This window comes from Streptomyces sp. NBC_00234 (genome assembly GCF_036195325.1).
Taxonomy (GTDB): domain Bacteria; phylum Actinomycetota; class Actinomycetes; order Streptomycetales; family Streptomycetaceae; genus Streptomyces.
In genome coordinates, this window is record NZ_CP108101.1 from 1,656,963 (window position 1) to 2,571,178 (window position 914,216).

A 914,216-nucleotide genomic window follows, 5' to 3' on the forward strand; every position below is an offset into this window, starting at 1 on the left:
CGCATTCCGCGCCCTCCGCCGGCTGCCCCTTCCTGGCCTCGGACATCAGACGCGAGCCGGTCATCCGCTCGCCGGAGATGTCGTTCGGGTTGGAGAGCACACAGGTGTCCAGCGACAGGCAGCCGCAGCCGATGCAGTCGGTGAGGTGGTCGCGCAGCCGGGCCAACTGCCTGATGCGTTCGTCCAGTTCGGTGCGCCACGCCTCGGAGAGCCGCGCCCAGTCGTCACGGTTGGGGGTGCGCTCCTCGGGCAGCTCGGCGAGCGCGTCCCGGATGGTGGCCAGCGGAATGCCGACCCGCTGGGCCGCGCGCACGAAGGCGACGCGGCGCAGCGCGTCCCTGGTGTAGCGGCGCTGGTTGCCGCTCGTGCGCCGACTGCTGATCAGGCCCTTGGACTCGTAGAAGTGCAGGGCCGAGACGGCGGCGCCGCTTCGCGCGGAGAGCTGGCCCACCGTGAGTTCATGGAGTGTCTGCGGGATCTGTGGCACCCCTCGAACCCTACTGGTCATCCGTTGACAGGAGAGCACTCACCCAAGGATGCTGAGCAAGCGCTTAGACATCAGGCGGCCCGTCAAGGGCGGAGAGCCGGAAGGCAGGGACCAGGAACATGACAGAGCCGAAGATCTTCACGTCCGCACAGGAGCTGCGCGACGGAGTGGGTGAGCAGCTGGGCCACAGCGAGTGGCTGGAGATCGAGCAGAAGCGGATCGACCAGTTCGCCGAGGCCACCGGCGATCACCAGTGGATCCACGTGGACCCCGAGCGCGCCGCCGCCGGCCCCTTCGGCACGACGATCGCGCACGGCTATCTGACGCTCTCGCTCCTGCCCGCGCTCGTGCCGCAGATCATGCGGGTCGAGGGCATGAAGATGGGCATCAACTACGGCACCAACAAGGTGCGCTTCCCCTCGACCGTGCCGGTGGGCTCGCGCCTGCGCGCCACCGCCGTGCTCAAGAGCGTCGAGGAGGCGGGCGGCGGCGTGCAGGTCACCGCGGTGGTCACCATCGAGCGCGAGGGCGGCGACAAGCCCGCCTGTGTCGCCGAGTCGGTGTCCCGCTACTACTTCTGAGCCGCGACCATCCGCAGGACGAGGTCGGCGTAGAGAGCGCCGACCTCGTCGGGCGTCCGGCTGCCCTGGGCGTTGAACCAGCGCGCCACGTCGATGCAGAGGGACAGCACCGCGAGCGTGGTGCCCGGGACGTCGGGGACGTCGAACTCCCCCGCGGCCACGCCCTCACTGATGATCCGGCGCACCACCGCGTCACTCTGCCTGCGCAGCTCGATGATCTCGGTGCGGTGCTCGTCGGCGAGCGCGTCGAGTTCGTACTGCACGACGCGCGCCGTCGTGTGCCGCTCGGCGTGCCAGCGGACGAAGGACCGTACGGCGTCGGCGAGCCGCTCGGCCGCCGAGCCGTCACTGCCCGCCGCGGCCTCCAGGACGGCCAGGGCCCGGTCGTGACCGATCCTGCTGATCCGGTGGAGCAGCTCTTCCTTGGTCTTGTAGTGGATGTAGAGCGCCGCCGGACTCATCCCGGCCCGGCCCGCGATGTCACGGGTGGTGGTCGCGTGGTACCCGCGCTCGGCAAAGGCTTCGACGGCGGCGACGAGAAGCCGCCGTGCCGCCTCGGGCGTGACCTCGCCCCACGGCGTGTCCTCGCCGGTGTCCTCCGCCGTGCTCATCGTCACTCGCCCCTTCCATCGGCAGGACGAACACCATACCCCGATCCTGAGCAAGCGCTTAGGGTCCGAGGGAGCGGGATCGTCAGAGCTTCTGGAAGGGGTCGTGCTCGGCGAGGATCTTCTCCAGCCTGGCCTGGTCGACGCGGCTGACGATCTGCCCCGCCTCCTGGCGGTCCCTGATGACCTTGGCCAGAGTGAAGCACGAAGTGACGAGGTACAGGACGCCGATGGCCAGGAAGGCGCGCACCCAGGCGTCCGCCTCGAGGAAGTAGATACCGAGAGCGACCGCGCCCATCGCCACCCCGAAGGAGGCGACGGCCTGACCGTAGAAGGCCGCGGTGCTCTGCTGCTTGACCGATGTTGTCTCACTCATGCCCCCAGGCTCGGGGACGGTGACGCGCACCACATCGGTGCAGATACTCAGTCCGGTACTCAGACGGCCGTTCGGGTGGCGCGCCGGAAGGTGACGGTCAGAAGGCGGAGACCCCCGTCAGGGCGCGGCCGATGATGAGCTTCTGGATCTGGCTGGTGCCCTCGTAGAGCGTCATCACCCGGGCGTCCCGGACCAGCTTCCCGACCGGGTACTCGTCGATGTAGCCGTATCCCCCGAAGACCTGGAGCGCGTTGTTGGCGGCCCGGACGGCGGCCTCGGAGGCGAAGAGCTTGGCCGTGGACGCGGCGGTGGCGAAGTCCTGGCCGCGGTCGACGAGGTCGGCGACCCGCCAGGTCAGCATGCGGGCCGCGTCGACGTCCACGGAGATGTCGCTGATCAGTTCCTGGACCAGCTGGTAGCCCGCGATGGGCTTGCCGAACTGCTCGCGCTCGCCCGCGTAGCGCACGGCCACGTCGAGGGCGGCCTGGGCGATGCCCACGCAGCCCGCCGCGACCGACATCCGGCCCTTGGCCAGGGCGCTCATGGCGATCGAGAAGCCCTTGCCCTCGGGCCCCATGAGCGCGGACGCGGGCACCCGGACGTCCTCCAGCACCACTTCGGCGGTGGCCTGGCCGCGGAGGCCGAGCTTGCCGTGGATGGTGCGGCGGCTCAGCCCAGGAGTGTCGGTGGGCACGAGGAACGCGGATACGCCCTTGTGGCCGGGGGCGTCGTTGGTGCGGGCGAAGAGGAGCACCACATCGGCCCAGGTGCCGTTGGTGATGAACATCTTGGTGCCGTTGATGACGTAGTCGTCGCCCTCGCGCACGGCCTTCGTCGCCAGGTTTCCGGCGTCGGAGCCCGTGCCCGGCTCGGTGAGACCGAAGCAGCCGATCGCCTCGCCCGAGGTGAGCCGCGGCAGCCACTGGCGCTTCTGCTCCTCGTCGCCCCAGGAGGCGATGGTCTTGGCGACCAGGCCCAGCGAGACGGAGACGATGCCGCGCACCGACGAGTCACCGCGCCCGAGCTCCTCGGTGACCAGGCAGTACGCCAGATGGTCGCCGCCGGAGCCGCCGTACTCCTCCGGGACGGTCAGCCCGAGGAAGCCGAGGGCGCCCAGCTTCTTCACGATCGACCTGTCGACATTCTCGGCCCGGTCCCACTCCACGACGTGCGGGGTGATCTCGCGCGCCACGAAGTCCACGGCGAGCTGCCTGACCGCTTCCTGCTCCTCGCTCAGCTCCAGGTTCATCCTGCGCCACTCCACTTTTAATTAGCACTGCTAGTTTTTTGCTTGCAGGCCCTACTATGTGCCGCATGGCCCGACCGCGCAAGCCCCTCCTCAGCAGAGAACGCATCGTCGAAGCGGCGAGCGCTCTCGTGGACTCAGAGGGGCTCGGCGCCGTGTCGACCCGGCGCCTCGCCGCCGAACTCGGAGTCAGCGGGCCCTCGCTCTACAACCACTTCCGCAACAAGGACGAGATCCTCGACGCGGTGGCCGACAGCGTCTCCGCGCAGGTCGACCTGTCGATGTTCGACGAGTCCGACCCCCGCGACTGGTCCGCCGCGCTGCACGACTGGGCGGTCTCCTACCGCGCGGCCCTCGCGGCGCATCCGCACATCGTCCCGGTGCTCGCCCAGGGCCCCGGCCGCCGCCCGGCCGGCCTGCGGGTGGCCGACGCGGCCTTCGGCGGTATGGTCCGCGCGGGCTGGCCGCCCGCCCAGGCGACGTACATCGGCGCCCTGACCCGGTACTTCGTGACCGGTTCGGCCCTGGGTTCCTTCGCCCGCGGCTTCGTCGACGACGAGACGGCGTACGACCCCACCGACTATCCGCACCTGGGCCAGGCCCACCTGCTGGCCGACCGCCGCCAGCAGGTCGACGAGGGCGCCTTCGAGACCGGACTGCGGGCACTGCTCGAGGGCCTCGCCCTGCAGTACGAGCAGATGGTGGGCGGCTCCACGGTTCGGCGCCCGCCGAACGACGGCTGACGCATCCTGGTCCGTATGGCACGCCTGACACCTCCCGATCCCGCCGCGCCCCGGCTGGCCGCGCTCGCCGCGTTGCTCGCCGACGAGACCCGCGCCTCGTTCTGCCTCGCCCTGCTCGACGGACGCGCCTGGACCGCGGGCGAGCTGGCGCGCCATGCCGGGGTGGCACCGTCCACCACCAGCGAGCACCTGGGAAAGCTGGTCGCCGGCGGGCTGCTGTCCGAGGAGCGGCAGGGCCGCCACCGCTACGTGCGGCTGGCCGACGAACGCGTCGCGCACCTCGTCGAGGAGCTCGCCGCCCAGGTCGTCCCGGACGGGAGCGAACGGCCGCGGACCCTGCGCGCCGCGAGTGTCAGCAGCGCGCTGGCCCGGGGCCGCACCTGCTACGACCATCTCGCCGGACGGCTCGGGATCACCATCGCCGAGGCGATGACCGCACGGGGGCTGCTGCTGCGGGACACCGGGTTCGCGCTCACCGACGAAGGGCTCGGCTGGTTCGGCGCCCTGGGCATCGGCCTGGAGTCCGGGACCCGCCGTCCGCTCGTACGTGCCTGCCTGGACTGGACGGAGCGCAGGCCGCATCTGGCCGGAACCGCGGGCGCGGCCCTGTGCCGGCACGCGCTGGACGCCGGCTGGTGCGAACGGATCGGCTCGGGGCGCGCGGTCAGGGCGACACCGGAGGGGGAACGGGCCCTGGCCGAGCTGCTGGGCATCGAGGCGGCGACTATTCGGTAGGCGCCGAAGCGTCCTGGCCTTACCGTCTAGCCCATGACATCGACACCGCCCGCGCCGCCCGCCGCAGGGACCGTACCGGCGCGCGACTGGCGCGCCCCCGCCGCGGCCTGCACCACGGTGCTGCTCTGGGCCTCCGCCTTCGTCTCCATCCGCAGCGCGGGCGAGGCGTACTCCCCGGGCGCGCTGGCACTCGGCCGGCTGCTCGCGGGCACGCTGGTGCTGGGCGCGATCTGTCTCGTACGCCGCGAGGGACTGCCGTCCCGGGCCGCCTGGCCCGGGATCATCGCGTCCGGGCTGCTCTGGTTCGGGCTGTACATGGTGGTGCTCAACTGGGGTGAGCAGGAGGTCGACGCCGGAACGGCCGCGATGGTGGTCAACATCGGGCCGATCCTGATCGCGCTGCTCGGCGCCCGGCTGCTCGGTGAGGGGCTGCCCCGCCGGCTGCTGGCGGGCATGGGGGTGTCGTTCGCGGGGGCCGCGGTCGTCGGGCTCTCCATGTCGGAGCACGGCGGCTCCTCGGTGCTCGGGGTGCTGCTCTGCCTGCTGGCCGCCGTGGCGTACGCGGGCGGTGTGGTCAGCCAGAAGCCCGCCCTGCGGCACGGCTCCGCCCTCCAGATCACCACCTTCGGCTGCCTGATCGGTACGGTCGCCTGTCTGCCGTTCTCCGGAGTGCTGGTCTCCGAAGCCGCCGACGCTCCGCTGTCGGCGACCCTGAACATGGTCTATCTGGGCGTCTTCCCGACCGCTCTGGCCTTCACGACCTGGGCCTACGCACTGGCCCGCACCACCGCGGGCCGGATGGGCGCGACCACCTACGCGGTGCCCGCGCTCGTGGTGCTCATGTCGTGGCTGTTCCTCGACGAGGTGCCCGCGCTGCTCACCGTCGGCGGCGGCCTTCTCTGCCTGGCCGGGGTGGCGGTCTCCCGGCGGCGTCCGCAGACTGGCTTGAAGCCGTCGACTCCGGCCCGGCCGGAGGAGGGACCTCGTCATGACGCGGAGCGAGAGCAAGCCGGCCGGCCGTGACGCCGGGCGGAAGCGGGGCACGCCCCGGAAGAACGGCTCCGTGCCGGACTCCGGCAGCCCGGGCGCCGACGGCAGCGGTACCGGCGTGGTGCTGGTGAAGCCCGACGGGCACATCAAGGACGCCTGGCGCGAGGACTATCCGTACGACACCAAGCTGGCCCGGCGGGACTACGAGGAGGCCAAGCGCGTCCTGCAGATCGAGCTGCTCAAGCTCCAGCACTGGGTGCGGGAGCGGGACGAACGGCTCGTGATCCTCTTCGAGGGGCGTGACGCGGCGGGCAAGGGCGGCACGATCAAGCGGTTCACCGAGCACCTCAATCCCCGTGGTGCGCGTGTGGTGGCCCTGGAGAAGCCCACGGAGCGCGAGCAGACGCAGTGGTACTTCCAGCGTTATGTGGCCCATCTGCCGAGCGCCGGGGAGATCGTGCTGTTCGACCGCTCCTGGTACAACCGGGCGGGCGTGGAGCGGGTGATGGGGTTCTGCACCACCCGCGAGTACCTGGAATTCATGCACCAGGCACCGGGCTTCGAGCGGATGCTCGCGCGCGACGGGATACACCTGGTGAAGTTCTGGTTCTCGGTCTCCCGCAACGAGCAGCGCAAGCGGTTCATGACCCGGCAGATCGATCCGGTACGGCGGTGGAAGCTGAGCCCGGTCGACCTCGCCTCGCTGGACAAGTGGGACGCCTACACCGAGGCGAAGGAACTGATGCTCTTCCACACGGACACGGCGGACTCGCCGTGGACGGTGGTGAAGAGCAACGACAAGAAGCGCGCCCGGCTCGAAGCCATGCGCCACGTCCTGGACCGCTTCGACTACCCGGGCAAGGACGAGGCCGCGATCGGGAAGCCGGACCCGCTGATCGTGGGTCCGGCCTCCCGGCTCTTCGAGCAGGGCGAGATGGACGCCCGGCTGCTCACCCCCGGTCTGGCCGAGGTGCAGCAGGGGTCGTAGGGCCTGTCCGCCGATGGGGGCCGGACGGGCGGATCACGGCTGGAAGACCACGAGGGCCCGGCCGCCCTTGCCCGCGATCATGTTGTCGAACGCCGCCGGGATGCCGTCCAGGCCGATCCGCTCGGTGACCAGCATGGAGAGGTCGAACCGGCCCGCGCGAATGTGCTCGGCGAGGACGGGGAGGTCGCGCTCGGGGTCGCTGTTGCCGTACACGCAGCCCGTCAGGGACCGGCCCCAGTGGAAGATCTCCAGGGCGTTGAAGGTCACCTGCTGGTCCTTGGCGCCGATGCCGACGACCGTGGTCCGGCCGCCGCGGCGGGTGGAGTCCCAGGCGGCGCGGATGGTGACCGGCCGGCCGACGCACTCCACCGCGACGTCCGCGCCCTGTCCGCCGGTGAGTCCGCGGATCTCCTTCGCGGTCCGCTCGGAGGCGATGACGTAGTCGGTGGCTCCGGCCTGCCGGGCCAGCTCCTCCTTCTCCGGCGAGACGTCGACGGCGATGATCTTCGACGCACCGGCGATCCGGGCGGCCTGGAGCACGGCAAGCCCGACCCCGCCGATCCCGAAGACGACGACGCTCTCGCCCGTACGGACCCGGGCCGAGTGGTGGATCGCGCCGTAGCCCGTGAGGACCGCGCAGCCCAGCAGGGCCGCGTCGGTGAGCGGAATCCCCGCCGGGGCCGGCAGGAGGCACTTCGCGGCGACGACCGTCTCCTCGGCGAAGGCCGCCACGTTCAGGCCCGGGTGGAGTTCCGTGCCGTCGGCGGTACGCGCGTGGATGTCGGACATCCCCTTCAGCGCGTCGGCGCAGAGCCAGACCTCGCCGATCCCGCAGTGGTGGCAGCTCCCGCAGGACGGCGCCCAGTTGAGGACGACGTCGTCGCCGGGGGCGAAGCGCGTGACGCCCTCGCCCACGGCGACGACGGTGCCGGCGCCCTCGTGGCCGAGGACGGCGGGGACCGGGACCCGCATCGTGCCGTTGGAGAGGGACAGGTCGGAGTGGCAGACACCGGCGGCGGCGAGACGCACACGCACCTGGCCGGGGCCGGTCTCCGGGAGTTCGATGTCGGTGATCTCCAACGGAGCTCCGACGGCGGGCAGTACAGCGGCGCGGACCACGAACGGTCTCCTCGGTGATCGGAGAGTACGGAGGGGGTGGGTCGGGGAAGTGTCGCTCAGAACTGCAGGGACTTGGTCTGGAGGTACTCGGCCAGACCGTGCGGGCCCAGCTCGCGGCCGACACCGGACTGCTTGTAGCCGCCGAACGGGGCCAGCGGGTTGAACCTGCCGCCGTTGATGTCTACCTGACCGGTGTCCATCCGGCGGGCGAAGGCCACGGCCTCCGCGTCGTCGGCGGCCCAGACGGCTCCGGCGAGCCCGTACACGGTGTCGTTGGCGATACGGAGGGCGTCGTCGACGTCCTCGTACTTCAGGATCGAGAGAACCGGGCCGAAGATCTCCTCCTGCGCGATGGCCATGCCGGGGGTGACATCGGCGAACACGGTGGGGCTGACGTAGTAACCCGTCGCGTGCGGCGCCTCGGGGCCGCCGGCGACGAGCCGGGCGCCCTCCTCGATGCCCTTCTCGATGTAACCCCGCACCCGGGCCTGCTGCTTGGCGTTGACGAGGGGGCCGACCCGCTCGCCGGGGACGTACTTGGCGACGGCCGCCGCGGCGAGGGCGACGGCCTCCTCGTACCGCTCGCCGTCGACGAGCATCCGGGTCCACGCGCTGCACGTCTGGCCCGAGTTGGACATCACGTTGGCGACGCCCACGTTGACCGCCTTGGCGAGATCGGCGCCGGGCAGGATCACGTTGGCCGACTTGCCGCCGAGCTCCAGTGCGACGCGCTTGACCGCGGCGCCGGCCGTCGCACCGATCCGTCGGCCCACGGCCGTGGACCCGGTGAACGAGACGAGGTCGACGCCCTCGTGCTCGGCGAGCGCCTGGCCGGCCACCGGGCCGAGCCCGGTGACCAGGTTGAAGACACCGGCGGGCAGCCCTGCCTCCTCGGTGGCCTCGGCGAAGAGCTGGGCGGTGAGCGGGGTGTCCTCGGCGGGCTTGAGGACGACCGTGCAGCCCGCGGCGAGCGCGGGAGCGACCTTGGCGACGATCTGGTGCAGCGGGTAGTTCCAGGGGGTGATCGCCCCGACCACGCCGACGGGTTCCAGCAGGACGGTGGAGTTGCCCAGCTTCTCCTCGAAGGAGTACGTGGCGGCCAGCTCGGCGTACGAACCGGCGACCAGGACCGGTACGCCCGCGTGCACCGCCTGCGAGAGCGCGAGCGGCGCGCCGAGCTCCGCGGTGACGGTCTCGGCGATCTCGTCCTTCCGGGCGGCCAGGACGTCGCGCAGGGCGGCGATCCGTGCGGCGCGCTCGGCGGGCGGGGTGGTGGCCCAGGCGGGGAACGCGGCACGGGCGGCGCGTACCGCCGCGTCGACGTCCGCCGCGGTGCCCGCCGGGACATGGCCGATGACCTGCTCGTCCGCCGGATTCACGACCGCGATCGTGTCCGGTCCCTCGGCCGGCCGCCACTGGCCGCCGATGTACATCCCGTCGTGCGCCTTCATGGGTTTCCTCCCGGGCTCGCCCTGCGTACCGCCGAAGTAGTCCGTCGTACGGCCGCCGTCCGACTCCAAACTAGCGCCGTTAGTTTTTGGGCGCCAGGGAGCCGCCGGAGACGCCCGTCACTCCCGGCGCCACCGGGCCGGGGGCGGTTCGCCCGCGGCGGGTTCCGCGGTGCGGGAGAAGCACTCCGACACGAAGGCGACGCCATGACCCCCCGCAGCTCTCGCAGCCGACCGACCCCTGACCGGTAGCGCACATTCCGCCGGGACCGTGCCCTCGCCACGAGCACAGCCCCGGTGGTTAAAGTGGCTGCACTCATGGAAGCAGCACATCCGTACGAAACGGCACCGAGCACCCAGGACGGACCACCGTTGCTCCGTGTGTACCTTTTCGGCGGATTCAGGGTAGATCGTGACGGCGGATCCCCCATCTCCGACAAGTGGCCCCGGCCCAGCGCCCGCGCCCTGGTGAAGCTCCTCGCGGTCTCCCCCGGACACAGCCTCCACCGTGAGCAGGCCATGGAGATCTGCTGGCCGGACGCCGACGCCCAGGCGGCGCTCGGCAGTCTGCGGGTCGCCCTGCACGCGGCCCGCCGCGCCATCGAGCCCGAGCTGGCGCCCCGCGCCTCCTCGTCCTATCTGACCGGCGAGGGCACCCTGCTGCGGCTCGACCCGCACTCCGTGGTGATCGACGCCGACGTCGCCGAGACCCTCGCCGAGCGTGCGCTGGCCGGGGGGTCGACCGCCGCGCTGGCCACCGCGCTCGCGGCGTTCACCGGTGAGCTGCTGCCGGAGGACCGGTACGCCCCGTGGGCCGCGCTCCGGCGCGAGGAGCTGGCCGCGCTCCGCGACCGGGTACGCCTCGCGCTCGCCGAGGCCCATCTCGCGGAGGGCGAGACGGAGCTGGCCACCGAGGTGGCGCTGCGCGCCCTGGCCACCGCGCCCGCCGAGGAACGCGCGCACCGGGTCCTGATCGACGCCTATCTGCGCCAGGGGCTGCGCCGGCAGGCCGTGCGCCAGTACCACCTGTGCCGGGAAGCTCTCGACGCGGAACTCGGCGTGCGCCCCGGGCCCGCAACCGAGCGACTGCATCTGCTCGCGCTGGACGCCGCGTCGGCCGTGCTCCCCGTCGCGTCCGCCCCCGTCCTGCCCGCCGCGATCCGCACCCCGCCCGGTCCCCCGCTGCGCGGCAGGACGGACGAGCTGGACCTCCTGCTCGCCGCCGACGGACCGCCCGTGCGGCTGATCGGCGGCGAGGCCGGAGTGGGCAAGACACGGCTGACGGCGGAGGCGGCGCGGCGGGCGGCCGGAGCCGGGACGACCGTGCTGTGGGGCGCGGGCCACGACGCCGAGGGGCACACCCCGTACGGCGTCTTCGTGGAGGCCCTGGACGCCTGGCTGGCCGACCGGCCGCCCGCCGAGCGGGCCAGGATCGGTGGCGAATACCCCGAACTCGCTTCGCTGCTGCACTCGCTGGGCCAGATCGGGGCAGGTGCGGAACGCAGCCCGGAGGAGGAACGCGACCGGTTGTTCCGCGCCGCTGCCGGGCTGCTGGGTGATCTCGCGGCAACCGCCCCCGTCCTGCTCGTGCTGGACGATCTGCACGCCGCCGACACCGGCTCCTACCAGCTGCTGAGCCATCTGGCCCGGCGCGCGGCTGCCACCGGGGCGCGCTGGCGGTTCGCCGTGACGTACCGCGCGGAGGAGCTGGACGCCACGGACCCCCGGCGCACGGCACTGGACACACTGGTACGCCAAGGGCTCGCGCGCCCCGTGGAACTGGGGCGGCTGGGGCGCGCGGAGTGCCTGGCGGTCGCCGAGGACGCGGGCGCGCGGACCGGGCTCGACCGGGTCTGGGAACTCTCCCTCGGCAACCCCCTGTTCGCCCTGGAGCTGGCCCGGACCGTCGGCGAGGGCACCGATCCGGCCGAGCTCGGCGCTCCGGAGGGCGTGCGGCAGCTGGTCGCGGCGCGGCTGGCGCGGCTCGGGCCCGCGGCGCGGCGGGTGGTCGAGGCGATATCGGTGGCGGGCGGGGGCGCCGCCCTCTCCGAGGTGATGGACGTCGCCGGCCACGGACTGCACCCGCCGCTCTCCGCCGCCGAGGCCACGGATGCCGTGGACGCCGCGGTACTGGCCTCCGTGGTGGAGGAACGGCCGGTGGTCGTCGGCGGACAGCCCATGCCGGGACTCGTCTTCCGGCATCCGCTGGTACGGCTGACCTGTTACGACAGGCTGTCCGCCGCCCGCCGCAGACAACTGCACTCCGCGTACGCGGAAGCGGTCCTGCGGCGCAGGCCCGACGCGGTCGACACCCTGGCCTCGCACCTGACGCGCGCCGACGACCCGCGGGCGACCCACTACCTGCGGCAGGCCGCCGAGAGGGCCGCCGCGGTCTGCGCCAACGACACGGCCGACCGCTACTACGCCGAACTGACCGCCCGGCTGGACGCGTTGGCGGCCGACGCGGCGATGGCACGGATCGACCGGGGAGCCGTCCTGCGCCGGATGGCCCGCTACGGGGAAGCGACCGAGGTGCTGCGCGAGGCCCTGGACGACATGGTCCGGCGGGGCGACCGGGACGGGCAGGTACTGGCCGCCGCCCGGCTGGCCGAGGTCCTGGTGAAGTACCGCGCGACCGACGAGGGCGAACGGCTCGTCCGCACCTATCCGCCGCAGCCGCAGACCCCTCCGCTGACCACGGCGAACCATCATCTGGCGGCGGGAGTCCTCCAGTTCGTCACCGGGCGGTACGAGGAGGCGCACGCCTCGGCATGTACCGCGCAGCTGGCCGCGGACTCCATCCCCGGGAGCGGACGGCGCGGGCTGCTGGCCCGGGCACTGGGGCTCCAGGCCACCTCGCTGGGGATGGCGGGACGACTGGCCGAGGCGCGGCCGGCCGCCGATCTGGCCCTGCCGCACGCGGAGGCGTACGGCGATCAGGAACTGCTCGTCACCATCCTCTCGGTGCTGCGGGAGCACGCCCGCCGCTCGGGCCGGCTCGCCGAGGCGGTCTCGACCGGGCAGCGGGCACTGCGGCTCGCCGAGCACACCGGGGACCCGACTGCCGTCGCCTTCGAGCGTGCCAATCTGGCCGAACTGCACCTGCTGCTGATGGAGTTCGACGCGGCCCGGGAGCATGCGGAGGCGGCGGTACGGGAGACGGGCGAGCGCAACGAGTGGTGCACGCCGTACGCCCTCGCCGCGCTGGCCCGGGTGCGCGTCAGGATCGGTGAGACGGGTGCCTCCGAGCTGCTGACGCGGGCCGGGGAGGTGGCCGTGGCGCAGGCGGACCGGCAGGCGATCCACGAGGTGCGGACCGCGCGGGCCGAACTGCTCCTGCTCGACGGCCGGCCCGCGGAGGCACTGGCCCTGCTCACCGGCGCCCCGGGCCCGGGCGCCGCCCATCTGATGGCGTGGGCGGAGCTCCTGTCGGGCCGTCCCGAACGGGCGGCGAACCTCGCGGCGGAGGAGACGGCCCGCGCGGAACGCACCGGCGAACGCCTCGCGGAGACCGAGGCCCGTACGGTCCACGCGGCGGCGCTGGCCGCGCTGGGCCGGCCCGGGGCCGCGGAGGCGGAGTTCGCCGCGGCCGAGGTCCTGGCCACGGAACTCCCGTATCCGGCAGGAACATTCCGGGTCACCCGCGCGCGTGACCTCCCCGCACCCGCACCGACCGGCCCATCGGCGGACTCGGCCCCGGCCGCCGAACCGGGCCCGCCGTCCGGACCGCGCCCGCCCGGGATGCCGGGCCGCGCCGGGATACCCAGGCCGCCCCGCGCCTGAGGGCACCGCGCCGGCCGACGGCCGCGCCACGCCCTGCCTACACGTCCAGCCCCGGCACATCCCTCGGCAGCGGGCAGATCCGCCTCCCGTGGTGGTCGAAGACGTACAGGTGCGCCAGGTCGACGAGAAGCGGCACCTGCCCGCCCCGGCGCAGCCGCATGTCCGGCCCGGTGCGGACCACGAGGTCGCCGGCGGTGAGCGCCGGACGGTCGGGGCCGCGCGGGGCACTCCGCTCGGGACCCGGTTCGTCGAGGACGACGACGGGCCCGCTGACGTGCCCCGTGGCGCGCTCCCGAAGCCGTTCCAGGACCCCCACTCCCGTACCGCCCCCGCCCCCGGCACTGCGGCGCCGCCGCACGCCCGGCCGCGGCCGGGCCGATTCCAGGTCGGGCACCATGGCCGGCTGCGAGCCGGTGTTGAGGTGGACGAGCGCCTCGTGGCCCTGGTACTCCACGTGCTCGACGATGCCGCTGAGCGCGACCTCGCCGGGACGGGCGTGGCTGGGCGGCGCGATCCGCACCGCTTCGGAGCGCAGTCCGACGATGATCTCCCGGCCCTGCTGGATGCGGAGCAACTGATGGTCGGGGCTGAGCGGTTCGGGCAGGGCGAGCCGCTGCCGGCCGAGGTCGATCGACATCCGTCCCTCCAACGGCGCGTGGACCACGGCCTGGAGCAGATTGATGCGCGGGGTGCCGATGAACGCGGCGACGAACACGTTCTCCGGCAGTGCGTAGACCTCGCGCGGGGTGCTCACCTGCTGGAGCACTCCCCCGCGCATCACGGCCACCCGGTCCCCGAGGGACATCGCCTCCGCCTGGTCGTGCGTCACATAGACCGTGGTGACACCCAACTCCGCTGTCAGCTGGGCGATTTCGGCCCGGAGATGGTTGCGCAGCTTCGCGTCGAGATTGGAGAGCGGCTCGTCCATCAGGAAGGCGGACGGCCTGCGCGAGATGGCCCGCCCCATGGCGACACGCTGGCGTTCGCCGCCGGAGAGCTGCGCGGGGAAGCGGTCCAGCACGCTCTCGATGCCCAGCATGCGGGCCGTGGACTCGATGCGCTCGTTGTTGTCCTGCCGGGGGTTCTCCAGCTTCAGCGGAAAGCCGATGTTGGCGCGATTCGTCATGCTCGGGTAGAGCGCGAAGTTCTGGAACACCATGGCCATGCCGCGCTCGCGCGGGGTCATGTGGTTCGCCGGTTCGCCGTCGAGCAGCAGCTCGCCGTCGGTGATCTCCTCCAGGCCCGCGATCATGCGGAGCACGGTCGATTTCCCGCAGCCCGAGGGGCCGAGCAGCACCACGAACTCCCCGGGTTCGATGGAGAGCGAGAAGCGGTCGACGGCGCGCGGGGCCCGTCCGTACGCCTTGCTGACGTGGTGCAGGGAGATGGCGCGAGTCATGGGATTCCGCCCGGCAGGGTGAAGGGAAGGCGCGGCAGGGAGCGGCTGCGTGGCCTGAAGTTAGCCCACTGGACGGGGTGTGGGAATGACTCGCGCGAAGGTTGGGGAGAGCTAAGTCCCGTGGGCCACAAGTGTCAGGTGTGGTTCCGTTTCGTCGGGGTGCACGCCGTGCGCGGAGCGGGCACGGAGGGCGTCGCACGGGCGGTCCGGCCACCGCCCCGCAGACCGAGGCCCGCCGCCCCCAGGAGCAGTGCTCCGAGCATCACGAACGGCGCCGCGGTCCCGGCGAATCCGGCGATCAGCCCGGCGGACGCCGGGGCCGCCACCTGCCCGAGCCGGTTTCCGGTCAGCCGCAGGGCGAGCGCGGTGGAGCGGGCCCGCTCCGGAGCGGCCTGGACGACGGTCGTCATCGACAGCGGCTGTCCGACTCCGAGGCAGAAGCCGAGCACGGCGAGCATCACGGCGAGCGCCCACACGGGGACGGGCAGGGCGATGCCCGCGCAGAGCACCCCGGCGAGCAGACAGGTCGTGGTGAGGAGCGCGGTACGGCCGAGGAGCCGGAGCATCGGCGTCATCGCCAGACGGCACGCGATCGTCGCGGCGGCGCGGAGACTGAGCAGCAGTCCGACGGTGACGGGCGCGATGGAACGCTGTTCGCCGACGACGGGGAGATAGGCCGTGAGGATGTCGGTGGCGGAGAGCACGGCGAGGCTGATGAAGATGCCCGCGGGTACACCCCGGGTGCGCAGGATGCGGCCGACGGGCACCTTCGCCGCCCGCTCACCGCGGGGCCGGGAGGGTGCGCGGTGTTCGATGCGCCAGAGGGAGACGAAGGCGAGGGCGGCCACCGCCGCCGAGACGACGAGGGCGAGCGCGCTGGTGCGGGCCATGGCGCCGTCGTCCGGGGAGACGACGTAGCCCGCGGCCATCGGCCCGACGAGCTGGCCGAGCGAGGCCCCGATGGTGAAGTGCCCGAAGTTGCGGTCCTGTTCGGCGGGGGCCGACTGGCGGGCGACGATCGACTGGGCGCCGATCACGAAGCAGAGGTGTCCGAGTCCCATGACCCCGCTCCAGGCCGCCATCGCCGGGAGGGAGCCCGCCGTACCGCTGAGGGCGCAGCCCCCCGCGATCAGGACCACGCCGAGCGGCAGCAGGGGTGCGCACCTGCCGTGGTCCGTGCGGCGGCCGAGGGGCACGGCGGCGAAGAGCGGAAGGAGCGCGTACACACCCGTGATCACGCCGATGGCGCGTTCGTCCGCACCGAGCGAAAGGGCCCGGTAGGAGACGGCCGGCCGCGCCATCGACACCGCCCCCTGCGCGAAGGAGAAGGCGATGACGAGACGGAGCAGCCAGCCCCTGCCGGGCCCGGTCGGACCGTCCATCAGATGATGCCGAAGAGGATTCCGGCGCCGAGGACCACCAGCGAGGTGAGCGCGGCCCACTTGACGGTGAACTTCGTGTGGTCGCCGAACTCGACCTTCGCCATGCCGACGAGTACGTAGACGGCGGGGACCAGCGGCGAGGACATGTGGAGCGCCTGGCCGACCAGGGAGGCGCGGGCGATCTCCAGCGGGGAGACGCCGTGGGCGGCACCCGCCTCGGCGAGGACGGGGACGACGCCGAAGTAGAAGCCGTCGTTGGACATGAAGTACGTCAGCGGAAGGCTCAGTACACCGGTGACGATGGCCATGTGCGGGCCCATGCCCTCGGGGATGGCACCCACGAGCCAGTCGGCCATGTGCTCGACCATGCCGGTGCCGGTGAGGACGCCGGTGAAGACGGCGGCGGCGAAGACCATGCCGGAGACGTTGAGGACGTTGTCGGCGTGGGCGGCGATACGGGCCCGCTGGTCGGGCATGTGGGGGAAGTTGACCGTGAGGGCGAGCGCCGCACCCAGCAGGAAGAGCACCGGGATCGGCATCAGTTCCATGATCATCGCGGTCAGCAGCACGACGGTGAGACCGGCGTTGAACCAGTAGAGCTTGGGGCGCAGCGTGGCGCGGTCGGGGTCGAGGCCCTTGAACTCCTCGTCGTCCCCGTCGTCGTCGGTCCCGTCGTCGCCGGTGGCCGGGAGTTCGGCGTCCGTACCGCCGGAGCCCGGCCCGGAGCCCTTGCGGAGCCGGTCGCTCCCGCCGCCCGCGCCGACGAGGACCGTCTCGGGCTCGGTGACGAGCACATCGTCGAGGGAGAGCGTGCCGAGCCGCTTGCGCTCACGGCGTCCGAGGACGAAGGCCAGGATGAAGACGGCGAGCAGCCCGACGGCCAGCGCCGGGATCATCGGTACGAAGATGTCGCCCGCGTCCAGCTTGAGCGCGGTCGCGGCGCGGGCGGTCGGCCCGCCCCAGGGAAGGGTGTTCATGACACCGTTGGCGGTGGCCGCCACGCCGGTCATCACGACCAGGCTCATCTTGAGGCGCTTGTAGAGCGGATACATCGCCGAGACCGTGATCATGAACGTGGTGGAGCCGTCGCCGTCCAGGGAGACGATCGCGGCCAGCACCGCCGTACCGACGACGATCCGCATCGGGTCTGCCTTGCAGAAGCGCAGGATGCCCCGGACGATCGGGTCGAAGAGGCCGACGTCGATCATGACGCCGAAGTAGACGATGGCGAACATGAGCATCGCGGCGGTCGGCGCGAGATTGCCGACGCCTTCGATGACGTAGTCGCCGAGCTTCGCTCCCTGCCCGACGGCGACGCAGAACAGTGCGGGGATCAGGACCAGCGCCGCGATCGGCGACATCTTCTTCGTCATGATCAGGACCAGGAAGGTCGCGATCATGGCAAATCCGAGGATTGTCAGCATGTGGGGTACCTAACGTTCACCTTTGAACTCCCACCGGAGTCGGCGGTCCGGATGACGTTAGGGCTCCCTTCACGGCGTTAACAAGATGTTGACGTGCGAGCAATACGAGCAAAACCCCAGGTCAACGAGTTGTTGCTAGTCAACGGGGGTCACGGAGACCGGTACGGCGTTGAGCACGGCGGTGCCGGACAGCGGGTCGAGCAGCGTGCCGTCGAGCAGCTGGTTCACATTGACTCCGGGGGCGGCCGAGGCGACGGACATCCGGGTGCCGGGCCGGCTGTGCCCCCAGCCGTGCGGCAGGCTCACCACTCCGGCCCGTACCGCGTCCGTGATCTCCGTCGGTGCCTCCACCGCGCCTCCGGCGGCCGTGACACGGGCGGTGGCGCCGTCCGTGAGGCCGATCCGGGCGGCGTCGTCGGGGTGGATCTGCAGGGTGCAGACGTTCGTGCCACCACTCAGCGCGGCGACGTTGTGCATCCAGCTGTTGTTGGAGCGCAGATGGCGGCGGCCCACGAGGACGAGCCCGTCCTGCTGCTTGTCCAGCGCCCGCCGGAGCCGGGGCAGATCCGCGGCGATCGCTGCCGGGAACAGCTCGATGCGCCCGCTGCGGGTCCTGAGCAGCTGCGGAACGCGGGGCTCCAGCGGCCCCAGGTCGATGCCGTGCGGATGGGCGAGGAGCCGGTCCAGGGTGAGGTCGTACGGGCCGAGGCGCAGCATCAGGTCGAGGCGCCGTTCGGGTCCGGTCGCGCCGGAGAGTTCGCCCGCGAGCTCCTTCGGCGCACCCGCCGCGGCGAGGGCGGTGTCGATGACCAGGTCGTCGACCGTGTGCGGCGCGGCGCCGTGCATCGCGCCGACGGCGAGGACGAGCCGGGCCAGGAGCTCGCTCTCGTCCATCCGGTCCGCCTCCAGGGGAACGGCCGGGCGGGTGTAGCGGGCCTGGTTGCGCACGGCGAGGGAGTTGAGCGCGAAGTCGAAGTGGGCGCTCTGCGAGGGCGGGGGCGGCGGCAGCACGACATCGGCGTGACGTGAGGTCTCGTTGAGATACGGATCGACGCTGACCATGAAGTCGAGTCCGCCGGCCAGCGCCCGGTCGAGCCGGTCGCCGTCCGGGGCGGAGAGTACGGGGTTGGCGGCGAGCACGAGCAGGGCGCGGATCCGGCCCTCCCCCGGCGTTTCGATCTCCTCGGCGAGCGCGGCGATGGGCAGTTCGCCCTTGGCCTCCGGGTGCCCGGAGACCCTGCTCGCCCAGCGGCCGAGGGCGAAGCCCTTGCCGGGCGCGGCCGGGCGGGGCGCGCGTCCGGTGGCGGACAGGGGGAACAGGGCGCCGCCGGGACGGTCGAGGTTGCCGGTCAGGATGTTGAGGACGTCGACGAGCCAGCTGGCGAGGGTGCCGTGCTCGACGGTGCAGCTGCCGATGCGCCCGTACACGGCGGCGGCGGGGGCGGCGGCCAGCTCGCGGGCGATCGCACGGATGGTCTCGGCGTCGACGTCGCATGCCGCGGCGACCGCTTCCGGGGTGAACTCCGCGAGTGCTTCGGTCAGTTCGTCCAGGCCGTCGAGGTGCTCGGTGAGCGGGCCCGGGTCCGCGAGCTTCTCCTCGACCAGGACGTGGGCGACGGCGGCGAGGAGCAGCGCGTCGGCACCGGGCCGGATCGGGACGTGCCGGTCGGCGAGCCGGGCGGTACGGGTGCGGCGCGGGTCGATGACGGTGAGGGTGCCGCCGCGCCGCCGCAGCGCCTTGAGCCTGCCCGGGAAGTCGGGGGCGGTGCAGAGACTGCCGTTCGATTCCAGGGGGTTGGCACCGATGAGCAGCAGATGGGCGGTGCGGTCGAGGTCGGGCACCGCGATGGCGTTCGCGTCGCCGAAGAGCAGTCCGGACGCGACGTGCTTGGGCATCTGGTCGAGCGTGCTCGCGGTGAAGACGTTGCGGGTACCGAGCGTCTTGAGCAGCACGGGCGGGTAGAGCGCGCCGGCCATCGTGTGCACGTTGGGGTTGCCGAGGACCACTCCGACGCTCTGCGCGCCGTGTTCCTCGATCAGCGCCGGGACGCGGGCGGCGATCGCGTCGAACGCCTCTTCCCAGGTCGCCGCCCGCAGGACCCCGTCCTCGCGGATGAGGGGGGTGCGCAGCCGGTCGGGGTCGGCGTCGAGCCCCCCGAAGGCCGCCCCCTTGGGGCAGATGAACCCCTGGCTGAAGACATCGTCCCGGTCACCTCTGGCACCGGTCACGGACGTCCCCTCGATGGTGAGGGTGAGTCCGCAGGTGGCTTCGCAGAGGGGGCAGATACGCAGAGCGGTACGGGAGTCGGTGGACATGGGTCCTCCCCGGGTGGGCAGCGGCGACACGCGGACAGGGCGAGCATACCGACCGGTACGGATGGTGGGGAGGTGTGTGCGGCTCCGATCCTTCGGGGGTGCGGCTCCGATCCAACGGGGGGTGCGGCGGGACCTAGGGTCTTTCGTTTGGATCAGGCCGGATCAGGGAGCGGGGTCTGGTGTGGGCAGCTGCAAGGCGGAGGAGGGAGTCGACGCGGAGCGTCGGCGACCGACGACAACGCCGCAGGTGCGCGCGCCAGGGCACGCGAGCCCGGCATGATCCGAACGAGAGGCCCTAGGCGCCCGTCAGCCGAGGGCGCGGGCCAGATACGACCTGAGCAGGTGACGCGTCTCCTCCACGATGGCCGGATCCCCGGACGGATCGGCCCGGAAGGCCAGTTGGAACAGTGCGTCGGCGGCCTCGACGCAGACGAGGATCATGCGGAGCAGGTCCTCGTCCGGGATGCGGCCGAGATGGGCGGCGAGCAGTTCCGCCAGACGTCCCGCGACCCGGACGTTGGCGTCGCCGCCCGAGTCCTGGGCGGGCGAGGGGGCCCCGAAGTCGACCAGGGCGAAGCCGGGGGCCGAGCGCTTCATGGCCAGGTACTCGTCGAGCACGGCATCGATGGCGGCGCGCCAGTCGCCGGCCGGGATCGAGCCGAGGCGGGCCGTGATGCGCTCGGCGTAGCTGTCGAGATTGCGGTGGGCGAGGGCGTCGACCAGGGCCCGCTTGTTGGAGAAGAACCGGTAGACGGAGCCGATGGGCACTTCGGCGCGCACGGCGACGGCCCGGGTGGACAGCTGCTCGTAGCCCACCTCGTCGAGAAGCTGGGCGCAGGCGTCGAGTATCCGGGCGAGGCGTTCGGCACTGCGCTGCTGCACGGGGGCGCGGCGGAGGCTGGTATTCGCATGGGGCACGGGCTCCATGATGCCGTGGGCCCTCCTCTCCCGGGTGGGCGGTGACCGCCCACCCGTCAGGCGATGAGCAGGGTCAGCCCTCCGATGGTGTACGCGATCATCAGGATGAGCAACGGCAGTTGCCCCGCGACGGCGCGTCCCGCCGGGAACAGCCGGACGGACCGGTCGTGAGCGGCGACGACACCGAGGACGTGGCCGAGGACGACGGCGGCGACCTGGAGGACGGCGAGCCCGCCCGGCCCCAGGGGCGGTTCGGGCGTGGCCGGACGGTCGGTGCCGGATGCCATCAGGACCGTACGCGGCCCTTCGGTGACGAAGAGTGTGAAGTAGTGGGCGACGAGATAGCCCAGCGCGATGGGGACGAGCGAGTGGGCGAAGGCGGTGAGGGGGTGCGGCAGGGGGCCGCAGATCAGCCGGGTGGCTCCGGCGCAGAGGGCGTAGAGAGCGGCGACGAGGGCGACGGCGCCGAGGAGTCCGAGGGTGGCGGCGGCGGTGCGGCCGAGGGGCGAGGTCTGTACGGCGGAGATCCAGGACGGGGCGTCGGAGAAGCCGTCGTAGGCGGTGGAGCCGAGCAGGACACAGACGGCGGCGACGAGACCGGGGACCTGGGGGGTGCCGTCGAGACCGTTGAAGGGGGAACGCAGGACGAGGCGCCGGTCGGCCGGCCTGCGGCCGAGCGGGGAGAGCCGGGCGAGCAGCCCGGAGTAGACCTCGAAGGCATCGGCGTGGTCGAACCAGCGCGAGCCGTGGCGGGCGGCGCCCACCCCCTGGCACACGGCGTAGAGGGTGAGGAAGAGGAGGAGGGCGCCGCTCGACGCGGGTTCGGGGGCCACGAGTTCCAGCCAGGTGAAGGCGAGGAGCCCTGCGGCGGCCGGCCACAGACCCAGGCGTACGGGGACCGGGCGGCCCGCACCGGGATCGCGGCCGAGGACCCGGCACACGAGGAGGTGCAGGGTGCGCAGGGGGTTGAGCAGGCGCCAGACGGGGCCGAGGAGGAGCGAGGCGGGGACGAGCCCGACCCATAGGAGTACGTAGACCGAGCCCGCCGCCGGGTTGCGCTCCGGGTCGTCCGGTCCGAGCAGGAGGCTGCCCAGCACGAACAGGGCGGCGGCCAGGCCGAGTCCGCGCGCCGCGGCCCGGGTCGGCCCGGCGTCGGCGAGGCGCTGGAGGGCGAGGGGAAGGGCGCGGCCCGCCTCGTCGCCGCGGAAGCGGGAGGCGGACCAGAGCAGGCCGAGGGCGAGGAAGGAGACGAAGAGCGCCGCGAAGGCACCGGCGAAGGCGTAGAAGGGGGACAGCGGCAGATCGTGCCGGGAGCCGACGCCATGGGCGAGGACGCCCGTCACCGGACGACGAGCTGGGTCAGCAGCAGCCCGGACTCGTGCGTCTCGACCTCGAAGAGTCCGGTGCGGTCGGCGGTGAGGGTGAGGGTGGCGGTTCGTCCCGCGGGCAGCCGGAGCTCCTTGTCGTAGCCGTGGACGTGGAGGGTGTCGGCACGGTCACTGCGGACCCGGAGCACGATCCGGTCGCCCTTCTTCACCTCGGTGCGGCCGGGCGCGGGACGGACGGCGCCTTCGGTGACCTCGATGTCCACGCTCCGGTCGGCCGTCCCCGGAGAGCCGGTGGCGCCGGTCGTGCCGGTAGTGCCGGTCGTGAGCGGGATGGTGGCCCGGATCGGCTTTCCGTCGACGGCCCATGCCGTGTGGTCGTCCGCGTACAGTCCGGCGGTGAGGGATCCCTTGCCGTCCGCCCCACGGACCAGGGCGGCGGGAAGGTGGTACCAGGGGCCGTAGAGCCGGGCCACGGGGCGGCCGTCGACGAACAGGCGGGCGTGGCCGCGCCCGGGGAGGGCGGCCCCGCCGACGCTGTCCGGGGTGAAGCGGAAGTCGCTCACGGACAGATGGACGTTCCAGCCGTCCTCGGAGTCGGGCCGGGCGGAGAGCGTGAGCCCGGGGGCGTCGGCCGCGTCCACCTGCCGCAGCCGGTGCCCGGTTCCGTCCTCGGCGGCGAGGAGGCGGCCCACCGCGCCCTCGGCCTGCTCGTGGCCGGTGCCGGGCTTGTGGTGCGTGGTGGCCCGCCCGCCGCAGCCACCGGCGCCCAGCACGAGTCCGGCCGCGAGGAGGAGGGCGGCGCCCCGCCCGAACCCCGACCGCCCGAACCCGGACCGCCCGGGCCCCCGCCGCACCTGCCGCGCCGCGCCCGGCGAAGGAACGCGCCTCACGACGGCTCCCCCTCGGCGGCGCCCACGCCCACGCCTTCCGTGCGGTCGGCACGCTCCGTACCGTCCGGACCGCCGCCGTCGTCCCCGGCCTCCGGCTTCGCACCGCCGCGGGCCGCGGCGGCCACGGCCCAGATCACCCAGACCACACCGAGCAGCGTGCGGAGCCATGCGGGGCTCAGCGGGATCCACGGAATCATCAGGACCGCCTTGTCGAAGGCGTCGAGGAGCGTGAGTGCGCCCAGCACCACGGTGGTCCAGCCGAAAGCGGGCCGCTCGCGCCGCAGGGCGAGGCCGGTGCCGCTCCACCACACGCCGATCAGCAGCAGCGCCGCCGCCGGCAGATACGAGGAGGTGAGCCCCGTGGTCGAACCGGCCACGTCCAGCACGAGGCCGATCGCACCCAGCACGGTCACCACCGTCGCCGTGCGGTCGTGGCGCAGCCGGCGCCACCACAGCACCCCCCCGACCAGGGCGAGCACCACCGCGGTGCCCAGGGCCGCCTGCACCTCGATGCGCTCGATGCCCCGCGCCCCGTACCAGTCGCAGCCGGAGGGCAGTCGCCGGGCCTGCACGCTGTAATCGGCGCAGACCAGCAGCTGGGCGAGCTTCACCGGTTCGCCGGCCAGCCGGTCCGCGCCGCCCGACACCGCGCCGCGTTCCTTCCCGCACTCGGGCAGGGTGCGCGGGGTCGAGGCCCCGGTCCCGGGCTGCCAGCAGTTGCCCTCGCCCTGGCCGTCCCACCACACGTCGGTGCCGTTGGGCCGGGCCTTGCCGTCGCGGTCCGTGCCGAGGTGGTTCCCGGCGTACCGGTTGTGGTGCGAGGTGTCGGTCTGCTTGGACAGTGCCTCCTCGCCCCGGATGAAGGCGGGGACGGCGCTCAGGAAGAAGGCGGCGCGCTCGTGGCCGTAGATCCAGTTGTTCTCGTAGAGGTTCCAGTTGCCGCCCGCGGTGATGATGCCGGTGCCCGGCGGCATGGAGATCTGCGGGCAGACCACCCCTTGCTCGTAACCGCGCTCGACGGGCGGCTTGGCACAGGTGCCGTCCGCGACGTACGGGTAGTAGTCGGCGTTGTTGTCGTGGATCAGATTGCGCTCGAAACGGGCGTGGTTCTGCGGCAGGCCGGGGTGCCCGGGGAAGGCGCTGTCCATCGAGGCGCCCCCCATGTTGTGGTCGAACTCGTTGTCGTGGACGTAGACGGAGTCGCCCGCCGTGCCCGAGTACCCGACCATGTTGTGGTGGCTGCGGCAGCCCGTGATCTCGATGGCGTAGCGCGGTACGTCGTAGCCGCGGGCGGTGTTGATGTCCGAGGCGCTGCCGGGATAGATGCCGGAGTCGCCGTTCCCGTACGACTCGCAGTTCTTGTACAGCCCGTGGTCGCTCGCGAAGGTCAGGAATCCGTACTCGTCGTTCCAGCGAGTGAGTACGTCGTCGATGACGAAGCCGTCCTGGGCCAGCACGTACAGGGAGTTGAAGGTGGTCCGCTGGGCGGTGAAGTTCTTGAAGTAGATCCCGTCGGACTTGTCGGCGCGGACCGCGTTGAGCTTCTGGTACTTGGCGTCGATGACCACGTCCGTGCGCTCGGCGCCCGTGCCCTCGATCTGGAGGTCCTTCTTGCCGAGGATCGCGACCAGGTTCTGGTTGTGCGGGCACTGCTTCTGCTGGGCGTAGCTGAGGATCTGGTAGCCGAGCTGCGACTGGGGGGCCTTCAGCCGGGCGCAGTCCCCGGCCGGTGCGGCCAGTGAGGGCTCCTCCTCGTACAGGCCGGGGAGGATCGCGATGGTCATGCCCGGCCTGCCGACCGCGTCGACGGCCTGCTGGAGATGCCGGTAGCCGGACTTCCGGCAGCGCTCGAACAGGTCGAGGTTGCGGGCCTTCAGCGGCGCGGGGAAGGCGGATATCCGCCGGGTGAAGTCCGCCCGGTCGGTCTTGCAGACCAGCAGATCGGGTGCGCCGGTGCGGAGGACGGGGACACTGCCCGTTCCGTCGGGCAGGGCGACAGGACGTTCCTCGTGCGCCTGGGCGGCAGGGGCCGTCAGAAGCGCGGCGGCGAGGGCCGCCAGAACCACCAGAAGTCTTCGTGTCCACGACATGTGCCGGAGAGTAGAGCATTGTTCAGCTTTTTGAACCCCCCTGTGCGCGACGAATGCCGTTGACGCGCTCTGTTCTGATTCCTACGGTTGACCATAGGATTCCTCGTTCAAGGGGTCCGCGGGATTCCGATCGCACCGGGAGCGCATCATGAGCGGCATCGAGCAGGCGAGGAAGACGGCGGAGGGACTTGCGTACTCCACCGGTTTCGGCAACGAGCACAGCTCGGAGGCGATTCCGGGCGCCCTGCCGCTCGGCCGCAACTCACCGCAGCGCGCCCCGCTGGGGCTCTACGCGGAGCAGCTGAGCGGCTCCGCCTTCACCGAACCGAGAGCCCACAACCGCCGCTCCTGGCTCTACCGCATCCGGCCCTCGGCCGCCCATCCGCCGTTCGTCCGCATCGACAACGGAACCGTGCGCACCGCGCCCTTCACCGAGACGGTCCCCGACCCCAACCGGCTGCGCTGGGACCCGCTCCCCGACCCCGCGCCCGGCACCGACTTCCTGGCCGGCCTGTGGACCCTCGGCGGCAACGGTGACGCCACCCAGCGGACCGGCATGGCCGTGCACCTCTACCACGCCGACTCCTCCATGACCGACCGGGTGTTCAGCGACTCCGACGGCGAACTGCTGATCGTCCCGGAGCTCGGCGCCCTGCTGATCCGTACCGAACTGGGCCTGCTGCGCGCCGAACCCGGCGAGGTCGCCCTGATCCCCCGTGGCATCCGCTTCCGCGTCGAACTGCTCGACGCCACCGCCCGGGGCTACGTCTGCGAGAACTACGGCCAGCCGTTCGTCCTGCCCGACCTCGGCCCGATCGGCGCCAATGGCCTCGCCAACGCACGGGACTTCCGGGCCCCGGTCGCGGCGTACGAGGACGACGGGGACGCGGGACGCCCCGTCGAGGTGATCAACAAGTTCTGCGGCAACCTCTGGGCCGCGACGTACGACCACTCGCCGCTCGACGTCGTCGCCTGGCACGGCAACCACGTCCCGTACGTCTACGACCTGCGCCGTTTCAATGTGATCGGCTCCATCAGCTACGACCACCCGGACCCGTCGATCTTCACCGTGCTGACCTCGCCGTCCGACACCCCCGGTCTCGCGGGCGTGGACTTCGTCGTCTTCGCGCCGCGCTGGCTGGTCGGCGAGGACACCTTCCGTCCGCCGTACTTCCACCGCAACGTGATGAGCGAGTACATGGGCCTGATCGAGGGCGCGTACGACGCGAAGACGGCCGGAAAGGGCGGATTCGTCGCGGGCGGGGGGTCGCTGCACAACATGATGTCGGCGCACGGTCCCGACCGGGAGACCTTCGACCGGGCGAGCGCGGCGGAGCTGAAGCCGCAGAAGATCGACGACGGCCTCGCCTTCATGTTCGAGACGCGGTGGCCGGTCACGGCGACCGGCCAGGCGGCGGGCGCCGACCATCTCCAGCGCGCATACGACGAGGTGTGGCAGGGTCTGAGCCGCAACTTCCGGCCGTAGGAGAGCTCTCCCGGACCGGCCACACCGCAGCACAGAGACTCCAGGTGAACCGGATGAATCAGGTGAACGAGGTGAATCACACGCCCGCCTTTGCCCCCGACTCACTGGTCCTGAACCGGAAACTCCCCCTGTGGTACCAGGTCTCGCAGTCCCTGCGGGCGTCGATACTGGGCCGGCCGCAGGACGCCTCCCTGCGGCTGCCCACCGAGGAACAGCTCGCCGGGCACTACGGCGTCAGCGTCCTCACGATGCGCCAGGCCCTGAAGGAACTGGAGACGGAGGGCCTGATCAGCAGGCACCGGCGGCGCGGCACGTTCATCGAGCCGCGGGCCCGGCGCGTGTCACCGGTCCGGCTGCTGGGTTCGATCGACGCGATCGTCGCCCAGCAGTCGGGCGAGCGGACGACCGTCCTCGGCCACGGCCCGGCCGCCGTGCCGGGGGACCTCGCCGAGTTCTTCCCCGGTTGTACCGAGGTCGTCAGCTACCGGCGGCTGCGCTGCGACGAGGAGACCGGCGAACCCACGAACTGGGCCGAGAACGCCCTGCGTCCCGAGATCGCCGAAGAGCTCGATGTGGCCGATCTCGAACGGTGGCCGATGACCAAGGTGCTCCGCGACACCCTGGGCGTACGCATCGCCCGGATCACCGACACCGTCGAGGCGCGCCTGGCCGACCCGCTCACCGCCGAACTGCTCCAGGTGCCCCTGCTCAGCCCGATCCTCCACTACACGGGCGTGACGTACGACGACAGCGGCCGGGTCGTCGACGTGGCCCGCATCCGCTACCGGGGGGACCGCTTCTCCTTCTCGGTCACGGTCGAAGCGCACTGACTCCCCGCCGGGTACGCCGTTACGATGCCGGGGGCGGCGGACCTGGTGACGGGGAGGACGACACGGTGGCAGCGCGGGTGGCGGCCGGAGCCGGCGGGGACGAGGACGTTCCGCTGCTCGACGAGCTCATGCCGTGGTCGGTGCGGCCCCTGCGGACGGGCCGCCCCTGGGTGACCGCCCCCGACGCGGCAACACTCAGAGCCCGTTGGGACCTGCTGGTCCGGGCCGAGGGCGCCGAGCAGGACCGGCTGTTCCGGCCCAGCCGTCTCCGTACACCGCGCACGGCGGTCGCCGCACTGCCGGGGCAGTCCACCGGTACGGGCAGGTTCGCCCGCGAGCCGGGACCCTTCCCGGAGCCGGTCCGGGTCCTGCACGGCCCGTTCGACGAGCAGTGGCTGATCCCCGACCACCGCCTGATCGACGCGGCCCGCCCCGAGCTGTGGCGGGTGGCGGACGAGCACCAGTTCTTCGCGGTCGAGCACGGATACGTACCGGGGGACACCGGGCCCGCCCTGTCCGTGACGGCGCTGCTGCCCGACGGGTACTCCCCCGCCGGCCGGCCGGGCCGGATGCGGCCGCTCTACCGGCGTCCCGGCGGGCTGGAACCCAATCTCGCGCCGGGCCTGCTCGGTCTGCTGGGCGCCCGGTACGCGGCCCCGGCCGACCCGGAGTCCGTCCTTGCCTGGACCCTCGCCGTCGCCCGCCCCTCCCCCGCCGGATGTCTCGTACCGCTGCCCGCCGACGGTGCCCTGTGGGCCGAGGGTGTGGAGCTCGGCCGGGAGCTGCTGCGCCTGCAGCTGCGCGGGGCACGCGGCGGGCAGCGCCCCCGGCTGCCGGGCGGGCGCCGGCCCTATGTGCGGGCCGCGATACCGCCCCGGCCGTCCGTGCTGCGCTACGACCCCGACGACGAGGTGCTCACGCTCGGCGAGGGCCCGGGCGAGGGGCGCGTCTCACCCGTTCCGGCCGGAGCCTGGGAGTTCCGGGTGAGCGGCGTACGGATGCTGGAGCTCTGGTTCGAGCACCGCACGGCGCAGGACGGGGCGGAAGGCCTGCAGGCGCTGCGCCCGCGCGACTGGCCGCAGGAGTGGACCTCGGAGCTGCTGGAGCTGATCACCGTTCTCGCCCTGCTCGGTGAACTGCGCTCCACGCAGTGGGCGTTGCACGACCGGCTCGCCCTGGAGCCCGGCATCACCCGCGGCACCCTGCGGGCCGCCGGTGTGGTGCCGACACCGGTGACGGCCCGTCGGCCCGCCTCCGTGCTGGACCACCACGAGGAGGGCCCGGAGGGGCAGTTCACACTCCTGTGACCGCCCGGTCCGCTAGGGCCTGTCGTCAAACTTCCGTCTGCGGCAGACGGCAGTTTGACGAGAGGCCCTAGGGCTCGAACGAGTCCAGTACGCGGCCCAGCGCCCGGTCGAAGACGCCCTCCAGATCGATCGGCCCGGAGTCCTCGGCGAACCCGGCCGCCAGGCGCGGGTACTTGCCGGTCATGATCTGGCTGATCAGATAGTTGGTGCGGGCCGCGTGCTCCTGCTCCTCGGTCCAGGGCAGCGAGCGGCTGCGTTCGGCCGTGGCGATCTCGTTGGCCGTGTAGGTGGTGACCACGCCGTTGACCATGGCGATGAGTTCCATCTTCTCGCCGAACCGGACATCGAGCCCGTCCAGGATGCTCAGCGTGTACTCCATGTAGGCCAGCACGTTCGGGCTGAATCCGTAGACCGGTGACATCAGACGGGGCACCCAGGTGTGGCGGTGCATCATCGCGCGGGCCTGGTGCGCGAGCGCCGTCATGTCTGCGCGCCAGTCGCCGGACGGCTTCTCGGGCAGGTCGTACCCGCCGCTGACCGCGTCGAGCATCAGCTCGTACAGGTCCTCCTTGCGCGGCACGTAGTTGTAGAGCGACATCGTGCCGCAGCCCAGTTCTGCGGCCACCTTGCGCATCGACACCGCGTCCAGGCCCTCGGCGTCGGCGATACGCACGGCGGCAGCCGCGATGTCCGCACGGCTGAACGCGGGCTTGGGCCCGCGGCCCGCACGCTCGGGGCGCGCCCAGATCACTTCGGGTAGAGGGGGTCGCCCCGCCATCGGTCATCACCTCACTCACCATCGTAGTTACGTACACCGTACGTAGTGCGCTACGGTAGGCCCATGACAACTACGTACGCTGTACTTAGTGAGGGTCTGGAGAAGCACTACGGAGACGTCCACGCCCTGCGCGGGCTCGACCTCGCCGTCGCCGAGGGCGCCGTCTGCGGCGTGCTGGGGCCGAACGGGGCGGGAAAGAGCACCGCCGTCCGGCTGCTCACCACGCTGACGAGCCCGGACGCCGGCAGCGCGCGGGTCGCCGGCCACGACGTGGTCCGCGAGGCCGCCGCGGTGCGCGCGGCGATCGGAGTCACCGGGCAGAACACCTCGATCGACGGCGAGCTCTCCGGCCGCCAGAATCTCCGGCTCTTCGCACGGCTGCTCCGCTTCCGGGGCCCGGCGGGCCGCACCCGCGCCGACGAGCTCCTCGAACGCTTCGGGCTGACCGAGGCGGCCGACCGCCCCGCCCGCACCTACTCGGGCGGCATGCGCCGCCGCCTCGACCTCGCCGCCGGCCTCCTCACCCGCCCGCAGGTGCTCTTCCTCGACGAGCCGACGACCGGACTCGACCCGCACAGCCGCAACCAGATCTGGGAGGCGGTACGCGAACTGGCGGGCCGCGGCACCACGGTCCTCCTGACCACGCAGTACCTGGAGGAGGCCGACCAGCTCGCCGACGACATCGTGCTGATTGACCGGGGCCGGGCCGCCCACCGGGGCACCCCGGCCGAACTCAAGTCCCTCATCGGCGGTTACGCGGAGGTGGTCGTCGCACACGAGTCGGCGCTGGGGGCCGCGGCGGCCGTGCTCGACCAGCTGACAGGCGCGGAACCGACGCTCGACCACGAGCACCGCACCATCGGCGTCGTCGCGTCGGATCCCACCCTCACGCTGCCGCGCATCGTCCGCGAACTGGACGCCGCGGGAGTCCCGGTGATCGACGCGAGCCTGCGCCCGCCCACCCTCGACGAGGCATTCCTCCGTCTGACCGACAACGGCGACGTCCGCGCACCGAAGGAGCCGGCAGCATGAGTGCCACGACCCTGGTCCACGAGCAGAACCCGGCGCCCGTCACGGGCTCCCTGACCGCCGACGGCCTGGCCATGGTGGTCCGCCATCTGCAGAAGATCAAAGCCGCGCCCGGCGTACTGATCCTGACCCAGACCATGCCGATCACGATGCTGCTGTTCTTCGGCTATGTGTTCGGCAGCGCACTGGCTGTCCCGGGGCAGGAGTACCGCTCCTTCCTGGTGCCCGGCCTCCTGGCCGCCACAGCGGCCAACGGCCTCATGACCGGAATGTTCCAGGCGGCGCAGGACTGCGACCGCGGGGTGATGGACCGCTTCCGTACGCTGCCGATGAGCCGGGCCGCCGTACCGCTCGGCTCCACCGTCGCCGAGGTGCTGACCACGGCCGTCGGCATGATCCCGCTCATGCTCGTCGGGCTCGCGGCGGGCTGGCGGATCGAGGGTGGCCCGGGCGCCGCACTCGGGGCGTACGGGCTGCTGCTGCTCTTCCGCTTCGCCACGTCCTGGGCCGGCTACTGGCTGGGCCTGCTGATCCGCAACGAGGAGGCCGCGGGACAGCTGGGCAGTGCGACCTTCATCCTGCCGCTGCTCTCCAGCGCGTACATCCCGACGGACAACATGCCGGGCTGGCTGCGCACCGTCGCCGAGTGGAATCCGATCAGCGCCCTGGCCTCGGCCACCCGCGACCTCTTCGGCAACGCGACCCCCGCCGAGGGCGCCGCCTGGCCGGTCGCGCACCCGGTGGCGGGAACGCTGGCCTGGTCGGCCGTCCTGCTCGCCGTGTTCGTCCCGCTGACCGTGCGCCGGTACGCACGCGGCACGGACTGAACCACGAACGCCCGCGGGCGGGGGCGGACGGGATGACAGAAGTGCCGCGTACAGGATAGGTACGGTACTCATGAGCACTCAGCCCCTCCCCCTCGAAGGTGTGACCGTCGTCGCCGTCGAGCAGGCCGTAGCGGCCCCCTTCGCCACGCGGCAACTGGCCGACCTCGGCGCCAGGGTCGTCAAGATCGAGCGCCCGGACGGCGGCGACTTCGCCCGCGGCTACGACACCGCGGCCCGGGGCCTCGCCTCCCACTTCGTCTGGTGCAACCGCGGCAAGGAGTCCGTGGCGGTCGATCTCAAGGACCCCCGCGGTCTCGCCGTCGTGCGCCAACTGGTCGAGGGCGCCGACGTGTTCGTACAGAACCTGGCCCAGGGAGCCGCCGCCAGGCTGGGCCTGGACGCCGCCACGCTCTGCGCCGCGCACCCCCGCCTGGTGGCCGTCGACATCTCCGGGTACGGGGCCGAGGGACCGTACGCCCACAAGCGGGCCTACGACATGCTCGTCCAGTGCGAGGCGGGCCTCGTGTCGGTCACCGGCACCCCCGGGCAGCCGGTGAAGGCCGGTGTACCCGCCGCCGACATCGCGGCGGCGATGTACGCCTTCTCGGGCGTGCTCGCCGCCCTGCTGCGGCGCGCCACCACGGGACGCGGCGGCCCGGTGGAGGTGTCCATGCTCGACGCGCTGGCGGAGTGGATGGGCCATCCCCTGCACCACGGGATGCACGGAGGCGAACCCCCGGCACGCACCGGGCTCGCTCACTCCGTCATCGCGCCGTACGACGCCTACGCCACGGCGGACGGTGAACGGGTACTGCTCTCCGTGCAGAACGACAGGGAGTGGCGACGGCTGGCAGAACAGGTACTGGAGCAGCCGGAGTTGGCGGACGATCCGGGCTTCGCCACGAACACGGCCCGGACCGCGAACCGGGAGCGGACGGACGCGGTGGTCGGGCGGGCGCTGGGCGCACTGACCGGAGAGGAAGCCCTCGCACGGCTGGACGGGGCGGGAATCGCCTGCGCGCGGCTGAACACCGTGGCCGATGTCGCGGCACATCCCCAGCTGGCCGCCCGGGACCGGTGGCGGGAAGTGGAGTCACCGGTCGGGGCGTTGCGCGCGCTGCTGCCGCCCATCACGCTGCCGGGCGGGGCGGAGCCGCGGATGGGCGCCGTACCGGCGCTGGGAGAACATACCGACGCAACCCTGCGGGCCCTGGGGATGACGGACGAGCAGACTGCAGCGCTGCGCCGGGACGGTGTGATCGCCTGAACCGCCCCGAGCGGCGGGGCCGGATCAGTGGTGACATGCCGTCGGGTCAGCGGCGGCTGCCGAAGAGCGAGCGTCGCAGTCGCCGCAGCGGCGCGAAGAGCGAGACACGCGCGCTCCTGCTCCGGCGGGTGTGCGCGGCGTCGCGCGAGGTCAGTTCGCGCATCAGCAGCGTCGCTTCCGCCGACTCGCGCTGCGGGACGGCGGGACCGCCGAGCACCGCGAGATGGCGGTCGAGGCGCGTGCTGGTCGCACTGCTCCCACACGTGATGGCAGGCACACGCGGCCTGCTGCGCACCGTTATCTGTTCCATGTCACTCCCCACCCGTACGAGGGCACCCGGCCCGGGCAGGTTAACCCTATCGCCCCCTGGCGGCACGCGTGTATCCCGGCCCAATGATTGCGCACACGTATACGGAGGTTGACGACCAGTTACCGAATCCCGCCGATTCCAGGGCGAGTTGGACATGCGGGCGCTCGGACTCGAACAGGACCACTCATGCACAAGGGGGCATCGCGGAGGCCGGGTTGAGCTAACTTGGAAGGGTTTCGCCGTGCTGCCGCCGCCGCTGCTGATGGGGGATCACCGTGAGCGAAGTGCCGGGCAACGAACGAGTGATCGCGGGGCGTTACCGCCTGCTGGGCCCCCTGGGCCAGGGCGGGATGGGCGTCGTCTGGCGGGCGCGCGACGAGGTACTGGGGCGCGAGGTCGCCGTGAAGGAGGTACGGCCGCCCGCCGGGCTCCCGGGCCCGGACGTGCAGCGGCTCTGCACCCGCCTCGAACGGGAGGCGTGGGCGGCGGCCCGGATCTCGCACCGCAACGTCGTGACCGTGTACGACGTGGCCACCGAGGACGCGCGGCCGTGGATCGTCATGGAGCTCGTCCGGGGGCTCTCGCTCTCCGAGGTGCTGGACGCCGACGGCCCCCTGCCGCCGCAGCGGGCGGCGCACATCGGCGCGGAGGTCCTGGCGGCCCTGCGCGGCGCCCATGACTCCGGGGTGCTGCACCGTGACGTGAAACCCGGCAACGTCCTGCTCTGCAACGACGGCCGGGTGGTACTGACCGACTTCGGCATCGCCGTGGTGGAGGGGTCGTCGGCCCTCACCATGACGGGCGAGCTGATCGGCTCACCGGAATTCCTTGCGCCGGAGCGCGCGCTGGGGCGCACGCCGGGGCCCGAATCCGACCTCTGGTCGCTCGGAGTGCTTCTGTACGCCGCGACCGAAGGCAACTCCCCGTTCCGGCAGAACACCCCTCTGAGCACCCTGCGTGCCGTGGTCGACGAGGAACTGCCGCCGCCACGCAGGGCGGGTGCGCTCGCACCGGTCATCGAGGCCCTCCTGCGCAAGGATCCGGCCGAACGGCTGGAGGCAGGAGAGGCCGAGCGTCTGCTGCGGGCCGTGGCCGGCGGGAGCACCCGGACGACGGTCGTCCCGCAGGCGTCCGGCCCGTCGGGCCCGACCGTGACGGCGATGACACCCCTGCCGGGCTCCGGACCGCGCACGGCGCCCACCCCCGTACCCCACCCTTCCGGCCCTCCGCCTCCCGGCGGCCCGCGCCGGGCCGGTGCGGCTGCGGCCCTGGGCATGGCGGTACTGCTCGCGGTGGGCGCGATCGTATGGGCACTCACGAACGACAAAGGGAAGGACCCGGGAACCACGGGCGCGGGCGCGACGACCAGTGCTCCGGCCGCGGTCACGAGCACCCCGGACGAGCCTGCCGCGAGCACTCCGGGGACGTCGCCCGCGAGCACCCGCCGGGGCGGCGGCGGGGGAACGGACGAGGGCGGCGGCCACGGCGGAACCACGGAGCGACCTCAGTCGGTGACGGTGTACGCGACGGCGGTGCGCGGCCGTTACGAGGGCGCGTGCCCGCCACCGCGGGAGCTGGCACCGGCGGTCAGCGCGGCGGTCACGGTGGGACGTACGCCGGTGACGGTCGAGTACCGCTGGACCCTCAAGGAGGGGACGGGCTCCGACCCGGGCTGGAAGTCCCTGTACTTCGCCGCGGGCGACAGGAGGACGAAGCAGGTGTCCCACACGGAGCTGACGTACCTGCAGGACGAACCGCCCGGGACCACCTACCGGGGGACGGTCGTCCTGGAGGTCCGCGCTCCCGTCGCCGTCACGTCGAACGGCGTGGAGTACACGGTGACCTGCGAGGGGGAGACCCCGACGGACGGAGCCTCCCACCCGACGGCCGAGGAGTCGGCCGGGCAGTGACCGAGCGGTGCGCGTGCGGGTGCGGGTGCGGCTAGTCCGCCGCGTTCATGGCCGGCAGGTAGCCGCCGGACTGTCCGGCCGCGGTGGGGTGGTAGGACTCGCCGATGTTCAGCCAGTTCACACTGTGCAGCCAGGCGCTGCCGGAGCAGATCTCGTGACCGGTGAAGGGCGGCCTGACGTCGGCGAAGGTGAAGCCGTGGTTGGCGGCGCGCTTGGCGGTGGCGGCGTTGAGGTAGTCGGAGGCGCCGTTGATGGCGGCGCGCTCGTTCTCGCTGAGGCCGGCGATGCAACTGCCGCCGAGCTGGTAGAAGCGGGGGTAGCCGAGGACGACGACGTGGGCCGCGGGGGCTTTGGCGCTGATCGCCGAATACACCGTGTCGAGCCTGCCGGGCAGGGTCGAGTCGACGTAGGCGCGGGCCGTGGCGACCCGGCTGAGACAGGTGGCCTCCGACTGGAGGACGCAGGTGGTCATGACGTCGGCGAAGCCCGCGTCGTTGCCGCCGATGGAGATCGAGACCAGGTCGGTCGAGGAGTTCAGCGGGCCGAGCTGGCCGGCCGTCACATCGTTCGTGCGAGCGCCCGAGCACGCGGTGAAGGCGAACGAGGAGGGCGAGTTGGCGGCGGCCCACAGCGACGGGTAGGCGCGGGTGCTGCGCTTGCAGTCGCCGCTGGAGCTGATGTAGCTGCCGGCGCCGACTCCGGACGAGTAGGAGTCGCCGAGCGCGACGTAGTCGCCGGCCGCCGATGCGGCGGCCTGAGCGGCGCCCGCCCCGGTGAGGGCGAGGACTGCGCCGAACAGGAGAGAGGACGAGAACGCCACGAGTCTGGACATTTTCATGGGACCTCCGTGAGCAGGGTTTCTGCGTTACTCCGTGGTAGCAGTACCCCCGGCATCTTTGGAAGTGTTCATGCCAAGAACATTGGACGAGTGCTTCATGACGCCCCCTTGATTCCGCGTCACGTCGGAGCAGTGCGCACGGCACGGGCTGACGAAACACGGGTGCACCGGATGGCCCCGTGCCGGATCATGGTCGCCATGTCTGCCAACCCCGAGTCCGCTCTGCCGATCCGGCTCAATGTCGACGACAGCGATTCACCGGCCGACGTCGTCGACGCGCTGTTCCTCGGCCGTTTCGCGACGGGCGAGCAGCCGTACTCGCACAGTTCCTCCCTCGACCGCGTCAAGAAGGCGGCGACCCTGCTGCCCCCGGCCGCCTCGGTACTGCGGGCCGCGCGCGACGACGACCGCAGCGCCACGCTCGCCGAGGGCGAGGGATGGACGCTCCTGATCTCCCGGTGGAACCGCGGCGCCGATGTCACGGTCACCGCGACCAGTCCCGAACTGGCCGAAAAAGTCCTGTCACAGGCGACGGAAGGTGCCCAGGACGAACCCGAACCGCAGCCCGAGAACGTGACCATGGGCTTCTGGTACGTCTCTCCCCGCCGCGGCCCGCACCGCACCACCCGGCAGATCGCCGCCGGGACGTGGGAGGACGTCCGCCGCAACTACACGGCTCCGGTGGCCGATGCGATGGACAGCCTGATGAAGGTCACCCCCGACGACATCGCGGGCCGGCTCCTCCTGCTGCACGGCCCTCCCGGCACGGGCAAGACCTCCGCGCTGCGTACGCTCGCCCGGTCCTGGCGGGACTGGTGCCAGGTCGACTGTGTACTCGATCCGGAGCGGCTCTTCAACGACGTCGGCTATCTGATGGACATCGCGATCGGCGAGGACGACGGAACCTCGAAGGAGCGGTGGCGGCTGCTGCTCCTGGAGGACTGCGACGAGCTGATCCGCGGCGAGGCCAAGCACACGGCGGGCCAGGCGCTCTCCCGGCTCCTGAACCTGACGGACGGTCTGCTGGGCCAGGGGCGCAACGTGCTGGTCGGGGTGACCACCAACGAGGACCTGGAGCGGCTCCACCCGGCGGTCGTCAGGCCCGGCCGCTGCCTGGCCCGGATCGAGGTGGGTCCGCTGACCCGCGAGGAGTCGGTCTCGTGGCTGGGCGGCGACGAGGGGCTCGGCCGGGAGGGCACGACGCTCGCCGAGCTGTACGCCCTGCGGCGCGGCACCGGTCCCGCGTCGGTACCGAAGCAGGACGCGGGCGCGGACTCGGGGCTGTACCTCTGACTCCCCCGGTGGGCGGGGAATCGTGCCCGCCCGGCGGTCGAGGGCACGCGCGGCCCCCGCCACGCCGGTCAGTCCACGTAGACCGCCCGCACCGCGTCCTCGGCGAGGGACAGGGCCTCGGCCCGCGACAGCCCGAGCCGCCTCGCCTGTTCCGCGTACTCCTGCGCGGCAGCCGCCGCCTTGCGGTCCGCCGCGTCCCCCGCCGCGGCGACGAAGGTGCCGTTGCGGCCACGGGTCTCGATCACCCCGTCGGCCTCCAGCGCCCGGTACGCCTTGGCGACGGTGTTGGCGGCCAGGCCCAGTTCCTCGGCGAAGCCGCGTACGGTCGGCAGCTTGTAGCCGACGGGCAGGGCGCCGGAGCGGGCCTGTTCGGAGATCTGCGTGCGCACCTGCTCGTACGGTGCGGTGGCGGCGTCCGGGTCAAGAGCGATCTTCAGGGTCACCGCACGATTGTCCCCCACCGCCGGAAATTCGGAGGCGTCCTGCGGCGCGCTCCGCGTAGCCTCCGGCGCATGACTGTGATCGTTCGCGATTTCCGGCCCGCCGACGCGGAAGCGTGGGTGGAGGTGCGGCGTGCCGCACTGCCGTACATGGTGACCACCGCCGAGCAGGTCGCCTTCGACCTGGCGAGCGCGCACCCCGACAAGCGGTACCGCCTGCTCGTCGCCGAGGAGGACGGGGAGATCATCGGCACGGCGCAGGTCGGCATCTCCTACGACACTCCGGAGCCCGGTCAGGGCTTCTGCAATCCGTACACCCGCCCGGACCGTCTCGGGCGCGGGGCGGGCTCCCTGCTGCTGAGCACCGCCGAGGGATATCTGGCCGAGACCGGCGCGGTCGCGGTCTACACATGGGTGCTCGACGAGCCGGCCAACCGTGAGTTCGCGCGCAGGCGCGGCTATGTGGCGAGCCGGCCGGCGCACTTCCTCCACCTCGATCTGGCGAACGGCACCCTGCCGGCACGCCAGGAGGTTCCCGCCGGGGTCGAGTTGCGTACGGCCGCCGACTTCGCCGACGACCCGCGACAGCTGTTCGAGGCCGACGCGGAGGTCACGGCGGACGAGCCGAGCGACACCCCCATGGAGCTCACGGACTACGAGGACTGGCTGAACCACACCTGGCGCCATCCCGGCCTGGACCGTGAACTCACCTCGGTCGCGGTGGTGGACGGGACGGTGGCGGCCTTCAGCGCGGCCACCACCGACGGACTGACCCGCTACTCCTCGGGCATGACCGGCACCCGGCGGGCCTACCGCGGCCGGGGCCTCGCGAAGCTCGTCAAGAACGATTCCCTGCACCGGGCCAGGGCCGCGGGATACACGGACGCCTACACCGGCAACGACGCGGACAACGCCCCGATGCTGGCGGTCAACACCTGGTTCGGCTACGAGATCTGTGCCACGGAGGTACGTCATGTCCGTACGTTCGTCTGAGCCGGCCGGCCTGGTCGTCGCCCTCACGAAGGCGGGCCGGACCAAGATCCGTTACCCGGCGGACCTGGTCCGCGACGACGGCAACCGCGTGACGGTACGGGCGCCCTGGGCGGCGCCCGGAGTCCGGGACTTCGGCTTCGTACGGTTCGAGCCGGGCGATGTCTTCACCGAGCACTATTGGCGCGACCGCTGGTTCGCGGTGAAGGAGGTCCGCACCGGAGACGGAGGGCTGAAGGGCTGGTACTGCGACGTGACCCGCCCGGCCGTGCTGCGCGACGGCGAACTGCTGGTCGAGGACCTGGATCTCGACCTGTGGGTGTCGGCGGACGGCTCGTCCGTCCTCCGCCTGGACGAGGACGAGTTCGAGGAGAGCGGCCTGGCCGACCGGGACCCGGAGGCGGCACGGGCGGCGAGCCTGGCCCTCGACGAGCTGGAACACCTCGCCCGCACGGAGGGCCTGACCGGGCTGCTGGCCCCGTAGGCGAACACCGGGCCGTCCGGTGGCCGAGGCCGACTGGGCCACCGGACAGCTCGGGTCAGCGGCTCGTCCCCCCGCCGCTCGGCGTCAGTGGAACCGCCCGTCGCGGGCCCCGTGCCTCGTACGCGACGGGGTCGCCGTCCTCGTGCCAGTGGATCAGGAAGCGCTCCCCCGCCCGGTAGCTGTCCAGCCCCGCGCGGCAGTAGGCGACCATGTCGTCGGGGAGGGCGTCCAGTTCGGCCCAGGTCAGTTCCGAGCACTTGTCGGGTTCGGCGTTGCGCGGCGGGCGGGCCGGGTCGTACTCCGCCTCGAAGAACCAGCCGATGCGCGGGGCACCGCCGGGGCCCCGGTGCTGCATGACCAGGGCCACCCGCAGCTCGGCCGGGTCCAGGACGACACCGATCTCCTCGGCCGCCTCACGGATCATCGCCTCGCGGACGTCCTCTCCGCCCTCCACGTGACCGGACGGCGCGTGGAGCAGGCCGTCCGCGTATCCCGTGCCGGCGCGGCGGGCGAGCAGGACCTCGGAGCCGCGTCGCAGGACGAGATGGACGTCGACGACCTCGCTGTGCCGGTGCGGCGGCCGGATGTGCGCGAGCACGGCATACCGCTCGTCGTCGACCCGCTTGCCCCAGAGGGCCGGGTCGCCGGAGAGGCTCTCGTGGTGGACGCGCTCGGCGAGCGGTGCGAGCAGCCCGGTCAGTCGCCCGGCCGGGATGCCCGCGCCGCCCCAGACCCCTTCGACCAGCACGAGCCGGCCCCCGGGCCGCAGCAGACCGAACCAGTGGCGCAGGGCGCCCGCCGGGTCGGGCAGCAGCCACACCACGTGGCGGGCCAGGATCACGTCGAACCGGCGGTCACCGACCGGAGGCCGGCCCGCGTCCCCGACCAGCACCTCGGCGCCGGTCCCGGCGAGCTTGTCCCGGGCCCGGTCCGCCATCCTCGGCGAGGCGTCAACGGCCGTCACCCGGTGGCCCTGTTCGGCGGCGAGCAGCGAAAGGCTTCCGGTTCCGCACCCGAGGTCGAGGACGTCGGAGTCCGTGCCGGGCAGCCAGGTCTCCAGCCGCCGCGCCCAGGCCGCGCGGACCGCGGGGTCGAGCAGCCCGTGGTCGGGGTCCTGGTCGAAGGATTCGGCGGCGGCATCCCAGTCGATCGTCGTCATGGGTCCGATGGTGTCAGCCGCCACTGACAACGGCGGTCAGTCCGTGAGCCGCTTGCGGTAGTGGAAGCGGTCGTACGGTCCGTCCACGCGCCGCTCCACCAGCTCGTACCCGTACCGCGGGTACATCTTCTGGTTCTCCCACATCAGGGCGTTCGTGCAGAGCCGGACCTCGGGGAGGCCGAGGGTGCGCGCGTGGGCGTCGGTGAAGGCGAGAAGGCGCCGGCCGACCCCCCGGCCCGCCGCGTCCGGGTGGACGGCGATGCTCTCCAGGAAGAGGTGGTCCTCGTGCGGGACGAGGACCAGCACGCCGACGACGTCCGGGGCGCCGGTGACGTACACGTGTCCCGCGGCGACGTCCGCCGCGTGGTCCGCCTCCATGGGGGCCGGGACGACGCCGATGCGGGCGATGTAGTGGCGGAACGCGGCATCGATGACGGCCCGTACGGCGGGCACGTCGGCGGGGGTGGCGGCACGGATCCCGTCGGCCGGGGCAGCTGTCATGGGGTCACGGTACGAGGGGGCCGCCCGTGTCGTACCGGGTGACCCCCTCTCGTACGGCCGTGTCTACTTCTCGGCCGCCGCCCTGCGTCGTATCACCAGCTTCTTCACCAGGGGCCAGGCCAGGATCAGGACGACCACCGCGTACACCGTCACGGAGAACGGCGTGTCGACCAGGCCCGAGACGCTGCCGTCACTGATCTGGAGCGCCCGCCGCAGCTGCTGTTCGGCGGCCGGGCCGAGGATGACACCGATCACCGCGGGCAGCACCGGCAGTCCGTACCTCCGCATGCCGAGCCCGATCAGGCCGATGACCAGCAGGATCACCAGGTCGAAGGACTCGCCGCCGACCGCGTACGCACCGACGGCGGCGAAGAACAGGATGCCCGCGTAGAGGTACGGGCGCGGGATGCGCAGCAGCTTCGCCCAGAGCGGGGCGAGCGGCAGGTTGAGGGCGAGCAGCAGCACCATGCCTACGAAGAGGGAGGCGATGAGGCCCCAGACCAGTTCCGGTTCGCGCTCGAAGAGGAGCGGGCCGGGCTGGATGCCGTACTGCTGGAACGCGGCCAGCATCACCGCGGCGACGGCGGTGGTGGGGAGGCCGAGGGTGAGCATCGAGACGAGGGTTCCCGCGGCGGATGCGGAGGCCGCCGACTCCGGGCCTGCGACGCCTTCGATGGCGCCCTTGCCGAACTCGTCGCGGTGCTTGGACAGCCGCTTCTCCGTGACGTACGAGAGGAACGTGGGTATCTCCGCGCCGCCCGCCGGGATCGCGCCGAAGGGGAAGCCGATGACGGGGCCGCGCAGCCAGGACTTCCAGGTGCGCCGGACGTCCTCCTTGCCGAGCCACGGGCGGCCGACGGGGATCGCCTCCCCGGAGGAGCGACGCAGGTGCGCGGCGACCCAGAGGGCCTCGCCGATGGCGAAGAGGCCGACCGCGACGATCACGACGTCCACCCCGTCGGCCAGTTGGAGCGAGCCGAAGGTGAGCCGCTGCTGCCCGGTCATCTGGTCGAGGCCGACCAGACCGATGGTGAGACCGACGAGGAGGGAGGCGAGACCGCGGATGCGGGAGGACCCGAGGACGGAGGTGACGGCGATGAAGGCCAGCACCATGATCGCGAAGTAGTCGGGTGCGCCGATGCCGACGGCGAGCGAGGCGATGGTCGGGGCGAGGACGACGAGCAGGATCGTGCCGATCATGCCGCCGGCGAAGTGGCCGATCGCGGCGGCGGCGAGTGCCTGCGGCCCGCGCCCCGCCTTCGCCATCGGATGTCCTTCCATCGCGGCGACGACGGCCGCGCTCTCCCCGGGGGTGTTGAGAAGGATGGAGGTGGTGGAGCCGCCGAACATCGCCCCGTAGTAGATCCCGGCGAACATGATGAAGGCACCGGTCGGTTCTAGTCCGTACGTCACCGGCAGCAGGAGCGCCACGGCCATGGCCGGGCCGATGCCGGGGAGCACACCGATCGCCGTGCCCAGCAGGACGCCGAGGGCGGCCCAGAGCAGATTGACGGGCGTGAGCGCCGTACCGAAGCCGTCGAGGAGGGAGTTGAGGGAATCCATCGGTCAGAGCACCCCCATCAGCGGGCCGCCCGGCAGGGGGACTCCGAGCAGGTTGTCGAAGACGAAGTAGGTCACGAGGGAGATTCCGGCCGCGATGAGCGGATCACGCGCGTAGTGGCGGCTGCCGAGCGCGTAGGCGGAACCCCAGAAGAGCAGGGCGCCGGAGACCGGGAAGCCGAGCGGGCCGATGAGGACGGCGTTGGCGAGGAAGACTCCGGTGAGCAGGAGCACCGTGCGCCAGTCGGCCGGTTCGCCGAGGTCGATGTCCTCGCCGCCCTCCGCCTCTCCCCGTCCGCCGCGCAGGACGTCGACGGCGAGGAGCACGGCGACGACCAGCAGTCCGGCGCCGACGACGAGGGGGACGGTCCTGGGGCCGACGGGGCCGCGCTGGGTGAGGTCGACGCTCATGGTGACGGCGTCGGAGAGGACGAGGACGCCGAGGGCCAGGAGCAGCACGCAGACGCCGAGTTCGGAGTGGTCGCGCAGCCAGCCGCCGCGCTTCGGGGCAGGGGCGGGTACGGGGGTCCCGGTGGTCACAGTCCCAGCTCCTTCAGGACCGTGGCGACGCGCTGGTCCTGTGCGTCCAGGAAGTCGCCGAAGGCGTCGCCGGTGAGGAAGGCGTCGTCCCAGCCGTTCTTCTTCATCGATTCCTTCCACTCCGGTGAGTCGTGCAGCTTCCGGATCAGGGCGACGAGCTTGTCGCGTTCGGCGCCGGAGAGGCCGGGCGGGGCGACGATGCCACGCCAGTTGGTGAAGTCGGTGTCCAGACCCGATTCGCGGAGGGTGGGGGCGTCGAGGCCGGGGACCCGCTTCGGTCCGGTGACGGCGAGCAGCCGCAGCTCTCCCGCCCTGATCTGGTCGAGGTATTCGCCGACACCGGAGACGCCGAAGGCGACCTTGTTGCCGAGGATCGAGGCGAGGAGTTCGCCACCGCCGTCGAAGGGGATGTAGTTGACCTCCTTCGGCGCGATTCCGGCGGCCTTCGCCATCAGCATCGGGGCGAGGTGGTCGGGTCCGCCGGGCGAGGAGCCGCCGCCGACGGGGAGCTCGCCGGGGTTCTTTTTCCATGCCTCGACCAGCTGGCCGATGGTCCTGTACGGGGAGTCCTTGGCGACGACGACGATGTCCTGCTCCTCGGTGAGCCGGGCGATCGGGGTCGTGTCGCCGAGTGTCTTCGGCGACTTGTTGGTGTGGACCGCGCCCACCACCCCGAGTCCCATGGACATGGCGAGCTTGCCGTTGCCGTGTTCGCCGACGAGCCGGGCCAGGCCGACGGTGCCGCCCGCGCCGGGGAGGTTGAACACCTCGACGTTGTGGGTGAGTCCGGCGTCCTCGGCGTTCTTGGCAGCGGTGCGTGCGGTGATGTCGTAACCGCCGCCGGGGGTGTTGGGGACCATGAGGCGCAGTCCGGGAATCTGTGTCCCGGTGCCGGAGCCGCTGCCCGTGGAGAGCAGCGGTGGTGCCACGAGCACCAGCAGCGCTGCCCCGGCCAGGGCGAGTGGAGTGCGCAGTCGCACGGGTTCCGCCTTTCTCTGTGAGGTGGCCCACATGTTGCCTGCGCGTTAACGAGCTGTCTCCGTTCCGGAATCAACGGACGTTGTGGTCGTTGTGGTCGCGCCCTACCGTGTCGACGTGACGAAAGTGCTGGTGGTGGACGACGACTTCATGGTCGCGAAGCTGCACTGCCGCTATGTGTCCGCGACGGACGGGTTCACGGTCGTCGGGGTGGCCCACAGCGGCGCCGAAGCGCTGCGCGCGGCGCGGGAGTTGCGTCCCGATCTGGTCCTGCTCGACATCTATCTGCCCGATATGGACGGGATCGGTGTGCTGCGCGCACTGCGCGCGGCGGAGGGGTCGGCCGCCGACGGGCACAGCGTCGACGCGCTGTTCATCACGGCCGCCCGCGACGCCGGGGTGGTGCGGGCGGCCCTGCGGGCGGGTGCGTTGCACTATCTGATCAAGCCGTTCCACCCGTCGGCGCTCCAGGAGCAACTGCAGCACGTGGCCTCGTTGCGCAACCGGCTCGACGCTCTCGACGAGGCACGCCAGGAGGCCCGGCAGGAGGACGTGGACCGGATCTTCGGCACCCGTCCGCCGGGCTCGCGCGAACTGCCCAAGGGCCTCGCGGCGCACACCGCCGATCTGGTGGAGCGGATCCTCCGTGACCACCCGGACGGGCTGTCCGCGTCCCAGTGCGCGGAGGCGGGCTCCCTGTCACGGGTCAGCACCCGCCGGTATCTGGAGTACTTCGCGGAGACGGGGCGCGCGGAAGTGACGCTGCGGTACGGCGGAACGGGGCGTCCCGAGCGCCGGTACCGCGCTGTTCTTCATCGCTTCTGAGTGGCTCCCCAAGCGCGCCACAACAGTCCTGTTGGGTGCCACGAGCCTTCCCCGTGCAGGTCAGCACCCCGCCCTGCGAGCTGGCCGCAGGCCGCTGCTTCGCCCGCCCCGGCGGGTGAATCTACGTATTCGATTACGTAGTTCTACTGGCGCCTCCGGAAGGCAACGTTGGGAGACTCGCCCCATGCGCTTCCTGACGGAGACGGGTGTCACGCCGGGGAACTTGCTGCCTCCCCATTGGGCAACCGTCGACAGCGGTCCAACAGGGAGCCAACGCTGTCTGGTCAAGAGAGCCCAGCTGAACATTGGAGAGTCCTCCGTTGGTTTCCAAAATTCGTGTCCTTCTGGGCATGCTCGTGCTCCTGGCGCTGGCCATCGGCGCCATCGCCCTGCTCGCGGCCGTGAAAGCCGACGCCGCCTGGTTCACGATCGTCCCTCTCGGCATCCTCTTCATCGGCGCGTCCGTCGTCCGGTCGCTCGGATGGTTCGACAAAAAGGCCGGTGACTGACCTGGCGGCTCGCAGGTCGGAGTAGATGGTCTCCGAGTGGATGACCACGCGGGTAGGTCAGCGGCTCACAGGGCAACACGGCTCCCGGCGGGCGCTTCCCTGAGCCCTCTCCTAACCGCCCCTTAAGCGCGCCATAACGATGGCCGCCAGGGCCTTCCGACCGTCGGATCCGCTGTCCGTGGCGGCTAGTTTGCTGATCACCGGGACGGGGTCCGTTCCGTCGGCGACATCCGAACGGGGGGTCTCACCGCCGTACGGGCCCTGCTCCGCACCCCCCGCACCGGACGTCCGCACACAGACGTGCCCCGCCGAAGGAGATCGCCACCATGGCCGCCATCACGACCGTTCATCGCAAGCTCGCCGGGATCCTCGCCCTGGGTGTCGCGCCGCTCGCGCTGACCGGCCTCTCCGCCGCTCCGGCCGCCGCCCACGGTTCGCTGACGGACCCGGTGAGCCGCGTCTCGGCCTGCTTCGCCGAGGGGCCGGAGAGCCCGAAGTCGGCCGCCTGCCAGGCGGCGGTCGCGGCGGGCGGTACGCAGGCGCTGTACGACTGGAACGGGGTGAACATCGCCAACGCGGCGGGCAAGCACCGTGAACTGATCCCGGACGGCAAGCTGTGCAGCGCCGGCAACGACAAGTTCAAGGGGCTGGACCTTCCGCGCGCCGACTGGCCCTCGACCTCGATGAAGGCGGGCGCGCACACCTTCCGGTTCCGGGCCACCGCTCCGCACCGGGGCTCGTTCGAGCTGTACCTCACCAAGGCCGGCTACGACCCGGCGAAGCCCCTGAAGTGGTCGGACCTGGAGGAGAAGCCGTTCGCCGAGGCCACCGACCCGAAGTTGGAGAACGGTTCGTACGCCTTCGACGGCACCCTGCCGGCGCGTTCCGGGCGGCAGCTGATCTACACCGTCTGGCAGCGTTCGGACTCCCCCGAGGCGTTCTACGCCTGCTCCGACGTGGTCTTCGGCGCGGCGGCGGGCGGCAGCGGTTCGGTCGCCGCGGTCCCGGCTCCCTCGGCGTCGGCCCCCTCCGAGGAGGAGATCACCGAGGGCGCCGACAAGTCGTCCGTCGAGCACAACGGGCACGGTGACGACGACGCCGGTACGGCGGCGGAGGTCACCGAGGCATCCCCGGCGGCCGGGACGGAGACGCCCGGTACGGCGGCTCCCGCCCCGGCCAACGCCCCGGAGGCCAACGGCTCCGGGGCGGGCGAGGAGCTCGCCGAGACGGGCGGTTCGAGCAGCAGCACGTACCTCGCGATCGGCGGGGCGGCGGCGCTGGCCGTCGGCGCGGCGGCCCTGTTCACGTCGACGCGTCGCCGGGCGGCCTCCGCCGCCCGCCACGGGCGCTGACGGCCGGTACGGGTCCGGTGGACGGCGAGGCGGTGGTGCGGGGACAGCCGCGCCACCGCCTCGCCGGATTCAGGTCGCGCGGGCGGCGCCCGGTGCGCCCGGGCCGGGGTCAGCCGATCACCGACAAGCAGTTCGTCGGGGTGGCGTGCGCCGGGTCCAGGGCGTTCTCCACCTCGTGGAAGGCGATCCGGTCGATGGTCCCGATCGCCACGTGCTCGGACAGGTCGGCCGCGCACAGGTCCTGGAGAAGGACGTTGCGTACGTTCGGCCCGTCCAGGTACTGCGTGCGGTACGGGGTCACGACCTCGTCGTACCGGGTGGCGATGACGGTGTAGCGGACTCCGGGCACGGTGTCGGCGCCCGCGTTGAGCTTGGTCATGAACGCGGAGCCGGCGACCTGGTCGGCGAGGCCGGGGGTGGCGGCGGTGAGCAGGTCCTCGGCGCCGGGGAAGTACGGCAGCAGCTTGGTCAGCCCGAGGAGGGTGGTGCCGTGGTTGTCGGGGGCGATGCCGACGAGGGCGTTCACCTTCGCGGCGCCACCGAGGAACTTCAGGTAGTAGTTCGGCATCATGCCGCCCTGGGAGTGGCCGACGAGGTCGGCCTTGGGCGCTCCGGTGGCGGCGAGCACCTTGTCGACGAACACGTCGAGCTGTCCGGCCGACTTCTCGATCGGGCCGAGTCCGTTGAAGAGCGGGACGCCCGGGAGCTGCCCGTAGTCGAGGGAGAAGACGCAGTACCCCCGGTTGACGAGGTAGGGGGCGAGGACCAGCCAGTTGTCGATCGAGTTGCCGAACGTGCCGTGGACCAGGACGACGGGGCGGGGATGGGCGGCGGAGGGCTTGCAGGTGTAGTCGTTCCAGCCACGCGACGTGGCGGTCTCGGCTGTGGGGGTGGCGGCGGTCGCGGTGGCCGTGGGGGCGGCGAAGGCTGCGACGACCAGGAGCAGCGCGGTCAGCGTCCGGCGCGCACGGCGGGTGCGCACCGGACGATTCCAGGGCAGCATCGTGTGTTCTCCTTGCGGCTCAAGGGAGTTGCGATGTCTGTGCGCCCTGCGGCCCGGACCACAAGAGTTATGTGCTCATGCCAAATTACGCACGGGTAAGGTAGCTAGGGAAGTTACGCGTCGGTAAAAACTGACGCCCCGGCACGGAGCGTCGTATCAAGGCGTCATGACGGGCAGACCGGCCCCCGGTTCCACCGCCGAGGGCGGCACCGCCGCCCGCCGCGCGGACACCCCCGCCAGGAGGCCGGCCGCGCGCCGGACAGGGTGCGTGGCGGACCCCAGGCCATCGGCACCGCTCGGGATCATTCCGTGGCGGACCGCTTCGCCGCCTTGCTCTTGGCGGCACTCGCGCCGCCCCCGGCCTTGCCGGTCGCACTCTTCCGCGTCCTCGTGGCCTTCACCGCGCCCGCGGCCTTCTTCGTACCCGCGGTGATCCTCGCGCCCGCGGCTTTCGTCGCACCTGCGGCCTTTTCCGTGCCTGTGACCTTCTCCGCTCCCACGACCTTCTCCGCGCCTGCGGCCTTCTCCGCTCCCGCGGCCTTTTCCGCTCCCGCGGCCACCCGCGAGGGCGCTGCCCGGGTCGCCGCGGTCGGCCACTTGAACTCGATCTCCAGCTCGATCTCCCCGTCCTCGACCTCGATCTCGATCTCACTGCGAAGTTCGTCGGGGATCCGCAGGCTCAGCGTCCCGAGGCCGAGTTCCAGTTCGGCATCGTCACCTTCCCTCAGCGCGGCGGCGAGCGCCTCCAGCTGATCAGCAGCCTCCTGGCGTGACAGCGAGCGCTTCTGCTCGAACTTGAGGTCCTTCATGGGCATCTCCGATCCGGCATGCACAGTAAATATCCGTAATTCTGATGCTATGCACGGGATCGGGCATCCTCATGGCCGAGCGGAGCGCCTGAACGGTCCATCGCGCGGACGAAAACCCCCCACCACGCTTCCCCGCCTCGGCGTTCTCCTGATACAGAGCGACTCCGGCCCGGGTCCGCCAACCGGCTGACCTCCGCGGCGGGTCGCGTACCGCCGTGTGGGGTGGCTGGGACGATGCCGGGATGGCACCCACGGCGGGCACTGCGGCGAGTCCGGCAACAGCACGACTCGTCCTGCTGACACTCGCGGCCGGCCAGTTCCTGATGGCACTCGACAGCTCTGTCATGAACGTCTCGATCGCGACCGTGGCCGAGGACGTGGGCACGACCGTGACGGGTGTCCAAGGCGCCATCACGGCGTACACCCTCGTGATGGCGATGTTCATGATCCCCGGGGGCAAGGCAGGGGCGCTGATCGGCCGCAAGCGCGCGTTCATGATCGGCTGCGTCATTTACGGCTGCGGCTCCCTCACCACGGCGCTCGCACCGAACCTGCCCGTACTGCTGCTCGGCTGGTCGTTCCTGGAGGGGATCGGGGCGGCGCTCATCCTGCCCGCGATCGTGGCGCTCGTGGCCAGCAACTTCGCCACCGAACGGCGTCCCGCCGCCTACGGGCTCGTGGCAGCCGCGGGGGCCGCCGCCATCGCGGTCGGGCCGCTCGTCGGGGGTGTCGCGACGACGTACTTCTCCTGGCGGTGGGTCTTCGCCGGTGAGGTGGTGATGGTGCTCGGCATCCTGGTGCTGGGCCGCCGCATCACGGACGCCCCGATCGGCGAACACCCGCGTATCGATCTCGTCGGCGCCGTACTCTCCGCCCTCGGGCTCGGGCTCTTCGTCTACGGGGTACTCCGCTCGGACGAATGGGGATGGTTCCAGCCGAAGCCCGACGCGCCTTCGTGGATCGGCGTTTCGATGGTCGTCTGGCTGATGTTGGCCGGCCTGTTCCTGGTCTGGCTCTTCCTCCGCTGGGAGGCCCTCCTGGTGCGGCGGCACCGGGAGCCACTCGTCGACCCCGCCATTCTGCACAACAAGCAGCTGACCGGCGGGCTGACGATGTTCTTCTTCCAGTACCTCGTCCAGATGGGCATCTTCTTCGTCGTACCGCTCTACCTGTCGGTGGCGCTGGGCCTCTCCGCGCTCGCGACCGGCGCCCGCCTCCTGCCCCTCTCGCTGACGCTGCTGGCGGCAGCCATCCTGATCCCGCGCTTCTTCCCCGACGTCTCGCCGAGGCGGGTGGTCCAGCTCGGGATCTTCGCGTTGCTCGCGGGCGCGGTGGTCCTGATGGCCGCGCTCGACGCGGACGCCGGTGCGGAAGTCGTCGCCGTCCCCCTCCTGCTGATCGGGCTCGGCATGGGCGCACTGGCGTCGCAGCTCGGATCGGTCACCGTGTCCGCGGTACCGGAGGCGCAGAGCGCGGAGGTGGGCGGCGTCCAGAACGCCGTCACCAACCTCGGCGCCTCGATCGGGACCGCACTCGCCGGTTCGATCATGATCGCCACGCTCACGTCCTCGTTCCTGGGCAGCGTCATGCAGAACCCGGCGATCCCGGAGGAGGTCAAGAGCCAGGCGACCGTCGAGCTCGAAAGCGGTGTGCCGTTCCTGTCGGACGCCCAGCTCACGTCCGCCCTCGAAGAAGCGGGCACGAACACGGAGGTGAGCCAGGCGGCACTCGACGCGAACGCCGACGCCAGGATCGACGGCCTGCGCGCCGCGCTCGCCATCCTCGCCTTCGCCGCACTCCTCGCGATGTTCTTCACGCACCGGATCCCGACGACCCAGCCCCGCTCGGTGGAGCCGGGGAAGCCCTAAGGTCCGCACGCAAGGCGCGGACGAGGGCCGACCTGCCCCCTCGCCCGTGCGGCGACCCCCGTGCGGGAGCCCCCGAGGGGTTCTAGTGTTGAGGGGAATCCTGGCGGTCCGAAGGCATCCACACCTTTTGCCTCACTCCCGCACGGGCTCGAGAACACCCCAGGAGCGCCGCTCCGGGTCGCCGCGTCCTCTGCCGGGCGGCCCCGGCCGCCGCACCGCCAGGCAGGAGGGCCTTCGATGCTCCCGAGTGCGACCACCGCGATGCGCGCGGCACCCCACGCGACGCCCGAGAAGCGCGCGGCCTTCGGCAAGGAGGCCCGGCGTCGCTCGCCGCGGTCGGGGCATGCCGTGTACAGGCCGTCTCCCGACAGGCCGGACCCGCTGGAGATCCTGGAGGCGCAGTCCGCGGCACGGGTGCCCGAACTCGTCCCGATCCGCTACGCCCGGATGACGGAGTCCCCGTTCCGCTTCTACCGGGGCGCCGCCGCCGTCATGGCCTCCGACCTGGCCGACACCCCGCGCTCGGGGCTCGTGGCCCAGCTGTGCGGGGACGCGCACATGCTCAACTTCCGTCTGCTCGCCTCGCCGGAGCGGCAGTTGATGTTCGACATCAACGACTTCGACGAGACACTGCCGGGCCCCTGGGAGTGGGACGTCAAGCGGCTGTCGGCCAGTCTCGTCATCGCCGGCCGGGCGAACGGCTTCGACGACTCCGAGCGCACCCGCATCGTGAGCTGGACGGTCCGTGCGTACCGCGAGGCGATGATCCGCTTCGCGGGCATGAGCAACCTCGATGTCTGGTACGCGAAGATCGGCGCGGACCGTCTCAAGGCCCTCGCCGCAACCGCCTCCACGAAGCGCGGACAGAAGAACCTGGCTTCCGCCATGGCGAAGGCCCGCACCCGCGACAGCCTGGACGCCTTCGGCAAGCTCACGGAGACGGTCGACGGCCGGCCCAGGATCGCGGCGGATCCCCCACTGCTCGTCCCGGCCGGAGACCTGCTGCCGGACATCGAGCGCAGTGCGCTCGAGCGCACGTTCCGCGGACTGGTCGAGCGGTACGGCCGCACCCTGCCGTCCGACCGGCGCGCGCTGCTCCAGGACTACAGACTGGCGGACGTCGCCCGCAAGGTGGTCGGTGTCGGCAGCGTCGGCACCCGCTGCTGGATCTTCCTCCTGCTCGGACGGGACGACCAGGACCCGCTCTTCCTCCAGGCCAAGGAGGCCGACACCTCCGTGCTCGCCCCGCACGTCGGCGCGAGCCGGTATCCCAACCAGGGCGAGCGGGTGGTCTCGGGCCAGCGGCTGATGCAGGCGACGAGCGACATCTTCCTGGGCTGGGAACGGGTCGACGGGATCGACGGCAAGAAGCGCGACTTCTACCTCCGCCAGTTGCGCGACTGGAAGGGCATCGCGCTGCCGGAGCGGATGCAGCCGAAGGACATGCGCGCGTTCGGCGAACTGTGCGGGGTCACGCTGGCTCGCGCGCACGCGCGGTCCGGCGACCGGATCGCGATCGCCTCGTATCTGGGCAGCGGCGACACGTTCGACCGGGCCCTCGCGACGTTCGCGGAGGCGTACGCCGACCAGAACGAGCGTGACCACCAGGCGCTGGTCGACGCGGTGCGCGCGGGCCGGCTGCCCGCCGAGGAACCGGCGGCCTGACGCGGCCGGTCAGTCGGCCAGGGTGGCCGGACGTACGGCCTCCGGCCCGAAGCGACGGCGGGCACGGTCCGCGGCGGCTTCGACCGCGCGGGCACGGGCGTCCTGGGGATCCAGGGAGAGCTGCCAGTAGGCGCTGTCGGCCGGCATCAGGTGGTCGGCACGGAGCGCGAAGGCCCGGACCCGCGCTCGCTGCAGCCCCAGACCGGTCAACAGGCCCAGGGCGGTCGCGACGAGGACGGGTGAGTGGTCGGTGGGTTCCGGCAGTGCGCGCGTGCGGGTGGTCGAACTGTGGTCGGCGTAGCGCACGGTGAGGGTGAGGCGTCCCGCGATCTGCTTTTCCCCGCGCAGGCGTTGGCCGATCCGCTCGGCGAGCCCGAGGACGGCGCGGTGACGTAGCGCAGGGTCGAGGCAGTCCCGGTCCAGCGCCGTGTCGGCGACCAGGTGCTCCGTCGGCTCCGTCCGAGTAGCCGGGCGGGGATCGTGACCACGGGCCCGCTCGGCCAGCAGCCGGGCGGGGGCGGCACCCAGCAGTCTCTGCAGGGTCGCCGGGGACAGGTCGGCGACCTGGCCGATGGTGTGCAGACCGTACTTCCCGAGCGTCTCCGCCGTGGCGCGGCCGATTCCCGGCAACGCGGTGACCGGCCGGGGGTACAGCCAGGCTGCGGCCTGCCCGGCGGGAACCCAGGTGGTGTCCCCCGGCGCGGACGCGTCGGCCGCCATGGCGGCCAGCATGCGGTTGCCCGCGAGCCCGGCGCTGCTGTCGATGCCGTAGAGGGCCTTCAACCTGAACTTCGCCAACTGGACGACGTCGTAGGCGGACAGGTCGAAGTACCGGAGTGCCGACGTCAGGTCGAGCTGAACGGCGTCGGGCGGAACGGCCTGGACGTGCGGAGTGATACCGGACACCAGTTCGATTATTTTTTCGTACTGATCCTCGCTCGAAGCGGTGTGCAGGTGGAGGTGGGCGATGTGCCGCTGACGCGTGGTCATCCCGCACTCCCCGGGCTGGTGTAGCCGAACTTCTTCAGGTCGGCCGAGCGGTCGCCGGCAGGCTGCAGATCGGCGTACGGGTGAAGACGGGCGCCGGTGGTGCCGTTGACCAGGGTGCGCTGCGGCTGGGCAGGGGTCGGGTGCGGGTGGTCGGCGCCGAGCAGGGCGAGCGCGGCCTCGGGACCGCGGTCGCGGCGGGCGGCGGCGATCCGTTCGAGGTCCCAGGCCATGGTGCCGACGACGGTACGGCGGGTGCCGCGCACCTGGACCGTGCCGCGGACCAGCAGCAGGCCGCTGTGGAAGACGGTGTGCGCGCAGGCCGGGTGGGAGTCCTCGAAGAAGGCCAGGTCGACCAGCCCGGAGCCGTCCTCCAGCGTGACGAAGATGACGCGCTTGCCACTGGCGATCGGCGGGGTCTGGGTGGAGGCCCGCACACCGGCGACGAGGACCTGCTGCCCCGGACGCATAGCGGCCAGATGGGCCGCGTCGGTCGCTCCGGCCTCCCGCAGCAGGCGGTGGTGATGCTCCATCAGATGCCTGGAGACGTCGATGCCGAGGGTGCTCAGCTCCGCGCTCAGGGCCTCCCGCCCTGTCATCTCCGGCAGGCCGCTCGGCTCCGCCCCGCCGACAGCGCCCGCGTCCAGGGGCAGCTGACCCTTGCCCGCCGACCGGGTGCGGGACTGCCGGTGGAGCTCGGCGATCTGCAGCAGCAGGTCCCGCCGGGTGAGACGCCCGTCGTGCAGGCAGTTCAGGGCACCGACCTCGGCGAGGCGTTCGGCGACCGGCCTGCTGGGGTGGGCCCGCTGCCAGAAGTCCGACAGCGATCCGTACGGCCGGCCCTCCTCGATCCGCGCGCACTCCTCCTCACTGATGCCGTGCACCCCGGACAGCGCGAGCCGCACGCCCCACTCCTCCTCCTCGGTCATCTCCACGGTGTGCTTCGTGCAGGAGCGGTTGACGTCGACGGGCAGGACCCGGACACCGCGACGCCGGGCATCGGAGACGAGGACGCGCTTGGGCCACATCCCGGGGTCGTGTTCGAGCAGACCGGCCAGCAGGAACGCCGGATAGTGCGCCTTGAGCCAGGCGCTCTGCAGGGCCGGTACGGCGAAGGCGACCGCGTGCGCCCGGCAGAAGCCGTAGGCGCCGAACGCCTCGACCGTCTTCCAGACCTGGTCGCGCACCGTCTCGCTGTACCCGTGTGCGCGCGCCTGCCGGTGGAACCAGCCCTTGATCCTGGGCAGCCGGTTCTTGTCACCGAGCGCGCGCCGGGCGATCTCGGCCAGCGCGCGGTCGCAACCGGTCATCACCGCCAGCGTCTCGATGATCTGCTCGTGCCAGATGGTCACGCCGTAGGTGTCGGCGAGCACCGGCTCCAGGTCCGGGTGGGCGTACGACGGCGTGCCGCCATGGCGTGCGGCGATGTACCGCTCGGGCATGCCGCCTGCAACGGGGCCGGGCCGGAAGAGACTGATGTCGGCAATGACGTCCTGCGGGTCGCGGGGCTGCAGCCGGGACAGCAGGTCCTGTTGCCCGGGTGACTCCAGCTGGAACAGGCCCAGGGTCTGGCTCTCCTGGATGAGCTTGAACGCGAAGACGTCGTCGAGCGGCACCTGGCGCGGGTCGTCCATGTCGATGCGGTTGCCGGTCACCCGTTCGATCTCGGTGACCGCATGCGCCATCGAGGACAGCATCCGGACGCCCAGGACGTCCAGTTTGATATTGCCCAGCGCCTCGATCTCCTCCTTGGCCGCCATGGCCATGGGGTAGTCGCCCTGGGGGGTCGGCTGCACCGGCAGCCGGTCCAGGAGCGTCGCGTCGCTGATGACCACTCCACAGGGGTGCATGGCCATGCCGTACACCAGCGAGTCGAGTCCCTCGGCGAGCTCCCACAGCGGCCCGTACCGGTGCGCCTCGGCCGCCAACTGCCGCAACTCGGGCAGCTCGGCGAGCGCCCCGGTGATGTCGGAGGCCCGCAGATGCGGGAAGCTCTTGGCGATCCGGTCGATCTCCGCCGGTGCGATCCCCAGGGCCAGGCCGGTATCGCGCAGGGCGCGGCGGGCCCGATAGGTCTCGGGCATGGCGGTGACCGCCACCCGCTCCTTGCCGAACCGGTCGAAGATCAGGTCGTAGCACTCCAGCCTCCTGGCGGACTCGACGTCGATGTCGATGTCCGGAAGCGACGCCCGCCGCAGGCTCAGGAAGCGTTCGAACAGCAGGCGGTGGTCAAGGGGGTTGGCGGTGGCGATGCCCAGGACGTGGCAGACCAACGATCCGGCGCCCGAGCCGCGGGCCGAGACCCGGATGCCCTTCTCCCGGATGTCGGCCACGACCTGGCCGACGGCAAGGAAGTACGAGTCGTAGTCCAGCTCGGAGATCACGGCGAGTTCCTCGTCCAGCCGGTCGAGCGCCGGCCGGTCCCGGTCGATGCCGCGGCGGACCATCCCGGCCTCGCACTGCTGACGCAGGAGTTGCGCGGCTGCCCCCGCTCCGGGCCCGGCCCCGAAGAGCGCCGGTTCCGGGAAGTGCGGCGTGCCAAGACCGAGATCCGCCCGGGGGTCGAGGGTGCACGCGTCCGCCGTCGCAACGGTGTCGGCCATCAGGCGGCGCGCCCGCCGGGGGTCCGCCCCGGCGCACTCGGCGACCATCCGCGCGATGACCGTCATCGCCCTTTCGTCCTTGAGCCAGCGCTGCCCGCTGTCCAGGCGGCGCCGGTCGATCGGCCGCAGCAACCTCGCGGCGTCCAGGACATCGGCAAGCCGGTGCTGGTCCGGGTCGGCGTAGCGGACCGCGTTGGAGAGCACCGCGGTGGTGCCGGTGCGATCGGCCAGCGCCAGGGTGCGCGCAGCCAGCCGAAGCGAGCCGGGCCCGATGCCGAAACGTTTATGCACTACGACTTCCAGCCTGACTCCCGTACCGAAGATCTCCCGCCACGGAGCCAGTAGCTTCGTCGCGACGTCCTCGCGCCCGGCCGCCAGAGCCCGTACCGGCTCCGAGAGCGGTCCGAGCAGCACGGTCAGACCGGGGCCGCCGTGCTCGCGCAGCGCCTCCCACGGCACCACCGGCGCCGTACCGGACACGGCACCGGCATGGGCGGCCGACGTGATGCGGCACAGCCGCGCCCACCCCGCCCGGTTCTGCGCGAGCAGCACGAACCGCAGCGGCGGCTCAGCGACATGCGCGCCACCGCGCGCCGGGGTGCGGGGCCGCCGGCCCGGCGGCGGAGGCGCGAGGGCCTCCACCGCCAGGTCGACACCGAAGACCGGCCGGACCCCGGCTCCCGAGCACGCCTGCGCGAACCCGACGGCCCCCGTGACCGTGTCCCGGTCGGTGAGCGCGAGCGCCGCCATGCCCCGTCCGGCCGCCTGCTGGACGAGATGCCCGGGGTGGGCGGCGCCGTAGCGGACGGAGTAACCGGACGCGACGTGCAGCTGAGCGAAGCCCGCCATGTCGCACCTCCATCACTCCACCCCTTTTTAGGTCATACGCCCGATATGTTCATCGTACGCCAGTTCGAATACCTTAACCCCGTCGGAGCCTGATCCACCCCGGCCGAATTTGTTCGAACACTCGTACGATAACCCGGGCAGGGGCATCCGCCGGTCCGCCCGCACCCCGCCTCAGCCATTCGGCCCCGTCCCACCTGCGCAAACACCGGGCCGCCCGGACCGTAGGGGCATGACTTTCGTCGACGAGGTGAAGAACGCCGTCACTCCACGGGCCGCACTGCTCGTCCTCGGTGTGCTCGCGCTGCAACTGCTGTTCATCGCGTCCTACGTGGGGGCGCTGCACAAGCCCAAGCCGACGGACGTCCCCTTCGCCGTTGTCGCTCCCCCGCAGATCTCGGAGCAGCTCGTCACCCGGCTCGACTCGCTCCCCGGCGGCCCGCTGGACCCGCGCACGGTCGACGACGCGGCCGAGGCCCGCGAGCAGATCATGAACCGCGAGATCGACGGCGCCCTGATCGTCGACCCCGCCGGCACCACCGACACCGTGCTCGTCGCCTCCGGCGGCGGCACCGTCCTGGCCGACTCCCTCACGAAGATCATCGAGCAGGCCGACAGGACCCAGCGCCGCTCGGTCAGGACCGTCGACGTCGCACCGGCCTCCCCCGAGGACTTCGACGGGCTCTCGTCCTTCTACCTGGTCGTGGGCTGGTGCGTCGGCGGCTACCTCTGCGCCTCGATCCTGGCGATCAGCGCGGGCACCAAACCCGCCAACCGGCAGCGCGCGCTGATCAGGACCGCCACCATGGCGCTGTACTCGATCGCGGGCGGAATCGGCGGCGCGGTCATCATCGGGCCGATCCTCGGCGCACTGCCGGGCAGCGTGTGGGCGCTCTGGGGCCTGGGGGCACTCGTCGTCTTCGCGGTCGGCATGACCACGCTCGCCCTGCAGGCCCTCACCGGCATCATCGGCATCGGCCTGGCCGTCCTGATCATCGTGATCGCGGGCAACCCGAGCGCGGGCGGCGCCTTCCCGCTGCCGATGCTGCCGGACTTCTGGCGGGCGATCGGGCCGGCGCTGCCGCCGGGAGCGGGCACCTGGGTGGCCCGCTCGATCGCCTACTTCAAGGGCAACGCGGTCACCGGACCGCTGCTGGTGCTCTCCGCCTGGGCGGTGGCGGGCACGGTCCTCACCCTGCTCCTGTCCATGCGGCACAGGCCGGACGACGCCACCGGCACGGCAGCCGCGGACACGGCGCCCGCAGGTGCGGCGCCCGGCGGCCCGACCGCCGCCTGAAGCGGCCGTACGCGGACCCGCGGGCAGCCGGGGCCGGACGGTGTCACGCGGTCACACCGTCATCGGCCGGGCTGCCCGGCGCCGGCACCCGGCCCCGTACCGCGGACAGTTCCGTGACCTCCGCGCGCAGCGCCCGCACCTCCGCGGTGAGCGCGATGATGGCCTCGGTCTGCAGCCGGTCCGTGGCGCTTTCGCTCTCGAAGCGGGAGATGAACCAGGCCGCGATGTTCGCCGTGACCACACCCAGCAGCGCGATGCCCGACAGCATCAGGCCGACCGCGAGCATGCGGCCCAGACCGGTGGTCGGGGCGAAGTCGCCGTAGCCGACGGTCGTCATCGTGGTGAAGGACCACCACACCGCGTCGCCGAGGGACTTGATGGTGCCGTCCGGCGAGTCCCGTTCGACCTCCAGCACCGCGAGCGAGCCGAACATCAGCAGACCCACGCACGACCCCGCGACATACGTGGTCAGCTGCACCTGCGAGGCCATCCTGGCCCGCTGCCCGGCCAGCAGCAGCGTGGACACCAGCCGGAGCAGCCGCAGCGGCTGCACCATCGGCAGCAGGACCGCGATCAGGGCCAGCGGATGACGGCGTACGAACTGCAGGCGGTCGGGCGCGAGCACCAGCCGCACGGCGTAGTCGACGGCGAACGCACCCCACACCACCCACTCCACGCCCCGGCACAGCCGCAGCGCCGCCCGGCCGGCGTCGGGTACCACGACGGGCACGGCGTACGCGACGGCGAAAAGGAGGGCCAGGACCAGGAGCGGCCACTGGGTACGCCTCTCCCAGCGCTGCTCGGCCCCCGTTCCGTCCCCGGATTCCGCCGCCGTCGATTCCGTGCTTTTCATGGAGTCATCGTAGAGAGCGGGAGCCGGCCGGAAATCCGAGCGCGCAGCCGCCGTGCCGGACGGTGGTGGACAGCCCCTCGGACCGGCCGGTCCTGTGGCCGCCGCCCGACGCGCGGCCCAATTCCTGATGACCGGTCGACGCAACAGCTAGGCATGACAGGTACATGGCGTCATTCTGGAGCTGCCCCGTGCGACCCACGAGGCGCACGGTCGCCATAACTCCCTTTCATCCCACGGAGGTTGCTCATGCGTCGCCGCTTCGCCGTATCCCTTGCCGCTGTCGCCCTGTCGCTCCCGCTCGCCCTGCTGCCTGCCGCCTCCGCTTCGGCCGCCCCCGCGGACAAGCCCCAGGTCCTGAGCTCCTGGACCCAGACGAGCCTCTCCAGCTACAACGCCTGGAACAGCGCCCGCAACAACCAGGGCGCCTGGTCCGCGTACGGTTTCGACTGGTCGACGGACTACTGCAGCACCTCCCCCGACAACCCGTTCGGCTTCCCCTTCCAGACGGCCTGCGCCCGCCACGACTTCGGCTACCGCAACTACAAGGCCGCCGGCACCTTCTCCGCCAACAAGTCCCGCATCGACTCCGCGTTCTACTCGGACCTCAAACGCGTGTGTGCCGCCTACTCCGGCGCGACGCTCACCGCGTGCAACAGCACGGCGTGGACCTACTACCACGCCGTGGACATCTTCGGCGTGGCACCGGCGAAGGCGGACTCCGGCAGAACGGCCCTGGCCGCCTGACCACCGGGCTCCGGCCGCCGGGCACAGGCGGACGGGCCCGCTCGCCCCACACCGGGTGGGGCGAGCGGGCCCGTCGTCGGACCGGTCAGCCGATCTCGGCCCCGAACGCCGCCAGCGCCTCCGGCACCGGCTGGAAGAACGTCTCGCCGCCCGAGGAGCAGTCGCCGCTGCCGCCCGAGGTCAGACCGATCGCGGTGTCGCCCGAGAAGAGCGAGCCGCCGCTGTCGCCCGGCTCGGCGCAGACCGTCGTCTGGATGAGCCCGTTGACGATGTCGCCGTTGCCGTAGTTGACCGTGGCGTCCAGCGCGGTGACCTCACCGTCGTGCACCTGGGTGGTGGAACCGCTCCGGGTCACGGCCATGCCGACCGTCGCCTCGCCCGCCTTGGTGATCGGCTGCGTGGAACCGTTGTAGAGGTCGACCTCGCTGGGGTGCGCCACGTCGGAGGTGTACTTGACCAGACCGTAGTCGTTGTCCGGGAAGCTGGAGCCCTCGTTCGCCCCGATCTCCGCGCCGCCCTGGGTGTCGGACCAGCTGGTGATCGACTCGGTGCAGTGTCCCGCGGTCAGGAAGTACGGCTCGCCGCCCTTGACCACGTTGAAGCCGAGCGAGCAGCGCCCGCCCCCGCCCCAGATCGCGTCGCCGCCCGCGATGAGCGGCTTGAACTCCCCTGCCGACCGGTTCAGTTCGGCCGTTCCGCCGAGCTTCTCGACCACGGCGGCGAGCTTGTCCCAGGCCGCGCCCTTCACCGTGCGGTCGGCGGTGACGACCACCTTGTTGCTGACCGGGTCGACGGCCCAGGACGTGCCGGGGATGGTGGCGCGGTCGGTGAGGGCCTGCCGGGCCGACTTCAGCTCCGCGGCCGAGTTCTGTACGAGTCTGGCCTTGCCGCCCGCCCGGCGCACCTGCTCGGCGGCGGCCTGGTCCACGACGTTCACGACCAGGCTCTTCGCCTCGGCGTCGTAGTAGGCGCCGGCCGTGTCGCCGCCCAGAGTCCTGTCCAGGGTGGTGGCGAGCTTTCCGGCCGCACCGGCCGTCAGCGTCCGTGCGGTCAACTGGGGTACATCTTCACTGGCGTTCGCAGTCTGGAAGGTGACTCCCGCTGCAACCAGGGCGACGACGGCCGATCCGGCCACCACCGCACGCTTCCTGGATATGCGTCGATGCTTCAACTTCGACCTCCTGTGGGGCCGCGCAGGGGCAAGTGGGGTGCCTCTACACGGAGGATGGGGCGCCCACTATTCCGACGCACGGAAACGCACACAAGGTCGACTTCAGGACGCACACACGACAGCGACGCTTCACTCCCGTTCCGTTCACTTACCGGGAGTCGGGCCACGTCGATTCCGATTGCGAACACCTGCTGCGATCGAAGGTCGGCAGCGGGTGAGGACTAGTCCTGTCCGGTATTGGCCCCTGAGATCAGTCGACGGGAGCGCTGCCCTGCATCCGGGCGCCCTTCATGCAGTCCAGGATCCGCTCATGACTGTCCCCCACCACGTCGACGACCCGCACCCGCAGATACAGCGCGTCGACCCGCTCGATGAAGCGCTTCGAGAAGACCCCCACGAGGACCGTGTCGTAGCTCCCGGCGCCCACCAGAGGGAATCCGGCGCCGAAGCTGACGAGCCGGAAGTCCTCCGTGACGACGAATCCCGCCGCCTCCAGTTCGCTCACCACCTCGGAGACCTCGGTCCACCGGGTGTCGGCGGGCGTGTCCGCCCCGGCCAGGACCAGTCGGCAGTCCAGGCTCTCGATCACCGCTATGTGCTGGCCTCCGTTGAGCATCCCCACCCGCCACGCCGAGGCGTCCCCGCAGCCCCTTGGCCCAGGCGGCCCGCCAGCCCAGGTAGGGCCTGACCGTGCGCGCGTACTGCGCCCGGGCCAGGACCGCGCCCGCGGCGACCGCCAGCAGGCTCCCCAGCGCCTGCATGTCGAGCAGTTGGAGGCGCCACGGCCAGTCACCCCGGGCGTCGCCGGCCACATTGGCCCGGATGGTCTCCCACAGCAGCACCGCGATGAGCACGCAGAGCAGGACCAGGGGGGTCAGGAACAACAGCGGGCTCCGGCGTACGCGCCGCTGATCGTCGCCCGGAGGGACCTGGTCACCGCTGCCTTCTGCGCCACTCATCCGCTCTCCCCCCGCCGGACGGCGGGCACCGGAAGGCGAACTCACGGCAACTCGCCTGTCACTCAGTACAGTTGAACAACTTTCCCATACGGCGGCACAACGCAGAAGAGCCCGCCCCCGACAACGGCGCCCGAGCGGCCCGAACGTGGTGTGCGCCATTGCAGTGTCAGGTCGCGCGACTTTACCCTCATGTCCCCGGCAGGCAGTTGAGGGCGTTCGCTCACAACCCCGGCGTCATTGGCCACTGCTCCGGACAGCACGGAATCAGCCATTCCATTCGCAGAGTGACCACTGAAACCGCATAGCGGGGGTGAGCATGACGGCGATTCCCGGACCGCTGCAGAGCATGGTCTTCAGGAACGCGGATCTTCCGGCGCTCTTCCACCACACGGACGCCATCGCCATCGCACGCCAGCGGGAGGCCGTGAACACCACCCGCGGCCAGCTGGTCCTGCTGGTCCTGGGCGCCGTACCGGCAGCGCTGCCCTGGCACTGGGACACCGGCGGCTCCCTCCGGCTCAGCGGCCTCGTAGCCGTACTCGCCTATCTCGGCGTTCTCGTGACGACGTTCGTGGCCTCGCGCCGCAAAGCGAAGTCGCACTGGCAGCTGAATCGCTCGGCGGCCGAGTTCATCAAATCGATGTGCTGGCGCTATGCCGTGCACGGCTCGCCTTTCGAATCCGCTACGCAGCACCCGGAAGCGGTGTTCGCCAACCGGCTCGAAGAAGGACTGCAGGAACTGCGAAAAGTCGGCTGGACCGACCCCAGGGAGCAGTTGGCGGATTCCGGCGGGCTCATTACGGAATCGATGCGCGCGTTACGGGACAAGGCGTTCACCGTACGCAAGGAGACCTATGTACGCGACCGGCTGATCGAACAGCGCGGCTGGTACCGCAGACGGCAGGAGATCTCCCGGACGGGCACCACGGTCTGGTCGGTCACCATCGCCGCGCTCACCGCGCTGGCCCTGCTCTTCGCCCTGCTCCAGACCTTCGGGGCCGCCCGTTCCCTCGCCCTGCCGGGGGTTCTCTCCGCCGCGGCAGCCGCCTGTCTGGCATGGAACGAGATGCGCCGGCACCATCCGCTGATCTCCGCCCACTCCCTCGTGGAGAAGGATCTGGAGTCGATGCAGATCGCGATGGAGACCACCCTCACCGAGCGGCAGTGGCCGGTCGCCGTCTTCGAGACCGAGCGGATCGTCTCTCCCCAGCACACCGACTGGCTTGCCAGGCACCAGATGTGACGCGCACTCAGGCCCGTCGCACGCCCTCGTGCCAGATCACGGTGACCGGCAGTCCGAGACCGCGGGCGTACGTCACGATGTCGCCCGTGCCGCCGAGGCCGCGGGCCGGGAGGCCGTCCCACACAGCGAGCAGCCGGTCGCAGTGTTCGGCGATGTAGACACCCGCCGCGTAGTACGCCTCGTCCGTGGAGTGCGGAAAGTCCAGCACCACCTCACGGGTCGCCCGCTCCTTGAGCGTCCGGTAGCCGGCGAGTTCCGCGTCGTCGGCGAAGCACGCCTCGTAGTCCCCGCTGGGGATCACCACGGTGAGCTGCGCCCCGCGGGCGAGCGCGAGATCCGCGAAGAGCTGGTCCGCACCGGCCGCCAGACTGGAGAGAGCCTCCACGGACCCGTCGAGAGTGCCGAGCACCGCCCGCAGCCCCTCCAGCACCTGCTCGTACGCTTCCTGGGGAATGGTGCGGTGACCGGTCACTCCGATGCGTTTCACGGACCTGGAACCCCCTGGGTGGGTGTCTGGCTGCGGCCGACCGCCCTGACATCCTCTCAAAAGCCGCGGGCGAACGAGAGCCCCCGCCCGGACATCCGGGCAGGGGCTCGTCGTCGGAGAACGTGCACTCACTCCATCAGTAGACGCTGACGCCGTACGCGCTCAGCGCTTCGGTGACCGGCTGGAAGAACGTCGTACCGCCGGACGAGCAGTTGCCGCTGCCGCCGGAGGTGAGACCGATCGCCCTCGTACCCGAGTAGAGGGGACCGCCGGAGTCGCCGGGCTCGGCGCACACATTGGTGCGGATCATGCCGTAGACGATGTCCCCGCCGCCGTAGTTGACGGTGGCGTTGAGGCCGGTGACGGACCCGCTGTGGGTGCCGGTGGTGGAACCGCGGCGGGTGACGGACATTCCGACCGTGGCGTTGGCCGCACTGGTGATGTCCTGGCTGCCCACGGTGCCCGACTTGGTGACCGTGGTGTTGGTGTAGCGCACGATGCCGTAGTCGTTGGTCGGGAAGCTGGACCCCGAGGTGGTGCCCAGGGTGGTGGTGTGCGCGGAGTTCGACCACCAGGTGCCGGCGCCGTCGGTGCAGTGACCGGCGGTCAGGAAGTAGTAGGTGGTGCCGCTGCGTACGTTGAAGCCGAGTGAGCAGCGCCAGCTGGAGGCGTAGATCGCGTCTCCGCCGGAGATCAGCTTGCTGAAGGTGCCCGGGGTGCGCTCGATCCGCAGGGCTCCCGCGCCGCTCCCGGCGGAGTCCTTGATCTTCTTGATCTCCGCCTGCGAGACCGTGCTGTCCACGGTGACGACGACGCTCTTGGTGGCCGGATCGATGTTCCAGGCGGTGCCCGCCACATCGGCGTCGAGCACGGCATCGCTCGCCGCGCTGAGCTGGTTGGCGCTGAACGTCGAGGTGGTGTCGGCGTTGGCGGACGGGACGGCGAGAGCGGCGACGGCGACGAGGCCGACCGAGACGGCCAGGGCCCTGCTGCGTCTCGCTGTGCCACTGAGGGGGATGGTGCGCTTGATCCTCACTTTTCGTTCCTCCCGAGGGGGATCGGGGGTCCTGCCTGTGGGGTGGCCGGACCCGTGAGGCGCAGTCGGTGGGACGTCCGTATGCCGGATGTGTTGTCACTCCGGACACTCCGTGCCCCCGACAAGCGCTGTTCGGGAGTATTCGGCGCACACAACCAGCCGCGCAAGGGCGCGATTCGGCCGCCGCGGGGCGGGCGCGCGACGGCCCCGGCAGCGCGCGCGCTGCCGGGGCCGGGCGGCTGTGTCCACCGTCCCTCGTGACCGGTGGGACGGCTCAGGCGTCGATCCGGTTCCGCTCACCTGCCGGGACGGCGACGGCGAGGGTGTTGCCGGGCGGCGGGAAGGGGCAGATGAAGTGGTCGGCGAAGGCGCAGGGCGGCAGCAGCGCGCGGTTGAAATCGACGGTCACGCTGCCGTCCGCGGCCGGCGCCGCGGGCCGCAGGAACCGGAAACGGTAGCTGCTGCTTCCGCTGGTCGCGTCGGCGAAGACCGCCCAGAGCGAGCCGTCGGATTCGACCGCCACCTGGAGCGTGTGCGCGGCCCCGTCCACCTCGAAGACGATCTCCCCGCCGAGCCCCAGACCCCGTTCGCGCCCGTCGGCGTTCTCGACCCGGATCGTGCGGTCGGCCGTGTACGGGCGGAAGGTGCCGGGCAGCGCCCAGCCCGCGTCGTACGGGGTGGCGTCGATGGTCCGGAACGACTGCCGGGCCTCGGACCCCGGGTCGAAGTCCCGTACCGCCCACAGCCCTTCACGGCTCAGCACGACCAGGCGGCGTCCGCCGTGCGTCACCCGGGCCTCGTCGATCGGCCCGCGGTCGGCCGCGAGCCTGATCTCGCCGGTCAGCGGCTTGCCGTCGACGCTCAGACCGTCCTCGGGGGCTGCCGTGAGCAGCACACTGTCGCCGTCTTCCCGCCACTGCCCCGGGACGGCCGGAATTCGACCCTCCGGGTAGTCGGAGAGCCAGTGGGTGCCGGTCAGGGACAGCGGACCGTACGGTGCCGCGACCGCGACGATGCGCCCCTCGTGCCAGCTCTGCCAGTCCTGCTGTTCGTCCGTGCTCATGGGATCAACCTTTCCACACCGGCTCGGCCAGGCCGAGGTGCGACCGCAGCGTGGTACCGGTGTACTCGGAGCGGAAGACTCCACGCTCCCGGAGCAGCGGCACGACCCTGTCGACGAAGTCGTCGAGACCGCCCGGGGTGAGATGGGGTACGAGGATGAATCCGTCGGCCGCGTCGGCGGCGACGAACTCGGCGAGGCCCGCCGCGACGGTGTCCGGTGAGCCGATGAACGACTGCCGGGCGGTCGTCTCGATCACGGTCTGCCGGATCGAGAGCCCCTTGGCCTCGGACAGGGCCCGCCATTTCGCGGCGACCGCGAGGGGGTCGCCGACCCTGACCCGGCCCTGGACGAGCGTGGATTCGGGGTCCGGGTCGGTCGCGGGGAGCGGTCCGTCGGGATCGTACGAGGAGAGGTCGCGGCCCCAGACCTGCTCCAGGGCGAGGATGGCGTTCTGCGGGGAGACCTGGAGGCGGCGGATCTCGTCGGCGTTCTGCTGGGCCTCCGCGTCCGTGTCTCCGAGGACGAAACTGACGCCGGGCATGATCTTCAGGTCCTCGGGCCTGCGACCGTACGCCGCCAGCCGTCCCTTGACGTCCGCGTAGAAGGCGCGGCCCGCGTCCAGCGTGCCGTGCCGGGTGAAGATGACGTCGGCGGCGGACGCGGCGAACTCCCGGCCTTCGGCGGAGTCCCCTGCCTGGATCACCACAGGGTGCCCCTGGGGAGCGCGGGGGACGGTGAACTCCCCCGCGATACCGAAGTGCTCCCCGCTGTGCGTCACCGGTCGGGAGATCCCGTCCGGCGTCCAGGAGTCCCACAACTCCCGTGCCGTGGATACGAATTCGGCGGCCCGGGTGTACCGGTCGGCCCGGTCGAGGAAGCCCCCGCGCCGGAAGTTCTCCCCGGTGAAGGCGTCGGAGGAGGTGACCACGTTCCAGGCCGCCCGGCCGCCGCTGAGGTGGTCGAGGGAGGCGAGCCGGCGCGCCAGTTCGTACGGTTCGTTGAAGGTGGCGTTGACCGTGGCGGCGAGACCGAGCCGGTCGGTGACGGCGGCGAGGGCGTTCAGTACGGTGAGGGATTCGGGCCTGCCGACCACGTCGAGGTCGTGGATCAGACCGTTGTGCTCGCGCAGCCTGAGCCCCTCGGCGAGGAAGAAGAAGTCGAAGGTGCCGCGTTCCGCGGTCCTGGCCAGGTGCACGAAGGAGGAGAAGTCGATCTGGCTCCCCGAGCGCGGGTCGGCCCAGACGGTGGTGTTGTTGACGCCCGGGAAGTGGGCCGCCAGATGCATCTGCTTCGGGGCGCTCATGCCTCCTCCCCCGTCCGTGCCAGGGCGTAACGGCTGGCCGGACGGGCCAGTCCGAGGTGTTCGCGGAGGGTGCCCCCCGGATGGAAGGTGCGGAAGAGACTGCGGTGCTGGAGCAGGGCCACGGTGCCGTTGACGATCCTTTCGAGGTCACGCCCGGGTGCGATGGGAGTGAGGTGGAAGCCGTCCACGGCTCCGCCCCGGTGCCACCGGGTGATGAGTTCGGCGAGGTCCACCGGGCCGCCCCGGTAGTAGGAACCGCCTCCGGCGAGCTGCGGTCCGCTGCTGAGACCCGGTTCCGGCGCCGACTCGGCGTCCCCCAGGTCGACGGTGAGCGCCACCAGGACCCGCAGGGTGTCGGGGTCCCGGCCGTGTGCGGCGGCCCGCCGGCGTACGTCGTCACGGATCGCGGCGGCCCGCTCGGGCGTGGTGGCGCGCGCGTACACGACGTCGGCGTGGCGGGCCGCCGTTTCGCGGGCCGGGCCGCTCGTGCCGTCGATGACGGTGACGGGCCGGCCCTGGGGCGGCCTGGGCACGATGGCCGGGCCGCGGACCGAGAAGGTGCGGCCCTCGAAGTCGACGGGGTGCAGCTTGTCCCGGTCGACGAACCGCCCCGTGGCGACGTCCCGGATCTCGGCGTCGTCCTCCCAGCTGTCCCACAGCCGGGCGGAGACGTCGGCGACCTCGCCCGCCTCCTGCCAGAGCTCGGTGACGGGTGCGGCGGGGCGCCGGCCGAACAGCCGGGCTTCGGCCCCGGTCGTGGACACCTCGGCGTTCCAACCGGCCCGGCCCCCGCTCACCCAGTCGAGGGTGGCCACGGCGGACGAGACGTGGAAGGGCTCGGTGTGGGTGGTCGTGACGGTCGGCACGAGGCCGATCCGGTCGGTGTCCGGAGCGATCCGGGAGAGCACGGCGAGCGCGTCGAGCCCGGGGCGGGTGAAGGAGTCGCCGAGGGTGACGAAGTCGAGCGCGCCCTGTTCGGCGAGCCGGGCGAGCGCGAGGTAGTGGCCGGCGTAGTAGTGGGGAGGGCCACCGATCTCGGCGGCCAGATGAAGCGGTCTGCTGGCGGACATGGGGGACCTCTCGGATCAGTTCTCGGTCTTGGGGAGGCCGGGCGGGTTGATCTCCGACGCGTCGACGGCCTCGCTGGACAGGCCCCAGCGCTTCAGCACCTCGGCGTACGAACCGTCCTGGACGATGTGGTCGATCGCGGCGGCGTAGGCGGCGACCAGTCCGCTGCCCTTCTTCGTGGTGGCGGCGATCTTCCCCTGAACCCCGTCACCGCCCCCGGACAGCGTGCCCACGATCTCGGACTGACCGGCCGAGGCCACGTGGTAGTTGGCCGAGGGGCTCGGGCCCAGATAGCCGTCGATCCGGCCGGACTGGAGGGCCAGGTAGTAGTCGGTGTCCTTCTGGAAGTACTTGATCTCCACCGGCTTCCGGCCGGCCTCGACGTTCTGTTCGCTCCAGTCGAGGAGGATCTTCTCCTGGTTGGTGCCGGAGGAGACGGCGATCGTCTTCCCCGCCACGTCCGCGGCCGACTTCACCTTCCAGCCGGAGCCCTTCCTGGCCTCGAAGGCGATGTTGTCGAGGCGGTAGGTCGCGAAGTCGTACTTCTCCTTGCGCTCCTCGGTGACGGTGACGTTCGAGAGGACGGCGTCGAACTTGGAGCTGTCGAGGCCGACGAAGAGGTTCTCCCAGGAGACCTCGTCGAACTCCGGCTTCAGACCGAGCGTGTCCGCGATCAGGGTCGCTATGTCGATCTCGGAGCCGATCCGGGTTCTGTCGTCGGTGGCGTAGAAGCCGAGGGGCGGGGACGCGTCCGCGCTCGCGCCCAGCCGCAGCGTGCCGCGTGCGCGGATCGCTTCCGGCACCTTGGCGGCGATGGCCTCGTCCTTCTCGCCCCGGATCCGGTTCTGGTCGGGGCCGATGTTGATCCCGGCGCCCTTCTGCCCTTTCGGCTTGACCTCCTCGGCGACGTCGCTCGCGCCGCAGGCCGTGAGCAGCCCGGCGGCGGCGAGGGTGGCGAGTGCGGCGACGAGGGTGTGGCGGCGGACGGACACGTACGTACTCCTTGGGTGGGGGAACTGCGGGATCACGGGTCAGAGGACCTTGGAGAGGAAGGCGCGGGTGCGCTCCTGGACGGGGCGATCGAGCACCTCGGCGGGCGTGCCCTGCTCGACGATCCGTCCCTCGTCCATGAACACAACGGTGTCGGCGACCTCGCGGGCGAAGCCGATCTCGTGCGTGACGACGATCATCGTGGTGCCCTGGTGCGCCAGGTCCTTGATGACGTCGAGGACTTCGCCGACCAGTTCGGGGTCGAGTGCCGAGGTCGGCTCGTCGAAGAGCAGCAGCTTCGGTTCGAGGGCCAGGGCACGGGCGATGGCGACGCGTTGCTGCTGTCCGCCGGAGAGCTGTCTGGGGTACGCCCCCGACTTGTCCGCGAGGCCGACCCGGGCGAGGAGCTTCTCCGCGGCGGCGACGGCCTCCTTCCGGGGGCGGCGCAGCGCGGCGACGGGTGCCTCGATGATGTTCTCCAGAACCGTGAGGTGCGGGAAGAGGTTGAAGTTCTGGAAGACGAAGCCGATCCGGGTGCGCTGGCGCAGGACCTCCCGCTCGCGGAGTTCGTACAGCTTGTTGCCGTCCCTGCGGTAGCCGATCAGGGTGCCGTCGACGCTGATCCAGCCCTGGTCGACCTTCTCCAGGTGGTTGATGGTGCGCAGGAGGGTGGACTTGCCGGAGCCGGAGGGGCCGAGGACGACGGTCACCTCCCCCGCGCGTACGGAGAGGTCGATGCCGCGCAGGACTTCGAGGGTGCCGAAGCTCTTGTGCACGGACCGGACTTCGACCATGGCGTCCGGGACTTCGGTGGTGCTGGTGCTCATCGCACGGCCCCCTTGGCGTAGTGACGTTCGACGTAGTGCTGGAGGACGGAGAGCACGGTGGTCAGGAGGATGTACCAGACCGTCGCGACCATGAGCAGGGGCACGACCCTGCCGTTGCGTCCGTAGACGACCTGGACCTGGTAGAAGAGTTCGCCGATCGCCATCACGGAGACGATCGAGGTGCCCTTGAAGAGGGACACGATCTCGTTGGCGGCGTTCGGCAGGATGGAGCGCATCGCCTGCGGCAGCACGATCCGCCGCAGCTGCCGCAGCCGGGGAATCCCGAGAGCGGCCGCGGCCTCCGACTGGCCGCTGTCCACGGCGAGTACACCGCCGCGGACGATCTCCGCCGCGTACGCCGCCTGGTGCAGCGCCAGGCCGAGTACGGCCGCGCTCATGGCGCCCACCAGGTTCATCGTGTCGAAGGAGAAGAAGCCCGGCCCGAAGGGGATGCCGAACCGCAGCTCCTTGTAGAGGTAGGCGAGGTTGAACCAGAACAGCAGCTGGACGATGAGCGGGATCGAGCGGAAGGCCCAGATGTACGCGTAGGACACCGCCCGCAGGAACGGGCTGGCCGACAGCCGCATGAAGGCCAGGACGATGCCGAGCGCGAAGCCGAGCACGGTCCCGTAGAAGGTCAGCTGCAGGGTGACCCAGACGGCTCGGAGGATGGTCTCGGTGGTGAAGAACCGGGCGAAGACGTCCCATTCCCAGCCGGGGTTGGTGACGAGACCGTGCAGGAACTGGGCGAGCAGCACCGCGGTCGCCGCGACGGCGGCCCAGCGCCAGGGGTGGCGCACCGGGACGACGGTGAGCTTCCCGAGGTCCTCCGCGGATGCGGCCGGGGACGGGCCGGTCGCTTTGTCGATGGATGGATCAGTGGATGGGTCGATCGGCTGGTCGATCGGTGGATCGCTGGTGAGCGGCATGCAGGTTCCTTTGGCGACTTGTGTACGAGGAGGGGCCGCGGATCAGGTACTCGGGCAGCCGCGACAGGACAGGTCGCGCAGGAACGCCAGCACGGTCCGGGCGGTGGCGTCGTTCTGCCCGAAGGCAGGACCGCCGGTCCGGGGCCGGGTGAACGCCCCGCTGGAACGTGCCGTGGTGTTCGGCCCCAGGGCGAAGCGGCGCGGGTGCGGGCGGCCGTCGCGGTCCAGGATCCGGCCGTCGGCCGGGTCGACGGAGAGCAGCCCCGTATCCGTGGCGGCGGCCCCGTCCTCGTACAGCCCGCGCAGCAGGCGGCTGCGGGTGTGCTGGAGGGAGGGGTCGGGCAGCCGGGCCTCGACCAGGGCCCTGGCCTCGATCCGCTCGCCCGGCACCGTGGCGCTGCCGGCCCGGAAGACGCCCCGTTCCTCGTCGGTCCCGACGGTGACCGAGGCACCGAGGAAACGGACGACACCCGCCCGGGAGAGGGCGAGGAGCTGGCGCAGCCGGGGGCCGGGCGGGCCGGAGGCGAGGTAGCTGAAGTAGCCGTGCCACCAGGTGCCGAGGTCACCGAGCCTGATCAGTTGCCCGTAGACGGAGAGAAGTCCGAGGAAGACGGCGAGATCGGGGCTGTGACCGGGGTCGTGGCGGCGTTCCAGGTCGGCGGTGATGTAGGCGCGGAGCCCGTCCTGGAAGGTGTCGTACGAGGTGTGGCGCACCCCGTCCAGCGGGTGGTCGAGGGCCGTGAGGCCGAGCCGGTCGGCGGGGTCGGGCACGGCGGCGGAGACCAGGGCGTCCAGCTCGGGGCTGCCGGGCTCCGAGGCGTCGTACTTCTCCTCGAAGACGGCCCAGTCGACGGCGGTGCGCCCGGGATGGGCGGCGAACAGCCGGTGGTAGTGGACGTGGCCGAGCTCCTTCTCGATGAGCGGCCACACCTCGCGCCGGAAGTCGAGCGGGCCGGTCCTGCGCAGGAGCTCCTCGGCCTGCTCGGGGCCGAAGTAGCGGGGCGCCGGGGGTGGTTCGCCCTCCCAGCCGTAGCCGATCTTGGAGTGGTACGGCACACCGCGCCGCGATCCGACGTGCAGCACGGGCTCACGGCCGGAGGGCACGTAGACACCGTTCTCGTACCGGCCGCCGCGTCCCTCGGTGAGCAGCACCATCAGATCGATGAAGGCGAGGCCGAAGCCGCGGACGATGACCGGTTCGCCCGCGGGCAGGGCGGAGAGGTCGCTGTCGGCGGTGAAGTCCGGTGGCAGATGGACCAGTCCGTGCCGTGCGGCGAAGGCCGTCAACTCCTGTTGTCCGGGCTCGGGTTCGGCGTCGAGATGGCCGAGGGTGAGGACGACGAGGTCGGCGAGCAGGGGCTCGGTGCGGCCTTCCAGCCAGACCCGCTGGCGCCCGGTGTCCGGGCCGGTGACGCGCAGGGCGTGACCGCGGTGTTCGTGCACGGTGATGCCCGGCGGGAGTGCGGCGAGGGCCTGTTCGTACACCCAGCGCAGATAGGCGCTCTGCAGCCGGCGGCTGGGAAAGTCCTGGCCGCCGAGCTCCCTGATCTCCTCCAGGATCCCGGGTTCCGTGTCGATGGTGACGCGCCCCTCGCGGACGTCCGCCGCCCAGGTGTGCAGCGCGGGCCCGGGGCGTACGGGGCCGTCCAGCCGCACCGTGTCGTCGGTGAACATGGTGACGTCCTCGGCCATGGAGTTCATCCGCAGCAGCGGGGACTGGTCCTGCCGCCATATCCGGCCGCCGCCCGGCGGGTACGGGTCGACGAGGTGGATGTCGAGGCGCTGGTTCCCGTACAGCTCACCGGCGTTGGCGGCGATGCGCTCGATGACGCCGGTGCCGCGGGGCCCTGCGCCGATGACGACGAGGGTGGGCACGGCGCTCATCGGGTGCCTGCCGTGCCGCGTGCGTAGTGCCGCTCGATGTAGTGCTGGCCGATGCTGAGAAGGGAGGTGACGGCGACGTACCAGAGGGTGGCGACGAGTAGCAGCGGGATGACCTGGTAGGTGCGGTGATAGACCAGCTGCACCGAGTAGAGCAGGTCCTGCACTGCGATGATGCTGACGATCGAGGTGCCCTTGAGCGTGCCGATCAGCATGTTCCCCGCGGGCGGCACGATGGATCGCATCGCCTGCGGCAGCACGATCCGGCGGAGCCGGCGCCACGGTCCGAGGCCGAGCGACTGGGCGGCCTCCAGCTGGCCGCGCTCGACGGAGAGGATGCCGCCGCGGACCACTTCGGCGGCGTACGCGGCTTCGTGCAGGGTCAGTCCGATGACGGCGACGGTGACGGGGCCGAGGAGGTTCACGGTGCTGACGCCCAGGATCTGCGGGTACAGCGCGCCTATGTTGAACCAGAAGAGCAGCTGGACCAGGATCGGCGTGGAGCGGAACAGCCAGACGTACCCCCAACTGACCGCTTTCAGAACGTGGTTGGTGGAGAGCCTGAGCACGGCGAGGACGGTCCCGAGAGCGAAGCCGAGGACCATGACGAGCGCGGTGAGCCACAGGGTGAGGCCGAGTCCGCGCAGGACCGAATCGGTGGTGAAGTAGGCACCGACGACCTCCCACTGGAAGGCGTCGTTGCGGACGACGGAACTCAGCGCGAGGGCGAGAAGGACCAGGACGGCAACGGCCGCCGTCCACTGCCCTGTTCGGCGAACCGGGACGATCCGCAGGACAGGAGTGCCGTCGTGCTTGCCGAGTGAGGTGAGGGACGCGGGAGCGGGGGAATGAAGGGTTTCCGGCTGCGCGGACATGCGAAGGCTCCGTGGATGCAGAGATCGAACACGGGACGTGCCTTCACAGTGGCGCAGCACAACGTGGACCGGGCCCCTCAGCGCCGGTCCGCCTCCGAGACAACCGCTGCACGCGGCCCGTTGTCAAGCTTGTCCACACTGTGAGTCGTACGTCTCGGATCAGTTGACGCACAAACGGATGCCTGCTCCACTTGGGCCATGCATGCGCAGCAGTGGCTGGTCACCCGCTCCCACATCGACTTCGGTCGCGTGTGGTCCTCTTCCTGTTGAGCTGACGCCCTGCGCCACCGCATGTCCCGCTCGCGCCCCTCTTCGCGCCCGAGCGCTTCTCCCCGCGTGCCTTCACGTACACAACGCCGCGTCACCCTCCCCTCGCACAGCTGATCTCCCGCCCCGTGCCCTCGTGCCGCCCGTGCACCGGAGCACGGCCGGCGACCTCGACGACCCTGGAGACGCACCGCCATGCCCCGAACCCGGCACACCGCCGCCTTCGCCCTGATCACCGTCGTCGCACTCACGCTCACCGCGTGCGGATCGGGGGATCCGGCGTCGGCGCCGGCCGGTGGCGCCGGACCGGCCGCCGCGGGCAAGGGGACGATCCCGACGACGGACGTGGTCTCGGCGGTGAAGAAGGACGAGGCCGCCGCGAAGCTGCTGCCGGCGGATGTCCGCGCCTCCGGCTCCCTCTCCCTCGCCTCCAGCGTCGGCACTCCCCCCGGGGCCTTCTACCTGGAGAACGGCAAGACCCTGGCCGGCGCCGACATCGACTTCGCGGACGCGGTGGCCAGGGCGCTCGGAGTGGAGCTGAAGCGCGAAGTCGCGTCCTTCGACGCGATCCTGCCGGCGCTCGGCAGCGGGAAGTACGACGTGGGCACGGGGAACTTCGGGGTCACCGACGAGCGCCGGAAGACCATCGACTTCGTGACGTACATCAACGACGGCCAGGGCTTCGCGGTCCGGGACGACAGCAAGCTGACGAAGGTCACCGACCTCGTCCAGCTCTGCGGCCTGACCGTGGCCACGGGTGCCGGAACCACCTTCGAGGTCACGCTGGAGGAGAACCGGCACCGGTGCGCCGAGGCGGGGAAGAAGCCGTACGAGGTGACGACGTACGCCGACCAGGCCGCCATCTGGATCTCACTCCAGCAGGGCCGGAGCGATGTGGTGATGTCGACGATCAACGGCCTGCGCTACGCCGTGACACAGCAGGAGGGGCTGCGCTTCCTCAACGAGTTCAAGCGGCTCGACGTCGGGTTCGCCTTCAAGAAGGGCACCCCGCTGGCGCCCGCCTTCCGGGCCGCGGTCAACAGCATCAAGGCGGACGGCACCTACGACCGCATCCTGAAGAAGTGGGGCACCACCGGGTCGGCGATCGAGACCTCGCGGATCTCGCCGCCCGAGCTCAAGTGACGGTCCCCGGCCGGATCAGCAGTCGCACCCGCAGTCGCAGTCGCAGCAGCCGCCCTCGCCGTCACCACTGCAACTGCTGCAGCAGTTGCAGACGTCGCAGCAGGAACCGCAGTCGCACTGGCTGCAGAGACCTTGGCGTTCCTCGCGGCTCCAGGGCCCGTGGAACGTTCCGCAGCACATCTGGCCGGTGCAGGCGAGGCCCGTCCACACCAGACAGCCGGCGATCAGTCCGCGCCGGTCGCGCGGCGGCGGGGGCGGCGGGGAGGGCGGGCCGTACGGGCCGCCGGGGGTCGGGCCGTACGGGGATCCCGGGGGCGGCCCGAACGCGCCGGCCGGTCGCCCGTCGGGCTGCTGACGGTCCGCCCGCTGCCCGCCGTCCAGCAGCACGGCGCCCGGGAAGGCGCCGCCGAGGTGCGTACCGTCCAGGCCCTCGCCCTGCTGGTGCGAGCAGGAGGTGGAGCCGAACGCCCGGTCCACCGAGCGCCGCAGTTCGTGCACGAGCAGGACGTGCGCCAGCTTGCCGTCGGTGAACTCCGCGTCGGCCAACGCCAGCCGTACGCCGTGCAGCGCGTCGTCGCAGAGGCGTCGCGCCTCGGCGAGCGGGGTGCCGGTCGCGGTGAGCGGGTTCCAGGCACCCGACGCCGCGTCAGCTTCCCGGTCCTCCACGGCATCCAGCAGATGCGCGAGCCGTCCGAAGAGCCGGCCCGCCTCGGCGAGCGGCGCCGCGTTCTGCGGCTTGCCCGCGAGTACCGCGGTGTGCGCGAAGGCCGCCGCGGTCGCCGTCTCCGTGGGCTCGGTGACCGTCAGCAGCGGGGTTCCCGGCCCGGCGAGCGACTCGATCCCGGTCTGCCGGTCCACCGCGTCGACCAGGACCGCCGTGTCGAAGCCGAGCTCCGCGCCCGTTCGCGCCCCGGCCCGGTCCCAGCCCGCGGCGACCCGGCGCGCCGCAGCCGCGACCGGCCGACGCGCCAACAGCCCGTCCCGGTCGGCCACGTGATCGCGCACCTTCGCCGAGGCCAGGACGAGGGAGACCGCGGCGGCGAGCCGTGCGCCCTCACCCCGGGCGACCGGCGCGGTGCGCATGGAGCGCAGCGGGCAGGGGCCGGCGGTGCGTCGCTGTCCGGTGTCGCGCTCGGTCTGAGCCTCCGTCAGGACCGAGACGATCAGGCCGTCGTAGTTCGTGACGATCCTGGCGAACTGGCCGTGGTCCGAGCGGAGCGCGAGACAGAGCCCGCAGAGATGGGCCATCCACTCCGTCTTCAGCCGCTCCGACAAGCGGTGGGTGCAGGGCCTGACGATTCCGAACACGACGGTCCCCCGGGAGTCGTTCATGTGCTGCGCCGGGCTCGTGCACCTGCGCGGCGTGCATCGTATCGAGTGACCCGTTCACCCGTACGCCCCCCATGTCACCCGTACGGACCGGAGCATCATATTTTCCTTCTGCCAGCTGCCGTATGCAGGAGGAACCTTGACGAATCGCCACATCTTCTGCACCAGTACCGTCACGAATCCCCTGCGCGCCGACTATCCACTTGGCGCGCTATCCGCATCATGGACGACCATAGGGATACGAAAGAGATGCGGAACGCCAAGGAACCGCGGTGAGAGGAGGCGTCCATGGGATCGGTACGCAAGGCGAGTGCGTGGCTGGGCCTCGTAGAGGACAACGACGAGCGGTACTACGACGACGAGTACTCCGAGGGTGCTGAGACGGGGACGGGCCAGGCGTGGGTGACCGACCCGCGTGTGCAGGTGGCCTCCGAGACGGCCGAGGAGAAGGGCCGCCGGATCGCGACCGTCACCCCGGACAGCTTCCGGGACGCACGGGGCATCGGTGAGCTCTTCCGGGACGGCGTCCCGGTGATCGTGAACCTCACGGCCATGGACCCCACCGACGCCAAGCGCGTCGTGGACTTCGCCGCGGGGCTGACCTTCGGACTGCGCGGCTCGATCGAGCGCGTGGCCACCCGGGTCTTCCTCCTGACCCCCGCCGACACCCAGGTACTCAACGGCGAAGCCGCCGGCCGGCCGGCCGACGGCTTCTTCAACCAGAGCTGAGCAAGGCGCTCGCCGGAATGATCCGGCCGGAGCCCCCGGTTTCTTACCGGAAGGCGTCCAGACCGGTGAGCGCCTTGCCCAGCACCAGCTGGTGCATCTCCACCGTCCCCTCGTAGGTGAGCACCGACTCCAGGTTCGTCGCGTGGCGCATCACCGGGTATTCGAGCGAGATCCCGTTGGCGCCGAGGATCGTGCGCGAGGTGCGGCAGATCTCGATGGCCTCCCGCACGTTGTTGAGCTTTCCGAAACTGACCTGCTCCGGACGGAGCGTGCCCGCGTCCATCCGCCGGCCCAGATGGTGGGCGAGCAGGATGCCCTTGTGCAGTTCCACGGCCATGTCGGCGAGCTTGGCCTGGGTGAGCTGGAAGCCCCCGATCGGCTTGCCGAACTGCTCCCGGGTCTTCGCGTAGTCGACCGCGGCCTCGAAGCTGGCGCGCGCAGCGCCCATCGCCCCCCAGACGATGCCGTACCGGGCGTGGCTGAGACAGCTGAGCGGGCCTCGCAGACCGGTGACGCCGGGCAGGACCGCGTCGGCGGGCAGCCGCACGCCGTCGAGGACGAGCTCGCTGGTGACGGACGCCCGCAGCGACCACTTGTGCTTGATCTCGGGGGCGGAGAACCCCGGGGTGTCGGTCGGCACGACGAAGCCTCGGATCCCGGTGCCGCCCGTGCCCTCGTCGGTCTGCGCCCAGACGACGGCGACCCCGGCGACGGAACCGTTGGTGATCCACATCTTCCGGCCGTCGAGCACCCAGTCGTCGCCGTCGCGCTTGGCGTAGGTGCGCATCCCGGCCGGGTCCGAGCCGTGGTCCGGCTCGGTGAGTCCGAAGCAGCCGATGATCTCGCCCGCGGCCATGCCGGGCAGCCACTGCTGCTTCTGCTCCTCGGAGCCGAAGCGGTGGATCGCGTACATGGCGAGGGAGCCCTGTACGGAGACCAGGGAACGGATTCCCGAGTCGGCCGCCTCCAGCTCCAGGCAGGCGAGCCCGTACTGGACGGCGGTGGCACCCGCGCAGCCGTATCCCTCCAGGGACATGCCGAGGGCACCGAGCGAGCCCAGCTCCCTGGCGAGCTCGCGGATGCCGGGCAGCTCCCCGTTCTCGTACCACTCGGCGATGTGCGGCAGTACGCGGTCGGCGGCCCAGGCCCGGACCGTGTCGCGGATCGCGAGGTCCTCGGAGCCGAGCAGATCATCGATGCCGATCGGGTCGCCGGGATCGAACGGCGGAAGCTTCGACGGCTTCGAGGGCGGCGTGGTGGACATGAGGGTGCCTCCGGCGGCTCGCACGGAACGAAAACTAGCAGTGGTAGTTATGGCGTCCGTGCCGACATTACGGCTCAGTGTGCCGCTCGTCCAGAGCCGGTCGCCTCGGCGGGTTCGCGCCGCGCGGGCAGCGAAAGCTGCCGCTTGGGACGCTCCTCGACGCTCGCCGCCACGGGCTCGGCCTTGGCCGCCGGAGGCTCGGCGGCGCGCTGTTCGCGCAGCCGGCAGGACTCCGTCGGCGTACAGTCCATGACCTTCGGAAGGCGCAGCGCGGCCAGCGCCCCGAGCAGCAGGAGTCCGGCACTGACCAGCAGCGTGACGTGCAGGCCGTTCATGAAGGCGTGCCGGGCGGTGTTCCGCAGCAGGGCGCCCATCGGACCGCCCAGCTGACCCGCCACCTGGTACGCCTCGCCCAGCGAGTGCGAGGCCGCGGCCCCGGCATCGGCGGGCACGCCCTTGCCGTGGAGCCCGGCCAGACCCGGCGCGTAGGCGGCGTTCATGACGCTGCCGAGCAGCGCGATGCCCATCCCCGCCCCGAGCTGGTAGGACGTCTCGCCGATCGCCGCCGCGCCGCCCGCCCGCTCGGCGGGGACCTCGCTCAGCATCGATTCGTACGCGCCGAAGAGGGTGGACTGCAGTCCGAAGCCGAGCAGCACGAAGCCGACGGTCAGGAGGACGGGCCGGTCGTGTTGTCCCATGAAGGTCAGCAGCAGCACGGCGGCGGCCGTCAGCACGAAGCCCCAGCCGACCATCCGGCGCGGGCCGACGCGGCGCAGGGTGTACGAGCCGGTGGCGCCCGCGGCCATCGCGGCGAAGGTCAGCGGAAGCAGCCGCAGCCCGGTCTCCAGCGGACTGAGGTCCAGGACCAGCTGGAGGTACTGGACCGCGATCAGCTCCAGGCCGACCAGGGCGAGCATGGCGAGGACGATGCAGCCCACCGCCGTGCTGAACGCGGGCCGGGAGAACATCGCTATGTCGATCAGGGGATGCGTACGGCGCTTCTGCCGCCGCACGAAGAGGACGAGGAGCGCCGCGCCGATCATCAGCGGGGCGAGGGTGGCGACGCTCAGCACGCCCTCCCCGCCGCCCAGGCGCTTCACTCCGAGGACGACCCCCAGCACACCGGCAGCGGCGAGCAGCGCGCCCAGCACGTCCCAGGGGCCCTCCGTGGCGCCGCGGGACTCGGGAAGCAGCTTGCGGCCGAGGGGCAGCATGATGGCCATCAGCGGGATGTTGATCAGGAAGACCGAGCCCCACCAGAAGTGCTCGACCAGGAAACCGCCGATCACCGGCCCGCAGGCGGCGCCGACCGCGGCGACGGCCGTCCACACCCCGATGGCGAGGGCCCGCTCGCGACGGTCGGGGAAGACCTGGCGGAGTATCGACAGCGTCGCCGGCATGATCATCGCGCCACCGACGCCGAGGAGGGCTCGTGCCGCTATCAGTACGGCGGGAGTGTCCGCCATCGCGGCGACCGCCGAGGCGACACCGAAGAGCCCGTAGCCGAGCAGCAGGACCCGGCGTCTGCCGATGCGGTCACCGAGCGTGCCGAAGAGAATCAGCAGCGAGGCGCAGACCAGTGGATAGGCGTCCACGATCCAGAGCAGGCCCACGGCACTGGGACGCAGGTCCTCGGTGACCGCGGGAACGGCGACATGGAGCACCGTCGCGTCGAGGGCGACGAGCAGCAGACTGAGACAGAGGACGACCAGAACGACCCAGCGGTTGGCGCCGGTGCCTGTTTCACGCAGCCGGTTTCCGGCCGTGGTCGTCCCAGACATGTACGTACCTCCCAGAGAGTCCCTCACGCTCGGCAGACCAACCGGGGACACTGCGTGCGGCATCCCTCAGGCCCGGCATCGATGGGCGAGTGATCCGTCAGCGTACGCGAGTTCGGCGTGGTCAGACGTGGTCCACCTCATACCCCGGTGCGCCATGGAGTGTGGCGTACGCCACGCCGACCCGCTCACCGGGCCCCTCCCCGGGACCACGTCCGGAGCCTCGAAGCGGCGCCGGAGCCGTGCCACCACAGGGCTCCGGACACCCGGGCGGCACCTCCGCGACACGCCCCGGTCACCTCTCCGACACGCTCTGCGAATCGCCGGAGAATTTCATACAAGATCCGTGCCGCACTATTTCTCAGACGTTCAAACACGCTTACGAAGCGGCTGCGCGACCAATTGGACGAATGGACACCGGGATTCTCCGTGGCGTTCGGAATTGAGGCCCTGCTGAGACAAAGTCCACATCACATCGTCATCACAAAGCGGCCGGATCGGCCTGCACTCACACTCACTCGCTGTAACGTCGATTGGGTGCGTACCGACATCTTTGCCCGGCTGGACCGGGAGCCGGAACCGCCGAAGATAGAGATCCCGCGGATGAGTCGCCACCGCATCGCTCTCTTCGGCGGGACTTTGGCGTTCTATCTCGCCATCGTCTTCGCCGTGCTGGTCTCGTCCTGGCTGGTGGCCCTCGACTGGAAGGTCATGCTGTTCCGGCCGTACCAGCAGTGGCCCGAGCTGCACGCCTTCCTCGACTACTACGTCGTCCTGGGGCAGCGGGGTCCCACGGCCGTGATGGTCGCCTGCTGGCTGGGCTGGCGGTCCTGGCGCCAGCACACCCTGCGCCCGCTGCTCACCCTCGGCGCCTCCCTGCTCCTGCTCAACGTGACGGTCGGCGCCGTCAAGATCGGCCTCGGGCGGCTCGGCCCCCACTACGCGACACAGATCGGCTCGGCCGAGATGTTCGCGGGCGGCGATATATTTCCCTCCGGGCACACCGCCAACGCCGTGGTGACCTGGGGAATCCTTGCCTACCTGGCCACCACGCCGCGGGCCAGGCGCTATCTGTCGGCCCTCTCGGCGACGGTCTCGCTGGGCGTCGGACTCACCACCGTCTACATCGGTACGCACTGGCTCAGCGACGTCCTGCTGGGCTGGGCGGCAGGGCTGCTGATCATGCTGGGCCTGCCGTGGTTCGAGCCGGTGATCACCCGCGCCGAGGCGTGGATCTTCTCGGTCCGCGAGCAGTGGCGGGCCCGCAGGCGCACCGCGCCGCCCGTGCCGGTCGCCGTCGGCGGACCACGGCCCGTGCTGCTTCCGCAGTCGATCGGCGCCGAGGGCGCCTCCGACTCCGAGGAGACCGGTACGCCCGTCGGCACGGCCGGCCATCCCGCGGTGAGCACCAGACCTCGCGCGCACACGGCGCGCTCGGAACGGACTCCGGTCACTCCGGCCGGCCCCCGTCGTCCGCCGCACGCGGACCGCGGCCCCCGGACCAACACCACCCCGGCCCGCCCTCTGGGCGGTGGCTGACCGCCCCCGAACCGCGGGGACGGTACGCACAGCCTCTCCCCCGCACAGCGAAGGCCCCGACCTCGGTCGGGGCCTTCGCTCGTTCGTACGTGGGCATCGAGCCGTCGGCTCAGCCCACCCAGCAGCGGGTCACGGCGGACCGGTCGACCTCGAAGTTGATCCGTCCGCTCATGTACTCCATGGTGATGATCGCGCCCGGCGGCAGAGCCCTGACGGTCTTCCATCCGCGGGCCCGTGCCTGCCGCTCGGCGGCTGCGGCATCGAGGCCGACGTACGACTGAGGGGTGTCGTCCGGCTGTGCGGGAGGGGTCGGTATAGGTGCCATGCCCTCCACCGTAGGCGGCCCCGGACCGTGACGGAAGCCGGGTTGCCGGGGCTCCGCACTGCATCCCCACATGCCGTACCGGTCACGCTTGTGTCACAGAATCCCCACACCCGTTTACATCGAACAGCGTCACCCGAACGGGCAGTTCGGAACTACGGAAGCGTTATGGACGGACAACCCGGAAATGATCTGCGCAGCGATCACGCCGGAGTATTTCCGCATCGCGAGATCTCCGGGGTGACCTGCTATTTCTCCGCACGCGAAGCGGCGCTGAAATGTCCGCGCCACCTGAAATTCATGCTTCCTTATGTAGGACTTATAGTCCGCACATATCCGCCGGCACCATCCCGCCCCGCCATCCGGAATCCAGTGATCCGGGCGGCCCGGCACCCCATCAGCCCAACGCCCGGGAGAGACGGTCCCGTGCCGTCCTGATCGCGTCCGTGAGCTCCTGGGGTTCGATCACCTCGAAGTCGAAGCCCATGAGCATCACGTGAATCACCAGCACATCGAGGCTCGCCGCCCCCGTACGCAGCAGGGAACTGTGCTCGTCGATCGCCTCCAGCACCCCCGCCGACGGCGAGATCCGCTCCGCGGCCCGTTCGAGCGGGACCTTCAGCCGAATGACCCCCCGCACCGCGTACGCGGTGGAGGAGACGCCCTTGGAGACATAGGCCGCCAGATCCTCCGCGGGGGCCGCACGCGGCTCGAAGCGGGGGCCGTGCGGCGGGGTGAGCGTGATCCGGTCCGCGCGGAACGTGCGCCAGTCCGAGCGGTCCGTGTCCCAGCCGACCAGATACCAGCGGCGCTCCGTGCACACGAGCCGGTGCGGCTCGACGGTCCGGCGCGACACCGAGCCGCCGTGGTCGCGGTACTCGAACCGCAGACGCTCGCTGTCCCGGCAGGCTCCCGCCAGCTCGGTGAGTACCCCCGGGTCGACCGTGGACGCCTCCGGGCCGCGCAGCAGGGGCACCGTGAACGCGCCGAGCGCGCTCACCCGGCGCCGCAGCCGGTTCGGCAGGACCTGTTCGAGCTTGGCGAGCGCCCGTACGGACGTCTCGCCGATGCCTTCGACGCCGTGGCCAGCCGCCGTACGCAGCCCGACGGCGACCGCCACCGCCTCCTCGTCGTCCAGGAGCAGCGGTGGCAGTTCGGCGCCGGCGCCGAGCTGGTAGCCGCCGCCCGAGCCCGGACTCGCATGGACCGGGTAGCCGAGCTCGCGGAGCTTGTCGACGTCGCGGCGGACGGTACGGGGTGTGACGCCGAGCCGGTCCGCCAGATCGGCGCCGGACCAGTCGCGGTGGGCCTGCAACAGCGAGAGCAGGCGCAGCAGTCGTGCGGAGGTCTCCAGCATGGGGAGAGTCTGCCAGCGGTCGCGGACACCTACTGTCCTCGATGCCGGCGGACTCCCCCGCCCGGACGCGGCCCTCAGAGGGGCCGGGCGTCGCCGGGCATCACGCGGTTCCGCCCTTGCGGATCACGTCGGCCGCCTTGTAGCGCAGCGCGTACGCCCCGTCCAGCACGCTGCCGCGCGACCGGTGCAGTACGGTGCGCAGCGCGCTCTGCGAGCGGCCCCGGGCGCCCTGTGCGGCGAGCTCGGTGAAGAGGCTCAGGTGACGTTCCGCGATGGGAGCCGGGTCGAACCGCCGGGAGGCGGCTATCGCGGCGCGGCCCATGCGGCGGCGCAGCTCATCGTCCTCCATCAGCGCGAGCAGGGCGGTCGTGAGCGCGCCCTTGTCCCCTATCGGCACCAGCCGCCCGTCCGTGCCGTCCTCGATGATCTCGGCCGGGCCGTACGGGCAGTCGGTGGCCACGACCGGCAGCCCGCAGCGCATCGCCTCGACCATGGTCATGCCGAAGGACTCGCGGTCCGACGTCACCGCCGCGATGGAGCCCTTGGGCCACTCGGCCTCCATCGGGTGCACCGTCCCCATCAGGAACACCTGCTCCTTCATGCCGAGTTCGTCGATGAGTCCGTGCAGGGCGGGCTGCTCGTTGCCGGTCGCGTCGCCGCTTCCGTAGATCCGCAGCCGCCAGTCGGGCCGGACGGCCGCCACGTCCGCGAAGGCCCGGATCAGCAGGTCGTACCGCTTGACCCGGTGCAGCCGGCCCGCCGCGACCACCCACTTCTCGTCGCACGCGGAGGGCGGGCCGGAAGGAGCCGGCACGCTGTTCGCGATGGCCTCGATCCGCACGCCGGGCAGCCGGAGGCGGGTCCGGTAGTCCTCGGCATCGGCCTCCGTCACCGTCGTGACCGCGTCGAGCAGCCCGTAACGGTGGCCGATCTCGCGGCGCAGCCGGTACGGATGACTGCCGAGCGTCAGGTGCTCCTGGGCGACGCGCACCGGTCCGCGCCTCGCCTGCCGGCTGATGTGGACGTTGAGTCCGGGCCGAGTACCGACGACGACGTCGGCCTCCAGGGACTGCAGATGGTTCGCGATCCGCGCGTCGGTGAGTCTGCTGTACTGCTTGTGCCTGCTGTCCCCGCGCGGGAACACCGCGGCGGGCCGGGCATGTTCGGCCGCGTCGCCGTCGTAGGACGGACTCTTCTTGCGCAGGTCGACGAGATGGCTCATCCGCACGCCCGCGGGCGCCCCCAGCGCGGGTAAGTCGCGGTGCCGGAAGACCGAGACGATCTCGATGTCGTGGTGCTCGGCCAGCTGGCCGGCCAGATTGAACGTCGTACGGATCGTTCCCCCGATGCCGTACGCGTTGTGGAGCAGAAATGAAATGTGCATTGCGTCGCCGTATCCCCCTGGTCGACTGGTCTGCTGGGGACTGTACTTGTCGCTCCGTCAGCACACAGCATTCACACAGAAGTTCTACTGCGGGTCACGGGCCGGTCACAGCAGGCCGATGACCAGCACCGTTCCCGGAATCAGCCGGTCCGGATCTTGGCCGATCTTTCGGGCGTTGGCGCGGTACAACGCCCGCCAGCCGCCCTCGATCCCGTACTCGGCGGCGATGGAACTGAGCGTCTCGCCCGCCCGGACCGTATGCACCTGGCCGTACTTGCGGTACGGGGCACCGCAGTGCGGCCAGGCACCCCAGCCCTGCGTCCCCAGCACCTTCTCGGCGACCTGGATCTGTTCCTCGCGCTCGGCCAGGTCGGCCCGTCGGGCGTACTTCCGACCGCCGTGCTCCTCCCAGGTCGACTGCCGGAACTGGAGCCCGCCGTAGTAGCCGTTGCCCGTGTTGGCGTGCCAGTCGCCACCGCTCTCGCAGGCGGCGACGCAGCCCCAGGGCCAGTCGCTCGCACCGCAGGCGTACGCGCCGCTCGCGGGGGCCCCCGGGGAGGGCACCGGCGGTGGTGGCGCGGCCAGGGCGGCCGACGGCGAGAACAGCAGCGTGAGGCAGAGGAGCGCCGCCGCCACCGGCGCGGTCGCGGGCGGAGCGGCGGGGAGGGAGCGCGGATGCGGCATCGGGTCACGCTAGACGGCCGGGGCCGCGCGGGAACCGGGCCACGCGGCGCACCGGCGGGACGCACCCGGTCGGCCCCGTGCGGTCCACCGGATCGGAGCCGGGCAGCCGCGGCGCGGCCCCGCGCTCCGGACGCGGGTCACTACCCGATTTCCGGATAGGCGGACCCGGCCCGGGAGCAGACTCCCGCACTTCGGTGCCCCTTCGCGCGTGACCCAGGCCGTGGATCGTCCGTTGTCCTTTCATGAGCCGGGAACAGCCCGGCCCACGCACCGAGTTCGAGGAGCCACCCGTGCCGCGCATGCTCGACGTCAGCGAGGACGTACGCGCCGAGATCGGCGATGCCGAAGCCGACCGGCTGCTCGTCGGCGACAGCGCCCCAGGCAATTACGACTGCACTTCCTGCCGCACCCCCGGCGACTCCGAGCAGGAACGCACCAGCACGGTGCTGTTCGTCGGCGAGGAGACCGCGGTGCTCGCGTTCGCCCATGCGACCTGCATCCCCTCGCAGGTCGTCCAGGTCGCGGAGGACCAGCTCCAGGGGGCGGTGCGATCCATCACCGGCAGCGAGCCACAGAACCCGGAGGGTCTCATGCCCGAACAGGCTGTCCTCGGCATCACCAGCGGTCTCGTCCTGATCGAGGACGACCTCCGACCGGCCCTGGTGGTCGAGCCGACCGGCCCCATCGCCCGGCCCGGCACCGACGGCAGCGGGGGCGACGAGTTCCTCCAGCTGCTGCTGGAGCAGGGCTTCCAGCCCACCCCCGACGTGAGCAGGCTGCCGGGCGTGCTCCCGGGCTGGTCCGTGCTCCTCGCCATGGGGCAGCTGCACGCCGTGCTGCAGCCGGGCTCCGGCGGTGGCACCCCCGTCGCCTGGTGGCAGGCCCACCAGCCGCTCCAGGTCACCGAGGGCTGGCGGGCCGCGGCCAACAAGGCGCAGACCGTGCTGGTCTTCGCCGCCCCGGCCGGTTCGATCGGCCAGCAGCCCCGCGAGGATCTGCTCCGGGACGCCCTGGAGAAGGCCGCCGTCAACGGACTCCTGGTGTCCGCCGCGATGCCGCTGGCCGGTACCTGACCGTGCCGGTACGTCCTTCGTACCCCCGCCGAACAGCGATTTCTCCGCCGGGCCCGCATCCGACGGACGGCGAGGTCGTTGGCACATACGTGCACTCATACGACCCCTCCCGCCAGCACCAGAGTCAGATTCCTGCCATGCGTCCGTCGCAGGACCCATCGGGCGGCAAGTCGCCGACCCCGATCTACGACGCGCTGTACTCCGAGTACCGGCGATCGTTCCGGGCCCTTCCGGGTGACCGGAGCGGCGAGGAGAATCTCGGCTTCCCGGGCTTCGGCACCGGGCTGTTCGGCAGCAGGCCGCCGCTGAGCGGCCAGCCGGCCACCGGCGGGCAGACCACGCACACCGGGAACCTCGGTTCCTGGCAGCGGGTCGGCCGCCACGCGGGGCGGGCCCAGCCCGCCGCCCTCCCACCGGGCTCACGGGAGCACTGACGGTACGACGAAGCCCCGGCCCACTCGCCTTCCGCGAGAGGTCCGGGGCTTCGTCGTACGCGCCCTGGGACGACAGGCCCTAGGAGGTCACTTCTTGCGGCCGCGCTTCTCGCGGACCCGGACCGAGATGTGGATCGGGGTGCCCTCGAAGCCGAACTCCTCACGCAGCCGGCGCTCGACGAAGCGACGGTAGCCGTGCTCCAGGAAGCCGGAGGCGAAGAGAACGAACCGCGGCGGCTTGACGCCCGCCTGCGTGCCGAACAGGATGCGGGGCTGCTTGCCGCCGCGGACCGGGTGCGGGTGCGAGGCGACGATCTCACCGAGGAAGGCGTTCAGCCGGCCGGTGGGAATGCGGGTCTCCCAGCCGGCGATGGCGGTCTCGATCGCCGGAACCAGACGCTCCATGTGGCGGCCGGTGACGGCCGAGACATTGACGCGAGGAGCCCAGGCGACCTGGGCGAGCTCGGTCTCGATGTCCCGCTCCAGGTAGTAGCGGCGCTCCTCGTCGAGGGTGTCCCACTTGTTGAAGGCGAGCACGATCGCGCGGCCCGCCTCCACGGCCATGGTGACGATCCGCTGGTCCTGGACGCTGATGGACTCGCTCGCGTCGATCAGGATGACGGCGACCTCGGCCTTCTCCACGGCCGCCGCGGTACGCAGCGAGGCGTAGTAGTCCGCGCCCTCCTGGAGGTGCACCTTGCGGCGGATACCGGCCGTGTCGATGAACTTCCAGGTGATGCCGCCGAGCTCGATCAGCTCGTCGACCGGGTCACGAGTGGTCCCCGCCAGGGCGTTGACCACGACACGTTCCTCGTTGGCGACCTTGTTCAGGAGCGAGGACTTGCCGACGTTCGGGCGGCCGATCAGCGCGATGCGGCGCGGGCCGCCGAGGGCGGTGCCGAAGGTCTGCGCGGGGGCCTCGGGAAGCGCCTCAAGCACGGCGTCGAGCATGTCGCCGGTGCCGCGGCCGTGCAGCGAGGAGACCGGGTGCGGCTGGCCGAGACCGAGGGACCAGAGCGCGGTGGCGTCCGCCTCGCCGCTCTGTCCGTCGACCTTGTTGGCGCACAGCACGACGGGCTTCTTGGCCTTGCGCAGCAGCCGGACGACGGCCTCGTCGGTGTCGGTCGCTCCGACCGTCGCGTCGACGACGAAGACGACGGCGTCGGCCGTCGAGATCGCGTACTCGGCCTGGGCGGCGACGGCGGCGTCGAGCCCCAGCACGTCCTGCTCCCAGCCGCCGGTGTCGACGAGCTTGAAACGGCGTCCGGCCCATTCGGCCTCGTAGGTGACGCGGTCACGGGTGACACCCGGCTTGTCCTGCACGACGGCCTCGCGGCGGCCGAGGATGCGGTTCACCAGGGTCGACTTGCCGACGTTCGGGCGGCCGACGACGGCGAGGACGGGAAGCGGTCCGTGACCGGCCTCACCGATCGCGCCCTCGACCTCCTCGGGGTCGAAGCCCTCCTGCGCGGCAAGCTCCATGAACTCCGCGTACTCGGCATCGCCAAGTGCTCCGTGCTCGTGGTCCGAGCCGTCGGAGTGAATCTGGTCGTTCATGAAGTCCGTTCCTCTTTGCATCATCATCGATGGGCCGCAGTCGGCGCGGCCCACTACTCAAGTCTTACCTAGCGCCCGGTGAGGCGCCTGGCGTTTTCCAGGTGCGCGGTCAGCCGGCCCTGGATCCGTACGGTCGCCTCGTCGAGCGCCTTACGGGTCCGGCGTCCGCTGCCGTCACCCGCCTGGAAGGCGTCGCCGAAGACGACATCGACCCGGCTGCGCAGCGGAGGCAAGGCCGATATCAACCGTCCCCGGCGCTCCGTGCTTCCCAGAACGGCCACCGGGACGATCGGCGCCCCGCCGCGTACCGCGAAGTACGCGAGCCCGGCGCGCAGGGAGGCGAAGTCGCCCTCGCCCCTCGTTCCCTCGGGGAAGATCCCGAGAACCCCGCCGTTCTCCAGCACGCCGAGCGCGTGGGTGATGGCGGTGCGGTCGACGGTCGCACGGTCCACTTTCAGCTGACCGATTCCGCGCAGGAACGGGTCGAGCGGGCCGACGAACGCCTCCTTCTTGATCAGGAAGTGGACGGGCCGGGGCGCGGTGCCCATCAGCATCGGTCCGTCGATGTTGTGAGCATGGTTCACCGCGAGTATGACGGGTCCGGCGGCGGGGACCCGCCACGCGCCGAGTACACGGGGCTTGAACAGCCCGTACATCAGCCCGATGCCGATCCCTCGCCCGACGGCCGCTCCACGCAGTGTGGGCGCCCCCGTGGCTTCGGTCACTTCGCGGCCCGCTTCTCCTCGACGAGGGTGACGACGCACTCGATGACCTGCTGAAGGGTCAGCTCGGTGGTGTCCACCTCGCACGCGTCGTCCGCCTTGGCCAGCGGCGAGGTCTTGCGGCCGGAGTCGGCCGCGTCGCGCTTGATCAGCGCCTCCTTGGTGGCGGCGAGATCCGAGCCCTTCACCTCGCCGCTGCGGCGGGCGGCGCGCGCCTCGGGCGAGGCGGTCAGGAAGATCTTGAGGTCGGCGTCCGGCAGGACGGTGGTGCCGATGTCACGGCCCTCGACCACGATGCCCCGCTCCGCTTCCGCGGCGATCGTCCGCTGCAGCTCGGTGATCCGGCTGCGCACCTCGGGGACCGCGCTGACGGCGCTGACCTTGGAGGTGACCTCCTGGGTACGGATCGGGCCCGCGGCGTCCTCGCCGTCGACGGTGATCGTGGGCGCGGCCGGGTCGGTGCCGGAGACGATGACCGGCTTGTCGGCGGCCGTCGCGACCTCCGCCGCGTCCCGTACGTCGATGCCGTTGTTCAGCATCCACCAGGTGATCGCCCGGTACTGGGCGCCGGTGTCCAGGTAGCTGAGCCCGAGCTGGGCGGCGACGGCCTTGGACGTGCTCGACTTGCCGGTGCCGGAGGGCCCGTCGATGGCGACGATCACCGCGGTCGGGGCGGCGGCTGCTGCGGTTTCCACGGTGGTGGACACCTTCCTGGTACACGGGGTGGGCGGACTCCGCCATCCAGGCGGCCTCCCCCAAGGTTACCGAGTGCCGGGCGGGCCCTTGTACCCCGTGCTGCCCCGGCCGCTCACTGCCGTACCGACCAGCCCCTGTCCTTCAGCGCCGCGCCGAGCGCCGGGGCCGCACCCGGTTCGACCATCAGCTGTACCAGGCCCGCCTGCTGGCCGGTGGCGTGCTCGATGCGGACGTCCTCGATATTGACCCCGGCCCGTCCGGCGTCGGCGAAGATCCCGGCCAGTTCGCCCGGCCGGTCACTGATGAGGACGGCCACGATCTCGTACGAGGCGGGGGCCGCCCCGTGCTTGCCCGGCACCCGGACCCGGCCCGCGTTGCCGCGGCGCAGCACGTCCTCGATGCCTTCGGTGCCCGCCCGGCGCTTGTCCTCGTCACCGGACTGGAGACCGCGCAGGGCCCGGACCGTCTCGCCCAGGTCGTCGGCGACCCCGGCCAGCACGTCGGCGACCGGGCCCGGGTTGGCGGAGAGGATCTCCACCCACATCCGGGGGTCGGAGGCCGCGATCCTGGTCACGTCCCTGATCCCCTGCCCGCAGAGGCGTACGGCCGTCTCGTCGGCCTCCTCCAGGCGGGCGGCGACCATGGACGAGATCAGCTGCGGGGTGTGGGAGACCAGGGCGACGGCCCGGTCGTGGGCGTCCGCGTCCATGACGACCGGCACGGCGCGGCAGAGCGCGACCAGCTCCAGGGCCAGGTTGAGCACCTCGGTGTCGGTGTCCCTGGTCGGGGTGAGGACCCACGGGCGGCCCTCGAACAGGTCCCCGGTGGCCGCGAGAGGGCCCGAGCGCTCCTTGCCGGCCATGGGGTGCGTACCGATGTACGGCGTGAGGTCGACGCCGAGTGCTTCCAGTTCGCGGCGCGGGCCGCCCTTGACGCTCGCGACGTCGAGGTAGCCGCGGGCCACGCCCTCGCGCATCGCGGTGGCCAGCACGGAGGCGGTGTGGGCGGGCGGCACGGCGATGATCGCCAGGTCCACGCGGCCCTCCGGGGCCTCGTCGGTACCGGCGCCGAGCGACGCCGCGGTGCGGGCCGACGACGGGTCCTGGTCGACGAGGTGGACGTGGACGCCGCGCCCGGCGAGGGCGAGCGCTGCGGATGTGCCGACGAGGCCGGTACCGATGACGACGGCTGTTCTCACTGGGCGATGTCCTTGCGGAGGGCGCCGGTGGCGCCGAGGTAGACGTGGCTGATGCCGGCCTTGGAGAGACCGGTCTCCACATGGGCGAGGATACGGACCACGCGGGGCATGGCCCCGTCGATGTCGAGCTCCTGCGCGCAGATCAGCGGTACGTCGACGATTCCGAGGCTGCGGGCCGCGGCAGCCGGGAAGTCGCTGTGCAGATCCGGGGTGGCGGTGAACCAGACGCTGATCAGGTCGTCCGGGACGAGGCTGTTGCGCTCCAGGATGGCGGTGAGCAGGGCGCCGACCCGCTCGTCCATGTGTCCGGCCTCGTCCAGTTCCAGCTGGACGGCTCCGCGGACCGCTCGTACCGCCACGTCATACCCCTCGCTTCTTCTCCGGCGCACTGATGTACGCCTGTGCATTTCAGCGTAGAGGGGCGGCGGGGCAGGTGGTCACGCTGCTCTGTCCGTGAGACGGGGCGGTGGCCGGATCGTGCGGGAGGACACACCCGCCAGGTTGCTTCGCCATTCCGGTCGGTGGCACCACGATCGTCGCCACAGGGAGTCCCCACACGAGGAGAGACATGAACGCACGGCGAAGGACAGTCCTGACCGCGGGAGCGGCGGGCGCGGCGGCACTGGTGACGGGCTGCGGATCGTCCGGGGACGGCGGCGGCGAGGAGAGCGGCACCCCGTCCGCCACGGCCTCGGAGAGCGGCCCCGCCACGACACCGAGCGCCTCGGCGTCCGGGACGCCGGCCCCCGGGGGCGAGGAGCTCGCCAAGACCTCCGACATCCCGGTCGGCGGCGGCACGATCTTCAAGGAGCAGAAGGTGGTGGTGACCCAGCCGGAGGCCGGCGAGTTCAAGGCGTTCTCCGCGATCTGTACGCATGCCGGGTGCACGGTCTCGACGGTCGCCGACGGCACGATCAACTGCCCGTGCCACGGCAGCAAGTACAGCATCGTGAACGCCGCCGTCGAGGCGGGACCCGCGCCGCGTCCGCTGCCCGCCGAGCAGATCACCGTCTCCGGAGAGAGCATCCGGCTCACGTAAATCGCTGGCGCCTGCCGCCCCCGTCGCACGTACCCTCTCGGGCATGATCACCCCCGAAGCCGAGGTTCTCGTCCGCGACCACACGATCTACTCGTGTGTCATGGGGTCCCGCGCCTTCGGACTCGCGACGACCGGCAGCGACACGGACCGGCGGGGTGTCTTCGTGGCCCCCACCCCGCTGTTCTGGCGCTTCGAGAAGCCGCCGACCCATGTCGACGGGCCGTCGGACGAGCAGTTCTCCTGGGAGCTCGAACGCTTCTGCGAGCTCGCGCTACGAGCCAATCCCAATGTGCTGGAGTGCCTGCACTCACCGCTCGTGGAACGGATCGACGCCACCGGCCGGGAGCTCCTCGACCTGCGCGGGGCCTTCCTGTCCCGGCTCGCGCACCAGAGTTTCGCCGGTTACGCCCTGGGTCAGCGCCGAAAGCTGGACGCCGACGTACGGCTGTACGGGGCACCCCGCTGGAAGCACGCCATGCACCTGCTGCGCCTGCTGACGAGCAGCCGGGACCTGCTGCGTACGGGCCGGCTGACGATCGAGGTCGGCGAGGCCCGTGACGAGCTGCTCGCGGTCCGGCGGGGCGAGGTCGCGTGGGCCGAGGTGGAGCGCCGGATGTGCCGCCTGGCCGAGGAGAACGCCGAGGCGGCACTCACCACGCCCCTGCCACCCACCCCGGACCGGGCCCGGGTGGAGGACTTCCTGATCCGGACCCGCCGCGCGTCGGCGTCCTCCGCCTGAGCGGTGGTGGGTCGGGCGGGGCGGGTGCCCGGGTCGTCCATCTGCCCGGTGGTGGGTCGGGCGGAGCCCCTCCGGAGTGTCTCCTCGGGACGGGCGCGGCACCCGGGTACGGAGCGAACGAACCCGGCTCCTACGCCCGCCCCTGCGGGGACCCTCCTGCACGGCCCCACCCGCGTATCGCGTTCACCTGCACCCCGGTGGCACGGCCCGCAGGGACCCTCCGGCACCGATCCCGTCTCGGCTCGCCCGGTGGCACGGCCCGCAGCGACCCACCGGCAGGTCCGGGGCCGTGCAGGAGGGTCCCCGCAGGGTGACGAACAGATACCCGGGTACGCATCCGTTCCCGCCGAACGTTCGTTGCCCGAGGAGACACTCCGGAGGGGCCCCGGACCACCCCGAACCGGCACCACGGACCGCGGCACCACCACCCAGCCCGTCCGGCGCTTGAGGACAAAGACCCGAGCCGAAGACGCCGCAAAGGATCACGCGTCCCAGAGCGCCCCCAGCGACAGCAGATCGCTGCGGTACTCGATCCTCTCCGACCACTCCTTCGGCCACACCCCCGCCCCCAGGTGCGCCCCCGACAACGCCCCCGTCAGACAGGCCAGCGAGTCGGAGTCACCCCGCGTGCAGGCCGCCCTGCGCAGGGCTGTCAGCGGTTCCTCGGGGAAGAGCAGGAAGCAGTGCAGGGCCGTGGCGAGGGCCTCCTCCGCGATCCACCCGTCGCCGGTCGTCTCGCACGGGTCCGTCTCGGGCGACGGATCGCGCAAGGCGTCCTGGACCTTCGCCAGAGCGGTCAGGCACTCGTCCCAGCCGCGCCCGATGTACGCCTCGGGCGAGGCGTCGCCCGCGTACCGCCACAGGTCGCCCAGCCAGCGCGTCAGATAGCGGCCACTGTTCTCGTACGCGTAGCTGCGCAGCTGCCCGACGAGGCCCAGCGGTTCCGCACCCTGGGCCAGCAGGAACACCGCGCGGGCCATCAGGTCGGAGGCGGCCAGCGCCGTGGGGTGGCCGTGGGTCAGCGCGGCCTGGAGCTGGGCGGCGCCGGCGCGCTGCTCCTCGCTGAGCCCCGGTACGAGGCCCACCGGCGCGACGCGCATGTTCGCTCCGCAGCCCTTGGAGCGGGTCTGGCTCGCCTCCTGCCAGGGCCGGTCGCTGTCGAGCAGGCGGCACGCCTGGAGGCAGGTGTTGCCGGGGGCCCGGTTGTTGTCCGGGTCGTGGTACCAGCTGACGAACTCCTCACGCGTCGGCCCGGTCAGTCCCCGGGGGGTCAGCGGCCCGCTGTCCATCGCGGTACGGATCGCCCGTCCGAGGGCGAGCGTCATCTGAGTGTCGTCGGTGACGAACGCCGGCTTCGGAAGCGCCATCTGCCGCCACGGCCCGCACTTCGCGAGGATGGACGGCACATCGTTGAACTCGGTCGGGAAGCCCAGCGCGTCGCCGAGCGCGAGCCCCGTCAGGGCCCCCGTGGCGGCCTGTTTGGTCATCGTCCTCGTCACGATCATTCGGTTCGTCCTTCCGGGCGCAGGAGTGGAGGGTGCAGGGCGGCAGCGGTACCCGCCCGGTACAGCGCGGCCGGTTTCCCCCGTCCGCCGGTGCGGCGCGGCGGTCCCTCCACGGCCTCGACGAAGCCGGGTGTGGCAAGGACCTTGCGCCGGAAGTTGGGGCGGTCGAGCTCGACGCCCCAGACCGTCTCGTAGACCTGCCGGAGCTCGCCGAGCGTGAACTCGGCGGGGCAGAAGGCGGTGGCCAGGCAGGTGTATTCGAGCTTGGAGCCGATCCGGTCGTACGCGTCGGCGAGGATGCGCTCGTGGTCGAACGCGAGGCCGTCCACGTCCCGCGCGTCCCACCACTGGGCGCTGACCGCGTCCCCGCCGCCGCGCGGTTCGGGCAGGTCGGGCAGGAGCGCGGCGTACGCGACGGAGACGACGCGCATCCTGGGGTCGCGGTCCGGTTCGGTGTACGTGCGGAGCTGTTCGAGGTGGAGCCCGCCGACGGTGTCCTGGGCGAGGCCGGTCTCCTCGGCGAGTTCGCGGCGGGCGGCCTGCTCCGCGGATTCCCTCGGCAGGACGAAGCCGCCGGGCAGGGCCCAGGCGCCCTTGTACGGCTCGCCGCCGCGTTCCACGAGCAGGACGTGGAGCCGCGCCTCGCGGACCGTGAAGACGGCGAGGTCGACGGTGACCGCGAAGGGGACGAACGCATGGGGGTCGTAGCCCTCGGGGGCGGTGCTCATCGATGCTCCGGGAGCGGTGCGGCGAAGTCCCAGCCCGTGGCGAGCAGGGCGTCCACGGCGGCGACCGCCGTCTTGAGACGTTCGGAATGGGAGCCGGTGAGTTCGATGAACTCGCGTCCGGTCCGGGTGAGTTCGGCGCGGAACCGGTCCGTCATCCAGGGGCGCAGTTCCTCGCCGTCGCGCAGGCCGTCGTCCTCGAAGGCGACCCCCTCGTGGTCGGTGAGCAGCCAGAGGTGGTGGGTGACCAGGTCGGCGGTCCGCTCGACGAGCGGGTTGCGTCCGCCGACGTACCGCTCGTGCCAGACGGTGGTGGCGAAGGAATCCGTGTCGCAGAAGAGGACCGGGGAGCCGGTTCCGGCTGCCGCGTCCTCCCGGTCGTTCTGGGTTCGGGCGATCAACGGGAAGTCGTCCGTGGTGAAGACGACGTCCTCCCACTGCGCGCCCGGCTCCAGACGGCGCAGGGCGGCCAGCTTCTGTTCGCTGAACTCCCGTCCGTACTCGTCGACACAGCCGGTCCGCGCCCAGACTCCCCCGCGTCGGCGGTAGTGCTCGGCGAGGGCGCGCGCCATGGTCGTGGTGCCGGTGGATTCGGCACCGAGGACGACGATCCGGCGGGCGAGCGCGGCCCGTACGGGCGGTTCGAGGTAGTCCCAGCAGCCGGCCGGGTCCTTGCGGACCGCCGTGCCGGAGACCGGGAACACGGTGCGCTCGGGGTCGACAGAGACGGACTCGGCGCCGAAGCGGCGGGCCAGCTCGTCCCCGTACGACTCCGAGGTGAAGACGGCGTCGACCCGTTCCGGGACGGCTTCGGTGAACACGGCCATGTGGGCGTCCCAGACGGCCGGGTCGTTGAGGTCCATGTGGGTGTCGTCGACGGCTCCCACCACGGTCACCTCGGGGTGCACCTCCCGCATCCAGGCGACCCGGTCGGCGAGGGGGACGGACTCCACCGAGGCGGCACAGACCAGGACGGTCAGCCGTTCGCAGCGGTCCTGGGCGGTGCGGACGAGGTGGTGGTGGCCGGCGTGGGGCGGGTAGAACTTGCCGAGCACCAGGCCGTGTTCGTAGCCCTTCATGCCGGAACCCCCGTCAGACGGCGCTGTGCAGGCGTCAGTTCGCGGCTCCAGCTGCGCAGACCGATCAGGCAGAGCGTGAGGAAGCCCACATACAGGAGCGAGGTGAGGTAGAGCTCCTTGTACGCGTACAGCGGGATGTAGACCACGTCGGCGGCGATCCACAGCCACCAGGACTCGACCCGCTTCCGGCACTGTCCGTACGTCGCCATGAGCGAGAGCGATGTCGTCAGCGCGTCCCAGAACGGCACCGTCGAGTCGGTGACGCGGGAGAGCAGAACGGTCAGGGCGAGTGTCCCCACCGCCCCCGCCGTGAGCAGCCAGGCCCATTCGGTGCGGGTGGTGCCGCGCACCGGAAGGACGGACGTACCGGGTCCACCCCCGTGGGTCCAGGTCCACCAGCCGTACGCGGCGAGGGCGATGAAGACGATCTGGAGGCCGGCGTCGGCGTACAGGCCGGCCTGGGTGAACAGCAGGATGAAGAACAGGTTGTTGGCGATCCCGATCGGCCAGTTGGCGAGGTGCTGGCGAGCCACGAGCCAGACGCAGAGCGCTCCACTGCCGAAGCCCAGGACCTCGGTCCAGCTGACCGGCGTACCGAGGAACGTCACCAGGGGTTGCTGCAGGGGATCGAGAACATCTGCGAGACTCACGCCCGCCTCCTTAATGGTCACTCTGACTATAAAGGCGGAACGGCGACAGCAAAAGGCCCGCGGCCGATTTCCTGTTCGAAAAGGAACAGGAGCCGGACGCGGGCCCTTCGAGGGGGTGCGGTTACAGACCGACCTCGCGCATCAGCATGCCCACCTCGGTGTTGGTGAGCCGACGCAGCCAGCCGGACTTCTGGTCGCCCAGCGGGATCGGCCCGAAGGACGTGCGCACGAGCCGCTCGACCGGGTAGCCGGCCTCGGCCAGCATCCGGCGGACGATGTGCTTGCGGCCCTCGTGGAGGGTCACCTCGACCAGGTAGTTCTTTCCGGTGTTCTCGACGACCCGGAAGTGGTCGGCACGGGCGTACCCGTCCTCCAGCTGGATGCCGTCCTTGAGCCGCTTGCCGAGGTCGCGGGGAAGCGGGCCCTGGATGGCGGCCAGGTAGGTCTTCTTCACGCCGTACTTGGGGTGCGTCAGACGGTGGGCCAGCTCGCCGTGGTTGGTGAGCAGGATGATGCCCTCGGTCTCGGTGTCGAGCCGGCCGACGTGGAACAGCCGCGTCTCGCGGTTGTTGACGTAGTCACCGAGGTTCTGGCGGCCGTCCGGGTCACCCATGGTGGAGACGACTCCGGCCGGCTTGTTCAGCGCGAAGAACAGGTGCGACTGGGTCGCGACGGTCAGGCCGTCGACCTTGATCTCGTCCTTCTGCGGGTCGACGCGCCTGCCCTGCTCCAGGACGATCTCGCCGTTGACCTCGACCCTGGCCTGCTCGATGAGCTCCTCGCACGCACGGCGCGAACCCATGCCGGCGCGGGCGAGGATCTTCTGCAGGCGCTCGCCCTCCTGCTCGGCACCCGGGTGCGTCTTGGGCGTGCGGATCTCGGGCTTCTCCGCGTAACGGTCCCGGTTGCGCTGCTCGATCTTGGCGTCGAGCTCACGCGGGCGGGACGGGGCGCCCACACGGCGTCCGCCCTTGCTCACATGCTGTGCGGCCCTCGGGCCGCCCTTGGCTCCGCCGCGTGCCGCCTCGCCGCGCCCCTTGCGGGTGCCGCCGTCGCCGCCCGGCCTGTCGTTGCCCACGTCGTAGCGGCGCTCCTCGGGACGGGGCCTGCGGGGACGCTGCTCCTCCTGCTTGTCGTCGCGCCCGCCACCGGCCTTCGGCTGGGAGCCGCGTCCGGCACCCCGGTTGTCCCGGTTGCCGCCGCTCTTGCCGCTGCCGCTGCCGCTTCCGCTGTTCCTGCCACTGCTTCGCATCAAAATTCCGTCTTGTCGTCTGCGTGAGTATCCGGGGTGTCCGGTGCGTCCGGATCGAACGACGGCACACCCTCTAGCGTCTCAGCCTCGATCGCGTCCGCCTCCGGGAGGAAGGGCGCGAGCTCCGGGAGCTCGTCCAGGCCTCGCAGGCCCATACGCTCCAGAAAGTAGTTCGTCGTCCTGTACAGGATCGCACCTGTTTCGGGTTCCGCGCCCGCCTCGGCCACCAGGCCCCTCTGCAGGAGGGTCCGCATCACCCCGTCGCAGTTGACTCCGCGCACCGCGGAGACCCTGGACCGGCTCACCGGCTGGCGGTAGGCGACGACGGCGAGCGTCTCCAGCGCCGCCTGCGTGAGGCGGGCGTGCTGGCCGTCCAGGACGAAGCCCTCGACGGCCTCGGCGTACTCCGGGCGGGTATAGAAACGCCAGCCGCCCGCGACGAGCCGCAGATCGAATCCACGCCGCTGCACGGTGTACTCGTCGGCCAGTTCCCGCAGGGCGTCCGCGACGGCCCTGCGGGGGCGCTGGAGCACCTTGGCGAGGTGCTCCTCGGTGGCGGGCTCGTCGACGACCATGAGGACCGCCTCCAGGGCGGGCTTGAGGTCGAGGCCGGCGACGGTGGCCGCCCGCTCCTCCTCGTGGCTCTGCTCGCTCATGCCTCTACGTCCTTTGCTGCGTGCGTCTCGTGCGCCTCGTTGAACTCCTGGTCGAACTCGTCCGTCACGGTGGGAGCCGCGTCCTCACCGCCGGACCAGCGCACGACGAGCTCGCCGAGCGCCTCCTCCTGGTCGAGGGTGACGGCCTTCTCCCGGTACAGCTCCAGCAGCGCGAGGAAGCGGGCGACGACGGTGAGGGTGTCCGGTGCGTCCTCGGTGAGGGCCCGGAAGTTCAGCTCGCCCGCCTCGCGCAGCCGCACCACCACGATCTCGGCCTGCTCCCGCACGCTGACCAGCGGTGCGTGGATGTGGTCGATGTACACCTGCGGCTCGGCCCTGGGCTGCATCGCCTTCACGGCCAGCCTGGCGAAGCCCTCGGGTCCGATGCTGATGACGACCTCGGGCAGCAGCTCCGCGTGGTGCGGTTCGAGACCGACGGTACGGGGGTAGCGGCGGGCCTCGGCCTCCAGCCTGGTCCGGAAGATCTCGGCGATCTGTTTGTACGCGCGGTACTGCAGCAGCCGCGCGAAGAGCAGGTCCCGCGCCTCCAGGAGGGCGAGGTCCGCCTCGTCCTCCACCTCGGCGGCGGGGAGCAGCCGGGCGGCCTTCAGGTCCAGCAGCGTCGCGGCGACCACGAGGAACTCGGTGGTCTGGTCGAGGTCCCAGTCCGGTCCCATGGCGCGGATGTACGCCATGAACTCGTCGGTGACCTTGGACAGGGCGACCTCGGTCACATCGAGCTTGTGCTTGGAGATCAGCTGGAGCAGGAGGTCGAAGGGGCCCTCGAAGTTCGCCAGCCGCACGGTGAACCGCTTGTCGTCGTCCTCGCCGGTCCCGGCAGGAGCCGTTTCGCGCGGCGCCTCGGGTACGGGGACCTCGGCAGGTGTCTCGCCCGGGACGGGAGTCTCCGCCCCGGTGGAGGGTTCCGGTGCCTCGGGAGCGGGGTCAGCGGGCCCGGGAAGGGGCTGGACGGGTGACGCGGCGCCGGCCTCCCCCGGTGGCCCCGAAGCCTCCTCCGGTGGCCCCCAGGGCTCCTCCGGTGGCCCGGAAGGCGCCGGGGCCGGTGCGGGCCGGGCGCCCGGCCCGCGGCCGAGGGTACGGCGGGGCGGGCGGGCGGCGTCGTCGGTCGTCGGCATCGCGGTCCAGGGGTGCGGCGGGGAGCGGGCGGGCGGTGGCCCGTACCCGAGGGCCGGGCCACCCGGTCGGCGGCCCTCCCGGGCAGGCTACCGGCGCCGTTCCGGTCAGCGGCCGCGCAGTCGCCGTACGAGGATGCTCGCGTCGCCCCGGGACTCCAGGTCGGCGAGGACCACCGCGACGGCCTCGCGGACGATGCGCCCGCGGTCGACCGCGAGCCCGTGCTCGCCGCGCAGGACCAGCCGGGCGTGTTCGAGGTCCATCAGTTCCTCGGCCGACACATAGACCGTGATCTTCTCGTCGTGGCGCTCCCGGCCGCTGGGCCTGCGGTTCGCGCCACGTCCGCCACCACGCCTGCGCTGTTGCTGGACGGCGGGGACGGGTTCCTGCGCGGACGACGGCCGGGACCCTGCGCCGGACGCACCCGCCGCCGCGGCACGGTCGGTCTCGCCGCCGCGGCTGCGCGGCTCGCTCCCGTCGGCGTCGGCCGCCGAGTGCTCCTCACGGGACGGGGCGGCCGAACCGCTCCCCGCTCCTGCCGGTCCCCCGCTCTGTGCCGGCGCGTCCGTCCGGGAGTCGCTCTCCCCGGCCGGCGCCGGCACGCGTGCCTCGCCGTTCGCCTTGCGTCGCCGTTCCGCGGGTGACGACGCCTGGAGGCCCATCCCCCCGGTCGTACGGAACAGTTCGTCGGCCCCCGGAAGACTCACTCGGCGTGACACCGGGCGAGCACCTCCCTGGCGAGCTGACGGTAGGCGGCGGCACCGACCGAGTTGGAGGCGTACGTGGTGATGGGCTCGCCGGCGACCGTGGTCTCCGGGAAGCGCACCGTGCGTCCGATGACCGTGTGGTAGACGTGCTCGTCGAACGCCTCGACGACACGCGCGAGCACCTCACGGCTGTGCACGGTGCGGGAGTCGTACATGGTGGCGAGGATGCCGTCGAGCTCCAGCTCCGGGTTGAGCCGCTCCTGGACCTTCTCGATGGTCTCGGTGAGCAGGGCCACGCCTCGCAGTGCGAAGAACTCGCACTCGAGCGGCACTATCACCTTGTGAGCCGCCGTCAGGGCGTTCACGGTGAGCAGACCCAGCGAGGGCTGACAGTCGATCACGATGTAGTCGTAGTCGGCCATCAGCGGCTTGAGAGCGCGCTGCAGGGTGGACTCGCGGGCGACCTCGCTGACCAGCTGCACTTCCGCGGCCGAGAGGTCGATGTTGCTCGGGAGCAGGTCCATGTTGGGCACTGCGGTCTTCAGCAGGACCTCGTCGGCCGACATGCCCCGCTCCATGAGCAGGTTGTAGACGGTGAGGTCGAGCTCCATCGGGTTGACCCCGAGACCGACGGAGAGGGCACCCTGCGGGTCGAAGTCGACGAGCAGGACGCGCCGTCCGTACTCCGCGAGCGCTGCACCCAGGTTGATGGTCGACGTGGTCTTGCCGACGCCGCCCTTCTGGTTGCACATCGCGATGATCTTCGCGGGGCCGTGGTCGGTCAGCGGGCCCGGGATCGGGAAGTACGGCAGCGGGCGGCCCGTCGGACCGATCCGCTCGCGGCGCTGGCGCGCGGCGTCGGGTGCGAGCGTGGCCGCGTACTCCGGATCGGGCTCGTACTCGGCATCGGGGTCGTAGAAGTGCCCCTCGGGCACCTCGGCGAAGTCGGCGAAGTGGTCGGACTTGCGACCACTCTCGTTGCCGGCCGTGGCGTTCACGTGTAGGCCGTCCATCATCTGGGGGGCTGTCGTCATGTGCTGGTGAGTGGCGAAGGTGCGGACAGCGACGGAGCCGACAGCTTCGAGCCCGATCGGGCTCAGACCCCGTGCGGGCATCCCTGGTTGACCACCCCCAGGAGTAAATGTCGACTCATTCACAAGTCGTCTTACCTCCTTGGACGTGACCAGGAAACTTATCGATAGGTCAGCGTGGCACCATGCCGACGATTGGCGACTCTATGGCGTGTCACCGGTCCGCAGCAACACAATCCGCCGGACCCGGCCCGATGTGTCGGCAATCGAACACCCCTCTGTCAAGGGTGCACGGAGAACAAGCCGCACATTTCGCGGGGGCACGAAACGGGTAAAGGGTTACGTTCGAGGCGAGTTGAGCGAACGCCTCACCGGGCCCGGACATGCCTCCGGCCGGACCTTGCTCGGCAAGGTCCGGCCGGACGCGTGAGGTTGACGAGAGGTGTTGACCCGTCAGCCGAGAAGCGAGTTCAGCTCGACGTGGTCGAGGCCGTGCGCCTCGGCCACCTCGCGGTAAACGACCTGCCCGTCATGGGTGTTGAGGCCCTTGGCGAGTGCGGCGTCGCGGCGCAGGGCCTCGGCCCAGCCACGGTTCGCGAGCTCGACGATGTACGGCATCGTGGCGTTGGTGAGCGCGTACGTGGAGGTGTTCGGCACCGCGCCCGGCATGTTGGCGACGCAGTAGAAGACCGAGTTGTGGACCATGAAGGTCGGCTCGGCGTGCGTCGTCGGGTGCGAGTCCTCGAAGCAACCGCCCTGATCGATTGCAATGTCGACAAGTACACTTCCGGGCTTCATCTTGGCGACGAGCTCGTTGGTGACCAGCTTCGGGGCCTTCGCTCCGGGGATCAGAACGGCGCCGATGACGAGGTCGGCCTCGACGACCGCCTTCTCCAGCTCGAAGGCGTTGGAGACGACCGTCTGCACCTTGGTGCCGAAGATCTTGTCGGCCTCACGGAGCTTGTTGATGTCGCGGTCGAGCAGCGTGACGTGGAAGCCGAGACCCACGGCGATCTGGGTGGCGTTCCATCCGGAGACGCCACCGCCGATGACGACGGCCTTGCCCGCGGCCGTGCCCGGGACGCCGCCCGGAAGCACACCGCGACCGCCGACCGAGCGCATCAGGTGGTAGGCGCCGACCTGCGGAGCCAGCCGGCCCGCGACCTCGGACATCGGGGCGAGCAGCGGAAGCGCGCGGTTGGCGGTCTCGACCGTCTCGTACGCGATCGCCGTGGTGCCCGACTCGAGCAGCGCGTCGGTGCACTCGCGGGAGGCCGCGAGGTGCAGGTAGGTGAAGAGCGTCTGGCCCTTGCGGAGGCGGTGGTACTCCTCGGCGACCGGCTCCTTGACCTTGAGCAGGAGGTCGGCGGCGGCCCAGACCTCGTCGGCCGTGGCCAGGATCTGCGCTCCGGCGGCGACGTACTCCTCGTCCGTGATGGACGAACCGGCGCCGGCGTTCTGCTCGACCAGGACCTGGTGGCCATGGCGGGCGAGCTCATGCACTCCGGCAGGGGTGATCGCCACCCGGAACTCGTTGTTCTTGACTTCGCGGGGGATGCCGACCTTCACGTCGATCACGGTCCTTGGCTCGGAGGGGGTCCGGGCATAGCGGTGGATACCCGGATACACCCAGCATAAATGGAGACACCGCAGTGACACGCGGCAGAGCCAGTTTAATGAAGGACTTCGCGCTGTCTAGCCTTACAAAGCATTAACTTTCAGCCGAAGCACTACGGATTTCGTAGGCGGGACCCTCCTCGCCCAGCAATCTGTCGGCTGCACCCCGGTGCAGGCGGGCCGCCGCAGGGTCTCCGAGCCGGTCCAGGGTGTCGGCCAGCCGGAGCTGGAGCGCCGCCTGGAGCCGCACGTCCTGCGCCTGCCGTGCCAGCTGCACCGCTTCCCGGCAGGTGTGCAGCGACTCCTGCGGGCGGCCCGCGTACTCCTGCACCCGCGCCGCCTCGCTGAGCGCCCGCGCCTGGGCGGGCAGGTCCCCGAGCCTGCGATGGCCGGCCGCGGCGGCGCGCCAGTTCCGCAGCGCCTCGCCGTACCGCCCCGCATAGGTGTGGACGGCGCCGAGGCGCCCGTACAGCCGCGCCTCGTCGGCCCGCTCCCCCTGGGTGAGCCGCTGAGCGAGCGCCCGGCCGTACCAGTCGGAGGCCCGCTGGAAGTCCCCGAGCTCGGCGTACGCACCGCCTACGGATTCCATCGCGCGGCCGGTCGCGTACAGGTCCTTCGCCTCCCGTCCGGCGTCCAGCGCGGCTCGGTAGCGGGTCAGCGCGTCCTGCGTACGGCCGGTCCTGGCGTCCAGATCGGCGAGATTCAGCAGCGCGGCGGCCTTCTCCCGCGGGAGATCGCGGCGCTCGGCGACATCGAGGACCAGCCGGTGCAGCCCGTACAGCTCCGGCGCCGCGTCCTCGGTCCCCCGGTGCACCGCCAGGGCCCGTACGAGTGCGGCCACCAGCCTCCTGGCCAGGGTGTCCAGGTCACCGTCCTCGACGGCGACCGCGGCCGAGGCCAGCAGGGCGGGCTGCCGGATGCGCAGCCAGGCGGCGGCCGACTCGGCGTTGGGGAACCGCAGGGACCGGGGCAGTCCGGCCAGTTTCAGCTGGGACGGGGAGTCCTCCGGGTCGGTGACCGCCCGGCAGGACTGGAGCTGGCGCACGGTCCGCTCCAGCATCCGGGCCCTGGCCAGCTGGATCTCGGCCGGGCGGTCCCGGTCCTCCAGGAGGGCGCGCAGCATCGGGGCCAGGCAGCCGGGCACCTCGTACTGCGGCAGCGCGGCACCGTTCGTACGCAGCAGGCCGAGGCCCACGAAGTCGTCCAGGGTCGACTGCGCCGCCGACACGGAGCAGCCGGCCAGCGCGGAGGCGGTGTGGGCGTCGGCGAGTCCGGCTGGCGCGAGCGCGAGCAGTCGCAGTATCCGGGCGGCGGCCTGCGGCAGGGACTCGTAGACCAGGCGGAACGCACGGGCCAGCGGCCGGGCGCCGGTGGGCTGCTCCGCGTCGTCCGGCAGCTCGTGCAGCTGCTTGGCGACATCGGCCACCGAAGCCATCGGACGGGCGGCGAGCCAGCCGCCGGCCAGGACCAGTGCGGCCGGCTGCCCGCCGCACTCCTCGGCGAGCGTCTCGGCGGTGCGCGGGTCGACGGTGATGCGGACCTGGCCGATGATCCGGCCGAGCAGCTGCACGGCGGAGCCGGCGTCCAGTCCGCCGATGGTGCAGGGGCGGACTCCGGGGATTCCGGTGAGCGGGCCCGTCGCGGTGGCGACGACCAGACAGTCCGGGTTGTCGGGCAGGAGCGGGTCGACCTGTTCGGCGTCCACGGCGTCGTCGAGCAGGAGCAGGACACGGCGTACGGCGAGGGCCTCGCGGACCATCTCGGAGAGCTCGTCCTCGTCGGCGCCGGCCGGGGCGGCCACGCCGACCAGGTTCAGGATCTCGCGGGCCGTGCGTTCGGTGGGCACCCGGTCGCCGCCGGGGTCGGTGAGTCCGACGCGCAGGACACCGTCCGGATAGTCGCCCGAAGGGGCCGGACCGGAACCCGGAACGGAAGCGGAACCCACGAGCCGCCGTGCGAGCTCGGCGGCCAGTGCGCTGCGGCCCGAACCGGGCCGGCCCGCGATCAGCAGCACGCGGGCACGGGCGCCCCCGCGCCCTGCGAGCGTGTCCAGTCCCGCCCGCTCGATATCGGCCCGGAGCTCCTTCAACTCGCGTTCCCGCCCGAAGAATTGGGGTGGGTTGGCGCCGGACGGCTCCTCGGTCCCCGCTGCTCCGGCCGGGCCGCTGGTGTCCACCGCCTGATCGGTCACGAGCCACGCTCCACTTCGCTGCACGCGGTGCCCGCCGGAACTCCGGTCGGGGCTTCCCGAGCGTAGTTCAGGGGTGCGGACGATCACGGTGGAGCGCGGCGGGTGGTTCCCCCGATCGGATCAGCGTTTTTTACGATCGTCCGACCGGGGGTGGTCCGGAGGCAGGCAAAGCGGACGGACCGTCAGACCTCGAACGGCCGGGCCGGCCAGGGGGCTTCGGCCGGGCGCAGCGAGTCCACGCCGTCGCCGGCGAGCACAGCGGTGAGCGCGAGGACTCCCACGACCAGACAGTTGTTGTGCAGGTCCCCGGCGAGAACCCCTCGTACGAGCTCCTGGAGAGGCACCCGCGCCAGCTCCATGTCGGCCTCCTCCTCGGAGACCTCGAAGCGTTCGCCCACCACCTCGGAGACGTTCCGGGCCAGGAAGACGCGTACCGCTTCGTCGCAGCCGCCGGGGGTGGTGTAGACGTCGGTCAGCACCCGCCAGTCCTCGGCCTTGACGTGCGCCTCCTCGTACAGCTCGCGCTGGGCGGCGTGCAGGGGGTTCTCACCGGGGATGTCGAGAAGCCCGGCCGGGATCTCCCAGAGCTTGTGCCGCACGGGGTGGCGGTACTGCCGCAGGACGAGGACCCGGCCCTCCTCGTCGAGCGCGAGGACGGCTACGGAGCCGGGGTGGACCTGGTAGTCGCGGCTCGCGACGGAGCCGTCGGGCATGACGACGTCGTCGGTCCTGATGCTGGTCTTCTTGCCGGTGAAGGGCGTCACGGTCGCGGTGACCTGCCACTCCTCGGGCGTGTCCTGGAAACCCATGTACGTCCTCCCACGAACAAACGGAAACCGGGGCACGCATCCCTGCGGACGCGTACCCCGGCCAACCGTATCTCCTGCGTACTACTTGGCCGTCTTGCGCTCCACGGCCGCCTTCACCAGGCCCGCGAAGAGCGGGTGCGGGCGGGTCGGGCGGGACATGAGCTCCGGGTGCGCCTGCGTGGCGACCAGGTAGGGGTGGACCTCGCGCGGGTACTCGACGAACTCGACGAGCTTGTTGTCCGGGGAGGTACCGGAGAAGACCAGACCGGCCTTCTTCTCCAGCTCGGTGCGGTACGTGTTGTTGACCTCGTAGCGGTGGCGGTGACGCTCCTCCACGTACGGCTGGTCCGCGTACGCCTCACGGACGACCGAGCCCTCGGCGAGCTTCGCCGGGTAGAGGCCCAGGCGCATCGTGCCGCCCAGGTCGCCCGCGCCCTCGACGTACGCCAGCTGCTCCTCCATCGTCGAGATGACGGGGTGGGAGGTGGCGGCGTCGAACTCGGTGGAGTTGGCGTCGGGGATCTCGGCGAGGTTGCGCGCCGCCTCGATCACGATGCACTGGAGGCCGAGGCAGAGGCCGAGCAGCGGCACCTTGTTCTCGCGGGCGTACTGGATCGCGCCGATCTTGCCGTTGACACCGCGGTCGCCGAAGCCGCCGGGGACGCAGATCGCGTCGACGTCGGCGAGCTGCTTCGCGGCACCGGCCGGGGTCTTGCAGTCGTCGGACGCGACCCACTTGACCTGGACGCGGGCCCTGTTCGCGAAACCGCCGGCGCGGATGGCCTCGGTGACGGAGAGGTAGGCGTCGGGCAGGTCGATGTACTTGCCGACGAGCGCGACGGTGACCTCGTGGTCGGGGTTGTGGACGCGGTCCAGCAGGTCGTCCCACGTGGTCCAGTCGACATCGCGGAACGGCAGGTCGAGCTTGCGCACGACGTAGGCGTCCAGACCCTCGGTGTGCAGCACCTTGGGGATGTCGTAGATCGAACGGGCGTCCGGGCAGGCCACCACGGCGGTCTCGTCGACGTCGCACATCAGCGAGATCTTGCGCTTGATGGCGGTCGGGACGTCACGGTCGGCGCGCAGCACGATGGCGTCCGGCTGGATACCGATGTTGCGCAGGGCCGCGACGGAGTGCTGGGTGGGCTTGGTCTTCAGCTCGCCGGACGGGCCGATGTAGGGCAGCAGCGAGATGTGGACGACGAAGACGTTGTCCCGGCCGACCTCGTGGCGGACCTGGCGGACGGTCTCCAGGAACGGCAGCGACTCGATGTCGCCGACCGTGCCGCCGACCTCGGTGATGACGACGTCGACGTCGTCGGTCGCCATGCGGCGGATGCGGTGCTTGATCTCGTTGGTGATGTGCGGGATGACCTGGACGGTGTCGCCGAGGTACTCACCGCGCCGCTCCTTGGCGATGACCTGCGAGTAGACCTGGCCGGTCGTGACGTTGGCCGAGCCGTCGAGGTCGACGTCGAGGAAGCGCTCGTAGTGGCCGATGTCCAGGTCGGTCTCGGCGCCGTCGTTGGTGACGAACACCTCTCCGTGCTGGAAGGGGTTCATCGTGCCCGGGTCGACGTTGAGGTAGGGGTCGAGCTTCTGCATGGTGACCCGCAGGCCCCGCGCCTTGAGCAGGGCACCCAGGCTGGAGGCAGTCAGACCCTTGCCGAGGGAGGAGGCGACACCCCCGGTGACGAAGATGTGCTTGGTCGTCGTGGATGTGGGCTGCATAGCCAAAGGGGGCTCCCGTGGTCGCGATCGTGAGGTGCGTGCCGGCTTTGCCGAACCGGAGAATCCGGAGGTGCCGTCGCTGCGGTTCGGGGGCCTCGTCCACTGTCGGGAACGACCACCGGTCCACGGGCTACCAGGGTAACAGCGACAGCGAGAGGCTGCTTCCGGCCACACTCCCTCACACCTGCCACACAGGATGACCGCACTCGTTTCACGTCCCACCCGTTCGGCGCAGGGGTGTTGCCAAGACCGTCGCGCGGATCATCCATCTGCGTCGTATCCTGCTCGGACACTCGCTGCCGAATAGGCCGGCCGGCGGCGCCACCCCCGCCCGTTCGGCCGGTGCGAGATCTCGTCGGTTCTTCCACAACGACCCTTGACCCGCAGTAAGCGCCCCTCGGGGCGACATGGCCGTTCGACTGGAGATGCACGTGGCCGGGCGCATCGAGGATTACGCACTCATCGGAGACATGCAGACCGCTGCCCTGGTCTGCCGGGACGGCACGGCCGACTGGCTGTGCCTGCCCCGCTTCGATTCACACGCCGTCTTCGCAGGACTGCTTGGCACCGAGGAGCACGGCTTCTGGCGTCTGGCTCCGGCGACCGGTGAGGGGACTCCGCCGTCTTTCGCGGACCGTCGCCGCTACCGAGGGGACTCCCTCATCCTGGAATCGGAGTGGGACACGCCGCGCGGCACCGTCCGCGTGACCGATTTCATGCCGCCGCGTGACGGCGCGCCGCAACTGATCCGGATCGTGGAGGGCGTGAGCGGCCGGGTGCCGATGCGCTCGGAACTGCGCATGCGGTTCAGCTACGGCCGGGTCACGCCCTGGGTGCACAAGGTCGACGGCCGCACCGTCGCCGTCGCCGGTCCCGACTCGGTCTGGCTGGACACTCCGGCCGAGACCTACGGCAAGAACCTGACGACGTACTCCGACTTCACCGTGGGACCGGGTGACCGGGTCGCGCTCACGATCAGCTGGCAGCCCTCGCACCGCGAGCCCCCGGCCCTGCCCGACCCCGAAGGATCCCTGGAGGCGACGGAGCAGTTCTGGCGCGAGTGGGTCGACCAGTGCACGTACCACGGGCCCTACCGGGAAGCCGTGGTCCGCTCGCTGATCACGCTCAAGGCCCTCACGTACGCGCCCACCGGCGGCATCGTGGCGGCCCCGACGACCTCCCTCCCGGAGGAGATCGGGGGCGTACGGAACTGGGACTACCGCTACACCTGGCTGCGCGACGCCGCCATCACCCTCTCCTCGCTGCTGCGCACCGGCTACCGCGAGGAGGCCCGCGCCTGGCGCGAGTGGCTGCTGCGGGCCGTCGCGGGCGACCCGGAGAACCTGCAGATCATGTACGGGATCGCGGGTGAACGGGAGCTCGGCGAGGCGGAGCTGGACTGGCTGCCCGGATACGAGAACTCCGGCCCGGTCCGCGTCGGCAACGGGGCGGCCGGACAGCTCCAGCTCGATGTGTACGGCGAGGTCACCGAGGCGCTGCACCTGGCGCACATGACCGGCCTGACCCGCAACGACTACGCGGTGGGGCTCCAGCTCAAGCTGATCGAGTACCTGGAGAAGCACTGGGACGAGCCCGACGAGGGCATCTGGGAGGTGCGCGGGCCGCGCCGCCACTTCGTGCACTCCAAGGTGATGGCCTGGGTCGCGGTCGACCGCACCATCAAGCTGATCGAGTCCGGGGACACCGACGGGCCGCTGGAGCGCTGGCGCGAGCTGCGTGACGACATCCACCGCGATGTCTGCGAGCGGGGCTACGACAGGGACCGCAACACCTTCACCCAGTCCTACGGCTCGAAGGAGCTGGACGCGTCCCTGCTGCTCATTCCGCAGATGGGCTTCCTGCCGCCGGACGACAAGCGGGTCATCGGCACGATCGAGGCGATCCAGCGGGAGCTGTCGACGGAGGACGGCTTCGTCCTGCGCTACCCGACCGCGGGTGAGAACGCCGGCGTGGACGGGCTGGAGGGCGACGAGGGCGCGTTCCTGGCGTGTTCGTTCTGGCTGGCGGACGACCTCGCGATGATCGGACGGGTCGACGAGGCGCGCCGGCTCTTCGAGAAGCTGCTCTCGCTCCGCAACGACCTCGGCCTGCTCGCCGAGGAGTGGGACCCCAGGCTGCAGCGCCAGGTGGGCAACTTCCCGCAGGCGTTCAGTCACGTGCCGCTGATCGACACGGCCCTGCGGCTGACGGCGAGCGGGGCGTACGTCGGCTGAACACACGGCCCGGTGATACCGGCCTCTTGTGGACCGGAATGCCCCGGCCGTCCCTCATACGGACGGCCGGGGCATTCCGGTACTGACGCAATCACAGCCTGACGGACATCGAAACGAAGGCGGTCCACTGCTGACCCTTCGGTCCCGCGGGCGGGATGCGGTGGCAGGACAGGTGCCGAACGGCCGGTACGGGCAAGCGGTAATACGCTTGGACTGTCCTGTCACGCCTCCGGAAGGGGGCCCTCGATGGCGCCCCGCAGCACAGCCGAAGCCGACCTCACCGGCCTTCGTGAGGAACTTGCGGGAGACGCGCTCACACCCGCCGACGCGGGCTACGACGAAGCGCGCACCGTATACAACGGGATGATCGACCGGCGTCCCTCGGTCATCGCCCAGTGCGAGTCAGCCGCCGACGTGGCGCACGCCCTGCGCTTCGCCCGCGCCCACGGCCTGGAGATCGCCGTGCGCGGCGGTGGCCACAGCGTCGCCGGTACGTCGTTGAGCGAAGGCGGACTCGTCGTCGACCTGCGCCGTATGAACGACGTGACGGTCGACCCGGCTTCCCGGGCGGCGCGGGTCGGCGGCGGCGCCATCATGAGCGACCTGGACCGGGCCACCCAGCCGTACGGCCTGGCGACCACCGGCGGCCGGGTCTCGACCACCGGCGTCGGGGGCTTCACCCTCGGCGGAGGTTCCGGCTGGCTGGAGCGCAAGTTCGGCCTGGCCTGCGACAACCTGCTGGCCGTCGAGCTGGTCACCGCCGACGGCGACACGGTGCACGCGAGCGTCGACGAGAACCCCGAACTCTTCTGGGCCCTGCACGGCGGCGGCGGGAACTTCGGTGTCGCCACCTCCCTCACCCTCGAACTGCACGAGCTGCCCGCGATGAGCATCGCCATGCTGCTCCACCGCCCGGAGGACGGCCGCCAGGTCGTGGAGACCTTCCGCGACGTGATGGAGTCGGCGCCGGACGAGGCGGGCGGCGGCTGCCTCTACATGACCGCCCCGCCCGAGGACTTCGTACCCGAGCACCTGGTCGGTACGCAGCTCTGCGCGACGCTGTTCACCTTCGCGGGCCCGGAGGCAGAGGCCCACGCCGTGGCGGCCCCGCTGCTCGCCCTCCGCCGCGAGGCCGAAGTCGTCGCCGAACTTCCGTACGCGGATCTCCAGTGCATGCTGGACGACCCGCCGGGCATGCGGAACTACTGGTCCGCCGAGTATCTGGACAGCTTCCCGGACGAGGCGGTGGACGTGTTCTGCGCCCGCGCGGCGGACATTCCGATGCCCTCGGCGACCCAGCACGTGCTGTTCCCGATGGGCGGCGCGGTGTCCCGCAACACCTCCGGTTATCCGCTGCCGTGGCGCCACGCGCCCTGGGCCGTGCACCCCTTCGGCGTCTGGGAGAGCCCGTCCGACGACACGCGCGGCACCCAGTGGGTACGCGACGTGCGCGCCGACATGCGGCCCTGGTCCGGTGGCGCCGTGTACCTGAACTTCATCGGGAACGAGGGATCGGACCGGGTCGTCGAGGGCGTCGGCGCCGAGAACTACGCACGGCTTGCCGCGGTCAAGGCCGTCTACGACCCCGACAACGTGTTCCACCTCAACCACAACATCAAGCCGGCCGCATAGATGTGACGCACGCCATACCGACAGAACGGCGGGCAAACCGCCCGCACACACGACGAGTTGTCCAGGGGGTGCCCTCCCCGCGTCCGGGCGGACCGGCCCCGTCGATGTTCACGGCCCCATTCGCCCGGTAACTTCCTGGTCAGGGCGACAGCCCGTCGGACCCGAGTGGAAGCGTGAGGGCTCAGCCAGTGGAGACCCAAGGCGGAATAACCGTGCAGCGCGCGCTGGAGCTCCCTGGGCTGCGCGGCGGACTCCCGGAGGTCGTGGCCGGCGCGGACCGGCTGAACCGTACGGTGCGCTGGGTGCACGCCGGCGAGGTGCCCAACATCGCGTCGCTCCTCAAGGGCGGCGAACTGCTGCTCACCACCGGCCTGGGGCTCGGCACCCGTCCCGCCGAGCAGCGGGCCTTCGTCCGCAGGCTCGCCGACCGCGGCATAGCCGCCCTCGTGGTGGAGCTGGGGCCGCGCTTCAGCCGGCTGCCCGCGTCCATCGTGGACGCCGCACGCGCGGCCGGTCTGCCGCTCGTACAGCTGCACCGCGAGGTGCCGTTCGTCGCGGTGACCGAGGAGGTCCACACCGAGATCGTCAACGGGCACTACGCGCTCCTCCAGCAGGCCGAGGAGGTGCACAGGCGCTGTACGCACGCGCTGCTGGGCGGCGGAGGCGTGCCGCAGGTGCTCGGCATCCTGGCGGACTTCACCGCCAACCCGGTCTTCCTGGAGACCGCCGACGGCCAGTTGCTGTACGCGGCGGGCACCGGGGCCCGCCCGGCGAGCGCGGATCCGCTCCAGGTCTGGGACGGGATGCGCGGCGGGCGGGCGGCCCGCGAGACCCCGCCCACCGGTGCCTTGCTGGTGGACGTGCCGGGCGGGGGCGCGGGCGCCGGTTCGGTGCGGGCCAGGCTGGTGCTGCTGGCCGTGGACGGCCCGCTGGTGCCCGTGCACCGGATGGCTGCCGAACGGGCCGCCGGCATCATCGCCGTCGTCCTGATGCAGGCGCGCCAGGAGGAGGAGCTCGCGGCACGCGGCCGGGGTGACTTCCTGACCGACCTCGCCGAGGGCCGGATCACCCCCGAGGACGCCCCCGCCCAGGCCCGGGTCCTCGGCTTCAAGCCGGGCGACGCCCCGCTGCTGCCCGTGGTGATGCGCCTGGCGCCCGAGCTCTCCCCCTCGGGCAACTGGGCGCTGCTCGCCCGCGCGGTCCTGGAGGAGCTCTCCTCGGTGGGCGTCCCCGTCCTGCTCGGCGTCCGGCCCGTGGAGGGCAGGGTGCCGGTGCTGCTGGGGCTGCGCTCGGACACCGAGCGCACGGCGGTGGCCGACCGGGTCGCCGCGGCGCTGCGGGCGGGCGTGGCCCGCGCCGGCCTGGAGCGCGCCGGATCGCATCCGCCGGTCGTGGTGGTCGGAGTGGCGGGCGGCTGGGCGGCGGCCGGGGCCGGGCTGCGGCACGCGGCGGAGACCGCAGCCGCGGCGCAGGGGCTCAGTGACCGCCCGTGGTACGACGCCCGGCGCCTCGACATCGACCTGCTGCTGTGGCGGCTGCGGGACCACCCGGATCTGGCGGCGTTCGTGGACCGGGCGATCGGCCCGCTGCGCGACCACGACCGCACCTCGCGGCCACCGCTGCTCCCCACCCTGGAGGCGTATCTCGCCCATGCGGGCCGCAAGGCGGAGACGGCCCGGGAACTGCATCTGAACCGGCAGACGCTCTACAACAGGCTGGCCCGCATAGGCGAGTTGCTCGGCACGGATCTGGACGACCCGCAGACGGTGCTCGCCCTGAGCCTGGCCCTGCGCGCACGCCGCCACGCCTCGTAGCCGCCGCCAACGGCCTTTCCCCGGCGGCGGTTCAGTGGGTGCGAAGCACCTGTGGCTGGGCCAACTCGTCGTACACGGCGAGCACTTGCGCGATCGTGTCGTCCTCGGTGGGCCAGCCGGCAGCCTGCACGGGTCCCGCGGAAGCCAGCCGTTCCCGCCGCTCCGGGTCGCCGAGCAGCCGGATCACGGCGCGGGCGAGCGCTTCGGCGTTCCCGTACGGGACCAGTTCGGCCGCGTCACCGACGAGTTCGGGCACTCCGCCGACCGCCGTGGCGACGAGGGGAACACCGAGCCGCAGCGCTTCCTGGGCCAGGAGCGAGCGGGCTTCCCAACGGCTGGACAGGATCACCAGATCGGCGGCGCCGAGGAGTTCACCGACGTCCTCCCGGCAGCCGATGAGAGCGACGGGCAGCCGCTCGTCCCTGATCCGTCGCTGCAGGTCCGCCCTGCACGGCCCCTCCCCCGCGATGACCAGCAGGGGTACGGGGTCGAGCTCCCGCCACATACGAGCGGCGTCCAGCAGCATGTCGTAGCCGTGGGCCGGCACGAGACTGCCCACGGCCATCAGCAACGGCCGCTCCACCGCGCCGAGTTCGGCTCTTGCCTTGCCGTCGTGGATGCTCACGGGGAACCGGGCCACCGGCACCGCGACCGGTGCGAGCCTGGCGTCGCGCGCGCCGCGCCTGCGGGCCCGGTCGACCAGATCCGACGAGCTGCCGAGGACAACGGCCGCCGCACGGACGGCCCTTCGCTCCAGCAGGCGCAGCAGCCGGCGCCGGGCACCCTCGGCATGGGACCGGGTGTGCCAGGTCAGGACGAGCGGGGTCCGCCGCCCGCTGAGCGCGAGCCCGGCACGTACCGCCGCGTGCAGTCCATGGGCGTGAACGACGTCGGCGTCCGCGCAGGCGGCACGCAGCGCCGCGACGGCGGAGGGGTCACTGCGCCGGGGAACGGGGGCGAAGTGCGCTCCGGTGGCGGGGAAGTCGTAGGTGCGGTCCAGCTCGGCCGGCGCGCAGACCGTGACCCGCACGCCCCTCGCCACGAGCCCTGCGGACAGCGAGCTGACATGTGCGCTGCTGCCCGCACTGCCCCCGCCCAGGACTTGGACCGTATGCAGCTGTGACACGTTGAATGGCTCCCGGGGCTCCCGAGTCGGCGGTCTGTACAGCGCCAAGGATGCCAGCCCGTACGCACGTTCCGGGACCGCCGGAACGTTGCTGCGGTGCGGCTGGTGACAACGAGCCGCACCGCATCACTCGCACGGGTGAGACGAATGGCGCGCTATTGCCGCCCGGACGCATGCGCTCCGTCCGGCCGGCAGCCCTGCCCGCGCCCCTTCCGGGCCCGCGCGACAGCCGGGCGAGTCGGGGCCCCGGCCCAGGAGCCACGGCCACGAGGTTCTCGCGCCCGGGCTCCCGGCGTTCCGGCCAGGGAGCGTCCGCAAAGTCTCGTCGTCCACCCGAAGGCCAGACGAGACTTTGCGGACACGACCTAACCGTCCGCCCGCGCCGAGGCCAGCAGCTCCTCGGCGTGCGCACGGGCCGTCTCCGAGTCCTCCTGGCCCGCGAGCATCCGCGACAGCTCCCTGACCCGGTCCTCGCCCTCCAGGACGGTGACACCGCTCCTGGTCACGGAACCGTCGACCGTCTTCTCGACCAGCAGCTGCCGGTCCGCGAACGCCGCCACCTGGGGCAGGTGGGTCACGACCACGACCTGCGCCGACCGGGCGAGCTTCGCCAGGCGCCGGCCGACCTCGACCGCCGCCTTGCCGCCGACCCCCGCGTCGACCTCGTCGAAGAGGTACGTCGGCACGGGGGCGGACCCCGCGAACACCACCTCGACGGCGAGCATCACGCGGGACAGCTCACCGCCCGACGCGCCCTTGGCGATCGGCCGGGGCTGGGCACCGGGGTGCGGGGCCAGGAGCAGTTCGACCTCGTCCGCGCCGGACGGACCGTAGAGGACGCTCCGCCCGCCGACGTCGATGCCGGACGCCTCGTCCGGCGCCTCGGTCTGCCTGATCTCGAACGAGACCCGGGCGTGCGGCATCGCGAGCGAGGCCAGTTCCGCGGTCACGGCCCCGGCGAAACGCTCCGCTGCCTCCGTACGCGCGTCCGTCAGCGCCTGTCCGAGAGCGGAGAGTTCGCCGCGCAGCGCGTCGCGCTCCGCCGTGAGCTCGCCGATCCGGTCGTCGTCGCCCTCCAGCTCGGTGAGCCGGGCGGCGCCGTCCTCGGCCCAGGCCAGGACCGCGGCGACGTCCTCGCCGTATTTGCGGGTGAGCGCGGTGAGCGCCGCGCGGCGCTCCTCGACCGCGGCGAGCCGCAGCGGATCGGATTCCAGCTGGTCGGCGTACCCGGCCAGCTCTCCCGCCACGTCGGCCAGCAGGATCGAGATCTCCCCGATCCGGTCGGCGAGTCCGGCCAGCGCCGGATCGTGGGCCCGTACGGCCTCCAGGGACCGGCCCGCCGCCGCGACCACGGTCGTGGCGTCGACACCTTCCTGGTCCTCGGGATTGCCCGCGAGCGCCCCGTGCGCGAGGGACGCGGCGGAGGCGAGCGCGTCGGCGTGGCCGAGCCGTTCCGCCTCCGAGGCCAGCTCGACGTCCTCACCCGGCCGGGGGTCGACGGCGGCGACCTCGTTGAGGCCGAAGCGCAACAGGTCCGCCTCCTGGGCCCGTTCACGGGCCCGCGTGGTCAGCTCGTCGAGTTCCGCGGCCACCGCGCGCAGCCGCCGGTAGGCGGAGGCGTAGGTGGCATGGGGCACGTCGACGCCGTCGCCCGCGTACCGGTCGAGGGCCTGCCGCTGGCGGGCGGGCTTGAGAAGCCCCTGCTGGTCGGTCTGGCCGTGCACGGCGACGAGTTCGTCGGCGAGTTCGGCCAGCACCCCGACGGGCACGGACCGGCCGCCCAGATGGGCGCGGGAACGCCCCTCCGCCGAAACGGTACGGCTGATGAGCAGCGCACCGTCGTCGAGTTCCGCCCCGGCCTCCTCGGCACGCAGCGCCGCCGCGTCGCCCTCGGACACCGTGATCCGTCCTTCGACGACCGCGGCCTTGGCCCCGACCCGCACCAGGGCAGGGTCGGCGCGCCCGCCGAGCAGCAGCCCCAGGCTGGTGACGACCATGGTCTTGCCCGCGCCGGTCTCGCCCGTCACCGCGGTGAAACCGGGTGACAGCTCCACCACCGCGTCGTCGATGACTCCGAGCGACCGTATCCGCATCTCCTCCAACACGGACACGACCTTACGAGGTCCGGACCCCGGTATGCGACGGGGCCCGGTCCCCGATTCACTCTCCGGTGCGCGGGACGGTGACGACAGGGGGTGTCCGGAGGGTCAGTGGGGCGCTCCCCGCCACCCCGAGACGGGCAGCGCGAACTTGGCGACGAGCCGGTCCGTGAAGGACGCCTGGTGCAGCCGTGCCAGCCGTACGGGCACCGCCCCGCGCCGTACCTCGACCCGCGCCCCGGCGGGCAGCTCCACGGTCCTGCGCCCGTCGCACCACAGCACCCCGTGCGGCGTGTGCGGCTGGACCTCGACGGCGAGCACCGAGGTCGGGGAGGTCACGAGCGGTTTGGCGAACAGCGCGTGGGCGCTGATCGGCACCATGAGCAGCGCCTCGACCTCCGGCCAGACGACGGGGCCGCCCGCCGAGAACGCGTACGCGGTCGATCCGGTCGGGGTCGCGCAGACGATGCCGTCGCAGCCGAACCCGGTGACCGGCCGGCCGTCGATCTCCAGGACGACTTCGAGCATCCGGTCCGGCGACACCTTCTGCACGGCCGCCTCGTTGAGCGCCCAGTCGGAGTGCACGATGTCGCCGTTGCTGTGCACGAGGACGTCGAGCGTCATGCGTTCCTCGACCTGGTAGGCGCGGGTGACGACCCGGTCGACCACCTGGTCCAGGTCGTCCCGCTCGGCCTCGGCGAGGAATCCGACCCGGCCGAGGTTGACGCCGAGCATCGGTACCCCGGAGGCCCGGGAGATCTCGGCGCCGCGCAGCAGTGTGCCGTCCCCGCCGAGGACGATGAGCAGCTCACAGCCGTCCACCGCGGCGGGGCCCGTCTCGCTGACGATCTCGACCTCGGGCGGCAACGGCAGATCGGCCGCCTCGTGGGCCAGCACCCGCACGCCGAGACCGTTGCGGAGCAGTCCCTGCACGACGAGTTCGGCGCTCCGGATCGCGGCCGGCCGGCCGGTGTGCGCGAGAAGAAATACTGTTCGTGCCGTATTCGTCGTCAACGAGGCCCCTCCGCCACTGCACGGTCGACATCCGCGGGATCGAGCTCGGGTGCTCCGGCCCGCAGCCACAGAAAGTACTCGACGTTCCCCGAGGGGCCCGGCAGCGGACTTGCCGTCACGCCCCGCACCCCCAGGCCCAGCAGTCCGGCCCGGCGCGCCACTTCGCGTACCGCCTCGGCCCGCAGTTCGGGACTGCGGACCACGCCGCCGCTGCCGAGCCGTTCCTTGCCCACCTCGAACTGCGGCTTGACCATGAGGACCAGGTCCGCGTCGGGGGCGGCGCAGCGCGCGAGAGCGGGCAGCACGAGTCCCAGTGGGATGAACGACAGATCGCCCACCACCAGGTCCACCGGCGTTCCGTCGATCTGCTCCAACGTCAACTCCCGCACGTTGGTACGGTCCTTGACGGTGACGCGTTCATCGGACTGCAGCGACCAGGCGAGCTGGCCGTAACCGACGTCGACGGCGACGACATGGTCGGCTCCGGCCCGCAGGAGTACGTCGGTGAAGCCACCGGTCGACGCCCCGGCGTCCAGCGCCCGCCGCCCCTCCACCTTCAGCCCCAGGGGCACGAAGGCGGCGAGTGCTCCGGCCAGTTTGTGCCCGCCGCGCGAGACGTACTCCGGGTCGCTGTCGTCCTTCGTGACGACGACCGCGGCGCTGGTCTCGACCTGCGTGGCGGGTTTGGTCGCGGTGGTGCCACCGACGGTCACCCGCCCCGCTGCGATCAGCTGGCTCGCGTGCTCGCGAGAGCGGGCGAGATTACGGCGTACCAGCTCGGCGTCGAGGCGGCGACGTGCCACTCCTGCCACGTTCGGTTCAGCTCCTGTGGTTGTACGGGGCCATCGGCGCGGGTGCGGGCCGGGCGTCCAGTGCGGTCAGCGCATCGCGCAGCCCACGGTGTACATCCTCGTACACCTCGGTGTGCCCGTCCGCCGGGAGGTGGTCCGCATCGGCCAGACGCTCCAGCTCCGCGTCCACCCCGGCGTTCCCCGTGGGGGTGCGCGCGACACCCAGGGGCGTGGGCGCCGCGGGCCCCAAGGAGGGCGGGGCAGCCGGTTCCGGTTCCCCGGGAGTGCTCCCGGGCGCCGTCTCCGGCCCCGGCATCCAGTCGTCGCTCATGCCGAAACGCTACCCCGAAGGGCTGAGGTAGCGTCGATGGCGATATGGCGACCATGGCGGAGTGCCGCAGCGCACTCGACAGACTTTCCGACAACCTCACCGGGGCCGATGGGGACGTGCGCAGCGCCGCAGACCTCGACCGGTCGCTGAGCTGTCACATCAGGGATCTCGACGTGACCTTCACGGGGCGGCTGAAGGCCGGCCGGATCACCGTTCTCGACACCGTCGAGGGCCCGCCACCCGAGAAGGCGCAGATCCGGCTGGCGATGACCGGTGACGACCTGGTGGCGATGGTGGACGGCGAGCTGAACTTCGCGAAGGCGTGGGGTTCGGGCCGGGTCCGCCTGGAGGCCGGCTTCCGGGATCTCCTGAAGCTCAGATCCCTGCTCTAGGGCCGCGCCGGGCGCGGCCCGGCCGCCGGGTCAGGCTCCCGCCGAGGTCCTGAGCTCCGCCCGTGCCTTCCGCGCGGCGGGTACCACCAGGGGCGTGCCCGTCTCGGGATCGTCGATGACCTGGCATCGCATCCCGAACACCTCCTCGACGAGCTCCGCCGTCACGATCTCGGCCGGCGGCCCCTCCGCCACGATCCGGCCCCCGCGCATGGCGATGAGGTGCGTGGCGTACCGCGCGGCGTGGTTCAGGTCGTGCAGGACGGCGACCAGGGTGCGCCCGCGGGTCTCGTGCAGTTCGGCGCACAGGTCGAGCACGTCGATCTGGTGCTGGATGTCGAGGTACGTCGTCGGCTCGTCGAGCAGCAGCAGCGGGGTCTGCTGGGCGAGGGCCATCGCGATCCAGACACGCTGACGCTGCCCGCCGGACAATTCGTCGACATAGCGACCGGCGAGTTCACCGACGCCCGTGGACGCCATGGACTCCACGACGACGCGCTCGTCCTCGGGCGACCACTGCCGCAGCAGGCCCTGGTGGGGATAGCGACCGCGCGCGACGAGGTCCGAGACGGTGATGCCGTCCGGGGCGATCGAGGTCTGGGGCAGCAGCCCGAGCAGCTTCGCGACCTTCTTGGCGGGCATCGCGTGGATGGACTGCCCGTCGAGGAGAACCTGCCCCTGGCTCGGCTTCAGCATCCGGGACAGCGCACGCAGCAGGGTCGACTTCCCGCAGGCGTTGGGGCCGACGATCACCGTGAAGGAATTGTCGGGTATCTCGACCGAGAGGTCCTCGGCGATGACCCGCTGGTCGTAGCCGAGGGTCACCGAGTCTGCGGTGAGGCGCTGCATGGTCGTACTCCCGGAGTCGGTGGGCGTCCTGTGCGAGGCGACCGGCCCCGTGGCCGGCCGGGAGCCACGTCGGCCGACAACAAGTTAGGTTAGCCTACCCTCCTACCATGCGGGCTCCCCCGGTCACACCCCGGGGAGCCGCCGCACGGCACGCGGGGCCGCCCCCGACCGGGCCCTACAGCCCCAGTCTCGCAAGCACCTTCCCCGCGTCCAGGCCGCACGAACCCTCGCCCGCGTACGTCCAGGCAGCCCCGCAGAGCGCCCGCAGACCGTCCAGTTCGTCGCCCTCGCCCTCCAGCACCAGTTCGTCCTCCCGCACGGCCGCGCTCCAGCCGCCGCAGCGCACGGCGCCGTCCTCGACCGTGACCTCGGGCTGGCCGGTGAGCAGTCCCCGCAGGTCCCGGTCCACATACGTCGGCCGGTACCGCGGCTCGGCGGCCAGCAGCCGGGCGGCGTCCGTCACCCCCGTGAGTACGAGCAGCGAGTCGACGCCCCCGTTGAACGCACCCTCGATGTCCGTGTCCAGCCGGTCCCCGACGACCAACGGCCGCTCGGCCCCGGTCCGCAGAACCGTCTCGCGGTGCATCGGGGGCAACGGCTTCCCCGCGACCTGCGGCTCGGCACCCGTGGCGATCCGTACGACCTCCACCGCGGCGCCGTTGCCCGGCGCGATGCCACGGGCACTCGGAATCGTCAGATCGGTGTTGGACGCGAACCACGGCAGCCCGCGCGCGACCGCGTAGCTCGCCTCGGCCAGACGCCCCCACGCCAGGTCCGGACCGCCGTACCCCTGCACCACGGCCACCGGCTCGTCGTCCGCGGACTCCACGGGCACCAGACCGCGCTCGCGCAGGGCGACCCGCAGCCCCTCCCCGCCGATCACCAGCACCCGCGCACCGGACGGCAGCTGATCCGCCATCAGCCGGGCCACCGCCTGCGCGGAGGTGATCACGTCGGCGGCCTCGGCGGGCACGCCCAGCTCGGTCAGATGCTCCGCCACCGCGTCCGGCGTGCGGAGCGCGTTGTTCGTCACATAGGCGAGATGCATCCCGCCCTTGCGCGCGGTGCCCAGCGCCTCGACGGCATGGACGATGGCGTGACCGCCGGCGTACACCACCCCGTCGAGATCGAGCAGGGCCGTGTCGTACGCCTCGCTCAGTGCCGCGCTGCTCCCGAGCGGCCGGGACGTGTACTGCTGACTCATATGCATACGCTCCTCATTCATGCCTCTCCCCCGATCATCGCGCATGCGCGGAGCGCACATACGATGCAGAAATGAACACATCAGGTCCCGCCGAACAGGGGCTGCGTCTGATCCCGTTCCGTGGACTTCGCTACGTCCCCGAGCGGGTCGGCAGCCTCGCCGCGGTGACCTCACCGCCGTACGACGTCGTCGTCAGGCCCGACGGACTCCACCACCTGGAGTCGGCGGACCCGCACAACATCGTCAGGCTGATCCTGCCGCAGGCGGACACGGCCGCGGCCCGTCATGAGCAGGCCGCCCAGACGCTCGGCCACTGGCTCGCCGAGGGCGTCCTCGCGCCCGACCCGGCACCTGCCCTGTACGTCTACGAGCAGCGCAATAGCGAGATCCTGCAGCGCGGTCTGATCGGCGCCCTCGCACTCTCACCCGCCGCCGACGGCATCGTGCTTCCGCACGAGGACGTCATGGCCCATGTCGTCGAGGACCGGGCCGACCTGATGCGCACGACGGCGGCCCATCTGGAACCCCTGCTGCTCACCTACCGCAGCGACGGACGGCGTACGGGCACGACCGCCGTGATCGAGCGGACGGTGGCGCGTCCGCCGCTCCTCGCCACGACGACGGAGGACGGGTTCAGCCACCGCCTCTGGGCCGTCACGGACCCCGCGGAACGCGACGAGATCGAGACGGATCTCACCCGTCACCAGGCGCTGATCGCCGACGGCCACCACCGCTGGGCCACCTACCTCCGACTCCAGCAGGAACAGACCGGTCCCGGCCCCTGGGACTTCGGGCTGGTCCTCCTCGTCGACACGGCCCGCTACCCGCTCCAGGTCCGCGCCATCCACCGGCTGCTGCACGGTCTCCCGGTCGCCGACGCACTCGCCGCCCTGGACGGTCTCTTCCGCATCCGGAGCGTCGAGGGCCCGCTCCCCCACGCGCTCGACGCCCTCGCCGGAGCCAGGGCCGAAGGCAACGCTTTCCTGCTCGCGGGCGACGGAGGCTTCCATCTGGTCGACCGTCCGGACGAGGCCCTCCTGACCCGTACCGTGCCGTCCGACCGTCCCCTGGCATGGCGGACGCTGGACGCCACGGTCCTGCACTCCACCCTGCTCGACCACGTCTGGCAGATCCCCGACGCCCCGGAACACATCGCGTACATCCACGACACCGCCGCCGCGGTCGAGCAGGCCGAACGCAACAACGCCACGGCGGTTCTGCTCCACCCGGTACGGGAAGAAGTCGTCCGTGACCTGGCCCGGCAGGGTGTCACCATGCCGCGGAAATCGACATCGTTCGGCCCCAAGCCGGCCTCGGGCATCGTGCTGCGCAGCCTCGACCTCGAACGCGACTGACCGGGCCACAAACAGAAAGAGGGCGGCACCCCTTCCGGGTGCCGCCCTCTTCAGTGACGCTTACGCCTTCGGGGCCTCGTCCGAGTCGTCGTCGTCCTCGTCGTCGTCCTCGTCGTCGTCCTCGTCGTCCAGGTCGTCCTGGGCGTCGAGCTCGTCATCCGCGGCTTCGGCTTCCACGGCCTCGACGGCCTCGTGGTCGTCGCCCTCACCGAGAGCGTCGACGAACTCGACACCGTCGAGCTCGGCCAGCCGGTCCGACGCGTCGGTCGAACCGTCCTTGTCGGCCTCCAGCGCCTTGCCGAACCACTCGCGCGCCTCGTCCTCACGGCCTGCCTCGAGCAGCGCGTCCGCGTAGGCGTAACGCAGTCGCGGAGTCCACGAGTGCACGGCGCTCGACGCCAGTTCGGGGCCCTGCAGAGTGACGATGGCGGCATCGATCTGCCCCATGTCCCTGCGCGCTCCGGCAGCCACGAGACGCATCTCGACCTGTCCGGCCTTGTCGAGCTTCTGGACCTCGGGCTCACCGGCCATCGCCATCGCCCGCTCGGGACGGCCGAGGCCGCGCTCGCAGTCGGCCATGACGGGCCACAGCTCCACGGACCCGGTCATCCGACGGGACGCCCGGAACTCGGCCAGCGCCTCGGCGTACTTCTGCGTGGCGTACGCGGCGAAGCCGGCGGCCTCACGCACGGCGGCCACACGCGACGCCAGCCGCAGCGCGATACGCGAGTACGCGTACGCCTGCTCGGGGTCCTCGTCGATCAGGTTGGCCACCATCACGAGGTTGCGCGCGACGTCCTCGGCAAGGGTCTTCGGCAGGCTCATGAGCTCCTGGCGTACGTCCTTGTCGATCTCGTCACCGGTGACGTCGTCGGGAATGGGGAGCCGCTTGATCGGCTCACGGTCCCGGTCGTCCCGCCGGTCGTACCCACCGGAACGGCCACCGCGGTCGTCGCGCTGACCACCGCGGTACCCGCCACGGTCGTCGTCCCGACGGGGCCCACGATCCCGGTCACGGTTGTCGTCCCGACGGAAGCCACCACCGGTGCTGCCGCCACCGCGGTTGTCGTCACGGCGGAAGCCGCTGCTGGGGCGGTCGTCGTCGCGACGGGGGCCACGCGGCCGGTCGTCACGCCGCTCGAAGCCACCACTCGGACGCCCACCACGGTCGTCATCACGACGCGGAGCACGGTCATCACGACGGAACCCACCACCGGCGGAGCTACCGCCACCACGGTTGTCATCGCGACGGAACCCACCACCGGAGCCGCCACTGGTGGGCCGGCTGTCGTCACGGCGCGGGGCGCGGTCGTCACGGCGGAAGCCGCCGCCGGAGCCGCCACCGCGGTTGTCGTCACGGCGGAAGCCGCTGCTGGGGCGGTCGTCGTCGCGACGGGGGCCACGCGGCCGGTCGTCACGCCGCTCGAAGCCACCACTCGGACGCCCACCACGGTCGTCATCACGACGCGGAGCACGGTCATCACGACGGAACCCACCACCGGCGGAGCTACCGCCACCACGGTTGTCATCGCGACGGAAGCCGCCACCGGAGCCGCCACCACGGTTGTCGTCCCGACGGAAGCCGCCACCGGAACCGCCACCACGGTTGTCATCGCGACGGAAACCGCCACCGGAACCGCCACCACGGTTGTCGTCCCGACGGAAACCGCCACCGGAACCGCCACTGGTGGGCCGGCTGTCGTCACGGCGCGGGGCGCGGTCGTCACGGCGGAAGCCGCCGCCGGAGCCGCCACCGCGGTTGTCGTCACGGCGGAAGCCACTGCTGGGGCGGTCGTCGTCGCGACGGGGGCCACGCGGCCGGTCGTCACGCCGCTCGAAGCCACCACTCGGACGCCCACCACGGTCGTCATCACGACGCGGAGCACGGTCATCACGACGGAACCCACCACCGGCGGAGCTGCCACCACCACGGTTGTCATCGCGACGGAAGCCGCCACCGGAGCCGCCACCACGGTTGTCGTCCCGACGGAAGCCGCCACCGGAACCGCCACCACGGTTGTCATCGCGACGGAAGCCACCGCCGGAACCGCCACCACGGTTGTCGTCCCGACGGAAGCCACCGCCGGAACCGCCACCACGGTTGTCATCGCGACGGAAACCGCCACCGGAACCACCACTGGTGGGCCGGCTGTCGTCACGGCGCGGGGCGCGGTCGTCGCGACGGAAGCCGCCACCGGAGCCGCCACCCGTGGGCCTGCTGTCGTCCCGTCGGAAGCCGCCTCGGTCGTTGTCACGACGAGGTGCCCCGGACCGGTCGTCACGACCACTACGGAAGCCGCCCCTGTCACCGCTGTCCCGGCGACGCGGCTCGCGCTCCGGACGATCGTCGGGAGAGTTGGTGGACATGGGTGTGACTCCTGTCATCGGGTACCACAGACATTCTCGCGCAGCCAACCGGCCAACGCGCTTCGAGAAAACAAAAAAGGACCCTTGGTCCCAGCGTGAACGCTGGGACCAAGGGTCCTTGAAAGATTGTTCGGCGGCGTCCTACTCTCCCACAGGGTCCCCCCTGCAGTACCATCGGCGCTGAAAGGCTTAGCTTCCGGGTTCGGAATGTAACCGGGCGTTTCCCTAACGCAATGACCACCGAAACCCTATCGGGTTCTAGCGAACAAGCACACTCTTCAATTAAGTAGTGAAACTGTTCAACCGGTGCGATAACTGTTCGCAACCCGGGAACAACACAGTGGACGCGAGCAACTGAGGACAAGCCCTCGGCCTATTAGTACCAGTCAGCTCCACCCGTTACCGGGCTTCCACATCTGGCCTATCAACCCAGTCGTCTACTGGGAGCCTTAACCCCTCAAAGGGGGTGGGAATACTCATCTCGAAGCAGGCTTCCCGCTTAGATGCTTTCAGCGGTTATCCTTTCCGAACGTAGCCAACCAGCCATGCCCTTGGCAGGACAACTGGCACACCAGAGGTTCGTCCGTCCCGGTCCTCTCGTACTAGGGACAGCCCTTCTCAATATTCCTACGCGCACAGCGGATAGGGACCGAACTGTCTCACGACGTTCTAAACCCAGCTCGCGTACCGCTTTAATGGGCGAACAGCCCAACCCTTGGGACCGACTCCAGCCCCAGGATGCGACGAGCCGACATCGAGGTGCCAAACCATCCCGTCGATATGGACTCTTGGGGAAGATCAGCCTGTTATCCCCGGGGTACCTTTTATCCGTTGAGCGACAGCGCTTCCACAAGCCACTGCCGGATCACTAGTCCCGACTTTCGTCCCTGCTCGACCCGTCGGTCTCACAGTCAAGCTCCCTTGTGCACTTACACTCAACACCTGATTGCCAACCAGGCTGAGGGAACCTTTGGGCGCCTCCGTTACTCTTTAGGAGGCAACCGCCCCAGTTAAACTACCCATCAGACACTGTCCCTGATCCGGATCACGGACCCAGGTTAGACATCCAGCACGACCAGAGTGGTATTTCAACGACGACTCCACAACCACTGGCGTGGCCGCTTCAAAGTCTCCCACCTATCCTACACAAGCCGAACCGAACACCAATATCAAACTATAGTAAAGGTCCCGGGGTCTTTCCGTCCTGCTGCGCGAAACGAGCATCTTTACTCGTAGTGCAATTTCACCGGGCCTATGGTTGAGACAGTCGAGAAGTCGTTACGCCATTCGTGCAGGTCGGAACTTACCCGACAAGGAATTTCGCTACCTTAGGATGGTTATAGTTACCACCGCCGTTTACTGGCGCTTAAGTTCTCAGCTTCGCACACCCGAAAGTGCACTAACCGGTCCCCTTAACGTTCCAGCACCGGGCAGGCGTCAGTCCGTATACATCGCCTTACGGCTTCGCACGGACCTGTGTTTTTAGTAAACAGTCGCTTCTCGCTGGTCTCTGCGGCCACCCCCAGCTCACCGAGTAAATCGGATCACCAGTGATGGCCCCCCTTCTCCCGAAGTTACGGGGGCATTTTGCCGAGTTCCTTAACCATAGTTCACCCGAACGCCTCGGTATTCTCTACCTGACCACCTGAGTCGGTTTAGGGTACGGGCCGCCATGAAACTCGCTAGAGGCTTTTCTCGACAGCATAGGATCATCCACTTCACCACAATCGGCTCGGCATCAGGTCTCAGCCTTAATGTGTGACGGATTTGCCTATCACACGGCCTACACCCTTACCCCGGGAACTACCACCGCCCGGGTTGGACTACCTTCCTGCGTCACCCCATCGCTTACCTACTACAAGTCTGGTTCATCGGCTCCACCACTACCCTCAACTCCGAAGAGATCGGGCCGGCTTCACGGACTTAGCATCGCCTGATTCAGTACTGGGCGTTTCAAAGCGGGTACCGGAATATCAACCGGTTGTCCATCGACTACGCCTGTCGGCCTCGCCTTAGGTCCCGACTTACCCTGGGCAGATCAGCTTGACCCAGGAACCCTTAGTCAATCGGCGCACACGTTTCTCACGTGTGTATCGCTACTCATGCCTGCATTCTCACTCGTGAACCGTCCACAACTCGCTTCCGCGGCTGCTTCACCCGGCACACGACGCTCCCCTACCCATCCATACTCCCGTTGGGGATATGTGTATGAATGACACGACTTCGGCGGTACGCTTGAGCCCCGCTACATTGTCGGCGCGGAATCACTTGACCAGTGAGCTATTACGCACTCTTTCAAGGGTGGCTGCTTCTAAGCCAACCTCCTGGTTGTCTCTGCGACTCCACATCCTTTCCCACTTAGCGTACGCTTAGGGGCCTTAGTCGATGCTCTGGGCTGTTTCCCTCTCGACCATGGAGCTTATCCCCCACAGTCTCACTGCCGTGCTCTCACTTACCGGCATTCGGAGTTTGGCTAAGGTCAGTAACCCGGTAGGGCCCATCGCCTATCCAGTGCTCTACCTCCGGCAAGAAACACACGACGCTGCACCTAAATGCATTTCGGGGAGAACCAGCTATCACGGAGTTTGATTGGCCTTTCACCCCTAACCACAGGTCATCCCCCAGGTTTTCAACCCTGGTGGGTTCGGTCCTCCACGAAGTCTTACCTCCGCTTCAACCTGCCCATGGCTAGATCACTCCGCTTCGGGTCTAGAGCGTGCAACTCAATCGCCCTATTCGGACTCGCTTTCGCTACGGCTTCCCCACACGGGTTAACCTCGCTACACACCGCTAACTCGCAGGCTCATTCTTCAAAAGGCACGCAGTCACGACTGCATGTGCAAGCACATACAGCGACGCTCCCACGGCTTGTAGGCACACGGTTTCAGGTACTATTTCACTCCGCTCCCGCGGTACTTTTCACCATTCCCTCACGGTACTATCCGCTATCGGTCACCAGGGAATATTTAGGCTTAGCGGGTGGTCCCGCCAGATTCACACGGGATTTCTCGGGCCCCGTGCTACTTGGGTGTCTCTTAAACGAGCCGTTGATGTTTCAGCTACGGGGGTCTTACCCTCTACGCCGGACCTTTCGCATGTCCTTCGCCTACACCAACGGTTTCTGACTCGTCTCACAGTCGGCAGACTATGAAAAAGAGATCCCACAACCCCGCATGCGCAACCCCTGCCGGGTATCACACGCATACGGTTTGGCCTCATCCAGTTTCGCTCGCCACTACTCCCGGAATCACGGTTGTTTTCTCTTCCTGCGGGTACTGAGATGTTTCACTTCCCCGCGTTCCCTCCACACTGCCTATGTGTTCAGCAGTGGGTGACAGCCCATGACGACTGCCGGGTTTCCCCATTCGGAAACCCCCGGATCAAAGCTTGGTTGACAGCTCCCCGGGGACTATCGTGGCCTCCCACGTCCTTCATCGGTTCCTGGTGCCAAGGCATCCACCGTGCGCCCTTAAAAACTTGGCCACAGATGCTCGCGTCCACTGTGCAGTTCTCAAGCAACGACCAGCCACCCATCACCCCGTCCTTACGGACGAGTGCACTGGGGCCGGCGTTTGAAGGCAGCCTTACGGCCATACCTTCAGACACCCAACAGCGTGCCCAGTACCGAGTAATTTCATCGGCTCGTTTTCCACGCTCCGAGGAGCAGTACTTACGACCCGGTGAATCACCAGGTACTGAATAGTCAACGTTCCACCCATGAGCAACCAGCACCGAACATTCGCCGGTGTACTGGCCTCTGACCAAGCAAAGCCTGGTAAGAAGTGCTCCTTAGAAAGGAGGTGATCCAGCCGCACCTTCCGGTACGGCTACCTTGTTACGACTTCGTCCCAATCGCCAGTCCCACCTTCGACAGCTCCCTCCCACAAGGGGTTGGGCCACCGGCTTCGGGTGTTACCGACTTTCGTGACGTGACGGGCGGTGTGTACAAGGCCCGGGAACGTATTCACCGCAGCAATGCTGATCTGCGATTACTAGCAACTCCGACTTCATGGGGTCGAGTTGCAGACCCCAATCCGAACTGAGACCGGCTTTTTGAGATTCGCTCCGCCTCGCGGCATCGCAGCTCATTGTACCGGCCATTGTAGCACGTGTGCAGCCCAAGACATAAGGGGCATGATGACTTGACGTCGTCCCCACCTTCCTCCGAGTTGACCCCGGCAGTCTCCTGTGAGTCCCCATCACCCCGAAGGGCATGCTGGCAACACAGAACAAGGGTTGCGCTCGTTGCGGGACTTAACCCAACATCTCACGACACGAGCTGACGACAGCCATGCACCACCTGTATACCGACCACAAGGGGGGCACCATCTCTGATGCTTTCCGGTATATGTCAAGCCTTGGTAAGGTTCTTCGCGTTGCGTCGAATTAAGCCACATGCTCCGCTGCTTGTGCGGGCCCCCGTCAATTCCTTTGAGTTTTAGCCTTGCGGCCGTACTCCCCAGGCGGGGAACTTAATGCGTTAGCTGCGGCACCGACGACGTGGAATGTCGCCAACACCTAGTTCCCAACGTTTACGGCGTGGACTACCAGGGTATCTAATCCTGTTCGCTCCCCACGCTTTCGCTCCTCAGCGTCAGTAATGGCCCAGAGATCCGCCTTCGCCACCGGTGTTCCTCCTGATATCTGCGCATTTCACCGCTACACCAGGAATTCCGATCTCCCCTACCACACTCTAGCTAGCCCGTATCGAATGCAGACCCGGGGTTAAGCCCCGGGCTTTCACATCCGACGTGACAAGCCGCCTACGAGCTCTTTACGCCCAATAATTCCGGACAACGCTTGCGCCCTACGTATTACCGCGGCTGCTGGCACGTAGTTAGCCGGCGCTTCTTCTGCAGGTACCGTCACTTTCGCTTCTTCCCTGCTGAAAGAGGTTTACAACCCGAAGGCCGTCATCCCTCACGCGGCGTCGCTGCATCAGGCTTTCGCCCATTGTGCAATATTCCCCACTGCTGCCTCCCGTAGGAGTCTGGGCCGTGTCTCAGTCCCAGTGTGGCCGGTCGCCCTCTCAGGCCGGCTACCCGTCGTCGCCTTGGTAGGCCATTACCCCACCAACAAGCTGATAGGCCGCGGGCTCATCCTTCACCGCCGGAGCTTTTAACCCCGTCCCATGCGGGACAGAGTGTTATCCGGTATTAGACCCCGTTTCCAGGGCTTGTCCCAGAGTGAAGGGCAGATTGCCCACGTGTTACTCACCCGTTCGCCACTAATCCACCCCGAAGGGCTTCATCGTTCGACTTGCATGTGTTAAGCACGCCGCCAGCGTTCGTCCTGAGCCAGGATCAAACTCTCCGTGAATGTTTTCCCGTAATCGGGACGACACCACGAGAGCGGAACGACCGAGTCGGAATATGACCGGTCGTTCACTGCGTCCTCGCTAGTGTTGCCTGCCCGGACCATTAAAGGCCGAACAGGACTTTTCAAAGGAACCACCAACCTGCCGAAGCAGGCCGGGGTATCAACATATTTGGCGTTGACTTTTGGCACGCTGTTGAGTTCTCAAGGAACGGACGCTTCCTTCGGTCCCGTTTCACCGGGGCCCTCCGGGCGCTTCCCTTCGTTCTTGCGTTTCCGACTCTATCAGACTCTTTCGTGTCCGATTCCCGGTCGAAGCGGCCCCCTGCAGAGCAGGAGAATTTTGCTTCGCTTTCCAGTTCTTCGCTTTCGCGTTTCCCTTTCCGGCGGTTCCAACCTTACCAGATTCATTTCCGTTCCGTTTCCGGTCCGAATTTGATTCCAGCGGCCTGTTGAAGGGCCTTTGCCTTTCGGCGTGTCCACTACGTTAGCCGATTTCCTTGGTGGCTCATAATCGAGCCGATGAGGCGAATTACGGCATGCCGAATTCGCACCCGCCAGGGTGACTCGTAGGTAGTGGTTGGCCGCTTCGAGAAGCTTGGGTCCGGTTCGATGAACCGTCCCGACAACAGCTTTCGTTCAAGCGGCTCGGACTACATTAGGGGCCGCCCGGGGGCGAGTCAAGTCGCTCGGCGGCGTGGCGCGTGGGCCCGGTACCGGCTCACCGTCGGATCGCCGTCAATCCAGAAACGCCAGGGCTGGTGCGCACCGTCGCCTCCCACTCCGGTGCGTGGACCACTGCGTACCTGGTCGCGAGGTGGCGGGGTGCCGTGGAGGACGTAGAGGGGTGCGGGTGGACCCGCGACCACGTCGTCGCCGTCGAGTCCGCGGTCGATTCCCAGGGCCGTGGCCAAGCGCGCCGGGCCTTTGGCCAGTTCCCTGTCGTTGCGGGCCGAGAGTCGACGCTTTCGCGCCCACTCCGCGCCGGCCCCGATCGCGCCGGCCCGCAGCAGGACACCGCTCGCCATGCCTTCCGGACCGCACACCAGATTGAGGCAGTGCCACATGCCGTACGTGAAGTAGACGTAGGCGTGGCCGGGCGGGCCGAACATGACCTTGTTGCGTGCGGTGCGGCCCCGGAAGGCATGGGACCCCGGGTCGATCCCGCCCGCGTACGCCTCCACCTCGGTGAGGCGAACCTCGATGGGGCCGTCCTCCGTGGTGCGGACGAGGGTGCGGCCCAGCAGATCGGGTGCTACGTCCAGGACGGAACGGTCGAAAAAGTCCCGCGTCAGGAGCGCGCGTTCGATGCCCTCGGTCATGGCGTCCGAGGGTACTGGGCCCTCGGGTCCGGGAACCGACTACGGTCGTGGCGCGTATGTAGAGGTCAGGACCAAGAAGGAGTAAACATGGGCTTCAAGCGACTGCTCGCGAGCATGGGTGCCGGTGGTGCTTCGGTGGAGACCGAGCTGACCGAGCTGAACGTCGTCCCCGGCGGGGTCGTGCAGGGCGAGGTGCGGATCCAGGGCGGTTCCGTCGACCAGCAGGTCGAGGGGCTCTCCGTCGGCCTGCAGGCGCGGGTCGAGGTCGAGGGCCAGGACCAGGAGACGAAGCAGGACATCGAGTTCACCAAGCTGCGTCTGGGCGGGGCCTTCGAGGTGAAGGCCGGTGCGGTCCACGTCGTGCCGTTCGGGCTCGAGATCCCGTGGGAGACGCCGATCACGATGTTCGGCGGGCAGCACCTGCGCGGAATGAACATCGGTGTGACGACGGAGCTGGAGATCGCCCGCGCGGTGGACTCCGGGGACCTGGACCCGATCAACGTGCACCCGCTGCCGGCGCAGCAGGCGATCCTGGACGCCTTCGGGCAGCTCGGCTTCGGCTTCCGCAGCGCGGACATGGAGCGTGGCCACATCCGCGGTACGCGTCAGCGCCTGCCGTTCTACCAGGAGATCGAGTTCGTGCCGCCGCAGCAGTACCGCGGGCTGAACCAGGTCGAGCTGACGTTCGTCGCGGACGACCGCGAGATGGACGTCGTGCTGGAGATGGACAAGAAGCCGGGGCTCTTCAGCGAGGGCAGCGACTCGTACCGGACGTTCAAGGTCGGTCACAACGACTTCCAGGGCACCGACTGGGCGGCGTACCTCAACCAGTGGCTCGCGCAGGTCGGTGGACAGCGCAACTGGCTCTAGGGTCGATGGAAGACCTGCTGACAGCAGGAGAGCCGACTCAGGAAAGGTGCTGACGTGACGCAGTCGAACAGGGCGCCGTTGCCGCACGACTTCCATCCCGTGGTTCCCACGTTCACCGTCGTGAGCGAGGACCTGGAGCCGGGGGCCGTGCTCTCGGACGCACAGGTGCTTGCGAAGGGGAACACCTCGCCGCAGCTGCGCTGGGAGGGCTTCCCGGCGGAGACCGGGAGCTTCGCCGTGACGTGCTTCGATCCGGACGCCCCCACGGGCAGCGGATTCTGGCACTGGGTGCTCTTCGACATCCCCGCGTCGGTCACGGAACTGCCGGCCGGAGCGGGCAGCGGGACGTTCGAGGGACTGCCCCCGGGTGCCGTCCACGTCCGTAACGACTACGGCTCGAAGGACTTCGGCGGAGCCGCGCCGCCCGCCGGGGAGAACCACCGCTATGTGTTCACCGTGTACGCGGTGGACAGCGAGAAGCTCGGCGTCGACAGTGCCGTGTCGCCCGCGGTCGTCGGTTTCAATCTGCGGTTCCACACGCTGGGTCGCGCTCAGCTCGTCGGTGAGTACGAGGCTCCGGCCAGCTGAAAAGTTCCTCCGCTGTTTGCCCTGCCCTGGTCTTGGAGAGATCAGGGCAGGGCATTTTTTATTGCGTTGTCCATCACGGCCCGCCCAGCCAGAGTTGATCCGGGCCTGCCAGGGGGCGGGCGGCACACGGGAGGTGGGCGAGATGCGGGACACGCTGGTACTGAATGCGAGCTTCGAGCCGTTGTCGACGGTGACTCTCAACCGTGCGGTGGTGCTGATCCTCACGGACAAGGCCGTCGTCGAGCAGTCGCATCCCGACCTCCGTATGCGTGGTGCCGATGTCGACATTCCGGTGCCGCGGGTGATCAGGCTCTGCAGGTACGTACGGGTGCCGTTCCGAAGACAGGCCCCGTGGTCCAGAAGGGGTGTCCTCATACGGGACCAGCACCGGTGCGCGTACTGCGGGCGCAGGGCGAGCACCGTCGACCACGTGGTGCCGCGTGCGCAGGGGGGTCAGGACTCGTGGCTGAACACGGTGGCGTCGTGCGCCGAGGACAACCACCGCAAGGCGGCCAGGACGCCGGAGCAGGCGGGGATGCCGCTGCTGCGGCAGCCGTTCGTACCGTCGCCCGCGGAGGCGATGCTGCTGGCGCTGGGGGCCGGTGACCGGTCGGCGCTGCCCGAGTGGCTGGACCGCTCCGCGGCGTAGTGCGACCAGGCCCATTGACGTAGGGGAAGCCCGTCTCCGAGGGGAGGCGGGCTTCCGTTCGTCAGCGGAGGAGCAGCTGGACGATCGCGGCCGTGCCCACCACCACGATGAAGGCGCGGAGGAAGGTGGGGCTGAGGCGGCGGCCCACCTTGGCGCCGATCTGGCCTCCCAGGGCGGAGCCGACGGCGATGAGGACGACGGCCGTCCAGTCGAAGTCGGCGACGAAGAGGAAGAAGAGCGCCGCGATGCTGTTGACGACTGCGGCGAGGACGTTCTTGACGGCGTTCAGGCGCTGCATGGTGTCGTCGAGCAGCATGCCCATCAGGGAGAGATAGATGATGCCCTGGGCTGCTGTGAAGTAGCCCCCGTAGACGCTGGCGAGGGTCAGGCCGACGAAGAGGGACGGTCCTCCGTCGGGGTGGGGTTGTGTGCCGTTGCGGGCGCGCCGGCGCTGGACGGCTTTGCTGATGCGGGGTTGCAGGATGACCAGCACGAGGGCGAGCGCGACCAGGACCGGGACGATCGTCTCGAACGCCGTGGAGGGCAGGGCCAGGAGGAGCGTGGCGCCCGTGAGGCCGCCGATGGCGGCGCCGACGCTGAGTTTCAGTACGCGGCGGCGCTGTCCCACGAGCTCCTGGCGGTAGCCGATCGCGCCGCTGATGGAGCCGGGGATCAGGCCGAGGGCGTTGGAGACGGTGGCGGTCACGGGTGGCAGGCCCGTGGCGAGCAGGACGGGGAAGGTGATCAACGTGCCCGAGCCGACGATCGTGTTGATCGTGCCCGCGCCGACACCCGCCGCGAAGATCGCGAGGATTTCCCAGATGGACAAGGCCATCTCCTTCGATGGTCAGTGATGCCTCCCCGCCATGAAGGTCGAGGGGCCGCACTGATCATGCACGAAGGTGGATCTCCGTCAGCCGACGGGGGGTTCCTCGCGGCGCTCCTTGCCGGTGTTGCCGGTGTTGAAGCCCGGGGCGCCGCCGCCGAGGTTGCCGAAGGCCCCGCTGAGGCCCTTGAGCGCGTCGCCGATCTCGCTGGGCACGATCCAGAGCTTGTTGGCGTCGCCCTCGGCGATCTTCGGGAGCATCTGGAGGTACTGGTACGAGAGGAGCTTCTGGTCCGGGTCGCCGGCGTGGATGGCCTCGAACACCGTACGGATGGCCTGGGACTCGCCCTCGGCGCGCAGGGCGGATGCCTTGGCCTCGCCCTCGGCGCGCAGGATCGCGGACTGCTTCTCGCCCTCGGCGGTGAGGATCGCGGACTGCCTGATGCCCTCGGCGGTGAGGATCGCGGCGCGCTTGTCGCGGTCGGCGCGCATCTGCTTCTCCATCGAGTCCTGGATGGAGGTGGGCGGCTCGATGGCCTTGAGCTCGACGCGATTGACGCGGATGCCCCACTTGCCGGTGGCTTCGTCGAGGACGCCGCGCAGGGCCGCGTTGATCTCCTCGCGGGAGGTGAGGGTCCGCTCCAGGTCCATGCCACCGATGATGTTGCGGAGGGTGGTGACGGTGAGCTGCTCGATCGCCTGGATGTAGCTGGCGACCTCGTAGGTCGCGGCGCGGGCGTCGGTCACCTGGTAGTAGATGACGGTGTCGATGTTGACGACCAGGTTGTCCTGGGTGATCACCGGCTGGGGCGGGAAGGGCACGACCTGTTCGCGGAGGTCGATCCGGTTACGGATCGAGTCGATGAACGGGACGACGATGTTCAGCCCGGCGTTGAGGGTGCGCGTGTAGCGGCCGAAGCGCTCGACGATGGCGGCACTGGCCTGCGGGATGACCTGGATCGTCTTGATCAGGGCGATGAAGACGAGCACCACCAGAATGATCAGGACGATGATGATCGGTTGCATCGTGTGCCTCGTGCCCTTCGGTTGCCGACGGATCGCGGTGATCGTGGTCGAGATCTCATGACTGTCGAATTCTCATGATGATCGACATCGAGTCTGGCAGAACACGGCCTGCCGTGTGCGCAGTTCGCTCACATGACGACGGCGGTGGCACCGTCGATGTCGACGACATCGACCTGTTCGCCGGGTTCGAAGACCTGGCCGCTGTCGAGTGTCCGGGCGGACCAGACCTCGCCGGCCAGCTTGATGCGCCCGCCGCTGCCGTCGACCCTTTCCAGCACGGTGGCCTGACGGCCTTTCAGGGCGTCGATGCCCGTCGCGTGCGGAGGGCGGTCGCCGCGATGCCGGGCGGCGATCGGGCGCACGACGGCGATCAGCGCCACGGATACCGCGACGAAGACCAGCACTTGGGCCACGATGCCGCCGCCGAGGGCCGCGACGATCGCCGCGGAGACGGCCCCGACGGCGAACATTCCGAATTCGGGCATCGCTGTGAGGACCAGCGGGATGCCCAGTCCCACGGCTCCGATCAGCCACCACACCCACGCGTCGATTTCCACGTCGTCATCGTAGGACCGCGAGTGCCCTCGCCGACAGGGCGCAGGCGGACGGCTGTAGTTGACGGAGCGTCAGAGACCTTAGGAGAGAGGCAGCCCGTGGGCCGTGTAGCGGTCGCCGGTGTGCTCGACGACGAGCGGCAGACCGAAGCAGAGGGAGAGGTTGCGGGAGCTGAGCTCGGTCTCCATGGGGCCCGCCGCGAGGACCTTGCCCTGCCGGATCATCAGGACGTGGGTGAAGCCGGGCGCGATCTCCTCGACATGGTGGGTGACCATGATCATGGAGGGTGCGAACGGGTCGCGGGCGAGGCGGCCGAGGCGGCGGACCAGGTCTTCGCGGCCTCCGAGGTCGAGGCCCGCGGCGGGCTCGTCGAGAAGGAGGAGCTCCGGGTCGGTCATCATCGCGCGGGCGATCAGAGTGCGCTTGCGCTCGCCCTCGGAGAGCGTGCCGAACTTGCGGTCCAGGAACTCGGTCATGCCGAGCCGGTCGAGGAAGGCGCGGGCGCGGTCCTCGTCGACGGCGTCGTAGTTCTCGTGCCAGGTGGCGGTCATGCCGTACGCGGCGGTGAGGACCGTCTGCAGCACGGTCTGGCGCTTGGGCAGCTTCTCGGCCATGGCCACGCCCGCGATGCCGATGCGGGGGCGGAGGTCGAACACGTCCGTGCCGACGCCGCCGAGCTGCTCGCCGAGGACCTTGGCGGTGCCGGAGCTGGGGAAGAGGTAGCTGGACGCGATGTTGAGGAGGGTGGTCTTGCCGGCGCCGTTCGGTCCGAGGATGACCCAGCGCTCACCCTCCTTGACCGACCAGGAGACGTCTTCCACCAGAGCGCGTCCGTCGCGGACCACGGATACGTCCACCAGCTCCAGTACATCGCTCATGAGCGCGTTGTCTCCCCATGCAGTCTCGAGATCGTCGCGTGCCTGTAGGCACAGCTCCCAGGGAAAACCTACGCCACCCCGCGAGTGCTTCAGGCGCTGGGCCGGTGTGACGACGGGCCGGGCCCTGATTCCCTAGGCTGTCGCCATGCTTTCGGAACCACGCTCAGGGCTCTTCGCTGCCTGGGGAAACGCGCTCGTGGCGGGACTCGTATCACCGGATGATGCGGCGCTCGCGATTGTCGGGGAGGACGCGGTGCACCGCGTGGAGGGGGTGCCCGGGGAGGCGGGACCGGTCGGACTGACGCTGGCGCTCGGGCGGCTGCGGGCGCTGGGGGCCACCGGCTTCCGGGTCGCACTGCCGGTGTCCGGGCACCCTCTGGGGCTCAGCGGGCCTCCGGAGTTCAACGCGCGGGCGCTGGAGGCGGAGGAGGCCGTGGTGGCTTCCGGGGTGCCGTACGGGCTCGTGCCGGAGGTACGCGAGGCGGGGCCCGCGGGTGATCTGCACGTCGAGGTGGTGTGGAGCTGTCTGCCGGTACGGGAGGCGCCGCCCGCCGATGTGCCGTCGCTGAGCGAGGCGGAACGGGAGCTCGCGGAGGCACTGCGGGATGCGACGGCCGTGCTGGCCCGGCTGGACGTGGCCGGGTCCGGGCCGGTGGCCGAGGCCGCGGTGGACGCGTACCGGGCGCGGGCCGAGCGGGGGCGCGAGGTGCTGGCGCCGGGGTACCCGCCGCGGGCGGTACGGGTGCTGGAGCTGGCTCAGCGGGTCGGGCTGCTGGTCTCGGTGGCGCACGAGAACGGGCCCGGCGGTGCGGTGACGGCTTCGGAGATCGCGGCTCGGGGTGAGGCGCTGAGGCCGGTGGAGCGGGTGGCCCGGCGGGCGCAGGTCGCCGCGTACAACGCGTATGTGGAGGAGGGCGAGAGGGGGCGGCGGTAGTCGCGGGGCGCGGTGAGCGGGGCGGGGGGGTGCCCGTGCCCGGGGCCGCTGTGTCCTCAATCGCCGGACGGGCTTGATTTCGGGGCGCCGGTCCTGGTGCGAGGGTTCCGTCCTCAAGCGCCGGACGGGCTTGGGTGTGACGGGCCGACTCGGGTGTGACGGGCCGGCTTCAGTGTGACGGGCCTGCTTCAGTGTGACGGGCCAGCTTGGGTGTGACGGGTGGGGTTGGCCGGGCGGGCCCGGGGAACGGGGCCCGCCCGGTCGTGCGACCGGGGTCGGTCAGTGGTTCAGGCCGAAGTTGCCGAAGGCCGGGTTGAGCAGGCCGATCACGTTGACGGTGTTGCCCACCACGTTCACGGGGATGTGCACCGGGACCTGGACGACGTTGCCCGAGCCGACACCCGGGGAGTTGACGGCCGTGCCGTGGGCGCCCGCGCCATGACCGGTGGCGGAGGCAGCACCGGCACCGGCGGCGATGATTCCACCGGCGATCATGGTGACGGCAGCGGCCTTCTTGAGGTTCTTCACTTCAGGCTCCTCTTGGAAACGCTGCGGCCAGCCGCCGCAGCACGCCATGGAGAACGCCTCGGCGCCCGACAGGATGCGCCGTGTGGGTGACATACACCCGACAGTATGAATCTTCGTGCGGAGCGAGACGGTCCGCTTTAGTCCGCTCAGCCGGCCGCACCGTGCCTGACGGCCCACAATGCCGCCTGGGTGCGGTCCGCCAGGTCCAGCTTCATAAGGATGTTCGACACGTGGGTCTTGACCGTCTTCTCCGAGAGGACCAGCGCCCTGGCGATCTCCCGGTTGGAGCGGCCGTCCGCGATCAGGCCGAGCACTTCACGTTCCCGTTCGGTGAGGGTGCTCCCGCGGCCCGTACCGCTGCCCGCGTCGTCCTGGGCCAGGAGGGCCCCGGCCACCTCGGGCTGGAGCAGTACGTGACCGGCGTGGACCGAGCGGATGGCTCCGGCCAGGGCGTCCGGGTCGACGTCCTTGTACACGTAACCGGAGGCTCCGGCGCGCAGTGCCGGGACGACCGTGCGCTGTTCGGTGAAGCTGGTGACGATCAGCACCTTGGCCGGATTGGCCAGCTCGCGGAGTTTGCGCAGGGCCTCGATGCCGTCCGTGCCGGGCATCTTGATGTCCATCAGGACGACGTCGGGGCGCAGCTCCTCGGTGCGGGCGACGCCCTCGGCGCCGTCCGCGGCCTCTCCGACGACCTCTATGTCGTCCTGGACCTCCAGGAACGTGCGCAGCCCCCGGCGTACCACCTGGTGGTCGTCGACCAGCAGCACCTTGATGGTCTTGTCAGCCACAGGGCACCTCCATCTCGATCGTGGTGCCCTTGCCGGGCGCCGATTCGACGGTGAGTTTCCCGCCGACACTGCCGGCCCGGTGGCGCATGGACACCAGGCCGAGGTGGCGGCCGGCGTGCCGGACCGCCGTGGCGTCGAAGCCGCAGCCGTCGTCGGTGATCCGCAGGACGGCCGCCGGGCCGCTGCGGACGAGGGTGACGGCGACGTGTTCGGCGCCGGAGTGGCGCAGGGCGTTGTGAAGGGCTTCCTGGGAGACCCGGAGCAGCGCTTCCTCCTGGGTGGCGGGCAGGGCCCGTACCCCCGCGCTCTCGAAGGTGACCCGGGCGGTGTGGGCGCGGTCCATGACCTGGATCTGCGTCCGGAGCGTGGCGACCAGGCCGTCCTCGTCGAGCGCGGCGGGGCGCAGTTCGACGACGGCCGCGCGCAGTTCGTCGACGGCTTCCGCGGCGAGAGCGGCGACCTGCTGGAGCTCGTCCTTGGCGCGGGCGGGGTCCCGGTCGACGAGTGCGGCGGCGGCCTGGGCGGTCAGCCGGAGGGAGAAGAGCTTCTGGCTGACGGCGTCGTGGAGCTCGTGGGCCAGCCGTGAGCGTTCCTCCGCGATCGTGAGCTCACGGCTCCGTTCGTAGAGCCGCGCATTGGTCAGGGCGATCGCCGCGTGCTGGGCGAGGATCGACAGGAGTTCCTCGTCCTCCGCTGTGAAGCCGCAGGTGCCGGCCGGTTTGGGGCAGCGCTTGTTGGCCAGGAAGAGCGCGCCGATGATCTCGTCGCCGTCCTGGATGGGCAGGCCCAGGAAGTCGGACATGTCGGGGTGGGCGTCGGGCCACCCTTCGAAGCGGGGGTCCTTGCGGACGTCCGCGAGCCGCTCGGGCTTCGCCTCGTGGAGCATCGCCGCGAGGATGCCGTGCTGCCTGGGCAGCGGGCCGATGGCCTTCCACTGCTCGTCGCTGACCCCGTCGACGACGAACTGGGCGAAGCCGCCGTGGTCGTCGGGGACGCCCAGGGCCGCGTATTCGGCGTCGAGCAGTTCACGGGCCGAGGCGACGATCGTCTTGAGGACGTCACGCATTTCGAGATGCCGGCTCATGGCGAGCAGCGCGGCACTCACCGCGGCGAGGCCCGACGGTGGGCGATGACTCATGGCCTCACCGTACCGGCGGGGCGCGACAGCCGTATCGGGCTGTGGACGGCGCCGGCCGGGGGCGTGGGGACTAGGACTTTCGGCGGGGTACGGGGCGCGGTCCTAGGACCGGGAAGGGCTTAGGCCGAAGTGCGGGGTGCCGGTGCGGCTCGCGGACGAGGCGCGGCGTGCGGGGGTGTTCCTACGTTGGTTTCACCGGGGGTCACCCGGTGGATGCCGGCGTTTCGAGGGGACGGTTGTCATGCCGATCGCGTTGATCACAGGAGCTTCCAGGGGGCTGGGGCGTGCGCTGGGAGCGGCGCTCGCGGAGCGGGGCTGGGATCTGGTGCTGGACGCCAGGACGTCCGGCGCACTGGAGGAGACGGCCCGGGACCTGGGCAGCCGGTACGGGCGCCGGGTGGTGGCGGTACCCGGTGATGTCACGGACGCGGCGCACCGCAGGGCTCTGGTGGCCGCTGCCGGGGAGCTGGGCGGGCTGGATCTGGTGGTGAGCAATGCCAGTGCGCTGGGCGCCGAGCCGCTCGTACGCCTGGAAGCGCTCGCGCTGGACGGGCTGCGGCTGGCGCTGGAGACCAATGTGGTGGCGGCGCTGGGTCTGGTGCAGGAGTCGCTGCCGCTGCTGCGTGCCTCGGCTGCGGGGGCCGTGGTGACGGTGAGCTCGGACGCGGCGGCGGAGCCGTACGCGACCTGGGGCGGTTACGGGGCGTCGAAGGCGGCGCTCGACCAGCTGGCGGCGGTGCTGGGCGAGGAGGAGCCGGGGCTGCGGGTGTGGGCGGTGGACCCCGGGGACATGCGGACGGAGCTGTACGCGGCGGCCGTGCCCGGGGACGACGGCCCGAGGCCGCTTCCGGAGAGTGTGGCTCCGGCGTTCCTCCGGCTGCTGGAGCGGCGGCCCGCGAGCGGCCGGTACGCGGCGGTCTCGCTGCTGGACCCTTCCGGCGCCGGGCGATGACCGCTCTGGAGGCCCTGCGGGTGCCCGAGGAGCTGTCGGCGCGGGTTCCGGCCGAGCAGCGGGGTACGGGGCGCGACGACGTACGGCTGCTGGTGTCCCGGGGGCGGGCGGTCTCGCACCACGCGTTCCGTGAGCTCCCCGGGCAGCTGCGGGCCGGAGACGTGCTGGTGGTCAACACGTCGACGACGCTGCCGGCGGCGGTGAACGGGCGGGTGGGCGGTGAACGGGTCGTCGTCCACTTCTCGACCCGCGGCGAGGACGGGCGGTGGTCCGTGGAGCTGCGGCGGCCGGACGGCGCGGGGGCGACGCTGCCCCGGCACGGTGGGCCGCAGGGGGCGCACGTACAGCTGCCGGGCGGGCACGGGCTCGTACTGGAGGAGCCGCTGGGGCCGCCGGCGGAGGCCCGGCTGTGGTGGGCGCGGACGCCGTTCGACGTGCCGGAGGTGCTGCGGCGGTACGGGCGTCCGATCCGGTACGGGTACACGGAGCGGGACCAGCCGCTGTCCGCGTACCAGACGGTGTTCGCCGTGCCCTCGCGCGACGGGAGGGGTTCGGCGGAGATGCCGAGCGCCGCGCGGCCCTTCACCGGACCCCTGGTGGCCTCGCTGGTGAGCCGCGGGGTGCAGTTCGCCCCGCTGGCGCTCCATACGGGGGTGGCTTCGGCGGAGGCGCACGAGCCCCCGTACCCGGAGTGGTTCTCGGTGCCGGGCGCGACGGCGTGGCTGGTGAACGCGGCGCGGGCGGGCGGTGGGCGGGTCATCGCGGTGGGGACGACCGCGGTGCGTGCCCTGGAGTCGTCGGCGGGGACGGACGGGGTCGTGCGGGCGGCCGAGGGCTGGACCGACCTCGTGGTCACGCCTCAGCGGGGGGTGCGGGCGGTGGACGGCCTGCTGACCGGGCTGCACGAGCCCGCGGCCTCGCACGTGCTGATGCTGGAGGCGATCGCGGGCCGGGAGGCGCTGCGGCGCGGGTACGCCGAAGCGCTGCACCAGGCGTACCTCTGGCACGAGTTCGGGGACGTCCACCTCCTTCTGCCCGAGGAGGAGCCTCACGCTCTGCGTTGCTGAAGCAACATCCGGTGAGTTCGTAACGTGCCCTATGTGAGCCCGCGCATAGGGCCCACGTCACTTACGAAGTCGACTAGTGGATACAAAAGGGGCAAGAAGGCGGGAATGAGTGGGGGCAAGGCGGACATGGCGGGCACCTGATCCACTATGTAGCTTCGTACGTCACACCTTTGCCACGGCATTTTGCTGGCGCTAAGAATTGCACTCGTCCCCGACGGAGATGCGCAGAGCAGCGCTTCCGTCTTCGTCCTCCGTGAGGACACCTGCTAGTCGAAGAGGTACGTCTGCATGTTCGCGTCCAGCACTTCCGGCCGTAGCCGTCGCCTGACCAAGATCCAGAAGTTCTCCGTCGCCGGAGTCTCCACCCTTGGTGCCGCTGCCCTCGCGTTCTCCCTCGTCCCGTCGGACGCGGAGGCCGAGAGCAGCACGCAGGCCCTGTCCGCCGCTCCCGTCGTCTTCGCTTCCGCCGCCGGTGCCCCGCAGGCCAAGACCGTGCAGGCCAGCATTATCGAGCAGCACTCCACCGCCGAGAGCCTGGTGAAGGCCGCCGACGCCGCCCGCGCCAAGGCCGCAGCGGCCAAGGCCAAGACGGCCGCCGCCGCGAAGGCCAAGGCCGACGCCGTGGCCGACGCCAAGGCCGCGAAGGCCAAGGCCGACGCCAAGAAGCGTTCCGCCGAGGCCGCCAGCCGCAGCGCCGCCCGTAAGCCCGTCTACGCCAACAACCTGGACGGCTGGATCAAGGAAGCCCTCTCGATCATGAAGGAGAAGGGCATCCCCGGCACGTACCACGGTCTGCACAAGAACATCATGCGTGAGTCCAGCGGCAACCCGCGTGCCATCAACAACTGGGACATCAACGCGATCAACGGTGTTCCGTCCAAGGGCCTGCTGCAGGTCATCAAGCCGACGTTCGACTACTACCACGTCGCCGGCACGCCCAAGGACCAGTACGACCCGGTCGCCAACATCACGGCCGCGGCCAACTACGCCGCGGACAAGTACGGCTCGATCGACAACGTCAACAGCGCCTACTGACCGACACCTGGTCGGACCGGACATGCGCCGGAGGGCGGCACCCCGTGCGGGGTGCCGCCCTCCGGCGTTCCGTGCGTGCGGCGTGCGCTACTTGCGCATGACCTCCGGCTCGTGGCGGCGCAGCAGGCGCGCGACCGCGAAGCCGCAGACGATGCCGATGAACAGCAGCACCGAGATGTTCATCCCCCACTGGCCGGCCGTGCTCTCCCACAGCGGGTCCAGGTCCGTGGGGTTCTTCTGGTCCCACGGCGGCATGAGGTGGGCCAGGTCGAGCGTCGAGCCCGCGGCGGCGATGGCCCAGCGCGAGGGCATGAGCCAGGCGAACTGCTCCAGGCCGGGCGATCCGTACACCTGGAAGAGGATGCCCGTGAAGACGACCTGGACGATCGCGAACATGACGAGCAGCGGCATCGTCTTCTCGGAGGTCTTCACCAGCGAGGAGATGACCAGGCCGAACATCATCGAGGTGAAGCCCAGGGCGATGATCGTGACGCAGAGCTCGACGGCCGGCGGCATGATCAGGCCCTCGGCCGGCAGGTCGCGGGTGGCGAACCCGATGCCGCAGATGATGACGCCCTGGATGGCCGTGATCACTCCGAGGACGATCACCTTGGACATCAGGTAGGCGGAGCGGGAGAGGCCGGTGGCCCGCTCGCGCTCGTAGATGACGCGTTCCTTGATCAGTTCTCGTACGGAGTTGGCCGCGCCGGAGAAGCACATGCCGACCGCGAGAATCAGCATGATCGTTCCGGCGTCGCCGTTGAACCGGGACGGCGGGGTGGGCGGTGCCAGCCCGAAGTCGGCCGGGATCACCACGCTGACGATGCCGAGCACCGCCGGCAGGATGACCATCAGCCCCATGAAGCCCTTGTCGGACGCGATCACCGAGGTGTAGCGGCGGATCAGCGTCCACAGCTGCGTCGCCCAGCCCTGCGGCTTCGGCGGGCGCATCTGCTGCGGCGGCGGCATGTGTACGGACTGTGCGGCGACCGCGTCGATGTCCGCTGCGTACATCTGGTAGTGCTGCGAGCCGCGCCAGCGTCCCGCCCAGTCGTAGTCGCGGTAGTTCTCGAACGCGGAGAAGACGTCGGCCCAGGTGGTGTAGCCGAAGAAGTTGAGGGCTTCCTCCGGCGGACCGAAGTAGGCGACCGAGCCGCCCGGCGCCATCACCAGGAGCTTGTCGCAGATGGCCAGCTCGGCCACGGAGTGGGTGACGACGAGGACCGTACGGCCGTCGTCGGCGAGGCCGCGCAGCAGCTGCATGACATCGCGGTCCATGCCCGGGTCGAGACCCGAGGTGGGCTCGTCCAGGAAGATCAGCGAGGGCTTGGTGAGCAGCTCCAGGGCCACGGAGACGCGCTTGCGCTGGCCACCGGAGAGCGAGGTGACCTTCTTGTCCTTGTGGATGTCGAGCTTGAGCTCGGCGAGGACCTCGAGGATGCGGGCCTGACGCTCGGCCTCGGTGGTGTCCGCGGGGAAGCGGAGCTTGGCCGCGTACTTCAGGGCCCGGGTGACGGTGAGTTCCTTGTGCAGGATGTCGTCCTGCGGGACCAGACCGATGCGCTGACGCAGCTCGGCGAACTGCTTGTACAGGTTCCGGTTGTCGTAGAGGACGTCGCCCTGGTTGGCGGGCCGGTAGCCGGTGAGCGCCTTGAGCAGGGTGGACTTTCCGGAGCCGGACGGGCCGATGACGCCGATCAGCGACTTCTCCGGAACGCCGAACGAGACGTCCTGGAGGATCTGCTTGCCACCGTCGACCGTGACCGTGAGGTGACGGGCGGCGAAGGAGACCTCACCGGTGTCGACGAACTCCTCGAGCCGGTCGCCGACCAGCCGGAAGGTCGAGTGGCCGACACCGACGATGTCGTTCGGGCCGATGAGCGCGGACCCGGACTTGCTGAGCGGCTGGCCGTTGACGTACGTGCCGTTGTGCGATCCGAGGTCGCGGATCTCGAAGCGCCCGTCGGGCGTCGCGTGGAACTCGGCGTGGTGGCGGGAGACCTGGAGGTCGGAGACGACCAGCTCGTTCTCCAGCGCACGGCCGATGCGCATCACCCGGCCGAGGTCCAGCTGGTGGAACGTCGTCGGGCTGCGGTCGCCGTAGACCGGCTGGGCCCCCGGGAAACCGCCGGGTGCGCCGGCTCCGGGCGACTTCTGCATGCCCTGCTGGTGCGGGACCTGGGGCTGGACGTGTCCCTGCTGGCCCTGCTGCCATGCCTGCTGCTGGTGCTGGGCAGCCGGGTCGGGCCCGGCCGGTGCACCCTGCTGAGGGTGGACGGGAGCCTGCTGGCCACCCGCGGCCTGGCCGCTGTAGATGTCGGCGGCGGCTCCGCTGAGGCTGAGCCTGGGGCCGTCGGTGGCGTTGCCCAGGTGCACCGCCGAGCCGGGCCCGATCTCCATCTGGTGGATCCGTTGGCCCTGCACGTAGGTGCCGTTGGTGCTGCCGTGGTCCTCGATGAACCAACTGCGGCCACCCCAGCTGATCGTGGCATGCCGCCACGACACCCTGGCGTCGTCGACCATGAGATCGCCCTGCGGATCACGTCCGAGGGTGTACGACCTGGACGGATCGAGCGTCCAGGTCCTGCCATTCAATTCCAGTACGAGTTCCGGCACTCCGCGCCCCACTAGTTGTCCCCCGAGAGACTCCCGTCACAGGGAGTCTAGGGATGCTGAACATCGTGGGGAACTATTCCAGGAGCAGTCACCGATCGGAAAGCCGGGCGGAGTGAAGACCGCGCAGAGACCTGCTGCCGCCGCACCGTTGACTCGGGTGAAACAGGCTCGGACAGTGGGAACCACGCACGAGTGCGCACGGATCATGAGCGAATAGGTCAACTCAGTGCATCTCGGTGCAGATTGGGGGGTCCTGTATGACTGCGGACACGAGGGCGGGCGGGCGCCGGGGGGCTGCGGGCAGGGGTGTCCCGTGGGCGGACGTGGCACTCTCCTCGGTCGCCTCGGTGAGTTGGGCCCTGGCCGCGATGGCGGGCGCGGCGGCTCTGGGGCTGCATCTGCTCGGCGCCGGCTCGGTCGGCGAACCGGGGCCGATGACCGCGGCCGTGGTGGTGCTGGGGGCCGGCGGCACGGTCTCTCCCTCCGGTGACGTGTCGGCCTTCGGGCTCGACGGCGCCGCGGCGCACACGGCCCTCGACGTGACCCCGCTGGGGGTGGGTCTGGTGGGCGCGCTCGCCCTCTCCCTGTTCTTCCTGCGCTCGCTGCGCGGCACGGGCGCGGACCTCTCCTGGGGCGAACTCGGCGCGCGTACGGGGGCGGTGGCGGCCCTGTTCGTCGCCATGGTGGGCGGGCTCGCCTGGGCAGGTCACGATGTCGTGACGATCGACGGCGGCCGGCTGCCGGGAGGCGGTGACAACGGTGCCGGCGGCCTGCCCGATGGGCTGGGGGATCTGGGCGGACTGCTGCCGGACCGGCTCGCCGACCTCTCGCGGGCCGAGGCGCGGGTCGGGTTCGCCGTCGACACCGGGGCCTCGCTGGCGGGCGGGGCCTGCTGGGTGCTGGGGGTGCTGGTGATCGCCCTGCTCGCCTCCCGTGCACCGCTGCCGGGCCGCGCCGGGCGGCTCCACCGGATGATGCGGCCCGCCGTCTCGGCGCTCGTCTCGGTGCTGCTCGTCGCGGTCCTGGCCGGGTGCGCGGCCGCCGCGTACGCCGCGGTCGGTGACGCCCATCCGAAGCGGATCGCGGGCGCCGCGCTGCTCGGGGCGCCGAACGGGGCGTGGCTCGGGGTACCGCTCGGGCTGTTCGTGCCCTGGGACGGCACGGCCACGGGTGCGCTGTCCGGACTGCTCCCCGACCCCTTCGACGAGCTCCTGCGGGGCTCCGCCGAACAGCCGGTGACGGTCGGGGCACTTGCCGAACTCGATGGCCGGGTCTGGCTGTTGGCGGTCGCCGCCGGGGTGATGATGCTGTACGCGGGGGTGCTGGCGGCGGCCCGTACGCCGCGTGCGCCCGGGGGGTCCGCCACCGGGTTCGCCGTGCGGTGCGGGCTGCGGCTCGGGGGCGTGACCGCGCTCGCGCTGCCGCTGCTGGTGTGGCTGACCCAGGTGTCCGCGGACGCCTCGCTGTCGGTGCTGGGCTTCGACGCCTTCGGGGGCGGGATCGAACTGCACGGGCGGGCGGGCGTGGCGGCGGCACTGGGGGCGGCGTGGGGGGCCGGTGCGGGTGCGGCGGGTGCGCTGCTCGCGTGGTCGGTCGGGGCATTGCCTCCGCCGCTGCCGGGAGGCGGACATCCGGGCGGGGAGGGTGCCGGGCCGTATCGCCCTTCGCGGCCGTACCGGGCGGCCAACCCCGACACGAATCCGTATCTGCGGCTGCCGGACGGGGTGCACGGGGCGCCGACGGTGGTGGGGCGGATCGGTCCGCCGGTGCCTCCGCCGCCGGGGCCCGGGCCCGGCGCGCCGCCGGAGGAGCCGCCCGGACACGGGTGAGCGTGGCGCCCTCGGCCACCGGACAGGCTCGCTCGGGGTGGGGCTCAGGGAGTGCCCACGGGCCCGAGGCGGCTGCGCCCGCCCTGAAGCGATCGGGTGGGCCGGTCGGAGGCTGTCCGGCTGGCGGGACAGGGGGCCGGGGGTGCGAGCCGGACCGATACGGTGGGAACACCATGAGCGCATCTCAGCCACCTCAGTCTCCCCCGTCTCCTGAGCTCCCTGAGTCCCGTCAGGGCATCGACGAACCCACCCTTCTCGTGAAGATCTTCGGGAAGGACCGCCCCGGTATCACCGCCGGGCTCTTCGACACACTCGCCGCGTACGCCGTCGATGTCGTGGACATCGAGCAGGTCGTCACCCGGGGCCGTATCGTCCTGTGCGCCCTGGTCACCTCCCCGACCTCGGGCGGCACCACCGAGGGCGACCTGCGGGCGACCGTGCACAGCTGGGCCGATTCGCTGAAGCTGCAGGCCGAGATCATCTCGGGCACGGGCGACAACCGGCCCCGTGGCTACGGCCGTTCCCATGTGACCGTGCTGGGGCACCCGCTCACCGCGGAGTCGACCGCCGCCATAGCGGCCAGGATCACGTCGACCGGCGGCAATATCGACCGTATTTTCCGGCTGGCGAAGTACCCGGTGACCGCCGTCGAGTTCGCGGTGTCCGGCACGGGCACCGAGGCGCTGCGGACCGCGCTGGCGACGGAGGCCGCGGAGATCGGTGTCGACGTCGCCGTCGTGTCGGCAGGGCTCAGCCGCCGGGCGCAGCGGCTCGTCGTCATGGACGTCGACTCGACCCTCATCCAGGACGAGGTCATCGAGCTCTTCGCGGCCCACGCGGGCTGTGAGGACGAGGTCGCCGCCGTGACCGAGCAGGCGATGCGGGGCGAGCTCGACTTCGAGCAGTCGCTGCACGCGCGGGTCGCGCTGCTCGCAGGGCTCGATGTGTCGGTCGTGGACAAGGTGCGGGCCGAGGTGCGGCTGACGCCCGGTGCCCGCACCCTGATCCGTACGCTGAAGCGCCTCGGCTACCAAGTGGGGGTCGTCTCCGGCGGATTCACGCAGGTCACGGACGACCTGAAGGAACGGCTCGGCCTCGACTTCGCCTCCGCCAACACGCTGGAGGTCGTCGACGGGAAGCTCACCGGCCGGGTCGTGGGCGATGTGGTGGACCGGGCCGGCAAGGCGCGGCTACTGCGGAGCTTCGCCGAGCAGGCCGGGGTGCCGCTCGCCCAGACCGTGGCGATCGGTGACGGTGCCAATGACCTGGACATGCTGAACACGGCGGGGCTCGGCGTGGCGTTCAACGCCAAGCCGGTCGTCCGCGAGGCCGCGCACACGGCGGTGAACGTCCCGTTCCTGGACACCGTGCTGTATCTGCTCGGCATCACCCGTGAAGAGGTCGAGGCCGCCGACGGCCTGGTCGACTGAACGGGCGCGGCACAGGGAAGGGCCCCGGCGCAGCTGCTGCGCCGGGGCCCTTCCCTCGTTGTCCGCACCTCAGTCGTTCGGCGTCCAGTATTCGACGAGCTTGCCCGCACCGAGCTCCAGCGACTTCCAGGAGCCGGAGAACTCGACCACGCCGTAGGCGGCGGTCGGGAAGCCGTCCCGGGCCACCCTGGCCAGGGCGTCTCCGGTCGCCGAGCCCGAGAGGCCGTCCACGGCCGCGTGCATGCCGGGGTTGTGGCCGATGACCAGGAGGTCACGGACCTCGTCCGGGGTTTCGTTGAACACGGCAATCAGTTCGCCGAGTGAGGCGTCGTACAGCCTCTCCTCGTACACGGTCTTGGGGCGGTGCGGGAACTCGTGGACCGCGAGCTTCCAGGTCTCGCGTGTCCTGACGGCGGTCGAGCACAGGGTCAGATCGAAGTCGATGCCGGAATCGGCGAGCTTGCGACCCGCGACGGGCGCATCCTTGCGGCCGCGTTCCGCCAAGGGCCGCTCATGGTCGGATTCCTGCGACCATTCCGCTTTTGCATGCCTGAGAAGGACGATCCTGCGAGGTGTATCGACGCTCATACACCTCAGCTTCGCACGAAATGTGCCGCCTGGCGCAGGGTGTTGACGTGCTCGCCCGGTGCGGGTGAATCACTCGACCGGCCCAGCGGACGGGCGTCAGCGGGCGAAAAGGTCGATGATGCGCGCGAGCAGCCGGCCGAGCGCCGGATCGCCGGTCGCGGCGCGGGCCTCGCCCGGCCCCGCGATCAGCAGCAGGAGGGCGGCGAACGCGAGCGCGGGCAGCACGACGGCCCACCACGGCAGCCGCACCTCGACGCTGCCCGACGCGGGCGTGGTGGACCGGGTGTGTGTACGGGCCGGCATGTCGCCTCCGTGGGTCTTCGGTTCGATACCCCGAACCTACGGACCCTGCGGCGCCGTTCCCATCCGGCGACCCACCCACTTCACCCTGACCCTGCCCCCCTAGGGGATGGTGGAGCTACCCCCACCCCCCGTTCCGTCAGGGGGAGGCGATCGAGGCGATCACGCCGATGATCACCGTGATGAGCATCATCGCCCCGAAGACGAGGAGAAGCTTCTTCTGGCCGTTCTGGGGGTTCGGGTCGAGCACAGGAGACATGGCCCCAGTGTCGCATCTCAGCATTCGTCCTCGATCGTCCGGTCCCGCCCGGCGAGCACGCCCGCCACCATCTGCGGCAGCATGAGCGACGCCATCAGGGCGATGGGCAGGCCCCAGCCACCGCTGTGCTGGTAGAGCACACCGACGAGCAGCGGGCCGGGGATCGAGATCAGATAGCCGGTGGACTGGGCGAACGCCGACAGCCTGACCACACCGGCGCCGGTGCGCGAGCGCATCCCGATCATCGTGAGGGCGAGCGGGAAGGCGCAGTTGGCGATGCCGAGGAGCAGTGCCCAGGCCCAGGCGCCGGACGCGGGCGCGAGGTAGAGGCCCGCATAGCCGACGAGACCGCAGACGCCCAGGAAGACGGCGATCGGCCCCTGGTTCCGCATGCGGGAGGCCACGCGCGGGATGACGAAGGCGAGCGGTACTCCCATCGCCATGGTGACCGCGAGCAGGACGCCCGCGGTGCCCGCCGAGACACCCGCGTCGCGGAAGATCTGCGGCATCCACCCCATGGTGATGTACGCGGCGGTGGCCTGGAGGCCGAAGAAGCAGGCGAGGGCCCAGCCGGTCCTGCTGCGGGTGATCCGGAGAGCCGGGGCGTCCTGCGGCCGGTGGGCGGAGGGCCGTCCCGGCGCGTCGCCCCGTTCCCGTACGAGCGGAATCCACGGCAGGACCGCCGCGGCGGCGAGCACGGCCCAGACCGCGAGACCGGCCTTCCAACTTCCGCCGAACGCGTCCGTCATGGGCACGGTGACCGCCGCGGCGAGCGCGGTGCCCATGGCCAGGGCCATGGAGTAGAGCCCTGTCATGGTGCCGACACGGTCCGGGAACCAGCGCTTGACGATCACCGGCATCAGGATGTTGCTGACGGCGATGCCCATGAGGGCGAGGGCGCTGGCCGCGAGGAAGCCGGCCGTGCCGCCGACGAAGGGGCGGAGCGCGAGGCCGGCGGCGATGGCGACCATCCCCGCGCAGACGACCGCGCCGGCTCCGAAGCGGCGGGCGAGCCGGGGCGCCATGATGCCGAAGAGCGCGAAGCAGAGCGGCGGTACGGAGGTGAGGACGCCTGCGACGCTGCCGCTCATGTGCAGCCCGTCCCGTACCTCTTCGAGGAGGGCGCCGAGGCTGGTGATGGCGGGACGCAGGTTGAGCGCGGCGAGGACGAGTCCGACCATGACCAGGCGCAGCAGCCACGGGGCGGGACCCTCCGCGATCCGGCCGGGCGGTTTACGCTCGGCCGCGGCCGGGTTCCGCAGGGTGGCGGCGGGGGCTTCGTGGAGGGTCGGGGTCCGTGTCTCGTCGTCGGGCATGTCGCCCATCATAGAATCATGGGATGATTGGTTGTCCAATCACGAACAAGGAGCACCATGGCGCTGACGTCTCCGCGGCGTTCGGCACTCGCCGATCAGGTGATTGCCCAGCTGAGGAACCAGATCACCTCCGGCGAGTGGCCCGTGGGTTCACGGATTCCCACCGAGCCCGAGCTGGTCGAGCAGCTGGGGGTGGCCCGCAACACCGTCCGTGAGGCGGTGCGCGCGCTCGCGCACAACGGCCTGCTGGACATCCGGCAGGGCTCCGGCACGTATGTCGTCGCCACCAGCGAGCTGGCCGGTGTGATGCACCGGCGGTTCGCCTCCGCCGACCCGCGCCACGTCGCCGAGCTGCGCTCGACGCTGGAGTCCTCGGCCGCCCGGCTGGCCGCCGTCCGGCGCACGGACCGGGATCTGCGGCAGCTCGACGCGCTGATGGCCCGGCGCGAGGAGACCTGGGCGGCGGGGGACGCGGAGGCGTTCGTGGCGGCCGACGCGACGCTGCACCTGGCCGTGGTCGCCGCCTCGCACAACGACGTGCTCACGGAGCTCTACGCGGACCTGGGCGACCTGCTGCGCGACTACCTCCGCGACGACATCGGCCCCGAGCTGCGGCCCGAGAACCACATGGACCACGCACGGCTGGTCGAGGCGATCCGGGCCGGCGACGCCGAGACCGCCGCCGCGGAGGCCGCGAGCCACGCGCTGAGCTGCCTGGTGGACCGGGTCTGAGTCCCTGGTTCCTGTCCGCAGAGTCTCGTCCGGCCGCGGACAGGCCCTAGGAGCCCGGGCGGTGGCTGACCCAGGCCGATGCGACCTCTTTCCAGCAGCGGTCGTCGAGCCGCACGGTCCGGCCGGGCTCCACCGCGACCGCCTTGCCGTCCGCGTCGACGTCCCACCAGCGGGTGCACTCGGTGTGCAGCTGCACCAGGTCGATGGAGGGGTACGGGTTGTGGCAGTACGCGATGACCCGGGAGCCCTCGACCGACGTACGGCATTCCGAGCCCGCGGGCTCGGGAGTGGGGGCGAGGGGGGCGGCGGCCCCGGAGCCGGCCCGGTTCGCCGCGTACACGCCGACAGGGGTGACGAGTCCGGCGACGGCGGCCGAGACGGCCAGCAGGGCCGAGGTTCGGCGACGCGTGGGGTGCACAGCAGTCTCCTCCCCGCAGCCTGACCAAAAGTCCGGTTCCACCACATTCTGCGGTGGATCGACCATCTTTTCGACCTGAGGCGGCGGGGCCGAGGTCCCCCGGACGCACGACGGCCGCGTACCGCCGCCGGGAGTCCCGGGGAAGCGGTACGCGGCCTTCGTGCGCGCGAAGGGGTCAGGCGCCCATCATGTGCACGCCACCGTCGACGTGGATGATCTCGCCCGTCGTCTTCGGGAAGAAGTCCGAGAGCAGCGCGACGACACCGCGGCCGGCCGGCTCCGGGTCGGACATGTCCCACGCCAGCGGGGAGCGGTGGTTCCAGACGTCCGCGAGCTCGCCGAAGCCCGGGATGGACTTGGCGGCCATGGAGCCGAGCGGTCCGGCCGAGATCAGGTTGCAGCGGATGCTGTCCTTGCCGAGGTCACGGGCGAGGTAGCGGGAGGTGGCCTCCAGCGCCGCCTTGGCCGGGCCCATCCAGTCGTACTGGGGCCAGGCGAACTGCGCGTCGAAGGTGAGGCCGACGATCGAGCCGCCCTCGCTCATCAGCGGCTTGCAGGCCATGGCGAGCGACTTCAGCGAGAACGCCGAGACGTGCATCGCGGTGGCGACCGACTCGAAGGGGGTGTTCAGGAAGTTGCCGCCGAGCGCGTCCTGCGGCGCGAAGCCGATGGAGTGCACGACGCCGTCGAGCGAACCGAGCTCGTCGCGGACCAGGCCGGCGAGGCGGTCCAGGTGCTCGTCGTTGGTCACGTCCAGCTCGATGACCTTCGCCGGCTTGGGCAGCTTCTTGGCGATGCGCTCGGTCAGCGTGGGCCGGGGCCAGGCGGTGAGAATGACCTCGGCGCCCTGCTCCTGGGCCACCTTCGCGGTGTGGAAAGCGATGGACGACTCCATCAGCACACCCGTGATGAGGATGCGCTTGCCGTCGAGAATTCCGCTCATGGTGATCAGTGACCCATGCCCAATCCGCCGTCAACGGGGATGACGGCTCCAGTGATGTACGACGCGTCGTCGGAGGCGAGGAAGCGCACGGCTGCGGCGATCTCCCCGGGCTGCGCGTAGCGGCCGAGCGGCACCTGGGCGACGATGCCCTTGCGCTGCTCCTCGGTGAGCACCTGGGTCATGTCGGTGTCGACAAACCCGGGCGCGACGACGTTGAAAGTGATGTTCCGCGAGCCGAGCTCGCGGGCCAGCGACCGGGCGAAGCCGACAAGGCCCGCCTTGGAAGCGGCGTAGTTCGCCTGTCCGGCGGAGCCGAGGAGGCCCACGACGGAGGAGATCAGGACGACACGGCCCTTCTTGGCGCGCAGCATGCCGCGGTTGGCGCGCTTGACGACCCGGAAGGTGCCGGTGAGGTTGGTGTCGAGCACCGACGTGAAGTCGTCCTCGGACATCCGCATCAGCAACTGGTCCTTGGTGATACCGGCGTTGGCGACCAGCACCTCGACGGGACCGTGCTTCTCCTCGATCTCCTTGTATGCCTGCTCCACCTGCTCGGTGTCCGTGATGTCGCAGCGGACGGCCAGGCAGCCCGCCTCGGTGAGTTCCTCGGGCGGCTCGCCGGAGCGGTAGGTGATCGCGACCTTGTCGCCGTTGTCGGCGAAAGCGCGGGCGATGGCGAGGCCGATGCCCCGGTTTCCTCCGGTGACGAGAACCGAGCGGCTCAACGGATCACCCTTTCCTTGGCGGTCTGGTACCTCGAAAACCTATCGGTACCGTGCCTTGTACGGAGAATCGCCCTCTGACAGCGCCGCCGCGTGGCCACTGTGGGGTTCCTACAGAAGAGCGCGGGGCAGGGAAACAGGACAGCGAAAAGCGAAGGCCCCGAGCGGCCGTACCCACCATGATTCACTGCGGAGACATTTGTGCAGAGGTGGAGAAGGGGAGCCCACGTGGCCCACGAGGTAGATCAGTCATTCCTGGCGCTGCCGCTGCGTGCCCTCGCCGACGCGGCGCTCGCACGCGCCCGCGCGCTCGGTGCGGTGCACGCCGACTTCCGGTTCGAGAGGGTACGCAGCGCCGGCTGGCGGCTGCGCGACGCGCGGCCCTCCGGATCGTCGGACACCACCGACCTGGGGTACGCCGTACGGGTCGTGCACGGCGGGGCGTGGGGGTTCGCGTCCGGGGTGGACCTGACCATGGACGCCGCGGCGAAGGTGGCCTCGCAGGCCGTGGCCATGGCCAAGCTGTCGGCGAAGGTGATCGCCTCCGCGGGCTCGGACGAGCGGGTGGAGCTGGCCGACGAGCCCTCGCACGGCGAACGGACCTGGGTCTCGGCCTACGACGTCGACCCGTTCTCCGTACCGGACGAGGAGAAGACGGGGCTGCTCGCCGAGTGGAGCAGCCGGCTCCTGGGCGCCGAAGGTGTCGCGCATGTCGACGCCTCGCTGATGACCGTCCACGAGAACAAGTTCTACGCGGACACCGCGGGCACCGTCACCACGCAGCAGCGGGTGCGGGTGCATCCGCAGCTCACGGCGGTCGCCGTGGACGGGACGACCGGTGAGTTCGACTCGATGCGGACCATCGCTCCGCCGGTCGGGCGCGGCTGGGAGTACCTGACGGGCACCGGCTGGGACTGGGACGCCGAGCTGGAGCGGATTCCGGGGCTGCTCGCCGAGAAGATGCGGGCGCCGAGCGTCGAGGCGGGGACGTACGACCTGGTCGTCGACCCGTCCAACCTCTGGCTGACCATCCACGAGTCGATCGGCCACGCCACCGAGCTCGACCGCGCGCTGGGCTACGAGGCGGCGTACGCGGGGACCTCGTTCGCCACCTTCGACCAGCTGGGCAAGCTGGCGTACGGCTCCCCCGTGATGAACGTGACGGGCGACCGGACCGCCGAGCACGGGCTCGCGACCATCGGGTACGACGACGAGGGCGTCGAGGCGCAGTCGTGGGACCTGGTGAAGGACGGGACGCTGGTCGGCTACCAGCTGGACCGCCGGATCGCGAAGCTGACGGGTCTGGGCCGGTCCAACGGCTGTGCCTACGCGGACTCCCCCGGCCATGTGCCGGTGCAGCGCATGGCGAACGTGTCGCTGGCGGCCGATCCCGGTGGGCTGTCCACCGAGGACCTGATCGGCGGCGTGGAGCGCGGTATCTACGTGGTCGGCGACCGGTCGTGGTCCATCGACATGCAGCGCTACAACTTCCAGTTCACCGGGCAGCGCTTCTTCCGGATCGAGAACGGCAAGCTGGCCGGCCAGCTCCGCGACGTCGCCTACCAGGCGACGACCACCGACTTCTGGGGCTCGATGGAGAAGGTGGGCGGCCCGCAGACGTACGTCCTGGGCGGCGCCTTCAACTGCGGCAAGGCCCAGCCGGGCCAGGTCGCCGCCGTCTCGCACGGCTGCCCCTCCGCCCTCTTCCGAGGCGTGAACATCCTCAACACCACGCAGGAGGCAGGACGATGAGCCGGGTCAGCAAGCCCTACGAGATCGTCGAGCGGGCCCTGGAGCTGTCCACCGCCGACGGGTGCGTCGTCATCGCCGACGAGAGCTCCTCGGCCAACCTGCGCTGGGCCGGCAACGCGCTCACCACGAACGGGGTGACCCGGGGGCGGACGCTCACCGTCATCGCCACGGTGGACGGCGCCGAGGGCACGGCATCCGGCGTGGTGTCCCGCTCGGCCGTCACCGCCGCCGATCTGGAGCCGCTCGTCCGCGCCGCCGAGGCCGCCGCCCGCGGGGCAGGTCCGGCCGAGGACGCCCAGCCGCTGGTCTCCGGCGTGCCGGTCTCCCCCGACTTCACGGACGCCCCGGCCGAGACGGACGCCGAGGTGTTCGCCGACTTCGCCCCCGCGCTCGGTGACGCCTTCGCCCGCGCCAGGGCCGGAGGCCGTGAGCTGTACGGCTTCGCCAACCACGAGATGACCTCGACGTACGTCGGTACGTCGACGGGGCTGCGGCTGCGTCACGACCAGCCGAACGGCACCCTGGAGCTGAACGCCAAGTCCCCCGACCGTTCGCGTTCGGCCTGGGCGGGCCGCTCCACCCGGGACTTCAAGGACGTCGACCCGGCGTCGCTGGACGCGGAGCTCGCGAAGCGGCTCGGCTGGGCGGAGCGCCGTATCGAACTGCCTGCCGGGCGGTACGAGACGCTGCTGCCGCCGACGGCCGTGGCCGACCTGCTGATCTACCAGCTGTGGTCGTCGACCGCGCGGGACGCCGCCGAGGGCCGGACGGTCTTCTCCAAGCCGGGCGGGGGTACGCGGATCGGCGACAAGCTGTCCGGGCTGCCGCTGACCCTGCGCAGCGACCCGCACGCGCCGGGGCTCGAATCCGCGCCGTTCGTGATCGCCCACGCCTCCGGGGACGGCGCCTCCGTCTTCGACAACGGTCTGCCGCTCGCGCCGACGGACTGGCTGAAGGACGGCAGGCTGGAGCGTCTGACCACGACACGGCACTCCGCGGGCCTGACGGGTCTGCCGGTCGCCCCGGCCATCGACAATCTGCTCCTCGACGCCGGCGGTGAGCGTTCCCTGGACGAGATGGTCGCCGCGACGACCGGCCGGGCCCTGCTGCTGACCTGCATGTGGTACATCCGGGAGGTCGACCCGGCGACGCTGCTGCTGACCGGGCTGACCCGCGACGGGGTGTATCTCGTCGAGGACGGCGAGGTCGTCGGCGAGGTGAACAACTTCCGGTTCAACGAGTCGCCCGTCGATCTGCTGTCGCGGGCCACGGAAGCGGGCCGTACGGAGAAGACGCTGCCGCGCGAGTGGGGCGACTGGTTCACCCGGGCCGCCATGCCGGCGCTCCGGATCCCGGACTTCAACATGAGCTCGGTCAGCCTCGGCGTATGACCGCCCTAGACTGACCGGTGCCATTCCACACGAGTAGAGGAGACACGGAACCGTGACGGACATCGTCGACGAGCTGAAGTGGCGCGGGCTGTTCGCCCAGTCCACTGACGAGGACGCACTGCGCAAGGCTCTCGCGGACGGTCCGGTCACGTTCTATTGCGGCTACGACCCCACCGCGGCCAGTCTGCACGTCGGGCACCTGGTCCAGGTGCTCACCATGCGCCGGCTCCAGCAGGCCGGGCTCCGGCCGCTGGCTCTGGTGGGCGGGGCGACGGGTCAGATCGGTGACCCGCGCCCGACCGCCGAGCGCACGCTGAACGACCCGGAGACGGTCGCCGCCTGGGTGGCGCGGCTGCGGGCCCAGATCGAGCCGTTCCTGTCCTTCGAGGGCGAGAACGCGGCGGTCATGGTGAACAACCTGGACTGGACCGCCGGCCTGTCGGCGATCGAGTTCCTGCGGGACATCGGCAAGCACTTCCGCGTCAACAAGATGCTCACGAAGGACTCCATCGCCCGGCGTCTGGAGTCCGACGAGGGCATCAGCTACACCGAGTTCAGCTACCAGCTGCTCCAGAGCATGGACTTCCTGGAGCTGTACCGGCGCTACGGCTGCACCTTGCAGCAGGGCGGCAGCGACCAGTGGGGCAACCTCACGGCGGGCCTCGACCTGATCCACCGCCTGGAGCCGGGTGCCGCGGTGCACGCGCTGGCGACGCCGCTGATGGTGAAGGCGGACGGGACGAAGTTCGGCAAGTCCGAGAGCGGCGCCGTCTGGCTCGACGCGGAGATGACGACGCCGTACGCCTTCTACCAGTTCTGGCTGAACGCGGACGACCGGGACATCTCGCGGTACATGCGCATCCTCAGCTTCCGGAGCCCCGAGGAGCTCGAGGAGCTGGAGAAGCTGACCGAGGAGCGTCCGCAGGCCCGTTCCGCGCAGCGTGCGCTGGCCGAGGAACTGACCACGCTGGTGCACGGTGGCGAGCAGTGCGCCGCCGTCATCGCCGCGTCGAAGGCGCTCTTCGGCCAGGGTGACCTGGCCGAGCTGGACGAGGCGACGTTGAGCGCCGCGCTCTCCGAGGTGCCCCACGCGCGGGTCACCGAGCTCGGCCCGCTGGTCGACCTGCTGGTCGAGGTCGGTCTGGCACCGAGCAAGTCGGGTGCCCGCCGGACGGTCAAGGAGGGCGGCGCCTACGTGAACAACGTGAAGGTCGCGGACGGCGAGAGCGCTCCGGCCCACGAGGAACTGCTGCACGGACGCTGGCTGGTACTGCGCCGGGGCAAGAAGAACCTGGCGGCCATCGAGGTCACGGCCGGCTGACACCGGTACGGACCGCGTCCGCACCGTCGGACCACAGAACACAGCGGCCGGACACGCCCAGGCGTGTCCGGCCGCTGTGCTGCGCGCACGAACGGGTCAGGTCCGCTGTCTTCCGCTGCGGATCGAGGTCCAGAGCATGTCTCCCACACCGACCACGGCCACGGCGCCGATGAGTTGGAGCACGTGGCGCGTCCAGTCGATTCCCTTGGTGTCATTGACACCGATCCAGGTCGCGACGGCGTTGCCGAGGACGCTGCCGATGATGCCGAACACGGTCGTCAGCCAGAGGGGGATCTCCTGCTTCCCGGGCAGGATCGCCTTCGCGATCAGACCGAGCACCAGGCCCACGATGATTGCCCACAACCAGCCCATTTCGCCTCCTCGTGCGGCGCAGTCTGCGCACGTCCGGCCAGTCTCGGCCCGCCGCCCCCGCGCCGCATGCCGGACGGGTCCGTACGTGGCGCCCGTACATGGCTCCGCGCGGACGGGCCCGACCCGGTCTCGAACCCTGCGCGTCCCCGGCGTACCGTAGAGGCGGCCCGGTCCGGGGAGCGTCCGGCACAGCGATCTGGTGGTGGAACATGATGCGGAAGCGGAGCGGCGCGGAGGTCTTCCGTATCACGGGGGCGCGCCAGGGTCTCGCCGAGGACGTGCGGGGCAGGCAGCGGCGCTATGTGATCTCGATGTCCGTGCGGACCGTCTCGGTGGTCCTGTCGGCCGTGCTGTGGAACGTCGAGCGGCATGTGGCCATCGTGGCGCTGGCCCTGGGTGTGCTGCTCCCCTACGTGGCGGTCGTCATCGCCAACGCGGGCCGGGAGAACGCCACTTCACTTCCTTCGACCTTCGTTCCCGCGCCGGTGCTGCCCGCTCTGGAGGCCGCTCCGGTGGCGGGTCCGGCGAAGGCCGAAGGGGAAGCGGGACCGGCCGGGGAGACCCCTCGTCCGCACGCGCACGGCTGATCCGTCGACGCCTCGGAAGCTCAGGAAAAGCTCAGATCAATCATGAGGTTCCGGTGCACCGCACCCCGGTCCCCATGGCATACTTCGTACGCGCTCCGCATCCCCCGTCGGAGCGACGGACCGACGCCGGGCAGCTCCCCCCGTGGCTGCTCGGCGTCGCCTTTTCTCCGGCGGGGATGTGTCGGTCGGCCGCCCGAACAGCTGACTTAGGGTTGAGCCCGTGAACATCTTCGAGACCCACGCCGAGAGCGAATCCGCGACGCCGATCTGTTCCGCCAAGGGCTGTCGCGCCGACGCCGTGTGGGTGCTCGCCTGGAACAACCCGAAGCTCCACACCCCTGAGCGCCGCAAGACCTGGCTGGCCTGCGACGAGCACCGGGAGCACCTTTCCTCGTTCCTCGGCGTACGCGGATTCCTGAAGGACGTCGTGACCCTGGCGGAGTGGGAGTCCTCAGCCGCCGATGGCTGACATCGGGCGGTCGGGCTGGAGGAAGGACGGGTCGTCCAGTCCGGAGCCGGCCTTCTTGCCCCACATCGCGAGCTTCCAGATCCTGGCGATCTCCTCGTCGGGGGCCGTCGAGCGCAGGGCGCCGCGCAGGTCCGTCTCCTCGCGGGCGAAGAGGCAGGTGCGGATCTGACCGTCGGCGGTGAGCCGGGTGCGGTCGCAGGCCCGGCAGAAGGGCCGGGTGACGGAGGCGATGACCCCCACGCGGTGCGGTCCGCCGTCCACGGTCCAGCGCTCGGCCGGCGCGGAACCCCGCTCGTCCTCGCCCTCGGCGGTGAGGGTGAAGCGCGTGCGCAGCGAAGCCAGGATGTCGCCGGCTGTGATCATCCCGTCCCGCTTCCAGCCGTGCTGGGCGTCGAGCGGCATCTGCTCGATGAAGCGGAGCTCGTAGTCGTGGGCGACGGCCCAGGCCAGCAGCTCCGGTGCCTCGTCGTCGTTGAGTCCGGGCATCAGGACGGAGTTGACCTTGACCGGGGTGAGGCCGGCGTCGCGGGCGGCTTCGAGTCCGTCGAGCACGTCCTGGTGGCGGTCACGGCGGGTGAGCGTCTTGAAGACGTCGGGGCGCAGGGTGTCCAGGGAGACGTTGACCCGGTCCAGCCCGGCCGCCTTGAGGGCGGCAGCGGTGCGCTTGAGTCCGATGCCGTTGGTCGTGAGCGACATTCTGGGGCGGGGCTCCAGGGCGGCGCACTGCTCGACGATGGAGACGAGGCCCGGGCGGAGCAGCGGCTCGCCACCGGTGAAGCGGACTTCCGTGATGCCGAGGTCGGTGACGGCGATCCGGATGAGCCGGACGATCTCGTCGTCACTGAGCAGTTCGGTCTTGGAGAGCCACTGCAGACCCTCTTCGGGCATGCAGTAGGTACACCGCAGATTGCACTTGTCCGTCAGTGATACGCGCAGGTCGGTGGCGACCCGGCCATAGGTGTCGATGAGCACTGTGGGCCCCCTCCCCCGGTGGTGTCCCGCGGTTGCGGTTCTGACAGTTCCGAGACTACGCGAGACCTATGACATCGACGGGGGCCCGTTTGCCACGAGGCGCGGCGCGGCCGCGTCGTAGGACTCTACGACGCGGCCGGGCCGGCAGTGCGGGGCGGAGGCGGAACGGCTCGGTGAATTCCTTCTCTCAGTGGGCTCCGACGCCGGTGAGGGACTTGACCTCCAGCTCGGCGTACTTGCCCTTGTCGGGCTCCTCCTTCGAGATCAGGGAGCCGATCCAGCCGAGCAGGAAGCCCAGCGGGATGGAGATGAGACCGGGGTTCTCCAGCGGGAACCAGGAGAAGTCGACGTCCGGGAACATCGAGGAGGGCTTGGAGGAGACGACCGGCGAGAACAGCACCAGCAGGACGGAGGAGGCGAGCCCTCCGTAGATCGACCACAGGGCGCCCTGGGTGGTGAAGCGCTTCCAGAAGAGGCTGTAGAGGATCGTCGGCAGGTTGGCCGAGGCGGCGACCGCGAAGGCGAGGGCGACCAGGCCGGCGACGTTCATGTCGCGGGCGAGCGCGCCGAGCGCGATGGAGACGACACCGATGGCGACGGTCGCCCAGCGTGCGGCGCGGACCTCCTCCTTCTCGGTGGCCTTGCCCCTGCGGATGACGTTGGCGTAGATGTCGTGCGCGAAGGACGAGGACGACGCCAGGGTCAGTCCGGCGACGACGGCCAGGATGGTGGCGAAGGCGACCGCGGAGATCACCGCGAGCAGGATGGCGCCGCCGGTGGAGCCCGCACCGCCGCCGATCTCCAGGGCGGCCAGCGGGGCCGCCGTGTTGCCCGCCTTGTTCGACGCGATGATGTCGTCGGGCTTGAGCAGGGCCGCCGCACCGAAGCCGAGCACGATCGTCATCAGGTAGAAGGCGCCGATGATGCCGATGGCCCAGTTCACGGACTTACGGGCGGCCTTGGCCGTGGGCACGGTGTAGAAGCGGATCAGGATGTGCGGCAGGCCCGCGGTGCCGAGGACCAGGGCGATGCCGAGCGAGATGAAGTCCAGCTTCGAGGTGCCGGTGGCGCCGTACTTCAGGCCGGGCTCCAGGAAGGCCGTGCCCTTGCCGCTGTTGCTCGCGGCGGTGCCGAGCAGGTCCGAGATGTTGAAGTTGAACTTCAGCAGGATCAGGAAGGTGATGAGCAGGGTGCCCGCGATGAGCAGGACGGCCTTGACCATCTGCACCCAGGTGGTGCCCTTCATGCCGCCGATGGTGACGTACACGATCATGAGCAGGCCGACCAGGGCGACGATCGCGATCTTGCCGCCGTCGCTGGTGATGCCGAGCAGCAGGGACACCAGGACGCCGGCGCCGGCCATCTGCGCCAGCAGGTAGAAAATCGAGACGACGATCGTCGACGTACCCGCCGCGGTCCGGACGGGGCGCTGGCGCATGCGGTAGGCGAGGACGTCGCCCATCGTGTACCGGCCGGAGTTGCGCAGCGGCTCGGCGACCAGGAGCAGGGCGACGAGCCATGCGACGAGGAAGCCGATGGAGTACAGGAAGCCGTCGTACCCGAAGAGGGCGATGGCTCCCGCGATGCCGAGGAAGGACGCGGCGGACATGTAGTCGCCGGAGACGGCGAGGCCGTTCTGGAAGGCGGTGAACTGGCGTCCGCCCGCGTAGAAGTCCGAGGCGCTCTTGGTCTGGCGGCCTGCCCAGACGGTGATGACGAGGGTCGCCACGACGAACACCGCGAACAGCGTGATGATCAGCGGCCGGTGCTCGCTCGCGCCTTCGGCGGCGAGCTGGACGCTGGGGTGGGCGAGAGCGGCGGCGCTCATGCGTCGGCCTCCATACGGGACTTGATCGCTGCGGCCTTCGGGTCGAGCTGGCTGGAGGCGTGGCGCGAGTAGAGCCAGGCGATGAGGAAGGTGGTGACGAACTGGAGGAGCCCGAAGACGAGGGCCACGTTGATGTTGCCCACGACCTTGGTACCCATGAAGTCGCCGGCGTAGTTGGACATCAGCACGTACAGCAGATACCAGAGCACGAAGGCGATGGTCAGAGGGAAGGCGAAGGAGCGGTGCGAGCGGCGCAGTTCACCGAACTCCGGGCTTTCCTGCACCTCGATGAACGCCTCGGTGGTGGGTTGGACGGGGCCCGTTCCGATCTTGGTCGGCGGGGGTGCATCGGTAGCCACGGAATCTCCTCGCGACGCGGGTGCGGTGGTGGTGGGAAGGGTGTTCTTCAAGGGGGACCTCTGTGTCGGGAGTCTGCGGATACGACTCCCTGACAACGGCACGGAGAGCGGCGCGAAGCGGTTCACCACCGCTCTCGTTGTCTCCGGCTCACCTCTTCGGCCGCATGTCCGTCACGACACGCTTCGAACTCACTTGCCCTTAGTCATTGATGCGCCGGGATGATCAGAGATAACTTCACTCGTCATGTACGCGACCGCACACACCCCGTGTCCGGTCGCCTGACACGGATGATGTGGAGAACCCATGGCTCATCTGGCATCCAGACGGACACGCGCACTCGCGCTGCCCGTCGGACTTGCACTCACCGCCTCGCTGGGCTTCCTCCCGACGGCGGTGGCCTCGGCCGCGCCGACGGACGGGCAGTCCACCGCCGCGGTCACGACCGACGGGCCCAAGCTGTCCTACGTCGTCAACACCAAGGCCGGCTACGGCTCGGCGAAGCAGGTCAAGAAGGCCATAGCCGCCGCGGGCGGCACGATCGTCATCTCGTACGACCAGATCGGCGTCATCGTCGTCCACTCGCAGAACCCGGACTTCGCGAAGACGATCCGTCAGGTCAGGGGCGTCTCGTCGGCCGGTGCCACGCGCACCAACCCGATCGTGCCCCAGGCGACGAACGACGTGGGCACTGCCGCCCAGGCGCTCTCCGCCGACGAGGCGGCTGCCGCGGCGGCCGACGCGACGGCGGACCAGGACCCGCTCGAGCCCCTGCAGTGGGACCTGCCCGCCATCAAGGCGGACAAGGCCCACGCGATCTCGCAGGGCAGCCAGAGGGTCACCGTCGGCGTCATCGACACGGGCGTCGACGACACGCACCCCGACCTCGCGCCGAACTTCGACCGCGCGGCCTCGGCGAACTGTGTGACCGGTGCGCCGGACACCACCGAGGGTTCCTGGCGGCCGATGGCCGGCGAGAGCGACCACGGCACGCACGTCGCCGGAACCATCGCGGCGGCGAAGAACGGCATCGGTGTGACCGGTGTCGCGCCCGGCGTCAAGGTTTCCGGTATCAAGGTGTCGACCCCGAGCGGCTTCTTCTACAGCGAGGCCGTCGTGTGCGGCTTCATGTGGGCCGCCGAAAAGGGCATCGAGGTGACCAACAACAGTTATTACACCGACCCGTGGCTGTTCAACTGCAAGAACGACCCGGACCAGAGCGCCCTGGTCGAGGCGGTCGGCCGTGCCTCCCGCTACGCGGAGCGCAAGGGCACCGTCAACGTCGCGGCCGCCGGTAACTCGGACCACGACCTGGCCGTCGACGCGATAGAGGACACGACGAGCCCGAACGACACCACGCCGGTGACCCGCACGATCAACCCGGCGGAGTGCCTCGACATCCCGACCCAGCTGCCGGGCGTCGTGACCGTCGCCGCGACGGGCGCGAAGGCTCTGAAGTCCTCCTACTCGAACTACGGTCTCGGCGTCATCGACGTGGCCGCCCCCGGTGGCGACTCGACGGTGTACCAGCCGCCGACGGCGCCTGCCGTCAACGGACGCATCCTGTCCACGACGGTGGGCGGTGGCTACAACTACAAGGCCGGTACGTCCATGGCGTCCCCGCATGTCGCGGGTGTCGTGGCCCTGATCAAGTCGGCCCACCCGTACGCCTCGGCGTTCGAGGTGAAGGCGAGGCTGGCGCACCAGGCGGACGCCACCGCGTGCGGTGCGCCGTACGACATCAACGGTGACGGCACGGTCGACGCGGTCTGCGAGGGCTCCACGAACTACAACGGCTTCTACGGAGCCGGAATCGTGGACGCGCTGGACGCCGTCCGCCGCTGATCCGCCGGATGACATGAGGAAGGGCCGGGGACGGCGGTCCCCGGCCCTTCCTGCTGTTCAGACGGTCACGGCTTGATGAGCACCTTCAGCGCCGTACGGTCGTCCATCGCCTTGTAGCCTCCGGGCACCCCGTCGAGACCGACGGTGAGGTCGAAGACCGGCGAGGGGTCGATCGTGCCGTCCAGGACGTCGGGCAGCAGCTCCGGGATGTACGTGCGCACGGGGGCCACCCCGCCGCGCAGCGTGATGTTCCGGTCGAACATGACGTCGAGGTCCAGGCCGGTGGCGCTGCCGTGCGGGACGCCGACGTAACCGATGGCGCCGCCGTCGCGGACGATGTCGATCGCCGTACGCATCGACTGCTCGGTGCCGACGGCCTCGATCACGGCGTGGGCACCTTCGCCTCGGGTCAGTTCCCGCACGGCCGCGAGGGCAGCTTCGCCGCGCTCGGCGACGACGTCCGTGGCGCCGAAGGCGCGGGCGATGTCCGTACGGGCGGTGTGGCGGCCGAGGGCGATGATCCGCTCGGCGCCGAGCCGCTTGGCGGCCATGACGCCGCACAGGCCGACCGCTCCGTCACCGACGACGGCGACCGTGCTGCCGGGCTTCACGCCCGCGCCGACGGCGGCGTGGTGGCCCGTGCCCAGCACGTCGGAGAGGGCGAGGAGCGCGGTGAGCAGGTGGTCGTCGGACGCGGCGGCGGCCGGGAGCTTGACGAGGGTTCCGTCGGCGAACGGGACCCTGACCGCCTCTCCCTGGCCGCCGTCGGAGCCGACCGACCCCCAGAAGCCGCCCTGCGGGCACGAGGTGGTGAGGCCCTCCGCGCAGTACGTGCAGGTGCCGTCGGACCAGACGAACGGGGCGACGACGAGGTCACCGGCGGCGAAGCCGTTGACCCCGGAGCCCGCCTCCTCGACGATGCCGAGGAACTCGTGCCCGATGCGCTGGCCGGGCTGCCGGGCGGACTCTCCTCGGTACGCCCACAGGTCGCTGCCGCAGATGCAGGCCCGCAGGACGCGCAGGATCACGTCGGTGGGCTGCTGGATCGTCGGGTCCGGCACCTCCTGCACGCGGATGTCGTGGGGAGCGTGGATGACGGTGGCGCGCATGCGTGGGAACCTTCGCTGATCTCAGATGCTGATACTCCGCTCACGGTACGCCTCCGTGCCGCCCTCCGGGGAATCCGCCCGGTGGGCGAGGACCCCCGTGGTCAGGAGGTACTGCGCCGCGATGTACGTCAGCATGACCCAGAAGTCCGGGGCGGGCAGTTGCGGCCAGTCCGCGATGCCGGTGGCGATCAGCGCGTCGGAGAGCAGGAAGAGCGCCCCGCCGAGCGCCGCGGCCCGCCCCGCGGTGCCCGCCCGCCAGGCCATGGCGGTGAGCAGCAGGCTGTATCCGGTCAGCGGGATCCGCAGGTCGGCCGGCAGGCTCGGCCAGATCAGCACGAGGAAGCCGGTGAGCACGAGCGCGTACCCGGCGCCGGCGGTCACGGAGCCGCGGGCGCGGCCGAACAGGCGCAGGTAGCAGATGTGCCCCGCCGCGAAGGAGCCCATGCCGAGGAGGAAGGCGAGGTCGTCGTCGGGCAGCAGGAGCGTGTCGCCGCCCCATCCGAAGAGCAGCGCGGCGACGAGCAGCCGGGGGCCGCGGCGGGCCGCGGCGTACGCGGCGAGGAGCGGCATCAGCAGGGGCTTGGCGACGAGGTGCGCGAGGGGGATGTCCGCCAGCAGCCCGAGGAGGTCGACCACGGCCGCGGCGAGGAAGGCGATGAGCAGGGGCCGGGCGAGCCGGTCCCCGCGCCGCGGTGCCGGGGCGCTCATCGGGTGGCCTCCGCGGCGGGGGCCTGGACTCCGGTGGGTGCCGCCCCGGTGGACACGGTTCCCGTCGCGGGCTGCCAGCCCGGACCGCGGAAGACGCGGCCGGCGCGCTCGCGCCAGGTGTGCGCCGCCCGGACGTCACGGGCGATCGCCGCGTACTCGTGGGTCGCCACGCGCAGCGGGTTGTTCGTGGCGATGTTCTTGGTCAGGCCGAAGACGGGCCGCTCGGTCTCGGGGGTGAACGAGCGGAACAGCCGGTCCCAGACGATCAGGATGCCGCCGAAGTTGCGGTCCAGGTAGCCGCCCTGCGAGGCATGGTGCACCCGGTGGTGGGACGGCGTGTTCAGGACGTACTCGAAGGGCCTGGGCAGTTTGTCGACGCGCTCGGTGTGCACCCAGAACTGGTAGACGAGGTTGACCGCGGAGCAGAAGGCGAGCGCCGCCGGATGGACGCCGAGGGCGATGAGCGGGACGTAGAACGGCCAGACGGTCAGCGAGGTCCAGGGCTGGCGCAGTGCGGTGGTGAGGTTGAACTTGCGGCTGGAGTGGTGGACCACGTGGCAGGCCCAGAGGAGCCGGATGACGTGGTGGCCGCGGTGGGACCAGTAGTAGAAGAAGTCCTGGGCGAGCAGCATCAGCAGGACGGTCCACCACAGGACGGGGACGCGGAGCGGGGTCAGCTCGTAGACCGCGGTGTAGATGGCGACGATGGGTATCTTCCACAGCAGGTCGAAGACCAGGCTGCCGAGTCCCATGGTGACGCTGGTCGCGGCGTCCTTGGCGTCGTATCCGGCGGCGTCCTCATCCGGATGGAACCGGTAGCTGACCATTTCGACCACGGTGAGCAGGACGAAGGCCGGTATTGACCACAGCACGACATCGGGCAGGTTCGGCTCCATGCGAGCACCGTAGATGCGCTGGTCGGCCTGCGGCTAGACGTTGTTACCCACAAGTATGCGAGACGTGGCGTCAGCAGTCTTTGGTGACTTCTGCCAAGAGGGCCGACTACACGCCCGCCGCCCCGAGCAACGCCCCCGCCCCGTAGGTGACCGCCATCGCCACCGCTCCCCCTCCCATGTTCCGCAGGATCGCCGGCCCCGGCGCCGCGTCCCCCAGCCGGGCGCTCCACCAGCCGGTCAGCGCCAGGGCGGCCAGCACCGCCAGCACCGTGACCGGCAGCCGGAGCGAGGAGGGCGGCAGCACGATCGCCAGCAGGGGCAGCAGCGCCCCCACCGTGAACGCCAGGAAGCTCGCGCCCGCCGCGTGCCAGGGGTTCGTCAGGTCGTCGGGGTCGATACCCAGCTCGACCTCGGCGTGGGCGCGCAGGGCGTCGCGTTCGGTGAGCTGGAGGGCGGCCTCCCTGGCCACTTCCCTGCTGAGGCCCTTGCCCTCCAGGAGGCCGGTGAGTTCGGCGAGTTCGGCTTCGGGAGTCTCCGACAGCTCCCGCCGCTCCGTCGCCAGCGCGGCCTTCTCCGAGTCGCGCTGGGTGGATACGGAGACGTACTCGCCCGCCGCCATCGACATGGACCCGGCCAGCAGCCCGGCCAGACCCGCCGTGAGCAGGGCGCTGCGGTCGCTGGTGGCCCCGGCGACGCCCACGACGAGGCCCGCGGTGGAGACGATGCCGTCGTTGGCGCCGAGGACCGCGGCGCGCAGCCAGTTCAGCCGTGCGCCGAGTCCCTTGCCGTGGGCTTCGTCGTGAACCTCGGTGTCCGTCACCCGGGGATGGTCTCACTCCGGCCTCTCACCAGACGCGGACCGACCCGCCCGGTGCGAAGGCGGGACTGGTGGCGTCGGCCGGGACCTCCTCCAGCGGCTCCGCGATCTCCTCGACCGTCGGGCCCGCCTTCGCCGCGATCAGGTCGAGCGCGGCGAGGTCGAAGCCGTAGACGCGGGCGGCGTTGCCGCCGGCCATGGCCGCGATCTCGTGCCGCGGCAGCCCCGCGTACGCGATGCGCAGACCTTCCCTGGAGTACGGGGCGGTGCCTTCGTCGTGCGGGTAGTCGCTGCCCCACATAATCTTGTCGAGGCCGATCCGGTCACGCAGCGGCACCTCGTGCGGACGCATGAAACTGGCGCCGACGAAGCAGTTGTCGCGCCACACCTCGCCGGGGCTGTTCCCCATCGAAGCCGCCAGCCCCGCACCGAACTTGGACTCCGCGGTGGCCGCGCGCGAGGCCGCGGCCACGAGACGCCCGTGGTAGTAGTCGAGCATCTCCACGACGCCCGGGATCCAGCCGGAGCCCTGTTCGGTGAGGACCAGCTTCAGACCGGGATGGCGGCGGAAGGCCCCGCCGAAGATCAGGTGCCACAGCGCCCGGTGCGAGAACCACGTGGTCTCCACCATGAAGACGGCGCGCGCCGCCGGTTCGTCGCCGAGCGGCGGGGAGGCCGACCCGCCGTGATGGTTCACCGGTACGTCCAGTTCCTCGCAGACCGCCCACAGGGGGTCGTACACCTGGGAGTAGAGCTCGGGGACGCCCGAGCCCGGCGGTGCGCCCGGCAGCAGGATGCCTCCGGTGAGGCCGGCCTCCTTGGTGCGGCGGACCTCGCGCACCGCCTCCGCCGGGTCGTTGAGGAGGATCTGGGCGACGCCCGCGCGCCGGCCGGGAGCCTGTGCGCAGAAGTCGGCGAGCCAGCGGTTGTGGGCGCGCAGGCCCGCCCAGCGCTGTTCGTACTCCTCCCGGGTGGGTGCGGGGGCCATCAGGGAGGCGGAGGGGAAGAAGGGCGGAATGGTGTTGGGGAAGACGACCTCGGCGACGATGCCGTCCGCCTCCAGTTCGGCGAGGCGGCGGGCGGAGTTCCAGTTGCGGTCGGCGGTGTCCGCCACCAGGTCCTCGTACGGATTGACGTACGACGCCGCCCAGGCGTCGAAGTCGGCGTGGTGCTTCGACTCCAGGTACGGCTTGTAGTCGAGGAGGTCGGCGCCCGCGTGGCAGTCGGCGGAGATGACGGTGTAGCGCTCGGTCATGACGCCCCCAGCACCGGGAAGTCGTGGCCGGTCAGCCAGTGGCGGCCCACGTCGCGCGAGCGCGCCCACGACGCCTCGACCGCCGTCTGGTCGTCGCTCTGGCCCAGGTCCTGCGGGGTCGGGCCGATGCGCCGGGCCAGCGGGGCGAGTTTCGCCGTGTCGAAACCGAAGACCTCGGCCGCGGCCAGGCCCAGCATCCGGCGGGTCTCGGCGACCGGGATGTCGTGGAAGGTGTTGCGCAGCCACTGGGCGGTGCCGGGCCAGGTGCCTTCGGGGTGGGGGAAGTCGCTGCCCCAGAGGATGTTGTCGACGCCTATCTCGTACCGCTGGGCCAGTTCGCGGCGTTTGGTGTTGGTGGCGCAGACGAAGACCTGGCGGTCGAGGTACTCGTGCGGCGGGCGCTTCAGTTCGGCGAACGGGGAGAGCTTCTTGCCGCCGTGCGCGCCCAGGTAGAGGCGGTCCATGAACCACAGGAGGTTCGGCAGCCACCAGCAGCCCGACTCGGCGACCCCGAACTTCAGCCCGGGGTGGCGCTCGAAGACGCCCGACCAGAGCAGGAACCAGAGGGGGCGCGAGGGCCACCAGGTGACCTCGGAGACGTAGATGCCGAGATGGTCGCCGTACTCGTGGCGCGGGGCCGCGCCGGAGTGGGTGAGGACCGGCATCGCCGTCTCGGCCGCCGCCGCCCACACGGGGTCGTAACGGCGGTCGTGGTACGGGGCCTTGTCCACCCACATCGAGGGGATCATCAGCGCCCCGAGCCCGGACTCCTTGGCCCGGTGGATCTCGGCGACGACCCGGCCGACCTCGCCGGTGACGGGTAACAGGGCCACTCCGCAGTGGCGTTCGGGGTGCTGGGAGACGAACTCGGCGAGCCAGCGGTTGTGCGCCTGCGCACCCGCCATGCCGAGTTCGGGGTCCTGGTCGCCGGAGAGCCCGAGGCCGACGCCGAAGGGCGCGGCGGTGCGGCTGTCCACGGCATCGGCGTCGGGGAAGACGACCTCGGCGGCCACCCCGTCGCCGTCGAGTTCCTTGAGCCGCTGCGTGACGTCCCAACCTCCCCTGAGGCCCTCCTCGTTGTCGTGGAACCACTGGTCGGCGAAGGCTTCGTTGCGTACGCCGAGCCGGGTCATCTCCTCACGGCGGCGGTCGCGGCCGGCCAGGAACTCGTCGAAATCGCGGTGGAAGCGGGAATCCAGGTAGGGCCGGTACTCCTCGGTGGGCAGCCCGGCGTGGCAGTCGGAGGAGATGATCAGGTACGGGTCCGTCATCGCTTGCTCCTCGGTGGGGACGGTCCGGTCAGTCGAGTACGAAGCTCTCCAGGTAGGCCGGGTTCGCGCGGTCGAGCATGGACCGGGACCTGGCACGGATCTGCTGGTCGCTGTGCTCGCTCGGCGGCAGCATCCAGAAGCGGTCGGCGCGGATGCCGTCCACGACGGTCTGCGCGACCTCGTCGACGTGCGTGAACTCCACCTCCTGGCCCGCCGCTCTCATGGCGGCCTCCCATTGGCCGAGGTTGCGGTACGGGGTCCTGCGGGGCTTCTCCTTGGCGTACCGCTCCGGGCGGTTGCGGTGCGACTCCCACAGGCCGGTGCGGAGCATGTGCGGGCCGGGGAAGAGCACCGAGGCGCCGACGTGCGCGCCGTCCGCGCGGAGGTGGGCGTAGAGCGACTCGGTCATGGTGACCACGGCGGCCTTCGTGACGGCGTACACGGAGGCGGTGGGCAGCGGGGCGATCCCGCCGTCGCCGGACGAGGTGTTGACGACATGGCCGGGGCCGCCGCCCTCGATCATGCGGGGCACGAACGCCTGGATGCCGTGGAAGACACCCCACACGTTGACGGCGAACGCCCACTTCCAGTCGTTCGGTTCGTGCTCCCACATGCGGCCCTCGGCCCCGGAGCCGACCCCCGCGTTGTTGCAGAGCACATGGACGGCGCCGAACGTCTCGTACGCGGAGTCGGCGAGCGCTTCGACGGAGTCGCGTTCCCCGACGTCGGTGATCCGGGCCAGCACCTGGGCGCCGCCCTCGGTCAGTTCGTCGGCCGCCTTGCGCAGCGCCTCCTCCTCGACGTCGGCGAGGACGACCTTCAGCCCCTCCCCGGCGAACCTCCGGGCCATGGCGAGCCCGATGCCGCTCGCGGCGCCCGTGACGACGGCGACCTGCCCCTCCTCCAGCCTCATCGGACGCTCTCCTCGGGCGGACCGTCGAGGATCTGCTGCGGATCGTCGTAACGCTGGTGGATGTACGGGAGCAGCGCCTCGGCGCTCACCCGCTCGACGGCCCTGCCGCTCTGGTCGCTGGTCTTCTCGCCGAGCGTGATCCCGATCAGGCGGAGTACGGGGAGGTCGGCGACCGGGTCGTAGACCGATTCGCGCAGCACCACGTCGCCGGTGATCCGCTCCAGTTTGCGGACCTTCTCGTGGCGGGTGCAGTGGATCAGGACGGGGTCGCCGTCGAAGCCCTCGCCGTCGACGGCGGGCAGGAACTTGAAGTAGAAGTCGAGCTTCGTCTCCGGCTCGGGGAGGGGGAGCGGTCCGTCGACCGCGCCGCGCACCTCGACGAACGCGATGCCGTGCCGGGCGAGCGCGGCCCTGACGACGAGACCTTCGCGTTCGACGGTGACCTCGCCCAGTTTCTTCGGTTCGCCGAAGACCTCGCGGCCACCGGTCAGCGCCCGCTCGTGGGTCATCGGCATGACGAGCGGATACCAGCCCTCGTGCCCGTCGTGCACGGCGGCGACGGCGACGGAGCCCGCGCCGAGCGGATAGCCGGGGAGGTCGACCTTGCTGATGTTGGCGCGCACCAGAGGGCGTTCGGCCGGTTTCAGGGGCGGCGGGAGGACGGCCGCCACGGCGTCGGGGTCGCTCTCCCAGAGGGCGACCACACCGGTGGACCAGATGTCGGGGAGCCGGGAGCCGGCCGCGCGGGCCTCCGCGATCTCGGCCCCGGTGCGCGCGCCGTACCGTACACGTGCCATGTCGTACCACCCTTCGTCGGTAGCCTGTAACACAGTTACACCGGGAGCCGTGAAGGGTAAAGAGCCGTGCACGTACGAGAACGGGGAGCTCCATGCCACGCACCGCCCTGACACGCGCGGAGGTGCTCGACGCCGCCGCGGCCCTCGTCGTGCGGGACGGGCCCGGCTCGCTCACCATGCGCAGCCTCGCCACGGAGCTCGGCACCGCGGTCACCTCGATCTACTGGCACGTCGGCAACCGCGAATCGCTCCTGGACGCCCTGGTGGAACGCACCGTCCAGGAGATGGGCGCGATCCGTCCCACCGGCCGCACCCCGGTCGCCCGGGTCGTCTCCATCGCCCGCGGCCTGCGGCGCGAACTGCGCGACCGTCCCCATCTGATCGCGATGGTCCACGAACGCGGACTGACGGAGCGGATGTTCCTGCCTGCCCAGCAGGCCCTGGTCCACGAGGTGCACGCCGCGGGGCTGCGCGGCGCCCGGGCCGCCGAGGCGGTTCGCGCCGTGCAGTTCCAGGTCGTCGGCTTCCTGCTCGTCGAGCGCAACCGTGAGCGCTCACCGGTCCAGTCGCCGGGCGAGGAGGAGCTGTGGGCCACGGCCGCCGGGCACGATCCGGCGCTGGCGCGGGCGCTGGCCCGGCCTGCCGACCCGGAGCGGTTGTTCACCGTCTCCGTACGCGCGTTGGCGCAGTCCCTGATCGGCTCCGGCCCCGGTCCGGAGACCGCCGAATAGGGACTGTCGGTCCCGGCCCGTATTCTCTGTGACCATGCTCGACGACCGCCAGACTGCAGCGCCGTGGCCGACCGCCTACCCACAGGGGTACGCGGTCGTCGACGTGGAGACCACCGGACTCGCGCGCGACGACCGGATAGTGTCCGCCGCCGTCTACCGGCTGGACGCCCAGGGCAACGTCGAGGACCACTGGTACACGCTGGTCAATCCCGAGCGGGACCCCGGCCCCGTCTGGATCCACGGGCTGACCAGCGATGTCCTGGAAGGCGCCCCACTCTTCCCCGAGGTGGCCGCGGAGTTGTCCGCGCGGCTCGCGGACCGGGTGCTCGTCGCGCACAACGCCGCGTTCGACTGGTCGATGATCGCCCGGGAGTACGCACGCGCCTCCGTCGTCGCCCCCGTCGAACAGCGGCTGTGCACCATCGCCCTCTCCAAGGAACTGCGGCTCCCGCTGCCCAACCACAAGCTGGAGTCGCTCGCCGCGCACTACGGCGTGGTGCAGCAGCGCGCCCACCACGCGCTCGACGACGCCCGGGTGCTCGCCGAGGCGTTCCGCCCGAGCCTGCACGCGGCGGCTCTCGGAGGCGTACGACTGCCGCTCCTGGAGTGCCGGCCGCTGACCGAGTGGTCCGACTCCCCGGTCACCCCGCGGATCGGTTACCAGGCTTCGCACGGTCAGAACAGCTGGCGTGCCTCGCGCAAGCGCCCGGCGTGCCCGTATCCGAATCCGGGACGGTACGAGAAGGACAAACCTCTCATGCAGGGCATGCGGGTGGCGTTCTCCGGGGACACCTCGATCGACCGCGAGCTGTTGGAGGACCGCGCCGTGGAGGCCGGACTCCACGTGGCGACCAGCGTCTCCAGGCTGACCAGCCTCCTCGTCACCAACGACCCGGACGCGGCGACGTCGAAGACGGTGAAGGCCAAGTCGTTCGGCACGCCGATCCTGGAGGAGAGCGCCTTCACCCATCTGTTGCGGGACGTGGCTCCGGCACCGTCATCGGAGTGAACCGGGCGCGACTCGCCCGCCATCCGCTCGCCCGCCGCCGCCTCGCGTCCCACCCTGTGGCGCATGGCACGTTGCGAGGTTTGCGGAAACGACTACGGCATGTCCTTCGAGGTGCACGCGCAGGGCGCGGTGCACGTCTTCGACTGCTTCTCCTGCGCCATTCACCGCATGGCGCCCATCTGTGAGCACTGCCGGGTCCAGGTGATCGGGCAGGGCGTCGAGGTCGAGGGCCACTGGTACTGCGGCGCCCACTGCGCCCGCGCCGAGGGAAGGGCGGGCATCGTGGACAAAGTGTGACGGGCCTCCCCGGCCCCACCCCCACCCCTCCGTACCGCACCCCATGACACCGGTTGTACCGTCATGGGGTGTACCGCTTCCTGTTGACCCGGCAGTGGGTGATTCTCACCCTGCTCGCGCTCGTACTGATTCCGACCATGGTCGAGCTGGGTTTCTGGCAGCTCCACCGGCATCAGCACCGGGTCGCGCAGAACTCCCTCATCTCGCAGAACCTCAAGGCGAAGCCGGTCCCGGTCGCCGGGCTGACCTCCCCGGGGCACACCGTCCCGCGAGCCGACTACTGGCGCGCGGTCACCGCCACCGGGACGTTCGACACCGCACACGAAGTGGTCGTACGGCGCCGGACCTCCGAGGACGAGCGGATCGGGGCACTCGTCCTGACCCCGCTCGACCTCACGGGCGGCGGCACCGTCCTGGTCAACCGGGGCTGGGTGCCCACCGACGGCGACCAGCGGGCGTTCCCGGAGGTCCCGGCCCCGCCCCGCGGCGAAGTGACCGTCACCGGCCGGCTCAAGGCCGACGAGACCACGGGCAGCAGCGGCATCAAGGACCTGTCGGGGCTGCCGGACCGCCAGGTCATGCTGATCAACAGCGCCCAGCAGTCCGAGCTGCTGTCCAGGCCCGTCCTCGGCGGCTACCTCGAACAGACCGGGCCCGAGCCCTCCGGCGACACCCCCGAACAGATCGCCTCCCCCGACGACAGCTCCATCGGCCCGCACATGGCGTACGCCGTCCAGTGGTGGCTGTTCGCCGCCGCGGTACCGGTCGGCTGGGTGGTTCTCGTACGCCGGGAGAAGCGCGACCGCGAGGAGGCCGCGGCTCAGGGCCAGAGCGCCGGGGAGCCGGAGCACCCCGCGACCGCCGGCGCGACGGTCTGAGGAAGCCCACCACCCGTCATCGCGGGTCTGCTTAACAAGCCGCAGGTTCGGGAACACGCCAGAGCGTGACCCCACGCATCGAGGACTACGCCCTCATCGGCGATCTCCAGACCGCCGCCCTGGTCGGCAGGAACGGTTCCGTCGACTGGCTCTGTCTGCCCCGCTTCGACTCGGGCGCCTGCTTCGCCGCGCTGCTCGGCGACGAGGACAACGGCCACTGGCGGATCGCACCCAAGGGCACGGAGAGCACGGACACCTGCACGCGACGCGGCTACGCGGGCGACTCCCTCGTCCTGGAGACGTTCTGGGAGACCCGGACCGGCACCGTGAAGGTGACCGACTTCATGCCCCAGCGCGACAAGGCCCCTGACCTCATGAGGATCGTCGAGGGTGTCAGCGGCACGGTGGACATGAGCTCCGTGCTGCGGCTGCGCTTCGACTTCGGCTCCGTCGTGCCCTGGATGCGCCGCTCGCACGGCCACCGGGTGGCCGTCGCCGGTCCCGACTCCGTGTGGCTGCGCAGCGACCCGCCGGTCAAGACCTGGGGACAGCAGTTCTCGACCTGTTCCTCGTTCACCGTGGCCGAGGGCGAGAAGGTGGCGTTCGTGCTCACCTGGCACGCCTCGCACGCGCCCCGCCCCAAGCTGATCGATCCGTACAAGGCGCTCAAGCACACGCGGGCCGACTGGGCGAAGTGGTCGGCGAAGTGCACCTACAAGGGCAAGCACCGTGAGGCCGTGCTCCGCTCCCTCATCACCCTGAAGGCGCTCACCTACGGCCCGACGGGCGGCATCGTGGCGGCCCCCACCACCTCGCTGCCCGAGGAGATCGGAGGCGTACGGAACTGGGACTACCGCTTCTGCTGGCTGCGGGACTCCACCCTGACGCTCGGCGCCCTGCTCTCGGCCGGATATCTGGACGAGGCCGCGGCCTGGCGGGACTGGCTGCTGCGGGCCGTCGCCGGGGACCCGGCCGACCTCCAGATCATGTACGGCCTGGCGGGCGAACGCAGACTGCCCGAGACGGAATTGCCGTGGCTGCGCGGATACGAGCACTCCCAGCCCGTCCGCACCGGCAACGAGGCCGTCCGGCAGCGGCAGCTCGACGTGTACGGAGAGGTCATCGACTCGCTCAGACTCGCCCGCGACGCCGGGCTGGAGAACAAGTCGCACGCCTGGAACCTCCAGCTCAGCCTGCTCGGCTTCCTGGAGTCCACCTGGCGCGAACCGGACGAGGGCCTGTGGGAGATCCGCGGGGAGCGCCGCCACTTCGTGCACTCCAAGGTGATGGCCTGGGTCGCCGCCGACCGCACGGTGCGCACCCTGGAGGAGACACCGGATCTGCCGGGCGACGCCGACCGCTGGCGGGCGATGCGGGACGCCGTGCACGCGGAGGTCTGCGAGAGGGGCTACGACCCCGTACGCAACACGTTCACGCAGTCCTACGGCTCCAGGGCGCTGGACGCAGCGACGCTGCTGATCGTGCGGACCGGATTCCTCCCGCCGGACGACCCCCGGGTCATCGGCACGGTCGACGCCGTGCGGGAGGAACTGGGCAGCGACGGCCTGGTGCGCCGCTACAGCACCGACGGCGTGTCCGTCGACGGGCTGCCGGGCGGTGAGGGCGCCTTCCTCGTCTGCTCGTTCTGGCTGGCGGACGCGCTGCTGCGGACCGGCCGGACGGCCGAGGCGGAGAAGCTCTTCGAGCGGCTGCTCGCCCTGCGCAACGACATGGGGCTGCTCGCCGAGGAGTACGACCCGGTGGCCGGGCGCCAGCTGGGCAATTTCCCGCAGGCGTTCAGTCATATCGGCCTGGTGAACACCGCGGTCGCACTCGCCGCACAGGACCCGGCAGGATAGGGCCATGGATCTTGGACTGAAGGACCGTGTGTACATCGTCACCGGCGCGACCCGGGGGCTGGGCAACGCCACCGCGCGTGCCCTGGCCTCGGACGGCGCGAAGGTGGTCATCACCGGCCGGGACGAGAAGAGCGTCACGGCGGCAGCCGCCGAACTGGGGCCCGACACCGTGGGGATCGTCGCCGACAACGCCGACCCGGCAGCCGCGCAGCACCTCGTGGACACCGCGAAGGAACGGTTCGGCCGGCTGGACGGCATTCTCATCAGCGTCGGCGGTCCCGCGCCCGGCTTCCTCGCGGACAACAGCGACGAGCAGTGGCGGACCGCGTTCGAGTCGGTCTTCCTCGGGGCGGTACGTCTCGCCCGTACGACCGCCGCCGCGCTCGGCGAAGGCGGGGTCATCGGGTTCGTGCTCTCCGGCTCGGTTCACGAGCCGATCGCCGGCCTGACCATCTCCAACGGGCTGCGCCCCGGCCTGGCGGGCTTCGCCAAGTCCCTGGCCGACGAGCTTGGCCCGCGCGGCATCCGCGTCGTGGGGGTGCTGCCGGCCCGGATCGACACCGACCGGGTGCGCGAGCTCGACGCCCTGTCCGGCGACGCGGAAGCGTCCCGTACGGCCAACGAGGCCCGGATTCCGCTGCGCCGCTACGGCACGCCGGAGGAGTTCGGGAAGACCGCGGCCTTCCTGCTCTCCCCCGCCGCGTCCTATCTGACGGGCCTCATGGTGCCCGTCGACGGTGGCTCCCGGCACGGTTTCTGAGCGCTCCGCGCCGGGTCCGTCCCGGCGTCAGCTCACCCGTTCCGCACGGTGCTTGACGGCCTTCAGACGGACCTCGGCCGGCAGCTCGTTCAGTCCGGCCGAGTCCCTGGCATGGGCCAGCGCCTCGTCGGCGAGGCCGCGCAGCGCCTGGTCCGGGGCGGCGTGAGCCTCCATCAGCAGCCGGATCCTGGCGCGCGGCGCGGAGCGCCGGCCCGTCAGTACGACGTGGGCGCGCGCAACGCCGTCCAGGGTGCCCGCCTCCTCGCCGAGCACGCCCTCCAGGGCCCGGCCGCGCAGCAGAGCCCCCTCGCCGTCCCCGCTGTCCACCAGCACCTCGGCGAGGCGGGCACGGCGCAGCTGGGCCAGCAGCCACCACAGGGCGAGGACGACCACGACCGCGAGGACCGCGATCACCGTCGGCCACCACCAGCCGCTGTCGCGCCAGCGGTCCCGGTCCGCCTCGCTGAGCAGTACGTCGTTCTTGCCGTACCACGGCCACCACGACGGCACGGAGACGCCGAGCCCCGCGGCGAGGACGGCGCCGCCGACGACGATCAGCACCAGCCCGGCCAGGCCGAGCAGTACCCGGTTGACGGTCCTGCGCACGCCGTTCACCCCTTCTTCGCCGGCCGACGGACGGCCACGGAGAGGCTCGGCGGTCTGGCCAGGCCCAGCTCCTTGATGCCCGTCCCGAGTACGGAGTCCAGGTCGGCCCGTACGTCATCGAGTTCACGGAAGTGCGATACGGCGCGCACCGCCACCTTGCTCCGGCCCATCCGGACCCGTACGGACTGCACACCGGCCACTTCCACGGCCCGGTCGCGCAGGACCATGGCGGCGGCGGTCCGGTCGAGCGCCGCCCTGACATCGACGTGGTCGCGGCGCATCGGGAGCAGATCGCGCAGCCCGGGAGTGGCGGCGAGAAGGATCAGCCACAGCCCGAGCGCCACCGCGACGCCTGCGCCGGTCAGCACCCAGACGTCGTCGAGCGGCCGTTCGGCCAGCTCGTCCGCGAGGGTGCGCCGCCACTGCATCGCGGGGTGGTCGGCGCGTACCGCCGCGATGTCGTAGAGCAGGATTCCGGCGCCGCCGAGCACCACCAGGGCCAGTACGGCCGCCGGGATACGGCGGGCGGACCAGAATCTGCCGGCCCTGCCGCCGTGCTCCAGGGTCGGAACGGGGTCGTGCTCGGCGGACGAGGACGACTGGTCCAGCTCCTGGACACCGCCCTTGACCAGGGGATCGGCGGTGGGCAGCCGCTGCGTGCCGCTCTCGGTGCTCCCGGTGCCCTCGCCGTGCTGGGGTTCGCTCATCGGATCCTCCCCTGCGCCGCGGCGCCCGGTCCTGTGCCGTGGAGCCGCTCGACCTGCACGGCCACCTCGGGCACCTCCATTCCCGCCAACGTCTTTACCCGTTCGGCGACGCGCCGACGCACGGCCCCGCACTGGCGGCCGATGTCGGAGGGGTACCCGAGCTCCAGACTGATCCGTACACGGGCGGCGTCCCGGTGCACGGTGACCGTGGCACGCGGGGACGCGCCCTCCTTGGGCGCGTCGGTGATCGCCTCCTTGGCCGCCTGGGCCGCGATCTTCGCTACGACCCGGTCGGCGATCCGGGTCTCCCCGCGTTCCGCGGCGGCGACCCGGCCGGTCACCGCCGTCACCGTCGCCGGTCGCCGCGCTCGTGACTTCGGAAGTCGCCGCGCTCACGACTTCGGAAGAAGTCACCGGGTTCCAGGTCGCCGTCCAGGAAGCGGCCGGCGACGAAGCCGACCGCTCCCAGCGCGGCCACCAGCAGAAAGGCCCCGAATCCGCCGAAGTACCCGGCGAATCCCAGTGCCATGCCGGCCATCAGGCCGACCACAGCCATGCTCATCGTGCGCTCCTCAACTGCCTTTCGGCGCAGGGCTACTGGAGACGTGGCTCGGGCTGCTCCTCGTCGTCCTCCTCATCCGGCAGCTTGACGTCGCTGACCGCGATGTTGACCTCGACGACTTCCAGTCCGGTCATCCGCTCGACCGCCGCGACCACGTTCTCCCGCACGTCGCGGGCCACGTCGCTGATCGACACGCCGTAGTCGACGACGATCTCCAGATCGAGTGCGGTCTGCGACTCGCCCACCTCGGCCTTGACCCCGCGGGAGACGGACCTGCTGCCGCCGGGGACACGGTCGCGGACCGCGCCGAAGGTCCGGGACAGACCACTGCCCATCGCATGGACACCGACCACGTCGCGCGCGGCCATTCCGGCGATCTTCTCGACGACTCCGTCGGCGATGGTGGTGCGGCCACGCGTCGCGGGGGGTCCACCGCCACGCTTGGTCAGCTGGGACTTGCCGCGGTCGTCTCCGGCGGCTTCCTTGTCAGGGGTGCGCTGCTGGCTCTCGGTCATCGCCGCTCTTCCCTTCGGGACAGGAATGGGACTTCGCTGCCCACATTAAGTGCGCTTGCCCCGTTCCGCGCCGTGGATGCGGCAGGGTGGGTGCCATGACGACGGCGGACAGCCCTCAGCGGGTCGACGGATGGACGGCTGCGGTACGGCAGCGACTCGGCCTGGGCCGGTTGCTCCCTCTGGGCGGTCCCGAGGACGGAACGTGGATCGCCGAGCGGGCGGCGGTGGAAGTGCTGCGGAGCGCCGTCGCCGGACCGGGCGCCGCCCTGGGGGAACTCAGGATCGGACCGGCGGATCCGGACGCGGACCCCGGCCGGGAGCAGGCCGGGGCGGCGGTGCCCGCGCCTCCCAGCGCGTATCCGGCCGGGCCGCTGCGGATCGAGGCGGAGTTCTCGGCCACGATGGACCGGCCACTGCCCGTCACGGCCGAGGCGCTGCGCTCGGCGCTGCTGGACACGGCACGGCGGCGGCTCGGCATGGTGGTCACGGAGATCGATCTCCGGGTGACGGAACTGCTGGACGCGATGCCGGAGCCGGTGGCCGCCCCGGCCGCCGAGATCCGTACGGGGGAACCGGAGGGGGCGGCGGGAGCGGCGGCGGCCGCGGTCCCCGGCGTCGTGGCACTGACACGGGTGCTGGGCAGCGCCGTGCACACCGGAGCGGATCACGTCCGGGTCGAGGTGGCGACGGCCGGGGACCACCGGGCACTGGATGTGGCCCGAGCGGTCCGCACGGCGGTGACGGCGGCGGTGGAGAGCCATCCGCCGGTAAGCGTCCTCGTCACCGCCGTGGCCGCGAGCTGACGACGGACGCGGTCAGTCGGTGACGCCCGCCAGGTCGCGCAGCCGGCGGCCCTGGGCGGCCCGCTCGGCGGTGCGCTGCTCCTCGTACGTACGGGAGAGGGCGCCGCTCAGCAGGGCCTTGGTCTCGACGACCGCGTCGCGCGGGGCCGCGAGGAGGGCGGCGGCGAGGTCGCGGGCGGCGCCGTCGAGCTGATCGGCGGGGACGACGAGGTTGGCGAGGCCGGTGCGCTCGGCCTCGTCGGCGTGGACGAAGCGGCCGGTGGCGCAGATTTCGAGCGCGCGGGCGTACCCCACGAGGTTCACCAGAGGGTGGGTGCCCGTGAGGTCGGGGACGAGACCGAGACTGGTCTCGCGCATGGCGAACTGCACATCCTCGGCAGCGATCCGCAGATCGCAGGCGAGGGCGAGCTGGAAGCCGGCACCGATGGCGTGGCCCTGGACGACCGCGATCGACACGATGTCGTTGCGGCGCCACCAGGTGAACGCCTCCTGGTATTCGGCGATGGTCGCGTCGAGCTCGGCCTCCGAGCCACGCGCCATGTCGAGGAAGGAGGGCTCACCGTCGAACCCTTCCGGGGTGAACGCCTGCCGGTCGAGTCCCGCGGAGAAGGACTGGCCTTCGCCGCGCAGCACGACCACTCGCACACTGCCGGGCAATGCCCGTCCGGCCTCCGTCAACGCCCGCCACAGAGCGGGAGACTGAGCGTTGCGCTTGGCCGGATTGGTGAGAGTGACTGTGGCAACCGCGTCATCGACGGTGAGCCGTACGCCGTCCTTGTCGAGCACAGAGTCGAGCGAGGTCATGGGACGCCTCCGGATCGGGTGCTGTCAGCACTTCACTGGTAAGTGACTGAACAGTAACCACCCGGACGACCCTGCGGTCGACCGGGTGGCCACCACGATTACCGGTGAGTCCCGGGGCATGTTCCATGAACGGCCCCGACGCCCGACGGTCAGGCCGTAGCGGCCTTCTTGCCTCGTGTCGCTCCGCCGCGTCCCCGCAGCGTCACTCCGGACTCGCTGAGCATCCGGTGGACGAATCCGTAGGAGCGGCCGGTGTCTTCGGCCAACGCCCGGATGCTCGCACCGGAGTCGTACTTCTTCTTCAGGTCTGCCGCGAGCTTGTCACGCGCGGCGCCGGTAACCCGGCTGCCCTTCTTCAGAGTCTCGGCCACCCGTGCCTCCTCATAGGAAGTGCGCTCTGGACTCTCATGATCACCCCTCTCGCGCTTCCTGGCCACCCATTCGGCAAGGTCTCTGCGAGCGGTTTCCTGGTCGGAAGGCACGTCAACACGAACGGAATCTCACATTCCGCAGGGCAGCGCGGGCCGGCGGGGAAAGCCGCTGGAAGAACCGCCAGGTCAGGGCCGTGGGCGATCGGCGGCACCACATGGCTGCGCCCGGCAGCTATCTGCCGGGCGCCACGCCGAGGTACGAGAGCCACTCACACAGATGATGGATCACACGTAGGCCGAATGATCCATACACAGTGGATCAGTGAGTGGATCAGCCGGTGTCGACCCTCACGGAGCTGCCGGTCAGGCCAGGGCCACCAGGTCGCGGTAGTCGGCGCCCCACAGGTCCTCGACACCGTCGGGCAGCAGGATGATCCGCTCCGGCTGGAGCGCCTCCACGGCGCCCTCGTCGTGCGTCACGAGAACGACGGCGCCCTTGTAGGTGCGCAGCGCGCCGAGGATCTCCTCGCGGCTGGCCGGGTCGAGGTTGTTCGTGGGCTCGTCGAGGAGCAGCACGTTGGCGGAGGAGACGACCAGGGTCGCCAGGGCGAGACGGGTCTTCTCACCACCGGAGAGCACGCCGGCGGGCTTGTCGACGTCGTCCCCGGAGAAGAGGAACGAACCGAGCGTCTTGCGGACCGCGACGAGGTCGAGGTCGGGCGCCGCGGAGCGCATGTTCTCCAGGACCGTGCGCTCCGGGTCGAGGGTCTCGTGCTCCTGGGCGTAGTAGCCGAGCTTGAGGCCGTGGCCCTCGATGACCTCGCCGGTGTCCGGCTTCTCGGCGCCGCCGAGGAGACGGAGCAGGGTGGTCTTGCCGGCACCGTTGAGGCCCAGGATGACGACCCGGGATCCCTTGTCGATGGCGAGATCCACATCGGTGAAGATCTCGAGCGAGCCGTACGACTTGGACAGGCCCTCCGCCATCAGCGGCGTCTTGCCGCACGGCGAGGGGTCGGGGAAGCGCAGCTTGGCGACCTTGTCCGAGACGCGTACGGCCTCGAGGCCCGAGAGCAGCCGGTCGGCGCGCTTGGCCATGTTCTGGGCGGCGACGGTCTTGGTGGCCTTGGCGCGCATCTTGTCGGCCTGCGCGTTGAGGGTCGCGGCCTTCTTCTCGGCGTTCTGACGCTCGCGCTTGCGGCGCTTCTCGTCGGCCTCGCGCTGCTGCTGGTACAGCTTCCAGCCCATGTTGTAGACGTCGATCTGCGCGCGGTTGGCGTCGAGGTAGAAGACCTTGTTGACGACGGTCTCGACGAGCTCGACGTCGTGGGAGATCACCACGAAGCCGCCGCGGTACGTCTTGAGGTAGTCGCGCAGCCAGACGATCGAGTCCGCGTCGAGGTGGTTGGTGGGCTCGTCGAGGAGCAGGGTGTCGGCGTCCGAGAAGAGGATGCGGGCCAGTTCGACGCGTCGGCGCTGACCGCCGGAGAGCGTGTGCAGGGGCTGGCCGAGCACCCGGTCGGGCAGGCTGAGCGCGGCGGCGATGGTGGCGGCCTCGGCCTCGGCGGCGTACCCGCCCTTGGTGAGGAACTCCGTCTCCAGGCGCTCGTACTTCTTCATCGCCTTCTCACGGGTGGCGCCCTGGCCGTTGGCCATGCGCTCCTCGTTCTCCCGCATCTTGCGCAGGATGGCGTCGAGACCGCGGGCGGAGAGGATGCGGTCGCGGGCCAGGACCTCGAGGTCGCCGGTGCGCGGGTCCTGCGGCAGGTAGCCGACCTCGCCGGAGCGGCTGATAGTGCCGCCCGCAGGGGTTCCTTCGCCCGCGAGGCACTTGGTGAGGGTCGTCTTGCCCGCTCCGTTGCGGCCGACGAGGCCGATGCGGTCGCCCTTGGCGATACGGAAGGAGGCGGACTCGATGAGGATGCGGGCGCCGGCGCGCAGCTCGATGCCGGAAGCGGTGATCACGGGGAAAACTCCAGGGCGGTATGGACGGCGGAGGGAGGACTACGGGTTCACGACTCGACGCCGTCTAATGCACAAGGAGAATTGCCATAGGGCCATTCTACTGGCGGTGTGCAACTCCTTTTCCGCGTGCTGCGTGGGACGAACCATCTGATACTCGGCGCAGGGCGGCTCGGCGCCGCCGGACCCGAGGGTGGTGTGCCGATGCAGTTCGACGACGACGCCGGTCTGGACACGTCCGAGGTACGGGACGAACGCGGCAGCCGGCTCCCGGGCGGAAGAGCCGCCATGGGCGGTGGCATCGTCGGCGTCATCGCCCTTGTCCTGGGCCTGATCTTCGGCGTGGGACCAGAGCAGCTGGGGCTCTCGTCGGACGGCCCGGAGACCGCCGCCTCGGCCTCGTCGGCGGCGCAGGTCCAGCAGAGCTGCCGCACGGGCCGGGACGCGAACAGCAGGGACGACTGCCGGACCGTGGCGGTGGTCAACAGCGTGCAGGACTACTGGCGCCAGGAATTCGAGCGGCGCGGGGGCACGTACGGCGCCGCCCGGACCGTGCTGTTCAGCGACCGCGTCGGTACGGCCTGCGGGTCGGCGAGCTCGGCGGTCGGGCCGTTCTACTGCCCGGGCGACCGCAGGGTCTACCTGGACCTGGGCTTCTTCGAGGAGCTGCGGACCACGTTCGGCGCCGGTGGCGGGCCGTTCGCGCAGGCGTATGTGGTGGCCCACGAGTACGGCCATCACGTGCAGAACCAGACGGGCACGCTGAGCAGGTCGCAGGACGGGCGGCAGGGCGCCGACAGCAACGCCGTGAAGGTGGAGCTGCAGGCGGACTGCTACGCCGGCGTCTGGGCGCACCACGCGACGAGCACGCCGGACGAGTCGACGGGCAGGCCGCTGATCACCGAGCTCACGCGGGCGGACATCCGGGACGGCATGGACGCCGCGTCGGCGGTGGGCGACGACCGCATCCAGGAGAAGTTCCAGGGGCGGGTCACTCCGGAGTCCTGGACCCACGGGTCGGCCGCGCAGCGCGGCGCGTGGTTCTCCACCGGATACAGCACGGGCGACATGGACCGCTGCGACACCTTCGGCTGAGGCCCCGACGCCGTGTCGGGCGGCGGTGCACAGGGAATTGTCAGCGCCTGATGGAACACTGAGACGCAGATCACATCGGAGCAGGTGGGACGCAGAGAAGGGTGAGCGTCATGGCAGGCACGGCGAACGGCGTACCGACGATCTATCCGACCATCCTGTACGCGGACGCGAAGGCGGCGATCAGGACCCTGACCCAAGCCCTCGGCTTCACCGAGGAGGCGGTGTACGAGGGGGAGAACGGCCACGTGCTCCACGCCGAGCTGTCCTGCGGCAACGGCAGGGTGATGCTCGGTTCCAAGGGGCGCGAGGGGATCTTCGCCAAGGCGATGGAGGGCGCGGGGCCGGCCGGGGTGTACGTCGTCGTGGACGAGGTCGACGAGCACCACGCGCGGGCGGTGGAGCACGGGGTGGAGATCCTGATGCCGCCCACGGACCAGGACTACGGCTCCCGGGACTACATGGCGCGGGACGCGGAGGGCAATGTGTGGAGCTTCGGGACGTACGCCCCGGGGTCCTCGGACTGACCCCGGGGCCGTTGGTCACACGCTCGCGAGCACGCCCCGGTCCGGGCGCCTCCAGGACGACCGGCCCTAGGCGCCGCCGGTGTGGACCTGGAAGGCGGCGCGGCGGACGGCTTTGGCCAGCGCGGGGTCCGGGTGTGCGGCGGCCAGGGCCACCAGTACCTGGACGGTGCGGGGGTGGCCGACGGCTCGGATCTCGTCGAGCAGGGCCGGGACCGTGCCCTGGACGGCGGAGTCGAGGTGGCGCACCAGCAGTCCGGTCTCGCCGTGGTCGGCGACCGCCGCCGCCGTGTCGACCCAGAGCCAGGTGGCCTCCTCACGGCTGAGGACCTCCTGGGCGTCGTCGGGGTCGGTGCCCTCGTACTCGGCCAGCCAGAGCAGGGCGTAGGGCCTCAGGGACGTGTCGGTGACGACGGACCGCACCACGGGTTCGGCGGGGGCGCCGACGACGCGGAGCGCTTCGAAGGCGAGGCCGCGCAGGAGGGCGTCCTCGCCGCGGGCCACGGCTAGCAGTTCCGTGACGGCGCTGCCGACGGGGCGTGCGGCGAGCCAGGCCCGGTACTCGGCACGGGCCGGGCCGGGGGTGAGGCGGGCGCAGCCGAGCAGCATGTCGGCCGCGGGCTGCTCGATGTTGCCGGCCGGGCTCTGGGCGGCGACGCAGATCTGTTCCAGCTTGACCCAGACCGCCCAGTTGCCGAGCGGGGTCAGGGTGGCGTGTCCGGAGCCGAGGGTGAGCGCTCCGACGGCGGCCAGCCCTTCCAGCGCCCAGTCGAGCAGCAGCGCGTTCAGGTCGGCGGACCGCTCGGCCGGCTGCGGGCCGGTGGCCGCGGGCACGGTGTCCGCCTGCGGGCCGTAGGGCACCTCGCACCGCTCCTCGTGGAGTTCTGCGACGCGCTGGCCGAGGAGGTCGAGGAGCGCGGGCACGGTGACCGGGCCCGCCGAGAGCTGGAGGAGGGAGAGCACCTGGGGCACCGCCTCGACCGCTTCGGCGACGGTGGTGGCCTCGATGTCGCGGGGCGCGGCGTGGACGAGCGACCAGGCGTCGAAGAGCGCCACCCAGCCGCGGAGCACGGCGGAGTCGTCGCGTTCCCAGGCGCGCAGCCGCCAGCCGGGGCGGACGGTGCCGCCGTGCAGCTCGACGAGTCCGGCGAGCCTGGCACGGTCCCAGCCGGCCCGCACCTGGGCCGGGGACAGTTCCAGTGCTGCCGCTGCCCGGTCGAGGGCGTGGGCGGTCAGCGGGGCCGTACCCGAGCTCGCGCCGTCGGCGGCCCAGCGGGCGATCCGCACGGCGTCGGCGAGCACGGTCCTGGCCTGGCGGGCCAGTTCCGCCGGGGGCGGAGTGCCCTCGGGAGGGCGGGGGGCCGGCCTGGTGCGCCGGGTGGTCACGGCCTTGCGGGCGGTGGCAAGAGGTCGCGGGCGGACAAGTCGCAGCCTGGAGTCGCGCGGGGTACGGGACGTCACGGGGAGCAGTCTTGCCTCTGACGGCCCGAAAGCCCAAACGGAAGCCCGCCCAACGGTTTTCGGGGGCCTCCGGCGGGCCCTCACCAACCGGGCCTATCGGTCACAACACCTCACATCAGAGGGGTGAGGAAGCGTCGAAGCGCCTCCTCGTACCGGGCCGGGCCGGCATTCCACATCGCCGCATGCGGAGCCTGCGGTACGGCGTGCAGGGAGACCAGGTCGGGGCGGAGCGCGGCCAGTTCCTGCGACGGCGCCCACGGGGCCAGGGTGTCGTCGGGGCCGTGGAAGATCAGCGTCGGGGCGTGCAGGGCCGTGGGGACGGACGTCTCCATCAGCGGGGCGCCGCGGAGGCCGGTCTGGCCCTGGGCGGCACGGACCGCGAGGGGCAGCAGCGAGGCGGGGACGCCGCGGGCGGAGGCGAGGGCCCGCAGGGTGGTCCGCCAGTCGAGGACCGGCGAGTCGAGGACGAGGCCGCTGATGCGCTCGCGGAGCGCGCAGTTGACGGCGGCGTGCAGGGCCATCGTCGCGCCGGTGGACCAGCCGTGGACGATGACGTTCTCCGCGCCGTAGCGCAGGGCGTAGCGGATGGCGGCGTCCAGGTCGCGCCATTCCGACTCGCCGAGGTGGCCGAGGCCGTCCGGGGACCGGGGAGCCCCGGCGTCGCCGCGGTAGGCCAGGTCCAGTACGGGCAGGTGCCGGGCGTTCAGGAAGCCCATCACGTTCATGGGGTGTTCCCGGGTCGTGCCGAGGCCGTGCACGGTGATGACCCAGGTGTCGCGGGCGGCGGGCACGAACCAGGCGGGCAGGGCGCCGAGCTCGCCGGGGATCTCGACCTCCTTGAAGTCGAGTCCCAGGGCGCTGCCCGGGTCACCGCCGTACAGCTCGGGGGTCATCCGGACCTTGGCGCCCGGTTCCAGGCTTCCGTGGACGACGCGTTCCAGTCTGCGGACGACGGTGTCGGCACCGAGGTGCGCCTCCTCGATCACCGGGCCGACGACGGCGTGGACACCCGGGCCCACCAGTCCGTACGTACCGGGCCTGAGGGCGGCGAAGGAGCGGGTCAGGGTGACCTGTCCGGCTGCCGTGGCGTGCACGGTGAGCCTGCGGTCGGCGGGGAAGGGACGTCCGGACGGCACCTTGAGGGCGGCGTCGCTGGCGTACCGGCCGGCCGCGACCGCTGCCGCACCGACGCCGAGAATCGTGGTGACGGCCGCTGCCGTCGCTGTTGCCGGGCGCATGCTCCAGTGTCGTGGCGTCCGCGGCGCGGGTGCCAGTGGACGGGGGCCGTCCGGTGCCCGCCCCCGTCTCCCCCGGGACGTCAGCCGGGCTGGCCGTAGCCCTTCAGGGCTTCCTGCACGTCGCGCAGCTGTGCGCCGGAGAGCAGGCTCGGCCGGTGGCCGGGCACCGAGACGGCCGTGATCCAGAGGTGGCACAGCCATTCGAGCTGGGCCGTGCGGTCGTACGCCTCGTCGAGGGTGTCCCCGTAGGTGACGGTTCCGTGGTTCTGGAGCAGACAGCCCGTGCGGTCGCGCAGGGCGGTGAGCATGTTCGCGGCCAGCTCCGGCGTTCCGTACCGCGCGTAGGCCGCGGTGCGGACGGGGCCGCCGAGCATCGCGGCGGCGTAGTGCACGAGCGGGACCTCGGCGACGAGGGTGGAGACGGCCGTGGCGTGGACGGCGTGGGTGTGGACGACGGCGGCGGCGTCGGTGCTGCCGTAGACCGCCAGGTGGAGCGGGAGTTCGCTGGTGGGGGCGAGGTCGCCGAGCACCTGGCGCCCTTCGAGGTCCACGCCGACCGCGTCCTCGGGACCGAGCCGGTCGTACGGGACGCCGCTGGGCGTGACCAGGACGATGTCGCCGACGCGGGCCGACACGTTGCCCGAGGTCCCGACGACGAGGCCGTCGGCCGCCGTTCTGCGCGCCGTCGCCACCACGCCGTCCCAGGCCCGCCGGACCGCTTCCCGATGCTGATCGCTCATACGGAAATCCTATGAGTGCGGGGCGGATCGGCGCCGGGAGAGCCGCTCGGGTGACCAGGATCTCCTCAACGGCGAAAAGTGGCTGAAAACGTTCGCCAACGGGCACCAAAAGAGGGCCGCCACCGGGCTACGGACGGGCCGCGCCCCCACTCCCCACACAAGCGGAGTGCCCGCACTCCATTCAGGGTCACCACAGCGCCCTGCCCAGTTCATCTTCCGTTCACCCAGGTTGCCTACGGTCCACGTGCCACTGACGTCGAGCGATTGCCTGGGTAAATGGAACACATCACACTGCTGCTTGCGATTGTGATCGTGACAGCTCTCGTGTTCGATTTCACGAACGGTTTCCATGACACCGCCAACGCGATGGCCACCACCATCTCGACCGGCGCACTGAAGCCCAAGACAGCGGTGGCGATGTCCGCCGTTCTCAACCTGATCGGCGCGTTCCTGTCGGTGGAGGTCGCCAAGACGATCTCCGGCGGGATCGTCAACGAGGACGGCCTCAGAACCGAGGTCATCTTCGCGGCGCTCGTCGGCGCCATCCTGTGGAATCTGCTGACCTGGCTGGTGGGCCTGCCCTCCAGCTCCTCGCACGCGCTCTTCGGTGGCCTCATCGGCGCCGCGGTCATGTCGGCGGGCTGGTCCTCGATCGACGGCGGCACGGTCGTCACCAAGGTCCTGCTGCCCGCCATCGCCGCGCCGCTCGTCGCCGGTCTCGCGGCCCTGCTGGCCACCAGGCTGACGTACCGGATCAACCGGAAGGTCACCGACGAGGCACAGCTGAAGTCGACCGCCAAGGGCTACCGGGCCGGCCAGATCGCCTCGGCCGGGCTCGTCTCCCTCGCCCACGGCACCAACGACGCGCAGAAGACCATGGGCATCATCACCCTGGCCCTGGTCACCGGTGGCGTCCTGGCGCCCGGCTCCAACCCGCCGGTCTGGGTCATCGTCTCCGCCGGTGTGGCCATCGCCATGGGCACCTACCTCGGCGGCTGGCGCATCATCCGCACCATGGGCAGCGGCCTGACCGAGCTCAAGCCGCCGCAGGGCTTCGCCGCCCAGACCAGCGCGGCCACGGTCATCCTGGCCTCCTCGCACCTCGGTTTCTCCCTCTCCACCACCCAGTCCTGCTCGGGCGCCGTCATGGGCGCGGGTCTCGGACGCAAGGGCGGTGTGGTCCGCTGGTCCACCGCCACCCGGATGTTCGTCGCCTGGGGCCTGACCCTGCCGGCCGCCGGTCTGGTCGGCGCGGGTGCCGAGCTGCTCACCAAGCAGGGCAGCTGGGGCGTCGCCGTCGTCGCCGTCCTGCTCGTCGCGGGCTCCGGTGCCATCTGGCTGCTGTCGCGCCGCAAGCCGGTCGACCACACCAACGTGACGGACGGCCAGCACGGCGAGCCCGAGCCCGCGGGCGTCGTCACGACGGCCATGGCGGCCGTCACCCCGCCGCCCACCGGCACCGCGGCCATGGAGATCAAGACCACCATCCCGGCCCCGGCCGGTACCACCGCCGACCCGGCCCGCCCGGCCACGGTCTGACAGGGCAGGGAACACCACCATGAAAATCGACTGGGCAGCTCTCGCCTCCGTCTTCGGCGTCAGCCTCGTGGTCACCGTGGCGCTCGTCGGCCTCTTCACCCTCGGCATCGTCGGCCTCTCCAAGCAGGCGTCGGCGGCCTCGGCCGGCAGCTCCGGCGGCACGCTCGCGCTGGCCCGCACCGCCGCGTACGCCTGCTTCGGGCTCTGCGCAGCCGCGGTCGCCTACGGGATCTATCTGATCGTCGTCTGACGCGACGGCCGCCGTACCCGCGGCCACATATGTACGAAATCGCCGTTGGCCTGCGGGGCTCCCCGCAGGTCAACTGCGAGTTGACGGGCGTTCGCACAGCGTGGTGGACTGCCCGTGCCGTTTACGGCGACAGAAGAGGAAGCCGGTGCGAATCCGGCGCGGTCCCGCCACTGTCACCGGGGAGCACTCCCCCCACACCGGAAGTCACGGTCCGTCCGCGGACTGGAAGGCCGGGGGGAACTGCGGATCCGGAAGCCAGGAGACTCTCGTCGCCGGTCACGTCGAACCAGGGCGCGGACCCTGAGTGAGGACATATGCCATGCCCGGCCGCTGTGCGCCCGATCCTGTGTCACCCGATCCTGTGTCACCTGCCATCAGAACGACCCGTGCATCGGCGGGCTGAGCCTTGCGTGCCGACCGCATCTTCGCGTACGGCGCCACGGCCGGTCTGATCGGCGATCTGCTGCTGGGTGATCCCCGCCGGGGACACCCCGTCGCCGCGTTCGGGCTGACCGCCGCAGAGGTCGAGAACCGGCTGTGGCGCGACCACCGCGGGTGGGGTGCCCTCCACACGCTCGTCTGCGCCGGAGGCGCCGCGGGCGCCGCCGCGCTCGCCGCCCGCGCCGTCCGCGACCGGCCCGCCCTCGCCGTCGCGCTGACCGCCGCCACCACCTGGTCCGTCATCGGCGGCACCTCACTGGGCCGCGAGGCCCGCGCCATCGGCGGCGCGCTCGCCGCCGGGGACGTCGACGTGGCCCGGGAGCGGCTGCCGCATCTCTGCGGACGCGACCCGCACTCCCTCGACGGGCCCCAGATCGCCCGCGCCGTGGTCGAGTCCGTCGCCGAGAACACCTCGGACGCCGTCGTCGGTGCCCTCGTCTGGGGTGCGCTGGGCGGAGTGCCCGGCCTCGTCGCCTTCCGGGCCGTCAACACCCTCGACGCCATGGTCGGGCACAAGTCGCCCCAGTACCGCCGGTACGGGTGGGCCTCGGCCCGCCTCGACGACGTCGCGGGCTGGCCCGGCGCCCGCCTCACCGCCGCACTCGCCGTGGCCGTCGGGGGGCGGCCACGGCAGGCGGTACGGGCCTGGCGTGCGGACGCGGGCAAGCACCCGAGCCCCAACGCGGGTCCGGTCGAGGCCTCGTTCGCGGGCGCCCTCGGCGTACGCCTCGGCGGGACCCTCGCGTACGGCGGGCGGACCGAGCACCGGCCGGTGCTCAACGGGGCGGCCGGCCGCGCGGTGGAGACCGCGGACATCGAACGCGCGGTGCGGCTGTCGCGCCGGGTGAGTGCGCTGGCCCTCGGCGTCTGTGTGGCCGGACGGCTGATCGCGGGACGGAGACGGATATGAGCGGCGGGCTGCTGGTCGCGGGGACCACATCGGACGCGGGCAAGAGCGTCGTCACGGCGGGGATCTGCCGGTGGCTGGTGCGGCAGGGGGTGAAGGTCGCCCCCTTCAAGGCGCAGAACATGTCGCTCAACTCCTTCGTCACCCGCGAGGGTGCGGAGATCGGGCGCGCCCAGGCCATGCAGGCACAGGCCGCCCGGGTGGAGCCGACCGCGCTGATGAACCCGGTGCTGCTGAAGCCCGGCAGCGACCGGTCCAGTCAGGTCGTCCTGATGGGCAGGCCCGTCGGCGAGATGAGCGCGCGCGGCTACCACGGGGGGCGGCAGGAGTCGCTGCTCGGGACCGTCGTGGACTGTCTGGAGCAGCTCCGGGGCACGTATGACGCCGTGATCTGCGAAGGGGCGGGCAGTCCGGCCGAGATCAACCTGCGGCGTACGGACATCGTGAACATGGGCGTCGCGCGGGCCGCGCGGTTCCCGGTGCTGGTGGTCGGGGACATCGACCGCGGGGGTGTCTTCGCCTCGTTCTTCGGTACGACGGCCCTGCTGAGCGCCGAGGACCAGGCGCTGGTCGCCGGCTATCTCGTCAACAAGTTCCGGGGTGACGTCTCCTTGCTCGAACCGGGCCTCGACATGCTGTACGAGCTCACGGGGCGGCGGACGTACGGGGTGCTGCCGTTCGCCCACGGGCTCGGCATCGACGAGGAGGACGGACTGCGGGTGTCGCTGCGCGGCGCCGTACGGGAGTCCGCCGTCACCGCGCCGCACGGCGAGGACGTCCTGCGGGTCGCGGTGTGCGCCGTGCCGCTGATGTCGAACTTCACCGATGTGGACGCGCTGGCCGCGGAGCCCGGCGTCGTGGTGCGGTTCGTGGACCGGGCGGAGGAACTGGCCGACGCGGACCTGGTGATCGTGCCCGGTACCCGCGGCACGGTGAAGGCGCTGGCGTGGCTGCGCGAACGGGGCCTGGCGGACGCGCTGGTGCGGAGGGCCGCCGAAGGGCGCCCGGTGCTGGGGATCTGCGGCGGCTTCCAGGTGCTCGGTGAGCACATCGAGGACGACGTGGAATCGCGGGCCGGGCAGGTCGACGGGCTCGGACTGCTGCCGGTGCGCATCCGGTTCGAGAAGGCCAAGACGCTGGCCCGACCGGTCGGCGAAGCGCTCGGGGAACCGGTCGAGGGGTACGAGATCCACCACGGCATCGCCGACGTGCGGGGCGGGGAACCGTTCCTGGACGGGTGCCGGGTGGGCTCGGTGTGGGGGACGCACTGGCACGGCTCGCTGGAGAGCGACGCGTTCCGGCGGCGGTTCCTCACGGAGGTCGCGCGGGCTGCCGGGCGGCGGTTCGTGCCCGCCCCGGACACGAGTTTCGAGCAGCTGCGCGAGGAGCAGCTGGACCGGCTCGGGGATCTGATCGAGGGGCACGCGGACACGGACGCGCTGTGGCGGCTGATCGAGGGCGGGGCGCCGCGGGGGCTGCCGTTCATCGCGCCGGGGGCACCGGCGGTGCCGGACCGGGGCTCCGCAGCGGCCCCCGGTCCTCGAACGCCGGAGGTTCCGGAGCCGGCCGGGAACGCGGCCGGAGCGCCCGACCGGACACACGTAGTCGAAAAGGAGACTCTGTGAGTACGCCGTATCCCTTCACCGCCATCGTCGGACAGGACGATCTGCGGCTCGGGCTCCTGCTGAACGCCGTCAGTCCGGCCGTCGGCGGGGTCCTCGTCCGCGGGGAGAAGGGAACCGCCAAGTCCACCGCCGTGCGCGCCCTCGCGGCGCTCATGCCCGAGGTCTCCGTGGTTCCGGGGTGCCGGTTCTCCTGTGATCCGGTCACCCCCGACCCGGCGTGTCCCGACGGGCCCCACGAGGCCGGGGGCGGTGTGTCGCGGGCCGCGCGGACCGTCGAGCTGCCGGTCGGGGCCTCCGAGGACCGGCTCGTCGGGGCGCTGGACATCGAGCGGGCGCTCTCCGAGGGCGTGAAGGCGTTCGAGCCGGGGCTCCTCGCCGACGCGCACCGCGGCATCCTCTACGTCGACGAGGTCAACCTGCTCCACGACCACCTGGTGGACCTGCTGCTCGACGCGGCGGCCATGGGTGCCTCGTACGTGGAGCGCGAGGGCGTCTCCGTACGGCACGCGGCACGCTTCCTCCTCGTCGGGACGATGAACCCCGAAGAGGGCGAACTGCGACCGCAGTTGCTGGACCGGTTCGGGCTCACCGTCGAGGTCGCGGCCTCCCGCGACACCGATCAGCGGGTCGAGGTCGTACGGCGCCGGCTGGCCTACGACGACGACCCGGCCGGATTCGCCGCCCGATGGGCCGACGAGGAACGGGAGTTGCGGGACCGGATCGCCTCCGCGCGCGCCCTGCTCCCCCATGTCGTCCTGGGCGACGGCGTGTTGCGGCAGATCGCGGCGACCTGCGCGGCCTTCGAGGTCGACGGGATGCGCGCCGACATCGTCATGGCCCGCACCGCCACGGCGCTCGCCGCCTGGGCGGGGCGCGAGGACGTGCTCGCCGAGGACGTGCGCCGGGCGGCGCTGCTCGCACTCCCCCACCGGCGCAGGCGCAATCCCTTCGACGCGCCGGGGCTCGACGAGGACAAGCTGGACGACACGCTCCGGGACGCCGCCCGGGACGAGGGCGAGGGCGACAACGACCCGGACCCCGACGGGCCCGGTGACGGCGGTGGCGGTGGCGGCGGGGTTCCGCCGCAGAGCGACGGGCCCGAGGGTCCCGCCGGGGCCGACACGCCGGACCGGGCGCCTTCGGGCGACAGCGACGCGCCCGGACAAGGGCAGGGGCAGGGGCGCACGTCCGGCGGTGAACAGCAGCCCGTACGGGCCGCCGAGCCGTTCCGTACGAAGATGCTGAGCGTGCCGGGGCTGGGCGAGGGCGCGGCGGGGCGGCGGTCCCGGGCACGCACCGAGCACGGCCGTACGACCGGGGCGCGGCGGCCCCAGGGGGCGCTGACGAAGCTGCACCTGGCGGCGACCGTGCAGGCTGCGGCACCGCACCAGCGTGCCAGGGGCCGGTCGGGCCGGGGTCTCGTGGTCCGGCGCGACGATCTGCGGCAGGCCACGCGGGAGGGGCGCGAGGGGAATCTCGTGCTGTTCGTCGTGGACGCCTCCGGGTCGATGGCGGCCCGGCAGCGGATGAGCGCCGTGAAGGGCGCGGTGATGTCGCTGCTGCTGGACGCGTACCAGCGGAGGGACAAGGTCGGCCTGATCACCTTCCGGGGCAAGGACGCCGAGGTGGTGCTGCCCCCGACCTCGTCGGTGGACGCCGCCGCCGCACGGCTGGAGTCGCTGCCGACCGGCGGGCGCACCCCGCTGGGTGCCGGGCTGCTGAAGGCACACGACGTGCTGCGGGTGGAGCGGCTGCGCGACCCCTCGCGGCGGCCGTTGCTCCTCGTGGTGACGGACGGGCGGGCGACGGGGGGTCCCGACCCGCTGGCGCTGGCGGCACGGGCCGGACGGCTGCACGCCGCCGAAGGCACCGCGTCCGTCGTCGTGGACTGCGAGTCGGGGATCGTACGGCTCGGTCTCGCAGCACAGCTCGCCAGGGATCTGGGCGGCAGCGCCGTCACGCTCGACGAACTGCGGGCCGACACGATCGTCGGACTCGTGAAGGACGTATCTGCAGCCGGGAGGGCCGCGTAATGCCACAGGGACAGCCGACATCGGTGCCGGACGACGGACTCACCACCCGTCAGCGGCGCAACCGTCCGCTGCTGTTCGTCCACACGGGCGTCGGCAAGGGCAAGTCCACGGCGGCGTTCGGGCTCGCGCTGCGCGCCTGGAATCAGGGCTGGCCGATCGGCGTCTTCCAGTTCGTGAAGTCGGCGAAGTGGAAGGTCGGCGAGGAGAACGCCCTGAAGGTGCTGGGGGCGAGCGGCGAGGGCGGCACCGTCGACTGGCACAAGATGGGCGAGGGCTGGTCCTGGGTCCAGAGGGACAACCAGCTCGACAACGAGGAGAAGGCCCGCGAGGGCTGGGAGCAGGTCAAGCGCGACCTGGCCGCCGAGACCTACAAGCTGTACGTCCTCGACGAGTTCGCCTATCCGATGCACTGGGGCTGGATCGACACCGACGAGGTGGTCCAGGTGATGCGCGACCGTCCCGGCACGCAGCACGTGGTGATCACGGGGCGCAACGCTCCGGACAAGCTCGTCGAGGCCGCCGACCTGGTGACCGACATGTCGAAGGTCAAGCACCCGATGGACGCCGGTCAGAAGGGCCAGAGGGGCATCGAGTGGTGAGTGTTCCGCGTCTGGTCATAGCCGCCCCGGCATCCGGCAGCGGCAAGACCACCGTCGCCACGGGGCTGATGGCGGCCTTCGCCGGCCGGGGGCTCGCGGTGTCCCCGCACAAGGTGGGCCCGGACTACATAGACCCGGGCTACCACGCGCTGGCGACCGGCCGCCCCGGCCGCAATCTCGACGCGTACATGTGCGGTCCGGAGCTGATCGCCCCGCTGTTCGCCCATGGGGCGGACGGCTGCGACCTCGCCGTGGTCGAGGGCGTCATGGGGCTGTACGACGGTGCGTCGGGCCAGGGCGAACTGGCGTCGACCGCACAGGTGTCGAAGCTGTTGCGGGCGCCCGTGGTGCTCGTGGTCGACGCCTCCTCGCAGTCCCGCTCGGTCGCCGCGCTGGTGCACGGTTTCGCCTCCTGGGACCCGCAGGTGCGGATCGGCGGGGTGATCCTGAACAAGGTGGCGTCGGACCGGCACGAGGCGCTGTTGCGCGAAGCGCTCGACGAGTCGGGGCTGCCGGTGCTCGGGGTGCTGCGGCGGTCCGCGCAGATGGCGACGCCGTCGCGCCATCTCGGGCTCGTCCCGGTGGCCGAGCGGGCCACGGACGCCGTCGATGCCGTACGGGCGATGGCCGAAAGGGTCAGGGCCGGCTGCGATCTGGACGCCCTGATGGCGCTGGCCCGGACGGCGCCGCCGCTGCCGGACGATGCCTGGGAGCCCCGGCCGGTCGCGGGCGAGGTGCCGGTGTCGGGTGAGCGGCCGGTGGTCGCCGTGGCGGGCGGGGCCGCGTTCACGTTCGCCTACGCCGAGCATGCCGAGCTGCTGTCGGCGGCGGGCGCCGAGGTGGTGCTCTTCGATCCGCTGCGCGACGAGAAGCTTCCCGCGGGCACCTCGGGCCTGGTCGTGGGGGGCGGCTTCCCCGAGATGTACGCGCCGGAGCTGTCGGCGAACGAACCGCTGCGCCGGGCGGTGACGGAACTGGCGCGCACCGGCGCCCCGGTGGCCGCCGAGTGCGCCGGGCTGCTGTACCTGGCGCGCGAGCTGGACGGCCGGCCGATGTGCGGGGTGCTGGACGCCGAGGCCCGGATGTCGGAGCGGCTGACGCTCGGATACCGGCAGGCGGTCGCCGTGTCCGACAGCGTGCTGGCGGTGGCGGGGACCCGGATGCGCGGGCACGAGTTCCACCGGACGGTGCTGGAGCCCGGTGCCGGGGCCACGCCGGCCTGGGGGATGCACCAGCCCGAACGGCGCGTGGAGGGGTTCGTGCAGGGGGGCGTGCACGCGAGCTATCTGCACACGCACTGGGCGGCCTCGCCCGGTGTGGCCGGGCGCTTCGTGGAGATGTGCCGGGGGTGAACGGCGGATGAGTGCGGGCGCCGCGGTCCGTCGGGCGGCGCCGCACTCACTCGGCGATGCCCACGACCAGCCAGATGAAGCCCACCCCTGCGACGGTGCAGAGCAGCGTCGAGCGGGCCGGGTGGGTGTGGTGCGCCTCGGGCAGGATCTCGGCGGCGGCGAGGTAGAGCAGGGCCCCGCCGAAGAAGCCGAGATAGCAGCCGAGCAGTTCCTCCGGAAGGGTGAACAGCAGGGTCGTCGCCGCGCCCACGATCGGGGCCAGCGCATCGGCGAAGAGCATCAACAGGGCCTTGCGGCGTTCGTTCCCGTAGAGCCTGGTGAGCGTGTACGTGTTGAATCCGTCGGCGAAGTCATGGGTGATGACGGCGAGTGCGACGGCGACGCCCATCCCGCCGCCGACCTGGAACGCCGCGCCGAGCGCGATGCCGTCCATCAGGCTGTGGCCCACCATCGCCGCCGCTGCCGTCAGGCCGACCTGCGGCACCCGTTCGTCGCCCGCGCCGTGCGCCGCATGGCGTCCGGCCAGCAGCCTCTCGACCAGATGGGCCACCAGGAAGCCGCCCACGAACAGCAGAAGGGCGGCCGGGACACCGAACACCTCGTTGCCCGCGGCCTCGATCGCCTCCGGCAGGAGGTCGAGCCCGACCACGCCGAGCATCAGCCCGCCCGCGAGGCCGAGCACCAGGTGGCGGCGGTCCGTGACGCGTTGAGCGACCCAGCCGCCGGCCAGAGTCATCAGGAACGCGCCGAGCGCGACGAACACCGCCATGGCCCCTTGCTAGCCGATCGGGCCCCTCGCGCGCATCTCAGGACCCCCACGCCCGCCTTGGCTCCCGCGGCCCGTGGCGCGCGGGTCCGCGTACGAAAGGACTCCGTACCGTGCATCACCCCGCCTCCCTCGTCGTGGGCGTCGGCGCCCGCAAGGGCGCTCCGGCCGACGAGGTGCTGGAACTGGTCGTCGGGACCCTCCGCGCGGCCGGGCTCCGCGCCGACGACGTCGTGGAGCTGGCCACCGTCGACTCGAAGGCCGACGAGCCGGGGATCGTGGGCGCGGCGGCCGGGCTCGGGGTGCCGGTGCGCGCCCACGCGGCGCGTGAGCTGGCCCGGGTCCGCGTGCCGCATCCCTCCGGCGCGGTACGGGAGGCGGCGGGTACGCCGTCGGTGGCGGAGGCCGCCGCGCTGATCGGCGGGGGCGAACTGCTGGTCCCGAAAACGAAGTCGGCCCCGGGGCCGGGGCGGGCCTCTTCGGCGACCTGCGCGGTGGCCCGGCGATCCGTCGCCGAATCGATGTCCGCCCCACCCGTGACGTACGGGGCGGAGCCGTTCACCATGGCTGCCATGAACCCCCCCACGAAGGACATCGACGTCGCCGGCCCCGATCTGCGCCACCACGGTGACGCGGAAGTACGCGGCCGGGACCTGACCGACCTCGCAGTGAACGTGCGCACCGGAACGCCGCCCGACTGGCTGCGGGAGCGGATAGCCGGGTCACTGGGCTCGCTGGCCGCCTATCCGGACGGTCGGCCCGCGCGGGCCGCCGTCGCCGCCCGGCACGGGCTGCCCGTGGAGCGGGTGCTGCTGACGGCGGGCGCGGCCGAGGCGTTCGTCCTGATCGCCCGGGCGCTGCCCGCCCGGCGGCCGGTCGTCGTGCACCCGCAGTTCACCGAGCCGGAGGCCGCGCTGCGGGCGGCCGGGCACGAGGTGGGACGGGTGCTCCTGCGCCCCGAGGACGGCTTCCCACTCGATCCGGCGGCGGTGCCCGACGACGCCGATCTGGTGGTGATCGGCAATCCGACCAATCCGACGTCGGTGCTCCACCCGGCGGGCGCGCTGGAGAAGTTGGCCCGCCCGGGGCGGACGCTGGTGGTCGACGAGGCGTTCATGGACGCGGTGCCGGGCGAGCGGGAGGCGCTGTGCGGGCGTACGGACGTTCCCGGGCTCGTCGTCCTGCGCAGTCTCACCAAGACCTGGGGGCTCGCCGGGCTCCGGATCGGTTACGTGCTGGCCGCACCGGAGACGATCGCCGTCCTCCAGGAGGCGCAGCCGCTGTGGCCGGTGTCCTCGCCGGCGCTGGCGGCGGCCGAGGCGTGCATGGAACCGCGGGCGCTGGCCGAGGCCGCGGACGCGGCCGGCCGGATCGCGGTGGACCGGGCCCATCTGCTGGCCGGGCTGGCGGAGTTCGCCGAGGTACGGGTGGCGGAGCCCGCCGAGGGACCGTTCGTCCTGATCCGGGTGGACCGGGCGGCGGAGATCCGGGAGCGGCTGCGGTCGCTCGGGTTCGCCGCCCGGCGCGGGGACACCTTCCCGGGGCTCGGGCCCGAGTGGCTGCGGCTGGCCGTACGCGACCGTGTGACGACCAACCGCTTCCTCCAGGCGTTCGACCAGGCACTCCAGGCGCTGCCCCGGAGACCCGTGGGCTGAGTGGTCTCCCTGCCTGGACGGGCCGGTTCCTCCACGGCCCGTCCAGGCAGCCCCTGTCAGCCCTGGGTGCGCCTGCGGGCCACCACGGTGGCCGCCGCGCCCACGGCCAGCAGCAGAGCCGCTCCGCCCGCGATGTACGGCGTCGTGGAACTGCCGCCGGTCTCCGCGAGGTTCGGCTCCTCGGCGGCCGGGGCGGGGTCGGAGCCGGTCTGCGGCTTCACCTCGCCCCCGCTCGAACCGCCGGTGGCTCCGTCGGTCGATCCACCGGTCGCACCGCCGGATGTTCCGCCGGTCGCACCGCCGTTGCCGGAGGAGCCGCCGTCGGTGCCGCCCGGCTTCTCGGGGGTCTTCGGCGTCTCGCAGGTCGCCTCGGCCAGCGTCACCTCTCCGTTCACCTCGGCGACGTTGAGGTCGAGCGGGTTCACGGCGACCTTGAGCTGCAACGCGACGGCCGCGGCGGTACGTGAGGTGGTGCTGGTCTTCGACAGGTCGAGGGTCACCTCACCGACGGCGGGCACGTCCACCCGTGTCGTTCCGCCTGCGGTGAGCGTGATCTTCTTGCCGAGGACCGAGACGTGCCCGAGCACGTTCGACTCCGCGACCGGCGTCTTCCCGACCTCGCAGACGGCGCTGGAGGTGACCTTCTCGACCTCGATGAGCGAGAGGGCCGGCAGTCCGGGCACATGGACCGTGGCCTTCGCGAGGTTCGAGCGGCCCTCGGCCCGGTGCTCGTCGACGGTCGCCTCCGCCGTGGCCACGTCGGCCTTCAGGAGGCTGAAGGGGTTTCCGCCGTCCACACCGTCGAGTTCGACGCTGAGCGCGGTCTTCTCGGCACTCGCGGGAGCCTGCACCTCGTTGAGCGTGGCCTTCAGCGGAACGTTGATCGTCTTGTTGACGAGTGAGACATCGAGCGCGGTACGGAGCACGACCGCGCTCGCCTTTCCGTCGCCGGTGACCGTGGTCGCCGTGGCGGCCTGCGCGGGAACGGCGGCAAGCAACGCGACGGGAGCGGCGGCGACCGCCAGGGCGGCGAGGCGGAAGGTGTTGCTGTTCAAGATGGTGGAACCCCCACAAGAGACATGGAGCCACCGGCGCTGCCCAATGGGGGACATCGCGGGCGCCGGTGGCCTCGACTCCGTGAATCTTTACGCACGGAGGGTGAACTGGTGGATACCTGAAGTGAGTTCACCCCAAAGGGGGGTTTCCGTGTGCGTATTCGAATTGTTCCGGCACGTGCGTTCCCCGGAGTCACCCGTTTCACTGAACGCGCGTGGTGCGGCGGTCGACGAAGGGGGTGCGCGCAGAAGTGTTCCAACGAGACGCACCCACCCCGGTCACTGGCTGTCAACACGGCGCCGCACCGGCCGGGCGGCCGGGTCAGCCGATCGGCCGCCCGTTCAGCACGATCCTGCGGGGCGCCGCCAGCACCCGTACGTCGGCGCGCGGGTCCTCGTCGTACACCACCAGGTCGGCCGGGGCGCCCTCCTCCAGGACCGGGCGGCCGAGCCACTGCCGGGCGCCCCAGGCCGTCGCCGACAGGGCCTCGACGGGCGGGATGCCGGCCCTGACCAGTTCGGCGACCTCGGCCGCCACCAGACCGTGGGCCAGCGAGCCGCCCGCGTCGGTGCCGACGAAGACCGGGATGCCCGCGTCGTACGCGGAGCGCACGGTCTCGTAGCGGCGCTCGTGGAGCCGGCGCATATGGGCCGACCACCGGGGGAACTTCGCCTCGCCGCCCGCCGCCAGTTCCGGGAACGTGGCGATGTTGACCAGGGTCGGGACGATCGCCACGCCGCGCTCGGCGAAGAGCGGGATGGTGTCCTCGGTCAGCCCGGTCGCGTGCTCGATGCAGTCGATCCCGGCCTCCACGAGGTCGCGCAGCGCCGCCTCGGCGAAACAGTGGGCGGTGACCCGGGCGCCCAGCCGGTGCGCCTCGGCGATAGCCGCCTCGACCTCGGCGCGCGGCCAGCACGCCGTCAGGTCCCCGGCGTCCCGGTCGATCCAGTCACCGACCAGCTTCACCCAGCCGTCGCCGCGCCGGGCCTCGCGGGCCACGTAGGCGACCAGGTCGCCGGGCTCGATCTCATGGGCGTAGTTGCGGATGTACCGGCGGGTCCTGGCGATGTGGCGGCCGGCCCTGATGATCTTCGGCAGGTCCTCGCGGTCGTCGATCCACCGGGTGTCGGACGGTGATCCGGCGTCCCGGATGAGCAGCGTGCCGGCCTCCCGGTCGGTGAGGGCCTGCTTCTCGCTGGTCGCCTCGTCGACGGGGCCGTGGTGGTCCAGGCCGACATGGCAGTGCGCGTCCACCAGGCCCGGCAGCGCCCAGCCGGTGACGGTCACCGCGTCGTCGGCGCCCGGTGGCCGCTCGTAGGTGATCCGCCCGCCGACGGCCCACAGTTCGTCCCGGACCTCGTCCGGACCGACGAGCACCCGCCCCTTCACCCGCAGCACCTGCGGCTCTTCGTGATCGCTCATACGCGGCACTGTACGAGGCCCTCGGTACCCTCGACCAAGCACTGTTCGTACGCGGACGGCTGACCGCACACCGAACCACCGACCGATCCGAAGAGAGCACCACCGTGACGCACCCCTTCCTCGACCTCGCCCCGCTCACCGCCGCGCACTTCGCGGCCGTCGAGCGGCGGGTGGCCGGTCTCCTCGCCACGCAGGCGGACGTCGTCATCATGCAGGGCGAGGCGCTGCTGCCCCTCGAAGGCTGCATCCGGGGCGGCGCGCGGCCCGGCTCGACCGCGCTGAACGTCGTCACGGGGCCCTACGGGCAGACCTTCGGGAACTGGCTGCGGGACTGCGGTGCCGCGGTCGTCGACCTGACGGTGCCCTTCCACACGGCGGTCACAGCCGACCAGGTCGCGCAGGCGCTGGCCGAGCACCCGGAGATCGACTTCGTCTCCCTGGTCCACGCCGAGGCGGCGACCGGCAACACCAACCCGGTCGCCGAGATCGGTGAGGTGGTCCGGGCGCACGGCGCGCTGTTCATGCTGGACGCCGTCGCCTCGGTGGGCGCCGAGCCGCTGCTGCCCGACGCCTGGGGCGTCGACCTGTGCGTGATCGGCGCGCAGAAGGCGATGGGCGGGCCCGCCGGGGTGTCGGCGGTGTCGGTGAGCGAGCGCGCCTGGGAGCGCATCGCCGCCAACCCGCAGGCTCCGCGCCGCTCCTACCTCTCCCTCCTGGACTGGAAGGAGCGCTGGATCGACGGTGGCCGCACCACGCTGCTGCACGCGCCCGCGCAGCTGGAGATGCTGGCGCTCGAAGCGTGCGTGGAGCGGATCGAGAACGAGGGCCTCGACGCGCTGATCAGCCGGCACGCCCGGGCCGCCGCGGCGACCCGGGCGGGCGCCACGGCGCTCGGCGGGGGCCTGGAGCCGTATGTCGCGGACGCCCGTGAGGCGGCGCCGGTCGCCACGACGCTGCGCGCCCCGGCGGGAGTCGACGCCGCCTCGCTGGTCGCACGGGCGCTCGCGGCCGACCCCTCGCTGCCGCTGATCGCGGGTGGCGGGGCGCTGTCCAAGGAGATGATCCGGGTCAATCACTACGGTGTGGACGCGACGCGGGGTGCGGTGCTGTCCTCGCTCGCGGCTCTGGGGTCGGCGCTCGCCGGCACGGGCCGGCAGGTCGATTTCGAGGCTGCCCGCAAGGCCGTGTCGGAAACCTGGCCGAACGAATAAATCCACAAGAATTCACGAATGCGGGGAGCTGCTTTATCGAGAGCAGCTCCCCGCATTCTTCTGCCCGCTTTCCCCGACCCTAAACGTTAGAGCTTCAACAAGCCCGATCTTCGTAATTCGGGCAGGTCTCCGCGGAGTTACAGCGCTGTGACCGACTCCACACGGCAGGCGTTATGCCGGATAAATTCCGGTCAAATGGTGAGAAGTTGCCAGCGATTCGCGCGAAGGCACGCGCCCGCGTGATAACACAACGAGGTCATTCACCCAACCCCTTCCCTCGATGCAATTTTGATTTTTGCTGGGTAAATTCAATTCGCATGACCGCAGCACCAGCAGATTTTGCACGTGCCCGAAGCGAATTCATCAGTATCGACACCCCGCGAGTGGAGGACGGAGCCGCGATCTGGCGCATTGCCCGCGACTCCGAGGTCCTGGACCTCAACTCCTCGTACAGCTACCTGCTGTGGTGCCGTGACTTCGCGGCGACCTCCGTGGTGGCCCGCGACGAGAACGGCGACGCCATCGCCTTCGTGACGGGATACATCCGCCCCGACCGCCCGCAGACGCTCGTCGTCTGGCAGGTGGCCGTCGACCAGGGGCACCGCGGGAAGGGACTGGCAGCCACCCTGCTGGACGCGCTGACCACGCGGGTCGCGGCCGACCAGGGCCTGGCCGGGGTCGAGACGACCGTCACCCCGGACAACACCGCGTCCGACCGGCTGTTCACCTCCTACGCGCTCCGCCACGACGTGGCCCTGGAACGCGAGGTGCTCTTCGACGGCGGGCTGTTCCCCGAGGGAACGCACCTGCCGGAGGTGCTGTACCGCATCGGCCCGTTCCACGTCTGAGCGCCGGACCGAGCATCCCCGCGGCACCGCCGAGCACCGTGCCGGGCGCAGCCCGTCACACCACCCCCCTCACACGCAGGAGATCCGCCGTGACCATCACCCCGCCCGCCCTCAGTGTCTTCGAAACCCTGGAATCGGAGGTACGGAGCTACTGCCGCAGCTGGCCCGCGGTCTTCGACCGTGCGCAGGGCGCCCGGCTGACGGACGAGGACGGCCACTCCTACCTCGACTTCTTCGCCGGTGCCGGCTCGCTCAACTACGGCCACAACAACCCGGTGCTGAAACGCGCGCTGATCGACTACATCGAGCGCGACGGCATCACCCACGGCCTGGACATGGCGACCACGGCCAAGCGCGCCTTCCTGGAGACCTTCCAGAACGTGATCCTGCGCCCGCGCGACCTGCCGTACAAGGTGATGTTCCCCGGCCCGACCGGCACCAACGCCGTCGAGTCGGCGCTGAAGCTGGCCCGTAAGGTCAAGGGCCGCGAGTCCGTCGTCTCGTTCACCAACGCCTTCCACGGCATGTCGCTCGGTTCGCTCGCCGTCACCGGCAACGCGTTCAAGCGGGCCGGCGCCGGCATCCCGCTGGTGCACGGCACGCCGATGCCGTTCGACAACTACTTCGACGGCCAGGTGCCGGACTTCCTCTGGTTCGAGCGGCTCCTGGAGGACCAGGGATCCGGGCTCAACAAGCCCGCCGCCGTGATCGTGGAGACCGTCCAGGGCGAGGGCGGCATCAACGTGGCCCGCGCCGAGTGGCTGCGCGCGCTCCAGGAGCTGTGCCACCGCCAGGACATGCTGCTGATCGTCGACGACATCCAGATGGGCTGCGGCCGTACCGGCGGCTTCTTCTCCTTCGAGGAGGCCGGGATCACGCCGGACATCGTCACGCTGTCCAAGTCGATCAGCGGCTACGGACTGCCCATGTCCCTCTGCCTGTTCAAGCCGGAGCTGGACATCTGGGAGCCGGGCGAGCACAACGGCACCTTCCGCGGCAACAACCCGGCCTTCGTGACGGCCGCCGCCGCGCTCGACGCCTACTGGGCGGACGGCCAGATGGAGAAGCAGACCCTGGCCCGCGGCGAGCAGGTCGAGCAGGCGCTGCTGGCGATCTGCGACGAGAACCCCTCGGCGGGCGGGCACTTCCGTGGCCGCGGCCTCGTCTGGGGCCTGGAGTTCCCCGACCCCGCCCGCGCCACCGCGGTCTGCGCCCGCGCGTTCGAGCTGGGGCTGCTCCTGGAGACCTCGGGTCCGCAGAGCGAGGTCGTGAAGCTGCTGCCGCCGCTGACCGTCACCCCCGACGAGCTGGACGAGGGCCTGCGCACGCTGGCCCGCTCCGTCCGTGAGACCGCCTGACCCGGACCGACTCCGGGCCGGGCCCGAAGAAGCACCACCGCAGAGAGAAAGGCACCAACCCACCGTGATCGTCCGATCGTTCAGTGACATCGAGAACACCGACCGGCATGTGAAGGCCGCCTCCGGCACCTGGGAGAGCAAGCGCATCGTGCTCGCCAAGGAGAAGGTGGGCTTCTCGCTCCACGAGACCGTGCTGTACGCGGGCACGGAGACGTCGATGTGGTACGCGAACCACATCGAGGCCGTGCTGTGCACCGAGGGCGAGGCCGAGCTCACCAACGACGAGACCGGCGAGAAGCACTGGATCGCCCCCGGCACGATGTACCTGCTGAACGGGCACGAGCACCACACGCTGCGCCCCAAGACCGACTTCCGCTGCGTCTGCGTCTTCAACCCTCCCGTCACCGGACGGGAGGACCACGACGAGAACGGTGTCTATCCGCTGCTGACCGAGGAGGGCTGAACCATGACCACCGATGTTCGCGCAGACCTGTACCCATCGCGCGGCGCCGCCGAGATGACCACTCCCCGCCAGGACCCGGTCATCTGGTCCGCGCCCGGCGCACCCGGGCCGGTCACCGTGAAGGACCTCCAGGGGTTCGAACGGGACGGATTCCTCACCGTCGACCAGTTGCTCACGCCGGACGAGGTAGCCGTCCACCACGCCGAACTGGAGCGGCTGATCGCCGATCCCGCGGTGCGGGCCGACGAACGCTCCATCATCGAGCCGACGTCGCAGAAGGTGCGTTCGGTCTTCGAGGTGCACCGGCTCAGCGAGGTCTTCGCGCGGCTGGTCAGCGACGAGCGGGTGGTGGGCCGGGCCCGCCAGATCCTCGGCTCGGACGTGTACGTCCACCAGTCACGGATCAACGTCAAGCCCGGCTTCGGGGCTTCGGGCTTCTACTGGCACTCGGACTTCGAGACCTGGCACGCCGAGGACGGCCTGCCGAACATGCGGACCGTCTCCGTCTCGATCGCGCTGACCGAGAACCACGACACCAACGGCGGGCTGATGATCATGCCCGGTTCGCACAAGTCGTTCCTCGCGTGCGCCGGCGAGACACCGCGGGACAACTACAAGAAGTCGCTGCAGATGCAGGACGCGGGGACCCCGTCCGACGAGGCGCTGACGAAGATGGCCGACCGGCACGGCATCAAGCTCTTCACGGGCGCGGCCGGTTCGGCGACCTGGTTCGACTGCAACTGCATGCACGGCTCGGGGGACAACATCACCCCGTACCCGCGCAGCAACGTCTTCATCGTCTTCAACAGCGTGGAGAACGCGGCGCGGGAGCCCTTCGCGGCGCCGGTCCGCCGCCCGGAGTTCATCGGGGCACGGGACTTCACCCCGGTGAAGTGACGCACCGGCACTGTTTCGGGCGGGGGCGGCGCTCCCGCCCGAAACCGATTGGACCCGGGACATCCGAGAGGCGACAGTGGCGCCCATGACTTCACTCGTACGCCACATCACCATCGACTGCGCCGACGCCTACAAGCTGGCGACCTTCTGGTCCGAGGTGCTGCGTGCTCCGCTGTCCGACGACGACGTGCCCGGTGATCCCGAGGCGCTTGTCGAGGCCCCGGGCGCCGCCCTGCTGTTCGTGTCCGTGCCCGAGGCGAAGAGCACCAAGAACCGGATCCACCTCGACATCCAGCCCACCGACCGCACGCGGGACGAGGAGGTGGAGCGGCTGCTGGCGCTCGGCGCCACGCTGGTCGGCGATCACCGCAGGCCGAACGGGCGCGGCTGGGCGACCCTGGCCGACCCCGAGGGCAACGAGTTCTGTGTGGAGTGCAGTGCCGCCGAACGGGCCCGGCTGTCCGGGACCCGGCTGCCGGTCACCGCGGACGACGTGACCGCGGCGGTGCGTCTCGCGGTGGACGCGCTCCAGGAGTCCCCGGCGGCGGACTGGCACATTCCGGCGGGGACGCTCACGTGGACCTGCTGGGAGACGGTGGAACACCTGAACGACGACCTCTTCGCGTACGCGGCCCAACTGGGGCCCCGGACGCCCCCGCTGGACGGCGAGGTCTCCTTCCACTGGGACCGGCGGCGCGAGGGAGGTCCCGCGAACGCGGTCTTCGCCGACCCCTCGTCCGGAACCGCCGGGCTGCTCCAGACCCTGGAGGCGTGCGGCGCGCTGCTGTCGGCGATGGTCCGCACGACCGCTCCGGAGGTCCGCTCGTACCACGGGTACGGGATCTCCGACGCGGAGGGATTCGCGGCCATGGGCGTCGTGGAGACGCTGGTGCACACCCACGACCTCGCCGAGGGGCTCGGCATCACCTGGGCGCCGCCCGCCGACCTGTGCGACCGGGTCCTGGCCCGGCTCTTCCCCGACGCCCCGGCCGACGAGGACCGGTGGACCGTCCTGCTCTGGTCCACCGGCCGCGCCGAACTGCCCGGCCGCGAGCGGGTGACGTCCTGGCGGTGGCAGGGCGCGCCGCTCGGCTGATCAGGCCGGGAACGACCTAGGGTCTTTCGTTTGGATCAGGCCGGATCAGGGAGCGGGGTCTGGTGTGGGCAGCTGCAAGGCGGAGGAGGGAGTCGACGCGGAGCGTCGGCGACCGACGACAACGCCGGAGGGGGCCCCTCCCTGCTCGAGCGAAGCCGAGAGCTCGGGGGAGCGCGCGCCAGGGCACGCGAGCCCGGCATGATCCAAACGAGAGGCCCTAGCGGTGGGAGAACCAGCTCGCCGCCGGGAGCAGCTTCCCGTTGTAGTCGAACACCGCCTGGTTCTCCCAGGCGTTGCCCGAGGACGGGTCGGCCGGGTCCCAGCCGCTGCCGGTGGCGGCCGTCCAGGCGGGCTCCCAGTAGACGGCGCCCAGGCCACGGCCGTTCGGCACGGCCTCGACGACGTTCATGACGTCCCGCAGGTTGGCGGCCTGGCCGGCCGGGGTCGCCGGGTAGCCGGTGACGAGCTGGTCGGCCGTGGCCACGTTGTTCTCCAGGCCGTCGGCGTCGGCGAGGGTGTGGGCGTAGGCCGTCTCGGCGACCAGGACGGGCTTTCCGTACCGTGCGGCGGCGTCGTCCAGGTTGGTCTGGAGGTCGGCCAGGGAGCCGTGCCAGTACCCGTAGTACGAGAGCGCGATCACGTCGAACGGCACGTTGCGCGCGACCGCGTTGTCGAACCACCAGCGGGTGCCCGCGTTGTCGCCGCCCTTGGCGAGGTGCAGGGCCACCTTCGTACCGGAGGAGACGGCCTTCGCCGCGTCGGCCCCGGAGGTGAGCAGGCCGGCCAGCTGGGACCAGTTGTCGGTGGAGCCCTCGGGCCAGAGCATCCCGGCGTTGGTCTCGTTGCCGATCTGCACCATGTCGGCGGTGGTGCCCTGCGCCTTGAGGGCGTTCAGGACGTCGTACGTGTGGTTGTAGACGTCGGACTTCAGCTGGGTGTAGCTGTGACCGGCCCATGCCGCGGGCTTGATCTGCTTGCCCGGGTCGGCCCACGCGTCGGAGTAGTGGAAGTCGACGAGCACCTTCATGCCGAGCGCCTTGGCGCGCTTGGCCATGGCCAGGACGTGTGCCTTGTCGTTGTAGCCGTCGGCCGGATTCACCCACACCTTGAGGCGTACGTAGTTCATGCCCGAGTTCTTCAGGATGCCCATGGCGTCACCGGCCGCGCCGGAGGCGTCGCGGTAGGTCGCGCCGTGCGCCTCGTTCTTCGGGAGGGTGGAGAGGTCGCCGCCCCTGACACCGAGTCCGGTCGTGCCCGCGGTGAAGGTGATGTCGTCGAAGTTGGCCCACTCCCCCGCGTGCGCGTCGGAGTTGAGGCTGATGGTGCAGGAACCTCCGGTCACCTTGACGGAGGTGACCAGGCGTACCCAGGCGCCGTTCGCGGTCGGCGGCAGGTCGGTGCGCTGCTCGGCGCCGCCGCAGTTGCGCAGGGCGATGTACGCCGAGTTCTGCCCGCCGCTGGAACGCACCCAGGCGCTCAGGGTGTACGTGCCGCCGGTGAGGCCGGAGAGGTACTGGTAGGTCTCCACCTTGTAGGCCGACGAGGCCCAGTGGCTGAGCCGGGTGCTTCCGCCGTGCCCTCCCGCCTCGGTGAAGGAGGCGGTGTTCTGGCCGCCCGCGGAGTAGGTGGACCAGCCGGTGGCCGCGGACTCGAAGCCCGGGTTGGCGGGGGTGGTGGCCGCGTGGGCGGTCTGGGCGGGGAGGGCGGCGAACAGCAGCCCCCCGAGGGCCGCCGTTGCGGCGGCCCTCAGCTTTCCGTGCGACGTTCCGTACATCGTCGATGTCCCTTCGACAGTTGTGCGGTGCGGGAGGTTTTCTGGCTGCCTCAGGCGTCGAGCCGTACGACGCGGACCGCGCCCGCCGGAACGGCGAGGTGGTCCTTGGCGGGCTCTCCGGTGAGGAGTTCGGTGCCGGGGGCGTCCAGCGGTACTTCGGTGTCGCCCTCGGTGTGGTTGATCACGAAGAGGTACGTGCCGCTCTCGCCGGTGCGGCGTACGACCTCGACGTCGTGCGGAAGCCCGGTGCGGGCGGCGATGCCCGCGTCCGCGCAAGCCCGGTCCAGGACGGTGTCCAGTCCGGGGCCGGAGAGCCGGGTGGAGACGTACCAGGCGGTGCCCTCGCCGAGGCGGTTGCGGGTGACGGCGGGGCGGCCCGCGGGGATGCCGTCGGCGTAGGACCAGACGGTCTCGGCGCCGCGCGGGATCACGACGTCCGACCAGAGGTCGCCGGTCAGTACGGGCCCCTCGGGCGCACCCTCCGGGGTGATCAGACGCACCGTGCCGCCCTCGCCGAGCGGCGCGAACTCCTCGATGTGGAGGCCCAGTACGTCGCGCAGGACGCCCGGGTACGGCCCGGGGTGCACGGCGTCGTTGGTGTCGACGATGCCCGAGAAGTACGAGACGACGAGGGTGCCGCCGCCCTCGACGTAGCGGCGCAGATTGCGGCCGGTCTCCTCGGTGGCGAGGTAGAGGGCCGGGACGACGACCAGCGGGTAGGCGGAGAGGTCGGCCCCGGGGTGGGCGAAGTCGACGGTCAGGTGGCGGTCGTAGAGCGAGGCGTAGAAGGCGTCGGCGCGCTCGCGGGCGTCGTGCTCCTCGCTGGGGCGCCACTCCAGGGACTGCGCCCACCAGGACTGCCAGTCCCACACCATCGCGACGTCCGCGACGGTCCGGGTCCCGCGGATGTCCTCCAGCAGGCCGAGACCGGCGCCGAGGGCGGTGACCTCGCGCCAGATCCGGGAGTCCGTGCCGGCGTGCGGAATCATCGCCGAGTGGAACTTCTCCGCGCCGCTGCGGGACTGGCGCCACTGGAAGAACATCGCGCCCTCGGAGCCGCGGGCGACGTGCGCGAGGCTGTTGCGGGCCATCTCGCCGGGGCGTTTGGCGGGGTTGCGGGGCTGCCAGTTGACGCCGCTCGTGGAGTGTTCCAGCAGCAGCCAGGGGGCGCCGCCCGCCACGGAGCGGGTGAGGTCGGCGGCCATCGCGAGGTTCACATGGGTCCGGCGGCCGTCGGTGATCAGGTAGTGGTCGTTGCTGACGAGGTCGACCTCGCGGCCCCAGGCCCAGTAGTCGACGGAGTCGCACTGGCTGAGCGCCGTCATGAAGTTGGTGGTGACGGGGGCCCCGGGGGCCAGCCGGTGGATGATGTCGCGCTCGGCGCAGAAGTTCTCCCGCATGGTGGCGTCGGCGAAGCGGGCGTAATCCAGCTGCTGGGCCGGGTTGCCGACCGTCGGGGTGGCGCGGGGCGGGTCGATCTCGTCGAGGCTGCGGTAGTGCTGCCCCCAGAAGGCGGTGCCCCAGGCATCGTTGACGGCCTCGACGGAGCCGTGCCGCTCGGCGAGCCAGCGGCGGAAGTGGGCGGCGCAGTGGTCGCAGTAGCAGGCGCTGACGGGGACGCCGTACTCGTTGTGGACGTGCCACATCGCGACGGCCGGGTGCTTCCCGTACCGGCGGGCGAGCTGTTCGGTGATGTCCGCCGCCGCCGCACGGTAGTCGGCGGAGCTGTGGCAGATCGCGCCGCGTGACCCGAAGGCGTACCGCACGCCGTCCCGGCCGACGGGCAGTGCGTCGGGGTGGGCGCGGTAGAACCAGGCGGGCGGGACGACGGTGGGGGTGCCGAGGTCGGCGCGGATGCCGTTGACGTGCAGGAGGTCCAGGAGCCGGTCGAGCCAGCCGAAGTCGTGGACGCCCGGTTCGGGTTCCAGGAGCGCCCAGGAGAAGATCCCGACGCTGACCATGGTCACGCCGGCCTCCCGCATCAGCCGCACGTCCTCGTGCCAGACCTCCTCCGGCCACTGCTCGGGGTTGTAGTCACCGCCGAAGGCCAGCTTGTGCAGGCCGAGCGGGGTGCTCGCGCTGGCGGGGTGCGGCATGGGTGTCTCCTGGGCTCTTGGTACAACTTCTGGGAACGTGCACACACCCTCTCGGTGGCGCGGAGCCAACATAACCGCACAGCAACAACCATTGACAAGTGTCGGTTTCGTTTCTCTACTGTGAACGCTCACAGCGCATGTCGACGCTGGCAGCCCGCTTTCTCGTCAGGGGAGAAATCCATGAAGTACCGCATCGCCGCGGCGTCCACGGCCGCCGTGCTCGCCGCCACCGCTCTGCTCTCGGGCTGCGGCTCGACGGAGGCGGACGACGACACTCCGGCCGCGTCCGGCCCGGCCGACCTGACCTACTGGGCGTGGGCGCCCGGCCTGGACAAGGTCGCGGACATCTGGAACGCGGGCGAGGGCAAGAAGGCCGGCATCAAGGTCACGGTGAAGAAGCAGGCGTCGGGCGACGACCTGGTCACCAAGATCATCACGGCGGCCAAGGCGCACAAGGCCCCCGACCTGGTCCAGGCCGAGTACCAGGCGCTCCCCACCCTGGTCTCCAACGACGTGCTGGCCGACATATCCAAGGAGGCCGGTGACGTCGAGGACGAGTTCGCCGCGGGCATCTGGCAGCAGGCGACGCTGGGCTCGGACGCCCTGTACGCGCTGCCGCAGGACTCGGGCCCGCTGATGTTCTACTACCGCCAGGACCTGTTCAAGCAGTACGGCCTGTCCGTGCCGACCACCTGGGACGAGTTCGCCGAGACGGCCCGCGCCCTGAAGAAGAAGGCTCCGGACAAGGACCTCACCACCTTCTCGTCCAACGACTCCGGCCTCTTCGCCGGACTCTCCCAGCAGGCCGGCGCCCAGTGGTGGACCACCGGCGGCGACAAGTGGAAGGTCGCGATCGACGACCCGGCCACGCGGAAGGTCGCCGACTTCTGGGGCGGACTGGTCGAGGAGGGCGCCATCGACAACCAGCCGATGTACACCCCGGCCTGGAACAAGGCGCTCAACACCGGCAAGCAAGTCGCCTGGGTCAGCGCGGTCTGGGCACCCGGCACCCTGACCACGGCCGCCCCCGACACCAAGGGCAAGTGGGCCATGGCCCCGCTCCCCCAGTGGACGGCCGGACAGAACGCGACGGGCAGCTGGGGCGGCTCCTCCACCGCCGTCACCAACGACTCGAAGCACAAGGAAGCCGCCGCGACCTTCGCGAAGTGGCTGAACACCGACCCGACGGCCCTCACCGCCCTGGTGAAGGAGAGCGGCATCTACCCGGCCGCCACGGCCGCGCAGACCGGCGGCGCGCTCTCCCAGGCGCCCGGCTTCTTCCCCAACCAGCCGGACTTCTACGCCACGGCCGCCGAGATCGCCAAGGGCACCGCCCCGGCCGCGTGGGGCCCGAACGTGAACGTCGCGTACACCGCCTTCAAGGACAACTTCGCCCGGGCCGCCAAGGAGAAGTCCGGCTTCGGGGACGCCCTGACCGCCATGCAGGACGCGACCGTCGCCGACCTCAAGAAGCAGGGCTTCGGAGTCTCCGAGTGACACGCGCACGCCGCAGGACGCCGTACGGGGTCAAGAGCGCCCCGTACGCGTTCCTGATCCCCGCCACCCTGCTCTTCCTGCTCTTCTTCGCCCTCCCCATCGGCTACGCGCTCTACCTCAGCTTCCGCAGGACCGAGGTCTCCGGCCTCGGTCTGGGCAAGGGCGCACGCACGGAGATCTGGGCCGGCCTCACCAACTACACCGACGCGCTCACCGACTCCGAGCTGCTGCACGGAGCGCTGCGCATCCTCGGGTACGGCGTGATCGTCGTCCCCGTGATGCTGGGCCTCGCCCTGCTGTTCGCGCTGCTCCTGGACACCGAGCGGATCCGCCTCCAGGGGTTCTCGCGGCTGGCGATCTTCCTCCCCTACGCGATTCCGGGCGTCGTCGCCGCGCTGATGTGGGGCTTCCTGTACCTGCCGGACGTCAGCCCGTTCTACTACCTGCTGGACAAGGCGGGGCTGCCGCAGCCCGATCTGCTCGACGGCGGGCCGCTGTATCTCGCCCTGGCCAACATCGCGGTCTGGGGCGGCACCGGCTTCAACATGATCGTGATCTACACCTCGCTGCGGGCGATCCCCGTCGAGGTGTTCGAGGCGGCGCGTCTCGACGGCTGCTCGCAGCTGCAGATCGCGCTCCGGATCAAGATCCCGATGGTGGCGCCCTCCCTGGTGCTGACGTTCTTCTTCTCGATCATCGCCACGCTCCAGGTGTTCAGCGAGCCGACGACCCTGAAGCCGCTGACCAACTCGCTCTCCACCACCTGGAGTCCGCTGATGAAGGTCTACCAGGACGCCTTCGTCAACAACGACATCTACGCGGCGGCGGCGCAGGCCGTCATCATCGCCGTGGCCACCCTGGCCCTTTCCTTCGGCTTCCTCCGTGCAGCCAACTCCCGTACGAAGCAGGGAGATTCCCGATGAGTGACCTGGCCACCCGGCGCATCGACAAGGCGGCGCCCGCCGCCGGAACCACCCCCGGCACCGCCCAGGGCCCGCCGGTCCGGCGCCGCCCCGCCCTCGTCCCCACGGCCGTGCTACTGATCGGAGCCGCCTACTGCCTGCTGCCCGTCGTCTGGATCCTCGTCGCCTCCACGAAGTCCGGCAGCGAGCTCTTCTCCACGTTCACCTTCCTGCCGGGCACCGGCCTCGCCGACAACGTCGCCGATCTGTCGGCGTACCGGGACGGCGTGTACTGGAAGTGGATGGCCAACTCGGCCTTCTACACGGGGGCCGGCGCCCTGCTCTCCACTGCCGTGTCCGCGATCACGGGCTACGCCCTGGCCGTGTACCGCTTCCGGGGGCGCGAGAGCATCTTCAACGTCCTGATGGCCGGTGTGCTGATGCCGCCGGTGATCCTCGCCGTGCCGCAGTACCTGCTGCTGGCGAAGGCCGACATGACCGACTCCTACCTCTCGGTCCTGCTGCCGGTGATCCTGTCGCCCTACGGCGTCTACCTCGCCCGGATCTACGCGAGCGCCGCGGTGCCCGCCGATGTGATCGAGGCGGGGCGCATGGACGGCGGCGGCGAATGGCGGATCTTCCGCACCATCGCACTGCCGATGATGCTGCCGGGTCTGGTGACCGTGTTCCTGTTCCAGTTCGTCGCGGTCTGGAACAACTTCCTGCTCCCGTACATCATGCTCGGCGACGACGAGAAGTTCCCGGTCACGCTCGGGCTCTTCACCCTGCTCCAGCAGGGGGCGAGCACCCCTGCCCTCTATACGCTGGTGATCACGGGAGCACTACTGGCGATCATTCCGCTGATCGCGCTGTTCCTGGTCATCCAGCGCTTCTGGAGCCTCGACCTGCTCTCCGGCGCCGTAAAGTCCTGACAGCTCCTCACCAGGGCTTCACCTGATGAAAGATCATGCACCATGAGCCGCTCAGAACAGTCCGGCCGGACCAGCCGCTCCGGACAGTCCGCACAGTCCGGTACGGGACGCCGCCGGCCTCCGACGATCCACGACGTGGCGCGCGAGGCCGGCGTCTCCCGGGGAACGGTCTCGCGGGTGCTCAACGGCGGTCACAACGTCAGCCCGGCCGCCCTGGACGCGGTCAACGCCGCGATCCGGAAGACCGGGTACACGGTGAACCGGCATGCCCGCTCGCTGATCACCGGCCGGTCCGACTCGGTGGCGTTCCTGCTGACCGAGCCCCAGGAACGGTTCTTCGAGGACCCGAACTTCAACGTGCTGCTGCGCGGCTGCACCACCGCGCTGGCCGCGCACGACATTCCGCTGCTGCTGATGATCGCGGGCACGGAGGCGGAACGCCGCAGGAACATGCGGTACATCGCCGGTCATGTGGACGGGGTGCTGCTGGTCTCCAGCCACTCCGGCGACCCGGTGACCGCGCAGCTCCATGAGGCCGGAGTGCCGCTGGTGGCCTGCGGGAAGCCGCTCGGGCAGGGTTCGAAGGTCAGCTACGTGGCGGCGGCCGACCGCGACGGCGCCCGCGACATGGTGCGGTTCCTGTACGAGTCGGGGCGCCGCCGCATCGGTACGGTGAGCGGCCCCCTGGACACCCCGGGCGGGGTGGAACGGCTCGCGGGCTACCGCGAGATGATCGCCGAGTGCGGTCTGCCGGCCGACGACTCGCTGATCGTCCCGGGCGACTACAGCCGGGCCGGCGGCCAGGCCGCCGCCTCGCTGCTCCTGGAACGGGCCCCCGACCTGGACGCGGTGTTCGTGGCGTCCGACCTGATGGCGCAGGGGGTGCTCGCCGCACTGGAGAAGGCGGGGCGGCGGGTGCCGCAGGACGTCGCGGTCGGCGGCTTCGACGACTCCCCCGCGGCCCTCGCCTCCCGCCCCGCGCTGACGACGATCCGGCAGCCCTGGGACCGGATCAGCGCCGAGATGGTACGGGTCCTCCTCGCCCGGATAGGCGGGGAGGACCCGGCTGCCGTGATACTCCCGACCGAACTGGTGCGCCGCGAATCGGCCTAGGGTCTTTCGTTTGGATCAGGCCGGATCAGGGAGCGGGGTCTGGTGTGGGCAGCTGCAAGGCGGAGGAGGGAGTCGACGCGGAGCGTCGGCGACCGACGACAACGCCGGAGGGGGCCCCTCCCTGCTCGAGCGAAGCCGAGAGCTCGGGGGAGCTCGCGCCAGGGCACGCGAGCCCGGCATGATCCAAACGACAGGCCCTAGGGCCGGGAGTTCGGCGACCCAGGGCTTACGCGTCCAGCGCCGCGTAGTCCGTGTACCCCTTCGCGTCCCCGCCGAAGAAGGTTGCGGCGTCGGGGGTGTTGAAGGGGCCGCCGGCCTTCAGCCGGGCCGGCAGGTCCGGGTTGGCGAGGAACAGCGCGCCGTAGGAGATGACGTCCGCGATGCCGTCGTCGATCACCGTGTGGTCCTCGGGACCGGTCGGCCCCTCGGTCAGCGCGTTGAGGACGAAGGTGCCGGTGAACTGCTTGCGCAGCGCGAGGGTCAGTTCGCGGATGTCCACGCCTTCCAGCACGTGCAGGTAGGCGAGGCCGAGCGGCTCGATCTCGCGGACCAGCGCGGTGTAGACGGCGTCCGGCGCGGGCTCCTCGATGCCGTTGTACGGGTTGGAGGGCGAGATCCGCAGCGCGGTCCGCTCCGGGCCGATCTCGGCGGCCACGGCCTTGACCACCTCGACGGCGAAGCGGATGCGGGCCTCCTCCGAGCCGCCCCAGGCGTCGTCGCGCAGGTTGGTGTTGGGCGCGAGGAACTGGTGGATCAGATAGCCGTTGGCGCCGTGCAGCTCCACACCGTCGAAACCGGCCTCGACCGCGTTGCGCGCGGCGGTGGCGAAGTCCGCGATCGTGGCCCGGATCTCGGCGTCGGTCAGCGCGTGGGGCTCCACGAAGTCCTTCGGGCCCTCGTGCGTGTAGACCTGCCCCTCGGCGGCGACCGGGGACGGCCCCACGGGCACCAGCCCGTCCGGGAGAAGCACCGGGTGGCCGATCCGGCCGGCGTGCATGAGCTGGGCGAAGATCCGGCCGCCCGCCGCGTGGACGGAGTCGGTGACCGCACGCCAGGAGGCGACCTGCTCGGAGCTGTGCAGCCCGGGCGTGGAGGGGTAGCCCTGACCGACGGGCGAGGGCTGGACGCCCTCGGTGATGATGAGCCCGGCCGAGGCGCGCTGCGTGTAGTACTCGACGGTGAGAGCGGTGGCCGTGCCGCCCTCACCGGCCCGACTGCGGGTCATCGGCGCCATGGCGATCCGGTTGGCAAGCTGCGTGCCGGCAAGGTCGATGGGGTCGAACACGGTGGTCATGAGAGCTCCCAGGAATACGTGGCCGACCAATATTGGGTCGGCCAATCAATCGCGCCGTTCGCCACTGTAGCGCAATGCTTGGCCGACCAAGGTAAAGTTTGCGGTAAGCGGCCGGGAACGACACGAACCGGCCGGGCAGCACCCGAGCACCGCCCCCGAGGAGTCCCGATGAAGGCCGGTTCCGAAGTCTCCGCAGATCCCGCCTGTACCGAGGGCCTGCTGCCCGAAGCCGCGCGCGGCGGGCCCGTCAGCCATGCCCTCTCGCGGGTCGCACGGCTGCACCGGATCGCGGCGGGCAAGCTGCTCAAGGGGGCCGGCCTCTACCCCGGCCAGGAGCATCTGATGATGCACCTGTGGGACTCCGGGGCCGTACGCCAGTCGGACCTGATCAGGGCCATGGAGCTCGACCCGTCCACGGTCACGAAGATGCTCCAGCGCCTCGAACAGACCGGGCACGTCCGGCGCCGCCCCGACCCGGACGACCGCCGGGCCGTCCTGGTCGAGGCCACGGACGACAGCTGCGCCCTGCTCGCGGACGTACGGTCCGCCTGGGCGACGCTGGAGGAGCACACGCTCGTGGGCCTGGCCCCTGCCGAGCGCACGGAGTTCGCCCGGCTGCTGGCCAAGGTCGAGGAGAACCTCTGCCAGGAGACCGCCGACTGCATCGACCAGGCTTAGCGCCTGTCGCGCGGCCCGGCCTTCGGCCGAACGACGGCAGTCTGACGACAGGCCCTAGAGGCCCGGCCCACTTCGTCCTCAGCCGCTCAGGACGTCCAGCGCCCGGTCCACATCGGCCTCGGTGTTGTACAGGTGGAAGGCCGCCCGCAGATTTCCGGCCCGGTTGGAGACCATGACCCCGGCCCGCGCCAGATCCGGCTCCCGGTCGCCGAGCCCGGGCACGGCGACGATCGCCGACCGGCCCGGGACCGCGTCGTGCCCCAGCCCCGCCAGGCCCGACCGGAACCGCTCCGCGAGCCCGGTGACGTGGCCGTGGATGGCGTCGATGCCGACCTCCCCCAGCAGGGCGAGGGAGCGTTCGGCCCCGTGGTACGACAGGAACGAGGGCGGTGCGTCGAACCGTCGGGCGTCGGGCGCGAGCCGGGCGACCGGCCCGTACGTACTGCCCCAGGGATCCTCCGCCGCGGCCATTCCGGCGAAGAGGGGCGGCAGGGTCTGCTGAGCCCCCTCGGTGACGGTGAGGAACGACGTACCCCGCGGGCAGAGCAGGAACTTGAAGGCACCGGTGACGGTGTAGTCGTAGGCCCCGGCGTCCAGGGGAAGCCAGCCCGCGGACTGGGAGGCGTCGAGCAGCGTACGGGCGCCATGGGCGCCGGCCGCCGTCCGCACCGCGTCCAGATCGGCGATCCTGCCGTCGGCGGACTGCACCGAGGAGAAGGCGACGAGCGCGGTGCCGGGCCGCACCGCTTCGGCCAGCCCCTCCAGCGGGGCGTAGCGCACCTTGAGGTCACCGCGGAGCGCGAGCGGGCTGACGACCGAGCTGAACTCGCCCTCGGGGAAGAGGATTTCGGCCCCCGAGGGCAGCGAGGCCGCGATCAGCCCGACGTGCACGGCGACCGAGCTGCCGACGGCCACCCGGTCCGGTCCGACACCGGCCAGCCGCGCGAAGCCGGCCCTGGCCGCGTCCACGAGCTCGGAGTCGCCCGAACCGACTCTGCGACCCGAGGCGCTGCCCTCGGCGAGTGCCCGCACCGCCTCGACGGTGCGGCGGGGCAGCAGCCCGCAGGTGGACGTGTTGAGATACGTGGTCTCCGGCGCGAACTCGGCGTGCGCGGCGCGTGTGAGCGAAGAGATCTCCATGGGCCCACCCTGGAGCCCCCTCAACTCATAGTCAATTGACCAAAGTTAAGGGGAACCCCTAAGCAACGCTTATCACCGCAGGTCGGACCGGCCTCAGACGGTGCCGCCCGCCTGCGGGACCTCGCACGCACCCTCGGGACCGCAGGCCGCCGCGTCGTCGCCGATCGCGGTGAGCGCGGTGACGGGACGGTCCTTCCATGCCTGCTCCAGCGCCTTGAGGAACACCTCGGACGGCTGGCCGCCGGAGATTCCGTACCGCCGGTCGAGCACGAAGAACGGCACACCGTTGGCGCCCAGCTCGGACGCCTCGCGCTCGTCGGCCCGCACCTCGTCCGCGTACGCGCCGGGGTCGGCGAGCACCGCGCCGGCCTCGTCCTTGTCGAGCCCCGCCTCGACGGCGAGGTCCAGGAGTACGTCCGCGTCGAAGACCGAGCGCTCCTCGGCGAAGTTCGCCCGGTAGGCGAGGGTCAGCAGCTCGTCCTGCCGTCCGCGCGCCTTGGCCAGGTGGAGCAGCCGGTGGATGTCGAAGGTGTTGCCGTGGTCGCGCCCCTCGGTGCGGTAGCCGAGCCCCTCGGACTGCGCGTTGGCCGCGACGTTGGCCTCCATGGCCCGGGCCTCCTCGCGCGTACGCCCGTACTTCTGGGCCAGCATGTCGATCACCTGCGCGGTGTCGCCCTTGGCCCGTCCCGGGTCGAGCTCGAAGGAGCGGTGCACCACCTCGACCTCGTCACGGTGTGCGAACTCGGCCAGGCCCTTCTCGAAACGGGCCTTCCCGATGTAGCACCACGGGCAGGCGATGTCGCTCCAGATCTCGACGCGCATGTCTCTTCTTCTCTCCAGGATCTCGGGCACCACGGAGGTACCCTCCGCTAGCCCGGTTCAACGTTCAACCGCCCCGGCTGATTCCCCACGTCCAGGCAGAGCGTCAGATGACTGCCGCCACGTGGCCCCTCCGGATCGGGGATCCACCCGTGGCGGGCGTAGAAGGACTGGGCGCGGGTGTTGTGCACGAAGACCTCCAGCCGGGCCGTCCGCACTCCGGCACGCCGCCAGGCGTCGGTGCAGGCGGTATGGAGGGCGGTGCCGATACCCGTACGCCACAGGGAGGGCGAGACATGCAGTTGGGAGAGATAGATGAATCCGTCGCGCTCCGCGTACGCCGCGATGCCCGCGACGACCCCGTCGCGCTCGGCACAGAGCACGGTGGCGTCGGAACGCCCGATGGCCCGCGCCCAGCCGTCCCGGCTGCGGCCGACCTCGGCCGCCCCCTCGTACTCCTCGGCCGGAAGGTGGTCGCGGTAGTAGGTGGCCCGGGCCTCGGTGTGCAGCCGGACGACGGCGTCGAGGTCGTCCGGGGTGGCGGTTCTGATCATGGTGGAAGGGACGCGCCGTGTCGGTCCGCGGTTGCCGGGCCGGGCTTCGCGATCCGTTCAGCCGGCGGTTGATCCGGCGCGTCGTGGTGCGGCTGCCCCGGCCCTGCCGGCCGGGCCTCCGGGCTTGCGGCCGCGCGTCAGGCCGACGCCGACGAGCACGACGGCCAGGCCCGTGACCACGCGGACGCTCAGCTGCTCGCCGAGGACGACGGCCCCCAGCAGTACCGAGACGACCGGCAGCAGATAGCCGACGGTGGCGGCGGCTGTGGGGCCCTCCTCGGCGATGAGCCGGGAGTTCAGGTGGAAGGTGACCCCCGTGCCCAGGACGCCCAGCGCGGCGACGGCGACCACCGCGGTGAGCGTGGCGTCCACCGGGGCCGCGGGGCCTGCGGGCAGAGCGAACGTGGTCAGGCCCGTCGCGGCGACGAGCTGGGCCGCCGAGAGCGCGAGCGGGCCGTTCTCCCGGCCGATGAGGTGGCGGGCCATGTAGACGAAGGCGACGGCGTAACTCATGGCGGCGGCGAGGAGGAGCAGCGCGCCCCAGCTGGTCAGACCGCTCTGCTGCCAGGGGGCGAAGATGAGCAGCACCCCCACGAAGCCGAGGAGCAGGCCGGCCAGGCGGACCGGGCGCCGGTCGCGCTCCGTCCCGAGTGCGAGCCCCATCCCCATGGACCACAGGGGAGTTGTCGCGTTGAGGACACCGGCCACACCGGAGTCGACGGTCTGCTCGCCGACGCTGAAGAGGAAGAACGGCAGGGCGTTGCAGAGGAACGCCGCCACGAGGAGGTGACCCCATGTCCTGCGGTCGCGCGGGAGACGCTGGCCGGCCGCGCGGGCGAGCGCCAGGAGGACGGCCGCGCCGAGCGCGCAGCGGATGACCGTGATGTGGAGCGGGGGCAGGCCGCCGTTCAGAGCGATCTTGATCCAGAGAAAGCCCGATCCCCACAACAGGGCGAGGACAGCCATGCGGATGAGGGCTCCTCGTTGGCCACTGAGCACTGTTCGCCTCCTGAAAGGGTCCGGATTCGTACAGTGCCTTGGCGTCCACCGTAAGACAAGCGAAAAAGTTTGCATGCAGCGTTAAGCTGTTCTACATGCTTGATATGCGGCGCATGCAGATCCTGCGAGCGGTGGTCACGAGCGGATCGGTCACCGCCGCGGCACGGAACCTCGGCTACACCCCCTCGGCGGTCAGCCAGCAGATGGCGACGCTGGAGAAGGAGGCCGGGATCGCCCTCCTCGAACGGACCGGGCGGGGTGTGCGGCCGACGGATGCCGGACGGCTGCTCAACGAGTACGCGACCGTCATCGGCCGGCACGTCGCCGAGGCCGAGACCGCGCTGGCCGACCTGCGGGCCGGGCGCACGGGGCGGGTCGCGGTCCGCTACTTCGCCACGGCGGGGGCCACCCTGGTGGCGCCGGCGCTGGCGCGGCTCCGCCGCGAGCAGCCCGGGGTCCAGGTCAACCTGAAGATGAGCGACCCCGAGGACCCGCTGCCGGAAGTGCAGCAAGGCCGGGCCGACTTGGCCCTGGTGGTCCGGCCGCGGGACCAGCTGCCCGTCGACGGCATCCGGTTCGTGCACCTGCTCGACGACCGGTATCTCGCCGTCCTGCCCGAGGGGCACCGGCTCGCCGCGAAGCCGGAGATCGAGCTGACCGACCTCGCCGACGAGGCGTGGATCAGCAGCGACCGGCCGGGCCCCTGTCTGGACCCCGTGCTCGACGCCTGTGCCTCGGCCGGCTTCACCCCGGGCTTCGTGGTGGAGAGCGAGGACCATGCCACGGCGCAGGCGTTCGTCGCCGCCGGGCTCGGCATCGCCCTGATCCCGGAGCTGGGGCTCGGCAACCGCCACCCCGCCGTGGTCGTACGCACGGTCCGCACCCCGGAGCCGGTCAGATCGATCCACGCGGCGGTGCGGGAGTCGGCACCGGCCGGGCACCCCGCACTGCGCGGACTGCTCGACGCGCTGCGGACCGCGGCGGCCACCACGACCGCACCCTAGGGCCCGTCGTTCGGACGGGCGCCAGGGTGCGGACACGACCTAGCCGCAGGTGGTCGGGCGTTCGTCCGCGGGAACGATACGGAGCTTGCTCATCGGTACCTTGAGCGCCCGCTCCCTGTCGGCATCCCACAGCACGGCCGTGCCGCCCGCGTCGCCCACCTTGAGGTACGGCCGGGTGGGTACGAACCGGCCGCCGTCGACCGGGATCGCCTCCACCTTTCCGATGGGGTGGGCGCACACCCACTCCGGCGTGATGCCGAAGTACGGCTCCGGAGCGCGGCCGGTCTTCGCCGCCGCGACGGCTTCCTTCCCGGTCCGGCTGGCCGGCCCCAGCCCGAGACCCCACGTTCCCTGGAGGAACAGCACGGTCGTGAAGCCGAGCAGGAACACGTACACCAGCCACCGGTCCCGCACATGCCAGTGCAGGTGCTGCAGGTATCCGAGCGCGGACACCGCGAGGAGCCACAGGTTCATCACGGCCCCGAACCTGGCCGAGGCGATGAGCTGCCAGAAGCGCGGCACGTCGACGTCCTCGGCGTTGAGGCCGAAGGCGTCCAGGTAGAAGGAGTGGAGACCGAAACCGAGGGAGGGCACCAGGCCGAAGGCGATCGGCAGGAGGGTGGGGATCAGCCAGGGGGCCACGGCCCGCCAGCTCCACTGGCGGACGAGGAGCCGGATTCCGTTGAAGACGACGAAGCCCGCCATCAGGTACGTGATGACCTGCGAGCCGTCCCCCGCCCCGGGTTCCGTGCGCACCACGTTCACGCCGAGGCCGACGGCGATCGCCCCCAGGACGCCCGCCCCGCCGAACGCCTTCTCCACCGATGCCTGCGGAAATCCCCGGCGGATCACCGGAACCGCGGCCGGAACGAGTCCGCACGCGATCACCGCGAACCCCCACCAGGATCCCGGTCCGTGCGTCCACAGGTCGGCGATGCGCGCTCCCGCCCAGGCCCACACCGCCATGAAGGCGAGCAGCCAGGCGAGTTGCTGCCTCGAACGGCGTCGCGTGCCGAAGGCCGCCGACGCCGGCTGCCCCGCTCCCCCCGACCTCCGTGCCGCGACCCGCGGCGGCTGCGGCACGGCGCCGGGCAGGGGGCGGGCGGCGTGGTTCTGCGCGGTGGCCGAGGTGGTGGCCGTGATCAGCCTCCCGGTGTCCCGGAGTCCGAGCGTCTCGGCACGCCGGCGGTGCCACCGCTCCACCCAACGGGTCCTGCGCGGCAGCCGCACCGTGTGCGGGTGCACCTCCGGCCGGTCGTACGCGTACCAGTAGGGCCGGTCGACCGGATCTCGGACGACGCGGTCGACCACCTCGACGTTGAGGTCCAGCAGCAGTTCGTCGGATATGAGCTCGATCCTCTCGCGCGCTCCCCTGACCGCGTTGATGCTGCTCCCGGGAAACCGCGCCTCGATCGTGTACCAGAACCTGCTCTCGGTGACCACGCTCGCCGTACCGCCGCGCTTTTCCAGGACCGGCCAGTCACGGTCCGTCAGCGCCTTCTCGAACATCTCGCACTCGGTACGGGTTCCCCGCAGTTCCACGAGCGCGACCGCTCGCTGATCGAACCGTGACGCCCTGGGCACAGGTCCTCGGCCTTTCTGGGCGCTACCGCTCGGTTCGCGCGAGCGTGGGAGTACGACGTACCCGCCTCCGGGTTTCCCGGAGGCGGGAGGACCGCTACGAGCGGTGCCCGTCCACCCGGCGGGGCAGGCCCATCGGGTTGGCCTCGCGCAGTTCCGGGGGCAGCAGGGCGTCGGGGGTCGTCTGGTAGGTGACCGGGCGCAGCCAGCGTTCGATCGCCGTCGCGCCGACCGAGGTGGAGGTCGAGGTGGTCGCCGGGTACGGGCCGCCGTGGTGCTGGGCGGGGGCGACGGCGACGCCGGTCGACCAGCCGTTGACCAGGATGCGCCCGGCCAGCGGGGTCAGCTCGGCGAGCAGGCGTGCGGCGCTGTCGTCGGTCTCCTCGGTGGCCGTCTGGAGCGTGGCGGTGAGGTTGCCCGGGAGGCGGGAGAGAACCGAGGTGATCTCGTCCTCGCTCTCGTAGCGCGCGACGACGGTGACCGGGCCGAAGCACTCCTCCAGCAGCGCGTCGTGCGGTCCGTCGGCCGCCAGCCGCTGCGCCGGTACGGTCAGGAAGCCCGCGGAGACGGTGTGTTCGCCGCCTGCGCCGGGGGTGACGGGGGCCGTCACGTCCGGGAGTCCGGCCCGTTCCCGTACGCCCTCGACGAAGGCGTCGCGCATGCGGTGGTCGAGCATGACCGCGGACGCGCTGTCGCTGACCGCGTCGGTCAGGGACTTCAGCAGCTGGTCGCCGGTCCCGCCGGAGGGGACGAGGACGAAGCCGGGCTTCGTGCAGAACTGACCCGCGCCCAGGGTCATCGAGCCCGCGAGCCCGGCACCGATCTGCTCGCCGCGCTCGGCGGCGGCGGCCTCGGTGACGACCACGGGGTTGAGGGAGCCGAGCTCGCCGTGGAACGGGATCGGGGTGGGCCGGGCCGCCGCCGCGTCGAACAGGGCGCGCCCGCCACGGATCGAGCCGGTGAAGCCGGCCGCGGCGACGAGCGGGTGCCTGACCAGCTCGACGCCCGCCTGGAAGCCGTGCACCAGGGTCACCACGTCCTCGGGCAGGCCGTTCTGCGCGGCGGCCCGGCGCAGCACGGAGGCGCAGAGCTCGGAGGTGGCCGGATGGTCCGGGTGCGCCTTGACGACGACGGGGCAGCCGGCGGCGAGCGCGCTGGCCGTGTCGCCGCCGGGGACGGAGAAGGCGAGCGGGAAGTTGCTCGCCGCGTAGACGGCGACGACGCCGAGCGGGATCTTGTAGCGGCGCAGGTCCGGCCAGGGCGGGGTCTGCGTCGCGTCCTCGTGGTCGATGTGGATGTCGAGGAAGGCGCCCTCGTCGACGACCTCGGCGAAGGCCCTCAACTGGGCTGCCGTGCGCGCGAGTTCGCCGGTGAGCCGGGCCGGGCCGAGCGCCGTCTCGGCGTCCGCGGCCTCGATGACGTGCTCCCCGGCCTCGGCGAGCAGATCGGCGGCGGTACGCAGGAACGCGGCGCGCACCGTGCGGTCGGCGAGCGAGCCGCGTACGGCGTGGGCGGCCCGGACCACTCGGTCGACCTCCTCCGCTGTAGCCTCCACCGCAACCTGCTCACGCGGGTTCCCGGTTCGGGGGTCGACGCTCCAGACTGGTGCTGCTGCCACCGTGTTTCCTTCCCGCTCCTCTGCCGCACAACCACGAGTTGTTCGGTATTCTGAACAGCGTTCCTGGTCGTGAACTTATGGGGACTCTATTTCCGGGCGATCAGTGTTGGCAAGAAGTCGCAGGGTTTTGGCGTGATGGCTGGAAGGGGCGTAGGGCATGTCGGTTGCCGAGTCTGGTGGGGCGCAGGTCAAGTCCGCGGTACGGACGGTTGAACTGCTCGAATACTTCGCGGGGCGCCCCGGCATGCACTCGCTGGCCTCGGTGCAGGAGGCCGTCGGCTACCCCAAGTCCAGCCTCTACATGCTGCTGCGGACGCTCGTGGAGCTCGGCTGGGTGGAGACCGACGCCACGGGCACGCGGTACGGGATCGGCGTACGGGCCCTGCTCGTCGGCACCTCGTACATCGACGGGGACGAGGTCGTCGCCGCCGCCCGCCCCACCCTGGACCGGCTCTCCGACGACACCACGGAGACGATCCACCTGGCCCGCCTCGACGGGACGAACGTCGTCTACCTCGCCACCCGGCAGTCCCAGCACTATCTGCGGCCCTTCACCCGCGTCGGCCGCCGCCTGCCCGCCCACTCCACCTCGCTCGGCAAGGCGCTGCTGGCCACGCACAGCGACGAGCAGGTCCGCAAGATGCTCCCCGAGACGCTGCCCGCGCTGACCGAGCACACCCTCACCGACCGCGAGAAGCTGATCGAGGAGCTGCACCTCATCCGGGAGCAGGGATACGCGGTGGACCGCGAGGAGAACACCCTCGGGCTGCGCTGCTTCGGCGTCGCGATCCCCTACCGGACCCCCGCCCGTGACGCGATCAGCTGCTCCGTTCCGGTGGCCAGGCTCACGCCCGCGCACGAACAGATGGTCAAGGACGCCCTGTTCGACGCCCGCGACCGGCTCACCCTCGCGACGCGGAGGCTCTGAACCCGTGGACGTGACACTGCGCGAGGTGCGGGACGGGGACCTGCCCCTCTTCTTCTCGTACATGAGTGACCCGGAGGCGACCCGGGTCGCGGCCTTCACCAGCAAGGACCCCACCGACCGGGCCGCGTTCGACGCCCACTGGGCCCGCATCCGCGCGGCCGAGCACATACTGATGCGGACCGTGCTCGCCGACGGCGTCGTGGTGGGCAACACCGGGGTGTACGGACCGCCGGACGACCGCCAGGTCACGTACTGGATCGGCCGCGCGCACTGGGGGCGCGGTCTCGCGACCGCCGCGCTGGGCGCACTGCTCGGTCTCGTGCCCGAGCGCCCGCTGCACGCACGGGCCGCCGCCGACAACCTCGGCTCGGTCCGGGTCCTGCAGAAGTGCGGATTCGTCGTGACGGGCCGGGACCGGGGCTTCGCCCAGGCCCGCGGCGAGGAAGTACCCGAGCTGCTGCTGACCCTGGACGCCTGAGCGGCATACCCGGGAGCTAGGACGACAGGCCGTAGGGCCGTCTCCGCCGCGCGGCGGAGACGGATCGTCGTGGAGCAGGACGTGCCGGAGCGCCCGGCCCGGAAGCGTGGGCGTCATGACGAAGACACCGCTCGAATCCCGCTCCCACTCCCCCGTCGCACCACCCGTCGGCCCCGGCCGTGCCCGCACCGTGCTCAGGAACATCGCGATCGCGTCCTGTCTGCCGTACCTCGCGCTCAAGACGGCCTGGATCGCGGGCAGTCACGTGGGCATCCCGGACGGCAGCTCGCTCCTCGACCAGCGCACCACGATGGTCGTCGCCAACGGCGCGACCATGCTGATGGACGGATCGGTCGTCCTGATCGCCCTGCTCCTCACCCAGGCCCGTGGGCTGCGCGTCCCCGCCTGGCTGATGGCTCTGCCGATGTGGGTCGCGACCGGGCTGCTCCTGCCGATCATGACCGGCTTCCCGGTGCAGCTCCTGGTCGCGCTCCTCGGCGGCGGGACACCATCGACCGCGAACGCCGGCCGGCGCCCCTTCCTCGACGACTGGGTCTTCGGCGTCGTCTACACCGGCTTCATCGTCCAGGGCCTCGCGCTCGGCGCCCTGTTCGTGCTCTACGCCACGGACCGCTGGGGCCATCTCTGGCAGGGCGCCCTGCGTGACCTCCCGGACAGTCCCACCACCCCGGTCCTGCGTCTCGGCGCCGTGGTGGTGACCGTGCTCGCCCTGGTGCCCGGCACGATGCATCTGCTGTGGGCCGCCGGCAGCACGGCCGCTCTCAACGCGACCCGGATCGAGGAACGCACCAGCGGCTTCTACGCCCTCCAGGCGGTCGACGTGCTGTTCGTCGCCGCGACCGTCGCCGGAGTGCTGCTGCTCGCCTTCCGCCGCGGCGGAAGACTCCCGCTCCGGGTGCCGCTCGCCCTGGCCTGGGGCGGTTCGGCCGCGCTGGCCTGCTGGGGCGGCTGGATGAGCATCGCCTCGCTGACCGAGGTCCAGGAGATCGGCGACCAGCCGACCACCGGCATGGTCCTGCTCTACGCTGTGCGGATGCTGGTCGGAGCGCTGGTGGTCACCCAGGGCGCGTACTTCTTCGCGGAGCGGTCCGCCGCGGCGGCGCGGCCGTCAGGACCGCGCCGGTGACCCTGCTCATCGGGCGGCGGGCCCGGCTGCGCTGGCTGCACCTGATCATCGGCGGCGCGCTGCTCATGCCGTACTTCCTCGTCGGTTCGGTGGTCGTCGGCTCGTACAGCGGGGACAGCGATCTCTTCTCCTCCCCCGCCGCCCAGCTGACCGCGTTCGCGATCGCCCTGCCGCTGGCCGCGGTCACCGGTTTCTTCCCGCTCGTGCGCCCCCTGTCGGTGGCGGCGGCCCGCGCACTGTGCGGCATCCGGGCGGACCTGCTCGCCGACGGGCCGGCCAGGACCGGGCAGGCGAAGGTCCGGGCGGCGGGCTGGTACACGCTGCACCTGGGACTCGGCGGCGTCATCAGCGGGCTGACGCTGGCACTGACGCCGTACGCGGTGGCCGTGACGGTGGCGCCCTTCTTCGCGACGGTACGCACCTCCCAGGCGCTCCGCCTGCCCGAGGCGCTGGACCGGCCGTGGTTCCTGGCCCTGGCTCCGGCCGTCGGCATCGCGCTGCTGGTCGCGATGGCGGGCTGCGCGGCGGCGGCCGGGGCGCTGCTGGCCCGTCGGGCACCGGCGTTGCTGGGGCCCACGCCCGACGACCGGCTGGCCGCCGCCGAGCGCCGGGCCGCCGATCTGGCGGTACGCAACCGGCTCGCCCGGGAACTGCACGACTCCGTCGGCCATGCGCTCAGCGCGGTCACCCTCCAGGCCGGTGCCGCACGCAGGGTCCTGGACAGCGATGTCGAGTTCGTACGGGAGGCACTGACCGCCATCGAGGAGACCACCCGGCGCACGGTCGGTGAACTCGACTCCGTGCTCGGCCTGTTGCGGCAGGGCGAGGACGGCCCGGCGGGTGCGGCGGGTCCCGGACTGGACGCGCTCGACGGGCTGCTGGCGCACTGCGGGGTCCCCGTCTCGTACGTGGCGCAGGGCGATCCGGGCGCGGTCGAGGAGACCGTGTCGAGAGAGGCGTACAGGATCGTGCAGGAGGGACTGAGCAACGCGCTGCGGCACGGCGCGGCCGGCGCTCCGGTGGAACTGCGGATCGCGGTGCGCGACGAGGGCGTGGAGATCACGATGGAGAACCCGCTGCCCGAACGGCCCCCGGTGGTGCGGCCCGGCGGAGGCCGCGGGCTGCGCGGCATCGAGGAACGGGCCATGCTGCTCGGCGGCGGTACGGGGGCCGGGCCGAGCGAAGGAGGGGTGTGGCGGCTGACCGCCCGCCTCCCCGGCCACCGTCCCGAACAGGAGAGTCGATGAGCGACACGGTCCGGATCGTCCTCGCCGACGACGAGCGCATGGTCCGTACGGCGCTGCGCGTGATCCTGGACGCCGAGGACGGCCTGGAGGTCGTCGGCGAAGCGGCCACCGGCGCCGAAGCGGTCTCCCTCGTGCGGCAGCTGCGCCCCGACGTGGTGCTCATGGACGTACGGATGCCGGAGATCGACGGCATCCGGGCCACCGAACAGATTCTCGGCGCGCCCGGCACTCCCCCGCGGATCGTCGTCGTCACCACCTTCGAGAACGACTCCTACGTGTACGAAGCGCTGCGCGCCGGAGCCGCGGGCTTCCTGCTGAAGCGGGCCGCCGCCGAGGACCTGGTCCAGGCGGTGCGGCTGGTCGCCCGCAGCGACTCGCTGCTCTTCCCCGCCGCGGTCCGTGGGCTGGCGGACCGGTACGGGGCGCGGCAGGCCCCGGCCGCGCCGTGGGTGGCGCGGCTCACCGACCGGGAGGCGGCGGTGCTGCGGCTGATGGTGGCGGGCCTGGCCAACGCGGAGATCGCCGGACGTATGGGCGTGGGGGTGGCGACGGTGAAGACGCATGTGGCGGCCGTGCTCGCGAAGACGGGTGCCCGGGACCGAACACAGGCGGTGATCGTGGCGTACGAATCCGGTTTCGTCGCCCCCGGCCGGACCGCGGGGCCACCCGCCGGGGGCCGGTGAGAAAAGGGTGAGAAGGGGCACAGACGGGAACGTCCCGCACGGTCCCGCTCGTCCCCCCAGCAGATGAACAAGACGATCAGGCATGCTTCGGTCTTCTGTCTGCTGATGGTTCTCGCCCTGCTGGTGCGGGCGACCTGGGTGCAGGCGTACGAGGGCCGGGCGCTCGCAGACGACGAACACAACCGGCGGAACACGATCGCGCAGTACGCGCAGCCGCTCGGTGACATCATCGTGGCCGGTTCCCCGGTCACCGGATCGAAGAGGACGAGTGGCGGCGATCTCCAGTACAAGCGCACCTACACGCAGGGCGAGCTGTACGCGGCCGTCACCGGCTACAGCTCGCAGGCGTACGGGGCCACCCAGCTCGAAGGCATCTACAGCGACGTCCTCGACGGCACCGACGACCGGCTGAAGAACCCCGCCGACGTGATCACCGGCAGGCAGACCACGCCGGGCAACGTACTGACGACGATCGACCCGGACGTCCAGAAGGCCGCCTACGAGGCCCTGGGCGACGACAAGGGCGCCGCCGTCGCGATGGACCCGGAGACCGGCCGGATCCTGGGCATGGTCTCCTCCCCCTCGTACGACCCCTCCGACATCAGCGGGACGACGGACGGCGACACCTGGCAGAAGCTGCTGGACGACAAGGACAAGCCGCTGGTCAACCGGGCGCTGCGACAGCCCCTCGCCCCGGGCTCGACGTTCAAGCTGGTCGTCGCCGCGGCGGCGCTGGAAAACGGTCTGTACGACTCGGTCGACGTGCCGACGGACAGCCCCGACCCGTACACCCTGCCCGGGACCACCACCGTCCTGAAGAACGAGAACACGGCGGCCCCCTGCGAGAACGCCACCCTGCGCACGGCGCTCAAGTACTCCTGCAACAACGTGTTCGCCAAGACGGCCGCGGATCTGGGCCAGGACAAGGTGAAGGCGACGGCGGACGCCTTCGGTTTCGACACCAAGGAACTGGACGTACCGGTGCGGGCTTCGGAGAGCGTCTACCCGACCGGCATGGACAAGGCGCAGACGGCGCTGACGGGCATCGGCCAGTTCGAGGTGACCGCCACCCCGATGCAGATGGCGATGGTCTCGGCGGCGATCGCCAACGGCGGCGAGCTGGCCGCCCCGCACATGGTCTCCGCGGTGACGGACGCCGACGGCGCCGCACTGGAGGAGTTCCCGGACGGGGACACCGAGCGGGTGGTGTCGGAGTCGACGGCCGAGCAGCTGCGCAGCGCGATGGTCACCGTCGTCGAGGAGGGCACCGGTACCAACGCCCGGATCGCGGGGGCCGAGGTCGGCGGCAAGACGGGAACCGCGCAGAACGGGGTGGACAACAGCAACACCCCGTACGCCTGGTTCACCTCGTACGCCAAGGACAAGTCCAGCGGCAAGGAGGTCGCGGTCGCCGTGATCGTCGAGGACTCGGGCTCGGCCAGGTCCGAGGTCAGCGGCAACGGGCTCGCGGCGCCGATCGCCCAGAAGATGATGAAGGCGGCGCTCCAGGACTGAAGCGGCTCCGGCACCACCCCACGGGCGGTGCCGGAGCCGGTTCGCTACTTCACACCGAGCAGCTGCTCGATCGGGTCGATGGCGAAGTACACCGCGAAGAGCACCGAGGTGCCCCACAGCAGCCAGTGCACCTCGCGCGCCTTGCCGAGGAACGCCTTGATGACGACGTAGGCGATGAAGCCGGCGCCGATGCCATTGGTGATGGAGTACGTGAACGGCATCACGGCGATGGTCAGGAAGGCCGGGATGGCCACGTCGAAGCGGTCCCAGTCGATGTGCTTGACCTGGGTCATCATCAGGAAGCCGACCGCGATCAGCGCCGGCGCCGCGGCCTGCATCGGCACCATGGTCAGGACCGGGGTGAGGAAGAGGGCGAGCGCGAACAGACCGCCGGTGATCAGGTTGGCGAATCCGGTGCGCGCGCCCTCGCCGACGCCCGCGGCGGACTCGATGTAGGTCGTGGCGGACGAGGCGGAGGCCGCACCGCCCGCGACGGCAGCCGCGCCGTCGATGAGCAGCACCCGGCCCAGGCCCGGGACCTGGCCACGCTCGTCGAGCAGGCCGGCCTCGGCCGTGACGCCGACGACGGTGCCCATGGTGTCGAAGAAGTCCGACAGGATCAGGGTGAAGACCAGGAGCACCACGGTCAGCACGCTCACCTGCCCGAAGGAGCCGAACAGGTCGAAGTTGCCGAGGAGCCCGAAGTCCGGCGAGGCGACGATCTCGTCCGGCATCTGGGGCACGGTCAGGCCCCAGGACTTGACGTCGGCGAGCTCGTTGACGATCACGGCGACCACGGTCATCAGGACGATGCTGATGAGGATCGCGCCCTTGACCTTGCGCGCGAGCAGCACGATCGTCAGAAGCAACCCGGCGCAGAAGACCAGCATGGGCCAGCCGGTCAGCGTGCCGGTGCCGAGCTGGACCGGCACGGTGGTCTGGGCGATGTCCGGGATACGGGTGACGAATCCGGCGTCGACGAAGCCGATGAAGGCGATGAACAGGCCGATCCCGACGCTGATGGCTTGCTTGAGCGGCTGCGGAATGGCGTGCATCACCGCCTCGCGCAGACCCGTCAGGACGAGCACGCAGATCAGCAGGCCCTCGAGCACGATGAGACCCATCGCGTCGTCCCAGCTCATGAGCGGCGCGATCTGGAAGGCGACGACGGCGTTGAGTCCGAGTCCGGCCGCCAGAGCCAGCGGCAGATTGCCGCCCACGCCCATGATCACTGTCATCACGGCGGCCACCAGAGCCGTGGCCGTGACGAGTTGGACCGGATCGAGCTGGTCGCCGAACTTGTCCTTGGCGCTGCCCAGAATGATCGGGTTGAGGACGAGGATGTACGCCATCGTGAAGAACGTGGCGAAGCCGCCGCGTATCTCCGTCGCGTACGTCGAACCGCGCTCCGATATACGGAAGAAGCGGTCCACCGCCGATCCGGATCCCACGGCGGGCGGTCTTACAGAATCCGCCTTGCCGGTCGCGCTGGTCTGCATGGTTTCTCCTGTGTTGACGGATGAGGGGAGGGCGCGTACCCCCTGCGCCGTCGCACGGCACGGAGGGGTCGACACCCTTGTGGGATACGCCGATTGCCGCACGGCGGGCGTCGGAAACGAACACACACGCGACAGGCGTGTGCGGATCATACGCGCGGAAGATTCGTAAACTCCCCTGCTCGCGTTACCAGTTCAAAGCGATCAAGACACTTCGGGATGCCGCACTCCAGAGCCTTGTCCTGTCGCTTCCTACAGAATTGAGCGAGCCATTCCGATGAAATCCGGAAACTGCCCATACGTGCGATCGCACACATGAAATCCACGCCCTACCCTGTGGCGGTGCATCAGCCCTCCTCAGCGGAACCAGCACCCCCCTTCAACTCCCGCGCCGCCCGGGTGCTGCGCGAAAGCCTGGGAATGGCTCCCGGGCACGTGGCCCACGGCATGCGGGCCTCCTACGGGATGACCCACATCACCTCGGACCACATCAGCGCCTGGGAGCGCGGCACCGCGCTCCCCTCCGCTCCCGAACTCGCGGCGTTAGCAGGGGCGTTGTGGTGTTCGCCGAGCGAACTCATCGGGGCTCCACGGACCTTGCGGGAGCACCGCCTCGCACGCGGGCTCGCCCTTGAGGACATGGCCCGCTCCACGGGCCTGGACGTCCACGCCTACCAGCACATGGAGTCGACCGGGGAGTGGACCGGCACCAGCCGCCAGACCGCGGCACTCGCGGCGGTCCTCTCCCTGAGCCCTAGGGACTTCATCACCGTGACCGGACTGGACGGGGAACTGTCGCAGCTGCTGCACGACGCCGTCGGTACCCGCTGGCAGGCCCACACCCGCGCGATCGCCCGGCTGCTGTCCGCGGACCGCCGCGCACTGTCGGGCCCGTTGCGCGAGATGCACCAGGAGTACCAGGCCCTGATGACGGCGACCCTGAGCAGGGCGGGCGGCTCGTCCGCCTCCGGCGAGGCGGGTCTGCGCTACCTGGAGGAGATCCTGGACCACTTCTGGTCGAAGTTCCCGCCCGCCCACTGAGCGGCGGCGCCCGCGGGCGGCCGGTCTCCGTCCCCGGGGTTCACGTTTTCGCGGTGTTACGCCTTACTGGGGTCGTACACCCGCGTCGAAGCGCTTCCGGCGTGCGCTGGTACGCTCTCGCCCCGCCTGCTCCCCGCGGGTGGTCCGGGGAACGTACACGACCGGAAGCCGCACCGACCGGGATTCGACCGCAGAGAGAGGTACCCGTGGGCACATCCGTCGACGATGCCGCTGCCGCCGAGTTCCATGAGTTCTTCGAGGCGCACTACGCCGAACTGGCCCGGCTGGCCCATCTGTTGACCGGCGAGGCCGATGCCGCGGACGATCTGGCGGCGGACGCGCTGATGGCGCTCTGGCACCGCTGGGACCGGGTGAGGGCCGCCGACCACCCGGCGGCGTACGCGCGGGGAGTCGTCGCCAACCTGGCCCGCACCCGGATACGCAGCGCGGTGCGGGAGCGCCGCAGGGTCGCCCTGTTCTGGTCGCCGCGCGGGGACGGGCAGGCGGTGGACGACCCCGATGTGCCGGCGGTCGTCGACGTCCAGGAAGCGCTGCGCCGACTGCCGTTCCGCAAAAGGGCGTGCGTGGTGCTGCGGCACGCCTTCGACCTGTCGGAGCGCGACACCTCGCTGGTCCTCGGGATATCCGTCGGCACGGTGAAGAGCCAGACCTCGCGCGGTGTCGCGGAGCTGCAGAAGGTGCTCGGCCCGGACGGCGGCGCCGAGCAGGTGCGGGTGGCCGTTGCGGCGCAGCGCGGCGAAGGAAGGATCTGATGGACGACGAGCTGCGACAACGGCTTCGGGACGCGGCACTGGCCCACCAGCCGGACAGGGAACGCATGCTGGCCCGGGTGGAGCGCGGGATGGTGCGGGAAGCTCCGGCCCGCGCCGGACGGACCCGGCGTACCGCGGGTGCCCCGATGCCCTGGCTGCGGGTCGTGGGAGCGACGGTGGCGGTGTGCGGGGTGCTCGCCGCGGGCACGCTCGCGGTCACCTCCGCGGTCCGCGAGGAGGGGAACGCGCAGCGGGTGGCGGGACCGCCGGCGCCGGCCGCCCCGTCGAACGCGCCCGAGCGGGGCCGTGCGCTGCCGGCCGGGGACGGGCCTCTCTGGTCGGACGGCTCGGTGGACCCGCACAGCAACCGCTTCTGGGCGCAGAGCGAGGTGACGGTGAAGACCGGGGAGCCGCTCTCGGAGCTCACGGTCGAACTCCGGATCGCGCTGACGGGCGGGGTGAACACCACCGGTTCCTGGCGTTCCCTCCCGGAGGAGGACTTCGCCGCCTCGGCACGGGAGGAGGGCGGTTTCCTCGTCTACCGCTGGTCCCTGAAGCCGGGGCGGACCGTGCGTGCCGGTACGCACACGTTCGCGGGCCAGTACAACCACGCCGAGGGCGCCCGGGACGCCGGGGACGACGACTACACGGCCCGCGCCCGCGCGTCCGGCGGGCGGGCCGTGGTGGGCGGGGACTTCGCCCCCGCCCACTGAGCGGTCCGGGTTACGCCGAGGGGGCGGCCCAGCGCTTGACGGTGGCCGTCGCCTCGTCGCGCTCCTCGGGCGTCAGCTTCGAGATCAGCGCGCCGTGGTTGGAGTTGGGCGCCACGTAGAGGTGCGAGTCGTGCTTGCTGGGCTTGAAGCGTTCGGCGCTCCACGGGTCGTTCTGGCCGTAGACGAACATCATCCGCTCGCCGCGCGTCCTGACCCAGCTGTCGACGTCCCGCATCGTCCGGCCGTCGTAGGAGGTCTCCATGTCCGAGGGCAGGACCGAGTTCGGCTGGTAGATGTCCGGGTAGTCGCGCACGTCCTTGAGGTGCTTGAACTTCAGGTCCGCCCAGCCGAGCTGGGAGGCCGCCTGCCGGTAGTACGGTCCGCTGCCCTCGGCGCCCTGCCCCTGGTCGGAGTAGACGGAAAGGCCGTTGGCGAGCGACCAGGCGTACAGCTCGTCGTCACCGGCCGTCTTCGCGTCGGGGATGGTGGGGCAGTTGGTGTAGCTGCCGCTCTGCCAGAAGTTCCACACCTGGTCGAGGACGGAGAACTCGAAGGCGCGGTCGGCGCCGCCGAGATACTCGAAGGTGTAGCCCTCCTCGCGGGCGGTGGCCTCGAACCTCGCCAGCATCGCCTCGCGCCGCACCAGCATCTCGCGCTGTACGGCGTTGAGGCGGGCCCGGCACTCCGGGGTGCCGACGGTGGCGAAGAAGTTCTCGTAGCCGCTGTCGTCACGGTTGTTGGCGTCGTTGGGCGCGACGTACGCGACGACGGCGTCCAGGTCCTGCGGGTAGTAGCGCTCGTGGTACGTCTGGGTCATGCCGCCCTTGCTGGCGCCGGTACCCAGCCACTTGGCCCGGTAGATCGGCTTCAGCGCCTCGACGATGGCGTGCTCGTCGCTGGCCTCCTGCCAGACGGTGACGTCGTCCCAGTCGTAGGCGGCAGGGCGCGAGACGTTGAAGTAGCGGTGCTCGACGCTGACCTGGTTGGCGTCGAGGATGTTCGTGATCTCGCGCGTGCCGGAGGAGAGGCCGTAGCCGCCGGTGTAGTGGACCATCGGTCTCGTCGCGTCCTTGTGCCAGAGCGTGAAGCGCTGCTCGAAGGTGCCGCGGGCCGGGTCGGTGTGGTCGACGGGCTGCGTGATGGTGAGCGAGTAGAGGGGGTATCCGCCCTTGTCGGCGACCGAGGTGACGGTCAGCCCGGGGGTCGCCTCCAGCTGCTCCCTGATGTCGGTGCTCTGCACCGAGGAGGAGGAGGCGGGAGCGGAGGCCGTCCCGGTGTCGGGTGCGGCAGTGGCGGGCACGGCGGTGGCCGCGGATATGACACCGGCGAAGACAAGCGCGGTGGTAGCGATCGTGCGCACGAAGAGTCCCCCTCGTAACGGGTGTTGGGTGACGGGTGAGTCGCGCAGCACAGTACGCGGCGGCCGTTCCCCTGTGATCACCCGCGTGAGGGGGAACTCTTGGACTTTCGCGCGCCCGCCGGCGCTCAGCAGTACGGGCGCCAGTCCCCCAGGTACGCGGCGCGGGTGTGCAGGCCCGCCTGTTCCGGGGTGAGCTGGGGACGGTTCTCGGGGACCGGGACGCGGGCCCCGGGGCCGGTGTTGGCGTACTCGGCGAAGCGCTGGTCCTGCCACGGGTAGCCGGACGACATGTTGGTGTACGGGGCGGCGGCGTCGGTGCCCGCCCCGATGACCGAATCGCGTACGACGAGGGACGGCCAGGCGGTGGGGTCGGAACTCGGCACCCATGGCCTGGCCAGTTTGTAGGCCGCGTCCTCCGCGCCACTGGTGAAGCGGGAGCGCACCGCCAGATAGCCGTAGGGGTTGGCGCGGGCGGTGGACGGGGCGAAGACCATGCCTTCCGGGGTGAAGTCGACGTCCCGGTCCAGGGCGTGGAAGCGGCAGTGCTCGAAGACGCTGGTCGCGCGGCCGAAGACGAAGTCGACGTCGCCCTCGGCGTAGCAGTGCGCGAAGTAGTGCCGGGCGAAGACGGACAGCGAGAGGGTGTCGGAGTACAGGGTGTCCTGGTGGCCGAGGAAGCGGCAGTGGTGGAACGCCGAGCGGTCGCCCATGACCTTGATGGCGACGGCCTGGGTGCCGGAGATCTCCGGGTGGTCCGCGCGCAGCCAGTCGTTGGCGAAGGTGATCCGGTGGGCGGTGAAGTCCGCGGCCCGGACCGTGGTGGTGGCCGATCCGCTGGTCCCGTACGTGCCGGAGCCGTCGGGCCGCGGGGTGCCGGCCGCGTTGTCGTACACGATGACCGTGTCGCGCGGGTCCTCGCTCGCCCCGATCAGGGTCAGGCCGGCGCGGGCCTCGGTCACGGAGACGGTCTCGCGGTACACGGCGGGGGCCAGGACGAGCGTGGCGCCGGTGCCCGAGACCGCGTCGACCGCCGCCTGGACGGTGGTGTGGTCGCCGCGGCCGAGCGGATCGACGTAGCGGGTCCGCGCGGTGGGACGGGCGGACGGCGATCCGTACCGGCCGAAGGGGGCCGCTTCCGCGGCGAACGCCCGGGGAGCGAGGGCGATTCCGGCGGTGGCGAGCGCGCCCGCGAGGAAGGAGCGGCGGGCGAGGGGGGCGTACGAGGTCATGCGGGAGGTACCTCCGTTGCTGCGCTGGAACGGGAGGGGCCGGGGCGGGCGGCGCAGGTGGCAGGGCCGGTCCGCCCCGGCGTGGACGAGCGGGTCAGCAGAGGTTGCCTGCTCCGGCGTTCCTGCCGACGAGACCGGGCAGGGCGCGCGGGTCGTTGACCTTGGTGCGGAGTTCGGGCGTCCAGCCGGCGCCGGAGGCGAGCTGCTCGGCGGGGTACTGCGCGTTGTGGACGGCGACGAGGTCGGTGGCGGCCCCGTTGACGTAGTTGCCGGAGGCCGTCAGGGGGGCCTCCTTCCACTTCTTGAGGATCGTGCCCGCCTGCACCGAGGCGGGCAGGGTGAAGGAGTTCTTCTCCGCCACCAGTCGGGACTCGATGCCGATGCCGAAGGAGTAGCCGTACTTCTGGCCCGCGGTGACCGTGAAGTGGTTGTTGTAGGCGTCGACCTTGCCGAAGCGGACGCGCGGGGCGCGCTCGACGACTCCGTCGAAGTGGTTGTGGTGGAGGGTGACGCGCAGCTTGTCCCGGTCGTCGGCGCCCGCGCTGTCGCTGTTGCCGATCATGAGGGTCTTGTCGTGGTCGGCGAGGACGTTCCACGAGGCGGTCACCAGGTCGGCGCCGCGGACGATGTCCAGGAGGCCGTCGTGCTGCTGGTAGATCTCGCCGAAGTACGAGGGGAGCGTGGAGTCCGGGTAGCGGCCGTCGGTGAGGGTGTTGTGGTCGACCCAGACGTGCCGGGAGCCGTAGACCACCACCGCGTCGTACTCGGAGTTCCAGGCGCCGGTCTCCCCGTCGGTCGGGTCCCAGGCGGGGAAGCAGTCCAGCGGGGCCTCGATGGTGAGGTTGCGGACGATGACGTTCTCGACGCCCTTGATCTGGAGGCTGGCGCCCCTGATCCCGGCGTCCCTGCCCACGCCCACGATGGTGGTGTCGGCGGGGACGAACGCCATGATGCCCAGCTTCTGGTTGTCCGCGGACGCGGCCCGCAGCTCCTCCTGCTCGCCGGTGAGGGGGGCGTCGAGGCCCCAGACCGCCGGGTCGTAGTCGGCGAGGTACTGGTCGAAGTCGTAGCCCGGTGCCTCGAAGGACGCGCAGCCCTGCGAGGTGGCGTCGATGGTGCCCTTGACCTTGATGACGGACGGGGCGCCGGCGGCGGCGGTGAGCGCGGCCCTGAACTCGTCCCAGGTGGTCACGGTGAAGACGTGGTCGGCGTCGGCGGCGGAGCCGCCGGTGGTGCCGGTGCCCTCGGAGGCCCAGCCGTCGTGGGCGGCGAGGGTCTGGCGGCCGAGGTCGGGGTGGCTCGCCGCCTGGGCGGTTCCGGTGGCGGCCAGGACCAGGGCGGTGCAGCCGACGAGCGTAGTTATGACGCGCCCATGACATGTCGGGGTTCTCATTGTGCGGCTCTCCTTCGTGCGGTTCAGGCTTGGGGCCAGGTGATCCAGGACTCGGGGATCTCGTCGTCCAGGCGGCGTACCTCGCGCGCGTCGAGCGCGCGGTGGTCCAGCAGCCCGGTCGCGACGAGGCGGGCCACGGCGATCGCGCCCGGCGGGTTGAAGTGGGTGTTGTCCTGCTCGGTCGCGGTCCAGTTGAAGTACGTCTTGGTCTCTTCGACGCCGAGCTTCTGCCAGAGGGCGATCGACAGGGCCTGGACGTCGAGCAGCGCCACGTCCTCCTCCTCGGCCAGCGCCCGCATCGCCGCGGGATACTCGCCGTGGCTGGGCAGGGCCGTACCGCTCGCGTCGAACTTCCGGCGCTCGACGGGGGTCGCGAGGACGGGCAGCCCGCCACGGGCCCGCGCGCCCTCGATGTACTGCCGCAGGTACTCCTGATACGTCGACCAGGGCTCCGTGTACCGGGTCGGGTCGGCGCTCTTCTCGTCGTTGTGCCCGAACTGGATGAGCACGAGGTCGCCCTCGCGGACGCCCTCCAGAAGCACGGCGAGGCGCCCCTCGTCGATGAAGCTCTTCGAACTACGGCCGTTCACCGCGTGGTTGGCGATGTCGACGCCGTGGCCGAGGAAGAAGGGCAGGGCCATGCCCCAGCCGGTCTCGGGTGCGGCGTCGGCGTACTTCTGGGCGGCGGTGGAGTCGCCCGCGATGTGCAGGGTCCGCGGCCTGGGCCGGCCGCCGCCGCTGCTGCTCTCGGCGAAGGCGGGGGTGGCGGCGAAGGCGACGGGCAGCGCGAGGAGCGCGGCTGCCGTACGTCGGCGGGTGAGGGACATGGGGGGACTGCCTCTCTCGGGGGAGGGTGGTTCCGGTTGGAGCGGGACCGGCGGCGGGGCGCGACCCGTACCACCGCCGGTCCCGGGTCAGGGGGAACAGGGGCGGCCCGGTCAGCCGTTGCCCAGCTCCTTCCACTCCTTCTGGGCGGCGTTCAGCTCATCGGCGATCTTGTCGAGGAACGCCTTGGCCGTGACCTTGCCGAGGAGCAGCTTCTGGAACTCCGGCTCGTTGTCGGCCTTGCTGATGTTGTTCCAGTCGGGCAGGTAGTACGGCAGCTGCACGATCGTGGTCGAGCCGTCGGTCAGGGCCTTCGCGCCGAGCGCGGTCGGCTCGGAAGCGGCGATCCAGGGGTCCTTCGCCGCCTCGGTGTTGGCGGGGATGGCGCCGGCCGCCTCGTTCCACTTGCTGTTGGACTCGTGCGAGGCCGCGAACTCGATGAACTTCCAGGCCGCCGTCTTGTTCTTGCTCGCCCGGAACAGGCCCAGCCCGTCGACGGGGTTGGAGACCTGCACCCGCTGGCCGCTGTCACCCAGCGGGTTGGGGATACCGGCGAACTTGTCCGGACCCAGCGCCTTCAGGTGGTCCTGGTAGGAGCCGAGGTTGTGGCTGAGCATCCCGATGGTGCCGGTGTCCCACTGCGCGACCATCTTGGTGAAGTCGTTGTTGACGTCGGCCGACGGTGTCGTCTTCTTGAAGAGGCCGGCGTACTTCTCCAGCGCGGCGACGTTCTTCGGGTCGTTCAGGGTCGTCTTGTCGCCGTCCCAGAACTCCGTGATGCCCGACTGTCCGTACGATGCGTCGATGGCCTGGGCGATGGAGCCCGCGCCGCCGCGGATGGTGTAGCCGAACTTGTTGTCCTTGGAGTCGGTCAGCGCCTCGGCCGCCTCGTAGAACTTCGCCCAGGTGGTGGGCGCCTCCAGGCCGGCTGCCTTGAAGAGGTCGGTGCGGTACCAGGTCGTTCCGTTGTTCGCGGAGGTCGGCACGGAGTACATGTCCTCGCCCCGGCCGCCCGCGACCTTGACGCTGGCGACCATGGACTCGACGAGCTTGCCGTCCAGGGCGGATTCCTTGATCCGGTCCTGGACCGGCTCCAGCGCCTCCTGCGAGACGATGTTGGAGAGGTACGCGGTGCCGACGCCACCGACGTCCGGCAGCCCGCCGCCCGCTATCGCCGTGTCGTACTTGGACTGCACGTCCGCGATCGGGATCGGGACGTACTTGACGTCGATGTCCGGGTACTTCTTCTCGAAGTCCTTGATGATCTCGGTCCAGACGGCGGTACGCGGGCCACCGTTGTTGTCCCAGAAAGTGATCTCGCCCTTGCCGCTGCCCTCTTTCCCGGAGGTGCTGCCGTCGTCACCGCAGGCCGTGGCCGTCAGCGCGAGCACTGCCGTGAGGGAGACCGCTGCCGCGGCGCGCCCCCGGTACGTCTTCGAGATGTTCATGGTCGGCTCTTCTCTCTCGGTTCGGTCGTTGTGCTGTCGTTCGGGGGGAAGGGAGTGTCAGTACTGCGTGCGGTGGGGGGTCCAACCGTCCTCGCCCGCGAGGTAGTCGGCCACGTCGTGGTGTGCGGCGTCCTGCGCCGGAAGCTGCGGACGGTCCGCGGTGACGGCGGCGCCCGGGCCGTACGTCCGGTACTCGGCGAACCGCGCCTCCTGCCAGGGGAAGCCGCTCATGTCGGTCCAGGGGCTCGCCTTGATCGCGGCGGGCAGCAGCGTCTCGCGGACGAGGACCTGGCCGATCGCGTCGGGGTTGCCGCCCGGGTGCCAGGGCCGGCCGAGGTGGAAGGAGTCCGCGGGGGCGTCGCTGATGATCCGGCTCCGGACGATCAGGAAGCCGTACGGGTTCTCCTTCCAGGTCGAAGCGGCCGTGATGTAGCCGTTGTTGGTGTCCGAGCCGCGGCTGAGCGCCTTGATCACGGAGCGTTCGACCACGGTGGTGGCGCGCCCGTAGACGAAGTCGACGTCGCCCTCGATGTAGGAGTCCCGGATGTAGACGCGGGCCTTCTGGGTGAGGGTGGGCGTGTCGGTCATCAGGGTGTCCTGGTTGCCCAGGAAGCCGGTGTCCGTGAAGGTCAGCCGGTCTCCCGTGGTCTTCACGGCGAGGGCCTGCTCGCCGTTCAGCTCGACGGCCGCCTCGTCGAAGTCGTTGGAGAAGGTGAGGTTGCGGGCGGTGAAGTCGTGCCCTTCGACGACCAGGGTCGCGCTGCCCCACGAGCCCTGGGTGGTGCCGTCGGGCTTGAGCTCACCGGCCGGGGTATTGAAGACGACGAGGGTGTCGGAGCGGCGCGCACCGGTGCCGACGAGGGAGACGTACGGCTGGTTCCTCCCGATCCTCACGTGCTCGCGGTACGTGCCGGGGGCGAGCCGGACCGTGATCCGTCCGTCGTTGCCCGCGGGCACCGCGTCGACGGCCGCCTGCACCGTCGGGTAGTGGGCCGGGACCCGCAGGAGCGTGTCGGTGCCGATGTTCTTCTGCGGCCCCGAGTAGCGGGTGACCAGCTTCGGGACGTCGGCGGCAGGGTCCAGGGTGTACGGGTAGAAGTCGCGCGGCTCGAAGGCGGCGCCCCAGGCGTCGGTGCGCCCGGTGGTGTTCTCCAGGATCGAGCCCCGCTGGACCAGTTCGGCGGTGGCGTCGGCCTGGTAGGGGTGCTGGACGTCCTCGTAGTAGCTGTTCTCGATGACCATCTTCGTGGCGCCGCGGGCCCAGTTGCCGTACGTCCACACCGGGTCCCCGTCCGCGACCTGCGCGGAGAGGTAGTTGTTGTAGAGGTGGGCGTAGGCGCAGTTGTCGGCCGACGGGTTGCGCTGCTTGGTCCCGCTGAACCAGTTGTGGTCGATGGTGATCTGCGTCTTGACGTTCGTGGTCCAGCCGATGCCGAGCGCCTTGTTGTGGGTGTCGAAGTGGTTGTAGGAGACGGTGACGTACTCGCTGTCCTTGCGGATGTCGAGGAGCCCGTCGCCCATGTGCGTGAGGCGGTTGTGGTCGATCCAGACGTGGTCGACCGAGTCCATCTGGATGGCGTCGAAGTCGGTGGTCTTGCCGTCCCAGTCGCCCTCGACGTACGAGTCGCGGATGGTGAGGTTGCGGATGACGACGTTGCTGGTGCCGGGGTTCAGATGCAGCTCGCCGTGGACGATCTCGGCCGTGTCGCCGACACCGACGATGGTCTTGTCGGAGGTCACGTCGATGTCGCCGCCGAAGGGCTCGACGGCGATGGAGCCCGCGACCCGGATGATGTAGGGCCCCTCGGCCCCGGCGTACCTCACCAGGTCCGACTGGGTGGAGACGGTGACCACCTTGCCGCCGAGTCCCCCGGTGGTCCCGCCCGCGAGGGAGGCGAAGCCGTGCGGGGTGTCGGACCAGGTGCGGTGGTCCGCGGAGTCCCGCGCACCGGTGACGGCCGCCGCGGCGGCCGGTCCCGGTGCGCTCGGCACGAGGAGGGCGGCGGCCAGGGCGACGCCCGTGGCGAAGGTACCGGCTCTGGTGCGCTTGGTACGGAGGTGCATCGTTGCGGCTCCCATACAGGCGGTGGCAGATGTGTGGGCGGAGGTTCAGTCCGCGGTGCGGAAGGCGGTGAAGTCGGCCGTTCCGGCGGGTCCCGACCCGGCCGGCGCGGTGGCGAACAGTCCGAGGAGGGCGCCGACCCAGCGCCAGGGCGTCGCCGCGAAGACCTGCCCGGAGGGGCGGAAGCCCTCGCCGTCGCCGGTGTCCGCGAAGAAGCGGCAGCGGGCGCCGGCCGTGACCTCGACACGGAGGCGGACGCGGCCCTCCGGGGCGGGGCGGGGGTGCTCGGCGTCGCGTTCGTGTTCGGCGACGGTCTCGGCGTACCGGTGCACCAGCCGCGGCGCACCGTCGGCCCCCGCCTCCAGGCCGATCCAGCTGAACGCGTCGCCCAGTACGGCGAGTCCGGCCTTGGTGCCCGGCTCGTCGCTGTTCAGCGCGAGACCCGTCTCGACGGTGAACGTCTCGGCGGGCAGGCGCTGGACCAGCACGTTGGGCAGGGCCCGCAGGTCGTGGGCGTACGCGGTCCGTACGCAGCTGAGGCGCAGTCCGTCGTCGGCGTGCTCGACCGTCCAGCCCGACCGGGGGGCTGCCGTCCACTGCCACTGGCGGCCGAAGCGCCCGCCGGGGAAGTCGTCGTCGAAGGCGGGTGCTTCGGGCGGCTGTGCGGGGGCGAGGGGCTTGGTGTGCACGGAGACGGGTTCGCCCGCGTCCCCGATGACGGGCCAGCCCTCGTCGTCCCAGCCCATCGGCTGGAGGTGGACGACGCGCCCGTACGCTCCCTTGGCCTGGAAGTGCAGGAACCAGTCCTCGCCCTGCGCCGTACGCACCCAGCCGCCCTGGTGCGGTCCGTTGACCGGGGTACGGCCCTGGGCGAGGACGACGCGCTCCTCGTACGGGCCGAAGAAGTCCCGCGACCGGAACGCGCCCTGCCAGCCGGTCTCCACCCCGCCGGCCGGGGCGAAGATCCAGAAGTGTCCGTCGTGGCGGTAGAGCTTGGGGCCCTCGAGGGTGAACCAGCCGGGAATCCGGTCGGCGTCCACCAGCGTCTTGCCCTCGTCGAGCAGTTCGCGCCCGTCGGGGCTCATCCGGTGGCCGGTGAGCCGGTTCTTGATCCCGGACCGGGACTTGGCCCAGGCGTGCACGAGGTACGCCTCGCCGGTCTCCTCGTCCCACAGCGGGCAGGCGTCGATCAGCCCCTTGCCGGCCTTGAGGAGGTGCGGTGCGGTCCACGGCCCCCGGATGTCCTCGGCACTGATCTGCTGGATGCCGTGGTCGGGGTCGCCCCAGAAGATCCAGAACCGACCCGCGTGGTGGCGCAGGGAGGGCGCCCACACTCCGCAGTCGTGGCGCGGTACGGCGAATTCGGCGGCCGGTTCGAGGTGCTCCAGGGCGTGCCCGATGAGGGTCCAGTTGACCAGGTCACGGGAGTGCAGGAGGGGCAGCCCGGGGGCCCGGCCGAAGCTGGACGCGGTCAGGTAGTAGTCCTCCCCGTCGCGCACGACATCCGGGTCGGACCAGTCGGCGTGCAGCACGGGGTTGCGGTACGTGCCGTCGCCGAGGTCGGCGGAGCGGAGCCTCGACGGGCCGCTCATGCCGTCACGACCTTGCGGACGTACGCCTCGGCGGTGTCGCGGTCGAGGGTCCCGTCGGCGACGACGGTGACGACCCGGCGTACGACGGTGGCTCCCGCGGCGACGGTCAGCCGCCGGTCGGCGGCGAGGGAGGAGCCCACCCCGGGGTACTCGGTGCTCCGGACGAACCAGGGGTCGCGCCGGGTCTCCTCGGTCGCCCCGGCGAAGACCAGGGTCCAGCCGTCCCCCGCGAGGGCCAGCCAGTCGGAGGTGCTGCCGTGCACGGCTTCCTCGCCGTCCCGGTCGGCGCTGAACACGGCGGGGGCGGCGGGCTCCTTGGGCGCGCGCCAGAAGAAGCCGCCGTATCCGGCACCGGGGCGGCCGTTGGTCGCGGGGCTGCCGATGGAGAGACCGGTGGTCCCCCGGTTGGTGAGGGAGAAGGAGAAGTCCAGCGCCCAGGCGGTGTCGGAGAGCTCGGTGACGGCGACCGTGCGGTGCTCGCGCAGCAGTTCGGTGCCGTCGGCCTCCCAGCTGAGCTCCTCCACGAAGCCGTCCGGGTCGCGGAGTTTCCAGCCGAGGTGGCGCTGCACCCCGTGGTTGTCGAGTTCGGTGGGTCCCTGGTCGCGGACGAAGGTACGTCCGCCCCAGAAGTTGTAGCCCGCCACGTCGGGCACGGCGACGGAGGCGCCGAGGTGGTGGATGTGGTCGGCGGGCCGTTCCTCGGTGACGGGGGTGCCGGACAGGGTGGTGACGGGGTGGAGGTAGGGGCGGCCGTCGTGGGCGGCGGGCAGGTGGCTGTAGCGGCCGACGGGCCGGCCGGCGCAGCTGAGGAGTGCGGTGGTCACGGTGTACTCACCTCGCTGGGTTGCGCCCAGGGGGCGCCGAGTTCGGAGAAGAGGGTGAGGGTGTCGGCGCCCGCGGCGACCAGTGCGTCGATGCCGCGCACGATCCGCCGTCGGCCCGTGGCGGCCGTGGCCGGTTCGGTGTACCAGGCGTCGGCGGGCAGCGCGGTGGGTTCGGGGGCGGTGCGCACGGCCTCCACGACGCGCATGAACGCGCCGGTGCGGTGCGGGGGGACGAGGAGCGCGGTGCCGTGGGCGAGGTGGTCGACCAGGTTCCGCAGGAGGTCGGTCCTTCCGTGCACGACTTCCTCGGGGCCGCGGCCCGCGCGCTGGACGAGGACGCGGTCCTGCTTGTACCAGAAGGTGATCCGCCCGCGGTCGCCGTGGACGATCACATACGGTTCGTCGGCCCGTTCGGCGCAGAGGGTGACGGCGACGGTGACCGGCACTCCCCCCGTGGTGGTGATGCGGAGGCAGGAGGTGTCGTCGGCCTCGATGTCGTTGGCCCGGAACAGCTGGGTCTCGATGGCCGCCACCTCCTCGGCGGTCCCGTCGCCCGCGAGGGCGAGCGCGGTGGCGACGGCGTGGGCGAGGGGGTTAGTGAGGACCCCGTCGACCACGTCGGTGTCACCGATCCTGCGACGTCCGGCCCAGGGCGCCCGCCGGTAGTAGGCGTCGTCACGGACCCAGGCACCGGCGGCGCCGAAGCCCTGGACGGTGCCGATCGCGCCCGTGCGGACGAGTTCCCGGATGGCGGGGACGGCGTGCGAGCCGAAGGACTGGAAGCCGATCTGGCAGGCGACGCCGGCTTCCCGTACGCCGTCGGCCATCCGTGTGTAGTCGGCGTACGTGGCGGCGGGCGGCTTCTCCAGGAGGAGGTGGACGCCGCGGGCCGCGGCGGTGAGTGCCAGCTCGGTGTGGGTCTGGATCGGGGTGCAGATGACGGCGGCGCGGGCACCGGTGGAGTCGAGGAGTGCCCCGAAGTCGGCCGACTGCTCCGGGAGTTCCCCGGCGAAGGCGTCGAGTTCGGCAGGGCCGAGCGGGCTCAGCTCGCAGATCCCGGCGAGCCTGACGAGGCCCTGGTCCTGGAGGCTGCGGATGTTGGCGAGGTGCCAGCGCCCGTGGCCGCGGGCTCCCGCGAGGACGATCGGGAGGGGGGTGGCGGTGCTCATCCGGCCCTCCCCGCTCCGGCGCCGCGTGCCACGTCGGTGGCGGCGCGGGCGGCGCTGTCGACCGGTCCGTGCAGGGCGGGAGTCCAGCCGACGTCGGCGGTGAGGTCGCGTTCGCTGCCGGAGTTGTAGGCGTTGTAGATGGCCAGCAGGTCGACGGGGAAGCCGTTGAACTCGTTGCCGCTCTGCGCCAGCGCGCTGCCGTTCCAGCTCTTCAGCAGATCGGCGGCCTCGACGTGACCGGGGGTGGTGAAGGAGTTGTTCTCGGCGACGATCCGGGACTCGGTGGAGACGCCGACGGAGTACCGGTAGGCGGCGCCCTCCGGGACGACGTACCGGTTGTTGTAGAGGTGGACCTGCCCGAAGCGGACGCGCGGCGCACGCTGCACGACGGCGTCGAACTCGTTGTGGTGCAGGGTGACCCGCAGCTTGCCCCGGTCGGTGGTGACGGTGTCGCCGTTGCCGATCAGGATGGCCTTGTCGTGCTCCTGGAACCGGCTCCAGGAGACGGTGACCAGGTCGGAGCCGTTGGTGATGTCCAGCAGCCCGTCGTGGCGCAGGTAGTTGCGGCCGAAGTAGGTGGGTTCCTTCTCGTCCGGATGGCCCCGGTCGCTCGCGGTGACGTGATCGACCCAGACATGGGTGGCGCCGCGCAGCCAGAGGGTGTCGTACGCGGTCTTCCAGTCGCCGAGACCACCGGTGTTGGGCTGCCAGACGGGGAAGCAGTCGTAGGCGTCGCGGAGTTCGAGATTGCGGACGATGACGTTGTCGGCGTCCCTGACCTGGAGGCTCGCGCCCCTGAGCACGGCGGTGCGGCCGAGGCCGACGAGCGTCGTGTTGGAGCCGATGCGCAGTTCGACGCGTTCGGCCTGCCGGGCGGCGGACGCCTGGCGGGCCTCCTCCTGCGGTCCGGAGGGCTTCGCGCCGCCCCAGGTGCGGGGGTCGTACGCGGCGAGGTAGGCCGGCAGCTCGTAGCCGTCGGTGGCGTAGTCCGCGCAGCCGAGCTCGCGGCCCCGGTCGTCCGTGTTGGCGTCGATGGTCCCCGCGATGCGGATGATCTTCGGTACGGCGCTGCCGCCGTCCAGGGCCGCGACGAGCTGGGCCCGGTTGCGCACGGTGAAGACGTGGGCGTCGTCGGCGGCCGAGCCGCCGGTGGTTCCCGCGCCCTCGGCGGCCCAGCCGTCATCGGCCGCGAGGACCTCCCGGCCCAGGTCCGGTGCGAGGGCCGCGGGCGTGGCCGGGGTGGCCGCCTCGGCTCCGGGCTGGAGGGCCAGGCAGCCGACGAGCAGGACGAGCGCGGCGACGGCGCGGCGTCCGGTGCGCGGCTGCGCCGCGGTCTTGGGGGATGCGGTCATGTGCGTCAGCCCTTCACTGCGCCGGCGCTGAAGCCGGTGATCAGCCACTTCTGGATGAAGGCGAAGACGATCACCACGGGCACGGCGGCGATGACGCCGCCCGCGGCGAGCGCGCCCAGGTCGACGCTGTCGGCGCCGATGAGCGTGTTCAGGCCGACCGGGATCGTCTGCTTGTCCTGCTCGCTGAGGAACATCAGGGCGAACAGGAAGTGGTTCCAGCTGTGGACGAAGGCGAAGGAACCGACGGCGATCAGTCCGGGCCTGAGCAGCGGGAGCACGACCGCGCAGAAGGCACGGAAGCGCGAGCAGCCGTCGACCCAGGCGGCTTCCTCCAGCGTCATGGGCACGTTCTTGATGAAGCCGCTGATCAGAATGATCGAGAGCGGCAGCTGGAAGACCGTCTCGGCGATGATGACGCTCCCGAGGGAGTTGATCATCTGGAGGTTCTTGAAGATCTCGAAGAGCGGTACGAGCATCAGCGCGCCCGGGATGAACTGGGAGCAGAGGAGCGCCAGCATGAACGCGTTCTTGATCTTGAAGTCGAAGCGCGCCAGGGCGTAGCCGCCGGCCAGGGCCACCAGGGTCGTGGTGAACAGGGTGGCGATCCCGACGATCATGCTGTTCTGGAAGAAGACCGCGAAGCTGCGCTCGTTCCAGACCTTGGAGAAGTGCTCGCCCGTCATCGGCCAGGGCACCAGCGAGGTGGAGCCCGCGGGGCGTACGGCGAAGAGGAACATCCAGTAGAACGGGATGAGGGTGAAGAGCAGATAGATGCCCAGGGGCACGTAGATCTGCCAGCGCGGTACGTCGTCGAAGGCGCGTTCACGCCCGCGGCGGCGCCGCGCGGGGGGCGGCGGAGGGGTGCGTACGGTTTCCGGGGCCGTGCCCGTGTGCTTCTCGGCGAGTGCGGCAGTCACTTGTGGTCGCCTCCGAACTTGCTCAGGCGCAGATAGACGATCGAGCAGAAGAGGAGGATCACGAAGGCGACGGTGGTGAGCGCGGAGGCGTAGCCGAAGTCGTGGCCCTCGATGCCGGTGTTGGCGACGTAGAGCGGCAGGGTGGTGGTCTCGCCCGCCGGCCCGCCGCCGGTGAGGGTGTACAGCAGGTCGACGTTGTTGAACTCCCAGACCCCGCGCAGCAGGGTGGAGAGGATGATCGCGTCGCGCAGGTGCGGCAGGGTGATGTGGAAGAACTGCCGCATCCGGCCGGCGCCGTCGACCGATGCCGCCTCGTACAGCTCCTTCGACACGGACTGGAGGTCGGCGAGGATGAGGATGGCGAAGAAGGGGACTCCGCGCCAGAGTTCGGCGACCGTGGCGGCCCAGAAGACGGTTCCGGTGTCCGAGAGCACCGAGGTGCCGTACTCACCGATTCCGGCGTCCGCGAGGTAACGGCTGAAGCCGGTCGAGGAGTTGTAGAGCAGGATCCAGATGGTGCTGGTGAGCACGCCGGAGACGGCCCAGGGCGAGAAGACCATCGCGCGGGAGATGCCGCGGCCGATGAAGCTCTGGTTCACGATCAGCGCGAGGGCGAGGCCCAGCGCGAGCTGGAGCGAGACCTGGACACCGACCCACTGGGCGCTGAAGCCGAGCGTCGTCCAGAACTGGTCGTCCTCGGTGAAGATGCGGGTGAAGTTGTCGAAGCCGGCGAAGCCGTTCCGCCACGGCTTGGTGACGTTGTAGTTCTGCAGGCTGTAATAGAAGACGCTGATCACCGGGTAGGCGATGAAGCCCAGCATCAGCAGCCCGGCGGGCGCGATCAGCAGGTAGGGCAGTCGGCGCGGGCTCGCCGAGCGGCGCCGGGGCACCTTGGGCGGTGTGGCCACGGCTGCGGCTTGGGCCATGACACGTCTCCGTTCTCTCCGGTGTGCGGGTGTGGTGCGTGTAGTGCGCAAGCGCTTACCGCATGTCGTTCGGTATGCCGAACGGGGCGGCGCGCAGAATTCTCATCGGCCCGGTTCAGCCGGCGTACGGGTCGGGCACGTCTCCCTGGCGGGCCAGGAAGGCGAAGTCGCAGCCGGTGTCGGCCTGGGTGATCTGGTCCTGGTAGAGCGCCCCGTAACCGCGCCCGTACCGGTCCGGCGGCGGCGTCCACGCGGCGCGGCGGAGCTCCAGCTCCTCCTCGGAGACGTCGAGGTGGAGCAGGCGCGCCTCGACGTCCAGGGTGATCGCGTCACCGGTCCGGACGAGGGCGAGCGGCCCGCCGACGTACGACTCGGGTGCGATGTGCAGCACGCACGCCCCGTAACTCGTGCCGCTCATCCGGGCGTCGGAGATCCGCACCATGTCCCGTACGCCCTGCTTCAGCAGGTAGTCGGGGATCGGCAGCATCCCGTACTCGGGCATTCCGGGACCGCCCTTGGGTCCGGCGTTGCGGAGCACCAGCACGTGGTCGGCGGTGAGCGCCAGGTCCGGGTCGTTGATGGTGCGCTGCATCTCCTTGTAGTCGTCGAAGACGACCGCGGGACCGGTGTGACGCAGCAGGTGCGGCTCGGCGGCGATGTGCTTGATGACCGCGCCGTCCGGGCAGAGGTTGCCGCGCAGCACCGCCACGCCGCCCTCCTGGGCGAGCGGGTTGTCCCGCTCCCGGATGACGTCCGCGTCGTGCACGAGCGCCCCGTCCAACTGCTCGCGCATCGAGGTGTGCGAGACGGTGGGACGGTCCAGATGCAGTACGTCGGTGAGGCGGGCCAGGAAACCGGGCAGCCCTCCGGCGAAGTGGAAGTCCTCCATCAGGTACTTCCCGCCGGGCCGGAGGTTGGCGAGGACCGGCACGGTCCGGGCGATGCGGTCGAAGTCGTCCAGGGTGAGCTTCACCCCGGACCGGCCCGCCATGGCGATCAGATGGATGACGGCGTTGGTGGAACCGCCGAGCGCGAGGACCGTGGCGACGGCGTCCTCGTACGCCTCGGCCGTGAGGATCTTCGACAAGGTCAGCTGCTGCCAGACCAGTTCGACGATCCGGATGCCCGACTGCGCCGCCATCCGGTCGTGCCCGGAGTCGACGGCCGGGATGGACGAGGCGCCCGGCACCGTGACGCCCAGCGCCTCGGCGGCGGCCGTCAGGGTCGACGCCGTGCCCATCGTCATGCAGTGGCCGGGCGAACGGGCGAGCCCGTTCTCCAGCTCGGCCATCTCGCAGTCACCGATGAGCCCTGCCCGCTTGTCGTCCCAGTACTTCCACATGTCCGTACCGGAACCCAGGACCTCGTTGCGCCAGTGGCCCGGCAGCATCGGCCCCGCGGGGACGAACACGGTCGGCAGGTCGACGGACGCGGCGCCCATGAGCAGGGCGGGCGTCGACTTGTCGCAGCCGCCGAGCAGCACGGCCCCGTCGACCGGGTACGAGCGCAGCAGCTCCTCGGTCTCCATCGCGAGCATGTTGCGGTAGAGCATGGGGGTCGGCTTCTGGAAGGTCTCCGAGAGGGTGGAGACCGGGAATTCGAGCGGGAAGCCGCCCGCCTGCCAGACACCCCGCTTGACCGCCTGCGCACGGTCGCGCAGATGGACGTGGCAGGGATTGATGTCGGACCAGGTGTTGAGGATCGCGACGACCGGCTTGCCCAGGTGCTCCTCGGGGAGGTAGCCGAGCTGACGGGTGCGGGCGCGGTGGCTGAACGAGCGGAGCCCGTCCGTGCCGTACCACTGGTGGCTGCGCAGCCCCTCGGAGGTGAGGCGAGCGGTCATATGGACCACCCGGCGATCTGGTCGGCGACCTCGGCGCGCTGTGCGTCCGGCAGCACCCTGCTGGGCGCGCGGACGTCGCGGCGGCAGAGCCCGAGCGAGGCCAGGGCCTCCTTGACGACCGTCACGTTGTTGGCGGACTGCCGGTCGGCGCGCAGTTCCTCGAAGCGGCGGATCTGCTCCCAGACCTTCATCGCCGCCGCGTAGTCGCCGGCCCGCAGCGCCTCCAGCATGGCCAGCGAGACGCCGGGGGCGACGTTGACGAGGCCGGAGGTGAAGCCGGTGGCTCCGGTGGCGAAGTAGGAGGGCGCGTAGAGCTCGGCGAGGCCGGCGATCCAGACGAAGCGCTCCAGTCCGGCGTCCCGGGCGAAGGCGCCGAAGCGGGCCGCGTCCGGCACGGCGTACTTCACGCCGATGACGTTGGGGCAGCTGTCGGCGAGCGCGGTCAGCGCCTCGCCGCCGAGCAGCGGGTTACGGATGTACGGGACGACCCCGAGCTCCGGGACGGCCTCGGCGATGGCGCGGTGGTAGTCGGTCCAGCCGTCCTGCGAGACGTACGGGTGCACCGGCTGGTGCACCATCACCATCTCGGCGCCGGCGTCCCTGGCGTGCCGGGCCGCGTCCACGGCGGTCGGCACGTCGTGGCCGACGCCGACCAGGACCGTGGCGCGACCTGCCGCCTCGTCGATGGTCAGCTCGGTGACGGCCCGCCGCTCGTCGGGCGTGAGCGCATAGAACTCCCCGGTGTTGCCGTTCGGGGTGACGATGCGGACGCCGCCGTCGAGCAGTCGTCGCAGGAGGGCGCGGTGCGCCGTCGTGTCGATGGTCCCGTCCTCGGCGAACGGAGTCACCGGGATCGCCACGACATCTGCGAGGGCCGCCTTCAGCGGAGTGAGGTCCATGCGGACACGCCTTTCGTCGGTGTGCTGGTGGTTCACGCCGCGTCGCCCCCGTCGACGTCGTCGGGGAACGCGCGGCGCACGAACGACGCGATGTGGTCGTGCAGAGCCCCGGCAGCCGCCGCCGCGTCGTCGGCGAGCGCGAGCCGCAGGATCTCCCGGTGCTCGGCCGCCTCCCGCTCCCAGCTCGGAATGGCCGACCAGGCGACGGTCGACACGAGGGCGGCCTGATCGCGGATCTCGTCGAGCATCCGGGCGAGCAGCGGGTTTCCGCAGGGCAGGTACAGCGCCCGGTGGAAGTCCCGGTTGGCCAGCGAGCGTTCGGCCTTGTCCTGTGCCGAGTCGGCCCGTTCCAGGGCCTCCTGCGCCTCGTCGAGCGAGGCCCTGCGGGTGATGGAGCGCCGCAGCGCCTCCGGCTCCAGGAGCAGACGGACGTCGTAGACCTCACGGGCCATGGTCGCGTCGACGAGCCGTACGGTGGCGCCCTTGTACTGGCTCATGACGACGAGCCCGGTACCGGCCAGTGTCTTCAGCGCCTCGCGCACCGGGGTCTTCGACACCCCGAACTGTGCGGCGAGTTCGGTCTCCACCAAAGCCTGCCCGGGTCTCAGCTGCGCGGTGAGGATCGCGTGCTTGATCGCCTCCAGCACGTACTGGGTGCGGGACGGAATCGGGGTGGGCGCAAAAGTCATGGGTGAAGGGCTCTCGCATCTCGCGTATCGCGTCTCATATATGACGTACGAAGTACGACGCGATGAAGCTAGAGCTGTCCCGAATGTTTCGTCAACGCTTCTGACAAAAGAAGTGGCTGAAAAATCAAGCCCGTTCGGTGGCCGGGGACCTCCGCGTGATCCGGACGAGGGGATTTAGGGCATACGCCCGATGTCCCCGACCCCCCTTAGTGGCCAGCATCGCAGCGGTGAAGAACGTACTGCGCGACCGCACTGCGGCGCTCTGCCTGGCCGGGGTCCTGGTGTCCGGATTCGGGACCTCCGCGATGTGGCTCACCGCCGGTATCTGGGTCAAGTCCCTGACGGGCTCGGACAGTCTGGCGGCCCTGACGGTGTGCGCGATGTGGGCACCGGTGCTCGCCGGGCCCGCCCTCGGCGCGCTCGCCGACCGGATGCCCGGGAAGCCGTTGCTGATCCGGGTGAATCTGGCCCTGGCGGGGGTGCTGGCCCTTCTGCTGCTGGTCGACGCGGCCTACCGGGTCCCCCTGCTCTTCGCCGTGCTCGTCCTCTACGGGATCGGCGGCGTGCTGCTCGACGCGGCCGAGTCCTCGCTGGTCGCCCGCACCGTCGACGCCCGGCTGCTCGGCGACTTCAACGGGCTGCGCATGACGGCGAACGAGGGCATGAAGCTCCTCGCACCGCTGGCGGGCGCGGGACTGTTCGCGCGCTTCGGCGGCGAGGTGGTGGTGGCGCTGGACGCGGTGACGTTCGTCCTGGCCGCACTGGTCCTCACGCGGTTGCGGGTACGGGAGTCGGCCCCGGCGGCGACGACGTGGCGGCGGGGCGACCTGGCGGCCGGGGCACGCGTACTGCGGGGTTCGCCCGTCCTGCGGCCCCTGGTGCTCGCCGCGGCCGTGACGATGCTGCTCGCCGGACTCAACGGGGCGGCGATCTACGCGGTGGTGGACGACGGGCTGGGCCACTCCCCCGCGTACACGGGGGTGCTGTACGCGGCGCAGGGCGCCGGTTCGGTGGCCGTGGGGCTGCTGGCGGGGCCGCTCCTGCGACGGCTGCCCGAGCGGGTGTTCGCGGCGGGCGGGATCGCGCTGTTCGCCGCGGGGGCGGGCGCGCGGGCGCTGCCGTACGACGCGGTGGCCCTGGCGGCGAGCGCGGCCATCGGGGCGGGGCTGCCCTGTGTCCTCGTCGCCGCGACGACGGCGGTGCAGCGGGAGACGCCCGCCGGGGTCCTGGGGCGTACGGCGGCCACCGCCGGCGCGCTGATGACGGCGCCGAACGCGGTGGCGCTGGCGTTCGGCGCGGGTCTGGTCGCGGTGGCCGACGTACGGGTGGCGCTGGCCCTGGTCGCGGTGGGCGGGCTGCTGACCGCTGCCCGGCTGGTCACGGGCCGGCGGGGAAGGCTGACGGGCACCCCCACCGGCCCGGTCCCGTCATCGCCCGATGCGTGAGAGCGCGTCGGCGACGGCTTCGAGGTCCGGGCCCGAGGCCAGCCCGGCGTGGTAGAGCCGCAGTTCGTTGGCACCGAGGGAGGCCGCGTGCGCGGCGTCCCGGGCGAGCGTGCCGGGGCTGCCGCCCATTCCGGAGACGACCCCGAAGTTGGCGGCCAGCACACCGCCACCGCCCGCGAACGGTCCGAGTACCGCCTCGCGCGCCCCGTCACCACCGGTGCAGGGCAGCACCACCCCGTCCGCGACGGAGAGGATGTGCCCCGCGTCGACACCCACGTTGGCACCCGTGCGGTACGCGGCGGGGTCGGCGTGCAGGAGCACCTGGAACCCGGCCCCGGCCGCCTCCCGCACGGCGGCGACCGCGGACTCCTGGAGCGTACGGGCGACCCGGCCGCGCCACCGGAAGGTGGCATCGGCGAGGTCGGCACCCAGGAGCTCGCCGACTCCGGACCAGCCCGCCCCGGCGGTGGCCGAGCCGCTCCAGACCGGTTCCAGGGCGCGGCGCACCGAGGCGCTCAGCTCGTCTGCGTCCAGGCCCTGTTCGCCGTACCCGGCCCGGCAGTCCGGGCAGAAGCAGAGCGACATCAGGTACTGCGCCGCCTCCCCGAGCCCGACGCCCGCCGTCTTGTCATGGGCGTGCAGATGGGCGAAGCCGTACCAGCCGCAGGACTCCAGCTCGGTACCGAGGGTCCCTTCGCGTACGGCGGCCTCTGCGGCCAGGTCCACCAGATAGGCGCGGACGTCCGGCTGCGCGATACAGGGCGCCCACGGGTAGCGGTCGCCGTAGGCGTTGACCACCGAGGTGCCGGGGTGTTCGGCGCCCAGCCGGGAGTTGTGGGCGAGGACGACCCAGCTGTGCACCTCGATCCCGGCCTCGGTGAGCGCCCGCGCCGCCTCCGCGTACGGGTCGGTGCCCGGCACCCAGGACTGCTCGCGGGGCCTCAGCGCACGGCCCGCCCAGCGTGCCGCGTCCGGCGGGTAGAGCACCGCGGCGTACTCGGCGGTGACGATCCGGCTGCCCGGGTGACGCGGGGTCAGTGCCCGGGTCGAGTGGTAGGCCGAGGCGAGGGTCACCTGCTGGACGCCGAGGCCGGCGACGCGCGCCGCCGCGTCCGGGTCACCGACGACGTCCCACGGGTAGAGGAAGGCGGAGGTCTTCACCCGCGCGCCCCCGCCCCGGGCCCCTCGGCCTCGCGCTCCGCCAGCAGGGCGCGTCCGCTCTCGATGATCCCGGTGAGTTCCTTGATGTGGGCGGCGGGCGGCTCGGTGAGCGGGGTGCGCACCTCGCCGACGTCCAGTCCGCCGAGCCGGACGGCCGCCTTCACGAGCGCGACGGCGTAGCCGTGGCCCTTGGCTCGCAGTTCGACCAGCGGCCGGTAGAAGTGGTCGAGCAGCGCGTTGACCAGCTCGTCGTCGCCGGAGTCCAGGGCCCGGTAGAAGGCGAGGGCGATGTCCGGGGCGAAGGCGAAGACGGCCGAGGAGTAGAGCGTGACGCCGATGCCCCGGTAGGCGAGGCCGGTGAGTTCGGCGGTGGGCAGCCCGTTGAAGTACAGGAAGTCCTGGCCGGGCAGCCCGGTGCGTACGGCGCTGACGATGCGCTGCATCAGGTCGAGGTCGCCGAAGCCGTCCTTGAGCCCGATGATCCCGGGCGTCCGGGCGAGGGCGACGACGGTCTCCGGAGTGAAGACGGCGTTGTCGCGCTGGTAGACGATCGTCTCCAGGGCGCTGGCGGAGGCGAGCGCCGTGTAGTGGCGCAGCAGCCCCTCCTGGCCGGCGACGACGAGGTAGGGGGGCATGGCGAGGAGCCCGTCCGCGCCCGCCTCCTCGGCGAGCTTCGCGTACTGGATCGCGAGCGCGGTGCCGTAACCGGCGCCCGCGAGGACGGGCACCCGCCCGGCCGTCTCCTCGACCGCCGCGCCGACGAGGAGACGGAACTCCTCCGGGGTCAGCGCGTGGAACTCGCCCGTGCCGCAGCACGCGAAGACCGCGGCGGCACCGGCGTCGATGCCGGCGCGCACATGCGCGCGGAAGACATCGAGGTCGATGGCACCGTCCGGCCCGTACGCGGTGACGGGGAAGAAGAGCGGCCCGGCGACATGGGTGAGCCGGGCGGCAAGGGGGGCTGAGGTCACTGGCGCTCCCTGAGCAGGTTCAGGCGTGCACAATTCTGATCGTCGTCCATATTTATGAACGGCGCCACGTTAAGGCAGCCTCCCGACGCAGGTCAAGACAGGAGTGCCGAGCAGGGGGTGGACTCACCGACTCCACGAAAGACTTGACGCGATCCGCCGCGACTTCTTAGCTTGTCCATGCATGTGAATGTCATCCATGGATTTGACGCGTCGCGCGTGTCTGTCACGTCCGCGACCGCACCGAGGAGATCCCCGAATGCCCGCTCCCCGTACCGTCCTGCTCACCGGCGCCGCCGGCGGCCTCGGCACCCTGATGCGCGCCCTGCTGCCCGCGTACGGGTACGAGCTCCGGCTCCTGGACATCGCGCCGGTCGAGGGCGAACCGGACGCGATCGTCGCCGACCTCGGCGACAAGGACGCGCTGCGCGAGGCCGTGCGGGGCGTCGACGCGATCATCCACCTCGCGGGCATCTCCCTGGAAGCCTCTTTCGACAAGATTCTGCGCGCGAACATCGAGGGGACGTACAACCTCTACGAGGCCGCGCGCGAGGAGGGCGTGCGGCGCATGGTGTTCGCCTCGTCCAACCACGCCATCGGCTACACCCCGCGTCCGCTCCCCGGAGACCCGCTGATCCCGGTCGGCGTCACCCGCCGCCCCGACACCTTCTACGGACTCTCCAAGTCCTTCGGCGAGGATCTCGCCCAGCTCTACTGGGACCGGCACGGCATGGAGACCGTGTCCGTGCGCATCGGCTCGTGCTTCCCGGAGCCGACGTCCGTGAGGATGCTGTCGGTCTGGATGAGCCCCGCCGACGCCGCCCGGCTCTTCCACGCCGCCCTCACCGCCGAGGACGTCGGGCACACCGTCGTCTACGGCTCCTCGGACAACACCCGCCTGTGGTGGGACCTGAGCTCGGCCCGGTCCCTGGGGTACGAGCCGCAGGACGATTCCGAGCCGTACGCGGACAAACTCGTCGCCGAACAGGGCGAACTGGACCCCGACAACCCCGAGCACGCCCACCTCGGCGGCCACTTCGTCACCGACCCGCCCATCTGGCCCCGCTGAGCGGACTCCGGGCGGGCAGAAATCCGGTGACGCCCGCCGTACGCGCGTGCATCATTCGGACCATGCCGAAACCCTCCGGATTCCTGTACGAGCAGCACGCCGACACGAGCGTCACCCTCACCCACCACGGCCGCCCCGCGGGCACGCTGCGCGGGGCCCGGGCCGAGAAGTTCCTGGCAGAGGTGGCCTCGGGCGACTCCCAACTGGTCATGGCCCGCTGGACGGGGGCGTACAAGCACGGCAACGAGCGCGCCGCGCGCAACCACCCGCGCAACCAGCGGGGCGGTCGCTGAACCCGTACGGAGCACGCGCCGCGAAGGTAAGGGAACGGCAAAGCGGGGTCGTTCGTTACCCCGTGCATGACCGCAATGACCCCCGGCTCGAACATCCCTCTCTCCGCCGCCCGCGTGGCGGTGGACGTCGCCGCTCCCGTGCGGCTCGACGTCTCGGGCCTGCTGCTCACCGCCGATGGCAAGGTGCGCTCCGACGACGACTTCATCTTCTACAACCAGCCCTCGGGCTCCGGCGTGACCTACCGGTCCGGCGGCGGCTCGGCGCCCGACGCGATCGTGGTGGACACCACGGCGGTCCCGCCCGGCATCGAGAAGATCGTCGTCACCGCGAGCCCGGACGCGGCAGGCCAGACCTTCCAGGGCATCGAGCCCACCGCCACCGTGCGCAACGCGGACGACGGCACCGCGCTCGCCACGTTCACCCCGCCCCGGCTGGGCGCCGAGACAGCGCTCGTGGTCATCGAGATCTATCTGCGCAACGGCGCCTGGAAGGCCCGCGCCGTCGGCCAGGGCTACGCGAACGGGCTGGCCGGCATCGCCACGGACTTCGGCGTCTCGGTGGAGGAGCCCGCCGCTCCGGCCCCGCAGGCCGCTCCCGTCGCCCCGCCGGTCCCGCAGGCCGCCCCCGTCGACCCCCGCATCGCGCCCCCGGCCCCGGTGGCTCCGCCCGCCCCGCCGGCCGCCGCACCCGCGCCCGCCGGCTCCGGCAAGATCAACCTCGACAAGGGGCGCGTCAGCCTCCAGAAGAACCAGACGGTGTCCCTGGTCAAGGGCGGCAGGCCGCTGCTCTCCCAGGTCAAGATGGGCCTCGGCTGGGAGCCCGCGTTCCGGGGCAAGGACATCGATCTCGACGCCTCCGTCATCGCCTACGGCCCCAACCGGAATCACCTGGACAGCTGCTACTTCGGCAAGCTCTCCATCCTGAACGGCGCGATCAAGCACTCCGGCGACAACCTCACGGGCGAGGGCGCCGGGGACGACGAGGTGATCGTCGTGGACCTGGGCCGCATCCCGGCCGAGGCGACCGGCCTGGTCTTCACGGTCAACTCGTTCACCGGCCAGAAGTTCACCGAGGTCGCCAAGGCTTACTGCCGGCTGATCGACGCGGCCACCGGCGAGGAGCTGGTCCGCTTCGACCTGACCGGCGCGGAGCCGCAGACCGGCGTGATGATGGCCAAGCTGATCAAGCAGTTCTCCGGCGAGTGGGAGATGACGGGCATGGGCGAGTTCGTGAAGTCCCGCACCGTCCGGGGCATGGTGAAGCCCGCCGCCAAGTCCCTGTAACTCGGCGGCGGGCCCTCCCGCCCCGGAAACGGCTTCCGGGGCACCTGATGACTCTCAGGTGCCCCGGGTCCGGAGATTCTCCGGGCGGACGCTGTGTGAGCTCGTCCTCCTTCTCAGAGCTTGGTCAGCTTGGAGTACGGGCTCAGGATCCTCCCCTGTCGCCCAGAGAAGTCGATGAGGACTGCATCGTTGTCGCCCTCGACAGCGAGGATTCTGCCGAGCCCGAACTGGTCGTGCGACACCCTGTCGCCCACATCGAAACATTCGACCGGTGGGGCCGCCTGGGCCGGGCGGTTGAAGGGACTGGAAGGCAGGTGACGCCGGGATCCGGCTGACTGTTTCATTACCTTGAGTATGCGCCTCCGGAGCGCCCGACGCCATGCCCGACCACTCCTGGGGGCGCAGTAGTGCCGGATTCGTAATCAGCCGTTCCGGTGCCGACCGGCCCTCTCGCCCGCTGCCACCAGGGGCGCCATGCGGAATGCCGCCCGGGAACGCCCCCCGAAGGTGTGGCGGTTCTCGCTTCCCGACGGGGCGTGGCCGGCCCGGCGACAGCCCTCCCCCGAGGGCCTGTCACCTACCGTGCCCGCACACTGCCGTTCGGTGACGATCAGTCCGACGTGACGCTGCCCGCGGTGCGCGGCCGGTTCGGCTGACGCTTCCAGGGGCCGGTGATGGCGAGCAGGATTCCGGGCGTCTGGATGTTGGCGAAGAGCGTCTTCCCGTCCGGCGAGAAGGTGACACCGGCGAACTCGCTGTACGAGGGGTCCTCGTCCGTCCCGACATTGAGGTCGTTGCGCGCGATCGGGTAGGTCCGGCCGCTGTCCGTCGCACCGAAGAGGTGCGAGATGCCCTCGCCGTCCTCGGCGATGACGAGACCGCCGTACGGCGAGACGGTGATGTTGTCCGGGCTGTCGAAGGCGCCGTCCACCGAGGGGTCGGGGTTGACACCGAGGAGCACCTTGAGGGTCAGCGTGCGGCGCTTCGGGTCGTAGAACCAGACCTGTCCGTCGTGCTGAACGGGGCTCTCGTCACGGGCGTACGAGGAGACGAGGTACGTGCCGCCGTCGCCCCACCACATGCCTTCGAGCTTGCGGGCCCGGGTGACGTCCAGCTGGCCGAACTGCTTGCGCACCGGGACGGTCGCCGCGTCGCGGTCGGGAACGTCGACCCAGTCCACGCCGTACACCGTGCCGATCTGCGTGGCCCGGGACAGGTCGTCGACGAACACGCCGTTCCGGTCGAAGCACTTGGTGGCCTGGAGGACACCCGCGTCGTCGGCGAGCGTGCGCAGCTTGCCGCGGCCGTGCTTGAAGCCCTGCGGCGGGACCCAGCGGTAGAACAGTCCGTTGGGGCCGGCGGCGTCCTCGGTGAGGTAGGCGTGACCGCTCTTGGGGTCGATCACGACCGCTTCGTGGTCGTACCGGCCGAACGCCTTGACGGGCCGGGGGTCACGGTTGGCACGCCGGTCGGAGGGGTCGACCTCGAAGACGTATCCGTGGTCCTTGGTCATGCCGTTCTGGCCGGCCCGGTCCGAGTTCTCCTCGCAGGTCAGCCAGGTGCCCCAGGGGGTGGAGCCGCCGGCGCAGTTGGTGGAGGTGCCGGCGATGCCGACCCACTCGGCGGTGCGGCCGTCCTTGCGGGTCTCGACGACCGTGCAGCCGCCCGACGCGGCGGGGTCGTAGACCAGGCCCTCGACGAGCGGGACCGGGTACTGCCACTTCGAGCGGGGGCCCTTGAGCTCGTGGTTGTTGACGAGCAGCGTCACGCCGCGCGGGCCCTCGAAGGCGGCCGTGCCGTCGTGGTTGGAGGGCGTGGACTCGCCGGACTCCAGCGTGGTGACTCCACTGCGGGTGAGGATGCGGTACGAGAATCCGGCGGGCAGCGCCAGAATGCCGTCGGGGTCGGGGAGCAGCGGACCGTATCCGGGCGTCCGGTCGTGCCCGCGGCCGTGGTTCTCGGCGCCCTGCGCGGTGTCCTCGGCTGCGAGGGCGCCGGGCGCGGTGGCCAGCGTGCCCACGGCGCCGGTGAGGGCGATACCCGCACCGGTGAGGGCGGACTGTCGGGTGAATTCCCTGCGAGTGATGGACATCGCGGACTCCTGGTGAGGCGACGGGCCGGTTGGTGTGCGCCCACGCTCCCTCCCCCGCACCAACAGAAGTTGAACGGAGCCCGACTTCGAGCGGCATCCTTCCTGTGAAGCTGTGGCCCTGGGTGCCCGTGACCTGCTGGTCCGCGCTCCCGGGGCCCCGAACCCCGCCGGTGCCGGGATGCCGCCCGGAGAGTCCTCCGCCGTCAGCCGCTCTTCCGCGAACGCGCCTTGAACGCCGCCTTCCGCGCTTCCTTCGCAGCCTTCTTGTCGCTGTGCAGCCGCCCCATCGCCTCCAGGACCTCGGCCGTCCCGGGGTGGTCCACCCGCCACACCTCGTCGAAGAAGCCGCTGTGCTGACCCGCCAGCCCCTCGACCAGACCCTGGAGTTCGTCCAGGTCGCCGTCGGCGTCCAGCTGGGCGGCGATCGTGTCGACGGCCAGCCAGAAGATCATCGACTCCGAGGGAGCGGGGACGTCCGCCGCACCGCGCTCCGCGAGCCAGACCCGCGCCAGACCGCCCAGTTCGGGGTCGTCGAGCACCGCGCGCACGGCGGGCTCCGCCTCGGCGCCTGCCAGGGCGAGTGCCTGCTGGCAGTGGAGGCGGCGCAGCGGCGCGCCCGCGTCGGAGCCGCGCGAGGCGCTCAGCAGCTCGCGCGCGGCCGTCACCGCGCCGGTGCTCCCGTGGTGGCCGAGCCACAGCTGGATCTCGGCGCGGGCGAGGTCCTCGGGGTAGTAGGCGATGCCCGCGAGGAGCTCCTCGGCCCCCTTCTCGGCGAGGTCGCCGACCGCGGGGGCGTCCACTCCGGCATCCAGCATCCGGGCGCGGATGCCGTACAGGCCGAGCGGGGTGAGCTTGACGAGGCCGTACCGAGTGACGTCGTCCTCGTCGGCCGACGGCGTGCCGTCCTCGTCGGCCTCGATCAGCAAGGACTCGTCCAGCGGCCGGTACTCGACGATCCCGATGGGTTCGAGCACCCGGAACTGGTCGTCGAGGCGCATCATCGCCTCGGACACCTGCTCCAGTACGTCGTCGGTGGGCTCACCCATGTCGTCGGGGACGATCACCGAAGCGGCGAGGGCGGGCAGCGGCAGCGGGTCCTCTCCGGGACCGGCCTCCGACACGGTGAGCAGATAGAGGTTGCCGAGCACTCCGTCGAGGAACTCGGCCTCCGCCTCCGGGTCCCAGTCCAGGGCGTCGAAGTCGATGGAACCGTCCTCGTTGACGAGATCGGCGAAGTCGTCGAAGGCCGGCGCGGTGGCGTCGGCGTACACGGCCTCCAGACCGTCGAGCCAGATCGCCAGCACGTCCTGCGGGGAGCCGCCGGTCAGCAGGGCCAGGTTCTCGCCGACGGTGACGGTCCCTTCCGACTCTCCGCCGTCCGGGCCCCCTTCGCCGTCCTCGGAGTCCGCGGGATCCTCGACGTCCAGGAGCCCGGTGTCGACCGCGAGGCGCCATGCCTCACTGGCGTACGCGGCACCGTCCTCGTCGGCGTCCAGGCCCAGGTGCTCGGCCGCCGCCGGCAGCTGCGCCTCGACCAGCTCACCACCGGCACCGACCCGCGTTCCGGGTCCGGCCCAGCGGGCGAGCCTGACGGCACGGGCGAGCAGAGGAGCGGCGAGCGCGTCCCGTGCCAGCTCGGCCTCGGAGTGCAGCCGCACCGGCGGCAGGGAGGGGCGCTCTGCGGACATCAGGTGGTTCTCCTAGGAACGTACTGGGGCGTACCCGGCGGGTACGGGGCTCGGGCCGCCCAAGCCTAGACGCAATTCACCCCATGCCACCCGGGACAAGGCTCAACGCGGGCGTGTAGCGCTTCACCGCGCCGCCGGTCACACCGGGGTAGTTCCGCACCCTCGTCCACTGCGGGGTCGGGGAACCGATACCGTCACCGGGCCCGGCGAGTGCGTCGATGTGCGCCTGCGCGCTTTCCCATTCCGCGTAGTTGAGCACACGGGTGCCGTCCGTCCCGAGGTGGAAGTGGCCGGCGATACCGCCGGGGGCGGGGGCCGGGTCGGCGCCCAGCGCCTCGAACACCGTGTCCACCCAGTCCCGTTGGCGGGCCGGGTCGGGCCCGTCGAACTCGACGTCCACGGTCACGACGCATCCCGGCTCGCGTGCCTCGCCCGCCCGCGGCGCCGTGGAGCGGTAGCGCTCGAACGTGTGGAGCGCGAGCCGCTCGATGCCGGGCACGGCGGCGTCGATGTCCGCGTTCCGCTCGTCCCGGGCGCCCGCGACGAAGGCGTGGTAGCTCTCCTCCTCCGACCACTGCGAGTAGTGCAGCAGGGTCTTCCCGTCCTCCCCGGTGTGGACGGTGTACGAGAGCAGACCGGGGTGGGGCCAGTCGCGGCTGCCCCACGCCTCGCGGATGGCGTCGACCGTCCGGCGCTGCCGTTCGGGGGTGCCGACGTCCCAGGTGCTCGCTTTGACGATCCCGGCGTCGGAACGGGTGAGGTCGGGCCGGGAGACGAACTGCGCGGTCATGGCGGTGGTCCCTTCTCGGGGCGCCCCTGCGGCGCCCCCGCGTTCACCACCCTCGTAGGTCAACCGCGCTTGAGGTCAAGAGGCGGCGCCGGTCCGCACCCGGGCAGGCGAGGGGCGCTTCGCCACACGTCCGTCGCCCGAGGAGCGTCCCCGGATCCGGCGGACCGCCCACGGCCCCAGGAAGGTCGCCGCCCAGCCCACCTCCGCGGCTGCCCTGCGCACGGCGGAGCGGGCGGGCCGGGGCGGCAGTGGCGCGGCCCAGCCGCTGTGTCCGGGCACTCCGAGCACGTCGGCCATGCCGGAGGCGATGCGGGCATGGCCCAGCGGGCTGGCGTGCAGACGGTCCTGGCTCCAGAGGCGGGGGTCCACCGTGGCGGCCTGCGGGAAGGTGTCGAGGACGAGGGCGCCGCGCCGGGCCGCTGCCTCCCTGATCCGGGCGTTGAGGTCGAGGACCCGGGGAACCGCCCGCCGGGCCAGCGGGGAGATGCGGCCGATGTCGGGGAAGGTGACGGTGACCACGGTGGCGCCGGCCGCGGTCAGCGCGGCGAACATCTCCTCCAGGTCGGCGGCGACCCGTGCGGCGTCGAAGCCGGGACGTACGAGATCGTTCATCCCCGCCATGACCGTGACGAGATCGGGCCGCAGCGCGAGCGCGGGCTCCAGCTGTTCCGCCTTCACCCCGGCCGCGAGCCTGCCCCGTACCGCGAGGTTGGCGTAGAGGAGTTCCGGGCTCTCGGCGGCCAGGATCTCCGCGAGGCGGTCGGCGAAACCGCGATACCCGAGGAGGTCGTCGCCGTCACCGAGCCCTTCGGTCTGGCTGTCGCCGACGGCCACGTACCGGGTGAAGGTCTGTCTGTCCGTCATGCCGTGCCCCTCCTGGGGTCAGTTGGTGTCCTGCACGCGCCAGGCGGTCATGTTGAGTTCGTCCATCAGCCGGATGTCGTGCCCCACCAGGGGGAAGACACGGGAACCCGCGTCCGGGGCGGCGGCGATCTCCAGCGCGTCGCCCTCGATGAGGTCGCCGCCCTCCTGCGTGGACACCCAGGCGAGGACCGAGCGCACGGTGCCGCCCGGCTTCAGCGTGATCGCCCGGGCGCCGGGGTCGGAGCCGAAGTACGAACCGCCCGGGTTGACCTTCACCGGGAGCCGCTCGCCTTCCTCACCCAGGGCCTGGACCGATGGATAGCCGTTGACGGGGTAGGGCTTGTCACCGCAGTTGGTGAGGGTCAGGACGACGGCCCGGTGGAACATGGCCGTCTCCACCTCCCCCATGTCCACGCGCGCACCGGAGGCGGGGCAGTCGCCCTGGGCGGTGGGAGTGGGGTCCGGGCCCTGGGCGGGGACGTCGGCCGTGGGCCGCGGGGCGAGCGGCTCGATGCTCACGGGCGGGGCCGTCGTGCTCGCCGGACTCGATTCCGGTCCGGGTTCGCCCTCGCCCGCCGGGACGAGGAATCCGGCACATCCGGAGAGCGCGAGCGCTCCTGCCGTGAACAGGACCGCCGGGACCGGTCCCCGTATCCGCCTGCCTGACCGTGCCGCCATCCGCCCGCCCCCACGTCGGTCCGCCGTTCGCACGTTCGATCATGCCAGACGCCGTACCGCCCGGTGAAGGTTCAGCATCTCTACACCCTCACCCCAAGAAGAACTAAGTGGACCTTCATGGTTCGAGGGCCGAGACTGCGGATATGACAGCCGACACCCCTGCCGCCGCACCCTTCGGCCGCGCCCTCTGCGCCATGATCACGCCGTTCACGGCCACCGGTGAGCTGGACCTGGACACCGCACGGCAGCACGCCGCCCGGCTGGTCGCCGACGGCTGCGACGGGCTCGTCCTGAGTGGCACGACGGGTGAGTCGCCGACCACCACCGACACCGAGAAGACCACGCTGCTGAGGGCGGTACGGGAAGCGGTCGGTGACGCGGTCCCGCTCCTGGCCGGTGTCGGCAGCCCGGACACCCGCCGTACGGTCGAGCTGGCGCGGGAGGCCGAAGAGGCGGGCGCCGACGGCCTGCTGGTGGTGACGCCGTACTACAGCCGGCCGCCGCAGGCCGCCGTGGAGGCGTACTTCACCCGCGTCGCCGACGCCGTGGGCATCCCCGTGATGCTGTACGACATCCCGGGCCGCACGGGCACCAGGATCGAGCCGGAGACCCTGCTGCGGCTCGCGGAGCACCCGCGCATCGTGGCCGTCAAGGACTGCAGCTACGACCTGCTCGGCGCCACGAAGGTGATGTCGAGGACCTCGCTCGCCTACTACTCGGGAAGCGAGGAACTGAATCTGCCGCTGTACGCCCTGGGCGGTGCGGGCTATGTGAGCACGGTCGCCAATGTGGCACCGCGTCAGATGCGGTCCGTGCTGGACGCGTTCGACGCCGGGGACACCGCGGGGGCTGCCCGGCTCAACGAACTCACCATCGAACTGGTCGAGTTGATGATGGCGTCCGGACTCCCGGGCACCGTGACGGCCAAGGCCCTGCTGGCAGCGGGCCCGGTGCGCGAACCCCTCCAGCCCGCCGGGGAGGAAGCGGCGGACGCCCTGCGAAGGGCGCACGCCAGGCTGCTCGGGGCGCCGTAACACCCGACGGGACCGGCTCCGGTCCCGTCGGGCGTGACGAATGACCCCAGGGCCTCTCGTTTGGATCATGCCGGCCTGATCCAAACGAAAGACGCTAGTTGTGGTGGTGCAGGATCTCGTTGAGGCCGCCCCACACCGCGTTGTTCGGGCGGGCCTCGACGGTGCCGGTCACCGAGTTGCGGCGGAAGAGGATGTTCGAGGCGCCGGAGAGCTCGCGGGCCTTGACGACCTGGCCGTCGGGCATCGTGACGCGCGTGCCGGCCGTGACGTACAGCCCGGCCTCGACGACGCACTCGTCGCCCAGCGCGATACCGACGCCCGCCTCCGCGCCGACCAGGCAGCGCTCGCCGATCGTGATGCGGACGTTGCCGCCACCGGAGAGCGTGCCCATCGTGGACGCGCCGCCGCCGATGTCGGAACCGTCGCCGACGACGACGCCCGCGGAGATGCGGCCCTCGACCATCGAGGTGCCGAGCGTGCCCGCGTTGAAGTTGACGAAGCCCTCGTGCATGACGGTCGTGCCGGAGGCGAGGTGCGCACCGAGCCGGACACGGTCGGCGTCGGCGATCCGCACACCCTTGGGCGCGACGTAGTCCGTCATCCGCGGGAACTTGTCCACCGAGGTGACCTGGAGGTGCAGGCCGTCGGCGCGGGCGTTCAGCCGGACCTTCTCCAGCTCGTCGACGGCGACCGGACCGAGCGAGGTCCAGGCGACGTTGGCGAGGAGGCCGAAGACGCCGTCGAGGTTCTGACCGTGCGGCTGGACGAGGCGGTGGGAGAGCAGGTGCAGACGCAGGTACGCGTCGTGCGCGTCGAGCGGCTTGTCGTCCAGCGAGGAGATGACCGTGGCGACGGCCACGACCTCCACACCACGGCGGGCGTCCACGCCCATGGCCCTGGCCGCGGCCTCGCCGAGCCGGTTCACGGCCTCGTCCGGCGTGAGGCGCTGCGTACCGGCCGGGCCGGGCTCGGCCACGAGCTCGGGGGCGGGGAACCAGGTGTCGAGGACGGTGCCGTCACCGGCGATGGTGGCGAGGCCGGCGGCGACGGCGCCGGTGGTGCGGGGGGAACCCTGGGAAGTCGTGTCGGTCATGACCAAAACCTAACCGGCCGGGGGCCGCGCGGGCGAACCGGTCTCAACGACCGGGCCGGCCGCACGGCCGTCCCCCGCCGCCCGCGGCGGTCTGCCGGGTTCGCGCAGCCGCCTCGCCGCCAGCACGGCCGCCCCCGCGCCGCCCGCGAGCACCGCGCAGACCGGCCAGAGGAGTGCGGGCGCGGTCGCGTACAGCGCGCCGCCCAGCGGCGGCGCCAGCACCTGACCGCTGATCGAGACACCCGCGTACAGGCTCTGGAAGGTCCCCTGGGCGTGGGCGGGCGCCTGGTCGGCGACGTACGCGGTGGCCGTGGTCTTGTAGAGGATCTCCCCCGCGGTCAGCGAGACCATCATCGTGACGGCGAACAGCGCGCCGGCGCCGGGGATCAGCGCGGCGTAGCCGACTCCCACGAGCAGCAGGCCGGTTCCCACGATGGTCAGCGGCGCCCGCTTGCGCAGCGCGTGGGCGGCCGGCAGTTCGAGGCAGAGGATCACGCCGCCGTTGACGGCGAGCAGCCAGCCGTAGAACTGGGTGCTCCGGCCGTGGTCCGCGAGGAAGACGGGGAGGGTGGAGAACATCTGGCGGTAGACGAGGTCGACGCAGACGATCGCGGCGAGCAGCACCAGGACGGCGGGCCTGGCCAGCAGCGCGTGCCGGAGCCCGGGGGCGGCGGGATCGTGCGCGGGCCGGTCGTGGGCGGCCCCGCGGGCCGGCAGGACCGCGGCCGTGTACGCGGCGAAGAGGAGCGTGCCGAGGCCGTCGGCGAGGAAGAGCCAGTCGTAGGAGAAGCGGGCGGCGACCAGGGCTCCGAGCGGCGGCCCGACGGTGAAACCGCCGTTCGAGGCGAAGCGGGTGAGGGCGAAGCCCTGCCGGCGGCTCCCCTCGGGGACGGACACCGCGACGAGCGCGGCGTTCGCGGCGCGTACGACTCCGGAGGCGTACTGGGCGAGCGGCAGGACCGCGTACAGGGCGGCGACCGGCAGGACGGGCAGGGTGACCAGCGCGGTGCCGCCGACGCAGGCCCCGAGGAGGAGCATCCGGCGGTGACCGTATCGGTCGCCGAACCAGCCGCCGGTGAAGTTCCCCGCGACGAGGCCGATTCCGCCGATGCCGCTGATCACGCCGGCCTGGGTGACGGACAGTCCGCGGGGGCCGGTCAGATACACGAACAGGTAGACGAACGTGAAGCTGACGACCGTGTTGAGGAACGCGCCGAACGCCAGGAGCCGCACGGTCCTCGGCACATCCCGCAGCATCCGCATCCCGGCCCGCCCTCCCCACGGGACTCCTAGTGAGTTCCCCTTGGGAACGGACTATGGCAGCATGCTTTTGGCAGGTCAACCGAGTACACATACAGATGACCGCGGGAAGTGAAGCAGGAAGCAGGACGGAAGAAGGCACGCCATGCCCCAGCGAACCAGCCTGGCCGACGCCGACTGCGCGATCGCCCAGGCCCTCGACGTCGTCGGCGACTGGTGGACCCTGCTGATCGTGCGCGACACCGCGCGCGGGGTGCACCGCTTCGACGCGCTCCAGCACGAACTCGGCGTGTCCCGCAAGGTGCTCACCGAGCGGCTGAGGCTGCTCGTCGACGCGGACGTGCTGTTCCGCGAGCCCTACCAGGAACGGCCGGTGCGGTACGAGTACCGGCTCACCCCGCGCGGGCGCGCACTACTGCCTGTTCTCATCGCGCTCCAGGACTGGGGCGACGCCTGGGTGTCGGGAGAGGGAGAGACGATGGCGACAGCGAGCGAGACGTCCAAGGAGGCCGCCCGGGTGCACGCCCTGGTGGGGACGCGTCTGCCGGAACTGCGGCTCCTCGGCCACGACGGCGCCTCGCACGATCCGGTCGCCGCCACCCCGTACACCGTCCTGTACTTCTTCCCGGGCGCCTACGCCCGTGCGGACGCCTACCCGCCCGGCTGGGGCGAGATCCCGGGCGCGCGCGGCTGCACCCTCGAATCGTGCACGTACCGGGACCAGTTGGCCGAGTTCACCGCGGCCGGCGCGACCGTGCACGGGGTCTCCACCCAACGCCCGGACGAACAGCGGGCGTTCGCGGAGCTGGAGGGGCTGCGGTTCCCGCTGCTCTCCGACGCCGGGCTGGCCCTCACGGCGGCGCTGCGCCTGCCGACGTTCCGGGCGGCGGGGGTCAGCCGGCTCAAGCGGCTGACCCTGGTCGTGGACCGGGACCGGACGGTCCGCGAGGCGCTGTACCCGATCGCGGACATCGAGGCGAGCGTGCGTACGGCGCTGGCCGTGGTCCGCGACGGCGCGGGCCGTACGGCGACGGAGGACCTCCCGGCCGGACCGTGAACCGGCGAACGTCAGGAGCCCGGGCGGCGGGACGCTACGGTGTCCCGACCGGTACATCGGACGACTGTACGAACGACAACACGACGGAGAAGCAGTGTCGCAGGACGCAGGGTGGGGCGGCGGCGCACACGGGGGCGCACATCTCGGGGGCTCGCCGTACGGCGGCGGACCGTACGGCGGACCTCCCGGCCCGCCGGGATGGGGCGGCTGGATGCCGCCGCCCAAGCCCGGAGTGATACCTCTCGCTCCCCTGCGGCTCGGGGACCTGCTGGGGGGCGCCTTCAGCACGATGGGCCGGTACTGGAAGCAGCTGTTCGGCATGGGCCTCGCGCTGTACGGCGGAGCCGTGCTCGTGATGGCCGCGGCGCTGGCCGTCGCCTACTCCGCCGTCAGCGACCATCTGGACCGCCTCGTGGCGCTCTCGTCGGGCGAGGAGCCCTCCTCCTCCGACTACGTACCGCTCCTGACCGCCTTCGGCATCGTCGCGCTGCTCGGCATCGTCGTCATGATCCTCGCGTCCGCCCTGATGTACGGATCCGTCCCGGCGATCCTCCAGGACGCGGTGCTGGGCCGGCGGGTCACCTTCGCCACCGTGTTCCGGCGCGCGTGGGTGCGCGTGCCCGCTCTCATCGGCACCGTCTTCCTCACGGCTCTGATCGCGACCGTGCCGATCGGCCTCGCCATAGTCGCCTTCATCGCCATGATGACCGCCTTCATCACCCTCGACGGCGGTTCCGGCGCCCTCACCATCATGTCGCTCGGCGCGCTGTGCGCCCTGCTCACGACACCGCCGGCGCTCTGGCTCTGGGTGAAGTTCTCCCTCGCCCCGGCGGCCGTGGTCTTCGAGGGGCAGGGCCCTGTCGGGGCGCTGCGCCGCTCGTCGCAGCTGGTGCGCGGCGACTGGTGGCGGGTTTTCGGGATCACCCTGCTGGCGAGCCTCATGACCGCCGTCGCCGCCTACATCATCCAGATGCCGTTCTCCGTCCTCGGCATGTTCCCGGGCATGATCAGCACCGCGGACCTGGACTCCGACCCGAGCGCCACCGCCGTGATCATCGCGATGAGCGGCTATCTGGTGGCGACGCTGCTCGGGCAGATGGTCGCCCAGATCGTCTCGGCGACGTTCCCGCAGCTGGTGAACGGTCTGCTCTACGTCGACCGGCGCATCCGGACGGAGAATCTGGGCCCGGTCCTGGCCGAGGCCGCCGCCGTACCCCAGCAGGGCGGCGCTCCGCAGTACGGCACCACGCCGTACGGCGGCTGACGCCACCCGGCCCGCTCAGTCCACGAGGGACCGCTTCGGGCTGAGGACGCAGAACTCGTTCCCCTCGGGATCCGCCAGCACCACCCAGTTCACGTCCCCCTGCCCGACATCCACCCGCCGTGCGCCGAGCCCGATGATGCGCTCGACCTCGGTGGTCTGGTCGTCGGGTGCGAGGTCGATGTGCAGCCGGTTCTTGACGGTCTTCGGCTCCTCCACCGGGACGAAGCACATACCGGGCATCGCGAACTCGTCGGCGCCGATGACGATCTCGTCCTTGTCCTCGAAGAGGATCCGCCAGTCCAGCACCGCGCACCAGAAGGAGGCGAGGGCGGGCAGATCGTGGGTGTCGACGACGTGGTGGTACAAGCGAACGGCCATGCCCATCAGTCTGTCGGCGGACATGGCCGTTCGCCATTCCGTACCGGGATCGGGGCCGGATCCCTTCACCCTCCCCCGGGCAGTCCGCGGGCCGGGACCAGCCGTCGGGCGGGCCGTGGGTCCTCGGGCGGAGACGGCGCGTCCCCGGCGGACCGCAGCGTGGCCAGATACCGATCCCTGGAGACCGGGGCGAATCCGATGTCCCGGATCTGCGGGCTGTCCCACTGCGCGTCGAGCAGGTGTACGCCGACGGCACCGGCCCGGTCCGCGAGATCGGCGAGCGCCACTTTCGAGGCGTCGGAGCGCCGGTGGAACATCGAGTCCAGGCTGAACACCGTCCCGGTCTGCATGCCGTAGGCCCCACCGATGAGGGTGTCGCCCTCCCAGACCTCCACGCTGTGCGCCGACCGCCCTGCGTTGAGCAGGGTCAGACTCTGCATCAGTTCCTCGGTCAGCCACTGCGGGCTGCGCCCGCGCCGGCACTCGTCGAGCACCTGGGGGAACGCCCGGTCGACCGTCGTGGTCCAGCCGAGACGGTTGCGGAGCCGGCGCGTCAGACCGTGCCCGATGTGGACGTCCCCGGGGGACGCGACGGGCCGCGGGTCGGGTGACCACCAGGCGACCTCGTAGGGGTTGCGCTTCCCGTCCCCGAGGATCGCGATCGCCCCTGACGCGACGTCCGCCTCGAACAGCGCCTCGTTCATCTGGCACGCGAAGGCGTCCTGCGCGGGGAAGGGGTACAGCCCCGCACGGTACGCCTCCAGCACCGTGTCCGGACTCAGGTCTCCGCAGAACGCGACAGGTCCGCCCGCGGGCGCGTGCGCGAGGTCGAGCGACGCCCAGGAGCCGCACCCGTTCACCATGCCCGTGGTCCTCTCCTCAGCCACTCCGCGGCGGGGCGAGATAGCCGTCGTCCAGCAACGAGTCGATGTACGTGTCGAGCAGTGCGGCGTCCACGGGGGGAATGCCGATACCGGTGCCGCGCAGGGCCCGTTCGGTGTTGGACCGCGTCGTGGAGGGGAAGTTCCGCTGGAAGTACATCTCCGCGACCGTGATGTCGGCGCGGGCACTCCGGTCGACGAACAACGCGACGAACGGGGTGACGGGGTGGGTCGGATGACCCGCCGCGTACCCCACCAGTTCGCGGACCCACGCGTCGTAGGGCAGCTTCCGCACGGGATAGCCGCGTGCCCCGAGCCGCTCCGCCAGATCGCCGATCATCGCGACCCGGGGGTTGGTGAGGTGGTAGACGTTCCCGGTGGCCGGCAGCCGGGTGGAGACATGGGCGACCACCCGGGCGAAACAGTCCGCCGGAATGAAGTCCAGGGGCAGGTCGACGTCCGGGAAGAAGGACGTATCGGCGATGAACCTGATGAGCGCGCACATCTCCGTGCCGGTGTTCATCACTCCCGTGGTCCGGTCCCCCGTCACGTCGTTGGGACGGTAGACGGCGACCGGCAGTCCCCGGGCCGCGGCATTGTGGAGCAGCTTCTCGGCCGCCCACTTGGACTCCACGTACCCGACCCCCAGATGCCCGGCGTGCGACAGCGGCGTCTCCTCCGTGGCGTGCCGTACGCCTGCCGCCCCGAGGCCGGCGAGCACCGCCATGCTGGATATGTAGTGCACGGGAATGGAGCGCAGCGCACCGGCGAGCCGGATGACCTCCCGGGTGCCGCTGACGTTCGCGTCCCTCAACTCGGCGTACGGGTAGATGAAGTTGACCTGGCCGCCGCAGTGGTACACGAGGTCCATCGTCGCCGCGAGGTGCTCGAACCGGTCCTCCGGCAGCCCGAGGAGCGGCTTCGCCAGATCGCCGACGACGGGGAGGACCCGGCCGGGGGGAAGGTCCCGCAGGAGGTAGCGCTGGTGTGCGCCGCGGATGCGTTCCAGGGCGTGCTCCTCGTCCGCCGCACGCACCAGGCAGTGGATCCTCGCCCGGGTGGACGTCAGCAGCGTGCCGAGCAGGTGCGTTCCGCAGAACCCCGTGGCGCCGGTGAGGAGGATCTCCGTCGGGTGCTCCGGGTGCGGGGCGCGGCCGGTGGAGCGGCGGACCGGCACGGTCAGCAGGTCGGCCTCGGCGTCGAAGTCCGGGGGCACGGCCGGTGTGCCGTCCGTGGTGCCTGCCCGCGCCGCCAGGACGACGTCGGCGAAGGCGTGCAGACGGGCGTCGCGCAGGAGCGAGCGGGTCAGGTTCCGGATCTCCGTCACGCCGATCCCGAACATGATGCGGGCGCGCGCCATCATCTCCATGGCGAGCAGGGAGTTCCCGCCCAGTTCGAAGAAGTCGTCGGCCGGTCCCACATGGTCGATGTCCAGGATCTGCGCCCACAGCTGCGCCATTCCGGTCTGTACGGACGGGTGTTCCGCCGGGCCGTGCCCGACGGGTGCCGTCCCGCGGCGCGTGAGGGCGCGGTGGTCGGTCTTCCCGTTGCGGGTGACGGGGAGTTCACCGACGGCGGTGAGGGTCGCCGGAACCATGTGTCCCGGGACGGTCCCGGCGACGAACTCCCTGATCCGGGCCGGGGCCGCTCCTTCGGCGGGGGGTGGCAGCACCGGCGTGTAGTACGCCGCGAGGGCCCGGTCGCCGTCGCCCCGGTCGTGTACCACCACGGCGACGCGGTCGACCGCCGGATGGGCGGCGACCGCGGACTCGACCTCGGCGAGGTCGACCCGGAATCCGGAGACCTTCGCTTGGCGGTCGGACCGTCCCAGGAAGTCGAGGTTCCCGTCAGGACGCCACCGCCCGAGATCGCCCGTGCGGTACATCCGTTCGCCGGGGACCGGGCCGTAGGGGTCCGGCAGGAAGTGCTCGGCGGTCAGGCCCGGCTGTCGCCAGTAGCCGCGGGCGACCGCGCGACCGCCGATGTAGATCTCGCCCCTGCGGCCCGGCGGCACCGGCCGCAGATCCCGGTCCAGGACGTGGATGCGGGTGTCCCCCAGGGCTCTGCCCACCGGGGTCGGCCCGCGGGCGTGCGGGGGCAGCGTCTCCTCGGTCAGGACACACAGCGCCGAGGTGATGGTGGCCTCCGTCAGCCCGTAGGCGTTGACGAGGCGCGCGGCGGGCATCCTGCGGAACGAGGTGCGGCAGTCGTCCGGGAGCACCGTGTCGCCGCCCACGATCATCAGCCTCAGGGAGCGCAGCGCCTCGCTGTCGTCCTCCGCGGCCTTGACCAACTGGTGCCAGTAGGCGGGCGTCAGGTCCGCCACGGTGACCCCGTGCTCCGGCAGCCGGCGCAGCAGCTCGGTCGGCGCCCAGGTGTGCCGTCCGCCGAGGACCAGCGTCGCCCCGCTGACGAGCGTCGCGAGGATCTGCTCGATCGAGGTGTCGAAGCCCGGCGCCGCCAGTTGCAGTACGCGGTCGCCCGGGGACAGCCCGTACGCTCCGGACACGTCCGACAGCACACCGCACAACGAGCCGTGGCTGACCATGACCGCCTTGGGCAGGCCCGCCGAGCCCGAGGTGTGGATCATGTAGGCGAGGTCGTCGGCCCTGGGGCCGGCCCGGGGCGGCTCGGTGGACCAGGACGCGGCGTCCGCGAGGAAGTCCTCCATGAGGAGGATCCGGCCCGGCCCGTTCCCGAAGATCCCGGCATATGCCCGGGTGGTGAGCACCACCCGGGAACCCGCCTCCTCGGCCAGCCGCGCCGAGCGGCTCGCCGGGAATCCCGGGTCGACCGGCAGGAAGGCTCCGCCGCTCCTGAGTACCGCCAGCATCGCGGTCACCAGGTCCGCACTGCGCTCCATACAGAGGGTGACCACGCTCTCGCTGGTCACTCCGAGTGAGTTCAGCCGGTGGGCGAGTCCGCTGGCACGACGGTCCAGCAGGCCGTAGGCGAGTTCGGGTCCGTCGGACACCACCGCGATCGCGCCCGGCTGCCGGGCCGCGTGCCTGCGCAGGGACTCCGAGACGCCGGGAGCGGCGGGGGCCTCCTCCCGCCGGTGCGGGGACCAGGTCCCGTCGGCTCCGCGCGGACGTGAACCGCGCGGACGCATGTCCGTCCACAGGGTCTCCACGGCGGCCGTGCACCCGGCCCTGGAGTCCGGATCGCCCACGGGGTACCAGCCGGCCGGAATCCCGAGTTCGGCGGGCCAGATCGCATACTGTTCGGCCTCGTTCACGAGGACCTGGCAGGCGGCGTCCTGCGGCAGGCGGCTGGGGCGGTTGCTCACCATCCGGACCTCCTGAACAGTGATGGTCACGCACTTCGATGATGCACGATCCGGTGGCAATGAGCGCGCCGCGCGGGATTGACGGTTGCGGGCACTGTTGCGGGCACCGGAGAACGACAATTGGCCCGTTCGGGATTCCTGTGGAACGCTTGAAATGGCGGCACTTGCGATAAAGCGACTACAGACGCCGATCAGGAGGTGGCTGGGTTGTTGACCAGCAAATTGCCACCCAAGGTGCGCCCGCGTCACCTCATTGGCTATTTCGTGTGGATGGCCCTCCTCATCTCCCTCTATTACGTCTTTCCCGACTCCCGGGTGGTCTGGTGGGGGGTGATGGGCCTCAGCGGAGTCCTCGCCATTCTGGTGGGCGTCCTCCTCAACCGGCCCTCGCATTACGTTTCCTGGCTTCTGCTCGCCGCAGCGAATCTCAGCTTCCTCACGGGCGAGCTGATGAACGTCGTCTACACCCAGTACCTGCACCAGGTGAATCCGTTCCCGTCCATCGCCGACGGCTTCTACCTGGCGCAGTACCCGCTCTACGCGGCGGGGGTACTGGGCTTCATCCGCTGGCGGACGGCGAGCCGCGACCGGGGCAGCCTGATCGACGCGCTGATCCTGACGGCCGGTCTGGCGCTGCTCTCCTGGAGCTATCTGATCGTCCCGTATGTGCGCAACCCCGAACTGACCTGGGTCCAGAAGGCGTTCTCCATCGCCTATCCGCTAGGGGACCTCCTCGTCCTGGCGATGCTGGCGCGCCTGCTCGCACCCCGTACCGGAGGAAGCCGTTCCCTTCAGCTGCTGACCATCGGGACGCTCGGGATTCTCATCTCCGACGTCCTGTTCGGACTGATCCAGCTCGACGGCACCTGGCGCATCGGCACCGCTGTCGACCTGGGCTGGGCGGTCCTCTACACCTGCTGGGGCGCTGCGGCACTGCATCCGTCCATGGTGACGCTGACCCGGCCGGCGCCCGTCCAGCCGCCGACGCTCGCGCCCGCGCGGGTGGGCCTGCTGATGCTCGCCTCACTGATCGCTCCCCTGATACTGCTGCTCGACGCGGGGCAGGGCGGCGGGGCCGATGCCCGGGTCGTCGGCGCGTTCTCCGCCGTCCTCTTCTTCCTCGTGCTCGCACGGCTGGCAGGCGTGGTGACGAACCATCGCAAGGCGATCGCCAGGGAACGTGTCCTGCGGACGGGCATCGAGTCGCTGGCCTGGGCGCGCAGTGTCGAGGAGGTCGCGGAGGCCGTCGAGGGCACGGCCACGACCCTGATGCGCAGCCCGCGGCGCACCGCCGTCCTCGCGGTCCGTGACCGTGAGGAGGAGCTGCGGATCGTCCGCGAGGACGCAGACGAGGACACGACGGCACCGCTCCGTCCCCTCGACGAGGCGCTCGCGCTGCCCGCGGTCCGCGAACAGCGCCCCCTGCCCCTCTCCGATCTGGATCCGGGCGTCGTCGCGGGCCTGCCGGACGCCCCCAGCGCGCTGCTGTGCCCCCTGGTCCTGGACCGTCCGGCCGGCGAGATGACACTCGGCGTCCTGGCGGTGGCGGGTGTCGAGAGCGAACTGCTCGACGTACGGACCACACTGGCGACCCTCGCCGCCCAGGCGGTGCTGGCCGTCGAGCGCATCGGTCTGGCCGAGGAGATCAACCGCCGGGACAGCGAGGCGTACTTCCGGACGCTCGTGCACAACGCCTCGGACGTCATTCTGATCCTGGACGCGGACGGGCGGGTCCGCTACGCCAGCTCCTCGGCGCTGCCGGTGCTCGGCTACCGGTCCCTGAAGGGGCGCCGGCTGACCGATCTGGTCGCGCCCGGAGAGACCCCGACCATGGTCCGGATGCTGGCCGACATGCGCACCCGGGACTGGTCGGACCGCCGTGAGGACTGGCGGGTCCGGCGGCGCGACGGGGCCCTCATCGAGGTCGAGGTGCGGTGCAGCGACCTGCGGGACGATCCCACCGTCGGCGGCCTCGTCCTGACCCTCCAGGACGTCACCGAACGCCGCCGGCTCGAACGCGAACTCACGCACCGCGCCTTCCACGACTCCCTGACGGGGCTGGCGAACCGGGTGCTCTTCCAGGACAGGACCGGTCACGCACTGACACGCGGTCAGCGCGAAGGCACCGTGGTCGGGGTGCTGTTCGTCGACGTGGACGACTTCAAGGTCATCAACGACACGCTGGGGCACGGCGTGGGCGACGAACTCCTCGTCGCCGTGTCCCTGCGGCTGGCCACCACGATCCGGGCCTCCGACACCGTGGCGCGCATCGGCGGGGACGAATTCGCCATGCTCACCGGGGACTCGATGTCCCCGAGCGACGTCGAGACGTTCAGCGACCACGTCGTCGAGGCGTTCAGAGAGCCGTTCAGGCTGTCCTCGGGCATGGTCAACGTCTCCATCAGCGTGGGCGTCGCGACCACCGAGGACAGTGTCGACGCGGACGAGCTGTTCGCCCACGCCGACCTGGCGCTGTACTCGGCCAAGACCGCGGGGAAGTGCCAGTGGCGCCGGTACCGGCCGAAGCTGCAGAGCGACCTGCTGGAGCGTCACGAGCTCCAGGAGTCCCTGGACGCCACGGTCGTCGAGACCTCGTTCGCCGTGCGCTACCAGCCGATCGTCGATCTGGCCAGCAGCGAACTCGTGGGCTTCGAGGCGCTGGTGCGCTGGCCGCACAAGACCCGGGGCGTCGTGCTCCCCGAACAGTTCATCGCGCTGGCCGAGGAGAGCGGCCGGATCGTCCCGCTCGGCGCCTGGGTGCTGCGCCAGGCCGCGTCCGACGCCGCCCGGTGGCGCAGGGAGAACACCCGCAGGCCGGACGGGGCCCGCAGACCGGACGTGCCCCTCTATGTCAGCGTGAACGTCTCCGCCCGGCAGTTCCGCGACGCGGGCTTCGTGGACATGGCCCTGCGGGCCCTCGAAACCTCGGGGATCGGTCCCGAGTCACTCGTCCTGGAGCTGACCGAGAGCGTGCTGATGACCCGCGGCGACAACGTCCTGGACGGCATGAAGGAACTGACCGACCTCGGCATCCGCATCGCCATCGACGACTTCGGAACGGGCTACTCCTCGCTCAGTTACCTCCGCGAGTTCCCCATCAAGATCCTGAAGATCGACAAGTCCTTCATCGACGGCCTCGGGGTGTCCACCCAGCAGTACGCGCTCATCGAGGGCATCGCCAACATCGCCGAGACCCTGGGCATCGTGGTGATCGCCGAAGGGATCGAGAACCGGACCCAGCGCGATCTGCTGGCGTCCCTGGGCTGCCCGCTCGGGCAGGGCTTCCTCTTCGCCCAGCCCATGGAGGCATCCGAGGCCGAGAGGCTCGTGCGCTCCTCGCACCGGCTGGGCGTGTAGCGGACAGCACTGCGGGGCGCCTGCCCCTGCCGTATCCACGACAAGGGAAGACGCCCCGCAGCGAGCGACCGTACGCGCCGGACCGGCAGCGTCAGACGTTGAACCCGAGCGCGCGAAGCTGCTCCCGGCCGTCGTCCGTGATCTTGTCCGGGCCCCACGGCGGCATCCAGACCCAGTTGATCCGCAACTCGTTGACGATGCCGTCGGTCGCGGACTTCGCCTGGTCCTCGATGACATCGGTCAGCGGACAGGCCGCGGACGTCAGGGTCATGTCGAGGGTGGCGATGTTGGCGTCGTCGATGTGAATGCCGTAGATGAGGCCCAGGTTGACGACGTCGATGCCCAGCTCGGGGTCGACTACGTCGTAGAGCGCCTCGCGGACCTCGTCCTCGGAGGCCGGCTTCAGTGCGACTGTCTCTTGATCACTCATGCGGTCTTCCCTTCGGACAGCGCCTTCGCCGTCGCGTCCTTCCACGCCATCCAGCTCAGCAGCGCGCACTTGACCCGGGCCGGGTACTTGGAGACACCGGCGAACGCGACCGCGTCCTCCAGCACCTCCTCCATCGCGTCGTCCGGCTCCAGCTGACCCTTGGACTGCATCAGTTCCAGGAACGCGGCCTGGATCTTCTGCGCCTCGGCGAGCTGCTTGCCGACGAGCAGATCGTTCAGCACGGAGGCACTGGCCTGGCTGATGGAGCAGCCCTGGCCCTCGTAGCTGATGTCGGCGATGGTCTCGCCGTCGTACTTCACCCGGAGCGTGATCTCGTCGCCACACGTCGGGTTGACGTGATGCACCTCGGCGTCGCCGTCCCGCAGGCCGCGCCCGTGGGGGTGCTTGTAGTGGTCCAGGATCACTTCCTGGTACATGGAATCAAGCTTCACCAGTCAACCCTCAGCAGTTGTGGCATTTAACCGAAAAAGTTCCGGACGTGCTCCAGGCCGTCCACCAGGGCGTCGACCTCGGCGGGCGTGGAGTACAGATAGAACGACGCTCGCGTCGTCGCAGGAATTCCGTACCGCAGGCACACCGGCCGCGCGCAGTGGTGACCGACCCGGACGGCGATGCCCTGCTCGTCCAGGACCTGACCCACGTCGTGCGGGTGGATGTCACCGAGCGTGAAGGAGATCGTCGCACCGCGGTCCACGGCGGTCGACGGACCGATGATCTTGAGGTCCGGAACCTCCAGGAGGCGCTTCACCGCGTACTCGGTGATCGCGTGCTCGTGGCGGTAGATGTTCTCCATGCCGATCGCCGAGAGGTAGTCCACGGCCGCACCGAGGCCGACGGCCTGGGCGATCGGGGGCGTACCCGCCTCGAACTTGTGGGGCGCGGGAGCATAGGTCGACGAGTGCATCGACACGGTCTCGATCATCTCGCCGCCGCCGAGGAAGGGCGGCAGGTCCTCCAGGAGTTCCTGCCGTCCCCACAGCACGCCGATACCGGTCGGGCCGACCATCTTGTGGCCGGTGAAGGCCACGAAGTCGGCCTGCAGCGCCTGCACGTCGAGCACCATGTGCGGGGCCGCCTGCGAGGCGTCGATGCAGACCAGCGCGCCGACCTGCTGGGCGCGGCGGATGATCTTCTCGACCGGGTTGATCGTGCCCATGATGTTCGAGACCAGCGTGAAGGAGACGATCTTCGTCTTCTCCGTGATGATCTCGTCGATGTTGGACAGGTCGAGGCGGCCGTCGTCGGTGATGCCGAACCACTTCAGCTTCGCGCCGGTGCGCTGCGAGAGCAGCTGCCACGGCACGATGTTGGAGTGGTGCTCCATCTCCGTGGTGACGATCTCGGTGTCGCGGTCCACCCGATAGGGCTCGTCGGCCCAGCCGAGCATGTTGGCCACGAGGTTGAGCGACTCGGAGGCGTTCTTCGTGAAGATCACCTCGTTGCGGCTCGGCGCGTTGATGAAGGCCGCGACCTTGTCGCGAGCACCCTCGTACAGCGCGGTGGCCTCCTCCGCGATGGTGTACACACCACGGTGGACGTTGGCGTTGTGCCGCTCGTAGTACGCGTTCAGCGCATCGAGGACCTGGCGCGGCTTCTGCGAGGTCGCCGCACTGTCCAGGTAAACGATCTTCTTGCCGTCGTGGACCGTGCGGTCCAGGATCGGGAAGTCCTTGCGGATCGCCTCGGTGTCGAGGAGGCCGGAGAGCCCCTGTCGGGCGTCAGTCACGCGGAAGCGCCACCCTTCACGTATGCCTCGTAGCCCTCGTTCTCCAGCTTGTCCGCGAGCTCGGCACCGCCGGACTCGGCGATACGGCCGTTGGCGAAGACGTGCACGAAGTCGGGCTTGATGTAGCGGAGGATCCGCGTGTAGTGCGTGATCAGCAGGGTGCCGACCTCGCCGGTCTCGCGGACCCGGTTGACACCCTCGGAGACGACGCGCAGGGCGTCGACGTCGAGGCCGGAGTCGGTCTCGTCGAGGATGGCGATCTTCGGCTTGAGGAGCTCCAGCTGAAGGATCTCGTGGCGCTTCTTCTCGCCGCCGGAGAAGCCCTCGTTGACGTTGCGCTCGGCGAAGGCCGGGTCCATCTGGAGGCCGGCCATCGTCTCCTTGACCTCCTTCACCCACGTACGCAGCTTGGGCGCCTCGCCGCGGACGGCGGTGGCGGAGGTGCGCAGGAAGTTGGAGACGGAGACGCCGGGGATCTCGACCGGGTACTGCATGGCCAGGAACAGACCGGCGCGGGCGCGCTCGTCGACGGTCATGTCCAGGACGTTCTCGCCGTCCAGGGTCACCGTGCCACTCGTGATCGTGTACTTGGGGTGCCCCGCCAGCGAGTACGCGAGGGTGGACTTGCCGGACCCGTTGGGGCCCATGATGGCGTGGGTCTCGCCCTGCTTCACGGTCAGGTCGACGCCCTTGAGGATCGTCTTCGTGGCGTTGTCGGCCTCGACGGTGACGTGCAGGTCGCGGATTTCAAGCGTTGCCATGGGTGACTCAGGTCTCCTGGGTGACGGAGACGAGCACATCGTCCCCTTCGATCTTTACGGGGTAAACGGGAACGGGGCGCGTCGCGGGAAGGCCGGACGGCTTGCCGGTGCGCAGATCGAAACTCGACCCGTGCAGCCAGCACTCGATCATGCAGTCCTCGACCTCGCCCTCCGACAGCGACACGTTCGCGTGCGAGCAGATGTCGTTGATCGCGAACACCTCGCCCTCGGTGCGCACCACGGACACCGGCGTGCCGTCGAGCTCCACCCGCCTGGGGGTGTCGTCCTCCAGCTCGCTCAGCGCACAGGCTTTGACGAAGGCCATCAGACGGACGCCTTCAGCTCGGTCTCGATCTTGTCGAGCAGACGCGCCTCGACGTCCGGCAGACCGATCTGCTGGACCAGCTCGGCGAAGAAGCCGCGCACGACGAGGCGGCGGGCCTCCTCGGCGGGGATACCGCGCGACTGGAGGTAGAAGAGCTGCTCGTCGTCGAAACGGCCGGTCGCGGAGGCGTGACCCGCGCCGACGATCTCGCCGGTCTCGATCTCCAGGTTCGGCACGGAGTCGACCCGGGCGCCGTCCGTGAGGACGAGGTTGCGGTTCATCTCGTACGTGTCGGTGCCCTCGGCCTTGGCCTGGATGAGGACGTCCCCGATCCATACGGCGTGCGCGCCGTCGCCCTGCAGCGCGCCCTTGTAGGCCACGTTGGACTTGCAGTGCGGGGTGTTGTGGTCGACGAGGAGACGGTGCTCCTGGTGCTGGCCCTTGTCGGTGAAGTACAGACCGAAGAGCTCGGCCTCGCCGCCGGTGCCCGCGTAGCTGATGCGCGGGTGGATGCGGACGAGGTCGCCGCCGAAGGTGACGACGATCGACTTGAACGAGGCGTCCCGGCCGATCAGCGCGTTGTGCTGACCGACGTGGACGGCCCGCTCGTCCCAGTCCTGGACCGAGACGACGGTGAGCTTGGCACCGTCGCCCAGCACGTAGTCGACGTTGGCGGCGAGCACCGCGTCGCCCGTGTGGTCGATGACGACGACGGCCTCGGCGAAGGCTCCCAGCTCGATGAGCTGGTGACCGTAGGCGACGCCGCCCTCGCCGTGCACGGCGATCCGGATCGGCTCGGTGAGCACGGCCTCCTTGGCGACCGTGACGACCGACGCCTGCTCGAAGGACGTGTACGCCTGGGCGGCGACACGGTCCACCGGGGTGCCGGCCTTGCCGAGCCGCGAGTCCTCGCGGCCGACGGTCTCGACGGTGACCCCTTCCGGGGCCTCGATCGCGACCTTCACGCCGTCACCGGCGGCGACCGCGGTGCCGTCGTGCAGCCCTCGAAGGCGCTCCAGCGGCGTGAACCGCCACTCCTCCTCGCGGCCGTGCGGGACCGGGAAGTCCGCGACGTCGAAGGAGGGGGGCGCGCTCATGCGCGTGGCGACGGTCGACTCGGCGGCCACCGCGATGGACCCGGCGGTGGTGGACCCCGCCGGAATGTTCTGAGCCTCAGCCATGGCTGTCGTAGTGCTCGCTTTCTGATTCAAGAAGTCGGGGGACGCGGTCGGCAGGCGTACTAGCCGACCGAACCCTCCATCTGCAGCTCGATCAGCCGGTTGAGCTCCAGGGCGTACTCCATGGGCAGCTCCTTGGCGATCGGCTCGACGAATCCGCGCACGATCATCGCCATGGCCTCGAACTCGGTGAGTCCGCGGCTCATGAGGTAGAAGAGCTGGTCCTCGGAGACCTTGGAGACGGTCGCCTCGTGGCCCATCGACACGTCGTCCTCGCGGACGTCGACGTAGGGGTAGGTGTCGGAGCGCGAGATGGTGTCGACCAGCAGCGCGTCACAGAGCACGTTGGACTTGGCGCCCGGCGCACCCTCGCCGATCTCGATGAGACCGCGGTAGGAGGTACGGCCGCCGCCTCGCGCCACCGACTTGGAGACGATGTTGGACGAGGTGTTCGGGGCCATGTGGACCATCTTGGCGCCGGCGTCCTGGTGCTGGCCCTCGCCGGCGAAGGCGATGGACAGGGTCTCGCCCTTGGCGTGCTCGCCCATCAGGTAGATGGCCGGGTACTTCATGGTGACCTTGGAGCCGATGTTGCCGTCGACCCACTCCATGGTCGCGCCCTCGTACGCCACGGCGCGCTTGGTGACGAGGTTGTAGACGTTGTTCGACCAGTTCTGGATGGTCGTGTAGCGGCAGCGGCCGCCCTTCTTCACGATGATCTCGACGACCGCGGAGTGCAGCGAGTCCGAGGAGTAGATCGGGGCGGTGCAGCCCTCGACGTAGTGGACGTAGGCGTCCTCGTCGACGATGATCAGCGTCCGCTCGAACTGACCCATGTTCTCCGTGTTGATACGGAAGTAGGCCTGGAGCGGGATCTCGACGTGCACGCCCTTCGGCACGTAGATGAACGAGCCGCCGGACCACACGGCCGAGTTCAGCGAGGCGAACTTGTTGTCGCCGACCGGGATGACGGTGCCGAAGTACTCCTTGAAGAGCTCCGGGTGCTCCTTCAGCGCGGTGTCGGTGTCCATGAAGATGACACCCTGCGCCTCCAGCTCCTCGTTGATCTGGTGGTACACGACCTCGGACTCGTACTGGGCCGCGACACCGGCGACGAGGCGCTGCTTCTCCGCCTCGGGGATGCCGAGCTTGTCGTACGTGTTCTTGATGTCCTCGGGCAGGTCCTCCCAGGACTCCGCCTGCTTCTCCGTGGACCGCACGAAGTACTTGATGTTGTCGAAGTCGATGCCCGAGAGGTCGGAGCCCCAGTTCGGCATGGGCTTCTTACCGAAGAGCTTCAGGCCCTTGAGGCGCAGCTTCAGCATCCACTCGGGTTCGTTCTTCTTCTCCGAGATGTCGCGGACGACAGCCTCGGAGAGACCGCGCTTGGCCGCAGCGCCTGCCGCGTCGGAGTCGGCCCAACCGAATTCGTACGTGCCCAGACCCTCGAGCTCAGGGTGGGCAGTCTCCGTGGGGAGCGTCATGCGGGGTTCCTCCCGGCAGTGCTTGCAGATACTGATGTGGCGGTCTGTGGTGATGCGTGGCCGCTGCGCGGCACGTACGTCGTACACACGCCGTCGCCGTGGGCGAGGGTGGCCAGACGCTGCACATGGGTCCCGAGCAGGCTGGAGAAGATCTCCGTCTCCGCCTCGCACAGCTGCGGGAACTGCTCGGCGACATGCGCGACCGGGCAGTGGTGCTGGCACAACTGCTCGCCCTGCTGCGGGCCGGGCGCACTTCGCGCCGTAGCAGCGTACCCGTCCGCGGACAAGGCCCTGGCCAGGGCCTCCGTGCGATCCTCGGGGTCCGCAGCCTCGACCGCGGCGCGGTACGCCTCGGCCTGGGAGGCCATGCGGGCGCGGGCGAAAGCGATGACCGCTTCGTCGCCCGAGGTCTCGGCGATCCAGCGCAGGGCGTCGGCGGCGAGCTTGTCGTAGGACTGGTCGAAGGCGTCCCGGCCGCAGTCGGTCAGGGCGAACACCTTGGCGGGACGCCCCCGGGTCCGTGCCCCGTACACCCGCTGGTCGCGGGCCTCGACGACACCGTCGGAGACGAGGGCGTCGAGGTGACGGCGGACGGCGGCCTGGGTGAGCCGGACGCGCTTCGCCAGATCGGCGGCGGTGGACGGGCCGTGATCCAGGATGGAGCGCGCGACCCGGTTGCGCGTCGAGCGCTCGCCGGTCGCGAGTTCCTCCTGCGGAGCCTCGCCAACGTATTTCACAACGCCATTGTTGCGTAATTCACCGGGGCCTGACAACCCGGCCCCCGATCATGGCCTGATGGGGTTCATCACTTAGGCATACCTAAGTTGACCTGCGGAAATGATCAATCCCGGTGCGCAGGCGACGGCGCCGCACCGCGGCCCGCCCGGCAGGTGCCGGGCGGGCCGCGGTGTCCGGCGGGGCAGCCGGCGGTGGTTCAGCCGGTCAGGTCCGGCCGCTGCGAAACCCGGATGGAGTTCACCAGGGACTTGCCCTGAATGGCCGACAGCCGCACGTTGAGCTGGCCGTCGGTGACCTCGACCGTGAGGGTCTTGTCCAGGGCCGTGTACGTGCCCTTCTCCAGCGCGATGTCGAGGTTGGGGACGAACTCCCTGCCCTCGGCGAGCACGTCGAAGACCCTGGCCCCCGGCTTGGTGCCGCTGACCTCCGCGAAGCCCAGCTCGACGCGGTAGACGCCGTTCGGGACGTTGTCGAAGCGGTACTCCAGCGCGCCGGTGCGGGCGCTGCGGTACAGCGCCTGCTCGCTCGTGCCGGAGATGGTCCTCGTCGTGCTGATCCTGCTCGTGGTGCCGATGTAGCCGTACGAGCCGGCCGCGTACGCGCGGTCCGGTCCCCAGCTGTCACCGAGCAGGTCCGTGGCCGAGCCGGTGGCTCCGGTGTCGAGCGCCGCCTGGTAGGCCGGGACGACGATCTTCAGCGGAATCTCGACGACGGGCGCCCTGCCGCTCTCCGAGGAGACGAGCAGGGTGCCGGTGAGCACCGAGCCCGGGGTGGCGCCCGTGGTGTCGAAGGTGAGCTCCAGCTTCTGCTCGGCGCCCTCGGCCAGCTCGCCGGAGGCGGGCGTGACCGTGACCCAGGAAGCGTCGCCGCTCTCCCGCACCGTGTACGGCGTGGCCGTGCCCGTGTTGCTCACGGTCAGCGTGCGGGTGCGGTCCTGGTCCGCCGGGACGACCAGCGCGTAGTCGGCCGCCGAGGCCGCGACCCGGCCGGTCTTCAGCACGGCGTCGGCCACGGCGATGTCCTTGGCCTTCAGCCCGCGCTCCGCCGTGACACCGGAGTAGTGGTCCGCCACGACCGTGACGTCGTACCCGGACTCCGTGGTGCCCGCCGGGACCTGGACGAGATAGCTGCCGTCGGCGCCCGTGGTGCCGGTGGCGACGGCGGTACCGGCCTGGCCGACCTTCACGGTGGCGCCCGCGACCGGCGCGCCGTCGTTGTCGTCGGTGACCGTACCGGCCACCACGGCACTCCTGCTGGTGCTGAAGGAGAGCGTCATGCCGTCGGTGACGGCCGCCTGGTTGTACGAGTACAGCAGGGCGTCCGTGCCGGTGTCGCTCTCGATGCCGACGGTGGCGGTGGAGCCGTTCTCCAGCGTGCCGTCACCGATGTCCTTGTAGTGGTAGGAGACGGCACCGTCCTCACCGATGACCGCGGCGAAGCTGATGCGCTGGGCCGTGGAGGAGGTGATCTGCACGTCCCGCCACTCGACGACCACCGAGCGGTGCGGCGCGGTGCCGCGGGCCGCCCAGTAGACCCCGGACGTGGTGGAGCTGCTGTCGATCTGCAGGTTGTCCCAGAAGGGGTAGAGCGCGCCGTTGGGAGTTCCCGTGGTCGGCAGGCTGGCGTTCGTCGACGAGGTGCTGACGGTGCCGAACGCGAGGACGCCCTCGGTGGTGGCGGTGGCGGCGCGGTACGTCTTTCCGTACAGGCCGACCGGGAACGGCAGGTCGAAGCGGGCCGAACCGGTCGTCGCGCTGGACATCGCCAGTTTGGTGTCACCCGTCGGGAAGGCACCCGTGCCCGTGAGGCAGGTCGTACCGAAGGTGTCCTCGCGGCTGGCCAGGTCGATGTCCCTGGTGGCCGACGCGGTCAGCTCCACGCTCACGCTCGTTCCCGTGGCGCAGCGGCTGACCGGAGTGACGGCCACGTTGTACGTGCCGACCGGCAGGGTCACCGTGTACGTGCCGTCGGCGGCCGAGACCGTCTTCACCGGGGTGCCCTGGACCACGACGTTCGCGCCGGCCTCGGCGCCCGCCTCGGTCCTCACGGTGCCGCTGAGCGTCGCGCTGGGCGCCTGTTCCAGCGTGAAGTCCTTGGTCGTCGTCTCGTTCTCGACGACCGTGGCCGTGGACTCGGTGGCGTGGAATCCGAACTTGGAGACAGTGATCCGGTAGTCGCCGACCATCACCTTGGGCAGGGCGTAGGAACCGTCCGCTCCGGTGGTGACGGTGGACTTCATCGGTCCGTCCAGGGTCACGGTGGCGTCCGCGACGACCGCGCCACCGGAGCCGACCGTGCCGCCGAGCGCGCCGAGCGGGCCGCGCGGGGTGGCGCTGACCGCGGCGTACGCGTCGAGGCGTCCTTCGCCCCAGACGTTGTTCTTGGCCGCGGTGCCGCCGCAGGTCGTGTTGTCGGTGTCGATCGCGGTCTGGTCGAGGAGCTTCTCGGTCTCGACGACGTTGCCGCGGATCGCGGGCGAGGCCGACCACATCAGTGCCGCGGTCGCGGCGGTGTGCGGGGAGGCCATCGACGTACCGGAGATGGTGTTGTAGCCGCCGCCCATCCACGAGGAACGGACGTTGACGCCGGGCGCGGAGAGGTTCGGCTTGATCGTGCCGGCCTCGCCGGTGCCGCGCGAGGAGAAGCTCGCGATGGCGTTGTTGATGTCGAAGGCGCCCGAGGAGTAGCTGTTCGCGTAGGCGCCGGGCGAGCCCGAGGTGTTGCAGCCGGGGCCGGCGTTGCCGTTGGAGAAGGCCGGGAAGATGCCCGCGTCACGCCACGACTGGACGGTGTCCTTGTACCAGGTGTCGATGACGTTGGCGCCCCACGAGTTGTTCACCACGTCCGGCGCGAGGTCGGGCCGCGGGTTGGCGCCCGAGGCGTCCGTGGGCGCGACGACCCACTGGCCCGAGGCGAGGAGCGTCTCCCGCGCACAGGAGCTGGTGCCGCAGCCCTTGGCGGCGATCCACCGGGCGCCGGGGGCGACGCCCACCTGGTTGCCGGCGCCGTCGTCACCGACCATGGTGCCCATCGTGTGGGTGCCGTGGCCGTTGTTGTCGCAGGGCGCGGTGCCCGTGCAGACCTTGGTCGGGTCGAACCAGTTGTAGGCGTGGTCGTACGTGCCGTCCGACTTCAGACCCCGGTACTTGGCCGCGACCGCCGGGTGGTCGAACTGGACCCCGCTGTCGATGTTGGCCACGACGATGCCGTCACCGCGTACGCCCAGGTCGTTCCAGACCTTGGGGGCGTTGATCCGGTCGAGGTTCCACTCGACGGCGTCGACCTCGGGCTCGCTGGTGCCGGGCAGGGGGTCGGGAATCGTGACCGGGTCGTCGGCCTCGATGGAGGCCACGTCCGGACGGGCCGCGATCTTCTCGGCGAGCGCCTTGTCACCGGTGATCTGCACGGTGTTGGCGATCCAGAACGACTTGTACGCCGCTCCGGCGTCCTTGGCCAGCGCGATGACTCCGGCCTGGGACTTCCTGGCGAACGCGGTCTTCGTTTCGAGGACGGCGCGGGCCTTGGCGGTCTTGCCCTTCGCGGAGCGGGCGGACGCCACGTCCGCTTCCTCCGCGAGGCCGACCCAGAAGGTCACCTTGTCCCGCTCGGCGAACTGCTTGAGCACCTTGCTCTCGGATTTGTCCTGGTAGGCGGACCGCGGCGCGGGGTCGTCCGTCCGTGCCTGGGCCGGCAGGGCGCCGATCATCAGGGGTAATGCGGTCGCCGCGGCGGTGAGGAGTGCGGCGGCGGACCGCCGTCTGAGACGCAGGGAACGTCTGATCACGAGCTCTCCTTCAGAGATCGGCGGGGTTCTCCCGCCGTAGGGGATGAAGGAACAGGCGCGGGTGCCGCTCACAGCTGCCGCTGCCCGCTGGAACGTGTGGGGGGCACAGCAAGCGCTTGAGCTCAGGGAGGAGCATGAGGGAGATGGGGCGCGGCGCGGTAGAGCGCACGGAAGAGCCCCGGACGTAATTGGCCGAACTTTGGGGTGTGCCGGGGTTTCCCATGGGCAAGTACCCACGGCTTCCGCGACGGGACCCGTGCCCGGCCCGGCCCCACATTGGCGAAATCGGGTTCCCGGGACCCGCGCCGCCGGGGCCCCCGGTCACTGCCTAGACTTACCGGCCATGAACAGCGAGTCGGCCCGCCCGTCGCCCGGCGACCACCCCTCATCGAGACGCTCCGCGTCGCACCCTGTTGTTGAGGTCGCCGGCCTGGTGAAGCGGTACGGCACCAAGACCGCGGTGGACGGCCTCGACCTCGATGTCCGGGCCGGCGCGGTCACCGCGGTCCTCGGCCCCAACGGGGCAGGCAAGACCACCACCATCGAGACCTGCGAGGGCTACCGGAAGCCGGATGCCGGGACCGTACGCGTCCTCGGCCTCGACCCGGTCGCCGACGCCGGGGCACTGCGCCCCCGGGTCGGGGTGATGCTCCAGTCGGGCGGGGTGTACTCCGGTGCGCGGGCCGACGAGATGCTGCGCCACATGGCCAGGCTGTACGCGCACCCGCTGGACGTCGACGCCCTGATCGAACGGCTCGGCCTCGGCAGCTGCGGACGTACCACCTACCGCCGGCTCTCCGGCGGCCAGCAGCAGCGGCTCGCCCTGGCGATGGCCGTCGTGGGCCGCCCCGAGCTGGTCTTCCTGGACGAGCCGACCGCGGGCCTGGACCCGCAGGCCCGCCGCTCCACCTGGGATCTCGTACGGGAACTGCGCGCCGACGGCGTCTCGGTCGTCCTGACCACCCACTTCATGGACGAGGCCGAGGAGCTCGCCGACGACGTCGCGATCATCGACGCGGGCCGGGTCATCGCCCAGGGCAGCCCGGAGTCGCTCTGCCGCGGCGGCGCCGAGAACACCCTGCGCTTCACCGGCCGTCCCGGCCTCGACCTCGGCTCGCTGCTCAAGGCGCTGCCCGACGGTTCCGAGGCGGCCGAGCCGGTCGCCGGCGCGTACCGCATCACGGGAGAGGTCGACCCGCAGCTGCTGGCCACCGTGACCTCCTGGTGTGCCCAGCACGGAGTGATGCCCTCCGGTATCGCCGTGGAGCGGCACACGCTCGAGGACGTCTTCCTGGAACTGACCGGCAAGGAGCTGCGCGCATGAGCGCCGGTACGTACACCCCCCGTCCGGGCGGGGCCCCGCTGTCCCGCATGATCGCCGCGCAGACGGCGCTGGAGACGCGAATGCTGCTGCGCAACGGCGAGCAGCTGCTCCTCACGGTGATCATCCCGACCCTGCTCCTCGTGCTGTTCAGCGCGGTCGACATCGTGGACACCGGGACGGGCCGGCCGGTCGACTTCCTGACGCCCGGCGTTCTCGCGCTGGCCGTGATGTCCACGGCCTTCACCGGCCAGGCCATCGCCACCGGCTTCGAACGGCGCTACGGGGTGCTCAAGCGGCTCGGTGCCTCACCGCTACCGCGCTGGGCGCTGATGACCTCGAAGACCCTGTCGGTGCTGGTCACCGAGGTGCTGCAGATCGTGCTGCTCACGGTGATCGCGTTCGCACTCGGCTGGTCCCCGGAGGGCAACCCCTTCGCCGTCCTGCTGCTCCTGGTGCTGGGCACCGCGGCGTTCTCCGGCCTCGGGCTGCTGATGGCCGGGACGCTGAAGGCGGAGGCGACGCTCGCCGCCGCCAACCTGGTCTTTCTGCTGCTGCTCGTGGGCGGCGGCATCATCGTGCCGCTCGACAAGTTCCCGGACACGGTCCAGTCGGTCCTGGGCCTGCTCCCGGTCTCGGCCCTCTCCGAGGGCCTGCGGGACGTCCTCCAGCACGGCGCCCCGATGCCCTGGGGCGAGGCCGGAATCCTCGCGGTGTGGTCGGTGCTCGGGCTGGGAGCCGCGGCGAGGTTCTTCCGCTGGGAGTAGGCGCCCGGCTGTGACCGACGGCATTCGGGCATAACGCACCCCTCGTGAAAACATGCACAAGCCCCCGCCTACGATGGTCCGCGTGGAAACCCCCCTCTCCTACATCGCCAAGCGCTGGACTCCGTCCAACGAGGTGGTCCGGCGCGCCGCTCTCTCCGCAGTCGTGATGAGCGTGTTCATCATCATCACGGGTGGGGCCGTCCGGCTGACCGGTTCCGGTCTGGGCTGCGACACCTGGCCCAAGTGCACGGACGACAGCCTCTTCGCCACGCCCGAGCAGGGGCTGCACGGCGCGATCGAGTTCGGCAACCGCATGCTGACCTACGTCCTGTCGGCCGCCGTCGGCTGGGCGATCATCGCGGTGCGCTCCGCCAAGCCCCGCCGTCGCAGTCTCACCCGGCTCGCCTGGTCGCAGTTCTGGCTCGTGATGGGGAACGCCGTCCTCGGCGGTATCACGGTCTGGGCGGGCCTCAACCCGTGGACGGTGGCCGGTCACTTCCTGCTCGCCAACTGCCTGCTCGCGGTCACCGTCATCACCTGGGTGCGGGTCGGCGAGGGCGACGGCGCACCCCGCCCGCGTGCCCCGCGGCCGGTGCGCGGCCTGTCCTGGGCGATCGTCGCCACCACGGTGGTCCTGATCGCTCTCGGCACGACGGTGACCGGTTCGGGCAAGCACGCCGGTGACAGCAGCGACGTACCGCGCATGCCGTGGGACTGGTCCGCCGCCGCACACGTGCACGCCATCGCCGCGTGGGTGGTCTGTGCCCTGGCCATCGCCATGTGGCTGGCGCTGCGGGTGGTGGACGCTCCCGTGGACACCCGGGCGCGCGCCCGCGACCTGCTGGTCGTGCTGCTGGCGCAGGGCGCGATCGGTTACGTGCAGTACTTCAGCGACGTCCCCGAGATCCTGGTGGCCGTCCACATGCTCGGCTCCTCGCTGATGTGGGTCGCCGTGCTCCGCCTGTTCCTGAGCATGCGGGAGCGCCCGCAGGTCACGGCCGGCATCCCCGCGCAGGAGACCCCGGCCGTGACCGTCGCGAGCTGACGCCCGCGAGCCGTCCGCGCCGCTACTTCGCGGCGTACTGGACCGCGCGCAGCACGGTCTGCTCGAACGCGTTGCCCTCGGTGTCGGCCGCCTTCACCCGCAGGGCCACGAAGCCGTCGCCCAGGCCCTCCTTCGGGGGGGTGATCGCGCCGGTGAGCCGGTTCCCGTCGCGTTCACCGGGTGCCGCGGTCCAGGTCGTACCCCCGTCGTACGAGACCTCGACCGTCAGCTCCCCGACCGTCGGCTCCGGCGCTCCGGCCGGGCGCCGCATGCCGACGGTGAACGGTACGGCGTGGCCTTCCGGCACGGTGCCGTCCATCCGGACCGAGGGCAGCGAGTAGTCCGCCGACAGCAGCGGGATTCCCGCCTTCACTCCGTCGGCCGGGCGCTCGGAGACGAACGTCCAGGCCGTGCGCGTCGAGGTGGACCGGGTCCACCAGGACGCGGTGCGGTCGACGTCGAGCTCCATCCGGTAGGAGGCCTTCTCGGGCGTGGTGGCCGTCAGGCCCCAGATGCCCGCCCCGCTCCGCAGCAGTTCACCATTGCGGTAGATGCGTCCGGCAGTCCTGTCGTACGCGCCCACGGCCCGGGTCCGATGCTGGTCGGAGCCGTCCACCCATTCCGGTACGTGCACCGCCAAGGTGTCCTTGAGCCGGTACGGCTGGTAGGTCCCCGTGGTGTCCAGGGCGGGCCGCACCACGGGGCCGAAGTAGTCCATGTCCTCCTTGGCACCGGGTGTATAGCTGCGATTGCCGTCGTACGCCGACGTCCGATAGGAACCGTCGGCGCCGCTGACAGTGACCTTGTCCTGGAAGGAGACCAGCCGGTCGGCCGTCAGGTACTCGGTCCGCTCCTTGCCCAGGGTGACCATGCGTCCCGAGATATTGATGTACGTGCCGTAGGGGCGCATGAGCATCCGGGACTGGTGTTCGACCTTTGCCGTCTCCGGGCCTCCCGGCGCGAAGTAGCGGGCGCGCACGGTGGCGGTGTTGGTGCTGTCCGGGCGGTAGCTCAGGTCCTGGCCGACCTTCCTCTTCTCGGCGAACATCAGGTCGTACGTGTACGAGGCGTCGGCGGGCGACTTGCCCGCCTCGGTGAGGAACCACTGGCTGGTCAGCTCGAAGTTGCCGACGCTCACGGCCGTCCCGCCCGGCTGGACGTAGACGTCGCTCGCCGCCCCCGCACCGAAGTACTGGGTGAGGAAGCGCTGCCCGGAGGAGTCCGTGCGGAAGACACCGACGGTGAGTTCCCTGCGGTCGGTGGACCGCGGAGTCACGACGGACAGCCGCACGTCGTCGCGGGCGTCGAAATCGAGCGAGATCGGGTCTTCACCGACGGTCAGATCGGGCACCGGGTCGAGGCTGAGCGAGGGTGCCCCGCCGTCCTTGCCCGGGGTGACGATCCACGACCAGACGCTGTACCGGCCGGCCGGCAGGTCCTGGTGGTCCCTGCCCTCGGCGTCGAAGGAGCGGTACTCGACCGAGTCGGTGTCGAGGTTCATGACGAGCCAGCCGGACGCGCCTGCCGCGGGTGCGCCCGCACGGTCCGTGCCGGTGACGGAGAGCCGGCTGATCGGGGTCTGAACGACGCCGCCGACCGCGGCGGTGACGCGCACCCCGTCGGCCGCGGTGGCGGTGATCCTGCCGGCCCAGCTGCCCTGGTCACCGCTCTGCGGTGCGAACGAGGCGGTGACGTCTGTTGCGCCGCCCGCGGGGATCTCGATCCGGTCGGCGGACAGGACGAGACCGGCCTTGCCGGCCCCGCCGCTCGTCCGCGCGAAGTCGGCGCTCAGATCCAGGGTCACCGGCCCGTCACCCTGATTGCGGTAGGTCAGGGTGCGCTCCGCCTTCGCGTAGGGCCTGGCGAACGGCAGCAGCCCGAAGGAGACGTTGCCGTCCACGGTGACGTTCTGGCGCACCGCCCGGGCGACGTCCGCCCGGCCCGCGCCCTGCTTCCACGCGGTGACCGCGCTGCTGGGCTCGGCGGAGGACATCAGGGCAGCCTTGAGCTGCTGTCCCGTCCAGTCGGGGTGCTGCTGGGCGAGGAGGGCGGCGGCCCCGGCGACGTGCGGGGTCGCCATCGACGTACCGCTGAGGGTCGTGTACTGGTCACCGACCAGGGTGCCGAGGCTGGTGCCCGCGGCGCGAGCGGCGACGATGCCGACGCCGGGAGCGGTGATGTCGGGCTTGAGCGCCGAGTCACCGAGCCGGGGGCCGAAGTTCGAGAAGGCCGCGAGCACGTCCTGCTTGTCGACGGCCCCGACGGTGAGCGCCGAGTCCGCGACGCCGGGCGTGGAGACCGCACCGCTGTCGTTACCGGACGCGATGACGAACAGGGTGCCGCTGTCCTTGCTGATCCGGTCGACGGCCTCGACCATCGGGTCACCGGCGTCCACGCGGCCGGCCGGGCCGCCCAGACTCATGGAGATGATGTCGGCCCCGGAGGCAGCGGCCCACTCCATTCCCTCGATGATCCATGAGGCCTGACCGCCCCCTCGGTCCGCGAGCACCTTGCCGTTCAGGATCTGCGCTCCGGGAGCCACGCCCTTGAGCCGTCCGCCGGAGGCCGCCCCGCTGCCCGCGACGGTGGCGGCGACATGGGTGCCGTGCCCGTAGTGGTCGACGGCGTCCGCGTCAGGAGTGAAGTTGCGGCTCTCGACGAGCGCGTCCTTGACGTCCGGGTGGGTGGGGTCGACGCCCGTGTCGAGCACGGCGACCTTGACACCCTTGCCGTCGTACCCGGCCTGCCATGCCTCGGGCGCGCCTATCTGCGGCACCGACCGGTCGAGCGATGCCTTCACCATGCGGTCCAGCCACACCCGGCTGACACCGCCGGAGAGTGTGGTGCGCGCGGTGGCGGCTGCCGGGCCGCTCTCCGCGGTCAGGTCCTTCCACAGGTCGACGGCTCCCGCACGGTCGGCCGTACCCGCGATCGCGCCGATGCTCTCCAGTCGGTGGCTGTTCTCCAGGCCCTCGGGGACCGTGGCCGCGGTCAGGGAACGGGCCCCGGACGACGGGTAGTCGACGATGAGCGGCAGCTCGCCGCCGTTGCGAAGGCCCTGGGCTTCGAGGGTGTCGATGTCGAAGAGGGCCGTGTCCAGGCGCCCGGACTGCAGCAACGCCCATGCGTCCAGCGGCACCACGGACAGCGAGCCGTTCCGGTCCGTGGTGATCGCCTGGGTGCCCGCCCGGCCCGGGCCGGGCTCCAGCACGGCCCCCCGCTTGCCGCCCGGCAGCTGCCAGACCCGCACGGTGTCGCCCGTGATCAGCGGAAGGGTGTGCGACCTCGCCCCGGCGGGCGGGGCTGCGGGAGTGCCGGCGGGCGCGGGCCCGGCGCCCGCCGCACCGCCGCCCTGCATCACCGTGGTGACGGCCAGGGCCGCGGCGAGCAGGGCGCCCAGCCGTATGCGACGACGGGAAGGGGGTCGTGAGGGTCTCATCACATCTCCGGGGGTGAAGGGACGGCAGGGAGTGTGTTCTTGGCGATCCGGAACACCGAGGCGGCACCGTTCCGCGGGCCCGCGCTCAGCGCGTGACCCCGGGCCGCGCACCAGCCGGGCAGGGCGGTGTGCACGCCCGGTCCGGTGGCGAGGAGCTCCAGCACCGACGCGCGGGGAAGCGCCTCCACGCGCCGCGTCAGCAGCGGCTCGACGCGCTCCCACGGCTCGCCGCCGGCGTCGACGACCACCGCGGGGGGCGGGGTGTCCTCGGCGGTCGGGCGTACGGGCATGGACGGCTCCTCGGGACGGCCTGGGCACTTCGGCCCGCCGACCGTAGGCGGGGGCCATTACCCGGCCATTAACAGGCCCCCGGATGGGCGGAATTCGGCGTTCGGACCTGTTCGGCGCGGGCTTCGGCGAGTTGGCCGGTGAGCCGGCGTACGGCGTCCAGGGCCTGCGCGTCACCGCTCTCCGCGGCGAGCTGCGCGCACTCCTCCAGCGCCTCCTGGGCCTCGTCCAACTCGCCGCAGTGCAGGCAGATCTCGACCAGGTGGGCCAGCGCGAAGGCAAGGCACCAGCTGATCCCGAAGGGCCGGACCAGATCGATCGCGCCTGCCGCCCCGGCCCGGGCTGCGGCCAGGTCTCCCGTGGCGAGGTCGATCCTGGCCAGGCTGCCGCGTTCGAAGGCGATCAGGGCGGGGTCGCCGCCGCGCTCGGCAAGCCGCAGGGAACGGTGCCGGAAGGTCCGTGCCTCCTCGTGCCGGCCCGCGTCCAGGGCGAGTTGGCTGAGCATGGAGAGCACCGTGGTGAGCAGACCCGCGTCCCCGGCCGCCTCGGCGTGCACGAGTGACTGCCGGGACGCCTCCTCGGCCTCGTCGGTACGTCCCAGCAGCGCCAGGCACACGGCGCGGTTGCCGACGGCCCGCCCCCGCAACAGCTCGGGGTTCTCGTCGCCGACGACGCCGGGGTCGAGCCCGCGGGCGATCTCCTCCGCGCGCAGGGCCGCCGCCAGACCCGACCCGTACCGTCCGAGATGGAGGTCGACGACGCCCGTCGCCAGCGCGTACACGGCTTTCGTCGCCGTGGTCAGGGGCACCTCGGGCAGCGGTGTGCCGTCGAGCATGGTGCGGGCCTCACGCACGTGCCCCGCCCGGCAGAGCAGTTCCGCGAGGGCTGCCGCAGTGCGTACGGCGTCGTCGTGGTCCCCCGCACGGGACCGGGTGCGCAGCGCCGCGCGCAGGGCGCTCTCCGCCTCCGGGTACCGGGCCAGCCGCCGGAGTACGAGGGCGTGTTCGTGCCGGGCCTCCGCTCCCGCCGCGCTCTCGTCCGAGGCGTCGAGCAGAGTGATCAGTTCGCGGTAGTAGCGGTCGGCACTGTCGTTGGCGTACAGCGCCGCCGCCCGCCGGGCCGCCCGGCGCACCCAGTGCACCGCGCGCGGGTCGTCGGCCCGTACGAAGTGCAGGGCGAGCGTGTCGACCGCCTCGCGGCGCCGGCCCAGGGCGGCGTCGCCGTGGGCGCCGTGCAGGACGCGGCGGCGCGCGGCGGTGAGCCGGCCGTAGCAGGCCAGCCGGACCAGCGGGTGCCGGAAGGTGTATCCGGGGACGGGCCGTCCGCCGGCCACCACATCGCGTTCCTCGGCGAGTCCGGCGACGAGGATCTCGTCGAGCGCCCCGGCGCAGGCCGCGGGGGGCAGCGGCGGGTGCAGCGCCGCCCCGGCGACCTCGATCACCTCGGACAACGGCACGTCGCCGCCCGCCGTGGCCAGGACATCGACCACGGCACGGGCCGAGGGGGAGAGCCGGGCCAGGCGCGCATCGACGGTGGAGCGTACGGCCTCGGGCAGACCGATGCCGCCGAGGTCGGCCGCCGCCGGGGAGGGCAGTCCGTGGTCGATCAGTCCGGCGAGTTCCGAGGCGAACAGCGGATTGCCCGCCGAGAGGCGGAAGACGTCGGCGAGGCGGCTGTCGGTCGCCGCGAGCCCGCCGGCCAGACCGGCGACGAGGCGCGCGCAGTCGGCCTCGCCCAGCCGCATGAGCTCCAGCCGACGGGCCAGCCCCTGGCCGAGGGCGGCGTCGAGGATACGGCGGCGGGCCGGGACCGAACCGAGGTCCTCCTCCCGGAACGCCGCGATGAACCGGCGGTTCTGGGACCCCGTGGTGCGGGCCAGGTGGTAGAGGAGCTGGAGGGAGCCCAGATCAGTGTCGTGCAGGTCGTCGAGTACGACGAGGACGCCACCGGGCCGGTCACGGGCGAAGTCGGTGAGCACACCGGAGACCGCGTGGAAGAGCCGGGAGCGTTCCTCCTCCGGCCCGGCGACGGCCGGTACCGGCGCACCGAGCTCCGGGACCAGGGCGGCCAGTTCGGGGTGGGCGGCACGGATCGCGGCACGTTCCGCGGTGGGCCGGCCGGCCAGATGCGCGTGCAGCGCGTCGGCCCACGGTCCGTACGGGGTGCGGCCCTCCGCCTCGTGGGCGGTGCCCCACAGGACGAGTGTTCCCCGCCGGTGGGCGGCGCGGGCGGCCTCGCCGGCCAGCCGGGTCTTGCCGACGCCCGCCTCGCCCGCGACGAGGGTGAGCGGTGGCAGACCGCCGGTCTCCGCCGTCAGGACCCGCAGTGCGTGGTCGCGGCCGACGAGCGGGGTGCGCGGGGCCCTGCGGATCGCGGCGGGGAGCGACGGGGACCGCGGCGCGGCGCCGGGTGCGTACCGGGGGGCCGGCACCGCGGCAGGACCGGCCCCGGATCGGGCGGCGTCTTCGTCGGGATCCTCCGCACGGGACTGCCGGGGGGCGTACCCGCCGAATCGGCCGAGCACTCGCTGGGCCCTGACCAGCCGTTCTCTGGCTCCCTCGTCCTCGGGGTCCCTGATCAGGGCGCGCTCCATCAGACCGGCCGCCTCCTCCGCCTGCCCGGCCGCGAGCTGGGCGTCGGCCAGTGCGTGGCGGACCCGGTCGCGCAGCAGGCTCAGTTCGGCGCGGCGCGAGGCGGCCCACTCGGCGTAGGGGTCCTCCGGCAGGAGTTCGCGTTCGAGTGCTTCGAGGGCGGCGGCCCGCGTGACGAGGTCGAGGGCTCCGGTCAGGGCGGCGCGCGCCGCGCGTTCGGCCTCGTCGATGTCGACGGTGACCAGGTGCGGCGCGAGCATCAGGAGTTCGCCCTTGGCCAGCAGGTAGGCGGAGGGGCTGCGCGGCGGCAGTTCGGGCTGGAGGGCGTGACGGGCGGTGTGCAGCGCGACGCGGAGGTTGTTCCTGGCGGCTTCGGGGGTCGCCCCGGGCCGGCAGATCTCCATGACCTGCTCGCGGTGCATCCGGTGTTCCGGCGCGAGGGCGAGCAGTTTGACGAGGGTACGGGCCCCCGGCCGGCGCCAGTGTTCCACCACGGGGGCGCCCTCGCGCTCGGCGTGGAAGCCGCCGAGCAGCCGTATGCGCAGCGGAGGCGCCTCGTCACCGATCACCGGGGCACTGTAGTGCGATCGGGCCCGCGGGTCAGCAGTCCAGCCGGTACACCCGCCGCGCATTGCCCGAGCCGATCATCGCGGCGACCCGTGCGGCGTCCGTGCGGGACCAGGCGCCGTCCGCCACCCAGCCGCCCAGCACCCGGCCGAGTGCCTCGCGGAACTGCCGCGCCCCGACCACGTGGAGTTCGGGCAGTGCCCGCGCCCCGGTGGAGAAGAGCAGCTTGCCGAACGGGGCGAGCTCCAGGGCTTCCGCGAGTACCGCGTCGGCGCGCGCTCCCGTACGGGCGAGGGCGGGTCCCAGATCCGCGTAGACATGCGGGTGGGCGCCCGCCAGCTGGGCGGCGCGCCGGTGGTGCGGATAGCTGTGCAGCAGCACCAGGTCGGTGCCGAGACCGGCGGTGGCGGCGGCGAACCCCGCCAGTCCCATCGGGTCGGCCGTGCCCAGGTGGAGCTGCAGCGGCAGTCCGCAGGCGACGGCACTCCACAGCAGATGCCCCAGCAGGACGGGGTCGGCCGGCGGACCGCAGCCGGTGCGGCGGTCTCCGGCGCCGCTGCGGGCCGCACGGCGTTCCGCCTCCCGGCCGGCGAGCCACCGGCCGGCCGCGGTGCGCACCTCCCCCGGGCCCGGCGGCCGTGGATTCCGGGCCGGGCCGTGGAGTGCGCCGGCCACCGAGGTGAAGGCGACCGCGGACGCGGAGGCCGCGTGGACGGCCTCGGCGAGGTTCACCAGGAAGGTGTCGGCCGTGCCGGAGGTGTCGGCCACCTGCTCGGCCAGCGCTTCGAGCCGGACGATCTCCCGGGCCTCGGCGCCGGCTGCCGAAGCGATCTCGGCGGGCCCCGTGAGGTCTCCGGGAAGCCCGGTGTCGACGAGATACGTGGCGACACCGGTGGCCCGCAGCAGGCGCCGGGTGGTCTCCACGACGCCCAGTTCCCTGCGCCTCGCGAGATAGCGGGCGGGCGCGCAGTGCGCTTCCAGGTCCAGCAGGGGCGGGCACCAGCGGCGTACGGAGAAGCCGGTCTGGGTGTCGAAGAACGTGGTGCCCGGGGCGGGCCCGGAAGCGGCCGAGGACAGCTGGGCCTCGAAGGTGGCGAGGCCCAGCTCGGCGCGGAGCACCCCGTGGCAGTGCTGATCGACCAGGTCCGCCACGGGCGGTGTGTCGGTCATCCGGGACTCCCTGCGATGGCGTGCGTATGCACGGCCTAACGGGTGAGCCCCGTGTCAGGTGTTGCCCGTGTGATGCCCCGAACGGCTCAGCGGTTGTTGGAGGGCCCGCCGAGCTGGATGCCGGCCATCCGGTTCCACTCGTACGGTCCTGTCCGGATCTTGGCGGCGAAGTCGCCGTCGAAGCTCTCGTGCATGGTGATCCCGGACTTCTGCGCCGCGCTGTCGGCCACGGCGTACGAGGGAGCGACGAGGTCGCCCCAGCCGCCGTCCTGTCCGACGAGGACGATGCGGGTACCCGACTGCCCTATGTGGGCGAGGTGGCCCTCGGCACCGCCGTGCGCCTTGGCGAACGCGCCGATCTGCTTGGCCAGCCGCGCCGCCCTGCGCTCCGCGCGGGCCGTCTGCTTGCTGTCCACCTGCTGGGTCTCTGCCGTCTCTGCCATGAAAAGAATGCTACCGAGGGGTAGATCGACTGGCGACGGGCGGGCCACGTGGCCTGTGCCACGTGACCCGCCCGTCGGCGGAGGTGCTTACGCGCGGTTACCGCAGGAAGGGGTCCACCGCGACGGCCACGAAGAGGAGCGACACATAGGTGATGGACCAGTGGAACAGCCGCATCTCCTTGAGCTTCGCGCCGGTCACTCCGGACTTGGCCCGGTTCTGCAGGCCGTGCGCCTCCCAGAGCCAGAAGCCGCCGGTCAGCAGGGCCACCGCCGTGTAGAACCAGCCGGTGTAGCCGAGCGGGGTCAGCAGCAGCGACACCGCCACCATCACCCAGCTGTAGAGGACGATCTGGCGGGCGACCACCTGGTTGCTGGCGATGACCGGAAGCATCGGGACGCCGACCCGGGCGTAGTCGTCCTTCACCTTCATCGACAGCGGCCAGTAATGCGGCGGCGTCCAGAAGAAGATGACGGCGAACAGAATGACCGCGGCCCACGAGAGGGAATTGGTCACGGCCGACCAGCCGATGAGGACCGGCATGCAGCCGGCGATTCCGCCCCAGACGATGTTCTGCGAGGTACGGCGCTTCAGCAGCATCGTGTAGACGACGACGTAGAAGAGCAGAGCCCCGAGAGCGAGTGCCGCCGAGAGCCAGTTGACCAGCAGCCCGAACCACACGGTGGAAATCACCGCGAGGGAGATACCGAATACCAGGCACTCGACCGGGCTCACCATGCCGGTGACCAGCGGGCGCTGCGACGTACGGTCCATCAGCGCGTCGATGTCGCGGTCGATGTACATGTTCAGCGCGTTGGCACCGCCCGCGGAGAGATATCCGCCGATGGTGGTAGTGAGTACGAGCCACAGGTCTGGAACACCTTGAGCAGCCAGGAACATCACCGGAACGGTGGTGATGAGCAACAGCTCGATGATTCGTGGCTTCGTAAGCGCCACGAATGCCTTGATGCGGGCCCCGAACGGGCGATGGCCCCCTGGGCTCGGAGTCAAGGCGACCCCTGCGGGTCGGGACTCGACGGCCGTCACGCACACCCCTGACAGAGAAATCCCAGCAAGCTCCGGGAGTGAAGGCCCGGTAAAGACTTGCGCGAACCAGACCACTGTAGACGTTGCGGATACGCCGCCCTTCGCGGGGGTGGGCTCGTGTTGGGGTGGCGCCGCAATGAACGGGCGCCTTCCGTCAAGAGGCGAACTCCGCAGGTCGCCGTCAGGCTGGAAAGTACTCGAAAGTAGCGCGTTCCGTCGGGGGTAGGCTCGACACCGCCCGGTGCGGTAACCAGCCACCGGTTTACGACAGTGGAGAGGAGCCCTGACTCAGGGTGAGCACCAAGCCGACCACCACAGACCTCCAGTGGACCGAATTGGACCAGCGGGCCGTGGACACTGTCCGCGTCCTCGCCGCGGACGCCGTACAGAAGGTCGGAAACGGCCACCCGGGTACGGCGATGAGCCTGGCTCCCGCCGCGTACACCCTCTTCCAGAAGGTGATGCGGCACGACCCCGCGGACGCGGAATGGGTCGGCCGTGACCGGTTCGTCCTCTCTGCGGGCCACTCGAGCCTGACCCTCTACATCCAGCTCTACCTGGCCGGGTACGGCCTGGAGCTCGATGACCTCAAGGCGTTCCGCACCTGGGGTTCCAAGACCCCGGGGCACCCGGAGTACGGCCACACCACGGGCGTGGAGACGACGACCGGCCCGCTCGGCCAGGGTGTCGCCAACGCCGTCGGTATGGCCATGGCCGCCCGCTACGAGCGCGGTCTGTTCGATCCGGAGGCGGCCCCCGGCACCTCCCCGTTCGACCACAACGTCTGGGTCATCGCCGGTGACGGCTGCCTCCAGGAGGGCATCTCCGCCGAGGCGTCCTCGCTGGCCGGGCACCAGAAGCTCGGCAACCTCACGATGCTGTGGGACGACAACCACATCTCGATCGAGGGCGACACGGAGACCGCGGTCTCCGAGGACACCCTGAAGCGTTACGAGGCGTACGGCTGGCACGTCCAGCGCGTCGAGCAGCTGCCCAGCGGCGACCTCGACCCGGCGGGTCTGTACAAGGCGCTGCAGGCGGCCAAGGCCGAGACGGAGCGCCCGTCGTTCATCGCGGCCCGCTCGATCATCGCCTGGCCCGCCCCGAACGCCCAGGACACCGAGGCCGCGCACGGCTCGGCGCTCGGCGACGACGAGGTCGCGGCCACCAAGCGGGTGCTCGGCTTCGACCCCGAGAAGAGCTTCGAGGTCTCCGACGAGGTCATCGCGCACACCCGTGAGGCGCTGGACCGCGGCCGTGAGGTCAAGGCCGAGTGGGAGAAGTCCCTCGCCGCGTGGCGCACCGCCAACCCGGAGCGCGCCGCCGAGTTCGACCGGATCTCCGCGGGCGAGCTGCCCACGGGCTGGGAAGAGAAGCTCCCGCTCTTCGAGGCCGGTAAGAGCGTCGCCACGCGCGCGGCCTCCGGCAAGGTCCTCCAGGCCCTGGGCGAGGTCGTCCCCGAGCTGTGGGGCGGCTCCGCCGACCTGGCGGGCTCGAACAACACCACGATCGACAAGACGTCGTCGTTCCTCCCGGCGGGCAACCCCCTGCCCGAGGCGGACCCGTACGGCCGCACGATCCACTTCGGCATCCGCGAGCACGCCATGGCCGCCGCCATGAACGGCATCGCGCTGCACGGCCACACCCGCATCTACGGCGGCACCTTCCTGGTGTTCTCCGACTACATGCGCAACGCCGTGCGGCTGTCCGCGCTGATGCACCTTCCGGTGACGTACGTGTGGACGCACGACTCGATCGGCCTCGGCGAGGACGGCCCGACCCACCAGCCGGTGGAGCACCTGGCCTCGCTGCGCGCGATCCCGGGCCTGAACGTCGTGCGCCCGGCCGACGCGAACGAGACCACCATCGCCTGGCGCGAGATCCTGCGCCGCTACACCAAGGTGTTCGGCAAGGGCGCCCCGCACGGACTGGCGCTGACCCGCCAGGGCGTGCCGACGTACGAGGCGAACGAGGACGCCGCCAAGGGCGGGTACGTGCTCTTCGACGCCGAGGGCGGCAAGCCCGAGGTCGTGCTGATCGGCACCGGCTCCGAGGTGCACCTGGCCGTCGAGGCGCGTGAGCAGCTCCAGGCCGCCGGTGTGCCGACGCGCGTCGTGTCGATGCCGTGCGTCGAGTGGTTCGAGGAGCAGGACCAGGCGTACAAGGACAGCGTTCTGCCGCCGTCCGTGAAGGCCCGTGTGGCCGTCGAGGCGGGCATCGGCCTGACCTGGCACCGGTACGTCGGCGACGCCGGACGGATCGTCTCGCTGGAGCACTTCGGTGCCTCCGCGGACGCCAAGGTCCTCTTCCGCGAGTTCGGCTTCACCGCCGAGCACGTCGCTGCCGCCGCCCGGGAATCCCTGGCCGCCTCCGCGCGCTGACGCCGGTATACGACTAGTAGGAGATGCAATTCCCATGACAGACGCACTCAAGCGCCTCTCCGACGAGGGCGTGGCGATCTGGCTCGACGACCTGTCGCGCAAGCGGATCACGTCCGGCAACCTCGCCGAGCTGATCGACCAGCAGCACGTCGTCGGTGTCACCACGAACCCGTCGATCTTCCAGAAGGCGATCTCGCACGGTGACGGTTACGAGCAGCAGCTCACCGACCTCGCCGCCCGCAAGGTCACCGTCGACGAGGCCATCCGCATGATCACGACGGCCGACGTCCGCGACGCCGCCGACATCCTGCGTCCGGTCTTCGACGCGACGGACGGCCAGGACGGCCGGGTCTCCATCGAGGTCGACCCGCGCCTGGCCCACAACACGGTGGCCACCATCGCCGAGGCCAAGCAGCTCGCCTGGCTGGTGGACCGGCCGAACACGCTCATCAAGATCCCGGCGACGAAGGCCGGCCTGCCGGCGATCACCGAGGTCATCGGCCGGGGCATCAGCGTCAACGTGACCCTGATCTTCTCGCTGGAGCGCTACCGCGAGGTGATGGACGCGTACCTGGCGGGCCTGGAGAAGGCACGGGCCGCCGGCCTGGACCTCTCCAAGATCCACTCGGTCGCCTCCTTCTTCGTGTCCCGCGTGGACACCGAGATCGACAAGCGCCTCGACGCGATCGGCGGCGACGAGGCCAAGGCCGCCCGGGGCAAGTCCGCACTCGCGAACGCGCGCCTGGCCTACGAGGCGTACGAAGAGACCTTCGCGGGCGACCGCTGGGCCGCGCTGGACAAGGCGCAGGCCAACAAGCAGCGTCCGCTGTGGGCCTCCACCGGCGTGAAGGACCCGTCCCTCAAGGACACCCTGTACGTCGACGAGCTCGTCGCCCCGAACACGGTCAACACCATGCCCGAGGCCACGCTCGACGCCGTCGCCGACCACGGCGAGATCACCGGCAACACCATCACGGGCGGCTACGACCAGGCCCGTGCGGACCTCGCCGCGATCAAGAAGCTCGGGGTGAGCTACGACGACGTCGTCCAGCTCCTCGAGGACGAGGGCGTCGAGAAGTTCGAGGCGTCCTGGATCGACCTGCTCAACTCCACCGAGGCGGAACTCAAGCGCCTCGCCCCTTCGGAGGGCTGACCACCTTGTCTGGTGTTCCCGGAGCCAACCCGCTTCGTGACGCCCAGGACCGACGGCTCCCGCGTATCGCGGGGCCGTCGGGCCTGGTCATCTTTGGCGTCACGGGCGATTTGTCCCGTAAAAAGCTGATGCCCGCAGTCTACGACCTGGCCAATCGCGGCCTGCTGCCGCCGGGCTTCTCGCTCATCGGCTTCGCGCGCCGCGAGTGGCAGAACGAGGACTTCGCGCAGGAGGTCCACGACGCCGTAAAGCAGCACGCCCGTACGCCGTTCCGCGAGGAGGTCTGGCAGCAGCTCATCCAGGGGATGCGCTTCGTCCAGGGCAACTTCGACGACGACGAGGCGTTCGAGACCCTCAAGGCCACCATCGAGGAGCTCGACAAGGCGCAGGGCACGGGCGGCAACTTCGCCTTCTACCTGTCCGTACCGCCGAAGTTCTTCCCCCAGGTCGTCCAGCAGCTCAAGAAGCACGGGCTCGCCGACCAGAAGGAAGGCTCCTGGCGGCGTGCCGTCATCGAGAAGCCGTTCGGTCACGACCTCACGAGCGCGCAGGAGCTCAACCAGCTCGTGCACGACGTGTTCCCGCCCAACGAGGTCTTCCGGATCGACCACTACCTGGGCAAGGAGACGGTCCAGAACATCCTGGCGCTGCGTTTCGCCAACACGATGTTCGAGCCGATCTGGAACCGGTCCTACGTGGACCACGTCCAGATCACGATGGCCGAGGACATCGGCATCGGCGGCCGGGCCGGCTACTACGACGGCATCGGCGCGGCGCGTGACGTCATCCAGAACCACCTGCTCCAGCTGCTGGCGCTGACGGCGATGGAGGAGCCCGGCTCCTTCCACCCCAAGGCCCTGGTCGCCGAGAAGCTCAAGGTGCTCACGGCGGTGGAGCTGCCGGACGACCTGGGCAAGCACACCGTGCGCGGCCAGTACGCCCACGCCTGGCAGGGCGGCGAAGAGGTCCTCGGCTATCTGGAGGAGGACGGCATCGACCCCAAGTCGACGACCGACACCTTCGCCGCGATCAAGCTGACGATCAACAACCGCCGCTGGGCGGGCGTCCCGTTCTACCTCCGTACCGGAAAGCGGCTCGGCCGCCGGGTCACGGAGATCGCGGTCGTCTTCAAGCGCGCCCCGTATCTGCCCTTCGAATCCGGGGCGACCGAGGAGCTGGGCGGCAACGCCCTGGTCATCCGGGTCCAGCCGGACGAGGGCGTGACGGTGCGGTTCGGCTCGAAGGTGCCCGGCACCTCGATGGAGGTCCGGGACGTCACGATGGACTTCGCCTACGGCGAGTCCTTCACGGAGTCCAGCCCGGAGGCGTACGAGCGGCTCATCCTCGATGTGCTGCTCGGCGACGCCAACCTCTTCCCGCGCCACCAGGAGGTCGAGCTCTCCTGGAACATCCTCGACCCGATCGAGGAGTACTGGGACAAGCACGGCAAGCCCGCGCAGTACGCGGCCGGTACCTGGGGCCCGGCCGAGGCGGACGAGATGCTCGCACGCGACGGACGGAGCTGGCGCCGGCCATGAAGATCGATCTCACGGAAACCACGTCCAGCAAGATCAACCAGGCGCTCGTGTCGGCCCGCCGTGCCATCGGCACGCCGGCCATCGGCATGGTGCTCACCCTCGTCATCGTCACCGACGAGGAGAACGCGTACGACGCCCTCAAGGCGGCGAGCGACTCCTCCCGCGAGCACCCCTCGCGGATCATCGCGGTGATCAAGCGGGTCAGCCGTTCGCCGCGCAGCCGGCGTGACGCACGGCTCGACGCCGAGGTACGGGTCGGTTCCGACTCGGGCACCGGCGAGACCGTCGTCCTGCGGCTGCACGGCGAACTGGCCAACCACGCCCAGTCGGTGGTCCTGCCGCTCCTGCTGCCGGACGCACCGGTCGTGCTCTGGTGGCCGCAGGACGCGCCGGCCGACCCGGCGAAGGACCCGCTGGGCGCGCTCGCCCAGCGCCGGATCACGGACACCTACGCGTCGGCGCGCCCGCTCGACGAACTCGCCGTGCGCGGAACGACGTACAACCCCGGCGACACCGACCTGGCCTGGACCCGCATCACGCCGTGGCGTTCCATGCTGGCCGCCGCGCTCGACCAGCAGGCCGCCGAGGTCCTGGCCGCCACCGTCGAGGGCGAGTCGGACAACCCGAGCTGCGAGCTGCTCGCCATGTGGCTCGCGGACCGGCTCGGAGTCCCGGTGGAGCGCACGCACTCCGCCGGCCCCGGTCTGACGGCCGTCCGGATGGAGACGAAGAACGGCACCATCACGCTGCACCGGCCCGACGGTTCACTGGCCACGCTCTCCATGCAGGGCCAGCCGGACCGGGGAGTCGCGCTCAAGCGGCGGGAGACCGCCGAACTCCTCGCGGAGGAGCTGCGGCGCCTCGACCCGGACAACACCTACGCGTCGGCGGTGAAGTTCGGTCTGGACAGGCTGGGCGGAACCGCGGCGAAGCCGTCCGGTTCCGGGGAGAAGTCCCCGGCCGCCGCGGCTGCCGAGACCCCGACGGCCACGGCAGCCGCCGCCAAGAAGACCGCGGCCAAGAAGGCGGCCTCGAAGTGAGCGCTCCCCAACTGGTCGTGCACCGCGACAAGGAGCTGATGGCGCAGGCCGCGGCGGCCCGGCTGATCACGAAGGTCGTGGACGCCCAGGCCGCACGCGGTTACGCCTCGGTGGTGCTGACCGGCGGGCGCAACGGCAACGGCCTGCTGGCCGCGCTCGCCGCCACGCCCGCACGGGACGCGATCGACTGGTCGCGGCTCGACCTGTGGTGGGGCGACGAGCGCTTCCTGCCCGAGGGCGATCCGGAGCGCAACGTCACGCAGGCCCGCAAGGCGCTGCTGGACTCGGTGGAGCTGGACCCGTCCCGGGTGCACGCGATGCCCGCCTCGGACGGTCCGTACGGCGACGACGCGGATGCCGCAGCCGCGGGGTACGCGGCCGAACTCGCCGCGGCCTCCGGTCCGGAGAACCACGGCTCCGTACCGGCGTTCGACGTGCTGATGCTGGGCGTCGGCCCGGACACGCATGTCGCCTCGCTCTTCCCCGAACTCCCCGCGGTACGGGAGACCGAGCGCACCGTCGTCGGTGTGCACGGCGCGCCCAAGCCGCCGCCCACCCGTGTCTCGCTCACGCTGCCCGCCATCCGGGCCGCGCGCGAGGTGTGGCTGCTGGCGGCGGGCGAGGACAAGGCGGAGGCCGCGGCCATCGCCCTGTCCGGGGCCGGGGAGATCCAGGCCCCGGCGGCGGGGGCGTACGGACGCAGCCGCACCCTGTGGCTGCTGGACGCGCCCGCGGCCTCGCGGCTGCCGCGTGCGCTCTACCCGCCGGCCTCTCCCTGAGAGGCTGTCAGCACGGTGGTACGGAGGCCCGGTTCGCTCTCAGGAGCGGGCCGGGCCTCCGTCGTGAAAGCCTCGCCCCATGGTGCGTATCGGAACAGTGGTGATGGGTGCGTCGGACGTACGGCGCGCGGCGTCGTTCTGGAAGTCGGCGCTCGGCTATGTGGAGCGTGAACCGCTGGAGGACGGCTGGGTGGTGCTGGTCCCCGCAGAGGGTCACGGCGTCGGGCTGGCCCTGGGGCGGAGCGAGTCGCCCGTGCAGGAGGTCCCCCGGGTCCATCTCGACCTGTACACCGAGGAGCAGGACGCCGAGGTGGGCCGGCTGCTCGCGCTCGGGGCGGAGCGGGTGGCCTGGGAGCTCTATCCGCCGGACCCGGACTTCGTGGTGCTCGCCGACCCGGAGGGCAACCGGTTCTGCGTCATCGACACGACGCACGGTCAGGTCTGACGGGTGACCCGGTGCGCTCCAGGAACGGTTCCAGGAGCCCCGGGACGGCCTCGGAGGCGAAGTCGAGCCCCTCGGACGCGTCGGTGTCGTGCGCCGTGTACGCGCCCGCTCCGGCGGCCGTCGTGGCGGTGATGGTCAGGAGTCCGGACCGCCGCTGGAAGTACGACTGCTTCACGGTCCAGCCGATCACCCCGGCCCGCTGCAGCGCGGCCGTGGAACGCCGGACCGTACCGGAGCGGGTCACCAGGTACGCGCCGACGACGGCGTGTCCCAGGGCGTGGTACGCGTCGAGGGCGAGAAAGACCGCCAGGGGCAGGAACACCACCGCGCAGGCGAGGGCGATCCAGAGCAGGACAGGGGTCAGCAGGGCCCCGAGGACGGCCAGGACGGCCACCGGGGCCAGCACGGACCAGAGGGCCCAGCCCAGCCGTCGGCGACGGGCTGCACGCGGGTGGCCGGTCAGGGCGGCGCCCGTGGGGGTCACGGTCTCGCGCAGGACGTCGGCGGCGACCGTGCCGGCGAGGCTCCGGGGCACGACGGGCAGCAGGGTGTTGTGGTCCCCGTGCTGGTCCGAGTCGTCCTTCGCCAGGCCCGTCGTGATCGCGTCCAGCCGGGCGGCGCCCATCAGACGGACGCCGAGCGGTTCGACGAGGTCCACCCCGCGCAGCCGCCGTTCCTCGATGGAGACCGACCGGGAGGTGAAGAGCCCGCGGCGGACCCTGAGGGTGCCGCCCGGTTCGCGCTCCAGCCGGTAGCTCCACCACATCTCGACCCAGAGGCCGAGCGCGCCGACGACGCCGGCGACCACCGCCGCGGCGACGAGGACGAGGACCGTCCAGAGCACCGGGGTCCCGCGGAACAGGTCGCCGATCCAGGCGATCACCTCGCCCTGTGCCCCGACCCACTCGCTGACCTGCATCACGGCGCCGGCCGCCGCGCCGCCCAGCATCGGGGCGACGAAGGACACCGGCGCGTACCGGATCCACCGGAGGTTCAGTCCGACCAGTTCCCCCTCGCGGTGGCCGCCGGCGGGACCGGTGGCCGCGCGTTCCAGGAGGAGGCGGCGCAGCAGTTCGCCCTCGGTACGGGTCACCGGGTCGAGTTCGAGCGTCGAGTCGCCGCCCACGTGCTCCCCGGTGCCGATCCGGACCGTGACGAGCCCGAGGAGGCGCAGCACCGGGCGCGCCGTGAGGTCGACGCTGCGGATCCGTTCCCGGGCCAGTGAGCGTTCCTTCACCAGCAGGAGGCCGGTGTGGAGCTCGACGCGCTCGGGGCCGACGCGGTAGCGGGTGCGGCGCCATCGCACGTGGTCGATCCCGGCCGAGCAGCCGGTGAGCACGAGGACGGCGGCCGGTACCCAGGTCAGGGCGCTCCCGGTCCCGAAGCGCCCGGAGAGGGCGAGGCCGACCGGCAGGGCCGCGCCCAGCAGTACCCCCGCCGTGACGAGTGCGGTGACCAGGACCGTACGCCGGTCCAGGCGCCGCCAGTCGTCGGCGGGGGTGCTCATGTGGCGTCCCCGGGGGTGTCCTGGGTAATCCGGGTGAGCCGTTCGGCCAGCTCCGCCGCCACCTCGTGGTCGAGGCCCTCGATCCGTACGGCGCCCTTGGCGGAGGCGGTGGTGACGGTGACCGTGGCGAGTCTCCAGAGCTGTTCCAGGGGGCCTCGCACGGTGTCGACGGTCTGGATCCGGGACATCGGCGCGATCCGCCATTCCTGGCGGACCACTCCCGTCCGGACGTAGACCGCCTCACCGGTGACCTCCCAGCGGTGGGTCCGGAACCACCAGAGGGGGAAGAGGACGGCACAGGCCAGACCGACGACCGCCACGGCTGCGGCGGACATCAGCAGCCAGAACCGGGCGGACCCGATGAACGCGCCCAGCAGGCCCAGCACCAGCACGGGCACCGCGGTCAGCAGCAGCCACTGGGCACGCCACCAGCCGACGGCCCTGCGGTCCAGCGTGTTGCGCGGTGGCCGCAGCCGTACCGTCCCCTCCCCCGTCACCACCACTCGGCTCAGCGTCCCCGCAGCGAGCGGTAGGCGGCGACGAGCGCGGCGGTGGAGCTGTCGAGCGACTCCCCGCCGGTGCCCTCGATCAGGACGGGCTCGATCCTCTTGGCGAGGACCTTGCCGAGCTCGACGCCCCACTGGTCGAAGGAGTCGATGTTCCAGACGGCGCCCTGGACGAAGACCTTGTGCTCGTACAGCGCGATGAGCTGGCCGAGCACCGACGGGGTCAGCCGGTCGGCGAGGATCGTGGTCGTCGGGTGGTTGCCGCGGAACGTCTTGTGCGGCACCAGCTCCTCGGGGACACCCTCCGCGCGGACCTCCTCGGCCGTCTTGCCGAAGGCCAGTGCCTGGGTCTGGGCGAAGAAGTTGGCCATCAGCAGGTCGTGCTGGGCGGCCAGACCGGGCAGCAGGTTCTCGACCGGCTCGGCGAAGCCGATGAAGTCGGCGGGGATGACCTTGGTGCCCTGGTGGATCAGCTGGTAGTAGGCGTGCTGCCCGTTGGTGCCGGGGGTGCCCCAGACGACCGGGCCGGTCTGCCACTCCACCGGATTGCCGTCCCGGTCGACGGACTTGCCGTTGGACTCCATGTCCAGCTGCTGCAAGTACGCGGTGAACTTGGACAGATAGTGGCTGTAGGGCAGCACGGCATGCGACTGCGCGTCGAAGAACGCGCCGTACCAGACGCCCAACAGGCCGAGCAGCAGCGGGACGTTGTCCTCGGCGGGCGCCGTGCGGAAGTGCTCGTCGACGAGGTGGAAGCCGTCGAGCATCTCGCGGAACCGGTCCGGACCGATGGCGATCATCAGCGAGAGGCCGATGGCCGAGTCGTACGAGTAACGGCCGCCGACCCAGTCCCAGAACTCGAACATGTTGTCCGTGTCGATGCCGAAGTCCGCGACCTTGCCGGCATTCGTGGACAGCGCCACGAAGTGCTTGGCGACGGCTTCCTGACCGGCCCCCAGACCCGTGAGCAGCCACGTGCGGGCGGAGGTGGCGTTGGTGATGGTCTCGATCGTGGTGAACGTCTTCGAAGCGATGACGAACAGCGTCTCGGCCGGGTCCAGGCCCTGCAGCGCCTCGTTGAGGTCGGCGCCGTCGACGTTCGACACGAAGCGGAGGGTGAGCGAGCGGTCCGTGAAGGAACGCAGCGCCTCGTACGCCATGGCGGGACCGAGGTCGGAGCCGCCGATGCCGATGTTCACGACGTTCTTGATGCGCTTGCCGGTCGAGCCGGTCCACTCCCCCGCCCTGACGCGGTCGGAGAAGGCCGCCATCTTGTCCAGGACGGCGTGCACGGCGGGCACGACGTTCTCGCCGTCGACCTCGATCACGGCGTCGCGCGGGGCGCGGAGCGCGGTGTGCAGGACGGCACGGTCCTCGGTGGTGTTGATCTTCTCGCCGCGGAACATCGCGTCCCGCAGCTCCGCGACACCGGTGGCGGCGGCGAGCTCGCGCAGCAGGCGGAGCGTCTCGTCGGTGACCAGGTTCTTGGAGTAGTCGACGCGGAGGCCGCCGACCCGGAGGGTGTAGTCGATGCCGCGGTCGGGTTCGTCGGCGAACAGCTGTCGCAGCTGGGTTCCACCGAGTTCCTCACGGTGCTTGCCGAGAGCCGTCCACTCGGGCATCTGGTTGAGCTTCGTTCGGCTTTGTGCGTTCATCCCGGGTATCAGCCCACTTCTTCTCGTACCTGCGCATCCCCGCTGCCCCACCAACCTAATTGATCCGGGAGGTGTGCGGCGCGAGGGCGGGTTGCGGCACGGGAAAAGCAGTCCGGCCGGACACCCGTGGGGTGTCCGGCCGGTGAACAACTTCTAGATTTCGCCGCGGAGTTTCGCGAGCGCCTCGGCAAGAATGGCCTCGCCGTCCGCGTCGCTGCGCCGCTCGCGCACATACGCCAGATGCGTCTTGTACGGCTCGGTGCGCGGCGGGTCGGGCGGGCTGTCCCGGTCCTGGCCGGCCGGGAAGCCGCAGCGCGGGCAGTCCCATGTCTCCGGTACCTGCGCGTCATGGGCGAAGCTCGGCTGCGTCTCGTGCCCGTTCGAGCACCAGAAGGAGATGCGGAGGCGCGGCGCGGACTCGCCCCGCTCGGCCTCCCCCATCGGCCCCGCTCCGACCCGGCTTCCCCGGATCGCGTTGCCACTTGCCACGGTCGTAACTCCCTGCGTGATGGTGCTCGAAGATGCCCCAGTCTACGTAAGGCCCAACGCGCGTCCAGTGATTGGAGTTACTTCACCGGGAATCGCGGACGCCGGGTCAGTTGTCCAGCTTCATCAGCAGACCAAGTACGACAATGCATGCGAACCACGACAGACCGACCACCACGGTGATGCGGTCGAGGTTGCGCTCGGCGACCGAGGAGCCACCGACGGACGACTGCATACCGCCACCGAACATGTCGGAGAGGCCGCCGCCCTTTCCCTTGTGCATCAGCACCAGCAGCATCAGCAGCAGGCTGAAGACGATCAGGGCGATCGAGAACCCCATAATCACGGCTGGTCCCTACTTTCCGGAATTCCCTTGGACTGCACATACGGACAACGGGGGCCGGAGGGGTACCCCCCTCGGCCCCCGCTAGGGTACGACGGATCGGCGCTAGCGCATACTCACTGGTCGCGGAAGCGGACGATCTTGACGAACTCCTCGGCGTCCAGCGCCGCGCCTCCGACGAGTGCGCCGTCCACGTCGGGCTGCGCCATGATGGCCGCGACGTTGCCGGACTTCACGGAGCCGCCGTACTGGATACGGACGGCGTCGGCCAGCTCCTGCGAGTACAGCTCGGCCAGGCGGCCACGGATCGCTCCGCACACCTCCTGGGCGTCCTCGGGGGTGGCGACCTCGCCGGTCCCGATGGCCCAGACCGGCTCGTAGGCGATCACGATGGATTCGGCCTGCTCGGCGGGGATGTCCTTGAGGGCGCCGTCGAGCTGCGCGAGGGTGTAGGAGACCTGGTCACCGGCCTTGCGGATGTCCAGGCCCTCGCCGACGCAGAGGATCGGGGTCAGGCCGTGCTTGTACGCGGCCTTCACCTTGGCGTTGCAGATCTCGTCGTTCTCGCCGTGGTACTGGCGACGCTCGCTGTGGCCGACGGCCACGTACGTGCACTTCAGCTTGGCGAGCATGGAGCCGGAGATCTCACCGGTGTACGCACCGGATTCGTGCGCCGAGATGTCCTGGGCGCCGTACTTGATCTTCAGTTTGTCGCCGTCCACCAGCGTCTGCACGGAGCGCAGGTCGGTGAAGGGCGGCAGGACGGCGACCTCTACGGCGTCGTAGTCCTTGTCGGCCAGGGCGAAAGCGAGCTTCTGGGTGTGGGCGATGGCCTCGAGGTGGTTGAGGTTCATCTTCCAGTTGCCCGCCATCAGCGGGGTGCGGGTGCTCATTGAGTGTCAGTCCTCCAGTGCGGCGAGGCCGGGAAGCGTCTTGCCCTCGAGGTATTCGAGGCTGGCGCCGCCACCGGTCGAGATATGGCCGAATGCATTCTCGTCGAAGCCCAGGATGCGTACGGCGGCGGCACTGTCCCCGCCGCCGACGACGCTGAAGGCCGGGGAGTCGACGAGGGCCTGGGCGACGGCCCTGGTGCCCTCGGCGTAGTCGGGGTGCTCGAAGACGCCCATCGGCCCGTTCCAGAAGACCGTGGCGGCGTCGGCGAGCTTCGATGCGTACAGCCGGTTGGTCTCGGGGCCGTTGTCCAGGCCCATCGAACCGGCCGGGATGGCGTCCGCGGCAACCGTGACGGGGTTGCTCGGGGCCTTGGTCTTCAGGTCCGGGAACTGCTCGGAGACGACGACGTCGACGGGGAGCACGAACTCCACGCCCTTCTCCTCGGCCCGCTTCAGGTACTTCAGCACCGCCGGGATCTGGTCCTCCTGCAGGAGGGAGCTGCCGACCTCGTAGCCCTGGGCCTTGAGGAAGGTGTACGCCATGCCGCCGCCGATGAGGATGCGGTCGGCCCGCTCCAGGAGGTGGTCGATGACGCCGAGCTTGTCGGAGACCTTGGAGCCGCCGAGCACGACGGCGTACGGGCGCTCGACGTCCTCGGTGAGCTTCTTCAGGACGCCGACCTCGGTGGCGATCAGGTCGCCCGCCGCGTGCGGCAGCCGGGCCGGGAGGTCGAAGACGGAGGCGTGCTTGCGGTGGACGGCACCGAAGCCGTCGCCCACGTACACGTCGGCGAGCTCGGCGAGCCGGTCGGCGAAGGCGCCGCGCTCGGCGTCGTCCTTCGCGGTCTCGCCCGCGTTGAAGCGGAGGTTCTCGATGACGGCCACCTGGCCGTCGGTGAGAGCGGCGGCGGTGGCACGGGCGGATTCGCCGACCGTGTCGGTCGCGAAGGCGACATCGGTTCCGAGCAGCTCACCGAGGCGCGCGGCTGCGGGCGCGAGCGAGAACGCCGGGTCGGGTGCGCCCTTGGGGCGGCCGAGGTGCGAGGCGACGATGACCCGCGCGCCGGCTGCGGCAAGTTTGGCGACCGTGGGCGCGACGGCACGGATGCGGCCGTCGTCCGTGATCGTGGTGCCGTCGAGCGGCACGTTGAGGTCCGCGCGGACGAATACCCGCTTGCCCGCGACCCCTTCGGTGAGAAGTTCGTCGATCGTCTTCATCTGTTTCCGGTACTCCTTGGAAGGACGAGAGAGCATGGAACGGGGCTCGAACGGCGCCGCATTGCGCCATCCGAGCCCCACGCTCACATCGAGTTGCCTGCCGCTCCGAGGATCAGAGCTGGCCGCCGACGAAGACGGTCAGGTCGACGAGACGGTTGGAGTAGCCCCACTCGTTGTCGTACCAGCCGAGGATCTTCACCGTCTTGCCTTCCTGAACCATCGTCATGGACGAGTCGAAGGTGCAGGACGCCGGGTCACCGACAATGTCCGAGGATACGATCGGGTCCTCGGTGTACGCGAGGTACCCCTTGAGGTCGCCGTCGTCGGTCGCCTTCTTGAACGCGGCGTTGACCTCGTCCTTGGTGACCTCGCGGGACAGCTCGACGACCAGGTCGGTGGCCGAACCGGTCGGGACCGGCACGCGCATCGCGATGCCGTCGAGCTTGCCCTTGAGCTGCGGCAGGACCAGAGCGGTGGCCTTGGCGGCACCGGTCGTGGTCGGGATGATGTTCTCGGCGGCGGCGCGGGCGCGACGCAGGTCCGAGTGCGGGAAGTCCAGGATCCGCTGGTCGTTCGTGTAGGCGTGGACCGTCGTCATCAGGCCCTTGACGATGCCGAAGTTCTCGTCGAGAACCTTGGCCATCGGCGCCACACAGTTGGTGGTGCAGGAGGCGTTGGAGATGACGTGGTCGGTGGCCGCGTCGTACTTGTCCTGGTTGACGCCCATCACGATGGTGATGTCCTCGTCCTTGGCCGGAGCCGAGATGAGGACCTTCTTGGCGCCACCGGCGATGTGCTTCTCGGCGTCGGCCTTCTTGGTGAAGATGCCGGTCGACTCGATCACGATGTCGACGCCCAGGTCACCCCAGGGCAGGTCGGCCGGGTTGCGCTCGGAGAGCACCTTGATGGTGTGACCATCGACGGTGATGGTGTCGGCGGTGTGGCTCACCTCTGCCTTGAGACGACCCAGAATGGTGTCGTACTTCAGCAGGTGGGCCGTGGTCGCAGTGTCACCCAGGTCGTTGACAGCCACGATCTCGATGTCCGCACCCTGCTCCAGCAGCGCGCGGAAGTAGTTACGTCCGATGCGGCCAAAGCCGTTGATGCCTACGCGGATCGTCACGAACCGATCTCCTCGTATAGGTACGCCGGTTTTCGACGCCGGCGAGTTGTATAGGGATGTCCCCGACCGCCTCCGACCCTACCTCTCCAAGGGCCCCGGAGTGACATCGAGCGGGGCCGGGCGAGGCCGGGAAGTCCGTACTCCCGAGTAGGAGTCGAAGGCTCCGCTCCCGGGGGGCCACGGCGGGCACCGGGCAGGCTCATGGGCCCTCGGAGCCGGCTACGGAGTGTCAACAGCCCTGAGTCGTACGCCTCTTTCCGACAGGAAAGGCTTGCGTACGGCCGCGCCGGTGAGGTAATTGGGCCGCGACCGGCGCGGCACGGTGTCCGGGATCCCGGACACCGACGCACGGGAAAGAGACGTCCGAAAAGCGTCTGCGCCCGGACACGCCGCTGCCGGCGCACCCTTGCGGGGGCGCCGGCAGCGGGATGTCCGGGCGCGAGGGGAGCCGGTCAGCCGACGAGCCCGTCGGCCAGCTCCTCGCTCAGCGTGGATTCCGTCCCCGGGATACCGAGGTCCTGGGCCCGCTTGTCGGCCATGGCCAGCAGCCGGCGGATACGCCCCGCGACCGCGTCCTTGGTCAGCGGCGGCTCGGCCAGCGCGCCCAGCTCCTCCAAGGACGCCTGCTTGTGCTCCATGCGCAGCCGTCCGGCCGCCGCGAGGTGCTCGGGCACCTCCTCGCCGAGGATCTCCAGCGCGCGCCCCACGCGGGCGCCCGCCGCCACCGCGGCGCGCGCCGAGCGGCGCAGGTTGGCGTCGTCGAAGTTGGCGAGGCGGTTCGCCGTGGCGCGGACCTCGCGCCGCATCCGGCGCTCCTCCCAGGCCAGTACCGACTCGTGGGCACCGAGGCGGGTGAGGAGCGCGCCGATGGCGTCGCCGTCGCGGACGACGACGCGGTCCACGCCGCGCACCTCGCGGGCCTTCGCCGCGATGGAGAGCCTGCGGGCCGCACCGACCAGGGCGAGCGCCGCCTCCGGACCCGGGCAGGTCACCTCCAGGGAGGAGGAACGACCCGGCTCGGTGAGCGAGCCGTGCGCCAGGAAGGCCCCGCGCCAGGCCGCCTCGGCGTCACAGGTGGCCCCCGAGACCACCTGCGGGGGCAGCCCGCGGATGGGACGGCCCCGGCCGTCCACCAGTCCGGTCTGGCGTGCGAGCTGGTCGCCGCCCGCCACCACCCGTACGACATAGCGGGAGCCGCGCCGCAGCCCGCCGGGGGCCATCACGATCAGCTCCGAGCTGTGCCCGAAGATCTCGAGAATGTCCCGCTTCAGCCGGCGCGCCGCCATCGCGGTGTCCAGCTCCGCCTCGATCACAATCCGGCCGCTCACCAGGTGCAGCCCGCCCGCGAACCGAAGAATCGCCGAGACTTCTGCCTTCCTGCAGCAGGTCCGGGTTACGGGAAGCCGAGAGATTTCGTCCTTCACCGCTGGCGTCATCGCCATGGGCCGATCCTTCCATGCATCCGAAAAATACGGTCGTACGCGGCGGCCAACAGCTCCGGATCATGGATCGGAACACCATCGGGTGAAGCTACCGGCGCCAGCTCGACCGCGGCGCCGAGCCGTTGTGCGGCGTCGGCGAGGGACTCGCGGTCGGGCACGGCGGCCTCGTCGGCCAACACCACGTCCAAGGCGAGTTTAGGGGCGTGTCGTCCCAAAACCTCCAAATGACGCTGCGGTGAGAAGCCATCTGTTTCACCGGGTTGCGGCGCGAGGTTCAGCGAAAGCACCTTCCGGGCCTTCGTGGCGACCAGCGCGTCGTGCAGTTCCGGGACGAGCAGGTGCGGGATCACCGAGGAGAACCAGGAGCCCGGACCGAGCACCACCCAGTCCGCGTCGAGGACGGCGGCGACCGCTTCCGGGACGGCCGGCGGGTCGGCCGGAACGACGTGCACGGACTGCACCTCGCCCGGGGTGAGCGCCACCGTCGCCTGCCCGCGCACGGTGACGATGTCGTCGGGGTGCTCCGGGTCGTGGCCCCGTACGAGCGCCTGGAGCTCCAGGGGTACGGCGGACATCGGCAGCACCCGGCCGTGGGCGCCGAGGAGCTTGCCGACGAGGTCGAGCGCCTGCACGTGGTCGCCGAGCTGCTCCCAGAGGGCGACGATCAGCAGATTTCCGACCGCGTGCTCGTGCAGGTCGCCCTTGGACTCGAAGCGGTGCTGGATGACCTGGGCCCAGGTCTGGCCCCACTCGTCGTCCCCGCAGAGCGCCGCCAGCGCCTTGCGCAGGTCGCCCGGCGGCAGCACACCCAGCTCCTCGCGGAGCCGGCCGCTGGAGCCCCCGTCGTCGGCCACGGTGACCACCGCCGTGAGGTCGCCGGTGATCCGCCGCAGCGCCGTGAGCGAGGCGGACAGGCCCATGCCGCCGCCCAGGGCGACGACCTTGGGCTGGGCGCTCCGCTTGCGTCCGGACAGCGCAGAGGTGGCTCTGCTCAACCGCCGCAGACGCAGATTGCGATTGGTCACTCGCGCCCCATGTCCCTGTGGACGAGGACGGTCTCGATGCCTTCCGCGGCCAGCCGGGCGGCCAGCTTCTCGGACATCGCCACGGAGCGGTGCTTGCCGCCCGTGCACCCGACGGCGACGGTCACGTAGCGCTTGCCCTCGCGGCGGTAGCCGGTGGCGATGAGCTGGAGCAGTTCCGTGTACTGGTTGAGGAACTCCTTGGCGCCCGGCTGGTCGAAGACGTACGCGGACACCTCCTCGTTGAGCCCGGTGAAGGGCCGCAGCTCCGGGACCCAGTGCGGGTTCGGCAGGAAGCGGCAGTCCACGACCAGGTCGGCGTCGACGGGCAGGCCGTACTTGTAGCCGAAGGACATCACCGTGGCGCGCAGCTCCGGCTTCTCGTCGCCGGCGAACTGGGCGTCCATCTTGGCCCGCAGCTCGTGCACGTTGAGGCTGGAGGTGTCGATCACCAGGTCGGCGTCGCCGCGCAGCTCGCGCAGCAGGTCGCGCTCGGCCTCGATGCCGTCGACGATCCGGCCGTCGCCCTGGAGGGGGTGCGGGCGGCGGACCGACTCGAAGCGGCGCACGAGGGCGTCGTCCGAGGACTCCAGGAAGACGATCCGCCGGGTGACGTGCTTGGCCTCCAGGTCCGCGAGGGACTCCCGGAGGTTGTCGAAGAAGCGGCGGCCCCGGACGTCGACGACGACGGCGATACGGGCCACGTTGCCCTGGGAGCGGGCGCCGAGCTCCACCATCGTGGGGATCAGCGCGGGCGGCAGGTTGTCGACGACGAACCAACCGAGGTCCTCGAGACACTTGGCGGCGGTGCTGCGCCCGGCGCCGGACATGCCGGAGATGATCACCAGTTCGGGGATGGCCGGCGCGGTGGCCTCACCCGTCTCGTTGGTGGTGCCCGTACTCACGTGTGCTGCTCCGTCTGCTCGGTCGGTGCTGTGGTGCCCGGGGTCGGTTTCGTGCGCGCGTTCGTTTTGGTGCTCAGTCATGACGTGCCCCCGTCGTCCTCTTCAATGATCTCTCCTGTGGCCGTGTTCACGGCGGGCGCGGCCGGGGTGGTCGAGGCGAGGGCGGCGGCCACTGATTCCGCCGTCCTGCGCCCTATCCCCGGGACCTCGCAGATCTCGTCGATTGTCGCCTGCCGCAGCTTCTTCACGGAGCCGAAATGCTTGATCAGAGCCTGCTTCCGGGTCTCGCCGAGGCCCGCGACGTCGTCCAGGGGGCTGCTGCGGATGCGCTTGGCCCGCTTGGCTCGCTGATAGGTGATGGCGAAGCGGTGGGCCTCGTCACGGATCCGCTGGAGGAGATAGAGACCCTCGCTGGAGCGGGGCATGACCACGGGGTCGTCGTCATCGGGCAGCCAGACCTCTTCGAGCCGCTTGGCGAGGCCGCAGACGGCGATGTCGTCGATGCCCAGCTCGTCCAGGGCCCGCTTGGCCGCGGCGACCTGGGGCTGCCCGCCGTCCACGACGACAAGCTGCGGCGGATACGCGAACCGCTTGGGCCTGCCGTCGTCCTCCCGGGGCTCGCTCCCGGCCTCGTCCACGGCGGGTACGGCGCCGGTGGGGGCGGGACCCGTGATCGCGGGGCCGGCGGTGCCGGTGAGGGCCTGGGCGGGGGTCTCCTCCCACTCCCCCGTCCGCTCCTTGTCCTGGAGGTACCGCTTGAAGCGGCGGCCGATCACCTCGTGCATCGACCGCACGTCGTCCTGGCCCTCGAAGCCCTTGATCTGGAAGCGGCGGTACTCGCTCTTGCGGGCCAGACCGTCCTCGAAGACCACCATCGACGCCACCACGTCGTCGCCCTGGAGATGGGAGATGTCGTAGCACTCGATGCGCAGCGGGGCCGTGTCGAGGCCGAGCGCCTCGGAGATCTCCTCCAGGGCACGGGAGCGGGTCGTCAGGTCGGACGCGCGCTTGGTCTTGTGCAGCCCGAGGGCCTGCTGGGCGTTGCGCTGGACCGTGGCCATCAGGTCCTTCTTGTCACCGCGCTGCGGAATGCGCAGGCTGACCTGGGAGCCACGGCGCCCGGCGAGCCACTGAGCGACGGCTCCGTCGTCCTCGGGGAGCGCGGGGACCAGGACCTCCTTGGGCACGGAGTCGCCCGTCTCCTCCCCGTACAGCTGCTGGAGCGCGTGCTCGACGAGGCCCGCGGTGTCGACCGCCTCGACCTTGTCGGTGACCCAGCCGCGCTGGCCGCGGACCCGGCCGCCGCGGACGTGGAAGATCTGCACGGCCGCTTCGAGCTCGTCCTCGGCGACGGCGATCAGGTCGGCGTCGGTGGCATCGGCGAGGACGACGGCGCTCTTCTCCATCGCCCGCCTGAGCGCCTCCACGTCATCGCGGAGCCTGGCCGCGCGCTCGTACTCCATCTCCTCCGCCGCCTGCATCATGTCCTTCTCCAGGCGGCGGATGTACGTACCGGTACGGCCCGCCATGAAGTCGCAGAAGTCCTCGGCGAGCTCGCGGTGCTCCTCGGGGGTGACCCGGCCGACACAGGGCGCCGAGCACTTGCCGATGTAGCCGAGGAGGCAGGGGCGGCCGGTCCGCGCGGCGTTCTTGAACACACCCGCGGAGCACGTACGCACGGGGAAGACCCGGAGCATCAGGTCGACGGTCTCGCGGATCGCCCACGCGTGCCCGTACGGCCCGAAGTAGCGCACGCCCTTCTTCTTGGCTCCACGCATCACCTGGACGCGGGGGAAGTCCTCGTTGAGGGTGACCGCGAGATACGGATAGCTCTTGTCGTCGCGGTACTTGACGTTGAACCGGGGGTCGAACTCCTTGATCCAGGAGTATTCGAGCTGGAGCGCCTCGACCTCCGTGGAGACGACGGTCCATTCGACGGAGGCCGCGGTGGTGACCATCGTGCGCGTGCGCGGGTGCAGGTTGGCGAGGTCCTGGAAGTAGTTGGCCACGCGCTGGCGCAGGTTCTTGGCCTTCCCGACGTAGATCACCCTGCGGTGCTCGTCGCGGAATTTGTAGACCCCCGGGGAGTCGGGGATCTGTCCCGGCTTGGGGCGGTAGCTGGAGGGGTCTGCCATGTCTCACACCCTACTTGTGGGCGGTGACAGCGCGGCCTCGCCGGCGGACCGGTCCGCGCTCCGGGTGTGGGGGTTCCCCGGAGCGCGGAGCGGCGGACGGGGTCAGGCGCCCGTGGCGAGGGTCTCCCGGCGCCTGCGGTCACGGCGGACCGTGGTGAGGGCCCAGGAGACCAGGACCAGCAGCGCCCCGGCTCCGGCGACGGCCGAGGTGACGGTGAGGGCGGTGTCGTGGGTGCCCGCCGCGGCGGTCGCCTGCCGGGCGGCGACCTTCTCCGTGCCGGGCTCCGGCCCCGTCCCGGGGGCGTAGCCGCCCGCCTTGCCCGAGTGGGCGTAGCCGGAGCCGGGGAGTTTGTCCCCGTACTCCTTCCGCACCCGGTTTCCGTAGGCGCTCAGCGTGGTGCCGCCCTCGCCGACCGCGCGGGCCGCGTCCTCGTCCAGCGGGAGGACCCGGGCGCCCTTGTGGACGTACCAGGCGTCGATCTGCGGCTCACGGAAGACGGTGCCGCCCGGAAGCCTGCGGGCGCCTGCCGCCGTGTACCGCGATTCGTCGTCGCCGGTGGCGATGTTCACCACCTGCCAGTCGGTGTTCGTGCCGTCCTTCGGGACGGTCCACAGGGTGGCCTTCTGACCGTCCGAGGAGACGGCGGTGGTGGCCAGGTATTCCAGCCGGGTGAGGGCCGCCCCCGCCTTCCCCGCGACGAAGTCCGGGGCGAGGGTGCGCACGGCGACGGCCTCCCCCTCGATCCGCGGAGCCGCGGCGGACCTGGTGACCGCGCCCTCCCTGGCGAAGAACCTGGACAGGGTGTCCAGGGTCGTCGAAGCGGTGGCCGCCCTGTGGGCCGCGGCCATGGTCGAGGCGGTGAACGCGGGAGGCGTCCCCGGCCCTGGGGCGGCGGCGGCCTGGGGAGCGGCGGCCGTGAACAGCGCGGCGCCGGTGAGCGCGGCGGCCACGACGGTGCGCCGGGTCGTGGAGGTCATCGGGTCACGCCCCGATCCGGTAGAGCGAGTGGGTCCAGGAAAATTCGGCGTTGTTGACGTACCAGGCGTGGGAGGCCCAGTTGTAGCGGGTGCTGGAGGGCCAGGGGTCGCCCCAGTACACCCAGCTGTTGGCGTCGTCGTAGCCGTACAGGACGTGCATGTGACCGCCGCCCGACGACCACTGGATACGCGTCTCGACCGGACGCCCGGCGGATATCTCGCCCTGGAGGGTCGGATAGCGCAGCCAGCCCGTGACGTACGAACCGGGGTTGACGCCGGCCCAGTACAGACCGTCCTGCACATCACCGAGCGTGGCCTGCGAGTTGGGGCAGTCGTAGCCCTGGGTACGGCCGAAGGCCGCGTTGCAGAACTGGTTCTGGGTGTAGGTGCGGCCGAACCAGGTGGCGATGGTGTTGCCGCCTGCGGCCCAGCACCAGTTGCTCTTCTGCTGGGCCTGCATGGTGATGTCGAGCCGCTGTGCGGCGGCGACGGTGCTGCCGGCCGTGGTGATGGGCGACTCGGCCGCGGTGGCGGTCGCCGCGGGCACCGCGAGGAGCAAGGCGGCCAGGAGAGCCGCGAAGGGGAACCTTCCCGGCCCGATTCTTCGGTTGTGCATGACGTTCCTCCCGTGGCGGGGGTGTGGGGATCGGAGGAGCGCGTCCGGACGCTGCGGATGAGCATCTGCCGTTGTCCGGAACGGGTCAACACGCTTCAATGCGGGGTGACATCACGGTGTGAACGGCGGGGCCGCGGTGTGAACACTCCGGCCCCGGTCACCTGGCCGCCCGCTCCCGCCGGACCGGTGTCGCCGTTCCCCGTCGTGAACGTTCACTGGAGGCCGAGATGCGGCACACCGAGGGCGAACTGGCGCAGGTGCTGCACACCGGTCCGTTCCATCTGGCCCTGCGCACGGCGCTCTCGGTGCGGGGGCTGCCGCTCCAGCGGGTGCAGCACCATCTCGCGCACCGGGGCATCAACGTCGGCGTGACGAGCCTCAGTTACTGGCAGCAAGGTGCCCGGCGACCGCGGCGCGCCGAGTCGCTGCGGGCGGTGAAGGCGCTGGAGGAAGTGCTCGCCCTGCCGGGCAACTCCCTCCTCCGGCTGCTGGAGGCCGGCGAGGTCCCGCCGGACGCCGAGCGCCCGGCCGCCCGCTCCTACCGCACGCTGCTGGAGGCGTCCGGTGCGGTGGAGCGGCTGCTGGCCTCGATGGAGTCACCGGCCGACGGCGGGCTGCACACCGTGGGACACCAGGAACGGGTACGGATCGCGGCGGGCCGGGAGATGGCGGGACGCGAGTCGCAGCACGTCGTACGCGCGCACCGGGACGGGATCGACCGCTACCTCGCCGTCCACCGCGGCGATCCGGGCTGCGATCCGTCCGGGGTCGAGGTGCGCGCACGGGAGAACTGCCGGACGGGCCGGGTCCGCTGGGACCAGGAGGCGGGGGTGCTCGTCGCCGAGCTGCTGTTCGACACCCGTCTGCGGGCGGGCGACACGTACCTCTTCGGCTACGGCTTCGAGGACGGGACGGGCGGTCGGTGCGACGAGTACGTGCGGGGGTTCAGCTTCGGCGGCGGGCAGTACGTGCTGCAGGTGCGCTTCGACGAGGCCGCGCTGCCGGTCCGGTGCCGGCGCTTCGTCCAGGTGTCGGCGGGGGCGCCGCGCGGTGCCCGGACGGATCTCACGCTCACCGGCCGGCACCGGACCGTCCACCTGGTCGAGCAGGGGGTACGGCCCGGGCTGGTCGGCATCGACTGGGACTGGGAGTGAGGTGCCCGCCGGGCGGTGGGGTCTGACGGTCGCGCGGCCGGTCGGCGGGACGCCCGCACGGCTCCGTCAGGCGTCGGGGCCCGCCACGAGGTTCCCGCCCTCGACCCTGACCGGGACGGAGGGCAGCGGCACGGTCGCCGGGCCCTGCAGCGCCTTGCCGGTCGTGGTGTCGAAGCGGCTGCCGTGGCAGGGGCAGTGGCCCTCGGTGCCCTCGACCTTGTCCAGGACGCAGCCCGCGTGGGTGCACTGGGCGCTGAACGCCTTGTACTGGCCCTTCGCGGGGCAGCTCACGACGAGCCGCTGTTCCCGGTAGAGCTTGGCTCCGCCGACCGGGACCTCGTCCGCGGCACCGAGGGCGACGGGGGCGGTGGGCGTGGGCGTCTTCGCGTGGCCGAGCTTCGATTCGGTCGAGCAGGCGGCCACTCCCAGCCCGGCGGCACCGGCGAGAGCGGCGCCCTTCAGCACGGTACGGCGGGCGGCGGGCAGGCCGGACATGCGGTCTCCACGGGGTGAGGGGGCAGAGAGCCGTCAGGGCACCCGAGGGGCCGGGGACCGGAGGCGGCGGCGACAGAACCGACGATACCGGCGGAGATCGGCGGCCCTGCGACCGGGCCGGTTCCGGCAGGGACCGGGGTGGGTCCGGCAGGGAAGGCGGCCCGACGGCGAGGTGGCGGCCCCCGGGGCCGGGGACCGCCACCTCTGCGGCATGTCCGGGTCAGCAGGCGCTGTCCCGGTCAGCCGGTGTTCACGCCTTCCGGGCGCCTGCCGCCCTCTTCGCGGCGGGCTTCTTCACGGCGGCCTTCTTGGCAGCGGCCTTCTTCGCGACGGGCTGCGCCGCCGAGGTCTTGGCCGTGGCCGTCTTACGGGCCGGGGCGGCCTTGGCGGCCACCGTCTGCTTCGCAGCCGTCTTCCGGGCGGGCCTACGGGCCGCCGGCACGGCTGCCTCGTTGATCCGGTCCGCTCCCAGGATGCTCTGGAGGAACTTCCCGGTGTGGCTGGCGGGCACCGACGCGATCTGCTCGGGGGTGCCTTCGGCGACCACGAGACCGCCGCCGTTGCCCCCTTCGGGACCCATGTCGATGACCCAGTCCGCGGTCTTGACGACATCGAGGTTGTGCTCGATGACGATCACCGAGTTGCCCTTGTCGACCAGGCCCGAGAGCACCGTGATCAGCTTGCTGATGTCCTCGAAGTGCAGACCCGTGGTCGGCTCGTCCAGGACGTAGACCGTGCGGCCCGTGGAGCGCTTCTGGAGCTCGCTCGCCAGCTTCACACGCTGCGCCTCACCACCCGAGAGCGTCGGCGCGGACTGCCCGAGCCTGACGTATCCGAGGCCCACCTCGTTGAGCGTGCGCAGGTGGCGGGCGATCGTCGGGACGGCCTCGAAGAACTCCAGACCCTCCTCGATCGGCATGTCCAGCACCTCGGCGATGGACTTGCCCTTGTAGTGGACTTCGAGGGTCTCCCGGTTGTAGCGCGCTCCGTGGCAGACCTCGCACGGGACGTACACGTCGGGCAGGAAGTTCATCTCGATCTTGATGGTGCCGTCGCCGGAGCAGTTCTCGCAGCGGCCGCCCTTGACGTTGAAGGAGAAGCGGCCCGGCAGATAGCCGCGCACCTTCGCCTCCATCGTCTCGGCGAAGAGCCGGCGGACGTGGTCGAAGACTCCGGTGTACGTGGCCGGGTTGGACCTCGGCGTACGGCCGATCGGCGACTGGTCGACGTGCACCACCTTGTCGACGAGGTCGTCGCCCTCGACCCGGGTGTGCCGGCCGGGCACCGACTTGGCGCCGTTCAGCTCGCGCGCCAGGTGGGTGTAGAGGATGTCGTTGACCAGGGTCGACTTGCCCGATCCGGAGACACCGGTGACCGCGGTGAGCACACCGAGGGGGAAGGAGACGTCGATGTCCTGGAGGTTGTTCTCCCGGGCACCGTGCACCGTGAGCTGCCGCGTCGGGTCGACCGGGCGCCGGATGCCGGGCATCGGGATGGCGCGCTTGCCGGCCAGATACTGCCCGGTGATCGACTCCTTGTTGGCCAGCAGGTCCTTGAGCGAACCGGAGTGGACGACCTTGCCGCCGTGCTCACCGGCACCGGGGCCGATGTCGACGACCCAGTCGGCGACCTTGATGGTGTCCTCGTCGTGCTCGACGACGATGAGCGTGTTGCCCATGTCGCGGAGCCTGACGAGGGTCTCGATCAGCCGGTGGTTGTCCCGCTGGTGCAGCCCGATGGACGGCTCGTCCAGGACGTACAGGACGCCCACCAGACCGGAGCCGATCTGGGTGGCCAGCCGGATGCGCTGGGCCTCGCCACCGGAGAGGGTGCCCGCGGCGCGGTTGAGCGAGAGGTAGTCCAGGCCGACGTCCACGAGGAACTTCAGCCGCTCGTTGACCTCCTTGAGCACCCGCTCGGCGATCTTCTTGTCGCGGGCGTTCAGCTTGAGCCGGCCGAGGAAGTCGGCGCACTCGCTGATCGACATCGCGGCGACCTCGGCGATGGACTTCTCCATCACCGTCACCGCGAGGACGAGCGGCTTGAGCCGCGTGCCCTCACAGGTCGGGCAGGGCACCTCGCGCATATAGCCCTCGAAGCGCTCCCGGCTGGAGTCGCTCTCCGCCTCGGAGTGCCGGCGCTTCACGAACTGCACCGCGCCCTCGAAGGCGGGGGTGGTGTACGCGCGCTCGCGGCCGTACCGGTTGCGGTAGCGCACCTCGGTCTGGATCTTGTGACCGAAGAGCAGGGCCTTCTTGGCGCGCTGGGGCAGTCCCGCCCAGGGGATGTCCGTACGGAATCCGAGGGCGTCGGCGAGGGCGCTGATCTGCCGCCCGAAGTACTCCTTGGTGTGTCCGTGCGACCAGGGGTGGATCGCGCCCTCGTCCAGGGACTTGTCCTCGTCCGGGACGATCAGCTCCGGGTCGACCTCCATGCGCGTACCGATCCCCGTGCAGTCGGGGCAGGCACCGAAGGGCGAGTTGAAGGAGAAGGAGCGGGGCTCCAGCTCCTCGAAGGAGAGGTCGTCGTACGGGCAGTAGAGGTGCTCGGAGTACATCCGCTCACGCTCGGGGTCGTCCTCGGGGAGGTCGACGAAGTCCAGGACGACCATGCCGCCGGAGAGGCCGAGCGCGGTCTCCACGGAGTCGGTCAGCCGGCGCTTGGCGCTGTCCTTGACCGTGAGGCGGTCGATGACCACCTCGATGGTGTGCTTCTCCTGCTTCTTCAGCGTGGGCGGCTCGGAGAGCTGGATGGTCTCCCCGTCGACCCTGGCCCGGCTGTAGCCCTTGGTCTGCAGATCGGAGAAGAGGTCGACGAACTCGCCCTTGCGCTCGCGCACGAGCGGCGAGAGCACCTGGAAGCGGCTGCCCTCGGGCAGGCCGAGCACCTTGTCGACGATGGCCTGCGGCGACTGACGCGAGATGGGACGCGCGCACTCGGGACAGTGCGGCTTGCCGATCCGGGCGAACAGCAGCCGGAGGTAGTCGTAGACCTCGGTGATGGTGCCGACCGTCGAGCGCGGGTTGCGCGAGGTCGACTTCTGGTCGATGGAGACGGCGGGCGAGAGGCCCTCGATGAAGTCGACGTCCGGCTTGTCCATCTGGCCGAGGAACTGCCGGGCGTACGAGGAGAGCGACTCCACGTAGCGTCGCTGGCCCTCGGCGAAGATCGTGTCGAACGCGAGGGACGACTTGCCCGACCCGGAGAGCCCGGTGAAGACGATGAGGGAATCGCGGGGCAGGTCGAGCGAGACGTTCTTGAGGTTGTGCTCGCGCGCGCCACGGACGATGAGACGGTCGGCCACGCCGGTCCGCACCTTTCTTGAGAGAAGCGGGGGAACTGAGCCCCTGTCCCAGGGTATGGGGGGCGCCACAGCGATGTAGAAAGCTTTCGATTCCGAGCGTATAGCACGCACATTCGATTTACGGCCGCGCTCGGACTCCTTCACCCGATCGAGTGGCGGAGCTAGGCTCGGCCTCATGATTGATCATGTGCGCGACCTGGGCGCTGTACGCGAGGCAACCGACCGGCTGCTCAGCGCGACGGGCAAACTGGACAATATTTCGCTCGCCGAGCCGTCACGGCTCCCGGGGTGGAGCCGTGGGCACGTACTGGCCCACCTGTCACGTAACGCCGACGCGCTCGTAAATGTTCTCCAAGGGCGCCCGATGTACGCGAGCAGCGAAACCCGGGACGGGGACATCGAGCGTGACGCCCCCCGTCCGCTCGACGAACAGCTGGCCGACCTCAGGGAGAGCGCGGCCCGCTTCCTGGAGGCGGGGGCCGGCACCGCCGACTGGGCCCGCACGGTCACCCTGCGCAACGGAGTGACGGACAGCGCGGCCCGCATCCCCTTCCGCCGCCTGATCGAGGTCGAACTGCACCACGTCGACCTCGGGATCGGCTACGAGCTGGAGGACCTCTCGGCGGACTTCGTGACCAGGGAGAGCGACTTCCTGGCGAACCGGTTCGCCGGCCACCCCGACGTCGTGGCGACGACGGTCCTCGCCGACGGCCACACGTGGACCACCGGCGGCGGCGCCGAAGGCGGGCCCGTCACCGTCCGGGGGACGGCTCCCGAGGTCCTGGGCTGGCTCTGTGGGCGCCGCGACGGCTCCGCGCTGAGCACGCTGGGCGGCCCCCTTCCCGCCCTGCCCCCGCTATAGGCTGAGTCGTATGACGTACAGCGGAGCGGTCAAGGTCGGCGGACCTGCGGACGTACACGAGTTGACCGACCTCATGATCTCCAAGGTCGCGGTCGGACCGATGAACAACAACGCCTATCTGCTGCGCTGCCGCGCCACCGGTGAGCAGCTGCTGATCGACGCGGCCGCCGATGCCGGGACCCTGCTGCAGCTGATCGGTGACGACGGCATCGCGTCCGTCGTCACCACCCACCGGCACGGCGACCACTGGCAGGCGCTCGCCGAGGTCGTGGCGGCCACCGGCGCACGCACCTACGCGGGGCGCTACGACGCCGAGGGCATCCCGGTCCCGACCGACGTCCTCGTGGAGGACAACGACACGATCCGGGTGGGCCGTGTGTCGCTGACCGCCCGGCACCTCACCGGACACACCCCGGGCTCCATCGTCCTGGTCTACGACGACCCGCACGGGGCGCCGCACCTGTTCAGCGGGGACTGCCTCTTCCCCGGTGGGCTCGGCAACACGCGCAAGGACCCGGAGGCGTTCGCGAGCCTGCTCCACGACGTGGAGACCAAGCTCTTCGAGCCGCTGCCGGACGAGACGTGGGTCTACCCGGGTCACGGGCACGACACCGCGCTCGGCGACGAGCGGCCTCAGCTGCCCGAGTGGCGCGAGCGCGGCTGGTGAGCGCTCCCCGCACCTGAACACCACACCGGCCGGGGTGGGCGGAACCTTCCGCCCACCCCGGCCGGTGCCGGTTCTTCTACTTCTTCCACGCCACGGGTGTCACCCCCGGTCAGGCGTCGACGCTCTTCGTCTCCTCGTCGGCGGGTCCGACCTTCTTCGACTCCGCCGCGGCCTCCGCCGCCGCCTGCTTCTTGTTGGCGATCAGGCTGGTGATCGTGGTGATCACCAGGACGCCGCCGATGAAGGCCAGCGAGAACGGGATGGAGATCTCGGGGACATTCACCCCGGACTCGTGGAGCGCGTGCAGCACCAGCTTCACGCCGATGAAGCCGAGGATCACCGACAGGCCGTAGCTGAGGTGGACCAGCTTCTTCAGCAGACCGCCGATGAGGAAGTACAGCTGACGCAGACCCATCAGGGCGAAGGCGTTGGCGGTGAAGACGATGTACGGGTCCTGGGTCAGACCGAAGATCGCCGGGATGGAGTCCAGCGCGAACAGCACGTCGGTGGTCCCGATGGCGAGCATGACCACCATCAGCGGGGTCATGATGCGCTTGCCGTTCTTCACGATGAAGAGCTTGGTGCCGTAGTACCTGTCGGCCACACCGAAGCGCCGCTCGGCCGCCTTGAGCAGCTTGTTCTCCTCCCAGTCCTCTTCCTCCTCGTCGGCCCGCGCTTCCTGGATGAGCTTCCAGGCGGTGTAGATGAGGAACGCGCCGAAGATGTAGAAGACCCAGGAGAAGTTGGCGATGACCGCCGCGCCGGCGGCGATGAAGATCGCTCGCAGGACCAGGGCGATCAGCACGCCGACGAGGAGCACGCGCTGCTGGAGATGCGAGGGCACCGAGAACTTCGCCATGATCAGGACGAAGACGAAGAGGTTGTCGACACTCAGCGACTTCTCGGTGATGAATCCGGCGAAGAACTCGCCGGACGCCTGACTCTCGCCGGCCAGGAGCAGACCGAGTCCGAAGAGGGCGGCCAGCGCGATCCAGACGATCGTCCAGATTCCGGCTTCCTTGGTCGACACGTCATGGGGTTTGCGCCCGATGAAGAAGTCGACGGCGATCAAAGCACTCAGACCCAGAATGGTCAGTGCCCAAAGGGTGAATGAAACGTCCACTGCGCCTCCGGCAGTTCGCTACGGCTACTGATCAGCGTCGTCGCTGCCGGAGGTCTCTTCCACCGGGACGCGCGGGGTGCGCGGCCGGCCGGCGCCCCGGGACCGGTCACAGTCCGTACTGACGGGAACGCAGCGTATGGGAGTACTCCCCTCCGTCCGGAGAACAGTACAGGAATCACCAAGAAAAGGTAAAGAGAAGGGTAAGGCACGCCTAAAAGACCAGGTCAGGGCCGGTAGTTGGGGAAGGCTTCCGGCCCCTCGCGGTCAGCGGCCCCCGGTGCGCCGCGCCTCGGCGACCCGGGCGAGCACCTGCTCCAGGACCCGGCTCCCCGCCGGAAGTCCGAGCGGTTCGTACGTCCATGCGTGACCGACCCACGGATCGGCCAGATGGTCGTCGGCGACGGGAGTGATCCGCAGAAGCGAACGCCACAGGGGATCGAGCACCGGCCCGTACGCCGAGGCGTCCTCCCGGTCGGCGACCATCAGCAGATGGACGCCCACCGAGGGGCCCTCGTCCGCGAGGTAGCGCAGCTGGGTGACGGCCCGGTCGTCGAAGCCGTGCGGGAAGTCGTTGACGATCAGCAGCTGCTCTCCGGTGTCCAGGTCCGGCGGGAGCGAGTCGGCGGCGCCCGCCCGGATCGCCATCTGTACGAGGTCCACGCGCCGCGTGAGGTGGGAAAGGACCGAGGCCACTCCCCCGGGTCCGGCGGCGGGCGGCCCGGCCAGAACACCGGCCCCGGCCAGCGGGGCGAGCGCCCCTGCGCCCGATCCCGCCGGGTCGATGACGTGCACGGAGAACTCACCGGGGGGATACACCGCGAGCAGGCGCGCCGCGTGCACGACCGCCGTCTCCAGGGCGAGACGGCGCAGCCGGCCGGAATCCATCAGCGTCGCCGCCTCGGAGGCCGTACGGCCACTGTCGACCCAGATGCCGCGCTCCAGCGGCAGCCGTACCAGCAGGGGGATGCGCAGCTCGGCGGCTTCGGGCAGATGCAGGTCGCCGATGCGCAGCGCCATCGGCATCTCCATCGGCACCCGGTAGGCGTGCCAGACGGGGTTGGCCCAGCCCGCGTACGCGGCGGGGAGCGCGGGTTCGACGACGGCGGCCTCGGCGGCGAGCTGGCCGAGGTCCCGGTCGAGGGCCTCGCGGGCCCGGGAGGTCAGTTCGTCGCGCTTGGCGCGGGCCGCCTCACGGGCCCGGTCGCCCGCTCCGCCGATCCGGTTGCGCGGGTCGGAGAGCGCGCGGTCGAGCTCCTGGTCCATGCGCGACTCCGCGAAGTCGACCGCGCTGCGGTACGCCGCGGTGGCGCGGGCCAGGTCCTCGAACATGCCCCAGATCTGGTTGTAGAGGCGTTCGTCCATGGACCAGCCGGTGGCGTCGCCCGCGACCGGCACGGCCGGCGATCCCGGCGCCGCGGGCGGCGCGGTGGGCGGGGGCGGCGGGGGTGCGGTGGCCCGCCGCGGGTGCGCGTAGTTGATGGGGCCGCCCGCCGGGGGCGTGGCGGCGGGGCCCGCGGTGGCGGGGTCGGGCAGCGGTTCGGGGGTCACCGGGGTGGCGGGGGGCACGGCCGCCGGGTGCGGCTGCTCGCCCGGGGCGGGGCCGGGACCCGCCGCTCCGTGGCGTACACGGTCGCCGTCGGGGGTGCGGGGCGGTGGCGGGGCCACCGAGCGGGCCATGCCCCGGGCGACCGCCTCCTGGATCGAACCGGCCAGCTCCGCGGCCCGGTCCACCCCCTGGTCGGCGAGCATCTCGGCCAGGCCGGCCGCGTACCCCTGACCGACGGCGCGGACCTTCCAGACGCCCTGGCGGCGGTAGAGCTCCAGGGCGGTGACAGCGGATTCGGCGTCCAGCCCGGTGAGGGTGAACGTGGCGATCTCGGTGCCGTCGAGGCCGGTGACGGCGACGAAGGGCGCGGCGACCGCGCCGAACCGCACCGGACCGCCCGCCCCGACGGGAAGGGCCAGCAGCACGGTGACGCGGTGCACCGAACCGGGCAGTGCGTCGAGGTCCACGGCGAGCCGGTGGTCGGCGGCTGCCTGCTTGGACACTTCGAGGCCGGGCAGCTGGGGCGAACCGGGGTGGGCGATCCACTCGATGCCGTGCACCGTGCCCTGTTCGTCTCCGAGGGTGGCACCGGCCACGACAGGTGAACCCGCCGATACCCGGATCTCCAGACGGGTCTGGGGCAAGGTGTGGTTCTGCCCCCGGACCAGCTCGGCCGTCATTGCCCTGTCCCCTCGACGAACTTCGGTGTCCTGCGTGCGGTACTGCTCTGCGGTGCTGTCCGTACGTGTCGTGCCGGTGCCTCGGTATGTGGTGCAGCTCCCGGCGGCGGATGCCTCCGGGAGCTGCTCGTACCGATGCGTGCCAGGTCCTGCGTGCCTACAGGTGCGGCAGGATCGAGGGCATCAGGTCCTGGAAGGTGCGGCCGTTGGCCGGGTTCCCGAGGGCGGTCATCTGCCACCCGTTGCCCACGCGGTGCACCTTCGCCATGATCTGGGCGGTGTACTGCCCCCCGCCGTCGAGCGTGTAGCGCGCGAGCTCCTGGCCGTTGGTCTCGTCGACGATGCGGCAGAAGGCGTTCTGCACCTCCTGGAACGTCTGGCCGGTGAACGAGTTCACCGTGAAGACGATCTGGTCGATGTGGACCGGGACCCGCTGGAGGTCGACGAGGATCGCCTCGTCGTCCCCGCCCGAACCGGCGCCGCCGACGAGGTTGTCACCGGTGTGCTTGACCGAACCGTCGTCGCTGACCAGGTGACGGAAGAACACGACGTCGACGGGCTGCTTGTCGGCGAAGAGCACCGCCGAGGCATCCAGGTCGATCTCCCGGGTCCGTGAGCCGAACAGGCCGCGGCGCGGAGCCGCCTGCCAGCCGAGCCCCATCCGCACCGCGGTGAGGGCTCCCCCGCCCCGCTTCTCCAGGCTGATGGCCTGCCCCTTGGTCAGATTGACGCCAGGGCCCCCGGGCGCATTGCCCTTGGATACGTCCACCACGCGCTGTCCCCTCTCAGAGTGTCCCCGCAACCAACTGTGTGTGCGGTTGCCCCGCACCCTACGCAGTCGCACCGACAGCGCAGGAGAGCCGGTCGCCTTTTGTGTCGGTCCTGCAACACAGCGGATGCCCTGCCGTCAGGCGAGCCCCGCCTCCCTCATCTGCCGCAGTTCCTTCTTCAGTTCGCCGACCTCGTCGCGCAGCCGCGCGGCCACCTCGAACTGGAGATCCGCGGCGGCTGCCCTCATCCGGTCGGTCATCTCCTCGATGATCCCGGCGAGTTCCGTCGCGGGCCGGTCGGTGACGACCGCGCCGTCCGCCTTCCCCCTGCCGGCCGCGCCCTTGGCGGCCTTGCCGCCGAGGGCCGGGACGGGTGCCTTGGGGCCCTTCGCCTGGCGGTAGCCGGTGCCGAGGAGCTGTTCGGTGTCGACCTCCTCGCGGGCGATGGTCGCGACGATGTCGTTGATCTTCTTGCGCAGCGGCTGCGGGTCGATGCCGCGCTCGGTGTTGTAGGCGATCTGCTTCTCGCGGCGGCGGTTGGTCTCGTCGATGGCCTGCGCCATGGCCGGGGTGATCTTGTCCGCGTACATATGGACCTGACCCGACACGTTGCGCGCCGCGCGCCCGATGGTCTGGATCAGCGAGGTGCCGGAGCGCAGGAAGCCCTGCTTGTCGGCGTCGAGGATGGCCACCAGGGACACCTCGGGCAGGTCGAGCCCCTCGCGCAGGAGGTTGATGCCGACCAGGACGTCGTACTCACCGGCGCGCAGCTCGCGCAGGAGCTCGATGCGGCGCAGGGTGTCGACGTCGCTGTGCAGGTAGCGGACCTGGATACCGAGCTCCAGGAAGTAGTCGGTGAGGTCCTCGGACATCTTCTTGGTGAGGGTGGTGACGAGGACCCGCTCGTCCCGTTCGGTGCGCTTGCGGATCTCGTGCACCAGGTCGTCGATCTGGCCCTCGGTGGGCTTGACGACGATCTCCGGGTCGACGAGGCCGGTCGGTCGGATGATCTGCTCCACGAAGCCGTCGCCGCGGGAGAGCTCGTACTTCCCCGGAGTGGCGGAGAGATAGACGGTCTGGTCGATCCGGCCGAGGAACTCCTCCCACTTCAGCGGGCGGTTGTCGAGGGCGGAGGGCAGCCGGAAGCCGTGGTCGACGAGGGTCCGCTTGCGGGAGGCGTCGCCCTCGTACATCGCGCCGATCTGGGGCACGGTGACGTGCGATTCGTCGAGGACCAGGAGGAAGTCCTCGGGGAAGTAGTCGAGGAGGGTGTTGGGCGCGGTGCCGGGCGAGCGGTCGTCGAAGTGCATCGAGTAGTTCTCGACGCCGGAGCAGGTGCCGATCTGGCGGAGCATCTCGATGTCGTAGGTGGTGCGCATGCGGAGCCGCTGGGCCTCCAGCATCTTGCCCTGCTTCTCCAGCTCGGCGAGGCGCTGTTCCAGCTCCTTCTCGATGCCTCCGACCGCCTTCTCCATGCGCTCGGGACCCGCGACGTAGTGGCTGGCGGGGAAGACGTGGAGCGCCTGGTCCTCGCTGATGACCTCACCGGTCAGGGGGTGGAGGGTGGAGAGCGCCTCGATCTCGTCACCGAACATCTCGATGCGGACGGCGAGCTCCTCGTAGACCGGGAAGATCTCGATGGTGTCGCCCCGCACCCGGAAGGTGCCCCGGGTGAACGCCAGGTCGTTCCGGGTGTACTGGATCTCGACGAAGCGGCGCAGCAGCTGGTCGCGGTCGATCTCGTCGCCGACCTTGAGCTGGACCATCCGGTCCACGTACTCCTGGGGCGTGCCGAGGCCGTAGATGCAGGAGACGGAGGCCACGACGATGACGTCGCGGCGGGTGAGCAGCGAGTTCGTCGCGGAGTGGCGCAGCCGCTCGACCTCCTCGTTGATCGAGGAGTCCTTCTCGATGTAGGTGTCCGACTGCGGTACGTACGCCTCGGGCTGGTAGTAGTCGTAGTACGAGACGAAGTACTCGACGGCGTTGTTGGGCAGGAGCTCGCGGAACTCGTTGGCGAGCTGGGCCGCGAGCGTCTTGTTCGGCGCCATGACCAGGGTGGGGCGCTGCAGCTTCTCGATCATCCAGGCGGTGGTCGCCGACTTTCCGGTGCCGGTCGCACCGAGCAGGACGACGTCCTTCTCGCCTCCGCGGATACGCCGCTCCAGCTCCGCGATGGCCGCGGGCTGGTCACCGCTGGGCTGGTAGGGACTGACGACCTCGAAAGGCGCCACCGAACGTTCGATCTTCGAAACGGGCCGCATGCAACCACCGTACGACCCGGCACTGACAACGGGGGCGGATCACCGGTTCCGCGGCGGGCGCGGGTCCCGGCCCGCGGGCGTCCGGTGCGCGACGTGCCCGCGCTGGGCGGGGATGCCGGCCCGCCGGTCGGTGCCGGGTGCCGCGCGCCCCGGCCGGTACTCGTCCCCGTCCGGGTCGCCCATGACCACCAGGGGATCGAACATCACGATCACTCCGGCGAGCAGCAGGAAGCAGCACGGGCCGACCAGCATCGGGATGAGCAGCGTGGTGGGGGCGTCGCCGCCCGACGCGGCACCGGCGGCGGGGTGCAGGTGCACGCTGAGCGCCGCCATGCCGGTGTAGTGCATGCCGCTCACCGCGACGCCCATCACCACGCTCGCGCCGAGGCTGGGGAGGAACCCGTGGACGGACACGGCCGCCCAGAGTGCCGTCGTGGCCGCCACCACGGCGATGATCACGGAGAGCGACACGGTGACCGTGTCGTACTCGAACTGCCCCTGGAGCCGCATCCCGGCCATTCCGAGGTAGTGCATGGACGCGACGCCGAGGCCCATGATGATGCCGCCGGTGATCAGCGCCATGCGGGTCGCCCCGCGGTAGCCGACAATGAAGATGCCGATACCGACCATCACGATCGCCAGGGCCAGGCTGGCGAACGTGATGGGTTTGTCGTAGCCGACCGGTGCCTCCCGGACGGAGAAGCCCATCATCGCGACGAAGTGCATCGTCCATATGCCGGAGCCTATGGAGGTGGCACCCAGCGCCAGCCAGCCGGCCTTGAAGGAACGCTCGGTCCGCAGTGACCGGATCGTGCAGCGCAGCCCCAGGGCGGCGCCGAGGCACGCCATGAGGAAGGCCACGACCGGGGTCACGAGCCCGTAGCTGAATCCGTCAACTGTGCCCTGCATGCTGGTAAGCCCTTCACGGAAGCCCGGGTTCGGGGGGTGCCCCATGGGGCGAGGCCCGGCAGGCAAACATAGGAAACGCATGCTATCGGCACGGAATCCCGGGCTGGATCCGGCACCGCAGGTTCCGTTCACGTAGTGGCCACCGGCGACCTGTTCTCCGTTGGTGATCGGCTGCCACGCTCGATGCGCCCGCACCTCTGACCGCGAGGAGAACCCGTGTCCGTACGCACCGTAACCGTCTCGACGACCGTCGCCGCTCTGCTCGGCGGCAGTGGTCTTCTCCTGGCCGCTTCCCAGACCCAGGCCGCCGGCACGCACGACGCCCCGGTCGTCTTCGCGCACCGGGGCGCTTCCGCGTACGCCCCGGAGAACACCCTGGCCGCCGTCGACGCTGCGGACGACCTGGGCATCGACTGGGTCGAGAACGACGTGCAGCGCACCCGGGACGGCGTGCTGGTCGTGATGCACGACACGAACCTCAAGCGGACCACCGACGTCGAGGAGCTCTTCCCCGAGCGCGCGCCCTGGGCGGTCAAGGACTTCACGGCCGCCGAGATCGCGCGGCTCGACGCCGGCAGCTGGTTCGGAGCGCAGTTCGCAGGAGCCCGCGTTCCGACGCTGGAGCAGTATCTGCACCAGGTCGAGCGCAACCACCAGGGGCTGCTCCTGGAGATCAAGAGCCCGGAGACCTACCCCGGTATCGAGAAGGACACCCTCCAGGTCCTGCAGAACGAGGGCTGGCTCAACCGCCACCACGTCAAGCACAAGCTGATCATCCAGAGCTTCGGCGCGGAGAGCGTGAAGGCGGTCCACGCGCAGCGCCCCGACGTCGTGACCGGATTCCTCGGCACGCCCGCCGTGGCCGATCTGCCCTCGTACGCGGCGTTCACCGACCAGATCAACCCGTCGCACGGCACGCTCAGCGCCGACTACGTGGCCGCCGTGCAGGAGCTGAAGGGCGCGCACGGCAAGCCGCTCCAGGTGAACACCTGGACGGTCAACGACGCGGCGACCGCGGCCAAGGTCGCCGGCTTCGGTGTCGACGGCATCATCACCAACAACCCCGACGTGGTGCGGGACGCCACCGGCTGAGCCGGGGCGCAGGACCTGCGTACGGCCGGGCGCTGTCAGTGCCCGGCCGTACGGTGGTCGGTATGAAGAGCACCGAGCAGGACGTGCAGTGGTCCGCCGTCGGGAGCGACATCGGCCCCCTGCTGCTTGTCGCGACCGGCACGGGGCTGGTGAGCGTGGTCTTCCATGCCCGCCCCGCGGTGCGCGAGAAGGCGCTCGGGCAGCTGGGGACGCGGCTCGGCTCGGTGCCGGTGGAGGCGCCGCCCGGTTCTCCCAGGCTGGCCGAACCGATACGTCAGCTCGCGGCGTACTTCGCGGGTGAGCTGCGCGCGTTCACGCTGGATCTGGACTGGTCGCTGACCTCCGGCTTCAACCGCGAGGTGCTCCGGGAGCTCGCGTCCGGTGTGCCGTACGGGACGGTCGTCGGGTACGGGGATCTGGCGGGCCGGGTGGGCCAGCCGGGGGCGGCCCAGGCCGTGGGGGCCGCCATGGGGTCCAATCCGCTGCCGGTGGTCGTGCCGTGCCACCGGGTCGTGGAGAGCGACGGCGGGCTCGGGGGCTTCGGCGGAGGGCTGGAGACGAAGCGACAGCTGCTGGCCCTCGAAGGCGTCCTGCCTCAGCCGTTGTTCTAGGCCAACTTCCCCTGGCGGCCGTTCCCGGGCCGTGAAAGCCGTTTTCGTACTGCGTACGAGCTGGCACACTGCGCCAGTGAAGAAGGCTCTCTCCGCACCCCCGGTCACGGTTTCCGATCTGCCTGCCCTGCAGCGCAGGACGTCCGCCGTCCTCATCGCCAGCCAGATACTCGGCGGCCTGGGCGTGCCCATCGGCATCGCCCTGGCCCCGGTCCTCGCGACGGAGGTGAGCGGTTCCGAGGCGCTGTCCGGTCTCGCCCCCACCGCCTCGGTGGCCGGCACGGCTCTTCTCTCGCTGCCGCTGGCCGCGCTGATGACCTCCCGGGGCCGCCGCCCCGGCCTCGTCCTGGCCTATCTGATCGGTGCGCTCGGCGCGGGCCTGGTGGTCCTCGCCACCGTCGTGGACAGCTTCCCGCTGCTGCTGCTCGGCATGGCCGGCTTCGGCGCGGGCGCTTCGGCCAATCTTCAGGCCAGATTCGCCGCGGCCGACCTGGCGGAGCCGGACCGGCGCGGCCGGGCGATCTCCACCGTCATCTGGGCCACCACGATCGGCTCGGTCCTCGGCCCCAACATCGCGGCGCCCGCGGGCCGCGCCTTCCGGGACACCGCCATCCCCGAGACGGCGGGCCCGTTCGTGTGGGCGGCGGCCATCTTCCTCCTCGCGGGCCTCGTCGTCGCGGTACTGCTGCGCCCCGACCCGCTGCTCACCGCGCGGGCACTGGCCCCCGAGGGCACCCAGACCGCCGCGAACCGCTCGCTGCGCGCGGGCGTCGCCGCGGTACGCGCCTCGCCGACGGCCAGGCTGGCGCTGGTGACCGTGGCCGTGTCCCACACCGCGATGGTCTCGATCATGGTGATGACCCCGGTCCATCTGGGTCACCACGGGGCGGGCATCCAGCTGATCGGCCTGGTCATCAGCGGTCACATCGCGGGCATGTACGCCTTCTCCCCCGTGATGGGCTGGCTGGCCGACCGGTTCGGCCGGCTCTCCGTGATCGGTCTCGCGGTCGGCCTGCTCTCCTGCGCCGCGCTGCTGGCCGGCACGGCGGGACCCAGCCACGAGCGGACGGCGGCCGGCCTGTTCGTGCTCGGGCTCGGCTGGTCGGCCGGTCTGGTGGCGGGTTCCGCGCTGCTCACCGACTCGGTTCCGCAGCCCGCCCGCGCCGCCGTTCAGGGTCTCTCCGACCTGACCATGAACACGGCGGCGGGCATCGGCGGAGCGGTCGCCGGAGTGATCGTCTCCCGGTGGAGCTACAGCTGGCTGAACGTGGTCGGCGCCTGTCTGCTGCTGCCGATGGCCGCGCTGGCCCTCCGACGGGCGCTCACGAAACCCTCCGCCGTCCCGGTCGGCGCAGCGGACGGGACACAGGACGGCCCTTCGGGCAGGTCTCCGGACGGTCCGACGGACCGGACACCGGACGGACCCGCCGACGCATCCGTGTCCCCCCTCGCCCCGGACAAGACCTGAGCCCTCAGAGGCTGATGCGGTACGCCTAGCGCAGCGTCTCGTGGACGGTCCACGTCGTACGGTCGTCCTCGCGCAGCACGAAGAGTTCCGGCCAATCACCCTGACGAGCGGCCCGCGAACCCCGGCCGCCAGGGCCGCCCGCGGGTTTGCGGCCACCCCGCGTGCGACAGGGATGGGGCATGCCACTGAACACACCGGAGCACTCACCCGAGGACGGCCCCCGAGCTCATGAACCGGCGCTCTCCGCCGAGGTGCGGGACGCCGTCGCCGCCCACCGCCCCGTCGTCGCCCTGGAGTCGACGATCATCGCGCACGGTCTGCCGCGCCCCCGCAACCTGCGGGTCGCCCTGGAGCTGGAGGAGCTCGTACGTTCCGCGGGCGCCGTCCCGGCCACGATCGCCGTCCTGGACGGCCGGGCCCATGTGGGGCTGGACAAGACCCAGTTGGAACGGGTGGCGGGTGACCCGGAGATGCGGAAGCTGGGACACCGCGACCTCGCGCCCGCGCTGGCGACGGGCGCCAGCGGGGCGACGACCGTGTCGGCGACCGCTTTCCTGGCGGCCCGGGCCGGTCTGCGGGTGTTCGCGACCGGGGGGCTCGGCGGCGTACACCGGGAGTGGACCGAGACCCAGGACGAGTCGGCGGATCTGCGGCTGCTCGCGCGCACCGGCATCACCGTGGTGTGTGCCGGGGTGAAGTCGATCCTGGACGTTCCGGCCACGCTCCAGCGCCTGGAGACACTCGGGGTGGGTGTGCTCGGCTTCGGAACCACGCACTTCCCCGGCTTCTATCTGAGCAGTTCCGGCGAGCCCGTCGACTGGACGGTGCACACCCCCGAGGAGGTGGCCGAGGTGATGCGGGCCCGGGACGCGCTCGGTGGACCGGAGACCGCGCTGATCGTCGCCAACCCCGTACCGGAGGAGGAGCAGCTGGACCCCGGCGTCCACGACCGGGTGCTGGCCGAGGCGCTGGCAGCGTGCCGGGAGCGCGGCGTCGTGGGGCAGGCCGTCACCCCGTTCCTGCTCGACCATCTGATGCGGCACACCGACGGCGCCTCCCTGGAGGCCAACCTGGCCGCGGTACGCGGAAACGTGACGCTGGCCGCACGTATCGCGGCGGCGGCGGCACGGTGAGCGAGGGCGGTCTGCTCGTCGTCGGGGACGTGGTCACGGACGTGGTGGTGCGGCACGGAGCGCCACCGGCCCGGGGCACGGACACGACGGCGCGGATCAGGACGCTGCCCGGCGGCGCCGGGGCCAACGTGGCGTGCTGGGCGGTCCGTTCGGGGTGCCGTGACGTGCGTCTGCTGGCGCGGGCGGGCGTCGATTCCGCGGCCTGGCACCGGGAGATCCTGCACCGGGCCGGGGTACGGGCCGTGCTGGCCGTGGACGAGGAGGTGCCGACCGCCACCGTGGTCGCGCTCGTCGACGGCAGCGCCGAGCGCACCTTCCTCACCGACAGCGGCGCGGTGCTGCGCCTCGCCCCCTCCGACTGGTCGCCGTCGCTGCTCGACGGCATCGGGCACCTCCATCTCTCCGGCTACCTCCTGTTCGCCCCGACGAGCCGTGCCACCGCTCTGCTCGCGCTGCGGGAGGCCCGGCGCCGGGGCATCCCGGTGAGCGTGGACCCGGCCTCCGCGGGCTTCCTCACGGACCTCGGAGTCGACCGGTTCCTGGCCGCCGTCGAGGGCGCGGACCTGCTGCTGCCGAACGCGGACGAGGCGTGCCTGCTGACCGGACTGCCGGAACCGGCCGACGCGGCGGCGAAGTTGAGCCGTCAGGTGCCTCTGGTCGTGGTCACGCTCGGCGACCGGGGCGCCCTGCTGGCCGCCGGCGGAACGGTGACCGCACGCATCGAGGCCGTCCCGGTCCGGGATCCGGTCGACTCGACGGGCGCGGGCGACGCCTTCACCGGCGGCTTCCTCGCCGCGCGCCTCGCCGGGGCGGACGACAGGGAGGCCGCCGCGCAGGCGTGCCGGACCGGTGCCGAAGCCGTCATGGTTGTCGGCGGGCGCCCGGAATGACCGGGACGGCGCCCCGGTGCCGTAACCCGCGAGGACTCTAGGGCCTGTCGTCGCACCGCGCGGCAGACGGCAGTTTGACGACAGGCCCTAGAGCGCGTCCGGCGGGGACCAGGCGGGGTGGAGCGGATCGTCGGCCCGCACGACCGCGTCCGCGCGGTCGGCGGGCGCCACCTCGTCCTCGTACCTCGCGAACGCGGGCAGGGTCCACCGTTCGCCCTCCTCGGTACGACGGCGCAGCGCGCCGGGCGAGAGCCGCAGATGGGCGCTCAGGTCGAACGGGAACCACTGCCCGAGCAGGAACGGACCGTGCACGACGACCACCCCGCCCTCCGGCAGGAGCTGGTAGGGACTCCTGGTGGCCCGGTCCTTCACCGGGTCCCAGAGGTCGGGCAGCACCCGCCCGCTGCCGCCCGCCTCCAGCGGGCCGAACACCTCGCGCCACAGCGCCCCCGTGTCGAACCAGCCGTCGAAGTACGAGTCGGGGTCCTCCTTGCCGTACTCGTACCGAAGGCTGGCCGGGCGCAGGAAGCCGCTGGTGGGGACGGTGAGCACCGAGCGACCCCGGACCCGCAGAGCCGCCGCGAGGCGCTCGGCGAGCTCACCGGGGCGGGCGGCCGGCGAGCCGTCGACGGCGATCTTGAGCCAGGGCCCGCCGTCGGAGGGCTTCAGCGCGTCGGCGTGCACGGCGAGGGCTTCGGCCAGCCGTTCCCAGGTGATCGGTTCAAGTCGCACCCGTCCATCATCCCCCGGCCGCCGCGCGGCCGGCCGGGCTCACCCGCAGTCCACCGCCTCCGCGTCGTCGGAGAGGGCGCGGCCCTCCGGAAGCAGATAGGTCACCCACAGCACGACCGGTTCGGTCCCGTCGTTCCGCCCGATGTGCCGGTGTCCGGGCCCGGACGGCTCGATGAACGAGGTTCCGGCCGGGGTCACTTCGACCGAGCAGTCGCTGAGCGTGCGGGTCAGCGTCCCCGATTCGACCACGGCGATCAGCTGACCGGCGTGGGTGTGCCAGCCGGTGCTGCCGCCCGGCTGGATGGTGATCGTCCGGACTATCACGTCCGCGCGCCCCTTCGGGCTCTCCACCTTCAGCTTGCCCACGGACGTGCCCTTGGCCACGACCGTGCCGCTCACCCCGCTTCCCGGTGTCGCGGTCGCCGCCGTCGGCACGAAGCCGAGCGCCACCACACACCCACCGACGAGCACACCCCTGCGCGAACCTCCACGCTTCCCCATGTGCGAGCCCTCACTCTCCGCTTGTGGCCGAATCGCCTACGTTACGCGGGAGTTGAGTGGCGGGAACCCATCGGTGCGGAGTTCATTCGCCGCGAATCTCGGCGGCCAGCGGGGTGTCGCCGGACACCTCGATCCGGCCGTCCTTGACCGCCTCGGCGAGGGTCGTCCCTCCTCGCCCGAGCTCCAGGCACAGTTCGGCGTCGAGGACGAGACGGGCATCGGGACGGTCGGCCGAGCCCAGACCGTACACCCCTGCCGCCGGCGCCCCCTCTCCGATGCGTAGGTGGAACTCCCCCTCTTCCAGGGCGACTTCGACCACACCCGGATGGGTCAGCCCGTCCAGGGCGCGCAACAGCGGCAGGGCGAACCAGTGAGCGCGCACCGCGTCCGTCGGCTGGCGCTCGTCCAGCGCGGGCGCCCCCCACACCGAAAGGGCCGTCAGGACCGGCAACAGCCCCAGGCCGCGTTCGGTCAGCTCGTACACCGAGGCCGGGGCGGGCGGCGGCAGCTTACGGCGTACCGCGAGGCCGCCCTGCTCCATGTCCTTGAGCCGGGAGGCCAGGACGTCCGTGCTCACGCCCGGCAGATCGGCGTGCAGATCCGTGTACCGGCGCGGGCCACCCAGCAGTTCACGGACGATCAGCAGGGTCCACCGGTCACCCACGGAGTCGAGGGCCCGCGCGGCGGCACAGAACTGGTCGTAACTCCGGCGGCGGGCCGGTCGCACCGGCTGTTGCTGACGTGGCATGCGACGCAGTCTAGACATGTTGTTGGACTTTCCAAGCTCGAACTTGGTAAAACCAAGTATCGCAATCTCGTCGGGGAGGCACCGCATGGAGTTCCGGCAGTCCAGCAAGCTCAACGAGGTCTGTTACGAGATCCGGGGCCCGGTCATCGAGCACGCCAACGCCCTGGAGGAGGCGGGGCACAGCGTGCTCCGGCTCAACACCGGCAACCCGGCACTCTTCGGCTTCGAGGCTCCCGAGGAGATCGTCCAGGACATGATCCGGATGCTCCCGCAGGCCCACGGCTACACCGACTCGCGCGGCATCCTGTCGGCGCGGCGCGCTGTGGCGCATCGCTACCAGGCGATGGGACTGACCGACGTCGGCGTCGACGACATCTTCCTCGGCAACGGCGTGTCCGAGCTCATCTCCATGGCCGTGCAGGCGCTCCTGGAGGACGGGGACGAGGTCCTGATCCCGAGTCCCGACTATCCGCTGTGGACGGCGGTGACGACGCTCGCGGGCGGCAAGGCGGTGCACTACACCTGCGACGAGGCATCGGACTGGAACCCGGACCTCGCGGACATGGCGGCGAAGATCACGGACCGTACGAGGGCCGTCGTGATCATCAACCCGAACAACCCGACCGGTGCCGTCTACCCGCGCGAGATCCTCGAAGGCATCCTCGACCTGGCCCGCAGGCACGGCCTCATGGTGTTCGCCGACGAGATCTACGACCAGATCCTCTACGACGACGCCGAGCACCACAGCGTGGCGGTCCTCGCCCCCGACCTGGTCTGCCTCACGTTCAGCGGACTGTCCAAGACCTACCGGGTGGCGGGATTCCGGTCGGGCTGGATGGTGGTGTCGGGTCCGCGGCAGCACGCCGGCAACTACCTGGAGGGGCTGACGATGCTCGCCTCCATGCGGCTGTGCCCCAACGCGCCCGCGCAGTACGCCATTCAGGCCGCGCTCGGCGGGCGGCAGTCGATCGGCGCACTCGTCGCCCCGGGAGGCCGGCTGCACGAACAGCGCAACCGGGCCTGGGAGAAGCTGAACGAGATCCCCGGGGTGTCGTGCGTGAAGCCGAAGGGCGCGCTCTACGCGTTCCCGCGCATCGACCCGAAGGTGCACCACATCGTCGACGACGAGAAGTTCGTCCTCGATCTGCTGCTGCGGGAGAAGATCCAGGTGGTACAGGGCACCGGCTTCAACTGGCCGCGCCCCGACCACTTCCGGATCCTGACCCTCCCGCACGCCGACGATCTCGACGCGGCCATCAGCCGCATCGGCCGCTTCCTGAACGGATACCGCCAGTGACCTGCCCCTCCTGCCTGCTTCCGGCCCACACCCAGTTCGCCACTCCGGAACTGGTGGGCCACATCGTCGAGGGCGGGCTCGATCCCGCCGAGGACCCGGGCTGGGCCCGGTCGGGGGCCGGGTCACCCGCCGAGTACGCACGCTGGGCAGGCCATCTGTGCGGCATGACCTGCCTGCGCATGGCGCTCGGCAACGAGGCGCCCTCGCTGTTCGCCCTGCGCGACGGAGCACTCACCTACGGCGCGTACACGGAGGACTCGGAGGGGGACATCCGAGGGCTGATCTACGCGCCGTTCGCGGAATACGCGCGCGAGGCGCACGGGCTCGACGCGACCGTGCACCGTCATCTCGCGGCGGAGGAGATCCCCGGTCTGCTGGACGAGGGCCGCACCGTGATGGCCTCGGTGCACTACGGGATCCGGCACCCGGAACGGCCCGCTCCCGGGCGGGGCGGACACCTGGTGCTGCTGACCTCCCGTACGGCCGACGGGAACGGCGTCCACTTCCACAACCCCTCGGGAACGACGGCCGGGACCCGTGCGGCGGACCTGCCGCTGCCGGTCTTCGAGCGCTTCTTCGCCGGGCGCGGCGTATCCCTGCGCAGTTCCTAGGGACACGACCTGGGGACGGTCGGGGGGCTTCCCCGCAGGCTCCCCCTCACCGTTACGGGTGATTCGCGCGGGATATCGATGTCCTGACGCATCCCTGTGCGGACGGCTTGCCAGAGTGAGCCGTCCCCGAAGGGGCGTCACGTACACATCGCACTCCGAGCCGAGGAATCCTCTTGCCGCACCCCAGCCGATCCCGTCAGCGCACCGCGATCAGAGCGGCGGTCGCGACCTGCGCCGTCCTGGCCATGGGCACCCCGGTCGCCTACGCCACGCTCGGTGGCGAATCCGCTCCGGCCGCGCACTCCGCCGCCACCGTCCGGGGGAAGGCGTTCATCGAGACACGCCTGTTCTTCGGTACGGAACGCCCCGACGGCGGACCGGAGGTGACCGACCGGCAGTTCCTGGCCTTCGTCGACCGGGAGGTCACCCCGAGCTTCCCCGACGGCCTCACCATCCAGGAAGGCCGGGGCCAGTGGCGGGACTCCCACGGGGTGATCGAGCGGGAGCGCAGCTACGAACTGATCCTGCTCTACCCCGCCTCGGAGGCGCGCCTGCGTGATCCGCGGATCGAGCGGATCCGCGAGGCCTACGAGAAGGCGTACGCGCAGGACTCGGTGGCCCGCCTGGAGGAACCGATCCGCGCCGACTTCTGACCCCACGGGTGGGCCCGCGGCCGTCAGCCGCCGATCAGTGCGGTGAGCGCGCCCACCGGGTCGTGGTCCGGGACGGCGCGGGGCCACCAGTCGTCCTCGCCCGGGTCCGACTCGTAGCCGTACCACCGGCCGTCGTGGCCGAAGCGGAGCTGGAGCGTGCCCTGCGGGTGGGTCAGGTGGTTGCGCCAGGGCTGGAAGCGCGGGAAGTCCGCCGCCGCGAGGGCGGGGCGGGCCCGGTCGAAGGGGCCGGCCGGTGGATCCCAGGGGGTCTCCAGGACGGCCAGGCCCTCGGCGCCGCCCTGACGCCAGGCGGCCACGGCACGCGCCAGGTCGGTGGTGGAGCGGCCGGTCGCGTAGGCCAGTTCGCGGTAGAGGGCTCGGGTGGTGGCGGTGAGCCCGGCGGTCGGGCGGGCCGCGGCGAGACGGACGGCGTCCTGCCAGGTGGTGAGACCCGCGAGGGGGTCGGCGCCGGTGGTGAGCAGCGTGTGGGCACGGGCCGCCGCGTCGGTGGCGAGGTGGTCCAGCGAGAGCGGGTCGCGCGCGCCGGGCAGATCGGGGTAGGACGGGGGCTGGCCCGGGTACGGCGGGACCGGGAGCGGTGCGGGCAGCGGCGGCAGGAAGCGCTCGGCCACGGCCTCACGGGCCGGCACGGAGGGGGTCAGGTCGGCCGTGGGCCGCTCGCGGGCCGAGTGCTCCGCGTTGCGGCGGCCCAGCTCGTCGAGGAGTTCCCGCTCGCCCCTGCCGCGCATCAGCAGGAGGACGAACGGGTCGGTGTCGAGGAGCCGTGCGGTCTGGAAGCAGAGCGCGGCCACGTGCTTGCAGGGCCAGCCGTGATCGGGGCAGGAACAGTCCGGGTCGAGATCGCCCGCGGTCGGCAGCAGCCGGATGCCCGTCTCCCCCGCCGTCTCGACCAGGGAGTGCGGCATCTCCTTGCCCAGCAGGGCGGAGAGATGTCCGGGCCGGGCGGCGACGGCGTCGAGGAAGGTGTCCCAGTCCGCGTCGGAGAACGTGCGCAGGCGCAGCTCCGCGCGGTACGGGCGGGGCCGGCTTCCGTGGACGTAGGCGATGACCCGGCCGGGGGTGACGGTGATCGCGGCGACGTGACCGCCGTCCGCGTACGTCCGGCCGCGGGCGAGCCGCCCCTCGTCCATCGACAGGGACTCCAGGGCGTCCACCCAGGCGCGGCCCCACCAGCTGTCCGCGAACGGCCCCTCGTCGTCGCGGGTACGGGCCGGAACCGCTTCGAAGGTACGCCGCAGATCGTCGGGGCCCGGGCGGGAGCGGGGCCCCGACCCCGGACGGGCAGCGGAGCGGCCCTCGGGCGAGAGACCGGGCCGGGCGGCCGGGCGCGGGCTCATGCGGGCCTCCGCAGGGAGACGAGGTCGGCCAGGTCGCGGTCGCTGAGCTCGGTCAGGGCCGTCTCCCCGGTGCCGAGGACGGCGTCCGCGAGGGCCCGCTTGGACTCCAGCAGTTCACCGATGCGGTCCTCGACCGTGCCCTCCGCGATCAGCCGGTGCACCTGCACCGGCTGGGTCTGGCCGATGCGGTACGCACGGTCGGTGGCCTGTTCCTCCACGGCCGGGTTCCACCAGCGGTCGTAGTGGATGACATGGGCGGCCCGGGTGAGGTTCAGTCCCGTGCCGGCCGCCTTGAGGGAGAGCAGGAAGACCGGCACCTCGGCGGACTGGAAGCGGTCCACCATCCGCTCCCGCTCGGCCACCGGCGTACCCCCGTGGAGCAGTTGGGAGGGGACGGCCCGGGAAGCGAGGTGGGCGGAGAGGAGCCGGGCCATCGTGACGTACTGGGTGAAGATCAGGACGGAGCCGTCCTCCGACAGGATCGTGTCGAGGAGTTCGTCGAGCAGGGCGAGCTTGCCCGAGCGGCCGGTGAGCCGGGTCGGCTCTTCCTTGAGGTACTGCGCGGGGTGATTGCAGATCTGCTTGAGCGAGGACAGCAGCTTCATGATCAGTCCGCGGCGGGCGATGCCTTCCGCCGCCTCGATGGACGCCATCGTCTCGCGCACCGCGGCCTCGTAGAGCGTGACCTGTTCCCGGGTGAGGAAGACGGGATGATCGGTCTCCGTCTTCGGCGGCAGCTCGGGGGCGATGCCCGGGTCGGACTTCTTGCGGCGCAGGAGGAAGGGGCGGACCAGCCGGGAGAGCCGCTCGACCGCTTCCTCGTTGCCCAGTCCGGCCGCCGTCCCGGTGTTCTCGACGATCCGGGCGTGCCGGGCGCGGAACGCCTTGAGCGGGCCGAGCAGTCCGGGGGTCGTCCAGTCGAGCAGCGCCCAGAGTTCCGAGAGGTTGTTCTCCACCGGGGTGCCGGTGAGGGCGACGCGGGCGGGGGCCGGGATGGTGCGCAGTGCCTTGGCCGTGGAGGAGTGCGGGTTCTTCACGTGCTGTGCCTCGTCGGCGACGACGAGTCCCCAGGTGTGGGCGGCGAGCTGGGCCGCGCTGGAGCGCATCGTGCCGTACGTCGTGAGGACGAAGCCGCCGTCGGGGTCCGCCAGTGTCCTGTCGGTGCCGTGGAAGCGGCGGACGGGGACACCGGGCGCGAAGCGGTTGATCTCGCGGTGCCAGTTGCCCAGGAGGGAGGCCGGGCAGATGACCAGCGTGGGCGCGGGATGGGCGCGGTGCAGATGGAGCGCGATCACGGTGATCGTCTTGCCCAGGCCCATGTCGTCGGCGAGGCAGCCGCCCAGGCCCAGCGAGGTCATCCGGTCCAGCCAGGCGAGCCCGCGCAGCTGGTAGTCGCGCAGGGTCGCGTCCAGGCCGGGCGGCGGCGGGACGGTGGCGTCGTCGGAGACGATGCGCGCGCGGAGTGCGGCGAGGGCACCGACCGGCACCGCCTCGACCTGTTCCCCGTCGACCTCGGCGCTGCCGGTGAGCGCGACGGCCAGGGCGTCCACCGGGTCCAGCAGGCCCAACTCCCGCTTGCGCGCCTTGCGTACGAGCGCGGGGTCGACCACCACCCACTGGTCACGCAGCCGCACCACGGGACGGTGGGCCTCGGCCAGCGTGTCCATCTCGGCCTCCGTGAGCGGTTCGTCGCCCAGGGAGAGCTGCCAGTTGAAGGAGAAGAGCTGTTCGGCGTCGAAGAACGAGGTGCCGTCGGTTGCGGAGCCCGGGGCGGTCCTGACGACGGCCGATGCGGTGAGCGAGCGGGCCAGTTCCCGTGGCCAGTGGACGGCGACGCCCGCGCCCGCCAGCCGCGCCCCCGCGTCGCTCAGCAGCTCGTAGAGCTCGTCCTCGGTGAGGGCGAGCACATCGGGGACGGGCTGGTCGAGAAGCCGTTCGAGCGGCGCCCAGACGCGGGCGGCGCGGCGCAGCGCGAGCACCGCGTCGATCCTGGCGCGGGGGCCGAAGGGCTCCCCTCCCCCGCCGTTCCACAGGGCCGCGGCGTCGGTGACGTACGTCGGGTCGGCCAGGCTGTGCACCTGCGTGATGGCCGCGGCGGCGTGACGGGCGGGGGCCGCGGGACCGGCCGTGCTCTCGCCGTCCTCGTCCCCATCGCCTCCGTCGCCGTAGGTGTCGGCGGTGTCGAACAGCTCGTACGCCGACAGGTCGAGGCGGAGCGAGACCCGCACCCCCGCGTCGAGGCCCGCGGCCACCTCCACGGCCCAGGCGCGGGCGCCGGGCAGGTGCTGTGCCTCGCGGGAGGCGAAGGGTGCCCCCATCGCGTACGCCGCGGCCGGCGTACGCGGCAGGGTGTCGGCGACCGCGTCGAGGAAGGACCCGAGCAGGGCCGCCGGTTCGGGCACCTGGAGCGGAGAACGGTCCGGCAGCGGGACCGCGTGCCCCTCGGGCGGCATGGCGGCGGCGACGGCCCTGAGGTGGGCCATGTCCTCGGCGTCCCGCGGCCCGGCACGCCAGGCGTCGTGGTCGTCGGCCGTCAGTCCGGGCAGGAGCCGGCCGCGCGCCACCAGGTTGAGGGCGTGCAGCGCGGCGGCGCCCCAGCACCGGGTGGCGGGGTGGGCGGAGGCGAGGTGCCGGGCGCGGGCGAGCAGGGGGACGGCGTCGGCAAGGGGCAGCAGCACCGCGGGCACCGTGTGCCGGCGGACGCCGGTCGCGCCCTGGCGCCGTACGACGGTGAGCTCGGCGGTCGTGTGCTCCAGACCGTCGATGCCGCCGAAGTCGCCTGCGTCCTCCCCGGCCGGGTCCCAGAAGGCGATCCGGCCGTCCCTGGGAAGGCTCGCGGGAAGGAACACGGCGGGACGGCGCAGCAGCCGGTCGGCGGCCGGGTCCGGTTCGTGACGGCTGCCCCGCACGCTCCACGGGTCCTGCCGGTCCTTGTGGTTCCGCACGCCGATGCCGCCCCCCTCCTGCCTCGATTCGCGACCGACTCCCATGACCGGCGAGTCTAGGCGGGTGGTGTGACAGTGCGCCCCGCCCCACCGTCGGCGCAGGTCGGGGCGGTCCCCGGGTCATTCAGTGACGGGTGAGCGGACCGGCGTCGGACGAGTCGGGCAGCGACGTCACGGCAGGTGGCTGCTGGGGCCACGCGGGCGGCTGCGGCTTCTCGGCCGACCTCTCCGGGGCCGCTTCCTGCTGCGGCGGCGCGGCCCGCTCCAGGAAGCGGAGGAGCTCGACGGGGAACGGCAGGACGAGGGTGGAGTTCTTCTCGGCCGCGACCGCGACCACGGTCTGCAGCAGACGCAACTGCAGCGCCGCCGGCTGCTCCGACATCTCCTTGGCCGCCTCGGCCAGCTTCTTGGACGCCTGGAGCTCCGCGTCGGCGTTGATGACCCTGGCGCGCCGCTCCCGGTCCGCCTCGGCCTGGCGTGCCATGGAGCGCTTCATCGTCTCCGGGAGGGACACGTCCTTGATCTCGACCCGGTCGATCTGCACGCCCCAGCCGACGGCGGGGCTGTCGATCATCAGCTCCAGGCCCTGGTTCAGCTTCTCCCTGTTCGACAGGAGGTCGTCCAGGTCACTCTTTCCGATGATCGACCGCAACGAGGTCTGTGCCATCTGCGACACCGCGAACCGGTAGTCCTCCACCTGCACGACGGCGCTCGCCGCGTCGACCACCTTGAAGTAGATGACCGCGTCGACCCGGACCGTCACGTTGTCCCGGGTGATGCCGTCCTGCGCGGGCACGGGCATCGTCACGATCTGCATGTTGACCTTGCGCAGCCGGTCCACGCCCGGAACGATCATCGTGAAGCCCGGTCCCCGCACATCGCGCCGGAGCCGGCCGAGCCGCAGCACGACCCCCCGCTCGTACTGTTTGACGACCCGTGCGGCCGCCGACGCGTAGATCACGGCCACCGACGCCGCCCCCACTGCTGCGATCAATAGCTCCTGGACCATCACGGCCCCCTGACAGCCGACTGGTGATTTGTTCGCTGTTACCACGATATGCCCGGTTTGGATAGCGGTCGAACATCCCTCCGTACCGCTGTCGCCCGGCCGGCGGCACACCGGATGCCGGAGCAGCGGGGAGCGGGCAACGTGGCCAGCGCCAGCATGTCTCCGTGACGTGAAGATGCGCCGGACGAGCAGACGAGGACCCGCCCATGTCCGTGACCGATCACCACCGTCGACGCCGTCTCGGCATCGCAGCCGGAGCGACGCTCCTCATCCTTACCGTCTCGGGCTGTTCCGGCCTGGGACGCACCGCCGTCGGACCGGTCACCTACACCACCGAGCGGCACGCCGTGATCTCCGTGAACAGCCCGGGCGTCAAGGGCTGTCACCGCCTGCCGTTGGGGGCCCACGAGGTCCACAACGGCACGCTCATCGACATGATCCTGTACCCCAACCGCAATTGCCAGGGCGGCGATACGACGTACGTGGCGACCACGCTCACCGACGTCACGGCCCCCCGGAGTCAGCCCTGGCGCAGCTACACCCTCGTCCACTGACCGGCCGCGCTACCGCAGCAGGAACTCCTGGGCCGCCTTCGCACCCCCGTCGGACCTGCTCTGGGTGGAGTGCCCCGCCCCGGCGATGACCGCCAGCCGGGCGCGGGGCTGCCCCGCGGCCAGCTCCCTCGCCCAGGCGGGCGGTGTCGACAGGTCGCGGTCGCCCGACAGCATCAGGACCGGCATGGACAGCTTCCGCTCCGGCACGGAGCCGCCGGGGCGGGAGACGGGCCAGGGGAGACAGGTCTGCGGGATTCCCTGTTCACCCGCCGTCCTGCGCTCGAAGGGCCAGACCGCGCCCGGCTCGATCCGCGCCACCGCGCGGTCGAGCGCGGCCCCCCGACCGGCGAGCGGGGCTGCCGCGTCGCCCCAGGGCCACGCGGTGTCCGCGCAGAGCGTCGCGGCGTGCAGTCCTGAGCTGAAGTCCTCGGGCGGCACCCCCTCGGAGCCGTAGAAGCTCTCCACCAGCTTCTTCAGCGGGTCGGGGTCTCCGGTCGCGGAGGCGTGCAGGGCGTCCAGGATGCCGAGATCCGGGTTGGTGAGCTTCGGGTCGATGATGCTCGCGATGACGAGCAGATTGAAGACGCCGGTGCCGTTGCCGTCGCGGCGTACGACCTTCGCGACGTCCTCGGCCGGGTCGTAGCCGCAGGACTGCTCCTCGCACGCCGTCCGCAGCACCGTCGCGGCATGGCCGAAGGACGCCTCGTACAGGGCGCCCGCCCCGTCCAGCGGCACCACCGAGTCGAGGACGAGCCGGTCGACGCGCCGGGGGTGGGTGAGGGCGTACCGACCCGCCGTGAAGGTCCCGTACGAGACTCCGTCGACGGCTCCCCACGACCGGACGGAGAGCGCGGTGCGCAGATCCTCCAGGTCGGCGACGGTGTCGGAGGTGGTGTAGAAGTTCCGCTTCTCGCCGAGCGTACGGGCGCAGTCCCGAACCGCCCCCGCGGTGGGGGCGACGGTGTCACTGCTGCCGACCTCGCTCTGGAGCGCGGGACAGTCGACGGCCCCGCCTCCGGTGCCGCGCTGGTCGATCATCACCAGGCGGTACTCGGCGAGCGCCTTCGGGAGCCGCTTGCGGATCGTGGGGGCGAGGGACACCCCCGGCTGGCCGGGCCCGCCGGTCAGGAAGAGCAGGGAGCCGCGCGGCGCGTCGGGGCGGCCCGCCGTGAGCACCTGGAGCTTCAGGGTGCCGCCGGCCTTGCCCGTACGGTCCAGCGGCACCGTCAGGTCGGCGCAGGTCGCGTCGGCCTGGCCGGGGCACGGACGCGGATCACCGAGTGCCGATCGCGAACCGGAGCGGGCGGACGGCGGGGCGGAACCCTCCGGAGCCGGGCCCGCGCAGGAGGCCACGGTGAGCACTGTGGCCAGGGCTGCGCAGGCGCGGGCAAGGCGGTTCGCCATGGGGGTCCCCCGGTGGATTCGGTCGCGCGCGAGGAGCGGAAGGGCATCCGCTCCCCCGTACTTACGCGCGCCTGCCCAGCAGCGCAAGCAGCCGCTCCGTCCGGTCGTGCCGGCTGCGGGCGATCAGGACGAACACGACGACGAGCAGCGCGGGCATGACCGCGTTCGGCGGGTCGAGGAGCGTCAGCTGCACGATCGAGGCACCGGCCGACAGCGCGGCCAGCGCGATCGCGGCCACCCCGGACAGCAGCGGGACCAGGAGGGCGATCGCACCGGCCATCTCCAGGCCGCCGATCACGTACATCGCACCGTTGCCCCAGCCCATCCGGGCGAAGGACTCCACCGCCGACTCATGGGCGATGAGCTTGGCGAACGCGCTGAACGCGAAGAAGAGCGCGAGGAGGAACCGGGCCCCGGTCAGGGCGATGGCACCCGGACCGCTCTCCGGCCGGGCGGTGGACGTGGCTGCGGTGTTCCGGTCGGTCACGGACATGGCGGAGGTCCCCTCGGGGGTGCGTGGTGTACGGAAGGCGGGTGCCCGATGCGGGACCGGCGCCACGGCTCTTCGCCGCTTCTCTTCCGTTGCGCTTACAGAGAGGTAGACCGGGGGCCGGAACTCATCGCTCTCCGGACCTCCGATCCTCCTTGGTTCCGGGGCTACTTGGGACGCGCGAGCGCCCAGACTCCGTCCGCGGTGAGATACCGGTCCACCGTCAGACCGGCCGCTTCGAGATGGCCCTCGAACTCCTCCACGGAGAGCTCGCGCGACCGGAACGTCTGAGTCCACCGCGCGTCGTCGAAGTGGTACTCGGCGCGCACCGAGCGCACCCCGTCCCCGACCGGTTCGGCCGAGACGATCCGGATGACACAGCCCGCTTCCACGTCCACGCGCTCCCGCGGCAGATTCGTGCCGTAGTCGGCGCCTTCCCGCTGGATGAGCACGGCCCCGCCGTCCCTGACGTGTCTCCGGCAGGCCCTCAACAGCCCCTCCCTGACGCGGTGGTCGCTCGTATGCACCAGGAACGACGCGAGCAGCACCACGTCGAAGGTCTCCCCGGCGAGGTCCAGCGACTCGATGGGGCCGTGTACGGTACGGGCGCCGCGGACGCGCTCCAGCATCTGCCGGGATTCGTCCACGGCGGTCACCGTGAACCCGCGGGCAACCAGCGGGTGCGTCACCCGGCCCGCCCCGCAGCCCAGTTCCAGAATGCTCGCCCCGGCGGGCACGGCCGCCTGGATCACGTCGGGTTCGTCGCCGACCGACAGCCGGGAGTAGAGCTCGACCGCGCAGCCGTCCGGGGTGATGGTGCCCGGCCCCGTCCCTGAGTGCCCCTCACGAATCAGTTGTCCGCTCATGCCCGCCGAACGTACGGGCCGGAGCGGCCGTTCCCCGCCGGGCGGCCTGCCGGGACACGCCGGATCCGACAGGTCACACTCCGTGGCCGCCCCTTTGCTCCGTCGCCCCGGAGGTCCATGCTGGAAGACGAGGCGATCGTCATGCGTACCGGCAGCGAACCGGCGACTGCGCGCAGTCCCCTGCGGATGCGACTGGCTCTGGCCCTGTTCGGCCTGGGCTGGGCGGTGTTCGGCCTGGCGGCCTTCGTGCTGACCAGCCGGCCCGGCTGGGCGGCGGCCTGCGGTGTCCTGCTGGTGCTGACACTCACGGACGTCGCCGTCATCGTCCACCACATGCGGCAGGGGCCGCACTACCAGCCCGGACGCGACATCCCCCCGTACGAACCCGATCACGGCGGGCGCGGCAGGTTCAGCCACTGAACGCGACGCGCTCCCGACCGGTACGGGCGGGCGTCAGGGCCGCTCGTCGAACCGTGCGGCCTTCAGGTACTCCGGATTCGGGTCGAGGGCGGCGGCGAGCCGGAAGTGCCGGGTGGCCTGCGCAGGACGGCCGGCCCGCTGGAAGGTGCGGGCCAGGGCGAAGTGCGCGAAGGCGTTGTCCGGTTCGCGCTCCAGCACGAGCTCGAATTCCAGCTCGGCCGGGCGCAGTTGGGCCGCGGCGAAGAAGGCACGGGCCCGCAGCAGACGCGCCGCCGTGTTCTCCGGATGCGCGGCGATCACCGAGTCGAGCAGCTTGACCGCACCCCGCGGATCACGTGCCGCCAACAGGTGCTCGGCCGCACGGAAATCGATGACATGGGTTTCCGGGTTCGTCTCGGGCACGGTCGCATCCTTCCCCTCACTCGCCGGTTTCCAACGTCCCGCCGGGTCACGGTATTCCGTACGAACCTCCGGGGCGCGGGCGTGGCGGAGTCAGTGCGCCGCCGCTCGCTCCACCAGCTCCGCCCAGACCCTGCTGACCTGCGGCTCCAGCTCCTCCAGCGGCCCGTCGTTGTCGATGACCAGGTCCGCTACCGCCCTGCGCTGCTCACGCGTCGCCTGCGCCGCCATCCGGGCGCGGGCGTCGGCCTCCGTCATGCCACGCAGCCGTACGAGCCGGTCGAGCTGGGTCTCGGGGGTGGCGTCCACGACGACGACCAGGTCGTACAGGGGCGCGAGGCCGTTCTCGGTGAGGAGCGGGACGTCGTGGACGACGACGGAGTCGGAGCCCGCGGCGCGCTCCAGCTCGGCGGAGCGGGCCCCCACCAGCGGGTGGACGATCGCGTTGAGCGCGGCGAGCCGGCCGGCGTCGGCGAAGACGATCGCACCGAGGGCGGGCCGGTCCAGGGTGCCGTCCGCGCTCAGGACTCCGGGGCCGAAGGCTTCCACGACGGCCGCGAGCCCGGGGGTACCGGGCTCGACGACCTCGCGGGCGATCCTGTCGGCGTCGATCAGCACGGCGCCGTGGCCGACGAACAGCCGTGACACCTCGCTCTTGCCGGCGCCGATCCCGCCGGTCAGGCCCACTTTCAGCATGGACGGCAGCCTAGCCCCCGCCCCGCCGCACCGTCATGGTCAGGTCAGACGTCGCCCTCGCGCTCGGCGAGGAACCGCTCGAATTCGAGGCCGATCTCGTCCGCCGACGGCAGATCGACCGGCTCCGCCACGAGATTGCCCCGCGTCTCGGCACCCGCGACCGCGTCGTACTGGTGCTCCAGCCCCTCGACGAGCGTGACGAGCTCCTCGTCGCCCTGGCCGATCTGGCGGTCGATCTCGGTCTGCGTACGGTGCGCCTCGGTGCGCAGCGTGTGCGCGACGCTCGGCAGGACCAGGCCGGTCGCGCCGGTGATCGCCTCCAGGGCGGTGAGCGCGGCGTCCGGGTACGAGGAGCGGGCCACGTAGTGCGGCACATGGGCGGCGACGCCCAGTACGTCGTGTCCGGACTCCATCAGGCGGTACTCGACGAGAGCCTCCGCCGAGCCGGGCACCTGCGCCTCGTCGAACGGGCTGCGGTGGCCGGGCATCAGGTCGGTGCGGTTGCCGTGCGGGGTGATGCCGACCGGGCGGGTGTGCGGGACACCCATCGGGATGCCGTGGAAATTGACCGCGAGGCGCACACCGAGGCGCTCGACGATCTGCTCGACGGCGACGGCGAACCTCTCCCATTCCACGTCCGGCTCGGGGCCGGAGAGCAGCAGGAAGGGCGCGCCGGTGGCGTCCTGGACGACACGGACGTCCAGCGTCGGGGCTTCGAACGACGCCCAGCGGTCGCGCCGGAACGTCAGCAGCGGGCGCCGCGCGCGGTAGTCGACGAGCCGGTCGTGGTCGAAGCGCGCCACTATCTGGTGGGGCAGCGTTTCCAGCAGGCCGTCGACAATCTGCTCGCCGGTCTCACCCGCGTCGATGTATCCGTCGAAGTGGTAGAGCATGACCAGGCCGGCCGACTCCTGGGCGAGCGCCATGTCGACGACGGCCAGGCCCTTCGGCTCCCATTCATACAAACTCTGCGGATCAGGCACGGTTACCGCTCCTCCTCGTATTCCCCAAGAAGAACGCCTCCCGGGGCACGGGCATTCCCGTGCCCCGTTCGCGGTCTGGTCAGGCCAGAACGCGGGTGTGGAGTGCGGTGACCGCCTTCCGCGCGGAGGTGAACGCACCGTGCTGCCAGGCATCGGTGTGGCTGAGGTAGTCGCCTGCGAAGTAGACGCGCCCCGCGGCCTGGTTGAGCGGCGCGAAGGCGGGCGCGTCGGGCCCGCCCGCCATCGAATGCCAGGCGGCCTCCAGGTGCGGGGTCTGCCGCCAGTGGTGGGAGAAGGAAGAGACCAGTTCCGTACGGTACTTGGCGCCGTGGATCTTCACGCCCTGGGCGACGGCGCGCGCCTCCCTCTCGCGCGGGGAGAGAGCGGCGTAGGCGTCGGCCTGGGAACCGTAGTTGTAGTACCCGATGAGGGTGCCGCGAGCGCCGTGGTGACCGTACGAGGGGTACCAGATGTGGGACAGGTCGAGGTCCGTCTCGGTGATGCCGCCGTAGATCCGGTGGTCGGTCTCCCACCAGCGGCTGCGGTATTCGAGTGCGATCTTCCCGGCGGAGGACGGCTTGCACGCCTCCAGGGCGCTCTGCACGGCCGGGCCGAGGTTGTGGCCGGTCTTCGCCAGGATGTTGGGCGGCAGCGCGGCGATGCAGTAGTCCGCGTCGATGGTGCCGGTGCGTCCGGACCGGGTGTACGTGACGGTGACGCCGTGAGCGGTGTCGGTGATGTCGGTGACGACGGCGCCGGTACGGATGCGGCGCTCCCCTATCGCCCGGGTGAGCGCGGCGGGAATCCGGTCCATGCCTCCGACCGGCTGGAACATCAGCATGGCCTGGTCGTACTCGAACTCGAAGGAGAAGTACCGGCCGACCCCGCTCGCGAAGACCTCGGAGGCGCTGGGTACGGAGCCGAGCTCCACACCCGGGGTACCGGCGGCTGCCGGGTCCGTGCGGTAGCCGCGCCGGGCACTGCCCGTGTAGGCGAGGCTGTCGCCGATGTCGCCGAAGTCCTTGAGGAATTCCAGGAGCCGCTCCTGGTCCTCGGCGGTGATCTGCCGGTCGAGCGCGCCCTTGTCGGTGGCCTTGGCCAGGAGTTCGGCCACGTAGCCGTAGACGTCGGCCTTGGCGGTGCGGTAGCGCACCGGGGCCTTCATGCCCGCCTGCTCGTTGTAGATGTACGCGTTGGCGTTCACGTTGGTGAACACTTCGAGGGGTACGCCGAGCTCGCGGCAGTAGTCCAGAGTGACCATCCACTGCGGAATCCGGCCAGGTCCGGCGTTCATGTACTGCCCGTCGCCGAACCGCGCGGTCTGGGTGTTGCCATAGGTGTCGGTGGTTGAATCCCCGCCGCGTACGGTGAAGTTGCGCCCACCGGTCCGGGTACGGGCCTCCAGGACCGTACAGTCGTAGCCCGCCTTGCCGAGTTCGTACGCCGCCGCCAGACCGGCGATGCCCCCACCGATCACGACCACCTTCGCGGCGGCCTTCCCGGTCAGGCTGAAATCGCTCTTCGTCGGCGCGCGGAAGGCGGGTTCACGCCCGACGGCCTGTGCGGTGGGGGCGAGACCGAGGGCCCCCATGGTGGCGAACATCGCCCCGGCGCCACCGGTGATCCCCACGTTGCGCAGAAAGCTGCGGCGGCTGGCGCCGGCGGTCACGGGCGAGGTGTGCGAGGTGGTCGACGCGTCTGTCATATCCCGGCTCCCGTTCGGATCTTGAGGTTGCCGGGGATCCTGGCAAGGGCGTGTTACGGCCCATCAGCTATTCATGTATCCCGCACGTTTCTCTCCGTTCACCATCCCGGCCGAACATTGGTCCAGACCTTGACATGGCCATCACCGCTCCCTAGCGTCACTGGGCAGCACGTTCAGACACTCGCTCTTCATTCACGTACGAGAACGTCTCGAACCCTTCGACGGGAAGGCACCCCCATGCGCACCCGCACCCCCCTCACCACCCTGCTGGTCACCGCCCTCGCCACCGGCGGACTGGCCCTGGCCACGGCCGGGCCGGCGGAGGCCGCCGTCATCGAGGTGACCACGGCGGCCCAGCTCAAGTCGGCGCTCCTCGCCGCGGCCCCCGGCGACACGATCCGGCTCGCCGACGGGACGTACACCGGCAACTTCAAGGCGACCACCCCGGGCACCTCCGCGGCCCGGATCACCCTCACCGGCTCCAGCAGGGCGGTCCTCACCGCGGGCGGCGGCTACGGGCTGCACCTCAACGGCGCCTCCTACTGGACCGTCCAGGGTGTCACCGTCACCGGCGGGCAGAAGGGCATCATGACCGACGCGGCCAACGGCGTCGTCATCGACTCGGTGACCGTGCACGACCTGGACATGGAGGGCGTCCACTTCCGCACGTCCAGCCGGAACGGGATTCTCAGGAACTCCCGCATCTACGACACCGGGCACGACGGCCGCGGCATGGGCGAGGGCGTGTACGTCGGCTCGGCCGGGGACCTCACCGACCGCAGCGACCAGGCACAGATCCTGAACAACGTGATCGGCCCGGGGGTCGGCGGCGAGAACATCGACATCAAGGAAGGCACCACCGGAGCCAGGATCATCGGCAACACCTTCGACGGCAGCGGTCTGACCGGCGCCAACTACGACGACTCATGGGTCGACGTGAAGGGCAACGACGTCCTGGTCGAGGGCAACAGGGGTTCCCGTACGACCAACAACGGCTACGAGACGCACACCCAGCAGAGCGGCTGGGGCTGCGGCACCGTCTTCCGCGGCAACGTCTCGGACCTCACCGGCGCCGTCGGCGACAAGCAGCTCGCCGTCAACGTCACCAACAGCTCGTCGAGCTGCCGGACCACCGTGTACAGCAGCAACACCGTCACCGGCGGCAAGGGGCTGACGAACATCGCCGTCACCCCGTAACCCACCGGGGCGCGGACGCGAGTGAGGCCCGCCCCCCGAAGGGAGCGGGCCTCACTTACTGCTCTACAGCTACTGCCGATGAGCGACCGGGGTCAGAGCGTCAGCTCTGGCCGCCCGCCAGCTTCTCGCGCAGCGCGGCCAGTGCCTCGTCCGACGCCAGGGCGCCGGAGTTGTCATCGGACTCCGAGGAGTACGAGCCGCCGCCACCGCTGCCGCCCGAGGCAGCCGGAGCGCTGCCGGCCGGGGCAGCAGCGCCCTCGGCAGCAGCGGCCTCGTCGGCCTCGCGGGACTTGATGACCTGAGCCTGGTGCTGCTCGAAGCGCTGCTGCGCCTCGGCGTACTGGGTCTCCCACACCTCGCGCTGAGCCTCGAAGCCCTCGAGCCAGTCGTTGGTCTCGGGGTCGAAGCCCTCGGGGTAGATGTAGTTGCCCTGGTCGTCGTACGACGCGGCCATGCCGTACAGCGTCGGGTCGAACTCGACCGAGGCCGGGTCGCCACCGAAGGACTCGTTGGCCTGCTTCAGCGAGAGGCTGATGCGACGACGCTCGAGGTCGATGTCGATGACCTTGACGAAGATCTCGTCGTTGACCTGGACGACCTGCTCCGGGATCTCCACGTGGCGCTCGGCCAGCTCGGAGATGTGGACCAGACCCTCGATGCCCTCGTCGACGCGCACGAACGCACCGAACGGAACGAGCTTCGTGACCTTACCCGGGACGACCTGACCGATCTGGTGCGTCCGGGCGAACTGCTGCCACGGGTCTTCCTGCGTCGCCTTGAGCGACAGGGAGACGCGCTCGCGGTCCATGTCGACGTCGAGGACCTCGACGGTGACTTCCTGGCCGACCTCGACAACCTCGGAGGGGTGGTCGATGTGCTTCCAGGACAGCTCGGAGACGTGCACGAGACCGTCGACGCCACCCAGGTCCACGAAGGCACCGAAGTTGACGATCGAGGAGACGACGCCGGAGCGGACCTGACCCTTCTGCAGGGTCGTGAGGAACGTCTGGCGAACCTCGGACTGGGTCTGCTCGAGCCAGGCGCGGCGGGACAGGACCACGTTGTTGCGGTTCTTGTCCAGCTCGATGATCTTGGCCTCGAGCTCCTTGCCCACGTAGGGCTGGAGGTCGCGGACACGACGCATCTCGACGAGGGAGGCCGGCAGGAAGCCACGGAGGCCGATGTCGAGGATGAGACCACCCTTGACGACCTCGATGACGGTACCGGTGACGATGCCGTCTTCTTCCTTGATCTTCTCGATGGTGCCCCAGGCACGCTCGTACTGAGCGCGCTTCTTCGAGAGGATCAGGCGGCCTTCCTTGTCCTCCTTCTGGAGAACCAGGGCCTCGATCTCGTCGCCGACCTTGACGACCTCGTTCGGGTCGACGTCGTGCTTGATCGAGAGCTCGCGGCTCGGGATGACACCTTCGGTCTTGTAACCGATGTCGAGGAGAACCTCGTCCCGGTCAACCTTGACGATGACTCCGTCAACGATGTCGCCGTCGTTGAAGTACTTGATCGTCTCGTCGATCGCCGCGAGGAACGCGTCCGCGTCGCCGATGTCGTTGACCGCAACCTGCGGAGTGGTGGCGGTGGTCTCGGTGCTGCTCGTCATGTGGGAAAGGGCTCCGGTACGGACAGTGAGTCGTAGGTACTGCTACGCCGTAAGCCCGTATCGCCATCTGAAGAAGCCGGACAGCCTGGAAAGCGACCAACCCGTTGTGCGGGCGCCGCCTCGACAACCGAGGGGACATGCAACAGACGCGAGCGCGGCCTGCTAGGTCTGAGGCGCGCAGGCTCGCAGCGCAACTTGTAGCATACGGGGGCAGCCGGACAGGGTCAATGCGCGAAGCCGCACACCCGGGGCACAAGGCCCCATTTCCGGCACAACTCATGTTCCCCGAGGCCACATCGGCCACGGCAATGTCTCGCAGGCACGCGCCCGTACTCACGGGTACCCACGCAGGTGGACACCGCGTGCTTGCGGGTGAAGGCAAACTACAACGACGGGCACGATGAGCCAAGAGATCCACGGGACAGAGCCGGAAGCAACGCGCCGGAACGCCGGAGAATCGGAAAGCAGCCGGGCAAGTCGCGGCTGGTGGGACCGGAACGCCGACGAGTACCAGAGCGACCACGGGGCCTTCCTCGGGGACGACCGCTTCGTCTGGGGCCCCGAAGGACTCGACGAGGCCGACGCGGCGCTGCTGGGGCCCGCCGCCTCGCTGGACGGCCTGGACGTCCTGGAGATCGGCGCCGGCGCCGCCCAGTGCTCGCGCTGGCTCGCCGCCCAGGGTGCGCGCCCGGTGGCCCTGGACCTCTCGCACCGCCAGCTCCAGCACGCGCTGCGGATCGGCGAGGGCATCCCGCTGGTCGAGGCGGACGCGGGGAAGCTGCCGTTCCGGGACGACTCCTTCGACCTGGCCTGCTCCGCCTACGGCGCGGTGCCGTTCGTCGCCGATCCCGTGCAGGTGTTCCGGGAGGTCCACAGGGTCCTGCGGCCAGGCGGCCGGTGGGTGTTCTCCGTGACCCACCCGATCCGCTGGGCGTTCCCGGACGAGCCGGGGCCGGAGGGGCTCTCGGTCGCCGCCTCGTACTTCGACCGCGTCCCCTACGTCGAGCAGGACGAGCAGGGCGACGCCGTGTACGTCGAGCACCACAGGACGCTCGGCGACCGGGTACGCGACGTGGTGGCCGGCGGTTTCCGCCTGGTCGATCTCGTCGAGCCGGAGTGGCCCGCGTGGAACAACCAGGAGTGGGGCGGCTGGTCCCCGCTGCGCGGCAACCTCATCCCCGGGACGGCGATCTTCGTCTGCGTACGGGACTAGGGACTGTCCGACGACAGGCGCTTGAGCGGGAGCAGGCGTCCGGGCGGGCGGCGCGGCGTACGAGACTGGGGGCGTGATCCGTACCGACGCCCTGGACCAGTTGCCCGTACGCACCGCTCTGCCCGCCCTGGAGCGGGCGCTCGACGAACGGGGTGTCGCCGTGCTCTGCGCGCCTCCCGGGACCGGCAAGACGACGCTCGTGCCGCTCGTACTGGCCGGGCTGACCGGCACCGGTCCGGTGCGGCGGGTCGTGGTCGCCGAGCCCCGGCGGATCGCGGCGCGGGCCGCGGCACGGCGGATGGCCTGGCTGCTCGGGGAGCAGCCCGGCGGGCGCGTGGGATTCACCGTCCGCGGGGAGCGGGTGGCGGGGCGCGACACGGTGGTGGAGGTCGTGACCACCGGGGTGCTCCTCCAGCGGCTCCAGCGCGACCAGGAACTGGCCGGGGTCGACGTGGTGATCATCGACGAGTGCCACGAACGGCATCTGGACGCGGACACGGTCGCCGCGTTCCTGCTCGACGTACGGGCGGCGCTGCGGCCGGACCTGCGGCTGGTGGCCGCGTCGGCCACGACGGACGCGGAGGGCTGGGCACGGCTGCTGGGCGATGCCCCGGTCGTGGAGGCGCAGGGGGTGTCGCACCCGGTCGAGGTGGTGTGGGCGCCGCCGGCCCGCCCGGTGAAGCCGCCGCACGGGATGAGGGTCGATCCCGCGCTGCTGACGCACGTCGCCTCGGTGGTGCGCCGGGCGCTCGCGGAGCGGGACGGGGACGTGCTGTGTTTTCTGCCGGGCGTCGGTGAGATCGGGAGGGTGGCGGGACAGCTCGCCGGGGTGGGCGCCGAGGTGCTCCAGGTGCACGGGCGGGCTCCGGCCGCGGTGCAGGACGCGGTGCTCGCGGGTTCCTCCGACGGCCGGCGGGTGGTGCTGGCGACCTCGGTCGCGGAGTCGTCGCTGACGGTTCCCGGGGTGCGGGTCGTCGTCGACTCGGGGCTGGCCAGGGAGCCGCGTACCGACCATGCGCGGGGTCTGAGCGCGCTGACGACCGTGCGGGCCTCCCAGGCCGCGGGCCGGCAGCGGGCGGGACGGGCCGGGCGGGAGGCGCCGGGGGCGGTGTACCGGTGCTGGGAGCAGGCGGAGGACGGGCGGCTCGCACGGTTCCCGTCGCCGGAGATCAAGGTCGCCGATCTGGCGGCGTTCGCGCTCCAGGCGGCGTGCTGGGGCGATCCGGACGCCTCGGGGCTCGCGCTGCTCGATCCGCCGCCCGCCGGGGCGATGGGCGCGGCCCGGGAGGTGCTGACGGCGGTGGGGGCCGTGGACGCGGCGGGGCGGGTGACGGACCGGGGCGTACGGATGTCCCGGCTCGGGCTGCATCCCCGGCTGGCGCGGGCCCTGCTGGACGGTGCCGCCGAGGTGGGCGGGCGCCGGGCGGCGGAGGTGGTGGCGCTGCTGAGCGAGGAGCCGCCCCGGGAGTACGGGGACGATCTCGCGGCGGCGCTGCGTACCGCGCGCCGGGGGCAGGACGGCTACGCGGCGCGCTGGCGGCAGGAGGTACGGCGGCTGTCGTCCTCGCTGGGCTCACCCAAGGGGGAGGGCCACGGATCGGACGACGCGGCCACCGGTCTGGTGGCGGCTCTGGCGTTCCCGGAACGGGTGGCACGGGCGCGGGGCGAGGGCACGTTCCTGATGGCGTCGGGGACGGGGGCCGAGCTCCGGGACGGTTCGCGGCTGCGCAGCGCGCCATGGCTGGCGGTCGCGGTCGCGGACCGGCCGGCGCATTCGGCGTCCGCCCGGGTGCGGCTGGCCGCCGTCGTCGACGAGGAGACGGCGCGGCTGGCGGCCGGACATCTGCGGTTCTCGGGCGAGGAGGTGCACTGGACGGACGGCGACGTCGTGGCCCGTTCCGTGGAGCGGCTCGGGGCAGTCGAACTGTCGGTGCGCGCGCTGAAGCAGCCGAAGCCGGAGCTGGTGCGCGGGGCGCTGCTGGAGGGGCTGCGGCGCGAGGGCACCTCGCTGCTGCGGTGGAGCCGGGACAGCGAGCAGCTGCGGTCGCGGCTCGCCTTTCTGCACCGGGAGCTGGGGGCGCCGTGGCCCGACGTGTCGGACGACGCCCTGCTCGCCCGTACCGAGGAGTGGCTGGAGCCCGAGCTGTCGCGGGCGCGGCGCCGCGCGGATCTGGCGCGGATCGACGCCGGGCAGGCGGTACGGCGGCTGCTGCCGTGGGCGACGGGTGAGGCGGCCCGGCTCGACGAGCTGGCGCCGGAGCGCATCGAGGTGCCGAGCGGGTCCCGCGTCCGCGTGGAGTACGGCGGGGCGCAGCCCGTACTGGCGGTGAAGCTCCAGGAGCTGTTCGGGCTGCGCGAGACACCCCGGGTGGCCGGGGTGCCCGTGCTGGTCCATCTGCTCTCCCCCGCCGGGCGTCCGGCGGCGGTGACGGCGGATCTGGCGTCGTTCTGGCGCGAGGGCTACAAGGCGGTGCGGGCGGAGCTGCGCGGCCGGTACCCGAAGCATCCGTGGCCCGAGGACCCGACGACGGTGGAGGCGACCCGCTTCACCACGGCGCGGCTCAGGCGGGACTAGGGCCTGTCGTCAAACTGCCGTCGTCCGGCCGAAGGCCGGGCCGCGCGGTGTCTGGCGCGTGCGATCGCAAGGCGCCGGGATGTCCTCGTAGCGGAGCTACTAGGACATGTCGGCAACGCCGCGAGCGTGCGTGCCAGACACCGCGCGGCAGACGGCAGTTTGACGACAGGCCCTAGTGGCCGGGGCGGCGGGAGCGTGCTTCCAGCCAGAGGGCGAGCGCGAGGAGGCCGGTGGCGAGGAACAGGAAGCCCCAGGGCAGGTACGAGGTCAGCAGGAGGATCAGGACGCGCTGGGACTTGACCAGTTCGACGGTGTCGACGATGTAGTCCTCGCGCATCTTCACATGGCCGGCGAACGCGGTGACGGTGTCCTGCGGCATGCCCATCTTCTTCGCGTTGCGCAGTTCCTCGCGGTGGATCTCCTCGCCGTTGACGGGTGCGCCGGTGGCGGGGTCGACCCAGAACATCCGCTTGGTGGAGTACCAGCGGGTCATGCCCGTCTGGGCCACCTGTTCCGCGGTGACGCCCTTGATGGGCATCTTCTTGGGCATCGGAACCTGGGTCCACGGGATGGTCTGCTCGAAGTAGTAGACGTCCATGCCGCGGAAGGTGCGGGTGCCCTTGTAGTGGATGGGTGAGGTCGTGCGGCTCTGGGCGTCGAAGTACTCGTAGTCGCGCTTCTCGGTGAGGAAGGGCCACTTGTACTCGATGCCCTCGCGGCGGACCGGCTCGCCGTCGACCATCTCACCGGTGGCGTGGACGGGGGCCTGGCTGTGGGCGTCGAAGATGTAGCGCTCGGGGATCTCGGAGACCATCTTGCCGTCGGGGCCCTCGATGTACGAGAGCGAGTCCCAGACGACGACGTCCCGGCCGGCGCTGCGCTCTATCTTCTCGGACTCCTCCACGTTGCCCTTGAGGGTCTGCACGATGGTGACCTTCTCGACCTTCTCGGACCTGAGGGTGCTGTAGTCGAGGAGCGTGGCCGGCTTCGCCTCCAGGACCATCTCCTGGTACTGGCTCGGCGGGACCTTCGCCAGCCGGGGAAAGGCGTACCAGCGCAGCAGCGGTGACATGGCGGCGAAGAAGACGGCGAAGGCCAGGAGTACGAGGCCGGCTCGGCGACGCATGGTGGTGTCCTCCCTCTGTGTGCTGCCCGCGGGTGCTTCCGCTACTTCTTGGGGCCCGGGACGGTGGTCAGCAGGGGTTTGGGCGAGGTCTCGCCGGGCGGGGCTCCGATCGCGGTGACGGTGAACACGAGCGCGAGGGCTGCTGCCAGTCCGATGGCGGCGGCGACGAGGGCACGCATGCTCGGCCTCCCGGGAGCGCGGATCTGATGGGGCGTCAGGACGGGCACCGTAGCAACAGAGGCGCGAGATGAGAACACGCAGAACCGCCCCTCTGCCCGTGGGGGCGAAGGGGCGGCTCGGGGGATCCGGGGGCCTGCCGGTCAGGACACCGTGAGCACGATGTCGAGGGTGCCGCCGCCCTGGGTGGTGAGACGCAGCGTGTACGTGCCCGGGGCGTCGTCGGCGAAGAACTCCGGCAGCGTCAGGAGACCGTCGGCGCCGGTCCTGAGTCCCGAGAGGGTGCGCACGGCGGTGCCGTCGGCGGCCTTGAAGTAGGGGCCCTTGTCGTTCTCGGCCGGCTGCTCGGCGTCGGTGATCATCGTGGCGGTGACGGCGACGCCCGCGGCTGCGGCGCCCTTGAAGGTCGCCTTGACCTGGACGTCGTCGAACCGGGCACCTGCGGCGGCCGTCACGGCCGCCTCCCCGGTCCGGGCGATGGCGTCCGCCTGACGGGCGGTGACGGTCGCACCGTAGGTGAGCGTGCGCGGGTTCGTCGTGGTGCCGGCGACCGCCGTCACCTTGAACTCGCCGGTCTTCTCGCCCGCACGCAGCACCGGGGAGGAGACCGTGCCGTCGGCCGCGGTACGGAGGGTGACGGCGGTCAGCCCTCCGGAGAAGCGGGTGTCGGTGTCACCGGTGATGGTGAAGGTCACGGACGCCTTGGCGAGCGGGGCGCCGAGGGTGTTCCTCGCCCGCACCGCGATGCGCTCGGAGAACGCCTCGCCGGCCGTCGCGGCCAGCGGGCCCGTTCCGGCGTTCTCCAGGCTGCCGAGCCTCTCGGACGGCGTGGGCGAGGGGCTGGGCGGGGTCGTAGGCGGTGTGGTGGGCGGCGGGGTCGGCTTCGGGGTGCCCGTGCCGGGAGTGGACGGACCCGGGCTCGGGCTCTTGCCGCCGCCGGGGGTACCGGACGCGGGCGGGGTGGGCGACGGCGAGGGGCTCGCCGAGCCGCCGGTGCCGCCTCCGCCGCGCGGACCGGTCGGCAGGACTCCGGTGCCGTCGGGGACCTCGTGGGTGCCGCGCTTGTAGTACTCGAACCAGGAGCGCACCGTCCGCAGGTACTCCCGCGAGTGGTTGTAGCTCAGCACCGCCCGGTCGAGGTCGGCCCCGACCGCCAGGTTGCGGGTGCCGGCGCAGAGATAGCGTCCGGCCGCGAGCGCCGCGTCGTAGACGTTGTTCGGGTCCTCGCGGCCGTCGCCGTTGCCGTCCTGGCCCCAGGTGGCCCACGTGGAGGGGATGAACTGCATCGGGCCGACCGCGCGGTCGTGGGTGGCGTCGCCGTCGAACGCTCCGCCGTCGGTGTCCTTGATCAGGGCGAAGCCCTGGCCGTTGAGGGCCGGTCCGAGGATCGGCGAGTAGGTGGTGCCGTTCGCGTCGACACGGCCGCCGCGGGCCTGCCCGGACTCGACCTTGCCGATCGCGGCGAGGAGCTGCCACGGCAGGCGGCAGGCGGCGTCGCTCCCGGCGACGGTCTGCTCGGCCTTCTTGTACGCGGCCAGGACGGAGGCGGGTATGCCGGATTCCGTGCTGCCGGTGACCGGCAGATTCACGGACGTACCGGGCTTGTTGGGCGTCGTCAGCGGCGGCAGGTCCGTGTAGTACGGCGAGTTGCCGGTGGCGGCACTGTCGCCGGACGGCGAGGCACCGGCCGCCTGCTGGTCGCCGCCTCCCGCGTTGTCGGCCAGTGGTGCACCGGGGCCCTGCGAGGCGGTGAGAGCTGCCACGGCAGCCGCGGCCACCGCAGTGGTGGTGGCCCCCCTGCGCAGTCGGCGGCCGAATTGCGCTGCCATACGTTCTGGTCCCTCCCCGTCGACGGCTGCTCGCGCTCCCCAGCGCGAGGACTCAGGCGACCCTACGGCAACTCCTGCCGCCCGAACACCGGGCGTTGACCGGTTCTTACTGTTTTTTCACGTTCCCGACAGCAAGTTGTACGGCATGCCCCGGGCGGGGTACAGGGGCCCCGAAAGCTCGCCCATACTTGCCGCCATGCCGTTCACGCTCAGTCATGCCGCCGCCGTACTGCCGGGAATCCGGAGGACGGGCACCGCACGCGGCCCCCTCGTCGCCTCGGCTCTCGTCGCCGGCTCGTTCGCTCCCGATATGACCTACTTCGCGGACACCGTGATTCCCGGGGCGATGGAATTCGGCCAAGTGACGCACGCCGTATGGGGCGTGTTCACCGTCGACGTACTGATCGCGGCCGTACTGGTGGCCCTGTGGCTCCTCCTGCGCGAGCCGCTCGTGGCTCTGCTGCCCACGCCCTGGCAGGGACCGGTCCACACGTTCCTCCGGGGACAGCGTCGGGAGCCCGGTCCGCTCCGGCCCCTGGAGGTCCTCCGGTTCGCCCTGTCCGCGGCCCTCGGGGCGGCCACCCACGTCGTGTGGGACGCGTTCACCCATCACGACCGGTGGGGCACGGACCTCGTCCCGGCGCTCAACGACACCGTGGGCGGCTTCCCCGCCTACCAGTTCGTGCAGTACGGCAGCTCGGCCCTGGCGCTGACGGTGCTCGTGTGGTTCACGGCCTCGGGGCTGCGGCGGGCGGGGGCGGTCCCGCCCCCGCGGTCCGTGCCCGTGCTCAGCCGGCGGGAGCGGTGGTGCGCGGGCGCCCTGCTGACGGTCTGCGTGCTCCTCGGCATCGTCCACCGCTGCGCTCGCTGGTACGCCTACTTCGGCCACATCTCCACGCCCCTCGACATCATCCCGACCGCGTGCTTCGGCGCCGGGGCCGGGCTGGCGGTGGGACTCGTGCTGTACGGGGCGTGGATGCGGCCACGGAGCGGCGGGCCCACCGGGAGGACCAGCACCGGCGTTACGGAACACTCCCGTCCGGGATCTCGCTGATCTCGCTGTCCGGGGTGAAGCCGCGTACGGCGGCCTTGCTCTCGCCGAGGCTCCGGTGGACGGCCGTCGCGATCCGCTCCAGGGTCCGTACGCCGTACTTCTGTGTGTCGTTGTCGTGGCTCATCAAGGCCATCCGGTAGTCGCGCCCGGCGCCGGTGAACGTACCGATGCTGTGCACCCGCCAGCCGTTCCGCGCCCGGGGCAGCCAGCCGTTCTTGAGATGGGTCCGCACGTCGTCCGGGGCGCCCGCCGACACACCCCAGTCCTGCTCCGCGACGACCTCGCCCATCAGCTTCATCGCATAGGGGCGGCGGGAGACCGCGTCCAGCACCTTGAGCTGGTCGCGGGCGCTCGTACGCGTCAGGCCCCAGTAGCCGTTGTCCCCGAGGACGGTGTCGTCCGTACCGGCCCGGCTCAGCACCGCGTTCAGCCGCTGCCGGCCCAGGCTGCGCCAGAGCGACGAGGCGGCGTCGTTGTCGGAACGGGTGATCATCGCGCGGGCGAGGCGTCCCTCCGAGGCGGTCAGGCCGCGGTCCTCGCTCTGGTTGGCCCGGTGGAGCAGGCCCTCCAGGATGACGACCTTGGCGATGCTCGCGGCGTCGTACTGCCGGGAGGCGGACAGCCGGCAGGTCAGCCCCCGGCCGGGGGCGCTGACGGCGACGGAGACGGTGCCCGTACGTCCTTCGAGGGCCTCGCTCACGTCCGTGGCGATACGGGTGGCGAGTGCGGGGTCGCTCGACGAACTGCACTCGGCCGTCGCCGCCCGGACGGCCGTGGAGGCCGGGCGGGCCCACGCTTCGGCGGGACCGGATCCGGCGAGGAGCGCCGCGAGCACGGCCCATCCACAGACGCGCGGGGCCAGGCGCACACGTTCCGACATGAGGAGCATGCGGACCAGTGTCAGCAGGTCAGGGGCGTGCGGCGGCACGTGCTGGGCCATCCGGCCCAGCACGTGCCGCCGCGGTCGCGGCCCGGTGCCCGGGTGTCCGTCAGTGCGCGGCGGACTCCCAGTCCGTGCCCACTCCGACCGAGACGTCCAGCGGTGCGCGCAGCTCCACCGCGGTCGACATCTCGTGGCGCAGGATCCGCTCGACCTGCTCCCGCTCGCCCTTCGCGATCTCCAGGACGATTTCGTCGTGGACCTGGAGGAGCATCCGCGACGTCAGCTTCGCCTCGGTCAGCGCCCGGTCCACGTGCAGCATCGCGACCTTGACGATGTCGGCGGCTGTCCCCTGGATGGGAGCGTTGAGCGCCATCCGCTCGGCCGTCTCCCGACGCTGGCGGTTGTCGCTGTTCAGGTCGGGGAGATAGCGGCGGCGGCCGAAGACCGTCTCCGTGTATCCGGTGGCCCTGGCCTCCTCGACGACGCGGTGCAGATAGTCGCGGACTCCGCCGAAGCGCTCGAAGTAGGTGTCCATCAGACCGCGCGCCTCGCCGGCCTCGATGTTCAGCTGCTGGGAGAGGCCGAACGCGGAGAGCCCGTAGGCCAGTCCGTACGACATGGCCTTGATCTTGCGGCGCATCTCGGGGTCGACGGACGACTTGTCGACGCCGAAGACCTGCGAGGCGACCGTGGTGTGCAGGTCCTCCCCGGAGGTGAACGCCTCGATCAGGCCCGCGTCCTCCGAGAGGTGGGCCATCACGCGCAGTTCGATCTGGCTGTAGTCGGCCGTCATCAGCGACTCGAAGCCCTCACCGACGACGAAGCCACGGCGGATCGCCCGGCCCTCGTCCGTACGGACCGGGATGTTCTGGAGGTTCGGGTCGGTGGAGGAGAGCCTGCCGGTCGCCGCGACCGTCTGGTTGAACGTGGTGTGGATACGGCCGTCCGCCGCGATCGTCTTGACCAGGCCCTCGACCGTGACCCTCAGCTTCGCCTGCTCGCGGTGGCGCAGCATGATGACCGGCAGTTCGTGCTCGGTCTGGGCCGCGAGCCAGGCCAGCGCGTCGGCGTCCGTGGTGTAACCGGTCTTCGTCTTCTTCGTCTTGGGCAGGCCCAGCTCACCGAAGAGGACTTCCTGGAGCTGCTTGGGCGATCCGAGGTTGAACTCGCGGCCCACCGCGGCGTGCGCCTCCTTCACCGCCTGCTGCACCGCGCCGGCGAACTGCTGCTCCATGCCTTCCAGATGGGCGCGGTCGGCGGCGATGCCGTGCCGCTCCAGCCGGGCCAGGAGGATCGAGGTGGGCAGCTCCATGTCGTGCAGGAGCTCGGCGGCGCCGACCTCCTTGAGCCGCGTCGTGAACGCGTCACCGAGGTCCAGGATCGCGCGGGCCTGCGCCATCAGGGCGTCGGCCTCGGCCTGGTCGTCCGCGCCGAAGGCCAGCTGCCCGTCGCCCGCGGCGGCCGGCGCGAGCTCACGGCCCAGGTACTCCACGGCCAGCGCGTCCAGCGCGAAGGAGCGGCGGCCCGGCTTGACCAGGTAGGCGGCGAGCGCGGTGTCCATCGCGACACCCTCGACGTGCCAGCCCTGCTCCGGGAAGACCCGCATGGCGCTCTTCGCGTTGTGCATGACCTTCGGCCGCGCCGGGTCGGCGATCCAGGCGGCGAACGCCTGCTCGTCGGCCTCGTCCAGCTGCGCGGGATCGATCCAGGCAGCGGCCCCGTCGGCGGCGGCGAGCGCGATCTCCGTGACGGTGCCCGTGCCCAGGGCCCAGGTGTCGACCGTGGCGACACCGAGCGGCTGTCCGCCGTGGGCCGCGAGCCAGGGCGCCACGGCTCCCGCGCCCAGCACCACGCCGTCCAGCTCGATGCCCGCGGCGGGCGCCGGGCTCTCGTCCTCGACCGCGCCGGGGTCGACGGCCAGCAGCCGCTCCCGCAGGCTCGGGTTACGGATCTCCAGGACGTCGAGCACGCCGGTGACCGCCGTGCGGTCGTACGGAGTGCGCTCCAGGTCCTGCGGGGTCTTCGGCAGCGCCACGTCGCGGACCATCTCGGTCAGCCGGCGGTTCAGCTTCACCGCGTCCAGGTGGTCGCGGAAATTCTGGCCCGCCTTGCCCTTGACCTCCTCGGCACGCTCGACCAGCTCGTCGAAGGAACCGAACTGGTTGATCCACTTCGCGGCCGTCTTCTCGCCCACGCCCGGGATGCCCGGAAGATTGTCCGAGGGGTCACCGCGCAGCGCCGCGAAGTCCGGGTACTGCTGAGGCGTGAGCCCGTACTTCTCCTCGACCTTGGCCGGGGTGAAGCGCGTCAGCTCGGAGACGCCCTTCGTCGGGTAGAGCACGGTGACGTTGTCCGTGATCAGCTGGAACGAGTCCCGGTCGCCGGTGACGATCAGCACCTCGAAGCCCGCCGCCTCGGCCTGGGTGGCCAGCGTCGCGATGACGTCGTCGGCCTCGAAGCCGTCGATCGCGAACCGGTCGGCACGCATCGCGTCGAGGAGCTCGCCGATCAGCTCGACCTGCCCCTTGAACTCGTCGGGGGTCTTGGAGCGGTTCGCCTTGTACTCCGGGAACTCCTGCGAGCGCCAGGTCTTGCGGGACACGTCGAACGCCACCGCGAAGTGCGTGGGCGCCTCGTCGCGCAGCGTGTTCGCCAGCATCGACGCGAAGCCGTACACGGCGTTCGTCGGCTGCCCCGTCCCTGTCGTGAAATTCTCCGCGGGCAGCGCAAAGAACGCCCGGTACGCCAGGGAGTGCCCGTCCATCAGGAGCAGGCGCGGTCGGTTGTCTGCCGTCTTCTTCGATGCCGTCTCAGCCACGCCCCCGATCCTGCCACGGCCCACTGACAATCCGGACCGCACACGGCCCCGCACCGCGCCAGGCGCGCGGTCGGTGGCGCGTGGCAGGATCGTGCGCAGGAACATCTACAGGCAAAACCGTGCGGGCTCGGCAGAACCGCGCAGGCTCAAAGGGGAGCACCATGGCCACCAGGCCCCCGACCGGTGACCCGGTCCAGGACGCGCCGCAGGTCGAAGCGGTCCAGCACTCCGCGGCCGGGCTGCCCGCCGTGGCGCACACACTGCGCGTCGCCCAGCAGCAGATGGGGATCCGGCGCACCGCGCAGACCCTCCTCAAGGTCAACCAGAAGGACGGCTTCGACTGCCCCGGCTGCGCCTGGCCCGAGGGCGACAAGCGGCACACCGCCGAGTTCTGCGAGAACGGGGCGAAGGCCGTCGCCGAGGAGGCGACGCTGCGCCGGGTCACACCCGAGTTCTTCGCCGCGCACCCGGTCGCCGACCTCGCCAGCCGCAGCGGCTACTGGCTCGGCCAGCAGGGCCGGATCACCCGGCCGATGTACCTGCCCGAAGGAGCCGAGCGGTACGAGGCGGTCTCCTGGGAGAATGCCTTCGAGATCATCGCCGGGGAACTGCAGGCGCTCGACTCCCCCGACGAGGCGCTCTTCTACACCTCGGGCCGCACCAGCAACGAGGCCGCGTTCCTGCTCCAGCTCTTCGCCCGGGAGTTCGGCACGAACAACCTCCCGGACTGCTCGAACATGTGCCACGAGTCGTCCGGCTCCGCGCTCACGGAGACGATCGGGATCGGTAAGGGCAGCGTCTCCCTGGAAGACCTCCACCAGGCCGACCTGATCATCGTGGCCGGACAGAACCCCGGGACGAACCATCCCCGGATGCTCTCCGCCCTGGAACAGGCCAAGGCCGCCGGCGCGAAGATCATTTCGGTGAATCCGCTGCCCGAGGCCGGACTCGAACGCTTCAAGAACCCCCAGACCCCGCTGGGCATGATCAGGGGCGCCTCGCTCACCGACCTGTTCCTCCAGATCCGGATAGGCGGCGACCAGGCCCTCTTCCGGCTCCTCAACAAGATGATCCTGGAGACCGAGGGCGCCGTCGACGAGGCGTTCGTACGCGAACACACCCACGGGTACGAGGACTTCGCGCGGGCCGCCCGCACCGCCGACTGGGACGGCACCCTGACCGCCACCGGGCTCGACCGCGCCGCGATCGAGGAGGCCCTGGCCATGGTCCTCGCCTCGAAGCGCACCATCGTCTGCTGGGCCATGGGCCTGACCCAGCACAAGCACTCGGTCCCGACGATCCGCGAAGTGGTCAACTTCCTTCTGCTGCGCGGCAACATCGGCAGGCCGGGCGCCGGCGTGTGCCCCGTCCGGGGCCACTCCAACGTCCAGGGCGACCGCACGATGGGCATCTTCGAGCGGCCCTCCGCCGCCTTCCTCGACGCCCTCGACAAGGAATTCGGCATCACCTCGCCGCGCCACCACGGCTACGACGTCGTGCGCTCCATCGAGGCCCTGCGCGACGGGGACGCCAAGGTCTTCTTCGCCATGGGCGGCAACTTCGTCGCCGCGACACCCGACACGACGGTCACCGAGGCCGCCATGCGCCGCGCCCGGCTCACCGTCCACGTGTCGACCAAGCTCAACCGCTCGCACGCGGTCACCGGCACCCGCGCCCTGATCCTGCCCACCCTGGGACGCACCGACAAGGACACCCAGGCGAGCGGCAAACAGTTCGTGACGGTCGAGGACTCCATGGGCATGGTCCACGCGTCCCGCGGCAACCTCACCCCCGCCGGCCCCCACCTGCTCTCCGAACCGGCGATCGTAGCCCGGCTGGCCCGCGCCGTCCTCGGCCCCGGATCCACCACGAACTGGGAGGAGTTCGAGAAGGACTACGGCACGATCCGGGACCGCATATCCCGAGTCGTCCCCGGCTTCGAGGACTTCAACGCCCGCGTCGCCGTACCCGGCGGCTTCACCCTCCCGCACGCCCCACGCGACGAGCGCCGCTTCCCCACCGCCACCGGCAGGGCCAACTTCACCGCGGCCCCCGTCGAGTACCCCGAACTGCCGGACGGCAGGCTGCTGTTGCAGACCCTCCGCTCGCACGACCAGTACAACACCACGATCTACGGCCTCGACGACCGCTACCGCGGCATCAAGGGCGGCCGTCGCATCGTCATGGTCAACCCCGAGGACGCCGAGGCCCTGGGCCTCACCGACGGCGGATACACCGACCTCGTCAGCGAGTGGCGGGACGGCGTCGAGCGGCGCGCCCCGGGCTTCCGCGTCGTGCACTACCCGACCGCGCGCGGCTGCGCCGCCGCCTACTACCCCGAGACCAACGTCCTCGTCCCGCTCGACGCCACCGCGGACACCAGCAACACACCGGCCAGCAAGTCGGTCGTCGTGCGCTTCGAGAACATGCGGTGACGGCTCTCACCACGGCCACCCACTAAGCGTTCGCTCAGCCGTCTGATAAGAACAGTGCACACAGCAATGAATCAGCGCAGACGATCGGAGCCGGACCCCATGGGCGAGCACACCGCACCCAAGTTCCCCCAGGAGATCATCGACGAGTACGCCGCACTCGGCGTGGACCTCCCCGCACTCTTCTCCGCCGGACACCTCGGCGAGCGCATGGGCGTCACGATCGTCGAAGCCTCCGCGGAGCGCGTCGTGGGCACGATGCCCGTCGAGGGCAACACCCAGCCCTACGGACTGCTCCACGGCGGCGCCTCCGCCGTCCTCGCCGAGACCCTCGGCTCCATCGGCACCATGCTGCACGGCGGCGCCACCAAGATCGCCGTCGGCGTCGACCTGAACTGCACCCACCACCGGGGCGTGCGCAGCGGACTCGTGACCGGCGTCGCCACCCCCGTACACCGCGGCCGCTCCACCGCCACGTACGAGATCGTCATCACCGACGAACAGGACAAGCGGGTCTGTACCGCCCGTCTCACCTGCCTGCTCCGTGACACCCCCAAGCCCGCCGCCGGCTAGCAACCGGCACCCCCGAACGCCCCCTGCCCGGCCCGGAACGCACTGCGCATTCCGGCCGGGCAGACCCATATCCCCACCCCGACAGGGCCGTTGACCAGCGAAATTCGTCAACTCCCTTGACCGCGTGGCCTGTTCCATGAGGCACTCGTCAGCCACACGCGCGATAGCGGTCGGATACATCTTCCCCGATGTAACACTGCGTAACACGCGCGCAATGAGCGAGCGGGGCCGCACGGGCGCCCCGGACCACCGGGGCCGATGCCGCACGCCCTCCGGCGACCCCCGTGCGCGACAGCACCAAGATCGGTTCAAGCGCCTTAGCAGAGCTGCGCGTTCTCAGCATGCGGTCACTTCACCGCCACGCGATAAAGCCGCACATGTCCACACAGTCACCTCAAGCCTTCCTCAAGGGCATAACAAGACAGTCACATCCTGCCGCTGCCCATCCCGGACCCCCGGCCCTGCCCTTAGAGTCACGGCCAGTCACCGCGCCGCCGGGCGCGTCTGCTGCACGGCACCTGTACCAACCCAGTACGGCCCGGCGACCGACACGGCACCTCAAGCAGAGGAGGCCGCGCCAGGGAAAGGACTTTTCGTGCGACACCGTTCTTTGCTCATCCTCACCGCAGTGCTCACCACAGGAGCACTCACCCTCACCGCCTGCGGATCGCGCGACGACGACAAGAAGAGCAGCGGCGGGGGCGACACCCAGACCGTCGTCATCGGCGTCGACGCTCCCCTGACCGGCGACCTCTCCGCCCTGGGCCTCGGCATCAAGAACTCCGCCGACCTCGCCGCCAAGACGGCGAACACGGAGAAGACGGTCCCGGGCATCAAGTTCGAGATCAAGGCCCTCGACGACCAGGCCCAGCCCTCCGTCGGCCAGCAGAACGCCGCCACGTTCATCAACGACAAGACCGTCCTCGGTGTTGTCGGCCCGCTGAACTCCGGCGTCTCGCAGTCGATGCAGAAGCCGCTCAACGACGCCAACCTGACCCAGATCTCCCCGGCCAACACCGGCACGGAGCTGACCCAGGGCAACAACTGGAAGACCGGCGACAAGCAGCGCCCGTTCAAGACGTACTTCCGTACCGCCACCACGGACGCGATCCAGGGCGCCTTCGCGGCGAACTACCTCTACAACACCGCGAAGATCAAGGACGTCTACCTCATCGACGACCAGAAGCCCTACGGCGCCGGTCTCGCTGCCTCCTTCAAGACGACGTTCACCGAGCTCGGCGGCAAGATCGTCGGCTCGGACCACGTCAACCCCGACGACCGTGACTTCAACTCCGTCGTCACCAAGGTCAAGGGCTCCAAGGCCAAGGCCGTCTACTACGGCGGCGAGTACCCCGCCGGCGCGCCCCTGAGCCAGCAGCTCAAGGACAGCATCGAGATCCCGCTCATGGGCGGCGACGGCATGTACAGCGCCGACTTCATCAAGCTGAACAAGAAGGCCCAGGGCGACATCGCCACCTCGGTCGGCAAGCCCGTCGAGGAGCTCGACTCCGCCAAGAAGTTCATCGCGGACTACAAGACGGCCGGCTACAAGGACGCCTACGAGGCGTACGGCGGCGGCACCTACGACGCCACCTGGGCGATCATCGAGGCCGTCAAGGCCGTCGTCGCAGCGAACGACGGCAAGCTCCCCGACGACTCCCGCGCCAAGGTCCTCGACGCGGTCGGCAAGGTCCAGTTCGAAGGCGTCACCGGCCCCGTCTCCTTCGACGAGTTCGGCGACACCACCAACACGATGATGACCGCCTACCAGGTCGACGGCGGCAAGTGGGTCTCCAAGTTCAGCGAGGCAGTCAAGTAGGTCCCGCAAGGACTCCACGTCACACATAGCAACCAGACCGCGCGGGAGCGCTACGAGCGCTCCCGCGCGGTGCCATATCCGAACCACTCCACGGAGGCCCTGCGGTGAACGAACTGCCGCAACAGCTGGCCAATGGACTCATCCTCGGCGCGATGTACGGTCTCATCGCGATCGGTTACACGATGGTCTACGGAATCATCCAGCTCATCAACTTCGCACACGGTGAGATCTTCATGATCGGAGGCTTCGGTGCCCTCACGGTCTACCTCGGCCTTCCGTCGGGACTCTCCCTCATAGCTGCGATACCCCTCATGATCGCCGGTGGCGTCATAGCCGCCGTCGCGATCAGCATGGCCGCTGAACGCTTCGCCTACCGGCCCCTGCGCACAGCGCCACGCCTAGCCCCCCTCATCACGGCCATCGGTCTCTCGCTCGCTCTCCAGCAGGCAGTGTGGATGTGGTACCCGGACGCCACGAAGGACCGTTCCTTCCCTCAGTTCGAGGGAGAAGCGTTCAAGATCTTCGGCGCGAACATCCAGCGCGGTGACCTCTTCGTCCTCATCGCAGCACCCGTCTGCATGATCGCGCTCGGTCTCTTCGTCTCGAAGACCCGCTCCGGCCGCGGCATGCAGGCCACCTCGCAGGACCCCGACACCGCCAAGCTCATGGGCATCAACACCGACCGCATCATCGTCATGGCCTTCGCCATCGGTGCCGCGTTCGCCGCCGTCGCCGCCGTCGCCTACGGGCTCAAGAACGGCCAGATCGGCTTCCGCATGGGCTTCATCATGGGCCTCAAGGCGTTCACCGCAGCCGTACTCGGCGGAATCGGCAACATCTACGGCGCCATGCTCGGCGGCGTCGTCCTCGGAGTCGCCGAATCCCTCGCCACCGGCTACATGAGCGAGGTCCCCGGCATGGAGCTCTTCGGCGGTGGTGCCTGGAAGGACGTCTGGGCCTTCGCCCTCCTCATCCTCGTCCTGCTCATCAGGCCCCAGGGCCTGCTGGGCGAACGCGTAGCGGACAGGGCGTGATACCGATGACCACCCAGAACGCCCCGGCCCTCCTCCCCCTGCCGACCGCAGCCGCCCGCATCGCCACCACCGCGGGCGCCGCCATCGCACTCGTCGGCACCTTCCTCGCCTGGACCTGGACCGACGAGTTCCCCGGCGACCTCACCGTCACCGGCTACCCCGGCGGCCTCCAGGTCCTCGCCCTCATCGGCGCCGCACTCACCGTGCTCTTCGCACTCTCCGGCTACGGCATCAAGGGACTGCGCTGGCTCACACCAGGCGGCACCAACAGCCCCGTCCGGCTCCTCGCCCTCGGCACCTTCGGCGTCGTCGGCTACTCCATCGGCGCCATCACCGTGAAGCTCGGCGGCGTGGTCAACCTCGAACCCGGAGCCTGGGTCAGCGGCATCGGCGCACTCGTCGCCGTCGTCGCCGCACTCGGACTCCCGAGCGACCTCCCCGTCGACAAGGACAGCACGCCCAACGCCTGGAACAGGTTCCGCGACAGCCTCCGCGCACCCGCGCCGACCCGCGCCAAGGAACTCCCCGCCTGGGCCGAGATCCTGATCATCGCCGTCGCCTTCGGTATCGGGCTGCACGTCTTCACCTACGGCATCGACACCGAATACGCCGAACTCTTCATCGGCTTCATGATCACCGTCGCCTTCGGCTTCACCGCGGTCAGCCGCGCCGGGCTCATCGCCCGCATCACCGCGCTGACCACCAAGCACCGCAACGTCACCCTCGCCGCCGCACTCGTCGCGGCGTTCTGCTTCCCCTTCACCCAGCAGAACGAGCAGTACGCCCTCATCGGCGCGAACATCCTCATCTTCGCGACCGTGGCGCTCGGCCTGAACGTCGTCGTCGGCCTCGCCGGCCTCCTCGACCTCGGATACGTCGCCTTCCTCGGCGTCGGCGCCTACGCCGCCGCCCTGGTCTCCGGCTCCCCGATGTCACCCATCGGCGTCCAGTTCCCCTTCTGGGCCGCCGTCCTCACCGGCGCCGCAGCCTCACTCGTCTTCGGCGTCGTCATCGGCGCCCCGACACTCCGACTGCGCGGCGACTACCTCGCCATCGTCACCCTCGGGTTCGGAGAAATCTTCCGACTCACCGTCAACGCCCTCAACGGCGTCAGCGGACCCGACGTCACCAACGGCTCCCAGGGCATCCCCAGCATCCCCGACCTGGAGATCCTCGGCTTCAACTTCGGGATCAGCCACGACATCGGCGGCTTCACCCTCGGCAGGTCCGCCAACTACTACCTGCTGATGCTCGTCTTCACCGCCGTCGTCGTCATGGTGTTCCGCCGCTCCAACGAATCCCGCATCGGCCGCGCCTGGGTCGCCATCCGCGAAGACGAAACCGCAGCCACCGCCATGGGCATCAACGCCTTCCGGCTCAAGCTGCTCGCCTTCGCCCTCGGCGCCACCCTCGCCGGACTCGCCGGAACCGTACAGGCGCACGTCTCCTACACGGTCACCCCGGAGCAGTACCAGTTCGCCGGATCCGTACCGCCCAACTCCGCGTTCCTCCTCGCCGCCGTCATCCTCGGCGGCATGGGAACCCTGAGCGGGCCCCTCGTCGGCGCCGCACTGCTCTACCTCATCCCGGCGAAACTGCAGTTCATGCAGGACTACCAGCTGCTCCTCTTCGGACTGGCGCTCATCCTCCTGATGCGCTTCCGCCCCGAGGGCCTGGTCGCCGACCGCAGGAAGCAGCTCGAATTCCACGAGAACGACCCCATCGAGCTACCCGAACCACGGCAGTCCGAAGAATCCGGCGCCGGCATCGCCAAGGCGGGGGCGTGACCGACATGACCAAGACAGCCACGGCCACCACCGGGACCGGCGTCCCCGTGCTCGACGTCAGCGGCGTCACCATGCGCTTCGGCGGACTCACCGCCGTACGCAACGTCGACCTCACGGTCAACGCAGGCGAGATCGTCGGCCTCATCGGCCCCAACGGCGCCGGCAAGACCACCTTCTTCAACTGCCTCACCGGCCTCTACGTCCCCACCGAGGGCAAGGTCAGCTACAAGGGCACCGTCCTGCCGCCCAAGCCCCACCTCGTCACCCAGGCAGGCATCGCCCGCACCTTCCAGAACATCAGGCTCTTCGCCAACATGAGCGTCCTGGAAAACGTCCTCGTCGGACGCCACACCAGGACCAAGGAAGGCCTCTGGTCCGCACTGCTGCGCCTCCCCGGCTACAAGAAAGCCGAGAACGCCAGCCGCGAACGCGCCATGGAACTCCTGGAGTTCATCGGCCTCCAGGACAAGGCCGACCACCTCGCACGCAACCTCCCCTACGGAGACCAGCGCAAGCTGGAAATCGCGCGCGCACTCGCCAGCGACCCCGGACTCCTCCTCCTGGACGAGCCCACCGCAGGCATGAACCCCCAGGAAACCCGCGTCACCGAAGAACTCATCTTCGCGATCCGGGACCAGGGCATCGCCGTACTCGTCATCGAGCACGACATGCGCTTCATCTTCAACCTGTGCGACCGCGTCACCGTCCTCGTCCAGGGTGAAAAGCTCGTCGAGGGCACCGCCGACGTCGTCCAGGGAGACGAGCGCGTCGTCGCCGCCTACCTCGGCACCCCCTTCGAAGGCGCCCCCGGCGCCGAAGAAGTCGCCGAAGTCGAAGCAGCAGAAGCGGAAGCCGCAGAAGCCGCCTCCACAGCACCGGCCAAGACCGACACCACCCCCACCGAGGAGGAGGACACCCGATGACCGCACTGCTCGAGGTCGAGGACCTCCGCGTCGCCTACGGCAAGATCGAAGCCGTCAAGGGGATCTCCTTCAGCGTCGACGCCGGCCAGGTGGTCACCCTCATCGGCACCAACGGCGCCGGCAAGACCACCACCCTGCGCACCCTCTCCGGGCTGCTCAAGCCGATCGGCGGGCGCATCCTCTTCGAGGGCAAGCCGCTCACCAACATCCCGGCACACAAGATCGTCGCACTGGGCCTCGCCCACTCCCCCGAGGGCCGCCACATCTTCCCCCGGCTGACGATCACCGAAAACCTCCTCCTCGGCGCCTACCTCCGTAACGACAAGGCAGGCATCGAGAAGGACATCCAGCGCGCCTACGACCTCTTCCCCATCCTCGGGGAACGCCGGAAGCAGGCCGCCGGAACCCTCTCGGGCGGCGAGCAGCAGATGCTCGCCATGGGACGCGCCCTCATGTCCCAGCCCAAGCTGCTCATGCTCGACGAGCCCTCCATGGGCCTCTCACCGATCATGATGCAGAAGATCATGGAGACCATCGTCGAGCTCAAGGCGTCGGGCACCACGATCCTGCTCGTCGAGCAGAACGCCCAGGCCGCCCTCTCCCTCGCGGACCAGGGCCACGTCATGGAGGTCGGCAAGATCGTCCTCTCCGGCACCGGCGCGGACCTCCTGCACGACGAGTCGGTCCGCAAGGCGTACCTCGGCGAGGACTGACACCTCCCGTACTCCCGTACGCGAAGGAGGCCCGCACCCCGATCGATCCGGGGTGCGGGCCTCCTTCGTTGCGCGTGCCGGTTACTCGGCCGCCTTCTTCTTCTCCTCGGCGTCCTCGATCAGCGCCTCGGCGAGCTGCTGCATGGACAGCCGGCGGTCCATCGACGTCTTCTGGATCCACCGGAAGGCGGCGGGCTCGGAGAGGCCGTAGTCCGTCTGCAGGATGCTCTTCGCGCGGTCCACCAGCTTCCGGGTCTCCAGCCGCTGGGAGAGGTCCGCGACCTCGCCCTCCAGGGCCTTCAGCTCCGCGAACCGGGACACCGCCATCTCGATGGCCGGCACCACGTCGCTCTTGCTGAACGGCTTCACGAGGTACGCCATGGCTCCGGCGTCCCGGGCCCGCTCGACGAGATCGCGCTGCGAGAACGCGGTGAGCATGAGGACGGGCGCGATGGACTCCTCGGCGATCTTCTCGGCGGCGGAGATCCCGTCGAGGACGGGCATCTTCACATCGAGGATCACGAGGTCGGGCTTGTGCTCCCGGGCCAGCTCGACGGCCTGCTGCCCGTCGCCGGCCTCGCCGACGACCGAGTAGCCCTCCTCCTCCAGCATCTCTTTGAGGTCGAGGCGGATGAGCGCCTCGTCCTCGGCGATGACGACACGGGTCGTCAGCGGCGGGACGTGCGACTTGTCGTCGTCGACGGCGTCTACGGGCTGGGGCGACTCGGGGGTGGTCACGGGGCTCCTTGTTCCAGGGCAGGTACTGCTGCAAAGCAGCCTACCTACCTGCTGCGCGCTTCTGTCACCAGGTACACTTCTGACCGGACTAGCAAGCCGGGTTGGCGCAATTGGCTGACGCGGAGGTCTCAAACACCTCTGTCCGAAAGGACATGTGGGTTCGAATCCCATACCCGGCACCAGCACAAAAAGCGGATGTTCACGTTCTCGTGAACATCCGCTTTTCGTTGCACAAGGCGACTTTGCGTAACTCATGGTGTTCATATGAACTTCTATGGAACTGAGCTTCGGCAGAAGGCCGTCGCGCTGCTCCGCAGCGGCGCCAAGAACGCCGACGTGGCACGAAAGCTGAACGTCCCCGCAGGCACCATCGGCTATTGGAAGCCCATGGACCGTGCCAAGCGGGGCGAGTGTCCGGGAGCCCACCGTTCCCCGTGCCCCCGCTGCGACGGGCAGTTGGATCCGGCCGCGTACGCCTATCTGCTCGGCCTCTATCTCGGCGACGGTCACATCGTCCAGAACAGATCCATGAGAACACCCAGTCTGTCCGTCACCTGTGCGGATTCGTGGCCCGGCCTGATGGACCTGTGCGAGGAAGCCATGCGCACCGTCTTCCCGGCGAACTCGGTGTGCCGAGTCCGGCGGAAGGGCTGCCATGAGGTCAAGATGTACTCGAAGCACTTGTGGTGCCTGTTTCCCCAGCATGGCCCCGGCAGAAAGCACGGCCGCCCGATCGTCCTCGCATCCTGGCAGCAGCAGCTCGTCGACGCCCACCCCTGGGAATTCGTCCGGGGTCTCATCCATTCCGACGGCTGCCGGAACATGAACTGGACGACTCGCATCGTCCGAGGCGAGCAGAAGCGATACAAGTATCCGCGGTACTGGTTCACCAACGTCTCGGACGATATCCGCCAGCTCTACACCGACACCCTCGACAAGCTCGGTATCGAGTGGAAGCACTGCACCCGCGCGGGCAAGAAGTACAACATCTCCGTCGCCCGACGGGCATCCGTAGCGCTCATGGATGCTCACGTCGGGCCAAAGTACTGAGCCGCCCTACTTCGGGCTGTCGTCCTCGCCGATGTGGTGGACGCGGACCAGGTTCGTGGAGCCGGCGACTCCGGGCGGGGAGCCCGCCGTGATCACCACCACATCGCCCTTCTTGCAGCGGCCGATCCTCAGCAGCTCCTCGTCGACCTGGGCCACCATCGCGTCCGTCGACTCCACGTGCGGGCCGAGGAAGGTCTCGACGCCCCAGGTGAGGTTGAGCTGGGAGCGGGTGGCCGGGTCCGGGGTGAAGGCCAGGAGCGGGATCGGGGAGCGGTAGCGCGAGAGGCGTTTGACCGTGTCGCCGCTCTGGGTGAAGGCGACGAGGAATTTCGCGCCGAGGAAGTCGCCCATCTCGGCCGCGGCGCGGGCGACCGCGCCGCCCTGGGTGCGGGGTTTGTTGCGGTCGGTAAGGGGCGGGAGGCCCTTGGCGAGGATGTCTTCCTCGGCGGCTTCCACGATGCGGGACATCGTGCGGACGGTTTCGACGGGGTATTTGCCGACACTGGTCTCGCCGGAGAGCATCACGGCGTCCGTGCCGTCGATGACGGCGTTGGCGACGTCGGACGCTTCGGCGCGGGTGGGGCGGGAGTTGTCGATCATTGAGTCGAGCATCTGGGTGGCGACGATGACCGGCTTGGCGTTGCGCTTGGCGAGCTTGATGGCTCGCTTCTGGACGATCGGGACCTGTTCCAGGGGCATTTCGACGCCGAGGTCGCCGCGGGCGACCATGATGCCGTCGAAGGCGGCGACGATGCTGTCGATGTTCTCGACGGCCTGGGGCTTCTCGACCTTGGCGATGACGGGGAGGTGGCGGTCCTCCTCCTTCATGACGCGGTGGACGTCGTCGATGTCGTGTCCGCTGCGTACGAAGGAGAGGGCGATGATGTCGGCGCCGATGCGCAGGGCCCAGCGCAGGTCGTCGATGTCCTTCTCGGAGAGTGCGGGGACGGAGACGGCGACGCCGGGGAGGTTGAGTCCTTTGTGGTCGGAGACCATGCCGCCTTCTACGACGACGGTGCGGACGTTGGGGCCGTCGACCTCGGTGACTTCGAGGGTGACGCGGCCGTCGTCGACGAGGATGCGTTCTCCGGCGGTGACGTCGGCGGCGAGGCCGTCGTAGGTGGTGCCGCAGGTGTGGCGGTCGCCTTCCATGGGTTCGACGGTGATGGTGAAGGCGTCGCCGCGTTCAAGGAGTACGGGGCCTTCGCGGAAGCGTCCCAGGCGGATCTTCGGACCTTGAAGGTCGGCGAGGATGCCGACGCTGCGGCCGGTTTCTTCGGATGCTTTGCGGACGTGGCGGTACCGCGCTTCGTGGTCGGCGTAGGTGCCGTGGCTGAGGTTGAAGCGGGCGATGTCCATTCCGGCTTCGACCAATGCCTTGATCTGGTCGTATGTGTCGGTTGCTGGTCCCAGGGTACAAACGATTTTCGCTCGGCGCATGGTTCGAGCCTAAACCTTACCTACGGGTAGGTAATTGGCTCTGCATGACACCTCAACAACCAATGCGTGAAGGGTTATTGACAAGTGTTGAATTGTGCACGGGGGTGCTCCGATGAGCGTTTATCGGAGTGTGGGGGGATCGATCGTGAACGATGCCTCGACCTGTGCGTGCACGGTCTGGCGTACGGGTTCGAGGTCGACGGGTTCCGCGTCGGCGGCGAGTTCTGTTCCGGCGGAGCTGTAGGCGACGCTGCGGCTCGCGAATCCGGCTCGTCCGGGGCGGCCGGCGCTGGTGCCGGTGTCGGCGAGTTCGAGGAGGGCGCCGAGTTCGGTGTCGAGGGCTTCGGCGTATTCGCGGGCTCGCTGGACGGCTTCGCGTACGGCTTGGCGGCGGGCGGCGGCGTGGACGGGTGAGTCGGGGCGCAGGGCCCACCAGGGGCCTTCGACGCGGGTGAGTTCCTGGTCGGCGAGGCGGGTGGTGAGTTCGCCGAGTGCGGTGAAGTCGGTGAGTGCGACGTTGAGCTGGACGCTGCCGTGGTAGGCGCGGACGCGTTCGCCGCGGCCGTGGCGGGTGAGTTCGGGGCTGATGGAGAGGGTGCCCGTTTCGAGTGTGTCGATGGCTTCGCCGTAGCTCTTGATGAGTTCCAGGGCCTGGGTGTTGCGTCGGGTGAGGTCGTCGAGGGCGGTGCGTCGGTCGGTGCCGCGGGCGGAGACGGTGACGAGGATGCGGGCGATGTCGGGGTCGGCTTCGATGCGGGCTTCGCCGCGGACGGTGACGCGGGGGGTTCGGGGGGTTCCGTAGGGGCGCGGGGTGTCGTTTTCGGTCATGCGTTCACTGTGGCACGGGGGTCCGCGTGCGGTGGTCATCAGATCGAAACCTGTCTGGGGTGTTGCGGGAGGTGGTGGCTGGGCCAGAATCTACGCGCGTTGCTCGAATGAACGAGGAGTCAAGGATGCCGTTGAACCGTAGGACGTTTTTGGGCCGTTCGGCTGCTGCCGGTGCGGGTGTGGCGATAGCGGGCGGTGTCGCGGCGGGGCCGGCCGGGGCCGCCGGGCAGGCGGGTCGGCACCGTCCGGCGAAGCGGTACTCGTTCACCGTGATGGGCACGACCGATCTGCACGGCAATGTCTTCAACTGGGACTACTTCACGGACAAGGAGTTCGACGACAAGGCCCACAACGACGTGGGTCTGGCGAAGATCTCCACGCTGGTCGATCAGATCCGTGAGGAGCGGGGGCGTCGTAACACGCTGCTGATCGACGCGGGTGACACCATTCAGGGCACTCAGCTCTCGTACTACTACGCGAAGATCGATCCGATCACGGCGAAGCGTGGTCCGGTGCATCCGATGGCGCAGGCGATGAATGCGATCGGCTATGACGCGGCGGCGCTGGGCAATCATGAGTTCAACTATGGAATTCCCGTTCTGCGGAAGTTCGAGGAGCAGTGCGATTTCCCGCTGCTGGGTGCGAACGCGCTGGACGCGAAGACTCTGCGGCCGGCTTTTGCCCCGTATGTGATCAAGCGGCTCCGTACGCCGCACGGGCGTGATGTGCGGGTGGCGGTGCTGGGTCTGACGAATCCGGGTATCGCGATCTGGGACAAGGCCAATGTGGGCGGGAAGATGGTGTTCCCGGGTCTTGAGGAGCAGGCGGCCCACTGGGTGCCGAAGCTTCGGTCGATGGGCGCGGACGTGGTGATCGTGTCGGCGCATTCGGGTTCGAGCGGTACGTCGTCGTACGGGGACCAGCTGCCGTACGTCGAGAACGCGGCCGGTCTGGTGGCGGAGCAGGTTCCGGGCATCGACGCGATTCTGGTGGGGCACGCGCACTCGGAGATTCCCGAGTACTTCGTGACCAACAAGGAGACGGGGAAGCAGGTCGTGCTCTCGGAGCCGTTGAAGTGGGGGCAGCGGTTGACGCTGTTCGACTTCGATCTGGTGTGGGAGAAGGGGCGCTGGACGGTCGAGAAGGTCGGTGCCGAGGTGCTGAACTCGAACACGGTGGCGGAGGATCCGAAGATCGCCTCTCTGCTCGGTGACGAGCACACGAAGGTGGTGGCCTATGTGAACCAGGTCATCGGTACGTCGGTGGTGGCGATGTCGACGGTGGAGGCTCCGTGGAAGGACGAGCCGATCATCGATCTGATCAACCAGGTGCAGGCGGAGACGGTGAAGGCGGGGCTGGCGGGTGGCGCGTACGCGGCGCTGCCGGTGCTGTCGCAGGCGTCGTGCTTCTCGCGTACGGCGGGTGTGCCGGCCGGTGAGGTGACGATCAAGGATGCGGCGGGGTTGTATCCGTTCGAGAACACCCTTGAGGCTCGGTTGCTGACGGGCGCGCAGTTGAAGGAGTACCTGGAGTACTCGGCGAAGTACTACGTGCAGACGGCGGCGGGTGTTCCGGTGGACACGTCGAAGCTGACGAACGCCGACGGCACGCCGGACTACAACTACGACGCGGTGTCGGGGGTGGTGTACGACATCGATATCGCGAAGCCGGCGGGTTCGCGGATCGTGAATCTGACGTTCGAGGGTGCGGCGATCGATCCGGCGGCGGAGTTCGTGTTCGCGGTGAACAACTATCGGGCGAGTGGTGGCGGCAACTTCCCGCATGTGCCGGGTGCGAAGCAGCTGTGGGCCGATTCGGACGAGATCCGGAACACGATCATCAACTGGGTGAAGGCGAAGGGCTCGGTCGATCCGGCGCAGTTCGCCGCGGTGGGCTGGCGGCTGACGCGGGACGGTGTGCCGGTGTTCTAGGCGGTCGGCAGGTCAGGTGGCAGGTGGCAGCGGCCGTTCTCCGGGTTCCGGGGGACGGCCGCTGCTGTGGTGCGGTGGTCAGTTGCCCTGGACGAGCGGGATGAGGGCGGGGCCCTGGGCGGGGATTCTGGGGGTGTTGGTGGGGGTGAGGCCGAAGGTGGTGAAGGCGGTGCGGTCCGGGAGGGGGTAGGGGTCGGTGCCGGTGAGGTCGTTGAGGATGGTGGCGCTGCGCCAGGCGGCGAGGCCGAGGTCGGGGGCGCCGACTCCGTGGGTGTGGCGTTCGGCGTTCTGTACGTAGACGTGGCCGGTGACGGTGGGGTCGAGGACGAGGCGGAAGTGGTCGTCGATGCGGGGGCGTGCGGAGGCGTCGCGGCGCATGTAGGGGTCGAGGCCGGTGAGGAGGCCGTCGAGGGGGCGTTCGCGGTAGCCGGTGGCGAGGACGACGGCGTCGGTGGTGAGCCGGGAGCGGGTGCCCTGTTGGGTGTGTTCGAGGTGGAGTTCGACGCGGGTGGTGGCGACGCGGCCTGCGGTGCGTACGGAGACGCCGGGGGTGAGGGTGGCGTCGGGCCAGCCGCCGTGGAGGGTGTGGCGGTAGAGCTCGTCGTGGATGGCGGCGATGGTGTCGGCGTCGATGCCTTTGTGGAGTTGCCATTGGTGGGGGACGAGTTCGTCGCGTACGGATTCGGGGAGGGCGTGGAAGTAGCGGCTGTAGTCGGGGGTGAAGTGTTCCAGGCCGAGTTTGGAGTACTCCATGGGGGCGAAGGCGGCGGTGCGGGCGAGCCAGTGGATCTTTTCGGCTCCGGCGGGGCGGGCGCGGAGGAGGTCGAGGAAGATTTCGGCGCCGGACTGGCCGGAGCCGATGACGGTGATGTGTTCGGCTTTGAGGAGCTGTTCGCGGTGGTTGAGGTAGTCGGCGGAGTGGATGACGGGGACGGATTCGGCTTCGGCGAGGGGGCGCAGGGGTTCGGGGACGAAGGGTTCGGTGCCGACGCCGAGGGCGATGTGGCGGGTGTAGGCGCGGCCGAGTGCTTCGGCTTCGCCGTCGGTGTCGAGCTGGGTGAAGTCGACTTCGAACAGGGAGCGTTCGGTGTTCCAGCGGACGGCGTCGACCTGGTGGCCGAAGTGGAGGCCGGGGAGCTGGTCGCTGACCCAGCGGCAGTAGGCGTCGTATTCGGCGCGCTGGATGTGGAAGCGTTCGGCGAAGTAGAAGGGGAAGAGTCTGTCGCGGCTGCGCAGGTAGCTGAGGAAGGACCAGGGGCTGGCGGGGTCGGCGAGGGTGACGAGGTCGGCGAGGAAGGGGACTTGGAGGCTGGCGCCGTCGATGAGGAGGCCGGGGTGCCAGTGGAAGGCGGGGCGTTGTTCGTAGAAGGTGGCGGCGAGGGGTTGGGGGTGGCCGGGGGCGGCGGGTACGCCGTTGGCGAGGGCGGCGAGGGAGAGGTTGAAGGGGCCGATGCCGATGCCGACGAGGTCGTGTGGCTGGTCGGGTTCGGGGGCGGTCCGGTCGGTCATCGGGGTGTGCTGCCTTCCGCGAGGCCGTCTGTGACGGTGGTGACGAGGTCGATGAGGGTGTGGAGGTCGTCCGGGGTGGTGTGGGGGTTGAGGAGGGTGGCCTTGAGCCAGCGGCGGCCGTCGGCGTCGGTGCGGCCGAGTACGGCGTGGCCTCGGTTGAGGAGGGTGCGTCGGATGACGGCGACGGTGTGGTCGGGGGCTCCGGTGGGGCGGAAGAGGACGGTGCTGATGGTGGGGCGGTCGTAGAGGTCGAGGCCGGGGTGTGCGGTGATGAGGTCGGCGAGGTGGTCCGCGGCGGCGACGGTGCGGTCGACGAGGTCGGCGAGTCCGGTGCGGCCCAGTGCGCGGAGGGTGACGGCGATCTTGAGGGCGTCGGGTCTGCGGGTGGTGCGCAGGGAGCGGCCGAGGAGGTCGGGCAGGCCGGCTTCGGTGTCGTCCTCGGCGTTGAGGTAGGGGGCGCGGTGGTGGAGTGCGTCGAGGTCGTGGTGGTCGGGGACGGCGAGGAGGGAGGCTGAGGCGGGCTGCCAGCCGAGTTTGTGCAGGTCGAAGGTGACGCTGTGGGCGCGGTCGAGGCCCTGGATCTTGTGTCGGTGGGTGGGGCTGAAGAGGAGGGGGCCGCCGTAGGCGGCGTCGATGTGGAGTTCGGCGCCGTGGGCGGCGCAGAGGTCGGCGATGTCGTCGAGGGGGTCGATCTCTCCGGTGTCGGTGGTGCCGGCGGTGGCGGTGACGAGCAGGGGGCGGTGGAGTCGGGTGAGGGCTTCGTCGAGTGCTGCGGGGTCCATGACGCCTGTGGGGGCGGGGACGACGACGGGTTCGGGGAGTCCGAGGAGCCAGGCGGCGCGGGTGATGCTGTGGTGGGCGTTGGCTCCGCGGATGGTCTGTACGGGGCCGTGGCGTTCGCGGGCGAGGAGCAGGGCGAGTTGGTTGGCTTCGGTGCCGCCGGTGGTGATGACGGCGTCGGGTGCGGTGGCCTGCGGGTAGATCTCGGCGGCGAGTGCGGCGGTGAGGTCGGCTTCGAGGGCGGAGGCGGCGGGGGCCTGGTCCCAGGAGTCCATGGAGGGGTTGAGTGCGGAGGCGGCGAGGTCGGCGGCTGCGGCGAGCGCGAGCGGTGGGGTGTGGAGGTGGGCCGCGCAGTGCGGGTGTGCCGGGTCCGCGGCTCCTTCGGCGAGTGCGGTGACGAGGGTCCGCAGGGCCGGTTCGGCGCCGGTTCCCGTGTCGGGGATGAGGGGGTGGGCGGCGGTGCGGAGCCGGGACGTGGTGCTGTCGGGCCCGCCCGCGGGGAGTGGTCCGCCGCGCCGGGCCGCGCCTTGGTGCAGGGCGTCGAGCACCGTGTCGAGGAGGGGGCGCAGGGCGGCGGGGCCTGCGGTGCCTCCGGCGAGGGGTGGGGTGGGCATGGGTGGTGTGGCCCTTCGGGTGCGCGGGGGTGGACATGCCAGCTTGTCCAGGTTTCGGTCGGCGCGGCCGAAGAGCTCAACGATCTGAACTCTAAAGGGGTACTGCTGATCGATGGGGTGGGTTTGCCGGGGGTTCGCCTGCTATGCGGGTGCCCGGCCGCCCTCGGGAGGGTGGCCGGGCACGGGTGCTGCGGGTCGGGTGCTGGTGGGTCAGTGGGCGTCGCGGACGGCGAGGGCGCGGCGGAGGTCGTCGAGCTGGTCGATGAGCTTGCGGCGCAGTGCGGGGATGAGTGCCTGGTCGTCGAGGGCGCGGGTGCCGAGGGCGAGGCTTTCGGCGTCCACGGTGGTGGCGGGGAAGGCGTAGCGGCCGGCCGCTTCGGCGATGGCGGGGCCCCGGCGGACGGCGAGGGCGGTCGCGTCGGGGTAGTAGCGGGAGACGTAGTCCTGTACGAGTTCGGCCTGTTCGGGCTGCCAGAAGCCCTGGGCGGTGGCGGTGAAGAGGTAGTTGGAGAGGGAGTCGTCGGTGAACATGGACTGCCAGGCGGTGGCCTTCGCCTCGGGGGTGGGGAGGGCGGCCCGGCAGCGGGCGGCGCCTTCCTGTCCGGTGGCGCTGGGGTCCTGGGCGAGTTCGGCGTCGATGGCGGTGTCGTCGGTGGCGCCGAGGACGGCGAGGCGGGTGAGGATGCGCCAGCGGAGTTCGGGGTCGAGCTCGGGTCCGCCGGGGACGGTGCCGCCTGCGAGCCAGTCCTGGATGGCTTCGGGCTGGGTGGCGGCGTCGATGAAGTGGCGTACGGCGATGAGGCGCAGGCCGGGGGCGGAGCCGTCCTCGGTGCGGCGGATGAGGTCGCGGCAGATGGCGGTGAGGGTGGCGAGGGCCGTGCGGCGTTCCTCGGACGGCAGGAAGCGGCCGGCGATGTGGAGGGACGCGAAGGAGAGGACGCCCTGGACGACGGCGAGGTCGGTCTCGTGCGGGAGGTGGGTGCGGGCGGCGGTCAGGTAGTCGGCGGGGGCGAGTTCGCCGTCGCGGACCATGTCGCGTGCGGTGTTCCAGACGAGGGCGCGGGTCAGCGGTTCGGGGATGCCGGAGAGCGACTGTACGACGGTGTCCCAGGACTCGGGGTCGAGGCGGACCTTGGCGTAGGTCAGGTCGCCGTCGTTGAGGACCAGGAGGGCGGGGCGGCGGCCGGGCAGGGTGGTGGCGGACTCGCCCTGGGGGACGTCGAGTTCGAAGCGGTCGCGCAGGACGAGGCGTACCGGTCCGGACTGGGTGTCGAGGGAGTGCTCGTATGCGCCGACGGCGATGCGGTGGGGGCGGCTGCCGTCGCGGTCGACGGTGAGGGACCACTGGCCGTCGCTCTCGGCGACCTGTGCGGTGAGGGTGTCGATGCCGGTGGTGCGCAGCCACTGCTCGGCCCAGGCGTGGACGTCGCGGTCGGTGGCGGAGGCCAGGTTGTCGATGAAGTCGGCGAGGGTGGCGTTGGCGAACTTGTGGCGGGCGAAGTGGGTGTTGATGCCGGCCAGGAAGTCCTTCTCGCCGAGCCAGGCGACGAGTTGGCGCAGGGCGGATGCGCCCTTGGCGTAGCTGATGCCGTCGAAGTTGAGGAGCGCGGACGCGGTGTCGGGGACGGCGTCGGGGTCGGGGGCGACGGGGTGGGTGGAGGGGCGCTGGTCGGCGTCGGAGCCCCAGCCCTTGCGGGCGACGCCGAATTCGACCCAGGTGTCGGTGAAGCGGGTGGCTTCGGTGAGGGTCTGGTAGCCCATGTACTCGGCGAAGGACTCGTTGAGCCAGATGTCGTCCCACCAGGAGAGAGTGACGAGGTCGCCGAACCACATGTGGGCCATCTCGTGGGAGATGACCATGGCGCGGGTCTGGCGTTCGGTGTCGGTGACGGCCGAGCGGTAGACGAACTCGTCGCGGAAGGTGACGAGGCCGGGGTTCTCCATGGCGCCCGCGTTGAACTCGGGGACGAATGCCTGGTCGTACGAGTCGAAGGGGTAGGGCTCCTCGAACTTCTCGTGGTACCGGTCGAAGCAGGCGCGCGTGATGTCGAGGATCTCGTCGGCGTCGGCGTCGAGGTGCGGGGCGAGGGAGCGGCGGCAGTGGATGCCGAAGGGCAGTCCGGCGTGCTCGGTGGTGATCGAGTGCCAGGGGCCCGCGGCGACGGCGACGAGGTAGGTGGAGATGAGGGGGGTGGCGGCGATGGACCAGCGGCCGTCCCCGGTGTGCTCGGCGATGCCGTTGCCGAGGACGGTCCAGCTGTCGGGGGCGGTGACCGCGATCTCGAAGACGGACTTGAGGTCGGGCTGGTCGAACGCGGCGAAGACGCGCTGGACGTCGTCCATGAACAGCTGGGTGTAGACGTACGTCTCACCGTCGGTCGGGTCGGTGAAGCGGTGCATGCCTTCGCCGGTGCGGGAGTAGCGCATGGCGGCGTCGGCGCGCAGTTCGTGCGGGCCGGCGGTGAGCGCGGTGAGGGGGTAGCGGTTCCCGTCGAGGAGTTCCGGGTCGAGGGGCTGCCCGTCCAGCGTGACGGAGTGCAGGGTGGCGGGCTTGAGCTCGACGAACGTGTCCCCGGCCGCGTGGGCGGTGAAGTGGATGACGGTGCGGGAGTCGAAGGTCTCCTCGCCCGTGGTGAGATCGAGGTCGATCGTGTACCGGTGTACGTCGAGGAGCTGGGCTCGGGTCTGCGCTTCGTTGCGCGTCAGTACGGACATGCGCCCATGCTGCCGTACGGCTGCGAGGCTGTGCAGCCGGGTTCTCGCAGGGCTGAGCGCGGGCCCGGCGCGGGGCTGGGCGCAGGACCGGCGCAGGGCGGGCGCAGCTTCGGGCGCGGGCCCGGCACGGGGCTTGGCGCGGGCCGGCGCGGGGCTGAGCGCGGGCCGGCGCGGCCCGGCGGGGTGCCTACGCGGTGTCGCCGTTCGCGGACTCGTCCGCGATCCGTTCGTGGTGGCGGATGACTTCGGCCACGATGAAGTTCAGCAGCTTCTCGGCGAAGGCCGGGTCGAGTTTCGCGCTCTCCGCGAGCTGCCGCAGCCGGGCGATCTGACGCCCTTCGCGGGCCGGGTCGGCGGGCGGGAGCTGGTGCTCTGCCTTGAGGTGGCCGACCTGCTGGGTGCACTTGAAGCGCTCGGCGAGCATATGGACGACTGCGGCGTCGATGTTGTCGATGCTCTCGCGCAGCCGGTTCAGTTCGGCGCGTACGGACTCGTCGATGTCGCTCGTGGTCATGGTCAGCGAGCTTAAACGAGTCGTGTCACGGGGTGATCGTCGGCGGGTGGTCCGGGTCGGGGATGCGGTCGCTCCAGCCGCCCGGGACGCTGCGCCCCTGCTGTTCGCGGAAGCGGACGGGGGCGGTGCCGACGCGGCGGGCGAACAGCCGGGAGAAGTAGGCGGGGTCGTCGTAGCCGACGCGGCGGGCGACGGCGGCGACGGGGAGGTCCGTCGCGACGAGGAGTTCCTTGGCGCGGCCCAGCCGTATGCCCAGCAGGTAGTCCTTGGGGCTGCACCCGGCGCCCCGCCGTACCGCGGAGCGCAGTTCGGCGGGTGTCATGCCGTGGCGGGAGGCGTGCTCGGCGACGGAGAGCGGCTGGAACGCCTCGCGGGCCAGGGACTGGAGCACCGGGTCGCCGTCCGGCCCGATGTCGGCGCGGGCCCGGCGCAGGGACACGAGGAGTTCGTGGACGGCGGCGCCGGTCTCCACTTCGAGGAGCGGGTTGCCGCGGCGGGCGGCGCGCACGATGCGGCTGACGGCGGCGCGCGGGCCGGCGGTGTCGGAGAGCGGGACGAGGGGGCGGTCGGGTTCGATGCAGCCGAGTTCGGTGTACGTCGTCGTGGCGGGGCCGGTGAAGTCGACGAAGCTCTCGTCCCAGCCGGTGGCCGGGTCGGCCCCGTAGTGGTGGGGTGTGCCGGGGGTGAGCCAGATGAGGCTGGGCGCGGTGACGGACACGCGCCTGCCGTCCGGGCCGATGAACCAGCCGCTGCCCGAGTTGATGATCACCGCGACGTGGTGGTCGAGTGTGCGCGGACCGACCGTCGGCAGGGCGCCGTGCTGGAGGCCGACGCCGAGACAGACCAGGCCAAGCCGGTGGTGGAGCGGGCTGGGAGTGAAGAAGCGCATCCATGTGTGGTACATCGGCCTGCCTTCCTCGCGTGCTTCGTTCTGCTTCACGTTGTGTCCAAACAGCAGTGATCTTTGTCCATGGACCGGCCGTACGCCAGAGGGCGACAGTGGGACCGACCGGCACCTGGGGGGCCGGCCGGGGTACACCGAAGCACACAGGAGAGTACGAGCACGATGCCTGACTTCACCGTGGGGGACGACCACTTCCGGCTCGACGGAGAGCCCGTACGGCTGTTGTCGGGGGCGATGCACTACTTCCGGGTGCACGAGGAGCAGTGGGATCACCGCTTGTCGATGCTGCGTGCCATGGGGCTCAACTGCGTCGAGACGTACGTGCCGTGGAATCTCCACGAGCCGCGTCCCGGCCGGTTCCGTGACGTGGACGCGCTCGGCCGGTTCCTGGACGCGGCGCACCGGGCCGGTCTGTGGGCGATCGTGCGCCCGGGGCCGTACATCTGCGCCGAGTGGGAGAACGGCGGGCTGCCGGTCTGGGTGACGGGTCGGTTCGGGCGGCGGGTGCGGACCCGTGACGCGGAGTATCTGGCGGCGGTGGAGCGGTGGTTCCGGGAGCTGCTGCCGCAGGTGGTCCAGCGGCAGATCACCCGCGGCGGTCCGGTGATCATGGTGCAGGCGGAGAACGAGTACGGGAGCTACGGCAGCGACCGGGTGCATCTGGAGCAGCTGACGGGGCTGCTGCGGCAGTGCGGGATCACGGTGCCGCTGTTCACCTCCGACGGGCCGGACGACCACATGCTGACCGGTGGTTCCGTGCCGGGGCTGCTGGCCACGGCGAACTTCGGGTCGGGTGCGCGGGAGGCGTTCGGGGTGCTGCGCCGCCATCAGCCGAAGGGGCCGCTGATGTGCATGGAGTTCTGGTGCGGCTGGTTCGAGCACTGGGGTGCCGACCCCGTCGTACGCGATCCGGCGGAGGCCGCCGGGGCGTTGCGGGAGATCCTGGAGTGCGGGGCGTCCGTGAACGTCTACATGGCGCACGGCGGGACGAACTTCGCGGGCTGGTCGGGTGCGAACCGTTCGGGTCCGCTGCAGGACCAGGAGTTGCGGTCCACGGTGACGTCGTACGACTACGACGCCCCGGTCGACGAGTACGGGCGGCCCACGGAGAAGTTCTGGCTGATGCGCGAGGTGCTCGCCGCGTACGCGGACGGGCCGCTTCCGGAGCTGCCCCCGCCGCCCGCCGCGCTCGCGGAGACGGTGCGGGCGGAGCTGACGCAGTGGGCGCCCCTGGCGGGCGTACTGGACGCGCTGGGTGATCCGGAGACGCCGGAGAGCGGGGTTGCGCCGACGTTCGAGGAGCTCGGCGTGGACCGGGGTCTGGTGCGCTACCGGGTCGACGTGCCGGGCCCGCGCCGGCCGTACGCGCTGGGCGTGGTGGGGCTGCGGGACCGGGCGGTGGTGTACGTGGACGGCGTCCGGGCCGGTGTGCTGACCGAGGAGGACGCCACCCTCGCGGAGCCGGTCGCGGGTCCCGCGCAGGTCGAACTGTGGGTGGAGTCGCTGGGCCGGGTCAACTACGGCCGGCGGCTGGGTGAACCGAAGGGCATCACCGGCGGGGTGCTGCACGAGCGGCAGTTCCTGCACGGGGTGCGGGCCGGTGCGCTGCGGCTGGACGCCTTCGACGGCGCGGAGGGGGTCTCGGCGGTCGCGTTCCGTGGCGTCGACCGTTCCGTGGCCGGGCGGCGCGGCCTGTTCCGGGGGACGTTCGAGGCACCCGCCTCGGGTACCGGCGACGCCGGTCTCGAACTGCCGGGCTGGACCCGTGGGTTCGTCTGGGTGAACGGGTTCTGCCTGGGGCGCTACTGGTCGGCCGGCCCGCAGGAGACGCTGTACGTGCCGGGTCCGGTGCTCCGGGCGGGCTCCAACGAGGTGTGGGTGCTGGAGCTGGAGGGGTCCGGCGATCCGTTCGTGGAGCTGGGTCCGGGGGTGCCCGTCCGGACGGGCACCCCCGGGGATGTTCAGTCGTGACCGGGCAGCGGGATCAGAGGGTGGCCGCCGCCGAGGCGATGGCGGCGGCGAAGGTCGAGACCTCGGTGTACACACCGGGGTAGCCGGCCCGTGCGCAGCCCTCGCCCCAGCTCACGATGCCGACCTGGAGCCACGCTCCGGCGCTGTCCTTGCGGAACATGGGGCCGCCGGAGTCGCCCTGACAGGTGTCGACGCCGCCGGTGGCGAGGTATCCGGCGCAGAGTTCCTCACCGGGGACGAGGGAGCCGCCGTACGCGTCCTGGCAGTCGGCGTCGGAGACGTACGGCACGGTCGCCTTGAGGAGGTAGCGCTGCTGGCCGCCGCCCTCGGTGGCGGCGCCCCAGCCGGCGACGGTGAAGGTGCCCTGGTTGTAGGCGGTGGTCGTGGCGATCTTCAGTGTCGGCTGGTTGACGGGCGAGGCCAGCTTGATCAGCGCCCAGTCCTTGCCCGTGCCGTTGTAGCCCGGGGCCCGGAGGACCTTGGTGGACCTGACCTTGACGGCGGAGGACGACTGGAGGTCGACGACACCCGTGGTGGCGACGATCGAGGTGTTGTTGCCCGACGCGCCGACGCAGTGCGCGGCGGTCAGGACGATGTCCTTGGCGTAGAGCGCGCCGCCGCAGCCCATGGAGAGCCGGACCATGAACGGGAACTCGCCCTGGGCCGCGCGGGTTCCGCCGACGACGGGAGCGGGGGCCGCGGAGGCTCCGGCGGGCTGGAGGCTGACGGTGGCGAGGGCCACGGCGGCTATGACGGTGCATCTTTTCAGTGCACGCAGAAGCTGCTTCAAGGGACTGCCTTCTTTCGTGGGGGGTTGCTGTGGGGGGTACGCGCCCCGGTCGGAGTCCTGCCACAGGCAGTTCTCGGCATGAGCCCGACAAAGGCGTGAGTCGGATTATCGGGAAGCGATCACCGCGTCCACAAGGCGTACTTTCCGGCCATGTCCACCTGGTGCGGACCGGCTCGCCCGCCCGCCGGTCCGCTTACAGTGGAGGTCCGTTGAGCGTCACGGATGGGGGTCCGGCGTGGGTGACGGCAGCCCGGTGGTCCATGGATATCCGCATCTCGACACCGTCCGGTCCGCGATCAACGCGCTCTACCGGCGGATCTCCCACGAGGGCATGCACGCGTACGCGACGAGCCTCGTCCCCGCCGACGCGGCCTTCTCCGACGCGGACGACCTCCATCTCGGCACCCAGCGGGTGGCCCGCGCGATGGTCCAGCATCTGCGGCTGCCCGAGGCGCGCATGATCGTGGGCTTCCGGCGGATGGAGCATGCCGCCGGCGTGGAACTGGCGGCGGGGCCCGAGTACTTCATCGAGCTCAACGACCGGTTCCGTACGCATCGCCGGGACATCGGCGCGGCGCTGGCCCACGAGGTCATGCACGTGCTGCTGCACCGGCTCGGGCTGGAGTTCCCGGGCACCCGCGACAACGAGATCCTCACCGACACCGCGGCGGCCTATCTCGGCGCGGGCTGGCTGCTGCTGGACGCCTTCCGCGAGGACGCCACCTCCAGCCAGAAGCTCGGGTACCTCACCCCGGAGGAGTTCGGGTACGTCCTGGCCAAGCGGGCGCTGGTCTTCGACGAGGACCCCTCGCCCTGGTTCACCAGCGTGCAGGCGTACGCGGCGTACACGAAGGGGCGGGAGCTGGCCCTGCGTGACGGCCGGCAGCCGCCGCTGAGGGAGGCGGGGTGGGCGGGCCGCCGCCGGTACGCCAAGGACCGCCGGTACGCGGGCGAGCACCCGGGAGCCGCCGCCGACCCGGCGCTCCCGTACGCCTTCGAGGGGGACGGCCAGGAGCTCCGGGTCTCCTTCTGCTGCCCCACCTGCCACCAGCGCATCCGGGTCCCGGTCCGCGGGCGGGTGCGGGCGCGGTGCGGGCTGTGCCGGACGGTTCTGGAGTGCGATACGTGAGGGATGCCGGGGCTTCGTAGCCGGAGGCCGTGACCGTGGTGGCCGGGGGGCCGTCCCGGTCGCCGGCCCTCAGGTGCCGGACGGGCCGGGGCCGGCGGGACGGGCCGGCGGTGCGGAGGGCGTCGCCCCGTACACCGCTCCGGGGGCTTCCGCCTCCTTCAGCAGGCCACGGACCGCCTCCCCCGCCTCCTCCGGCGCCCACCGGGCTCCGCGGTCCGCCGTGGGGCCCGGCCGCCAGCCCTCCATCACCGTGATCCGGCCCGCCTCGGCTTCGAAGACCCGCCCCGTCACCCCGTCGCTCGCGGCCGAACCGAGCCACACCACGAGCGGGGAGACGTTCCCCGGGGCCATCGCGTCGAACGAGCCGTCCCCGGGCGCCGCCATCGTCTCCGCGAACGTCTGCTCGGTCATCCGGGTGCGGGCCGCCGGAGCGATCGCGTTGACCTGGACGCCGTACCGGCCCAGTTCGGCTGCGGCGACGAGGGTGAGGGCGACGATGCCGGCCTTCGCGGCGGCGTAGTTGCCCTGGCCGACGCTGCCGAGCAGCCCCGCGCCCGAACTGGTGCTGATGACCCGGGCCACGGGCGTGCGTCCCGCCCGGGACTCCGCCCGCCAGTGCGCCGCCGCGTGCTTCAGCGGCAGGAAGTGGCCCTTGAGGTGGACCCGCATCACGGCGTCCCAGTCCTCCTCGGCCAGGTTCACGAGCATCCGGTCCCGCAGGAAGCCCGCGTTGTTGACCAGGGTGTCCAGCCGCCCGAAGGCTTCCAGCGCGTCCGCGACCAGCGACGCCGCCCCTTCCGTCGTCGCGATGTCCCCACCGTTGACCACCGCTTCGCCGCCCGCAGCGACGATCTCGTCGGCCACCTGCCGGGCCGGTCCCGCCGAGACGCCGTCGCCCGCGGGGCCGACCCCGAGGTCGTTGACGACGACCTTCGCCCCTGCGGCGGCGAAGGCCAGGGCGTGGGCCCGGCCGAGACCGCGCCCCGCTCCCGTCACGACGACGACCCGGCCCGCGCAGAGTCCGGTACTGCCCACGGTCGCGGTCATCTCTCACATCTCCCCTGTTGGCGTTGCGGAGGCAGGCTGCTACCTTCCACACCTAACAAATGTTTGGTGGAAAGGTAGCTGATCCGCTCATGGGTGTCTCCACCTCACGCCCCACCGAAGCCGTTTCCGTCGTCACCGTCGACCACCCGCCCGTCAACGCCCTTCCCGTACAGGGCTGGTACGACCTCGCCGACGCGGTCCGCGCCGCGGGCCGCGACCCCGGGGTGCGCTGCGTCGTCCTGGCCGCGACCGGGCGCGGCTTCAACGCGGGCGTCGACATCAAGGAACTGCAGAGCGATACGGGCCACGGCGCCCTGATCGCGGCCAACCGCGCGTGCTTCGAAGCCTTCGCCGCCGTGTACGAGTGCGAGGTCCCGGTCGTCGCCGCGGTGAACGGCTTCTGCCTGGGCGGCGGCATCGGACTCGTCGGCAACGCCGACGTGATCGTGGCGAGCGAGGACGCCACCTTCGGCCTGCCCGAGCTGGACCGCGGCGCGCTCGGCGCGGCCACCCACCTGGCCCGCCTGGTCCCGCAGCATCTGATGCGCACGCTGTACTACACCTCGCGCACCGTGACCGCCACCGAACTCCACTCCCACGGCTCGGTCTGGAAGGTCGTACCGGCCGAGGAACTCATCGGCGCGGCACTGGAGGTGGCCGGGGAGATCGCCCACAAGGACGGGTACCTGATCCGGCTGGCCAAGGCCGCCATCAACGGCATCGACCCGGTGGACGTACGCCGCAGCTACCGCTTCGAGCAGGGCTTCACGTTCGAGGCCGGTCTCAGCGGGACCGCCGACCGCGTCCGCGACACCTTCGGCAAGGAGGCACGACCGTGACCGACAAGACCATGACCCCGGAGGAAGCCGTCGCCCGGCTGGACAGCGGCATGACGATCGGTATCGGCGGCTGGGGATCGCGCCGCAAACCGATGGCACTGGTACGGGCGTTGCTCCGCTCCCCGGTCACCGACCTGACCGTGATCGCGTACGGCGGTCCCGATGTCGGCCTGCTCGCCGCGGCCGGAAAGATCCGCAAGCTGGTGGCGGCCTTCGTCACGCTCGACTCGATCCCCCTGGAACCGCACTTCCGCGCGGCCCGCGAGCGCGGGGCGTTCGACCTGACGGAGATCGACGAGGCGATGTTCATGTGGGGGCTGCACGCCGCCGCCAACCGCTTACCCTTCCTTCCCGTACGGGCCGGCCTCGGCTCCGATGTCATGCGGGTCAACCCGGGCCTGCGGACGGTCGCTTCGCCGTACGAGGACGGCGAGGAACTGGTCGCGATGCCCGCCCTGCGGATGGACGCCGCGCTGGTCCACGTCAACCGTGCGGACCGGCTGGGCAACGGCCAGTACCTGGGACCCGACCCGTACTTCGACGACCTGTTCTGCGAGGCCGCCGACACCGCGTACGTCTCCTGCGAACGGCTCGTCGAGACCGCCGAACTGACCGCGGAGGCAGCCCCGCAGACCCTCCTCGTCAAACGGCACACCGTCACCGGCGTCATCGAGACCCCGAACGGTGCGCACTTCACCTCCTGCACCCCCGACCACCCCCGCGACGAGGCGTTCCAGAAGGCGTACGCCACCGCCGCGGCGGACCCCGACGCCTGGGCGGCGTTCTCCGAACGCTTCCTGCCCGCGCACGGCACCGAGAAGGACTACCAGTCCGCCGTCCAGACCTGGCACGAGGAGCGGAAATGACGACACGGGCGGTCACCCGGGCCGAGTACTGCGTGATCGCGTGCGCCGAAGCCTGGCGCGACAACGGCGAGGTGCTCGCCAGCCCGATGGGCCTGATCCCGTCCGTCGGCGCCCGTCTCGCCCGGCGCACCTTCTCCCCCGGGCTTCTCCTCACCGACGGCGAGGCACTGATCGTCGGCCCCGACGGCACCACGGAGGGCTGGCTGCCGTACCGCCAGCACCTGGCCATGGTCACCGGCGGACGGCGGCACGTGATGATGGGCGCCAGTCAGATCGACCGCTTCGGCAACCAGAACATCTCCTGCATCGGTGACTGGAACCGCCCCGCCCGACAGCTCCTCGGGGTCCGCGGCGCACCGGTCAACACCCTGAACAACCCGGTCAGTTACTGGGTCCCGAAGCACTCGCTCCGGGTCTTCGTCGAACGCGTCGACATGATCAGCGGCGTCGGTTACGACAGCGCCGCGGCGGCGGGCCCTTCGGCGGCCCGCTACCACCGCATCCCGCGGGTCGTCACCGACCTCGGGGTCTTCGACTTCGCGACCCCCGACCACTCCATGCGGCTGGCCTCGCTGCACCCCGGGGTCACCGTCGAACAGGTCCGCGCGGCCACCGGATTCACGCTGACGATCGCGGACGAGGTCCCGGACACCCGCGAACCCACGGACGAGGAGCTCCGCCTGATCCGCGAGGTCATCGACCCCGCGGGCACCCGCGACCGCGAGGTACGGGTCTGATGCGCACCCCGCTCACCGAACTCGTCGGCATCCGGCACCCGATCGTGCAGACGGGCATGGGCTGGGTCGCCGGCCCCCGGCTCGTCTCCGCCACCGCCGAGGCGGGCGCACTCGGCATCCTGGCCTCCGCGACGATGACCACCGACCAGCTGCGCACGGCGGTGCGCGAGGTCAACTCCCGTACGAGCGCGCCGTTCGGAGTGAATCTGCGCGCGGATGCCGGTGACGCCCGCGAGCGGGTGCGGATCATCGTGGAGGAGGGGGTGAAGGTGGCGTCCTTCGCGCTTGCCCCGTCGAGGGATCTGATCGCGGAGCTGAAGGACGCGGGTGTCGTCGTCATTCCGTCGGTCGGCGCACGGCGCCATGCCGAGAAGGTCGCCGCGTGGGGTGCGGACGCGGTGATCGTGCAGGGCGGCGAGGGGGGCGGGCACACGGGTGACGTGGCAACGACCGTGCTGCTGCCGCAGGTTGTGGACGCGGTCGGCATCCCGGTGATCGCGGCGGGCGGGTTCCACGACGGCCGGGGCCTGGTCGCGGCACTGGCCTACGGGGCCGCCGGGATCGCGATGGGGACGCGGTTCCTGCTGACGTCGGACTCCACGGTCCCGGACGCGGTGAAGGCCCGCTATCTGGCGGCGGGCGTCAAGGACGTCACGGTGACGAGGGCCGTGGACGGGCTGCCGCACCGGATGCTGCGTACGGAGATGGTGGCCGCGCTGGAAGGTGCGGGCCGGGTGAGGGCCCTGGCGACGGCGGTGCGCAGTGCGTCAGCCTTCCGACGGATCTCCGGGCTGAGCCGACGCCGGATGGTGCGTGACGGCCTCGCGACGAAACACGGCAAGGACCTGTCGTGGAGCCAGATCCTGCTGGCCGCCAACACCCCCATGCTGCTGAAGGCCGCCATGGTCGACGGCCGGACGGATCTCGGGGTGATGGCGTCGGGCCAGGTCGCGGGGGTCATCGAGGACCTGCCGAGCGTCGCGGACCTGGTGGACCGGGTGATGGAGGAGGCCCGCCGCACCCTGGGGGCCCTGCCACCGGTCTGACGGGCCGGGCCCGTCGGACCGGGCGCGGAGCGGTGACCGGGTGACCGGTCACCGCTCCGTCGCGCCAGGCAGTGCCCTAGGGCCTCTCGTTGGGATCATGCCGGGCTCGCGTGCCCTGGCGCGCGCACCCGCGGCGTTGTCGTCGGTCGCCGACGCTCCGCGTCGACTCCCTCCTCCGCCTTGCAGCTGCCCACACCAGACCCCGCTCCCTGATCCGGCCTGATCCAAACGAAAGACCCTAGGCGGCCCGGCGACCGCGTGCGGCCGAGCCGCCGCGACCGGAGCCGGAGCCCGCGCGGCCCGCCCCGGCGCCACGGGACTCGCCGCCGCCACGGCCTGCGCCACCACGGACCGCACCGGTGCCCGCACCCGTACCGCCCGAGCGCGCCTCGCCACCGGCACCGCCGGCACCCGAGCCGCCACGACGGCCGCGACCGCGGCTTCCGGAGCGGAATCCGCCGGCCGTCGCACCCGCCGCGCCGCCACCCGACCGCGTACGCGGCTTCGGCTGGGTCGGCTGCGGGACCTCGACGACGATCGCGATGCCGGAGGGCTCGCGGGCCCCCGTGATCCGGGTCAGTTCCTCGTCGCTCGACTTGATGCGGGTGGTGCGCGGGTCGATGCCGGCGTCCTGCATCAGCCGGGTCATCTCCCGCTTCTCCTCGGGCAGCACCAGCGTGACGACGCTGCCGGACTCCCCGGCGCGCGCCGTGCGCCCGCCGCGGTGGAGGTAGTCCTTGTGGTCGGTGGGCGGGTCCACGTTGACGACCAGGTCGAGGTCGTCGACATGGATGCCGCGGGCCGCCACGTTGGTCGCGACGAGCGCGGTGACCTGGCCGGTCTTGAACTGGTCCAGGGTCCGGTTGCGCTGCGGCTGGGACCGGCCGCCGTGCAGGGCGGCAGCCCGTACACCGCTGGCGAGCAGCCGCTTGGCGAAACGGTCGGCGGCGCGCTTGGTGTCGACGAACATGATCACGCGTCCCTCACGGGCGGCGATCTTGAGGGCGACGGCCTTCTTGTCGGTCTCGTCCATGACATGCAGCACGTGGTGCTCCATGGTGGTGACCGCACCGGCGGACGGGTCGACGGAGTGCACGACCGGGTCGGTCAGGAACATCTTGACCAGCCGGTCGATGTTCTTGTCCAGGGTCGCGGAGAACAGCATCCGCTGTCCGTCCGGCTCGACCTGCTTGAGCAGGGCGACGACCTGCGGCATGAAGCCCATGTCGGCCATCTGGTCGGCCTCGTCGAGGACGGTGATCGCGACGTCGTCGAGGCGGCAGTCGCCGCGCTCGATGAGGTCCTTGAGCCGGCCGGGCGTGGCGACGAGCACCTCGGCGCCGCGGCGCAGCGTGCCCGACTGCTTGCTGATCGACATTCCGCCGACGACGGTGGCGAGCCGCAGGTTCACGGAGGTCGCGTACGGCGTGAGGGCGTCGGTGACCTGCTGGGCGAGCTCACGGGTCGGGACGAGGACGAGCGCCAGCGGGGCGCGCGGCTCGGAGCGCCGGCCCGCGGTACGGGCGAGCAGGGCAAGGCCGAAGGCCAGCGTCTTGCCGGAACCGGTGCGGCCACGGCCGAGGATGTCCCGGCCGGCCAGCGAGTTCGGCAGGGTGGCGCCCTGGATGGGGAAGGGCTCGGTGACGCCCTGCGCGGTGAGCGTCTTGAGCAGTGCTGCGGGCATGTCCAGCTCGGCGAACGCCTCGACGGCGGGCAGGGCGGGGGTCATGGTTTCCGGCAGGGCGAACTCACCCTGCGGAGGCGTGGCGCGGCGGCGGGCCGGTGCCTTGCCGGCTCCCCGGCCGGATGCCTTGGCGGTTGCCTGTGCCTGGGCCGGGCCACGTCCCCTGGTCGGACGGGTGCGGGTGGTGGCCGGTCGGTCCTGGCGTTCGGAGCGGGTCATACGGAATTGCCCTCCTGGGGGATTCCTGGGTTACTGCGGACTGCTGGATGGACTGCTTGATGTGCGCCCCAGGATGCAGCACAAAGCGGGATGTCCCGGAGACAGCACAAACCGGGGCCCGCACCTTCACGGTGCGGGCCCCGGTTGCGAGGTACGCGTCCGGCAATTAGGCCGGGACGATGTTCTCCGCCTGCGGGCCCTTCTGGCCCTGCGTGACGTCGAAGGAGACCTTCTGGCCCTCCTGGAGCTCACGGAAGCCCTGGGTGGCGATGTTGGAGTAGTGGGCGAAGACGTCGGCGCCGCCGCCGTCCTGCTCGATGAAGCCGAAGCCCTTTTCCGAGTTGAACCACTTCACGGTTCCAGTAGCCATGTCGATCTCCTAAAAGAGGTGCAGTGCCGGAAATCCGCACTTTACGAATTCCAAGTCGCCGCATTGAGCCCCACCCGGAGAAAGCCGGAAAACAATAAAGCGCCTGAGGAAGCATTCCCGTCAGGCGCACATAAAGTTCATGGGTACCAAAACTGCAACTGGACCACCGTAGCACGTCCTCTCGTCCGGCGGCGGCTCCCGCCACTCCGCGGGACGGAAAACTTTGCTGACCAGGGGGGTCGCGGGGGCTCTTCCCCCGGCGTTCCCGGGCCGTTCACCCCAGGGTCCGCCCTGCCGTTCAGAGCCGTTCGACGATGGTGACGTTGGCCTGTCCGCCGCCCTCGCACATGGTCTGGAGGCCGTAGCGGCCCCCGGTGCGCTCCAGTTCGTGCAGGAGGGTCGTCATGAGCCGGGCGCCGGTCGCCCCGAGGGGGTGGCCGAGCGCGATCGCGCCGCCGTTGACGTTGACCCGCCCGGGGTCCGCGCCGGTCTCCTTGAGCCAGGCCAGCACGACCGGCGCGAACGCCTCGTTGATCTCGACCAGATCCATGTCGTCGATCGTCATCCCGGCCTTCTTCAGCGCGTACGCGGTGGCGGGGATCGGCGCCGAGAGCATCCTGATCGGGTCCTCGCCGCGTACCGAGAGGTGGTGGACGCGGGCGCGCGGGGTGAGGCCGTGTTCCGCGACGGCGCGCTCGGAGGCGATGAGCAGGGCCGCGGCTCCGTCGGAGACCTGGGAGGAGCAGGCGGCGGTGATCGTGCCGCCGTCCAGGACCGGCTTCAGTCCGGCCATCTTCTCCAGGGTGGTGTCCCGGCGCGGCCCCTCGTCCGCGGTGACGTCCCCGTACGCGACCGTCTCGCGCGCGAAGCGGCCCTCGTCGATGGCGCGGACCGCCCGCTGGTGGGAGGTGAGGGCGAACTCCTCCATGTCGCGGCGGCTGATGCCCCACTTCTCGGCGATCAGCTGGGCGCCGTGGAACTGGTTGACCGGCTGGTCGCCGTACCGGGCGCGCCAGCCCTCGCTGCCCGCGTAGGGGCCGCCCGTCAGGCCGAGGGGCTCGGCGGCCTGACGCGAGGCGAAGGCGATCGGGATCTGCGTCATGTTCTGGGTGCCGCCCGCGACGACCAGGTCCTGGGTGCCGGAGAGCACTCCCTGGGCGGCGAAGTGCAGGGCCTGCTGGGAGGAGCCGCACTGCCGGTCGATGGTGACGCCGGGGACCTCCTCCGGCAGGCCCGCCGCCAGCCAGCAGGTGCGGGCGACGTCCCCGGCCTGGGGTCCGACCGTGTCGAGGCAGCCGAAGACGACGTCCTCGACGGCCGCCGGGTCGATCCCGCTGCGGGCGACGAGCGCCTTGAGGACGTGTGCGCCGAGGTCGGCGGGGTGGACGGCGCCGAGACCTCCACCGCGCCTGCCGACGGGGGTGCGTACCGCTTCGACGATGTATGCCTCGGCCATGACTGCTGCTCCTCGGGTGGGTTAGGTGCGCAGGGCGATACCGTCCAGCACCATCGAGAGGTACTGGCGTGCGATCTCCTCGGGGCTGTGCTGTCCGCCGGGCCGGTACCAGGAGGCCGCGACCCAGACGGTGTCGCGGACGAAGCGGTACGTGAGGCGGATGTCCAGATCGGCGCGGAAGACCTGGTCGGCGACGCCGCGCTCCAGCGTGCCGAGCCACGCCTTCTCGAACTTCTGCTGCGAGTCGGCGAGATAGCCGAAGCGCGGCTGTGTGGAGAGGTGCTTGGACTCCTTCTGGTAGATGGCGACGGCGGCGCGGTGCCGGTCGATCTCCCGGAAGGACTCGGTGACGAGTGCCTCGATGGTCTCCCTGGGGCCGAGCCCGGCGCCCAGCACCGCGTCGTATCCCTTCCAGAGCTCGTCGAGGAAGGTCGAGAGGATTTCGTCGACCATCGATTCCTTGGAATCGAAGTGGTAGTAGAGGCTGCCCGCGAGCATCCCCGCCTCGTCCGCGATCTTGCGGACGGTGGTGGCGTTGTATCCCTGCGCGGCGAAGACCTCGGCGGCGGTGGCGAGCAGTTCGCGGCGGCGCGCGGGCGAGGGGGTCACCTGGGGCTTCTTCTTGGTAGGCACCCGCCCATTGTCCGCCCGGTCCGCACCGTGTCAGGCATGCTGACTGCTGACGGAGACGACCTCGCCCGTCATGTACGAGGAGTAGCCGCTCGCGAGGAAGACGATGACGTTGGCGATCTCCCAGGGCTCGGCGTACCGGCCGAAGGCCTCCTTCTCGGTGAGCTCCGCCAGCAGGGGCGCGGAGGTGACCTTCACCAGGTGCGGGTGCATGGCGAGGCTGGGGGCGACCGCGTTGACGCGGACGCCGTAGGCGGCGGCCTCGACGGCCGCGCAGCGGGTGAGCGCCATGACGCCCGCCTTGGCGGCGGCGTAGTGGGCCTGGCCGGTCTGGGCGCGCCAGCCGATCACGGAGGCGTTGTTGACGAGGACGCCGCCGCGGCCCGATGCCTTCAGTGAGCGCAGGGCGGCACGGGTGCAGCGGAAGGTGCCGTTCAGGGTGACGTCGAGGACCGTGGACCACTGGTCGTCGGTCATCTCGGTGAGTTCGGCGGTGCCGCCGAGCCCTGCGTTGTTGACGACGATGTCGAGGCCGCCGTGGGTCTGTTCGGCGTGGGCGAAGAGGGCCTGGACCTGGTCCTCGTCGGTGACGTCGCAGGGCTGCGAGGCGACCCGGTCGGGACCGAACTCCTCGGCGAGTGCCCGCTCGGTCTCCTTGAGCCGCCGGGCGTGTGCGTCGCCGATGACGATCCGTGCGCCCTCCTCCAGGAATCTGCGTGCGGTGGCGCCGCCGATTCCCGTGCCCGCGGCTGCCGTGACGACGGCTGTGCGGCCGGCCAGCAGCCGGTGTCCCGGTACGGGGCGGGGCGGCCCGGTGCCGGTGCCCGGCCGGTTCGCGCCGTTCGGGTCTTCCGCGGCTTCCGCTTCCTCGACGGTGGTCATGGCCGTACGTTAATCTACCAAACACTTGTTAGGGAAGGATGGCCGATGGATCTGTCGCACACCGCCGCGGAGCACGCCTTCCGCGCCGAGGCCCGGGAGTGGCTGCGGGACCGGGTCCCGTCCCGCCCCCTGCCCTCGCTGGAGACGGCCGAGGGCTTCGCGGCCCACCGGGAGTGGGAGGCGCGGCTGTACGCGGACCGCTGGTCGGTCGTCTCCTGGCCCGCGGAGTACGGGGGGCGGAGCGCCGACATCTTCGGATGGCTCGCCTTCGAGGAGGAGTACTACGCGGCGGGCGCGCCCGGCCGGGTCTCGCAGAACGGCATCAACCTCCTCGCCCCGACCCTCTTCGACCACGGCACGGCCGCGCAGCGGGCCCGGATCCTGCCGCCGATGGCGAGCGGCGAGGTGATCTGGGCGCAGGCGTGGTCCGAGCCGGAGTCCGGCTCGGACCTGGCCTCGCTGCGTTCGCGCGCCGTGCGCACGGACGGCGGCTGGCTGCTGACGGGCCAGAAGACCTGGTCCTCGCGGGCCGCGTTCGCCGACCGGGCCTTCGGGATCTTCCGTACGGACCCGGGGGCCGCGAAGCCCCATCACGGGCTGACGTATCTGATGTTCGACCTGTCGGCGCCCGGGGTCACGGTCCGGCCCGTGGGGCGGCTGGACGGCAAGCCGGCGTTCGCCGAACTCTTCCTCGACGAGGTGTTCGTGCCCGACGAGGACATCATCGGGGAGCCCGGCCAGGGCTGGCGGATCGCCATGTCGGCGACGGGCAGCGAGCGGGGGCTGACCCTGCGCTCCCCCGGCCGCTTCCTGGCCGCCGCGGACCGGCTGGCCGCGCTGTGGCGTACGCACGGCGACCCGTCGGACACCGGGCTGCGGGACCGGGTCGCGGACGCGGTGGTGGGGGCGCGCGCGTACCAGCTGTTCACCTGCGCGCACGCGTCGCGCTTCGCGGCGGGAGACACGATCGGCGCGGAGTCGAGCCTGAACAAGGTGTTCTGGTCCGAGTACGACATCGCGCTGCACGAGACGGCGCTCGACCTGCTGGGCCCGGACGCGGAGCTCGCGGACGGCGAGTGGGCGCAGGGGTACCTCTTCGCTCTCGCCGGCCCCCTCTACGCGGGCACGAACGAGATCCAGCGCGACATCATCGCCGAGCGGCTGCTCGGCCTGCCGAAGGGGCGGCGCTGATGCGATTCCTGCTCGACGACGAACAACGGGAGTTCGGCCGGTCGCTGGACGCGATGCTCGGTGCCGCCGGCACGCCCGCGGCGGTACGGGCGTGGGGCGCCGGGGACCACCGGCCCGGGCTGACCCTGTGGTCGCGGCTCGCGGAGGCCGGGGTGTTCGCGCTCGCGGTGCCGGAGGCGTACGGGGGCGTGGGGCCGCTGCCGGTCGAACTCGCCGTCTCCTTCGTGGAGCTGGGCCGGCACGCGGTTCCCGGTCCGGTGGTGGAGACGGTCGCCGCCTCGGTGCTGCTGAGCGTGACCGGCGGCCCCGCGGCGAAGGACTGGCTGCCCCGGCTGGCCGACGGCACGGCTTCGGCGACCCTGCGCCTGGACGGGCCGTACGCGCTGGACGCGGACGTGGCGGACGCCGTGTTCACGGTGTGCGGGGAGGAGCTGTGGCTGGCGTCCGGGCCGGGGCCGTTCAGCGCCTCCGCGGACCCCGCGCGACGACTGTTCTCGCCGGACAGCGGGGGAACGCTGCTGGCCCGCGGCCCGCGGGTGGCCGAGGGGGCCGCGGCGGCGGCCGACTGGGCGGCCTTCGTGACGGCCGCCCAGGCGCTGGGTGTCGGGGAGTCGTTGCTGCGCTCCACGGTGGCGTACGTGAAGCAGCGGACCCAGTTCGGTGCGGCCGTCGGGTCCTTCCAGGCCGTCAAGCACCGGCTGGCCGACACGTTGACCGCGCTGGAGTTCGCCCGGCCGCTGCTGTACGGGGCGGCGATGTCGCTGGCGGAGCCGGACGCCCGCCCCCGGACCGGGGCGGATGTCGCGGCGGCCAAGCTGGCGGCGGGCGAGGCGGCGTACGCGGCGGCCCGCACCGCGCTCCAGCTGCACGGTGCGGTGGGCTACACGGAGGAACTGGACCTCGCACTGTGGCTGCGCAAGGCACGGCCGCTGCGGGACGCGTGGGGGGCTCCTGGGGCGTGCCGGGCCCGGGTGCTCGCGGGGTGAGCCGGCCGGGCCCGGCCCGGCGTCACGTGGCCGGGCTCTCCTCGTTGGTCCGCCGGACCGTACGCAGCGGCAGGCCCGGGCGCCACACCTGTACGACCAGGGTGTCGCCGCCCTCCAGGCCCGTGTGGACCACCTCCGTCAGTTCCGTGCGGAACAGGTGGAACGGCTGCGGCGGGTTCGCGTCCTCGATGAAGCGCGCCAGCATCTCCGGGTCGGTGATCTCCACCGCGCGGCCGGAGATCCGGACGTCGCCGTCCGCCATCTCCGCGTCGGGTCCCGGGTTGGCCTGCACCCCGAACCTCGGGTCCCGCCGCAGGTCCAGCGCCTTGCGGGAGTTCGGCATCATGCCGAACAGCAGCTCGTCGAAGCGGAAGTCCACTTCGAGGCCGGTGACCCGGGGGGATCCGTCCTTGCGGAGGGTCGCCAGGACATGGTGCTTGTACAGCTGGAACCGCTTCTGCACGGTCTCGGCGAACGCCGGCTCCGCCGTCCTGAAATCTGCCCACGAACTCGATGTCATGGAACCAGGAAACACGGGAATCCCGACATCTTCTGTCCGGATTACCCGAAGGTCACCCGGGCGGATGCTGCTGTGCGCCGGACGTGGTGTTCTGGAAGGGGTACGGCCGCGTTCCGCGGCGGGGGGCCGGCCCTCCGACCGAGGTGATTCTCCATGGCGATCTTCATGAAGGCCACACTGCCCGGCATCACCACCGACCAGTACGACGCACTCAACGCCGAACTCCAGGCCCTTCCCGGCGACACGTTCGCCGGGTGTCTTTCGCACGTCTGCGTCCCGACCGACGCGGGCCTGGAGATCTACGACCTCTGGGAGTCCCAGGAGGCGATGGACAAGTTCGGCGCGGTGATCATGCCGGTCGCCGAGAAGATGGGCATGCCCCCTTCGCCCGAACCGCCGGCCGCCCTGCCGGTGCACAACCACTGGGTACCGGGCGCGTAGAGGCTCACCGGCCCGGCAGCGTCACCACCACCGCGGAGCCCAGCGTCCGGAGCACGCCCGGGGAGTCGCCGGTCGCCAGGACCGCGTCGTAACGGCCCAGTTCGATGTCCGTGCCGTCGAGGACGGCGCCGTCGTCGAGCGCGAGGGCGAGCACCGCGCCGCCGTCCGGCGGGATCAGCCGGACGGTGCCGCGGACGACCGCGGTCGCCACCGGCGGACGGTCCCTGCGGTACATGACGTTGAGGTTCACGACCGGTCCGCCGAGGAGGCTGCCGAAGGTCTCCAGGTCGCCGGGGAAGTCGTACGGCCAGTACGGCTCGTCGACGATGTGGTGCTCACCGCCGACCAGCAGGTCCATCCCCTCGCCCTCGACCACGGTCAGGGTGCGGTCGATGCCCGGGAACGCGGAGAACGGCCCGTCCGCGGCCACGTCCGCCAGGCTGATCCGCCAGTCGAAGGCGTCCGGTGCGGCGCCCTCGGGCCACACGGCGATCTCCCGGGTGACTCCCCCTCCGTTCTTCCACGGCACCGGTGTGCGCCCGGCCGCCCTCAGTACACGCGGCGTCATCGGACGATCTCCTGCGCCGTGGCAGCCGCCAGCCAGTGCGGGAACTCGGCGACCAGCCGGTCGTACAGCTCGGCGTCGGGAACCTGCCGGGGCTCGGCACCGGCGTGGAAGAAGCCGGCGTTGTCGAGGGGACGCTTGGCGGGTACGGCCAGGTCGTCGAGCTTGTGCAGGAAGTCGAACTGCGAGCTCCGCTTGTTGCCGAAGCCGACGAACTGCCAGAACAGCGGCAGCTTCGCGGCCTTGCACAGATAGCGTTCCGCCGCGTGCTTGCTGATCGGGCCGCCGTCCGTCTGGAACACGACGAGCGCGGGCGCCGTCGAGCCGCTGTCGAGGTAGTGGTCGATGACGGCGTCCATGGCCAGGTGGTAGCTGGTCTTCCCCATGTGCCCGAGGCCCGCCACGATCCTGTCGATCCGCCCGCGGTGATCGTCCAGCGCGATGTCCGTGACCGCGTCGATGTCCGTGGAGAAGAACACGACGGGGACGCGGCCGTCGTCGTCGAGGTGGGCCGACAGGCCCAGCACCCGGTCGGCCAGCGCCTGGACGCTGCCGTCCTTGTAGTAGTCCTTCATCGAACCGGAGTAGTCGAGGACCAGATAGACCGCTGCGCGCAGGCCCGTCATCCCGTGCTTCTCCAGGGAGACCCTGGCGCTCTTGTACGGGCCGACGAGCGCGGGCGCCGTCTCCTCGACCTTGCGGAGGCTGATGGCCGGGCCTGGGGCCGCGGGCGAGCCGGTCATGACGGTCTCCGTTCTGCGGTCTGCCGACTCCCGAGGGTAGGCCACCGCCGGGTACCCGGACCCATGACCGTCGGCAGCGTTCGCTATCTTGATCGCCGCCGTCCCCACCGGCCCCTTTCCTGTCAGTCGACCCATGAAGGAGCCGGCCATGGAGGCCGCCGCCACCCGGTGCTACCGCCACCCGTCGTACGAGACGTACGTGCGCTGCACCCGCTGCGACCGCTACATCTGCCCCGACTGCATGCGTGAGGCCGCGGTCGGCCATCACTGCGTGGAGTGCGTGAAGGAGGGGCAGCGTTCCGTCCGGCAGGCCCGCAGGATCTTCGGTGGCACGGCGTCCATGGCGACGGCGCCCGTCGTGACGTACGTCCTGATGGCGCTGAACGTCCTCGCGTACATAGCCGAGGTGGCCCTGCCCTCGGTGGTCGACCGGTTCGCGGTGCTCGGCGCCCTGCTGGTCGACGCACAGGGCGAGCACTACTACTACGAGGGCGGCGTCTTCGCCGGGTACGAGCTGAGCGGGATCGCGAACGGCGAGTGGTACCGGCTGCTGACCGGTACGTTCCTGCATCTGCCGCCCGACAGCGGGTTCGGTGTGATGCACCTGCTCTTCAACATGCTCACGCTCTGGAACCTCGGCCGGGCCGTCGAGGGGCAGCTGGGCCGGGCCCGGTACCTGGCGGTCTATCTGCTCTCCGCCCTGGGCGGCTCGGTGCTCGTCTACGTCGTGGCGCCGGACACGGTGACGGTGGGCGCCTCGGGCGCGATCTTCGGCATCGCGGCGGCCTTCTACATCATCAGCCGGCGGCTGGGCCGGGACATGCGCGACGTGAACCGCCTGCTGACGGGCCTGCTGATCTGGCTGGTCGTCTCCGCCGCGTTCACCTCGTGGCAGGGCCACCTCGGCGGGCTGCTGACGGGCGGCCTGGTCACCTGGGCCCTCGCCTACGCCCCCGCGAAGTTCAAGACCACCCCGGCGCAGATCGGCGGCGGGCTGGTCCTGCTGTGCCTGTTCGCGATCGTCGTGGCCTCGAAGACGGCCTCGCTGACGGGCGGCGCCTGACGGCACCCCCGGCCCCGTCCCCACCGGGGCGGGGTCCGGGCCCGAACCGGCCCCGGACGCGCCACGGCGCCCACCAGAGTCCGGTCGGGGACAAGGCAGGCGCCGCGTTCAGTTCCGTACGCCGTTGTACGGGACGTCTTTGTGTGCCGCGATCAGACCGTCAGTGAACGGTCCGTCGGGCGGATCGGGGCCGGCAGTGCGCTGGTCCCGGTCAGGTACCGGTCCACGCCGCGTGCCGCGGAGCGGCCCTCGGCAATGGCCCAGACGATCAGTGACTGGCCTCGGCCCGCGTCACCGGCCACGTACACACCGGCGACGTTGGTCGCGTAGTCCTCGTCACGGGCCACGTTACCCCGCTGGTCGAGGTCGAGGCCGAACTGCTGGACGAGGCCGTTGGCCTGGTCGGTACCGGTGAAGCCCATGGCCAGGGTCACGAGCTGGGCGGGAATCCGCCGCTCGGTACCGGGCTTCTGCTCCAGCTTACCGTCCTTGAACTCCACCTCGACCAGGTGGAGGGCCTGAACGTTCCCGTCCTCGTCGCCCTCGAAGTGGGTGGTCGAGACGGAGTAGACCCGCTCGCCGCCCTCCTCGTGCGCGGAGGTGACCTTGTAGAGCATCGGGAAGGTCGGCCACGGCTGGTTGGCGTTCCGGTCCTCGCCCGGCTTCGGCATGATCTCCAGCTGGGTGACGGAGGCCGCGCCCTGACGGTGGGCGGTACCGACGCAGTCGGCGCCGGTGTCGCCGCCGCCGATGACGACGACGTGCTTGCCCTCCGCGGTGATCGGGGAGACCGTCAGGTCGCCCTCCTGCACCTTGTTGGCGAGCGGCAGGTACTCCATCGCGAAGTGCACGCCGTTCAGCTCACGGCCCGGGACGGGCAGATCGCGGGAGACGGTGGCGCCTGCGGCGATGACGACCGAGTCGTAGCGGCGGCGGAGCTTGGCGGCGTCGATGTCCTTGCCGATCTCCACCTCCGTACGGAACTTGGTGCCTTCCGCGCGCATCTGCTCGATGCGGCGGTTGATGTGCGACTTCTCCATCTTGAACTCGGGGATGCCGTAGCGGAGCAGGCCGCCGATGCGGTCGGCGCGCTCGTAGACGACGACCGTGTGGCCGGCCCGGGTCAGCTGCTGGGCGGCGGCCAGACCGGCCGGGCCGGAGCCGATGACGGCCACGGTCTTGCCGGACAGCCGCTCGGGCGGCTGCGGGGTGACGTCGCCGCTGTCCCATGCCTTGTCGATGATGGAGACTTCGACGTTCTTGATGGTGACGGCCGGCTGGTTGATGCCGAGCACACACGCCGACTCGCACGGAGCGGGGCACAGACGGCCCGTGAACTCCGGGAAGTTGTTCGTGGCGTGGAGGCGCTCGGACGCCGCCGTCCAGTCCTCGCGGTAGGCGTAGTCGTTCCACTCGGGGATGAGGTTTCCGAGCGGACAGCCGTTGTGGCAGAACGGGATGCCGCAGTCCATGCAGCGGCCGGCCTGCTTGCTGATGATCGGGAGCAGCGAGCCCGGAACGTAGACCTCGTTCCAGTCCTTGACGCGCTCGCCGGTGGGGCGGGTCTCGGCGACCTCGCGGCCGGTGGTCAGGAAGCCCTTGGGGTCAGCCATTGGTCGCCGCCTCCATCATCTTCTCGGTGGTCTCCTGCTCGGAGAGACCGGCGAGCTCAGCGGCGTCCTTGGCGGCGAGCACTGCCTTGTAGGCGGACGGGATGATCTTGCTGAAGCGGGCCGCCGAGGCGTCCCACTCGGCCAGCAGCTTCTCGGCGACCGTGGAGCCGGTCTCCTCCTGGTGGCGGCGCACGACGTCGTGCAGCCACTGCTTGTCGGTCTCGTCGAGGGTCTCGACCGCACCGAGGTTGCCGATGTTGACGTTGTCGCGGTCCAGGTCGACCACGTACGCGATACCGCCGGACATGCCCGCGGCGAAGTTGCGTCCGGTCTCGCCGAGGACGACGGCGTGGCCACCGGTCATGTACTCGCAGCCGTGGTCGCCCACGCCTTCCGAGACGACCGTCGCGCCCGAGTTACGGACACAGAACCGCTCTCCGGTCCGGCCGCGCAGGAACAGTTCGCCGCCGGTCGCACCGTAGGCGATGGTGTTGCCCGCGATGGTGGAGTACTCGGCGAGGTGGTCGGCTCCGCGGTCCGGGCGGACGACGATGCGACCGCCGGAGAGGCCCTTGCCGACGTAGTCGTTGGCGTCGCCCTCCAGGCGCAGCGTGACACCGCGCGGGACGAAGGCGCCGAAGGACTGGCCGGCGGACCCGGTGAAGGTCACGTCGATGGTGTCCTCGGGCAGGCCCGCACCGCCGAACTTCTTGGTGACCTCGTGGCCGAGCATGGTGCCGACGGTCCGGTTGATGTTCCGGATCGCGACCTGGGCCCGGACCGGCTGGGCGGCCTCGGCGCTCTCCGCGCCGAGGGCGTCGGCGGCGAGCTTGATCAGCTCGTTGTCGAGCGCCTTGGTGAGCCCGTGGTCCTGCTCGACGACCTGGTGGCGGACCGCGCCCTCGGGCAGTTCCGGCACGTGGAAGAGCGGCTTCAGGTCGAGACCCTGCGCCTTCCAGTGGCTGATGGCCCGGTCGGTGTCGAGGAGTTCGGCGTGGCCGACGGCCTCCTCGATCGTGCGGAAGCCCAGCTCGGCGAGGATCTCGCGGACCTCTTCGGCGATGAACTCGAAGAAGTTGACGATGTACTCGGCCTTGCCGGAGAACCGCTCGCGCAGAACGGGGTTCTGCGTGGCGATGCCCACGGGGCAGGTGTCGAGGTGGCAGACGCGCATCATGACGCAGCCGGAGACGACGAGCGGCGCGGTCGCGAAACCGAACTCCTCGGCGCCCAGCAGCGCGGCGATGACGACGTCGCGGCCGGTCTTCAGCTGTCCGTCGGTCTGGACGACGATGCGGTCGCGCAGGCCGTTGAGCAGCAGGGTCTGCTGGGTCTCGGCGAGGCCGAGCTCCCAGGGACCGCCCGCGTGCTTCAGCGAGGTGAGCGGGGACGCGCCCGTGCCGCCGTCGTGGCCGGAGATGAGGACGACGTCCGCGTGGGCCTTGGAGACACCCGCGGCGACCGTGCCGACACCGACCTCGGAGACCAGCTTCACGTGGATGCGGGCCGCCGGGTTGGCGTTCTTGAGGTCGTGGATCAGCTGAGCCAGGTCCTCGATGGAGTAGATGTCGTGGTGCGGCGGCGGGGAGATCAGACCGACACCCGGGGTGGAGTGCCGGGTCTTGGCGACCCACGGGTAGACCTTGTGGCCGGGCAGCTGACCGCCCTCGCCGGGCTTGGCGCCCTGCGCCATCTTGATCTGGATGTCGTCCGCGTTGACCAGGTACTCGCTGGTCACGCCGAAGCGGCCGGAGGCGACCTGCTTGATGGACGAGCGGCGTGCCGGGTCGTACAGGCGGTCCGCGTCCTCGCCGCCCTCACCGGTGTTGGACTTGCCGCCCAGCTGGTTCATGGCGATGGCGAGGGTCTCGTGCGCCTCGCCGGAGATCGAGCCGTACGACATGGCGCCGGTGGAGAAGCGCTTGACGATGGCGGAGACGGGCTCGACCTCGTCGAGCGGGATGGCCTCGCGGTCCGAGGCGAAGCCGAACAGGCCGCGGAGCGTCATGAGGCGCTCGGACTGCTCGTTCACCCGGCCCGTGTACTTCTTGAAGATGTCGTACCGGCGGTTGCGGGTGGCGTGCTGGAGGCGGAAGACCGTCTCCGGGTCGAACAGGTGCGGCTCGCCCTCGCGGCGCCACTGGTACTCGCCGCCGATCTCCAGCGCGCGGTGCGAGGCCGCGATGCCGGAGGCCGGGTACGCCTTGGTGTGCCGGGCGGCGACCTCCTTGGCGACGACCTCCAGACCGGCTCCGCCGATCTTGGTCGCGGTGCCGTTGAAGTACCGCCCGACGAACGCCTCGTCCAGGCCGACGGCCTCGAAGACCTGGGCGCCCCGGTAGGAGGCGACGGTCGAGATGCCCATCTTGGACATGACCTTCAGGACGCCCTTGCCGAGCGCGTAGATCAGGTTCCGGATGGCCTGCTCGGCCTCGATGCCCTCGATGAACGTGCCGGCGCGGACCAGGTCCTCGACGGACTCCATTGCCAGGTACGGGTTGACCGCGGCGGCGCCGTAGCCGATCAGCAGGGCGACGTGGTGGACCTCGCGGACGTCACCGGCCTCGACCAGCAGCCCCACCTGGGTGCGCTGCTTGGTACGGATGAGGTGGTGGTGAACGGCCGAGGTGAGCAGCAGCGAGGGGATCGGCGCGTGCTCGGCGTCGGAGTGCCGGTCGGAGAGGACGATCAGGCGGGCGCCGTCCTCTATGGCGGCGTCGACCTCGGTACAGATCTCCTCGATGCGGGCGGCGAGGGCGTCGCCGCCGCCGCCGACCCGGTAGAGACCGGAGAGCGTGGCCGCCTTCATGCCCGGCATGTCGCCGTCGGCGTTGATGTGTATGAGCTTGGCCAGCTCGTCGTTGTCGATCACCGGGAACGGCAGCGTGACGCTGCGGCACGCCGCGGCGGTCGGCTCCAGCAGGTTGCCCTGCGGGCCGAGCGTGGAGCGCAGCGAGGTGACGAGCTCCTCGCGGATGGCGTCCAGCGGCGGGTTGGTGACCTGCGCGAAGAGCTGGGTGAAGTAGTCGAAGAGCAGCCGGGGGCGCTCGGACAGTGCGGCGATCGGCGAGTCCGTACCCATGGAGCCGAGCGGCTCGCCGGCGGTGCGGGCCATCGGCGCGAGGATGACGCGGAGCTCTTCCTCGGTGTAGCCGAAGGTCTGCTGGCGGCGGGTGACCGAGGCGTGGGTGTGCACGATGTGTTCGCGCTCGGGGAGGTCGGAGAGCTCGATCTCTCCGGTCTCCAGCCACTCCTCGTACGGCTGCTCGGCCGCGAGGGACGCCTTGATCTCGTCGTCCTCGATGATGCGGCGCTCGGCGGTGTCGACGAGGAACATCTTGCCGGGCTGGAGGCGGCCCTTGCGGACGACCTTCGCGGGGTCGATGTCCAGGACACCGACCTCGGAGGAGAGGACGACGAGGCCGTCGTCGGTGACCCAGTAGCGGCCGGGGCGCAGACCGTTGCGGTCGAGGACCGCGCCGACCTGGGTGCCGTCGGTGAAGGTGACGCAGGCCGGGCCGTCCCAGGGCTCCATCATCGTGGAGTGGTACTGGTAGAAGGCGCGGCGGGCCGGGTCCATCGAGGCGTGGTTCTCCCATGCCTCGGGGACCATCATCAGCACCGAGTGCGGCAGCGAACGGCCACCGAGGTGGAGCAGCTCCAGGACCTCGTCGAAGGAGGCCGAGTCGGAGGCGTCCGGGGTGCAGACGGGGAAGATCCGGTCCAGCTGCTCGGAACCGAAGAGGCGCGAGGCGAGCTGGGACTCGCGGGCCTTCATCCAGTTGCGGTTGCCCTTGACCGTGTTGATCTCGCCGTTGTGCGCGACGAAGCGGTACGGGTGGGCGAGCGGCCAGCTCGGGAAGGTGTTCGTGGAGAAGCGCGAGTGGACCAGCGCGACCGCGGTGGCGAAACGGCGGTCGGAGAGGTCCGGGAAGAACGGCTCCAGCTGCCCGGTCGTGAGCATGCCCTTGTAGACGATCGTGCGCGCGGAGAGGGAGGGGAAGTACACCCCGGCCTCGCGCTCGGATCGCTTGCGCAGCACGAACGCCTTGCGGTCGAGCACCACACCGGTGCTCGTGCCGTCGGCGACGATCAGCTGGCGGAACTCGGGCATCGTGGCGCGGGCACCGTTGCCCAGGAGGTCCGGGGTGACCGGGACCTCGCGCCAGCCGAGGACCTTCAGGCCCTCTTCGGCGGCGATCTTCTCGATCTTCTGGACGGACTCGGCGGCGTCGTCCGCAGGCAGGAAGGCGATTCCGACGGCGTAGGAGCCGGCCTCGGGGAGGTCGAAGGAGACCTCTTCGCGGAGGAAGGCATCCGGAACCTGGAGAAGAATGCCGGCGCCGTCACCCGAGTCGGGCTCGGATCCTGTGGCGCCGCGGTGTTCGAGGTTGCGCAGTACGGTCAGCGCCTGCTCGACCAGCTCATGGCTGGCCACACCGGTCAGAGTGGCCACGAACCCGACGCCACAGGCGTCGTGCTCGTTACGGGGGTCGTACATCCCCTGCTGGGCGGGGCGACCGTCCATGGGCGACCAGGCGTCGGAACGCATCGGCTCTCCCGTCGTCGTCGTGGCATATGCATTGCCGAGGGACGACGTTGGCCCTCTGCGAAATTTCGTGCAGGTTACATGATGGAACGCTTCTCAAAAAGCGGATAGTCCGTTCCAGCATGCGGACGCCACGGAGTGGCTGAGGTGGGTCGCAGTCGGGACGGACCGTATTCGGCCGGTGCCCGGGGGAGACCGCAGAGAGCGGGCGTCGTTGCCCGCGTGTGTCTACGTCTCTTGCCCGGCGGTCGTGTAAACGAAACCGCCGAGTAACGGCTACTTATGTGTAGTCCTGTATAGAGACTCATTTTACGTCGCGCGGTGCCGTTCCGCCCAGTGAGGACCATCACGACGTACGTCACACCGCCGACACATGGGCAACGCCCCCGACTACGGGTACAGCGGCCCCCGCAGGTCAGCCGCCGACGGCGACGCCGAAGACCATCCCGAGCCCGTACGTGAGCGCCGCCGCGGTGCCGCCGAGCACGAGCTGCCGCAGCCCGCTGAACCACCAGCTGCGGGCGGTGACCCGCGAGACCACTGCTCCGCAGCCGAAGAGGCCGGCCAGCGCGAGCAGCACGGCGGGCCAGAGTTCGGTGGCGCCGAGCAGGTAGGGCAGCACGGGCAGGAGCGCGCCGAGCGCGAAGGCGCCGAAGGACGAGACGGCGGCGACGAGCGGCGAGGGCAGGTCGCCCGGGTCGATCCCGAGCTCCTCGCGGGCATGGATCTCCAGCGCCTGCTCGGGGTCCCTGGACAGCTGCCGGGCAACCTCGTGGGCCAGCGCGGGGTCGACTCCGCGGGAGGTGTAGAGCGCCGCGAGCTCCGCCATCTCGTCCTTGGGGTGCTTACGCAGCTCCCGCCGCTCGACGTCGAGTTCGGCTTCGACGAGCTCACGCTGCGAGGCGACGGAGGTGTATTCGCCCGCCGCCATCGAGAACGCGCCCGCGGCCAGGCCCGCCAGACCCGTGATCACGATGGTCTGCTGCGAGACCGAACCGCCCGCGACACCGGTCATCAGCGCGAGGTTGGAGACCAGTCCGTCCATCGCTCCGAACACCGCGGGACGCAGCCAGCCACCGTTCACATCCCGGTGGGTGTGGTTGTCGCGGTGCGCCACGTGCAGTACGGCGTCGGTCTCGATGATGGACACAGAGCTCTCCCCTTCTCCGGAAGCGGGGTTCTGCCTTGCGTCCCCGCCAACACCATCGAAAGTACGCACGAAAAACGCCTCCCGCCAGCAAGGAAGGCCGTACTTACCTGCCCCGGAAGGCAGTTCGGGGCGGCTCCGGGAGAGGTGCGGCCGGCGTCATCCGTGTGGCCCTTTTGTTGCCGCGGGCGGCCTCCCCCGGCCCCTCGCGTGGGACAGATCGCTCAGGTGGTCCCGCCGGTGGCCGCACCGACGGCGAACCGGCGCGGTACGAGCGAAGGGTCGACGCGATGGAGCTGATTGCAGGCAATCCGGCCGAGCCGCAGGGAGGTGTGGGCGCCGATGACACACGGGTGCGGGCGGGAACGGACGGCCGTACCGCGGTCCGCCCCGCCACGGAGCGGAGCGACCGGGCCCGTGGCGCGCTGCTCGGTCTCGCCGTGGGCGACGCGCTGGGCGCACCGGCGGAGAACCTCCGCCCGTCCGAGATCCGCCGCCGCTGGGGCCGGATCGAGGGGTTCGTGAGCGAGGACCCGGCGGGCACGGACGACACGGAGTACGCGATCTTCTCGGGGCTCCTGCTGGCCCGGCACGGTTCGGCGCTGACGGTCGCCCATGTGGAGCGGGCCTGGCACCACTGGATCGCGGACCTGGACGAGGGGCCGTTCCGCGGCGCCGGATTCAGTGAGCGCGGCACCCTGGAGAACCTGCGCCGGGGGCTGGCCGCACCGATCTCGGCGCAGCACCGGCACGCCTGGAGCGACGGTCTCGCGATGCGGGCGGCGCCCTTCGGGGTCTTCGCGGCGGGCCGGCCGGCGGAAGCGGCCCGGCTGGTGGCGGTGGACGGCGGGGTGAGCCACGACGGGGAGGGCATCTACGGCGGGCAGGCGGTCGCCGCCGGGGTGGCGGCCGCGATGACGGGGTGCGGGCCGGCCTCGGTCATCGCCGCCGCGCTCTCCGTCGTACCGATGGACTCCTGGACGGCACGGTCGATGCGGCGCGCGGTGTCGGCCGCGCAGCGCTCGTACCCCGACCGGCTGACGACGGAGCGCGCGGTGCGTTCGGCGGTGGTGATCGGCGGCTATCCGTGGACGGATCTCGCGCCCGAGGCCGTGGGCCTGGCCTTCGGCGCGTTCACGGCCGCGCGCGGCGACTTCCGTACGGCGGTGCTGACGGCCGTCAACATGGGCCGGGACGCGGACACCACGGCCGCGGTGGCGGGGGCGCTGGCCGGAGCGCTGAACGGGGCGTCGTCGATCCCGCCGGACTGGGCCGCGGCGATCGGCCCGGTTCGCGGGAGCTGTCTGCCGTCGATGCGGGGCTACCACGTGCTGGACATCGCGGAACTCCTGACCCCCGACGAGGCGGACGACCCGGCTCCCGCGCCCGGCCCGGCCCCCGCCCGCACCTTCGGCACGATCCGGCTCACCCGCGAACAGGGAACACGACGATGACGACGGCACGCCCCACCACCCCGCCCCGGACCGACCCCTCCTCCGTCACCGCGACCCCGGCCCGTGCCGGGCAGGACGCCGCACCGCTCGAAGCACCCGGGGCGCGCGGCGTTCCCGGGCGGCGGGTGCGGATCGAGGGGCTGCTGCTCGGGCTGGCCGCCGGGGACGCCGCGGGGTGGCCCGCGGCGCGGCACCGGGCGGCCCGGATGCCCGAGTGGACGCGGCGGCTCACCCGTGAGCTCGACACCTTCGCCGAGCAGAACGCCACGACCACGCTGCCCGTCCCGATCGCCCTCAACCAGCCGCCGGAACCACTCCGGCTCGGGCCGTCCGACGACGCCGAGTGGGCGGCCTTCGCGGCCCGTACGGTGCTGGCCGCGGCCGCCGACCGGGGGCTCGGGCTCTCCGACGAGCGCCGGATGCGCGATGCCATCGACCGGGCCTGGAACGCCCTGGCGGCGAAGGTCGCCGAGGCGGGCGCCCGGGCGCCCGAGGTCGAGGCCGCCGTGCTCCCCCTCCGCGCCCGGATCTCCGTGCGGGCCGGGCTCGGCAATCTCGCCGCCGGTCTGCGCCCGCCCGCGACCGGGCACGACAACCCGCACTACTTCGACGACGCCGCCTGCGTACGCGCCGCCGTGCTCGCGGTCGTCCACCCCGGCGACCCCGACGCCGCCGCCGCACTCGCCGAGTTCGACGCCCGCTACACACAGGACGGCGACGGGGTCCACGGGGCCCGTGCGATCGCCGCAGCGATCGCCGAGGCCCTCGCGGGTGCGGACGTCGACACCGCGGTGAACGCGGCGCTCGCCCAGCTCCCGGAGGGCACCGAGATCGCCCGCAATGCCGCGCACGCCGTCCGGATCGCCCGCGAGTTCGCCGACGAGCCGGCCGGAGCGTTCGCCCTGGTCCCCGTGCTGGAGCACCAGATCGTCGACCACGTCTACAGCTACGGCATCGCCGCGGCCGAGACGGTGCCGGTCGCCCTCGCCCTGACCACGGCGGCCCGGGGCGAGATCGCGCAGGCGGTCCCGTCGGCGGCCTGCCTCTCCCGGGTCGCCGACTCCGCTCCCGCGCTCGCCGGGGCGCTGACCGGCGCGCTCGGCGGAAGCGGCACCGTGCCCGCGGGCTGGCGGGAGGCGTGCCGCACGCTCGCGGGATGCGCGCTGCCCCGGTTCGCGGGCACCGACCTCATCGAACTCGCCGGGCTCCTGGCAGACACGGAACCGGCCGCCCCGGGTGGACAATTCCGACATGACGCCCACAGCATCCATCGCACCCACCACGCTGACCCTCGATGAACGGATCGCCGGCGCGCTCGTCGGCGCCGCCGTCGGCGACGCACTCGGCGGCCCGGTCGAGGGCTGGACCCCGGAACAGATCTCCGAGCGCCACGGCGGCCGGATCAACGGCATCGTGGGCCCCTGGTACGGCGAGGACTGGCGGACCGCCCGCCCCATCGCGCCGTACCACAAGGGCGACGGACACATCACCGACGACACCTTGATGACGCACGCGCTGGTACGGGTCTACGGGACCGTGCGCGACCACCTCGACGCGTACTCCGTCGCGGACCACCTCGTACCGGACCTGATCTCCAACCCCCGCTGGATTCCGGAGCTGGAGGCCGAGGCGCTCCCCCTCCAGCGGATCTTCCTCGCCGAGAAGTGGATCGTCGCGCGGCTGCACTACGGCCACGTCGACCCGCGCGAGGCGGGCTCGGGCAACATCGTCAACTGCGGTGCCGCGATGTACATGGCGCCCGCCGGCCTGGTCAACGCCGCGCACCCGGAGGCCGCGTACGCGGAGGCGCTGGACATCGCGGGGGCGCACCAGTCCTCGTACGGGAGGGAGGCGGCCGGGGTCTTCGCGGCGGCCGTGGCCGCCGCCTGCGCCCCGGGCGCCACCCCCGCCACCGTGGTCGACAGCTGTCTGGCGCTCGCCAAGGACGGAACCCGCGCGGCGATCGAGGCGGTGTGCGAAACCGCCTCCGGGTACACCGACTTCGAGTCGGCCCTGACCCCCCTGCGTACCGCGGTCGCGCCCTTCGACACGGTGGGCCCGGACTACCGCGCCCCCTCCCTCGGCGCCCGCCGCCCCTCCCGCCTGCACTCCATCGAGGAGCTGCCGATCGCACTCGGCATGCTGCTCGTCGCGGGCGGCGACTACCGTCACGCGGTCCTGGGCTCGGTCAACTACGGCCGCGACTGCGACTCGATCGCCACGATGAGCGGCGCGCTGGCGGGAGCACTCCACGGCGAACGGACCGTTCCCGCCGCCTGGGTGAAGACGGTCGCCGAGGCCAGCCGCCTCGATCTGCATGCCCCCGCCAGGACCCTGACCGAGGTGACGCGGGAGATCTTCGAACGGGACACCGCCCGACGCCGCGCGCACGAGGCGGCCTTCGCGACCCTGGCGGGCTCCCGGTGAACGTCCGCCTGACCTGGGTGCAGCCCGAGGACCTGCTCGGACACGAACTGCGCCAGGCGGCACAGGACGGCCGGGACGCACAGGACATCGAGCGGCGCTGGTACGAGGCGGGCGGCGCCCCCGCCCCCGACCGGGCCGGTGCCTCGGAGCCTCCGGCACCGCCCCGGCTGCGCGCGCTCGCCGGCCGGCTGCTCGACGAACTCGACCTGCTGACACGGCCGTTGGCCGAGGACGAGCCGACCGGGCTGGAGGCGATCCGGGCGGCCTGCCCGCGCTGGCCCGCCACCCGCACGGAGCGCACACTCGTCGAGCCCGACCGGCTGCACGCCGCCTGGCTGGGCCGGGCCGCGGGCTGCCTGCTCGGAAAGCCCGTCGAGAAGCTGCCGCTCGCCGGTATCCGCGCCCTGGCCCGCGCCGCCGGGAACTGGCCGCTCACCACCTGGTTCACCGCGAAGGGCGTCCCGGCCGACCTGCTGGCCGCCCACCCGTGGAACCGCCGGTCCGCCCCCACGTCCCTCGCCGAGAACATCGACGGCATGCCCGAGGACGACGACCTCAACTACCCTCTGCTGACCGTGCTGTTGCTCCAACGCCATGGACGCTCCTTCACCACCGCCGACCTCGGCCGCCTGTGGCTCGACGAACTCCCCGCGGGCCGCGTCTTCACCGCCGAGCGGGTCGCGTACCGCAATCTGCTCGACGGCATGGAGCCGCCGGACACCGCCCGGTACCGCAATCCGTTCCGGGAGTGGATCGGCGCCCAGATCCGTGCCGACGTGCACGGCTGGACCCACCCCGGCGATCCGGCAGCCGCCGCCGCGCAGGCCCACCGGGACGCCGTTCTCACCCACACGGCCAACGGTGTGTACGGGGCGATGTTCACGGCCGCCGCCCTCGCCGAGGCGGCCGGCGGCGAGACCGATGTGCACGGCTGTCTGGCGGTGGGGCTGCGCGTGGTGCCTCCCCGCTCCCGGTTCGCGCGCGCGATCCGCCTCGGCATCGAAACGGCCCGCGCGGAACCGGACTTCGACCAGGTCGTCGACCGGCTGCACGCCACGTACGCGGACACCCACCACTGGGTGCACGTGCTGCCCAACGCCGCCCTGCTGGCCGCGGCCCTCACCCACGCCGACGGGGACTTCGGCCGTTCCGTCGGATGCGCGGTGTCCGGCGGCTGGGACACCGACTCGAACGGCGCCACGGCCGGTTCGCTCGCCGGCCTGCTGGCGGGGCGGCCCACCGCGCTCCCCGCCGAATGGACCGCCCCGCTGAAGAACCGCCTCGCCACGTCCGTCCCGGGTTTCGACTCCATCGGCTTCGACACGCTCGCTGATCTGACCTACCAGGAGGTACTGCGCCCATGACCGGTATCGCGGTGCTCGGCAGCACCAACATGGACCTTGTCGCCTACGTCGCCCGGGCACCCGGGCGCGGTGAGACCGTGACCGGACGGGAGTTCCGGACGATTCCCGGCGGCAAGGGCGCCAACCAGGCCGTCGCCGCCGCCCGCGCGGGCGGCGAGGTGGTGATGATCGGCGCGGTCGGCGACGACGCGTACGGGGTCGCCCTCCGCGCCAACTTGGAGCACTCGGGTGTCGACACCGATCTGCTGCACACCGCGGAGGGCCCCAGCGGCACCGCCCACATCGTCGTGGACGACCTCGGCGGCAACTCCATCGTGGTGATCCCCGGAGCCAACGGCACCATGACCGCGCTCGGCCCCGGCGAGACGGCCGCCATCGCAGGCGCCGACCTGCTGCTCCTCCAGCTGGAGCTCCCGCTGTCCGCCGTGATCGAGGGCGCGCGGGCGGCCCACGCCCAGGGCGTGCGGACCATCCTCACGCCGTCCCCCGTGCAGGTGCTCCCGGACGAACTCTTCGAGGCCGTCGACCTGTTGATCCCCAACGAGCACGAGGCCGCCGCCCTCACCGGTGTCCCCGGGCCGCACGCGGCGGCGGAGGTGCTGCTCCGCCACGTCCCGGAGGTCGTCATCACCCTCGGCGCGAAGGGCTGCCTGTACGCGGCCCGGGGCGGCGTGCCCGTCCACTTCCCCGCCCCGGCCGTCACCGCGGTGGACACGACCGGCGCCGGGGACACCTTCGTCGGCACCCTGGCCGTGGCGCTGGGCGAGGGCAGAGCCGTACCGGACGCCCTGTCCTGGGCCTCGTCGGCAGCCGCGCTCTGCGTACAGAAACCGGGCGCGTCGACGTCCATGCCGTACCGCAGCGAGATCGATGCCGCATGAGCACTTCGACGACCGCTCCCCTGGCCGGCCTGAAGGTCCTCGACCTCGCCACGCTGTTCGCGGGCCCACTGGCGGCCACCATGCTCGGCGACTTCGGCGCCGAGGTGATCAAGGTCGAGCATCCGCGCAGGCCGGACCCCTCGCGCGGGCACGGCCCGGCGAAGGACGGCATCGGCCTGTGGTGGAAGCTGCTCGGCCGCAACAAGCGCAACCTCACCCTCGACCTGTCCAGCCCGGGCGGCCGTGACGTGCTGCTGAAGCTGGCCGCGGAGACGGACGTCGTCATCGAGAACTTCCGGCCCGGCACCCTGGAACGCTGGGGCATCGGCCCGGCGGAACTCCACGCGGTGAACCCCCGGCTGGTTCTCGCACGCGTCACCGGCTTCGGCCAGTTCGGTCCGTACTCCCACCGCCCCGGCTTCGGCACGCTCGCCGAGGCGATGAGCGGCTTCGCGGCGATCACCGGCGAACCGGACGGACCGCCGACCCTGCCGCCGTTCGGCCTCGCCGACTCGATCGCCGCGCTCGCCACCGCGTACGCCGTGATGACGGCGCTCGCCGGACGGGACCGCACCGGGCAGGGGCAGGTCGTCGACATGGCGATCATCGAACCGATCCTGACGGTCCTGGGCCCGCAGCCGCTCTGGTACGACCAGCTCGGTTACGTACAGGAGCGCACCGGCAACCGCTCCCGCAACAACGCCCCGCGCAACACGTACCGCACCTCCGACGGCCACTGGGTCGCGGTCTCCACCTCGGCCCAGTCGATCGCCGAGCGCGTGATGCGCCTGGTCGGGCGCCCGGAACTGATCGACGAACCCTGGTTCGCCGCGGGCACGACCCGCGCGGAACACACCGAGGAACTCGACGAGGCGGTGGGCAACTGGATCGCCCGGCACACCCGCGAAGACGCCGTCTCCGCGTTCGAGAAGGCGGAGGCCGCCATCGCTCCCATCCATGACGTACGGGACGTGATGGAGGACCCGCAGTACCGCGCCCTCGACACGATCACCGAGGTCGACGACCCGGAACTGGGCCCGTTGCGCATGCAGAACGTCCTGTTCCGGCTCTCGGAGACTCCCGGCTCGATCCGCTGGGCCGGCCGGCCCCACGGTGCGGACACCGAGGAGATCCTCGACGGACTCGGCCTCTCGGGCCCCCAGATCGCCGCCCTGCGCTCGGAGGGCGCCCTGTGACCACCGCGGTGCCTCTGACCTGGCTGTACGTCCCCGGGGACCGGCCGGAGGTGGTGAACAAGGCGCTCTGTTCGGGTGCGGACGTGGTGATCATCGATCTGGAGGACGCGGTCGCTCCCGACCGGAAGGAGTACGCCAGGTCGGCCACCGCCGAACTGCTCACCGAACCCGCCGCGGGTTCGGTACCGGTCCACGTCCGGGTCCACGGCGAGGACGACGTACGGGCCCTGGCGGGGCTGCCGGGCCTCTCCGGGCTGCGGCTCCCCAAGATCACGCATGCGGCGAGCGTCCACCATGTGGCGGCGCTGGCGCCCGGCGTCCCGCTCTACCCGCTCCTGGAGTCGGCGCTCGCCGTCGAGCACGCGTACACGATCGCCTCCGCCCATCACGAGGTACGGGGCATCGCGCTGGGCGAGGCGGACCTCCGGGCGGACCTGGGGGTGCGGGAGGACGCCGGTCTGGACTGGTCGCGCAGCCGGATCGTGGTCGCGGCGCGGGCGGCAGGGCTCGCTCCGCCCGTCCAGTCGGTGTTCCCCGACATCAGGGACCTGGACGGGCTGTGGTCGTCCTGCGCCCACGGCCGGTCCCTGGGGCTGCTGGGCCGGGCGGCGATCCATCCCCGGCAGCTGGCGGTCATCGAGCGGGCGTTCCGGCCCACCGCCCGGGAGATCGAGGCCGCCGAGCAGATCGTGGCGGCGGCCCTGCTGGACGCGGGCGCCCAGGCGCTGCCGGACGGAAGGTTCGTCGATGCGGCGGTGGTCGCCTCGGCGCGGCGGACGCTGGCCCTGGCACAGCCGGGCTGAGCGGGCGGAACGTAGAAATCGCCGGACGGGCTTGAGGATCAAGCCCGTCCGGCGATTGAGGAGCGCGAGTGCGTCGCCGAGCGGTCAGCTCTTGTCGGCGGTCTCCGGAGCACCGTTCGTCTCGGGCTCGTCGGAGCCCTCCGTGGCGTCCGTGGCGTCCGCGGCATCGACGGGGTCGTCGGATCCGGCGGCCTTCTCGGCGTCAGCGGTGTCACCGGCGTCCGCCGCGGACTCGGTGTCGCTGTCGCCGTCGGCGCCCTTGGACAGGTCGACCCGGTCGGTGGCGTCGGGCTCGACGATCTCCTCGCGTCCCGGCCGCACCTTCGCCGAGATGACGATGTAGGTCACGGCGAGCACGAAGACGACGATCGCGGTCCACACGTTGAGCCGGAGGCCGAGCACGTGGTGGGCCTCGTCGACCCGCATGTACTCGATCCAGGCACGGCCCGTGCAGTACGCCGCGACGTACAGCGCGAACGCCCGGCCGTGTCCGAGCTTGAACCGGCGGTCCGCCCAGATCACCAGCAGCGCGACGCCGATGCACCAGAGCGACTCGTAGAGGAAGGTCGGGTGGTAGGTGCCCGCGACCCGGTTCGGGCCCTCGCTGATCTCCAGCGCCCAGGGCACCTCGGTCGGCTTGCCGTACAGCTCCTGGTTGAACCAGTTGCCCCAGCGGCCGATGGCCTGGGCGAGAGCGATACCGGGTGCGAGCGCGTCGGCCCAGGCGGGCAGCGGGATTCCGCGGCGACGGCAGCCGATCCAGGCACCGACCGCGCCGAGCGCGATCGCGCCCCAGATTCCGAGGCCGCCTTCCCAGATCTTGAAGGCGTCGACCCAGTTCTCACCCTCGCTGAAGTACAGCTGGTAGTCGGTGATGACGTGGTAGAGCCTGCCGCCGACAAGTCCGAAGGGCACGGCCCAGACGGCAATGTCGGCAACTGTGCCGGCTTTGCCGCCCCGGGCGACCCAGCGCTTGTTGCCGAACCAGACGGCGACGAAGACACCGATGATGATGCAGAACGCGTAGCCGCGAAGGGGGATCGGGCCGAGATCGATCACACCGGTCGACGGGCTGGGAATGTAGGCAAGGTTCATGACGGGGTCGACGCTACCTTGCCGGGTGGGACGTACGGCAAGCCGTCCGACAACTTCTGGGTAACGGGGCTGCCCTCACGAGCCCGCCCCGTGCCCTCGTCAGGAGGCCGACGGCGTCGGGGTGACCGTCGCCGGCTTCTTGCCCTTGTTGGCCTCGGCGACCCACTTCTTCAGGTTCGCCTCGGAGATCTGCTCGCCGTCCTTGCTCGGAAAGATCGACTCGCCGTTGAGCAGGGCGGTCGGAGTGCCCTGGAATCCGCCGTTCTGGAAGGCCGTGTTGGATTTCTGGACCCAGGAGTCGTGTGTGCCGCTCTCCACGCAGCTGCGGAAGGCCGGGGTGTCGAGGCCCTTGACCTCACCGGCCAGCTCGATCAGCTTGCTGTTCTGGCCGAAGGCGTCGTCGGACTCGGCGGGCTGATTGCGGTAGAGCACGTCGTGGTACTCGGGAAACTTCCCGGCATCCTGCGCACACCCCGCCGCGTTGGCCGCCTTCAGCGATCCGCTGCCGCCGAGATTTCCGTCGATGATCGTGGCGAGGTGGTACTCGACCTTGATCTGGCCGCTGGCCTGCAGCTCGTGGATCGTGTCCCGGAAGGCGTTCTCGAACTGGGCGCAGACCGGGCAGCGGAAGTCCTCCCAGATCGTGAGCGTGGACGGCGCGCCGTCCGCCCCGACCTGGAGGGCGAGGCTGTCCTTGCCGGTCGCACCCGAGGGCGCGACCGCGGGCCCCGCCTCGCTGTCGTTGTCGTCCTTGCCCGCGTTCGCGGCGATCAGGCCGACCACGGCGGCCAGGGCCAGCACCCCCACGACGGCGCTCGCGACGATCAGCGTGCGCCGACGGCGCTCGCGCGCCTTCTCCCGCTCACGCTGCTGGACGAGCCGGTCGCGCGCGGCCCTGTTTCCCTCACGGTTCTTCTCGCTCACACCCGCAGCAACGAACCGGGGAGGCACGTGCGTGCCTCCCCGGTCCAGGTCCACCCGTACGGGTTACACCCGGTGTCAGCGCTTTCGAACGCCTTCGGCCAGTTCGCCCGCCAACGCGCGGACCGCGTCCAGGCCGGCGGCCTCGTCGGCGGCGTCCAGCATCCGCTTGACGAAGGCGGAGCCGACGATCACGCCGTCCGCGAAGCCGGCGACCTCCCGGGCCTGCTCGGCGTTGGAGACGCCGAGGCCCACGCAGACCGGCAGGTCGGTGGTGGCGCGGGTGCGCCGCACCAGGTCCTGGGCCTGCTCGCCGACCGACTCACGGGTGCCGGTGACCCCCATGAGCGAGGCCGCGTAGACGAAGCCGGAGCCCGCCGCCGTGATGGTGGCGAGGCGCTTGTCCTGGCTGCTCGGCGCGACGACGAACACGGTCGCGAGCCCGTGCTTCGCGGCGTGCTCGCGCCACACCGCGGACTCCTGGACCGGCAGGTCGGGCAGGATGCACCCGGCGCCGCCCGCCTCGGCGAGCTCGGCGGTGAAGCGTTCGATGCCGTACCGGTCGATGGGGTTCCAGTACGTCATGACGAGGATCGGGGCCCCGGTCGCCTCGTACGCCTCGCGGACCGTACGCATCACATCGGCGATCTTGACGCCGCCGCGCAGGGCGATGTCGTCGGCGGTCTGGATGACCGGTCCGTCGAGCACCGGGTCGCTGTGCGGGAGACCGATCTCGACGACGTCGGCGCCGCCCGCGACGACCGCCTTCACCGCCGCGATGCCGCCGTCGACGGTCGGGAATCCGGCGGGCAGATACGCGATCAGCGCCGCCCGGTCCTCCGACTTCGCCTTGGCCAGCGTCGTACTCAGCAGCTCCGTGTTTCCGCCGTGCCCGCTCACTTGGCCCCCTCCGTGTCGTACAGCCCGAAGTACCGCGCCGCCGTGTCCATGTCCTTGTCGCCGCGGCCGGACAGGTTGATCAGGATCAGCCCGTCCTCGCCGAGCTCCTGCCCGAGGTCCAGGGCCCCCGCCAGCGCGTGCGCGCTCTCGATGGCCGGGATGATCCCTTCGGTGCGGGAGAGGAGGCGCAGCGCCTGCATGGCGGCGTCGTCGGTGACCGCGCGGTACTCGCCGCGGCCGAGGTCCTTCAGGTAGGCGTGCTCCGGGCCGATGCCCGGGTAGTCGAGTCCGGCCGAGATCGAGTACGGCTCGGTGATCTGGCCCTCCTCGTCCTGGAGGACGTAGGACCGCGAGCCGTGCAGGATGCCGGGCTCGCCCGCGGTCAGCGTCGCCGCGTGCTCGCCGGTCTCCACGCCGTGTCCGGCCGGCTCGCAGCCGATCAGACGGACTCCGGCGTCCGGGATGAAGGCGTGGAAGAGGCCGATGGCGTTGGAGCCGCCGCCGACACAGGCGACCGCGGCGTCCGGCAGCCGTCCGGCCCGCTCCAGGATCTGCCGCCTGGCCTCGACGCCGATCACCCGGTGGAAGTCGCGGACCATCGCCGGGAAGGGGTGCGGTCCGGCGACCGTGCCGAAGAGGTAGTGCGTACGGTCCACGTTGGCGACCCAGTCGCGGAACGCCTCGTTGATGGCGTCCTTGAGCGTCCTGGAGCCGGACTTCACGGCGATGACCTCGGCGCCGAGCATCCGCATCCGCGCCACGTTCAGCGCCTGCCGCTCGGTGTCGATCTCCCCCATGTAGATGGTGCAGTCGAGCCCGAAGAGCGCGCAGGCGGTCGCCGTGGCGACGCCGTGCTGGCCCGCGCCCGTCTCGGCGATGACCCGGGTCTTGCCCATGCGCTTGGTGAGAAGTGCCTGGCCCAGCACGTTGTTGATCTTGTGCGAGCCGGTGTGGTTCAGGTCCTCGCGCTTGAGGAAGACCCGTGCGCCGCCCGCGTGCTCGGCGAAGCGCGGGACCTCGGTCAGCGCGCTGGGCCGCCCGGTGTAGTTGACCATGAGCTCGTTGAGCTCGGCGGCGAAGTTCGGGTCGCTCTTCGCCTTGTCGTACTCGACGGCGACCTCGTCCACGGCGGCGACGAGCGCCTCCGGGATGAACTTTCCACCGAACGCGCCGAAATAGCCCTCGGCGCTGGGGATCAGACCCTCGGGGTCCGGAATGAAGAAGTCAGACGACATCCGACATGCTCCTCGACATTGCAACGGGTGGGTTCACCGTATGCGCCGTGAGCGGAGCGCCACGCCGACCGCGGTGCGGTCGGGGCGGTGCGGTCGTACGGGTCCCCCGTTTGCGACGAGGGGTGACGGCCGGGGCTCGCTACGGCGCGGACCCCGTGCGCCATCGCATGCCGTTGACCTGTCCCGGCTCGTCGCCGATCACGTACCGCACACGCCGGCCGTGCACGCGCCTGGCGGGGGCGCGGCAGCCGCGCGGGCGGCAGCCGCGCGCCAGCGGCGCGTGCGGGACCCGGGCCGTCGCCCCGGCGGGGCGCAGGCCCGGCCGGACGCGGCACACGGGACGGTCGGCGGACATCGGAAGGGTCAGCCCCGTCCGTGCCTGAGCGCCGGGTGGGCGCCGGCGGCGACCAGGTCGGCGACGGCGGCCCGCGGGTCGCGGCCGGTGACCAGGGATTCGCCGACGAGCACCGCGTCGGCGCCCGCGTTGGCGTAGGCGATCAGGTCGTGCGGACCGCGGACTCCGGACTCGGCGACCTTCACGATGTGGTCGGGGATCTCGGGGGCGACGCGCTCGAAGGTGGAGCGGTCGACCTTGAGGTCCTTCAGGTTGCGCGCGTTGACACCGATGATCTTCGCCCCGGCGTCCACCGCACGCTCCGCCTCCTCCTCGTCGTGCGCCTCGACCAGCGGCGTCAGGCCGATCGACTCGGCGCGCTCGATCAGCGAGACCAGGGCCTCCTGGTCGAGAGCGGCGACGATCAGCAGGACCAGGTCGGCGCCGTAGGCGCGGGCCTCCCACAGCTGGTACGAGGTGACGATGAAGTCCTTGCGGAGGATCGGCGTGTCGACCTTCGCACGCACGGCCTCCAGGTCCGCGAGCGAGCCGCCGAAGCGGCGCTCCTCGGTGAGGACGGAGATGACGGACGCGCCGCCGGCCTCGTAGTCCGCGGCGAGCGCGGCCGGGTCGGCGATCGCGGCCAGGGCCCCCTTGGAGGGGCTGGAACGCTTGACCTCGCAGATGACGGTCACACCCTCGCCGCGCAGTGCGGCGACTCCGTCCTTCGCCTCGGGAGCGCGCGCGGCGCGCTCCTTCAGCTCGTCGAGGCTGACGCGCGCCTGCCGCTCCGCGAGGTCGGCGCGAACGCCTTCGATGATCTCGTCGAGCACACTCACGCGAGCGGCCCCCTTCCGGAACGGTGATGACGGTGATGAGGGAACAGGATCAGCCATGACGATGGTATCCGCAGGAGGCCGATGGGCCCGCATCGTGTCAGCTCGCGTCCCACTACCTGGGCATTCACGGCGCCAGCGCCGAGCCGAACGGCAGGTTCCGGACGACCGCGAAGATCAGCAGCAGGGCCCCGATGCTCCACCAGTAGCCCGGGGCGAGAGTGATCCGCAGGGGCTTCCCCCTGCTCGCGCGGACCATCCACAGCACCCAGACGACGGCGAACACGCCGTAGCCGACGACGGCCGGCGCGTTCGAGCCGAGTGCGGCGCCGAGGTCTCCGTGGGCGAACGCGTAGGCGCTGCGCAGTCCGCCGCAGCCGGGGCAGAACACGCCGGTGAACCGGAGCAGCGGGCAGACCGGGTAGTGGCCCGGCTCGTTCGGGTCGACCGTCGCCACGTATCCGAAGGCTCCGACGACGACGGCCATCGCGCCCACGGGCGCGGCGAGCCGCCGGAGCCGGGAGACGGGCGCGTGGGCGGGAGCGGGGGCGAACACGGGAGCGTGCGGCGAGGCCGCTCCTGAGGGTGGTGGCCCGGCGGGTGGCGGGGCGGCGTCTTGTGCTGGCGAGGCGTCCACCCGGTGATTGTCGCCGTTCATACGGAAAGGCGCAGCCCGGGCAGGGCTGCGCCTCGCGTCGTACGTCGGGGGCGGAGGGTCAGGAGGTGGTCTGGGCCTGTCCCGCGCGCGCCCTGGCCTGGGCCAGCTCCGCCGACTCCTTCGGCATGCCGAGACCGGCGGCCCTCATGGCGAGACCGACGACACCGCCGATGAAGACGACGGCGATACCGGCCCAGAAGCCGAGCGGGTTGGCCGCGACCATGAAGACGCCTGCGACACAGAAGCCGATGAACGAGATGATGACACCGGTCCAGGCGGCCGGGGTGTGTCCGTGGCTGCTGCCCGCCATGAGTTGCTCCTCGTTGGTGTTGCGCTGAAGGTATCGCTGTACAGAAAGCTCGGACCCATTGTCCCGTACGTGCGGGTAGGACGTGAGCTGGGGGGTCATACCTCGCGCGTCGGGTCCTCGCCGCGGTCCAGGGCCTTCCAGAGGTCCTCGGGCCGGTCGGGGTCCACGGCGGCGGGGGCGGTCTTACGGGGGCGGGGCGTGCCGTCGCGCTCGTACCGTCCCGACATGGTGGGCCAGCGGCTCCCGTAGCGCAGGGCGAGCAGCCCGGCGAGGAGGATCAGCAGCCCGCCGACGGCCGTGACGTACGGCCAGGCGGTGTGGGTGAGGGCGTCGATGGTGGCCGAGGTGTTGCCGGTGGTCTGCGCGGCCTTCTCGTCGAGGGCCGTGCTGTCCGAGGCGCCCAGGTAGGCGCTCAGGCCGGCGCCGAGGCCGCTGAGGGCGAGGAGTCCGGCGACGAGCGCACGGCCGCCGCTCCGGACCGCGAACACGGCGACGAGGGCCGCCAGCGCGACGATGGCCAGGGCCGCGGGGAGGCCGGTGACGTCCTGGCCGTCGGCCGTCAGCGGGAGGATCCCGCCGCCGACGGCGGCCTCGCCCTCGGCCCACGTCCGGCCGGACGCGAGGAGGACGACGGTCGAGCCCGCCGCGCCGAGGAGCAGGGCTGCGGCCAGGCTGCGGCGGCTGGCCGCGCCGTCGGGCGCGGTGGCGGCTCGGGAACGGGTCTGGGGTACGGGCACAGCACTCACATACCCCACTATCCCTTACCGCCTCATCGCTCGTGGAGGCGGTTGGCCGTATGGACCGCGCGGAGGACCGCGGCGGCCTTGTTGCGGCACTCGGTGTCCTCGGCGACCGGGTCGGAATCGGCGACGACACCCGCTCCGGCCTGGACGTACGCGGTGCCGTCGCGGAGCAGCGCGGTGCGGATGGCGATCGCGGTGTCGGAGTCGCCGGCGAAGTCGAGATAGCCGACGCATCCTCCGTACAGACCGCGCCGGGTCGGTTCCAGGTCCTCGATGATCTGCATCGCGCGCGGCTTGGGCGCCCCGGAGAGGGTGCCCGCGGGGAAGCAGGCGGTGAGGACGTCGAACGCGGTGCGGTCCTCGGCGACGCGGCCGGTGACGGTGGAGACGATGTGCATCACGTGCGAGTACCGCTCGACCGACATGAAGTCCACGACCTCGACGCTGCCGGGTTCGCAGACCCGCCCCAGGTCGTTGCGGCCGAGGTCGACGAGCATCAGGTGCTCGGCGCGCTCCTTCGGGTCCGCGAGGAGCTCGTCGGCGAGGGCCTGGTCCTCCTGCGGGGTGGCGCCGCGGTGCCGGGTGCCGGCGATGGGGTGGACCATGGCCCGCCCGTCCTCGACCTTGACCAGGGCTTCGGGGCTGGAACCGACGACGTCGAAGCCGTCGAAGCGGAAGAGGTACATGTACGGCGAGGGGTTGGTGGCGCGCAGCACCCGGTAGACGTCCAGGGCGCTCGCGGTGCACGGCGTCTCGAAGCGCTGGGAGGGCACCACCTGGAAGGCTTCGCCCGCCCTGATGCGTTCCTTGATGTCGTCGACGGCGTCCTGGTACGCCTTGCCGCCCCACAGGGCGGTGTACGGCGGCAGCTCGGAGGGCGGCAGCGCGGCGGGGGCGTTCTCGACGGGCCGGCGCAGGTCCTGCTCCATGGCGTCGAGCCTGGTCACGGCGTCGTTGTACGCCTCGTCGGCGCCGGTCTGCAGGTCGTTGTGGTTGATCGCGTTGGCGATCAGGAGGACCGTGCCGTCCCAGTGGTCGAGGACGGCGAGGTCCGAGGTGAGCAGCATGGTGAGCTCGGGGAGCTTCAGGTCGTCGCCGCCGTGCTCCTCGATCCGCTCCAGCCGGCGCACGACGTCGTAGCCGAGGTAGCCGACCATGCCGCCGGTGAAGGGCGGGAGCTTCTCGTCGACGGCCAGGTCGCGCGGGGTGTGCAGGGTCTCGATGGTGGCGCGCAGGGCCTGCAGCGGGTCCCCGTCGGCGGGGACGCCGACGGGCGGGGTGCCGAGCCAGTGGGCCTGCCCGTCGCGAGAGGTCAGCGTGGCGTCACTGCGGACGCCGATGAAGGAGTAGCGGGACCAGGTCCGGCCGTTCTCCGCGGACTCGAGGAGGAAGGTGCCGGTGCGTTCGGCCGCGAGCTTGCGGTAGAGCCCGACCGGGGTGTCGCCGTCCGCGAGGAGCCTGCGGCTGACGGGGATGACGCGCCGGTCGACGGCCAGCTTGCGGAAGGTCTCAAGATCCATGGCCGGTGACCTTACTGGGCGAGAGGGAGGACGTCGGCGTCGAAGCAGGTGCGGTCGCCCGTGTGGCAGGCGGCGCCCGTCTGATCCACCCGGACGAGGACGGTGTCGGCGTCGCAGTCGAGCGCGACGGACTTGACCTGCTGGATGTGGCCGGAGGTGTCGCCCTTCACCCAGTACTCCTGGCGGCTGCGGGACCAGTAGGTGCAGCGGCCCGTGGTGAGGGTGCGGTGCAGGGCCTCGTCGTCCATCCAGCCGAGCATCAGTACCTCGCCCGTGTCGTACTGCTGGGCGATGGCCGGGACCAGTCCGTCGGCGCCGCGCTTGAGGCGGGCGGCGATGGCGGGGTCGAGGCTGCTGGCGGGTGTCGTGCCGGGCGTGGGCGTGCTGGTCATGTGCCCCATTGTGCCGTGATGGGGACGGCCGTCCGGGCGTCCGTCCACTGGGCGGACCACCGGGCCCGGTCGTACCCTGGCAGACATGTCGACCCATGCGAAGCGTGAACGTCTACTGCTCGCCGACCTGTTGGAGGCGGCGGGCCCCGAGGCGATGACTCTGTGCGACGGCTGGAAGACCCGTGACCTGGCCGCCCATGTGGTGGTGCGGGAGCGCCGCCCGGACGCTGCGGGCGGAGTTCTGGTGGGTGCGCTCAAGAACCGGCTGGAACGGGTGCAGGCCGAATACGCGGCGAAGCCGTACGAGGAACTGATCCAGCTCATCCGAACGGGTCCCCCGCGGCTGTCCCCGTTCGGCATCAAGCAGGTGGACGAGGCGGCCAACACCGTCGAGTTCTATGTACACGCCGAGGACGTGCGCCGGGCCCAGCCGGACTGGTCGCCGCGCGAGCTGGACCCGGTCTTCGCCGATGTGCTGTGGTCGCGCATCGAGCGAACGGCCAGGATGCTGGGCCGCCGGTCCCCGGTCGGACTGGTGCTGCGCCGCCCGGACGGCCAGACGGCGGTGGCCCACAAGGGGTCCCCGGTGGTGACGGTCACTGGGGAACCGGGCGAGCTGCTGATGTTCGTGTGCGGGCGTCAGGACACGGCGAAGGTGGGGCTGGAGGGCGACGAGGACATCGTGGCCAGGCTGCAGCTGTCGCAGCTCGGCATGTAGGGCGTACGGGCGGGCTCGCCGGGCTCCCGGTCTCAGTCCGGGAGTTCGGCGCGGCGCAGGACGGTGACGGCCAGGCCGGTGACGCCTCCCGCCGCGCAGAGCGCGGCGCTGGCCACGAAGACGGGTCCGGTGCCCCAGGCGGCCACGGCCGCCCCCGTGACGGGGTAGCTGAGCGGCGAGACCGCGTTGGTGAAGAACGTCGAGACCGAGGTGACCCTGCCCAGGTAGGCAGGCTCGGCGGCGGTCTGGATGAGAGCCGCGCACAGCGAGCCGGCCAGACCGGCGAAGAGGCCGACGAGGACTCCGGTGGCGGTTGCCATGGCAACCGACGGGGCGAAGGCGAGTGCGCCGATCGCGACCGATGCGATCACCACCATGAGGCATCCCACGAGTCCGGCGCGGGGCACCCTCCCCCGTACGGCGAGGAGCAGGGCAGCCGCTCCGGCGCCGGTCCCGAACCCGGCGACGATCCAGCCCATCCCCGACGCGCCCCAGCCACGCTGTTCGGCGAGCAGGATGAGCCCGAGGTTGAGGGGGCCGACGAAGCCGAGTTCACTGATGGCGACGACGAGCAGCAGCGCGCCGAGCAGCCGGTTGCGGCGGATGTGGCGCAGCCCGTCGGCCAGCTCCTGCCAGACCGTGGCGGGCGGCCGTGAGGCGGCGTCTTCGGGCTCGGGGCCGCTCTCTTCCTGCAGCGGGCGGATGCGTACGGCGATGAGCAGCGGGAGCGAGAGCGCGAAGAGCACCCCGGCTGCCGCGAACCCGAGCCGGGGGCCACCGAGAGCGATAGCCGCGCCGCCGAGCGGGGCCCCGACGACGTTGGCCGCACGGGCGGCGAGTCCGCGCAGGCCCTGGATGCGGGCCAGTTGCCCCGGGACACTGATCCTCGGCGGCAGAGCGCCGACAGCGGGCAGGAAGAGGGCGTCGACCGCGCCGAAGACGAGTGCGACGACGATCAGCATCCACAGTGCGGGCGAGGTGAAGAGCAGTGCGCCGGCGAGGCCGAGGACGACGAGGGAGCGGGCTGCGTCGCTGCCGATGACGAGGCGGCGGGGTCCGAACCGGTCGGCGAGCACTCCCCCGCCGAGCATCAGGACCGCCCTGGGTAAGGAACCGAGCGCGAGCACGAGTCCGGTCTGGGCGGCGCTTCCGGTACGGGTGGCGGCCCAGGCGAGCGCCATGAAGTAGACGCTGTCGCCGATCATCGAAGCGGTGTACGCGCCGAGCCAGCGCAGCACGTTGCCGTCGCGGTGGGCGGGGCGTTCGATGGTCCGGGCGGGCGCGATTATGCCGGTCACGAGGTGTCCTCTCTCGGGTGCGGGCTCAGGTGCGGAACGGGAATCCGTACAGATGGAGAGCCACGTTCTCCCGGCCCTCCGCGTCGCCCTCCGCATCCCGGGAGCGGCCCAACTCCTCGTAACGGTCGATCACTTCCTGCATCTCGCGGGTGAGAGCGGCCAGCTCGTCGGCAGTGAGCCTGGTCAGGTATTCGGAGCTGGAGGCGGCGCTGCGCCACTCCGGGGACCAACTCTGACGCGCGTCGAGGTAGCCGCGGTAGAGCTCGATGTGCTGATCGAACGCGAGCCGACCGACGGCGGCGTGGGTGGCGGCCTTCTCCGGCGCGTCGCTGAAGTCCTCGTCGTAGAACTTCAGCCCCTTCGACGCGGGCTGCCACCAGCGCTCGCGGCCGTCGTTCCCCTCCCCCTCGGCCGGCTCGATCAGACCGTGGTCCGCGAGCTTGCGCAGGTGGTAACTGACCAGCGAGACCGCCTCGTCGACCTGCTCGGCCAGTTGCGAGGCGGTCGCGCGGCGGGTGATGAACAGCGCGCGGTAGAGCTTCATCCGCAGCGGGTGCCCGAACGCCTTGAGCGTGTCGATGTCCGAGACACGGCGGGATTCCTTGCTTGCCATGCCCCCCAGCGTAGACAGGAAGGAAAATTTGCACAATATTTATTGCGCAAGTTTTGTTGCGCGATGTTCGGCGTCAGCGCGCCGCCGCCTCCCAGCGGTGCCGCGGGGCGACCGGATCGGGTCTCCGTGAGCCCAGCAGCCCGAGCAGGAACCCGGCGGGGATCGTGAGCAGTCCCGGAGTCTGGAGCGGGAACCAGTGGAAGTCCCGGTCCGGGAAGAGGGCGACGGGGGTCCCGGAGACGGCGGGTGACAGCGTCATCAGGACGAGGATCAGCGGCAGCGTCCCGTAGACGATCCAGCGCACGCCGCGGGCGGTGAATCCCGGCCGGAAGAGGGCGTACAGCAGTACGGGCGGCAGGATCGAGGCCGCTGCGGCGAAGGAGAGCGACAGCAGCACCTGCGGGTTGCGGTCCTGGGTGTACGCGGACACCAGGACGCCGAGTGCGCCGATCGCGACGACGGTCCAGCGGGCCCCTCGGATCTCCCTGCGGGACGCCTTCCCGGCGCCCTGCGCACCGGACCGCACCGCGAAGTCACGGGCGAGGGACGAGGCGGCGGCCAGGGTGATGCCGGCGACGGCGGCGAGCGTGGTGGCGAAGGCGGCACAGGCGACGAGGGCGAACAGCGGGCTGTGCCGGGGCCCTTCGGCGCCCGGGTCGAGTGCGCCGGTGACGAGCAGCAGGGAGGTGTTGCCGGCCGGGTCGGCGGCGCGCAGGACGCCCTGGCCGAGCAGGGCCGAGGCGCCGAGCCCGACGACGACGATCCCTGCGCACAGGAGGGCGACCGGGCCCACGGACCAGACGGCGGCACGGCGCGCGGTGTAGGCGTCGCGCAGGGGATACAGCCGCATCATGATGTGCGGCATGCAGGCGGCGCCGAGGACGAGCGTGCACTGGAAGCCGATGAGATCGAGGCTGCCGGCGAGCCCGTGGCCGAACTGGAGCCCCGGGCGGGCGTACGCGCCGCCCTGTTCGCTGCCGTTCCGTGCGGCCTCGAAGAGGGCGAACGGGGACCAGCCGTACCGGGCGAGGACGAGCCCGGCGAGGAGGGTGACGGCGGCCAGGACGACGCCCACCTTCAGGATCTGGATGTAGCCGGTGCCGCGCATGCCGCCGAACGCCGAGTAGCAGATCATCAGGGCGCCGCTGGCGACGGTGCAGCCGGTGAGCGCGCCGTCGGGCAGCCCGAACATCGCGGTCATGACGTGCCCGGCCGTGGTGAGCTGCACGAGCAGGAGCGGCACGAGGACGACGAGGGTGGTGACGCCCAGGGCCCGGCGCACGGAGCGGTCCCCGAGCCGGTCGGCGAGGAAGTCGCCGAGGGTGAACACGCCTTTGCGGCGCATCCGTTCGGCGAGTACCCGCATGACGAGGACCAGGGAGGCGACGGTGGCGAGGGCGAACAGCACTCCGTCGAATCCGGCGAGCGCGACGGAGCCGGTCGTGGAGAGCAGGGTGGCGGCGGAGATGTAGTCCCCGGCGATGGCGAGCCCGCCGCCCACGGGGCCGAGGGCCGCGCCGCCGCCCGCGTAGAAGTGCTCCGGATCGTCCTGGTCGGCGGCGGCCAGTCCGCACAGGAGCAGGGAGACGGCGACGAATCCGAGAAAGATGACCACGGCGAGGGACCGGGCGTCGTACGCACCGCTCATCGGTGGGCCTCCGGCGCCGGAGGTGCTGGTGTGGATGAAGACATAGCCGTTACGGCACCAGCCGGCCCGCACGGGGTACAGCGGCCGACGCCGGGCGGGGGCGCGGGGACAGGATGCCGGGGGGAGGTCTGTGCGCGGGCACATGCGGGTGGCGGTACGGCGGTCGGGGCGCCCGCGGGCGGCGGGGCAAGCCCGGTTGGCGGTCGAGTACCTGAGGGGGCCGGGGGCGGAGCTCCGCCCCCGGCCCTCAGGCTCCGAGCAGGCGGCGGGCCGCCAGGGCCAGGGACACTTCCACCGCGTCGGACGGGCGGGTCAGGCACCGGCCCGTCAGCTGCTCGAAGCGCCGCAGCCGGTTGAGCACCGTGTTGCGGTGGCAGTACAGCCGCGCCCCCGCACGCTGCGCCGACCCGTCGGAGTCCAGCCAGGCGGTGAGCGTCTCGATCAGTACGTCGCGGTCCGCCGGGTCGAGGCGGTCGAGCGGCCCCAGCACCCGGTCGGCGAGCGCCCTGCCGAGGCCCGGGGACGAGACGACGAGCGCGGTCGGCAGATGCTCGTCGAGCAGGACGACACCGCCCGACGAGGGGCAGGCCCGCAGGGCGGTCTCGGCGAGCCGGCGGGCGTCACCGAGGGCGGCGAGACCGCCGACCACGGAGCTGATGCCGATACGGGTGCCCGGCGCCGCGGTCAACTCCGCCGCGATCGAGGCGAGTTCCTCCTCGCCGGCCGGGGCCGCGCCCTCGACCTCCGGCTGGCCGTGGTCGCCGGCCTCCGGGGCGGCGGGCCCCGGAGCCAGCGCCAGGATCGCGAACTCCGCTTCCTGGCCCGGGTGCCAGAGCACGTCCGTGCCGGCGGGCAGCCCCACGGGCTGCTCGCCCGCGCCGTGCGGGGCGCGGCGTGCGGCAGCGACGGCGAGCACCGCGTACCGGCCGTCCACCGGCATCCCCAGCATCGCCGCTGCGTCCGCCAGATCCGCGATCCGGGCCGTGCCGTCGAGCAGCGCGGCCGTCATCAGGCGCTGCTGGTTCTCGCGCCGCCAGACCAGACGGCGTTCGGCCTGCCGGTAGGCGTCCGCCACCACACCGCAGTGTTCGTCGACGAAGTTCCAGACGTCGGCCGCGACATGGACGAGCAGCCGGATGTCCTCGGGATTGCGGCGGGCGGTCTCGTCGACGAGGTCCTGCCAGACCATCGCACCGCCCATCCGGAAGGCGTGCAGCACCGCGTCGAGCGGCACGCCCTGCTTGGCGCGGGCCTCGCCGATCCACCGGGAGGTCCGGTGGGCGGCCTCCCGGAACTCGCGGGGCTGGATCAGGGAGCCGACGTTGTGCCGCAGCGAGTGGTGCACCTCCTGCCACACCTCGGCCGGTTCGTTCTCGATGGCCGTGCGGTACGCCGGTTCCTGTTCCCGCAGCGCCTCGACGAGCCGGTCCGTGAGCTCCGGGAGCCCGGCGATCAGCACCCGGGCGGCCCGGTGCAGTGCGGCGATGGCCTCGCGGTCGGCCAGCGAACGGAAGCGGTGCGGCAACGGCGCTACGGGGGGCGGTCCGTGCAGCGCCCTGATCCGTGAACGTACGACCTGTGGCATGGCGGCCTCCACCGGGAATCGGCCGGCTCGTGGACAGACCGGCTCCGGTGCACCCGGCCCGGCCTTGGGCACGAGCACACCGAATGATCCTGACGCCCGCAGAATGGCATACCGCCCAGTCGGTACCTAGGGGTCTGCGGAGTTCTTATCATCACGGTCCTGCAACCTCCCGGACACATGCGCGTGCCGGGGACCCGACTTCGCCCCGGCTATGCGCGGCCCAGCAGCCTCGCGAGCTCGGTGCGGGACCTGACGCCCAGGGCGGCGAAGACGTTGCGCAGATGGTGGTCGACCGTGCGGGGGCTCACCGAGAGACGTACCGCCACCTCCCGGTTCGTGGCCCCCTCCGAGACGTACCGGGCGATCCGCTGCTGCTGCGGGGTGAGCCCGGCCAGCGGCTCGGGGCCGGTCGCCTCCGGTACGTCCACCGCCTCCCCGGCCGCACGGAGTTCTCCGGCGGCACGGTCCGCCCAGGCGCGGGCCGAGCACCGTTCGAACGCGACCAGGGCGTCGCGCAGGGGGCCCCGGGCCGCACGGGTCTGCCGGCGGCGCCGCAGCCACTGGCCGTGGAGGAGCTGGGTACGGGCGCGTTCGAAGTCGCCGCCCGCCCGGTCGTGGTGGGCCATCGCCTCCTCGTAACGGGCGGCGGCCTCCTCCGGGGGCGCCAGCAGGGCGCGGCAGCGGGCGAGCTGGGCGGGGGCCTGCGGGTCGGTGGTGCGCTCGGTCCAGAGCGCGAACTCCTCGACGGCCGCGGCGAGGGCGTCCGGCGATTCGTCCGCACGGCCCGAGAGCACCGCCGCCTCGACGTAGCACGGCACGGCCAGCATCCGGGTGGCGAAGTGGCCGGTCCGGGGCCCCGGGCCGACCAGGGGAGCGAGCCGGGCCGCCGCTTCGCCCGGCCGCCCGGCGGCCAGGTCGGCGCGGGCGACGGCCCACGTCGCGAGGGTCGCCGCCTGGACCAGGCCGTGGGGCCCGGCGCCGGCCAGCGCGGCGTCGCAGTGGGCGGCGCACGCCTCGGCGGGGCCCTCCACCGAGGCGGCGAGGGCCAGTACGGCGTGCAGATGCGCGGAGGCGTTGGGCTGCCCGGTGCGGCGGGCGGCGTGCAGGCCCTCCAGGGCGTGCGCCCGGGCCCTGGCGTGGCGGCCGGACCGCAGTTCCGCGTAGGCGAGGTGTTCCAGTGCCTGCGGCAGCAGTGCCTCGGGCCCGCGCGTGCGGACGGCGGCGAGGGTGCGGGCACCGGCCCGGCACGCCTCCTCGACCTCGCCCAGCACCAGGGCCGAGACCCCGGCCCGCAGGAGGGCGGCCGGGTCCTCGGTGGCTTCGGCGGCGTCGAGGCAGACCTGGAGGAGGGCGTGGCCCTCGGCGGTACGTCCGCCGAGCACGGCGCACATCCCGGCACGGTAGTGCGCCACGGCCCGGTCGGGCGGGGCGTCGGGAATCCTGTTCATGGCGTCCAGGTAGGCGGCGGCGTCCCCCATCGCCCAGGCCGCTTCGGCGGCGCCGAGCAGGGCGTCGAGGGTGCGGCGCGGGTCGTGCGCGGCGAGCAGCGCGGCCGAGGCGATGAGGGCTTCGCGGGCGTCGGCGGCCGGCCCGTCGCGCAGGGCGAGCATCCCGCGTACGTAGGCGGCGAGGCTGCCGGCGGGAAGGGTGCCGCTCCCGCGGGCCGCGCCGTACGGGGAGGGGCGGCCGGCCGCCGCGCCCGCGTCGGTGCGGGCCAGCAAGGCGCGGGCGCGGGCCGAGTCGCCCGCGAGCCGGGCGTGTTCGGCCGCGGCGGCGAACCGTGCGGCGCGCAGTGTCTCGTCGGTGGAGAGTGTGGCGGCCCGGGCGAGTGCGGCGGACCGTTCGGCGTGCGGGCGGGGCGCGACGGCCGCCGCGGCGAGTTGTCCGGCGAGTGCCGCGTCGGGGCCGGGCGCGGCGCAGGCCCGCTGGACGAGCGGGGCCAGCGGTGACGCACAGGGGCCGGCCAGCAGGGTGGCAAGCAGTTCGTGCACGGCACGGCGTCCGGCCGGCGGTGCGCGGTGCAGGACGGCCCGGCGCAGCAGGGGGTGACTGAAGTGCAGGCGGCTGCCCGTCCGTTGGAGGACGCCGGCGATCCCGGCGGGGCCCAGCAGAACGTGGTCGAGGAAGCCGGTGGCGAGTCCGGCCCCGGCGCCCGCCCGCATCAGCAGCGCGGCGTCCGCCCCCGCGCCTTCGGGTTCGTGTTCCTCCGCCGCCGCGGCCAGCAGGAGGAGGGTCCGGGTGTCGGGTGCGAGGGCGTCGAGGTGGGCCGCGTGGGCGTCGAGGACGCCTTCGCCACCGGGCAGCGGATAGGGCAGCGCGGTGCGCCCGGCCAGCTGGTCGGGGGTGAGGCGGCCGGCGAGTCCGGCGAGCAGGCGCGGGTTGCCCGCCGCTTCCCGCAGCAGTTCGCTCCGTACGACCGGGTCGACGCCTCCGGCCCCGTCGGTGAGCCGGTCGAGCAGCGCCGCCGCGGCGTCGTCGTCGAGCGGGCCGAGCCGGAGTGCCGGCAGCCCGGCGAAACTGGCCTCGTCCTCGGCACCGATGACGACGGCGACCCGGCTGCCCGCACCGAGCCTGCGGGCCGCGAAGCCGAGCGCGGCACGCGAGTCGGGGTCCCAGGCGTGCGCGTCGTCGACGCAGACCAGCAGCGGCCGTTGGGCGCCGAGGCCCCTCAGGAGGGCGAGCAGGCTCCCCGGGGTGATGCCCGAACGCAGCACCTGGTCGGCCTGGGCGGGAAGGACACCGGGGGCCGAGCAGAGCAGGGCGTGCAGTCCGCTGTAGGGCAGCCGTTGCTCGACGGGCTCCCCCGTCGCGTACAGCACCGGTCCCTGCTCGCGTGCGCGGTGGGTCTCGGCCGTCCGCCGCAGCAGCGAGGTACGGCCGAGGCCGGGCGGTGCGGTCAGTACGAGCGCACCGCCGTCACCCGCCCGAAGTCTGCCCAACAGGCTTTCCAGAATGGCGAGTTCACCGCTGCGGCCGTACAGCCGGAGCGGACTGTGCACGGTCGTGGATGAGGTCACGCCGTCACGTTACTTCCGCGTAAACAACCTCGGAAGGTGCGCATCCGGATGCTCCGCCGGGACGGCCGCGTGCGGGGCACGCTCCCAACCGGATGCGGCGGGCGCTGTGCCACCGCACAGCGCCCGCCGCATCAGGCATACGAACGGGCCGGACCGGGGGGCACCGGTCCGGCCCGTCTCCCGTCCGCTAGGAGGTGTGGGGGCAGTTGCCCCGGTACTCGGCGATCGTCAGACTCGCCTGCGGCAGCGGGCAGAGGAACTGCTCGTACCGGGTGTCGTTGTCGATGAACCGCTTCAGCCACGAAATGCTGTACTTCGCGATCGTGGTGTTGGAGGAGTTCGGCGTGAAGTGCGTGGCGCCGCGCAGCTCCAGATACGCCTTGTCCAGGGTGCTGGGCAGCGAGTTGTAGAACGGCTCGGAGTGCGTGGCGACCGGTGCGACGGTGTCACCGTCCGATCCGACCACCAGGGTGGGCGTCCGCACCTCGGGCCAGGTCTTGTCGGTGTTCCAGCCGGTCAGCGGGATCGCCGCCTTCAGCGAGGGACGGTCCTTGGCGGCTTCCAGGGTGCCGCCACCGCCCATGGAGTGGCCCATCACGCCGAGGCGCGAGCTGTCGATCCGGCTGCGGACCGAGCTCTGGTTCGTCAGGTAGTCGAGTGCGGCCAGGAGTTGGTCGCCACGGCTGTCCGGCTGGTCCAGCGTCGTGTTGGTGTCGATGGTGAAGACGACGAAGCCCTGGGAGGCGAGCCGCGGGCCGAGCCAGGCCATGCTGGACTGGTAGGCGGTGAAGCCGGGTGCGACGGCGATCGCGCCGAAGGTGCCGTCCGCGGTGGACGTCGGGTAGTAGATGGTGCCGCCGCCGAAGCCGCCCACCAGCGAGGAGACGGAGGTCTCCGACACGGCGTACGAGCCGCGGAGCGCCTCGATGCTCGAAACGGTCGGCGCGGGACCGCGCTGGTAGGGGTTGTCGGCGGCCTGGGCGCCGGGGACCAGCGCGGTGAACAGACCTGCGGTGGCGGCGGCGGCCAGCAGGGTCCTGAACGTGCGGGTGCGGCCCTGGGTCGTCCGGTGACCGCGCGGGGAGGTACCGCCGAAGGGGAGGAGCTGGTGCACGAGGGGGGTCCTCTCGGTCGTGGCGGAACCACACCGTGATGGGGACCGAGAGCCTCGCCCAAGGCTCTCGGGGTACACCGCGTGGCTGCCGCCGTTGTTCGTTGGCGGTCGCCACTCTCGCGGTGCACCCCGTGCGCGCACATCGGCGAGATCACCGGTCTTCGCGACCGGGTCCCGCCCGCCCCGTCCGGGGCGAGACCTCAGCGGACCGGGTGACCGGCTTCCCGCAGAGCGTCCTTGACCTCGGAGATCCGCAGGTCACCGAAGTGGAAGACGGACGCGGCGAGCACCGCGTCGGCGCCCGCTTCGATGGCCGGAGCGAAGTCCGCGAGGCGGCCGGCGCCACCGGAGGCGATGACGGGGACCGTGACGTGCGCGCGTACGGCCGCGATCATCTCGGTGTCGTAGCCGTCCTTCGTGCCGTCGGCGTCCATCGAGTTGAGCAGGATCTCGCCCGCACCGAGCTCGGCGGCCCGGTGCGCCCACTCGACGGCGTCGATGCCGGTGCCCTTGCGGCCACCGTGCGTCGTCACCTCGAAGGTCCCCGCGGGGGTGCGCCGGGCGTCGACCGAGAGCACGAGGACCTGGCGCCCGAAGCGTTCGGCGATCTCGCGGATCAGGTCGGGCCGGGCGATGGCCGCGGTGTTGACGCCGACCTTGTCGGCCCCGGCGCGCAGCAGCTTGTCGACGTCGTCGGGGGTGCGGACACCGCCGCCGACCGTGAGCGGGATGAAGACCTGCTCGGCGGTGCGGCGCACCACGTCGTACGTCGTCTCCCGGTCACCGCTGGACGCGGTGATGTCGAGGAAGGTCAGCTCGTCGGCGCCCTCGGCGTCGTACAGCTTCGCCATCTCCACCGGGTCACCGGCGTCCCGCAGGTTCTGGAAGTTGACGCCCTTGACGACCCGGCCGTTGTCGACGTCCAGGCACGGAATGACTCGGACCGCGAGGCTCACTTCGCACCTGCCCGGAATGCCTCGACCTCGACCTCGACGACCAGGCTCGGGTCGACGAACCCGGACACGATGATCATCGAGGCGGCGGGCCGTACGTCGTCGAACAGTTCCTTGTGGGCACGGCCCACGTCCTCGACGTCCCGGGCGTGCGTGATGTACATCCGGGTGCGGACGACGTCCTCGCGGCCGAGGCCGGCCTGCTCCAGCGCCTCGAAGGCCACGTTGAAGGAGGCGACGGTCTGCTCGTACGGGCTGCCCGCCGAGATCTGGCCCTTGACCACCGAGGTGCAGCCGCTGACCAGGACGAGGCCGCCCGGCAGCTCCACGGCACGGGAGTAGCCGAACTTCTCCTCCCAGGGGGCGCCGGAGGAGATACGGCGTACGGCGTCCGTCATGCGGAGACCGCCTTGAGCGCCTCTTCCAGCGTGAACGCCTTCGCGTAGAGGGCCTTGCCGACGATCGCGCCCTCGACGCCTTCCGCGACGAGCGAGGAGATCGCCCGCAGGTCGTCCAGCGAGGAGACGCCCCCGGAGGCGACGACGGGCTTGTCGGTGGCGGCGCAGACGTTCTTCAGGAGCTCCAGGTTGGGGCCCTGGAGCGTGCCGTCCTTGGCGATGTCGGTGACGACGTAGCGGGCGCAGCCCTCGGAGTCGAGGCGGGCGAGCGTCTCGTAGAGGTCTCCGCCGTCACGGGTCCAGCCGCGACCGCGCAGGGTGGTGCCGCGGACGTCGAGGCCGACGGCGATCTTGTCGCCGTGCTCGGCGATCACCTTGGCGACCCACTCCGGGGTCTCCAGGGCGGCGGTGCCGAGGTTGACGCGAGTGCAGCCGGTGGCGAGGGCCGCGGCGAGCGAGGCGTCGTCGCGGATGCCTCCGGAGAGCTCCACCTTGATGTCCATGGAGCGGGCGACCTCGGCGATCTGCGCCCGGTTGTCACCGGTGCCGAAGGCGGCGTCCAGGTCCACCAGGTGCAGCCACTCGGCGCCCGCCTGCTGCCAGGTGAGGGCGGCCTGCAGGGGGTCACCGTACGAGGTCTCGGAGCCGGACTCGCCGTGGACGAGGCGGACGGCCTGGCCGTCGCGGACATCGACGGCGGGGAGCAGTTCAAGCTTCGGCATTACAGCGTCTCGATCCAGTTGGTCAGCAGCTGGGCGCCGGCATCGCCGGACTTCTCGGGGTGGAACTGGGTGGCCCACAGCGCGCCGTTCTCCACGGCCGCCACGAAGCGTTCGCCGTGCGTGGACCAGGTCACCCTGGGGGCACGGATCTTGGCGTTGGTGACTTCGAGGGACCAGTCGTGCGCCGCGTACGAGTGCACGAAGTAGTAGCGGGCCTCGGGGTCCATACCTGCGAAGAGCTGGGAGTCCGCGGGAGCGTCCACGGTGTTCCAGCCCATGTGCGGGACGACGTCGGCGCGGAGCGGGCCGACGGTGCCGGGCCACTCGTCCAGGCCCTCCGTCTCCACGCCGTGCTCGATGCCGCGCTCGAACAGGATCTGCATGCCGACGCAGATGCCCATGACGGGGCGTCCGCCGGCCAGCCTGCGGCCGATGATCCATTCGCCGCGGGCCTTCTTCAGGCCCTCCATGCAGGCGGAGAACGCTCCGACGCCGGGCACCAGCAGCCCGTCGGCGTTCATCGCCGTGTCGAAGTCGCGGGTGATCTCGACGTCCGCGCCGACGTGGGCGAGGGCCCGCTCGGCGGAACGCACGTTGCCGAAGCCGTAGTCGAAGACGACGACCTTCTTCTTGTCACTCACAGACGTCCCTCAGTCCCAGAGTCCCTGAATCCGCAGAATGCCCGCGAGCAGGCACATCGCGGAGCCGATCCCGAGCAGGACGACGACGCCCTTGGGCATGCCCTGCTTCCAGAAGGAATAGACACCGCCGGCCAGGAAGAGGCCGACGATGATCAGAATGGTATTGAGCCCGGTCACAGCGCGCCCTTCGTGGAAGGAAGGATTCCGGCGGCGCGCGTGTCGCGCTCGGAGGCGTAGCGCAGGGCGCGGGCGAGCGCCTTGAACTGGCACTCCACGATGTGGTGGGCGTTGCGCCCGTACGGCACGTGGACGTGCAGGGCGATCTGCGCCTGGGCGACGAAGGACTCCAGGATGTGCCGGGTCATCGTCGTGTCGTACTCGCCGATCATCGGCGCCATCTTCTCGGGCTCGGTGTGCACCAGGTACGGGCGGCCGGAGAGGTCGACGGTGACCTGGGCGAGCGACTCGTCCAGGGGGACGGTGCAGTTGCCGAAGCGGTAGATGCCGACCTTGTCGCCGAGGGCCTGCTTGAAGGCGGCGCCGAGCGCGAGGGCGGTGTCCTCGATGGTGTGGTGCGAGTCGATGTGCAGGTCGCCGTCGGTCTTGACCGTGAGGTCGAAGAGGCCGTGGCGGCCGAGCTGGTCGAGCATGTGGTCGTAGAAGCCGACCCCCGTCGACACATCGACTTTGCCGGTGCCGTCGAGGTTGATCTCGACGAGCACGGACGTTTCCTTCGTGGTGCGTTCCACGCGTCCTACGCGGGGGTTCATGCCTCGTGCTCCTTCTTGGCGTTCTCAGTGACAAGCGTGCGCACCGCATCGAGGAACGCGTCGTTCTCGTCCGGGGTTCCTGCGGAGACCCGCAGCCATCCCGGTACACCGTTGTCCCGGACCAGGACGCCCCGGTCGAGGATCTGCCGCCAGGCGGTGTGGCTGTCGGCGAAGCGGCCGAACTGGACGAAGTTGGCGTCCGAGTCGGTCACGTCGAAGCCGAGGGCGCGCAGCTCGTCGACGATCCGGTCGCGCTCGCTCTTGAGCTGCGCGACGTACCCGAGCAGCGTATCGGTGTGTTCCAGGGCGGCGAGTGCGGTGGCCTGGGTGATGGAGGACAAGTGGTACGGCAGCCGCACCAGCTGTACGGCGTCGACGACGGCCGGGTCCGCGGCGAGGTAGCCGAGGCGCAGTCCGGCGGCGCCGAACGCCTTCGACATGGTGCGCGAGAGCACCAGGTGCGGGCGGCCCTCGATCAGCGGGAGCAGCGAGGGGTGGTGGCTGAACTCGCCGTACGCCTCGTCGACGACGACCATCGACGGCTTGGCCGCCTGTGCCGCCTCGTACAGGTCGAGGACGGTCTCGGCGTCGACGGCGGTGCCGGTGGGGTTGTTGGGCGAGGTGATGAAGACGACGTCGGGCCGCTGCTCGGCGATGACCTTGCGGGCCGCCGCGACGTCGATGGTGAAGTCCTCGTTGCGCGGCCCGGAGATCCACCCCGTGCCGGTGCCGCGCGAGATGAGCGCGTGCATCGAGTACGAGGGTTCGAAACCGATCGCCGTGCGCCCCGGGCCGCCGAAGGTCTGGAGGAGCTGCTGGAGCACCTCGTTGGACCCGTTGGCCGCCCAGACGTTGGCGCAGCCGACCTCGTGTCCGGCGGTGCGGGTGAGGTAGCGGGCGAGCTCGGTACGGAGCTCGACGGCGTCCCGGTCGGGGTAGCGGTTGAGGTCGCGGGCGGCTTCGCGGACCCGCTCGGCGATCCGGTCGACCAGCGCCTCGGGGAGCGGGTACGGATTCTCGTTGGTGTTCAGGCGTACGGGTACGTCGAGCTGCGGCGCCCCGTAGGGGGACTGGCCCCGGAGCTCCTCGCGGATGGGGAGCGCGTCCCAGGGATTGCGGGTGGTGCTGTCGTTCGTCACGCCTGCGGAACCTTCCAGCCACGGTGTTCGTCGAGTTCGCCTTCGGCGAAACGTGCCTTGAGCGCCGCGCCGTGCGCGGGGAGGTCCTCGGCCTCGGCGAGGGTCACCACGTGGTGCGTGACCTCGGCGAGCGCGTCGCGCGTGTAGTCGACGATGTGGATGCCGCGCAGGAAGGACTGCACGGAGAGGCCCGAGGAGTGGCAGGCGCAGCCGCCGGTGGGCAGGACGTGGTTGGAGCCCGCGCAGTAGTCCCCGAGGGAGACCGGCGACCACGGGCCGACGAAGACCGCTCCGGCGTTGCGGACCCGGTCCGCGAGGGCGGCGGCGTCCGCGGTCTGGATCTCCAGGTGCTCGGCGGCGTAGGCGTCGACGACCTTGAGACCGTCCTCCAGGTCGTTGACCAGGACGATCGCGGACTGACGGCCGGCCAGGGCGGGCTCGATCCGGTCCGTGACGTGCTTGGTCGCCGCGATCTGCGGCTTCAGCTCGGCCTCGGTGGCGGCGGCCAGTTCCTCGGAGTCGGTGACGAGGACCGCCGCGGCCATGGGGTCGTGCTCGGCCTGGCTGATCAGGTCGGCGGCGACGTGCACCGGGTCGGCGGTCGCGTCGGCGAGGATCGCGATCTCCGTCGGGCCGGCTTCGGCGTCGATGCCGATGCGGCCCTTGAGGAGGCGCTTGGCCGCGGCGACGTAGATGTTGCCGGGGCCGGTGACCAGGTTCACGGGCAGGCAGTCGGCCGTCCCGTACGCGAACATCGCGACGGCCTGGGCGCCGCCCGCCGCGTACACCTCTCGGACGCCGAGCAGGGCGCAGGCGGCGAGGATGGTGGGGTGCGGCAGTCCGCCGAACTCCTTCTGCGGCGGCGAGGAGACGGCGATGCCTTCGACGCCCGCCTCCTGGGCCGGTACGACGTTCATGACGACGGACGAGGGGTAGACGGAGCGCCCGCCCGGTACGTACAGACCGACGCGCTCGACGGGCACCCACTTCTCGGTGACCGTGCCGCCCGGGACGACCTGGGTGGTGTGCGTGGTGCGGCGCTGCGCGCGGTGGACGAGGCGGGCGCGGCGGATCGACTCCTCCAGCGCGGCGCGTACGGCGGGGTCGAGCTGCTCCAGCGCCTCGTCGAGGGCGGCGGCCGGGACCCGGATCGAGTCGAGGCGTACGCCGTCGAATTTCTCCCCCCACTCGATCACTGCCGCTGAGCCGCGATGGCGTACGTCCTCGCAGATGGGCCGCACCGTTTCCAGGGCGGCTTCCACGTCGAACTCGGCACGGGGCAGCAGGTCGCGCAGGTCGCCGCCCTCGGGGAGGGCATTGCCGCGCAGATCGATTCGAGAGATCACACCGCAATTCTCTCAGACCGCTTCCGGCGCCCGGACGCCCGTATCACTGGCTGATACATGCCCCGGCTGTCACTGCTGACTACTAGCGTTCACGCCGTCACACAGGGGGAAGAACATGTGTACGGCATCTGCACAGAGGGGACGGCAGTGACCGAGCCGCAGGATGGCGATATCCCGGACGGCCTCAGCGCAGCGGAGCTGGGCATGTGGCAGTCCTTCCGGAACGGCACCACCTACGACCTGCGCACCCGCGACCCGGTGCGCGACGATCCGTTCGCGGCGCACATCTGGGGACCCGAGCGGAGTGTCGGCGCCCGGACGGTGGCCAGGCTGCTGCTGAGCGGGCCGCAGGCACGGCACGGCCGGGTGGCGGCGCTGAAGCTCCGGGGCGTACGGATCACGGGGCGGCTGGACCTGGCGGGCGGGCGCGTCTCCCCGTACGTCGAGCTGACGGGCTGCCGTTTCGAGCAGGAGGTGGTGCTGCCCGAGTGCCACTTCACGACCCTGCGGATGGTCGGCTGCTCGATTCCGCGGCTGGAGGCGGCCCGGCTGCACACCGAGGGCGATCTCCATCTGCCGCGCTGCCGGATCGAGGGAGGTATCCGGCTCACGGACGCCCAGATCGGGACGGACCTGCTGATCAACCAGATCAGCATCGGCCCCGACCGGCGGGGCCGCGCCCTGACCGCCGACGGTCTCGCGGTGGCCCAGGACCTGCAGGCCGAGATGGTCGAGACACGCGGCGAGCTGAGCCTGCGCGGCGCGAAGGTCGGCGGCTCACTCAGCCTGCGCGGCAGCAGACTGCGGGGCACGGAGGGGCGGCGGGCGCTCAACGCCCCGCAGCTGACCGTCGAACGCACGCTGTACATGACCGAGGCATGGGTGAGCGTCGACACCGGGAACCAGGGCACCACTCCCCCGTACGGCATCACGCGCTCCTCGGCCACGCCGGCGCGCGGCACCCGCTCCCAGGTCTTCGAGTGCCGGGGCGGGGTGCGGCTCGACGACGGCAGGTTCGGGGACGCGGTGGACCTGCACAAGGCGCGGTTCGTGCTGGCCCGGCACGAGGAGCTGTCGCTGCGCAGGATCGTCACCCCGGAGCTCCGGTTCAACGCGGAGCGCCCGGAGGAGGGCCGGGTCGTGCTGAACGGGGCGAAGGTCGTCACGCTGATCGACGTGTCGAGCAGCTGGCCGGGCCCGGGCGGCCTGGCGATGGGCGGCTTTGTCTACGAGAACCTCGTCCCGTACGGGCACTTCCCGCTCTCCCGGAGGCTGGAGTGGGTGCTCGCGGCGACTCCGGAGTACGTCCCCGAGCCGTACGAGCGGCTCGCCACCGTGCTGCGCGGCTGCGGCGAGGACGCGGACGCCCGCGAGGTGCTGCTCGCCAAGCAGCGCCGGCGCCGGGAGACGCTGCCGCCCGCCGCAAGGCTGTGGGGGTACCTCCAGGACTGGACGGTGGCGTACGGCTACCGGCCGGGGCGGGCGGCCGTGTGGATGGCCGTGCTGTGGGCGGCGGGCGCGGTGGCGTTCTCCCGCTACGACCCCGAGGCGATCAAGCAGGACGAGCATCCGGAGTGGAACGCCGCCCTGTACGCGCTCGATCTGCTGGTGCCGGTGATCAACCTCGGGCAGGACGGTTACTGGCGACTGGAGGGCGGCTGGCAGTGGGTCGGGGCGGCTCTCGTCCTGCTGGGCTGGATACTGGCCACGACGGTCGCGGCCGGCGCCTCACGGCTGCTGCGCCGCGGATGACGGCCCGAAGCCGCCGGACACCGCAACGGCCTTTGCCACAGGGGCTGTCCGCGTTCCGGACGGGGGGCGGGAACGGGCAACCGAAGGGCGGTTTCAAGCCAGAATCCGATATTTCCTTTGCCTTTTCTTGACCCTCGTCAGGGCAACCCTCCGACTCGGCACAGAAGCTTCACCTCACCCCTCTGGCGCGCCCCTCACCAGCGCTTTTCAATGGTCTGCACCATGTCATTCCTTCGCGCTCTGCTCAGCACCACGCGCATGATCCGGCACAGCCCCGAGCTGTCCGCCGGACTGCCCGCGGATGACGCTGTGCTGCTCGACGCACCCGACGAACGGCTCTCCCCCGCCCTGGTGGCCGCCGCCCTCGGTGCGTACGAACCCGCCGCCGAACTCCTCGCCGCCACCAGGGAGGGCGCCGAGTGGGAGACCCGCGACCGGTGCCTCGCCCGCCTCGTCACCTTCGCGCACAGCCGCGACGGCTGGCTCGCCGACTGGCTGACCGCCGCCCCGCGCGACCCGGACGCACTGCTCGTCAAGGCCGGCCTCGCCGTCCACCGCGCCTGGGAGTCGCCCGCCCGCGCCGAGCGGCTGCGCGAGGTGGGTCCGCTCATCTCGGCGGCGGCCGAGGCCCAGCCGGGCGACCCGGTGCCCTGGCGGCTCGCCCTGGACCACGCCCGCGGTACGCATGCCACGCACACCGCCTTCGAGGCCCTGTGGGAGCAGGCCATACGGCGGTCCCCGCACCACTACGGCTGCCACGTCGCGGCGCTCCAGTACCTCTCCGCCGCCTGGTACGGCTCGCACCGCGAGTGCTTCGACTTCGCCGAGCAGGCGGCCGAGGACGCCCTGCCCGACTCCCTGGTGCAGGCGTTGCCGGTACGGGCGGCGTTCGCCCTGCTGCTCGACTCGAAGCTCGCGGCACGGACCAACCCGGTGCAGGTGGACCGGATCGACGCCGCGGCCGATCTCGCGATCACGCTCTCCGGTGCGTACCGGCCCGGCGACCCCTGGCCGGCCGAGGTGCGCAACCTCCTGGCGTACGTCCTCGTCGTACGCGGGCGCTGGGACGAGGCGCTGGAACAGTTCCGGCTGATCGGACCGCAGGCGACCTCGTTCCCGTGGTCCTCGGTGTCCGACGATCCGCTCGGTCAGTTCCTCGACGCGAGGGACGGCGCACGGCTCCAGGTGGCCTCCCTGACCCCCTTGCGCAACCGGGACGGCCGCAGCCGCCCGCGCGGCCATTACGCTTGACCGTTGTGACCACCGCTCGCCTCCCCCTCTTCCCGCTCAACGCGGTGCTGTTCCCCGGCCTGGTGCTGCCGCTCAACGTCTTCGAGGCGCGTTATCGCGCCATGATGCGCGAGTTGCTGCAGACCGACGAGGACGAACCGCGCCGCTTCGTCGTGGTCGCGATCCGCGACGGCCGCGAGATCGCTCCGACCTCCACCGGGATGCCGGACAGCCTCGCCGCCGCCGTCCCCGTCGACCGCGCACCGGCCGACGGCTTCGGCCCCGACCCGATCCAGTCCTTCCACCGGGTCGGCTGCGTCGCGGACGCCGCGAAGATCCGTGAGCGCGCCGACGGGAGCTTCGAGATCCTGGCCACCGGCACGGTCCGGGTCAAGCTGCTCTCCGTCGACGCGAGCGGCCCCTATCTGACCGCCGAGGTCGAAGAGCTGAGCGAGGAACCGGAGGCCGACGATGCCTCCGGGACCGGCGGGGCCGACGAGGCCGGCGCGCTCGCCGAGGGCGTCCTGCGCGCCTTCCGCAGCTACCAGAAGCGGCTCGCGGGGGCCAGCGAACGTTCACTGACCACCGGGGCCGACCTTCCTGACGACCCGTCGGTGGTCTCGTACCTGGTGGCCGCCGCGGCCGTACTCGACATCCCGTCGAAGCAGCGTCTGCTCCAGGCCCCGGACACCGCGACGCGCCTGCGCGAGGAGCTGGCCCTCCTGCGGCAGGAGACCGCGGTCATCCGGCATCTCCCGTCGCTGCCCGCGGTGGAACTGACCCGGGCTCCCACGCACCCCAACTGACCCGAGGACCTGGCCCTGTGGCGAAGAAGCCGAAGAAGCAGCAGGGCGGCACCCCGGCCACGGTCGCCCTGACCGCGGCGGGCACCGCCTTCACCGTCCACGCCTACGAGCACGATCCGTCCTCCCCGTCCTACGGCGAGGAGGCGGCCGAGGCCCTCGGCGTCTCCCCCGACCGGGTGTTCAAGACGCTGGTCGCCGACGTGGACGGCGAACTGACCGTGGCGGTCGTCCCGGTGGCCGGCTCCCTGGACCTGAAGGCACTGGCATCGGCGGTCGGCGGCAAGCGGGCCACGATGGCGGACCCGGTGGCCGCGGAGCGCACGACGGGCTACGTACGCGGCGGAATCTCCCCCCTGGGCCAACGCAAGCGCCTGCGCACGGTGCTGGACGCCTCGGCACGGACCCACCCGACCATCTGCGTCTCGGCGGGCCGCCGCGGCCTGGAGGTCGAACTGACGGCCACGGACCTGGCCTCACTGACGAACGCGGTCTTCGCCCCGATCGGCCGGGACTGACGCCGGGGGACCTCATCTCTTCAGCCCGTCCGGCGTTTGAGGACCGGGGCCTGGGCGGAGCCCCGGTTCGGGAAGGGGCGGGCAGGGGCACAAGCCCGCCGCAGGCGCCCCGCACCCCGCACCCACCCACCGCGGGCTACGGGCTACGGGCTACAAGCCAAAACTACGGACTACGACTGCCCGGCCCCCGGCAAGGACGCTCCCCCGTCCGGCACCGCAGACCCCTCCCACTCCGGCTCCGGCTCCGGATCCCGCGGCGCGAACAACGCCGTCAGCCCCAGATGCACCAGCATCGCCACGATCGGCCACGCCAGCACGACCCCCACCGCGTTCAGCTTCAGCGGCGCGTCGAAGACGACCCCCTTGCCGACCTCCTTGGCCCGCGCGACCACGTCCGAGGACGGTCCGAACCAGACCCCGATGCCCCAGGCCAGCAGCGAACCGAGCAGCCCGCCGAGCGCGAGCCCGGACACCAGCAGAATGCCCCCGAGGCGCCGGTAGAGGAACACCGCGAGGGCGGACACGATCCCGAAGCCGAGCGCCAGCAGCACGAACGTGCCGTCCGCCCCGATGGCCTCCTCGCCCTCGCTGTCCTTCAGGAAGACCGCGGTGTCGTCGGAGATCAGCGGCACCCGGGGCGCCAGCCACAGCCAGAGCAGCCCGAGCACCACGCCCGCCGCCGTCAGCACCGCGGTGATCACGGCGGCCTGCCGCAGCTCCGCGGACAGGTCCTTGCCGTACACCGGCTCGTGGCCGGGTGAGGGGTGCGACCCCGACGGCGGCTTCTGCCACGGATCGTTGGACGAGGGCTGGTGCGGCGGCGTCAGAGGTGCGGTCACCGTGCCATCGTGCCAGGTGACCCTGTGCGGCGCCTCACCGGACCGATTACGCCCCGGCAACGCGCCGCCGGCGCCGTACCCCGGCACCCGCTAGCGGACCGCCGCCCGCCGGTACGCCCACGTCGCCACGGCCAGCGACAGCACGCCCACCACGGCGCACACCGCGAGATCCAGAGCGATGACCGGCCAGTCGGGATGCGCGTCGAAGGACCGCGCGAGCGCCTCCACGCCGTACGTCGAGGGCAGCAGGTCGCGCGCCCACCCGACCGGCCCGGGCAGCCGGTCGGCCGGCAGCACGCCCAGCAGCAGGGCCGCGGACATGCCCAGCTGCCCGAGCAGCGTCGCGAGTTCCTGACGCGGCGCCAGCAGCCCCAGCGCCGCCCCGAGACCGGCCAGCGCGGCCCCGGAGAGCGGGACCACGGCGACGAGCACCCACAGGTGCGTCATCGGGAGCTGGAAGAGCACACTGCCGGTGACGGCCGTGACGACCGTGCCGGGCACGGTGAAGGACGCGTACGCCCCGGCCGCCCCCAGCACCACCGCGGCCGGCGGTACGGGCAGCGTGGCGTAGTGGTCGAGTCCGCCACTGGCCCGCAGCTGGCCGAAGTACTGGGCGAGCAGGTTCAGCGCGACGAAGGCCACGACCAGCACGCTGGACCCGGCGACGACGGCCCGAGCCTCGGAACCCCCGTCGACGACCCCGCGCATCAGGACCATGATCCCGACGGACTGGAAGGTCGCCACGAACAACAGCGGGATCCGGGCGACCCGGGCCCGCGAGAGCTGGGCGCGGTACACGGCGGCGAGCGCGGGCAGCAGCCCGGCCCGCGGGGCCAGCGGTGCCGGCGCCCCGGCGGAGGCGTCGGGCGGGCCTGCCGCGGCACCGAACCGTCCGGCCACCGCCCCCGCTTCCGCCCCCGGCTCCGTCGCCGCCTCCGCGCGCACGATGCTCGTCACCTGGCGATGCTCCCCTTCGATACGCACACGTTCACGCCTTCACCAGCCCCTCGGTCGCCCGGACCGCGTCCCCGCCGAGCGCCAGATAGACGTCCTCCAGGCTGGGCGTGGCGAGCGTGAAGTCGTCGAGTGCGGCGAACGCCGCACCGCCGGTCACCGCGGCCACCGCCGCCCGCGCCTCGTCGGGCGCCAGCCGCAGCACCCAGCGGCGCCCGGACTCCTGGGCGGACCCGCGCAGGGCCGCGACCTCGGGTACGTCCAGGGGGGCCCGCTCGCGCCAGACCAGTTCCACCCGGACCTCTCCCGCCACCTGCTCCTTGAGCCCGTGCGGGGTGTCGCAGGCGATGACCTTGCCGCGTTCGAGTACGGCGACCCGGTCGAGCACCGTCTCGGCCTCGATCACGTTGTGGGTGACGAGCAGCACCGTGACGCCCCGCTCGGCCCTGCGCCGGTCGATGGCGGCCCATACGGCGCGCCGGGCGACGGGGTCCATACCGGTCGTGGGTTCGTCCAGGACGAGGACGGGACGCTCCCCCACGAGCGTGGCGGCGAAGCAGGCGAGCCGCCGCTGGCCGCCGGACAGCTTCTTCAGGGGGCGCCCGGCAAGTTCGGTCAGGCCGAGTTCGTCGAGTACGGCATCGCGCGCGGCGCGCGCCTCGCGGACCCGGAGGCCGCGCAGCCGGCCGGTGGTCTCGGCGGCGAGGGAGACGGTCAGCTCGTCGAGGGCGGTGCTTTCCTGCCCGAGGTAGCCGATCAGCCGGGAGGCCCGCTCGGGGTGGCGCACGAGGTCGTGGCCCAGCACTTCCACGCTGCCGGAGTCGGGCCGCATCAGTCCGGTGAGCTGGCGCACCAGGGTGGATTTGCCCGCCCCGTTGGGGCCGAGCAGGCCGAAGATCTCGCCCTCGCGGACATCGAGGCAGATCCCGTCGGTGGCGCGCACCTCGGGAGTGGCCGCCGCGCCGCGGCGCCCGCGGACGGCGGGATAGGTCTTGACCAGATCACGCACCGCGCACACGGTCCCGGTTCCGGTCTGTGCCTGTGCTGTGCCCGTACTCACGAGGTACGAGGGTACGGGGTCGGATGCCCCGGATTGCGCCCGGGGTCACACCGGCCGGACACGAGCGGACGCGCCGCCGGCCCCGCGTCGGCGAGGCGCTCCGCCCGCCTATGGCCCCTTTCGGCCATTACTCCGCGACGGGCGCGTGCTCCGCCGCGGCCCGGACGTCGATCTCGCGCCAGAATCCGGCTCTGATCGCGTACCGGTCGTGTTCGTCGATCTGGTCGTCCTTGTGGGCGAGCAGACCGAACCGGGCCGCGTACCGCAGGAGCTCGCCGTCGATCCGGTGCGGGATCCGCGGGTACATGGTCGACAGCTTCTGGAGATGGACGGTCTCCGGCAGCCGCTCCATCCACCGGCGGGCGAAGACCTGGCCGACCTCGAACGGGTCGCCGCCGACGGTCGTGATGTCCTCCTCCCGGTCCGCCCAGCGCTGTTCGGCGCTGGTGAGCTGGGCCAGGGTCGGCAGCGAGGCCGTCTCGGCGGGCTCGCCGAGCGGTCCGCCGCGCTCGACCCAGCCCTTGTCGGAGGACCAGCGCAGCGTGGCGTTGGCGGGTGCGGGCGGCGGAGTGGGGTGCTGTGCCGCCTGGCTGCCGGGGCCGCGGAGGCTCGCCAGGTCCTTGGGCGTGGGGACACCCCGGTGGCCGGGGGCGGGCTGGGTGCCGGTGTCCTGGCCGGCCGGCGCCGAGGCGCCGTTGCGGGCGGCGGCGGCCTGGGCCTCCGATGCCCGTTCGGCGGAGGCCGCCAGCGCGGCTTCCGGGAGGGGCGCGGAGAGGATCGCGGCGATCTCGGGGCGCGGGACGGGAGGCGGCGCGCAGATCCCGCCGATCTCCTTGGCCCGTACCGCCTTGGTGATCCAGGCCCGGTCCAGCACCCGGCGCTCGTCGGCCTCCGCGACCAGGTCCTCGGACTGGTTGTAGTCGCCGTCGGCGGCCTGAACGGCCCAGAGGTGGACGGCCACCCCGTGTTCCTTGGCCGACATCAGCCCCGGCAGCAGGTCGCCGTCGCCGGTCACGAGCACCACGTCGGAGCAGGCGCGGTTCCTGGCGAGCTCGGTGAGCTCGGCGTGCATCGCCGCGTCGACCCCCTTCTGCGCCCATCGGCCGTCACTGCGGGTGAGGGCGCCCAGCCGAACGGTCACGCGGGGCATCACCCGGAGCCTGCGGTGTTCCGGCTGCGGTACGCGGTCGGGGGCGCCGTCGAACCAGTAGATCCGGAGCAGGGGCTGCTGCGTGTCCGCCTCCGCGCGTTCGCGCAGGCCCTGGATCAGGGCCGCGTGGTCGACGGTGATGCGGGAACGGGCGGGCTCTCCGGCCAGCAGGCTCGCGGCTGCGCCCAGCAGGTAGCCGGCGTCCACCAGGACGACGCAACGGTCCACGCGTTCCACCCTCTTCCAGGAATTCGGGAACGGTTTTCGGCGGGCCCGGTCGTGGGGGGTGGGCCTGCTTACTCAGGGTTTCCTTCGAGTCTGCCCGACCACACGGGGGTTAACGTCCGGAACTCGATCATCGGCGTGGCGGATCGGAAAAACGGCGCGACACACCCCCTCACTACGCACGGTAATGATCCAAAATGCGGCGTTTGTGGCGCTATGTGAGTCTGACAGCGGTCCTGGCCCCGAGAGTCCCTATAGGAGGAACACCATGGCCAAGAACAAGAACCGCAAGCAGGGCAGCCAGCAGGATCGCGCCGCGTCCGCCGCGGAGCGAAGCGCGCAGGAGGCGAAGACCTCGTCCTTCGAGGCACAGAGTTCGCCTCAGTCGCAGCCTCAGGGCAGCCCCGCTGATGTTGCCCGTAAGCACCAGCGGCGCTTCGGCCACAACTGACCGGGTCCTTTGCCGGTCCGGCCGCAGGCCGACAGCCGAGAGGGGCGCCCCGCTTTCGCGGGGCGCCCCTCTCGTACGTACTACGGACCGCGGAGGTCTCAGCCGGCCAGGCAGGACGGGCCGAGCAGGACCTTCAGGTCCCCGAACAGTGCCGGGTCCGGCTTCACCCGGTGCCGGTCGAGCCGGAGCACGGTGGTCTTCCGGGGGCCCTGGAGCCTGATCCGCACCTCGGTGTCGCCGCGGTGGTGGCTGAGGACCTCGCCGAGGCGGCTGACCATCGGCGGGGTGATCTTGACCGTGGGGATGGTCAGCACGACCGGTGCGTTGGTCCCGGCCGAGGACACGTCGGGGACCTGCATCTCCATCGCGACCAGGCGGGGCACGTCCTCGCGCTTGTCGAGACGTCCCTTCACGAAGACGACGGTGTCCTCCACGAGCTGGGTGGAGACCAGCTGGTACGTGGCCGGGAAGAACATGCACTCGATGGAGCCCGCGAGGTCCTCGACGGTGGCGATCGCCCAGGCGTTGCCCTGCTTGGTCATCTTGCGCTGGAGGCCCGAGATGATGCCGCCGATCGTGACGATCGCGCCGTCCGAGTGCTCTCCGCCGGTGAGCTGCGAGATCGCGGCATCGGACTTGTCCGACAGCACGTGCTCGATACCGAAGAGCGGGTGGTCGGAGACGTACAGGCCGAGCATTTCGCGCTCCTGCGCGAGCAGGTACGACTTCTCCCACTCGATGTCGGAGAACTCCACGTCGAGCCCGAAGCCGGGCTCGTCGGTCTCCTCCTCGCCCATGCCGCCGAAGAGGTCGAACTGCCCCTCGGCCTCCTTGCGCTTGACCTGGACCACGTTGTCGATCATCGGCTCGTGGTGGGCGACGAGGCCCTTGCGGGTGTGGCCCATCTCGTCGAAGGCGCCCGCCTTGATGAGCGATTCGACGGTGCGCTTGTTGCAGACGATCGCCTCGACCTTGTCGAGGAAGTCGGGGAAGGAGCTGTACTTCCCCTTCGCCTTGCGGGTCTTGATGATCGAGTCCACGACGTTCTGGCCGACGTTACGGATCGCGGTCAGGCCGAAGAGGATCACGTCGTCGCCCTGGGCGGCGAAGTTGGACACGGACTCGTTCACATTGGGCGGCAGCACCTTGATGCCCATGCGCCGGCACTCGTTGAGGTAGACCGCGGACTTGTCCTTGTCGTCCTTCACGGACGTGAGCAGCCCCGCCATGTACTCGGCCGGGTAGTTCGCCTTGAGGTACGCCGTCCAGTAGGTGACCAGGCCGTACGCCGAGGAGTGCGCCTTGTTGAACGCGTATCCGGCGAAGGGGACCAGGACGTCCCAGAGGGCCTTGATCGCCGCGTCGGAGAAGCCCTTCTCCTTGGCGCCCGCCTCGAAGAGGACGAAGTTCTTCGCCAGTTCCTCGGGCTTCTTCTTGCCCATCACGCGGCGCAGGATGTCGGCTTCGCCGAGTGAGTATCCGGCGACGATCTGGGCGGCCTTCTGCACCTGCTCCTGGTAGACGATCAGGCCGTAGGTGAGGCCGAGGACCTCCTTGAGGGGCTCCTCCAGCTCCGGGTGGATCGGGGTGATCTCCTGGCGGGCGTTCTTCCGCTCGGCGTAGTTCGTGTGCGAGTTCATGCCCATCGGGCCCGGCCGGTACAGGGCCGAGACGGCGGAAATGTCCTCGAAGTTGTCGGGCTGCATCTGGCGCAGCAGCGAACGCATCGGGCCGCCGTCGAACTGGAACACACCGAGCGTGTCACCGCGGCAGAGCAGTTCGTACGTCTTGGGGTCGTCCAGCGGGAGGGAGAGCAGGTCCAGCTTGATGCCCTTGTTGGCCTCCACCATCTTGACGGCGTCGTCCATGATGGTCAGGTTCCGCAGGCCGAGGAAGTCCATCTTCAGCAGGCCGAGCGACTCGCACTGCGGGTAGTCCCACTGCGTGATGGTGACGCCGTCGGTGTGCCGCACCCAGATCGGGGCGTGGTCGACGATCGGCTCGCTGGACATGATGACGCCGGCGGCGTGCACACCCATCTGCCGGACCAGGCCCTCGACGCCCTTCGCGGTGTCGATGACCTTGCGTACGTCCGGCTCGTTCTCGTACATCCCCCGGATCTCGCCCGCCTCGCTGTAGCGCGGGTGCTTGGGGTCGGTGATGCCGTTGAGGTCGATGCCCTTGCCGAGGACGTCGGCGGGCATGGCCTTGGTGAGCCGGTCGCCCATGGCGTACGGATAGCCGAGGACGCGGGCGGAGTCCTTGATCGCGTTCTTCGCCTTGATCTTTCCGTACGTACCGATCATGGCGACCTTGTCGGCGCCGTACTTCTCGGTGACGTACCGGATGACCTCCACGCGCCTGCGCTCGTCGAAGTCGATGTCGACGTCGGGCATGGAGACGCGCTCGGGGTTCAGGAACCGCTCGAAGATCAGTCCGTGCTCGATCGGGTCGAGGTCGGTGATGCCCATGGCGTACGACACGATCGAGCCGGCCGCCGAGCCTCGGCCGGGGCCGACCGCGATGCCCTGGTTCTTGGCCCACATGATGAAGTCGGCGACGACCAGGAAGTACCCCGGGAACCCCATCTGGATGATGATGTCCAGCTCGTACTCGACCTGCTTCTGCCGGTCCTCGGGGATGCCGTTCGGGAAGCGGCGGTTCATGCCGACCCGGACCTCTTCCTGGAACCAGGTGACCTCCGTGTAGCCCTCCGGGATCTCGAACTTCGGCATCAGGTTCTTCGCCTCGAACATCCCGGAGGTGTCGATCTGCTGGGCGACCAGCAGGGTGTTGGCGCAGCCCTCTTGCCAGGCGTCGGAGGAGTCGACGCCGTACATCTCGTCGGTCGTCTTGAGGTAGTAACCGGTGCCGTCGAAGCGGAAGCGGTCCGGGTCCGAGAGGTTCTTGCCGGTCTGGATGCAGAGCAGCGCGTCGTGCGCCGTGGCCTCGCCGGCGTAGGTGTAGTGCGAGTCGTTCGTCACGAGCGGCGGGATGCCGAGCTTCTTGCCGATCTCCAGGAGCCCGTCGCGGACCCGGCGCTCGATCTCGATCCCGTGGTCCATCAGCTCCAGGAAGTACTTGCCCTCGCCGAAGATGTCCTTGTAGTCCGAGGCCGCCTGCACCGCCTCGTCGAACTGGCCGAGCCGCAGACGGGTCTGCACCTCACCGGAGGGACACCCGGTGGACGCGATCAGACCCTCGGACCACTGGGAGATGGTCTCCTTGTCCATGCGGGGCCACTTCTGGAGCCAGCCCTCGGCGTACGCGTCGGAGGAGAGCCGGAAGAGGTTGTGCAGCCCGGTGCTGTTCGACGCCCAGATCGTCTTGTGGGTGTAACCACCCGAACCGGACACGTCGTCGCGCTTCTGGTGCGGCTGTCCCCACTGGACCTTGCGCTTGTGCTTGCGCGACTCGGGCGCGACGTACGCCTCGATCCCGATGATCGGTGTCACACCCGCCTTCTTCGCCGAATGGAAGAAGTCGTACGCACCGTGCAGGTTGCCGTGGTCCGTCATCGCGATGTGCGACATGCCCATCTCGTTGCACGCCTCGAACATGTCCTTGAGCCGCGCGGCACCGTCCAGCAGCGAGTACTGGGTGTGGACGTGAAGGTGCGTGAAGGGCGGCTTGGTCACGGCGCTGGGCCTCCGGGAGAACTCAGGATGATGGTTGGGGGGACAGCGTGGAAGTCTACGTCTCCGGACTGACAACCGAGGGGCACTCCCGGGTACGGTCGCGCGTTGAAGGGGCGGAGACGCCCGTCCCATTTGTCATGAACGCCATGCACCAGGAGGCACCAAGAAATGTCGGAAACGCAGACCGGCGCAGCTCAGCGCGGGGAGCAGATTCTCGCCGTTTTCGACACCGCCTTCGGTGAGCTGCTGGCCGCCGACCCCGCCGCCTTCAGGGTCAAGTTCCGGAAGATGGCGGGCTCGGCCTTCGCCTTCTACCGGGGCACGGCCTGTCTGTTCTACGACGACCTGGCGCGGGAGCTGCACACCGGCCCGTATCAGGACGAGCGCACCGGCCGGGTCTGGATCCACGGCGATCTGCACGCGGAGAATTTCGGCACCTACATGGACGCCAACGGCCGGCTGGTCTTCAACGTCAACGACTTCGACGAGGCGTACGTCGGCCCCTTCACCTGGGACCTCAAGCGCTTCGCCGCCTCCGTCGCCCTGATCGGCTACGCGAAGGCGCTGAGCGACGACCAGATCACCGAGCTGGTCCAGGTCTACGCCGCCGCCTACCGGGAGCGCATCCACGCCCTGGCGACGGGCGCGAAGAACGACGAGGTGCCGCCCTTCACGCTGGACACCGCCGAGGGCCCGCTGCTGGACGCGCTGCGCGACGCCCGCGCGCTGACCAGGTTCTCGCTGCTGGACTCGATGACGGAGATCCGGGACTTCGAGCGCCGGTTCGCCGCCGACGGCGGTGCGATCGACCTGGACGCGGCGACCCGCTACAAGGTGCTCGCCGCGTTCGACGGCTATCTGGAGACGCTGCCCGAGTCGAGCCTGACCCGCCCCGACTCCTACCGGGTGAAGGACGTCGTGGGCCGGCGCGGCATCGGCATCGGATCGGCCGGGCTGCCCTCGTACAACATCCTCCTGGAGGGCAACAGCGACGCCCTGGAGAACGATGTGGTGATCTACCTCAAGCAGGCGCAGACCCCGGCGGTCTCCCGGCACATCACCGACGCGGCCGTGCGGGAGTACTTCCAGCACGAGGGGCACCGCACCGTCATCTCGCAGCGCGCCCTCCAGGCGCACGCCGACCCGTGGCTCGGCTGGACCGAGCTGGACGGCGCGGGGCAGCTCGTCGCCGAGGTCTCGCCGTACGCGGTCGACCTGGACTGGTCCGACATCGACGAGCCGGAGGAGATCGCCGCGGTCGTCGCCGACCTCGGCCGGGCCACGGCCACGATGCACTCGGCGGCGGACGACGAGAGCGGGCACTCGCTGGTGCCGTTCTCCACGGAACGGGCGATCGACGCGGCGATCGCGGCCGACGAGGAGGGCTTCGCCGGGCTGCTCGTCGACTTCGCCCACAGTTACGGGGCACGGGCCCGGGCCGATCACCAGATCTTCGTGGATCTCTTCCGCAACGGACGCATCCCGGGTCTGTAAGGCTCCCCACACGCCCGGGCGATTTTAGGGATCGCTTACAGGTACACATGGCACACTCCTCGACGATGGACGTATCAGGGACGCAGCTCAGAACGGTTCGCGCGGCGCTTTTCACAGCGCTCGTCGTGACGCTCTCCGCTGCGTCCCATGTGCTGCTGTCCCGGGTTCCGCTGCCACTGACCGTGCTCGCGCCCCTGGCTGCCGGCGTCTTCGCCGTGGCCTTCGCGCTGGCGGGCCGGGAGCGCGGCTTCGGGGCCATCGCCGGAGTGCTCGTCCCGCTGGAACTGGCGGCCGACACGGTGTTCACCACCGGACAGCACCTCTGTTACGGAGCGGCGGGCGGCCCGATCGCGGGACCGCTGCGCTCCGTCGGCCTGGACGTCCTGTGCGGTGGCGGCGAGGTGGGCCCGGCGCAGCTGGCCGGGGTCGGTGCCGTCGGCACTCCGCTGGCCGGGGTGACCGGCGCCGGCGACCGCGCCGCGGCCCTGCTGGCGTCGCCCGATCCCCTGGTGCCGTGGCTGCTGCTCGCCGCCCATGTGACCGTCGGGCTGCTGGCGGCGGCCTGGCTGAGCCGAGGCGAGTCCGCGCTCGCGGGGCTGCTCCGCGCGGCAGCCGCCGTCGCGTTCCGCCCGCTGCTGGTCGCGGTCGCCGTGGTGGGCACGGCGCGCCGTGCCGCCGGGCGCGAGGCGCTCCCGTCGGGGCACCCGCACCCGCTCCACCCTGCCCGGCTCCTGGGGCACTCCGTGGGACGGAGGGGACCGCCGCGCCCGGCCTGCGCCTGAGCACGCGGCACGTCCCCGACCCACGACACCACGCACACACGGAGAACCACCATGAGCAAGCGCAACACCCAGGCGAACAAGGCGGCGGCCCGCGAGCGACTGCGCGCCGAGCGCGAGCGCCAGGCCAAGAAGGACAAGACACGCAAGCAGGTCGTCGTGGCCGTCTCGGTGGTCGCCGTGCTGGCGATCGCGGGCGGCGTCAGCTACGGCGTGATGCAGCTGAACAAGCCCTCCGCCTGGGAGGCCGCCGCGGACGCGAAGAACGTCACCGCGCCGAAGAACACCTCGGGCGAGGACGGCACGACGGTCGTCGTCGGCAAGTCGACCGCGAAGAAGACCCTGGAGCTGTACGAGGACTCGCGCTGCCCGATCTGCGCCACCTTCGAGCAGACGGTCGGCGAGACCGTCGCGAAGGACGTCGACGCCGGCAAGTACAAGGTCAAGTACGTCGGTGCGACCTTCATCGACAACTCCGACAACGGCGAGGGCTCGAAGAACGCCCTGAGCGCGCTGGGTGCGGCGCTCAACGTCAGTCCCGAAGCCTTCATGGACTACAAGGCCGCGCTCTACTCGGCGAAGTACCACCCGCAGGAGACCGAGGACAAGTTCGCCAAGGACAGCTTCCTGATCGAGGTGGCGAACTCGGTGGACGCGCTGAAGGACAACACCGCGTTCGAGAAGGACGTCGAGGACGGCACGTACGACGCCTGGGCCATGAAGATGTCCGCGGCGTTCGACAAGAGCGGTGTGGAGGGCACGCCGACGCTGAAGATGGACGGCAAGACCGTCACCGCCGAGGGCAGCAAGAACGCCCCGATGACGGTGGACGAGTTCAACGCCGCGATCACCAAGGCGCTCAAGGCGTAACCGGAGCATTCGCGGGGCGTCAGACGTCCGGGGCGTAATTCCGGACGGCGATTTCCCGACGGGCGGGCGAACTTCCTTTGTTCGCCCGCCCGTTCGCCTGCCCGGGCACCGTACCGGTCAGTAGGGTGATCGATCGTGACCAGTCGACACTCTTTCTCGCCCACCCGCCGTACGGTGGTCAGGGCCGCCGCCGCCACCGCGGTCGCCGCCCCCGTCCTCGCCACCGCGACCACCGCCCGGGCCGCCGAAGCCCCGGCCTTCCTGCACGGGGTCGCCTCCGGTGACCCGCTGCCCGACGGCGTCCTGCTGTGGACCCGCGTCACCCCGGCAGCCGACGCGGTACCGGGTTCCGGCCGCGGCGCCGACACCGCCGTGCGCTGGGAGCTGGCCGAGGACGCGGCCTTCACCCGGATCGCCGCGCAGGGCACGGTCGTCGCGGCCGCCGCGTCCGACCACACCGTCAAGGCCGATGTGCGCGGCCTGCGGCCGGCCACCGCGTACTTCTTCCGCTTCGCGGCGGGCGAGGGCGAGCAGGTCCTCTCCCCCGTCGGCCGCACCCGTACGGCGCCCGCCGCCGGCGCTACCGTCGCCGGTGTGCGGTTCGGCGTGGTGTCGTGCGCCAACTGGGAGGCCGGCTGGTTCTCCTCGTACCGCCATCTCGCCGCCCGCACCGACCTCGACGCGGTGCTGCATCTCGGCGACTACATATACGAGTACGCCTCGGGCGCCTACCCGGCACCGGCCGACGGCGTACGGCAGCACCGGCCCGCCCACGAGATCCTCACCCTCGCCGACTACCGCACCCGGCACGGCGCGTACAAGACGGACCCCGACCTCCGGTCCCTGCACGCCACCCACCCGGTGATCGCGATCTGGGACGACCACGAGTTCGCCAACGACGCCTGGGCGGGCGGTGCCGAGAACCACACGCCCGGCTCCGAGGGCTCGTGGGCCGATCGCGTCGCGGCGGCGAAGCAGGCGTACTTCGAGTGGATGCCGGTCCGCGCCTCCACGGAGGGCACCGTCTACCGGCGTCTGCGCTTCGGTTCCCTCGCCGATCTGCACCTGCTCGATCTGCGCAGCTTCCGTTCCGAGCAGTCGTCCGTCGGCAACGGCGCGGTGGACGACCCGGAGCGTTCCATCACCGGCCGGGCGCAGCTGGACTGGCTGAAGTCGGGACTGGCCGGTTCGGACGCCTCCTGGCAGCTGGTCGGCACGTCGGTGATGATCTCGCCGGTCGCGTTCGGTGCGCTGCCGGCCCATCTGCTGGCGCCGCTCGCGGAGTTGCTCGGGCTGCCCGGTGAGGGCCTGGCCATCAACGTGGACCAGTGGGACGGCTACACCGACGACCGCAGGGAACTGATCGCACATCTGCGGGACAACGCGATCAGGAACACCGTGTTCCTGACCGGCGACATCCACATGGCGTGGGCCAACGACGTACCGGTGAAGGCCGCGACGTATCCGCTGTCGGCCTCGGCGGCGACGGAGTTCGTGGTGACGTCGGTGACCTCGGACAACCTGGACGACGTCCTGCGGGTCGCACCCCAGACGGTCTCGCTGGTCGCGGCGGCGGCGCTCAAGGCCGCCAACCGCCATGTGAAGTGGGTCGATCTGGACTCGCACGGCTACGGCGTCCTCGACGTGACCGCCGAGCGCTCGCAGATGGACTACTACGCGATCTCCGACAAGACGCGTCAGGACGCCACGGCGTCCTGGGTCCGCTCCTACCGGACGCTCAGCGGCACGCAGAAGATCGAGCGCGTCGACCGTCCGGTGCGCTGACCGATCAATTCAAGCCATCCTGCGTCGTGTTAAGGGTGGGTCACGCCGTGACGGCGGGTGGTGCCGGCCGCAGACCGAATGCGGACACACCACCCGCCGAGGTCACTCCGCACGTTACGAACTTGTCTCAAACCTTGGTACAGACCGCAAATTTTTTCCCCCTTGCCCCTGTACGCGCCACAAATGATTGGGCCGGATCGATTCTCTTCAGGACATGACATGGCCACGTAATCTCCCGGCGGCGGGTGAGGAAGTACCTCCCCCACATGTCCGCAAGGAGTCACCGTGCGCGCTCTTGTACGCATATCGCCCCGACTGCGTCGTCACGCCCTGAGCACAGCCGTACTGGCCGGAACTCTGGCACTGGCTCCACTCTCCGCCGCGCCCGGCAGCGCCGTCGCCGCACCCTCGACGGCTCTGTCCGCCGAGGACTGCGCGGAGACCTCCGGTGCGAGCGCGACCGCCCGTGAGGCACGCCCCGGCGGGTCCGACCACGCCGCGGAGCCCAACGAGGTGAGCGCCGCCAAGGCCAAGGCCATGGACGCCGACCTCCAGAAGAGACTGGCGGACCGCCGCGTCAACGGCACGGCCCTCGCGGCCGGGGCGACGATCCCGGTCTACTTCCACGTCATCCACTCCGGGACCACGGGGAAGCTCAGCGCGACCGCGATCAACAACCAGCTCAACGTCCTCAACGCCGCCTACAGCGGCCAGGGAACCGGCAACACGGACTCCGGCTTCCGCTTCACGCTCGCCGGCACGGACTACACGGACAACGCCACCTGGTACAACCTGGCTTCCGGCTCCACGGCCGAGAAGAACATGAAGACCTCTCTCCGCCAGGGTGGCGCGGGTGCGCTCAACGTCTACAGCGCCAACCTCAGCGGCGGCCTGCTCGGCTGGGCGACCTTCCCGAGCTCGTACAACTCCAGCCCGTCCATGGACGGCGTGGTCATCCTCGACGACTCGCTGCCGGGCGGCACCGCGGCCAACTACGACGAGGGCGACACCGCCACCCACGAGGTCGGCCACTGGATGGGGCTCTACCACACCTTCCAGGGCGGCTGCAACGGAAACGGTGACTACGTCAGCGACACCCCGGCCGAGAAGAGCCCCGCGTACGAGTGCCCGACCGGCCGCGACAGCTGCGCCAGCAAGACCGGCGTCGACCCGATCCACAACTTCATGGACTACACGTACGACGCCTGCATGTACCAGTTCACTTCGGGCCAGGTGGCGCGCATGAGCGAGTACTGGACCGCCTACCGCGCGGGCTGACCCCCGCCGTACGGACCACGAGGGCCCCGCGCACCGGCGCGGGGCCCTCGCCGTCTCTCCGGGGCGCGTCTAGAGCGTGGCCAGGAAGCCGAGCGCGACCTTCCAGGTCTGCTCGGCCGCCGCCTCGTCGTAGTCGGGCAGCTCCGGGTCGGTGAACAGATGGCCCGCCCCCGGGTAGCGGTAGACCTCGACATCGGCGCCCGTCCGCTGCATCTGGAGATACCAGGACGTCAGCCAGTCGTGCGACTCGAACGGATCGGGATCGGCGACATGCAGCTGTACCGGCAGCTCGTCCACCGAGGCGTTCTCCGCGATGTCCGAGGTGCCGTGGAACAGCAGCAGCCCGCGCGCCTTCGCGTCGCCGAGCGCGAGGGTCTGCGCGGTGGACGCGCCGAAGGAGAAGCCCGCGTACACGAGGCCCTGGTCGGAGTAGGGCGCGGCGGCCAGCACGGCGCGCCGCAGCAGCTCGTCCTTGCCCACCTGCTCCTTGAAGGCCAGGCCCTCCTCCACCGATTCGAAGGTGTGCCCCTCGAAGAGATCGGGCACACGGACCTCGTGCCCGGCGGACCGCAGCCGGTCCGCAGCCGCGTGCACCGCGGGCCTCAGCCCGTACGTCGAGTGGAAGAGCATGATGTTCATGAGGCCATGGTGCCAGTTGTGCCCAAGAGCTTGGAGGAGCAGGGGATGGAGAACGTACTGCGCCCGCTGATAGTCGTCGGCGGTGCGCTGGTGATCACCCTGCTGGTCGGCTGGCTGGTCGATCTGGCGCTCCGGCGCGCCGACAGCAGGCACCAGGAGACCCCTCTGTGGGGGTTGCTGCGCCGCTGCCGGCTCCCGCTGCAGCTGGTGATCGGTACGGCCCTGCTGGGCGCCACCTACACCCACACCCGGCTCGACCTGGTGGAGCGGCACCGGTCGGGAATCGGCCAGACCCTCACCCTGGTACTGATCGGGGCATCGGCCTGGCTGGTGGTACGGGTCGCGGCGACGATCGTCGAGGCGTCGTACGCCCGTTACGCGGCGGCCACCCGTGATCCGGCCAGGGTCCGGCGAGTCCGTACGCAGGTGACGCTGATCCAGCGGGTGGTCATCGCCGTCGTGGCCACCGTCGCGATCGCGGCGATGCTGCTGACGTTCCCGGCGATGCGGACGGTCGGCACGTCGATGCTCGCCTCCGCCGGTGTGCTGGGCATCGTCGCCGGCGTCGCCGCCCAGTCGACCCTGGGCAACCTCTTCGCCGGTCTGCAGATCGCCTTCGGCGACATGGTGCGGATCGGTGACACGGTGGTGGTCGACGGCGAGTGGGGCACCGTCGAGGAGATCACCCTGACCTTCCTCGCGGTACGGACCTGGGACGAGCGGCGGATCACGATGCCGGTCTCGTACTTCACCAGCAAGCCCTTCGAGAACTGGTCGCGCGGCGGGGTGCAGATGACCGGCACCGTCTTCTTCCACCTCGACCACTCGGCGCCCGTCGCCGCCATGCGCGAGCACCTGCGGGCCGTTCTCGGCGAGTGCGCCGCCTGGGACGGCCGCGACTGGTCGCTGGCCGTCACGGACACCACCCCGTCGACGATCCAGGTACGCGCGGTGGTCACCGCGAAGGACGCGGACGACATCTGGACGGTGCGCTGCGCCGTCCGGGAACAGCTCATCACCTGGCTGCGCGACCACCATCCGTACGCACTGCCGCGGATCGCGACCTCGCCCGCGGTGCTGCCCCCGGGCGAGCAGTGGCCGACGCCGGCCCCGCTGGACGGCTGGGACGCCGCCGCGGCGGAGACGGTGGGCGGCAGCAAGGCCCCGCGTACCGGCCGGGGCTGACCCGGCCGGTACGCCGCCGCCTCAGTGCAGGCTCCGGACGTCCAGGAACCGCAGGACCCGGTCCACCACCTCGGGGTCCGCGCCCGGCTCACTGCGTGCGGAGAGCACCTCGTGACGGGCGGCCGACATCATCTCCCGCTGTACGCGGCGTACCTCCGCGAGCCGCTCGGTCCGTTTCGCGTACGCCGCCCGGCGCTCGTCGTCGACCAGTTCGGGGCTGATCCGCGCCCCGATGTCGAACGCGGCCCGCTGGAGGCGCTCCAGGACGTCCTCCGGGAAGTCCTCGACGTCCTGGATCTCCCTGAGGCGGCCCTTCGCCGCCTTGGCGGCGCGGATCGCCAGGTCCCGTTCCATGGCCTCCACGGCGTCCGTGTCGGCGCGGACGCCGAGCTTCCGCACCAGCCAGGGGAGCGTGAGCCCCTGGAAGACCAGGGTGGCGACGATGACGGCGAAGGCGATGAAGATCATCTCGTCCCGGCCGGGGAACGGCTTCCCGTCGTCGGTCTCCAGTGGGATCGCGAGGGCCAGCGCGACCGAGGCCACGCCCCGCATCCCGGACCACCACATGATGACGGTCTCCCGCCAGCCGGTCGGGATCTCCTCGTCGGAGTCGCGGCGGCCGTGCATCCGCCCGGCCAGCCAGGACGCGGGCAGCAGCCACAGGAGCCGGACGCCCACGACGACGGCGACGATCGTCAGCCCCCACCCGAACATCTGCGCTCCGCGCCCCTCCATCGACCCGAAGACGCTGCGCACTTCGAGGCCGATGAGGCCGAACGCGACGCCCGTGACCAGGGTGTCGACGATCTCCCAGAACGACCGGCCGGCCAGCCGTCCCAGGACGTCGTCGGCGTCCGCCGTGCGCTCGGCGAGGTAGAGCGCGGTGGTGAGAACCGCGAGCACGCCCGACCCTTCGAGCTCCTCCGCCAGTACGTAGCTCACGAACGGCACCAGCAGCGAGAGGCCGATCTGCAGGGTGGCGTCCCCCAGCACGCCCATCAGCTTGATGGTGAGCCAGCCGAGTGCCAGCCCGACCGCCACGGCGACGACCGCGGACAGGACCAGCAGTCCGAAGGCTTCCGGCAGGGAGAAGGATCCGCTGAGGGCCGCCGCGATGGCCACGTGGTAGAGCACGATCGCGGTCACGTCGTTGAACAGCCCCTCGCCCTCCAGGATCGAGACGAGCCGGCGCGGCAGCCCGACCGACCCCGCGACGGCCGTCGCGGCGACCGGGTCGGGCGGGGCCACGAGAGCGCCGAGAGCCACGGCCGCGGCGATGGGCAGCGCGGGCACGATCGCGTCGGCCACGGCGGCGACGGCGGCCGTCGTGACGAAGACCAGCGCCACCGCCAGCAGGAAGATCGGCCGCTTGTTGGCCGCGAACTGCCGCCAGGAGGTCCGCTGGACGGAGGCGTAGATCAACGGCGGCAGCAGCGCGGGAAGGATGATCTCCGGCGGGATGTCGACATCCGGTACGAAGCTGACGAAGGCCAGCCCGAGCCCGGCGAGCGTCATCAGGACCGGCGCGGGAAGCCCCAGCCGCTCCCCCAGCGGCACCGTGACCACGGCTCCGAGCAGGAGCAGGAGCAGCAGTGCCATCTGGTCCACGGTGAGCCTTCCGGAGCGCCTCGTCCTTGATCGCCGGAGGGGCTCGACATCCGGGCACGCCGAAAGGGTCCCCCCACGCCCTTCAGGACATAGGGAAGATCAAGGACAGAACGGTAACCGAACCGAGCGGTCAGAGTGCGCGGCGCATCGACCGGTGCGCGATCCCCGCGTCGGGGAATTCGGGGCCGTACGCCACGTACCCGAGCCGCTCGTAGAAACCGAGCGCGTGGGTCTGGGCGTGCAGGTCGACCGCGGCCAGGCCGAGTGCGCGTGCCTCGTCCTCGATGGCGCGGACCAGGGCCGCCCCGACGCCGAGGCCACGGGCGGACCGGGTCACCGCGAGCCGGCCGAGCGAGCCGACGGTGAGGTCGCCACCGGTCCTGTCGCCGGCGGAGGCGCCGTGCAGGAGCCGTCCCGTACCGAGTGCGGAGCCGTCCGCCGCGACCGCGAGGACATGGACCGCGGTGGCGTCGAGGGCGTCGTACTCGATCTCCTCGGGCACCTGCTGCTCACCCACGAAGACGTCCTTGCGGACCTGGAAGCAGGCCGCGAGGTCGGCCTCGTCGAGAGCCCTGCGCGTGCTGCAGGGGGCGGGCGAGCCGGTCATTCGCTCTCTGCCGCGATCTTGTCGAGGGCCTGCTGGAGGTCGTCCGGGTAGGTGCTGGCGAACTCCACCCAGCTGCCGTCGGAGGGGTGCTCGAAACCGAGGCGCACGGCGTGCAGCCACTGCCGGGTCAGCCCGAGACGCTTGGCCATCGTCGGGTCGGCACCGTAGGTGAGGTCCCCGACACAGGGGTGGCGGTGCGCGGACATGTGCACCCGGATCTGGTGCGTGCGACCCGTCTCCAGCTTGATGTCGAGGAGACTCGCGGCGCGGTACGCCTCGATGAGGTCGTAGTGCGTGACGGAGGGCTTGCCCTCGGCCGTGACCGCCCACTTGTAGTCGTGGTTGGGGTGGCGGCCGATGGGAGCGTCGATCGTGCCGCTCATCGGGTCCGGGTGGCCCTGGACGAGCGCGTGGTACTTCTTGTCGACGACGCGGTCGCGGAACTGCGCCTTGAGCAGGGTGTACGCCCGCTCCGACTTGGCGACGACCATGAGGCCGGAGGTACCGACGTCCAGGCGGTGCACGATGCCCTGGCGCTCGGCGGCACCCGAGGTCGAGATCCGGTAGCCGGCCGCGGCGAGCCCGCCGATGACCGTGGTGCCGGTCCAGCCGGGGCTCGGGTGGGCGGCCACGCCGACCGGCTTCATGATGACGACGATGTCGTCGTCGTCATGGACGATCTCCATGCCCTCGACGGGCTCGGCGACGATCTGGACCGGAGCGGCTGCCTGCGGCAGCTCCACTTCCAGCCAGGCACCGCCGTGCACCCGCTCCGACTTCCCGGCGACCGAACCGTCCACCAGTACCTTCCCGGCGGCTGCCAGCTCTGCGGCCTTCGTGCGGGAGAAACCGAACATCCGGGAAATGGCGGCGTCGACACGCTCGCCTTCCAGGCCATCGGGTACGGGCAGGGTGCGGACCTCGGGATGCGTACTCACCTGTCGAGTATGCCTTGCGCCCGCTAGTCCTTGTGCACGGTGCCGTCGGGGTCCAGGCCCTTGAAGGAAAGGATCACGATCAGGATGCCGCCGCAGACGATCGCGGAGTCGGCGAGGTTGAAGACGGCGAAGTGCGCGGGGGCGATGAAGTCGACCACCGCACCCTCGAAGACTCCCGGGGCGCGGAAGATCCGGTCGGTGAGGTTGCCGAGCGCACCGCCGAGCAGCAGTCCGAGGGCGATGGCCCACGGCAGGCTGTAGAGCTTGCGGGCCAGCCGGGCGATCACCACGATCACCGCCGCGGCGATGAAGGTGAAGATGATCGTGAACGCCTCGCCGAAGCCGAACGCGGCCCCCGCGTTCCGGATGGCGTCGAACTTCAGCCAGTCGCCGAAGATCTCGATCGGCTCCTGGTGCTCCAGCTTCGCGACCACGATCATCTTGCTGATCAGGTCCAGCAGATAGGCGAAGACGGCCACGCCGAAGAGCACGAGGATCTTCCGCCTGCCCTTGCCGCCGCCCGCGCCGGCCTCGGCGGCCGTGCCCTCGCCCTCCGGCGTATCGCCCGGGGCTGCCGTGCCCTCGGCGGGCTGCTGGGCGTCGGACCCGTCAGCCCCCTCAGCATCAGGGATATCCGGCGTATCGATGATGCGCTCCGCCTCTGCCACGTGAGTCCCTCAACCTAGGTGCCTGACTGAGGACGAGGGTACGACACACCTCAACCGTTCAGCCGCGCCGCTCCTGCTTCTGTTTGTCCTCCACGCACAGCGTGGCCCGGGGGAACGCCTGCATCCGCGCCTTGCCGATCGGTTTCCCGCAGACCTCGCACAGCCCGTAGGTCCCCGCGTCGAGCCGGGCGAGGGCGCGCTCGCTCTGCTCCAGCATCTCCTGGGCGTTGGCGGCGAGGGAGAGCTCGTGCTCGCGGGTGATGTTCTTGGTGCCCGTGTCGGCGTCGTCGTCACCCGCCCCGTCACCGGAGTCCCGCATCAGCCCGGCGAGCGCGGCACCGGATGCCTCCAGCTCGCTGCGCAGCCGCATGACCTCGCTGGACAGCTCGGCCCGCGCCTCGGCCACCTCCTCGGGCGTCCAGGGGTCCTCCCCCGGCCGTACCGCAAGCTCCCCGGGAGCCGTCGCAGCCGCCACACGGGCCTGGGGCACCGCTGTCGCGCCCTTCCCGGCAGCTGCCGTGGTCCGGCTCGCGCTCTTCTTGGCTACCACCCTGTGGGCTCCCGTCTGCTCGGCGGCCTCGGCCGCCTCCGTCGCCGCCGCCGTTTTGGCGGGTGACTTGCCTGCGGCGGACTTCTTCGCCGCGGTCTTCTTCACTGCCTTCTTCGCCGCCTTCTTCACGGCCTTCTTCGCGGCCTTCTTCGTCGCCTTCTTCGCGGCCGGTGCCTCACCGCCCGGTTCCGGCTCCGTCTCTCCGGCCGTCCGCCCGGTCGTCTCCGCGGCTGCCGCCACCGTGGATCTCTCGGACGCCGTTCTCGATACGGCGGTCTTCTTCGCCACCATGGCCGCGGCCCCTTCACATATTGTGATCTTGCTCGCGAATCGTGCTGGGACGATAAATCGACCCCAGCCCCGCGGCAACGGGGCACGCCGCCCGTTCGCCCCTCCCCGTACCCGGGTCACGGCGCGCTTGCCTCCGTTGTTCCCAGCTCCCCGCCCGGTAATCCGCCCGCGCGGGCCCGCCGGGACTCCGTCGGGCCCCATCTGGCCATTCGGGTCACGCCCCGTCCCACGGTTAAACCGGTCGGCCGTCGGCCGTACGGGCCCGTACACTGGCCGCAGCGAGAGGCGTGGATGGGACGAGTAGCGTCGTACGCAGCCAGGAGCGACCCGGGGACGGTGGAAGCCCGGGGGCGAGCGCGTCGTGAAGATCACCCCGGAGCCGTCGGAAGAACGCCGCAAGGCCAGTAGACCCGGCATCGCGACCCCAACTGAGGGGGCCACGGGCGGCGCCACGCCCGGGGCCAAGGAGGGTGGTACCGCGGGAACCGCAGGGTTCTCGTCCCTCCGACGGAAGTGGAAAACGTCCGCCGGAGGAAGCCGCCCATGACATCGCCGCAGTACCGCCAGGTACCCGCCCAGGTCGACCTGCCCGCGCTGGAGCACGCAGTGCTCGACTTCTGGCGCGACAACAAGGTGTTCGCCAAGACCCTCGAACAGTCCGAGGGCCGCCCGGAGTGGGTCTTCTACGAGGGCCCGCCGACCGCCAACGGCATGCCGGGGGCGCACCACATCGAGGCCCGCGTCTTCAAGGACGTCTTCCCGCGCTTCCGCACCATGCAGGGCTACCACGTCGGCCGCAAGGCCGGCTGGGACTGCCACGGCCTGCCGGTCGAGCTCGCGGTCGAGAAGGAACTGGGCTTCAACGGCAAGAAGGACATCGAGGCGTTCGGCATCGCCGAGTTCAACGCCAAGTGCCGCGAGTCGGTCACCCGCCACACAGACGCCTTCGCCGAGCTCACGACCCGCATGGGGTACTGGGTCGACCTCGACGACGCGTACCGCACGATGGACCCGCAGTACGTGGACTCCGTGTGGTGGTCGCTCAAGGAGATCTTCAAGAAGGACCTCCTGGTGCAGGACCACCGGGTCGCCCCCTGGTGCCCCCGCTGCGGCACCGGCCTCTCCGACCACGAGCTGGCCCAGGGGTACGAGACGGTCGTCGACCCCTCCGTCTTCGTCCGCTTCCCGTTGACGAGCGGCCCGCTGGCCGGCGACGCCGCCCTGCTGGTCTGGACGACCACCCCGTGGACGCTGGTCTCCAACACCGCCGTCGCCGCGCACCCCGACGTCACCTACGTGGTCGCGTCGAACGGCGAGGAGAAGCTCGTCGTCGCCGAGCCGCTGCTGGAGAAGGCGCTCGGCGAGGGCTGGGAGCCCACCGGCCAGTCCTTCACCGGCCGCGAGATGGAGCGCTGGACCTACGAGCGCCCGTTCGCGCTGGTCGACTTCCCCGCCCCCGCGCACTACGTCGTCAACGCGGAGTACGTCACGACCGAGGACGGTACGGGTCTGGTCCACCAGTCCCCCGCCTTCGGCGCCGACGACCTCGTCGTCTGCCGGTCCTACGGCCTCCCGGTCGTGAACCCGGTCCGCCCCGACGGCACCTTCGAGGAGGACCTGCCGCTGGTCGGCGGCGTCTTCTTCAAGAAGGCCGACGAGGCGCTCACCGCGGACCTGGATGCCCGCGGCAAGCTCTTCCGCCACGTCCCGTACGAGCACAGCTATCCGCACTGCTGGCGCTGCCACACCGCGCTGCTCTACTACGCACAGCCGTCCTGGTACATCCGCACGACGGCCGTCAAGGACCGGCTTCTCCAGGAGAACGAGAAGACCAACTGGTTCCCGGACTCGGTCAAGACCGGCCGCTTCGGCGACTGGCTGAACAACAACGTCGACTGGGCGCTGTCCCGCAACCGCTACTGGGGCACCCCGCTGCCCATCTGGCGCTGCGAGGACAACCACCTCACCTGCGTCGGCTCGCGTGCCGAACTCACCGAACTCACCGGCGCCGACCAGTCCGACCTGGACCCGCACCGCCCGTTCATCGACGAGATCACGTTCACCTGCACGCACGAGAACTGCCAACTGGAGGCGTACCGCGTCCCGGAGGTCATCGACGCCTGGTACGACTCGGGTTCGATGCCGTTCGCGCAGTGGGGCTACCCGTACCAGAACAAGGAACTCTTCGAGAGCCGCTACCCGGCGCAGTTCATCTCGGAGGCCATCGACCAGACGCGCGGCTGGTTCTACACGCTGATGGCGGTCGGCACCCTCGTCTTCGACAAGTCCTCGTACGAGAACGTGGTCTGCCTGGGCCACATCCTCGCCGAGGACGGCCGCAAGATGTCCAAGCACCTGGGGAACATCCTCCAGCCGATCCCGCTGATGGACCAGCACGGCGCCGACGCGGTGCGGTGGTTCATGGCGGCGGGCGGTTCGCCGTGGGCCGCGCGACGGGTCGGCCACGGCACGATCCAGGAGGTCGTCCGCAAGACGCTCCTCACCTACTGGAACACGGTCGCCTTCCAGGCCCTGTACGCCCGCACGTCCGACTGGGCCCCGTCGGAGGCCGACCCGGCGCCAGCGGACCGCACGGTGCTGGACCGCTGGCTGCTCAGTGAACTCCACGCCCTGGTCGACCAGATGACGCAGGCTCTGGAGAGCTACGACACCCAGCGCGCCGGCAAGCTGCTCTCCGCGTTCGTCGACGACCTGTCCAACTGGTACGTGCGCCGCTCGCGCCGCCGCTTCTGGCAGGGCGACAAGGCCGCGCTGCGCACCCTGCACGAGGTCATCGAGACGGTGACCCGGCTGATGGCCCCGCTGACCCCGTTCATCACCGAGCGGGTCTGGCAGGACTTGGTCGTCCCGGTGGCCCCGGACGCCCCCGAGTCGGTCCACCTGTCCTCGTGGCCGAAGGCGGACCTGTCGTCGGTCGACCCGGACCTCTCCACGCAGATGGCGCTGGTGCGGCGCCTGGTCGAGCTCGGCCGCGCGACCCGCGCCGAGTCGGGCGTCAAGACCCGCCAGCCGCTGTCCAGGGCTCTGGTCGCCGCCTCGGGCTTCGAGGCGCTCTCCCCGGAGCTGCACGCCCAGATCACGGAGGAGCTGAACGTCACATCCCTGGCCTCGCTCTCGGAGGTCGGTGGCTCGCTGGTCGACACCACGGCGAAGGCGAACTTCCGCGCGCTCGGCAAGCGGTTCGGCAAGGGCGTCCAGGCGGTCGCCAAGGCCGTCGCGGACACGGACGCCGCGGCGCTCTCGCTGGCCCTGCGCGAGGGCAACGCCTCGGTCGAGGTGGACGGCGAGACGGTGACGCTCTCCCCGGACGAGGTCATCATCACGGAGACCCCCCGGGAGGGCTGGTCCGTCGCCTCCGACTCCGGCGCGACGGTCGCCCTCGACCTGGAGATCACTCCCGAACTCCGCCGCGCCGGTCTGGCCCGTGACGCGATCCGCCTGATCCAGGAGGCCCGCAAGAACAGCGGCCTGGACGTGGCGGACCGGATCGCGGTCCGCTGGACGTCCACGTCCCCTGCCACCGTCGAGGCGCTGACCGAGCACACGCCGCTGATCGCGGACGAGGTGCTGGCCCTGGACTACGCCGAGGGCGAGGCCGACGCCACGTACGGCGCCCCGTTCGAGGACGAGGGCCTGTCCCTCACGTTCCGCCTCCGCAAGCAGCAGTAACGAGCACAAGCCGAAGGCCCGGCCGGATCGCTCCGGCCGGGCCTTCGGCTTGTCCGCTACCCGACCACGCCACAGTTCAGCCCGTCCGGAGGGGAAACAACCGCCCCTTCCAGGCGCCCGGCACCCCCGCACTTCCGCCCCGCCCACGGCAAAGGGCCGGGCCCCGGGAAATCCCGGGGCCCGGCCCTTCAGCCTGCCGACGGCTACGCGCTCAGCGAGCGCGAACCGCTCAGTTGTCGTCCTCGTCGATCAGGAACCCGCGCATCGGCGACGGAGCCTGCTGCATCGGCTGCGGCGCCTGCGGCCGTACCGGTGCCATCGGCTGCGTCATCGCGGGCGACATCTGCTGCTGGCCACCGTACGAGGGCCCACCGCCCATGGACGGGTTGCCGCCCATCTGCTGGCCGGTGTGACCGCCGTGGTTGCCGCCCATGCCGTGACCCATCGCACCCGCACCGGCCGGAGCCAGCGAAGGCGACGGCGGCAGGGAAGCGGCCGCCGGCGTCCGCGGCGGAGCCAGCGAGTCGTCCGCCTGGGTCTCCAGCTGACGCAGCTGGCTCTCCAGGTAGGACTTCAGGCGGGTGCGGTACTCGCGCTCGAAGCCACGCAGGTCCTCGACCTTGCGCTCCAGCGTCGCGCGGGCCGACTCCAGCGAACCCATCGCCACGCGGTGCTTCTCCTGCGCGTCCCGCTCCAGGGCGTCAGCCTTGGCTCGCGCGTCGCGCTCCAGACCCTCGGCACGGCTGCGCGCCTCGCCGACGATCTTGTTGGCCTCGGAACGGGCCTCCGCGATCGCCTGGTCGGCGGTCTGCTGCGCGAGCGAGAGGACACGGGCGGCACTGTCGCCACCGGGGCCCTGCTGCTGCATCTGCGGCGGCTGCTGCATCTGCATCTGCTGCATCTGCTGCTGCTGCGGGTTGTGGCCACCCATGGGACCCATGGGGCCACCCTGCATCGGGCCGGGGCCGTGCGGGCCCTGCGGACCGGGACCGTGGCCACCCTGGGGGCCATGGCCGCTGGGACCGGCGGGCAGCTGAGGAGCGCCACCGGGCAGCTGGGGCGGGCCCATCTGCGGGGGCTGCTGCTGCACCGGCGGACCGGATATGGCGGCGGGAACGGGCGCGCCGGGACGATCCTGCGGCTCCGGCTTGCGCATGCCCTGCTGCTGCTGGTTCTGCGCGGCAGCGCGCGTGGCAGCGGCCAGCTTGGCGCGCAGGTCCTCGTTCTCGCGGAGCAGGCGCGTCAGCTCGGATTCGACCTCGTCGAGGAAGGCATCGACCTCGTCCTCGTCATAGCCTTCTCGGAGGCGGACGGTCGTGAACTGCTTGTTCCGCACGTCCTCGGGGGTCAGCGGCATCTCTTCTTCACCTCTACGTAGTCGTCGGCAGTCGGCAAGACCGTATCGCTCACAGCCTGATCACGATGCTGATCAGGATGTAGACGATGATCATCAGAACGAAGAAGGACAGGTCGAGTGCCACGCCCCCGAGACGCAGCGGCGGGATGACCCGCCGCAGAAGCTTGAGCGGTGGATCGGTGACTGTGTAGGTGGCCTCAAGAACGACCACCATCGCCTTGCCCGGCTGCCATGAACGTGCGAACTGGAACACGTAGTCCATGACCAGCCGGAAGATCAGCACGATGAGGAAACACATCAGCGCGATATAGACCACATCCAGTGCGACGCCCATAGCTCGCGCTTCCCTCTCCCCTGGCTCTCGTAGCTCCGGCCTCTCGGCCGGTTCGTTCCCGGTGTCGTGTTCTCAGCTCTGGTTGAAGAATCCGCCCTCTGCGATCCGGGCCTTGTCCTCCGCCGTGACATCGACGTTAGCAGGCGACAACAGGAACACCTTCTGCGTCACTCGTTCAATGCTGCCATGGAGACCGAAGACGAGTCCCGCGGCAAAGTCGACAAGTCGCTTCGCGTCCGTGTCGTCCATCTCCGTGAGATTCATGATCACCGGAGTGCCCTCACGGAAGTGTTCCCCGATGGTACGGGCCTCGTTGTAGGTCCGGGGGTGCAGCGTGGTGATGCGGTACGGCTCCCGCTCGGACACGACCTTGGGCATGATCACGGGTGCGTTCTTCTCCATGTTCGGGCGTTCAGGTGTGATGGATGCCACGGGTGCGATTCGGGCGGGTCGTCCGCTTTCAGCGGGGAGCTGAACCGGCTCCCGCTGCGCGGGCGGCTGTACTACTCGTACCGGTTCGTCCCGTTCGCGCTCGCGTTCCCGCTCCACCTGATGCGCGGGCTGATGCCGCCGCCGGTCCCGCTCGGGCTCCGGCTCGGGTTCGAATTCATCGTCGGGGTCGAACCCCGGACCGTCGTACCCATCGTCCTCCACGAGGCCGAGGTAGACCGCCATCTTGCGCATCGCGCCGGCCATGCTCTGAGTCCTCCGCTCTGTGGTGGATCGGCATTCGTCACCAAGTGCCCGCGATCCACTGTGGCCTGACCGCCTTGGGCGGAAATGACCATATTTTCTGCTGTGGTCCGACTTGCTTCGCGACGTTACCCGAGGCTGGGTCGGACTCCGAGTACCGCCGTACCGACGCGTACATGTGTCGCTCCGGCCGCCACCGCGTCCTCGAGATCCGAACTCATCCCTGCGGAGACCATGTTCGCAGCCGGATGGTCCGCGCGCAGGCGGGATGAGATTTCCATCAGCCGATCGAAGGCGGCCCGTTGGCGGCCCGCGTACGGACCGGCGAGCGGGGCGACCGTCATCAGACCGTCGAGCCTGAGTCCGGGAGCCCCGTCCACCGCCGCGGCCAACTCCCCGATCCCGTCCGGCGCGACGCCGCCCCGGTCTCCCCGCTCACCGCTCCCGGCGTCGAGCGCGACCTGGATGAGACATCCGAGTTCGCGCCCTTCGCGCACGGCCGCCGCCGAGAGGGACGACACCAGCTTGGTGCGGTCCACCGACTGCACGACATCGGCATAACTCACCACAGAACGAACCTTGTTCGTCTGCAATTGTCCGACAAAGTGCCACGTGAGCGACAGATCCGCACAAGCGGCGGCTTTGGGGGCCGCGTCCTGGTCGCGATTCTCGGCGACGTGCCGCACACCGAGTCCGTGCAGGATCCGCACATCGCTCGCGGGATAGGTCTTGGTGACCACGACGAGAGTGACTTCCTCCCGCTTGCGACCGGCCGCGGCACAGGCGGAAGCAATGCGTTCCTCCACCTGTGCCAGATTTGCTGCGAGTTGAGCCCTGCGTTCCGTCATGTCCTATCAGTCCAACCAGACATATCCGGCGAGCCGCCCGGTGGTGCGGTCGCGGCGGTACGAGAAGTGATCGCCCGATTCCAGTGTGCAGAACGGGGAACGGTGCCGGTCGCCCACACCGAGACCGTCGAGCTGGGAGTGGACTCCGGCGGTGACGTCCACGGCCGGTGTTCCCCAGCTGGTCTCGGACCACGAGGCGGGAACCGCCTCGGCGACCTCGGCCCGCATCGGCGCCGGAACCTCGTAACACCGTCCGCAGACGGCCGGTCCGGTGTGGGCGCTGATCCGGGACGGTTCGGCGCCGAGAGCGATCATGGCCTCGACCGCGGCCGGAACGACTCCGGCGACCAGACCCGGGCGGCCGGCGTGCGCCGCGGCCACGACTCCCGCGACCGGGTCCGCGAGCAGAACCGGCGTGCAGTCGGCGGTGAGGACGGCGAGGGCGAGTCCGCGCCTGGCGGTCACCACCGCGTCCACCGCCGGGATGTCCGCGGTCCCGCCCCAGGGGCCGTCGACCACGGCCACGTCCCGTCCGTGCACCTGGTTCATCCAGACGACCTGCGCCGGGTCGAGACCGAGGGAACGGGCCGCGCGCTCGCGGTTGGCACGTACGGCGGCGGGGTCGTCCCCGACCGCGCCACCGAGATTGAGCTCCTCGTACGGAGCGGCGCTCACCCCGCCCCACCTGTCGGTGAAGGCGAAATGGGCGCCGCTTCCCGCCGAGAACACTGCGGGCACTGCGTCGTGCGGACCTATCACTTCAAGAAGTCCGGAACATCCAGCTCTTCGGCCTGGGTGTCCTGGTACGGACGGGCCGTCGGGACGTGCGGCGGCGAGACCGGCGGAAGCGGGTTCTCGTTCGCCACCGGTGCGGGCTCGGCCTGCACCGGGGACTCCTCGCGCGAGGGCACGGAACCCAGTCCGCCCGTCTGACGGGCGGGCTCGGCGGCCCGGGCCGGCGCAGCCGGCTCCTCGCGCTTGGTGGAGTTGGCGCTCAGGACGTTCTCGCGACGGGCCGGCGGCTGTCCGCCGTCGAACCCGGCGGCGATCACGGTGACCCGGACCTCGTCGCCCAGCGCGTCGTCGATGACGGCGCCGAAGATGATGTTCGCCTCCGGGTGGGCCGCCTCGCTCACCAGCTGCGCGGCCTCGTTGATCTCGAAGAGACCGAGGTCGCTGCCGCCGGAGATGGAGAGCAGGACGCCACGGGCGCCGTCGATGGACGCCTCCAGGAGCGGCGAGGAGATCGCCATCTCCGCGGCGGCCACCGCGCGGTCGTCGCCGCGGGCCGATCCGATACCCATGAGCGCCGATCCGGCCTCGGACATGACCGACTTGACGTCGGCGAAGTCGAGGTTGATCAGACCCGGGGTCGTGATGAGGTCGGTGATGCCCTGGACGCCCGAGAGCAGCACCTGGTCGGCCGACTTGAACGCGTCGAGCACGCTGACCTGGCGGTCCGAGATGGACAGCAGTCGGTCGTTGGGAATGACGATGAGGGTGTCGACCTCTTCGCGGAGTTCGGCGATGCCGTCCTCCGCCTGGTTCGCGCGTCGCCGGCCCTCGAACGTGAACGGGCGGGTGACCACGCCGATCGTCAGGGCGCCGAGCGAGCGCGCGATGTTGGCGACGACGGGTGCGCCGCCTGTGCCGGTGCCGCCGCCTTCTCCTGCGGTGACGAAGACCATGTCGGCCCCCTTGAGGACCTCCTCGATCTCCTCACGGTGGTCTTCTGCCGCCTTGCGACCGACGGCCGGGTTTGCCCCGGCGCCGAGGCCACGGGTGAGTTCACGGCCGACGTCCAGTTTGACGTCGGCGTCGCTCATCAACAGGGCTTGCGCATCAGTGTTGATCGCGATGAACTCGACGCCCTTGAGACCGACCTCGATCATTCGGTTGATGGCATTGACACCACCGCCGCCGACACCGATGACCTTGATGACTGCGAGGTAGTTCTGCGGTGCTGCCACGTCGAAGGCCTCTCGCCTCGAGTTACGTGTCGTCGCGTTGCGGTGATTCCGCCGCGACGACGGATGCCGATTGGGACGGTCCGAACGCCGACCCGAACCCTAACGTTGAAGTTTAGGGTTACCAGTGTGTCTGCTTCTTGGACTCTTCCGAACAGGACACTAAGTCGACAAGTGGCGCACGTTCAACGAACACGCCGAACCTCCCGTTTTTCTTTTCACCCTATGTGATCACCCGTAGCGCTGACCAACCAGGGTGCTGGCCAGGCCAAACGTGCGTCAACTGTCCGATACGGCCGGGGCGATGGGTGCACTCACGTCGAAGTGCCCCGCTTTGGGAGCGGCTTTCATGAGAGCGGTGAGGACTCTTGCCTTCACCGGCCCGTCTTCACCACTGCCCCAGTTCACCGCGCGCCCCCGGGTGAGTTCCAGGGAGATCGAGTCGAACGAGGTGACCCGTACGACCCTGGTGTCCCTGGCGACGCTTCCCGGCAGTTCACCGGCGACCCGGACCGCTTCCCGCACCAGCCGGTCACTGCCGAAGCGGCGGAGGCTCGCGGACTGATCAGGTGTCAATTCCAGCAGAGGCACGCCCGGGGGCGCTTTGTCCACCGTTGCGAAGCGAACGCCTTTCGCGTCCACTTCGATGAACTTTGCGCCCTTTTCCACCAGCAGAACCGGTTTCCGTTCGGTCACTTTAAGTCCGATGTCGTGCGGCCATGACCGTACGACATCCACGGAATCGATACGAGGCAACTTCTGGCGCAACCTGTTGGCCATCGCATCGGTGTCGACGGAAATCAGCGGCGCCCCGATCGGCGCCGCGGCGGCGTCCTTCACCTCGGCCTCTGTCAGCACCTCGACACCGGTGATCCGTACCTGTTCGGCCCGTAGCCACGAAGAGCCGTAGAGCAGCCAGATTCCGCCTGCGGTGAGCAGGGCCACGAGCACCGCGATCAGGATCAGCAGCGTTCGACGACTGATCCGCTGCCCCTCGGGGCCGATGTGCGGCGGCCTGGCGGGGGTGTCCGCCTGCTGCCCTGAACCGCGCTGGGCGGTCGTCGGTCCGGCCACGCTCGCTCCTTAGCCGGACCCGGGGCGCACGCCCCGGGTCCTGCACCGCCTCACGCCTGGCGGCGTGCGGCAATCGCCTCGTACACCATGCCGACGAGCAGGTCGTCGGCGTCCCGCCGTCCGAACTCCGCCGCGGCGCGGGACATCTCGTACAGCCGGTGCGGGTCCGACAGCACCGGGAGGACGTTGCCCTGCACCCACTCGGGGGTGAGCGCCGCGTCGTCCACCAGGAGACCGCCGCCCGCGTTGACCACTGGCTGGGCGTTGAGCCGCTGTTCGCCGTTGCCGATCGGCAACGGGACGTAGGCGGCGGGAAGCCCGACGGCGGAGAGCTCGGCGACGGTCATCGCGCCGGCACGACAGAGCATCATGTCGGCCGCGGCGTACGCGAGGTCCATCCGGTCCACGTACGGTACCGGGATGTACGGCGGCATCCCGGGCATGTTGTCGATACGCGGCAATTCGTTCTTCGGGCCGACCACATGGAGGATCTGGATCCCGGAGCGCTGGAGCAGGGGCGCGACCCGCTGGACCACCTCGTTGAGGTGACGGGCGCCCTGCGAACCGCCGGAGACCAGCAGCGTCGGCAGGTTCGGGTCGAGCCCGAAGGCGGCACGTGCCTCGGGGCGGACCCTGGCCCGGTCGAGGGTGGCGATGGTGCGCCGCAGCGGGATGCCGATGTAGCGGGCACCGCGGAGCTTGCTGTCCGGGGTGGAGACGGCGACCCCGTGCGCGTAACGCGAGCCGATCTTGTTGGCCAGGCCCGGGCGGGCGTTGGCCTCGTGGACGACGATCGGCACCCCGGCGCGCTTGGCGGCGAGGTAGCCGGGCAGCGCCACGTAGCCGCCGAAGCCGACGACACAGTCCGCCTTGGTGCGCTCCAGGATCTGCTCGGCGGCCTTGATCGTGCCGCGCAGCCGTCCCGGGACAGTGATCAGTTCGGGGGTGGGCTTACGGGGCAGCGGCACAGCCGGGATCAGCGCCAGTTCGTACCCCCGCTCGGGTACGAGCCTGGTCTCGAGACCGCGTTCCGTGCCGAGGGCAGTGATTCCCACGGTCGGGTCCTGCCTGCGCAGGGCATCTGCGAGGGCAAGCGCGGGCTCGATGTGGCCGGCGGTCCCCCCACCGGCGAGTACGACATGCACCGAAATTCACCGCTCTCCGGACGGACGCTTCTTGACGCGCCGTCTCATCGTCTTCCATCTCACCCCGGGCCTCCGCATGGCCAGGGCCGCTTTCGCCGCGGGATCGTCTCGCGCGAAGGCGATCATGAGCCCGACAGCGAACATCGTCGGCAGCAGGGCCGACCCCCCGTAAGAGAACAGCGGGAGCGGGACACCGGCGATCGGCAACAGGCCGAGCACCGCACCGATGTTGATCACGGCCTGCACCGTGATCCAGGTGGTCACGCCTCCCGCGGCGTACCTCACGAAGGGGTCCTCCGTGCGTCCGGCCACGCGGATACCCGCATAGCCTAGAGCCGCGAAGAGGGCGAGTACCGACAGCGTCCCCGCCAGCCCCAGTTCCTCCCCCGTGATGGCGAAGATGAAGTCGGTGTGCGGTTCAGGTAGTTGGCCCCATTTTTCCACACTCGCACCCAGCCCGGAACCGAACCATCCGCCGGACGCCAGAGCGTAGATTCCGTGTACGGCCTGCCAGCAGGAGCCACCGGGACCGGGCTCGCTCGCACCCATGCAGTCCAGTCGCGCCATACGGTTGGGGCTGGTCTTGATGAGCATCAGGCCGATGGCCGACGCGACGGCGAGCACCCCTACGAACAGCCGGGTGGGCGCACCGGCCAGCCAGAGCAGGCCGAACAGGATCGCGGTGAGAATCATCGCAGTTCCCATGTCGCCGCCGAGCATGATCAGCCCGAGGAGCATGAACGCGACCGGGACGAGCGGCACGAGCATGTGCTTCCACTGGTTCAGCAGCCGCTTGTCCTGTTTGCGGGCCAGCAGGTCGGCACCCCAGAGGATCAGGGCGAGCTTGCCGAACTCACTGGGCTGGAGCTGGAAGGGGCCGCCCAGGTAGAGCCAGTTCTGGTTGCCGCCCCTCGCCATCCCTATCCCCGGCACCTGGACCAGGACCATCAGGAAGACGGTGACCATGAGCAGGGGGTAGGCGAGGGCCCGGTGGAGTTTCACGGGCATCTTCGAGGCGATCAGCATCAGTCCGGCCCCGATGACGGCGGCGAGGAACTGCTTGCGGAAGAAGAAGGTGGCCGGCTGGTCGTAGTCCAGCGCCTTGATCATCGAGGCGGAGTAGACCATCACCAGGCCGAGCACGGTGATCAGCAGGCTGGAGCCGAGGATCAGGTAGTAGGCGGTCAGAGGGCGGTCCCAGGCCCGGCGTGCCTGCTCGTAGAGCCGACGGACGCCGCCGGCGCGGGGCCGGCGGGGGCCTCCGGACGCCCGGCGGGCCGGAGCGGTCACCCGTGAGCGGTCCCGGCTTCGCACGGAGCTCTGTTCGGCCGGCATTGTCGCTGTCCCCTCCACTGCTCGTGCCCGGGGCTGTCGCCGGGCCCGGGGGCCGCGGCCCTGCGGCCGGTGGCCCGGTTTCCCGGTTTCCCGGACAGTACGGCGCGGAGACCGGGCCCGTCAGGCGCTCTCGGCCGCGAGCGTGCGGACCGCGTCCGCGAACGCCTCGCCCCGCTTGTTGTAGTTGACGAACATGTCCATCGAGGCGCAGGCCGGGGCCAGCAGTACGGTGTCGCCCGGCCGGGCGAGCTCTGCCGCTTCCCTGACCGCCTCGGACATCGCCCCAGTGTCGGTCCGGGCCAGGTCGACCACCGGTACCTCGGGCGCGTGTCGCGCCAGGGCTTCGCGGATCAGCTGCCGGTCGGCACCCATCAGCACGACGCCGCGCAGCCGCTTCGCCGCCCCGCTCACCAGCTCGTCGAAGGTGGCGCCCTTGGCGAGGCCGCCGGCGATCCAGACGATCGGGTCGTAGGCGGCGAGCGACGCCTCGGCGGCGTGGGTGTTGGTGGCCTTGGAGTCGTCGATGTACGCCACCGACGCGATGTCCGCGACGTGCTCGATGCGGTGGGGGTCCGGGCGGAAGGCGCGCAGTCCGTCGCGTACCGCCGTCGGTTCCACGCCGAAGGCGCGGGCGAGGGCCGCCGCCGCGAGGGCGTTGGCGATGTTGTGCGGGGCCGGCGGGTCGATGTCGCCGACCTCGGCGAGTTCCTGGGCCTGCTTCTGCCGGTTGGCCACGAAGGCCCGGTCGACGAGGATCCCGTCGACGACGCCGAGCTGCGAGGGGCCGGGGGTGGCGAGCGTGAAGCCGATGGCCCGGCAGCCCTCTTCGACGTCGGCCTCGCGCACCAGGTCCTCGGTCGCCGGGTCGGCGACGTTGTAGACGCAGGCGACGGTGTTGCCCTCGTAGACCCGGCCCTTGTCGGCTACGTACGCCTCCATGGAGCCGTGCCAGTCGATGTGGTCCGGGGCGAGGTTGAGTACGGCCGCGGAGTGGGCGCGCACCGAGGGCGCCCAGTGCAGCTGGTAGCTGGAGAGTTCGACGGCCAGGACGTCGTACGGCTTCTCGTCCAGGACCGCGTCCAGCAGGGAGACGCCGATGTTGCCGACGGCAGCCGTCCGCAGCCCGGCCGCTTCGAGGATCGAGGCGAGCATCCGTACGGTCGTGGTCTTGCCGTTGGTGCCGGTGACCGCGAGCCACGGGGCCGGCTTCCTGCCGTCCAGGCCCCGCAGCCGCCAGGCGAGTTCGACGTCGCCCCATACGGGGACGTCCGCCTCGGCGGCTGCGAGGAAGAGCGGCTTGTCGGGCTTCCAGCCCGGGGCCGTGACGATCAGCTCGGTGGACTCGGGCAGGGTCGCCCCGTCGCCGAGGCGCACGGTGATCCCGAGCGCCTCCAGCTCGGCGGCCTGGGTACGGGAGCGCTCGTCGTCGCCGTCGTTGACAACGGTGACCAGTGCCCCGAGTCCGTGCAGGACACGCGCAGCGGGGATACCGCTGACGCCGAGCCCGGCGACCGTGACGTGCTTGCCCTGCCAGTCCACGTTGCTCACTTCTTGGCTGCCCATCCCGCGTAGAAGAGGCCGAGGCCGACGATCACGCACATGCCCTGGATGATCCAGAAGCGGACCACGACAAGGACTTCGGACCACCCCTTGAGTTCGAAGTGGTGCTGGAGCGGAGCCATACGGAAGACGCGCTTGCCGGTCATCTTGAACGAGCCGACCTGGATGACCACGGACATGGTGATCATCACGAAGAGGCCGCCGAGGAGGGCGAGCAGGAACTCCGTACGGGAGCAGATCGCCAGACCGGCGAGGGCTCCGCCGAGTGCGAGCGAACCGGTGTCGCCCATGAAGATCTTGGCGGGCGAGGTGTTCCACCACAGGAAGCCGAAGCAGGCACCCATCAGGGCGGAGGCCACGACCGCGAGGTCGAGTGGGTCACGCACTTCGAAACAGGCACTGGGGTTGGTCAGGGTGTCCGCGTTGGCGCAGGACTCCTGGAACTGCCACAGCCCGATGAAGGTGTACGCACCGAAGACCATCACCGACGCACCGGTGGCCAGGCCGTCCAGACCGTCCGTCAGGTTCACGCCGTTGGACATGGCGAGAATCATGAACAGCGCCCAGACGCAGAAGAGCACCGGGCCGATGGACCAGCCGAAGTCCTCGACGAACGACAGCCGGGTGGATGCAGGGGTGTTGCCGCGGGCGTCGGCGAACTGGAGCGACAGCACCGCGAAGGCGATACCGACGATCAGCTGGCCGGCCATCTTCGCCTTGGCCCGCAGGCCCAGCGAACGCTGCTTGACGATCTTGATGTAGTCGTCGAGGAAGCCGACCAGACCCATGCCCGCCATCAGGAAGAGCACCAGCACGCCGGAGAAACGCATCTCCTCGCCGGTGATCACCTTGGCCAGGACGTACGCGATGATCGTCGCCAGGATGAAGGCGATACCACCCATGGTGGGCGTGCCCTGCTTGCTGCCGTGGCTGCGCGGGCCATCGTCCCGGATGAACTGCCCATAGCCCTTGCGGGCCAGGAGTTTGATCAGCAGCGGAGTACCGACCAGGGTCAGGAAGAGCCCGATGGCCCCTGCGAAGAGGATCTGCCTCATCGGACGGCGACCTCGCCCTCGGTCGAGTTCTCCAGCAGTGCCAGGGCGACCTTCTCCAGGCCGACCGACCGGGACGCCTTCACCAGCACGACGTCTCCCGGGCGCAGTTCACTGCGCAACAGGTCGACGGCCGCCTGTGCGTCGGACACGTGCACCGACTCCTCACCCCACGAACCCTCGTTATATGCGCCCAGTTGCAGCCAGGAGGCTTCTCTTCCTCCGACTGCGACGAGCTTGCTGACGTTGAGCCGGACGGCGAGCCGTCCGACAGCGTCGTGCTCGGCGAGCGACGCGTCACCGAGCTCGGCCATCTGACCGAGCACCGCCCACGTACGCCCCCCTCCGGCCCGTGAGGCTTTGCCCATGGCAGCCAGCGCACGGAGTGCGGCTCTCATGGATTCGGGGTTCGCGTTGTAGGCGTCATTGACGACCGTCACACCGTCCGGACGCTCGGTGACCTCCATGCGCCAGCGGGAGAGGGTGCCCGCCTCGGAGAGCGCATCGGCGATCTCAGTCACGGACATGCCCAACTCATGGGCGACGGCGGCCGCGGCGAGCGCGTTCGACACGTGGTGCTCACCGTACAGGCGCAAGGTCACGTCGCTGCACCCGGTGGGTGTGTGGAGCTCGAAAGCGGGGCGCCCATTCTCCGTCAGGCGGACATTCTCTCCCCGTACGTCCGCATCCGCGGCCTCTCCGAAGAGCAGCACCCGGGCTTTTGTGCGGGAAGCCATGGCCCGTACAAGGGGGTCGTCGGCGTTGAGGACGGCGACGCCGCCCTCCGCCGCGGAGGGCAGGGACTCCACGAGCTCGCCCTTGGCCTCGGCGATCGTCTCGCGGCTGCCGAACTCGCCGATGTGCGCGGTGCCGACGTTGAGGACCAGGCCGATCCGCGGGGGTGTGAGGCCAGTGAGGTAGCGGATGTGGCCGACTCCGCGGGCGCCCATTTCGAGGACAAGGTGCTGGGTCAGGTCGGTGGCGCGGAGTGCGGTGAGCGGCAGGCCGAGCTCGTTGTTGAACGAGCCCGGCGTCCAGACGGTGGGGGCCTTGCGCTCCAGGAGCTGGGCGATCAGGTCCTTGGTCGAGGTCTTGCCAGCCGAGCCGGTGAGCGCGACGACGGTGGCCCCGAGGCGCCCGACGACGGCGCGGGCGAGTGCGCCGAGCGCCGCCTCGACGTCGTCGACGACGATCGCCGGAACACCGACGGGGCGGGCGGCCAGCACTGCTGCCGCGCCCGCCTCGACGGCGCGCTGCGCGAAGTCGTGGCCGTCGACCCGCTCGCCCGGCAGGGCGACGAACAGGCTGCCTTGCTTCACCTCCCGGGAGTCGATGACGACCGGCCCGTCGACGATGACTGCCGGATCGGGTATGTCGTGCGACTGCCCGCCGACGATTTCGGCGATCTCGGTGAGGGAAAGGGTGATCACTTGGTCATCCCTGACTGTTGTTCTCGTGGGTGTGGGCGCGGTCCGCGGCGCCCTCGGAGGCGTCCTCGGTGCTCTCGCGGCCCATGGAGCGCGCGATGGCGGCGCGCAGGACCTTGCGGTCGTCGAAGGGGCGTACCACTCCGTGGATGTCCTGGCCCTGCTCGTGTCCCTTGCCCGCGACGAGGACGGTGTCGCCCGGCTCGGCGCGGGCGACGGCCGCGGCGATGGCCGCGGCCCGGTCGGCGTCGACGAGGACGTCACCGCGCTCGTGGACGGGGACCTCGGCGGCGCCCGAGAGCATCGCGGCGAGGATGGCCAGGGGGTCCTCGGAGCGGGGGTTGTCGGAGGTCAGTACGGCGGTGTCGGCGAGGCGGGCCGCCGCGGCGCCCATCGGGACGCGTTTGGTGGTGTCCCGGTCGCCGCCGCAGCCGAGGACGATGTGGACCCTGCCCTCGGTGACCTTGCGCAGCGAGCGCAGGACGGACTCGACCGCGTCGGTCTTGTGGGCGTAGTCGACGACGGCGAGGTACGGCTGGCCGGCGTCCACGCGCTCCAGCCGGCCGGGGACGCCGGGAACGGCCGCGACACCGTCGGCGGCGATCTGCGGGTCGACGCCCGCGACGGCCAGGGTGACGATCGCGGCGAGGCTGTTGGCGACGTTGAACGGGCCGGGCAGCGGGGCCTTGGCACTGATCCGCTCACCCTTGGGACCGACGACCACGAAGGTGCTGTCCTGCGGGCCGACCTCGACGTCCTCGGCACGCCAGTCGGCGTCCGGGTGGCCCTCGGCGGAGAAGGAGACGACCGGGACGGTCGCCTCGTCGATCAGCCTGCGGCCGTACTCGTCGTCGAAGTTGACGACGCCCAGACGGCTGCGGTGCGGGGTGAAGAGCTGCGCCTTGGCCTGGAAGTAGTCCTCCATCCCGGAGTGGAACTCCATGTGCTCCGGGCTGAGGTTGTTGAAGACGGCGACGTCGAAGACGCAGCCGTCGACCCGGCCGAGCACCAGGGCATGGCTGGAGACCTCCATGGCGACCGCTTCGGTGCCGCGTTCGCGCATGACCGCGAACAGGGCCTGGAGGTCGGTGGCCTCGGGGGTGGTGCGCTCGGACTTGATGCGCACGTCGCCGATCCGCATCTCGACGGTGCCGATCAGCCCGGTGTTGCGGCCGGCCCCGCGCAGCCCGCCCTCGACGAGGTACGCCGTGGTGGTCTTGCCGGACGTTCCGGTGATCCCGATCTGGAGCAGGGCGGCGCCCGGCCGCCCGTAGATCTCCGCGGCGATTTCGCCCATCCGGCCCCGCGGGTCCTCGGTGACGAGGACCGGGACTCCGGTGGCGGCGGCGCGCTCGGCGCCCGCCGCGTCGGTGAGGACCGCCGCCGCTCCGAGCCCCGCGGCCTGGGCGGCGAAGTCGGCTCCGTGGAAGCGGGCACCGGGCAGGGCGGCGTAGACGTCGCCCGGGCGCACGGCCCGCGAGTCGTGCGTGATGCCGGTGACCTCGCCGGACCCGGGTGGTTCGACACCGAGCATGGCTGCCAGCTGGCCGAGGGAGGTGGGCCGGAGCCGGTCCGGTCGGGGCGCTCCCGGGTAGCTCACAGGCGCGTCCTTCTGGGTGTTCTGGGACTGATCAGGGTGGGGCACGGCGGTGAGCGTACCGGGCTCACCCGGCCTCTCGCGAAGCGAGGGGCCGGGGTCGCGGTACTTCTCGTTCCGGTTCCCGGGGTCAGGGGTGATCGTTGTCACTGAGGGTTCCCTCGGGGCTACTGCGAATCGTGAGCCCGGCCAGGACCCGCAGCGCCCGCCTTGTCACTCGCCGGGCTTGAAGGACACCGGCAGCCGGGCGGGCTTGCTGCCGGACGGTGCGGTCTGGAGCGACTTGAGCGCGAACTCCATGACCTTCTTGTAGATCGGACCGCAGGTCTGGCCGCCGAAGTAGCTGCCCTTGGTGGGGTTCTGGATCGCGCAGTAGACGGTGACCTGCGGGTCGTCGGAGGGCGCGAAGCCCGCGAAGGACGCGGTGTAGCCGTGGTAGCCGCCGCGGTCCGGGTCGACACGGTTGGCCGTGCCGGTCTTGCCCGCGACCCGGTAGCCCGGGATCGCCGCCTTGGTCCCGGTGCCCTCGTGGTCGTCGACCACGGACTCGAGCATGACCGCCAGCGTCTTGGCCGTCTTGCGGCTGACCACCCGGGTCTGTTCGGGGACGGGCGCGGCGGTGTATCCGCCGTCCGCGTCCTTGGTCCCGCGCACGAGGCTGGGTGCGATCCGGACCCCTCCGTTGGCGATCGTCGAGTAGACCGATGCCGCCTGCATGGCGTTCAGGGAGAGACCCTGGCCGAACGGGATCGTGAACTGCTGCGAGGTCGACCAGTCCTGCGGCTTCGCGAGGAGACCGGGCGACTCGCCGGGGTAGCCGAGCCCCGTGACGGAGCCGAGCCCGAATTTGCGCAGATACGAGTACAGGACCTTGTTGGACTCGGCCTGGGTCTTCCCGAGCTGACCGGTCGCCAGGATGGTGCCGATGTTGCTGGACTTGGCCAGTACGCCGTTGAGCGTGAGGTACCAGGTGGGGTGGTCGACGTCGTCCCTGAACAGCCGGTCACCGCGGTGGAGCCGGTTGGGGACCGTGACGTGGGTGTCGGGCGTGGCGGCCCCCTCCTCCAGTACGGCGGCCATGGACATGACCTTGCTGGTGGAGCCGGGCTCGTACACGTCCTGGAGTGCCGCGTTGCCCAGGGTGGCGGCGTTGACCTGCGAGAGGTCGTTCGGGTCGTACCCGGGGGCGTTGGCCATGGCCAGCACCTCGCCGGTCCGTGTGTTCTGGACGATCACGTAACCGCGGTCCGCCTTGGACTTCTTGACCTGGTCGGCGATGGCCCGCTGGGCAGCCCACTGGATGTCGCGGTCGATGGTGAGCTCGATGTCGGCGCCGGGCACGGCCGGGACTTCCCTGGCACCGGCCGTCGGCACGCGCCGGCCGCCGGAATGGGCGTACCGGATCTTGCCGTCCTGTCCGGCGAGCTCCGTCTCGAGCTTCGATTCGAGGCCGCCGCCGCCCTTGCCCTCGGCGTTGACGAATCCGAGTATTCCGGCGGCCAGGTCACCGTTCGGATAGACCCGCCTGGTGGTGGGCTCCTGGAGCACTCCGGCCAGCACGTTGGCGCCCGGGCCTCCGTTGGCCCGATCCTCCTCGGCCTTCTCGGCGAAGACGGACTTGAGGTCCTTGATCTGCTTCCAGACCTGCGGGGTCTGCCTGGTCGCCAGCAGCGTGTAGCGGCTCTTGGGGGTCGACAGCTTCTTCGTCAGCTCGTCGACGTCCTTGCCGAGGATCGGAGCGAGGAGCGCGGCGGCCTGCTGGGGCGCGTCCGGGGCCTTGCTGTCCTCGGGGGTGAACATCTTGGGGTCGGCGGTGATGTTGTGCGCGTCGACGCTGGTGGCCAGCGCGATCCCGTTGCGGTCGGTGATCTCGCCGCGCTCGGCGGCGACCGTGTACTCGAGGTAGCGGTTCTCCTCGGCCTTGGCCGCGTACGCGCTGGCGTCGACGGCCTGGACCTGGAGGAGCCGGACGACGAAGGCCAGCATGACGAGCGTCAGGGCGAGGCTGACCAGCCGCAGACGCGGGCGCGGGCTGCCGAGGCGGAGGGAGCGCGGGGCGCCGGTGCGCTGCGCGCCGGCGCGTGGCCGCCCGGAGGAGGGGCGTGGCCTGCGGGCGCCTGGCCGCGGGCGGCCCGAGCCGCCCGCCGCGTTACGGGGGCGTGCCGGGCCGGGTACGCGGCGGCGCGGCGGTTCCTTGGACGACACTGCGTCACCTGCCGGGGCTCGTCGTGGGCGGGGTCTCTGCTGCGGACTCGGACTCTGGTTCGGCGGGGGCCTGCCGCTGGGCTCCGGGGGTCCCGGAGGTCCGGGCGGTCGGGGTCCCGGAGGCTCCGGGGGAAGGCTGCGCGGAGGCGGACTGCGAGGCCGACGGGTCCGGCGAGGCGTCGGCGGAGGAAGCGGAGGAGCTGGGCGAGCTGTCGGGCGCGGGCTCCACCGGTTTCGGCGCGACGGTGGGCGTGGGCTCGGCGGTGGCCTCCACGGGATTGCCCCGTACCGTGCCGTCCGGGTCCAGGAAGGCGGGGCTGCCGCCCGGCACCATGCCCAGTTCCCTGGCGCGCCGTTCCAGGGCGTCCGGCTCGGAGTAGCTGTCGACGTCCCGCTGAAGGGCCTGCTGCTCGTCGGTGAGCTCCGTGGTCTCCCGCTTCAGATCGGTCAGCCTGATCGACCCTTCGTTGAGGGACGAGTTCAGCAGGAGCAGCGTGATCAGACCGCCGCCGAGGAGCAGAACGACCAGCAGGACGAAGGGGGTACGGGCCGCGTTACTGGGCCCCGACGGCATCAGCCGGGCGAGCCGCGCGGCCCGCCCCTTCAACTGTTCGGCCGGTTTGGTCACGGCATCGCCTCGGACGTACCCGGTGCCGGGCCGGCCGGAGCGGAGTCGCTCATCGCTCCTCCTCGCGGATGCGCTGAGCGCCGCGCAGCCGCGCGGGGGCGGCACGCCGGTTCTCGGCGACCTCCTCCTCCGTGGGCAGCTCCGCGCCACGGGTCAGCAGCTTCAGCCGCGGCTGGTAGCGCTCGGGCACGACGGGCAGGCCGGGGGGCGCCGTGTTGGCGGCGCCGGCCGCGAAGACCTGCTTGACCAGCCGGTCCTCCAGCGAGTGGTACGAGAGAACGGCGATACGGCCGCCGACGGCGAGGGACGAGACCGCTGCCGGGATGGCCCGCTCCAGGACGGTGAGCTCACCGTTGACCTCGATGCGCAGGGCCTGGAAGGTGCGCTTGGCCGGGTTCCCGCCGGTCCGCTTGGCGGCCTGCGGCAGCGCGTCACGGATCAGCTCGACGAGGCGGGCGCTGTTGGTGAACGGCTCCTTCTCGCGCTCGCGCACGACGGCGGAGACGATCCGCTTGGCCTGCTTCTCCTCGCCGTACGCACGCAGGATCCGTACGAGTTCGCCGGGCGGATAGGTGTTGAGCACCTCGGCGGCGCCGATCCCGGTCGTCTGGTCCATGCGCATGTCGAGGGGTGCGTCCTGGGCGTACGCGAATCCCCGGTCCGCCTCGTCCAACTGCATCGAGGACACACCGAGGTCGAAGAGCACGCCCTGGACCTTGGGGATGCCCAGCCGGTCGAGGACCTCGGGCAGTTCGTCGTAGACGGCGTGCACCAGGGTGGCGCGGTCGCCGTACGGGGCGAGACGCTCGCCGGAGAGGCGGAGCGCCTCCTTGTCGCGGTCGAGTGCGATCAGCCGGGCCGTGGGGAACGCGGCGAGGAGCGCCTCGCTGTGTCCGCCGAGGCCGAGGGTGCAGTCGACGACCACCGGCGGCCGGGGGCCCGGGGCTTCCAGAGCCGGGGCCAACAGGTCCAGGCATCGCTGGAGCATCACCGGGACGTGTCGGGTCTGGCTCATGCGCCCTCTCAGGCTCGGATCATGCGCGGCTGCCCGTGCGGCCTGGTCCCCGCCCGCTCAGAAGGGGAGGTCCACCGGCGCCGGGGAAGGAGGCGCCGACCGACCGGAGAGCGGGAGAGGGCCGGGCCGCACGCACGCCGCACATCACGGGGGCGTACGGAATATGAAGAATGTGCGAGGTGTGTCGGTAACTTCGCGTCACTTTAGTCCACCCTGCCATTCGATCGATTCCCGATCAACGAAGTGGGCAGCGCGTCGCACCGGCCTCTTCGCACGCGGATGCTCACTCGACCGGGCGCACCGCTGTGAGGCTTGTGGGTTACCTCACAACAAGCCTCGTTGACGTTCTTTGTCCCTTTCCACAACACGCCGGGGCCAGTCGTGACGACTAACGTCGTCTCCATGTCGACTTCCGCGCACTCCCCCGCCGTGCCCACCTCTCCCGCCGCGGGCGCGGCCCGTTCCGGCGGTACGGTCACCGATCGACTGGTCGAGGCGAATGCCCACTACGCGGACGAGTTCCGCGACCCCGGCATGGACGCCCGGCCGGTCCTGCAGGTGGCCGTGGTCGCCTGCATGGACGCCCGTCTCGACCTGCACGACGCGCTCGGCCTGGAGCTCGGCGACTGCCACACCATCCGCAACGCGGGCGGCGTGGTCACCGACGACGTGATCCGCTCGCTGACCATCAGCCAGCGCGCGCTCGGCACCCGCAGCGTCATCCTCATCCACCACACCAACTGCGGTCTGGAATCACTCACCGAGGACTTCCGGCAGGAACTGGAGCACGAGGTGGGACAGCGTCCGGTCTGGGCGGTGGAGGCGTACTCCGACGCCGATCAGGACGTCCGGCAGTCGATGCAGCGAGTACGCACGTCACCGTTCCTGCTGCACACGGACGACATCCGCGGTTTCGTCTTCGACGTGACCACGGGTCTGCTGCGCGAGATCCCGCCCGCCTCCTGACCCACCCCGGCGCCGCCCGGCACGCCGTGCGCGATCATCGCGCACGGAAACCGGAGCAACTCCCGACATATCGCACCCACTTATCCACAGGCGAGTGACACGAAGCGGTAACGGCAACAAGAATGCGGGTGTGACGTCTCCACGGGCCTTCCGCGGAGTGTCCGTATTTCGGGGTGGGCCGGGCAGCGATGCGCGTCGGCCCTGCACAAAGGTGCCGAGGAGGGCCGGGTGACGACCTATGACGATCGAGCGAGCCTCACAGATCTGACCACCACAGTGGAGCAGGTGCGCAGGTCGGTGGAGAGTGTGATCGAGGGCAAGCCTGAGGTCGTACGGCTTTCGCTGACCGTGCTGCTCGCGGAAGGACATCTCCTCATCGAGGACGTCCCCGGAGTCGGCAAGACGATGCTGGCCAAGGCTCTGGCGCGGTCCATCGACTGCTCGGTGCGACGCATCCAGTTCACTCCCGACCTGCTGCCCTCGGACATCACCGGGGTATCGATCTTCGACCAGCAGCAGCGGGACTTCGAGTTCAAACCGGGCGCGATCTTCGCCCAGATCGTGATCGGCGACGAGATCAACCGCGCGTCGCCGAAGACCCAGTCGGCGCTGCTGGAGTCGATGGAGGAGCGCCAGGTCACCATCGACGGGCAGACGTACGAACTGCCCAACCCCTTCATGGTGGTGGCCACCCAGAACCCGGTCGAGATGGAGGGCACCTACCCGCTGCCCGAGGCCCAGCGCGACCGCTTCATGGCCCGGGTGTCGATCGGATATCCGAGCGCCGAGGCCGAGCTGCAGATGCTCGACGTGCACGGCGGGGTCTCTCCGCTGGACGACCTGCAGCCGGTGGCGCACGCCCACGACATCGTGAAGCTCATCGACGCGGTGCGTACGGTCCACGTGGCCGAGTCGGTCCGGCGGTACGCGGTGGAGCTCGTCGGTGCCACCCGTAACCACCCGGATCTCAGACTCGGGGCATCACCGCGCGCGACCCTGCATCTGCTGCGTGCCGCGAAGGCGTCAGCGGCGCTCAGCGGGCGCGAGTACGCCCTGCCGGACGATGTGCAGGCGCTCGCGGTGGCGGTTCTCGCCCACCGGCTTCTGCCCACCGCCCAGGCCCAGTTGAACCGCCGGACCGCCGAGCAGGTGGTGCTGGAGATCCTGCAGCGCACGCCCGTGCCCACCACGGCCGGCGGCGCGGCCCCGCCCAGGCCGCCGCATCAGCCGAGCCGCCCGGTGTACGGCCAGCAGCAGCCCGGCACACGGCGGCTGTGATGGCGGCCGGGGGGCCCGGCGCGGTGGAGAACGACGGCGACAAGGGCGGCCTCCGGGCAGCCCTCGGCGGGCTGACCACGCGAGGGCGGTCCTTCCTCGCGGCCGGGGTCGCCGCGGCGGTCTGCGCCTACGTCCTGGGCCAGGGCGACCTGCTGCGGGTCGGCCTGCTGCTCGCCGTGCTGCCGCTGATCTGCGTGACGGTCCTGTACCGCACCCGCTACCGGGTCAGCGGAAGCCGCTGGCTGTCCCCGTCACGGGTGCCCGCCGGGTCGGAGGCCCGGGTTCATCTGCGGATGGACAACGTCTCCCGGCTGCCCACGGGACTGCTCATGCTCCAGGACCGCGTTCCGTACGTGCTCGGGCCACGGCCCCGGTTCGTGCTGGACCGTGTGGAGGCGGGAGGCCGCCGCGAGGTGTCCTACCGGGTCCGCTCGGATCTGCGCGGGCGCTATCCGCTGGGGCCGCTGCAGCTGCGGCTCAGCGATCCGTTCGGGATGTGCGAGCTGACCCGTTCGTTCAGTGCGTACGACACCCTGACGGTCATCCCCCGCACGGAGGCGCTGCCGACGCTGCGGCTGGCCGGTGAGGCTTCGGGGTACGGCGACGGGCGACAGCGGTCGCTGGCCCTGGCCGGCGAGGACGATGTGATTCCGCGCGGCTACCGGCACGGCGACGACCTTCGCCGCGTCCACTGGCGCTCCACCGCGCGCTACGGCGAGCTGATGGTGCGCCGCGAGGAGCAGCCGCAGCGGGCCAGGTGCACGGTGCTGCTGGACACCCGGCGTATCGCGTACCAGGGAGCCGGACCCGACTCCGCCTTCGAGTGGGCCGTGTCGGGAGCCGCTTCGGCCCTGGTGCACATGCTGGAGCGGGGCTTCGCGGTACGACTGCTCACGGACGACGGGAATTCGGTACCGGGCGAGGGCTCCGACGGATTCGCCGGATCGACCCAGGAGTCCGCCGATTCCGCGGGACTGATGATGGACACGCTCGCGGTCGTCGACCATTCGGACGGCGGCGGTCTGTCACGTGCGTACGACGTACTGCGTGGCGGCAACGAAGGACTGCTGATCGCGTTCTTCGGTGATCTCGACGAGGAGCAGGTCGCGGTGGCGAGCCGGATGCGGCAGCGCAGCGGCGCCGCCGTCGCGTTCGTCCTGGACAGCGAGGGCTGGGTACGGGGCGGGGAGGAAGCGCCGCCCGCCCCGGTCGAGGGGCGACTGCGGCTCCTGCGGGAGTCGGGCTGGACGGCCGTGGCCGTTCCGCCCGGGACCCCGCTCGCCCGGCTCTGGCAGCAGGCGGGCCGGCAGCACGGCGACACACAGTCCGCCTCGACGGGCGGCACGACAGGTTTCTCTGGGGGATGGTCATGAGCGGTCGTGGTCGGCTGGCGCTGTGCGCGTTCGCGGCGACGCTGATGGCGTCGGGCGCCCTGCTGCCGCTGGTCGACCCGGCCAACTGGATTCTTCAGGCGGCGCTGCTGCTGGCCGTCCAGAGCGGAGTGGGAGCCCTGGCGCGCCGGGTGCCCCTGGCGCGGACCCTGACGGTCGCCGCCCAGGCACTGGTCACGCTGGTGCTGGTGACCGTGGCGTTCGCCAGGGACCAGGCCCTCTTCGGAGTGCTGCCCGGTCCCCAGGCCGTCCAGTGGCTCGCGGAACTGTTCACGGCGGGCGCCGACGACGTCGGCAAGTACGCGATCCCGGCTCCCGCGACGGACGGCATCCGGCTGATGCTGGTCGGCGGAGTGCTGCTGATCGGTCTCCTGGTGGACGCCCTCGCGGTGACCTTCCGCAGTGCGGCCCCTGCCGGGCTGCCGCTGCTCGCGCTCTACTCGGTCGCCGCCGGGCTGGCCGACGGCGGAGCGGGCTGGCTCTGGTTCCTTCTCGCGGCCTCCGGCTACCTGCTGTTGCTGCTGGCCGAGGGCCGCAACCGGCTCTCCCAGTGGGGGCGGGTCTTCGGCGGTGCGACCAGATCGTCGGGCGGTCTGGCCGCCGGCATCGCGGATTCGGGCGGGCGGGCGCTCGCTTCGGTCCGGACCGGCCGGCGCATCGGGGCACTGACGCTCGGTATCGCACTGGTCGTTCCGGCGGCGTTGCCCGCTCTCGACAGCGGGCTCCTGGCCGGCTCGGGCACGGGCTCGGGAAGGGGCGGCGGCGGAGGCACCATCTCCGCGGTCAACCCCCTGGTCTCGCTCCAGAACAACCTGAACCAGCCGGAGGACCGGGAGGTGATGTCGTATCGCACCAATTCCGGAGCCCCGGACGACTTCTATCTGCGGATCCTCGCCCTGGACCAGTTCAACGGAGCGGAGTGGCGGCCTTCGACCCGCCGGCTGACCGATGTACCGGGACGCCTCCCGGAGCCCGCCGGTCTGAAGCCGGGTGTCGCCGTCACGGAGATCAGGACGAACCTCTCCGCGTCGCCCTCGTACCAGCAGACCTATCTGCCGCTGCCCTACCCGGCGACCGAGGTGAAGATCGGCGGGCGCTGGCGGTACGAGCCCGAGGGCCGCACCCTCGTCGGGGACGACGGCCAGACGACGGGCAATGCGCAGTACGAGGTCAGCAGCCTGGTGGTGCGGCCGACCGCGGACCAGCTGGCATCGGCGGGCCCACCGCCGTCCGACCTGGCGCGTGAGTACACGAAGGTGCCCGATTCGCTGCCGGACGTCGTCCGCCGGACCGCGGCCAAGGTGACGCAGGGCTCGGCCAACGCGTACGAGATGGCCGTCGCACTCCAGGACTGGTTCGCATCGGAGGGCGGCTTCACCTACGACACGACGGTGACTTCCGGGACGGGCACGGCGGCGATCGGCCGGTTCCTCAGGGACAAGCAGGGCTTCTGCGTCCACTTCTCGTTCACGATGGCCGCGATGGCGCGGACCCTGGGCATTCCGGCCCGGGTCGCGGTGGGCTTCACCCCGGGGACGTTCAAGTCGAACGGCTCGGTGTCCGTCGGGCTGCGGGACGCCCATGCCTGGCCCGAGCTGTACTTCGAGGGTGTGGGGTGGACGCGCTTCGAGCCGACTCCGACCCGGGGCAGCACTCCTTCGTACACCCTCCCGGATGCCCCTTCGGGCAGTACGAACGATCCGGCTCAGCCGTCGGCGGGTGCTTCGGAGGCTCCGTCGGCCGCCCCGTCCGCCTCGCAGAATTGCCCGGAGCAGCTGCGCCGACAGGGTGAGTGCGGTCCCTCGGCCCTTCCCGGCGCGGCGGGTCCCACCGATCCGGGGACTCCGGCCGGCACCGTGCTGCTGCTGGGCCTCGCCGCCGCGCTCGTCCTGGCGCTGCCCCTGGTGCCTCTGCTCTGGCGGACCCGTGCCCGCGGGCGCAGGTTGAATTCCTCCCCGGGCCGTACGCCCGGAGACGCCATGGCCCGGACCTTGGCGGCCTGGCGGGAGCTCACGGACACGGCCTGGGACCATGGCATCCCGCCGGACGATTCGCAGACGCCGCGCAAGGCGGCGGCACGCATCGTGCGGCTGGGCGGGCTGGACGGCGCCGCGGGGGCCTCGGCCCACCGGGTGGCAGGTGCGGTCGAACAGGTGCTGTACGCCCCGCAGCCGCAGGCGGCCACGGGCCTCGCCGAGGACGTGCTGGCCGTCCGGTCCGCTCTGCGGGCCTCCGTCGGCCGGACGACCCGGCTCCGTGCGACGATCGCGCCCCGTTCGGCCGTACGGGTGGTGTGGTCGGCTTCGGAGCGCTGGACGGCGCTCGTCCTCAGGTGGACGGAGCGCCCGGGGCGCGACCGGTGGGCCGGGCGGTTCCGCCGGTTCTCCCGCCAGCAGGGCTGAGCGGAGCCTGCGCCCCGGGATCCCGGGGCGCAGCCAGGCTGGGCGGGGACGGGGCCCGGCCTGCGGGCCGGACCTCGGCACGCAGGCTGCGCACGGGAACGGGCAGGGAACAGGCACGGACAGGGAACGGGTGAGGGGCGGTCGCAGAAATGCGACCGCCCCTCACCCATAAGTGTCTGGCGTCATGTTCTTCGGTCCGGGCCGGTTTTCTCCCGGGGGCCGGACGTACTTATTGGCCCTGTTCGTCGCGGCGGCGCTGCCACCGCTGCTCGATCCGGTTCATCATCGACCGGCGCTGCTTGGGCTGTCGGCGTTCGCCTGCGCCCCCGCTCCCGGCCGGCTGTTGTTCCCCGGGCTTGGGTGCTTTGCGCCACCCAGTGACCGCGAGCACCGCACAGCCCAGCATGACGAGGAACCCCACCACGCTGATCCAGATCTGCTGGGCGACCATTCCGGCCATGAGGAGCGCGATACCCACCAGAAAGCCAGCGACCGCCTGGTAGACCCGTCGCCGGGTGTACGTACGCAGCCCGCTTCCCTCAAGCGCTGTCGCGAACTTGGGATCTTCGGCGTACAGCGCTCGCTCCATCTGCTCGAGCATTCGCTGCTCGTGCTCCGAGAGCGGCACGGAGTCCTCCTAGTCGTCGGCCGCGGGGGGCGACCGGTATGCGGCCCTTCCAGGATAGGCAGGGATTCGCCCCCGTGAAACCCGCCCTGTAGCCATTAACCAGTCCGGACCGCCATGTCGGTTCGTCTGCTGAGGCGTAGATTCCCCGACGTCCGATCCGTCATGCCGAATGGTGTCACCCGATCATACGGGGCCGGAGCCCTGAACGGGTGCCCGGAGCCGTACTCCGTCTGCAGCTGCGTTGCTGATCAGCCGCGCTCCGGCCACCCGGCGGCCACCCCCGGCAGCCTCCCCGCCGCGCTTCAGGCGCGCTTCTCGCCCAGAACGTGCAGCTGGGTCGCGACGGCGTGGAAGGACGGCAGTTCGGCCACGGCGGCCTCCAGCTTGAGAAGTGCCTCGACCGCACCCGGTTCGGTGTCCACCAGGACGCCGGGAACGAGGTCGGCGAAGACCCGTACGCCGTGGACCGCTCCCACCTCCATGCCGGCGGCCCCGACCAGCTCGGTGAGCTGGTCGGCGCTGAAGCGCCGGGGTACGGGGTCGCCCTCGCCCCAGCGGCCCGCCGGGTCGGTCAGCGCGTGCCGGGCCTCGGTGAAGTGCCCGGCGAGTGCCCGTGCCAGGACGGCCCCGCCGAGACCGGCGGCCAGCAGGCTGAGCGCGCCGGACGGACGGAGCGCGTCGACCGCGTTCCGTACGCCCTCGGCGGGGTCGTCCACGTACTCAAGGACGCCGTGGCACAGCACCGCGTCGTAGGCGCCGGGCTCCACCACGTCGAACAGGCCGAGGATGTCTCCCTGGACCCCCTTGACCCGTTCGGCCACGCCGTCCTCGGCGGCACGGCGCTCCAGCGCGAAGAGCGCGTTGGGGCTGGGGTCGACGACGGTGACCCGGTGGCCGAGCCGGGCGACGGGCACCGCGAAGTTGCCGGTGCCGCCACCGGTGTCCAGGACGTCCAGGGTGTCCCTGCCAGTCGCCTTGACCCGACGGTCGAGAGCGTCCTTCAGGACCTCCCAGACCACGGCGGTACGGAGGGAGGCGCGGGGGCGCGGCTGGTCCGACACGGCAGTTGACTCCTCGGCACGGTGCCGCCACGGACGGCGGAGCGTGAACAGTGCAGGTGGTACGGGTCCGCCCACCCTATTGCCTCGCGCCGCCGTCCCGGTCACCCCGCTTCGGCCCGCCCGTTTCTCGGTTGGGGAAGCACCGGCTGGAGCACCAGCAGCCGCTCGACCAGCCGCAGGAACATGGCGGCGTCGCGCAGCAGATCGTCGGCGTCACGGCTGGTGGCGGCGCCCGGTATGCCGGCTTCGGCGCGGGCCCTGCGCACGGCCCCCGAGGCGAACAGGGCGCTCCATTCGGTGAGCTCCGGGGCTATTTCCGGCAGCACCTCCCAGGCGCTCCGGATCCGCTCCCGGCGCCGCCTGCTGGTCTCGGGGCGGCCACGGGCCGCGAGCACGGCCGCGGCGGTGCGCAGCGCGGCCAGGTGGGCGGTGGCGTACCGCTCGTTGGGTACGTCGAGCACGGCGGCCTCGTCAAGGCCGCCTCGGGCCTTGGCGAGCAGATCGAGGGCGGCGGGCGGCGCCGTGGCCCGGCGCACTACGGGGTGGACGTCGCTTGCCGGACCGGTCGGTGAGGGGGCAGGGCTGCCTGGGCGGCGCCGCGGGGCGGCTGCTGCGGACGAGCTGGCCATGACGAACCTCCTGTCGTCGCGTGACGGCTTCGTGGCCGTCTGTATCCATGGTGACGGCCGCCACTGACAATTCCGGTCGATACCTCTCTGACCTGGCCTTTTGCTTCGATCGCGAGTTCGGGCTAGATTTTTGCACTGACCAGTCAGTTCAAAAGGGGAGGGTCTGTGGACAGCCCGCACGGGGCAGCTGTCAGCGCCGAGGACTTCGGGCTCAGAGGGCCGCGCGGATGGGCCTTCCGGGGGGTCGGCTTCACCGCCGCGCCCGGATCGCTCCTCGCGGTCGAGGGTCCGTCCGGCTCCGGGCGCACCTGCCTGCTCCTCGCACTCACCGGCCGGATGCGCTCCACGGAGGGCCACGCCGAGACCGGCGGCCTGCGCCTTCCCGGCAAGCTCGCCGCGGTCCGCAGGATCAGCGCCCTGGGTCCGGTGCCGGGCGTCAGCGAACTCGACCCCGCGTTCACCGTCGCCGAGCACCTGCGCGAGCGGGCCCTGCTCCAGCGCCGCTTCGACGGCTCGCTGCGCACCCTGCTCCGCCCCCGCGCCGAACGGGCCGCGACCGCGCGGGCCCGCATCGACGCCGCTCTGGACGAGGCCGGACTCGACCCCGCCACCCTGCCCAAGGCCGAACGGACCTCCGTACGCGATCTGGAGCGGCTGGAGGCGCTGCGCCTGTCGGTCGCGCTCGCCCTGATCGGCCGCCCCCGGCTGCTCGCCGTGGACGACACCGACCTCAAGCTGTCCGACGCCGAGCGGGCCGAGGCATGGGCGCTGCTGCGCTCCGTCGCCGACGACGGCACGACGGTGATCGCCGTGTGCAGCGAGGCTCCCGAGGGCGCGCTCACCGTACGTACCGACACCACGACCGAGGAGGGGACGGCCGATGCGATCGCCGAAACTGGCCGCGCTTGAGCTGAAGCGGTTCGGCAGGGGAAAGCTGCCGCGCGCCGCACTGGTGGCGCTCATGCTGCTGCCCCTGCTGTACGGAGCCCTCTACCTGTGGTCGTTCTGGGACCCGTACGGGCGCCTCGACCGGATTCCCGTCGCGCTGGTCAACGACGACAAGGGAGCGACCGTCTCGGGCAAGCGCCTCGCCGCCGGGGACGAGATCACCGGCAAGCTCCTCGACTCCAAGGTCTTCGAGTGGCACGAGGTGAGCTCCGCCGAGGCCGGCCGGGGCGTCGAGAACGGCACGTACTACCTCTCGCTCACCATGCCGTCCGACTTCAGCAAGCGGATCGCCTCCAGCTCCGGCGAATCCCCCGAGACCGGCGCTCTCCAGGTGCGGACGAACGACGCGAACAACTACATCGTCGGGCAGATCTCCCGGACGGTGTTCTCCGAGGTACGCACCGCGGCGTCGACGAACGCCTCGCGCGGGTTCCTGGACCGGATCTTCATCTCCTTCTCCGGAATCCATGACGCCACGGAGAAGGCGGCCAAGGGAGCCGACGACCTCAAGGGCGGAATCTCCAAGGCGAAGAAGGGCTCCGAGGACCTCGCGAGCGGGCTCAAGGACACCAAGGCGGGCAGCGGCAGGCTGGCCGGCGGGATCACCGAGCTGGAGAAGGGGGCGGGAGACCTCGAAACCGGCTCCCGGCAGGTCGCCGGCGGCACCCAGCTCCTCGCCGACAAGGTCAACGGCATCGCCGCCGACGTACGCCCGTTCCTCAAGGACAACGGCAAGGCGATCGGCGACACGGCCCGGCTGGTGGCCGACTCGTCAAAGACGGTGCGGGACAACCTCGACCTGCTGGTGAAGGCGGCGCCCACCGCGGCCACCGCCGCGCACACCGCCGCCGACGACCTCACCGAGGTCCACCGCACCCGCTGCGAGGACGAGCTGCTGCCCGACCCGGGTGTCTGTGCGCCACTGAAGCGGGCAGTGACGGCGGCGGCCGACGTCGCCAAGGTGGCCGACGACGTGAACGCGCTGGTCAAGAACCAGGACGGGGACCTCAAGAAGCTGCGTGGCCACCTGACGACGCTCCAGGGGCAGGCCGAGGCCCTCGCGAAGCGCTCGCCGGACCTGGACACCGACCTGGAGTCCGCGGTCTCGAAGATCAACGCGCTCAACACGGGCGCCCACAAGGTCGCCAAGGGCGCCGACGCGCTCCACACCGGCCTGGGCACCGCGAAGACCGGCTCCTCGGACCTGGACACCGGTGTCGGCAAGCTCAAGACCGGCGCCACCGACCTGGACAGCGGGCTCTTCCGGCTCGGAGACGGCTCGGCGACTCTCGCCCAGGGCCTGAACGACGGCGTCACCAAGATCCCCGACTACTCCGAGAAGGACCGCGACGCGCGTACGGGCGTCATGGCCGATCCCGTACAGCTGGCGTCCTCGTCCCTGCACACGGCCCCGAACTACGGCACCGGATTCGCCCCGTACTTCATCCCGCTCTCCCTCTGGGTCGGCGCGATGGTGGCGTACATGCTGATCCAGCCGCTCAACAGGCGGGCGCTGGCCGCCGGGGCCTCCGCCTGGCGGATCGCCCTCGCCGGCTGGCTGCCCGTCGTCGCCATCGGCGTGCTCCAGGTCGCCGCGCTGATGTCCGTACTGCACTGGGGGCTCGGCCTCCGGATGGCCCACCCCGCCGCGACGATCGGCTTCCTGGCCCTGGTGACCTGCTGCTTCGCGGCGATCGTGCAGTGGCTCAACGCCCGCTTCGGAGCCGCGGGGCGCATCCTCGTCCTCGCGGTGCTGATGCTGCAGCTGACCTCGGCGGGCGGAACGTACCCCGTCCAGACCAGCCCCGGGTTCTTCGGCGCCATCCACCCGTTCCTGCCGATGAGCTACATCGTCGAGGGCCTGCGCCGGCTCATCACCGGCGGCGGACTCGGCCCGGTCTGGCAGGCCTGCGCGGTGCTGGTGGCGTTCACCGCGGGGGCGCTGGCCCTGACAGCGGTCTCCGCGCGGCGCAAGCAGGTGTGGACCCTGGACCGGCTGCATCCGGAGCTCAGTCTGTGAGCGCGCCCGGACCTGTGAGAATCGATCGCATGGAAAGCAGTAGCAGCACGCGCCGCCAGGCCACCCGGCAGAAGCTCTACGAGGCAGCGGTCACGCTCATCGCCGAGAAGGGCTTCTCCGCCACCACGGTGGACGAGATCGCCGAGCGCGCCGGCGTCGCCAAGGGCACGGTCTACTACAACTTCAAGAGCAAGACCGAGCTCTTCGAGGAGCTGCTGCGGCACGGCGTCGGGCTCCTCACCGCGTCGCTGCGCTCCGCCTCCGAGGAGACCGAGGCGCGCGGCGGCACCCGGGTGGAGGCTCTGGACGCGATGATCCGGGCGGGCCTGGTCTTCATCGACCGCTACCCGGCCTTCACCCAGCTGTACGTCGCCGAGCTCTGGCGCACCAACCGCGCCTGGCAGGCGACCCTCCTGGTGGTGCGCCAGGAGGCCGTGGCCGTCGTCGAAGGGGTGCTCAGGGAGGGCGTCCGCAACGGCGAGCTGAGCGAGGAGATCGACATTCCGCTGAGCGCGGCCGCGCTCGTCGGGATGGTGCTGGTCGCGGCGCTCGACTGGCAGGCGTTCCAGCCGGAGCGGTCGATAGACGACGTGCACTCGGCGCTGTCCCTGCTGCTGCACGGGCGGGTCAGCGGGCGCTGAAGCCGGGGCACCGGAGGCACAGCCGGACACGAAGACGCCGGTCCGGTGGAGTTCGATCCCCCTCGAACTCCACCGGACCGGCGTTTTCCGTGCTGCCGGAGAACCCTTCCCCCGTGACCCCGTGTTCCCCCGTGGTCCCGGGCCCTCCGCCGTGCACCCCCGTTGCGTCAGGGGCACCGCCGGTTCCGCCGCCCCGTGCCGGCGGTCCTGGCGCCTTGCCCCTTCCGTGCTCCACACTCTGCCGTCCGCGCAGGTCAGGGCCTATCCGCACACCTACTCATCTCCCGCACTAGGTACGGATACTCAGGGCTGCGCACCCGACCCCACCCGCGCCGGGCCGCGGCTGGTTACGATCGCGTCCGTGTCCGTACTCCCCCTGGTGTTCACGAGTGGCTGGGCCAGCGGGATCAACGCCTACGCGGTGGTCCTGTTGCTCGGCGTCTTCGGTGCGACCGGTCTCACCGACGAGGTGCCCGCCTCGTTGCAGCGCACCGATGTCCTCGTGGTGGCCGGCGTGCTCTTCCTGTGCGAGGCGGTGGCGGACAAGATCCCGTACGTGGACTCGGCCTGGGACGCGGTGCACACGGTCGTCCGGCCGCTCGCCGGGGCGGTCGTCGCCGCGCTGCTCGCCGGCGAGAGCGGTTCGCTGCCGGAGCTCGCGGCCGGGGCCGTCGGCGGTTCCACCGCGCTGATGAGTCATCTGGTGAAGGCGGGCACCAGGATGGCGGTCAACACCTCCCCCGAGCCGTTCAGCAACATCGCGGTGAGCACGGCCGAGGACCTGGGCGTCGCCGGGATCATCACGTTCGCCATGTTCCATCCGCTGGCCGCGGCGTCCGTCGCCGCGACGCTGCTGGTTCTCGGGATGGCGATACTGGTCTTCCTGGCCTCCCGGATCCGCCGCTTCCTGCGCCGCAGGGCCCAGCGGCGCGAGGAGAGACGCCTGGCCGGAGCGGTGGTGCACCGGCCTCCCGAGTGAGCTGTCGGTGGCACCCCTTAGGGTCACTGACATGGCACGAATTGCGGTGATCGGCGCCGGGACGGGCGCGATGGCGGCGGCGGCCCGGCTGGCCGTGGCAGGCCACCGGGTGACGGTGTACGAGCGGTCCGCGACGTACGGCGGCTCGGTCGGCCGGTATGCCCGTGACGGCTTCGCCTTCGATACGGGGCCGGCTCTGCTGCACCTGCCCGCCGTCTACCGCGACCTGTTCGTGAAGACCGGCAAGGAGTCCCTGGAGCAGTGCGTCACGCTGACCCAGGTGGACCCGGCGAGCCGGCATCTCTTCCCGGACGGCACGGCGGTATCGCTGCCCAACGCCTCGCGGGCCGGCGTGGTCTCCGCCCTGGACGAGGCGCTCGGGGCGGGCGCCGGTGGCCGCTGGGGCGCGTTCATGGACCGGGCCGGGGATGCCTGGGACCGCTCGCGGCGCCCCCTGCTGGAGGAGCCCCTGCGTCCCGACTGGCAGGTCCTGGGCCGCGATCCGTATCCCGCGGTCCGGCAGCGCAGACTGCTGCGGTCCGCCCGGCAGGCGGGGACGGTCGCGGAGATCGGTGCCTGGGAGCTGGCCGACCCCCGGCTGGCAGCGCTGCTCGACGGATACGCCCTGTCGTACGGACTGGACCCTCGCCACGCCCCGGCGAGCGCCGCCCTCGTCCCGTACATGCAGGAGACCTTCGGCAGTTGGTACGTCTCCGGGGGCATGCGCGCTCTGGCCCGCGCGGTGTACGAGCGGTGCCTGGCGCGGCGGGTGACCTTCGTCTTCGGGGCCGAGGTGGTCCGGATCATCGAGAAGGACGGCCGGGCGGCGGGCGTCGAGCTGGCGGACGGCGAGAGCGCCGAAGCCGACCACGTGGTGCTGGGCGCGCAGCCGCGCGCGGAGCTGGTGCCGGGTCAGGCGCTGTGGCAGGACGGGGACGTGGCGGCGCAGCCGCGCCCGGGGAGCGGGCCCGTGCCGGGCCGGTTCCTGGTGATGCTGTCGTTGCGCGGTGCCCGGGAGCCCGGTGCCGTGCACCGGACCGTGGTGCACGGCGCGGACGGGGCGGCGGAGCGGGAGGCCGTGTTCGGGGGCCGGCTCGCCGAACGGCCGACCGTGACGGTGCTGCGGCCCGACGATCCGTCGACCCGTCCGGACGAGGCGCACGAGGCGGTGAGCCTGATGGTGACGGTGGCCCCGCAGGGTCCGGTCGACTGGACGGACGCGGCACTGCGCGAGCGGTACGCGGACACGGTCGTCGGTGTGGCCGACGCGGCCGTGCCCGGCCTGCGGGACCGGGTGATCCGCACGGAGGTGCGGACCCCCGCCGAGACCGCGGCCGACACCGGCGCGGAGGGCGGTTCGGTGCCGGCGCCGGCGCTGGCCGGGGCCGACGGCGCCTGGCTGCACGCGGGCAACCGCACCCGGCTGCCGGGCCTGTATCTGGCGGGCGGCTGGTCGCATCCCGGCGGCGGACTGGCGCACGCCGGGATGTCGGGGGCACTGGTCGCCGGACTCGTCGTGGAGGGTGACGGGTTCCGCGGCTCCCGGTGAGGCCGGGAAGCCCGGACCGGAGGGACCGTCAGTAGCGGTACTGCTCGTTCTGGCCGGTGTCGTAGCCGTTGCCGTACGGGGCGGGCTGTACGGGATCCTGCGGAGGGACCGGCGGATACTGCTCGGCCTCGCGCTGCTGCGGAACCCAGACGCCTCCCGGCGGGGTCTCCGCGCCGTACTGCTGGGGGTAGGGATCGGCGTACTGCTGCTGGCCGCCGTAGCTGTCGTAACCGTTGCCGTAGCTGTCGTACGAGCCGTACGGCGCGGAGCCGCCGGTGGTACCCGTCCCGATGTACGGGTCGGAGTACGCCGCGTAGCTCTGCTGGCCCGTCCCGTAGTCGTACTGCCCCGCGTAGGTGTCCTGGCCCGGGGACGTGCCCTGCGTGGCGTAGCCGTCCTGCCCGGCGTAGGGGTCCTGGGCGGGCTGGGAGTAGTCGGGGTACGGGGCGTAGGCGTCGTACGGGGCTTCGCCGTGCTCCGTCCGCCCGCCGTTCGCTGCGGCGTAGGCGGACTCGGTGTACACGCCGTACTGCCCGGTGTCGTCGGGCAGCGGCTCCGGCGCGTAGACCGCGGCGGGGGCCTCCGGTTCGGGCTGGTACTCCAGGTCGGAGACCTCCAGGGTCGGCTCCCTGGTGGCGGACTGCTCGCTTCCGCCGCGGCGGCGCCGGCTCTCGCCGGGACTGCCGCCTATGGCCCAGCCCGTGGAGAAGCCCCGCCTGAAGGAGAGCGTCACATAGGTCTGGCCGGTCGCGAAGGCGACAGCGCCGAGGGCGATCACCAGCACGGACGGGATCAGCACGCCTATGACCACGAGGAGGAAGCCGCCGAAGGCGAGCAGCCGCCAGCGCAGCCGTGCCTTGTACTGCAGCAGCACCTCACCGAGCAGCCACAGCGCCACGATGCCGAATGCGATGTAGAGGACCGTCCAGCCCACGCCCGCCCCCTCCTGCGGCCACCGCCCCCGGTAGGTGGCGGGTACGGCCGGTCACGACTGCTTGTGCAGTCCGAGATTCTCGTAGATCTCGAGCGTTGCCGTCGAGTTGTTGAGCGTAATGAAGTGCAGTCCGGGGACACCCTCGGAGAGCAACCTCGCGCAGAACTCCGTTGCGAACTCGATGCCAATGGAGCGTACAGCGGCGGGATCGTCCTTGGCGGCGAGGATGCGTTCTTTCAGCGAGGAAGGGAAAGATGCGTTGCTGAGCTGCGCGAACCTTTCCAGCTGCCGGGCACTGGTGAGCGGCATGACCTCGGGAATGATGGGCGTTTCGCAACCCGCAGCGACCACACGGTCACGCATCCGCAGATAGTCCTCCGGATTGAAGAACATCTGAGTGATCGCATAATCGGCACCGGCACGGCACTTGTCCACGAAATGACCGATGTCGGTGTCCCAGTCGGTCGAGCGCGGGTGCATTTCGGGAAAGGCGGCGACGCCGACACAGAAATCGCCGGACTCCTTGATGAGCCGGACGAGGTCGGCCGCGTACCGCACACCGCTCGAGTGCCTGACCCACTCACCCATCGGGTCGCCGGGCGGGTCTCCGCGCACGGCGAGGATGTTCCTGATTCCGGCGTCCGCGTACTGCCCGACCATGTTGCGCAGCTCCGCGATGGAGTGGTCGACGGCGGTGAGGTGCGCGACGGGGGTGAGCGTGGAGTCCTCGGCGATCTGCTGCGTCGCCCTGACCGTCCCGGAGCGGGTGGAACCACCGGCTCCGTACGTCACGGAGACGAAGCTCGGGGCGACCGCCTCGACCCGGCGCAGCGCATTCCAGAGGTTCCGCTCGCCCTTTTCCGTCTTGGGCGCCCAGAACTCGAACGAGTACGAGGTCTTGCCGGTCGCGAGCAGCTCACGCACGGTGCGCGCGTGATCCGTCCTGGTGGAGGGTGTGCCAAGGGCCATACTGGGAGGTTAACCAGGGCTGGGCGGTACCCCAACCAGATCAGGCAATTTGCCCGAATTGAAAGGGGTGTTGTCCACCCTTCGGACAACAACCCGGACAGCGCCCTTCTCAGCTGGCGCGTGCCCTGACGCGCTCGGCGAGGTGGGCGGTGGCCGCGGCCGGATCATCGGCCTCGGTGATCGCCCGCACGACGACGACCCTGCGGGCGCCCGCGTCCAGGACCTCGTCCAGATTGCCCGCGTCGATCCCGCCGATGGCGAACCAGGGGCGCGGCTGGGCGAGCGAGGCCGCGTAGCGCACGAGCCCGAGGCCCGGTGCGTAGCGGCCGGGCTTGGTCGGGGTGGGCCAGCAGGGGCCCGTGCAGAAGTAGTCCACGCCGGGCTCGGCGACCGCGGCGTCGACCTCGGACTCGCCGTGGGTGGAGCGGCCGATGACCACGTCCTGGCCTATGACGGCCCGGGCGGCGGGCACCGGCAGGTCTCCCTGTCCCAGGTGCAGCACGTCGGAACCGATGGCGTGGGCGACATCGGCGCGGTCGTTCACCGCGAGGAGCTTCCCGTGGCGCTTGCACGCGTCGGCGAACACCGCGAGGTGTTCGAGCTCCTCCCCTGCTTCCATGCCCTTGTCGCGCAACTGGACGATGTCCACGCCGGAGCTGAGAACGGCGTCCAGGAACGCGGGGAGGTCACCCTGCCTCTTGCGTGCGTCCGTGCACAGATAGAGCCGGGCGTCGGACAGCAGCGTGCGAGGCGTGGACATGGTGAGGTTCCCCCGTCGGTACGGCGGGGTGCGGGCCGTGTGGCACGGCCCGCACTCCGTGTGCGGTTGTCTCGGTCAGACGGCGAGCGCCTGGGCGCGGCGCTTCACCTCCGTACCGCGATTCTCACTCAGCGCCTGCGCGGGCGTACCGGGCAGGGTCGGGTCGGCGGTGAAGAGCCACTCCAGCATCTCTTCGTCCTTGTAGCCGTCGTCCCTCAGGAGCGTCAGGGTCCCCGCGAGGCCCTTGACCACCTTGTCGCCGTCGATGAAGGCGGCAGGCACCTGGAGTGCCCGGTTCTCACCGCGTCGTACGGCGATGAGCTGGCCTTCCTTGACCAGCTGCCGCACGCGCGTCACCTCGATATCGAGCATTTCCGCGATGTCGGGGAGGTAGAGCCAGGCAGGGACGAGAGCATCGATCTTTGCGTCAATCTCGGTCACAAGGACAAGCGTGCCATCCCGGACTGACAGTCGGTAGCCGGGCCGACCGTAAGGGGGTCACGAGGTGGTGTCAGAGCGTCGCCGATTTGAGCGGTACGGAGGGGTCGGCGGCCCGCTCCGGGTCGACGAGGGCGCCCGATTCGATGAGTTTGCGTCCCTGCGCCAGGTCGCGCGGACGGCCGACTGCCAGCAGGGCGACCAGGGCTCCTTCGCGCAGCCAGCACACCGACCAGGCCGCCTGGGCCGGGTCGCCGCGCCACAGCAGGGTGTCGGCGCCCGCGTGGTGGCCGGCGTACTGCACGAAGCGGTCGAACTGCTCGGACCAGAAGTAGGGCACCGGGTCGTACGGCTGCGGCTGCCCGTCACCGTCGGCGGCGGCGATGGCGGCGGCGACGGTCCGCGGCCCCTGGAGGGCGTTGTCCCAGTGGTGGACGAGCAGGCGTTCGCCGTAGCGGGCGGAGGGGAAGGAGGCGCAGTCCCCGACCGCGTACACGTCGGGCAGCGAACTGCGCAGCGTGCTGTCCGCGGTGACCGAGCCGTCCGGGCCGAGCGCGATGCCCGAGCCGGCCAGCCAGCGGGTGGCGGGCCGGGCGCCGATGCCCACGACCACCGCTCCGGCCGGGATCACCCGGCCGTCCGCCAGGACGACGGCTCCGGGCTCGACCCGGGCCACCCGAGCGCCGGTGAGGAGTTCCGCGCCGCTCTGCGCGTACCAGTGGGCCATGGGGGCGGCGACCTCGGCGGGCAGGGCGCCCGCGAGGGGCAGTCCGGCCGCCTCGACGACGGTGACGGCGCAGCCGGCGGCGCGGGCCGCGGTGGCGAACTCGGCACCGATCCAGCCGGCCCCGACCACCACGATGTCGTGCTGCCGCTCCAGGACCGGCCGCAGCCGTGCGGCGTCGTCGAGGGTGCGCAGGAGGTGGACGCCGGGGACGCCCTCGGAGCCCGGCAGGACGATCGGTTCCGCGCCGGTGGCGAGGACCAGGGTGTCGTACGGAACGGGGCCGTCCGGGGTGTCGAGTTCGTGCGCCCCGGGCCGCAGCCCCGTCACGTCCAGCCCGAGACGCAGGGTGATGTCCAGCGCCTCGAAGTCGACGTCGAAGGCGGAGTCCTCGGCCTTGCCGAGCAGGACCGCCTTGGAGAGCGGCGGCCGGTCGTACGGCTGGTGCGGTTCCGCGCCGATCAGTGTGACGGGCCCGGTGAAGCCCCGTTCGCGCAGGGCCACCGCGGTCTGGACGCCCGCCATACCCGCCCCCACGACCACGAGGTGCCGTGTCCGCCGACCCGCTGCCCGCTGTTCCGTCTGCTCGCTCACCCGTCCACCTTAAACACCTGACGCATCGTCAGGAAGAGACTTCCTCCACGATGCTCGTCCCGCTGCCCTCCTGGGACTCCCACCGCCACCGCTCCGCCAGCCGCACGCGGCCGTCCGGAAGGCCGACGACGGTCGATACGCAGTGGCCCGAGGAGGTCGTTCCGTCGTGCTTCAGCTGGACGTAGCGAAAGTCCAGGACGTCTCCGGCGCGGGTGCCCACCAGATGGCCCCTGAGCACGTCACCACCCGCGTACTCGGCCCAGATCACGCCGTCGCGCTCGTGGTACGTGAAGCGGGTACGGGTGCCGACCTGGCCCGGAGCCTGGTCGGCGACCGGAGAGAGGACGAGTCCGTCGAGCGAACGGGCCACGGCGGTTGCTCCCTTACTGGCTGACTGCGGGTCTTACTGACCACGGGCGACGGGGTTTAGGGTGGCCAACGTAAAACACTCGCGGGAGCCCGGACGCACCGGGCTGAGAGGGAGGCTGGACGGCCTCCGACCGTACGAACCTGATCCGGGTCATGCCGGCGAAGGGAGGGGCTGGAAGCCCATGCGTGCTCAACGGAACGGATGCGACGTCCTCGTCATCGGGGGCGGCATCATCGGACTGGTCACGGCCTGGCGGGCGGCGCAACGCGGCCTGCGCACGGCGGTCGCCGATCCCGAACCGGGCGGCGGGGCCGCCGGAGTGGCGGCCGGAATGCTGGCCGCCGTCACCGAACTCCACTACGGCGAACAGACACTGCTCGGCCTCAATGTCGCGTCCGCCGCCCGCTATCCCGCGTTCGCGGCGGAGCTGGAGGAGGCGAGCGGGCAGGAGATCGGCTTCCGCGCCTGCGGCACCCTGGCCGTGGCGCTCGACTCCGACGACCGCGCCCATCTGCGCGAACTGCACGCGCTGCAGCAGCGTTCGGGGCTGGAGTCCGAGTGGCTCACCGGCCGCGAGTGCCGCCGGCTGGAACCGATGCTGGCGCCCGGAGTGCGCGGCGGACTGCGTGTCGACGGCGACCACCAGGTCGATCCGCGACGGCTGGCCGCGGCGCTGCTGACCGCCTGCGAACGCGCCGGAGTGGTCTTCCACCGGACCTGGACGCGGGAGTTGTCCGTCGTCGGCGACCGTGCCGCCGGAGCGGTGCTCGCGGAAGGGACGGAGCTCTCCGCCGACCAGGTCGTCCTCGCCGCCGGCAGCCTCAGCGGCCGGCTCGCGGGGCTGCCCGACGACGTCGTCCCGCCGGTCCGCCCGGTCAAGGGCCAGGTGCTCCGGCTGACCGTGCCGCCCGCGTACGCCCCGTTCCTGAGCCGGACGGTGCGCGCCGTGGTCCGCGGCAGCCACCTGTATCTCGTCCCCCGGGCGAACGGCGAGCTGGTCGTCGGCGCGACCAGCGAGGAGCTCGGCTGGGACACCACCGTCACGGCGGGCGGCGTGTACGAGCTGCTGCGTGACGCGCACGAGCTGGTGCCCGGCATCACCGAACTGCCCCTCACCGAGACGCGGGCGGGCCTGCGCCCGGCCTCTCCCGACAACGCGCCCCTGCTGGGCCCGACGGCCCTGCCCGGTCTCCACCTCGCCACCGGCCACCACCGCAACGGGGTGCTGCTGACCCCGGTCACCGGCGACGTGATGGCGCACGTGCTGACCACCGGCGAACTGCCGGAGGTGGGCCGCCCCTTCGCGCCGAGCCGTTTCGCCCCCTCCCCCTCCGCCGCCCCCGTGCCTCAGGAGCAGCCCGCATGACCGAGCACCTGTCCGGCCCCGTCCTGATCTCCGTGAACGGGGAACGCCGAGGCGTTCCCCACGACACCCCGCTGGACACCCTCGTGGCGACGCTCACCGCCTCGCACTCCGGAGTGGCCGCCGCCGTCAACGAGACCGTCGTACCGCGCAGCCAGTGGTCCTCCACCGCGCTCGCCGACGGAGACCGCGTCGAGGTCCTCACCGCGGTCCAGGGAGGCTGACCCATGTCCGACGACCTCTTCTCCCTCGCCGGTACGTCCTTCACCTCCCGGCTGATCATGGGGACGGGGGGTGCTCCGAGCCTCGACGTCCTGGAGCGCTCCCTGCTCGCCTCCGGCACCGAGCTGACCACGGTGGCGATGCGCCGGCTGGACCCGACCGTGCAGGGCTCGGTCCTCTCCGTCCTGGAACGGCTCTCCATCCGTGTCCTGCCGAACACGGCGGGCTGCTTCACCGCGGGCGAGGCCGTGCTGACCGCCCGGCTGGCCCGGGAGGCGCTCGGAACCGACTGGGTCAAGCTGGAGGTGGTGGCGGACGAGCGCACCCTGCTGCCCGACCCGATCGAGCTGCTGGACGCCGCGGAGACCCTCGTGGACGACGGGTTCACCGTCCTGCCGTACACCAACGACGATCCGGTGCTCGCCCGGAAGCTGGAGGACGTGGGGTGTGCGGCGATCATGCCGCTCGGCTCCCCGATCGGCTCCGGTCTCGGCATCCGGAACCCGCACAACTTCCAGCTGATCGTCGAGCGGGCCGGGGTGCCGGTGATCCTGGACGCCGGCGCCGGGACCGCCTCGGACGCCGCGCTCGCCATGGAGCTGGGCTGCTCGGCGGTGATGCTGGCGTCCGCGGTGACCCGGGCGCAGGAGCCGGAGCTGATGGCGGGGGCGATGAGGCACGCGGTGGAGGGCGGGCGCCTGGCGTTCCGGGCGGGCCGGATTCCGCGCCGCCACTTCGCCGAGGCGTCGTCCCCGGGCGAGGGGCGTGCCGTGCTGGACCCGGAACGTCCGGCGTTCTAGACGGGGCCCGGAGCGTGTCCCTGTCACGGCTCGGCTGCAGTAGCGCCCCGGAGCTGCCCGGACCGTCCGCCGTGTCAGCGGCGGCTCGTAGACTCGGTGCGTGGATACGACCCTCCAGGACCCCATGATCGGGCAGCTGCTCGACGGCCGCTATCGCGTCGACGCGCGGATCGCCGTCGGTGGCATGGCCACGGTCTACCGGGCCACGGACACCCGGCTCGACCGGGTGCTCGCCCTCAAGGTGATGCACCCGGCCCTCGCGACCGACGCCTCGTTCGTCGAGCGCTTCATCCGCGAGGCGAAGTCGGTGGCCAAGCTGGCGCACCCCAATGTCGTCGCGGTCTTCGACCAGGGCGCCCAAGGGGCGTACGTCTACCTGGCGATGGAGTACGTCGCGGGGTGCACCCTGCGTGACGTCCTGCGCGAGCGCGGTGCGCTCCAGCCCCGGGCAGCCCTGGACATCATGGAGCCGGTCCTCGCGGCCCTCGGTGCCGCGCACCGCGCGGGCTTCGTCCACCGCGACATGAAGCCGGAGAACGTCCTGATAGGGGACGACGGCCGCGTGAAGGTCGCCGACTTCGGTCTCGTACGGGCGGTGGGCACCGTCACGGAGACCACCGGATCGCTCCTGGGCACCGTGTCGTATCTCGCACCCGAACAGATCGAGCACGGCACCGCCGACACCCGGGCCGATGTCTACGCGTGCGGTGTCGTGCTCTACGAGATGCTGACCGGCAGCAAGCCGCACACCGGGGACACCGCCGCCCAGGTCATCTACCAGCACCTCAACGAGGACGTCCCGGCGCCGTCCGCGGTCGTCCCGGGGCTCCCGGTGGAGCTGGACTCCCTGGTGGCGAGCGCCACCGCCCGCAACGCCGAGGTGCGCCCGCAGGACGCGGTGGTGCTGCTGGCCGAGACGCGCGAGTGCCGGGCCGCCCTCACCGACGAGCAGCTCGACGCGTCGCCCCCGCAGGCCCGCAGCGACGAGCACGACGGCGCCGACGACCGTACGAGCGTGATTCCGCGCGTACTGCCGCCCGGCCAGGGCACCGCCCACCACACCAGCCGGCTGGAGATGCCGCCCTCGCTGCCGCCGCGGCGGCACGGGACCGGCAGGCGCGGCCCCTTCGGAGCGGGCCCCCGACGCGGGATAGTCGCCGCGCTCGCCGCGGTCCTGCTGGTGCTGGGCGTCGGCACGGGCGTCTGGTACATCAACTCCGGGCAGTTCACGCGTGTCCCCTCACTGCTGGGCCAGACCGAGAAGTCCGCCCAGCAGCGGCTGGCGGACGCGGGTCTCGACGTGAAGGGCATCGACCGCGCCTACAGCGACACCGCCGCCCGCGGCACGGTGATGAGCAGCGACCCGGGTTCCGGCGAGCGGATCCGCGGGAACGACTCCGTGCGGCTCGTCGTCTCCCGCGGTCCCGAAATGGTGGACGTGCCGGATGTCGAGGGCATCACGCTCGCCGATGCCCGACGTGCGCTGAAGGAAGCCGGCCTGGTGCCCGGGATGGTGACCCGGGAGTTCAGCGAGGACGTGGCGCGGGGCGAGGTGGTCCGTACGGACCCCGAGGCCGGCACCGAGCGCCACTCCGAATCGGCGGTCGCCCTGGTGGTCAGCAAGGGCAGCCCGGTCGACGTTCCCGATGTCACCGGCCTCTCGGTCGACGACGCCACCGCCGCGCTGCGGGAGGCGGGGCTGAAGGCCGAGGTCCTGCCCGGCCGGGTGAATTCCGCCGAGGCCGCCGGCGACATCGCCGAGCAGACGCCTGCCGACGGCGCGGAGGCGGCCGAGGGCGACTCCGTCGAGCTCACGGTCTCCAAGGGGCCGCGGATGCTCGATGTCCCGGACGTCACGGGCAAGGACGTCGACGAGGCCAGGAGCACACTGGAGGAGGCGGGGTTCGAGGTCGAGGTCGACCGGCCGTTCCTGTCCTTCAGCGACACCATCGAAAGGCAGTCCGTCGAAGGCGGCGAACAGGCCGCCGAGGGCTCCACGATCACGATCAGGACCAAGGGACTGTAGATCCACATGCGAAACCCGGTAGGCGCGCACGTCCCGGTGGCGGGCGGCCTCGCCAAGGTCGGCCTCGAGTACGCCCGCGAGCTGGAGGCGGAGGCCGTACAGGTCTTTGCCGCCAATCCGCGCGGCTGGGCGACCCCGCCCGGCAATCCGGCGCAGGACGAGCTGTTCCGCGCCGAGTGCGCGGCCGGATCGGTCCCGGCGTACGTCCACGCGCCGTATCTGATCAATTTCGGCTCGCACACCGAGGCAACGGTGGAGCGGTCCGTGGAGTCGCTGCGCCACTCCCTGCGCAGGGCGAGGGAGATCGGCGCGCTGGGCGTCGTGGTGCACACGGGGTCGGCGACCGGCGGGCGGCCTCCCGCGGAGGCCCTCGCGCAGGTGCGCCGGTACATGCGGCCGCTGCTCGACGAGCTGACGCATGACGACGACCCGTTCCTGCTGCTGGAGTCGACGGCGGGGCAGGGCTTCTCGCTCTGCTCGCGGACCTGGGACTTCGGCCCGTACTTCGAGGCGCTGGACTCCCATCCCAAGCTGGGCATCTGCCTGGACACCTGCCACATCTACGCGGCGGGGCACGACCTGACCGGCCCCTCGGGCATGCGCCGGACCCTCGATCTCCTGGTGGACACCGTCGGCGAGGGCCGCCTGAAGCTGATCCACGCCAATGACTCCAAGGACGTGGTGGGAGCGCACAAGGACCGGCACGAGAACATCGGCGCCGGTCACATCGGGGCGGAGCCGTTCCGCGAGCTGTTCTCGCACCCGGCGACCGACGGCGTACCCCTGATCATCGAGACCCCCGGCGGCAAGGCGGGGCATGCGGCGGATGTGGCCCGGCTGAAGGAGCTGCGCGGTCCCGTGCCCGCTTGAGGAATACCCCAGGGGGGTATACGGTTCCTGTTGTCGGCAGGAACCGCTATCCGGCTTTGGGGGAACACCATGCAGCACGACAACCGCACGCACGACACCGCCGGGCACGAGGCGCACACCGGACACGGCCCCGCGGCGCACGACGCGCACGCCGGCCACGCCCACCACGGCGGCGGTACGGACGGCAAGGTCAGCTGGGCCATGGCCGCCAAGGCCACGCTGCACTGCCTCACCGGCTGTGCGATCGGCGAGATCCTCGGCATGGTGATCGGCACCGCCCTCGGCTGGAGCAACATGCAGACGATGGTGCTCGCGATCATCCTGGCGTTCTTCTTCGGTTACGCGCTGACCCTGCGCGGCATCCTGAAGGCCGGCGTCGACTTCCGTACGGCCTTCCGGGTCGCCCTCGCCGCCGACACCCTCTCGATCGCGGTGATGGAACTGATCGACAACGGCGTGATCGCTCTGTGGCCGGGCGCCATGGACGCCCACCTGGCGGATTCGATGTTCTGGATCGTCCTGGCCATCGCGCTGGCCGCCGCCTTCGTCATCACGGTCCCGGTCAACAAGTGGATGATCGGCCGCGGCAAGGGCCACGCCGTGGTGCACCAGTACCACCACTGAGGCGCGGAGACCCGCAGGTCAGAGCTCGGGGCCGTCCCCGGGCTCCTCCTGGTAGGAGTAGCGCTGCTCGCTCCACGGGTCGCCGATGTTGTGATAGCCGCGCTCCTCCCAGAAGCCGCGGCGGTCGGCGGTCATGTACTCGATGCCGCGGACCCACTTGGGGCCCTTCCAGGCGTACAGGTGGGGCACGACCAGCCGCACCGGGAAGCCGTGTTCGGCGGTGAGCAGTTCGCCGTCCTTGTGGGTCGCGAACACGGTGCGGTCCGCCGCGAAGTCGGCGAGGCGGAGGTTCGAGCTGAATCCGTACTCGGCCCAGACCATCACATGGGTGACATTGGGTGCGGGCGGAGCGAGTTCCACGATGTTACGGGCGAGGACCCCGCCCCATTCGGCGCCGACCATGCTGAATTTCGTCACGCAGTGCAGATCCGCGACGACCGAGGAGAACGGCAGGGCCGTGAACTCCTGGTGATTCCAGCAGCGCTTCTCGCCGTCCGCGGTGGCTCCGAAGACCCTGAACTCCCAGCGGTCCGGCTTGAACTTGGGAACGGGCCCGTAGTGGGTAACCGGCCAGCCGCGCTGCAGGCGCTGCCCCGGCGGAAGCTCGGACTGCCCTGATTCGCTGTATTCCCGGCTTTCCGGCTGACCCATGCCTCCATGGTGACAGACAGGCAGGGGTGGTCATGACCAGGGCAGAGTCGATTCGGGCAACTCGTACTAAGCGTGCACTTACTGGACGACCGGGGAGCGCAGTGCGAGGATGCGGCCAACTTGCCCAGTACACCGGTTGGAAGGAGCCTCTGCGATGCAGGGCGACCCCGAGGTCCTCGAGTTCCTGAACGAACAGCTGACCGCCGAACTGACTGCCATCAACCAGTATTTCCTGCATGCAAAGATGCAGGACAACTTCGGCTGGACGAAGCTCGCCAAGTACACCCGGGCAGAGTCGTTCGACGAGATGAAGCATGCCGAGATTCTGACCGACCGCATTCTGTTCCTCGACGGCCTGCCCAATTACCAGCGGCTTTTCCATGTCCGGGTCGGCCAGACGGTCACCGAGATGTTCCAGGCCGACCGACAGGTCGAGGTGGAGGCGATCGACCGCCTCAAGCGGGGCATCGAGCTGATGCGCAACAAGGGCGACATCACGTCCGCAAATATTTTTGAGTCCATCCTGGCGGACGAAGAGCACCACATCGACTATCTCGACACCCAGCTGGAACTGGTCGAGAAGCTCGGCGAGCCGCTCTACATCGCACAGCTGATCGAGCAGCCGGAGAGCTGATCCGGGGCTCAGGCCGCGTCGGAGAGCCGAATGTCCGCCGAACCGGTGACGACGGGCGTCGCGCCGACGGGACCGGCCAGCGACTCCTGCTTCTGGTCGAGCAGCTCGCGGCGCGGGCAGTCGCCACGCCCCAGCAGCGCCTGGATCCTCCGGACACAGCCACCGCAGTCCGTACCGGCCTTGCAGGCGGAGGCTATCTGCCGGGGCGTACAGGCGCCGGCGTCCGCATGCTGCTTGACCTGCTGTTCCGTGACTCCGAAACACGAGCAGACGTACATGCGGTTCACCTCCCACCGGGATCGATCGCTAGCGCCGCCCCGATCTTTTCGGTGAGGCTAACCTAACCTTACCCGTCGACCCTGGTGGGTAAAAGCCCCGGAACGGCCTGTGGGGCACGGATCACATCGATCCGTGCCCCACAGCCGTACAGTCCGGCGATTCCTACTGGTCGCGGTACATCTCGGCGACCAGGAACGCCAGGTCCAGCGACTGGCTGCGGTTGAGCCGGGGGTCGCAGGCCGTCTCGTAACGCTGGTGCAGGTCGTCCACGAAGATCTCGTGACCGCCGCCGACGCACTCGGTGACATCGTCACCGGTGAGCTCGACGTGGATGCCGCCCGGGTGCGTCCCCAGACCCTTGTGCACCTCGAAGAAGCCCTTGACCTCGTCGAGGACGTCGTCGAAGCGGCGGGTCTTGTGGCCGGACGCGGCCTCGAAGGTGTTGCCGTGCATCGGGTCCGTCACCCACGCCACGGTGGCGCCGGAGGCGGTGACCTTCTCGACGAGCTCGGGGAGCTTGTCGCGGACCTTGTCGGCGCCCATGCGGACGATGAAGGTCAGCCGGCCCGGCTCGCGGTCCGGGTCGAGGCGGTCGATGTAACCGAGCGCGTCGTCGACGGTGGTCGTCGGGCCGAGCTTGATGCCGATCGGGTTGCTGATCTTCGAGGCGAACTCGATGTGCGCGCCGTCCATCTGGCGGGTGCGCTCACCGATCCACACCATGTGGCCCGAGGTGTCGTACAGCTTGCCGGTGCGCGAGTCGGTGCGCGTCAGCGAGGACTCGTAGTCCAGCAGGAGCGCCTCGTGCGAGGCGTAGAACTCGACCGCCTTGAATTCGGCCGGGTCCGTGCCGCACGCCTTCATGAAGTTCAGCGCGTTGTCGATCTCGCGGGCCAGGGCCTCGTAGCGCTGGCCGGAGGGCGAGGACCTCACGAAGTCCTGGTTCCAGGCGTGGACCTGGCGCAGGTCGGCGTAACCGCCGGTGGTGAAGGCACGCACCAGGTTCAGCGTCGAAGCGGACGCGTGGTACATCTGCTTCAGCCGCTGGGGGTCCGGGATACGGGCGGCCTCGGTGAAGTCGAAGCCGTTGACGGAGTCGCCGCGGTAGGTCGGCAGGGTCACGCCGTCGCGGGTCTCGGTCGACTTGGAACGCGGCTTGGAGTACTGACCGGCGATCCGGCCGATCTTCACGACCGGCACGGAGGCCGCGTAGGTGAGGACGGCACTCATCTGGAGCAACGTCTTGAGCTTGGCTCGGATGTGCTCGGCCGACACGGCGTCGAACGCCTCGGCGCAGTCGCCGCCCTGCAGCAGGAACGCCTCGCCCTTGGCGACGGCTCCCATGCGGGCACGCAGCTGGTCGCACTCGCCGGCAAAGACGAGAGGCGGATACGACTCGAGGTCCGCGAGCACATCGCGCAGGGCCTCGGAGTCGGGGTACTCGGGCTGCTGCGCCGCGGGAAGGTCTCGCCAGGTCGCCTTGTCGGCGACACTTCGGGATTCAGCTTTCACGATCACACCGCAAGACTACGGGGTCGCCGCTCCCCGACCGGCACACGCTCGCCTGGTGAGACAGACCGTCCGAAGTCACCCCGGGGAACGGCCGCCGCCAGGGGGCACGACGGGCGCCGCGCCCGGTCGCGGTGCGCTACGATCCACGGCATGTTCGCGCAGACAAACCAGAACTGGTGGTGGACCGCTCATCCGGCGGCCCGCTGATTCATCGCGCGTACACACTTCGCGAAGGCCGCCCGGGGGGCGGCCTTCTCTGCGTTTCGGAGCCGTTCCTCCTCATCGGAAGGAACACCATGCCCGTTTCCGCGACCGACCTCGTCCACCGCCTGCTCCGGGACGACTGCCCGCCCTTCGCCCTGCTGCGCAGGCGCACTCCGGGCCACGACCACGACACCGTCGACGTACTGATCGGCCGCGTCCGTGAAGCGGACCGGCTCGCCGACATCCCCGTGGGCGAACAGCCCTCGCTCGCCCTGGTGCCGTTCCGGCAGATCGCCGAGCGTGGCTTCGACGTCCGCGACGACGGCACTCCGCTGTCCGTCCTGCTCGCCCAGGAGTCGTACGCGCTGCCGCTCGACGAGGTGCTCGCCGCGCTTCCCGCCCATGAGGTGCGCGTGGAGGGCGGGAGCTTCGACGTGCCCGACGCGGAGTACGCGGAGACCGTCCGGCGGGTCATCGAGGACGAGATCGGGCAGGGCGAGGGCGCGAACTTCGTGATCCGGCGCACCTTCGGCGGCGAGATCCCCGGATTCGGCCGGGCCGACGCGCTGGCACTGTTCCGGCGGCTGCTGGCGGGCGAGCGGGGTGCGTACTGGACGTTCGTCGTGCACACCGGGGACCGGACCCTGGTCGGTGCCAGCCCGGAGGTGCATGTGCGGATGTCCGGCGGCACGGTCGTGATGAACCCGATCAGCGGAACCTACCGCTACCCCGCCGGCGGCCCCACCGCCGAGAGCCTGCTGGCCTTCCTCGGGGACCGCAAGGAGACCGAGGAGCTCTCCATGGTGGTCGACGAGGAACTCAAGATGATGTGCACCGTGGGCGACATGGGCGGGGTGGTGGTCGGCCCCCGGCTGAAGGAGATGGCCCATCTCGCGCACACCGAGTACGAACTGCGCGGGCGCTCCTCGCTGGATGTCCGGGAGGTCCTCAAGGAGACCATGTTCGCGGCGACGGTCACCGGCTCCCCCGTGCAGAACGCCTGCCGGGTGATCGAGCGGTACGAACCCGGTGGCCGCGGCTACTACGCGGGCGCGCTGGCCCTGCTGCGCCTCGACGCGAACGGGGCGCAGACCCTCGACTCACCGATCCTGATCCGGACCGCGGACATCTCGGCCGACGGACACCTGAAGGTTCCCGTCGGCGCCACGCTCGTACGCCACTCGACCCCGGAGAGCGAGGTCGCCGAGACCCACGCCAAGGCGGCCGGGGTACTGACCGCCCTGGGCGTGCGGCCGGGCCGGCCCCGGGCGGAGGCCGAGCGTCCGCAGCTGGCCTCCGATCCGCGGGTGCAGGCGGCGCTGGACGACCGGCGCGGCGGGCTCGCACCGTTCTGGCTGCGGATGCAGGAGCGCACGCAGGAGCTGTCCGGTCATGCCCTGGTGGTGGACGGCGAGGACACCTTCACCGCGATGCTGGCCCATCTGCTGCGGTCGTCGGGTCTGGAGGTGTCGGTGCGCCGGTACGACGAGCCCGGGCTGCGCGATGCCGTACGGGTGCACGAGGGTCCCGTCGTGCTGGGACCCGGGCCCGGGAACCCCGCCGACGCCGCTGATCCGAAGATGCGGCTGCTGCGCGCGATGGCCGCCGAACTGCTCCGTGACCACCGGCACGGACTGCTCGGGGTCTGCCTCGGACACGAGCTGATCGCCGCCGAGCTGGGCATGGAGATCGTCCGTAAGGCGGTGCCCCACCAGGGGGCGCAGACCCGGATCGAGCTGTTCGGCCGTCCGGAGACCGTCGGTTTCTACAACAGCTTCACGGCCCGCTGCGACGAGTCGACGGCCGCCGAGCTGACCGCGCACGCCATCGAGTCGAGCCGGGACGCGGCCACCGGTGAGCTGCACGCGCTGCGCGGGCAGGGCTTCGCGTCCGTGCAGTTCCATCCGGAGTCGGTCCTGACCGTGCGCGGGGCCGCGATCGTGACCGAGCTGCTGGCGGGTCTGCCGGTGCTCAGCTGACGGAGTGAGCGGGGCCCCGGCGGTCGTCCGGGGCCTCAGTCACCGGGGAGGGCCGGCACGAGGACGTTGTCGCTGCGGCGGCCGGCCAGGTAGTCGGCGACGTTCCGCACGGTGGCTTCCACGATCTGGCCCACCGCGTCCTCGGTGTAGTACGCCTGGTGCGAGGTCACGACGACGTTCGGGAAGGTGACCAGCCTGGCCAGGGTGTCGTCGTCCACGCCTTCCAGGGACTTGTCGAGGAAGAAGAGCCCGGCCTCCGCCTCGTACACATCGAGCCCCACACCCGTGAAGCGGCCCGCCCTGAGCTCGGCGACCAGCGCCATGGTGTCGATGAGTCCGCCACGGCTGGAGTTGATCAGGATCGCGTCGTCCTTCATCGCGGACAGGGCCTCCCTGCCGATGATGTGGTGGGTCGCGGGCAGCAGCGGTACGTGGAGGCTGATCAGGTCGGCCTCGGCGAGGAGCCGCTCCTTCTCGACGTACGTCATGCCGAGCTCCAGGCACGCGGGATTCTCGGCCACGTCCCAGCCCAGCAGCTTCATGCCGAACCCGTGGGCGATCCGGGTGAACGCCTCGCCGATCTTTCCGGTGCCGATCACTCCGACGGTGCGTCCGCGCATGTCGCGTCCGAGCAGCCCGTCCAGACGGAAGTCGAAGTCGCGGGTGCGGCTCGCGGCGCGGATGATGCGGCGGTTGACCGCCATCGCCAGGGTCCAGGCGAATTCGGCGACGGAGTACGGCGAGTAGTACGAGACCCGGGCGACGCGCAGGGCCAGGCGCTCGGCGACGTCGAGGTCGATGTTGTTGAAGCCCGTGGAGCGCTGGGCGATCATCTGCGTGCCGCCCGCCGCGAGGGTCTGCAGGACGCCGCTGCCGAGGTCGGCGTTGACGCTGGTGGAGATGATCTCGTAGCCCGCCGCGATCGGTGCGGTGTCCCTGTTCAGGAAGACGTCCAGGCAGCGGACCTCGTGCTGTCCGGCGAAGGCTTTCTCGATCAGGGGCTTCTCGTCGGACTGCACACCAAATGCCAGGATTTCCACGAGGTCTCCCGTTTTTCGCGCAGCGAGGGGTAGGGGCCGGTCATCGCGAATATACGGCCCGCCCCCTCGGTGCGCCGCTCAGCCGATGTCGTCGAGACCGCGCTCGATCGCGTACCTCACGAGCTCCACCCGGTTGTGCAACTGGAGTTTGCCGAGGGTGTTCTGCACGTGGTTCTGAACGGTGCGGTGGGAGATGACGAGCCGTTCGGCGATCTGCTTGTACGAGAGTCCCTTGGCGACCAGGCGCAGCACCTCGGTCTCCCGGTCGGTGAGTGCCGGAGCCTTCGGTTCGTCGGACGCGACGGGGGCCGGGTCGGAGGCGAGCCTGCGGTATTCGCCGAGAACCAGACCGGCGAGGCCCGGGGTGAAGACCGGATCGCCCGCGGCGGTGGAGCGCACGGCGTCGGTCAGTTCCTGGGTGCTGGCGGACTTCAGCAGATAGCCGGTGGCGCCCGACTTCACCGCTTCCAGGACATCTGCGTGCTCACCGCTGGCGGAGAGCACCAGGACCCGCAGTCCGGGATGGGAACCGACGAGTTCCTTGCAGACCTGGACGCCGGGCATCCCGGGCAGGTTCAGGTCGAGGACGAGGACGTCGGGCCTGGCGGCCTTCGCCCGGCGCACGGCCTGCGGGCCGTCACCGGCGGTCGCCACCACCTCGAAGCCGGACTCGGCCAGATCGCGGGCGACCGCGTCGCGCCACATCGGGTGGTCGTCGACGACCATCACCTTCGTGGGCACCTGCTGGGACTCCTGCGCGTTCGGTGTACTCATCGGGCCGATCCTGCCTTCCCCCGTGGAACCTTCGGAACCTTCAACTCGACCTCCGTGCCCTGTCCGGGCACCGAAATCAACGCGGCCGTGCCACCCAGGTCACGCAGCCGCCCGCGGATCGACAGGGCCACCCCGAGCCGGCCCTCCCCCTCCGCCTGGGCGAGCCGCCCTTCCGGGATGCCGGGGCCGTCGTCGCGGACCGTCACGATCACTTCGTCCGGCTCGTCCTCGACCAGGATCCATGTCTGGGCGTCCTGCCCCGCGTGCACCCGCACATTGTCCAGGGCGGCGCCGACCGCGGCGGCGAGCTCCCGGGCGGCCTCGGGCGGCAGCAGCACCGGAGCGCCGGGTTCGGCGAAGCTGACCCGGGACCCCGCGTGCGGGGCGAGCAGGGTACGCAGATCGCAGTCGGCTCCGCCGGCCCCTTCGTCGTCGATCTCGACGGTACGGACCACGGCGCCGTCGGCGGCGTCCTCGGAGACCCGGGTGGTGGGGACCAGGCCGCTGGAGACGAGGGTGCGCAGGGCGACCTCCTGCTCACCGGCCATCCTGCCCAGTTCGGCGGCCTCTCCTCCGAGCGCCGAGCCGCGGCGCTGCACCATGGCGAGGACCTGGAGGACGCTGTCGTGGATGTCGCGGGCCAGTCGTTCCCGCTCGCGGGTGGCCGCCTCGATCTCCAGGGCCCGGGCCAGGGTGCGTTCACTGGCGCGGGCCACCTCGACGACGTAACCGATGGCGATGGAGGCGACCCAGACCAGCAGGACGTTGTGCAGGGTGTCCCGGCTGGGGTGGCCGCGCTCGATGAGGTTGGCGACGGCGACGAAGGTGGAGGCGAAGGCCGCCCACCGCCAGCCGCCCTTGATGGCGAACGCCAGGACCGAACCGGCCGTCCAGATCGACGGGAGGGTCGGGCCGTCGACGTGCTGGGCGTCGAAGTCGGCCAGCGGGGTGAGGAGGATTCCGGTGAGGGCGACGACGAGGTCGGCGCCGAGGAAGCGCTTGGTGCAGCGCGCCGCGCCGGCCACCTTGGGGAGGGTGACGAGGGTCCAGACGGCCATCACCGCCAGGTAGGCGACGGCCACCCACGGCCGCTCGTACTTCTCCCGCCCGACGGTCGCCAGAAGCACCGCGTAGCCCAGGGTGAGCAGACGGTACGCGGTCAGAGCACGCCACAACGGCTGCTCGACGGACATCCGCACGACACGCTCGCGCTTGGTCATCTCCCCCACCCCCCGGACGGACAGCGGCGCGACTACGCGCCCGACCGTCCCGTTCCGTCCTTGTCCGCGGCCTCCGCGGCGCTTGCCTGCTTCTGCGCGCGCTTCTCGTCCTCGGCCCGGAGCTTCGCCTCGTCGGCGATCTGCCGCTTGGCCGCCGTCGCGTAGATGTCGACGTACTCCTGGCCGGAGAGCTTCATGATCTCGTACATGACCTCGTCGGTCACCGAACGCAGGATGAAGCGGTCGCCGTCCATGCCCTGGTAGCGGCTGAAGTCGAGCGGCTTGCCGATCCTGATGCCGGGTCGCATCAGCTTGGGCACCACCTGCCCGGGGGGCTGGATCTTCTCAGTGTCGATCATCGCCACGGGGATGACGGGCGCACCGGTGGCGAGGGCCACGCGTGCGAGACCGCCGGGCTTGCCCCGGTAGAGACGGCCGTCCGGCGACCGGGTGCCCTCGGGATAGATCCCGAAGAGCCCGCCGCTCTCGATGACCTGTATGCCCGCCTTGATGGCCGCCTCGCCGGCGCCGCGGGCCCCGGAGCGGTCCACCGGGAGCTGGCCGACGCCCTTGAAGAAGGCCGCGGTCAGCCGTCCCTTCACCCCGGGCGCCGTGAAGTACTCGGCCTTCGCGATGAAGGTGACCTTGCGGTCGAGCACGGCCGGCAGGAAGAACGAGTCGGAGAACGACAGATGGTTGCTCGCGAGGATCGCAGGCCCCTGTGCGGGGATGTTCTCCAGGCCCTCCACCCACGGCCTGAAGGCGAGCTTCAGAGAGCCGCCGATGGAGAACTTCATTGCGCCGTAGATCAACTCGGGTGCCTCCTGTGTGCTGTCGATGAGACCTTAACCTGTGGGGTCTCCCGCGCTCCCGCCCGGCACAGGGCTGTGCCCCCAGCGGAGACGGGGCCGGTCCCGCGGCTGCGACCGGTGACGGCCCTGGTCGGTGTCGGTCCGGTCGCGTACGGTGAAGTAATCCTTCTGCGCACTCTCTTTTGAGCCCTGACGCTTCACCCGTACCCGCGCATACCCACCCGTCACAGCCTCACGAACAGGAGACCCCCGGTGCCGGTCCTCCCTGGAGCCGAGCCGTTCCGCCACGATGGCGGAGAGGTCGGCGTCCTTCTCTGTCACGGATTCACCGGATCGCCGCAGTCGCTGCGCCCCTGGGCCGACTACCTGGCCGAGCGGGGGCTGACCGTCGCGCTCCCGCTGCTGCCCGGACACGGCACCCGCTGGGAGGACATGGCCGTCACCGGCTGGCAGGACTGGTACGCGGAAGTGGACCGGGAGCTGCGCGTCCTGCGGGAGCGGTGCAGCCAGGTCTTCGTCTTCGGGCTCTCCATGGGCGGCGCGCTGTCGCTGCGGCTCGCGGCGAAGCACGGTGACGCGATCACCGGCCTGGTGCTCGTGAACCCGGCGAACAAGGTGCACGGTCTCTCGGCCTACGCCCTCCCGGTCGCCCGCCATTTCGTGCGTACGACGAAGGGCCTCACCAGCGACATCGCGCTGGAGGGCGTCGAGGAGACCGGTTACGACCGGGTGCCGCTGCACGCGGCCCATTCGGTACGCAACTTCTTCCGTCTGGTCGACGCCGAGCTGCCCCAGGTCACCCAGCCGCTCCTGCTGCTGCACAGCCCGCAGGACCATGTGGTGCCGCCCGCCGATTCGGCCCGCGTCCTCAGCCGGGTGTCGTCGACGGATGTCCAGGAGATCCTGCTGGAACAGAGCTACCACGTGGCGACGTTGGACCATGATGCGGAGCGGATCTTCGAGGAGAGCTACTCGTTCATCGGCCGCCTCGCACCCAGCGTCGGGAAGAAGGGGAGCACGTCCGGTGGCTGAGCACGACGCGGAGCGCACAGGCAGTGACGAGGAGCGCGAACCGCGTCCCACGGAGGGCGCCGCGGTCCCCGAGGGGACCGAGGACGCCCGGCCGATCGACGAGGAAGCGGCCTGGGAGGCCATCGTCGCGGGGTACGGCGAGGAGCCGCCGGACCCGCCGGGCGCCAAGCCGTTCAAGTCGATCGAGGATCTGGCCCTGCTGGAGGACGATCAGCTGAACGTCCTGGAGCCGGACGCGGGCACGGGCGACGACGCGGACAAGGGCGCGGGCAAGCCGCTGTCCCCCAAGCCCGCGAAGCCTCCGGAGAAGAAGGCGCTCGGCAGTTCCGTCGTCTTCGCGCCCGGTGTCGCAGGCCCGCGCGACTACGAGGTGGAAGAGCCCGGGAACGGCGACACCGATGGTCCCGACGACGGCGAGGAGGGACATTTCGTCCCGCCGGAGCCGCCGCCGCTGCCGGAGGCCGACGTCACGGCGAAGTTCGCCTGGCTCGCGGTCGTCGGTGGTCCGGTCCTGCTGCTGATCGCCGTGCTGCTGCAGTGGGAGATGACGTGGTGGCTCACCACGATCTGCATCGGTGGTTTCCTCGGCGGCTTCGCGACGCTGGTGGCGCGGATGCCTCACGACGACGAGGACGACGTGGACCCGGGGCGCGGCGCGGTGGTCTGAGGCGTCGCCTTCCGGCGTGAGCGGCCGCGGGTCAGGCCGGCCGGGCCGTCGTGGACAGGGCGGGCACCCGGAGTGCCGCCAGCACCGGCAGGTGGTCCGTGGCGGCCCGCAGGTCCGCGTCGGTGACGCCGGGCAGGCCCGAGGGGACACCGCAGCCGAGCACCTCGATGCCGTCCGTGGCGAACACCGCGTCGATGCGCCGTCGGGGCTCGTCCGGCGGGAAGGTGGCCTCGCCGCCCCAGGGGCGTACGGCCCGGCAGTCCTGGAGCCGCCCGGCCAGCCGCTCGAACGCCGGCCCTTCCGGCCCTTCGTTGAGGTCGCCCGCCGCGATCGCGTGGGGCACCCGCATGCTGTCCAGCCGTTCGAGCAGAAGGCCCGCCTGCGCCAGGCGTTCCTCGCGCTGGAGGCTGAGATGGCAGCTGAGGAGCCCGATCCGGGTTCCCGCGATCCGCACCACGGCCGTGGCGAATCCTCTGCGGTGCAGTCCGGGGGTGCGCGGCAGCAGCACGTCCTCGGTCCGCTCCACCGTGGCCCTCAGCGAACAGAGCAGCAGGGGCCCGGCCGCCGTGGCGCCGCCGCTGAGGATCACCAGATCGGTACGGGCGGCGAGCCTGGCGGCGGCCTTGCGCCAGCGGAAGAAGCGCGGGGCCTCCTGGACGAAGACCAGGTCGGGACGGCAGGCGCGGATGACCCGGGCCAGGGCCTCGGTGTCGTCGCGCAGGGACCGGACGTTGTAGCTGAGCACTCTGACGACGGCCGAACCGTCCTGCTCGGTACGGGAGTCGGGCAGCGGCGTCATGACCATGGGATTCACGATACGACGGACGCCCGCCGCTCCCCAGGGGGCGCGACGGGCGTCCGGTCGTACGGTGCGGGCTCAGCCCTGGCGGGCCAGGTCGGCCGCGCCCACCAGGCCGGCCTTGCCGCCGAGCTGGGCGGCGAGCACCTGGGCGTGCGGACGCCACTCGCCGCCGATCAGCCAGCGCCGGAAGGACTTGCGGATCGGGTCGAGGACGAGCTCGCCCTCGTCCGAGACGCCGCCGCCGACGATGAAGGCGGAAGGGTCGAAGAGCGAGGCGAGGTCGGCGAGTCCGGCTCCGGCCCAACGGGCCAGCTCACGGAACGAGTCGACGGCGACCAGGTCGCCCTGCCGGGCGGCGGCACTGATGTGCTTGCCCTCGATGCCCTCCACCGTGCCGTCGCCGAGCGACAGGAGGATCGCCGCGTTCTCCGGGGTGGCGTTGGCGCGCTGCTTCGCGTAGCGGACGAGCGCACGCCCCGAGGCGTACTGCTCCCAGCAGCCCTGGCTGCCGCAGCCGCAGAGCAAACCGTCCGGGACGACCCGGATGTGGCCGAACTCGGCGGCCACGCCGAAGCGTCCGCGCCGCAGTTTGTTGCCGATGATGATGCCGCCGCCCAGGCCGGTGCCGAGCGTGATGCAGATGACGTCGTCGTGGCCCTGTCCGGCACCGAAGCGGTATTCGCCCCAGGCTGCCGCGTTGGCGTCGTTCTCGACGACGACCGGCAGACCGACGCGCTGCTCGACCTTGTCCTTCAGCGGCTCGTGCCGCCACTTGATGTTCGGTGCGAACAGCACGGTGGCGCGCTTGTCGTCGACATATCCGGCAGCGCCGATGCCGACTGCCTCGACATCGTGCCCCTCGCTCGCTCCGGCCACGGCTGAGCAGATCGCGTCGACGATGCCTTCGGCCGTCGGCGGGGTCGGTACCTTGAACATCGAGAGGATCTGGCCCTCTTCGTCGACCACTCCAGCCGCGATCTTCGTGCCGCCGATATCGACGCCGATGGTGAGTCCCATGAATCCCTCAGTTTCGGTCGAGCCCCGCTACGGCCAACCGTACCCGAGGCGGGGAAGGCGCCGGGCCTTCTGCCTCCGACCCGGGGTCAGTCCAGGTCGATCTTTTCGCTGCCGCCGGGGCCCTCGTCGCGGGGGTCGGAGGGGTCTTCGGCCGCCTTCTTCGCAGTGTCGGCGCCGCCCGCACCCTCGGTGGTACGGGTCCAGCGGGCCTCCTGGCCCTCGACGGCCGAGCGGTAGGCGGCCAGGAGTTCGTTGCCCGCCGCGGCGAGGTGGTCGAAGAGGTCCGGATTGCGCTCGATGACGGGCTCGACGGCGGACTTGGCCTGCCGGATCGCCTGCTGGACGGCGCCCTGGGCGGCAACGCCGAGCAGCGGCGACTGGAGCGAGGAGACCTTGTCGGCCACCGCGTCGACCAGCTTGCGCAGTTCCTCGGCGGCGGAGCCGGGCTGCGGCCCGTTCTCGGCGCGGCGCCTGGCCTTCTCGGCTGCGAGGTCCTCGGCGCAGGCATCGGCCCACGCGTCGCCGTCGGCGGGACGATCGGTGGCTTCACTCATGGCGGGCTCCTGCGGGCAAGGGTGCTGTAGTACCGACGTTACCCGAACGGGGGTAAACCGTTCATCGGCTCCGCGGCCAGAGAGCCGGGTCCGGCGTGAACCGGACACGCAGCACGCCGTCCGTGAGCGCCGCTCCGGAGACGGTGCAGCGGCGCAGCCCGGACTCCAGTCGCACGATCCGGTGGAACGGGCCGACGGTGAGGAGCAGTTCGTCGCCGCGGCGGACGAGCTGGAGCTCGTCCTTGCGGGCGCCGGGCAGCGGCAGGCACCAGACGAGGGTCCCGTCGGCCGCGTCCCCGGACGGGTCCGCGGTCCGGGTGTCCTCGATCCACCAGGGGTCGTCGGCGGGGCCCGGTGTCCGGTCGTCGGGTGCGAGGTCGCCGAGAAGGGCCAGATCGTCCAGGCCCCGTGGATCGTGGCCGAGGTGGGCCGCCTCGCGCACGGGGGTCGTGGGGGCCCACTCCTGCGACCAGTGGTCGAGGCACTTCTCCTGCTGGGCGGCGAGGCCGGCGAGCCAGGGGTCCACGGAGTGCCGGGGCAGCACGCGGCCGGCCACGAGCGCGTCGACGCGCAGTCCCTGCAGGGCGAGTCCGGCACGGGCGGTGCGCAGGGTCTCCTCGGCGGCCGGGCCGGGTTCGGCGACCAGCCGGACGGTCGTCGAGCCGTCCTCGATCAGGGCCTGGACCGCGGCCAGCTCGGCGTCCTTGCGGGCGGCGGCCTCGTACAGCCACTGCGCGGGCGCGGGAACCCCGGCGAGCTGGGCGAGGACCGGACGCAGGGCGCGGGCGGCCTGGCGTTCCTGGGGCAGGAGGCGGCGCAGATAACGGCGCAGCTGATCGGGCAGGGCGAGGACGGCGAGGGCCTCGCGCAGCGGCGGCAGGTCGACGACGAGGACGTCCGTGCCGTCCTTCGACCAGTCGCCCTCTGCGGCGCGCCGCAGCGTGTGGAGGAGCGCGAACTGTGTGCTGCCGGGAAGTTCGGTGAGTTCCTCGCCGGCGAGGCGGTTGGCTCCGAGCAGGCCCAGCACTCCGGACGCCCGGTCCTGGAGGGCGAGGAGTTCCTCGCGGAAGTGCTCGCCGGAGTCGATGCGGGCGTACCGCAGTCCGTCGGTGACCTCGGCGGGTTCCGTGCCGGTGGGGAATCCGGGTACGGCGTCGGCGGAGACGAACAGGGTGCGCAGCCCGGCGCGTGCGGCGGCCAGGGCGGTCGCCGCGGCGACCGTCGTACGGCCTGCGCCGCCGGGGCCGGTGACCAGGACCGTACGCACGCGGTCAGCCCCGCGGGACGGACTCGACGCGCTTCTTCAGTCCGGCCAGCGCGCGGTCGATGATGACCTTCTCCGCCTTGCGCTTGATCATGCCCAGGAGCGGGATCTTGACGTCGACGGCCAGCCGGTAGGTGACCTCGGTGCGGTCGCCGACCGGAACCAGCGTGTACGAGCCGTCGAGGGCCCGCAGCATCTGGGACTTCACCAGGGTCCAGCTGACCTCGTTCTCACCTGTCCAGGTGTACGCGAGGACGTGGTCGTCCTTGATCGCTCCGGCGTCCAGGACCAGCCGGACCTGCTCGGCCCGGCCCTGGTCGTCGCCTGCCAGCACCTCGGCCTGCTTCACCTCGCCGGTCCACTCGGGATAGCGGGCGAAGTCGGCGATCACTCCCATGACGTCGGCCGGTGCCGCCTCGATCATGATGCTCGAGCTGGTGTGTTCAGCCATCGCCGTGGCCCTCCAGTGCGCTGTACCGGTCGCGTTCGGCAGAGGTCTGCCGCGTGCAGGCTATCGCGTACGGGACGGCCTCCGTCCCGCGGTCCGTGTCACCACTCCAGGGCCCATGGCCGCCCGGTGGACGCGAAGTGACCGACGTTGACGCACTCGGTGACGCCGATCCGCATCCGGCGGACCAGCGGCTGGTGGACATGGCCGAAAAGCGCGTAGCGGGGGCGGGTGCGGCGGATGGCGTCGAGAAGGGCCCGGCTGCCGCGCTCGAAGCGGCGCGCCACGGTGTCGTACGTCAGCTCCGGGACGTCGGGCGGGATGTGCGAGCAGAGCACGTCCACCGGTCCGAGCGCCTCGACCTTGGCGGCGTACTCCTCGTCGCTGATCTCGTACGGGGTGTTCATCGGGGTCTTCAGTCCGCCGCCGACGAAGCCGAAGACCCGGCCGCCGATCTCGGCGCGCTGGCCGTCCAGGACGGTGGTGCCGGGGCCCGCGTACTCGGGCCAGAGCCCGGGGATGTCGACGTTGCCGTAGGTGGCGTACGTCGGGGTGGGCAGGACGGCGAACATCTCCGCGTACTGCTTGCGTACCGCGCCGACGATGGCGGCGTTGCGGTCCTTGCCCACCCACAGGGCGCGGCCGAAGGCGCGGGCCTCCTCGAAGCGGCGGGCGGTGCGCAGTTCCACGATGCGGTCCGCGTTCTCCACCCCGAAGAGGTCGGGGAAGATGCCGCGCGAGTGGTCGGCGTAGTCGAGGAAGAGCACCAGGTCACCGAGGCAGACGAGGGCGTCGGCGCCGTCTCCCGCGCGGGCGAGCGCCTGGGTGTTGCCGTGCACGTCGCTGACCACGTGGATGCGCGTACCGCTCCTCGCGGTCGCGCTTCGGCCGTCCCCTCCGCTGCCTCGCATGCCGATCACCCTAGATCTCGGCCCGCTCCGTGGGTAGGTGTGGCCGGACCTGCGGTTACTTCCGGGTCGTCACATGGGTGCACTACTCTGCCCGCTAGGCCCACCTATGTGTGTGATGCATAAGACATCTGGCCGGAACCCCCTATCCGGAACCGACTACCGGTGGGTAACGTCCGGGCAGTCCAGTCGTGCTCACCCCACGGAGCACGTGCCAGTCTTGGACCGCATCCGGTGCGTCACACAGAGCCGTGGCACCGGAGCCCGATGAGGAGCAGCAGTCTTGCGCGAGTTCAGCCTTCCGGCCCTGTACGAGGTCCCCTCGGACGGCAACCTGACGGATCTCATCCGCCGCAATGCCGCTCAGCATCCCGAAGTCGCGGTGATGAGCCGCAAGGTGGGCGGCGTCTGGACGGACGTCACCGCCACCCAGTTCCTCGCCGAGGTCAGAAGCGCGGCCAAGGGGCTGATCGCGTCAGGCGTGCAGCCCGGCGACCGGATCGCCCTGATGTCGCGCACCCGCTACGAGTGGGTGCAGCTGGACTTCGCGATCTGGAGCGCCGGCGCGGTCACCGTCCCGGTCTACGAGACCAGCTCCCCCGAGCAGGTCCAGTGGATACTGGGCGACTCCGGAGCCGTCGCCGTCATCGTGGAGAGCGACGCCCACGCCGAGGCCGTCGCCTCCGTGCGCGAGGGCCTTCCCGAGCTGAACCACGTGTGGCAGATCGACAAGGGCGCGGTCGACGAACTGACCATCGCCGGGGCGCAGGTCTCGGAGGAGACCATGGATCTGCGCACGGTGAGCGCCAAGGCCGACGACCCGGCCACCATCGTCTACACCTCGGGCACCACGGGCCGCCCCAAGGGCTGTGTGCTGACGCACCGCAGCTTCTTCGCGGAGTGCGGCAACGTCGTGGAGCGGCTGAAGCCCCTCTTCCGTACCGGCGAGTGTTCCGTCCTGCTCTTCCTGCCCGCCGCGCACGTCTTCGGCCGGCTGGTCGAGGTGGCCTCCGTGATGGCCCCGATCAAGCTCGGCTGCGTGCCGGACATCAAGAACCTCACCGATGAGCTGGCGGCCTTCAGGCCGACCCTGATCCTCGGTGTGCCGCGGGTCTTCGAGAAGGTCTACAACTCGGCGCGCGCCAAGGCGCAGGCCGACGGCAAGGGCAAGATCTTCGACCGGGCCGCCGACACCGCGATCGCGTTCAGCCGCGCGCTGGGCACCCCGCAGGGTCCGTCCCTCGGCCTGAAGATCAAGCACAAGGTCTTCGACAAGCTGGTCTTCAGCAAGCTGCGGGCCGTGCTCGGCGGCCGGGGCGAGTACGCGATCTCCGGCGGCGCCCCGCTCGGCGAGCGGCTCGGGCACTTCTACCGCGGTATCGGCTTCACGGTGCTGGAGGGCTACGGCCTGACCGAGACCTGTGCGGCCACCGCCTTCAACCCGTGGGACCGCCAGAAGATCGGCACGGTCGGTCAGCCGCTGCCCGGTTCGGTCGTCCGGATCGCCGACGACGGCGAGGTGCTGCTGCACGGCGAGCACCTGTTCACGGGCTACTGGAAGAACGAGGCGGCGTCGGCCGAGGCACTGGCCGACGGCTGGTTCCACACCGGTGACATCGGCACGCTCGACGAGGACGGCTATCTCGCGATCACCGGCCGCAAGAAGGAGATCATCGTGACGGCGGGCGGCAAGAACGTCGCCCCCGCCGTGATCGAGGACCGGATCCGCGCGCACGCGCTGGTCGCCGAGTGCATGGTGGTCGGCGACGGCCGCCCGTTCGTGGGCGCGCTGGTCACCCTGGACGAGGAGTTCCTCGGCCGCTGGGCCGAGGAGCACGGCAAGCCCGCCGGTTCCACGGCCGTGTCGCTGCGCGAGGACCCGGAGCTGCTGGCCGAGGTGCAGCGTGCCGTGGACGACGGCAACGCCGCGGTGTCCAAGGCCGAGTCCGTACGCAAGTTCCGCATCCTGGCCGCGCAGTTCACCGAGGAGGCGGGCCACATCACGCCGTCGCTGAAGCTGAAGCGCAACGTGGTCGCGAAGGACTTCGCCGACGAGGTCGAGTCCATCTACCGCGCCTGATCCGGCACTTGTGAGAAGGGCCTGTTCCCCGTCGGGGGAACAGGCCCTTCTCACATACGGACAGACGCTCCGTCACCTGTTCAAAGAAGCGTCTTCAGCTTCTCCGCGAGCAGGTCCCAGCGCCACTTCTCCTCGACCCACGCCCTGCCCCGCTCCCCCATCCGCCGCCGCAGCTCCGGATCGCCGAGCAGGGTGACGATCCGGTCGGCCGACTCCTCGGCGGAGCCGCCCCGGACCACCCAGCCGGTCTCGCCGTCGAGCACGGCGTCGGGCGCGCCGCCCGAGTCGCCCGCCACCACCGGCAGGCCGGTCGCCGACGCCTCCAGGTAGACGATGCCGAGGCCCTCGACGTCGAGCCCGCCGCGGCGGGTCCTGCACGGCATCGCGAAGACGTCACCGGCGCCGTAGTGCGCGGGCAGTTCCTCCCACGGCACCGGGCCGGTGAAGCGCACCGAGTCCGTCACACCGGTCTCGGCGGCCAGCTTCTTCAGCTCCCCCTCGTACGGCCCGCCGCCGACGATCAGGAGCACCGTGTCCGGCTCCCGCGCGAGGATCGCGGGCATGGCGAGGATCAGGGTGTCCTGGCCCTTGCGCGGGACGAGCCGAGAGACACAGACGACGACGGGCCGGTCCGAGAGCCCGAGGCCGGCCCGGACCCGGTCGCCGCCGGAGGCCGGGTGGAAGGTCTTCTCGTCGACCCCGGGCGGCAGCTGGACCATGCGGCCCGCCGCCTCCGGAGTGAGGGCTGCCGCGATCCGTGAACGGGTGTACTCGCCGAGGTACGTGATCGTGTCCGTGCCCTCGCCGATGCGGCGCAGCAGCTGCCGGGAGCCGGGCAGCTGGGCCCAGCCCGCCTCGTGCCCGTGGCTGGTGGCGACGATCCGGCGCGCACCCGCCTTGCGCAGGGCCGGCCCCATCAGGCCGAGGGGGGCCGCCGCGCCGAACCAGACGGAGGAGCAGCCGTGTTCGCGCAGCAGCCGGCTCGCCCGCCGGGTGACCGCCGGAGTCGGCAGCAGCATCGTCGTACGGTCGCGCACGACCGTGAAGGGCTGCTCCGCGTCGAAGGCCGCGGTGGCCGCGACACCCTCGGGACTCCGCTTCCAGGTGGAGGCGTAGACGACGAGCTGCCCGGGGTCCACGCGCAGCGCCATGTTGTGCAGAAACGCCTGGATACCACCGGGCCGGGGCGGAAAATCGTTCGTCACGATCAGGGTCTTGTCCATCGCCGCCGACAGTACCGAACGGCCCCGCTTCGTCGCTCCGGCACCGTCCCGCCGGGCATCATGGCCCTCCGAAACCACACCGAACCGGATGAGGCAGTCATGACGGGAGCAATCGGTACACGTCTGTCTCTCTCGGTGTGGGCCCTGACCCGGGCGACGCTGCTGCTCTGCGTCTTCAAGGTCTTCACGGTCCCGGGGCCGGACGTGACGAGCGACGTGTCGGCGATCTACCACGGCTGGTACGAGGTGCTGAGGAGCGGCACCTACCCGGTGGACGACGTCACCTGGCAGTACCCGCCCGTCGCCGCGCTCGCCGTCCTCTCCCCGGCCCTGCTGCCGTTTCTGGACTATCCGTCGGCCTTCTACGTCCTGGCCCTGCTCTGCGACGCGCTGGTGTTCGGCCTGCTGCTGCGGGCGAGGCGGCGGCCGGGCAGGAGCGGCGCCGGGGCCTGGGTGTGGGTGGCGGGGGTGCCGCTCCTCGGCCCGACCTCGTACGCCCGTTACGACCTGATGGTCACCGCGGTGGCGGTGGCGGCGCTGCTGGCCGGGGTGCGCCGGCCTCGGGTGCTGGGGGTGCTGGCCGCCTTCGGGGCGCTGCTGAAGGTGTGGCCCGCGCTGCTGCTGGTGGGCACGGCGCGCGGGCGTACGAGCCGGAGCGCCTGGTCGGCCGCCGCGACGACGGCGGCGACCCTGGCCGTGCTGTGCGCGGCGGCGCTGCCGGGTGCCTTCGCGTTCCTCTCGTTCCAGCGGGACCGGGGCACCGAGATCGAGTCACTGGGGGCGCTGGTGTTCCACGTGGCCCGGCAGTTCGGGTGGGAGGGCGGGGTGGAGCTGCGCTACGGCTCGATGGAGTTCGTCGGTCCGTACGTCCCCCTGGTCTCCACGCTCGCCCTGGGGCTGTCCGTGCTCGCCTTCGGCTGGCTCCTGGTGTGGCGGCTGCGGGCGCGGACGTTCACGGTGCGCACTCCGGCGGACGCGGCGTTCACCGCGGTCCTGCTGTTCACCACGACCAGCCGGGTCATCAGTCCCCAGTACCTGCTGTGGCTGGTCGGCCTGGCGGCCGTCTGCCTGGTGTTCCGGGACAGCCGGATGGTGCTGCCCGCCTGTCTGGTGCTGGTGGCCACGGGCGTCACCCTGCTGGAGTTCCCGCTCGGCTTCGCGCACGTGGTCGCCGGAGACGCGGTGGGCGTGGGCCTGCTCCTCGTACGCAACGGGCTGCTGGTGGCCGCGACGCTGGCCGCCGGACTGCGGCTGTGGCAGGAGACCGTCCCCGCCCGGGCGGGGAACGGGCCGCGCGCCGACTCCGCCGAGGGCCCGGAGCGGGGGAACCGTCAGCCGAGCCGGGCCGCCAGGTAGTCGCGCCAGCTCGCCGTGAACTCCTGCGGGGTCGTGCCGAGCACCGTGTGCAGCGCCTGCTCCACCGCCCCGTCCCGCCCCGGGTGGCCCCCCACGGCCTTGTAGAAGGCGATCAGCTTCTCCGCGCCCCAGCGGTCCTCGATGAGCTCGCAGGCCATCCAGCCCCCCTCGTAGGCCCTCGCCAGCCTCCCCGCGTCGCCGCCGAAGCCGAAGTCCTCGTCCACGGGCAGCTCGGCGGGCGGTTCTCCGCCACGGACCGCCTCGGCCAGCTCGGGCGCCACCAGGTCGGCCGCGCGGTTCTCCCCGCGGTACGCGGCCCAGTCGGCGAAGCCCTCGGAGAGCCAGACCGGCGTGGCCGGGGAGGTGTGGACACGGGTCGCCACGTGGGCGGTCTCGTGGGTGAGGACGACCTGCTGCCCGAACGCGCCGAGCATCGCGTACGCCTGCGGATTGACGATCACCCGGTCGGCGGTGCCGGGAGCCCGGCCCGAGCCGCCCACCTCACCGGTGGTGACGGCCGCTATGCCCCGGTAGCTCGCCACCGGCGAGCCCAGCAGCCCCGCCATGCCCTCCACCGTGTCCGGCACCAGCACCACCACACGGCGCGCCCAGGACTCCGGCCAGGCGGCGGAGACGGCCGGCACGGCGCGGTCCGCGGTCTCGGCGACCCCGCGCAGCTCCGCCTCGGGGCGGCCCACCCCGAGGACGAGACTGCGGCTGCCCCGGACGACCTCGATGTCGCCCTGCTGCCACAGCAGGCCCGAGGCGCCCTTGCCGGGCCGGTCGGCGGCGATGTACCAGCGGCCGTCGGCCTCGTCCCTGGTCAGTTCCAGGGTGCGGGAGGCGGACACGGGGGCCCGGTCGTAGCCGTCGATCCGGTAGCGCAGGTCGACGTCGGCGGTGGCCCGGCCGGCGCCGTGGGGCGTCACCGTCCTCAGCTCGTACGACCACGACTTCAGCGGCACATCGGCGAGGTTGGCGAGCTCGGTGCGCTGGGCGGCCCGCAGGGCCGTGGCCTTCGGGGCGAGCGCCGCCAGATACCCCGCCGGGTCGTGGTTCAGGACCGCTGCCGCACGACGGTCCAGGGTGGCGCGGATCTCCTGGGTGGCCGTGTCCCGGGCCGGGTCGCCGGGGGCCGCGCAGGCGGATGCGAGGAGCAGCGCGGCGAGCACGGCACCCGCCGTACGCCGCGCACGGACCCGCTTCCGCCCTGCGTCACGCCTCTGAACAGCCATCCTGCCGATCGTACGGTCACAGGCGGGTGACCGAGGAGACGGGCATCATGCCGACGGGGTCGTAACGCACCGGGGCACCCGGGTACGGGGCGTGGATCACCTGGCCGTTGCCCGCGTACATCCCGATGTGGCTCGCGTCCGCGCGGTAGGCGACGAGGTCACCGGGGCGGGCCTCGGAGAGCGGCACCATCCGGCCGGCGTAGCGCTGGGCCTGGGAGGTGCGCGGGAGGCTGACCCCGGCCTGGGCGTACGCCCACTGCATGAGCCCGGAACAGTCGAATCCGCTGGGCCCGTTGGCGCCCCACACGTATGGCAGGCCGAGTGCCTGCCTGGCCGCCATGAGCGCGGCCATGGCCCTCCCCGAACCCGGCGCCCGGTCCGAGAGGGCCGGGACCGCGTCCTCGCGTCCCGAACGGGAGGCCCGGTCGAGGGTCTCCCGGTCCTCGGCGGGCAGGGAGTTCAGCAGCTGACGGGCCTGGGCGAGCTTGCCCTCGACGGTGCGCTTGTGGCGGGTGACGGCCGCCCGGCCGGCCTCCAGCTCGGCGAGGGACCTGGTGGCCTCCGCGCGGGTCTGGGCGACCTTGCGCTGCACCCGCTGGAGCTTGGTCAGCTCGACGGTCCGCCGCGCGCTCAGCCGGTCGAGGGTGGCGGCCCGGTCGAGGAAGGTGTCCGGGTCCGCGGAGAGGAGCAGCGCGATCGACGGGTCGATGCCGCCCGAGCGGTACTGCGCGCCGGCGATCGAACCGAGGGCCGTGCGCATCCGGTTGATGTCCTGCTGGCCCCGGGCCGCGGTGTCCTGCGCCCGGCCCACCTCGCCGCGCAGCAGGTCGACCTTCTCGCCGGCCTCGTTGAACAGCTCGGTGGCCTTCTCGGCCTCGCCATACAGCCGGTCGACGCGGGCCCTGGTGGCCTCGCGCGTGTCCTGCGGGTCGGCGCTCGCCGGGGCGGCCCCGAGTGTGGCCGCGGCAGTCGCCGCGGCGGCCGACAGGACAGTGACCCGGACGGTCCGGTTGAGGCCGGACTGTGTGGAACGGCGATGGGACACCACAGGAAGCCGCACTCCCTTCCGCGTACCCGCCCGCTGGTCGCGGACGGTGCGCAGCCCCTGCCGCCCGGGGCGGGCGGACCGACGACCGGGAGCTGCACAGCAGGCAGACAGTAATCGGACGGCTACACAGCGACCAAAGACCGCGCCGCCCGGCGGGTGGCCGGAAACAGCTCCGCCCCGCCGGTGACCTTGGTCTCCGGCGGGGCGGGGCGTCAGCGAAGGGTGCCGCAATTCGCTCGTTCGGGCGTCAGGCGGGGCGGACGCCGAACTGGAAGGTGCCCATGTAGTCCATCGACTCGTAACGGACCACGGCGCCCGGCTTCGGGGCGTGCAGGATCTGGTTGTTGCCCGCGTACAGACCCACGTGCGAGGTGTTGTTGAAGAACACCAGGTCGCCCGGCTTCAGCGCGCTGCGCCCGATCCGGGCACCGTCGTTGATCTGGGTGTACGTGGTGCGGGTGATCTGGAGGCCCGCCTGGGCGTAGGCCCACTGGGTCAGACCGGAGCAGTCGTACGAGTTGGGGCCGGTGCCGCCGGAGACGTACGGCTTGCCCTGCTGCGTGGAGGCGGCCTGGAGGGCGGCCTGGCCGAGTGCGGACGCGGGGACCTCGTTGCCGAGGCTGACGCGGTCGCTCGACGCCCGGCTGGCGCGGACCTCTTCCTGGCGCATCTTCTCGCGCTCGGCCTCGGTCAGGGTGTTGAGCAGCTGCTGCGCGTCGGCGAGCTTGCCCTGGAACTTCTTCTTGTTCTCACCGAGGGCCTTGCGCACGTCGGCGAGGTCGCCCAGCTTCTCCTGGGCCTCCTTGCGCTGCTGCGCGAGCGTGCGCTGCTTCGCCTGGATCTTCGTGAGCGACTCGGTCTGCTTGGCCGTCAGCTGGTCGAGCGCCGACGCCTTGTCGAGGAAGCTGTCCGGGTCCGAAGCGAGGAAGAGCTGGACGGACGGGTCGATCCCACCGGAGCGGTACTGCGCGGTGGCGAGCGAACCGAGCTCGCCGCGCAGGGTGTTCAGCTCGTCCTGGCCGCGGGCGACCTTGTCCTGGATCGCGTCGACCTGCTTCTTGAGCTTGTCCTGCTGCTCCTTGGCCCCGTTGTACTTCTCGGTGGCCGCTTCCGCCTCGTGGTAGAGCTTGTCGACCTTCGCCTTGACCTCGTTCTTGGTCGGCTTGGGCTCGGCGTGCGCGGCCTGGGAGGTCAGGGCCACGGCCGCTGCGGCGGTAGCGGTGAGCACGGTCACGCGGGTGCGGCTCGGCTGCTTGGGACGACGGTGGGACGCCACGAAGGCGAGCTCCTTCTTCCTCGAGCCGCCTACCGGGCTATGGGGGGATGAAAATCCCCGGCTCCGTACACGTCACGGAATCGGCGGTTCCTTCGCTGCCACCCCGGATGGGTGATCAACCGTGCGAAGGTTCGAGGCCCGACCTTAGTGACCAACTTGTGATCAGTTCAAATCCTCACGAGCAAAATCTCGCCACACAAGGCACTTCTTTGCTCACATCACACGGCGTGTAGCGGCAACTTGACGGTACGTTCCCAAAATTCCGACATGCCACACATGCGTGACACAAGGCGTCAGACGCGCGAAAGCCGCTTCAGGAGCAAGGCGGACGTCACGGGCCTGGCACCCGCCTTCGCCACTCCGTCGGCCACTTCACGGTCGGTGGAGACCACCACGACGGGCCGGCCGGGCGGTTCCGCGCGGGCCAGTTGCCGGATCAGCTCGTCGGCGGTCACGCCCGCCTTGCTGAACAGCACGCGCACTCCGCGCGGCGGCGCGAGCAGGACCGGAGCGGCCAGCTCGGCCCCGTCGAACACGCAGGTCATCTCGGCCCCGGTCTGCGCGGCCAGCACCGAGAGACCGCCCAGCAGCCTCAACCGCTGCTTCTCCAGCGGCATCTGCGGATAGCCGGTCTTGGTGACGTTGTAGCCGTCGACGATCAGGTGCGCCTGCGGCAGCGCGAGCAGCTGGTCGAGCAGGGCCGGATCGGTCTCCGAAAGGGCCCTGGCGGCAATGTCCTTGGGAGACATCCGGCCGGGCTCGACCGCCTCGACACTGTCCGCGGGACGGATCGACGAGGGCGGCAGGGCGAGTTCGCGGCGCAGCCCCTGCGCCGCGTCGAGCACGGTGTCGAGCAGCAGCCGCAGCCGCATGTCCTCGACCGAGCGCCCTTCCCTCGCCGCCTTCCGGCTCGCCTCGACGGAAGCCTCCGCCTCACCGAGTCGCGCCTTCAGCCGCCGGGACTCGCTCTCGGCGGCCGAGATCTGGACCGCCGCCTCCGCCCGTACGGTGTCGGCCTCGGCGCCACCGCGGCGCAGGGCCGCCTCGCTGCGCTTCACCTCGCTGAGGGCGCTGCGGAGTTTGCGCTGGAGCGATTCCGCCTCCTTGCGGGCGGCGTCGAGTTCGGCACGCAGCCGCTCGGTCTCGCTCCTGGTCTGGCTGCGGGCCTGGGCCAGCTCCTCGCGCAGCCGCTCCAGTTCGCGCCGGGTCTCCTCGTCGGCCCGCTCGGCGTCGGCCCGCTGGACCTCTTCACCGGCGGCCTCGACGAGCTTCACCCAGCCGGCCGGCCGCAGCACATAAGCCGCGGCGGCCACGTCGACGGGATCGGCGGCGGCGGGCGGGGCGCCGGCCCCCAGCGTGGCGGCCAGCTCGGGCTGGGCCTGGGAGAGCCGCTCACCGATGCGCCGACGGAACGCCGGCTCGCTCTCCAGGGCAGCCGCCATCGCGTTCCCGGCGAACTTGGCGCGCCGGGTCGGGGTGAAACGGGCGTACTGCCTGAGCTGGGTGGGAAGTTCGCCGACGGTCAGGCCGCCGAACGCGTCCGAGACCAGCGCGATGACCCGCCGTCGCACTCCCTCGGGCAGCGGACGGTCGAGTGCCTCGACGGCGCCCTCGGCCACATCGGCCGGTTCGGCGCCGTGAGTCGGCTGCTCCACCATCCGTCACCCCACTATGTCTGTCCGCGGCCCCGTCAGGAGTCGGCGCCCGGCCTGTCTACCAGCTCGATCTGGTCCACCGCGTTGCACCAGCGGCAGCGCACCGACTCGATGGTCTCACTGACCACCTCGCGCTCCTCGACACTCGACTCCCCGGCCAGGTCCAGATGGACGTACTCCACGACCTTGGAGGAGCGGGTCACGTCGAACCGGGTGAGATTTCCGCAGAGCGTGCAGCGCCAGCGGGTCCCGTCGGTCGGCATGGGGACCGTCGTCATCGTTGCGTCCTCTTTCCTCGTTCGTCGAGCCTCAAGCTGTCTGTACCAACGATCTCGCGGTGCGCCGTCGAACTGCGGATGTCCTGTCGTAACCCTACGGCCTCGCGCATACCCATCGACACGGCGAGGCGGTCTGTCCCGTTCCCCCCGGTGCGTCATGCTCTGTGCATGATCGATTGGCGGGAAGTCGATTGGCGGGACAAGGCGAGGAAAGTCCGGGGCGTGGCCGCGGCGGACGGAGCGCCCGTCACCTACGGACTCATCGCGCTGTGCTGCGCCGTCTTCCTGATCAGCCCGCTGTCGGGGTTCAACCCCTCCTACGGAACCGCCGACCAGCTGCTCGCGGCGCAGGCCGCCTACTTCGAACGGTGGGGCGTGATCCCCAGCGAACTGTGGGAGGGCTCGGCACGCGCGCTACTCACCCCGCTCACCGCCCTGTTCGTGCACGGCAGCTGGCTGCATCTCCTCGGCAACATGCTGTTCCTGTACGTGTTCGGGGCGATGGCCGAGGAACGCATGGGCCACCTCGGGTTCGCGTTCTTCTACCTCAGCTGCGGCTACGTGGCCCTGCTCGTCTACGCGGCGGCGCACGCCGAGTCCGACCAGACCCTGGTGGGCGCGTCGGGCGCGATCTCCGCCGTGCTCGGCGCGTTCCTCTGCCTCTTCCCCAAGGCCCGGGTCACGAGCATCTTCCCGTTCCTCTTCTTCCTGCCGCTGCGCTTCCCCGCCTGGATCGTGCTGGTCTTCTGGTTCATCCTTCAGTGGCTCGCGGCGCAGAGTGTGGGGAACAGCCCGGGCGTGGCGTATCTCGCGCACGTGGCGGGCTTCGCCGCCGGGTTCCTCTACGCCTGGGTGTGCTACCGCCGTGGGGCTAGAGTGAAGTCTCCAGCCACGGCCACCGAGGGAGAAAGCCAGCCGTGATCACCGCGATCGTGCTCATCAAGACCAGCGTGGACCGGATTCCGGAGATCGCCGAGGCCATTGCCGCGCTGGACAGTGTCAGCGAGGTCTTCTCCGTCACCGGTACGTACGACCTGATCGCCATGGTCCGCGTGGCCAAGCACGACGACCTCGCCGATGTCATCCCCGGCCGGATCAGCAAGATCCCGGGCGTCGAGGGGACGGACACGCACGTGGCGTTCCGTACGTACTCGCAGCACGACCTCGAAGCGGCCTTCGCGATCGGTCTCGACGCCTAGTCACACCGTCGGGAGTCGCGCGGCACGCAGCACTTCGGCCGGGTACGGGGATCCCCGTACCCGGCCGAAGTGCTGTGTCCGTCAGACCTGAGCCGTTCCGCGGTCCGGGACGCAGCGGCCGTCCTCCGTGCGGTACTTCCACTGGGCGCCCTCGCTGACCAGCTCCTTCACCGCCCGGACGAAGCGCTCGACGTGCTCGTCCGGCGTACCGGCCCCGAAGCTGACCCGGATCGCGTTGAGGGACCGCTCGCCCGGGCCGGCCTCCGGGGCGCCGCACTCGCCCGGGTCCTGCGGGTCGCTGCCCAGCAGGGTCCGCACCAGCGGGTGGGCGCAGAACAGTCCGTCGCGGACGCCGATGCCGTACTCCGCGGAGAGCGCCGCGGCGAAGTGCGAGCTGTTCCAGCCCTCGACGACGAAGGAGATCACGCCGACCCTCGGGGCGTCGTCGCCGAACAGCGAGAGCACCCTGACCTCGGGAACCTCGGCGAGTCCGGCACGGACCGCGGAGACGAGGCGCTGCTCGCGGGCGACGAGGCTGTCGAAGCCCGCCTCGGTCAGCGCCTTGCAGGCGGAGGCGATCGAGTAGACGCCGATGACGTTGGGCGAACCGGCCTCGTGGCGGGCCGCGGTGGTGTGCCACTCCACGTCCACGCCGCCGTCCGCGCGCCGGGCGACCTTGCGCGAGGCCCCGCCGCCGGCCAGGTACGGCTCCGCGTCCTGGAGCCAGTCGGCGCGGCCCGCGAGGACTCCGGAGCCGAAGGGGGCGTACAGCTTGTGTCCGGAGAAGGCGACCCAGTCGACGTCCAGCTCCGCGATGTCCACCGGGTGGTGGGGGGCGAGCTGCGCGGCGTCCAGCACGATGCGCGCGCCGTGGGCGTGGGCGGCGGCGGCCAGTTCCCTGACCGGCCACAGCTCGCCGGTGACGTTGGAGGCGCCGGTGACACAGACCAGTGCGGGCCCGTAGGGGTCGCGTCCGGCGAGCGCGCGCTCCAGGGTCTCGACGGCCTGCGCCGGGGTGCGGGGAGCATTGAGGTAGGTCACGCGGGCGTCGCGCCACGGCAGCAGCGAGGCGTGGTGCTCGGTCTCGTAGACGAACACCTCGCAGTCCGCGGGGATCGCGGCGGCGAGGAGGTTGAGGGAGTCGGTCGTCGAGCGGGTGAAGATCACCTGGTCGTCGGCCCGGCAGCCGAGGAACTCCGCGACCGTCGCGCGGCTGCTCTCGAAGAGGTCCGTGGAGAGCTGCGAGAGGTACCCGGCGCCCCGGTGGACGCTGCCGTAGTACGGGGCGTACGCGGCGACGTCGTCCCACACCCGCTGGAGCGCCGGGGCGCTGGCCGCGTAGTCGAGGGCGGCATACGTGACTTCGCCACCGGTAACGAGCGGAACGGTGACGTCCTTGCCCAGAACCGGCAGCGGGGCACAAACGGACTGGTCGAGGGCAGCGGCGGAGACAGACATGGCGAACTCCCGTAAAAGGCAGGCGAATTCCGCGTGCCGACGCGTTCGCGGCAACGCAGGAGAAGAAAGAAATGAGGGTGCGCGGAGAAGGGCGGGAAGGCCCTAACGCATTCGCTTGCTCACAAGAGGCTCCCTAGGGACCAGGACCCCGGGGGTTGGCATTCACAGATGCCGAGGGGCCCGCGCTTGCCGTAGACCTCGCTGCCTACGGCCTGGTCTTCACCCGGGGCACCCCGCCACGGACGGAGGGTTGCCGGACAGCGAGCCGGGGCCTATTCGCTGTCACTCATGACCTGCCCAGCATCTTGCCATACGCACGGACATGCGCAAGGGCGCGGTCCGCCATGCGGACCGCGCCCCGTGCGTACGGCGTCTGTTCAGGCGTTGCTGGCAGCCACCCAGCGCTCCAGCACCCGCTTGGCGGCACCGGAGTCGACGGACTCCCGGGCCCGGGCGATACCGGCGGCGATCTGCTCGTTCAGCGTGCCAGGCCCGCCGTCCAGGGCGACCAGCGCCGCCGCGGTGTTGAGCAGGACGGCGTCGCGTACCGGGCCGGTCTCGCCGTCCAGCAGCCTGCGGGCGACATCCGCGTTGTACGAGGCGTCGGCGCCGCGCAGGGCCTCCACCGGCACCAGCTCCAGGCCGACCTCGCGCGGGTCGAACGCCTCCTCGCGTACCGCGCCGTCCCGGACCACCCAGACCCGTGAAGTCGCCGTGGTGGTCAGCTCGTCGAGGCCGTCGTCACCGCGGAAGACCAGGGCGGAGTTGCCGCGGTCGGCGAGCACGCCCGCCACGATGGGCGCCATCCGGAGGTCGGCGACTCCGACGGCCTGGGCGCGCACCTGGGCCGGGTTGGTGAGCGGGCCCAGGATGTTGAACGTGGTCTGCGCGCCGAGCTCCTTGCGGGCCTTGGCCGCGTACCGCAGCGCGGGGTGGAACTTCACGGCGAAGCAGAAGGTGATGCCCGCCTCCTCCGCGACCTGGACGACCCGCTGCGGGGTGAGTTCGAGGTTGACGCCGAGCTTCTCCAGGACGTCGGACGCCCCGCTCGCCGACGAGGCGGCGCGGTTGCCGTGCTTGACGACCTTGGCGCCGGCACCCGCGATGACGATCGCCGACATGGTGGAGATGTTGACCGTCTTGGCCAGGTCGCCACCGGTGCCCACGATGTCGACCGTACGGCCCGGCACGTGGATGGTGTTGGCGTGCGCGTACATCGTCCGTACGAGTCCGGTGACCTCGTCGACCGTCTCGCCCTTGGCGCGCAGCGCGACGGCGAAACCGGCGATCTGCGCGTCGGTCGCCTCGCCGCTCATGATGCGATCCATCGCCCACGCGGTGTCGTCCGAGCTCAGGTCCTCGCCGCGCAGCAGGGGGTTCAGCACGCCCGGCCAGGAACGAGCCGCCACGCTGTCGCCGCCGTCCGGGGTCACAACGTTCATGGTCCGCTCCTGGGTCCACAGCCGATAAGGGGATGGCCTCTACCTTATCCAGCCCCGGGGGCGGCAAAGAGCCCCGTCCATTCGATGGACGGGGCTCTCGCCGTGGCGATCAGTTCAGGTGATCAGTGGTGGCCGTGGCCGCTGGTGATCTCCTTGTACTCCTCGGCAGTGGGCTTGGCGATCTGGTTGTCCTCGCCGTAGTAGCCCTTGCTGAGCTTGGCGCGCAGCTTCTCCAGGGGAGAGATCTTGCGCTTGACGCCGTTCTCGTCGACCGCCGGGCCGATCTCGGCCGGCTTGTACTGCTCGTGCGCGGTGAGCGTGTGCAGCTGACCGGGGCTGAGCGGCTCGTGGATCTCGACGAACTCACCGTGCGGCAGGCGCTTGATGATGCCGGACTCGCGTCCGTGCAGCACCTTGTCCTTGTCGCGGCGCTGGAGGCCGAGGCAGATGCGCTTCGTCACGATGAACGCGATGACCGGAGCCACGAAGAACGCGATCCGCACGAACCAGGTGATGGCGTTGATCGACAGGTGGAAGTGCGTGGCCCACAGGTCGTTGCCACCACCGACGAGCAGCACGAAGTACCAGGTGATCCAGGCGACACCGAACGCCGTGCGGGTGGGCACGTTGCGCGGGCGGTCCAGGATGTGGTGCTCGCGCTTGTCGCGGGTGACCCAGGACTCGATGAACGGATAGACCGCGATCGCGACCAGGACCAGCGGGAAGATCATCAGCGGGATGAACACACCCAGGACGAGGGTGTGACCCCACGCGTTGATCTCCCAGCCCGGCATCACTCGGATCAGGCCCTCGGAGAAGCCCATGTACCAGTCGGGCTGGGCACCGGTCGACACCTGGTCGATGCGGTACGGACCGATGGCCCAGATCGGGTTGATCGAGGCGACGGCCGACACGATGGCGATGACACCGAAGACCAGGAAGAAGAAGCCTCCGGCCTTCGCCATGTACACCGGCAGCAGCGGCATGCCGACGACGTTCTTGTTGGTCTTGCCGGGACCCGCGAACTGCGTGTGCTTGTGGTAGAAGACCAGGATCAGGTGGCCGACCACCAGCCCGAGCATGATGCCCGGCAGCAGCAGAATGTGGACCGAGTAGAACCGTGCGACGAAGTCGACGCCCGGGAACTCCCCGCCGAACAGGAACATCGAGAGGTACGTGCCGACGACCGGCACGGACAGGACCGCGCCCTGCATGAAGCGGACACCGGTGCCCGACAGCAGGTCGTCCGGGAGCGAGTAGCCGGTGAACCCGGTGAACATGCCCAGGACGAACAGCAGGAAGCCGAACAGCCAGTTGACCTCACGGGGCTTGCGGAACGCACCCGTGAAGAAGACGCGCATCATGTGCACGAACATCGCGGCCAGGAAGATCAGCGCGCCCCAGTGGTGGATCTGCCGGACGAGCAGACCACCGCGGACGTCGAAGCTGATGTGGAGTGTCGAGGCGTACGCCTCGGACATCCGGATGCCCTGCAACGGCTCGTAGGAGCCGTGGTACACGACCTCGTTCATGCTCGGGTGGAAGAACAGCGTCAGGTACACACCCGTGAGGATGATGACGATGAAGCTGTAGAGGGCGATCTCCCCGAGCATGAAGGACCAGTGGTCCGGGAAGATCTTGCGCATGTTGGCCTTGGCCAGGCCGTAGATGCCCAGTCGGCCGTCGGCCCAGTCGGCTACCCGCTCACCGGCGGGCGCCTTGCGCTTCGTGTCTGTCGCAGTACTCATCCGCGCTCCCAGAATGCAGCACCGACGGGCTCTTCGAAGTCACCCAGCGCCTCGAGGTTGCCCTCAGTGTTCACGCCGATCCGCAGCTGCGGAAGCGGGTGACCGGCCGGACCGAAGATGACGCGGGCGCCGTCGGAGAGGTCGAAGGTGGACTGGTGGCACGGGCAGAGGACGTGGTGCGTCTGCTGCTCGTACAGGCTGATCGGGCAGCCGACGTGGGTGCAGATCTTCGAGAAGGCCACGATGCCCTCGTGGGCCCACTCGCGCTCACGCTTGTTCTTGATGTCGTCCGGCTCGATGCGGACGATCATCAGGGCGGCCTTGCCCATCTGCGTCTGGAAGTCGTGCGCGTCCTCCTCCAGGCCCTCGGGCATGGCGAAGGTGAGCGAACCGACGATGATGTCCTCGGGGCGCAGCGGCTCCATCGTGTTCATGTTGATGAGCTGCTTGCCCTTGGCCCACATGGTGTTGCGGAGCTTCTTCTCGGGCAGCGGACCGAGGTCGCGCAGCAGCATCACACCGGAGAGCGGCACCAGGGCCAGCGCACCGAACATGGTGTTGCGGATCAGCTTGCGCCGACCGATCGCGGACTCGGCGGCACCCGCCGCGAAGTCCGCGAGAACCTGCGCCTTGACCTCGGGCTCGGCCTCGATCGGGTGACGCTCGGCGGCTGTCTCCACGTCCGACATCAGGGTGCGCGCCCAGTGGACGGCGCCCGCGCCGATGCAGAAGAGCGCCACACCCAGGGTCAGACCCAGGGAGAAGTTCAGCGCGCTCACGTGACCGAACGGCCAGATGAAGACGATCTTGTCGACCGGGAAGATGACGTAGGACGCGATGAACGCGACCGTCGCCAGCATGGACAGCGTGAACATGAACGCGACCGCGCGCTCGGAGCGCCTCGCGGCCCGCTCATCGATGTCCTGGATGCGCGGCTTGTGGGCCGGCAGCCCCGGGTCGGCGAACGGATCGTCCGCCACCTTTACCGCGCCGTGCGCGGTGTCCTGCTCGACCGGCAGGATCTCTTCTGGAATCTCTTGGCTACTCATGACTTCTTGGCCTTAGCGGTGTGGGCCGCGACCCAAACGGCAACGGCGATCAGTGCGCCGAGCCCGGCGATCCAGCCGAACAGACCCTCACTGACCGGTCCGAGGCCGCCCAGCTTCAGCCCACCGGGGCTGGCGGAGTCGTCACCGTTCACGGTCTGGACGTACGCGATGATGTCCCGCTTCTGCTGCTCGGGCATCGTCGTGTCGGGGAAGGACGGCATGCTCTGCGGGCCGGTCTGCATGGCCTCGTAGATGTGCTTCGGGTCCACGTCTGCGAGGTTCGGGGCGTACTTGCCGTGCGTCAGCGCGCCGCCCTCACCGGTGAAGTTGTGGCACTGGGCGCAGTTGGTACGGAACAGGTCGCCACCCTTGGCGATGTCCGCGCCCTCGGGGCTGACCTGCTTGTCGGTCGGCGTGATCGGACCCGCGCCGAGCGACGCGACGTACGCCGCGAGCTGGTCGATCTCCGCCTGGGTGTAGATGGCCTTCTTCTTCGGCACCTGGGCGCCCGGCTGCTGTGCCGGCATACGGCCCGTAGCGACCTGGAAGTCGACGGCGGCGGAGCCCACGCCCACGAGGGACGGCCCGTCGGTGGTGCCCTGACCGCCGGTTCCGTGGCAGCTGGCGCAGCCTACGGAGTAGAGCTTCTTGCCCTCGTCGATAGCGAGGGACTGGGCGGTTTCGTCTGCCTGCGCCTTACCCGCAGGCGCAAAAGCGGCGTACAGCCCCCCGGTAGCCGCCAGCGCGAGGAGTAGTACGACGACCGCCGCCAGCGGATGGCGTCGTCGTGCGGAGAGCTTTTTCACGGATTACCCCGGTGTCAGGATCTTCTGCGTCGATGGTGTGTGGGTGCGAGCCCGGTTACTTGATCATGTAGATCGTGGCAAAGAGGCCGATCCACACGACATCGACGAAGTGCCAGTAGTAGGACACGACGATGGCGGCGGTGGCCTGTTCGTGGGTGAACCTCTTGGCTGCGTACGTCCTGCCGAGAACCAGCAGGAAGGCGATGAGACCGCCTGTCACATGCAGACCGTGGAAGCCGGTGGTCAGGTAGAACACCGAGCCGTACGGTCCGGACGAGAGGGAGAGCCCCGCGTCCTTGACCAGCTCGGTGTACTCCAGGACCTGGCCTCCGATGAAGATCGCACCCATCACGAACGTGATGATGAACCAGGTGCGGAGCTTCTTCACATCGCCCCGCTCCGCGGCGAAGACGCCGAGCTGGCAGGTGAGTGAGGAGAGCACCAGGATCGTGGTGTTCGTCGCCGAGAACGGGAAGTTCAGATGATGAGCCATCTCCTTCCAGTACTCGGGTCCCGTCACCGATCGCAGGGTGAAGTACATCGCGAAGAGGGCCGCGAAGAACATCAGCTCGGAACTCAACCAGATGATGGTTCCGACGCTGGTGAGGTTCGGTCGATTGACCGACGGGTGCGCGTGCCCGGTTTCTACTGTCGTTGCTGTCGCCACGACCGACATTATGTCGGTCGCTTATCCCGCCCTCACTCCCGGGGGTGCCGTTCGGTGTGTCAACCGCGTGTGTCCTCCCCGAACGGCCCAGCGAATCGCTGTCATTACCGGTGCTGACAGGCTGTCCGTCGGAGTACGATCCGCGCATCGGTTCATGCCCGGAGAGCCCCGAAGACGCAGATGTCACGGAGGAACAATGCAGCCGACCGCCACGGTCCTGGTCTACAGCGACAACGCCAACACCCGCGAGCAGGTGAGGCTGGCAGCAGGTCGCAGGCCGGCGGCGGACGTGCCCCCGGTGGAGTTCGTCGAGTGCGCGACCCTGCCCGCCGTCCTGACCGCGCTGGACAACGGCGGCATCGACGTCTGTGTCCTGGACGGCGAAACCGCCCCTGCGGGCGGTATGGGTGTCTGCCGGCAGATCAAGGACGAGGTCTTCCACTGCCCGCCCGTGCTGCTGCTGATCGGGCGCCCCCAGGACGCCTGGCTGGCCACCTGGAGCCGCGCGGACGGCGCGGTGACCCTTCCGGTCGAACCGGTCGAGTTCGCGGACGCCCTCGCCGCTCTGCTGCGGGGCAAGCTCTCCGTGGACGCCTGAGGGCTCCCGATCATCTGTTCGCGGTCCCGCTGAGGGGCAGCGCACTCCCGGCCGGGTCAGACGTGGGGGCGCAGGCGCGCCGCCTGGACGGTACTGCCCACCGCGCTGTCGGGCGTGCCGTTGTGCAGCGCGCTGCCCTGCTGCCACTTCTCCCAGGACAGGTTCCAGTCGCCGAAGCCGTTGTCGAACGGTGTCATCGTGTCGCCGATGCTTCCGACGACCTTGACGACGTCGCCCTGGCGCACGGTGTCGTAGAACCATTCGGCGTCACCCGTGCTCATGCCCGTGCAGCCGTGACTGACGTTGGCGTTGCCCTGGGAGCCGGTCGACCAGGGGGCCGCGTGCACGTACTCGCCGCTCCAGGTGACCCGGGTCGCGTAGTACACCGGCAGGTCGTACGACTCGGACGAACCCTCGGCGATGCCGATGCTCGTACCGCGCATGCGTACGTAGTACTCCTTGCCCAGCACGACCTTGACGCCGTTGCGGGTGGAGAAGCCGGGCTTGCCCGTGGTCACCGGAATGGTGTTGATCACTTCTCCGTTGCGCTTCACCGTCATCGAGTGGTCCGAGGCGTCGGTGATGGCCTCGATCCGGTCCCCGGTGGTGAGCTTCAGGGGCTTCGCCGCGGCTCCGTAGAGGGAGTTGGTCACCTTGATGCCGGAGAGGTTGCTCCGGACGTCGATGGTGGCGTTGGCGGGCCAGTACTCCTGCGGGCGGTAGTGCAGGTTCTTGTCGTCGACCCAGTACCAGGAGCCGGCGGCGGCCGGTGTGGACCGGACCTTCAGCGCGCGCTCCACGGTGGCCCTGGCGGCCTTGTCCTTCACCGGAGCGCTGAGTTCCGCCGTCACGGGCTGTCCGACGCCGTAGGTGCCCGCCTGAGGGCCGAAGGAGACCTTCAGCAGCTTCTTGGGCGAGGACGTCTCGAAGGAGTGCGTACGGCTGCCGGGGGCGCCGTCCTCGTCCTCGGTGGAGACCTTGACGGTGTACCGGGCGCCGGCCGCCAGCGGGGCCGTGGAGTGCCAGCGCTTCCCGTCGGCGGCGAGCTCGCCGGCGAGATGGCGCCCTTCGGCGTCCACGGCCGTCACGTCGGTGATGCGGCCGTCGTCACCCTTGACGGTGACTTCGAGGGGCTTGTCCGGGTCGGCCTTCTCCTTGCCGGAGGGGCCGTTGAAGGACACCTGCCCGGCTGCGTCGTACGGCCTGGCGGACAACTGATGATCATCGGGCTCGCCACAGGCGGTCGCACCTGCAACCAGGGTCACGACCAGCAGAGTGCAGCTCACTACGGTGCGGATGCGCGGCGTGTGCTTCATGAACTCAACGTAAGAAGATTCATCCGATCCAGCGCGTTCAATGACTGCAAACGAGCGAAAGGCCCGGCCGCTCCAGAGGGAGCGACCGGGCCTTTTACCAGGTGAAACGGGTCCTACAGGTGGTGCCGTGTCACTGGGTGCGGTTCTCGCCGCGGTAGTACTCGAAGACCCAGCCGAAGAGACCGATCAGCAGGATCGGGGCCGAGAAGTAGAGCAGCCACCAGCCGAAGATGACGCCCATGAAGGCGAAGGCGCCACCGATGGCCAGCGAGAGCGGCTGCCAGCTGTGCGGGGAGAAGAACCCCACCTCGCCGGCCTCGTCCGCGACATCGGCTTCCTTGTTGTCCTGAGCCATCTCGTCGACCCGGTTGGCCGTGAAGGCCAAGTAGAAGCCGATCATGATGGACAGTCCGAAGGACAGGACCAGTGCGGTGGTACCGACCGGCTCCTTGGACCACACGCCGTACGTGATGGCCATGGCGAGGATGAAGACGCTCAGCCAGATGAACAGCTTGCCCTGGATCTTCACTTGCCTGCCTCCTTGCCACCGGCGAGAGCCTTGTCGGCGTCGGAGTGGTGCTCAAGCTGCTCGAGCGCCGCGATCTCCGGGTGGTGCAGGTCGAACGCCGGGGATTCGGAACGGATCCGCGGCAGCGTGAGGAAGTTGTGCCGCGGCGGCGGGCAGGACGTGGCCCACTCCAGCGAACGGCCGTAACCCCACGGGTCGTCGACCTCGACCTTCTTGCCGTACTTCGCGGTCTTCCACACGTTGTAGAAGAACGGGAGCATCGACAGGCCGAGCACGAACGAGGAGATCGTCGAGATGGTGTTCAGAGCGGTGAAGCCGTCCGCCGCGAGGTAGTCCGCGTAGCGTCGCGGCATGCCCTCGGCGCCGAGCCAGTGCTGCACCAGGAACGTGCCGTGGAAGCCCACGAACAGCGTCCAGAACGTCATCTTGCCGAGCCGCTCGTCCAGCATCTTGCCCGTGAACTTCGGCCACCAGAAGTGGAATCCGGAGAACATCGCGAAGACCACGGTGCCGAAGACGACGTAGTGGAAGTGCGCGACGACGAAGTACGAGTCGGAGACGTGGAAGTCCATCGGCGGCGAGGCCAGGATGACGCCGGTCAGACCACCGAAGGTGAAGGTGATCAGGAAGCCGATCGCCCAGAGCATCGGGGTCTCGAAGGACAAGGACCCCTTCCACATGGTCCCGATCCAGTTGAAGAACTTCACACCGGTCGGCACCGCGATGAGGAAGGTCATGAACGAGAAGAACGGCAACAGCACGCCGCCCGTCACGTACATGTGGTGCGCCCACACCGTCACGGAGAGACCCGCGATGGAGATGGTGGCGGCGATCAGACCGATGTAGCCGAACATCGGCTTGCGGCTGAAGACCGGGATGACCTCAGAAATGATTCCGAAGAATGGCAGGGCGATGATGTACACCTCTGGATGGCCGAAGAACCAGAAGAGGTGTTGCCAGAGCAATGCGCCGCCATTGGACGGGTCGAAGATATGCGCACCGAATTTACGGTCCACTTCGAGCGCGAAGAGCGCGGCTGCCAGAACAGGGAAGGCGAGCAGGACCAGCACACCGGTCAGCAGCACGTTCCAGGTGAAGATCGGCATGCGGAACATCGTCATGCCGGGCGCGCGCATGCAGATGATCGTGGTGATGAAGTTGACCGAACCGAGGATCGTGCCGAAGCCGGAGAAGGCCAGACCCATGATCCACATATCGGCGCCGACACCCGGCGAGCGGACGGCGTCCGACAGCGGGGAGTAGGCGAACCAGCCGAAGTCGGCCGCACCCTGCGGGGTCAGGAAGCCCGCCACCGCGATGATCGAGCCGAAGAGGTACAGCCAGTACGCGAACATGTTCAGCCGCGGGAACGCCACGTCGGGCGCGCCGATCTGCAGCGGCATGATCCAGTTCGCGAATCCGGCGAACAGCGGCGTCGCGAACATCAGCAGCATGATCGTGCCGTGCATCGTGAACGCCTGGTTGAACTGCTCGTTCGACATGATCTGCGTGCCCGGACGGGCCAGCTCGGCGCGCATGAAGAGCGCCATGAGTCCGCCGATGCAGAAGAACACGAACGACGTGACCAGGTAGAGCGTGCCGATCGTCTTGTGGTCAGTGGTGGTCATCCACTTGACGACGACATTTCCCGGCTGCTTGCGCCGTACCGGCAGCTCGTCCTCGTACGAGTCGTCTGCTGCCGCGGCACCCTGAGGTTCGTTGAGGATGCTCACAGTTTGTTCGTCTCCGCATTCCTGGCCGGGTCCGTCTGCTCGATGCCTGCCGGCACGTAGCCCGTCTGACCCTTCTCCGCCAGCTCCTTGAGGTGCTGCTGGTAACGCTCGGGGGAGACGACCTTGACGTTGAAGAGCATCCGGGAGTGGTCGACGCCACAGAGTTCGGCGCACTTACCCATGAAGGTGCCCTCCCGGTTGGGAGTGACCTCGAACGCATTGGTGTGGCCCGGAATGACGTCCTGCTTCATGAGGAACGGCACCACCCAGAAGGAGTGGATGACGTCACGCGAAGTCAGGACGAAGCGGACCTTCTCGCCCTTCGGCAGCCACAGGGTCGGACCCGGGTTGCCGGTCTGCGGGTTACGGGTTCCGGGGACGCCCACGTCGTAGACGCCGCCGGCGCCCTCGGGGAAGTCCTCGCGGTACCGGTCGGGGATGGCGTCGAGCTCCTTGGGGAACTCGTTGCCGGCGGAGGGCTGGCCCTCCACCTTCTCGATGTAGTTGAAGCCCCAGCTCCACTGGTAGCCGACCACATTGATGGTGTGGGGCGGCTTGTCCTCGAGCGCCAGGAGCTTCGATTCATCGCGCGCGGTGAAGTAGAAGAGCACCGAGACGATGATGAGGGGAACCACTGTGTACAACGCCTCGATGGGCATGTTGTACCTGGTCTGCGGAGGGACCTCCACCTTGGTGCGCGAACGCCGGTGGAAGATGACGCTCCAGAGGATCAACCCCCAGACAAGGACACCCGTGACGAGCGCTGCCGCCCACGAGCCTTGCCAGAGGGAGAGGATCCGAGGGGCCTCTTCCGTTACCGGTGTGGGCATACCGAGGCGGGGAAAATCTTCCCAGTTGTACGAACAACCGGAGGCCGTCGCCAGAACCAGGCCCGCAGTCAGCACCTGCGGCAGCTTCCGCCGCATCGGGCGCCGCGACGAGCGGTCGGAGCCGTTGGGACTCACGTAGCGCCTTCCCGAGAGTCTCGCCCGCACGGTCGGCGCGCCCGTCTCTCTGGTCGGTCGCCGGCCCTGACGCGGGCAGGGGTTTGGATGTTTATGCGGACCAAACCCTACTGGACGCTATTTGGGGTCGCGCGGGGAGGGTGCCCAACGCGCCGTCCGACTCCCCGAAGGGATGGAATCCGGGCCTCCGGGGGCCATCTGACGCTCTCTCTCCTGCCCGTGCGGGCATCCCCTTCCGGGATGCGGGCCGGGCGCGGGCTAGCGTGGCGCCGTGCCCTACTTCGACGCGGCCTCCTCCGCCCCTCTGCATCCCGTCGCCCGCCAGGCGCTGCTTGCCTCACTCGACGAGGGCTGGGCCGATCCGGCCCGGCTGTACCGCGAGGGGCGGCGGGCGCGGATGCTGCTGGACGCCGCCAGGGAGGCCGCCGCGGAGGCCGTCGGGTGCCGGCCCGACGAGCTCGTGTTCACCCCTTCGGGGACCCGGGCGGTGCACTCGGGGATTGCCGGGGCCCTTTCGGGGCGTCGGCGTGTCGGCCGCCACCTGGTCGTTTCCGCGGTCGAACACTCGTCGGTGCTCCATTCGGCCGCCGCCCACGAAGCGGCGGGCGGTTCGTTCTCCGAGGTGGGCGTCGACAGGTCCGGCGCGGTCTCCCCCGCCGCCTTCGCCGAGGCCCTGCGCGAGGACACCGCGCTGGCCTGCCTGCAGTCCGCCAACCACGAGGTCGGCACCGAGCAGCCGGTGGCCGAGGTCGCCGGGATCTGCGCCGGGGCGGGTGTGCCGCTGCTGGTGGACGCGGCCCAGTCGCTGGCCTGGGGGCCCGTGCCCGCCGGTTGGTCGCTGCTGGCCGCCAGCGCGCACAAGTGGGGCGGACCGGCCGGGGTGGGGCTGCTGGCCGTGCGCAAGGGTGTCCGGTTCGCCCCTCAAGGCCCCGCGGACGAACGGGAGTCGGGGCGGGCCGCCGGGTTCGAGAACCTGCCGGCGATCGTGGCGGCGGCGGCCTCCTTGCGGGCGGTGCGGGCCGAGTCGGCCGCGGAGTCCGTACGGCTGCGGGCCCTGGTGGACCGGATCCGGACACGGGTGCCGCAGTTGGTGGCCGATGTGGAGGTGGTCGGCGATCCGGTGCGGCGGCTGCCGCACCTGGTGACCTTCTCCTGTCTCTATGTCGACGGAGAGACAGTGCTCCAGGAGCTGGACCGTGCCGAATTCTCCGTATCGTCCGGTTCGTCGTGCACGAGCAGCACCCTGATGCCGAGCCATGTGCTCAAGGCGATGGGGGTGCTCTCGGAAGGGAACGTCCGGGTGTCGCTGCCCATGGGGACCACGGAGGCCGAGGTCGACCGTTTCCTGGAGGTGCTTCCCGGGGTCGTCACCGGCGTCCGGGAACGGCTGGGCGCCCCCGTGTCCGTGGCCCCCTCCCCCGCCCCGGCGGCCTCGCTCGTCGTCGACGCGCTCGGCAAGCGCTGCCCGATCCCGGTGATCGAGCTCGCAAAGGTGATCGGGGACGTACCCGTGGGCGGCACGGTGACGGTGCTCGCCGACGACGAGGCGGCACGCCTCGACATTCCCGCCTGGTGCGAGATGCGCGAGCAGGAGTACGCGGGTGAGGAGCCGGCGGACCGGGGCTCGGCCTACGTGGTCCGCCGGCTCCACTAGGGTCTTTCGTTTGGATCAGGCCGGATCCCGGACCCCGCGAGCCCGGCATGATCCAAACGAGAGGCCCTAGCCGGTACCGGCTGCGCCGTTACTAGGAGAGGTGCGACTGGACCTCGCCGGCGGCCTCGTGGCCGTACGCCTTGGTGAAGCGGTCCATGAAGTGGGTGCGGCGCAGGGTGTACTCCTGCGTGCCGACCGTCTCGATGACGAGGGTGGCGAGCATGCAGCCGACCTGGGCGGCACGCTCCAGGCCGACGCCCCAGGCGAGACCGGAGAGGAAACCGGCGCGGAAGGCGTCGCCGACGCCGGTCGGGTCGGCCTTCTTCTCCTCGTCGGGGCAGCCGACCTCGATCGTCGCCTCGCCGACGCGCTCGATCCGGACGCCACGGGCGCCGAGCGTGGTGACCCGGTGGCCGACCTTGGCCAGGATCTCCTCGTCGGTCCAGCCCGTCTTGGACTCGATGAGCCCCTTCTCGTACTCGTTGGAGAAGAGGTACGTGGCGCCGTCGAGCAGGATGCGGATCTCCTCGCCGTCCATCCGTGCGATCTGCTGCGAGAAGTCCGCGGCGAAGGGGATGCCCCGGGTGCGGCACTCCTCGGTGTGGCGGAGCATCGCCTCGGGGTCGTCGGCGCCGATCGACACGAGGTCGAGGCCGCCCACGCGGTCGGCGACGTTCTTCAGCTCGATCAGCCGGGCCTCGCTCATCGCGCCCGTGTAGAAGGAGCCGATCTGGTTGTGGTCGGCGTCCGTCGTGCAGACGAAGCGGGCCGTGTGCAGGACTTCGGAGATCCGGACGGAGCCGGTGTCGACGCCGTGCCGGTCGAGCCAGGCGCGGTACTCGTCGAAGTCCGATCCGGCGGCGCCGACCAGGATCGGGCGGGTGCCGAGGAGCCCCATGCCGAAGGAGATGTTGGCGGCGACACCGCCCCGGCGCACATCGAGGTTGTCGACCAGGAAGGAGAGGGAGACCGTGTGCAGCTGGTCGGCGACCAGCTGGTCCGCGAAACGGCCGGGGAAGGTCATGAGGTGGTCGGTGGCGATGGAGCCGGTGACTGCAATACGCACGGGGAGGCTGCTCCTGCGGGAAGCGGAGGAACGCGTGAGCGCGACCTCCGGGACGGCGTGACAGTTCACGCTACCCGTTCGCCGCACCAGGCCCGAAAGGGGAAAACTACCCGATAGTAGGGCTTTCTACCTGAGCTCCGGGGTGCGTACGGTGCGGATATGTCGAAGCACATCGCTCCGGGCGAATCCGAGATGAGTCTGGCCGAGCTGCGCGGTGACTGCGCGCGGATGGCGCCGCACTGGGTGGTACCCACGAAGACTGCCACGACGCCGGTGGCCCCGTCCTTGATTCACGGGGTCACGGTGCCTCCCGCGTCGGCCCGGCTCATCGACGCGACGGCCGAGTACGGCGACTGAGCCGGCCGCCGGCCCGGCGGGTCGCGACTCCTCCCGCTCCCGCCGTGGAACCGTGTGCTCCCCTGCTCCGTCCCACCGGTGTCCCCACCCGGGTGACAGGCGGTAAGACCGGCGATGCAGTCGAAGGAGCGATCCGGTGAGCACCGAGCGACCCGACAAGGACGTGTCCGGCCCCGAGCGGCGGCGTTCACCTCTCACCGTTGCCTCGGTGGCGGCTGCGGTGCTGCTCGCCGGGGGCGGCGCCTACTGGGCCGCCGCGGCGGGTGGCGGCGGCGCGGACGGGAGCGCGGCGTCCCGCGGGGACCGCACGCCTCCCCTGCTCTCCCTGGACGTGTCCGCCGACAGCCCCACCGAGCCGTCGAGGGGTATCGCCCCCGGCGAACCGCCGCCCGGCGGGGAGGGAATCGTCTACCGGGCCTCCGGCGAACTGCCCGACGGCCCGGACACGGCGGCCGTCCACCGCTCGACGGGCACGGTGAGCGCGGCGGAGGTGACCCGGCTGGCCCGGGCGCTCGACCTGGAAGGCGCTCCCAGGGCGGAGGGCACCGTCTGGAAGATGGGCACGGACCAGGACGGCTCCGGCCCGGTGCTCCAGGTCGACAAGCAGGCCCCCGGCACCTGGACCTTCGCCCGGTACGCCCCGGGCGGCCCGGACCTGTGCGCCTCCGAGACGGTCTGCACGGACAAGCCGGTCAAGGACCCCACGGCGGGGTCCGTCCCGGTGAGCGAGAAGGCCGCCAAGGCGGCGGCGGCCCCCGTGCTCAAGGCGGCCGGCCAGGACAAGGCCGCCCTCGACGCCGACCAACTGATGGGCTCCGTAAGGGTGGTGAACGCCGACCCGGTGATCGGCGGCCTGCCGACGTACGGCTGGGCGACCGGGATCCAGGTGGGCGCCGACGGCGAAGTGGTGGGCGGCAGCGGACAGCTGAAGGGCCTGGAGAAGGGCGACACCTATCCGGTGGTCGGCGCCGACGACGCGCTGAAGCAGCTGAACGCCGCGTCCGCGGGCGGCGGCGTCTCCGACACCGGCGGCTGCGCCACCCCCGCACCCCTGGAGGGCGAGCAGGCGGTCCCTCCGGCGGACTGCGAGGTGCCGGGTGACACCGCGAAGCCGTTCGAGATGACGGTGGACTCAGCGGTGTTCGGGCTGGCCACGCAGAACGTGGAGGGGAAGCAGACGCTCGTGCCGTCCTGGCTGTTCTCGGTGCGCCCCGCCACGGGCGGACCGCTCAGCACGGTCTCGCAGGTGGCGGTGGATCCCGCCCATCTCGCGAAGCCGGAGCCCCCGGCGCAGACCGGGGAGCGGCGGATCACTTCGTACAGCGCGGACGGCCGGACCCTCACGGTGACGTTCTGGGGCGGCGTGTGCAGCACCTACACGGCGCACGCGGAGGAGAGCGCCGGCCAGGTGCGGGTGTCCGTCACGGAGTCGCAGCCGGACGAGAAGAAGGTCTGCATCATGATCGCCAAGGAACTGAAGCGGACGGTGACGCTGGACGCGCCGATCGGTGACCGAAAGATCGTGGACGCGGCCTCCGGCGCCGCGGTGCCGCGCGCCTGAGCGCGTACGACAGCGGCGGCGGTCCCGGATGCCGGGACCGCCGCCGCTGTCGTGCCGCTGCCGTGGGGCTCAGCTGAACGAGTCGCCGCAGGCGCAGGAACCCGTGGCGTTCGGGTTGTCGATCGTGAAGCCCTGCTTCTCGATCGTGTCGACGAAGTCGATGGAGGCGCCGCCGAGGTAGGGGGCACTCATCCGGTCGGTCACGACCTTCACGCCGTCGAAGTCCTTCACGACATCGCCGTCGAGCGAACGCTCGTCGAAGAAGAGCTGGTAGCGCAGGCCCGAGCAGCCGCCGGGCTGAACGGCGACGCGCAGCGCCAGGTCCTCGCGGCCCTCCTGCTCCAGCAGGCCCTTGACCTTGGCTGCGGCGGCGTCGGACAGGAGGATGCCGTCGCTCACGGTGGTGGTCTCGTCCGATACGGACATCTGCTTCTCTCCCGGGTTGTACGGACTGCTTGCCGACGTTGCAACCGTCTGAGCCTCGGATTCATTCCGGGCCGCCGCTTGCCTGTTCCTTTTCATGCTCGCACACCGCACCGGCGGGGGGATGCGTCACATCGACGCTATCGGCATCGTCAAACTGACACGAAGCGGTTATGATAGATAGCGTCAAATAGACGAAAAGGTTAGCCGCAGAAAAAGAAAGGGTGCGTGACGTGACCACCGCCCAGCCCCTGGATGTACAGCCGACGCCCCTCGCTCTGCTGCTGCTCGGCCGCGAGGCCGACCCGAAGAGCGAGCGGGGCGTCGAATGCCCCGGCGATCTCCCCTCCGCGTCCGACCCGGACCTGGTGGAGCGCGCCCGCGTCGCCAAGGAGAAGCTCGGGGACAAGGTCTTCGTCCTCGGACACCACTACCAGCGCGACGAGGTCATCCAGTTCGCGGATGTCACCGGCGACTCGTTCAAGCTCGCACGGGACGCGGCGGCGCGCCCGGAGGCCGAGTACATCGTCTTCTGCGGCGTGCACTTCATGGCCGAGTCCGCGGACATCCTGACCGGCGACGACCAGAAGGTCGTGCTCCCCGACCTGGCGGCCGGCTGCTCGATGGCCGACATGGCCACCGCCGAGCAGGTCGCCGAGTGCTGGGACGTACTGACCGAGGCCGGCGTCGCCGAGCAGGTCGTGCCCGTCTCGTACATGAACTCCTCCGCCGACATCAAGGCGTTCACCGGCAGGCACGGCGGCACGATCTGTACGTCCTCGAACGCGAAGCGGGCCCTGGAGTGGGCCTTCGAGCAGGGCGAGAAGATCCTCTTCCTGCCGGACCAGCACCTGGGCCGCAACACGGCGGTACGGGACATGGGCATGACCCTGGAGGACTGCGTCCTCTACAACCCGCACAAGCCGAACGGCGGTCTGACCGCCGAGGAGCTCCGCAACGCGAAGATGATCCTCTGGCGCGGCCACTGCTCGGTGCACGGGCGCTTCTCGGTGGAGTCCGTCAACGACGTGCGCGAGCGCATTCCGGGCGTCAACGTGCTGGTGCACCCGGAGTGCAAGCACGAGGTCGTGGCCGCCGCGGACTACGTCGGTTCGACGGAGTACATCATCAAGGCCCTGGAGGCGGCCCCGGCCGGTTCCAAGTGGGCCATCGGCACCGAGCTGAACCTGGTGCGGCGCCTCGCCAACCGCTTCGCGGCCGAGGACAAGGAGATCGTCTTCCTCGACAAGACGGTCTGCTTCTGCTCGACGATGAACCGGATCGACCTGCCGCACCTCGTGTGGACGCTGGAGTCGCTGGCCGAGGGCAACCTGGTCAACCGGATCGTGGTGGATCCGGAGACGGAGAAGTACGCGAAGCTGGCGCTGGAGCGGATGCTGGCGCTGCCGTAGCGGCAGCCCGCCGTCCACGGCCGCGGGACGGACGTACGAGGGCCCCGGCACCGTTCGAACGGTGCCGGGGCCCTCGTACGTGCACAGAGGTCAGGCCCGCGTGGGCTCCGGTTCGTCCGAGGTGGTCTCCTCGGACGGGCTCGGAGCCGGGATGCCGGCCTTCTTGTCGCGCTTGGCGGCCTTCTTCTTCGCGCGGCGCTCCTTGCGGAGCTCGACCATCGCGTACAGCGTCGGCACGAGCAGCAGGGTCAGCAGTGTGGAGGTGATCAGACCACCGATCACGACGACGGCGAGCGGCTGCGAGATGAAGCCGCCGTCGCCGGTGACGCCCAGGGCCATCGGGAGCAGGGCGAAGATCGTCGCCAGGGCGGTCATCAGGATCGGACGGAGCCGGTGACGGCCGCCCTCGACAACCGCCTCGACGACGCCGAGCCCCTGGGCCCGGTACTGGTTGATCAGGTCGATCAGCACGATCGCGTTGGTCACCACGATGCCGATCAGCATCAGCATGCCGATCATCGCCGGGATGCCCATCGGGGTGCCGGTGGCGACGAGCAGGCCGATGGCGCCCGTGGCCGCGAACGGGATGGAGACCAGCAGGATCAGCGGCTGGATCAGCGAGCGGAACGTCGCGACCAGGAGCATGAAGACGATCGCGATGGCCGCCAGCATGGCGAGACCCAGGTTGACGAACGCCTCGTTCTGGTCCTCGGAGACACCGCCGATGGTGGCGGTGGCGCCTGCCGGAAGGTCCAGGGCGTCGATCTTCTTCAGCAGGGCGGCGCTCACCTCACCGGTGTTGTCACTGGTGGGCTTGGCCGTGATGGTCGCGGAGCGCTGACCGTCGATCCGGGTCATGGAGACCGGTCCGGGGACCAGTTCGACCTCGGCGATCTCGGCGAGCCTGACCGCGCCGAGCCGGAGGTCCTTGAGCTCCGCCATGGTGGCGGCCGGACGGGAGGAGGTGACGACGATGTCGCGCTCGGTGTCGTCGAGGATCGCCTTGCCCGACGGCGTGCCGCGCACTGCGCCCGCGACGGCCGCACCGAGGGTGGCGTCGTTGAATCCGGCGGCGGCGGCCTTGTCGTTGGCCTTCACCGAGATGCGCGGGACGCTCTGCGAGAGGTCGCTCTGGACGTCGGTGACGTCGTCGAGTCCGGCGACCGCGGTACGCACCTCTTCGGACGCCTTCTCCAGGACGTCCCCGTCGGCGGCCTTGACCACGACGCTCAGGTCCTGGCTGCCGAAGCCGTCGCCCGCCGCGATCGTGGTGTCACCGATCCCGTCGAGCTTGCCGAGGGCCTCGTCGATCCGCTCCTGGGTGGCGTCGAAGCCGGCCGCGTCCTTGAGGGTCACCTGGTACGAAGCCTGGTTGGCTCCCGTACCGCCGCCGAAGGCCGCCATGAAGCCGGACGAGCCGACCGTGACCTGGTAGTCCTCGACGTTCTTCTCGTCGGCGAGAACCTTCTCGACCTTCCGCGCGGCCTCGTCGGCCGCCGCCAGGCTGGTGCCCGCGGAGAGCTCCTGCTTGATGGACAGGACTTCCTGCTCGCCCTGGTCGAAGAAGTTGGTCTTCAGGAGCGGGACCATGCCGAAGGTGCCGAACAGGACGGCGACGGCGAGGACGATGCTGGTGATGCGGCGCCGGGTCGCGAACCGCAGCACCGGGACGTAGAGCCGCTGGAGCCTGCTGCTCGCTTCCTTCTCCTCCGCCTTGCGGCGGGCCTCCGCCGGGTTCTCCGCGGCGCCCTTGGGGGCGCGCAGGAACCAGTAGGAGAGGACCGGGACCACGGTCAGCGAGACCAGCAGGGAGGCCAGCAGGGCCGCCGTGACGGTCAGGGAGAACGAACCGAACAGCTGGCCGACCATGCCGCCGACCAGACCGATCGGGAGGAACACGGCGACGGTGGTGAGCGTCGAGGAGGTGACGGCTCCGGCCACCTCCCTGACGGCGGTGATGATCGCCGAGTGGCGCTCCTCGCCGTAGCCGAGGTGCCGCTTGATGTTCTCCAGGACCACGATCGAGTCGTCGACGACCCGGCCGATGGCGATGGTCAGCGCGCCGAGCGTGAGCATGTTCAGCGACAGGTCGCGGGTCCACAGCACGATCAGCGCGAGAACGACGGACAGCGGGATCGAGACCGCGGTGACCAGGGTCGAGCGCAGGGACGCCAGGAAGACCAGGATCACGATGACCGCGAAGAGCAGGCCGAGCGCGCCCTCGGTGGTCAGACCGGAGATCGCCTTGGAGACGGCGGGGCCCTGGTCGGAGACGACGGTCAGCTCGGCGCCGGCGCCGAGGTCCTTGCGCAGGTCCGGGAGCTTGTCACGGACGGCGTCCGAGATGGCGACGGCGCTGCCGTCCTTGTCCATCGTCGCCATGACGGCGAGGCTCGGCTTGCCGTTCGTACGGGTGATGGAGACCGCGGTGGACGGCTCCTCCTTCACCGTGGCGACGTCACCGACGCGGACCGGCTTGCCGGGCCTGCCGGTCGCCGGGTTCTGCGGGGCGACCGTCAGGTCCTCGATCTGCTTCAGCGAGGTGTAGCCGCCGCCGACCTGGATCGTGCGGCTCTTGCCCGCCTCGGAGAACGAGCCGCCGGGGACGGTGGCGCCGCCCGCCTGGAGGGCCTGGGACAGCGAGCCGGCGTTCAGACCGGCAGCGGCGAGCTTCTTGTCGTCGGGGGTGACGGAGATCTGGAGGTCCTGGACCCCGTCGACCGACACCTGGCCGACCCCGTCGATGTCGTCGAGTGCGGGGACCACCGTGCGGTCCAGCTGGTCGGCGAGCGCCTGCTGGTCCTTGTCGGAGGTGACGGCGAGGACGACCGTGGGAATGTCGTCCGTCGAGCCGGCGATGACCTGCGGGTCGACGTCGTCCGGGAGCTGGATGCGGGCACGGTTCACGGCCTGCTGGATGTCGGCGACGAGCTGCTTGGTGTCTTGGTCACCGAAGTCGAAGGTCGCCATGATGACGGCGTTGCCCTCGCTGGCGGTCGAGGTGATGCCCTCGACGCCGTCGACGGCCTTGATGGAGTTCTCGAGCGGTTCGACGACCTGCTTCGCGACCACATCGGGGGACGCACCCTGGTAGGGCGCGAGCACCGACACCATCGGAAGTTCGATGGTGGGCAGCAGTTGCTGCTTGAGCTGCGGGATCGCGATCGCTCCGAATACGAGCGCGACGATCGAGATCAGCCCGATCAGGGCCCTTTGCGCGAGGCTGAATCTGGACAGCCAGGACATGGGTGGGTCTCTCTTCTGTGGCGTACGCGGCAGATGGGCGGGCGATCGAAGGGGGACACGCCCCACCCGTTCATACGATCGCCGATCCCCGCGGCCGAATCGTCGGCCCCGGGGGTGCTTTCTTATGCCGCGCATACCGCAGGTGGAGTACACCGCATCTCCACCCCTGGCCCCGACCGCTAGTCGACCCTGGGGCGCACCAGGCCCGATTCGTACGCGATTACCACCAATTGAGCCCGGTCCCGGGCGCCGAGCTTCGCCATCGCCCTGTTCACATGGGTCTTGACGGTGAGTGGGCTGACCACGAGCCGCTCGGCGATCTCGTCGTTGGAGTGCCCGCCGGCGACGAGGACCAGCACCTCCCGTTCGCGCACGGTGAGGGCGGCGAGCCGTTCCGAGTACGCCGCGGCGTCCGGGCCCTCGCCCGAACTCCCGCCCTGGGCGAGGAAGGTGGCGATGAGCCCCTTGGTCGCCGCCGGGGAGAGCAGGGCCTCACCGCCCGCCGCGATACGGATGGCGTTGAGCAGTTCGTCCGGTTCCGCACCCTTCCCCAGGAAGCCCGAGGCGCCGGCGCGCAGGGACTGCACCACGTACTCGTCCACCTCGAAGGTGGTGAGCATGACGATGCGGACATCCGCCAGATCCGGGTCGGCGCTGATCATGCGGGTGGCGGCGAGCCCGTCGGTGCCGGGCATCCGGATGTCCATCAGCACCACGTCGGCGCGTGTCGAGCGGGCCAGCGCCACGGCCTCCGCGCCGTCCGCCGCCTCTCCCACGACGTGCATGTCGGGCTCCGAGTCGACCAGCACCCGGAAGGCGCTGCGCAGCAGTGCCTGGTCGTCGGCGAGCAGCACCTTGATCGGATTCACGCGTGTCCCCCCGTTCCGCCCGTCGCACCGGACGCCTTCTGCTCACCCGTGCGGGCCTTGACCGGCAGGATCGCATGGACGCGGAAGCCGCCGCCGTAGCGGGGGCCCGCGGTGAGGGTGCCCCCGAAGGCGGTGACGCGTTCGCGCATACCGATGAGTCCGTGGCCGCCGCCGTCGCCCTCCTCGGCCCGCGTACCCGCGAAGGAACCCTCGCCCTCGCCCGTCCGGCCCCTGCCGTTGTCGAGCACCGTGATCTCGGCGGTCGCCCCGACCCGTACGACACTCACCTCGGCCTTCGCGCCCGCTCCGGCGTGCTTGCGCACATTGGTCAGCGCTTCCTGGATGACCCGGTAGGCGGCCAGGTCGACGGCGGCCGGCAGCGGGTTCTGGTGGTCGGTGCAGGCCACCTCGACGGGGAGTCCGGCATTGCGGAAGGTGTTCACCAGCTCGCCGAGGACCGCGAGCCCGGGGGCCGGTTCGGTGGGCGCCTCGGGGTCGCCGGACTGACGGAGCAGTCCGACGGTGGCACGGAGTTCGTTGAGCGCGGAGCGGCTGGCGTCGCGGACGTGGGCGAGCGCCTCCTTGGCCTGGTCCGGGCGCTTGTCCATGACGTGGGCCGCCACACCGGCCTGGACGTTGACGAGGGCGATGTGGTGGGCGACGACGTCGTGCAGGTCCCGGGCGATCCGCAGCCGCTCCTCGGCGACCCTGCGGCGCGCCTCCTCCTCACGGGTGCGTTCGGCGCGTTCGGCGCGCTCCCTGATCGCGTCGACGAAGGCGCGCCTGCTGCGGACGGCGTCCCCCGCGGCGCCCGCCATGCCGGTCCACGCGAAGACGCCGAGGTTCTCCTGGCTGTACCAGGGGGCCGAGCCGAAGAACATCGCCGCCGCGGTGAGCACCGTCATGGTCAGCAGGCCGACCCGCCAGGTGGTGGGACGGTCGGTGCGGGAGGCGACGGTGTAGAGCGCGATCACGGCGCTCATCACCACGGGGGCGGGCGGGTCCATCACCACGAACTCCGCCGCGGACAGGGCACCGGTCACGGCGAGCACCGCCATCGGGCTCCGCCGCCGCAGGACGAGCGCCCCGGCGCCCAGCACCATGAGGAGCACGCTGAAGGGTTCGGGGGTGCGGGTACCGAACGAGGGCCCGTTCGCCCCGTGGTTCGGATCGGCGAACGACGCGCAGATCATGCTGACGAGCACGGCCAGGGCGAGCCCCGCGTCGAAGGCGAGGGGATGGCCGCGCAGCCAGCGATGGGCACGCACGAACCCGGTTCCGAGGGTGGTCACGTCGAGCAACGGTACGGCGTGTCGCGCCCTGTCGTGTCCCGGTCGTGCACGGCTTCCGCCACAGCACTGTGCCCCGCGGCCGGCGGACCGGGCGGGGCACAGGAGGGTGCTGGAGCGGGTGGCACGTCAGCCGGGGATCAGACCGTCGTCGCCGAGCATGGCGCGCACCTCTTCGAGGGTCGCGTCGGGCGACGGCAGGATCAGTTCGGACGGCTCCAGGGAGTCGTCCGGCAGGGGTGAACCGAGCTCTCGCACCTTGCCGAGAAGTGCCTGGAAAGTGGAGCGGAAACCTGCGCCGTCGCCGCTCTCCATCTCTGCGAGCAGCTCGTCGTCGAGTTTGTTCAGCTCGGCGACGTGACTGTCGGCCAGCGTCAGCTGACCCTCCCCCATGATCCGTACGATCATGACGTTGCCCTTACTGCTTGTCGAACTTGTGCGGACTCTGCTGCGACTGCGGTGCGGCGTCCTGCGTGCCGCCTTCGATGGCCTGCTGCTGTGCGGAGGAGCCGCCGGCCAGTTCGGCCTTCATGCGCTGCAGCTCCAGCTCCACATCCGTACCACCGGAGATCCGGTCCAGCTCGGCGGCGATGTCGTCCTTCGCCGTGCCGGACGGGTCGTCCAGGGCGCCGGAGGCGAGCAGTTCGTCGATGGCTCCGGCTCGCGCCTGGAGCTGCTGGGTCTTGTCCTCGGCCCGCTGGATCGCCAGGCCGACATCGCCCATCTCCTCGGAGATGCCCGAGAACGCCTCGCCGATCCGGGTCTGCGCCTGGGCCGCCGTGTACGTCGCCTTGATGGTCTCCTTCTTCGTACGGAAGGCATCGACCTTGGCCTGGAGCCGCTGGGCCGCGAGAGTGAGCTTCTCCTCCTCGCCCTGCAGCGTCTGGTGCTGTGTCTCCAGGTCCGTGACCTGCTGCTGGAGGGCGGCGCGGCGGGACAGCGCCTCGCGGGCCAGGTCCTCGCGACCGAGCGCGAGCGCCTTGCGGCCCTGGTCCTCCAGCTTGGACGACTGGCCCTGCAGCTGGTTCAGCTGCAATTCCAGCCGCTTGCGCGAGGTCGCCACATCGGCGACACCGCGGCGCACCTTCTGAAGCAGCTCCAGCTGCTTCTGGTACGAGTAATCGAGGGTCTCGCGCGGATCCTCGGCCCGGTCAAGGGCCTTGTTTGCCTTCGCGCGGAAGATCATTCCCATACGCTTCATGACACCGCTCATGGGCTTCGCGCGCCCCCTTCTGACGGACTGAGCTCCAGCACTCCAACAGAACCCACAGTACGGGCCCTGCCTCTATTACCGCACTGTCGGAGCACGGATGTGCTCCTCCCCAAGGACGACTGCCCCCGGTGACCGCTCCCGCGCAGGGAGTAGGTGAAGGTCAGGGAAACCAGCGGCGACGTCCGTTCTGCCCCTGTCGGGATGCCTTTAGGGACGCATGCCGTTGCCGGATCGTTCCCGCCCGGTCGGTTGTCCCCGCGGCCGACCCCGTACCCTTGGGTTTTGTGTTCCGTAGCCGTTCCTCCAAGGACGAGAAGGCCCCCACCGGCAAGGTGACGGCGGACCTCTCCAAGCAGCCCCGCGACCCCCAGTCACCCAAGGGTCGCCCCACCCCCAAGCGCAGCGAGGCCCAGACGCAGCGTCGTCGCGCCTCGAGCACGCCGACCGACCGCAAGGAGGCCACGAAGCGCCAGCGCGAAGCCAGGCGCTCCGACCTGGCCAGGCAGCGCGAGGCGCTCGCGACGGGCGACGAGCGTTATCTGCCGGCGCGCGACAAGGGGCCGGTCCGGCGCTTTGTCCGTGACTTCGTGGACTCGCGCTTCTGCATCGCGGAGTACTTCCTGCCGCTCGCAGTGATCATCCTGATTCTCAGCGTGATCCAGATCAAGAACATCCAGAACATCTCCCTGCTGCTCTGGCTCGGCGTGATCGTGCTGATCGTCGTCGACTCGATCGGTCTCGCGTTCCGGCTCAAGAAGCAGCTGGCGGAGCGCTTCCCCGACACCCCGAAGCGCGGCGCCGTCGCGTACGGCCTGATGCGTACGCTCCAGATGCGCCGGCTGCGGCTTCCCAAGCCGCAGGTCAAGCGCGGAGAGCGGCCCTGAGCACGGTCTCCGGTTTCACGGGTGGCGCGGCGGCGTGGACGAAGGGCCTCGGCGGACTGCGTAATGTGGTCCGCCAGGAGCTCGTGGCCCGGCAGCTGGACGAGCAGATAGCCGCCCGCTTCCCCGTGGGGCGGCGTCTGCGGGTGCTCGACGTCGGCATGGGGCAGGGCACCCAGGCCCTGCGCCTGGCACGGGCCGGTCACTCGGTGACCGGCCTGGAGTCCGACGGCGACATGCTGCGGACCGCACGCGAGGCGCTCGCGGACGAGCCCGAGGGCATTCGCGAGCGGGTCCGGCTGATCGAGGGCGACGGCCAGGACACCGGTGTGCACTTCCTGCCCGGAAGCTTCGACCTGGTCCTCTGCCACGGCGTGCTGATGTACGTCCAGGAGCCCGATCCGATGCTGGCGGGGCTGGCCAGGATGCTGGCCTCCGGCGGACTGCTCTCCCTTCTCGTGCGGAACGCGGACGCGCTGGCGATGCGGCCCGGGACCGCCGGGGACTTCGCCGGGGCGCTGGACGCCTTCGACACGGACACGTACACCAACCGGCTCGGCCTCACGGTGCGGGCCGACCGGCTCGACGCCCTGACCGCCACCCTCGCCGGCATCGCGGCCCCGCTGCACGCCTGGTACGGCGTGCGGGTGTTCTGCGACAACGCCGACAACGAGGCGGAGCTTCCGGCGCCGCCGGAGATGGCACGGCTGCTGGACGCGGAGGACCGGGCCGGGCGGACCGATCCGTACCGCCGGGTGGCGGCGCTGCTGCACCTGTGCGGCGTACGCGGCTGACGCCACCGCGAGGGCCCGGAGGGCTGCGGCGGCCGGCCGGCGCCGTACGCCCGGTCGGCGTATCAGCACAGGCCCCCTCATGGGGTCGATAGTGATACTCCGGACATGCATGCATCCCCTTCTCGCAGTCGAGTGCGCCGGCTGCTGCTGCCCCTGACCGCCGGTGTCTGCGCGATCGCCCTGGTGGGCGGGTGTTCCGGCTCGGACGCCGGTTCGGCCGAGCCCGACGCCACGCGTTCCGGCTCCGCGCAGCAGGGTCCCGCCGCCAAGGCCACCAACGATCTCCAGGACGACTACCAGGACGTCATCAAGGACGTGCTGCCGTCGGTCGTGCAGATCGACGCCTCCAACGGCCTGGGCTCGGGCATCGTCTACGACGACAAGGGCCATATCGTCACCAACGCCCACGTGGTCGGCGACGAGAAGACCTTCAAGGTCACCGTCGCCACCGGCGAGACGGTGATCGCCGCCTCCCTGGTCTCCGCCTATCCGGAACAGGACCTGGCCGTCCTCAAGCTCGCCGAGATGCCCGCGGGGCTCAAGCCCGCGAAGTTCGGCGACTCGGACGAGGTCGAGGTGGGGCAGATCGTGATGGCGATGGGCTCGCCCCTGGGCCTGTCCAGCAGCGTCACCCAGGGCATCGTCTCGGCCCTGGGCCGGACCGTCACCGAGAGCCGCGCGGGCGGCGGCACCGGGGCGACCATCGCCAACATGGTGCAGACCTCGGCGGCGATCAACCCGGGCAACAGCGGCGGCGCGCTCGTGAACCTGGACAGCGAGGTGATCGGCATCCCGACCCTGGCGGCGACGGACCCGCAGATGGGTGACAGCGCGGCGCCGGGCATCGGATTCGCGATTCCGGTCTCGATGGTGAAGACGGTCGCCGACCAGATCATCAAGACCGGCAAGGTCACCGACTCGGGCCGGGCCGCGCTGAACATCACCGGGCGCACGGTCGTCGACGACGACTACCGGCCGGTCGGAGTGGCCCTGGTCAGCGTGACCGAGGGCGGCGCGGCCGACAAGGCGGGGCTGCGGGCGGGAGACATCATCACGAAGGTCGGCGACAGCGAGGTCACGACCATCACCTCGCTGTCCGAGGCGCTGGCGGGCGACGAGCCGGGCCAGAAGGTCACCGTGACGTACTCGCGCGACGACACCGAGAAGACGGCCGAGGTCACGCTGGGCGAGATCTGAGCGCCGGGAACCCGCGCCCCGGTGCCTCCGGCCTCGCCGGCCGGTCGCCGGAAACGAGCTGTGCACCCGCCGCGCCCGTTTCGGCCGGGCGCGGCGGGTGTGGTGCGGTGGGTATGGCGCGGCGGGTGCGGTGGGGATGAGGATCAGAAGCTGAGGCTCCAGCTGTCGAGGTAGCCGGGCTCGACGTCGAAGATGCCCGGGGTGTCGTCCTGGACCCGGAGCTTCCAGGTGCCGTTGGCGGGGACCGCCGACGCGTCGACCGTGTAGGTCGTGTGCAGCTCGCCCTCGCCGTTGTTCCAGTACCAGTCCTTGACCGGGATCTCCGTACCGTTCTCGCCGACCAGCGTGATCACCTGACCACCGACCCACGGGTGGTAGAGGTCGACCGTGACCTTGAGATCGCTGGGGGCGTTGCCCTTGCGGCCGCTGACGATGAGCGGTGACTCGACGAACTTCCAGTTGGGGATGTCGAACCGGTCCGGGTTGACGAAGTGATCTCCGCCCGAGTCCAGGACGGTCCACACGAATCGCACCGTGCGCTTGACCGTCGGGGAGTTCTTGATGGTGACGGCAACCGCGAAGTCGCCGGCCTTGCTCGGGGTACCGGTGATCAGGCATGTTCCGGCGTTGATGGACAGGCCCTTGGGCAGCGCGTCCGCCTCGTACCTCAGGCGTCCCGGCCGAGAGCTCGTCGCCTCGATCCGGCGGCTGACCGGCTGGCCCACGGCCGAATTCCGCGTGGACGGGGCGACCACGGCGATGTGATTCACATAGCGGGCGCCGACGTTCACGGCCGCCCAGGCGTTGCCGACGGCCTCGTAGGCGTCACTGGTCCCGCCGAACAGGTCGGCGGCGGCCTGGAGAGTGGCAGCGCGGGCGCCGGCGTAGTCGGTGCCACTGGTCATGTAGACGGTCAGCGCCCGGTACCAGATGGCGGTCGCCTCGCGCTGGCCGAGAGCCGCGACCGGCAGGCCGTCGTACGTGGGGCTGTCGTAGTCGACGCCGTGCACGGTCTTCTTCCCGCTTCCTTCGGAGAGGAGGTAGAAGAAGTGGTTGGCCACGCCGGAACTGAAGTGCGGGTCGAGGGTCTTGGTGTCCGCCGTCCAGTAGTCCTGGGAAGTGCCCCTGGTGGAGGCGTCCTTGGAGGGCTGGTCCATGTAGCGCAGGGGCTTTCCGGTGCCGCGGACGTCGGCGAGCTCGCCGATCATGTAGTCGGGGACATCCGCGGGGTTGTCGGAGAAGAACTCCACGGACGTGCCCATGATGTCGCTGGTGGCCTCGTTCAGGCCGCCGGACTCACCGGAGTAGGTGAGGTTGGCGGTGGCGTAGGTGACACCGTGGGACATCTCGTGCGCGGCGATGTCGAGTTCGGTCAGCGGCCGGGTGTTGTCCCGGCCGTCACCGTAGGTCATGCAGAAGCAGAGGTCGTCCCAGAAGGCGTTGGCGTATCCGTCGCCGTAGTGGACCCTGGAATAGGCTCCGACACCGTTGTCAGCGATGCCGTTGCGGCCGAACCGGTCGTGGTAGAAGTCCCATGCCTGCCGTTGGCCGTAGGCGGCGTCCACGGCCGCGGTCTGGCGGCTGTTCGCCGTTCCGTCGCCCCAGATGTCGTCGTCGTCGGTGGCCAGCACGCCGATGCCGCCGCTGGCTTTCAGGTCGTACGTCCTGTGGCCCCCGCGCTCCGGGTCGGTCAGTTCGTAGAGGCTGTCGTTGCGCACCGTGCCGATCGGCACCTGGCCGCTGTACTGACTGTGGCCGGTACCCGAATGGATCTGTTCGACGCTCTGAAGCTGCCTGCCGGTCGTGGCGTCGGTCACCACGCTCAGGCGGCTGGGGGTGTCGTCCTCCCTCACGCCGCTGACGACGGACTGCCAGGCGAGCGTGGGCCCGCCGCCCCCGAGCCAGACGACCAGCTTCGGCGATCCGTCCGGGGCCGCGTCCTCGGTCTTCTCGGTCTTCGCGGCGGCCAGGGCGGACCTCTTCGCCGTCGCGGCCGTGACGGCGGCTTCGGTCGTCGGCACCGAGACCTTGGCGGCCGAGGCCTTCGTGACGGTACGGACCGCCCCCTCCTCGTGGACGACCAGGTCGCCGCCGATGACGGGCAGGCCCGCGTAGGTACGCTCGTAGCGGGTGTGCACGGTGCCGTCGGCGTCCTTGACGACGTCCTTGGGTATCAGCTCCTCCCGATCGCCCAGTCTCAGCGAACGGGCGGTGGCGGCGCGTGCGTCGGTCGCCGCCCTGAGCAGCTTCACCCGCTGCGCGGGAGAGAGCGCGACCGCCTTGGCACCGGGTCCGGATTCCGCCGCTGCCTGCCGTGGTGCCCGGTCCGTGCCGACCGGGACGGAGGCGGCGCCCGAGGCGGGCAGGACCGACACGAAGAGCGCGGCCACAGCGACGGCCGCAACCGCCGCGCCGCGCCCGTAGATGGGGGTACCTCGCCGGGATGGACGGGATCCCTGAGGTGATGTGGCCCTATGGGTACGGAAGTTGTTGGGCACTGCTGTAACTCCTTCTGCGCGGAGGGGTGGTGACGGCCGGTAAGTGGCGGGGACGAGGGGACGGGAGTGCCGTCGGCACGGTCTGTGATGCGACGCGGGCGCACCGGGGCGAGGGCGGACCCGAGCACCGTCCGATGCGAGGACCGCGAAAGAGAGGGCCGCGGCCGGCAATCGGCTGAAGCGGCCCTGACTGCGCCGGAAGAGCGGCGTCGGCGGCGCCTTCCGTCACGGTGGTCTCGTCGATGTCCGCGACGAGTGCTGATGGCCCGGCGCCCTTGCCGGGCACCACCTCAGCGGCGGCATCGCGTCGGATGCGGCCCTGCCGGTGTCACCGCCGGGAGCAGGGCGGCGGCGCCGTGCGCTGCGACGAACCCGGAGGTCCGTCCCCCGCGGGGCTGAGCTGTGGCATGAACGCCTCCGACGTGCCGGCAAGTCCTGGCGGGTTCTGGGTGACCCAGAGGGTTTCGACGCACCGTCGCGTCAGCGGCTCGCGATCACCTTCTCCGGGGCGCGCCCCGCCGGGCAAGGAGATCCGGGCTGCGGGTCCGCGCAACTGCGCAGATGGGAACGGGAAGGAGCAGAAGCGGAACGGGCCCGTCCCGCCGTACGGGATGTAACGTGCACATAATCTTTCCCGTGGGCTCGCCACGTACGATCGGCCTCGCCAGTGCACGGAAAGGGGCAACTGTGACGGTGCCACCAGATGTGCCGTGGGCCGGGACCGGCCTGGGCCCCTTGGCCGGCCGGGTACTCGAATGCCTGGTCACGCAGCCGGAGTTGAGCAGCGAAAGGGTCGCCGAAGCACTCGGGGCCACCCCGGCAGCAGCCGAGCACGCCCTGCGGGCGCTGGAGAACGAACACCTGGTCGTACGCGTCGGCGACCGGCCCTCACGCTGGAGCGCGGGCCCGCCCCGCTCCACCCTCGGTTCGCTGCTGGCCCGGAGGCGGCAGGAACTGGCGCGGGCGGAGCTGTACATGGAGCAGCTGCACGAGGCGTACCGCTCGGCGTCGCACCGCCGGGTCACCTCCGACCTGTTCGAGGTGGTGGAGAGCGCCGAGCAGGTCGGGTTGCGTTACGCGCAGCTGCTGGCGTCCAGCAGGCACGAGGTGCTGCACCTCGCCAAACCTCCGTACGTCGCCCGGGCCGCGCTGCTCGATGACACCTCGGTGCCGAATTCCCCGGCGGCTGAATCGGACGCGCCGGCACCGCAGATGCCCGTGCCCGACGGAGTGCGGCTCCGGTCGGTGTACGACACCGACGGGATGACCGACGCCGTCTCGCTGCACACCGTCCTGAGCGGCACGTCCCGGGGCGGGGAGTTGCGGCTGCTGGCCGGGCTCCCGATGAAACTGGTGGTGTTCGATGCGACGGCCGGCATCATGCCGCTGCGGCAGGAGGACCCTTCCGCGGGTTCACTCATCGTGCACTCGGCCACGCTTCTCGCCGTGCTCACCGCGCTCTTCGAAAGCGTCTGGCAACGGGCGACCCCTGTGTCGCTGGACAGCGGACCCGGCCGGCCGCCGATCACCGCGGCACAGGACGGCCGGCCTCCGCGGCGGGTGCGCGACATCCTCTCCCTGATGTCCGCGGGGATGACGGACGACGCGATCGCTCGGGTCCTGGGGCTGAGCCGGCGCACGATCCAGAAGCACATCAGCGAGACCGCCGAGCTCCTCGGCGCTCGGACACGCTTCCAGATCGCGCTGCTGGCACGCGAACGCAGCTGGCTCGGGGACGCCTCGGACGCGGTTGCGGCCCCCGCCGAACGCACCACCGGGTGAACCGAGGGCGGCGTCGAACAGCTTCGGACAAAAAGCTCGTGGCCCGCCCGGGCGCCGTGGCGCGGGCGGGCCCGGGGCCTTGAGAGCCTGCCGGAGAGCTACCGACGGGCTCTCAGTCGGCCTGGAGGCTCATCGGGCCGTAGATCTTCGTCGCGTCCTCGAAGAGCGTGACCTGTTCCGCCCCGCCCTCCAGGAGCTCCTTCCAGAACTCACCGATCCAGGACTCCGCATCGCCCTGGGTCGTGAACTCGTCCGGCGTCAGCGCCGGCTCCGTCTCCGTACCGTCGGACTTCTCGAACCGCCACGTCCACGCCATGTCCGCCTCCTGGGTCACGTTGCTGCCCGAAGCCTAGTACCTGGCCCGGGCGCGCAGGTGAAGCATGGACGCGGGAGGATCAGGAGTGTGGAACTGACTCTGCTCGGCACCGGAGCCCCCGACGGGCTGCCGCGGCCCGACTGTCCCTGCGCCGCCTGCGCGTCCGCCCGTGGTGCGCGGACGCGGGCCGCGACCTCCCTGCTGGTCGACGACGCGCTGCTGCTCGACCTCACTCCGGGGGCCGTGTTCGCCGCCGCCCGCGCCGGGCATTCGCTCACCGCCGTACGCCAGGTCCTGCTGACCCATCCCCACGACGGGCCCGCGCTGGAACTGCCCGACGGGCTGCCGGCGGCCGGCCGGGTGCCGGACGGCCAGGAGCTGACGCTCATCAGCGGCCACCGGGTGCGGGCGGTGCCGATGGACGCTCCGGGGACCGGGTACGAGGTGACCTCACCGGAGGGCGAGCGGCTGCTGTACCTGCCGCCGGGCGCCGCTCCCAGCGGTCTCGTCGACCGTGCGGCGGAGCCGTACGACATGGTGGTGGGCGATGTGATCGGGCGCCCCGACGCGGTGGCCAGGCTCCGGGCGGTCGAGGCGATCGGACCGACGACCGAGGTGATCGCCGTCCACCTGGACCATGACGCACCGCCCGGAGAGCAGCTGGCGCGGCAGCTCGCGGCGGGCGGGGCGCGGGCCGTGCCGGACGGAACGACGCTGGTGGTGGGCGAGTACCACGCCGTGCCCGACGTGCCGCGGCGCACGCTGGTGACCGGTGGCGCGCGGTCGGGCAAGTCGCTGGAGGCCGAGCGGCGGCTGGAGACCTTCCCCGAGGTCGTGTACGTGGCGACCGGCGGGCGCCGGGACGGGGACGCGGAGTGGGCGGCCCGGGTGGGGCTGCACCGGGAGCGCAGGCCCGCCGCGTGGCGTACCGAGGAGACCTGTGAGCTGACCGAGCTGCTCACGGCCGCCGGCCCCCCGCTGCTGATCGACTGCCTGTCGCTGTGGCTGACGGACGCGATGGACCGGGTGGGCGCGTGGGACGACGCGACGTGGACCGGGGGCGGCGAGGAGGCCCTGCGGGTACGGGTGGCGGAGCTGGTGAGCGCGGTGCGCGGCACCCGGCGGACCGTGGTGGCCGTGACCAACGAGGTGGGCTCGGGCGTGGTCCCGGCGACGGCCTCCGGGCGGCGCTTCCGGGACGAGCTGGGACGGCTGAACGCCGCGTTCGCCGCCGAGTGCGAGCACGTGCTGCTGGTGGTGGCGGGGCAGGCGCTGGTGCTGCGGGGGTGAGCGCCCGCGTCCGGGGTGGAGCCCGGTCCGGGGCGTGGCGGGCGGCCCATCGCTGACGAAGCGTCAGAATCCTGCCGGGTACTGTTCCGTCCGGGAGCCCGCCGCCGGGTTCCCGGCCATCACGTACCGACCCCGCGAGGCAGACCCCCGTGAATCTGGACGACTTCTCCGACCTGATCGAACGCCCCGACGGCGGCGTACGGCGCGATGCCGAGGAACGACGGGAGCGGCTGATCGTGCCGCCCGGGGCCCTCGGCCGCCTCGACGAGCTGGGGGAATGGCTCTCGGCCGCCCAGCAGGCCGTACCGGTCAAGCCGGTCGACCGGCCGCGCGTCGTCGTCTTCGCCGCGGATCACGGAGTCGCGGAGCTGGGCGTCTCCGGCCGCGCGGCGGGCAGCACGCACGAGCTCGTCCGGGCCACGCTGGACGGCGCGAGCCCCGTCGCCGTACTGGCCCGGCGCTTCTCGGTGCCCGTCCGGATCGTCGACGCCGGCCTGGACTGCGATCCGGAGCTGCTCCCCGAGTCCGTCGTACGGCACCGGGTGCGGCGGGGCAGCGGGCGCATCGACATCGAGGACGCGATGACCGTCGAGGAGGCCGAGCAGGCCGTCCGGCTGGGCATGGCGATCGCCGACGAGGAGGCCGACTCCGGCACGGATCTGGTGGTGCTCGGCGATCTGAGCGTCGGCGGGACCACGGCGGCCTCCACCCTGATCGCGGCGCTGTGCGGCACGGACGCCTCGGTGGTCACCGGTCGCGGCGGCGCCGGGATCGACGACCTGGCCTGGATGCGCAAGTGCGCCGCGATCCGCGACTCGCTGCGTCGGGCACGGCCGGTGCTGGGCGACCAGGTGGAGCTGCTGGCTGCGGTCGGCGGCGCCGATCTGGCGGCGATGACGGGCTTCCTGCTGCAGAGCGCGGTCCGCCGGATGCCGGTGATCCTCGACGGCGTCGTCGGGGCGGCCTGCGCCCTGGTGGCGCAGCGGGCCGCTTTCCGGGCGCCGGACTGGTGGCTGGCCGGTCAGGCGAGCGGGGAGCCGGCGCAGGCCAAGGCGCTGGACCGCATGGCGCTCACTCCGCTGCTCGACCACGGTGTCACCGTGGGCGGTGGCAGCGGGGCGCTCCTCGCCCTCCCGCTCGTCCAGGCCGCCGCGGCGCTCGCGGCGGAACTGCCCGAGCGCGCGCCGGACGAGGCCGCGGACCCGGAGGACGCCGAGGACGCCGAGGACTCCGAGGACGCCGACGAGAAGGCCGTGGACGGGGCCGGGGCGAGCGGCTGATCCGCCCCGGTGGTCAGGGCTTCCGTTCGGGGACCGCGACCCGGTCGGGAGCACCACCGATGAGGTCCTGGAACTTGCGGCGCGGGCCCGCCCAGCGCACGTCGTGGTGGTAGGCGCGCAGTACCGCCCGGGATCTCGCCCGGTGCCTGTTCCGGTAGAAGCGCTTCGCCCAGGGAGAGGTCGGCCGGGCCAGCCTGATCGCGCCCACCAGGGCGACGAACGGGATGAGCGCGCCGAGGACCGCCATCCGCAACTTGCCCTTGAACAGGGCGATCAGCACGAAGCAGAAGTTGACGACGAGCGTCAGGACGATATTCAGCCTGCCCTGCTGCTCGTCGTCGCTCAGCTCGTTGACCCCGAGCGGCGAGAAGCCGGCCAGGAAGAGCCCCACGAGCGAGGCGGTGAGGACGACGACCTCGACGCTCTGGCGGCCCTCTTCGGTCCAGTAGACGTCGTCCAGGTGCAGGATCAGCGCGAACTCGTCGAGCACGAGACCGGCGCCCACACCGAAGACCACCGCCCAGATCGCCGCTCCGCCGCCCTCCCGTCCGCTGGCCACCGCGCCGAAGCCGCCAACCACGGTGAGCACCACACCCGGCACCACGTGGTGAATGTGCACCCCGCCCGGCGTGACGTTGCGGAACGGACCCTTCCCCGCCCGGATCATCCGGGTGATCATGCGGGTGATTCCGAACGTCAGCACGAAGGCGCTCAGGGCGAGGAGCGTCGGAAGCTTGCCCGGCTCGACGATGTTCTGATCAAACCAGTGACCCATGCCACCCACTCCCGATAAGTCACCTCCGTCGCTTTTGCAACGATTCGGCCAATCTATCGGTGGCGGACACCCGCTAGCCTGCGCGCGGTGACCTCCCTCAACAGCCACGGCATACGTTTCGCCTTCGGCACCTTGACCGTGCTCCCCGTCCGCGTCACCCGCTGGGACCGTGAATCGGCCCGCGCCGGGATGCTCCGCGCCCCGCTCGCCGGGCTCGTGGTGGGCCTGCTCGCCGCCGTGCCGGGCACGCTGTCGCTGCTGCTGGGCTCGGGGCCGCTGCTCGCGGCGGTCGCCTCCGCGGCCCTCCCCGCGGTCCTCACCCGCGGCCTGCACCTGGACGGCCTCGCGGACACCGCGGACGGCCTCGGCAGCGCGAAGCCGGCCGAGGAAGCGCTGCGCATCATGAAGCAGTCGGACATTGGCCCGTTCGGTGTCATCACGCTGCTGTTCGTGCTGCTGGCCCAGGTCGCCGTCCTCTTCGAGCTGTACGGGCAGGGCTGGGCGTACGGAGCCGCGGGGACGGTCGTGGCCGCCGTCGCCGCCCGGCTGGCGCTCACCCTGGCATCCCGTCAGGGTGTCCCGCCGGCCCGGCCCGAGGGCCTGGGAGCGGTGGTGGCGGGCACGGTCCCCCTGCGCGGCGCCGTGATCGTGACGGTCCTGTCCCTCGCGGTCTGCGCGGGTACGGGAGCCCTGCTGGGCGGGTACGGGGCCGTGCACCACGCCCTGGCCGTAGCGATCGCACTCGGCGTCGCCCAGCTGCTGCTGCGGCACTGCGTGCGGCGCTTCGGCGGGGTGACCGGGGACGTGTTCGGCGCGCTGGAGGAGACGGCCGCCACGGCCGCCCTGGTGGTGCTGGCGCTCTAGGTCGTGCCGTCAGGCCCTAGCTGCCGGCTGCGCAGGTCTTGCGCCAGGGGTCGAGCGCGTACTCCTTGCGCAGGGAACTCAGCTTCAGCCGCCGGGACTCGGCGCAGAACCGGGCCAGTTCCAGCTCGTACTCCGCGTGGAAGACCGCCTTGCCCGCCTCGATGAACGGGGTGACGGCCTCGCACTCCTCGTACTGGGCGCACTGCTCGTTGACCGCGAAGTCGAAGTCCGGCTCCAGCTGCGGGATCTGGTCCAGGTCGTTCTTGAGACCGACGGCGAGGCCGTGCCGGTGGGCGATGCGGGCGATCAGCCGGTTGTAGCGCAGCTGGTCGGCGGCGTCGAGGGCGAAGCCGGTGCGGTTGCGGTAGCCGTCCATGTTGTCGGGCTCCACCGCGTCGAAGCCCTTCTTCGCGCACATCGCGATCCGGGCCTCCATCAGCGGCTCCAGGACGTCGGTACGGCGGATGTCGAGCCAGCGCTCACCCTTCCAGCCGTTGCCCTTGCCGAGCACGGACGCGGGGAACTTCTCCGCGTCCGGACGGAACTCCTCCCAGGCACCGGTGGAGAGGTAGCAGATGACCTTGCGGTCCCTGCGGTGCAGGTCCGCCACGGCCGCCGCGCTGTTCTCGAAGCCGTCGATGTCGTAGACCGGCGCGTCCACCGAGGGGTCCAGCCGGCCGGAGAGCTGCCACTGCCAGTCGAGACCGGGCTCCGGGCGCCAGTGGGCCCCCGGGCTCGTCCCGGCGGCCGGGGCAGGGGACGGCGGCCCCGAGGTGCAGGCCGTGAGCAGAACCAACAGAATCGGTACGGCGGCGGACAGCGGCGCCCACGGCCCCGTACCGCGAACCCGGCCCTGCCACCGCATCGTTCTCCCCCACGCTCGTACCGGTACCCGGCAACGACCCTACTGGCGCCGCCCCTTCCCGCCCGACCGGGGCGACGGGCAGGCGGCCGTACACCCGGGCGGGGCCCGGGACGGCCCGCCGCTGTGAGCCAACAGGAAAGGCGCGCGTAGGCTCATTCCCGGCACATTGCGGCGGCGTCTACGATGCGCCGGGCACGGTCGGCCCACCCCTCGACCGAAACAGAACTCAACGGAAGCGAGATTTCACCACCGTGACTGCTCTCACTCTCAGCACTGCCGGTGCGGCGACGCTGCGCGCCGACGCACTCGTCGTCGGCGTCGCGAAGGGCGCCAAGGGTCCGGTGCTCGCACCCGGCGCCGAGGCCGTGGACAAGGCGTTCGACGGAAAGCTCGCCACCGTCCTGGAGACCCTGGGCGCCTCCGGTGCCGAGGGCGAGGTGACCAAGCTCCACGCGCCGTCCGGCCTCAAGTCCCCGGTCGTCATCGCGGTCGGGCTCGGCCCGGTCCCGGACAAGGACGACGCGTACGACCCCGAGGCACTGCGCCGGGCCGCCGGCTCCGCCGCGCGCGCCCTGGCCGGTTCGAAGAAGGCCGGCTTCGCGCTGCCCGTCGAGTCCGCCGAGGACGCCGGCGCCGTCGCCGAGGGCGCGCTCCTGGGCGCGTACGCCTTCACCGCCTACCAGGGCGGCGAGAACAAGCTCGCCCCCAAGGGCGCCAAGAACAACGGCCCGAAGCTGCCCCTCGCCGAGGTGGCCCTGATCGGTGCCAAGCCGCGCGACAAGGCGTTCAAGGCCGCAGCCGAGCGCGCCACCGCGCTCGTCGAGGAGATCAACCGCGCCCGCGACCTGATCAACACCCCGCCGAACGACCTGTACCCCGAGTCCTTCGCCGCCGTGGCCACCGCCGCCGGCAAGGAGCACGGCATCAAGGTGCAGGTCCTCGACGAGAAGGCGCTCGTGAAGGGCGGCTTCGGCGGCCTGCTGGGCGTCGGTCAGGGCTCGGCCCACGGCCCCCGTCTGGTGAAGCTCGCCTACACGCACCCCAAGGCGGAGAAGACCCTGGCCCTGGTCGGCAAGGGCATCACCTACGACTCGGGCGGCATCTCGCTCAAGCCGGCCGGCCACAACGAGACGATGAAGTGCGACATGAGCGGCGCCGCCGCCGTGTTCGCCGCCGTCGTCACCGCGGCCCGTCTCGGCCTCCGGGTCAACGTGACCGGCTGGCTCGCGCTCGCCGAGAACATGCCGTCCGGCAACGCCACCCGCCCGGGTGACGTGCTGCGCATGTACAGCGGCAAGACCGTCGAGGTCCTCAACACGGACGCCGAGGGCCGCCTCGTCCTCGCCGACGCGCTGACCCGCGCCTCCGAGGAGAACCCGGACGCGATCGTCGACGTCGCCACGCTGACCGGCGCCATGGTGCTCGCCCTGGGCAACCGCACCTTCGGCATCATGGCGAACGACGACGCCTTCCGTACCTCCATCCACGAGATCGCCGAGGAGGTCGGTGAGGCTTCCTGGCCGATGCCGCTCCCCGCCGACCTGCGCAAGGGCATGGACTCCCCGACCGCCGACATCGCCAACATGGGCGAGCGGATGGGCGGCGGCCTGGTGGCCGGTCTGTTCCTGCAGGAGTTCGTGGGCGAGGGCATCGCCTGGGCGCACCTGGACATCGCGGGCCCGGCCTTCCACGAGGGCGCGCCGTACGGCTACACGCCCAAGGGCGGCACCGGATCCGCGGTCCGCACCCTGGTCGCGCTGGCGGAGCACACCGCCGCCGGCGACCTCGGCTGAGCGAGTCCTTCGTGACGTCGGCCCCGGGCATACGTCCGGGGCCGTACGCGTTCACGCCAGTGGCCCCGATCAGGCAGTAACGCTTGCCCTCGTACGGTTTCCCGCGCAACGAAATCCGTATGTGTGTACGCAGTAGTAACCCCCGGAGGCGGCTGATCATCCGCCTCCGACCCGGGCCCCGCGTCCCGCCCACCGTCAACAAGTGCGAAGATGGGTTCTCGGCAGGACAGGGCCCCCACCACAGGGCCGAATAACAAAAGCGGCCGAACACCAGCCGACCGGCCGGTCACACCCCAGCGACGGGGCCCGGCGTACGGCGCACATGCATGGAGGACGTGACGTGGCGAACGACGCCAGCACCGTTTTCGACCTAGTGATCCTCGGCGGTGGTAGCGGCGGTTACGCCGCGGCCCTGCGCGGAGCGCAGCTGGGTCTGGAAGTCGCCCTGATCGAGAAGGGCAAGGTCGGCGGCACCTGCCTGCACAACGGCTGCATTCCCACGAAGGCGCTGCTGCACGCCGGCGAGATCGCCGACCAGGCCCGCGAGGCCGGTCAGTTCGGCGTGAAGGCCACCTTCGAGGGCATCGACATCGAGGCCGTCCACAAGTACAAGGACGAGGTGATCTCGGGCCTGTACAAGGGTCTGCAGGGTCTCATCGCCTCGCGCAAGGTGCACTACATCGAGGGTGAGGGACGTCTCTCCTCCCCCACCTCCGTGGACGTCAACGGCGAGCGCATCACGGGCCGGCACGTCCTGCTGGCGACCGGCTCCGTGCCGAAGTCGCTGCCGGGCCTGGAGATCGACGGCAACCGCGTCATCTCCTCGGACCACGCGCTGAAGCTGGACCGCGTACCGAAGTCCGCGATCATCCTGGGCGGCGGCGTGATCGGCGTCGAGTTCGCCTCGGCGTGGAAGTCCTTCGGCACCGACGTCACGATCATCGAGGGCCTGAAGCACCTGGTCCCGGTCGAGGACGAGAACAGCTCGAAGCTTCTTGAGCGCGCGTTCCGCAAGCGTGGCATCAAGTTCAACCTCGGCACCTTCTTCGACAAGGCCGAGTACACGCAGGACGGCGTCCGCGTGACCCTCGCCGACGGCAAGACCTTCGAGGCCGAGGTGCTTCTGGTCGCCATCGGCCGCGGCCCGGTCTCGCAGGGCCTGGGCTACGAGGAGGCCGGCGTCGCGATGGACCGCGGTTACGTCCTCGTCGACGAGTACATGCAGACCAACGTCCCGACCGTCTCGGCGGTGGGCGACCTGGCCCCGACCCTCCAGCTCGCCCACGTCGGCTTCGCCGAGGGCATCCTGGTGGCGGAGCGGCTGGCCGGTCTCAAGACGGTGCCGATCGACTACGACGGCGTGCCGAAGGTGACGTACTGCCACCCCGAGGTCGCCTCCGTCGGTATCTCCGAGGCCAAGGCCAAGGAGATCTACGGTGCGGACAAGGTCGTCGCCCTCAAGTACAACCTCGCGGGCAACGGCAAGAGCAAGATCCTGAAGACCGCGGGCGAGATCAAGCTCGTCCAGGTCAAGGACGGTGCCGTGGTCGGCGTCCACATGGTCGGTGACCGTATGGGCGAGCAGGTCGGCGAAGCGCAGCTGATCTACAACTGGGAGGCGCTGCCCGCCGAGGTCGCGCAGCTCATCCACGCCCACCCGACGCAGAGCGAGGCGCTCGGCGAGGCTCACCTGGCCCTGGCCGGCAAGCCCCTCCACTCCCACGACTGATCAGTCGAACAGGCGCGACGACCGACCACTTCCGCACTTTCGTAAGGAGCAACTGAAACCATGTCGGTTTCCGTAACCCTTCCGGCGCTCGGCGAGAGCGTCACCGAGGGCACTGTCACCCGCTGGCTGAAGGCCGAGGGCGAGCGCGTCGAGGCCGACGAGCCGCTGCTCGAGGTCTCGACCGACAAGGTCGACACCGAGATCCCGGCGCCCGCCGCCGGCATCCTCGCGTCCATCAAGGTCGCCGAGGACGAGACCGTCGAGGTCGGCGCCGAGCTGGCCGTCATCGACGACGGTTCGGGCGCACCCGCCGCCGCTCCGGCCGCCGAGGCCCCCGCGGCCGAGGCTGCCGCTCCGGCTCCGGCCGCCGAGGCCCCCGCGGCTCCGGCCCCGGCTGCCGAGGCTCCGGCCGCCGCTCCGGCCGCCGCCGCCTCCGGCACCGACGTCACCCTCCCCGCGCTCGGTGAGAGCGTCACCGAGGGCACCGTCACCCGCTGGCTGAAGGAGGTCGGCGAGGAGGTCACGGAGGACGAGCCCCTGCTCGAGGTCTCCACGGACAAGGTCGACACCGAGATCCCGGCCCCGGTTTCCGGTGTGCTGCTGGAGATCGTCGTCGCCGAGGACGAGACCGCCGAGGTCGGCGCGAAGCTCGCCGTCATCGGTGCGGCAGGTGCTGCCCCGGCCGCCGCTCCGGCTCCGGCCGCTGCTCCGGCCGCCGCTCCGGCACCGGCTCCGGCCGCCCCCGCGGCGCCCGCCGCCGCTCCGGCCCCCGCCGCCCCGGCTCCGGCTCCGGCTCCCGCCCCGGTGGCGCCCGCCGCCCCGGCCGCGGCTCCGGCACCGGTCGCCGCTCCGGCCCCCGTCACCCCGGCACCGGCCGCCCAGGCCGCGCCTTCCGGTGACGACGGCGCGTACGTCACGCCGCTGGTCCGCAAGCTCGCCGCCGAGAACGGTGTCGACCTGGGCGCGGTCAAGGGCACCGGTGTCGGTGGCCGTATCCGCAAGCAGGACGTCGTCGCCGCCGCGGAGGCCGCCAAGGCCGCCGCTGCCGCGCCGGCTCCGGCCGCCGCGGCTCCGGCCGCCAAGGCGCCGGCGCTCGAGGCGTCCCCGCTGCGCGGTCAGACGGTCAAGATGACCCGCATGCGCAAGGTCATCGGCGACAACATGATGAAGGCGCTGCACTCGCAGGCCCAGCTGACCTCGGTGCTCGAGGTCGACATCACCAAGCTGATGAAGCTGCGCAACCAGGCGAAGGCATCCTTCGCCGCCCGTGAGGGCGTCAAGCTGTCCCCGATGCCGTTCTTCGTGAAGGCGGCGGCCCAGGCGCTGAAGGCCCACCCGGTCGTCAACGCCCGGATCAACGAGGACGAAGGCACCATCACGTACTTCGACTCGGAGAACATCGGCATCGCCGTGGACGCCGAGAAGGGCCTGATGACCCCGGTCATCAAGGGTGCGGGCGACCTGAACATCGCCGGTATCGCGAAGAAGACCGCCGAGCTGGCCGGCAAGGCCCGCGGTGGCGGCCTGACCCCGGACGACATGTCCGGTGCCACCTTCACGATCAGCAACACCGGTTCGCGCGGTGCGCTGTTCGACACCGTCATCGTGCCCCCGAACCAGGCAGCCATCCTGGGCATCGGTGCCACGGTCCGTCGTCCGGTGGTCATCAACCACCCGGACCTCGGCGAGACGATCGCGGTGCGCGACATGACGTACCTCTCGCTCTCCTACGACCACCGTCTGGTGGACGGCGCGGACGCCGCCCGTTACCTGACCACGGTCAAGGCGATCCTGGAAGCCGGTGAGTTCGAGGTCGAGCTCGGCCTCTGAGCGAAGCACCTGTAACCAGCCTCACCAGCGGCGCCCCCGTCCGGAACTCCTCCGGCCGGGGGCGCCGCCGTATTGTCTAGACACCAGCGGTCGTCGAGGCGGCCTTGCTGGTGCAGCAGCGCCGGATTGCCCAGAAGGAGCCCCTCATGACCCCGCCCGTCGTCCACTCGCTGCGCGAACAGATCCGCGAGCACATCGTGGACGGGATCGTCAGCGGGCGCTGGAAGCCGGGCGAGCGGATCGTGGAGCGCCGCATCGCCACCGAGCTCGAGGTGAGCCAGACCCCCGTCCGGGAGGCTCTGCGCGAGCTGGAGACCCTCCGCCTGATCGAATCGGCGCCCAACAAGGGCGTCCGGGTACGGAATCTGACCGCGGCCGACCTGGAGGAGAGCTACCCCGTACGGGCGGGCCTGGAGCAGATCGCGGCGGAGCTGGCGGCCCCCGGCCTGGGCGACGACTGCTCGGCGCTGACGCCCCACGTGGCGGCCCTGTACGAGGCGGACCGGCTGGCCGACGGCGAGGCCCAGGTGCGGCACACGGTGGCCTTCCACCGGGAGATGGTGCGGGCCGCCGGGAACGCCGTACTGCTGCACACCTGGGAGGGGCTGGGCATCGAGGTGTTCACGGCGCTGTCGATCCGCTGGCTGGGCACGGTCCAGAAGTCGTACGCGGAGGAGCACGAGGCGCTCATCGAGGCGTTCCTGCGGAAGGACCCGCAGATCGGCGTGCTGGTGAAGGAACACGTCCTGGGCTGCGCGCCCCGCGCGTAGGCCCCTTGCCCATCTGTCGCGCCCGGCGCTCGACTGCACAGTCGAGCGCCCTTTTCATCCCTTTTGCGGCGTCACTGCGTGCCCCGTTTCGAGGCACCGCATGCCACTTTCTTCATATCGAGAAGTTTTCCCCTTCAACCCTTTGATCGATCATCGATCAGCGTTTTACAGTTCACTCCGCGGGCCCACCGGCCCCATCGCCCTGTCCTGCCAGTCAGGGCCTTCTCCACCCCCCTCCTCTCCGGAAGGCGGCGATCATGACCGACCCCGTAGGAAAGCTTCCGAGCGAGCTCGACCAGCTCCCGGACCGTGACCCCGAGGAGACCGCTGAATGGGCGGCCTCCCTCGACGCCGTCACCAAGGCCGCCGGCCCGCACCGCGCCGCGTACCTCATGCGGCGCTCGCTCCAGCACGCCGAGGGTGCCGGTCTCGCGCTGCCCAAGCTGCTGGAGACCGATTACGTCAACTCCATCCCGACCGCCGCGGAGCCCGACTTCGACGGTGACCTGGAGATGGAGTCCCGCATCACCGCGTGGAACCGCTGGAACGCGGCGGCCATGGTGACCCGTGGCGCCCGCTTCGGCGTCGGCGGCCACATCGCCACCTTCGCCTCGGCCGCCTGGCTGTACGAGACCGGCTTCAACCACTTCTTCCGCGGCAAGGAGGGGGACGGCTCCGGCGACCAGCTCTACATCCAGGGCCACGCCTCCCCCGGCATCTACGCCCGCGCATTCCTCGACGGCCGGCTCAGCGAGCAGCAGCTCGACAACTTCCGCCAGGAGGCGGGCGGCGAGGGTCTGCCCTCCTACCCGCACCCGCGGCGGCTGCCCTGGCTGTGGGAGTTCCCCACCGTGTCGATGGGCCTCGGCCCGCTCTCGGCCATCTACCAGGCGCGCTTCAACCGCTATCTGGCCAACCGCAACATCAAGGACACGTCGAACTCGCACGTCTGGGCCTTCCTCGGCGACGGCGAGATGGACGAGCCCGAGTCGACCGCGGCCCTCGCCCTCGCGGCCCGTGAGCAGCTCGACAACCTGACCTTCGTGATCAACTGCAACCTGCAGCGCCTCGACGGCCCGGTCCGCGCCAACTTCCGCGTGGTCCAGGAGCTGGAAGGCGCGTTCCGCGGGGCCGGCTGGAACGTCGTCAAGACGCTCTGGGGCAACGCCTGGGACGAGCTGTTCCAGCTGGACACCACGGGTGCGCTGGTACGCCGGCTCCGGGAGGTCCCGGACGCGCAGTTCCAGACGTACGCCACCCGCGACGTCGCGTACATCCGCGAGCACTTCTTCGGCGCCGAGCCCGCGCTCGCCGAGCTGGCCAAGCTGCTCAGCGACGCGAAGATCGCCGAGTGTTTCTACACCTCGCGCGGCGGCCACGAGGCCCGCAAGGTCTACGCGGCGTACAAGGCGGCCGTCGAGCACAAGGGCGCGCCGACCGTGATCCTCGCGCAGACGGTGAAGGGCTACACGCTCGGCAAGGGCTTCGAGTCCAAGAACGCCAACCACCAGATGAAGAAGCTGTCGGCCGACGAGTTCAAGGACATGCGCGAACTCCTCGGTCTGCCCATCCCGGACAGTGCCTTCACCGACGGCCTGGTGCCCTACGGTCACCCGGGCGCCGACTCCCCCGAGGTCCGCTACCTCCAGGAGCGCCGTGCCGCACTCGGCGGCCCCGCTCCGGCCCGTCGCGTGCACGCGGTGGCGCTTCCGGAGCCGGAGGAGCGCGCGTTCAAGGCCCTGTACAAGGGGTCCGGCAAACAGGAGATGGCCACCACCATGGCGTTCGTGCGCCTGGCCAAGGACCTGATGCGGGACAAGGAGACCGGCAAGCGCTGGGTGCCGATCGTCCCGGACGAGGCGCGCACCTTCGGCATGGAGTCGCTGTTCCCGTCGGCCGGTATCTACTCGCCGCTGGGCCAGACGTACGAGCCGGTCGACCGTGACCAGCTGATGTACTACAAGGAAGCCAAGGACGGCCAGATCCTCAACGAGGGGATCACCGAGGCCGGGGCCATGGCGGACTTCATCGCCGCGTCGACGTCGTACGCGACGCACGGCGAGACGATGATCCCGTTCTACATCTTCTACTCGATGTTCGGCTGGCAGCGGACCGGCGACCAGATGTGGCAGCTCGCCGACCAGCTCGGCAAGGGCTTCATCGTCGGCGCCACGGCCGGCCGGACGACGCTGACGGGAGAGGGCCTCCAGCACGCGGACGGCCACTCGCACCTGATCGCCTCCACGAACCCCGCGTCGCTCAACTACGACCCGGCGTTCGCGTACGAGATCGCGGTGATCGTCAAGGACGGTCTGCGCCGGATGTACGGCCCCGAGGCCGAGAACGTCTTCTACTACCTGACGGTCTACAACGAGCCGAAGCAGCAGCCCGCGATGCCGGAAGGCGTCGAGGACGGCATCGTCAAGGGCCTGTACCGCTTCAAGGAGGGCACGCCCGCGAGCGCGGACGCGCCGCGGCTCCAGCTGCTCGCCTCCGGTACGGCGATCCACTGGGCCCTGGAGGCACAGGAACTGCTGGCCGCCGACTGGGGTGTCACGGCCGACGTCTGGTCCGCGACCTCCTGGGGCGAGCTGCGGCGCGAGGCACTGCTCGCCGACGAGGCGATACTCCACGGCGAGCAGCGGGTGCCCTACGTCACCCAGGCGCTCTCCGGCGCGCCGGGCCCCGTGCTCGCCGTCAGCGACTGGATGCGTGCGGTCCCGGACCAGATCAGCCAGTGGGTGGAGCAGGACTGGTCCTCGCTCGGCACGGACGGCTTCGGTCTCTCCGACACGCGTGAGGCGGCCCGCCGGCACTTCGGCGTCGACGCCCAGTCGGTCGCGGTCGCGGCGCTGGCGCAGCTGGCCCGTCGTGGCGAGGTCCCCGCGTCCGCGGTGAAGGAGGCCCGGGAGCGGTACGGACTCTGATCCGGACGCTGTGCCCTCGGACCCGGGCGGGCTCGAATCCCGAGCCCGCCCGGGTTCGAGGGCTTTCCGGACCGCCCCCACAATGGCTCCATGCGCGCTGCCCGGCTCATCAAGATGGTGCTGCTCCTCCAGTCCCGGCCCTCCATGACCGCCGCCCAGCTGGCCCAGGAGCTGGAGGTGTCGGAGCGGACGGTCGCCCGGGACGCCCAGGCACTGTCCGAGGCGGGGGTGCCCGTGTACGCGGAGCGGGGGCGGGCCGGGGGGTACCGGCTCGTCGGCGGGTACCGGACCCGGCTCACCGGCCTCGCCCGCCACGAGGCAGAGGCGCTCTTCCTGTCCGGGCTGCCGTCCGCCCTGCGCGAGATGGGGCTCGACGACGCCGCGTCCGCCGCCCGGCTCAAGGTGTCGGCGGCGCTTCTCCCCTCGCTGCGGGACGCCTCCGCCTCCGCCGCCCAGCGCTTCCACCTGGACGCCCCCGGCTGGTACCAGGAGCCCGTGACCCCCGAACTCCTGCCCGCTGTCGCGGAGGCCGTCTGGGACGACCGGGTCGTACGGGCCCGGTACCGCAGCGCCGGTGCCGAGGGAGACGTGGAGCGGGAGCTGAGCCCGTACGGGCTCGTCCTGAAGGGCGGGATCTGGTACCTCTGCGCCCGTGTGCAGGACACGTTCCGGGTGTACCGGATCGACCGCTTCTCGGCCGTCGCGGTGACCGCCGAACGCTTCGTACGTGACGAGGACTTCGATCTGCCGGGGTTCTGGGACGCGCACTCGACGCAGTTCGCGCGGTCGATCCTCCGTACCGAGGTGACCGTACGGGTGTCCCCGGCGGGAGCCCGGCGCCTGGCGTACACGGTCGACCGGGCGGCAGCCCAGGAGGCACTGGAGCGGGCGGATCCGCCCGGCGCGGACGGGTGGTCCACGGTCACCCTGCCCGTGGAGTCGCTCGACATCGCGTACGGCCAGCTGCTGGCGCTCGGCCCCGAGCTGGAAGTCCTCGAACCGGCCGCCCTGCGCGGCCGGTTCTCGAACGCCGCCGAACGTCTGCGCGATCTGTATCGCTGAAGGGCTTCATTTCGGTGTCTCCGCGTGCGTCGCCCGCCCCCAAGGCCGATGCTTGACCCGTGATGGACGAGACGGAGTTCTGGGAGATCATCGACAGCACCCGCGAGGCCGCCGAGGGCGACCCCGAGGACCATGCCGATCTGCTCGTCGAACGGCTGGTGCAGCTCGACCCCGACTCCGTGCTGGATTTCGCCCGGCACTTCGAGGCCCGCTACAACCGCGCCTACCGCTGGGATCTGTGGGGCGCCGCCGCCGTCCTGCTCGGCGGGGCGAGCGACGACGCCTTCGACTACTTCCGCTGCTGGCTGATCGGCCAGGGCCGGGAGGTGTTCGAGGGGGCGGTGCACGATCCGGACGGCCTCGCCGAACTCCTCGACGACTTCGACGAGCAGTTCGACGGGGACGGCGAGGATCTCGGCTACGCCGCCGACGAGGCGTACGAACAGCTCACCGGAGTGGTCGCACCGGACCTCGGCATTCCGCCCCAGGCCACCGACCCGGAGGGCGTGCCCTTCAGCCTGGAGGACGACTCCGCGCTGGCCGCGCGCTTCCCCTCGCTCTGGGACCGCTTCGGCACCCCCTGACGGACCCGGACGGGCGTCAGTAGTGGGTGCCTCCGTCGATCCGGATCTCCGTGCCGGTGATGAAGGCTCCGTCCTCGGAGCCGAGCATCGCGACGACGCCCGCCACCGTGTCCGGGCTGGCGAAGCCCTCGCCGAGCGCGGGGGTGAGCTTCATGAAGAGGGAGAGGTCGGCGTCGGCGGGCAGGCCCGGGCCGTTGCCGCTCGTCATGTCGGAGGAGATCGAGCCGGGCGCGACGGCCACCACGCGCAGCCCCTGCTTGCTGTACTCGCTCGCCAGGGCGTGGGTCATCGACTGGATGCCGCCCTTGCTGGCCGCGTACGCCGCCATGTAGGGGTGCGCGAAACTCGCCGAGGTGGACGAGAAGTTCACGACGACCGGCTTGTCACCGGCCAGGAGCGCCGGTATCGCCTCGCGGATCATCAGGAAGGTGCCCGTGAGGTTGACCGCGATGATCGTGTTGAAGAAGTCGAGCGTCGTCCGGTGCGTGTGCTCGGAGCGCAGGATTCCGGCCGCGTTGACCAGGACGTCGAGGCCGCCGAGCGCGGCGACGGCCCCGGCGACGCCCGCGCGGACCGCCGTCTCGTCCGAGATGTCGAGGACCGTCGTGGTGAGGCGGTCCGCCGTGCCGTTCGCGACAGCGGTCGCGTACGTGGCGGCGAGACCGGCCTCGCTGACGTCCGCGGCGACGACACGGCCGCCTTCGGCGAGGACGCGGTGGACGGTGGCCTGTCCGATGCCGGAGCCGCCCCCGGTGATGAGCGTGCGGCGGCCTTCATAACGGTTCATGGTGTTCTCTCCCGGTCCTGAGTCCCCCGTCGAGTCTCTTGAGCAGTGACCACCGTACGACTAAGTGGCACGTTTTGCCACTACGGCATTTCATGCACATCGTCACCGTGTGCGTCGGTGGGCGCGCGGTAACCTGCTGGGAATGAGCGCTCAGCAGCAGTCCCTCACCGAACGCCGCAAGGCCGCGACCCAGCTGGACATCGCCCGCGCGGCTGCGGCGCTCTTCGCCGAGCGCGGGCCGGACGCCACGACGGCCGAGGACATCGCGCACCGGGCGGGCGTGGCGCTGCGGACCTTCTACCGGTACTTCCGCTCCAAGCAGGACGCGGTGGGGCCCCTGCTGTCCGGCGGCGCGGAGCGCTGGCGCGCCCTGCTGGAGGCCGCCGAGCCCGGGGCGCCGCTGCTCGGCGTACTGGAACAGGCCGTCACCGACGCGCTGGCCGCCCCGGACGACCGGGCCGCCGAACAGCTGATCGGGACGCGCGGCCTGCTGCGCGCGGCGGCGAGCGACCCCGCCCTGCGCGCCGTCTGGTACCGGGTCAATCAGGACTCGGAGGAGCGGCTCCTGCCGGTGCTGACCCGGCTGGCGGGGCCGGACGCGGACGAGCTGGAGGTACGGCTCGCCGCCGCAGCCGCCACGGACGCGGTGCGGGTGGCCCTGGAGTCCTGGGCGAAGACGGAGGCACCGGCCGCCGGACCGGGCTCCCCGGCCGAGCTCGCCGTCCGCTGCCTGCACGAACTCATGGGCGGCATGCGGTTGTTCAGGCCGTGAGCGAACGGCCCATCAGAACGTCGTCCACGTACCGCCCGTTCAGGAAGAACTCGCCGGGGAGCACGCCCTCGACGGCGAAGCCCTCCGCCGCGTAGAGCGCGCGGGCGGGGGTGTTGTGCCCGAGGACGCGCAGCGTGATGCGGTTCGCGCCCTGGCGCCTCGCCTCGGCGAACGAGGCCCGCAGGAGGGCCCGCGCGACGCCGCGACCGCGCGCCCAGTCGGCCACGGCGAGGCCCTGTATCTGGCGCACGTGTGCGTTGCAGACGAGCGGGGTGGGCGGCACCAGCCGGATGTATCCGGCGATCACGACCTCGCCCTCGGCGTTCCCGGCCTCCGCCACGAGGAAGTCCCCTGGCCGGTGGCCCTCGTCGAAGAAGGGTTCGTACGGGGGCAGGGGCCGCGGCTGGACCGCGTGCAGGGTCGACCAGGTGGCCCGGTCGAGTTCACCCAGCGACTCGTTGTCGGCGAGGGCGGCATGACGGACGGGATGGGTACGCAGTTCGGGCATGCGTTCTACTGTGACACGCGTCGCCCCGTGCGGTCAGCGTGATTTCACGACGCCGGCGGCCCGCCGGGCGGCCGGAGCGCGGCATCACGGAGCCCGGCTGGGGCAGGATGGGGCCATGCCGCACTCCCGTATCGCCGTCACCGGATCGACCGGCCTCATCGGAGCGGCGCTCGTGCGTTCGCTTCTCGCCGACGGACACGAGGTGATCCGCCTGGTGCGCCGGCCGGCCACCGCGGGCAATGAGGTGGAGTGGGACCCCAAGCGCCAGTTCGTCGACGTGGCGGGGCTGGTGGGCTGCGACGCCGTCGTCCACCTGGCCGGTGCCGGAGTCGGTGACCGCCGCTGGACGGAGGCGTACAAGCGCGAGATCCGGGACAGCCGGGTGCTGGGCACGGCGGCGATCGCCGAGGCCGTCGCCTCCCTCGACACCCCGCCGAAGGTCCTGGTGTCCGGGTCGGCCATCGGTTTCTACGGCGACACCGGGGACCGCGCGGTCGACGAGAGCGCTCCGCCCGGCGAGGGCTTCCTGCCGTCCGTCTGCGTGGAGTGGGAGGAGGCCGCGACCGCCGCGCAGGAGGCGGGCGTACGAACCGTGTTCGCCCGCACCGGCCTGGTCGTGGCGCGGGAGGGCGGGGCCTGGGGGCGGCTGTTCCCGCTGTTCAAGGCGGGTCTCGGGGGACGGCTCGGCGACGGGCGCCAGTACTGGAGCTTCATCGCGCTGCACGACCACATCGCGGCCCTGCGCCACCTCATCGACACCCCGGTGCTGTCGGGACCGGTCAACCTGACCGGCCCGGACCCGGTCACCAACCGCGAAGTGACGGCCGCGATGGGGAGGGTGCTGCACCGTCCGACGCTGTTCACCGCTCCGGCGCCCGCGCTGCGGATCGCCCTGGGCGGATTCGCGGAGGACGTGCTGGGCAGTCAGCGGGTGCTCCCCGGTCAACTGCTCGACTCGGGCTTCTCGTTCGCGTTCCCCGGGATCGACGCGGCCATCCGGGCCGCCCTGCGCTGACGCGGGCGTGCGCCCCGGTGCGACGGTGCCCGGTGCGCGCGCTGCTGTGCCCGTATCGGCCATCCTCCTAGCCTCGACCCGAACTCGGGCATTCCGGGGGCCTGTTGGGGGCAAGAGCCTCCCACCAGTCGCACCGACTCGGGGAGGGGCACGTGATCGGCACGGCACATCACGCAGACGTGATCATCATCGGGGCCGGGACAGCCGGCCTGTCCGCGGCCCACCAGCTCAACCGCGCAGGAGTGAGCGTCAGTGTCCTGGAGGCCGCCCCCTGTGTCGGCGGCCGGATGGTCACGCACGACGTGGACGGATTCCGGCTCGACCACCTCGGCCCGCTGCTCAGCTCCGGCTCCCCGGAGCCGGGCCTCACCCCCGGCCTCGACGGGCCGGCGCTCAGGGACTTCGCACCCGGGCTGCTCGTCCACAGCGACGGCCGTCAGTACCGCACCGGCACCATACGGAGCGCGAGGGGCGCACTCAGGGCCGTGCGCACCCGATCGAGCGCCCCCCATGCGCCGCTGGGCGGAGCGATCGACCAGGCGCGGCTCGGCGCGGCGCTCGGCCGGCTGGCCGCCACGCCAGAGTCCCGCCTGCTGGCCCGGCCGGAACGGACCGCCCTCGCCGCCCTGTCGGCGCGCGGCCTCCCGTCCCGTACCGTCAACGGCTTTCTGCGCCCGCTGCTCTCCGCGCTGCTCAGCGACCCCGAGCTCACCACATCGAGCCGCGTCGCCGATCTCGCCCTGCGCGACTACGCGCGCGGTGGGCTCTGCGTACCGTCGGGCGGCTCCGCGGCGCTGCCCGAACTGCTGGCGGCCACGCTGCCGCCGGGCACCGTACGGACCGGCGTGCATGTCACCGCGGCCGGCATCACCGCGGTCCGCACCAAGGAGCACGGGGAACTGCGCTGCCGCTCCCTGCTGCTCGCGACGGGTGCCGGCGCAGCCGCCGAACTGCTGCCCGGGCTGCGGATGCCGTCGTTCCACCCGGTGACGGTGCTGCACCACACGGCCCCCGCTCCCCCGCCGACCGGCACCTCGCTCCTGCTGGACGCGGACCGTTCGGGCCCGGTCGCGCACACCGCGGTCATGAGCGAGGTCGACCCCTCGCGCGCTCCGCAGGGCAGGACCCTGATCACGTCGACGGTGCTCGGCACGCCTCCACCGGATCTCGACCGCACGGTCCGCGGACACCTCGCGGCGCTGTACGGCATGCCCACGGACGACTGGGAGCTGCTCGCGGCCCACCACGATCCGGAGGCGGTCCCCGCGATGCCCGCTCCGCACGATCCGCACCGTCCGGTCCGGATACTCGCCGGGCTGTACGTGTGCGGCGACCACCGCGACACGAGCACGGTCCGGGGAGCCCTGAGTTCGGGCCGCCGCGCCGCGTCGGCGATCCTCGCCGACCTGGGCGTACACGAGGGATACGGGGCGGAGGCGACGCTCTCCACGGCCGCCTGACCGCACCGAAGACTCCATGACGAGAGCCCTCCGGCCGGAGAACACATCCGACCTCTCTCTTGTCATGGCGTACTCACACGCCATACGGTCCTCCCGATTGCCGCTAATCGGGAGGCCGTTGTGCGTCGTGCTGGACCGGTACTGTCCGTTATCCTCAGCCTAGTCATCGGAGCAATAGCTCCCCTTGCCGTGGCGAGCGAGCCGGTTGACCCGCTCGCCGCTGCCGCGTCCGCTCCGCCCCCGGTCGTTCCCCGCCCCACCCAGTGGTCGGACCTCGGCGGGCTGACGACGCTCACTCCGCGGACCCGCATCCTGGTCGAACCGGGCTCCCTCGACCGGACGGCGCTGCCCTCCGGACGCCAGGAACTGCCGGGTCCCGTACGGCAGAACGTCCAGGAGCTCGCCCGACAGCTGCGCACCGAACTCACCGCCGTCAGCGGAATCACCCCGGACATCAGCGGCGACGTGACGCATGCCGGGGACGGCGACATCGTCCTCCGGCTCGCCGACGGCCCCGCGCCGACACCGTTCGGCGCCGAGGGCTACCGGCTCGACAGCGCGGGGCCCGTACGCATCGAAGCCGCCTCCACCCACGGCCTGTTCTACGGCACACGCACCGTGCTCCAGCTACTGCGCGCCACCGACCCCGGCCACCGCACCCTGCCGCGGGCCCGTTCCCTCGACCGGCCGGCCCAGCAGCTCCGCATGGTCCACCTCGACGCGGGCCGCAAGTACTGGCAGATCCCCTATCTGAAGAACCTGATCCGCAGGATGGGCGACCAGAAGCTGAACACACTCTTCCTGCATCTGTCCGAGTCCGAGGGCTTCCGCCTCCACAGCCCCAAGTTCCCCGGCCTCGCCGACCCCGAACACAGCTACAGCCGCGCCGACATCGAGCACCTCAAGAGCTTCGCCGCCCGGCACCACGTCCAGCTGATGCCCGGCATCGAGGTCCCCGGGCACGCGACCGTGATCAGCGAAGCCTTCGGCATCGGCTTCGGCGCCGGCACGGATCCGTGCACCGGGGCCCACACCCACTCCCATCTCACCGCCGACTGGATCATCGACATGACCAGCGAGAAGGCGGTCGGGAAGACCAAGGAGATCGTCGACGAGTTCGCGGGCTGGTTCGACGCCCCGCTGTTCTCCATCGGCGGCGAGGAAGTACCCGGCCAGCTCGCCGACTGCCCGCGCGTCCAGAAGTTCCTGGCCGCCGACCCCGAGGTCTCCACACTCGGCGACCTGCTCAACCGGTACATCAACACCCTCGACGACGTGCTCGCCTCACACGGCAAGCGGACCGCCGTCTACAACGGCTCCGAGCACCTGACCGCCCCCCAGCAGAAGGCGCACGGCCCGATCGTCTTCATCACCTGGGAGGGGACCGGCGCCGAACCGGCCGTCCCCGGGCACGACGAGATCGCCATCGGCCCCTTCTACGACACCCCGAACAACTACCACCACCTGTATCCGGACGAGCCCTGGATGTACGACGGCTGGGCACCGAGCACCGCCCCCGACATGCTCGGCTCCTCCCTGGTCAACTGGGCGGACTACAACTTCTGGGCCGAGGACGGCTACTTCGAGCAGCACATGGCCGGCCCCCGCGCGATCATGGCCGACCGGGCCTGGAACGCCACCCCCACCCCCGACACCGTCACCGGCCTCCGCGCCCTCGTCGCCCGCATCGGCGACCCGCCCGGAATCACCCCCGCCCCGGCGGCCCCGCGGGTGGACGACGGCCGCCCCAGCCATCACTGGACCTTCGACACCGCCGCGTACCCGAGCGGCTGGACCTACGCGGGCAGCCCCGGCAACACGCTCTTCGCCGAGGACACCGCGGGCGGACTGCCGGGCAGCTCCTACATCATCAACAACCCGACGCCCGTGGCCGACGGAGTGAACGGCCAGGCATGGCGCTTCGACTCCGACCGGGACGGCGTCGGCTTCGGCGGCCTGGACGTCGCCGAGCCGTGGACGGCCTCCGTGCAGGTGCGCTCCACCGCCCGCACCGCCGACCAGGTGCTGCTCAGCTCCAAGGCGGGCGCGCTCAAGCTCCAGCAGTACGGCACCGGAAAGGTCGGCCTCACCCGGTACGGCGCCGCCGACCTGAGCTTCGACTACACCCTGCCGCTGAACCAGTGGGTCCAGCTGACCTGGGTGACGGAGCCCGGCCGCACCACCCTCTATGCCGACGGCGAGCGCGTCGGCACCGTCGACGCGTCCGTCCCGCTTCCCCTGCGCTCGATCGGCACCGAGAAGGCCGGCCTGCGCGGAGACCTCGACGACCTCCTCACCTGGGACGAGGCACTGAGCCCCGGCCAGGTGAGGGCCCTCTCCGGAAAGGAATCGCAGTGACCCGCACGCACCGCGGCACCGTCAGACGTACAGGAGTCGCAGCCGCCGCCCTGGCCACCTTCGCCGGCCTGCTCGGAGCCGCCCCCGGCCCCGGGGCGGAACCCGCCACCAAGGACTACGAGCCCACCGTCGAATCCCTCAACAGCCACCCCACTCCCCAGTGGTTCGACGACGACAAGTTCGGCATCTTCATCCACTGGGGCGCCTACTCGGTGCCCGCCTGGGGACCCCGCGGCAGCTACGCCGAGTGGTACTGGGCGTACATGAACTCGCCCGGCAACGCCACGAACACGTACCACCGGGACACCTTCGGCCAGGACACGGACTACGACGACTTCATCGGCCGCTGGAAGGCCGAGAAGTACGACCCCGACGCCTGGGTGAAGCTCTTCAAGGACGCCGGCGCCAAGTACTTCGTCCTGACCTCCAAGCACCACGAGGGCGTCGCGCTCTACGACTCGAAGGTCAGCGGCCGTGACACCGTCGATCTCGGACCGAAGCGCGATCTGGCGGGCGACCTCTTCAAGGCCGCCCGCAAGGACGGCGGGCTCAGGGCGGGCTTCTACTACTCGCTGTACGAGTGGAACAACCCTTCCTACACCGGCCATCCGGTACGCAACCCGTACACCGGGGCCCCCGTCCCGTACACCGGAGCCCCGGTCGTCGACGACTACGTGGACGACTACATGCTTCCGCAGATGCGCGAGCTGGTCGACCAGTACGACCCGGACATGCTCTGGTGCGACGGCCAGTGGGAGAAGCCCGCCTCGTACTGGAAGACCGCCTCGGTCATCGCCGACTACTACAACCGGGCGAAGAACCGGGAGAACCCCAAGGAAGTCGCGGTCGCCAACCGCTGCAAGATCGAGTCGGGCAACCTCGACAGCAAGGAACTCGACTTCCAGACACCCGAGTACACGGTGAAGCCGGACATCGATCCCGACAAGTGGGAGGCGAGCCGCGGCATCGCGCACTCCTACGGGTACAACCAGAACGAGCCGGAGGAGGACCACCTCACCTCCGACCAGCTGATCGACTCGCTCAGCGACATCGTGAGCAAGAACGGCAACCTGCTGCTCGACGTCGGCCCGCGCGCCGACGGCACGATCCCGGAGATCCAGCAGCAGCGCCTCCTCGACATCGGCGCCTGGCTGAAGATCAACGGCGAGGCGGTCTACGGGACGACGTACTGGCACCACGCGGAGGAGCCGACCGGCGACGACAAGATCCGCTACACCGTCAAGGACGGCTCCCTGTACGCGACCGCGCTCGAATGGCCCGGCGCCGAGCTGACCCTCGGCTCGGACACACCGGTCGCGGACGACACCCGGATCACGCTCCTGGGCTCCGACGGAACGCCGCTGCCCTGGCGCAAGGACGACCGGGGGCGGGTCGTCGTCAGGACCCCCGCACAGGGTGCCGGGGCCACGGCCGCCAAGCACGCGTACGTCTTCAAGGTCGCCACGCCGGGCGTCCACAGCCTCGTCCGTACGCGGACCGAGCTGCCGGAGGAGCTCAACCCGGGTGCCACGGCCGACGGCAGCCTGACGGTGACCAACACGGCCAGGAAGCCCGCACCGGAGACCCGTATCGGGCTCTCGGGCCCCGAGGGCTGGACCGTCACCCCCGCAGCGACCCGGGTGGCACCGCTGGCGCCCGGCGCGGACGCGAAGGTCCCGTTCAAGATCACCCCGCCCGCCTCGGCGGCGCCCGGCACGTACACGCTGGACATCGCGCTGCGCCACGACGGGATGCGGACCACCACCCGGGTGACGGTGGAGGTGGCGGCGGAGAACCTCGCGCTCGGCAGGACCGCGACCCAGCAGGCCACCGCCTGGGACGCCCCGGCCGCACGCGCCGTCGACGGCAACACCGACGGCAACTGGGGCTCGGGCTCGGTGACGCACACGGCCGAACCGTCGAACCAGGCGTGGTGGCAGGTCGATCTGGGTTCCGCGGCGGCGCTGGACCAGGTCGAGGTGTGGAACCGCACCGACTGCTGCGCCGAGCGCCTCAAGGACTACTGGGTCCTGACCTCGGACACCCCGATCACCGCGGACGGACTGGAGGAGGCCCGCACCGCACCGGGGGTGACCGCCGTGCACATGACCGGTCAGGCGGGCCGACCCACCGCGGTGGAGCTGCCGCCCGGCACCACGGGCCGTTACGTCCGGGTGCAGCTGGCGTCCGCCACCGATCCGCTGTCCCTGGCGGAGGTCCAGGTGAGGGGCGTCCGCGCGGGCTGAGTCACCCGCAGGCCGCTGCCGGGGCCGGGTCAGCCGAGTGCGGCGACCCGGTCCCGGTAGTGGCGCACGGCTGCCGCGTCCCGGTACGGCTCCAGGCGCCGCTCGAAGTCGCGTACGTACTCGGTGGCCCGGACCGACCGCATCTCCGACGCCTGCTGGGCCGCCTCGGCGCCGAGGGAGCACGCCTGGTCGAGCTCGCCGAGCCCGAGTCGCGCGGAGGCGAGGACCACCTGGCAGAACAGCCGGCTGCGGGCGTACGCCGGGGAGCGCAGCTGGAGCGAGCGCTCCGCGTGCTGGGCGGCGATCCGGTAGTGCTGGAGGTCCCGGTGGCAGTGCCCGAACTCGTCGGCGAGCTGGGCCTCGTCGAAGTAGCGGGCCCAGTGCGGGGTCTCGTCCCCGGTCCGCGCGGTCTCCAGGGCGCGTTCCGCCCGGGCGAGCGCGGTGGTGCAGGTCCTGGCCTCGCCGAGCACGCCGTGCCCGCGGGCCTCGACCGCGTGCAGTATGGCCTGCACGACGGGCGGCGCCGACGATCCGATGCCCTGCTGGGCGACGCGCGCCAGCTGGACGGCTTCCCTGCCGTGCCCGAGATAGACCGCCTGCCGGCTCATGGTCATCAGGACGTAGCTGCCGTAGCCCCGGTCGCCCGCGGCCTGCGCGAGCCGCAGGGCCTGGACGAAGTACCGCTGGGCGAGGCCGTGGGCGGCGATGTCGTACGAGGTCCAGCCCGCCAGCCGGGTCAGGTCGGCGGCTGCGGAGAACAGGCGCCGGCCGGTGGCCTCGCCGTAGCTCCCGCGGAGCATCGGCTCCGCCTCGTGCTCCAGGTAGCGGACGAGGGCCTGCCGGGCGTGACCGCCGCCGTAGGCGTTGTCGAGGGTGCGGAAGAGTTCGCCGACGGAGCGCAGGGCCGCGACGTCCCCGCTGCTGACCCGCTGGCCCGGCCCCCGGTCGATCTGCCGCTGCCGCGGCACGGTCGACAGGGCCGGGGCCGGGGGCGCCGGGTGCGTGGGCGGCCGGGAGGCTCCGGGGCGGGCGCCGTTGCGGGCGCTCTGGCCGTGCACCGCGGTCGCCCCGTGCAGGGTCTGGGGGCCGGGCGGTCCGCCGCCGTTGAGCCCGCCGAGGCCGAGGGAGCCAGCTGGGCCGTTCGGGCCGTTCGGGCCTCCTGGGCCTCCCGGGCCGCGAAGTCCGCCGGGGCCGCTGCCGTCGGGCGAACCGGCGGCAGTTCCCCCAGCCGCCCCATGAGTTCCGTGAGACCCCCCGTTGACCGGCGGCCCGCCGCCCGCCGACGCCCCGACCGCGCCACGGGACGCGGCGGCCGGCGTCGGCGGCTCGGCGCTTCCCACCCACTCGTCAGCCCGCCCGATCAGCCAGTCCCGGCTGGGCACGACCAGCCCCGCCGGGGTGAACGCGATCTTCCGTAACTCCGCGTGGCTTCCCGAGTCCTTTCGCCACAGCCCGCTGACGATGTCGACCGCCTCGGCGGGCGTCGCGGCGAACTCCAGTCCGGCGTAGACGGGGGCGCAGGCGTCGAGCCCCAGGTCCTGGGCCGAGAGCCGCCGCCCCAGCCGTCGGGTGAAGACCTCGGCGATCAGCGCGGGAGTCGTGCCCCTCGGCTGCTGACCACGCAGCCAGCGGGTCACGGAGGTCTTGTCGTACCGCAGATCGAGGCCGTGCTCCAGACCGAGTTGGTCGACCCGGCGGGCCAGGCCCGCATGGGAGAAACCGGCTTCGGCGATGAGCGCGGCGAGCCGACGGTTGGGGGTGCGCTGCGGAGGTCGTTCCGACATCAGCTGTAGGGTCTCCTGCCTTCGGGGCCGGGCGGGCAGCCCTTATGGAACGGCGCGAATTTAGCGGCCCCGGCCGGACCCCCGGCCGCCTTCGCCCCACATTCATCCGATCGTGTGAGGATTGCTGGTGGCGCTGACGGAAATGACCTGCCGGGCTGCCTCGACGAGGGCGGTCGTACAGTGGCTGGGGGCGCACATCAGTGCATGGTGCCGTGGTTCCGGGGATACCCCCCGGCCTTCCGGCGCCACTAGTAGGGAGGCACCTGAAGTGAGTGAGCTGCGGTTTGTCCGTCTGGGGTTCGGCGAGGATTCCGTCGAGTACCAGGAGGCATGGCAGAAGCAGCGCGAGGTGCACGCCGCCCGGTTCGAGGACACGGTCCCCGACACGTGCCTCCTCCTCGAGCACCCGCCCGTCTACACGGCGGGCCGGCGCACGGCGGAGAACGAGCGCCCCCTGGACGGCACCCCGGTCATCGACGTCGACCGCGGCGGCAAGATCACCTGGCACGGCCCCGGGCAGCTCGTCGGCTACCCCATCCAGAAGCTTCCGCGCCCGGTCGACGTCGTCGCGCACGTCCGTCGCCTGGAGGACGCGCTGATCCGCACGGCCGCCGAGTTCGGCGTGGAGACCTCCCGGGTCGAGGGCCGCAGCGGCGTCTGGGTCCTCGGCGACCCGGTCGAGGAGCGGGCGACCCTCGGCGGGCTCTCCCTCGACTTCGACCCGCGCCTCCAGGACGAGGAGTTCGACCCGCGGATGAACGGCCCGGAGTACGCGCCGTCCAACGCGGGCCAGCGCCGCGAGGACCGCAAGCTCGCCGCGATCGGCATCCGCGTCGCCAAGGGTGTGACCATGCACGGCTTCGCGCTCAACGTGAACCCGGACAACACCTGGTTCGACCGGATCGTGCCGTGCGGCATCCGGGACGCGGGCGTCACCTCGCTCGCGTACGAGCTGGGCCGTGACGTGACCATCGCGGAGGTCCTCCCGGTGGTGGAGAAGCACCTCAGGGAGGTCCTGGAGAACGCGGCGCTCGCACCCCGGACCATCGAGGCTCCGAAGGCCGCCGTCTAGGGTCTTCCGTTTGGATCAGGCCGGATCAGGGAGCGGGGTCCGGTGCGCGCAGCTGCAAGGCGGAGGATTGAGGCAACGCGGGGCGTTGGTGATGGACGACAACGCCGCAGATGGGCGTGCCGGACCCCGCGAGCCCGGCATGATCCAAACGAGAGGCCCTAGCCGTCGGGAATAGGCCCCGTCGGCCGCAGGTTGGCCAGACGTAAGGCCGTTCTAACTACGGGCGTACCCTGGTGTTCGCCAAAGATTCGAATGCAGCGAAAGCAAAGGGGAGCCGGAGTGTCCGCTGTCGCACCCGACGGGCGCAAGATGCTGCGCCTGGAGGTCCGGAACAGCCAGACCCCCATCGAGCGCAAGCCCGAGTGGATCAAAACGCGGGCGAAGATGGGCCCCGAGTACACGCAGATGCAGAAACTCGTGAAGAGCGAGGGCCTGCACACCGTGTGCCAGGAGGCCGGCTGTCCGAACATCTACGAATGCTGGGAAGACCGTGAGGCCACGTTCCTCATCGGTGGTGACCAGTGCACCCGGCGATGTGACTTCTGTCAGATCGACACGGGCAAGCCCGCAGCCCTCGATCTCGACGAGCCGCGCCGTGTCGGCGAGTCCGTCGTCACGATGGACCTGAACTACGCCACCATCACCGGCGTCGCGCGCGACGACCTGGAGGACGGCGGAGCGTGGCTCTACGCGGAGACCGTCCGCCAGATCCACGGCCTGACCGCGGAGCGGGAGGCGGGCGCCACCAAGGTGGAGCTGCTGATCCCCGACTTCAACGCGGAGCCCGCACAGCTGGCCGAGGTCTTCTCCTCGCGCCCCGAGGTTCTGGCGCACAACGTCGAGACGGTCCCGCGGATCTTCAAGCGGATTCGCCCCGGGTTCCGTTACGAGCGCTCCCTGGAAGTCATCACGCGGGCCCGCGAGGCCGGACTGGTGACGAAGTCCAATCTGATCCTCGGCATGGGCGAGACCCGCGAGGAAGTCAGTGAGGCGCTCCGGGATCTGCACGACGCAGGTTGCGAGCTCATCACGATTACGCAGTACCTGAGGCCCTCCGTACGGCACCACCCGGTCGAGCGCTGGGTGAAGCCGCACGAGTTCGTGGAGCTGAAGGACGAGGCCGAGGCGATCGGCTACTCCGGCGTGATGTCGGGTCCGCTCGTCCGTTCCTCGTACCGCGCCGGGCGGCTCTTCCAGCAGGCGATCGAGCGGCGTCAGGCACTGGCCGCGGCGCCCGCGGAAGCCGCACCCGCTGTGTGAAACCGAGCACAAGCAGCTACTGAGCGCTAAAGCACGATGCGACGCGGCTCATACGCTCCCCGCAGGTCGGGGACGCGTATGGGCCGCGTCGGCGTGCGCGGCACCGAATTCCACGCTTCATTGGTGTTTGACCGTCCGGTCACGCGCTGGTAACACCAAGCAGTGACCCTGGGTACACGTGCGGCAGCAGCTCCGTCGGCCGCTGTCGGTCACGACTTCCCGTACTCAGTCCGCGCCCAGTCAGCGCATCCGCTCCGAGAGGGAACTCCACCATGCAGGCCGTGCCGGTACGCGCCAACGCCATCCCGTCCGTCACCAGCGCCCTCCGTGCCGTCGAGTCGCTGCTGCTGAGCAGCGGCCAGCGCACCGCCCGTCGCAACGCCTGGACGGCGGTCCTGGAGGACCGCCGCAGGGCCAAGGACCGGGTCGAGGCCCAGCACGTACTGGAGGCCGTGGCCGACCATCGTTCTTAGGCCACGTAAACTTCAGTACATGGCGAGGAAGGCAAACACTGAAGGCGCGGACAGCGCCGAGAACGCGGGGCGACTCAAGCAGATCGCCCTGACCTACAAGATGACCAGGCGGACCGACTCCAAGATCGGTCTTGTCGTCGCGGGTGTGGGAATCGTCACCTTCGGTGTCCTCCTCGCGATCGGTTTCTTGATCGACCACCCGATCTACGCGGGCATCCTCGGATTCGTCCTGGCCCTCCTCGCGATGGCGATCGTCTTCGGACGGCGCGCCGAGCGCGCGGCCTTCGGTCAGATGGAGGGGCAGCCCGGCGCGGCAGCGGCCGTTCTGGACCGGGTGGGTCGCGGCTGGACCACGACTCCCGCGGTCGCGATGAACCGCAGCCAGGACGTCGTCCACCGGGCCGTGGGCAAGGCCGGCATCGTTCTGGTCGCCGAGGGCAACCCGAACCGGGTGAAGAGCCTGCTGGCGGCCGAGAAGAAGCGCATGGCCCGCATCGTGGTGGACGTGCCGGTGCACGACATCATCGTGGGTGACGGCGAGGGCCAGGTGCCGCTGAAGAAGGTGCGCACCAAGATGCTCAAGCTGCCCCGGGTCCTGACCGGCCCGCAGGTCACGGCGGCCAACGACCGGCTCCGGGCGATGGGTGACCTGATGAGCAACATGCCGCTGCCGAAGGGTCCGATGCCGAAGGGCATGCGGATGCCGCGCGGCGGAAAGATGCGCTGATCCTTACAGCCCGTACCACGTAGCCCAGCGCCACGTGGCCCAGCACCTCGTAGCTCGCACCTCGTACAAGAAGGGGCGGTTCCGGACCCACAGGTCCGGAACCGCCCCTTCTTTTTCCTTCTGTCTTCTCTGCGCTCATCCGCCTTCGGTGCCTCTTACCGCGTCCGCGTCACGTCCGGACCTGTACGGCGCGGGCCAGCCGGTCGTGGAGGCCGCGGCCGTCGCGGTCCCAGACCAGGGGCGGGATGACCAGGAGAAGCAGCACGCTCCGGAGAATCACTCGCCCGGCGCCGAGCCGCTCGCCGTTCTCCGCGACGACCCGCAGGCCCAGGATGCGCTTGCCCGGCGTGCTGCCGACGGTACCGACGGTGAGCACGCTCAGTACGAGGAAGACGAAGAGCGCCCAGTTTCCCGCCGCCTGCTGGTCACCCCGAGCGAGCAGCCCGTATGCGATCACCAGGCACAGGGCCCAGTCGATGAAGATCGCCCCGAAGCGCCGGCCCAGTGGGGCCACGGAACCCGGCCCGTTCTCGGGCAGCCCCAGCCGCTTTCCCCGGTAGCCGAAATCGACACCCATGTCCTCGGCTGCCGCACGCGGCCCGGACAGCCACGATCCGATTACTTGCCTGTTGTCCACCCGACCACGGTACTGCGCCCGCGTTTGCGCCCGCCCAGGTGGGGCACGGAACACGTCGCTGAGGTGCCGCGCCCACTTCGCCCGGTTAACTTGGGCGAAACAAATGGGTCATGCTTGAGAAATCCCGTCTGCCTATGGTCGGGTCCAGCGTGTGCCACCGCACTGGCCGCACGAAAGAGCTGCAACCCCGCCCTTCTCCGGGTCGGGAGTAGGAGGAGTTGGATGTTCCAGAACGCCGACGACGTGAAGAAGTACATCGCCGACGAAGACGTCAAGTTCATCGACGTCCGGTTCTGCGACCTGCCCGGAGTGATGCAGCACTTCACCATCCCGGCGGCGGCCTTCGACCCGACCGAGGAGCTCGCCTTCGACGGCTCGTCGATCCGCGGTTTCCAGGCCATCCACGAGTCCGACATGGCGCTCCGCGCGGACCTCTCGACCGCCCGTGTCGACCCGTTCCGCCGCGACAAGACCGTCAACATCAACTTCTTCATCCACGACCCGATCACGGGCGAGCAGTACAGCCGTGACCCGCGGAACGTGGCCAAGAAGGCCGAGGCGTACCTCGCCTCCACCGGCATCGCCGACACCGCGTACTTCGGCCCCGAGGCCGAGTTCTACGTGTTCGACAACGTGCGCTTCCAGACCTCGGCGAACGAGTCCTTCTACCACATCGACTCCGAGGCGGGCGCCTGGAACACCGGGTCGGAGGACAACAACCGCGGCTACAAGGTCCGCTACAAGGGCGGCTACTTCCCGACCCCGCCGGTCGACCACTTCGCCGACCTGCGTGCCGAGATCTCCCTGGAGCTGGACAAGAACGGCCTCCAGGTCGAGCGCCAGCACCACGAGGTCGGCACCGCCGGCCAGGCCGAGATCAACTACAAGTTCAACACGCTGCTCGCCGCGGCCGACGACCTGATGCTCTTCAAGTACATCGTGAAGAACGTCGCCTGGCGCAACGGCAAGACCGCGACCTTCATGCCGAAGCCGATCTTCGGCGACAACGGCTCGGGCATGCACGTCCACCAGTCCCTGTGGGCCGGTGGCGACCCGCTCTTCTACGACGAGCAGGGTTACGCGGGCCTGTCGGACATGGCGCGCTACTACATCGGCGGCATCCTGAAGCACGCCCCGTCGCTGCTGGCGTTCACCAACCCGACGGTGAACTCCTACCACCGCCTGGTCCCCGGCTTCGAGGCCCCGGTCAACATGGTCTACTCGCAGCGCAACCGCTCCGCCGCGATGCGTATCCCGATCACGGGCTCCAACCCGAAGGCCAAGCGCGTCGAGTTCCGCGCCCCGGACCCGTCCTCGAACCCGTACCTCGCCTTCTCGGCGCTGCTGATGGCGGGCCTGGACGGCGTCAAGAACAAGATCGAGCCGGCCGAGCCGATCGACAAGGACCTCTACGAGCTGGCTCCCGAGGAGCACGCGAACGTCCAGCAGGTCCCGACCTCGCTGCCGGCCGTACTGGACGCCCTGGAGGCGGACCACGACTACCTGCTGGCCGGCGGTGTCTTCACCCCCGACCTGATCGAGACGTGGGTCGACTACAAGCGCACGAACGAGATCGCCCCGATCCAGCTGCGCCCGCACCCGCACGAGTTCGAGCTGTACTTCGACATCTAAGAACGCCGCAGGTCAGAGCGGATCTCCGCTCGCCTGTGCCGTCTGTGGGCCGTCGGCCGTGCTCTTCCCTCCCGGAAGACACGGCCGGCGGCCTTTTCCGCGAGCGGCGGCCTTCCCGGCCTCGAAGTTCTGGGTGCACCTTGTGGCGCTCGGTCACCGCATCAGGGCGACGACGGCTGCTTCGACGGGTTCGGTGTCCGGTTCACGACCGTCTGAGGTATCGACTTCGACGACGGCATCGACTCCACCCGGCGGTTCGAAGATCGACCGCTTCATCTCGCCTCGCCGGAACTGGGAGTGGAGCTGTCGGTCGACCTCCCCGCCGTCGGCCGCCCGGGCGCGGAGGCGCTCGTCGACGACCGCATCGCGAGCAACGACGTGAACAGCGAGCACCCGTGCATCACATGCGCGCAGCGCGTCCACCAGCGTGCATGAAAGCACGGAGGACTCCACGACGAAGCTCACCCCCGCGGAGGCGAGGAGCCGGGCCGAGTCGACCATCACGGCCTCGGCGCGGAGGCTCAGAGGACCGCCGGCCACGTGGAAGTCCGGGTTGAGCCGAACACCGCCGTCCTCGTCGACGGAGGCGGAGGACAGCCCGAGACCGACCTTGATCTCATCCCGGGTCAGGAACAGCACACCGAGGCGGCGTGCCGTCGCGCGGGCAACGGTGGTTTTTCCGGCCCCTGGGGACCCGCATACGGCGACCACCAACGGCCGTTCCGACTTCGGCATCCGCCGATCCTGCCGGATCCCGACGATGCTGTCCACGAGTCGATCATGGTCGGCCGAGCAACCCTCGGCGTCGTCGCGGCCCCAGCAGCCTGGAGGGTGGCAGCCGCCCGACGGTTTCGGTCTAAGGCTGCTCGGTGGGCTGCTGCGGGGCCTCGCGTCCGCCCGCGCTGACCAGCCCCGTCTCGTAGGCGACGATGACGGCCTGGACGCGGTCGCGGAGTCCCAGCTTGGCCAGGATGCGGGCGACGTGCGTCTTGACGGTCGTCTCGGCCAGGTGGAGGCGGGTGGCGAGTTCGGCGTTGCTCAGTCCTCGGGCCAGCAGGCCGAAGACCTCCAGTTCGCGCGGAGTGAGCGCGGCGAGGTCGCGGTGGAGGGCGGCGGTGTCGCCGTCGCGCTGGGCGAACCGCTGTACGAGGCGGCGGGTGATGGCGGGCGCGAGGAGAGCGTCGCCGGTGCGGACCGTGCGGACGGCCGCGGTCAGATGCTCGGGGGTGACGTCCTTGAGGAGGAAGCCGCTGGCCCCGGCGGACAGTGCCGCGTAGACGTACCGGTCGAGGTCGAAGGTGGTCAGGATGATGACGCGGGGTTCGTCGGGGGCGCCGGTGAGGATGCGGCGGGTGGCCTCCAGGCCGTCCATCTCGGGCATCCGGACGTCCATCAGGACCACGTCGGGACGTGTGCGGCGGACCGCTTCGACCGCTTCGGTGCCGTTGGTCGCCTCGGCGACGACGTCGATGCCGTCGGCGCCGAGGATCAACCGGAATCCGGTGCGGACCAGGGTCTGGTCGTCGGCGAGGAGCACACGCAGCGGCTCGGTCACGGTGTCTCCAAGGGGATCAGGGCCTCCACACGGTAGCCGCCGGTCAGGCGGCGGCCGGTGTTCAGGGATCCGTCGTAGACGGCGAGGCGCTCGCGCAGGCCGATCAGGCCCCGCCCGTTTCCGGCTGCCGCGCTCGCGCCCGGGTGTCCGCCGGTGTCGATGACTTCCACCCGGAGCCGGTCCGGGCCGTATGCGAGGGTCACCGCGGCGGTGGCGCCGGACGCGTGCTTCACCGTGTTGGTCAGGGCTTCCTGGACCACGCGGTAGGCGGCGAGTTCGACGCCGGGCGGCAGGGGACACGGCGGTCCGGTCACCGTAAGGTCGACCGGCAGTCCGGCGTCCCGGACCCGTCCGACCAGCGTTTCCAGCTGGTCCAGGCCGGGTTGCGGGGCCAGCTCCGTCGCCGTGTCGGCCAGGTCCGCACCTGCGTCCGTCCCCTCGCCCTCGTCGGCCATGGTGAGCAGCCCCATGACGTGGCGCAGCTCGGTCATCGCCGCCCGCCCGCCCGCCTCCACGGCGAGCAGCGCCTCGCCGGCCTGCTCGGGGGAGGTCTTCATGATCTTGCGGGCGGCGCCCGCCTGGATGATCATCACGCTGACGTTGTGCGTGACGACGTCGTGCAGTTCGCGGGCGATCCTGGCCCGCTCGTGCTCGACGGCCCGCCGCAGCGCCTCGGCCTGTGTGCGTTCCAGGGCGGAGAGCCGGGTGCGGCCCTCGTCGGTTCGGAGCTTCCAGGTACGCAGGCCGACGGCGGCCACGGCCATCGGGACGAGGATCAGCAGGGCGATGTACTCGTTGGGGACGATCGGTGTCACCGAGTTCCCCGAGGTGCCGACCAGGACGACCGACACCGGCAGCGCCACCAGGGTCGCCACCCGGTACGGGCTGTACACGGCGGCGCTGTAGACGGCGATGACGAACGCGTAGAACGTCAGCCGCAGAACGCTCTGCGGTGTCGCCAGTGTCGCGGCCGTCACGATGCACAGCACGGCGAGCGGGAAGCGGCGCCGCAGCACCAGGGCACCCGAGGCGATGGCCGCGAGGGTCACCATGAAGGCCATGCCGCGGGGGCCGTTCGGGCGCGGCACGACGCGCTCCACGCCGGGTGCGATCTCCCGCAACACGACGTTGTCGGCGTTGTCGATGCCGTAGTAGACGGTGGCGATACCGAGCGTCAGCGCCACCAGCACGTCGAACTGCCAGGAACGCAGGCTGAGCCGCAGCGGTGGGCTGCCGGGAAGCCTGGCCTCGCGGACCGTCCGGCGCGCGGTTTCCCGGAGCCGCTCCAGCACCGTACGTACGTTCATCACCGGCTCATTGTCGCCGCCGCCCGAATCCTCGGAGTCCCCCTCAGTGGTTGTTCCCTGCACCTCGCGTACATCGGGCGCCTACCTCGCAAGGATGACGTTCCGGCAGATCATCCCGATGCGGTAGGGCAAAGGGTTCGGGCGGGCGACGCGCGGGGGCCGGGCGCGCTCCTAGCGTCCGAGGGTCCGATGCCCGCATCGAAGGAGCCCTCTCATGACCACGCCGGTGATCGAACTACGCGAGGTGAGCCGCCGCTACGACGACGGCCCGCCCGCCCTGCACGACGCGTCGATGACCGTGCGGCCCGGTGAGGCCGTGGCGATCCTCGGCCCTTCCGGCAGCGGCAAGTCCACGCTGCTCAACCTGATCGCGGGTCTCGACCGGCCCGACACGGGGACCGTCACCGTGGACGGGGTGCGGGTGGACCGCCTAGGCGAGGCCGGTTCGGCGCTCTACCGGCGGTCGAAGATCGGCATGATCTTCCAGTTCTTCAACCTGCTCGACGACCTGACCGTCACCGAGAACGTCGTCCTGCCCGCGCGGCTCGCGGGCATGGCACGCGGCGGAGCCGATCGCCGGGCGGCGGAACTCCTGGACACCCTCGGCATCGACCAGCACGCCCGCGCCTACCCGGGGCGACTGTCCGGCGGCGAGCGGCAACGCGTCGCGGTGGCCCGGGCGTTGATGAACCGGCCACCGCTGCTCCTGGCCGACGAACCGACCGGGGCCCTGGACACGGCCGCCGGGCAGGACGTCAGCAGGCTGCTCACCGACCTCAATGCCGAGGGCCAGACCATCGTCGTGGTCACCCACGACCTGGCGTTGGCCCGGTCCTGCACGAACCGTACGGTCCGGATCGCCGACGGCCGGATCACCGAGGACGTCCGGACGCACGCCGTCGCCCCGGAGGCCGTCCGATGAGCGCGCTCGGCACGGTGGTGCGCTCGGGGGTGGGACGACGCCGGGTGCAGACGCTGGTGATCGGGCTCGCCACGATGATGGCGGTGGCCGCCTCCGTCCTCGGCGGATCGCTGCTCGTGGTCTCCGGCGCGCCCTTCGCCGACGCCTTCGCCAGGCAGCACGGCGCGCACCTGTCCGTCCGGTTCGACGCGGACAAGGTGAGTGCCGCGCAGCTGTCGAAGACCGGGGACGCCGAAGGGGTGAGCGCCGCGGCCGGGCCGTTCCGCACGGCGACGGTCACCCCGCGGCCGGACGGGGCCGTCCCCGGGTGGCCGATGACCGTGGTCGGCCGGGGCGATCCGGGCCGGGACGTGGACGAGGCGGTCCTGCTCGACGGGCGGTGGCCCACGCGCTCCGGCGAGATCGTGCTGTCCGCCGGCTCCTCGCTCTTCCCGGCCCTGGGCATGGAGATCGCCTTCCCCGATCTGTCCGGCGGTACGACGCTGACGGTGGTCGGTACGGCCCGCTCGGTCACGCAGACCGCTGACGCCTGGGTGGTTCCGTCCCAGATGCCGGCGCTCACCGCCCCCGGCGGTGGCGGCTACCAGATGCTCTTCCGCTTCACCGAAGCGGACACCCCCGCGCAGATCACCGCGGGCGGCAGGGCCGTGACGGATGCCCTGCCTCCGGGAGCGGCCGTCGGCGAACAGTCCTGGCTCACCGTCAGGAAGAGCGCCGAGCGCGACACCGCCCTCTACGTCCCGTTCCTCATCGCGTTCGGCGCCCTGGGCCTGGTCATGTCGGCGCTCATCGTGGGCAACGTCGTCGCGTCGGCCGTGGGCACGGCCACGCGCCGCATCGGCGTCCTCAAGGCCGTCGGCTTCACCCCGGCCCAGGTCGTGCGGGCCTACGTGGGCCAGGCTCTGATCCCGGCCGCGGCCGGCACGGCTCTCGGTGTCGTGGCCGGCCACCTGCTCGCCGTCCCCGTACTGGCCGAGACCGAGGAGGTCTACGGCGCCTCCTCCCTGACCATCGCCCCCTGGGTCGACCTGACGGTGATCGCCGGGGTGCTCGGCCTGGTGGCGGCGACGGCGTGGGCGAGTGCCTGGAGGGCCGGTCGGCTGCGTACGGTCGACGCGCCCGTCGGGCGTACGGCGTCGGCGGGTCGCGGACGGTGGGCGGCCCGCCTGGCAGGACGGCTGCCGTTGCCGCGACCGGTCGCGCTGGGCCTGGCCCGGCCCTTCGCGAGGCCCGCCCGCGCGCTGGCCATGGGCGCGGCGGTCCTGTTCGGCACCGTGGCCGTCACGTTCACCGTGGGGATGGGTGCCTCGCTCGGCGAGGTGATGAAGGCCAAGGCCCACGACGTCGCCGATGTCACCGTGGCCGCGCCCCTGCCGGAGTTCGGCCCTCAGGGCCCTGGTTCCGGGAAGCGGCCCCGGGCCGATCCCGCCGCGGTCGCCGCGGCCATCGAGGGCGCCCCTGGGACCGGGAAGTACTACAGCGCCGCGACGGTACGGGCGACCGTGTCCGGGGTGACCGGCACCGTCGACGTGATCGCCTTCAAGGGCGATGCCTCCTGGGGCGGCTACACGATGGTCTCGGGCCGCTGGATCGACAAGCCCGGAGAGGCCGCCGTGCCGACCCAGTTCCTGGCCGCCACCGGCGTCCGGATCGGCGACGCCGTCACCCTGAACGGCCTCAACGGCCCGGCCGAGCCGGTCACGGTCCGCATCGTCGGCGAGGTCCTCGACCCCCGCCTCGACGGAATGCAGGTGTTCACCGACGCGTCGACGCTCACGGCGGCGCATCCCGACCTGACCGGGACGAGCCATCACATCGCGGTCGCGTCGGGCGCCGACGTCGACGGCTACGTCGACGCACTGAACAAGGACCTGGCACCGCTCGGGGCCGGCGCTCGGGCCGGCGGGCTCGACGCAGGCGGCGACATGGTCGTCACGCTCAACGCGCTGGCCGCGATCCTCACACTGATGCTCGTCTCCGTCGCCGCGCTCGGTGTGCTCAACGGCGTCCTGCTCGACACCCGTGAGCGCGTCCGGGAGATCGGTGTCCACAAGGCGCTCGGGATGACGCCCCGGCAGACCGTCGCGATGGTCCTCACCTCGGTCGTCGTGACCGGACTGGCCGCCGGCGCGCTGGGCGTGCCGCTCGGCGTGGCCGTGCACGGCTGGGTCATGCCCGCGATGGGCGACAGCGCGGGGCTCCGCCTCCCCGGCTCCGTCATCGCCGTCTACGGCGGGGCCGAACTGCTCCCGCTCGCACTGGGTGGCCTGCTCATCGCCGTCCTGGGCGCGCTCCTGCCCGCCGGCTGGGCCGCCAGGGCCCGGACCGCCACGGCCCTGCGCACGGAAATAGGAGGCCGTCGTAGCCACCGGCCGGGGGCCGTCACCCGTCGTCGGGTAACGGCCCCCGGCCGAGTCCTGCGGTGCCCGGCGGTCCGTCGTCAGTGCCGCAGCGCCGTACCGACCTCGGCCTTCACGTTGCCCGTGAGCTTGCGGTTGCTGGTTGCCGTGGCGTCCTTCTTCTTGTCCGCCTGGACGTCGTCGACCGAGACGACGACCGTGTCCAGCAGGTTGCCGCTCGTGTCGTTGAAGTTGATCTGCACCACGTAGGACTTGGCGGAGTCGGTCCCGTTGGTCACGGTGAACTTCACCGTGGAGCGGTCCCCGTCCGTGTTCACCGTGCCGAGGTCGACATCGCCCTTGGCGTCCACGCCGCCCTTGAACTCGTCCAGCTTGTCCTGGGCGGCGGCCGTGGCCGAAGCGACGACGTCCGAGCCCTTCGAGGCCAGCGACGAGGCGGCGGACGCCGCCTGGGAGGCCGCGTCGGACGCACCGCTCCCGCCCCCGTCCTCGTCCGAGCAACCGACGGCCGCGGTCGCCACGACCGCGGTCAGCAGCGCGGCCCATACCCCTCGTACGACGCGTACGTCTCGCCCTGTCATCTGCGCCTCCCAGCACTCGCGATGGTCCCAGTCAAGGCCGACCGGAGCCGGGCCGCATGCCGTGTACGCCGTCCGGGTGCGGGCATGCCTGTGCCCCCGGTCTCCCGGGGGCACAGGTGTCAGGTGCGGGACGCCGTGGTCAGCGGCCGTAGCGGATCAGGGTGCGGACCATGCGGCAGGTGGTGTCGGACGGCGGGTGGATGCCGAGGCGCTCGGCGGTCGTGCGTATGCGGGTGTTGGTGGCGCTCGACGGCTGGTAGACGCCCGAGTCGAGCAGGGCGATCGCCAGGCGCATGGCCTTCAGGCGGCGGTTGTGGGAGACGTACCACTCGCGGGGGCGGCCCGCGGGGAGTCGCTTCCTCCGCAGAGGTTGGGTGAGCTGGTTGTGGAGCGGCTTGGTCGTGACTGTGGCGACGGCCATCGGCAACCTCCTGGCACGGTGGTGGAACCCTCACGAACTCCCTCCATTTTACTGCCCCCCACTGACAATCGCCCCTGGCCAGAAGGGCTTTCGCGACTCCCTCGCGTACCCTGGGCCCCATGGAGATCTGGATCAATCCGGCCTGTTCCAAGTGCCGCAGCGCTGTCGATCTGCTCGATGCGGAGGGTGCCGAGTACACCGTCCGCCGCTACCTGGAGGATGTGCCGTCGCCCGACGAGATCCGGGCCGTGCTCGAACGGCTCGGACTCGAACCGTGGGACATCACACGGACCCAGGAAGCAGCCGCGAAGGAGCTCGGGATCAAGGAGTGGCCGAAGGAGGCCGGTTCCCGGGAGCGGTGGATCGAGGCGCTCGCCGCGCACCCCAAGCTGATCCAGCGGCCGATCATCACCGCGGACGACGGCACGGCCGTCGTGGGGCGTACGGACGAGGCGGTACGGGACGCGTTGGGGCGTTGAGGCGCCGGTTGACGTAGTGCCTCAGGGGGCCAGGAACTGCTCCATTCCCGTGGTGAGTTCGGTGGCCTCCGGGTCGTGCAGCGGCAGGGTGTGGTGCGTGGCGCCGGCCAGCGTCGTCGTCTGCGCGTGCGGGAGCAGCCGGCGTGCGGTGCGCGCGACGCGTGCCGGGTCGTGGGCCCGGCCGCGTCCGGCGAGCAGCAGGAGTGTCGGTACGTCGAGGGCGCGCAGGTCCTCGCGCGCGGGACGCGGGCCGGTGACCGGCCGGGCGGCGGGGAAGCGCGTGGCTGCGTCCCTGAGACGCAGCCACGCCGGGGCGAGGGCGGCGCCCTCCGTCTCCCAGGCCAGGAAGGCGCGGGTCCGTTCGGCGCTCGGGCGCAGCAGCATCGGCAGGGCGTGCAGCAGGTAGGCGGGGCGGAAGCCCGCGAAGCACCCGGTCGGGTCGACGAGAACCAGTTTCCGGACCCGGCCGGGTGCGTGCAGGGCGTAGTGGAGAGCGATCCAGGCTCCGTAGGAGTGGCCGCCGAGGGCGACCGGCCCCGTGCCCAGGTGTCCGAGCACGGAGTCCAGCCAGGCTGTCAGGTCGGCGACGGTACGGACCGGGCGCTCCCCCGCCACGCTGCGCCCTGGGTCGCCGACCAGGTCGACGGCGTGGACCCGGTGGGTGCGGCCGAGCCGTGCGGCCTGGGCGTACCAGACGGTCGAGGTGGCTCCCCCGCCCGGGAGCAGGATCAGGGGCGGGGCCGCTGGGTCCTCGGGGCCGTAGCTGTTGATGTGGGTGGTGCCGAACGGGGTGGGAACCCGGGTGCGGGTGGTCCCGGCGGGCCAGTGCGATGCCAGGACCTCGTCGTACGCCGCGAGGAACGGCCTCAGGTCCGGGACGGGCTCGGCGGGCTCGCTGCGCGGAACGGGTGCCATGGATCCCATATTATCTCGCTGAGCGAGATAATGAAGGGGAGTGCGATGGAAGACCGGGAAGCGGAGCTGGAGATCGTCCATCTGCTGCGTAAGGTGACCGTCGAATTCGGCCTGCGCCAGGCCGAGTTCGCCCACCGTCACGGAATGCATCCCACCGACGTACGGGCGTTGATCTGCCTGCTCGACGCCGAGCGGGCGGGGACGGACGCGACCGCGGGGTGGCTGGGCGCCCGGCTCGGGCTCAACTCGGCGGGCACGACGGCGCTCATCGACCGGCTGGTGCGGCTGGGCCACCTCACACGGACCCGTGACCCGCGCGACCGGCGGCGGGTGCTGCTCGCCGTGGACGCGAAGGCCGTGGAGCTGGGGCAGGCGTTCTTCGGACCGCTGATCGAGAACACCGTGGCCGTGCTCCACGGCTTCGACGACCACGAGACGGCCGCCGTCCGCCGCTTCCTGTCCGCCGCCCACGAGGCGGTCACCACGATCGGCTGACCCCGGCGGGTCAGCGTTCGTCGGTGCCGGCGCGCTTTCCGGTGGCCAGCGCGATCCGGTTCCAGGTGTTGATGGCGAAGATCAGGGCGAGCAGCTGGGCCAGCTCCGCGTCCTCGAAGTGCGCCGCGGCACGGGCGTACACGTCGTCGGAGATCCCGCCGTCCGCGACCCGGGTGACCGCGTCCGTCAGGGCGAGCGCCGCCTGCTCCTTCTCCGTGAAGAAGTGCGTCGCCTCCTGCCAGACGGCGACCATGTGCAGTCGCTCCTCGCTCTCGCCCGCCTTCCGGGCGTCGGTGGTGTGCATGTGGAGGCAGTACGCGCAGTGGTTGAGGTGCGAGGAACGGATCTGCACCAGCTCGACCAGCGTGGGGTCGAGTCCTTCACGCGCCGCCGCGTCCAGGCCGATCACGGCCCGGAACGCCTTCGGCGCGGCCTTGGCGAAGTTGAGCCGGACGGTGGTGCCGGTGGTGGTGGACGGGGCGTCGGTCTTGATCTCTGTCGTCGTCATGGGTACGAATCTACGAGAACGAGCGACCGGTTACGGGGTGCATTTCGATGGCGGATTCATGGGTCAATTCGGCAGAGGTACTCGGCAGCGATCTGCCGCTCGCCCTCTCGGGCACGGGCAACAGACGGGCCGTCCTCATGCGGGCCCTGCGCGAGGCGGTCCGGGGCGGGCGGCTCGCTCCGGGCACCCGGCTGCCGCCGTACCGCTCGCTCGCCGCCGACCTCGGGCTGGCCCGCAACACCGTCGCGGACGCCTACGCGGAACTCGTCGCCGAGGGCTGGCTGACCGCCCGCCAGGGCTCGGGCACCCGGGTCGCCGAGCGGGCGGCGCCCGTCACCCCCGTGCACCGGCAGCGGACCCCGCCCCGGTCCGCCCACCCGGCCCACGACCTGGTCCAGGGGAAGCCGGACCCCTCCGTCTTTCCCAGGACCGCGTGGCTGGCCTCGGCCCGGCGGGCGCTCACCGAGGCACCGAACGACGCCTTCGGGCCCGGCGATCCGCAGGGGCGGCCGGAGCTGCGGCACGCCCTGGCCGGATATCTGGCCCGGGTGCGCGGCGTACGGACGTCACCCGAGCGCATCGTGCTCTGTTCGGGCGCCGCGCACGGGCTGCGCCTGCTCGCGGACGTCCTGGGCGGACCGTGGGCGGTGGAGGCTTACGGGCTGCCGTTCCACCGCCGTGTGCTCACCGGGCAGGGCGTCGGCACCCGGCCGCTGACCGTGGACGAACACGGGGCACACGTCGAGGAGTTGAGGGCGACGGACCGGGCGGTCCTGCTGACCGCCGCGCACCAGTTCCCGACCGGCGGCCCGCTGCATCCGGAGCGGCGGGCCGCGGTGGTCGACTGGGCGCGGGCGACGGGCGGTCTGGTCGTGGAGGACGACTACGACGGGGAGTTCCGTTACGACCGGCAGCCCGTGGGCGCGGTCCAGGGCCTCGATCCCGAACACGTGGTGCTGCTGGGCTCGGTGAGCAAGAGCCTCTCCCCCGCCCTGCGGATCGGCTGGCTGGTGCTTCCGGCACGGCTGGTGGAGGACGTCGTGGCGGCCAAGGGCGAACGCGAGCAGTGGTCGAGCGCCACGGAACAGCTGACACTCGCGGACTTCGTCGAGTCGGGGGCGTACGACCGTCAGGTGCGCCGGATGCGGCAGCGCCACCGGCGCCGGCGCGACCAGCTCGTGGCCGCGCTGGCCGAGCGGGCGCCGTACGTCCGGGTCTCCGGGATCGCGGCGGGTCTGCACGCGGTCCTGGAGCTCCCGCCGGGGACGGAGACCTCGGTGGTCCGGGCAGCCGCGTGGCAGGGGCTGGCGGTCGAAGGGCTCTCCGGATATCTCCACCCCGCCGTCACCGGCGGAGGGCGGGACGGACTGGTCGTGGGGTACGCGACCCCGGCCGAACACGCCTATCCGCAGGCGCTGGACGCCCTGTGCCGGGCGCTGCCTCCGGAGTGAGCCGGAGCCGAACGGAAGCCTCCGGTACGGACGTTGTCGGTGAGCCCGTTGAAACGAAGGGGACTGTTACTCGTACGTAGGGCCACACACGCACCGCGTCCGGCCGGAGCGTCTCCCACGTTCCGGCCGGGGACAGGAGCCCCACGTGTCACGCAGGAAGACCCTCAGCCGCACGAAGAAACTCGCCCTCTCGGCCGGGGCCGTCGCGCTCGCCGGCGCGACGGCGGCCGTGCTGGCCGGAACCAGTCAGGCTTCGCAGTCGCCACCGGCGGACGCCTCGTCCGTCGTCTGCACCGGGCTGGCCACCGCGCTGGGCAACAACGAGCAGTTCATCGCCGGGCAGCGGGCGGCTCCGGACGCCCAGTCGGCGGCGCGGATCGCCAACCGGGAAGCCGTCGTCGAGCAGATCCGGCGTCAGCAGGCCGCGTCCGGCTGCGCGGCGGACGAGGGCGGGCCGGACGCCGCCGCGCCTCCGGCGCAGGAACCGCCGGCCGGTACGGGTGAGGCTGCGGACGACAGCGCGGGTGCCACCGCGGAGGAGGACGCGGGCCGGGGTGCGGGCGAAGTCGTCTGCGCCGGATCCACCGTGACGCTCTCCGGCGAGGCCGGTGCCCCGGCCGCTTCGAGCGGCGAGTTCCCCCTGGGCACGGAGCTCAGGGTGACCAACCTCGACAACGACAGGTCCACGACCGTGAAGGTCTCTTCGGTCTCCGGCAGCTGCGCCCTGTTGAACAACGCGGCGTTCGAGCAGGTACGCGAGCCGGGCAAGTTCCTGATCCGCAACGCCCGCATCGAGCGCGTGGGCTGACCCCGGAGGGGCAGTACCCGTCACCGCCCGGCGGACGCGCCGGCAGCCGTCCGGGCGGTGACGGTACGCCCTCACACGGCAGGCACCGGCCCGAGGCCCGCCTCGGCCCGCGCCAGCAGCTCCGTGAGCCGGAGCCCGAACCGTACGTCGCAGGGGTGCGGCACTCCCGTACGGACCGAGTCGATCAGCGCGTCGGCCGCCGCCCGGAAGGAGCCCACCGCATCGCTCCACTTCGGCAGCGCGACCACTCCCCGCTCACCCCTGAGCTCGATCTCCATGCCCACCGCACCCAGGGGCGCGCCCAGCCCGAGCGTCACCGTGCTCGACGCCCCCGAGGTGTGGCGGAGCACCAGATGGGTGGTGCCGGAGGGCCCGCGGGCCGCGGTCACCTCCGTCACGTCGCCCAGGACCGGGATCAGGACCGAGAGCACATGCGGGCCGACGTCCCACAGCCCGCCCTTCTCGCGGCGCCAGGGCGAATCGGCGTACTCGCTGTCGGAGCCCGGTGTGTACAGCGCACTGAGCCACTGCGCGCGGGCGGTGAACCAGCCGTCCACCGAGGACTGTTCGGCGATCCAGTCGGCCGTCCCGGCGGCGAACCGCAGGGTGCAGAAGACCACGGACGCGACCCCGGCACGCTCCGCCGCGTCCGCGAGCTCCCGCGCGCCCGCCACGGTGGTCGCGATCGGCTTGTCCATCAGCAGGTGGCAGCCGGCGGCTGCGGCGCGGACGGCCAGCGGGGTCTGGATGTCCGGCGGCAGGGCGAAGGCCACCGCGTCGCTGCCCGCGAAGAGCGCGTCGATGCCCGCCTCGCCCGTGAACGCCTCGGTGCCGTGGGCGGTGGCCAGCGTCTCCGCGGCTTCGGGCCGGCGGCCCCAGACACCGCTCAGCCGGACGCCGGGGTGGTCGGCGAGAGCGGGGGCCTGGGTGTTGCGGGCCCAGGGGCCCGTACCCAGCAGTCCGATCCGCAGCGGAGTGTTCGGAGCAAGAGGTGTGGTCATGGGGTCAGTGTGCCCGGCCCGGCCGACAGCGCCGTCCGGCCCCGTATACGACGCGGCCCGTCCGGTCGGCCGAGGACCTTCCGGCTACCGCCGCTCACCCGCAGCGTATAACGGAGGAAACCTCGGTAACACGGGGTTCACATTCGGGCAACGGCCGGGAAATCGCGTCTTGCGAAGCTGCGCGGCATAGACCGCAGCACCCCCCGAAGGATGGCTTCCGTGACGTTCAAGGCTGAGTACATCTGGATCGACGGCACCGAGCCGACCGCCAAGCTTCGCTCCAAGACGAAGATCATGGCCGGCTCGCCCTCCACGGACGTGGCGGACCTGCCCATCTGGGGCTTCGACGGTTCGAGCACCAACCAGGCCGAGGGACACGCCTCCGACCGGGTGCTGAAGCCGGTCTTCACGTGCCCGGACCCGATCCGGGGCGGTGACGACGTCCTCGTCCTGTGCGAGGTCTTCAACATCGACATGACGCCGCACGAGTCCAACACCCGTGCCTCGCTGCGCCCGGTCGCCGAGCAGTTCGAGGGCCAGGAGCCGATCTTCGGCATCGAGCAGGAGTACACCTTCTTCGACGGCCACCGTCCGCTCGGCTTCCCCGAGGCCGGCTTCCCGGCCGCGCAGGGCGGCTACTACTGCGGCGTCGGCGCCGACGAGATCTTCGGCCGCGAGATCGTCGAGAAGCACCTCGACAACTGCCTCAAGGCGGGTCTCGGCATCTCCGGCATCAACGCCGAGGTCATGCCCGGTCAGTGGGAGTTCCAGGTGGGCCCGCTGGCCCCGCTGGAGGTCTCCGACCAGCTGTGGATCGCCCGCTGGCTGCTGTACCGCACCGCCGAGGACTTCAACGTGTCCGCGACCCTCGACCCGAAGCCGGTCAAGGGCGACTGGAACGGCGCCGGCGCGCACACCAACTTCTCCACCCGGGCGATGCGCGAGGGTTACGACGCGATCATCACCGCCTGCGAGTCGCTGGGCGAGGGTTCGAAGCCGCTGGACCACGTCAAGAACTACGGCGCGGGCATCGACGACCGTCTGACGGGTCTGCACGAGACCGCCCCGTGGAACGAGTACAGCTACGGCGTCTCCAACCGCGGCGCCTCGGTGCGTATCCCGTGGCAGGTCGAGCAGGACCAGAAGGGCTACATCGAGGACCGTCGCCCCAACGCCAACGTCGACCCGTACGTCGTCACGCGGCTGATCGTCGACACCTGCTGTGCCGCGCTGGAGAAGGCCGACCAGGTCTGATCCCGCTCTTCGTCCGTCCGCGGGGGCGCTCACCGGATTCCGGTGGGCGCCCCCGCGTCGTCGTTCCGGGGCCGCCGGCCGAAAGGGCCGTATCGACGGGTGAGAGGACACTGCTGCGCTGGGCCAATGTCTGCTTCAATGGGGGCATGGCCAGCTTCCAGCACACCTCGTCGGGTCGCAGCGACCTCGAGCCGTTCTGGCCCTCTCGTCAGCATCATGACTTCGACCGGGTGTGTTGCCGCGCGTGGAACGCGCAGGCCCTCTAAAGCCGCTCACCCCGGCCTTCGGCCCGCGCGCACGACGTACGTCCTCGACGACTCCTCGCGCGAAAGAGCTGACCCTCATGGCGAACACTCGTACCTTCTCCGCCGCTTCCGCCGCCACCGCGGCATCCGCGGCGACCGCTGCGGCCACCTCCACCGTCCGCCCCCTCTCCCCCAACCGACACCGGCTGCGCTCCGTCGACCCCGACGAGGTCGTCCAGCTCGCCGATGTGGCCGACCTGCTGCCGCCGGGCGCCACCTGGCTGCCCGCGCCGCAGCACACCTTGCCCGCGCTGCCGGGGCAGCCTCCGATGATCGGCTACCTGGTCCTCGTACCGGCCGATCAGCAGCCGGCCGTCGCCGGAGCCGTCGCGGCCTCCCGGCAGCGGCAGCAGGCCGGGTACGGACACGGCCTGTCCACGCAGCAGTTCGTGCCGGAGCCGGTCCCCGCGGAGGACCCGGACGGCGGGCCCGTGCTCATCGACTCCACCCGGCGCACCGCGTCCGTGGACGGCGTCGCGCTCGACCTCACCTATCTGGAGTTCGAACTCCTCGCCCATCTGGTGGCGCACCCGCACCGGGTGCACACCCGCGACCAGCTGGTGACGACGGTCTGGGGATACGGGCACGTGGGCGACGGACGCACCGTCGACGTCCATGTCGCCCGGCTGCGCCGCAAGCTGGGCGCGGCGCACCGCGGGTCGATCCAGACGATCCGGCGCGTGGGCTACAAGTACGCGCCCTGACCGCACCTCACGCACGAGGAAGCCCCCGGAACCGGTTCGCACCGGTTCCGGGGGCCTCCTGGCGTACCGGGTCAGCCGCGCCGGCCCACCGTCACCGGCTCCCCGGCCCGCCCGCGCCCGTGGGCGGACTCGCCGTGCTCCGCGCCGGGCAGCCGGGAGAGGCCGCGCGGGGTGCGCCAGTTCCGCTCGCCCAGCAGCGCCATGACCGAGGGCAGCAGGACCATCCGTACGATCGTGGCGTCCAGCAGCACCGCGACGGCGAGGCCGACTCCCATCTGCTGCATGTCCTGCATCGACAGCGTGCCGAAGACCGAGAAGACGGCCACCATGATCGCCGCGGCGCCGGTGACCGCTCCGGCCGTGCGCCGGATGCCCATGTCGATCGCGGCCCGGGTGTCCAGGCCGCTCTCGCGGGCCTCGCGGATCCGGGAGACCACGAACACGTGGTAGTCCATCGACAGGCCGAACAGGACCACGAGGACGAACAGCGGCATCCAGGACTCGATCGCGCCGACCCCTTCCGAGCCGATCAGCTCGGCGCCCCAGCCGTGCTGGAAGACGGCGACCATCACTCCGTACGCGGCGGCCACGGAGAGGAGGTTGAGCAGGATGGACGTCACCGCGATGACGTACGAGCGGAAGCAGAACAGCATCAGCAGGAACGTCACCGACGTGATGAAGACGAAGACCGGGACGATGCCGCGCTTCAGCTGGTCGTTGAAGTCGACGGAGCCGGCGACCTCGCCGGTCACGACGTACTCCGCGCCGGTCCCGCCGAAGGCTTCCGGCAGCCGGTGGTCACGCAGTTGGGCCAGATCCTCCTTGCCCGCGGGGAGCGGCACCTCGATCTCCGCGACGTTCTCCGCCTCGTGGACGGTCACCTCGTCGAAGGTGCCGAGCGCCTCGCGGACGCCGGGCGAGGTGATGTCGTCGGCCCTGACCACGACCAGGGCCGGGTCGGGACCGCCCGGGAAGCTCGCGGAGATGTGCTCGTAGGCGACCGCGAGCTCGGAGTCCGAGCCGAACTGCTTCTCCATGCCGAGCTGTTCCGTCTTCATGCCGAGCGCGGGCGCGGCCAGCGCGAGCAGGACGACGGCCGAGGCGACGGCGAAGAACTTCGGCCGGGCGAGCACCGGCTTCAGGACCGTGCCGGCGATTCCGCCGCTCGGCCGGGCCCCCCGCTTGCCGCGCCGGTTCAGGAGCGGCACGCGGCCCGCGTCGACGCGGTCGCCCAGCCAGGACAGCAGGGCGGGCAGCACCGTCACCGAACCGAGCATCGCGATGAAGACGACCAGGATCGTGGCGAGCGCGAAGCCCTTGAAGAGCATCAGTCCGGACAGGAACATGCCGGCCATCGCGACCATCACCGTGACACCGGAGACGAGCACGGCCCGGCCGCTGGTGGCCGCGGCGATGCGCAGCGCCGTTTCGGCGTCCCGCCCCGCGGCCCGCTCGTCGCGCTCGCGCCGCAGGTAGAAGAGGCAGTAGTCGACGCCGACGGCGAAACCCATCAGGAACATCACGGAGTACGTCGTCTGGAACAGGTGCAGCTGGTGGCTGGCCAGCGACAGCAGGCCGAACGCCGCCATGCACGCGGTCAGAGCGAGTCCGACCGGCAGCAGCGCGGCCACCACGGCCCCGAAGGCGACCAGCAGGATGCCGAGCGCGAGCGGCACGGCGGTGAACTCGGCCTTCTGGAAGTCCTCGGCGAGCAGGTCACCGAGCCATTTACCGGCGCTGGCCTCGCCGAACTGGTGGATGTCGACGTCCGTACGGGCCTCCCGGACGCCGGACACCGCGTCCAGCACGGGCTGCACCCGGTCGGCGGAGGTCGCCGCGTCCCCCTTCATCTCGAAGGTGATCAGTGCGTCCTTGCCGTCCTTCGAGGGGACGGGCGCGGAGAGGTTCTGCACCTCGCCGGTCCCGCGCACGGCCGCGGACACCTCGCCCGCCGCTTCCTTCCACTCCCCGGCCTTCCTGCCGGACACCATGACCAGCTCACCGGCGGGATGACCGAGGCCCGCGTCGTCCAGGATCTGCTCGGCCCGTGCCGAGTCGCCCGCACCGTTCTCGGCCTCACTCATCTCGACCATGCCGGAAGCCCCGCCGATGCCCGTGGCGAGCACGACGAAGAGCAACCAGCCGAGAACGGCCGTCTTACGGTGGCGTGCGCTCCACACACCGATGCTTGCCGCGAGGTTGCGCTTCATGCGGTACCGCCCCCAGGGGTAGAGGTCGAACGTCGAACAGGACGCCTCCGAATCTAGGGACGGGCGATCCGGCGCCCCAGCCGCCGACGCCCCCGTTCCCGGGAGCCGTAGAGCGAGAACCGGGGGTGGTGCCAGATACACCCCGGCCGGGTGGTGAAACGGCTGACGGCGGACACGCCCGCCGGGTGAGACTGTCCTCGGACCCGGGTCCGTCCCGGGACCCCGTGAAGGGAGAGAAGCTGTGAACACGACTGCGACAGTGAGCCGGATGAGAGGTGCGGTGCCGGCGGCCGGGCGTGGGCTCGCCCTGGGATTCATCAGCCTGGTCGGGTCGGTGACCCTGTTCGTCCTGTCGGTCCTCTCCCTCGTCTTCATCGTGCTGGGCATCGGACTCGTCACCACACCGTTCGTCCTGGGGGCCGTGCGCAAGCACGCCAACCAGCGCCGGCTGTACGCGGCCACGTGGTCGGACGTCCGTATCCCCGTCCCGTACCGCCCCTTCCCGCCGGACCTGCGCACCGGGTTCACGGGGCAGGTGGAGCGCACGACGCTGATGCTGAAGGATCCGGCGACCTGGCGGGACCTCCAGTGGCTTGTGGTGGACATGACGGCCGGCTGCGTGGTGTCCTTCCTCGCCTTCGCGCTGATGGTCTTTCCCCTGGAGGGCTTCGTCCTGGCGGCGGGCCTGTGGCGGGTGTTCCAGGACGATGCGTACTGGTACGCGTTCATTCCGGTCGACAGTCAGGCGACGGGCCTGGCAGCCGCCGCGCTCGGCGCCGTACTCCTCTTCCTCGCGGCGGGCGCCGCCCGGCCGCTGGTACGCGCCAACTTCCTGATGGCCCACCGGTTCCTGGCCCCCACCCCGGAGCAGGCACTGGCGCAGCGCGTCGACCGGCTCACCGAGACCCGGCACGAAGCCGTCGACACCGCCGCAGCCGAACTGCGCCGCATCGAGCGCGATCTGCACGACGGCGCGCAGGCCCGGCTGGTCGCGATGGGCATGAACCTCGGCACCATCGAGGCGCTCATCGAGAAGGACCCCGCCCAGGCGAAGAAGTTGCTGGCCATGGCCCGCGAGTCCTCCGCCGAGGCCCTGACCGAGCTGCGCGACCTGGTGCGCGGCATCCACCCGCCGGTCCTCGCGGAGCGGGGGCTCGGAGACGCGGTGAAGGCCCTGGCCCTGCGGCTGCCCCTTCAGTCGGAGGTGAACGTGGAGCTGACCGGGCGCGCCGGGGCGCCGGTGGAGTCGGCTGCGTACTTCGCGGTCGGCGAGACGCTGACGAACGCGGTGAAGCACGCCGGCGCCGACCGCCTCTGGGTGGACATGCACCACGCGGACGGCATGCTGCGGATCTCCGTCACGGACAACGGCAAGGGCGGAGCCATCGTCGGTTCGGGCTCCGGGCTGAGCGGCATCGAACGCCGACTCGGTACATTCGACGGCGTACTGGCCGTCAGCAGCCCTGCGGGCGGTCCCACCATGGTGACCATGGAGATTCCTTGCGAGTTGTCCTAGCCGAAGATCTCTTCCTGCTGCGCGACGGTCTGGTGCGCATGCTCGAAGCGTACGACTTCGAGGTCGCGGCGGCCGTGGAGACCGGGCCCGAACTGGCCCGGGCGCTGGCCGAGTTGAAGCCGGACGTCGCCGTGGTCGACGTCCGGCTTCCGCCGTCGCACACGGACGAGGGCCTCCAGTGCGCCCTCACGGCCCGAAAGAACCGGCCCGGGCTGCCGGTGCTCGTGCTCTCCCAGCACGTGGAGCAGTTGTACGCCCGCGAGCTGCTGGCGGACGGCAACGGCGGCATCGGTTACCTGCTGAAGGACCGAGTCTTCGACGCGGACCAGTTCATCGACTCGGTGCGCCGGGTCGCCGCGGGCGGCACGGCGATGGACCCGCAGGTGATCTCGCAGCTGCTGTCGCGGCGCGCGCAGGACAAGCCGATGGGCCGCCTCACGCCACGGGAGCTGGAGGTCATCGAGCTGATGGCCCAGGGCCGTTCGAACGCGGCGATCGCCTCACAGATGGTGATCACGGAGCGGGCGGTGGCCAAGCACACCTCGAACATCTTCGGGAAGCTCGCCCTGCCGCCGTCGGACGACGACAACCGCCGCGTCCTGGCGGTGCTGGCGTATCTCGACCGGGGCTAGGGTCTTTCTCCTGGCCTGCCGGGGAGAGCCTCCCGGTCGGCCCGACCGGGACCGGGGGCTCCCGCCCGGCCCGAGCCCCCGCTCCGGGGCGTCCGGGCCGGGCGGTCCCCCGCGGGTGTTCAGCCCGTGAACCACCCCGCCGCGTCGAGGCGGAAGGCGCTCGCCGGCGCCATCGCATGCAGGTCGGCCTCCATCGCGGCCACGCGTTCGGAGCCGAGGGCTCCGGCCCACTCCGCCCGGATGCGGTCGAACTGCTGGGCGGACCTCACCAGGACGTCGATGCCGCGCGGGGTGAGCCGGACGAGCTTGCTGCGGCCGTCCCGCGGATCGTCGACGCGCTCCACGTAACCGAGGGCCTCCAGCTTCTCGACGGTCTTACCCGCGGCCTGCTTGGACACTCCGAGCCGCCGCCCGATCTCGCTGGCGCTCGCACCGTCCCGTCCAACCGCCTGGAGCGCGAAGCCGTAGGCGGGGCGGACGTCCGGGTGGCCCTGCGCGGCCAGCTCACGGTGCAGCTCGTCGATGATCGACCGGAATCCCGCGAACAGCAGCAGCGGCAGCTCGAAGCCCGCTCCAGCCCCCGCCTCCCGTTCAGCCATTGCGAAACTCGACAACCTGGTTTACCTTTTCGTCAATCATGTTGTCGAGTTTACCGCGAGAGGTACCCATGCCAGCGATCACCTCGTCCGCGTTCCCCGAGCACACCCTCGAAACCGCCCCCGCCGCCGCGCGCCGCACCATGGAGGCCGTGGCGAAGAAGTCGGGCTACCTGCCCTCGGCCGTCGGCCGGCTCGCCACGTCGCCCCAGCTGCTCGACGGCTTCCTGAAGATCAGTGCGATCTTCGAGTCGACCACACTCGACCCGCTCTCCCGCGAAGTCGTGATCATGACGATCGCCACCCGCAACGAGTGCCACGTCTGCGTGGCGATGCACACGGCGAAGCTCACCGCGCTCGGCGCGGACGAGGCGCTGATCGCCGCACTCCGTGACGCCGGGGCACCGCCGCTCTCCGACGAACGACTGCAGGCCGTACGGCAGTTCACCCTGGACGTCCTCGCGGCAGCGGGCGCCGTCGACGACGACTCCCTCGGGAGCTTCCTGGCGCACGGCTACACCGCACAGAACGCGCTGGAGGTGGTGCTCGGCATCGGCGCGTACACGATGTCGACACTCGCCAACCGGCTGACCGGGGCGCCGATCGATGCTCAAATCGCAGCGTTCGCCTGAGAGTTGAGCGTTCAGGGCGATTTGCGAATGGAGCTTCCCACGAATTCCACGACCGCCTGAACGGAGTGCGTAACCGGCCCGTATGGAACGTCACGCTTCTCCCTCGAAGCAGAGGAGTTCCATGGGACGCACATCGCGCAAGAAACGCAGCTCACTGGCCAATCGGGCGATTGCCGCCTCGGCCGCACTGATTCTGGGAGGAGGTGGGCTGGTCGCAGTCAATGTCTACGCGAGCGCGGGAGAAGGATGGTCCGGCTCCCCTCCTGAACAGACCCGTACAGAGGGTCCCCGGATGTCCACCATCGACTGTCCGGACGTGGGAAACGAACTACCCGAAGTGCCCGAACAGGCACGCGGGGAGGTCGACCGCGAACTGGCGGCAATGGATACCCAGATCACCGACGCGTACGAACAATTCGCCGACCGCAAGGACGAGATCGCCCAGGACCCGGATCTCGCCGAGAACGCCGTGCTCGGCCCGCTGAGAAGCAAGCGGGAGGCGAGCCTCGGCCGCATCGGGACGGCTGTCGAACGCGTCGCCGACCGGCCGCAGGGACTCGAGGGGCTCGCCCCGTGCAGCCTGCGCGCCGACGAGGCCGGCAATGGCGACGGCGGCGGAGATCCCGGCACCGGGGACGACGGCGGCCAGGACCAGGGGGACGAGGGCTCGGACGGCGAGGGAGGTGAGGGCGACCAGGACCAGGGGGGTCAGGATCCGGACGAGAGTCAGGACCAGGACCAGGAGGGCAACGGGCCCGAAGCCTCCGACTTCGTCGACATCCAGTCGGTCCAGCCCAACGTCGAACGCCCCCGCCAGCGACGGGGCGCCTCACGCGGTACGTTCACCACCGACTGCGGGCGCAACCAGAACGGCAAATTCAATCCGGACAATGTCATTGTCGCGCCCGGCGTGAGCAATGGCGCCCACCACATGCACGATTACGTGGGCAACCAGGCCAACGACGCATTCGCGAGCGACGACGACCTCGCCAGGGGTGCGACGACCTGTCGCAATCAGGGCGACAAATCCACGTACTACTGGCCGGTGCTGCGCCTCCAGAACGGCCAGGACGAGAACGACGTGGACGCCGACGGCGGCGGCAAAGACCAGAACGTCGGGGAGATCCAGACGCCGTCCCAGGTCACGCTGAAATTCGTCGGTTCCCCGGCCGGGAAGGTGACGGCGATGCCGCGATTCCTGCGGATCATCACCGGGGACGCGAAGGCGTTCACCAATGGCGACGCGAACGCCAACGCCTCCTGGAGCTGCACCGGATTCGAGGACCGCCAGCTCAAGGACCAATATCCGATCTGCCCGGAAGGCAGCCAGGTGGTGCGCTCGTTCGCGTTCCAGAGCTGCTGGGACGGACGGAACACCGACAGCGCGAATCACCGCACCCATGTGGCGTTCGCGCAGGACGACGGCAGGTGCCCGAGCGGGTTCCGGGCCATTCCGCAACTCGTGCAGCGCATCGTGTACGACGTCCCGCCGGGCCCCGGATTCGCCGTCGACTCGTTCCCCGAGCAGTTGCACAAACCTGTCACGGATCACGGCGACTTCATCAACGTCTTCGGCCGGAACACGATGAAGAGGGTGGTGAGCTGCATCAACGACGGTCGCAGGTGCCGCTGACACGATCGGCGGCACCCCTCCTACCTGCGCGGTCAGCTCCCGTGGTGACCGGAGTGCCCTTCCTCGCTCTTCCCACTGCCACTACTCCCCGAGTGGTGCGGCGAGGCGGTCTCCACCGTCCCCCCGAGCCGGCCGCGCAGTGCCGCGACCACCTCCGGTTCCCCCACCGCCACCCACCTCCGGCCGACCAGGTACGAGCCGCCGTAGTCGTTGGCCTCGTCGATCCACTCCCGCTGACCGCGATCGGTGGCGAAGGTGGCCAGCACATAACGCCCGTCACCGGTGCGGCAGTTGGCCTGGCGGATCTCCTCAGCGTCGGTCTGGAGATTCGGCTCGCAGCGCGCCTTGGCGGCCAGTTGCTCCAGCGTTCCGGTCGCGGTCCGCGGGGCGTCCTGCTCGCCGTCGCCGTCGGCCGCTCCCCCACCGCAACCGGCCAGGAGCGCCAGTCCGACGAGTACGACGGCGGCGGCCCGGCGGCCCTGCCCGCGGCGCCGCTCCAGCTGTGTCACCATCCGCCCATCGTGCCCCTCAGGTCCCTTCTGCGGGGCGGAACGGCGGATTCTTCACGGGTGCGCGACGGCCAGGCTCACCACGTAGGTCTCCTCGACCGTGCCGTCCGGGAAGACACCGGCCAGCCGCTCACGCTCCCCGGCGAGGAAGCCGTGCGCCTCTTCCTTGTCCCTCACCAGGAAGTCGGAGTAGCTGCCGAGGTTGGCGAGATGCACACCGAGGGGTACCCGTCGGCTCCAGGACACCTGCCGTGTGGCCCATCCGAGCGCGGGCGGCAGCCGCCGGAAGCGGGCCGACCTGGCATCGAACGAGGTCTCGGCGCCACCGAAGAACCGGCGCAGGCGGGCGTCCTGGTCGGCGATCCACGGAACCGCAGCATCGGAGTCGTTCCACCACAAGGCAAGCGCACCACCGGGGCGCAGCACCCGGCGGGCCTCCGGAACCGACAGGTCCGGGTCGGTCCAGTGCCATGCCTGCGCGTAGGTGAGGAGGTCGAGGGAACCGGACTTCAGCGGCAGGTGGTCGCCGTCGCCCCGGACGAGAGGTACGCCCGGCAGGAACCGGCGGAACTGTGCGGCCATGCCGTCGCCGGGCTCGACAGCCGTCACCCCAGCGCCACGCGCGTCCAGGAGCGCGGTGCCGAGGCCCGTCCCTGCGCCGATGTCCGCGACGCGCGCGCCGGCCAGGGGGAATCCGGCGAGCTCCTCGACGGCGTCGAGGAGGGCAGGCGGGTAGGAGGGGCGGTTCGCGGCGTAGTCGGCGGCTGCCCCGTCGAAGGATCGTGCACGCGACGTGGTGGTCATGGCTTCATCATGTCCGGGCCTCGCACCCCGCGAGGGTGCAATGGGCGGACGGGCGCGGCAGCCGCAGGCGGCCGGAGTGACCATCGCACCATTCGCTCGTTCAGCTGAACATGCCTCCGCGTCGAGCAGTGCCGTCCTCCGCCGAACGTCCCCTGCTCGGGCCGGTCGATCCGGAGCAGGCGGATGCCGCGCTGGTCGAGCACTACGCCCGGCTGACACGGATCGGCTATCTCGTGCTGCCGGCCTCGCTCGGGCGCAGTCGGCGGGTGCTGACGGCGCACTGGCTCGTCCAGCGGTCGCTGCCAGGGTCGCGGGCGGCGGACTCGGGGGCGCGGCTGCCGTTGCCGCGCAGGCCCGCAGGGGAGCCAGTGGCGGATCCGGGCTATGCGGATCTGCGGCTGCGGGTGGTGCGTTCGGCGTTGGAGGCGGGGATGCCGTTACGCCGGCGGGCCCGGCCGCGGTGGGCCCGGATGCCGCCGTTCTTACCGCTGGTGTGGGGGCTGCGGCTGTTCCCCCGGTCCGGTGGTGCGGACGAACTCGCCCTGGAGCAGGCGCTGTCCGCGGTACCGGGACCGTGCCGCGCCGCCCATGTGCTGCGCGGCCTGGAGGGGCTCACGGACCCGGAGGTGTGCCGGGTGCTCGCCGCCGCCGGGGTGGCGGACCCGGATGCGGCGCTGGCGGGCGCGGACGCGGTGACGGCGCCGCACGCGCTGCTGGCGTCCCCGGGGTTCGACCCCTGTTCGCTGCACGCCCGGCCCACCGACCTGCTGCTTCGGCGCCGCCGGACGAGGGCCGCCCTGGCCGGGTTCGGGGCGCTGGTCGCCTGCGGGACGCTGCTCGTGATGCCGGGCGGCGGCTGGGGGCCGGACGGGACCTCCGCGGGCGCGGACGCACATAACCCTGCCGCCCAACGGGCCCTGGAACCTGGTGCGTTGCGGCGGGTGTCGCCGACGTACTGGCAGCGCTCGGCCCGTACGGACTTCACCGTCTGGCCCGCCCGCGGCGAGCGCACCCGGGATACCGGGCTGCTGCGCCGGGCCCTCGACGCCTGGGCGCTGCCCGGTCCCGACGACCGGTCGACCGCGACGCCCAGGACCCCCACGGGCCCGCCGATGGGACCGCCGCAGCTGCTGTACGCGGGGGTGGTGGACGAGGCCGCCGTCGTGCTGTTCCACGACGGGCTGCGCATCGTGCGGTACGCCGAGTCCCGCCGCGCCGGTTCCCGCCGGGGCGGCGTGCTCGACTTCGCCCGGGTGGACGGCGCGGATTCCGCCGGATCGAACGCGCTGGTCGTGAGCCGCGCGCACGGCCGGGTCCGCTATCTGACGGCGCCCTGGGTGCGCGGGGCCGCCGTACGGGATCTGCTCGCACCGCACGCGGCACCGCGCGCCCTGCCCCGCGACGCCCACGGGGTGACCGCCGCACTGGACGGGCTCGGAGACGGTGCCGGGGGCTGCCGTTCCCGGAAGGCCCTGGAGGTACGGGACGCGGAGGCGGTCCGGCTGCTGACCGACCTCGGCGAACTGACCCCGGTCCGGCTGACGTCCGGCGCCCCGTCCGCCGAGCACGACGTGTCGGGACGTGCGGAGCGGGAGAGCTGGGCGCGGACCGCGTGCCTGCTGCCCGCCGTGCGGGCCGGCGGAGTCCGCTCGGTGAACTCCTGGCAGTTCGCGCGCCAGCCGCTCCCCGAGGGCGGCGGCGCCGCGCGCTGGCTCTGCGTCCGGGCGGAGACCTGGCGGGGTACGGGAAGCAGGGTGCTGGCCGAGTTCCAGGCTCCGGCGGAGCCGTCCGGCGGGGCCGTCGCCCCGGGGGCGGTCGCGGCGCGCGCCGCCGAGTCGCCCGCCTGCGGGCCGCGCGATCCGCAGGTGCTGGCCGGTGTGCTCTGGAAGTCGGCGGGCGGGCGGTGGTACGTACTGGCGGCGGGCTCCGGGCAGTTCACCTCGCTGACCACGTCCGGAGGCGTGGCGGGCAGGTCGGAGGGGCGCCTGCTGGCGGTGCGGGCCCGCGCGGGCGACCGGGCCGAGCTCAACGGGCTGCTGGCGGACGGCCGCAGGGTCGGCGCGCTGCGCTGAGGGGCCGGACCGGCATTCGCGCAGGAATTCGCCGCACACCCCTGTCCCCTTCGCTTACCCGTCAGTACATTGACAGCATGTCTAACACGCAGCCAGCGGCGGTCGCGTCGGAGCGGAGCACGCTCAAAGCCCGCAAGGTCTCCTTCGACTGGGACAAGACGCCCCTGCACTGGGTGCCGGGCGACCCGTTCACCGCGCACACCATCAACGTGCTCCATCTGCTCCTGCCGGCCGGGGAGCGGTGGTTCATCCACGTCTACCGCCAGGTGCTGCCGTACATCCACGACGAGCGACTGCGCCAGGACGTCATCGGGTTCATCGGCCAGGAGGCCGTGCACTCCCAGGCCCACGACGACGTACTGCCGCACCTGAAGAAGCTCGGTCTCGACCCGACCCCGTACACCGCACAGGTGGACTGGATGTTCGAGAAGCTGCTCGGCGACAGGACGCTGCCGCCCGGCCGTGCCCGCACCTGGTGGCTCATGGAGCGGGTCGCGATCATCGCGGCGATCGAGCACTACACCGCCTTCCTCGGTGACTGGATCCTCAACGCCGAAGCGCTCGACCGGCGCGGCGCCGATCCCACGATGATGGATCTGCTGCGCTGGCACGGCGCCGAGGAGGTCGAGCACCGCTCCGTCGCCTTCGAGGTGTTCATGCACGTCGACGGCGGCTACCGGCGGCGGGTGCGGACCTGGGCGACCGCGTTCTCCGCGCTCGTCTTCCTCTGGCAGCGCGGCACCCGCTTCTTCATGGAGAACGACCCGAGCCTGCTGGCCGGCAAGGCGACCTTCAAGGAGTTCTACACGAGCGGCAAGCGGGGCACCCTGCCCAGCACCGGTTCCATCGCGCGCTCCATCCCCACCTATCTGAGCCGGACGTACCACCCCTCGCAGGAGGGCAGCACGGCCCAGGCCGTCGACTACCTCGCCCACTCGCCCGCGGCCCTGGCGGCCGAGGCCCGCACGTCGGGAACGAACTGAGCCATGGCCCTTCCCCGTCTGCGCACCGTGGTCCTGGTCACCGGCGCCGCCCTGCTCGCCCGGCGTGCGCTGCGCCGCCGCATCGAGGCGTCACCGCTGTGGCCCATGCCCGCCCTGGAGGAGCCGGTCTCGGGCCGCTCGGAGCGGCGCTCCACCACCACCCGGCCGTTGCTGATCACCGAGCGGGACACGGTCGCCGACGGCGTCGTCCGGCTCCGGCTGACCGGCGACGACCTGCCCTCCTGGCAGCCCGGCGCCCATCTCGACCTGGTGCTGCCGTCCGGTCTCGTCCGGCAGTACTCGCTCTGCGGGGACCCGGCCGACCCGGACGCGTACACGATCGCGCCGCGCCTGATCGAGGACGGCAGAGGCGGTTCGCGCGAGGTCCACGCGCAGCTGCACGAGGGTACGGAGGTGCGCGTCCGCGGGCCGCGCAACCGCTTCCCGCTCGTCGAGGCACCGGCCTACGTGTTCGTGGCGGGCGGTATCGGCATCACTCCGATCCTGCCGATGCTCCGCGCCGTCGCGGCGTCGGGCGCCGACTGGCGGCTGCTGTACGGAGGGCGTACCCGCGCCTCCATGCCGTTCCTCGACGAGCTCGACGCGATCGGGAAGGCCGGCGGGGAGGACGGCCGGGTGACCGTGGTGCCGGAGGACGAGGCGGGCTACCCGGACACCGCCGCGCTGCTGGCGGGGGCGGCGCCGGGCACGGCGGTGTACTGCTGCGGCCCGGAACCCCTGATGGACGCGGTGGCCGCCGCGCTCCCCGAGGGCTGCACCCTCCATCTGGAACGCTTCACCGCCGCCACCGGAGCGGACCCCGCGTCCACGGCCTTCGAGGTCGAACTGCGCCGCTCCGGCCGGACCGTTCGGGTCCCCGCGGACCGGTCGGTGCTGGCCGCCGTGCGCGAGGAGCTCCCGTACGTCTCGTACTCCTGCGAGCAGGGCTTCTGCGGAACCTGCCAACAGCGGGTCCTGGAGGGCGAGGTCGATCACCGGGACGAGCTGCTGACGGACGCGGAGCGCGAGGACTCGATGCTCCTGTGCGTCTCGCGCTGCCGCGGTGAACGGCTGGTCCTGGACCTCTGACACCTCCGGTGGTCCCGACCCCGGCTACGCTGTCGGCATGACGACCGGGGTGCGGCGCAGGATGGGCGTCGAAGAACGCAGGCAGCAGTTGATCGGCGTCGCGCTGGAGTTGTTCAGCCACCGCTCCCCCGACGAGGTGTCGATCGACGAGATCGCGGCTGCCGCCGGTATCTCGCGGCCCCTCGTCTACCACTACTTCCCGGGGAAGCAGAGCCTGTACGAGGCGGCGCTCGGCCGGGCCGCCGACGAGCTGGCCGGCCGGTTCCTCGAACCGCCCGAAGGGCCCCTGGGCGCCCGGCTGCTGCGGGTGATGGGCCGGTTCTTCGACTTCGTCGAGGAGCACGGCCCCGGCTTCTCCGCGCTGATGCGCGGAGGTCCCGCGGTCGGCTCCTCGACCGCGAACGCCATGATCGACGGGGTGCGGCAGGCCGCGTACGAGCAGATCATCAGCCACCTCGGCGTCCAGGACCCGCCCGCACGGCTGGAGTTGGTCGTGCGCTCCTGGGTCTCGCTCGCCGAGTCGACGGCCCTGCTCTGGCTCGACGGGCGGCGCATCCCCCGGGCCGAGCTGGAGATGCAGCTCGTGCACGATTTCGCCGCACTGGCCGCGGTGAGCGCCGCCTACAACCAGGAGATGGCCGGTGTCGTGCTGCGGGTCCTGGCCCAGGAACCGGTGGACGGCCCCTTCGGGGATCTGCTGACACGCCTGTCGACCCTGGCGCCGTCCGTGCCGGCGGTGCCCCCGCAGCGCCGACCGTGACGAGGCTCCGGATTCAGCTCTTGCGGTAGGACGGGTCCAGTTCACGGGTCTCGGCCGAGGCGTGCACCACCAGGTCGTCACCGGTCTTGAGATATCCGGCCAGCAGCTCCAGGACGGACTCGGTCAGCCGCGCCTTGGTCTCCGGTGTGCGGCCCGTCAGCAGACCGATCGAGATGTGCACGATCACGTCACCGTCGGGGGCCTCCCCCACGACCGAGTCCTCCACCCGCCGGAATCTCGTCTTGCAGTTGGGGATCTTCGTGGTCACGGTCTCGGCGACCAGGGGGTGCAGCGCGAGAGCGAAGCCACGACGGTCGAAGGTGTCGTCGAGCTCGGCGGAATAGTCGACGGTGATCTGCGGCATCACATGCTCCTGTGTACGGGTCCGGCCGGTTGTCCGGCCTCAGCCTTACGGTGATCGGCATGACAGCACAAGCCCGGTCGCGGTCCGGCCCCGTGAGGGACCGGACCGCGACCGGGCGGTGTGGTGCGGACTGATCAGCTCCGGGAGAAGACGGCGACCGTCCGTCCGGGGACGGTGAAGGTGCCGGTTCCGGCGTCGTACGCGGACTTCTTCACGGTGGCATCGGCGCCCGCGGCCTGGACGGGGTGGAGACCGTACGCCGTGCCCGCCTGCTCCGGGAGGTGCTGGCTCTCGGTGCCGGGGGTGGCGTTGATGACGACGACAAGCTCGCCGAGACGCATCGTGATCACCCCGGGCGTCTCACCCGTGCCCGAGAGCGGGAACGTGAGGGCCGACTGCACCTGCTCGGTGGTGGCGAGGGAGAACTCCTTCTCGGTGGTCCGGATGGTGAGCAGGTCCTGGTATGCGGCGGAGGCGCCGTCGATCTGCGCGCACCCGGGGGTGAGGGTGGACGAGGTCAGCAGCGGCTTCGCGTAGGACCACTTGTCCTTGTTGTCGGCGGCGGGCGGGAGGCCGCGGCCGAACCCGTTGCCGTCCCGGCAGTCCCAGTGCAGCGCGTTGAACCAGTCGCCGCTGTCGTAGGAGTTGCGGTCGAGGGACTTCGAGCGCAGCAGGTCGGTGCCCGCCTGCGAGAGCGAGGGGCCCTGCGACAGGGTGGACGCCGCCATGGCCAGGACCTGCATGCGCGCCCGGTCGGCCGCCGACGTTCCCGCCGGGAGCTTGAAGGCGAGCGCGTCGTACAGGGCCTCGTTGTCGTGGGCGTCGGAGTAGGCGAGGGCGTCTCCGGGCGCCGCCGCGTATCCGGCGGGCGCGCCGTTGTAGTCGACGCCGGAGCCCTTGACCGTACGGCCGCTGCTGTCGGTGAAGGTGTAGTCGGCGAGGTTGCCGGTCAGCCCGACCTTGATCAGGTCCTGGTAGTGCAGCAGCCGGGCCTTCTGCTCGGCCGTGGTGCCGTTGGCCTTCGAGGTGTTCGGGTCGGTGTAGAGACCGCTGGCGAAGCCCTGGACACCCGGGTCCTCGTCGAAGGGGCCGCCGCCGCGCACCGCGTCGCGGGCCCGGTCGGAGAAGGTGGCGATGCCGGTGCCGGCCATGTTCTTCTGCGTGGCCTGGACGAAGCGGGCGTCATCGGCGATCTCGCCGAAGTTCCAGCCCTCCCCGTACAGGATGATCTTCTTCCCGTCGACGCCGTCCTCGGCGACGGTCAGCTCGTCGAGTGCCTTGCGGACCGCGAGGATGTTGGCCTTCGGGTGGTGTCCCATCAGGTCGAAGCGGAAGCCGTCGACCTTGTACTCCTTGGCCCAGGTGACGATCGAGTCGACGACGAGCTTGCCCATCATCGTGTTCTCGGGCGCGGTGTTGGCGCAGCACGTCGATGTGGCGACGGTGCCGTCCTCCAGGAGCCGCTGGTAGTAGCCGGGCACGATCCGGTCGAGGACCGACTTGTCGTCCTGGCCGGAGGCGACGGTGTGGTTGTAGACGACGTCCATGACGGTGCGCAGTCCGGCGCCGTTGAGTCCCTGCACCATCCGGCGGAACTCGACGGTGCGCTTCGTGCCGTCCGGGTCGGAGGCGTAGGAGCCCTCGGGGACCGTGTAGTGCAGCGGGTCGTAGCCCCAGTTGAACGCGTCCTTCCCGGCGGCCTTCGCGACGCAGTCCTGCTGCTCCTCGGAGTCGGGTGCGTACACGGAGAGTTCGCAGGCCGGCTCCTGCTGGCCGGACTTCTTCTCCGGAATGGTCCCGATGTCGAAGGCGGGCAGCAGGTGGACGTAGCCGGTGCCGGAGTCCGCGAGTTCCTTGAGGTGCTTCATCCCGTCGGAGCGGGTGTCCGTGAAGGCCAGGTACTCGCCGGGGTGCTCGGAGGTGCGGTCCGCGATCGAGAAGTCGCGGATGTGCAGCTCCTGGATCTGCGCGTCGCGCAGCGGGGCGGCGGCGGGCTTCTTCAGGCCGGACCAGCCGCTCGGGGCCAGCTTCGGGTCGTCGAGGTCGACGACGAGGCTGCGGGCGGAGTCGGCGGTCAGGGCGGTGGAGTAGGGGTCGGTGACCTTGTTGGTGACCATCTTCTGGACGGTGGGCGCCCAGACGTTCACGGCGTAGCGGTAGGGCTTGCCGTTCCAGCTCCTGTTTCCGGTGACCGACCAGACGCCGGTGCGGTCGTCGCGCCGCATCGGGACGCTCTTCCCGTCGAGTTCGAGCGCGACGGTACGGGCGGTGGGGGCCCAGACGGAAAGCGTCGGGCTGCCCTTGCGGAAGACGGGGCCGAGGGCGGCACCGCTCGCGGCGTTCCCGTACAGGCCGTCCAGGATTCCCGCGGTCTGCACCCCGGTGGCGGCAAGCAGGGCCCCGTTGGCGGCGCGCTGGGTGGCGATCAGCTGGCCGCGCAGCGACTCACGGACCCTGTCCCGGTCGCGGGCGTCGACGGTGAACGCCGGGTAGTCCTTGAGGTGCGGGTACTTCGCCTTCTGCGCGTCGGTGAGCTCGGTGGCGTCGAGCCGGAGCCACTGCCCCTCGTCGGTCAGGGCGCCGTCGACGACGGAGATGCCGCCGTCCTTCGCGTACACGAGCTGCTGGCTGGTGGCGTCCGTGGCCTTCACCTTCCAGACGACGGTGCCGGCGTCGATCCACTGGGCCTCGGCCTTGGTGAGGTCGGGTGTGGGCGCGCCGCCGGTCTGCGGCAGCAGGTAGCCGGGCTTCCCGCCGAGCATCCAGACCTCGTGTCCGTACGAGGCGATGTCCAGGGACTGGTCGCTCGGGAGGTCCTTCTCGTCGCCCTTGTGGAGGATGTAGCTGAGCGAGGTGGCGCCGTCGGTGAGCGGTACTTCGTAGGTGGCGCCGTAGGCGTCGGTCTTCACGGGCTGCAGCGGCTTCGACCAGTCCGTGGGCGAAGCGGCCCCGGTCCAGGTGTGCAGGCCCCAGCCGTCGTAGTTGCCGTCGGCGCGGTGGTAGTGCAGGACCGCCTTGGAGGTGTCCTGCGGCGGGTTGGCTCCGTCGGGTGCCTCGGTGGCCTGCCCGTCCTTGCCCTGCTCGACCCAGACCTGGCCGGTCTTCGCGAGGTCGACGGTGCGCTCGGGTCCGTCGGCGGTGCCGTCCTTCTCGACCGTGTACGGGACCGACGAGGTGCCCGTGGCGAGGTCGATCCAGGCGAAGGCGCCGTAGGCGTCCCGCCCGACGAAGTCGGCGGTCTGGTCGCCGGACTTCAGCTGCCAGCCCTCGTAGTCGCCGTCCGCGCGCTTGTAGTGGACGACGGCGTGGTCGCGCTCGACGGCGACCGGCTTCGGGGCGGGCGGGGCCTGTCCGGCGGTCGTCGAGGCGAGGGCGCTCGTGGTGCGGCCGGCGCGGTCGATGACGACGGCCTTGTAGCGCAGCGGGGTCCCGGCCTTCACCGCGTCGTCCAGGTACTGGGTGACCTTGTAGGGGGCGTGGTCGGCGGATCCCAGGGTGCGCCACTTACCGTTGCCGGTCTGCGCCGCGAACACGACCCGGTTGAGCTGGCCGCCGTCCACGTCGGCGGTGATCTCGACGGTGCCGGTGGCTCCGGCTGCGGGGGCCTTCAGGGTGAGGGAGGGCTTGGTGGCCGGGGCGCCCAGGGGCTTGTCGGCGCGGAGCACGATGCTGGAGAGCGCGGGCACCGTGACGCTGACCGTCTTGTCGGCGCCGCTGCGGACCGTCGCGGAACCGCCGTACAGCGTACGGAAGTTCATGCCGGCCGACTCGGTGGCGAGCTCGACGGTCTTCGCCTCGGTGCCGTTGTTGGTGGCGACGAGGTACTCGTACGGCCGCTTGGTGTCGGTACGCGAGAAGGCGTATACGGAACCTTCCGCGTACCGCTCGGTCTGGGTCCCGTCCCGCAGCGCCGGGTGTTCCCGGGTGAGCTCGGAGAGGGCCGCTATGGACCGGTAGATCGGGTGCTTCGTGTCGTACGCGTCGGAGGCGTGCGTACGGTCCGTGCCGATCTGGTCGTCGTCGAGGTAGTCGGCGGTCTTCGAGGCGAAGAGGGTCTGCCGGGCGTCCTTGTCGCCGCCCGCACCGGTGAAGCCCTGCTCGTCGCCGTAGTAGATCACCGGGTTGCCGCGGCCGAGGAACATCAGCTCGTTGGCGAGGCGGGCCCTGCCGAGCAGTTCGGCGTCACCGGCCTGCGGGTTGTCCTGCTTCAGGAAGGTGCCGATGCGGCCCATGTCGTGGTTGCCGAGGAAGGTCACCTGCTCGTAGGCGTTGGCCTTGTCGGTGGTGTACCGGTAGTCGTCGGCGTACACGGCGGCCATCTTGGCGGCCGGGGCGCCCTGGGAGGCGTACTGCCTGGCCGCTTCCTGGAAGGGGAAGTCGAGCGTGGAATCCAGCCGGCCACGGGTGACGTAGGGCGAGGTGATCGCGGTGTCGGCGGAGTAGACCTCCCCGAACATGAAGAAGTCGTCCCGGCCGCGCTCGGCCGCGTAGTCGTCGAGGGCGGTCGCCCACTGGGTCCAGAAGTCCAGGTCGACGTGTTTGACCGTGTCGATGCGGAAGCCGTCGATGTCGAAGTCGCGGACCCACTTCTCGTAGATCTTCTCCATGCCGGAGACGACCTCGGGACGCTCGGTCCACAGGTCGTCGAGCCCGGAGAAGTCGCCGTACTCGGTGGACTCGCCCGCGTAGGTCGAGTCACCCCGGTTGTGGTACATCGTGGGGTCGTTGAGCCAGGCCGGCACCTTCGCGCCGGTGCTCTTGGGGGTGTACGGGAAGGAGTCCGCGTCGACCTCCGCCATCCCCGCGCTGTCGTCGAACGGGCGGCCGTCCTCGTCGAGGTACGGGAAGGCGCCCTTGGGCTTGTAGCCGTACTCCTTCTCGGCGTAGTCGACGGTGTCGGCGGTGTGGTTGGTGATGACGTCGAAGAAGACCTTCATGCCCTTGCCGTGGGCCTTGTCGATCAGCTTCGACAGGTCCGCGTTGGTGCCGAAGTGCGGGTCGACCTGGGTGAAGTCGGTGATCCAGTAGCCGTGGTAGCCGGCCGACGCGTCCTTGCCCATGCCCTGGACGGGGCGGTTCTTGAAGATCGGGGCGAGCCAGATGGCGGTGGTGCCGAGGCCCTTGATGTAGTCGAGCCGGTTCGTGAGGCCCTTCAGGTCCCCGCCCTGGTAGAAGCCCTTGTCGGTGGGGTCGTACCCGGTCTCCAGGCGCGATCCGGTCAGCCCGCCGCGGTCGTTGGACGTGTCGCCGTTGGCGAACCGGTCGGGCATCACGAAGTAGAACTGCTCGCGGGTCAGGTCGTGCCGGGCCGGTGCGGCGGCCAGCTTCGCGTCCGACGGCGGGGCCTGCGGCCGGGCCGCCGCCGCGGGCAGTGCGGGCACGAGCGCCGCGCACAGGGCAGCCGCGACGACGGGCACCACTCTTCGCGCGGGCACGCGCGGAGACGGATGTATCACTCGGGTTCTCCTCGAAGGGGGTACGGGAAAGGGGTGTCCGGAAGAGTCCGCCGGGCCGTCGGGGTTGCCGATGCGTCCCCGGCCACCGGACGGGCGTGCAGCCACGCCGTCCGGTGACCGGGGACTCGGCCGGGGAAGCCCCCGGCCGGTGCAGTGCCTAGCCGCGCCAGACGTCGCTGGTCAGCGCGACCTTGCCCGTGGCGGGCACGGTCGCCGTGCGGTTGGCACCGCTCTCCCAGGTGACGTTGCCGCTCGCGTCCTTGCGGATGTACTTGTACTCGAAGGACGTCCCGGCGGGCAGGCTCACATCGAGCTTCCAGACCGGGTACGCGGCCGGGTCGAGCTTCAGCGCGCCGGCGGCGTTCCAGCTGCCGAGGGCGGCCTGGTTGCCGGTGACGTAGATGTTCTGGCCGAGCTGGGTGGTGGCGTTGACACCGAAGGAGGCGCCGGAGGTGCCTGTTCCGGGGTCGGTGACTCCGCCCGAGCAGGTACGGGAGTTGATGTGCAGCGCGACGGCCGTGTGGGCGCCGAGCGTGGCCGTGAACTGTCCGGAGCCGTTCACCGTGACGCCCTTGCCGGACTGGACGTCGCAGTAGTCACCGGCGGGCAGCGCGGTCTGGAACGTGCGGGTCAGCGAGGAGCCCTCGTGGTTGATGGCGACGTACGCCTTCGCACCCCGGCCGAAGGCGATCTGGTCGCCGCCGTTGTCCCACCAGTTGGAGACGGCCTCACCGCGGGCGGTGTTGCGGAAGCCCACCATGGAGGAGATCTCCCGCCAGGAGTGCTGGCACTTCCAGCCGTCGGCGTAACAGGCGTTCACCGTGCCGCCGTTGGGCGGTCCCGCGTCCTTGTCGGTCCACTCGTAGCCGGAGTGGACGTCCGGGGAGCCGTACGGGTAGGCCAGCATGAAGACGCTCGCCAGCGTGTAGGCGGCGCCGTCCTTGTAGTTCAGGGTGTCGCCGCCCCGCTCGGTGTCGTGGTTGTCCACGAAGACGGCCGACTTGCCGGACTCCATGAAGCCCCAGCCCTCGCCGAAGTTCTTCAGGTTGGCGAGGTTCTCGTTGTTGAAGACCTGCTTGAGGCTGCGGGCGTAGCGGAACTCCTGGACGTCGCCGCTGCCGAGGTACTCCGAGGGCGAGACGGCCTCGCCCGCGCCGTGGATCGCCTCGTGCTTCCAGTACACGCCCGGGTTGCTCAGCCGGGACTTGATGTTGGCGAGGTCGGCGGCGGGCATGTGCTTGGCCGCGTCGATCCGGAAGCCGTCGACTCCGAGGGAGAGCAGGTCGTTGAGGTACGTCGCTATCCGGCCGCGTACGTAGTCCTCGCCGGTGTCCAGGTCGGCCAGGCCGACCAGTTCGCAGTTCTGGACGTTGGCGCGGTCGCCGTAGTTGGTGATCTGCGACTGGCAGTCGTTCATGTCGCTGACCGAGTAGACGCCCGGGTAGTCGTACTTGGCGTACGAGGAGCCACCGGTGCCGGTCCCGGATCCGGCCGACATGTGGTTGATGACCGAGTCGGCGATGACCTTGACGCCCGCGGCGTGGCAGGTGCCGACCATGGCGGCGAAAGCCGTCCGGTCCCCGAGGCGGCCGGCGATCTTGTAGCTCACCGGCTGGTACGAGGTCCACCACTGGCCGCCCTGGATGTGCTCCTGGGGCGGCGAGACCTGGACGAAGCCGTAGCCCGCCGGGCCGAGGCTGTCCGTGCACGCCTTGGCCACGGAGTCGAACTTCCACTCGAACATCACGGCGGTGACGTCCTTGGCGCCCGGGCCTGCGGCCTGGGCGGTGCCCGCGGTGCCGAGGCCGGTGGGGACGGCGAGGACGGCGGCACCGGCGACGAGGGCGAGTGCGGCAGACAGAGATCTGCGTGCCATGTCTTTCCTCCTGCTGTGGGGGAAACGCGGGGTGGCGGGGCAGCCTCACGTGACAACGCGCCGTGCACTGAAGGCTCATGAAGGTTCTTGCTGCAAGAATGCAAACCTTGCCGCGGAGCAGACCGTACGAGCCCGCTCCGCCCCGGTCAACCCTTTGGACACCTCCCGCTAACATCCGCGAAATCGTGCAGCTTTCTCCCTGCAAGGTCTTTCGCAAGATATTGCGGCACTGTTAAGTTCATCCCGACTCCGGTCCGGTCGGCCGGGGGTCCCGGCCGCCTCGGCGCCGGGCCCCACGCGCCCGGCCGGCCGGGCCGGTCACGACAGAGAGAGGCACCCGGAGTCGCTCAACTCCCCGCCGGCCCATCCCGGGCCGACTCCGGTGCCTCTCCTCTGCGTTGCCGCCGCTCCCCGCTCCTGTCAGACGGCGCGGACCGTGCGGACCGCCGCGGTGGACCCCCGTACCACCAGCTCCGGCTGGAACACGTACTCCGTGCGCTGGACCGGGCTCCCGCCGATCTCCTCCAGCAGAGCCCCCACCGCCGCCGCGGCCATGGCCTGGACGGGCTGGCGCACGGTGGTGAGCGGCGGGTCGGTGAACGCGATCAGCTGCGAGTCGTCGAAGCCGACGACCGAGACGTCGCGCGGCACGTCGAGCCCCCTCCCCCGGGCCGCGCGCACCACGCCGAGCGCCATCAGGTCGCTGCCGCAGACGATGCCGGTGCAGCCCCGGTCGAGCAGGTCACCGGCCGCGACCTGGCCGCCCTCCACGCCGAACAGCGTGGAGCAGACGAGGAGTTCGGCCTCGGAGTAGGACAGCCCGAGCATCGAGACCGCCGACTCGATGAAGCCGTCCCGCTTGCGGCGGGACGGCACATAGCGCTGCGGTCCGATCGCGAGACCGATCCTGCGGTGGCCGAGGGCGGCGAGGTGCCCGACCGCCATCCGCACGGCGGCGGCGTCGTCCGGCGAGACGAACGGGGCGCTGATCCGTTCGTTGTAGCCGTTGATCAGGACGAACGGCACACCGCGCTCGGCCAGAGCGGCGTACCGGGCCGGGTCCGCCGACAGGTCGGCGTGCAGCCCGGAGAGGAAGACGATGCCGCCGACGCCGCGTTCGACGAGCTGCTCGACGAGCTCGTCCTCCGTGGCGCCGCCGGGCAGCTGGGTGCAGAGCACCGGGGTGTAGCCGTGGCCGGCGAGGACCTGCTCGACGGACTGCGCGAACGCCGGAAAGATCGGGTTGGTGAGTTCGGGAGTCACCAGACCGATCAGCCCGGCGCTGCGCCGGCGCAGCCGTACGGGACGTTCGTAGCCGAGGATGTCGAGCGCCGCGAGCACCCGCTGACGCGTGGTGTCCGCGACGCCCGGCTTCCCGTTGAGCACCCGGCTGACGGTCGCCTCGCTGACCGCCGCCTGTCCGGCGATGTCGGAGAGCCGCAGCGCCCCGCCGGTCCGGGGTGCGGGGACGGTCACACCGTCCACCACACCGTGGTCTCGGCGGGCAGCTCGAACTCGGCGCCGTCGACGCTCACGGGGGCGCTGGCCAGCAGCACACTGCCGCGGACCGGCATCCGGACCGGGCGGGCGGTGGTGTTGACCGTGCAGACGAAGCCGGGGCGGCCGAAGACGAGGACGCCTTCGGGGGCGTCCAGCCACTCCACACCGGACCCGGCACCGAGACCCGGGTGCGCACGGCGGGCGGCGATCGCCGCCCGGTACAGCTCCAGGGTGGAACCCTCGACGCCGGTCTGCGCCTCGACGGAGAGCTCGCCCCAGCCGGCGGGCTGCGGAAGCCAGCTGCCACCGTCCCCGAAGCCGTACGAGCTGCCCTCGCGGGTCCACGGGATCGGCACCCGGCAGCCGTCGCGGAAGCCGTCCTGGCCCTCGGCGCGGAAGAACGACGGGTCCTGGCGCGCCTCGTCGGGCAGGTCGGTGACGTCGGGCAGGCCGAGCTCCTCGCCCTGGTAGACGTAGGCGGAGCCGGGCAGCGCCAGCATCAGCAGGCTCGCGGCGCGGGCGCGGCGCAGACCCATCTCGCGGTCACCGGCGGTACGGATCTGGGTGCCGAGGCCGGGCGGGTTGGCGAAGCGGGTGGCGTGCCGGGTCACGTCGTGGTTGGAGAGCACCCAGGTGGTGGGGGCACCGACGGGGCGCATCGCGTCGAGCGAGGTGTCGATGACCGTGCGCAGCTCGGCGGCGTCGAAGGCGGTGCCGAGGTACTGGAAGTTGAACGCCTGGTGCATCTCGTCGCTGCGCACGTAGTTGGCGGTGCGCTCGACGGTGGGGGTCCACGCCTCGGCGACGGCGATCCGCTCGCCGGGGTACTCGTCGAGGATGACGCGCCAGCTGCGGTAGATCTCGTGGACACCGTCCTGGTCGAAGAACGGCATGACGTCGTTGCCGAGCAGCTTGACCTGGTCGTGGGTGCCGAGGTCGGGCAGGCCCTCGGCCTTGACGAGACCGTGGGCCACGTCGACGCGGAAGCCGTCGACGCCCATGTCGAGCCAGAAGCGCAGGATCGAGCGGAACTCGTCGGCGACGGCCGGGTGTTCCCAGTTGAAGTCGGGCTGCTCCGGGGCGAACAGGTGGAGGTACCAGTCGCCGGGCGTGCCGTCCGGGTCGGTGGTCCGGGTCCACGCGGGGCCGCCGAAGATGGACTCCCAGTCGTTGGGCGGGAGTTCGCCGTTCGCGCCCTTGCCGGAGCGGAAGTGGTAGCGCTCGCGCAGGGCCGAGCCGGGGCCTTCGGCGAGGGCGCGCTTGAACCACTCGTGCTGGTCGGAGGAGTGGTTGGGCACCAGGTCGACGATGATGCGCAGATCCAGCCCGTGGGCCTCGCGGATCAGGGCGTCGGCGTCGAGCAGCGTGCCGAACATCGGGTCGATGGCCCGGTAGTCGGCGACGTCGTAGCCGGCGTCGGCCTGCGGCGAGGCGTAGAAGGGGCTGAGCCAGACCGCGTCGACGCCGAGGCCCTTGAGGTGGGGGAGCCGGGCGGTGACGCCTGCGAGATCGCCCATGCCGTCGCCGTTGCCGTCGGCGAAGCTCCGCGGATAGACCTGGTAGATCACCGCGTCCTGCCACCAGCCGGTGCGGTGGCCCGGGGCGCCGTCGGACGTGCCGGTGGAGGGGGCAGCGAGGTGCTGGGTCATGTCGTCCCTGGGGTGTCTGGGTGGGGAGCGGCACCGGGACCGGGTCGGGGCCCCGGCGCCGCTGTGACTGGTGCGATCGGTCGTACGGTTCGTGCGTGCGGGTGCGAGCCTGGCGGGTGGCCTGGGATCGGAAAGCGGACGCGGTCTGGTGCGTGCGATTCCAAGGCGGAGGAGGGAGCCGACGCGGAGCGTCGGCGACCGACGACAACGCCGGAAGCGTGCGTGCCAGACCACGTCCGCCCGGTCCCAGGCCATCCGCCAGGCTCTTAGCCCTTGACGGCTCCGGCGGACATGCCGGTCACCAGGTGACGCTGCGCGAAGAGGAAGACGAGCGCCGCCGGTATCGCGATGAGTACGGACGCTGCGGTCATCGGGCCCCACTGGGCGCCGTACTGGTTGACGAACTTCTGGAGTCCGCCGGCGAGCGTGAGGTTCTCGTCGCCGACCATGAAGGCGGAGGCGTACGCCACTTCGCCCCAGGCGGTGATGAAGGAGTAGAACGCGGTGACGGCGAGCCCGGGCTTGGCGAGCGGCAGGATGAGCCGCCAGAACGTGCCGAACGGGGTGAGGCCGTCGACCTGTCCCGACTCGTCGATCTCCCGCGGGATGGTGTCGAAGAAGCCCTTCATCATCCAGGCACAGAACGGCACCGAGATGGTGAGGTAGGTGAGGACGAGGCCGGCGGGCTGATTGAGCAGCCCGATGTTCGACATGATGTTGTAGATCGGCACGATGAGGACGGCGACCGGGAACATCTGGGTGATCAGCAGCGTCCACATCAGCCCGCGCTTGCCGGGGAAGCGGAAGCGGCTGACGGCGTACCCCGTGGTGGCGGAGACGAACACACCGATGACGGTGGAGAGTCCCGCGATGATCACGGAGTTGCCGAACCAGCTCAGGAACTCGGTGTCCCTGATGAGGTTCGTGTAGTTGACGAACGTGGTCTCCCTGAAGAAGTCCGTGGTCGTCGCGTACTTGGCGGGCTTCAGCGAGGTCAGCAGGACCCAGAGCACCGGGAAGACCGCGACGACGGACGCGATGATCAGGGTGAGGTGCAGGCCGACGGAGGCGAGCGGGGAACGGTCGCCGCGCTTGCGCTGCTTGCGGACGGCGTGCCGGCCGGGGGTGTCCGTGACGGTGGTCACCAGTTGTCTCCCTGCGTGCGGAGCACTCGCCGGTAGACCACGGCGAAGAGCATCAGGAGTACGAGGATCAGCACGCCCCACGTGGAGGACTGCGCGAAGTCGCGCGGGCTGATCTCGAAGGAGAATTTGTAGGCCTGGGTGACCAGGATCTGGGTGGCTTCGCCGGGTCCGCCGCGGGTCAGCAGGAAGATGACCGGGAACATGTTGAAGGTCCAGATGGTGGAGAGCAGGATCACCGTGGTCGACACCGGCCGCAGTCCGGGCAGCGTGATGTGGCGGAACCGCTGCCAGGCGGTGGCGCCGTCCATCTCCGCGGCCTCGTACTGCTCCGAGGGTATGGACTGCAGGCCGCCGAGCAGGGCGACCATCATGAACGGGATGCCGAGCCAGACGTTCACGGCGATGACGGAGAACTTGGCCCAGGTGGGGTCGTTGAGCCACGGGACGCCGTCGATGCCGGCGCCGCCGAGGATCTTGTTGAGCAGCCCGCGGTCCTCGTTGTAGAGGAAGCGCCAGGCGAAGACCGAGACGAACCCGGGGATGGCCCAGGGCAGGATGAGCGCCATCCGGTAGGCGGAGCGCCCGGCGAACCGGCGGTTGAGCATGTTGGCGAGGACCATGCCGAGGGAGAACGTGATGGCCACGCAGGAGACCGTCCACACCAGCGTCCAGCCGAGGGTGCCGAGGAACTGGGTACCCGTCAGTGCGTCGACGTAGTTGTCCAGGCCCACGAACTCGTACGTCGCGGGCATCTCGTTGACGCCGATGGACCGTGCGACGTTGCGCTCGTTGGCGTCCGTGAGGGACAGGTAGAAGCCGCGGACCAGCGGATAGCCGATGATCACGCCGATCACCAGGACGACGGGGGCGACCATCGTCCAGGCGTACCAGTGGGTCGACAGAGCCCGCCGGAGCCTGCTCGGCGGCGGGGGGTTACCAGTACCGCGGCTCCGGCCGCGGGCGACGTCGTCGCCCGCGGCCTTCGCCACCGACTGGCTGGTGTGGACAGCCATCAGCCGGCCTGCCTTCCTGGGTTACTTCCAGCCCTTGAGGAGCTTGCGGTAGGAGTCACCGGTGGCCGATGCGGCCTTCTCCGGCGTGGTCTGGCCGGTGAGGACCTTGGTGTACTCGGTGACGAGCGGCGCGAAGAGGCTGCCGGTCTCCGGGATCCAGGGGCGCTCGACGGCGGTCTCGACGACCGGCTTGAAGAAGCCGACGATCTCGCTGTCCACGGCCTCCTGCTTGGCGTACGCGGAGGTGCGGGTCGGCAGCAGGTTCAGCTCACCGGCGGTCTGCGCCTGGGTCTCCACGGACGTCATGTACTCGACGAAGGCGTAGGAGGCGTCGAGGTTCTTGGAGCCCGCGTAGACCGCGAGGTTGTGGCCGCCCTGCGGGGCGCCCTGACCGGCGGAACCGGCCGGGACCGGGGCGATGCCGAGGTTCGTCTTGTCCTTGAACTCGTTACCGGCGAGCGTGTCGGCCACGGCCCACGGGCCGTTGATCATCATCGCGACCTTGCCGTCCTTGAACGACGACTGCATGTTCTCCCAGCCGTCGGTGGCGTCGGTCTTCGCGGCACCGGAGTCGACGAGGTCCTTGACGACCTCGAACGCCTTGACGCCCTCGGGCTTGTCGACGGTGATGGACTTGTCGGACGCGCTGACCAGGTCGCCGCCCTCGCCGTACAGGAAGGAGAGGAACCAGTACGCGTCGTCGCCGCGCAGGTAGAGGCCGGTCTTGCCGGTCTTGTCCTTGATCTTCTTCGAGACGGTCTTCAGGTCCGCGATGCTCGACGGGACCTCGACACCGGCCTCCTTGAAGATCTTCTTGTTGTAGAAGACGCCCATGGAGTCGATGACCTGCGGGACCGCGTAGGTCTTGTCCTTGTACTTGGTGGACGCGGCGGCCTGCTTGAGGAAGTCGTCCTGGTCCTTGAGCGCGGTGGTGCCGTCGAGCGGGGCCAGGTAGCCGAGGTCGGCGAACTCCGGCGTCCAGGCGACCTCGGAGCGGATCACGTCGGGAGCGCCCGCGCCGGCCTGGGCGGCGTTCTTGAACTTGTTCTGCGCCTCGCCGAACGGCACGTTGACGTACTTGACGTCGACCTTCGGGTGCTTCTTCTCGAAGCCCTCCGCCAGCTTCTTGAAGACCTTGTCCTCACTGCCGACGGTGGAGGTGTCCCACCAGGTCACCGTTCCGGAGAGCTCTCCCGAGCTCTTGCTGCCCTCGGTCTTGTCGTCGCTGCCGCAGGCGGTCGCCGCGAGCGCCAGGGCCGCAACCAGGGCGGTGGCCGTTATGCCACGTCGCATCTGAACTCCTTCAACTGCCGTACCGCTCCGTCGCGGCGCCGGGTCGACGAGAACGTAACAAGGATGAAAGACGACCGAAAGACCTTGCGGAAGATTTCTGCAAGCCTCGGCGATCGTTACATCTGCGTGTCCTCAAGGTTGCCGTCAGGGCTCTTGACGAGAGCGTCGTACCCCTGCCCACCCCAGGCCACACCCGGTGTATCCGCAGTGCGACGATCCGACTGCAGCCAGCAAGCCGGGGCCGCAAGACCTTGCAAGACGTTGCTGGGAAGAGGGTGCGGGACCAGGATTTCAGCGGCCCGGAGCTGCCCGCCCGGCCGATTCCCGTACACGGTGGGCAATCCGACACAGGCCCGGTACAGTCCCCTTTCATGACCGCACGGCTTGCCGATATCGCAACTCAGGCGGGGGTCAGCGAAGCTACGGTCAGCCGTGTACTGAACGGCAAGCCCGGTGTTGCCGCTGCCACCCGCGAATCCGTCCTCGCGGCGCTCGACGTCCTGGGCTACGAACGCCCGGTACGCCTGCGCAGGCGCAGTGCCGGTCTCGTCGGTCTCATCACGCCCGAGCTGGAGAACCCGATCTTCCCGGCGCTGGCCCAGGTCATCGGCCAGGCGCTGACACGACAGGGCTACACCCCGGTGCTGGCGACCCAGACCCCCGGCGGCTCCACCGAGGACGAGCTCACGGAGATGCTCGTCGACCGGGGCGTCTCGGGCATCATCTTCGTCTCGGGGCTGCACGCGGACACGTCCGCCGATATGCAGCGCTACGAACAACTGCGCGCACAGGGCGTTCCCTTCGTTCTGGTCAACGGCTTCTCGCCCAAGGTCCAGGCTCCCTTCATCTCTCCCGACGACCGCGCCGCGATGCGGCTCGCGGTGACGCATCTCGTCTCGCTCGGGCACCAGCGGATCGGCCTGGCGGTGGGCCCCAAGCGCTTCGTCCCGGTGCTCCGCAAGATCGAGGGCTTCCACGCCACGATGCAGGAGCAGCTGGACCTCACCGCGGAAGCGGTGGAGGAGCTGATCCAGCACTCCCTGTACACGCTGGAGGGTGGCCAGGCGGCTGCCTCGGCGCTGATGGAGCGGGGCTGCACCGCGGTGGTGTGCGCCAGCGACATGATGGCGCTCGGCGCGATCCGCGCGGCCCGCCGGCTGTCGCGGGAGGTGCCGCGCGATCTGTCGGTGGTCGGTTACGACGATTCGCCGCTCATAGCCTTCACCGACCCGCCACTGACCACGATCCGGCAGCCGGTGACGGCGATGGGCCAGGCCGCGGTGCGGACGCTGCTGGAGGAGATCGGCGGGACGCCCGCTCCGCACAGCGAGTTCGTGTTCATGCCTGAACTGGTGGTTCGCGGCTCGACTGCCTCCGGCCCCGGTTCCGGCCCGGGCTCCCCCACCCGTTCGTGACATGCAGGATGTGCAACCGGATCCCGACCGGAGGATGATCGGGGAGTGTGGGACGTATCTGGCAGACTCTGCGCCTATGGGTGAATCGCAAGTGAAAACACAGGAAGGCCGGACAGCGGCCACCCCGTCACCCACCGCCGACGAGGCAGTCCCGGAGGCGAAGCCGAACGGCAAGCCGACGAGACTGCGGTCGATGCGGTCACCCCGCCGACCCCGGCTCTGGTTCGAGATCCTCCTGATCGCGGTGAGTTACTGGCTGTACTCGCTGGTGCGCAACGCCGTGCCGGAGCAGAAGGCAGCCGCCCTCCGCAACGCCGACTGGATCTGGTCGGCCGAGAAGGCCATGGGCATCGCTTTCGAGGAGACGGTCAACCAGGCGGTCAACTCGGTGACATGGCTGATCGTGTCGATGAACTACTACTACGCGACGCTGCACTTCATCGTCACCATCAGTGTGCTCGTGTGGCTGTTCCGCAGGCACCCGGGCCGCTACGCCGCGACCAGACTGATCCTCTTCGCGACCACGGGCGTGGCCCTGCTCGGCTACTACCTGTATCCCCTTGCGCCGCCCCGCCTGATGACCGGCGGGAACTTCGTCGACACGGTGCTGCTGCACCAGACCTGGGGCTCGATGGCCTCCGGCAACTTCAAGAACATGTCGAACCAGTACGCGGCGATGCCGTCGATGCACATCGGCTGGTCGCTGTGGTGCGGTCTGACCATCTTCGCGCTGGCCTCGGTGCCCTGGGCGCGTGTCCTGGGCCTGCTCTACCCGGCGGCCACCCTGGTCGTGATCGTGGCGACGGCCAACCACTTCTGGCTGGACGCCGTCGGCGGAATGGCCTGCCTGGCCTTCGGTTACGCGGTGTCCTACGCCTGGTACGGCTCGTTGCCGCACCGCCTCCCGAAGCTGGTGTCCTCCGGCGGGGGCCGGCTCGGCGCCCTGTCCCCGGAAGCGGCGACGGCGAAGTCCGGTTCCTCCCGCGTCTGAGAGCCGGCGCCGGGAGGACCCGGCGCCGGACCGGGTCAGGAGCAGTGCACGATGCGGCCACCGGTGACGGTGAGACGTACCGGAGCCTCCCCCAGTTCGTCCGCGGGCGCCTCCACCGGGTCCAGGCCGAAGGCCGTCAGGTCGGCCCGGTGGCCGACCGCGATGCGGCCCGCGTACGCCTGTTCCCCGGCGGCCACCGCCGCGTGCGAGGTACAGCCCTCCAGCGCCATCAGCCCCGTGAGCGCCTGCTCCGCGGTGACCGGCTCGGTGTCGTACGCGCCGGGGAGCCGCCGCAGCCGTGCCGTGGCCAGCACCTGACGTACGTCGTAGTGCGCGATCGGCCAGTCCGATCCCAGCGCCACGAAGGCGCCCGCGTCCCGCAGGTCACGGCAGCGCCAGGCCCTCGACGCCCGCTCGTCCCCGAGCCGCCTGGACCACTCGTCGGTGTGATCGGCCCGGGTGTACGCGGTGTGCGTGGGCTGCATCGAGGCGATCACCCCGAGCTCGGCGAACCGGGCGGCCAGCGCGCGCGGCACCGTCTCGATGTGCTCGATGCGGTGGCGGAGCCTGCCGCTCTCCCCCAGCGCGGCCACGGTGTCCAGGACGTGCCGGACAGCTGCGTCGCCGATGGCGTGGGTGGCGGTGCCGACCCCGTTGCGGTGCAGATGGTGCACGGCCTCGGTGTACGCCGCCGGGTCCGGCCAGAACGCCTCGGTGCCCTGGCCGTGGCAGTCGGGGTGCTCCAGCCAGGCGGTGCCGCCCTCGACGGTGCCGTCCATGAAGAACTTCACCCCGCCGACCCGCCAGAGCCGCCCGGCCTCGCTCTGAAGCCGCACCAGCTCGTCCAGGGCCACCTCGTCGGCGCCGGGCATGCACCAGGGCGCGAGCCGGAGCCGTACCGGCAGGTCCGTCACCTCCTCAACCGAGGCGAGCAGCCCGGGTACGGAGCCGTCGCCGAGGTCCATCACGTGGGCGCCGGTGAGGCCGGTCGCGGCCATCTGCGAGAGGAGCCCGACGAGGCGGGTGCGGCGCTCGGCGTACGAGGGCCTGGGCAGCAGCCCGGCCACCAGGTCCATCGCGGCGTGCTCGATCAGATGCCCCGTGGGGCGCCCGTCCCGGTCGCAGACGACCGTCGAGCGCTGGCTGAAGGCGCGGGGCCCGGTGATGCCCGCCCGCTCCAGGGCGGCGCCGCTGACGAGCGCGGAGTGGCCGTCGTAGAGCCGGACGAACGCGGGTGCGCCGCCCAGGGCCTCCTCGACGAGGGCACGGTCGACCGGGTGGCCGCCGAAGGCGTTGTGGTCCAGGCCCCAGGCGACGACCCAGCCCTCGGTGCGCTCCGCCGCGGCGAGGGCGGCCCGCAGACCGGCGAGGTCGCGGACGGCGCTGAGGTCGGCCCCGGTGGCCATGTCCAGGCCCATGACCGGGTGGCTGTGCGCGTCGACCAGACCGGGGGTGAGGGTGGCCCCGGTCAGGTCGACGGTCTCCGTTCCCGGACCGCGCAGCTCCCGCAGTCCTCCGGCATCCCCGACCGCGGTGATCACCCCGTCCGTGACGGCCACGGCGGTGGCCTCCGGCAGGGACGGGTCGAGGGTGCGGACGCGTGCTCCGGTGAGGAGGAGGTCGGCTGCGGGCACGGTGGGACTCCTTAGACGGTGGTGGTGGAGGAACGGACGGGTTCGGCGGGGTGCGGTGCCTCGTCGGGTTCGGCGGCGAAACCGGCGTACACCTCCGGCCTGGTCCTGCGCAGCCGGTGGGCGAGGACGAGGCCGGCCAGGAAGACGGCGGGGACCACGGCGACGAGCACGACGTTCACGCCGGTCGAGGCGCCGGAGAAGAGGTCGACGTTGTACACGACGAGGCCGAGCGCGGAGGCGAGGAGCACGGCGGCGACGATCGGTGCCACGACGGTGCGCAGCGCCCCCTCGCTGTGGGTGACGCTCCGGAAGTAGAGCGGGACGGCCAGGGCCGCGAGGAGCTGGAGCGCCATCAGGGCGATCATGCCGGGAGTGTTGACCCAGAGCAGGAGCTGCGCGTACGGGTCGGCGCCCGCCGCGGCGAAGGCGATGACGACGACCGCGCCGAGTGCGATCTGTGCCGCGCCCGCCACGTGGGGCGAACGGTGGCGCGGGTGGAGCCGGCCGAAGGCCGGGGGCAGTACGCCTTCCTCGGCGAGTGCGAGTCCGTACCGGTTGATCGCGTTGTGGAAGGCGAGGAGCGAGGCCAGGATGCTGGTGATGATCAGGAGGTGCATCAGGTCGGCGGCCCAGGGGCCGACGTACGTGGTGATGGCGGCGAAGAACATCCCGCCCGGGTCGGTGGCGGCGGCCTCGACGACCTTTCCGTCCCCGAACGCCTGGATGACGGCCCAGACGACGAAGGAGTAGAAGAGCCCGAGGAACGCCACGGCGATGTAGGTGGCGCGCGGGACGCCGCGGTCCGGGTCCTTCGCCTCGCGGCGGTAGATCACCGTCGACTCGAAGCCGGTGAACGCGGCGAAGGCGCAGGCCAGCACCGCCGCCATGCCGGGTACGAAGATATGGGCCGGGGCGAAGGAGGCGAACGAGATTCCGGTGGCGCCGCCGTCCAGCAGCACCCCGCCGGCCAGCAGGACGAGGATGCCGGTCTCGGCGACGAGCAGGACGCCGAGCAGCTTGGCGCCGAAGTCGATGGAGCGGAAGCCGCCGTACCAGACGACCAGCAGACCGGCGAGTGCGATGGGCAGCCAGGGCACGTCGATGCCCCCCATGGACTGCACGGTGTCCGCCGTGGCGGAGCCGAGGAGTCCGTAGACGCCGATCTCCATGCCGTTGTAGCCGAGCATGGCGAGCAGGGACGCGGAGATGCCGAGCGGGCGGCCGAGTCCGCGGGTGATGTAGGCGTAGAACGCCCCGCCGCTGCGGACGTGGCGGCTCATCGTGGTGAAGCCGACGGCGAAGATCGCGAGCGTGATGCCGGCGAGCAGATATCCGACCGGAGCGCCGATGCCGCCGAGCATGAGGGCGATCGGGGCGACCCCGGCCATCACGGTGAGCGGGGCCGCGGCGGATATGACGAAGAAGGCGATGTCAGCGGTGCCGAGCGTGCCTCTACGGGGAGTGGGCGCAGACATACGGAAGGGGCCCTTCTGCGACTGGCGGGGGCAGGGACCAGAAACCTAAAGGCTTTCGGTTTCGGCAATGTAGCCTCACGTCCAGGCATTGGGAAGACCCCTTCGGCAGACGTACGTCAGGAGAACCGCACATGGGACGGCCGCGCACCCGGCTGCTCGACCCCGAGCGCATCACCACCGTGGCGCTCGAACTCCTCGACGAGAAGGGAGACTTCAGCGTCCCGGAGATCGCCCGGCGGCTCGGGGTGCAGACCGGTTCGATCTACCACCACGTGGACGGACGGTCCGGCGTCGTCGAACTCATCCGGGAGCGGGTGTCCGAGGCGATCGACACGTCGACGCTCGGCCTGGAGCCCTGGGACGCCGCGATGACCGCGTGGGCCCGCTCCTACCGTGCCGCCTTCGCGGCGCACCCGCGCACGATCCCCCTGCTCACCATGAATCCGGTGCGCACGCCGAAGGTGCTGTCGCAGTACGAGCAGGCGGTACGGCTCCTGCTCGGGGTGGGGTTCCCGATCACGGAGGTGATGGCGGTGATCACCGCGCTGGAGAACCTGGTGCTGGGGTCGGCGCTGGACCTGGCCGCCCCGGAGACGATGTGGGAGCCCGCGGACGCCGCGGCGACGCCCCGGCTGACGGAGGCGCTGGCGGCCATGGGGCCCGCCCGGGCGGACGCGGCGTTCGAGATGGCCCTGGAGGCGTTCATGGCGCACTGCCGGGAGCGGGCCGGATCCGCTCCCTCCGGTGACTGAGGAGCGGGAGGCCGGGGGCGGAGCCCCCGGTCCGGGAGCCCGCGGTAGCGGCACCGGGGCCCGTCACGCCCCGTAGAACCGCTCCTCCACCACCGCCCTGGCACGCCGCGTGATCCGCCGGTAGTCGTCGAGCATGTCGCCGACGTGCCCCGGCTCGTACCCCAGATAGCGCCCCACGGCCGTGAGCTCCCGCGGGTTCGAGGGGAACGTGTCGCCGGGCCGTCCCCGTGCCAGCATCACCGCGTTGCGCACCCGCGTCGCCAGCACCCACGCCTCGTCGAGCGTCACCGCGTCCTCGGTCGGGATCAGCCCGGCCGCGCACGCGGCGGCCAGGGCCTCCCGCGTCCGCGTCGTGCGCAGTCCGGGCTCGGCCCAGCCGTGCTGCAACTGCATCAACTGCACGGTCCATTCGACGTCGCTGAGCCCGCCGCGCCCCAGTTTCGCGTGGAGCGTCGGGTCGGCACCGCGCGGCATCCGCTCGGACTCCATCCGGGCCTTGAGCCGGCGGATCTCGCGGACGGCGTCTTCCCCCAGGCCCTCCATCGGATACCGCAGCTGCTCGATCAGCTCGATGAAGCTGCGTCCCAACTCCTCGTCACCCGCGACGGGTTCGGCCCGCAGTAGCGCCTGGCTCTCCCAGACCAGCGCCCAACGCCGGTAGTACGCCTCGTACGACTTCAGCGTGCGCACCATCGGTCCGGTCTTGCCCTCCGGCCGAAGGTCGGCATCGATGAGCAACGGCGGGTCCGCCGTGGGAAGTTGGAGGAGCCTTCGCATCTCGGACACGACCGTGTTGGCCGCCTTGCTCGCCTCCTGGTCGCTCACGCCCTCGCGCGGCTGATGGACGAACAGCACGTCCGCGTCGGAGCCGTACCCCAGCTCGTGCCCGCCGAAGCGGCCCATGCCGATCACCGCGAAACGGGTCGGCAGGGTGTCCCCCCAGTGCTCCCGCACGGCGGCCCTCAGCGCGCCCGACAGGGTCGCGGCGTTCAGGTCGGAGACCGCCGAGCCGACCCGGTCGACGAGTGCGCCCAGGTCCTGTTCGGCGGGGCTGTCCTCCGTACCGTAGGAGCGGATGATGTCGGCGGCGGTCGTCCGGAACAGCTCCCGGCGCCGTACGCCACGCACCACGGCGACGGCGGCCTCGGCGCCCTCGGCCCGCCCCACCGCGGCCAGCACCTCCTGCTCCAGGTGGTCACGGGTGCGCGGCTTCAGTCCCTCCGGATCGCCGAGGATCGCGACGGCCTCCGGGGCGCGCAGCAGCAGGTCCGGGGCGAGGCGCCCGGCCGACAGGACGCGTGCGAGATTCTCCGCCGCCGCCCCCTCGTCGCGCAGGAGCCGCAGATACCAGGGGGTCTTGCCCAGCGCGTCCGAGACCTTGCGGAAGCCCAGCAGTCCGGCGTCCGGGTCGGCGGAGTCCGCGAACCAGCCGAGGAGCACCGGCAGCAGCGTGCGCTGGATGGCGGCCTTGCGGGACACCCCCGACGACAGCGCCTCCAGGTGCCGCAGGGCCGCGATCGGGTCCGCGTAGCCGAGGGCTTCGAGCCGGATACCGGCGGCCTTCGCGCTGAGCCGGGACTCTCCGGGGGCCAGCTGGGCGACGGCGTCCAGGAGCGGCCGGTAGAAGAGCTTCTCGTGCAGCCGGCGCACGACGGACGCATGCCGCTTCCACGCCTTGTTGAGCTCGGCGACCGGGTCCGTACGCATCCCGAGGGAGCGGCCCAGCCTGCGCAGATCCGCTTCGTCCTCGGGCACCAGATGGGTGCGGCGCAGCCGGTAGAGCTGGATGCGGTGCTCCATGGCGCGCAGGAAGCGGTACGCCTCGTCGAGCTGCGCGGAGTCGACGCGCCCCACGTAGCCCCCTTCGGCGAGGGCCCGCAGCGCCTCCAGCGTCGATCCGCTGCGCAGGCTCGCGTCGCTGCGGCCGTGCACGAGCTGGAGCAGCTGGACGGCGAACTCGACGTCCCGCAGCCCACCGGGTCCGAGCTTGAGCTCGCGGTCGACCCGGTCGGCCGGGATGGTGGCGACGACGCGGCGGCGCATCTTCTGCACGTCGGCGACGAAGTTCTCCCGGTCGGCGGCCTGCCACACCAGCGGCGAGACCGCCTCCACGTACTCGGCCCCCAGCTCGGGGTCACCGGCGACCGGCCGGGCCTTCAGCAGCGCCTGGAACTCCCAGGTCTTGGCCCAGCGCTGGTAGTACGCGAGGTGGGAGGAGAGGGTCCGCACGAGGGGTCCGTTGCGCCCCTCGGGGCGGAGGTTGGCGTCGACCGGCCAGATGGTGCCCTCGACGGTCGTGTCGGAGCAGATCCGCATCATGTGCGCGACCAGCCGGGTGGCGGCGGGCACGGCCTTGCTCTCCTCGACGCCGTCGACCGGCTCCCCCACGAAGATCACGTCGACGTCGGAGACGTAGTTCAGCTCGTGGCCGCCGCACTTGCCCATCGCGATGACGGCGACGCGGCAGAGGGCGGCGTCGGCGGGGGTGGCCGAACGGGCGATGGCGAGCGCCGCGCGCAGGGTGGCGGTCGCCAGGTCGGCGAGCTCGGCCGCCGTCTCGGCGACATCGATGGTGCCGCACACGTCGCGGGCCGCTATGGCCAGCAGGCAGCGGCGGTAGGAGACCCGCAGCGAGTCCGGGTCGACCGCGTCGGCGAGCCCCCGCTCGAACTCGGCCACCCCCGGATGCAGGTCGGTGGCCTCGTACGTGACGAGCGCCTGCCAGTCGCGCGGATGGCGGGCCAGATGGTCCCCGAGCGCCTCCGAAGCGCCGAGGACCCCGAGGAGCCGGTCCCGCAGGGGCTTGGCGGTGACCAGGGTGTCCAGCAGGATCTGGCGCTCGTCGGCGTCCTCGGCCTCGACCAGCCGGACGAGGCTCCGCAGCGCCAGATCGGGGTCGGCGGTCGCGCCGAGCGCTTCGAGCAGGACGGGATCGGACCGTACGGAGGAGAGGGCGTCGAGTTCCAGCAGCCGTTCGGCGGCGGACGGATCGGTGAAACCGTGCCGCAGCAGTCGGGTGAACGTACTGCTTCTGCGCCCCGGCACCGTCGTCATCCCGTGCTCTCCTGCCTGCCGACCGTCACATACCCGCAGTTCGAGCCTAGCCGGGCACCGATGAATTCGGAGCGGCGGCGGAGTCCACACTTCGCAGGCACGATGGAGAACAGGAGGTCCACCATGCCCGAGAAGGACCCGGTCACCGAGCTGGACGCCCGCTACAGCAGCGAGGGCGCCGCACCCCGCCCCTGGCAGGAGGCCGCCACGCTGCTCGGCGAGGCCGAGCTGTACTGGCTGTCCACCGTCCGCCCGGACGGCCGCCCGCACGTCACCCCGCTGATCGGGGTCTGGTCGGACGGCGCGCTGCACTTCTGCACGGGCCCGGCCGAACGCAAGGCGCGCAATCTGCTCGCCAACCCCGCGGTCGCGCTGACCACCGGGGCCAACACGCTGGACAAGGGCTACGACGTGGTCGTCGAGGGCCGGGCGGACCCGGTGACGGACGAGGCCGGGCTGACCCGGCTGGCCGCCGCCTGGGAGGCGAAGTACGGCGCGGACTGGCGCTTCGATGTCCGGGACGGCGCGTTCTTCACCGAGGCGGGCGGCCGGGCCCTGGTCTTCGCGGTGGCCCCGCGCACGGCTTTCGGCTTCGCGAAGGGCGAGCCGTTCGGCCAGACGCGGTGGCGCTTCACCTGAGCACCACCGCGCCCGTGTCCCGGCGGGGCGGATTCCGGAGGAGCCCGGCTCCTCCGGGAGCCGTGGCGACTCCCGGAGGGTCCGGGCGGAGGGTCAACGTTCCGGCCGGGTGCCGATCACGACGGTGGCGTACAGCTCATCGGAGGTGACCACCCGCGGGACCAGCCCTCCGCTGCCCACCGCCTCCTGCGCGCGGGCCGCCTGACGCTCACTCGTCTCGACCAGCAGACTGCCGCCCGGCGCCAGCCAGCTCGGAGCCTCCGCGGCCACCCGGCGCATGACGTCGAGTCCGTCGCCGCCGCCGTCGAGTGCCACACGCGGCTCGTGGATGCGCGCTTCGGCGGGCAGCAGTTCGACGTCTCCGGTCGGCACGTACGGCACATTGGCGAGCAGGACGTCGACGCGTCCGCGCAGGGAGTCCGGCAGGGGCGCGAAGAGGTCGCCCTCGTAGACCTGGCCGAGTTCGCCGACATTGTGCCGGGCGCACCGCACGGCGGCCGGTTCGACGTCGGTGGCGTGCAGTTCTACCCCGTCCAGGGCCGCTGCCAGCGCGGCTCCGAGCGCCCCGGAGCCGCAGCAGAGGTCGACGACGACGGACGGTGTCGGGGTGAGACCCACGGCCTGCCGGACCAGGAACTCGGTGCGGCGGCGGGGCACGAAGACGCCGGGGTCGACGCGGACCCGCATTCCGCAGAACTCGGCCCAGCCCAGGACGTGTTCCAGGGGCAGACCGGCGACGCGGCGCTCGACCATGCCGGCCAGGACGGCCGGGGTGCCGGCGGTGGAGAGGAGAAGTGCGGCCTCGTCCTCGGCGAAGACACAGCCTGCGGCGCGGAGGGTGGTGACGATCGAGGAGAGGGAGAGCGGTGACGCGGAAGCCGACATGAAGCGGACCCTTTCGGAAAGCCGATGGGCGCTCCGCGATCGTCTATGCCGGTTCGGTCACGCGATCGCCGGAAGGGAGCACCCAGCCTGATACAGCGGTAATGGGTCTCACCTCCTGAGTACGTCCCCGTGTGGGGAGGCATCACCTTACCCCAGGACCTGACGAACAGTGCGCGCCCCGGGACCCGGGGTCAGCGTCGCCGCGGACCGTGGTCGCGACCGCCGTCGATGAAGCGGTTGTGCACCGCCACCGAGGTGTTGGCCGCCCGGGTCTCCCGGATCTCCGCACTGTGGCGGCGCTCGATCTCCAGGCCGTCGAAATTCTGTGTCCGGCGCCGGGACCGGAGACCGACCCTGACGACCAGGAGCACGATCAGTGCGAGCAAGGTGCCGAGCAGCACGAGAACTTCCGTCATGTTTCCCCCGTCCAGAAGGACTTCATTGTCCGCGCGGGGGCCCCGGCCGTCCAGCGGTGAGCGGGCTGCCGCGCACCGACGCACGTGTGCCCCGCGCCGGACGGCACGGGGCACACGTCAACAACGCGAAAAACCCTAGCTCGTGTCCCTAGAGGTCCACGCTGTCGCGCAGCTTCGTCGAGGTCAGGAAGACCGACGCGACCACACCGACCACGGCGATGGCCGCCGAGATGAGGAAGATGTGACCCGTCGCGTCTCCGTACGCGGCCCGTACGACCTCCTGGATCTCCGGCGGCATGGCCGCCACGTTCAGGGTCGAGCCGCCGGAGGAGGACGCGGCCGGGTCGACGCCCAGCTTCGTGAGACCTGCGGCGATCTTCGTGGCGACCTGGTTGGCCAGCACCGCGCCCAGCACCGAGACGCCGATGGTGCCGCCGAGGGACCGGAAGAAGGTGATCGCACCGCTGGCCGCGCCGAGTTCACTGAGCGGGACCGTGTTCTGGAGGACCAGGACGAGGTTCTGCATCGACATACCGACACCGACGCCGACCGCGGCCATCCCGAACGACACGATGACCAGGGGGGTTTCGTGGTCGATCGTGGACAGGCCGAGGAAGCCCAGGGTGAGGACGACGACTCCGGCGATGATGTACGGCTTGACCTTGCCGGTCCTGGAGACCAGGCGTCCGGCGACGGTCGAGGAGACCAGCACACCGGCCATCAGCGGGATGGTGAGCAGACCGGCCTCGGTCGGTGAGTAGCCGCGGCCGATCTGGAAGTACTGGCCGAGGAAGACCGCTCCGCCGAACATCGCCATGCCGACCGCGAGGCTCGCGACGATGGCGAGGGCGGGGTCCCGGCGTCGTACGACGTCGAGCGGGACGACCGGTTCCTTGACACGGCCCTCGACCACCACGGCCGCCGCGAGGATCACTGCGGCGGCGCCGACCATGGCCGCCGTCTGCCAGGAGATCCAGTCGAAGTCGTTGCCGACGAAGGTGACCCAGAGCAGGAGCAGGCTGACGCCGGCCGCGATGAGGGTTGCCCCGAGGTAGTCGACCTTGACGTCCGGGCGGCGTACTTCGGTGAGGTGCAGGGTGCGGGAGAGCATCACGGAGGCGAGCAGCGTGAACGGTACGGCGATGAAGAAGCACCACCGCCAGCCCAGCCACGAGGTGTCCGTGATGAAGCCGCCGAGCAGCGGGCCGCCGACGGTGGAGACGGCCATGACGCCGCCGAGGTAGCCGTTGTACCGGCCGCGTTCCTTGGGGCTGATCATCGCGGCGATGATGACCTGCACGAGCACCTGGAGAGCGCCCATGCCGAGGCCCTGGAGTGCACGGAAGGCGATCAACTGCTCGGTGGACTGGGCGAATCCGCAGGCGATCGACGAGATGACGAAGATGCCGATGGATATCTGGAGCAGCAGCTTCTTGCTGAACAGGTCGGCGAGCTTGCCCCAGATCGGGGTGGAGGCCGTCGATGCCAGCAGCATCGCGGTGACGACCCAGGTGTACTGCGACTGGGTGCCGTTCAGCGAGCCGATGATCTGCGGGAGGGCGACGGAGACCACGGTGCTGCTCGTCATCGCCACGAACAGCACGATCAGCAGACCGCTCAGCGCTCGCAGGACATCGCGGTGCTCCATGGGCGCGACCTGGGGCGGCGCGGCCGTTTCTGCGCTCACGCGCAACCTCCGGGAGGTGTGGTCGGGGAGTAGAAGAATTCACCATACATGCACAGTGGGCAATTTTGCTCACTGCGCAATAATGCCCATCGGGCACGAAGGGGCGCGTTGATAATGGACAGCATGGAGAGCTCTGTGGGACTGCGGGAACGCAAGAAGGAAGCCACCCGCCGGGCCGTGCACGAAGCGACGCTGCGCCTCACCGTCGAGCACGGCTTCGACCAGGTGACGGTGGAGGCAGTGGCGGACGCGGCCGGAATCTCCCGCAGAACGTTCTCGAACTACTTCGCGAGCAAGGAGGACGCCCTCCTGTACGGCGAGGAACAGCAGATGGAGGCCCTGGTCGCGGCGGTACGCGAACGGCCGTCCGACGAGCCCGCCTGGCCCGCGCTGCGGGCCGCGATGACGGAGTTCTCCCGGAGGGTCGCGCCGCCCGAACGCGAATGGGCCGTACGCACCAGGCTCGCCCTGCGGCACCCTTCCCTGCTCGCACGCCAGCTCGCCAACCACGCCGCGATGGAACGGGACCTGGCCGAGGCCGTGGCCCAGCGCACGGGACCGGCGACGGGCGCGGTGCGTCCGCAGGTGATGGCCGCCGCGTTCCTCTCCTCGCTGCGCATCGCGATGCGCATGTGGATCGAGGAGGACCTGACCGGCGATCCCGGTGAACTGATCGACGGGATCCTCGACGAGATGGCCCGTAGTTTCAACTGACCCTGCCGGGACTCTCCCCCTGACATAATCTCCGCCTGGATCTCTTGCGGGGAAGGGGACTTGGGCGGATATGCGGTACGGCAGAACCACGGGAACCGGCCGAAGGCGGGCCCTGCCGATCGCGGTGCCGGGCCCCGTCCCGCTCCGGCCGCGGGCGTACGCGGCGGGCTCCAGGACCACGCGGACCTCTTCGGTCCCCGGCTGCCGCCGGGACCCCTCACCCAGCGGAGAAGGAGCATCGGACCATGCCGGAGCATGACGGGACAGCGCACTACCTACGACGCCAGCACCCGACCGACGTCACCGGTTTCACCTGGGAGTTCACCGGGGACAGCCTGACCGTCCACGGCGACTGCCCGCGCTGCCTGGGCGAGAACAGCTACCAGCCGCCGGTCGAGGTACAGGTCGGTGTCACCAAGGGTCCCGGAGGTCCGGCGAAGGCCGCCCGCAGGGGCGGGGAGAAGACGTACATGACGTGCCGGTGCCCGTTTCCGCACCCCCAGGACACCCAGCAGAAGGGCGGTTGCGGCCTCTCCTGGGTCGCGGTGCGCCCGCCGGAGAGTGGCACCTCGTGAGCGGGGCCGGCCCGTACACGACGGACCAGCTGGACCGGGCCGACGCACGTCTCCAGGAGATCCTGGACGGGCAACTGGACATCGCACGCCGCCAGGCCGAGGGGTGGCGCAACTTCCTCACCCTGGCCACGGGCCTGCTGACCGCCGTCCTCATCCTGAAGGGCCGCGACAACGTCACGGAACTCACCACCGGCTACCGGCTGGCGGTGACCGCCCTCCTGGTCTGCGCCTTCGCGGGCCTCCTGGCCGCCGCGTACGCGGCGGTGTCCGCGGCGCACGGAAAGCCCGGGGACCATCTGGAGTACGCCGATGCGCTGCGCCTGCTCGACTGGGAGACGGAGGAGCGGAAGCGGATCGTGGACCGCATCCACTTCGTCCGCCGGGCGACCACCGGCGGCGTCTTCGCGGTCGTGGCGGCCGTGCTGCTCACCTGGACGGCACCGGCCGCCGAGGAGAAGAAGCCGGAAACCCAGCTCGTGACCGTACGGACCTCGGAGGGCCCGGTCTGCGGCGAACTCGTCGCGGTGGACGCCAAGGGCGTCACGGTCCGGGTGGTGCCCGCCACCGGAGCCAAGAAGAAGGAGAAGGCGAAGGAGAGCGGCGCGGACAAGGCGGGGAGCCCGGGCAAGAACGCGAAGCCCGGGGTCCTGCGCCATGTGCCGTGGGGACCCGGGACCACCGAAGCGGCCCCGGCCCCCACCTGTTGATCTGGATCAAAGGCCTCATCCAGGGCGCTGATTGATCACGGACTCGATACGTTCTCCAGGTGCGCGGCCTGGGCGGAGGGCTGGGTGTCTGTTCCCAGCCACTCGCAGAACAGGATGGTGGCGTCGTCCTGGAGTTGTCCGTGGTGGTGGTCCAAGACGGCGTGCACGACGCTGCGAAGGGTCTCGGGAACGGGTAGCCCGTCGGCGTGGCACCGGATGAGGAGTTCCACGAACCGGTCGAGGCTGAATTCCGGACCTCCCGCTCGTCGTGCTTCGGTGATGCCATCGGTGTACAGCACGACCAGGTCGCCGGGTTCCAGCTGTTCGCGGCACGGATGGACAGGCAGACCGAGGTCGATGCCCATGGGGAGGGCCGGCTCGCACCGCAACCTACTGTTCCAGCGGCCGGCCCGGATGATCAGGGGCAGGTGGTGGCCGCGGTTGACGAAAGTGAGCAGACCGGTGGCGGCGTTCAACTCTGCGAGGATGCCGGTGGCGTAGCGCTGGTGGTGGAACTGCTCGATCAGGTCGGCCTCGATCCGTTGGCTGGTCTCGACCAGATCGCATCCCTGGCGTCGGGAGTTGCGGCAGGTGGCCATGGCCAGGTTCGCAGTAAGCCCTGCTGCGGTGTCGTGGCCCATGGCGTCGAAGATCGACAGATGGACGTGGGCTCCGGCCGTCGCGTAGTCGTAGGCGTCGCCGCTGACGTCATAAGCGGGCTCCAGCGCTGCCGCGATGACAACCCGGCCGTCGGCATAGGTGCGCGGCGGCATGAGATTCCACTGCATCTCCGCGCCGACGGACATGGGCGCGGTCCGCGCGAGCCGGGCGTACGAGTCGCTGCGGTCCCGCTTGCTCGCGACGACCAGGGCGGTGAGTGCGGCCAATGCATCGGCGTCCTCGCGCACCATATCGTCCTCACGAGAGGTGCAGACCTTCATCACCCCGAGGCGTTCCATGCCGTTCAGCATCGGAACCCACCATGCGCGGACACCGTCGTCATTTACAGGTCCCGCAGGGAGGATCTCCCCAGTCCGGTAGGTACGTCCGGCCACGGTGCCGTCGATCCGCAACTCCGCCGGGTCGTCCCCGGGATCCTGGCCGGCATCCGGTCCTTTGCCGGTGAGCAGCCGCAGGCACCGCAGCTCCAAGTCCGACAGGTACACGAGCACAGTCGGGAATCCGGCGGGAGCGGCGCAGCGGTCCAGGGACTCGGGCAACGACTCCAGGGGCACGAGGTGGCTGGCCTCCAGCAGGTCGACCAGCATGCGACGTACCGTGCCGTCCCACGTTGTCATCCGGGCACCGCCGATCCTGGGCGCACACACCCACTGCTGACTCCAGTCTTGCGGCCGAAGCCGCTCCGCGCACCTTGGAGCAATTCGGAGGCGCCCCGTGCCGTACCGCGCAGCAGCCGCGCGCGAGCACGGCCACCCTCGGACGGCCAAACCTGCTCGGGTGATCTCCCCACACTTCTGATGCTTTCTGGCCTGTCCGGGTGGCTCGATGCGGCCTGGACAGCTGGGTGTCTGGCCGGCACCCGGTCAGACGCCTGCCGCAGGCGACGCGCTGACGACCACCGGACGCACATGAGCCAGCAGAAGTTCCAGGAACCGCTCCGGCCGTCGGAACGCCGCGAAGTGGCTGCAGTCCTCGATCAACGCGAAGCCCTTGACGGGCGCCTCGACGTCGTCAAAAAAGCGGCGGGCGAGCTCCGGCGACGTAAGCACGTCCTTCTCGCCCTGAACGATGAAGAAGGGGAGTTCGAACTTCGTCCCGTCCGCCCAGTCGTCGGACCCGGCGGTGGCGTGAGTGATCTGTTCCGAGAGGGTCATGCCCTTCACGAAGCGCCCCAGTTCACGCAGCGAGTGCAGCGGCGAGAACCACAGGGACCCCATGACGACCTTCTTCATCGTGTCCAGGGTCAGCGGGTCGCTGGTGGCCAGCAGCTTGGCGTGCATCGCGCGCTCGCGGGCCGTCCACCGCCGCTCATCGGGGTGGAGCGCCTCGACTACCGCCAGCTCCTTACGCTTTCCGGCCGCGCGCAGCCGGGTGAGCAGGGCTTGGTGTACGGAGTCGTCGCGGCCGGCGTCGTGGATGTTCTGGTCGGTGCCGACGTATGCGGAGTAGCGCTCGGGGAACTCGCGGGCGAGCCGCAGGCCGAAGGCACTTCCGTAGGAGAGGCCGAGCAGGACGATCTTGTCGGCGCCCAGGCGGGTGCGTATGTGGTCGGTGACTTCGATCGCGTCGCCGTAGATCCGGTCGAAGGTCATTTCGCCCTGTCCTTCCGGACCGCTGCGACCGAGGGTCTTGAGGGCACCGCGCATGTCCCAGCGGACGATCGTGAAGTGCTTCTCCCAGGATCTGGTGCGGGGTCCGAAGATCGCGGTCGAGGCTCCGGGGCCGCCGTGCAGTTCCAGGACGACCGGGTTCGAGAGATCCTCGCCGCGTACTGAGATCCACTGCTCGATGCCGCCGATGCGGACGAATCCCTGCTCGTCGATGCCGTTCGGGGTGTCGATCTTCATCAGTGAAGCGTTGCGGGATCGCTTGAGGGCGCGGTGGCCAAGGACACCGGCCGCGGGTGCGGCGAGGAGGACGGCTGCGGACGAGGCGGCGATGGTGGCGATCATGACGACTCCCTGGGTGTCCCGTTCGAGCAAACTGTATATGCCGTAAGCGGTTAGCTATACGTTATAAACAGTTAGGGTGGGGTGTCAACGGGGATCGGTAGAGGAGGCGCGGGTGGCCGCGAAGAAGGTCGGGAAGCAGGCCGACGTGAAGGCGAGCTTCGCGCTGCTCTGGGGCGAGCAGGAGCTGCCGAGCAGGGGCCCGAAGCCCTCGCTCAGCGCGGGCCGGATCGCGGAGGCGGCTATCGGGATCGCCGACAGGGAGGGCTTGGACGCGGTCTCACTGGCGCGGGTAGCCAAGGAATTCGGCGTCACCGCGATGGCGCTCTACCGGTACGTTCCCGGCAAGACGGAACTCCTCGACCTGATGGTCGACCTCGCGATCGGCCCCCCGGCCCCGGTCGCCGACATCCCCGGCGGCTGGCGCCCGCAGCTGACCGAGTGGGCCCGACAGTGCCTGGCGATGTACCGCCGCCACCCATGGGTCCTGACGGCGACCGGCATGCGCCGCCAGATCATGGGCCCACATCAACTCGGCTGGCTCGACTCGGCCTTGGCCGCACTGGCCGGTACGGGATTGCCGGCCACCCAGCGGCATGACACGTTCCTGCTGCTCGTAGGCCATATTCGCAATATCGCCCAGCAGTACGTCGACCACGACGCGGCGGCGAATGAAGAGTGGGCGCACCTGACGGCCGAGGTCTTGCAGCGGCACGAGGAGCGCTTCCCCGCCCTGACGGAGGCGATCGCGGCGGGCACCTTCGCTCCGCAAGATGGGAACCCGCTGGACTTCGGCCTGGAGCGGATCCTCGATGGGGTGGCAGTCCTGATCCCCTCGTGAGCGGTTCTATGCCGCTTTGCTCGTCTTCGGCCATGGCAGCATTCGGGGCCGGCCACGTCAGGTGTTGAAGTCGGTGCGCCGGACGGCGCCGCCTCTATCTGCACGGGTGAACAGGAGCTGGTGACGAGCGGGCCGTCCGGCCGCAGCCACGGCAGTGTCACACCTACGGGAGGGAACTTCTCCCGGTGTTGCTTGAGTGCTTCCCCTACTCGATCAGACAGGGGCACGTCGCGTTCCTTGTTGCGCTTCGGTGGGCCGAACACGAGGTGGCCGTTTGCAACCCTCACCTGGTACCCGATGTGCAGCGGGGTTATCCAGGACGGCTCCGACGCCGTGATCACACCAGCCACGCCATGATCGTTCCACCCAAGGGAGGCAGAGCGAGTGCTCTTCCACCCAAGTCCCAGCGGCCATCGGGCCTGATTCAGCACCGGACGGCCCACAGGCGGCCCAGGGCAGGTGAAACGCCTTCGGGCCGACGGTGCGACACCGTCGGCCCGAAGCCACGTGCATGCGCCCCAAGGCGCTGAGCTGCGGTTACAGCACCGGCAGCAGGTTCTTCAGCTCGAAGGCCGTGACCTCGCTGCGGTACTCCTCCCACTCCTGCTTCTTGTTGCGGAGGAAGAAGTCGAAGACGTGCTCGCCGAGCGTCTCGGCGACCAGTTCGCTCTTCTCCATGAGGGCGATCGCCTCGCCGAGGTTCTGCGGGAGGGGTTCGATGCCCATCGCGCGGCGTTCGGCGTCGGAGAGGGCCCAGACGTCGTCGTCGGCGCCGGCCGGGAGTTCGTAGCCCTCCTCGATGCCCTTGAGGCCCGCGGCGAGCAGCACCGCGTACGTCAGGTAGGGGTTGGCGCCCGAGTCGATCGAGCGGACCTCCACGCGGGCCGAACCGGTCTTGCCGGGCTTGTACATGGGGACGCGGATCAGGGCGGAGCGGTTGTTGTGGCCCCAGCAGATGTACGAGGGGGCCTCGCCGCCCGCGCCCGCGGCGCGCGAGGAGCCGCCCCAGATGCGCTTGTACGAGTTGACCCACTGGTTGGTGACCGCGGAGATCTCGGCGGCGTGCTTCAACAGGCCCGCGATGAAGGAGCGGCCGACCTTGGAGAGCTGGTACTCGGAGCCCGACTCGTAGAACGCGTTGCGGTCGCCCTCGAAGAGGGAGAGGTGGGTGTGCATGCCCGAGCCCGGGTAGTCCGAGAACGGCTTCGGCATGAAGGTCGCCTGCACGCCCTGCTCCAGCGCGACCTGCTTCATGACCAGGCGGAAGGTCATGATGTTGTCGGCGGTCGAGAGCGCGTCCGCGTACCGCAGGTCGATCTCCTGCTGGCCCGGTGCGCCCTCGTGGTGGCTGAACTCCACCGAGATGCCCATCGATTCGAGCATGGTGATCGCCTGGCGGCGGAAGTCCATGCCGACGTTCTGGGGGGTGTGGTCGAAGTAGCCGGAGTTGTCGGCGGGCGTGGGCCTGCTGCCGTCGAGCGGCTTGTCCTTCAGCAGGAAGAACTCGATCTCCGGGTGGGTGTAGAAGGTGAAGCCCAGGTCGGAGGTCTTGGCGAGGATCCGCTTGAGCACGTAGCGCGGATCGGCGAAGGACGGCGAACCGTCGGGCATGAGGATGTCGCAGAACATCCGGGCCGTGCCGGGCGCCTCCGCACGCCAGGGAAGGATCTGGAACGTGCCGGGGTCGGGCTTGGCGATCATGTCCGATTCGTACACCCGGGCGAACCCTTCGATGGCCGAGCCGTCGAAGCCGATGCCCTCGTCGAACGCCTGCTCCAGCTCCGCGGGGGCCACGGCGACGGACTTGAGGAACCCGAGGACATCGGTGAACCACAGCCGTACGAAGCGGATGTCGCGCTCCTCAAGTGTCCTGAGGACGAATTCCTGCTGCTTGTCCATAGCCACATCCTTGCAGTTCAGACGGTCTGTGCACCACCGCCCGGGGTAGGGGAGGAACTCCAGTATCACGACCCGGGATTTCACCCAGATTACGCACTCGGTGTGAGAGAGAGCACTCGGCCACCCACTACGATCGGCGCCCAAGGCGTGCAAGGGGGCCGGCGGCTTCGCAACCGCCCCCCGCACACCGGTCCCCGGACCTGATTTTCCCCTCTCCACCCCTTCGCAGAAGGACTGGCCGACATGAGTTTCGACCGCAGGACCCGCATAGAGCAGATGCGCAGTGCCGACCGCGCACGCGACCGCCGCAACCGGGTCGCCGTCATAGCGCTGAGCACCCTGGTCGTCGCCGGTCTGGTCGGCTTCGGCTCGTACCTCGTGCTGGACAGGTCCGAGGCGAAGGAGAAGGAGTCCGACGCGGTGGCGCAGGACGCCAAGCAGCCCGCGGAGGACAAGGCGGCACTGGCCGCGGAGCCCGTCAAGGACGAGAAGTCCTGGGACCCGAAGAAGCTGACCCGCAACCACGTCGCGGGCGAGGTGAAGTACGCCATGAGGCCGCCGGTCGGCGGTGACCACAACCAGGCGTGGCTGAACTGCGACGGCGTCGTATACGAGAAGGCCGTCCCCGACGTCAACGCGGTGCACGCCCTCGAACACGGTTCGGTATGGGTGACCTACAACGACCAGGCCGCCGAGGCCGATGTGCAGAAGCTCGCGAGCCGCGTCGACAGGACCCCGTACTCGCTGATGAGCCCCTACGCGGACCAGTCCGGGGCGATCATGCTGAGCGCCTGGGGCAAGCAGGTCACGGTGGACAGCGCCGACGACCGGCGGGTGGCCCAGTTCTTCGCGAAGTACGTGCAGGGCCCGCAGACCCCCGAGCCGGGCGCGCCCTGCACGGGCGGGATCGGGGCCGCCGGGTGACGCGGGGTCCCGACACCGGCGCGGAGCCGGCGGACGAGGGCGCGCGGCGCACCCGGCGCACCCGGTGGGTGGCGGGCTCCGCCGTCGCCCTCGCCCTGCTGTTCGCGGGGGCGGCGACGGTCGCCTCCGCGCGGGACGACGCGGCGGGCGGCCGGGCGGACGCGCCGGCGGTCCCCTCGGCGGGGTCGGCCGACGCGGGCTTCGCGCGCGACATGGCCGTCCACCACCAGCAGGCCGTGGAGATGTCCTTCATCGTGCGCGACCGCACGCGGGACGAGGACGTACGGCGTCTGGCGTACGACATCGCCAACACCCAGGCCAACCAGCGGGGCATGCTGCTCGGCTGGCTGGAGCTGTGGGAGCTGCCGAAGACCGCCCCCGACGGGCAGCCGCCGATGCACTGGATGGCCGGTGGACACGGCGGTCACGACGGGCACGACATGGGCGGCACTGCGGGGACGGAGGGCTCGGGGTTCACCGCCCACGACGGGGCCCTCATGCCCGGCATGGCCACCAGGACCGAGCTCGACCGGCTCCGCGCGGCCGACGGCAGGCAGGCGGAGATCCTGTACCTCCAGCTGATGACCGACCACCACGAGGGCGGTGTCGACATGGCCCGCGGCTGCGCCGGCCTGTGCACCGTCGGGGTCGAGAAGCGGCTCGCCCAGGGCATGGTCGACGCGCAGCGGTCCGAGCTGGACCTGATGGCGGACATGCTGAAGGCCAGGGGCGCGAAGCCCCGCCCCTGAGGCGTACGGTCACCGGCCGCGCCCACCCGAACGGGTGGCAGCGGTCGCGTGCCCCGGGCGGCCCCGTGACGATGGGGTGCGCTCGGGGTCGTACGCCAGTGCCTGCCGGCACCCAGGAGGAAATCCTTCATGACCACCGCCAAAGACATCATGCACACCGGGGCCCAGTGGATCCCGGCCCACGAGACGCTCGACCGCGCCGCGCAGATGATGCGCGACCACAAGGTGGGCGCGCTGCCCATCTCCGCCAACGGTGAGCAGGACCGCATGGTCGGCATCCTGACCGACCGCGACATCGTGGTCGGCTGTGTGGCGATGGGCCGCGACCCGTCGAAGGTGACCGCGGGCGAGCTCGCCCAGGGCACGCCGCGCTGGATCGACGCGGACGCGGGCGTCGAAGCGGTGCTGGAGGAGATGCAGCAGCACCAGATCCGCCGCCTCCCGGTGATCGAGAACAAGATGCTGATCGGCATGATCAGCGAAGCCGATCTGGCGCAGCACCTCTCCGAGGAGCAGATCGCCGGCTGGGCGGAGAAGGTCTACTCGCGCAACTGACGCGCCCCCGTGACAGCCGTGGCCCGGCACCCCTGGCGAAGGGGGTGCCGGGCCACGGTTCATATACCCGGAGGGGGTAGGGTGTCCGGCGTGGAGCGGAAGAGGAGCGGGGCATTCGGGCAGTGGCTGCTGCTCGTCGCGCTGCTGTTCGGGATCGCCACGATGCACACCGTGGGACATCCCGCCGAGCACTCGCCGCCCGGGACCACGGCGACCGTGGCGCACGGAGGCCACCCGGAGGCGGAGACCGCCCCAGCGGGTTCCTCCGCACTCCCCCGCCCGGCCGCTCCGGACGCCGACGCGCCGCCGATGAGCGGCATGGACCCGATGGCCGTCTGCCTCGCCGTGCTGAGCACCTGGGCCGTGGCCTTGATCGCCCTCCGGCTGCTCGGGCCGCGCCGCTCGGGCCCCCCGAACGACGGCGCGGCCGTGCGGCTGCCGCTCGTTCCCTGGCCGAATCCGCCACCCCGCAGGACCCTTCTCACCAGTCTGTCGGTGCTGCGCATCTAGGAGCGGGCGTCCACCTCCGCCCTCCTCCAGCACACCGACTTCTTTGAGGTGCACTCAGCCATGTCCGCACAGCACACCCGCCGAGCCGTGCTCGGTTCCGGAATCGCCCTGGCCGGTACGGGCGTTCTCGCCGCCTGTTCCGGTGGTACGCCGACCCGTACGGCCTCCGGCGCGAAGACCGGCGACCGGTTCGTGTCGCCCGACGGCAAGGAGGTCGCGGCGGCCGAGGCCGGGCGGGGCTCCGGCCCCGTACGGAAGGTCTCGCTCACCGCGACCCCGGCCCGCCTGGACCTGGGCGGCGGACGCACGGTCCGCTCCTGGGCCTACGGAGACCGGCTGCCCGGCGCCGAGGTCCGGGTGACCGCCGGCGACACCCTGGCGCTCACGCTCGCCAACCATCTGCCGCAGCCGACGTCACTGCACTGGCACGGCCTCGCCCTGCGCAACGACATGGACGGGGTCCCGGGTCTGACGCAGCGGAACATCGCACCGGGGGCGGACTTCACCTACCGGTTCGCGGTTCCGCACCCGGGCACGTACTGGTTCCATCCGCACTCGGGGGTCCAGCAGGACCGCGGGCTGTACGCGCCGCTGATCGTCGAGGACCCGAAGGAACCGCTCGCGTACGACAGCGAGTGGGTCGTCGTCCTCGACGACTGGGTCGACGGAGTGGACGGCTCGACACCCGACGCGGTCCTGGCCGAACTCGGCAAGGGCATGGGCGGGGACGGTGGGGGCGACGGCGGCACGGAGCACGGCGGGCACGACATGTCGCAGATGTCCGCGCGGGCCGAGGGCGACGGGCCCTCGCGCATGATGATGGGCGCCACCAGCGAACTGCTCGGCGGCGACGCGGGCGACGTCGCCTATCCGTACTACCTGGTCAACGGCCGTACCCCGCAGTCGCCTTCGTCCTTCACCGCCCGGCCCGGCGACCGCATCAGGCTGCGCATCGTCAACGCGGGCGGCGACACCGCCTTCCGGGTCGCGCTCGGCGGCCACCGGATGACCGTCACACACACCGACGGCTTCCCTGTCCGGCACACGGAGACCGACGCCCTGCTGCTGGGCATGGGCGAGCGGTACGACGTGCTGGTCACCGCCGGGGACGGGGTGTTCCCGCTGACCGCGCTCGCCGAGGGCAAGAAGGCGTCGGCGCTCGCCCTGCTGCGTACGGGCGGCGGCGCGGCGCCCGCCGCCTCCGTACGGCCGAAGGAGCTGGACGGGAAGCTGGTGACGGCCGACCGGCTGGTTCCGGACGCGTCCGTCGCGCTGGCCGCGCGCGCACCGGACCGTACGATCCGCATCTCGCTCACGGGTTCCATGGCGGCGTACGACTGGGCCTTCGACAGGGAGCCGTACCGCGCCGGCCGGCGTCATCCCGTGGAGGCCGGGGAGCGGGTCAGGCTGGAGTTCCACAACACCACCGCGATGTGGCATCCGCTGCATCTGCACGGCCACACCTTCGCGCTGGCCGGCGGTGCGGCGGGGGCCCGCAAGGACACCGCGGTGATCCTGCCGAAGCGTCCGCTGACGGTGGACTTCGACGCCGACAACCCGGGCCTGTGGATGCTGCACTGCCACAACGTCTACCACGCGGAGGCGGGCATGATGACGGTCCTCGGCTACCGGCGCTGACCCCCCGTCCTGGCGGTCCGGCCCCGCATTCTGCCGGTCCGCCAGGACATCGCGTCAGAAAGACGATTAGACTGGGCGGCGTGCCTCAACTACGCCTCGCACTGAATCAGATCGACTCGACGGTCGGCGATCTCGCCGGAAACGCCGAGTCGATCGTCCACTGGACCCGGCACGCCGCCGAGCAGGGCGCCCATCTCGTGGCGTTCCCCGAGATGGCGTTGACCGGCTATCCCGTCGAGGATCTGGCCCTGCGGTCGTCCTTCGTCGAGGCGTCGCGCGACGCGCTGAGCGCGCTCGCCGCCCGCCTCCTGGCGGAGGGCTTCGGCGAGCTGCCGGTCCTCGTCGGCTATCTGGACCGTTCCGGCAAGGCCCAGGCCCGGTACGGCCAGCCGGCCGGGTCCCCGCAGAACGCAGCCGCGGTGCTGCACCGCGGGCGGATCGCGCTGACCTTCGCCAAGCACCACCTGCCCAACTACGGCGTCTTCGACGAGTTCCGGTACTTCGTGCCGGGCGACTCGATGCCCGTCGTGCGGGTCCACGGCATCGATGTGGCACTCGCGATCTGCGAGGACCTCTGGCAGGACGGCGGCCGGGTGCCCGCCGCGCGGTCCGCCGGGGCCGGGCTGCTCCTGTCCGTCAACGCCTCGCCGTACGAGCGGGACAAGGACGACACGCGGCTCGAACTGGTCCGCAAGCGGGCCCAGGAGGCCGGCTGCACCACGGCGTACCTCGCGATGATCGGCGGCCAGGACGAGCTGGTCTTCGACGGTGACTCGATCGTCGTCGACAAGCACGGCGAGGTGATCGCCCGCGCCCCGCAGTTCGCCGAGGGCAGCGTGATCCTCGACCTGGAACTGCCCGCCGCCGCGGCGGAGGCGCCGTCCGGGGTCGTGGACGACGGGCTGCGCATCGACCATGTGGTGCTCTCCGAAGAGCCCCTTCCGGCGTACGAGCCGGAGCTGCTGGGCGGCTATGCCGAGCGCCTCGACGACGACGAGGAGCTGTACTCGGCGCTGGTCGTGGGGCTCCGCGCGTACGCCGCGAAGAACGGTTTCAGCAGTGTGCTGATCGGGCTCTCCGGCGGCATCGACTCGGCGCTCGTCGCGGCCATCGCGTGCGACGCGCTCGGGGCGCAGAACGTGTACGGCGTCTCGATGCCGTCGAAGTACTCCTCGGACCACTCCAAGGGCGACGCGGCCGAGCTGGCCCGGCGCACCGGGCTGAACTTCCGCACCGTGCCGATCGAGCCGATGTTCGACGCGTACATGGGCTCGCTGGAACTGACCGGGCTCGCCGAGGAGAACCTCCAGTCGCGGCTGCGCGGCACGATGCTGATGGCCCTCTCCAATCAGGAGGGCCAGATCGTCCTCGCACCGGGCAACAAGTCCGAGCTGGCGGTGGGGTACTCGACGCTGTACGGGGACTCCGTCGGCGCGTACGGCCCCATCAAGGACGTCTACAAGTCCTCGGTGTTCCGGCTCGCGAAGTGGCGCAACCGGGCGGCGGAGGAGCGGGGGCAGACGCCGCCGATCCCCGAGGCGTCGATCACCAAGCCGCCCAGCGCCGAACTGCGGCCGGGGCAGGTGGACACGGACTCGCTGCCCGACTACGACGTACTGGACCGGCTCCTGGAGCTGTACGTGGACCGGGACCAGGGGCGGGACGCGATCGTCGCGGCCGGCTTCGACGAGGCGCTGGTGGCGAAGACGCTGCGGATGGTGGACACCGCGGAGTACAAGCGGCGGCAGTATCCGCCGGGGACGAAGATCTCGCCCAAGGGGTTCGGCAAGGACCGGCGGCTGCCGATCACGAACCGGTGGCGCGAGTCGGGGTGACGGGACGGGCACCGGGGCGGTGACGGGCCGGTGCCGCCCCGGCGGCCGGTCCGTCCCCGGCGTTCGAGGACGGGCCGGCCCGCGCGGGGCGGGTGGTCAGTGGGCTTCCGCCCGGGCTCCGGATTCCGCTTCGTGTGCCGGGACGCGGTCCCCGCCCGCCACGACCCGGGACGCACCCGGCGTACGGTCCAGAAGACCGGCCGTGGCCGCGATCCCGAGGCCGACCACCGCCAGCACCGCGCCCACGAGGGCCGGTGACGTCCAGCCCCAGCCTGCCGCGATCGCCACGCCGCCGAGCCACGCGCCGCCCGCGTTGGCGAGGTTGAAGGCCGAGTGGTTGGAGGCGGACGCGAGCGTGGGCGCGTCCTTGGCCTTGTTCATGACCAGCATCTGCAGCGGTGTGGTCGTCATGAACCCGACCCCTCCCAGCAGCACCACCATGACCAGCGCCGCCCACTGCACATGGACGGTGAAGGGGAAGACGACCAGGACGACGGCGAGCGCCGCCAGCGACCCGTACAGCGTGGGGCGCAGGGCGCGGTCCGTGAGCGGTCCGGCCGCGAGCGCGCCCAGGGTCATCCCGATGCCGAACAGCGCCAGCACCAGCGTCACGGAGGACTCGCCGAAGCCCATCGCCTCGGTCGTCATGGCCGAGAGGTAGGAGTAGACGGCGAAGACCCCGGCGAAGCCGAAGACCGCGGTCAGCAGCCCGAGGAGCACCTGACGGTTGCCCAGCGCCCGCAGCTCGCGGCGGACGTTCTGCTGGGCGTCGAGCGGAATCTGCGGGACGAGGCGGGCGAGGGCGGCCATCGCGCACAGTCCGATCACCGCGACGACCAGGAAGGTCGCCCGCCATCCCAGGTGCTGGCCGAGCAGCGTGGCCGCCGGTACGCCGACGATGTTGGCCACGGTGAGGCCCAGGAACATCGTCGCGACGGCCCGCGCCCGGCGTCCCTCCGCCACCAGCGTGGCGGCGACGACCGCGCCGACGCCGAAGAACGCGCCGTGCGGCAGCCCGGCGAGCAGCCGGCCGGCGAGCAGCCAGCCGAAGCCGGGGGCGAGCGCCGAGGCCAGGTTGCCGACCGTGAAGAGGGCCATCAGGAGCAGGAGCATCCGCTTGCGCGGGATGCGGGAGCCGAGGCCGGTGAGCAGCGGGGCGCCCAGGACGACGCCGATCGCGTACGCCGATACGAGGTAGCCGGCGGTGGGCACGGACGTACCCAGGTCGTCCGCGACATTGGGCAGCAGGCCCATCATCACGAACTCGGTCGTCCCTATGCCGAACGCGGAGACGGCCAAGGCCAGCAGGGCCAGAGGCATGGGGAGAAGAACCTTTCGGCGACAACAAGGGCGGGGGTGCCGGCCTCATTGCCGGGATCGGTTAAGTAATCAACCGGAACAAAGTGTCGCAGACGGACGATGCCGCGAGGTGAACGGGCCGTTGCGTCAGAGTTCGACGCGCGCGGCGATCGGGAGATGGTCGCTGTCCGTCGCCGGGAGCGACCACGACGACAGGGGCTCGACGCCCTTCACCATGATCTGGTCGATGCGCGCCATCGGGAACGAGGCGGGCCAGCTGAAGCCGAAGCCGTCGCCCGCCGCGCCCTGTGTGGAGCGCATCTGGGAGGTGACGGCGTTCAGCGAGCGGTCGTTCATCGTGCCGTTGAGGTCACCGAGCAGGACGACGCGTTCGAGCCGTTCGTCGGCGATGGCCTCGCCGAGGGCGTCGGCGCTGTTGTCCCGCTGGTTGGCCGTGAACCCGGCCTTCACCTTCACCCGCACGGACGGCAGGTGGGCCACGTACACCGCGATCCGGCCCTCCGGAGCGGCGACCGTGGTGCGCATCGCCCGGGTCCAGCCCATCTTGATGTCCACGGGACGGGTGTCACTGATCGGGTACTTGCTCCACAGCCCGACGGTGCCCTGCACCGAGTGGTACGGATAGCGGGCGGCGAGCGAGGTCTCGTACGTCGCCACCTGGCCGCCCGGCAGCTCCTGGAGGGCCACCACGTCCGCGCCCGAGCCCGCCACCTGCTGCGCGGTGCCCGCGGGGTCGGGGTTGTCGGCGTTGACGTTGTGGGTGGCCACGGTGAGGTCGCCGCCCGCGCCGGACTTGTCGGTGAGGAGGCCGCCGAAGAGGTTGAGCCAGACCACGACCGGCAGCAGCAGCGCCACCAGCGCGGTCGCGGAGCGCCGTACGAGACCCAGGACCAGCAGCACGGGGACGAAGACCGCGAGCCACGGCAGGAACGTCTCGGTGAGGCTGCCCAGGTTGCCGATGGTGTTCGGGATCTCCGCGTGGAAGATCATCAGAAGGGTGATGAGGACCGAGCAGGCGGCGAGAACGATCCCGCGCCGCCAGATCCCGCGGTCCGCCGTCCATCTCTCGCGCAGGCCCTGGAAGCGGGTTCCGGTGTGGGGCGGCTCCACGCTGCCGTTGCCGGTGTCCGCTCCGTACGCCTGAACCATCGCGCTGTCCTCACTGCCTTGCCCTACACATCGCCGCGCCCCACGACCCTAGGCGATGGGCGGCGTTTTCCCGCCGTCCACGACGGCCGTACGCACCACAGGACGACCGGGGCGGCGCCGCGGGTTCCGTTCAGGACACGGCTGCGGGGCCTTGTGACAGAACGATCACACTCGCGCGAGCCTTCGGCGCGTCAGCTGTGACCTGCGGTTACGGGGGCCAGGCCCTGGAGGAGGGTCCTGATGATGCGGTCGGCGAGGTCCTCGGGCAGCGGCGCCTCGGGCCGGTGGACGGTGCGGACGAGCATGGGGCCGAGGAAGAGGTCGTCCATGAGCTCCACGTCGAGGTCGTCGCGCAGCTCACCGGCGTCGACGGCGCGCCGCACGGCCGCGAGCATGGCCGCCCGGCGCGGTGCGATCACCGTGCCCTGGTACTCGGCCCACAGCTTGGGGTGGCTCTTCATCTGCGCGAAGACGTTGTGGAGGATGACGGAGGACCGCTGGGCGAGGCCACGCGTACGCATCGACTCCAGCAGGAGCCGCAGGTCGTCGAGTCCGGCGGTGCCGGAGACGGCGGGCTCGGCGGGCTCGATGTCGCGCAGGACGTCGACGAAGAGCTCCTCCTTGCCGCTCCAGCGCCGGTAGATGGTGGCCTTGCCCACTCCCGCGGTGCGGGCGATGCGCTCGATGGACAGACCGGCGAGGGGTTCGCCAGCCTCCAGGAGTTCCACGACGGCGTCCAGGATCGCCCGCTCCGCCGCGGCGGAGCGGGGGCGGCCTCGGCGGGGTTCGGGGTCCAGGCCGTCGGCCTGGTCCGGTGCCGGGTCCTGTGCCTGCACGTGGTTCACCTCTCGCCGCACCGTTCGCCGTTCGACGCTCGCCCCGATTCTCGCCGACTCGCGCCGGGTGGGGCGACCGCCGGGTCCGGGCGCGGGGACGCGCCGGGGACCGGACGCGTCCGGAGCATCGCTTTCGGACACCTGCTTCGGAGTCGGCCGCTTGGGGGTCAGTCGCCGGACACGCTCGACGACGCCGGGCGCCCGGCTTCCGTCACCGCTCCGTCGCCGGCCGCCGGTCGGGCCCGGACTTCCTCCCGTACCGGCTGCTTCCCCGGCAGGAACAGGGCGACGACCACGGCGCCGACCAGGGCGACGGCCGCCGAACCCAGCGCGGTCACGTGCATCGCCCCGATGAAGGCGTCGTTCGCCGCCGCCACCAGCGGCTTGCCGGCCGGGCCGAGCTTCGCGGCGACACCGAGGGTCGCCTCGATGGACTCCCCCGCGACCTCCCTGGCCCCGGCCGGAACGCTGCCGAGGTGGCCCTCGATGTCCCCCCGGTAGACCGTGGAGAGCACCGAGCCGAGCACGGCGATGCCGAGCGCCCCGCCCACCTGCCGGAAGGTGTTGTTGACGGCCGAGCCGGAGCCGGCCCGTTCGATGGGCAGCGCCTGCATCACGGCGACGGTGACCGGCGGCATGATGTGCGCCATCCCCGTGCCCTGGACGAAGAAGACCAGGCACATCACCCAGACCGGCGTACCCGCGCCGAACAGCGCGAACGCCGCGAGGCCGGCCGCCACCAGGAGCATGCCGACGGTGCACACGGCCTTGGCGCCGAACCGGTCGACGACGAGGCGCGCCCGCGGCGCGAAGACCATCTGGGCGACGGCGAGCGGCAGGATCAGCAGCCCCGACTGGAGGGCGCTGTAGCCGCGGACGCTCTGCAGGTAGAAGGCCGAGAAGAAGGTCACCCCCATCAGGGCGAAGAAGACCAGGGCGATCGCGGCGACGGCGGCGGAGAAGGCCGGCTTCCTGAAGTAGGAGATGTCGATGGCCGGGTGGCTGCTGCGCTTCTCGTGCCAGACGAAGCCGGCGAGCACCAGCAGGCCGCCGAGCAGCGGGGCGAGCACGGTGACGTCGGTGAAGTCGGCCAGTTCGCCGCCGCGGATGATCCCGTACACGAGCAGGACGAGGCCGACGATCGAGAGAGCGACGCCGGCCGGGTCGACCTTGCCGGGCTTCGGGTCCCGCGAGTCCGGGACGAGGAGCACCATCGCGACCAGCGCGACGACCACGACGGGGACGTTGACCAGGAAGATCGAGCCCCACCAGAAGTGCTCCAGGAGCAGGCCGCCTGTGATCGGGCCGATGGCGATGCCGAGTCCGACGCTGCCCGCCCAGATGCCGATGGCCTTGGGCTGCTCGTCGCGCTCGAAGACGTTCATCAGGACGGCGAGCGTGGCGGGCATCACGAAGGCCGCGCCGAAGCCCATCAGCGCGCGCCAGGTGATGAGCTCGCCGGGCGAGGAGGAGAGTGCGGCGAGGGCCGAGCCGATGCCGAAGACGACGATGCCGAAGAGGAGCACCTTCTTGCGGCCGACGCGGTCACCGAGGAGTCCCGCGGTGAAGAGGAGTCCGGCGAAGACGAGCGTGTAGGAGTTGATCGCCCATTCGAGCTCGCTCTGGGTGGCGCCGATGCCGGTGGGCGCGGGGCTGGCGATCGTCTTGACCGCGACGTTCAGGATCGAGTTGTCCAGCACCACGATGAGCAGGCTGAACATGAGGACGGCGAGGATCGCCCATCGGCGGCGGTGGATCGCCTCCGGGACGCGGGGCACGGCGGCGGGAACGCCGGAGGGTATGGACATGCCGAGGAGCCTAACGCCTTTTCGATACGAGACCGTCTCGTATTGGAAAACCTTTGCCAGGGAAGGTCCCCCGTGGGGCCACTTCACGCGGACCGCGACGGGATGCCACCATGGAAGCGATCCGGGGACGCCGTCAGGGCGCCTCGAGATGACGAAGGAGCCGTTGGCAATGTCGCTTCAGGCTGCGCACAACCAGTCCGCCACTCCCCCCGCGGGACCCGCCGAGAACAGCAAGGCGCTGTACGGAGGCACCTCCACCCGCCGCATCACCGTCCACGACATCGCCGCCGCCACCGTGCGCGGCGAGAAGTGGCCCATGCTCACCGCGTACGACGCGATGACCGCGTCCGTCTTCGACGAGGCCGGCATCCCGGTCATGCTCGTCGGCGACTCCATGGGCAACTGTCACCTCGGCTACGAGACCACCGTGCCCGTCACGATGGACGAGATCGCCATCCTCTCCGCCGCCGTCGTCCGGGGCACCAAGCGTGCCCTCGTCGTCGGCGACCTGCCCTTCGGCTCGTACCAGGAAGGGCCCGTCCAGGCACTGCGCAACGCCACCCGGCTCGTCAAGGAGGCCGGCGTCGGCGCGGTCAAGCTGGAAGGCGGCGAACGCTCCCACGAGCAGATCCGTCTGCTGGTCGAGTCCGGCATCCCGGTCATGGGCCACATCGGCCTGACCCCGCAGTCCGTCAACGCGATGGGCTACCGGGTGCAGGGCCGCGGCGAGGAGGCCGCCCAGCAGCTGCTGCGCGACGCCAAGGCCGTGCAGGACGCCGGGGCGTTCGCCGTCGTCCTGGAACTCGTACCGGCCGAGCTGGCCGCCGAGGTCACCCGCACCCTGCACATCCCGACCGTCGGCATCGGCGCCGGGGCGGGCACGGACGCCCAGGTCCTCGTCTACACCGACATGGTCGGCCTGACCGGCGGCAAGGTGCCGCGCTTCACCAAGCAGTACGCCAACATGCGCAAGGTGCTCGGCGACGCCGCGAAGGAGTTCGCGGACGAGGTCGTCGGCGGGACGTTCCCGCAGCCGGAGCACACGTTCCACTGACCCACGGACCACATCCCGCACCACCGACAGCCCGCCGGCTTCCCCCTCCGGCGGGCTGTCGGCCCGCTGTCGGGAAAATATCGGTGCGCTGTCAGCGGCGGATGGTCCCATGGTCCCCATGACGCGAAACGACAAGAACCCCAGGCGCGGCGGGAACGCCGTCGAAGTGAGGGGCCTGGTCAAGCACTACGGAGAGACCAAAGCACTCGACGGAGTCGACCTCGACGTGCGCGAGGGCACCGTCCTCGGTGTGCTCGGCCCCAACGGCGCGGGCAAGACCACCCTCGTACGCTGCCTCTCCACCCTGATCATCCCGGACGCCGGACACGCCGTCGTCGCCGGCTACGACGTGGTGAAGCAGCCGCGGCAGCTCCGCCGCACCATCGGTCTGACCGGCCAGTACGCCTCGGTCGACGAGAAGCTCTCCGGCTGGGAGAACCTCTACATGATCGGGCGGCTGCTCGATCTGCCGCGCAAGACCGCCCGCGCCCGCGCCGACGAGCTGCTGGAGCGGTTCTCGCTCACCGAGGCGGCCAAGCGCCCCGCGATGGACTACTCCGGCGGTATGCGGCGCAGGCTGGACCTGGCCGCCTCCATGATCGGCAGCCCGTCCGTCCTCTATCTGGACGAGCCGACGACCGGGCTCGACCCCCGCACCCGTAACGAGGTCTGGGACGAGGTGCAGCGCATGGTCGCCGAGGGGGCGACCGTCCTGCTCACCACCCAGTACATGGAAGAGGCCGAGCAGCTCGCCAACGAGCTCACCGTCATCGACAAGGGAAAGATCATCGCCCGCGGCGGAGTCGACGAGCTCAAGGCCAAGGTCGGCGGCCGGACCCTGCAGATCCGCCCCTCGGACCCGGCGGACCTCGCCGCGATGGCGCAGGCCGTCCGGGAGGCCGGTCTCGACGGGATCGCGGGCGCGCAGGCCGTCCCCGACGAGGGCCTGCTGTACGTACCGATCCTGAGCGACTCACAGCTGACGGCGGTCATCGGACTGCTCGGCACCCGGGGCTTCTCGCTCGCCCATGTCGCCACCGCACTGCCCAGCCTGGACGAGGTGTTCCTCGCCATCACCGGTGAGAAGAGCTCGCACACGACCGACACGATTCCCGAGGAGGTCGCGGCATGAGCACGGCGACTCTGACGCCCACCCCCACCGGAACCACGCCGGTGAAGACCGTCTCCGACGAGGGGCGGATCGGGCTGCGCGGCAATCTGCGGCACATCAGCGCCCTGGCACGGCGCAATCTGCTCCAGATCAAGAAGGATCCGGAGTCGATGTTCGATGTGCTCCTGATGCCGATCGTCTTCACGCTGCTCTTCGTGTACGTCTTCGGCGGGTCCGTCGGCGGGAGCATGGGCGGCGGCCGGCAGGAGTACCTCAACTACCTGGTCCCCGGCCTGATGGCCATGATGGGGATGAACATCGCCTCGGCGGTCGGCACGGGAGTCAACGACGACTTCCGCAAGGGCGTCATGGACCGGTTCCGTACGATGCCGATCGCCCGCTCCTCGGTGCTCATCGCGAAGATCGTGGTCGAGCTGGGCCGGATGATGGTCGCCACCCTCATCCTGCTGTGCATGGGCTTCGCGCTCGGCATGCAGCTCGGGACCTCGGTGCCCGGCCTCCTCGCGGCGGTCGCGCTCTCGGCGGTCTTCTCCGCCGCCATCATGTGGATCTTCATCCTGCTCGGCCTGGCCATGAAGACCGCGCAGGCCGTCCAGGGAACGGGGTTCCTGGTGCTGATGCCCCTGCAGTTCGGCTCGTCCATCTTCGCCCCGCCGCAGACGATGCCCGGCTGGCTCCAGACATTCACCGACTACAACCCGCTGTCCAACCTGGCGGACGCCGTGCGCGGACTGATGATGGGCGGGCCCGTCGCCCACTCGGTGTGGATCACGCTCGCCTGGGCCGTCGGCATCACCGTGGTGACGGCGCCGCTCGCCGTCAGCAAGTTCCGCAAGAAGACCTGACCGCCGCCGCGCGCCCGCGGTTCCTATCGGTACGCGTCCGCGAGGGCGGTGGCCTCCTCCAGGGTGAGGTCACCGCCCTCCGCGCGCGCTGCCGCGAAGGCCGCGTCCCCGGTCGCCGCACGGGCGATCTCCTCCGCCCGGGCCAGGTTCTGCCGTTCCATCGCCGTCGGGAGGTAGCCCTTCGGCAGGAGCGCCGCCTGGAGGCCCAGCAGCCGCGCCGCGTCCCTGCCGCGCCGCTCGCCGCCCAGCCCTGCGATCGCCCAGGCGGCCGTGACCAGGTGGATGGACGTCATCTGGGGCGCCACCATCAGCGACAGCCGGTCCTGAGAACGTTCCAGGGCCCGCAGGGCACGGCCCAGCGCCGTGGCGTACTCGCCTTCGAGGTTGTCCAGCCAGGCGAGCGACCCGACCACGAACCCGTCGAAGATCGCGACCGTCTCCGAGCTGAACTCCTCGCGCAACAGGCCGAATTCCACCCGGGCCTCGGCGATGCGGCCGGTACGCCCCAGCAGCAGACCCAGATGCAGCCGGGCCGCGGGCACCGCCTCGTGCCCGGAATGCCGTCCGTCGGCGAGGACGTCACGCAGGATGGCTTCCGCCTCCTCCTCACCGCCGGTCTCGGTGAGGACTCCCGCGTACCGGGAGCGCAGGTGTGCGACCTGCGACTGGGCGCCCAGGTGCTCGGCGTAGCCGATGGCGGCGAGGTAGTCCTCTGCGGCGAGGGCGTACGCCCCGGCCCGTTCGTTGGCCTCGCCGCGGGAGGCGAGCGATTCCGCGGCACCCCAGGCGTCGCCGAGCCGCACGAAGATCTCCAGGCTCTCGTCGGCGTCGACCCGGGCCTCGCCCGCCCAGTCGGGGCGGTTGGCCAGGACGTTGGCCCGCATCTGGAGGGCGGACCCCAGCTCCCACTCGTATCCGAACTCCCGGCAGGCCCGGACCGTTTCGTCCATCAGTTCGCGCAGCTGGGCGACCTCGCCGGTGAGCAGGATCGCGAACAGCCAGAGGGAACCGGGTTTACGGCAGGTCTGGGGCTGGCCCACCTGGTACGTCCGGGCGATCACCCGCAGCCGCTCCCGGCTGTCCTCGGTCATCCAGGAATCCGTGTGGTGGTCCATGCTGGCCAGCTGGATCAGCCGTACCCCGCGCCGCGCCTCCTCCAGTTGCTCGGGCACCCAGGGCGGCGGCCGGTCGGTGCACTGCTCCATGAGGGAGGGCGCCGGGGTGCCGGGCGGGGCGAACGGGTCCGGGCCCAGGGCGGCAGCCGCCTCGGCCCAACGGCGGGCGTCGGTGCGCAGATCGCGCATCATCCAGTACCAGGACAGGGAGAGGACCAGGCAGAGCACTTCCTGCTCGTCCCGGGCCGCGGCGGCGTGGCGGAGCGCGGTGCGCAGATTCTCGTACTCGCGCTGGAAGCGGTCGATCGCCGCCCGCTGACCGGCGCCCTGGAGCTCCGGCCCGGTGGTCCGGGCCAGCTCCCGGAAGTGCACGAGGTGCCGGCGCTCGGCGACAGCCCGCTCCCCCGCCTCGTCCAGCCGCTCCGAGGCGTACTCGCCGACGGTCTCCAGGAGCCGGTAGCGCATCTCGCCCGCGCCGTCGGGGGCCGCGACGACGAGGGACTTGTCGACAAGGAGACCCAGCAGCGCGGCGACATCACGGGCGTCGACCGCGTCGGCGCCGTCCGGCAGGTCGTCCGCGGGGGCCGAACACACCTCTTCCGCCGCGTCGAGCCCACAGCCGCCCGCGAACACGGACAGCCGGCGCAGCACCGCGCGCTCGGCCGTGTCCAGCAGATCCCACGACCAGTCGACGACGGCACGCAGCGTCTGCTGACGCGGCAGCACGGTACGGCTGCCGTTGGTGAGCAGCCGGAAGCGGTCGTCGAGCCGGTCGGCGATCTGGCGCGGACCGAGCATCCGCAGCCGGGCCGCGGCGAGTTCGATGGCGAGCGGCATTCCGTCGAGCCGGCGGCAGATCTCCGCGACGGCTGCGGCGGTCCCGGCGTCCGCGTCGATACGGAACCCGGGGCTCGCCGCGGCGCCCCGGTCGGCGAGCAGCCGCAGCGCCATCGGATCGGGCAGCGGACCGACCGGACGGACGAACTCCCCGGGCACGCCGAGAGGTTCACGGCTCGTCGCCATGACGGTGAGTCCGGGACAGCGTGCGAGGAGGTGGTCGGCGAGCGAGGCGGCGGCCTCGACCACATGCTCGCAGTTGTCCAGGAGCAGCAGCATCCTGCGCCGCGAGCAGTGCTCGGTGAGCCGTACGAGCGGGTCGTCGGCGTTCCGTTCGGCGGCCCGGATCTCCTCGGCGCCCGCACCCCTCAGCACGGTCTCCCGGGCACCGAGCGCGCCGAGCACGGCCTCGGCCACCCTGTCCGGATCGTCGACGGGGGCGAGCTCCGCCAGCCAGACACCGTCGGGCCACTCCTCGGCGAGTGTCTCGGCGACCTCCTGGGACAGCCGGGTCTTGCCCGCCCCGCCGGGACCGAGGAGGGTGACGAGCCGCGCCCCGGCGAGGTCCTCGCGCAGGGCGGCGATGTCCCCTTCCCGCCCGACGAAGCTGGTGAGTCTGGCCCGCAGGTTTCCCCGGCGCGGTGCGGCGGGGGCCGGGGCGGCGGGCAGGGCGGGGCCGGAGGGCGGGGCGGGCGCCGGCCCGTCCGGATGGAGCAATGCCGTGTGCAGATCGCGGAGTTCGGCGCCGGGTGCGGTCCCCAGACGGTCCGCGAGCACGGTGCGGACCTCCTCGTACGCCGCCAGCGCCTGTGCCGTACGCCCCGCGTCGCGCAGGGCCCGGATGCGCAGGGCCTGGAGGGGTTCGTCGATCGGGTGGGCCTCGGCGAGCGCGGCCAGTTCCGGCAGGGCTTCTTCGGGGTGGCCGAGGACGAGGACCGCGGTGAGCCGGGTGCGGCGGGCGGCCAGCCGCCGCGCCTCCAGTCCGGCAGCGGCGACGGCACGGTCCGGCAGGTCGGCGAGCACGGGCCTGCGCCACAGGGCGAGGGCCTCGTCGAGCACCTCGACGGCCTTTCCCGCGTCTCCCTCCGCCAGCGCCCGGGTCCCCTCCCCCACCAGGCGCTCGAAGCGGTGCAGGTCCACGTCGTCCGCCTCGGCGGAGAGCCGGTAGCCGCCTTCCACGGACTCGACCGCCGCCCGTCCGAGCACCCTCCGGAGCCTGCTCACGAGTGCCTGGAGGGCGCCCACCGCATCCGCGGGCGGATCGCCGTCCCACACCTCGTCGACGAGCGCCGCGGCCCCGACCGTACGGCCCGGACGGAGCGCGAGGACGGTCAGCAGGGCACGCAGCCGCGCCCCGCCGAGGGCGACGGCCGAGCCGTCGGGGCGGAGAGCCCGGGTGGTTCCGAGGATGCTGTATCGCACCCGCCCATTGTCCGTGACGGTGACCGGTCATTGCACGGCGCCCGTGACGGGCGCGTCAGCGCGTCGTTCCGGAGGGCGGTGCGACCTGTCGAGAAAGGAGCCGGACGGCCATCCGATGGCGGGAGCCGTTGAGGAACCAACCTCCCGGCACGGGACGTTCTCGCCGTATCGCCCGTACTGTCGGGGCTCGCCGCATGCCGTCCAGCCACCAGGAGTTCCGCCGATGACCACCGCAGCCACTCGCAGCGACCGGAGGGTCAGCCCGATCTTCCTCGCGATCGTCGCCGTCACGGCGGTCTCGGGCTGGGCGGTGTGGACGGACTTCGCCGGGCAGACCGGCTTCGCGATCTTCCTGTTCGTCACCGCGGCCTGGATCGTCTCGCTCTGTCTGCACGAGTACGCCCATGCCCGTACCGCGCTGCACAGCGGGGACATCTCCATCGGGGCGAAGGGCTATCTCACCCTCAACCCCCTGAAGTACACCCATGCCCTGCTGAGCATCGTGCTGCCCGTGCTCTTCGTGATCATGGGTGGGATCGGGCTGCCGGGTGGCGCGGTCTTCATCGAGCGGGGCCGGATCAAGGGCCGCTGGCGGCACAGTCTGATCTCCGCGGCCGGGCCGCTGACCAACGTGCTGTTCGCGATCGTCTGCACGGCGCCGTTCTGGCTGCACGCACTCGACGGGGTGCCGCTCGCCTTCCGTTACGCGCTGGCGTTCCTGGCGCTGCTCCAGGTCACGGCCGCGATCCTGAACTTCCTGCCGATCCCGGGACTGGACGGCTACGGGGTGATCGAGCCCTGGCTCTCGCACTCCGTCCGCCGCCAGGTGGAGCCGTTCGCCCCGTTCGGGCTGATCGCGGTCTTCGGCATCCTGTGGATTCCCGAAGTGAACATCGCCTTCTTCGACGCCATCGACGCGTTCCTGCGCGGGCTCGGGGTCAGCGAGATCGAGACGTACTGCGGACAGGACCAGTACCGCTTCTGGCAGGCGTTCTGGGACGAGCAGAATCCGGTCTGCGGGGTGTGAACGACAGGGCCCGTCGTTGGATCAGGCCCTGGTCGTGTCCTAGCGGGCATCTCCGGCCGCGGCCGTCGCACGGTGCTTGCGCAGGTAGAACCACGCCATGTTCGAGGAGAGGCCGACCAGCAGCACCCAGATGATCCCGAGCCAGCTGCCCTGGACGAAGGAGACCACGGCTGCGCCGACGGCGAGGACGCAGACGGCGAGGGCGTAGAGGGCGAGGCGGGGCATGGGGGGCTCCTGTCCGGGGATGGTGCGCGATCCCGTCCAGTGTCCCTCATGCCCCATTCCGCTCGGTGTCCGGTCCGGGGCCGCCTGGCGCGACCGGCCCCGCCGCCCGGTCACACGTCGGTGGCGCGCAGTCCCGCGTGGGCCTTGTAGCGGCGGTTGACCGAGATCAGGTTGGCGACCAGCGACTCGACCTGGTGCGCGTTGCGCAGCCGCCCGGCGAAGATGCCGCGCATGCCGGGGATACGGCCCGCGAGCGCCTGCACGAGGTCGGTGTCGGCGCGGACCTCGCCCAGCACCATCACATCGGTGTCGATCTCGTCGATCGTCGTGTCCTGGAGCAGCACCGCCGAGAGGTGGTGGAAGGCCGCGGTGACCCGCGAGTCCGGCAGCAGGGCGGCGGCCTGCTCGGCCGCGCTGCCCTCCTCGGGCTTGAGGGCGTACGCGCCCTTCTTGTCGAAGCCGAGCGGGTTGACGCAGTCGACGACGAGCTTCCCGGCGAGTTCCTCGCGCAGGGACTCCAGGGTCTTGGCGTGGCCGTCCCACGGCACGGCGACGATCACGATGTCGCTGCGCCGTGCGCAGTCCGCGTTGTCGGCGCCCTCGACGCCGAGGCCGAGCTCGGCGGCGGCCGTGCCGGCCCGTCCGGCGTCCCGGGAACCGATGATCACCTTCTGGCCGGCGCGGGCGAGACGGTAGGCGAGGCCGCGGCCCTGCGGGCCGGTCCCGCCGAGCACGCCGACGGTCAGTCCGGAGACGTCGGGAAGGTCCCAGGGGTCCTTGGCGGGGGGCTTGGGCGCGCTGCCGCTGTCGTGGGTAGTCATGGCCCCGACACTACTGCCAGGTAGGTCGGGGGCAGCGGCTGCACCGGCCGGGAGCGGTCGGGGCGCGGGAGCTCCCGTTCGGATGGTTCGCCGTCAACCCCGGGCGGCGCGGCGGGCCTTGCGGCATCATGCCGGACCATGGATGCCGTACGTGTGGCGCTGTTGCGTGAAGTGCTCGCCGGGACCGAGTGGATCGCGGCGACGCGGCGCTTCGCCGGGACGCTCAGGTCGTCCGTGGTTCCGCACGGCGGCGGGCTGCTGCTCGTGGGGACCGAGGTGTACGAGCCGTGGCATCTGGCGGCGCACCTGGTCGACGAGTCCACCTGGTCCGGGCTGCCGGAGCTGCGCCCGACTCTGGTGCGGCACCGGGTGGAGGCCGGCGACCCGGTGCATCTGACCGTCGGTCTGGGCCGGATCGAGGCGGCACGGCGGGGCGAGACGCTGCTCGTGGTGGCTCCTGAGCGGCCGGACGGCGGGTTCCTGGAGCGGGTGCACGACGCGCGGCGGGCCGGGGCGACCGTGCTGGCCCTGGACGGCGGCGACCCGGAGGTGCGGGGGCTGGCCCACGAGGCGCTCTCGGTCACCGGTGAGGACGACGTGGACCTCGATACCGTGCAGCACCTGGTGAGCGCGGCGGCCGGGGAGAACGGCCGGCCCGCCCCGCGCGGTCGCCGCTCGTTCCGCGACCGGCTCTCCCGGCTGGCCGACCAGCTGACCGCGCCGCCGCCCGCCCGCTGGTAATCCATTTGCACCGGAGACCCGGGCCGACGGACGATGACCCCTCGTGACGTCCCCGCCCTCCTGGCCGACCAGGCTTGCCGCGCTCCTTCCCGATCTTTCGCCCTGGCGTTCCTCGCCCGACTTCAGGCTCCTGTGGAGCCAGGGGCTGATCACGTACTTCGGCAGCTTCATGGCCCTGATCGCGCTGCCCCTGCAGATCAAACACCTCACCGGATCACCGCTGGCCGTCGGCGCGATGGGCGCGGTGGAGCTGGTGCCCCTGATCGTGTTCGGGCTCTACGGCGGGGCACTGGCCGACTCCGCGGACCGCCGCAAGGTCATCCTGGGCACCGAGGCGGGGCTCGGGCTGCTCGCCGTCATCCTGCTGGTGAACGCGCTGATGCCCGATCCGGCGCTCTGGCCGCTGTATCTGGTGGCCGCCGGGGTCGCCGCGCTGGCGGGGCTCCAACGGCCCGCCCTGGATTCGCTGATCGCCCGGATCGTGCCCCACGACCAGCAGACCGCCGCGGCGGCGCTGAACTCCCTGCGCTGGCAGATCGGCGCGATCGCGGGTCCGGCGCTGGCGGGTCTGGTGGTGGCCTATGCCGGGCACGCCACGGCGTACGCGGTCACGGTGGTCACCTTCGGCGTCTCCGTCCTGCTCTGCCTGCGGCTCGCCCCCGCGCCTCCCGCCCATGACGCGCAGAAGCCGTCGCTGCGCGGGATCGCGGAGGGGGCCCGGTACGCGTGGAGCAGGCCCGTGCTACTGGGGACGTACGCGATCGACCTGGCGGCGATGTTCTTCGCCTTCCCGAACACGATCTTCCCGTTCCTGGCGGACGAGCTGGACGCGGAGTGGTCGCTCGGCCTGATGTACGCGGCGGGGTCGGTCGGCTCCCTGGTGCTGGGGCTGACCAGTGGCTGGACCTCACGGGTGCGGCGGCACGGGCTGTTCGTGGTGTTCGGCGCGGCCGTGTGGGGTCTGGCGATCGCCGCTGCGGGCTGGTTCGGCAACGTGTGGCTGGTGCTGGTGTGCCTGGCGGTGGCCGGCGCCGGCGACATGCTGAGCGGTCTGGGCCGGGCGACGATCTGGAACCAGACCATTCCGGAGGAGCTGCGGGGCCGGCTCGCGGGCATCGAGGTGCTGTCGTACAGCGTCGGCCCGCAGCTCGGGCAGGTCCGGGCCGGCGCGATGGCGGGCTGGACGGGGACGCGGTCGGCGATCTGGACCGGCGGGGTGGCGTGCGTGGCCTCGGTCGCGCTGCTGGCGGCGACCTTGCCGAAGCTCCTGTCGTACGACTCCGCGACGGACGAGGACGCGGCCCGGAGGCGGGCGCAGCACGCGAACCCCTCCGGCGTGTGAGGAGCGGGGCCGGAGGGCGGCGTGCGGGCGTGGACCGTCAGTCGCCGGAAGGGCTCTCAGGCGTCGACTTGTCGTGCCACTTCGGGTCGGTCTCCCACTCCAGGTTCCGCTCCTGGGCGGTCTCCATGGCGTGGCGGGCCTCCTCCGGCGTCGCGTAGGGGCCGAAACGGTCCTTCGCCGGACACTCGGGGCCTTCCTCGACCTTCTTGTGCTCCAGGCAGTAGTACCACTCGCCCGGCTTGCCGACGGTGCGCTTCTTGAACAGGGCCATCATCGCTTCCTTTCCTTACGATCATGCTGCCCCGAGCCCGCTGGTTAGACTCGCTGGCATGTCTGGCCAGTCGCTGCTCGTACCAGGGGAGATCACTCCCATTCGTTCCGTCCCCGGAAACATCCGGCGCCCCGAGTATGTGGGCAAACCGGCTCCGGCGCCGTACTCCGGCCCGGAGATCCAGGACGCCGACACCGTCGAACGGATGCGCATCGCGGGCCGTATCGCCGCCCAGGCGATGGAGGAGGCCGCGAAGCACATCGCTCCGGGCGTCACCACCGACGAGCTCGACCGCGTCGCCCACGACTTCATGGTCGACCACGGCGCGTACCCGTCGACCCTCGGTTACCGCGGTTTCCCGAAGTCGCTCTGCTCCTCGCTCAACGAGGTCATCTGTCACGGCATCCCGGACTCCACCGTGCTGCGGGACGGCGACATCGTGAACCTCGACGTCACCGCGTACATCAACGGGGTGCACGGCGACAACAACGCCACGTACCTCTGCGGAGACGTCGACGAGGAGTCGCGTCTGCTGGTCGAGCGGACCCGCGAGTCGCTGAACCGCGCGATCAAGGCGGTCCGCCCGGGGCGTCAGATCAACGTGATCGGCCGGGTCATCGAGTCGTACGCGAAGCGCTTCGGTTACGGGGTGGTGCGGGACTTCACCGGGCACGGGATCAATTCCTCGTTCCACTCCGGTCTGATCGTTCCCCACTACGACAGCCCGCACGCCACCACGGTGATGCAGCCCGGGATGACGTTCACGATCGAGCCGATGCTGACGCTCGGCACCCATGAGCACGACATGTGGGACGACGGCTGGACCGTCGTGACGAAGGACCGCAAGCGCACCGCGCAGTTCGAGCACACCCTGGTGGTGACCGAGACGGGGGCGGAGATCCTTACTCTTCCGTAACCGTCCGCGCGGGCGCGTCCGGGCGTATCGTTTTTACCGACAGCCAGTCGGGAACCAGTTGACTTAGGTAAGCCTAAGTAGGAAGATCGGCGTATCGCAAGCGCTGCTGCCCTCGGTTGCGGCGGTTCCGATATGTCCGTCTCTTTCTGGACTTCCCGTCCCCTTGGTCTTCGGAGGCCCGCCTTGGACGCACCCGGCACCGCCACCCCCTTCTCCACGCTCATCCGCACGGCGTCGCACGAGCAGCACACCGAGGCGGAGACCTCCACGTTCATGGGTGACCTGCTCGGCGGGCGCTTGGGGGTGGATGCGTACACGCGCTACACCGAGCAGCTGTGGTTCGTGTACCGGGCGCTGGAGGAGGGCGCGGAGACCCTGCGGCACGACCCGGTGGCCGGGCCGTTCATACAGCCCGAGCTGATGCGCAGCACCGAGCTGGAGCGGGACCTGGCCCATCTGCGCGGCCCCGGCTGGCGCGAGGGCCTGGAGCCGCTGCCGGCCACCGCGGCGTACGCGGAGCGGGTCGCCGAGTGCGCCCGTACCTGGCCGGCCGGATACATCGCGCACCACTACACGCGCTACCTCGGGGACCTCTCGGGCGGCCAGATCATCCGCGACAAGGCGGAGAGGACCTGGGGCTTCGCGCGCAAGGGCGATGGGGTGCGGTTCTACGTGTTCGAGGAGATCGCCAACCCCGCCGCGTTCAAGCGGGGTTACCGGGAGCTGCTGGACGCGGTGAACGCGGACGATCTGGAGAAGCAGCGCATCATCGACGAGTGCAAGCGCGCGTTCGCGCTCAACACCGCCGTCTTCCGCGAGCTGGGCGAGGTCTTCCCGCTCAGCGCGTGACGCGGCGGCAGGGCGGGGCGGTCGGCCCCGTAGCCCTGCTACCGCCCACGATCCACCAGAAGGACGCGGCCCCCCACCTCCACCGTGCCGTCCGGCGCGGGCGCGGTGAGGATCTGGGAGCCGCGTCCTTGTCTGATGTTGAGGGCACGGCCGAGCCCGGCGCTGAGCAGCAGCGCCGCCGCCCCCGTCGCCTCGTCCTCGACGATGCCGTCGTCCCTGCGGGGAAACGCGCGGGCCCTGACCCGGCCCGCCGCCTCGTCCTCCCAGGCCCATACGTAGAGCCAGCCCTCGCCGGGCGGCGGCCCGGTCAGGGCCTCGACCTCGGCGGCCGACGCGTACTGCTCCAGTGCCCGCGGCGGCACCCATTCGGGACGGGCGGTGATCCAGGTGAACTCGCCGTCCTGGCGGGCGAAGACGTCGCCCACCGGCAGCTCCAGAATCTCCAGATCGAGCAGCCAGGCCGCACCGACGAGCGGATGCCCGGCGAACGGGAGCCGCAGCCCGGGGGTGTAGATGTCGACGCGCCCCCGCTCCGGATCGTCGACGAACACCGTCTCGCTGAAGCCGAGCGTGCGCGCCAGCGCCTGCCGGGACGCCTCGTCGGGGTACGCAGCCCCCTCGCGCACGACTCCGAGCGCGTTGCCGTGCCTGCCGTCCGGGCCGCAGAACACGCGCAGTACGTCGATGCCGTCGGGTACGTCGAAGTCGTTCACGTGCGCATTCAAGCACCGTACGGATTCCCCCGACGCCGCAGGGCCGCACCGGCGCGTACGGCCGGTGCGGCCCCGACGAACCCCTGACGGGTCCTTGACGGTTCAGGTGGCTCAGCCGGTTCGGACGGTACGGCGGCGGCGTGCCGCGATCATCACGCCCGCTCCGGCGGCCACGACGACGCCGGCGCCGGCGAACAGCGCACCGGCCGGGATGTCGGAGCCGGTGGAGGCCAGGGAGCCCGCGCCACCGACCGTGCCGCCGGTGCCGCCTGTCGTCGAACCGCCGGTGGCCGAACCTCCGGTCGTGGAACCGCCCGCCGTGGAACCGCCGGTGGACGAACCGCCGGGCAGCTGGGCGTCCTTGTCGAGTGCGACGGCGACGGTCAGGGCATCGAGCGTCTCACCCTTCTTGTACATGCCGCCGAACGCCTTGGTGCCGTCGGCGGACAGGGTCGCGGGGACAGCGGAGAGGGTCACGACACCGTCCTCGGCGGCGAGTTCACCGGCGGGCACCTTCAGGTCGGCGACGTTCAGGCCCGTGTAGGTCGTGGTCCTGCCGCTTTCGCGGTCCTTGGTGGAGACGTCGGCGACGAGCGCGCCCGCGGTCCCGTTCACCTGGACCTCCAGGTTGGCGAGGGAGAGGTCGAGGGAGTACACGCCGCCCTCCTTGTGGCCGAGGAAGCGGACCGTGCCGGCGAACTCGGCGGTCAGCTCGCGGGTGTCCGCGTCGAAGGTGCCGGTGGCGTCCGGGAAGCGGTAGCCGTTGCCCGACGCGGTGGCTCCCCCGCCCGTCTCGACGCTGCCGTTCGCGATCGGGCCCGTCACGTACGTACGGAAGGATTCCTTGACGCCCCAGTCCAGGGTGCCGTCGACGACCGCGCCCCGGGTCGCGGCGGGCTTGTCGGTGGCGGAGGGGGAGGGGGAGGACGTCGGCTTCTCGGTCGGCGTGGTGGGCTTCTCGGTCGGCGCGGTGGTCGGAGGAGTGGTCGGCGGGGTGGTGGGAGGAGTGGTGGGCGGAGTCGTCGGGGGCTTGGTCGGCGGGGTCGTCGGGGGCGTGACGGCCTTCACCGAGAGCGTCGCCGGGTCGAGGGCGTCGCCCTCCTTGTACTGGCCGTTGAACGCCTCGGAGCCCGCCTTCGTGAGCGTGGCGGGGATGTCCTTGAAGACCATCGCGCCGCCCGCACCCTGCCCCGGCCTCACTGCCGACAGGTCGAGGGCCGCGAACGCCACGTCGTCCTTGGTTCCTTCGGGGGTCGTCACGTCCACGGAGATCGAGCCGCCGGTCCCGACGGTGGAGACCTTGACGTCCGAGAGGGTGATGTCGAGGACGCCCTTGTGGGCGTAGAAGTTGACGGAACCGTCGAAGGACGTGTCGGTGCCGTGCGTGGTCGTGTCGTACGTGCCCTTGCCGTTGACAAAGGTGAACACACCGTTGTCCGCGGCCTGCCGGGCGCCCTCGTCGACCGTGATCTTTCCGCCGGAGTACGAGGCGGCGAGGTAGTCGCGGAAGCTCTTCTTGAAGCCCCAGTCCAGCGTGCCGTCCTTGAGCTCCATCGTGGGCGGCGCGGCGGCGGCGCCGTCGGCGGCTGCCGGGCTGTCGGCGGCGATCGCCGGGAGGGCGAAGGCCGCGCCGAGTGCGGCTGCGGTGGCGACGGCTGCGGCGAGCGCTATGGGACGGCGGGTGACTGCCATGGCAGTGGTTCTCCTGGGAAAGGTGGGAAGGACGGGATGAGGGGGGCGGGAAGTCGGGACGTGCGGTGGGGCGTTACGGCGCGGGGCGCGCGCGGCGACGGCGCACCGCGTACAGCGCACCGGCCGCGGCGAGGACCACGAGTCCGCCGCCGACCGCGAGACCGGTGCCGGGGCCGGAGTCCGAGGCCGCGACGACCGGTTCGGCGGCGGGTGCGGCTGCCGCCGAACCGGTCGCGGAGGACATCGCGGACGGGGCCGTGCCGCTGCCGAGGTCGGGGAGCGCGGGGAGTTGGGCCCCGGCGTCGACGGCGACGGCCAGGGACACCGGGTCCATCGCCGTGCCGGCCTTGTAGAGGGAACCGAGGGCTTCGGCTCCTTCGGCCGTGAGCGTCGCGGGGGCCTCCGTGAGGACGGCGAGCCCGTCCTCCGGTGCGAAGTCCCGGGCGGCGAACGTAATGAGGGGGACGTCCTTGCGGGTGTCGCCCCCGCTGGTCACGTCGGCGGAGAGCGTGCCCTTGCCCGAGACGGTCGCCACCTCGAACCCGGCGAGTTCCAGGTCGAGCCGCTGGGCGCCGGTGAAGTGGACACTGCCCGCGAAACTCGCGTCCAGCTTCTGCTTCTTCGCGTCGTACGTGCCCTTGCCCCGGGGGAAGCGGAAGAGCGCGCCGCCGTCCTGGGCGCCGTCGGCGAGGGTCCACCTGCCCTGTCCGACGGCTCCGGTGACGTACTCGCGGAAGGTCCTGCGCACGCCCCAGTCGACGGCGCCGTCCTCGATGCGGCCTGCTGTCCGCCCGGCGTCCTTCTTCTTCGCCGGCGCGTCCGGCTTCGGGGACGTGGACGCCCGGGGCTTCGCGGCGGGGCCCGTCGTGTCGACGGAGAGGCTGACCGGATCGAGCGGGGTCCCGGCGGCGTAGTAGCCCGCGAACGCCGTGGCGCCCTGCGAAGTCAGCGTCGCCGGGACGTTGTTGAGGGCGACGGGGGTGGAGCCGCCGGCCATGTCGATGCCGGAGAGACCGAGCGTGGCGAGCGGCACCTGGACGGACGAGGTGACCCGGCCGCTCTCCCGGTCCTTGCTGACCATGTCGGCGTGGACGGTGCCGCGACCGCCGCTGATGCGGACGGTGGGGTGGCTGATGGTGAGGTCGAGCTCGTTGCCGCCGTCGGCCTTCTTGTGGCCGACGAAGTGCACCCCGCCCGAGAACGCGGAGCTGAAGGCCCCGGTCGCCGGGTCGTAGGAACCGGTCGCGGAGTGGAAGCGGAACTGACTTCCCCCGACGGTGGCGGCGCCGCCGGTCAGGCTCCAACTGCCGTTGGCGATCGGGCCGGTGACGTAGCTCTGGAACGAGGACTTGATGCCCCAGTCCAGCCGGCCGCCCTGCACCGCGCGGCTCGCGGCCTGTGCGGTGGTGGCCGGGAGGAGCACCACCGCCATCACGGCGAGCAGCGCAACGGCCGTCGCACGGACGGATCTGAACGGCGGCATGGGACCCCTCCGAGGTCTAGCGAGTAAGGCAAGGCTAACCTAAGCTACTCAACGCCTGCGCCGGAACCCCTTCCGTCATATAGCTCGCAAACAACCATCAACCGCACGCCGCAGAACGACAGGACGGTGCCCAGTGCGCTTCTTCCGGGACCACGCCCCGACGGACCGGGACACCGGGCGACCAGCCACCGGCCGCCGCACGGCCCACGGCCGGGCGGGCGCGCCGACCGCCGTGGTGGCCCTGGCGCTGGCACTCACCGCCTGCGGCGGCACTCCGGCTCCCGCCGCACGTTCCGGCGGCGCCGCGGCCACGGCCGCCGACCGGGTGGAGCCGCTCGCCGCCGCACCCCGGCCCCGGCTGCCGGTCACCGTGGACTCGGCGGACGGCACGAAGGTCACCGTCACGTCCGCGGAACGGATCGTGCCCCTCACCGGTTCGCTGAGCGAGATCGTCTTCACGCTCGGCTTCGGCGAGCAGGTCGTGGCCCGCGACATCACCGCCACGTTCGAACAGGCGGAAAAACTGCCCGTGGTGACCCGCGCCCACGACGTCTCGGCGGAGGGCGTGCTCTCCCTCCGGCCGACCGTGGTCCTCGCGGACACCACCACCGGGCCGGCCGAGGCGATCGGCCAGATCCGTGACGCGGGCATCCCGGTCGTCGTCGTCGAGCCGGCCACCGAACTGACCGACGTCGGCCGCCGGATCGACGCCGTGGCCGCCGCCCTGGGGGCGAAGTCCGCGGGCACCGAACTGAAGACGCGCACCCAGTCCCGTATCGCCGCCGTACAGAAGGCGATTCCCGCCCGCGCGGACGGGAAGAAGCCCCGCGTCGCGTTCCTCTATCTGCGCGGCTCGGCCTCCGTCTATCTGCTGGGCGGCCGGGATTCCGGTGCGAGTTCGCTGCTCGAAGCGGCGGGCGCGGTCGACGCGGGCAAAGCCTCCGGGCTGACGAAGGACTTCACCGCCATCACCAGTGAGGCACTCGCGAAGGCCGCGCCCGACGCGATCCTCGTGATGAGCAAGGGACTCGACTCGGTGGGCGGCGTCGACGGGCTGGTGAAGATCCCCGGTGTCGCGGAGACCCCGGCCGGCATGGACCGCCGGATCGTCTCCATCGACGACGGGGTGCTCCTGAACTACGGCCCCCGCACGGACCAGGTGCTGACCGACCTCGTGGAGCAGCTCCACCCGAAGGCGGGGCGGGAATGACCACCTCGTACGGGGAACGGACCGAGGCGGCCGGAACGCACGGCGCCGACGCCCCGGTCGCGGAACCGGCCGGCCCCGGCCCCGCGGTCCCGGAACCGGCCAGGCGCGGCACCGCGTTCGCGCTCACCGCCGCCTTGGCCGCCGCCCTGCTCGTCGGATGTCTGCTCTCCGCAGGACTCGGCGCGTACAGCATCCCGCTGGGCGACGTCCTCTCCTCCGTCCAGCACCGCGTCGGACTCGGCGGCCAGGCCCTGGACCGGGTCGGTGAGAGCGTCCTGTGGAACGTGCGGCTGCCGCGCGTCGTCCTCGCCCTGCTCGTCGGCGCGTCCCTCGGCTGCGCGGGGGCGCTCATGCAGGGCGTGTTCGGCAATCCACTCGCCGAGCCCGGGGTCATCGGGATCTCGGCCGGCGCCGCGGTCGGCGCGGTCGCCTCGATCGCCCTCGGGCTGACCTTCTTCGGCAACTGGACCATCACCGTCTGCGCGTTCGTCTCCGGGCTCGCGACCGTCCTGCTCGTCTACGTGCTCTCGCGCTCCGGCGGACGGACCGAGGTCGTGACGCTGATCCTCACGGGGATCGCGGTCAACGCCTTCGCGGGCGCGCTGATCGGCCTGTTCATCTTCTTCGCCGACAACGCGCAGATCACCCAGATCACCTTCTGGCAGCTGGGCTCGCTCGCCCAGGCCACCTGGCCGAAGGTGCTCGCCGTCCTGCCGTGTGCGGTCCTCGGTCTGGTCGTCGCGCCGTTCCACGCCCGGAAGCTGGACCTGCTCGCGCTCGGCGAGCGGCCCGCCCGGCACCTGGGCGTGGACGTCGAGCGGCTCAGGATCGTGCTGGTCCTCGTCGTGGCGCTGCTGACCGCCGCCGCGGTCGCGGTCGCCGGGATCATCTCGTTCGTCGGGCTGCTCGTCCCCCACCTCCTGAGGATGGCGAACGGCCCCGGGCACCGCTTCCTCGTCCCGGGCAGCGCGCTCGGCGGCGCCCTGGTGCTGGTGGTGGGCGACCTCGCGGCCCGCACGGTGGCCGATCCCGCCGAGCTGCCGCTCGGTGTGCTGACCGCTCTCTTCGGCAGCCCGTTCTTCTTCTGGCTGCTCCGCAGGACCCGTCGTAAGCAAGGTGGCTGGGCATGAGAACCGCTCTCAGGAATCTGTTCACGACCCGGGGCCGGGAGCTGCCGGCGCCCGTCGCCCCCGGCTCCCCCGTCGTCGAGGCCCTCGGGCTCTCCGTCCGGCTGGGGAAGCGACTCGTCCTCGACGGAGTCGAGCTGACCGCTCGGGCCGGAGAGGTGGTGGCCCTCGTCGGACCGAACGGCGCGGGAAAGTCGACCCTGCTGGCGGCACTCGCCGCCGACCTGCCCGTACGGAGCGGTGGCATACGGATCGACGGGCGCCCGGCCGACGCCTGGTCCGCTCCCGAACTGGCGCTGCGCCGCGCGGTGCTGCCCCAGGCCGCGGCGCTCTCCTTCCCCTTTCCGGTCGAGGACGTCGTACGGATGGGACGGGCACCGTGGGCGGGGACGGCCCGGGAGGACGAGGACGACGCGGCGGTCTCCGAGGCGATGGCGGCCACCGAGGTCACGGAGTTCGCCGCCCGGCCGTTCTCGGCGCTGTCGGGCGGCGAGCGGGCCCGGGTCGCGCTGGCCCGGGTGCTCGCGCAGCGCGCGCCGCTGCTCCTCCTGGACGAGCCGACCGCCGCACTCGATCTGCGCCATCAGGAACTGGTGCTGCGGATCTGCCGGGAGCGGGCCGCCGCCGGCGACGCGGTCGTCGTCGTGCTGCACGATCTGGGGCTGGCCGCGGCGTACGCGGACCGGGCGGTGGTGCTGCACGGCGGCAGGGTCGCGGTGGCCGGGGCGCCCGCCGAGGTCTTCACGGGTGCGCTGCTCGGCGAGGTCTACCGGCAGCCGGTGGACGTCTTCCCGCACCCGCGGACGGGCGTGCCTCTCGTCGTACCGACCAGGGCTCCTTGACCTTTCCTTGACCAGGCCCTGGGTCGCTGGTGGGTCGACCGTGACCAGGCCGTTTTGCTGCGTCGGAGGTGAGAGCTGAATCACCGCACGGGGGGTTATCGGTCAGGTAAGGCTCGGTTAAGTTAGGTCCGCCTCACCCGGCTTTGCCCGGCTGTTTCCCGTCCCCCTCATCTCTTCCGTGGAGCCCGCATGCGAGCCGTTCGTTTCTCCGTCGTCACCGCAGCCGCCACCGTGGCCGCGCTGACCGCCGTCACCGGCTGTGCCGAGAAGAGTGACGGCAAGGGCGACGGCGCGGTCCAGGTCGTCGCGAAGGACGACTCCTGCGAGGTCTCGGAGACGAAGGTCCCCGCCGGCCATGTCGAACTGGCCGTCGAGAACAAGGGATCGAAGGTCACCGAGGTCTACGTCCTCTTCCCGGACGACCGCATCGTCACCGAGCGCGAGAACATCGGCCCCGGGACCAAGGCGCGGATCACCGCCGAGGTGAAGGCCGGTTCGTACGAGATCGCCTGCAAGCCCGGCATGAAGGGGCACGGCATCCGGCAGAAGATCGAGGTCACCGGCGGCTCGGCGGCCAAGCGCAGCCCCGAGATGGACAAGGCGGTCGCCGAGTACCGCACCTACGTGCAGGCTCAGGCCGACGAGACGCTGCCCAAGGTGAAGGTCTTCACCGACGCCGTCGCCGCGGGTGACATCGAGGCCGCGAAGAAGGCGTACGCCGACTCCCGTATCGGCTGGGAGCGCACCGAGCCGGTCGCCGAGTCCTTCGGCGACATCGACCCGAAGGTCGACGTCCGCGCCGACGGCCTGGAGGAGGGCCAGGCGTGGACCGGCTGGCACCGCCTGGAGAAGGCGCTGTGGGAGGACAAGAAGCTCGGCGCCGAGGAGAAGACCCTCGCCGCCACGCTCTACAAGGACCTCGTCGACTGGCAGAACCGGGTCGGCAAGGCGGAGATCACCCCCACCTCGATGGCCAACGGTGCCAAGGAACTCCTCGACGAGGTCGCCACCGGCAAGGTCACCGGTGAGGAGGAGCGCTACAGCCACACCGACCTCGTCGACTTCAAGGCGAACGTCGAGGGTGCGGAGAAGTCGTACGCGCTGCTGAAGCCGATCGCCTCGAATAACGACCCGGCGCTGACGACCTCCCTGGACAAGGAGTTCGCGGCGATAGACACGCTGCTGGACAAGTACCGCGAGGACAAGAACTCCTACGAGTTCACCTCGTACGACAAGGTCGGCAAGGCCGAACGCAAGGAGCTCTCGGACGCGGTCAACGCGCTCGCCGAGCCGCTGTCCCGGCTCGCCGCCGCGGTGACGAAGTAACTCGGGGCGAGGAGAGTCCGGTCATGGCCGACAACGTGCAGAACACTTCGACGGAAGAGAGCGGTTCCGGCCCCTCGCGCCGTGCCCTGCTCGGCTGGGGCGGTTCCGGGCTCGCGCTCGGTGCCGTCGTGGCGGGCGGCGCGGTCGCCGCGGTGCGCTCCGGCGGGGACGCCGTGCCCGCCGCGGAGAGCGGGGCCGCGGTGCCGTTCCACGGTGCGCACCAGGCCGGGATCGCCACCGCCGTACAGGACCGGCTGCACTTCGCCGCGTTCGACGTGACGACGGAGGACCGGGCCGAGCTGGCCGCCCTGCTCCAGGAGTGGACGCGGGCCGCGGAGCGGATGACGTCCGGTCGCCCGGTGGGCGAGGGTGCGTACGGGGGTCTCGCGGAGGCTCCGCCGGACGACACCGGTGAGGCACTGGGCCTCAAGCCCTCCCGGCTGACCCTGACGATCGGCTTCGGTCCCTCCCTCTTCGCGAAGGGCCGGTTCGGCCTGGAGGACCGGCTCCCCGAGGCACTCGTCGAGCTGCCGAAGTTCCCCGGGGACAACCTCGACGCGAGCCGCAGCGGCGGCGACCTGTGCGTCCAGGCGTGCGCGGACGACCCGCAGGTGGCGGTGCACGCCATCCGCAACCTGGCCAGGATCGGCATGGGGCGTACGGCGATCCGCTGGTCCCAGCTGGGCTTCGGCAAGACCTCGTCGACCACGCCCGACGAGCAGACCCCCCGCAACATGCTCGGCTTCAAGGACGGCACCCGGAACATCGCGGGCACCGACGCGGCGGCCCTGAAGAAGCACGTGTGGGTCGGCGAGAGCGACAAGTCCGGTTGGATGACGGGTGGTTCGTACCTCGTCGCCCGGCGCATCCGGATGCACATCGAGACCTGGGACCGGACCGGTCTCCAGGAGCAGGAGGACATCTTCGGCCGGGACAAGGGCGAGGGTGCCCCGGTCGGGAAGTCGAAGGAGCGCGACGAGCCGTTCCTGAAGGCGATGCTGCCGAGCGCGCACGTGCGGCTCGCGCACCCGGACACCAACGACGGGGCGACGATCCTGCGCCGCGGCTACTCCTTCACCGACGGTACGGACGGTCTCGGCCGGCTCGACGCGGGTCTGTTCTTCCTGGCGTACCAGCGCGACGTCCGCAAGGGCTTCATTCCGGTGCAGCGCAGCCTGGCGGCGCACGACGCCCTCAACGAGTACATCCAGCACGTGGGTTCGGCCGTCTTCGCCGTCCCGCCGGGCGTCCGCGACAAGGACGACTGGTGGGGCCGGGCACTGTTCTCGTGAACGGCGTTCTCCTGACCAGCACAGCGGAAGGACCGGCATGTTCGGCAACTATCTGATCGGCCTGCGCGAGGGACTCGAGGCGAGCCTCGTCGTCTGCATCCTGATCGCCTACCTGGTCAAGACGGAACGCCGGGACGCGCTGCGGCCGGTGTGGGCGGGCATCGGGATCGCCTGCGCGATCTCGCTGGCCTTCGGCGCCGCGCTGGAGTTCGGCTCGCAGGAGATGACGTTCACGGCCCAGGAGGCGCTCGGCGGATCGCTGTCGATCCTCGCGGTCGGCCTGGTGACGTGGATGGTCTTCTGGATGCGGCGCACCGCGCGGCATCTCAAGGCGGAACTGCACGGGAAGCTCGACGCGGCGCTCGCGATGGGCACCGGCGCGCTCGTGGCCACGGCCTTCCTGGCCGTGGGCCGTGAGGGGCTGGAGACCGCGCTGTTCGTGTGGGCGTCGGTGCGGGCGAGCGGGGAGGGTTCCTCCTCGCCGCTGATCGGTGTGCTGCTGGGTATCGCCACGGCCGTCGTGCTGGGCTGGCTGTTCTACCGCGGGGCACTGAGAATCAACCTCGCGAAGTTCTTCACCTGGACCGGTGGAATGCTGGTCGTGGTGGCGGCGGGTGTGCTGGCCTACGGCGTGCACGACCTCCAGGAGGCGGAGTTCCTGGGTGGTCTGCAGAACAAGGCGTTCGACGTCAGCGCCACGATCCCGCCCGACAGTTGGTACGGCACGCTGCTGAAGGGCGTGTTCAACTTCCAGCCCGATCCGACCGTTCTCCAGGTCACGGTGTGGGCGCTGTATCTGATCCCCACGCTCGCGCTCTTCCTCGCCCCGGTAGGGTTCGGACGGTCAGTGCGGGCGACGGATCAGAAGGCGCAGAAGGCAACGGATGACAAGGCTGGGGCGACTGGCGGCGGGGCTCGCGACGGCGACAGTGCTGAGCGTGACGGCGAGCGGCTGCGTGACGGTGCACGGCGAGCTGGAGGTCGTGCCGGGAGCGACGAAGTCCGAGGCCGCACAGGCCCTTGAGGATTTCACGACCGCGTACAACGAGGCGGACAAGGCGTACGATCCGGCGCTCGACGCGGACCGGGTGACCGGTTCGCTCGGCGCGATCAACCAGGCGGGCCTCAAGGCGCGGCAGAAGAACAGCCCGGACGGCAACGCGGCCCATCGGCCGCTGGAGCTGACCGACGCCTCGTTCGCCATCCCGAAGAAGGCCGGCTGGCCGCGCTGGTTCGTCGCGGACACCGATTCCAACCGTGACCAGGACTCCGGGAAGCTGGACACCCGCTGGCTGCTGGTGTTCGTACGGACGGGTCCCGACGCACTCTGGAAGGCCGCCTATCTGGCGGTCGTTCCCCCCGCCCAGGTCCCGGGGTTCCGGGTGGACGGCGACGGCTGGGCGCAGCCGGTGGCTCCGACGACCGGGGAACTGGCCGTCGAGCCCAAGGACTTGAGCGCCACGTACACCGGGTACCTGAAGGACGGCGAGCCGGACGTGTTCGCGCCGGGGGCCGCCACGTCGGTCTGGCGGACCACCCGCAAGAACACCCGGGTGGCCGGATTCTCGTACCAGTACGTCGACCAGCCCCTGGACACCGGTACGTTCGCGCCGCTCGGTCTCACGACGGAGGACGGCGGGGCGCTGGTCTTCTTCAGCAGCAAGCACTTCGAGCGGCAGACGGCGGCGCAGGGTCTCAAGCCGCAGCTCAACTCGGACGTGGAGGCGCTGCTGACCGGCGAGGTGAAGAGCACCCTCACCAAGGAGCGGATCTCCAGCCAGCTGGTGTACGTCCCCCGGCAGGGCGCCACCGAGTCGGGCGGCAAGGTGATCATGCTGAACCGGCTGCCCGGCCTGACGGCCGCGCAGGGTTCGTAGGAGGACCGGCACGGAGCGGTAACCGGACGGGGCCGGTCACCGCCTGGGCGGTGTCCCTAGCGGCTCAGCGGCCAGGCCACCGAATCGTGGTCGAGGTCGCTCTGGTCGGCGGAGTCCGCGTACTGCGCACACGCGTCGGTGAGCGTCTCCAGCAGGGTCAGCGGATCGGGCAGCGGGTGCTCGGGGCCGCGGAGCCAGCGCACGGCCAGCTCACCGGGGAGCCGGGCGGGCGGCAGGAGGACATAGCTGCCCCGGCAGTGCCAGCGCAGTCCCGGGTGCTCGTCCATGGTCTCGGGGTGGCAGTCCAGCTCGCAGGGCCACCACTCGTCCTCGTCCTCGGGAGTGCCGCGGGTGGCGGTGAAGAAGAGCATCCGGTCCTCGCCGGACTGGGCGACCGGGCCGACGTCGATACCGGCGGCGAGCAGCCGTTCCAGCGCTCCCGCACCGGCGGTCAGCGGGACGTCCAGGACGTCGTGGATCATGCCGGTCGCGGTGATGAAGTTGGTCTGCGGCCGGCTTTCGGCCCAGCGCTCGATCTGCGCGCGGTCGGTGGTCGACTGCGTCTGCCAGGCGAAGGAGACCGGGTGGCGGGCGGGCGTGGGGCATCCGACGCGTTCGCACGAACATCGGTAGCCGTTGGGATACGCGGCGGGCGAGATCGGCATGCCCGCGTCGGCGACGGCCAGCAGCATCTCCAGGCGGGCCGATTCATCGGCTTCGGCCCGCTGCGGTTTGGGTCGTCGCCGCAGCCACTGGGAAATCCTGTTCTCTGTGCCGCGATAACGGCCGGAATCGGCGCCCATCTATCCCCTCACCTCAGCGTTGCCTGTCCATCGTCCCACCATCCTGCGCCTCGGGTGGCCAGAGTTCTCAAGCGGGTACGGGGGCGGATGCGCCGAGGTGAGTACGATCACACCCGATGTCAGGACATACCGGGTATCTCTCAGCGCTCCGCGGAGAGGCCCCGGAGGGCGTAGTCGACCACCGCGTCGGCGTACTCGTGCGTCAGCGGGAGGGTCCGGAGCAGCCAGCGGTGGGTCAGGGGGGCGATCAGCAGCTCCAGGGCGATCCGGGGGTCGATGTCGGCACGCAGCTCTCCGGCCTCCTGGGCGGCACGCAGGCGTGTGACATAGAACTGGAGCTGGGGGTCGAGCAGTTTCTCGGTGAATTCGGCACCCAGCTTCGGGTCGACGATGCCCTCGGCGGTGAGCGCGCGGGTCGGTGCCTCGATCGCCGGGTCGTTCAGCTCGTCGACGGTGGCCCGCAGGACGAGCTTGAGGTCGGCCGCGAGATCCCCGGTGTCCGGGATCCCGTGCACCTCCTCGGCGAGCTCCGCCGACCGCTCCCCGAGGTCGGTGAACGCCTCCAGCAGCACGGCCGCCTTCGACGGCCACCAGCGGTAGATCGTCTGCTTGCCGACCCCGGCGCGGGCGGCGATCCCCTCGATCGTCGTCTTCGCGTAACCGGCCTCCACGACCAGGGCGAGAGCGGCGTCGTAGATCGCGCGGCGGGAGCGGTCGCTGCGGCGGCTGGAATCGGGGGCCTTGGCGGGTGACATGCCCGCCAATCTAGCGCGCCACCAGCCGATACGTCTCGTCTCGGTTCGCCGCGCGCTCTCCGGCGAACCACCCGATCGGTCCACTGCGCAACGGCCCCGCGCGGCGCACCATGAGCTCAAGCACTGACCGTGCGCATCCCACCGTTCCGCAGCCGAGGCTGCCGTTCGAGAGGAGCCCGCATTGACCCGTGACGCCACCCCTCGTCGCTACCTGATGTGCGCCCCCGCCCACTTCAGGGTCACGTACTCCATCAACCCGTGGATGGACCCCTCGAAACCGGTCGACCTGGCGCTGGCCCGGACCCAGTGGGAGGACCTGCGCGACCGGTACCGCGCACTCGGGCACACCGTCGAGCTGCTCACCCCCCGGCCGGAGCTCCCGGACATGGTCTTCGCCGCCAACGGGGCCACCGTGATCGACGGACGCGTCCTGGGCGCCCTGTTCGCCTACCGGGAGCGGTACGAGGAGGCGGAGGCCCACCGGGACTGGTTCCGGGCGAACGGCTTCACCGAGATCCGGGAACCGGATCACGTCAACGAGGGCGAGGGGGACTTCGCGGTCACCTCCTCGTACATCCTGGCGGGCCGCGGATTCCGGTCCAGTCCGCTCTCGCACGACGAGGCGCAGGAGTTCTTCGGGCGGCCGGTCATCGGTCTCGATCTGGTGGACCCGCGCTACTACCACCTGGACACGGCCCTGTGCGTGCTCGACGAGTCGGCCGACGAGATCATGTACTACCCGGGCGCCTTCTCGCCGGGCAGCAGGTCCGTGCTGGCCCGGCTCTTCCCGGACGCGCTGATCGCCCGGGAGCCGGACGCCGCCGCGCTCGGGCTCAACGCGGTCAGCGACGGGCTCCACGTGCTGCTCCCGCAGGCCGCCACGGGGCTCTTCGATCCGCTGCGGGACCGCGGCTTCGATCCCGTGCCGATGGACCTGGGCGAGCTGCTCAAGGGCGGCGGCAGCGTGAAGTGCTGCACCCAGGAGCTACGCCTCTGAGGAGTCCGGCGGCCAGGCGTCACCCCATGCGGTGTCCCTGGCCGCCCGGTACAGCGCGCCGTGCCGCTTGGTGACCGTGGAGCGCTGAAGGGCCTCGTCGCGGGTGCAGAGTTCGAGCAGCACCTGGCCCTTGCGGATCTGCGGCCTGCGGGTGACCCGGGACGGCGCCGGCTCCACGGGGAAGCGGGTCGCCACGACGTAGCTGAACTTCTCGTCCTCGTGGCTCAGCGAGCCGCCCTTCACCTGGCGGTGCAGCGAGGAGCGGCTGACCCGGGCGGAGAAGTGGCACCAGTCGGTGCCCGGCTCGATGGGGCAGGCGTCGTCGTGCGGGCAGGGCGCCGCGACGGTCAGCCCGGCGGCGATCAGCCGGGTGCGGGCCTCGATGATCCGCTCGTATCCGTCGGGGGTTCCGGGCTCGACGATCACCACGGCCTGCGCGGCACCCGCCGCGGCGTCGACCAGCTCGGCCCGGGCCTGCGCGGTGAGCTCCTTGAGTACGTACGAGACGGTCACCAGGTCCGTCGGCGCGAGTTCCAGGGCCGCGCCGATCCTGGCCTGCTGCCAGGTGGCGCCGCGCAGGCCGGGCAGGTCCGAGGAGGCGGCCAGTTCGCGTCCCAGGGCGAGCGCGGGCTCGGCCCAGTCCAGGACGGTGGTCACCGGCCCCTGCCAGGCTCCGGCGACCGCCCAGCTCGCCGCTCCCGTGCCGCCCCCGACGTCGGTGTGCGTGGCGGGCGTCCAGTGCGGGGCCGCCTCGCGCAGCGCGGCGAGTGCGGACCGTACCGCCTCGAAGGTCGCGGGCATCCGGTACGCGGCGTACGCGACGACGTCGGACCGGTCGCGCAGGATCGGGGCGTCCGTGGGGGTGGTACCGCGGTAGCTGGCGATCAGCCTGTCGACGGCCTGCGTGGCCTGCTTGGGCGGCAGCCCGTCGAGCAGCGCGGCCAGGGCCGTGCGGAGCGCTTCCGCGGTGGAGGTGGAGGGGTTCACCGCCGAATTGTAGGCGCTGGCAACCTGCCGGCCGCAGCCCGTTCGCCGGTACGGAACCGGGACGGAACGGTGGCGGAACCGAACTGCTTCTCCCCTGCTGGCTGTTGCTACGCTGACCGCCGCGAGGATCAGGGATTGCTCATCGGGGGGACCATGAGACAGAGGATCGTGCGCCTGGCTCTGGCCGGGGGGGTGCTGGTCCTGGCCCTGCTGCTTCTGCTGGCGACCTGCGGGGGTGACGGGGGCGGCGGCGGGAGCGACAAGAACCCGAAGAAGCCCACGAAGAGGACCGCGGGCCCTTCGACGCGGCTCACCGTCCCGCCGGAGTACACGACGGAGCACGGCTGGGAGATCATCGGCGCGGCGCCCGAGTACGCGGTCTCGCGCCCGACGGGCCGGCTGGCCTTCCTGGTGACCGCCTCCGGGAACCGCTACCGACTGCGGACCATCGACGCGGCATCCGGAAAGCTGGCGTGGAGCGGCACGGCGTGGCGCCCGCCGGACCCACTGCACTTCCCGAAGCTGCTCGCCGTGTCCACGGAGGACCGGCAGTACTTCGTGACGTGGGCGTACGGGAAGGTCGGTGACGGGCTCTCCGTGACCGACACCTTCGTCTCCGTCGATGTGTACGACGCGGCCGACGGCACCCGCCGGCGCGTCGAGGTGCCGTGGAGCGGCGCGCCCAAGGTCACCGCGACCGGGCCGGACATCCTGATCAGTGACGGGCGCGCGAACAGCGCGCTGATCGACCCGGCCACCGGCCAGGTGTCCCGGACCGCCCCCTCCGCGCTGAAGTATCCGAAGGGCTGCCCGTCCTGCAAGCAGCTCACGGAGGTGCGCGGCCAGACCGCGCAGGGGCTGCTGGTGAGCGGGCAGCGGGAGTTCTGGGTGCGGGGCGGCTGGTTCAGCCGGAACGTGGCGCCGAAGGGCGCCGACCGGCGGAGCGGGGTGCCGACGTCGGTGGCGCCGGGGTGGATCCTGGCGAAGTGGCAGCTGGCCAAGGGCGCGAAGCGTGCGGCCAGCCACGAGCTGTGGGCGGTGCACGACGCGAAGACGGGGAAGCCGGTGGTCTCGGTCGAGTGCCACAAGCCGGCGATCGAGCCGGGGCGGTATCCGCAGGCCGTCGTCTCGCCGTCGGGCGGCCATCTCGTCGCAGGGAACCTCGCCTTCGACCTGGAGGCCGCGAAGGGCTTCTGTCTGGAGGAGGAGGACGGTTCCACCTCGGTGACGCTCGCTTCGGTGACGGACCGGGGCGTGGCCTACGGCGCGATGAACGTGCGCGACGCGACGGACGCCCTCGAAGGGGGCGGAGCGCCGGTCGAGATGGAGTTCGCGACGGGGGCGGTCTCGCCGCTGTCGCCGAATGTACGGCTGCCCGGGATGGAGACGGCCGGGGTCGGGCTGTTCCGCTGGACCGACCGCAGGGACCGGCTCCACCTGATCGGCTACACCCGCAGCGGCTGACCGGAAGGGGCGGGGCGGGCGGTCGGGACCGCCCGCCCCGCCCCGTACTCCGGCTCCTGGGTCAGAGTCCGCCCGCCGTGCGGGAACGCTGCTCCCACGGCCTGCACAGCACCAGGAAGCAGACCACCGCCGTCAGCGCGCACACCGTCTGCACCACGGCCATGGGCACGGCCGTCCGCTCCCCCGCGATGCCGACGAGCGGCGAGGCGATCGCCCCGATCAGGAACGACGACGTACCGAGCAGCGCCGAGGCCGAACCGGCCGCGTGCTTCGTGCGCATCAGGGCCTGGGCGTTGGTGTTGGGCATCGCGAGACCCATGGCCGACATCAGGACGAAGAGTCCGGCGGCCACGGGCACGAGGCCCACCTCGCCGAACACCCCGGACGTCATCAGCAGGAGGGCGATCGCAGCCAGCGAGATGACGCCGAGCCCGAAGCCGAGGGCCTTGTCCAGGCTGACCCGGCCGACCAGCACCTTGCCGTTGATCTGGCCGACGGTGATCAGGCCGATCGAGTTGATGCCGAAGAGCAGGCTGAAGGTCTGCGGCGAGGCACCGTAGATCTCCTGCACGACGAAGGGCGAGGCGCTCACGTAGGCGAAGAGCGCGGCGAAGGCGAGGCTGCCGGCGATCATGTATCCGGTGAACACCCGGTCGGCGAGCAGACCGCGCATGGTGCGCAGCGCCTCGCCGACGCCGCCGGTGTGGCGTTCCTCCGGCGGCAGCGTCTCGTGCAGCCACTTCCAGACGACCAGGGTGAGCAGGACGCCGACGCCGGTCAGTACGACGAAGATGCCGCGCCAGTCGGTGAACCGGAGCACCTGCCCGCCGATCACCGGGGCGATGACCGGGGCGACTCCGGAGATCAGCATCAGGGTGGAGAAGAACTTGGCCATGTCCACGCCGTCGTAGAGATCACGCACCACGGCACGGGAGATCACGATGCCGGCCGCGCCCGCCAGTCCCTGGAGGAGGCGGAAGCCGATGAGGAGTTCGGCGGTGGGGGCGAAGGCGCAGATCGCGGTGGCGATCACGTAGACGACCATGCCGAGGAGCAGCGGTCTGCGCCGGCCCCACCGGTCGCTCATGGGTCCGACGACGAGCTGTCCGAGCGCCATGCCGGCCAGGCAGGCGGTCAGCGTGAGCTGGACGGTCGATGCGGGGGCGTGCAGGACGTCGGTGACCTCCGGCAGCGCCGGGAGGTACATGTCCATCGAGAGGGGCGGCAGCGCGGTCAGTCCGCCGAGAACCAGGGTGACCAGCAGTCCGGTCCGCCGGGCGGCGGGAGTGGACCTGTTCGGGGCCGTGCCGGGCTCGGCGCCGGCCCCTGTCGTGGGTATGTGCTCTTTCTGGGCCCGGCTTCCGCCGCTGTCCGGCATTCTCATCTCCGCATCGTTGAATCCGCATCTATGCTCTCAGCTCAGCCGGGATGATCGGAACCGTTTACTTATGGGGGCGGACGTGAGCAGAACTGTGCGATGGGGCGTGCTGGCAACGGGCGGTATAGCCGCGCGGTTCACCGAGGATCTCCTCGGGATGCCGGACGCCGAGGTGGTGGCGGTGGCGTCCCGTACGGACGCCTCCGCGAAGGCGTTCGCCGAAAGGTTCGGGATCGCGCGGGCGTACGGGAGCTGGGCGGAGCTCGTCGCCGACGACGAGATCGACGTGGTGTACGTGGCCACTCCGCACTCCGCGCACCGTGAGGCGGCCGGGCTCGCCCTCGAAGCCGGCAAGCACGTGCTGTGCGAGAAGGCGTTCACACTCAACGCCCCGCAGGCCGAGGAGCTCGTGGCGCTCGCCCGCGCGCGCGGGCTGTTCCTGATGGAAGCGATGTGGACGTACTGCAATCCCGTCATCCGGCGCATGACGGAGCTGGTGCGGGACGGCGCCATCGGCGAGATCCGCACCGTACAGGCCGACTTCGGGTTCGCCGGCGCGTTCGGCGCCGGGCACCGGCTGCTCGATCCGGCCCTGGGCGGCGGAGCCCTGCTGGACCTGGGCGTCTACCCGGTCTCGTTCGCGCAGCTGCTGCTGGGCGAGCCGGACCGGGTGCAGGCCGACGCGCTGCTCTCCCCCGAGGGCGTCGACCTGAACACCGGGATGCTGCTGGGCTGGTCCGGATCGGGTGCCACCGCGCTCCTGGCCTGCTCGCTCGTCGGCGACCACGCGACGACCGCGTCGGTCACCGGGACGGCCGGGCGGATCGACTTTCCGCACGGCTTCTTCCACCCGGAGCGGTTCGTGCTGCACCGGCCGGGCCGGGAGCCCGAGGAGTTCGACTCGGGACCGGGACCGCAGGGCCTTTCCGGTCTGCAGTACGAGGCCGCCGAGGTGATGCGCGCGGTGCGGGCGGGCGAGACGGAGTCCCCGCTCGTGCCGCTGGAGGGCTCGCTCGCCGTGATGCGGACACTCGACGCGGTGCGCGACCGCATCGGCGTCCGCTACGCGGCCGACGCCCTGGTCTGACCGGCGACCGGGGCCCGTACGGCGGCCGTTGCGTCCTCGGCCGCCGTACGGGCCCGGCCCGCCGGCCCTGGCGTCACACGGGGTTGAGTCCCGGGTTCCCCGCCTCGGTCACGAAGGAAGCGGCGGTCGACACCGGAGCACCGGGCGTCGTGACGGCGGACACCGTACGGAAGTCGGCGCGCGCCTCCCGCGTGCCGAGGGTGACGAGGGCGTAGCCGCGGCGGCCGTTGTAGAACTTCAGGTGCGGGTTGGCCTGCGTCAGATTGCTCCAGTTGGCGGGCTTCTCCGCACCGTCCTTGCCGCTGGAGACGGACGTGGCGACGATCTCCGTACCGACGGTGCGGGAGGACGGGTCGTCGAAGTCCTTCTTGAGGTCGAGGCCGTAGCCGACGTGCACATCGCCGGTGAGCACCATCAGGTTGTCGACCCCGGCGGCCTCCGCGCCGTTCAGGATCCGCTGCCGGGAGGCCGGGTAGCCGTCCCAGGAGTCCATGGACAGCTTGAAGGCGTCGGTCGGTACGTCACGCCGCTGCGCGAAGACGACCTGCTGCGGCACGACGTTCCACCGGGCCCGCGAGGTGCGCCAGCCGTCGATCAGCCAGCGCTCCTGCTCGGCTCCCGTCATGGTGCGCGAGGGGTCCTCGGACTCCGGGCCCGGCACCTTCCAGCCGTCCCCGTACGCCTGGTTGCTGCGGTACTGGCGGGTGTCGAGGATGTCGAACTGCGCGAGCCTGCCGAACTTCAGACGGCGGTAGAGCCGCATGTCGGGGCCGGTCGGCCGCTGCGGGGTGCGCAGCGGCTGGTTCTCCCAGTACGCCCGGTAGGCGGCGGCCCTGCGGAGCAGGAACTCCTCCGGCGGTACGTCGTTCTCGGGGGTCCCGCCCGCGTAGTTGTTCTCCGTCTCGTGGTCGTCCCAGGTGACGACGAACGGGTGGGCGGCGTGGGCGGCGCGCAGATCGGGGTCGGACTTGTAGAGGGCGTACCGCATCCGGTAGTCCTCCAGGTCGACCGTCTCGCGGTTGAAGTGGGCGGGCAGGGTGCGGTCGGTGTAGGCGCGGGCGCCGCCGGTCGCGTTCACGGCGTACTCGTAGAGGTAGTCGCCGAGGTGGAAGACGACGTCGACGTCCTCCTCCGCGAGGTGCTTGTACGCCGTGAAGTAGCCGTCGTGGTACGCCTGGCAGGAGACGGCGGCGATGCTCAGCGAGCTGTTGGCCGCGCCGGGTGCGGGGGCCGTACGGGTCCGGCCGGCCGGGCTGATCCAGTCGCCGGCCCGGAAGCGGTAGTGGAAGACACGGTCGGAGTCGAGCCCGCCGACGTCCACGTGGACGCTGTGGGCGAACTCCGGGTGGGCGGTGGTCCAGCCGCGCCGGACGACGCGGCTGAAGCGCTCGTCGCGGGCGATCTCCCAGCGGACCCGGACACGGGCCGCGGGCATGCCGCTGCCGGGCTCGTAGGGGCGCGGGGCGAGTCTCGTCCAGAGCAGGACGGAGTCGGGCAGCGGGTCGCCTGAGCCGACGCCGAGGGTGAACGGGTCCTCGGGCAGCTGACGGGCGTCGAGTTCGTCGGCGCTCGCGGTGCCCGCGGTGGGCAGGTTGACGGCGAAGGCCAGTGCGGCTGCCGCACCGGTGACGGTGAGGAACCTGCGGCGCTCCAGGCCCGCGCCGAGATGCTGTGCGGCGGCGCGGAGTTCGGTCGAGTGGCCCTGCTGCGCAGGCGCTCCGGCGATCTGTGCGGGTGTCATGTGCCCCTCCCCTGACGGCTGCTGTCAGGGGAATTGGAGTGCGGGGCGACGTCCCCCCGTTGTCGCGTGCACAACATCCACATGGCGGGCCGATGAGCACCGCGTGCCGGGCGCCGTCACACCTCCCGTACGCTGCCGGGCCATGAACGCTGAGCAGAGAATCGCTGTCGTAACGGGAGCAGGGTCGGGTATCGGACGGGCCGTGGCGCTCGCCCTCGCGGGTGCGGGCTGGGCGGTGGTGCCGGCCGGCCGGCGGCTGGAGGCGCTGGAGGCGACGGCCCGGGACGCCGGGGGCGCCGACACCCTGTGCGTACGCACCGATGTGACCGATCCCGGCGACGTGGACGCGCTCTTCGCCGCCGTACGGGACCGGTTCGGCCGACTGGACCTGCTCTTCAACAACGCGGGGACGTTCGGCCCCGGCTCGGTCCCGGTCGAGGACCTGGCGTACGAGGACTGGCGCGCCGTGGTGGACGTGAACCTGACGGGCGCGTTCCTGTGCGCGCAGGCGGCGTACCGGCAGATGAAGGAGCAGGACCCGCAGGGCGGCCGGATCATCAACAACGGTTCGATCTCCGCGCACGCCCCCCGTCCGCACTCGATCGCGTACACGGCGACGAAGCACGCCATGACCGGTCTGACGAAGTCACTGTCCCTGGACGGGCGTCCGTACCGGATCGCCTGCGGGCAGATCGACATCGGCAACGCGGCCACGGAGATGACGGAGCGGATGCAGACCGGAATCCTCCAGGCCAACGGCGAACTGGCGGTGGAGCCGGTGATGGCGGCGTCGGACGTGGCGCGGACGGTGCTGCACATGGCGGAGCTGCCGCTGGAGGCGAACGTACAGTTCGCGACGGTTCTGGCGACGACGATGCCGTACGTGGGCCGGGGCTGAGCGGCGGCCTTCCTCGCACGCGTCAACTCGGGTCACTGCCAACGCGGTTGGTGTTCCCGCGCACACCGGGGTGCGCAAGCGCGTACTGCCCGTATGCTCACAGCCCTCGCGGCTTCACGGAAGGCACACGGAATGTCCACCGCGCGCGCACGAACGGGGCGGCGCGCCGGTGGTCGTCCACGAGCTGCCACCGATCCGGCCGCCGCTGTCCGGGGGGACGGCGGCCACCGGAGGCCCGGGGGCGGTCCGGGGCATCAGGGCCCCGGACCGCCGCGACTCCCGCACCGCTCCACACAACCGGGAATACCTCCGGCCGTACGGAGGTTCAGCTGCGACATGACCCAACTCTCCGGCGCTCCCGGTTCCGACATCCTCCGTTACACCGCCTTCTCGGCCGACCCCGAAGGCGGCAACCCCGCGGGTGTCGTCCTGGACGCCTCCGGACTGGACGACGAGGCGATGCTCGCCGTGGCCGCCGAGCTCGGGTACAGCGAGTCGGCCTTCCTCACCGGGAAGAACGGCGTGGAGCACACGATCCGCTACTTCAGCCCGAAGGCGGAAGTGCCGTTCTGCGGTCACGCCACCGTCGCCACGGCCATCGCACTCGCCGAACGCGACGGCCCCGGCGACCTGGTGTTCTCGACCCGGGCGGGTACGGTCCCGGTGACCGTGACCCGTGAGGGCGACGAGCTGCGCGCCACCCTCACCAGCGTCGAGCCGCAGGTCACGGAGATCTCCCCGGACGACCTGACGGAGGCGCTGGCGGCGCTGGACTGGCCGGCCGCCGACCTGGACCCGGCCTTCCCGCCCCGCATCTCCTACGCGGGCGCCCGTCATCTGGTGCTGGGCGCCGCGACCCGCGAGCGGCTCGCGGACCTGGCGTACGACTTCGCCCGCCTCGAAGCGCTGATGCACCGTCTCGACCTGACGACGGTCCAGCTCGCGTGGCGCGAGAGCCCGGACGTCTTCCACGTCCGCGACCCCTTCCCGGTCGGCGGGGTGGTCGAGGACCCCGCGACGGGAGCGGCAGCGGCGGCCTTCGGCGCGTACGCACGCGCCCTCTCGCTCGTCCCGGAGGCGGCGGTCCTCACCCTGCACCAGGGCCAGGACATGGGCCGCCCCGGCACGCTCACCGTGGAACTGCGCGCCGGCGACCCCCGGGTCCGGGTGAGCGGCACGGGCGCACGGATCGGCTGACCCCCGCTTCCCCCCTTCCCACCCCGGGCTCAGCCCGCGTACACACCCGCCCTCGCCGCTGCCGCGGCGGCTTCGGCCGCCCGGTCGGCGGCGTTTTCGTCGAGTGCGCCGCCGCAGACCAGCAGCCGGTAGTAGAGCGGCGCCGAAACGGCCCGGACGACCTCGCAGGCGTCCGTACCCACGGGAAGCTCGCCGCGCCCGACCGCGGCCTCGACGCACCCGGCCCACTCCTCGACGCGCACCTCGTAGAAGCGGTGGAGGGCCTCCGCCGTGCGGGGGTCGCAGGTGGCCGCCGCGATCACGGACGTGAAGAGGGCGCCCTGACGGGGGTCGGTGAGCGTCCGGACGACCAGGCGGGCGTTGGCCGCGAGGTCCTCGTCCAGTGATCCCGAGTCGGTACGCGGCACGGACTGTTCGGCCATGTCCGCCAGCAGGTCCGCGACCAGACCGGCCGGAGTGGACCAGCGCCGGTAGACGGTCGTCTTGCCAACCTCCGCGCGGCGCGCGACCTCGGCGAGATCGAGCCCGGCGAAACCGTGTTCGGCCAGCACGTCGCCCGCCGCCCGCAGGACCGCGTCCCGCACCCGCGCCGTACGCCCACCGGGCCTGGCCATGCCCGGCTCCACACCCTCAACATTCATAACGGGTCTCCAGTTCCATTAACGCCTCTACTCCTGTTACGGTGACTCCACCCTAATGGAACCACAGAACCATTAGTGGTCCCGTCCCAGGAAAGGGCACCCATGTCCGCATCCAGCACGACACCCCTCGCACCCCCCGCCCCGGACGCCGCCGACCCCCGCATGACGGGCCGGCAGAAGCTCGTCCTCGCTCTGCTCCTCGGCGCCCAGTTCATGATCGCCGTGGACTTCTCGATCCTGAACGTCGCCCTGCCGGTCGTGGGCGAAGGGCTCGGCTTCTCCCTCTCCCACCTCCAGTGGATCGCCACCTCCTTCGCGCTCGCCGCGGCCGGGTTCACCCTCCTCTTCGGCCGCGTCGCCGATCTCGTCGGCCGCAAGCGCCTGTTCATCGGCGGCATGGTCGTCCTCGGCCTCTCCTCCGCACTCGGCGGCCTCGCCACCTCGCCCGAAGTGCTCCTGACCGCCCGGGTGCTGCAGGGTCTCGCCACCGCCGCCGTCACCCCCGCCGGACTCGCGCTGCTCACCACCGCCTTCAAGGAGGGACGGCTGCGTGAACGCGCCCTCGGACTCAACGGCGCCCTGATGTCCGCCGGTTTCACCGCCGGAGCCATCCTCGGCGGACTGCTGACCGATCTGCTCTCCTGGCGCTGGGCCTTCTTCGTCAACGTGCCGGTCGCCGCGCTCGTCGTCGCCCTCGCCCCGTCCGTCATCACCGACTCACGGCCCGCCGTGCGCCCGAAGCTCGACGTGCCCGGCGCCGCGACCGTCACCGGCGGCCTGCTGCTGCTCGTCTACGGGCTGACGCAGGCGGGCGAGTCCGGCTGGACCACACCCGCCACCCTGGCCGCCCTGCTCGCGGGCGCCGCGCTCCTCGTCGCCTTCTGGTTCGTCGAGAAGCGGGCGGCGGCGCCTCTCGTCCCCGTACACATCCTGAAGCGCCGCAGCGTCATCTGGGGCAACGCCACCGGCCTGATCGCCTTCGTCACCGAGACCTCGCTGGTCTTCCTCCTCACCCTCTACCTCCAGGAGGTCCTCGGCTACTCGCCGCTCGCCACCGGGCTCGCCTTCGGCGTCCTGGGCATCGGGACCGTGATCGGCGGCACCCTCGGCGGCCGTGCCGTGGGCCGCTTCGGCAACCGGCGCACCATCGCCTTCGGCGGCGTCGTCCAGGCCGCCGCCACCCTCTCGCTGGTGGTGCTCGGCACCTCGGGCGGCTGGATCCTGCTCGTGCTGGCCGCCACCTTCATCGGCGGTGTCGGCAACATGCTGATGATCGTCGGCTTCATGGTCACCGCCACCTCGGGCCTTCCCGACGAGGAGCAGGGCCTCGCCACCGGACTGGCGACCATGACCCAGCAGGTCGGGATCACCATGGGCATCCCGGTCATGAGCGCCGTCGCCACCGCCCGCATGGGCGGCGCGACGGGACCGGACGCGGTGCTGTCCGGTGTCTCGCTCGCCGTCCTGGTGAACTCCGCCCTCGTGCTGGCCGGCGCCCTGGCCGCCTGGGTCTTCCTCGGACGGCGCGAGGAGCGGAGCCCGGCCGGGTGAGCCGGGCGCCGACGAACGGGGGCGCGCCCGCGTCGGGGAGCGGGACGCGGGACGGGTCGCGGCAGGATACGGACATGGTTCAGCCGCTGACCGTTCCGAGCATGACCGCGGGCCCCGACTTCGTCCTGCGCCCCTGGGAGCTGAGCGACCTCCCGCTGGTGCGGGAGGCCGCCGCGGACGACTACATCCCGCTGATCACGACGATCCCGTCCCCGTACTCGGACGAGGCCGCCGAAGACTTCGTCCGCCGGCAGTGGGACCGGGCGGCCACCGGTGCGGGATACCCCTTCGTCATCGCCCGCACCCGGGACCGGCGGCCGGTCGGTTCGATCGGCCTGTGGCTGCGGGACCTGGCCGAGGGCCGCGCCTCGCTCGGCTACTGGCTGACGGCCCCGGCGCGCGGGCAGGGAGTGGCCGGGGCCGCCCTGCGCACGGTCACCACCTGGGCGCTGCACGAGCTGCGCATCCCTCGGGCCCAGCTCCTCGTCGAACCGTGGAACACCGCCTCGATACGGACCGCGGAGCAGTCCGGATTCCGGCGCGAGGGGCTCCTGCGGAGCTGGCAGCACGTGGGCGGCCGGCGCCGGGACATGCTCATGTACGCCGCACTGAACGATGGACGCCCCTTGGATGACCGGGCGGCGACGGACAGGTGAACCCCGAGACGTTACGATCACGCGCACCGCAGCCCGCTGGGCCCCGTCGTCGAAGTTCCAGCCGAACCCAGGAGTGCCGACCCTTGCCCGAACCACGCATCGGCGTATCCATCGTGACCATGGGAGACCGCCCGCAGCAGGTCGAGGCGCTCCTGGCGTCCGTGGCCATGCAGGACGTCCGCCCCACCCGGCTCGTCGTCGTGGGCAACGGCTCTCCGCTGCCCGACTTCAGCCGCTTCCCCGGCCTCACCGACCTGGCGGGCGGTGTGACCACGATCGAGCTCGACGAGAACCTGGGCTGCCCCGGCGGGCGCAACGTGGCGCTGAGCCGGCTGGCCGAACTCGGGGACGTGGACGTGGTCATCGAGCTCGACGACGACGGACTCCTGGTCGACAGCGGGGTGTTCCGCAAGGTCCAGGAGCTGTACGCGGCCGACCCCCGGCTCGGCATCGTCGGATTCCGCATCGCGGACGAGCACGGCGAGACCCAGCGCCGCCACGTGCCCCGCCTGCGCGCCACCGACCCGATGCGGCGCGGCCCGGTCACCGCCTTCCTCGGCGGCGGCCACGCCCTCTCCATGAAGATGCTGGAGCAGACCGGCACCTGGCCCGCCGAGTTCTTCTTCACGCACGAGGAGACGGATCTGTCCTGGCGGGCCCTGGACGCGGGATGGAAGATCCTCTACGAACCGGACCTGCTCCTCCAGCACCCGAAGACCTCCCCGGCCCGGCACGCGGTCTACTACCGGATGACGGCCCGCAACCGTGTCTGGCTGGCCCGCCGCAATCTGCCGCTGCCGCTGGTCCCCGCCTACTTGGGGACCTGGACCCTTCTCACCGTGGCCCGGACCCGTTCCCCGAAGGGCCTGCGGGCCTGGGCGGGCGGCTTCGCCGAGGGGGTGCGGACGCCGTGCGGGCCGCGCAGCCCGATGCGCTGGCGCACGGTGTGGCGCATGACGATGCTGGGCCGCCCGCCGGTGATCTGACCGGCTGGGGGCGCTACGACGGGTGCGCGGTGGCCTCCCGGCAGTCGCCGGGCCGCTCACTCGTGCGTACGGCGGTCGCGGGGCCCAGCGGGAGCGGCAGCGTGAACGTGCGGCAGGCGAGCGATCCGCCCCCGCCGAAGCGGGCGACGACGCGGATCGCATCCGTTCCGCGCTGCACGGCCCAGTGCTTGGGGGCCGCGCCACCGATCTCGGTGTCCGTCAGGTCACCGTCCTTCGCGGCCTCTCCGAGCCCGGCGGCGGTTCTCTCGATCTGCTGCCGGACGTTGGCCCGCTCGTTCGCCCCGGTCTCCTCGCGGTGGCCGGGCAGGGCGAACTCGACGACGTAGACGACCAGGCCCGCCGCGGCGAGCAGGACGACGAGCACGAGCAGGGCGGCGCCCCCGGACAGCCAGGCTGTCCGGGGGCGCCGCTGGTTGCTGTCGGTGCCGGGGGTCATGTCAGGACCCTTGATACCCGATCTGGCCGAGCCGGGTCTGCATCACACCCGCGTAACCCGTGGTGCCGTCCGACTTGGGGTGGAACGACTCACGGCTGAGGCAGTCGCCGCCCAGCCACGACCAGGTGCAGAAGGGGCTGGCCTCGTCGTCCGGGTGGAAGTCGCCGTCGCCGTTCGGGCCGATGACCACCTTGTTGATCCACTCGGGATCGTCGCAGCCGCCGTGCCCGACGAAGGCGCTGACCGGGTTCGCGTAGTCGATCTTGACGCCGGTCGCCTTCATCTCGTTGACGAGCGTCTCCTGCTTGCCGTCGGCGTAGTTGACGAGCTCGGCGAGCGCGTCCACCTCCGTCATGTCGATGTACCAGGAGCCCGCGCACTTGACGGTCCGGCTGAGCAGTTCCGGATACCCCATCAGGACGATCTGGGCGTTGGGCGCCTTGTACTTGATGTCCATGAGGGTGGTCCGGAGGTCCGGGATCATCGTGTCGACCTTGCCCTTGTACTTGGGCAGGAAGTTGTCGTCGTTCGCGCAGTTGCCGAGGTCGGAGCACTCCATCATGGCGCCGGTGAAGCCGCCTCCGTCGTTGCCGCCGAGGGTGAGCATGACGAGCGTGGTGTCGGCGGTGAGCACTCCGGACCGCGCCTGGGCCTGCTCATGGAACTGGCCTTCCTTGTACGACTGCCAGTTGTTGCCCCAGGCGGTGTCCCAGACGTTGTGGGTCATCGCGCCGGAGCAGGCCACGAAGCCCAGTTCGGCGTCGGTGCTCCAGTTGTCGGAGAGGGAGCCCAGCGAACCGGACGTGCCCGGGAGCGTGAGCTTGCGGCCCCAGGCGTCCTTGCTGCGGCGGCAGGCGTTCCAGCGCTCGCTGCCGTGGTCGTTGTTGCTCTCCGGCAGATAGCTGCCGGCGCCCTCACCCGATGCGTACGAGTCGCCGAGGACGGCCACGATGTGCTTGGGCTTGCCCGGCAGGGGCTGGAAGGCCACCGCGTCGAAGGCCACGTCGTCTTCGCCGACACCGTCGTCGGTCTGGGTGGTGAGCCGGACCCGGGGCACACCGGTCATCTTGTAGACGCCGAGCGAGACCCAGTTGTTGGCGAACCGCTTCTGGTTGACGTAGCGCGTCTTGGTGAACGCGCCGCTGCCGGTGTCGATCTCGTACTTGGCCTGCTGGGTGTGCGCGCCGTGGTCGGGCAGATGGACGAGCACCCGCTGCCAGTCCGTGCGCGAGGCACCCAGGCTCCAGGTGCCGTCGAACTCCAGCTTGGAGTCGGACGAGGTGCGACTGTGGCCGAAGTAGAAGTGGCCGTTGAAACCGGCACCCAGCTGGTGGAGGTCCACCTTGGAGGTGTGGTTCCCGCTGCTGTCGGAGGAGAAGTTGAAGGTGAAGCTGCCGGTCGTGGCCACGCGGGCAGCACAGTCGGCGGGTCTCGCCGAGGCATGGGTGGTGTTGTCCACGACGAGCGCGTTGGAGGGCAGGGCGTTGCCCGAAGCAGTGGCGGAGCGGCTGCAGTTGGGCTTGTACGGATTGCCGTCGGCCTGCTCCGCGTACGTCGAGTCGAACCGTACGAGCTCGTTGCCGCAGCTGTAGCTGCAGTCCGACTTCCAGGTGACGTCGGAGGTCCACCAGCACTTGAAGTCCAGCGTGCCCGCGGCGTCCTTGTGGGTGCACGGACCGCTGGCGTCGTTGCCGTTACTGTTGTTGATCTTGCTGGGGTCGCACCAGTTGGCCGCGGTGCAGAAGGTGTCCTCGGGTGCCTTGACCCGGGTGCGGTTCATCGGTCCGGTGGTCGCGTCACCGTTCCACCACGCCGCCCGGAAGCCGGCGACCATCGTGCCCGGGGACTCCATGAGCTCCGGCGGGTGCCCGGCGAAGCCGAGGACCTTCTCGGTGTACGGCCAGTCCTGCGGGTGGGCGGCGTCGGCGTAGCTCCAGTCCATGAAGGACGGCCGGTCGGCCACGTAGTCCGGGTTGGCCGGGTTGTTCAGCCAGCCCACACCCCAGGGCTCGCAGCAGCCGACGTTGGGGTGGAATCCGGAGTTGTACGCCCAGATGGCGAAGTACCAGTTCTCCAGCTTGGACCAGTCGCCGTTGTTGACCTGCATTCCGGCGGCGGCGACCTCGTTCCACTTGTCGCTGAGCTTCTGCACGCCGACCGCCACGTTCACGGTGTAGTCCAGGGCGATCGCGCGCTGGGTGTCGTAGGCGTAGGCCGTCTCACCGGGCTTGGTGCGGCCGGCGAGCCGCATGCCGTCGGTGATCTGCGTGACGCCGTAACCGCAGTCCGCGTCGGCCCAGTTGATGTCCCAGTCGTCGGCCTCGTTGCTGTTGTAGATGTCACGGCCGTAGAAGTTCCCGATCAGCGGGTTGCCGGTGACTCCGGGCACCGCGACACGGGAGGTCTGCCACATGTTGGACTCCTGCGCGGTGATGCCGAGCATCACCTGCGCGGGAACGTGCCCGCCGCCGGTCAGCGTGCGCTTGGGGAAGAGCGTCTGCGGCTGGTAGGCGGGCATGCCGAGGTTCTTCCAGCCCGCGGGGCGGCTGATGTGGTTGTTCAGGGTGCCCATGATCGCCTGGTCGACCGCCCATTCCACCTGCCGGGGCTTGGGCTGCATGGCCTGGTTGTGGGGGTCGTTGCGCGGCACCGAACAGTAGCGCTCGGCCTCCACCGGGTCGGTGGGGGAACCGGACGCGGCGGCCGACAGCTTGCTGGGGGCCGGGGTGCCGATGGCGGGTGACAGGGCCCGGCCCTGCGCCTCGGACTTCGTGGTCCTGGCGCCCGGTTCGACGGTGAACGCGGCCTTCTTGCCCGTCGTGCGTACGGTGAGACCCACCGCGACCGCCCGGTTGCCCGACTGATCGGGCTCGACGGCACGGGCGTCCTTGCCGTCCGCCCAGACGGTGCCCGCGACCACGGCCGCACCACGGGTGGAGACCTTCGCGTCCTTGGGCGTGCCCGTCAGCCGCTCCACCGTCGCGGGGAGGTCGGCGGAGACGGAGTCAGCGGTGCCGGTGATGAAGCTGTGGCCCTGCGCGCCCCGCACGAGGCCGAGACGGCCCCAGGTGCCGGAGGCCAGGGTGCGCGCCTTCTTCTCACCCGCGGCGACCCGGGAGACCTTCGCCTTGCCGTCCTTGCCGCGGTCCATGTAGACGACGGCGCCGTCGGCGTCCTGGCTGAGCCGGAGCGGAATCCGGCCGGTCGGCGCCAGTGTGGACCGTGCGCCCTTGTCCGTGATCCGTACGACGCGCGCGGCGTCGGCGGCGGCGAAACCGCCCTCCTTGAGCGGGATCGCGGAGGTGACCTGTCCGGCGAGCGCGACGGGCTTGCCCAGCTTGCCGGTCGCGGTGTCCAGCCGGATCAGCCGGGTCTGCTTCTTGTCCTCGACGCCGCCCTGGGTGAGCGCGGCGCTCTCGCCGCTGCCGCAGCCGGGGTTGTAGTACGCGAGGGAGGTCTGGACCGGGAGCTTGCGCACCGCGCCGGTGCCGAGGTCGACGACGGCGGAGAAGCCGCCGCGGGTGAACAGCTCGCCCTTGTTGGTGAAGGTCCGCGGACCGTACACGACGACGGCCCGCTCACCGGAACCGGTCACGCAGGCGTTGCCGATCCACATGTCGGTGTCGAACCCGGGCTCGCTGAGCGAGGCCGCGGTGCGCCAGGCGTAGCCCGACTTGGCGTCGGCGACGAGGAGGTGGAAGCCCTCCGCGTCACTGGTCGTGGTCCACGCCCGGTCTCCCGAGGTCTTCCAGTTCTTGCCGATGACCTTGGCCCGGTCCCGCTGCGGGACCGCCGAAGGGTCGTCGGCCGGCGTGTCCGCCGGACCGGGCAGGGGCGCGGCGATCGGCTTGCGGCCGTCGGGGTCCTGGGCGGAGGCGGGCTGGGCCAGCCCGAGAAGGGATGCGCAGAGAGCTAGCGCCGTGCCAGTGACCAGGGCGGCGGGTCTGCGCCGTCCTGGTCGCTCGGTCGATGCCATGGGGAGACTCCTGTCGTGGACGGAGATGGGCCGTGCGGTGGTCCCGGCTGCGCGTGCCGCCCCGGCGCGGCATGAGGTACGCGCAGGTGTCTGCCGTGCGGAGGTACGGGAAGTGCCCGGAGTGCTGGGCGCGCCGGAAGAGCCGGAAGAACGGGAAGCGCACTACCTGATGGGGACATTTCACCCATGGCCCGGAGTCGCCCGGCACCGGGGAGTTCCGGCTCCGGGGCCCACTGGGTGGCAACACCGGCCAAGCGTGGGAGCGGTCCCTCTCGGCACGCTCTCGCACCCGTCTTCCGAGGTGCGGGGCCCGCCCGCCCCCTCCGTCACCCCGTCACCACGCCATGCTTGGATTTGTTCATAACAGGGCCACTGCGAGCACCTATTGACATGTGACTGACATTCCCGCGAGAGTCGTTGCCGCCAGTGATGCCGGTCACATGACAAGGAGCGTTGTCGCCATGTCTGAAATCCCCGCAGTCTCACGCCGCTTGGTCCTGGGAGGAACGCTGGCCACCGGGGCGCTCGCCGCCGGGATCGGCTCGGCAGGCAGCGCCTCCGCCGCACCCGCTCGGGCCACCGTCTCCTCCCTCGCGGAAGCCGCCGCGCCCCGCCGCGCGGCCGGCCAGAAGTCCATGATCAATGTGCCGTTCGAGCCCTACGCGACCGTGCGCGTCGGCGTGATCGGACTCGGCAACCGGGGCTCCGGCATGACGACGGGCTGGTCCGTCATCCCCGGCTGTACCGTCACGGCGGTGTGCGACATCCGCGCCGACCGCGTGAAGCGCACCGCCGACCAGCTGGTGGCCCAGGGCAAGCCGCGCCCGAAGGAGTTCGGCGGCTCCGCCGACTCGTACGCGGAGATGCTCAAGCGCGACGACATCGACCTCGTCTACATAGCGACGCCCTGGGAGTTCCACTACCCGCAGGGCAAGGCCGCGCTCCTGTCCGGCAAGCACGTGATCGTCGAACTCCCCATCGCCACCGAGCTGGACGAGCTGTGGGACCTCGTGGACACCTCGGAGCGCACCCGCAAGAACCTGATGCTCTCCGAGAACTGCAGCTACGGCCGCAACGAGCTGGCCATGCTGAAGATGGGCCACGAGGGCCTGTTCGGCGACATCACCAACGGCCACGGCGGCTATCTGCACGACCTGCGCGCGCTGCTCTTCTCCAACACGTACTACACGGACTCCTGGCGCAGGCTCTGGCACACCCGCTCCACCGCGTCCTTCTACGCCATGCACGGCCTGGCACCGGTCGCGGCGGCCATGGACATCAACCGTGGCGACCGGATGACCACGCTGAAGGCCACCGCCACGGCGCCGAAGGGCCTCGCCGACTACCGGGAGCGCTTCGTCCCCAAGTCGCACCCGTCCTGGAACGAGACGTACGTCAACGGCGACCTCGTCACCTGTGCGATCGAGACGGCGAACGGCAGGACGATCCGCGCCGAGCACGACGTCAGCTCGCCCCGTCCGTACAGCCGGATCAACTCCATCGCCGGCACCCGGGGCATCTTCGAGGACTACGCGGGCACCTCGTCGACGGGCGGACGCATCTACGTGGAGCCGGACCACGGCGGGCACGCCTGGCGCGACTTCGACACGTACCTCAAGGAGTTCGACCACTGGCTGTGGAAGAAGATCGGTGACGACGCCGCGAACAACGGCGGTCACGGCGGCATGGACTACGTCCTGCAGTGGCGCACCATCCAGCTGATGCGGGCCGGGCTGGTCCCCGACATCGACGTGTACGACTCGGCCGCCTGGTGCGCACCCGTCCCGCTGAGCGTCATGTCCCTCGCGGCCAACGGCCGCCCGGTCGCCATCCCCGACTTCACCCGGGGCTCCTGGGTCAACCTGCGCACCGGCCTGGACTCGCGCGACACCGACATGCCTCCCGTCGCCTAGCCCCTTTCAGAGCCCTCGCCGAAGGAGAACACCTTGAGATCCACCCGACTGATGAACCCGCTCAGAACCCTGGCGGTGGCCGCGGCCCTGCTGGTCCCCGCCCAGGCCGCCACGGCCGCACCCGCCGCACCCGCCGCGGCCGAGGCCCGCACCGAGGTGACCATCTCCCCCGTCGACCTCGACGGTCCGGTCATCGCGACGGTGGACGTCACCGTGAAGAACACGGGCCCGCAGCGCATGCGTTCACTGAAGGTCGCGTTCGCCGGGCCCGTGGGATGGGCGGTCCAGCCGTCGGTGCGCAGCGTGGACGGTTCCCTGTCCACGGGCGCCTCGGCCACGGCGACCTTCCGGATCCAGGTCCCGGAGAAGCGGGCGGGATTCGTGATCCGCACCTTCACGGCGACCGCGACCTACACGGGCGGGGACGGCCTGGGCACGGCCACCGGCACCCGGTCGGAGCGCAGCGGATCGCCGCAGGCGAACCTGGCGGCGGCCTACAACAACGTGGCGATCACCGACGAGTCGGCGACGACGGCGGGGAACTACGACGGTGAGGGCAACAGCTTCTCGGCGCAGAAGCTCGCCGCAGTCGGCCTGACACCCGGGGCGACCGTCGAGGCCCTGGGTGCCGAACTGACCTGGCCGGACGTCCCGGCCGGCACGAAGGACAACGTCGGCAGCGCCGGACAGGCCATCACGCTGAGCGGCAAGGGCAGCAAGCTGGTGTTCCTCGGCTCGGGCGTCACGAGCGCCGCCACGGGCAGCACCACCGTCTACTACACCGACGGCACCTCCACCACGGGAACCTTCGGCTTCCCCAACTGGTCCTTCGACCCGGTCACCGCGCACGGCGCCACCCTGGTCAAGTCGACCGACGGCCGCAACCGCCCGGACGGCTACGGCAACGCCACGGTGAAGTACAGCGTCTTCGCCAACTCGGTCCCGCTGGACCCGTCCAGGACGGTGGAGTTCGTGGTTCTGCCCGCGAACGCCAACGTCCACGTCTTCGACATGGCGATCGCCCCCTGATCGTCCCGGAGCGGGCATGCGCGAAAGGGGGGCGGCGCGGATGCGCCGCCCCCCTTTTTTTCCGCCACTCGTGGCGGGTGTTACTCGAGCACCGCGGGATACGAGTCCGGGGCCGCTACTCGTATCGCTCAGTCCAGACCGTAGGCGCGGACCATCGTCTGGGTGACGGTGGCGCCGTCAGCGGTCGTGAGCTCCACCTTCAGATGGACATAGCCGCTGCTGCTTGCCGGCACCCCGGGCACGGTGGCGATCTTCTGCGTGCCGGTACCGGTGACCGGCAGCTCGGTCCAGTCGCCGGCGGGGATTCCCGCGACCGAGCTCTGTGATCCGGCTGCGAACATGACCTTCGTCCGGGTGATCGGGACGGGCTTTCCGCCGGATGCGTCGGTGACGGCCGAGAGCCGCATCGGTACGGCGGTGCCGCCGGGGACGGTGTTGGTCAGCTTGAGCGGCAGATCGACAACGGGCACCGGGGCGTCCTGCGCCCCCTGGCGCTCAGCGCTGGTGCGGAACGTCCATGCCGTCTCCTGGGCGATCCCGATCGACCAACGGATGGCGCCCTGGCCGACCGGCCGCTGCCAGGTCGCCCGGGCCGTGATCGTGGCCTCGTCATCGGGCAGGGAGATCGCCCCGTTCTCGTACGTGGCCGGCTGCCCGTCGACGTCGACGTTCAGGAGGCGGCTGTCCGGGGAGGCGCCGAGGGCGTCATGCCCGCCGGCGTCGGCGAACCACGGGACGCTCACCAGCAGTCGGTTGGTGTCGCGTCGGAACAGTGAGGTACCGGCAGTCGACAGAGACATCCCACTGGGCACCTTGTACCAGCTCGTCGTCTCCTTGCCGGCGGTCCGGGTCCGCGGGCCGTCGAAAGCCCCACCGGCGTTGAAGGCTCCGGGCGCCACGATGCTGGTCCAGGCGACGTCGGGATCCGCGGTGAAGAAGTCGGTTCGCTCGGTGGGTGCGAGGACCCCGACGGTGCTGCCGGCTGCGTACAGCGAGCTCGACATTCCGGGGATTCTGAACCGCATGTCGGTCCAGAGGGTGCGACTGTCGCCCTGGCTGTAGTAGCCGGCCCGCTGGGCGGACAGGTCACTGTCGTTCACCTGCTTGACTCCCGCAGCCACCGTGCCGCTCGTGAGCCACGCGAGGTTGTAGACGTACGGGCTCGTCTCCGGCTGCTCTCCGGACCAGCGCAGTACCTCCGGGCCGGCGGCCACCGCGGCTGCCAACCGTGCGCCCTCGTCGGAGCGGACGCTGATGACGGGGATCGGTGCCCCAGTGCCTCCCGTCGGAGTCACCTTGCCGACGATGCCCGGGTAGTGGACGATCACCGCGACCGCGCCCACCTTGGCGGCGTCCTGGGCAATCCTGTTGACCGGCCAGGACCCCTTGGCCGCGACGAGTGCGACCTTCCCGGTCAGGTCCTGGTCGAGGACCGTGGCCCAGTCGACCTCGACGAGTGGCGCCTCGCCCTGACCGTGCAGCGGCGGAGTCTGCGCCACCGACCAGTAGTCGAACGGTCCGGCCTGGGTGGAGATCGTCGCCCGGGGTGCGTACGCGCGGGTCGTCAGACCGGACGTGAACCGGTCGTCACGCGGCCCCTCCGAGTCGGTGTAGACGGCGTCGACGTACGACGGAGCGGTGGCGAAGCTCGACTGCATGATGCCGTTGCCGGTCAGGTCGTAGGCGTAGCCGACTGTGTACCCGAACGACTGGCTGGGCCGGTCCGTCCGCCAGCTCGGCCGGCGCGCGTCGCGCGCGTCGAGGGTGATCGTCGTGTCGCCGTCGATCTTGAGGTTGTGCCGGGCGAGGAACGCCAGCGACGTCACACCGCTGGCATTGGTGGGCTCGTCACGTGTCATGACATCCGATGCGATCGTGTAGGTGCCGAGCGGCAACCGCGTGGTCACGGTGCCCTCGGCGCCGAACCCGAGGTGCCTCGCCTGGCCGCGGACCGGGTCGATGAGGTCCCACGTGGACGGTGAGGCCGCTGGGTTGCCGAACCTGTCGATGCCGACGACGGTCACGTCCGCGGACGGCTCCTCGAGGTGAAGGGAGAACGGCACCTCGACCTGGACGCCCTCTGCGGTGCCGACCAATCGGCCGGTGACCGTGCCGTAGGCGACATCCTTGACCGGCAGCCGGGGGTCGATCCGCAGCTTGACGGCAGCGTCCTGGCCGCCGCCCACCATCAACTGGCTCTCGACCGGCAGGACCATCGCGTCGGGCACGGGGGTCGCGCCGTCCCCACCGACGAGCTCCTCGACCCGAAGCTTCAGCTTGACGGACTTGCTGCCGAGGTTGGTGAAGGTGGCCGATGCCTCCGTGACGGGGAGCGACTTCTGCGGGTAGGAGAACTCGCCAAGCTGCAGGTTGGGCTGCGCGACCACCTGCTGGGTGACGGCGCGACCCACGTCCATCGGGCCGGCTCCCTGCTCCAGCACGTCCGCGCCGGTGTCGTCGGCCGAAGAGGTGAGTACCTCCTTGACCTCCACCGGGGTGAGGTCGGGCCGGGCGTCGAGCACGAGCGCCGCGCCCCCCGCGACGTGCGGGGTCGCCATCGAGGTGCCCGAGTAGGAGACGTATGCCAGGTCGCCCCGGCCGCCGGAGTGGGCGGCGACCACGTCGACGCCCTGCGACGCGATGTCCGGCTTGGCGGCGGTGCCGCCGAAAACCGGGCCGCGCGAGGTGAAGGACGCCGTGTCGTTGTGCCGGTCCACGGCGCCGACGGCGAGCGCGGCGGGTGCACACCCCGGCGTCGACACCGAGCCGGGCAGGCCGGAGTTGCCGGCCGCGATCACGAAGAGTGCCTGGTCGCTGAGCGCTTGGACGGCATCGACGCTGGGGCCCTCGCACGCGGCGCCGACGGCGCCGAGTGACATCGACACCACCTTCGCGCCGTTGTCGACGGCCCACTGCATCCCCTGGATGATCCCGGAGGTGTACCCCGCGCCGGCGTTGTCGAGCACCTTGCCGACGAGCAGGTCGGCGCCTGGCGCCACCCCTGCGTACGTGCCCTGCGATGCGGCACCCGTCCCGGCGAGTGTCGAGGCCGTGTGAGTCCCGTGGCCGTGGCGGTCCATGACGCCCTGCCCGGCGATGAAGCTGCGCTCGGCGACCACGCGGCCGGCGAAGTCCGGGTGACCGGTGTCGTAGCCCGTGTCGAGGACAGCAACTCTCACGCCGGAGCCGTCGTAGCCGAGCTGGTGGGCGACGTCGGCGCCGGTGAGCGGCACCGTCGGGCTGAGAGTGTCGCCGCCCTTGTCGGAGGAGTGCACGACGTCGTCCAGCCAGATCCGGGCAGCCGGGAGGCGCTGGATCGACGGCGTCGAGGTGGTGCCGTTCGGCGCGGCCAGCGGCGTGCCCGCCGGGGCTATGGAGCGCCAGACACCGGCGGCCTGGCCCTTGCGGACCCGAACGGCCGCGCCCTGGATGACGGAAAGCTGCGAGGTGACATCGGCTCCGGCCGGTGCGTCCTTCGCAAGCTCCTCAGCCTTTTGCGAGGTCGGGTAGGTGACGATCACGGGCAGGGTTTCGCTGCTGTCGTCGTCGTACCCCTCGGCGAGCAGCTTGGTGATGTTGAACAGGTCGCGGTCCACCGTGCCGGCGTCGATCTGGGCCTCGATCCCGGCCGGGAAGACGTAGGTGCCTCCGGCGTCGGTGAACGTCGTGAACAGGGCGTCCTGTCCTGAGGCGTCCCGCAGGCGTGCGTCGGCCAGGCGGCCGTTGGCAGTGACGTGCGCCGTGACCGCGTCGCCGGTGACGAGCGTGATGGTCCGCGCCTGGCCTTCGGGTGCCGAGGCGACGGCGGGGGGTGGGTCGTCGGCTCTGGCGGCCTCGGTCCCGAGCGTCGGCAGGCCGGCGAACAAGACCAGAGCGGCAAGGGCGCTGACCGGGCGGAGGCCGCCGCGGTGATCGGACATGCGTAACTCCTGGGTGAACAGTGAGGGAGGGTCCTGCCGTACTCTCGCCCAACTGACGTCGCCTGCGATCGACTCATGTGTGGCGAGATTCCGACATGGCGGAAACCCCACACCCGGCGCACGCCGGGATGAGCTGCACCGGATTCCGTAGCGGCCCTGAAGCCGGGCACGATTGCCTCGGCAGAGGAGAAGCGCAGGTCTGATGCCTGCGCCCCGGAAATATCCCGACGAGCTTCGTGAGCGAGCCTCCGCAGCCGGCTCGACTGCTCACCACCGTGTGGCGGGATGTGGGGGTGCGGGGCTTCGACGCGGCGGGCCTGCCACGGCCTGGGTTCCGGGCACGGTGGGCGGCGCGCAACGCGACGTTCTGCGACCTGATGGTCCGCACCGGGCTCAGGCTGGCCGAGGAATGCGCGCTGACGGTGTTCGAGTTGCCGTGGTGGACACCGGAGTCGGGCGCCTATGTGAGGTTCTGGCTTCCGCAGGCGGTGGCGAAAGGCAGCTCGTCGCGCTGGACCTACGTGCCGGCCGCGGTGCTGCGAGATGTGGATGACTACCGGCGGTGGGACCGGGCGGAGGTCGTCGCCCAGGCGCAGGCGGCGGGCCGGTACGCGCGGTGGCGCAGGCCCTGGGTCGCCCTGATGACCCACATCGGCCGCTCGAACCTCGTCGAACGCACCCCCGCCGACATCGAGGCCGACGCCCGTGCCGCCGCGCCGCCGGGAACCGTCGCCGGACCGGACATCACCGCCGATGCCACTGGCCTGACGCTGTTCGCGACGGTGCGGCGCGCTGACGAGCCGGGGTGATCCCCGCAGTCGGCTTCGTGTTCGTCGCCGACGCAGCCTCGATCGTCAGTCGATGCCTTCGATGATGCGGAAGTCGCGCTCGACGCCGTCAGCAAGTGCGGCCAGCGCCTCCTGGTAGGCCGCACTCGCATGTGCGGCGACCGCCTGTTCGAAGCTGTCGAACTCGATCAGGACGGTGCGCTCGGTGATTCCGGCGTCGTGTGCGACGACCCGGCTGCCGCGGGCGAGCAGCCGCCCGCCCGCGGCCTCGACGGCTGGACCAGCCAGCTTGTTATAGGCAGCCAGCTTCTCGGGGTCCGCAATGGTGCGGTAGGCGCTGACCCAATAGCCCTTGACCACGGCACCTCCTGTGTTCGGAATTGATGCTCAGAAGCATGCTCAGATCCATGGCCGGCGCGCTGTGGGTCAGCGAGCCGACGGAGACGGCGTCGAGGTCGGACGGCTTCGATCCTCAGCTTCCGGTTCGACTCGACCGGCCCCGGCCCGGCACACCGACTGGGGCTGTGATCGGATTGGTCTCGGGTGAGCGTCGGCGGGCGAGGGCGAGGGCGGCCATCGTCGTGATCGCCATCGCGGCGACGCCGACCAGCGCCGCGGTCGTGTAGGCGTCGTCGTTCGGGAAGAGGCGGCCCGTGGCGGTGCCCGCGGCCAGGATCAGACCGCCGATGGCGCTGCCCAGGGAGTACCCGACGCTGCGGACGACGTAGTTGAAGCTCATGGCGCTCGACGTCTCGCTCTTGGGGGTGACGGCCAGGATGACGCCGGGCATGGCGGCCGAGAAGCTGCCGACGCCGAAGCCCAGCACGCCCATGGCCGCGAGCAGTTCGGCCAGGTTGGACCGGGCGGTGGCGAACAGGACGAACCCGCCGCCGACGATGGCGGCACTGCCGGCCAGGACCAGGGGGCCGGGGATCCGCATCCGGACCCGCGGCGTGAGCTTGCCGGCGACGAACCCCAGCACGGAGAACGGGATGAGGACCAGCCCCGCCACGAAGGTGGTCAGTCCGAAGCCGTAGCCGGCGCTGTGCGGCGTCTGCGCGTAGCGGGTGATGAGCGTGAGCAGGAGGTACATGCCGCTCCCGCCGACGAACATGGCGATGTTCGCCCCGGCGACCGCCGGGTGCCGTACCGCCCGGACGTCGACCAGGGGCGTCTTGGTTCGCAGTTCGGAAACGGTCCAGACGCAGAGCAGGAGTACGGCAACGACGGCAAGGGTCACCGCCACGGCGAGGTGTCGGCTCCACAGGCTCCTCTCGCCGGCCAGGAACAGGACGAGGAGCAGTCCACCCGCCAGGACGAGCGCACCGGCCACGTTCACGTGAGCGGAGCGGCCTTCGGGAGCTGCGGGCATGGAGCGCCACGCGGTCACGAAGGCGATGGCGGTGACGAGCAGGCCGAAGCCGTAGGCGGCCCGCAGTCCGCCGAACTCGGCGAGCAGCGCGGCCAGCGGGTAGCCGACGCCGGCTCCGATGATGGAGACCACTGAGATCAGGGCGATCGTGGCCGCGCTGCGCTCCTCGGGAAGATGGTCGCGGGCCACGCCCATCATCAGCGCCGTGAGACCGAGTCCGACGCCTTGGGCCGCTCTGCCCACGAGCAGCCAGGCGAACGGCAGCGGCAGCACGGTGAGCGCGCTGCCGACGACGACGATCGCCAGCGTGGCGAGAATCGTGGCCCGCCGGTGCGGACCGGCTCCGAGCCGGCCGAGGACGGGTGTGGCGACGGCGCCGCTGAGCAGGGCGATGGTCAGCGTCCACTGCGCGCTGTCGAGGGAGACGTGGAACGTGGTCGCCACGCTGGTGATGAGCGGCGTCCCGAGGCTGGCGACCGCCGCCACGACCAGGGCGATGAACATCAGGGCGGGGACCAGCAGACGTGCCTCGGAACGTATCAGGTCACTGCTCATGGGCTGGTCATGCGCCTGGGCCGCGGTCACCGGTCCGACTCCTCTCGGGCGTGGCTTTCGAGCTCCGCCAGATGCAGCAGCGCCGGAAGGGCTGCTGCCAATGCCTCGACCTCGTCACCGGTGAGTTCGTCGATCAACCGCGCGTACGCGTCGACACCCGCCTGGCGTCGCGTCCGGACGTACGACGCGCCGGCCTCGGTCAGGCACACCAGCGTGACCCGCTTGTCGGACGGATCACCCTTCCGCTCGACCAGCCCGGATTCCTCCATCACCCGGACCAGGACGGTCATCGCGGGCTGGGTGACGCCCTCGGCCACCGCCAGATCGGTGATCCGGCGCGGGCCGGTCTTGTCCAGGGTGGCCAAGGTGGCGGCGGACGTCAGGCTCATGTCGCGGGGAAGGCGTCTCACGGCCCTGGTGGCCAGACCGTAGAGGGCTGACCCGATGGCATCGGAAGCGCCGTGCGCGGCGTCTCGTCGACTCATGCCTGAAGCATAGCAGTTTTATATGAATCCTTTATGCATCTCCGGATCAGGGTTCGGCAGGCCGGGTCGGTCGTCATCGGGCACAGCGTCCACGGCGGCGTCAGACCGTAGTCGGCGAAGGGCTCTTCCAGCACGGTGCGGTGATACTCGTACGGCTCGTTGAGCAGTTCTCGACCATCGATCTGCAGGACGTCGAAGGCGATGAAGTGCGCGGGCATGACGGAGGCGAGCTGGGCGACGGTGCGCTCTCCGGAGGCTGCACGGCGTTGGACTGCCTCGAAGGAGAACCGGTCTCCCGACCACACCACGAGTTCTGCCGTTGGATCAGGGCGCCGCGTCGGGACTGCAGGAGCGTGGGTCCGCCTGCTCGGGCGGAGGTGAACAGCAAGGCGCGGTAGCCGTCGAATTCCGCATGCCGCCGAAGCGGCAGCTGTCACCGCAGCGAAGACGGCAGAGTGGATGTAGCGCATCCTGGCCGGCGCTGGAGGGCAAGTACGAGAGACACTTGGCCAACCGGAGGACCAAACAGGTGCCCTCGGGCATGATGTGCGTCATGTCTGTTGGGGGACGGAACAGTTCGGTCGCACGCCTATGGATGAAAACAGGACCTGACCTGCGGAAACGTACAGCGGCAGACGAGTCGGGCTGTACGCCGGGTTCTGTCGCCCGGTCGCCTCGCGGCGGCCGGGGAGACGGCCATCCATCTAGGACCGGCATTGCTACCGGTCTCGTGCGGTCTACCCGTGAACTCGGGCGGGCAGCCCTCGAACGTTCACGCAGGGCCGTCTTACGACGACCCCTCTTGACCTTGCTCCGGGTGGGGTTTACCTAGCCGCCTGAGTCACCTCAGGCGCTGGTGGTCTCTTACACCACCGTTTCACCCTTACCCGGGACCGAGGTCCCGGGCGGTCTGTTTTCTGTGGCACTGTCCCGCGAGTCACCTCGGGTGGCCGTTAGCCACCACCCTGCCCTGTGGAGCCCGGACGTTCCTCGGGAGGATCCGAAGATCCCCACGCGGCCGTCCGCCCGGCTCGTCTGCCGTGCCGCCCATGCTACCCGCCGGACCCGGGGCCACCGGACGGGGCGTTCAGACGAACGCCCCGGACTCCAGGTCGAAGGAGAAGGGAGCCGGAAGGGCGAGCGTCTTGCCGAACGGAACGGTGCAGTGCTGGCGGTAGTCGTCCCCCTCGGGGTCGCTGAACAGGGTCAGCGAGGACTCCTCGCGGTCGACGAGGAGGTAGAGGGGAATCGGCCCGCGCGCATAACAGTGACGCTTGTCCGTGCGGTCGGCCCGGGGCTTGGACGAGGTGACCTCGACGACGAGCGCCACCCCCTCGCACGGCATCCAGGGCTCCGCTCCCCGGTACAGCCGCAGGTCGGCGGGGGCGAAGGTGCCGTCGGGGATGACGTGATTCCTCGGACAGCCTCCGCCGCTCCTGAGCTTCAGTCCCTTGTTCCCCGAAAAATCCATGTCGGTACGGCCCAGCCTGATGATCTGCTTCAGAATCAGACTGATGTAGTCCTCGTGGTCCCCGTCCGGCGGCGGCGTCACGACAATCTCCCCCTCGATCAGCTCGGCCCGGAAGCCCTCCGGCGTATCCAGCGCCAGGAAGCCCTCCAGCAGGACGTCCGCCTGCGTGAGCGGCTCGTGCGGCATGGCACTCATGTCACGCCCCTTCCTCGGTCGCTCGCCAGATTGGGACATCGGTGGAGCCGCCGTCCGTGAGATGGGAGTTCTTCCCCCGATCGTGGCACAGGACCGCACGGACGCGCCGGAAGACGGCACGGTGCCGGTTAGACGACCCTCGGGCCACGGTCGCCGCCCTCACGCGGGCGCGAACAGCACCTTCGCCGAACCCGGTTCCGCCTGCATGAGCCGCACCCGCAGCCACTCCCCCAGCGGGAGCCCGGCGGCGGTCCCCTCGATCCGGGCGACGATCGCCGGGTCCTCGATATGGACGGTGCCGACGACCGGTTCGCGGTCCTTGACGTCGACCACGTACCCGTCGAAGACCTGCCCCACCCGGTCCTTGAGCAGCGCGGCCTCCACCAGGTCCACCGATTCGCGCTCCACGGTGTTGGCGCGGCGGGTGCCCTCGGCCATCTCCTTGGGCAGTGCGGGGAGCGCCTCCAGCACCCACTGCGGCGCCTCCCGGCCCGCGACCGCGGCGACGCAGAGCTCGGCCGCGTACCGGTCGACGAGCCGGCGCAGCGGGGCGGTGCAGTGCGTGTAGAGGTCGGCGACCGCGGCGTGCACAGCGGGGGTGGGCAGTTCGCCGTGCTCGAAGACCGTGTACCCGGCTCCGCGCAGCAGGGTGGTGCACTCCTGGAGGAACGCGGCGTGGCTGCTCCTCTTCGGGTCGAGCGAGCGGACGAGGCGCGCGTACGGGACGTGGTGCGGCCAGTCGATGTGGAGCGCCTGGGCCGACCGCCTCAGCAGGGCGACGGCTCCGTCCGGCGCGACGGGGAGGGTACGGAGGATGCCGGTGCCCGTCTCCGCCATCAGCCGGGCGGCGGCCATGCCGGTGAGCAGGGAGATCTGGGCGTTCCAGCCGTCGGCCGGCAGCGGGGCGCGGTATTCGAGGCCGTACGCGGAGTCCCGCTCGACGATCTCCTGTTCGGGCACGTTGAGCGAGATGCCGCCGCGGGCGAGCTCCTGCCCCTCGCGGAGCCGCCCGATGTCCCTGAGCAGGGCCAGGGGCTCCTCGGCCGTGCCCGCGTAGATCCGCTGCTGGACCTCTTCGTAGGTCAGCTTGGCCCGGCTGCGTACGAGGGCCCGGCGTACGTCCGTGCCGACCGCGCGGCCCTCCTGGTCGAGGTCGATCTGCCAGAGGACGGCCGGTCTGGTCTCTCCGGGGAGCAGGCTGGCCGCGCCCTCCGAGAGGAGCGTCGGGTGCAGCGGCACCTTGCCGTCGGGGAGGTACAGCGTCGTCACCCGGCGGTGGGCCTCGGCGTCCAGTGCTCCGCCGGGCCGGACGAAGGCGGCGACGTCGGCGATCGCGTACCGCACCCGGTAGCCGCGCGGGAGCCGTTCCAGGTGCATCGCCTGGTCCAGGTCGGTGGAGGTGGGCGGGTCGATGGTGAAGAACGGCAGCTCCGTCATGTCCTGGTGGCCGGAGAGGTCCGGGGAGCTCGCGGCCTCTTCCGCCTCCGCCATCACGTCGGGCGGGAACGCGTCGGGCAGCTCCAGTTCGGCACGCAGGCCGCGCAGGGCAGCCCGTAGCGGGGTGTCCGCTGGACCGGTCACGTGAACATGGCGGCGGGGCATGTCCCGAGCGTAGGGCGGGGGCGGGTAACCGGCATCCCGGTCGTCCGGCTCGGGCCTTTGTCCTCAAGCGCCGGACGGGCTGGGTGGTGGTGCCCCGGTCCCGGGTTGCCCGTTCGGGGTTGGTCCGGGGCCCCTCCGGAGTGTCTCCTCGGGCAACGAACGTTCGGCGGGTACGGAGCGAACGAACCCGGGTATCCGTTCGTCACCCTGCGGGGACCCTCCTGCACGGCCCCGGACCGGCCGGAACGCAGCTGCGGGCCGTGCCACCGGGCGAGCCGAGACGGGACCGGTGCCGGAGGGTCCCCGCGGGCCGTGCCACCGGGAGGCAGATGACCGCGAGACGCGGGTGGGGCCGTGCAGGAGGGTCCCCGCAGGGGCGGGCGTACGACCCGGGTTCGTTCGCTCCGTACCCGGGTGCCACGCCCGTCCCGAGGAGACACTCCGGAGGGGCCCCACCCAACCCACCACCGCTCAGGCGGACGACCCGGGCACCCGCCCCGCCCGACCACCCACCGCTCAGGTGGCGGCCCGGGTACGTACCCTTGCAAGGCCCGTCGCTTGCGTACGAAGGAGAACACGTGCTCGTGCTGTTGCCGCCCTCCGAAGGAAAGGCCGCCTCGGGGCGTGGCGCTCCCCTGAAGCCGGAGTCCCTTTCCCTGCCGGGTCTGGCCGCCGCGCGGGAGGCCGTCCTCGACGAGCTCACCGAGCTGTGCATGGCGGACGAGGAGAAGGCCCGTGACGTGCTCGGGCTCAGTGAAGGGCTGCGCGGGGAGATCGCGAAGAACACCGAGCTCCGCACGGCGGGGACCCGGCCGGCCGGGGAGATCTACACCGGCGTGCTGTACGACGCGCTGGACCTCGCCTCGCTGGACACCGCCGCCCGCCGGCTGGCCAACTCGTCGCTCCTGGTCTTCTCCGGGCTCTGGGGTGCCGTGCGGGTGGGCGACCGGATTCCGTCGTACCGCTGCTCGATGGGCGTGAAGCTTCCGGGCCTCGGTGCGCTCGGCGCGTACTGGCGTGCCGCGATGGCCGAGGTCATGCCGGAGGCGGCCGGGGACGGGCTCGTCCTGGATCTGCGGTCCTCGGCGTACACCGCCGCGTGGAAGCCGAAGGGTGCGGTCGCCGAGCGCACGGCGAGCGTGCGGGTCCTGCAGTCGCAGATGGTGGACGGCGTCGAGAAGCGGTCCGTGGTCAGCCACTTCAACAAGGCGACCAAGGGCCGGATGGTGCGCGAACTGCTTCTGGCCGGTGCCCGGCCGAAGAGCCCCGCCGAGCTGGTGGACGTACTGCGCCGGCTCGGCTTCACGGTGGAGGCGCAGGCCCCCGAGCGGGCCGGGCGGGCGTGGGCGCTGGACGTGGTGGTGACGGAGATCCACTGACGCGTTGCAGCATGCGCAACGCTCGTTGCGTGGAGTGTGGCGGCGGGGCAGGATGAGGCCATGACCTCACCTGCGCCCGCCGCCGCGCCCTCCGTCCTGGATCTCGCCCCCGTCGTCCCCGTCGTCGTCCTGGAGGACGCCGCCGACGCGGTGCCGCTGGCCAGGGCCCTGGTCGCGGGCGGGCTTCCGGCGATCGAGGTGACGCTGCGGACGGCGGCGGCGCTCGACGCGATCCGGGCGATCGCGGCGGAGGTGCCGGACGCGGTCGTGGGCGCGGGCACCGTGATCTCCGTACGGAACGTCACCGACACCGTGGCCGCGGGAGCCCGCTTCCTGGTGAGCCCCGGCTGGACGGACACGCTGCTCGACGCGATGAAGGCGTCGGGGCTGCCGTTCCTGCCGGGCGTCTCCACCACCTCCGAGGTGGTCGCGCTGCTGGAGCTCGGGGTCACGGAGATGAAGTTCTTCCCGGCCGAGGCCGCGGGCGGCACCGCCTATCTCAAGGCGCTCTCCGCACCGCTCCCGCAGGCCAGGTTCTGCCCCACGGGCGGCATCTCGCTCGCCTCCGCACCGACGTATCTGGCGCTGCCGAACGTCGGCTGCGTCGGCGGCAGTTGGATGGTGCCCGGCGACGCGGTGGCGGCGAAGGACTGGGCCCGGGTGGAGCAGCTGGCGCGTGAGGCGTCCGCACTGCGCGGCTGAGAACGTTCAGCGCACGGCCTGGACCGCGTACAGCGTGCCGACGATGAGGGCCAGGGTGCCCAGCAGCAGCCGGAGCGCGGTCTCGGGCAGCCGGGGCTGGAGGCGGGCGCCGAGGTAGCCGCCGCAGAGTCCGCCGAGCCCGCAGGCCAGGCCGAGGGACCAGTCGGGGGCGACGTCCGCCGTCGTCGTCAGGGACAGCAGCGCGTAGGTGGCCGCGCCCACGACGGAGGTCACGAACGTGGCGGCGAGGGCCGCGGGAGCCACCTTCGCGACCGGGACTCCACGTCCGACCAGGATCGGGCCGAGCAGGGAGCCCCCGCCGATCCCGTAGATGCCCCCGGCGACACCGACGGCCAGCGCGAGCCCGGTCGTGGCGCGGGGCGAGGGTCCGGCCGCGGCGGCGTGGTGTGCGGGGCGCAGGGTGCGGACGCACAGCCAGGCGCCCAGGGGCAGCAGGAGTACGGCGATGAAGAGGCGGAAGACGTCCGGGCCCGGGACGGCGAAGACCCGGATCACCGCTCCGGCGACCACGCCGGGCACCGTACCGAGGACCAGCAGCCGGGTCAGCGGTCCGCGCAGCCGACCGGCGCGGTGGTGGCGCAGCAGCGCTCCGGGGCCGGCCACCACGTTGTACAGCAGGTTGGTCGGGGTCACCGCCGGGCTCGGCACCGCGAACACGCTGACCTGGACCGGCAGCAGGAACACCGCACCCGACACCCCCACCGGGGCGGTCGCCACCGAGATCAGCAGGCCCGCGGCGAAGCCGAGCGCTTCCGTCGGCCAGGTCACCGCTACCGCAGGTGCGAGGTGTCGTTCAGGAGCCGCACGGAGGCGTTGCCGTCGGCGTAGTAGGCCACGGCCGAGACGGACGCCGCCGAGAGCTCCATGCGGAACAGGGACTCCGGCGGGGCTCCGAGGGCCAGCCTGACCAGGGTCTTGATCGGGGTGACGTGGGTGACCAGGAGCACGGTGCGGCCCTGGTAGCGGGCGACGAGCCGGTCACGGGCGGCCGATACGCGCTCGGCCACCACGGTGAAGCTCTCGCCGCCGCCCGTGGGGGCCACGTCCGGTGACGCCAGCCAGGCGTCCAGGTCGGAGGCGTACCGCTCCCGCACCTCGGCGAACGTCAGGCCCTCCCAGGCACCGAAGTCCGTCTCGCGCAGACCGTCGTCGACGCGGACGTCGAGACCGAGGCGGGCGGCCACCGCGGCTGCCGTCTCGCGGCAGCGGCGCAGCGGCGAGCTGACGATCTCCTGGACGGTGCCCCGGTCCGCGAACGCCCGCGCGGCGTGCTCGGCCTGGCCCCGGCCGACGGCCGAGAGCTCCGGGTCGCTGCCCCCGCTGCCGGAGAACCGCTTCTCGGGGGTGAGGGCCGTTTCCCCGTGCCGCAGCAGGACGAACGTGGCGGGCGCTCCCAGGTCGGGCGCGGCCCCCCAGCCGTCCCGGGGCGTGGCGGCGGCTGCCGGAGCGGCCGTCGTACGCGGGACCATGGCCGCGCGGGCCCGCGCGGCACCGGCCGCGGCGTCGCCGGGCGGGCCGCCGACGGGCGGCAGGGCCGACGGAACCGCCCTGGGTGTGTCGAGGGCCGCCGTCGAGGACGAGGGCTCCCACTGCCTGCCCCGCTTGCCTGCGTCCATCGCCTCGTTGGCGAGCCGGTCCGCGTGCTTGTTCTCGGCGCGCGGGATCCACTCGTACGTGACGGCGGCGGACGGAAGAATCCGGGCGGCCTCCGCCGCCAGCGGCTTCATGTCGGGGTGCTTGATCTTCCAGCGGCCCGACATCTGCTCGACCACCAGCTTGGAGTCCATCCGGACGTGCACCCGCAGTGCGTCGTCCGACGGGAACAGCGCCTTCGCGGCCTTGAGTCCGGCGATGAGGCCCTTGTACTCGGCCACGTTGTTCGTCGCGACGCCGATGTACTCGGCCGTCTCGGCGAGCGGTTCGCCCGTCTCAGGATCGATGACGACGGCGCCGTATCCGGCGGGCCCCGGGTTGCCCCGGGAGCCGCCGTCGGCCTCGACGACCAGCTGGTGGGAAGCGGGCATTACAGGCCCGACTCCGAGGTGCGGATCAGGATGCGGTGGCAGTTCTCGCAGCGCAGGACGGTGTCCGGGGACGCCGCCTTCACGTCGTTGACCTCGGTGATGTTCAGCTCCAGACGGCAGCCCTCGCAGCGCCGCTGGTAGAGGCGGGCCGCGCCGACGCCGCCCTGCTGGGCGCGCAGCTTGTCGTACAGCTTGAGGAGGTCCGCGGGAACGGCGCCCGCGACGACCTCGCGGTCCTTCGTGAGGGTCGCCGCCTCGGCGTCCAGCTCCCGGATCGCCGCGTCGCGGCGGGCGGTCGCGTCGTCGAGCTTGGCCTGCACGGCGGAGACCCGTGCGGTCAGCTCGGTGACCCGCTCCTGCGCGCCTTCGCGCCGCTCCATGATTTCGAGAACGACGTCCTCCAGGTCGCCCTGGCGCTTGGCGAGCGAGACGATCTCGCGCTGGAGGCTCTCCAGGTCCTTCGGCGAGGAGACCGCGCCGGAGTCGAGCCGCTGCTGGTCGCGGACGGCGCGCTGGCGCACCTGGTCGACGTCCTGCTCCGCCTTGGTCTGCTCGCGGGTGGTGTCGCTCTCCTCGGTCTGGGAGGCGACCAGCAGGTCACGCAGCTGGGCGAGGTCGTTGTTGAGTGCGTCGATCTCGGCGTGCTCGGGCAGCGACCTGGCCTTGTGGGACGCCTGCGACAGACGTACGTCGAGGGCCTGGACTTCGAGGAGTCGGATCTGGTCGGCGGGCGCGGCGTTCAGTTGGGGGCTCCAGAAGAGTGGTGGGTGGTCCAGGGGTCGGTGACCTGCTTCGAGACATGGACCCGCAGGTCCCATCCGTGGCGGTCGGAAATCGCGTCGAGCTGTGCGGCGGCCTGCTCGCACCAGGGCCACTCGGTGGCCCAGTGTGCGGCATCGACCAGGCCGAGCGGCGAGTGCTGGACGGCCTCGGAGGCCGGGTGGTGGCGCAGGTCCGCGGTGAGGAAGGCGTCGACGCCCGCGGCGCGCACGGCGTCGAAGAGGCCGTCGCCCGACCCGCCGCTCACGGCGACGGTACGGACGAGCGCGTCCGGGTCGCCGGCCGTCCGGATGCCCTGCGCGGTGGCGGGCAGGCGGGCCGCGGCGCGTGCCGCGAACTCGCGGAGGGTCTCGGGGTGGTCCAGCTCGCAGATGCGGCCGAGACCGCGGTACCCCTTGGGGTCGGTCGCGTCCGGTACGAGGGGTCCGGTGACGCGCAGGTCGAGGGCGCCGGCGAGGGCGTCGGAGACGCCCGGGTCAGCCGTGTCCGCGTTGGTGTGCGCGACGTGCAGTGCGATGCCGTGGCTGATGAGGCCGTGCACGACCCGGCCCTTGAAGGTGGTGGCCGCCACCGTCGTCGTACCGCGCAGATAGAGCGGGTGGTGGGTGACGATCAGCTGGGCGCCGAGGGTCACGGCCTCGTCGGCGACGTCCTGGACGGGGTCCACCGCGAACAGGACCCGGTCGACGCGCGCGTCGGGGTCGCCGCAGACGGTGCCGACCGCGTCCCATCCTTCGGCCCGCTCGGGGGGCCAGAGGGCGTCGAGCTCGGCGATGACTTCAGACAGACGGGGCACGGAGGAAAGGCTACCTTCCGTCCGTGCCCCGTCGGCCCTGGCTGCCTGGACCCGTACGGGCCGACCGGCAGCCGGTCACGAATCGTTACTTCACGAGGTCGGCACGGAGGTCGTCGAGGACCAGGTCGGCCGAGGTGACGCCGAGGCCGAGGTACCAGGTCTCGTCGGAGACGTCCTTGGCCCGGCCTTCCTTGACCGCCTTCAGGTTCTTCCACAGCGGGTTGGCCTGCGCGGTGTCGCGCTTGGTGGCCTTCACGTCGCCGTAGACGCCGGTGAAGATCCAGTCGGCGTCGGCCTCGTCGATCTTCTCCGGGCTGATCTCCGCGGCGAGGTCGTTGATCTGCTGGTTCTTGGGCCGGGGCAGACCGGCGTCCTCGAGGATCGTGCCGATGAAGGACGCCTTGGCGTAGAGACGGATCTTGTCCGGCAGGTAGCGGACCATGGAGATGGTCGGCTTGTTCGGGCCGATGTCCTCGCCGAGCTTCTTCGCCTTCGCCTCGTAGGCCGCCAGCTCCGTCTTCGCCTTGGCAGTCTTGTCCAGCGCCGCCGCGTTGAGGAGGTAGTTCTCCTTCCAGGTGAAGCCCGGACGGATGGAGAACACGGTCGGCGCGATCTTGGAGAGCTCGTCGTACTTGTCCGCGGCGCGCAGCTGGCTGCCGAGGATCAGGTCCGGCTTGAGGCCCGCGATCGCTTCGAGGTTGAGGTTGTTGATCGTGCCGACGTTCTTCGGGCTGCCCGCGTCCTTCTCCAGGTACGACGGGATGGCCGCGTCGCCTTCGGAGGGAGCGAAGCCGACGGGCTTCACACCCAGCGACACCACGTTGTCGAACTCGCCGACGTCCAGGACGACGACCCGCTTGGGGGCGGCCTTGAGCTCGGTCTTGCCCATCGCGTGCGTGAGGGTGCGGGGGAAGGTCCCGGCCTTCGCATCGGTGCCGTACTCCGCCGTCTTCTTCGCCGCGTCCCCGAAGTCCTCGCCGCCGGTGGCCACGGCGGCCTTCTTGTCGGCCCCCGCCTCGGCGCCGGCCGAGTCCGTGGACTTGGCGTCGCCGCTTCCGCAGGCGGAGAGGGAAAGGGCGGCAGCCACTGCCAGGCCGACTGCGGCGGTGCCGCGGCGTCGAAGGGACATCACTTGCTCCAGTTGTGGGTCACACAGGCACTTCTTAGGAATGCCTTACCTTATCCACGCCCCTCACCCCCCAGCACAACCGCCCCCCTGCGCTCAGGCGATTACGGACACCGCCACCCTTATGTGTGAAGCGGGATCCTTGGTGTTGTTCGGCAGGAAGTGCGAAAACTAGCTTCGGTGGCCGGAGGTGATGACTTCATGACTGCCTGTGCCATCGAGGGTGAGACCGCCGGGGCCACCGACACGGTGGAGCCCCCGCCCGAGGAACCGGGCGAGCCCGGAGAGCCGGAAGCCGCTGCTGCGGGTGACGGCGCGGCCGGCGAGGGCCTGCCCGGTGAAGCCGCGCCGGCCGTTCCGTATGCGCAGCCCCCGTTCACGATCACCGCGAACGGTGCGTACGCGGCCCGGCTCACGGCCGCCCCGGGAGCGCCCGGTGCGGAGCGGGCGTGGTTCGCGGAGCGCTGGACGCTGGACGGACCCGAGCCGTACGCAGTGCCCCTCCCCCTGGACCAGCCCGAGGAACGGGACTCCGACGTCGTGCCGCTCGCCGACGGCCGGGTCCTCATCCGGAGGCTGGTGGACGGGCGCCACGCCTTCTCGCTGCTCTACCCCACGGGGCCCGGAACGGGCGAACTGCCGCTGGGCGCCGTCGAATGCACCGGCCTGACGCTGCTTCCGCCGTCACCGGACGGCGCGAGCGTGTTCGCCCTGGTCCCCGGTGAGCGCTCCACCGCCGTCTGGCTGGTGGCGGGCGGCGCCTTCGGCCCCGAACACGTCGCCGATGTGCCGGGGCACTGTTCCGGCGGGGTGTGGCTGGACCGGGCGGGACGGCTGCTGGCGCTGGACCGGCAACTGCCGGGCGGTGGCCCGGTGAAGGCCGTCGCCGTCGATCTGGAACGCGGCGGCGAGGTGACGCCGCTGCTCCAGATCGCGCCGGGGAGCGACGACCGGCTGCTGCTGGCCGACGCGGACAGCGGGCTGCTGCTGATCCGCTCCGACGCGCCGGGCCACGACCGGCTCGGCTGGGGCGTGCTCGGCAGCACTCTGCCGGTGCGCTTCCCGGAGTGCCTGCGTCCGGCCGATGTCGCGGTGACGCCCTTCGCCGTACAGCCGGGGCAGATGCTGATGCCGGAGAGCTGTGCGGTGGCCCTGCGGATCGACGGGGCGGCGGGCAGCTGGGTGGGGGTGTGGCGTCCGGCGGGCCGGCGGCTGCACCAGTTCGCGGCACCCGAGGGATGGCCTGCCGGTTCCGGGTTCTGGAGCCGGGACGGCGTACTGCGCCTGCCGTACGCCCAGGCCGGCACCCCGTGCGCGGTGGCGCTGCTGGAGGCACCGGCGGACGAGGAGAACTGCCCCCTGACGGTCCCGGATCACCCGGCCGGAAGTGGAGCGCAACCATCCGCGGCCCGTGTGCTTCCTGTGGTGTGTAAGCCGGTTCCCCTGGGGCAGGCGCCTCTTCTGGGGCGCATGGCGCCTGGCCGGACCCTCTAAAATCCTGGCCTGGGCCACGCAGCCGTACCGGGGCGGTCGCCGACGGTGACCACGTCGGATGGCGGGGGCGGGGCTTGCGACACACACGTACGCGATCACAACGGGGTGACTTCCCACATGTCTGAAGCCCGAACCGACACGACCCAGACGCGTCCGCCGGGGGCGGAAGCGCAACGGGCCGAAGCCGGTGGCTCCGGAAAGCACCGAGGGGGTGCGTCGATGGAGAACACGGCCGCGCAGCCGCACGGCCGCCACCGCCGCCCCTCCGAAGGGGGTGGCAGAGCGGTCTGAGCCCGCGCTGCACGACAGGAGATCCGGACCGAACGAGGGAGGGCCGCCACAGCCGTCGGGCTGTGGCGGCCCTCCCTCGTTCCGCTCTACTCCCGCTTCAGCCCGAGGACCTCCACCGCCGCGAAGGTCTCGTTCGGCGGCCGGTCCTCGTAGTACGGAGTGATCAGCCCGTCCAGCTCGTCGAAGGTGAACGTCTCCTTCGTCGAGTCGAACTTCGCCGCCACCCTGGGCCGTTCGACGATCGCCACCATGCCGCCGTGGACGACGAGCAGCTGACCGTTGACCTTGGCCGCCGCCGGGGAGGCCAAGTAGCCGACGAGCGGCGACACGTGCTCGGGAGCGAGGGCGTCGAGACTGCCGTCGGCGGGTTCCTGGAAGCCGGCGAAGACGTCCTCGGTCATCCGTGTGCGGGCGCGCGGGCAGATGGCGTTGGCCGTGGCTCCGTACCTGGCCAGGGCCTGCGCGGTGGAGGTCGTGAGGCCGACGATGCCGCCCTTGGCCGCCGCGTAGTTCGGCTGCCCCGCCGACCCCGCGAGGAACGCCTCGGACGAGGTGTTGACGATCCGCCCGTAGACGGGACCGCCGGCCTCCTTGGAGCGGGCGCGCCAGTGGGCCGCGGCGAAGTGCGTGGTGTTGAAGTGGCCCTTCAGGTGGACCCGGATGACGGAGTCCCACTCGTCCTCCGTCATCGAGAAGACCATCCGGTCGCGCAGGATGCCCGCGTTGTTGACGAGGACGTCGAGCTTTCCGTAGGTGGCCACGGCCAGTTCGACGAGCGCGCGGGCCTGCTCGTGGTCGGAGACGTCGCCGAGGTGCGCGACCGCCCGGCCGCCCGCGGCCCGGATCTCCGCGGCGACCTCCTCGGCGGGGGCGGCCGATGCCTCGCCGGAGCCGTCACGGCCCGGCTGCCCGTAGTCGTTGACGACGACGGCCGCGCCGAGCCGCGCCAGTTCCAGGGCTTCGGCGCGCCCGAGGCCGCGGCCCGCACCGGTGACGATCGCGGCCAGGCCCTCCAGCGGAAGGGGATGTGACATCGCAGTCCTCAGCGTCCTTCTCGGTAGATCGGTGGGGAGGTCAGAGCTGGATGCAGGTACGCAGCGACTCGCCGGTCCTCATCTGGTCCAGGGCGTCGTTGACACCGTCGAGCCGCACCCGGTGGGTGATCATCGATTCGAGGTCGATGCGTCCCGCGCGCCACAGGGCGATGGCCCGCTCGTAGGAACGGAGCACGTCCCCTCCGCCGTACATGGAGGGCAGGATCCGCTTCTCGTCGAAGAACAGCTCGAACATGTTGGCCTGGAAGTTGTCGTCCATCGCGCCCGCGCCGACGACGCAGAGCGTGCCTCCGCGCCGGGTGTTCTCGTACGCCGTGCGGGCCGTCACCGACTTCCCGACGACCTCGAAGACGTAGTCGAAGCCCTCGCCTCCGGTGATCCGCTGTTTGGCGTCGGCGAACCCGTCCGGTGACACCGCCTCGGTGGCACCGAACCGCAGCGCCGCCTCACGACGCGAGGCGACCGGGTCGACGGCGACGATCTGGGCCGCGCCCTGGACCCGCGCGCCCTGGATCGTGGAGATGCCGACTCCTCCGCAGCCGATCACGGCGACCGACGAACCGGCCTCCACCTGGGCGGTGTTGATGGCGGCTCCGAGCCCGGTGGTGACGCCGCAGCCGATCAGCGCGGCGATGTCGAAGGGCACGTCGTCGGGGATCGGCACCGCACAGCCGGCGCCGACGACGACCTCTTCGGTGAAGGTGCCGCTCCCGGCCATGCCGAACACGTCCCCGCCGGGGCGCCTGAAGTTGGGGGTGCCCGCGTTCATGAGGCTGGCCAGACAGAGGTGGGTCTGGCCGCGCTTGCAGGAGGGGCACGCGCCGCAGGCGGGCAGCCAGCAGACCACCACGCGGTCCCCCTGGCTGAGTCCGGTCACTCCGTCTCCGACGTCGATGACCTCGCCCGCGCCCTCGTGCCCGGGGACGAAGGGGGCGGGCTGCGGGAGCACCCCGCTCATCGCGGAGACGTCGGAGTGACAGAGTCCGGCGGCCTTGATGCGGAGCTTGACCTTGCCGGGACCGAAGCCCACCGCCTCGACGTCGTCGAGGACTTCCAGCTTGTCCTGGCCTATCTCGTGCAGTACGGCTGCGCGCATGGTGCGGCTCCCCTCATGGAGTTGTTCAGGAGTGTTCGACGAGCGTGCTGTCGAGAACCGGTGCGCCGTCCCGTTCGACGGCGCTCACCGCCACCGAGACCGTCCCCTCCCCGGTCCACATCTCGATGCGGAGGGTCTCGCCGGGGAAGGCGACCCCGGCGAAGCGGGCACTGAAGGAGCGGATCCTGCCGACGTCTCCGCCGAGCACCGTGTCGGCGACGGCCTTGAGCGTCATGCCGTAGGTGCACAGTCCGTGCAGGATCGGCCGGTCGAAGCCGGCCAGGGCCGCGAACTCCGGGTCGGCGTGGAGCGGGTTCCAGTCCCCGGAGAGCCGGTACAGCAGCGCCTGGTCCTCGCGGACGCGCCGCTCCACCGTGTGGTCCGGGACGACGGCCGGCAGGGAGACCTTCGTGGAGGGCCCGCGCTCGCCACCGAAGCCGCCCTCTCCCCGGACGAAGATCTGGGCCTCGTTGGTCCACAAGGGGCCGTCGTCGTCGGCCGCCTCGGTACGCAGCACGAGGACGGCCGCCTTGCCCTTGTCGTACACCGCGGCGACCTTCGAGGTCTGTACGGCGCTTCCCCGTACCGGGATCGGCCGGTGCACCCGAACGGACTGGGCGCCGTGCAGGACGGCGGCGAGGTCGATGTCGACGCCCGGTGAGGAGAGCCCGCCCACGACACCCATGCCCGCGCCCGCGACGGTGGCGAAGCTCGGGAGCACATGGAGCCTGGACTCCAGGGTGTAGCGCAGCTCGCCGGGGTCGGTGGCGGGGGTGCCCGCGCCGAGGCCGAGGTGGTAGAGCTGGATGTCCTTGTGGTCCCAGCGGATCTCGGCGGTCCTCGGTTCGGCGGCGACCGCCTTCTCGGCATCAATGGGCATGGGAATGCTGCTCCTTGATGGTTGGTCCTGCTGGCGGAGAGACCCCGGCACGGCCGTCCGCACCGTCGGCCGCACCGAGGTCGTGTGCGGACCGGCCCGGACGTCTTCTAGAACGTGTTCTAGGGCCGATGGCCCTATGTATAACGCAAGCCCCAGCAGTTGTGAATACCGCTGACGTCACGTCAGATTCGGTCGGGGGCGGGCCAGTACATTTGTCACGGCCGAGTCCGTACATCCGCATCTGCCGGAGGTGGCCGCCCGCTCCGTACCGTCGACGGCATGACGCAGACACCGGACTCCGCATCCGTGGTGAACTTCGACGGGGCGGTCAAGAACTACGGCGCCGTACGGGCCGTGGACGGCATCGACCTCGACGTACGGCGCGGCGAGACCGTCGCCCTGCTCGGCCGGAACGGCGCGGGCAAATCCTCCGCCATCGCCCTCCTCCTCGGCCTGAACGAGCCCGACGCCGGACGGGTGCGGCTCTTCGGGAACACCCCGGGGTGGGCGGTGCGGGCGGGACGGGTCGGCGCGATGCTCCAGGACGGCTCCGGGGTGCCCCGGGTCACCGTGCACGAACTGGTCGCGTTCGTCGCCTCGACGTACCCGCGGCCGATGCCGGTCGCCGAGGCGCTGGCGCTGGCCGGACTCACCGGATTCGCCGGGAGGCGCGTCGACAAGCTCTCGGGCGGCCAGGCCCAACGGGTGCGCTTCGCGGTGGCGCTGGCGGGCAACCCCGAGCTGCTGGTCCTCGACGAGCCGACCGTCGCGCTCGACGTGGAGGCCCGGCGGGCGTTCTGGGTGTCGATGCGCTCGTACGCAGCCCGGGGCAACACCGTGCTCTTCTCCACGCACTATCTGGCGGAGGCCGACGAGAACGCCGACCGCATCGTCGTCCTCGACGCGGGCCGGATCGTGGCGGACGGCAGCGGCGAGCACATCAAGCAGTCGGTCGGCGGCAGCCTCGTCGCCTTCGACCTCGAAGGGCGCGGCACGGAGGGGCTCGCCCGGCTGCCCGGTGTCACGTCCGTCGAGATCCGCGGGGACCGTGCGCGGCTCCGCAGCGACGACTCGGACGCCACGGTCAGGGCCCTGGTCGCGCGCGGCGCGTTCCGGCGCCTGGAGGTCTCCCCCGCGAGCCTGGAGGACGCCTTCCTCTCGCTCACCGCACACGACGGCACCGCACACGAGAACGCCCACGAGGACGCCCAGGAAAGCGAGACGGTCTGATGCTGGAGTACATCAAGCTCGAAATGCGGCGCACGCTGCGCGACACGATGTTCATGATCTTCGGCATCGGTATGCCGGTGGCGATGTACCTGCTCTTCACCAACATCGGTGCCGGCGACGAGGATTCCGCAGCGTGGAAGGTCACCGCCATGGTCGGCATGGCGGCGTACGGCGCGCTCGGCGCGGCCATGAGCGCGGGCATCGGGGTCTCCACGGACCGGGCGAACGGCTGGCTGCGGCAGCTGCGCGTCACCCCGCTCGCCCCCTCGCGGGTGGTGACGGGGCGGGCCGTCAGCGGCTCGGTGACCGTACTGCCCGGGATCGTCGCGGTGCTCGCCGCGGGCGCGCTGGTCAACGGCGTGCGGCTGGACGCCTGGCAGTGGGTGGCGCTCACCTTCGTCCTGTGGGCCGGGGCGCTCCCCTTCACCCTGCTCGGGCTCGGCAACGGCTACCGGCTGAGCCCCCAGACCATGGGCGTGGCGAACACGGTCGGCCTGATGGCGCTGTCGGTCGTCGGCGGACTCTGGTTCCCCCTCGAACTGTTCCCCGAGTGGCTGGCCTCGGTGGCCGCGTACACCCCTGCCAACCGCTTCGCCGAGCTCGGCTGGGCGGTGACCGGCGGATCGGCGCCCGGCCCCGCCACGCTCGCCGTCCTGACCGGCTGGCTCCTGATCTTCGGCTCGTACGCTGTGGTCTCGTACCGCAGTGCCGGCCGGACCGCCTGACGGGAGTGACGATGCGGGTGATGAGCGAGCAGTACGCCGCCTGGAAGGCCGACTTCCGGGCGAAGCACACGAAGGCGCTCCGGAAGGCGGGGAAGCGCACCGGGAGGAGGCCCGAGCACATGGGGCCGCCCAACGGCTTCGCGATGTTGCCCTGGCTGCTGATGGGGATGGGCTCCTTCTCCAACCTCCTCCAGGGCAAGACGTCCAATCCCTGGGTCGGCGGGATCGGCATCATCACCTTCAACTCCCTCTACATCTATGTGGTGTTCCGGGCCTTCCACAAGGAGAGCCGGGAGGCTCCCCGCACCCGCTGGGCCCTGGTCGCGCTGGGCGCGGTCACCTGCGCCCTCGCTCTCGCGTACGGCGGCAGCTGGCTGCTCTTCTTCATGCTTCTCGGCCTCGCCACGGGCTCGATCACGCGGGGCAGATACCTGGGCCCGGTCGTCCTGGGCTTGAGCGTGCTGGCCGGGCTGATCGCGGGGCTCCGGGACGGCTGGGGCGCCATCAACATCGCGTACGGGACGTTCATCTCCGCGATGGTGACGGCGGCGATCCTCGCGCTCTCCGAGACCGTCAAGGAACTCCGGGAAACCCGCGAGGAGTTGGCCCGCACGGCGGTGGAGAAGGAACGGCTGCGCTTCTCGCGGGATCTGCACGATCTGCTGGGCCACACCCTGTCGGTGATCGTCGTGAAGTCCGAGGCCGCACGCCGGCTCGCACCGCGCGACCTGGGCGCGGCGCTGGAACAGGTCTCCGACATCGAGTCGGTCGGCCGCCAGGCCCTCACGGAGATCCGCGAAGCGGTCACCGGTTACCGCGAAGGCAGCCTGGCCACCGAGATGGACCGGGCCCGCTCGGCTCTCTCCGCCGCCGGGATCGAGCCCGTCGTACGGCAGTCCGGGCCGCCGCTCCCGGCCCAGAGCGAGGCGCTACTGGGCTGGGTGGTCCGGGAATCGGTCACCAACGCGGTCCGGCACAGCGCCGCTTCCCGCTGCGAGATAGAGGTGGAGGGCTCCCCGGAACGCGTCCGCCTGAAGATCACCGACAACGGTCCCGGCGTACGCTCGGAGCAGGATGCGCCCGCCCGTACCGGCACCGGACTCAAGGGACTCACCGAACGCCTCGCGGCGGCCGGCGGTTCACTGGAGGCGGGTCCGGTGGAACGCGGCGGGTTCCGGGTGACCGCCGTGTTGCCGGTGGTCGAGTCAGCAGAGACGGAGCACGCGCGATGATCAGAGTTCTCCTCGCCGAGGACCAGGGCATGATGCGGGGCGCGCTCGCGCTGCTGCTGGGGCTGGAGGAGGACATCGAGGTCGTCGCGCAGGTGGGCGCCGGTGACGAGATCGTGGACGCGGCCCTGCTCTCGCGGCCCGATGTGGCCCTGCTCGACATCGAACTCCCGGGCATGAGCGGGCTGGACGCCGCTGCGCTGCTGCGCGACGAGGCGCCGGACTGCCGGGTGCTGATCCTCACGACCTTCGGCCGGCCGGGATATCTGCGCCGGGCCATGGAGGCCGGGGCGACCGGTTTCCTGGTCAAGGACGGGCCGGTCGAGGAGCTCGCCCAGACGATCCGGAAGGTGCTGCGGGGCGAGACCGTGATCGATCCTGCGCTCGCGGCGGCGGCCCTCGGTGCGGGGCCCAGCCCTCTGACGGCGCGGGAACGCGATGCGCTGAACGCCTCGGTGGACGGGGCGACGGTCGCCGACATCGCGGTGAAGCTGCGTCTGTCCGAGTCGACGGTCCGCAACTACCTGTCGTCCGCGATCGGCAAGACGGGCACCCGCAACCGCATGGAGGCGGTGCGGGCGGCGCGTCAGCAGGGGTGGTTGTAGCGGTTCCGGTCACGCCTTCCGGGACCGGTGCCCCGGCAGCCAGAGCAGCATGAGCACCACCCCGGCGAGCAGCACCGCACAGGCGGCCCGGAACGCCAGGGCGTAGCCGGCCGTGATCTCGGCCTGCGCGACGGAGCCGCCGGTGCGGGCGGCGGCCACGGTGGACAGTACGGCGAGGCCGAGCGCCCCGCCCATCGTGCGCGAGGTGTTGACCAGTCCCGAGACGAGTCCGGCGTCCTCGGGCTCCGCGCCCGACGTGGCGAGGGTGGCCAGTGGGGTGGAGGCGAGGCCCGCGCCGCCCATCATCAGGAGGCCGGGGAGGCAGATCGTGGTGAGGTAGGAGCCGTCGACGCTCATCGTCGACTGCCAGCCGAAGCCCGCGGCGGTGATCAGCACCCCGATCACGGCCAGGTTCTTCGCGCCCGTGCGCACCATGAGGCGGGGGGCGAGTTTGGAGCCGATGACGACGGCGGCGGACGTGGGCATCAGGGCGAGTCCGGCCTGGAGCGGGCTGTACCCGAGCACGTTCTGCGCGTAGATCGTCACGAAGTACCACATGCAGAGCGTCGCGGACCCCATCATGAACATGGCCACGTTCGCCGACGACACCGCGCGTACGCCGAGCACCCGCAGAGGCATCAACGGGGCCGCCGTCCGGGCCTCGACCAGCACGAACACGGCGAGCAGCGCGAGCCCGGACAACAGGGGTACGAGGGTGGCGACGGCGGTCCAGCCCTCCGCTTCGGTCTGCGCGATGCCGTACGCCACCGTGGCGAGGCCCGCCGTGACGAGCACGGCGCCGGGCAGGTCGACGCGGCGCCGGACGCCCGCCCGGCTCTCCGCGAGCCGGAGTGCGGCGCCGATCAGGACGAGGGCGCCGACGGGCACGTTGATCAGCAGCACCCAGCGCCAGGAGAAGGCTTCGGTGAGCGCCCCGCCGATCAGCCCGCCGGCCGCGCCGCCGCCGGCGCCGACCGCCATCCAGGTGCCGATGGCCCTGGTCCTGGCGGGCCCCTCGGGGACGGCGGAGGTGAGGATGGTGAGGGTGGCCGGGGAGAGCACGGCGGCGCCGAGGCCCTGTGCCGCACGCGCGGCCAGCAACTGCCAGCCCTCCTGGGCGAGTCCGCCGGCCACGGAGGCCGCGGTGAACACGCCGAGGCCGATGAGGAACATCCGCTTGCGGCCGTATATGTCGGCCGCCCGTCCGCCGAGGAGCATGAATCCGGCGAACGCGATCGCGTAGGCGTTGACGACCCATTGGAGCGCGGCGCCGCTCAGCGCCAGGTCGGTACCCATGGACGGCAGGGCGACGTTGACGACGGACATGTCGAGGACGACGAGGAACTGGCCGGTACAGGCGGCGAGTACCACGGCCCACGTGCTGGTCGCTCTTCGGTCGGGTATGCGCGTGGGTGTCGAGACGTCAGCCATGGGTGTCATGGTCCCAGTCGGCCGGTGCTCCGTACATCGGTTTCGGGCCGGACTCGGGCTCGGTCTAGCGGCGTAGGACTGTCACGACGGCGGCGCCGCCCAGTCCGATGTTGTGGGCGAGGCCGGTGCGGGCGCCGGGTACCTGGCGGGCGCCCGCCTCGCCCCGGAGCTGCCAGGTCAGTTCGGCGGCCTGGGCGATGCCGGTGGCGCCCAGCGGGTGGCCCTTGGAGATCAGGCCGCCGGAGGGGTTGACGACCCAGCGGCCCCCGTAGGTGGTGGCCCCGGACTCGACGAGCTTGCCCGACTCGCCCTCTCCGCAGAGGCCGAGCGCCTCGTAGGTGAGGAGTTCGTTGATGGAGAAGCAGTCGTGCAGTTCGATGACGTCGAGGTCCTCGGCCGAGAGCCCGGTGGCCGCGTAGACCTGCTGGGCCGCGGCCCGGGACATGGGTGCTCCGACGGCGTCGATGCAGGTGCCGGAGGCGAAGGAGTCGCCGGTGTCGGTGGTCATGGCCTGGCCGGCGATCTCCACGGCCTTGTGCCAGAGCCCGTGCTGCTCGACGAAGCGTTCCGACACGACGACGGCGGCGGCCGAGCCGTCCGAGGTGGGTGAGCACTGGAGTTTGGTCAGGGGGTGGTGGACGGTCCTGGCGGCGAGGACCTCCTCGACGGTGTACGGGTCCTGGAACTGGGCGTAGGGATTGTTCGCCGAGTGACGGTGGTTCTTGGCTCCGACCGCCGCGAGCTGGGCCTCCGTCGTCCCGTACCGCTGCATGTGTTCGCGGGCCGCGTTGCCGAAGATCTGGGCGGTGGGCGGGGACATCTCGAAGCCGTGGGCGGCGGCCATGATGCCGTAGTGCCGGGCGACGGGTGAGGTCTTGAAGTCCGCCGCGCCGCCGTCGGCACCACCGCCGCCGAGCGAGCCGCGTGTCATCTTCTCGAAGCCGAGGGCGAGTACGCAGTCGCTGATGCCGCCCTCGACGAACTGGCGGGCCATCATGAGCGCCGTGGAGCCGGTGGCGCAGTTGTTGTTGACGTTGTAGACGGGCACCCCGGTCAGTCCGAGTTCGTAGACGGCGCGCTGTCCCGCGGTGGAGGGCTGGAAGCAGTAGCCGACGGGGACCTGCTCGACCTGTTCGTACCGGACTCCCGCGTCGTCGAGGGCCTTGGTGCCGGCCTCCTTCGCCATGTCCCAGTACTGCCAGTCGCGGGTCTCGGGCTTCTCGAACTTCGTCATGCCGACGCCGACGATGTATGCCTTCATGGGTACGTCCCTTCAGTCCCGCGGGAGGCCGAGGATGCGCTCGGCGACGACGTTGAGCTGGACCTGTGTGGTGCCGCCCGCGATGGTCAGGCAGCGCGACATCAGGAATCCGTGCACCGCGCGCTCGGCGGCACCCTCGGTGGTCGCGCCCTCGGGTCCCAGGAGTTCCAGGGTGAGTTCGGCGACCTTCTGCTGGTGGGCGGTCTGCACGAGCTTGCGTACGGACGCTCCGGCGCCCGGTTCCAGGCCCGAGACCTGCTGGAGCGTGGTCCGCAGCCCGATGCAGGCCAGGGCGTGGGCCTCGGCGGCGAGCGCGCCGACGCGGGCCCTGGCCGCTCCGTCGAGGTCGGCGCAGCGGTCGATCAGCGCTTCGAGTCCGGTGTCGAACGTCATCTGGTCGGCCATGTGGACGCGTTCGTTGCCCAGGGTGTTGCGGGCGACCCGCCAGCCGTCGTCGACCTCGCCGACGACCGCGTCGGCGGGCAGCAGGACGTCGTCGAAGTACACCTCGTTGAAGAGCGCGTCCCCGGTGATCTCCTTGAGCGGCCGGATGTCGATGCCCCGGGCGCTCTTCATGTCCACCAGGAAGTAGGTCAGGCCGCGGTGCTTGGGGGCGTCCGGGTCGGTCCTGGCGAGCAGGATGCCGTAGTCGGCCCACTGGGCGGCGCTCGTCCAGACCTTCTGCCCGGTGACGCGCCAGCCTTCCTCGGTCCGTACGGCCCGGGTGCGCAGGGAGGCGAGGTCGGAGCCGGCGCCCGGCTCGGAGAAGAGCTGGCACCAGAGGAGTTCGCCCCGCAGGGTGGGCATCAGGAAGCGCTTCTGCTGCTCGTCGGTCCCGTACGCGAGGAGGGAGGGCACCACCCAGGTGCCGATCCCGAGGTCACTCACCTTGATGCCCTGTGCCTTCAGCTCCTGCTGGACGGCCAGTTGCCGGACCGGTCCTGCGCCGAGGCCGTACGGGGCGGGAAGGTGCGGGGCCGCGTATCCGGCCGGGGCCAGGGCGCGGCGGGCGGCGCGGGGGTCGAGGCCGCGGGCGGCGGCGACGGCCTGCCGGGCCTCGGCGCGGTGGCCGGCGGCCTCGGCGGGGAGTTCGAGGGTGAGTTCGCGGCGGGCACCGCTCCCGGCGAGGCGGACGGCGCGCAGCCGGTGGGCGTCACCACCGCCGAGCAGCTGCCGTGCCACCACGGCCCGGCGCAGCTGGAGGTGGGCGTCGTGTTCCCAGGTGAAGCCGATGCCGCCGAGGATCTGGATGCAGTCCTTGGCGCAGGTGTACGCGGCGTCGAGTGCGGTGGCCGCGGCGAGGGCGGCGGTCATGCCCCGTACGTCGGGGGTCTCGTCGAAGGCGCGGGCGGCGTCCCAGGTAAGGGCGCGGGCCTGTTCGAGCCGGACGAGCATGTCGGCGCAGAGGTGTTTGACGGCCTGGAACTGCCCGATGGGCCGGCCGAACTGTTCGCGGACCTTCGCGTATTCGGACGCGGTGTGCAGGGAACGCGCGGCGGTTCCGCAGGCGTCGGCGGCCAGCAGGACGGCGGCGAGGTCGCGGACGGACGCGGTGTCGGTGGCGACGGTCCGGTGGGCGGGGACGCGGACGCCTCCGGCGTGCACCTCGGCGGTGGGACGGGTCGGGTCGACGCTGCCGTGGGGGCGCACGGTCAGCCCCTCGGTGCCGGCGTCCACGGCGAACCACAGGGTGCCGGTGGCCGAGGTGGCGGCGAGCAGGAGCAGGTCCGCCTGGGCGCCGCCGAGTACGGGCGGGGCGGCGCCGTCGAGTACGTGGCCGCCCTCGCTCTCCACGGCGGTGAGGGTGCCCGTGTCGAGGGCTGCCGCTCCGGTGAGGTCGCCGGCCGCGAGGGCCTTGACGAGGTCGCGGAGGCCGTCGCCTTCCTGGTGCGGGGCGGACGCGACCGCCCGGTGCAGGACCGCCGAGGTCAGGACGGTGGCAGCGAAGGGGCCGGGGAGCGAGGCGTGTGCCGCCTCTTCGAGGACCACGGCCAGGTCGAGGAGTCCGCCGCCCCCTCCCCCGTACTCCTCGGGCAGGTGGATGCCGGGGAGGCCCTGCAGGGCGAGCGCGTCCCAGTGGGGCGGCCGGGCGCGGGGCTCGGGCGCAGGGTTCGCGTCCAGGAGTGCGCGTATCTCCTGCGGCGGGACGGCGCGGGCCAGCCCGCCGCGTACGGCCTGCGCCAAGGCGCGATGCTCTTCGGTGATTCCGATGCCCATGCGGTTCCTCGCCGGTCGCAGCCATTGGAACGGCGCAAGAGTAGAACACGTTCCATTCCGAAGGAAGGTCGGAGGACCGCTGGTTTTGGTCCGCTCCGGCTTCGTGTCCCGTTCACCGGAATACCGCGGGCGTACGGAAGCGTTCAGGATGCACACACTTGGGGGGAGCCCGGGTGGTGAGAGCTGCCCGGAGGCCGCACGTATGCGTAGGACGACAAAGGAACAGCCCGCGGGAGAACTCCCCGATCCGGGGAAGGACCGGGCGGGCCGCGGAGTCGTCCCCGTCCTGGCCTTCGCCGGCATCACCGTCGCGGTGATGCAGACCCTGCTCGTCCCCGTCATCAAGGACCTGCCCGCCCTCCTCGGCACCAGCCCGTCGAACGCGACGTGGGTGATGACGGCGACCCTGCTCGCGGGGGCGGTGTCCACGCCCATCATGGGCCGGCTCGGCGACCTCTACGGCAAGCGGCGGATGCTGCTCGCCAGCCTCGCCGTCATGGTCATCGGCTCGCTGATCTGCGCCTTCACCGACGACCTCGTCGTGATGATCGTCGGCCGCGCCCTCCAGGGCTTCGCCATGGGCGCCATCCCGCTGGGCATCGGCATCATGCGCGACGAGCTGCCGCGGGAGCGGCTGGGGTCGGCGATGGGCCTGATGAGCTCGTCGATCGGGGTGGGCGGCGGACTCGCCCTGCCCGCCGCCGCACTGGTCGCACAGCACGCCGACTGGCACACCCTGTTCCTCGGAGCGGCCGGGCTCGGCGTGATCGCGATGGTGCTCACCGTCCTGGTCGTCCCGGAGCCGCCGCTGCGCGCCCCCGGGCGCTTCGACGTCATCGGCGCACTCGGGCTCTCGCTCGGCCTCGTCTGTCTGCTCCTGCCCATCACGAAGGGCAGCGACTGGGGCTGGACCTCCGGTACGACCCTCGGGCTGATCGCGGCGTCCCTGCTGATCCTGCTGCTGTGGGGCCTGTTCGAGCTGCGCACCTCCGCGCCGCTGGTCGACCTGCGCACCACGGTCCGGCGCGAGGTACTGCTCACCAACCTCGCCTCGATCATGGTGGGGGTCGCCTTCTACGCGGTCTCGCTGGTCCTGCCGCAGCTGCTCCAGCTGCCCACCTCGACCGGCTACGGGCTGGGTCAGTCGATGGTGACGGCGGGGCTGTGCGTGGCACCGCTGGGCCTGACGATGATGTTCGTCGCCCCGGTGTACGCCCGTATCTCCGCCCGCCGCGGACCGAAGGCGTCCCTGATGCTCGGCATGCTGATCATCGCGATCGGGTACGGCGCCGGGCTGGGCCTGATGAGTGCCGCCTGGCAGACGGTGATCATCGCCGTGGTGCTCGGGGCCGGGATCGGGCTCGCGTACTCCTCGCTGCCCGCCCTGATCATCGGCGCCGTCGACCCGTCCGAGACGGGCGCGGCCAATGGGCTCAACACCCTGATGCGGTCGATCGGCACCTCGGTGTCGAGCGCGGTGATCGGCATGGTGCTGGCGAACACCTCGGTGGCGATGGGGCCGGTCCAGGTGCCCAGCATGGAGGGGTTCCGGATCTCGTTCGTCATCGCCACGGGTGCGGTGCTGGTCGGCCTGGTGCTGGCCGCGTTCCTGCCCTCGCAGCGGGCGGCGCGCCCGGTGCTGCTGGCGAGCAGCGCGGACGACGCGCTCGCCGCCTCGCCCCCGGTGCGCTCGCCGGACGGGGCCCGCTCCCGCTGACCTGCCCGGACGCCCGGGGCACGGCGGCGGTGGCGGGGCCCGAACCCGTCCCGAAGGTCAGCGCACCGGCGCGTCGAACCTCGGCGTGGTCGTGAGCAGCCGGGAGACGTCCGAACCGGCCGGCAGCTCCTGCGGCTGGGCGCCGCGGGTGAACAGCCGGGCGGGGCGCGCCCCCTGGATCCGTGCCTGGCGGCCGTTGACGCGGAGCCAGGAGCCCTCGCGCAGCCCCAGCACCGGTACGTCGTTCTCCTCCAGGAACTCGGTGAGCCGCTCCTCGCGGGTCTCGCCCTTGTGGGTGCTGGCCGGGTCCGGGTCGAGGTAGTGCGGGTTGATCTGGAAGGGCACCAGACCCAGCGTCCCGAAGGACGGCGGCTGCACGATCGGCATGTCGTTGGAGGTACGCAGCGTGGGGGCCGCCATGTTCGTACCGGCACTGGCGCCCATGTAGGGCAGGCCACCGCGCACGGCGTCGCGGACGGCGTCCAGGAGTCCGGTGCGGTAGAGGGCGCTGAGCAGCCGGAAGGAGTTGCCGCCGCCGATGAACACGGCGTCGGACGCGGCGATCTCGGCGGCCGGGTCGGCGTTCTCGTGCACCCCGCGGACGCTGATCCCGGAGGGTTCGAGCGCCTCGCGGACGCGTGCGGTGTACGTGGCGTAGTCGGCGAGTGCGTAGGGGACGAAGGCCAGTCGGGCGCCGGCGGGCAGGAAGCCGGTGACGGTGTCCATGGCGTGTTCCAGGTAACCGCGGCCGTACTGGGTGGAGTTGGAGAGCAGAAGCAGATTCACTGGGTTCCTCGGAAGAGTGCGTGCGTGGGTCAGGTGGTCCGGGGGCGGCCGGCCTTGGACCTGGGCCGTTGCGGCGGGTGGGTGAGCCGCTGCTCCAGCAGCCGGGCGGCGTGCCGCAGTGCGTCGAGGCGGTCCTCCAGCCCCTCCCGGAACCGCTCCTCGCCACCGCCGAGGCTCAGACTCCCGTACGGCTCGCGCCCCAGGAACACCGGTACGGCGACGGTCGCGATCCCCGCGTCGTACTCACCGACCGTCGAGGCGTATCCCTGGGCCCTGATCTTGAGGAACTCCTGTTCCAGGACGTCCGGGTCGGTGACGGTGCGCTCGGTGAAGCGGGCCATGGGACGGCCCCGGAAGAGCCGGTGGCGCTGCTCGTCGGGCAGGCAGGCGTAGTACGACTTGCTGGTGGCCCCGGCGTGCGCCGGGTAGAGCTCGCCGACCAGCGGGTAGTAGCGCAGCGGCCCGGTCTCGCCCTCCTCCGCCGCGACGCACCGCATGTGGAAGCTGTCGGGAAGGCAGAACAGCACGGTGTCGCCGGTGACCCGGCGCAGTTCGTCCAGGACGGGCCCGGCCAGCAGCTCCAGTGATCCGGAGCGCTCCCAGAGCCGCCCGAGCCGCAGCACGGCGGGGCCGATGCGGTAGCGGCGGGTGACCGGGTCGGAGACCAGGAAGCCCCGGCCCGCGAGGGTGGCGAGCAGGCGCTGGGCGACGGAGGTGTCCCAGCCGAACTCGTCGGCCACCTCCGTGACGCCCCAGTCGGGCCGGGTCCGCTCGAAGGCGAGCAGCACGAGGAGCGCCCGGTCGACGGTTTGCAGGGCACCGGCGGGGGTGCGCCGGTCCAGTTCGTAGTCCGTCATCGTCATCTCACCATTCAGACCTGAATTGCAAATAACGGGAAACAGTTGCGTTCAACGCTATCCGATCCCGAATCTGCTCTCAGCACCCCGTACCGCGCTCTCCCCCGTCAGGCGCCGGACATGTGCCTGGATGAGCGAGAAAGGCCCCCCATGTTGAAGTACGTACTGGACATCGTCGAGCTGCTGGACGATCCCCAGGTCAATGGCAAGGCGGTCGTCGGCTACCTCGACGCCGCGGCTGGGGCCGAGGGTTCGTCCGCGCAGGTCACGACGGTCACCGGCGAGCAGGGCTCGACCGACTTCGTGCTCGTCCGGATTCCCGGCAGCCGGGGCCGCACGGCGGGCGGCAGCGCCCGCACGCTCGGCGTGGTCGGCCGGCTCGGCGGCATCGGCGCCCGGCCCGAGGTGACCGGACTGGTCTCCGACGCGGACGGCGCGGTCTCGGCCATCGCCACCGCGGCCAAGCTCCTCGACATGCGCCGCCGGGGCGACGTCCTGCCCGGCGACGTGATCGTCGCGACCCACATCTGCCCGAGCGCTCCGACGGAGCCGCACGACCCGGTGCCGTTCATGGGCTCCCCCGTGGACATCGCCACGATGAACCGGCACGAGGTGACCGGCGAGATGGAGGCCGTGCTCTCCATCGACACCACCAAGGGCAACCGGATCATCAACCACAAGGGCCTGGCCCTGTCGCCCACCGTCAAGGAGGGCTGGGTGCTCAAGGTCAGCGAGCAGCTCGGCGAGCTGCTGGCCGTCGTCACGGGTGAGCCGTTGGTCACGTACCCCGTGACCACACAGGACATCACCCCGTACGGTAACGGTGCACACCACATCAATTCGATCCTCCAGCCTGCCACCGCGACCGCCGCTCCGGTCGTCGGACTCGCGGTCACCTCGGCCGCCGCCGTCCCGGGCTGTCAGACGGGCGCGAGCCACGAGACGGACATCGCCTCCGCCGCCCGGTACGCCGTCGAGGTCGCCAAGGCGTTCGGCGGCGGCCAGCTGGACTTCCACGACGCGGTGGAGTTCGACAACCTCGTCACCCGCTACGGCCCGCTGACCCACCTGCAGACCTTCGGCCGCACACCCCAGGAGTCCTGATGACAGACACCTCGCAGGCTCAGGTGCGCAGCGCCGAGACCAAGAGCATCGGGAGCGACGACTACGCGCTCTCCCGCGTCCCGCGCGACAAGCGCTTCGGCTTCTGGTCGATGCTGCTGCAGTGGCTGGCCCAGTCCGGATCGATATCCCAGTTCACGCTCGGCGCCACCATCGGTGTCGGCATGACCTTCGGGGACGCCTTCCTCGCCTTCACGCTCGGCGCGGTCATCCTGGAGATCGTGATCTTCGCGATCGGCCTGGCCGGAATGCGCGAGGGCCTGGCGACCCCGATGCTGACCCGCTGGGTCGGCTTCGGCCGCAACGGCTCGGCGCTGGTCAGCTTCGTCATCGCGGTCAGCCTGGTCGGCTGGTTCGGCGTGCAGAACACGATCTTCGGCAACAGCGTCTCGGCGCTGGTCGGCGGACCGTCGTGGATGTGGTGCGTCGTCGCGGGCCTCGCCATCACGGCCCTGGTGATCTTCGGCTTCAAGTACATGGCCCTCTTCGCCAAGATCGTCACGCCGCTGTTCTTCGCGATGGTCGCCTGGTCGATCGTCACCACGCTCAACGACCACTCGATCAGCGAACTGATGAGCTCGCCGCCGCCCGGTGAGACGATCCCGCTGGCGATCGCCGCCACCGCCATCGCGGGCGGCTACATGACCGGCGCCATCGTCTCCCCCGAGATGACCCGCTACAACAGGAAGGGCTCGCACGTCTTCGTGCAGAGCGCCTCGTCGATGATCCTCTCCGAGTACATCGTCGGCATGGTGGGTGTCCTCCTGGGCCATCTGGTGAAGTCCAACGAGGTGTCGCACATCGTGCTCTCCACCTCGGGCGCCTTCGGTGTGATCGTGGTCCTGATGTCCACCGCCAAGATCAACGACTGGAACCTGTACGGCTCCTCACTCGGCGTCGTCAACTTCTTCCAGGTCGTCTTCGGCAAGCGGATGCACCGCGGCGCGGTCACCGTCGCCCTCGGCATCGCCGGCACCGTGCTCTCGGCGATCGGCATCATGACCCACTTCACCGAGTTCCTCTCCCTGCTGGGCGTGGCCATCCCGCCGATCGGCGGCATCATCGTCGCCGAATACTGGATCGTGAAGCGGATGCGCAAGCCGCTGGACGAGACCCGCGAGGCCGAGACCCTGCCGAAGACCTCACCGACCTGGGTGCCGATGTCCCTGGTCATCTGGATCGCCGCGTTCTGCGTCGGCAAGTTCTACGACGGCGGCATCCCCGCACTCAACTCGCTGGCCACCGCCTTCCTGCTGTACTGCGCGCTCGGCCTGCTGGGCTGGATCAAGCCGTACGGCACCTCGACCCTGGACGACGAGGACGGCGCCGTCCCCGCCGCCCCCGCCAAGACCTCCGTAGGTGCAGCATGACCACCCCCGCCTCCGAAGAGGCCCAGAACGAAGTCGTCTCCCTCTGCGCCGAACTGATCAGGTTCGACACCTCCAACCCGACCAGCAACGAGCGGGCCGCCGCCGACTGGGTCGTGGGCCGCCTCGCCGAGGCGGGCATCGAGTCCGAACTGATCGAGTCCGCCCCCGGCCGCGCCAACGTCGTCGCCCGCATCACGGGCAGCGACCCCGGCCGGGGCGCGCTCCTGGTCCACGGCCACCTGGACGTCGTACCCGCCGACGCCTCCGAGTGGCAGGTGCCGCCGTTCTCCGGCGAGATCCGCGACGGCTACCTGTGGGGCCGCGGCGCGATCGACATGAAGGACACCGTGGCCGTCATGCTGGCCACCGCCCGCCACTTCGCCCGCACGGGCACCAAGCCGTCGCGGGACGTGGTCCTCGCCTTCCTCGCCGACGAGGAGGCGGGCGGCAGGTTCGGCGCCCACTGGCTGGTCGAGCACCGTCCTGAACTCTTCGCGGGGGTCACCGAGGCGATCGGCGAGGGCGGCGGCTTCTCCCTCGCCCTCGACGACACCCGCCGCCTCTACCCGATCGAGAACGCCCAGCGCGGCATGGCCTGGATGGAGCTCACCGCCACCGGCCGGGCCGGCCACGGCTCCTCCCCCAACGCCGAGAACGCCGTCACCGACCTCGCGGAGTCCCTCACCCGCATCGGCCGCGAGACCTTCCCGATCCGTCTGATCGAGCCGGTCCGCGCCCTGCTGGAGGAGGCGGCCCGCCTCTACGGTGTCGAGTTCGACGAGAACGACATCGAGGGCAGCCTCGCCAGGCTCGGCCCGGTCGCGGACTTCATGCAGGTGGTGCTCCGCAACTCGGCGAACCCGACCATGTTCGACGCCGGCTACCAGACCAACGTCATCCCGGGAAAGGCCACGGCCCGCATCGACGGCCGCTTCCTCCCCGGCCACGAGCAGGAACTGATCGACACCATCGACCGGCTCCTCCTCCCCTCCGTCAGCCGCGAGTGGGTCAACCACGACATCGCGATGGAGACGACGTTCGACGGCCCGCTGGTCGACGCCATGTGCGAGGCGGTACGCGCCGAGGACCCGGACGGCCACCCGGTGCCGTACTGCAACCCCGGCGGCACCGACGCCAAGGCGTTCACCCACCTCGGCATCCGCTGCTTCGGCTTCAAGGGCCTGAAGCTCCCCCACGACCTGGACTACGGCCGCCTCTTCCACGGCGTGGACGAGCGCGTCCCGCTGGAGGGCCTGCGCTTCGGCGTCCGCGTCATGACCCGGCTCTGGCAGAGCTGCTGACCCTCATATCGCAGCTCTGCCAGGGGACCAGCCCGACCCGGGCTCACCCCGCAGGGTCTGTCGTTCGGATCAGGCCGCACCCCGCGAGCCCGGCATGATCCGAACGACAGACACCGGGCCCCCGCCGTCCTTGACGGCGGGGGCATGCGGCACGATGGGGCGCCGTCGATCGACCGACCCACCAGGAGGAACGCCGTGGCCGCCGAGCCCAAGCCGGAGATCCTTGCCGCGTTCGAGGCCGCCAAGGGCTTCATGCCGGTACGCGAAGGGCTCGCCCTCTACGCGGCGGCGGCCGACGCCGCCACGCTCGGCCTCCCGCTCCTCGAGGTGGGCACCTACTGCGGGCGCTCCACCCTCCTGCTGGCCGACGCCGCCCGCTCGGCGGGCGTCACGGCCCTCACCGTCGACCACCACCGGGGCAGCGAGGAGCAGCAGCCCGGCTGGGAGTACCACGACCCGACCGTCGTGGACCCCGAGGTCGGCCTGATGGACACGCTCCCCACCTTCCGCCGGACCCTGCACCGGGCCGGTCTGGAGGAGCACGTGGTGGCCCTGGTCGGCAGGTCCCCGCAGGTCGCCGCCGTCTGGGGCGGAAAGCTCGGCTTCGTCTTCATCGACGGCGGCCACACCGACGAGCACGCGAACGGCGACTACGAGGGCTGGGCCCCGCATGTCGCCGACGGCGGGCTCCTGGTGATCCACGACGTGTTCCCCGACCCGGCGGACGGCGGCCAGGCCCCGTACCGCGTCCATCAGCGGGCGCTGGCCTCCGGAGCCTTCACCGAGATCTCGGTGACGGACTCGCTGCGCGTCCTGCGGCGTACGGGGACGGGTATCTGAGCCGCCCGGATAGGCTCGCCGCGTGCCGTACGACGACAGAATTCCCCCCACACGCCGCGGCCGGCCCCTGCTCACCGCCGCCGCGCTGGCCTGCCTCTCCCTGACCGTCGCCGGATGCGGAGGCGGCGGCAGCGGCGTCGCGACGCCGCCACGCACCGGCGGCGCCGGGAGCGCCGGAAGCGCCGCCCCTTCGGCGCCGGCGTCCACGACACCGGCGCCCTCCTCCGCCTCCGCCACGCCTTCGGCGTCCGCGAAGCCCCTGCCGAAGGGGCCGCTCACGGGAAAGACCGTGGTGATCGACCCCGGCCACAACCCGCGCAACCGCGAACACACCCGGGAGATCGCCCGGTTGGTGGACATCGGCACCGGGCGCAAGGAGTGCGACACCACCGGCACCGCGACCAACGCAGGTTACGCGGAAGCGCAGTTCACCCTCGACGTGTCACGCCGGCTGCGCACCCTGCTGGAGGCACGGGGCGCGAAGGTCGTGATGACGCACGACAACGACCGCCCCTTCGGCCCGTGCGTCGACGAGCGGGCCCGGATCGGCAACAAGGCCGGCGCCGACGCGGCGGTCTCCGTCCACGCGGACGGTTCGGCGACGGGCAACCGGGGATTCCATGTGATCCTCCCCGCCCGGGTGCGGGGAGGCGCGGCGGACACGGCGGACATCGTCGAACCCTCGCGCGAACTCGGCACCCGTATCGCGGGTCTCTTCGTACGTGCCACCGGAAGCGCGCCTTCCAATTACATCGGCGACAAAACCGGTCTCGACACCCGCGACGATCTCGGCGGACTCAACCTTTCGACCGTTCCGAAGGTCTTCGTCGAATGCGGCAATATGCGTGACCCGAAGGACGCGGCCCTGCTCACGGACCCGGACTGGCGCCAGAAAGCGGCACTTGGGATGGCCGAGGGCATCAGCAGCTATCTCAAGGGGTAGTTCTGCGGGGATATTGGGCGGATAGCAACCCAAGGCTCCGGGCCGGGGCACAACCCGACCGGGCAGACGATAGATTCATCCGTACGATGGGGAGCCGCCCCCGAGCTTCGCGCCGTACCCGCCGTTCAGGCGGCAGCGACGACCGCCCCGACGAGACGACCGACTAAGGACCTTCACGTGAATATCCGCTCCCTCACTCGAGGCGACGGCGTGGTGATCGGAGCAGCGGTGGTGCTGTTCATCGCCTCCTTCCTCGACCTCTCCGGTTTCGACTGCCCCGCAGGCGTCAACTGCTCCAGCTTCGACAGCCCGAACGCCTGGGACTCGCTCTCGCTCCTGATGAGCATCTTCCTGGCCGGTGTCATCGGCGCGGCACTGGTGATCGTGGGCCGTTCCATGCCGGGCCGCAAGGTCGTGGGGCTGGACCTGGGCCAGTTCGGTGTCGCGTTCACCGTCTTCTCGCTGTGGACGGCGTTCTGGACGATCATCGACGCCAACGACGCGGGCGCCGGCATGATCCTCGGCCTTCTCGCGACCATGGCGCTGGCGGCCGGTGCGATCGCCACCCCGATGGTTCCGGCGCTCAAGGCCCCGCTGATGGGCGCCCCGCGTCCGGCGCAGCAGGGTGTGCAGGCGCCGTACGGTGGACAGCAGCAGCCCGGCCAGGGCTACGGCTACCCCGGCGCCCAGCAGCAGCCCTACGGCGGCCAGCCGGGTCAGCCCCAGCCGTACGGTGCGCAGCAGCCCGGTCAGGGCGACCCGGCGCAGGCGCACGCCATGCACGCGCAGCAGGCACCCCAGGCCCAGCAGGCTCCGCAGGACGGTGGAGCGTCGGCCGGCGACTTCACGCCGTTCTGGTTCGCGGTGCCGGTGGCCCGTCCGCTGTACGGCGAGGACGGTTCGCCGAACCCGATCGCCGAACTGGCGCCGGGCACCTGGTACCTCGCGGTCGAGCAGCGCGGTCCGGGCCTCATCGCCCAGACCCAGGACGGCCGTCGTGGGGTCCTCCAGGACACCACGGGCATCCAGCGCGGCTGACGCACTCCGACGTGCCTCACGGCCCCTCGCCCTTCCGGGCGGGGGGCCGCTGTCGTACAGTCCCTCCCACGTCGGCGATCTGACGTGGCGTCACGACAGGCCCTAGGGCTGGAGGGTGCGGAATGCGGCTCGGACTCGCTCTCGGATACTGGGGCCGCGGCCCGAATCCGGACCATCTCCCGCTGGCCCGCAGCGCCGAGGAGCTCGGCTACGACTCCGTGTGGACGGCGGAGGCGTGGGGCTCGGACGCCTTCACACCGCTGACCTGGATCGCGGCCCATACCTCCCGGATCCGACTGGGCACCGCCATCGCGCAGATGGCGGCGCGTACGCCCACGGCGACGGCGATGCACGCACTCACCCTCGACCATCTCTCGGGCGGCCGGATGATGCTGGGGCTCGGTCTTTCCGGGCCCCAGGTGGTGGAGGGGTGGTACGGGCGGCCGTTCCCCAGGAGTCCGCTGACCGCGACCCGTGAGTACGTCGAGGTGATCCGCCAGGTCCTCGCGCGGGAGGGGCCCGTCGCGCTCGCGGGGCGCTTCCACTCCCATCCGTACAGCGGGCCGGACGGCACCGGTCTGGGCAAGCCGCTGAAGCCGATCACCCATCCGCTGCGCGCCGGACTCCCCGTGCTGCTGGGCGCGGAGGGGCCGAAGAACGTCGCGCAGACGACCAGGATCGCCGACGGCTGGCTGCCGCTGTACTGGTCGCCCATGCGCCCCGACGTGTACGGCGTGACGGCCGCGGACCTTCCCGAGGGATTCATGGTCGCGCCGATGGCACGGGCGCACGTCTGCGAGGACGTGGCCGAGGGGCTGCTGCCGGTGAAGGCGATGCTGGGGTTCTACATCGGGGGCATGGGCCACGCGGCCCGGAACTTCCACGCCGATCTGATGGGCCGGATGGGGTACGAGGAGGAGGCCCGGCGCATCCAGCGGCTGTTCCTGGAGGGCCGCAAGGAGGAGGCGGTGCTCGCGGTGCCGGACGCGTTCGCCGACGAGATCTCGCTCGTCGGCCCGCGTGAACGGATCGCGGAGCGGCTGGAGTTGTGGCGCAAGGGACCGGTGACCGATCTGCTGGTCACGGCACCGGACCCGAACACGCTGCGGGTGCTCGCGGAGCTCAACTCCTAGAGAACCTGGCCGGCGGATCAGCCGAAGGACGAGCGGTCCAGCCAGAAGTCCAGCAGTTCCGCGTCCCCCAGCACCTCGACCCGGGTACTGCCGGGGCTCAGCCGGCGGTGGAAGACGAGCATCAGGTCGGTGAGCGTGCCGCGCAGGGCGACGGTGGCCTTCCCGTGGGCGTGGCGCCAGCCGAAGGCGTCCTCGCCGAACTCGATCAGCCACTCCGCGCCGGGCACGTCCGTGGCGTGCAGGTGCAGGGAACGCCCGCCGCCGCACAGTTCGACGGCCTCCGGGTCGCCGTCCCGCTGGGCGGCGGCGACGATCTCCAGCCACTCCTCGATGGTGTCGGCCGCCACCTCGGGCGTCACCTCGTAGTCGGCCCGTGCGGCGAGGGCGGCGTCCGCGCGGTGCACGACGGTCTCGTGCGCCATGCGCCGCGCCCAGAACGACGGCCGCTGCTCCGCGGACCAGCTCCAGACCTCGGTGTCGGGGCCCGCCTCGCGCAGGGCCGCCACGGCGCCCTCGGCCCCTTCGGCGAGCCAGGCGTCGAGGGCGCCCGGCTCCTCGCTCTCCGGCCCCGCGCTGCCCGGCACCCGGTCCTCGGGAATGTCCTCGGTGGCCCGGGTCCGTACGATCTCGCCGACCCAGCGGTGGGCGCCGCCGACGTGGACGGCCAGCTCGCGCAGACTCCACTCGGGGCAGGTGGGGACCCGCGCGGTGAGGTCCGCGTCCTTGAGCGCCGCCCGGAGCCCGTCGGTCTGGGTCAGGATCTCGTCGCAGTAGCGGTCGTACGGAAGAAGGGTCATTCGAGCACCCTAGGGCCTCTCGTCCGGATCATGCCGGGCTCGTCTGGATCATGCCGGGACCACACGCGTCTACTGGCCCAGTTGAGAGGTGGACGGGACCTTGTCCTTCACCTCGGCGCCCACACTCGCGCCCGCTTCCTTGATGCTGTTCACGACGCTCTCGAAGACACCGATGTCCCCGGCTCCGGCCTCGCCGTTGCGGAGCTTGGTTCCCAGCTCCTTGAGCGATTCGATTCCGGCCGTCAGCGGGGCGACGGCCTTCGAGAGCAGCGGGTCGCCCTTGGCGTTCTCCGCCGCCGCCTTCAGCCGGTTGTACGCGAACCCGCCCGCGAGCCCCGCCTTGATCAGGGCGAAGGTGCGGCCGTCCGCGCCCTTCTTGAACGAGCCCGCGCGGTACGGCTTCACGATCCACTGGTACGTCGCACCGGCCGCCAGCCCCGCGTTGGCCACGAACCGGGTCTTGGCGAGCTTCTGCTTCGAGGCGGAGGGCGAGACGCCCGGGCTCGCGCTGGAGACGGCGTTCGTCGTGCTGCCGCTGCCGCTTTCGCCGTCCCCGCAGCCGGTGGCGCTCACCAGCACGGCGCAGGACAGCAGCAACGCCACCGGAAGGCGGCGGAGCGGTTGGGGACGGGGCACGGCGGACCTCCCTGACCGGGCATTTCACGGCGAGTGACGCAGCTCGGCACTCCGGGCCAGGCTCGCCCGGCCGGGCACGGGCCGCCAGTCGGACGGGCCGTCCGGGTTTCACTCTGCGTAAAACGGCAACCCGAAGTCCATGTCTCCCAGAACAGGCACAGGAAGCAGTACCGCAGCACGTGTCATAGCCGTCGTGGCCGACGTCATGGCCTTCATCATCGGCTTGTGGATTCTGATGTACCTGCTCGACGCCAACCGGGGCAACGAACTGGTCGAGTTCGTCCGGGAATCCGCCCGCTGGCTGGCCGGCTGGTCGCACGACCTGTTCACCTTCGACGCCGAGTGGGCGCGGGTCGTCGCCGGATACGGCCTCGCCGCCGTCGTCTACCTCTTCATCGGCCACGCCGTGGCCGGCCGCGTCCGCCGCTTCTGAGAAGTCAGCGGCAGCAGTCCGGTTCCAGCCCCCTGGGCAGCCGCTCCCCGCCGAAGACCGCGGTGGTCGCCTCGTCCCCCCCGAGCGCGGCCACCGCGAGCAGCAGGGAGCCCGCGGTCCAGGTGGTGAGTTCCTCGGGCCAGAAGGCGCGGTTGCCCTCGAAGACGTACCCCGTCCAGTACAGGCCGCCCTCGGCGCGCAGGTGCTGGACGGACTGCAGGATCTCCAGAGCACGGTCGGACTCGCCCATCACCCAGAGTGCCAGGGCGAGTTCGCAGCTCTCCCCGCCGGTCACCCACGGGTTGGGGAGTACACAGCGCACACCGAGTCCGGGGACGACGAACCGGTCCCAGCCGTCCTCGATCCGCTTCTTCGCGGCGGTTCCCGTGACCGCGCCGCCGAGGACCGGGTAGTACCAGTCCATCGAGTAGCGGTCCTTGTCCAGGAAGCGCTCCGGGTGGTTGCGGATCGCGTGGCCGAGCGCTCCGGCCGCCAACTCCCAGTCGGGCTGCGGCTCTTCGCGTTCCTCTGCGATGGCGAGCGCGCAGCGCAGGGCCTGGTGGATGGAGGAGGAGCCGGTCAGCAGCGCGTCGGTGACGGGGGTTCCGTCGGCCTCCCGCTTCCAGCCGATCTGGCCGCCGGGCTGCTGGAGGCGCAGGACGAACTCGACGGCGGCGTAGACCGTCGGCCACATCCGGTCGACGAACGCGTCGTCGCCCGTGGCGAGGTAGTGGTGCCAGACGCCGACCGCGACGTAGGCGCAGAAGTTGGTCTCGCGGCTGCGGTCGGTCGGCTGCTCCACGTCGCCGTCGTGGTAGGCGGCGTACCAGGAGCCGTCCTCGTTCTGGTTCCGGGCCAGCCAGTCGTAGGCGCGTTCCGCGGCCTCGTGCTCGCCGGAGGCGTCGAGCGCCATGGCGGCCTCGGTGTGGTCCCAGGGGTCGAGGTGGTGGCCGCGGAACCAGGGCAGTGCCCCGTCCTCGCGCTGGACGGCGCGCAGCGCGGCGACGGTCTCGGCGGCCTGGTCGGCGGTCAGGACCCCGGGCAGTACGAGGTGTTCGGTCCGCTCGGGAGTGCTCACGCCTCGGCCTTGGGAAGGTGGGGCTTCGTCGCGTACGCCACGAAACTCTTGCCGACGACCGGGTTGAGCAGCTGCTCGGCGACGCGGGTGACGGCGGGCTTCTTCATGATGTCCCAGACGAGCAGCTTGTGGTACGCGCGCACCGGCAGCGCCTTGTCGTTGTCCACCCCGAAGGCGCACTTGAGCCACCAGTACGGGCTGTGCAGGGCGTGCGCGTGGTGGGTGCCGTACGGCTTGAGGCCGGCCTCGCGGATCTTGCGGAGCAGTTCGTCGGCCTTGTAGATCCTGATGTGGCCGCCCTCGACCTCGTGGTACGCGTCGGAGAGCGACCAGCAGACCTTCTCGGGGCCGTAGCGCGGCACGGTGATCGCGATCCGGCCGCCGGGCCTGAGCACCCGGACCATCTCGGCGAGCACGCCCTTGTCGTCGGGGATGTGCTCCATGACCTCGGAGATGATCACGACGTCGAAGGAGTCGTCGGGGAAGGGCAGGTTGAGGGCGTCACCCTCCATCGCGGTGGCGGTGGCACCCTCGGGGGCCTCCCCGGCCTCCTTCATGGCGGCGAACCACTTGGCGACTTCGCGGATCTCCTCGGCGTTCTGATCCAGTGCCACGACCTGGGCGCCGCGCCGGTAGCACTCGAAGGCGTGCCGGCCGGCACCGCAGCCCAGATCGAGCACTCGGTCGCCTGCGGCGAGCGGGAAGCGGGTGAAGTCGACGGTCAGCACGAGGGCCTGCCTTCGAGGTCGGAGGTACGGGGTCCGTGGGCGGCGGGGGCAGTCACCTGCGGGCTCCCCGGGACACGATCGCCTGACGGTACAGCTCGGCCGTACCGAGGGCCGCTCTGGCCCAGGTGAAGTTGGCCAGCACCCGGGCGCGGCCGGCCGCGCCGAGGCGGGCCCGCAGTTCCGGGTCGTCGAACAGCCGGGTGAGCGCCACGGCCAGCGCGCCCGCGTCGCCGGGCGGCACCGCGAGGCAGGTCTCCCCGTCGGGCCCGGTGACCTCGGGGATCGCGCCGCCGGTGGTCGCGACGAGGGGGGTGCCGGTGGCCATCGCCTCGGCGGCGGGGAGGGAGAAGCCCTCGTAGAGCGAGGGGACGCAGGCGATCTGGGCGCTGCGCACCAGGTCGACCAGTTCGGCGTCGCTGATGCCCTTGACGAACCGGACGGCGTCCTGGAGACCGTGCCGTTCGATGGCCTGGGCGACGGGTCCGTCCTCGGCCCGCTTGCCGACGACCACGAGGTGCGCCCCCGGGTTCTCGGTACGGAGCTTGGCCAGCGCCTCCACGAGGTGGACGAGGCCCTTGAGCGGGACGTCGGCGCTGGAGGTGGTGACGATCCGGCCGGGCACTTCCGCGACGGAGGGGTCGGGCGACCAGAGGTCGGTGTCGGCCCCGATGTGCACCACCCTGACGCGGTCCTGCCGCACGCCGAGGTGCTCGACGATCTCCTGCTGCGAGGAGCCGGAGACGGTGAGGACGGACGGCAGGCGGCGGGCGACCCGCTTCTGCATGCGGGTGAAGGCGTACCAGCGGCGTACGGAGGCGCGGCGGCGCCTGCTGTCGGCCGCGTCCAGGTCGAGCTGCCGGTCGACGGTGATGGGGTGGTGGATCGTGGTGACGAGCGGGGCGCCGAGGTCGCCGAGCAGGCCGTAGCCGAGGGTCTGGTTGTCGTGGACGACGTCGAAGTCGCCTCGGCGGGCCAGCAGGTGGCGCCGGGCGCGGAGGCTGAAGGTGAGCGGCTCGGGGAAGCCGCCGGTCCACATGGTGGCGACCTCGGCGAGGTCGATCCAGTCGCGGAACTCGCCGCGGCCGGGGGTGCGGAACGGGTCGGGCTGGCGGTACAGGTCCAGGCTCGGCAGTTCGGTGAGCGGGACGCCCTCGTCGAGCACCGGGTAGGGCTGGGCGCCGATCACTTCGACGCTGTGGCCGAGGCGGGCGAGCTCGCGGCCGAGGTGGCGTACGTAGACGCCCTGGCCTCCGCAGAAAGGATTGCCCTTGTACGTGAGGAGGGCGATGCGCAACGGCCGGTCGTCCGCGGCGGCGGGCGCTTCGGTGCCCGCCCGGGGGCCCGTCTCTATGGCCTCAGCGGTCACACTCGGCCCCCTTCTCACTGCGTGTTCGCCGGAGCGTAACCGCTCGCGCTAATCTAGAACAAGTTTCAGACCGGATCGTTCAACGAGCACCGAATCTACCGGCAGGTAGCGTCGGAGTATCCGCCGGATCAGGTGATTCGCGCCACGGCAGGCACCCTGGCATGCTGTGCGCGCCCGGAATCCCGCCCCCCTTGTACCGGTTGCGGACAGAAGCCATGGATGGGGATACATGACAGCGGACGCCAGACCCGCACCGCCTCCTCTGACGGAACGCCAGGAGGCCCGCCGCCGTCGCATCCTGCACGCCAGCGCCCAGCTCGCCAGCAAGGGCGGTTTCGAGGCCGTGCAGATGCGTGAGGTCGCGGAGGCCGCCGGGGTCGCCCTGGGCACGCTCTACCGCTATTTCCCCTCCAAGATCCATCTGCTGGTCGCCACCATGCAGGACCAGCTCCAGCACATGCACACCACGCTGCGCAAGCGCCCCCCGACCGGGGAGAGCGCCGCCGAGCGGGTCGCCGAGACGCTGATGCGGGCCTTCCGGGCGCTCCAGCGGGAGCCTCATCTGGCCGATGCCATGGTGCGCGCGCTGACCTTCGCCGACCGCAGCGTGAGCCCCGAGGTGGACACCGTCTCGCGGCTCACGACGAAGATCATCCTGGACTCGATGGGGCTGGAGCACCCGACGCCCCAGCAGCTTTCGGCCGTCCGCGTCATCGAGCACACCTGGCACTCCGCGCTGATCACCTGGCTGTCGGGGCGGGCCTCGATCGCACAGGTGAAGATCGACATCGAGACGGTGTGCAGGCTGATCGACCTGACGAGCCCGGAGGCCGGTCCGCCCGACGGACCCTGAGACCCGGGCCCCCGCCCATGGCGGGTACCCACATGGGGACCCGTCCAGGTGAGGGTTCCTGCACCATATCGACGGCGCCACGGTGTTCGTACGGTTCGGCCGACATCATCCGAACCACGCCGAGGAGCCGGTCACCATGCGCCGTCGCAGAGCCGTAGGCACCGTCCAGCACAGATCCCTGACCGCAGCCGCCCTCGGCACCGCCGCACTGCTCCTGGCCGGCTGCACGGCCGCCGGGCAGGCGGGCGGCTCCGACTCCGCCGGCGGCAAGGACGAGACCGTCAAGGTGGGCCTGGTCTACTCCAGGACCGGGCTGCTCGCCGCCTACGGCAAGCAGTACCGCGACGGGTTCATGGCGGGGCTCGACCACGCCACCAAGGGCACCGGCAAGGTCGCGGGCCACCGCATCGAGGTGACCGAGCAGGACGACGCGGGCGACCCCGGCAAGGCGGTCTCCGCGGCGAAGAACCTGATCGGCAAGGGATACACGGTGCTGGCCGGCACCACCGACTCCGGCGTCGCCCTCCAGATGGCCCCGCTCGCCGCCCAGAACAAGGTGCTGTACGTCAGCGGCCCGGCGGCCACCGACGCGGTGACCGGGGTCAACGCGTACACCTTCCGGTCGGGGCGGCAGTCCTACCAGGACATCCTCACCGCGGGCACGATGCTCGGCGACGCCCGGGGCAAGAAGGTCACGGTGCTGGCCCAGGACTCCACCTTCGGCCAGGCCAACGTCGCCGCCGTGAAGGCGGTCCTCGGCTCCCGGGGCGCCGACGTCGGCTCGGTGCTCGCGCCTCCCGGGGCGACGGACCTGACCCCGTTCGCCCGGCAGGTGAAGGCGGCCGGAACCGATCTGGTCTTCGTCGCCTGGGCCGGTTCCACCGCCCCCGCCCTGTGGACGGCACTGGACCAGCAGGGCGTGCTGGACGCGGGGAAGGTGGTCACGGGACTGGCCGGGACGGCTTCGTACCCGGTGTTCGGAGCGGCCGGCTCCAAGGTCTCGTTCCTGGCGCACTACTTCCCCGGCGCGGGCGGCGGCAACGCGGTGGAGCAGGCCATGCTGGATTCGGTCGAGAAGGCGGGCGGCACCCCCGACCTGTTCACCCCGGACGGCTTCACGGCCGCCCAGATGATCGTCCGTGCCGTGGAGAAGGGCAGCGCCACCGACACCGCGGCCATGGCGAAGGCCCTGGAGGGCTGGACCTTCGACGGGGTGAAGGGCAGGACGCAGGTCCGCGCCGAGGACCACGCCCTGGTGCAGCCGATGTTCGTGGCCCGTCTGAAGGGGAAGGGCGCGGGCGCCACCCCGGAGCTGGTGAGCACCGAGCCGATGGACGCGGTGGCCCCGCCCGTCAAGCCCTCGGCGGGCTGAGCGATGAGGGCTCCGGACATCGCGAAGGCCCCCGGACGCGACGGGCACGCCTCCGTTCCGGTGCTGAGTCTCGACGGGCTCGGCTGGAGCGTCGGCGGGGCGACCATCGTCGAGGACATCGGCCTGAGCGTCCACGAGGGCGAGTTCCTCGCCTTCATCGGCCCCAACGGGGCCGGCAAGACCTCCCTGTTCAACCTGATCAGCGGGTTGACCACCCCGACGGCCGGCACCCTGGCGCTGGACGGTGCGGACATGACCGCGCAGCCCGCGCACGTCCGCGCACGGCGTGGGATCGGCCGGACCTTCCAGACGTCCAGCCTCTGGCCGGGGATGAGCGTCGCCGACCATGTGCGGCTGGCCGCACAGGCGGCGAAGGGCGGCTCGTACCGGCTGTGGCGGCGGGCCTCCCCGTACACCGCCGAGGTCCACGGCGTACTGGAGCGCACCGGTCTTGGGCACCGGGCCGGGGTGCCGGCCGCCGAGCTGTCCCACGGGGAGAAGCGCAAGCTCGAACTGGCCGTCCTGCTGGTCGGAGAGCCGCGGCTGATGCTCCTCGACGAGCCGATGGCCGGGGTCAGTGCCGAGGAGGTGCCCGCTCTCACCGAGCTGATCCGCACCCTGCACCGCGACGAGGGCCGCACCGTCCTCATGGTCGAGCACCACATGGACGTCCTGCTGGGCCTCGCCGACCGGCTCGCCGTGATGCACCACGGACAGTTGCTGGCGCTGGACACCCCGCAGGCCGTGACCGCCGATCCGGCGGTCCAGCGGGCCTACCTCGGGGAGGGGCTGTGACAGCGGACCCGGACGTCCTGCTCGCCGTACGGGACCTGCGTGTCCTGATCGGCGGACGGCACATCCTGCACGGCGTGGACCTGGACGTCGCCCGCCACGGGGTGACCGCGCTCCTGGGTCGCAACGGCGCGGGGAAGACCACGACCGTACGCGGCATCCTCGGCCTCGTTCCGCGCGCCGGCAGTGTGCTGCTGGACGGCGAGGAGACCGTGGCGCTGCCCACCCACACCGTGGTCGGGCGGGGCATCGGTTACGCCCCGGAGGACCGCGGGATCTTCGCCGGGCTCACCGTCGCGGAGAACCTGCGGCTCGCCGAGCGGCGCGGGGCCAGCGAGCCCGCGTACCCGCTCGTGCACGAACTCTTTCCCGAACTGAAGCAGAGGGCACGGCAGTTGGCCGGCACCCTGTCCGGCGGGCAGCAGCAGATGGTGGCCATCGGACGCACGCTGCTCAACGACAACCGGCTCGTCATCGCCGACGAGCCCACCAAGGGCCTCGCGCCCCGGGTCGTCACCGAGGTCGCCCAGGTGCTGGAGCGGGCGGCCGAGGCGGTGCCGGTACTGCTCGTGGAGCAGAACCTCGCCGTCGTACGGCGGCTGGCCGGGAGTTGTGTCGTCCTCGCCGACGGGCGCACCGCGCACCAGGGGCCGGCGGACGCGCTGCTGGGCGACGCGGAGGCGGCCCGCAGGCTGCTCGGCGTGGGGCACGGCCCGGCCGCCCATGCCTCTTCCCCGACCGCGGAGGCGGATTCCTGATGTCCACCATCGTTCTGCTCACCATGACCGGCCTCGGTCTGGGGGCGCTCTACTTCCTGATCGCGTCGGGCCTCTCGCTGATCTTCGGCCTGATGGACGTGCTCAACTTCGCGCACGGCGCCCTTCTCTCCATCGGCGCGTACGGCACCTGGTGGGCGGCGTCCGGGAATCTGCCCGGTGCGGGCCCCGGCGGTGCGGGCTTCGCCCTCGCCGTGCTCTTCGGTACGGCGGTGGGCACCGTGGCCGCCGTCCTGCTCGAACTCGCCGTCGTCCGCCCGCTCTACACCCGGCCGCGCGAACAGGTGCTCGCCACGGTCGGGGTGGGGCTCGCCGTCCCCGCGCTCCTCTCGGGGATCTGGGGCCCGGACGCCCTGACGTTCCCGGGACCGGAGGCCCTGTCGGGAACCTTCGGGCTGCTGGGCGCGCACGTCCCGGTCAACCGGCTCGTCCTGATCGCCGCGGCGGTCGTGGTCCTCGTGGCGCTGCGGCTGTTCCTCGGGCGGACGCGGCACGGCCTGGTCGTACGGGCGGGGGTCGAGGACCGGGCGATGGTCACCGCTCTGGGCATCGACGTCCGCAGGGCGTTCACGCTCGTCTTCGCGATCGGCGGCTGCGTCGCCGCGCTCGGCGGGGCCCTGGGCGGGCTGTACTTCGGCTCGGTCGACCCCCGGCAGGGCACCTCGCTGCTGATCTTCGCCTTCGTGGTGGTGGTCACCGGCGGCATGGGCTCGGTGACCGGGGCCGCCGTGGCGGCCGTCGTCATCGGCCTGGTCCAGCAGTTCGCCAACTACTACACCGCAGCGGGCCTCGGCGATCTGGCCGTCGTCGTCCTGCTCGGCGCGCTGCTGCTCGTCCGGCCGCGCGGACTGACCGGGAGGCTCGCGTGAGTACCGCCACCGAGACACACGACCGCATCGACGGAACACCGGCCGCGGGACCGCCGCGGCCGGCCGGGAGACCGGCCGGGGTGCTGCGCTGGTGGCCCGCCGGGGCGCTCCTCGCCCTGGTCGTCGCACCGTTCAGCGCACTGCCGCTGCCGGGGCTCCTGGACGGCCCGGTGGGCAGCCCCGGCTCCCTCCAGCTCCTCGCCACCTGCCTGCTGTTCGGAGCCCTGGCCACCGGATACGACCTGCTGCTCGGCCGTACCGGACTGCTGTCCTTCGGGCATGCGCTGTACTTCGCGGCGGGCAGCTACGCCACCAACATGTTCCTGCTGGAGGCGGGGCTGCCGTTCGCCCTCTCGGCCGTGCTCGGCCTCTGCTTCGGGATCGCCCTGGCGCTGGTGCTGGGTTCGGTGAGCCTGCGGGTCACCGGCATCGGCTTCTCCATGGTGACGCTGGCCTTCGCACAGGCGGGCTCGATCCTCGTCTCCCGCAACCCCGGTGGTCTCACCGGCGGCGAGGAGGGCCGGGCCGCGCCCGCCGGGCTGCTGCCGTCCGGGCTCGTCGGCATCGACAACACCGCGAATCTCTACTGGATCGCGCTGGCCTACCTCGTCCTGACGCTCGGGGTCGTCCACTGGGCGGTCCGCTCCCCCACGGGACGGGTCTGGGAGGGCATCAAGGAGAACGAGCGCCGGGTGGAGGTCCTGGGCCTGAAGCCGTACGGGTTCAAGCTGACGGCCTTCGTGCTGGCCGGGGCGCTGGCAGCGGTCGGCGGGCTCGTCCACCTCCTGCTCACCGGCGGTTCCACTCCGCAGACGACGACGTCGGACTTCACGCTGTCGCTGCTGGTGATGGTGGTGCTGGGCGGCTCCGGCACCCGCTGGGGGCCGATGGTCGGCGGCATCCTGTACACCTGGGCCGATCACCGGCTCGGCGACCTCGCCGGATCGGGAGCGGTCGCCGATCTGCCGGCGGTGCTGCGGGTCCCGCTGTCCCAGCCGCTGTTCCTGCTCGGCGTGCTGTTCGTGGCCGTGGTGCATCTGCTGCCCGGCGGCCTCGCACGGCTGCCGGCCCGCCTGGGCGCGGGCCGCCGCGCATCCGGCGCCGCCCCGTCCTCCCCCGCCCCGAAGGAGAACCGGAACCCATGACACCCGACACGGTCCCCGCCCCGGTCCCGTACGAAGAACTGCGCGTCCCGGTGACCGGGGGCGAGCTGGCGGCCCTGCGCTGGCCGGCCCGCGAGGCGGGCGCGCCGGTGGTCGTGGCCCTGCACGGCATCACGGCCAACGCCCTGTCCTGGGGCCCGGTGGCCCGGGCGCTGGCGGGCCGGGTCATTCTGATCGCCCCGGATCTGCGGGGCCGGGCGGCCAGTTCCGGGCTGCCCGGCCCGTACGGGATCGCCGCGCACGCGGACGACGCGGCGGCCCTGACCGAGGCGCTGGGGCTCGGCCGGGTGGTGCTGGCCGGTCATTCGATGGGCGCGTTCGTGGCGGCGCTGGCCGCCGTGCGGCATCCGGAGCGGTTCGGCCCGCTGTTGCTCGTCGACGGCGGGGCCGGCTTCCCCGCGCCCACCCATCTGTCCCCGGACGCGCTCCTGACGGCCGTCATCGGACCGGCGATGGAGCGGCTCTCGATGACCTTCCCCGACCGCGCCGCCTACCGGTCCTTCTGGCAGGCCCATCCCGCGTTCGCCGGGGCGTGGTCGGCGGAGGTGGACGCGTACATCCAGCGCGATCTGACCGGCGAGGAACCGGAGTTGCGCTCCACCTGCCTGATCGAGGCCGTACGCGCCGACGGGGCCGGTCTCTTCGCCGACGAGGTGCTGTCGGCGGTACGGAACCTGCCGTCCCCCGCGACGCTGCTGTGGGCCCAGCGGGGCCTGATGGACGAGGCCCAGGGACTGTACGACGAGACCCGCCTGGCAGCGGCCGGCCTCGCGGGAACAGCGGTACGGACCGTACGGATAGCCGATGTCAACCACTACACGGTGCTGACGGGCGAAAAGGGAGCGAAGGAGGTCGCCCGCCACCTGCTGCACGCCACGGAACCGGACCCGGCGGACGACTGATCCGGGGCGGCACCCGGCCGCCCCGGATCAGCCTTCCCGCCCTCCCGACAACAGGTGCAGCCGCAGGGCGAGTTGCAGCTCCAGCGCCCGCCCCGGCTCGTTCCAGTCGCGCCCCAGCAGCACCTGGATCCGGTCGAGCCGCTGCACCACCGTGTTGACGTGGACGTGCAGTTCGTCCTTGGCCCGGATCAGGCTGCCGCCCGCTCCGAAGTACGCGCCGAGCGTGCGCACCAGATGGGTGCCGCGCCGCTCGTCGTACCGCAGCAGCGGCCCCAAGGTCGCCGAGACGAAGCCGTCGACGTCCTGCGCGTTGCCCAGCACCACGCCGAGGAAGCCGAGTTCGTCCACGCAGGCGCCTTCGCCCGTGCGGCCGAGTACCCGCATCGCCCGGAGGCAGCGGGCGGCTTCCGCGTACGCGGCGGCCAGTTCCCGCGGTCCGCCGGCCGGGCCGGCCACGGCGACGGTGACGGGGGCCTGGACGAGGTGGCCGAGCTGGGCCGCTGCGGCCCTGGCCACCTCTCCGGGCGAGCGCCCGGAGCCGGCACCCGCGGCCTCGTCGGCGCAGTCGACCAGCAGCACGACCGTTCCCGCGTGTTCGGCGCTGACCCCGTGGATGTCCCCGCCGAACAGATAGCGCAGGGCGGCGGCACCGAGTCTGTCCCGGGCGTCCGATTCGGCGACCAGCAGCAGCCTCGGCCGGTCCAGGTCGATGCCCAGCCGCCGGCCGCGCTCGGCCAGACCGGCCGGGTCCCGTTCCGCGTCGCTCAGCAGGTCGCTGATCAGTTCCCCGCGGATCCGGTTCTCCGTCTCGGCCACCGTCCTCCGCAGCAGCAGAAGCAGCCCGGTGACCACGGCGGCGCGTTCGAACAGCCGCCGGTCGGAGTCGTCGAGGCGCCGGCGCTGGTGCAGCACCAGGCTGGCCAGCAGCTCCTGTCCGGCGAGGACGGCGCAGATCCACCGCCCGTCGCGGTGCACCGCGCGGCCTCCGGCCCGGGACTCCTCGGCGGTCTCGGCCAGCCATCCCGCGTCCGCGCTGTCGGCGGCCCCTGCCGTCCCGTCCGGCCGCACGGCCGCCAGGGGGCGTCCGCCCGGGTCGTGGATGGTCAGCGGGCTGTCCAGGAGTCCGGCGACGGCCGTGGCGACATCCGTGACGTCACCGCCGCGCAGCACCAGGTCGGTGAGCCGGTCGTGGGCCTCCTCGGCCCGCCGCATGGCGGCGGAGTGCTCGCGTACGGCGGCGTTGGCCTCGGCCAGTTCGGCGTTGGCCTGGGCGAGTTCGGCGAGGGCCGCCCCGGTGTCGGCGAGGGCGCGGGCCGTGTCGATGGCGATGGCGGCGTGCGCGGCGAGGGAGCAGAGCAGGGCGACCTCGTCCGGGCTGAAGACGCGCGGGGAGCGGTCGGCGGCGAAGAGGACGCCGATGACCTTCCCCGTACCGCCGCGGCTGGAGCCGAGGAGCAGGGGGACGCCGAGGATGGCGACGAGCCCCTCGGCCAGCACACCGGCGTTGATGTTCTCGGTGTGGCGGAAGCGTTCGTCGGTGCGGTAGTCGGGTGTCGCGTACGGGCTGGCGGTCTGCGCCACGAGGCCGCCGAGTCCCTCGCCGAGCTCCAGCCGCAGCCGCTGGAAGAGCACGGACACCGAGCCGTCGGTCACCCGCATGTAGGTGTCCCCGGCCTCCTCGTCGGGGAGGGTGAGGTAGGCGGTGTCGGTGCCGAGCAGCATCCTGGCCCGCCGCACGATGGCCTTCAGCACCTCGTCCAGGTCACGGGAGGCGGCCAGGTCGCCCGCCGTGTCGAAGAGGGCGGTGAGCTGGAGTTCGCGGCGGCGGTGCTGACGCAGGGCGCCCCTGATCCGCAGGGCCGTGGCGACCGCCCCTTCCACCTCGGCCAGGTCGGCGGCGGGCACTCCGGCGGCTCTCGCCGCGGAGGAGACGGCGCCGAGGACCTCGGCGGGGGCGTCGTCGGCCAGCAGCCCGAGCAGGCGTCGCAGGTGGGGCGCGGCGGAGGGGGACGGTTCAGACATGGGCGGCCATCGTTCGTCGGGAGTGCGCGGATCGGGTCGGCGGGTCAGTTGGCGGTCCAGCCGCCGTCCATGGAGAGCGAGGTGCCGGTGATGTGTCCGGTGCGCGGACCGCACAGCCACAGGACGGCCTCCGCCACGTCGTCGGGTTCGATGAGGCTCTTGACGGCGCTGCGCTCCAGCATGACCTGTCCCACCACCTCCTCCTCCGAGATGCCGTGGGTACGGGCCTGGGCCGCGATCTGGTTCTCGACCAGGGGGGTGCGTACGTACCCGGGGCTGACGCAGTTGCTCGTCACCCCGTGTTCCGCCGCTTCGAGCGCGACCACCTTGCTGAGTCCTTCCAGTGCGTGCTTGGCCGTGACATAGGCCGCCTTGTAGGGACTGGCGCGCAGTCCGTGGACGGAGGAGATGTTGACGACGCGCCCCCAGCCGCGTTCGTACATGCCGGGCAGGGTCCGGCGCAAGATGCGGAACGGGGCCTCGACCATGACCCGCTGGATCAGCGCGAAGCGCTCGGGCGGGAACGCGTGCACGGGGGCGATGTGCTGGAGCCCCGCGTTGTTGACCACGATGTCCGCGTCGGCGGGCAGGGTGTCCACCGCCTCGGGGTCCGAGAGGTCGACCACCCAGGCGGTCGCGCCGAGCTCCTCGGCCAGGCTCTTGGCGGCGTCGCCCGCCTTGTCCACGACGTGCACGTGGGCGCCGGCCGCGGCGAGCGTCCGTGCGCAGGCGAGGCCGATGCCGCTGGCCCCGCCGGTCACCAGAGCGGTGCGCCCGGCCAGGAACCGGTCGGCTGACGGGGGCGGCACGCCGTCGGCGGGGGAAGGGGCGGGCGCGTGGTCCGGTGTCCGGGAAGTCTGCATGGCCGTCACGGTAAGGAGGTCGCCGCCCGCATCACACGGGGTCGGTGCACACACCCTCGTACCCGCACATGGTGGCGGCGTACATGGTGCGGGACGGCGCCCGGGCGGGGGCTGCTACGGGGCGGCGGCATCCCGGCGCACGGCCCTGACCTGCGCAAGGGCCGTGCCGCACACACCCTGCCGATGCCGGTGGCCGTCGGCCACATGGGCGGTCCCGGGCTCCGCGCCTAGGTTCCGGCAGCAGTCCGCACGTCCGATCAGGGAGGCCCCACCGTGCGCCCATCGATCCTTCGACGCCTGTTCCGGTGCGTCGTGTCCGCAGCCGTCCTCGGCGTCCTGCCGGCGACGCCGGCCACCGCCACGGCCGCCCGGCCGGCCGCCGCCGCCGACACGCTCCAACAGGTCACCGGCTTCGGCACCAACCCCGGAAACCTCCAGATGTTCGCGTACACCCCGGCGCACGTTCCGGCGGGTGCGCCCCTGGTGATCGCCCTGCACGGCTGCACCCAGAGCGCGAACGCCTACTACGCCAACTCGGGCTGGCCGAAGCTCGCCGACACCTGGGGCTTCGACGTCGTCCTCCCGCAGACCACGTCCGCGAACAACTCGCTCTCCTGCTTCAGTTGGTTCGATCCGGCGGAGGACACCCGCGGCCGGGGCGAGGCCGCGTCCGTCGTGCAGATGGTCGAGTACGCGAAGCGGACGTACGGTTCCGACGGCCGCCGGGTGTACGTCACGGGGCTCTCCGCGGGCGGCGGCATGACCGCGAATCTGCTCGCCGCCTACCCGGACGTGTTCGCGGGCGGATCGGTGGCCTCGGGGCTGCCCGCGCAGTGCGCCACCAGCCAGGCCGCCGCATCCGGCTGCCAGACGGGTCCGCAGCAGCTCACCCCGGCCCAGTGGGGCGACAAGGTCCGTTCCTCGTACCCGGGTTACACCGGTCCGTGGCCCCGGGTGGCGATCTGGCAGGGCACATCGGACTACACGGTCTACCCGGCCAACGCCACCGCCCTGCGCGACCAGTGGACCGACGTGTGGGGCATCGGCCAGACCCCGGACGGCACCACCGCGCTGCCCGGGAACACCACCCGCACCGTCTACCACGACGCGTCGGGGAAGCCCGCCGTCGAGACGTACTCGGTCTCCGGCATGGGCCACGGCCTGCCCGTGGATCCTGGTACGGCCACCGGGCAGTGCGGCGCGACGGCCGCGTACTTCCTCGACACGATCTGCTCGGCGTACTACACCGGCGTCTTCTGGGGGCTGGACCAGGGCGCACCGGGCGGCGGCGACGGCCTCCCCGCCCCGTCGGGCCTGACGGTCACCGGTGTCACCGCCGCCTCCGTCTCGCTGTCCTGGAGTCCGGTCGCGGGAGCCGCCTCATACGAGGTCCGCCGCGACGGCGTCAAGGTCGCGTCGCCCGCCGGGACGTCCTTCACCGACACCGGCCTGACGGCAGGGGTGTCCTACGGCTACACCGTGGCGGCGGTCGACTCCTCGGGCGCCGTCGGCACCGCCGGCGCGGCGGTGACCGCCACCACGACGGGCGGTGTCCCCGCGCAGTGCTTCACCGCGAGCAACTACGCGCACGTGACGGCGGGCCGGGCGCACACCTCGGGCGGCTACGTGTACGCGAACGGCTCCGGCCAGAACATGGGGCTGTACAACACGTTCGTCACCCACACGCTGAAGGAGTCGCCGGCGGGGTACTTCGTGCTCGCCGACTCCGGCTGTCAGGCCGGGTTGTCGGAGAAGTCCCCCTGAACCTCATCCGGCAGCTCGCAGCCGTCCTTCACCGCGGTGAAGGAGACCGGCTGCTCGGCGCCGAAGCCCTCCATCGTGTAGTGCCGGGCGTACACCCTCCAGCCCTGCTTGGTCAGGGTCCGGAGGGTGACGTCCTGCTCGTCCCGGCTCGTGGTGACCTTCCAGCCCAGGGTCCGCAGCCTCTTGACCGTGGCGGCGAACGCGTCGGCGGCCTCGGCCTCGGGGGCGTCCGCCATCCACGGGGCCATGCAGGTGCGCCACTCCCCCTCGGGCAGACCCGCCATGGAGTCGTCGCCCGGCGGAAGTCCCGAGTCGTCGGCGGCGGCGCCCACTTCGTTGGCCACCGTCTCCTTGGTGAAGGGCGCGGCGGCCGGCGGCGACGCCTTCGCCGCGCTGTCCGTCGCGCCGCCGTCGCCGAGGCCGCAGCCCGCGACGGCGGTCAGTATGCCGGTCACCGCTACGGCGGCGGCCGTCGCTCTTCTCGTACCCACTGGTGGCTTCCCCGCCCGGTCGTCGTCCTCACGGGCGGGCGCCCGTGCGATCTCCGCCGGAGTCTCGCACGGGCTCTGAGCTGCCGGGAAGCCCTTTCTTTCTCACTCCTCCGGCGGGAACACCACCTCGCCGGAGGAGATCAGCGTGAGGGTGATGGCCTCGACGGGGCATCCCTCGGCCGCGGCGAGGATCCGCTCGTTGGCGTCGCTCTCCGGATCGACGGGGTGCGACTGCCTGGCCGTGTCCAGCCGGAAGCCGTCCGGGGCGTGGTTCAGACACATGCCCGAGCCGATGCAGACGCTCCGGTCGACCTCCACCTGCCAGCGGTCGCCCATCACGCCCCCTGGTAGCCGGCGGGCAGATGGATCATCTTGTGCTCGAAGAACTCGCCGTAGCCCTCGGGCCCGAACTCCCGTCCCAGACCGGAGTTCTTGTAGCCGCCGAAGGGGCCGAGCATGTCGAGACTGAAGGTGTTCACGCTGTACGTACCCGTCCTGACCCGGCGGGCGATGTCGATGCCGCGCTCGGTGTCGGCGGTCCAGACGCTGCCGCTGAGCCCGTACTCGGAATCGTCGGCGATCTTCACGGCCTCGTCCTCGTCCCCGTACGGGAGCAGGCAGATGACCGGGCCGAAGATCTCCTCGCGGGCGATGCGCATCGAGTTGTCGACGTCCCCGAAGAGGGTCGGCTCGACGTACCAGCCGCGCTCCTGCGAGGCCGGACGGCCGCCGCCGGTAAGGATCTTGGCGCCTTCCTCCTGGCCGATCCGGATGTAGTCCAGGGAGCGCTGCTGCTGGCGGCGGGCGACCAGCGGGCCGAGTTCGGTCGCGGGGTCGAGCGGGTCGCCGACCTTGAGCGCGCCCGCCGCCGCGGCGAACGCCTCGGCGATCTCCTCGTAGCGGGAGCGGGGGGCGAGGATGCGGGTCTGGGCCACGCACGCCTGGCCGTTGATCATCCAGGCGAAGGGGACGATGCCCGCGACCGCGGTGTCCAGGTCGGCGTCGGGGAGGATGATCGCGGCCGACTTGCCGCCCAGTTCCAGGGTGACGCGGGTGAGGTTGCGGGAGGCGACCTCCATGACCCGGCGGCCCGCGGCGACGGACCCGGTGAACGACACCTTGTCGACGCCCGGGTGTCCGACCAGGTACTCGCTGACCTCCCGGTCGGCGGGCAGGATCGAGAGGACTCCTTCGGGGAGCCCGGCCTCGGCGGCGATCTCGGCCAGGATGTAGGCGTCGAGCGGTGTTTCGGGCGAGACCTTGAGGACCGCGGTGCAGCCCGCGAGGAGCGCGGGGGCCAGCTTGGCCGCCGCGGTGAACTGCGGGACGTTCCACGGCACCACGGCCGCGACCACGCCGACCGGTTCACGGCGTACGAGCAGGGGCCCGAGGACTCCGTCGCGGCGTTCCTCGTACGGGAAGGAGCGGGCGACCGTGATCGCCGAGTCCCACACCATCATCGCGGCGAGCGCCTGCACCATGACGCCCGAGGTGTACGGGGTGCCGTTCTCCGAGCTGATGACGCGGGCGATCTCCTCGTACCGCGCGGCGAAGGCGTCCTTGATCCGGGTGATCACCGCGATCCGCTCGTCCAGGGTGGCGCGCGGCCAGGGCCCCTCGTCGAAGGCGCGGCGGGCCGCGGCGACGGCCCGGTCGACGTCGGCCTCGCAGGCGTGCGGGACGCGGCCGATGACCTGTTCGGTGTGCGGGGAGATCACCTCGATGACGCCGTCGCCGAGCGGATCGGTCAACTCCCCGCCGATGAACAGTTTTCCGTGTTCCACAAGCTCGGTCATGGCTGCTGCCTCCCGCGGGACCGGCACGTACCTGACTATGTGTCAGAACTGATACCAGTTCCTCTTGCAGGAGTCCACGCATCGGCGTCGATCCACGGCGACAAGAGTGATTGACTGGGGCTACTACTGGAACGAGTTCTTGTCAGAGACGAGGAACCCATGACCCAGGTGACCGACCACGGCGGAGGCATCCACAGCATCAAGGTCCCGATCCCGGACAACCCCCTCGGTCACACCCTCGTCCACCTCGTCGACACCGACCGCGGGCCGGTCCTCATCGACACGGGCTGGGACGACCCGGAGGCATGGGACACCCTGACGGAGGGCCTCGGCTCGCTCGGCGTGGCCGTCACCGACATCCACGGCATGGTCATCACGCACCACCATCCCGACCACCACGGACTCTCCGGCCAGGTCCGGGAGGTCTCCGGTGCCTGGATCGCGATGCACGCGGCGGACACCGAGGTCGTGCGCCGCACCCGCGCGTCCGAACCGGCGACCTGGCTGACCTACCTCTCGGTGAAGCTCGCCGCGGCCGGCGCCCCCGAGGAACACCTCGCCCCGCTCCTGGCCGCCCGCACGAGCGGCCGGATGCGCACCCTGCCCGGGCTGCGCGCCGCAATCCCGGACCGCGAGATCGTGCCGGGCGAGCTGCTGGACCTGGCGGGCCGCCGGCTGCGCGCCATCTGGACACCGGGCCACACCCCGGGGCACGTCTGCCTCCACCTGGAGGAGGACCACCCGGCGGGGCTGCCCGGCCGGGGCCGGCTCTTCTCAGGCGACCACCTGCTGCCCGGGATCAGTCCGCACATCGGGCTGTACGAGGACCCGGACGACACGACGGTCACGGACCCCCTCGGCGACTACCTCGACTCACTGGAACGCATCGGCCGCCTCGGCGTCGCCGAAGTGCTCCCGGCGCACCAGCACGCGTTCACCGACGCGGCCGGGCGCGTGAGGGAGCTCCTGGACCACCACGAGGAACGGCTGACGGGCCTCCTCGCCCTGCTCGCCGAACCGCTCACCCCGTGGCAGCTGGCCGAGCGGATGGTGTGGAACCGGCCCTGGGAACAGATCCCCCACGGCTCCCGGTCCATCGCGATCTCCGAGGCCGAGGCCCATCTCCGGCGCCTGGTGAAGCTCGGGCGCGCGGAGGCGGTGAACAGCGATCCAGTGACGTACGTCGCGGTCTGACAGGGCCGTCCGCCCGGGAGCGGCGGGGGGTGGGCCGGTAGAGTGAGCGGGTCGTCATCATGCCCGTACAGGGGAAAGCCGGTGGAAGTCCGGCACTGGCCGCGCAACCGTGATCCGCCTTACGGCGGTCAAGTCGGAATGCCCTGTACCCGGTCGTGACCGGCTCGTGCCACCGGAACCCCGGTGGCCGGCACCGTCGAGGTATACGGGGCCGGAGCCCGGTGCCTCAGTGCGCCTGCGCCCGGTCCCCGCAGGAGAGGCACAGCCAGCCATGTCCGTACGCCGCAGCGCAGCCGCGCTCGCGACCACCGCCGTGCTCTGCGCCGCCGCCGCTCCCGCCGCGGTCGCCGCCCCGAGCCCGTCGCCGTCCCCGAACACCGCACTGCCGGCCGGCCTGTACGGCACCTCGGACCCGACGTACGACGGTGTCTGGCGCCAGTCGCTCGCCCTGCTCGCCCAGAAGATCGAGTACGTGACGCCGTCCACGAAGGCGGTGGACTGGCTGGTGGGCCAGCAGTGCGCGAGCGGCGCGTTCCCCTCGTACCGCGACGCGACCAAGAACTGCGACCCGAAGACGGTGGCGGACACCAACGCCACCGCCGCCGCGGTCCAGGCGCTCGTCGAGCTCGACGTGCACCGGGAGACCGTCGACGACGGGGTCAGGTGGCTGAAGTCCGTCCAGAACGAGGACGGCGGCTGGGGCTACAACCCGGGCAGCCCGAGCGACGCCAACTCCACCGCGATCGTGATCGGCGCGCTCGCCAGGGCGGGCAAGCAGCTGGGCGACGTCACCACGGACGGCGGGAAGACGCCGTACGCGGCGCTCCAGACGTTCGCCGTCCCGTGCGGCGGCGCGGACGGCGGCGCGTTCGCCTACCAGCCGGACAAGAAGGGGAAGCTCGCCGCCAACGCGGACGCCACGGCGGCCGGTGTGCTCGGCGCCATGGGTAAGGGGCTGGCCGCGGGCAACTCCAACGCGGTGAAGGCCCCCGTCTGCCAGAAGGGCACCACGCTCAGCCCCGAGCAGACCGCCCAGAACGGGGCCTACTACCTCGCCGGTGCGCTCGCGAAGACGCCCCACCTGGACCTGCCGCCCATGCCGGGCGCCGAGGACACCACGCCTCAGCCCGACTTCGGCAACACCGCGGACGCCGTCGTCGCGCTCGCCGCCTCCGGCCACAAGGACAAGGCCGCCGGAGCCGTGAAGTGGCTGGAGAAGAACTCCGGCACGTGGGCCCGCGAGGGCGGCCCCGCGGCCACCGCGCAGCTCGTTCTGGCCGCGCACGCCACCGGCACGGACGCCCGCGACTTCGGCGGCGTCGACCTGGTCGCGCAGCTCAACGCGACGGGCCCCGCGCCGGCCGCCACCGCCGTCCCCTCGCCGACCCTGACCGGGCAGCAGCCCTCGAAGGACAAGAGCAGCGGCGACGGCGGCATGGGCGTCTGGTGGCTCGTCGGCGTCGGCCTCGCCTTCGGTGCGGGCATCGGCTTCCTGCTCAGCAACCGCCGGAAGAGCCAACAGCTGTGAGGCGGGCGGGGGGAATCACCCGGGGCCGGACCGGAGCCGCGGTCCTGCTGCTGCTCGTCGGCGGTCTCCTGGCCGTGCTCGGCGCGGGAAGCGCGCAGGCGGCCGGGTACCGCTACTGGTCGTTCTGGGAGAGCGACGGCACGAGCTGGACGTACGCCACCCAGGGCCCGTCCCTGATCCGGCCCGACGACGGAGCGGTGGAAGGTTTCCGCTTCTCCGTGAGCGAGGACTCCCAGGACTCCGCGCAGCCGCGCCGCGCCCCGGACTTCGAGGAGATCTGCGCGGGCACTCCGGCGAAGGACGGCACGAAGCGGGTCGGCGTCGTCATCGACCCCGGCACGGCGGCGGACGCCCCGGACGGCGAGACCCCGCCCGCGCTGCGTGCCGTGTGCGCGCAGGTGGAACCGGACGCAAGCGCCGCGGAGGCGCTGGCGTCGGTGGCGACGCCGCTGCGTTACAGCAGTGACGCGATGCTCTGCGCGATCTCCGGCTACCCGGTCTCGGGCTGCGGGGACCAGGTCTCCGACGACACCTCCGAGCCCGGTGACGGCTCCCCGGCGGCGAGCGCCCCGGCGACCGGTGACACCGGCGCCGACGGGGGCAGCGGGCCTTCGGCCGGTGTGCTCGTGGGGCTCGGCGCCGTCCTGCTGCTCGGCATCGCCGCCGTACTCCAGGCCCGCCGACGCCGATGACCGGCTCCACCCGTGCCGCCCGGCTGCACCGCGCCCTGCGCGCGCCCGAGGCCACCCGCAGCAACGCGCTGCCGGCCGGGGCGTGGTGGCTGTGGGCGCTCGGCCTGGCCACCGCCGCCTCCCGGACCACCAACCCGCTGGTGCTCGGGCTGCTGGTGGGCGTGGCGGGCTATGTGGTGGCGGCGCGGCGTACGGACGCGCCGTGGGCCCGTTCGTACGGGGCCTTCCTCAGGATCGGGCTCTTCGTCATCGGCGTACGGCTGGTGTTCTCCGTCCTGCTCGGCTCGCCGATCCCCGGTACGCACACGCTGTTCACGCTGCCCGAAGTACCCCTGCCCGACTGGGCGCAGGGCGTCAGGATCGGCGGCCGGGTCACGGCCGAGCAGGTGGTCTTCGCCCTGTACGACGGGGCGAAGCTGGCCACCCTGCTGATCTGCATCGGCGCGGCGAACTCCCTCGCCAACCCGGCACGGCTGCTGAAGTCGCTGCCGGGCGCGCTGTACGAGGCCGGGGTCGCCGTCGTCGTGGCGATGACCTTCGCGCCGAACATGGTCGCCGACGTGCTGCGGCTGCGCACGGCCCGGCGGCTGCGCGGGCGGCCGACCGGCGGGATCGGCGCCGTGCTCCAGATCGGGCTGCCGGTCCTGGAGGGCGCGCTGGAGCGGTCGGTGGCCGTGGCCGCGTCGATGGACGCGCGCGGGTACGGGCGCACGGCACAGGTGCCGCCCGCCGTCCGGCACACCACGAACGTCCTCACCCTGGGCGGACTGCTGGGGATCTGCGCCGGCACGTACGGGCTGCTCGCCTCGCAGGGTGCCGTGTACGGGCTGCCGCTGCTGCTCATCGGCCTGGCCGCCGCGACGGCGGGGCTGCGGCTGGGCGGCCGGCGGTCGGTCCGTACCCGCTACCGGCCCGACCGCTGGGGAGCGAGGGCCTGGCTGGTGGCGGGCTCGGGTGCGGCGGTCGCCGCGGCGATGATCTGGGCGGGCAGCGCCGATCCGCAGGCGCTGCATCCCGGCGTCGTCCCCCTGATCCCTCCGGTGCTGCCGCTCTGGCCGGCCGCCGCGGTCCTGATCGGGCTGCTGCCCGCGGTCGTGGCACCGCTGCCGCCCTCACCCACAGGCTTCAAGGAGCAGGCATGATCCGGTTCGAACAGGTCTCGGTACGGTACGAGGGAGCGGACCGGCCCACCCTCTCGGACATCGATCTGACCATTCCCGAGGGCGAGTTGGTGCTGCTCGTCGGACCTTCGGGGGTGGGGAAGTCGACCCTGCTCGGTGCCGTGTCCGGGCTCGTTCCGCATTTCACGGGCGGCACGCTGAGCGGCCGGGTCACGGTCGACGGCCGCGACACCCGTACCCACAAGCCGCGTGAACTCGCCGACCTGGTCGGCACGGTGGGCCAGGACCCGCTCGCACACTTCGTCACCGACACCGTCGAGGACGAACTGGCGTACGGCATGGAGTCGCTCGGTCTCGCCCCCGACGTGATGCGGCGGCGGGTCGAGGAGACGCTCGACCTGCTGGGTCTGGCCGAGCTGCGCGACCGGCCCATCGCCACGCTGTCGGGCGGTCAGCAGCAGCGGGTGGCGATCGGCTCGGTCCTGACCACGCACCCGAAGGTGCTGGTCCTCGACGAGCCGACGTCCGCGCTGGACCCGGCGGCGGCCGAGGAGGTCCTGGCCGTGCTCCAGCGGCTCGTGCACGACCTGGGGACGACGGTCCTGATGGCCGAGCACCGGCTGGAACGGGTGGTGCAGTACGCGGACCAGGTCGTCCTGCTGCCGTCACCGGGCGTTGCCCCGGTGACCGGCACCCCGCAGGACGTCATGGCGGTCTCCCCGGTCCACCCCCCGGTGGTGGCCCTGGGCCGGCTCGCGGGCTGGTCGCCCCTGCCGCTGTCCGTACGCGACGCGCGGCGCGGCGCGGAGGGCCTGCGGGCGCGGCTGGAAGGCGCGGCGCCGGTGCGGGGCGTGCCCGGGGACCGGCCTGTCCCCCACCCCGCCCCAGCCCCCGGGTCCGGGAAGGGGCGGGCAGGGGAAAGGCTCACCCGCCTGTTCGGCCACCGGCCTCCCGCCGCCCCCGAGACGCCCGCCGGCCCCGTCACGCGTGTCGAGGCCCTGGGGGTACGCCGCGGACGCGTCGAAGCACTGCGTCGGGTCACGTTCACGGTCACCCCCGGCGAGACCATCGCCCTCATGGGCCGCAACGGCGCCGGCAAGTCCACCCTCCTGGCCACCCTCGTCGGCATGATCGAGCCCACCTCGGGCACCGTGACGGTCGGCGGCCACACCCCCCGCTCCACCCGCCCCCGCGATCTGATCCGCCAGGTCGGCCTGGTCCCGCAGGAACCCCGCGACCTGCTGTACGCGGACACCGTCGCCGCCGAGTGCGCGGCGGCCGACACCGACGCGGGCGCCGCCCCGGGGGCGTGCCGCGCCCTGGTCGCCGAGCTGCTGCCCGGCATCCACGACACCACGCACCCCCGCGACCTCTCCGAGGGCCAGCGCCTCGCGCTCGCCCTGGCGGTCGTCCTCACCGGCCGGCCCCCGCTCCTCCTCCTGGACGAACCGACCCGGGGCCTGGACTACGCGGCCAAGGCCCGCCTGGTCGGCATCCTGCGCGGTCTCGCCGCACAGGGGCACGCCATCGTCCTGGCGACGCACGACGTGGAGCTGGCGGCCGAGCTGGCCCACCGGGTGGTGATCCTCGCCGACGGGGAGATCGTGGCGGACGGCCCGACCGCGGAGGTCGTCGTCTCCTCTCCCGCGTTCGCCCCGCAGACCGCGAAGATCCTGGCCCCTCAGAGGTGGCTCACCGTGTCGCAGGTACGCACAGCACTGGAGGGCACCGCATGACCGCCACGACGGAGCGGATCGCCCTGGCCGGCGACCGGGCCCGCCCGGTCCGGCTGGGGCTCCGGGCGATCGCCGCACTGGTCCTCGTCAGCGCCATCGGTGTGGCGGCCTTCAGCTGGCCGCTGCTCGCCGACCCGGGGTTCGGTGCCGCCCACGAGAAGGACGCGCCCTGGCTGTTCGCGGCGCTGCTGCCCCTGCTCGTCGCCGTGGCGGTGGCGACCATCTCCGACTCCGGGATGGACGCGAAGGCGGTCGCGATGCTGGGGGTGCTCGCGGCGGTCGGCGCCGCGCTGCGCCCGCTGGGGGCGGGCACGGCGGGTCTGGAGCCGATGTTCTTCCTGATGGTGCTGAGCGGCCGGGTGCTGGGCCCCGGGTTCGGCTTCGTGCTCGGCTCGGTGACGATGTTCGCGTCCGCGCTGCTGACCGGCGGGGTCGGACCGTGGATGCCGTTCCAGATGCTCGCGATGGCCTGGTTCACGATGGGCGCGGGGCTGCTGCCGGGGCGGACGCGGCTGCGGGGCCGCGCGGAAGTGCTGATGCTCGCGGTGTACGGGTCCGTGGCGGCGTTCGCGTACGGCACGGTGATGAACCTGTACGGCTGGACCATCGTGCCGCCCGCCGGCTCGGGCATCTCCTTCGTCGCGGGCGACCCGGTGCACGAGAACCTGGTGCGCTTCCTCGCGTACTGCGTGGCCACCTCGCTCGGCTGGGACCTGGGCCGGGCCGTGCTGACCGTGGCCCTGATCCTCGCGGTGGGGCCCACGCTGCTGAAGGCGCTGCGCCGGGCCACCCGCCGTGCCGCCTTCGAGGCCCAGGTCACATTCGAGGTCCCGAAGGGGTGAAGGGCCCCACAGGCCCTTGGTCCTCCACGACCCGGCCTAGTAGGACCAAAACCTCCGCATTCGCCCTTACAGACCCCTTCCGAGCTGCCCGGATGCGGTTCCTACGGGTTCGGGACTTTGGTCCCTGCCTGCGAGGCGGGGCCGTACCGGGGGTCGTTGCGGAGGCCGGACGGCCTCGCTAACCATGGATCACGTCGCCGAGCACCGCAGGCCCCGTCCGAACGGGCCACGGTCGACGAGTACCGGACCCGCACCACTGGACCGGTCGCGACTCCCCCGTTCCCGGCAGTTAGGTCTCTTCGTGTCGTTCGCCCGTCGCATCCTCACCCAGCCCCGCACCGCCCGCCGCAGGACCGCCGCCGTCGGCGCGAGCGTGCTGCTGGGCGCCACCGGTCTGGCCCTGGGCGTCACCCCGGCGATGGCAGCCCCTGCCGCCGCCCCGACGTCCGCTTCGAGCGCGCAGGACACGGCCAAGAAGATGATCGACGACAACGCCCAGTACGCGTGCTTCGACAAGATCGTGGACCACGAGAGCGACTGGGACGTCAACGCCTCCAACGCCTCCTCGGGCGCCTACGGCCTGGTCCAGGCCCTGCCGGGCTCGAAGATGGCCTCGGCGGGCTCCGACTGGCAGACCAACGCCAAGACCCAGATCAAGTGGGGCGTCGACTACATGGAGGACCGCTACGGCAGCCCGTGCGGCGCCTGGGACTTCTGGCAGTCCAACGGCTGGTACTGATCCACCGCCCTGTGCACACGAAGGCCCCCGACCGGAGATCCGGCCGGGGGCCTTCGCGCGTTCCCCTCAGAGCCGCTGAATGATCGTCCCCGTCGCCAGCGCACCGCCCGCGCACATCGTGATGAGCGCGAACTCCTTGTCACGGCGCTCCAGTTCGTGCAGGGCCGTGGTGATGAGCCGGGCCCCGGTGGCGCCGACCGGATGACCGAGCGCGATCGCCCCGCCGTTGACGTTGACCTTCTCCAGGTCCTGGCCGAACACCTGCGCCCAGCTCAGCACCACGGACGCGAAAGCCTCGTTGATCTCGACGAGGTCGATGTCCTTGAGGGACATGCCCGCCTTGCCGAGCACCGCCCGCGTCGCGTCGATCGGTCCGTCGAGATGGAAGTGCGGGTCGGAGCCGACCAGCGCCTGGGCGACGATCCGGGCGCGCGGCTTGAGCTTGAGGGCGCGCGCCATCCGCTTGGACGCCCACATGATGGCGCAGGCCCCGTCGGATATCTGCGAGGAGTTGCCCGCGGTGTGGATCGCGGTGGGCATGACGGGCTTGAGCCCGCCGAGCCCTTCCATCGTGGTGTCCCGCAGCCCCTCGTCGCGGTCGACGAGCCGCCACATGCCCTGCCCGGCCGCCTGCTCCTCCTCGGTGGTGGGCACCTGGACCGCGTACGTCTCCCGTTTGAAGCGCTCCTCGGCCCAGGCCACGGCCGCCCGTTCCTGCGAGATGAGCCCGAGCGAGTCGACGTTCTCCCGGGTCAGACCGCGCTTGCGGGCGATGCGCTCGGCGGCCTCGAACTGGTTGGGCAGGTCCACGTTCCACTCGTCCGGCCAGGGCTTTCCGGGGCCGTGCTTGGAGCCGCTGCCCAGCGGCACCCGCGACATCGCCTCGACGCCGCAGCTGATGCCGACGTCGATGACGCCGGCCGCGACCATGTTGGCGACCATGTGGGATGCCTGTTGCGAGGAGCCGCACTGACAGTCCACGGTGGTGGCGGCGGTCTCGTAGGGAAGGCCCACGGCGAGCCAGGCGTTGCGCGCCGGGTTCATGGACTGTTCGCCGGCGTGGGTGACCGTACCGCCGACGATCTGCTCGACGCAGTCGGCGTGAATGCCGGTGCGGCCCAGGAGTTCGCGGTAGGTCTCGCCCAGCAGGTAGGCGGGATGCAGATTGGCGAGCGCGCCCCCGCGCTTGCCGATGGGGGTGCGTACGGCTTCGACGATGACGGGTTCCGCGGCCATGAGCTCGTCCTCTCCTCGCGCTTCCGCTGGGGCGTCCCGGCACCCGCGGAAGGAACTAGTACGCGTTCTAGTTCTGCAAGCAGTCTTATGACCCTTACCCCCGGTACGCAAGGGGCGTGCACGCACGTTGCGTACGCGCCACGCACTCCGTTACGCGCAGAGACCGCCCCGGGCAACAGATCCGGCCACGGCTCTTGCGAGTTGTAGAACTCGTTACTACCTTTCGGGCTACTTCTGATGGGCCGTCAGACAGTTCGCTGCCAGACCTGGAGTGGAGAGGTGCTCATGCGCTGCCCCCATCTGCCCGAAGGGTTCGACTTCACCGATCCCGACCTGCTCCAAGCCCGGGTACCCCACCCGGAGTTCGCCGAGATGCGGCAGACCGCCCCGGTCTGGTGGTGCGCCCAGCCCGCCGGAATCTCCGGCTTCGACGACGAGGGCTACTGGGCCGTCACCCGCCACGCGGACGTCAAGTACGTCTCCACCCACCCCGAACTCTTCTCGTCCCACACCAACACGGCGGTCATCCGCTTCAACGAGACGATCAGCCGCGACCAGATCGAGGTCCAGAAGCTGATCATGCTGAACATGGACCCGCCCGAGCACACCCGGGTCCGCCAGATCGTCCAGCGCGGCTTCACCCCGCGGGCGATCCGGTCCCTGGAAAAGGCCCTGCACAGCCGCGCCCGCGCCATCACCGAGGCCGCCCTCGCCGCCGCGGACGAGGACGGCTCCTTCGACTTCGTGACCAACATCGCCGTCGAGCTCCCCCTCCAGGCCATCGCCGAACTCATCGGCGTGCCCCAGGAGGACCGGTCCAAGATCTTCGACTGGTCCAACAAGATGGCCGCGTACGACGATCCCGAGTACGCGATCACCGAGGAGGTCGGCACCGAGGCGGCCATGGAGATCGTCTCGTACGCGATGAACCTGGCGGCGGCCCGCAAGGAGTGCCCGGCCAAGGACATCGTGTCCCAGCTGGTCGCGGCCGAGGGCGAAGGCAACCTCTCCGGCGACGAGTTCGGCTTCTTCGTCATCCTGCTGGCGGTCGCCGGCAACGAGACCACCCGCAACGCCATCAGCCACGGCATGCACGCCTTCCTCACCCACCCCGAGGAGTGGGAGCTGTACAAGCGCGAGCGCCCGGAGACGACCGCCGAGGAGATCGTCCGCTGGGCGACCCCCGTGGTCTCCTTCCAGCGCACCGCCACCCAGGACCTGGAGCTGGGCGGACAGCAGATCAAGAAGGGGGACCGGGTCGGCCTGTTCTACTCCTCGGCCAACAACGACCCCGAGGTCTTCGACCACCCCGAGACCTTCGACATCTCCCGCGACCCGAATCCGCACCTCGGATTCGGCGGCGGCGGCCCGCACTTCTGCCTCGGCAAGTCCCTGGCCGTGATGGAGATCAACCTGATCTTCAACGCCATCGCCGACGTCCTGCCGGACCTGCGGCTGGTGGACGAGCCCCGGCGGCTGCGCTCGGCCTGGCTCAACGGGATCAAGCAGTTGCAGGTCCGCACGGCCACCGGCTGACGACCACCGGCCCGGCCCGCTGCGGAGAGGGCCGGACCGGCCGGGGATCATGGGGGCCATGCAAGCCCTGCTCTCCGCCTTCACGCCCATCTGGGCGCTCACCGCCGTCGGCTACGCGGCCGGGCGCAGCGGCCTTCTCGGGGAGCAGGCCGAGGCCGTGCTCGGCCGGTTCGTCTTCCACGTCGCCATGCCCGCCGCGCTGTTCATGATGGTGTCGCAGGCCCGGCTCGGCTCCTTCGTGAACCAGTCGATGATCGCGTTCGCCGCGGGCACGGTGGCCGTCTGCGCGCTGGGCTTCGTGGCCGCCGGGCGGTTCTTCGGCCGCAAGACGGCCGACCGGGCCGTCGGCGCGATGGCCTCCGGTTACGTGAACTCGGCGAACCTCGGCATTCCGGTGGCCGTTCAGGTGCTGGGCGACGCCTCGTTCGTCGCGCAGATCATCCTGTTCCAGGTGCTGCTGGTCTCCCCGGTGATCCTGACCCTGCTGGACACGGGCACGGACCGGGGCCGCGTCCACTGGCGGCCGGTGCTGCGCCGCATGGTGACCATGCCGGTCCGCAACCCGATCATCATGGCCTCGATCCTCGGCGTGCTCGTCTCGGCGACGGGTCTGCGGGTGCCGACCGCGCTCGGCCACTCCTTCGATCTGCTCGGCGCCGCCGCCGTACCCACCGCGCTGATCACCCTGGGGCTGTCCCTGCACGGCCGCCGGGACCCGGCGGAGGCGACCGAGGCGCCGGGCAGGCGGGCGGAGGTCGCCGTGGCGGTCGTCCTCAAGTGCTTCGTACAGCCGCTGGTGGCTCTCGGCGTCGCGCTGCTGCTGGGCCTGCCCGAGCACCAGGTGCTCGTCGTGGTGCTGTGCTCCGCCCTCCCGACCGCCCAGAACGCGTTCCTGTACGCCCGTGAGTACGGCCTGGACACCGCCCTGGCCCGCAACTCCGTGGTGGCCTCCACGGTGGTGTCGATGGGCACGCTGTCGCTCGCGGCCTGGGCCCTGGGCCCTTCGGGCCCGTCCGGCGGTTGAGGGCCCGGCACGGAGCCGTTCGAGTGGCGGACCGGGGCGGCCGGGCGGATGCTGGTGAGCGCGGCGATCCATGCCGAAGGGGTGCCGGGGCGGGGAGGACCGCCCCGGCACCCCTTCGGCGCGCTACCGCTTGCCGCCCACCTTCTCCGCGACGGGACCGGGCCCGGAAGCCGCGTCCGGATCGCCCACGAGGGCTTCCGGCTCCGGCACCCGCAGGGCGCGGGGCCCGGACAGGAGGTACGTGAGTCCGAAGCCCAGGGCGACGACGACGGCACCGCCGACGGCGTCGAGCACCCAGTGGTTGCCGGTGGCGACGATCGCGCAGACCGTGAACAGCGGATGCAGCAGGCCGAGCGCCTTCATCCACATCTTCGGGGCGAGCATCACGATGACCACACCGCACCACAGGGACCAGCCGAAGTGCAGCGACGGCATCGCCGCGTACTGGTTGGTCATCGACGTCAGCGTGCCGTAGTCCGGCTTCGCGAAGTCCTGCACACCGTGGACGGTGTCGATGAATCCGAGGCCGGGCATCAGCCGGGGCGGGGCCAGCGGGTAGAGCCAGAAGCCGACGAGCGCGAGGATCGTGGCGAAGCCGATGGAGCTGCGGACCCAGCGGTAGTCGGCGGGCCTTCGCACGTACAGCACGCCGAGAATCGCGAGCGGCACGATGAAGTGGAAGGTCGAGTAGTAGTAGTCGAAGAACTCGCGCAGCCAGTTGATCTCGACGACCGCGTGGTTCGCCCAGTGCTCGACGTCGATGTGCAGCCACTGCTCGACGGAGTGGATCTGGCGGCCGTGCTCCTCGGCGGTGGGCCGCCCGGCGGTCGCCGCGAGCCGGACCTTCGCGTACGCGGAGTAGACGACGCGGATGAGCAGGAGTTCCAGCAGCAGATTGGGGCGGCTGAGCACCCTGCGCCAGAACGGCAGGAGCGGCACGCGTCTCCAGCGCGCCGCGACCGGCTTGGCGTAGTCCGTGGGAATGGGCTGCTGCCAGTACGGCGAGGAGCGCGGCAGGAACGGCGCGACGCAGGCGGCGCCGAGGGCCGCGATCAGCAGGACGTTGTCCCGTACGGGGATGACCGCCCCGATGTTCGGCAGCAGCATCTTCCCGGGCAGCGTGAGCACCAGCACCACGACGGCCGGCCAGACCAGCCGGTCGGAGGCGTGCTTGCCGACCCGGCCGACCACTGCGAGGAGCACCCAGAGCACCTGGTGCTGCCAGGCCGTCGGCGAGACGGCGACGACCACGCAGCCGGTCACCGCGACGGCGAGGAGGAGCTGATCGTCCTGCGCGTACCGCACGGCGCGCCGCAGACCGAGGAAGCAGACGGCGGCGGCCAGGGCGAGGAAGGCCACGATCTCGGCGGGGCCTTCGAGGCCGAGCCGGAGGAGCGCGCCGTGCAGGGACTGGTTGGCCAGGCTGTCCGGCCGGTCGCCGAGCCCGGCGCCCGCGACGTGGTGGAGCCAGTAGGTCCAGGAGTCCTGCGGCATCGCGGCCCAGGCCAGCGCGGTGCTGCCGGCGAAGGCGGCGCCCGCGGAGGCCGCGGCCCGGCGCCGGCCGGTCAGCCAGAGGAGCGCGGCGAAGAGCAGCACGGCCGGCTGGAGGGCGGCGGCGACGCCGATCAGTACGCCCGAGGTGCGTTCGCCCCGGACCACGAACCAGCCGAGCAGGACCAGCAGGACCGGCAGGATGCTGGTCTGGCCGAGGTACAGCGCGTTGCGCACGGGCAGCGACACCATGAGCAGGGTGATCGCGACCGGGGCCGCGAGGAGCGTCGTGCGGCGGCTCACCGGGGCCGGCAGCGCGCGTGCGGCGACGATGCCGAGGGCGGCCACCAGCAGCAGCGACCCGAAGGTCCACACGACGCCGAGCGTCTGTTCGGCCGAGGCCGTCAGGGGCTTGAGAACGAGCCCCGCGAAGGGAGTTCCGGTGAAGCGCCCGGTGTCGTAGAGCGATCCCGCCACATGGAGGACCCCGTCGGGGCCGATCCAGGTGTCCAGGTCCGTGAGCCGTTCTCCGGGCGGCTGCCGCAGCAGCGCCACCATCTGCCGTACGGCGAGTGCGGCCACGACCAGCCAGAGCACCGCCCGGGCCGGCCCGGCCCCCGTCCCCGCCCCCGTCACGTTTCCGCGCACGCCCTGCTCCGCATTTGCCACCCGCGCCGACCCTCCCACCGTTCCGTGCACGGTCCCCTCGACGCGGGGCTGTGCGGATGAAGCCTCTCATTGCCTCATGAGCTGGACACAATCAACCTCCCGGACACCTTTGGCCCCCGCCACCCGCCGTCTGCGGGCGGGGAACGCGGGGGCGCGGCGGGTGTCCGTCGCCGCTTCGCCGTCAGCCCTCGTGAACGGGGGTGTCCGCCTGCCAGGCGGTGAACAGCGGGACATCCGAGACACCGTCCAGGACGACGACGCCGAACGGGCGGTCGAACGCGATGTGCCGCATCCGCCGCGCCCTCGGCGCCGCTCCGGCCCGGGTCGCCACGACTGTCACCGCGGCGGCCTCCACGCCCTTCTCCGCGAGCGTCACGACGGTCTCCTGGACCACGGCGGAGAGGGCGAGCGGTACGGCTGAGATCCCGGAGAAGTCGGCGGCGTCCGAGGCGGCGATCCGCACCCCGAGGGCGGGAAGCTGCTCGGTGACCTGCACGGTCGTACGCAGGGTGAACCGGGGGATCGCCACGGAGACCGCGTCGGCGTACAGCGGTGTGCCGGACGCCCGGGGCGCCCAGCCCGCCGGCAGCACCTGGGCGGCTCCGGCCCCCGGCTCGCCGAGCACGAATCTGACCCGGGCCGGAGCCCCGCCGCCCGGGTCGGCACGGCAGCGCAGCTCGACGACGTGCACGCCGCCGGCCCTCCAGACGTCCCGCAGCGCCACCGGCCCCCGCATGGTGGGCACCTGACGGCTCGCCCCCGCCGCGTCGGTGAACGGGAGGTCGCCCGTGGAGCGCGCTTCGAACGGGGTCTCCCAGTGCGCACGGAGCGCCAGCACGTTGACGAGTGCGAGCAGCGTGCTGCCGGTGAGCCGCAGGGGAAGCCGCTCGATCAGCCCGCCCGTCGCCTCCCGCACCCAGGCGTCGATCTCCGCCGGGTCCATCGCTCCGACCGGGATGTCCGGCAACGCGTCCTGGTACGCGGGCCGTACGGGCACCCGGGTCCAGACCCGGGTCGCCACCGCCAGCGCGTCGGTACGGGCCAGTTCCCGCGCGGTCTCCGTGACGACGGGGGCCGCCTCCCGGTCCGCCACCCCGAGCAGGGCACGCAGTTCGGCGGCGGTCTCCGCGCGCGCACCGCTCGCGACGGCAGCCAGAGCCAGCCACAGCCCGGCGGGCGAGCACACGAAACCACCGCTGTCCCGTTCGGCCAGCTCCCGTATCCACTGCTCACCCAGACGCCGAATCGCCGTGGCCCGTTCCATTCCCGCCCCCTGCACCGCCGCTGCCTCCCCGATGTAAAGACTTCGCCACCCGATCATGTGGAAGTCAGAATGCATCACATGACGTGGACCATGACCCCTGAATGTTTCGACTCCCCCGATGCGGCACTGCTGCGCCGGGACTACTACGACGAGGTCGCAAGTCGCTACTGGGGCCGGCCCGCGACACCTCAGGAGATCGACGAGGGACTCACCGACGACGGCGCGGAACGGCTGGCACCGCCCACCGGGGAGTTCGTCGTGGGCCGCTTCGGCGGCCGGCCGGCCGCCTGCGCCGGGCTGCTGCTCGCCGACGCCGAACCGGGCGTCGCGGAGCTGACCCGGGTGTTCGTACGCCCGGACTTCCGGTCCACGGGCGGGGGTGGGCTGCTGCTCGCCGCGATCGAGAACGCGGCGCGGGAGGCCGGGGTCCACCGGATCCGGCTGGACACCCGCAACGACCTGGTCGAGGCACGCGGGCTCTACGCCAAGCACGGCTACCGGGAAGTTCCGGCCTTCCACCACCGCAACCAGTACGCGGAGCACTGGTTCGCCAAGGAGCTGTGAGCCGTTCGGCGAGGCGGTCCCCCGGGCCCCTCAGGCGTGGTGGTCGCGCGGCGGTTCGGGCGTGTGCGGCCGTTCCTTGCTCGATCCGCTCACCTCGGCGGTCAGCTCCGCGACCAGATGGACCAGGTCGGTCGGTCGTTCCGGCCCCCACCAGTCACCGAGCAGTTCGGCGAGCGAGTCCTCGCGGGCCTGCGAGAGGCGGACCACGGCCTCGGCGCCCAGGTCGGTCAGGACCATCTGGACACCCTCGCGGCGGGCCAGGCCCTCCTCCTCGACCTGGCGGGCCGCCTCGGTGATGATCCGCAGCGGTACGGGGGCGATGTCGGCGAGCCTGGCGGGTTCGACGGCGCCGTGGCGCTTGATGCGCAGCAGGAGCCAACTGGCCGCGGGCAGCAGGTCGAAGCCCGCTCTGTCGGTGATCTTCACATAGATGTCGCGGCGGCCCTCGCGCGTCGCCAGCACCGAGAGGGCGCGGGCGCACTCGTCGTACGAGGAGCGCTCGACCGGGTTCGACGCGAGGGTCTGGCTGGTGTCGGGGGCGGTCACCGAGCCACGCAGCTTGTCCTCCTTGAGGAACCAGGCGAAGACGAAGGCGATCAGGACGACGGGGACCGCGTAGAGGAAGACGTCGGTGATCGAGGTCGAGTACGCGCTGAGGATCGACGGGCGCAGGTCGGCGGGGAGTTCGCCGATGGCGCGCGGGTCGGCGGCCAGCCGTTCGGCGTCGACCCCGGGGGGCAGCGAGCGGCCGGACAGCGCCGCATCGAGCTTGCCGGTGAGCCGGTTGGTGAAGATGGTCCCGAAGATGGCCACACCGAACGAGGCGCCGATGGAGCGGAAGAACGTGGCGCCCGAGGTGGCGACGCCCAGGTCCTCGTAGCCGACGGCGTTCTGCACGACCAGCACGAGGACCTGCATCACCAGTCCGAGCCCGGCACCGAACACGAAGAAGTAGATGCTCATCTCCCACGTGGAACTGGTCTCGTCGAGCCGGTGGAGCAGCAGGAGTCCGACCGCGGTCAGGCCCGTTCCCACGACGGGGAAGACCTTCCAGCGGCCGGTGCGGCTGACCACCTGGCCGGAGCCGGTCGAGGTGATGAGCATGCCGAACACCATCGGCAGCATGTGCACACCGGACATGGTCGGCGAGATGCCGTGCACCACCTGGAGGAACGTCGGCAGGTAGGTCATCGCGCCGAACATGGCGAAGCCGACGATGAAGCTGATGACGGCGACGAGGCTGAAGGTGCGGATACGGAACAGCTTCAGCGGCAGTACGGGTTCGACGGCCCGCCGTTCCACGGCGACGAACGCGACCAGCAGGACCACGGCGAGCACGGCCAGGCCGATGATCCGCGCCGAGCCCCAGGCCCAGGTGGTGCCGCCCAGGGAGGCGACGAGCACCAGGCAGGTGGCGACGGAGGCGATGAGGAAGGTGCCGAGGTAGTCGATCGTGTGCTTGGTCCGGCGCACGGGGATGTGCAGCACGGCGGCGATGACCAGGAGCGCCACGATGCCGATCGGCAGGTTGATGTAGAAGACCCAGCGCCAGCTGAGGTGTTCGGTGAAGAAGCCGCCGAGGAGCGGTCCGAGAACGCTGGTGACGCCGAAGACCGCGCCGAAGAGGCCCTGGTACTTGCCGCGTTCGCGCGGCGAGACGATGTCTCCGACGATCGCCATCGACAGGACCATCAGTCCGCCGCCGCCGAGGCCCTGGAGGGCCCGGAAGCCGATCAGCTGCGGCATGTTCTGGGCGATGCCGCAGAGGGCCGAGCCGATCAGGAAGATGACGATGGCCGCCTGGAAGAGCTTCTTGCGGCCGTACTGGTCACCGAGCTTGCCCCAGAGCGGGGTCGCCGCGGTGGCCGCCAGCATGTAGGCGGTGACGACCCAGGACAGATGGTCCATGCCGCCGAGTTCGCTGACGATCGTCGGCAACGCGGTGGCGACGATCGTCTGGTCGAGTGCGGCGAGCAGCATGCCGAGGAGCAGCGCCCCGATGGCTACGAGGACGGTCCGTGTGGACCGCCCCTCGCCGGGTGCCAGGGGCGGTGGGCTCAACTGCTGGGCCATGGGCATCTCCTTGGATCCGCTACACCCCCATCCTGGACGTTGTGTCCCGTTATGGCCTGCCGAGCGGCCGGAGGCCGTTGGGCTTCGCCGTGGCGGCCTGCATAATCGCAGGCAGTTCAAAGGGGAGGGGACCCACAATGACCGGACATGTATGCCCGGCCTGCGGTATGGAGCGAGGACCGGAGCGGACGGGGGCGGAGACGGAGCCAGGAGCGGGCTCCAGACCCGGCTGCGCCTGCGGGGACCGTACGGCGCAGCCGACCGGCGACCAGCAGCGCGCCGCCCGTTCGGCGGAGACGGCCGCGGAGATCGCCGCGGCCGAGGACTTCGACCCGCTCCGCATCCGTCCGTACGTGACGCTCGGCGATGCGCACACCGCCGCCGAGCCCGAGCCGGACCACGAGGTACCGGGGGCCGCGGCCACCACGATGCCGTTGTTCCTGGACGTTCCCGCGGCGCGCCCGCTGCCGGAGACCGAGGCGCCGGACGAGGCCAGGCGGCGGACCGTCGCCGGATACGGGGACACCGACCCCGTACAGCCGCGCCGCCGCCGTCCGTTCGCGGTCGTCGCCGTGGGGGCGGCCGTGGCCGCGGTCGTCGGCACGGCCGCGTTCGCCGGAGGTCTGTTCACCGGGGACGAGGGGCACGCGGACGCGATGCCGTCGGCATCGACGAGCACCGGGGACGCCGGCAGCGAGCCCGCGACCACCGTGTCGGAGTCGCCGTCCGCCTCCGCCTCGCGGTCCGTCCCGGCCTCACCCTCGCCGTCCGCCTCGGCCTCCGCGTCCGCCTCCGCCTCGCCGTCGAAGAGCGCGACGGCCTCCCGTTCCGCCACGGCCTCCGCGTCCGCCTCCACGGCTCCGGCACCGTCGTCGGCGAGCGCACCCGCGCCGGGCGCCTCTACGCAGGCCCCGCCGGCGCTGAACGGTTCCACGCTGCAGCCGGGCGACAGCGGCGCCGAGGTCACCGAGCTCCAGCGGCGCCTGAAGGAGGTCTGGCTCTACCACGGGCCGACCGACGGCACCTACTCCGGGCGGGTCGAGGACGCGGTGGCGGTCTACCAGTCGTACAAGGCGATCCAGGGTGACCCGGAGGGCGTGTACGGGCCGAACACCCGACAGGCGCTCGAAGCGGAGACGACCGGCCGGGGACGGGACTGACGGGGTACCGCGTCCGGCGGGCGGACCGGATTCGCATTCCGCGGCAGGTTTTTGTATCGTGTGGGAACAAAGTAGCCTCCGCCCGTTCACCCTGACCGGCGGGCGGGGCTACTTGTTTCACTTCTGCCCGCGTTCCGCACCGCGTGGTTCGCACTCCCCCCGCGCTCTGGAGCATGCCGATGCCGGCCACCGTCCTCACAGCCCGTGCCCTCCTTCTGGACATGGACGGAACCCTCGTGAACTCCGACGCCGTGGTCGAGCGCTGCTGGCGCCGCTGGGCCATCGGGCAGGGCCTGGACCCGGATGCCGTGCTCAAGGTGGTCCACGGACGCCAGGGGTACGCCACGATGGCGGTCCTGCTCCCGGAACGCCCGATGGAGCAGAACTACGCGGAGAACCGCGTCCTGCTCGCCGAGGAGACCGCCGACACCGACGGCGTGGTGCCGATCGGCGGCGCCCCCGCCTTCATGGAGTCCATCGCCTGCCTCCCGCACGCCCTCGTGACCTCGGCCGACGAGGCGCTCGCCCAGGCCCGGATGACGGCCGCCGCACTGCCGATGCCGGCCGTGCGCGTCACCGCCGAGCAGGTCGGCGCCAGCAAGCCGGACCCGGAGGGCTTCCTCAAGGGGGCGGCCGAGCTGGGCTTCGACGCGGCGGACTGCATCGTCTTCGAGGACTCCGAGGCGGGCATCACGGCCGGCCGGGCTGCGGGCATGCGCGTCGTGGGCGTGGGCCCGCGGGCCGCTGCGCTCTCCCCCGACGCCCACGTCGAGGACCTGACACAGCTCCGGGTGGAGGCCGTCGCCGACGGTTCGATCCGCCTGCACATCGGCGCCTGACCGCCCGGCTCCTCGTGGAGCCGTCGCCGACGGTTCGGCCCGCCCGCACATCGACGCCCGACCGCCCGGCCCTTCCCGGATCAGGCCGGGTCGCGGTGGAGCCGCCCCCGCGCCACGAGCTCCAGCACCAGCGCGACGGCCACCGCCTGCACCGCCATCAGGGCCACCAGGACGAACAGCTGCACGGCGCCCGCCTCCACCGGTGAGGCGCCGCCCAGCAGCATGCCCACGAAGGCGCCGGGCAGGGTGACGAGCCCCACCGTCCGGGTCTGGTCCAGCCCCGGCAGCAACGCGTCCGCGGCCACCGGGCGGGCGATCTCCAGCCGGGCGTCCCGGTCGAGCAGCCCCAGCGCCATCCCCGCCTCGACCTCGCCGTGCCGGACGGCGAGTTCGTCCAGCGCCCGCCGCCCGCCGAGCACGCTCGCCGTGAGCGCACCCCCGATGAGAATGCCCGTGACAGGGATCAGCGCGATGCCCCGGAGCGGGACGAGGCCGGTCAGCAGCAGCGCCACGACCACGGGGACGACCGCGGCCCCGATCGGCAGGGCCGCCCACCACCAGGTGTGATTGCCGGTGATCCGGCGCCCCGCGGTCCACACCGCGACGGCGAACATCAGCGCCACGAAGCCGAGCAGGGGCGCCAGGGCGTGGACCACCCAGCCGATGAGCGCGGAGACGGCGCCCAGTTGCACGGCCGCCCGCAGCCCGGCCACGACGATCTCCCGCGAGCGCCCGAGCGAGGCCCACGCGGCGACCGCCGCCGCGAACGCCAGGAGCACGGCGAGGACGACCCCGAGCGTCACGTTCACGGGAAGCAGCACGCCGCCACCTTAAGACCGCCCGCCCCGCGCGCCCTGCGCTCAACACCGCACCCCCGCCCGGATCCGGACCGGACGTCAGACGTTTCTGTCCGATCTCTTGATGTGACGTGCACATGTCGTCACCCTGTTACCTGGCGCCCACCCCCCAGAAACCTGGCGCCGCCACGATGGCCGGGCACCACGGGCCGCCCGTCCAACGCCCCCCCACATCAAGGGAGTTCGCATGTCAGGTATCTACGCGCGTCGCATCGCCGTCATCGCCGCGTCCGCCGCCCTCGCCGCCACGACGGGCCTGCTCAGCGCGCCGGCTGCCCAGGCCGCCATGCCCACACCCATTGCCGCCTCCACCGCCCGCACCTACCTCGGCCAGCTCACCGTGAAGGCCGAAGGATCGTCGACCGGCTACAGCCGGGAGATGTTCCCGCACTGGATCACCCAGTCGGGCGCCTGCAACACCCGCGAAGTGGTCCTGAAGCGCGACGGCACCAACGTCCAGCAGGACTCCAGCTGCGCCGCGGTGAGCGGCAGCTGGTACTCGCAGTACGACGGGGCCACCTGGACCGCGGCGTCCGACCTGGACATCGACCACATGGTCCCGCTCGCCGAGGCCTGGCGCTCCGGTGCCAGCAGCTGGTCCACGGCCCAACGCCAGTCCTTCGCCAACGACCTGACGCGACCGCAGCTGATCGCGGTCACGGACAACGTCAACCAGTCCAAGAGCGACCAGGACCCGGGCGAGTGGCTGCCGCCGCGCACCGCCTACCGCTGCACGTACGCGCGCGCCTGGGTGCAGGTGAAGTACTACTACGGCATGAGCGTCGACTCGACCGAGAAGAGCGCGCTCCAGTCCGTACTGAACGGCTGCTGACCGCCCTCCCGACCAGCCGCTGAGCCGCCCGGCGCCACAACACGCCGGGCGGAACCGGCCCACACCCTTCCGTCGTTCCGTACGGTACGAAGCCATCTGTCACGGCGAGGCGAGGGGGCGGCATGGCCAGGCTGCGAGTGGGGCCGCTGCTGCGGTACGTCGACTGGGAGTCGGCGTCGTCGGCGACCGTCTGGGTCGAGGCCGACCGTCCGTGCACGGTGGAAGTCCGTTGCGCGGACGGGGCGTCGGGCTCGTCCCCGACCTTCGCCGTCGTCGGACACCACTACGCGCTGGTGGTCGTGACCGGCCTGACCCCGGGCACGACGACGGCGTACGAGGTACTGCTCGGCGGCCGTCGGGTCTGGCCGCCCGAGGACTCACGCTTCCCCGCGAGCACCATCACGACACCCTCACCGGCCGCCGCGCGATCCGGCAACGCCCGCAGCACACCGGGGAACTCGCCGGAGGAAGGACCGGGGACCGGTCCGGAGCCGGTACGGATCGCCTTCGGCTCCTGCCGCTGGGCGGCCCCGCCCGCCGGCGAGCACGACCCCGCGGGGCCGGACGCGCTGGACACCCTCGCCGTCCGCCTGGCCACCGACCCCGACGCCGTACGACCGGACGTACTGCTGCTCCTGGGCGATCAGGTGTACGCGGACGAGACCTCGCCGGCGACCCGGCGCAGACTCGCCGCGCGCCGCGAACTGAGCGAACCGCCGGGGGCGGAGGTCGCGGACTACGAGGAGTACACCTTCCTCTACGACGAGTCCTGGCGGGACCCGGAGGTGCGCTGGCTGCTGTCCACGGTCCCCAGCTGCATGATCTTCGACGATCACGACGTCATCGACGACTGGAACACCAGCGCGGCCTGGCTCGCGGACATCCGGGCCACTCCCTGGTGGAACGAGCGGATCGTCAGCGGGCTGATGTCGTACTGGGTCTACCAGCACCTCGGCAACCTCTCCCCCGCCGCACTGGACGCGGACCCGCTGTACGCGGCGGTTCGCGCAGAACCGGACGGTACCGAACGCCTGCGCGGGTTCGCCGCCGCGGTCGCGGCCGAACCGTCCCTCGCCCGCTGGAGCTATCAACGCGTTTTCGGCCGAGTGCGGCTGCTGATGATGGACACCCGGGCGGCCCGGGTTCTCGACGAACAGCAGCGCTCGATGCTCACCGCCGAGGAGGAGCGCTGGATGCGCGAAGAGGCCCTCGCGGGCCCCGGATCGTATGACCATCTCCTGATCGGCACCTCGCTGCCGTGGCTCCTGCCGCCCCTCATCCACGAGGGGGAGACCTGGAACGCCGCGCTGTGCCGGGGCGAGCGCGGCGGGCCCGGGGGACGCTGGGCCCGCTTCGGGGAGAAGCTGCGCCGCGCCTCCGACCTGGAGCACTGGGCAGCTTTTCCCGGTTCGTTCCGCCGACTGACGGAGCTGCTGAGGGAGGCGGGGAGCGGTCCGGACGCGCCGGCGACGGTTTGTGTGCTGTCGGGCGATGTGCACCATGCGTACATCGCGGAGCCCGAGTGGCCCACGTCCGCACCCGGCGGCGCCCCGGTGGCGCGCATCCTGCAGCTGACCTGCTCACCCGTCCACAACTTGATCCCCCGCCCCATAAGAGCCGGCTTCCGTTTCGGCTGGAGCCGGCTGGGGCGGCGGCTCGGCCGGGTCCTGGCGCGTCACGGGCGGACGGGAACCCCGCCGGTGCAGTGGCGGAAGACGGGCGGACCGTGGTTCGGTAATCAGCTGATGACACTGACGCTACATGGCCGGAAAGCTGCGCTGACATTGGTTCAGGCCAGAGGAAAGTCCTCGGATGCGCAGCTGGAGACCGTTCTTGATCGAGATCTGACCATGAATGAGTGAGCAGTTTTCAGCCACATCGTGAAATGTTGAACTTGCAAGTAACAGAAAGGCATCCCTAACCTGAGGCGCTCAGTCGGCAATCGGTTCACGTCCCCCACCAGACCGAAGGAGCCCTCCCCCATGTCCATACGCCTGAACCAGGCCCAGCCCTACGCGCTCGCGGCGTTCCGCGTCGTCGTCGGCTTCCTCTTCGCCTGCCACGGCGCCGCCTCGCTCTTCGGAGTGCTCGGTGGCAACAGCGTTCCCACCGCGACCTGGCCCGGCTGGTACGCCGCGGTGATCCAGCTCGTCGGCGGAGTCCTGGTCGCGCTCGGCCTCGGCACCCGCGCCGCCGCTTTCGTCGCCTCCGGCTCCATGGCGTACGCGTACTTCAAGGTCCACCAGAGCGAGGCCCTGCTCCCCCTGCAGAACAACGGCGAGGCGTCGGCGATGTTCTGCTGGGCCTTCCTGCTGCTGGTCTTCACGGGCCCGGGCGCCCTGGCCGCCGACCGGCTCCTCTTCTCGCGCGGCGAGTCCGCGCACGACGGTGAGCGCCCGCGCGAACAGACGTCGGCCGTCGCGGTCTGACCGTCCGGCGACCGCGTCCGGCTCCCCGCCGCCCCGGGGAGCCGGACGCTCCGGCGCGTGCCCCGCGCCCCCGAGGACTCACCCCCGCCCGTACGAACCGAACGGCACGGTGAAGCAGGCCAGCCGGTCACCCGCACCGCCCTGCTCGTCGTGGATCACCACCGACCGGGCGCCGCCCTCCCGGAAGCTCCAGTCGTGCAGGACCCACGACTCGCCGTTCCCCTCGCCGTCCGTCCTGAAGTCGAGCCAGACCTCGTTCGCCGGGTCGGCGTGGCCCTCCGCGCGATGCTGGTAGTGCGGCCCCGCCGCCTTCGGATCGGCACCGCAGGGCGAGGTGTGCACGTGCATGCCGTACGCGCGGTTCGGGACCAGCCCGCTCAGCCGGGCCCATACCGCCGTTCCGGACTCGTCGGAGTGCTGGCCGATCTCGATCCCGGCCGCCGCAGGGACACGGTCCATGGCGTACGTGACCGCACTGGACGGAACGAACGCGTTCGGCGGCGCGAACGACCCCTGCGCCCGCATCCACACCCCGCCCCCACGGACATCGCCCGCACGGCTCGCGGCGCCCACCCCCTCCGCGGCGGTCACCTCACGGGCGCCGCTGGCCCCACCGGTGAGCATCACCAGGGCCGCGGCTCCCGCCACCGCCCCCACTGCCCGCACGAACGTCCCTGCTGCCACCATGTCCTGCTCCCTGATCTCGCCGTCCCCTCCCTCTGCCGTCACGCACCCTCCCCAAGGTGCACGTGAGCTGCACAACATCACCCACCCAAGGTGATGTCCAGGTAAACCGCGGGCGTACGCTGTACAGCTGGCTGCCGACCCCGCCTTCCCCACGCTCCTGACGAGCCGGGGAAGTCCCCTTTCCCGCGAGGTCGCGGCCTTGAGACGGAATCGGGGAAGCAGAAGGTGCTTGAGAGTGTGGGTGCGCTGACCGGCAGCCCATGGATCTACGCAGTGGTCGCCCTCTCGGTACTCCTGGACGTCTTCCTGCCCGTGCTCCCCAGCGGAGTCCTGGTGATCATGGCGGCCACGGCCGCCGCCGCCGGCTCGACCACGGTCGCCGGATCGGCCGGGGCGGCGACGCAGCAGGTCCCGTCGCTCCTCGCGCTGATCCTGTGCGCGGCCACGGCCTCGGTGCTCGGTGACCTCGTCGCGTACCGCCTCGCCTGGCGCGGCGGCGACCGGCTGGACCGTGCCATCGCGCGCTCGCGCCGTCTCACCACGGCGCAGGAACGTCTCGGCACCGCGCTGAGCCGCGGTGGGGGCGCGCTCGTCGTCATCGCGCGCTTCGCACCGGCCGGCCGCTCCGTGGTCTCCCTCGGCGCGGGCGCCGCACATCGCAAGGTGAAGGAATTCCTGCCCTGGTCGGCGCTGGCGGGTGTCGCCTGGGCCGGCTACAGCGTGAGCCTCGGCTACTTCGGCGGCCAGTGGCTGGGGGCCACCTGGCTGGGCACGGCGGTCTCCGTCCTCAGCCTGTTCCTGGTGGGCGCGCTGGCGGCGCTGGTCGTACGCCGCCCCTCGGCAGCGGTCGAGTCCCCGGCCCCGGCGGTGGCCGCCGGCCCCTGACCGGGCGCACGCTTCCCCCTGTTCCCCCGGGCCTTTCAGCTCTTGGCGGCGCCCCGCACCTCCAGGCTGTCCAGCAGTTTGTGGGTGGCCTCGGTGATCTCGTCGACGGCACGGTCGAAGGCTTCACGGTTGTGCGCCGCCGGCGCACGGAAGCCGGACACCTTGCGCACGTACTGGAGGGCGGCGGCCCGCATGTCCTCCTCGGTGGCCTCTTCGGGCATGGCGGGTGGGCGAAGGGTCTTGATGCTGCGGCACATGAATCCAGTGTGTACCGCCCCACTGACAGCGGCAGGACGGCAGCGCGCCTTCCGCCGTCGACCGTGGCGTCCCTCCGCCCACGTCCGCCGTCGGCCGCCTCAGCCGGTCAGCCCACTGGTGGCGTCCCCGATGTACTTCGCACCCAGGACGACCAGCAAGGTCGTCATGATCGCCGCGTTGTGGCGGCCCATCCACGCCTTCCACTCCCCCAGGACCTGCGAGGACTTCGCCCCGCCGAAGAGGTAGACCCCCAGCGGCAGCACGGTGCACAGCGAGGCGATCACCACCATGAGCACGGCGGCGACGGCCTTGCCGCCCGCTCCCGCCGTGCTCGAAGCGATGGACACGGCGCCACCGACGGCCAGCACGAGGTTCTTGGGGTTGGCGACGGCGAGTGCCGCGGCGAGACCGGCCGACTTCCCCGGGGTGAACGAGTCGATGGCCTTCATCCAGCCGGGCGGCTCCGCCTCCTGGCCGTCCCGCGGCCGTCCCCTCCACTGCTCGGCGCCGAGCAGCAGGAAGAGCACGCCGAGGCCCAGCTTCAGCCACAGCGTCCAGGTGGCCGGTCCGTCGTCGCCCCCCGAGGCGTCCGCCCCGGACCCGGCCAGCACGATCACCGTCACCAGCACGGCGAGCGACACCGTCCAGCCGAGGGTGAAGGCGATGCCGTTGGAACGGCCGCGCGGGGTGGCGAGCATCAGGATCACCGCGATGAGAGGCAGAGGGCTGATGGCGATACCGACGGCCGAGGCCAGCATCTGCCCGATCGCATCACCCAAGGCCCTCCTCCACCCGCTCGATGACCGGGATGACGTAGCTTCCGTCGAGGGCGGCCTGCCGGGGGGTGTAGAGCCGGAGAATGGGCCGGAAGTCCCCGTCCGGTGCGGGCAGCCAGTTCGCCGCCTGCTCCGGGTCCTGCGGCCCGTCCTTCGACAGGTACAGAGTGAGTGAGCCGTCGGCTGCGTACACGAGTCCGGGCGTCCGGTCGCCGATCGAGTAGCGGCCCGCCGGGTTCTCGACCAGGTAGTAGTCGGGGACGTCGTACATGGTCACCGACCAGAACGCGTCGACCGGCGGCGGCTCCTCGAAGCGCAGGACATAGGAGTGGGCCCCGTTGAGCGTCCGGCCCTCGGAGTCCCGGAAGGTGTTCGCGTAGACCGCCTCGTAGCCGTGGTTCCCCCACAGCCCGGTCCGCGCCGCCACCGCCCTGACCAGGTAGGACGTCTCCCGGTCCGCGATCTTCCACTCCGGTGAGTCGATCGTTCCGACGCCGAAGTGGTCGAGGTTGTAGTCGAAGAGATGCGGATTGGCGTCCCAGGCCCCGGGCGACCCACGGTCCGCTTCCGGAGCCGGCCGGGCAGCCGCCTCCACGCGCGCCTTGCCCCGCGCCAGGCCCTCCGTCAGCGCCCGCACGAGGTCGGGCCCGGCGGGCACGTACGGCGACGGCCCCTCCTCCAGGAGCCCCAGCGGCTGGAACCGGTCCTGGTAGGCCTGGTCCTCGGCGGACGGCGGGAAGTCCGCCATCCAGACCCGGAGCTGCTCGAAGAACCGCAGCGCCTCCGGTACGCCGGCATCGGGCCGGGGCAGCCCGGTGCGGTGCGGCGCCGAGTCGAGGTGGCTGAGCGAGAACTGCCGCTGGAGCGCCTGGACCCGGGGCAGGTCCTCCGGCCCGGCGCAGGCGTTGCGGCCCACCACCGTGACGACGGAGGTCGGCGCGTCGATCACCCCGCTGACGCCGTCGGGCACGCCGCCCGACCAGCCGGGCGGCACGACGAGCCAGTCGCCCTTGCCCGTACCTGTGGCGCGGCGGCCGACGTAGGCGAAGTTGTTGCTCCACACGTCGACGAACTGGAGCACGTAGTACGCGCCGTCGGTGTCGGGCACGTGCAGCGTGATCGGCCCGCCGGACAGGTCGAGTTGGGCGACCGAGTACACGGTGTCGTTGTTGACGGACACGAAGCGTGAGTCGGGTGCCGCCAGTTCGCCGGAGTGGGCGAACCGGTTGAACGGGGCGGGGGGCAGTGCGCCGAAGCCCTTGTGCAGGAAGGCATCGACCATCGACAGATCGAAGACCAGCGGATAGCCGTAGACATAGGCATCGGCGGCCAGGTCGACGAGTTCTTCGGGCGTCTCCACCTCGGTGTTCCTCTCGTCAGTCGCGCACGGCGAGCTTCGGCATGGACCAACTGCCGTCCAGGACGGCGGATTGGGGTCCGTACACACGAATAGCGATCGTGAAGGGGCCGTCGGGCGCGGGCAGCCAGTTCGCCGCCTGCTCCGGGTCCTGCGGCCGGTCCTTCTGTACGTAGAGCGTCAGGCCGCCGTCCGCGTCGTGGACGAGGCCGGAGGTACGGTCTCCGATCGAGTAGCGGTCGGCGGGGTTGTCGACGAGCAGCCGGTCGGGCAGCCGGTACATGGTGGCCGACCAGAAGAACCGGGCCGGCGGCAGCTGTCCCGGGGGGAACCGGACGGTGTAGTCGTGCGCGGACGCGTCCGGTGGGCGGTTGCCCCGGTCGTCCTGCAGCCACCCCGCGTACCAGGCTTCCTCGGCCGGGAGCCCGTACAGGCCCTTGTCGACGCCGACCGCGCGGGTCAGATAGTCGTCGCCGTGCTCGGCACGCGTACCGAACCAGCCGGTGGAGTCGGAGGCGTCCCTCTTGGCCGCCTCCAGCGTGGCCCGGGCGTCGGCGATGCCCTCTTCCACGGCGGCCAGGACGTCCGGCTTCAGCGCGGAGGGCTCGAACTCCCCTCTTCCGTCGACACCCAGCGCGGCCAGCCGCTCGCGCAGTTCCCGCTCGCTCTCCAGCACCGGGAAGAACTGGAGCAGGAAGTCGAGGAGCGTGAAGAACTCGGCGGTGTCCAGGTCCTCTTCACGCCACACCGGCCACACCGGTTCCTCGACCGGGTGGGGCGCCGGCGCGTCGAGGAACTCCGACAACGGCCGCAGCCGGTACTGCCCCTGGACGGCCCGAAGCGCCGTCACGTCGCCGGGCCCCGCCAGATACGTACGCCCGAGCACTCCGACCAGGAAGGTGTCCGCGCGCAGCACCCCGGCGATCTTGTCCGGTACGTCGCCGCGCCAGCCGGGTCCCGCGATCAGGAAGTCCCCGGCGCTCTGCCCGGTGGTACGGGCGCCCACGTATCCGACGTACGAGGTGTCGAGGTCGTGGAAGGGCAGGACGTAGTAGCGCTCCACGGCGGGCACGGACACCACCCACGGCCCGGTCCGCAGATCCAGCCAGGCCCAGGAGTACGGGGTGTCGTTGTTCGGCGTGACCACATCGGTGTTGGCCGGGGTGAACGGCTGCGAGTAGTGCCGGAAACGGCCGAAGCCACCGACGGACCGGGGATCGTCCGGGTCGATGGCCTGGGGGTACATCGTGCGGTAGTTCTCCAGGAGCGGATATCCCCAGATCCAGGCCGAGGCGGCCGTACTGCGCGCCGCCTCGGCCGTGAGAGATCCCGCCGCGTGATCCGCGGCCACGTCAGAAGGCCGACTTCGGGTGGTCGGTGCACAGGGCCCAGATCACGAAGACGCCGATGGCGATCGAGACGATGGCCCAGACCGGCTGGTACGGCAGCCACATGAAGTTGGCGATGATGCTCAGCGCGGCCAGCCCGACACCCGCGCCACGGGCCCAGGCGGAGCCCTTCAGGACGCTCGCGCCGACGATCAGCAGGATCACGCCGAGGACCAGGTGGATCCAGCCCCAGGCGGTGACGTCGAACTTGAAGACGTAGTTGTTGATTCGGGCGTACACATCGTCGGTAGCGATACCGGCGATGCCCTTGATGATCGAGAGGACACCGTCCACGAGCAGCAGAACACCGGCGAACATCGTTCCTCCGGCAGCCCATGCGCTGCCGCTGCCGCCGGCGGGCGCCTGCCGGGTGTTGCCGGGCGTGGGTGCTGACTGTGACATGGGAACTCCTTCGCCACGCAGGCACACCGGCCTGCGGATCTGTCCTGCATTCACGTCCTGCAGATTCAGAACCGACCCTGCGCGCCCCGCCGTGGCCCGGCCACTCGGCCGCACCCGAACAGGTGAATGCTCACGGCGCGGTGACGGTGACGATGTGACCCTGGGCGTCCACGGTCAGCGCGACCCGCTCGACCCGGTTCGTCAGGGCCACCGCCGCCCACGCGGCACCCCAGAGGAGGCACGAGAAGACGGTCAGGATGGCGTGCAGGACATGGTTCACGGGCTGTCCGCGCACCAGGACCGCCTGGGTCCCGGACCGCGACTCCACGCGCCAGCCGTCGGCGATCCGCTGGTTCACCACCCAGTCGAGGATCAGGCTGCGCCGCAGCGCGTCGGGCGGCGTGCCGGCGCCCTCGTAATACCCGGGCGGAGGCTCGACCGAGACCGCCCCCCTGTGCCCACGACGACGTATCACGGGCTCACCTCCAGGTGTCGAGATCTCCACCGCGCCACTCGATCAGCGCCGGCTGATCGAGATCGATCTCCTCCGCCCCCGCTGCGAAACCGGCCTGCCGCAGGAACGAGGCCACGTCGCCGCGCCCGTGCGCCAGCCCGACGATCTGCCCGTGCACGGTCACCCGCCGCCCTCCGGTGGTCGAGGGCGGATACACGATGACGGGCGGATGACCAGACATGTATCCACGGTGCCTCCAGCCCGGCCGGGGCGCATCCTGTAGGTACGACCGGGCTGTGACCTGTGCGGACCCCCAGGGTCTTTCGTTCGGATCAGGCCGGGGTCAGCTGGATCAGGCCGGGGTCAGCCGAGGGCGCTGATCGCCTTCACGATCAGGGCACGGGCCTCGGCCCCGTACACGGCCATGCTCCGCAGTTGCTCGAACGCCTTCAGGTAGAGCGCGATCTCGCCCGGCTGCGTGATGTTCAGCTGCGCGGAGAGAAGCTGAACGGAGACGAGGGTGTCGTCGTAGATGTGGAACGTCTCCTGCGGCCGGACGGCCCGCTCGCCCGTCGCCATGGGGATGACGCCCAGCGACACCGAGGGAAGGGCCCCGACGGACAGCAGATGTCCCAGTTGCCCTGCCACCACATCGGCGTCGCCCAACTGGAAGCGCAGCACCGGCTCCTCGACGAGGAGCAGGCACCGGTGTCCCGGCTCCCGGACGAGCTGCGACCGCTCGGCGCGGGCCGGGGCCGCCCCGGCTCCGCCGCCGGGAACACCGAGAAGCCGTGCGTTCGTGCCGAGCAGCGCGGCGGCGTACGCGTCGGTCTGTACGAGGCCGGGCACGACGGTCGGCGAGTACACCCGGAACTCACGGGTGGACCGGTGCAGCGGCGCATGGCCGTCCCGGAGCTGCCGCAGCCCGGTGCGGACCTTGCGGCGCCACTCGGTGTGGAGAGTCTCGGCATGCCGCGAGGCGGCTATCAGGCCGTCCGCCAGCGCCGCCGCCCGGCAGGCGTCGCACCAGCCACGGATGTCCCGGGCCGAGGGCGGTGTCCTGGCGTTCTCGATCCGGGACGTCTTTGCGTGGTGCCACCCGCACTGGGCGGCGAGCTGCGCAACGGTCAGCCCGGCGTCCCGCCGGAGCTCACGAAGCTGCCGCGCCACACCTTCGCGGGCCGCCTGGGCGGAGGACGACGGGGAGTTGGGCATGCTGGTACGGGTGCTTCCTGTCGGAGGAGGTCGAACCGGCTGTACGGCACGGCTGGTTCCCCACCGCTTCGAAGTCATCCACGCACTGCTTCAACGATCTTCCGAGGCTCATGCGGACATGTGGGGCCGCGCAGCAGGTGCACGGGGTCGGTGCACTGTGGTGCACCAAGCTGACGTTCTCAGCGCGTCGGGTCAAGAGCGCGTTCCCGCCTCTCACCCTGACGGATGACATGCGTGCACAACCTTGCACATTGCCGCCCCGCGCGCACCAACCCTCCCTACGGTCGGCGTTATTGCTGCTGACCGAGTGCGACGGGGGTACACCGGTGATGACGATCAAGACGTACGAGGGAGCGCAAGCGGACGACGTGGACGGCGACGGCCCGGCCGTGCGCGTCGCGCACCGCCGGGCGGACGCGGCTCCGCCGGAGGGAGCAGATCCGAACTCCGCATACCCGCCGCACCGGTTCGGCCCGAGAGCCGTCCAGTCGCCATGACGGCCCCCACCGCGCAGAGCAACACCGTCACCGGGCACCTGCGCTGCACGACCCCGGGTCGCTCCACGCATGAGAGAGGAAGGCCGCATGCAATGTGGCAAGTGCGGAGGCCAGATGAGCAAGAACGCCGGTGGCTGGTGGACCTGCTGGGGCTGCGGGAACAGTCAGCCGGGATACGTGGCGAACAACGGAATGCCCCGGTACACGGACCGGCCGAGCGGGGCGGGTCCGGAGTGACGCCCCGCACGTCGGCCTCCGGTCACGAAGTCGGCGTCGGCGCCCGGGATTCGACGCGCATCCCACCGCCGTAGCCGGACCCTGACACGCCCCACTCCCACCGCCGTAGCCGGACCCCGACACGCCCCACTCCCACCGCCGTCGCCGAACCCCGACACGCCCCACTCCCACCCCAGCGCGGACGACGCGTGCTCCCGCCCATGCCCGCGACCCGCCACGGCCGGCCCGGTCACTGCGCAAAGTGCGAGCGCGGACGAGAAGGCCCCGACCCCGGCGGACTCGTCACTCCACCGCCCCGGGCTGGGTGCGCCGGGCGTAGGCGCGGGCGGCCCGGGCACGGTCTCCGCACCGGACGGAGCACCAGTGGCGGCGGCCGTGGCGGAGCAGATAGCGGTTGCAGGGGCTGGAACCGCAGGCGGTGAGGCGCTCCGCGTCAGGGCCGGTGAGGAGGTCGGCCGCGTCGGCGGCGAGGGTCGCCAGGGCGTGGTCGACGATCGCGGTGGTGGGGTGGGGGGCCGCACGGTAGGGACCGCTCTGCGCGTCCCACTGCAGGAGCGGGGCCGTGGACACACGGGTCATCGCGTCATTGACGGCGGCGACCGCGGCGGGAAGGGCGGGAACCCCGTCGACGCGGGCGGCGAGCAGTGACCTGATCTGTTCGCGCATCGAACGCAGCTGAGCCGCGCACATGTCCCGCATGCCGGCGTCGACCGGGGCGAGGCCGCGCTGCGTCAGCCACCGGTTCGCCTGCTCAGGAGCCCCGAGGAGGTCGATCGTGTGCCCGCCGGGCAGCGTGACGGCGCTGTTGGCGAGGGCGAGGGAGGGGTGCTCCTCCTCGCCCTGCGCGGGCGGCACTGCGGCTTCTTCCGTCACGGACTCCTTCATGCTCCTCATGGTAAGGCTTGCGCGCATCCGTGAGAAATGGCTACAGTCATCTCACGGTTAACCCACCAACTATCCGTGAGGTGTTTGTCGCCATGCCGTCTCTCCCCGCAACGACCGACCAGTTCCCCGTCCGCGTCTTCGGCGGCCCGACCGCCCTCTTCGAGTACGGCGGCCTGCGCTTCCTGACCGACCCGACCTTCGACGGCCCCGGCGACTACCCCTCGGCCGGCCCGACCCTGACCAAGACGGACCCGTCCACCGCCGGCCCTGGCGACCTCGGCCCCGTCGACGTCGTCCTGCTCTCGCACGACGAGCACGCGGACAACCTCGACCACTCCGGCCGCGCCCTGCTCGCCACCGTCCCGCTCACGCTCACCACCCCCGGCGCGAGCCAGCGCCTCGGGGACGGAGCCAAGGGGCTGGCCGACTGGGAATCCGTCGAACTGAACCGCCCCGACGGCGGCACGGTCACCGTCACCGGCGTCCCCGCGATCCACGGCCCGGGCACACACGAGGAGATCGAGCCGGTCTCCGGCCAGGTCGTCGGATTCGTCCTGACCGGGGAGGGCCTGCCCACCGTCTACATAAGCGGCGACAACGCGTCACTCGACGCGGTCAAGGAGATCGCCGACCGCTTCCCCACGATCGACACCGCCCTCCTCTTCGCCGGAGCCCCCCGCTTCCCCATGCTCTTCGACGGCGCCCCGCTCGTCCTGGACAGCACCCAGGCCGCCGAGGCCGCCCAACTCCTGGACGCCCGCCGCGTGATACCGGTCCACTACGACAGCTGGGCCCACTTCACCGAGGGCCACGACACCTTGACAACCGCCTTCGCCACCGCAGGTCTGTCCGCCCGTCTGGACTGGGGCCACCGGGCCTGAACCAGCGGCACGACAGACCGGCACCGCAGGACTCACGCGCACAGCCGACAGCGAAGTTGAACATGTTCATTTACGCTGGCAGGATGACGTGTACGCGTTCGGCGACCGGTCGAACCGCAGTCGTTCGTGGCACCGAGCCGAGGGGCCGGATCGTGAAGACCAAGTCACCTGGCCCGGCAAGGTGCCGGGCCGTGAGCCTTGTCGCCTGCCTGTTCGTGCTGGTGGGATGCAATCCACACATGTACGACGAGGTGGAGGCCCTGCATGGCGCGAAGCGGTCGGACATAGCGGGCTCGTGGCTCTGCGTCGACCACACGGAGGTCACTCTCCGGCCCGACGGAAAGGCCGTCATCCACCTCCTGGACGGGCAGGAATTCGACTTCGACGACAGGTGGCGGCTGTCGGGCACGGGGACGTGGGAGTTGACCGACGAGCCCATGGGGTGGAACGACGGTCAGCATGTCCGCATGGCTCTCACCTCACGCACGGCCCGGGCCACTCGCGCGCCGGATCCGGCCGAGCCTGCGGGCGAGCTGGCCGAACCCGCCCCGGCACCCGATACCTACACGTGGACATTCGAGTTGCGGCGCGACCACAAGGGGGAACTGGAGCTCTATTTCTTCTTCGGCGACCCCGACTCCCGCAGCACATACGTCCTGACGAGAGAGCAGCCATAGCCCCGTCGGTCGCCGGCACCGTAAGACCGCGGCCTGCCCCCTAACTGCTGGTCACGGGCATCTCAGCCGACGCAGGCGCTCCCGCACGCTGCACCAGGTAATTCGCAGGCATCCCGATCAGCACCCGGCCTATCCTGTCCGCGCCCACCCATGCCGGGACGGGCCTGACGGAGGGGCGGCGGAGTGCCGGACGTGTACAAGATCATGCTGGATGCCGAGTTGAGCAAGGCGTTCGACGTGTGGTCCAGCTATCTGAACGCCCGGACCGGCGAGGATCCTCAGGTCCGTGAACGACTGCGCTCCACGTTGCAGTCGGCCCGCGCGGCAGCCGCCGAGGGCGATCTCACGTCCGCGCGCGCCTTGGTGGCGGAGATGTACGACGACGCCCGAGAAGCCGGCCTTCCCTGGGCTCCCGTGCTGCCTGACCCCTGCGCAGCGGACCGGCAGGCGCACGACTACGCGAAGGACGAACTGCGGCAGGTGCTTCCTCTGCACCTGCGCGAGGATCTCGACAGCATCGCGATCTACCTGAGCGTCACGGGCCGCCGCCTCCGGACCGCCCCCGGCCTCGACGCCGCCACCCGCCAGGACATCCTCTACATCTCCGCCCGCGCCGGGATGGCCCTTGACCTCGCCCACCTGACCGCAGCACGACGAGAACTCGAACGCCTCAAGGCACTTGCGCGACGCTGCGGCGTGGAGCCCTGAGAACCGAGCGACAACGGCCACGATCCGGCCACGGGTCCGGTTGGCTTGCTCGGAGGCGGTTCCACCGAGTCGGCAGAGGGCGATACGAGCAGCAGGAAGCAAAGTCAAAGCGGGCCTGCCCACCGCTCTTTTCGCGAGGCATCCACGCTGGTCAACAGCATGATTCCGCTCCCCGGCAGGATCCGCTCCTGCACCCACGGCTACCGGCGGCCAACGCAGCCGCGGACGTCGACCGAACCCCCTCGACCGCTGCCCGCTGCGCGCTGGCGTTGTCCCGCAGTTGGACATGCAGCTCACCCCTCGACGCGAACCATGGACACACGGTCAATGGGGTACGCAATCAGGTCAGTTGGGCTTCTGCGGCCGGTGTGGGTCGACTGCGAGCTCGGTGGTTGCCGCATCTCGCTGCTGTACAGCACCGGCGTGGACGGCCGGGGCTGCTGCGTACTGGTACGCCGTTGCCCCCGACGACCAGGGCCGGTAGGACCGCCGGTAGAGGCCGAAGGCACTGAGGAGGAAGCAGAAGCCCACGGCTGTGGTGAAAGTCGACATTGATGTCGCTTCCAAGTGGCGGTGCACAGGACCGACAACGAGCGTGCCCCCGACGCCTGCGCAGACATCCGCCCAGCCACCAAGTCGCGGCGACGCAACCGTCCTCCTGAACCACGGGGAGACCCACCCGACGCAGATGGCGGCCATGCCAGGAACGAACGTCAGCAGCCAGTAGAGGCCCAACACGGTCCATCCGACGACATCCACAGCAAGTCCCGTCCCCCATGCAACAAGTGTGCGACTCGATGGCCGCCAGGCGTGATCTTTGCATGGCTGGCTTGCCGCCGGTAAGGGACTCGGGCTCACCATCCGTTCGGACGTGCACGGACGTGGCTGCTGCCCTCGATACACGCGCTCAGAGTGCCTCCTGCATGGCAGCACCGCCCCCCAAGGGTCTAACACTCCCCCGGTACCGGGCCTGACCTAGGGGCACCACCAGCCCTCACTACCAAGACAGTCGCGGGTCCTGCTCGTGCTCGGGAGAGTGCGCGGGCAGCCTCCTTGAGTCCGGCCCGTCCGTCCGCCACAGACAGCCGGGATCGGGGCTGTCGCTTCTCCAGGACGGCGGCGCGACGTGGACCCGCTGTGTGCGCGGGATCAACACCTCGGCCAGCGCGCCGTCATGGAACATCCATAGCCCGAAGCAGTCGTCATCTTCGTCGTGGAGCATGACCTGAACGCATTCCGGCCGGTTCCACGGCAGCGCCTCCAGGTCCGCGAGGACCCCACGGCGCTGATACGACCGGCAGAACTCGAGGTACCACCCGCCGACAAACCAATCGGTTATCTGCTCGAAACGGCCGTGCCAGGTGCGCGCCTCGTCGGGTCGCGTCAGCGGCTCCATCACGTCGTCCTCGTACTGTGCCAGGACGAGAACCTGCGCCATTCTGCTCATGAGCGCATGTCACCACGTGAAGCGGTTCCCCGGCACATCAGTTTCGCCGGAACGTCGTCCCCCTCTGCGCCCCAAGACCGCCACTGACCGCACTATCCGGCACGCGACTGACACGCGATGGCACGGGGAAGCCGGCATGCGATTCGGGACACAGTCGGCTACGCGAGCATCTGAGGAGCAACCGGGAGCTGTTCCTTGTAGGGCCACGTGAAGGTGCGGTCGGGCTCGAGGTGTGCGTCGCCCCAATGGATCGCATGGATGCCGCTCTCCGGATCTGCTGTGTAGAACACGCACACGAGCTTCGTGGAAGCACCCAACTCCTCGAAGGCTTCGTGCAGATCCAGGTAGTCGTCCGTTGTCAGGTCGTCGTCGAGCTCGAAGAGGCCGTCCTGCGGCTCCGGGCCGTGCGCCCGAAACAAACGGCGCCGCGTAGGGGAAGTATTGGAAGCGAGACGAGCCTGATCAATGGGCCTCGGCCGGTCGGCGTACCTGAATGGGAAGAGCGCGTGATCGTTGATCACGGCGTACTCGTACCCTCGTACGTCTCTGACGGACTCCTCCAAAACCCGTGCCGTGTCTGCCAAGTTCTCGCGCACCGCTTCGGCAAGGGTGGAGCCGTACGGGCTCCGCTTCTTCAACCCGGCAGTTAGGTGTACGGCATGAGCGCGAGCGTGCGCCCGGGCCAGCTGAACCGGAAGCGCCCCGGCGAGCGCGCCGGCGCTGCGCCCAAATCGCGCGACTGCCCAAGCCGAGGGCACAGCCTGTTCCTCACCCAACTCATACATCCCTCGTCCCCTCCCTGATTTCCCCACCTACTAACTGTGTGACAGGCACACGAAGCGGGGACAAGGGAGCGATCCGGCCACATGGTGCAAAGGTGAACCTGATGCGAACTGAGGCCCTGGATCCGAACGGCCGCTGCGAAGCGCCAATGACCAGGGCCGCTCTTCACTCACCATCCGGTTCCGCCCTCAACGAGAAGACGGATTCTCTTCCGGTAGGCCGGGTGTCCTTGGTGCCGTGGCGGACGGTGGACTGGATATGCGGGCCACAGGAGTCAGTCCGGCCACAAGGAGCAACGCGCCGATCGGCAGCAGGTCGAGGTTGGCCGCGAACAGAAGGAAGCCCACGAGTACCAGCAGGGGACTCCAAGCGGGCAGCAGACGCGGTTTGGCGGCAACCAGCATGACCAGCAAGGTGAGCCAGCCCAACTGGAACGCAAGTGGGCCGATCAGCTCCAGCGGTTCAGGCAATGGCGCCGCGGTGTCCAGGTCCGCGAACAGATCACCGAGGATCACCCAGAGGAAACAGGCGACGCCGAACAGGCTGACTGCTGCGGCCACGTTCGCGAGGAGACGCGTGCGCATGGTGGCGGCGGGGACGAGTTGACGCAGCCTGACCGTCACCACGCCGAAGAGTACGAAGCCGATGAAGAACAGAGTGTGTCCGAGGTTCCAGGCGAGCCCAGGTCCATGCTCCCCGTCTAACCCGTCGACGAATCGCAGCAGACCGTAGAGCACCAGCAGGAGCGGAGCAATGAGGGCGGGGCTCTGCACGCCCACGAGTTTGGAGGTCATACCGGCAGACTCACAGCCCGCCAGCCCCCGGCCCATCGGGGGCGTCACCCACCGAACCCGGGTATGTGTCCCGTAGGGGCCGTGCGTACCCAGGGGATACGACTGCCGAAGCGTGGCCCCGAATCGACGGCCAACGGGCGAATCCGCAGGCCCGGGGACTCCGCTGACTGCAGAACAGTGGCCTGCAGGTGGGGAACTTCGGAGAGCAGCTCCGTCCCCCCGCCGAGCGCAAGGTGAGGAGATTCAGATTCAGATAGCGCCATCAGCACAGCCCGAGCCATCCGGAGCCGCTCCCGGCAGAGCGCAAAGCCAGCCGGGTGCCTTGACGGCAGAGAAACCCGTAACAACCGGCCTCAGCCCGAGGCCCTTGGTCACCCGGCCCGCATGCTGCAGCCCTAGCAACCCCACCGTGGGTGACCGCATCCGTTGACGCCAGAGGCAGACGCCATAGGCCCCCAACCATGATCGGTTGGGGGCCTATGTACTGGTGGGCGCGGACGGTTTCGAACCGCCGACATCTGCTTTGTAAGTTCGACCGGACGGCTGCCAATCCCGCTCGCAGCACGGCCTTCGTCGCTGCTGATGACCGTCCGGTGCTGCCGTTGTGCGCCGTCGTTGATGTCAGCTGTGGATGTCAGGCTGCCACTCAATGCGAACTATCGGCACAGCGCTCGCTGGGGGCTGTCGACGTGTGCCTGTCGCTGATCGTAGAACGGTTCTGGCTGATCAGTGCCGTCCGAATGCGCGTACGGATGATGCGGTGGAGAATTGCGTCAGCATTGTGTGAGCGTGCCGAGTCTCTGAGAGGTGCCGGACGCCGACGGCTGTTGCGCTCGCGCTTCCACCGAGCCCGACGGGTCCATGCGGGACTGCGGGATACCGAGGTGATGGATGTGACGCCCACCCGTGAAAACGCGCTGGATCACCTCGTCGTGATGATGTTCGAGAACCGGTCGTTCGACAATCTCCTGGGGCGTCTGTACGAACCGGGGGAGGTCGCCTCCTTCGAGGGTGTCCTGGGCAAGAACCTGTCGAACCCCATCCCGGAATGGGCGGCAGACGGCGCGGAGCGCGGCAAGGTGCACTACGACGTCGCCGCCACGATGAACACCCCGAGTCTGGACCCGGGCGAGGAGTACCCGCACGTGAACACCCAGCTGTTCAACGTGCTCGACACACCAGGAGCGGCCGGGTTCCGCCCGCCCTACAACGCGCCCCCGGCCGGGACGCGGCCCACCATGGACGGGTTTGTGGCCGACTACATCAGCACGTGGTGGGCGAGCACGGGGCGTCAGCCGTTCTTCCAGGAGTACCGGCAGATCATGGCGGGCTACACACCCGACCAGATGCCGGTGATCTCCGCTCTGGCCAAGGGCTTCGCCACCTACGACCACTGGTTCTGCGACGTGCCCTCGCAGACCTTCACCAACCGGTCCTTCTTCCATGCCGGCAGTGCCTCGGGGCTGGTCGTGAACATGGGCGACGGCTCCGACTTCGTGCGCGACAACACGGCTGAGACGATCTTCGAGCGTCTCGACGCGGCAGGTCTGGAGTGGCGTGTCTACTGCGACCCGCCCTCGCGCTACTCGCTCACGGGCCTCATCCACGCCCCTCGGCTGAGGGAGCGGTTCGCGACCAACTTCTTCTCCACCGACCAGTTCTTCGAGGATGCCGAACGCGGTGAGCTGCCCCACTACTCCTTCATCGAGCCGCAGATCATCGGCTGGGACCACAACGACATGCACCCGCCGTTCTGGTCAGCGGCGCCTGGACTGGTGTGGGATCCCCCGTCCAGCCTCCTCGGCGGTGAGGACCTGCTGGCACGGATCTACAACGCCGTCCGCTCCGCGTCGTCCCCGCACGGATCGAACCACCTGAACACGACACTGCTCGTCACGTTCGACGAACACGGCGGCACCTACGACCACGTGCCGCCCGGCCTCGCACCCGCCCCGACCACGGGTGCACCCGCAGGCCAGTACGACTTCCGCTTCGACCGGCTCGGCGTACGCATCCCCACGATCGCCGTCTCCGCCTGGATCCCCGAGCGCACGGTCGTCACCCAGGAGCACTGGGCCACATCCGTCATAACCACACTGCGCGACAGATGGAATCTCGCCCCTCTCACGGCCCGCGACGCCGCCGCACGACCGATCACCGACGTCTTCACCCTCGACACCCCACGCGCCCAGGAGAACTGGCCGACGGCGATCGCCCAGCCCGTTCCCCCGCTGCACGAATCGCTCGTACCGCTGGACGCACCGCTCGGCAGCCATGCCAAGCCCCTGTTCGCCGGCGTCATAGCCATCGGCGAGGAACTCGGGGTGTCGACACCACCCGTCGACCTGAACACCGCCACGGGGTCTCAGGCACTCGACGCGGTTCACGGCCTGCTCGACGACCTGTTCCCGCAGTTGAAGGGCTGAGCAGCGCACCGGTTTCTAAGATCCCGCAGCTAGTCGGCGGTTCCCCGTGGTTCCCCGCCCAGCCTCGACCGCACGGGCGCGCGGGGGGACGCGATGGCTCCGGGCCTGAGAGCGGGTGACGAGAATCGAACTCGCGCTCTGAGCTTGGGAATCACCGGCCGGTCAAGCTACCCCAGGGCCCTGGCCTGCGCGTAAGCGTGCCTTTGCTGATCTGGGATACGCGTCGCAGTAACCGCTGTTACCCCCTCTTCCCCACCTGTTCTGGCACGCAGCTGGCACGGCTGCCACGAGAAAGAGCTCGGCGGTAGCCCCTGATCACTCCGGCTGCGGTCCGGGTCGGGTGACACCGAGGCGCCGGGCCACTGGGACGCCGGTCAGACCGTAGAGGGCTACTGTCGCGATGATGACCAGGAAAGTGACCGGAAGGATCTTCGAGGCGCCACCGATGTGCTGGGAAACCAGCTGTGCCGAGAAGGTCGACGCGGTGGCCGCAGCGACAATGCCGCGCGGCGCCATCCAACTCAGGAACAGGCGCTCCCCGCTGGTCAGACCGGTCCCGATGGTGGCGCCGAAGACCACAAACGGGCGAACCACCACCACCAGGAAAGCCACCAGGCCGAGAGTGGGCAGGACGAGGCCGTGCAGCGACTCGGGGGTGACGGTGGCCGAGATGGAAACGAACAGAATTCCGATCAGCAGTTGCACCAGGGTCTCGGACAACGGCCGCCGGGTCGGCATGTCGAAGGCGGGCAAATTGGCCACCGCAATACCCATGAGGATGGCGGCCGTGAGCCCAGAATCGTCATGCAAAATGTCGCAGACAGCCGCAACAGCGACCACACAGGCGAGCTGAACGGTGGCACGGAGCACATCGTCGAGCTTGAGTTTGCACAGGCAGAACCACAACACCGCGACGCCGACCACTGCGCCGGCCACGCCGATGCCGATGGACAGAAATAGTTGCCCCAGCGCGTGGCCGACTCCGTGACGCGAACTCGACGTCACCTCGGCGAACACCACGGCGCCGAGAACACCGCCGACTGGGTCGATCAGCGAGCCCTCCCAGGACAGGATTCGCTGGACGTTGTCGGTCGGCCGGATGAAAGCCAGCAGCGGCCCCACCACTGTCGGCCCGGACACCACCAGGATCGCCCCGGTCATGACTGCCGCCTTGGCAGACATGTCGAGCAGCGGGCCAGCGACCACGGCGGTAAGTGCGAACGTGACCGGCACCCCCCAGATCACCAGCCGCGGCGCCACACGGCGGGCACGCCCTCTGAGCTTTCCCCACTGCAGGCCCAGCCCTGAGTCGTAGAGGATCAGCGCCACCGCAAGCGAGACCAGCGGCTGGAAGGCCGAGCCCAGCAGCTTTTCCGGATCGACGTTGTCTGTAAGCGCGCCAGCAGTGAACCCGGCCGGAAGAAGGACGATCAGCGCTGGAATGCGCAGCACGGACGCCAACAGCTGAGAGCCCACCGCGAGCACCAGGATCAGGCCCACGCCGGACAAGATCTGATCAGTACTCAACTTCTGCCCCATCTCCCACAGACACCGACATCACCAGGTGGCGAGCCCGCCGCGCCCACCGGTGATTCATGCAGCAAGCGGGTTTCGAGAGCTGGATGGGTTCGCTCTCCTCCACACTGGGGAGTTAGGAGCGGGAGGCGGTCCTCATGTCTGCTCTGACTGTTTCACGGGTTGAGGAAGCGCAGGTGGCGTGGCGTCCCAATGGAGGTCTGATCAGCACACCAATGGAGCAACGGCAGCTGACCTGGCCGCGCTTTCGCCTGGCGTAGCTGCGCAAGTACGGCGAATCGTCCAAGTCTGCGGGCCGATCGCTCTGCCGCAGCTACCCGCATTCCTCCACTCGCCCTAGCTCCCATCCCGTCCGCCTTCGGCCCACACTCCGTGGAGCGGTCGTGGTTCAGGGCGTCAAGGTGGAGCGCGCCACTGTACGAACGACCTTGACGCCCTGGGCCGCGGCTGCTCGGCTCTGCCTGGGTCGAAGGTGGTCGGGATGGGAGCCCACCACGCTCACCACGAATCCGCCGGCACCCGCGAACGGCGCCCCAACCATCCCGGAGTCTGAGCGCCCCCGCCGGAGGCATGTCCTTGAGCCGCGGATGACTTCTGGCTTCAGCCCGCAGCACGTAGCGCGCCGCCGGGCGCGGCCAGCCGGGGCGAAGACAGAGGCGGGCCGCGCCGCTGAGGCGACGCGCGCCCGCGCCGTGCGCGGGTCTTGATGAAGTAGAGAAAGTCTTACCGCGCCTCTGGGCGGTGCTCGGCCTTGAACTTGTCCAGCAGGTCGAAGAGCAGCTCTACAGCCGACTTGTCCACTGTGTCTGCGGCCTTTGTGATCTCGACGGCCCACCCCACTGGGCTGCTGTGGCTCCGGCCGAGCTGCGGCCACAGCCATTCTGCGAACGGGCCTGTGTGCTCGAAGTCCGTCATCGGCTGGGAGCTGTAGATCTCGGAGGCGACTCGGTAGCCGTACAGGATCGCCTGCAGCTCCAAGAGTGACCCTCCGCGTACGAACATCCCCGGCCTCATACGGACTTGGTCCAAGAAGTCGTAGACGTCGTGCAACTCGTTGACCGGCTTAGCTCCCGTCGGCGGCTGAGGTCTCAGATTCATGCGGAGTTCCTCAGGAGGTATCGGCCGTCGTGGCTGCGGACGTGAGGGCCTGCACCGTCTAGGGCATCGTGGAGGCGGATCGCGTAGACCTCGGCCATCCGCTCGGTGATCTCCTCGGTACTCCGCTCGACCCCGACTCCTACGACTACACGGGCGCCGTCCTCTTCAACAACCACGCCGGGGACCTCTGGCAGCGCTTCACCAACCGCCTCCGCCGCGAGATCGCCGCCCGCGCCGGCCTCACCCAACGCGAACTCAAGGAAACCGCACGGGTCTCATACGGGAAGGTCGCCGAGTTCCAAAAGCGCGGCGCCGTCCACTTCCACGCCGTCATCCGACTCGACGGCCCCGAAGGAGCCGACAGCCCACCGCCCTCATGGGCCTCCGTGCAGCTGCTCGACGACTCCATCCGCTCCGCTGCCGCGCACTCGTACACGACGGTCACCGTCCCGGCCGCCGCCGACCAACCCGCACGCCCGCTCCGCTGGGGCACCCAGCTCGACATCCGTCCCATCCGCGCCTTCGACGTCGGGACCGACATCACCGAACAGGCCGTCGCCTCCTACGTCGCCAAGTACGCCACCAAAGCCGCCGAGACAACCGGCACCATCGACCGCCGCGTCGGCAACCGTGAGGCCCTGGTCCTCCTCGAGGTACCCGACCACCCGCGCCGCCTCATCGAAGCCTGCTTCGACCTCGATCACCTCTACCCCGACCGGCGACTGAGCGCGTGGGCTCACATGCTCGGCTTCCGCGGCCACTTCTCCTCCAAGTCCCGCCGCTACTCCACCACCCTCGGCGCACTCCGCCAGATCCGCGCCGACTACCGAGCTGCCCAGCAGCGCGAAGAACTCGGCCTGCGCGACCCGGACCAGGACCCGACCGTCCTCGTCCTCACCGACTGGCAGTACGCCGGACAAGGCCACAGCCCCGGCGAATCCGTCCTAGCTGCCTCGATCGCCAGAAGCCTGCAGCACAACCGAGAAACCGCACGCGAAGCCCTCGCTTTGGAAGGAGCCGCAGCATGACCATCGCAACCGCCGAACTGCTCACCGTGCCTGAGGTCATGGCTCGGCTCAAGCTCGGACGCTCCACGGTCTACGACCTGATCCGCTCGCGCCGACTGACCTCGATCACCATCGGCCGGTCCCGGCGCATCCCCGCCGACGCCGTGCGGGACTTCATCGTCCACGAGATCGAGGAAGCGGCCTGATGCCTCCCCAGCGCAAGCGCAACCCCAACGGCGCGGGCACCATCACCAAGCGCAAAGACGGCCGCTTCCAAGCCGCGGTCTACGTCCTCCAGCCGGACGGCACCCGTGCCCGCAAGTTCGCCTACGGCAAGACCTGGGCCGAGTGCGACACCAAGCGCCGTGACCTGCTCGGCAAAGTGGACCAGGGCGTCCCCGTGCCCACACGGTCGGCCAAGATCTCCGAGTGGCTGCCGTACTGGCTGGACAACATCATCAAGCCGCGCCGCAAGCGCACGACGTACGCCAAGTACGAGACACACGTCCGGCTCTACCTCGTGCCCATGCTCGGGTCCAAGCGTCTCGAATCGCTGAGCGTTGCCGACATCCGGCGCTTCCTCGTCCGCCTGGAGCAGCAGACCACCGCGGCAACCGCCAAGGAATCCCACCGTGTCCTGCGTACCGCCCTGACTGCTGCCTGCCGGGAAGAGCTCGTCATGCGGAACGTGGCCACCCTCGTGGAGCCTCCCTCCGCCACGCCCCGGGACCTGTCGCCCTGGTCGCTCGACGAGACCCTGTCCTTCCTCACGGCCGCGCGAAAGGACCCGCTCTACGCGGCCTTCGTCCTCGCCATCGCGCTCGGCTTCCGTCGTGGGGAAATCGTCGGCCTGCGGTGGGAGAACGTGGACCTCGACAAGCGGGAGATCCGGGTCCGTACCCAGCGGCAGCGCGTCCGCGGTGAGGCGTACGAAGACGATCCCAAGGGGCGCCGTAGGAAGCAGACACTCCCCCTGCCCGCCCTCTGCGTCGCCCCGCTCCGCTGGGAACGGCTGCGCCAGGCCGCCGCTCGTGAAGCTGCTGGCGACAAGTGGGAGGAGACCGGCTACGTCTTCACCACCCGGACCGGTCGGCCGATCGAGCCGCGCAACCTGTACCGCTCGTTCACCCGCGTCGCCGGCACCGCCGGACTCCGCGTGATCCGGCTGCACGATGCCCGGCACGGCTGCGCGACCCTGCTGACCGCCGCCGGCGTCCCGCCCCGCGTCGTGATGGAAATCCTCGGGCACAGTCAGATCGCCGTCACGATGAACATCTACGCCCACGTCGTCCAGGACACCCAGCGCGAAGCCGTGAGTCACCTGGACCGCATGCTGAAGCGGCAGGTCCCGACCGTGGGTGACCACGCCCGTTGATGTCAGAAGTAGATGTCAAAGGCCCCCAACCATGATCGGTTGGGGGCCTTTGCACTGGTGGGCGCGGACGGTTTCGAACCGCCGACATCTGCTTTGTAAGAGCAGCGCTCTACCCCTGAGCTACGCACCCGTGGATGAGGCAACAGATTACATGGCTCACGGCCCCTCCCCGCAAACCGGTTCCCCGTCCACCCCGGTCGCCCCGTCCCGCGGACGTCTACGGGGGATATCCCCACCCCCAAGACGGTAGCCGTCCGGATCCCCCGGGGTGGGGGGAGTACATACGGTGAGTGCACAACGGCGGCACTATCAGGGGGACCGACCACCATGACCTTCCGTACCCGCGCACTCACCGGCACGCTCGGCGTCACCGGTGGGGTCTTCGTGCTCGTTGCTGCCCTCAGCGGGTGCGGGAGTACCGATGTCGATGATGCTCCCGCCGAGCACAAGGCGTTCGCGCTCGGAGGGAAGACGCTGACCGTCGATGCCGAGAACTCCCGTGTGGAGCTCGTTGCGGCCGATGTGTCGCAGGTCGAGGTGACGCGGCGGTTCGACGGGTGGGTCGTGCTGGGGAACGGGCCCGAGGCCGTCTGGGAGATGAAGGACGGTGTCCTGCGCCTCGGTGTGGAGTGCGAGGCGATGATCAGTGACTGCGACGCGCACCACCGGGTGAAGGTGCCGCGCGGGGTGGCCGTGACCGTGCGCGGGAACAACGGGCAGATCACCGCGTCAGGGTTCGACAGGCGGCTCGACCTCACCTCGGACAACGGTGGCGTGGTCGTCCGGGACTCCAGTGGGCCCCTGAAGCTCGTGAGCGACAACGGTGCCGTCGTGGCGGAGCGGATCTCCGCCTCCTCCGTGGACGCCGAATCGGACAACGGTTCCGTGCGGCTGACGTTCAGCAGCGTGCCGACGCTGGTGGAGACCGTCAGCGACAACGGGGAGATCACCATCGAGCTGCCCAAGGGCGAGGACTCGTACGCCGTGACCGCCGAGGCCGACAACGGGGACGTATCCGTGAAGGTCCCGCGCCGCGACGACAGCCCGCACGTGGTGAAGGCGCGCAGCGACAACGGCGAAGTCACTGTCCGAAGCGCGAACTAACCGACCCGTGTGTTCGTCCTTACCTGGTGGGAGAATGAACCGGGCAGGGCGAAACGGCACGGGAGAGGGATGTGACGGCGACACACGCGCGGCCGCAGGCGAAAGCGGGTGGGGGTTCCGTCGTCAGGGATGTCCTGACTCTGATGGTGTTGCCGGTCCCGTTGCTGGCCGCCGCGCTGCCGGCCGCCTTCGCGAGTGGAGGGACGCGTCGCTGGTTCGGTGGTCGTGGTGAGAACCAGCGGGCGGACGCCCAGGCGGCGAAGGACGCCGCCGCGGCTGCCTTCCTGGAGCTCGACACCGCTCAGCGCGATCTGCTGATCTCCATCGAGACCATCACCGCCGTGGACAGCTCTCCCCGGGCCCGCCAGGCCGTCGACGACTTCGCCGCGCTGGGGCGGCGGATCGACGAGGTGAGCCATGCGTACATCACGGCCGTCGACGCCCACGACCTCGACCGCCACGATCTCGAACCGGCGGTCGCCGCCCGTGCCGCGACCGAGCTGACGAAGGCGAAGGACGAGCTCGTACGGGTCAAGAGCGAGCTCGACCGGTTCGCGCAAGGTCTCGGGCCGTTGCTCGGCAGCGCGGAGACGCAGCTCGCCCGGCTCGCGCCGGCCGTGGAGCGTGCACGGCAGGCGCTGCTCGGGGCGAGCAATGCCCTTGATGCCGTACGGGCCTCCGGGCTGCGCGCCGACGACCTCGCGGCGCGGCTGGCGGCTCTGGCGCCCGAGCTGACGCGGCTCAATCAGGGCGCCGGCCGGCACGGCGTGGCGGATACGTTGCAGCGCGCCGACCAGGTTCTTCGGGACGCCGAGGCCGTACGGGCCGAGGCGGACCGGCTTCCGGAGCGGGCCAGGGAGATCGACCGCCGGCTGGTCTCGCTCCGTACCCGCGCCCAGGCGCTGACGACGCGCGCAGGATCGGTCGAACCGGTGCTGAGCGAGCTGCGGCGGCGGTTCTCGGCCGCCTGCTGGCAGGACCTCCAGCCCGTTCCGGAGCAGGCCGTGGTGAACATCCGGCAGGCCGAGGAGAAGCTCGCGGAGGCCACGAAGGCGCGCGACGAGCAGCGCTGGCCCGATGCGACGGCGCAGCTGAGCACGGTCCGCGCCCTGCTGAACACGACCGACGAAGCGGTGTCCGCCGCCGGTGACCGTTTGCAGCGGCTGGACGCGGTGGCGAAGGACCCGCAGCAGGAGATTCAGCGGACCCGCTTCGCGATCCGTGACGCCCAGCGGCTGGCGATGGCCGGGCGCAACACTCCCGATCCGCGCCATGCCCGGCCGCTCGACGACGCCGTCGTCCGGCTGGACCGCGCCGTCGCGGGGCTGGACGGGCGCCACCCCGATTACTGGCACTTCCTGACCGAGACCGAGGCCGTGCGGCAGTCGGTGACCCGCGTGGTGTCCGCCATCCGCGAGGAGCGTGGGGGCGGGGCCTGACGGGGAGCGCGGAAGTGGCGTGGAAGTGGTGTGGAAGGTGGCGTGGTCGGTGCTTCCGGGGGGTCGGGGTGCGTTCGTCGGCTTGAACGCCGGGGCTCGCGTCGTCCGCCTGAACGCCCGGGCCCGCGTCGTACCGCCTGAACGCCGGGGCGCGCGTCGTCAGCGTGAGCGCCGCGTTTGTCCGGACGCGTCCATGGGCTGATCCTTGAAGTAGTGGAAAGCAAGAAGGCCGAAGAAGAGAAGTGACCTCCTAGGGACTTCGCAGATTGCGCCGCAGGTGCGCGCCCGCGGGTCCGCCGCCTGCGGTCGAAGGAGGCTCGAATGGCTCCACACGCCTCTCACGCCCCTCATGCCCATCAAGCCCCGCCTGCCCCACCTGCCCCTCATCTGCGGCACACGCCGAGTCCGGCGGGCCGGCGGTCGAGGATGGTCCGGCTCGACGAGCACCTGCCGGTCGATCACCGGCTCAGCCAGGTCTACCGCGTCGGGGCCGGGCTGACCGGGCTGGTTCTGCTCGCCTTCGGCATTCTGGGTCTCATCGACAAGGTCGGATTCTTCGACACCGGTGGCGACAAGGTGGGGGGCCTCAGCACCAACGGCGCGCTCAGCGTCCTCTCCATCTGCGTGGGGCTGCTGCTCTTCGTCGGGATGGTGATCGGCGGCAACGTCGCCTCGACACTCAACATGGTCCTGGGGATCGCGTTCATCCTGAGCGGGTTCGTCAACCTCGCTCTGCTGGATACGGGCCTCAACTTCCTCGCGTTCGAGATCCAGAACGTGCTGTTCAGCTTCGTGGTCGGCCTGATGCTGATGTTCTTCGGCATGTACGGCCGAGTCAGTGGCCGCCTGCCGCACGACAACCCGTACTGGCAGGCCCGTCACCCCGAGCAGGCCGCGCACGAAGCGCGGCGCCGGAGGCCCCCGCAGATGCCGGAGGTCCGGCACGAGAGGTCCTAGGGTGCGTCTTGCGTGCGTGGCGGACGCCGCGCGGCAGACCGCAGATTGACGAGAAGTCCTGGCTACGCGGTCTTGCCCCGGGCTCTACGCTTGGGCCATGCCTCGCTATGAGTACCGCTGCCGCCCCTGCGGAGACACGTTCGAAGTCAGCCGTCCGATGGCGGAGTCCGCCGCTCCCGCCACCTGCCCCGCCGGGCACGAGGACACCGTGAAGCTGCTCTCCACCGTTGCCGTCGCCGGAGGGGCCCAGTCCGCGCCCGCCCCGGCAGCCGGTGGGGGTGGGGGTGGCGGTTGCTGCGGGGGCGGTTGCTGCGGCTGACCCAGGACGCCTCCGGCTCCGGGCCTCCTACCTCTTCCGCGAGAGCGTCAGCCCGTCCGCCACCGTGAGCAGCACGCTGTCCATACGGGTGTCGGCGGCGACGTGGACGTTGAAGTCCTTGATCGCCGCCGCTGCCCCGGTCGCCCGCGGATCGACCACGCCCCCGTGGAACAGCACGTTGTCGGTCGCGATCAGGCCGCCGGGACGCATCCGGGGGACCAGCTCCTCCCAGTACGGGATGTAGTTGCCCTTGTCCGCGTCCAGGTAGGCGAGGTCGATGTGCGGTGCGGACGGCATCGCGCGCAGGGTTTCCAGCGCGGGTGCGATCCGCAGGTCGATACGGTCCGCGACGCCGGCCTTCTCCCAGGCCGCCCGGCCGAACGACGTCCACTCCTCGGAGACGTCGCAGGCGATCAGCGTCCCGCCCGGCGGCAGCGCCTGGGCCATCGCCAGCGCCGAGAAGCCGGTGAAGGTGCCGACCTCGACGATGTGCTCGGCTCCCGTCAGCCGGACGAGGAAGGCGAGGAGCGGTCCCTGCTCCTCCGCGGACTGCATGCCCGCATGGTCCGGGAACCGGGCGTAGGTGGTCTCGACGAGCTCACGCTGCACCGCGTCGAGCGGTGGGTTGTGCGCCAGCATGTACGCGTACAGCTCGTCCGTGATCCTGGTTTCGTTGCCCTTGCTCATCGCGCGCTTCCTCCGTGACTGGACGGCTTCCGGCACGTCGGGAGTCCGCCCGACGGTCTGTCCGCAATCCTGGAATCCTGGCTGCCATCCTGTCCGGAGTCGGCCGGATTTCGCGCGCGGCGCGGGCTACCGGCGCCGCTCCGCGCCGGCCGCGCCGATGAACCGGCGCAGGATCTCCTCGCCCGCCGCGACACCCGATTCGCTCAGCACCTCGACGTTCGGGGCGGTCCAGCCGCTGTCCGCGAGTTCGCCGTGGCCCGGGCGCCAGGCACGGTCCGCGGCGAGCAGCAGGTCCGCGTCGAGGAGCGAGTCGCCGGCGGCGAGGGTCAGAGAGGCGCCGCAGCGGCGTGCGACCTCGTTCATCGCGGCGCTCTTGGTGAGCGGCCTGGGTACGGCGTAGATCTTGCGGCCCTGGAGCGAGACGGTCCAGCCCCGGCCGTCCGCCCAGTCCGCCAGTTCCTTCACCCAGCCCTCGGGCAGCAGCGAGCGCTCGACGACGAGGTACGCGAAGAGGTCTTCGGCGATCCGTTCCTTGAGGAGCCAGGCGGGGTCGGCGGCGGCGACCAGGTGGGCCCTGACCTCGGCGAGGGAGGCGCACTCGTCGGCGAGCCGGGCCGCGACCTGCCGCTGCCAGTCCCGGTCGGAGACCCCGTCGACCAGCAGGTGTCCGCCGTTGGCGCAGATGGCGTACTGCGGTGCGGGGCCGGGGAGATGGATGCGGTGGTACTGCTCGCGGGTACGGGTCGTGGTGGGGACGAAGACCGTGCTGCGGCCCACCGCGTCGAGCAGCGCCGCCGCGGTCTCGGTGAGATAGGACAGCGGCTTGTGTCCGTAGATCTCGACGCACAGCAACCGCGGGGCTTCCGCGTCGGGCATCGGCAGCTGGAGGGCCGCCGCGGAGTAGATGAGGGTGCGGTCGAGGTCGCTGGCGACCAGTGTCACCTGTGCGCTCACTTCCCCGTCACCGCCCGGCCGTCCGCACCCGTGGCGCCCCGCGTGAACTGCGGGTGGATCAACCCCACGCAGGTGTACGGGAGTTCGTCGACCTCCTCGACCGGTACGCCGCGCTGTTCGGCGAGCAGTCGTACGTGGTCGAGGTCGGCGCCCGCGCCGCGCTTGGCGAGGATCTTCCACGGAACGCGGCGCAGCAGTACGCGTGTCGTCTCGCCGACTCCCGGCTTGACGAGGTTCACGTCGTGGATGCCGTACTCCTCGCTGATCCGCTCGACGGCGGCCCAGCCCTCCCAGGTGGGGGCCCGGTCGGCCGTGAGCAGTTCCTTGACGTCGGCGTCCACCGCGTCCACGACCTCGCCGAAGCGGTCCGCGACGGTGTCGATGAAGTGGCCGGACACATCCGTACCGGCGAGCTCGCGGTAGAACTTCGCCCCGTGGAAGTCCTCGGGGCCGACCAGGTCGGCACGCAGGACCGTACGGGAAATGAGTCCGGAGACCGTGGAGTTGAGGCAGGCGGAGGGGATGAGGAAGTCCTCGCGGGTGCCGTAGGTGCGGACGCAGCCGCCGGGGTCGGCCAGGACGGCGATCTCGGGGTCGAAGCCCTCGAACTCCGCGAGGGCGACGGCGAGTTCCCTGGTGATCGCGCCCTTGCCCGTCCAGCCGTCGACGAAGACGACGTCGGTCGGGTCGTGGTGGGCCGCCAGCCAGCGCAGGGCGTTGGCGTCGATGCCCCGGCCGCGCACGATGGAGACGGCGTAGTGGGGCAGGTCGAGGCCGTACCGGTACTGGGCCCAGCGGCGCATCAGGACGCCCACGGGCGTGCCGGCCCGGGCCAGCGAGACCAGGACGGGGCGGGGGGACCGTTCGGCGAGGACGGTCTCGGTGACCGTTCCGACGGCCCGGGCGACCCTGGCGGCCGAGGTGTCCAGCGCGGCCTTGAAGAGGTCCTGGTACTGGGGCGTCGGCTGGTATTCGACGGGGAGCGACTCGGCGTAGTGCGCGCCACCGCTCTGTATCGCTTCCTCGCGCTCCTCGGTGGGCGCCTCCAGCTCGGTGTCCGAGAGGTCCTGGAGCAGCCAGCCGACGTCCTGCGCGGCGTAGGAGGAGAAGGCGGGGCCTCGGAGGGGCTCGGGCAGCATGGGGGGCTCCTGCCGTTCGGCGGCGCGGGAAGGGGCCTCGGAGTCCCCGGCGGCTGCCGGGGCCGGGGCCGGGACGTGGGAGGGGACCACGGCCAGCAGGACGTGATCGGTGTGCGCGGCCAGCCGGGCCAGCAGCCCGTCGGGGGCGTGCAGCGCGGGGGTGTCCGCCACGGAGTCCACCACGGCCACGACGGCGTCGAAACCGGCACCCGCGACGTTGTACGCGTACCGGTCGCCGGGGCCGTCGGCGGGCTCGTCGTGGGCCGGGAAGACGAGCCGGCTGCGTATCGCGTACCCGGGGTCGTCGAGGGCGAGGACGGGGGAACGTGTGGTGGTGGAGTACCGCACCTCGGCGGTCGAGACCGCTTCCAGCGCCGTGCCGAGGCGGAGCGGGGCGTACATCAGCTCCTCGAAGCCGAGGACGAGTACGCGCCGGGCGTCGCCCAGCGCTTCGTCGATACGTGCCGCCATGCCCGGCAGGGCCGCTTCCAGGGCCGCGCGGTGGGCCGGGGTGAAGCCGTGCCGTCCGCCGTCGGGGACGCCGGCGGGCCAGGACAGCCCGATCCGGGTGGGTGCGGGCTTCGCGGGGCCGTCGCCCGGGGTCCCGGCAGCGGGTATCGCCCCGTCGGCGGGCGCGGTGGCCGCCTGCCGCGCCTCCTGGGCCGCCACCAGGTCCTGCCCGCGCTCCAGTACGCCGTCCGGCAGGAGCACCGTTCCCGCGCTGCGGGCCACCAGGTCGACGCGGGCGCCGATCTCGTCGGCGAACTCGGCCAGTCGCCCCCGGTCCGCCGACGAGCGCATGTCCGCCAGCGCCACGATGACGTACCGCTCACGGGGGTACAGCTCGTGCAGGGCGCGGATCGTGTTCAGCACGGTGTTGCCCGTGGAGAACTCGTCGTCGACCAGGACCAGCGGGGCACCGGTGGCGCCGCCCGACAGCAGGGCCGGGTCCTCGGGCAGCAGCAGGTGCGAGGTGGCGTGCGAGTGGGACTCCTCGAAGCCGCCCGCACGGGCCACGCCCTCGACGGGGCGGCGCGTGGAGTGGAGGTACGGTGCCACACCGAGCCCGTCCGCGACGGCGTGGCCGAGGCCGGTCGCCGTCTCCGCGTAGCCCAGGACGACGGCGCGGCGGGCCTCCGCCTCACCGAGGAGGTCGCGTACCCGCTCCCCCAGCTCGAACCCCGCCCCGTAGACCACGGAGGGCTTCTGCGGCACGTGCTTGCCCAGCACGTTCGACACGAGCAGGTGTGCCCGCTTGGGGTTGCGGCGCAGGGCGAGTCCCAGCAGCTCCTGGAGCTCCCCGTCGCCGACGAGCTCGACTCCCAGCCGCTCGGCAACCCAGCTGCCCGTCCACACCACGTCCTGTGCCTCTTCCCTCGTCGCGCGCTCGCTCATCGACACGCGCTCAGTCCGCCAGGCCCGCGGCCAGCAGCTCCACGAACCCGACATCTTCCTTGGCCACACCGAAGACCTCGGCCCGCTGCAGGGTCCGCTCGGCCCATGCGCGGTGCGGCTTCACTTCATTCATCTTGTTCGTATACGCCGAGCGGAGCACTCCGCCGCCGCCGCGCTCCGGCCGCAGGATGTCCTGGGCGTCGCTGAACTCCTCGTGGCTGACCACGGAGAGTGCGTGCACGGGCACGACGTGGGACGGGTGGATGCAGGTCTTGCCGAGCAGCCCGTTGGCGCGGTCCAGCTCGATCTCCCGCAGCAGCCCGTCCAGGTCGTGCTCGATCAGGGCCGTACGCAGTTCCTCGGCCCGCCCCGCGAAGGGGCTGCGGCGCAGCTGGGGCTTGAACATGCGCTCCTGGAGCCGGAAGTACTCCCAGACCGGGCCGGTGATCGTGAAGCCCGTGCCGTCGGCCCTGCCCAGCACGTTGACCACGTCCCCGATGACGGCGCTGACGATCTGGACGTCGTACGCGGTCATGTCGGAGGCCCGGCGCAGCCCGTACGCCGAACAGAAGTCCGTGACGCCGAGCCGCAGGGCGAGGACCCGCTCGCGGTACTTGTTCACCGTGCGGGCGATGCCCTGGAGGACGTCCGCCCGGGTCTCCAGGTGCAGCAGCTCGGGCGACTCCAGGACCGGCATCGCGAAGAGCCGCCGTCCGCTGGCGGCCTCGGCGCTCGCGAGTGCCTCCAGGAAGAGGACGCCGCGCTCCTCGGTGAATTTCGGCAGTACGAATCCGGACAGCAGCCGCACCGATCCGCCGAGCCGGCTCACCAGGTCGGTGATCTGCTCGGGGGCGCGCACCCGGATGAAGAGCAGCGGCGTCTCCGTGCCCCTCGCCGCGAGGTCCGCGAACTGCCTGACCAGGTTCGCTTCGCCGTCCGCGACCTCCGCGTCGTCGATCGAGTCCTCCAGGCACAGCACCATGGAGACGACTCCGAGACCGGCCTGCTTGATCACGTCGTCGGCCAGGCGCGGCCGGGTCGCGGGGCTGTAGAGCGTGGCTCCCAGGGCCGCCGAGAGCATGCGGGCGGGAGAGTCCGCGTCGAATGCGCACGGCTCCTGGAAGAACAGGCCCTCCCGGGCAGCGGGCGAAATATGCCCGAAGTGACGCATGAGATCCCCCGTACTGCCTGACCGGCCGGACAACGTATGGCCGGTAATAGTACGTACGGACGGGTGTCGGCAGTTCCCCAGAGGCATGAATTTCGGGTAACTCGTCCATTACACGCACTCACCGCGAGGTATCGCCACTCCACCCGTATCGCCGCCACCGAAACCCGTGCGGCCCCCGCGTTGTCCGTTCGGGCAGGCAGCAGGCAGGATGACGGGCATGACGCACGCGATGCTGAAGGGCTCGAACGTCCCCCTCGATGCCACGGCCGTACGGGCCGTGCTGCGCTGGACCCCGGGCGCCGGTGTCCCCGATGTGGACGCCTCCGCCCTGCTCCTCGGCGCCTCCGGACGGGTGCGTTCCGACGAGGACTTCGTCTTCTACAACCAGCCCCGGCACCCCTCCGGCCTGGTACGACGGCTGCCCAAGCGCAGCGTCCCCGACGGGCTCACCGACACGATCGAGGCGGATCTCTCCGCCCTCGACCCCTCCGTGGACCAGGTGGTGATCGCCGCGTCCTCGGACGGGGCCGCCTTCGAACAGGTCGGCGATCTGTGCATCCTGCTGTACGACGCCGCGTCGGCGGACGGCGATCCGCTGGCCGTCTTCGACGTCAGGGCGGAGACCGGCGAGGAGACCGCCATCATCTGCGGCGAGCTCTACCGGCGTGGCGAGGGGTGGAAGTTCCGCGCGGTCGGGCAGGGCTATCCGACGGGCCTCGTCGGCCTCGCGACGGCTTTCGGCATCTCGGTGGACGAGACGGCCACGGACCCGGACCAGGCCCCCGCGCCCGTGCCCGCCCAGGCCGCGCCCTCGCCCGCGTTCCCGCCGGCTCCCGCGGTCGCGCCCGACTCCCAGGCCACCGTCCAGCACCAGCAGCCCGCTTACGGATACCCGCAGCCCGCCGGGCAGCACTCCGCTCCGCCCCAGCCCGCGTACGGGTACCCGCAGCCGGCCGCCGCTCCGCCCGCGTACGGCTATCCGCAGCCCGCCGCCGCGGCGGCGCACGCTCCGGACCCGAACTTCGCGCTGCCCCCGCAGGGCCCCCAGTTCCTCAGGTCCTGAGCGGGCGCGAACGAGAGGCTCCGACGACAGACCCTAGGGTCTTTCGTTTGGATCAGGCCGGATCAGGGAGCGGGGTCTGGTGTGGGCAGCTGCAAGGCGGAGGAGCGAGTCGACGCGGAGCGTCGACGACCGACGACAACGCCGGAGGGGGCCCCTCCCTGCTCGAGCGAAGCCGAGAGCTCGGGGGAGCGCGCGCCAGGGCACGCGAGCCCGGCATGATCCAAACGACAGGCCCTAGGCGCGGGTCTTGTAGCCGCGCCCCCACTGCATGCCGTAGCCGTACAGCCGGTCCAGTTCCGACTGGAAGCCGTATACGAACTTCACCTCGCGCCGCACGATCAGCTCGTCCTTGACGTTGTCGACGGTGAACACGGCGCAGGACCGGGCCTGCGGGGCCCTCTCGTCGAGCTCGATCTCGATCCGGGGGCCGTTGCCGGGGTAGAGCGTCACCTTGGCGTGCGTACGGTCGAAGGCCGGCGTCTGGTCGTAGATGTAGACGAAGAACAGCAGCCGCTTGATCTGGTCGCGCTGGTCGAGGTTGACGTAGACGGTCTCCCCCGACGGCGCCCCGAAGCGGTCGTCGCCGCTGAGCCGGATGTACGGCGGCCCGTTCAGATCACCGATCAGGTTCCCCAGCGGCTGGACCACGCCCCTGGTGCCGTCCTTCAGTTCGTACATGCAGCCCAGGTCCAGGTCGACGTTGACCACGCCCTGGGTGTGCGCCTGGACGACGTCGGGCTGGAAGAGCTTCAGGGGCCGCAGCAGCCGCCCGCTCTGCCGCGACCGGCCCTCGATGTCCGAACTGCGCATCCTCCAGGAGAGGTTGACGCGCAGATTTCCGGACAGGGCGCCCTGCTTCGTCAGTGAGACCGTGGCATGGCGCTTGGAGAGCACGATGGAGTTCGTCGCGGAGTTGCCCGCCTCGAACTGTGTTTCCCGCCTCGGCCACAGGCTGTCCCAGAAGGCCATCCCTACCCCCCACATCTTCCGTTGGTGCCCAAGTGGCGTCGTCACAGCCCCCGCACGTCACTACGGGGCGGCCCCGGGCCGGTTCCGGAGAACCGCCGCCGTGTGGGCCGCCCCGCAGAGAGCGTTCCTCATTCCCTACCGGGTCACACCCCGGAGGAGACTTCCGCCTTGGAACCGGAGCCGTCGCCGCCCGCGGCGATCGCCTTGTTGCGGCGGACCGACGACCAGAAGGACCAGCCGATCAGGACGACACCGACGAGACCGGTGATGAGCTCGTTGATCTCGTACTGGATGGTGACGAGGAGGATGATCGACAGGGCGCCGATCGCGTAGTGCGCGCCGTGCTCCAGGTAGGCGTAGTCGTCCAGAGTGCCCTCGCGGACCAGGTACACGGTGAGCGAACGGACGTACATGGCACCGATACCGAGGCCGAGGGCCATCAGCACGATCTCGTTGGTGATGGCGAAGGCGCCGATGACGCCGTCGAACGAGAAGGACGCGTCGAGGACCTCGAGGTAGAGGAACATGAAGAACGCCGCCTTACCGGCGAGTCCGACCGCGGAGACCGGCTTGCCGGCCTTCTTGGCCTCTTCCTCGGCCTCCTGCTCGCGCTCCTCCTCCTCTTCGAGCTTGTTCTCGAAGAATCCGGAGAGCCCGCCGACGACGAGGTACGTGATGAGGCCGGCGATACCCGAGAGCAGGACGGTCTCGGCCTTGTCCACGTGACCGCCACCGTGCTGGTGGGCCTGGGTCGCGAAGGTCATGGCGGAGATCAGCAGGACGATCAGGGCGACACAGACCGACAGCATGTCGACCTTGCCGAGCTTGGCGAGCGGGCGCTCGATCCAGCGCAGCCACTGGATGTCACGGTCCTCGAAGATGAAGTCGAGGAAGATCATCAACAGGAACATGCCACCGAACGCGGCGATCGACGGATGCGCGTCCGTGACCAGTTCCTTGTACTTGTCGGGGTCGTTGAACGACAGGTCGATGGCTTCGATCGGCCCGAGGTCGGCGCTGATGGCCACGATCACGACGGGGAAGACCAGTCGCATACCGAAGACCGCGATGAGCACACCGATCGTGAGGAAGATCTTCTGCCAGAAGGCATTCATCTTCTTCAGGATTCCGGCGTTGATCACCGCGTTGTCGAAGGACAGCGAGATCTCCAGGACCGACAGGATCGCAACGATGCCGAACGCCTGCCACCCCCCGTAGAACAGCGCCGCGACCAGGCCGAGCGCGGTCACCGCGAACGACCAGCCGAAGGTTTTCAGAATCACTGGCACCCCATCGTGTGTGTACGGACCTCCCCCGTGAGTGAGGGGCTCCCCCGCGCGTACGCGGCTTTACGAAACGTTGACCCCGAAGTCTAGAGCGATGCCCCGCAGCCCCGACGCGTACCCCTGCCCGACTGCACGGAACTTCCACTCCCCGCCGTAGCGGTAGAGCTCTCCGAAGATCATCGCCGTCTCCGTGGAGGCGTCCTCACTGAGGTCGTACCGTGCCAGCTCCTGGCCGTCCGCCTGGTTCACGACGCGGATGAACGCGTTACTGACCTGGCCGAACGTCTGTCCCCGATTGTCCGCATCATGGATCGACACCGGGAAGAGGATCTTGTCGCAGTGTGCGGGGACCTGGGCGAGGTTCACGATGACCGACTCGTCGTCGCCCTCGCCCTCACCGGTGAGGTTGTCCCCGGTGTGCTCCACGGAGCCGTCCGGGCTCGTGAGGTTGTTGTAGAACACGAACCACTCGTCACCGAGCACCCGGCCCGACTGGCACAGCAGCGCGCTGGCGTCGAGGTCGAAGTCCGCTCCGGTGGTGGATCGCGCGTCCCAGCCGAGCCCGACCAGCACCTGGGTGAGGTTGGGTGCGGCCTTGGAGAGGGAGACATTGCCTCCCTTGGCGAGCGTGACGCCCATGTGTGTCCTCCCCGTGTCGATGGATGAGAACGTCAGGCGCCGCACATCGTGCGGCGCCTGACGGGAAATGCTGGCGTGGCTCAGACGTTCACGCCGAAGTCCTGCGCGATACCGCGCAGACCCGAGGCGTAACCCTGGCCGATGGCGCGGAACTTCCACTCCGCACCGTTGCGGTACAGCTCGCCGAAGACCATGGCGGTCTCCGTCGAGGCGTCCTCGCTCAGGTCGTAGCGTGCGAGCTCCGTGTTGTCGGCCTGGTTCACCACGCGGATGTACGCGTTGCGGACCTGACCGAAGCTCTGCTGACGGCTCTCGGCCTCGTAGATCGAGACCGGGAAGACGATCTTGTCGACGTCGGCCGGAACTCCGGCCAGGTTGACCTTGACGACCTCGTCGTCGCCCTCGCCCTCACCGGTGAGGTTGTCACCGGTGTGCTCGACGGACCCGTCGGGGCTCTTGAGGTTGTTGAAGAAGACGAAATTGCCGTCGTTGCCCACCTTGCCGTCGACACCCGTCAACAGCGCGCTGGCGTCGAGGTCGAAGTCACCGCCGGTGGTGGTACGGGCATCCCAGCCCAGACCGACGATGACCGCGGTCAGGTTGGGCGCGGCCTTGGTCAGCGAGACGTTGCCGCCCTTGCTGAGGCTGACTCCCACGAGTCCTCCCATAGGTTTCAGGGGCCGGCAGAACCAGCGTCCCCATCGTGCTTGGCATCAGATCAACGACTGGATCCTAGTGACCGGTTCCCTGCCGAAACAGGCTTTTGGCCGGGCGTCGCCAGGAGATCTCCCGGATCGTGGAGCCCGACCGGGGAACAGGCGGGGATCAGATCGAGTCGAGGGCCTTGATGTAGTCCTTGAGGTCCCGGGCGTCCGGGAGACCGTTGACGACGGCCCAGCGGACCGTGCCGTCCTTGTCGATGATGAAGGTGCCGCGCACGGCGCAGCCCTTCTCCTCGTCGAAGACGCCGTACGCCCGCGAGGTCTCGCCGTGCGGCCAGAAGTCCGAGAGCAGCGGGTACTCCAGGCCCTCCTGCTCGGCGAAGACGCGCAGGGTGTGGATGGAGTCGTTGGAGACGGCGAGCAGCTGGGTGTCGTCGTTCTCGAAGCGGGGCAGTTCGTCGCGCAGCGCGCAGAGCTCGCCCGTGCAGACACCGGTGAAGGCGAACGGGTAGAAGAGCAGCACGACGTTCTTCTCGCCGCGGTAGTCGGAGAGCTTCACGGTCCGCCCGTGGTTGTCCTTCAGCTCGAATTCCGGGGCCAGGGTGCCGACCTCGATCGCCATGAAACGCGTCCCTTCAGTACTTCACCGCATACCCGGACCGGTCCGTCCGGATGGTCCCACCCTATGCAGTGGCCCGGCGCGCAGATGTACGAAGGCCCCCGACGGCGTGATGCCGTCGGGGGCCCCGGGTGGTGGGAGAGGGGTCAGCGCTTGGCCTTGGCCCCCTTGGGGGTGACCAGACGGCTGCCCGTCCAGTCCTTGCCCGCACTGATGCTCTTGGTCTGGGCGAGACCGGCTGTCTGGGCAGCCTCGTTGATGTCGCTCGGCTCGACGTATCCGTCACGGCCGGTCTTCGGCGTCATCAGCCAGACCGTACCGCCGTCCTCGAGCAGACCAATGGCATCCACCAGCGCGTCCGTAAGGTCGCCGTCCTCGTCGCGGAACCAGAGCAGAACGACGTCGGCGACGTCGTCGTACTCCTCATCGACGAGATCCTGGCCGGTAGTGGCCTCAATGCCCTCACGGAGCTCCAGCTCGACGTCGTCGTCGTAGCCGATCTCCTGGACCACTTGTCCGGGCTCGAACCCCAGGCGTGCTGCCGGGTTGGTCCGCTCCTCCGCGTGGTCCGCGGTCGCGCTCACGGGTTGCCTCCTGATCATGTTTCGGAAAATGCTTCCACCCACGCGCGTACGCGGGGCGTTGGCCGTAGTCCACACGGGCTCGGCGAATCGCGCAAGTACCCAGCGCGTGAGACCGCCTAAACGGTGACGTTCCCTGCCACGTCGCCGCAAGCTCCGGCCGGTCTCCTACGGGGTCTTCGATATCGCCCAATCCGTTTACGTCCTTCCTCAGCTTATGCCGTTTCGATCCGCCAATCGGAGTCGAACAGCCTTTGGGAACGCATGGACGGGTTGGGCGTATGGTTGCGGTTTGGCCCGACCCATCCTGCCGACGCCCATACTCGTGCCCCGGGTGCGAGGGTTCACAACCTCGCGGTTACCCCACGGTAGAGATGACGTTTGCGCCCTCGCGGTACACGATGGAGGCGGCGCACAGCAGATGTCCCGGGGGCACCGTCCCCGTAAACAGGCCCCGTAGAGCAGCACCGAACAGCGAAGGAACAGCGTGGCTTCCGGATCCGATCGCAACCCGATCATCATTGGCGGCCTTCCGAGCCAGGTCCCGGATTTTGATCCCGAAGAGACCCAGGAATGGCTCGACTCCCTCGACGCCGCCGTCGACGAGCGGGGCCGTGAGCGTGCCCGCTACCTGATGCTCCGCCTCATCGAGCGCGCACGCGAGAAGCGTGTCGCCGTGCCGGAGATGCGCAGCACGGACTACGTCAACACGATCGCCACGAAGGACGAGCCGTTCTTCCCCGGCGACGAGGAGATCGAGCGCAAGGTCCTCAACGCGACCCGCTGGAACGCGGCCGTGATGGTCTCGCGCGCCCAGCGGCCCGGGATCGGCGTCGGCGGCCACATCGCCACGTTCGCGTCCTCCGCGTCGCTCTACGACGTCGGCTTCAACCACTTCTTCCGCGGCAAGGACGAGGGCGACGGCGGCGACCAGATCTTCTTCCAGGGACACGCGTCCCCCGGGATCTACGCCCGCGCCTTCCTGCTCGACCGGCTGAGCGAGACGCAGCTCGACGCGTTCCGCCAGGAGAAGTCCAAGGCTCCGAACGGCCTGTCCAGCTACCCGCACCCGCGACTGATGCCGGACTTCTGGGAGTTCCCGACCGTCTCCATGGGCCTCGGCCCCCTCGGCGCGATCTACCAGGCCCGGATGAACCGCTACATGGAGGCGCGCGGCATCGCCGACACCTCCAAGTCGCACGTGTGGGCCTATCTGGGCGACGGCGAGATGGACGAGCCCGAGTCGCTCGGCCAGCTGTCCATCGCCGCCCGTGAGGGCCTGGACAACCTCACCTTCGTCGTGAACTGCAACCTGCAGCGCCTCGACGGCCCGGTCCGCGGCAACGGCAAGATCATCCAGGAGCTGGAGTCGCAGTTCCGCGGTGCCGGCTGGAACGTCATCAAGCTGGTCTGGGACCGCTCCTGGGACCCGCTGCTCGCGCAGGACCGCACGGGCATCCTGGTCAACAAGCTGAACACCACCCCGGACGGCCAGTTCCAGACGTACGCCACCGAGACCGGTGCGTACATCCGTGACCACTTCTTCGGCGACGACCCGCGGCTGCGCGACATGGTCAAGGACATGTCCGACCAGCAGATCCTGCACCTGGGCCGCGGCGGGCACGACCACCGGAAGGTCTACGCGGCGTACGCGGCGGCCAAGGCCCACAAGGGCCAGCCGACCGTGATCCTGGCGCAGACGGTCAAGGGCTGGACCCTGGGGCCGAACTTCGAGGGCCGCAACGCGACCCACCAGATGAAGAAGCTCACGGTCGAGGACCTCAAGCGCTTCCGCGACCGGCTGCACATCCCGATCACGGACAAGCAGCTGGACGAGGGCTACCCGCCCTACTACCACCCGGGTCGCGACTCGGAAGAGATCCAGTACATGCACGACCGCCGCCAGGGTCTGGGCGGCTACGTCCCGACGCGTGTGGTGCGCGCGAAGCCGCTGCCCCTGCCCGACGAGAAGACGTACGCGACCGCGAAGAAGGGTTCGGGTACGCAGTCGATCGCCACGACCATGGCGTTCGTCCGTATCCTGAAGGACCTCATGCGGGACAAGGAGATCGGCAAGCGTTTCGTGCTGATCGCGCCCGACGAGTACCGCACCTTCGGTATGGACGCGTTCTTCCCGAGTGCGAAGATCTACAACCCGCTCGGTCAGCAGTACGAGGCCGTGGACCGCGAGCTGCTCCTCGCCTACAAGGAGTCGCCGACCGGGCAGATGCTGCACGACGGCATCTCCGAGGCCGGCTGCACGGCCTCGCTGATCGCCGCCGGATCGGCGTACGCCACGCACGGCGAGCCGCTGATCCCGGTCTACGTCTTCTACTCGATGTTCGGTTTCCAGCGCACCGGTGACCAGTTCTGGCAGATGGCCGACCAGCTCGCGCGCGGCTTCGTGCTGGGCGCGACCGCCGGTCGTACGACGCTGACCGGTGAGGGTCTCCAGCACGCGGACGGCCACTCGCAGCTCCTCGCCTCGACGAACCCGGGCTGTGTCGCCTACGACCCGGCCTTCGGGTACGAGATCGCGCACATCGTCAAGGACGGTCTGCGCAGGATGTACGGAGGGACGCCCGAGGAGAACGAGGACGTCTTCTACTACCTCACCGTCTACAACGAGCCGATCCAGCACCCGGCCGAGCCCGCGGACGTGGACGTCGAGGGCATCCTCAAGGGCGTGTACCGCTACCGGAGCGGCGAGAAGGGCCAGATCCCGGCCCAGATCATGGCGTCCGGTGTGGCGGTCCCGTGGGCGGTCGAGGCGCAGCAGATCCTCGCCGACGAGTGGAACGTCAAGGCGGACGTCTGGTCGGCGACCTCCTGGAACGAGCTGCGCCGCGAGGCCGTGGACGTGGAGCGGTACAACCTGCTCCACCCCGAGGAGGAGCAGCGCGTCCCGTACGTGACGTCGAAGCTCTCCGGCTCCGAGGGCCCGTTCGTCGCGGTCTCGGACTGGATGCGTTCCGTACCCGACCAGATCTCCCGGTGGGTTCCCGGCGCGTACCAGTCGCTGGGTGCGGACGGTTTCGGCTTCGCCGACACCCGTGGCGCCGCCCGTCGCTTCTTCCACATCGACGCCCAGTCGATCGTGCTCGCGGTGCTCACCGAGCTCGCGAAGGAGGGGAAGATCGACCGGTCCGCCCTGAAGACGGCGGTCGACCGTTACGAGCTCCTGGATGTGGCCGCGGCCGATCCGGGTCCGGCCGGCGGCGACGCGTAACACGACGGACGAGGGGCGGTGCGACCGGAAGGTCGCGCCGCCCCTCTGCCGTGCCCCGACCGGCCGGGGTCAGTTCTCCCAGATCTTGAAGGCCCTGACCTGGTACGAGGACCTGGGCACCCAGGTGCCGCCGCCCGGGTAGGTCTCGAACTCGCCGGTCTCGGCGCACTCCGGCGACTGGTAGGTGGTGACGGGACGCCCGGTGCGGTTGGCGAGCGCCTGGGCCCTGGTGCCCGCCGGCAACGGCACGCAGCTGTCGACGTCGACCGTGGACAGCTCGTGGACCTGCCGGGCGCCGGTGAAGTCCGGTTTCTTCCAGAGGCAGAGCTGCCCCGTGTCACAGGTGCCCAGCCGGACGGGTGCGGCGTGGACGCCGGTCGGCGGGATGAGCGCGGTGGCGGCCAGGGCGGCCGCAAGGACAGTGGTACGCATGGTGGATCGTCCCCCGTGGTCGTGCGGATCAATGTCCGCACCCTGACCTGCGGCCCGGCGCCGCGGGAAGACCTCCGGGGCGCCACCACCCTGATAGGGGTTTCCGGCGCCGGGCGTACACCGGGAGCAAAGGACATCGCCGGACGGGATCGAGCCCGTCCGGCGATGGGGGAAAAGGGTCGGCCCGAGGCCCTAGATGTGCCCGGCTCCCGCGCCCGCTTCGGCGTTCTCGCCGCGCTTGGTGAGGGTGGCGACCAGGGCGGCGCCCACGGCGACGACTCCGGCGACCATGAACGCGGTGCTCATGCCCGACACGAACGTGTCGTGCGCGACGCCCGCGATCTTCGCGGCGATCTCCGGCGGGGTGCCGGGGGCGATCGGCGGCATACCGACCTCGACGGCCGAGGACGCCTGGTCGAGCTGCTCGGGAGAGACCGGCGGAAGCTCCGCCTCGGCCCAGTTGTCGGCCAGCTTGGCGTCGACCTGGGAAGCCATGATCGCGCCGAGCACCGCCGTACCGAGGCTGCCGCCGACCTGCATCGCGGCCTGCTGGAGGCCACCGGCGACGCCGGAGAGCTCCATCGGGGCGTTGCCCACGATGACCTCCGTGGCGCCGACCATGACCGGTGCGAGACCGAGGCCGAGCAGACCGAACCAGATCGACATGGTCAGCGTGCCCGTGCCGATCGTCAGCTGGGACATGCCGAAGCAGGCGACCGCGGTGCACACCATGCCGCCGACGAGCGGCACGCGCGGGCCGAACTTGGTGATGAGGGCGCCCGCGAGGGGCGAGGCGACGATCATCATGCCGGTCAGCGGCAGCAGGTGCAGGCCGCTGTCGACGGGGCTCATGCCGTGCACGTTCTGCAGGTAGAAGGTGACGAAGAACAGCCCGCCCATGAAGGCGAAGGCCATCAGCACCATCAGGACCACGCCCGCGGACAGCGGCAGCGACTTGAACATCGCCAGCGGGATCAGCGGCTCGCGCACGTTCTTCTGGGAGAGCGCGAAGACGAGGAACAGGATCAGTGCGGCGCCCAGGAAGCCGAGCGTCTTGAAGTCGCCCCAGCCCCACTCCGCACCCTTGATGAGGGCCCAGATGAGGCAGAACATCGCCTGGGACAGCAGCACGATGCCGCCGATGTCGAAGGAACGCGGGGCGTTCTCGGCGCGGTGGTCCTTGAGGATCACCAGGCCGAGGACGAGCGCGATCACACCGACCGGCACGTTGATGAAGAAGACGGACTGCCAGCTGACGTGCTCCACGAGCACGCCGCCCAGGATCGGGCCACCGGCGGTCGACGCGCCGATCACCATGCCCCAGATGCCGATCGCCATGTTCAGCTTCTCGGCCGGGAAGGTGGCACGCAGCAGGCCGAGTGCGGCCGGCATCAGCAGGGCACCGAAGAGACCCTGGAGGACGCGGAACGCGATCACCAGGGCGACGCCGTCGGAGAGGCCGATGGCGGCGGAGGCGGCGGCGAAGCCGACGACGCCTATCAGGAAGGTCTGGCGGTGACCGAAGCGGTCACCGAGCTTGCCCGCGGTGATCAGCGACACCGCGAGTGCGAGCATGTAGCCATTGGTGATCCACTGGACGTCGGCCAGCGAGGCACCGAGATCCTTCTGGATGGCGGGGTTGGCGATCGCGACGATCGTGCCGTCGAGCGCGACCATCATCACGCCGATGGCAACGGCGAAGAGCGTCAGCCAGGGGTGGCCGCGCAGCCCCTTGGCCGGGGCTGGGGGAACGGTCTTTTCCGGCTCCCGCGACGCCTTCTCAACGGTGGTCTGACTAGTCATGCGCTGGAGATTAGTGTCAGCCGCTGACAGTTGACAAACCAATTCACAACTCGGTAACTGTCACGTAGCTCACAGGTGACCCGAGCCGGTCGAAACGTCAGAAAGAGAGCCGCTACGTGCCAGAAGGGCAGAAAGCCGAACCTCCGGCCGGACTGCGCGAACGCAGGAAACAGCGCACCCGTGACGCCCTGCTGCACGCCGCCCTGGAACTCTTCACGACACAGGGGTACGAACGGACGACCGTCGACGAGATCGCCGAAGCCGTCGAGGTCTCCCAGCGCACCTTCTTCCGCTACTTCGCGAACAAGGAGGAGGCCGCCTTCGCCGTCCAGACGATGGTCGAGTCCCGCTTCCTCACGGAGCTGCGTCAACGTCCTGCCGCGGAAACCCCTTTCGAGGCGATGCGCGAGGCCGTCCTGTGCTCCTGGAGGAGCATCGGCGAGGCGATCGAGGCGCTCATCCCGGTCGACCTCCATATGCGGACGTACCGGATGATCGAGTCGACCCCGTCGCTGCTCGCCGCCCATATGCGCCGCGGCGTGGTCCTGGAGGAGGAGATCGCCCGGCTGATCGCCGGACGCGAGGGGCTCGACCTGGAGTCCGACCCGCGCCCGCGGATCGCCGTCGCCGCGTTCGCCGGGGTGATGCGGGTGGCGGGACAGCAGTGGGGGCAGGGGGACGACACCAGCATGGAATCGCTCCGGGCCCTGACCGAGGAGTACCTGGACCACCTCGGCCCGACGCTCGCCGGGAACTGGCGGAGCTCCACGGACACGGCCTAGTACCGGAGTTCCCGCGGACCGTGTGCCGCACATCTCAGCGTCCGCGCATGGCGGACCTCACACATATCGGCGCCGGGCACCCGCGCGCCCGGCCAACAGGCCGTCCAGCGCACCGGAGCGTGCTCGGAGCGCACACACAGCGTGAGGAACGGCGGTTGAATTCCTCGCCAACAGGTGATGTGCGTCACCCCCGTCACGGGCTCCGGCGCGCGTCTCCTAATGTGTGGCGCAGTGACTTCCTTCGACTCCTCCCCCACACTCACCGCGTGGCGCGCACTGCTCGCCGTCGCGGTCGTGTTCGTGATGCTGGCGACCACCGGGTGGACCGCCGTGCGTCAGCAACGCTCCGACGAGCCACGCGAGATCGCGCTGGCCTCCTGGGCCCAGGGGCGGATAGCGGGTCACGCACTGCCGGACGTGGCCGCGCCGCCCTACCGGCTGGCCCACTTCTTCGCGACGCTGACCGACCGGCAGCAGCTCACGCTCGCCGACAGATACCCGCTCGTCGTGGGAAACCTGAACGGCGCCCCGGTCACTCTGCGCTACCACGCCAACCGGCAGGCCCTGAAGCAGGCGAGGGCCGTGGAGCAGCGGCGGATGCACGACACGAGACTCTCGCCCGGCGGCCGTCACGAGGCGCTGCGCAGGATGGACCGTTTCCGCTCGATGCTCACGAAGAACCGCCACTTCCTGGCCTTCGACCCTTCGGGGAAGGGGCACGCGGCGGAGGTCTTCGGCGATCTCGACCGGGCGAGCCGGGTCTCGGTCGTGGTCCCGGGCGTCGACACCAACCTGCTGACGCTGGAACGCTCCGGCCGCAAGTACTCGGCCCCGGTGGGCATGGCGCAGTCCCTGTACGAGGCCGAGCGCGCCGCCCGTCCGGGCACGCGTACCGCGGTCATCGCCTGGGCCGACTACACCTCTCCCGCCGGAATCGGCGTGGACGCGGCTCTCGGCAGGCTGGCGAAGGCCGGCGCCGTGCGGCTGAACGCCCTGGTCGGTGTGCTGCCCGGCACGTCGCGCGTCTCGCTGTTCTGCCACAGCTACGGCTCCGTGCTGTGCGGGGTGGCCGCGGACGAACTGCCGTCACGGGTGACGGACATCGCGGTCGCGGGCAGTCCGGGGATGCGGGTGTCGCGGGCGGATCAGCTGGACACCGGAGCGAGGGTGTGGGCGACGCGGGACCGCGACGACTGGATCCAGGACGTGCCGTACCTGGCGGTCGGCGGCATCGGTCACGGCGCCGACCCGGTCGACCCGGAGTTCGGCGCGCGGATCATGTCGGCCCGGGGCGCGATAGGGCACAGCGGCTACTTCGAGCCGGGCACGGAGAGCCTCAGCAACTTCGCGGCGATCGGCGTGGGGGCCTACGACTCGGTCAGCTGTATGACCGGCGACGGGGCCTGCCACAGCGGGATTTCCGGCGAGCGGGACACCTGACGCGCGTAGAGCACAGTGAACCGGGCCGAATTGGGGCTCACTCCGAGGGGGGACGTGGAGGCCGGTGCCGCATACGATGAGGCACATGGGTGATGTGCTGGCCGGAATTCATGCCACCTGGGAGTTCGACACCGACTCCGTGCTCATCCGCTTCGAACGGGGTATCCGCACGCCGAAGCTCTTCCAGAGTCTGCGTGAACGTCGCGTCCCGCACGCGGCGTTGTCGTCGGTGACGCTGAACCCGGGCAAGCGGGGCACGGTGGTCCTGCGCGCGGTGCCGAGACCCGGTGCCGATCCACTGCTGGAGGCTGCGGCAGGACAGCTGAAGGACGGCTGCGATCCGTACCGGCTGGTGCTTCCCGCCGAGCGCGAGACGCTCGCCGAGTACTACCGGGACGAGCTGCGCGCCCTCCTCGGTCCGGATGCCGCACGGCCCGCCGAGCGGTTCATGGTCGCGGCGCCCGAGGCACCGATGAACTTCAAGGCGTACGACGGCCGGGCGAGTTTCGACGGGGACCGGATCTCCTTCCGGTGGTTCTGGACCGGTGCGTCCAGCGCCAAGTGGAAGGCGGGCGACCAGACGTTCCCGGTCGGGGAGCTGTGCGGCGTCGAGTGGCGCTCGCCGGAGGCGTTCGACGGCTATCTGCGACTCGTGCCCCGCACCGCGGGGGACTCCGGTGCGGCGGTTCCGGCGGACGGGCACGGTGCGGCCTACGGAGGAGTGGGCGCGGTGCAGGGCCTCCCGCAGGCGGCCGTCCGCCCCACACAGGCGGACCAGGACCCGGCTGCGGTCGTCTTCGGTCTCGGGTACGGCCCGGTGCACGAGTCGCTGCCGTTCGCCGCCGCCGTACTGGAGTCCGTACGCCGGCGTCAGGCGTCCCCCGCGCCCGCGCCCGCCGCTCTGGTCGGCGCCGGGCGGCGCGACCCCGCGGACATCGCGGAGCGGATCAGACACCTGGGCGAACTGCATCAGGCAGGGCTGGTCACCGATGACGAGTACGGCGCGAAGAAGGCGCAGCTGCTCGCGGAGCTGTAGCGGTGCGGGGCCGCCGCACCCCGTACCCCGGTACGACCCGCGCGGCAGCGGATCGGTACCCCGGTACGACGTGGTGCGGCGGGTTCGCTGTCTAGGGTGAGCGGGCCATGTCGACTTCACCCGCCGGGCCGCCGCCCGCCGACGGCCTGCTGAGCGCCGCCCGCCGCAATCTGCGCGAGCTCGCCCACGGGCTGTCCCACGCGTCCCATCCGCCCACGCCGCTCTTCGCCGACGCCCCGAGGCTGTGGCAGCGGCTGCTTCCGTACGGCGTCGTCATCGCCCTCGCGGCCACCTTCGTCCCCGTCACGGTCAACGTCCTGACCTCGCAGTACGGCGTGGCCGGCGGGGTGGCGGGAGCGCTCGCCGTCGCCCAGGCCGCACCGCTGCTGATGCTGGCGCACCGCCCCCTGCAAGCCTGGTGGATCATCTTCCCGGCCGACATCGTGGGCGCCCTGGTCGTGCTGGGCGAACCGGTCGAGAAGTACGACATCTGGCCGTGGACCCCGCCGGTCATCATCGGCTACCTCTTCGTGCTGCTGGCGCTGGGCCTGCGCGAGACCCGCAGGACCGTGTTCTGCGTCTGGCTGGCGACGGGGGCGGCGGGGCTGGCCCTGCACCTGATCGCGCCCGACCGCAGCAACGGCAGCGCGCTCCTCCTGTTCGTCCTCGGCGCGGTGGTGCTGGTGATCGGGGCAGCCGTACGGGAACGGGGCGAGGCCCAGCGGCGGCTCGTCGAGCAGGAGACCATCAGCGAGGCCGAGCGGGCGCAGCGCACGCTTCTGGAGGAACGGACCCGGATCGCCCGTGAACTGCACGACGTGGTCGCGCACCACATGTCGGTGATCACGGTCCAGGCCGACTCCGCCCCCTACCGGATCACGGGTCTCTCCGACGAGGCGCGCGAGGAGTTCGGCGCCATCGCGGCGAGTGCCCGGGAGTCGCTGACCGAGATGCGGCGGCTGCTCTCGGTACTGCGCAGCGACGGTACGGAGGGCGAGCGCGCACCGCAGCCCGGACTCGGCCGGGTGCAGGCGCTGGTGGAGGCGACGGTACGGGCGGGGCTGCCCGCCGAACTGTCGCTGGCCACGGAGGTGGCGGAGCTGGCCGGGCGCGGTGGCGTCCCGCAGGCGGTGGAGCTTTCGGCGTACCGCATCGTGCAGGAGGCGCTGGCGAACGTGGTCCGGCACGCGCCGGGGGCGCGGACCAGGGTGTCGATCACCTCGGGGGACGGCCATCTGACGGTGCTGGTCGTCAACGACCGGGCCGAGCGGCCCGGTTCGCCCCTGGAGGCGAGCGGGACGGGACACGGCCTGGTGGGTATGCGCGAACGCGTACGGTTGACCGGCGGCACGCTGGACACCGGTCCGCTGCCGGACGGCGGGTTCCGGGTGGCCGCACGGCTCCCCCTGAACGCAGCCCCGACCTCGGAGGACTCGTGACCATCCGCGTGATCATCGTCGACGACCAGGCCATGGTGCGCGCGGGGTTCGCGGCACTGCTGGCGGCGCAGAGCGACATCGACGTGGTGGGTGAGGCCCCGGACGGACGCCGGGCCATCGAGGTCAGCCGCCATCAGCATCCGGACGTGGTGCTGATGGACGTGCGGATGCCCGAGATGGACGGGCTGGCGGCGGCCCGTGAGCTGTTGAACCCGCCCGTGGGCGTGATCCACCGGCCGAAGGTGCTGATGCTCACCACCTTCGACGTGGACGACTACGTGTACGAGGCGCTGCGCGCGGGCGCGTCCGGCTTCCTGCTGAAGGACGCGCCGCCCGCCGACCTGATCGCCGCGGTACGGGTGGTGGCGGCGGGGGACGCGCTGCTGGCCCCCTCCGTGACCCGGCGGCTGATCGCGGACTTCGCGGCCCAGCGGCCGTCCGGAGCCGCCCGGAGCGGTGCCGCGCTGCGGCTGAACGGGCTGACCCCGCGGGAGACGGAGGTCCTGGAGCTGATCGCCCGGGGGCTGTCCAACCAGGAGATCGCTGAACGGCTGGTGCTGGCCGAGCAGACGGTGAAGACCCACATCGGGCGGGTGCTGGCCAAGCTGGATCTGCGGGACCGGGCGCAGGCCGTGATCTTCGCGTACGAGTCGGGGCTGGTGACGCCGGGGAGCTGACCCGGCCCCTGCTCCGGGGAGCCGGCCCGCCCCGACCCCGTACACCCCCTACCCCGGTATGACGTCGTACATGGCTCCGTGGTGTGACGCCCGCGCACCCACCGTCTTCCTACCTTCCTCTCCGTCACGCCGCACGGCGTGCAACAGCCGGAGAGGGAGGGCGAGATGCGCCGTTACGCGAGAACCCTGGTCGCGGTCGCGCTGGCGACCACCGTGGTCGCCGGGAGTGCGGGCTGGGTGTCCGGGGACGCCCAGCACGCGCTGACCGGACCGCCGCCGGGGAGCGCCTCGTGGAGCGCGGACGGCGTACTGGGGCGGGAGCTGCCCGATCCGGCACGGGCGACGCCCGCCGAAGTGGCCCGGTTCTTCCGGGGGTTGACCGCCGACGAGCGGCAGAAGCTGGTGACCCGCCATCCGCTGGTGGTCGGCAACCTCGACGGGGCCCCCGTGGAGCTGCGCTACCGGGCCAACTCCCTTGCGCTGAAGGCCGGTCACGACCCCCGGTACGCCCATCTGCTGGGAGAGGGCCGGCAGATCCTCGCCTTCGACCCCCGGGGCCGTGGGCAGGTGGCCGAGGTGTTCGGCGACCTGAGGTCGGCGCGACGGGTGTCGGTGACGGTGCCGGGTTCGGACATCGACGCGGGGACCTTCGACCGTACGCACGATGTGTACGGGACCCCCTCGGGCATGGCGAAGTCGCTGTACGCCGAGACCGGACCGGGCAGTGCGGTGATCGCCTGGGCCGGTTACACCACTCCCGTCGGTGTGGGCGTGGACGCGGCGAGCGGCAGGCTCGCGGAGGCCGGGGCCGAGCGGCTGACCCGTCTCGCCGACGGGCTCGCCGCCGACTCCCTGCCCGCACCGGCCGTGTTCTGCCACAGCTACGGCTCCGTGGTGTGCGCTCTGGCCGCGCCCCGGCTCCGGGCCACCGACCTGGTCGCCATCGGCTCCCCGGGGATGCGCGCCGACACGGTCGGCGAGCTGCGCACCGCGGCCCGGGTCTGGGCGGCCAAGGACGCCACGGACTGGATCGACGACGTGCCGAACGTCGAGTTCGCCGGTCTGGGGCACGGGACCGACCCCACCGATCCGGAGTTCGGCGCCCGCCCCGTACCCGCACAGGACGCCCAGGGACACACCGGCTACTTCGCGCCGGGGACGGACTCGCTCCGTTCCTTCGCGGCGATCGCCGAGGGCGTGGCCCGATGAGCCTCCGACAGCTCGCGGCGCGGATCGACGCGCGCACCCCGGCCCACCGGGACCGGGCCATCGACGGCCTGCGTGCCCTGGCCCTGCTCGCCGTCCCGGCCGGGCACTGGCTGCTCGGCGGTTTCACGCTCGACGGCGGCGGCGCGCTGCACAACGCGAGTCCGCTCGCCACCTTCGGTTTCTTCGCCCCGCTCAGCTGGGTGCTCCAGATGCTCGGGATCTTCTTCCTGGTGGGCGGGTACGCCTCCGTGCTCTCGTACCGCCGCCGGACGTCCACGACGGGCGCCTGGCTGCGCGGCCGACTGGCCCGGCTCGGCCGGCCGGTCCTCGGGGTGACGGCCGTCTGGGCCGTGATGCTCCCGGTGCTGTACGCGCTCGGTGTGCCGGGCGACACCCTGCACACGGCGTCGACGCTGGTGATCCAGCCGCTCTGGTTCGTCGGGGTGTACACCGTGGTCACGGCGCTCACCCCGTACTGCGTACGCCTGGCGGGGAAGCTGGGCGGCTGGGCCGCGGCGCCGCTGCTCGCCTCGGTCGCCGTCGTGGACTTCCTTCGCTACGGGCCGTACGCGGACGCCGTGCCGTCCTGGCTGAGTCTGCTGAACATCGTGCCGGGGTGGCTCTTCGCGTATCAGCTCGGGGTGTCCTGGGGCGAGGGCCGGATCGGCAGGCGCGGCGCACGGCTGCTGCTCGTCGGCGGTGCGGTGCTGTTCGCCGTGCTGCTGTTCGTCTTCCACTACCCGGCGTCGATGGTCGGCGTACCGGGCGAGGCGCGCACCAACTCGCATCCGCCGTCCCTGCTGGTCCTGGCCCTGGCGGCGGCGCAGAGCGGGGCGGCGATCCTGCTGCGCGGCCGGATCGCCGCGCTCCTGCGGAGGCCCCTGGTGTGGGCGCCGGTCGTCGTCATCAACCTCTCCGCGATGACGATCCTGTGCTGGCACCAGACGGCGATGCTGGCGGCGGCCGTTCCGGCCTCGTTCGCCGGGGCGCTGCCGGGGCTGACGACCGGTCCGGACACCCTGGGCTGGATCCTGGCCCGGCTGGCCTGGATGCCGGTGTTCGCGGGGCTGCTGGTGCTGATCGCGCGGTACGCCCGGCGGTTCGAGGCACCGTGGAAGGCGGGAACCCGCGCCGCCAACGCCCGCCGGGCGATGGCGGGGGTGCTGGCGGCGGGGTTCGCGGTCTTCGCGCTGGGGCTCGCGTGAGGAGCCGTACGGGCGTGCTCTCCCTACTCGCGCGCCGCGGACGTGCTGCCCATGTCCAGGTACCGGTCCCCCGCCACCTGGCCCGCGATCGGCTCCAGCAGAGCCAGTTCCTCGGGGGTGAGCGTGATCCGGGTCGCGCCCACGTTCTCCAGGAGACGGCTCCGCTTGCGGGTCCCGGGAATCGGCACCACGGCCAGTCCGTGCACCTCCGCACGCTGCTGCACCCAGGCGAGGGCGATCTGCGCGGCCGTCGCCCCGTGCGTCTCCGCGATCTTGAGCACGGGTGCCAGGAGGGCGGTGTTCGTCTTCGCGTTCTCGCCGGTGAAGCGCGGCTGGAACTTCCGGAAGTCGCCGTCCGACAGCTCCTTGGCCGCGTCCGTGAACGCCCCGGTCAGGAAGCCCCGGCCCAGCGGCGAGTACGGCACGAGCGTCACCCCGAGCTCGGCCGCGACACCGATCGCGCTGCGCTCCACGTCCCGGCTGAACAGCGACCACTCCGACTGGAGGGCGGCGATCGGGTGCACGGCGTGCGCCTCGCGGAGCTCGGCGCCGGTCACCTCGCTCAGCCCGAGCTGCTTGACCTTGCCCTCCCGGACCAGGTCGGCCATGGCGCCGACCGACTCGGCCAGCGGCACGGCGGGGTCGCGCCGGTGCATGTAGTACAGGTCGATGACCTCGGTGTTCAGCCTGCGCAGGCTGGCCTCGACGGCCTGCCGGACGTACGCCGGATCGTTGCGGATCCCGCGGTACTGCGGGTCGTCGGTCCGCTCGATGGCGAACTTCGTGGCCAGGGTGATCCCGTCGCGGTGCGCGCCGACGAAGGGTGCGAGGAACTCCTCGTTGGCGCCGCGCCCGTAGACGTCGGCGGTGTCGAAGAGCGTGACTCCCGCCTCCAGCGCCGCTTCCAGGGTGTCGCGGGCGGCGGCCTGGTCGGTCTCCCCGTAGAACTCGCTCATGCCCATGCAGCCGAGCCCCTGCACGCCGACCTGGGGGCCGTCGCCGCCGAGCCGTACGGTGGCGATCTTGTTGTCAGTCATCAGGCACTGGGCCTTTCCGGCACCCCTCGGGCGCCCGCATAGAAATCGATCTTGAAGTCGAGTACCGCGAGCGTGTCCTGGAGCTCCGCGATCCGCGTCCGTACGTCGCGGCGGGTCGCCTCCAGCAGCTCCTGCCGGGCCTCGAACGTGTGCTCGCCCTCGCGCATCAGCTCCGCGTACCGGACCATGTCGGCGACCGGCATTCCGGTCAGTCTGAGCTTGCCGACGAAGGCCAGCCAGTCCAGATCGCGGTTGGTGAACCGGCGCTGGCCGGTGTGCGAGCGGTCGACGTGCGGCAACAGCCCGATCCGCTCGTACCAGCGCAGGGTGTGCGCCGAGAGTCCGGTGACGGCTACGACCTCGCTGATGGTGTAGCGGTCCTGACCCTCGGGACGCGGATGCGCCGGAGGGGCCGATGCGCAGGAGTCCGTCCGTGCGGAAGTGCTGTCCATCACCGTCATGACCTCCACGCTAGAACCTTGGAGTGCACTCCAAGCAAGCGGATCCGAGCGCGTGTTTCGGTTTAGGCTCGTGCGCATGCAGAGTCTGGCGATGATCGACACCTGGCCCGTCCCCACCGCGGCGGCGGCCGTCGTACGAGCGGACGGCACCGTCCTCGGTACGCGCGGCCCGGTCGCGCACCGCTTCCCGCTCGCCTCCGTCACCAAGCCGATCGCGGCGTACGCGGCGCTCGTGGCGTACGAGGAGGGGGCCGTCGAGCTGGACGAGCCGGCCGGGCCCGAGGGCTCCACCGTCCGGCACCTGCTCGCGCACACCAGCGGACTGGCCTTCGACGAGCACCGCGTGACGGCCCCGCCCGGCACCCGCAGGCTCTACTCCAACGCGGGCTTCGAGGTGCTGGGCGACCACATCGCGAAGACCACCGGCATCCCGTTCCCGGAGTACGCGCGCCAGGCCGTCCTGGAGCCGCTGGGCATGACGGCGACCACCCTGGACGGCTCGCCGGCCCGGGACGGTGTCTCGACCGTCGACGATCTGGTGCGGTTCGCCGCGGAGGTGCAGGCTCCGCGTCTCCTCGACCCGCGCACGGTGCTGGCCGCGCAGACGGTCGTCCACCCCGGGCTGAAGGGTGTCCTGCCGGGCTACGGCCACCAGAACCCCAACGACTGGGGTCTCGGCTTCGAGATCCGCGACTCCAAGTCGCCGCACTGGACGGGCGCTTCCTCGTCCCCGGCTACCTTCGGGCACTTCGGCCAGTCCGGCACGTTCCTGTGGATCGACCCGGTGGCCGGAGCGGCCTGCGTCGCGCTCGCCGACCGGGCCTTCGGACCGTGGGCGGCCGAGGTGTGGCCGCCGTTCACCGATGCCGTCCTGGCGGAGCTCGCGGGGCGGTGAGCCGGGCGGCGGCCCCCTGCCGTCAGACGGAGCCGAGTTCCCAGAGGAGCAGCTGGGCGGGCGTCGCGGCGAACACGTCGAGCCCCTCCGAGCCCGTGATCCGGGCGGAGTCCCCCGGGCCCAGCTCCTCGCCGCCGATCCGCACGTCACCGTCCACCACGTGCACGTACACCCCCACCGCGTCCGGCACAGCGGTGCGCTCCCCCTCGGCCAGCCTGCGCACGTGCAGCATCGCGCCCGCGGCCGGGAGGGCGTAGGGGGTGGAGTCGGCGATGCCGGGGACGATCGTGTACGAGGGCTCGCCGCCCGGGGACAGGGGCGCCAGCCACATCTGAAGGAACGTCAGCGGGTCTTCCCCGTCGTTGCGTTCGATGTGGCGGACCCCGGCGGCGGCGCTGAGGTGCTGGAGGTCGCCGGCCCTGACGACGGTGGCGTGGCCCGCCGTGTCGCGGTGGGTCAGCTCGCCCTCGACCACCCAGGTGACGATCTCGGTGTGGCTGTGCGGATGCTCGTCGAAGCCCGCGCCCGGAGCGAGCCGCTCCTCGTTGCAGGCCAGGACGGGTCCGAAGCGCAGATTGTCGGGGTCGTAGAAACGCCCGAAGGAAAAGGCGTGCAGGGTCTCGATGCCCGCGGAGGTTCCCGGGGCCGTTTCCCCGCCGCGGAAGCGGTCGCCGGAGCGGCGTACGTCCATCACGCGCCCACGGTAGCCCCGCCGGGTTGTTCACCGCAGCGACCCGCGGCTGCCCCGCCCCTCCGCCCCTGTGCCCTGATAAGGCAGTCTTGTGTCCGTGCCCCGACCCGATCCTGTGCAGCCCGCTGCGAACGACGCCCATCTGCATGCCGCGACCCTGAAACGGCTGGAGCAAGCCTCCGGCCGGCTGGCCGCGAACGCCATCGCCCGCATGGACGAGACGCTGCCGTGGTACCGGGCGATGCCCCCGGAGAACCGGTCCTGGATCGGCCTCGTCGCCCAGGCGGGCATCGCGGCCTTCACCGAGTGGTTCCGGCATCCGGAGACCCCGCAGGCCATTTCCACGGATGTGTTCGGCACGGCCCCGCGCGAGCTGACCAGGGCGATCACCCTGCGGCAGACCGTCGAGATGGTGCGGACGACGATCGAGGTCATGGAGACCGCGATCGAGGAGGTCGCCGCCCCCGGCGACGAATCGGTCCTGCGTGAGGCGCTGCTCGTCTACGCCCGGGAGATCGCCTTCGCGACCGCCCAGGTGTACGCGCAGGCCGCCGAGGCGCGAGGCGCCTGGGACGCCCGGCTGGAATCGCTGGTGGTCAACGCGGTGCTGTCCGGCGAGGCCGACGAGGGTGCCGTGTCCCGCGCCGCGGCGCTCGGCTGGAGCTCCCCCGAACATGTCTGCGTGGTGCTGGGCACCGCGCCCGACGGTGACAGCGAGCTGACGGTCGAGGCGATCCGCCGGGCCGCCCGGCACGCGAAGCTCCAGGTCCTCACCGGAGTGCTCGGCAACCGGCTGGTCGTCATCGCGGGCGGCAGCGACAGCCCCCTGCACGTCGCCAAGGCGCTGATCGGCCCCTATGCGGCCGGTCCGGTCGTCGCCGGGCCCGTGGTGCCCGACCTGCTGGCGGCCACCCGGTCCGCACAGGCGGCGGCAGCGGGACTCAAGGCGTGTTCCGCCTGGCAGGACGCCCCGCGTCCCGTACTCTCGGACGATCTTCTTCCGGAGCGCGCGATGGCCGGAGACCCCGCCGCGCGCGACCAGTTGGTGGAGGAGATCTACAGACCTCTCGAAGAAGCGGGTTCCGCCCTCCTGGAGACGCTGAGTGTGTATCTGGAGCAGGCGAGCAGCCTCGAAGGTGCCGCCCGGATGCTGTTCGTGCACCCCAATACCGTGCGCTACCGGCTGCGACGTGTGACCGACGTCACCGGCTGGTCGCCGTCCGACGTGCGGTCGGCATTCACGCTGAGGATCGCCCTGATCCTGGGGCGCTTGGCCGCCGGAGATCCTCAGTCCTAGACTTTTGTCGGACTTCAACAATTCCCCCGACGGTTCTTCGTCCCTGTCCCCACGGGCGTCAGGGACCGTCCACAAGAGAGAGTGTGAGGGTGCTCGTACTCGTCGCTCCCGGCCAAGGCGCTCAGACGCCCGGCTTCCTGACTCCCTGGCTCGACCTCCCCGGTGCCACCGACCGCATCGCGGCCTGGTCCGACGCCATCGGGCTCGACCTTGCCCACTACGGCACGAAGGCCGACGCGGACGAGATCCGTGACACGGCGGTGGCTCAGCCGCTGCTGGTCGCCGCGGGTCTGCTGTCGGCGGCGGCACTCGACGCCTCTCCCGGCGTCGTCGCCGGTCACAGCGTCGGAGAGATCACCGCCGCCGCTCTCGCCGGCGTCATCGACGACGAGGCCGCGCTCCGTCTCGTACGCACCCGTGGGCTCGGCATGGCCGAGGCCGCCGCGGTCACCGAGACCGGCATGGCCGCGCTCCTGGGCGGCGACCCCGAGGTGACGGTCCCGCACCTGGAGAAGCTGGGTCTGACCCCGGCCAACGTCAACGGTGGCGGCCAGATCGTCGCCGCGGGCACCGCCGCGCAGATCGCCGCGCTGGTCGAGGACAAGCCCGAGGGCGTACGCCGTGTCGTGCCGCTCAAGGTGGCAGGCGCGTTCCACACGCACCACATGGCTCCGGCCGTGGAGAAGCTGCGCGTGGCCGCCGCCGACCTGGTCGTGGCCGACCCGGCCGTGACGTACGTGTCGAACGCCGACGGCAAGGCGGTGGACACCGGCGCCGAGATCATCGCGCGGCTGGTCGGCCAGGTCGCCAACCCGGTCCGCTGGGACCTGTGCATGGAGACGTTCCAGCAGCTCGGCGTCACGACGCTGATCGAGGTCTGCCCCGGCGGAACACTCACCGGTCTCGCCAAGCGTGCGCTGCCCGGAGTGAAGACCCTGGCGCTCAAGACCCCCGACGACCTCGACGCGGCCCGCGCGCTCATCCTTGAGCACGCAGGCGCCTAAGGAGCCCGAGAGCATGTCGAAGATCAAGCCCAGCAAGGGCGCCCCGTACGCACGCATCATGGGTGTCGGTGGCTACCGGCCGACCCGTGTCGTGCCCAACGAGGTGATCCTCGAGACGATCGACTCGTCCGACGAGTGGATCCGTTCGCGCTCCGGCATCGCCACCCGCCACTGGGCCTCCGACGAGGAGACCGTGTCCGCGATGTCCGTCGAGGCGGCCGGCAAGGCGATCGCCGACGCCGGGATCACGCCCGAGCAGATCGGCGGAGTCATCGTCTCCACCGTCTCGCACTTCAAGCAGACCCCGGCCGTCGCGACCGAGATCGCCCACAAGATCGGCGCGGGCAAGCCCGCCGCCTTCGACATCTCCGCCGGCTGCGCGGGCTTCGGCTACGGCCTGACGCTCGCCAAGGGCATGATCGTCGAGGGCTCGGCGGAGTACGTGCTCGTCATCGGTGTCGAGCGGCTGAGCGACCTCACCGACCTGGAGGACCGCGCGACGGCCTTCCTGTTCGGCGACGGCGCGGGCGCGGTCGTCGTGGGCCCCTCGAAGGAACCGGCCATGGGCCCGACCGTCTGGGGCTCCGAGGGCGACAAGTCCGACACGATCAAGCAGACCGTGCCGTGGGACGAGTTCCACACCGAGCGTCCGGAGAAGTTCCCCGCCATCACGCAGGAGGGCCAGGCGGTCTTCCGCTGGGCCGTCTTCGAGATGGCGAAGATCGCCCAGCAGGCGCTGGAGGCGGCCGGGATCACTCCGGAAGACCTGGACGTCTTCATTCCGCACCAGGCCAACATGCGGATCATCGACTCGATGGTGAAGACCCTGAAGCTGCCGGAGCACGTCACGGTCGCCCGTGACGTGGAGACCACCGGCAACACGTCCGCCGCCTCGATTCCGCTCGCAATGGAGCGGCTCCTGGCGACCGGTCAGGCGAAGAGCGGCGACACCGCGCTCGTCATCGGCTTCGGGGCGGGTCTCGTCTACGCCGCGACGGTCGTTACCCTCCCCTAGTCACACCGGACCTTCCGGTCCGTACGCCCGAACCCTGAAGAAAACCACCGAAGGAGCGCCACATGGCCGCCACTCAGGAAGAGATCGTCACCGGTCTCGCCGAGATCGTCAACGAGATCGCCGGTATCCCGGTCGAGGACGTCCAGCTGGACAAGTCCTTCACCGACGACCTGGACGTCGACTCGCTGTCCATGGTCGAGGTCGTCGTCGCCGCCGAAGAGCGTTTCGACGTCAAGATCCCCGACGAGGACGTCAAGAACCTCAAGACCGTCGGCGACGCTGCCGACTACATCCTGAAGAACCAGGGCTGATCCAGCCCCGGTTCGTGTGTCGCCACCCGGCGGTGGCGCCGCTGATTCACGACCCTCTACACGTGGAGAAGATTTTCCAGTGAGCCCGACCAATCGCACCGTGGTCGTCACCGGTATCGGCGCAACCACTCCGCTGGGTGGCGACACCGCATCGACCTGGGAAGGTCTGATGGCCGGCCGTTCCGGCGTGAAGCCCCTCGAGGGCGAGCGCTTCGAGGAACTGCCCGTCCGGATCGCCGCCCTCGCGGCCGTCGACCCGGGCGATGTCCTGCCCCGCCCGCTCGCCCGCAAGCTGGACCGCTCGGCGCAGTTCGCGCTGATCGCGGCTCGCGAGGCGTGGGCCGACGCGGGTTACACCGGCAAGGCCGGCGAGGACGAGAAGGTTCGTCCCGAGCGCCTCGGTTCGGTCATCGCCTCCGGCATCGGCGGCGTGATCACCCTGCTCGACCAGTACGACGTGCTGAAGGAGAAGGGCGTACGCCGCGTCTCCCCGCACACCGTTCCCATGCTCATGCCCAACGGCCCGGCGGCCAACGTCGGCCTGGAGGTCAACGCCCAGGCCGGTGTCCACACCCCGGTCTCCGCCTGCGCCTCGGGTGCCGAGGCCATCGGGTACGCCGTCGAGATGATCCGTACCGGCCGTGCCGACGTGGTCCTCGCCGGTGGCACCGAGGCGGCCATCCACCCGCTGCCGATCGCGGCGTTCGCCAACATGATGGCGATGTCCAAGAGCAACGACGAGCCCGAGAAGGCCTCGCGCCCGTACGACACGGGCCGTGACGGCTTCGTCCTCGGCGAGGGCGCGGGCGTCGTCGTCCTGGAGTCCGCGGAGCACGCCGCCGCGCGTGGCGCCAAGGTCTACTGCGAGGTCGTGGGGCAGGGTCTGTCCGCGGACTCGCACCACATCGCGCAGCCCGAGCCCACGGGCCGCGGGATCGCCACCGCGATGCAGAACCTGCTCGACGCGACGGACCTGAAGCCGGCCGAGATCGTGCACCTCAACGCGCACGCCACCTCGACGCCGCAGGGTGACATCGCCGAGATCAAGGCCCTGCGCAAGGTCCTGGGCGACGACCTCGACCACGTCGCCATCTCCGCGACCAAGTCGATGACGGGTCACCTGCTGGGTGGCGCGGGCGGCATCGAGACCGTCGCCACGGTCCTGGCGCTGCACCACCGCGTCGCTCCGCCGACCATCAACGTCGACAACCTCGACGAGGACGTGGAGGCGGACATCGTCCGCGACGAGCCGCGCAAGCTGCCGGAGGGACCGATCGCCGCGATCAACAACTCCTTCGGGTTCGGCGGCCACAACGTCGTGCTGGCGTTCCGTTCGGTCTGACGCACAGTCCGTACGCGAGAAGCCCGCCTCCCCGGTACCGGGGAGGCGGGCTTCTCGTCGTTCCGGGCCGTTCCGGCGGCCGAGGAGCGGGGGTCCGGGGGCAGTGGGCCCGGGTCACACCACCTGGTGGAGCCAGCGGACCGGCGCGCCCTCGCCCGCGTGGCGGAAGGACTCCAGCTCGTCGTCCCACGGCTTGCCGAGCAGCTTGGCGATCTCCGCCTCCAGATCCGTCTCACCGCGCACGGACCGGGCGAGCGCCGCCCGCAGCCGGTCCTCGGGGATCAGGATGTCGCCGTGCATACCGGTCACGGCGTGGAAGATGCCCAGTCCGGGGGTGGAGCTGTAGCGCTCGCCCTCGGCCGTGGACGACGGCTCGGCCGTCACCTCGAAGCGCAGCAGGTCCCAGCCCCGGAGCGCCGAGGCGAGCTCCGACGCGGTGCCGGGCCGGGCCTTCCAGGAGAATTCGGACCGCCAGGTGCCGGGGGCCGCCGGCTGTCTGATCCAGTCCAGCTGGACCCGCACACCGAGGACACCCGCCACCGCCCATTCGACATGTGGGCACAGCGCGCGCGGTGCGGAGTGAACGTACAGAACTCCACGTGTCGTCACCGGGACCTCCAGTGTGGGACGAAGTTCGCCTTGCCCAGCGGCCTCGTGCCCGTACCGCCTCTTCCCGGTCGGCTCCCGAGGTTCTCATCAGTAAACAGCATCGGGAGTGAATCTCCTGAAAAAGGACAGTATGTGACGAGATGCAACGTACCGGAGCCACCCATATGTACGCGGGTGAGCAAGGCTCCACTGGGCCGACGGGGAAAAGCTACCGTGCGCCGGGGCCGGGCGTGTGACGTACCGTCGGTCCCGGGCCCTTGATTCGCACAGCTTTCACCCGGCAGGGCGCGGAGGCCCGCCACCTGCATCGCAGGGGTTTGCCGGAGGCATGGCCAGCGGCATAACCAGGGGCTTCGACCGGAAGGGACCAGGAATGCCGGAGCATGCGTCACGCCGCCGCAGGCGCCCCGCCGTTGCCGCGCTGGCGGCGGTTTCGCTGACCGCGGGCCTCGCGCTCACGGGCTGCTCCGGCGGCTCCGGGAGCCCGGAGGGGCGCGCGTCGGACGGCGCGCGCCGGGCCTCCCCCGCACCGGCCCCGCTCTGGGACCGCACACCGGCGTCGCTCGCCGCCGTCGGGGACTCCATCACCCGCGGCTTCGACGCCTGCTCGGTGCTGGCCGACTGCCCGGAGGTGTCCTGGGCCACCGGCACGGACAGCGGGGTGCGCAGCCTCGCGCTACGGCTGCTCGGCGCGTCGAAGGCGTCCTCGCACAGCTGGAACCACGCCGTTTCCGGTGCCCGGATAGCTCAGCTTCCGGAGCAGATGGCACGGGCGGCCGAGGAGAGGCCGGACCTGGTGACCGTGATGATCGGCGCCAACGACGCGTGCCGGGACTCCGAGCGGATCATGACGCCGGTGGCCGACTTCCGGGCCTCGTTCGAGGCGTCGATGCGGCAGTTGCGCGCCACCGCGCCGAAGGCGCAGGTGTACGTGTCGAGCGTGCCCGATCTGAAGCGCCTGTGGTCGACGGGGCGCACCAACGAGCTGGGCAAGCAGATCTGGAAGCTGGGCATCTGCCGGTCGATGCTGGGCGACGCGGACAACATGGACGCGGCGGCCGTGACGCGGCGGGACACGGTGCGGAAGCGGGTGATCGCCTACAACCAGGTCCTGGAGGACGTCTGCGCGAAGGACGCACGGTGCCGCTACGACGGAGGGGCGGTCTTCGCCTACCGGTTCACCGGGAAGCAGCTCAGCCAGTGGGACTGGTTCCACCCGGGCCGCAACGGGCAGGCCCGGCTGGCAGAAATCGCTTACCGCAATGTCACGGCCGACCGGCCGCCCGCGTAGGGTCCCTGATCATGACGACGGGTACAACGGGCACGGACATACACGCGGAGGACTACTCCGCCCTCGCCGACGGCACGGCCGTACGGCGCTGGACCCTGGAGCGGGACGGCACACGGGTACGCGTGCTGACGTACGGCGGCATCGTGCAGTCGGTCGAGGTGCCCGACCGGGACGGCGTACGGGGTCCTGTGGCACTGGGACTGCCGGATGTCGCGGCGTACGAGACCTTCTCCGGGCCCTATTTCGGGGCGCTGGTCGGGCGGTACGCGAACCGGATCGCGAGCGCCCGCTTCGTGCTCGACGGCACGGCCCGTCAGGTGACGCCCAACGAGGGCCGCAACCACGTGCACGGGGGGACCCGGGGCTTCGACAAGCGGGTGTGGGAGGCACGGGAGGTCCCGCACGGCGTGTGCCTCTCCCTGGTCGCCGAGGACGGCGAGGAGGGCTTCCCGGGGCGGCTCGCGGTCTCGGTGACGTACACGCTGGACGCGGGCGGGGCGCTGCGGATCGACTACCGGGCGACGACGGACGCGCCCACGGTGGTGAACCTGACGAACCACACGTACTGGAACCTGGCCGGCGCGGACGGCGCGAGCGCGCTCGGGCACGAGCTGCGGATCGCGGCCGGGCAGATCACTCCGGTGGACGGTGACTCCCTGCCGACGGGCGAGTTCGCCGCGGTGGACGGGACCCGCTTCGACTTCCGTGAGGCGCGGGCGGTGGGCCCGGCGTACGACCACAACTACGTGCTCGACGGGGCCACGGACGACGGCGTCGCGGCCGAGCTGTACGCGGCCGGGACGGGGCGGGTGCTGACGGTCCGTACGACGGAGCCGGGCATGCAGCTGTACACCGCCGACCACTTCGACGGGAAGCCGTTCGGGCCCTGTGCGGGCATCGCGCTGGAGACCCAGCACTTCCCGGACTCGCCGAACCGGCCCGGGTTCCCGAGCACGGTGCTGCGGCCGGGCGAGGAGTTCGTGTCGACGACCGTGTACGGCTTCTCCGTGCGCTGACCGGTGTCCCGGCCCCGTGGACGGAGTGGCTGCTCCGTCCACGGGACGCCGGTTCCTACTCCTTGATCTCCACCGGGGCGGTCACCCGGATGTCCGCGACGGAACGGGCGGCCTGCACCTGGTACGTGCCGGGGACGAGCTGCCAGCCGCCGGTGGTCTCGTCCCAGATCTCGTACGCCCTGCGGTCCAGCGGGACCGTCACCTCGACCGTCTCGCCCGGCGCCGCCCCGACGCGGGCGAAGCCGGCCAGTTGGCGGGCCGCCCGGCCGGCGGTCTCCGTCTCCGGCGCCAGATAGATCTGCACGGTCTCGGCACCGGGACGCGGGCCGGTGTTGCGGAGGCGGACGGTCGCGGACTCGGCGGTGGCCTCCAGGGACTCGTACGCCCAGCTGGTGTAGCCGAGGCCGTGGCCGAAGGCGTAGGCGGGGGCTGTGCCGGCCTTCTCCCAGGCCCGGTAGCCGATGAAGACGCCCTCCTCGTAGTGGAGTTCACCGCCGGTGGGGGTGGTGCCCGCGACCGGGACGTCGGCGAGGGTGGCCGGCCAGGTGGTGGGGAGCCGGCCGCCCGGTTCCGCTCCGTCCACGCCCAGCAGGACATCGGCGAGCGCGTGCCCCGCCTCCTGGCCCGGGAACCAGCTCAGCAGCACGGCGGCGACCTCGTCCCGCCACGGAAGCTCCACCGGTGAACCGGAGTTGACGACCACCACGGTCCTCGGGTTGGCGGCGGCGACCGCCCTCACCAGCTCGTCCTGGTGGCCGGGGAGCGCCAGGTCCGTACGGTCGAAGCCCTCGGACTCGACGTGTTCGGTGGTGCCCACGACCACGACGGCGGTGTCGGCGGCGCGGGCCGCCTCGACGGCTTCGGCGATCAGTTCGGCGGGGTCGCGGCGCGGGCCGAGGTGGACGAGGGAGAACGAGACGCCGGGGATCGGCGAGTCGGCGGCGAGGGTGTCGGGCACCTGGCGGAGGGAGACCTCGACCGGGACCCCCTCGGTGAGGGTGATCCGGGCGCGGTCCACGGGGTTGCCGAAGAACGCCTCGCCGGGGTCGGTGGAGCCGGTGACCCGGTGCACCCCGTCGTACAGGGTCTCGCCCGCGACCTTCAGGGTGAGGGCGCCGGTGCCGCGGGTGCCGAAGACGTGCTCGCCGGTCTCGCGCGGGACGAAGGTGCCGGTCACCTCGACGCTGTGGAGCGCGTCGAGGATGACGCCCTCCGGGACGTCGGTGCCGACCCACTGGACGGCGCCGTTGTGCAGCGGGGCCGTGCCGAGGACGGCCCCGGACCGGTCGTAGCAGACGGCTTTCAGCTCGAAGCCCTGCTCGGCGGCGGCGAGTTCGTCGTTCGGGTCGGCGCCGAGGCGGTAGTCGACCACGCCGTCCGGGAGTGCGGCGGTGAGGCCCGCCAGCGGGGAGACGATGTGGTCGGGGAAGACCTGGGCCGATCCGCCGCCGAGGACCCGGGCGTCGCGGGCGAGGGCGCCGATGAGCGCGACCTTGCGGACGGCCCCGGGGCGGATGGGGAGCGCGGCGCCCTCGTTGCGTACGAGGACGAAGGAACGGCGGGCGATCTCGCGGGCCAGCGCCTCGCCGTCGATGCCGGTCGGCGCACCGGCCGGGTCGACGGCGGGCGGGGCGCCGTCGAGGATGCCGACGCGGGCTGCGAGGAGCAGGACGTTGCGTACGGCTCCGTCGACGACGGCCTCGTCGACCCGGCCGGCCCGGACGGCGGCGGCGAGTGCCTCGCCGTACACCGTCCTGGGTCCCGGCATGGCGACGTCGAGGCCGCCGGTGACGGCGCCGACGGTGGAGCGGGCGGCCAGCCAGTCGGAGACGATGAAGCCGTCGAAGCCCCACTCGCCGCGCAGCACCGCGTTCTGGAGGTAGTGGTGTTCGGTCATGGTGGAGCCGTTGACCTGGTTGTAGGCGGCCATGATGCCCCAGGGGTGGGCGTTCTTGACGATCCGCTCGAACGGTGCGAGGTAGAGCTCGCGCAGGGGGCGCGGGGCGACGATGTTGTCGACGGTGAAGCGGTCCGTCTCGGCGTCGTTGGCCACGAAGTGCTTGACGGTGGTGCCGACTCCGCCGTCCTGCACGCCGAGCACGTAGCCGGTGCCGATCTCGCCCGTGAGGTACGGGTCCTCGCTGTACGCCTCGAAGTGGCGGCCGCCGAGCGGGGAGCGGTGCAGGTTGACGGTGGGTGCCAGGAGGACGTGGACGCCCTTGCGGCGGGCCTCCTGGGCGAGCAGCCGGCCGGCCCGGCGGGCGAGGGCGGGGTCCCAGGTCGCGGCGAGGGCGGTGGGCGAGGGCAGGGCGACGGAGGGGTCGTCGGCGGTCCAGCGGACCCCGCGGACGCCGATCGGACCGTCGGACATGACGAGCGACCGGAGTCCGATCGCGGGCAGCGCGGGCAGCGACCACATGTCCTGGCCGGCCAGGAGCCGTGCCTTGTCGTCGAGGCCGAGTACGGCGAGCGCCGCTTCCACCGCGGCCCTGCGGACCGCCTCGGGCGTGCTGGATGTGGACGCGTCTGCCACGGCCGTACCTCCTCGTCGAGTTACTGCGAAGGTCTCCATAGTGACGTCGATCCGAGTAGACCGGTAGTTTTAGTTATCATTTCGTTATCTGATGGGTCGGCACACCCTCCGGATGCCGTACGGTCCTGCTGACAGGGGCCGATGCGCACGGAAGGGGCCGGCGATGCCACGGGCCAGGAGCGAGGAGCGGCGGGCGGACATCCTCCGCGCCACCCTCGAAGTCATCGCCGAGCGCGGCTACCGCGGGGCCACGCTGAGCGCGGTGGCCGAGCGGGTGGGCCTCAGCCAGCAGGGACTCCTGCACTACTACCCCACGAAGGAGGCCCTGCTCGTCGCCGTCCTGGAGGACCGCGACCGGTGGGACACCGGCGGCGGAGGCAGCCGGGGCGACGGCCCGTGGCCGCTCGAACTGCTGGGCTCGCTCGTGGAGTACAACGCGATGCGCCCCGACATCGTCCGGACCTTCTCGGCACTGCTCGGCGAGAGCGTGGCGGAGGAACACCCGGCGCGGGACTTCTTCACCCGGCGCTACACACAGGTCCGCACGAGCATGGCGGCGTCGCTCCGCGCGGAGCACGGCGAGGAGTTGTCGGGCGGGCTGACCCCGGAGCGCGCCGCGACGCTGCTCGTGGCGGTGATGGACGGCCTGCAGTACCAGTGGCTGCTGGACCCGGACGCGGTGGACATGCCCGAGGCGTTCCAGGACTTCCTGCGCCTGCTCCGGGCCCGGCAGGACCGGGACGACAGACCCTAGCCGCGGGTCAGCGGGCCACGCCCAGGGTGACCCCGAGGCCCACGAGCACGGAGCCGATGGTCCGGTTGAGGACCTTCTGCCAGCGGAGCATCGCGGTGCGCAGCTGCGAGTGGGAGAAGAAGAGCGCCACCAGGCCGAACCAGCCGAAGTGCGCCACGGACATGAACAGTCCGTAGCCCGCCTGCTGCCAGACGGCCGTCTCCGGGCCGACGACCTGGGTGAACGTCGACACGACGAAGAGCGTCGTCTTGGGGTTCAGCGCGTTGGTGAGGAAGCCGGTACGCAGCGCGCCGAACGGGCTCAGCTCGGGCTTGGACGCCAGGTCGACGGAGAGATCGTTGCGGGCGAAGAACGTCCGCACCCCGATGTAGACGAGATAGGCCGCACCGGCCAGCTTGATCGCCGTGAACAGCGCGGTCGAGGACGCGATCAGCAGCCCGACGCCGAGCATGGTGTAGGTGACGTGCACGAGGACGCCCGCCGCGACTCCGGTGGCGGCCAGGAGGCCGGTCGTGCGGCCGTACAGATAGCTGTTGCGCACGACCATCGCGAAGTCGGCGCCGGGACTGATCACGGCGAGGACGGTGATGACGGCGACGGCGAATATCTCGGTCATGGGAGCGACCCTCTCTCAGCCCTTGTCGAGGCTGTGCGTGGACGGTGCGGGGTTCACGTCGTCGCGCCCGGGAACGCCGACCAGGTCGCGGACCAGCAGCGTGGCTCCGGCGACGGCGCCCGGCATCAGGAAGACCGCGACGAACGGGACGAGGAAGGAGAGCGTGAGCGGGACGCCGAAGCCGAGGACCAGCAGGCGCCGGCCGCGCAGCAGGGCGAGGCGGTCGGCCAGGACCATGCCCCGGCGCTGGAGCGCGACCGAGGTCAGCTCCTGGGCGAGGAAGTACCCGGAGACGCAGAAGCCGATCGCGGGGATCACGGTCTGTCCGAGGACGGGGATGAAACCGAGGGCGAAGAGCACCACCCCGTACAGCGCGACGCGCAGCAGGATACGGAGGGAGTCGCGGGCGGAGATCCACAGTTCGCGCCAGAGCGGCAGCCCGGACTCGGGGACCTCGCCGCCCTCACTGCGGTCGACCTCCTCGGAGAGCGACTCGTAGAAGGGCTGGCCGACAAGGAGCGTCACGGCGGTGAAGGTGATCACGGCGAGGAACAGGCCGAAGACGAAGACCAGCACGACCAGGGTGTTGCGCAGCAGGCCCAGCCAGGGCGAGGACCAGTCGTCGGCGAACGGGGTCGCCCAGCCCACGAAGTCGTCGGCCCCGTAACCGAGTCCGATCAGCGCGCCGGCGTACACGACGAGGGTGATCAGTCCGGGCAGCAGACCGAATCCGAACCACCGGCCGTGCCGGGTCACCCAGCGCTGACCCTTCATCAGATAACCGAAGCCCACCCCGAGATCACTCATGCGGGTCAGCGTACTTGTGCGAACCATTGACACCTCCCCTGGCCCACATTACGGTCACGCCAGCATTTCGAACGAGTGACGAAATATCGAACAACCGAGAGGCGTCTTCCGTGCGCATCACCGGAATCAGTACCCATGTCGTCGGCACGCCCTGGCGCAACCTCACCTATGTGCAGGTTCATACCGACGAGGGCCTCACCGGCGTCGGAGAGACCCGGATGCTCGGACGCACGGACGCGCTCGTCGGCTATCTGCACGAGGCGGCGGCGAACCACGTGACCGGGTCCGATCCGTTCGCGGTGGAGGATCTCGTACGCCGCATGAAGTACGGCGACTACGGGCGGGCCGGGGAGATCGTGATGTCCGGCATCGCGGTCGTCGAGATGGCGTGCTGGGACATCAAGGGCAAGGCGCTGGGTGTCCCGGTCTGGCAGCTGCTCGGCGGGAAGGTCACCGACCGCGTCAAGGCGTACGCGAACGGCTGGTACACCACCGAGCGCACCCCGGAGGCGTACCACAAGGCCGCCCGGGCGGTCGTGGAGCGCGGTTACCGGGCCCTGAAGATCGACCCGTTCGGCACCGGCCACTTCGAGCTGGGGCAGGAGGAGACCCGGTACGCGGTCTCCCTCATCGAGGCCGTGCGGGACGCCATCGGCCCCGACACCGAGCTGATGCTGGAGATGCACGGCCGCTTCAGCCCCTCGACGGCGGTGCGGATCGCCCACGAGATGGCGCCGTTCCGGCCCGCGTGGCTGGAGGAGCCGGTGCCGCCGGAGAACCTCAAGGCGCTGAGCAAGGTCGCCGAGAAGGTCGACCTGCCGATCGCGACCGGTGAACGCATCCACGACCGGATCGAGTTCCGCGAGCTCTTCGAGTCGCAGGCCGCCGACATCATCCAGCCGGACGTCGGCCACATCGGCGGCATCCTGGAGGCCCGGAAGCTCGCCGCGACCGCCGAGACCCACTACACGCTCGTCGCCCCGCACAACGTGGGCGGCTCCGTACTGACCGCCGCCAGCCTCCAGCTGGCCGGCTGCACACCCAACTTCAAGATCCTCGAACACTTCAACGACTTCGCGGACGCCGACATCAAGAAGGTCGTGAAGGGCGCGCCGCAGGTCGACCCCGCCACCGGCTGCTTCGAGCTGTCGCACGCCCCCGGGCTCGGCGTGGAGCTCGACGTGGACGCCGCGGCCGAATTCCCGCAGCAGCAGGCCCGGTTCGACCTGTGGGCGGACGGCTGGGAGAAGAGGCAGCCCAAGTGAGCCCGCTGTCACGGTCGTTGACCGTCGAGCGGCCGGGACTGCACCGCCTCACGGAAGGCCCCCTTCCCGAGCCGGGGCCCGGCGAGGTCAGGGTGCGGGTCGCCGCCGCCGGGATCTGCATGAGCGACCGCGAGGTCTACGACGGCCACCGCGACGCCGCCTATGTCCGCTATCCGGTGGTACCCGGCCACGAGTGGTCCGGGACCGTCGACGCGGTGGGTCCGGGCGTCGATCCCGCACTGACCGGCCGGCGGACGGTAGCGGAGGGCTTCCGGGCCTGCGGGCGGTGCGAGCGGTGCCGCTGCGGTGAGACCTCGCTGTGCACGGCCGGGTACGACGAGACCGGGTTCACCCGGCCAGGCGCCTTCGCCGACCACGTGGTGGTCCCGGCCCGGCTGCTGCATCCGCTGGCCGACGACGCGGACCTGCGGGCCGCCGCCCTGCTGGAGCCGGCCGCGGTGGTCGCCGCGGCGGTGCGAGCCGGGGCACCCGAACCGGGTGAGCGGATCGCGGTGGTGGGCGCCGGGACGCTGGGACTGCTCGCCGTGCAGCTGCTGGCCGCCGTGTCGCCGGGGGAACTGACCGTGATCGACCCGCGGGAGGAACGGGCTGCGCTGGCCCGGGACTTCGGGGCGAGCGACATCCGCACCCCGAAGGAGTCCGAGGAGCTGCGGGGCCGCTACGACCTGGTCGTGGAGACCGCCGGAGCGGCGACCACCGCCGCCGACGCGTGCCTGCTGGCGCGGCGCGGCGGGCGCGTGGTGCTCACGGGCATGTTCACTCCCGGGGCCGTCGGGATCGACCCCGTACATCTGTCGCTGAGCCAGCTCACCGTGCGCAGCGTGTTCGGAGCGCCGTCGGCGGCCTGGTCGTACGCGGTACGGGCGTTCACCGCCGGGATCCTCGATCCGGCGCCGCTGATCACCCACGAGTTCCCGCTGGAGCGTTTCGCGGAGGCCGTGGCCCTCGTCGGGGCCGGGGGTCCGGAGACCGGGAAGGTGCTGCTGCGCCCGTGACGGCTCCGCCCCGGTCGTACGGCGGGGCGAAACGCCCGGTCACCCCGTACCGGCGCACACCCAGCGATTCGAACCTTGTCCGAAATACCGAACATGAAGGACCAGTCGTGAACGACGCCCTCGCTGCCCCCTCCGGCCCCCGCCGCCCCGGCGGAGCCGCGCTCACCGCGCTCGGCCTCGGCGCCGCGGCCCTCTCCCCCGCCGACGCCTCGCCCCACGCCTTCCCGGACGGGGGCACCTGGCGCACCGAGATCCCGTCCGTGGAGGGTCCGGAGGCGCTCTCCGTCGTCCTGAAGGAGTCCGCCGAGCTCGGCCTCCCCGTCCACCGGGTCAGTCAGGGCAGCGGCGTCTGGATGCTCACCGATGCCGAGATCACCGAGATGGTGGCGGGCTGCGCCGAACGCGACATCGAGCTGTGCCTGTTCACCGGGCCGCGCGGCACCTGGGACACCGGCGCGTCCACGCGCACGGACTCCGGCGGCGCGGGGCTGCGGGCCCGGGGCCACGACGCGCTGGCCGGTTGCGTCGAAGACGCCGTGCGCGCGACCGAACTGGGCGTGAAGTGCCTGCTCGTCGCCGACGAAGGGGTCCTGTGGACCCTGCACCGGATGCGCGGCCAGGGGCTGCTGCCCGCCGACACCACGCTCAAGGTGTCGGCGCTCATCGGCTCGGTGAACCCGGCCGCCGTACAGGTGCAGGAGCGGCTCGGCGCCGACTCGGTCAACGTCCCCTCCGACCTGACGCTCGCCCACTTCACCGAGATCCGGCGGGTCAGCCGCGTACCCCTGGACCTCTACGTGGAGGCGCCCGACGACCTCGGCGGATACGTCCGGATGTACGAGGCGGCCGAGCTGATCCGGCGCGGCTCCCCGCTCTACCTGAAGTTCGGGCTCAGCAGGACGCCCGGCATCTACCCCTACGGCCGGCAGCTGCGCGAACTCGCGCTCGCCACCGCGCGGGAACGGGTCCGCCGCGGGCGGCTCGTACTCGACCTGCTCGCCCGGCACGGCGCCGACGGCGGCATGTCGCCGCTCGGCTCGCGGCTGCCGGGAGAGCTGCACCGATTCCCGAACAGCTGACATCCGTCCGGAACCACAGAGAGGAGCTGATCACTATGCGCATACGCGGAGCCGCCGTGGCCGCAACCGCCGTCACCCTGGGGCTCGTTCTGACCGCCTGCGGCCAGGAGGCCAGAGGCGGAAGTCGCTACCGGGCCGACGACGGCAAGGGCGGCACCATCGGCCTTGCCATGCCCACCAAGTCGTCGGAACGCTGGATAGCCGACGGCGAGAACATGGCCGCGCAGTTCAAGAAAGCCGGCTACACGACCGACCTCCAGTACGGCGACGACAAGGTGGAGAACCAGGTCGCCCAGCTGGAGAACATGATCACCAAGGGGCACCGGCTGCTCGTCGTCGGCGCGATCGACGGCTCCGCGCTCTCCGACGTCCTCCAGAAGGCGCACGACGCGGGGATCCCCGTGATCTCCTACGACCGCCTCATCACGGGCACGAAGTACGTCGACTACTACGCCTCCTTCGACAACGAGAAGGTCGGCGAGCTCCAGGGCCAGTACATCCTGGACCAACTGGAGCTCGACGAACCGGAGAAGGGCGCCGGCGAGACGTACAACATCGAGCTGTTCGCCGGGTCGCCCGACGACAACAACACCAAGTACTTCTGGAACGGCGCCATGAAGGTGCTCACGCCGTACCTGAAGTCCGGGCAGCTCGTGGTCCGCAGCAAGCAGACGCGGATGAACCAGGCCACCACCCTGCGCTGGGACGGCGGCACCGCGCAGAAGCGGATGGACGACCTGATCAGCAGGAGCTACGGCACCGAGAAGGTCGACGCGGTCCTCTCCCCGTACGACGGCATCTCGATCGGCATCATCTCGGCCCTGAAGAGCGCCGGTTACGGCGGCAAGGACCTGCCGGTCGTCACCGGGCAGGACGCCGAGCTGGCCTCCATCAAGTCGATCATCGCGGGCGAGCAGACGCAGACCGTCTTCAAGGACACCCGCAAGCTCGCCAAGCAGGCCGTCCAGATGGGCGACGCGGTCCTCACCGGCAAGAAGCCCGAGGTCAACAACGTGACCGACTACAACAACGGCGTGAAGACCGTGCCGTCCTTCCTGCTGAAGCCCGTCTCCATCGACGCGACGAACACCCAGCTCCTCATCGACGAGGGGTACTTCACCAAGGGCCAGCTCAAGTGACCCGCCCGGCACTGGAGATGCGCTCCATCACCAAGACCTTCCCCGGGGTCACCGCGCTCTCCGAAGTGAGCCTGACCGTCGGCGCCGGGGAGATCCACGCGATCTGCGGCGAGAACGGCGCGGGCAAGTCCACCCTGATGAAGGTCCTCAGCGGGGTTCATCCGCACGGGAGTTACGAGGGCGAGATCCGCTTCGAGGGCGAACCCGTCGCGTTCAGGGACATCCGGGCCAGTGAGCGGCACGGCATCGTGATCATCCACCAGGAGCTGGCGCTCATCCCCCATCTGTCGATCGCCGAAAACATCTTCCTCGGCAACGAACTGCGGAGCAGACGGGGCTTCATCGACTGGAACGGCACCCTGCGCGAAGCCTCGCGGCTGCTCGCCCGGGTCGGGCTCGCGGAGAAGCCGCAGACCCCGATCTCGGACATCGGTGTCGGCAAGCAGCAGCTGGTGGAGATCGCCAAGGCCCTGTCGAAGAAGGTGAAGCTGCTCATCCTGGACGAGCCGACCGCCGCGCTCAACGACGAGGACAGCGCGAAACTCCTCGGCCTCATCCGGGAACTGCGCGAGCAGGGCATCGCGAGCATCATCATCTCCCACAAGCTGGGCGAGATCCGCGAGATCGCCGACTCGGTGACGATCCTCCGCGACGGGCGGACCATCGAGACGATGACGGTGCGGGAGAGCCCGGAAGCGGAGCCCGAGCTGTCGGAGGACCGCATCATCCGCGGCATGGTCGGCCGCGACCTCGACCACCGCTTCCCCGAGCGGACGCGGTACGAGGGCGAGCACGGTACGGCGCTGAAGGTGAGCGGCTGGACGGTCCGGCATCCCGTCGACCACCAGCGCAAGGTCGTCGACGACGTCTCGCTGACCGTGCGCCGGGGCGAGATCGTCGGGATCGCGGGCCTGATGGGCGCGGGACGCACCGAGCTGGCCATGTCGGTGTTCGGGCGCTCGTACGGGAGTTACGTCGCCGGGGACGTGGAGGTGAACGGCACGGCGGTCCGCACGAGGACCGTTCCGGAGGCGGTCGCGGCGGGTATCGCGTACGTCACCGAGGACCGCAAGACGTACGGCCTGAACCTCATCGACACCATCAACCGCAACGTCTCGCTGGCCTCACTGCCCGGCATGGCGAAGCGCGGCATCGTCGACGAGCACCAGGAGCGCCTGGTCTCCGAGCGCTATCGCGCCTCGATGAACATCAAGGCGCCCACGGTCTTCGAGCAGGTGGGCCGGCTCTCCGGCGGCAACCAGCAGAAGGTCGTGCTGAGCAAGTGGATCCATGCCGACCCCGAGGTGCTGATCCTCGACGAGCCCACCCGGGGCATCGACGTCGGGGCGAAGTCCGAGATCTACGGCGTCATCGACCAGCTCGCCGCCGCCGGCAAGGCAGTGCTCTTCATCTCCTCGGAGCTGCCCGAACTCCTCGGCATGTGCGACCGGATCTACACGATGGCCGAAGGCCGGCTGACCGGTGAGGTCAACCGGGCCGATGCCACCCAGGAAGCCCTGATGCGCCGGATGACGCGCCAGACGTCAGAGAACAGAAGCTGAGGCCGCCATGACGACCACGACCACACCACCCAAGGACGTCACCTCGCCGTCCGAGACACCGCCCGCCCTGCACGTGCTCGCGCAGAGCGTGCGGACGAACATGCGCCAGTACGGCATGCTCATCGCGCTCGTCTTCATCGTCGTGCTGTTCCAGATCTGGACCGACGGCACGCTGCTGCTGCCGAACAACGTCTCCAACCTGATCCAGCAGAACGGCTACATCCTCATCCTGGCCATCGGCATGATGATCGTGATCATCGCCGGCCACATCGATCTGTCCGTCGGCTCCCTGGTGGCCTTCGTCGGCGCCATGTCGGCGGTGATGATGGTCGAGCACGACATGCCATGGGTGCTCGCACTCGTGCTCTGTCTGCTGATAGGCGCGGTCGCCGGGGCCTGGCAGGGCTACTTCATCGCGTATCTGGGCATCCCGTCGTTCATCGTGACGCTGGCCGGGATGCTGCTCTTCCGGGGCCTGACGCAGATCGTGCTCGGGGGCCAGTCGCTGTCGCCGTTCCCGGAGGGCTTCCAGAAGATCGCCAAGGGCTTCATCCCGGAGATGGGCCCGTACACGCAGTACCACAACCCGACCCTCCTCATCGGTCTGGCCACCGTCGTCTTCCTGCTCGTTCGCGAGGGGCGGGACCGCAAGCGCCAGCTGGCGTACGAGCTGGACGTGCTGCCGACGGGACTGTGGGTGCTGAAGTGCGTGGCGATGACCGCCGCGGTCATCGCCTTCACCCTGACGCTCGCGAGCTTCCACGGGGTGCCGGTGGTCATGCTGATCATGTGCGCGCTGCTGCTCGGACTCGGTTACGTCATGCGCAACGCGGTCGTCGGGCGCCATGTGTACGCGCTCGGGGGCAACAAGGCCGCGGCGATGCTCTCCGGTGTCCGGGACAAGAAGGTCACCTTCCTCGTCTTCGTCAACATGGGCGTCCTCGCGGCGCTCGCCGGCTGCGTCTACGCGGCCCGGCTGAACGCGGGCACCCCGCAGGCGGGGCTCAACTTCGAACTGGAGGCGATCGCGGCGGCGTTCATCGGCGGCGCCTCGATGAGCGGCGGCGTGGGCACGGTGATGGGAGCCGTGATCGGCGGCCTGGTCCTCGGTGTCCTCAACAACGGGATGTCCCTGGTCGGCATCGGCACGGACTACCAGCAGGTCATCAAGGGGCTCGTCCTGCTCGCCGCGGTCGGCTTCGACGTCTGGAACAAGCGCAAGGTCGGCGCGTAGGGTCCTTCGTTCGGATCGAGCCGACGTACGCCGAAGGGCCGGACGTACGCCGAAGGGCCGCACCCCGGAACGGGATGCGGCCCTTCGTGTGCCGTACGGATCAGGCAGCCGACAGCTCGACCTTGATGTTGCCGCGGGTCGCGCTGGAGTACGGGCAGACCTGGTGGGCCTTCTCGATCAGCGACTGGGCCGTGGCCCTGTCGACGTTCGGGATGGAGGCGGTGATCGCGACCTCCAGGCCGAAGCCGCCGGCCTCGGTCTTGCCGATGCCGACCGAAGCGGTCACGGTCGACCCGGAGATGTCGGCCTTCTCCTGCCGGGCGACCACACCGAGGGCGCCCTGGAAGCAGGCGCTGTAGCCGGCCGCGAAGAGCTGCTCCGGGTTGGTGCCCGCTCCGCTGCCGCCCATCGCCTTCGGCGGGTTGACGACGACGTCGAGGTTGCCGTCGTCGGTGGAGACACGGCCGTCGCGGCCGTTCTCCGCCGTGGCGACCGCGGTGTAGGCGACGTCTATCTGCTGAATGGTCATGCCGAGGATTCCTCCTGCTGATGCGCCGCGACTCGCGCCCACGATCGCGACGGCCTGCCGGAGAGCCTAACGGGTGACCGGATCCGGCCGGGGGCCGGTCAGACCAGCGAGACGATCATCTTGCCGGTGTTCTCGCCGCGCATCAGGCCGAGGAACGCTTCGAAGCCGTTCTCGATGCCCTCGACGGCCGTCTCCTGGTACTTCAGCTCGCCGGAGGCCAGCCAGCCGGCGACATCCTGCACGAACTGCGGCTGGAGCGCGGCGTGGTCGCCCACGAGCATGCCCTGAAGACGCAGCCGCTTGCCGATGACCAGCGCGAGGTTGCGCGGGGCGGGGGTCGGCTCGGTCGCGTTGTACTGGGCGATCATTCCGCAGATGGTGGCGCGGCCGTGCACGTTGAACGAGGAGAGCGCCGCCTCCAGGTGCTCGCCGCCGACGTTGTCGAAGTAGACGTCGATCCCGTCCGGGGCGGCCTCGCGCAGCTGCTGGGCGACGGGGCCGTTCTTGTAGTTGAAGGCGGCGTCGAAGCCGAACTCCTCGACGAGGAGCTTGACCTTCTCGTCGGAGCCCGCCGAGCCGATGACCCGTGCGGCACCCTTGATCTTCGCCAGCTGGCCGACCTGGCTGCCGACGGCACCGGCCGCGCCGGAGACGAAGACGGTGTCGCCCTCCTTGAAGGAGGCGACCTCGAACAGACCGGCGTAGGCGGTGAGTCCGGTCATGCCGAGCACACCGAGGTAGGCGGAGAGCGGGGCCAGGGAGGCGTCGACCTTCACGGCGTGCTTGGCCGGGACGTCGGCGTACTCCCGCCAGCCGAGGCCGTGCAGGACGTGGTCGCCGACGGCGAAGCCCTCGGCGTTCGAGGCGACGACCTCGCCGACCGCGCCGCCCTCCATGGGGTGGTCGAGCTTGAAGGGCGGGGTGTACGACTTCACATCATTCATCCGGCCGCGCATGTAGGGATCGACCGAGAAGTGCAGGTTGCGGACGAGGACGCGGCCCTCGGCCGGGGCGGTGACGGGGGCCTCACGCAGCGCGAAGTCCGCGGCCTCGGGCCAGCCGTTCGGACGGCGAACGAGGTGCCACTCACGGCTGGAGGTGGGGAGAGCTGCAGACATGGGCTCGGGTTCTCCTAGATGCCTTCCGGGGGAAGCAGAAAATGCTTCATGATGTGAAACAACCATGCTCCTGAATATTTCACCTTGTCAAGCAAGTGAGTATCCTGTGTGTCATGGCCACCCCGCGTACAGACCCCGTGACCCTCGAAGTGGTCGAGCTGATCGGCACCGTAGTGGCGCGCTACCACGAGGAGTACGACCGGGCAGCCGCCGCGCACTCACTGACCGGCGCGCAGGCCCGGGTGCTCGGGCTGCTCTCCCTGGAGCCGATGCCCATGCGGAAGGTCGCCCGGAAACTGCGGTGCGAGCCGTCGAACATCACCGGCATCGTGGACCGGCTGGAGGCCCGCGGCCTCGTGGAACGGCGGCCCGACCCGGCCGACCGGCGCGTGAAGCTCGCCGCCCCCACCGAGAAGGGCATCGGCACCGCGCGTCAGCTGCGCGAGGCCCTCGGCTTCGCCCGTGAGCCGCTCGCCGAGCTGTCGGAGGGCGAGCGGACGGTGCTGCGGGACCTGCTGCGCCGCATGGTGGGCACCGAGATCGACTGAGCCGGGGTCCGCTACGACAGGCCCTGGGGCTTGCCGTAGCGGGTGCGGCAGCCCGTCACGTGCACCACCACAGGAACCAGTCGCACGTCTCGGTCGGCTCCGGGGTGGGGGCCGGAGGCGGTGGCGGTGCGGGCCGGGTCGTTTCACCGGCCGGGCCGGACGGGTCGGCCGAGCCGCCGGAGTCGTCCGGGACGGGCGGCACGCTCGCCGAGGCGGACCCGGAGGGCGAGGAAGTGGCCGCCGGGGAGGCGGAGCCGGAGGGCTCGGCGGTGGGCGCCGCGGCCGATGCCTTCGCGGTGCCGGACGCCTCGCCGGATCCCGCGGTGCGGCCGGAGGCCGTGGGACGTGCGGTGGGGCTGTCCACCGGTCCGGGGCCGTCGGGCGCGTCGCTCGCCGGCCGTTCCGGCAGGGGCTCCGCGGTCGTGACGGACTCGCTCACGTACTCGGCGGCGCCGCTGTCGCCCTCCGGTGCGGTGGCCAGCCGGGTCACGCCGAGCGCGCCGACCGCGAGCACGACCCCCAGCGCCGCGAACAGCGCCTTACGGCCCCGTCGCCGGTGACCTCGCCGGCCCCGCCCCTGACGCTCGCCCGCACCGTGTCCGGCCCTCCGGCCGCGTGCGGGCTCGGCGGCACGCCGACGGCGCCCTCCGGCCACGGGGGGCTCGCGGGTGTCGCCCGGCGGTTCCGGTTCGTAGCCGGAGGGTGCGGGCACGGCATAGGGGCCGAGCGCCTCGGCGGGGGTTCCGCAACCGGCGCAGGCCAGGGCGCCGTTGAGGTGTCGTCGGCACGGTCGGCAGTAATCCATGGCGCCCGCAGAGTAGACGTGCGCGGATCGACGGAGGAAGGCGCTCAGGTGAGGATCGTGTGTGGAAGCACGCCTTCCGCGGCGTGGGAGTCCGATCTGTGTGACAGCGCTCCGATAAGCGCCACACACGGGAGGATGGGCGACATGACCGCTCCCGCCCCGTTCGGGCCGTTCGAATTCCAGCTCGTCCTGCTGCGCCGGATGGCCGACCACCAGCCGGAGCTCGTCGAGGACGCGCGCCGGGAGCTGAGCGCTTCGCTCGCCGACATGCGGGAGGCCAACCGGCGCTGGCAGGCCATGACGCGGGCACCGCGGGGGCGCGGGGCGCTGCGCCGCTACCGCTCCGTGCTCGGGGAGCCCGAGCTGTCCGTACGCCGCACCGTCGGTGATCTGGAGTGCGACGCGCTGTTCTGGCCGGTGCCGCTCTGGCCCGGCCTGCGGTTCGAGGTGATGGCCGCGCCGGGCGGAGCCGTATGGAACGAGTGGCTGGTCCGCGCGCCGGGGACGGCCGGCCCCGAGCTGCGTACCGCCGGGGATCTGCTCCCCTGGTCGTGCACCGTGGACGAGGTGGCCAGGGCCTTCGCACCGGCCAGGCCGATGGAGGGCAGCGCGCCGACCCGGTGGGCGCTGGCCTTCACCGACCCAGGCAGCGGACGACCGTACGTCGCGGAGTTCACCTGGGGTCTGTTCCAGCGGCTGCTGCCCGGCTGACCTGGCGATCCGTCAGCTCCATACCCCCCTACGGCTCATCCCAGCGCGCGCTGCGCCGCCCCGAGGGCAACGATGCAAGGAGAACCGGCTGCCGCCGGTACCCCGTCCCAGCGTTCTCGGGAGAACCTGCCGTGACCGTCAGTCTTGAGCAGTTGCGCCGTTGCCACATCGCCGTCGATCTCGGGGCCGCGAGGACCCGTGTGTACGTCAAGGGGCTGGGGCTCGTCGTCGACGAGCCGAGTGTCGCCGCCGTGAACACCCGTACCGGTTCGCTCATCGCCGTCGGCGCGCTCGCCGAACAGATGACCGGCCGGACGCCCGCCTACATCCGGGTGGCCCGCCCGGTCTCCGGTGGAACCGTCGTCGACATCGAGATGGCCCAGCGCATGCTGCGTCATCTGCTCGGCGAGAAGCTCCGCCGCCAGCTGCGCCGCAAGCCCCGGCTGCGGGCCGCCGCCTGCACCCCGCACGACAGTGATCCGCTCGCCCAGCGCGCCGCCGTCGAGACCCTGGTCGGGCTCGGTGCCCGGCGGGTCGAACTCGTCGACACCCTGATCGCGGCGGCCGTCGGCTGCGGACTCCCCGTGGAGCAGCCGACCGCCACCATGATCATGGTGTGCGGGGCGGCCACCACCCAGATCGCGGTGCTCTCGCTCGGGTCGATCGTGACCGCCGTACGGATTCCGGTCGGCGGCAACGCCATCGACCACGCGATCATCCAGCACCTGCGCCAGCAGCACGAGCTGATGCTCCCGAGCCAGTCCGTGCGCCCCCTGCAACTGGCGCTCAGCGGCAACGGGCTGACGCTCACGGGCCCCGCGCTGACCGAGATCCACGGCCGCGACGTGGCCACCGGTCTGGCCCGCTCGGTGCAGGTCGACACCGCCGCCGTACGGCAGGCCATCCACACCCCTCTCACGGCGGTGCTGGACGGGCTCGGCAAGGTCCTGCGCGACTGCCCGCCCGATCTGGTGGCCGACCTCGCGGACCGCGGCATCATGATGGTCGGCGGCAGCGCGCTGCTGCCCGGCCTCGACCAGATGCTGCGCGACGCGACGGGCATGCCCGTGCACATCGCCGAACGGCCCGACGTATGCTCCGTGCTCGGTCTCGGCGCCATGCTGGACGGCAAGATCCAGCCGATGGTCCTCGACCCGCTCGCCGGCTGACCGCCGGCGTCGCCGGAGGGCGAGCCGCATGCCCCGGGAATGCACAGCACAGGACACGGAGCTGGTCACGAAGCGGAACTCCGGGCAGGACGAGGACGCGGGTGCCGGTGTGCGGCGCGCCGCGGCGCCCCGGCTGCCCGAGCTGCTGGAGGCGGTGCTCAGCGTCGGCTCCGATCTCGACCAGCGCGCCACGCTCCAGCAGATCGTGGACACCGCCACCGCGCTGACCGGCGCGCGCTACGGGGCGCTCGGCGTCCTGGACCCGGTGCGCGACCGCATCACCGAGCTGTACACGGCCGGCCTCACCGAAGCGGAACGGCTGCGCATCGGCCGGCTCCCGCACGGTCACAACGGCGTCATCGGGCTGCTCGTCGACGACCCGCAGCCGCTGCGCTGCGAGGACCTGAGCACCGATCCGCGCGCCTTCGGCGTCCCGCCGGGCCATCCTCCGATGCACTCCTTCCTCGGGGTCCCGATCCGGGTGGACACCGAGGTGTTCGGCAATCTCTATCTGGCGGACAAGCGCTCCGGCGGCTTCGACGCCACGGACACGGGACTGCTGAGGGTCCTCGCCGCCCAGGCGGGCATCGCGCTCGGCAACGCCCGGCTGTACGAGACGGCCCGCCAGCGGGAGCGCTGGATCGCGGGGGCCGCCGCCGTCACCACGGCGCTGCTGACCCGCGCCGACGCCACGGACGCCCTGACGACCGTCGCCGAGCAGGCCAGGGTGCTGGCCGGGGCATCGGCCGGGGTGATCCTCCAGCCGACGCCGGAGGGCGGGATGGAGATCGTCACGGCCTCCACCCCCGGGGACCCGACCGCCATCGTCGGTACGGTCATCGAGCCCGGCTCCCCCGTCCTCGTACAGCTCCTGGGCGGCGAACCCGTCTACATCGACGACTCGGCGTCCGATCCCCGGATGACGACGCCGGTACGGTCCCGGTTCGGCCCCAGCATGATGCTGCCGCTGCAGAGCGGGGGCCGCCTCATCGGCACCCTCGCCCTGCCCCGGGGGCGCGGTGCGCCCCCGTATTCGGCGGTGGAGCGGACGCTCGCCTCGCAGTTCGCCTCGCACGCCGCACTGGCCCTGGTCCTGGCGGACTCCCAGCACAACAGGGAGCAGCTCGCGGTGTACGAGGACCGCGACCGGATCGCCCGTGACCTGCACGATCTGGTCGTCCAGCGGCTGTTCGCGACCGAGATGATGCTGGAGTCGACGCGCCGCCGGGGCACCGCCCCGGAAACCGACGAACTGCTCGGCAGGGCCGTGGACGAGCTGGACTCCACGATCCAGGAGGTCCGGACCACGATCTTCGCCCTCCAGCAGCCGCCCGCCGAGGCGCCCACCACCTTCCGGGGCCGGGTCCTGCGCGAGACGGGGGGCGCGGCGGCGGTGCTCGGCTTTCAGCCGTCGGTGCACTTCACGGGGGCCGTGGACGCGCTCGTCGGGGAGCCCGTCGCCACGGACCTCCTCGCCGTGCTGCGCGGCGCCCTGGCCGCCGCGCACCGGCGGGCCGGGGTCTCCGGCATCGAGGTCGAGGTGGACGCGACGGTGCGTCCGCCCGCCGGCGGCGCTGCGGTGCGGCTCGTGGTCGCCGACGACGGGCGCGAGGCGGACGGCACGCGGTCGCCGACCGTCACCTGGCAGGCGCCGCTCTGAGGGCGATCCGGGTGTTGGAGTGGGCGACGCCCGCTTCCCGTTTCAGGCGGCGCAGCAGTGTGTCCAGGGCGCCCGGGTCGGCCGCGGTCGCCCGGACGAGGTAGTCGTGCCCGCCCGTCACGTGCACCACCTCCGTGATGCCGGGAAGCATCAGCACCGAGCGCTCGAACTCCTCGTTCGTCGTGTCGAGGCGCAGGGACACGTCGATGAAGACGACCAGACCCGAACGGGTGTCGGCGGCCGGGTCGACGATGACGGTGAAGCCACGGATGACCCCGTCGCGGCGCATGCGGCGTACCCGGTCGCCCGCGGCGTTCGCGCTGAGTCCCACGCGTACGCCCAGGTCTCGGTACGAGATCCGCGCATCCTCCTGGAGGACGGAGAGGATTTCTCTGTCGAGCCTGTCCATACTGCGATTGTCGCAGCATGTGGGGGAAAACGGCGGTGCGGAGCACGGACACCGGTCCCCGGGCCCTTGCCCCGCATGGAGCATTCCAGCGGGCTCGTGACGCTCCCGCGCCCTTGACTTGTGCCGTGCATACCGTCGTCGAGCAGCCGCGTACCCCCGCAGCGGAGTCGTCCGCCGCCCCCTACCGCAACCTCGCGATGGCGACCGTCGGCTTCGCGCTGACCTTCTGGGCCTGGAACCTCATCGCCCCGATGTCGGGGGACTACAAGGACAGGCTCGGGCTGAGCTCCTTCGAGCAGTCCTTCCTGGTCGCCGTGCCGGTGCTCGTCGGTTCGCTGGGCCGCATCCCGGTGGGCGCGCTCACCGACAAGTACGGCGCGCGGCTGATGTTCCCGGTGATCTCGGCGCTGACGGTCGTCCCCGTCCTGCTGCTGATCCCGGCGAAGAACTCCTACGGCGCGATGCTCGCGGTCGGCTTCCTGCTGGGTCTCGGCGGCACCACGTTCGCCATCGGTGTTCCGCTGGTCAACTCCTGGTTCCCGCCCGCCAAGCGCGGCTTCGCCCTCGGGGTGTTCGGCATGGGGATGGGCGGGGTGGCGCTGTCCGGCTACTTCACCCCCCGGATCGCGAAGCACGGCGACAACCTGCCCTTCCTCGTGGTGGGCGGGGCGCTGGTGGTCTACGCCCTCCTCGCCGCCGTACTGGTCAACGACCGACCGGACCGGAAGATCCCGACCGACACCCTGGCGCACCGCCTGGGCGAGGCCGGGAAGCTGCGGGTCACCTGGGAGCTGTCGGCGCTGTACGCGATCGGCTTCGGCGGCATCGTCGCCTTCGGGGTGTACCTGCCGACGTACCTGAAGACCTGGTACGAGCTCTCGCCGACCGACGCGGGCACCCGTGCCGCCGGGTTCGCTCTGGTCACGGTCGTCTTCCGGCCGATCGGCGGCTGGCTCTCGGACCGCGTCCACCCGGCGCTGGTCACCTCGGTGGCCCTGCTGGTCGCCGCGCTGATGGCGATCGTCCAGGCGTTCGACCCGCCGCTGGTGCCTGGCGGCACCATCGCCCTGCTCTGCATGGCGGCCGGTCTCGGCACCGCGAGCGGCAGCGTCTTCGCCCTGGTGTCACAGGTGACGCCCCAGCCCAAGGTGGGCAGCGTGACGGGCATCGTGGGCGCGATGGGCGGTCTGGGCGGCTTCGTACCGCCGCTGGTGATGGGCGCGATCTTCAGCGCGAAGGACTCGTACTCAATCGGCTTCATGCTGCTGTCCGATCTGGCGCTGGCCGGCTGCGTGTACGCGTACGGCAGGATGCGGACCATCCAGCGCGACGACTGACGCCTCAACGGGGGGGGCGGGTTCGCCGGCCCCGGGGAACCCTCGCGGCCCTGACACTACGCTTCGCAGGGTGACGCCTCTTCTGCCTGCACTCCAGGACCTGTCCGGCCCCACGGCTTCCAGGGAAGCCGTCCGGTTCGGCGAACACTCCCTGACCTACGCACAGTTGGCCGCCGCCGCGGACGCGCTCGCGGTCCGTGTCGCGGGTGCGGGGCGGGTCGCCGTCTGGGCCACGCCGACGCCCGAGACGGTCGTCGCGGTGGTGGCGGCGCTGCGGGCGGGGGTGCCCGCCGTACCGATCAACCCGAGTACGGGCGAGCGCGAACTGGCGCACATCCTCGCCGACAGCGCGCCCTCGGTGGTGCTGGCCGGGGCAGCCGACGTGCTCCCTGCCGGGCTGGCCGGGCTGAAGCGCCTGGACACCGACACGGGCGCCGCCTCCCCGGGCGCCGCCTTCCCCGACCCCTCCCCCGAGGCTCCCGCGCTGATCGTCTACACCTCCGGCACCACGGGCCCGCCCAAGGGCGCGGTCCTGCCCCGCCGCGCGATCGCCGCCTCGCTGGACGCCCTGGAGGACGCCTGGCAGTGGACCGGCGAGGACGTCCTCGTCCACGCCCTGCCGCTGTTCCATGTGCACGGCCTGATCCTCGGCGTGCTCGGGCCGCTGCGCCGGGGCGGTTCGGTGCGCCACCTCGGCCGCTTCTCCGTCGAGGGCGTGGCGGGCGAGCTGCTCTCCGGGGGCACGATGCTGTTCGGTGTGCCGACGATGTACCACCGGCTGGCCGAGGCGCTCGGCGAGCCGACGGGCGCCCCCGGGCTCACCAAGGCGCTCGCGGGCGCCCGGCTGCTGGTCTCCGGCTCGGCGGCGCTGCCGGTCCACGACCACGAGCGGATCGCGGCGGCGACCGGCCGCCGGGTCATCGAGCGGTACGGGATGACGGAGACCCTGATGAACACAGGCGTCCGGGCCGACGGCGAACCCCGCCCCGGGACCGTCGGGCCGCCCCTGCGCGGGGTCGCCCTCCGCCTGGTCGAGGAGGACGGCACCCTGCTCACCGACGACCCGGCCGCCATCGGCGAGATCCAGGTGCGCGGCCCGAACCTCTTCACCGGCTATCTGAACCGGCCCGACGCGACGGCCGACGCCCTCACGGAGGACGGCTGGTTCCGTACGGGCGACATGGCCACGGTCGACGCCGACGGCTATGTGCGGATCGTCGGCCGCAAGGCCACCGATCTGATCAAGAGCGGCGGTTACAAGATCGGCGCGGGCGAGATCGAGAACGCCCTGCTGGAACACCCCGGCGTCCGCGAGGCCGCCGTCACGGGCGAGCCCGACCCGGACCTCGGTGAGCGGATCGTCGCCTGGGTGGTGCCCGCCGAGCCCGGTTCGCCGCCTTCGGCGGAGGAGCTGGCCGACCATGTGGCGCGCCTGCTGGCCCCGCACAAGCGACCGCGCACGGTCCACTGCCTGGAGGCCCTCCCCCGCAACGACCTGGGAAAGATCATGAAGCGGTCACTGGGTCTCTGACGTGCCGACGCGCACGGTGACGAATGGTTGGTTAGCGTGAAAAACCGGACGCATCACCGAGCGAAGAGAGAGCAGTGTCATGGCCGAAACACCTGAGGGCACGCCGATCTGGGCGGATGCCATGTTCCCCGACGTCGAAGCGGCCAAGAGCTTCTACGCGGACGTGCTGGGCTGGTCCTACGGCGAGGCGTCGCCGGAGTTCGGCAACTACACCCAGGCGTACGCGGACGGGAAGGCGGTGGCCGCCGTGTCGCCGCCCATGCCCGGCCAGGACAGCCCGGCCGCGTGGTGTCTGTACCTCGCGTCGTCGGACGCCGCCGCCACCGCGGGCAAGGTCCGCGACAGCGGCGGTCAGGTCCTGCTGGAGCCGATGCAGGTCGGCGAGTTCGGCACGATGGTGCTGGCCGCCGACCCGGGCGGGGCGGTGTTCGGGGTCTGGCAGCCGGACACGCACAAGGGCTTCGAGGCGCAGGCCGTTCCCGGTGCGTTCTGCTGGGCCGAGGTCTTCACCCGGGAGCCGGAGAAGTCGGACACCTTCTTCCCCCGCCTCTTCCCCTACAAGGTGAAGAAGATGGACGACGACGCCATCGACTTCGCCGTCTACAACGTGGGCGAGGACACCGTCCTCGGGCGGATGAAGATGACGGAGGAGTTCCCGCCCGAGGTGCCGTCGTACGTCAACGTGTACTTCACCGTCGAGGACTGCGACGCGGCGGTCGCGAAGGCGACGGAGCGCGGCGCGGTGCTGCGGTTCGGGCCGATGAGCAGCCCGTTCGGGCGGTTCGCGGCGCTGACCGACCCGCAGGGAGCGGCGTTCTCGGTCATCGACGTCACCACCACCGAGGGCGAGATGCCCTCACTGAGCTGAGCGGCACCGGCCGCGGGATCCACACGGAACACGCCGGGACCTCCGGCCGCTCCCCCGGGCCGCGGGTGAGCGCACCGCGGAATCCGGGCGACTCCCGGCCAATCCGCACGGGCTCCGGTGACGAATGGAGTGCGTGAGGGATGCGGTACGGCCTCGCGGCATTCGGAAGGTGCCGCGGGGCCGGTTCACAGCAGTCCTCGCCCCCGGGGTTCACACGCGCTCAGGGATCACATCGCGGGCACGAGGAGCGCGGGCGGTCGCGGCCCGGGGACGACCAATCCGGGACGGCGCGGGCGACGAATCACTTGCATGAGAGTCGTCGTTCCCGTCCTGAGCCGTTCCCGTGCCGACCGAGGCCGGGCCGGGATTCCGGCCGGTCCCGCCGCCGAAGCCAGAGACGTGATCAGCAGATACCTGGCGAGCTGGGGCCTGCAGAGCATCGCCGACGACGTGCTTCTGGTCGCGACGGAACTGTTCACCAACGCCCTCCGCTACGGCACACCGCCCTGGGGTACGCGCATGTGGCTCCTGCCGGACGGCCGAGGACGGCGGTACGTGCGCCTCGAAGTCACCGACGCCGGCCCGGGAATCGACGTCGACCGGGTACGTGCCCACTGGCGTCACCCCTCCGGCTCGCTGATGACCAGCGGACGCGGCCTGTTCATCGTGGACACGCTCGCGACCCGCTGGGGCGACGACCGGTCCGGCCCCGGGCACACGGTGTGGGCGGAACTGGAAGTGACGTCCGACCTTCCCACCGCCCGTCCCGCGACGGGCTTACCGCGTCCCGTCCGTGCGTGTCCGGCTCCGAGGAAGATGGGTTTTCGGGGTTGAAGTTGCCGTAGCGGCAGCTTCTACCGTCGTG

807 protein-coding genes, 2 tRNA genes, 3 rRNA genes, 1 other RNA gene, 4 pseudogenes and 3 riboswitches (1 of these 820 only partly in view) are annotated in these 914,216 nt (G+C 71.0%); of the genes and pseudogenes, 357 read left to right on the top strand and 460 right to left on the bottom strand.

Annotated elements, in window-relative coordinates:
* Window positions 1–487, bottom strand: partial view of a redox-sensitive transcriptional activator SoxR gene (gene soxR, locus OG230_RS07145; protein WP_328909277.1) — the 5' portion only. It extends 29 nt beyond the left edge of the window; the window shows 487 of its 516 coding nt (coding positions 1–487); its start codon is at window positions 485–487; its stop codon lies beyond the left edge, outside the window.
* Window positions 488–606: 119 nt separating this feature from the next.
* Here soxR and OG230_RS07150 point away from each other — a divergent pair, with 119 nt between their 5' ends.
* Window positions 607–1,068 carry a MaoC family dehydratase gene (locus OG230_RS07150; protein WP_328909278.1) on the top strand — a complete coding sequence of 154 codons (462 nt, stop codon included), beginning with the start codon at window positions 607–609 and terminating at the stop codon, window positions 1,066–1,068.
* Here the strand turns inward: OG230_RS07150 and OG230_RS07155 are convergent.
* From OG230_RS07155 to OG230_RS07165, 3 genes are all read right to left on the bottom strand, one after another.
* Window positions 1,059–1,679: a TetR/AcrR family transcriptional regulator gene (locus tag OG230_RS07155; RefSeq protein WP_328909279.1), complete on the bottom strand. Its 621-nt coding sequence runs from the start codon at window positions 1,677–1,679 to the stop codon at window positions 1,059–1,061. The two genes, OG230_RS07150 and OG230_RS07155, sit on opposite strands and share 10 nt — an antisense overlap.
* A gap of 82 nt (window positions 1,680–1,761) precedes the next feature.
* Window positions 1,762–2,052, bottom strand: coding sequence for a YiaA/YiaB family inner membrane protein (locus OG230_RS07160; RefSeq protein WP_328909280.1), 291 nt, complete (start codon window positions 2,050–2,052; stop codon window positions 1,762–1,764).
* A 97-nt stretch (window positions 2,053–2,149) separates the two neighbouring features.
* A complete protein-coding gene (locus OG230_RS07165) occupies window positions 2,150–3,301 on the bottom strand; it encodes an acyl-CoA dehydrogenase family protein (protein ID WP_328909281.1) in 1,152 nt (383 codons plus the stop codon).
* A gap of 65 nt (window positions 3,302–3,366) precedes the next feature.
* Here OG230_RS07165 and OG230_RS07170 point away from each other — a divergent pair, with 65 nt between their 5' ends.
* Genes OG230_RS07170 through ppk2 form a run of 4 tightly spaced genes read left to right on the top strand, consistent with a single transcriptional unit; the run spans window position 3,367 to window position 6,754 of the window.
* Window positions 3,367–4,041 carry a TetR/AcrR family transcriptional regulator gene (locus OG230_RS07170; protein ID WP_328909282.1) on the top strand — a complete coding sequence of 225 codons (675 nt, stop codon included), beginning with the start codon at window positions 3,367–3,369 and terminating at the stop codon, window positions 4,039–4,041.
* A 15-nt stretch (window positions 4,042–4,056) separates the two neighbouring features.
* Window positions 4,057–4,776 carry an ArsR/SmtB family transcription factor gene (locus OG230_RS07175; RefSeq protein WP_328909283.1) on the top strand — a complete coding sequence of 240 codons (720 nt, stop codon included), beginning with the start codon at window positions 4,057–4,059 and terminating at the stop codon, window positions 4,774–4,776.
* Between the two features lie 33 nt (window positions 4,777–4,809).
* Window positions 4,810–5,799, top strand: coding sequence for a DMT family transporter (locus OG230_RS07180; RefSeq protein ID WP_328909284.1), 990 nt, complete (start codon window positions 4,810–4,812; stop codon window positions 5,797–5,799).
* The gene (ppk2, locus tag OG230_RS07185; RefSeq protein WP_328909285.1) at window positions 5,765–6,754 is read left to right on the top strand and encodes a polyphosphate kinase 2; all 990 of its coding nucleotides are present in this window, start codon (window positions 5,765–5,767) and stop codon (window positions 6,752–6,754) included. The genes OG230_RS07180 and ppk2 overlap by 35 nt, the downstream gene beginning before the upstream one ends.
* 33 nt (window positions 6,755–6,787) lie before the next feature.
* On the opposite strand, the gene OG230_RS07190 is transcribed toward ppk2, so the two are convergent.
* Both OG230_RS07190 and OG230_RS07195 read right to left on the bottom strand, forming a co-directional pair.
* Entirely contained in the window at window positions 6,788–7,873 is a 1,086-nt protein-coding gene (locus tag OG230_RS07190) for a Zn-dependent alcohol dehydrogenase (RefSeq protein ID WP_328909286.1), read from the bottom strand.
* A gap of 56 nt (window positions 7,874–7,929) precedes the next feature.
* Window positions 7,930–9,324 carry an aldehyde dehydrogenase family protein gene (locus OG230_RS07195; RefSeq protein ID WP_328909287.1) on the bottom strand — a complete coding sequence of 465 codons (1,395 nt, stop codon included), beginning with the start codon at window positions 9,322–9,324 and terminating at the stop codon, window positions 7,930–7,932.
* A gap of 465 nt (window positions 9,325–9,789) precedes the next feature.
* On the opposite strand from OG230_RS07195, the gene OG230_RS07200 reads away from it, so the two are divergent.
* Window positions 9,790–13,104 (top strand): ATP-binding protein, encoded by a 3,315-nt coding sequence (locus OG230_RS07200; protein ID WP_328909288.1) that lies wholly within the window; start codon window positions 9,790–9,792, stop codon window positions 13,102–13,104.
* A gap of 37 nt (window positions 13,105–13,141) precedes the next feature.
* On the opposite strand, the gene OG230_RS07205 is transcribed toward OG230_RS07200, so the two are convergent.
* The 8 genes from OG230_RS07205 to OG230_RS07240 form a co-directional block, all read right to left on the bottom strand.
* Window positions 13,142–14,503 (bottom strand): ABC transporter ATP-binding protein, encoded by a 1,362-nt coding sequence (locus OG230_RS07205; RefSeq protein ID WP_328909289.1) that lies wholly within the window; start codon window positions 14,501–14,503, stop codon window positions 13,142–13,144.
* A 134-nt stretch (window positions 14,504–14,637) separates the two neighbouring features.
* Window positions 14,638–15,885 carry an MFS transporter gene (locus OG230_RS07210; protein WP_328909290.1) on the bottom strand — a complete coding sequence of 416 codons (1,248 nt, stop codon included), beginning with the start codon at window positions 15,883–15,885 and terminating at the stop codon, window positions 14,638–14,640.
* Complete coding sequence (locus OG230_RS07215; protein WP_328909291.1) at window positions 15,885–17,309, bottom strand: CitMHS family transporter; 1,425 nt, start codon at window positions 17,307–17,309, stop codon at window positions 15,885–15,887. The genes OG230_RS07210 and OG230_RS07215 overlap by 1 nt, the downstream gene beginning before the upstream one ends.
* 135 nt (window positions 17,310–17,444) lie before the next feature.
* Window positions 17,445–19,625: a molybdopterin oxidoreductase family protein gene (locus OG230_RS07220; protein WP_328909292.1), complete on the bottom strand. Its 2,181-nt coding sequence runs from the start codon at window positions 19,623–19,625 to the stop codon at window positions 17,445–17,447.
* 306 nt (window positions 19,626–19,931) lie between these two features.
* Window positions 19,932–20,552, bottom strand: coding sequence for a TetR/AcrR family transcriptional regulator (locus OG230_RS07225; RefSeq protein ID WP_328909293.1), 621 nt, complete (start codon window positions 20,550–20,552; stop codon window positions 19,932–19,934).
* A 47-nt stretch (window positions 20,553–20,599) separates the two neighbouring features.
* Complete coding sequence (locus OG230_RS07230) at window positions 20,600–21,886, bottom strand: hypothetical protein (RefSeq protein WP_328909294.1); 1,287 nt, start codon at window positions 21,884–21,886, stop codon at window positions 20,600–20,602.
* Window positions 21,883–22,644 (bottom strand): hypothetical protein, encoded by a 762-nt coding sequence (locus OG230_RS07235; RefSeq protein ID WP_328911331.1) that lies wholly within the window; start codon window positions 22,642–22,644, stop codon window positions 21,883–21,885. The genes OG230_RS07230 and OG230_RS07235 overlap by 4 nt, the downstream gene beginning before the upstream one ends.
* Window positions 22,645–22,757: 113 nt before the next feature.
* A complete protein-coding gene (locus OG230_RS07240; protein WP_328909295.1) occupies window positions 22,758–24,851 on the bottom strand; it encodes a right-handed parallel beta-helix repeat-containing protein in 2,094 nt (697 codons plus the stop codon).
* Between the two features lie 148 nt (window positions 24,852–24,999).
* On the opposite strand from OG230_RS07240, the gene hmgA reads away from it, so the two are divergent.
* The 3 genes from hmgA (at window position 25,000) to OG230_RS07255 (ending at window position 28,474) form a co-directional block, all read left to right on the top strand.
* Complete coding sequence (gene hmgA / locus OG230_RS07245; protein WP_328909296.1) at window positions 25,000–26,337, top strand: homogentisate 1,2-dioxygenase; 1,338 nt, start codon at window positions 25,000–25,002, stop codon at window positions 26,335–26,337.
* Window positions 26,338–26,390: 53 nt separating this feature from the next.
* Window positions 26,391–27,167 carry a GntR family transcriptional regulator gene (locus OG230_RS07250; RefSeq protein WP_328909297.1) on the top strand — a complete coding sequence of 259 codons (777 nt, stop codon included), beginning with the start codon at window positions 26,391–26,393 and terminating at the stop codon, window positions 27,165–27,167.
* A 65-nt stretch (window positions 27,168–27,232) separates the two neighbouring features.
* Complete coding sequence (locus OG230_RS07255) at window positions 27,233–28,474, top strand: type ISP restriction/modification enzyme (RefSeq protein ID WP_328909298.1); 1,242 nt, start codon at window positions 27,233–27,235, stop codon at window positions 28,472–28,474.
* Window positions 28,475–28,541: 67 nt separating this feature from the next.
* On the opposite strand, the gene OG230_RS07260 is transcribed toward OG230_RS07255, so the two are convergent.
* Window positions 28,542–29,252, bottom strand: a complete 711-nt coding sequence (locus OG230_RS07260; RefSeq protein ID WP_328909299.1) for a TetR/AcrR family transcriptional regulator — start codon at window positions 29,250–29,252, stop codon at window positions 28,542–28,544.
* 63 nt (window positions 29,253–29,315) lie between these two features.
* On the opposite strand from OG230_RS07260, the gene OG230_RS07265 reads away from it, so the two are divergent.
* From OG230_RS07265 to OG230_RS07275, 3 genes are all read left to right on the top strand, one after another.
* Entirely contained in the window at window positions 29,316–30,284 is a 969-nt protein-coding gene (locus OG230_RS07265; protein ID WP_328909300.1) for an ATP-binding cassette domain-containing protein, read from the top strand.
* On the top strand, window positions 30,281–31,108 hold the full coding sequence (locus tag OG230_RS07270) for an ABC transporter permease (protein ID WP_443051508.1): 828 nt from the start codon (window positions 30,281–30,283) through the stop codon (window positions 31,106–31,108). Before OG230_RS07265 ends, OG230_RS07270 begins: the two co-directional genes overlap by 4 nt.
* Before the next feature lie 70 nt (window positions 31,109–31,178).
* Window positions 31,179–32,375: a CaiB/BaiF CoA transferase family protein gene (locus tag OG230_RS07275; protein WP_328909301.1), complete on the top strand. Its 1,197-nt coding sequence runs from the start codon at window positions 31,179–31,181 to the stop codon at window positions 32,373–32,375.
* A 46-nt stretch (window positions 32,376–32,421) separates the two neighbouring features.
* Here OG230_RS07275 and OG230_RS07280 read toward each other — a convergent pair whose 3' ends face one another.
* Window positions 32,422–32,685, bottom strand: coding sequence for a hypothetical protein (locus tag OG230_RS07280; RefSeq protein WP_328909302.1), 264 nt, complete (start codon window positions 32,683–32,685; stop codon window positions 32,422–32,424).
* A 275-nt stretch (window positions 32,686–32,960) separates the two neighbouring features.
* On the opposite strand from OG230_RS07280, the gene OG230_RS07285 reads away from it, so the two are divergent.
* A complete protein-coding gene (locus OG230_RS07285; RefSeq protein WP_328909303.1) occupies window positions 32,961–34,595 on the top strand; it encodes a serine/threonine-protein kinase in 1,635 nt (544 codons plus the stop codon).
* Between the two features lie 31 nt (window positions 34,596–34,626).
* Here the strand turns inward: OG230_RS07285 and OG230_RS07290 are convergent, their stop codons facing one another.
* The gene (locus OG230_RS07290; protein ID WP_328909304.1) at window positions 34,627–35,433 is read right to left on the bottom strand and encodes an SGNH/GDSL hydrolase family protein; all 807 of its coding nucleotides are present in this window, start codon (window positions 35,431–35,433) and stop codon (window positions 34,627–34,629) included.
* 198 nt (window positions 35,434–35,631) lie between these two features.
* Here OG230_RS07290 and OG230_RS07295 point away from each other — a divergent pair, with 198 nt between their 5' ends.
* Entirely contained in the window at window positions 35,632–36,726 is a 1,095-nt protein-coding gene (locus OG230_RS07295) for a DUF5925 domain-containing protein (RefSeq protein WP_328909305.1), read from the top strand.
* Window positions 36,727–36,794: 68 nt separating this feature from the next.
* On the opposite strand, the gene OG230_RS07300 is transcribed toward OG230_RS07295, so the two are convergent.
* Window positions 36,795–37,169 (bottom strand): GntR family transcriptional regulator, encoded by a 375-nt coding sequence (locus OG230_RS07300; RefSeq protein WP_328909306.1) that lies wholly within the window; start codon window positions 37,167–37,169, stop codon window positions 36,795–36,797.
* Window positions 37,170–37,238: 69 nt separating this feature from the next.
* Here OG230_RS07300 and OG230_RS07305 point away from each other — a divergent pair, with 69 nt between their 5' ends.
* Both OG230_RS07305 and OG230_RS07310 read left to right on the top strand, forming a co-directional pair.
* The gene (locus OG230_RS07305) at window positions 37,239–38,159 is read left to right on the top strand and encodes a GNAT family N-acetyltransferase (RefSeq protein ID WP_328909307.1); all 921 of its coding nucleotides are present in this window, start codon (window positions 37,239–37,241) and stop codon (window positions 38,157–38,159) included.
* Window positions 38,140–38,640 (top strand): DUF402 domain-containing protein, encoded by a 501-nt coding sequence (locus tag OG230_RS07310; protein WP_328909308.1) that lies wholly within the window; start codon window positions 38,140–38,142, stop codon window positions 38,638–38,640. The genes OG230_RS07305 and OG230_RS07310 overlap by 20 nt, the downstream gene beginning before the upstream one ends.
* A gap of 55 nt (window positions 38,641–38,695) precedes the next feature.
* On the opposite strand, the gene OG230_RS07315 is transcribed toward OG230_RS07310, so the two are convergent.
* The 5 genes from OG230_RS07315 to OG230_RS07335 form a co-directional block, all read right to left on the bottom strand.
* Window positions 38,696–39,799 (bottom strand): methyltransferase domain-containing protein, encoded by a 1,104-nt coding sequence (locus OG230_RS07315; RefSeq protein ID WP_443051509.1) that lies wholly within the window; start codon window positions 39,797–39,799, stop codon window positions 38,696–38,698.
* A gap of 36 nt (window positions 39,800–39,835) precedes the next feature.
* The gene (locus OG230_RS07320) at window positions 39,836–40,300 is read right to left on the bottom strand and encodes a GNAT family N-acetyltransferase (protein ID WP_328909309.1); all 465 of its coding nucleotides are present in this window, start codon (window positions 40,298–40,300) and stop codon (window positions 39,836–39,838) included.
* 63 nt (window positions 40,301–40,363) lie between these two features.
* Complete coding sequence (locus OG230_RS07325) at window positions 40,364–41,863, bottom strand: tripartite tricarboxylate transporter permease (RefSeq protein WP_328909310.1); 1,500 nt, start codon at window positions 41,861–41,863, stop codon at window positions 40,364–40,366.
* Window positions 41,864–41,866: 3 nt separating this feature from the next.
* Window positions 41,867–42,400, bottom strand: a complete 534-nt coding sequence (locus OG230_RS07330) for a tripartite tricarboxylate transporter TctB family protein (RefSeq protein ID WP_328909311.1) — start codon at window positions 42,398–42,400, stop codon at window positions 41,867–41,869.
* The gene (locus OG230_RS07335) at window positions 42,397–43,380 is read right to left on the bottom strand and encodes a Bug family tripartite tricarboxylate transporter substrate binding protein (RefSeq protein WP_328909312.1); all 984 of its coding nucleotides are present in this window, start codon (window positions 43,378–43,380) and stop codon (window positions 42,397–42,399) included. Before OG230_RS07335 ends, OG230_RS07330 begins: the two co-directional genes overlap by 4 nt.
* Before the next feature lie 115 nt (window positions 43,381–43,495).
* On the opposite strand from OG230_RS07335, the gene OG230_RS07340 reads away from it, so the two are divergent.
* The 3 genes from OG230_RS07340 (at window position 43,496) to OG230_RS07350 (ending at window position 46,064) form a co-directional block, all read left to right on the top strand.
* On the top strand, window positions 43,496–44,203 hold the full coding sequence (locus OG230_RS07340) for a response regulator (protein WP_328909313.1): 708 nt from the start codon (window positions 43,496–43,498) through the stop codon (window positions 44,201–44,203).
* Between the two features lie 350 nt (window positions 44,204–44,553).
* Window positions 44,554–44,712, top strand: a complete 159-nt coding sequence (locus OG230_RS07345; RefSeq protein WP_328909314.1) for a hypothetical protein — start codon at window positions 44,554–44,556, stop codon at window positions 44,710–44,712.
* Between the two features lie 326 nt (window positions 44,713–45,038).
* A complete protein-coding gene (locus OG230_RS07350) occupies window positions 45,039–46,064 on the top strand; it encodes a lytic polysaccharide monooxygenase auxiliary activity family 9 protein (protein WP_328909315.1) in 1,026 nt (341 codons plus the stop codon).
* A gap of 109 nt (window positions 46,065–46,173) precedes the next feature.
* On the opposite strand, the gene OG230_RS07355 is transcribed toward OG230_RS07350, so the two are convergent.
* Together OG230_RS07355 and OG230_RS07360 are read right to left on the bottom strand one after the other, a co-directional pair.
* Window positions 46,174–47,067, bottom strand: coding sequence for an esterase/lipase family protein (locus OG230_RS07355; protein WP_328909316.1), 894 nt, complete (start codon window positions 47,065–47,067; stop codon window positions 46,174–46,176).
* 302 nt (window positions 47,068–47,369) lie between these two features.
* Complete coding sequence (locus tag OG230_RS07360; protein WP_328909317.1) at window positions 47,370–47,876, bottom strand: amphi-Trp domain-containing protein; 507 nt, start codon at window positions 47,874–47,876, stop codon at window positions 47,370–47,372.
* 242 nt (window positions 47,877–48,118) lie between these two features.
* On the opposite strand from OG230_RS07360, the gene OG230_RS07365 reads away from it, so the two are divergent.
* Complete coding sequence (locus tag OG230_RS07365; RefSeq protein WP_328909318.1) at window positions 48,119–49,744, top strand: MFS transporter; 1,626 nt, start codon at window positions 48,119–48,121, stop codon at window positions 49,742–49,744.
* 237 nt (window positions 49,745–49,981) lie between these two features.
* The gene (locus tag OG230_RS07370; protein WP_328909319.1) at window positions 49,982–51,409 is read left to right on the top strand and encodes a DUF2252 domain-containing protein; all 1,428 of its coding nucleotides are present in this window, start codon (window positions 49,982–49,984) and stop codon (window positions 51,407–51,409) included.
* A gap of 9 nt (window positions 51,410–51,418) precedes the next feature.
* Here OG230_RS07370 and OG230_RS07375 read toward each other — a convergent pair whose 3' ends face one another.
* Together OG230_RS07375 and OG230_RS07380 are read right to left on the bottom strand one after the other, a co-directional pair.
* Window positions 51,419–52,399 carry a DNA polymerase Y family protein gene (locus tag OG230_RS07375; protein ID WP_328909320.1) on the bottom strand — a complete coding sequence of 327 codons (981 nt, stop codon included), beginning with the start codon at window positions 52,397–52,399 and terminating at the stop codon, window positions 51,419–51,421.
* Window positions 52,396–55,848, bottom strand: a complete 3,453-nt coding sequence (locus OG230_RS07380) for a DNA polymerase III subunit alpha (protein WP_328909321.1) — start codon at window positions 55,846–55,848, stop codon at window positions 52,396–52,398. Before OG230_RS07380 ends, OG230_RS07375 begins: the two co-directional genes overlap by 4 nt.
* A gap of 229 nt (window positions 55,849–56,077) precedes the next feature.
* On the opposite strand from OG230_RS07380, the gene OG230_RS07385 reads away from it, so the two are divergent.
* The gene (locus OG230_RS07385; protein ID WP_328909322.1) at window positions 56,078–57,142 is read left to right on the top strand and encodes a DUF3533 domain-containing protein; all 1,065 of its coding nucleotides are present in this window, start codon (window positions 56,078–56,080) and stop codon (window positions 57,140–57,142) included.
* A gap of 43 nt (window positions 57,143–57,185) precedes the next feature.
* Here the strand turns inward: OG230_RS07385 and OG230_RS07390 are convergent, their stop codons facing one another.
* Entirely contained in the window at window positions 57,186–57,995 is an 810-nt protein-coding gene (locus OG230_RS07390) for a potassium channel family protein (RefSeq protein ID WP_328909323.1), read from the bottom strand.
* 246 nt (window positions 57,996–58,241) lie between these two features.
* Here OG230_RS07390 and OG230_RS07395 point away from each other — a divergent pair, with 246 nt between their 5' ends.
* Window positions 58,242–58,739, top strand: coding sequence for a phospholipase (locus tag OG230_RS07395; protein WP_328909324.1), 498 nt, complete (start codon window positions 58,242–58,244; stop codon window positions 58,737–58,739).
* Window positions 58,740–58,824: 85 nt separating this feature from the next.
* Here OG230_RS07395 and OG230_RS07400 read toward each other — a convergent pair whose 3' ends face one another.
* The gene (locus OG230_RS07400) at window positions 58,825–59,910 is read right to left on the bottom strand and encodes a S1 family peptidase (RefSeq protein WP_328909325.1); all 1,086 of its coding nucleotides are present in this window, start codon (window positions 59,908–59,910) and stop codon (window positions 58,825–58,827) included.
* Window positions 59,911–60,160: 250 nt separating this feature from the next.
* Complete coding sequence (locus tag OG230_RS07405) at window positions 60,161–60,526, bottom strand: hypothetical protein (RefSeq protein WP_328909326.1); 366 nt, start codon at window positions 60,524–60,526, stop codon at window positions 60,161–60,163.
* Between the two features lie 659 nt (window positions 60,527–61,185).
* Between OG230_RS07405 and OG230_RS07410 the strand changes: the two genes are divergently transcribed.
* Entirely contained in the window at window positions 61,186–62,112 is a 927-nt protein-coding gene (locus OG230_RS07410) for a DUF4231 domain-containing protein (protein ID WP_328909327.1), read from the top strand.
* Between the two features lie 7 nt (window positions 62,113–62,119).
* Here OG230_RS07410 and OG230_RS07415 read toward each other — a convergent pair whose 3' ends face one another.
* From OG230_RS07415 to OG230_RS07460, 10 genes are all read right to left on the bottom strand, one after another.
* Window positions 62,120–62,599, bottom strand: coding sequence for a hypothetical protein (locus OG230_RS07415; protein ID WP_328909328.1), 480 nt, complete (start codon window positions 62,597–62,599; stop codon window positions 62,120–62,122).
* 136 nt (window positions 62,600–62,735) lie between these two features.
* Window positions 62,736–63,635 carry a S1 family peptidase gene (locus OG230_RS07420; protein ID WP_328909329.1) on the bottom strand — a complete coding sequence of 300 codons (900 nt, stop codon included), beginning with the start codon at window positions 63,633–63,635 and terminating at the stop codon, window positions 62,736–62,738.
* Between the two features lie 274 nt (window positions 63,636–63,909).
* A complete protein-coding gene (locus tag OG230_RS07425) occupies window positions 63,910–64,698 on the bottom strand; it encodes a DUF1684 domain-containing protein (RefSeq protein WP_328909330.1) in 789 nt (262 codons plus the stop codon).
* Between the two features lie 4 nt (window positions 64,699–64,702).
* Window positions 64,703–66,001 (bottom strand): NtaA/DmoA family FMN-dependent monooxygenase, encoded by a 1,299-nt coding sequence (locus tag OG230_RS07430; RefSeq protein ID WP_328909331.1) that lies wholly within the window; start codon window positions 65,999–66,001, stop codon window positions 64,703–64,705.
* Window positions 65,998–67,071, bottom strand: coding sequence for an LLM class flavin-dependent oxidoreductase (locus OG230_RS07435; RefSeq protein WP_328909332.1), 1,074 nt, complete (start codon window positions 67,069–67,071; stop codon window positions 65,998–66,000). Before OG230_RS07435 ends, OG230_RS07430 begins: the two co-directional genes overlap by 4 nt.
* 15 nt (window positions 67,072–67,086) lie before the next feature.
* On the bottom strand, window positions 67,087–68,061 hold the full coding sequence (locus OG230_RS07440; protein ID WP_328909333.1) for an ABC transporter substrate-binding protein: 975 nt from the start codon (window positions 68,059–68,061) through the stop codon (window positions 67,087–67,089).
* 39 nt (window positions 68,062–68,100) lie between these two features.
* On the bottom strand, window positions 68,101–68,853 hold the full coding sequence (locus OG230_RS07445; RefSeq protein ID WP_328911333.1) for an amino acid ABC transporter ATP-binding protein: 753 nt from the start codon (window positions 68,851–68,853) through the stop codon (window positions 68,101–68,103).
* Window positions 68,854–68,882: 29 nt separating this feature from the next.
* Complete coding sequence (locus OG230_RS07450) at window positions 68,883–69,815, bottom strand: amino acid ABC transporter permease (protein WP_328909334.1); 933 nt, start codon at window positions 69,813–69,815, stop codon at window positions 68,883–68,885.
* Window positions 69,816–69,857: 42 nt separating this feature from the next.
* On the bottom strand, window positions 69,858–71,699 hold the full coding sequence (locus tag OG230_RS07455; RefSeq protein WP_328909335.1) for an FAD/NAD(P)-binding protein: 1,842 nt from the start codon (window positions 71,697–71,699) through the stop codon (window positions 69,858–69,860).
* Entirely contained in the window at window positions 71,696–72,571 is an 876-nt protein-coding gene (locus OG230_RS07460) for an amino acid ABC transporter permease (protein WP_328909336.1), read from the bottom strand. Before OG230_RS07460 ends, OG230_RS07455 begins: the two co-directional genes overlap by 4 nt.
* Before the next feature lie 462 nt (window positions 72,572–73,033).
* On the opposite strand from OG230_RS07460, the gene OG230_RS07465 reads away from it, so the two are divergent.
* Window positions 73,034–73,981 (top strand): ABC transporter substrate-binding protein, encoded by a 948-nt coding sequence (locus OG230_RS07465; RefSeq protein WP_328909337.1) that lies wholly within the window; start codon window positions 73,034–73,036, stop codon window positions 73,979–73,981.
* A 15-nt stretch (window positions 73,982–73,996) separates the two neighbouring features.
* On the opposite strand, the gene OG230_RS07470 is transcribed toward OG230_RS07465, so the two are convergent.
* Complete coding sequence (locus OG230_RS07470; RefSeq protein WP_328909338.1) at window positions 73,997–75,313, bottom strand: DUF5685 family protein; 1,317 nt, start codon at window positions 75,311–75,313, stop codon at window positions 73,997–73,999.
* 285 nt (window positions 75,314–75,598) lie between these two features.
* Here OG230_RS07470 and OG230_RS07475 point away from each other — a divergent pair, with 285 nt between their 5' ends.
* Window positions 75,599–76,039 carry a cell division protein SepF gene (locus tag OG230_RS07475; RefSeq protein WP_328909339.1) on the top strand — a complete coding sequence of 147 codons (441 nt, stop codon included), beginning with the start codon at window positions 75,599–75,601 and terminating at the stop codon, window positions 76,037–76,039.
* A 43-nt stretch (window positions 76,040–76,082) separates the two neighbouring features.
* On the opposite strand, the gene OG230_RS07480 is transcribed toward OG230_RS07475, so the two are convergent.
* On the bottom strand, window positions 76,083–77,303 hold the full coding sequence (locus OG230_RS07480) for an acyl-CoA dehydrogenase family protein (protein WP_328909340.1): 1,221 nt from the start codon (window positions 77,301–77,303) through the stop codon (window positions 76,083–76,085).
* 74 nt (window positions 77,304–77,377) lie between these two features.
* The gene (locus OG230_RS07485) at window positions 77,378–79,084 is read right to left on the bottom strand and encodes an MFS transporter (RefSeq protein ID WP_328909341.1); all 1,707 of its coding nucleotides are present in this window, start codon (window positions 79,082–79,084) and stop codon (window positions 77,378–77,380) included.
* Between the two features lie 534 nt (window positions 79,085–79,618).
* On the opposite strand from OG230_RS07485, the gene OG230_RS07490 reads away from it, so the two are divergent.
* Entirely contained in the window at window positions 79,619–80,620 is a 1,002-nt protein-coding gene (locus tag OG230_RS07490) for a phosphatase PAP2 family protein (RefSeq protein ID WP_328909342.1), read from the top strand.
* Between the two features lie 109 nt (window positions 80,621–80,729).
* On the opposite strand, the gene OG230_RS07495 is transcribed toward OG230_RS07490, so the two are convergent.
* The 4 genes from OG230_RS07495 to OG230_RS07510 all read right to left on the bottom strand — a co-directional run bounded on the left by OG230_RS07495 (window position 80,730) and on the right by OG230_RS07510 (window position 84,367).
* The gene (locus OG230_RS07495) at window positions 80,730–80,945 is read right to left on the bottom strand and encodes an I78 family peptidase inhibitor (RefSeq protein WP_328909343.1); all 216 of its coding nucleotides are present in this window, start codon (window positions 80,943–80,945) and stop codon (window positions 80,730–80,732) included.
* A gap of 394 nt (window positions 80,946–81,339) precedes the next feature.
* The gene (locus OG230_RS07500) at window positions 81,340–82,299 is read right to left on the bottom strand and encodes a helix-turn-helix transcriptional regulator (RefSeq protein WP_328909344.1); all 960 of its coding nucleotides are present in this window, start codon (window positions 82,297–82,299) and stop codon (window positions 81,340–81,342) included.
* A 100-nt stretch (window positions 82,300–82,399) separates the two neighbouring features.
* Window positions 82,400–83,683 carry a glycosyltransferase family 4 protein gene (locus OG230_RS07505; protein ID WP_328909345.1) on the bottom strand — a complete coding sequence of 428 codons (1,284 nt, stop codon included), beginning with the start codon at window positions 83,681–83,683 and terminating at the stop codon, window positions 82,400–82,402.
* A gap of 105 nt (window positions 83,684–83,788) precedes the next feature.
* Complete coding sequence (locus OG230_RS07510) at window positions 83,789–84,367, bottom strand: transglycosylase family protein (protein WP_328909346.1); 579 nt, start codon at window positions 84,365–84,367, stop codon at window positions 83,789–83,791.
* 290 nt (window positions 84,368–84,657) lie between these two features.
* Here OG230_RS07510 and OG230_RS07515 point away from each other — a divergent pair, with 290 nt between their 5' ends.
* Together OG230_RS07515 and OG230_RS07520 are read left to right on the top strand one after the other, a co-directional pair.
* A complete protein-coding gene (locus OG230_RS07515) occupies window positions 84,658–85,440 on the top strand; it encodes a hypothetical protein (protein WP_328909347.1) in 783 nt (260 codons plus the stop codon).
* A gap of 137 nt (window positions 85,441–85,577) precedes the next feature.
* Window positions 85,578–85,874, top strand: a complete 297-nt coding sequence (locus tag OG230_RS07520) for a hypothetical protein (RefSeq protein WP_328909348.1) — start codon at window positions 85,578–85,580, stop codon at window positions 85,872–85,874.
* Window positions 85,875–85,961: 87 nt separating this feature from the next.
* Here OG230_RS07520 and der read toward each other — a convergent pair whose 3' ends face one another.
* The 5 genes from der to aroH form a co-directional block, all read right to left on the bottom strand.
* Window positions 85,962–87,431: a ribosome biogenesis GTPase Der gene (gene der / locus OG230_RS07525; protein ID WP_328909349.1), complete on the bottom strand. Its 1,470-nt coding sequence runs from the start codon at window positions 87,429–87,431 to the stop codon at window positions 85,962–85,964.
* A gap of 68 nt (window positions 87,432–87,499) precedes the next feature.
* A complete protein-coding gene (locus OG230_RS07530; RefSeq protein WP_328909350.1) occupies window positions 87,500–88,156 on the bottom strand; it encodes a lysophospholipid acyltransferase family protein in 657 nt (218 codons plus the stop codon).
* On the bottom strand, window positions 88,153–88,860 hold the full coding sequence (cmk, locus tag OG230_RS07535) for a (d)CMP kinase (RefSeq protein WP_328909351.1): 708 nt from the start codon (window positions 88,858–88,860) through the stop codon (window positions 88,153–88,155). Before cmk ends, OG230_RS07530 begins: the two co-directional genes overlap by 4 nt.
* A gap of 101 nt (window positions 88,861–88,961) precedes the next feature.
* On the bottom strand, window positions 88,962–90,047 hold the full coding sequence (locus OG230_RS07540; protein ID WP_328909352.1) for a prephenate dehydrogenase: 1,086 nt from the start codon (window positions 90,045–90,047) through the stop codon (window positions 88,962–88,964).
* Window positions 90,044–90,406, bottom strand: coding sequence for a chorismate mutase (aroH, locus tag OG230_RS07545; RefSeq protein ID WP_328909353.1), 363 nt, complete (start codon window positions 90,404–90,406; stop codon window positions 90,044–90,046). Before aroH ends, OG230_RS07540 begins: the two co-directional genes overlap by 4 nt.
* A 209-nt stretch (window positions 90,407–90,615) precedes the next feature.
* Here aroH and OG230_RS07550 point away from each other — a divergent pair, with 209 nt between their 5' ends.
* Window positions 90,616–91,086, top strand: a complete 471-nt coding sequence (locus OG230_RS07550) for a Rieske (2Fe-2S) protein (protein ID WP_328909354.1) — start codon at window positions 90,616–90,618, stop codon at window positions 91,084–91,086.
* 43 nt (window positions 91,087–91,129) lie between these two features.
* Window positions 91,130–91,825 (top strand): nucleotidyltransferase domain-containing protein, encoded by a 696-nt coding sequence (locus tag OG230_RS07555; protein WP_328909355.1) that lies wholly within the window; start codon window positions 91,130–91,132, stop codon window positions 91,823–91,825.
* Window positions 91,826–92,307: 482 nt separating this feature from the next.
* On the opposite strand, the gene OG230_RS07560 is transcribed toward OG230_RS07555, so the two are convergent.
* The 13 genes from OG230_RS07560 to OG230_RS07620 form a co-directional block, all read right to left on the bottom strand.
* On the bottom strand, window positions 92,308–93,330 hold the full coding sequence (locus OG230_RS07560) for an ADP-ribosylglycohydrolase family protein (protein ID WP_328909356.1): 1,023 nt from the start codon (window positions 93,328–93,330) through the stop codon (window positions 92,308–92,310).
* Window positions 93,327–94,058 carry an NUDIX hydrolase gene (locus OG230_RS07565; protein ID WP_328909357.1) on the bottom strand — a complete coding sequence of 244 codons (732 nt, stop codon included), beginning with the start codon at window positions 94,056–94,058 and terminating at the stop codon, window positions 93,327–93,329. Before OG230_RS07565 ends, OG230_RS07560 begins: the two co-directional genes overlap by 4 nt.
* Entirely contained in the window at window positions 94,055–95,134 is a 1,080-nt protein-coding gene (locus OG230_RS07570) for an AAA family ATPase (RefSeq protein WP_328909358.1), read from the bottom strand. Before OG230_RS07570 ends, OG230_RS07565 begins: the two co-directional genes overlap by 4 nt.
* Window positions 95,131–95,784 (bottom strand): nicotinamide riboside transporter PnuC, encoded by a 654-nt coding sequence (gene pnuC, locus OG230_RS07575; RefSeq protein WP_328909359.1) that lies wholly within the window; start codon window positions 95,782–95,784, stop codon window positions 95,131–95,133. Before pnuC ends, OG230_RS07570 begins: the two co-directional genes overlap by 4 nt.
* 121 nt (window positions 95,785–95,905) lie before the next feature.
* Window positions 95,906–97,036: a pseudouridine synthase gene (locus tag OG230_RS07580; protein ID WP_328909360.1), complete on the bottom strand. Its 1,131-nt coding sequence runs from the start codon at window positions 97,034–97,036 to the stop codon at window positions 95,906–95,908.
* Window positions 97,036–97,692 (bottom strand): SMC-Scp complex subunit ScpB, encoded by a 657-nt coding sequence (gene scpB, locus OG230_RS07585; protein ID WP_328909361.1) that lies wholly within the window; start codon window positions 97,690–97,692, stop codon window positions 97,036–97,038. Before scpB ends, OG230_RS07580 begins: the two co-directional genes overlap by 1 nt.
* Window positions 97,689–98,828 (bottom strand): segregation and condensation protein A, encoded by a 1,140-nt coding sequence (locus tag OG230_RS07590; RefSeq protein ID WP_328909362.1) that lies wholly within the window; start codon window positions 98,826–98,828, stop codon window positions 97,689–97,691. Before OG230_RS07590 ends, scpB begins: the two co-directional genes overlap by 4 nt.
* A gap of 105 nt (window positions 98,829–98,933) precedes the next feature.
* Window positions 98,934–99,533, bottom strand: a complete 600-nt coding sequence (locus tag OG230_RS07595; RefSeq protein WP_328911334.1) for a hypothetical protein — start codon at window positions 99,531–99,533, stop codon at window positions 98,934–98,936.
* Window positions 99,530–100,648 carry a ParA family protein gene (locus OG230_RS07600; RefSeq protein WP_185301645.1) on the bottom strand — a complete coding sequence of 373 codons (1,119 nt, stop codon included), beginning with the start codon at window positions 100,646–100,648 and terminating at the stop codon, window positions 99,530–99,532. The genes OG230_RS07595 and OG230_RS07600 overlap by 4 nt, the downstream gene beginning before the upstream one ends.
* 369 nt (window positions 100,649–101,017) lie before the next feature.
* Entirely contained in the window at window positions 101,018–102,133 is a 1,116-nt protein-coding gene (gene ald / locus OG230_RS07605) for an alanine dehydrogenase (RefSeq protein WP_328911335.1), read from the bottom strand.
* Between the two features lie 142 nt (window positions 102,134–102,275).
* Window positions 102,276–104,372, bottom strand: coding sequence for a tetratricopeptide repeat protein (locus tag OG230_RS07610; RefSeq protein WP_328909363.1), 2,097 nt, complete (start codon window positions 104,370–104,372; stop codon window positions 102,276–102,278).
* 182 nt (window positions 104,373–104,554) lie between these two features.
* Window positions 104,555–105,181, bottom strand: coding sequence for an NUDIX hydrolase (locus OG230_RS07615; RefSeq protein WP_328909364.1), 627 nt, complete (start codon window positions 105,179–105,181; stop codon window positions 104,555–104,557).
* Window positions 105,182–105,262: 81 nt separating this feature from the next.
* Window positions 105,263–106,912, bottom strand: coding sequence for a CTP synthase (locus OG230_RS07620; protein WP_328909365.1), 1,650 nt, complete (start codon window positions 106,910–106,912; stop codon window positions 105,263–105,265).
* Window positions 106,913–107,337: 425 nt separating this feature from the next.
* On the opposite strand from OG230_RS07620, the gene OG230_RS07625 reads away from it, so the two are divergent.
* From OG230_RS07625 to OG230_RS07635, 3 genes are all read left to right on the top strand, one after another.
* On the top strand, window positions 107,338–109,146 hold the full coding sequence (locus OG230_RS07625; protein WP_328911336.1) for a glycoside hydrolase family 15 protein: 1,809 nt from the start codon (window positions 107,338–107,340) through the stop codon (window positions 109,144–109,146).
* A 246-nt stretch (window positions 109,147–109,392) separates the two neighbouring features.
* Window positions 109,393–110,778 carry an FAD-binding oxidoreductase gene (locus tag OG230_RS07630; protein WP_328909366.1) on the top strand — a complete coding sequence of 462 codons (1,386 nt, stop codon included), beginning with the start codon at window positions 109,393–109,395 and terminating at the stop codon, window positions 110,776–110,778.
* Window positions 110,779–110,966: 188 nt separating this feature from the next.
* Entirely contained in the window at window positions 110,967–112,592 is a 1,626-nt protein-coding gene (locus OG230_RS07635) for a PucR family transcriptional regulator (RefSeq protein ID WP_328909367.1), read from the top strand.
* A gap of 31 nt (window positions 112,593–112,623) precedes the next feature.
* Here the strand turns inward: OG230_RS07635 and OG230_RS07640 are convergent, their stop codons facing one another.
* From OG230_RS07640 to OG230_RS07660, 5 genes are all read right to left on the bottom strand, one after another.
* Entirely contained in the window at window positions 112,624–113,718 is a 1,095-nt protein-coding gene (locus OG230_RS07640; RefSeq protein WP_328909368.1) for a glycosyltransferase family 4 protein, read from the bottom strand.
* A gap of 365 nt (window positions 113,719–114,083) precedes the next feature.
* Window positions 114,084–115,829, bottom strand: a complete 1,746-nt coding sequence (recN, locus tag OG230_RS07645) for a DNA repair protein RecN (RefSeq protein ID WP_328909369.1) — start codon at window positions 115,827–115,829, stop codon at window positions 114,084–114,086.
* Window positions 115,830–115,925: 96 nt separating this feature from the next.
* A complete protein-coding gene (locus OG230_RS07650) occupies window positions 115,926–116,831 on the bottom strand; it encodes an NAD kinase (RefSeq protein WP_328909370.1) in 906 nt (301 codons plus the stop codon).
* Window positions 116,828–117,643 (bottom strand): TlyA family RNA methyltransferase, encoded by an 816-nt coding sequence (locus tag OG230_RS07655; protein WP_328909371.1) that lies wholly within the window; start codon window positions 117,641–117,643, stop codon window positions 116,828–116,830. The genes OG230_RS07650 and OG230_RS07655 overlap by 4 nt, the downstream gene beginning before the upstream one ends.
* 7 nt (window positions 117,644–117,650) lie before the next feature.
* A complete protein-coding gene (locus tag OG230_RS07660) occupies window positions 117,651–117,953 on the bottom strand; it encodes a hypothetical protein (protein ID WP_443051510.1) in 303 nt (100 codons plus the stop codon).
* A gap of 44 nt (window positions 117,954–117,997) precedes the next feature.
* On the opposite strand from OG230_RS07660, the gene OG230_RS07665 reads away from it, so the two are divergent.
* Window positions 117,998–118,345, top strand: a complete 348-nt coding sequence (locus OG230_RS07665; RefSeq protein ID WP_328909372.1) for an SCP2 sterol-binding domain-containing protein — start codon at window positions 117,998–118,000, stop codon at window positions 118,343–118,345.
* A gap of 30 nt (window positions 118,346–118,375) precedes the next feature.
* Here the strand turns inward: OG230_RS07665 and OG230_RS07670 are convergent, their stop codons facing one another.
* Window positions 118,376–119,191, bottom strand: a complete 816-nt coding sequence (locus OG230_RS07670) for an ABC transporter ATP-binding protein (RefSeq protein ID WP_328909373.1) — start codon at window positions 119,189–119,191, stop codon at window positions 118,376–118,378.
* A gap of 175 nt (window positions 119,192–119,366) precedes the next feature.
* Entirely contained in the window at window positions 119,367–120,395 is a 1,029-nt protein-coding gene (locus tag OG230_RS07675) for an HAD-IIA family hydrolase (protein WP_328909374.1), read from the bottom strand.
* Between the two features lie 71 nt (window positions 120,396–120,466).
* Here OG230_RS07675 and OG230_RS07680 point away from each other — a divergent pair, with 71 nt between their 5' ends.
* Window positions 120,467–121,750 (top strand): DUF1015 domain-containing protein, encoded by a 1,284-nt coding sequence (locus tag OG230_RS07680; RefSeq protein WP_328909375.1) that lies wholly within the window; start codon window positions 120,467–120,469, stop codon window positions 121,748–121,750.
* Between the two features lie 60 nt (window positions 121,751–121,810).
* On the opposite strand, the gene OG230_RS07685 is transcribed toward OG230_RS07680, so the two are convergent.
* From OG230_RS07685 to OG230_RS07710, 6 genes and pseudogenes are all read right to left on the bottom strand, one after another.
* Window positions 121,811–122,575 carry a hypothetical protein gene (locus tag OG230_RS07685; protein WP_328911338.1) on the bottom strand — a complete coding sequence of 255 codons (765 nt, stop codon included), beginning with the start codon at window positions 122,573–122,575 and terminating at the stop codon, window positions 121,811–121,813.
* A 651-nt stretch (window positions 122,576–123,226) separates the two neighbouring features.
* Window positions 123,227–124,135: pseudogene (locus OG230_RS07690) on the bottom strand (hypothetical protein); the annotation flags it as partial.
* 110 nt (window positions 124,136–124,245) lie between these two features.
* Window positions 124,246–124,362: ribosomal RNA gene (gene rrf / locus OG230_RS07695) — 5S ribosomal RNA — on the bottom strand.
* Between the two features lie 111 nt (window positions 124,363–124,473).
* Window positions 124,474–127,600: ribosomal RNA gene (locus tag OG230_RS07700) — 23S ribosomal RNA — on the bottom strand.
* Window positions 127,601–127,910: 310 nt separating this feature from the next.
* Window positions 127,911–129,436 (bottom strand): 16S ribosomal RNA (locus tag OG230_RS07705).
* The 16S, 23S and 5S rRNA genes sit together here, the layout of an rRNA operon.
* 677 nt (window positions 129,437–130,113) lie before the next feature.
* Window positions 130,114–130,755: a DNA-3-methyladenine glycosylase gene (locus tag OG230_RS07710; RefSeq protein ID WP_328909376.1), complete on the bottom strand. Its 642-nt coding sequence runs from the start codon at window positions 130,753–130,755 to the stop codon at window positions 130,114–130,116.
* 87 nt (window positions 130,756–130,842) lie between these two features.
* On the opposite strand from OG230_RS07710, the gene OG230_RS07715 reads away from it, so the two are divergent.
* The 3 genes from OG230_RS07715 (at window position 130,843) to OG230_RS07725 (ending at window position 132,862) form a co-directional block, all read left to right on the top strand.
* Window positions 130,843–131,625, top strand: coding sequence for a sporulation protein (locus OG230_RS07715; protein ID WP_328909377.1), 783 nt, complete (start codon window positions 130,843–130,845; stop codon window positions 131,623–131,625).
* Between the two features lie 54 nt (window positions 131,626–131,679).
* Window positions 131,680–132,213 carry a YbhB/YbcL family Raf kinase inhibitor-like protein gene (locus tag OG230_RS07720; protein ID WP_328909378.1) on the top strand — a complete coding sequence of 178 codons (534 nt, stop codon included), beginning with the start codon at window positions 131,680–131,682 and terminating at the stop codon, window positions 132,211–132,213.
* Between the two features lie 142 nt (window positions 132,214–132,355).
* Window positions 132,356–132,862, top strand: coding sequence for an HNH endonuclease (locus OG230_RS07725; protein ID WP_328909379.1), 507 nt, complete (start codon window positions 132,356–132,358; stop codon window positions 132,860–132,862).
* 61 nt (window positions 132,863–132,923) lie between these two features.
* Here the strand turns inward: OG230_RS07725 and OG230_RS07730 are convergent, their stop codons facing one another.
* The 4 genes from OG230_RS07730 to OG230_RS07745 form a co-directional block, all read right to left on the bottom strand.
* A complete protein-coding gene (locus OG230_RS07730) occupies window positions 132,924–133,691 on the bottom strand; it encodes a sulfite exporter TauE/SafE family protein (RefSeq protein ID WP_443051511.1) in 768 nt (255 codons plus the stop codon).
* Between the two features lie 84 nt (window positions 133,692–133,775).
* Window positions 133,776–134,714, bottom strand: coding sequence for an SPFH domain-containing protein (locus OG230_RS07735; RefSeq protein ID WP_328909381.1), 939 nt, complete (start codon window positions 134,712–134,714; stop codon window positions 133,776–133,778).
* 128 nt (window positions 134,715–134,842) lie between these two features.
* Entirely contained in the window at window positions 134,843–135,271 is a 429-nt protein-coding gene (locus OG230_RS07740; RefSeq protein WP_328909382.1) for an NfeD family protein, read from the bottom strand.
* A gap of 78 nt (window positions 135,272–135,349) precedes the next feature.
* The gene (locus OG230_RS07745) at window positions 135,350–136,147 is read right to left on the bottom strand and encodes an ABC transporter ATP-binding protein (protein ID WP_328909383.1); all 798 of its coding nucleotides are present in this window, start codon (window positions 136,145–136,147) and stop codon (window positions 135,350–135,352) included.
* 145 nt (window positions 136,148–136,292) lie between these two features.
* Between OG230_RS07745 and OG230_RS07750 the strand changes: the two genes are divergently transcribed.
* Window positions 136,293–137,081, top strand: coding sequence for a hypothetical protein (locus OG230_RS07750; protein ID WP_328909384.1), 789 nt, complete (start codon window positions 136,293–136,295; stop codon window positions 137,079–137,081).
* Window positions 137,082–137,360: 279 nt separating this feature from the next.
* Here OG230_RS07750 and OG230_RS07755 read toward each other — a convergent pair whose 3' ends face one another.
* The 3 genes from OG230_RS07755 to OG230_RS07765 form a co-directional block, all read right to left on the bottom strand.
* Complete coding sequence (locus OG230_RS07755) at window positions 137,361–137,609, bottom strand: chaplin (protein ID WP_328911339.1); 249 nt, start codon at window positions 137,607–137,609, stop codon at window positions 137,361–137,363.
* A gap of 146 nt (window positions 137,610–137,755) precedes the next feature.
* Window positions 137,756–138,400, bottom strand: a complete 645-nt coding sequence (locus tag OG230_RS07760; protein ID WP_328909385.1) for a response regulator transcription factor — start codon at window positions 138,398–138,400, stop codon at window positions 137,756–137,758.
* Complete coding sequence (locus OG230_RS07765) at window positions 138,393–139,538, bottom strand: GAF domain-containing sensor histidine kinase (protein WP_328909386.1); 1,146 nt, start codon at window positions 139,536–139,538, stop codon at window positions 138,393–138,395. Before OG230_RS07765 ends, OG230_RS07760 begins: the two co-directional genes overlap by 8 nt.
* 241 nt (window positions 139,539–139,779) lie before the next feature.
* Here OG230_RS07765 and OG230_RS07770 point away from each other — a divergent pair, with 241 nt between their 5' ends.
* The 3 genes from OG230_RS07770 (at window position 139,780) to OG230_RS07780 (ending at window position 142,592) form a co-directional block, all read left to right on the top strand.
* On the top strand, window positions 139,780–140,490 hold the full coding sequence (locus OG230_RS07770; protein ID WP_328909387.1) for an SDR family NAD(P)-dependent oxidoreductase: 711 nt from the start codon (window positions 139,780–139,782) through the stop codon (window positions 140,488–140,490).
* Window positions 140,487–141,557: an S-adenosylmethionine:tRNA ribosyltransferase-isomerase gene (locus OG230_RS07775; RefSeq protein WP_328909388.1), complete on the top strand. Its 1,071-nt coding sequence runs from the start codon at window positions 140,487–140,489 to the stop codon at window positions 141,555–141,557. The genes OG230_RS07770 and OG230_RS07775 overlap by 4 nt, the downstream gene beginning before the upstream one ends.
* 288 nt (window positions 141,558–141,845) lie before the next feature.
* Complete coding sequence (locus OG230_RS07780) at window positions 141,846–142,592, top strand: transglycosylase SLT domain-containing protein (RefSeq protein WP_328909389.1); 747 nt, start codon at window positions 141,846–141,848, stop codon at window positions 142,590–142,592.
* An 87-nt stretch (window positions 142,593–142,679) separates the two neighbouring features.
* On the opposite strand, the gene OG230_RS07785 is transcribed toward OG230_RS07780, so the two are convergent.
* The gene (locus OG230_RS07785; RefSeq protein ID WP_328909390.1) at window positions 142,680–145,220 is read right to left on the bottom strand and encodes an ABC transporter ATP-binding protein/permease; all 2,541 of its coding nucleotides are present in this window, start codon (window positions 145,218–145,220) and stop codon (window positions 142,680–142,682) included.
* A gap of 245 nt (window positions 145,221–145,465) precedes the next feature.
* Between OG230_RS07785 and OG230_RS07790 the strand changes: the two genes are divergently transcribed.
* Together OG230_RS07790 and serB are read left to right on the top strand one after the other, a co-directional pair.
* A complete protein-coding gene (locus OG230_RS07790; protein WP_328909391.1) occupies window positions 145,466–147,037 on the top strand; it encodes a streptophobe family protein in 1,572 nt (523 codons plus the stop codon).
* A 173-nt stretch (window positions 147,038–147,210) separates the two neighbouring features.
* The gene (serB, locus tag OG230_RS07795) at window positions 147,211–148,467 is read left to right on the top strand and encodes a phosphoserine phosphatase SerB (RefSeq protein ID WP_328909392.1); all 1,257 of its coding nucleotides are present in this window, start codon (window positions 147,211–147,213) and stop codon (window positions 148,465–148,467) included.
* 69 nt (window positions 148,468–148,536) lie between these two features.
* On the opposite strand, the gene OG230_RS07800 is transcribed toward serB, so the two are convergent.
* From OG230_RS07800 to OG230_RS07815, 4 genes are all read right to left on the bottom strand, one after another.
* Entirely contained in the window at window positions 148,537–149,055 is a 519-nt protein-coding gene (locus tag OG230_RS07800; protein ID WP_328909393.1) for a SixA phosphatase family protein, read from the bottom strand.
* A 96-nt stretch (window positions 149,056–149,151) separates the two neighbouring features.
* The gene (locus OG230_RS07805; RefSeq protein WP_328909394.1) at window positions 149,152–149,358 is read right to left on the bottom strand and encodes a hypothetical protein; all 207 of its coding nucleotides are present in this window, start codon (window positions 149,356–149,358) and stop codon (window positions 149,152–149,154) included.
* A 136-nt stretch (window positions 149,359–149,494) separates the two neighbouring features.
* Window positions 149,495–149,605 carry an SGM_5486 family transporter-associated protein gene (locus OG230_RS07810; RefSeq protein ID WP_328911340.1) on the bottom strand — a complete coding sequence of 37 codons (111 nt, stop codon included), beginning with the start codon at window positions 149,603–149,605 and terminating at the stop codon, window positions 149,495–149,497.
* 26 nt (window positions 149,606–149,631) lie between these two features.
* The gene (locus OG230_RS07815) at window positions 149,632–150,930 is read right to left on the bottom strand and encodes a CynX/NimT family MFS transporter (protein WP_328909395.1); all 1,299 of its coding nucleotides are present in this window, start codon (window positions 150,928–150,930) and stop codon (window positions 149,632–149,634) included.
* A gap of 57 nt (window positions 150,931–150,987) precedes the next feature.
* Here OG230_RS07815 and OG230_RS07820 point away from each other — a divergent pair, with 57 nt between their 5' ends.
* Complete coding sequence (locus OG230_RS07820; protein ID WP_328909396.1) at window positions 150,988–151,662, top strand: FadR/GntR family transcriptional regulator; 675 nt, start codon at window positions 150,988–150,990, stop codon at window positions 151,660–151,662.
* Between the two features lie 46 nt (window positions 151,663–151,708).
* Here the strand turns inward: OG230_RS07820 and OG230_RS07825 are convergent, their stop codons facing one another.
* The 3 genes from OG230_RS07825 to fabG all read right to left on the bottom strand — a co-directional run bounded on the left by OG230_RS07825 (window position 151,709) and on the right by fabG (window position 153,748).
* Window positions 151,709–152,080 (bottom strand): hypothetical protein, encoded by a 372-nt coding sequence (locus OG230_RS07825; protein WP_328909397.1) that lies wholly within the window; start codon window positions 152,078–152,080, stop codon window positions 151,709–151,711.
* Window positions 152,081–152,255: 175 nt separating this feature from the next.
* Window positions 152,256–153,023, bottom strand: a complete 768-nt coding sequence (fabI, locus tag OG230_RS07830; protein ID WP_328909398.1) for an enoyl-ACP reductase FabI — start codon at window positions 153,021–153,023, stop codon at window positions 152,256–152,258.
* 5 nt (window positions 153,024–153,028) lie between these two features.
* Complete coding sequence (gene fabG, locus OG230_RS07835; RefSeq protein WP_328909399.1) at window positions 153,029–153,748, bottom strand: 3-oxoacyl-[acyl-carrier-protein] reductase; 720 nt, start codon at window positions 153,746–153,748, stop codon at window positions 153,029–153,031.
* 225 nt (window positions 153,749–153,973) lie between these two features.
* Here fabG and OG230_RS07840 point away from each other — a divergent pair, with 225 nt between their 5' ends.
* From OG230_RS07840 to tyrS, 3 genes are read left to right on the top strand one after another with little or no spacing between them, the layout of a single operon-like run.
* On the top strand, window positions 153,974–155,497 hold the full coding sequence (locus OG230_RS07840; protein WP_328909400.1) for a TldD/PmbA family protein: 1,524 nt from the start codon (window positions 153,974–153,976) through the stop codon (window positions 155,495–155,497).
* Complete coding sequence (locus tag OG230_RS07845) at window positions 155,494–156,888, top strand: metallopeptidase TldD-related protein (protein ID WP_328909401.1); 1,395 nt, start codon at window positions 155,494–155,496, stop codon at window positions 156,886–156,888. The genes OG230_RS07840 and OG230_RS07845 overlap by 4 nt, the downstream gene beginning before the upstream one ends.
* A 52-nt stretch (window positions 156,889–156,940) precedes the next feature.
* On the top strand, window positions 156,941–158,209 hold the full coding sequence (tyrS, locus tag OG230_RS07850; protein ID WP_328909402.1) for a tyrosine--tRNA ligase: 1,269 nt from the start codon (window positions 156,941–156,943) through the stop codon (window positions 158,207–158,209).
* A 96-nt stretch (window positions 158,210–158,305) separates the two neighbouring features.
* Here tyrS and OG230_RS07855 read toward each other — a convergent pair whose 3' ends face one another.
* On the bottom strand, window positions 158,306–158,581 hold the full coding sequence (locus OG230_RS07855) for a GlsB/YeaQ/YmgE family stress response membrane protein (RefSeq protein WP_328909403.1): 276 nt from the start codon (window positions 158,579–158,581) through the stop codon (window positions 158,306–158,308).
* A gap of 212 nt (window positions 158,582–158,793) precedes the next feature.
* On the opposite strand from OG230_RS07855, the gene OG230_RS07860 reads away from it, so the two are divergent.
* Both OG230_RS07860 and OG230_RS07865 read left to right on the top strand, forming a co-directional pair.
* Window positions 158,794–159,168, top strand: coding sequence for a DUF3099 domain-containing protein (locus tag OG230_RS07860; RefSeq protein ID WP_443051578.1), 375 nt, complete (start codon window positions 158,794–158,796; stop codon window positions 159,166–159,168).
* A 220-nt stretch (window positions 159,169–159,388) separates the two neighbouring features.
* Window positions 159,389–159,637, top strand: coding sequence for a hypothetical protein (locus OG230_RS07865; protein WP_328909405.1), 249 nt, complete (start codon window positions 159,389–159,391; stop codon window positions 159,635–159,637).
* Here OG230_RS07865 and moaA read toward each other — a convergent pair.
* The 3 genes from moaA to OG230_RS07880 form a co-directional block, all read right to left on the bottom strand.
* The gene (moaA, locus tag OG230_RS07870; protein ID WP_328909406.1) at window positions 159,620–160,609 is read right to left on the bottom strand and encodes a GTP 3',8-cyclase MoaA; all 990 of its coding nucleotides are present in this window, start codon (window positions 160,607–160,609) and stop codon (window positions 159,620–159,622) included. The two genes, OG230_RS07865 and moaA, sit on opposite strands and share 18 nt — an antisense overlap.
* A gap of 187 nt (window positions 160,610–160,796) precedes the next feature.
* A complete protein-coding gene (locus OG230_RS07875; protein ID WP_328909407.1) occupies window positions 160,797–162,437 on the bottom strand; it encodes a solute symporter family protein in 1,641 nt (546 codons plus the stop codon).
* Window positions 162,434–162,796, bottom strand: coding sequence for a DUF485 domain-containing protein (locus OG230_RS07880; protein WP_328909408.1), 363 nt, complete (start codon window positions 162,794–162,796; stop codon window positions 162,434–162,436). The genes OG230_RS07875 and OG230_RS07880 overlap by 4 nt, the downstream gene beginning before the upstream one ends.
* Window positions 162,797–163,100: 304 nt before the next feature.
* Between OG230_RS07880 and OG230_RS07885 the strand changes: the two genes are divergently transcribed.
* Complete coding sequence (locus OG230_RS07885; RefSeq protein ID WP_328909409.1) at window positions 163,101–164,639, top strand: S8 family serine peptidase; 1,539 nt, start codon at window positions 163,101–163,103, stop codon at window positions 164,637–164,639.
* A 65-nt stretch (window positions 164,640–164,704) separates the two neighbouring features.
* Here the strand turns inward: OG230_RS07885 and OG230_RS07890 are convergent, their stop codons facing one another.
* The 8 genes from OG230_RS07890 to OG230_RS07925 all read right to left on the bottom strand — a co-directional run bounded on the left by OG230_RS07890 (window position 164,705) and on the right by OG230_RS07925 (window position 172,405).
* A complete protein-coding gene (locus OG230_RS07890; protein WP_328909410.1) occupies window positions 164,705–165,748 on the bottom strand; it encodes a zinc-dependent alcohol dehydrogenase family protein in 1,044 nt (347 codons plus the stop codon).
* 21 nt (window positions 165,749–165,769) lie between these two features.
* Window positions 165,770–166,456, bottom strand: coding sequence for a lysoplasmalogenase (locus tag OG230_RS07895; RefSeq protein ID WP_328909411.1), 687 nt, complete (start codon window positions 166,454–166,456; stop codon window positions 165,770–165,772).
* On the bottom strand, window positions 166,453–167,352 hold the full coding sequence (locus tag OG230_RS07900) for a sterol desaturase family protein (protein ID WP_328909412.1): 900 nt from the start codon (window positions 167,350–167,352) through the stop codon (window positions 166,453–166,455). Before OG230_RS07900 ends, OG230_RS07895 begins: the two co-directional genes overlap by 4 nt.
* Window positions 167,353–167,458: 106 nt before the next feature.
* Window positions 167,459–168,172 (bottom strand): VIT1/CCC1 transporter family protein, encoded by a 714-nt coding sequence (locus OG230_RS07905; RefSeq protein WP_328909413.1) that lies wholly within the window; start codon window positions 168,170–168,172, stop codon window positions 167,459–167,461.
* A gap of 25 nt (window positions 168,173–168,197) precedes the next feature.
* Window positions 168,198–169,424, bottom strand: a complete 1,227-nt coding sequence (locus OG230_RS07910; RefSeq protein ID WP_328909414.1) for an amidohydrolase family protein — start codon at window positions 169,422–169,424, stop codon at window positions 168,198–168,200.
* Complete coding sequence (locus tag OG230_RS07915) at window positions 169,421–170,695, bottom strand: amidohydrolase family protein (RefSeq protein WP_328909415.1); 1,275 nt, start codon at window positions 170,693–170,695, stop codon at window positions 169,421–169,423. Before OG230_RS07915 ends, OG230_RS07910 begins: the two co-directional genes overlap by 4 nt.
* 28 nt (window positions 170,696–170,723) lie before the next feature.
* A complete protein-coding gene (locus tag OG230_RS07920; protein ID WP_328909416.1) occupies window positions 170,724–171,608 on the bottom strand; it encodes an SDR family NAD(P)-dependent oxidoreductase in 885 nt (294 codons plus the stop codon).
* Window positions 171,605–172,405 carry an acetoacetate decarboxylase family protein gene (locus tag OG230_RS07925; protein WP_328909417.1) on the bottom strand — a complete coding sequence of 267 codons (801 nt, stop codon included), beginning with the start codon at window positions 172,403–172,405 and terminating at the stop codon, window positions 171,605–171,607. The genes OG230_RS07920 and OG230_RS07925 overlap by 4 nt, the downstream gene beginning before the upstream one ends.
* Window positions 172,406–172,497: 92 nt before the next feature.
* Here OG230_RS07925 and OG230_RS07930 point away from each other — a divergent pair, with 92 nt between their 5' ends.
* The 6 genes from OG230_RS07930 to OG230_RS07955 all read left to right on the top strand — a co-directional run bounded on the left by OG230_RS07930 (window position 172,498) and on the right by OG230_RS07955 (window position 177,939).
* The gene (locus tag OG230_RS07930) at window positions 172,498–173,136 is read left to right on the top strand and encodes a TetR/AcrR family transcriptional regulator (RefSeq protein ID WP_328909418.1); all 639 of its coding nucleotides are present in this window, start codon (window positions 172,498–172,500) and stop codon (window positions 173,134–173,136) included.
* 28 nt (window positions 173,137–173,164) lie between these two features.
* The gene (locus OG230_RS07935) at window positions 173,165–174,145 is read left to right on the top strand and encodes a DEDDh family exonuclease (protein ID WP_328909419.1); all 981 of its coding nucleotides are present in this window, start codon (window positions 173,165–173,167) and stop codon (window positions 174,143–174,145) included.
* Window positions 174,146–174,208: 63 nt separating this feature from the next.
* On the top strand, window positions 174,209–174,442 hold the full coding sequence (locus OG230_RS07940; protein ID WP_328909420.1) for a hypothetical protein: 234 nt from the start codon (window positions 174,209–174,211) through the stop codon (window positions 174,440–174,442).
* A gap of 68 nt (window positions 174,443–174,510) precedes the next feature.
* Entirely contained in the window at window positions 174,511–175,320 is an 810-nt protein-coding gene (locus tag OG230_RS07945; RefSeq protein WP_328909421.1) for an SURF1 family cytochrome oxidase biogenesis protein, read from the top strand.
* A 65-nt stretch (window positions 175,321–175,385) separates the two neighbouring features.
* Window positions 175,386–177,179, top strand: coding sequence for a glycoside hydrolase family 15 protein (locus OG230_RS07950; RefSeq protein ID WP_328909422.1), 1,794 nt, complete (start codon window positions 175,386–175,388; stop codon window positions 177,177–177,179).
* Window positions 177,180–177,183: 4 nt separating this feature from the next.
* A complete protein-coding gene (locus OG230_RS07955; protein WP_328909423.1) occupies window positions 177,184–177,939 on the top strand; it encodes an SDR family oxidoreductase in 756 nt (251 codons plus the stop codon).
* 27 nt (window positions 177,940–177,966) lie between these two features.
* On the opposite strand, the gene amaP is transcribed toward OG230_RS07955, so the two are convergent.
* From amaP to OG230_RS07980, 5 genes are read right to left on the bottom strand one after another with little or no spacing between them, the layout of a single operon-like run.
* Window positions 177,967–178,545: an alkaline shock response membrane anchor protein AmaP gene (amaP, locus tag OG230_RS07960; RefSeq protein WP_443051512.1), complete on the bottom strand. Its 579-nt coding sequence runs from the start codon at window positions 178,543–178,545 to the stop codon at window positions 177,967–177,969.
* Window positions 178,546–178,550: 5 nt separating this feature from the next.
* A complete protein-coding gene (locus OG230_RS07965) occupies window positions 178,551–179,252 on the bottom strand; it encodes a DUF6286 domain-containing protein (protein WP_328909425.1) in 702 nt (233 codons plus the stop codon).
* Window positions 179,249–179,602 (bottom strand): Asp23/Gls24 family envelope stress response protein, encoded by a 354-nt coding sequence (locus OG230_RS07970; protein WP_328909426.1) that lies wholly within the window; start codon window positions 179,600–179,602, stop codon window positions 179,249–179,251. The genes OG230_RS07965 and OG230_RS07970 overlap by 4 nt, the downstream gene beginning before the upstream one ends.
* On the bottom strand, window positions 179,599–179,814 hold the full coding sequence (locus OG230_RS07975; protein ID WP_328909427.1) for a hypothetical protein: 216 nt from the start codon (window positions 179,812–179,814) through the stop codon (window positions 179,599–179,601). Before OG230_RS07975 ends, OG230_RS07970 begins: the two co-directional genes overlap by 4 nt.
* A 32-nt stretch (window positions 179,815–179,846) precedes the next feature.
* Window positions 179,847–180,329 (bottom strand): Asp23/Gls24 family envelope stress response protein, encoded by a 483-nt coding sequence (locus tag OG230_RS07980; protein WP_328909428.1) that lies wholly within the window; start codon window positions 180,327–180,329, stop codon window positions 179,847–179,849.
* 95 nt (window positions 180,330–180,424) lie between these two features.
* Here OG230_RS07980 and OG230_RS07985 point away from each other — a divergent pair, with 95 nt between their 5' ends.
* Window positions 180,425–181,132 carry a hypothetical protein gene (locus OG230_RS07985; RefSeq protein ID WP_328909429.1) on the top strand — a complete coding sequence of 236 codons (708 nt, stop codon included), beginning with the start codon at window positions 180,425–180,427 and terminating at the stop codon, window positions 181,130–181,132.
* A gap of 12 nt (window positions 181,133–181,144) precedes the next feature.
* Here the strand turns inward: OG230_RS07985 and OG230_RS07990 are convergent, their stop codons facing one another.
* From OG230_RS07990 to OG230_RS08000, 3 genes are all read right to left on the bottom strand, one after another.
* Window positions 181,145–181,936, bottom strand: a complete 792-nt coding sequence (locus tag OG230_RS07990) for an enoyl-CoA hydratase/isomerase family protein (RefSeq protein ID WP_328909430.1) — start codon at window positions 181,934–181,936, stop codon at window positions 181,145–181,147.
* A gap of 149 nt (window positions 181,937–182,085) precedes the next feature.
* A complete protein-coding gene (locus OG230_RS07995; RefSeq protein ID WP_328909431.1) occupies window positions 182,086–182,307 on the bottom strand; it encodes a helix-turn-helix domain-containing protein in 222 nt (73 codons plus the stop codon).
* Between the two features lie 363 nt (window positions 182,308–182,670).
* Window positions 182,671–184,269 carry an ABC-F family ATP-binding cassette domain-containing protein gene (locus OG230_RS08000; protein WP_328909432.1) on the bottom strand — a complete coding sequence of 533 codons (1,599 nt, stop codon included), beginning with the start codon at window positions 184,267–184,269 and terminating at the stop codon, window positions 182,671–182,673.
* A 201-nt stretch (window positions 184,270–184,470) separates the two neighbouring features.
* On the opposite strand from OG230_RS08000, the gene ypfJ reads away from it, so the two are divergent.
* The gene (gene ypfJ / locus OG230_RS08005; RefSeq protein WP_328911341.1) at window positions 184,471–185,361 is read left to right on the top strand and encodes a KPN_02809 family neutral zinc metallopeptidase; all 891 of its coding nucleotides are present in this window, start codon (window positions 184,471–184,473) and stop codon (window positions 185,359–185,361) included.
* A gap of 110 nt (window positions 185,362–185,471) precedes the next feature.
* Entirely contained in the window at window positions 185,472–185,885 is a 414-nt protein-coding gene (locus tag OG230_RS08010; protein ID WP_328909433.1) for a VOC family protein, read from the top strand.
* A gap of 66 nt (window positions 185,886–185,951) precedes the next feature.
* Here the strand turns inward: OG230_RS08010 and OG230_RS08015 are convergent, their stop codons facing one another.
* The 3 genes from OG230_RS08015 to OG230_RS08025 all read right to left on the bottom strand — a co-directional run bounded on the left by OG230_RS08015 (window position 185,952) and on the right by OG230_RS08025 (window position 189,321).
* Window positions 185,952–187,268: a hypothetical protein gene (locus OG230_RS08015; protein WP_328911342.1), complete on the bottom strand. Its 1,317-nt coding sequence runs from the start codon at window positions 187,266–187,268 to the stop codon at window positions 185,952–185,954.
* Window positions 187,269–187,453: 185 nt separating this feature from the next.
* Window positions 187,454–188,581: an alpha/beta hydrolase gene (locus OG230_RS08020; protein WP_328909434.1), complete on the bottom strand. Its 1,128-nt coding sequence runs from the start codon at window positions 188,579–188,581 to the stop codon at window positions 187,454–187,456.
* A gap of 80 nt (window positions 188,582–188,661) precedes the next feature.
* Complete coding sequence (locus OG230_RS08025) at window positions 188,662–189,321, bottom strand: class II aldolase/adducin family protein (RefSeq protein ID WP_328909435.1); 660 nt, start codon at window positions 189,319–189,321, stop codon at window positions 188,662–188,664.
* A 276-nt stretch (window positions 189,322–189,597) separates the two neighbouring features.
* On the opposite strand from OG230_RS08025, the gene OG230_RS08030 reads away from it, so the two are divergent.
* From OG230_RS08030 to OG230_RS08060, 7 genes are all read left to right on the top strand, one after another.
* Entirely contained in the window at window positions 189,598–190,860 is a 1,263-nt protein-coding gene (locus tag OG230_RS08030; protein ID WP_328909436.1) for an inorganic phosphate transporter, read from the top strand.
* A gap of 19 nt (window positions 190,861–190,879) precedes the next feature.
* Window positions 190,880–191,110, top strand: a complete 231-nt coding sequence (locus OG230_RS08035) for a hypothetical protein (protein ID WP_328909437.1) — start codon at window positions 190,880–190,882, stop codon at window positions 191,108–191,110.
* Window positions 191,111–191,205: 95 nt separating this feature from the next.
* Window positions 191,206–191,397, top strand: a riboswitch (cobalamin riboswitch).
* 119 nt (window positions 191,398–191,516) lie between these two features.
* On the top strand, window positions 191,517–192,461 hold the full coding sequence (locus tag OG230_RS08040; protein WP_328909438.1) for a cobalamin biosynthesis protein: 945 nt from the start codon (window positions 191,517–191,519) through the stop codon (window positions 192,459–192,461).
* The gene (locus tag OG230_RS08045; RefSeq protein ID WP_328909439.1) at window positions 192,458–194,083 is read left to right on the top strand and encodes a cobyric acid synthase; all 1,626 of its coding nucleotides are present in this window, start codon (window positions 192,458–192,460) and stop codon (window positions 194,081–194,083) included. The genes OG230_RS08040 and OG230_RS08045 overlap by 4 nt, the downstream gene beginning before the upstream one ends.
* Window positions 194,080–196,116, top strand: coding sequence for a putative cobaltochelatase (locus tag OG230_RS08050; protein WP_328909440.1), 2,037 nt, complete (start codon window positions 194,080–194,082; stop codon window positions 196,114–196,116). Before OG230_RS08045 ends, OG230_RS08050 begins: the two co-directional genes overlap by 4 nt.
* Window positions 196,116–196,715, top strand: coding sequence for a cob(I)yrinic acid a,c-diamide adenosyltransferase (cobO, locus tag OG230_RS08055; RefSeq protein WP_328909441.1), 600 nt, complete (start codon window positions 196,116–196,118; stop codon window positions 196,713–196,715). Before OG230_RS08050 ends, cobO begins: the two co-directional genes overlap by 1 nt.
* Window positions 196,709–198,067 carry a cobyrinate a,c-diamide synthase gene (locus OG230_RS08060; RefSeq protein ID WP_328909442.1) on the top strand — a complete coding sequence of 453 codons (1,359 nt, stop codon included), beginning with the start codon at window positions 196,709–196,711 and terminating at the stop codon, window positions 198,065–198,067. Before cobO ends, OG230_RS08060 begins: the two co-directional genes overlap by 7 nt.
* A gap of 46 nt (window positions 198,068–198,113) precedes the next feature.
* Here OG230_RS08060 and OG230_RS08065 read toward each other — a convergent pair whose 3' ends face one another.
* The gene (locus OG230_RS08065; RefSeq protein WP_328909443.1) at window positions 198,114–198,836 is read right to left on the bottom strand and encodes a ZIP family metal transporter; all 723 of its coding nucleotides are present in this window, start codon (window positions 198,834–198,836) and stop codon (window positions 198,114–198,116) included.
* Window positions 198,837–198,946: 110 nt separating this feature from the next.
* Here OG230_RS08065 and cobC point away from each other — a divergent pair, with 110 nt between their 5' ends.
* Window positions 198,947–200,488, top strand: coding sequence for an Rv2231c family pyridoxal phosphate-dependent protein CobC (gene cobC / locus OG230_RS08070; RefSeq protein ID WP_328909444.1), 1,542 nt, complete (start codon window positions 198,947–198,949; stop codon window positions 200,486–200,488).
* 56 nt (window positions 200,489–200,544) lie between these two features.
* Here cobC and OG230_RS08075 read toward each other — a convergent pair whose 3' ends face one another.
* Together OG230_RS08075 and OG230_RS08080 are read right to left on the bottom strand one after the other, a co-directional pair.
* On the bottom strand, window positions 200,545–201,543 hold the full coding sequence (locus OG230_RS08075) for an SCO1860 family LAETG-anchored protein (RefSeq protein ID WP_328909445.1): 999 nt from the start codon (window positions 201,541–201,543) through the stop codon (window positions 200,545–200,547).
* 322 nt (window positions 201,544–201,865) lie between these two features.
* Window positions 201,866–202,966 (bottom strand): amidohydrolase family protein, encoded by a 1,101-nt coding sequence (locus tag OG230_RS08080; RefSeq protein ID WP_328909446.1) that lies wholly within the window; start codon window positions 202,964–202,966, stop codon window positions 201,866–201,868.
* A 104-nt stretch (window positions 202,967–203,070) separates the two neighbouring features.
* Here OG230_RS08080 and OG230_RS08085 point away from each other — a divergent pair, with 104 nt between their 5' ends.
* The 6 genes from OG230_RS08085 (at window position 203,071) to OG230_RS08110 (ending at window position 208,839) form a co-directional block, all read left to right on the top strand.
* Complete coding sequence (locus OG230_RS08085) at window positions 203,071–204,177, top strand: pyridoxal-phosphate-dependent aminotransferase family protein (RefSeq protein ID WP_328909447.1); 1,107 nt, start codon at window positions 203,071–203,073, stop codon at window positions 204,175–204,177.
* A gap of 383 nt (window positions 204,178–204,560) precedes the next feature.
* On the top strand, window positions 204,561–205,025 hold the full coding sequence (gene ectA / locus OG230_RS08090) for a diaminobutyrate acetyltransferase (RefSeq protein WP_443051513.1): 465 nt from the start codon (window positions 204,561–204,563) through the stop codon (window positions 205,023–205,025).
* Between the two features lie 89 nt (window positions 205,026–205,114).
* Window positions 205,115–206,383: a diaminobutyrate--2-oxoglutarate transaminase gene (gene ectB, locus OG230_RS08095; RefSeq protein ID WP_328909449.1), complete on the top strand. Its 1,269-nt coding sequence runs from the start codon at window positions 205,115–205,117 to the stop codon at window positions 206,381–206,383.
* 64 nt (window positions 206,384–206,447) lie between these two features.
* On the top strand, window positions 206,448–206,846 hold the full coding sequence (locus tag OG230_RS08100) for an ectoine synthase (RefSeq protein ID WP_123469128.1): 399 nt from the start codon (window positions 206,448–206,450) through the stop codon (window positions 206,844–206,846).
* A 3-nt stretch (window positions 206,847–206,849) separates the two neighbouring features.
* The gene (thpD, locus tag OG230_RS08105) at window positions 206,850–207,743 is read left to right on the top strand and encodes an ectoine hydroxylase (protein WP_328909450.1); all 894 of its coding nucleotides are present in this window, start codon (window positions 206,850–206,852) and stop codon (window positions 207,741–207,743) included.
* A gap of 85 nt (window positions 207,744–207,828) precedes the next feature.
* The gene (locus OG230_RS08110; RefSeq protein WP_328909451.1) at window positions 207,829–208,839 is read left to right on the top strand and encodes a VOC family protein; all 1,011 of its coding nucleotides are present in this window, start codon (window positions 207,829–207,831) and stop codon (window positions 208,837–208,839) included.
* 217 nt (window positions 208,840–209,056) lie between these two features.
* On the opposite strand, the gene OG230_RS08115 is transcribed toward OG230_RS08110, so the two are convergent.
* Window positions 209,057–210,613: a glycoside hydrolase family 53 protein gene (locus OG230_RS08115; protein WP_328909452.1), complete on the bottom strand. Its 1,557-nt coding sequence runs from the start codon at window positions 210,611–210,613 to the stop codon at window positions 209,057–209,059.
* 50 nt (window positions 210,614–210,663) lie between these two features.
* Window positions 210,664–212,709 (bottom strand): beta-galactosidase, encoded by a 2,046-nt coding sequence (locus OG230_RS08120; RefSeq protein ID WP_328909453.1) that lies wholly within the window; start codon window positions 212,707–212,709, stop codon window positions 210,664–210,666.
* A gap of 180 nt (window positions 212,710–212,889) precedes the next feature.
* Between OG230_RS08120 and OG230_RS08125 the strand changes: the two genes are divergently transcribed.
* From OG230_RS08125 to OG230_RS08140, 4 genes are read left to right on the top strand one after another with little or no spacing between them, the layout of a single operon-like run.
* Window positions 212,890–214,206, top strand: coding sequence for an ABC transporter substrate-binding protein (locus tag OG230_RS08125; protein WP_328909454.1), 1,317 nt, complete (start codon window positions 212,890–212,892; stop codon window positions 214,204–214,206).
* Complete coding sequence (locus OG230_RS08130) at window positions 214,203–215,129, top strand: carbohydrate ABC transporter permease (protein WP_328909455.1); 927 nt, start codon at window positions 214,203–214,205, stop codon at window positions 215,127–215,129. Before OG230_RS08125 ends, OG230_RS08130 begins: the two co-directional genes overlap by 4 nt.
* Window positions 215,126–216,040, top strand: coding sequence for a carbohydrate ABC transporter permease (locus OG230_RS08135; RefSeq protein WP_328909456.1), 915 nt, complete (start codon window positions 215,126–215,128; stop codon window positions 216,038–216,040). Before OG230_RS08130 ends, OG230_RS08135 begins: the two co-directional genes overlap by 4 nt.
* A gap of 42 nt (window positions 216,041–216,082) precedes the next feature.
* Complete coding sequence (locus tag OG230_RS08140; RefSeq protein WP_328909457.1) at window positions 216,083–217,153, top strand: LacI family DNA-binding transcriptional regulator; 1,071 nt, start codon at window positions 216,083–216,085, stop codon at window positions 217,151–217,153.
* Between the two features lie 226 nt (window positions 217,154–217,379).
* Here OG230_RS08140 and OG230_RS08145 read toward each other — a convergent pair whose 3' ends face one another.
* Window positions 217,380–218,447, bottom strand: coding sequence for an alkene reductase (locus tag OG230_RS08145; RefSeq protein WP_328909458.1), 1,068 nt, complete (start codon window positions 218,445–218,447; stop codon window positions 217,380–217,382).
* 168 nt (window positions 218,448–218,615) lie between these two features.
* On the opposite strand from OG230_RS08145, the gene OG230_RS08150 reads away from it, so the two are divergent.
* Window positions 218,616–219,125: a MarR family winged helix-turn-helix transcriptional regulator gene (locus OG230_RS08150; RefSeq protein ID WP_328909459.1), complete on the top strand. Its 510-nt coding sequence runs from the start codon at window positions 218,616–218,618 to the stop codon at window positions 219,123–219,125.
* A 78-nt stretch (window positions 219,126–219,203) separates the two neighbouring features.
* Here the strand turns inward: OG230_RS08150 and OG230_RS08155 are convergent, their stop codons facing one another.
* The 4 genes from OG230_RS08155 to OG230_RS08170 all read right to left on the bottom strand — a co-directional run bounded on the left by OG230_RS08155 (window position 219,204) and on the right by OG230_RS08170 (window position 222,604).
* Window positions 219,204–220,265 (bottom strand): aminotransferase class V-fold PLP-dependent enzyme, encoded by a 1,062-nt coding sequence (locus OG230_RS08155; RefSeq protein ID WP_328909460.1) that lies wholly within the window; start codon window positions 220,263–220,265, stop codon window positions 219,204–219,206.
* A 93-nt stretch (window positions 220,266–220,358) separates the two neighbouring features.
* The gene (locus OG230_RS08160) at window positions 220,359–221,087 is read right to left on the bottom strand and encodes a DsbA family oxidoreductase (protein ID WP_328909461.1); all 729 of its coding nucleotides are present in this window, start codon (window positions 221,085–221,087) and stop codon (window positions 220,359–220,361) included.
* Between the two features lie 47 nt (window positions 221,088–221,134).
* Entirely contained in the window at window positions 221,135–221,638 is a 504-nt protein-coding gene (locus OG230_RS08165; RefSeq protein ID WP_328909462.1) for a GNAT family N-acetyltransferase, read from the bottom strand.
* 57 nt (window positions 221,639–221,695) lie between these two features.
* Window positions 221,696–222,604 carry a DMT family transporter gene (locus OG230_RS08170; protein ID WP_328909463.1) on the bottom strand — a complete coding sequence of 303 codons (909 nt, stop codon included), beginning with the start codon at window positions 222,602–222,604 and terminating at the stop codon, window positions 221,696–221,698.
* A 128-nt stretch (window positions 222,605–222,732) separates the two neighbouring features.
* On the opposite strand from OG230_RS08170, the gene OG230_RS08175 reads away from it, so the two are divergent.
* On the top strand, window positions 222,733–223,641 hold the full coding sequence (locus OG230_RS08175) for a LysR family transcriptional regulator (protein WP_328909464.1): 909 nt from the start codon (window positions 222,733–222,735) through the stop codon (window positions 223,639–223,641).
* Window positions 223,642–223,680: 39 nt separating this feature from the next.
* Here OG230_RS08175 and OG230_RS08180 read toward each other — a convergent pair whose 3' ends face one another.
* Window positions 223,681–225,225, bottom strand: coding sequence for a hypothetical protein (locus tag OG230_RS08180; protein ID WP_328909465.1), 1,545 nt, complete (start codon window positions 225,223–225,225; stop codon window positions 223,681–223,683).
* Between the two features lie 94 nt (window positions 225,226–225,319).
* Window positions 225,320–226,840 carry an aldehyde dehydrogenase (NADP(+)) gene (locus OG230_RS08185; RefSeq protein WP_328909466.1) on the bottom strand — a complete coding sequence of 507 codons (1,521 nt, stop codon included), beginning with the start codon at window positions 226,838–226,840 and terminating at the stop codon, window positions 225,320–225,322.
* A gap of 157 nt (window positions 226,841–226,997) precedes the next feature.
* On the opposite strand from OG230_RS08185, the gene OG230_RS08190 reads away from it, so the two are divergent.
* The 6 genes from OG230_RS08190 to OG230_RS08215 all read left to right on the top strand — a co-directional run bounded on the left by OG230_RS08190 (window position 226,998) and on the right by OG230_RS08215 (window position 232,838).
* Entirely contained in the window at window positions 226,998–227,768 is a 771-nt protein-coding gene (locus OG230_RS08190) for an IclR family transcriptional regulator (RefSeq protein WP_266987045.1), read from the top strand.
* A 4-nt stretch (window positions 227,769–227,772) separates the two neighbouring features.
* Window positions 227,773–228,246: a GNAT family N-acetyltransferase gene (locus tag OG230_RS08195; protein WP_328909467.1), complete on the top strand. Its 474-nt coding sequence runs from the start codon at window positions 227,773–227,775 to the stop codon at window positions 228,244–228,246.
* 115 nt (window positions 228,247–228,361) lie between these two features.
* Window positions 228,362–229,393, top strand: coding sequence for a hypothetical protein (locus tag OG230_RS08200; protein ID WP_328909468.1), 1,032 nt, complete (start codon window positions 228,362–228,364; stop codon window positions 229,391–229,393).
* A complete protein-coding gene (locus OG230_RS08205; protein WP_328909469.1) occupies window positions 229,390–230,640 on the top strand; it encodes a sensor histidine kinase in 1,251 nt (416 codons plus the stop codon). The genes OG230_RS08200 and OG230_RS08205 overlap by 4 nt, the downstream gene beginning before the upstream one ends.
* Entirely contained in the window at window positions 230,637–231,323 is a 687-nt protein-coding gene (locus OG230_RS08210; RefSeq protein WP_328909470.1) for a response regulator transcription factor, read from the top strand. Before OG230_RS08205 ends, OG230_RS08210 begins: the two co-directional genes overlap by 4 nt.
* A 63-nt stretch (window positions 231,324–231,386) precedes the next feature.
* Window positions 231,387–232,838 carry a peptidoglycan D,D-transpeptidase FtsI family protein gene (locus OG230_RS08215; RefSeq protein WP_328909471.1) on the top strand — a complete coding sequence of 484 codons (1,452 nt, stop codon included), beginning with the start codon at window positions 231,387–231,389 and terminating at the stop codon, window positions 232,836–232,838.
* A gap of 44 nt (window positions 232,839–232,882) precedes the next feature.
* Here OG230_RS08215 and OG230_RS08220 read toward each other — a convergent pair whose 3' ends face one another.
* Complete coding sequence (locus OG230_RS08220; RefSeq protein WP_328909472.1) at window positions 232,883–234,337, bottom strand: NCS2 family permease; 1,455 nt, start codon at window positions 234,335–234,337, stop codon at window positions 232,883–232,885.
* A gap of 417 nt (window positions 234,338–234,754) precedes the next feature.
* Between OG230_RS08220 and OG230_RS08225 the strand changes: the two genes are divergently transcribed.
* The 3 genes from OG230_RS08225 to OG230_RS08235 all read left to right on the top strand — a co-directional run bounded on the left by OG230_RS08225 (window position 234,755) and on the right by OG230_RS08235 (window position 236,861).
* Window positions 234,755–235,375 carry a helix-turn-helix transcriptional regulator gene (locus OG230_RS08225; RefSeq protein WP_328911343.1) on the top strand — a complete coding sequence of 207 codons (621 nt, stop codon included), beginning with the start codon at window positions 234,755–234,757 and terminating at the stop codon, window positions 235,373–235,375.
* A gap of 206 nt (window positions 235,376–235,581) precedes the next feature.
* Window positions 235,582–236,148: a SigE family RNA polymerase sigma factor gene (locus tag OG230_RS08230; protein ID WP_328909473.1), complete on the top strand. Its 567-nt coding sequence runs from the start codon at window positions 235,582–235,584 to the stop codon at window positions 236,146–236,148.
* Entirely contained in the window at window positions 236,148–236,861 is a 714-nt protein-coding gene (locus OG230_RS08235; RefSeq protein ID WP_328909474.1) for a hypothetical protein, read from the top strand. The genes OG230_RS08230 and OG230_RS08235 overlap by 1 nt, the downstream gene beginning before the upstream one ends.
* Before the next feature lie 10 nt (window positions 236,862–236,871).
* Here the strand turns inward: OG230_RS08235 and OG230_RS08240 are convergent, their stop codons facing one another.
* From OG230_RS08240 to OG230_RS08310, 15 genes are all read right to left on the bottom strand, one after another.
* Window positions 236,872–238,221: an aminopeptidase gene (locus tag OG230_RS08240; RefSeq protein ID WP_328909475.1), complete on the bottom strand. Its 1,350-nt coding sequence runs from the start codon at window positions 238,219–238,221 to the stop codon at window positions 236,872–236,874.
* Window positions 238,222–238,346: 125 nt separating this feature from the next.
* The gene (locus tag OG230_RS08245) at window positions 238,347–239,450 is read right to left on the bottom strand and encodes a pectinesterase family protein (RefSeq protein WP_328909476.1); all 1,104 of its coding nucleotides are present in this window, start codon (window positions 239,448–239,450) and stop codon (window positions 238,347–238,349) included.
* A 94-nt stretch (window positions 239,451–239,544) separates the two neighbouring features.
* Entirely contained in the window at window positions 239,545–240,843 is a 1,299-nt protein-coding gene (locus tag OG230_RS08250; RefSeq protein ID WP_328909477.1) for a pectate lyase family protein, read from the bottom strand.
* Between the two features lie 23 nt (window positions 240,844–240,866).
* On the bottom strand, window positions 240,867–241,670 hold the full coding sequence (locus tag OG230_RS08255) for a rhamnogalacturonan acetylesterase (protein ID WP_328909478.1): 804 nt from the start codon (window positions 241,668–241,670) through the stop codon (window positions 240,867–240,869).
* A 111-nt stretch (window positions 241,671–241,781) separates the two neighbouring features.
* A complete protein-coding gene (locus OG230_RS08260; RefSeq protein ID WP_328909479.1) occupies window positions 241,782–243,116 on the bottom strand; it encodes an ABC transporter substrate-binding protein in 1,335 nt (444 codons plus the stop codon).
* Between the two features lie 57 nt (window positions 243,117–243,173).
* The gene (locus OG230_RS08265; protein WP_443051514.1) at window positions 243,174–245,195 is read right to left on the bottom strand and encodes a pectinesterase family protein; all 2,022 of its coding nucleotides are present in this window, start codon (window positions 245,193–245,195) and stop codon (window positions 243,174–243,176) included.
* A gap of 30 nt (window positions 245,196–245,225) precedes the next feature.
* On the bottom strand, window positions 245,226–246,770 hold the full coding sequence (locus tag OG230_RS08270; RefSeq protein ID WP_328909481.1) for a glycoside hydrolase family 43 protein: 1,545 nt from the start codon (window positions 246,768–246,770) through the stop codon (window positions 245,226–245,228).
* Window positions 246,767–247,594, bottom strand: a complete 828-nt coding sequence (locus OG230_RS08275) for a PmoA family protein (protein ID WP_328909482.1) — start codon at window positions 247,592–247,594, stop codon at window positions 246,767–246,769. Before OG230_RS08275 ends, OG230_RS08270 begins: the two co-directional genes overlap by 4 nt.
* A complete protein-coding gene (locus tag OG230_RS08280) occupies window positions 247,591–248,763 on the bottom strand; it encodes a Gfo/Idh/MocA family protein (protein WP_328909483.1) in 1,173 nt (390 codons plus the stop codon). The genes OG230_RS08275 and OG230_RS08280 overlap by 4 nt, the downstream gene beginning before the upstream one ends.
* A complete protein-coding gene (locus tag OG230_RS08285) occupies window positions 248,760–250,115 on the bottom strand; it encodes a pectate lyase family protein (protein ID WP_328909484.1) in 1,356 nt (451 codons plus the stop codon). Before OG230_RS08285 ends, OG230_RS08280 begins: the two co-directional genes overlap by 4 nt.
* Before the next feature lie 5 nt (window positions 250,116–250,120).
* Window positions 250,121–251,032 carry a carbohydrate ABC transporter permease gene (locus OG230_RS08290; RefSeq protein ID WP_328909485.1) on the bottom strand — a complete coding sequence of 304 codons (912 nt, stop codon included), beginning with the start codon at window positions 251,030–251,032 and terminating at the stop codon, window positions 250,121–250,123.
* Window positions 251,029–251,958 (bottom strand): carbohydrate ABC transporter permease, encoded by a 930-nt coding sequence (locus tag OG230_RS08295; protein WP_328909486.1) that lies wholly within the window; start codon window positions 251,956–251,958, stop codon window positions 251,029–251,031. Before OG230_RS08295 ends, OG230_RS08290 begins: the two co-directional genes overlap by 4 nt.
* A gap of 115 nt (window positions 251,959–252,073) precedes the next feature.
* Window positions 252,074–253,801, bottom strand: a complete 1,728-nt coding sequence (araD, locus tag OG230_RS08300; RefSeq protein WP_328909487.1) for an L-arabinonate dehydratase — start codon at window positions 253,799–253,801, stop codon at window positions 252,074–252,076.
* Window positions 253,798–254,700 carry a dihydrodipicolinate synthase family protein gene (locus OG230_RS08305; RefSeq protein WP_328909488.1) on the bottom strand — a complete coding sequence of 301 codons (903 nt, stop codon included), beginning with the start codon at window positions 254,698–254,700 and terminating at the stop codon, window positions 253,798–253,800. The genes araD and OG230_RS08305 overlap by 4 nt, the downstream gene beginning before the upstream one ends.
* Before the next feature lie 32 nt (window positions 254,701–254,732).
* Window positions 254,733–255,389 carry a GntR family transcriptional regulator gene (locus tag OG230_RS08310; protein WP_328909489.1) on the bottom strand — a complete coding sequence of 219 codons (657 nt, stop codon included), beginning with the start codon at window positions 255,387–255,389 and terminating at the stop codon, window positions 254,733–254,735.
* A 209-nt stretch (window positions 255,390–255,598) separates the two neighbouring features.
* On the opposite strand from OG230_RS08310, the gene OG230_RS08315 reads away from it, so the two are divergent.
* Window positions 255,599–256,834, top strand: a complete 1,236-nt coding sequence (locus OG230_RS08315) for an MFS transporter (protein WP_328909490.1) — start codon at window positions 255,599–255,601, stop codon at window positions 256,832–256,834.
* On the opposite strand, the gene OG230_RS08320 is transcribed toward OG230_RS08315, so the two are convergent.
* Together OG230_RS08320 and OG230_RS08325 are read right to left on the bottom strand one after the other, a co-directional pair.
* On the bottom strand, window positions 256,817–257,995 hold the full coding sequence (locus OG230_RS08320; protein WP_328909491.1) for a hypothetical protein: 1,179 nt from the start codon (window positions 257,993–257,995) through the stop codon (window positions 256,817–256,819). The two genes, OG230_RS08315 and OG230_RS08320, sit on opposite strands and share 18 nt — an antisense overlap.
* On the bottom strand, window positions 257,992–258,966 hold the full coding sequence (locus tag OG230_RS08325; protein ID WP_328909492.1) for a 5-dehydro-4-deoxyglucarate dehydratase: 975 nt from the start codon (window positions 258,964–258,966) through the stop codon (window positions 257,992–257,994). The genes OG230_RS08320 and OG230_RS08325 overlap by 4 nt, the downstream gene beginning before the upstream one ends.
* Before the next feature lie 256 nt (window positions 258,967–259,222).
* On the opposite strand from OG230_RS08325, the gene OG230_RS08330 reads away from it, so the two are divergent.
* The 3 genes from OG230_RS08330 (at window position 259,223) to OG230_RS08340 (ending at window position 261,609) form a co-directional block, all read left to right on the top strand.
* Complete coding sequence (locus OG230_RS08330) at window positions 259,223–260,032, top strand: NAD-dependent epimerase/dehydratase family protein (protein WP_328909493.1); 810 nt, start codon at window positions 259,223–259,225, stop codon at window positions 260,030–260,032.
* A 62-nt stretch (window positions 260,033–260,094) separates the two neighbouring features.
* On the top strand, window positions 260,095–260,325 hold the full coding sequence (locus OG230_RS08335) for a hypothetical protein (RefSeq protein WP_328909494.1): 231 nt from the start codon (window positions 260,095–260,097) through the stop codon (window positions 260,323–260,325).
* A gap of 66 nt (window positions 260,326–260,391) precedes the next feature.
* The gene (locus tag OG230_RS08340) at window positions 260,392–261,609 is read left to right on the top strand and encodes a TerD family protein (protein WP_328909495.1); all 1,218 of its coding nucleotides are present in this window, start codon (window positions 260,392–260,394) and stop codon (window positions 261,607–261,609) included.
* 113 nt (window positions 261,610–261,722) lie between these two features.
* Here the strand turns inward: OG230_RS08340 and OG230_RS08345 are convergent, their stop codons facing one another.
* The 6 genes from OG230_RS08345 to OG230_RS08370 all read right to left on the bottom strand — a co-directional run bounded on the left by OG230_RS08345 (window position 261,723) and on the right by OG230_RS08370 (window position 267,721).
* Complete coding sequence (locus tag OG230_RS08345) at window positions 261,723–261,953, bottom strand: hypothetical protein (RefSeq protein WP_073720249.1); 231 nt, start codon at window positions 261,951–261,953, stop codon at window positions 261,723–261,725.
* Between the two features lie 266 nt (window positions 261,954–262,219).
* Window positions 262,220–263,701, bottom strand: a complete 1,482-nt coding sequence (locus tag OG230_RS08350) for an alkaline phosphatase PhoX (protein ID WP_328909496.1) — start codon at window positions 263,699–263,701, stop codon at window positions 262,220–262,222.
* Window positions 263,702–263,904: 203 nt separating this feature from the next.
* Window positions 263,905–265,389 (bottom strand): hypothetical protein, encoded by a 1,485-nt coding sequence (locus OG230_RS08355; RefSeq protein WP_328909497.1) that lies wholly within the window; start codon window positions 265,387–265,389, stop codon window positions 263,905–263,907.
* A gap of 76 nt (window positions 265,390–265,465) precedes the next feature.
* Window positions 265,466–266,179, bottom strand: a complete 714-nt coding sequence (locus OG230_RS08360) for an antibiotic biosynthesis monooxygenase (protein WP_328909498.1) — start codon at window positions 266,177–266,179, stop codon at window positions 265,466–265,468.
* A 75-nt stretch (window positions 266,180–266,254) separates the two neighbouring features.
* Complete coding sequence (locus OG230_RS08365) at window positions 266,255–267,043, bottom strand: SGNH/GDSL hydrolase family protein (protein ID WP_328909499.1); 789 nt, start codon at window positions 267,041–267,043, stop codon at window positions 266,255–266,257.
* 18 nt (window positions 267,044–267,061) lie between these two features.
* On the bottom strand, window positions 267,062–267,721 hold the full coding sequence (locus OG230_RS08370; RefSeq protein WP_328909500.1) for a DUF4232 domain-containing protein: 660 nt from the start codon (window positions 267,719–267,721) through the stop codon (window positions 267,062–267,064).
* A 143-nt stretch (window positions 267,722–267,864) separates the two neighbouring features.
* Between OG230_RS08370 and dapA the strand changes: the two genes are divergently transcribed.
* A complete protein-coding gene (gene dapA, locus OG230_RS08375; RefSeq protein ID WP_328909501.1) occupies window positions 267,865–268,755 on the top strand; it encodes a 4-hydroxy-tetrahydrodipicolinate synthase in 891 nt (296 codons plus the stop codon).
* Between the two features lie 94 nt (window positions 268,756–268,849).
* On the opposite strand, the gene dapD is transcribed toward dapA, so the two are convergent.
* Together dapD and OG230_RS08385 are read right to left on the bottom strand one after the other, a co-directional pair.
* On the bottom strand, window positions 268,850–269,848 hold the full coding sequence (gene dapD, locus OG230_RS08380) for a 2,3,4,5-tetrahydropyridine-2,6-dicarboxylate N-succinyltransferase (protein ID WP_328909502.1): 999 nt from the start codon (window positions 269,846–269,848) through the stop codon (window positions 268,850–268,852).
* A gap of 9 nt (window positions 269,849–269,857) precedes the next feature.
* Window positions 269,858–271,111: an MFS transporter gene (locus tag OG230_RS08385; RefSeq protein WP_328909503.1), complete on the bottom strand. Its 1,254-nt coding sequence runs from the start codon at window positions 271,109–271,111 to the stop codon at window positions 269,858–269,860.
* A 142-nt stretch (window positions 271,112–271,253) separates the two neighbouring features.
* Here OG230_RS08385 and OG230_RS08390 point away from each other — a divergent pair, with 142 nt between their 5' ends.
* Both OG230_RS08390 and OG230_RS08395 read left to right on the top strand, forming a co-directional pair.
* On the top strand, window positions 271,254–272,165 hold the full coding sequence (locus OG230_RS08390) for a winged helix-turn-helix transcriptional regulator (protein ID WP_328909504.1): 912 nt from the start codon (window positions 271,254–271,256) through the stop codon (window positions 272,163–272,165).
* Between the two features lie 94 nt (window positions 272,166–272,259).
* On the top strand, window positions 272,260–273,429 hold the full coding sequence (locus OG230_RS08395) for a DUF7847 domain-containing protein (RefSeq protein ID WP_328909505.1): 1,170 nt from the start codon (window positions 272,260–272,262) through the stop codon (window positions 273,427–273,429).
* Window positions 273,430–273,444: 15 nt separating this feature from the next.
* On the opposite strand, the gene OG230_RS08400 is transcribed toward OG230_RS08395, so the two are convergent.
* From OG230_RS08400 to OG230_RS08410, 3 genes are all read right to left on the bottom strand, one after another.
* Window positions 273,445–273,807: a VOC family protein gene (locus OG230_RS08400; RefSeq protein ID WP_328909506.1), complete on the bottom strand. Its 363-nt coding sequence runs from the start codon at window positions 273,805–273,807 to the stop codon at window positions 273,445–273,447.
* A 65-nt stretch (window positions 273,808–273,872) separates the two neighbouring features.
* Entirely contained in the window at window positions 273,873–274,670 is a 798-nt protein-coding gene (locus tag OG230_RS08405; RefSeq protein WP_328909507.1) for a leucyl/phenylalanyl-tRNA--protein transferase, read from the bottom strand.
* A gap of 16 nt (window positions 274,671–274,686) precedes the next feature.
* On the bottom strand, window positions 274,687–278,007 hold the full coding sequence (locus tag OG230_RS08410) for an amino acid adenylation domain-containing protein (protein WP_328909508.1): 3,321 nt from the start codon (window positions 278,005–278,007) through the stop codon (window positions 274,687–274,689).
* Between the two features lie 240 nt (window positions 278,008–278,247).
* On the opposite strand from OG230_RS08410, the gene OG230_RS08415 reads away from it, so the two are divergent.
* On the top strand, window positions 278,248–281,334 hold the full coding sequence (locus OG230_RS08415) for an EAL domain-containing protein (RefSeq protein ID WP_328909509.1): 3,087 nt from the start codon (window positions 278,248–278,250) through the stop codon (window positions 281,332–281,334).
* Between the two features lie 91 nt (window positions 281,335–281,425).
* Here the strand turns inward: OG230_RS08415 and OG230_RS08420 are convergent, their stop codons facing one another.
* The 9 genes from OG230_RS08420 to OG230_RS08460 form a co-directional block, all read right to left on the bottom strand.
* Window positions 281,426–281,764 (bottom strand): metal-sulfur cluster assembly factor, encoded by a 339-nt coding sequence (locus tag OG230_RS08420; RefSeq protein ID WP_328909510.1) that lies wholly within the window; start codon window positions 281,762–281,764, stop codon window positions 281,426–281,428.
* Window positions 281,761–282,216 carry a Fe-S cluster assembly sulfur transfer protein SufU gene (gene sufU / locus OG230_RS08425; protein ID WP_328909511.1) on the bottom strand — a complete coding sequence of 152 codons (456 nt, stop codon included), beginning with the start codon at window positions 282,214–282,216 and terminating at the stop codon, window positions 281,761–281,763. Before sufU ends, OG230_RS08420 begins: the two co-directional genes overlap by 4 nt.
* A gap of 26 nt (window positions 282,217–282,242) precedes the next feature.
* Window positions 282,243–283,511, bottom strand: coding sequence for a cysteine desulfurase (locus OG230_RS08430; protein ID WP_328909512.1), 1,269 nt, complete (start codon window positions 283,509–283,511; stop codon window positions 282,243–282,245).
* Window positions 283,508–284,272 carry a Fe-S cluster assembly ATPase SufC gene (sufC, locus tag OG230_RS08435; protein ID WP_328909513.1) on the bottom strand — a complete coding sequence of 255 codons (765 nt, stop codon included), beginning with the start codon at window positions 284,270–284,272 and terminating at the stop codon, window positions 283,508–283,510. The genes OG230_RS08430 and sufC overlap by 4 nt, the downstream gene beginning before the upstream one ends.
* A gap of 7 nt (window positions 284,273–284,279) precedes the next feature.
* Window positions 284,280–284,597, bottom strand: a complete 318-nt coding sequence (locus tag OG230_RS08440) for a bifunctional 3-phenylpropionate/cinnamic acid dioxygenase ferredoxin subunit (RefSeq protein ID WP_328909514.1) — start codon at window positions 284,595–284,597, stop codon at window positions 284,280–284,282.
* Complete coding sequence (gene sufD, locus OG230_RS08445) at window positions 284,597–285,778, bottom strand: Fe-S cluster assembly protein SufD (protein WP_328909515.1); 1,182 nt, start codon at window positions 285,776–285,778, stop codon at window positions 284,597–284,599. The genes OG230_RS08440 and sufD overlap by 1 nt, the downstream gene beginning before the upstream one ends.
* Before the next feature lie 59 nt (window positions 285,779–285,837).
* Entirely contained in the window at window positions 285,838–287,259 is a 1,422-nt protein-coding gene (gene sufB / locus OG230_RS08450; protein ID WP_328909516.1) for a Fe-S cluster assembly protein SufB, read from the bottom strand.
* Window positions 287,256–287,996 carry a helix-turn-helix transcriptional regulator gene (locus OG230_RS08455; protein ID WP_328909517.1) on the bottom strand — a complete coding sequence of 247 codons (741 nt, stop codon included), beginning with the start codon at window positions 287,994–287,996 and terminating at the stop codon, window positions 287,256–287,258. Before OG230_RS08455 ends, sufB begins: the two co-directional genes overlap by 4 nt.
* Window positions 287,997–288,193: 197 nt before the next feature.
* Window positions 288,194–291,781 carry a S8 family serine peptidase gene (locus OG230_RS08460; RefSeq protein WP_328909518.1) on the bottom strand — a complete coding sequence of 1,196 codons (3,588 nt, stop codon included), beginning with the start codon at window positions 291,779–291,781 and terminating at the stop codon, window positions 288,194–288,196.
* A gap of 343 nt (window positions 291,782–292,124) precedes the next feature.
* Between OG230_RS08460 and OG230_RS08465 the strand changes: the two genes are divergently transcribed.
* From OG230_RS08465 to OG230_RS08475, 3 genes are all read left to right on the top strand, one after another.
* Window positions 292,125–293,105, top strand: coding sequence for an ABC transporter ATP-binding protein (locus tag OG230_RS08465; RefSeq protein ID WP_328909519.1), 981 nt, complete (start codon window positions 292,125–292,127; stop codon window positions 293,103–293,105).
* Window positions 293,102–293,869 (top strand): ABC transporter permease, encoded by a 768-nt coding sequence (locus tag OG230_RS08470; protein WP_328909520.1) that lies wholly within the window; start codon window positions 293,102–293,104, stop codon window positions 293,867–293,869. The genes OG230_RS08465 and OG230_RS08470 overlap by 4 nt, the downstream gene beginning before the upstream one ends.
* Window positions 293,870–293,942: 73 nt before the next feature.
* Complete coding sequence (locus OG230_RS08475; protein ID WP_328911344.1) at window positions 293,943–294,914, top strand: COX15/CtaA family protein; 972 nt, start codon at window positions 293,943–293,945, stop codon at window positions 294,912–294,914.
* A gap of 22 nt (window positions 294,915–294,936) precedes the next feature.
* Here OG230_RS08475 and OG230_RS08480 read toward each other — a convergent pair whose 3' ends face one another.
* The 6 genes from OG230_RS08480 to OG230_RS08505 all read right to left on the bottom strand — a co-directional run bounded on the left by OG230_RS08480 (window position 294,937) and on the right by OG230_RS08505 (window position 304,463).
* Entirely contained in the window at window positions 294,937–298,353 is a 3,417-nt protein-coding gene (locus tag OG230_RS08480; RefSeq protein ID WP_328909521.1) for a S8 family serine peptidase, read from the bottom strand.
* Window positions 298,353–298,643: a sulfurtransferase TusA family protein gene (locus OG230_RS08485; RefSeq protein WP_328909522.1), complete on the bottom strand. Its 291-nt coding sequence runs from the start codon at window positions 298,641–298,643 to the stop codon at window positions 298,353–298,355. Before OG230_RS08485 ends, OG230_RS08480 begins: the two co-directional genes overlap by 1 nt.
* A gap of 68 nt (window positions 298,644–298,711) precedes the next feature.
* The gene (locus tag OG230_RS08490) at window positions 298,712–301,801 is read right to left on the bottom strand and encodes an ATP-binding protein (RefSeq protein WP_328909523.1); all 3,090 of its coding nucleotides are present in this window, start codon (window positions 301,799–301,801) and stop codon (window positions 298,712–298,714) included.
* Window positions 301,802–301,832: 31 nt separating this feature from the next.
* The gene (locus tag OG230_RS08495; RefSeq protein ID WP_328909524.1) at window positions 301,833–302,969 is read right to left on the bottom strand and encodes an amidohydrolase; all 1,137 of its coding nucleotides are present in this window, start codon (window positions 302,967–302,969) and stop codon (window positions 301,833–301,835) included.
* An 86-nt stretch (window positions 302,970–303,055) separates the two neighbouring features.
* Window positions 303,056–303,412: a hypothetical protein gene (locus tag OG230_RS08500; protein WP_328909525.1), complete on the bottom strand. Its 357-nt coding sequence runs from the start codon at window positions 303,410–303,412 to the stop codon at window positions 303,056–303,058.
* A 97-nt stretch (window positions 303,413–303,509) separates the two neighbouring features.
* Window positions 303,510–304,463: a heme o synthase gene (locus OG230_RS08505; RefSeq protein WP_328909526.1), complete on the bottom strand. Its 954-nt coding sequence runs from the start codon at window positions 304,461–304,463 to the stop codon at window positions 303,510–303,512.
* Between the two features lie 287 nt (window positions 304,464–304,750).
* On the opposite strand from OG230_RS08505, the gene tkt reads away from it, so the two are divergent.
* The 6 genes from tkt (at window position 304,751) to OG230_RS08535 (ending at window position 311,793) form a co-directional block, all read left to right on the top strand.
* Complete coding sequence (gene tkt, locus OG230_RS08510) at window positions 304,751–306,838, top strand: transketolase (RefSeq protein ID WP_328909527.1); 2,088 nt, start codon at window positions 304,751–304,753, stop codon at window positions 306,836–306,838.
* A 34-nt stretch (window positions 306,839–306,872) separates the two neighbouring features.
* A complete protein-coding gene (tal, locus tag OG230_RS08515) occupies window positions 306,873–307,991 on the top strand; it encodes a transaldolase (RefSeq protein WP_328909528.1) in 1,119 nt (372 codons plus the stop codon).
* 5 nt (window positions 307,992–307,996) lie between these two features.
* On the top strand, window positions 307,997–309,529 hold the full coding sequence (gene zwf / locus OG230_RS08520) for a glucose-6-phosphate dehydrogenase (protein WP_328909529.1): 1,533 nt from the start codon (window positions 307,997–307,999) through the stop codon (window positions 309,527–309,529).
* Window positions 309,526–310,569, top strand: a complete 1,044-nt coding sequence (gene opcA, locus OG230_RS08525) for a glucose-6-phosphate dehydrogenase assembly protein OpcA (protein WP_328909530.1) — start codon at window positions 309,526–309,528, stop codon at window positions 310,567–310,569. Before zwf ends, opcA begins: the two co-directional genes overlap by 4 nt.
* On the top strand, window positions 310,566–311,348 hold the full coding sequence (gene pgl, locus OG230_RS08530) for a 6-phosphogluconolactonase (RefSeq protein WP_328909531.1): 783 nt from the start codon (window positions 310,566–310,568) through the stop codon (window positions 311,346–311,348). The genes opcA and pgl overlap by 4 nt, the downstream gene beginning before the upstream one ends.
* A 79-nt stretch (window positions 311,349–311,427) precedes the next feature.
* A complete protein-coding gene (locus OG230_RS08535) occupies window positions 311,428–311,793 on the top strand; it encodes a VOC family protein (protein ID WP_328909532.1) in 366 nt (121 codons plus the stop codon).
* On the opposite strand, the gene OG230_RS08540 is transcribed toward OG230_RS08535, so the two are convergent.
* From OG230_RS08540 to OG230_RS08605, 14 genes are all read right to left on the bottom strand, one after another.
* Window positions 311,765–313,300 carry a PH domain-containing protein gene (locus OG230_RS08540; protein ID WP_328909533.1) on the bottom strand — a complete coding sequence of 512 codons (1,536 nt, stop codon included), beginning with the start codon at window positions 313,298–313,300 and terminating at the stop codon, window positions 311,765–311,767. The two genes, OG230_RS08535 and OG230_RS08540, sit on opposite strands and share 29 nt — an antisense overlap.
* Window positions 313,297–313,800, bottom strand: coding sequence for a PH domain-containing protein (locus OG230_RS08545; RefSeq protein WP_328911345.1), 504 nt, complete (start codon window positions 313,798–313,800; stop codon window positions 313,297–313,299). Before OG230_RS08545 ends, OG230_RS08540 begins: the two co-directional genes overlap by 4 nt.
* An 8-nt stretch (window positions 313,801–313,808) precedes the next feature.
* On the bottom strand, window positions 313,809–315,461 hold the full coding sequence (pgi, locus tag OG230_RS08550) for a glucose-6-phosphate isomerase (RefSeq protein ID WP_328909534.1): 1,653 nt from the start codon (window positions 315,459–315,461) through the stop codon (window positions 313,809–313,811).
* Window positions 315,462–315,614: 153 nt separating this feature from the next.
* The gene (locus OG230_RS08555) at window positions 315,615–315,950 is read right to left on the bottom strand and encodes an RNA polymerase-binding protein RbpA (protein ID WP_136207022.1); all 336 of its coding nucleotides are present in this window, start codon (window positions 315,948–315,950) and stop codon (window positions 315,615–315,617) included.
* 106 nt (window positions 315,951–316,056) lie between these two features.
* Window positions 316,057–316,287, bottom strand: a complete 231-nt coding sequence (gene secG / locus OG230_RS08560; protein ID WP_328909535.1) for a preprotein translocase subunit SecG — start codon at window positions 316,285–316,287, stop codon at window positions 316,057–316,059.
* 119 nt (window positions 316,288–316,406) lie between these two features.
* Window positions 316,407–317,183, bottom strand: a complete 777-nt coding sequence (gene tpiA / locus OG230_RS08565; protein ID WP_328909536.1) for a triose-phosphate isomerase — start codon at window positions 317,181–317,183, stop codon at window positions 316,407–316,409.
* 6 nt (window positions 317,184–317,189) lie between these two features.
* On the bottom strand, window positions 317,190–318,401 hold the full coding sequence (locus OG230_RS08570; protein ID WP_328909537.1) for a phosphoglycerate kinase: 1,212 nt from the start codon (window positions 318,399–318,401) through the stop codon (window positions 317,190–317,192).
* Between the two features lie 112 nt (window positions 318,402–318,513).
* On the bottom strand, window positions 318,514–319,524 hold the full coding sequence (gap, locus tag OG230_RS08575) for a type I glyceraldehyde-3-phosphate dehydrogenase (RefSeq protein WP_328909538.1): 1,011 nt from the start codon (window positions 319,522–319,524) through the stop codon (window positions 318,514–318,516).
* Window positions 319,525–319,976: 452 nt separating this feature from the next.
* Window positions 319,977–320,966: a DNA-binding protein WhiA gene (gene whiA, locus OG230_RS08580; RefSeq protein WP_266745531.1), complete on the bottom strand. Its 990-nt coding sequence runs from the start codon at window positions 320,964–320,966 to the stop codon at window positions 319,977–319,979.
* Complete coding sequence (locus tag OG230_RS08585; protein ID WP_328909539.1) at window positions 320,957–321,991, bottom strand: gluconeogenesis factor YvcK family protein; 1,035 nt, start codon at window positions 321,989–321,991, stop codon at window positions 320,957–320,959. The genes whiA and OG230_RS08585 overlap by 10 nt, the downstream gene beginning before the upstream one ends.
* A complete protein-coding gene (rapZ, locus tag OG230_RS08590; RefSeq protein ID WP_328909540.1) occupies window positions 321,988–322,974 on the bottom strand; it encodes an RNase adapter RapZ in 987 nt (328 codons plus the stop codon). Before rapZ ends, OG230_RS08585 begins: the two co-directional genes overlap by 4 nt.
* Window positions 322,971–325,028, bottom strand: a complete 2,058-nt coding sequence (uvrC, locus tag OG230_RS08595) for an excinuclease ABC subunit UvrC (RefSeq protein WP_328909541.1) — start codon at window positions 325,026–325,028, stop codon at window positions 322,971–322,973. Before uvrC ends, rapZ begins: the two co-directional genes overlap by 4 nt.
* Window positions 325,029–325,130: 102 nt before the next feature.
* Window positions 325,131–326,006, bottom strand: a complete 876-nt coding sequence (locus OG230_RS08600; RefSeq protein ID WP_328909542.1) for a hypothetical protein — start codon at window positions 326,004–326,006, stop codon at window positions 325,131–325,133.
* Between the two features lie 4 nt (window positions 326,007–326,010).
* Window positions 326,011–326,622 carry a papain-like cysteine protease family protein gene (locus tag OG230_RS08605; RefSeq protein ID WP_328909543.1) on the bottom strand — a complete coding sequence of 204 codons (612 nt, stop codon included), beginning with the start codon at window positions 326,620–326,622 and terminating at the stop codon, window positions 326,011–326,013.
* Between the two features lie 227 nt (window positions 326,623–326,849).
* On the opposite strand from OG230_RS08605, the gene OG230_RS08610 reads away from it, so the two are divergent.
* Window positions 326,850–327,776: a hypothetical protein gene (locus tag OG230_RS08610; protein WP_328909544.1), complete on the top strand. Its 927-nt coding sequence runs from the start codon at window positions 326,850–326,852 to the stop codon at window positions 327,774–327,776.
* Between the two features lie 66 nt (window positions 327,777–327,842).
* On the opposite strand, the gene OG230_RS08615 is transcribed toward OG230_RS08610, so the two are convergent.
* On the bottom strand, window positions 327,843–328,271 hold the full coding sequence (locus OG230_RS08615) for a Rieske (2Fe-2S) protein (RefSeq protein ID WP_328909545.1): 429 nt from the start codon (window positions 328,269–328,271) through the stop codon (window positions 327,843–327,845).
* A gap of 250 nt (window positions 328,272–328,521) precedes the next feature.
* Window positions 328,522–331,575 carry an excinuclease ABC subunit UvrA gene (gene uvrA, locus OG230_RS08620; RefSeq protein WP_328909546.1) on the bottom strand — a complete coding sequence of 1,018 codons (3,054 nt, stop codon included), beginning with the start codon at window positions 331,573–331,575 and terminating at the stop codon, window positions 328,522–328,524.
* A 175-nt stretch (window positions 331,576–331,750) separates the two neighbouring features.
* On the opposite strand from uvrA, the gene OG230_RS08625 reads away from it, so the two are divergent.
* Both OG230_RS08625 and OG230_RS08630 read left to right on the top strand, forming a co-directional pair.
* Window positions 331,751–332,437: a maleylpyruvate isomerase family mycothiol-dependent enzyme gene (locus OG230_RS08625; RefSeq protein WP_328909547.1), complete on the top strand. Its 687-nt coding sequence runs from the start codon at window positions 331,751–331,753 to the stop codon at window positions 332,435–332,437.
* A gap of 10 nt (window positions 332,438–332,447) precedes the next feature.
* On the top strand, window positions 332,448–333,104 hold the full coding sequence (locus OG230_RS08630) for an MBL fold metallo-hydrolase (protein WP_328909548.1): 657 nt from the start codon (window positions 332,448–332,450) through the stop codon (window positions 333,102–333,104).
* A gap of 109 nt (window positions 333,105–333,213) precedes the next feature.
* On the opposite strand, the gene OG230_RS08635 is transcribed toward OG230_RS08630, so the two are convergent.
* The 5 genes from OG230_RS08635 to OG230_RS08655 all read right to left on the bottom strand — a co-directional run bounded on the left by OG230_RS08635 (window position 333,214) and on the right by OG230_RS08655 (window position 340,396).
* Window positions 333,214–334,227, bottom strand: coding sequence for a TerC family protein (locus OG230_RS08635; protein WP_328909549.1), 1,014 nt, complete (start codon window positions 334,225–334,227; stop codon window positions 333,214–333,216).
* Between the two features lie 264 nt (window positions 334,228–334,491).
* Window positions 334,492–336,453: a TerD family protein gene (locus tag OG230_RS08640; RefSeq protein ID WP_328909550.1), complete on the bottom strand. Its 1,962-nt coding sequence runs from the start codon at window positions 336,451–336,453 to the stop codon at window positions 334,492–334,494.
* A 157-nt stretch (window positions 336,454–336,610) separates the two neighbouring features.
* Window positions 336,611–337,225, bottom strand: coding sequence for a TerD family protein (locus OG230_RS08645; protein ID WP_328909551.1), 615 nt, complete (start codon window positions 337,223–337,225; stop codon window positions 336,611–336,613).
* Window positions 337,226–337,360: 135 nt separating this feature from the next.
* Window positions 337,361–339,487 carry an excinuclease ABC subunit UvrB gene (gene uvrB, locus OG230_RS08650; protein ID WP_328909552.1) on the bottom strand — a complete coding sequence of 709 codons (2,127 nt, stop codon included), beginning with the start codon at window positions 339,485–339,487 and terminating at the stop codon, window positions 337,361–337,363.
* A gap of 39 nt (window positions 339,488–339,526) precedes the next feature.
* The gene (locus tag OG230_RS08655) at window positions 339,527–340,396 is read right to left on the bottom strand and encodes an MHYT domain-containing protein (protein WP_328909553.1); all 870 of its coding nucleotides are present in this window, start codon (window positions 340,394–340,396) and stop codon (window positions 339,527–339,529) included.
* Between the two features lie 216 nt (window positions 340,397–340,612).
* On the opposite strand from OG230_RS08655, the gene OG230_RS08660 reads away from it, so the two are divergent.
* The 5 genes from OG230_RS08660 to OG230_RS08680 all read left to right on the top strand — a co-directional run bounded on the left by OG230_RS08660 (window position 340,613) and on the right by OG230_RS08680 (window position 345,590).
* On the top strand, window positions 340,613–341,488 hold the full coding sequence (locus OG230_RS08660; RefSeq protein WP_328909554.1) for a glycerophosphodiester phosphodiesterase: 876 nt from the start codon (window positions 340,613–340,615) through the stop codon (window positions 341,486–341,488).
* A 62-nt stretch (window positions 341,489–341,550) separates the two neighbouring features.
* Window positions 341,551–342,099: a methylated-DNA--[protein]-cysteine S-methyltransferase gene (locus OG230_RS08665; protein ID WP_328909555.1), complete on the top strand. Its 549-nt coding sequence runs from the start codon at window positions 341,551–341,553 to the stop codon at window positions 342,097–342,099.
* A gap of 76 nt (window positions 342,100–342,175) precedes the next feature.
* Window positions 342,176–343,567: an MFS transporter gene (locus OG230_RS08670; RefSeq protein ID WP_328909556.1), complete on the top strand. Its 1,392-nt coding sequence runs from the start codon at window positions 342,176–342,178 to the stop codon at window positions 343,565–343,567.
* Between the two features lie 179 nt (window positions 343,568–343,746).
* Entirely contained in the window at window positions 343,747–344,700 is a 954-nt protein-coding gene (locus tag OG230_RS08675; protein WP_328909557.1) for a pseudouridine-5'-phosphate glycosidase, read from the top strand.
* A complete protein-coding gene (locus OG230_RS08680) occupies window positions 344,697–345,590 on the top strand; it encodes a carbohydrate kinase family protein (RefSeq protein ID WP_328909558.1) in 894 nt (297 codons plus the stop codon). The genes OG230_RS08675 and OG230_RS08680 overlap by 4 nt, the downstream gene beginning before the upstream one ends.
* 87 nt (window positions 345,591–345,677) lie before the next feature.
* Here OG230_RS08680 and OG230_RS08685 read toward each other — a convergent pair whose 3' ends face one another.
* The 3 genes from OG230_RS08685 to OG230_RS08695 all read right to left on the bottom strand — a co-directional run bounded on the left by OG230_RS08685 (window position 345,678) and on the right by OG230_RS08695 (window position 347,571).
* Window positions 345,678–346,322 carry a uridine kinase gene (locus tag OG230_RS08685; RefSeq protein WP_328909559.1) on the bottom strand — a complete coding sequence of 215 codons (645 nt, stop codon included), beginning with the start codon at window positions 346,320–346,322 and terminating at the stop codon, window positions 345,678–345,680.
* 39 nt (window positions 346,323–346,361) lie between these two features.
* Window positions 346,362–346,823: a cupin domain-containing protein gene (locus OG230_RS08690; RefSeq protein ID WP_328909560.1), complete on the bottom strand. Its 462-nt coding sequence runs from the start codon at window positions 346,821–346,823 to the stop codon at window positions 346,362–346,364.
* Between the two features lie 82 nt (window positions 346,824–346,905).
* Window positions 346,906–347,571: a winged helix-turn-helix transcriptional regulator gene (locus tag OG230_RS08695; RefSeq protein ID WP_443051516.1), complete on the bottom strand. Its 666-nt coding sequence runs from the start codon at window positions 347,569–347,571 to the stop codon at window positions 346,906–346,908.
* 85 nt (window positions 347,572–347,656) lie between these two features.
* Here OG230_RS08695 and OG230_RS08700 point away from each other — a divergent pair, with 85 nt between their 5' ends.
* The 3 genes from OG230_RS08700 to OG230_RS08710 all read left to right on the top strand — a co-directional run bounded on the left by OG230_RS08700 (window position 347,657) and on the right by OG230_RS08710 (window position 350,132).
* The gene (locus OG230_RS08700; protein ID WP_328909562.1) at window positions 347,657–348,868 is read left to right on the top strand and encodes a pyridoxal phosphate-dependent aminotransferase; all 1,212 of its coding nucleotides are present in this window, start codon (window positions 347,657–347,659) and stop codon (window positions 348,866–348,868) included.
* On the top strand, window positions 348,865–349,479 hold the full coding sequence (locus tag OG230_RS08705; protein ID WP_328909563.1) for a peptidase: 615 nt from the start codon (window positions 348,865–348,867) through the stop codon (window positions 349,477–349,479). Before OG230_RS08700 ends, OG230_RS08705 begins: the two co-directional genes overlap by 4 nt.
* A 245-nt stretch (window positions 349,480–349,724) precedes the next feature.
* Complete coding sequence (locus OG230_RS08710) at window positions 349,725–350,132, top strand: DUF3574 domain-containing protein (protein ID WP_328911346.1); 408 nt, start codon at window positions 349,725–349,727, stop codon at window positions 350,130–350,132.
* A gap of 23 nt (window positions 350,133–350,155) precedes the next feature.
* On the opposite strand, the gene OG230_RS08715 is transcribed toward OG230_RS08710, so the two are convergent.
* The 3 genes from OG230_RS08715 to OG230_RS08725 all read right to left on the bottom strand — a co-directional run bounded on the left by OG230_RS08715 (window position 350,156) and on the right by OG230_RS08725 (window position 355,444).
* A complete protein-coding gene (locus tag OG230_RS08715) occupies window positions 350,156–351,490 on the bottom strand; it encodes an SWIM zinc finger family protein (protein WP_328909564.1) in 1,335 nt (444 codons plus the stop codon).
* Window positions 351,487–354,480, bottom strand: a complete 2,994-nt coding sequence (locus OG230_RS08720; RefSeq protein WP_328909565.1) for a DEAD/DEAH box helicase — start codon at window positions 354,478–354,480, stop codon at window positions 351,487–351,489. Before OG230_RS08720 ends, OG230_RS08715 begins: the two co-directional genes overlap by 4 nt.
* Window positions 354,481–354,559: 79 nt before the next feature.
* Entirely contained in the window at window positions 354,560–355,444 is an 885-nt protein-coding gene (locus OG230_RS08725) for a slipin family protein (RefSeq protein WP_328909566.1), read from the bottom strand.
* A gap of 206 nt (window positions 355,445–355,650) precedes the next feature.
* Here OG230_RS08725 and OG230_RS08730 point away from each other — a divergent pair, with 206 nt between their 5' ends.
* Window positions 355,651–355,998, top strand: a complete 348-nt coding sequence (locus tag OG230_RS08730; RefSeq protein WP_328909567.1) for a hypothetical protein — start codon at window positions 355,651–355,653, stop codon at window positions 355,996–355,998.
* Between the two features lie 9 nt (window positions 355,999–356,007).
* Here the strand turns inward: OG230_RS08730 and OG230_RS08735 are convergent, their stop codons facing one another.
* The 3 genes from OG230_RS08735 to OG230_RS08745 form a co-directional block, all read right to left on the bottom strand.
* A complete protein-coding gene (locus tag OG230_RS08735) occupies window positions 356,008–357,402 on the bottom strand; it encodes an alpha/beta hydrolase (protein ID WP_328909568.1) in 1,395 nt (464 codons plus the stop codon).
* A 61-nt stretch (window positions 357,403–357,463) separates the two neighbouring features.
* A complete protein-coding gene (locus OG230_RS08740; RefSeq protein WP_328909569.1) occupies window positions 357,464–357,895 on the bottom strand; it encodes a DoxX family protein in 432 nt (143 codons plus the stop codon).
* Between the two features lie 164 nt (window positions 357,896–358,059).
* Window positions 358,060–358,758, bottom strand: coding sequence for a class I SAM-dependent methyltransferase (locus tag OG230_RS08745; RefSeq protein ID WP_328909570.1), 699 nt, complete (start codon window positions 358,756–358,758; stop codon window positions 358,060–358,062).
* Window positions 358,759–358,875: 117 nt separating this feature from the next.
* Between OG230_RS08745 and OG230_RS08750 the strand changes: the two genes are divergently transcribed.
* Entirely contained in the window at window positions 358,876–359,178 is a 303-nt protein-coding gene (locus tag OG230_RS08750) for a DUF6343 family protein (RefSeq protein WP_328909571.1), read from the top strand.
* Window positions 359,179–359,211: 33 nt separating this feature from the next.
* Here OG230_RS08750 and OG230_RS08755 read toward each other — a convergent pair whose 3' ends face one another.
* The 4 genes from OG230_RS08755 to OG230_RS08770 all read right to left on the bottom strand — a co-directional run bounded on the left by OG230_RS08755 (window position 359,212) and on the right by OG230_RS08770 (window position 362,859).
* On the bottom strand, window positions 359,212–359,580 hold the full coding sequence (locus OG230_RS08755) for a tetratricopeptide repeat protein (protein WP_328909572.1): 369 nt from the start codon (window positions 359,578–359,580) through the stop codon (window positions 359,212–359,214).
* Between the two features lie 90 nt (window positions 359,581–359,670).
* Complete coding sequence (gene coaE, locus OG230_RS08760; protein WP_328909573.1) at window positions 359,671–360,273, bottom strand: dephospho-CoA kinase; 603 nt, start codon at window positions 360,271–360,273, stop codon at window positions 359,671–359,673.
* 44 nt (window positions 360,274–360,317) lie between these two features.
* A complete protein-coding gene (locus tag OG230_RS08765) occupies window positions 360,318–361,256 on the bottom strand; it encodes a PAC2 family protein (protein ID WP_328909574.1) in 939 nt (312 codons plus the stop codon).
* 79 nt (window positions 361,257–361,335) lie between these two features.
* Window positions 361,336–362,859 carry a flavin monoamine oxidase family protein gene (locus tag OG230_RS08770; protein ID WP_328911347.1) on the bottom strand — a complete coding sequence of 508 codons (1,524 nt, stop codon included), beginning with the start codon at window positions 362,857–362,859 and terminating at the stop codon, window positions 361,336–361,338.
* Between the two features lie 339 nt (window positions 362,860–363,198).
* Between OG230_RS08770 and OG230_RS08775 the strand changes: the two genes are divergently transcribed.
* Window positions 363,199–364,158, top strand: a complete 960-nt coding sequence (locus tag OG230_RS08775; protein ID WP_328909575.1) for a right-handed parallel beta-helix repeat-containing protein — start codon at window positions 363,199–363,201, stop codon at window positions 364,156–364,158.
* Between the two features lie 100 nt (window positions 364,159–364,258).
* On the opposite strand, the gene rpsA is transcribed toward OG230_RS08775, so the two are convergent.
* Window positions 364,259–365,773 (bottom strand): 30S ribosomal protein S1, encoded by a 1,515-nt coding sequence (rpsA, locus tag OG230_RS08780; RefSeq protein ID WP_328909576.1) that lies wholly within the window; start codon window positions 365,771–365,773, stop codon window positions 364,259–364,261.
* A 400-nt stretch (window positions 365,774–366,173) separates the two neighbouring features.
* Between rpsA and OG230_RS08785 the strand changes: the two genes are divergently transcribed.
* Both OG230_RS08785 and hrpB read left to right on the top strand, forming a co-directional pair.
* Window positions 366,174–366,986: a class I SAM-dependent methyltransferase gene (locus OG230_RS08785; protein WP_328909577.1), complete on the top strand. Its 813-nt coding sequence runs from the start codon at window positions 366,174–366,176 to the stop codon at window positions 366,984–366,986.
* 73 nt (window positions 366,987–367,059) lie between these two features.
* Window positions 367,060–369,561: an ATP-dependent helicase HrpB gene (gene hrpB, locus OG230_RS08790; RefSeq protein ID WP_328909578.1), complete on the top strand. Its 2,502-nt coding sequence runs from the start codon at window positions 367,060–367,062 to the stop codon at window positions 369,559–369,561.
* 172 nt (window positions 369,562–369,733) lie between these two features.
* On the opposite strand, the gene OG230_RS08795 is transcribed toward hrpB, so the two are convergent.
* The 3 genes from OG230_RS08795 to OG230_RS08805 all read right to left on the bottom strand — a co-directional run bounded on the left by OG230_RS08795 (window position 369,734) and on the right by OG230_RS08805 (window position 372,693).
* Window positions 369,734–370,687 (bottom strand): DUF3068 domain-containing protein, encoded by a 954-nt coding sequence (locus OG230_RS08795; RefSeq protein ID WP_328909579.1) that lies wholly within the window; start codon window positions 370,685–370,687, stop codon window positions 369,734–369,736.
* A gap of 41 nt (window positions 370,688–370,728) precedes the next feature.
* The gene (locus OG230_RS08800) at window positions 370,729–370,866 is read right to left on the bottom strand and encodes an SPW_0924 family protein (protein WP_328909580.1); all 138 of its coding nucleotides are present in this window, start codon (window positions 370,864–370,866) and stop codon (window positions 370,729–370,731) included.
* Window positions 370,867–371,007: 141 nt separating this feature from the next.
* Window positions 371,008–372,693 carry a lytic transglycosylase domain-containing protein gene (locus OG230_RS08805; protein ID WP_328909581.1) on the bottom strand — a complete coding sequence of 562 codons (1,686 nt, stop codon included), beginning with the start codon at window positions 372,691–372,693 and terminating at the stop codon, window positions 371,008–371,010.
* Between the two features lie 196 nt (window positions 372,694–372,889).
* Here OG230_RS08805 and OG230_RS08810 point away from each other — a divergent pair, with 196 nt between their 5' ends.
* On the top strand, window positions 372,890–373,747 hold the full coding sequence (locus OG230_RS08810) for a DUF4184 family protein (protein WP_328909582.1): 858 nt from the start codon (window positions 372,890–372,892) through the stop codon (window positions 373,745–373,747).
* Here OG230_RS08810 and OG230_RS08815 read toward each other — a convergent pair.
* Window positions 373,716–374,636 carry a serine hydrolase gene (locus OG230_RS08815; RefSeq protein ID WP_328909583.1) on the bottom strand — a complete coding sequence of 307 codons (921 nt, stop codon included), beginning with the start codon at window positions 374,634–374,636 and terminating at the stop codon, window positions 373,716–373,718. The two genes, OG230_RS08810 and OG230_RS08815, sit on opposite strands and share 32 nt — an antisense overlap.
* 100 nt (window positions 374,637–374,736) lie before the next feature.
* Window positions 374,737–377,448 carry a DNA polymerase I gene (gene polA, locus OG230_RS08820; protein WP_328909584.1) on the bottom strand — a complete coding sequence of 904 codons (2,712 nt, stop codon included), beginning with the start codon at window positions 377,446–377,448 and terminating at the stop codon, window positions 374,737–374,739.
* A gap of 161 nt (window positions 377,449–377,609) precedes the next feature.
* Here polA and OG230_RS08825 point away from each other — a divergent pair, with 161 nt between their 5' ends.
* From OG230_RS08825 to OG230_RS08855, 7 genes are all read left to right on the top strand, one after another.
* Window positions 377,610–379,883 carry an FdhF/YdeP family oxidoreductase gene (locus OG230_RS08825; RefSeq protein WP_328909585.1) on the top strand — a complete coding sequence of 758 codons (2,274 nt, stop codon included), beginning with the start codon at window positions 377,610–377,612 and terminating at the stop codon, window positions 379,881–379,883.
* Between the two features lie 99 nt (window positions 379,884–379,982).
* Window positions 379,983–380,453 (top strand): PaaI family thioesterase, encoded by a 471-nt coding sequence (locus OG230_RS08830; RefSeq protein ID WP_328909586.1) that lies wholly within the window; start codon window positions 379,983–379,985, stop codon window positions 380,451–380,453.
* Between the two features lie 610 nt (window positions 380,454–381,063).
* Window positions 381,064–382,272 carry a branched-chain amino acid ABC transporter substrate-binding protein gene (locus tag OG230_RS08835; RefSeq protein ID WP_328911348.1) on the top strand — a complete coding sequence of 403 codons (1,209 nt, stop codon included), beginning with the start codon at window positions 381,064–381,066 and terminating at the stop codon, window positions 382,270–382,272.
* Between the two features lie 104 nt (window positions 382,273–382,376).
* The gene (locus OG230_RS08840; protein WP_328909587.1) at window positions 382,377–383,306 is read left to right on the top strand and encodes a branched-chain amino acid ABC transporter permease; all 930 of its coding nucleotides are present in this window, start codon (window positions 382,377–382,379) and stop codon (window positions 383,304–383,306) included.
* Window positions 383,307–383,311: 5 nt separating this feature from the next.
* The gene (locus tag OG230_RS08845) at window positions 383,312–385,093 is read left to right on the top strand and encodes a branched-chain amino acid ABC transporter permease (RefSeq protein WP_328909588.1); all 1,782 of its coding nucleotides are present in this window, start codon (window positions 383,312–383,314) and stop codon (window positions 385,091–385,093) included.
* A 5-nt stretch (window positions 385,094–385,098) separates the two neighbouring features.
* Complete coding sequence (locus tag OG230_RS08850; RefSeq protein ID WP_328909589.1) at window positions 385,099–386,016, top strand: ABC transporter ATP-binding protein; 918 nt, start codon at window positions 385,099–385,101, stop codon at window positions 386,014–386,016.
* Window positions 386,013–386,729 (top strand): ABC transporter ATP-binding protein, encoded by a 717-nt coding sequence (locus tag OG230_RS08855; protein WP_328909590.1) that lies wholly within the window; start codon window positions 386,013–386,015, stop codon window positions 386,727–386,729. The genes OG230_RS08850 and OG230_RS08855 overlap by 4 nt, the downstream gene beginning before the upstream one ends.
* 81 nt (window positions 386,730–386,810) lie before the next feature.
* Here the strand turns inward: OG230_RS08855 and OG230_RS08860 are convergent, their stop codons facing one another.
* Complete coding sequence (locus OG230_RS08860) at window positions 386,811–387,467, bottom strand: ANTAR domain-containing response regulator (RefSeq protein ID WP_328909591.1); 657 nt, start codon at window positions 387,465–387,467, stop codon at window positions 386,811–386,813.
* A gap of 95 nt (window positions 387,468–387,562) precedes the next feature.
* Between OG230_RS08860 and OG230_RS08865 the strand changes: the two genes are divergently transcribed.
* Window positions 387,563–387,649, top strand: a tRNA-Leu gene (locus OG230_RS08865).
* A gap of 82 nt (window positions 387,650–387,731) precedes the next feature.
* Window positions 387,732–388,517, top strand: a complete 786-nt coding sequence (locus OG230_RS08870; protein WP_328909592.1) for a helix-turn-helix domain-containing protein — start codon at window positions 387,732–387,734, stop codon at window positions 388,515–388,517.
* Window positions 388,518–388,523: 6 nt separating this feature from the next.
* On the opposite strand, the gene pyk is transcribed toward OG230_RS08870, so the two are convergent.
* Window positions 388,524–389,957, bottom strand: a complete 1,434-nt coding sequence (gene pyk / locus OG230_RS08875; protein WP_328909593.1) for a pyruvate kinase — start codon at window positions 389,955–389,957, stop codon at window positions 388,524–388,526.
* Between the two features lie 120 nt (window positions 389,958–390,077).
* Window positions 390,078–390,785 carry an SIMPL domain-containing protein gene (locus OG230_RS08880; protein WP_328909594.1) on the bottom strand — a complete coding sequence of 236 codons (708 nt, stop codon included), beginning with the start codon at window positions 390,783–390,785 and terminating at the stop codon, window positions 390,078–390,080.
* 125 nt (window positions 390,786–390,910) lie between these two features.
* Between OG230_RS08880 and OG230_RS08885 the strand changes: the two genes are divergently transcribed.
* Window positions 390,911–392,716, top strand: coding sequence for a bifunctional metallophosphatase/5'-nucleotidase (locus OG230_RS08885; RefSeq protein ID WP_328911349.1), 1,806 nt, complete (start codon window positions 390,911–390,913; stop codon window positions 392,714–392,716).
* 78 nt (window positions 392,717–392,794) lie between these two features.
* Here the strand turns inward: OG230_RS08885 and OG230_RS08890 are convergent, their stop codons facing one another.
* The 5 genes from OG230_RS08890 to OG230_RS08910 all read right to left on the bottom strand — a co-directional run bounded on the left by OG230_RS08890 (window position 392,795) and on the right by OG230_RS08910 (window position 399,752).
* Window positions 392,795–394,225: a lysine N(6)-hydroxylase/L-ornithine N(5)-oxygenase family protein gene (locus OG230_RS08890; RefSeq protein ID WP_328909595.1), complete on the bottom strand. Its 1,431-nt coding sequence runs from the start codon at window positions 394,223–394,225 to the stop codon at window positions 392,795–392,797.
* On the bottom strand, window positions 394,222–395,619 hold the full coding sequence (locus OG230_RS08895) for a pyridoxal phosphate-dependent decarboxylase family protein (protein WP_328909596.1): 1,398 nt from the start codon (window positions 395,617–395,619) through the stop codon (window positions 394,222–394,224). Before OG230_RS08895 ends, OG230_RS08890 begins: the two co-directional genes overlap by 4 nt.
* Window positions 395,620–395,829: 210 nt before the next feature.
* Window positions 395,830–398,334, bottom strand: coding sequence for an aminopeptidase N (gene pepN, locus OG230_RS08900; RefSeq protein WP_328909597.1), 2,505 nt, complete (start codon window positions 398,332–398,334; stop codon window positions 395,830–395,832).
* A gap of 187 nt (window positions 398,335–398,521) precedes the next feature.
* A complete protein-coding gene (locus OG230_RS08905) occupies window positions 398,522–398,848 on the bottom strand; it encodes a chorismate mutase (protein WP_328909598.1) in 327 nt (108 codons plus the stop codon).
* Window positions 398,849–398,873: 25 nt separating this feature from the next.
* Window positions 398,874–399,752 carry a helix-turn-helix domain-containing protein gene (locus OG230_RS08910; RefSeq protein ID WP_328911350.1) on the bottom strand — a complete coding sequence of 293 codons (879 nt, stop codon included), beginning with the start codon at window positions 399,750–399,752 and terminating at the stop codon, window positions 398,874–398,876.
* Between the two features lie 162 nt (window positions 399,753–399,914).
* Between OG230_RS08910 and OG230_RS08915 the strand changes: the two genes are divergently transcribed.
* On the top strand, window positions 399,915–401,723 hold the full coding sequence (locus tag OG230_RS08915) for a glycoside hydrolase family 35 protein (RefSeq protein WP_328909599.1): 1,809 nt from the start codon (window positions 399,915–399,917) through the stop codon (window positions 401,721–401,723).
* A gap of 13 nt (window positions 401,724–401,736) precedes the next feature.
* Here OG230_RS08915 and OG230_RS08920 read toward each other — a convergent pair whose 3' ends face one another.
* Window positions 401,737–402,513 carry a S1 family peptidase gene (locus OG230_RS08920; protein ID WP_328909600.1) on the bottom strand — a complete coding sequence of 259 codons (777 nt, stop codon included), beginning with the start codon at window positions 402,511–402,513 and terminating at the stop codon, window positions 401,737–401,739.
* 235 nt (window positions 402,514–402,748) lie between these two features.
* On the opposite strand from OG230_RS08920, the gene OG230_RS08925 reads away from it, so the two are divergent.
* Complete coding sequence (locus tag OG230_RS08925; RefSeq protein ID WP_328909601.1) at window positions 402,749–403,642, top strand: hypothetical protein; 894 nt, start codon at window positions 402,749–402,751, stop codon at window positions 403,640–403,642.
* A 69-nt stretch (window positions 403,643–403,711) separates the two neighbouring features.
* Here OG230_RS08925 and OG230_RS08930 read toward each other — a convergent pair whose 3' ends face one another.
* Entirely contained in the window at window positions 403,712–404,689 is a 978-nt protein-coding gene (locus OG230_RS08930) for an SDR family oxidoreductase (RefSeq protein ID WP_328909602.1), read from the bottom strand.
* A gap of 89 nt (window positions 404,690–404,778) precedes the next feature.
* Between OG230_RS08930 and OG230_RS08935 the strand changes: the two genes are divergently transcribed.
* The 4 genes from OG230_RS08935 to OG230_RS08950 are packed head-to-tail and all read left to right on the top strand — an operon-like array spanning window position 404,779 to window position 408,177.
* Complete coding sequence (locus tag OG230_RS08935) at window positions 404,779–405,528, top strand: enoyl-CoA hydratase family protein (protein ID WP_328909603.1); 750 nt, start codon at window positions 404,779–404,781, stop codon at window positions 405,526–405,528.
* Between the two features lie 11 nt (window positions 405,529–405,539).
* Window positions 405,540–406,394 carry a CoA transferase subunit A gene (locus OG230_RS08940; protein ID WP_328911351.1) on the top strand — a complete coding sequence of 285 codons (855 nt, stop codon included), beginning with the start codon at window positions 405,540–405,542 and terminating at the stop codon, window positions 406,392–406,394.
* Entirely contained in the window at window positions 406,391–407,131 is a 741-nt protein-coding gene (locus OG230_RS08945; RefSeq protein WP_328909604.1) for a CoA-transferase subunit beta, read from the top strand. Before OG230_RS08940 ends, OG230_RS08945 begins: the two co-directional genes overlap by 4 nt.
* Entirely contained in the window at window positions 407,131–408,177 is a 1,047-nt protein-coding gene (locus OG230_RS08950) for an NAD(P)H-dependent flavin oxidoreductase (RefSeq protein ID WP_328909605.1), read from the top strand. Before OG230_RS08945 ends, OG230_RS08950 begins: the two co-directional genes overlap by 1 nt.
* Window positions 408,178–408,415: 238 nt before the next feature.
* On the opposite strand, the gene OG230_RS08955 is transcribed toward OG230_RS08950, so the two are convergent.
* The 5 genes from OG230_RS08955 to OG230_RS08975 all read right to left on the bottom strand — a co-directional run bounded on the left by OG230_RS08955 (window position 408,416) and on the right by OG230_RS08975 (window position 413,418).
* Window positions 408,416–410,080 carry a DEAD/DEAH box helicase gene (locus OG230_RS08955; RefSeq protein ID WP_328909606.1) on the bottom strand — a complete coding sequence of 555 codons (1,665 nt, stop codon included), beginning with the start codon at window positions 410,078–410,080 and terminating at the stop codon, window positions 408,416–408,418.
* 166 nt (window positions 410,081–410,246) lie between these two features.
* Complete coding sequence (locus OG230_RS08960) at window positions 410,247–410,450, bottom strand: cold-shock protein (RefSeq protein WP_015607926.1); 204 nt, start codon at window positions 410,448–410,450, stop codon at window positions 410,247–410,249.
* A 298-nt stretch (window positions 410,451–410,748) separates the two neighbouring features.
* Window positions 410,749–411,906 (bottom strand): acetyl-CoA C-acetyltransferase, encoded by a 1,158-nt coding sequence (locus OG230_RS08965; protein WP_328909607.1) that lies wholly within the window; start codon window positions 411,904–411,906, stop codon window positions 410,749–410,751.
* A 21-nt stretch (window positions 411,907–411,927) separates the two neighbouring features.
* Window positions 411,928–412,539 carry a TetR/AcrR family transcriptional regulator gene (locus OG230_RS08970; RefSeq protein ID WP_328909608.1) on the bottom strand — a complete coding sequence of 204 codons (612 nt, stop codon included), beginning with the start codon at window positions 412,537–412,539 and terminating at the stop codon, window positions 411,928–411,930.
* A 30-nt stretch (window positions 412,540–412,569) separates the two neighbouring features.
* Complete coding sequence (locus OG230_RS08975) at window positions 412,570–413,418, bottom strand: SDR family oxidoreductase (RefSeq protein ID WP_328909609.1); 849 nt, start codon at window positions 413,416–413,418, stop codon at window positions 412,570–412,572.
* Between the two features lie 45 nt (window positions 413,419–413,463).
* Between OG230_RS08975 and OG230_RS08980 the strand changes: the two genes are divergently transcribed.
* Window positions 413,464–414,609 (top strand): acyl-CoA dehydrogenase family protein, encoded by a 1,146-nt coding sequence (locus OG230_RS08980; protein ID WP_328909610.1) that lies wholly within the window; start codon window positions 413,464–413,466, stop codon window positions 414,607–414,609.
* Window positions 414,609–415,595 carry an acyl-CoA dehydrogenase family protein gene (locus OG230_RS08985; protein ID WP_328909611.1) on the top strand — a complete coding sequence of 329 codons (987 nt, stop codon included), beginning with the start codon at window positions 414,609–414,611 and terminating at the stop codon, window positions 415,593–415,595. Before OG230_RS08980 ends, OG230_RS08985 begins: the two co-directional genes overlap by 1 nt.
* Window positions 415,596–415,617: 22 nt before the next feature.
* Here the strand turns inward: OG230_RS08985 and OG230_RS08990 are convergent, their stop codons facing one another.
* Window positions 415,618–416,115 (bottom strand): pyridoxamine 5'-phosphate oxidase family protein, encoded by a 498-nt coding sequence (locus OG230_RS08990; RefSeq protein ID WP_328909612.1) that lies wholly within the window; start codon window positions 416,113–416,115, stop codon window positions 415,618–415,620.
* Window positions 416,116–416,268: 153 nt separating this feature from the next.
* Here OG230_RS08990 and OG230_RS08995 point away from each other — a divergent pair, with 153 nt between their 5' ends.
* The gene (locus tag OG230_RS08995; protein ID WP_328909613.1) at window positions 416,269–416,556 is read left to right on the top strand and encodes a hypothetical protein; all 288 of its coding nucleotides are present in this window, start codon (window positions 416,269–416,271) and stop codon (window positions 416,554–416,556) included.
* A gap of 4 nt (window positions 416,557–416,560) precedes the next feature.
* Here the strand turns inward: OG230_RS08995 and OG230_RS09000 are convergent, their stop codons facing one another.
* Window positions 416,561–417,124 (bottom strand): HutD/Ves family protein, encoded by a 564-nt coding sequence (locus OG230_RS09000; protein WP_328909614.1) that lies wholly within the window; start codon window positions 417,122–417,124, stop codon window positions 416,561–416,563.
* Window positions 417,121–417,864 (bottom strand): VWA domain-containing protein, encoded by a 744-nt coding sequence (locus OG230_RS09005; protein WP_328909615.1) that lies wholly within the window; start codon window positions 417,862–417,864, stop codon window positions 417,121–417,123. The genes OG230_RS09000 and OG230_RS09005 overlap by 4 nt, the downstream gene beginning before the upstream one ends.
* A gap of 148 nt (window positions 417,865–418,012) precedes the next feature.
* Here OG230_RS09005 and OG230_RS09010 point away from each other — a divergent pair, with 148 nt between their 5' ends.
* Window positions 418,013–418,927, top strand: coding sequence for a rhomboid family intramembrane serine protease (locus OG230_RS09010; RefSeq protein WP_328909616.1), 915 nt, complete (start codon window positions 418,013–418,015; stop codon window positions 418,925–418,927).
* A 152-nt stretch (window positions 418,928–419,079) separates the two neighbouring features.
* Here the strand turns inward: OG230_RS09010 and OG230_RS09015 are convergent, their stop codons facing one another.
* The 3 genes from OG230_RS09015 to OG230_RS09025 form a co-directional block, all read right to left on the bottom strand.
* Window positions 419,080–420,540, bottom strand: a complete 1,461-nt coding sequence (locus OG230_RS09015; RefSeq protein ID WP_328909617.1) for a glutamate synthase subunit beta — start codon at window positions 420,538–420,540, stop codon at window positions 419,080–419,082.
* Window positions 420,533–425,092, bottom strand: coding sequence for a glutamate synthase large subunit (gene gltB, locus OG230_RS09020; protein ID WP_328909618.1), 4,560 nt, complete (start codon window positions 425,090–425,092; stop codon window positions 420,533–420,535). Before gltB ends, OG230_RS09015 begins: the two co-directional genes overlap by 8 nt.
* 412 nt (window positions 425,093–425,504) lie before the next feature.
* Window positions 425,505–426,239, bottom strand: a complete 735-nt coding sequence (locus OG230_RS09025; RefSeq protein WP_328909619.1) for a VIT1/CCC1 transporter family protein — start codon at window positions 426,237–426,239, stop codon at window positions 425,505–425,507.
* A gap of 287 nt (window positions 426,240–426,526) precedes the next feature.
* Here OG230_RS09025 and OG230_RS09030 point away from each other — a divergent pair, with 287 nt between their 5' ends.
* Genes OG230_RS09030 through OG230_RS09060 form a run of 7 tightly spaced genes read left to right on the top strand, consistent with a single transcriptional unit; the run spans window position 426,527 to window position 434,361 of the window.
* Window positions 426,527–427,690, top strand: a complete 1,164-nt coding sequence (locus OG230_RS09030) for an ADP-ribosylglycohydrolase family protein (protein ID WP_328909620.1) — start codon at window positions 426,527–426,529, stop codon at window positions 427,688–427,690.
* Complete coding sequence (locus OG230_RS09035) at window positions 427,687–428,988, top strand: ADP-ribosylglycohydrolase family protein (protein ID WP_328909621.1); 1,302 nt, start codon at window positions 427,687–427,689, stop codon at window positions 428,986–428,988. Before OG230_RS09030 ends, OG230_RS09035 begins: the two co-directional genes overlap by 4 nt.
* Window positions 428,942–430,117: an ADP-ribosylglycohydrolase family protein gene (locus OG230_RS09040; RefSeq protein WP_328909622.1), complete on the top strand. Its 1,176-nt coding sequence runs from the start codon at window positions 428,942–428,944 to the stop codon at window positions 430,115–430,117. The genes OG230_RS09035 and OG230_RS09040 overlap by 47 nt, the downstream gene beginning before the upstream one ends.
* Window positions 430,114–431,481 carry an ADP-ribosylglycohydrolase family protein gene (locus tag OG230_RS09045; protein ID WP_328909623.1) on the top strand — a complete coding sequence of 456 codons (1,368 nt, stop codon included), beginning with the start codon at window positions 430,114–430,116 and terminating at the stop codon, window positions 431,479–431,481. The genes OG230_RS09040 and OG230_RS09045 overlap by 4 nt, the downstream gene beginning before the upstream one ends.
* The gene (gene rbsK / locus OG230_RS09050; protein WP_328909624.1) at window positions 431,478–432,362 is read left to right on the top strand and encodes a ribokinase; all 885 of its coding nucleotides are present in this window, start codon (window positions 431,478–431,480) and stop codon (window positions 432,360–432,362) included. The genes OG230_RS09045 and rbsK overlap by 4 nt, the downstream gene beginning before the upstream one ends.
* Entirely contained in the window at window positions 432,359–433,558 is a 1,200-nt protein-coding gene (locus OG230_RS09055; RefSeq protein WP_328909625.1) for a CaiB/BaiF CoA transferase family protein, read from the top strand. The genes rbsK and OG230_RS09055 overlap by 4 nt, the downstream gene beginning before the upstream one ends.
* The gene (locus tag OG230_RS09060; RefSeq protein WP_328909626.1) at window positions 433,555–434,361 is read left to right on the top strand and encodes an HpcH/HpaI aldolase/citrate lyase family protein; all 807 of its coding nucleotides are present in this window, start codon (window positions 433,555–433,557) and stop codon (window positions 434,359–434,361) included. Before OG230_RS09055 ends, OG230_RS09060 begins: the two co-directional genes overlap by 4 nt.
* A gap of 84 nt (window positions 434,362–434,445) precedes the next feature.
* Here OG230_RS09060 and lgt read toward each other — a convergent pair whose 3' ends face one another.
* From lgt to hisI, 11 genes are all read right to left on the bottom strand, one after another.
* Window positions 434,446–435,456, bottom strand: a complete 1,011-nt coding sequence (lgt, locus tag OG230_RS09065; protein ID WP_328909627.1) for a prolipoprotein diacylglyceryl transferase — start codon at window positions 435,454–435,456, stop codon at window positions 434,446–434,448.
* A gap of 99 nt (window positions 435,457–435,555) precedes the next feature.
* Entirely contained in the window at window positions 435,556–436,380 is an 825-nt protein-coding gene (locus tag OG230_RS09070; protein WP_328909628.1) for a DsbA family protein, read from the bottom strand.
* Between the two features lie 75 nt (window positions 436,381–436,455).
* A complete protein-coding gene (gene trpA, locus OG230_RS09075) occupies window positions 436,456–437,277 on the bottom strand; it encodes a tryptophan synthase subunit alpha (protein WP_328909629.1) in 822 nt (273 codons plus the stop codon).
* Window positions 437,274–438,512 (bottom strand): tryptophan synthase subunit beta, encoded by a 1,239-nt coding sequence (gene trpB, locus OG230_RS09080; RefSeq protein WP_328909630.1) that lies wholly within the window; start codon window positions 438,510–438,512, stop codon window positions 437,274–437,276. Before trpB ends, trpA begins: the two co-directional genes overlap by 4 nt.
* A gap of 139 nt (window positions 438,513–438,651) precedes the next feature.
* Window positions 438,652–438,867, bottom strand: coding sequence for a tryptophan biosynthesis modulator TrpM (gene trpM, locus OG230_RS09085; protein WP_328909631.1), 216 nt, complete (start codon window positions 438,865–438,867; stop codon window positions 438,652–438,654).
* An 8-nt stretch (window positions 438,868–438,875) separates the two neighbouring features.
* Window positions 438,876–439,685, bottom strand: coding sequence for an indole-3-glycerol phosphate synthase TrpC (gene trpC / locus OG230_RS09090; protein WP_328909632.1), 810 nt, complete (start codon window positions 439,683–439,685; stop codon window positions 438,876–438,878).
* Between the two features lie 124 nt (window positions 439,686–439,809).
* Entirely contained in the window at window positions 439,810–440,340 is a 531-nt protein-coding gene (locus OG230_RS09095) for a DUF2752 domain-containing protein (protein WP_443051517.1), read from the bottom strand.
* A 58-nt stretch (window positions 440,341–440,398) separates the two neighbouring features.
* The gene (locus OG230_RS09100) at window positions 440,399–440,650 is read right to left on the bottom strand and encodes an HGxxPAAW family protein (protein ID WP_328909634.1); all 252 of its coding nucleotides are present in this window, start codon (window positions 440,648–440,650) and stop codon (window positions 440,399–440,401) included.
* 95 nt (window positions 440,651–440,745) lie between these two features.
* Window positions 440,746–441,405 carry a TIGR02234 family membrane protein gene (locus OG230_RS09105; protein ID WP_328909635.1) on the bottom strand — a complete coding sequence of 220 codons (660 nt, stop codon included), beginning with the start codon at window positions 441,403–441,405 and terminating at the stop codon, window positions 440,746–440,748.
* A gap of 14 nt (window positions 441,406–441,419) precedes the next feature.
* A complete protein-coding gene (locus OG230_RS09110) occupies window positions 441,420–442,913 on the bottom strand; it encodes an anthranilate synthase component I (protein WP_328909636.1) in 1,494 nt (497 codons plus the stop codon).
* Window positions 442,914–442,924: 11 nt separating this feature from the next.
* Window positions 442,925–443,305, bottom strand: a complete 381-nt coding sequence (gene hisI, locus OG230_RS09115) for a phosphoribosyl-AMP cyclohydrolase (RefSeq protein ID WP_328909637.1) — start codon at window positions 443,303–443,305, stop codon at window positions 442,925–442,927.
* An 85-nt stretch (window positions 443,306–443,390) separates the two neighbouring features.
* Between hisI and OG230_RS09120 the strand changes: the two genes are divergently transcribed.
* Window positions 443,391–444,023, top strand: coding sequence for a TIGR03085 family metal-binding protein (locus tag OG230_RS09120; RefSeq protein WP_328909638.1), 633 nt, complete (start codon window positions 443,391–443,393; stop codon window positions 444,021–444,023).
* A gap of 32 nt (window positions 444,024–444,055) precedes the next feature.
* Here OG230_RS09120 and OG230_RS09125 read toward each other — a convergent pair whose 3' ends face one another.
* From OG230_RS09125 to hisD, 14 genes are all read right to left on the bottom strand, one after another.
* Complete coding sequence (locus OG230_RS09125) at window positions 444,056–445,321, bottom strand: MFS transporter (protein ID WP_328909639.1); 1,266 nt, start codon at window positions 445,319–445,321, stop codon at window positions 444,056–444,058.
* Between the two features lie 25 nt (window positions 445,322–445,346).
* Complete coding sequence (locus OG230_RS09130) at window positions 445,347–445,934, bottom strand: helix-turn-helix domain-containing protein (protein ID WP_328909640.1); 588 nt, start codon at window positions 445,932–445,934, stop codon at window positions 445,347–445,349.
* Between the two features lie 73 nt (window positions 445,935–446,007).
* A complete protein-coding gene (locus OG230_RS09135) occupies window positions 446,008–447,582 on the bottom strand; it encodes a sodium/solute symporter (protein WP_328909641.1) in 1,575 nt (524 codons plus the stop codon).
* A gap of 247 nt (window positions 447,583–447,829) precedes the next feature.
* The gene (locus OG230_RS09140; RefSeq protein ID WP_328909642.1) at window positions 447,830–449,167 is read right to left on the bottom strand and encodes a PucR family transcriptional regulator; all 1,338 of its coding nucleotides are present in this window, start codon (window positions 449,165–449,167) and stop codon (window positions 447,830–447,832) included.
* Window positions 449,168–449,376: 209 nt separating this feature from the next.
* On the bottom strand, window positions 449,377–452,184 hold the full coding sequence (locus OG230_RS09145; protein WP_443051518.1) for an AAA family ATPase: 2,808 nt from the start codon (window positions 452,182–452,184) through the stop codon (window positions 449,377–449,379).
* Between the two features lie 187 nt (window positions 452,185–452,371).
* Window positions 452,372–453,298, bottom strand: coding sequence for a bis(hydroxyethyl) terephthalate hydrolase (gene bdeA, locus OG230_RS09150; protein WP_328909643.1), 927 nt, complete (start codon window positions 453,296–453,298; stop codon window positions 452,372–452,374).
* 200 nt (window positions 453,299–453,498) lie between these two features.
* Window positions 453,499–454,254 (bottom strand): imidazole glycerol phosphate synthase subunit HisF, encoded by a 756-nt coding sequence (gene hisF, locus OG230_RS09155; RefSeq protein ID WP_328909644.1) that lies wholly within the window; start codon window positions 454,252–454,254, stop codon window positions 453,499–453,501.
* Window positions 454,251–454,649 carry a RidA family protein gene (locus OG230_RS09160; RefSeq protein WP_328909645.1) on the bottom strand — a complete coding sequence of 133 codons (399 nt, stop codon included), beginning with the start codon at window positions 454,647–454,649 and terminating at the stop codon, window positions 454,251–454,253. Before OG230_RS09160 ends, hisF begins: the two co-directional genes overlap by 4 nt.
* Window positions 454,646–455,371: a bifunctional 1-(5-phosphoribosyl)-5-((5-phosphoribosylamino)methylideneamino)imidazole-4-carboxamide isomerase/phosphoribosylanthranilate isomerase PriA gene (gene priA, locus OG230_RS09165; protein ID WP_328909646.1), complete on the bottom strand. Its 726-nt coding sequence runs from the start codon at window positions 455,369–455,371 to the stop codon at window positions 454,646–454,648. The genes OG230_RS09160 and priA overlap by 4 nt, the downstream gene beginning before the upstream one ends.
* Window positions 455,371–456,012: an imidazole glycerol phosphate synthase subunit HisH gene (hisH, locus tag OG230_RS09170; protein WP_328909647.1), complete on the bottom strand. Its 642-nt coding sequence runs from the start codon at window positions 456,010–456,012 to the stop codon at window positions 455,371–455,373. The genes priA and hisH overlap by 1 nt, the downstream gene beginning before the upstream one ends.
* A 9-nt stretch (window positions 456,013–456,021) precedes the next feature.
* Window positions 456,022–456,189, bottom strand: coding sequence for a hypothetical protein (locus tag OG230_RS09175; RefSeq protein WP_328909648.1), 168 nt, complete (start codon window positions 456,187–456,189; stop codon window positions 456,022–456,024).
* Entirely contained in the window at window positions 456,186–456,782 is a 597-nt protein-coding gene (gene hisB / locus OG230_RS09180; RefSeq protein ID WP_328909649.1) for an imidazoleglycerol-phosphate dehydratase HisB, read from the bottom strand. Before hisB ends, OG230_RS09175 begins: the two co-directional genes overlap by 4 nt.
* Complete coding sequence (locus OG230_RS09185; protein ID WP_328909650.1) at window positions 456,779–457,921, bottom strand: histidinol-phosphate transaminase; 1,143 nt, start codon at window positions 457,919–457,921, stop codon at window positions 456,779–456,781. Before OG230_RS09185 ends, hisB begins: the two co-directional genes overlap by 4 nt.
* A complete protein-coding gene (gene hisD, locus OG230_RS09190) occupies window positions 457,918–459,267 on the bottom strand; it encodes a histidinol dehydrogenase (RefSeq protein WP_328909651.1) in 1,350 nt (449 codons plus the stop codon). Before hisD ends, OG230_RS09185 begins: the two co-directional genes overlap by 4 nt.
* Window positions 459,268–459,414: 147 nt before the next feature.
* Between hisD and OG230_RS09195 the strand changes: the two genes are divergently transcribed.
* The 4 genes from OG230_RS09195 to ybaK all read left to right on the top strand — a co-directional run bounded on the left by OG230_RS09195 (window position 459,415) and on the right by ybaK (window position 463,570).
* Window positions 459,415–461,019, top strand: a complete 1,605-nt coding sequence (locus tag OG230_RS09195; RefSeq protein ID WP_328909652.1) for an oxidoreductase — start codon at window positions 459,415–459,417, stop codon at window positions 461,017–461,019.
* Between the two features lie 210 nt (window positions 461,020–461,229).
* On the top strand, window positions 461,230–462,270 hold the full coding sequence (locus tag OG230_RS09200; RefSeq protein ID WP_328909653.1) for a hypothetical protein: 1,041 nt from the start codon (window positions 461,230–461,232) through the stop codon (window positions 462,268–462,270).
* 5 nt (window positions 462,271–462,275) lie between these two features.
* Window positions 462,276–463,055, top strand: coding sequence for an LON peptidase substrate-binding domain-containing protein (locus OG230_RS09205; RefSeq protein ID WP_328909654.1), 780 nt, complete (start codon window positions 462,276–462,278; stop codon window positions 463,053–463,055).
* Window positions 463,056–463,072: 17 nt separating this feature from the next.
* Window positions 463,073–463,570, top strand: coding sequence for a Cys-tRNA(Pro) deacylase (ybaK, locus tag OG230_RS09210; RefSeq protein WP_328909655.1), 498 nt, complete (start codon window positions 463,073–463,075; stop codon window positions 463,568–463,570).
* A 170-nt stretch (window positions 463,571–463,740) separates the two neighbouring features.
* On the opposite strand, the gene OG230_RS09215 is transcribed toward ybaK, so the two are convergent.
* The 4 genes from OG230_RS09215 to OG230_RS09230 form a co-directional block, all read right to left on the bottom strand.
* Window positions 463,741–464,409: an ABC transporter permease gene (locus OG230_RS09215; protein WP_328909656.1), complete on the bottom strand. Its 669-nt coding sequence runs from the start codon at window positions 464,407–464,409 to the stop codon at window positions 463,741–463,743.
* A 90-nt stretch (window positions 464,410–464,499) separates the two neighbouring features.
* Window positions 464,500–465,309 (bottom strand): ABC transporter permease, encoded by an 810-nt coding sequence (locus OG230_RS09220; protein WP_328911353.1) that lies wholly within the window; start codon window positions 465,307–465,309, stop codon window positions 464,500–464,502.
* A gap of 88 nt (window positions 465,310–465,397) precedes the next feature.
* On the bottom strand, window positions 465,398–466,381 hold the full coding sequence (locus tag OG230_RS09225) for an ABC transporter ATP-binding protein (protein ID WP_328911354.1): 984 nt from the start codon (window positions 466,379–466,381) through the stop codon (window positions 465,398–465,400).
* A 169-nt stretch (window positions 466,382–466,550) separates the two neighbouring features.
* The gene (locus tag OG230_RS09230) at window positions 466,551–467,810 is read right to left on the bottom strand and encodes an NYN domain-containing protein (RefSeq protein WP_328909657.1); all 1,260 of its coding nucleotides are present in this window, start codon (window positions 467,808–467,810) and stop codon (window positions 466,551–466,553) included.
* 256 nt (window positions 467,811–468,066) lie between these two features.
* Between OG230_RS09230 and OG230_RS09235 the strand changes: the two genes are divergently transcribed.
* Window positions 468,067–468,249 (top strand): hypothetical protein, encoded by a 183-nt coding sequence (locus OG230_RS09235; RefSeq protein ID WP_328909658.1) that lies wholly within the window; start codon window positions 468,067–468,069, stop codon window positions 468,247–468,249.
* A 98-nt stretch (window positions 468,250–468,347) separates the two neighbouring features.
* Here the strand turns inward: OG230_RS09235 and dnaE are convergent, their stop codons facing one another.
* The gene (gene dnaE, locus OG230_RS09240) at window positions 468,348–471,887 is read right to left on the bottom strand and encodes a DNA polymerase III subunit alpha (protein ID WP_328909659.1); all 3,540 of its coding nucleotides are present in this window, start codon (window positions 471,885–471,887) and stop codon (window positions 468,348–468,350) included.
* 168 nt (window positions 471,888–472,055) lie between these two features.
* On the opposite strand from dnaE, the gene OG230_RS09245 reads away from it, so the two are divergent.
* The 5 genes from OG230_RS09245 (at window position 472,056) to OG230_RS09265 (ending at window position 478,093) form a co-directional block, all read left to right on the top strand.
* Window positions 472,056–473,381, top strand: coding sequence for a DUF2252 domain-containing protein (locus tag OG230_RS09245; RefSeq protein ID WP_328909660.1), 1,326 nt, complete (start codon window positions 472,056–472,058; stop codon window positions 473,379–473,381).
* Between the two features lie 65 nt (window positions 473,382–473,446).
* Window positions 473,447–474,163, top strand: a complete 717-nt coding sequence (locus tag OG230_RS09250; protein WP_328909661.1) for a hypothetical protein — start codon at window positions 473,447–473,449, stop codon at window positions 474,161–474,163.
* Window positions 474,164–474,214: 51 nt separating this feature from the next.
* Window positions 474,215–475,030 carry a DsbA family protein gene (locus OG230_RS09255; RefSeq protein ID WP_328909662.1) on the top strand — a complete coding sequence of 272 codons (816 nt, stop codon included), beginning with the start codon at window positions 474,215–474,217 and terminating at the stop codon, window positions 475,028–475,030.
* Between the two features lie 135 nt (window positions 475,031–475,165).
* On the top strand, window positions 475,166–476,815 hold the full coding sequence (locus tag OG230_RS09260; protein ID WP_328909663.1) for an alkaline phosphatase D family protein: 1,650 nt from the start codon (window positions 475,166–475,168) through the stop codon (window positions 476,813–476,815).
* Between the two features lie 285 nt (window positions 476,816–477,100).
* A complete protein-coding gene (locus OG230_RS09265; protein WP_328909664.1) occupies window positions 477,101–478,093 on the top strand; it encodes a zinc metalloprotease in 993 nt (330 codons plus the stop codon).
* Window positions 478,094–478,162: 69 nt separating this feature from the next.
* Here OG230_RS09265 and OG230_RS09270 read toward each other — a convergent pair whose 3' ends face one another.
* On the bottom strand, window positions 478,163–478,732 hold the full coding sequence (locus OG230_RS09270) for a dienelactone hydrolase family protein (RefSeq protein WP_328909665.1): 570 nt from the start codon (window positions 478,730–478,732) through the stop codon (window positions 478,163–478,165).
* A gap of 45 nt (window positions 478,733–478,777) precedes the next feature.
* On the opposite strand from OG230_RS09270, the gene OG230_RS09275 reads away from it, so the two are divergent.
* Window positions 478,778–479,917 carry a mechanosensitive ion channel family protein gene (locus OG230_RS09275; RefSeq protein ID WP_328909666.1) on the top strand — a complete coding sequence of 380 codons (1,140 nt, stop codon included), beginning with the start codon at window positions 478,778–478,780 and terminating at the stop codon, window positions 479,915–479,917.
* Window positions 479,918–479,938: 21 nt separating this feature from the next.
* Here OG230_RS09275 and OG230_RS09280 read toward each other — a convergent pair whose 3' ends face one another.
* The 5 genes from OG230_RS09280 to OG230_RS09300 form a co-directional block, all read right to left on the bottom strand.
* Window positions 479,939–481,525 (bottom strand): Na+/H+ antiporter, encoded by a 1,587-nt coding sequence (locus OG230_RS09280; RefSeq protein ID WP_328909667.1) that lies wholly within the window; start codon window positions 481,523–481,525, stop codon window positions 479,939–479,941.
* Between the two features lie 130 nt (window positions 481,526–481,655).
* The gene (locus tag OG230_RS09285) at window positions 481,656–482,132 is read right to left on the bottom strand and encodes a GNAT family N-acetyltransferase (protein WP_328909668.1); all 477 of its coding nucleotides are present in this window, start codon (window positions 482,130–482,132) and stop codon (window positions 481,656–481,658) included.
* Complete coding sequence (locus OG230_RS09290; RefSeq protein ID WP_328909669.1) at window positions 482,129–483,070, bottom strand: RluA family pseudouridine synthase; 942 nt, start codon at window positions 483,068–483,070, stop codon at window positions 482,129–482,131. Before OG230_RS09290 ends, OG230_RS09285 begins: the two co-directional genes overlap by 4 nt.
* Before the next feature lie 23 nt (window positions 483,071–483,093).
* The gene (gene lspA / locus OG230_RS09295) at window positions 483,094–483,738 is read right to left on the bottom strand and encodes a signal peptidase II (RefSeq protein WP_328909670.1); all 645 of its coding nucleotides are present in this window, start codon (window positions 483,736–483,738) and stop codon (window positions 483,094–483,096) included.
* 58 nt (window positions 483,739–483,796) lie between these two features.
* Window positions 483,797–484,579, bottom strand: coding sequence for a TraR/DksA family transcriptional regulator (locus tag OG230_RS09300; protein ID WP_328909671.1), 783 nt, complete (start codon window positions 484,577–484,579; stop codon window positions 483,797–483,799).
* Window positions 484,580–485,122: 543 nt separating this feature from the next.
* Here OG230_RS09300 and ileS point away from each other — a divergent pair.
* Window positions 485,123–488,269: an isoleucine--tRNA ligase gene (gene ileS / locus OG230_RS09305; protein ID WP_328909672.1), complete on the top strand. Its 3,147-nt coding sequence runs from the start codon at window positions 485,123–485,125 to the stop codon at window positions 488,267–488,269.
* A 229-nt stretch (window positions 488,270–488,498) separates the two neighbouring features.
* Here ileS and OG230_RS09310 read toward each other — a convergent pair whose 3' ends face one another.
* From OG230_RS09310 to rsmH, 16 genes are all read right to left on the bottom strand, one after another.
* Window positions 488,499–489,626 (bottom strand): DivIVA domain-containing protein, encoded by a 1,128-nt coding sequence (locus OG230_RS09310; protein ID WP_328909673.1) that lies wholly within the window; start codon window positions 489,624–489,626, stop codon window positions 488,499–488,501.
* A gap of 49 nt (window positions 489,627–489,675) precedes the next feature.
* Window positions 489,676–489,960 (bottom strand): YggT family protein, encoded by a 285-nt coding sequence (locus tag OG230_RS09315; protein WP_328909674.1) that lies wholly within the window; start codon window positions 489,958–489,960, stop codon window positions 489,676–489,678.
* Between the two features lie 72 nt (window positions 489,961–490,032).
* Window positions 490,033–490,656 (bottom strand): cell division protein SepF, encoded by a 624-nt coding sequence (locus OG230_RS09320; RefSeq protein WP_073725275.1) that lies wholly within the window; start codon window positions 490,654–490,656, stop codon window positions 490,033–490,035.
* Window positions 490,657–490,781: 125 nt separating this feature from the next.
* Window positions 490,782–491,501: a YggS family pyridoxal phosphate-dependent enzyme gene (locus tag OG230_RS09325; RefSeq protein ID WP_328909675.1), complete on the bottom strand. Its 720-nt coding sequence runs from the start codon at window positions 491,499–491,501 to the stop codon at window positions 490,782–490,784.
* 6 nt (window positions 491,502–491,507) lie between these two features.
* A complete protein-coding gene (gene pgeF / locus OG230_RS09330) occupies window positions 491,508–492,260 on the bottom strand; it encodes a peptidoglycan editing factor PgeF (protein WP_443051520.1) in 753 nt (250 codons plus the stop codon).
* Window positions 492,257–493,471, bottom strand: a complete 1,215-nt coding sequence (gene ftsZ, locus OG230_RS09335; RefSeq protein WP_328909677.1) for a cell division protein FtsZ — start codon at window positions 493,469–493,471, stop codon at window positions 492,257–492,259. The genes pgeF and ftsZ overlap by 4 nt, the downstream gene beginning before the upstream one ends.
* A 276-nt stretch (window positions 493,472–493,747) precedes the next feature.
* Window positions 493,748–494,542: a cell division protein FtsQ/DivIB gene (locus OG230_RS09340; protein WP_328909678.1), complete on the bottom strand. Its 795-nt coding sequence runs from the start codon at window positions 494,540–494,542 to the stop codon at window positions 493,748–493,750.
* 50 nt (window positions 494,543–494,592) lie between these two features.
* Window positions 494,593–495,687, bottom strand: a complete 1,095-nt coding sequence (gene murG / locus OG230_RS09345) for an undecaprenyldiphospho-muramoylpentapeptide beta-N-acetylglucosaminyltransferase (protein WP_299531088.1) — start codon at window positions 495,685–495,687, stop codon at window positions 494,593–494,595.
* 6 nt (window positions 495,688–495,693) lie between these two features.
* Window positions 495,694–497,022, bottom strand: a complete 1,329-nt coding sequence (gene ftsW / locus OG230_RS09350) for a putative lipid II flippase FtsW (protein ID WP_328909679.1) — start codon at window positions 497,020–497,022, stop codon at window positions 495,694–495,696.
* A gap of 120 nt (window positions 497,023–497,142) precedes the next feature.
* Window positions 497,143–498,585, bottom strand: a complete 1,443-nt coding sequence (gene murD / locus OG230_RS09355; RefSeq protein ID WP_328909680.1) for a UDP-N-acetylmuramoyl-L-alanine--D-glutamate ligase — start codon at window positions 498,583–498,585, stop codon at window positions 497,143–497,145.
* Entirely contained in the window at window positions 498,567–499,637 is a 1,071-nt protein-coding gene (gene mraY, locus OG230_RS09360) for a phospho-N-acetylmuramoyl-pentapeptide-transferase (protein ID WP_328909681.1), read from the bottom strand. The genes murD and mraY overlap by 19 nt, the downstream gene beginning before the upstream one ends.
* Window positions 499,634–501,064, bottom strand: a complete 1,431-nt coding sequence (locus tag OG230_RS09365; RefSeq protein WP_328909682.1) for a UDP-N-acetylmuramoyl-tripeptide--D-alanyl-D-alanine ligase — start codon at window positions 501,062–501,064, stop codon at window positions 499,634–499,636. The genes mraY and OG230_RS09365 overlap by 4 nt, the downstream gene beginning before the upstream one ends.
* Before the next feature lie 4 nt (window positions 501,065–501,068).
* Window positions 501,069–502,808 carry a UDP-N-acetylmuramoyl-L-alanyl-D-glutamate--2,6-diaminopimelate ligase gene (locus OG230_RS09370; protein ID WP_443051522.1) on the bottom strand — a complete coding sequence of 580 codons (1,740 nt, stop codon included), beginning with the start codon at window positions 502,806–502,808 and terminating at the stop codon, window positions 501,069–501,071.
* A gap of 63 nt (window positions 502,809–502,871) precedes the next feature.
* Complete coding sequence (locus OG230_RS09375) at window positions 502,872–504,863, bottom strand: peptidoglycan D,D-transpeptidase FtsI family protein (RefSeq protein WP_328909683.1); 1,992 nt, start codon at window positions 504,861–504,863, stop codon at window positions 502,872–502,874.
* Between the two features lie 4 nt (window positions 504,864–504,867).
* A complete protein-coding gene (locus OG230_RS09380) occupies window positions 504,868–505,491 on the bottom strand; it encodes an FtsB family cell division protein (RefSeq protein ID WP_328909684.1) in 624 nt (207 codons plus the stop codon).
* 49 nt (window positions 505,492–505,540) lie between these two features.
* Window positions 505,541–506,506: a 16S rRNA (cytosine(1402)-N(4))-methyltransferase RsmH gene (rsmH, locus tag OG230_RS09385; RefSeq protein WP_328909685.1), complete on the bottom strand. Its 966-nt coding sequence runs from the start codon at window positions 506,504–506,506 to the stop codon at window positions 505,541–505,543.
* Between the two features lie 402 nt (window positions 506,507–506,908).
* On the opposite strand from rsmH, the gene OG230_RS09390 reads away from it, so the two are divergent.
* The 4 genes from OG230_RS09390 to OG230_RS09405 all read left to right on the top strand — a co-directional run bounded on the left by OG230_RS09390 (window position 506,909) and on the right by OG230_RS09405 (window position 512,543).
* Window positions 506,909–507,472, top strand: coding sequence for a beta-class carbonic anhydrase (locus OG230_RS09390; RefSeq protein ID WP_328909686.1), 564 nt, complete (start codon window positions 506,909–506,911; stop codon window positions 507,470–507,472).
* A gap of 228 nt (window positions 507,473–507,700) precedes the next feature.
* Window positions 507,701–508,750, top strand: coding sequence for an AAA family ATPase (locus OG230_RS09395; RefSeq protein WP_328909687.1), 1,050 nt, complete (start codon window positions 507,701–507,703; stop codon window positions 508,748–508,750).
* Window positions 508,750–510,123, top strand: a complete 1,374-nt coding sequence (locus OG230_RS09400) for a DUF58 domain-containing protein (RefSeq protein WP_328909688.1) — start codon at window positions 508,750–508,752, stop codon at window positions 510,121–510,123. The genes OG230_RS09395 and OG230_RS09400 overlap by 1 nt, the downstream gene beginning before the upstream one ends.
* Entirely contained in the window at window positions 510,120–512,543 is a 2,424-nt protein-coding gene (locus OG230_RS09405; protein ID WP_328909689.1) for a DUF3488 and transglutaminase-like domain-containing protein, read from the top strand. Before OG230_RS09400 ends, OG230_RS09405 begins: the two co-directional genes overlap by 4 nt.
* Before the next feature lie 229 nt (window positions 512,544–512,772).
* Here OG230_RS09405 and OG230_RS09410 read toward each other — a convergent pair whose 3' ends face one another.
* The 3 genes from OG230_RS09410 to OG230_RS09420 form a co-directional block, all read right to left on the bottom strand.
* Complete coding sequence (locus OG230_RS09410; protein WP_328909690.1) at window positions 512,773–513,171, bottom strand: DUF3040 domain-containing protein; 399 nt, start codon at window positions 513,169–513,171, stop codon at window positions 512,773–512,775.
* 302 nt (window positions 513,172–513,473) lie between these two features.
* Window positions 513,474–514,232 carry a methyltransferase gene (locus OG230_RS09415; RefSeq protein ID WP_328909691.1) on the bottom strand — a complete coding sequence of 253 codons (759 nt, stop codon included), beginning with the start codon at window positions 514,230–514,232 and terminating at the stop codon, window positions 513,474–513,476.
* A gap of 101 nt (window positions 514,233–514,333) precedes the next feature.
* Window positions 514,334–514,861, bottom strand: coding sequence for an SAV_6107 family HEPN domain-containing protein (locus OG230_RS09420; RefSeq protein WP_328909692.1), 528 nt, complete (start codon window positions 514,859–514,861; stop codon window positions 514,334–514,336).
* A gap of 165 nt (window positions 514,862–515,026) precedes the next feature.
* Here OG230_RS09420 and OG230_RS09425 point away from each other — a divergent pair, with 165 nt between their 5' ends.
* The 5 genes from OG230_RS09425 to OG230_RS09445 all read left to right on the top strand — a co-directional run bounded on the left by OG230_RS09425 (window position 515,027) and on the right by OG230_RS09445 (window position 520,998).
* Window positions 515,027–515,770, top strand: coding sequence for an ATP-binding cassette domain-containing protein (locus OG230_RS09425; protein WP_328909693.1), 744 nt, complete (start codon window positions 515,027–515,029; stop codon window positions 515,768–515,770).
* Window positions 515,742–517,829 (top strand): YhgE/Pip domain-containing protein, encoded by a 2,088-nt coding sequence (locus OG230_RS09430; RefSeq protein WP_328909694.1) that lies wholly within the window; start codon window positions 515,742–515,744, stop codon window positions 517,827–517,829. The genes OG230_RS09425 and OG230_RS09430 overlap by 29 nt, the downstream gene beginning before the upstream one ends.
* Window positions 517,830–517,858: 29 nt before the next feature.
* Window positions 517,859–518,470 carry a TetR/AcrR family transcriptional regulator gene (locus OG230_RS09435; RefSeq protein WP_328909695.1) on the top strand — a complete coding sequence of 204 codons (612 nt, stop codon included), beginning with the start codon at window positions 517,859–517,861 and terminating at the stop codon, window positions 518,468–518,470.
* A gap of 361 nt (window positions 518,471–518,831) precedes the next feature.
* Window positions 518,832–519,449, top strand: coding sequence for a DUF4126 domain-containing protein (locus tag OG230_RS09440; RefSeq protein WP_328909696.1), 618 nt, complete (start codon window positions 518,832–518,834; stop codon window positions 519,447–519,449).
* A 31-nt stretch (window positions 519,450–519,480) separates the two neighbouring features.
* The gene (locus tag OG230_RS09445) at window positions 519,481–520,998 is read left to right on the top strand and encodes a phytoene desaturase family protein (protein ID WP_328909697.1); all 1,518 of its coding nucleotides are present in this window, start codon (window positions 519,481–519,483) and stop codon (window positions 520,996–520,998) included.
* Window positions 520,999–521,026: 28 nt separating this feature from the next.
* Here OG230_RS09445 and OG230_RS09450 read toward each other — a convergent pair whose 3' ends face one another.
* From OG230_RS09450 to OG230_RS09475, 6 genes are all read right to left on the bottom strand, one after another.
* Window positions 521,027–521,932, bottom strand: coding sequence for a hypothetical protein (locus tag OG230_RS09450; RefSeq protein WP_328909698.1), 906 nt, complete (start codon window positions 521,930–521,932; stop codon window positions 521,027–521,029).
* Between the two features lie 51 nt (window positions 521,933–521,983).
* Complete coding sequence (metF, locus tag OG230_RS09455) at window positions 521,984–522,901, bottom strand: methylenetetrahydrofolate reductase [NAD(P)H] (protein ID WP_328909699.1); 918 nt, start codon at window positions 522,899–522,901, stop codon at window positions 521,984–521,986.
* Window positions 522,902–523,010: 109 nt separating this feature from the next.
* Window positions 523,011–523,661: a thiamine phosphate synthase gene (gene thiE, locus OG230_RS09460; RefSeq protein ID WP_328909700.1), complete on the bottom strand. Its 651-nt coding sequence runs from the start codon at window positions 523,659–523,661 to the stop codon at window positions 523,011–523,013.
* 75 nt (window positions 523,662–523,736) lie between these two features.
* Entirely contained in the window at window positions 523,737–524,102 is a 366-nt protein-coding gene (locus OG230_RS09465) for an Rv2175c family DNA-binding protein (RefSeq protein WP_328909701.1), read from the bottom strand.
* Between the two features lie 70 nt (window positions 524,103–524,172).
* A complete protein-coding gene (locus OG230_RS09470) occupies window positions 524,173–525,417 on the bottom strand; it encodes an NAD(P)/FAD-dependent oxidoreductase (RefSeq protein ID WP_328909702.1) in 1,245 nt (414 codons plus the stop codon).
* A gap of 28 nt (window positions 525,418–525,445) precedes the next feature.
* Complete coding sequence (locus tag OG230_RS09475) at window positions 525,446–525,787, bottom strand: hypothetical protein (protein WP_328909703.1); 342 nt, start codon at window positions 525,785–525,787, stop codon at window positions 525,446–525,448.
* 71 nt (window positions 525,788–525,858) lie between these two features.
* Window positions 525,859–525,971: riboswitch (TPP riboswitch) on the top strand.
* On the opposite strand from OG230_RS09475, the gene thiO reads away from it, so the two are divergent.
* The 6 genes from thiO (at window position 525,969) to OG230_RS09505 (ending at window position 531,692) form a co-directional block, all read left to right on the top strand.
* Window positions 525,969–527,153 (top strand): glycine oxidase ThiO, encoded by a 1,185-nt coding sequence (gene thiO, locus OG230_RS09480; RefSeq protein ID WP_328909704.1) that lies wholly within the window; start codon window positions 525,969–525,971, stop codon window positions 527,151–527,153. (Overlaps the previous riboswitch by 3 nt.)
* Entirely contained in the window at window positions 527,150–527,374 is a 225-nt protein-coding gene (gene thiS, locus OG230_RS09485; RefSeq protein WP_328909705.1) for a sulfur carrier protein ThiS, read from the top strand. Before thiO ends, thiS begins: the two co-directional genes overlap by 4 nt.
* Before the next feature lie 3 nt (window positions 527,375–527,377).
* Entirely contained in the window at window positions 527,378–528,172 is a 795-nt protein-coding gene (locus OG230_RS09490; RefSeq protein WP_328909706.1) for a thiazole synthase, read from the top strand.
* Between the two features lie 100 nt (window positions 528,173–528,272).
* Window positions 528,273–530,198: a Stk1 family PASTA domain-containing Ser/Thr kinase gene (pknB, locus tag OG230_RS09495; protein ID WP_328909707.1), complete on the top strand. Its 1,926-nt coding sequence runs from the start codon at window positions 528,273–528,275 to the stop codon at window positions 530,196–530,198.
* A gap of 6 nt (window positions 530,199–530,204) precedes the next feature.
* Window positions 530,205–531,068, top strand: coding sequence for a deoxyribonuclease IV (locus tag OG230_RS09500; protein ID WP_328909708.1), 864 nt, complete (start codon window positions 530,205–530,207; stop codon window positions 531,066–531,068).
* A gap of 69 nt (window positions 531,069–531,137) precedes the next feature.
* Window positions 531,138–531,692: a DUF4396 domain-containing protein gene (locus tag OG230_RS09505; protein ID WP_328909709.1), complete on the top strand. Its 555-nt coding sequence runs from the start codon at window positions 531,138–531,140 to the stop codon at window positions 531,690–531,692.
* 18 nt (window positions 531,693–531,710) lie between these two features.
* Here the strand turns inward: OG230_RS09505 and OG230_RS09510 are convergent, their stop codons facing one another.
* Window positions 531,711–532,343 (bottom strand): sulfite oxidase-like oxidoreductase, encoded by a 633-nt coding sequence (locus tag OG230_RS09510; RefSeq protein ID WP_328909710.1) that lies wholly within the window; start codon window positions 532,341–532,343, stop codon window positions 531,711–531,713.
* A 154-nt stretch (window positions 532,344–532,497) separates the two neighbouring features.
* Between OG230_RS09510 and bfr the strand changes: the two genes are divergently transcribed.
* Window positions 532,498–532,977: a bacterioferritin gene (gene bfr, locus OG230_RS09515; RefSeq protein WP_328909711.1), complete on the top strand. Its 480-nt coding sequence runs from the start codon at window positions 532,498–532,500 to the stop codon at window positions 532,975–532,977.
* Window positions 532,978–532,985: 8 nt separating this feature from the next.
* On the opposite strand, the gene OG230_RS09520 is transcribed toward bfr, so the two are convergent.
* Together OG230_RS09520 and OG230_RS09525 are read right to left on the bottom strand one after the other, a co-directional pair.
* Window positions 532,986–533,255, bottom strand: a complete 270-nt coding sequence (locus OG230_RS09520) for a (2Fe-2S)-binding protein (protein ID WP_328909712.1) — start codon at window positions 533,253–533,255, stop codon at window positions 532,986–532,988.
* 163 nt (window positions 533,256–533,418) lie between these two features.
* Complete coding sequence (locus OG230_RS09525) at window positions 533,419–534,774, bottom strand: class II 3-deoxy-7-phosphoheptulonate synthase (RefSeq protein WP_443051523.1); 1,356 nt, start codon at window positions 534,772–534,774, stop codon at window positions 533,419–533,421.
* 144 nt (window positions 534,775–534,918) lie between these two features.
* On the opposite strand from OG230_RS09525, the gene OG230_RS36385 reads away from it, so the two are divergent.
* A complete protein-coding gene (locus tag OG230_RS36385) occupies window positions 534,919–534,975 on the top strand; it encodes a trp operon leader peptide (RefSeq protein WP_443051579.1) in 57 nt (18 codons plus the stop codon).
* Window positions 534,976–535,064: 89 nt separating this feature from the next.
* A complete protein-coding gene (locus tag OG230_RS09530; RefSeq protein ID WP_328909714.1) occupies window positions 535,065–536,951 on the top strand; it encodes an anthranilate synthase family protein in 1,887 nt (628 codons plus the stop codon).
* A 35-nt stretch (window positions 536,952–536,986) separates the two neighbouring features.
* Here OG230_RS09530 and OG230_RS09535 read toward each other — a convergent pair whose 3' ends face one another.
* From OG230_RS09535 to OG230_RS09550, 4 genes are all read right to left on the bottom strand, one after another.
* Window positions 536,987–537,991 (bottom strand): 2-hydroxyacid dehydrogenase, encoded by a 1,005-nt coding sequence (locus OG230_RS09535; protein WP_328909715.1) that lies wholly within the window; start codon window positions 537,989–537,991, stop codon window positions 536,987–536,989.
* 78 nt (window positions 537,992–538,069) lie between these two features.
* Window positions 538,070–538,765, bottom strand: a complete 696-nt coding sequence (locus OG230_RS09540) for a response regulator transcription factor (RefSeq protein WP_328909716.1) — start codon at window positions 538,763–538,765, stop codon at window positions 538,070–538,072.
* Complete coding sequence (macS, locus tag OG230_RS09545; protein WP_328909717.1) at window positions 538,762–539,985, bottom strand: MacS family sensor histidine kinase; 1,224 nt, start codon at window positions 539,983–539,985, stop codon at window positions 538,762–538,764. The genes OG230_RS09540 and macS overlap by 4 nt, the downstream gene beginning before the upstream one ends.
* Before the next feature lie 32 nt (window positions 539,986–540,017).
* Window positions 540,018–540,797 carry a lysophospholipid acyltransferase family protein gene (locus OG230_RS09550; protein ID WP_328909718.1) on the bottom strand — a complete coding sequence of 260 codons (780 nt, stop codon included), beginning with the start codon at window positions 540,795–540,797 and terminating at the stop codon, window positions 540,018–540,020.
* A 252-nt stretch (window positions 540,798–541,049) separates the two neighbouring features.
* On the opposite strand from OG230_RS09550, the gene OG230_RS09555 reads away from it, so the two are divergent.
* Both OG230_RS09555 and OG230_RS09560 read left to right on the top strand, forming a co-directional pair.
* Window positions 541,050–541,829, top strand: coding sequence for an alpha/beta hydrolase (locus tag OG230_RS09555; RefSeq protein WP_328909719.1), 780 nt, complete (start codon window positions 541,050–541,052; stop codon window positions 541,827–541,829).
* Window positions 541,822–542,496, top strand: coding sequence for a hypothetical protein (locus OG230_RS09560; RefSeq protein ID WP_328909720.1), 675 nt, complete (start codon window positions 541,822–541,824; stop codon window positions 542,494–542,496). The genes OG230_RS09555 and OG230_RS09560 overlap by 8 nt, the downstream gene beginning before the upstream one ends.
* 31 nt (window positions 542,497–542,527) lie before the next feature.
* Here the strand turns inward: OG230_RS09560 and OG230_RS09565 are convergent, their stop codons facing one another.
* The 6 genes from OG230_RS09565 to OG230_RS09590 all read right to left on the bottom strand — a co-directional run bounded on the left by OG230_RS09565 (window position 542,528) and on the right by OG230_RS09590 (window position 547,492).
* Window positions 542,528–543,301, bottom strand: a complete 774-nt coding sequence (locus tag OG230_RS09565) for an endonuclease/exonuclease/phosphatase family protein (protein ID WP_328909721.1) — start codon at window positions 543,299–543,301, stop codon at window positions 542,528–542,530.
* 72 nt (window positions 543,302–543,373) lie between these two features.
* A complete protein-coding gene (locus OG230_RS09570) occupies window positions 543,374–544,315 on the bottom strand; it encodes an ROK family glucokinase (protein WP_328909722.1) in 942 nt (313 codons plus the stop codon).
* An 86-nt stretch (window positions 544,316–544,401) separates the two neighbouring features.
* Window positions 544,402–544,869, bottom strand: coding sequence for a DUF5304 domain-containing protein (locus OG230_RS09575; RefSeq protein WP_328909723.1), 468 nt, complete (start codon window positions 544,867–544,869; stop codon window positions 544,402–544,404).
* A 61-nt stretch (window positions 544,870–544,930) separates the two neighbouring features.
* Window positions 544,931–546,136, bottom strand: a complete 1,206-nt coding sequence (locus OG230_RS09580) for an ArsA family ATPase (RefSeq protein WP_328909724.1) — start codon at window positions 546,134–546,136, stop codon at window positions 544,931–544,933.
* A 4-nt stretch (window positions 546,137–546,140) separates the two neighbouring features.
* A complete protein-coding gene (locus OG230_RS09585) occupies window positions 546,141–546,584 on the bottom strand; it encodes an SRPBCC family protein (RefSeq protein WP_328909725.1) in 444 nt (147 codons plus the stop codon).
* Window positions 546,585–546,682: 98 nt separating this feature from the next.
* A complete protein-coding gene (locus OG230_RS09590) occupies window positions 546,683–547,492 on the bottom strand; it encodes a metallophosphoesterase family protein (protein ID WP_328909726.1) in 810 nt (269 codons plus the stop codon).
* 280 nt (window positions 547,493–547,772) lie between these two features.
* Here OG230_RS09590 and OG230_RS09595 point away from each other — a divergent pair, with 280 nt between their 5' ends.
* Window positions 547,773–549,569 (top strand): AMP-dependent synthetase/ligase, encoded by a 1,797-nt coding sequence (locus OG230_RS09595; RefSeq protein ID WP_328909727.1) that lies wholly within the window; start codon window positions 547,773–547,775, stop codon window positions 549,567–549,569.
* Between the two features lie 80 nt (window positions 549,570–549,649).
* Here OG230_RS09595 and OG230_RS09600 read toward each other — a convergent pair whose 3' ends face one another.
* Window positions 549,650–550,792, bottom strand: a complete 1,143-nt coding sequence (locus OG230_RS09600; RefSeq protein ID WP_328909728.1) for a glycosyltransferase family 4 protein — start codon at window positions 550,790–550,792, stop codon at window positions 549,650–549,652.
* 99 nt (window positions 550,793–550,891) lie between these two features.
* Between OG230_RS09600 and OG230_RS09605 the strand changes: the two genes are divergently transcribed.
* Complete coding sequence (locus OG230_RS09605) at window positions 550,892–552,148, top strand: glycosyltransferase family 87 protein (protein ID WP_328909729.1); 1,257 nt, start codon at window positions 550,892–550,894, stop codon at window positions 552,146–552,148.
* On the opposite strand, the gene OG230_RS09610 is transcribed toward OG230_RS09605, so the two are convergent.
* The 5 genes from OG230_RS09610 to OG230_RS09630 form a co-directional block, all read right to left on the bottom strand.
* Entirely contained in the window at window positions 552,124–553,383 is a 1,260-nt protein-coding gene (locus OG230_RS09610) for a hypothetical protein (protein ID WP_328909730.1), read from the bottom strand. The genes OG230_RS09605 and OG230_RS09610 overlap by 25 nt on opposite strands.
* Window positions 553,384–553,399: 16 nt before the next feature.
* Window positions 553,400–554,431: a C40 family peptidase gene (locus tag OG230_RS09615; protein WP_328909731.1), complete on the bottom strand. Its 1,032-nt coding sequence runs from the start codon at window positions 554,429–554,431 to the stop codon at window positions 553,400–553,402.
* A gap of 247 nt (window positions 554,432–554,678) precedes the next feature.
* A complete protein-coding gene (locus OG230_RS09620; protein WP_328909732.1) occupies window positions 554,679–555,707 on the bottom strand; it encodes a C40 family peptidase in 1,029 nt (342 codons plus the stop codon).
* A gap of 293 nt (window positions 555,708–556,000) precedes the next feature.
* Window positions 556,001–557,362 carry an NYN domain-containing protein gene (locus tag OG230_RS09625; protein WP_443051580.1) on the bottom strand — a complete coding sequence of 454 codons (1,362 nt, stop codon included), beginning with the start codon at window positions 557,360–557,362 and terminating at the stop codon, window positions 556,001–556,003.
* Window positions 557,363–557,397: 35 nt separating this feature from the next.
* On the bottom strand, window positions 557,398–557,640 hold the full coding sequence (locus OG230_RS09630) for a hypothetical protein (protein ID WP_328909734.1): 243 nt from the start codon (window positions 557,638–557,640) through the stop codon (window positions 557,398–557,400).
* A 168-nt stretch (window positions 557,641–557,808) separates the two neighbouring features.
* Here OG230_RS09630 and OG230_RS09635 point away from each other — a divergent pair, with 168 nt between their 5' ends.
* Together OG230_RS09635 and OG230_RS09640 are read left to right on the top strand one after the other, a co-directional pair.
* Entirely contained in the window at window positions 557,809–558,561 is a 753-nt protein-coding gene (locus OG230_RS09635) for a rhomboid family intramembrane serine protease (RefSeq protein WP_328909735.1), read from the top strand.
* A complete protein-coding gene (locus OG230_RS09640) occupies window positions 558,558–558,839 on the top strand; it encodes an Lrp/AsnC family transcriptional regulator (protein WP_007451244.1) in 282 nt (93 codons plus the stop codon). The genes OG230_RS09635 and OG230_RS09640 overlap by 4 nt, the downstream gene beginning before the upstream one ends.
* Window positions 558,840–558,920: 81 nt before the next feature.
* Here OG230_RS09640 and OG230_RS09645 read toward each other — a convergent pair whose 3' ends face one another.
* The 6 genes from OG230_RS09645 to ctaE form a co-directional block, all read right to left on the bottom strand.
* Window positions 558,921–560,297 (bottom strand): aminotransferase class V-fold PLP-dependent enzyme, encoded by a 1,377-nt coding sequence (locus tag OG230_RS09645; protein WP_328909736.1) that lies wholly within the window; start codon window positions 560,295–560,297, stop codon window positions 558,921–558,923.
* Window positions 560,298–560,474: 177 nt separating this feature from the next.
* A riboswitch (SAM riboswitch) is annotated at window positions 560,475–560,591 on the bottom strand.
* A gap of 83 nt (window positions 560,592–560,674) precedes the next feature.
* Entirely contained in the window at window positions 560,675–561,739 is a 1,065-nt protein-coding gene (trpD, locus tag OG230_RS09650; protein ID WP_328909737.1) for an anthranilate phosphoribosyltransferase, read from the bottom strand.
* Window positions 561,740–561,861: 122 nt separating this feature from the next.
* A complete protein-coding gene (qcrB, locus tag OG230_RS09655; protein ID WP_328909738.1) occupies window positions 561,862–563,487 on the bottom strand; it encodes a cytochrome bc1 complex cytochrome b subunit in 1,626 nt (541 codons plus the stop codon).
* Window positions 563,484–564,536, bottom strand: a complete 1,053-nt coding sequence (gene qcrA, locus OG230_RS09660; RefSeq protein WP_328909739.1) for a cytochrome bc1 complex Rieske iron-sulfur subunit — start codon at window positions 564,534–564,536, stop codon at window positions 563,484–563,486. The genes qcrB and qcrA overlap by 4 nt, the downstream gene beginning before the upstream one ends.
* Window positions 564,533–565,342, bottom strand: coding sequence for a cytochrome bc1 complex diheme cytochrome c subunit (gene qcrC / locus OG230_RS09665; RefSeq protein WP_328909740.1), 810 nt, complete (start codon window positions 565,340–565,342; stop codon window positions 564,533–564,535). The genes qcrA and qcrC overlap by 4 nt, the downstream gene beginning before the upstream one ends.
* Window positions 565,343–565,397: 55 nt before the next feature.
* Window positions 565,398–566,018, bottom strand: coding sequence for an aa3-type cytochrome oxidase subunit III (gene ctaE / locus OG230_RS09670; protein WP_328909741.1), 621 nt, complete (start codon window positions 566,016–566,018; stop codon window positions 565,398–565,400).
* Between the two features lie 187 nt (window positions 566,019–566,205).
* Here ctaE and OG230_RS09675 point away from each other — a divergent pair, with 187 nt between their 5' ends.
* A complete protein-coding gene (locus OG230_RS09675; RefSeq protein ID WP_328909742.1) occupies window positions 566,206–566,607 on the top strand; it encodes a hypothetical protein in 402 nt (133 codons plus the stop codon).
* A gap of 56 nt (window positions 566,608–566,663) precedes the next feature.
* On the opposite strand, the gene OG230_RS09680 is transcribed toward OG230_RS09675, so the two are convergent.
* From OG230_RS09680 to ctaC, 4 genes are all read right to left on the bottom strand, one after another.
* Window positions 566,664–567,923 (bottom strand): L,D-transpeptidase, encoded by a 1,260-nt coding sequence (locus tag OG230_RS09680; RefSeq protein WP_328909743.1) that lies wholly within the window; start codon window positions 567,921–567,923, stop codon window positions 566,664–566,666.
* A 130-nt stretch (window positions 567,924–568,053) separates the two neighbouring features.
* Window positions 568,054–568,452 (bottom strand): cytochrome c oxidase subunit 4, encoded by a 399-nt coding sequence (locus OG230_RS09685; RefSeq protein WP_328909744.1) that lies wholly within the window; start codon window positions 568,450–568,452, stop codon window positions 568,054–568,056.
* On the bottom strand, window positions 568,449–570,185 hold the full coding sequence (gene ctaD, locus OG230_RS09690) for an aa3-type cytochrome oxidase subunit I (protein WP_328909745.1): 1,737 nt from the start codon (window positions 570,183–570,185) through the stop codon (window positions 568,449–568,451). The genes OG230_RS09685 and ctaD overlap by 4 nt, the downstream gene beginning before the upstream one ends.
* Window positions 570,182–571,150, bottom strand: coding sequence for an aa3-type cytochrome oxidase subunit II (gene ctaC / locus OG230_RS09695; RefSeq protein ID WP_328909746.1), 969 nt, complete (start codon window positions 571,148–571,150; stop codon window positions 570,182–570,184). The genes ctaD and ctaC overlap by 4 nt, the downstream gene beginning before the upstream one ends.
* A 271-nt stretch (window positions 571,151–571,421) precedes the next feature.
* Here ctaC and OG230_RS09700 point away from each other — a divergent pair, with 271 nt between their 5' ends.
* On the top strand, window positions 571,422–572,804 hold the full coding sequence (locus OG230_RS09700; RefSeq protein ID WP_328909747.1) for a cysteine desulfurase/sulfurtransferase TusA family protein: 1,383 nt from the start codon (window positions 571,422–571,424) through the stop codon (window positions 572,802–572,804).
* 91 nt (window positions 572,805–572,895) lie between these two features.
* Here OG230_RS09700 and OG230_RS09705 read toward each other — a convergent pair whose 3' ends face one another.
* The gene (locus tag OG230_RS09705; RefSeq protein ID WP_328909748.1) at window positions 572,896–573,870 is read right to left on the bottom strand and encodes a carbohydrate kinase family protein; all 975 of its coding nucleotides are present in this window, start codon (window positions 573,868–573,870) and stop codon (window positions 572,896–572,898) included.
* A 159-nt stretch (window positions 573,871–574,029) separates the two neighbouring features.
* Here OG230_RS09705 and OG230_RS09710 point away from each other — a divergent pair, with 159 nt between their 5' ends.
* Entirely contained in the window at window positions 574,030–574,227 is a 198-nt protein-coding gene (locus OG230_RS09710) for a hypothetical protein (RefSeq protein WP_328909749.1), read from the top strand.
* A 136-nt stretch (window positions 574,228–574,363) separates the two neighbouring features.
* A complete protein-coding gene (locus tag OG230_RS09715) occupies window positions 574,364–575,788 on the top strand; it encodes a hypothetical protein (protein WP_328909750.1) in 1,425 nt (474 codons plus the stop codon).
* Window positions 575,789–575,857: 69 nt separating this feature from the next.
* Here the strand turns inward: OG230_RS09715 and OG230_RS09720 are convergent, their stop codons facing one another.
* A complete protein-coding gene (locus OG230_RS09720; RefSeq protein ID WP_003969624.1) occupies window positions 575,858–576,214 on the bottom strand; it encodes a HesB/IscA family protein in 357 nt (118 codons plus the stop codon).
* 221 nt (window positions 576,215–576,435) lie between these two features.
* Between OG230_RS09720 and nadA the strand changes: the two genes are divergently transcribed.
* Window positions 576,436–577,623: a quinolinate synthase NadA gene (gene nadA / locus OG230_RS09725; RefSeq protein ID WP_328909751.1), complete on the top strand. Its 1,188-nt coding sequence runs from the start codon at window positions 576,436–576,438 to the stop codon at window positions 577,621–577,623.
* A 90-nt stretch (window positions 577,624–577,713) separates the two neighbouring features.
* Here nadA and OG230_RS09730 read toward each other — a convergent pair whose 3' ends face one another.
* The 5 genes from OG230_RS09730 to OG230_RS09750 all read right to left on the bottom strand — a co-directional run bounded on the left by OG230_RS09730 (window position 577,714) and on the right by OG230_RS09750 (window position 584,228).
* A complete protein-coding gene (locus OG230_RS09730; protein ID WP_328909752.1) occupies window positions 577,714–580,869 on the bottom strand; it encodes an efflux RND transporter permease subunit in 3,156 nt (1,051 codons plus the stop codon).
* 179 nt (window positions 580,870–581,048) lie between these two features.
* Window positions 581,049–581,738 carry a response regulator transcription factor gene (locus OG230_RS09735; RefSeq protein ID WP_328909753.1) on the bottom strand — a complete coding sequence of 230 codons (690 nt, stop codon included), beginning with the start codon at window positions 581,736–581,738 and terminating at the stop codon, window positions 581,049–581,051.
* Window positions 581,735–583,030 (bottom strand): sensor histidine kinase, encoded by a 1,296-nt coding sequence (locus OG230_RS09740; RefSeq protein WP_328909754.1) that lies wholly within the window; start codon window positions 583,028–583,030, stop codon window positions 581,735–581,737. The genes OG230_RS09735 and OG230_RS09740 overlap by 4 nt, the downstream gene beginning before the upstream one ends.
* Before the next feature lie 126 nt (window positions 583,031–583,156).
* On the bottom strand, window positions 583,157–583,435 hold the full coding sequence (gene pspAA, locus OG230_RS09745; protein ID WP_328909755.1) for a PspA-associated protein PspAA: 279 nt from the start codon (window positions 583,433–583,435) through the stop codon (window positions 583,157–583,159).
* Window positions 583,436–583,445: 10 nt separating this feature from the next.
* Window positions 583,446–584,228 (bottom strand): PspA/IM30 family protein, encoded by a 783-nt coding sequence (locus OG230_RS09750; protein ID WP_328909756.1) that lies wholly within the window; start codon window positions 584,226–584,228, stop codon window positions 583,446–583,448.
* 296 nt (window positions 584,229–584,524) lie between these two features.
* Between OG230_RS09750 and OG230_RS09755 the strand changes: the two genes are divergently transcribed.
* The 3 genes from OG230_RS09755 (at window position 584,525) to OG230_RS09765 (ending at window position 587,112) form a co-directional block, all read left to right on the top strand.
* Window positions 584,525–585,124: a DUF3043 domain-containing protein gene (locus OG230_RS09755; protein WP_328909757.1), complete on the top strand. Its 600-nt coding sequence runs from the start codon at window positions 584,525–584,527 to the stop codon at window positions 585,122–585,124.
* Window positions 585,125–585,180: 56 nt separating this feature from the next.
* Window positions 585,181–585,915, top strand: a complete 735-nt coding sequence (locus OG230_RS09760; protein WP_443051581.1) for a class I SAM-dependent methyltransferase — start codon at window positions 585,181–585,183, stop codon at window positions 585,913–585,915.
* Between the two features lie 105 nt (window positions 585,916–586,020).
* Window positions 586,021–587,112 (top strand): S1C family serine protease, encoded by a 1,092-nt coding sequence (locus OG230_RS09765; protein WP_328909759.1) that lies wholly within the window; start codon window positions 586,021–586,023, stop codon window positions 587,110–587,112.
* Between the two features lie 143 nt (window positions 587,113–587,255).
* On the opposite strand, the gene OG230_RS09770 is transcribed toward OG230_RS09765, so the two are convergent.
* The gene (locus OG230_RS09770) at window positions 587,256–589,502 is read right to left on the bottom strand and encodes a M4 family metallopeptidase (RefSeq protein ID WP_328909760.1); all 2,247 of its coding nucleotides are present in this window, start codon (window positions 589,500–589,502) and stop codon (window positions 587,256–587,258) included.
* Between the two features lie 795 nt (window positions 589,503–590,297).
* On the opposite strand from OG230_RS09770, the gene OG230_RS09775 reads away from it, so the two are divergent.
* A complete protein-coding gene (locus OG230_RS09775) occupies window positions 590,298–591,392 on the top strand; it encodes a LuxR C-terminal-related transcriptional regulator (RefSeq protein ID WP_328909761.1) in 1,095 nt (364 codons plus the stop codon).
* A 112-nt stretch (window positions 591,393–591,504) separates the two neighbouring features.
* On the opposite strand, the gene OG230_RS09780 is transcribed toward OG230_RS09775, so the two are convergent.
* Window positions 591,505–591,708 carry a hypothetical protein gene (locus OG230_RS09780; RefSeq protein ID WP_328909762.1) on the bottom strand — a complete coding sequence of 68 codons (204 nt, stop codon included), beginning with the start codon at window positions 591,706–591,708 and terminating at the stop codon, window positions 591,505–591,507.
* An 87-nt stretch (window positions 591,709–591,795) separates the two neighbouring features.
* Between OG230_RS09780 and OG230_RS09785 the strand changes: the two genes are divergently transcribed.
* Window positions 591,796–592,998: a bifunctional adenosylcobinamide kinase/adenosylcobinamide-phosphate guanylyltransferase gene (locus OG230_RS09785; protein WP_328909763.1), complete on the top strand. Its 1,203-nt coding sequence runs from the start codon at window positions 591,796–591,798 to the stop codon at window positions 592,996–592,998.
* A 149-nt stretch (window positions 592,999–593,147) separates the two neighbouring features.
* Window positions 593,148–594,278: a nicotinate-nucleotide--dimethylbenzimidazole phosphoribosyltransferase gene (gene cobT / locus OG230_RS09790; protein WP_328909764.1), complete on the top strand. Its 1,131-nt coding sequence runs from the start codon at window positions 593,148–593,150 to the stop codon at window positions 594,276–594,278.
* Window positions 594,279–594,291: 13 nt separating this feature from the next.
* On the opposite strand, the gene OG230_RS09795 is transcribed toward cobT, so the two are convergent.
* Window positions 594,292–595,053: a hypothetical protein gene (locus OG230_RS09795; RefSeq protein ID WP_328909765.1), complete on the bottom strand. Its 762-nt coding sequence runs from the start codon at window positions 595,051–595,053 to the stop codon at window positions 594,292–594,294.
* 87 nt (window positions 595,054–595,140) lie between these two features.
* On the opposite strand from OG230_RS09795, the gene cobS reads away from it, so the two are divergent.
* Window positions 595,141–595,917: an adenosylcobinamide-GDP ribazoletransferase gene (cobS, locus tag OG230_RS09800; RefSeq protein WP_328909766.1), complete on the top strand. Its 777-nt coding sequence runs from the start codon at window positions 595,141–595,143 to the stop codon at window positions 595,915–595,917.
* A 16-nt stretch (window positions 595,918–595,933) separates the two neighbouring features.
* Here the strand turns inward: cobS and OG230_RS09805 are convergent, their stop codons facing one another.
* Window positions 595,934–596,782, bottom strand: coding sequence for an endo alpha-1,4 polygalactosaminidase (locus OG230_RS09805; protein WP_328909767.1), 849 nt, complete (start codon window positions 596,780–596,782; stop codon window positions 595,934–595,936).
* Between the two features lie 251 nt (window positions 596,783–597,033).
* Between OG230_RS09805 and OG230_RS09810 the strand changes: the two genes are divergently transcribed.
* From OG230_RS09810 to OG230_RS09840, 7 genes are all read left to right on the top strand, one after another.
* Window positions 597,034–598,575 (top strand): leucyl aminopeptidase, encoded by a 1,542-nt coding sequence (locus OG230_RS09810; protein ID WP_328909768.1) that lies wholly within the window; start codon window positions 597,034–597,036, stop codon window positions 598,573–598,575.
* A gap of 340 nt (window positions 598,576–598,915) precedes the next feature.
* Window positions 598,916–600,304 carry a dihydrolipoyl dehydrogenase gene (lpdA, locus tag OG230_RS09815; RefSeq protein ID WP_328909769.1) on the top strand — a complete coding sequence of 463 codons (1,389 nt, stop codon included), beginning with the start codon at window positions 598,916–598,918 and terminating at the stop codon, window positions 600,302–600,304.
* Window positions 600,305–600,364: 60 nt separating this feature from the next.
* The gene (gene sucB, locus OG230_RS09820) at window positions 600,365–602,134 is read left to right on the top strand and encodes a 2-oxoglutarate dehydrogenase, E2 component, dihydrolipoamide succinyltransferase (RefSeq protein ID WP_328909770.1); all 1,770 of its coding nucleotides are present in this window, start codon (window positions 600,365–600,367) and stop codon (window positions 602,132–602,134) included.
* A 146-nt stretch (window positions 602,135–602,280) separates the two neighbouring features.
* Entirely contained in the window at window positions 602,281–602,904 is a 624-nt protein-coding gene (locus OG230_RS09825) for a GntR family transcriptional regulator (protein WP_328909771.1), read from the top strand.
* A gap of 257 nt (window positions 602,905–603,161) precedes the next feature.
* Window positions 603,162–605,831: a pyruvate dehydrogenase (acetyl-transferring), homodimeric type gene (aceE, locus tag OG230_RS09830; RefSeq protein ID WP_328909772.1), complete on the top strand. Its 2,670-nt coding sequence runs from the start codon at window positions 603,162–603,164 to the stop codon at window positions 605,829–605,831.
* A gap of 90 nt (window positions 605,832–605,921) precedes the next feature.
* Window positions 605,922–606,893, top strand: coding sequence for a helix-turn-helix transcriptional regulator (locus OG230_RS09835; protein ID WP_328909773.1), 972 nt, complete (start codon window positions 605,922–605,924; stop codon window positions 606,891–606,893).
* 62 nt (window positions 606,894–606,955) lie between these two features.
* A complete protein-coding gene (locus tag OG230_RS09840) occupies window positions 606,956–607,477 on the top strand; it encodes a DUF4240 domain-containing protein (RefSeq protein WP_328911356.1) in 522 nt (173 codons plus the stop codon).
* 16 nt (window positions 607,478–607,493) lie between these two features.
* On the opposite strand, the gene OG230_RS09845 is transcribed toward OG230_RS09840, so the two are convergent.
* A complete protein-coding gene (locus OG230_RS09845; protein WP_328909774.1) occupies window positions 607,494–608,264 on the bottom strand; it encodes an SDR family NAD(P)-dependent oxidoreductase in 771 nt (256 codons plus the stop codon).
* 142 nt (window positions 608,265–608,406) lie between these two features.
* On the opposite strand from OG230_RS09845, the gene OG230_RS09850 reads away from it, so the two are divergent.
* Entirely contained in the window at window positions 608,407–609,036 is a 630-nt protein-coding gene (locus OG230_RS09850) for a TetR family transcriptional regulator (protein WP_328909775.1), read from the top strand.
* Here the strand turns inward: OG230_RS09850 and OG230_RS09855 are convergent.
* Window positions 609,026–609,544, bottom strand: coding sequence for a GNAT family N-acetyltransferase (locus tag OG230_RS09855; RefSeq protein ID WP_328909776.1), 519 nt, complete (start codon window positions 609,542–609,544; stop codon window positions 609,026–609,028). The genes OG230_RS09850 and OG230_RS09855 overlap by 11 nt on opposite strands.
* Before the next feature lie 115 nt (window positions 609,545–609,659).
* Between OG230_RS09855 and OG230_RS09860 the strand changes: the two genes are divergently transcribed.
* The 4 genes from OG230_RS09860 (at window position 609,660) to OG230_RS09875 (ending at window position 616,623) form a co-directional block, all read left to right on the top strand.
* Complete coding sequence (locus tag OG230_RS09860; protein ID WP_328909777.1) at window positions 609,660–610,559, top strand: TIGR01777 family oxidoreductase; 900 nt, start codon at window positions 609,660–609,662, stop codon at window positions 610,557–610,559.
* 152 nt (window positions 610,560–610,711) lie between these two features.
* A complete protein-coding gene (locus OG230_RS09865) occupies window positions 610,712–612,019 on the top strand; it encodes an NAD(P)/FAD-dependent oxidoreductase (RefSeq protein WP_328909778.1) in 1,308 nt (435 codons plus the stop codon).
* Between the two features lie 189 nt (window positions 612,020–612,208).
* Window positions 612,209–614,377 (top strand): family 20 glycosylhydrolase, encoded by a 2,169-nt coding sequence (locus OG230_RS09870; RefSeq protein ID WP_328909779.1) that lies wholly within the window; start codon window positions 612,209–612,211, stop codon window positions 614,375–614,377.
* Window positions 614,374–616,623, top strand: a complete 2,250-nt coding sequence (locus OG230_RS09875; protein ID WP_328909780.1) for an alpha-L-fucosidase — start codon at window positions 614,374–614,376, stop codon at window positions 616,621–616,623. The genes OG230_RS09870 and OG230_RS09875 overlap by 4 nt, the downstream gene beginning before the upstream one ends.
* 29 nt (window positions 616,624–616,652) lie before the next feature.
* On the opposite strand, the gene OG230_RS09880 is transcribed toward OG230_RS09875, so the two are convergent.
* On the bottom strand, window positions 616,653–618,407 hold the full coding sequence (locus tag OG230_RS09880) for a regulator (RefSeq protein WP_328909781.1): 1,755 nt from the start codon (window positions 618,405–618,407) through the stop codon (window positions 616,653–616,655).
* Window positions 618,408–618,675: 268 nt separating this feature from the next.
* Here OG230_RS09880 and lipB point away from each other — a divergent pair, with 268 nt between their 5' ends.
* The 4 genes from lipB to OG230_RS09900 all read left to right on the top strand — a co-directional run bounded on the left by lipB (window position 618,676) and on the right by OG230_RS09900 (window position 621,939).
* Window positions 618,676–619,479 (top strand): lipoyl(octanoyl) transferase LipB, encoded by an 804-nt coding sequence (gene lipB, locus OG230_RS09885; protein WP_328909782.1) that lies wholly within the window; start codon window positions 618,676–618,678, stop codon window positions 619,477–619,479.
* A gap of 279 nt (window positions 619,480–619,758) precedes the next feature.
* Window positions 619,759–620,739 carry a lipoyl synthase gene (gene lipA / locus OG230_RS09890; protein ID WP_328909783.1) on the top strand — a complete coding sequence of 327 codons (981 nt, stop codon included), beginning with the start codon at window positions 619,759–619,761 and terminating at the stop codon, window positions 620,737–620,739.
* 272 nt (window positions 620,740–621,011) lie between these two features.
* Window positions 621,012–621,212, top strand: coding sequence for an SCO2195 family GlnR-regulated protein (locus OG230_RS09895; protein ID WP_328909784.1), 201 nt, complete (start codon window positions 621,012–621,014; stop codon window positions 621,210–621,212).
* 19 nt (window positions 621,213–621,231) lie between these two features.
* Window positions 621,232–621,939 (top strand): DUF4191 domain-containing protein, encoded by a 708-nt coding sequence (locus tag OG230_RS09900; protein WP_328909785.1) that lies wholly within the window; start codon window positions 621,232–621,234, stop codon window positions 621,937–621,939.
* A gap of 169 nt (window positions 621,940–622,108) precedes the next feature.
* Here the strand turns inward: OG230_RS09900 and OG230_RS09905 are convergent, their stop codons facing one another.
* Window positions 622,109–622,576, bottom strand: a complete 468-nt coding sequence (locus tag OG230_RS09905) for an RDD family protein (RefSeq protein ID WP_328909786.1) — start codon at window positions 622,574–622,576, stop codon at window positions 622,109–622,111.
* Window positions 622,577–622,798: 222 nt separating this feature from the next.
* Here OG230_RS09905 and glnA (OG230_RS09910) point away from each other — a divergent pair, with 222 nt between their 5' ends.
* Window positions 622,799–624,208 (top strand): type I glutamate--ammonia ligase, encoded by a 1,410-nt coding sequence (glnA, locus tag OG230_RS09910; RefSeq protein WP_328909787.1) that lies wholly within the window; start codon window positions 622,799–622,801, stop codon window positions 624,206–624,208.
* Between the two features lie 153 nt (window positions 624,209–624,361).
* On the opposite strand, the gene OG230_RS09915 is transcribed toward glnA (OG230_RS09910), so the two are convergent.
* The 3 genes from OG230_RS09915 to OG230_RS09925 form a co-directional block, all read right to left on the bottom strand.
* Window positions 624,362–624,943 (bottom strand): AAA family ATPase, encoded by a 582-nt coding sequence (locus OG230_RS09915; RefSeq protein WP_328909788.1) that lies wholly within the window; start codon window positions 624,941–624,943, stop codon window positions 624,362–624,364.
* A gap of 121 nt (window positions 624,944–625,064) precedes the next feature.
* A complete protein-coding gene (locus OG230_RS09920; protein ID WP_328909789.1) occupies window positions 625,065–625,763 on the bottom strand; it encodes a response regulator transcription factor in 699 nt (232 codons plus the stop codon).
* Window positions 625,760–627,070 carry a sensor histidine kinase gene (locus OG230_RS09925; RefSeq protein ID WP_328909790.1) on the bottom strand — a complete coding sequence of 437 codons (1,311 nt, stop codon included), beginning with the start codon at window positions 627,068–627,070 and terminating at the stop codon, window positions 625,760–625,762. The genes OG230_RS09920 and OG230_RS09925 overlap by 4 nt, the downstream gene beginning before the upstream one ends.
* Before the next feature lie 214 nt (window positions 627,071–627,284).
* Here OG230_RS09925 and OG230_RS09930 point away from each other — a divergent pair, with 214 nt between their 5' ends.
* Window positions 627,285–627,992, top strand: coding sequence for an ABC transporter ATP-binding protein (locus OG230_RS09930; protein WP_328909791.1), 708 nt, complete (start codon window positions 627,285–627,287; stop codon window positions 627,990–627,992).
* A complete protein-coding gene (locus OG230_RS09935; protein WP_328909792.1) occupies window positions 627,989–630,601 on the top strand; it encodes an ABC transporter permease in 2,613 nt (870 codons plus the stop codon). Before OG230_RS09930 ends, OG230_RS09935 begins: the two co-directional genes overlap by 4 nt.
* Window positions 630,602–631,072: 471 nt before the next feature.
* On the opposite strand, the gene OG230_RS09940 is transcribed toward OG230_RS09935, so the two are convergent.
* On the bottom strand, window positions 631,073–631,354 hold the full coding sequence (locus OG230_RS09940; RefSeq protein ID WP_328909793.1) for a hypothetical protein: 282 nt from the start codon (window positions 631,352–631,354) through the stop codon (window positions 631,073–631,075).
* Window positions 631,355–631,473: 119 nt separating this feature from the next.
* Here OG230_RS09940 and OG230_RS09945 point away from each other — a divergent pair, with 119 nt between their 5' ends.
* The gene (locus OG230_RS09945) at window positions 631,474–631,833 is read left to right on the top strand and encodes an arsenate reductase family protein (RefSeq protein ID WP_328909794.1); all 360 of its coding nucleotides are present in this window, start codon (window positions 631,474–631,476) and stop codon (window positions 631,831–631,833) included.
* Between the two features lie 21 nt (window positions 631,834–631,854).
* On the opposite strand, the gene OG230_RS09950 is transcribed toward OG230_RS09945, so the two are convergent.
* The gene (locus OG230_RS09950) at window positions 631,855–632,748 is read right to left on the bottom strand and encodes an alpha/beta fold hydrolase (RefSeq protein ID WP_328909795.1); all 894 of its coding nucleotides are present in this window, start codon (window positions 632,746–632,748) and stop codon (window positions 631,855–631,857) included.
* Between the two features lie 45 nt (window positions 632,749–632,793).
* Between OG230_RS09950 and OG230_RS09955 the strand changes: the two genes are divergently transcribed.
* A complete protein-coding gene (locus OG230_RS09955; protein ID WP_328909796.1) occupies window positions 632,794–633,243 on the top strand; it encodes a MarR family transcriptional regulator in 450 nt (149 codons plus the stop codon).
* A 10-nt stretch (window positions 633,244–633,253) separates the two neighbouring features.
* Here OG230_RS09955 and OG230_RS09960 read toward each other — a convergent pair whose 3' ends face one another.
* On the bottom strand, window positions 633,254–633,751 hold the full coding sequence (locus OG230_RS09960; protein ID WP_328909797.1) for a carboxymuconolactone decarboxylase family protein: 498 nt from the start codon (window positions 633,749–633,751) through the stop codon (window positions 633,254–633,256).
* A gap of 47 nt (window positions 633,752–633,798) precedes the next feature.
* Here OG230_RS09960 and pdxR point away from each other — a divergent pair, with 47 nt between their 5' ends.
* Together pdxR and OG230_RS09970 are read left to right on the top strand one after the other, a co-directional pair.
* The gene (gene pdxR / locus OG230_RS09965; RefSeq protein WP_328909798.1) at window positions 633,799–635,202 is read left to right on the top strand and encodes a MocR-like pyridoxine biosynthesis transcription factor PdxR; all 1,404 of its coding nucleotides are present in this window, start codon (window positions 633,799–633,801) and stop codon (window positions 635,200–635,202) included.
* A gap of 145 nt (window positions 635,203–635,347) precedes the next feature.
* Entirely contained in the window at window positions 635,348–636,010 is a 663-nt protein-coding gene (locus OG230_RS09970) for a hypothetical protein (RefSeq protein WP_328909799.1), read from the top strand.
* Between the two features lie 71 nt (window positions 636,011–636,081).
* Here OG230_RS09970 and OG230_RS09975 read toward each other — a convergent pair whose 3' ends face one another.
* Entirely contained in the window at window positions 636,082–637,011 is a 930-nt protein-coding gene (locus tag OG230_RS09975) for a Gfo/Idh/MocA family protein (RefSeq protein ID WP_328909800.1), read from the bottom strand.
* 219 nt (window positions 637,012–637,230) lie between these two features.
* On the opposite strand from OG230_RS09975, the gene glnII reads away from it, so the two are divergent.
* Both glnII and OG230_RS09985 read left to right on the top strand, forming a co-directional pair.
* Window positions 637,231–638,265, top strand: coding sequence for a glutamine synthetase (gene glnII / locus OG230_RS09980; RefSeq protein ID WP_328909801.1), 1,035 nt, complete (start codon window positions 637,231–637,233; stop codon window positions 638,263–638,265).
* A 343-nt stretch (window positions 638,266–638,608) separates the two neighbouring features.
* Window positions 638,609–639,274, top strand: a complete 666-nt coding sequence (locus tag OG230_RS09985; protein ID WP_328909802.1) for a winged helix-turn-helix domain-containing protein — start codon at window positions 638,609–638,611, stop codon at window positions 639,272–639,274.
* A 71-nt stretch (window positions 639,275–639,345) separates the two neighbouring features.
* Here OG230_RS09985 and OG230_RS09990 read toward each other — a convergent pair whose 3' ends face one another.
* The gene (locus tag OG230_RS09990; protein WP_328909803.1) at window positions 639,346–641,484 is read right to left on the bottom strand and encodes an MMPL family transporter; all 2,139 of its coding nucleotides are present in this window, start codon (window positions 641,482–641,484) and stop codon (window positions 639,346–639,348) included.
* A 268-nt stretch (window positions 641,485–641,752) separates the two neighbouring features.
* Between OG230_RS09990 and OG230_RS09995 the strand changes: the two genes are divergently transcribed.
* Both OG230_RS09995 and OG230_RS10000 read left to right on the top strand, forming a co-directional pair.
* A complete protein-coding gene (locus OG230_RS09995) occupies window positions 641,753–643,000 on the top strand; it encodes a sensor histidine kinase (RefSeq protein WP_328909804.1) in 1,248 nt (415 codons plus the stop codon).
* Entirely contained in the window at window positions 642,985–643,632 is a 648-nt protein-coding gene (locus OG230_RS10000; RefSeq protein ID WP_328909805.1) for a response regulator transcription factor, read from the top strand. The genes OG230_RS09995 and OG230_RS10000 overlap by 16 nt, the downstream gene beginning before the upstream one ends.
* A 119-nt stretch (window positions 643,633–643,751) precedes the next feature.
* On the opposite strand, the pseudogene OG230_RS10005 reads toward OG230_RS10000, so the two are convergent.
* Window positions 643,752–644,271, bottom strand: a pseudogene (locus OG230_RS10005) (MarR family winged helix-turn-helix transcriptional regulator).
* A 28-nt stretch (window positions 644,272–644,299) separates the two neighbouring features.
* On the opposite strand from OG230_RS10005, the gene OG230_RS10010 reads away from it, so the two are divergent.
* On the top strand, window positions 644,300–644,860 hold the full coding sequence (locus OG230_RS10010) for a carboxymuconolactone decarboxylase family protein (RefSeq protein WP_328909806.1): 561 nt from the start codon (window positions 644,300–644,302) through the stop codon (window positions 644,858–644,860).
* Window positions 644,861–644,981: 121 nt separating this feature from the next.
* Window positions 644,982–646,493: a DUF1996 domain-containing protein gene (locus OG230_RS10015; protein WP_328909807.1), complete on the top strand. Its 1,512-nt coding sequence runs from the start codon at window positions 644,982–644,984 to the stop codon at window positions 646,491–646,493.
* A gap of 32 nt (window positions 646,494–646,525) precedes the next feature.
* Here OG230_RS10015 and OG230_RS10020 read toward each other — a convergent pair whose 3' ends face one another.
* Complete coding sequence (locus OG230_RS10020; RefSeq protein WP_328909808.1) at window positions 646,526–647,005, bottom strand: hypothetical protein; 480 nt, start codon at window positions 647,003–647,005, stop codon at window positions 646,526–646,528.
* Between the two features lie 51 nt (window positions 647,006–647,056).
* Window positions 647,057–647,806 carry a class I SAM-dependent methyltransferase gene (locus tag OG230_RS10025; protein ID WP_328909809.1) on the bottom strand — a complete coding sequence of 250 codons (750 nt, stop codon included), beginning with the start codon at window positions 647,804–647,806 and terminating at the stop codon, window positions 647,057–647,059.
* 110 nt (window positions 647,807–647,916) lie between these two features.
* On the opposite strand from OG230_RS10025, the gene OG230_RS10030 reads away from it, so the two are divergent.
* The 4 genes from OG230_RS10030 (at window position 647,917) to OG230_RS10045 (ending at window position 652,710) form a co-directional block, all read left to right on the top strand.
* On the top strand, window positions 647,917–649,878 hold the full coding sequence (locus OG230_RS10030) for a hypothetical protein (RefSeq protein ID WP_328909810.1): 1,962 nt from the start codon (window positions 647,917–647,919) through the stop codon (window positions 649,876–649,878).
* A gap of 77 nt (window positions 649,879–649,955) precedes the next feature.
* Window positions 649,956–650,861, top strand: coding sequence for a metal-dependent hydrolase (locus OG230_RS10035; RefSeq protein WP_328909811.1), 906 nt, complete (start codon window positions 649,956–649,958; stop codon window positions 650,859–650,861).
* Window positions 650,862–650,864: 3 nt separating this feature from the next.
* Window positions 650,865–651,950, top strand: coding sequence for a PDR/VanB family oxidoreductase (locus OG230_RS10040; RefSeq protein ID WP_328909812.1), 1,086 nt, complete (start codon window positions 650,865–650,867; stop codon window positions 651,948–651,950).
* A gap of 37 nt (window positions 651,951–651,987) precedes the next feature.
* Window positions 651,988–652,710 carry a TetR/AcrR family transcriptional regulator gene (locus tag OG230_RS10045; protein WP_328909813.1) on the top strand — a complete coding sequence of 241 codons (723 nt, stop codon included), beginning with the start codon at window positions 651,988–651,990 and terminating at the stop codon, window positions 652,708–652,710.
* 13 nt (window positions 652,711–652,723) lie between these two features.
* Here the strand turns inward: OG230_RS10045 and OG230_RS10050 are convergent, their stop codons facing one another.
* The 8 genes from OG230_RS10050 to OG230_RS10085 all read right to left on the bottom strand — a co-directional run bounded on the left by OG230_RS10050 (window position 652,724) and on the right by OG230_RS10085 (window position 667,006).
* Entirely contained in the window at window positions 652,724–653,074 is a 351-nt protein-coding gene (locus OG230_RS10050) for a 5-carboxymethyl-2-hydroxymuconate Delta-isomerase (RefSeq protein WP_328909814.1), read from the bottom strand.
* Between the two features lie 134 nt (window positions 653,075–653,208).
* Entirely contained in the window at window positions 653,209–658,509 is a 5,301-nt protein-coding gene (gene pulA, locus OG230_RS10055; RefSeq protein WP_443051525.1) for a pullulanase-type alpha-1,6-glucosidase, read from the bottom strand.
* A gap of 178 nt (window positions 658,510–658,687) precedes the next feature.
* Window positions 658,688–660,406 (bottom strand): carbohydrate-binding module family 20 domain-containing protein, encoded by a 1,719-nt coding sequence (locus OG230_RS10060; RefSeq protein WP_328909816.1) that lies wholly within the window; start codon window positions 660,404–660,406, stop codon window positions 658,688–658,690.
* Between the two features lie 420 nt (window positions 660,407–660,826).
* A complete protein-coding gene (locus OG230_RS10065) occupies window positions 660,827–661,894 on the bottom strand; it encodes a LacI family DNA-binding transcriptional regulator (protein WP_328909817.1) in 1,068 nt (355 codons plus the stop codon).
* On the bottom strand, window positions 661,879–663,555 hold the full coding sequence (locus tag OG230_RS10070; RefSeq protein ID WP_328909818.1) for a glycoside hydrolase family 13 protein: 1,677 nt from the start codon (window positions 663,553–663,555) through the stop codon (window positions 661,879–661,881). Before OG230_RS10070 ends, OG230_RS10065 begins: the two co-directional genes overlap by 16 nt.
* 266 nt (window positions 663,556–663,821) lie before the next feature.
* Window positions 663,822–664,700 (bottom strand): sugar ABC transporter permease, encoded by an 879-nt coding sequence (locus OG230_RS10075; protein WP_328909819.1) that lies wholly within the window; start codon window positions 664,698–664,700, stop codon window positions 663,822–663,824.
* Window positions 664,697–665,713 (bottom strand): carbohydrate ABC transporter permease, encoded by a 1,017-nt coding sequence (locus tag OG230_RS10080; RefSeq protein WP_328909820.1) that lies wholly within the window; start codon window positions 665,711–665,713, stop codon window positions 664,697–664,699. The genes OG230_RS10075 and OG230_RS10080 overlap by 4 nt, the downstream gene beginning before the upstream one ends.
* A 21-nt stretch (window positions 665,714–665,734) precedes the next feature.
* Window positions 665,735–667,006 carry an extracellular solute-binding protein gene (locus OG230_RS10085; protein ID WP_328909821.1) on the bottom strand — a complete coding sequence of 424 codons (1,272 nt, stop codon included), beginning with the start codon at window positions 667,004–667,006 and terminating at the stop codon, window positions 665,735–665,737.
* Window positions 667,007–667,377: 371 nt separating this feature from the next.
* On the opposite strand from OG230_RS10085, the gene OG230_RS10090 reads away from it, so the two are divergent.
* Together OG230_RS10090 and OG230_RS10095 are read left to right on the top strand one after the other, a co-directional pair.
* Window positions 667,378–668,421 (top strand): LacI family DNA-binding transcriptional regulator, encoded by a 1,044-nt coding sequence (locus OG230_RS10090; protein ID WP_328909822.1) that lies wholly within the window; start codon window positions 667,378–667,380, stop codon window positions 668,419–668,421.
* Window positions 668,422–668,512: 91 nt separating this feature from the next.
* Window positions 668,513–669,412 carry a phosphatase PAP2 family protein gene (locus OG230_RS10095; RefSeq protein ID WP_443051526.1) on the top strand — a complete coding sequence of 300 codons (900 nt, stop codon included), beginning with the start codon at window positions 668,513–668,515 and terminating at the stop codon, window positions 669,410–669,412.
* A gap of 35 nt (window positions 669,413–669,447) precedes the next feature.
* On the opposite strand, the gene OG230_RS10100 is transcribed toward OG230_RS10095, so the two are convergent.
* Entirely contained in the window at window positions 669,448–671,046 is a 1,599-nt protein-coding gene (locus OG230_RS10100; protein ID WP_328909824.1) for an amidohydrolase, read from the bottom strand.
* Window positions 671,047–671,057: 11 nt separating this feature from the next.
* Window positions 671,058–672,521 (bottom strand): APC family permease, encoded by a 1,464-nt coding sequence (locus OG230_RS10105; protein WP_328909825.1) that lies wholly within the window; start codon window positions 672,519–672,521, stop codon window positions 671,058–671,060.
* 131 nt (window positions 672,522–672,652) lie between these two features.
* On the opposite strand from OG230_RS10105, the gene OG230_RS10110 reads away from it, so the two are divergent.
* Complete coding sequence (locus tag OG230_RS10110) at window positions 672,653–673,273, top strand: TetR/AcrR family transcriptional regulator C-terminal domain-containing protein (RefSeq protein WP_328909826.1); 621 nt, start codon at window positions 672,653–672,655, stop codon at window positions 673,271–673,273.
* A gap of 63 nt (window positions 673,274–673,336) precedes the next feature.
* Here OG230_RS10110 and OG230_RS10115 read toward each other — a convergent pair whose 3' ends face one another.
* Window positions 673,337–676,327 carry a bifunctional [glutamine synthetase] adenylyltransferase/[glutamine synthetase]-adenylyl-L-tyrosine phosphorylase gene (locus OG230_RS10115; RefSeq protein WP_328909827.1) on the bottom strand — a complete coding sequence of 997 codons (2,991 nt, stop codon included), beginning with the start codon at window positions 676,325–676,327 and terminating at the stop codon, window positions 673,337–673,339.
* Between the two features lie 123 nt (window positions 676,328–676,450).
* On the opposite strand from OG230_RS10115, the gene OG230_RS10120 reads away from it, so the two are divergent.
* Window positions 676,451–676,966 (top strand): pyridoxamine 5'-phosphate oxidase family protein, encoded by a 516-nt coding sequence (locus tag OG230_RS10120; protein WP_328909828.1) that lies wholly within the window; start codon window positions 676,451–676,453, stop codon window positions 676,964–676,966.
* A 93-nt stretch (window positions 676,967–677,059) separates the two neighbouring features.
* On the opposite strand, the gene OG230_RS10125 is transcribed toward OG230_RS10120, so the two are convergent.
* The 3 genes from OG230_RS10125 to OG230_RS10135 form a co-directional block, all read right to left on the bottom strand.
* Window positions 677,060–677,851, bottom strand: coding sequence for a putative protein N(5)-glutamine methyltransferase (locus OG230_RS10125; protein WP_328909829.1), 792 nt, complete (start codon window positions 677,849–677,851; stop codon window positions 677,060–677,062).
* Window positions 677,852–678,042: 191 nt separating this feature from the next.
* Window positions 678,043–678,267 (bottom strand): hypothetical protein, encoded by a 225-nt coding sequence (locus OG230_RS10130; RefSeq protein ID WP_328909830.1) that lies wholly within the window; start codon window positions 678,265–678,267, stop codon window positions 678,043–678,045.
* Window positions 678,268–678,415: 148 nt separating this feature from the next.
* Window positions 678,416–679,915, bottom strand: a complete 1,500-nt coding sequence (locus OG230_RS10135) for an MDR family MFS transporter (protein WP_328911357.1) — start codon at window positions 679,913–679,915, stop codon at window positions 678,416–678,418.
* 162 nt (window positions 679,916–680,077) lie between these two features.
* On the opposite strand from OG230_RS10135, the gene OG230_RS10140 reads away from it, so the two are divergent.
* The 3 genes from OG230_RS10140 to OG230_RS10150 all read left to right on the top strand — a co-directional run bounded on the left by OG230_RS10140 (window position 680,078) and on the right by OG230_RS10150 (window position 681,950).
* On the top strand, window positions 680,078–680,668 hold the full coding sequence (locus OG230_RS10140) for an acyl-CoA-like ligand-binding transcription factor (RefSeq protein ID WP_443051527.1): 591 nt from the start codon (window positions 680,078–680,080) through the stop codon (window positions 680,666–680,668).
* A 245-nt stretch (window positions 680,669–680,913) separates the two neighbouring features.
* Window positions 680,914–681,243: a hypothetical protein gene (locus tag OG230_RS10145; RefSeq protein ID WP_328909832.1), complete on the top strand. Its 330-nt coding sequence runs from the start codon at window positions 680,914–680,916 to the stop codon at window positions 681,241–681,243.
* On the top strand, window positions 681,240–681,950 hold the full coding sequence (locus OG230_RS10150; protein ID WP_328909833.1) for a hypothetical protein: 711 nt from the start codon (window positions 681,240–681,242) through the stop codon (window positions 681,948–681,950). The genes OG230_RS10145 and OG230_RS10150 overlap by 4 nt, the downstream gene beginning before the upstream one ends.
* Before the next feature lie 35 nt (window positions 681,951–681,985).
* Here OG230_RS10150 and OG230_RS10155 read toward each other — a convergent pair whose 3' ends face one another.
* Both OG230_RS10155 and OG230_RS10160 read right to left on the bottom strand, forming a co-directional pair.
* Window positions 681,986–683,218 carry a PP2C family protein-serine/threonine phosphatase gene (locus OG230_RS10155; protein ID WP_328909834.1) on the bottom strand — a complete coding sequence of 411 codons (1,233 nt, stop codon included), beginning with the start codon at window positions 683,216–683,218 and terminating at the stop codon, window positions 681,986–681,988.
* A 276-nt stretch (window positions 683,219–683,494) separates the two neighbouring features.
* Complete coding sequence (locus OG230_RS10160) at window positions 683,495–684,583, bottom strand: alpha/beta fold hydrolase (RefSeq protein WP_328909835.1); 1,089 nt, start codon at window positions 684,581–684,583, stop codon at window positions 683,495–683,497.
* Between the two features lie 112 nt (window positions 684,584–684,695).
* On the opposite strand from OG230_RS10160, the gene OG230_RS10165 reads away from it, so the two are divergent.
* Window positions 684,696–685,421 (top strand): TetR/AcrR family transcriptional regulator, encoded by a 726-nt coding sequence (locus OG230_RS10165; protein ID WP_328909836.1) that lies wholly within the window; start codon window positions 684,696–684,698, stop codon window positions 685,419–685,421.
* A gap of 537 nt (window positions 685,422–685,958) precedes the next feature.
* Here the strand turns inward: OG230_RS10165 and glnA (OG230_RS10170) are convergent.
* Window positions 685,959–687,320, bottom strand: a complete 1,362-nt coding sequence (gene glnA / locus OG230_RS10170; protein WP_328909837.1) for a type I glutamate--ammonia ligase — start codon at window positions 687,318–687,320, stop codon at window positions 685,959–685,961.
* Between the two features lie 243 nt (window positions 687,321–687,563).
* Here glnA (OG230_RS10170) and OG230_RS10175 point away from each other — a divergent pair, with 243 nt between their 5' ends.
* The 6 genes from OG230_RS10175 (at window position 687,564) to OG230_RS10200 (ending at window position 693,531) form a co-directional block, all read left to right on the top strand.
* Complete coding sequence (locus OG230_RS10175; protein ID WP_328909838.1) at window positions 687,564–688,244, top strand: DUF3105 domain-containing protein; 681 nt, start codon at window positions 687,564–687,566, stop codon at window positions 688,242–688,244.
* Entirely contained in the window at window positions 688,241–688,993 is a 753-nt protein-coding gene (locus OG230_RS10180; RefSeq protein WP_328909839.1) for a DUF305 domain-containing protein, read from the top strand. Before OG230_RS10175 ends, OG230_RS10180 begins: the two co-directional genes overlap by 4 nt.
* A gap of 129 nt (window positions 688,994–689,122) precedes the next feature.
* Window positions 689,123–689,548, top strand: coding sequence for a CBS domain-containing protein (locus tag OG230_RS10185; RefSeq protein ID WP_328909840.1), 426 nt, complete (start codon window positions 689,123–689,125; stop codon window positions 689,546–689,548).
* A gap of 90 nt (window positions 689,549–689,638) precedes the next feature.
* Complete coding sequence (locus OG230_RS10190) at window positions 689,639–690,058, top strand: hypothetical protein (protein ID WP_328909841.1); 420 nt, start codon at window positions 689,639–689,641, stop codon at window positions 690,056–690,058.
* A 60-nt stretch (window positions 690,059–690,118) separates the two neighbouring features.
* Entirely contained in the window at window positions 690,119–691,696 is a 1,578-nt protein-coding gene (locus tag OG230_RS10195; protein ID WP_328909842.1) for a multicopper oxidase family protein, read from the top strand.
* An 80-nt stretch (window positions 691,697–691,776) separates the two neighbouring features.
* Entirely contained in the window at window positions 691,777–693,531 is a 1,755-nt protein-coding gene (locus OG230_RS10200; RefSeq protein ID WP_328909843.1) for an NAD+ synthase, read from the top strand.
* Window positions 693,532–693,627: 96 nt separating this feature from the next.
* Here the strand turns inward: OG230_RS10200 and OG230_RS10205 are convergent, their stop codons facing one another.
* The 4 genes from OG230_RS10205 to OG230_RS10220 all read right to left on the bottom strand — a co-directional run bounded on the left by OG230_RS10205 (window position 693,628) and on the right by OG230_RS10220 (window position 698,644).
* A complete protein-coding gene (locus tag OG230_RS10205) occupies window positions 693,628–694,851 on the bottom strand; it encodes an MFS transporter (protein ID WP_328909844.1) in 1,224 nt (407 codons plus the stop codon).
* A 126-nt stretch (window positions 694,852–694,977) separates the two neighbouring features.
* Window positions 694,978–696,000, bottom strand: coding sequence for an endonuclease/exonuclease/phosphatase family protein (locus tag OG230_RS10210; protein WP_328909845.1), 1,023 nt, complete (start codon window positions 695,998–696,000; stop codon window positions 694,978–694,980).
* A 191-nt stretch (window positions 696,001–696,191) separates the two neighbouring features.
* Complete coding sequence (locus OG230_RS10215) at window positions 696,192–696,836, bottom strand: TetR/AcrR family transcriptional regulator (RefSeq protein ID WP_328909846.1); 645 nt, start codon at window positions 696,834–696,836, stop codon at window positions 696,192–696,194.
* A gap of 167 nt (window positions 696,837–697,003) precedes the next feature.
* On the bottom strand, window positions 697,004–698,644 hold the full coding sequence (locus OG230_RS10220; protein ID WP_328909847.1) for an MFS transporter: 1,641 nt from the start codon (window positions 698,642–698,644) through the stop codon (window positions 697,004–697,006).
* A gap of 169 nt (window positions 698,645–698,813) precedes the next feature.
* Between OG230_RS10220 and panB the strand changes: the two genes are divergently transcribed.
* From panB to OG230_RS10235, 3 genes are all read left to right on the top strand, one after another.
* Window positions 698,814–699,698 (top strand): 3-methyl-2-oxobutanoate hydroxymethyltransferase, encoded by an 885-nt coding sequence (panB, locus tag OG230_RS10225; protein ID WP_328909848.1) that lies wholly within the window; start codon window positions 698,814–698,816, stop codon window positions 699,696–699,698.
* 109 nt (window positions 699,699–699,807) lie between these two features.
* A complete protein-coding gene (locus tag OG230_RS10230) occupies window positions 699,808–700,830 on the top strand; it encodes an ATP-binding cassette domain-containing protein (protein WP_328909849.1) in 1,023 nt (340 codons plus the stop codon).
* Window positions 700,827–701,675 carry an ABC transporter permease gene (locus OG230_RS10235; RefSeq protein ID WP_328909850.1) on the top strand — a complete coding sequence of 283 codons (849 nt, stop codon included), beginning with the start codon at window positions 700,827–700,829 and terminating at the stop codon, window positions 701,673–701,675. The genes OG230_RS10230 and OG230_RS10235 overlap by 4 nt, the downstream gene beginning before the upstream one ends.
* A gap of 23 nt (window positions 701,676–701,698) precedes the next feature.
* Here the strand turns inward: OG230_RS10235 and OG230_RS10240 are convergent, their stop codons facing one another.
* Window positions 701,699–705,049: a BTAD domain-containing putative transcriptional regulator gene (locus tag OG230_RS10240; protein ID WP_328909851.1), complete on the bottom strand. Its 3,351-nt coding sequence runs from the start codon at window positions 705,047–705,049 to the stop codon at window positions 701,699–701,701.
* 223 nt (window positions 705,050–705,272) lie between these two features.
* Here OG230_RS10240 and OG230_RS10245 point away from each other — a divergent pair, with 223 nt between their 5' ends.
* Window positions 705,273–706,076: a site-2 protease family protein gene (locus OG230_RS10245; protein ID WP_328909852.1), complete on the top strand. Its 804-nt coding sequence runs from the start codon at window positions 705,273–705,275 to the stop codon at window positions 706,074–706,076.
* 39 nt (window positions 706,077–706,115) lie between these two features.
* Here the strand turns inward: OG230_RS10245 and OG230_RS10250 are convergent, their stop codons facing one another.
* Entirely contained in the window at window positions 706,116–706,301 is a 186-nt protein-coding gene (locus tag OG230_RS10250) for a hypothetical protein (protein WP_328909853.1), read from the bottom strand.
* A gap of 110 nt (window positions 706,302–706,411) precedes the next feature.
* Window positions 706,412–707,122, bottom strand: a complete 711-nt coding sequence (gene npdG / locus OG230_RS10255; RefSeq protein ID WP_328909854.1) for an NADPH-dependent F420 reductase — start codon at window positions 707,120–707,122, stop codon at window positions 706,412–706,414.
* Window positions 707,123–707,260: 138 nt separating this feature from the next.
* Between npdG and OG230_RS10260 the strand changes: the two genes are divergently transcribed.
* The gene (locus tag OG230_RS10260; protein WP_328909855.1) at window positions 707,261–707,863 is read left to right on the top strand and encodes a hypothetical protein; all 603 of its coding nucleotides are present in this window, start codon (window positions 707,261–707,263) and stop codon (window positions 707,861–707,863) included.
* Window positions 707,864–707,906: 43 nt separating this feature from the next.
* The gene (locus OG230_RS10265) at window positions 707,907–709,205 is read left to right on the top strand and encodes an MFS transporter (RefSeq protein ID WP_328909856.1); all 1,299 of its coding nucleotides are present in this window, start codon (window positions 707,907–707,909) and stop codon (window positions 709,203–709,205) included.
* 37 nt (window positions 709,206–709,242) lie between these two features.
* Here OG230_RS10265 and OG230_RS10270 read toward each other — a convergent pair whose 3' ends face one another.
* The gene (locus OG230_RS10270) at window positions 709,243–709,476 is read right to left on the bottom strand and encodes a hypothetical protein (protein ID WP_328911358.1); all 234 of its coding nucleotides are present in this window, start codon (window positions 709,474–709,476) and stop codon (window positions 709,243–709,245) included.
* A gap of 58 nt (window positions 709,477–709,534) precedes the next feature.
* Between OG230_RS10270 and map the strand changes: the two genes are divergently transcribed.
* Together map and OG230_RS10280 are read left to right on the top strand one after the other, a co-directional pair.
* Complete coding sequence (map, locus tag OG230_RS10275; RefSeq protein ID WP_328909857.1) at window positions 709,535–710,392, top strand: type I methionyl aminopeptidase; 858 nt, start codon at window positions 709,535–709,537, stop codon at window positions 710,390–710,392.
* A gap of 183 nt (window positions 710,393–710,575) precedes the next feature.
* On the top strand, window positions 710,576–711,241 hold the full coding sequence (locus OG230_RS10280) for a biliverdin-producing heme oxygenase (protein WP_328909858.1): 666 nt from the start codon (window positions 710,576–710,578) through the stop codon (window positions 711,239–711,241).
* Window positions 711,242–711,279: 38 nt separating this feature from the next.
* On the opposite strand, the gene OG230_RS10285 is transcribed toward OG230_RS10280, so the two are convergent.
* The 3 genes from OG230_RS10285 to OG230_RS10295 all read right to left on the bottom strand — a co-directional run bounded on the left by OG230_RS10285 (window position 711,280) and on the right by OG230_RS10295 (window position 715,129).
* Window positions 711,280–711,954: a PhzF family phenazine biosynthesis protein gene (locus OG230_RS10285; RefSeq protein ID WP_328909859.1), complete on the bottom strand. Its 675-nt coding sequence runs from the start codon at window positions 711,952–711,954 to the stop codon at window positions 711,280–711,282.
* Window positions 711,955–712,065: 111 nt separating this feature from the next.
* Window positions 712,066–713,646: an HtaA domain-containing protein gene (locus OG230_RS10290; RefSeq protein WP_328909860.1), complete on the bottom strand. Its 1,581-nt coding sequence runs from the start codon at window positions 713,644–713,646 to the stop codon at window positions 712,066–712,068.
* 73 nt (window positions 713,647–713,719) lie between these two features.
* Window positions 713,720–715,129 carry an HtaA domain-containing protein gene (locus OG230_RS10295; protein ID WP_328909861.1) on the bottom strand — a complete coding sequence of 470 codons (1,410 nt, stop codon included), beginning with the start codon at window positions 715,127–715,129 and terminating at the stop codon, window positions 713,720–713,722.
* Window positions 715,130–715,262: 133 nt separating this feature from the next.
* Between OG230_RS10295 and OG230_RS10300 the strand changes: the two genes are divergently transcribed.
* From OG230_RS10300 to OG230_RS10330, 7 genes are all read left to right on the top strand, one after another.
* The gene (locus OG230_RS10300) at window positions 715,263–716,339 is read left to right on the top strand and encodes a heme/hemin ABC transporter substrate-binding protein (RefSeq protein ID WP_328909862.1); all 1,077 of its coding nucleotides are present in this window, start codon (window positions 715,263–715,265) and stop codon (window positions 716,337–716,339) included.
* Window positions 716,336–717,469 carry a FecCD family ABC transporter permease gene (locus OG230_RS10305; protein ID WP_328909863.1) on the top strand — a complete coding sequence of 378 codons (1,134 nt, stop codon included), beginning with the start codon at window positions 716,336–716,338 and terminating at the stop codon, window positions 717,467–717,469. Before OG230_RS10300 ends, OG230_RS10305 begins: the two co-directional genes overlap by 4 nt.
* A complete protein-coding gene (locus OG230_RS10310) occupies window positions 717,466–718,308 on the top strand; it encodes a heme ABC transporter ATP-binding protein (RefSeq protein ID WP_328909864.1) in 843 nt (280 codons plus the stop codon). Before OG230_RS10305 ends, OG230_RS10310 begins: the two co-directional genes overlap by 4 nt.
* Before the next feature lie 189 nt (window positions 718,309–718,497).
* A complete protein-coding gene (gene efeO / locus OG230_RS10315; protein WP_328909865.1) occupies window positions 718,498–719,634 on the top strand; it encodes an iron uptake system protein EfeO in 1,137 nt (378 codons plus the stop codon).
* A gap of 23 nt (window positions 719,635–719,657) precedes the next feature.
* Window positions 719,658–720,926, top strand: coding sequence for an iron uptake transporter deferrochelatase/peroxidase subunit (efeB, locus tag OG230_RS10320; protein ID WP_328909866.1), 1,269 nt, complete (start codon window positions 719,658–719,660; stop codon window positions 720,924–720,926).
* A 37-nt stretch (window positions 720,927–720,963) separates the two neighbouring features.
* Entirely contained in the window at window positions 720,964–721,950 is a 987-nt protein-coding gene (gene efeU / locus OG230_RS10325) for an iron uptake transporter permease EfeU (RefSeq protein WP_328909867.1), read from the top strand.
* Window positions 721,883–722,803 (top strand): hypothetical protein, encoded by a 921-nt coding sequence (locus tag OG230_RS10330; RefSeq protein ID WP_328911359.1) that lies wholly within the window; start codon window positions 721,883–721,885, stop codon window positions 722,801–722,803. Before efeU ends, OG230_RS10330 begins: the two co-directional genes overlap by 68 nt.
* A 56-nt stretch (window positions 722,804–722,859) precedes the next feature.
* On the opposite strand, the gene OG230_RS10335 is transcribed toward OG230_RS10330, so the two are convergent.
* Both OG230_RS10335 and OG230_RS10340 read right to left on the bottom strand, forming a co-directional pair.
* Entirely contained in the window at window positions 722,860–723,606 is a 747-nt protein-coding gene (locus tag OG230_RS10335) for a bifunctional DNA primase/polymerase (RefSeq protein ID WP_328909868.1), read from the bottom strand.
* 140 nt (window positions 723,607–723,746) lie between these two features.
* Window positions 723,747–724,361: a TetR/AcrR family transcriptional regulator gene (locus OG230_RS10340; protein ID WP_328909869.1), complete on the bottom strand. Its 615-nt coding sequence runs from the start codon at window positions 724,359–724,361 to the stop codon at window positions 723,747–723,749.
* 160 nt (window positions 724,362–724,521) lie between these two features.
* On the opposite strand from OG230_RS10340, the pseudogene ddaH reads away from it, so the two are divergent.
* Window positions 724,522–725,358 (top strand): annotated as a pseudogene (gene ddaH, locus OG230_RS10345) (dimethylargininase); the annotation flags it as partial.
* Here ddaH and OG230_RS10350 read toward each other — a convergent pair.
* Window positions 725,347–726,345, bottom strand: coding sequence for a small ribosomal subunit Rsm22 family protein (locus OG230_RS10350; RefSeq protein ID WP_328909871.1), 999 nt, complete (start codon window positions 726,343–726,345; stop codon window positions 725,347–725,349). The pseudogene ddaH and the gene OG230_RS10350 overlap by 12 nt on opposite strands.
* A gap of 153 nt (window positions 726,346–726,498) precedes the next feature.
* Between OG230_RS10350 and OG230_RS10355 the strand changes: the two genes are divergently transcribed.
* Window positions 726,499–727,809, top strand: a complete 1,311-nt coding sequence (locus OG230_RS10355) for a hypothetical protein (RefSeq protein ID WP_328909872.1) — start codon at window positions 726,499–726,501, stop codon at window positions 727,807–727,809.
* A 61-nt stretch (window positions 727,810–727,870) separates the two neighbouring features.
* Here the strand turns inward: OG230_RS10355 and OG230_RS10360 are convergent, their stop codons facing one another.
* Entirely contained in the window at window positions 727,871–729,187 is a 1,317-nt protein-coding gene (locus tag OG230_RS10360) for a multidrug effflux MFS transporter (protein WP_328911360.1), read from the bottom strand.
* An 82-nt stretch (window positions 729,188–729,269) separates the two neighbouring features.
* On the opposite strand from OG230_RS10360, the gene OG230_RS10365 reads away from it, so the two are divergent.
* Window positions 729,270–730,274 carry a Gfo/Idh/MocA family protein gene (locus OG230_RS10365; protein WP_328909873.1) on the top strand — a complete coding sequence of 335 codons (1,005 nt, stop codon included), beginning with the start codon at window positions 729,270–729,272 and terminating at the stop codon, window positions 730,272–730,274.
* Between the two features lie 73 nt (window positions 730,275–730,347).
* On the opposite strand, the gene OG230_RS10370 is transcribed toward OG230_RS10365, so the two are convergent.
* Complete coding sequence (locus OG230_RS10370; RefSeq protein WP_328909874.1) at window positions 730,348–732,015, bottom strand: alkaline phosphatase D family protein; 1,668 nt, start codon at window positions 732,013–732,015, stop codon at window positions 730,348–730,350.
* Between the two features lie 142 nt (window positions 732,016–732,157).
* Here OG230_RS10370 and OG230_RS10375 point away from each other — a divergent pair, with 142 nt between their 5' ends.
* Together OG230_RS10375 and OG230_RS10380 are read left to right on the top strand one after the other, a co-directional pair.
* Window positions 732,158–732,913, top strand: a complete 756-nt coding sequence (locus OG230_RS10375) for an SDR family oxidoreductase (protein WP_328909875.1) — start codon at window positions 732,158–732,160, stop codon at window positions 732,911–732,913.
* A 336-nt stretch (window positions 732,914–733,249) separates the two neighbouring features.
* A complete protein-coding gene (locus OG230_RS10380) occupies window positions 733,250–734,110 on the top strand; it encodes a PhzF family phenazine biosynthesis protein (protein ID WP_328909876.1) in 861 nt (286 codons plus the stop codon).
* A 29-nt stretch (window positions 734,111–734,139) separates the two neighbouring features.
* On the opposite strand, the gene OG230_RS10385 is transcribed toward OG230_RS10380, so the two are convergent.
* On the bottom strand, window positions 734,140–734,751 hold the full coding sequence (locus OG230_RS10385) for a TetR/AcrR family transcriptional regulator (protein ID WP_328909877.1): 612 nt from the start codon (window positions 734,749–734,751) through the stop codon (window positions 734,140–734,142).
* Window positions 734,752–734,853: 102 nt separating this feature from the next.
* Between OG230_RS10385 and OG230_RS10390 the strand changes: the two genes are divergently transcribed.
* The 3 genes from OG230_RS10390 to OG230_RS10400 all read left to right on the top strand — a co-directional run bounded on the left by OG230_RS10390 (window position 734,854) and on the right by OG230_RS10400 (window position 737,944).
* Window positions 734,854–736,302 carry an MFS transporter gene (locus tag OG230_RS10390; protein ID WP_328909878.1) on the top strand — a complete coding sequence of 483 codons (1,449 nt, stop codon included), beginning with the start codon at window positions 734,854–734,856 and terminating at the stop codon, window positions 736,300–736,302.
* A 74-nt stretch (window positions 736,303–736,376) separates the two neighbouring features.
* Window positions 736,377–736,958, top strand: a complete 582-nt coding sequence (locus tag OG230_RS10395; protein WP_328909879.1) for a GNAT family N-acetyltransferase — start codon at window positions 736,377–736,379, stop codon at window positions 736,956–736,958.
* 83 nt (window positions 736,959–737,041) lie between these two features.
* Window positions 737,042–737,944: a glycosyltransferase family 2 protein gene (locus OG230_RS10400; RefSeq protein WP_328909880.1), complete on the top strand. Its 903-nt coding sequence runs from the start codon at window positions 737,042–737,044 to the stop codon at window positions 737,942–737,944.
* Window positions 737,945–737,957: 13 nt separating this feature from the next.
* Here the strand turns inward: OG230_RS10400 and OG230_RS10405 are convergent, their stop codons facing one another.
* Together OG230_RS10405 and OG230_RS10410 are read right to left on the bottom strand one after the other, a co-directional pair.
* Entirely contained in the window at window positions 737,958–738,401 is a 444-nt protein-coding gene (locus OG230_RS10405; protein ID WP_328909881.1) for a hypothetical protein, read from the bottom strand.
* Between the two features lies 1 nt (window position 738,402).
* Window positions 738,403–742,377 (bottom strand): golvesin C-terminal-like domain-containing protein, encoded by a 3,975-nt coding sequence (locus tag OG230_RS10410; RefSeq protein ID WP_328909882.1) that lies wholly within the window; start codon window positions 742,375–742,377, stop codon window positions 738,403–738,405.
* Between the two features lie 461 nt (window positions 742,378–742,838).
* Between OG230_RS10410 and OG230_RS10415 the strand changes: the two genes are divergently transcribed.
* Together OG230_RS10415 and OG230_RS10420 are read left to right on the top strand one after the other, a co-directional pair.
* Window positions 742,839–744,290, top strand: coding sequence for a Gfo/Idh/MocA family protein (locus OG230_RS10415; protein WP_328909883.1), 1,452 nt, complete (start codon window positions 742,839–742,841; stop codon window positions 744,288–744,290).
* Window positions 744,291–744,341: 51 nt separating this feature from the next.
* Window positions 744,342–745,319, top strand: a complete 978-nt coding sequence (locus tag OG230_RS10420; protein ID WP_443051582.1) for an NEW3 domain-containing protein — start codon at window positions 744,342–744,344, stop codon at window positions 745,317–745,319.
* Between the two features lie 128 nt (window positions 745,320–745,447).
* On the opposite strand, the gene OG230_RS10425 is transcribed toward OG230_RS10420, so the two are convergent.
* Window positions 745,448–749,239, bottom strand: coding sequence for a S8 family serine peptidase (locus OG230_RS10425; protein WP_328909885.1), 3,792 nt, complete (start codon window positions 749,237–749,239; stop codon window positions 745,448–745,450).
* Between the two features lie 236 nt (window positions 749,240–749,475).
* On the opposite strand from OG230_RS10425, the gene OG230_RS10430 reads away from it, so the two are divergent.
* The gene (locus OG230_RS10430) at window positions 749,476–750,048 is read left to right on the top strand and encodes a hypothetical protein (protein WP_328909886.1); all 573 of its coding nucleotides are present in this window, start codon (window positions 749,476–749,478) and stop codon (window positions 750,046–750,048) included.
* Between the two features lie 45 nt (window positions 750,049–750,093).
* On the opposite strand, the gene OG230_RS10435 is transcribed toward OG230_RS10430, so the two are convergent.
* The 7 genes from OG230_RS10435 to OG230_RS10465 all read right to left on the bottom strand — a co-directional run bounded on the left by OG230_RS10435 (window position 750,094) and on the right by OG230_RS10465 (window position 755,707).
* Window positions 750,094–750,387: a DUF1330 domain-containing protein gene (locus tag OG230_RS10435; protein ID WP_328909887.1), complete on the bottom strand. Its 294-nt coding sequence runs from the start codon at window positions 750,385–750,387 to the stop codon at window positions 750,094–750,096.
* Window positions 750,388–750,499: 112 nt separating this feature from the next.
* On the bottom strand, window positions 750,500–751,954 hold the full coding sequence (locus OG230_RS10440; RefSeq protein WP_328911361.1) for an MFS transporter: 1,455 nt from the start codon (window positions 751,952–751,954) through the stop codon (window positions 750,500–750,502).
* Between the two features lie 26 nt (window positions 751,955–751,980).
* Window positions 751,981–752,439: a MarR family winged helix-turn-helix transcriptional regulator gene (locus OG230_RS10445; protein ID WP_229876805.1), complete on the bottom strand. Its 459-nt coding sequence runs from the start codon at window positions 752,437–752,439 to the stop codon at window positions 751,981–751,983.
* On the bottom strand, window positions 752,436–752,909 hold the full coding sequence (locus tag OG230_RS10450) for an ATP-dependent DNA ligase (RefSeq protein ID WP_328909888.1): 474 nt from the start codon (window positions 752,907–752,909) through the stop codon (window positions 752,436–752,438). The genes OG230_RS10445 and OG230_RS10450 overlap by 4 nt, the downstream gene beginning before the upstream one ends.
* A gap of 162 nt (window positions 752,910–753,071) precedes the next feature.
* Window positions 753,072–753,473: RNase P RNA component class A (gene rnpB, locus OG230_RS10455), an RNA gene on the bottom strand.
* 53 nt (window positions 753,474–753,526) lie between these two features.
* A complete protein-coding gene (locus OG230_RS10460) occupies window positions 753,527–754,096 on the bottom strand; it encodes a Uma2 family endonuclease (protein ID WP_328911362.1) in 570 nt (189 codons plus the stop codon).
* 168 nt (window positions 754,097–754,264) lie between these two features.
* Complete coding sequence (locus OG230_RS10465; RefSeq protein WP_328909889.1) at window positions 754,265–755,707, bottom strand: RNB domain-containing ribonuclease; 1,443 nt, start codon at window positions 755,705–755,707, stop codon at window positions 754,265–754,267.
* Window positions 755,708–756,285: 578 nt separating this feature from the next.
* Between OG230_RS10465 and yaaA the strand changes: the two genes are divergently transcribed.
* Complete coding sequence (gene yaaA, locus OG230_RS10470) at window positions 756,286–757,086, top strand: peroxide stress protein YaaA (protein ID WP_328909890.1); 801 nt, start codon at window positions 756,286–756,288, stop codon at window positions 757,084–757,086.
* Window positions 757,087–757,146: 60 nt separating this feature from the next.
* Window positions 757,147–757,788, top strand: coding sequence for a bifunctional 4-hydroxy-2-oxoglutarate aldolase/2-dehydro-3-deoxy-phosphogluconate aldolase (gene eda / locus OG230_RS10475; RefSeq protein WP_328909891.1), 642 nt, complete (start codon window positions 757,147–757,149; stop codon window positions 757,786–757,788).
* 6 nt (window positions 757,789–757,794) lie between these two features.
* On the opposite strand, the gene OG230_RS10480 is transcribed toward eda, so the two are convergent.
* The 5 genes from OG230_RS10480 to OG230_RS10500 form a co-directional block, all read right to left on the bottom strand.
* The gene (locus tag OG230_RS10480) at window positions 757,795–758,577 is read right to left on the bottom strand and encodes a sulfite exporter TauE/SafE family protein (protein ID WP_328909892.1); all 783 of its coding nucleotides are present in this window, start codon (window positions 758,575–758,577) and stop codon (window positions 757,795–757,797) included.
* A 2-nt stretch (window positions 758,578–758,579) separates the two neighbouring features.
* The gene (locus OG230_RS10485) at window positions 758,580–759,833 is read right to left on the bottom strand and encodes a bifunctional RNase H/acid phosphatase (RefSeq protein WP_328909893.1); all 1,254 of its coding nucleotides are present in this window, start codon (window positions 759,831–759,833) and stop codon (window positions 758,580–758,582) included.
* Window positions 759,833–760,576, bottom strand: a complete 744-nt coding sequence (locus tag OG230_RS10490; protein ID WP_328911363.1) for a zinc ribbon domain-containing protein — start codon at window positions 760,574–760,576, stop codon at window positions 759,833–759,835. Before OG230_RS10490 ends, OG230_RS10485 begins: the two co-directional genes overlap by 1 nt.
* Window positions 760,573–761,409, bottom strand: coding sequence for a Nif3-like dinuclear metal center hexameric protein (locus OG230_RS10495; RefSeq protein ID WP_328909894.1), 837 nt, complete (start codon window positions 761,407–761,409; stop codon window positions 760,573–760,575). Before OG230_RS10495 ends, OG230_RS10490 begins: the two co-directional genes overlap by 4 nt.
* An 85-nt stretch (window positions 761,410–761,494) precedes the next feature.
* Window positions 761,495–762,538 carry an ABC transporter substrate-binding protein gene (locus OG230_RS10500; protein WP_328909895.1) on the bottom strand — a complete coding sequence of 348 codons (1,044 nt, stop codon included), beginning with the start codon at window positions 762,536–762,538 and terminating at the stop codon, window positions 761,495–761,497.
* A gap of 198 nt (window positions 762,539–762,736) precedes the next feature.
* Here OG230_RS10500 and OG230_RS10505 point away from each other — a divergent pair, with 198 nt between their 5' ends.
* Window positions 762,737–764,029, top strand: a complete 1,293-nt coding sequence (locus OG230_RS10505) for a hypothetical protein (RefSeq protein ID WP_328909896.1) — start codon at window positions 762,737–762,739, stop codon at window positions 764,027–764,029.
* A gap of 377 nt (window positions 764,030–764,406) precedes the next feature.
* Here the strand turns inward: OG230_RS10505 and OG230_RS10510 are convergent, their stop codons facing one another.
* Genes OG230_RS10510 through OG230_RS10520 form a run of 3 tightly spaced genes read right to left on the bottom strand, consistent with a single transcriptional unit; the run spans window position 764,407 to window position 767,351 of the window.
* On the bottom strand, window positions 764,407–765,354 hold the full coding sequence (locus tag OG230_RS10510; protein ID WP_328909897.1) for a 3-oxoacyl-ACP reductase: 948 nt from the start codon (window positions 765,352–765,354) through the stop codon (window positions 764,407–764,409).
* Window positions 765,355–765,394: 40 nt separating this feature from the next.
* Window positions 765,395–766,471 (bottom strand): Zn-dependent alcohol dehydrogenase, encoded by a 1,077-nt coding sequence (locus OG230_RS10515; RefSeq protein WP_328909898.1) that lies wholly within the window; start codon window positions 766,469–766,471, stop codon window positions 765,395–765,397.
* 25 nt (window positions 766,472–766,496) lie between these two features.
* Entirely contained in the window at window positions 766,497–767,351 is an 855-nt protein-coding gene (locus OG230_RS10520) for a MaoC/PaaZ C-terminal domain-containing protein (RefSeq protein ID WP_328909899.1), read from the bottom strand.
* A 279-nt stretch (window positions 767,352–767,630) separates the two neighbouring features.
* On the opposite strand from OG230_RS10520, the gene OG230_RS10525 reads away from it, so the two are divergent.
* The 4 genes from OG230_RS10525 to OG230_RS10540 are packed head-to-tail and all read left to right on the top strand — an operon-like array spanning window position 767,631 to window position 771,140.
* Window positions 767,631–768,581 (top strand): ABC transporter ATP-binding protein, encoded by a 951-nt coding sequence (locus tag OG230_RS10525; protein WP_443051528.1) that lies wholly within the window; start codon window positions 767,631–767,633, stop codon window positions 768,579–768,581.
* A complete protein-coding gene (locus OG230_RS10530) occupies window positions 768,581–769,306 on the top strand; it encodes an ABC transporter permease (protein WP_328909900.1) in 726 nt (241 codons plus the stop codon). Before OG230_RS10525 ends, OG230_RS10530 begins: the two co-directional genes overlap by 1 nt.
* A gap of 11 nt (window positions 769,307–769,317) precedes the next feature.
* The gene (locus OG230_RS10535) at window positions 769,318–770,538 is read left to right on the top strand and encodes an ATP-binding protein (RefSeq protein WP_443051529.1); all 1,221 of its coding nucleotides are present in this window, start codon (window positions 769,318–769,320) and stop codon (window positions 770,536–770,538) included.
* Window positions 770,535–771,140 carry a response regulator transcription factor gene (locus OG230_RS10540; protein ID WP_328909902.1) on the top strand — a complete coding sequence of 202 codons (606 nt, stop codon included), beginning with the start codon at window positions 770,535–770,537 and terminating at the stop codon, window positions 771,138–771,140. Before OG230_RS10535 ends, OG230_RS10540 begins: the two co-directional genes overlap by 4 nt.
* Window positions 771,141–771,149: 9 nt before the next feature.
* Here the strand turns inward: OG230_RS10540 and OG230_RS10545 are convergent, their stop codons facing one another.
* The 3 genes from OG230_RS10545 to OG230_RS10555 are packed head-to-tail and all read right to left on the bottom strand — an operon-like array spanning window position 771,150 to window position 776,049.
* Entirely contained in the window at window positions 771,150–772,580 is a 1,431-nt protein-coding gene (locus OG230_RS10545) for an MFS transporter (RefSeq protein WP_328909903.1), read from the bottom strand.
* 55 nt (window positions 772,581–772,635) lie between these two features.
* Window positions 772,636–773,832, bottom strand: coding sequence for a lipid-transfer protein (locus OG230_RS10550; RefSeq protein ID WP_328909904.1), 1,197 nt, complete (start codon window positions 773,830–773,832; stop codon window positions 772,636–772,638).
* A 12-nt stretch (window positions 773,833–773,844) separates the two neighbouring features.
* Window positions 773,845–776,049 (bottom strand): acyl-CoA dehydrogenase, encoded by a 2,205-nt coding sequence (locus OG230_RS10555; RefSeq protein ID WP_328909905.1) that lies wholly within the window; start codon window positions 776,047–776,049, stop codon window positions 773,845–773,847.
* A gap of 202 nt (window positions 776,050–776,251) precedes the next feature.
* Between OG230_RS10555 and OG230_RS10560 the strand changes: the two genes are divergently transcribed.
* Complete coding sequence (locus OG230_RS10560; protein ID WP_328909906.1) at window positions 776,252–777,766, top strand: MFS transporter; 1,515 nt, start codon at window positions 776,252–776,254, stop codon at window positions 777,764–777,766.
* 57 nt (window positions 777,767–777,823) lie between these two features.
* Here OG230_RS10560 and pepE read toward each other — a convergent pair whose 3' ends face one another.
* Window positions 777,824–778,552 carry a dipeptidase PepE gene (gene pepE / locus OG230_RS10565; protein WP_328909907.1) on the bottom strand — a complete coding sequence of 243 codons (729 nt, stop codon included), beginning with the start codon at window positions 778,550–778,552 and terminating at the stop codon, window positions 777,824–777,826.
* A 29-nt stretch (window positions 778,553–778,581) separates the two neighbouring features.
* A complete protein-coding gene (locus OG230_RS10570) occupies window positions 778,582–779,409 on the bottom strand; it encodes an IclR family transcriptional regulator (protein ID WP_328909908.1) in 828 nt (275 codons plus the stop codon).
* 150 nt (window positions 779,410–779,559) lie between these two features.
* Between OG230_RS10570 and OG230_RS10575 the strand changes: the two genes are divergently transcribed.
* From OG230_RS10575 to OG230_RS10605, 7 genes are all read left to right on the top strand, one after another.
* Complete coding sequence (locus OG230_RS10575) at window positions 779,560–780,513, top strand: DUF1177 domain-containing protein (RefSeq protein ID WP_328909909.1); 954 nt, start codon at window positions 779,560–779,562, stop codon at window positions 780,511–780,513.
* Complete coding sequence (locus OG230_RS10580; protein ID WP_328909910.1) at window positions 780,513–781,901, top strand: cytosine permease; 1,389 nt, start codon at window positions 780,513–780,515, stop codon at window positions 781,899–781,901. Before OG230_RS10575 ends, OG230_RS10580 begins: the two co-directional genes overlap by 1 nt.
* Window positions 781,898–783,202 (top strand): M20/M25/M40 family metallo-hydrolase, encoded by a 1,305-nt coding sequence (locus OG230_RS10585; RefSeq protein WP_328909911.1) that lies wholly within the window; start codon window positions 781,898–781,900, stop codon window positions 783,200–783,202. The genes OG230_RS10580 and OG230_RS10585 overlap by 4 nt, the downstream gene beginning before the upstream one ends.
* 252 nt (window positions 783,203–783,454) lie before the next feature.
* Window positions 783,455–784,042, top strand: a complete 588-nt coding sequence (locus OG230_RS10590) for a class I SAM-dependent methyltransferase (RefSeq protein ID WP_443051583.1) — start codon at window positions 783,455–783,457, stop codon at window positions 784,040–784,042.
* A gap of 22 nt (window positions 784,043–784,064) precedes the next feature.
* Window positions 784,065–784,985 (top strand): N-acetylmuramoyl-L-alanine amidase, encoded by a 921-nt coding sequence (locus tag OG230_RS10595; RefSeq protein WP_328909913.1) that lies wholly within the window; start codon window positions 784,065–784,067, stop codon window positions 784,983–784,985.
* Between the two features lie 177 nt (window positions 784,986–785,162).
* Window positions 785,163–786,023 carry a hypothetical protein gene (locus OG230_RS10600; protein WP_328909914.1) on the top strand — a complete coding sequence of 287 codons (861 nt, stop codon included), beginning with the start codon at window positions 785,163–785,165 and terminating at the stop codon, window positions 786,021–786,023.
* A gap of 122 nt (window positions 786,024–786,145) precedes the next feature.
* Window positions 786,146–787,156, top strand: a complete 1,011-nt coding sequence (locus OG230_RS10605; RefSeq protein ID WP_328909915.1) for an LLM class F420-dependent oxidoreductase — start codon at window positions 786,146–786,148, stop codon at window positions 787,154–787,156.
* Window positions 787,157–787,173: 17 nt separating this feature from the next.
* Here the strand turns inward: OG230_RS10605 and OG230_RS10610 are convergent, their stop codons facing one another.
* Together OG230_RS10610 and OG230_RS10615 are read right to left on the bottom strand one after the other, a co-directional pair.
* Entirely contained in the window at window positions 787,174–787,953 is a 780-nt protein-coding gene (locus tag OG230_RS10610; protein ID WP_328909916.1) for a maleylpyruvate isomerase family mycothiol-dependent enzyme, read from the bottom strand.
* A gap of 69 nt (window positions 787,954–788,022) precedes the next feature.
* Window positions 788,023–788,589: a hypothetical protein gene (locus OG230_RS10615; RefSeq protein WP_328909917.1), complete on the bottom strand. Its 567-nt coding sequence runs from the start codon at window positions 788,587–788,589 to the stop codon at window positions 788,023–788,025.
* A 139-nt stretch (window positions 788,590–788,728) separates the two neighbouring features.
* Here OG230_RS10615 and OG230_RS10620 point away from each other — a divergent pair, with 139 nt between their 5' ends.
* Window positions 788,729–789,022: a hypothetical protein gene (locus OG230_RS10620; protein ID WP_328909918.1), complete on the top strand. Its 294-nt coding sequence runs from the start codon at window positions 788,729–788,731 to the stop codon at window positions 789,020–789,022.
* Window positions 789,023–789,026: 4 nt separating this feature from the next.
* Here the strand turns inward: OG230_RS10620 and OG230_RS10625 are convergent, their stop codons facing one another.
* From OG230_RS10625 to OG230_RS10635, 3 genes are read right to left on the bottom strand one after another with little or no spacing between them, the layout of a single operon-like run.
* On the bottom strand, window positions 789,027–790,100 hold the full coding sequence (locus OG230_RS10625) for a prenyltransferase (RefSeq protein ID WP_328909919.1): 1,074 nt from the start codon (window positions 790,098–790,100) through the stop codon (window positions 789,027–789,029).
* The gene (locus OG230_RS10630) at window positions 790,097–790,828 is read right to left on the bottom strand and encodes a class I SAM-dependent methyltransferase (RefSeq protein ID WP_328909920.1); all 732 of its coding nucleotides are present in this window, start codon (window positions 790,826–790,828) and stop codon (window positions 790,097–790,099) included. Before OG230_RS10630 ends, OG230_RS10625 begins: the two co-directional genes overlap by 4 nt.
* A 52-nt stretch (window positions 790,829–790,880) precedes the next feature.
* Window positions 790,881–792,194 carry a glycosyltransferase family 4 protein gene (locus tag OG230_RS10635; RefSeq protein ID WP_328909921.1) on the bottom strand — a complete coding sequence of 438 codons (1,314 nt, stop codon included), beginning with the start codon at window positions 792,192–792,194 and terminating at the stop codon, window positions 790,881–790,883.
* Window positions 792,195–792,423: 229 nt separating this feature from the next.
* Here OG230_RS10635 and OG230_RS10640 point away from each other — a divergent pair, with 229 nt between their 5' ends.
* From OG230_RS10640 to OG230_RS10670, 7 genes are all read left to right on the top strand, one after another.
* The gene (locus tag OG230_RS10640; RefSeq protein ID WP_328909922.1) at window positions 792,424–793,047 is read left to right on the top strand and encodes a TetR family transcriptional regulator; all 624 of its coding nucleotides are present in this window, start codon (window positions 792,424–792,426) and stop codon (window positions 793,045–793,047) included.
* A 136-nt stretch (window positions 793,048–793,183) separates the two neighbouring features.
* Window positions 793,184–794,419, top strand: coding sequence for a substrate-binding domain-containing protein (locus OG230_RS10645; protein ID WP_328909923.1), 1,236 nt, complete (start codon window positions 793,184–793,186; stop codon window positions 794,417–794,419).
* A 3-nt stretch (window positions 794,420–794,422) separates the two neighbouring features.
* Window positions 794,423–795,214: an ABC transporter ATP-binding protein gene (locus tag OG230_RS10650; protein ID WP_328909924.1), complete on the top strand. Its 792-nt coding sequence runs from the start codon at window positions 794,423–794,425 to the stop codon at window positions 795,212–795,214.
* On the top strand, window positions 795,211–795,969 hold the full coding sequence (locus OG230_RS10655; RefSeq protein WP_328909925.1) for an ABC transporter ATP-binding protein: 759 nt from the start codon (window positions 795,211–795,213) through the stop codon (window positions 795,967–795,969). Before OG230_RS10650 ends, OG230_RS10655 begins: the two co-directional genes overlap by 4 nt.
* Window positions 795,969–796,856, top strand: a complete 888-nt coding sequence (locus OG230_RS10660; protein WP_185301184.1) for a branched-chain amino acid ABC transporter permease — start codon at window positions 795,969–795,971, stop codon at window positions 796,854–796,856. The genes OG230_RS10655 and OG230_RS10660 overlap by 1 nt, the downstream gene beginning before the upstream one ends.
* Window positions 796,853–798,001, top strand: coding sequence for a branched-chain amino acid ABC transporter permease (locus OG230_RS10665; RefSeq protein ID WP_328909926.1), 1,149 nt, complete (start codon window positions 796,853–796,855; stop codon window positions 797,999–798,001). The genes OG230_RS10660 and OG230_RS10665 overlap by 4 nt, the downstream gene beginning before the upstream one ends.
* Window positions 797,998–798,921: an alpha/beta hydrolase gene (locus tag OG230_RS10670; RefSeq protein WP_328909927.1), complete on the top strand. Its 924-nt coding sequence runs from the start codon at window positions 797,998–798,000 to the stop codon at window positions 798,919–798,921. Before OG230_RS10665 ends, OG230_RS10670 begins: the two co-directional genes overlap by 4 nt.
* Window positions 798,922–798,948: 27 nt before the next feature.
* On the opposite strand, the gene OG230_RS10675 is transcribed toward OG230_RS10670, so the two are convergent.
* On the bottom strand, window positions 798,949–800,943 hold the full coding sequence (locus OG230_RS10675) for a helix-turn-helix domain-containing protein (protein ID WP_328909928.1): 1,995 nt from the start codon (window positions 800,941–800,943) through the stop codon (window positions 798,949–798,951).
* 44 nt (window positions 800,944–800,987) lie between these two features.
* A complete protein-coding gene (locus OG230_RS10680; protein WP_328909929.1) occupies window positions 800,988–801,806 on the bottom strand; it encodes a 3-hydroxybutyrate dehydrogenase in 819 nt (272 codons plus the stop codon).
* Between the two features lie 273 nt (window positions 801,807–802,079).
* On the opposite strand from OG230_RS10680, the gene OG230_RS10685 reads away from it, so the two are divergent.
* Window positions 802,080–803,570: an extracellular catalytic domain type 1 short-chain-length polyhydroxyalkanoate depolymerase gene (locus tag OG230_RS10685; RefSeq protein WP_328909930.1), complete on the top strand. Its 1,491-nt coding sequence runs from the start codon at window positions 802,080–802,082 to the stop codon at window positions 803,568–803,570.
* On the opposite strand, the gene OG230_RS10690 is transcribed toward OG230_RS10685, so the two are convergent.
* The 3 genes from OG230_RS10690 to OG230_RS10700 all read right to left on the bottom strand — a co-directional run bounded on the left by OG230_RS10690 (window position 803,540) and on the right by OG230_RS10700 (window position 805,857).
* Entirely contained in the window at window positions 803,540–804,061 is a 522-nt protein-coding gene (locus OG230_RS10690) for a hypothetical protein (RefSeq protein WP_328909931.1), read from the bottom strand. The genes OG230_RS10685 and OG230_RS10690 overlap by 31 nt on opposite strands.
* A gap of 102 nt (window positions 804,062–804,163) precedes the next feature.
* Window positions 804,164–804,397, bottom strand: a complete 234-nt coding sequence (locus OG230_RS10695; protein ID WP_328909932.1) for a ferredoxin — start codon at window positions 804,395–804,397, stop codon at window positions 804,164–804,166.
* A complete protein-coding gene (locus tag OG230_RS10700; RefSeq protein WP_328909933.1) occupies window positions 804,397–805,857 on the bottom strand; it encodes an aldehyde dehydrogenase in 1,461 nt (486 codons plus the stop codon). The genes OG230_RS10695 and OG230_RS10700 overlap by 1 nt, the downstream gene beginning before the upstream one ends.
* A gap of 159 nt (window positions 805,858–806,016) precedes the next feature.
* Between OG230_RS10700 and OG230_RS10705 the strand changes: the two genes are divergently transcribed.
* From OG230_RS10705 to OG230_RS10735, 7 genes are all read left to right on the top strand, one after another.
* Window positions 806,017–807,051 carry an MBL fold metallo-hydrolase gene (locus OG230_RS10705; RefSeq protein WP_328909934.1) on the top strand — a complete coding sequence of 345 codons (1,035 nt, stop codon included), beginning with the start codon at window positions 806,017–806,019 and terminating at the stop codon, window positions 807,049–807,051.
* Between the two features lie 271 nt (window positions 807,052–807,322).
* A complete protein-coding gene (locus tag OG230_RS10710; RefSeq protein WP_328909935.1) occupies window positions 807,323–808,579 on the top strand; it encodes a prenyltransferase/squalene oxidase repeat-containing protein in 1,257 nt (418 codons plus the stop codon).
* The gene (locus OG230_RS10715; protein WP_443051531.1) at window positions 808,576–809,271 is read left to right on the top strand and encodes an SCO2322 family protein; all 696 of its coding nucleotides are present in this window, start codon (window positions 808,576–808,578) and stop codon (window positions 809,269–809,271) included. Before OG230_RS10710 ends, OG230_RS10715 begins: the two co-directional genes overlap by 4 nt.
* Window positions 809,268–810,413: an energy-coupling factor transporter transmembrane protein EcfT gene (locus OG230_RS10720; RefSeq protein WP_328909936.1), complete on the top strand. Its 1,146-nt coding sequence runs from the start codon at window positions 809,268–809,270 to the stop codon at window positions 810,411–810,413. Before OG230_RS10715 ends, OG230_RS10720 begins: the two co-directional genes overlap by 4 nt.
* On the top strand, window positions 810,410–812,128 hold the full coding sequence (locus OG230_RS10725; RefSeq protein ID WP_328909937.1) for an ABC transporter ATP-binding protein: 1,719 nt from the start codon (window positions 810,410–810,412) through the stop codon (window positions 812,126–812,128). Before OG230_RS10720 ends, OG230_RS10725 begins: the two co-directional genes overlap by 4 nt.
* A complete protein-coding gene (locus tag OG230_RS10730) occupies window positions 812,125–812,970 on the top strand; it encodes an ECF transporter S component (protein ID WP_328909938.1) in 846 nt (281 codons plus the stop codon). Before OG230_RS10725 ends, OG230_RS10730 begins: the two co-directional genes overlap by 4 nt.
* Before the next feature lie 301 nt (window positions 812,971–813,271).
* Complete coding sequence (locus OG230_RS10735; RefSeq protein WP_328909939.1) at window positions 813,272–813,709, top strand: lytic transglycosylase domain-containing protein; 438 nt, start codon at window positions 813,272–813,274, stop codon at window positions 813,707–813,709.
* A gap of 66 nt (window positions 813,710–813,775) precedes the next feature.
* Here OG230_RS10735 and OG230_RS10740 read toward each other — a convergent pair whose 3' ends face one another.
* Complete coding sequence (locus OG230_RS10740; RefSeq protein ID WP_328909940.1) at window positions 813,776–814,945, bottom strand: steroid 3-ketoacyl-CoA thiolase; 1,170 nt, start codon at window positions 814,943–814,945, stop codon at window positions 813,776–813,778.
* Between the two features lie 285 nt (window positions 814,946–815,230).
* Here OG230_RS10740 and OG230_RS10745 point away from each other — a divergent pair, with 285 nt between their 5' ends.
* Both OG230_RS10745 and OG230_RS10750 read left to right on the top strand, forming a co-directional pair.
* Window positions 815,231–816,481, top strand: coding sequence for a cytochrome P450 (locus tag OG230_RS10745; RefSeq protein ID WP_328909941.1), 1,251 nt, complete (start codon window positions 815,231–815,233; stop codon window positions 816,479–816,481).
* 58 nt (window positions 816,482–816,539) lie between these two features.
* Window positions 816,540–817,505, top strand: a complete 966-nt coding sequence (locus OG230_RS10750) for an AEC family transporter (protein WP_328909942.1) — start codon at window positions 816,540–816,542, stop codon at window positions 817,503–817,505.
* Window positions 817,506–817,628: 123 nt separating this feature from the next.
* On the opposite strand, the gene OG230_RS10755 is transcribed toward OG230_RS10750, so the two are convergent.
* Both OG230_RS10755 and OG230_RS10760 read right to left on the bottom strand, forming a co-directional pair.
* A complete protein-coding gene (locus OG230_RS10755) occupies window positions 817,629–819,554 on the bottom strand; it encodes a bifunctional glycosyltransferase 87/phosphatase PAP2 family protein (protein WP_328911366.1) in 1,926 nt (641 codons plus the stop codon).
* A gap of 292 nt (window positions 819,555–819,846) precedes the next feature.
* A complete protein-coding gene (locus OG230_RS10760; protein WP_328909943.1) occupies window positions 819,847–820,929 on the bottom strand; it encodes a serpin family protein in 1,083 nt (360 codons plus the stop codon).
* Between the two features lie 78 nt (window positions 820,930–821,007).
* Here OG230_RS10760 and OG230_RS10765 point away from each other — a divergent pair, with 78 nt between their 5' ends.
* Window positions 821,008–821,493, top strand: a complete 486-nt coding sequence (locus tag OG230_RS10765; RefSeq protein ID WP_328909944.1) for a GNAT family N-acetyltransferase — start codon at window positions 821,008–821,010, stop codon at window positions 821,491–821,493.
* Between the two features lie 30 nt (window positions 821,494–821,523).
* Here OG230_RS10765 and OG230_RS10770 read toward each other — a convergent pair whose 3' ends face one another.
* Window positions 821,524–823,566, bottom strand: a complete 2,043-nt coding sequence (locus tag OG230_RS10770) for an MDR family MFS transporter (RefSeq protein ID WP_328909945.1) — start codon at window positions 823,564–823,566, stop codon at window positions 821,524–821,526.
* Window positions 823,567–823,703: 137 nt separating this feature from the next.
* On the opposite strand from OG230_RS10770, the gene OG230_RS10775 reads away from it, so the two are divergent.
* Window positions 823,704–824,726 carry a peptidoglycan-binding domain-containing protein gene (locus OG230_RS10775; protein WP_328909946.1) on the top strand — a complete coding sequence of 341 codons (1,023 nt, stop codon included), beginning with the start codon at window positions 823,704–823,706 and terminating at the stop codon, window positions 824,724–824,726.
* Between the two features lie 179 nt (window positions 824,727–824,905).
* Entirely contained in the window at window positions 824,906–825,565 is a 660-nt protein-coding gene (locus OG230_RS10780; RefSeq protein ID WP_328909947.1) for an HAD-IA family hydrolase, read from the top strand.
* Window positions 825,566–825,645: 80 nt separating this feature from the next.
* Here the strand turns inward: OG230_RS10780 and OG230_RS10785 are convergent, their stop codons facing one another.
* Complete coding sequence (locus tag OG230_RS10785) at window positions 825,646–826,386, bottom strand: ABC transporter permease (RefSeq protein WP_328909948.1); 741 nt, start codon at window positions 826,384–826,386, stop codon at window positions 825,646–825,648.
* Between the two features lie 223 nt (window positions 826,387–826,609).
* Here OG230_RS10785 and OG230_RS10790 point away from each other — a divergent pair, with 223 nt between their 5' ends.
* From OG230_RS10790 to OG230_RS10800, 3 genes are all read left to right on the top strand, one after another.
* Entirely contained in the window at window positions 826,610–827,254 is a 645-nt protein-coding gene (locus tag OG230_RS10790; RefSeq protein ID WP_328909949.1) for an HNH endonuclease family protein, read from the top strand.
* Window positions 827,255–827,376: 122 nt separating this feature from the next.
* The gene (locus OG230_RS10795) at window positions 827,377–829,116 is read left to right on the top strand and encodes an alkaline phosphatase D family protein (protein ID WP_328909950.1); all 1,740 of its coding nucleotides are present in this window, start codon (window positions 827,377–827,379) and stop codon (window positions 829,114–829,116) included.
* 120 nt (window positions 829,117–829,236) lie between these two features.
* Complete coding sequence (locus tag OG230_RS10800; protein ID WP_328909951.1) at window positions 829,237–829,683, top strand: DoxX family protein; 447 nt, start codon at window positions 829,237–829,239, stop codon at window positions 829,681–829,683.
* Window positions 829,684–829,761: 78 nt separating this feature from the next.
* Here the strand turns inward: OG230_RS10800 and OG230_RS10805 are convergent, their stop codons facing one another.
* Window positions 829,762–830,412 carry a superoxide dismutase family protein gene (locus OG230_RS10805; RefSeq protein WP_328909952.1) on the bottom strand — a complete coding sequence of 217 codons (651 nt, stop codon included), beginning with the start codon at window positions 830,410–830,412 and terminating at the stop codon, window positions 829,762–829,764.
* A gap of 183 nt (window positions 830,413–830,595) precedes the next feature.
* Here OG230_RS10805 and OG230_RS10810 point away from each other — a divergent pair, with 183 nt between their 5' ends.
* Window positions 830,596–831,255, top strand: coding sequence for a DedA family protein (locus tag OG230_RS10810; RefSeq protein ID WP_328909953.1), 660 nt, complete (start codon window positions 830,596–830,598; stop codon window positions 831,253–831,255).
* A gap of 35 nt (window positions 831,256–831,290) precedes the next feature.
* Here OG230_RS10810 and OG230_RS10815 read toward each other — a convergent pair whose 3' ends face one another.
* From OG230_RS10815 to OG230_RS10850, 8 genes are all read right to left on the bottom strand, one after another.
* Window positions 831,291–831,512 carry a DUF2277 domain-containing protein gene (locus tag OG230_RS10815; RefSeq protein WP_328909954.1) on the bottom strand — a complete coding sequence of 74 codons (222 nt, stop codon included), beginning with the start codon at window positions 831,510–831,512 and terminating at the stop codon, window positions 831,291–831,293.
* A 99-nt stretch (window positions 831,513–831,611) separates the two neighbouring features.
* Complete coding sequence (locus tag OG230_RS10820; RefSeq protein ID WP_328909955.1) at window positions 831,612–832,292, bottom strand: GAP family protein; 681 nt, start codon at window positions 832,290–832,292, stop codon at window positions 831,612–831,614.
* The gene (locus tag OG230_RS10825) at window positions 832,285–833,649 is read right to left on the bottom strand and encodes a DUF1254 domain-containing protein (RefSeq protein ID WP_328909956.1); all 1,365 of its coding nucleotides are present in this window, start codon (window positions 833,647–833,649) and stop codon (window positions 832,285–832,287) included. Before OG230_RS10825 ends, OG230_RS10820 begins: the two co-directional genes overlap by 8 nt.
* Before the next feature lie 16 nt (window positions 833,650–833,665).
* Window positions 833,666–834,997 (bottom strand): DUF1254 domain-containing protein, encoded by a 1,332-nt coding sequence (locus OG230_RS10830; protein ID WP_328909957.1) that lies wholly within the window; start codon window positions 834,995–834,997, stop codon window positions 833,666–833,668.
* A gap of 1 nt (window position 834,998) precedes the next feature.
* Entirely contained in the window at window positions 834,999–835,436 is a 438-nt protein-coding gene (locus OG230_RS10835; protein ID WP_328909958.1) for a DUF7144 family membrane protein, read from the bottom strand.
* A gap of 130 nt (window positions 835,437–835,566) precedes the next feature.
* Window positions 835,567–835,911 carry a hypothetical protein gene (locus OG230_RS10840; protein ID WP_328909959.1) on the bottom strand — a complete coding sequence of 115 codons (345 nt, stop codon included), beginning with the start codon at window positions 835,909–835,911 and terminating at the stop codon, window positions 835,567–835,569.
* Between the two features lie 4 nt (window positions 835,912–835,915).
* Window positions 835,916–836,131, bottom strand: coding sequence for a hypothetical protein (locus tag OG230_RS10845; protein WP_328909960.1), 216 nt, complete (start codon window positions 836,129–836,131; stop codon window positions 835,916–835,918).
* Between the two features lie 122 nt (window positions 836,132–836,253).
* Complete coding sequence (locus tag OG230_RS10850) at window positions 836,254–837,105, bottom strand: helix-turn-helix domain-containing protein (RefSeq protein WP_328909961.1); 852 nt, start codon at window positions 837,103–837,105, stop codon at window positions 836,254–836,256.
* A gap of 611 nt (window positions 837,106–837,716) precedes the next feature.
* Between OG230_RS10850 and OG230_RS10855 the strand changes: the two genes are divergently transcribed.
* Window positions 837,717–837,839, top strand: a complete 123-nt coding sequence (locus OG230_RS10855) for a hypothetical protein (protein ID WP_328909962.1) — start codon at window positions 837,717–837,719, stop codon at window positions 837,837–837,839.
* A gap of 282 nt (window positions 837,840–838,121) precedes the next feature.
* Here the strand turns inward: OG230_RS10855 and OG230_RS10860 are convergent, their stop codons facing one another.
* Entirely contained in the window at window positions 838,122–838,724 is a 603-nt protein-coding gene (locus OG230_RS10860; RefSeq protein WP_328909963.1) for an ABATE domain-containing protein, read from the bottom strand.
* 92 nt (window positions 838,725–838,816) lie between these two features.
* Here OG230_RS10860 and OG230_RS10865 point away from each other — a divergent pair, with 92 nt between their 5' ends.
* The 3 genes from OG230_RS10865 (at window position 838,817) to OG230_RS10875 (ending at window position 840,990) form a co-directional block, all read left to right on the top strand.
* A complete protein-coding gene (locus OG230_RS10865; protein WP_328909964.1) occupies window positions 838,817–839,605 on the top strand; it encodes an MBL fold metallo-hydrolase in 789 nt (262 codons plus the stop codon).
* Between the two features lie 191 nt (window positions 839,606–839,796).
* Window positions 839,797–840,282: a hypothetical protein gene (locus OG230_RS10870; RefSeq protein ID WP_328909965.1), complete on the top strand. Its 486-nt coding sequence runs from the start codon at window positions 839,797–839,799 to the stop codon at window positions 840,280–840,282.
* A 183-nt stretch (window positions 840,283–840,465) separates the two neighbouring features.
* Entirely contained in the window at window positions 840,466–840,990 is a 525-nt protein-coding gene (locus OG230_RS10875) for a hypothetical protein (protein ID WP_328909966.1), read from the top strand.
* 997 nt (window positions 840,991–841,987) lie between these two features.
* On the opposite strand, the gene OG230_RS10880 is transcribed toward OG230_RS10875, so the two are convergent.
* The 3 genes from OG230_RS10880 to OG230_RS10890 all read right to left on the bottom strand — a co-directional run bounded on the left by OG230_RS10880 (window position 841,988) and on the right by OG230_RS10890 (window position 844,014).
* Complete coding sequence (locus tag OG230_RS10880) at window positions 841,988–842,437, bottom strand: hypothetical protein (RefSeq protein ID WP_328909967.1); 450 nt, start codon at window positions 842,435–842,437, stop codon at window positions 841,988–841,990.
* A gap of 158 nt (window positions 842,438–842,595) precedes the next feature.
* Window positions 842,596–842,958 carry a hypothetical protein gene (locus OG230_RS10885; protein ID WP_328909968.1) on the bottom strand — a complete coding sequence of 121 codons (363 nt, stop codon included), beginning with the start codon at window positions 842,956–842,958 and terminating at the stop codon, window positions 842,596–842,598.
* Window positions 842,959–843,408: 450 nt separating this feature from the next.
* Window positions 843,409–844,014 carry a hypothetical protein gene (locus tag OG230_RS10890; protein WP_328909969.1) on the bottom strand — a complete coding sequence of 202 codons (606 nt, stop codon included), beginning with the start codon at window positions 844,012–844,014 and terminating at the stop codon, window positions 843,409–843,411.
* Window positions 844,015–844,907: 893 nt separating this feature from the next.
* Here OG230_RS10890 and OG230_RS10895 point away from each other — a divergent pair.
* A complete protein-coding gene (locus OG230_RS10895) occupies window positions 844,908–846,440 on the top strand; it encodes an alkaline phosphatase family protein (protein ID WP_328909970.1) in 1,533 nt (510 codons plus the stop codon).
* Window positions 846,441–846,755: 315 nt separating this feature from the next.
* Here the strand turns inward: OG230_RS10895 and OG230_RS10900 are convergent, their stop codons facing one another.
* Window positions 846,756–847,940, bottom strand: a complete 1,185-nt coding sequence (locus OG230_RS10900) for a cation:proton antiporter domain-containing protein (RefSeq protein WP_328909971.1) — start codon at window positions 847,938–847,940, stop codon at window positions 846,756–846,758.
* A 759-nt stretch (window positions 847,941–848,699) separates the two neighbouring features.
* A complete protein-coding gene (locus OG230_RS10905) occupies window positions 848,700–849,074 on the bottom strand; it encodes a hypothetical protein (RefSeq protein WP_328909972.1) in 375 nt (124 codons plus the stop codon).
* Between the two features lie 113 nt (window positions 849,075–849,187).
* Between OG230_RS10905 and OG230_RS10910 the strand changes: the two are divergent.
* The 3 genes and pseudogenes from OG230_RS10910 to OG230_RS10920 all read left to right on the top strand — a co-directional run.
* A pseudogene (locus OG230_RS10910) lies at window positions 849,188–850,102 on the top strand (replication initiator); the annotation flags it as partial.
* Window positions 850,099–850,287 carry a helix-turn-helix domain-containing protein gene (locus OG230_RS10915; RefSeq protein WP_328909973.1) on the top strand — a complete coding sequence of 63 codons (189 nt, stop codon included), beginning with the start codon at window positions 850,099–850,101 and terminating at the stop codon, window positions 850,285–850,287. The pseudogene OG230_RS10910 and the gene OG230_RS10915, both read left to right, overlap by 4 nt.
* Entirely contained in the window at window positions 850,287–851,456 is a 1,170-nt protein-coding gene (locus OG230_RS10920) for a tyrosine-type recombinase/integrase (protein WP_328909974.1), read from the top strand. Before OG230_RS10915 ends, OG230_RS10920 begins: the two co-directional genes overlap by 1 nt.
* Window positions 851,457–851,511: 55 nt before the next feature.
* Here OG230_RS10920 and OG230_RS10925 read toward each other — a convergent pair.
* Window positions 851,512–851,586: transfer RNA gene (locus OG230_RS10925), tRNA-Val, on the bottom strand.
* Between the two features lie 197 nt (window positions 851,587–851,783).
* On the opposite strand from OG230_RS10925, the gene OG230_RS10930 reads away from it, so the two are divergent.
* From OG230_RS10930 to OG230_RS10945, 4 genes are all read left to right on the top strand, one after another.
* The gene (locus tag OG230_RS10930) at window positions 851,784–852,560 is read left to right on the top strand and encodes a DUF4097 family beta strand repeat-containing protein (RefSeq protein WP_328909975.1); all 777 of its coding nucleotides are present in this window, start codon (window positions 851,784–851,786) and stop codon (window positions 852,558–852,560) included.
* Between the two features lie 71 nt (window positions 852,561–852,631).
* Complete coding sequence (locus OG230_RS10935) at window positions 852,632–853,999, top strand: hypothetical protein (RefSeq protein WP_328909976.1); 1,368 nt, start codon at window positions 852,632–852,634, stop codon at window positions 853,997–853,999.
* A gap of 426 nt (window positions 854,000–854,425) precedes the next feature.
* Window positions 854,426–854,956 carry a DUF4383 domain-containing protein gene (locus OG230_RS10940; RefSeq protein ID WP_328909977.1) on the top strand — a complete coding sequence of 177 codons (531 nt, stop codon included), beginning with the start codon at window positions 854,426–854,428 and terminating at the stop codon, window positions 854,954–854,956.
* A 97-nt stretch (window positions 854,957–855,053) separates the two neighbouring features.
* The gene (locus OG230_RS10945) at window positions 855,054–855,275 is read left to right on the top strand and encodes an FmdB family zinc ribbon protein (protein ID WP_328909978.1); all 222 of its coding nucleotides are present in this window, start codon (window positions 855,054–855,056) and stop codon (window positions 855,273–855,275) included.
* A 27-nt stretch (window positions 855,276–855,302) separates the two neighbouring features.
* On the opposite strand, the gene OG230_RS10950 is transcribed toward OG230_RS10945, so the two are convergent.
* The 4 genes from OG230_RS10950 to OG230_RS10965 all read right to left on the bottom strand — a co-directional run bounded on the left by OG230_RS10950 (window position 855,303) and on the right by OG230_RS10965 (window position 860,621).
* On the bottom strand, window positions 855,303–855,962 hold the full coding sequence (locus tag OG230_RS10950) for an O-methyltransferase (RefSeq protein WP_328909979.1): 660 nt from the start codon (window positions 855,960–855,962) through the stop codon (window positions 855,303–855,305).
* A gap of 126 nt (window positions 855,963–856,088) precedes the next feature.
* Window positions 856,089–856,916, bottom strand: a complete 828-nt coding sequence (locus OG230_RS10955; RefSeq protein ID WP_328909980.1) for an HAD family hydrolase — start codon at window positions 856,914–856,916, stop codon at window positions 856,089–856,091.
* A complete protein-coding gene (locus OG230_RS10960; RefSeq protein WP_328909981.1) occupies window positions 856,913–859,450 on the bottom strand; it encodes a phosphoribosyltransferase in 2,538 nt (845 codons plus the stop codon). The genes OG230_RS10955 and OG230_RS10960 overlap by 4 nt, the downstream gene beginning before the upstream one ends.
* Window positions 859,451–859,460: 10 nt before the next feature.
* Complete coding sequence (locus OG230_RS10965; RefSeq protein ID WP_328909982.1) at window positions 859,461–860,621, bottom strand: HpcH/HpaI aldolase/citrate lyase family protein; 1,161 nt, start codon at window positions 860,619–860,621, stop codon at window positions 859,461–859,463.
* 208 nt (window positions 860,622–860,829) lie between these two features.
* Here OG230_RS10965 and OG230_RS10970 point away from each other — a divergent pair, with 208 nt between their 5' ends.
* Window positions 860,830–861,684 (top strand): TerD family protein, encoded by an 855-nt coding sequence (locus OG230_RS10970; RefSeq protein ID WP_328909983.1) that lies wholly within the window; start codon window positions 860,830–860,832, stop codon window positions 861,682–861,684.
* A gap of 234 nt (window positions 861,685–861,918) precedes the next feature.
* On the opposite strand, the gene OG230_RS10975 is transcribed toward OG230_RS10970, so the two are convergent.
* From OG230_RS10975 to OG230_RS11000, 6 genes are all read right to left on the bottom strand, one after another.
* Window positions 861,919–862,653 carry a TerD family protein gene (locus OG230_RS10975; protein WP_328909984.1) on the bottom strand — a complete coding sequence of 245 codons (735 nt, stop codon included), beginning with the start codon at window positions 862,651–862,653 and terminating at the stop codon, window positions 861,919–861,921.
* A gap of 143 nt (window positions 862,654–862,796) precedes the next feature.
* Window positions 862,797–863,936, bottom strand: a complete 1,140-nt coding sequence (locus OG230_RS10980; protein ID WP_328911367.1) for a DUF475 domain-containing protein — start codon at window positions 863,934–863,936, stop codon at window positions 862,797–862,799.
* A gap of 66 nt (window positions 863,937–864,002) precedes the next feature.
* On the bottom strand, window positions 864,003–864,578 hold the full coding sequence (locus OG230_RS10985; RefSeq protein ID WP_328909985.1) for a TerD family protein: 576 nt from the start codon (window positions 864,576–864,578) through the stop codon (window positions 864,003–864,005).
* Between the two features lie 80 nt (window positions 864,579–864,658).
* Window positions 864,659–865,234, bottom strand: coding sequence for a TerD family protein (locus OG230_RS10990; RefSeq protein ID WP_185302899.1), 576 nt, complete (start codon window positions 865,232–865,234; stop codon window positions 864,659–864,661).
* 169 nt (window positions 865,235–865,403) lie between these two features.
* A complete protein-coding gene (locus OG230_RS10995; protein ID WP_328909986.1) occupies window positions 865,404–865,862 on the bottom strand; it encodes a peroxiredoxin in 459 nt (152 codons plus the stop codon).
* Between the two features lie 143 nt (window positions 865,863–866,005).
* Window positions 866,006–866,443, bottom strand: a complete 438-nt coding sequence (locus tag OG230_RS11000) for a DUF3052 domain-containing protein (protein ID WP_328909987.1) — start codon at window positions 866,441–866,443, stop codon at window positions 866,006–866,008.
* Window positions 866,444–866,927: 484 nt separating this feature from the next.
* On the opposite strand from OG230_RS11000, the gene aceE (OG230_RS11005) reads away from it, so the two are divergent.
* On the top strand, window positions 866,928–869,669 hold the full coding sequence (gene aceE, locus OG230_RS11005) for a pyruvate dehydrogenase (acetyl-transferring), homodimeric type (protein ID WP_328909988.1): 2,742 nt from the start codon (window positions 866,928–866,930) through the stop codon (window positions 869,667–869,669).
* A gap of 69 nt (window positions 869,670–869,738) precedes the next feature.
* Here aceE (OG230_RS11005) and OG230_RS11010 read toward each other — a convergent pair whose 3' ends face one another.
* Together OG230_RS11010 and OG230_RS11015 are read right to left on the bottom strand one after the other, a co-directional pair.
* Window positions 869,739–870,101 carry a peptidase inhibitor family I36 protein gene (locus OG230_RS11010; RefSeq protein WP_328909989.1) on the bottom strand — a complete coding sequence of 121 codons (363 nt, stop codon included), beginning with the start codon at window positions 870,099–870,101 and terminating at the stop codon, window positions 869,739–869,741.
* A gap of 192 nt (window positions 870,102–870,293) precedes the next feature.
* The gene (locus tag OG230_RS11015) at window positions 870,294–871,904 is read right to left on the bottom strand and encodes an MFS transporter (protein ID WP_328909990.1); all 1,611 of its coding nucleotides are present in this window, start codon (window positions 871,902–871,904) and stop codon (window positions 870,294–870,296) included.
* Between the two features lie 116 nt (window positions 871,905–872,020).
* Between OG230_RS11015 and OG230_RS11020 the strand changes: the two genes are divergently transcribed.
* The 7 genes from OG230_RS11020 (at window position 872,021) to OG230_RS11050 (ending at window position 879,692) form a co-directional block, all read left to right on the top strand.
* Window positions 872,021–872,686 (top strand): TetR family transcriptional regulator, encoded by a 666-nt coding sequence (locus OG230_RS11020; RefSeq protein ID WP_328909991.1) that lies wholly within the window; start codon window positions 872,021–872,023, stop codon window positions 872,684–872,686.
* Between the two features lie 231 nt (window positions 872,687–872,917).
* The gene (locus tag OG230_RS11025) at window positions 872,918–874,126 is read left to right on the top strand and encodes an alpha/beta hydrolase (protein WP_328909992.1); all 1,209 of its coding nucleotides are present in this window, start codon (window positions 872,918–872,920) and stop codon (window positions 874,124–874,126) included.
* A gap of 85 nt (window positions 874,127–874,211) precedes the next feature.
* Entirely contained in the window at window positions 874,212–875,162 is a 951-nt protein-coding gene (locus OG230_RS11030) for a DUF4429 domain-containing protein (RefSeq protein WP_328909993.1), read from the top strand.
* A 107-nt stretch (window positions 875,163–875,269) separates the two neighbouring features.
* Window positions 875,270–876,601, top strand: coding sequence for a sensor histidine kinase (locus OG230_RS11035; RefSeq protein ID WP_328909994.1), 1,332 nt, complete (start codon window positions 875,270–875,272; stop codon window positions 876,599–876,601).
* A complete protein-coding gene (locus tag OG230_RS11040; RefSeq protein WP_328909995.1) occupies window positions 876,598–877,278 on the top strand; it encodes a response regulator transcription factor in 681 nt (226 codons plus the stop codon). The genes OG230_RS11035 and OG230_RS11040 overlap by 4 nt, the downstream gene beginning before the upstream one ends.
* A 165-nt stretch (window positions 877,279–877,443) precedes the next feature.
* Complete coding sequence (locus tag OG230_RS11045) at window positions 877,444–878,487, top strand: alpha/beta hydrolase (RefSeq protein WP_328909996.1); 1,044 nt, start codon at window positions 877,444–877,446, stop codon at window positions 878,485–878,487.
* Window positions 878,484–879,692, top strand: a complete 1,209-nt coding sequence (locus OG230_RS11050; RefSeq protein WP_328909997.1) for an acyltransferase family protein — start codon at window positions 878,484–878,486, stop codon at window positions 879,690–879,692. The genes OG230_RS11045 and OG230_RS11050 overlap by 4 nt, the downstream gene beginning before the upstream one ends.
* A 23-nt stretch (window positions 879,693–879,715) precedes the next feature.
* On the opposite strand, the gene OG230_RS11055 is transcribed toward OG230_RS11050, so the two are convergent.
* Both OG230_RS11055 and OG230_RS11060 read right to left on the bottom strand, forming a co-directional pair.
* Complete coding sequence (locus OG230_RS11055) at window positions 879,716–880,729, bottom strand: aldo/keto reductase (RefSeq protein ID WP_328909998.1); 1,014 nt, start codon at window positions 880,727–880,729, stop codon at window positions 879,716–879,718.
* The gene (locus OG230_RS11060) at window positions 880,729–881,190 is read right to left on the bottom strand and encodes a MerR family transcriptional regulator (RefSeq protein ID WP_328909999.1); all 462 of its coding nucleotides are present in this window, start codon (window positions 881,188–881,190) and stop codon (window positions 880,729–880,731) included. Before OG230_RS11060 ends, OG230_RS11055 begins: the two co-directional genes overlap by 1 nt.
* A gap of 76 nt (window positions 881,191–881,266) precedes the next feature.
* On the opposite strand from OG230_RS11060, the gene OG230_RS11065 reads away from it, so the two are divergent.
* Entirely contained in the window at window positions 881,267–882,085 is an 819-nt protein-coding gene (locus OG230_RS11065; protein WP_328910000.1) for a serine hydrolase domain-containing protein, read from the top strand.
* A 22-nt stretch (window positions 882,086–882,107) separates the two neighbouring features.
* Here OG230_RS11065 and OG230_RS11070 read toward each other — a convergent pair whose 3' ends face one another.
* Window positions 882,108–882,779, bottom strand: coding sequence for a pirin family protein (locus OG230_RS11070; protein ID WP_328910001.1), 672 nt, complete (start codon window positions 882,777–882,779; stop codon window positions 882,108–882,110).
* 94 nt (window positions 882,780–882,873) lie between these two features.
* Here OG230_RS11070 and OG230_RS11075 point away from each other — a divergent pair, with 94 nt between their 5' ends.
* The 5 genes from OG230_RS11075 (at window position 882,874) to fabF (ending at window position 887,745) form a co-directional block, all read left to right on the top strand.
* Complete coding sequence (locus OG230_RS11075; RefSeq protein WP_328910002.1) at window positions 882,874–884,073, top strand: PucR family transcriptional regulator; 1,200 nt, start codon at window positions 882,874–882,876, stop codon at window positions 884,071–884,073.
* A gap of 89 nt (window positions 884,074–884,162) precedes the next feature.
* Window positions 884,163–885,077: an ACP S-malonyltransferase gene (locus tag OG230_RS11080; RefSeq protein ID WP_328910003.1), complete on the top strand. Its 915-nt coding sequence runs from the start codon at window positions 884,163–884,165 to the stop codon at window positions 885,075–885,077.
* A gap of 13 nt (window positions 885,078–885,090) precedes the next feature.
* On the top strand, window positions 885,091–886,092 hold the full coding sequence (locus OG230_RS11085; protein ID WP_328910004.1) for a ketoacyl-ACP synthase III: 1,002 nt from the start codon (window positions 885,091–885,093) through the stop codon (window positions 886,090–886,092).
* A gap of 62 nt (window positions 886,093–886,154) precedes the next feature.
* On the top strand, window positions 886,155–886,403 hold the full coding sequence (locus OG230_RS11090) for an acyl carrier protein (RefSeq protein WP_307127216.1): 249 nt from the start codon (window positions 886,155–886,157) through the stop codon (window positions 886,401–886,403).
* 79 nt (window positions 886,404–886,482) lie between these two features.
* A complete protein-coding gene (gene fabF, locus OG230_RS11095; protein WP_328910005.1) occupies window positions 886,483–887,745 on the top strand; it encodes a beta-ketoacyl-ACP synthase II in 1,263 nt (420 codons plus the stop codon).
* Between the two features lie 114 nt (window positions 887,746–887,859).
* On the opposite strand, the gene OG230_RS11100 is transcribed toward fabF, so the two are convergent.
* Window positions 887,860–888,354, bottom strand: coding sequence for a DUF3145 domain-containing protein (locus OG230_RS11100; RefSeq protein WP_328910006.1), 495 nt, complete (start codon window positions 888,352–888,354; stop codon window positions 887,860–887,862).
* Between the two features lie 373 nt (window positions 888,355–888,727).
* Between OG230_RS11100 and OG230_RS11105 the strand changes: the two genes are divergently transcribed.
* Window positions 888,728–889,645: an SGNH/GDSL hydrolase family protein gene (locus OG230_RS11105; RefSeq protein WP_328910007.1), complete on the top strand. Its 918-nt coding sequence runs from the start codon at window positions 888,728–888,730 to the stop codon at window positions 889,643–889,645.
* Window positions 889,646–889,656: 11 nt separating this feature from the next.
* Complete coding sequence (locus OG230_RS11110; protein ID WP_328910008.1) at window positions 889,657–890,661, top strand: aldose epimerase family protein; 1,005 nt, start codon at window positions 889,657–889,659, stop codon at window positions 890,659–890,661.
* Between the two features lie 55 nt (window positions 890,662–890,716).
* Here the strand turns inward: OG230_RS11110 and OG230_RS11115 are convergent, their stop codons facing one another.
* Window positions 890,717–893,194 (bottom strand): glycoside hydrolase family 3 protein, encoded by a 2,478-nt coding sequence (locus tag OG230_RS11115; RefSeq protein WP_328910009.1) that lies wholly within the window; start codon window positions 893,192–893,194, stop codon window positions 890,717–890,719.
* A gap of 163 nt (window positions 893,195–893,357) precedes the next feature.
* On the opposite strand from OG230_RS11115, the gene OG230_RS11120 reads away from it, so the two are divergent.
* A complete protein-coding gene (locus OG230_RS11120; RefSeq protein ID WP_328910010.1) occupies window positions 893,358–893,948 on the top strand; it encodes a TetR/AcrR family transcriptional regulator in 591 nt (196 codons plus the stop codon).
* A 7-nt stretch (window positions 893,949–893,955) separates the two neighbouring features.
* Here OG230_RS11120 and OG230_RS11125 read toward each other — a convergent pair whose 3' ends face one another.
* A complete protein-coding gene (locus OG230_RS11125; RefSeq protein WP_328910011.1) occupies window positions 893,956–894,564 on the bottom strand; it encodes a LysE family transporter in 609 nt (202 codons plus the stop codon).
* 15 nt (window positions 894,565–894,579) lie between these two features.
* Complete coding sequence (locus OG230_RS11130; protein ID WP_328910012.1) at window positions 894,580–895,371, bottom strand: EI24 domain-containing protein; 792 nt, start codon at window positions 895,369–895,371, stop codon at window positions 894,580–894,582.
* Between the two features lie 110 nt (window positions 895,372–895,481).
* Between OG230_RS11130 and OG230_RS11135 the strand changes: the two genes are divergently transcribed.
* The 6 genes from OG230_RS11135 (at window position 895,482) to mmsB (ending at window position 902,666) form a co-directional block, all read left to right on the top strand.
* The gene (locus OG230_RS11135; RefSeq protein WP_328910013.1) at window positions 895,482–896,636 is read left to right on the top strand and encodes a mandelate racemase/muconate lactonizing enzyme family protein; all 1,155 of its coding nucleotides are present in this window, start codon (window positions 895,482–895,484) and stop codon (window positions 896,634–896,636) included.
* Entirely contained in the window at window positions 896,633–897,652 is a 1,020-nt protein-coding gene (locus OG230_RS11140) for a zinc-dependent alcohol dehydrogenase (RefSeq protein ID WP_328910014.1), read from the top strand. The genes OG230_RS11135 and OG230_RS11140 overlap by 4 nt, the downstream gene beginning before the upstream one ends.
* Window positions 897,653–897,759: 107 nt before the next feature.
* Complete coding sequence (locus OG230_RS11145; RefSeq protein ID WP_328910015.1) at window positions 897,760–898,731, top strand: hypothetical protein; 972 nt, start codon at window positions 897,760–897,762, stop codon at window positions 898,729–898,731.
* 35 nt (window positions 898,732–898,766) lie between these two features.
* A complete protein-coding gene (gene chvE, locus OG230_RS11150; protein ID WP_328910016.1) occupies window positions 898,767–899,870 on the top strand; it encodes a multiple monosaccharide ABC transporter substrate-binding protein in 1,104 nt (367 codons plus the stop codon).
* On the top strand, window positions 899,867–901,432 hold the full coding sequence (gene mmsA, locus OG230_RS11155; protein WP_328910017.1) for a multiple monosaccharide ABC transporter ATP-binding protein: 1,566 nt from the start codon (window positions 899,867–899,869) through the stop codon (window positions 901,430–901,432). The genes chvE and mmsA overlap by 4 nt, the downstream gene beginning before the upstream one ends.
* Before the next feature lie 7 nt (window positions 901,433–901,439).
* On the top strand, window positions 901,440–902,666 hold the full coding sequence (gene mmsB, locus OG230_RS11160; protein WP_328910018.1) for a multiple monosaccharide ABC transporter permease: 1,227 nt from the start codon (window positions 901,440–901,442) through the stop codon (window positions 902,664–902,666).
* 100 nt (window positions 902,667–902,766) lie between these two features.
* Here the strand turns inward: mmsB and OG230_RS11165 are convergent, their stop codons facing one another.
* Entirely contained in the window at window positions 902,767–903,195 is a 429-nt protein-coding gene (locus OG230_RS11165; RefSeq protein ID WP_328910019.1) for an organic hydroperoxide resistance protein, read from the bottom strand.
* Between the two features lie 98 nt (window positions 903,196–903,293).
* Complete coding sequence (locus OG230_RS11170; RefSeq protein WP_328910020.1) at window positions 903,294–904,313, bottom strand: NADP-dependent oxidoreductase; 1,020 nt, start codon at window positions 904,311–904,313, stop codon at window positions 903,294–903,296.
* Between the two features lie 113 nt (window positions 904,314–904,426).
* Between OG230_RS11170 and OG230_RS11175 the strand changes: the two genes are divergently transcribed.
* Window positions 904,427–904,861 carry a MarR family winged helix-turn-helix transcriptional regulator gene (locus tag OG230_RS11175; protein ID WP_328910021.1) on the top strand — a complete coding sequence of 145 codons (435 nt, stop codon included), beginning with the start codon at window positions 904,427–904,429 and terminating at the stop codon, window positions 904,859–904,861.
* Window positions 904,862–904,916: 55 nt separating this feature from the next.
* On the opposite strand, the gene OG230_RS11180 is transcribed toward OG230_RS11175, so the two are convergent.
* Window positions 904,917–905,666, bottom strand: coding sequence for an SCO2400 family protein (locus tag OG230_RS11180; RefSeq protein WP_328910022.1), 750 nt, complete (start codon window positions 905,664–905,666; stop codon window positions 904,917–904,919).
* 144 nt (window positions 905,667–905,810) lie between these two features.
* Here OG230_RS11180 and OG230_RS11185 point away from each other — a divergent pair, with 144 nt between their 5' ends.
* The 3 genes from OG230_RS11185 (at window position 905,811) to OG230_RS11195 (ending at window position 909,206) form a co-directional block, all read left to right on the top strand.
* On the top strand, window positions 905,811–906,377 hold the full coding sequence (locus OG230_RS11185) for a hypothetical protein (RefSeq protein ID WP_328910023.1): 567 nt from the start codon (window positions 905,811–905,813) through the stop codon (window positions 906,375–906,377).
* Between the two features lie 131 nt (window positions 906,378–906,508).
* Entirely contained in the window at window positions 906,509–907,546 is a 1,038-nt protein-coding gene (locus OG230_RS11190; protein WP_328910024.1) for a rod shape-determining protein, read from the top strand.
* A 28-nt stretch (window positions 907,547–907,574) separates the two neighbouring features.
* Window positions 907,575–909,206 carry a GAF domain-containing sensor histidine kinase gene (locus OG230_RS11195; protein ID WP_328910025.1) on the top strand — a complete coding sequence of 544 codons (1,632 nt, stop codon included), beginning with the start codon at window positions 907,575–907,577 and terminating at the stop codon, window positions 909,204–909,206.
* On the opposite strand, the gene OG230_RS11200 is transcribed toward OG230_RS11195, so the two are convergent.
* Window positions 909,184–909,615, bottom strand: coding sequence for an Lrp/AsnC family transcriptional regulator (locus tag OG230_RS11200; RefSeq protein ID WP_328910026.1), 432 nt, complete (start codon window positions 909,613–909,615; stop codon window positions 909,184–909,186). The two genes, OG230_RS11195 and OG230_RS11200, sit on opposite strands and share 23 nt — an antisense overlap.
* A 197-nt stretch (window positions 909,616–909,812) precedes the next feature.
* Between OG230_RS11200 and OG230_RS11205 the strand changes: the two genes are divergently transcribed.
* The 4 genes from OG230_RS11205 to OG230_RS11220 all read left to right on the top strand — a co-directional run bounded on the left by OG230_RS11205 (window position 909,813) and on the right by OG230_RS11220 (window position 914,185).
* Window positions 909,813–910,952, top strand: a complete 1,140-nt coding sequence (locus tag OG230_RS11205; protein WP_328911368.1) for a nitrate/nitrite transporter — start codon at window positions 909,813–909,815, stop codon at window positions 910,950–910,952.
* Between the two features lie 70 nt (window positions 910,953–911,022).
* Window positions 911,023–912,483, top strand: a complete 1,461-nt coding sequence (locus OG230_RS11210; RefSeq protein WP_328910027.1) for an acyl-CoA synthetase — start codon at window positions 911,023–911,025, stop codon at window positions 912,481–912,483.
* Between the two features lie 79 nt (window positions 912,484–912,562).
* Window positions 912,563–913,351, top strand: coding sequence for a VOC family protein (locus tag OG230_RS11215; protein WP_328910028.1), 789 nt, complete (start codon window positions 912,563–912,565; stop codon window positions 913,349–913,351).
* Window positions 913,352–913,660: 309 nt separating this feature from the next.
* A complete protein-coding gene (locus OG230_RS11220; RefSeq protein WP_328910029.1) occupies window positions 913,661–914,185 on the top strand; it encodes an ATP-binding protein in 525 nt (174 codons plus the stop codon).
* Window positions 914,186–914,216: the final 31 nt, after the last annotated feature.

Excerpts from the sequence above, each read along its gene's own strand:
- OG230_RS07320 (WP_328909309.1), bottom strand. The coding sequence starts at position 40,300 with ATGACAGCTGCCCCGGCCGACGGGATCCGTGCCGCCACCCCCGCCGAC.
- OG230_RS08035 (WP_328909437.1), top strand. The coding sequence starts at position 190,880 with ATGAAAATCGACTGGGCAGCTCTCGCCTCCGTCTTCGGCGTCAGCCTC.
- OG230_RS08500 (WP_328909525.1), bottom strand. The coding sequence starts at position 303,412 with ATGGCAGAGACGGCAGAGACCCAGCAGGTGGACAGCAAGCAGACGGCC.
- OG230_RS08190 (WP_266987045.1), top strand. The coding sequence starts at position 226,998 with ATGTCGGTTGCCGAGTCTGGTGGGGCGCAGGTCAAGTCCGCGGTACGG.
- OG230_RS10290 (WP_328909860.1), bottom strand. The coding sequence starts at position 713,646 with ATGGCAGTCACCCGCCGTCCCATAGCGCTCGCCGCAGCCGTCGCCACC.
- OG230_RS07425 (WP_328909330.1), bottom strand. The coding sequence starts at position 64,698 with ATGAGCACGGACGAACAGCAGGACTGGCAGAGCTGGCACGAGGGGCGC.
- map (WP_328909857.1), top strand. The coding sequence starts at position 709,535 with ATGTCTGGCCAGTCGCTGCTCGTACCAGGGGAGATCACTCCCATTCGT.
- OG230_RS07560 (WP_328909356.1), bottom strand. The coding sequence starts at position 93,330 with ATGATCGTGACGAGGACGATGACCAAACAGGCCGCCACGGGGGCCCTG.
- OG230_RS10505 (WP_328909896.1), top strand. The coding sequence starts at position 762,737 with ATGACTGCCTGTGCCATCGAGGGTGAGACCGCCGGGGCCACCGACACG.
- OG230_RS11170 (WP_328910020.1), bottom strand. The coding sequence starts at position 904,313 with ATGTCTGCAGCTCTCCCCACCTCCAGCCGTGAGTGGCACCTCGTTCGC.
- OG230_RS10160 (WP_328909835.1), bottom strand. The coding sequence starts at position 684,583 with ATGATCGCCACCATCGCCGCCTCGTCCGCAGCCGTCCTCCTCGCCGCA.
- sufD (WP_328909515.1), bottom strand. The coding sequence starts at position 285,778 with ATGGCTGAGGCTCAGAACATTCCGGCGGGGTCCACCACCGCCGGGTCC.
- OG230_RS08160 (WP_328909461.1), bottom strand. The coding sequence starts at position 221,087 with ATGCGCGTCGAGATCTGGAGCGACATCGCCTGCCCGTGGTGCTACATC.
- OG230_RS08785 (WP_328909577.1), top strand. The coding sequence starts at position 366,174 with ATGAGCCAAGAGATCCACGGGACAGAGCCGGAAGCAACGCGCCGGAAC.
- OG230_RS10750 (WP_328909942.1), top strand. The coding sequence starts at position 816,540 with ATGCAAGCCCTGCTCTCCGCCTTCACGCCCATCTGGGCGCTCACCGCC.
- OG230_RS10880 (WP_328909967.1), bottom strand. The coding sequence starts at position 842,437 with ATGAGCAGAATGGCGCAGGTTCTCGTCCTGGCACAGTACGAGGACGAC.
- OG230_RS08800 (WP_328909580.1), bottom strand. The coding sequence starts at position 370,866 with ATGCGTGCCCTCGTCGCCGCCGCCATCGGACTGGCAGCAGCCCTCGCG.
- OG230_RS10890 (WP_328909969.1), bottom strand. The coding sequence starts at position 844,014 with ATGACCTCCAAACTCGTGGGCGTGCAGAGCCCCGCCCTCATTGCTCCG.
- OG230_RS08830 (WP_328909586.1), top strand. The coding sequence starts at position 379,983 with ATGGGCGAGCACACCGCACCCAAGTTCCCCCAGGAGATCATCGACGAG.
- OG230_RS08695 (WP_443051516.1), bottom strand. The coding sequence starts at position 347,571 with ATGCCACGTCAGCAACAGCCGGTGCGACCGGCCCGCCGCCGGAGTTAC.
- OG230_RS07805 (WP_328909394.1), bottom strand. The coding sequence starts at position 149,358 with ATGCCGGCCCGTACACACACCCGGTCCACCACGCCCGCGTCGGGCAGC.
- OG230_RS09605 (WP_328909729.1), top strand. The coding sequence starts at position 550,892 with ATGACGGGAGCAATCGGTACACGTCTGTCTCTCTCGGTGTGGGCCCTG.
- OG230_RS07270 (WP_443051508.1), top strand. The coding sequence starts at position 30,281 with ATGAGTGCCACGACCCTGGTCCACGAGCAGAACCCGGCGCCCGTCACG.
- OG230_RS07275 (WP_328909301.1), top strand. The coding sequence starts at position 31,179 with ATGAGCACTCAGCCCCTCCCCCTCGAAGGTGTGACCGTCGTCGCCGTC.
- OG230_RS07750 (WP_328909384.1), top strand. The coding sequence starts at position 136,293 with ATGCTTTCGGAACCACGCTCAGGGCTCTTCGCTGCCTGGGGAAACGCG.
- OG230_RS10520 (WP_328909899.1), bottom strand. The coding sequence starts at position 767,351 with ATGCCCATTGATGCCGAGAAGGCGGTCGCCGCCGAACCGAGGACCGCC.
- OG230_RS08625 (WP_328909547.1), top strand. The coding sequence starts at position 331,751 with ATGATTGATCATGTGCGCGACCTGGGCGCTGTACGCGAGGCAACCGAC.
- OG230_RS10120 (WP_328909828.1), top strand. The coding sequence starts at position 676,451 with ATGCCCGAGAAGGACCCGGTCACCGAGCTGGACGCCCGCTACAGCAGC.
- OG230_RS09635 (WP_328909735.1), top strand. The coding sequence starts at position 557,809 with ATGATCGATTGGCGGGAAGTCGATTGGCGGGACAAGGCGAGGAAAGTC.
- OG230_RS07240 (WP_328909295.1), bottom strand. The coding sequence starts at position 24,851 with ATGTCGTGGACACGAAGACTTCTGGTGGTTCTGGCGGCCCTCGCCGCC.
- trpD (WP_328909737.1), bottom strand. The coding sequence starts at position 561,739 with ATGAACGTTGTGACCCCGGACGGCGGCGACAGCGTGGCGGCTCGTTCC.
- OG230_RS10220 (WP_328909847.1), bottom strand. The coding sequence starts at position 698,644 with ATGTCCATACCCTCCGGCGTTCCCGCCGCCGTGCCCCGCGTCCCGGAG.
- efeU (WP_328909867.1), top strand. The coding sequence starts at position 720,964 with ATGTTCGGCAACTATCTGATCGGCCTGCGCGAGGGACTCGAGGCGAGC.
- der (WP_328909349.1), bottom strand. The coding sequence starts at position 87,431 with ATGAACGACCAGATTCACTCCGACGGCTCGGACCACGAGCACGGAGCA.
- OG230_RS09935 (WP_328909792.1), top strand. The coding sequence starts at position 627,989 with ATGAGCGCGCTCGGCACGGTGGTGCGCTCGGGGGTGGGACGACGCCGG.
- OG230_RS08280 (WP_328909483.1), bottom strand. The coding sequence starts at position 248,763 with ATGAGCACCGCCACCCCCCTCCCGATCGTCCTCGCGGGAGCCCGCGGC.
- OG230_RS07470 (WP_328909338.1), bottom strand. The coding sequence starts at position 75,313 with ATGAACGACTCCCGGGGGACCGTCGTGTTCGGAATCGTCAGGCCCTGC.
- OG230_RS10680 (WP_328909929.1), bottom strand. The coding sequence starts at position 801,806 with ATGCAGACTTCCCGGACACCGGACCACGCGCCCGCCCCTTCCCCCGCC.
- OG230_RS08475 (WP_328911344.1), top strand. The coding sequence starts at position 293,943 with ATGGTCCGCGTGGAAACCCCCCTCTCCTACATCGCCAAGCGCTGGACT.
- OG230_RS10815 (WP_328909954.1), bottom strand. The coding sequence starts at position 831,512 with ATGTGCCGCAGCATCAAGACCCTTCGCCCACCCGCCATGCCCGAAGAG.
- thiO (WP_328909704.1), top strand. The coding sequence starts at position 525,969 with ATGCGTGCTCAACGGAACGGATGCGACGTCCTCGTCATCGGGGGCGGC.
- OG230_RS07680 (WP_328909375.1), top strand. The coding sequence starts at position 120,467 with ATGAACACATCAGGTCCCGCCGAACAGGGGCTGCGTCTGATCCCGTTC.
- pepN (WP_328909597.1), bottom strand. The coding sequence starts at position 398,334 with ATGTCCGTACTGACGCGCAACGAAGCGCAGACCCGAGCCCAGCTCCTC.
- OG230_RS08890 (WP_328909595.1), bottom strand. The coding sequence starts at position 394,225 with ATGACCGACCGGACCGCCCCCGAACCCGACCAGCCACACGACCTCGTC.
- OG230_RS08570 (WP_328909537.1), bottom strand. The coding sequence starts at position 318,401 with ATGAAGACGATCGACGAACTTCTCACCGAAGGGGTCGCGGGCAAGCGG.
- OG230_RS09730 (WP_328909752.1), bottom strand. The coding sequence starts at position 580,869 with ATGTCCTGGCTGTCCAGATTCAGCCTCGCGCAAAGGGCCCTGATCGGG.
- ftsW (WP_328909679.1), bottom strand. The coding sequence starts at position 497,022 with ATGCCGGCCGAACAGAGCTCCGTGCGAAGCCGGGACCGCTCACGGGTG.
- OG230_RS09275 (WP_328909666.1), top strand. The coding sequence starts at position 478,778 with ATGGAGAACGTACTGCGCCCGCTGATAGTCGTCGGCGGTGCGCTGGTG.
- OG230_RS07965 (WP_328909425.1), bottom strand. The coding sequence starts at position 179,252 with ATGAGCGAACCCCAGCACGGCGAGGGCACCGGGAGCACCGAGAGCGGC.
- OG230_RS08915 (WP_328909599.1), top strand. The coding sequence starts at position 399,915 with ATGCCTGACTTCACCGTGGGGGACGACCACTTCCGGCTCGACGGAGAG.
- OG230_RS09015 (WP_328909617.1), bottom strand. The coding sequence starts at position 420,540 with ATGGCTGACCCCAAGGGCTTCCTGACCACCGGCCGCGAGGTCGCCGAG.
- OG230_RS07500 (WP_328909344.1), bottom strand. The coding sequence starts at position 82,299 with ATGCTGGAGACCTCCGCACGACTGCTGCGCCTGCTCTCGCTGTTGCAG.
- OG230_RS07765 (WP_328909386.1), bottom strand. The coding sequence starts at position 139,538 with ATGAGTCATCGCCCACCGTCGGGCCTCGCCGCGGTGAGTGCCGCGCTG.
- OG230_RS10720 (WP_328909936.1), top strand. The coding sequence starts at position 809,268 with ATGACCGGCTCCACCCGTGCCGCCCGGCTGCACCGCGCCCTGCGCGCG.
- OG230_RS08115 (WP_328909452.1), bottom strand. The coding sequence starts at position 210,613 with ATGTACGGAACGTCGCACGGAAAGCTGAGGGCCGCCGCAACGGCGGCC.
- OG230_RS10970 (WP_328909983.1), top strand. The coding sequence starts at position 860,830 with ATGACGGGCATGACGCACGCGATGCTGAAGGGCTCGAACGTCCCCCTC.
- OG230_RS08610 (WP_328909544.1), top strand. The coding sequence starts at position 326,850 with ATGCGGCACACCGAGGGCGAACTGGCGCAGGTGCTGCACACCGGTCCG.
- OG230_RS08770 (WP_328911347.1), bottom strand. The coding sequence starts at position 362,859 with ATGTTCGCCACCATGGGGGCCCTCGGTCTCGCCCCCACCGCACAGGCC.
- OG230_RS10450 (WP_328909888.1), bottom strand. The coding sequence starts at position 752,909 with ATGCGCTACATCCACTCTGCCGTCTTCGCTGCGGTGACAGCTGCCGCT.
- OG230_RS07315 (WP_443051509.1), bottom strand. The coding sequence starts at position 39,799 with ATGACGACGATCGACTGGGATGCCGCCGCCGAATCCTTCGACCAGGAC.
- OG230_RS09940 (WP_328909793.1), bottom strand. The coding sequence starts at position 631,354 with ATGGCCGTCGCCACAGTCACGACCAAGCCGCTCCACAACCAGCTCACC.
- OG230_RS09430 (WP_328909694.1), top strand. The coding sequence starts at position 515,742 with ATGCGATCGCCGAAACTGGCCGCGCTTGAGCTGAAGCGGTTCGGCAGG.
- OG230_RS10250 (WP_328909853.1), bottom strand. The coding sequence starts at position 706,301 with ATGCCCCGCCTCGCCCTCTACGCCCTCGCCGTCTGCGTCCTCGCCGTC.
- OG230_RS10945 (WP_328909978.1), top strand. The coding sequence starts at position 855,054 with ATGCCTCGCTATGAGTACCGCTGCCGCCCCTGCGGAGACACGTTCGAA.
- OG230_RS09160 (WP_328909645.1), bottom strand. The coding sequence starts at position 454,649 with ATGACGGACGCCGTACGCCGTATCTCCTCCGGCGCCCCCTGGGAGGAG.
- OG230_RS10740 (WP_328909940.1), bottom strand. The coding sequence starts at position 814,945 with ATGGCCGCGGAACCCGTCATCGTCGAAGCCGTACGCACCCCCATCGGC.
- OG230_RS09960 (WP_328909797.1), bottom strand. The coding sequence starts at position 633,751 with ATGACGACGACAGAGATCAAGACCGACGCCCCGTCCACCACCACCGGC.
- OG230_RS11165 (WP_328910019.1), bottom strand. The coding sequence starts at position 903,195 with ATGACCATTCAGCAGATAGACGTCGCCTACACCGCGGTCGCCACGGCG.
- OG230_RS10405 (WP_328909881.1), bottom strand. The coding sequence starts at position 738,401 with ATGACCCCCGGCACCGACAGCAACCAGCGGCGCCCCCGGACAGCCTGG.
- OG230_RS10185 (WP_328909840.1), top strand. The coding sequence starts at position 689,123 with ATGACCACCGCCAAAGACATCATGCACACCGGGGCCCAGTGGATCCCG.
- secG (WP_328909535.1), bottom strand. The coding sequence starts at position 316,287 with ATGGGGTTCTCGATCGCCCTGATCGTCTTCAGCCTGCTGCTGATGCTG.
- OG230_RS08485 (WP_328909522.1), bottom strand. The coding sequence starts at position 298,643 with ATGCCCGTACGCCCGACCGCCGAGGACACCCCGCCCCCCGCGGTGGTC.
- OG230_RS10205 (WP_328909844.1), bottom strand. The coding sequence starts at position 694,851 with ATGCCTCTGGCCCTGCTGGCCTTGGCCGTCTCCGCGTTCGGCATAGGG.
- OG230_RS07930 (WP_328909418.1), top strand. The coding sequence starts at position 172,498 with ATGCCACGCACCGCCCTGACACGCGCGGAGGTGCTCGACGCCGCCGCG.
- OG230_RS08025 (WP_328909435.1), bottom strand. The coding sequence starts at position 189,321 with ATGAGCGATCAGCATCGGGAAGCGGTCCGGCGGGCCTGGGACGGCGTG.
- bfr (WP_328909711.1), top strand. The coding sequence starts at position 532,498 with ATGCAGGGCGACCCCGAGGTCCTCGAGTTCCTGAACGAACAGCTGACC.
- OG230_RS08285 (WP_328909484.1), bottom strand. The coding sequence starts at position 250,115 with ATGACCGCATCCCCCAAGACCGCGGCGCAGCCGCGCACCGGACGCCGC.
- OG230_RS08065 (WP_328909443.1), bottom strand. The coding sequence starts at position 198,836 with ATGGCGGTGTTCGTCGCGCTCGGCGCGTTCCTGATGACTCTGGCCGGC.
- OG230_RS09445 (WP_328909697.1), top strand. The coding sequence starts at position 519,481 with ATGGCACGAATTGCGGTGATCGGCGCCGGGACGGGCGCGATGGCGGCG.
- OG230_RS09135 (WP_328909641.1), bottom strand. The coding sequence starts at position 447,582 with ATGAGCGGTGCGTACGACGCCCGGTCCCTCGCCGTGGTCATCTTTCTC.
- OG230_RS07460 (WP_328909336.1), bottom strand. The coding sequence starts at position 72,571 with ATGTCCGCGCAGCCGGAAACCCTTCATTCCCCCGCTCCCGCGTCCCTC.
- hisB (WP_328909649.1), bottom strand. The coding sequence starts at position 456,782 with ATGAACCCCCGCGTAGGACGCGTGGAACGCACCACGAAGGAAACGTCC.
- OG230_RS07915 (WP_328909415.1), bottom strand. The coding sequence starts at position 170,695 with ATGACGGACCCGTACCTGATCATCTCCTCCGACTGCCACGCCGGGCTG.
- OG230_RS10530 (WP_328909900.1), top strand. The coding sequence starts at position 768,581 with ATGCTGGAGTACATCAAGCTCGAAATGCGGCGCACGCTGCGCGACACG.
- OG230_RS10230 (WP_328909849.1), top strand. The coding sequence starts at position 699,808 with ATGGTCCCCATGACGCGAAACGACAAGAACCCCAGGCGCGGCGGGAAC.
- OG230_RS08370 (WP_328909500.1), bottom strand. The coding sequence starts at position 267,721 with ATGGCGGCACGGTCAGGCAGGCGGATACGGGGACCGGTCCCGGCGGTC.
- OG230_RS10850 (WP_328909961.1), bottom strand. The coding sequence starts at position 837,105 with ATGCCCAACTCCCCGTCGTCCTCCGCCCAGGCGGCCCGCGAAGGTGTG.
- OG230_RS09250 (WP_328909661.1), top strand. The coding sequence starts at position 473,447 with ATGGACGTATCAGGGACGCAGCTCAGAACGGTTCGCGCGGCGCTTTTC.
- uvrC (WP_328909541.1), bottom strand. The coding sequence starts at position 325,028 with ATGGCAGACCCCTCCAGCTACCGCCCCAAGCCGGGACAGATCCCCGAC.
- OG230_RS10440 (WP_328911361.1), bottom strand. The coding sequence starts at position 751,954 with ATGAGCAGTGACCTGATACGTTCCGAGGCACGTCTGCTGGTCCCCGCC.
- OG230_RS07160 (WP_328909280.1), bottom strand. The coding sequence starts at position 2,052 with ATGAGTGAGACAACATCGGTCAAGCAGCAGAGCACCGCGGCCTTCTAC.
- OG230_RS11045 (WP_328909996.1), top strand. The coding sequence starts at position 877,444 with ATGCGCCGTTACGCGAGAACCCTGGTCGCGGTCGCGCTGGCGACCACC.
- OG230_RS07875 (WP_328909407.1), bottom strand. The coding sequence starts at position 162,437 with ATGAGCGCCGCCGCTCTCGCCCACCCCAGCGTCCAGCTCGCCGCCGAA.
- OG230_RS08385 (WP_328909503.1), bottom strand. The coding sequence starts at position 271,111 with ATGCGGATGCTGCGGGATGTGCCGAGGACCGTGCGGCTCCTGGCGTTC.
- OG230_RS10385 (WP_328909877.1), bottom strand. The coding sequence starts at position 734,751 with ATGAATGTTGAGGGTGTGGAGCCGGGCATGGCCAGGCCCGGTGGGCGT.
- OG230_RS07615 (WP_328909364.1), bottom strand. The coding sequence starts at position 105,181 with ATGGGTTTCCAGGACACGCCCGAGGAGTGGCAGGTCACCGCGACCGTG.
- OG230_RS08480 (WP_328909521.1), bottom strand. The coding sequence starts at position 298,353 with ATGAGACCCTCACGACCCCCTTCCCGTCGTCGCATACGGCTGGGCGCC.
- hisI (WP_328909637.1), bottom strand. The coding sequence starts at position 443,305 with ATGACCAGCACGCCCACGCCCGGCACGACACCCGCCAGCAGCCTCGAC.
- OG230_RS07725 (WP_328909379.1), top strand. The coding sequence starts at position 132,356 with ATGCGGGACACGCTGGTACTGAATGCGAGCTTCGAGCCGTTGTCGACG.
- ppk2 (WP_328909285.1), top strand. The coding sequence starts at position 5,765 with ATGACGCGGAGCGAGAGCAAGCCGGCCGGCCGTGACGCCGGGCGGAAG.
- rbsK (WP_328909624.1), top strand. The coding sequence starts at position 431,478 with ATGACCGGTATCGCGGTGCTCGGCAGCACCAACATGGACCTTGTCGCC.
- OG230_RS07295 (WP_328909305.1), top strand. The coding sequence starts at position 35,632 with ATGTCTGCCAACCCCGAGTCCGCTCTGCCGATCCGGCTCAATGTCGAC.
- uvrB (WP_328909552.1), bottom strand. The coding sequence starts at position 339,487 with ATGCGGCCCGTTTCGAAGATCGAACGTTCGGTGGCGCCTTTCGAGGTC.
- OG230_RS09285 (WP_328909668.1), bottom strand. The coding sequence starts at position 482,132 with ATGACCGGCTCGCCCGCCCCCTGCAGCACGCGCAGGGCTCTCGACGAG.
- OG230_RS07895 (WP_328909411.1), bottom strand. The coding sequence starts at position 166,456 with ATGAGCGCCCCGGCACCGCGGCGCGGGGACCGGCTCGCCCGGCCCCTG.
- OG230_RS10130 (WP_328909830.1), bottom strand. The coding sequence starts at position 678,267 with ATGACGGAAGTTCTCGTGCTGCTCGGCACCTTGCTCGCACTGATCGTG.
- OG230_RS10370 (WP_328909874.1), bottom strand. The coding sequence starts at position 732,015 with ATGACACCCGCACAGATCGCCGGAGCGCCTGCGCAGCAGGGCCACTCG.
- OG230_RS10135 (WP_328911357.1), bottom strand. The coding sequence starts at position 679,915 with ATGGAGCACCGCGATGTCCTGCGAGCGCTGAGCGGTCTGCTGATCGTG.
- OG230_RS10235 (WP_328909850.1), top strand. The coding sequence starts at position 700,827 with ATGAGCACGGCGACTCTGACGCCCACCCCCACCGGAACCACGCCGGTG.
- OG230_RS10555 (WP_328909905.1), bottom strand. The coding sequence starts at position 776,049 with ATGGGCATCGGAATCACCGAAGAGCATCGCGCCTTGGCGCAGGCCGTA.
- OG230_RS10060 (WP_328909816.1), bottom strand. The coding sequence starts at position 660,406 with ATGGCACGCAGATCTCTGTCTGCCGCACTCGCCCTCGTCGCCGGTGCC.
- OG230_RS08665 (WP_328909555.1), top strand. The coding sequence starts at position 341,551 with ATGAAGAGCACCGAGCAGGACGTGCAGTGGTCCGCCGTCGGGAGCGAC.
- opcA (WP_328909530.1), top strand. The coding sequence starts at position 309,526 with ATGAAGATCGATCTCACGGAAACCACGTCCAGCAAGATCAACCAGGCG.
- OG230_RS09095 (WP_443051517.1), bottom strand. The coding sequence starts at position 440,340 with ATGAACGGCGACAATCACCGGGTGGACGCCTCGCCAGCACAAGACGCC.
- OG230_RS10670 (WP_328909927.1), top strand. The coding sequence starts at position 797,998 with ATGACACCCGACACGGTCCCCGCCCCGGTCCCGTACGAAGAACTGCGC.
- OG230_RS08930 (WP_328909602.1), bottom strand. The coding sequence starts at position 404,689 with ATGACCGCGACCGTGGGCAGTACCGGACTCTGCGCGGGCCGGGTCGTC.
- OG230_RS10905 (WP_328909972.1), bottom strand. The coding sequence starts at position 849,074 with ATGAATCTGAGACCTCAGCCGCCGACGGGAGCTAAGCCGGTCAACGAG.
- OG230_RS07985 (WP_328909429.1), top strand. The coding sequence starts at position 180,425 with ATGACGACGGCGGACAGCCCTCAGCGGGTCGACGGATGGACGGCTGCG.
- OG230_RS10650 (WP_328909924.1), top strand. The coding sequence starts at position 794,423 with ATGAGGGCTCCGGACATCGCGAAGGCCCCCGGACGCGACGGGCACGCC.
- OG230_RS08980 (WP_328909610.1), top strand. The coding sequence starts at position 413,464 with ATGGATCTGTCGCACACCGCCGCGGAGCACGCCTTCCGCGCCGAGGCC.
- aceE (WP_328909772.1), top strand. The coding sequence starts at position 603,162 with ATGACCGACCCCGTAGGAAAGCTTCCGAGCGAGCTCGACCAGCTCCCG.
- OG230_RS07685 (WP_328911338.1), bottom strand. The coding sequence starts at position 122,575 with ATGAGCCTGCCGAAGACCCTTGCCGAGGACGTCGCGCGCAACCTCGTG.
- OG230_RS07180 (WP_328909284.1), top strand. The coding sequence starts at position 4,810 with ATGACATCGACACCGCCCGCGCCGCCCGCCGCAGGGACCGTACCGGCG.
- OG230_RS10145 (WP_328909832.1), top strand. The coding sequence starts at position 680,914 with ATGCCGGAGCATGACGGGACAGCGCACTACCTACGACGCCAGCACCCG.
- OG230_RS11050 (WP_328909997.1), top strand. The coding sequence starts at position 878,484 with ATGAGCCTCCGACAGCTCGCGGCGCGGATCGACGCGCGCACCCCGGCC.
- OG230_RS08960 (WP_015607926.1), bottom strand. The coding sequence starts at position 410,450 with ATGGCTACTGGAACCGTGAAGTGGTTCAACTCGGAAAAGGGCTTCGGC.
- OG230_RS09645 (WP_328909736.1), bottom strand. The coding sequence starts at position 560,297 with ATGTCTGTCTCCGCCGCTGCCCTCGACCAGTCCGTTTGTGCCCCGCTG.
- OG230_RS10175 (WP_328909838.1), top strand. The coding sequence starts at position 687,564 with ATGAGTTTCGACCGCAGGACCCGCATAGAGCAGATGCGCAGTGCCGAC.
- OG230_RS08675 (WP_328909557.1), top strand. The coding sequence starts at position 343,747 with ATGCCACTGAACACACCGGAGCACTCACCCGAGGACGGCCCCCGAGCT.
- OG230_RS09780 (WP_328909762.1), bottom strand. The coding sequence starts at position 591,708 with ATGGCGTGGACGTGGCGGTTCGAGAAGTCCGACGGTACGGAGACGGAG.
- OG230_RS08895 (WP_328909596.1), bottom strand. The coding sequence starts at position 395,619 with ATGCCCACCCCACCCCTCGCCGGAGGCACCGCAGGCCCCGCCGCCCTG.
- priA (WP_328909646.1), bottom strand. The coding sequence starts at position 455,371 with ATGCCGAAGCTTGAACTGCTCCCCGCCGTCGATGTCCGCGACGGCCAG.
- OG230_RS09325 (WP_328909675.1), bottom strand. The coding sequence starts at position 491,501 with ATGACGGAACGCAGGGCTCAACTCGCAGCAAATCTGGCACAGGTGGAG.
- OG230_RS10260 (WP_328909855.1), top strand. The coding sequence starts at position 707,261 with ATGGATGCCGTACGTGTGGCGCTGTTGCGTGAAGTGCTCGCCGGGACC.
- OG230_RS10745 (WP_328909941.1), top strand. The coding sequence starts at position 815,231 with ATGCGCTGCCCCCATCTGCCCGAAGGGTTCGACTTCACCGATCCCGAC.
- OG230_RS11185 (WP_328910023.1), top strand. The coding sequence starts at position 905,811 with ATGACCGCTCCCGCCCCGTTCGGGCCGTTCGAATTCCAGCTCGTCCTG.
- OG230_RS11220 (WP_328910029.1), top strand. The coding sequence starts at position 913,661 with ATGAGAGTCGTCGTTCCCGTCCTGAGCCGTTCCCGTGCCGACCGAGGC.
- OG230_RS09510 (WP_328909710.1), bottom strand. The coding sequence starts at position 532,343 with ATGGGTCAGCCGGAAAGCCGGGAATACAGCGAATCAGGGCAGTCCGAG.
- OG230_RS09630 (WP_328909734.1), bottom strand. The coding sequence starts at position 557,640 with ATGACGACGGTCCCCATGCCGACCGACGGGACCCGCTGGCGCTGCACG.
- OG230_RS09985 (WP_328909802.1), top strand. The coding sequence starts at position 638,609 with ATGGCGAACACTCGTACCTTCTCCGCCGCTTCCGCCGCCACCGCGGCA.
- OG230_RS09835 (WP_328909773.1), top strand. The coding sequence starts at position 605,922 with ATGCGCGCTGCCCGGCTCATCAAGATGGTGCTGCTCCTCCAGTCCCGG.
- ypfJ (WP_328911341.1), top strand. The coding sequence starts at position 184,471 with ATGCAGTTCGACGACGACGCCGGTCTGGACACGTCCGAGGTACGGGAC.
- OG230_RS07170 (WP_328909282.1), top strand. The coding sequence starts at position 3,367 with ATGGCCCGACCGCGCAAGCCCCTCCTCAGCAGAGAACGCATCGTCGAA.
- pyk (WP_328909593.1), bottom strand. The coding sequence starts at position 389,957 with ATGCGCCGAGCGAAAATCGTTTGTACCCTGGGACCAGCAACCGACACA.
- fabI (WP_328909398.1), bottom strand. The coding sequence starts at position 153,023 with ATGAGCGGAATTCTCGACGGCAAGCGCATCCTCATCACGGGTGTGCTG.
- OG230_RS09915 (WP_328909788.1), bottom strand. The coding sequence starts at position 624,943 with ATGCCGAAGTCGGAACGGCCGTTGGTGGTCGCCGTATGCGGGTCCCCA.
- OG230_RS10605 (WP_328909915.1), top strand. The coding sequence starts at position 786,146 with ATGCGGCTCGGACTCGCTCTCGGATACTGGGGCCGCGGCCCGAATCCG.
- OG230_RS08080 (WP_328909446.1), bottom strand. The coding sequence starts at position 202,966 with ATGAGCGATCACGAAGAGCCGCAGGTGCTGCGGGTGAAGGGGCGGGTG.
- qcrB (WP_328909738.1), bottom strand. The coding sequence starts at position 563,487 with ATGAGTACTGCGACAGACACGAAGCGCAAGGCGCCCGCCGGTGAGCGG.
- OG230_RS10620 (WP_328909918.1), top strand. The coding sequence starts at position 788,729 with ATGTCTCCCAGAACAGGCACAGGAAGCAGTACCGCAGCACGTGTCATA.
- OG230_RS07380 (WP_328909321.1), bottom strand. The coding sequence starts at position 55,848 with ATGGCGGGCTTCGCTCAGCTGCACGTCGCGTCCGGTTACTCCGTCCGC.
- OG230_RS08850 (WP_328909589.1), top strand. The coding sequence starts at position 385,099 with ATGACCAAGACAGCCACGGCCACCACCGGGACCGGCGTCCCCGTGCTC.
- OG230_RS09680 (WP_328909743.1), bottom strand. The coding sequence starts at position 567,923 with ATGAAGCACACGCCGCGCATCCGCACCGTAGTGAGCTGCACTCTGCTG.
- OG230_RS09055 (WP_328909625.1), top strand. The coding sequence starts at position 432,359 with ATGAGCACTTCGACGACCGCTCCCCTGGCCGGCCTGAAGGTCCTCGAC.
- OG230_RS07250 (WP_328909297.1), top strand. The coding sequence starts at position 26,391 with ATGAATCAGGTGAACGAGGTGAATCACACGCCCGCCTTTGCCCCCGAC.
- OG230_RS08630 (WP_328909548.1), top strand. The coding sequence starts at position 332,448 with ATGACGTACAGCGGAGCGGTCAAGGTCGGCGGACCTGCGGACGTACAC.
- OG230_RS10675 (WP_328909928.1), bottom strand. The coding sequence starts at position 800,943 with ATGTCTGAACCGTCCCCCTCCGCCGCGCCCCACCTGCGACGCCTGCTC.
- OG230_RS09575 (WP_328909723.1), bottom strand. The coding sequence starts at position 544,869 with ATGAGTGAAGCCACCGATCGTCCCGCCGACGGCGACGCGTGGGCCGAT.
- OG230_RS07395 (WP_328909324.1), top strand. The coding sequence starts at position 58,242 with ATGCGTCGCCGCTTCGCCGTATCCCTTGCCGCTGTCGCCCTGTCGCTC.
- OG230_RS10865 (WP_328909964.1), top strand. The coding sequence starts at position 838,817 with ATGCCGTCTCTCCCCGCAACGACCGACCAGTTCCCCGTCCGCGTCTTC.
- OG230_RS10930 (WP_328909975.1), top strand. The coding sequence starts at position 851,784 with ATGACCTTCCGTACCCGCGCACTCACCGGCACGCTCGGCGTCACCGGT.
- OG230_RS10270 (WP_328911358.1), bottom strand. The coding sequence starts at position 709,476 with ATGGCCCTGTTCAAGAAGCGCACCGTCGGCAAGCCGGGCGAGTGGTAC.
- OG230_RS10045 (WP_328909813.1), top strand. The coding sequence starts at position 651,988 with ATGACGACCGGGGTGCGGCGCAGGATGGGCGTCGAAGAACGCAGGCAG.
- OG230_RS09900 (WP_328909785.1), top strand. The coding sequence starts at position 621,232 with ATGGCGAGGAAGGCAAACACTGAAGGCGCGGACAGCGCCGAGAACGCG.
- OG230_RS11205 (WP_328911368.1), top strand. The coding sequence starts at position 909,813 with ATGGCGACCGTCGGCTTCGCGCTGACCTTCTGGGCCTGGAACCTCATC.
- OG230_RS09530 (WP_328909714.1), top strand. The coding sequence starts at position 535,065 with ATGCCCGTTTCCGCGACCGACCTCGTCCACCGCCTGCTCCGGGACGAC.
- OG230_RS08810 (WP_328909582.1), top strand. The coding sequence starts at position 372,890 with ATGCCGTTCACGCTCAGTCATGCCGCCGCCGTACTGCCGGGAATCCGG.
- OG230_RS10835 (WP_328909958.1), bottom strand. The coding sequence starts at position 835,436 with ATGTCACAGTCAGCACCCACGCCCGGCAACACCCGGCAGGCGCCCGCC.
- OG230_RS07745 (WP_328909383.1), bottom strand. The coding sequence starts at position 136,147 with ATGAGCGATGTACTGGAGCTGGTGGACGTATCCGTGGTCCGCGACGGA.
- cobO (WP_328909441.1), top strand. The coding sequence starts at position 196,116 with ATGCCACAGGGACAGCCGACATCGGTGCCGGACGACGGACTCACCACC.
- OG230_RS10985 (WP_328909985.1), bottom strand. The coding sequence starts at position 864,578 with ATGGGCGTCACGCTCGCCAAGGGAGGCAATGTCTCCCTCTCCAAGGCC.
- sufB (WP_328909516.1), bottom strand. The coding sequence starts at position 287,259 with ATGACGCTCCCCACGGAGACTGCCCACCCTGAGCTCGAGGGTCTGGGC.
- trpM (WP_328909631.1), bottom strand. The coding sequence starts at position 438,867 with ATGTCCGCCGACCGTCCCGTGTGCCGCGTCCGGCCGGGCCTGCGCCCC.
- OG230_RS09120 (WP_328909638.1), top strand. The coding sequence starts at position 443,391 with ATGTCGACCCATGCGAAGCGTGAACGTCTACTGCTCGCCGACCTGTTG.
- OG230_RS08990 (WP_328909612.1), bottom strand. The coding sequence starts at position 416,115 with ATGACATCGAGTTCGTGGGCAGATTTCAGGACGGCGGAGCCGGCGTTC.
- OG230_RS08730 (WP_328909567.1), top strand. The coding sequence starts at position 355,651 with ATGTCCGTGACCGATCACCACCGTCGACGCCGTCTCGGCATCGCAGCC.
- OG230_RS09855 (WP_328909776.1), bottom strand. The coding sequence starts at position 609,544 with ATGCCCGAACTGCGTACCCATCCCGTCCGTCATGCCGCCCTCGCCGAC.
- OG230_RS07625 (WP_328911336.1), top strand. The coding sequence starts at position 107,338 with ATGCACGTGGCCGGGCGCATCGAGGATTACGCACTCATCGGAGACATG.
- OG230_RS09765 (WP_328909759.1), top strand. The coding sequence starts at position 586,021 with ATGCATGCATCCCCTTCTCGCAGTCGAGTGCGCCGGCTGCTGCTGCCC.
- OG230_RS08615 (WP_328909545.1), bottom strand. The coding sequence starts at position 328,271 with ATGTCCGGCCTGCCCGCCGCCCGCCGTACCGTGCTGAAGGGCGCCGCT.
- OG230_RS07175 (WP_328909283.1), top strand. The coding sequence starts at position 4,057 with ATGGCACGCCTGACACCTCCCGATCCCGCCGCGCCCCGGCTGGCCGCG.
- OG230_RS09110 (WP_328909636.1), bottom strand. The coding sequence starts at position 442,913 with ATGGATCTTGAGACCTTCCGCAAGCTGGCCGTCGACCGGCGCGTCATC.
- OG230_RS10485 (WP_328909893.1), bottom strand. The coding sequence starts at position 759,833 with ATGCCCGCTTCCCACCAGCTGGTCGTCGAGGCCGACGGCGGCTCCCGG.
- glnA (WP_328909837.1), bottom strand. The coding sequence starts at position 687,320 with ATGGACAAGCAGCAGGAATTCGTCCTCAGGACACTTGAGGAGCGCGAC.
- OG230_RS08955 (WP_328909606.1), bottom strand. The coding sequence starts at position 410,080 with ATGACCCGCTCCGAACGCCAGGACCGACCGGCCACCACCCGCACCCGT.
- OG230_RS10975 (WP_328909984.1), bottom strand. The coding sequence starts at position 862,653 with ATGGCCTTCTGGGACAGCCTGTGGCCGAGGCGGGAAACACAGTTCGAG.
- OG230_RS07520 (WP_328909348.1), top strand. The coding sequence starts at position 85,578 with ATGCGTCCGTCGCAGGACCCATCGGGCGGCAAGTCGCCGACCCCGATC.
- OG230_RS08605 (WP_328909543.1), bottom strand. The coding sequence starts at position 326,622 with ATGCACAACCGAAGAATCGGGCCGGGAAGGTTCCCCTTCGCGGCTCTC.
- OG230_RS08715 (WP_328909564.1), bottom strand. The coding sequence starts at position 351,490 with ATGAGCCCGCGCCCGGCCGCCCGGCCCGGTCTCTCGCCCGAGGGCCGC.
- OG230_RS10460 (WP_328911362.1), bottom strand. The coding sequence starts at position 754,096 with ATGCCGCACGAGCCGCTCACGCAGGCGGACGTCCTGCTGGAGGGCTTC.
- eda (WP_328909891.1), top strand. The coding sequence starts at position 757,147 with ATGACCTCACCTGCGCCCGCCGCCGCGCCCTCCGTCCTGGATCTCGCC.
- OG230_RS10800 (WP_328909951.1), top strand. The coding sequence starts at position 829,237 with ATGTCCATACGCCTGAACCAGGCCCAGCCCTACGCGCTCGCGGCGTTC.
- OG230_RS09845 (WP_328909774.1), bottom strand. The coding sequence starts at position 608,264 with ATGAACCGTTATGAAGGCCGCCGCACGCTCATCACCGGGGGCGGCTCC.
- OG230_RS10050 (WP_328909814.1), bottom strand. The coding sequence starts at position 653,074 with ATGCCGCAGATCACCGTCGACTATTCCGCCGAGCTCGACGACACCTTC.
- coaE (WP_328909573.1), bottom strand. The coding sequence starts at position 360,273 with ATGCTGAAAGTGGGCCTGACCGGCGGGATCGGCGCCGGCAAGAGCGAG.
- OG230_RS07215 (WP_328909291.1), bottom strand. The coding sequence starts at position 17,309 with ATGCTGACAATCCTCGGATTTGCCATGATCGCGACCTTCCTGGTCCTG.
- OG230_RS09405 (WP_328909689.1), top strand. The coding sequence starts at position 510,120 with ATGAGCGGTCGTGGTCGGCTGGCGCTGTGCGCGTTCGCGGCGACGCTG.
- OG230_RS09610 (WP_328909730.1), bottom strand. The coding sequence starts at position 553,383 with ATGGCTGTTCAGAGGCGTGACGCAGGGCGGAAGCGGGTCCGTGCGCGG.
- pgi (WP_328909534.1), bottom strand. The coding sequence starts at position 315,461 with ATGAACGCACAAAGCCGAACGAAGCTCAACCAGATGCCCGAGTGGACG.
- OG230_RS09990 (WP_328909803.1), bottom strand. The coding sequence starts at position 641,484 with ATGAAGCGCAACCTCGCGGCAAGCATCGGTGTGTGGAGCGCACGCCAC.
- OG230_RS08030 (WP_328909436.1), top strand. The coding sequence starts at position 189,598 with ATGGAACACATCACACTGCTGCTTGCGATTGTGATCGTGACAGCTCTC.
- OG230_RS09840 (WP_328911356.1), top strand. The coding sequence starts at position 606,956 with ATGGACGAGACGGAGTTCTGGGAGATCATCGACAGCACCCGCGAGGCC.
- OG230_RS07925 (WP_328909417.1), bottom strand. The coding sequence starts at position 172,405 with ATGGCACGTGTACGGTACGGCGCGCGCACCGGGGCCGAGATCGCGGAG.
- OG230_RS08355 (WP_328909497.1), bottom strand. The coding sequence starts at position 265,389 with ATGTCCGCAGAGCGCCCCTCCCTGCCGCCGGTGCGGCTGCACTCCGAG.
- OG230_RS10070 (WP_328909818.1), bottom strand. The coding sequence starts at position 663,555 with ATGACCCAGCACCTCGCTGCCCCCTCCACCGGCACGTCCGACGGCGCC.
- OG230_RS10360 (WP_328911360.1), bottom strand. The coding sequence starts at position 729,187 with ATGCCGGACAGCGGCGGAAGCCGGGCCCAGAAAGAGCACATACCCACG.
- OG230_RS11085 (WP_328910004.1), top strand. The coding sequence starts at position 885,091 with ATGTCGAAGATCAAGCCCAGCAAGGGCGCCCCGTACGCACGCATCATG.
- OG230_RS08415 (WP_328909509.1), top strand. The coding sequence starts at position 278,248 with ATGGCCCTCCTCATCTCCCTCTATTACGTCTTTCCCGACTCCCGGGTG.
- OG230_RS10575 (WP_328909909.1), top strand. The coding sequence starts at position 779,560 with ATGTTGAAGTACGTACTGGACATCGTCGAGCTGCTGGACGATCCCCAG.
- OG230_RS07210 (WP_328909290.1), bottom strand. The coding sequence starts at position 15,885 with ATGGACGGTCCGACCGGGCCCGGCAGGGGCTGGCTGCTCCGTCTCGTC.
- OG230_RS07600 (WP_185301645.1), bottom strand. The coding sequence starts at position 100,648 with ATGCCCGCACGGGGTCTGAGCCCGATCGGGCTCGAAGCTGTCGGCTCC.
- OG230_RS07920 (WP_328909416.1), bottom strand. The coding sequence starts at position 171,608 with ATGAGGCTGGAGGAGGGGCAGGTCGCCGTCGTCACGGGCGCCGCGAGC.
- OG230_RS09010 (WP_328909616.1), top strand. The coding sequence starts at position 418,013 with ATGGAGGCCGCCGCCACCCGGTGCTACCGCCACCCGTCGTACGAGACG.
- OG230_RS07385 (WP_328909322.1), top strand. The coding sequence starts at position 56,078 with ATGACTTTCGTCGACGAGGTGAAGAACGCCGTCACTCCACGGGCCGCA.
- OG230_RS08165 (WP_328909462.1), bottom strand. The coding sequence starts at position 221,638 with ATGATCAGAACCGCCACCCCGGACGACCTCGACGCCGTCGTCCGGCTG.
- OG230_RS08265 (WP_443051514.1), bottom strand. The coding sequence starts at position 245,195 with ATGGGAGCCGCAACGATGCACCTCCGTACCAAGCGCACCAGAGCCGGT.
- OG230_RS07620 (WP_328909365.1), bottom strand. The coding sequence starts at position 106,912 with ATGCAGCCCACATCCACGACGACCAAGCACATCTTCGTCACCGGGGGT.
- OG230_RS11200 (WP_328910026.1), bottom strand. The coding sequence starts at position 909,615 with ATGGACAGGCTCGACAGAGAAATCCTCTCCGTCCTCCAGGAGGATGCG.
- OG230_RS10245 (WP_328909852.1), top strand. The coding sequence starts at position 705,273 with ATGACCACCGCAGCCACTCGCAGCGACCGGAGGGTCAGCCCGATCTTC.
- OG230_RS10855 (WP_328909962.1), top strand. The coding sequence starts at position 837,717 with ATGAGCAAGAACGCCGGTGGCTGGTGGACCTGCTGGGGCTGCGGGAAC.
- OG230_RS09925 (WP_328909790.1), bottom strand. The coding sequence starts at position 627,070 with ATGAACGTACGTACGGTGCTGGAGCGGCTCCGGGAAACCGCGCGCCGG.
- OG230_RS10760 (WP_328909943.1), bottom strand. The coding sequence starts at position 820,929 with ATGGAACGGGCCACGGCGATTCGGCGTCTGGGTGAGCAGTGGATACGG.
- OG230_RS08170 (WP_328909463.1), bottom strand. The coding sequence starts at position 222,604 with ATGGCTGTCCTCGCCCTGTTGTGGGGATCGGGCTTTCTCTGGATCAAG.
- OG230_RS11120 (WP_328910010.1), top strand. The coding sequence starts at position 893,358 with ATGCCACGGGCCAGGAGCGAGGAGCGGCGGGCGGACATCCTCCGCGCC.
- efeB (WP_328909866.1), top strand. The coding sequence starts at position 719,658 with ATGGCCGACAACGTGCAGAACACTTCGACGGAAGAGAGCGGTTCCGGC.
- OG230_RS10355 (WP_328909872.1), top strand. The coding sequence starts at position 726,499 with ATGAGACAGAGGATCGTGCGCCTGGCTCTGGCCGGGGGGGTGCTGGTC.
- mraY (WP_328909681.1), bottom strand. The coding sequence starts at position 499,637 with ATGAGGCAGATCCTCTTCGCAGGGGCCATCGGGCTCTTCCTGACCCTG.
- OG230_RS08225 (WP_328911343.1), top strand. The coding sequence starts at position 234,755 with ATGGCTCCCGGGCACGTGGCCCACGGCATGCGGGCCTCCTACGGGATG.
- OG230_RS07860 (WP_443051578.1), top strand. The coding sequence starts at position 158,794 with ATGCGGAAGCGGAGCGGCGCGGAGGTCTTCCGTATCACGGGGGCGCGC.
- OG230_RS09100 (WP_328909634.1), bottom strand. The coding sequence starts at position 440,650 with ATGGCGGGCAGCAGCCACGGACACACCCCGGCCGCCTGGACCGGTGTC.
- OG230_RS11055 (WP_328909998.1), bottom strand. The coding sequence starts at position 880,729 with ATGACTGACAACAAGATCGCCACCGTACGGCTCGGCGGCGACGGCCCC.
- OG230_RS10645 (WP_328909923.1), top strand. The coding sequence starts at position 793,184 with ATGCGCCGTCGCAGAGCCGTAGGCACCGTCCAGCACAGATCCCTGACC.
- OG230_RS07660 (WP_443051510.1), bottom strand. The coding sequence starts at position 117,953 with ATGAGCGACGACTGGATGCCGGGGCCGGAGACGGCGCCCGGGAGCACT.
- OG230_RS09200 (WP_328909653.1), top strand. The coding sequence starts at position 461,230 with ATGGTCTGCACCATGTCATTCCTTCGCGCTCTGCTCAGCACCACGCGC.
- OG230_RS09520 (WP_328909712.1), bottom strand. The coding sequence starts at position 533,255 with ATGTACGTCTGCTCGTGTTTCGGAGTCACGGAACAGCAGGTCAAGCAG.
- OG230_RS10570 (WP_328909908.1), bottom strand. The coding sequence starts at position 779,409 with ATGACGGACTACGAACTGGACCGGCGCACCCCCGCCGGTGCCCTGCAA.
- OG230_RS08750 (WP_328909571.1), top strand. The coding sequence starts at position 358,876 with ATGCTGGAAGACGAGGCGATCGTCATGCGTACCGGCAGCGAACCGGCG.
- OG230_RS10425 (WP_328909885.1), bottom strand. The coding sequence starts at position 749,239 with ATGTCCGATCACCGCGGCGGCCTCCGCCCGGTCAGCGCCCTTGCCGCT.
- tal (WP_328909528.1), top strand. The coding sequence starts at position 306,873 with ATGACAGACGCACTCAAGCGCCTCTCCGACGAGGGCGTGGCGATCTGG.
- OG230_RS07780 (WP_328909389.1), top strand. The coding sequence starts at position 141,846 with ATGTTCGCGTCCAGCACTTCCGGCCGTAGCCGTCGCCTGACCAAGATC.
- OG230_RS09255 (WP_328909662.1), top strand. The coding sequence starts at position 474,215 with ATGAGCAAGCGCAACACCCAGGCGAACAAGGCGGCGGCCCGCGAGCGA.
- OG230_RS10155 (WP_328909834.1), bottom strand. The coding sequence starts at position 683,218 with ATGCTGGTCGACCTGCTGGAGGCCAGCCACCTCGTGCCCCTGGAGTCG.
- OG230_RS08215 (WP_328909471.1), top strand. The coding sequence starts at position 231,387 with ATGAACAAGACGATCAGGCATGCTTCGGTCTTCTGTCTGCTGATGGTT.
- OG230_RS08260 (WP_328909479.1), bottom strand. The coding sequence starts at position 243,116 with ATGAACATCTCGAAGACGTACCGGGGGCGCGCCGCGGCAGCGGTCTCC.
- OG230_RS07885 (WP_328909409.1), top strand. The coding sequence starts at position 163,101 with ATGGCTCATCTGGCATCCAGACGGACACGCGCACTCGCGCTGCCCGTC.
- OG230_RS08345 (WP_073720249.1), bottom strand. The coding sequence starts at position 261,953 with ATGAAACAGTCAGCCGGATCCCGGCGTCACCTGCCTTCCAGTCCCTTC.
- OG230_RS10110 (WP_328909826.1), top strand. The coding sequence starts at position 672,653 with ATGGGACGGCCGCGCACCCGGCTGCTCGACCCCGAGCGCATCACCACC.
- OG230_RS07505 (WP_328909345.1), bottom strand. The coding sequence starts at position 83,683 with ATGCACATTTCATTTCTGCTCCACAACGCGTACGGCATCGGGGGAACG.
- OG230_RS10915 (WP_328909973.1), top strand. The coding sequence starts at position 850,099 with ATGACCATCGCAACCGCCGAACTGCTCACCGTGCCTGAGGTCATGGCT.
- OG230_RS08440 (WP_328909514.1), bottom strand. The coding sequence starts at position 284,597 with ATGGCCTTCGTCAAAGCCTGTGCGCTGAGCGAGCTGGAGGACGACACC.
- OG230_RS09880 (WP_328909781.1), bottom strand. The coding sequence starts at position 618,407 with ATGTCGGAACGACCTCCGCAGCGCACCCCCAACCGTCGGCTCGCCGCG.
- OG230_RS10115 (WP_328909827.1), bottom strand. The coding sequence starts at position 676,327 with ATGACGACGGTGCCGGGGCGCAGAAGCAGTACGTTCACCCGACTGCTG.
- OG230_RS10375 (WP_328909875.1), top strand. The coding sequence starts at position 732,158 with ATGAACGCTGAGCAGAGAATCGCTGTCGTAACGGGAGCAGGGTCGGGT.
- OG230_RS08305 (WP_328909488.1), bottom strand. The coding sequence starts at position 254,700 with ATGGACCTCACTCCGCTGAAGGCGGCCCTCGCAGATGTCGTGGCGATC.
- OG230_RS10395 (WP_328909879.1), top strand. The coding sequence starts at position 736,377 with ATGGTTCAGCCGCTGACCGTTCCGAGCATGACCGCGGGCCCCGACTTC.
- OG230_RS07165 (WP_328909281.1), bottom strand. The coding sequence starts at position 3,301 with ATGAACCTGGAGCTGAGCGAGGAGCAGGAAGCGGTCAGGCAGCTCGCC.
- OG230_RS08365 (WP_328909499.1), bottom strand. The coding sequence starts at position 267,043 with ATGACGGACAGACAGACCTTCACCCGGTACGTGGCCGTCGGCGACAGC.
- OG230_RS10465 (WP_328909889.1), bottom strand. The coding sequence starts at position 755,707 with ATGCCCCGCCGCCATGTTCACGTGACCGGTCCAGCGGACACCCCGCTA.
- OG230_RS11175 (WP_328910021.1), top strand. The coding sequence starts at position 904,427 with ATGGCCACCCCGCGTACAGACCCCGTGACCCTCGAAGTGGTCGAGCTG.
- OG230_RS09500 (WP_328909708.1), top strand. The coding sequence starts at position 530,205 with ATGCGAAACCCGGTAGGCGCGCACGTCCCGGTGGCGGGCGGCCTCGCC.
- OG230_RS09795 (WP_328909765.1), bottom strand. The coding sequence starts at position 595,053 with ATGGGTCACTGGTTTGATCAGAACATCGTCGAGCCGGGCAAGCTTCCG.
- OG230_RS10080 (WP_328909820.1), bottom strand. The coding sequence starts at position 665,713 with ATGGCTGTCCACACCAGCCAGTCGGTGGCGAAGGCCGCGGGCGACGAC.
- OG230_RS08110 (WP_328909451.1), top strand. The coding sequence starts at position 207,829 with ATGACTTCACTCGTACGCCACATCACCATCGACTGCGCCGACGCCTAC.
- OG230_RS07495 (WP_328909343.1), bottom strand. The coding sequence starts at position 80,945 with ATGGCACCTATACCGACCCCTCCCGCACAGCCGGACGACACCCCTCAG.
- OG230_RS07475 (WP_328909339.1), top strand. The coding sequence starts at position 75,599 with ATGGGATCGGTACGCAAGGCGAGTGCGTGGCTGGGCCTCGTAGAGGAC.
- sufC (WP_328909513.1), bottom strand. The coding sequence starts at position 284,272 with ATGGCAACGCTTGAAATCCGCGACCTGCACGTCACCGTCGAGGCCGAC.
- OG230_RS10410 (WP_328909882.1), bottom strand. The coding sequence starts at position 742,377 with ATGGCATCGACCGAGCGACCAGGACGGCGCAGACCCGCCGCCCTGGTC.
- OG230_RS08540 (WP_328909533.1), bottom strand. The coding sequence starts at position 313,300 with ATGAGCACCCCCGCCGACGACTGGCGGCGCCTGGACCGGCGTACGGTC.
- OG230_RS10725 (WP_328909937.1), top strand. The coding sequence starts at position 810,410 with ATGATCCGGTTCGAACAGGTCTCGGTACGGTACGAGGGAGCGGACCGG.
- OG230_RS09030 (WP_328909620.1), top strand. The coding sequence starts at position 426,527 with ATGGAGCTGATTGCAGGCAATCCGGCCGAGCCGCAGGGAGGTGTGGGC.
- OG230_RS09490 (WP_328909706.1), top strand. The coding sequence starts at position 527,378 with ATGTCCGACGACCTCTTCTCCCTCGCCGGTACGTCCTTCACCTCCCGG.
- OG230_RS10340 (WP_328909869.1), bottom strand. The coding sequence starts at position 724,361 with ATGTCACCCGCCAAGGCCCCCGATTCCAGCCGCCGCAGCGACCGCTCC.
- OG230_RS08120 (WP_328909453.1), bottom strand. The coding sequence starts at position 212,709 with ATGCCGCACCCCGCCAGCGCGAGCACCCCGCTCGGCCTGCACAAGCTG.
- OG230_RS09005 (WP_328909615.1), bottom strand. The coding sequence starts at position 417,864 with ATGACCGGCTCGCCCGCGGCCCCAGGCCCGGCCATCAGCCTCCGCAAG.
- rpsA (WP_328909576.1), bottom strand. The coding sequence starts at position 365,773 with ATGACGAGCAGCACCGAGACCACCGCCACCACTCCGCAGGTTGCGGTC.
- OG230_RS11030 (WP_328909993.1), top strand. The coding sequence starts at position 874,212 with ATGGGTGATGTGCTGGCCGGAATTCATGCCACCTGGGAGTTCGACACC.
- OG230_RS08150 (WP_328909459.1), top strand. The coding sequence starts at position 218,616 with ATGAAGGCCGGTTCCGAAGTCTCCGCAGATCCCGCCTGTACCGAGGGC.
- OG230_RS07940 (WP_328909420.1), top strand. The coding sequence starts at position 174,209 with ATGGCACGTTGCGAGGTTTGCGGAAACGACTACGGCATGTCCTTCGAG.
- OG230_RS10580 (WP_328909910.1), top strand. The coding sequence starts at position 780,513 with ATGACAGACACCTCGCAGGCTCAGGTGCGCAGCGCCGAGACCAAGAGC.
- OG230_RS07155 (WP_328909279.1), bottom strand. The coding sequence starts at position 1,679 with ATGAGCACGGCGGAGGACACCGGCGAGGACACGCCGTGGGGCGAGGTC.
- OG230_RS09675 (WP_328909742.1), top strand. The coding sequence starts at position 566,206 with ATGCAGCCGACCGCCACGGTCCTGGTCTACAGCGACAACGCCAACACC.
- OG230_RS08815 (WP_328909583.1), bottom strand. The coding sequence starts at position 374,636 with ATGCTCCTCATGTCGGAACGTGTGCGCCTGGCCCCGCGCGTCTGTGGA.
- OG230_RS09590 (WP_328909726.1), bottom strand. The coding sequence starts at position 547,492 with ATGCGAGGCAGCGGAGGGGACGGCCGAAGCGCGACCGCGAGGAGCGGT.
- OG230_RS08985 (WP_328909611.1), top strand. The coding sequence starts at position 414,609 with ATGCGATTCCTGCTCGACGACGAACAACGGGAGTTCGGCCGGTCGCTG.
- OG230_RS09505 (WP_328909709.1), top strand. The coding sequence starts at position 531,138 with ATGCAGCACGACAACCGCACGCACGACACCGCCGGGCACGAGGCGCAC.
- OG230_RS10025 (WP_328909809.1), bottom strand. The coding sequence starts at position 647,806 with ATGACCACCACGTCGCGTGCACGATCCTTCGACGGGGCAGCCGCCGAC.
- OG230_RS08805 (WP_328909581.1), bottom strand. The coding sequence starts at position 372,693 with ATGGCAGCGCAATTCGGCCGCCGACTGCGCAGGGGGGCCACCACCACT.
- OG230_RS09950 (WP_328909795.1), bottom strand. The coding sequence starts at position 632,748 with ATGGCACCCGTTCCGCGCAGCGAGCCCGCCGAGCCCGTCCCGGACCTG.
- dapA (WP_328909501.1), top strand. The coding sequence starts at position 267,865 with ATGACAGCCGACACCCCTGCCGCCGCACCCTTCGGCCGCGCCCTCTGC.
- gltB (WP_328909618.1), bottom strand. The coding sequence starts at position 425,092 with ATGCGTTCCGACGCCTGGTCGCCCATGGACGGTCGCCCCGCCCAGCAG.
- OG230_RS10780 (WP_328909947.1), top strand. The coding sequence starts at position 824,906 with ATGCCGGCCACCGTCCTCACAGCCCGTGCCCTCCTTCTGGACATGGAC.
- OG230_RS10310 (WP_328909864.1), top strand. The coding sequence starts at position 717,466 with ATGAGAACCGCTCTCAGGAATCTGTTCACGACCCGGGGCCGGGAGCTG.
- sucB (WP_328909770.1), top strand. The coding sequence starts at position 600,365 with ATGTCGGTTTCCGTAACCCTTCCGGCGCTCGGCGAGAGCGTCACCGAG.
- OG230_RS08125 (WP_328909454.1), top strand. The coding sequence starts at position 212,890 with ATGAAGTACCGCATCGCCGCGGCGTCCACGGCCGCCGTGCTCGCCGCC.
- OG230_RS08220 (WP_328909472.1), bottom strand. The coding sequence starts at position 234,337 with ATGCAGACCAGCGCGACCGGCAAGGCGGATTCTGTAAGACCGCCCGCC.
- OG230_RS09420 (WP_328909692.1), bottom strand. The coding sequence starts at position 514,861 with ATGGCCAGCTCGTCCGCAGCAGCCGCCCCGCGGCGCCGCCCAGGCAGC.
- OG230_RS08640 (WP_328909550.1), bottom strand. The coding sequence starts at position 336,453 with ATGACGGCCGAGCTGGTCCGGGGGCAGAACCACACCTTGCCCCAGACC.
- OG230_RS09750 (WP_328909756.1), bottom strand. The coding sequence starts at position 584,228 with ATGAAGCGTATGGGAATGATCTTCCGCGCGAAGGCAAACAAGGCCCTT.
- OG230_RS10515 (WP_328909898.1), bottom strand. The coding sequence starts at position 766,471 with ATGCGCGCAGCCGTACTGCACGAGATAGGCCAGGACAAGCTGGAAGTC.
- thiE (WP_328909700.1), bottom strand. The coding sequence starts at position 523,661 with ATGTCCACGCCTCGCACGCTGCTGTCCGACGCCCGGCTCTATCTGTGC.
- serB (WP_328909392.1), top strand. The coding sequence starts at position 147,211 with ATGAGCGCATCTCAGCCACCTCAGTCTCCCCCGTCTCCTGAGCTCCCT.
- OG230_RS07510 (WP_328909346.1), bottom strand. The coding sequence starts at position 84,367 with ATGCCGCATCCGCGCTCCCTCCCCGCCGCTCCGCCCGCGACCGCGCCG.
- OG230_RS09300 (WP_328909671.1), bottom strand. The coding sequence starts at position 484,579 with ATGGTGGCGAAGAAGACCGCCGTATCGAGAACGGCGTCCGAGAGATCC.
- OG230_RS10305 (WP_328909863.1), top strand. The coding sequence starts at position 716,336 with ATGACCACCTCGTACGGGGAACGGACCGAGGCGGCCGGAACGCACGGC.
- OG230_RS10795 (WP_328909950.1), top strand. The coding sequence starts at position 827,377 with ATGGCCAGGCTGCGAGTGGGGCCGCTGCTGCGGTACGTCGACTGGGAG.
- OG230_RS10040 (WP_328909812.1), top strand. The coding sequence starts at position 650,865 with ATGGCCCTTCCCCGTCTGCGCACCGTGGTCCTGGTCACCGGCGCCGCC.
- OG230_RS07550 (WP_328909354.1), top strand. The coding sequence starts at position 90,616 with ATGAACGCACGGCGAAGGACAGTCCTGACCGCGGGAGCGGCGGGCGCG.
- OG230_RS08720 (WP_328909565.1), bottom strand. The coding sequence starts at position 354,480 with ATGGGAGTCGGTCGCGAATCGAGGCAGGAGGGGGGCGGCATCGGCGTG.
- OG230_RS08145 (WP_328909458.1), bottom strand. The coding sequence starts at position 218,447 with ATGACCACCGTGTTCGACCCCATCGACCTTGCCGGCACGCAGCTTGCC.
- OG230_RS10035 (WP_328909811.1), top strand. The coding sequence starts at position 649,956 with ATGTCTAACACGCAGCCAGCGGCGGTCGCGTCGGAGCGGAGCACGCTC.
- qcrA (WP_328909739.1), bottom strand. The coding sequence starts at position 564,536 with ATGAGTAGCCAAGAGATTCCAGAAGAGATCCTGCCGGTCGAGCAGGAC.
- OG230_RS07980 (WP_328909428.1), bottom strand. The coding sequence starts at position 180,329 with ATGACCGAGAGCCAGCAGCGCACCCCTGACAAGGAAGCCGCCGGAGAC.
- OG230_RS08020 (WP_328909434.1), bottom strand. The coding sequence starts at position 188,581 with ATGCGCCCGGCAACAGCGACGGCAGCGGCCGTCACCACGATTCTCGGC.
- OG230_RS10710 (WP_328909935.1), top strand. The coding sequence starts at position 807,323 with ATGTCCGTACGCCGCAGCGCAGCCGCGCTCGCGACCACCGCCGTGCTC.
- OG230_RS09540 (WP_328909716.1), bottom strand. The coding sequence starts at position 538,765 with ATGAGTACACCGAACGCGCAGGAGTCCCAGCAGGTGCCCACGAAGGTG.
- OG230_RS08210 (WP_328909470.1), top strand. The coding sequence starts at position 230,637 with ATGAGCGACACGGTCCGGATCGTCCTCGCCGACGACGAGCGCATGGTC.
- OG230_RS10950 (WP_328909979.1), bottom strand. The coding sequence starts at position 855,962 with ATGAGCAAGGGCAACGAAACCAGGATCACGGACGAGCTGTACGCGTAC.
- scpB (WP_328909361.1), bottom strand. The coding sequence starts at position 97,692 with ATGAGCGAGCAGAGCCACGAGGAGGAGCGGGCGGCCACCGTCGCCGGC.
- OG230_RS07430 (WP_328909331.1), bottom strand. The coding sequence starts at position 66,001 with ATGAGCGCCCCGAAGCAGATGCATCTGGCGGCCCACTTCCCGGGCGTC.
- OG230_RS10015 (WP_328909807.1), top strand. The coding sequence starts at position 644,982 with ATGGGACGCACATCGCGCAAGAAACGCAGCTCACTGGCCAATCGGGCG.
- OG230_RS07900 (WP_328909412.1), bottom strand. The coding sequence starts at position 167,352 with ATGGAGCCGAACCTGCCCGATGTCGTGCTGTGGTCAATACCGGCCTTC.
- OG230_RS09310 (WP_328909673.1), bottom strand. The coding sequence starts at position 489,626 with ATGCCGCTGACCCCCGAGGACGTGCGGAACAAGCAGTTCACGACCGTC.
- OG230_RS07365 (WP_328909318.1), top strand. The coding sequence starts at position 48,119 with ATGGCACCCACGGCGGGCACTGCGGCGAGTCCGGCAACAGCACGACTC.
- OG230_RS10535 (WP_443051529.1), top strand. The coding sequence starts at position 769,318 with ATGCGGGTGATGAGCGAGCAGTACGCCGCCTGGAAGGCCGACTTCCGG.
- OG230_RS09710 (WP_328909749.1), top strand. The coding sequence starts at position 574,030 with ATGTCGAAGCACATCGCTCCGGGCGAATCCGAGATGAGTCTGGCCGAG.
- OG230_RS07735 (WP_328909381.1), bottom strand. The coding sequence starts at position 134,714 with ATGCAACCGATCATCATCGTCCTGATCATTCTGGTGGTGCTCGTCTTC.
- OG230_RS10500 (WP_328909895.1), bottom strand. The coding sequence starts at position 762,538 with ATGTCCCTTCGACGCCGCGGCACCGCCGCAGTCGGCCTGGCAGTGGCT.
- OG230_RS09130 (WP_328909640.1), bottom strand. The coding sequence starts at position 445,934 with ATGGCAAGCAAGGAATCCCGCCGTGTCTCGGACATCGACACGCTCAAG.
- OG230_RS08940 (WP_328911351.1), top strand. The coding sequence starts at position 405,540 with ATGACCCCGGAGGAAGCCGTCGCCCGGCTGGACAGCGGCATGACGATC.
- OG230_RS09390 (WP_328909686.1), top strand. The coding sequence starts at position 506,909 with ATGTCGACTTCCGCGCACTCCCCCGCCGTGCCCACCTCTCCCGCCGCG.
- OG230_RS09955 (WP_328909796.1), top strand. The coding sequence starts at position 632,794 with ATGGAAGACCGGGAAGCGGAGCTGGAGATCGTCCATCTGCTGCGTAAG.
- OG230_RS07195 (WP_328909287.1), bottom strand. The coding sequence starts at position 9,324 with ATGAAGGCGCACGACGGGATGTACATCGGCGGCCAGTGGCGGCCGGCC.
- OG230_RS08420 (WP_328909510.1), bottom strand. The coding sequence starts at position 281,764 with ATGAGTGATCAAGAGACAGTCGCACTGAAGCCGGCCTCCGAGGACGAG.
- OG230_RS07350 (WP_328909315.1), top strand. The coding sequence starts at position 45,039 with ATGGCCGCCATCACGACCGTTCATCGCAAGCTCGCCGGGATCCTCGCC.
- OG230_RS08745 (WP_328909570.1), bottom strand. The coding sequence starts at position 358,758 with ATGAGCGGACAACTGATTCGTGAGGGGCACTCAGGGACGGGGCCGGGC.
- OG230_RS08235 (WP_328909474.1), top strand. The coding sequence starts at position 236,148 with ATGGACGACGAGCTGCGACAACGGCTTCGGGACGCGGCACTGGCCCAC.
- OG230_RS10860 (WP_328909963.1), bottom strand. The coding sequence starts at position 838,724 with ATGAAGGAGTCCGTGACGGAAGAAGCCGCAGTGCCGCCCGCGCAGGGC.
- OG230_RS08140 (WP_328909457.1), top strand. The coding sequence starts at position 216,083 with ATGAGCCGCTCAGAACAGTCCGGCCGGACCAGCCGCTCCGGACAGTCC.
- OG230_RS08200 (WP_328909468.1), top strand. The coding sequence starts at position 228,362 with ATGACGAAGACACCGCTCGAATCCCGCTCCCACTCCCCCGTCGCACCA.
- thpD (WP_328909450.1), top strand. The coding sequence starts at position 206,850 with ATGACCACCGATGTTCGCGCAGACCTGTACCCATCGCGCGGCGCCGCC.
- OG230_RS10700 (WP_328909933.1), bottom strand. The coding sequence starts at position 805,857 with ATGACCGAGCTTGTGGAACACGGAAAACTGTTCATCGGCGGGGAGTTG.
- rapZ (WP_328909540.1), bottom strand. The coding sequence starts at position 322,974 with ATGACTGAGCACCAAAACGAACGCGCGCACGAAACCGACCCCGGGCAC.
- mmsB (WP_328910018.1), top strand. The coding sequence starts at position 901,440 with ATGACGACCACGACCACACCACCCAAGGACGTCACCTCGCCGTCCGAG.
- OG230_RS09235 (WP_328909658.1), top strand. The coding sequence starts at position 468,067 with ATGGCCAAGAACAAGAACCGCAAGCAGGGCAGCCAGCAGGATCGCGCC.
- OG230_RS10730 (WP_328909938.1), top strand. The coding sequence starts at position 812,125 with ATGACCGCCACGACGGAGCGGATCGCCCTGGCCGGCGACCGGGCCCGC.
- OG230_RS08495 (WP_328909524.1), bottom strand. The coding sequence starts at position 302,969 with ATGACCGACACACCGCCCGTGGCGGACCTGGTCGATCAGCACTGCCAC.
- OG230_RS07405 (WP_328909326.1), bottom strand. The coding sequence starts at position 60,526 with ATGCTCAACGGAGGCCAGCACATAGCGGTGATCGAGAGCCTGGACTGC.
- OG230_RS07670 (WP_328909373.1), bottom strand. The coding sequence starts at position 119,191 with ATGCAGCGCCTCACCGCAGACTCGGTGACCCTCGGCTACGACCAGCGG.
- OG230_RS09995 (WP_328909804.1), top strand. The coding sequence starts at position 641,753 with ATGAGAGGTGCGGTGCCGGCGGCCGGGCGTGGGCTCGCCCTGGGATTC.
- OG230_RS08975 (WP_328909609.1), bottom strand. The coding sequence starts at position 413,418 with ATGACCACCGTCGAGGAAGCGGAAGCCGCGGAAGACCCGAACGGCGCG.
- OG230_RS10210 (WP_328909845.1), bottom strand. The coding sequence starts at position 696,000 with ATGGTTCAGGCGTACGGAGCGGACACCGGCAACGGCAGCGTGGAGCCG.
- OG230_RS10920 (WP_328909974.1), top strand. The coding sequence starts at position 850,287 with ATGCCTCCCCAGCGCAAGCGCAACCCCAACGGCGCGGGCACCATCACC.
- OG230_RS11180 (WP_328910022.1), bottom strand. The coding sequence starts at position 905,666 with ATGGATTACTGCCGACCGTGCCGACGACACCTCAACGGCGCCCTGGCC.
- OG230_RS07325 (WP_328909310.1), bottom strand. The coding sequence starts at position 41,863 with ATGGATTCCCTCAACTCCCTCCTCGACGGCTTCGGTACGGCGCTCACG.
- OG230_RS10445 (WP_229876805.1), bottom strand. The coding sequence starts at position 752,439 with ATGAGTCGACGAGACGCCGCGCACGGCGCTTCCGATGCCATCGGGTCA.
- ctaE (WP_328909741.1), bottom strand. The coding sequence starts at position 566,018 with ATGTCGGTCGTGGCGACAGCAACGACAGTAGAAACCGGGCACGCGCAC.
- OG230_RS10295 (WP_328909861.1), bottom strand. The coding sequence starts at position 715,129 with ATGCCGCCGTTCAGATCCGTCCGTGCGACGGCCGTTGCGCTGCTCGCC.
- OG230_RS08910 (WP_328911350.1), bottom strand. The coding sequence starts at position 399,752 with ATGTACCACACATGGATGCGCTTCTTCACTCCCAGCCCGCTCCACCAC.
- OG230_RS10940 (WP_328909977.1), top strand. The coding sequence starts at position 854,426 with ATGGTCCGGCTCGACGAGCACCTGCCGGTCGATCACCGGCTCAGCCAG.
- OG230_RS07790 (WP_328909391.1), top strand. The coding sequence starts at position 145,466 with ATGACTGCGGACACGAGGGCGGGCGGGCGCCGGGGGGCTGCGGGCAGG.
- OG230_RS07450 (WP_328909334.1), bottom strand. The coding sequence starts at position 69,815 with ATGCCGCTCACCAGCGATCCACCGATCGACCAGCCGATCGACCCATCC.
- OG230_RS10525 (WP_443051528.1), top strand. The coding sequence starts at position 767,631 with ATGACGCAGACACCGGACTCCGCATCCGTGGTGAACTTCGACGGGGCG.
- OG230_RS09720 (WP_003969624.1), bottom strand. The coding sequence starts at position 576,214 with ATGTCCGTATCGGACGAGACCACCACCGTGAGCGACGGCATCCTCCTG.
- OG230_RS08465 (WP_328909519.1), top strand. The coding sequence starts at position 292,125 with ATGAACAGCGAGTCGGCCCGCCCGTCGCCCGGCGACCACCCCTCATCG.
- OG230_RS07480 (WP_328909340.1), bottom strand. The coding sequence starts at position 77,303 with ATGTCCACCACGCCGCCCTCGAAGCCGTCGAAGCTTCCGCCGTTCGAT.
- OG230_RS10090 (WP_328909822.1), top strand. The coding sequence starts at position 667,378 with ATGACCGCACGGCTTGCCGATATCGCAACTCAGGCGGGGGTCAGCGAA.
- OG230_RS07990 (WP_328909430.1), bottom strand. The coding sequence starts at position 181,936 with ATGACCTCGCTCGACTCTGTGCTCGACAAGGACGGCGTACGGCTCACC.
- OG230_RS11125 (WP_328910011.1), bottom strand. The coding sequence starts at position 894,564 with ATGACCGAGATATTCGCCGTCGCCGTCATCACCGTCCTCGCCGTGATC.
- OG230_RS08470 (WP_328909520.1), top strand. The coding sequence starts at position 293,102 with ATGAGCGCCGGTACGTACACCCCCCGTCCGGGCGGGGCCCCGCTGTCC.
- OG230_RS09435 (WP_328909695.1), top strand. The coding sequence starts at position 517,859 with ATGGAAAGCAGTAGCAGCACGCGCCGCCAGGCCACCCGGCAGAAGCTC.
- OG230_RS09895 (WP_328909784.1), top strand. The coding sequence starts at position 621,012 with ATGCAGGCCGTGCCGGTACGCGCCAACGCCATCCCGTCCGTCACCAGC.
- OG230_RS10510 (WP_328909897.1), bottom strand. The coding sequence starts at position 765,354 with ATGTCACATCCCCTTCCGCTGGAGGGCCTGGCCGCGATCGTCACCGGT.
- OG230_RS08135 (WP_328909456.1), top strand. The coding sequence starts at position 215,126 with ATGAGTGACCTGGCCACCCGGCGCATCGACAAGGCGGCGCCCGCCGCC.
- OG230_RS10560 (WP_328909906.1), top strand. The coding sequence starts at position 776,252 with ATGCGTAGGACGACAAAGGAACAGCCCGCGGGAGAACTCCCCGATCCG.
- OG230_RS08600 (WP_328909542.1), bottom strand. The coding sequence starts at position 326,006 with ATGACCTCCACGACCCGGCGCACCGTCGTGGCCGCCGCGCTCACCGGC.
- OG230_RS07910 (WP_328909414.1), bottom strand. The coding sequence starts at position 169,424 with ATGACCGAGCGCTACACCGTCATCTCCGCCGACTGCCACGCGGGCGCC.
- OG230_RS08845 (WP_328909588.1), top strand. The coding sequence starts at position 383,312 with ATGACCACCCAGAACGCCCCGGCCCTCCTCCCCCTGCCGACCGCAGCC.
- OG230_RS08400 (WP_328909506.1), bottom strand. The coding sequence starts at position 273,807 with ATGGCCGTTCGCTTGTACCACCACGTCGTCGACACCCACGATCTGCCC.
- OG230_RS08935 (WP_328909603.1), top strand. The coding sequence starts at position 404,779 with ATGGGTGTCTCCACCTCACGCCCCACCGAAGCCGTTTCCGTCGTCACC.
- OG230_RS10020 (WP_328909808.1), bottom strand. The coding sequence starts at position 647,005 with ATGGTGACACAGCTGGAGCGGCGCCGCGGGCAGGGCCGCCGGGCCGCC.
- OG230_RS08735 (WP_328909568.1), bottom strand. The coding sequence starts at position 357,402 with ATGGCGAACCGCCTTGCCCGCGCCTGCGCAGCCCTGGCCACAGTGCTC.
- glnA (WP_328909787.1), top strand. The coding sequence starts at position 622,799 with ATGTTCCAGAACGCCGACGACGTGAAGAAGTACATCGCCGACGAAGAC.
- OG230_RS07800 (WP_328909393.1), bottom strand. The coding sequence starts at position 149,055 with ATGAGCGTCGATACACCTCGCAGGATCGTCCTTCTCAGGCATGCAAAA.
- OG230_RS08350 (WP_328909496.1), bottom strand. The coding sequence starts at position 263,701 with ATGTCCATCACTCGCAGGGAATTCACCCGACAGTCCGCCCTCACCGGT.
- OG230_RS07225 (WP_328909293.1), bottom strand. The coding sequence starts at position 20,552 with ATGGAGCCCGTGCCCCATGCGAATACCAGCCTCCGCCGCGCCCCCGTG.
- OG230_RS07150 (WP_328909278.1), top strand. The coding sequence starts at position 607 with ATGACAGAGCCGAAGATCTTCACGTCCGCACAGGAGCTGCGCGACGGA.
- OG230_RS07820 (WP_328909396.1), top strand. The coding sequence starts at position 150,988 with ATGGCGCTGACGTCTCCGCGGCGTTCGGCACTCGCCGATCAGGTGATT.
- OG230_RS09850 (WP_328909775.1), top strand. The coding sequence starts at position 608,407 with ATGAGCGCTCAGCAGCAGTCCCTCACCGAACGCCGCAAGGCCGCGACC.
- panB (WP_328909848.1), top strand. The coding sequence starts at position 698,814 with ATGTCGCTTCAGGCTGCGCACAACCAGTCCGCCACTCCCCCCGCGGGA.
- OG230_RS08950 (WP_328909605.1), top strand. The coding sequence starts at position 407,131 with ATGCGCACCCCGCTCACCGAACTCGTCGGCATCCGGCACCCGATCGTG.
- thiS (WP_328909705.1), top strand. The coding sequence starts at position 527,150 with ATGACCGAGCACCTGTCCGGCCCCGTCCTGATCTCCGTGAACGGGGAA.
- OG230_RS07485 (WP_328909341.1), bottom strand. The coding sequence starts at position 79,084 with ATGTCTGGGACGACCACGGCCGGAAACCGGCTGCGTGAAACAGGCACC.
- OG230_RS08965 (WP_328909607.1), bottom strand. The coding sequence starts at position 411,906 with ATGGCCGAGGCATACATCGTCGAAGCGGTACGCACCCCCGTCGGCAGG.
- OG230_RS08390 (WP_328909504.1), top strand. The coding sequence starts at position 271,254 with ATGCCCCAGCGAACCAGCCTGGCCGACGCCGACTGCGCGATCGCCCAG.
- araD (WP_328909487.1), bottom strand. The coding sequence starts at position 253,801 with ATGACCGCTCGCCTCACCTCCGAGGGGCTGCGCAGCCACCAGTGGTAC.
- OG230_RS10380 (WP_328909876.1), top strand. The coding sequence starts at position 733,250 with ATGACCCAACTCTCCGGCGCTCCCGGTTCCGACATCCTCCGTTACACC.
- OG230_RS09600 (WP_328909728.1), bottom strand. The coding sequence starts at position 550,792 with ATGGACAAGACCCTGATCGTGACGAACGATTTTCCGCCCCGGCCCGGT.
- OG230_RS09805 (WP_328909767.1), bottom strand. The coding sequence starts at position 596,782 with ATGCGGTGGCAGGGCCGGGTTCGCGGTACGGGGCCGTGGGCGCCGCTG.
- OG230_RS08775 (WP_328909575.1), top strand. The coding sequence starts at position 363,199 with ATGCGCACCCGCACCCCCCTCACCACCCTGCTGGTCACCGCCCTCGCC.
- macS (WP_328909717.1), bottom strand. The coding sequence starts at position 539,985 with ATGACCAAGCGCGAGCGTGTCGTGCGGATGTCCGTCGAGCAGCCGTTG.
- whiA (WP_266745531.1), bottom strand. The coding sequence starts at position 320,966 with ATGGCGATGACGCCAGCGGTGAAGGACGAAATCTCTCGGCTTCCCGTA.
- OG230_RS08360 (WP_328909498.1), bottom strand. The coding sequence starts at position 266,179 with ATGACCGCGCAGTTCGTCTCCCGGCCCGACCTCACCCGTTCCGACGCC.
- efeO (WP_328909865.1), top strand. The coding sequence starts at position 718,498 with ATGCGAGCCGTTCGTTTCTCCGTCGTCACCGCAGCCGCCACCGTGGCC.
- metF (WP_328909699.1), bottom strand. The coding sequence starts at position 522,901 with ATGGCCCTTGGCACACCCTCCACCAGGACGGATCACGCGCGCACCGTG.
- OG230_RS07815 (WP_328909395.1), bottom strand. The coding sequence starts at position 150,930 with ATGCCCGACGACGAGACACGGACCCCGACCCTCCACGAAGCCCCCGCC.
- OG230_RS08335 (WP_328909494.1), top strand. The coding sequence starts at position 260,095 with ATGCCGAAACCCTCCGGATTCCTGTACGAGCAGCACGCCGACACGAGC.
- OG230_RS08710 (WP_328911346.1), top strand. The coding sequence starts at position 349,725 with ATGGGCACCCCGGTCGCCTACGCCACGCTCGGTGGCGAATCCGCTCCG.
- OG230_RS07675 (WP_328909374.1), bottom strand. The coding sequence starts at position 120,395 with ATGAGTCAGCAGTACACGTCCCGGCCGCTCGGGAGCAGCGCGGCACTG.
- pspAA (WP_328909755.1), bottom strand. The coding sequence starts at position 583,435 with ATGATCGTACGGATCATGGGGGAGGGTCAGCTGACGCTGGCCGACAGT.
- OG230_RS07845 (WP_328909401.1), top strand. The coding sequence starts at position 155,494 with ATGAGCCGGGTCAGCAAGCCCTACGAGATCGTCGAGCGGGCCCTGGAG.
- OG230_RS07390 (WP_328909323.1), bottom strand. The coding sequence starts at position 57,995 with ATGAAAAGCACGGAATCGACGGCGGCGGAATCCGGGGACGGAACGGGG.
- OG230_RS11105 (WP_328910007.1), top strand. The coding sequence starts at position 888,728 with ATGCCGGAGCATGCGTCACGCCGCCGCAGGCGCCCCGCCGTTGCCGCG.
- OG230_RS09860 (WP_328909777.1), top strand. The coding sequence starts at position 609,660 with ATGCCGCACTCCCGTATCGCCGTCACCGGATCGACCGGCCTCATCGGA.
- OG230_RS10585 (WP_328909911.1), top strand. The coding sequence starts at position 781,898 with ATGACCACCCCCGCCTCCGAAGAGGCCCAGAACGAAGTCGTCTCCCTC.
- OG230_RS11065 (WP_328910000.1), top strand. The coding sequence starts at position 881,267 with ATGCAGAGTCTGGCGATGATCGACACCTGGCCCGTCCCCACCGCGGCG.
- npdG (WP_328909854.1), bottom strand. The coding sequence starts at position 707,122 with ATGACTACCCACGACAGCGGCAGCGCGCCCAAGCCCCCCGCCAAGGAC.
- OG230_RS11015 (WP_328909990.1), bottom strand. The coding sequence starts at position 871,904 with ATGACTAGTCAGACCACCGTTGAGAAGGCGTCGCGGGAGCCGGAAAAG.
- OG230_RS07715 (WP_328909377.1), top strand. The coding sequence starts at position 130,843 with ATGGGCTTCAAGCGACTGCTCGCGAGCATGGGTGCCGGTGGTGCTTCG.
- pdxR (WP_328909798.1), top strand. The coding sequence starts at position 633,799 with ATGGCGGATTCATGGGTCAATTCGGCAGAGGTACTCGGCAGCGATCTG.
- OG230_RS09585 (WP_328909725.1), bottom strand. The coding sequence starts at position 546,584 with ATGGCTGAACACACCAGCTCGAGCATCATGATCGAGGCGGCACCGGCC.
- OG230_RS10960 (WP_328909981.1), bottom strand. The coding sequence starts at position 859,450 with ATGAGCGAGCGCGCGACGAGGGAAGAGGCACAGGACGTGGTGTGGACG.
- OG230_RS10610 (WP_328909916.1), bottom strand. The coding sequence starts at position 787,953 with ATGACCCTTCTTCCGTACGACCGCTACTGCGACGAGATCCTGACCCAG.
- OG230_RS08655 (WP_328909553.1), bottom strand. The coding sequence starts at position 340,396 with ATGCAGGGCACAGTTGACGGATTCAGCTACGGGCTCGTGACCCCGGTC.
- OG230_RS07710 (WP_328909376.1), bottom strand. The coding sequence starts at position 130,755 with ATGACCGAGGGCATCGAACGCGCGCTCCTGACGCGGGACTTTTTCGAC.
- OG230_RS09930 (WP_328909791.1), top strand. The coding sequence starts at position 627,285 with ATGACCACGCCGGTGATCGAACTACGCGAGGTGAGCCGCCGCTACGAC.
- OG230_RS10105 (WP_328909825.1), bottom strand. The coding sequence starts at position 672,521 with ATGTCTGCGCCCACTCCCCGTAGAGGCACGCTCGGCACCGCTGACATC.
- OG230_RS07630 (WP_328909366.1), top strand. The coding sequence starts at position 109,393 with ATGGCGCCCCGCAGCACAGCCGAAGCCGACCTCACCGGCCTTCGTGAG.
- OG230_RS10125 (WP_328909829.1), bottom strand. The coding sequence starts at position 677,851 with ATGTCGGCTTCCGCGTCACCGCTCTCCCTCTCCTCGATCGTCACCACC.
- OG230_RS08330 (WP_328909493.1), top strand. The coding sequence starts at position 259,223 with ATGCCCGCTCCCCGTACCGTCCTGCTCACCGGCGCCGCCGGCGGCCTC.
- OG230_RS07775 (WP_328909388.1), top strand. The coding sequence starts at position 140,487 with ATGACCGCTCTGGAGGCCCTGCGGGTGCCCGAGGAGCTGTCGGCGCGG.
- OG230_RS10695 (WP_328909932.1), bottom strand. The coding sequence starts at position 804,397 with ATGGGCGACCGCTGGCAGGTGGAGGTCGACCGGAGCGTCTGCATCGGC.
- ileS (WP_328909672.1), top strand. The coding sequence starts at position 485,123 with ATGACATCGCCGCAGTACCGCCAGGTACCCGCCCAGGTCGACCTGCCC.
- OG230_RS07890 (WP_328909410.1), bottom strand. The coding sequence starts at position 165,748 with ATGCGCGCCACCGTCATCCACGCTCCCCACGACATCCGCGTGCAGGAG.
- OG230_RS08245 (WP_328909476.1), bottom strand. The coding sequence starts at position 239,450 with ATGACCTCGTACGCCCCCCTCGCCCGCCGCTCCTTCCTCGCGGGCGCG.
- hmgA (WP_328909296.1), top strand. The coding sequence starts at position 25,000 with ATGAGCGGCATCGAGCAGGCGAGGAAGACGGCGGAGGGACTTGCGTAC.
- OG230_RS10590 (WP_443051583.1), top strand. The coding sequence starts at position 783,455 with ATGCCGGTACGCGAAGGGCTCGCCCTCTACGCGGCGGCGGCCGACGCC.
- OG230_RS10415 (WP_328909883.1), top strand. The coding sequence starts at position 742,839 with ATGTCTGAAATCCCCGCAGTCTCACGCCGCTTGGTCCTGGGAGGAACG.
- OG230_RS07375 (WP_328909320.1), bottom strand. The coding sequence starts at position 52,399 with ATGACCACGCGTCAGCGGCACATCGCCCACCTCCACCTGCACACCGCT.
- OG230_RS07565 (WP_328909357.1), bottom strand. The coding sequence starts at position 94,058 with ATGAGCACCGCCCCCGAGGGCTACGACCCCCATGCGTTCGTCCCCTTC.
- OG230_RS10790 (WP_328909949.1), top strand. The coding sequence starts at position 826,610 with ATGTCAGGTATCTACGCGCGTCGCATCGCCGTCATCGCCGCGTCCGCC.
- OG230_RS10085 (WP_328909821.1), bottom strand. The coding sequence starts at position 667,006 with ATGCGACGTGGCATAACGGCCACCGCCCTGGTTGCGGCCCTGGCGCTC.
- OG230_RS07355 (WP_328909316.1), bottom strand. The coding sequence starts at position 47,067 with ATGCTGCCCTGGAATCGTCCGGTGCGCACCCGCCGTGCGCGCCGGACG.
- OG230_RS07435 (WP_328909332.1), bottom strand. The coding sequence starts at position 67,071 with ATGTCCGCCAGCAGACCGCTTCATCTGGCCGCCGAGATCGGTGGCCCT.
- rsmH (WP_328909685.1), bottom strand. The coding sequence starts at position 506,506 with ATGAGCCAGACCCGACACGTCCCGGTGATGCTCCAGCGATGCCTGGAC.
- OG230_RS09035 (WP_328909621.1), top strand. The coding sequence starts at position 427,687 with ATGACGACGGCACGCCCCACCACCCCGCCCCGGACCGACCCCTCCTCC.
- OG230_RS11130 (WP_328910012.1), bottom strand. The coding sequence starts at position 895,371 with ATGAGTGATCTCGGGGTGGGCTTCGGTTATCTGATGAAGGGTCAGCGC.
- dapD (WP_328909502.1), bottom strand. The coding sequence starts at position 269,848 with ATGACCGACACGACTTCCCAGGGTTCCCCCCGCACCACCGGCGCCGTC.
- OG230_RS08175 (WP_328909464.1), top strand. The coding sequence starts at position 222,733 with ATGCTTGATATGCGGCGCATGCAGATCCTGCGAGCGGTGGTCACGAGC.
- chvE (WP_328910016.1), top strand. The coding sequence starts at position 898,767 with ATGCGCATACGCGGAGCCGCCGTGGCCGCAACCGCCGTCACCCTGGGG.
- OG230_RS09565 (WP_328909721.1), bottom strand. The coding sequence starts at position 543,301 with ATGGTCATGACGCCGCTGCCCGACTCCCGTACCGAGCAGGACGGTTCG.
- OG230_RS07455 (WP_328909335.1), bottom strand. The coding sequence starts at position 71,699 with ATGAGCGCCGTGCCCACCCTCGTCGTCATCGGCGCAGGGCCCCGCGGC.
- OG230_RS07955 (WP_328909423.1), top strand. The coding sequence starts at position 177,184 with ATGGATCTTGGACTGAAGGACCGTGTGTACATCGTCACCGGCGCGACC.
- OG230_RS07260 (WP_328909299.1), bottom strand. The coding sequence starts at position 29,252 with ATGGCGGGGCGACCCCCTCTACCCGAAGTGATCTGGGCGCGCCCCGAG.
- OG230_RS08295 (WP_328909486.1), bottom strand. The coding sequence starts at position 251,958 with ATGGCCCAAGCCGCAGCCGTGGCCACACCGCCCAAGGTGCCCCGGCGC.
- OG230_RS07345 (WP_328909314.1), top strand. The coding sequence starts at position 44,554 with ATGCTCGTGCTCCTGGCGCTGGCCATCGGCGCCATCGCCCTGCTCGCG.
- murD (WP_328909680.1), bottom strand. The coding sequence starts at position 498,585 with ATGGGCAGCCAAGAAGTGAGCAACGTGGACTGGCAGGGCAAGCACGTC.
- OG230_RS10030 (WP_328909810.1), top strand. The coding sequence starts at position 647,917 with ATGCCTCCGCGTCGAGCAGTGCCGTCCTCCGCCGAACGTCCCCTGCTC.
- OG230_RS08270 (WP_328909481.1), bottom strand. The coding sequence starts at position 246,770 with ATGAGCGGCCCGTCGAGGCTCCGCTCCGCCGACCTCGGCGACGGCACG.
- OG230_RS10995 (WP_328909986.1), bottom strand. The coding sequence starts at position 865,862 with ATGGCGATCGAGGTCGGCACCCTGGCCCCGGAATTCGAGCTGAAGGAC.
- OG230_RS09315 (WP_328909674.1), bottom strand. The coding sequence starts at position 489,960 with ATGGGCGTCGCACTGGATGTGGTCTATATCGCGCTGATGTGTTTCCTC.
- OG230_RS08255 (WP_328909478.1), bottom strand. The coding sequence starts at position 241,670 with ATGTCCCTCACCCGCCGACGTACGGCAGCCGCGCTCCTCGCGCTGCCC.
- OG230_RS10765 (WP_328909944.1), top strand. The coding sequence starts at position 821,008 with ATGACGTGGACCATGACCCCTGAATGTTTCGACTCCCCCGATGCGGCA.
- OG230_RS07570 (WP_328909358.1), bottom strand. The coding sequence starts at position 95,134 with ATGAAGGGCTACGAACACGGCCTGGTGCTCGGCAAGTTCTACCCGCCC.
- OG230_RS07265 (WP_328909300.1), top strand. The coding sequence starts at position 29,316 with ATGACAACTACGTACGCTGTACTTAGTGAGGGTCTGGAGAAGCACTAC.
- OG230_RS08155 (WP_328909460.1), bottom strand. The coding sequence starts at position 220,265 with ATGGAGATCTCTTCGCTCACACGCGCCGCGCACGCCGAGTTCGCGCCG.
- OG230_RS10755 (WP_328911366.1), bottom strand. The coding sequence starts at position 819,554 with ATGGTGGCGCTGCTGCGGCAGCCGCCCGGAGAACGGCTCACGGACCTG.
- OG230_RS09320 (WP_073725275.1), bottom strand. The coding sequence starts at position 490,656 with ATGGCCGGCGCGATGCGCAAGATGGCGGTCTACCTCGGCCTCGTGGAG.
- OG230_RS08340 (WP_328909495.1), top strand. The coding sequence starts at position 260,392 with ATGACCGCAATGACCCCCGGCTCGAACATCCCTCTCTCCGCCGCCCGC.
- OG230_RS07665 (WP_328909372.1), top strand. The coding sequence starts at position 117,998 with ATGGCGACCATGGCGGAGTGCCGCAGCGCACTCGACAGACTTTCCGAC.
- OG230_RS07465 (WP_328909337.1), top strand. The coding sequence starts at position 73,034 with ATGCCCCGAACCCGGCACACCGCCGCCTTCGCCCTGATCACCGTCGTC.
- OG230_RS07445 (WP_328911333.1), bottom strand. The coding sequence starts at position 68,853 with ATGGTCGAAGTCCGGTCCGTGCACAAGAGCTTCGGCACCCTCGAAGTC.
- OG230_RS10775 (WP_328909946.1), top strand. The coding sequence starts at position 823,704 with ATGACCGGACATGTATGCCCGGCCTGCGGTATGGAGCGAGGACCGGAG.
- OG230_RS07855 (WP_328909403.1), bottom strand. The coding sequence starts at position 158,581 with ATGGGCTGGTTGTGGGCAATCATCGTGGGCCTGGTGCTCGGTCTGATC.
- OG230_RS08535 (WP_328909532.1), top strand. The coding sequence starts at position 311,428 with ATGGTGCGTATCGGAACAGTGGTGATGGGTGCGTCGGACGTACGGCGC.
- OG230_RS07290 (WP_328909304.1), bottom strand. The coding sequence starts at position 35,433 with ATGAAAATGTCCAGACTCGTGGCGTTCTCGTCCTCTCTCCTGTTCGGC.
- OG230_RS09245 (WP_328909660.1), top strand. The coding sequence starts at position 472,056 with ATGTCGGAAACGCAGACCGGCGCAGCTCAGCGCGGGGAGCAGATTCTC.
- OG230_RS08795 (WP_328909579.1), bottom strand. The coding sequence starts at position 370,687 with ATGCGTCGCCGAGCCGGCCTCGTACTCCTGGCCTTCGCCGTCTTCTTC.
- OG230_RS10545 (WP_328909903.1), bottom strand. The coding sequence starts at position 772,580 with ATGACACCCATGGCTGACGTCTCGACACCCACGCGCATACCCGACCGA.
- OG230_RS08870 (WP_328909592.1), top strand. The coding sequence starts at position 387,732 with ATGAACTTCTATGGAACTGAGCTTCGGCAGAAGGCCGTCGCGCTGCTC.
- OG230_RS10010 (WP_328909806.1), top strand. The coding sequence starts at position 644,300 with ATGCCAGCGATCACCTCGTCCGCGTTCCCCGAGCACACCCTCGAAACC.
- OG230_RS11010 (WP_328909989.1), bottom strand. The coding sequence starts at position 870,101 with ATGCGTACCACTGTCCTTGCGGCCGCCCTGGCCGCCACCGCGCTCATC.
- OG230_RS09040 (WP_328909622.1), top strand. The coding sequence starts at position 428,942 with ATGACGCCCACAGCATCCATCGCACCCACCACGCTGACCCTCGATGAA.
- OG230_RS10540 (WP_328909902.1), top strand. The coding sequence starts at position 770,535 with ATGATCAGAGTTCTCCTCGCCGAGGACCAGGGCATGATGCGGGGCGCG.
- OG230_RS10965 (WP_328909982.1), bottom strand. The coding sequence starts at position 860,621 with ATGCGTCACTTCGGGCATATTTCGCCCGCTGCCCGGGAGGGCCTGTTC.
- OG230_RS11090 (WP_307127216.1), top strand. The coding sequence starts at position 886,155 with ATGGCCGCCACTCAGGAAGAGATCGTCACCGGTCTCGCCGAGATCGTC.
- OG230_RS08855 (WP_328909590.1), top strand. The coding sequence starts at position 386,013 with ATGACCGCACTGCTCGAGGTCGAGGACCTCCGCGTCGCCTACGGCAAG.
- OG230_RS11035 (WP_328909994.1), top strand. The coding sequence starts at position 875,270 with ATGTCGACTTCACCCGCCGGGCCGCCGCCCGCCGACGGCCTGCTGAGC.
- OG230_RS08010 (WP_328909433.1), top strand. The coding sequence starts at position 185,472 with ATGGCAGGCACGGCGAACGGCGTACCGACGATCTATCCGACCATCCTG.
- OG230_RS07555 (WP_328909355.1), top strand. The coding sequence starts at position 91,130 with ATGATCACCCCCGAAGCCGAGGTTCTCGTCCGCGACCACACGATCTAC.
- OG230_RS09945 (WP_328909794.1), top strand. The coding sequence starts at position 631,474 with ATGGAGATCTGGATCAATCCGGCCTGTTCCAAGTGCCGCAGCGCTGTC.
- OG230_RS10195 (WP_328909842.1), top strand. The coding sequence starts at position 690,119 with ATGTCCGCACAGCACACCCGCCGAGCCGTGCTCGGTTCCGGAATCGCC.
- OG230_RS08995 (WP_328909613.1), top strand. The coding sequence starts at position 416,269 with ATGGCGATCTTCATGAAGGCCACACTGCCCGGCATCACCACCGACCAG.
- OG230_RS10335 (WP_328909868.1), bottom strand. The coding sequence starts at position 723,606 with ATGGGCGCCGATTCCGGCCGTTATCGCGGCACAGAGAACAGGATTTCC.
- OG230_RS07770 (WP_328909387.1), top strand. The coding sequence starts at position 139,780 with ATGCCGATCGCGTTGATCACAGGAGCTTCCAGGGGGCTGGGGCGTGCG.
- OG230_RS08690 (WP_328909560.1), bottom strand. The coding sequence starts at position 346,823 with ATGGGGAAGCGTGGAGGTTCGCGCAGGGGTGTGCTCGTCGGTGGGTGT.
- OG230_RS08885 (WP_328911349.1), top strand. The coding sequence starts at position 390,911 with ATGCCGTTGAACCGTAGGACGTTTTTGGGCCGTTCGGCTGCTGCCGGT.
- OG230_RS11195 (WP_328910025.1), top strand. The coding sequence starts at position 907,575 with ATGCCCCGGGAATGCACAGCACAGGACACGGAGCTGGTCACGAAGCGG.
- OG230_RS07410 (WP_328909327.1), top strand. The coding sequence starts at position 61,186 with ATGACGGCGATTCCCGGACCGCTGCAGAGCATGGTCTTCAGGAACGCG.
- OG230_RS07280 (WP_328909302.1), bottom strand. The coding sequence starts at position 32,685 with ATGGAACAGATAACGGTGCGCAGCAGGCCGCGTGTGCCTGCCATCACG.
- tpiA (WP_328909536.1), bottom strand. The coding sequence starts at position 317,183 with ATGAGCACCCGCACCCCGCTGATGGCGGGCAACTGGAAGATGAACCTC.
- OG230_RS10660 (WP_185301184.1), top strand. The coding sequence starts at position 795,969 with ATGTCCACCATCGTTCTGCTCACCATGACCGGCCTCGGTCTGGGGGCG.
- OG230_RS08310 (WP_328909489.1), bottom strand. The coding sequence starts at position 255,389 with ATGACTTTTGCGCCCACCCCGATTCCGTCCCGCACCCAGTACGTGCTG.
- OG230_RS08725 (WP_328909566.1), bottom strand. The coding sequence starts at position 355,444 with ATGGTCCAGGAGCTATTGATCGCAGCAGTGGGGGCGGCGTCGGTGGCC.
- OG230_RS08880 (WP_328909594.1), bottom strand. The coding sequence starts at position 390,785 with ATGACCGAAAACGACACCCCGCGCCCCTACGGAACCCCCCGAACCCCC.
- OG230_RS09000 (WP_328909614.1), bottom strand. The coding sequence starts at position 417,124 with ATGACGCCGCGTGTACTGAGGGCGGCCGGGCGCACACCGGTGCCGTGG.
- OG230_RS10845 (WP_328909960.1), bottom strand. The coding sequence starts at position 836,131 with ATGTCTGGTCATCCGCCCGTCATCGTGTATCCGCCCTCGACCACCGGA.
- OG230_RS09975 (WP_328909800.1), bottom strand. The coding sequence starts at position 637,011 with ATGACCACACCTCTTGCTCCGAACACTCCGCTGCGGATCGGACTGCTG.
- OG230_RS10390 (WP_328909878.1), top strand. The coding sequence starts at position 734,854 with ATGTCCGCATCCAGCACGACACCCCTCGCACCCCCCGCCCCGGACGCC.
- OG230_RS08405 (WP_328909507.1), bottom strand. The coding sequence starts at position 274,670 with ATGGTGAACGGGTGCGGCTCCTGGGCGTCGCTCGACCTCGCGCACGCG.
- lgt (WP_328909627.1), bottom strand. The coding sequence starts at position 435,456 with ATGAACCTTGCCTACATTCCCAGCCCGTCGACCGGTGTGATCGATCTC.
- OG230_RS08945 (WP_328909604.1), top strand. The coding sequence starts at position 406,391 with ATGACGACACGGGCGGTCACCCGGGCCGAGTACTGCGTGATCGCGTGC.
- OG230_RS07220 (WP_328909292.1), bottom strand. The coding sequence starts at position 19,625 with ATGTCCACCGACTCCCGTACCGCTCTGCGTATCTGCCCCCTCTGCGAA.
- OG230_RS09140 (WP_328909642.1), bottom strand. The coding sequence starts at position 449,167 with ATGCCACAGGTCGTACGTTCACGGATCAGGGCGCTGCACGGACCGCCC.
- OG230_RS10140 (WP_443051527.1), top strand. The coding sequence starts at position 680,078 with ATGGAGAGCTCTGTGGGACTGCGGGAACGCAAGAAGGAAGCCACCCGC.
- OG230_RS10770 (WP_328909945.1), bottom strand. The coding sequence starts at position 823,566 with ATGGCCCAGCAGTTGAGCCCACCGCCCCTGGCACCCGGCGAGGGGCGG.
- OG230_RS07580 (WP_328909360.1), bottom strand. The coding sequence starts at position 97,036 with ATGCGAAGCAGTGGCAGGAACAGCGGAAGCGGCAGCGGCAGCGGCAAG.
- OG230_RS07205 (WP_328909289.1), bottom strand. The coding sequence starts at position 14,503 with ATGACTCGCGCCATCTCCCTGCACCACGTCAGCAAGGCGTACGGACGG.
- OG230_RS08825 (WP_328909585.1), top strand. The coding sequence starts at position 377,610 with ATGGCCACCAGGCCCCCGACCGGTGACCCGGTCCAGGACGCGCCGCAG.
- OG230_RS07975 (WP_328909427.1), bottom strand. The coding sequence starts at position 179,814 with ATGAGCATGGCTGTGGTCGGCCTGATGGCCGGCATGGCACTGGGATTC.
- OG230_RS10640 (WP_328909922.1), top strand. The coding sequence starts at position 792,424 with ATGACAGCGGACGCCAGACCCGCACCGCCTCCTCTGACGGAACGCCAG.
- OG230_RS11110 (WP_328910008.1), top strand. The coding sequence starts at position 889,657 with ATGACGACGGGTACAACGGGCACGGACATACACGCGGAGGACTACTCC.
- OG230_RS09400 (WP_328909688.1), top strand. The coding sequence starts at position 508,750 with ATGGCGGCCGGGGGGCCCGGCGCGGTGGAGAACGACGGCGACAAGGGC.
- OG230_RS08045 (WP_328909439.1), top strand. The coding sequence starts at position 192,458 with ATGAGCGGCGGGCTGCTGGTCGCGGGGACCACATCGGACGCGGGCAAG.
- OG230_RS07590 (WP_328909362.1), bottom strand. The coding sequence starts at position 98,828 with ATGCCGACGACCGACGACGCCGCCCGCCCGCCCCGCCGTACCCTCGGC.
- OG230_RS07360 (WP_328909317.1), bottom strand. The coding sequence starts at position 47,876 with ATGAAGGACCTCAAGTTCGAGCAGAAGCGCTCGCTGTCACGCCAGGAG.
- OG230_RS10705 (WP_328909934.1), top strand. The coding sequence starts at position 806,017 with ATGACCCAGGTGACCGACCACGGCGGAGGCATCCACAGCATCAAGGTC.
- OG230_RS09570 (WP_328909722.1), bottom strand. The coding sequence starts at position 544,315 with ATGGGACTCACCATCGGCGTCGATATCGGCGGCACGAAGATCGCGGCT.
- OG230_RS10420 (WP_443051582.1), top strand. The coding sequence starts at position 744,342 with ATGAACCCGCTCAGAACCCTGGCGGTGGCCGCGGCCCTGCTGGTCCCC.
- OG230_RS08250 (WP_328909477.1), bottom strand. The coding sequence starts at position 240,843 with ATGAGAACCCCGACATGTCATGGGCGCGTCATAACTACGCTCGTCGGC.
- OG230_RS09825 (WP_328909771.1), top strand. The coding sequence starts at position 602,281 with ATGACCCCGCCCGTCGTCCACTCGCTGCGCGAACAGATCCGCGAGCAC.
- OG230_RS10550 (WP_328909904.1), bottom strand. The coding sequence starts at position 773,832 with ATGAAGGCATACATCGTCGGCGTCGGCATGACGAAGTTCGAGAAGCCC.
- OG230_RS11060 (WP_328909999.1), bottom strand. The coding sequence starts at position 881,190 with ATGACGGTGATGGACAGCACTTCCGCACGGACGGACTCCTGCGCATCG.
- OG230_RS08740 (WP_328909569.1), bottom strand. The coding sequence starts at position 357,895 with ATGTCCGTGACCGACCGGAACACCGCAGCCACGTCCACCGCCCGGCCG.
- OG230_RS09270 (WP_328909665.1), bottom strand. The coding sequence starts at position 478,732 with ATGAACATCATGCTCTTCCACTCGACGTACGGGCTGAGGCCCGCGGTG.
- OG230_RS08700 (WP_328909562.1), top strand. The coding sequence starts at position 347,657 with ATGGAGTTCCGGCAGTCCAGCAAGCTCAACGAGGTCTGTTACGAGATC.
- trpB (WP_328909630.1), bottom strand. The coding sequence starts at position 438,512 with ATGTCGTCTGACTTCTTCATTCCGGACCCCGAGGGTCTGATCCCCAGC.
- OG230_RS08905 (WP_328909598.1), bottom strand. The coding sequence starts at position 398,848 with ATGACCACGAGCGACATCGACGAGTCCGTACGCGCCGAACTGAACCGG.
- OG230_RS07370 (WP_328909319.1), top strand. The coding sequence starts at position 49,982 with ATGCTCCCGAGTGCGACCACCGCGATGCGCGCGGCACCCCACGCGACG.
- OG230_RS11215 (WP_328910028.1), top strand. The coding sequence starts at position 912,563 with ATGGCCGAAACACCTGAGGGCACGCCGATCTGGGCGGATGCCATGTTC.
- OG230_RS07310 (WP_328909308.1), top strand. The coding sequence starts at position 38,140 with ATGTCCGTACGTTCGTCTGAGCCGGCCGGCCTGGTCGTCGCCCTCACG.
- OG230_RS07305 (WP_328909307.1), top strand. The coding sequence starts at position 37,239 with ATGACTGTGATCGTTCGCGATTTCCGGCCCGCCGACGCGGAAGCGTGG.